Below are 905542 nucleotides of genomic sequence, written 5' to 3' on the forward strand. Positions count from 1 at the left end.
CCGGTAAACATCGAAGACGAGTTGAAAAACTCGTATCTGGACTATGCGATGTCCGTTATTGTCGGACGTGCGCTGCCAGATGTTCGTGATGGACTGAAGCCGGTTCACCGCCGCGTTCTGTACGCGATGAGCGTATTGGGTAACGACTGGAATAAACCATACAAGAAATCGGCCCGTGTCGTCGGGGACGTGATCGGTAAATATCACCCGCACGGTGACAGCGCGGTTTACGACACTATCGTGCGTATGGCTCAGCCGTTTTCACTGCGCTACATGCTGGTGGACGGCCAGGGTAACTTCGGTTCCGTCGACGGCGACTCCGCGGCGGCGATGCGTTATACCGAAGTGCGCATGTCCAAGATTGCTCACGAACTGTTGGCGGATCTGGAAAAAGAAACCGTCGACTTCGTGCCTAACTATGATGGCACCGAGCAGATCCCGGCCGTCATGCCGACCAAGATCCCGAACCTGCTGGTCAACGGCTCGTCGGGCATCGCCGTGGGCATGGCCACCAATATTCCGCCGCACAACCTGGCGGAAGTCGTCAACGGCTGCCTGGCCTATATCGACGATGAAAACATCAGCATCGAAGGGCTGATGGAACACATCCCGGGGCCGGACTTCCCGACGGCGGCGATCATCAACGGCCGCCGCGGCATTGAAGAGGCCTACCGCACCGGGCGCGGGAAAGTCTACCTGCGCGCGCGCGCGGAAGTGGAAGCCGACGCCAAGACCGGGCGCGAAACCATCATCGTTCACGAGATCCCGTATCAGGTGAACAAGGCGCGTCTGATCGAAAAGATCGCCGAGCTGGTGAAAGAAAAACGCGTGGAAGGCATCAGCGCGCTGCGCGACGAGTCCGATAAAGACGGCATGCGCATCGTGATCGAAGTCAAACGCGACGCGGTCGGCGAAGTGGTGCTGAACAACCTGTATGCGCTGACGCAACTGCAGGTCACCTTCGGCATCAACATGGTTGCGCTGCATCAGGGGCAGCCTAAGCTGCTGAACCTGAAAGACATCCTCGAAGCCTTCGTGCGCCACCGCCGCGAAGTGGTCACCCGCCGCACCATCTTCGAACTGCGCAAGGCCCGCGACCGCGCCCATATTCTGGAAGCGCTGGCTATCGCGCTGGCCAACATCGACCCGATTATCGAGCTGATTCGCCGTGCGCCGACCCCGGCGGAAGCGAAAGTCGCGCTGGTGGCGCAGCCGTGGGATCTGGGCAACGTCAGCGCCATGCTGGAACGCGCCGGTGACGACGCCGCTCGCCCTGAGTGGCTGGAACCGGAGTTCGGCATCCGCGACGGCAAATACTACCTGACCGAGCAGCAGGCTCAGGCGATTCTGGATCTGCGCCTGCAGAAACTGACCGGTCTGGAGCACGAGAAGCTGCTGGACGAATATAAAGAACTGCTCAACTTTATCGCCGAGCTGATCTTTATTCTGGAAAGCCCAGAGCGCCTGATGGAAGTGATCCGCGAAGAGCTGGTGGCGGTCAAAGAGCTGTACAACGACGGCCGCCGCACCGAGATCACCGCCAATACTTCCGACATCAACATCGAAGACCTGATCAACCAGGAAGACGTGGTGGTGACCCTGTCTCACCAGGGCTACGTGAAGTATCAGCCGCTGTCCGACTATGAAGCGCAGCGCCGCGGCGGCAAAGGCAAGTCCGCCGCGCGTATTAAAGAAGAAGACTTTATCGATCGCCTGCTGGTGGCCAACACCCACGATACGATCCTGTGCTTCTCCAGCCGTGGCCGCCTGTATTGGATGAAGGTGTACCAACTGCCTGAAGCCAGCCGTGGCGCGCGCGGTCGCCCAATCGTCAACCTGCTGCCGCTGGAAGCCGATGAGCGTATCACCGCCATTCTGCCGGTGCGCGAGTATGAAGAAGGGCGCCACGTGTTCATGGCCACCGCCAGCGGTACCGTGAAGAAAACTGCGCTGACCGAGTTCAGCCGCCCACGCAGCGCCGGCATCATCGCCGTCAACCTCAACGAGGGCGACGAGCTGATCGGCGTCGATCTGACCGACGGCAGCAACGAAGTGATGTTGTTCTCCGCCAACGGTAAAGTGGTGCGCTTCCCGGAAACGCAGGTGCGTTCGATGGGCCGTACCGCGACCGGCGTGCGCGGCATCAACCTCGGCGAAGGCGACAGCGTGATCTCACTGATCGTGCCGCGCGGCGAGGGCGACATCCTGACCGTGACGCAAAACGGCTTCGGTAAACGCACCGCGGTGACCGAGTATCCGACCAAGTCACGCGCCACCCAGGGGGTTATCTCCATCAAGGTGAGCGAGCGTAACGGCCAGGTGGTCGGCGCCGTACAGGTGGAAACCAGCGACCAGATCATGATGATCACCGATGCCGGCACGCTGGTGCGTACCCGCGTTTCGGAAGTCAGCGTGGTCGGTCGTAACACCCAGGGCGTGACGCTGATCCGCACGGCGGAAGACGAAAACGTCGTCGGTCTGCAGCGCGTGGCCGAACCGGTGGAAGACGAAGAGCTGGACAGCCTGGAACCGGGCGCGGAAGCGGTGGAAGAAGACACCACGCCGCTGGACGATGGCGACGACGCGGCTGAGCCGATGGACGACGACAACGTTTAAGCAAGGTGAGGGCGTCGGCATGCCGACACCGTAATGCACTGAGACAAAAGGGCCTGGCAGCGATGCTAGGCCCTTTTTCAGTTATATGGTTTAATTGGCGCACCGAGCCGCCGGCCGCCGCGCCGGCGACAACGCGCGCCGCCACTGACTTTCGTATGGTATCCGATTGAAATACTTAGCCTCTTTTCGAACTACGCTGAAGATATCCCGCTATCTGTTCCGGGTGCTGGCGATTTTGCTGTGGTCGTTGGGAGCGCTGCTCACCACCTTTTATATTCTGAATATCCTGCATCAGAAAGAATCGGACATCCGCCAGGAGTATAACCTCAGCTTCGATCAGGCGCAGGGCTATATCCGCCATTCTGCCGACATCATACGCGACATCAAGTACATGGCGGAAAACCGCCTCAACGGTTCGGTCAGCGGCATGGACATGTTCAGCGGCGTGATCCCCGGCAAGGGCAGCCCACCGCAATTCTACCCGCTGTATCCGGAGTCTAACTGCGCCCTGAGCGCCACTTACCGCAGTTCACTCGATTCGCTGAGCGGCCTGATCCAGTATTGGAAAGAGAACTTCGTGGCGGCCTACGATCTCAACCGGGTGTTCTTCATCGGCGGTGACAGCCTGTGTCTGGCGGAATTCGGCGGCGGCAACGCGGTCGCCAACCGGGAAAACATGCTGAAGTTGCTGCACGAGCGCATTCTGAAATACCGCAACGCCAAGAATCTGGACAAAGACAACAACCTGTATTGGATTAGCCCCAGCGCGCAGCGGCCTGATATCGGTTATCTGTATGTGCTGACGCCTCTCTATATCGGCAACAAGCTGGAGGCGCTGCTGGGCATCGAGCAAACTGTCCGGCTGGAAGATTTCGTCACCGCCGGCAACCTGCCGATCGGCGTCACGCTGCTGGATGAAAACAACGATCCGATACTGCGCCTGGCGGATGGCGATCGCTATGCCGCTGCGCTCAACAGCTACCCCGAAGAGCATGCTTACTTCGGTTATGTCGACAACTACCGCGATCTGATCCTGAAAAAAGCGCTGCCGCCTTCATCGCTGAGCATCGTTTATGCGCTGCCGGTGAAAAGCGTGGTGGAACGCTTCAAGATGCTGATCCTCAACGCGCTGTTGCTGAACCTGTTATCGGCTATCGTGCTGTTCACGCTGGCGTGGCTGTTTGAGCGCAAGATGTTCTTGCCGGCGGAGGAGAACGCCTTCCGTCTGGAAGAACACGAGCAGTTCAACCGCAAGATTGTCGCCTCGGCGCCGGTGGGCATCTGCATCCTGCGTATCAGCGACGGCACCAATATCCTGAGTAACGAACTGGCGCACAACTACATCAACCTGTTGACCCACGAAGATCGCGATCGCATTACGCGCATCATTTGCGAACAGCAGGCGAATTTCGTCGATGTGATGACCAGCAACAATAACAACCTGCAGATCAGCTTTGTCCACTCGCGCTACCGCAACGAAGAAGTGGCGATCTGCGTACTGGTGGACGTCAGCGCACGCGTGAAGATGGAAGAGTCGCTGCAGGAGATGGCGGCGGCGGCGGAGCAGGCCAGCCAGTCCAAATCGATGTTCCTGGCCACCGTCAGCCATGAGTTGCGCACGCCGCTGTACGGCATTATCGGCAACCTCGATTTGCTGCAGACCAAGGCGCTGCCGCAAGGGGTCGATCGGCTGGTCAACGCGATGAATAACTCTTCCGGCCTGCTGCTGAAAATCATCAGCGATATTCTCGATTTCTCCAAAATCGAGTCCGAGCAGCTGAAGATCGAACCGCGCGAGTTCTCCTGCCTGGAGGTGATCACCCATATCGCCGGCAACTATTTGCCGCTGGTGGTGAAGAAACGTCTGGGGCTGTACTGCTTTATCGAACAGAACGTGCCGGAGCGCATTTTCGGCGATCCGGTGCGGCTGCAGCAGGTGCTGTCCAACCTGGTGAACAACGCCATCAAGTTCACCGATACCGGCTGTATTGTGCTGCAGGTCTGCACCCGCGGCAGTTACCTGGAGTTCAGCGTGCGCGATACCGGCGTCGGTATCCCGGAGAAGGAAATCTCGCGCCTGTTCGATCCGTTCTTCCAGGTGGGAACCGGCGTGCAGCGCCACTTCCAGGGAACCGGTTTGGGGCTGGCGATCTGCGAGAAGTTGGTCAACCTGATGGACGGCGACGTCTCCGTCGAGTCCGAACCGGGGTTGGGCAGCTTGTTCAGCATTCGCATTCCATTGTTTAACGCCCAGTTCCCGATCCCGCAGGCCAGCGATACCTGGCAGGGCCGGCGGCTGTGGCTGGATATCCGCAATCAGCGCCTGGAAAGTTACCTGATGGCGATTCTGGGCGGCTACGGCGCCGATATCCAGCGCTATGACGGGCAGGATACCGCCGCCGGCGAGGTGATGCTCAGCGATTACCCGCTGATGCTGAACACGCCGCTGTTGGCTCAGATCCAGTTCTCGACCGAACATATCGGCCCGTCGCTGGAAACCCGGCCAGGCTATTGGATGCACAGCACCTCTACGCCGCGTGAAACGCTGGCCTTGATCAACCGATTGTTCGGCGTCGGCAACGGCGCGGCAGAGGCGCTGGTGCAGCTGCCGGTGCCCGCCAAGGCCAGCGCGGCGGACAACGGCGATATTCATCTGCTGGTGGTCGACGATCATCCGATCAACCGTCGCCTGCTTTCCGATCAGCTGGGGTCGCTGGGGTATCAGGTGGTGACCGCCAACGACGGCGTAGACGCGCTCGCCGTACTGAAACAGCACCACGTCGATATTGTGTTGACCGACGTCAATATGCCGAACATGGACGGCTATCGCCTGACGCAGGCGCTGCGGGAGATGCAGTTCAGCGCGCCGGTGATCGGCGTGACGGCGAACGCGTTGGCGGAAGAGAAGCAGCGCTGTCTCGAGGCGGGCATGGATAATTGCCTGTCGAAACCGGTTACGCTGGAGACGCTGGAGCAGACATTGGCTTATTACAGCCAGCAGGTACGCTACAACCGCAGCGAGGCCTGAAAAGCAAACAGGCACGGCGGATGCCGTGCCTGTTTGGCGTTAACCTGCCGTGAGGTGGGGCGGGCTTTAGTCTTTGTCCAACGGCGTCATGCTGACGGACGAGAGGTAGTTGAGCAGGGCGATGTCGTTCTCGACGCCCAGCTTCATCATCGCCGATTTCTTCTGGCTGCTGATGGTTTTGATGCTGCGGTTGAGTTTCTTGGCGATTTCGGTCACCAGGAAACCTTCGGCGAACAGACGCAGCACTTCGCTCTCTTTCGGCGACAGGCGTTTGTCGCCATAGCCGCTGGCGCTGATTTTCTCCAGCAGTTTGGAGACACTTTCCGGCGTGAACTTCTTGCCTTTCTGCAGGGCGGCCAGCGCCTTCGGCAGATCGGTCGGCGCGCCTTGTTTCAGCACGATGCCTTCGATATCCAGATCCAGTACCGCGCTCAGGATCGCCGGGTTGTTGTTCATGGTCAGCACGATGATCGACAACTGCGGATAATGACGCTTGATGTATTTAATCAGCGTGATGCCGTCGCCATATTTGTCACCCGGCATCGACAGATCGGTGATCAGCACGTTGGCGTCCAGCTTGGACAGATTGTTGATCAGTGCGGTTGAGTCTTCGAACTCCCCAACGACATTCACCCATTCAATTTGCTCAAGTGACTTCCGGATGCCAAACAGTACGATAGGATGGTCATCAGCAATAATTACGTTCAGGTTATTCATGTTGTTGGCTACCTTGCTTCAGCAGTCTGCTGACGAAAAAATCAATCTGACTGATGTTATTCTCGATCTCGGGCGCATCACCTTCTGCGATGCGCTGTTCTAACGATTCGCACAGCTGCTTGCCGGGAAGCAGATTTAACATGGCAAACACGCCTTTCAGGCGGTGTGCGGTTTGTGACAGCGCATTGAAATCACTGCTGCCCGCCTCAGTATACAGTTTTTTGACATCGTCGGGTACTGTATCGACAAACAGCCCATAGTAATCACTTGATTTCAATTGTTTTTCATAGAGTTGGATATCTTCTGAGCTCAATGAAAGCGGGCTTTCTTCCTGTTCCAGCGCGGCCATTTGCTGTTCGATCAGCATCAGCACGGCGTCGATTAATGCGCCGTTCAGATTATAGTTCACCCGAATGTAGCGTTTATCCAGCGCTTGCCAGCCCGGCTCATCGGTCGCCAGCAACAGGGTGTAATCATCGGCGCGCTGCGGGTTATCGGTCAGCAGCACGTCATAATCGCGGTTGACCGCGCGATCTTCGGCGACGAGGCAGTCGGCGCCATAGGCCTGCAGCAGACGGGTCACGATGCCGCGCACTTCATCTGACGTGATGTCCAGCAAGGCGGTGACGCCGTCGAGCAGCTTTTCCTGCTCCTGCGGCTCTTTTTTCTCCATCTCCATGGCGACGCGAATGGTGTAGCGAGTGCCGATATCCACCTTGCTGCGAATGTCCAACTGGCCGTTAAGCTTCTTGCACAGCTGATTGCACAGGAAGAAAGTGAGGCCGGAACCGTGGTTGAAGCGATCCACCAGCGTCTGGCTGAGGAACGGATAGTTAAGGTTGCTGATCTCTTCGTTGGAGATGCCGGAGCCGGTATCGTTAATTTGGAAAATCAGGCGGTCAGGGTGCTCGGGCTCATGGTCGATAACCAGAGAAACCTTGCCGCAGGCGGTGGTGATAATGGCGTAATGCACCAGCAGCGAGATCACCTTGCGCAGCGCGTTGGCATCGCCGATATAGTTCTGCTCGACGTCCAGCTGGAAATGCTTGAACAGTGCCAGCCCCTTCTGATTAAGGGCAGGCAGGGCCTCAAGCAGCAACTCGTCGATCATCGCCGTCGGGTTGAACGGTTCGCGCGTGGGTTGCCAGTCCTGGGTTTCCAGCCGGGTCAGCAGGGTGATGTTATCGATCAACTCCAGCACCGAAGCCGACGCCGCCGTCAGCTGGCCCAGCAGCGCCTGCTGTTGTTCCTCATCCGGCCGGCTGTGCAGACGGTCGACCAGATCGTGCATCTGGCGCACCGGCTGATTCAGTTCGATGCCCAGGTTGTGCAACATCAGTTTGCGCGCCTGCACGTTCTTGTCGTATTCGCGCCGCGCCTGCTGCAGCCGCTTGTTCACCATCACCTCTTTATCCTGATCGTGCATCAGGAACAGGTAGGTGTCCGGCGACAGCTGGCTGCGGAAAATGCGGATTTCATACACCTCGTTGTTGACCGTCGCCTGGATCACACCGTGATGCTGTTCGGCCATATGGGCGATCTTTTGCAGGCTGAGGTGCGGCAGCAGGTGCTCGGCGATTTTGTTGCTGGCGATCACCGTATTGTTGGCGAAGCTGTAGACCAGCAGGCCGGAGGGCAGGCTGGAGACGATCTCCTGATTCAGCGCGCGCTCGGCCTCCAGCTCTACCGCCATGTTTTCGCTCGGGCGAATGTACTGGCGGCGGATAAAGTAGATGCTCAGCATCGACAGCGCCAGCAGCAGCAAGTTGACTGCGATCAGCCAAATGTTGTTGCGCAGCAGATCGATGGCCAGATTGATGGCCGAAACGCGATACATCACCTTCAGCGGCGCATTGGGCAGAGCGGCGCTGAACTCCACCCAGCCGCCGCTCATCGTCGCATGGGTACCGAGGACGGTTTCCGCCGGGATGGCGCTATCGTCGAGATCGACATCGTCCGGCAGCAGCAGGAAATTGGCGCGGGCCAGATTGGCCGGAATGATGTCGTTGATTGGCAAATCGAAGGCGATCACCGTCGCCAGATGCCCCGGCTGATTGAAAGTGGTGCGAATCGAGAACGAATAGGCGTTCTGGAAGCGCTGCTTGCGCAGGTCGGAAAAGCTCTCGCGTTCGTCGAGCATATTGGCCTGTTGCAGCATCTCGGCGCGGCGTTCGTCCGCCGAGGTGGTCAGGTAGCTTTCCCGAAAGCGCGAAGCCAGCTCTTTGAGCGGCTGGGTGGTGATCAGGCTGAGGCTATTGTCCTGACCATTGAGGTAATACATGGCGTAGTTCTCGGTCTTGGCGCCCCAGCGGGTGTCCAGGTAGTCCGAGATGTTGGCGATCATCGCCAGCGTGTTTTCGTCATGGCTGCCGAAGATCACCGCGTCGGTTTTCTTGTGCGGTTTCTCGACATAATAGACATCGGGCCGCAGGCGGGTTTCCTGCAAACCGGGATCGACATTCTGCGCCGGCGCATTGCCGAATTTGTCATAGACCTGATAGGTCATATAGCGGTAGGCATCGATACGCTTTTGCAGCGAACCGGCGATGCTGTTCAGCGTGTACTTCTTTTCCGCCAGCCAGGCGTTGGTGTAGTTGTAGCCATACAGGCCGATGCCGATCGTCAGCAGCACGATAAACAGCAGGAAGCAGCGGGTAATGTTGCTGGAGCTTATGGTCAATTGTTTATTTTGCATAGTGGCTGCGCATTCCTGAATCAGCGAGTGACGGCCCTGGCGCTGGCGGCCACCGCCAACAGCAGAGCGGCTACGCAAGCGAAGGCCACCGTCAGGCTGGAAAACTGAGCGACAAAGCCGATCAGCGCCGGGCCGGCCAGAATACCGGCATAGCCGACGGTGGTGACGGAGGCGATCGCCAAGTTGGCCGGCATGTCGCGCTGGTTGCCTGCGGCGCTGAACAGGATCGGCACGACGTTCGAGGCGCCCAGACCAACCAGCATGAAACCGACCAGCGAAACGGTAGCGTGATTGAAGGCGATGGCCAGGCTCAGGCCGAGAGCGGCACACAGGCTGCCCAGCAGCAGCACCCGGTAGCGGCCCAGCGAGTTCACCACCCGATCGCCATTGAGCCGGCCAAGCGTCATGGTGATGGAAAACAGCGCATAGCCCAGACCGGCCTGGCTGTGTTCGACGCCGCGCAATGTGGTGAGAAACAGCGCGCTCCAGTCGAGCATCGATCCTTCCGCCAAAAACATGATAAAGCACAAAATGCCGATGAACATCACCCAACCGCGCGGCAAGACGAACATCGGCCCGCCGTCATCGGCGCCGCTCTCACGCAGCAGATGGCGGCTGGCTAGCGTCAGCAGCGCGATCACCGCCAGCACGGTGAGCAGGGTGGATTGCAGCGGCGTCAGCCCCAGCCACAGCAGCGCGCTGACGCCGCCGGCGCCGGCAATGCCGCCGATGCTGAAGAAACCGTGAAAACCGGACATCATCGCCTTGCCGCTGGCGCGTTCGACGATCACCGCCTGCACGTTCATCGCTACGTCGATCATGCCGATCGCCGCGCCGAACAGCAGCAGCGCCGCGGCCATGCCGCCGAGGGAGTCCATCAGCGCCAACAGCGGCAGATCGATGCACAACCCGAGCCCGGCCATCAGGATCACCGCACGGCAACCCAGTTTGCCGGTCAGGAAACCGGTCAGCGGCATCGCCAACATGGAGCCGGCGCCGATACAGAGCAGCAACAGGCCGAGCGAGCCGTCATCGATACCGATGCGCGCTTTGGCGAAGGGGACCAGCGGCGCCCAGGCGGCCATGCCGAGACCGGCGACGAAAAAGGCCAGACGGGTGGCGATCTGTTGAGGAACGCCGGGCGTTTGCTGTTCATTGCACAAGGTGGCTGTCATGTAAGCGTCAGGATCTTGGGTCAAAAGAATGGTGAAAGTTACTGACAGTTTTTATCACAATCCGCGATCCGGGTCGAAAATATTCGTGCCGGACACATCCCTGGCACCGCCTCTGCGCACCAGCCACAGCGCGATAGCCTGGACAATATAGTCCTTTTGCTGTTCGTCCAGTGCGACGCCCTGCGGTATGCCGTGCCACTTTTCCAGACAGCCTCGGCAGCAGGTGGCAGTGGCGTGCTGGGCGACGAACACCGGGTGGCCACGCATCGGGGTTTGCTTGCCGTCGTTTTTAGGGTGGGCGGCGGCCAGGCGGCGGTCGATAAAATCGCGGGCATGGCTGAGGATCAGCGGCAATCCCTTACCCTCGAGATAAGTCTGGTCCTTGGCATTTAAACGGAAGCGAGCGCGGAAGGGGGAACTTTGCAGCCGCCGCCACAGCACGTCGGGTTGAAAGGGCATCATGAATTTTACTCGCTGAAGGTGCGCTTTTTTCAGATTACCAGAACTGAATCTCTGCGGCTAATTGTGCCTGCGGCGGGAAATAATCGATGAGATAAAGCACGAAATGAAAAGCAAGTTCAATTTGTAGGCTAAAATAAGGAAAAAGATTAGCAATTAGTGCGAAAGTAAATTAATGAAACTATATCATTAGGTTATTTATTTGCGTGCTATTTGTACGGGCTGAAATTGTGAGGAGGGTAGGGAGGAAAATAAAAAACCGGCCAGAAGCCGGTTAAAGGAATGCAGAAATTATCTTCGGATAATGAAGGTAATAATGAAAATAATGATGATAGCGAGGTGATTATAGCGGCTGCGCGTGGTTCGCGTTTTGGCACAATGTGCTTATTGTCTCGCTCAATTGTATGGTTGGCTTTTTTTTCTTAAAGATATGTATAACTACATGATTTTTTATCAGTTAGTCTATTTTTTATCTTTAAGTGCTTTATTTTGTTTGTCTGTAATGTTTTGTGAAAGTTCGCGCGTATTTACATTTTGAAACCTTTATTAATTACAATGAAACACTATCGGATACTTGGTATCATTTTCTTTCTGGATTAATATAACCCTTGTTACCAGAATGGTAATGCACAGTCGTGCTAATAATGCTCGAAAAGGGCAGTGGCCGTAGCTCGACATAATTAACGAGGATAATAACGATGAAACTTCGAGTACTCTCTCTGATGGTACCCGCACTGCTGGTTGCAGGCACAGCAGGCGCGGCGGAAATCTACAACAAAGACGGTAATAAACTGGATTTGTACGGTAAAGTAAACGGGCTTCACTATTTCTCCAGCAACAACGGCGTGGACGGCGATCAGTCTTATATGCGTTTTGGCCTGCGCGGCGAAACGCAAATCAGCGATCAGCTGACCGGTTACGGCCAGTGGGAATATCAGGCGAACCTGAACCACGCTGAAAGCCAGGACAACAAGAACTTCACCCGTTACGGCTTCGCCGGTCTGAAATTCGGCGACTACGGCTCCTTCGACTACGGCCGTAACACCGGCGTGCTGTACGACGTCGCGGCGTATACCGACTTGCAGCCTGAGTTCGACGGTATGACCTACGGCGCCGACCAGTTCATGTTCCAGCGTTCCAGCGGCCTGGCGACCTACCGTAACAATGATTTCTTCGGTCTGGTTGACGGCCTGAACTTCGCCCTGCAGTACCAGGGTAAAAACGGCAACGGCGAAGAGACCAACAATGGTCGTGACGTTCTGGGCCAAAACGGCGAAGGCTACGGCATGTCCATGAGCTATGACATGGGCTACGGCATCAGCGCCGCGGGCGCCTTCTTCAACTCTCGCCGCACCAGCGAGCAGAACGGCGGTAACGGTCACCAGAACATCATGGGCCGCGGCGATAAGGCGGAAGGCTACTCCGGCGGTCTGAAATATGACGCCAACGACGTCTACCTGGCGGTGATGTTCACCCAGTCCTACAACGCGGCGCGTTTCGGCAGCTCTGCCAAGGATGATGGTGCTTACGGCTACGCCAACAAGGCGCAGAGCTTCGAAGCCTATGCGCACTACCAGTTCGACTTCGGTCTGCGTCCGTTCGTCGGCTATAACCAGACCAAAGGTAAAGACCTGGGCCGCGCCGGCAACGGCAAGGACTACGGCGATCAAGACCTGGTCAAATTCGTCGACCTGGGTGCGACCTACTTCTTCAACAAAAACATGTCTACCTATGTTGATTACAAAATCAACCTGATGGACAACAACGACTTCACCGACGCTGCCGGCATCAACACCGACAACGTGGTTGCCGTGGGCCTGGTTTACCAGTTCTAAGCACCAGCGTGTGAATCACACAGCGCGGCCTTCGGGCCGCGTTTTTTTTGCTGGTAAAAAGCACGGATTGATCCGTTGTCGGCTCGGGAAGCGCTTTGGCTCGCCTCCGTTCGACCTACGCTGTCAGAACGGAAAACAGAGCGGAGGCTATTATGGAACTCAAGATCGACAGGGTGATAGAAACGGTGCTGTACGTCAGCGATATTGAACGCGCGGACGCGTTTTACCAGGAGGTGCTGAAGCTGCCGACGATGGTCGCCAACGAACGGTTTCGCGCCTACAACGTCGGCGATCGGAGCGTACTGTTGTTGTTTATCGAAGGTGATTCGCTGCGCGGGGCGCACTACCCGACCGGGTTTATTCCTGCGCACGATGGCGTGGGGCCGGCGCATATCGGGCTGGCGGTGGCGAAAGAGCAGTTGCCGCACTGGGAACGGCATCTGGTGGCCAACGGCGTGGAGATTGAGGGGCGGATGCGCTGGGAACACGGCGGGGAGAGCATTTATTTTCGCGATCCCGACGCCCATCTGTTGGAACTGGTGACGCCGGGCATTTGGGCCAATTACTGATCGAACCCGCCTTGCGCCAACATGTCCAACGCGGCATTCAGCACCTGCAGCGCGGCCTGCGGTTGCCGCTCTATCTGCACTCTGACGATGGCGCCGTCGATCAGCATCGCCAGCATTGCCGCCCGCTTTTCCCGCTGTGGGCCGGCGGGCAGGTGACGCGCCAGTTCATCCGCCATTTGCCGTTTATGCCGGCCGGCGATTTGCAGGCTTTCCGGCAGCAGATCGGCGATTTCCACCGCCGTATTGATAAACGCGCAGCCGCGAAAGCGCGGATCGTCGAACCATTCCGCCAGGCAGGGCGCCAGCGCCGGCAGCAACCCGCCGCTCTGTGCCACATGGCGATCCAGCGCTGTGCTGAACCAGGTGAGCCACTGCTGGTGGCGATAGGCCAAAAACGCCGTAATCAATTCGTTCTTGCTGGGAAAGTGGCGATAAAACGTCACCTTAGTGACGCCTGATTCCTTGATGATGCGATCGATGCCGGTGGCGCGGATCCCTTCCTGATAAAACAGATCGTGGGCCGTCAACAGGATGCGCTGGCGGGCGGGTAAGGTATTGCGATCGGCGGTCATCATTTTCTCCCAGGCTATTTTCGAGTGATTGTAGACAACTCTGTCTACATGCGCTAGCGTAATAATGTAGACAGAGTTGTCTACATTATTACGCAGGAGATGATCATGAGCATTAAACCCCCATTGCCGCCTTTCACCCGTGAATCGGCCAGCGAAAAAGTGCGGTTGGCGGAGGATGCCTGGAACAGCCGCGATCCTGAGCGGGTGTCGCAGGTCTATTCTCTCGATACCCATTGGCGTAATCGCGCAGAGTTTGTCGACGGCCGCGCGGCGGTGGTCGCATTTTTGCAACGCAAGTGGGCGAAAGAGCTGGAGTATCGGCTGATTAAGGAACTGTGGGCGTTTGACGGCGCGCGCATCGCGGTGCGTTTCGCCTATGAGTGGCGCGACGATTCCGGCAACTGGTATCGCAGCTTTGGCAACGAAAACTGGGAGTTTAATCAGGATGGATTGATGATTAACCGCCATGCCTGCATCAACGACATGCCGATTCGCGAACAGGATCGGCGTTTTCATTGGCCGCTCGGTCGGCGCCCGGACGATGTCCCGGCGCTGAGCGACTTCGGTTTCTGATCCTACTTAGCGGTAGTAGTGTCGCAGCTCGGCGTGGATGGCGGAAATCAGCCGCTTTCGCCACTCCGGCTCGCCTTTTCGGTATTGAGAAAAAAGGTGACCGATAGCCAGGTTATCGCTAATCGGCAGCGCGCTTAACCCGTGCTTGTCGGGCTGGGCGGTAAACCATGGTTGAGGCACTACCGCCAGCAACGGCGCGCGGCGCAGCACCGGTGGAAGTTGTGCGTAGTCGGCGCAGTTCAGGGCAATGCGGCGGTGCAACCCCTGGCGCTCAAGCTGCCGATCCAGCTCGTTTTCCGTTTGTGGCCACGGATGGCAATAATAATGCGCGTAATCCGCCAGTTCGCTGAAGGCCAGCGCGCGTTTATCTTGCAGGACTGGGTATAGCGGCGGGCCATACAGCGCAATCAGGCGAGTGCGCCCAAGCGCTTCATAATGCAGTGCGCTGGTGCGTTGTTGATGATCGCCCACCGCCAGCACCAGATCGACGCTCCCCTCAAGCAGCTCTTCGCGCCAGGCGCGTCGTTCAAAGTTTTGGCAGTGAATATCGGCATGGCAAGCGGCGCCCTTTTCCGCCAGCAAAGGCAACAGAATAGGGTGCAGAGCGGGGGGCGCCACCAGCGTGAAGCGACGCGGCGCCTGCGGTTGTTGGCCGAACATTTCACTGTCCAGCGAGGAGAACAGCGGCGCCAATTTGTCTTTCAACGACAGTGCAAACAGGGTGGGAACCTGGCGATGGCCTTCTCGGCGAAACAGCGGGTCATCCAACACTTCCCGCAGGCGAGCCAGCGCATGACTGACGGCGGAGGTGCTGATGCCCAGCCGCTCGGCGGTTTTACGGCTGGAACCCGTTACCATCAGCAGATACAGCACTTTCAGCAGATTCATGTCCATTTGTAGAATATTCATCAATTGTCCTTTTTTTAATTGAATACTGTTCAATATAAGGCCGAGTATACTCCTGCCCGGTTGACACAGACAGAAGAGAAAAATGAAAAAAAGCATGCATTATCTGATGGCGATGGCCTTTTCCTTGAGCTTCTCCACGCAGGCGAAGTTAGACCCGGCGCAGCCGTTGTCTAGCGCTCCGCCATACTCGCTGTTTGAAGAGTGGGCGCAGCCGATAGCGCCGTTCCAGATCTTTGAGCAGGTGTATTACGTCGGCACGAGCAACCTGTCGTCGGTATTGTTGAGCACGCCGCAGGGATTGATTTTGATCGATGCGGGGTTGGAGAGCAGTGCGCCGGGCATCAAAGCGAATATCGAACGGCTGGGGTTCAGCATTAAGGATCTGAAATATATCCTGAACAGCCATGCAAGGCTCGATCAGGCCGGCGGCATTGCGCAGCTGAAACGCTGGAGCGGCGCGAGGCTGGTGGCCAGCGCGGCCAATGCGCGCCAGTTGGCGTTAGGTGGACGGCAGGATTTCGCGTTGGGGGATTCGCTCACTTTCCCGGCCGTGCAAACGGATATTGTGGTTGCCGATGGCGACAGCATCACCCTTGGCGGCCTGACGCTGACCGCGATGATGACGCCGGGGCATCTGCCGGGCGCGACGTCGTGGTTGACCACGCTACGGCATAACGGCAAGCCGTATCGCTTTATCTATGCTGACAGCCTGGCTACACCGGATTACTACCTGATCGGCAACAAAAACTATCCGCAGCTGATTGAGGACATTCGCGGCAGTTTCGCCCGTTTGGCACGGGTGCAGGCGGATATATTTATCGCCAATAAAGGGACGCGTTTCGCTTTAGCCGACAAATGGCGGCGTTTGCAGGCCGGCGATACGCAGGCATTTATCGATCCCGCAGGGCTGCAGCGTTACGTGCAGGAGTCACAGCAGGGGTTTGAAGAGCAGCTGAAACGACAGGAAAACGTCAAACGCTGATCGACGAGCGTAAACCGCACCGATCGACAAACGGGAATTTGTAGAAAAGCCTTTCCACTTCTAGACTTAGGGGACAACAAACGTACTCCAAGAGGACAAGCTATGACGAAGAAGTTGGTTTTGGCCGTCGGTACTGCAGCGGTATTTTCCATTCTTGCCGGCTGCACCGCCTATGACCGTGCAACCAGTTATGTCAATGAGCCGGTGGTCAGCGATGTCAAAGTAGGGATGACCAAGCAGCAGGTGCGGGCGATTGCCGGTCCGCCGTCGACGTCTGCCACGCTGATTCATGCGCAAGGCACTTGCGATACCTATGCTGTCGCGCCGCGCGATGGCAAAGTGCAAACGTACTTTGTCAGCTACAACGACACGGGCCATGTCATGAACAAGGGCTATCAAACCTGTTCCGACTACGATTCGCAGCCGAAGTAATCGCGTTTCAGCCGAACATAAAAGCCTCGCTTTTGCGGGGCTTTTCATTTTTTAAGCGTTTAAGGCCTGAAGTTTAGGCAACTGCACCGCCCATGCCATTTTTTTGCATCAAAATGATAGACATTTCATAACGGTATCGCTAATATCAGCGCCCATTGGAAGGATGGCCGAGTGGTTTAAGGCAACGGTCTTGAAAACCGTCGAGTGTAACAGCTCCCAGAGTTCGAATCTCTGTCCTTCCGCCAAATTCAGCCGGCTTAGCTCAGTAGGTAGAGCAACTGACTTGTAATCAGTAGGTCACCAGTTCGATTCCGGTAGCCGGCACCATGACAGAGGCCCCAGCAGCGATGCTGGGGCTTTTTGTTATGGTATATATGCGCTGGAAAAGTGCACACTAACCAACCGATAACCGGATGGGGGAGGCACCGCGTCAAGCCCATTAATCAAGGGCTGAGCGTTTGCTGTATTCTGGCGGTAAAATAGCCGGTTGAGGAGCCCAGCCATCAGGTTGGGTTTATATATCAGTGACCAGCCACTGATCCGCTTCTTCGAACATCTCTTCCAACATTCGGTTCAGCTTCTCACGATCGCTTTTGCTGGCGTCGGAGTTCAGGCCGTTGGCCTGCATCGGTTTCACGCGCACGTCAGCTTCCGGGAACAGCGCATGCACGCGTTTTTCCAGCTCGTTGCGAATAATCTCGGCGGCGTTGGGCAGCCCAGCGACGTTGCGTTTGTCGTACACCAATTCTACAAACATGACTCACCTGTAAATACTGAATTAATGTACAGTATTCTGGCCTGAGGAAGGCCGGTTGGCAAGAGGGGGGGCGGAATTTTGTATGATGCGATCATTCTTGCGCGGCGTGCGGTAATCCCTGCAACTGAATCACTAATTCCGCCAGGCTGGCGGCTTGCATTTTCTCCATCACTTTCGCCCGGTGAACCTCTACGGTGCGCAGGGCGATATTCAACCGCTCCGCCATTTCCCTGTTCATCATGCCTCGCACCACCAGCTGCGCGATGTCGCGTTCTTTCGGCGTGAGCGTGCGGTAGCGGCCGCAAGTTTCATGGCGTCGCCAGGCTTTGGCCGAGACCTGCCGCGCCCGTTCGAGGGCGGCGATCAGCGGTTCAGCGGCGATCGGTTTTTGCAGGAAGTCCACCGCGCCGTACTTCATCTGCTCCACCGCCATCGGCACGTCGCCATGGCCGGACAGGAACACCACCGCCAGCGTGCTGCCGAGGCGGCGCAGTTCAGCGTAGGCCTGGTGCCCATCGAGTTTCGGCATCCGCATGTCCAGCAAGACGATCCCGGTCTGAAACAGATCGGCCTGCGCCAAAAAGTCGGTGCTGTCATTCCAGCATTGCACGTCGTGGCCGAGGCTGGTCAGTAAAAAATGGCAGGCGTCGGTGACGGCGACGTCATCATCCACCAGATGAATTAGCGGCATGGTTTTCCTCATCGTTAAATATGAAATGCAGGGTGACGCATAGCCCATTGCGGCTGTCGGGGGCGGGGCGGTTAGCCAGTTGGATCTCGCCGCCGCCATACCGGGCCAGGCGGTGGCAAATGGCCAACCCCAGCCCCATGCCGCCGGCCTTGGTGGTGTTGAAGGGGCGGAAAGCCTGCTCCAGCCCGGCCGCGCTCATCCCGCCCGCGTTGTCCTGCAAACGCACATCGAGCGCCCGTTCGTGTTCGTCGGCGGAAAGCCAGACGGCGTTGGCGCCGGCCTGCGCCGCGTTCAGCAGCAGGTTCGCCAGCAGCTGTTCCAGCAGCGCCGGCGGCAGGGTTAGCGTCAGCGAAGGTGCCACGTTGTTGAACAGTTTCAGGTCGGGGTAGCGTTGCGTCAGGCGCAGCAGTGCCCACACCCGCTCGGCGGTTTCGTTTATCGAGATGGGGCGCCAGCTCGCCTTGTCTACCTTCTCGGTGGGGGGCTGCACCCACTGGCGCAGGTTATGAATCGTCTCGCCGCCGCGCTGCGCCTGCCGATCAATATTTTCCAGCGGCGTCAGCAGCGGGTGCCCGGCGTCCGTTTTGCGCAGTTGGATCAGGCACCCTTGCGCATAGTGGCGAATGGCTGCCAGCGGCTGGTTGAGCTCATGCGCAAAGCCGGAGGCCATCTCTCCCAGCACGTTCAACTGCCTGGCGTTCTCCAGCGCCTGCTCCTGACGGCGCAGTTGTTCTCCGGCATGGAGCAGCTGTCGCCCACGCCGGCGCACCAGCAGCGCGATCCAGATATGGTTGACGATCAACAGCGCCAGCACCGCCAGCGACAGGCTGACGGCCGTCTGATGCTGGATCAGCCAGCTCTTGATATCCAGCCACAGGCGCCGCTGTTCCGGGTGCTGATTGACGGCGCGCAGCAGCGCTTCCACTGCGCTGGTCGAGGCCGGTGCGCCCCACTGAAAGGGAGACTGCGGCGGTGCGGTCAGCAAGGCTCTTGCTACTGCATCCACCAGTGAGTTATCCAGACCGGGCAGGGCGGCGAACGACCAGTTGGGATAAAGCGGCGTGCTGGTGACGCAGGGAACCGATGTGGGCCGTTGCAACAGCGGGCGAAAATCCGCCGGGTTGATCAAGCCTTCCCGACCCATTTTCTCCAGCAGACAGACGGGAACGATAGCGGCCTGAATGGCGCGCTCGCGCAACAGATAGAGCAGGGCGTCGGCAGGGAACCCGGTAAAGCGCAGGTGAAAATCGCGCTCGGGCCGCATACCGGCATCGCTGAGCGCCTTATAGCCGGTCAGATAGCCGCCGAAGGCCTGCGGAGCGATGGCGCCCACCGTTTTGCCCATCAGCGCCTGCGGCGTCGTTATGCCGCTGTCGCGCCGCACCAAAATCACGCTGCCGATGATGTTGCCCGTTGCCCGATCGCCGTTGGCGGCGCGCAACGACGCCAGCCAGCGCAGATGATAGTGGCTGTTCAACTGCACGAACTGCGCCGGATTAGTGACCACGAACTGCACGCTGCCCCGATTGACCGCTTCGCGCATCTGCGCCAGATCGAGCGGCTGCAGGCGGAAGCGCTCACCGCCGACGCTGCCGTTGAGCCTGTCGATCAGCGGCTGCCAGTCACGCGCGGTCGCCGCATCGCCGCGCATCGCCAGCACGCCGACCGACCACTCGCCCGCCTGTGCCGCCATCCCCCAGCCGAGACTGAGCAGCAGTAATAACACGACCCTCACGGCCCCTCCTGATGGGCAATCTGCCTGCCGTCACTTGTTTTAGATCAACGTTAGGTCCGGTATGTGGTTAACCACAATAGAGCTGAGCCCAATGTCATTTTTACACTGTAAATCATCGACATTGTTTATTCATCTAACGGGCATCAATAGCGTGATCGGGGTGATGCCCAGGACGTGGGAGAGGCGCATGGATTTCGGTAAACGGCAGTTTTTACAGCGGCTGGGCGTGTTGACGGCGGGGGCTTCGCTGATCTCCGTGGCGGAGGCCGGGCTGACGTTAGCACCGACGCGGCGCGAGGGGGATGCGAGCCGCCGTTACGCGATGCTGATCGACCTGCGGCGCTGCGTAGGGTGCCAGGCTTGTACCGTGAGCTGCGCCATTGAAAACCAGACGCCGCACGGGGAGTTTCGTACCACGGTAAACCAGTATCAGGTCAGCCTCGAAGGCGAAGCCGCTGCGACCAACGTGCTGTTGCCCAGGCTGTGCAATCACTGCGACAACCCGCCCTGCGTGCCGGTATGTCCGGTACAGGCCACCTTCCAGCGCGAGGACGGGATCGTGGTGGTCGACAACAAACGCTGCGTGGGTTGCGCCTATTGCGTACAGGCCTGTCCGTACGATGCCCGTTTTATCAATCACACAACCCAAACGGCGGACAAATGCACCTTTTGCGTGCACCGGCTGGAGGCGGGATTGTTGCCGGCATGCGTGGAGTCGTGCGTGGGAGGGGCGCGGATCATCGGCGATATGCGCGATCCGCACAGCACGCTGAGCAAGCTGCTGCGGCGCCACGAGGTCGAGATAAAAGTCCTCAAGCCGGAGAACCAAACCGCGCCCCACGTGTTCTATCTGGGGCTGGATGACGCCTTCGTCACGCCGCTGCCGGGGCGGGCGCAGGTCGCCTTATGGGGAGAAAGACGATGAGCCGCCAACTGATGATCGCAGAAGTGCTGAGCCAGCCGCAGGCGGTGAGCTGGCTGCCGTGGGCCGTACAATATTTCTTCTTTATCGGCATCGCCGCCTGCGCCGCGCTGCTGGCCTGCGTGTGGCGCTGGCGCGGTGGAGATAACGCCGCGCATCTGGAGCGCATGGCGCTGTTTATCGGGCTGACGTGCGCCATTACCGCGCCGCTGGCGTTGACCGCCGACCTGCATCAAACCGCCCGTTTCTGGCATTTCTACGCCTACCCGACGCCCTGGTCGTGGATGCCGTGGGGCGCGCTGTTCTTGCCGCTGTTTACCCTGCTGATCGGCCTGTGGTTTATCGCGATTGAATTTACGCGGCTGACGGGCAGACCGGTTGCGCTGTTGCGTGGGATAGCGCCCGCCTGCGCGCTGGTGGCTATCGGCCTGCTGTTGTACACCGGGCGAGAGGTTTCCATCGTGCGCGCCCGCCCAATCTGGTTCAGCTACGGGTTTCCGATCGTGATGTTCCTCAGCGCGCTGCAGGCGCTCTTGGCTTTGCTGCTGCTGGCGATGCGCGAACGGCCCGGTCAGCAGGCGCCGCTGGCGCGCGGGATGTTGCTGACACTGCTGCTGCTCGGCGGGGCGATCCTGCTGTGGGTATGCGGCGATACGTTATCCGGCGCGGCGGTACGCCACTGGCTGCAGACGCAGGCGATGGCGCGCCAGTATGCCGCAGGATGGATTGCGCTGTGGGGGCTGACGCTGGCGTGCGCCGCCTGGGCCGGCTATCGGCGCTTGCCGCGCGCCGGTGCGCCGCTGCTGGTGGCCGGTGCTCTGGTGCTGAGCTGGCTGATGCGCTGGACGCTGTTGATCGAGGTACAAACCATCCCGAAATACAGCGCGTCTAACTCCTCTTATAGCCTGCCGCTCGGCACTGACGGTTTGCTGGCGATCGTCGGCACCTTCGGCTTGTGGCTGGCGTTAATGATCATGGTGCGTGAAGCACAGGCGTTTTTACTGCGGAGAAAACAACATGGCTAAACTCACCCGGCGTCAGTGGTTGAAAGTGGGCCTGGCCTTCGGCGGATTGTCCGCTTTCGGCCTGAGCTATCGCGAAGTCGCCAAACGGGCGATCGACGGCTTGATTCACGGCACCTCAGGGCGGGTGACTCTGGATCGCATCAACGGCAACTCCCTGTCGCCCGAAGGGCGGGCAATGCCGGAATGGCAAGGCAATCCGCAACAGGCCATCTCGATGACCCAGTGTTTCGGCTGCTGGACGCAATGCGGCGTGCGGGTACGGGTGGACAGGCAGACCGACCGGGTATTGCGCATTGCTGGCAACCCTTATCATCCGCTGTCTCAGGAACGGCACGTCGACTCTGCGTTGCCGCTGCAGGATGCGTTGGCGCAGTTGGGTGGCGAACGCGGCCTCGATGCCCGTTCCACCGCCTGCGCACGCGGCGCCACGCTGCTGGAGGGGCTTTACAGCCCGATGCGCGTGCTGGAGCCGATGAAGCGCGTCGGCAAACGCGGCGAGGGCAAGTGGCAGCGCATCAGCTTTGAGCAGTTGATCGCCGAAGTGGTGGAGGGCGGCAATCTGTTCGGCGAGGGGCATGTGGACGGTCTGCGGGCGATCCGCGATCTGGAGACGCCGATCGATGCCCGACGGCCGGGGCTGGGGCCGAAAGCCAACCAGCTATTGGTGACCAACGCCGGTGACGACGGGCGCGATAGCTTCCTGCGGCGCTTCGCCCAGAACAGTTTCGGCAGCAAAAACTTCGGCGCGCACGGCGCTTACTGCGGGCTGGCCTACCGTGCCGGTTCCGGCGCGTTGATGAACGATCTGGACAAGAACCCGCACGTGAAACCGGACTGGGAACAGGTCGAATTCGCGCTGTTTATGGGGACCTCACCGGCGCAGTCCGGCAACCCGTTCAAGCGCCAGGCCCGGCAATTGGCCAGCGCCAGATTGCGCAGCGAATTCCGTTATGCGGTGGTGGCGCCGGCGCTGCCGCTGACCACCACGTTGGCGGACGATCATGGCCATTGGGTCCCGATATTGCCGGGTACCGACTCGGCGCTGGCGATGGCGATGATCCGTTGGATCCTCGACCACCGGCGTTATCAGACCGATTATCTCGCCATCCCGTCTGAGGCCGCCATGCAACGCGCCGGCGAGAAGAGCTGGACCAATGCCACGCATCTGGTGATCGCCGAGAGCGAGCATCCGCGCGCGGGGCAGCACCTGACGCTGGCCGATCTCAACGGCACCGGGTCGGCGTCACCGCTGGTGGTCAACGGCGCGGGTGAGCTGGTGGCGGCCGAGACGTGCGACAGCGCCGAGCTGTGGGTAACCCGTACGGTGACGCTGTACGATGGCGCGCAGGTGGAGGTGAAAAGCGGCTTCCAGTGTTTGAAAGAGGCCGCCGACAATCTGTCGCCGGAGGCGTACAGCCGGCAATGCGGTGTGCCGGTGGCACGCATCGCGGCACTGGCCGAGGCCTTTACCGCCCACGGGCGCAAGGCGGCAGTGATCGCCCATGGCGGGATGATGGCGGCGAACGGGTTTTACAATACCTGGGCGGTGATGATGCTTAACGTGCTGATCGGCAACCTGAGCCTGGCGGGGGGCGTGTTCGTCGGCGGCGGTAAATTCAACGGCTTCGCCGAGGGGCCGCGCTATAACCTGGTCGAGTTTCCTGGCCTGGTAAAACCGAAAGGGCTGAATATCGCGCGCAGCAAGGCCGCCTATGAAACCTCCGACGAATACCGCGAAAAAGTGGCGGCGGGCATTTCGCCTTGGCCGGCCAAAGCGCCCTGGTATCCGTTCGTCGCCGGGCAGTTGACCGAGCTGCTGACCTCGGCGCTGGCAGGGTACCCGTACGGGCTGAAAGCCTGGATCTCGAACATAACCAACCCCTTGTACGGTATCGCCGGGTTGCGCGGCGTGGCGGAGGAGCGGCTGAAAGATCCGGCGCGTTTGCCGCTGTTTATCGCTATCGATGCGTTTATCAACGAAACGACGGCGCTGGCCGACTATATCGTCCCGGACACCCATAATTTTGAGAGTTGGGGATTCAGCGCCCCCTGGGGCGGCGTCGCCAGTAAGACCACCACCGCGCGCTGGCCGATAGTGACGCCGGCGACTGCGCAAACGGCGCAAGGGCAGCCGATTTCCATGGAGGCGTTTTGCATTGCCATCGCCAAACGCCTGGCATTGCCGGGGTTCGGCGATCGCGCTATCGGCGACGGCCAGGGCGGGCTGCTGCCGCTCAACCGTGCGGAGGATTATTATCTGCGCGCCGCCGCCAACGTGGCGTTTGCCGGCAAGGCGCCGGTGCCGGCCGCGAGGGCGGACGAACTGGCGCTGAGCGGTGTCGATCGCTTGCTGCCGCAGCTGGCGCAGACGCTGCGCGCCGATGAGATCGACCGCGTGGCGTTTATCTACAGCCGCGGCGGCCGCTTCGCCGATCACGACAGCGGCCGCCGCGACGGCAGCGTGGGCAACCGCTGGGAGAAACCGCTGCAGATCTGGAATGCGGAAGTGGCGAAGCACCGGCATGCGATCACCGGCGAGCGTTTCAGCGGCTGCCCCACCTGCTACCCGGCGCGTTTGTCGGACGGCCGCGCGGTGGAAGCGCTCTACCCAGAACGGCAGTGGCCGCTGCGCCTGATGTCCTTCAAATCGAATGTGATGAGCAGCTCCACCGCGGTGATCCGGCGCCTGCACGACGTGAAGCCGGTGAACCTGGTGGCCTTGAACCCGGCGGACGGGGCGCGTTTCGGTATTCAACACGGTGATTGGGTGCGCATCAGCACGCCGGGCGGCAGCCGCGAGGCGCAGATCAGTTTGCTGGCGGGGGTGATGCCCGGCGTGATCGCGGTGGAACACGGCTACGGCCACCGGGAGATGGGGGCCAGCCAGCACTACCTGGATGGCGAACCGCTGGCGATGGATGAGCGCATCGCCGCCGGCATCAACCTCAACGATCTGGGGTTTGCCGATCCGACGCGCGAAGTGCCGAATACCTGGCTGGATTGGGTGACCGGTGCGGCGGTGCGTCAGGGTATTCCGGCGGCGATCGTTAAACTTTCCGCGTAAACGGCAGACGAAAAAAAACCTGCTGTAACAGCAGGTTTTCTTAAATTTGGTCGGCATGAGAGGATTCGAACCTCCGACCCCCGACACCCCATGACGGTGCGCTACCAGGCTGCGCTACATGCCGACGCTATGAAAAATCATACTACCGATTCCCGATGTTAATGCAAGCGCCTCGCCACTTGATTGCTTTAGTTTTAAGCAGTTAGTTGGCGATAAAGCGTTTTACATCGGTCAACACCTGCAACAGCAGAGCAAGCTGCGGTTTCTCGTCTTTTATTTCATCGCCGTTCTGATCGTAGACGCGATAGTTGCCGCTGTTGTCCAGCATCAGCGTTTGTGTCGGCGTGGTGATCACCAGCTGGTTGCCATCGCCGGTGGCGATCCAGTTGTTGCGGCGCTGGGCGGTGAACAGATCCTCGCCCTGCGAATAGTCTTTCGGCGCGGTTTGCACGTGCAGCAGGCGTTGCATCAAGGTGCGCATGACGTCGTTATGGCCGGTCAGCTTGCTGATGGTCTGCGCCGGGGTGCCCGGCCAGTGGATCACCAACGGCACCTGCAGTTGCGCCTGGTTGAAGGCGGTGCCGGCGCCCCATTGGCCTTTGCCGCTGTCGTTGAACTCGACGCCGTGCTCGGCGGTGATCACCACCACGGTTTTATCCAGCAGGCCGCGCTGTTTCAGCGTGTCCAGCACCTGGCCTATCTGGGCATCCACATCTTGCGCGCCGGTGCGGTAGCGCCTAATAAAGTCGGCCGGAACCGGTTTTTTGTCGCCTTCGGTCGGCTCGGCGCCGCTGAAGTTGATATAGGAGAACCACGGCTCTTTGCTACCCTGGTCCGCCAACCAACGTTGCCATTGCTGGGTGGTTTGGGCGTCGCTTTGCGGCGCCGGCGTCGGCAGCGAGAAGTCGGTCAACAGGGCCTGGCGATACAGGCTGGCATTGAAGCCATCGGAGGAGAACAGCCCCAGCTGGTAGCCCCGATCGCCGAGCGCATTGATCAGTGCCGACGGCTTGCGGCCAGCGAGCACGCTGTCCAGATAGGTCGGGGAAATGCCGTAGAACAGGCCGAACAGCCCGGTATCGGCATGGTTGCCCGAACTGTAGTGATCGCTGAAACGCACGTTTTCCTGGGCGAAGCGGGTCAGGGTTGGCATGTCCTGCGCCACGTCTTTGGCGCGAATGCCGTCCACTACGATCATCAGCAGGTTATAGTCGCTGCCTTTATCGCCGTAGCTGAGATCGCTGAGCGGATACTCTACCGACACCGCTTCCGGGTTGCCCTGTTGCACCAGACGGCGCTCATACTCTTGCTGGTCGAGCAGGCCGTGTTTCTCGAGGAACTTGCGCGCGGTCATCGGGTACGAGAGCGGCAGGTTGGCTCGCTGCATGGTGATCGGGCGATAGAAGTTGGCGTCGGCCCAGATATAAATCAGGTGCGACGCGAAAAAGGCGCTGATAAACAGCGCCGCCAGCGGCTTGCCGAAGCGGCGGCGGTTCAGGCTGCGCAGCTTCTGCCAGCTCCAGGTGCCGAACAGCATCTCCACCAGGAAGATCACCGGCACGCAGATAAACATCAGCTGCCAGTCGCGCGAAAGCTCGCTTTGATCCGGGTTGACCACCAGATCCCACACCACCGGATTGAGGTGCAGGTGGAAATGGGAGAACACTTCGCTGTCGACCAGCAACAGCGTGAGCCCGATGGTGGCCAACGCGGCGGAAATAAATCGCAGCAGCCGCTGCGACATCACCACGAAGGTGAGCGGGAAGATCACCAGCAAATAGCCGGCGAACACGATAAAGCTGAAATGCCCCAGCAGGCTGACAAAGGCATAGACCCGGCCCAGCAGGGATGCGGGCCAGTCGGTGACAAACAGGTAGCGGCTGCCCAGCCCAAGGGCGAGCAGGATGTTGAATAAGGCGAACCAGTGCCCCCAGCTGATCATCTGGGAGACTTTTTCACGATAACGCTGACGGTTTGTCACCATAAGTCAATATTAATGTGCTTTATCTTCACGGACAGAAGCCTGCAAGGCTTCCGCGAACGATCTCGCCAGGGTTTTCCGCTGCGCGGGGGCAACGCTGGTGTTGATCAAATTAGTGACCATGTTGCCCAGCACCATCAGGGAAAGATCGGTGGGGGTATGGTGTTTTTCCAGAACATTGACCAGCTCTGAGAGCAGTTGTTCAACGTGTTCGTCACTGTAACGGGATGATTGTGGCATAAAATTGCGCTTAGTAATCTGCAAAGTGCCCTATCTTACCGTATAGGGCAGTGATTTTCCGCTCTTTTATCACTTCCTGTCATTCGGGAAATTGTTCGCCCGCGCCGGGGCGGGGCCCCGCTGCGCCTTTCCGGTTGGCCGCAGCTTTTTAGTATTGCAGGGCGGGGTCTTCAGTGTTTGAATACGCGCCTAAAGAACAGGAGGATTTATCATGAGTCTGGATATCGACCAGATCGCTCTGCACCAATTGGTGAAACGCGACGAGCAAACGCTGGACGTGGTGTTGCGCGATACCTTGCTTCCCACCAACGCGGCGGTGGAAGAAATGATGACGGAACTGCATCGCGTCTACAGCGCCAAGAGCAAGGCCTTGGGCCTGTTCAACGAAGGCAGCGAACTGGCGGAAGCGCTGCGCACTTGCCGCAAGGACGATAAGGACTTTCTGGCCTTCAGCCGCGCGGCGACCGGCCGCCTGCGCGACGAACTGGCGAAGTATCCGTTTGCCGAAGGCGGCGTGGTGCTGTTCGGCCAATACCGTTATCTGGCGGTGGAGTACTTGCTGATCGCGGTGCTGAACAGCCGTAACAGCATGCGCGTCAACGAAGAGCTGGATATCAACACCACGCACTATCTGGACATCAACAACGCCGATATCGTCGCGCGCATCGATCTGACCGAATGGGAAACCAACCCGGAATCGACCCGCTATCTGACCTTCCTGCGCGGGCGCGTAGGCCGCAAGGTCGCCGACTTCTTCATGGATTTCCTGGCGGCGTCCGAAGGGTTGGACACCAAGGCGCAAAACCGCGGGCTGCTGCAGGCGGTGGACGACTACTGCGCCGATGCGCAGTTGGACAAGAACGAGCGCCAGTCGGTGCGCCAACAGGTGTACAGCTACTGCAACGAACAGCTGCAGGCGGGCGAAGAGATTGAACTGCAGGCCCTGTCGCAGGAGCTGTCGCCGGTCGGTGAGAAAGACTTCATGCAGTTCTCCAGCGAGCAAGGGTATGAGTTGGAGGAAAGCTTCCCGGCGGATCGCGGCACGCTGCGCCAGCTGACCAAATTTGCCGGCAGCGGCGGCGGCATCAGCCTGAATTTCGACGCCATGCTGTTGGGCGAGCGCATTTTCTGGGATGCGGCCACCGACACGCTGACCATCAGAGGCACGCCGCCGAACCTGCGCGATCAGCTGCAGCGCCGGACCGGCAGCGGCAAGTAAGCGCGCCGGATCGCAGACAATAAAAAACGCCGCAATTGCGGCGTTCTTTATTTCGGCGTCCCGAAAGGTTCGAAAACGTAGCGATTAAACGCGAACGAAGTCGATGTGAGCCAGTTTTGGCTTGAACGGGTGACGCTGTACAGCCTGAACCTTAACTTTGGTTTCTTTACCGTCGATAACCAGAGTTACTGCTTCGCTGTAGAATTCTGGTTTAGCTTCCATGTTCTTAACAGAATCATGGTCCAATTCGATGGAAACTGCAGCTTCTTTGCCACCGTAAACGATAGCTGGGAATTTGTTTGCTGCACGCAGGCGGCGGCTCGCACCTTTACCCTGGTCTTTACGTACTTCTGCATTGATAGTGAACATTGTTTTTTCTCTTAAAAGAAAATTTACCCTGCTACAGGCGACCCAAGTAGCAAGTTCGGGAATCCGCTTTAACGCTGGGCAGGCCCAGGTAAAGCGCGCGGCATTTTAACGGAAAGCCGCCTGCAGGGCAACGAAAACCTGTCCAGATTGGGGACCGTTCGCTCAGGTCAATTGATTGGCGCGGCGGAAACGGCCTTGATAATCGAACACTTTCTCGCGCACCTGCCAAAACTGGCCGCGTTTGCGCGCCACCACGAAATCCGGATGGCGCAGCGCCTGCTGTTGCGCCAGCACGTCGGCGGCGGTGTGCCAGGCGAACGGCACGCCCGGCGCGCGCTGGTGCGGGCGCAGGAACAGCATCTCGAACGCTTTGCGCTGCGCCGGCGTCTGCAGGCGGAAGCGCTCGCTGGTGCTGGTGCCGTCCTCGTCGTAATAGGTGGCCTTCAGCCATTCGCCCTTGTCATCGCGGCCGCTCTGCAGTTCCATGCCGCCGCAGCGCAGCACCAGCGCGTCTTTCAGCTTCAGCGCCGCCTTCAGCATGTCATCGGGATCGACCAGCACCTCCTGACACTGATGGCAGCGGCGTGCGGCGATGTCGTTCTCCGCGCCGCAGTGCGGGCAGCTCTTGAACCGGAAGCGGTAATCGCACTGTTCGCGGTGGCCGTCGTCGTCTTCCAGCCAGCCCTGACAGCGGCGGCCGTAGTGCTCGATGATATCGCCGTTCTCGGTGCACTTGCCCCAGAACAGATTGGCGAAGCCGCAGGCCGGGCAGAACACCTGCACCGGCTGGCTGTCGCCGTGCGGCTTGCTGACGCCGACCTCAGGCGTAAACAGATCGTGCGGGTTGCCGGCATAGTCGAGGATCAGACAATCCTCCTTGCCGGGCGCCAGCCGCAGCCCGCGGCCGACGATCTGCTGATACAGGCTGACGGACTCGGTCGGGCGCAGGATCGCGATCAGATCGACGTGCGGCGCGTCGAAACCGGTGGTCAATACCGCTACGTTGACCAGATAGCGCAACTGCTGCTGTTTGAACGCCTCGATCAGCGCATCGCGCTCGGCGGGCGGCGTTTCTGCGCTGACCAGCGCGGCCTCGCCGTTCGGCAGCAGGCCGTGGATCTCGCGGGCGTGCTCGACGGTGGCGGCGAAGATCATTACCCCTTTGCGATCGTCGGCGTACTCCACAATCTGGCTGATAATGTGCGGCGTGACGCGGTTTTGCCGCTTCAGCTCGCGGTTCAGATCCGCTTCGCTGAACAGGCCGTTGCTTCTGGCCTCCAGCCGGCTGAAATCGTACTGTACAATCGGCATGTCCAGCCGCTCAGGCGGCACCAGGAAGCCGTTCTTAATCATATAGCGCAGCGGCAGCTCATAGATGCAGTCGCGAAACAGGCTGGCGCCGTCGCCGCGGGTAAAACCGTGGTAGTGATACTGGTAAATCCAGCCCTTGCCCAGACGATAGGGCGTGGCGGTCAACCCCAGCAGCCGCAGCTGCGGGTTGGTTTTCTGCAAATGCTGGATGATTTGTTGGTACTGGCTGTCGTCGTCGTCACTGATGCGGTGGCATTCATCGACGATCAGCAGCGAAAAGGCGCCGTCGAACAGCGGCAGGTTGCGCGCCACCGACTGCACGCTGCCGAACACCACTTTGCCGGCGCTCTCTTTTTGTTGCAGACCGGCGGCGAAGATGTCCGCCTCCAGGCCGTAGGCGCAGTATTTGGCGTGGTTTTGCGCCACCAGTTCCTTGACGTGCGCCAACACCAGCACCCGCCCACGGGCTCGCTTCGCCAGTTCGGCGATCACCAGGCTTTTGCCGGCGCCGGTCGGCAGCACGATCAGCGCCGGTTCGGGACGCCGCCGGAAATGGTTGATGGTGGCTTCGACCGCTTCCAGTTGGTAGGGGCGTAGGGTAAAGGCCATAAAATGAACGCCGTAGAGTGGAATGGGCCGCCGGGTACAGGTCTTGTCGCCCCCGTTCCCACAGAAACAGCGACATTTTACGCCCCGGGCGGCCGAAAAATTTCTACTATTATGCCTTCTGCGCACGCGCGGTGCGAGAAGCGTGAAAATTACCTCTGTCGGGCAACGCGTTGTGTCGCTATACTTGTGTGACAGCAATCGCTGTTCCCCCACGCGATTCCCCCCCTGAACCTGCTATTTGCACCCGGTGCAACGGCGGGCGTCATATTTTGGCAATACGATCAATGCGATCATAACAACGACAGGCAAAGCAGATCCCATGCGATTGGACAAGTTTTTATCTCAGCAGTTAGGCATCAGCCGTGCGCTGGTCGCGCGCGAACTTCGGGCTAAACGCGTCACCGTGGACGGTGAGGTAGTGAAGAGCGGGGCTGTCAAACTGACCCCGGAGCAAGAAGTGGCGTTCGACGGCAATCCGCTGCAGCAGCAGAACGGCCCGCGCTATTTCATGCTCAACAAACCGCAGGGCTACGTCTGCTCTACCGACGATCCCGATCATCCGACGGTGCTGTATTTCCTCGATGAGCCGGTCGCGTACAAGCTGCACGCCGCCGGGCGGTTGGATATCGACACCACCGGGCTGGTGCTGATGACAGACGACGGTCAATGGTCGCACCGTGTCACGTCGCCGCGCCACCACTGCGAGAAAACCTATTTGGTCACGTTGGAGCACCCGTTGGCGGAAGACACCGCGCAGCGTTTCGCTGAAGGGGTGCAACTGCACAACGAGAAAGATCTGACGCGGCCGGCGACGCTGGAGCAGGTCGACGAGCACGTGGTGCGCTTGACCATCAGCGAAGGGCGCTACCACCAGGTGAAGCGGATGTTCGCCGCCGTCGGCAACCGGGTGATCGCGTTGCACCGCGAGCGCATCGGAGCCATCGTGCTGGATGACGATCTGGCTCCGGGCGAATACCGCCCATTGACAGAAGAAGAGATCGCCAGCGTGGGCGCGCCGCACCTGCAGGACTGATAACCGATCATTGATTGCGGCCGATTAAGGAGTCGTGGAACGTGCAACAGAACCGAACCTCTCATCTCGGTTTGATTTTTATTCTGGGCCTGTTGTCCATGCTGATGCCGTTGGCCATCGACATGTACCTGCCCAGTATGCCGGTGATCGCTGCTCAGTTTGGCGTCGAGTCCGGCAGCGTGCAGATGACGCTCAGCGCCTATATGCTCGGCTTTGCCTTCGGGCAGCTGTTCTATGGGCCGATGTCGGACAGCATCGGCCGCAAGCCGGTGATCCTGTGGGGAACGCTGATCTTCGCCATCGCCGGCTGCGCCTGTGCCATGGCGCAGTCGATCGATCAACTGATCGGGCTGCGTTTCCTGCACGGTTTGGCGGCGGCGGCCGCCAGCGTGGTGATCAACGCCCTGATGCGCGATATGTTCACCAAGGATGAGTTCTCGCGCATGATGTCGTTCGTCATTCTGGTGATGACCATTGCGCCGCTGCTGGCGCCGATGATCGGCGGTGCGCTGCTGCTGTGGTTCAGCTGGCACGCCATCTTCTGGACCATGGGCGCCGCGGCGCTGATCGGTTCGCTGCTGGTGGCCTTGTTCATCAAGGAGACGCTGCCGAAAGAGCGGCGCCAGCGGTTCCACCTGCGCACCACGCTGGGCAACTTCGGTTCGCTGTTCCGCCATAAGCGGGTGCTGAGTTACATGTTGGCCAGCGCCTTCTCGTTTGCGGGCATGTTCTCGTTCCTCAGCGCCGGGCCGTTCGTCTACATCGAACTGAACCACGTTTCGCCGCAGCATTTCGGTTACTATTTTGCGCTGAACATCGTCTTCCTGTTCCTGACGACGCTGATCAACAGCCGCAACGTGCGGCGTTTCGGCGCGGTCAAGATGTTCAAGCTGGGGCTGCTGGTACAGCTGGCGATGGGGCTGTGGCTAATGGCGGTGAGCACCGTGGGCCTGGGCTTCTGGGCGCTGGTGATCGGCGTTGCGGTCTATCTGGGGTGCATCGCGATGATCTCCTCCAACGCCATGGCGGTGATCCTGGATGATTTTCCGCATATGGCGGGCACCGCTTCTTCCCTGGCCGGCACGTTGCGCTTCAGCATCGGTGCGCTGGTGGGGGCGGTGCTGTCGATGGCGCCGGGCAAAAGCGCTTGGCCAATGGTCACCTCGATGGCGCTGTGCAGCATCGTGGCGGTGCTGTTCTATGTTTACGCCAGTCGGCCGCGCGATCGCGCAGCCTGACGTTCTCCCGATTCGGGGCGTGTCGCTCCGCATCGTCACGGGGTTGCGCCCTGCCATTTCAGGGTGCAACCGGCAATGAAAAATTTGTTGCTAAATATACGCAAGCTAATCAACTGGCCACTTTCTCACCTGTGTGCTTTTTGTTAAAAAATTCCGCCGTCGTGCCGCCCAATATTCCCCGGGAGGCGCGGCGCGCTGTCGGCTGAGCCGCGCGGGGGGTTTGTATTAGGATTGATGTAAATCAAGGTATTAGCAGCGGTGGCGGCGCTAACGTGACGGGTAAGATGTTTCTTCATTGTAAAAATATGGCGACGAAAAAGTAGTCGCATTGCAAGAAAAAAGAGTTGAGATCGCTGCGGGAAAGGGTTACATATAACGCAAAAATGCGAGCTGAGTCGCAAAATGCCGTGAAATAACACCGCACGGCGCGCCAAAAAGTGGCACGGCATCGGCAAGCACGGGGTCAGGTTAATGGCTTGCGGCAAAATTTACATTTAAATAACATTTGTGCGCGGCAGAGTCGGGAGTCAACGGCTATAACTTAGTAACCCTGTCAGGTAAAAGTGTTTCACCTTTTCAAACTAGGGATTTCATGTGGAGAGTATCCAACTTTCGGTAGTGCATCGCTTGCCGCAAAGTTATCGTTGGCTATCCGGTTTCACCGGCGTGAAGGTCGAACCGATTCCGTTTAACGGAATAGACGAAGATAACAACCTGATTGGGCTGAAGCTGCTCAGCCATGAAGGGGCCGAGGCCTGGCAGGTCATGCAACAGCTCAATCTGTCGCTGCAGGAGATTCAGGTCGACTGTGCGATCGTCGAATGGGAAGGGGAACCTTGCCTGTTCGTGCAGCGCAGCGACGAGAGCGCCACCATGTGCCGGCTGAAAAACGTCGGTGCCGCGATCGCCGAACCACTCAGCGCGCAATACCCCTTCTGAATTCGCCGCTAATCCGCCAACTGCAGCAGTTGACGGGTATAGTCGGCTGCGGGCGCCGCGAAAATCGCCCGGCAGTCTCCCTGTTCAACCACTTCCCCCTGTCGCAGTACGATGACCTGGTGACATAGCGAACGCACCACCTGCAGGTCATGGCTGATGAACAGATAAGCCAACCGGTGGCGTTGCTGCAGCGATTTCAGCAGCGTCAGGATCTGCGCCTGCACCGATTTATCCAGTGAAGAGGTTGGCTCGTCGAGGATCAGCAGCTGCGGTTGCAGGATCAGCGCGCGCGCGATGGCGATACGCTGGCGCTGGCCGCCGGAAAACTCGGTGGGATAGCGGTGGCGAAGCTGCGGATCCAGGCCAACTTCCCGCAACACCTCGATCACGCGTTGTTCCCGCTGCTCGGCGCTAAGCCGCTGGTGCACTTCCAGCCCCTCGGCGATGATCTGCTGCACGTTCAGGCGCGGATTCAGGGCGGAATAAGGATCCTGGAAGACGATTTGCATTCGGCTGCGGTAGGGCAGCATCTGCTTCATCGTGAGCGGGTGCAGTGGTTCGCCGTCGAACCAGATGGCGCCCTGCGAGGCCAGCAGACGCAACAACGCAAGCCCGGTGGTGCTTTTACCCGAGCCGGATTCTCCCACCAGCCCCACGCTTTCCCCGGCGCGCAGCTCGAAACTCAATGATTTCAATGCATAGTGATAATCCACCGTGCGGCGCAGCAGGCCGCGCCGGATAGGGAAGCGCACCTGCAGATCTTCCACCTTGAGCAGCGGCCGCTCGTCGCCGGGGCGCGCGGTGGGTAGCGGCAGCGGCTCACCGACGTCTTCGGCGGCCAGCAGCTGCTGTGTGTAGGGATGCTGCGGCCGGCTGAACAGCTGCGCGCGGCCGTTTTGCTCTACGCAGCGCCCCTGGCGCATCACCGCCACGTTGTCTGCCAGGCGGCGCACGATATTCAGATTATGGGTGATGAACAGCAACCCCATGCCCATCTCCTGCTTCAATTCTTGCAGCAGCGTCAGGATCTGCGCCTGGATAGTCACGTCGAGCGCGGTGGTGGGTTCGTCGGCGATCAGCAGTTTCGGGCGGGTCAACACCGCCATGGCGATCATTACCCGCTGGCGTTCGCCGCCGGACAGCTGGTGCGGATAGTCTTGCAACCGGGTTTTGGCCTGGCGGATGCCGACGCGCTCCAGGCATTCGACGATCTCTGCGCGCGCGGCTTCGCGCCGCAGGCCGCGGTGCAGCATCAGCACTTCCGCCAGCTGTTTCTCGATGGTGTGCAGTGGGTTAAGCGACACCATCGGTTCCTGAAAGATCATCGCGATCTGATTGCCGCGCACCTTGCGCAGGTCAGTCTCCGGCGCATGCAGCAACGACTCGCCGTTGAACAGAATATCGCCGGCAGGGTAAACCACCGGCGGCGCGGGCAGCAGACGCAGTATCGACAGGGCGGTGACGCTTTTGCCGGAGCCGGATTCCCCTACCAGCGCCAGCGTTTCCGCCGGCGCTATTTGCAGCGAGAGTTCGTTGACCACCGGCGTGACGGTGTCGCCCTGACGGAAGGCGATGCTGAGATCCTGAATAGCGAGCAAAGGAGTGGCCATATCAATGCGCCTTGCTGGGGTCAAAGGCGTCGCGCACCGCTTCGCCGATAAAGATTAATAACGACAGCAGCACTGCCAATACCAGGAAGGCGGTGATGCCGAGCCACGGCGCCTGCAGATTGTTTTTGCCTTGCAGCAGCAATTCGCCGAGCGACGGCGAGCCTATCGGCAGACCGAAACCGAGGAAATCGAGCGACGTCAGGGTGGTGATCGAGCCGCAGAGGATAAACGGCAGGAAGGTCAGCGTCGCCACCATGGCGTTGGGCAGCATATGGCGGGACATGATTACCCGATCCGGCACGCCCATGGCGCGCGCGGCGCGGATATAGTCAAAATTGCGGGTGCGCAGGAATTCGGCGCGCACCACGCCCACCAGGCTCATCCAGCCGAACAGGATGGTGATGCCGAGCAGCCACCAGAAATTGGGCTGGACGATGCTCGACAGCAGAATGATCAGAAACAGCGTCGGCATGCCCGACCACACTTCGATAAAGCGCTGCCCCCACAGATCGAAACGCCCGCCGTAATACCCCTGCGTCGCGCCGACGCACACGCCGATCAGGCTGGAAAACAGCGTCAGCGCCAGACCGAACAACATCGAAATGCGAAAACCGTACAGCACCCGGGCCAGCACGTCGCCGCCGTTGCTGTCGGTGCCCAGCAGGTTGTGCCGCGAAGGCGGCGAAGGGAAGGGCACCTCGGTGGCGAAGTTGATGGTGTCGTAACTGAAGCGGATCGGTGCCCAGACCGCCCAGCCGTGCCGTTCGATCTGCCGCTGCACGAACGGATCCTGATAGTCGGCTTCGGTATTCAGTTCGCCGCCGAAGGCGGTTTCGCTGTAGCTAATCATAAACGGCAGGTACAACCGGCCTTCATAACGCACCAACAGCGGTTTGTCGTTGGCGATCAGATCGGCGGCCAGGCTCAGGGTGAACAGCACCAAAAAGATCCACAGCGACCAGTAGCCGCGGCGGTTGCGGCGAAAACGCGCCCAGCGCGCCTGGTTGATCGGGCTAAGGCGGCTCATTGGCGGGCCTCGAAGTCAATGCGCGGATCGACCAGGGTGTAGGTGATATCGCTGAGGATATTCAACAGCAGGCCGATCAGGGTGAAGATATACAGCGTGCCGAACATCACCGGGTAGTCGCGCTGCAGCGTGGCGTCGTAGCCCAGCAGCCCCAGGCCGTTGAGCGAGAACATCACTTCAATCAGCAGCGAGCCGGTGAAGAACATGCTGATAAAGGTGGCCGGAAAACCGGCGATCACCAGCAGCATGGCGTTGCGGAACACGTGGCGGTAGAGGATTTTTTTCTCGTCCAGCCCCTTGGCGCGGGCGGTGGTGACGTACTGTTTGCGGATCTCGTCGAGGAATGAGTTCTTGGTCAGCATGGTCAGGGTGGCGAAACCGCCGATCACCGTCGCCAGCACCGGCAGGGTGATGTGCCACAGGTAGTCGGCGATCTTCGCCGGCCATGAGAGGGTGTCGAAGTTGCTCGATACCAGGCCGCGCAGCGGGAACCAGTCCAGGTAGCTGCCGCCGGCGAACAGCACGATCATCAGAATGGCGAACAGAAAAGCCGGAATGGCGTAGCCGATGATAATCAGCGTGCTGCTCCAGGTATCGAACGCGCTGCCGTTGTGGACGGCCTTGCGGATGCCGAGCGGGATCGACACCAGATAGATGATCAGCGTGCTCCAGAGGCCCAGTGTGATGGAGACCGGCAGGCTCTGGCCGATCAGCTGCATCACCGAAGCGCCGCGAAACAGGCTGTCGCCGAAGTCGAAGCGCATATAGTTCCACAGCATGGTGAAGTAGCGCTCGTGCAGCGGTTTGTCGAAGCCGTAACGCTTAGTGATCTCGGCGATCACCTCCGGATCCAGGCCGCGCGAACCGCGATATTGGCCGTCGCCAGCCGCGATGCCCGTCCGGGCGTGGCCCAGGCCTTCGCCGACACCGCCGTTGCCAAACCCGCTGCCGTGCCCCAGCTCAATGGCGGCGATGGCCTGATCGACCGGACCGCCGGGGGCGATTTGCACGATAAAAAAGTTGATGGTGATGATCGCCCACAGCGTGGGGATCACCAGTAACAGTCTGCGTATCAGATAGGCCGCCATTCCGACTCCTTATTGCCGCTGAGCCGGTAAGCGCGCCGCCTTGTTGACGTCGTACCACCAGTTGTCGAAGCCGATCGCATAGGCCGGGCGGACCGACGGCGTGGAGAACTTGTCCCAATAGGCGTAGCGATCGTGGCTGGAGTACCACATCGGCAGCATGTAGTTGTTCCAGGTCAGCACCCGGTCCAGCGCGCGGCCGAGCGGCAACAGGGCGTTTTCGTCGCCCTGATGGGCGGCGATTTGCCTGACCAGGCTGTCGACCGCCGGATCTTTGACGCCGGGGGTGTTATAGCTGGAATCGATGTACTGCGAATCCCACAGAATTTGCAGATCGGCGCTGGGGAACGGCATCGCCATATACACCGTCGACATCATGTCGAAATCGCGCTCGCGCATGCGGCGGGTGTACTGCGAGGCGTCAATCTCGCGGATTTGCATCTCGATGCCCAACCGCTGCAGGTTGTGGCGGAACGGCAGCACGTACTGGAAGTTGCTGCCGCTCAGCAGCATCAGTTCAAAGGTGAACGGCTGGCCGGTTTTGGCGTTGACCAGCTTTTGATTTTTGACCACCCAACCGGCTTCTTTCAGCAGTTGGGTCGCCTTCAGCAGGTTTTGTCGATCGTTGCCGCTACCGTCGGAGGAGGGCGGTTGGTAGATACTGGTAAATACCTCCGGCGGTATCTGGCCCTTGAGCGGTGCCAGCAAGGCCAGTTCAGCGGCGTCCGGGTAGCCGCGGGCGGCGTAGGCGGTGTTTTGGAAATAGCTGTCGGCGCGCTGATAGGCGTTGTAATACAGCGCCTTGTTCATCCAGTTAAAATCGAAAGCCAGGCCGATCGCTTCCCGTACCCGACGATCGGCGAACAGCGGTTTTTGCAGATTGAACGCCAGCCAGCGGGTATTCTGCGCCGCCTGGTTGGTCTCGTCCTGCTTGATGATGTAGTTGCGCGCGAAGTTGCCGCCCTGATATTGGGTGGCCCAGCTCTTGGGCGACGGCTCGATGCGGAAATCGTAGGCGCCGGCCTTGAAGGCTTCCAGCGATACCTTATCGTCCAGATAATAATCGTAGCGAATGCTGTCGAAGTTGTAGCGGCCGCGGTTTACCGGCAGATTGGCGGCCCAGTAGTCGCGCACCCGCTGATAGGTGATGTACTGGCCGAGGCGATAATCGCCGATTTTATACGGGCCGCTGGCGAGCGGCGGGGTGCTGAGCGGTTCGTTGAGCTTATGGTTTTTCCAGAAGCTTTCCGGCAATACGCGCAGGCTGAGCAGGCTGAGGATTTGCTCACGGTTCGCCTTAGGCAGCTCGATGCGCACCGTCAACCGGGAAATGGCCTTGACCGTGACGCCTTTGTAATAGGAGCGAAACTGTGGCACGCCTTCGGTCATGAATTTATTGAAGGTAAAGGCCACGTCGGCGGCGGTGATCGGGCTGCCGTCCTGGAAGCGCGCGCGGGCGTTGATATCCAATTCCATCCAGCGCATGTCGGCCGGGAAACGGGCCGATTCGGCAATCAGCGGGTAATAGCTGCCGGGTTCGTCGTCGGAGTTGGTGAACAGCGTATCGTACAGCTCCATCGTGCGCTCGCCGGGCACGCCGCGGGTAGCGAAGCGGTTGAAGTTGTCGTAGGTGCCGATGGCCGCCAGTCGCACGTCGCCGCCCTTGGGCGCCGCCGGATTGACGTAGTCAAAATGGCTGAAGTCGGTGGCGTATTTCGGTTCACCGAGAAGGGCGAAAGCGTAGCTTTCGTTGAGGGCTTCGGCCCGCAGACCGAAGCTCAGTGCCGAGAGCACCAGAGCAGCGAAAATGCGCACGGACATCAGACAGTAAGCTCCTGCTGTGGAATAAAGTACAACCTGCGCCCAGCATAACATTCTTCGGACGGGCGCAGGGTAAAGATGCTTAAAGATTAACTATTTTTTTCCTGATAATCAAAGACCTGATTAGCATTGCAGTAAGCGACGAAATCATCGATGCTCAGCGGCTTGCTGAAGTAGTACCCCTGCATGAAGTTGACGCCGTGTTCTTGCAGAAACTGCATCTGCTCGGCGGTTTCCACGCCTTCGGCCACCGTCAGCATTTTCAGCTTTTTCGCCAGCGAGATCACCGCATCCAGCACCGGCGCGGTGACCGTATCCTGGCCGATGGTGTTGACGAAGCCACGGTCAATCTTCAGATAATCCATGGTGAAGCGCTCAAGATAAATAAGCGCGCTGTGCCCGGTGCCAAAATCATCCACCGCGATCTCGATGCCCTGTTTGTGCAGCCAGTCAAACTCCGTCAGCGCGCTCTCTTCTTCCACCATGCCGCGTTCGGTGATTTCAAACACCAGCGTAAAGTAATCGCCCGGCAGCTGCGTCAACAGTTCATACACGTCCTGGTGAAACGACGGTGCGCTAAGGTGGGCGGGGGAAATGTTGAGGCCGACTTTACCTCCCCGTGGCAGCGCTTTGGCGAGCTGTGGCGCATCTTCGGCGATCAGCCTGAACAGGTGGCGGGTAAGCGGCACGATCAGCCCGTTGCTTTCGGCGTAGGGGATAAAGACATCGGGCGGGATGCGGCCCTCGATCGGATGCTGCCAGCGGATCAGCGCTTCCAGCCCGCCTATGCTGTTGCTATCGGTATGGAACACCGGCTGGTATTCGATAAAGAACTCGTTGCGCTTGATGCCGCGCAGCAGCGCGCGTTCCGGGCTTTGCCGCAGCAGCAGCATGTAGTAGCAGAGTACGCCGGTCATCAATGACAGCACCAGGCTGCCCAGCAGCGTCAGGCGAATGTCGTTGGGGGTCAGTTTCTCGTTGTAGAACAGGATGGTCAGCGGCAGATTGGGCAGCGTCAGGGTATCCGCCTTGCCCTTCGGTAGCTGATTGACCGGCATCAGGTTCGGGCTGAAAGTGGTCAGCGCGCGGTTGCCCATCACGATGGCGATGCCCGGCGCCTGTTCGTCGTGCGAGGTGAACAGCAGGTAGGGCATCAGATCGATGTCCAGCGTAGCGAGGATGCCAGTGGCCTTTTCGCCGGGATGTCGCAGCCAAACCGCAACCGCCGGTTTATTTGGCACCATCGGCGTACCCTGCTGCAGCTTGAGATCCAAAGGCAGATCCCAGTCGATATCCTGATAGATATTTTTCATCGGCAACATCATGTCGCCCGTGGCGGAGGAGCAATAGGCGTAGCCGTCCTTCACCAACAGGAAGGTGCGCACGCCGCTGGTAAAGGCCGCCTGGTAGGTAATATCCGACTGGCTGGAGAGGCAAGGCTTGTCCAGCAGCGGCATCATTTGCCGCATCACCGCCGTCAGATGCGAGATATAACCCAGCGTGAACTTTTGCGTGCGCGCTTCGACCTTATGTTGATATTGCGTGCGCTGGTGGTTGATCAAAGAAAGCGTGACCGCGGTGAATAGCGTAAAAAATACCAGGGCGGCGACACCGCTTTTAGCCAGGCTGCGTTGTCGGTGAGACACGCTGCGGGCGAAAGCTCTTTTCAAGCCCATAACCGAGTCCTCTGCAACCGGGCGTCAGGTGTGTCGCGCAGCCAGTTAATGGATTGTGCCAACGGCTTTTTTTTCATTTTTGCCTTTTTATCCCGTACCAACCGGCGGCGCCATTTAAATATGCGGCGTCGCCGACAGAAATATCATGCGCATAATATCAGCGGAAACGTTTTAAATAACGCCGGGGCGCCGTTGCCGTCATCTGACGATAATAGGCGAGTTTTTCCCCGACGGGGCGATTTCCCGCCAACAGTTTATCAAAATAATGGCGTGCGGCGGCGTTAAGCAGGGAAAGGTGACGATAAGGCAGGGATCAATTTTGATGATACCTGTTCGACAACCAAAAAAAACGCCGCCCGTGGGCGGCGCTTATCGCTCGTTTGGTATTCAGGATCTTCAGGGCGTTGCGCCGTTAACCGTTGGTCAGCACCCGGCGCGCTTCTCGATAACGTTTATTCCAATAGTTATCGGTCAGCTTGGAAATCATGACCCCACTGCTGGTGGAGGCGTGAACGAACTGATCGTTGCCTAAATAGATGCCGACATGGCGCCCGGTAGAACCGGCGCGGAACAGCACCAAATCGCCGGCGCGCAGCTTGGTGCGCTGAATTTTCTTGCCGAGATCTTCCTGTTCATAGGTCGAACGCGGTAAATCCATGCCGAACTGTTCGCGGAAGGTGCGCTGTACAAACGCCGAGCAATCGATGCCGCGCTTGGTGTCACCGCCTAAGCGGTAGCGAACGCCTTTCCAATCCGCATACTGATCCATAATCTTTGACTTGACGTCAACGTTGCGGACCATCGCTTCGAATTCATCCTGAGAGGCTTGCAGTAAAAGACCGTCTTTGTCATTAACTGCACGCATCTCAGTTTGTGCGTTATTCAAGTTCGAAGTGTGAGTCGAGCTGCACGCTGACAGCATAACCGCAGCGGCAATTGCAGGGACTACCCGCAAAAAATATCTCAGAAACGGTTGAGATTTGACCATTGTTGTTGTTTTCCCTTGAAGTCCTTAACGACGAAAGTCGCTACCTGAAAAATGCCAAACGAAACGAGCCTAGTCCGCACCTGTTGCATCGACAACCAGTTACCGTTGAAAACGTGCGAGAACGCACATTTTTATCGGATTTCATACTGATTCGACTTAAACCAGGCACAAACGCATCTGAGATTACCGGAACCAATAGGGGATTGCGAGCCTTTTTCCCGTCTTTTTTATATGAATTTGTGATGTAACATAATGTAAATCTTCATATAAAAAACGCCAATTGTCCGATGTATGAATCTGGCGTGAAATCAGGTTGCAAAAGCGTTAACGAACGGTGGGGAAATTTTTGCGCGCGGCGAGGGGAAGAGGGCGGGAGGCGTAAGCCTCCCGGCATGAGTCATAGACACAAATTATGGTTGGCCGGGGCGGTGCTTACCGGGCAACAGGCGATTCAACCGATCGACGATCCAGTCGCTGCAAGGCGTCATCAGCACCCAGCTGGCGCCAACCAGCACCACGGACAATGAGCCGACGGCGATATCGGTAAACCAGTGGGCACCAATCATCACGCGCGGCAATGAGAAGACCAACGTAATCAGCAGGGCGACGGCGAAGGCGCCGCGGCCGAAATAGCGCAGCATAAAGCAGGAAAAAATAATCAGCATCATGCCGTGGTCGCCGGGGAAGCTGTCGCCGGAAGCGTCCTTGGTGGGGATGCCGGTCAGCTCGCTGACGCGATGGATATTGTCAAAGGTCAGGGTGGGGCTTGGATGTTTCACCGGCAGCAGGTGGCCAAGCTGGTTCAGCACCACGGCGGTCAGCAGCATCACCACGCCGGTGATCACCAGACGGCGGCGGCCGGCGGCGTCCTGCTTCAGATAAAAGTACAGATACAGCAGCCCCATGGCGAGCAGCGAAATCACATCGAACGCGCGGTTGTTGGTGATGGCGACCAGGTGTAAAAACGCCGGGTCGGTGGCCAGATGGCGGTTAAAGAAGAAGAAAATCGCCGAATCCAGGGTAAACCAGCCGCCGTGATTGGCCGGCAGGAACCAGGACAGAAACAGCGCAACGCCCAGTAAGTTGAAGAAGAGAATGAGGGGTAAATTGCGGCGTGTCATGACATAACCTGTTGGAAAAATGAAAACGAAATAAAACCCGGCAGCCCTGCGGCAACCGGGGGGCAACGGTACGGGGTCTAACTTAAACGAATCTTAAACAAGGCGGATTGCAGGGCGTTCCAGTCGGCATTTTCGCTGTGGATAAGCTCAATTCGGCTGTCGAGCGGCGCGACCGGGCGGGTTTCGATGTTGAGATCCTGCCCCTGACGATTGATCAGCAATGTGCCTTCGGGGATGCGTACCACGCCTTTGGCGCGTTCGACCGGCGCGAGTCGCACCCATTCCATGAAGCCGACGGTGTCGAACCGGGTATCGCCGTCAAAAATCCAGCCGCAGCTGGTGAAGCCTTGCCCTTCATTCAACGCTCGCCGCCAGCGGGCGTGCTCCGGCAGCCGCAGCGCCGCCAGCCCCTGCTTTTTCGCCTGACCATGATGATGCTGCGCGTCCGGCAATTCTGTACGATTCGTGCGCGGAAGTGACAACAGCGCGACATCCGCTTCGCCTTGCGCGATGGCGTAGCAGGGCCGCTGCAGCGGGTCTTGCGCCTTCCAGGCCTCCAGCGCCAGCCTGTCTTCCGGCCGGTAGGTATCGCTTTTGCTGGCCAAAATAATGTCGGCCGCGGCCAGCTGATCGCGGAAGTTTTCGTTGTCGCGGTAGCGCGGCTGGCTGAGCTGGCGGGCATCCAGCAGGCACAGGGTGGCCTGCAGATCGATCCAGCCGGCATAGCTCTCCTGGGTCAGCAGCGACAGGATTTGTTTCGGATGCCCGAGCCCGGTCGGCTCGATCAGCAGCCGATCCGGTTTGGCCTGCTGCAACAGCATATTCAAGCCCACCTGCATCGGCAGGCCGTTGACGCAGCACATGCAGCCACCGGGGATCTCTTTGAGCACCGCGCCGCTGTCTGCCAGCAGCGCGCCGTCGATGCCGATCTCGCCGAATTCATTGACCAATACCGCCCAGCGTTCATGTTCGGGCTTATGAGCCAGCAAATGGCGGATAGTGGTGGTTTTGCCGCTGCCGAGGAAACCGGTAATCAAATTGGTTTTGGTCATTAATAATTCCTGGCGCAAAAATTAACCTGCTTAATAAATGAGTTACGCAGCCGTGTCGGTGAAACGGCCGCGATTTAATTTGTGCTCTATCTCGCAAATTTTGCACGTCACCATGCGCTTTTCAACCGACAAAATCCACCGTTTATAACAAGAAAATTCTTAGATAAAACCCTGTATTAGATGCGGTTAACTTTTGTTAGTAGCTTGTTTTTACATTGTTAATGACGAGATTAACGATCAAATCTCGTCCCTTTCCTTGCGATTATTCCTAACAAGATCCTCTATGGTTAAATTGGCTTAACTAAAAATGAGGTTGCCATGAATACCTTTCGGTTATTTTTGATCGTAGGAATGTTGTTTTCATGGACGGCAGTGAGTCAGGCAGGAGTGGCCGGCGGGGTAATTCGCTTCGTCGGCTCTATCGTTGAAAGTCCTTGCACGGTCAAGATTGCAGATTCTAAGGCGAATACGCAATGTTACCGCAACGGCCAGCATTATCAGGCCCAGCAAGCGTTGTCAGGTTTTGATACTACACGCAAAGAACTTCCGCTAAATCTAGGCACAACCGAAATGAAGTGGGTAGACCAACAGAAGAAACTCGCTGTTATGACGGTCGTTTATCGTTAAGTCGTTCCGCCATGCCGGCGTAACGTTACGCCGGCATGGTTATTCTCGGCCCTGCAGGCTCCTCACCGCATCACCCACTCCTTCACCGTTTCACGCGCGCCGCGATCGCGCAGCGATAAATAGGCTTGCGTCACCGCTTCGCTAAACGCCGCATGCGCCGCCAGCGTTTCGCCGAATACCGATTTCAACGCCAACAGCGCCGCTACGCGCCGTCGATCATCCGTTGTGGCGGCGATCGTCTGCTGCAGCACGTCTGCCAGCGGATCGCGAATGTCGATCGGCTCACCGGCGTCATCGACGCCGCCGACGTAACGCATCCAGCCCGCCACGCCCAGCGCCAGCCCGCTATAGTCGCCGCCGTGCCGCAGATGCCAGCGCACGGCATCCAGCAGCCGCTGCGGCAGCTTCTGCGTGCCGTCCATGGCGATCTGCCAGGTGAGGTGTTGCAGCGCCGGATTGCTGAAGCGCGCGATAAGCTGTGCGGCATAATCGGGCAGGCTGATGCCGGTGACGCTCAGCGTTGGCGTCTGTTCGTCCAGCATCAACCGCAGGGCGGCGCGGCGGTAGTGCTCATCCGCCATGCACTCGTTGATATAGCGGTAGCCGCCCAGGTAGCCTAAGTAAGCCAGGAACGAGTGGCTGCCGTTCAGCATGCGCAGCTTCATGTGTTCAAACGGCAGCACATCGCTGACCAACTGGGCGCCGGCCAACTCCCACGCCGGGCGTCCGGCGGTGAAGTTGTCTTCCACTACCCATTGAATGAAGGGCTCGCAGGCGATGGCGCATTCGTCGCGCACGCCGCCCAACGCGGTGGCGATCTCATCCAGCGTGGCCGGCGTGGCGGCCGGCACGATGCGATCCACCATGGTGCAGGGGAAGGTAGCGGCGCTGGCGATCCAATCGGCGAGCGACGGATCTCGCGCCTGCGCCAGATCGAGCACCGCCCGGCGCAGCACATGGCCGTTCTCCGGAATATTGTCGCAGGAGAGCAGGGAGAAGGCGGGCAGGCCGCGTTCGCGCCGCAGCCGCAGCGCTTCCACCAAAATGCCGGGCACGGTCTGCGGCTGATGCGGCCACGCCAGATCGGCGACGATCCCCGAATGCTGTCTGTCCAGCCGTCCGCTGCCGGGCTCGATGCAGTAGCCTTTTTCGGTGATGGTCATCGAGACGATCGCCACCTGCGGTTCGGCCAGCTTCTCCAGCACCGCGGCGATGCCCTCCAGCTTGCGGTGCAGGCTCTCACGCACAGCGCCGATCACGATAGCCTGATGGCCGTCCGCGCCTTTCTCCAGCACGCTGTACAGATGATCCTGTTGCCGCAGCGTCTCAAACAGCGGCACGCCGCCGGACAGACTGATCTCGCAAATGCCCCAGTCGCCGCCGTGGGCGTTCAGCACCCGATCGGTCAGCAGCGCCTGATGCGCGCGGTGGAACGCGCCGAAACCCAGGTGCACGATGCGGCTGCGCAGGGCCCGGCGATCATAATTCGGTTGCCGGACGGTGCCCGGCAGCGGGGTGTTGGCGATCGTATTCATCTCATCTCCAAAGCGAGTAGACAGCTGGCGGGCCACTTGCGCCAAGTTAGCGGACCAGTTTGCCGACGCATGGACAGCGGGGCGCCGGCGATAAAAAACTGCCACCAGTCTAAAGTTGTCGGCAGGTTAAGGGAATTGGTCAGGCCAAAATAAGCCAGAATCGTGAAGCGGATCAACCAATGAACGGTTCAATTTTGACAGCGCGCGGCGAAAGAGTAAGTTAAAGATAGCTGACATCTAAATTAAACTGGTATAACAACATCGCGATGCGAGACAGGCATAAGGACACAACATGGAACAAACATGGCGTTGGTATGGCCCGAACGATCCGGTCTCTTTGGATGACGTGCGTCAGGCCGGGGCGACCGGGGTGGTCACGGCGCTGCACCATATTGCGAACGGCGAAGTCTGGCCGATCGACGAGATCCGCGCGCGGCAGGCGCTGCTGGCGGAAAAGGGGCTGGTGTGGTCGGTGGTGGAGAGCGTGCCGGTACATGAGGAGATCAAAACCCACAGCGGCGACTGGCGGCGGTACATCGCCAATTACCAGCAGTCACTGCGCAATCTGGCGGCCTGCGGCATCGACACCGTTTGCTACAACTTCATGCCGATCCTCGACTGGACGCGCACCGATCTGGCCTATCCGCTGCCGGACGGTTCCAAAGCGCTGCGTTTCGATCAGGTAGCCTTCGCCGCGTTCGAGCTGCACATCCTGCAGCGCGCCGGCGCCGAGGCGGACTATACGGCGCAAGAGCGCAGTCAGGCGGCGACCTATTTCGCCGCCATGAGCGAGGAGGAGAAAGCCACGCTGACCGGCAACATCATCGCCGGGCTGCCGGGTGCGGAAGAAGGCTACACGCTGGAGCAGTTCCGTCGCCGCCTGGCGGAATACGACGGCATCGACAAGGCGCAACTGCGCGAAAACATGGCGGTCTTTCTGCGTGCCATCGTGCCGGTGGCGGAAGAGGCCGGCATCCGGCTGGCGGTGCATCCCGACGATCCGCCGCGGCCGATCCTCGGCCTGCCGCGCATCGTCTCCACGATCGAAGACATGCAGTGGCTGAAGCAGACTGTCGACAGCATTCATAACGGCTTCACCATGTGCACCGGTTCCTACGGCGTGCGCGCCGACAACGATCTGGTGCGGATGATTGAAACCTTCGGCGATCGCATTCACTTTACCCACTTACGCGCCACCTGCCGCGAAGAAAACCCGAAAAGCTTCCACGAGGGGGCGCATCTGCAGGGCGATGTGGACATGGTGGCGGTGATCGAAGCGATCCTGACCGAAGAACTGCGTCGGCAGCGGGCGGGCGATCGGCGGCCGATCCCGATGCGCCCCGATCATGGGCATCAGATGCTGGACGATTTGAAAAAGAAAACCAATCCGGGCTATTCGGCCATCGGGCGGTTGAAAGGGCTGGCGGAGCTGCGCGGCGTCGAGCTGGCGCTCAAGCGGCGCTTTTTCCCGGAATTGCCGTAGCGGAAAATGAAACGGGGCCGAGTATCGGCCCCGTAGGCGCGACTAGTCTGCGCGGCTCATGTAGCGGCGTTCGGCGATATGAATGCGAATTTTGTCGCCGGCGCTGAGGTATTCCGGCACGTGGATCACCAGGCCGGTCGCCATGGTGGCCGGTTTGTTGCGGGCGCTGGCGGAAGCGCCTTTGATGCCCGGCGCGGTCTCGACGATTTCCATATCCACGGTCTGCGGCAGCTCCAGCGCCAGCACCTGACCATCCAGCGTCAGCACCTGCATACCCGGCAGGCCGCCTTCCGGAATGAACAGCAGCTCGTCTTCGATCTGGTCTTTCTTGAAAATGTACGGGGTGTAGTCTTCGTCATCCATGAACACGTATTCTTCGCCGTCGATATAGGAGAAGTTCACCTTGCGGCGCGACAGGGAAATGGTGTCCAGGATATCGTCGCCCTTGAAGCGTTCTTCCACTTTCAGGCCGGTGCGCACGTCGGAGAAGCGCATTTTGTACAGGGTGCTGGCGCCGCGGGCGCTCGGGCTCTGCACGTCGATATCTTTTACCAGCAGCAGCTTGCCGTTGTAGCTGATCGCCATGCCGCGTTTAATTTCGTTAGCTCTTGCCATTTCAATTCATCCGCAATGAAGAGTATTAGAGAAGTTGCGACAAGGTACTCGCGCCGCCGATTTCAGGCAATAGCCCGGCGCAAAAACAGTGCGGGAAAGGGAGGGCGGCAGCCCTCCCGTCGGGGATTACTGGAAGACCGGCAGCAGGCCGAACAGCGACAGAATATGCGCGGCGGCGTTGATCAGTCCAAACAGGATGACGAACAGGATCACGCCGTTGCCGCCCGGTGCACGGTAACCGGCCTGCGGATAACGGCGGCGGCTGGCGCGCGCCATCAGCGCCGGCACGATCACCGCCCAGACGGTGGCCGCCAGCCCGGCGAAGCCGATGGCGTACAGGAAACCGTTCGGGAACAGCAGCGCGGCCAGGGTCGGCGGCACGAAGGTCACCAGCGCGGTCTTGCTGCGCCCGACGGCGTCGTCCTTGAACTTGCAGAAGTCCGCCAGATAATCGAACAGGCCCAGCGACACGCCGAGGAACGAGCTGGCCAGCGCCATATAGGAGAAGGCGTTCAGCAGTTGGCTGACGGTCTGGCTGCTGGAGACGTTGCCCATTTGCTTGAGCAGGCTGCCGATATTGCCGCCCTCGGCGATCACCTGCTTGAAGGCGTCGCGCGCGATATTGCCCTGAATCACATACTGCCACAGGATGTAGATCGCCAGTGCCAGCAGGGTGCCGTACACCAGGCTGCGCACCACGGAGCCACTGTCCTTGTGGTAGTACTTCACCAGCCCGGGAATGTTGCCGTGGTAGCCGAACGAAGTCAGCAGGTAAGGCAGCGCTGCCAGGGCGTAAGGCAGATAGCTGGCCCGATCGTCGCCGGTGTTGAACAGCACCGCGGGCTGCACGTGGGTGAACATGTCGCCCACCGACATCACGAAGGTGATCACCATACCGCCGATCAGAATGGTGCTCAGGCGATCGACCGCGCGGGTGGAGAGCCAGACGATAAACGCCACCACCAGCGCGAACACCAGGCCGGCGGTAGTCTGGCCGACGCCGACGATGCCCTCCAGTGTGTGCGCGATGATCGAGCCGCCGGCGGAGATATAGGCGTAGGTCAGGATGTACAGCACGAACGCCACCGACAGGCCGTTCACGGCGTTCCAGCCTTTGCCCAGCAGATCCTTGACCATGGTGTTGAAGCTGGCGCCGCTCGGGTAGTGCAGCGTGGCTTCGAGGATCATCAGGCCGGACAGCAGCATGCAGGCCCAGGTATACACCAGCAGCGCGACGGAGCCGCTGAACCAGACACCGGAAGTGACGATCGGAATGGAAAACATGCCGGCGCCAACGGCGGTTCCGGCAATGATCATCGCGCCGCCGAGGACGGAAGGGCGGGCCAGCTTCTGGATGGTGTCCGTAGACATGTGTGCTCCTGAGGGAAGAAGTTCTTTTGTACTAGCTCAATAGTACATGGGCGCATGGCGCATGTAAAGCGAAGGAATTGCACGTTTCACGCGTTTTTTTCTTTAAATCAAGGTTTGCTGGGCGTTTATTCGCCATCGGGTGCAGCCGGCCGGCGCAGAGCGATGAGTGTAAAGATCGCGGGGACGCAGGGATTCTGCTGGCGGTGGCCGCGTGCGGCTGCTATTGTCGCGCTTCTTTCCCCCCAGCCCACCAGGAGTAGCGCTGATGGACTGTCGCAGCGACTGCGGCGCCTGCTGTATCGCGCCGTCAATATCCAGCCCGATCCCCGGCATGCCGAACGGCAAGCCCGCCAATACCCGCTGCATTCATCTGGATGAACGGCTGCGCTGCGGCCTGTTTCATTCGCCGCTGCGGCCGAAGGTGTGCGGCAGCCTGCAGCCGAGCCGCGACATGTGCCACGATCACCGCGATCAGGCGCTGATCTACCTCGCCAGACTGGAAGCGGACACCGCGCCTTAAGCTGCCTTCAGCCTCCACAGACACAGCGTCGCGCCTGCCGCCATCGCAGCCGCCCCGAATGGTGTGGGGGACCGGCGTAGTGGCCGTCTCTCCAGATACCGTTCATGGCGGTCGCAGAGAAATACCGGATATTTAAGGCTATTCCTTTTGCACGGCGCGTACTGAGACTGGATAAAAAAATGCCGGTCAGGCTTAACTGACCGGCATTACGCGTTGCGCCCTCTGTTTACTGCGGGATCAGGCGCCTTGCGGCACCGCGTGCGCGGTATTTTTCAATACCGGCCCCCGATACTTCTCGATCTGCAGCTGCGCCATCTGCCCGCAGTTGCCCTGCGCCAGGCTGGAAGAGCCGATGTCGAAGGTCAGACAGTTGACGTTGCCGTTCTTGCACAGCGAGCCGGGCTGCGCCGGATCGGCCGGATCGAACCAGGCGCCTTCGCTGATGCGCACCACGCCGGGCCGCACGTCTTCGCTGACCACCGCGCCCACCAGGATCTGACCGCGATCGTTAAACGCCCGCACCAGATCGCCGCCGCTGATGCCGCGCGGCTGCGCGTCCTGCGGGTGGATCAGGATCGCTTCACGATCCGCCACCGCGTATTTCTCGCGCAGCGGCGTGTTATCGAGCTGGGAGTGCAGCCGGTTGGTCGGGTGCGCGGTATTGAGCGACAGCGGATATTTGGCCGCTTCCGGCCCGCGATACCACTCGTGCGGCGGCATCCAGGTCGGAATGCCGGGGCAATCCTCGTAATGCATTTTGGCGATGGCGTCGGAGTAGATCTCGATCTTGCCCGACGGCGTGCCCAGCGGGTTCAGCAGCGGGTTGTCGCGATAGTCGGCGAAGCGCACCCACTGCTTATTGGTCTCCGGCACCGGGAAGCGCACGTAGTTGTTGGATTGCCAGAACATGTCGAACGGCGGCAGCGCCACCCGCGCGGCGCGCGCCTGGTTCTTCATGTCGTCGTACATGCCTTTCAGCCACTGGGTTTCATCCTTGCCCTCGGTGAAGGCTTCCTGTACGCCCAGCCTGGCCGCCATTGCCGAGAAGATGTCGAAGTCGCTACGCGACTCGTGTTGTGGCGGCACGCATTGATGCATCGGGAACACGTAGAGCTGCGAATAGTCGCCGCCCATTTCCAGATCGTTGCGCTCGTAGCTGGTGGTGGCCGGCAGCACGATATCGGCATGCTTGGCGGTAGCGGTCCAGTAAGGCTCGTTAACCACGATGGTGTCCGGCCGCTGCCAGGCTTTGACCAGGTTATTGGTGTCCTGATGCTGGTGGAAGGTGTTGCCGCCCGCCACATACACCATTTTCACCTCGGGGTAAGTGACCTTGGCACCGTTGAAGTCGATGGTTTTGCCCGGGTTGCTCAGGCATTCGGCGATGCGCGCCACCGGGATCGGCGCCGGCGAGTTCTTCGGCGCGTTGCCGGCGGAGATGCCGGCGATGATGCCGCCCTTGGCGGTCGGGCTGCCGCCGGAGGAATAGTGATAGCTGAAGCCGAAGCCGCCGCCCGGCAGGCCGATCTGGCCGAGCATCGCCGCCACCGTCACCAGCAGCCAGTGCTGCTGCTCGCCGTGGTGCTGGCGTTGGATGCCCCAGCCGCCCATGATCATGGTGCGATGCTTCGCCATCTCGCGCGCCAGTCCGCGCAGCGTATCGGCATCGACACCGCTGATGTCGGCCGCCCATTCGGCGGTTTTCGCCACGCCGTCGCTCTCGCCCAGCAGGTAGGCCTGGAACTTGTCGAAGCCGACGGTGTAGGTTTTCAGGAAGTCCGGGTTATGCAGCTTCTCGGTCAGCAACGTGTGGGCGATGCCGATCAGCATCGCGCCGTCGGTATAAGGGCGCGGGGCGATCCACTGCGCATTGACGAACTTGGCGCTGTCGTTGTGCACCGGATCGATGCTGATCACCCGGGTGCCTTTCTTCTTCAGCGCCTCGAAGCCGGTCTGGCCGACGTGATCCGGCACGTTCCAGCTGTTTTTCAGCGTGACCATCGGGTTGCAGCCCCACAGGATCACCAGCTCGCTGTTCTCGATCACGTTCGGCCAGGCGGTCTGCTGTTCGTAGACCTCCATCGAGCCGACCACGTGCGACATGATCACCTGCGCTGCGCCGGTGGAGTAGTCGCCGGCGTAGCCGAGGAAGCCGCCGGTCAGGTTCATCAGACGCTGCAGCAGCGTGCGGCTGTTGTGCAGCATGCCTACGCTTTTCCAGCCATAAGAACCGGCGTAGATCGACTGCGGCCCGTGATCTTTCTGCAGGCGAACGATCTCATTGCACACCAGCTCGGTCGCTTTGTCCCAACTGACGCGCACCCACTCGTCGCGGCCGCGCAGTTCGGTGCGGCTGCCGGGGCCGCCTTCCAGCCAGCTTTTGCGCACCATCGGATATTTGATGCGGTTCTCGGCGTGCACCTGATAAGGCGCCATGGTGATCAGCTCATTGGGATACGGATCGTCCTGCACCGGCTGCACGCCGACCATCTTGCCGTCCTGCACGATGGCCTCAAACGCGCCCCAGTGGGCGCCGGTCAGAATGCCTTTTTGCGCCTGGCGCAAGACGATGAACTGCGGCAGCGCTTCGCTGATGGCCTGCGCCAGCGCCGCTTTGGGCCATAAGCCCGCCAGCAGCGGGGCGGCGGCCAGCGCGGCGGCGCCGGTCAGGAAGCGGCGGCGGCTCATGGTTAACGGTTGTTGGTTGCTCATTGCGCTTCTCCCTTAAAGCTTGGCCGGTGCGGCAGGTGGCATGTCGCTGGCGTGTTTTTGTACGTATTGCGTCAGCACGCGCAGCTGTTCCTGCGTCAGCGAGGTGCGTGGCGCCATGCCTTTGATGACGCCGATCCATTGGTTGGCGTTGAAGCGATCGAGCGCGGTCAGCCCGTGGCAGCCGGTGCAGTTGGCCGACATCATGTCCGCGGCGTAGCGCCAGATTTTTTGCTGATCGTCGATCAGCTGCTTGCGCGGCAGCCACACCTGCAGAGAGACCTGATGCCAGACCAGGCCGGTTTCCGCATCGGTCTGAGTCGACGCGGTCTTCAACTGTTGGCGCGCATCCTCACCCAGCAGCACGCTGAGGATGCGCTTGCCCTGCGCGGCGTAGAACACTTCGCTGACGCCGTCCTGCTGCCAGCCGCTCACGGTGGCCAGCACCTTGTCGCCATCCTGCTTGACCACCTGCACTTCGGTGGACGGCATCAGGTTGCCGGCGTTATGACTGTCGTCTGCGCCGAGGAAGAACGGTTCGGTGGCGATGGTGTAAAGGGTGGTGGCGTCCGGTGCGGTCAGCGCCGCGGCCTTCGCCAGCTCGGCGGCGCCGGCCTGGGTTTCGCCGCTCATGTCCGGCAGGATATGCGCCACGCCCTTGTGGCAATCGATGCAGGTTTCGCCCTGTTTGATCGCCACCGGGTGCTGCAGGCGCGCCTCAGGGCGCTGGGCGGTGATGTCCATGGCGTCGTAGCTGTGGCAGGAGCGGCAGGTGGCCGAGTCGTTCTCTTTCAGCGTCTTCCAGACCGACTGTGCCATCGCCAGCTTGTGCGCTTCGTATTTCTCCGGCGTATCGATGGTGCCGACCATCTCGCCGTAGATGTCTTTTACCGCGCGGATCTTGGTCCACAGGTAGTCGATCGGCTGGTGCGGCACGTGGCAGTCGGCGCACTCGGCGCGGATGCCCTTGGTGTTCTGGAAGTGGACGCTGCCTTGATATTCGGCCAGCGGCTGTTGCATGGTGTGGCAGGAAACGCAGAAGGCGGTATCGCTGGTTTTATGGAAGACGGTGGCGGTCCCGGCCAACAGCGCTGCGCCGAGGATAATCCCCAGCAGCAAAAGCCATAGCCATCCCCACCGACGCTTTTTTTCAAAGCCAGTCAGTTTTTTGCTCATGGTAAACCCGCTTATAATTATGAATTTAAAATAAAATCTTGCCAAAAGGCCGCCGACCGGAGGTCAGAATGCCACGTCGATTGCAGGGGTAATGATAGAAGAGGGTTAACCCCATAGGGTTATCCGTAGTCAAAAAAATGGCGTATATCGCAAAAAATAGCGTTATATTCCAATTTATATAGCGATAGGGCGCTGCGGCAGGGGAAGCGAGCGCAGCACGCGCTCGCGATGGGTCAGGCCGTGGGCAAATAGGCCAGGCCGCTCAGCCACAGGCGGATGGCGGTGCGGCTGGCTTCGAAATGGGGTTCCGGCAGGGCTTCAGGCGCGCACCAGCGCCACTCGGCGCATTTCTCGGGCTCTCTCAGCTCGGCGTTGCCGCCGGGGTGATCCACCTGCAGGCAGATTGACACCGTGTGTTTGCCTTCGGCGCGCCAGGTTTGCAGATTGTTGCTGACGCCAACAAAGCGCGGCGGGTCGATGAGCAACCCGGTCTCTTCGGCGATTTCGCGCTGGGCGCACTGCTCGAAGGTTTCACCGGCATCCAGATGCCCGCCGGGGATCGACCAAAAGGGCGCGTGGGAACCGCAGCGTTTGCCCAACAAAATCTCGCCTTGCGGGTTGACGATGATCACCCCGACGCCTGTCACTACGTTCATGCTTTTCTCCGTCAGCAAGCTTTCAGCACAGTATGTCATTTTGCCCCGGCGCTGGCCAATACGCCGGAAAAAGTGTGCGTAAGCTCAAAAATCTGCAATGGCGAAAGGGAGAAAGCTTGCTTTCGCCTTGTGCTGCTCACACACTCCTTGAAACGTTTCAGCGTTGTCCGGCCGCTTGTGGCGAACGGATAACGCTCCTTTTTCTCAATGAAGCTGAAACGATTCAATTCAGCAGGAGAGGAGAATCATGTTCCAGTTGTCACCGCAAGACATTCATCTGGGCGCCGTTGCCGACGGTAAGCAACAGGCCATCCGCCTGGTGGCCGCCGCCCTGACCGAAGCCGGCTGCGTCAGCGCCGGTTACGTGGACGGCATGCTGCAGCGCGAACTGCAGACGTCCACCTATCTGGGCAACGGCATCGTCATTCCGCACGGCACCACCGATACCCGCGATCTGGTGTTGAAAACCGGCGTGCAGGTGTTCCAGTTCCCGCAGGGCATTGCGTGGGGCGAAGGCCAGACCGCCTATGTGGCGATCGGCATCGCCGCCCGCTCCGACGAGCATTTGGCGCTGCTGCGCCAGCTCACCCACGTCCTGAGCGATGACAGCGTGGCGGAGCGGCTGGCACAAACCACCTCTGCGGAAGAGCTGCGCAGCCTGCTGATGGGCGAGCAGCAGAGCGCCGAATTCCAGTTCGACGTTTCGCTGATTGCGCTCGACGTCGCCGCCGACAGCCTGATGACGCTGCAGGCGCTGAACGCCGGCCGGCTGCAAAAGGCCGGCGCGGTCAACGCGCAGTTCGTCAGCGATGTCATCACCCGCAAGCCGCTGAACCTGGGGCAGGGCATCTGGCTGAGCGACAGCGTCGAAGGCAACCTGGCCAGCGCGGCCACCGTCAGCCGCCCGGCGCAGGCTTTCGTGGAAGACGGCGAGCCGGTGGCGCTGCTGCTGACGGTGTCGGTCGCCGACACGCAGCCGCTGGCGGTGCTCAACTACCTCAGCGATCTGCTGCTGGCCAATAAAGCTGAACGCTTGCTGAAGGCGGATGCCGCCGGCGTGCTGGCGCTGCTGACCAGCGAAGTGGCTGAGGAGAGCAGCGTGCTGAGCGCCGAGTTCGTGATCCGCAACGAGCACGGTCTGCACGCGCGGCCGGGCACGGCGCTGGTCAACGTGATCAAAAGTTTCAACAGTGACATCACCGTCACCAACCTGGACGGCAGCGGCAAGCCGGCCAACGGGCGCAGCCTGATGAAGGTGGTGGCGCTGGGCGTGAAGAAAGGGCATCACCTGCGCTTTACCGCCAATGGAGAAGATGCTGAAGCCGCGCTGAAGGCGATTGGCGAAGCGATTAATGAAGGACTGGGCGAGGGCGCAGCATGAGCAGAAGAGTAGCAACGATCACCCTGAACCCGGCGTACGATCTGGTGGGTTTCTGCCCGCAGATCGAACGCGGGGAAGTCAACCGGGTAAAAACCGCCGGCCTGCACGCCGCCGGTAAGGGCATCAACGTCGCCAAGGTGTTGAAGGATTTAGGCATCGACGTCACCGTCGGCGGCTTCCTGGGCAAAGACAATCAGGACGGTTTCCAGCTGCTGTTCAGCGATCTGGGGATCGCCAACCGCTTTCAGGTGGTGCCGGGCCGTACCCGCATCAACGTCAAGCTGACGGAAAAAGACGGCGAAGTCACCGACTTCAACTTCTCCGGTTTCGAAGTGACGCCGCAGGACTGGGATCGCTTCGTCAGCGACTCGCTGAGCTGGCTGGGCCAGTTCGACATGGTGGCGGTGAGCGGCAGTCTGCCGGCCGGTGTCGATCCCGACGCCTTTACCGACTGGATGACCCAGCTGCGCGCCAAGTGCCCGTGCATCATTTTCGACAGCAGCCGCGAAGCGCTGGTCGCCGGGTTGAAGGCCTCGCCGTGGCTGGTGAAGCCGAACCGCCGCGAGCTGGAAATCTGGGCCGGCCGCCCGCTGCCGACGCTGGCGGACGTGGTTGAGGCCGCGCATGCGCTGCGCGAGCAGGGCATCGCCCACGTGGTGATCTCCCTCGGTGCGGAAGGCGCGCTGTGGGTTAACGCCTCCGGCGCCTGGATCGCCAAACCGCCGTCCTGTGAGGTGGTCAGCACCGTGGGCGCCGGCGATTCGATGGTCGGAGGCCTGATTTACGGCCTGCTGATGCGCGAATCCAGCGAACACACTCTGCGTCTGGCCACGGCGGTAGCGGCGCTGGCGGTCAGCCAAAGCAACGTCGGTGTGACCGATCGTCCCCAGTTGGCCGCGATGATGGCGCGCGTCGATCTGAAACCTTTCAATCAATAGCAGGAGGCAGAATGAAAACGCTGCTGATGGTAGACAGTTCGCTGGGGCAGGCCCGTGGCCACCTGGCGAAACGCATGCTGGAGGCCGCCGCGGCCAAAGCCGGCCTGACGCTGGTCGAGTCGCTGCAGGACGCCGAACTGGTGGCGGTGGCGGGGCAGGCTGCCCCTGCTGACGCCGGGCTGAACGGCAAATTGGTGTATGTGGGCGAGGTAGAACAGGCGGTGCGTGAACCGGACGCGTTTCTGGCGCGCGCCCAGGCCGAAGCTGAAACCTATCAGGCGCCGCAGGCGGCGGCACCGGTGAAAGCCAATGGGCAAAAACGCATCGTGGCGATCACTGCCTGCCCGACCGGCGTGGCGCACACCTTTATGGCGGCCGAAGCCATTGAAAGTGAAGCCAAGAAACGCGGCTGGTGGGTGAAGGTGGAAACGCGCGGTTCCGTGGGTGCCGGCAACGCCATCACCCCGGAAGAAGTGGCGGCGGCGGATCTGGTGATCGTCGCGGCGGACATCGAAGTGGAGCTGGACAAGTTTGCCGGTAAGCCGATGTACCGCACTTCGACCGGCCTGGCGCTGAAGAAAACCGCCCAGGAACTGGACAAGGCGCAGGCCGAAGCCGAAGTGTTCCAGCCGCAGCAGCGCGGCGGCGCGGCGCCGACGGCGAAAAAGAAAGAGGGCAACGGCCCGTATCGTCACCTGCTGACCGGCGTGTCCTACATGCTGCCGATGGTGGTGGCGGGCGGGTTGTGCATCGCGCTGTCGTTCGTGTTCGGCATCAAGGCGTTTGAGGTCAAGGGCACCCTGGCGGCGGCGCTGATGCAGATCGGCGGCGGCTCCGCCTTCGCGCTGATGGTGCCGGTATTGGCCGGTTTCATCGCCTTTTCCATCGCGGATCGTCCGGGCCTGACGCCGGGCCTGATCGGCGGCATGCTGGCGGTGAGCACCGGCGCCGGGTTCCTCGGCGGCATCATCGCCGGTTTCTTGGCGGGTTACGTCGCCAAGGCGATCAGCAGCAAGCTGCGTCTGCCGCAGAGTATGGAAGCGCTGAAGCCTATCTTGATCATTCCGCTGGTGGCCAGCCTGATCACCGGCCTTATCATGATTTACGTGGTCGGCACGCCGGTGGCGAAAATCATGGAAGGCCTGACCCATTGGCTGCAGTCTCTGGGCACCGCCAACGCCGTGCTGCTGGGGGCGATCCTGGGCGGCATGATGTGCACCGACATGGGTGGCCCGGTGAACAAAGCGGCCTACGCCTTCGGCGTGGCGCTGCTCAGCTCCTCGGTGTATGCGCCGATGGCAGCCATCATGGCCGCCGGTATGGTGCCACCGCTGGCGATGGGTCTGGCGACGCTGCTGGCGCGCCGCAAGTTCCCGAAATCCGAACAGGAAGGCGGCAAGGCGGCGTTGGTGCTGGGGCTGTGCTTCATCACCGAAGGGGCGATTCCGTTCGCCGCCCGTGACCCGATGCGCGTGCTGCCGTGCTGCATCGCCGGCGGGGCGCTGACCGGCGCGCTGTCGATGGCCTTCGGCGCCAAGCTGATGGCGCCGCACGGCGGGTTGTTCGTGCTGCTGATCCCGGGCGCGATTTCGCCGGTGCTGCTGTACCTGGTGGCGATCGCCGCCGGTACGCTGCTGGCGGGCGTAGCGTATGCCCTGCTGAAACGTGCTGAAGTACCGGCGGCCAGTGTGGCGTAACGGCGATCCAGCCATAAAAAAACCGGAGCCCAGGCTCCGGTTTTGTCGTTTGGGCGCCGCGTTACTGCTGCGCCTTCAGCCAGGCGATCTCTTCCGCCCAGATGTCCGGGTTTACCGTTTCCAGAATCAGCGGGATATTGTCGAAACGCGGATCGCGCATGATGTAGCTGAACACCGTTTTGCCGATGTTGCCTTCCCCCAGGCTGTGGTGGCGGTCGACGCGGCTGTTGAACTCGCTCTTGGCATCGTTCAGGTGCATGCCGCGCAGGTAATTAAAGCCGACGATGTCGCCAAGCTGCTTAAAAGTGCGCTCGCACTCTTCTTCGGTACGCAGATCGTACCCGGCGGCGAAGGCGTGGCAGGTGTCGATGCAGACGCCGACGCGGCTTTTGTCTTCCACGCCGTCGATGATCGCCGCCAGGTGTTCGAATTTGAAGCCCAGATTGCTGCCCTGGCCGGCGGTGTTTTCGATCACGGCCGTCACACCGGCGGTTTTGTCCAGCGCGATGTTGATCGATTCGGCGATGCGCGCCAGGCATTTATCTTCATCGATTTGCAGCAGGTGGCTGCCGGGGTGGAAGTTCAACAGCGTCAGCCCCAACTGTTCGCAGCGCTGCAGCTCGTCGATAAACGCTTCGCGCGATTTTTCCAACGCCTCGGCCACCGGGTGCCCGAGGTTGATCAGGTAACTGTCGTGCGGCAGGATCTGCCCCGGCCCGAAGCCGTACTGGGCGCAGGCGCTCTTGAACTTATCGATCACGTCGGCGGCCAGCGGCGCGGCCTTCCATTGACGCTGATTTTTGGTGAACAGGGCGAACGCGGTCGCCTCCAATTCGTGCGCGCGGATAACTGCTTGATCCACGCCGCCTGACGCGCTGACATGTGCACCGACAAACTTCATCTTCATTCTCCTGTGTTATCGGTGACATTATGGCATTGATGGCGGGCGGATTGAATGGTGAAAAGCGGCGGCCCGCCGAAGCGGGCCGCAGAAGGGGAGATTAGAACCAGTGTTGCACCAGCTGATTTATCGCGCCGCCGCCGACCAGCAGCCAGACGAACAGCAGCGTGGCCAGCAGAATCGGTTTCACCCCGGCCTGGCGCACGGCGCTGATGTGGGTGGTCAACCCCAGCGCCGCCATCGCCATTGCCAGCATCCAGGTGTCGGCGGTGATCAGATGGCGCACCAGCGTGGCCGGCAGCAGGTTGAAGGAGTTCAGCCCGGCGACGACGATAAACAGCACGGCGAACCACGGAATGGTGATGGCGGATTTTTCCGCCTTGCCTGCGCTGCCGCGGCTGATGTAGCCCGACAGCAGCAGCAGGAACGGTGCCAGCATCATCACGCGGATCATCTTGGCGATCACCGCCGCGTTTTCGGCGTCAGGGCCGATGGCGTGCCCGGCGGCGACCACCTGAGCCACTTCGTGAATGGTGGAGCCGGCGTAGATGCCGAAGGTTTCCTGGCTGAACGGCAGCCACTGGAAGTGTTCATTCAACTGATACAGCCACGGGTAGGCGAAGATCGCCAGGGTGCCGAACACCACCACGGTCGAGACCGCTACCGCCACTTTGCTGGAGTCGGCCTTCAGCACCGGCTCGGTGGCCATCACTGCCGCCGCGCCGCAAATGCTGCTGCCGGCGCCGATCAGTATCGCGGTTTGGCTGTCGATGCCGAACACTTTCTTGCCGAGCCAGCAGGCCAGCAGGAAGGTGGTGATCAGGGTCAGCGCGTCGATGATGATGCCGCTGGCGCCGACGTCGGCGATCTGCTGAAAGGTCAGCCGGAAGCCGTAAAGGATAATGCCCAGACGCAGCAGACGCTGTTTGGCCAGCTGTACGCCGCTGTGACAAACGGTTTGCCAGTGGGGGTACAGCGTGTTGCCCACCAGAATACCGAGCAGGATCGCCAGCGTCAGCGCCCCCAGCCCCAGCTCCGCCACCCAGGGAATATCGCCGGCCCAGACGGCCAGCGCGGTGAGCGCGCCGGTCAGCGCCAGCCCCGGCACCAGCCGCGGCAGGCCAAACAGCGGAAAGCGTCGCTCGGGATAAGTGTGAGTGGTATCAGTCGCCATAAAAGTCAGTCCTTCAGTCTGTTTCTTGCTGCTAAGAGTACGTTTGGGCTGAATAAAAGAGAAATTGATTATATATTTATAACCTATCTGAATAAGTGGTATGGGATCAGGCATTGGCATAACGTCGCATTGCGGCTAGGGTGTTGAGGAGCGGCGAGCCGCCGTCAACTTTCCAACTAACAGGAGCAGGCGATGGATACCGACGATCAACGCAGAGAGCAGGTAGATCAGGAAGTGGGGCGCGCGGTGCGGCGGTTGATTGAAGAAAACAAGACGATCGACCGCGATCATCTCGCGGCGATGCTGCAATTGATACTGCGGGACGAAGCCGGCACGCCGCGAGAGCCGGTACTGGCCGCGGCGGCGCAGCTGGTCGCGTTGGGCAAATAGCGCGCCGATCTGGCCGCAAACAGGGTAGCCTGGCCGGGCTGCCCACATCACCATGTTGGGGTTCTCTGGCAGAACCTTCTTTCAATACCGGGACGGCTATGCATATCACGTTGCGTCAACTGGAAGTTTTCACCGAAGTGCTGAAAAGCGGTTCGACCACTCAGGCCTCGGTGGTGCTGGCGCTGTCGCAGTCGGCGGTCAGCGCGGCGCTGGCGGATCTGGAGGGGCAGTTGGGCGTGCAGCTGTTCGATCGCGTCGGCAAACGGCTGGTGATCAACGAACACGGCCGCTTGCTGTACCCCAAGGCGCTGGCGCTGCTGGAGCAGGCGGGGGAGATCGAGCAGCTGTTTCGCCATGATGGCGGGGCGCTGCGCATCGCCGCCAGCAGCACCATCGGCAACTATATGCTGCCGGAGATGATCGCCCGTTACCGCCGGGACTTTCCGGCCACGCCGCTGGAGCTGAACGTCGGCAACAGCCAGGATGTGATCGTGGCGGTAGCGGATTTTCGCGTCGATTTGGGGCTGATCGAAGGGCCTTGCCATATGCCGGAGCTGGTGACGCAGCCGTGGCTGGAGGACGAGCTGGTGGTGTTCGCTGCGCCGGATAACCCGCTGACCCGTCAACCGCCGACGCTGGAGGCGCTGGCGAATGCGCCTTGGATCCTGCGTGAGCGCGGTTCTGGCACCCGCGAGGTGCTGGATCATCTGCTGTTGGCACACCTGCCGCACTTTCAGCTGGTGATGGAGCTCGGCAACTCGGAGGCGATCAAGCATGCGGTGCGGCACGGTATCGGCATCAGCTGCCTGTCCCGGCGGGTGGTGGCTGAGCAGCTGGCCAGCGGCGCGCTGGTGGAACTGCCGGTGCCGTTGCCGCCGCTGCGCCGCACCCTGTACCTGATCCGCCATCGGCAAAAGCACGTCTCCAACGCGTTGCAACGTTTTCTCAGCTATTGCGTGCTGTAATCGACAGCGCGTCACGTCTTCTATCGCCGCGCAGGCCAAAGAAAGCATAAAAACCTGCGCGCGCTCACATTAATGAGAGTAAGTAAGGCCATAAGGGGCGCGGCTAATAATTGCCTCTGAATTATGAAGCTATCTTATATCGGTGCAATGTTGCTAGTTCACCGGCGGGTATTTGTTACAATCCGCCCTCATTTTTCGAAGAGCAGATAGATAGGGAACGAATGGCTCAGCAGGATATAAAAACATCGGGGCAGCAAGCACCCGGATTGCGCCGCGAGCTGAAAGCCCGGCATTTGACCATGATCGCCATCGGCGGCTCCATCGGCACCGGCCTGTTCGTCGCCTCGGGCGCCACGGTTTCTCAGGCAGGTCCCGGCGGGGCGCTGCTGTCTTACGCTCTGATCGGTTTGATGGTGTACTTCCTGATGACCAGTCTGGGCGAACTGGCAGCCTTTATGCCGGTCTCCGGTTCATTCTCCACCTACGGTGCCAAATACGTGGAAGAAGGCTTCGGTTTCGCACTGGGCTGGAACTACTGGTACAACTGGGCGGTGACCATCGCCGTTGACCTGGTGGCTTCGCAATTGGTGATGAGCTACTGGTTCCCGGACACGCCCGGCTGGATCTGGAGCGCGCTGTTCCTCGGCCTGATGTTCCTGCTGAACTACATTTCGGTGAAAGGGTTCGGCGAGGCGGAATACTGGTTCGCGCTGATCAAGGTCAGCACCGTGATTATTTTCATCGCCGTCGGCGTGCTGATGATTGTCGGCATTCTGAAAGGCGGCGAGCATGCCGGCTGGCAGAACTGGACCATTGGAGATGCGCCGTTCGCCGGCGGCTTCTCGGCGATGATCGGCGTGGCCATGATCGTCGGCTTCTCGTTCCAGGGCACTGAACTTATCGGCATCGCGGCCGGCGAATCGGAAAACCCGGGTAAAAATATTCCGCGCGCGGTGCGTCAGGTGTTCTGGCGTATCCTGCTGTTCTATATCTTCGCCATCCTGATCATCAGCCTGATCATTCCGTATACCGATCCGAGCCTGCTGCGCAATGACGTGAAAGACATCAGCGTCAGCCCGTTCACCCTGGTGTTCCAGCATGCCGGCCTGCTGTCGGCGGCGGCGGTGATGAACGCGGTGATCCTGACGGCGGTGTTGTCCGCCGGTAACTCGGGCATGTACGCATCGACCCGCATGTTGTACACCCTGGCATCGGAAGGCAAAGCGCCGCGCATCTTCGCCAAGCTGTCGAAAGGCGGCGTGCCGCGCAACGCGCTGTACGCGACCTGCGTGGTGGCCGGGTTGTGCTTCCTGACCTCGATGTTCGGCAACCAGTCGGTTTACCTGTGGCTGCTGAATACCTCGGGCATGACCGGCTTCATCGCCTGGTTGGGCATCGCCATCAGCCACTACCGTTTCCGTCGCGGTTACATGCTGCAGGGACACGATCTCAACGACTTGCCGTACCGTTCCGGGTTCTTCCCGCTGGGGCCGATCTTCGCCTTCGTGTTGTGTCTGATCATTACCCTGGGGCAGAACTACCAGGCCTTCCTGCAAGACAAGATTGACTGGTACGGCGTGACCGCGACCTACATCGGCATTCCGCTGTTCCTGCTGATCTGGTTCGGTTACAAGCTGTCGCAAGGCACCCGTGTCGTGAAGTACAGCGAAATGGAATTTCCGAAGATGGACGTGAAGTAATTTTCGGTGAGTGATACGCGGCGGGGGTTCCCGCCGCGTTTGGCTTTACTTTTTCCCGCCTTTGGCTTCCGCCAGCGCCTGCTGCGCCGAACTCATCAAATCTTCCACCGTCGCATAATGCTGCGTCAGCGCCACAATGCCGGCGTTGAGCTGCATGTTCACCTCGCCGAATGCGCCAAAATCGTAAGGCGCCTCCAGCGGTGGCACGATGCGCGCCAGGAACTCGCTTTCCGCGCCGTAGGGCAGATCGTGCACCAGAATCAAAAACAGGCCGCCGGTATAGCGGCAGACGTAGTCGCTCGGGCGGATCAGCGTCTTGAGACGCTCGCCGACGGTGCGCAGTACGTCGTCGCCGATCTGGACGCCGTGGCTTTGGTAGAGCGCCGCCAGCGGACCGAACTCAAGAATGAACAGGTGGGAGATCGGCTGCGCCGTTGCGGGGCGGCAGATGCTGCGCATCACCACCTCGCCGCCTGCGCGGTTGAGAAAGCCGGTCAGGCGATCGCGGTGCGATGCCTGCTGCTTCTCCCAGGCCAGCGTGACGTGCTGCACCAACTGGCGGTGGTAGCGCGCGATCATGCCATGGGCCAGCACCAGCCACAGCGGCGCGAGATCCGCCATGACAAACAGATTTTGCACGCGCGACAGCGGCGCCGCCAGCAGGTAGGGCAGCGTCAGCGCGATCACCTCAAGCAGCGCGAAGCGCGGCGCGGCGGCATGGCGCTGCATCAACCAGCAGGCCAGGGCGGTGATGGTCAGGCCGGCGAACAGGATCAGCACGAAGCGGCCCGACAGCATCGCCAGCGCGGCGCTGGCGCCAACCAGCAGCGCCCACAACAACACCGTCACCAGCATGGCGTTCGGCCAGGCGGGTTGGCGCCTTTGCGCCAACCTGGCACGCCCGGCGGTCAACAGCAGCAACAGCAGCAGCAGGCCGATACCGACCAGCGGTTGGTTCAGCCAGGCGTACCCCACCAACAGCGCGGCCGGCCCCACGGCATTCAGCCAGGGGGTGAGAGGAGAGGGCGTCAGCGTGAGACGCAGCTGGCGTTGAAACGGTTCGTCATCGGCGTGCAGCGGGCTGTGCAACAGCCAGTTCAGCAGCGCCGGGCGTTTGGGCGTTACCGCCGGAGATGGACTTCTCATTACAGCCTCGTCAATAAGGCCGCTCTTGCGGCGGCCTGAAAGTTTTTTGCACGCGCGGTGCTGTGGTTTTGGATTCTATGTGGTTTTGCCGCTATTTGTCAGAGTCTGGTCGGATCAGGAATAATTTTCAGAATAATTAACCTACTGGCCGTTGGCGGGGGAAAGCGTGGTAGTTTGAAAAATGGCGAGAAAAAACAAATTATTACATTTCGACAACGCTGTTTTCACCTATTGATATGATTGATAAGTATTATCGTTTGCTTTATTGTGGGCGGCTGCGCGCAGGCGGTCGCCGCGCGCTTTCCGGTTTACGGCGGACGCCTTCGCGCCGCTGTCATGATGGTTGTAACAGGTATCTTAACGAATGAGCGTATCCACCGATCCCATGACTGACGCCAAGGGGCAACCCAACGCCGGCGTGATGGGGCGTTATCAGCATATTCTTCGCCATCGCCTGTTGATGATGGGCGTGTTGGCACTGGCGATCCTGGGTTCGCTGCTGCTGGATTTCACCATGGGGCCATCCGGCCTGTCGCTGTCGTCTTTGTGGCAAACGCTGCTTGACCCCGCCGCGGCCGATGCCGGCACGCGGGTGATCGTCTGGGACATCCGCTTGCCCTATGCGCTGATGGCGGTGGTGGTGGGCTTTGCGCTCGGCCTGGCCGGGGCGGAAATGCAGACCATCCTGAATAATCCGCTGGCCAGTCCCTTTACTCTCGGCGTGTCTTCCGCCGCGGCCTTTGGCGCCGCGCTGGCGATCGTGCTCGGCATCGGCATTCCGGGCATTCCCGATCAGTGGTTCATCTCCGCCAACGCTTTTATCTTCGCGCTGTTCGCCGCGCTGATGCTCGACGGCATCACGCGCTGGACGCGGGTCGCCACCTCCGGCGTGGTGCTGTTCGGCATCGCGCTGGTGTTTACCTTCAACGCGCTGGTCTCGATGATGCAATTCATCGCCAGCGAGGACACGCTGCAGGGGCTGGTGTTCTGGACCATGGGCAGCCTGGCGCGCGCCTCGTGGGACAAGCTGGGTATTCTGTTCGGGGTATTCGCCGTGCTGCTGCCGCTGTCGATGATGAGCTCGTGGAAACTGACCGCGCTGCGTCTGGGGGAAGACCGGGCGGTGAGCTTCGGCATCGACGTGCGCCGTCTGCGGCTGACCACGCTGCTGCGCATCAGCATGCTCTCGGCGCTGGCGGTGGCTTTCGTCGGGCCGATCGGCTTTATCGGCCTGGTGGCGCCGCACATCGCCCGCATGATCTTCGGCGAAGATCACCGTTTCTACCTGCCGGCCAGTGCGCTGATTGGCGCGCTGGTGTTGTCGATGGCCTCGGTGGCGTCGAAAAATCTGGTGCCCGGCGTGATCATTCCGGTGGGCATCGTCACCTCGCTGGTCGGGGTGCCGTTCTTCCTGAGCATTATTCTGCGCCATCGGGGGAACGTATGAATCAGGGCTTGCGCATAGAAAACTTCTCGGCGGGCTATCCGAAGCGTCAGGTGATCGACAATCTCTCGGTGCCGATGCTGCCGCGCGGGCAAATCACCGTGCTGCTGGGGCCGAACGGCAGCGGCAAATCGACGCTGCTGCGTTCGCTGGCCGGGCTGAACCCGGCGCAGGGCAAGCTGTGGCTGGACGATGACGATCTGATGCAGATGCCGTTCGCCCGTCGGGCGGAGAAAGTGGTGTACCTGCCGCAGTCGCTGCCCGCCGGAGTGCATCTGCACGTGTTGGAGTCGATTATCGTGGCGCAGCGCGCCTCGGGCGGCCGCAGCAACGCCGGCAGCGAAGCGGAAGTGATGGCTTTGCTGGAACAGCTGGGCATCGCCCACCTGGCGCTGAGCTACCTCGATCAGCTGTCCGGCGGCCAGAAACAGCTGGTGGGGTTGGCGCAGTCGCTGATCCGTCAGCCGTCGCTGCTGCTGCTGGATGAGCCGCTGAGCGCGCTCGATCTCAACTATCAGTTCCACGTGATGGATTTGGTGCGCCGTGAAACCCGCAAGCGCAATATCGTGACGGTGGTGGTGGTGCATGACATCAACATCGCGCTGCGTCACGGCGACCACGTGCTGATGCTGCAGGATGGCGATCTGATCGCCGACGGCGCGCCGGATCAGGTGATTACGCCGCAGAGCCTGGCGCGGGTCTACGGCGTGCGCGGGCGCATCGAGCGCTGTTCGCAGGGCACGCCGCAGGTGCTGATAGACGGCCTGGTAAACCAGCCGACGATTTAATCCAGGAAAAAGCCCGGCATCGCCGGGCTTTTTTTATCGCGCAGCGTGGGTTAGCGCCTCGCTCACGCGTTCGACGACGTGCTGAGCGGTGACGATGCCGCCGGACAGATAAACCTCGGCCGCCGGCAGGTAAACCACCTGGCCTTTCTTCACCGCTGCGGTTTTCTTCAGCGCAGTGGTGGTAAGGATTTTCTGCGGCGCCACCGCGTTCGGCCGCCCGGTCGCGGCGTCTCTGTCGATGATGAACAGCCAGTCCGGATTCAGTTTGGCCACCTGCTCAGGCGTCAGCTTGTTGCCGCGCACGTCTTTTTCATCGGACTGCAACGCGGACGCGAAGCCGAGGGCGTCATAGACGAAGCTGAAACGGCTCTTGGGGGCGTAAGCGCTGATCTTGCCGCCGGAGAACAGCACCACCAGCCCGCGTCCGGCCTGGGCGGCCTGTGGTTTGACCGCCGCGATCTGCGCATCCAGCTTATTGATCGCCGCCTGCGCCTGTTGCTGCTTATCGAACAGCTCACCCAGCTGCAGCGTGCGCTGTTTCAGGCTGCCCAACTGATCCTGCTGATCGACGGACATATTCAGCGTCGGCGCCAGCGTGTTCAGCTCGTCATAGGCTTTGGACGCCCGGCCGGCGATCAGGATCAGATCCGGTTTGGCGGCGCGCAGCACGGCCATATCCGGCTCGAACAGGGTGCCGGCATTGAGGTATTTGTCGTCCTGATAGCGCTTCAGGCTATCCGGCAAGTTTTTGCGATTGCCGGGCAGCGCCAGCGGCTCGACGCCCAGCAGCTGCAGCGTTTCCAGCGAGGCGTAATCCAGCACCACGATGCGCTGCGGGTGTTTCTTCACCTCGGTGCTGCCGTTCAGGTGCTGAACGTTGACGGTGGCCGGGGCCGCCGGCGCGTCGGTTTTGCTGTGGCAACCCGCCAGCGCCATCGCGGCCAGCAGGGCGATCATCAGGGGGAGCGGCGTAATTTCATGGGGCTTCCTCACGGTGATGGAATGAAAAGGGCGCGCAGCGCGCGCCCGGGGGCATCAGAAGTTGTAGGTCATGCCGACGGTGTAACGGCGGCCGTCCAGCGTGGTGTTGTAGTGATCGTAATCCACGGTCTTGTCGAGGATGTTGTAGACCCCGCCGGTCAGCTGCAGGTTTTTCGCCGCCTGGTAGCTCAGGCCCGCATCGACGAAGGTGTAGGACGGCGTGCTCTTGGCCATCGAGGTACGGCTCAGATACTCAGACGTTTTGCTGCGGAAATTAACGCGCGACCACAGGCTGAGGTCCTGCGTGGCGCGCCAATCCAGCACGGTGTTAACCATGTGCTTCGGCATCTGGTTGAGCGCCTTGCCCTGGAACTCGCCGCTCTTCTGCTCGGAAGAGGTGTAGGTGTAGTTGGTGTTCCACTTCCAGTCTTTGTTGATCTGCCAGCCGAAGGTGGCTTCTACGCCGCGCATATTGGCTTTGTCGACGTTGACGCGATCGCTGATAAAGTCGTAGACGTCATTGCCGATCTTACAGTCCGGCGTGTCTTCGCAGCGGCGCACTTCGGTGATCTTGTTCTTGAAGTCGGTGTTGAAGACGGTCACCCCGGCGTTGACGCCTTTCAGGCTATCCCACATCAGGCCGATCTCTTCGCTCAGGCTCTTCTCCGGCTGCAGATCCGGGTTGCCGACGATGATGCCTTTACGCACGCCGCCGCCGGTGACCTGGCCCCAGTTGGCGGAGGATTGGCGCAGATCCGGCGATTTGTAGCCGGCGGAGACGCCGCCTTTCAGCGTCCACTGTTCGGTCAGGTGCCAGACCCCGTACATGCGCGGCGTCCAGTGGCTGCCGAAGTTTTCGTCCTGATCCATGCGGATGCCGGTCGTCAGACTGAAGTCGTTGGTCAATGCCCACTCATCTTCGGCGAACAGCGCCCAGCTCCAGCGCGTCAGCTTGCTGAGACCTTGTGCCGATTCAAGCTGGTTGCCGCTGTCGCTCAGTTTTTCATAGCGATACTGACCGCCGAGGTTCAGCATGTGTGAACCCAGCTCGAACTGGTTCTGGGTGTTGAAGATGGTGTTGTACATCTTCATTTTGCGGCCCGGGTTGTTGGTCTCTTCCCGCTGAACGTAGCTGGTGGAGTTGCCGAAGTCGTAATAGCCGTTGTGGGTCAGCGCGTAGTTGGTGCGCGTATACAGGCTTTCGCTGCGCGATGTCGGCGTGCATTTGCCTTTGCTGCAGCGTTCCGCTACCACCGATTTGCCCGGCGTGCTGTTGCGATCCTGCAGCGAGCGGCCGATTTCAAAGTCGAATTCGTTTTTCTCGTCCGGGGTCAGGGTGAACACCGCGGTGCCGCTGCGCATGCGCTGCTCGTTGTAACCGTTGGTGATTTTATCTTCCGCGCGGCGCGACAGCAGGCCGTTGACCCGCAGGCCGAGCAGGCCTTCAACCAGCGGGCCGGAGGCGTAGGCGTTGGTCTGGAACAGATCGCCGGAATCGCGGTTTTCCTGAAGGGTGGCGTCGCCGTGCAGCGAGCCTTTCCACTCGGTGCGCGAGGTTTTGCGGGTGATGACGTTGATCACGCCGCCCATGGCGTCGGAACCGTACAGCGAAGACATCGGCCCGCGCACCACTTCGATGCGCTCAATGGCTTCCATCGGCGGCAGCCAGCCCTGTTCGATGCCGGCGTTATCGCTGTTCGGCCGGGTGCCGCGGGTGTCGACGCGCTTGCCGTCCACCAGGATCAGCGTGTACTTGGAAGACATGCCGCGAATGCTGATGTCGCTGCTGCTGGCGCCGCCGGTGACCACTACGCCCGGTACGTCTTTCAGCGCATCGGTCACGTCGCGATAGGCTTTATCTTCGATCTGCTGGCGCGGGATCACCGAGATGGAAGCGGCAGAGTCCTGAATTTTTTGCTGAAAGCCGGAGGCGGTGACGACCATGGTGTCCTGGGTGTCGTCCTGCGGCGCGGCCAGCGCGGCGGTGGCGCTGAGTGAGGCGATCACCAGAGCGGCGAGCTTGCTGTAACGTGGCGTTTCCATGAGGTAAACCTTTCCTGGATTGAAGTGAAAGTAATTAACCAATTGAATTTCTAATGAAATTATTCATCGTTCGCTGAGAAATACTTCGCTTCGTCAGCGTTGCGTGAGGGTATTGTAAGGATTTTTTTCTTAATGTAAACGCTAATGATAATTCATATCATTTGTATGCTTGTTCTGCTGACGGAAAAGGGTAACCGGATGAATTAAAGGGAAAAGCGGCGCAGCGGGCGTGCGCCGGGAAGGATCAGCGTTTCTGGATGTAGGTGATGGCCAGCGCCAGCGCCAGCACCAGGCCTTTGATAATGTCCATGGCGTAGTAGGGCACCGACAGCATCACCAGGCCGTTTTGCAGCACGCCGAGGATCACCGCGCCGATCAGGGTGCCGAGCGCATTGGGTTTACCGGCGCCGGCCAGCGAGAAGCCGATATAGGCCGCCGCCACCGCGTCCATCAGATAGCCGCCGCCGGCATTGACCTGCGAAGAGCCAATACGTGACGCCAGTAAGATGCCGCCAAGCGCCGCCAGCCAGGAGGAAATGACGTAAGCGGCAACCCTGTAACGCACGGTGCGGATGCCCGACAGACGCGCAGCCTCGGGGTTGCCGCCGATGGCGTACATGCGGCGGCCGTGCTTGGTCAACGATAGGAACAGCTGCACCGCCACGGTGACCGCCAGCATGATCAGCACGATCACCGGCACCTGGCCGAGGGCGGAAAACACCTCCGGGATCAGGCCTTCGGCCATGTCGCCATTCGGCAGCACCATGTTTTGGGTGATGGAGCCGCCGTAGCTGTAGGTCATCGCCACGCCCTGGATCACGAACAGGCTGGCTAGCGTCGCCAGCATATCGGGGATTTTGAGCACCACGATCAGCAGGGCGTTGAACAGGCCGACCAGCGTGCACAGCAACAGCGTCACCACGATGGCGCCGGCGGTGCCGAAACCGTGCCAGACGAACAGCGAAATCACCAGCGCGTTGGCCAGCGAGGCGGTCGAGCCGACCGACAGATCGAAACCGCCGACCGACAGCGAGATGGAGACGCCGATGGCGATCACCGTCACGATGGCGATCGAACGCAGGATATTGATGATGTTGTTGGCATCGAGAAAGTTGTCCGACGCCAGGCCAAACAGGGCGATCAGCGCCGCTACGGTCAGCAGCATGCCCCACTTGTAGAGGAAATCAAACAGCTGTTGGCGCCAGGGCAGCGCAGGCCGCAAGGCAAATTCTTTACTCACGCAGGGGTTCCTCCGGTGGAATAGAGCAATAAGGTTTCTTCGTCGATGTCGGCGGCGTTCAATTCCGCCACGATGCGGCCGTCCCACAGCACGCAGATGCGATCGCACAGGCCAATCAGCTCGGCGAACTCGCCGGAGGCGTAAATCACGCCTTTGCCGGCGCGGGCCAGGCCGTCGATCAGGCTGAACAGCTCCTGTTTGGCCTTGATGTCCACGCCCTTGGTCGGCTCATCGAAGATCAGCACCTCGGCGTCGCCACGCAGCCATTTGCCGATCGCCACTTTTTGTTGATTGCCGCCTGACAGGCGCGCCAGCCGCTGTTGCGGGCCGGAGGCGCGAATATTCAGACGCTGCATGATCTCGCGCGCCCAGCGCAGCTCTTGCCGCCGGCTGAACAGGCTCCAGCGCGAGAAGCTGTCGTCGGCGCTGACGCTCAGGTTCATCGGGATCGCCTCGTCGATGAAAATACCTTCTTTGCGGCGTTCTTCCGGCACCAGCGCCAATCCTTGTTCGACCGACAAATGCGGCGCGCGTGGCACCCAGGGCTGCCCGCGCAGTTCGCCGCGCTCGAGCTGCACGGCGCTGGCGCCGAACAATGCCTTGCACAGTTCGGTTTTGCCCGCCCCGGCCAGCCCGGCGATGCCGAGGATCTCGCCTTCATGCAACCGCAGCGAAACGTCGCGCAGCTTATGGCGATCGTGCAAGCCCTGCACCTGCAGCAGCGTTCGCTCAGGGTGTGGCGGGCGCGGCGACGGGAAAATGTCGTCCAGCCGATGGCCGAGCATCTTCTCGACGATCTGTTCGCCGCTCAGCCCGCGCATGGCGTCTTCGCTGACGCGCCGGCCGTCGCGCAGCACCGTCAGCCGATCGCAAATGTCGCTCAGTTCGTGGATGCGGTGGGAAATAAACACGATGCCGATGCCTTCGGATTGCAGGCGGCGCACCACGTTAAACAGGCGCTCGCTCTCGGCGCGATCGAGCGGCGCGGTCGGCTCGTCGAGCACCAGAAAACGGCAGCGGTGCGACAGCGCGCGCGCCAGCAGCACCTGCTGTTTTTCCGCCAGCGTGCAGTCCGCCAGGCGTCTGCGCGGGTTGAGCGGCAGCGCCCATTGCTGCAGCAGCTGCGCGGCGCGGCGGTGCAGCTCCGCCCAGTTCAGCCAGTGGCCCGGCTCGTTCAGCCAGTCCAGCATGATGTTTTCCGCTACCGACAGCGTGGGGATCAGCGCGACGTCGACCTCTTGCTGCACCACGTGAATACCGTGACGGCGCGCCTGCAACGGGGAGTGGATCGCCACCGGCTGGCCGTCGATCAGGATCTCGCCGCGATAATGATCGTGGGCGCCGGAGAGGATCGCCATCAGCGTCGACTTGCCCGCGCCGTTGGCGCCGACCAGCGCATGGATTGATCCGCCCTGCAGCGTGAAGTCCACGTCCTGCAGCGCGTTGAAGCCGGCGAAGGCGATCGAGATATTGCGCATCTCGAGGCGTGAAGGCGTTGCGGTTGACATAGGGTGTTAAGGCCGTTTAGATGTTTAGATGGCTGTTTTGCTCTGTTGTAACATAGATTGCGCCGTTGGCAACCAACAAAATGGCATAACGGCGATGAAAAAATCGTGGGTGGGCAGGGGCGCAACCCGCGTCAGGCTGCGCCGGTGCGAGAAGCGGTCAGAAGGTGGTAGGGGTGTGTGCGCTGACGATGCGGCAAACGCGAGCCGACGTATTGCTGAAGCTGTGCGGAATACCGGTGTTGATGGCGTAACTCTGACCGGCGCTCAGGCAATAGCTCTGGCCGTTGATGGTCAGCACGATCTCGCCTTCCAGCAGGGTGCCGATCTCTTCGCCCTGATGCTTGATCTTTTCGCCGGTGGTGGTGCCGGGCTGGTAGGTTTCCAGCATCATCGCCAGGTTGCGCGTAGGGCTGCCGTTGTGCACCAGCTTCATCGACACCCCCTGGCTGCCGATCTCAATCAGATCCTCGGCGTCGATCACCACGCGCGGTTCGTCGACGGCCTCCGGTTCGGCAAAGAATTCAGACAGCGACAGGCCATACACCTTCAGCAGCTTTTGCAGCGTGCTGATGGCCGGGCTGACCTTGTCCTGTTCGATGGTGCTGATCGCACTGTGGGTTAACCCGGACAGTTCGGCGACCCGGCGCTGCGACAAACCCAATTGCTGACGGATCTGTGACAGGCGTTTGCCCGGTGCCAAGCTGGCTTCGCTCATAGCGGTACTTCCTTCTGGTAGGGGCGACAGGCAGACATGAATATCGTTATCGGGCGCCTGTCTGGGCGATAACGATGCTGCATGATATCGATAGTTAGGGCAGGTTTGGAAAATATATTGCCCATGTTCACTCTCGGTGCGTTGGACGAAATAGTTGACGTAAAAATGGCAGCAAGGCCTTTTCGGTCAATATTTTATCAATTTAGCAGCCGGTGGTGAATAATCAAACAGGATTGTAACATTTGCAAACCCATTCTGTTAATACTATGTTTCATATTGTGGATGTTATTTTGAGCGCCCGGCAGCGGCGCGACCTGGCGAGAAATCCAATCATGTGTTGAATCGAACGGCGGACGGGCGCTAACGCGCCTTAAGAGCATAATGGCGGGTGACGTATGCAAACCAATAGCGCAGCAGTTGAACATTTTGCACAGCATCATGAAGAGAGGCGAAGTAGCGCGTTCCAAAATGAGGTTGCTCATTATTTGGAACGCCATCCCGCCACGCAGTATGTCGATATCCTTCTTACCGATCTCAATGGTTCCTTCCGCGGCAAACGTATACCCGTCTCAGGGTTGAAAAAACTGGAAAAAGGCAGCTACTTCCCCGCGTCGGTGTTCGCCATGGACATCCTCGGTAACGTGGTGGAGGAGACCGGTCTTGGGCAGGAGCTCGGCGAGCCGGATCGCATTTGCCTGCCGGTGCCCGGTTCGCTAACGCCGTCGGCCGCCGATCCGGAGCATATCGGCCAGGTGTTGCTGACCATGCTGGATGAAGATGGCACTCCCTTTGACGTTGAACCCCGTAATGTGCTGAACCGCGTGTGGCAGGCGCTGCGACAGCGCGGCTTGTTCCCGGTGGCAGCGGTAGAGCTGGAGTTCTATCTCATCGACAGGCAGCGCGACGCAGAAGGCGATTTGCAGCCGCCGTGTGCGCCCGGCACTCAGGAGCGCAATACCCAAAGCCAGGTGTACTCCGTCGATAACCTGAACCATTTCGCCGAGGTGCTGAATGATATCGACGCGTTGGCGAAGCTGCAGGGGCTGCCGGCGGACGGCGCGGTGGCGGAGGCGTCGCCGGGGCAGTTCGAGGTCAACCTGCGCCATTCCGACGACATCTTGCTGGCCTGCGACCACGCGCTGGCGCTGAAACGGTTGGTGCGGCTGGTGGCCGAGAACCACGGTATGCACGCCACCTTTATGGCCAAACCCTATGAGGATTACGCCGGCAGCGGCATGCATGTGCATGTCAGCATGCAGGACGGGGCGGGCAACAACCTGTTTGCCGACGGCGAAGGCGAGGATTCACCGTTGCTGAAACAGGCGCTGGCCGGGATGATCACCCTGATGCCGGCGTCGATGGCGCTGCTGGCGCCGAACGTCAATGCCTATCGGCGTTTCCAACCGGGGATGTATGTGCCGATCCAGGCCGCCTGGGGCCACAACAATCGCACCGTGGCGCTGCGCATTCCCTGCGGCGAACCGGAGAATCATCGGGTGGAGTACCGCGTGGCCGGCGCCGACGCCAACCCCTATCTGGTGATGGCGGCGATCCTGGCCGGCATGTTGTACGGGTTGGACAACGCGCTGCCGTTGCCTGAGCCGGTGACCGGCAACGGGCTGGAGCAGGAGGGGCTGCCGCTGCCGATCCGCCAGAGCGATGCGCTGTACGAGTTTGAACATCAGCATGCGTTGACCCACTATCTGGGCGAGCGTTTCACCCAGGTTTATCACGCCTGCAAGACGGACGAATTGCTGCAGTTTGAACGGCGGGTGACGGAAACCGAGATCGACTGGATGTTGAAAAATGCCTGAATGGGCGTATAAAGTAAGAAGTATGTGCGGGCGACCGGCCTGCCGGTAGCGGATTAATTCGCCTGCCGGGCTGGTTTTCCGTTCGATCGACAAAAAGAATTTGTATTTGAGGGCTTCCGGATCTTGTCATCCGGAGGCATTCTGGTGCAAAATATCTCAAATGCAGATAGCCGACGTTTTGAAAGCGTCGGTTATTTTTTTTGCATTAAGTTTTACCAACGTAGCGTTTCATACACCAAGCGAGGCCGGACACCGATCCGGATAGATAAATAGTTTCGTGCACGATCAAACAAAACTTTATGGTCGTGACTCATGAGGATTAGAAAGATGGGGCAATTTTTCACTTTAGCGCCGGTGCCCGCCGGTTTCCGCTGTGGCCGCAGCGACTATGGAGCAGCCGAGGTTACCTCGACCCGTTATCCAGCTTACAATCCCCTTCTTTTAGAATTAAGTCGCTCGTTGCGAAGTTTCCCCGCAACCTTAAGTCTTGGCGTGTCCGCCATCCGCAAGGCTCAAGGTAAGGGGGGGCTGAACAATGTCCGATAACACCCTTAACGCCGCTCCGGCTCAGCGCACTCAGCTGCGTAAAACCCTGACATTAGTTCCGGTAGTGATGATGGGTCTGGCTTATCTGCAGCCAATGACCATCTTCGATACCTTCGGCATCGTATCCGGCCTGACCGATGGTCACGTCGCGACCGCGTACGCCTTCGCTCTGCTGGCGATCCTGTTTACCGCCCTGAGCTACGGCAAGCTGGTGAAGAAGTTCCCTTCCGCCGGTTCCGCCTACACTTACGCCCAGAAAGCCATCAGCCCGCACGTCGGCTTTATGGTGGGTTGGTCATCGCTGCTGGACTACCTGTTCATGCCGATGATCAACATTTTGCTGGCCAAGATTTACCTGGAAGCGATCTTCCCGGGCGTCCCGTCCTGGATCTTCGTGGCGGTGCTGGTCGGGTTGATGACGATTTTCAACCTGCGCGGCATCAAGCTGGTGGCCAACCTGAACTCCATCATCGTGGTGGTGCAGGTGGCGATCATGATCGTGTTCCTGGGTCTGGTGATCAACGGCGTTTACCACGGCGAAGGCGCCGGTACGCTGGTCAGCAGCCGCCCGTTCTGGTCCGATAACGCTCACGTGGTGCCGATGATTACCGGCGCGACCATCCTGTGCTTCTCGTTCCTGGGCTTCGACGGCATCAGCTCGCTGTCCGAAGAAACCAAAGACGCAGAGAAAGTGATCCCGAAAGCCATCTTCCTGACGGCGCTGATCGGCGGCATCATCTTTATCGTGGTGTCTTACTTCGTGCAGCTGTACTTCCCGGACATCTCGCGCTTCAAGGATCCTGACGCGTCGCAGCCTGAAATCATGCTGTACGTGGCGGGCAAGTTCTTCCAGTCGGTGATCCTGGTGTTCTCCTGCGTGACGGTATTGGCGTCAGGCATGGCGGCGCACGCGGGCGTTTCGCGTCTGATGTACGTGATGGGCCGCGACGGCGTGTTCCCGACTCGCTTCTTCGGCTATGTGCATCCGAAGTGGCGTACCCCGGCGCTGAACGTGCTGCTGGTTGGCGCCATCGCGCTGTCCGCGGTGTCGTTTGACCTGGTGACCGCGACCGCGCTGATCAACTTCGGTGCGCTGGTGGCCTTCACCTTCGTCAACCTGTCGGTGATCTCGCAGTTCTATATTCGCGACAAGATGAACCGCACCGTGAAGGACACGTTCAACTACCTGATCCTGCCGGTGATGGGCGCACTGACCGTCGGCGCGCTGTGGATCAACCTGGAAGCCAGCTCGATGACGCTGGGCCTGGTTTGGGCGGCCATCGGTCTGATCTACCTGGCCTTCGTTACCCGCAGCTTCCGTCTGCCGGTGCCGCAAGCGAGCGAAGACGCCGCCTAAGCGCGAGCCGTCTCCTCAGCCACAAAAAAGGCCGCTTTCGCGGCCTTTTCCTTTTCTGCTTGCTGCGGGTTTTATCCCACCAACTCTTTGCCGTAATCGAACAGCGCTTTCAGCAGGGCGGTTTTTTCTTTGTCGCCTTCGTGCAGGTTATACAGCGATTCGAGCTGCAGCAGGTAACTCTGCACGCGCTCCGCGCTCAACGTTTCCTGGCGGTGTTGCAGCCAGCGGCGCTGCTCGGCGTCGTCCAGCGTATTCGGATAGTTGCGCGCGCGGAAGCGGAACAGCAGCTCTTTCATGCGGCCGTCGCTGAAGGCCAGATCCAGCGCCGGCAGGTTCTGCGGCTTGGTCTGCTGGATAATCCTCATCGCCGCCTTGTCGGCGTCGCTGAAGAAACCGTCGTACAAGCGGGCGTCGACGTCCTCGGAACCTTTGAACGGCTCGGCTTCGGCGAACAGTGCCACCACTTTCTCGCGCACTTCCGGGTGCTGTTTCAGCAGCTGCAGATTTTGCAGGCAGGCCTGGCGATCGATGCCCAGCCGCTCGGCGTTCTCCGGCAGCAGGGTTTTGGCCGGCGCCAGCACCGGGCATTTGTTGATGTGCACCAGCTTGATCGGCACCGGCGTCTGATCCGGCGCCAGATTGTCGCGGCGGGTGTAGAGCCGTTCACGCAGCTGCTCAGCGCTCAGCGTCAGCAGCGGCGTCATGTCGCCGGCGAGATCGCACATGATCACCGCGTTTTTGTTGTCCGGGTGCCAGGCCAGCGGCGACACCCAGCTGGTGTTGCCGCGCGCCGCGCCGAACATGCCGGAGACGTGCACCAGCGGCGTCATTTCGGCGACGTCGATCAGGGCGTTCAGTTTGTGCTTGTTGCGGTGCTGCAGCAGGAAATCGAACAGCCGCGGCTGCGCCTGCTTAACCAGCTTGGCCATGGCGATGGTGGCGTATACGTCTGACATCGCGTCGTGAGCCTGCGTGTGTTCGACGCCGTTGGCGTGCGTGAGGTGTTCGAGGCGGAAGCTGGGGAAACCGTCTTCGTTTTCCGGCCAGACGATGCCGTCCGGGCGCAGGGCGTAGCAGGCGCGCATCACATCCAGCAGATCCCAACGCGAGTTGCCGTTTTGCCAGCTGTAGGCGTAGGGATCGTAGAAGTTGCGATAGAAGATATTGCGGCTCACTTCGTCATCGAAGCGGATGTTGTTGTAACCGAGAATGCAGGTGCCGGCCACGCTGAAGGCCTGATGGATTTGGCGGGTGAACTCGGCCTCGTTAACGCCTTTGGCGCGCGCCACCTGCGGCGTGATGCCGGTGATCATCACCGCCTCGGGTTCCGGCAGGTAATCGTCGGCCGGGGCGCAGTAGATGACCAGCGGCTCTTCGATAATGTTGAAATCCATATCGGTGCGCACGCCGGCGAACTGCGCCGGGCGGTCCAGCGACGGGCTCTTGCCGAAGGTCTCGTAATCGTGAATATAAAATGTGGCCGTTGCCTTGCTGCTCAAAATCGCGTCTCTTCAGTGGCGGATACAATATGCCTCTATTGTAACGGCGTGGGGAGCGATGCCAAGCGGCGGTTAGCGAAATGCGCGCAATTACGCACGGCGATAGTAATCCAGCCGCTGATGAAAGTAGGGGAGCAGGTGGTCGGGGATCTGTTGTTCCGTTTCCGTCTGGGTCGAGGCGATGCCGTAGCGCTCGTTGTAGATCACGCTGATGGCCAGCAAATCGGTTTCTATTTTCTCGCGTTGCGCCTGCGGTAAGCTATCCAGCTTTCGAGCCATCGTTATCTCCCTGTTAACCTTAGGGCATAATAGGATCGTTAGCGGATATTGTCCCTACCCATTCCGGGGGGCAGTCGACGCCTGAGCACCGGGTTGCGCGCAAGGCGCCTGGCTGTGGCGGGCGGCGAACTCGCTCTGCGCCTGGTGCGCATTGAGGCGATCTGTCCGATTATACAGCGAACAGGCGCCGCTTATCACTGCCGCCCAAAACAGGGTGCACAGCAGCAAAACCCCCAACCAGATTTTTTGGTTATAGGTCATAAGTCCTCCACGGACGAGAAGAGAAATAACATTAACCGTTAAATTTAATCAGGCACTACATCAATGGTATTTAAACGGCGGAGATTAATCATGGAGTCTACGCGGTTCTTTTGTTACTAAACCCATGATGGATGTTTCAAAAGATTCCTTAAGATAATATTAAGAAAAGTGTTTAAGGGCGCCGTAATTCTATTTAATATTTGTTTAAATATCCGCGGATACAATCAACCACATTCAATGCCAATGTGGGTGACAATGATGAAAACGCTACTGTTGACCGGCGCTACCGGCTTTCTTGGTGGTGCGGTTCTCGAAAAATTATTGATTGAAAATCAGTCTGTTAATTATCTTTTGCTGGTGCGTGCAGACGATGCGCAGCAAGGGCTGGCCCGTATTCGCGAGAATATGGAAAAGTTTAATATCGATGCGAACCTGCTGTCTAAAATTACGATTGAAAATATATTATTGGGCGATCTTTCCGAGCCGGCCGACTTTTTAACTGACGCTCGTATTAACAATGTTACGCACGTTATTAACTGCGCGGCCGTTGCTTCATTTGGTAATAACCCGCTCATTTGGAAGGTAAACGTAGAAGGTACTCTGGCCTTTGCCGAAAGAATGGCGCAGGTGCCGGGATTAAAACGTTTCCTGCACGTCGGCACCGCCATGTCCTGTTCGCCGGAGCCGGGTTCGCTGGTGGCGGAGAGCGGCGAGTTTGAGGAAGACGCCGAACACCTGGTGGAATATACCCGTTCCAAATCCACCATCGAACAGCTGATGCGCCAGCGCTGCCCGCAAATGCCGTTGACCATCGCTCGTCCGTCGATCGTGGTGGGGCACACCCGCCTGGGCTGCCAGCCTTCCAGCAGCATTTTCTGGGTGTTTGGCATGGCGCTGATGCTGCGCAAGTTCATGTGCTCGCTGCAGGACAATATCGACGTGATCCCGGCGGACTACTGCGCGGATGCGCTGGTGATGCTGATGAACAGCGAAACGCTGGAGAACGACGTTTATCACATCTCCGCCGGTGAGGAGAGCAGCGTCAGCTTTGCCGAAATTGACAACGCCATGGCGGCGGCCCTGGAAAAAGCGCCGGTGGGCGATGAGTATGCGCAGGTGACCTATGACGCGCTGGTGAAAATGCGCCGCCAGCTGAAAGACATTTTCGGCCCGTGCAACGAGCGGCTGATGCTGAAGGCGATGCGCCTGTACGGATCGTTCGCCATGCTCAACGTGCGTTTCAGCAACGAGAAGATCCTCAAGCTGGGCATGCCGAAACCGCCGCGTTTCACCGACTACATCGCCGGCTGCGTGCAGTCGACGCGCGGGCTGTCTATCCAGCAGCAGATGGTGGTGGACTTCAAATAACCGCCGGGCGCAACGGGCGCCCGAGGTTACCGTCCGTTACCAGGACGAAGACGACCAGAAGACGCGGCCGAGCACCACCAGTTGCTCCTTGCGCTGCTGATAGCTGAGATGCTCGTCCTGGTACTCTTCCCGGTTGAGGGAGCGGATGACGACGCCGCCGTCCGGCTGTTCGATCAGCACCTTCACCCGCAGCAAATTGCCGTGGCGGATGGCGTAGGTCTTGCCCTCGCGGATGCGCGTGTCGTCGGTATTGATGCCGACCACGTCGCCGTCCTGCAGACGCGGTTCCATGCTGGAGCCGGAGATGCGGATAATGCGCGCGGCGTTGACCGCCACCCCCATCTTGTGCAGATAGTAACGGCGGAAGATCAGCGAAAACTCCTCGCGATCGACGATTTCGTAGCAGCCGTCGCCGGCGGAAAAATCGATATCCAGCAGCGGGATCTCCACAAACTCTTCCTTGTCTTGTTCGGTATCTTCCCATACCACCGGTTTCAAACGGGCGGGCTGGAAGTCCGACTCCGCCGCCACGTTGTCAAACGGGCGCACCAGCTGCTTTTCATGAAACACGTCGAACCAGCCCTTGGGCAAATTCAGCCTGGCCTCGATCCGCCTGGCCAGATTGTCGCCAAGATTGCGGGAGGATTTCTCCCCGATGATTTGGCTCAGCGTCGGCGCGGAAGACTCAACCAGCGTGGCGAACTCATTCTGGTTGACGCCTTGCCGGGCGTAGCGGGCCATTAATTCGCGCAGATTGTTGCGCCTGATTTCTTTAGTTTCCATCGTGCAATGATCGCACTCTTTAGCAAAAAGGTAAATAACGGTTTTGCTAAAAAACGCTTGCGCATGATTTAGCAATTAGCTAAAACAGAAAGGGTGAGCCAAGGGTTCACCTGTGCGGAGCGGCCTGTCATGATGAGAGGCCGCTCAGTGAAATCAAACGAGAGAGGGACTTTACGATGTACAAGATTGATTACAATAGCTACCGATCGGTCGCCAGCTTCGGCCACCGCGTGCGCTTTCTGGTGCTGCATTACACGGCGCAAAACTTCGCCGACTCGGTGACGTCGTTGACCGGAAAATCGGTCAGCGCGCACTATCTGGTGCCGGATCCGACCGAGGCCACCTATCAGGCCGCCGGCTTCAGCGGCGTGCGCATTTTCAACCTGGTGGACGAGAACGAGCGCGCCTGGCATGCCGGCACCAGCCAGTGGGGCACCCGCAGCAATATCAACGACACCTCGATCGGCATCGAGATCGTCAACCTGGCGAGCGGCGACGGTGGAAACATCACCTTCCCGCCGTTCAATCCGCAGCAGATCGAGGCGGTCACCCAGCTGGCGCAGAACATCCTGCAGCGTTATCCGGACATCTCGCCGGTGAACGTGGTGGCGCACTCCGACATCGCGCCGGGCCGCAAGAGCGATCCGGGTCCGCAGTTCCCATGGCAGCAGCTGTATCAGGCCGGCGTCGGCGCCTGGTATGACGAAGCGACCAAGCAGCAGCGCCAGCAGGAGTACTGCAGCCAGGGGCTGCCGGCGCAGGCTGAGCTGCTGAAACTGTTCGCCCAATATGGCTACGACACCTCGGCGGCGAACACCGCAGAAGGCTATCGCCAGCTGGTGCGTGCATTCCAGCTGCACTTCCGTCCGCAGAAGTATGACGGCGTGATGGATGTTGAAACCGCCGCCGTTCTGCGCGCGCTGGTCGACAAATACGCCGCCTGAGCCTGAGTGCGAATGGGGGACGCCTCATTCGCCTTTTCCTTGTCGCGCTTCCTCCGCTAAAATAGCGGCCTGGCTAGTGTTTATCGGAGGCACTGTGCGCCTCGATCGAAAAATCTCTTCATTTGAACTGCTGACCTATCGCCACTATCGCATCGTTCACGGCGTGCGCATCGGGCTGGCGTTTATCCTGACCTTTCTGCTGATCCGCCTGCTGGCGGTGCCCGAAGGCACCTGGCCGCTGATCACCCTGGTGGTGGTGATGGGGCCGATCTCGTTTTGGGGCAACGTGCTGCAGCGGGCGCTGCAACGCATTGCCGGCACGGTGTTCGGCGCGGCTTCCGGCCTGATCGCCCTGTATCTGGAACTCTATTCGCTGCCGCTGATGCTGGCATGGTGCGGCGTGGTGATGTTCGTCTGCGGTTACCTGACGCTCGGCAAACGGCCGTATATGGCGCTGCTGGTGGGGATCACGCTGGCGGTGGTGTGCGGCGCGGGCGCCGGCGACATGCATACCGCGCTGTGGCGCAGCGGCGACGTGATCTTCGGCTCGCTGCTGGCGCTGCTGTTCACCAGCATCTACCCGCAGCGCGCCTACATTCTGTGGCGCATGCAAATGGCGGACTGTCTGCAAACCGCCGCCCGTATCTACGGCGCGTATTTTTCGCCGAACGTCATTGAGCGGCCGCGGTTGGAGCCGCAGCTCAAGGATCTGTTGAATCAGGTGGTGAAGCTGCGCAGCCTGATCGTGCCCGCCAGCAAGGAAACCCGCATCCCCAAAGCGGTGTTCGAGGCGGTGCAAACCCTCAGCCGCAATCTGGTGTGCACGCTGGAACTGATGGCCGATGCCTACTGGGCCTCGCGTGAAACGCACTTCATTATGTTGAACGCCCGCACGCTGCGCAGCACCCAGCTGCTGACGCTGAGCTCGCTGGAGTCGTTGGCGGTGCTGATGCGCGAAGGGCCGCAGGCGCAGCGCCAGGCGGCGGCGGGGCAGCTGGCGGAAATCGCCGGCGAGCTGAAAACGCTGATGCAAGAGGTCAGCCTTGGCCAACACGGCGAAGCGCCGATTTACGGCTATGTCTGGCTCAGCATGGAGCTGGCGCAGCAGTTGGAAGAGCTGGGGGATCTGCTCCAGGTATGCACCGCCGCCGGGCGTGAATAAGGGGTCAGATCATGAAGGCGGCGCTTTGGGTTTTGGCCGCCGGGGCAAAGTGGGTAAGATAAGGCAATCACTGTTGTGCCGGACCGCCACAAACCTGTATCTTGGTGCCATGTGGCCGTAAGCAAATGAATCTGTGTATTACTAAAGCAAGGGTATAAAGATGGATAATGCAAATAAGCCGAGTTTCCAGGACGTGCTGGAGTTTGTGCGTATGTTCCGCCGCAAAAACAAACTGCAACGCGAGATCGTCGACAACGAAAAGAAAATTCGTGATAACCAGAAGCGCGTGCTGCTGCTCGACAACCTGAGTGAGTACATCAAGCCCGGCATGAGCATTGAAGACATTCAGGGCATCATCGCCAACATGCGCAGCGACTACGAAGATCGCGTTGATGACTACATCATCAAAAATGCCGATTTGTCCAAAGAACGCCGCGAGCTGTCCAAAAAGCTGAAGGCGATGGGCGAAGTGAAGTAACCCGCTTTAGCGGGCCGGGCGTCCTGCCTGGCCCGCATCCTTATCCCGCCTGATTTTCCGTTCTTGCCGACATTGCCGTTTCCGTTGGGGCGTTCCCCGGCGGCCGAAGGCGCCTCCCCATCCTGCAGGATCTGCAGGTGACCGCCGGGGAACGCGTGTTACTGCTCCGCGCCGTACATGTCGAAGTCGAAATACTTGTCGTTGATTTTCTTGTAAGTGCCGTTGGCGCGGATCGCCTGCAGCGCGGTGTTGAAGGCGTTAAGCAGCGCGGTATCCTCTTTGCGCACCCCGATGCCGTCGCCGACGCCGAAGTACTTGCTGTCGCTCAATTCGGCGCCGATAAAGGCAAAGTCTTTGCCGCCGGGCGTTTTGAAGAATTCGCTGGCGCTGACGCTGGCCAGCAGCGACGCATCCAGGCGGCCGTTGGCCAGATCTTCGTTCACCTCCTGCTGGCTTTGGTAGGCGACCACGTTGACGCCGGCCGGCCGCCACAGCGCGTTGGCGTAGGTCTCCTGGCTGGAACCTTGCTGCACGCCGACCGATTTGCCTTTCAGCGAGGCGGCGGTAGGCTGCAGATTGCTGCCTTTATGCGCCACCAGCCGCGCCGGGGCGTTGGAGACTTTGCTGGAGAAAGCGATCTGCTGCCGGCGCTGCGGCGTAATGGTCATCGACGAGGCGATGGCGTCGAACTTCTTCGCCTGCAGGCCGGGGATCATGCCGTCCCAGCTGCTTTCCACCCACACGCATTTGGCCTGCATCTGGTCACACAGCGCCTGGGCGATATCGACGCCGAAGCCGGTCAGCTTGCCCTGCGGATTTTTATACTCCAGCGGCGGAAAGGTGGGATCGATGCCCAGCTTGATCACTTTGCCGCTGAATTCACCGCTCAGCGCGGGAAAGCTCGCGGCCAGCGGCAGCAACAACAACAGCCCTTTGATGATTTTCATGTCATTTCCTCTGTGTTGGCGATTAAACCGCGGGGCGAGCCAAAAAGCGCTCGACCAATTTGACCCAGTAAGTGGCGCCCAACGACAGACTGTCGTCGTTGAAGTCATAACCGGGGTTGTGCAGGGAATTGCCCGGCGTGGCGGGGCCGTTGCCGATCGAGATGTAGCTGCCCGGGCACTTCTCCAGCATAAAGGCAAAATCTTCGCTGGCGGTGAACGGCCGCAGCGTGGGGATCACCCGGCTCTCTCCGGCCCATTCCAGCGCCACCGCGCGCGCCAGTTCGGTTTCTGCCGGGTGGTTCACCAGCACCGGGTAGCCGTGCTGATAGTCGATCTCCGCGCGGGCGCCGAAGCTGGCGGCCTGCGCCGTGACCAGTTCAGTGATGCGCTGTTCCAGCCGCGCACGCACCGCCGCCGTCAGCGCGCGCACGCTGAGCGTCAGGGTGGCGGTCGCCGGGATCACGTTGGCGGCCTGGCCGGCCTGCATCGCCCCCACGGTGACGATCGCCGTTTCCTGCGGATCGATATTGCGCGCCACGATGGTTTGCAGGCTCATAACGATGGCTGCGCAGGCCACCACCGGATCGACGGTGCTCTGCGGCACCGCGCCGTGGCCGCCGTGGCCGTGCAGGGTGATGTGCACCGTATCGGCCGAGCACATGAAGGGGCCGCCGGCGAAGCCCAGGTGGCCGGTGGGTAAGCCGGGCACGTTGTGCATGGCGAACACCGCGTCGCAGGGGAAGCGCTCAAACAGGCCGTCTTCGATCATCACTTTGGCGCCGCCGCCGCCTTCTTCCGCCGGCTGAAAGATCAGGTGCAGCGTGCCGCAAAAGTTCGGCTGCCGCGCCAGATAGCGCGCCGCTGCCAGCAGCATGGCGGTGTGCCCGTCGTGGCCGCAGGCATGCATCACCCCGGAATGGGTGCTGGCGTAAGGCAGTTCGGTGGTTTCGGCAATCGGCAGGGCGTCCATGTCGGCGCGGATGCCGAGCGATTTTCCCGGCCCGCGCTGCAGTGTGGCGACAACGCCGGTTTGTCCTACGCCGCGCGTGACGCGGTAACCCCATTCCTCCAGCCGCCGCGCCACCAGATCCGAAGTGGCGAACTCCTGGAATCCCAATTCCGGGTGGGCGTGAATATGGCGGCGAAGCGCGACCATCTCATCATGAACGGCGGCGATCTCAGGCAGTAGCAGTGAATGCATCATCACGGTCTCCGGCAAAAGGGGCCCGGCCAGTGGGCGGGGAACGGGGCAGAGGGGATAGGCATCGAGACTAGCAAACTCCGTTTTTGCCGGGTAGCCGCCGTTCGGTTATGCTGACAACCTATGATTGTCAGGAGGTGGACATGAAACTGCACCAACTGCAGGCGCTGGTGGCCAGCGCCGACAGCGGCAGCATTCGCGCGGCGGCGCGGCATCTGGGGCTGTCGCAGGCGGCGGTGACCCGCGCACTGCGCGAACTGGAGCAAGAACAGGCGCTGCCGCTGCTGATCCGCACGCCGACCGGGCTGGGTTTTACCCCCTACGGCAAAACCCTGCTGGCGCACGCCCGGCTGGTGCTGAACCAGTTGGAGCAGGCGCAGGGCGAAATGGCGGCGCTGCGCGGGAGTGCGGCGGATCTGGTTAAGGCGGCGATCACTCCCTGGCTGATGCTGACGGTGCTGCCGCCGGCGGTGATGGCGTTTCGCAGCAAGGTGCCGGCGGTGCGGCTGGAACTGTCGGAAAGCCTGATGGCCAACGCCCAGTCGCAGCTGCGCGAGGGCACGATGGATTTCGCCATCACGCCGCTGCCGGCGTCGTCGGCGCCGCAGGAGTTTCACTGCGAGCCGCTGCTGGAGTATGAAACGGCGTACATGGTGCGGCGCGGCCACCCGCTGGCGCACAGCACCTCGCTGCATCAGCTGCTGGAGCAGGATTGGGTGATGAGCTATACCCAGGAAAGTTTCGATGCGCTGCTCGACGAGGTGTTCCACCGCCACGGCGTGCGCCTGCCGCGCCAGCGCATTATCCAGGCGCATTCGTTCGGTATGCTGCAGGCGCTGGTGGAGTCCGCCGAGATGTGTACCTGGTGCCCGCGGCCGATCGCCGCGCTGCCGCAGTTTGCCTCCCGCGTGCAGCCGCTGGCGCTGCGGGAGAGCTGCCAACCGGCGCAGCTGAATATCGTCACCCGGCGCAACAGCATTCTGAACGCCGCCGCCCATGCGTTTATCGACACGCTGGTGCGCACCCTGCGCCAGCAGGTGCGATCGTCGCGGCCGGAGGATCGCCAGATCTACGATCGCGTGCGCCTGCTGATTTAGCGGATCTGCCCGGATCGCCGCTCCCGTAAATGGGATCGCGATCCGCATTTGTAGCATTTTTAGCCGCAATGTTAACGAACTGTGATTTTGCTCAAATAATTATTTTTGCAGCTTTGGTTATATGTCGCTCTATGTTCACGTTGTCATTTTTAGTTATCGGGATGTGTAATGGTTAATTTGTTGAAATTTATAATTTTATAACTCAGTTTGTTTTTTGTTTGATAAAAATGACAACGTCAACATTTATAATTTTCAAGCGTTTAACGAGAATATTGGAGGGATAGATGAGCCAGTTGCCGGAAAAAATGCGCGCGGTCGTTTGCCACGGCCCGCAGGACTACCGTTTCGAACAGGTGCCCACGCCGCTGCCGAAGGCGCGCGAGCTGGTGATCAAGGTGGAAGGCTGCGGCATCTGCGCAGGCGACTGCAAGTGCAAGAACGGCGCGCAGATGTTTTGGGGGGAGACCCCGTGGGTCAAACCGCCGGTGGTGCCGGGGCACGAGTTCTACGGCCGCATCGCCGCGCTGGGCGAGGGCGCGGAAGGCAAATACCGGATCGGTGAGCGGGTGATCGCCGAGCAGATCGTGCCGTGCTGGGAGTGCCGTTACTGCAAATCCGGCAGTTACTGGATGTGTGAGACGCATAACATTTACGGCTTCCAGAAAGACGTGGCGGAGGGCGGCATGGCGGAATACATGCGCTTTTCCGAGAACGCCATCGTGCACAAGATCCCGGAAAGCCTGAGCCATGAAGACGCGGTCTTGATCGAACCGATGGCCTGCGCCATCCACACCGTGGCGCGCGGCGACATTCAGCTGGACGACGTGGTGGTGCTGGCCGGCGCCGGGCCGCTGGGGCTGTGCATGGTGCAGGTGGCACGCCTGAAGACGCCGAAGAAACTGATCGTGATCGACGCCATCGACGAGCGGCTGGCGCTGGCGAAGGAGTTTGGCGCCGACGTGGTGATCAACCCGCTGAAGGAAGACGCCGACCAGATCGTCAAATCGCTGACCGGCGGCTACGGCTGCGACGTCTACATCGAGGCCACCGGCGCGCCGATCGGCGTTACTCAGGGGCTGCAGATGATCCGCAAGCTGGGCCGCTTCGTGGAGTTCAGCGTGTTCGGCAAGGAAACCACCGTCGACTGGTCGATCATCGGCGATCGCAAGGAACTGGACATTCGCGGCGCGCACCTGGCGCCCTACAGCTATGAGATCGCCATCGATCTGTTCGAGCGCGGGCTGGTGACCTCAAGCGGCGTGGTCACCCACAGCTATTCATTGAACGACTGGGACGAAGCCTTCGCCCTGGCGGACTCGACCGACTCCATCAAGGTGATCCTGGTTCCCTGACCCTCCCGCCGTACCGCTGTTGCAGTCACGACCGTCGGCCCGTCCGCAATGGAGGGGCCGGCCGGTCGGCCAAACGTAAAGACATGCTGTTGCTCTGATAACCACAACAAGAAGCTTCCCTACAGGAGAATTGGCTATGTTTTCATTATTCAAAAAGACCCTGCCTTTTATCGTCGCCGGTGGAATGTTGGCGGCCAGCCATGGGGCGCTGGCCAAGCAAATCACTATCGGTATGTCGTTCCAGGAAATGAACAACGACTACTTCGTCACCATGAAGCAGGCGCTGGATCAGGCGGCGGCGGATATCGGCGCCAAGGTGTATGTGGCCGATGCCCGCCATGACGTCGCCAAGCAGATCGGCGACGTGGAAGACATGCTGCAGAAGAAGGTGGATATCCTGCTGATCAACCCGACCGACTCGGTGGGGGTGCAGTCGGCGGTGATCTCCGCTCATAAGGCCGGCGCGGTGGTGGTGGCGATCGACGCGCAGGCCGAAGGGCCGCTGGACTCGTTCGTCGGCTCGGAAAACTACGACGCCGGCTTCCAGGCGGGCGAATACCTGGCGAAAGCGCTGGGCGGCAAAGGCAAGGTGGCGATCCTCGACGGCATCCCGGTGGTGCCGATCCTGGAGCGCGTGCGCGGCTTTGAAGCGGCGATGAAAAAATACCCCGACATCAAGATCGTCACCAAACAAAACGGCAAGCAGGAGCGCGACACCGCGCTGACCGTCACCGAAAACATGCTGCAGTCGGCACCGGATTTGGCGGGCATCTTCAGCGTCAACGACGTCGGCGCGCTCGGTGCCCTGGCGGCGATCGAAAGCAACGGCGCCAAGGTCAAGCTGGTGAGCGTCGACGGCCAGCCGGAAGCCATCAAAGAGATCCTCAAGCCGAATTCGCCGTTCATCGCTACCTCGGCGCAGTTCCCGCGCGACCAGCTGCGCATCGCGCTCGGCATTGCGCTGGCCCGCTACTGGGGCGCCACGGTGCCGAAAACCGTGCCGGTCAAAGTGAAGCTGATCGACCGCAGCAATGCGGCCGGCTTTAGCTGGTAACAGCGGCCAGGTTCGCCCCGCTGCGGCGGGGCGTTCGGCGCGGAGGGCAATGCGGTGACACCTTTACTGGAACTGAAGCGAATAAAAAAGAGCTTTCCCGGCGTGAAGGCGCTGGACGGCATCGATCTGGCCATTCAACGGGGCGAGGTGCACGCCCTGCTGGGCGAAAACGGCGCCGGCAAATCGACGCTGGTGAAAATCATGTGCGGCATCCATCAGCCGGACGAGGGCGACATTTTTATCGACGGCGAGCAGCGCCGCTTTAACAACTATCGCCAGGCGATCGAGGCCGGGGTCGGCATTATTTTTCAGGAATTCTCGTTGATTCCCTACATGAGCGCCATCGACAACATCTTCCTCAACCGGGAGATCAGGAACCGCTGGGGCCTGCTGGATCGGCGGGCGATGCGGCGCAAGGCCGAGGCGATCTTCAAGCGGCTGACGGTGGCTATCGATCTCGATTGCCCGGTGGAGCAGCTGAGAGTGGCGCAGCAGCAGTTTGTGGAGATCGCCAAGGCGCTGTCGCTGGAGGCGCGGGTGCTGGTGCTGGACGAACCGACCGCCACGCTGACGCCGGGCGAGGCCGAACACCTGTTCAGCGTGATGAACGATCTGCGGCTGCTGGGCGTTGGCATGGTGTTTATCTCGCACCATTTGGACGAGATCTTCACCATCTGCGATCGCATCACCGTGCTGCGCGACGGCGCCTACATCGAAACGTTGGCCACCAGTGACACCAACGTGGAAGAGCTGGTGCGGCTGATGGTCGGGCGCAAAATCGAGAACGCCTTCCCGGTGAAACAGCATCCGGTCGATACCGCGACGGTGCTGCTGGAGGCGGAGATCCAGCGCGAGAAGCACGGCGCGACCGACCGTTTTCGGCTGCACAAGGGTGAGATCCTCGGCTTCGCCGGGCTGGTGGGCTCCGGGCGCACCGAGACCGTCTCGGCGCTGATCGGCGCCAGCCGCTGCCACCGCAAACGCGTCAGCCTCGGCGGCCAACCGGCGGCGCTGCGCTCCCCGGCGCAGGCGCTGGCGCAGGGCATCGGCCTGCTGCCGGAGAGCCGCAAAACCGAGGGCCTGGTGCTGCCGTTTTCGGTGGCGCAGAACATCACCCTCAACCGGCACCACCGGCGCGGCAAGATCTTCGTCAGCGCCCGCAAGGATCGCGACGTGGTGCAGCGGCTGATCCGCGCCGTGGGGGTGAAAACCCCGGACGCCGAGACCGCCGTCAGCACCCTGAGCGGCGGCAACCAGCAGAAAGTGGTGATCGCCCGCTGGCTCAACAACGACTGCAACATCCTGATCTTCGACGAGCCGACGCGCGGCATCGACGTGGGCGCCAAGGCCGAGATCTACCAGCTGATGCAGCAACTGACCCAGCAGGGCATCTCCATCATCATGATTTCCTCCGAACTGCCGGAGATCATCGGCGTGTGCGACCGCGTGCTGGTGTTTCGCGGCGGCCACATCGTCGCCGAGCTGACCGGCGACGACATCGAATCCAACCACATCATGCTTCACGCGACCGGGAGTGCCTTATGATAGGAATTGAACAACCCGCCGTGGCGCGCCGCGCCGCCGGCCCCAGCCTCGGCAAGCGCTGGGAAAAACTGCTGCATCACCCGGCGGTCCTGCCGTTTATCGGCTTCGCTGTCCTGTTCGTGCTGATGAGCCTGCTGAACGACAGCTTCCTCAGCGTCAACAACCTGACCAACGTGGCACGCCAGGTGTCGATCAATGCCATCATCGCGGTGGGCATGACCTGCGCCATCCTGACCGGCGGCATCGATCTCTCGGTGGGGCCGGTGATGGCGCTGGCCGGCTCGGTCGCCGCCGGGCTGATGCTGGCGGCGGTGCCGATCCCGCTGGCGATGGTGGCCGCGCTGGCGCTCGGCGCGCTGTTCGGCCTGGCCAACGGCGCCTGCATCGCCTACCTGCGCATGCCGCCGATCATCGTCACCCTGGCGTCGATGGGCATCGCCCGCGGCCTGGCGCTGCTCTATACCGGCGGCTACCCGATCTCCGGCCTGCCCGACGTCTTCTCGTTCTTCGGCCGCGGCACGGTGCTGGGCATTCAGGTACCGATCCTGATCATGCTCGGCGTGTACCTGCTGGCCTGGCTGATGCTCAACCAGCTGCCGTTCGGCCGCTACGTCTACGCGATGGGCGGCAACGAAGAGGCGGCGCGCCTGAGCGGCATCCGCGTGCCGCGCTACAAGATGCTGGTGTACGTGATCAGCGGCCTGACCGCCGCGCTGGCCGGGCTGGTGCTGACCTCGCGCCTGATGAGCGGGCAGCCCAACGCCGGCGAAGGCTTCGAGCTGGACGCCATCGCCGCCGTAGTGCTGGGCGGGGCGGCGATCTCCGGCGGGCGCGGCGCCATCGTCGGCACGCTGGTGGGGGCGATGATGCTCGGGGTGCTTAACAACGGCCTCAATCTGATGAACGTATCGCCGTATATCCAGAACGTGGTGAAGGGCGGCATTATCCTGGCCGCCATCTACCTCAGCTCCGTGCGGCGCAAATAGGAGGCGCGATGTCAGTCTTTCTTGGCATAGACGTCGGCGGCACGGTGATCAAGGCCGGGCTGTACCGGGCAAGCGGCGAAGAACTGGCGATCGCCGAGCGTGACGGCGCGGCGATCGCCGCCCAGCCGGGCTTTAGCGAGCGCAATATGGACGCGCTGTGGGATGACGTTTGCGCGGCGATCCGCCAGACGCTGCACGCGGCGGGGCTGGAGGCCGGGCAGGTGCGCGGCGTCAGCTTTTCGGCGCACGGCAAAGGGCTGTACGCCATCGACCGCCACGGCAAGCCGGTCGGCAACGGCATTCTGTCTTCGGACAACCGCGCGGCGGCCACGGTGGCTGAGCTGCGCTGCGCCGGCGTGGATGCGCAGAGCTACCCGCGCAGCCTGCAGCCGCTGTGGCCCAGCCACCCGGCGCTGCTGCTGCGCTGGCTGAAGCAGCGGCAACCGGCGCAGTACGCCGCCGTCGATCGCATCCTGATGGCGCACGACTACCTGCGCTTTCGCCTCACCGGCGAGGCGGCGGCCGAAGTGACCAACATCTCCGGCAGCAACCTGTTTAACCAGCGCAGCGGCGCTTACGATCCGGCGCTGATGGCGGCCTTTGGCATCGAAGAGGCGCAGGAGAAGACCGCGCCAACGATCGGCTCGGCGCAGCTGGCCGGGCGGGTGACGGCCGCTGCGGCGGCGCAGTGCGGCCTGCGAGCGGGCACTGCGGTGTACGGCGGCCTGTTCGATGTGGTGGGCGCGGCGCTCAGCTCCGGCGTGGCCGACGATCGCACGCTCAGCGCGGTGGCGGGCACCTGGTCGATCGCCACCTGCGTGACCGAGCGCATCATTCCCGCCGATTACCCCTACGCCTGGGGGCGCTACTGCATCGACGGCCGCTATTTCGTGCACGAAGGCAGCCCGACCTCGGCAGGCAACCTGGCCTGGTTCCTGCGCCAGTTCTGCGCCGACGACCGGCAGCGCTACGCCCAGTTCAACGCCTGGGTGGCCGAGCGCCGCGAGCAGCCCAGCGGGCTGCTGTTCCTGCCGTATCTGTACGGCTCCAACCTCGGCGGCAACACGCCGGGCGGGCTGATCGGCCTGAGCGCCCACCACGAGATGGCGGACGTGGTGCAGGCGATCTACCAGGGCATCGTGTTCTCGCACCTGATCCATCAGGAGCGCATGGTGCAACTGAACCCGCGCATCGAGCGGGTGCGCATGACCGGCGGGCCGACGCAGTCCGAGGTCTGGATGCAGATGTACGCCGACGCCGGCAACCTGCCGCTTGAGGTGGTGGAAACGCGCCAGAGCGGCTGCCGCGCCGCCGCCCTGTGCGCCGCCGTCGGCGCCGGGGAGTACGCCGGGTTCGCCGAAGCGATCGCCGCCGCGCCGCCCAAACTGCGCTGTTATTATCCCGCGACCGCCGCCCATCGGCGCCTGCGCGCCCAGCAGGCGCGCTATCTGGCGGTCGCTCAGGCTTTGAGTGAGGTGACTGATGCAAACGACTAACGCCGCCTGTCTGGGGCTGTATGAAAAAGCGTTGCCCGCCGATCTGGACTGGCCGCAGCGGCTGGCCACCGCCGCCGAGCTGGGCTTTGAATTTGTAGAGATGTCTATAGACGAACAGCCGGCGCGCCAGCAGCGGCTGGACTGGGATCGCCGCCAGCGGCTGGCGTTTATCCAGGCGCGGCTCGACAGCGGGGTGACGGTGCCGAGCCTGTGCCTGTCGGCGCACCGGCGCGATCCGTTCGGCAGCGCCGAGGCCGCCACCCGCGAGCGGGCGCGGGTGCTGATGAGCAAGGCGCTGGAACTGGCGACGGATCTCGGTATCCGCAACATCCAACTGGCGGGCTACGACGTCTATTACGAACCCGCCGATCGCTACAGCCGCGAGCGCTTTATCGAGGGCATGCAGTGGGCGGCGGCGCAGGCCGCCAGGGCGCAGGTGATGCTGTCGGTGGAGGTGATGGATACGCCGTTCATCAACAGCATCAGCAAATGGCGCGACATCGCCCGCCACGTCAACAGCCCGTGGTTCACGGTGTATCCCGATCTCGGCAACCTCAGCGCCTGGGGCAACGACGTCGCCGCCGAGCTGGCGCTGGGCATCGGCAGCATCACCGCCGTGCACCTCAAAGACACCGTGGCGGTGGGGCCGGGTAGCGCCGGGCAGTTCCGCGACGTGCCGTTCGGCGAAGGCTGCGTGGATTTCGCCCACGCTTTTTCCGTGCTCAACACGCTCGGCTATCGCGGCCCCTACCTGCTGGAGATGTGGGCGCGCGAAGACGGGCAGGATAAGCAACGCATCGCCCAGGCCAAGGCCTGGCTCGAACAACAGATGAATGAGGGAGGCATCGCATGCTGAACGAACTCAAGCGGCAGGTGCTGGCCGCCAACCTCAGCCTGCCGGCATACGGGCTGGTGACCTTTACCTGGGGCAACGTCTCGGCGATCGACCGCGAGCGCGGGCTGGTGGTGATCAAGCCTTCGGGCATCGCCTACGAGGCGATGACGCTGGAGGATTTGGTGGTGGTGGATCTGGAGGGCAAGGTGCGCGAAGGGCACCGCAAACCTTCATCCGACACCGCCACCCACCTGGCGCTGTACCGCGCCTTCGCCGATATCGGCGGCGTGGTGCACACCCACAGCCGCAACGCCACCATCTGGGCGCAGGCTGGGCAGCCGATCCCGGCGCTGGGCACCACCCACGCCGACTACTTTTACGGCGACATTCCCTGCACCCGGCCGATGAGCGAGGCGGAGATCGCCGGGGATTACGAGGGGGAAACCGGCAAGGTGATCATCGAGACCTTCAATCAGGCGGGGCGCGATCCGCAGCAGGTGCCGGGGGTGCTGGTATACTCCCACGGCCCGTTTGCCTGGGGCAAGGACGCGGCGGATGCGGTGCACAACGCGGTGGTGCTGGAGGAGGTGGCGATCATGGCGATGGCGACGCGCCAGCTGGCGCCGGCCATCGCCCCGATGCAGCCGGAGCTATTGGACAAACATTTCCTGCGCAAGCACGGCAAACACGCCTACTACGGGCAATAGCGCCCGTCAGCGATTCAACAGCGAGCCGGTGAAGAACTCTCTGCGCACCGGCAGCTCGCCGCGCGGGCTGTTAATGGCGCTGAACAGCAGCTCCGCGGCGATCTCCCCCAGTTTCTGCGTATCGTGATACACCCCCGGAATGTGCAGGCCGTAAGCGCCGGCGCGCGGCGGTTCGTCTATCGAGAAGAATTTCACCTGCTGATAAAGCCCCATCTCGTGGCAGATGGCGATGGCGCCCAGCGTGATGATGCCGTTCAGGCCGATGATGTAATCCGGGCGGTTCTCCGGCTGCGCCAGATAGGCGCGCACCTCGCTCTCTTGCGAGGTGAAATCGTAGTCGCCGTTGATGATATGAATCTCACGCCCGCTGTCCTGCAAGGCCGCGACGATGCCGGCGGTGCGCGTTAGCGTAATTTCCGAATCCGCCGGGCCGCCGATAATCAGCAGCTTCTGTTCCGGCTGCTCCGCCAGATAGCGCCCGGCCAGCACGCCAATCTCGCGGTTATCGAGGAACACGCCGCTCAGTTGCTGATCGTAAAGGTCGCGGTCGATCAGGATCAGCGGCACGCCGTACACCTCGGCCAGCTCGAGATAGGCGGGACGGTAGCGCTTGTCGTCGCGCACCGCTGACAGCAGGATGCCGCGCGCCTTGTAGCCGAACAGCGCCTGAATGGCGCGCATTTCCGCCTCTTCGCTGCCGTCGGTGTCGAACAGCATGATCTGGTAGCCCTGCTGACGCGCAATGCGCGACACGGTCTTGATCAGGCCGGAATAGAACGGGTTGTACATGCTGCTGGTGACGATGCCGATAATCTGGCTGCTGCTGCTTTTCAGCCCCTGCGCAAAGGCGTTGGGCACATAGTTCAGCTCTTTGGCGATGGCGTGAATGCGCTCGCGGGTTTCCGGCTTGACCAGCTCGGGCTTATTGAAGGCGCGGGAAACGGTGATATTGGTCACCCTGGCGCGGCGGGCGATATCCACGATAGTGGCATTGGGATTGGCTTTCGACACCGTCTTTCCTTGCGTTATGCCTCAACAGATCCCTTATTGTAGGGAAAGGGCGGGGGCGGTGCTAGGGGGGAGTTGGGGGGATGGTTGGGTGCTTTTGAGTAGGAGCGTTAGCGAGTGGAATGTCAAAATAGGAAGATATTTAATAAAAAAGTTGTTGGTTAACTGTTTTTTAATTATTTCTCATAGCGGCATCTTCTTGCCGGAAAATATAGGAAGGTGTGTTGTATAGACGAGTTTCTATGTGAAAAGCTACTTTGCTTCAGGGATGGTTATTAAAAAGACTGATATCAGGGATTCGGTCAGTATATCATAGCCTAACAAAAGAATCTTCAGTTAAAGAAGACTCTTTTATTATTTGATGAATTACACTCTGTTTTTTTAGTTTGCGAGGGCCTCGGCAGCGCCGCCAAGTAATGAGAGAACAAAATTTCTGGCTTCTGAATTATGCCTTATAACTCTGATAACATTTAGTTCATATCTTTTCCTATCTATAAACCCACATTGTTTGGCAACAGGAACCAGAAAGTTCGTTTCTCTGATTGGATAGCGACCAACAAGTGAGTCAAAATCTGATGAGTGCATCAAATTGTCGAAATAACCAATTTCATCATTTAAAAGTGATGAGAAATTAATTTCTTTGCTGTAAGTTCCTCCTTCGCGAATTTCTTTTTGTGTCGGAATTGAAGACATCACTTCCGCTCGGATTTTCTTCTCTATTGCTCTGCAACACAGATGTTCTTTTTTCTCTTCAAGAGCAGAGCGGATAATTTCACAAACCTTATCAAAACATTCATCAACGCTAGAGGTTAAATTAGTATCCTTAACAGAGCATAATACCCATCTTATTATTTTAGGATGGTAGTAAATTGATTCTATTGAATGCACAGACAAGCTGAAAACAAAATTTAAGTTTAAATTCTCTATTTGTGATTGAACCTTATTGTCATTGTCTATAATTCCGACAGCATTAACCCAATGTGCAGTTGTGTTGTTTCTCAAACCCTTAACTGCCTGTTCAACAAGGTCACATTTTTCTTTTGAAATTACTGATGCATTACTAAACAAGGCACCATACAACTCAGCATCTAGGCTTGCTTGCGTACCCTCCACAAATAACATATTGTTTCGCGCGCCAAGAATATCAGCTTTGACTTGCTCATCTAATCCATTTAACGCCTCATCATATTTTCTTATAACAGATATATTCCATTGAGTAGGCTCATCATTTTCATAAGTGCAACTATTAATACTTACAACTGTAGACTCTTTAAAAAAAGAAGGCAATGTCAACTCATGTGTTGATATAACAAAAGCGCAATCTCTACGAGCCTCTATCAGGTTTGATAAGAGAGGAGACACGATGCGTTTGTGTAAATGTCGCTCAGGCTCATCAAGAACAATAAGTGCACCACTATTGGCACATAAAACCTCGCAACATATAATTAACGCACTTTTTTCACCATCAGACATTTTGGATAAGGTATATGTTTTTACGGGGTCATAGTTAAGATTATTTACCATCAAATTTGATTCTTCATCGATGATAAATTCAAGATTAAATCCGCTGTTTTTAAAAATGTCGTTAACTAGATCAATCTCGCTGTCAAGAGTAATCTCTTCTAATTTACCGCCATTCTTTAAGTTTTTCATGTTTGTAACAGCATGAGCTGTCACTTTATTTTTTATTTTTACTATCGGCAAAGCAGCCTTTTCATTTTCCCAGTGTGTCCTGTATCTACTGGTTTGGGACATGGAGTCATTAAAAATTCTCTGTGTTGCATTTTTATAATCGGAATTGCTAAAGTCTATTATATCATTGTCAAATGTATTTTTTCGATGTGCAACAACGTATACTGAATTATTGTTAGCGTGTCTTCTGTATATTGAATTGACAAGAGATGATTTCCCTGTTCCATTTCCACCTACAAAGAAAGTAACCTCACCACAACGTACACTAATAGTCTCGTTAGAACCATCATTTTTCATAAGTGAAAAATCAAACATTATGTAATCCTTTTACAATTAGTTATCTCTATTGATAGAGTTTATCTCAAAGAGAAATGGTGATTTTTGTCAAAGATTCTACTCTTATTTACTTAGCTTAATCTAGGTTTGGCGTAATTGTTTCTCCATAATAAGCACGCCAGCTCTAGCTTATAGCCACCACTTCCTAATACCATCGTTTAAAGTGCTAAACCAGTCAATGATAGACTGGTCACAATTTGAGGAAAAACAGCAGCCGCCAATTGAAAATGACCTGATGACGAAACAGGCGGGTCCTCTACAAACTACTATCGATAACAACATAACTAACCTATCCGTTGCCTTTTATCCCCCCAAAGACATTGCTAATCGAGATCTATCTACCCCCCCTCCACAACCCCGGCAACAGCGCCAACGTTTCATCAATCAGCGCCCGCCTGTCATTGCCCGGCTTCCAGATGGTCACCATGGTTTGGCTGATCCCCTGGCTGCCCACTTCGGTGCGCAGCGTGTTGACGTTTTTCCACCGTTCGGCATGCATATGCGTCGGCAGGAATCCCCAGCCGCAGCCCTGTTCGAGCAGGGCGCGCAGCATCTCCAGCTCGTTGGTAAACATTGTATGCCCGGAAATTTGCAGGCGGCGCGCCACCGGTTCGTCAGAATCCGGGTGCATAATTACCTGCGGCGTGAGCGAGAGTTCCAGCAGCGAAAGCGGCTGTTCCGCGCCGGGGAAAAGCGTTTTAGCGGCGTAAAAATCCATCTCTATCGCCCCTAAGGCGCGCCACTCCATGGAGTCGCCCACGCTGCGATGGCGCGCCTGGCAGATGCCCAGATCGGCCTGGCCGTTTGCCAGCAGGCTTTCCGCTTCGTCGCGTGAGGCGTTAATCAGGCTCAGGCGCGTGTTGCGTTGGGCCATAGCGGCAATCAGCGCTTGCAGCAATGCACGGGGCGTGAAGGGATCGTAGACCAGCGAGATTTCCTGCGCCGCGCTCTTGGGCACGTCTTTGGCAAACGCCTCAAACGCTTTCACCTGGCGCATCAGCAGGTGTGCCTGGCGCTGCATCTGTTCGCCCTCCGGCGTCAGGTGCAGGCTGCGCCCCTCGCGCAGGAACAGCGCATAGCCCAAGCCATCCTCGAGAAAATCAATCAAATCGCGCAGCGTCGTGCGGTCTTTGCCCAGCTTGAGAGCGGCTTTCGCCAGGCTGCCGTGCTCGGCCACGGCGGTGAAGGCTTCCAGTTGGGCAAAGGAATAAATCAGGCTCGGCACGCGGTTCCTCCGTCGATTTTGCGGGGGATTTTCCCCCATCAGGCGTTTTTTATTATAGGCCGCGTTTTTTTAAGCTGAACGCCTTCCTGAGCTAAGCGAGAAAAAATATGAAAAGCAAAGTGTTTAACCGCAGCCTGCTGGCGGGCGTTGTCATCAGTCTCTGCAGCGGCCTGTTGGCGCCCGCCGCGCTGGCCGCCTGTGCGGGAACCGAACTTAGCGCCTGTCCCGCACCTTTCGATGCGCAATTGCCGGACACGCACAAGATGCTCACCTGGAGCCAGAGCGACCGGGTGATCGGTTTTCGTAACGACTACCGCAACTATGCCGGGGATGTGTTTCACCACGGCGACGCCGCGCCGTTGCCGGCTGCCGCTAAACAGTTAACCGACGCCAGCTATCGGGTGAATGGCAAAACCTACCACCTGCAGGATTACCTGCAGCGCCAGAACGTCAGCGGCATGCTGGTATTGAAAGACGGCAAAATCGCCTGGAAATATCTGGGGCAGGGCAATACCGACGCCACGCTGTGGACGTCGCGCTCGGTGGGCAAATCGGTGGTCGCCACGCTGGTGGGCGTGGCGATTAAACAGGGCAAGATCCGCTCGCTCGACGATCTCATCACGCAATACGAACCCGATCTGAAAGGCACCGCGTGGGACGGCGTGACCCTCAGGCAGCTGATCACCCACACCTCCGGCGTGGCGTGGAATGAGGATTACACCAACCCGAAATCGGACTTCGCGCAGCTGACCGAGTGTGAAGCCAAACCCGGCACCTACGCCTGCGTGCGCAAGCTGGTGGCCGGTCTGCAGCGTGCTCATCCGGCTGGGCAGAACTGGTCTTACTCCTCCGGCGGCGCGTGGCTGCTGGGCGATGTGCTGGAGCGCGCCACCGGCATGCCGCTGGCGGCCTATCTGGAACAAAGCATCTGGCAGCCGTACGGCATGGCCAGCGACGGCGTGTGGCATGCCTACGCCAAAGGCCGGCACGACGTGGGCGCGCACGGGTTCAACGCCACGCTGGAAGACTGGGGGCGCTTCGGTGAGTTCATTCTGCATAACGGGACGTTGCCGAACGGCAAACAGATCTTGCCGGAAGATTGGGTAGCCCAGTCGGCCAACTGGACGCTGGCGGCGGGCTCGGTGTCGGCGGCGCATCCCAACGGCATTTACGGCTACCAGTGGTGGAACAACGAAGTGCCGGTGAATGCGACTAACGTAGAACCCGCTCCGCAGGCCTCCCTCAAGCATTCCCTGTGGGCGCTGGGGATCTTCGGCCAGATGATTATGGTCAATCAGGCGGAGAATCTGGTGATCGTCCAGTGGTCCACCTGGCCGCAGGCGGAGCCTTCTTTCGACGCACAACCGCTGGAGGCCTCGCTGATGTTTAGCGCGATAGCGAAGGAACTGCGTTAACCCTCGGTAGCGAGCAGGGGCGGATGGCGGTTGCCATTCAGCCCCTGTTTCTGTCCTTAACATTATCAATCTTTGCCATACCAGGATTTAAAATACTTCAGGAAACTGTAGGCCACGGCATAAAACCCAGTGACGGCGCCGACTTTGCCTTCCTTCCATGCGCCGCTCAGGACATACCATTTGAAAAATGCGCCGATCGCGCTAACGACGCCACGAAATATCGAGGGCCTAATGTTTCTGTATTTCACTACCCTTGTCGTATAGCTATTGAGCTTGTTGAATATTTCATGGAGAGAGTAAAAGGTATCGTGCTTAACATTGCCGGGAATGACCGACGTGTGAATATAGCCTTCAGCGGCATCATCTACCGGAGCATCATTGAACCTGACCTGCGTTCTATTGAACAGCCGAACGGGGTAGTCCGGTGAGGAGATGGGATAAATCGTTCTGACTGGCTGTCCGAGAACAAACCAATTCCTTTTAATTCTAAAGGCTTGCTGTGGCGGTGGGTTTTCCTGCGCTTTGAATTTTAAAATGGACGCTATGGTTTCGGCATCAAGAATTTCGTCGCTGTCCAGGCACAACACCCAATCATGGTGAGATTGAGAAATCGCAAAGTTCATTTGCCGTCCGTGAGTCTCGAAACGATGATAAATAGGGCTTATTCCAAAGCTTTGGCAAATAGACAGCGTTTTATCCGTACTGCCGGAGTCCACCACAATCCACTCATCCGCAATGCCCATGAGTGGAGAAAGCACCTCGTGTAATAAACGAGAGGAGTTAAAAGTCAGTATACAAACAGCTATCTTTGCCATTAACTAACATCCTTAAAAATCGCGAGCAGGTGAGTGCGTGATGTTTTCTCTGGAATGGAAATTGCGATTCTCTTCTTATCCCTTATCAACCTCAGAAAATGCTTAACCCCGCCGGTCAAACCGATAAACCAGCGCCAGCGCCAACGCCAGGAGCAAAAGCGGCGGGGCGAGGGCGGTGAAGGGCGCGTTGAGGGCGAACAGCAACCCCAGGTTGAGAACGATCTGGTAAGCGATGTAGGTCAGCAGCCCGATGATGACGCCAAGCGCTAGCCGGCTGCCCATGCCGGGGGCGCGCGGGGCGGTGAAGGTAAACGGGATGGCCAGCAAAATCATCGCCAGCACCAGCAGGGGCTGGCCGAGTTTTTTCCACAGCGCCAGGCGGTATTCGGTGCTGGGTTGCCCCGAGCCTTGCAGGTAATCGATATAGCGATCCAGCTGTTGGAGCGAGAAACTGCCCGCCGGCAGGGTCAGCTCTTTCAGGCTCGGCACGGCGAACAGTGAGCGCCAGAGCAGGCTGTCTTGTCGCGCAATCGTCTCCTTTCTGCCTTGCCAGCTTTTCTGCATCACGTTGTGCAGCAGCCAGCTGCCGTCGGCGGCGGTGCTGGCGCTGTCGGCGTAAATGTAAGACTCCAGCGCGCGGTTGGCTTGATAACGGAAGATCTCAATGCCGTGGGGCTGGTCGTTCTCATCGACGGTCTTCACTGTCACAAACTCGTTGCCGCGCCGCGCCCACAGCGGGTTAACGGTAACGTCGTTATTATTCGACTGCGCCAGGGCGTTATTCTTCATTTGCAGCGCGCGTTGCTGCAGCGGCGAGGCGGCCCATTCATCGAGGGCGCCGAGCGAGAGGTTCATCAGCAGCCCGGCGGCGAGCATCACCAGCGCGATGCGGAATATCGACATCCCGGCGGAACGGATCGCCGTCAGCTCCAGGCTTTTGGAGAGCTGCCCCAGCCCGACGATGCCGCCGAGCAGCGCGATAAACGGCCCCAGATCGACCAAGCTGCGCGGCAGGGTCATCACGGTCACCAGCAGCGCCTGCTGCCAGCGGTAGCCGCCTGGGGTCACGTCCTCCAGCTCGTTGATCAGCGTAAAGGTGGTGAACAGCGGGATGAGCAGCCCGGCCGCGGCGGCGAAGCCGATGAACACGTTGCGGATCAGATAGCGGCTAAAAAGGGTCATCGGGAGGGTTTCCGCAGCAGGGAGAGGTCGCGCGCCAGCAGCAGGGCGATACCGACAGCCATCGCTATCGGCACCAGCCAAACGCCGGGGATCGTCGGCAGAGAGCCGTTGGCCACCAGCGTGCGGCAAATGTTGCCGCCATAGAAAATCACGGTAAACAGAACCGTGAGGGGCAGCAGCGCGGCGTAGCGCCCCTGCCGCGGCTTGATGCGGCTAAAGGGGATCGCCAGCAGCACCATCAGTACGGTGGTCAGCCCGCGGCTCTCGCGCCATTGCAGTTCGGCGGCGTCGCCCGGATCGGCGGAGCGCGCCAGTTCCGCCGGCGAGGCCGACTTGTGCCGGCTCTCGGCGCTGGGCACGAACGGTTTGAGCGCGATGTCGAAGTTGTCGTAGTTCTGCCCGTTGTCGTCGGCGCCCTCACGATCCAGCACATAGGCGGTGCCGGTTTTCAGCCGCACGGCGGGGCTGGCGGGGGAGGCGTCGAGCACCTCCACCGACTGCGCGCGGTACAGGTTGGTGTGATGGCCGCCGCGCACATAAATCAGGGCGTCCGTCAGGTGGTTGGCCGTTTTGTCGACGTGACTGGCGAGGATCATGCGGCCGTTGCCGCTGACGTTGAATTTGTCGGCCTGCAGGTGGCTCACGTCCAGCACCGATTGCGACTGTTGCTGCAGCTGATAAATATTGGCATACGCCCAGGGCCTGCCATACAGCGACAGCAGCGTGACCGCTATCGCCAGCGGCACGGCGAGTATCAGCACCGCCTTGTACAGCCGCAGCGGGCTGGCGCCGGCGGCCAGCATGGCGGTGATCTCCGCATCGCTGTACATCTGGCTCAGCGCGACCGCCACCGAGACATACAGCGCGACGGGCAATATCATCTCCAGCGCGATCAGCGACTTATAGAAAACCACGTCGGCCACCACCCGCAGCGCCAGCGTGCCGTTGGCGGCGTCGGTCAGGTAGCGCTGGGCGGAGTAGCTGGCGAACATGAAGATCAGAAACCCGGCGATCATCATCACCAGGCGGCGGATCTCAACCGTGATATAGCGTTCAATCAAAGACATGCGTTATCGGTTCCCGGCGGCGTGCGCTTCATGGCGTCTCCTGCGCGATCAGCGCGCGCAGCAGGGCGATCACCTGGTCAACTTCTTGCGGGGTGAGTGCGCCGTCCTTCGCCCACTGCACGCGCCCGGCCTTGTCCAGCACTACGATGGTGGAGCTCTCCTCCGGCAGCCGCCAGGCCATGCGCCCCAGCCCGTCGCTGTCGACGATGAATTGCGCCCAAGGGTAATGCCGCTTGTTTTTCTCGATCTTGCCGCGCACGAAGAAGCCGGAGCCCGGTATCGCGTCGTCGGTGTTGACGATGGTGGTCGGCTGGAAGCGATCGCCCGGCAGGTTCGCGTCCTTAACGGCGTTGATCAGCAGCGAGTTCTTCTTTTTGGCGGAGGTGCGCCCGGCGATGTACTGGATCACCCGCACCTTGCCCGCCAGTTTTGCGCTGTTCCACGGCCGGTAGCTGAAATCGCCGTTGCGCAGCAGCAGCTCGCCGCGATCGGCGATGGCGATCGGCGCCACCGGCCGGCCATGCACGAAGTTATGTGCAGATGCCGTCAGCGGCGACAGCAGCAGCGCAAGGGTAAGCAAGCGACGTAACGTCATCATGGCTCCGTGCAACCCGCTTATCTGCCCGCCGCGATGGCCGGCTGGGAAAACGACAGCGGAAAACGCGCCAGCAGCAGCTCCAGGCGCTGGCGGATGTCGATATCCAGGATCGCCGGCCGATCATAGATATCGCCGCCGGCCAGCTTGTCCGCCACCATCACGTCATGCCGGTCGCCCATCAGGCCGTTAATCGCCGCCAGGAAGCGCGAGATCTGCCGGGCCTCGCGGTTGTCGGGATCGATCGATCTCAGCGTGTCGTAGAACGAGACCTGGCGGCTGACGATTTTGCGCACGTCATGGAACTGATGCCCGGTCAGCGACGGGCCGGCGATCAGCGTTTGCAGCTGGCGCATTTGCTCCTGGCGGTAGGTGATAAAGCCCTGTGCGCTTTCCAGCCGGGTGTGGCGCAGCGCATAGCGCACGTAAGACCACACCGGCTTGCTGAGCAGCAGCCGCAGCAGGTTGCCGTAAAGCGTCAGGTTCTTCTGGTTGCCGTTGCGAAACGCGTCCTGAAAATGGCCGAGCACCACGGTGGTGGTGTGGAACAGGCGGTTGGCGCGGTGCGGGGCGCCGTACAGCTGCTGGGCGAAGCGCAGGTGCTTATAGCGGGCGCGGATATATTTGTAGCGCATGCGGGTAGCCGCCGCCAACTGCGGGTCTTGCAGGAAACCGTTCACCAATTGCAGCAGCTCGCGGCGGGAAAAGCCGTCTTCCCAAAACTGCAGGCACAGCGCGTAGTTGTCCCGAATGCTCTCGGGGGAGCATTCCAGATCAATCTGCTGCGGCAGGCTGATATTCGCCTCAACCAGGTCGTCCTCTTCCACCGCGACAAACAGCGCCTGGGTGGTTTCGGCTGAGAACTTTTTCCAATTATTGCTAGCGGTCATTGATTACTCTCTTTGGGCACATTCAGCCCCAACATAAAGCGATTGCGGTAGGCGCCGATCGTCGGTATCAGGGATAACAGAACGTCTAAACATTGCCCAAGTAAATAAGCGAAGGCGGCGCCCTGCACGCCGAAGGCATACGCCATCGACACCAGCAGCGCAATGTAGGCCGCCGAGGCCGTCGCCTGCGCGATCAGGAAGGCGCGCTGTTTGCCCGCCATAAACAGTAAGGATTCCTGCGGGAAGCCCATCATCGAGACGATGATCGCGCCCAGCATGATTTGAATCAGGTCATAGGCTTCCAGGTATTGCTGCCCGAATACCGCGGAAATAAGCGGCTTGCCCACCAGCAACATCAACACCGCAACGGCCAGGCCGATGCCGCCGGCCAGCAGCGAAGAGCGCAGGCCGAGCAGCCACGGGGTCTTGGTGCGCGGATCCAGGCGCATGATCTCGGGATAGAAGCTTTTCTCCAGCAGCTTGGCCGGGGTGCCCGTCGCATCGAAGAAGGTCATGGCGATCTTGAACAGCCCGGCGGCGGCCGGGCCGAGCACCACGCCCACCAGCACGGTGGTGCAGGAGTTGCGGGCGGCCCAGATGGTATGGGCGATGTTGGTGGTCCAGACGAAGTTCCAGGCGCCCTCGATGCGGCGCGCGACGTTGAACAGGCGCGGCCTCAGCGCGCCATGGATATCGCGGCGGCGCAGCTCGCGCGCGGTGAACCACCAAAACAGCGTGCCGCCGATCAGGTTAGAGGCGTACCAGGTGACGATAAAGCCGGGGAACCCCAGATCGAAATAATAGGAGATGACGCTGCCCACCGCCTGCAGGAACGGTTTGATCGCCTGCTGGATGGCGATTAAATCGAAGCGGTTGAAGGCGCGCAGCACGCCGGTCGGCGTGGACGAGGTCATCGATGGGATCAGGGTGCAGTACAGCATGGCGAGCCAGAAACTTTCGCTGTCCAGCCCCAGAGCGTGAGACAAGAACGGCAGCATGATCATGCCGCCCAGCACGGCGATGACGCCGCTGGCGATATCCAGGCCGAAGGAGAAGGCGACGACGTCGCGGAAGCGCCCGGTATTTTGATGCTCCAGTGCCGGAGTGCCAAATTGCACCACAAACTGCCAGGTCTGGAATTTGATGAAATCGCTGACCGCTTTGGTATAGGCCTGAATCACCACCAGCACGCCGAACATTTCAGGCGACATGCCTTTACCGGCGCAGGAGAGCGCCAGCAGGCCGAGCAGCGCGCTGGCGACGCTGCCGGAGCCCAGGTAGGCGGCATTACGTAAAATGGAACGAAACGCGCCGTCGGAAAACCACCGTTTCATAGCCCAAACCAGCCGTTATCGTTGTTTTGCTGCATTTTGTGTTCCGCAGTCATGCGTTTGCCCTGTATTCGTTTAATAAACCTGAGTTTCTTTACCGGCGCTCTCGCCGGGTTGCCCGAGATCACTCTGTGGGCGCTTCGCGGGGTTCACCACGGCGGAAATGGCGTTGAGCGCATTGCTCAGCACCTCGTCGTAAGGGGCTCTGGCGTCCAGCTCGATGATGCGCGAGCCGTTGTATTGCAGGCGCACCATGGCGGCGATCTTGTCTTTCAGCTCTTCGTAACTGTGATCGGGCTTGCGGGAAAAGGCCGTATCGACGTCGATATCAAGGCGAATGATCAGCTCCGGCCGATAGACGGCCATGCGTTGATATAAACGGCGTTCGCGCGCCGCCAGGCGGCTTAATAGCCACCCTTTTGCGCGTTCCACGCCGATGCCGGGCCCATCGTAGTAAAAACCTGAGATTTCCGCCTGCGGGTAGCGATCGCTGATCACCAGAACGCCGCTCTGCGCCAACCGCCGCACCTTGCGCAGGTTGGATGCGCGCCACAGCGAAAAGCCGTACATGATCAGCGCCGCCCACAGCGCCGGCGGCCTGTTGCTCATGCGCTGGGTTTTGTCGGATTTGGCCGCCAGGCGCCGTTCCAGCCACACGCCGATGAACGGTAAACGCTTGATTTTGTCGCCATCTTCGCCGGAGATCAGCCCCAAATAGCGCCGCTCCGTGGGGCGATGTTGCTGCAGGTTTTTCACCAGGTCGGCGGTCAGCGTGGACTTGCCCGTGCCGTCGCTGCCCACCACGGCAATCAGCCCGGTGATGCAGGTGGGAGAGGTATCCTGTTCGGCGGTGAGTTTATTTTTTTTCATCTGTTTCGGTACGGAAAGGTTATTTGTCGGCTAGGCATTGGCGGCCCTCAGCGATATTTTAACGGCGCGCAGCGATGCGTCGAAAATACGGTCGGCCGGTTCGCGGCCGTCTAAATCCAATATGTTAGCGCCGTTAAACGTTAGGTGCGGGATGACGGCGATCTTTTCACGCAACGCCGCCAGCGAGTGATCGGGTTTGCGTGAATAGGCCGTTTGTTCGTCAATATCCAGCCGAATTAATAATAAGGGCTGATAAGACGCCATCCATTGGTACAGGTTTTGTTCGCGCTTTCTCAGCCAGCGGATCCAGCGATTGCCGCCGGCGGTTTTCGCCAGCTGCGGGCCATCGAAACGAAACCCCGCCACTTCGGCTTGCGGATAACGATCGGTGATCAGTAATGCGCCGCTGCGGCTTTTCTTCAGCATGCGACGGAATTTATAAACGCGCCAATAGGAGAGTAAAAATATCACCAGCGCCGTGGCATTATCCGGCGGTGTGGAAGGGCGCTCATGCACGCGTTCCGATTTCTTCAGCAAATAACGCCCGAAGGGCGCGCCAATAATCGGCAGCGAACTGATCCATTCGCCAATACGCCCGGAAGACTGGCCGAGATACAGCAGTTCGGCAGGTTCTTGTGCCGATAAAGCGTTGACCAGGCTGGCGGCTAACGTGGATTTTCCCGAGCCGTCACAGCCGGTTATCGCTATTACGCGCACGGGCGAGCGATCAGATGAAGGTCTTATCTGCTGACTCACAATAATTGATCCAATGCGAAAAAAACTATTGTATTCCAATACGCCTTGGGTTCAAGATATTTATTGTGCTTTGCTGCGATAAAATAATGAGATCGGTATTCCTTTTCGTTATTTGAATTGATATTCATGGCGTTTGTTCTTGTTATTTTGTGCTAATTGTTCGTGCGTGGGCTGGTTTCGCTTTTTATGTTAATTCTCGGCATGGCTCACGGCGAAAAAAGAGCAGAGGTTTTCAATTTTCGCTTAATCTTTTGTGCTTTTTGGCGCTGCGTATGGCAAATTTTTTTTCACGCAGCCACCGCGGCAATGATAAGCGATCGTTCGCTTCAAATATGGCACGCCGTTTCTGGTGTATTGAAAGAGAGTCTTATTATGAGTGCAAAATTTCCGCCGCTGATTGCGGTTATCGGCAGCGACGGATCGGGTAAGTCCACCGTTTGTGAACATCTGATCGAGTATGTGAAACATTATGGCCCGGCGGTGCAGGTGCATCTGGGCAAACAGGCGGGCAATGTCGGGCGCGCGGCGGCGAAATTGCCGCTGCTCGGGCGCTCGGTGGGCAAGGCTATCGAGAGCAATACCAAAAAAGTCAAAACGAAAAAATCCCGGATCGGCCTGTTGCCGTCGGCGGTGATCATCGCTTTCGTGGGGCGGCGGCTGCTGCGTTTTCGCCGCATGCTGGCGTATCGCCGGCAAGGGTTCATCGTGTTGACCGACCGTTTTCCGCAGGCGCAGATCCCTGGCGCTTACGACGGCACGGTTTTTCCCGTCGACGTTGAAGGCAGCCGTTTCGTCCGTTGGCTGGCGGCGCGTGAACGGGCGGCGTTTCAATGGATGGCGGGGCAAAAACCGGATCTGGTGCTCAAGCTGAATGTCAGTCTGGACGTGGCCTGCGCGCGCAAACCCGATCACCGCAAAGCGGCGCTGGAGAAGAAGATCGCCGTCACGCCGCTATTGACGTTCGAAGGCGCCGACATCGTGGATCTCGATGCCGATCGGCCGATCGAGGAGGTGCTTTCGGCGGCGGAAAAAGCCATCGCGGAATTTATGGCGGCGCAGGGGTATCGCTATTCGGCTGATGGGGTATCAACGGCTGCGCACTGAGGTGCGCATCGGTTCGGCAGGGCGGCGTGGCCATTTTCGGCACCGCCGCCGCGGCCGAGAAGGAAAGACTTTATTTTTTCAGCGCCGCAAAGGCGCGCACGATGGTGTCGATTTCTTCATCGCTGTGCGCGGCATTGACGCTGCAGCGCAGCAGGGTCACGCCCGCCGGCGCGGCCGGTGGCAGCACCAGGTTCACATAGACGCCGTGGGCGATCAGCTCGCGCCAGAAACGCAACCCTTCTTCCTTTGAACCGATCATCACCGGCACCACCGGGCTGATGCGCGGCCCCAGGGTATAGCCCAGCTCGGCGAGGCCGTGGTACAGGCGGTGCGCATTGCTCCACAGTTTTTCCCGCAGCTCGGGATGGCGGGCGATTTTTTGCAGCGCCGTGCGCACCGAAGCGATGCTGGACGGCGACGGCGAAGCGGTAAAGATATACGGCCGGCTGCTGTAGCGCAGCACGTCCATCCCCTTGCCGCCGACGGCGAAGCCGCCGATCGAAGCCAGGCTTTTGCTGAAGGTGCCCAGGATGATATCCACGTCTTGCTCGACGCCCAGCGCTTCGGCCAGGCCGCGGCCGTGCTCGCCCATCACGCCGAAGGAGTGCGCTTCGTCGACCAGCAGATACCCGCCCAATCGCCGCTTGATGTCGACGATTTCCACCAGCGGGGCGACGTCGCCCAGCATGCTGTAGATGCCTTCCACGATAATGATCGCCTCGCGGGCGCGTTCGCCCAGGCGCACCATGCGGCGCTCCAGATCGGCGGCGTCATTGTGGCGGAAGCGAATAATTTCCGCGCCGCCGAGGGCGCAGGCGTCGTAAATGCTCGCGTGGCTGTCCGCGTCGATCAGCACCACGGCACCCGGCCCCGCCAGCGTGCTGATGACGCCCAGGTTGGCGGTATAGCCGGTGGAGAACACGATGGCGCTCGGGCGATCGAAGAATTCCGCCAGCTCCCGTTCCAGCGTCAGGTGCGATCCGTAACTGCCGTTCGCCATGCGCGAGCCGGTGGTGCCGGTGCCGAGCGCGGCCAGAGCCGCCTGGCCGGCGGCGATCGCCTGCGCATCGAACGTCAGGCCAAGGTAATTATTGGTGCCGGCGAGGACAATCTTTTGATCGCCGATGCGCCCTTGGGTGGCGGAATACACTTCGTCGATACAGGTGCCGAACGGATTCAGACCGGACGTTTGAAATTGTTCACGGTCATTGGCGAGCCGCGCAAACTTATCATACAGTCCCATGGTTTTTCTCCAGATAAGGGCGCAGCGCGTCAAGCAGTTGCTCAGGCGTTCTGACATCAAGCAATATATTGATAGGAATGGAGATATCTAATTCATCTTCCAGCATCATCAGCAGATCCAAGACTCTGATGGATTCCAGGCCAAGATCATTGACGAGATCGCTATCAGGTTTTATTTCCACTCCGCCTTCGACGATACCTTGCAAACACGTCAGGATATAATCCATTACAGCATCGCGATTTAGCATAAGAACGTTGACACACCTCTACTTGGAATAATTAAAACAGCCCTTCACGCAGCGCGCGTTCCAAACTCACCTGTGGAAACCAATTAATCTGTTGCGACAGCGCCTGATTACTGGCGGACCAGTCGCGATGCGTTAATTCGCGTATTTTGCTGCGCGTCAGCATCGGCTCTTTTTTTACCAGGCGGTTCCACACCACGCTGATATCCGCCAGGGCTTTCAGCAGCGGCAGCGGAATGCCCACCAGCCGCACCGGCCCGTGACGCACGGCGGCGCCGATGTCCCGCAGGCGCAGCCAGTTATAGCCTTCGGCCACGCCGTCGCACAGTTCGTAAATATTTGGCTGCGCGGGTTCGGTTTGCACCCATTGGCTGACCGCCTTTGCCAAATCGCTCACGTGCAGAAAAGAGAGCCTGGCGTCAGGCGCGCCCAGCCGGGGCAGCACGCCGCGCAGCAGGCCGTTGAACAGCGGTTTCAGCTCTTTATCGCCGGGCCCGTAAACCGCCGTCGGGCGGAAAATCCCCAGCGCGATATCGCCCGTGGCGGCGATGAGTTGCTGCTCGGCGGCCTGTTTTGAATGGGCGTACCAGGACAGCGCCGGATGGCGGGCCGCCAGCGACGACATGAACAAGAAGCGATTGCAGCGGCCGTTCTGTTTGGCCGCCTGCATCAAATTCAGGCTGCCGGTGACGTTGCAGCGGGTGAACACCGCTTCCGCATGCCCGCGCACCTGGCCCGCACAATGCACGACGCACTCCGCGCCGCGCACCAGTTCGGTGAGCGAGGGCCGATCTTCCAGCGCGCCGGGGATCCACTGCAGGTTGTCTGCGGCGGCTTTTCCGGCTTGCCGCGTCAGGGCGCGCACGCTAAACCCTTGCGCCAGCAGTTCCTGGACGATGTGCCGGCCGATAAAGCCGGTCGCGCCCGTCACTGCCACGGTGCCGCTCATTGCGCGAAACCGGCCAGCTGCGGCATTTGCGGGTAGAGCGAAGCGCTCAGCCAGCGTTTCTTGGCCTCCGCGCGTGCGGGTTTACCCGACGACGTGCGGGGAATGCTGTGCGGCGGCAGCAGCTCGATGTCCACCGCGATGCCGAACTCGCTTTGAATGCGCGCGCTCAGCGAATGCACGATTTGTTCACGGCGTTCTTCCGAACTGACTCGACACTGGATCTGCAAAATGATCCTGGCCGCTTCGTCGTGTTCTTCGGTCACGAAGGCAATCGCATCGCCGGAACGGATTTCCGGTTCGGATTCCGCGACGTACTCAATATCCTGCGGCCAGATATTGCGGCCGCGAATAATGATCAAATCCTTCTTGCGGCCGGTGACGTACAGATAGCCGTCCAGCAGATAGCCGAGATCGCCGGTGTCCATCCAGCCGGTCACTTGGATCTGCTGCTGGGACTCATCGTCGCAGAAATAGCCGTTCATCAGGCTGGGGCCGGAAATCGTGATATGGCCGACCTGACGTTCCGGCAGCGGTTGCCCGGTTTCGCTGCGGATCTCGATGCGGTGGCCGGGCAGCGCACGGCCGCAGTTGACGAAGGTCGAGACGGCGCGGGTCTTCTTGCCCGGCGCGACCGCTTTACCCTCGTATTCCAAAATATCGCGGTCGACCTCGTTGGTTTGCGGGCCGGAGCAAGGGTCGGAAAAACTCACCGCCAGGGTGTTCTCGGCCAGGCCATAGCACGGCATGAAGGCTTTGCTGTCGAAGTTGATGCTGCTGAAGTGTTCGCCAAACTGGGCGAGCAGCTCGGCCGGGATCGGCTCGGCGCCCACGCCCGCAACCCGCCAGCTGGAAAGATCCAGATCGGCCAGCTCTTTGGCGTTGCTGCGGCGCAGACACAGATCGTAGCCGAACGGCGGGGCGACGGACACCGTGCCGCGATTCTTGGCGATCAGTTTCAGCCACTGCATCGGGCGCATGGCGAAATCTTGCGTGCGCAGGTAGTCGACGGACAGCTGGGTCGCCACCGGCGTAAGCAGGAAACCGACCAGGCCCATATCGTGATAGAAGGGCAGCCACGAAACGCAGCGGTCGCCGGCGCGCAACTTGATCCCGTCGCGACTGATCGCGTTCAGGTTCGCCATGGCCGCCCGCTGGGTAATGATCACGCCGCGCGGAAAGCGGGTGCTGCCCGAGGTGTATTGGAGATAGGCGATATCGTCGGGCGAAGGCGCCGGCAACGCGATTTCCGGTTCTGGCAAGGCGTTAAAGTCTGCGTCGCTGAGGATGTGCATCGCCGAAGAGTTTTCCGTGGCCGACGAGATGAGCGGTGTCCACTCTTCGCTGCTGATGATCGCCGCAGGGTTGCAGCTGGCGATCAACCCTTTCAGTTTGGCGGTGTAGGAGTCGCGCTGGCCAACGCCCATCGGGATCGCCAACGGCACCGCCACCAGGCCGGCATATTGGCAAGCGAAAAAGGCTTCGACGAAGCCCGGGCTGGTTTCGGCGATAAGCGCCACGCGATCGCCTTTCTTGAGCTTCAGGGACAATAAACGCCGCGCGCCCGCGATCGCTTTTTGCTGCAGCGTGCGATAGTCGAGAACGGTCACGAGTTGATTGCGACGGTCGTAAAAATTCATTCCCGTATTACCGAGTGCCGCGTAATCCAACGCGTCCACTAACGTGGGGAAGTCCGCATAGCGCATGGGAAGAGAATGAACGGAACTTGTTTCAGACATAGACAAACTTAGCCATAGATTAAAAATCACCAAAAGAGAGAAATCACTCTTGGCGAGGTAATTGATGTTTTACTATGAATAGGTTTTGAATAAGTTTGTTATTCAACCATCTTCATTCCGCGAACAGCGTATATTGCCGTGCTCGAGCGGCATGCCGGTTATTAACCGGGCAGAGCGTGAGTAGCCCGAGTTATCAGCCTTGAGCGGCACCCTGGCGAGATATGAGAGACTATTGTAATATCCGGACTTCGCCGTTCTTTAGTCTGCATCTGTCGGGCAGGAAATAACTGTCGGCTCATAGGTTATGACCTCATGCATGGCTATCTTGGAACTTAAACACTTCCTAAACAGTATGCCGCAAGAAATTCAAAAGTGAACGATTCATTTAAGGCTAATCTTAAAAATAGCATTAAGTGGTAAAAATGGCGGCGCACCTCCTGATTAAAGTCGGTACACTAAAAGCGGCGAGTTTCTTTTACCATAACAGCACGAAATAATAAAAGAGCACTATTAGCGTAGCCTGGCTGCGCCGCTTTCTGTTTCCTTTTTTTATCAATTATGGACATCACAGGGTGAATGTCAGGCAACACGTTGCTGATTCGCCGAGGGGGAATATTCGGTTTTTCTTATCAGTGAGCCGGAGGCAATACACAATTCAATAAAAGGCAACAGCATAAAAAATGCTAAAGGCGTTGTCGCGTGCTTATTTAATTATTTTATTAAAACGTAAGGCTATTTATGATCCGTATTGAGAAAGTTCTGGATAAACGCGAACTTAAAGAATTTATTGCTTTCCCCTCGCAACTGTTTCGCGATGATCCGAACTGGATTGAGCCGCTGCATGTAGAGCGCGAAGAGCACCTGTCAAAGAAGAATCCCGGGACCGACCATATTGAATGGCAGGCATGGGTGGCCAAAAAACAGGGCAAAGTGGTTGGGCGCATCACTGCGCAAATCGATTCTCTGCACCGGGAGCTGCATGGTGAGGATACCGGCCATTTCGGCATGATTGACGCCGTTGACGATCCCGCCGTGTTCAGCACCTTATTCACGGTAGCGGAGGAGTGGCTGAGGTCGAAAGGCGCGCGTAAAATCACCGGGCCATTCAGCCTCAATATCAATCAGGAAAGCGGCCTGTTGGTCGAAGGGTTCGATACCCCGCCTTCTGCCCTGATGACGCACGCGAAACCTTACTACGCGGCCCAGATAGCGCAGCAGGGCTACAGTGAAGGGATTGATTTGCTTGCCTATTGGATGAAAAGAACCGACCTGCATTTTTCGCCGTCGTTAACCCGGATGATGGATCAGGTGCGTAAAAAGGTGACCGTCCGCCGTCTCAATCGCAAGCGCTTTCGCGAGGAGATGCAGGTGCTGCGCGAGGTGTTCAACTCCGGGTGGCAACATAACTGGGGGTTTGTCCCGTTCACCGAGCACGAGTTCGCCACCATGGGGGATCAGCTGAAGTTCCTGGTGCCCGACGATATGATCCATATCGCCGAGGTGGATGGCGCCCCCTGCGCCTTTATCGTCGGTCTGCCGAACATTAACGAAGCGATTGCCGATCTGCAGGGGCGTTTATTGCCGTTCGGCTGGGCGAAGCTATTGTGGCGCCTGAAAGTCAGCGGCGTGCGCACCGCGCGCGTGCCGTTGATGGGCGTACGCCAGGAATATCAATTCAGCCGCATCGGGCCCATTATTGCGCTGCTGCTGATTGAGGCGCTGCGCGAGCCTTTCGCGAAGCGCAATATCGACGCGCTGGAAATGTCGTGGATCCTGGAAACCAATACCGGCATGCGGACGATTTTAGAACGCATCGGCGCGGTGCCGTACAAGCGTTACCGCTTGTACGAGAAAACGCTTTAAGCGGCTGATATCGCGTCCCTTTTTGACGCTCCCAGAATAATAACCGCGCCAGGGCATTTTCGGGCGGTGGCGTTTCAGGAGCAGGGGGACGGCGAGTGAGTGAATGCATCGTTTCCTGAAAGAGAACGGTTAAGGTTTTTAATTAATAAACTCGAGATAAATTCACGCTGCGTGATTTATTTGCGAGTGACTGTCGCAGTTTTGACGAGAGCTGATTGTATGCCTGTGGAAAAGAAAAAAGGAATAAGCCGATTAACCTACAGCATTAGGAATTCCTGGGCCGGGTTTATTGATGCTGTGCTTACCGAAGATGCGTTCCGCCAATTATTGGTTATTAACGCCATTTTACTGGTTGTTACATTTGGTTTAGATATTACAAATATAGAAAGGCTGTTATTAATCACCTGCAGTTTTCTGCTATTGGTGGTTGAGCTGCTTAATACGGCGATTGAAACCGTAGTCGATCGCATTTCGCTGGAATTGCATCCGTTATCCAAACGCGCCAAAGATTTGGGCGGCGCAGCGCAGCTGGTAGCCGTGGTGATGACTATCATTATTTGGGGAATGGTGCTGCTGGGGCGATAGGGGCTTGGGTGGTTCAACCACCAGGCCGGTTACCGTGGTGATATAAGCGGTTATCATCGTTGTTTTGCGTTCAGCAAGGAGAGTATGCCGCTATGCCCGTGAATTTTGATCTCAACGATCTCTATGCGTTTCGCGCGCTGGTGGAGTACGGCAATTTTCGGCTGGCCGCAGAGTCCATCTGCCTGTCGCAGTCGGCGCTGAGCCGCAGGATTGAGAAGCTGGAAAACGCGCTGGGCAGCAAACTGTTCGATCGCACCACCCGGCGCGTGACCTTGACGCTGTACGGGCAGGCCTTTGCCGAGCGTTCGGATCAGCTGCTGATGAACGTCGAAGCGGTGTTGGCCGATATCGACAAGGTCAGCCAGGAGCGTACCGGGCTGGTTACCGTCGCCACGGTGCCCTCGGCGGCCTACTATTTCATGCCCGACGTGATACGCCGTTTCCGGCTGCGTTATCCGCGCGTGCGCGTCAAGCTGATCGACGGCAGCGCAGGTAATGTCATCGAGGCGGTCACCGGCGGCCAGGCCGATTTCGGCATCTGCTTCGCCGGGCGGCTGCAGCCTAATCTTGAATTTGTGCCGTTGGTGGGGGACGTCTATGTGGCTGCCTGCCGGCGCGACCATCCGCTCGCCGCTAAAAAGAGCCTCACCTGGCAAGAGTTCTATCAGCAGGATTACGTCTCGCTGGATAAAACCTCCGGCAATCGCAATCTGCTCGATCAGCGCCTGGAACACCTCGTGCCGGAACGCCCCAGCGTGTGTGAAACTCGCCATGTGACGACCATGCTGGGCATGGTTGAGGCGGGCATCGGCATTGCCGCCGTGCCCGCCATGTCGATGCCCGCTTCAGAGCACTCGGTGTTGACGTCGGTGCCGCTGGTCGATCCGGTGGTGAAACGTACCGTGGGTCTCATCAGACGCGGCGGCCGCATGCAGTCTTTCGTCGCCGCCGAGCTGGAAAAGCTGATTACTGAACAGTATCACTCTGCTTGACCGGCTGCGGCGCCGGCACGGTTCGCATGCCGGTCGCGCGAATGGTCGGCTGCGCCTGAGGGGAAGCGAGGAAGTCCAGCAGCGCTTTGCCTTCGCGGCGGTGCTCCGCCTTGGCGGTTACCGCGCCCGCGAAGCGGGTGATGTACTGCACGTTTTCCGGCAGCTCGCCGATAAAGGTCACGCCCGCCACGGGCAGCAATTCGCTGACCTGCTGGAAGCCCAGCGCGTATTTCCCCTGCGCTACTTCAGAGGCCACCGGAATGCGCTCAACCTTATGTGCTTTCCCTTTCACCTGTTCCTCGATGCCCAGCTTTTTGAACAGTTGGCCGCTGACATAGCGGCCGCTGGCGCTGTCGGAATAGGCGAAAGAGTTCGCCTGCAGCAAGACATTGCGCAGGTCGGCATCCGTTTTTATCACCGGCTTGGGCGCGCCCTGTTTCACCACCATGCCGATCGGCGAATCGGCCAGCTCCACGCGCGAACCCGGCTGGGTCCAGCGCTCTTTTTCCAGTTGGGTGAGCGCGTCGCCCACCATGATCAGCACATCGGCTTGCTCTCCGCGCGCCAGCCGCGCGGGGATCGCCTGCGGCGTTTTGCCCATCGAGGGGCCGGACACCAGAATGATTTTGTCGCCACTTTGAGCTTCATATTCCGGAGCCAGCTTCTCTAGTGCGGCTTTGAAGCCGCCGGAGATCATGACGGTCACGTCTTTGGCCAGCGCCGCCGTACTGCAGGAGGCGCACACCAGCGCGGCGAGGATCGAACGAGTGAGTTTTTGCATGGCATCATTCCTTTTGAGATGGCGGCTTAGCGCGCGGTTTGCAGCGGCATGGCGATGCGGCGATACATATACAGCGTCGCCAGCAGGGCGCACAGCGCGGCGAAGCTCATCCAGTAGCCCGGTGAAGCCTTGTCGCCGGTGTATTCGATCAACGCGGTGGAGACTACCGGCGTAAAGCCGCCGAACACCGCCGTCGCCAGGCTGTAGGCCAGCGAGAACCCGGCCACCCGCACTTCCGTTGGCATGATCTCCGTCAACGCCGGGATCATAGCGCCGTTGTAGAGGCCGTAAATGAAGGACAGCCACAGCAGCACGGCCAGCATCATGCCGAAGCTGGGGGCGGCGGCGAGCAGGCTCAGCGCCGGGTAGGCGGTGGCCAACGTCAGCAACGTCATGGCGACCAGCACCGGTTTGCGGCCGAAACGATCCGACAGCGCGCCGCCGATGGGCAGCCAGATGAAGTTAGAGATCGCCACCAGCAGGGTGACCAGCAAGCTGTCGGAGGCGCTGAGCAGCAGCACCTTTTTGCCGAAGGTCGGTGCATAGACGGTGATCAGGTAAAACGCGGTGGTGGTCATGGCGACCATCAGCATGCCGGCGATCACCACCGGCCAGTTTTTCAGCAGGGTTTTAAACACGTCGCGCATCGCCAGGTGGTGACGGCGAGCGGTAAATTCCTGCGTCTCTTCCAGCTTGCGGCGCAGGAAGAAGATGAAGGGAACGATCAGGCAGCCGAACAGGAAAGGCAGGCGCCAGCCCCATTCGCGAATGGCGCTTTCTTCCAGCGCCGCATTGAGCGCGAAGCCCATGGCCGCCGCCACCATGATCGCCACCTGCTGGCTGCCGGACTGCCAGCTGGTGTAGAAGCCTTTACGGCCCGGCGTGGCGATTTCGGCCAGATAGACGGACACGCCGCCCAGCTCCGCGCCCGCCGAGAAGCCTTGCAACAGACGCCCGCACAGCACCAGCAGCGGCGCCCAAAGCCCGATGCTCTGGTAAGAGGGGATCAATACGATCAGGAAGGTGCCCGCGGCCATGATCGACAGGGTGACGATCAGCCCTTTGCGGCGGCCGACTTTATCGATGTAAGCGCCCAGCACGATGGCGCCGATCGGGCGCATCAAAAAGCCCGCGCCGAATACCGCGAAGGTCATCATCAGCGAGGCGAACTCGCTGCTGGCCGGGAAAAAGGTGTGTGCGATGTAGGTAGCGTAAAAGCCGAACAGGAAAAAATCGAACTGCTCTAAAAAGTTGCCGGAGGTGACGCGCAGTATCGCGCCGGATCTGGCCCGGATGGTCATGGGTGAGGTAGAGGAATGCATCGTTATCTCCAGTTTGTTATTGGCGCCTGACGCCGCGCCTGTTGCTGAAGACTCGCTCAGGAAAATAAAGTAAATAAGCGCAATAAACGCATGGCGCGATGCGTTTAGCGCATCAATCGGCGTTAACAATGTTGCCTAACCCGATGTAACGTGGCGTTAACAAGTTTGTCGCTCATCGCCCGCTGCGCAGAACGCCGAAAACGTTATGCGCTTTTTGTGACAGGGTTCATAAAGGGGCGGCGGGGAAGCGCCCCGTGCCTCTGAACGATTATTCGATACCGCGCGTAAAAAGGTGAATGCCGCGCACTGCGTTTGCAAAATGCGTGGATGTACGTTCAGCCTTGCAGTAACAACGCATGCCTTTGCATGCCATCCCAGTGCCTCTCTGCTATAGCTTTACATCTATATAGCTATTGATCTATATTTTAGGGGCCCGTGTGGGAAATTAAAACAACGGATGCATTTGATCATTGGTTCAGATCACTCAGCGATGCCGACCGGGCCTGCGTGCTTGCTGCATTGATGGTCCTGCGGGAAAAAGGGCCCGGCTTGCCCAGACCCTATGCCGATACGGTTAAAGGCTCGCGTTACAGCAACATGAAAGAGCTGCGTATTCAGAGCCGTGGCGAACCGTTGCGGGCATTCTTCGCCTTCGATCCGTACCGCGTCGGCATGGTGCTTTGCGCGGGCAATAAAGCGGGCGATGAAAAACGTTTTTACGATCGAATGCTGCAGATTGCCGATCGGGAATTCACGAATTGGCTGAACACACTAAAAGAGAAGGAGTGACGCGATGGGCAGAACGCTGGAACAGCTTATTGCGGAGGAAAAGCCCGAGGTCGTGGCCGAAGCGCAGGCAATGGCGACGGACATTATGCTGAACATCCATCTTGCCGAGCTGCGCGAGAAGGTGCAGAAAACCCAGGTTGAAATGGCGCAGGCGCTGGGTATCCGGCAACCGACCGTCGCCGTGATGGAAAAACCGGGCCGCGATCTGAAACTGTCTTCGCTTAAACGCTATGTTGAGGCGGCCGGCGGCAAACTGCGCCTGGATGTCGAACTGCCGGACGGTTCGCACTACGAATTTGTGCTGTAAGCGCTAACGGCAGAAAAGCACAAAGCCCGCTCAGGTCTTCCTGAGCGGGCTTTTCTCAACCAGAGTTTCTCTGACAGGAGACGATACCTGTGCCTGTCGGAGTGGATTCAGGCGGCAGCACGCTATTTGGGCTTCTGCGCGTCGTTAAACCTAAGCACATCGATAAGCAAAGAAAAGGCCGATCCTGGGTGCTTGCGGTGTGGGTAGTAAAGATGATACCCCGGTAAGTCCGGGGTGAACTTGTCCAGCACGCGGACGAGTTTTTTCTCGTCAAGGGCGTTCTGCACCTGATCGCAAGGCAGGTAGGCCAGGCCGTGCCCGTCGAGAGCGGCGTCCAGGATCAGGTCGATGGTGTTTAACAACAGTTGGCCTTGCATGCGAACCCGAACTTCACGTCCGCCGCGCATGAGCCGCCAACGGTTGGCGGTGCCCGATGTAGGAAGATAGAGGTTAATCGCCTGATGATCGACCAGTTGCGCCACCGAGGTCGGGGTGCCTCGCCGGGCAAGATAATCCGGCGCGCCAACGATCGCCATCGGAATATCAGGCCCAATCCGCACGGCAATCATATCCTTATCCATCTCTCCCCCCAGACGGACGCCGGCATCGAAACGTTCTGCGACCACATCGCTAAGACCATAATCGATGATGAGCTGCACGTTAATTTCTGGGTGAGATTTCAGCAGCATGCGCATGGCGGGCAGCAAAAGGGTTTTAGCGGCATGCTCCACCGTGGTGATGCGTATGGTGCCGGAAGGGCGGTTGCGCAGCTCGCCCAGTGAAGTCATGACGGAATCCAGGTCTTGCAGCATGGGACCCAGGGTCGACAAGAGCTGCTCTCCGGCCTCGGTGGGCACTACGCTGCGCGTGGTGCGCGTCAGCAGACGAAACCCCAGCCGTTCTTCGATGCGGCGGACGATCTGGCTTAACGCCGACTGCGCCATGCCCAGGCGAGCCGCGGCCCGGGTGAAGCTGCGCTCCTCGGCGACCACCACAAATGCCACCAAATCGGCTATCTCATCACGTTTCATCTCTGTTTTCCGTTCGGCTGATTAATCATTTAAGTGATAGGTCTAATCATTATTTAGGGTCTAATCATCTTAATGTTCAATGTCTATAGTGAGAATCAGAAACGATGCAGTTAACCGACCACCCTGATGAGGAACCGGATGATGAACCAGAAAATCAGCTTCACGAATAGCAATAACCCAACCATCGATCTTTCCGCAGTGCTCTACTTCCCGCCGGCCTTCGACGCGGGCCGTCAGTATCCGGCCATCGTCGTTTCTCACCCGGGGGGCGGCGTGAAAGAGCAAACCGCCGGCACCTATGCCGCAAAACTGGCGGAGCAGGGGTTCGTGACCGTGGCTTACGATGCCTCTTATCAGGGGGAAAGCGGCGGCGAACCCCGTCAGTTGGAAAACCCTTATATCCGCACCGAAGATGTCAGCGCGGTGATTGATTACCTGACCACGCTGCCTTATGTCGACAACGAGCGCATTGGCGCGATGGGCATTTGCGCCGGTGCGGGCTATACCGCCAACGCCGCGATCCAGGATCGCCGCATCAAGGCTATCGGCACCGTCAGCGCCGTCAATATCGGCTCGATGTTCCGCAACGGGTGGGAAAACAATGTGAAGTCCATTGATGCGCTGCCGTACGTTGAGGCGGGCTCCAACGCCCGCACCGGCGATATCAGCAGCGGTGAACATGCCACCATGCCGCTGGCGCCGATGAAAGAATCCGATGCGCCGAACGAAGAGCTGCGCCAGGCCTGGGAGTATTACCACACCCCGCGCGCGCAATATCCGACGGCGCCCGGCTATGCGACGCTGCGCAGCCTCAACCAGATCATTACCTACGACGCCTACCATATGGCCGAAGTGTATCTGACCCAGCCGATGCAGATCGTGGCGGGCAGCGTGGCGGGCAGTAAATGGATGAGTGACGATTTATACGACCGCGCCGCGAGCAGCGACAAGCGTTACCACATCGTCGAAGGCGCGAATCATATGGAATTGTATGACGGTAAAGCCTATGTCGCCGAAGCCGTTTCCGTCTTGGCGCCGTTCTTTGAGGAGACGCTGTAATGAAAAATGTTCGCATCCAAAGCGCCGATATGGCCTGGCACATCGCCGCCCACATTCAGCTGCCGCCGGGGTTCGATGAATCCAAGCGCTACCCGACGGTGGTCAGCGTCCATCCTTTCGGCAGCTGCAAGGAACAAACCTCCGGCAATGTTTACGGTAAGGCGTTGGCGGAGCAGGGGTACGTCGTTATCGCCTATGACGCCAGTTTTCAGGGGGAGTCGGGCGGGGCGCCGCGCTGGATAGAAGATCCGACCCAGCGGGTGGAAGACATCAGCCGCGTCATCGACTATGCCGTCACCTTGCCGTATGTCGATGCGGAGCGTATCGGCGTGCTGGGCATTTGCGGCGGCGGCGGTTATGCCGTCAATGCCACGCTGACAGAGAAACGCATCAAAGCCGTGGTGAGCATCACCGGCGTTAATATTGGGCGACTCTTCCGCGAAGGCTTCAGCGGCTACGATCCGCTGGGCGCGCTGAGCGCGATGGCTGCGCAGCGCACCCGGGAAGCGCGGGGCGGAGAGCTTCAGGTCAATGAACTGCTGCCCGCCAGTCCTCAAGAGGCAACGGCCCATGGGCTCACCGAACGCGACGTTTTCGAAGCGACAGACTATTACAAGACCGCGCGCGGTCAACAGCCGGGTGGCGCGACGCGCATGTTGTTCTCGCATGCGCAAAAAACGCTGGCCTGGGATGCCTTCGCCTTTACCGAGGTGCTGCTGACTCAGCCGGTGATGGTGGTGGTGGGCGAGAAAGTCGGTGCCTTCGGCGCCTATCGCGATGGCATGGAAGTCTATGGGCGCGCAACGGCTTCAGCGCATCGCGAGCTGGTCTCGTTAGCGGACTTTTCACATTACGAGCTGTATGACAAACCGGAAGCCGTTCGCGCAGCGATGGACAAGGTGCTGCCGTTTTTGGCCGCGCACCTGGGTGAATAACCGATGGAGAACACCATGAAGAATGTATTGATCCTTGGCGCCGGCGGCCAAATCGCCCGCCATGTTATCGACAGATTGGCGGATGAACAGTCGCTTGTGCAAACGTTGTTCGCTCGCCAGCCGGAAAAAATCCGGTCGCGCCCGGCCAACGGCCGGATCCTTATCGGCGATGTGTTGAACCCGTCCGCATTGGAACAAGCGATGCAGGGCCAGGATCTGGTGTATGCCAACCTGACGGGAGAGGATCTGGATGTGCAGGCTGAGGCGGTGATTGCCGCCATGCAGGCCAGCGGCGTCAAACGCCTGATCTTCGTTCTTTCGCTGGGGATTTATGATGAGGTCCCGGGAAAATTCGGTGAATGGAACAACGCGATCATCGGTGAGCCCCTCAAGCCATTTCGTCGGGCGGCTGACGCGATTGAAGCCTCCGGGCTGGACTACACCATTCTGCGCCCGGCCTGGTTAACGGATGAAGACCTGGTTGACTATGAGCTTACCGCCCGCGATGCGCCGTTCAAAGGAACCATCGTATCGCGCAAGAGCGTCGCCGCTTTAGTTGCCGACATCATCGAGCAACCGAAAAAACATCTGGGTGAGAACATCGGCGTCAACCAGCCGGGCACTGACGGTGACAAGCCGTATTTTATGTAAACACCCGCCATAAAATTTTTCTATAGAGGCAGGACGATGGAGATGAACAGTCTCAGCGGCAAAGTCGCTGTTATCACCGGGGCTTCAAGCGGTATTGGTGAAGCTGCCGCCCGCCGATTGGTTGCGGAAGGCGTTTCGGTCGTGCTGGTAGCAAGACGCAAAGAGCGAATCGGAAGCCTGGCTGCCGAACTGGGCGGGGCCGCCGTCGCCTTTGACGCTGACGTTGCTGATTTAGCTCAGGTCCGGTCACTTTTTAATGAGGTGAAGAGCCGCTTCGGCGGTGTGGATCTGCTTTTCAACAACGCGGGCATGGGGATTTTCGGTCGGTTCGAGGAGAGCTCACCCGAGGGCTGGCAGGAGCAGATCAACGCGAATATGTACGGCGTGTTGAACTGTTCCTACGAAGCTATCCCTCTGATGAAAAATCGCCCCGGCGCAATGATCTCCACGGTATCCAGCGTCGGGGGGAAAAGCAGCGCACCTAACTGGGCCGTGTATTGCGCCACCAAATTTGCAGTCAGGGGGGTCTGTGACGGTTTGCGGCAGGAGCTGGCTGAAGAAGGGATACGCGTGTCATTGATTCATCCGGGGGCGGTACATACGGAATGGGGACACAATGTTTCTGCGGACATGATGCGCGAACGTCGTGATGTCATTCAGGCTCTCATGCCGGATGATGTGGCTCGTGCATTGGTCTATTCATTTGCTCAACCGCCCGGCGTATTACTCGATGACATCGTGATACGCCCTAGTTTGCAATTGACGCTTTAGTGCCTCGACACCGCGTACTGCAATGAGGCAGTACGAGTTTTTAAACCGATTAAGGTGAACAGATATGAATCGCATTTGGTTTGTCACCGGCGCCGCGCGCGGCATGGGCGCCCATATTGTCAGGGCTGCGTTGCAACAGGGAGATTGTGTGGTCGCAACGGGGCGGGATAGGGAAAAATTGCGCCGGACATTCAGCGATGTTGCAGCGGAAAAGATTGAGCTGCTGGAGCTTGATGTTCGTGATGAACATCAGGCGCTGGCTGCTGCAGATGCGGCCGTGAGCCGTTTTGGCTGCATTGATGTATTAGTGAATAATGCCGGGTTCTGTCTGTTGGGGCGTTTTGAAGAAGCGACAGCCGAACAGATAGAGCAGCAATTTTCAACCAACGTTTTCGGCATGGCCAATGTATTGCGCGCGGTGCTGCCGGTGATGCGGCGCCAGCGGAACGGGCGCATTATCAACACCTCTTCCATCGCCGGCGTAAAAGCCGTCGCGAACGCCACATTTTATTCCGCGTCGAAGTTTGCCGTGGAAGGTATGACCCTGGCGTTGGCTGATGAGGTCGCGCCTCTTGGAATTACCGTCACCGCCGTTGAGCCCGGCTTTTTCCGCACCGAATTTCTCAATGACAGTTCTGCCCGGTACGGGGAAAGAAGCATTGCCGATTATGCCGCTTTTGGCAGCGCGCGCGAGCTACTGGCATCCGCCGATGGTCAGCAACAGGGCGATCCTGCCAAACTTGCGCAGGTGATTTGCCGGTTGGTGGAAATGGACACGCCTCCGCGCCAGCTATTAATCGGTAATGATGCTATCGATTTCGTCATGCCGACGTTGCAGTCCCGCATTGAAGAAACGTGGGAGTTTGAGGCGCTCAGCAAGACGACCGATTTTGATTAATGGCATCAAGGCGCTTACCTATGTATGGAACCCTCATCGGTTTGACGGTCGTTTTGCTGGCCATTTTGGGCGTATTGGCCTCTGTCACGCTGATTGAAAATCGACAAGCCGCCCAGTTGGCCAAGATAGAGCCTCATGCGCATTCAGGAGAAAACGCATCGCGTACCGCCGTCGTTTATTTTTCTCGTTCAGGGAATACGGCGCTGGCCGCTCGCCATATCGCTCACCGCCTGGATGCACAGCTCTTCAGGCTTGATGCGCCGAACTATGCCCCTGGCTTGCCGGGGCTGGCGTATGCGCTGAAAGACGCCACTTTGCTGAAAGAGCGGCAGGATGCGTTGCCCGAGATAACGCCGGCCAAGATTGACTTGACGCCGTTTGACACCCTCTGGTTGGGCTCGCCGATCTGGCTATACAGTCCGGCGCCGCCGATTTGGGCTTTTATTGAGAACAGCGATTTCAGCGGTAAACGGGTCATCCTGTTTAATACCCACAACAGCCACTTTTCGGACGAGCATATCGCGCGTTTTAAAGCCCAGGTGCTTGCACGGGGAGCAGTAACTTTCGAGCATCGCACGGTGCTGCGAGGGCGAATGACGCAGCAAATCACACCGGAACAGATGCTGCAATTTATCGATGATCGCTGGCTGGGAACCCCGCTGGCGAAGTGATTTTTTATGATTTTTTATGATTTTTTATTTTAGATCAAAATGTTAAATGCTGAGAGAGTTATGAAAGATCCATTAATGCAGCCATTTTTATTTAAAAACGGTCTTGAGATGCGTAATCGCATCGTGATGGCCCCAATGACCACCTGGTCAGCCAATGATGATGAAACTATTTCAGATGCGGAGTTAGCCTATTATCGGGCACGCGCGACCGGTGTTGGGTTGGTGCTGACAGGCTGTTCCCATGTACAGCGAAATGGCATCGGGTTTACTCATGAGTTCGCGGCCTATGACGATCGCTTTATTCCGAGCCTGAAACGGCTGGCGGATGCCGCTAAAAGCGGCGGCGCGCCGGCGATCCTGCAACTCTTTCACGCGGGAAATAAAGCCGTTCCGGCCTTGATCCCCGATGGCGAGCTCGTTAGCGCCAGTGCGCTAGCCGCACCGGCAGGCCCGTTTAACGATGGCAAAAAAGCCGGCCGCGCGTTAAGCCATGATGAAATTCTGACTGTGATCCGCGATTTTGGCGAAGCCACTCGCCGCGCGATTGAGGCGGGGTTCGATGGCGTGGAATTGCATGGCGCGCATGGTTTCCTGCTCCAAAACTTTTTCTCCCCGTATTTCAATCAGCGCACGGATGAATGGGGCGGTTCGCTAGAGAATCGCATGCGTTTCCCCTTGGAAGTGGCGCGCGAAGTTCGGCGAGTTATCGAACGCCATGCTACGCAGCCTTTCTTATTGGGGTATCGGTTGTCTCCGGAAGAATCCGGCGAAAAGGGACTGCGTATAGATGATTCTCTGGCGTTGGCGAACCAATTGACGGAAGAGGCGCTTATCGATTATTTGCACATCTCGCTGCACCATGTACTGACGGACACCCCTCGGGATGACGATGATGAAAAGGGTACGCTGGCAAGGTTCATTGAGCAGAATAACGGCCGTTTACCGATACTGGCCGCCGGAAAAATCACGTCGTCGGACGTGGCACGGCAAGCGCTGGATGCCGGATTGTCCATGGTCGCTTTGGGACGCGCGATGGTTATGAATCCCCAATGGGTGGAGAGAGTACAATCAGGCCATGAAGGAAGCATGAACGTCAAACTCAATTTGTCGCAAGATCCGGATGAATTACAGATCCCACATAAACTGTGGCAAGCGATTCAAAATACCCCAGGCTGGTTCCCGAGCTGAACCGCCATTGTCATGTTGTCCCTGGGGCGGTGATGATGTGCTGACATGCACCGTAAACCCTATTGAAACACCGGTTAGCGATCCAGGTAACCGGTCGTCATTCCTGGATGAATGAACCCTCTCTTGCAGCGAGTTATAACCCGAAAAGCAAAAAGCCCGCTTAAGTTGCCTTAAGCGGGCTTTTCTAAATATGGCTCCTCTGACTGGACTCGAACCAGTGACATACGGATTAACAGTCCGCCGTTCTACCGACTGAACTACAGAGGAATCGTGTGAACGGGGCGAATAATAGCGGGGCGCCTGGGGTTTGTCAAAGCGCTAAACTGCAAAAAAAGCGCGTTTGCTGGCGGAATGAACATCTTGCGCTGTTTTTCGGCATTTTCCATCGCTGTGCGGTGATTTTGCGGCCCACAACGATTGCACAAGCCTTTGCACGGCGATGGTGCAGGGCCGTTCTCCCTCTCACGCTAGCCGCACTGCCCAGACTCTCGGTTATCCCCGCTACACGCCGCGCTGCAACTGATATGTAGGATGAATAAGCAAACAATATGTATTCGTCGTCACAATGGCTGGATTTTTGCTTACCCATTTTTGGGGAATGCGACTGCGCTCTCAAGAAAATTATTTTCCCCGTCTACACATAAAGTGACTGATCCGCGCCCCAGGGCGTTTCGCTACAACAGTGCTGAGGAAGATAACAATGTCATCGAAATTGATAAAAAGTCCGCTCGCTGCTTTGCTCATCGGTTGTTTAGGTACGGCTTTTTCCGCGCAGGCCGATATCGTCATCGGCGTCGCCGGGCCGTTCTCCGGGCCGAACGCCACCTATGGCGATCAGTATTGGCGCGGGGCTTCGCAGGCGGCGGCGGACATCAACGCCGCCGGCGGCATCAAAGGGGAAAAAATCAAACTGGTGCAGGGGGATGACGCCTGTGAACCGAAACAGGCGGTCGCGGTCGCCAACCGGCTGGTGGATCAGGACAAGGTGTCGGCGGTGGTCGGCCACTTCTGTTCCTCATCCACCATGCCCGCCTCCGAGGTGTATGACGAGGCCGGCATCATCGCCATTACCCCCGGCTCCACCAACCCGCAGATCACCGAGCGCGGCATGAAGAGCATGTTCCGCATGTGCGGGCGCGACGATCAGCAGGGCGTGATCGCCACCAACTACATGTTGGATACGCTGAAGGCCAAGCGCATCGCGGTGATCCACGATAAAGACACCTACGGCCAGGGGTTGGCGGACGCAGCGAAGGCGGCGATGAACAAGCGCGGGGTCAAGGAAGTGCTGTATGAGGGGCTGTCGCGCGGTGAGAAAGACTTCAACGCGCTGGTGACCAAGATCGCCTCGGTCAAGCCTGACGTGGTCTACTTCGGCGGCTGCCATCCGGAAGCCGGGCCGCTGGTGCGCCAGATGCGCGAGCAGGGCGTGACCGCCAAGTTCTTCTCCGGCGACTGCGTGGTGACCGAAGAGCTGGTGACCGCCGCCGGCGGGCCGCAGTACACCAACGGCGTGCTGATGACCTTCGGCAACGATCCGCGCCTGATCCCGGAGGGCAAGGCGGTGATCGCCAAGTTCCGCGCCAGCGGCTTTGAGCCGGAAGGCTACACCCTCTATTCCTACGCCTCGATCCAGGCGATCGCCGCCGCCTTCAACGCCACCGGCGGCAAAGACAGCGCCAAGGCCGCCGAATGGCTGAAGTCACACGACGTGGACACCGTGATGGGCAAGAAAGCCTGGGACCAGAAGGGCGACCTGAAGGTCTCGGACTACGTGGTCTATCAATGGGATGACAAGGGCAAATATCACCAACTGTAAACGGCCTAACCGTGAAGTTATGACCCTATGACCGACGGGCCGCCGCCTTGGCGCGCCCGTTCCGCGATGACCTTTGGGCCGCGTCGGACTGCGTTGGCGGCCTTACCAGGCGAGACTGCTCATTATGGATGTATTCTTTCTGCAACAGCTGATCAACGGCCTGACCCTCGGCGCGGTGTATGGCCTGATCGCCATCGGCTACACCATGGTTTACGGCATCATCGGCATGATTAACTTCGCCCACGGCGAGGTATATATGATCTCCGCCTACCTGTGCGCCATCGGTTTGGCGCTGCTGTCGTTCTTCGGGCTGCACTCGTTTCCGCTGCTGATCCTCGGCACGCTGGTGTTCACCATCGTCATCACCGGGGTGTACGGCTGGGTAATCGAGCGCATCGCCTACAAGCCGCTGCGCAACTCCACCCGCCTGGCGCCGCTGATCTCCGCCATCGGCATGTCGTTAATCCTGCAAAACTACGCGCAGATAAGCCAGGGGCCGCGCCAGCAGGGCATCCCGACGCTGCTGAGCGGCGTGTTCCGCCTGGAGTTCGACGGCGGCGTGGTGCAGATCACCTACACCAAAGTGTTCATTCTGGTGGCGTCGCTGCTCGGCATGGCGATCCTCACCTACATCATTCAGCGCACCCGGCTGGGACGCATCTGCCGCGCCACCCAGCAGGATCGCAAAATGGCCTCGATTCTCGGCATCAATACCGATCGGGTGATCTCGCTGGTGTTCGTGATCGGCGCCGCCATGGCCGGGTTGGCCGGGGTGCTGATCACCATGAACTACGGCACCTTCGATTTTTACGTCGGCTTTATCATTGGCATCAAGGCCTTCACCGCCGCGGTGCTGGGCGGCATCGGATCGCTGCCGGGCGCGATGCTGGGCGGGCTGCTGCTCGGTGTGGCGGAGGCGCAGTTTGCCGGCATGGTGAATTCGGATTACAAGGACGTGTTCTCCTTCGGGTTGCTGGTGGCGATCCTGATCTTCCGTCCGCAGGGCCTGCTCGGCCGGCCCCTGATCGCCAAGGTTTAAGGAGAACGCCATGTCGCAATCCGTAATCAACGGCGGGCTGAACGTCAAACGCAGCCTGCTGGACGCTGTCTTGGCCGGGCTGATCGCCCTGATCGTGTTCGGGCCGATCGTCGGCATCGTGCTGAATGGCTACAGCTTTAACTTCGAGCCGCACCGGCTGGTATGGATCATCGTCGCGGTGATGGCCGGGCGGCTGCTGCTGAGCCTGTTCCTGCAAACCGCGCCGGGGCGCAGGGTGTTGGCGCGCTTCGACGGCGGCAACGACGGCGTTTACGTGCGGCCGCTGGGCTATAAATCCAACCTGCGCTGGATCCTGCCGCTGATGGCGGCGATCGCGCTGCTGTTCCCGTTTGTCGCCACCAAATACCTGCTGACGGTGGCGATCCTCGGCCTGATCTACGTGCTGCTCGGCCTGGGGCTGAACATTGTGGTCGGGCTGGCGGGGCTGCTCGATCTGGGGTACGTGGCGTTTTACGCCATCGGCGCCTACGGGCTGGCGCTGGGCTACCAGTATCTCGGGCTGGGGTTCTGGGCGATGCTGCCGCTGGGCGCGCTGATGGCGGCGCTGGCCGGCGCATTGCTGGGCTTCCCGGTGCTGCGCATGCACGGCGACTACCTGGCGATCGTTACGCTGGGGTTCGGCGAGATCATTCGGCTGGTGCTGAACAACTGGATGTCGCTCACCGGCGGGCCGAACGGCGTCTCGGTGCCGGCACCGACGGTGTTCGGCCTGGAGTTCGGCCGGCGCGCCAAAGACGGCGGGGTGCCGATCCACGAGTTTTTCGGCATCGATTACAACCCGAATCTCAAGTTCATTTTCATCTACGCGGTGCTGTTTTTGGTGGTGCTGCTGGTGCTGTATATCAAGCACCGGCTGACGCGCATGCCGATCGGCCGCGCCTGGGAGGCGCTGCGCGAGGATGAGATCGCCTGCCGTTCTCTGGGGCTGAATCACGTGCTGGTGAAGCTGTCGGCGTTTATGCTCGGCGCTTCCACCGCCGGGCTGGCGGGGGTGTTTTTCGCCACCTACCAGGGCTTCGTCAACCCGACTTCGTTCACCTTCTTCGAGTCGGCGCTGATCCTGGCGATCGTGGTGCTGGGCGGCATGGGCTCCACCCTCGGCGTGGTGCTGGCGGCCTTCGTGCTGACGGTGGCGCCGGAGCTGCTGCGCAGCTTCGCCGAATACCGGGTGCTGCTGTTCGGCGTGCTGATGGTGGCGATGATGATCTGGCGGCCGCGCGGGCTGGTGCGCATCAGCCGATCCAGCTTCGCCGAACGCAAGGGGGTGGCGCCATGAGCGACGCCATTTTGCGGGTGGAACACCTGATGATGCACTTTGGCGGCATCAAAGCGCTGAACGACGTCAATCTGGAGGTGGAACGCGGCTCCATCACCGCGCTGATTGGCCCCAACGGCGCCGGCAAGACCACGGTATTCAACTGCCTGACCGGCTTTTACCGCGCCAGCGGCGGCGCGATCCTGCTCAATACCCACAAGCGGCCGACCGACGTGATCCAGGTGCTGGGGCAGAAGTTCCGCGCCGGCGACTGGATACGTCCAAAGCGGCTCGGTTCGCGCCTCTACTACAAGATGTTCGGCGGCACCCACCTGGTGAACCGCGCCGGGCTGGCGCGCACCTTCCAAAATATCCGTCTGTTCCGCGAAATGTCGGTGGTGGAGAACCTGCTGGTGGCGCAGCACATGCAGAGCAACCGTAACCTGATCGCCGGGGTGCTGAATACGCCGGGCTACCGCCGGGCGGAGAGCGCCGCGCTCGATCATGCCTTCTACTGGCTGGAGGTGGTGGATCTGGTGAGCTGCGCCAACCGGCTGGCGGGAGAGATGTCTTACGGCCAGCAGCGGCGGCTGGAGATCGCGCGCGCCATGTGCACCGCGCCGGAGATGATCTGCCTCGATGAGCCGGCCGCCGGGCTGAACCCGGTGGAAACGGCCACGCTGAGCCGCATCATTCGCTTCCTGCGGCAGCATCACGGCATCACGGTGCTGTTGATCGAGCATGACATGGGCATGGTAATGGAGATCTCCGATCGGGTGATCGTGCTCGATCACGGCGATGTGATCGCCCGCGGCACGCCGCAGGAGATCCAGCACAACGAGGCGGTGATCGCCGCCTACCTGGGCGCGGACGAAGAGGAGCTGGCGGGATGAGCGAAGCGATGTTGGAATTTCGCGAGGTCGATGTGTTTTACGGGCCGATCCAGGCGCTGCGCCAGGTGTCGCTGCAGGTAAACGCCGGGGAGACGGTGGCGCTGATCGGCGCCAACGGCGCGGGCAAGTCCACGCTGTTGATGTCGATCTTCGGTCAGCCGCGCATCGCCGGCGGACAGATCCTGTTTCGCGGCGAGGACATCAGCCGCCGCTCCACGCACTTTGTTGCCAGCAGCGGCATCGCGCAGGCGCCGGAGGGGCGGCGCATCTTTCCGGACATGAGCGTGGAGGAGAACCTGCTGATGGGCACCATCACCGTCGGCAATCGCTACCTGGAGGAGGACTTGCCGCGCATGTTCGAACTGTTTCCGCGCCTCAAGGAGCGGCGCAACCAGCGGGCGATGACCATGTCCGGCGGCGAACAGCAGATGCTGGCGATCGCCCGCGCGCTGATGAGCCGGCCGAAGCTGTTGCTGCTGGACGAGCCGAGCCTGGGGCTGGCGCCGATCGTGGTGCGGCAGATCTTCGGCGTGCTGCGCGAACTGACCCGCAGCGGCATGACGCTGTTTCTGGTGGAGCAAAACGCCAACCATGCGCTGAAACTGTCCGATCGCGGCTATGTGATGGTCAACGGCCAGATCCGCCTCACCGGCAGCGGGGAAGAACTGTTGAACGATCCGGAGGTGAGAAAGGCCTATCTGGGCGGCGGCTGAGCGCCGCCCCACGGGCAGGGATGCCCGCGTTCATTTTTCAGCGGCGTTGCGCTCTTGGCCATCGTAGTGCGAACGGGCCGCTCTGAAGGCGTCGGCGGAGGCGATAATCCACGACCAGAGCGGCAGCATGTTGAGCAGCATCTCTTCCCCCGCGTCGGTGATGGTGTAAACCACGCGGGGCAGTTTCTCCTGATAATCGCAGCGCGATATCAGCCCGTCCCGCTCGAGATGGCGCAGCGTCCGCGTCAGCATTCTCTGCGTCACGCCCGCCAGTTGGCGGCTTATCTCGCCGTGGCGCAGCGGCCCGTGAGTGCCCAGGATATGCAATACCCCCAGCGACCAACGGTTGCCCGCATGCGCGAGGATCTCACGCTTCAACCCTTCATCGTCGTTGCTCAGTTCTTCACAGAACGCCTGCGAAAATTGCAGCAGCGCTTCCCGATCGCTCGTCATATTCCTCTCCGGTATCACGCGTGTACCTAATTGAACCCGTTTTTGTCAGCTGTCAGGATGACGCAGTGTCAAGACAGGAGGCAAGAATGAAATCCACAAATCCATCTATCAATACCGTGCTCATACTCGGCGCCGGTGAACTGGGGCTGCCGGTATTGCGTGCGATGAGCCGGCAGGCTCGGTTATCTCCATCTTTAAAAATCAGCGTGCTGCTCCGGCCGGAGGCTGCACGCGCCGTCAGCAGCCCGCTCCGGGCGCGGCGGGATGCGCTGGCGCGGCTCGGCATCGCCGTGGTGGAAGGCGATCTGCAGCAAAACGGCGTGGAGGCGCTGAGCGCGCTATTCCGTTCCTTCGACGCGGTGATCAACTGCAGCGGCTTTGTCGGCGGGGCGGGCACGCAGGTAAAGATCACCCAGGCCGTCTTGCTGGCGGGCGTGGCGCGCTACTTCCCGTGGCAGTTCGGCGTGGACTACGATGTCGTGGGTAAAGGCAGCGGGCAACAGGTGTGGGATGAACAGCTTGAGGTGCGCCACCTGCTGCGTGCGCAGAAGGCGACGGAGTGGGTGATTGTTTCCACGGGCATTTTCACCAGCTACCTGTTTGACCCCGGCTTTGGCGTGGTGGATGCGGCAAGCAAAACGGTGCGCGCGCTGGGCGACTGGCGCTACGCGGTGACGCTGACCACCCCTGAGGACATTGGCCGGCTGACGGCCGCGATTTTTTTCCATCGGCCCGCGTTTCGCAACCAGGTGGTTTATATCGCCGGCGACACGCTGACCTACCGCGAGCTTGCCGAACTTATGCAGGCGCACTGGGGCGTGGAGGTCAACAGGATCCTGTTGGACAAAGAGCGGCTGCAGGCGGAGGTGCGCAATCATCCGCATGACGTCGGCGCCAAATACCGGCTGGCTTTCGCCCGGCCCGACGGCGTGGCCTGGGATAAGGCGAAAACCTTCAATGCGCGCCAGGGCATAGCCACCACTACCGCCGAGCAGTGGCTGGCTTCTCAGGGCGGTTAATCGCCTGAGCGCCGCAGTCAGAACTGGCGCTGCATCCAGCGCACGTTCAGCCGCACCAGCGCGATGATGGCGCCGGAGAGCAGCCGCAGCCCGGCGGGCATGTCGCGGCGGCGGATGTCCAGCAGCAGCACGGTGCGCACCTGCGGGCTGTCGTTCCACACCTCGTGTTCGAAGGTATCGTCCCACAGCATGAACTCCCCCTCGTGCAGCCGGTATTCGCGGCCGTCCACTTTCAGCACCGCCGCCGGCGCGCCGTCGGCGCGTTTGGGCATGTCCAGCACCAGATAGCCGCGCAGAATGCCGCGAAACGGCCCGCGATGGGGCGGCACCTGTTTGCCGGGCGCCAGGAAGGAGAGCGAGGCGGACAGCACGTCAGGCGACGAAGCGATCAGCGCCGCCAGCGTCGGGCAGCGCGCCAGGTTGTGGGGGATGGGCTGGCCGTAGGCCTTCATGATGAACATGCGCCAGTCGCGCGCGTCGTTGGCGGAGATCGACGCCTGCTGGCTCATGATCTCGTGAAAACGGGGAATATTGTGCAGATCGTGGGCGACGGTCAGCGCCTCTTCGCGGATCTGCCGCCATTGGGCGGTGAAACGTTCGGCGTCGGGGAACAGCGCGGCGCTGTCGAGCACCGGCTTGCCCTGAATGCGGCGATCGTAAACATTGCGCAATGCGAGCACGGACCAATCATAAATCGCGGACATCATAATGACCTCGCCTCAGGAAACGCCAAAGGGACACTGCGCGCTTCTTCGGCGCGGCGCGTGGACGGCCTGGGAAGAACGGCAGGAAAAATTGGTACGCTTCAATAGATTAGCACAGCATTTTGGCAACCGTGCGTCGGTGAGCGTGTCGATGGGCGGTGAAAAAAACCACACAATTAAAGTGTGACGTATATCGCATTTAGCGGGCCGGTTGGTTAAAATATCGCGACTTGCCCGCACCTGTCCGGATTTTGTTTACCATGGAACACGCTCCCGTTTCGCGCTCAACCGCCTGGTTGCGCGTGGTTATCCTCGCCGTCTCGGCCTTTATCTTCAACACCACCGAGTTTATTCCGGTCGGTCTGCTGAGCGATATCGCCGCCAGCTTCTCGATGCAAACCGAACAGGTCGGCTTGATCATTACCATTTACGCCTGGATCGTCGCCGCCGCCTCGTTGGCGTGCATGCTGCTGACCAGCAAGATTGAGCGCCGCAAGTTGCTGATCGGCGTGTTCGTGCTGTTTATCGCCAGCCACGTGCTGACCGCCGTGGCCTGGAACTTCACCACGCTGGTCATTTCGCGCGCCGGTGTGGCGCTGGCGCACTCGGTGTTCTGGTCTATCACCGCCTCGCTGGCGATCCGCGTGGCGCCGCCAGGCAAGAAAGCCCAGGCGCTGAGCCTGCTGGCGGGCGGCACCGCGCTGGCGATGGTGCTCGGGCTGCCGCTCGGGCGGGTGGTCGGGCAACTGCTCGGCTGGCGCATGACCTTTATCGGCATCGCGGTGTGCGCCACCCTGGCGCTGGTGCTGCTGTGGCGCCTGCTGCCGGTGCTGAAAAGCGAGCATTCCGGTTCGCTGGCCAGCGTGCCGCTGCTGTTCAAGCGCCCGGCGCTGGTGGCGCTTTACATGCTGACCATCATTGTGGTGACGGCGCACTTCACCGCCTACAGCTACATTGAGCCGTTTATCCAGACCGTGGCCGGGCTGTCGGAGAACTTCACCACGCTGATGCTGCTGCTGTTCGGCGCCGCCGGCATCGTCGGCAGCCTGCTGTTCAGCCGCTACAGCGAGCGGTTTCCTTCCGGCTTCTTCATCGGTGCCATCACGCTGCTGGCCTTGAGCCTGCTGCTGCTGTTGCCGGCGGCCGGCAGTGAAAGCCACCTGACGGTGCTGTGCATCTTCTGGGGGATGGCGATCATGGCGATCGGCCTGTCGATGCAGGCCAAAGTGCTGAGCCTGGCGCCGGACGCTACCGACGTGGCGATGGCGATTTTCTCCGGCCTGTACAACTTCGGCATCGGCAGCGGCGCGCTGCTGGGCAACCAGGTGAGCCTGCATCTGGGCATGGGCAACATCGGCTTCGTCGCCGCGCCGCTGGCGCTGATCGCCCTCGGCTGGTGCCTGTTGAGCGTCTACCGCAGCGAACGGCTGCAGCACCACCACAGCCGTTAACCTGCCGATTCGGGATGCCGCTGTGGCATCCCGCGCTACATTTTCCTGCTATAAAACAGGCTGCTGCAGCGTTTTATGCTTAACTTTTTTTCATAGTCTGCTAATTAAAAATTTAACTCCGACGCCGCTTCGCTAGCATAGAAAGTCATCAAAAATGTTAATGCGAGGTTAATGGTGAGTGAATCTGTAGCGGCGTCGCCGATCCATGCGCGGGATTTGGCGGCCAGAATCGACGCCTTGCCCGCGTCGGCCGGCCTGTGGCGCTTTATCATTCTGCTGTCGCTGGGCGGCTTTTTCGAACTCTACGATCTGTTCCAGACCGGCTATATCAGCACTGGCCTTATCGCCGACGGCATTTTCCACACCGGCGCGCAGGGCGTTTTCGGCGTGTCGGATCAGGCGGCCTTTGCCTCCGCCACCTTTCTCGGCCTGTTCGTCGGCGCCAGCCTGCTGAGCCCGTACGCCGATCGCTTCGGCCGGCGCGCCACCTTTATGTTCGCTCTGATCTGGTATGGCGCCTTCTCGCTGCTGTTGGCGTTTCAACAGCAGGCGGAATGGGTGATCTTTCTGCGTTTTCTGGTGGGCGTCGGGCTCGGCATCGAGTTGGTGACCATCGATACCTACCTGACGGAGTGGGTGCCCGCGCACTTGCGCACCCGGGCTTTCGCCTTCGCGTTCTTCGTGCAGTTTCTGTCGGTGCCGGCGGTGGCGCTGATGTCCTGGTGGCTGGTGCCGCAGACGATTTGGGGGCTGAGCGGCTGGCGCTATGTGGTGATCGCCGGCGCGCTGGCTTCGCTGGTGATTTGGCTGGTGCGCAAGGGGCTGCCGGAGTCGCCGCGCTGGCTGGTGCAACAGCGGCGCTATGCGCAGGCCCGGCAGGTGATGCGGGACATGGAGCGGCGCTGCGGCGTGGCGGCCGCGGACTTCCCGTCGCGCCCGGTGGACGATGCCGAGGGAGCGCCGCTGCGCGGCCGCTTTCGCGACATCTGGGCGCCGCAATATCGCGATCGCACGCTGATGCTGGTAGTGATGAATTTCTTTCAGGCCATCGGCTTCTTCGGCTTCGGCAACTGGCTGCCGGCGCTGCTGTCGGGCAAGGGCGCTTCGGTCACCCACAGCCTGCTGTACGCTTTCTTTATCACGCTGGCCTACCCGCTGGGCTCGCTGCTGTGCAGCTTCTACGCCGACAAGATGGAGAACAAGTGGCAGATCGTGTTGTCCTGCCTGGTGACGGTGATCTTCGGCTCGCTGTTCGCACTGCAGAACAACCCGCTGTGGCTGATCCTGTGCGGTTTCTTCATCACCTGGTCCAACGCCTGGCTGACCTACAGCTACCACTCGTATCAATCCGAGATCTTCCCGACCCATATCCGCGCCCGCGCCGTCGGTTTCTGCTACTCCTTCAGCCGGCTGTCGACGGTGTTCAGCAGCATCATCATCGGCATTATCTTGCAGTACGGCGGTTCGCTGGGGGTGATCGCGTTTATCGTCGCCAGCATGCTGATCGTGATGCTGGTGATCGGGCTGTTCGGCCCAAAAACGCGCGGTATCGATCTGGAAAACATCTGACGTTTTGCGCCGGCGGCGACGCCGGCTTCTTCAGCAAAAAAACTCGCGATCATGCGAAAATTATTCCGTTATCACTGCCTTTACGCCTGCCGTACTGTTAACCCGTACAAAATCCAATTCGATACCGAGCGGGGAACACGTCATGAGCACCCTTACCGCGCCCGATGGCGCACGCATTTTTTATAAGGATTGGGGCCGCGGCCAGCCGATCCTGTTCTCCCACGGTTGGCCGCTGTCTGCCGACGCCTGGGACAACCAGATGCTGTTTTTCGGCCAGAGCGGATTCCGCGTGATCGCCCACGATCGCCGCGGCCACGGCCGTTCGGATCAAACCTGGCACGGCAACGACATCAACCAATACGCTGACGATCTGGCCCTGCTGATCGAAACGCTGGATCTGCGCGATCTGATCCTGGTCGGCCATTCCACCGGCGGCGGCGAAGTGGCGCGCTACATCGGCCGCCACGGCAGCGATCGGGTGGCGAAGGTGGTGCTGGTCGGCGCCGTACCGCCGCTGATGCTGCAAACGCCGGTCAACCCTGAGGGTACGCCGATGGCGGCCTTCGACGGCATTCGCAGCGGCGTGGCGGGCAACCGCTCGCAGTTCTTCAAAGATTTGGCGGTGCCGTTCTATGGCCTCCACTGCGACGAGGTGGAGAGCAATGCGGGGCTGATCGACCACTTCTGGCTGATGGGCATGCAGGGCGGCGTAAAAGGGCAGTACGAGTGTGTGCGCGCGTTCTCCGAAGTGGATTACACCGCCGACCTGCTGGCGATCGACAAGCCGACGCTGCTGGTGCACGGCGACGCCGATCAGATCGTGCCGATCGGCGCCTCGGCGCTGAAAGCCGCTAAGCTTATGCAACAGGCGGAGCTGAATGTTTACGCCGGCGGTTCGCACGGTTTGGCGCAGATCGATCCCGATCGCTTCAACGCCGATCTGCTGGCCTTCATCCAAAATTCGCCGTTTTAAGGGGGCGCGATGAACCTGACTGCTATCGCCGCCCGCTGCGCACAGCGGCTGCATGCGCCTGTGGTGCGCTGGCTGCTGCTGCTCGCCATTTGCGCCGCCTATATTCAGGGCGGGTTGGTCAAAGCGCTGAACGTCGAAGGCGCGGTCGCCGAGATGAGTCACTTCGGCCTGCAGCCGGCGGCGCTGTTCGCCGTGCTGGTGACGCTGCTGGAACTGGCTGCGTCGGCGCTGATCCTGAGCGGCTTTTATCGCTGGCTCGGCGCGCTGGCGCTGGCCGGTTTTACCCTGATGGCGACGCTGATGGCCAATCCGTTCTGGCAGTTCGACGGGGCGGAGCGCGGCCAGATGATGAACGGATTTTTTGAACACCTTGGGCTGGCCGGCGCGCTGTTGCTGGTGGCATTTAACGATTTGAAGGAGCGAACAGATGGCTGAGCAGACGGAAAACAAGGCGGCGGCGGGCGGCTTCGCGCCGCTGAAAATCCCATTATTTGCGGTGCTGTGGGGCGCGACGGTGCTCGGCAACGTCGGCAGCTTTATGCGCGACGTCGCCAGCTCGTGGTTGATCACTGACCTGTCGAGCAACCCTTCGGCGGTGGCGCTGATGCAAACCGCCGCTACGCTGCCGGTGTTCCTGCTGGCGATCCCGGCCGGGGTGCTGTCGGACATTCTCGATCGGCGACGCTTTCTGATCTTCGTGCAAATTCTGCTGGCCTGCGTCAGCGGCAGCCTGCTGGTGCTGTCGCAGACCGGCGCGCTGACGGTGGAATACCTGCTGGCGCTGACCTTCGTCGGCGGCATCGGCGCGGCGCTGATGGGGCCGACCTGGCAGGCGATCGTGCCGGAGCTGGTGCCGCGCGCCGAGCTGAAAAACGCCGTGGCGCTGAACTCGCTGGGCATCAACATCGCTCGCTCCATCGGCCCGGCGGCCGGGGGGCTGCTGCTGGCCAGCTTCGGCGCCGGCGCGGCCTACGGCGCGGACGTGATGAGCTATGTGCTGGTGATCGCGGCGCTGCTGTGGTGGAAGCGGCCGAAGGTTGAGGACAGCGGCCTGTCGGAACACTTCTTCGGCGCCTTCCGCGCCGGCCTGCGCTATGCCCGCTCCAGCCGCGAGTTGCACGTGGTGCTGCTGCGGGCGGCGGTATTTTTCGCCTTCTCCAGCTCGGTCTGGGCGCTGCTGCCGCTGGTGGCGCGCCGCATGCTGGGCGGCAGCGCCGGCTTTTACGGCGTTTTGCTGGGGGCGGTGGGCGCCGGGGCGATCCTCGGGGCAATTGTGCTGCCGCGCCTGCGTCAGCGGCTGAATGCCGACGGGCTGGTGTTGCTGGCGGCGGTGTTGACGGCGGCGGTGATGGCGGCCCTGTCGCTGGCGCCGCCGCAGTGGCTGGCGGTGGTGCTGCTGTTGGTGCTGGGCGCAGGCTGGATTATCGCGTTGACCACGCTCAACGGTGCGGCGCAGGGCGTGCTGCCCAACTGGGTGCGCGGCCGCGGCCTGGCCATCTACCTGATGGTGTTCAACGGCGCGATGGCGGCGGGCAGCCTGCTGTGGGGGCTGGTGGCGCAGGAGCTGGGCGTGGCCGCCACGCTGCTGGTCGGCGGCGTCGGCCTGTTGGCGGCGGGGCTGCTGTTCCACCGCCTGCGTCTGCCGACCGGTGAGGCCGATCTGCAGCCGTCGAACCATTGGCCGGAACCGTTGGTCAACACGCCGGTCGAAAACGATCGCGGCCCGGTAATGATTCAGGTGGAGTACCGCATCCGCGAACAGGATCGCCCGCAGTTCTTGCGCACGCTGCTGATGCTGGAGCGGGCGCGCCGCCGCGATGGCGCTTACGCCTGGGGTATCACCGAGCATACCGGCGATCCGGAATGCATCATGGAGTGGTTCCTGGTGGAGTCCTGGGCGGAGCATCTGCGGCAGCACCAGCGGGTGTCGCACGCCGACGCCGATCTGCAGCAGGAGGCGCTGCGCTTCCATATTGGCCCGGAGAAACCGGTGGTGCATCACTTCCTGTCGTTGGACAGGCGGCAGGTGAAGCATTAACTGCACGGCCAGGCGGTGAGAAGGTGCTATGCTTTTGGTCGGTTCGGCGGCGCGGCCGCCGTAAGACGAATGTAGTCAGTACAGGGAGACACATTGATGACGGCACCTTCTGCTTTTGCCCGCGAGCTTGGGCTGCGCTATCCGATCGTTCAGGGGCCGATGAACGGCGCGTCACCGCCGGCGTTGGCGGTGGCGGTGAGCAACGCCGGGGCGCTGGGATCGTGCGCGGCGGCGCTGTTTTCACCGGCGCTGATCCTCGAACGTGTGCAGCAGATCCGCGCGCAGACCGCCGCGCCGTTCAACATCAATCTGTTTCTGCTCAATGAGCAGCACCCGGATCTCGCCGAACTGAAGCGCGCCCAGCACCTGCTGCGGCCGTTCCGCGAAGCGCTGGGGTTGAGCGAGCCGCCGATCCCCACTCAATTCGCCGAAAACAACCGCGACCAGATCGCAGCCTTGCTGGAGGCTGCGCCGCCGGTGGTCAGCTTCACCTTCGGTGTGCTGCCGCGCGCCACGGTCACGCAGTTCAAGAAGGCCGGTTCACGGGTGATCGGCACCGCCACCACGGTGGCGGAAGCCCGCGCCTGGGAAGAGGCGGGCGCCGACTTCGTTTGCGTCTCAGGCTCGGAGGCGGGCGGCCACCGCCCGACCTTCCTCGGCGATATCGAACAATCCTGCGTCGGGCTGATGGCCCTGCTGCCGCAGGTGGTGGCGGCGGTGAAAATCCCGGTGATCGCTGCGGGCGGCATCATGAACGGGCGCGGCATCGCGGCGGCGCAATTGCTGGGCGCGCAGGCGGCGCAGCTCGGCACCGCGTTTCTGTGCAGCCCGGAGTCGGGCATCGCCGAAGCTTGGCGGGCGGCGCTGAGCAACGCCGGCGATGACAGCACGCGCCTGACGCGCGCCTTCAGCGGCCGCCCGGCGCGCGGCATCGTCAATGATTTCATGCGGCAGATGCGCGCGGAAGAGGCGCAGATCCTGCCTTATCCGGTGCAGAACGCGCTCACCGGCGATATCCGCCAGGCGGCGGCCAAGGCCGGGCGCGGGGAGTTTATGTCGCTGTGGGCCGGGCAGGGTGTCGGCCTGGCGCGGCCGATGCCGGCGGCGGAGCTGGTCGCCACCCTGGCGGCGGAGCTGGAGGCGGTGTGACCTCGTATGCGCGATTTGGGGGGAGCAACGGAGCCAAAACCGTTGTTTTCTGACCTTGGGCTGGACTGAAAACCAATCTGGCGTGGAATTAGCCATCAACGAAAACGTCCAACAAACTCTCGTTTGTTGGACGCTGCTTAAAACGCACTTATGGAAGGCACTGGTAATTACTCAATACCGTATTTTTTCTCGGTTACGAATGCGGGTTCTTTCCAGTTTGGACCTTTTTTATAGCCACCTTTTCCATTAGATGATACATCCCCTTTTTCTCGCATACTTTTCACTAATGAAATCAGTTCAATGTTTGATATGCGTTTATTACCATACATAGTGCAATACCCATCTAATTGAGGATGAGATATCCCGTTTTCTTTTCGTCCCGACAAGAATAAAACTATGTCTCGGATTTGTTCATTTTCAAACATAGGTTTAAAATCAATCATATATAACCTCTAGATTTATTCATCACCAGCTTTTAATGCTTCTGGTGTATATAACAGAGAGCGATCGCTACTTAATTTGTAATCTTCCAACGTCGCCGTATGAGTGTTATTCCACGTAGCACCATCGTCATCAGGTGATATTCCATCAGGAACACCAACTGCTCTATAACGCTCCAATTCCCTGATTTCGTGGGTGTAAAAACGCTTGTCGGTATCGGTGGGCTGTACTTCTCCCTTCAGGATTTTTTCCAGGCGGTCAATCATCACCTTGTTATCGGGAGATTCGCCAAACCGCCCGGTATGCAGCTTCACCTTGTCCACGCCGGCGCGGTCAATGGTGGCGGTTTTCCAGTCCAGATTCTGAATTGGGCCACCGGCCTTGTCCGTGTTGTAGTCGCGACCACTGTATTGCCCTTTAGCGTTGGTTTCACCATAGATACCACTGAGCATGACATAGACAGGCTCAACGCCGGTCCCCGTTGCATCAGGCTGCCAGTAGATAAAATCCTGCAGTGGCATGTCATCTGCAGGGAACGTCGTCGTGACGATACTGTCGGCCTGCTTTATCTCCGTACCGGTATGCACCGGCGTTACCGGCGCTGCAGGCGCAGGATTGCCGGTATGCCACGGCCCCGACGGGGCAGCGCCCGGGTTTATCAAAATGGTTCGCCCCGGCGCACCGGCCACCGCCGGCAAGGTGATCCGGTCCAGACCGGTTTTTTCATCGCGAACCGGCCGATACACCGGCACGGTAGCGGAGACGCCGCCCGTTCCTGTTTTGACCAGTATTACCTCTTGCTGACCGTTATTCCCCCGGCGAATAAACCCGCGCACCGGCAAATCGACCGTGGTCATTTCCGGCTGAATCTGTGTTTTCCCTGCGGCAACCAGGCTGGCCGGAACGGTAAACATCTGTGTCAAATCACGACCCAACAATTTATCAATATCGCTCTGACTTTCACCGGCTTTCCCCGGCCAGAATCCGACAACAAAGGCGCCGACTGCCGGAGCTACCGCACTGAGCGTGGCAACCCGGGAAACTTCGACGGCGCCGCGCCACACTCCACCGGATACCCAGCCGGCCAGCTCACTGGCGGTGGTCATCACACTGTTGCCCCATGTCGATAATTGTACCATACCGCCCGCGCGGTTGAGCACCATGACCCCGGCCGTGGCCAACGCGGCATTGGCCGCTTTTATCATGTCGGGTGTATAGACCGGGGCGTCCAGTACGCCGGCTTTGGCGAACAATGCTTTCCGTGCTGCTTCAGCCTTGCGGGCTTCTTCAGCGCGACGGGCTTCCTCAGCTTTGCGCGTTTCCTCAGCCTTACGAGCCTCATCAGCTTTGCGGACATCCTCTTCCTTCTCGCGCTGTTCACTTTCTAAATGTTCAATATTTTGTTTAGCTGCGTCAATTTCTAATTGTATTCTCTTCTCTTCTTCCAGTTTGTTACCCATCTCTTTTCTGGTCAATGATTGCTGTTCTCTAACCCAGGGTGTAGGTTTCTCTCTAGAGAAGAACCAGCTTTCATTATTCAGCTTTAAATATTCCTGATGTACTCTTCTTTTATTAGCTTCGTTTCGAAGAATGGTAAGACGTTCTTTGCTTACCTTTAACTTACTAATAATTGCTTTTAGGTTTGCTTTCTCGAATTCACTAAGTTGACTGCTTTCAGCTTTCTTGCTTAATGCATCAATATCCTTTTGAATTTCTTTAATTTGGTTGTCAATTTCATTGACTTTATTAGCGTAAAACTGAATGGCTTTGTCCGAATCCTCACGATAACTCTCTTTCGCTTCATTGCTGAATGGCCTGATATCATCATCTTCAGGATCAAAAGCACTTATCGGTTTATTAATATCGGAAATTTTTTGATCCCAGATATGGGTAATACTACTTAATTCCTTCTGTCTATCAGGTAAACCCTCGCCAACCCATGCTTCTACAACCATATTGCCATCTGATAAGTCAAACCCTCGTTGCCACCCATGTCCATTCCAGTTGTATCCCATTGAAGTCATTACATCGCGTTCATACTGCGTTGTATCTTCATATCGTGTCATAATCCGATCCCTCTTCAAATAGAACGATGTAATCGACGCGCTGCCGAGCTGCGAATAACGCAGACATTACTGAACCGGGAAGCAGCTTCTGCATTTACACCGCCTTGACGTTTCCTTCCTTTACCATCACCGTAATTAAATCCATTCATCATTGAGTTCCTTTTCGTCATCGTATTGTAAGCGCGGTACTCGCCTGTAAAGGCGCTGAGAGGTATTCAGTGCAAACCACTGCAATATTGTTAATCAGGCGCGTTCAATGCCTTTTTCCAAAGCAGCCAGTCGTGTTTCAAAAGTTTCTCGTTCTGCTTCGCGCAGTGAGCGTTCTTCCTTAAGCGCCTCAACCAGCAACGCCACTACGCCGTTGATATTGATGCTGCGGGCGTCTTTCAGCACGCTGCCGTCATTGAGTTTCAGCTCGGTCTGGGTCACGGATTGGGGGAGAACCTCTTCCACTTCCTGTGCAATCACGCCGGCTTCCAGCACGCCCTGTTTGAGGTAGGTGTAACCGCCGATATGGGTCAGTTTGTCCAGGGCGCTGCCAATTGGGGTTATTTCCGTTTTCATACGGACGTCAGAGCTGATGTTCCATCCGCCGCCGGTGACGGCATAGCCATCTTCTTTGAAAACGAACCAGCTATTTTTATTGCCGTCACTCACGTTAATGACCAGCTCGTTGTACTTCACATGGTCGTGATGATAAATTTTTACGTGTTTGTTACCTGGATTAGGTAAATAAAGCCCGTTGGTAATGGACTCCTGCGATTTATCGACATTCTCAGGCGGGCTTGCAGTGAACCAGCCGTGAGCGTTGCGTTTGGTCAGTTGCCCAACAGACAGCTCGGCATTGGGTTTGACCCGGAGTTCATTCCAGTTTCCCTGCCAGTCACGGTAAGAGAGCAGGCCATAATCCTCTTTGCCGGCGATCACGCGTGACCCCATCAACATGGCCGTAGTGACGTTACCGCTGGTGAAATTGGTATGTACGGCAGCCGCATCATAGATTTGCCCATTAATAAGTGGTGCTGGACCGGTGGTCGCGGTGGAGATGCCGGCATTATGCGATACCATCGCACCACCGGAAATATCAACGCCGTTGCCGAGTGCAACCCTGCCGGAAGCCAGGCTGAAAGCGAAAGGACGCGAGGTGTTCCATTGTCCGTTTTGAGCTTGCCCAGCCTGAGTTGTCAGTAAGTAGAAAGCCTCGCCGTCGTTACGCAGCATCACTCCGGTATTGCCATTTGCCAGCCGAAAACCGTTGGCCGATTTGGAGACGATTTCATCGTCGCTGATGACCCGTTTGCGAAGGGTGGTGAGTGATTTAAGTTCGGTGATGTCGTCGTTGACGCCACTCTGTACCTGGGCATTTTTCTTTTGTTCAGCCATGATAATTCCTCAGTTTATTAATAAGTTCCTGCCATGGAAATGGCGCATGGTAACGCCTTAAAGACAGTTAACGACGCTGCGCATTTAAGGCGAAGATGGTTAAAAAAGCACGAAGGCTGTGTGTATGAACAGTAGTTTGTGAGCATCAAGAATAAATATCAAATGATAATGATAATCGTTTGCTGTGTGGTGGATGAGACAAGAAAGTAGAACGGATGATTTCTGGCGATGACGTGATAACTTACTAATTTATAGATGAATAGTCATTTAAATTGACTGCTTAAGTGCGTTTGTTGTTCCGTTGCTCCCCACATCCATTTACTGCTTTGGCGATGGATGTGGGAACCGCGTAAAAAACGCCAGCGGCAGGCCTGAAAAGAAATAAACAGTCCGGCGTGAAGGCCGGACTGCGGGTTTGCCTTGGCTAGACGAGAATATCGGCGGAAGCGTCGACATGCCCAACGATTTTTACAAGGAAATCAGGCAGTTGATTGCCGGAGAGATTGATGGCCAGATCGGTGACATTCTGCTGCGCGTCATAATTCAGCGCCGCTTCATACAACGAGCCGCTTAAACTATCCACGAAGTGCAACTCGCTCCCTTCGGCCTTAGCCGTCTGGTTGAGCCACGACAGATCGATTTTATCCACCGCCGTCTGGAAATCGCGGATCCAATCCGGCGCGGCGGCTTGGCTGTCGCCGGCTTCGCGGAAGACGAAGGTGTCCGCGCCTGCATCGCCCCAAAGCTGATCGGCGCCGCCGGCACCGTAAATGATGTCGTTGCCTGCACCGCCTTTTAGCGTATTGTTCAGCGCGTTGCCCACAAGAATGTCGGCACCGCTGCCGCCGATGATATTTTCAATCTGCGCGCCGTAGGCGATGGCTATATTCGCCTTCAAGCCGCCTACATCAGAGAATGCGCCTTCGTTAATGTTGATGCGCTGATCCTGGCTGTAGCCTGAAAAATCCAGCGTGTCATTGCCGCCGGCATCCCAGATAGCCGCCACGATTTTGTCCGTGGACGCTTTAACGCTCAGAAAGTCTCTGTCCGTATTCGAGTTGAAACCATAGGTGGTATCGCCGGTGCGCGTGGTGGTATTCGCGCCGTAAAGCTTCTGTATGGCGGTAATATCATCCAGCTGCGGTCCTGATGGCCAAACGCCTTTATAGTCAGCGCTGGTGTATTGTTCGTTAAAATAGCTCATCAAAGAATATTGATGGTCGTCTTCATAATACTTCGCCGAGTTGGCGTAGGTGGGGTAGGTGGCATTTGACGCATCATAATTGCCGGGATGAGAAAGCCCCAACGCATGCCCTATTTCATGGGTAAGCGTATCCCTGGCGTAGTTATTGGTTTGCGGATTGGAGGCGTCGTAGCCGTTATTACCGCTGATCCAAATGGTGCTTTTGAGATCGCTCTGCGTACTTTCATACGAGGTGTAATTGCCCCCGCTGGCCGCCTTATAAAAACCAAACTTTATATCTGCATTTTTCGCGTCGTTGCCTTTAACCTCGGTGAACGTGATGTTGGCCACATCCGACCAGGATTGCAATGAAAGCTTGGTTTGGGCTTGTTGAGCGGCGGTAAGCTGCGCGGCGCCCGTCTTGTCGCTGCCGGTATAGACGGGGAAAGAGTAGGTCAAGGTAGCCGCATGGTCTGTCACGCCTTTGCCATTGGCGGAATAATGGCTCCTCAGCAGCAGATCTGAAACCTCTTGCGTGGTATATGACGGTTTACTGCTCTCCGCGTGATCGCCTCTTTCATAACTGGTTAAATAATCGGAAATCTTATCGGTAGCTAATGACATATCAAACTCCTTTGGACGTTGACAATATTGCACCTAACGCTCTATATGCTCGTACACAGGTTTGAAAATCAGGGATAATTAATGTGATATCATTGGCTTGCCTCCTTGGTCTGGCTTGAATATTGCGTTCAAGCGGAATATATCCTTATCATTAGTCACGGTGAGGAATTAATTGTGCACTGCGATTGAGTTAAAGCAGTATAAACACAATTATTTTATTAATTAGTTATTCTTATATGAATCTTTTACATAAGATATGAGTAAAAGACTTGTTTAAATAACTCGTTGGAATTAAATCTTTATTTAATATTTCTCTGTAATCGGCGCGCGGCATTTGCGTTGCTGATTTATCTTTCTGTTTTTCCGGCTTTTTATCTGTGAAATGCGGTGAGTAGCCGCCATTGCCGTAACGCATAGAGGCGGCCGCACTCCGGCTGTCGTCATTAATCGGATACGGGATTATTGAGGGGGCCCGCGTATACCGATTAACTTGCCTGATGCTTAAAAACTGTAGGTGCCCTGCGCCAGCACGAAGTTCATGTCTTTCAGCCCGGCATGGTGCTGCAGGCTGTGGCCGACGTCGAAGTAGACATAGGCTACCTTGAACTGGAGATCGCTTCTCGGCGTCCAGGTGGTTTCGACCTGGTACTGGTTGCCGATAAAGCTCGATCCCTGTTCGCTGCCTTTCACCGGGCGCATTGGCCCGAGATAGAAGGCGTCCTCACGGCGTTGCCGCCATAACGCGTCCCAGCTGAAGTCGATGGCCAGGGTTTGCCACGGCGTGATGGTGACCGAAGGATGGATGGCGATCAGGTTAGCCGGCGCCACCAGCCCGTTTTCGGTCAGGTAGGGCAGCTTGGGGTACATGGCGTTGAAGGTGTTGAGCTGCCCATCGTGACCGTTTTTGTCGCCGCTGGCGATGCCAATCTTGCCGCCAAAGCGCGGCCGCCAGCGCCAGTCGCTCACCGTATAGCCGGCGTGCGCCGACGCCGACCAGGCGCGGATATCGCGCTGTTCTGCGCTGCCGAACTGCCAGGCAGCTTCATTATCCCAGTCGAACCCCCGCGCTGCGCCGAAGATGCGTGCGCCGACGGTATAGCGCCGCTCTTGCCTGCTAAGCTGCGCGTAGTGGGCGTCGTTATCCTCAAAGCCAAAGGTGTAGAGATCGAGCGAAGAAGCCAGCGGCGTCAGCGGCGTGGTGCCGTACAGTCCCCACACCTTTTGGCTGTTGTCGGTATCGTCGTCGAAACTGCCGGTTTTAAGGGTGACGGGATGGCCGATAAAGGCGTCGAGGCGGTTTTTATCCTTGACCCAGCTGGCGCGGATAGCATCGAAGGAACGGCGCACGTTGGGGCCGTCGCGGGTGCCCAGCAGGTGCAGCGAGCCCAGCGCAATCTCCTGGCGGCCGACCCGCAGGGTGCCGAGGCCGTAGGCAGTGGGCAGTTTCATATCCACATAGCCCTGCCCGAGGTAGGCATGATCTTCGTCGGTCGGCTTGCGCCCGCGATCGCGCGGCGTGGCCAGCGACGATCCCACTTGCACATAGGCGCCGAAATAGTCGCCGTAGTCGAGGCGCGCGCCAACCAGCAAGCGCTGCATGAAAGTGTCGTCGCGTCCGCCATTCAAATCCCGTTGATCCGTCCATTCATAGCGCTCGCGCAGTGAACCGTCGAAAGATAAGGTGGCCGCATCGCCCAACGGGATGTTTTTCCAGGGGGAGGCGGCGGGCTCCGCCGCCAGAGCGGGGAGCGTGGAGAACAGCAACAGTGCGGGTAGCGTGCGTTTCATCATGAATATCCGAAGAAAAAAGCGCGCCGCAGCGCGCCTTGGGTTTATTTGGCTGTCTGGTGAATTTCGGCGATGTAGCCGCCGGGGAAACGCACCAGCGCCGAGGCGCGGCGTTCCGCCGCCGTCGATCGCCACAGCACCTGCGCGCCGCTGGCCGTCGCTTTGGCCAGCGTGGCCTGCAGATCCTCGACGCCATAGCCGGTGCGCTCATGGCCGAACGGATAAGGCAGATGCCCATCGGTGACGAAAATGCGCGTTTTGCCAAAAAGCGAGTCCAGTTCGATCTGGCGGATCTTGCCGTTATCGTTGCGGCCGATCGCCGCATCGCTGACCTGCTCGTCGCGCACGACTTTGCCGTGCGAGAACGTCTGATAGCTTTTCAGGAAGTCATCGACGCGGTAAGCGGAGAGATACAGGCGGTTTTCCGGCACGCTCAGCAGCGGCTTGTAGTTGGGCGCTTTGGTGTGCCAATAAAGCTGCATGTTGACGCCGCCGGGCCATTGGATCACCGCGTCGCGCCCAATCGGATCGTCGAAGGGGGCGACCAGCACATCGGCGCCGGCGGCCTTGGCTTGTTGAATGGCGGCATCCATATCCCTGACCAGAAAACCGTTGCGCTCGGCGCCGAACGGGTGCGGGATCGGCGTTTTGAAATCGAACACCGAGAAGCTGCCGGCTGGCGTCAGTATCAGCTGGGAATAGGTTTCGCTCGGCGTGGGCGTGACGTTGACCAGCACGCGTTCGGTGCGGGTGCCGCCGAAGGTTTTCAGGATGCTGTCGACAAAGGCATCCATCTTGCCGCGTTCGACGTAGACATGGGTGGTGTCATATTGCGGCCCCACGGCGAGAGATGCCGTATCGGCCGCCCATGATACGGCAGGGAGCAGCAGCGCAAGGGCCGATATCCTCAGCCGACGAGAAGAAATACCGATAATGTGTTGCATGATGACCTCCAGGTAGCGGTTATTTTCCTGAGTGAAACGTCATTTCCTATGAGCTTTCCCGTCGGCTGAAAAATAAAAGCTAAAAACGCAACGCGCGTGATGAAACGCTAAATAGGGGCGAAGTTCTGACGCCCCGGCGAATATGGCGCAGGGGCAGAACATTTATTCTTATTGGCGTAAACGGTGAGGCGCCGGGCCAGCAGGCCCGCTATCGCTAAGGGTCGGCGCTGATAATGCGGTCCGCCTCGCCGCGTGTTGAAGTGAATTGGGGATAATCCATAACGGTGTTCTCCTTGATGGGATATATCGTATTAGCGCGCTGAATTTACGTTCTTCATTGCCCTCTAAATATAAATACAGCATTAAAAGAATTGCCGCCCATCAAATTTTTATATGACTTGTTGAGTAAATACGAATAAGCGGGAAAAGAAATATAACGACGTGCGCTACGGCTGGCGCTGAGCGGAGGCGGTGTGGTTCTCGGGAGGAAAAACGGCCTGCCGAAGCAGACCGTTGCGGGGAGTTTACGCCAGATCGAAGCGATCGAGGTTCATCACTTTGTTCCAGGCGGCGACGAAGTCATGGGCGAACTTCTCTTGCCCGTCGGCGCTGCCGTAGACTTCGGCCAGCGCGCGCAGCTGCGCGTGCGAACCGAACACCAGATCGACGCGGGTGCCGGTCCATTTGACCGCGCCGCTGCGGCGATCGCGGCCTTCGAACAGGCCGTCCTCACCCACCGGGTGCCAGGTGGTGCCCATGTCGAGCAGGTTGACGAAGAAGTCGTTGGTCAGCGCCTGCGGGCGATGGGTGAACACGCCGTGCTGCGTGCCGCCAACGTTGGCGCCGAGCACCCGCAGCCCGCCGACCAGCACCGTCATTTCCGGCGCGGTCAGGGTCAACAGCTGCGCCTTGTCGACCAGCAGCGTTTCGGCCGGCACGCGGTATTTGCCCTTCAGGAAGTTGCGGAAACCGTCGGCGAGCGGCTCCATCGCCTCGAAGGAGTCCACGTCGGTCTGTTCCTGCGAGGCGTCCATGCGGCCTGGGGCGAACGGCACCGTCAGGGTCAAGCCGGCGTTCTTCGCCGCCTGTTCCACGCCCGCCGCGCCGGCCAGCACGATCAGATCCGCCAGCGAGACGCGCTTGCCGCCGGTCTGCGCGTCGTTGAAGGCGCGTTGGATGCTCTCCAGCTTGGCCAACGTCGCGGCGAGCTGCGCAGGTTGGTTGACGGCCCAGTCCTTCTGCGGCGCCAGGCGAATGCGCGCGCCGTTGGCGCCGCCGCGTTTATCGGAACCGCGGAAGCTCGATGCGGAAGCCCAGGCGGTGGAAACCAGCGCGGACACCGGCAGGCCGGAAGCCAGCACCTTGCTTTTCAGCGCGGCGATGTCCTGCTCGTCGATCAGCGGATGATCGACCGCCGGGATCGGATCCTGCCAAATCAGCTCTTCCTGCGGCACTTCCGGGCCGAGGTAGCGCGCGCGCGGCCCCATATCGCGGTGGGTCAGCTTGAACCAGGCGCGGGCGAAGGCGTCGGCCAGCTCTTCCGGGTGTTCATAGAAGCGGCGTGAAATCTTCTCGTAGGCCGGATCGAAGCGCAGCGACAGGTCGGTGGTCAGCATGGTCGGGCGGCGCTTCTTGTTGGGATCGAAGGCGTCGGGAATGGTTTCGCCGATGTCTTTCGCCACCCACTGGTGCGCGCCGGCCGGGCTTTGGCTCAGCTCCCATTCGTATTCGAACAGGTGGCGGAAGAAGTCATGGTTCCACTGGGTCGGGGTGGTGGTCCAGGTCACTTCCAGGCCGCTGGTGATGGCGTCTTTGCCGACGCCGGTGCCGAAGGTGCTGTGCCAGCCGAGGCCCTGCGACTCCAGTCCGGCCGCTTCCGGATCGGCGCCGACGTGAGACGCCGGGCCGGCGCCGTGGGTCTTGCCGAAGGTGTGGCCGCCGGCGATCAGCGCCACGGTTTCTTCGTCGTTCATCGCCATGCGGGCGAAGGTTTCACGGATGTCGCGCGCGGCGGCCACCGGATCGGGGTTGCCGTCCGGGCCTTCCGGGTTGACGTAGATCAGGCCCATCTGCACCGCCGCCAGCGGGTTTTCCAGATCGCGGTCGCCCGAGTAGCGGCTGTTCGGCCCGCCGCTCAGTTCCAGCCAGATCTTCTCAGACCCCCAGTAGACGTCGTCCGGCTCCCAGGTGTCGGCGCGGCCGCCGGCGTAGCCGAAGGTTTTGAAGCCCATCGATTCCAGCGCCACGTTGCCGGTCAGGATAATCAGGTCGGCCCAGGAGATGTTGCGGCCGTATTTCTGCTTGATTGGCCACAGCAGGCGGCGCGCCTTGTCGAGACTGACGTTGTCCGGCCAGCTGTTGAGCGGGGCGAAGCGCTGTTGGCCTTCGCCCGCGCCGCCGCGGCCGTCGCCGATGCGGTAAGTGCCGGCGCTGTGCCAGGCCATGCGGATGAACAGGCCGCCGTAGTGGCCGAAGTCCGCCGGCCACCATTCCTGCGAATCGGTCATCAGGGCGTGCAGATCCTGTTTGACCGCCGCCAGATCGAGGCTGTTGAAGGCATCGGCGTAGTTGAAGTCTTTATCCATCGGATCGGACAGGGGGGAGTGCTGATGCAGCGGTTTCAGGCTGAGCTGATTAGGCCACCAATCCTGATTGGTGGGGCCGTTCTGCGGTGCGGGCTGCTTGCCGCCCGAAAACGGGCATTTGCTTTCAGTTGTCATAATGCGCTCTCTGCTTCCGTAAAGATGCTCCAGCCGCCGGGCGTGGAGCGGTTAACAAGGCATGCGGGTAAGGCTTGCGTCGGGTGTTGCGCTAAATAACTGAACTCAATCGATTTACGTCACCCCCGTCGCCAACGGACAAAGGGTGACTCATGGCTAAGCTTAGTCAGCGGCGGCGGAGAGATAAAATAGGAATGAGTGAATATTGTGATAGCTTGCGGCGATTCATGGCTGTGCTATTGATTGTCAGCACACCGCTTTATCGGCGCCGCAACATGAACGTGAGCACCGCGTCCGCCAGTTTGCCGAACGGCGCGCGCAGCAGGCCGGTAAAGTGCCAGCGGCTCTGGATGAAAACGCCCTTGGCGTGGCTCAGCGCCCGAAATCCTTCGATGCCGTGACAGGCCCCCATGCCGCTGGGGCCGATGCCGCCGAACGGCAGATCGTCCTGGGCGAAATGCAGCAGGGTGGCGTTGACGCTGACGTTGCCTGAGGTGGTGTGCGTCAGCAGCCGATCCTGCTGCGCGCCTGCCGGGCCAAAGTAATACAGCGCCAGCGGGCGCGGCCCGGCGTTGATAACGTCGATCGTTTCATCAAAGGCGGCGTAGGTGCGCACCGGCAGCAGCGGCCCGAAGATCTCTTCTTGCATGATCCGGCTGTCGTCGGGGGCGCCGACGATCAGCGTGGGAGCCAGGGTTTTCGGCCGTTCAGACGCCGAGTCCGGGCGATGGCCGACCGGAATGATTTGCGCGCCCCGCGCCTGGGCATCGGCCAGCAGGTCTTGCAAACGTTGATAGTGCCTGTCGCTGATGATGGCGCCGTAGTCGCTGCCCGTCGGCCCTGTGGGGTAAAACGCTTTGACCGCCGCGTCGTAGAGCGCAATGAAGCTCTCCACATCGTTCTGATGGATCAGCAGGTAATCGGGCGCGATGCAGGTTTGGCCCGCGTTCGACAGCTTGCCGAACGCCAGGCTGTTAACGATTCTGGCGGTGAGCGCGCCGGGCGCCACGACGGCAGGGCTTTTGCCGCCCAACTCGAGCGTCAGCGGCACCAGATTTTTAGCGGCCGCCTGCATGACCTGACGGCCGATCGCCGTACTGCCGGTGAACACCAGATGGTCGAACGCCAGCTCGCTGAATCTGGCTCCGATCTCCGGCCCGCCGGTCACCACGGCGATCTCGTCGGCGGGAAACTGCGCCGCCAGCATCGTCTCGATGAGCTGGCTGGTATGCGGCGTGAGCTCCGAAGGTTTCAGCATCACGCGGTTGCCGGCGGCCAGGGCGGTGGCCAGCGGGATGAAGGTCAACGATAAAGGGTAGTTCCACGGCGCCATGACGCCGATCACGCCCTTGGGCTGATATTGCACATAGGCGCGCGCAGCCTGGTACGGCAGGGCAACGTGGCGGCGCTCCGGTTTCATGAAGCGTTTCAGGTTGCGCAGCAGGTAATCGATCGCCTGCACGGTGACCAGAATCTCCAGAATGTCGGTCTCGTAAGGCGAGCGGTGGCCGAAGTCCGCGCTGACGGCCGCCGCCAGCGCGCCGCGCTGGGCCAGAATGGCGCTCCGCAGGCGGCGCAGGACGGCCTTGCGCTGATCCATCGTCGGCGCGCCGTCGCGCAGGAAGGCGTGGCGCTGGGCGGCAAGCCGTTGCTCCATCGTCGTGGCGGTGTCATCTCCTTGCACTTGAATACTCCTGATGCCGATCGAAAGCGGGAATGCGGTTTGCCGAATTGGGTTTGACCTTAAAGTGAGCTTTAAACCTATACTCGTTAAACGATCAACGCAAGATCGTCGGCCAGCCGGGATGAGGGAGCCAGAGATCCCGGCGCCGCGCGCAGTATAAACCTTCTTTTTTAACCATAGTGTAAATGGGAGAAACGACATGGGTTATGTAACGACCAGCGATGGCGTCGAGATTTTCTACAAGGATTGGGGCCCCAAAAACGGCAAGGTTATCTACTTCCACCACGGCTGGCCGCTGTCCAGCGATGACTGGGATGCCCAGATGCTGTTCTTCGTGAACCAAGGGTTCCGCGTGGTTGCGCACGATCGCCGCGGCCACGGCCGCTCCAGCCAGGTGTGGGAAGGGCACGACATGGACCACTACGCCGATGATGTCGCCGCGGTGGTGAAACACCTGGGCGTACAGGGCGCGATGCACGTGGGCCACTCGACGGGCGGCGGCGAGGTAGTGCGCTATATCGTGCGCCACGGCGAGGACAAGGTGTCCAAAGCGGTGCTGATCAGCGCGGTGCCGCCGCTGATGGTGAAAACCGACGCCAATCCGCAGGGCACCCCCAAAGCGGTGTTCGATGATTTCCAGGCGCAGCTGGCCGCCAACCGGGCGCAATTCTATTACGACGTGCCGGCCGGTCCGTTCTACGGCTATAACCGTCCGGGCGCCAAACCGTCGGAGGCCATTATCTGGAACTGGTGGCGCCAGGGCATGATGGGCGGCGCCAAGGCGCACTATGACGGCATCGTCGCCTTCTCGCAGACCGATTTCACCGAAGATCTCAAGAAGATCTCCATTCCGGTGCTGGTGATCCACGGCGACGACGATCAGGTGGTGCCTTATCAGGATTCCGGCGTGCTGTCGGCCAAGCTGGTGCAAAACGGCACGCTGCATACCTATAAGGGCGCGCCGCACGGCATCCCGACCACCCACGCCGATCAGGTCAACGCCGATCTGCTGGCGTTTGTGAACAGCTAAGAACAGCGCCCAGGGGGACGCTCCGCCGCCTGGGCGCTGCTTGAGGGATATCCCTCATTGCGGCCCTGCCGGCGGTTATTTAAGCTGAATGGGCAATGCAACGATGAATATGGAGATAATCATGACTGATTCAGTGTCCAACGATCGTAATCCCACCCCGGATGTGGCGGAAGACAACGCGTTCTTCCCATCCCCTTACTCCCTCAGCCAGTACACCTCGTCCAAAACCGACTTCACGGGCGCCAGTTACCCGAACGCCTATCGCGGCGGCAAGTGGAAGGTGCTGATGATCGCCTCGCAGGAGCGCTACCTGCTGATGCAAAACGGCAAGTTCTTCTCCACCGGCAATCACCCGGTCGAGATGCTGCTGCCGATGTATCACCTGGATCTGGCCGGTTTCGAGATCGACGTCGCTACGCCGTCCGGCGATCCGGTGAAGCTGGAGATGTGGGCGTTCCCGCATGAAGATGAAGCGGTCAAGGCCACCTACGAGAAGTACCGCAGCCAACTCAAGCAGCCGAAAAAGCTGACGGAAGTGGTGAAGGATCTGGATGGCGGCAACTACCTCGGCGTTTTCATTCCCGGCGGCCACGGCGTGCTCAACGATATCCCGTTCAGTGAAGAGGTGAAAAAGACGCTGCACTGGGCGCATGACCACGATCGCTACGTGATCTCGCTGTGCCACGGGCCGGCCGGTTTGCTGGCGGCGGGCATCGGCGAGAGCAAAGCGGATTTCCTCTATCGCGGCTATGAGATGTGCGTGTTCCCGGACTCGCTCGATACCGGCGCCAACATCGATATCGGCTATATCCCCGGCCCGATGCCCTGGCTGGTGGGCGAACGCCTGCGCGAGTTGGGCGTTAAGATCGTCAACGCCGACATCACCGGCAAGGTGCATAAAGATCGGCGCCTGCTGACCGGCGACAGCCCGCTGGCTTCCAACAACCTCGGCAAACTGGCGGCAGAAACGCTGCTGGCCGACGTCGCCGCGCGATGAGCGACGAGATCGCGCAGCGCGCTTTCCAGACGGCGTTGGCGATGGACCACGAGCGCACCTTGTCCGCCATTCAGGGGCGGGTTCGCGCCTTCGCCGCGCCGTTCGGTTTCAACCGCTTTGTGCTGTTTTCCGCCTCCGCGGCGGCGGAGGCGGGGATCGAGCATATTTATTGGGTCGAGGGCGACTGGTTCGGTGAGGGGGAGGCGGTCGATGCGCTGACCTACGTGCGGCACTGCCCGGTGACCCGGCACATGCTGCGGGCCGCCGAACCGTTTTTCTGGACCAAAACCCGAGCGCAGCAGGGCGAGCGCTACCGGATTGTGCGCACGCCGCGCGGCGCCGGTCTGCACGGCGTGCAGATCCCGGTATTCGGCCCCGCCGGGTTGGAGGGGGCGGTCAGCCTGGGGGGCGAGTGCATCGACGCCTCGCCGCCGGTGCGGCTGGCGCTGTCGCTGGTGGGCGCAGCGGCTTTTCTGGCGGCGCGGCGGCTGTTCGAACCTGCTGCCGGTGAGGGGGAGGGCCGGCTGTCGGCGCGCGAGCGCGAGGTGCTGAGCTGGACCGCCATTGGCCGGCGGCAGGCGGATATCGCCGCGATGCTCGGCCTGTCTGAACGCACGGTGGAAAATCACCTGCGGCGCATTCGCCAACGTCTCGGCGCCGCCACCACCGCGCAGGCGATCAGCGTGGCGATCCGCCTGGGGGAAATCGCCCCCGAGAGCCGTTAGCCCGCCGCCATTTGCCGCAGCAGCCACGCGCGCAGCGCCATGATATCGGGGCGCTGCGCGGTCTCTTCGGTGGCCACCAGATAATAGTTGGCGCCGGGCAATGACATCTCGAACGGCGCCGCCAACACGCCGCGCTGCAACAAATCGCGCGCCAGCAGCCGGCTGGCGATCACCACCCCCTGGCCCGCCACCGCCGCCTGCAGCGCATGGGTCTCGTCGCTGAAGGTCAGCCCGGCTTCCACGTTCAATCCTTCCGGCCCGTAGCGCCGCCGCCAGTTCTCCCAGGTCGGTGAGTCGGCGGGCACCTGCCGATGCTCCACGTGAAACAGCGTCACCCGCAGCAAATCTTCGATGCGCTCCAGCGCCAGCGCCGGGCTGGCCACCACGATAAAGCGATCCTCATGCAGCAGGGTGCAGTGCAGATCGCTTTCCGGCGTTTCACGGTAGCGGATGGCGACGTCCACGGTGCGCTGGCTGAGATCCACCCGCTCGACGCTGGTGTGCAGGCGCAGATCGATGGCGGGAAACTCCGCCTTGAAATCCGCCAGGCGCGGCACCAGCCAGTGGGTGAGAAAGTTGGAGGTGGTGGTGACGGTCAGCGCCGGCGGCTGCCGGGCGCGGGTGATTTGGGCGACGGACTGCTCCAGCGCGGCGAAGGCGCGCTGGGTGCCGGCATACAGGATCTCCCCGGTTTCGGTCAGGCTGACGCCCTGCGCGCTGCGCTCGCACACCCGGCATGCCAGCACCGACTCCAGCAGCTTGATCTGATGGCTGATCGCCGTTGCGCTGACGCCCAGCGCCTCGGCGGCCAGTTTGAAGCTGCGGCAGACGGCCACGGCGTGGAAAGCGCGCAGCGCGCCCAGCGGCGGCAAACGGGTTCTTCTCATGGCTGAATTATTCTCATCCAAGGCTGAAAACTATGAGTTTGTATTACCGATTATACAAGAGATAGGCTACTGAGATGTGAACAGGGAAATGAATTTATTTCATCATTTCCATCATGTCGGAGTGAACGATGAGCCTCTATATCAACAACGGCGCCCTGGGCGCCATGGAACACACGGGAACGGCGGCGAGCGCCCTGGCGCTCAGCGTGCCGGTCGCGGCGGGTGCCTTGCTGCTGAAGACCGAAAATCTGCTGGGCATCGGCGCGACCCTGATGCTGCTGACGACATTGGCGCTGGCGTTTCTCGGCGGCGCCGCGCTGGCCCGCTGGCGGACGCTGCGGAACCGGCCTGCGCTGGCTATTCTCCGCCACGGCTTTTTACTGGCGGCGGCGGGATGGCTATTGATGCTGCTGATGCTGTTCGGCGGCCACGGCTGGCCGGCCCTGCTGCCGGGCCTCGCCCTCGGCGGCCTGGGCCAGGGCGTCGCCTACCGCACGGCAGTGGGGGAGAAAGGCGCACTCGCCGTGGCGTATCGTTTGACGACGGTGGTGACTCTCGTGGCCGTAGTGGTTGCCGTTTCGCTGGTGCAAACCTATGCCGCGCCGGGGATAAAGGGAGCCTGTTTCGCGCTGGCGCTGCTGGTCGATCTGGCCTTACTGGGGGCGTTGATGGCGCGGATTGCGGAGCGTGACAGGGAGTGAGCCGCCGCGCCGCAGGTAAACAGCCCGCCGGTAAACCCGGCGGGCTTCGCTTAGGCGGCCGCCAGCTCTTGCGGGGCAATGGTTTGCAAACCGACAAGCTGAATGGCCGGCTGCTCCAGATTGATGCCAAAGTATCCTTGATCCCAATTGTAGATATTGACGACGTGCTGATTGAGCGCGCTTTCGCCCTGCATGAATATCGACAGATCCTGCGTATGGGTTTGCGCGTTGTAATTCAGTGAGAAGCTGCTGTTTGATCCTTCGGCGCCGAAGGCCAGCAGGTGGTTATCGATAGACAGGGAGGAGGCCTGTAAAAAGCCCAGCTCGAAGCTGTCGTCGATGTAGATATTGTGGGTCTGCTTCACGGGAATGTTCAGCAGGCTGTTGGGGAAGGGCACATCGTTGGACAGCATGCTCAGGTTTACGCCGAGATAATCCTGCGGCGCACTCCCACCCGGCGCAGTGGTATAACCATGCTCGAAGCGAATCTCGCTGGAGCCTTTGCCCAGGTTGACCTCCAGGCCGTTGGCCGGCGTTAGCACCCGATCGTTAAAGGTGACGTTATCCTTAAAGTCCGTCAACTTCACCGCCTCAATGTTGTACAGCCCGTCCTTGAAGCCATACAGCCCGATGCCGTTTTTCTCGATTACCCCGCGCCCGCCATAGCTGCCCTGGGCGTCAAACTTCAGGTTTACCCCGTGCGACAGGCTGGAATAATCGACCGTATCGTGGCCGCTGCCGCCGTCGATCACCGTCCAGCCGTAGTTGCCGGCGTTGTTTTGCCAGCCGCGCGGCACGCTGATGGTGTCGTCGCCGCTGCCGGTGTTAACGGCGATATTGCCGAACGCCAGCGTGAAATCATCGTCATGCAGCGTACCGACGCGGTACAGATTCGGCGTGGACAGCACGTCGGCAATGTCGTTGAAAATCGCCGAGCCGATATCCAGCTTGCCGGGAATGATGCTGCCGCCGCCGGTCACGCTGCTGCCGTAGGATTCGGTGTAGAAATCACGCGCCGCCTCTGCGGCCAGGCGGATGGTCTCGTGGCCAATGCCCAGGGTGGTCAAATAGGTGGGCACTTCGCCCGCCAGCAGCGTTTCAACCACGTAACTGAGGTTTTTCATCTGCATGGAGACCTGCGCCGCCGCAATCAGATCGTAGGTGCCGCCTTCCACCTTAAAGGCCGAGGTGTCGTTGGTCGCCACCCATTCGGTAAAGAACGAAGTGTCGCCTAAATAGGAGAACAGCGTGGTGCCGGCCCAGGGGGAATAGTTGGGGGCGCCGGTCGAGGAGGCGTCGGTGAACACTTCGGATGCCGCCGCACCGGCGTCGATCAGACCAACCTCGTGAATATCCGGCACTTTGGCGCTGGTGGGCGGGGCATCCGGCAGCGGCGCGTTAGGATCGCTGCTCAGATCGACGCCAAACAGCGTTTTGGCGAAGTTTTTGGCGATGTTGTCGGAGGCGTTCTGAATGCGCGTCTCCCAGTCATCGGGGACATGCCCGGTGCGCAGCTCATACTGCAGCTTGGTTTGGTCGCGAATGTAATGGGCAAACGCCCCCTGATTCGAGTTCACGCCATAGGCGCCTTTAATCCAGGTATAGACCGCGATATCCACGCCCTCAATGGGTTGGTTGGCATGGTTGGGATCGGTGAGCGCATCGACGGAGGCGGCATACACGGCCGGCCAGTCGCCGGCTTTGGCGGCCTCCCAAATCGCTTGCAGTTTTTCTCGGTCGGTAATGACGTAAGCCATATAAACACTCCTTGTTGCTGAGAGATTGCTTAGAAATTCAACATGATGAATGGAAGCGCGCGATGGAATAAACCGAAACCCGAACAGCCAGAAACGCGCATGCCGCGATCTGCAGCGAACGATGGGCAGCAGGCACCCATAGCGAAAGGATAGACGCAACTTGCCGAGCGCGAGAAATTCGCTTATCGATTGTTTTTACAGGATTATTGCTGTAAATCGGCGGGTTAACCCGCGTATTGGCGCCAGGGAGGGATTTCCGTCATCTTGGTTAGGAATCTTCTTAGATAAAAGAGTGGGTTTCGCTGGTGGGGCCAAGCGTCGGCGTTATGGCGGTGGCTGCCGCTTTGCGGGTTCACACCGACGGCAACGCAGGAGGGCGATTTCTCTCTGGCGCTGCTGGAGTGTGGAATGGGGGGGAATGCTGGAGTGGGGACTCTGGCGGTCGGTTTTGTGCCAGTAGCGGACGTTAACAATCTTGAACAGGTTAGCCGACAAACCTGAAAACTCTTTTGCTTACATCGGGAATGTTGGCAGAAAGTACTTCAATTATGATTACAGATCAGCCAGTTAATCCCAAATCTCAATGGGATCATTAATACTTTCCCCCTGGAGCAGTTGCTCAATGTGTTTAGGTAAGTTCCTTGGATAAAAAGTCGCAGACGACGATTTTAGTTCCTCCAGGGACCACCAGTGATACTCGAGATGATCTTCCAGTTCAAAAGGTTCCCGTTCTGCATAATGGATATCAGGTTTGAAATCATTTATATAGGCAAGGGATATAGCTTCGTGTTGCAGGCGCCTTTCACCGCGATACGAGTAATGAACATCTCTGAACCACTGAGGTACACGGACGCTTTGGAAAGGAACTATCAAACCCGTTTCTTCAAACACTTCACGTATGGCTGCGTTCGCGTGAGATTCCCCCTCCAAAATGCCACCGCCAGGTAATTCCCACGAATTTATGAAGTTAGGATTACTGACATCACGTGTGCTGAGAAGTAGGATCGAGCAGGTCTTATCAATCAGGACAACTCTTACCGCGCGCCGCTCAGTTTCTTTGAGTGGGAAAATCATTTCAGAAGACATAAATAAGGCCATAACAAATAAACACTAAAAGAAGATAGTCTACATACTGCCTTCTATTTTTCTACTAAAGTCCGCTCCTCGCTCAAAGCAGACCCAATGACCACGTAGCCTGTCCGTTGCGTGCCAGAAGCGGACGTTCACGTCCGTTCTTGAAATATTGGCCCGATAATTCAGCGTTAAATTTTCCGGTTAATACGCAACGCATCCACAACGAGTGAAAACGCTGGGGAAGGCTGTTTACGGCTGGGATAATAAAGATAGTAGCCGGGAAAAGGACGGCACCATTCTTCAAGCACGCGGATCAGTTTTCCTTCCTGCAGATGTGTGCCGAACTCCTCTTCAGGTAAAAAGGCAATGCCCAGTCCGGCAAGAGCTGCGTCAACGACGTGTTCCGATGTGTTAAACGTCATTTGCCCTTCAACCCGAACGTGAAATTTACCGTTTTCCTGCTCAAACTCCCAGGCGTAAATTTTCCCCGATTGAACCATGCGCTCATTAATACAGCAGTGTTGCATCAGATCGCGTGGCGTCTGAGGGGCGGCGCACCGGGCAAAATACTCAGGGGAAGCTACAGCCGCCATGCGCAGTTTCGGGCCAATGGGTACGGCTATCATATCTTTGTCGATAGTGTCTCCGAGCCGCACGCCGGCATCAAAACGGTCCGCCACGATATCCCGGAACCCGTGGTTGGCATCAAACTCAATATGAATATCAGGATATTCGCGTAACAGTGGTGTCAGCTTTGGCAGCAGCGTGGTCTTCAGAACATTAGGTCCACATGTAATACGGACGGTCCCCGCAGGTTTATCACGCAGTGCCGTCAGCATGTCCAGCTCGGCTTCAATCTCATCAATACGATGGCCCACAGACTGCAGCAGGCGTTCCCCGGCGGCGGTCACTGACACGCTGCGCGTGGTTCGCGTCAGCAGGCGGATTTGCATCCGTTCTTCCAGCCCGGAAATCGCCTGGCTCAGTGCGGGCTGGGTCACGCCGAGCTGGGCGGCAGCGCGCGTAAAGCTGCCCTCACGCGCCACGGTGACGAAAGAGAGTAAGTCGTTGAGATTGCGTCTGGCCATGCTCGTTTCCGGTCCATTTATAAATTTTACTTATAAGGGTATTAAGTATTCATTAGCTAGTTAACCCGCTGCATATTGGTAACAATAATGCGATGAAAAAGTCAACGCTAACCCTTATGCAAAACGCTTACTGCAGAACATCACTGCTGCTCCTTGCCGGCCTGCTTTTCGTCACGCAGTCCGCTATGGCGGGTGACAACGACCGGGGAGTGGCGCAGGAGACGCTTATGAAAATTGAGATCATTGTGGAGGGAGAAACCGCCACCGCCACCCTCTTTGATACGCCGACAGGCCGGGACTTTGCGTCTTTGCTTCCCCTCAGCCTGACGCTGGAAGACTATGACGATATTGAGCGTATAAGCGACCTGCCGCGCAGGCTTTCCACGGTGCAGGCACCGGACGGCATGACGCCGGAAGCCGGAGATATCACTTACTACGCGCCCTGGGGCAACCTGGCGATTTTTGCCCAGGGCAGGGCTTACGCCCGTTCACTGATCCCGTTAGGGAAAGTGGATTCCGGACTGCCGGTCCTGCAGCGCCACGGACCTCTTGCGGTGCAGATCAGGGTCGCCAACTGACCCGCAGCACCTTCCGTACCGCGATTATCCCCCTTATCCCGTCTCCGTATGCCGTTTCAGCTCTTCCTGCAGCGCTGAAGGCTCCGGGGCACAGACTTCATGTTATCTACTGAAAAGAAATCCCTGAATGAGTAATAAGACAGACGAAAACAGAAAAAAAAACACCGGAAGCGGGAAACAGCCTGCGCACTGGAGTGGTGTCTTTGCCATGACGCTGTGCGTCTTCGCCCTGATCGCCTCCGAATTCATGCCGGTCAGCCTGCTGACACCGATGGCGCAGACCCTTCGTGTCACCGAAGGCATGGCCGGACAGGGCATCGCCATTTCCGGGGCATTTGCAGTGGTAACCAGCCTGTTTATTTCCGTGCTGGCAGGCACGCTTAACCGGAAAACGCTGCTGCTCGGCCTGACCTGCATGATGGCAATTTCCGGTGCTGTTATTGCGATGGCACCCAATTACCTGACCTATATGGCGGGCAGGGCTCTGATTGGCATCGTAGTCGGCGGGTTCTGGTCGATGTCGGCAGCCACGGCGATGCGTTTGGTTCCGGTGCACCGAGTTCCGCTGGCGTTGGCCATTTTTAACAGCGGCAATGCACTGGCCACGGTCATCGCGGCCCCTTTGGGCAGTTGGCTCGGTTCGGTGATCGGCTGGCGCGGGGCCTTCTTTTGTCTGGTGCCGGTCGCGATCGCCGCGTTTATCTGGCAGTTGTTCAGCCTGCCCTCCATGCAGGTCACCCGGCAGAGTAACGGTGCCAGCAATGTCTTCACGCTGTTTCGCCGTCGAGTGGTCACGTTAGGCATGCTGGGCGTCGGCATCTTCTTTATGGGGCAGTTCACGCTCTTTACCTACATCAGGCCTTTCCTTGAAACGGTGACGAAGGTGGATGCTTCAGTGGTCACCCTAATCCTGCTGGTTATCGGTGTCGCGGGTTTCATCGGCACCACGCTGATTGGCAGAGTGCTGAAACGCGGCTTCTACTCGACCCTGATAGCCATTCCGGTGCTGATGGCCATCACCGCGCTGGCACTGATCGCTTTTGGCAGTCAGGTGGCCATCGTGATGGTGCTGCTCGGGTTGTGGGGGCTGATTTCTACCGGTGCGCCGGTGGGGTGGTGGGCCTGGGTACCGCGTATCTTTCCGCAGAATGCCGAAGCCGGCGGCGGGCTGATGGTGGCAATGGTCCAGTTATCCATTGCGCTAGGTTCAACGGTAGGGGGGCTGCTTTTCGATCACCACGGCTACCAGAGCACTTTCTTGGCCAGCGTCACGATGCTGCTTATCGCGGCCGGGCTGATTTTCCTGACCTCACGCGCAGACACCTCTGCCAGAGACCATTCATAAACCCTGGAGTTATGTCATGACAGGTAAAGCTTACGGTGCCCATGCGGGCACACTGCCGCTGGAGCCGATGGATATCACCCGTCGCGCCTCCGGCGCCCGTGATGTGCAGATTGATTTCGCGTTCTGCGGCGTCTGCCATTCGGATAACGCCACCCTGGCTTAATGATAAGGAGACCATCATGAAAAAATTTACGTTAGCGCTGGGGCTGTTGATCAGTGCATTTGCTTCCTCTGCGGCGGATATGTCCCGTGGGGCCGATAATTTTTATAAAAGCGATAAGGTGACGCAGCAAAAAGTCACCTTTAAAAACCAGTATCAGATGGCCGTGGTCGGCAACCTGTTTATCCCGAAAAAGATGAACCAGAATACCCGACACCCGGCGATCGTCGTTGGTCACCCGATGGGAGCCGTTAAGGAACAGAGTTCGAATCTTTATGCGCAGAAGCTGGCGGAGCAGGGGTTTGTCACGCTGGCTATCGATCTCTCTTTCTGGGGAGAAAGCGAGGGCAAACCGGGGCACCTGATTTCACCGGAAATCTACACAGATGATTTCAGCGCGGCGGTTGATTATCTAAGCACACAGCCGTTTGTTGATCCGGATAGCATCGGTGTATTAGGTATCTGCGGCAGCGGAAGTTTTGTTATCAGTGCTGCCAAGATTGACCCGCGTATGAAAGCCATTGCCACCGTCAGCATGTATGACATGGGGGCTGCATTTCGCAACGGCCTCAACCATTCCCAGACGCCGGAACAACGAAAGGCCTTTATCCGGTCAGCCACAGAGCAGCGTTTAGCAGAGTTTCAGGGAGGCGAGACGGCCTACATTCCCGGTACCGTGAATACACTGGACGCTTCAACGCCGGATATTCAGCGTGAGTTTTTCGATTTCTACCGCACCGAACGCGGTGGTTACACCCCGAAGGGTGAGAAAGAAGCACTGACGACGAAACCGATGTTGAGCAGTATCGGCAAGTTTATGAACTTCTATCCGTTCAACGATATTGAAACCATTTCACCGCGTCCGATGCTGTTTATCACCGGCGATCGGGCTCACTCAAAAGAGTTCAGCGAGGATGCATTCAAACGCGCCGGTCAGCCTAAAGAGCTTTATGTCGTACCGGGCGCAGGGCATGTCGATCTCTATGATCGTACCGACGTGATCCCTTTTGACAAACTGACAGACTTTTTCCGTAAGAACCTGCAATAACACGTTCAGTTAAGGAGCATCTGACATGAACTATAAACATCTGGGTCGTACCGGCCTGCGGGTGAGCCGCATCGGTCTCGGTACCATGAATTTCGGTGAGCTGACGGATGAGCCGGCCAGCTTCAGGATCATGGATGAAGCCGTGGATGCGGGTATCAACTTTTTCGATACCGCTGACGTCTATGGCGGACCGCAGTCACCGGATATGGCAAAGGGGTACGGGACATCCGAAGAAATCATCGGTAACTGGTTGGCGCGCAGTGGCCTGCGTGACCGAATCGTGCTGGCCACGAAAGTTTACCAGCCGATGGATACGGGCCCGAATGACAAATATCTGTCCGCTTACCATATTCGCCGGGCCTGTGAGGCCAGTCTGAAAAGACTGAAAACGGACCATATCGATCTCTACCAGATGCACCATATCGACCGGAACACCCCCTGGGAGGAAATCTGGCAGGCCATGGAACAGCTGATCCGTGAGGGTAAAATCAGCTACGTGGGCAGCAGTAACTTTGCCGGCTGGGATATTGCCACCGCACAGTGCACGGCTGATGCGCGCAACCTGCTGGGGCTGGCATCGGAACAGAGCCTTTACAACCTGACCCAGCGCACGGTTGAGCTTGAAGTCATTCCGGCACTGCGCCATTACGGCATTGGCCTGATCCCCTGGAGCCCGGTCGGGATGGGGATGCTGGGTGGCGTGCTGAAAAAAATTGCCGATGGCCGCCGGGCAACACCGCAGCTGCAGGCACAAATCAATCGCTTGCGGCCGCAACTGGAGGCCTGGGAAACGCTGTGTGATGAGCTGGGGGAGGCGCCCTCAGACGTGGCGTTGGCCTGGCTGTTGCAGAACCCCGTGGTTACCGCTGTGCTCAGTGGTCCGCGCACAGCTGAACAGCTCCGTCAGAATCTCAATGCCCTGACGTTGTCCCTTTCAGGCGATACGCTCAAAAGACTGGATACCATCTGGCCGGGACCGGGTGGGGAAGCCCCTGAAGCCTACGCATGGTAACCGTTATCCGTGTTAACAATGACCGGCCTTCGGGTCGGTAAGTACGTTATTTCAGTCAAATTTATTTATCACCTGAAGATGTTGTTCTTTGCTTTAATACTTTGATGTCCGCTCTCGCTCATAGCGGACTTTCTCCCCAAGTGCCGATCCGCCTGGCGCCAGAAGCGGACTATCGTTCGCCTGACCACATAAGCCTCAGTGCGATGAAACAAATACCGAGGCAGGCTGCGCGGGCGGAATGGCGAAGTGACGCTGCATGCGTTTTATCTCCTCTGCCGGTGGTAGGCCAAACAGACGTTTGAATTCTCGATTAAATTGCGATGGGCTTTCATAGCCAACGGCGTAACTCGCGGCGGCGGCGGTGATTTGTTGGCGCACCATCAGCATCCGTGCCTGGTGCAGGCGTACCGATTTCACATACTGCATCGGCGGCATCTGCGTTATCGCTTTGAAATGGCTATGAAAGGTCGGCACGCTCATGCCGGCCCCCATCGCCAGCTGCGTCAGCGTTAACGGCTCCGCGTAAGCGGCATGGATGTGCTGCAACGCTTTACCGATTTTGCCAAACTGGCCCTGCAAGGCCAGAGCGGCACGCATTGCGTTGCCCTGTGCGCCTGTCAGCACGCGAAAATAAAGCTCACGCACCCGCGCCGGGCCGAGGATCGCCGCCTCAAGCGGGTTGGTCAGGACGTCAAGTAAGCGAAGAACGGCCATTTTTACCCTGTCGTCCATCGGGCTCGACATCATGCTTTGCGGTGCGACGGGAGGATGCGGGGCGCCATGCTGTTCAATCTGCAACATCAGTTCAGCGGCAAGCTGAAAATCCAGATGCATATAAATCGCCAGCAGCGGATGTGCTGCCGACGCGTCGGTTTCCATCACAAACGGCACCGGCACCGAAACCGCCAGGTAGTGCTGCTCATCATATAAATAGGTTTGTTGACCGAAATAACCGCGTTTGCTGCCCTGGCAGACAATCACGATCCCCGGATCGTAAAGCACCGGCGTTCTGGCAAGCGGGCGATCGGAACGCAAAATTCGCACATCAGGTAGGGCAGTGAGGTTGTATCCCTCTTGCACCGCAAGTCTATTCATCAGGGCAATCATGTCGGACATCCCACCACCTCATAAAATCAGGCAAGAAAAAGAGAAGATACGGCCTAAAAATGCGGCAGAGCAGAGAATACCATGCAACCTTCATGGTTCATGGGAGTTCTTTTTATGGCATCTGCAAAAACGATTTTAATCACCGGCGTCAGCAGTGGCTTTGGCCAGGCGCTGGCGCGGGAAGCCCTCGCCGTAGGGCATCGGGTTGTAGGGACGGTGCGCAACAGCGAAGCACTGCAGGCTTTCGGCGCGCTCGATACGCAGCGGGCTTTTGGCTATCTGCTTGATGTCACGGACGTTGAGCGTATTGATGAGGTGGTTGGAGAGATTGAGTCCGCCGTCGGTCCGATAGATGTGCTGGTGAACAATGCCGGTTACGGCCACGAAGGCATTCTGGAAGAGTCCCCGCTTGCAGAGCTGCGCCGCCAGTTTGACGTCAATGTGTTTGGCGCGGTGGCGATGATCAAAGCCGTGCTACCGGGCATGCGCCAGCGCCGTCGCGGCCACATTATCAATATTACCTCAATGGGCAGCTTCATTACCTTGCCCGGTATCAGCTATTACTGTGGCAGCAAATTTGCACTGGAAGGGATATCAGAAACGTTAAGTAAAGAGCTTGACCCGTTCAACATCTACGTGACCGCAGTAGCGCCCGGCTCGTTTCGAACGGACTGGGCCGGGCGTTCAATGGTGCGCAGCCCTCGCCGTCTCCCGGACTATGACGCGTTATTTGAACCTGTTCGTCAGGCGCGTCAGGAAAAAAGCGGTAAGCAACTCGGCGATCCGATTAAGGCGGCTCACGCCATGCTGGCAGTGATTGAGAGCCGGAACCCACCCACGCATCTGTTGTTAGGCAGTGACGCATTAAGTTTGGTGCGGCAAAAGCTCGAGGCGTTAGGTCAGGAAATTGAACAATGGGAGAAACTTACCCGTTCAACGGATGGCTGACCGGTTTCGGGTAGAGAGTGTCGGGGATACTCGAGCATAGCCGCCCAACAGCAAAAAGCCCGCTCAGGTTTCCCTGAGCGGGCTTCTCTAAATATGGCTCCTCTGACTGGACTCGAACCAGTGACATACGGATTAACAGTCCGCCGTTCTACCGACTGAACTACAGAGGAATCGTGTGAACGGGGCGAATAATAGCGAGGCGTCGTCGGCATGTCAAAGGCGGATTACACATTCTGTGACTGTTTGCTTACAGAATGCGCAACCCGTTGAGTTTTTTGGCAGATTTAGCCCTCTGGCGCTCGCTGCAGGCGCAGCTGATAGCGGTAAACGCCGGCGGTGAGCAGGTAATCCCGGTGCACGCTCGGGCTCCAGGAGTCGTCGCCGCCCACCCCCATGTGGAAGCCGTCCAAGTGCAGCCAGGTGCCTGCTTCCGGCTGCAGCAGATGCTGGTGGCTGCAGGCCATCAGCTGTTGCAGGCCGTAGCGGCTGAGCGAGAAGTGGAAGCGGCCGTCGATGCGCCAGCCGCCGTAGCGCAGGCTGCGGGTGTCGCAGCGCAGGCCGTTCTCGCCGGGGAAAATATACGGCGTGTGCAGATCCGCCAGCGGCAGGCGCCAGCGCCCATGCTGCGCGGCCAGGCGGCGATCAGGGTAGTTCTCGTGCGGGCCCAGACCCAGCCATTCCGCCTGCGGCTGCACCGTCGCCAGTTGGCAGTTCAGGCCGATGCGCGCCGGCGGCGGCAGGGCGTCGGCCACCTCGACCTCCACGTTCACGCTCACCGCGCCCAGCGCGTCGAACAGCCACTGCTTGCGGCTGATCAGCAAAATCTGCCCGTCCACGCCGAACTGGTGTTCGCTCACCACCCGCACGCCGTTTTGCAGCGCATCCGCCTGCAGCCGCACGCAGCGCTCCTCCAGCCGATACAGGCCCGCCAGCTTCCAGCGTTCGACCCAGGCGTTGGGATCGATATGGTTCGCCTCGCTGACGCCGATGTCGTTATCGATCGGCGCGCGCGCAAAGCCGTCGCGCAGCGGCGTCAGCAGCTGCGGCTGCTCGTTCTGCCACCACTGCGTCAGGTGGCCGCTGCTGCGCTCGAAGCGCCAGCGCTGGTCGCCGTGGGTAAGCGTCAGCCCCTGATCGTCTTCAATCAGCGTGGGCGGCACGCCCTGTGCGGGCGGCGGCGCGGGATGCAGCGCGCGTGGCACCCGCCACTGATCCCAGGCGCAGCGGTGGTGCGCTTCGGACCAGTCGGTGGCCTGCGGTTGCACCACCTCCACGTTCAGCCACAGCTCGCCGGGCTGATGCAGCATAGGCAGCCGATCGAGCAAGATGAAGCTAGCGCTGCCCTGCGGCGCCAGCGCCAGATCGAAGCTGCCGCTGGCGCGCTCCACGCCGTCCAGCTCCAGCCGCCAGTTGAGCTGTTCGTTGTCGGTGTGGCGGAACAGGTAATCGCTGGTGACGGTCAGCGTCAGCGAGGCGGCGTCGAAGGCGAAGCGGAACAGCTGCTGCGCCCGCTGCGCTTCGAACAGCGCCGGGTGCGGGGTGCGATCCGCGAACACCAGCCCGTTCAGGCAGAACTGGCGATCGTTGGGGGTATCGCCGAAGTCGCCGCCGTAGGCCCAGAACTCTTCGCCGCGCTCGTCGCGCTTGATCAGCGCCTGATCGACCCAGTCCCAGACAAAGCCGCCCTGCAGGCGCGGATGTGCGTGGAACGCGCGCCAGTAGCGCTCAAAGCCGCCGAAGCTGTTGCCCATCGCATGGGCGTATTCGCACAGGATCAGCGGCCGCTGTTCCTCCGGCAGACCGATCCACTTGCCGATCGCCCATTTGGGCACCGCCGGGAACGGCTGATCCTGATCCACCCGCGCATACATCGGGCAGATGATGTCGGTGGCGGCGGTGTCGGCGCCGCCGCCTTCATATTGCACCGGGCGGGTCGGATCCTGGCTTTTCACCCAGCGGTACAGCGCGTCGTGGTTCGCGCCGTGGCCGGACTCGTTGCCCAGCGACCAGATAATGATGCAAGGGTGGTTGCGATCGCGTTGCACCATGCGGGTGACGCGCTCGCTCATCGCCGGCAGCCACAGCGGATCGTCAGCCAGGCGGTTCATCGGCTGCATGCCGTGGGTCTCGATATTGGCTTCGTCCACCACGTACAGCCCGTAGCGGTCGCACAACCGATACCACAGCGGGTGGTTGGGATAATGCGAGCAGCGCACCGCGTTGAAGTTGTGTTGCTTCATCAGCAGGATATCGTGGCGCATCGTCGCATCGTCCATCACCTGGCCGTGGCGCGGGTGATGCTCGTGGCGGTTAACGCCGCGGATCAGCAGCGGCTGCCCGTTGAGCTTCAACAGCCCGCCGCTGATTTCCACCTGGCGGAAGCCAACGTCATAGGCCTCCACCTCGATAATTTCTCCTGTGGGCGAGAGCAGGGCGACGGTGGTGCGATACAGCGCGGGCGTTTCGGCGCTCCACAGCGCCGGGCGTTCCACCGGCAGGCGCAGCGTGACGCGATCGTCATAGGCGCCGCGTTCGTCCACGATCTCGCCGCCGAGCGGCTGGGTGCGCTCGGCCACCCGTGCACCATCGCGCCACAGCTGCACCTGCACCTGCACCTGCACCTGCACCTGCAGCGGGCCGGGCCGGCTGGCGCGCGCCGTCACCACCAGTTCGCCGCGGGTAAAGCCGTCATGCAGCGGGGTGGTGATGCGCACATCGCTCAGGTGCGCGGCGGGTTTGTGCAGCAGGCTGACGTCGCGGAAGATGCCGCTCATGCGCCACATGTCCTGATCTTCGAGATAGCTGCCGTCGCACCAGCGTAGCACCATCACCGCCAGCCGGTTTTCACCCGGCTGCAGCCACGGGCTGAGATCGAACTCCGCCGGCAGGCGGCTGTCCTGCGAATAGCCGACCCAGTGGCCGTTGCACCATAAATAGAACGCCGAGTTGACGCCGTCGAAGATGACGCGCGTCTGGCCGGTGGCCAGCCAGGCCGGATCGACGCTGAAGGCGCGCGAGTAGCAGCCGGTCGGGTTGTCTTCCGGCACGCGTGGCGGATCGACCGGGAACGGGTAGCGCACGTTGGTGTAGATTGGCGCGTCGTAGCCGGCGAGCTGCCAGTTGCCCGGCACCGCCAGCGGGGCGGCGTCCGGCAGATCTTGCTGCAGCCAGCTCTCCGGCGCCGCCTCTGGGCGCGGGAAATAGCTGAAACGCCACTCGCCGTTCAGCGACCGGCGGCTGGCGCTGGGGGCATCGTCGCGCGCGTCTTCCACCGTGCGCCAGCTGGCGAACGGCGGGTGGGCGTCCAGCCGGCGGTAGTGGGTGCAGGCGGGGTTTTGCCAGTCACGGCGGGCGAGGATCTCGGACAGGGAAGCTAGGGGTTCAGCGGGCATCGGCGATCGTCCAGTCGGCTAGGTGATGCTCACCAAGATGCTGACCGGCGCATAAAAAGTAAAGCGGTTACACGCAACCTTGCAAGGGCGATCAAATAACCGCTAATGCGGCTCGCCGGCACGGTAGATCCGCTGTGGGCGGCCCACCTTGCCGTAAATGATCTCGGCGCGCAGCTGCTGCGCGGCGGTGCAAAACTCCAGATAACGGCGCGCGGTGGTGCGGCTGAGCCCCATTTTTTGCGCAACGCTTTCAGCGGTGTGGCGCGCGGCGGGCTCGGCGAACAGCGCGCGGATCTTGCCGAGCGTCAGCTCGTCGATGCCGGCGGGCAGCGCCGCCTGCTGTTCGCCGCGGGCGTAGGTGTTGAACATCTCGTCGATGCGGCGCTGGTTAAGGCGCGCCTTGTCTTTCAGCGCTTCGCGGCGCTGGCTGAAGCGCTGCAGCGTCTGGCTCAGCCGGTCATAGGCCAGCGGTTTGATCAGGTAGTCGAACACGCCGTAGCGCAACGCCTCGGCCACGGTAGCCATGTCGCTGGCGGCGGTGATGAACACGATGCCGCCACGATACCCGCTCAGCGTCAGTTCGCGCAGCAGGGTGATGCCCTGGCCGTCGGGCAGAAAGTTGTCCAGCAGGATCAGGTCCGGCTTGAAGCGTTCGGTCATGGCGCGGGCCTGCGCCAGCGTGCCGGCCAGCCAAATCTGGCGGCAGCCGCCGTTCTGGCGGATAAACTCCGCGTGCATCTCCGCCAGCGGCGTTTCGTCTTCAACGATCAGGATGTTCAGCCATTCCATAGTGCGACCCGTAATTGCAATAAAAATGCTAAGTGAATGTAAGTGAATTGCGGCGCCAAATAAAGATTATCTCAATAATAAACACCATAAGATTAATTAAGCAAATAAAGAACATTAAATAACTTATTAACCGGGATCGGTTTGTGAAATAGGTCAATAATCCGCGTTTTTTTTCTGCTTACCATGGGTTTATTGAACGAGAGGGTGATTTTATCTTCATGGTTTTTAAGGTTTTAATTGCCATTTCTGATGTTAATTAAAATGCATTTTTGTATTTCATTTGTTGTTTGCCAGTTAACCCAGAGAGCGTGTTATGTTAGGCGATGCCGTATTTAATCGGGTAAAGCGATCGGATCATAAAGCGATTTCAGAAATAAGCGCCTTCTTGCGCAGTAACGATCTGAATATCGATACCACGGTTGAAATATTTATTACCGTTACCCAGCACGACAAATTGGTCGCCTGCGGCGGCATCGCCGACAATATTATCAAATGCGTCGCCATCAGCCCGCTGATGCGCGGCGAAGGCTTGGCGCTGGCGCTGGCGACCGAGCTGGTGAACCTGGCCTATGAGCGCCATCACACCCAGCTGTTTATCTACACCAAGGTGCAGAACGAGCCGCTGTTTCGCCAGTGCGGTTTCTACCCGATCGCCACCGTGCCGGGCATCGTGGTGCTGATGGAAAACAGCCCGTGCCGCCTGAAACGCTACGCCGCCCAACTGGCGAGCCAACGTCGGCCGGGCGACACCATCGGCAGCATCGTGATGAACGCCAACCCCTTTACCCGCGGGCACCAGTATCTGGTGCGTCAGGCGGCCAAGCGCTGCGACTGGCTGCACCTGTTTCTGGTGAAGGAAAATACCTCGCGCTTCAGCTATGAAGACCGGCGCCGGCTGGTGCTGGCCGGCACCGCCGATATCCCCAACCTCACGGTACACGAAGGCTCGCAGTACGTGATCTCGCGCGCCACCTTCCCCTGTTACTTCATCAAGGACCAGGGCGTGGCCGACGACTGTTACACCGAAATCGATCTGAAGATCTTCCGCCAGTATCTGGCGCCCGCGCTGGGCATTACGCACCGCTTCGTCGGCAACGAGCCGTTCTGCGCGGTGACCGCGAAATACAACCGCGACATGCGCTACTGGCTGGAAACGCCGGCGCTGCCCAGCCCGCCGATCGCGCTGGTGGAAATCGAGCGTTTGCAATATCAGGGCACGGCGATCTCCGCCTCCTGGGTGCGCAAGCTGCTGGCGGCGGGGGACTTCCACGCTGCCGCGCCGCTGGTGCCGCCGGACACCCTGTACTACCTGCAGGATCTGCAAACGCAGCGCCGGGCCAAGGCGGCCCCGCATCCTTTTGAGTCCGCACAATCAGGTGAATGATGAAAATTATCCGAGAAGCAATGGCCGGCACGCTGGAATCCAGCGATGTCATGGTGCGCATCGCGCCCGCCGAGGGGCCGCAGCACGATCTGCTGATCGCCAGCAGCGTGGAAAAACAGTTCGGCGCGGCGATCCGTCGCACCCTGCTGGAAGTGCTGCAGCGTTATGAGGTGGAGCCGGTGCAGGTGATCGTCGACGACAAAGGGGCGCTGGACTGCGTGCTGCGCGCCCGGCTGGAAACCGCGCTGATGCGCGCCTGCGAGGGTGGCCAACTGCCGTGGGAGGCGAAAGATGAAAACGCTGAATAAAACCCGGCTGCGCCGCAGCATGTTGTTCGTCCCCGGCGCCAACGCGGCGATGGTCAGCAACGCCTTTATCTATCAGGCCGATGCGCTGATGTTCGATCTGGAAGACTCGGTGATCCTGCGTGAAAAAGACGCGGCGCGCCGGCTGGTGTACCACGCGCTGCAGCACCCGCTGTACCAGGAGGTGGAAACCATCGTGCGCGTCAATGCGCTCGACTCCGCCTACGGCCTGGCGGATTTGCAGGCGGTGGTGCGCGGCGGCGCGGATATCGTGCGCCTGCCGAAGACCGATAGCGCGCAGGACGTTGTCGACATGGAGCGCGAGATTGCCGCCATCGAGGCGGCCTGCGGCCGGCCGGTCGGCAGCACGGGGCTGCTGGCGGCGATCGAATCGGCGCAGGGCATCACCAACGCGGTGGCGATCGCGCACGCTTCGCCGCGTCTTATCGGCATCGCGCTGGGGGCGGAAGACTATGTGCGCAACCTGCGCACCGAACGCTCGCCGGAGGGCATTGAGCTGCTGTTCGCCCGCTGCTCGCTGCTGCAGGCGGCGCGCGCCGCCGGCATTCAGGCGTTCGACACCGTGTATTCCGACGCCAACAACGAGGCCGGCTTCCTGCAGGAAGCGGCGCTGATCAAACAGCTCGGCTTCGACGGCAAATCGCTGATCAACCCGCGCCAGATTGAGCTGCTGCACAACCTGTACGCGCCGACCGCCAAAGAGGTGGCGCACGCGCAGCGGGTGGTGGACGCCGCCGAAGCGGCGGAGCGGGAAGGGCGCGGCGTGGTGTCGCTGAACGGAAAAATGGTCGACAGCCCGGTGATTGAACGCGCCCGGCTGGTGCTGGAGCGCGCCGCGCTGTCCGGCTTACGGGAAGAACCGGCGCAGCACGGGGAGGAAGCATGATGAACCGCCAACAACGATTGATGACCTTCGCCAACCCGGCGGATCTGCCGGGCTATCAGGACGTTTCCAAAGCCAACCTGCAGGCGCGCAAACCGCGCGATCTCAAGCTGTGTGACTCCTTGCAGGAAGCGGTGCGCCGCAGCGGGTTGCAGGACGGCATGACCATTTCCTTCCACCATGCGTTTCGCGGCGGCGATCTGGCGCTCAATCAGGTGATGGAGACGCTGGCGGCGATGGGGTTCCGCAACCTGACGCTGGCCTCCAGCTCGCTGACCGACTGCCATGCGCCGTTGGTTGAGCATATCCGCCACGGCGTGGTGAGCCGCATTTACACCTCCGGGCTGCGCGGCCCGCTGGCGGACGCCGTTTCGCGCGGCCTGCTGGCGGAGCCGGTGCAAATTCACTCGCACGGCGGCCGGGTCAATCTGATCGAATCCGGCGAGCTGCAGATAGACGTGGCCTTCCTCGGCGTGCCGGCCTGCGATGAGTTCGGCAACGCCAACGGCTACAGCGGTGAAGCCTGCTGCGGCTCGCTCGGCTATGCGCGTGTGGACGCCGAGGCGGCGGGCACCGTGGTGCTGCTGACCGAGCAGCTGGTGCCGTATCCGCATCATCCCGCCAGCCTGGCGCAGGATCGGGTGGATCTGATCGTGCAGCTGGAGCGGGTGGGCGACGCCGACAAGATCGGCGCCGACGCCACGCGCATGACTTCGAACCCGCGCGAGCTGTTGATCGCCCGCCGCGCCGCCGAGGTGATCGCCGGTTCCGGCTACTTCACCGAAGGGTTCTCGCTGCAAACCGGCACCGGCGGCGCCTCGCTGGCGGTGACCCGGTTCCTGGAGGACAAGATGCGCGCCCGCGGCATTCGCGCCGCGTTCGCCCTCGGCGGCATCACCTCGACCATGGTGGATCTGCACGAGAAAGGGCTGATCGGCAAGCTGCTGGACGTGCAGAGCTTCGATCGGGCGGCGGCGACCTCGCTGGCGCGCAACCCGCGCCATATCGAAATCAGCGCCAACCAGTACGCCAACTTCAGCTCCAAGGGCGCCTCGGTCGATCGGCTCGACGTGGTGGTGCTGAGCGCGCTGGAAATCGACACCGGCTTCAACGTTAACGTGCTGACCGGCTCCGACGGCGTGCTGCGCGGCGCGTCCGGCGGCCACTGCGACACCGCCGCCGCCGCGCGGCTGGCGATCATCGTCGCGCCGCTGGTGCGCGGGCGCATCCCGACGCTGGTGGAGCAGGTGACCACCTGCGTCACGCCGGGCTCCAGCATCGACATTCTGGTGACCGACCACGGCATCGCCGTCAACCCGGCGCGGCCGGAGCTGGCGCAGCGCCTGCGGGAGGCCGGGCTCGAGGTGGTGAGCATCGACTGGCTGCGCGCCCGCGCGCTGCAGCTGACCGGTGAACCGCAGCCGATCGCCTTTACCGACAAGGTGGTGGCGGTGGTGCGCTACCGCGACGGTTCGGTGATCGACGTGGTGCATCAGGTGGCGGAGTAACCGATGGCCGTCGTCGATCCTCAACTGGCCGCCGAACGCGCGGTCAGCCTGCCGGAGCTGCTCACCAGCCGCGAATGCCGCCAGGCGCGCCAGCAGGCGTGGCTGGCGCAGCACCAGTGCACGCTGCTGGTGCTGACGCTGGTCGTCCCCGGCCCGGTGAAGGACAGCGCGCTGACGCGCGGCATCTTCAACCTCGGCTGGGCGGCGCTGCTGCGGCTGTGCGCCGAACAGGGATGGCCCAGCCCGCAGGCCGAGGCGCTGGCGCTCGCCACCGGCTGCGAAGGTTTTGTGGCGCTGCGCGCCGACGCCCAGCGGGTGAAAGATTGCGCCATGCAGCTGGAGGTGAGCCGCCCGATCGGCCGGCTGTGGGACATCGACGTGCTGGATACGCAGGGGCGCATTTTGTCGCGCCGCGACATCGGCCTGCCGGAACGGCGCTGCCTGCTGTGTGGCCAACCGGCCAAGATCTGCGCCCGCCAGCGGCGGCATAGCAGCGAGCAGCTGCTGCATGAAATGGAAAGGATGTTCAACGATGCGCTCTCTGCCGATTAACCTGCCCGCCCGCCGTGCCGAACCGGCCTGCGACTTCGCCCGCGCCGCCTTTCGCGCGCTGCTGGTGGAAGTCAACCTCACGCCCAAGCCGGGGCTGGTGGATCGCCATAACACCGGCGCCCACCGCGATATGGATCTCGGGCATTTTTACCGTAGCGCCCGCGCTATCGGCGTGTGGCTGCCGCGCTTTATCCAGCGCGGGCGCGAAGACGCGGCTCTGCCGGCAGAACAGCAGCTGGCGCGGCTGCGGCCGCTCGGCCTGGCCTGCGAAAACCAGATGTTTCGCGCCACCGGCGGCATTAACACCCACAAGGGCAGCGTGTTTTCGCTCGGGTTGCTGTGCGCCGCCTTCGGCCGCCTGCAGCAGCAGGGGCGCGCCATCGGCGCAGCGGCGCTGTGCGCCGAAACGGCGGCGATGTGTCGGGGGCTGGTGGACCGCGAGCTGCGGCGCAACAACGCCGGGCAGACCGCCGGCCAGCGGCTGTTCGCGGCCTACGGCCTCAGCGGCGCGCGCGGCGAGGCGGAGGCCGGTTTTCGGCTGGTGCTGGATGGCGCGCTGCCGCTGTATCGGCAACGGTTGGCCGCCGACGGCGACGAACAGCGGGCGCTGCTGGACAGTCTGCTGTGGCTGATGGCCCACAACGGTGACACCAACGTCGCCTCGCGCGGCGGCCTGCAAGGGCTGCGCTGGCTGCGGCGCCGGGCGGCGTTGCTGCTGGCGCAGGGCGGCTCGGCCGGGGAGGCGGGCCTGGCGCGCCTGCGGCGCTTCGATGCCGACTGCATTGCCCGCAACCTCAGCCCCGGCGGCAGCGCCGACTTGTTGATAGTGACCTGGCTGCTGGCGCAGCTGGGTGCCCAAGAATAATAACCAAGCCTTCAGGAGAGTCCCTATGTCCCAAACCCAGGAAAAGATCTGGAAAGCGATAGCGCCGCTGGCGGTGCTCGCGATCCTGTTATTGATACCGGTGCCCGACGGCATGCCGCCGCAGGCCTGGCACTACTTCGCCATCTTTGTGGCGATGATCGTCGGCATGATTCTGGAGCCGATCCCGGCCACCGCCATCAGTTTTATCGCGGTGACCGTCAGCGTGCTGAGCGCCAACTGGGTGCTGTTCGGCGCGCAGGAACTGGCGGAGCCGGGCTTCAAGGCCGGTAAAGAGGCGCTGAAATGGGGGCTGGCGGGCTTCTCCAGCACCACCGTCTGGCTGGTGTTCGGCGCCTTTATTTTTGCGCTGGGCTACGAGGCCACCGGGCTGGGGCGGCGCATCGCGCTGTTCCTGGTGAAGTTCATGGGCAAGCGCACGCTGACGCTGGGCTATGCGGTGGTGATCATCGATATCCTGCTGGCGCCGTTCACGCCGTCCAACACCGCGCGCACCGGCGGCACCGTGTTCCCGGTGGTGAAAAACCTGCCGCCGCTGTTCGACTCTTTCCCTAACGATCCCTCCTCGCGCCGCATCGGCGGTTACCTGATGTGGATGATGGTGGTCGGCACCAGCATCAGCTCCTCGATGTTCGTCACCGGCGCCGCGCCGAACGTGCTGGGCATCGAGTTCGTCGGCAAGATCGCCGGGGTGCATATCAGCTGGATGCAATGGTTCCTGGCGTTCCTGCCGGTCGGCCTGCTGCTGCTGATCATCGCGCCGCTGATCTCCTACTATCTGTACAAACCGGGCGTGACCCACAGCAGCGAAGTGGCCGCCTGGGCGGATACCGCGCTGGGGGAAATGGGTAAGCTGACGCGCAAGGAATACACCCTGATCGGCCTGGTGTTGCTCAGCCTGTGCCTGTGGGTGTTCGGCGGCAAGGTGCTGGACGCCACCGCGGTGTGCCTGTTGGCGGTGTCGCTGATGCTGGCGCTGCACGTGGTGTCGTGGAAAGAAATCACCAAATATTCCAGCGCCTGGAATACGCTGGTTAACCTGGCGACGCTGGTGGTGATGGCCAACGGCCTGACGCGCTCCGGCTTTATCGACTGGTTCGCCCAGACCATGAGCACCCACCTGGACGGCTTCTCGCCGAACATGACGGTGGTGGCGCTGGTGCTGGTGTTCTACTTCGCCCACTACCTGTTCGCCAGCCTGTCGGCGCACACCGCCACCATGCTGCCGGTGATCCTGGCGGTCGGCAAAGGGCTGCCGGGCGTGCCGATGGAGCAGCTGTCGATGCTGCTGGTGCTGTCGATCGGCATCATGGGCGTGCTGACGCCGTACGCCACCGGGCCGGGGGTCATCATCTACGGCTGCGGCTACGTGAAATCGAAAGACTACTGGCGCCTGGGCGGCATTCTCGGCGTGGTGTACATCGCCGCGCTGCTGCTGATCGGCTGGCCGATCATGAGCCTGTGGTACTGAGTTGACGCACAGCGGCCGCCGCCCGGTGGCCGCTGGTACGATCTTTTCCCGTGAACCCTGTCACACACTTGTCACACTAACCCCGCCATCATACTCAGGCAAACGCTAACACCTTAAAAATAATCATTTTCCGGGAGCCTCTGCGGATGAGAAAAAAAACGTTATTGCTGTGCCTGCCCTTGTTATTCACCGGGAACGCGCTGGCGGAAGCCGGCGGTTATCAACTGGAACAGGTGCTGGTGATGAGCCGCCATAACCTGCGCGCGCCGCTGGCCAACAACGGCAGCGTGCTGGCGCAGTCCACGCCGAAGGCCTGGCCGGCCTGGGAAACGCCGGGCGGCCAGCTGACCACCAAGGGCGGGGTGCTGGAAGTGTACATGGGGCACTACTTCAACGCCTGGCTGAAGCAGACCGGCCTGTTGCCGCAAGAGGGCTGCCCGACCGCCGGCAGCGTGTACGTCTACGCCAACAGCCTGCAGCGCACGGTGGCCACCGCGCAGTTCTTCAGCAACGGCGCGTTCCCGGGCTGCGACGTCAGCGTGCACCATCAGGACAAGATGGGCGAGATGGACCCGACCTTCAACCCGATCATCACCGACACCGGCGAAGCCTTCAACCAGCAGGCGCTGGCGGCGATGAACGCCGCGCTGGGATCGCTGAAGCTGGACGCCTCTTATCAACAGCTGGCGAAGATCATCGATTACAAGGATTCCGCCGCCTGCAAGACCGACAAACACTGCGATCTGACCAAAGAAGCCAGCGTGATGAGCGCGGTGCCGGGCAAAGAGCCGGGCGTCTCCGGCCCGCTGCGGGTGGGCAACTCGCTGGTGGACGCCTTTATGCTGCAGTACTACGAAGGTTTCCCGATGAAAGAGGTGGCCTGGGGCAAAATCGTCACCCCGCAGCAGTGGAAGCAGCTGGCGCAGTTGAAAGACGGCTATCAGGATTCGCTGTTCACCTCGCCGGTGGTGGCGCAAAACGTCGCCAAGCCGCTGCTGACCTACATCAACAACGCGCTGCTCGGCGAGCGTAAACCGGACGCGCCGAAGCTGACGGTGCTGGTCGGCCACGATTCCAATATCGCCTCGTTGCTGTCGGCCATGCAGTTCCAGCCGTATCAGCTGCCGCAGCAGTACGAGAAAACGCCGATCGGCGGCAAGCTGGTGTTCCAGCGCTGGCGCGACGCGCAGAACGATCGTGAATTGCTGAAGATCGAGTACGTCTATCAGTCCACCGAACAGCTGCGCAAGGCGACGCCGCTGACGCTGCAAACCCCGCCGCAGCGGGTAACGCTGGCGCTGAAAGGCTGCCCGATCGACAAGGACGGTTTCTGCGCCTGGAGCGATTTCGAGAAGACCATGAAGGGCATCCTGTAATGCCCAGCCTCTCTCCCGAATGCGGGGGAGAGGCATTTTCCCCACTTCGTCCAACGCGCCGCCGCGCGGGACTTAACGCCATTTATTTTGCCCAGGGTCATTGTTGCAGGCCGTTTCGGGGGCTAACATCATCAGCCTGCCTGCTTATCATGGATACCGCCGTTGCCCACTTTTATCCGCAATATCGAATTTTTCACGCCGGACGGTTATCCGGGCCAGGTGGCGCGCTGCCAGTTTGCGCTGGCGGATTACCGCGACGAGAGTTATCCCGAGGCAGGTTTTACGTTGCCGGACCATCTGGCGCGCGCGGTGCCGAAACGCCGTGCGGAGTATCTGGCCGGACGTGTTCTGGCGCGCCAGCTGCTGGCGCCACTCGGTTTCGCCGACTTCACCCTGGCGCGCGGCGAAGACCGCGCGCCGCAGTGGCCGCCGGGCATTGCCGGGGCGTTGAGCCATAATTCGCATACCGCGCTGTGCGCCGTGCACCGCGAGAGCGGGCTGGGCGGCGTGGGGCTGGACGTGGAGACGTTGCTGTCCGTGGAGCGAGCTGAGGAGCTGTGGAGCGCGATCGTTTCACCGGCGGAGCGCGAGGCGTTGCTAGGCGAAACGCTGCCGTTCAACGCGCTGCTGACGCTGACGTTTTCCGCCAAAGAGAGCCTGTTTAAGGCGCTGTATCCGCAGGTGCGTTGTTACTTCGATTTTCTTGATGCGCGCATGACGGCCGTGGATGTGCAGCGGCAGACGTTCGTATTAGAGCTGCTTAAGACATTGACGCCGCATTGCGCCGCCGGGCGCCGGTTCAGCGGGCATTTTTGGCGTGAAGGTGACGACGTCACGACCTTTATTTTTTGCTAAAATACAATAATAACAATGTGTTATTTCTTTCCGTGCCGTAACGCGGATTTGACGCAGCGGGCGGAAAGATTCATTCATCGGAGATTGACCCACGGTGGGGAACCGGTGTAATTTACCACCCCTTTACAGCTAATGATAACTATTCGCATAAACATTATCATTGGTGAGGCGCAACAAAGGAGTGGTCTTGTGGCGACACTGACGACAGAAAACCAAACCTTCCCCGGGTTTGCGTACGCCGAACAATCGACCTTTTTGTACCGGTCCGAATTCCGTTCCCTCTCCGCCAGCGGCGTGTTCGAGCGCATTGAGACGCCGGCGTTCGGCGGCGAGCAGGAAGACAGCGCGCTGGCGCAGCATATCCGCCAGGCGTTGGCGCGCGCCAAAGCCGCCGGCCAGGCGGCACCGGTGGTGGTGGGCGCCATTCCGTTCGATACGCGCCGGCCTTCCAGCCTGTACGTGCCTGAAAACTGCCAGTTTGTCGCCAACGACAGCTTTACCCGCGCCGCGCGCCCGATGCTGCAACAGCCGCATCGCCTGGTCGCCTGCACCAGCATTCCGGACGAGCCGCGCTTCAAGCACGCGGTGGCGGAAGCGGTCAGCCGCTTCAAACAAGGCAAGCTGGACAAGGCGGTGCTGTCGCGCATCCTCGACATCGAGCTGGAGCAGCCGGTGGCGGGCCACCAAATCCTCAATAACCTGATGGTGCAGAACCCGACCGGATACCACTTCTCCCTGCCGCTGGCCGATGGCGGCGTGCTGCTCGGCGCCAGCCCGGAGCTGCTGATCCGCAAGCAGGGCGGCGAGATCCACACCAATCCGCTGGCGGGGTCGGCGCGCCGTCAGGACGATGCGCGGCAGGATCGCCTCGGCAGCGAGCGCCTGATGCGCTCGACCAAAGACAAATACGAACACAAACTGGTGATCGACGACATTCGTCGGCGCCTGGCGCCGCTGTGCGCCAGCCTGAGCGTGCCGAGCGGCCCGTCGCTGCTCAGCACCGGCACCATGTGGCACCTGTCCACCCGCATTCGCGGCGAGTTGCTGAATCCGGCGCTCAACGTGATGCAGCTGGCCTGCCTGCTGCATCCGACGCCGGCGCTGTGCGGCTTCCCGACCGAGAGCGCCCGCCAGCTGATCGCCGATCTGGAGCCGCACGATCGCGGCCTGTTCAGCGGCATCGTCGGCTGGTGCGACGCCAACGGCGACGGCGAGTGGGCGATCGTCATCCGCAGCGGCCTGCTGCGCGGCAACCGGGTGCGGCTGTTCGCCGGCGCGGGGATCGTCGCCGCCTCGACGCCGCAGTCCGAGTGGATGGAAACCGCCGCCAAACTGGGCACCATGCTCAACGCTTTCGGCCTGAACAGCGGCGCGCTGTAGGGCCACTTTGCGGCGCAGCGCGCCGCATCACATGCTTTTCGCAGGAGACAACGATGAACAACAACATGACCCGGCTGTGCGCCCGGATGGCGGTGCGCGCATGAGCATTCAGATGGATTTCACCGGCAAACGCGTGTGGGTGACCGGCGCGGCGCGCGGCATCGGCGAGCAGATCGCCCGGCATTTTTTGACGCAGGGCGCCGAGGTGGTGGGGTTTGACCGCGAGTTCGCCAACCCGGATCTGCCTTACCCTTGCGTGACGCTGGACATCAGCCGGCCGGAGCAGGTGGAGGCGGTGTGCCGCCAACAGCTGGCGGAAAACCCGCGACTGGACGTGTTGGTCAATGCCGCCGGCATTCTGCGCATGGGCAATACTGAAGATCTGAGCGTGGATGACTGGCACCAGTGCATCAACGTCAACGCCTCGGGGGCGTTTTACCTGTTCCGCGCCGTGCTGCCGCACTTCAAGGCGCAGCGCAGCGGCGCGATCGTCAGCATCGGCTCCAACGCCGCGCACGTGCCGCGCGCGCAGATGGCGGCCTACTGCGCCTCCAAGGCGGCGCTGACCAGCCTGAACCACTGCGTGGGGCTGGAGATGGCGCCGTTCGGCGTGCGCTGCAATCTGGTGTCGCCGGGCTCGACCGACACGCCGATGCAGCGCGGCATGTGGCAGACCGACGATGCACAGCAGCGCACCATCGCCGGCTTCCCCGAGCTGTTCAAACTGGGGATCCCGCTGGGTAAAATCGCCCGCCCGGACGAGATCGCCAACGCGGTGTTGTTCCTGGCCTCCGACTTGGCCAGCCACATCACCATGCAGGATATCGTGATCGACGGCGGCGCCACGCTGGCCGCCTGAGTCAGACCCGCTGGCGGCGCAGCAGGTGTTGCGCACCTTCCGCCGCCAGCAGCAGCACCGCCAGCCAGATCGCCAGATAGGTTGGCCACTCGCTTTGGCTGATGCTCTCGCCGAGCAGCAGCGCGACGATCACCAGCAGCACCGGTTCCACATAGCTCAGCAGGCCGAACAGGCTGAACGGCAGCAGGCGGCTGGCGAGGATGTAGCACACCAATGCCACGGCGCTGATGACGCCGAGCAGCGGAATGCGCCAATACAGCTCGGCATTGATCTGCAACGCCGCGGCGCCACCGTCGCCGAAGGCGAACCAGGCCGCAGCCGGCAGCATCAGCGCCAGCTCGCACCACAGCCCGCCGAGATTGTCGGTGCCGAAACGCCGCCGCAAAATAAAGTAGAGCGGATAACCCAGCGCCACCACCAGCGTCGGCCACGACACGCCACCCGCCTGATACAGCTCATTGCCCACCCCCACCATGGCGCATGCCACCGCCAGTTTTTGCAGCAGCGACAGCCGATCGCGGTAAATCAAACGGCCCACCAGCACCATCGTCAGCGGCAGCAGAAAATAACCGAGCGATACGTCGAGCGCCTTGCCGTGCAGCGGCGCCCACAGGAACAGCCACAGCTGCACCCCCAGCAGCGCCGAGGTGAGCAGCAGGCCCAGCAGACGCGGCGGCCGTTGGCCGATCCAGGCCAGCGTGTCGCCCACCTTGCGCCAATCGCCGGACAGCGCCATGAACAGCGTCAGGAACGGCAGCGTCAGCAGCGTGCGCCAGCCGTAGACCTGCTCGCCGTTCAGCGGGGTGAGGGTAGAGGTGAAGTAATACATCGCGCCGAACAAGATGGAGGCGACGACTGAAAGAGTGATGCCCTTAATCACACGCATTCCTGGTGAGTGATTGATTTTATGGCGGCTACTGTAGAGAAATTTGCCGCCAACAACAATGGCGCCGCCGGGCGCTGGACAATCGGCGGCGGCGGGTTACAATGGGTACTGTGTATTCATACAGGTTTTGGCGATGACAATCGATCTTTTTGAAGACGCGCTGCCGCCGCCGTGGCGCGAAGAGATCGCCCCCGGCGCGGTGGTGATGCACGGCTTCGTGCGCGATCACGGGCCGGCACTGCTGGCGGCGGTGCAGGGCGTGGTGGCGCAGGTGCCGTGGCGGCATTTGACCACCCCCGGCGGGCACGTGATGTCGGTGGCGATGAGCTGGTGCGGCAACGGCTGGACCAGCGACAGCCGGGGCTACCGCTATTCGGAACGCGACGCGCGCAGCGGCAAACGCTGGCCGGCCATTCCGCCGATCCTGATGGCGCTGGCGGACGAAGCTGCGCAGCAGGCGGGCTTCGGCCCCTTCGTGCCGGATTCCTGCCTGATGAACCGTTACGATCCGGGCAGCAAGCTGTCGCTGCATCAGGATAAAGACGAACACGACTTCGGCGCGCCGATCGTCTCGGTGTCGCTCGGGCTGCCGGCGGTGTTTCAGTTCGGTGGCCTGCAACGCAGCGACCGGGCGCGGCGCATTCCGCTGGCGCACGGCGATGTGGTGGTGTGGGGCGGCCCATCTCGGCTCTGTTTTCACGGCATCCTGCCGGTCAAGGAAGGCTACCACTCGCTGGTGGGGCCGCACCGCATCAACATCACGCTACGCAAGGCGCTTTAGCTGCGGCTCCTGCGCCAGGCAGGCGACGAGATAGTCGATAAACACCCGCAGTTTGGGCGGCAGATACTGGTTGGGCGCGTAGAGCAACCACAGGCCGCCGTGATAGCTGCTGAGAAAATCCCATTCCGGCAACACCTGCACGATCTCGCCGTCGTCGAGCGCCTGGCGGGCGGTAAAGTACGGCAGGCTGCCGATGCCGATATGGCGTTTCACCGCGTCCAGCCGCACGCCGGTGTGGTTGGCGGCGTAGCGGCCGCGCACGTTGACCGTCACCGTTTTGCCGCTGCGGCGGAATTTCCATTGCGCGTCGCTCGGCGTTTCCCCCAGATAGATGCAGCTGTGCGCCGCCAGATCGTGCGGATGCTGCGGTGTGCCGTGCTGCGCCAGGTAGTGCGGCGTGGCGCACAGCAGATGGTCTATTCTCATCAACTGGCGGCCGATCAACCCGGGCGAGGGGCGATCGGTAATGCGCAGCGCCAGATCGACCCGATCGTCTATCAAATCCATGTAGCGATCTTCCAGCCGCAGCCTCACGTCCACCTTCGGGTAGCGGCGCAGGAACTCCGGCATGTGCGGATGCAGCACGAAGCGGCCCACCGCTTTGGGTACGCTGACGCTGACCAGCCCTTCGGGCTCCGCGGCGCCGCGCCCGCCGATCGCCATGACCGCGTCGGCCGCCGCCAGCAGGGTGCGGCAGTGCGCAAACACCTCTTCGCCGCTTTCGCTCAGCCGCAGTTTGCGGGTGGTGCGGTGCAGCAGCTGCAGCGTCAGCGCCTGTTCGAGCTTCGCCACGCTGCGGCTGACGGCGGAAGGCGAAGCGCCCAGCTTGCGGGCGGCGGCGGAAAAGCTGCCGCTCTCTACCACCTGAACGAAAACGGCCATTTCGGCCAACAGCGCGTAAGAAAGATTTGTGCTCATGACGCAAAAGTCCATTGTGATGGCGGCGGATTATCCTCCGATTATGGCATGAATATAATGGCTCTCCGAACCGAGGAGAAAAAATGATGACCGAGCGACGTTATTACTACAGCGACGATTTACAGGGCCAGGCGCGGGTGTTGAGCTGTGCGCCGGCCGAGGCGGGCGCTTACGCCGTGGAACTGGACGCCACGCTGTTCCACCCGCAGGGCGGCGGCCAACCTTCCGATGTGGGGTCGTTAGGCGACGTTACCGTGCTGCGGGTGCAGCAGCAGGGGGATACCGTGGTGCACTTTACCGCCGCGCCGCTGCCGAACGGGCCGGTGACGATGCAAATCGATGAAGCGCAGCGTCGGCTGCACGCCCGCTGGCACTCCGCTGGGCATCTGATCGGCTGGTTGGGCGAAACCCGGGGCTGGCGGCCGGTCAAGGCGCATCATTGGCCGGGGGAAGGGCGCATCACTTTCGCGCCGGGAGCGGATGCGCAGACGATAGAAGCGGACTTTTTGCAGGCGGAGCTGATGCGTTTGATCGCCGCCGATCTGCCGCGCCGCCAGCAGGCGGTGGACGGCCTGCGCCAGGTCGGCTTCGGCGAGCTGCCCGCCTACGGCTGTGGCGGCACCCATGTCGCCGCGCTGGGCGAGGTGGGCGCGATCGCGATTACCGGCCTAAAGATGAAGAAAGGGCAATTGAACGTGCAATATGAGCTGGGTGAATAAGGGGGCGGTTCAGCGCCCGGCCTGCCGCAGCTGGGTGCAGAATGCGCATTGGCATCCCGCCACCGGCACCGCCGCGCAGCTGCCGATGCTCACCGGCTGGGCGTCCATGGCGTGAAAGCCGTAAAACAGATTTTCGATGTTTTGTTCCGCCACCCGCGCCTGCTCCGGGCGCGGTTCGGGCACTTTCGACTGAAACGCTGCGGCCTTGCCGGCCAGCAGGCTGAGAAACAACAGCGACAGCTGGATTTTCATCGTCGTCTTCCTTTGGCTGAGGTTTTGATACTTTATAACAGATTGCATTCGCCGCCAAGCGACGCGTCTTGTGCGATTTACACCATTGGTTAGCGAAATTAGTTCGTTCAATTCCCCGCCGATTTGGTTTGTTATCTAACCCATAACTTTCAGAAATAATATGGGTGCGGCACTAATGTTTAATTTTTCTTTCAAGGTATTAACCGGTGGAATAGCGGTGGCGTTAGGAGGGGCGGCGGCGATGAGCCCGGCGTTGGCGGCGGTGCAGGGCGGCACGCTGATCTACCTCGAACAACAGGCTCACACCAATCTTTATCCGCCTTCCGGCGGGTTTTACCCCAACGGCGGTATTCTCAATCAGATCACCGACAAGCTGACTTACCAGAACCCCAAGACGCTGGAGATTGAACCCTGGATCGCCGAGTCCTGGAGCAGCAACGCCGACAAAACCGAATACACTTTCAAGCTGCGCCCCGGCGTGACTTTCTCCGACGGCACGCCACTGGACGCCAACGCGGTGGCGAAGAACTTCGACACCTACGGGCTGGGCAACAAGGAGAAACGCCTGCCGGTTTCCGAGGTGATCAATAACTACCAGCGCAGTGAAGTGGTGGATCCGCTGACGGTTAAATTCCATTTCACGCGATCGTCGCCGGGTTTCCTGCAGGGCACCGCCACTATCGGCTCCGGGTTGGTATCGCTCAGCACGCTGAACCGCAGCTACGACGAACTGGGCGATGCGCGCCATATCATCGGTTCCGGTCCGTTTGTGGTCAGCGGCGAAACGCTGGGGCGTGAGGTCGAGCTTAGCGCCCGTAAGGATTATGACTGGGGGCCGGTCAAATCGCCCCAACAAGGGCGAGCCAATCTGGACGGCATCAAGGTGATCGTCACCGGCGAGGACAGCGTGCGCATCGGTGCGCTGCAGGCCGGGCAGGCGGATTTTATCCGCCAGATCCAGGCCTATGACGAGAAGCAAACGCAGGATCAGGGCTTTATCATTTATGCCGCACCGACGCGCGGCGTCAACGACAGCATCGCTTTCCGGCCGGATAACCCGCTGGTGGCCGATCTGCGCGTGCGTCAAGCGCTGCTGCATGCCACCGACAGCAAGCAGATCGTCGATACGCTGTTCTCCGCCAACTACCCGCAGGCCAAATCGGTGATCGCCTCCTCGGCCGCCGGCTTTGTCGATCTGTCCGACAAGCTGAAATTTGACCCGCAACAGGCCAACCGGCTGTTGGATGAAGCGGGTTGGAAAAAGGGCGGCGACGGGCTGCGGGAAAAGGACGGCAAGAAGCTGGTGCTGACGGTGTATGAATCGTTGCCGCAGCCGCAGAACAAGGCGGTGTTGCAGCTGGTTTCTCAGCAGTGGGGGAAAGTCGGCGCGCGGCTGAACATTCTGGCGGGCGACGCCGGCAGCCGGGTGGCGGATAATCTCGACCCACAGAAAACCCCGGCGACGGTGGTGGAGGTGGGGCGCGCCGATCCGGACGTGATTAAAAGTCAGTTTTACCCAACCAACCGCGACGGGCTGCTGCAGAAGGGCGGCACCAGCAGCAACAGCAACTTTAACGATGACAAGCTGAATGCCCTGCTGCTCGGCATTGCCTCCGAGGTTGATGCGCAACAACGCCTGCAGATCGCCGGCGAGGCGCAAAACTACCTGATTGACCAAGCCTACGTGATCCCGTTTTTTGAGGAGCCGCAGGTGTTCGCTGGTGCGCCTTATTTGAAGGGGGTGAGTTTCGAAGCGGTCGGTCGCCCGAGCTTCTACGGCGCCTGGTTAGAGAAACATTAAGGGGGCGCAATGAAGCGATATCTGGCGGGGCGCATCGGGCAGGCGGCATTGGTGCTGTGGGCGGCCTTTACCCTGTCGTTCATCCTGCTGCAGGTGCTGCCGGGCGATGCGATCCTGATCAAATTCCAGAACCCGGACATGGGGCTGAGTCCGGCGCAGATCGCCGACATGCGCGCGGCCTATGGCGCGGATGTCCCCCTGTGGCGGCAGTATCTGCATACCCTGGGCAGCGTGCTGCATGGCGATCTGGGCTTCTCAATGCAGGCCGGGGTGCCGGTTACCGCGCTGCTGGCGGCTAATCTGCCCGCCACGCTGCAGTTGGCGGTGCTGGGCTTTGCGGTGGCGTTGCTGCTGGCGCTGATTATCGCTTTTGTTTCCAACCTGACCGGCTTCGGCTGGCTGCGTTCGGCGCTGCAGATGCTGCCGTCGCTGTTCGTTTCAGTGCCCACCTTCTGGCTGGGCATTGTGCTGATTCAGCTCTTTTCGTTCCGCCTGAAGCTGATCCCGATCATTAACCCCGGCGAGTGGCAGGGGGTGATTTTGCCGATCGCGACGCTGGCGCTGCCGATCTCCGCGCCGCTGGCGCAAATTCTGATCCGCAGCATCGATGCGGTGCAAACCCAGCCGTTCGTCGCGGTGGCGCGGGCCAAGGGCGCCAGCCGCAGCGGGGTGCTGTGGCGGCATGTGGCGCGCAACGCCATGCTGCCGGCGCTGACCATCGCCGGCATGCTGTTCGGCGAACTGATCGCCGGGGCGCTGATCACCGAAACCGTGTTTGGCCGCAGCGGACTGGGGCAATTGACCCAGCAAGCGGTGGTCAATCAGGACGTGGCGGTGCTGCAGGCGATAGTGCTGATCTCGGCCGCCGCTTTCGTCATCATCAACTTGCTGGTGGATCTGCTGTTCCCGCTGCTGGATCCGCGGCTGAAAACCCAGGCAGGAGCATCCCTATGAGCAGTATCTCCTTTGAAAAAGCCACGGTTCCGGAGCGCGATCTGTCCGGCGCTGAAAGTGAAGGCGCGCTGCCCGCCAGTCGTTCGAGCCGCCGCCGTGTCCCCCTGACGCTTTTGCTGGCCTGGGCGGTCATTGCGCTGGTGGTGCTGTGGGCGTTGGCGCCGCAGCTGTTTACCGCCTACAGCGGCACCGAAGGCATTGCCGGCGCGCAGCGACTGGCGCCCGGCGGTGAGCATTGGCTTGGCACCGATCAACTGGGACGCGACCTGTATGCGCGCATGGTGTACGGCGCGTCGCAAACCCTGGCCGGCGCGGTAGTGGCGGTGGCGCTGGGGTTGGTGTTCGGCACCGCGCTCGGCCTGATCGCCGGCGCGTTGGGCGGCGTGGCGGACGACGCGGTGATGCGCGTCGTCGATGTGCTGCTGTCGATCCCCGGCCTGCTGCTGTCGCTGAGCATTATCATCCTGCTTGGTTTCGGTACGGTCAACGCCGCCATCGCCGTGGGCGTCACTTCGGTTGCCAACTTTGCCCGTCTGGCACGGGCGGAAGTGGTGCGAGTGCGGCACAGCGATTACGTTGAAGCGGCTTACGGCAGCGGCGGCAGCTTTTGGGCGGTGCTGTGGCGGCATATCCTGCCGAACTCGCTGACTTCGGTGATCGCCTTCTCGGCGCTGCAGTTCGGCAGTGCGATCCTGGCGATCGCCACCCTGAGCTTCCTCGGTTACGGCACTCCGCCGCCAACCCCGGAATGGGGGCTGCTGATCGCCGAAGGGCGCAACTACATTTCCACCGCCTGGTGGCTGACCACCTTCCCGGGCATGGTGGTGGTGGCGGTGGTGTTGGCGGCTAACCGCATCAGCCGTTCGCTGGGAGGAAAAGCGCGATGAGCATGCAAGCGGCATGGCAACGGGCGGCGCGGCCGCCGGTACTGGCGCTGGACAAGGTTTCCATCGCCTATCAGGGCAACGAAGGCAGGCGAAGGGTGGTGCATGAGGTGTCGTTCACGATTGAGCCGGGGGAAGTGGTGGCGCTGGTTGGCGAATCCGGTTCCGGCAAAACCACCACGGCGCAGGCGATCATCGGCTTGCTGGCCGACAACGGCCACCTTGAACAGGGCGCCATCCGGCTGCACGGCACCGATATCGCCGGCTGGTCATCGCGGCGGCTGGATGCGGTGAGAGGGGCGCAAATCAGCCTGATCCCGCAAGATCCCGCCAGCTCGCTCAACCCGGTAAAAACCATCGGCGAGCAGGTGGCGGAGATCGTCAATATTCACCGCCGGTTGCCGCGCGGGCAGGTACAACAGCGGGTGACGGAACTGCTGACCCGCGTCGGGCTGACGCACCCGGAACTGCGGGCGCGCCAGTTTCCGCATCAACTTTCCGGCGGCATGAAGCAGCGGGTATTGATCGCCATCGCCATTGCGCTGCAGCCGGCGTTGATCATTGCCGACGAACCGAGCAGCGCGCTGGACGTGACGGTGCAAAAACGCATTCTCGATCTGATCGACGAGCTGCGGCGCGAATTCGGCACTGCAGTGCTGCTGGTGACGCACGATTTGGGCGTGGCGGCGGAACGCGCCGATCGGCTGCTGGTGTTCCGCCACGGCCGGGTGCAGGAACAGGGGGCTACCGCCGAGGTGCTGCGCGCGCCTGCCAGCGCATACACCCGTAAACTGTTAGCCGATGCGCCTTCATTGAGCGGCGCCGTTGCGCCGCCGCCGAAACGCAGCGGGCAGCCGCCGGCGATCGTGGTTCAGGCGCTGGTTAAGGATTTTCGGCTGTCCGGCGGCCAGGGGTTCCGCGCGCTGGATCGCGTGTCATTCAGCGTGCCGCGCGGCACCACCCATGCGTTGGTGGGAGAGTCCGGGTCGGGCAAAAGCACGCTGGCGCGTTGCCTGTTGGGCTTCGAGCGGCCGGATGCCGGGCAGGTCCTGATCGACGGCGTCAATGTTATCGGTCTCAGGGGCGAAGCGTTGCGTCAGTTTCGGCAGCGCATTCAGCTGGTTTATCAGAATCCGTTCGGCTCGCTCGATCCCAAACAGACTCTTTATCGGGTGATTGAAGAACCGCTGCTGAATTTCGCGCCGATCGGCAAACCGGAGCGCGATCGGCGGGTGCGTGAGCTGTTCGAACGGGTCGCGCTGCCGCCCGATTTGCTGAACCGCAGGCCGCACGAACTGTCCGGCGGCCAGCGTCAGCGGGTGGCGATTGCCCGCGCGCTGGTGCTGCAACCGCGAATATTGGTATTGGATGAGGCCACGTCGGCGCTCGACGTCACGGTGCAGGCGCAGATCCTGCATTTGTTGCAAGAGTTGCAGCAGGAGCGGGACCTGACCTACCTGTTTATTTCTCACGATCTGGCGACGGTGCGGCGGATTTCGCACAGCGTTTCGGTATTGCACCGCGGTGAACGGGTAGACGGCGGCGCCACCGCCGAGTTGTTCGCCATGCCGGGGAGCGATTACACCCGCCAATTGATCGCCGCCATTCCCGGCCGCGCATCGCATGCCGGACAGCCAAAATTCGAGGAGGCGATATGAGCGGAAAAAGACTCGGTTTCTTCACCCGATTGCTGGATCAGGGCAGCGCGCAGGAGCGCTACCGGCTGGCGACCGAACAGATCGTGCACGCCGAACGAGCCGGGTTCGACACCGCTTGGGTGGCGCAGCACCACTTTCATGCCGATGAGGGCGGTCTGCCATCACCGCTGGTGTTTTTGGCGCAGGCGGCGGCACGCACCCGCCGTATCCGGCTGGGCACCGGGGTGATCACGTTGCCGATGGAGTCGGCGCTGCGGGTGGCGGAAGACACTGCGGTACTGGATCTGTTGTCCGACGGCAGACTGGAGGTGGGCGTGGCCGGCGGCGGCACGCCGTCTTCTTTCGCCGCTTTCGGTCTCGACGCCGGGCAGCGCAACACGGCATTCGCCGAGAATTTGCGCACGTTGCTGAGCGCCTGGCGCGGAGAGGCGTTGGGCGGCGAAGACAACCGGCTGTACCCGGCGGCGCCGCAGCTGGCGCAGCGCGTCTGGCAGGCCACGTTCTCGGTGGAAGGGGGCGAACGGGCCGGCCGCGCCGGTGACGGTCTGATGCTGTCGCGCACGCAGCCGCGCCCGGCGGACGCGCCTGACCTGCCGCTGGACGAACTGCAGAATCCGATCATTGACGCTTATCTGGCGGCGCTGCCGCCAGGGGTGGCGCCGCGCATCATGGGGTCGCGCACTGCGTTTGTCAGCGAGAACGGCCAGCAGGCACGCGACTTCGCCACGGCCGGGTTGAGCCGTGGGCTGGAGCGGATGCGCGCCAACGGCCACCGGTTGGCCGATACGTCGCTCGACGGCCTGATCCGCGCTTTCGACGTGCACTTGGGCACGCCAGATCAGGTAATAGCCTCGCTGCAACGGGACAGCGCGCTGGCGCGCGTCACCGATCTGGCGTTTCAGGTGCACTCCATCGACCCGCCGCACGCCCATATTCTGCGTTCTATCGATCTTATCGCCCGCCACGTGGCCCCTGAACTGGGCTGGCGGCGCGGCACGCCCGCCGTTGCTTATGAATATCACGTTGAGGAAAAGCTATGACGACATTACCGCACCAGGTCGATCTGCTGGCCGAACTGGCCGAGATTGCGCCGGATTCCACGCTGGCGCAGGCCAGAGCCACCCGGCAGGCGGCGACCGATGCCGTTCAGTCCAGCTATCTGGCGCTGTTTGCGCCTGCGGACGCCGGCGATTTCCCGCTGGCGCAGCGGCTGCGGTTGGCTCAGCGCATCAGTGAATGGCATGGCGAGCCGCGCTTGGCCGCGCATTACGCTGCTCTGCTGGAACGTCAGGGCGACGCGCCGGAAGACGAGCGGCTGCCGGCGGCGTTGGCGCATGCAGAACGTTTGGCGTTTCAACCGGCCAACGCCAACGCCCAGCACTTGCAGGCGCTGCGGCAGGCCGGCTGGTCGCTGGACGCCATCGTCACATTGTCGCAGTTAATCGCCTTTGTCAGTTTCCAAAGCCGCTTGCTGCGGGGCTACCGGTTGTTGGGCGGCAAGACGGACGACGCTGCGGCGCATCAGCCGGTAACGGCCGGCCGCTGGCGAACGGAGAGCGCGACGCGAGGCGGCCGTCACGCGCCGCCGGCGTTTACCCGGCAAGAACTGGGGTGGGAGCCGTGGATCGCCGCCAAGCCGTTGGCGGAATTCGATGACGCCGGCCGGGCGTTGCTAGAGCGGTTTGGCCACGCCGATTCCGATTACTTCCGCCTGTTGGCGCGCAACCATCCGGTGCTGGAACAACGCACGCTGGCGGACCGGGCGATTTTTTATACCCCCGGCGGGCTGTCGCGGCAGGATCGCGAGTTGGCGGCGACGGTCGCCAGCAAGGTGAACGGCTGCATCTACTGCGCCTCGGTGCATGCGCGCAAGGCGGCGCAGCTGTCGAAGCGCGAAGCCGAGATAGATCGGTTGCTGGCGGTGGCGCCGGGCGGCGCGTTGAGCCAGGGGCAGGATGACGCCTGGCAAGCGCAGATAACCTTTGCCGCCGCGCTATCCGCCACGCCGCCACAGGCTGACGCCGGGCAACTGGCGGCGTTGCGCGCTCAGGGCCTGGATGAGCTGGCGCTGTTGGATTTGGTGCAGGCGACGGCGTTTTTCGCCTGGGCCAACCGGTTGATGTTGACGCTGGGCGAACCTTATCTCTGATCTCTGCCCTCTTTCAGGCGGCGGCATTGTCGGCTGCCGCCCGGGATCCGCCGGACATCTGGCGTCGGCGCTTTCGGCAGGGGATCACAGCGGCCAGACCGCCTCGCGCACGGCGATCGCTCTGGGCAGCAGCCCGAGGGCGTAGAAGCGGTCGGCGATGCTTTGCTGCTGGCGGATCACCTGCACATCCATGGCGCGGATCTCGTGGCTGCGGCGCGACAGCGCGAGTTCCAGCGAGGCGCTCGCCAGCCCCAGTTCGTCGGAAAGGTGACGAGCGGCTTCTCTCGGCTGCGCGGTGATGTAGCGGCCGGTGTGCTGCAGCGCCTGCATCAATGGCCGCAACAGATCGCCCGAACGCTCGGCGAAGTCGCGGCGCGCCAGGTAGAATTGCTGATTGAGCACCCGCTGGGTGCCGTCGGCGATCACGCGCAGTTCCCCGTTGCGTTGCGCGTCGCTGAGCAGCGGATCCCACATCATCCAGGCATCCACCGCCTGCAGATCGGTCGCCGACAGCGGATACTTCGGCGGCGCGTAGACGATACGCACGTCGTTCAACGTCAATCCCTGTTCGTCCAGCATCTGCAGCAATAAATAGTGCACGTTGGAGCCTTTGTTGAGCGCGATGCGTTTGCCGCGCAGATCGGCGGCGCTGCGTATCGGGCTGTCTTGCGGCACCACCATCGCCACGCTCTGCGGCGCCGGCGGCTCAAAACCGACGTACACCAGCGCATTGCCCTGTGCCTGGGCGAAGATCGGCGGCACTTCGCCGGTGGTGCCGAAGTCTATCTCATCGCCGTCGAGCGCGTGCAGCAGCTGCGGCCCGGCGGGAAACTCGCTCCACAGCACGCTGATGCGCTGTGTGGCGAAGAGCTGTTCCAGGCTTTGCCGCGCCTTGAGCACCCCGAGGTTGCCGAACTTTTGATAGCCGATGCGCAGTTCGCGTTCGGGCAGCGGCGCTGCGCTGATGGCCGGTGAATGTGAGGGGGCGCCGGCGCTGCGGCGGCGCGGTTTGATCAGACCAAGATGCGCCAAATGGGTGCGCAGGGTATTGCGGCTGACGCCGAGCAACGACGCCGCTTGCAGCTGGTTGCCACCGCTGCGTTCGAAGGCGTTGCGCACCAGCGCATCCAGCACACGTTGGTAAAGCTGCGCGCTGTCGCCTTGCAACTGCTGCTGCACAAAGCGATCGATGGCGTCATCGCCGCCGCCGTCGTTATCCGTCAGGCGATGGGTGAGCTGCAGTTGCTGCGGGGCGATCGTCCCCTCCTGGCTCAGCAAAACCGCATTATGCAGCGTGTTCTCCAGCTCGCGCACGTTGCCGGGCCAAGGGTAGTCCAGCAGCGTCTGCTGCGCTTCCGCCGTCAACCGCGGCAGTGGCCGTTCCAGACGGCGGGCGTACAGCGCAAGAAAATGTCTGGCCAGCACCGGAATATCGTCCGGCCGCTGGCGCAAGGGCGGTAAAGTCACCGCCGCCACGTTCAGGCGGTAATAGAGATCTTCACGGAACCGCCGTTGGCGAATCGCGCCGGCCAGATCGACGTGGGTGGCGGCGATGACCCGCACATCGATCTTCAGCGGTTTGCGCGAACCGACGCGGGTGATCTCCCGTTCCTGCAGCACGCGCAGCAGCTTGACCTGCAGCGACAGGTTCAGCTCGCCGATCTCGTCCAGCAGCAGGGTGCCGCCTTCCGCCGCTTCGAACCAGCCCTGATGAGTGCCGACGGCGCCGGTGAAGGCGCCTTTCTCATGGCCGAACAGTTCGGCTTCCGCCAGGCTTTCCGTCAGGGCGCCGCAGTTGACCGCCAGGAAAGGTTGATGGCGGCGCGCGCTGTGGTGGTGCAGATAGCGCGCCACCACTTCTTTGCCGGTGCCGGTTTCACCGACGATCAGCACGGTGGCGTCGGTGGGAGCCAGCCGATCGAGCACGCTTTGCAGAGCGAGCGACGCCGGATCGATCAGCACCGGTTTGTCGGCGGCGAACGGTTGGGGATCGTACATGGGCGTCTCCTGTCTGACGACGATGGGGAAAAAAATCTTATCCCAGCCAATGAGCCGCCGCGAGAGGATAAAAGGCGCACGGTGCTGCATTGGCAACAGCTTTCCGCCGCCGCCTGCTGCCAATGCAGCAGCGTTTTGACGTCGATATCTCATCAATGTATTGATATGCATTGGTTTTTTTAAATCTGCAATGTGGCACGCATCCTGCTTTTCTTTTTATAACCAAGCAAAGTTTTTATATCGATAAATAATGAAAATAGTTATATAGGAAAGGCATAAATGACTGAGTCAGTGAAAGATCGCATCAACGTTTTCTGGTTTCTGCCGACCCACGGCGACGGTCGCTATCTGGGCACGGCGCAGGGCGGGCGCCCGGTGGACCTGCCTTATTTGCAGCAGGTGGCGCTGGCCGCCGACAACCTCGGCTATTACGGCGTGCTGATCCCAACCGGTAAAAGCTGCGAGGATTCCTGGCTGGTGGCGGCGGCGCTGGCACCGATCACCCGCCGGTTGCGCTATCTGGTGGCGGTGCGCCCCGGCCTGCAGCCGCCGAGCCTGGCGGCGCGCATGGCGGCGACGCTGGATCGGCTGTCGGACGGGCGCCTGCTGATCAACGTGGTGACCGGCGGCGATCCGGTGGAAAACAAAGGGGATGGCATCTTCCTCAGCCATGCCGAACGCTATGAGGTGACACAGGAATTTCTCACGGTGTATCAACGGCTGTTGCAAGGGGAGAAGGTGGATTTCAGCGGTAAGCATATTCGCGTCGAAGGCGCCGAATTGCTGTTCCCGCCGGTGCAGGAAAACGGCCCGCCGCTCTATTTCGGCGGCTCATCGTCGGAAGCGATCGACATCGCCGCCGGGCAGATCGACACCTACCTGACCTGGGGCGAGCCGCTGGCTCAGGTGGCGGAAAAGCTGGCGGCGGTGCGCCAGCGCGCCGAGCGGCAGGGGCGTAAACTCAGCTATGGCATTCGCCTGCACGTTATTGTGCGCGAAACTGAAGACGAAGCCTGGGCGGCGGCCGAGCGACTGATTGCGCATCTGGATGACGACACCATCGCGGCGGCGCAGCAGATCTTTGCGCGCATGGACTCTACCGGCCAGCGCCGCATGAGCGAACTGCACGGCGGCTCGCGAGAGAGTCTGCGCATCGGCCCCAACCTGTGGGCCGGCGTCGGCCTGGTGCGCGGCGGCGCCGGCACCGCATTGGTGGGCAATCCGCAGCAGGTGGCGGCGCGCATACGCGAGTATCAGGCGCTGGGCATCGACAATTTCATCCTTTCCGGCTATCCGCATCTGGAAGAGGCTCACCGCTTCGCCGAGCTGGTGATGCCGCTGCTGCCGCTGGCGCAGTCGACTCATCAGACGGCTCGCACGATCAATACCGGCCCGTTTGGCGAAACCATCGGCGGCGATCGTCGTCCCGGCCCGGCGCAGCGGGAGGGCTGATGGCGAAGCGTGCCCATATTATCGTTATCGGCGGCGGTTTCACCGGCGCGGCACTGGCGATCCAGCTGGCGCGCGGAGCGGTGGATGTCACGGTGATCGAACCGCGCGCCGCGCCGGGCTATGGCGTGGCGTATTCGACCACCGAGCCGACTCACCGCATCAACGTTCCGGCCGATAGGATGCAGCTGGCGGATGAACCGGCGGGGGATTTTGACCGCTGGTTCCGCGAGGGCGGCGGGCTGGCGGCCGATCCGCAGGCGTTGTGGCGCGACGGTAAAGCCTATCCGCAGCGCGGCGCCTTCGGCCGCTATGTCGAGGAACGTTTTCATCAGGCGGCGCAGTCGGGCCAGGCCCGCTTGCGGCACCTGCGCGATCGGGCGCAGCACCTGCAGCCGCAGGCGCAGGGCGCGTCCGTCATCACCGCCGGCGGCGAACGGCTGTGGGGCGATTATGTGGTGTTGGCGACCAGCCATCCGCCGCCCGCGCTGCCGCGGCAGATCGCCCCGGAACTGGCGCGCGACGCGCGTTTGATCGCCAATCCCTGGGCGGAGGGGGCGCTGGATGAGATTGAGCCCGATGAATCGTTGGCGATCGTCGGCAGTGGGCTGACGATGGCCGATGCGGTGGCGGCGTTGCACCGCCGCGGGCATCGCGGGCCGATTACCGCACTCTCTCGTCACGGCTTGCTGCCGCGTGCCAATGCCGAAGGGGAGTACCCGACGTGGTCGTTTACCCCGCCATCCGGACTGCGTGACGGGGTGCGGCAGGTGCGCCTTGAGGTGGCGCGCGCCGCTCGGCAACGGGTGCCGTGGCAGGCGGTGTTGGACGCGGTGCGCGCCCAGGGCCAGCGCCTGTGGCAAGCATTGACGCCGACCGAACAGCAGCGCTTTCTGCGGCATCTGCGCGCCTATTGGGACGTGCACCGCTATCGCCTTGCGCCGCAGGTGAGCACGCTGCTGATGGAGCAACAGGCAGCGGGCACGCTGCAGGTATTGGCCGCTCGTCTGCGGCGGGCGGAACCCATGCCGCAGGGCGTGCGCTTGACGATTCTGCCGCGCCAGGGCGCAGAGCGGGCGCTGCAGACGCAGCGGTTGCTGATCGCTACGGGGCCGGCTCATGCCGGCCTGATCGCCGCCAGCCCGTTGCTCAGTTCGCTGGCGGAGCAGGGGGCGCTGCGCGCCGATCCGCTGGGATTGGGGCTGTGGGTCAATGCCGACAGCCAGGCGATCGGCGGCGACGGCCTTGCCAACCCGCGCCTGCTGGTGGCCGGCCCGGCGGCGCGCGGCCGCTTCGGCGAACTGATGGGGCTGCCGCAGGTGGCGGAACACGCCCAAAGCGTCGCGCAATACCTGCTGGCGCGATGTCCGGCTGCAAACTGATCGTCCATTCCCGTTTTTAATACCCTAAGACCCCCCATCCGGCCCGGCTCCGTCCGTGGCCGGCAGATAATTGTGGAGCTCGCTATGTCATCGCAACGTGAAATTCGTCTTAACGCTTTTGATATGAACTGCGTCGGCCATCAGTCGCCGGGGCTGTGGGCGCACCCGCGCGACCGTTCCTGGCAGTATAAGGATCTCGAATATTGGACCGATCTGGCGCGCCTGCTGGAACGCGGCAAGTTCGATGGATTGTTTATCGCCGACGTGCTGGGGATTTACGACGTGCTTAACGGCAGCGGCGACGCGGCGATCCGCCAGGCGACGCAGGTGCCGGTTAACGATCCGCTGGCGCTGGTGACGCCGATGGCGCTGGTTACCGAACATCTCGGCTTCGGGCTGACCGCCTCGCTGTCATTCGAGCACCCTTATCCTTTCGCCCGCAGATTGTCGACGCTTGATCACCTGACCAAGGGGCGCATCGGTTGGAATATCGTCACCTCTTACCTGGAGAGCGGCGCGCGCAATATTGGCCACCGGGCGCAGACCGATCACGATGCGCGCTACGACTACGCCGATGAATACCTGCAGGTGGTTTACAAGCTGCTGGAGGGCAGTTGGGAAGACGGCGCGATTTTGCGCGATCGTCAGCGGCGCATCTTCAGCGATCCGGCGAAAATTCATCCGATCAACCACAAGGGCGAGTTCTTCCAGGTGCCGGGCATTCATCTGAGCGAGCCTTCGCCGCAGCGCACGCCGGTGCTGTATCAGGCCGGCGCTTCCAGCCGCGGCAAGCAGTTTGCTGCGGAACAAGCCGAATGCGTGTTTGTCGCTTCTCCTTCGAAAACATTGCTGAAAAAAACCGTAGCCGATATCCGCCGCCGCGCCGCCGAGGCCGGGCGCGATCCGCGCAGCATCCTGATCTTCAACCTGCAGACGGTGATCGTCGGTGAAACGGACCAACAGGCGCAGGAAAAATGGCGGGAATACAAATCCTATACCAGCTACGAAGGCGCGCTGGCGCTGGTGTCCGGCTGGACCGGCATCGATTTCGGCCAGTATCAGCCGGATCAGGTGCTGAAGCATCTGCACACCAATGCCATTCAGTCGGCGGTGGAAACTTTCTCCAGCGCCGATCCCAGCCGTGAATGGACAGTACAGGGCATCGCCGAATGGGTCGGCATCGGCGGTTTCGGCCCGCTGTTGGTGGGCGGCCCGCAAACCGTGGCCGACGAACTGCAGGCGTGGGTGGAGGAAACGGATGTTGACGGTTTCAATCTGGCCTACGCCGTTACCCATGAAACCTTCACCGACGTGGTGGAACTGCTGATCCCCGAGCTGCAAAAACGCGGAGCGTACAAGCGCGACTACACGGCGGGCACTCTGCGAGAAAAATTGTTCAATCAGGGGCCGCGCCTGGCGGAGCCGCACCCGGCGGTGGGCTACCGCTGGCCGGCCGGCGCGTCCTTGGCCGATGCACTGAGCGTCAAGTGAGGATGCGATGATAGAGATTGAGGAGTTGCACAAGGCTTACCGCGCGCCGGACGGGCACCGGATTGAGGTGCTGAAGGGCATTTCGCTGCGGGTGCCGGCCGGATCGATTACCGCCGTGGTCGGCCCCAGCGGGGCGGGCAAATCGACGCTGGCGAAATGCATCAGCCTGCTGGAGCGGCCGAGCAGCGGCAGTATCCGGGTGAACGGCCAGGACTTGTCGCGGCTTGCGGGCGAGGCGCTGCGCAGGGAGCGGCGGGCGATAGGCACGGTGTTCCAGTCTTCCGCGCTGCTGCAGCGCAAAACCGCCTGGCAGAATGTGGCGCTGCCGTTGACCTATCTGGGCGTGGTGCCGCGCGATATCGACAAGCGGGTAAAGAGCCTGCTGGCGGCGGTGGGGCTGGCGGACAAGGCGGCGTTTTACCCGGCGCAGCTGTCCGGCGGCCAGCGCCAAAGGGTCGGCATCGCCCGCGCGCTGGCGCTGAATCCGTCGGTGCTGCTGGCGGATGAGGCCACCTCCGGGCTGGATCCGGACGCCACCGGGGCCATTCTCAGCCTGCTTAAACAGCTGCGCGATCGGTATGGCCTGTCGATCATCCTGATCACCCACGAGATGGATGCGGTGCGCGACGCCGCCGACGCGGTGGCCGAGATCCGCGACGGCGTGATTGTGCAGCAAGGGCCGGTGCGCGAGCTGTTGGCAGCGCCCGATTCCTCTCTGGGCCGCCGGCTGTTCCCGCTGAAGACGCTGGCGTCCGACGCCGCGTTGCGGCTGCAGGTAACCTACTGCGCCCGTCAGCCGGCGGCCACCGACTGGATCAGCCGCATCAGCCGCCAACTCGACCTGCAGATCGATCTGTTGGGCGGCCACGTTGAAGTGGTGGGCGGCAGCCTGGCCGGGCGGTTGGAGATTGCGGTGCGTTTTGGCGGCGGTTCGCGTTCGGTGGCTGAACTGCAGGACGAGCTGCGGCGGTTGGGCATTCTCGCCGAGGTGCTGGAACAGCCGGCGGCGTTGAAGGAGGCGGTATGAAAAATCTGTCTGACAGCGTGATGAGCCAGGACACACCCTGGCGCGAGATCCATCGGTTGATGCTGCCGGCCTACGGCGAAACCTGGCTGATGGTCGGCATCGTGATGCTGTTTGTGGTGGCGATTGGCGGCGCCGTCGGCGTGGTGCTGTTCAACACCTCATCGCGCGGCTTGTTTCCGCGCCCGGCGCTGAATCGCGCGCTGAGCTGGTTGGTGAACATGGGCCGTTCGCTGCCGTTTCTGGTGCTGATGGCGGCGATTATTCCGTTCACCTTCTGGTTGACCGGCACCACCATCGGCATTCCGGCGGCGGTGATCCCGATGATCGTCGCCGGTATTCCGTTCTTCGGCCGGCTGGTGGAGAACGCGCTGCGCGAACTGCCGCCGGAGGTGACGGCGGTGGGGCTGGTGTCCGGCGGTTCGATCTGGCAGATAGTCACCCGCGCGCAGCTCAGCGAGGCGCTGCCGGCGATCGTCGCCGCCATCACGCTGAACGTCATCTCGATGATCGAGTATTCGGCCATCGCCGGCACCATTGGCGCAGGCGGCATCGGCTATCTGGCGGTGGTGTACGGCTACCAGCGTTTCGACAATCACATCATGATCGCCACCATTGTGGTGCTGATCGCCACGATCCAACTGATTCAGTTTATTGGTGACCGCCTGGTCGCCGCGTTGCGTCATCATCAGGAAACCCTTTAATCATGCCTAATCACGATTTTGAGATAGTGAAGAAGAAACGCTGGCCGTGGCCGGTGGGTATCGCGGCGGTGGCGATTATCGCCGTCGCGGTTTGGCACTTCAGCGCCCGCCAGCAGCAGACGGTGCAGTTCGGCAGCACGCTGAAAGTGCACTTTGAGCCGGCGATGGCCGGAGAGCAGCGGGTGATCGAGTACGTCGGCGAGCATATCGCGCCGGATTACGGCCTCAGGCTGGAGGCGGTTGGCCTGCAGGACCCGGTGCAGGCCGATCGTGCGGTGGCGCAGGGGCAGTACGCCGCCACGATCTACCAGCACCAGTGGTGGCTAAAGCAGGTGGTGGAGGCCAACGGTTTTAAGCTGACCCCGACTCTGCCGGTGTTCCAGTGGGCGTTCGGCATCTATTCCGACCGCTATACGTCGATCGCCGAGTTGCCGGACGGCGCGGAGATCGTGGTGCCCAACGACGGCGCCAATCAGGGGCAGGCGTTGTGGTTGCTGCAGCGCATTGGACTGATCGGGCTGGATCCGGCGATCGAGGCGCGCACCGCCAGGCTGAAAGACATTCGCGAGAACAAACGCCATTTTAACTTCAAGGAGCTGGATTTGCTGACCATGCCGCGCGCGCTGAATTCGGTAGATGCGGCTATTGGCTATGTGTCGCAGTTCGACGCCGGCAAGGTGCCGCGTGAGAAGGGCATCTTGTTCCCACCGGCGCCGAAGACCTTCGCTTCGCAGCTGGTGATTGGCACACCCTATCTGCAGGACGAAAATATTCGCAAGCTGCAGCGGGCGTTTGCCGATCCCAGGTTGCAGGCGTGGCTGAAAAACACCGACGACCCGCTGGTGAAAGGCGTGCTGGTGCCGGTCTCGGCAGAATAATCCCCGCCCGAAATGGCCGTGATAAAGGCCGGATTAACGCGTGTTAATCCGGCGCTTCTGTTACGCTGTAACTTGGTTTAATTTATTGATATTAATGATATTTATAGAATAATTTGTTGTTTGTCGGCGTAATTTTTTCACCCTATAAACGAGGTGTCACCTGCCAATTACAACGAGGAAGCTATGAGTACCTTAAATATCGATACCGCGCCGCCGTTATCTGCGCCCATCGGCTCCGCCAGCGATGTGGCGCGTTTGATTAACCAACGCAGCGAGAAAAATACCCATGCGCGCATGATCGTGCTGTTGGCGCTGGGCGGTGTTTTTCTCGATGCCTATGATCTGACCACGCTGTCTTACGGCATCGATGACGTGGTGCGTGAATTCAGCCTCAGCCCGCTGCTGACCGGGGTGGTAACTTCTTCGATCATGGTCGGGACCATTCTCGGCAACCTGGTCGGCGGCTGGTTGACCGACAAGTACGGCCGCTATCAGGTGTTTATGGCCGATATGCTGTTTTTTGTGGTTTCCGCCATCGCCGCCGGGCTGGCGCCCAACGTCTGGGTGCTGATCGGCGCGCGCTTTTTGATGGGTATCGGCGTCGGCATCGATTTGCCGGTGGCGATGGCCTATCTGGCCGAATTCTCCAAATTCTCCGGCAAGGCCAACAAGGCGTCGCGCCTGGCGGCCTGGTGCCCGATGTGGTACGCCGCTTCGTCGATGTGTTTTCTGATCATCTTTGCGCTCTATTTTCTGTTGCCGGCCGAACATGCGAACTGGCTGTGGCGCGCCTCGTTGATTTTCGGCGCGGTGCCGGCGCTGCTGATCATCATGGTGCGCAGCAAGTTTATGAACGAGTCGCCGCTGTGGGCCGCTAACCAGGGCGATTTGAAAGAGGCGGCGCGGATCCTGCGCGAGTCATACGGCATCGCCGCCCATGAGGCGGAACCTGACGCCGCCCAACCGGCGGCGGCGAAGGTCAGCTTCCGCGTGCTGTTCCGCAAGCCGTACCGCGAACGCACTCTGGTCTCCTGCATGATGAACGTTTGCATTTCCTTTGAATACACCGCCATCGCCTTCTTTCTGCCGTCGATTCTGGCGCAGTTTCTCGGCGCCGGGGTGTTTGAAACCCTCTCCGCCTCGCTCGGGCTGAACGTGCTGTTCGCCTTTACCGGTGGCCTGCTCGGCATGCGTCTGGCATGGAAGTATCCGTCGCGCCACGTGGCGATCGCCGGATTTGCGCTGCAGTTTATCGCGCTGATTGCCCTGGCGTTGATCGGGCATCCGCAGGCGGCGTTCGGCGTTGGGCTGGCGATCCTGATGTTGGGCCTATGGCTGTTCGCCGAAGGCTTCGGCCCCGGCGCGCAGATGATGATTTACCCGGCGCTCTCTTACCCGACGGCGATCCGCGCCACCGGCGTCGGTTTCGGCCGTTCGCTGTCCGGTATCGGCAGCGCGCTGGCGTTGTTTATTCTGCCGATTTTGCAGGCGCGCTTCGGCACCGACATGTTTTGGATTGTTTCACTGGCGGCGGCGATCCCCATCGTCTTCCTGCTGATCATTCGCTTCGAACCGACGGCGCGCGATATCGACGATCTGGCCGATCGCGCTTAACCACAGAGGACACTGACATGACGCAACACCTGTTATCCACCGGAGCAGACTACGCACAGCTGGCCGCGCGTTTTCGGCCGATCTTCGCCGAAATCGCCGCTGGGGCGGTGGAGCGCGAGCTGTCGCGCACGCTGCCGCATGAACCGATCCGTTGGCTGAAAGAGGCGGGGTTCGGCAGGGTGCGCATCCCGCGTGAAAAGGGCGGCGACGGCGCTTCGTTGCCGCAGCTGTTCGAACTGCTGGCCGAACTGGCGGAGGCGGACTCTAACCTGCCGCAGGCGCTGCGGGCGCATTTCGCCTTCGTGGAAGATCGGCTGAACGCGCCGGACGGCCCGGAGCGCGATCGCTGGTTCGAACGCTTTCTCGACGGCGAGCTGGTCGGCAGCGGTTGGACCGAGATCGGCGGCGTGAAGCTGGGGCAGGTCAATACCCGGGTAACGCCGCAGGCCGACGGCTGGTCGCTCAACGGCGAGAAATTTTACAGCACCGGCAGTCTGTTTGCCGATTGGATCGACGTGTATGCCGAGCGCAGCGACAGCGGCGGCCCGGTGATCGCTTTGGTGAACGTCGCCCAGCCGGGCGTAGAGCGCGACGACGACTGGGACGGATTTGGCCAGCGCACTACCGGCAGCGGCACCACGCGTTTTATTGATGCGCAGGTCGAGCAGGCGCACGTCTATGACTTTGCCGAGCGCTTCCGCTACCAAACTGCGTTCTATCAGCATGTGTTGCTGGCGACGCTGGCGGGGATCGGCCGCGCGGTGCTGCGAGACGTCGGCGAGGGCGTGAGGCAACGTAAAAGGATCTATAGCCACGGCAACGCCGGTTGGGTGAAGGACGACGTGCAGATCCAGCAGGTGGTGGGGCAAATCAGCGCCTGGGCCTATGCGGTCGAGGCGACGGTGCTAAAAGCGACTTCCTCGCTGCAGCAGGCTTATGAGGCGCATCGATCCGGCGATGAAGCGCTGCTGCAGGCGCTTAACGTGACGGCGGAGCTGGACGCCGCCAGGGCGCAGGTCATCGCCGGGGAGTGGGTGCAGCGCGCCGCCGGTGAATTGTTCAATGCGCTCGGCGCTTCAGATACCCGTACCGGCAAGGCGTTGGATCGCCACTGGCGCAATGCGCGCACGCTCTCTTCACATAATCCGGTGATCTACAAGGCGCGCAATATCGGTGACTGGGAAATTAACCGCCATACGCCGACCTTTATCTGGCAAATCGGCAGTGGCGGTTGAGGCCGTGGCTATTCCGTCCAAACCTGCGTGCTGCGCGGGCTGTCCATCTGATAATCCGAGTAGGGGCGGGTGAAGAACTCGCGCCCCAACTCGCGGGCTGCCCGCAGCGGGTTGCGGGGATCGCGGGCGATCTCGCCGCGCTGGTTGCCGGCGCCGTGCACCAGTCCGACGAAGGCGGAATGGGTGTAGCGGCTGAACTCCTGGATCTGATGCACGATGCCCAGCGCCGCGCCGGGATAAGTTTCTTCCGACGCCACCGCCAACCCGATGCGTTTGCCGCTCATGCGTTGGTGCACCTGTTCCGCCTGAGGGTAGGCGTTGGAATAGAAGCTGAACGAGCGATCGAAAAAGGCCTTGGTTTGCGCCGACATGCCGTACCAGTAAATCGGCGTGCAAAATACCGCGCCGTCGGCCGGCAGGAAGTGCTCCAGGAACAGCTCGGCGTAGCGATCGGCCGGCGGCGGCGTATGGCGTTCATCGCTCAGGAAACCGCTCAGGTAATCGTCGAGAAAATGCAGGCTGGCGGAAGTGCCGGCTTCGGCGGCGCCCGCCATGATCGCCTGCGCCAGCGTGGCGCTGTTGCCGTCGCGGCGCGGGCTGCCGATCAGCACCACCAGGCGCTTGGATTGATGAGCTGTATTCATGTCATACTCCTTGGTGTGAAGTGAACTCAGCCTTAATCTAGAAGCGAACGTCTGCAGGCGACAAATGACGGTTTTTCTGCCAGGATGAACTCAACTCATCCCAAGAGGCTTCGCCATGTTCGCTACGCTGCCCGTCAACGCGTTACGCACCTTTGAATCCGCCGCTCGCCTGCGCAGCTTCAAGCTGGCGGCGGCCGAGCTGGCGGTGACGCCGACGGCGATTTCGCACCAGATCAAGGCGCTGGAACAGCAGCTGGGTTTTGCGCTGTTCGAGCGGGTGCCGCGCGGCGTGCGGCTGACGGCGAAGGGCGAAACGCTGTTTGCCGGCGTGCACGGCGCGCTGCTTGATGTCGCCGCCACGCTTGAGGGCCTGCGGCCGCAGCCCAGCAGCGGCTCGCTGTGCGTCTCGGTGACGCACTCGTTCGCGGCGCTGTGGCTGGTGCCGCGCCTGGGGCGTTTCTACCAGGCGCATCCGCACTATCTGGTGCGCCTGGAGGCCTGCGCCGAGGTGATCGACCTGCAGCAGGACGCCAGCGTGGATGTGGCGGTGCGCTACAGCCGCGCGCACTATCCCGCGCTGCATCAGGCGGCGCGGCTGGAGGAAAGCTTTGGCGTCTACGCCGCGCCGGGGCTGGCCGCCGCTCCGCCGGAAAATCCGGTGCTGATCACCGTCAAGTGGGGGGATTCGGCGCTGTACGACAGCGGCTGGCATGACTGGTGCCGGGCCGCTGGCGTGGACTGGTGGCAGCGCCATGCGGCGATGCGCAGCTATCACGAGGAGCATTACGCCCTGCAGGCGGCGGTGGCCGGGCAGGGATGGGTGCTCGCCAGCTCGGTGATGGTGTCCGAGATGGTGGACAACGGTCTGCTGGTGGCGTACCGGCCGGAGGTGTGCGTACCGGGCGCCGCATACAGCGTGCTGTGCGCCCCGGGGCGCGAGCGGCATCCTCCGGTCAGGGCGTTTCTGGCCTGGCTGCGGCAGGAATTGCCGCAGGACAATGGCACGAAATAAAAGTTTTACCGTCCTAAGCTGTGGGAATATCAGCGAACTTTTGTTTTTACTTCACTGCGAGAACCTATCATGAGCCAGCCAAGAATCTCCGATTACCCGATTGACGCGCAATTTATCGAGCGCTGGTCGCCGCGCGCGATGACCAACGACGCCATCGACGATCAAACGCTGCTGAGCTTCTTTGAAGCAGCGCGCTGGTCGCCTTCGGCCTACAACATTCAGCCGTGGCGCTTTGCCTACAGCAAGCACGGCTCCGACAGCTGGGAGAACTACCTGGAGTTCCTGATCGACTTCAACCGCGGCTGGGCGCAACACGCCTCGGCGCTGGTGGTGATCGTCTCCAAAACCACCAGCCTGAACGGCGAGCGCCTGGTGGACAACCCGACCCATGCGTTCGACACCGGCGCGGCCTGGGCCAACCTGGCGCATCAGGCGCATCTGAAAGGCTGGCTGACCCACTGCATGAGCGGCATTCACCACGATAAGATCAAAGCGGCGTTGCAACTGCCGGACGACTATGCGGTGCACGCTATGGTGGCCATCGGCAAGCCGGGCGACAAAGCCCGCCTGCCGGATTTCCTGCAGGAGAAAGAAGCGCCGTCGGGCCGTCTGCCGCTCGGCAAGACCGTCAGCGAAGGGCTGAATTTCACGCTGTGATTGCCCGCTTTCTCGCAGGCCCGCTTGGCGGGCCTTTTTTATGCGGCGAGTAAAACTTAGGGAGTATGTTCTCGTTCGCTCATTCGCTGTATATTTTGTTATATAACGATTGTGCGGTGAGGAGGAACCCGTGGGAGATCATTTTGGCAAAGGGTTGTTGGCGGGGTTAAAGGTAGAGAACCTGAAGCCGGAGGCGGAGCTGTCGCGCTTTTGCTCCGACTACAAGCGCGGTTTCGTGCTCGGTTATGCGCACCATTTGGCGCAGCGCTGCGGCGACGAGAACCGGGCGGCGTTCGAGGCTGGGCAGCTCAGCCGCGCCTATGGCCTCGGCCGCGAGCCGATGAGCGAGTTCTTCTCCGGCGGCGACAGCCGGTTGGCGGAGAAGTTTTTCCACGCCGGCTATAACCAGCCGACGCCGGGGTAGCGCCGGTGAGCCGTCAGGCGGCGCTCAGCACCGCCACCATATACACGCATGCCTCATCGCTTTGGTTTTCAAAGCGGCAGTCCGCCGGTGGGCCGAGCTCCAGGCAGTCGCCTTCGGCCATTTCATGGCGCGCGTCGCCCTCAAGAAAGACCAGTTCGCCGGATAAAACCCAGATCAGCTGACGCTTGAAGGCATACACCGAAGCCGGCATCGGGATCGCTGCGCCGGCCGGCAGTTCGATGCGCACCAGATCGAGCGGCAGATCGGTGCGCGGCGACACGTGGCGCCGCACGTAGCCGCTCTCCGGATCGACCCAGACCGGTTGATCTTCCCGGCGCAGCAGCCGGCCTTCCTGCGTTTCCGCGCGGGCGATCAGCTTGGACATGCTGAGGCCGAACGCCCCCGCCAGTCTGCCCAACAGCATCGCCGTCGGGCTGCTCTCGCCGCGTTCGATCTTATGCACCATCGCCCGCGATACGCCCGCCCGTTCGGCCAAATCGGACAGCGACCAGTGGCGCGCCTCGCGTTCAATGCGAATGCGCGCGCCGATCAGCTGATTTAGATTGTCTAATTTAATATTCATATCGTAGTATTATAGTGGACAATTGGCCGGGGTAAACCATGATTATACGAAATGCGACGCTCAACGATAGCGCGGCGATTGCCGCTATCTATAACGACGCGGTGTTGAACAGCACCGCCATCTGGAATGAACAAACCGTGGATGCGGCCAACCGCGCGGCGTGGATCGGCGAACGGCAGGCGGCGGGCTACCCGGTGCTGGTGGCGGTGAACGCCGCGGACGAGGCGATCGGCTACGCGTCGTTCGGCGACTGGCGCGCCTGGGACGGCTATCGCCATACCGTAGAACACTCGGTGTATGTCCATCAGGCGCATCGCGGCGCAGGGATTGGCAAGTCGTTGCTGCTGGCGCTGATCGCACGGGCGCGGGAAATCGGCAAGCACGTGATGGTGGCCGGCATCGAATCCGGCAATCAGGCCTCGATTAAGCTGCATCTGGCGCTGGGGTTTCGCGACGTGGGGCGCATGGAACAAGTGGGCGCCAAATTCGGCCAATGGCTGGATCTGACCTTCCTGCAGCTGAGGCTCGACGAGCGGGCGACGCCGCCCGCGCGCTGATCCCGGGAGACAGGGCGATGAATATGCTGTTACTGCTGATCGCGGCGGGAATGGGGCTGGTGGTGCAGAATCTGCTGATGGTGCGCATTACCGAAAGCGTTTCGACCATCCTCATTACGCTGGTGATCAACTCCAGCGTCGGTTTGTTGTTGCTGGTGGGGTTGCTGCTGGCCAAAAACGGCCTCGGCGCGGTGGCGGAAGTGACCGGCGCCGCCAGGTGGTGGATGCTGTTGCCGGGGCTGTTGGGATCGCTGTTCGTGTTCGCCGGCATTCTGGGTTACCAGAAGCTGGGGGCGGCGGCCACCATTTCGATCCTGGTCGCCAGCCAGCTGTGCATGGGGCTGTTGGCCGATGCCTATCGCGCCGGTCCGGCGGCGCTGCGTGAGAATCTGCCGGCGCTGGTCGGCGCCTTATTGCTGGTGGCGGGCGCCTATCTGGTGGCGAAACGCAGCTTTTGACGGCGGCTGAAAGGCAAAAAGCCCGCTCGGGTTTCCCTGAGCGGGCTTCTCTAAATTTGGCTCCTCTGACTGGACTCGAACCAGTGACATACGGATTAACAGTCCGCCGTTCTACCGACTGAACTACAGAGGAATCGTTGGAACGGGGCGAATAATAGCGGGGCGGTTGCGGCTTGTAAAGCGTGAAAACGCCCGATGCGTTCGTTTGCTGCAAGATTGCCCAACCTGCTGCTTTTTCTCGCTTTTGTCGCTTATCCCGCGCGCAGCGCCGCCGAATGGCCCGTTGATCGGCGCCGTTGCCTGCCGATGGTGCAACGGTTGCCCTGCGCGGTGGCGCGCGCCGCCCGGCGAACGGCCATTTACCGCCTTGTACCCCGCTTCCACGGCCGTTTACCGACTCTGGCCTGGATCTTGCTGTGATTGCATGACCGGATTTCGGCATTCTCAATTTAGCGGCTCGCTGGAGGCACTATGAATTTCAGACGTCTGAAGTACTTCGTGAAAATCGTCGATATCGGCAGCCTGACCCAGGCAGCGGAGGTGTTGCACATCGCCCAACCGGCGCTCAGCCAGCAGTTGGCGACGCTGGAAGGGGAGCTGAAGCAGCAGCTGCTGATCCGCACCAAGCGCGGGGTGCAGCCGACCGAGGCCGGCAACATTCTGTATGCCCACGCGCAGACCATTCTGCGCCAGTGCGAACAGGCGCAGAGCGCGGTCAACAGCGCCGGGCAGGCGATGAGCGGCCAGGTGTCTCTCGGGCTGGCGTCGGGCAGCACTGCGGCGCAGCTGGCGCTGCCGCTGTTGCAGACCCTGCGCGATCAGCAGCCGGGCATCCTGCTCAGCCTGCATGAAAACGGCGGCGCGGCGTTGGCCGGGCAGGTGGCTAACCAGACGCTGGACATGGCGATGGTCTACGGCGCCAAAATGCCCGCCGGTCTGCACGCCATCGCATTGATGCGGGAAGATCTTTATCTGGTGGCGACGCGCGCGGTGCCGCATCCCGGCAACAGCGTCGAGCTGCTGGACGTGGCGCGGCTGAACCTGTTCCTGCCGCGCGAGGGCGATGCGGTGCGCAACCAGCTGGAGGAGGCGATGGCGCTGCGCAAGCTGGCTGCCAACGTGGTGGGGGAGATCGAATCCTCGGGCGCGCTGAGCGCCGCGATCGCCAGCGGGTTGGGGGCGACCGTGCTGCCGGAATCGGTGGCGCGCGCGATGATCGGCCCGGCCAAGGCCTGGATGGCGCGCATCAATGCGCCGACGATGTCGGTGCCGCTGTCACTGTGCATGTCCAGCCAACAGGGGCTGTCCGCCCCGGCGCTGCTGGTGAAAGACCTGTTGCTGTCGATCGCCGGCGGCCGCAGCCAGGAGAAGCGCGCGCTGGCGCTGGTGCGTTGAGGAAAAAACGGCCCGCCGCAGCGGGCCTGAGCACCGTTAGCGGAACGGCGGTTCGTTGAAGGTGCGCAGCTTGCGCGAGTGCAGGCGATCGCCCTCGGCGCGCAACAAATCGATGGCGCAGATGCCGATCTGCAGGTGCTCGGAGATCGCCCCTTCGTAGAAGCGGTTGGCCTGGCCCGGCAGTTTGATCTCGCCGTGCAGCGGTTTGTCGGAGACGCACAGCAGCGTGCCGTACGGCACCCGGAAGCGATAACCCTGAGCGGCGATGGTGGCGCTCTCCATGTCGACCGCCACCGCGCGGCTGAGGTTGAAGCGGCGCGCCGAAGCGGAGTAGCGCAGCTCCCAGTTGCGATCGTCGGTGGTGACGACGGTGCCGGTGCGCAAACGCTGTTTGACCTCTTCACCGGGCATGCCGCTGACCATCTTGGTGGCGTCATACAGGGCGCGCTGCACCTCGGCGATGCTCGGGATCGGGATATCCGGCGGCAGCACCGCATCCAGCACGTGATCGTCGCGCAGATAGGCGTGGGCCAGCACGTAATCGCCGATCTTCTGGCTTTCGCGCAGGCCGCCGCAGTGGCCGATCATCAGCCAGGCGCTCGGGCGCAGCACCGCCAGGTGATCGCAGATGGTCTTGGCGTTGGATGGGCCGACGCCGATGTTGATCAGCGTGATGCCCTGGCCGGTGCGCGAGATCAGGTGATAGGCCGGCATCTGGTGGTTTTTCCACGCCAGATCGGACACCGCCTGCTCCGGGGCGCTGGTTTCCGGCGTGATGTAGGTGCCGCCGGCGCTGGAGAGCGCGATGTACGGGCTGGCCGGATCGGCGATCTGGGCGCAGGCCCAGCGCACGAACTCGTCCACATAGCGGGTGTAGTTGGTGAACAGCACGAACGGTTGAAAATGTTCCACCGGCGTGCCGGTGTAGTGCCGCAGACGCGCCAGCGAGAAATCCGCGCGCAGCGCATCGAAATGCGACAGCGGGAAATGGTTGTCGGTGGCGTGGTACAGGCCGTCGGCGGTCTCGTCACCGATCTGCGCCAGCTCGGTGGTGGGGAAATGCTGCGCGATGCCGGCGCTCATTGAGCGATCGAGCGCCAGGCTGGAACCGTCGATGACATAAGGGAACGGGATCTCCTGCTGCGACGGCGCCACTTCGATATGGGCGGCGTAATCGTGTTCCAGCATCGCCAGCTGTTCGGCCAGATAGTGGCGGAACAGCTGCGGCCGGGTCACGGTGGTGCTGTAGCTGCCGGGATGGGTAAAGCGGCCGAAGGCGCGGGTTTTGCTCGGGCCGGATTGCTGCCCGTCCCAACTGACGCGCAGTTCGGGATACACGAACAGCCCGGCGGCGCGCGCTTGTGCATCCGGCAGCGTGCCGTGGCTGATAAAGTCACTGACCGCCTGCCGCAGCGCGTCTACCGCGGCGTCATACAGGGCTTCCAGTTGATCGAGTGCCTGATCGGCGCTGAGGCCGCTGCGAGGTGGGGCATAGCTCATACTTTCTCCTTGGATGTCCCGGCTCTGTGGCGGGGTTGCGGCGTTTTACCGTCACAGGTTAGCCGAAGAAGGGCGTAAAAGCTTGGTCGAAATGACGGGCGCGGCAAAGAAAATACCGCGCCCGTGAAGGCGGGGGATCAGGAGGCGGGAGCGCCCGCTTCGACCTTCAGCGACACCAGGCCGATGCCCAGCTTCTTCGGCGTGAAGCCGCCGCTGGCGCTCTCTTTTGGCTCGGTCGGCGCCGGCGGAGTAATGCTGATCTTCTGCGCGCCGCGCGGGTTGTCGAAGCGCAGGGTGACGGTGCTGTCCTGTTCACCGAGCGACACGAAGCGCTCTTCGTCGCCGACGCGCACCGAAATCGGTTCGCCGACGTTGTTGCCGTAGGCGCGGGCGCGCAGCACCAGATCGAAGCGCTTCGGCAGCGGATCGACGTAATCGATGTCGACCGCCGGCGCCAGATTGGCGTCGGACCAGCGGCCCCATTCCTCGACGGCGGAGACGCCGGTGATGGCTTTCACCTGTTCCGGCATGCCGGGCAGCATGAACTCGATGGTGTCCGCCCGGTATTTCACCGCCGCGTCGTCCACCTGCAGGCGGGCGACGGCGTTTTGATAATCGGCGACGCTGTCCGCCGCCGGGCCGGTGAAGTTCACCTTGCCGTTGAAGCGTTCGCCGCTGGCCTGCGCGATCTGCGGCGGCGAGGCCAGGGTGCCCGAGGCCACGCAGATGTCGGTGCTCAGCGCCAGCTGCGGCGCCCAGACCCGGCCGATCTCGTAGCATTTATCGACCCAGACGAATTTCTCCCCCGCCCCCAGCCCGGCCAGCTGCTTGCGCAGCGGGGTGGAGAGGTAGACGTTGAACATCGGTTCGATGCGGTTGTCGCCCACCCGCAGGATGAACGGCACCTTGTAGGTGACGCCGGAGAAGCTGAAGCTGCGTTGGCGCGTATCCACGCTGTAGTCGCTGATGCGGTTCGGCAGGCCCCACTGATTGATCACCGCCGGTTTCCAGCCGTTGATCTTCTCTTCGATATTCAGGAACACCGTAGACAGCGACGGCGCCGACAGGCTGCTTCGGCCAAGGCCGATGTAGTTGTCGCCGCCCATCACGTCCAGCACCGTGGCGCCGTTGTCCAGCGTGCTGCGCTTCTCGTTGCGCTGTTCCGCCAGCGGCCGGGTGCCGTCGATGATGAAGAACAGGTTGCGGCGCTTCTGTTTGGTCAGGATATCGTAGGCGGTGTTGTTCATCGCCAGATGATCGGAGGACACCACGATCACGGTATTGCTGAAATAGGGCGAGCGTTTGATCTTGTCGATCAGCGCGGCGATGTGTTGCTGGCTGCAGGCTACCGCGCTCAGCGAGCGGTTTTCCTTGTTCTGCCAGGCGTAGCTTTTCTTGCTGCAGCCGGCGGAGATAAAGCCGTCCGGGTGATGGGTATCGACGGTCAGGGTGAACAGCGAGAACGGCTGGCGCTGTTTGGACAGCTCGACGAACTTGCCGTACACCACGTCCAGCACGCTGTCGTCGTACCAGCCCCAGTCGTTTTTGTAGCTCGGATCGGCGACCCGATCGCGCAGCTCTTTGAAGCCGTAAACGTGGTCGAAACCGTGGGATTTCAGGAAGGTGTCTTTACCGGCGAACGCCAGCTCGGCGCCCTGATAGAAATAGTTGCTGTAGCCGGCGGCCTTCAGCACGTCGCCCAGGCAGACGTTCTCCGGGTAGAAGGTGGAGACCGCGCTGGAGGCGTTGCCGTCGAAGGGCGCGAACAGCGGAGTGCCGCACTGCGAGGCGACCATGCCGGCGATGGTGTAGCCGGTGCCCGGCAATTGCTGGGTATTGCTGAAATCGATGCTGTCCGTGCGCAGGGCGTTCAGCTCGTCGGCCAGGCCGGGAAACAGCTCGGTATCGAAGTAGGTGCGCTCCAGGCTCTCGGCATAGATGTACACCAGGTTCGGCCGTTTGCCCTGCACGGTCTTTTTCGGCGCCTTGTAGTAGGTGGTGAAATCGGCGGTATCGCCGACGATCTGGCTCTTGACCAGCAGCGAGATGTCCTGAAACGCCGGGGTGGTACCGACCGAAAACAGCGCCAGCAGCACGGCGACGACGCTGTAGGCCACGCTGCTGCCTTTGGCCTTGCGGCGCAGCAGGCTGCGGGCTAGCACCGCGAAGATAAGCCCCAACGCCGCCAGCAGGCCGATAAACGGCAGCACGTATTTGCTGATGCCCGCGCCTTTGAGGCTGCTGGTGACGGTGTAGATCACCGCATCGGTGATGCCGTCGCCGGTGAAGTAGTTGCTGGCGATCAGGATGACGTTCAGCACCAGATAGCTGCCGAGCAGCGTCAGCAGAATGGCGAACCACCAGCGGTTGGCGGCGGCCCGGGTGCGATAAATCAAAATCGACGCCAAAAAGAGAACAAACGAAACGACTGCTAAAACCATCCGCCAAACCTTGTCTGATTGAAATAAAACCGTTGCTGCCCTGGTTTGCGCCGCCGAGCGTGCCGCGGTGCGAAAAGTGAAGGGTATAGCCTATTGCCGGCGGCGGAACAACGTGCGATCTCCCGCTACGGCCGACGAGCGGCGGCTATTGTACATTTTTATGACAATAGTGTGACGTTAATCACGCCGACGGCGGCCGCGGCGGCGAAAGCTTGCTGGTCGGAGGTTTCGCTCTACGCTTAATGAGCGCCACGACGGTGCATCCATCAGCCATTCAGGAGGAAGTATGCAGACAATCCCCGCAGCGGTACTCGACGATCTGGCCCCGCAAGGCGTGTTGCGCGCGGCGATCAACTACGGCAATCCGGTGCTGGCGCAGGCCGGGGCTGATGGCAAACCGCAAGGCGCTTCGGTGGAGCTGGCCGCCGCGCTGGCTCGCGAACTGGGCGTGGCGCTGGAGCTGGTGACCTATGACGCGGCTGGCAAGGTGTTCGCCGATCTGGACAGCGGCGCCTGGAACCTGGCGTTTATGGCCATCGAGCCGGTGCGCGCGGCGCAAATCGCCTTCAGCGAACCCTACGTGATCATCGAGGGGACTTATCTGGTGGCGAACGACGCGCCTTACTCTGAGGTGGCGCAGCTCGACCGGCCGGAGGTGCGCATCGCGGTCGGGCAGGGGGCGGCGTACGATCTGTTTTTATCACGCACGCTGCAGCAGGCGCAATTGGTGCGGGCGGCAACCTCCGCCGAGGCGATCGCGCTGTTTTTCGAACGGGGGCTGGAGGCGGCGGCCGGCGTGCGTCAACCGCTGTTGGCCGCCGCGGCCGCCCATCCCGGCTACCGAGTGCTGGACGGACATTTTACCGCCATCCGCCAGGCGATGGCGGTGCCGCGGCAAAACACGCAGGGCGCCGCCTACGTGAACGCGTTTATCGAACGCTGCAAGGCCAATGGGCTGGTGAAGGCGGCCCTGCAGCGCAGCGGCCAGGGCGAGGTGACGGTGGCGCCGCCGGCCGCCTCGGCGTGATCAGTTCAGCTCCACCGCGTACTGGTCTACCGGGGTGGTTTTCTTGATCAGCTTATTGTCGAACAGGAACTGTTCGTAAGCCTGGTAGCGGGCCCGATCCAACTTGGCCGGATCGCGGGCGAACAGCGGCAGGCTGGCTTGCCACGCCTGTTTGTTCAGCTCGGTATTCAGCTCCGGGTGCGCCTTGGCGAACGCCAACCAGGTGTCCTGCGGGTGCGCGTGCAGGTAGTCGCTGCCTTGCTTCAGCGCGACGAGGAATTTGCGGATTTTCGGCTCGTTCACCGCATCGCGGTTGGCGACGATGATCAGCTCGTCGTAGGCCGGCACGCCGTAATCTTCGACGTTGAACACCACCGGTTCTTTACCCTGCAGCTTGAGCTCCAGCGCTTCGATGTTGCGGTAGCCGCCGATCACCGCATCGACCTGGCCCGCCAGCAGGGCGCTGGTCAGCTGGAAGTTGACGTTGATGAGCTTGATATCCTGCGGTTTGAGATGCTCGTGTTCGACCATGGTGGCCAGCGTCGCCTGTTCGATGCCGCTGACCGAGTAACCCACCGTTTTGCCTTTGAGATCCGCCGGCGAGGTGATGTTTTTATCCAGCGCGATCACCGTGTTCAGCGGCGTGTTGATCAGCGTGCCGACGCGCATCAGCGGCAGGCCCTGATCGGCGAAGAAGTGCAGCTGCGGCTGATAGGTGATGGCGAGGTCGGCCTGTTTGGCGGCCACCAGCCGCGGCGGCAGCGCCGGATCGGACGGCGGCACGATCTTGACGTCCAGCCCTGCGGCCTTGAAGGCGCCGATCTGCTCGGCCACCATAATCGGCGCATGATCGGGGTTGATGTACCAGTCGAGCACCAGCGTCAGCTTGTCGGCCGCGCCGGCCTGGCCGGTGAGGGCGGCGCCGAGCAGCAGCCCGCAGACGGTTTGTTTGATCATGGTCGTTCCTTTATCCCTGGTTATGGTTGCAATCATCAGTCGTTTTCCGGCGCCCAGGCGATCAGGCGCCGCAGCAGCGCATCCACCGCGGCCCACAGCAGCACGGTCATCAGCACCAAAATAAACAGTGCGGCGAAGCAGACGTCGGTCTGCATGCGCGCATTGGCGTTCAGCATCACATAGCCCAGCCCTTCGGCCGAGCCGACCCATTCGCCGATGATGGCGCCGATGGGCGCGACGGCGGCGGCCATGCGCAGGCCGGAGCCGAAGGCCGGCAGCGCCGCCATTAGCCGCACGTGCCGCAGCTGCGCCCAGCGCGAAGCGCGCATCGTGCGCGCCAGATCGAGATAGTCGTTGTTGACCCGGCGCAGCCCGTCAAAAAAGGCCGACACCACCGGGAAGAAGATCACCAGCACCGCCATCGCCACCTTGGCGCTCATGCCGAAGCCGAACCACAGCACCAGCAGCGGGGCCAGGGCGAACACCGGTATCGCCTGGCTGGTGAGCACCAGCGGCATCAGCCAGCGCTGCAGGCGCGGCGAGAAAATCATGCACAGCGCCAGCGCCGCGCCGAGCAACACGCCGAGCACCAGCCCGCTGACGATCTCCGAAGCGGTGACCAGCGTGTGCCAGGCGAGATAGCCGCGCCCGTCCCACAGCGCCTGCGCTACTGCGCCCGGCGTGGGCAGCAGAAAGGCCGGGATGCCGCTTTGCGCCGCCAGCCACCACAGCAGCAGCAGGCCGACGAATACCGTCAGCCCGCGCCGCAGGCGGGTGAGTCCACGCTCTTGGGCACTATTCATTGTGCTGCCCTCACCAGCTGCTGCAGCAGCTCGGCCTGGCTTTTCAGCAGGTCGGCGTCATCCGGCGCGCGCGGCGGTAGCCCGCTGATGCGATGAGTATCGTCGAGGCCCAGCGGCCAGGGCGACAGCACCAGCAGCCGGTGGCTCAGGCGGCAGGCTTCCATCGGATCGTGGGTGATCAACAGCACGGTATTTTGCGCCAGCAGCTCGGCGGCCAGGCTCTGGATCTCGGCGCGGGTAATGGCGTCCAGCGCGGAAAAGGGTTCGTCCATCAGCACGATCGGCTGGCGTTCGTAGAGCGTGCGGGCGATGGCGGCGCGCTGGCGCATGCCGCCGGACAGCGAGGCTGGCAGGCTGCGGCCATGCGCGGCCAGGCCCACGCGCTCCAGCAGGTGCGCCGCCCAAACCCGATCCGGCGTTTCGCCGCGCAGCCGCGAACCGAGGGCGACGTTCTCTTCGATGGTCAGCCACGGGTAAAGCAGATCTTTTTGCCCCATGTAGGCGATGCGCCCGGCGATCGGCAGGCCGTCGCTGCCGGTCACCGAACCAGAGCTGGCATGCGCCAGGCCGGCGATGATCTTCAGCAGGCTGGTTTTGCCGGCGCCGCTGGCGCCGAGCAGGGCGACGAAGCTGCCGCCGGCGATGTCGAAGCTCAGCCGGTCGAAGACGATGTGCTGACCGAAACGCAGGCTGAGATCCCGCACCTGGATACCGGGCGGGAGAAGCGGAGAGGTCATGAGGCGTTCAGCCCCATCTGCCAAAATGCCGACTCCAGTTGGGTGGCGGTGGTGAAAATCTGCGCCAGCTCGGTAAAGCGGCTTTGTGCGCCGCGCTGGTGGCCGACGGTTTCCAGCAGTTCAATGGCGGCGCGCACGCCGGCCAGATAGCCCTCGTCGCCGTAGTTGCGGATCCAGGAGGCGTAAGGATTGCCCTCCATTTGGGTGGCGGGATCGTGCAGCAGCCGCAGGCCGATTTCGGCATAGCCGGCCACGCAGGGCAGCAGACCGGCCAACAGATCGAGGGCGTCGCCGGCATGGCCGATATCCAGCACGTAGCGGGTGTAGTTCATGGTCTCCGCCGCTTCCGGCTGGGCGGCGATCTGCGCTTCGCTTAGCCCCCATTCGGCGCAGTAGGCCACGTGCAGCGGCAGCTCGGCGACGATGCCGTTGAGCGAGGCGGTGGCGGCGCGCATCTCCGGCAGGGTGCGCAGCTTGCTGACCAGCAGCGCGTAGGCGCGGGCGAAGTGCAGCAGGAACAGATAGTCCTGGGTCAGGTAACGGCGAAAAGCGCGTTCAGGCAAGGTGCCGGCGGCCAGCTGCTGCAGAAACGGGTGATCGACGTAGTCCTGCCAGTGGCTGCCGGCATGGTGGCGCAACCGGCCGTAAAGACCGCTTTCGAACAGGGTGGTGATGGACATGGGACCTCCTTGAGTCAGTGGAGATCCGGGCACGCTGAGGTATGAACAGGCAACGGGTGATTGCGTTGTTGCCTAACCGTCCCTTCGCTGGCATGACCCAGATCAGGTTCAAAGGGTTCGGCTTGCGCCATCTCAGCCCGTAACAGGACACCCCTCGGAGCTGCCTGTTATACGACATTTGTTTTTTGATTACAATCGCCGGGCGGCGCGGCGGCAATCGGTTCGTTTAGTGCGATCGGGGGCGATTTTGCTGGCGCAAGGCGCGCGGTTTTTGTCACTGTAGGCCGATGATTTTGCCTTTGAGGACGATGCCCGATGAAAAAGATTGGTTTTCTCTCGTTTGGCCACTGGACGCCTTCCGCCCAGTCCGGCACCCGTTCCGCAGCGGATGCGCTGCTGCAGTCCATCGATCTGGCGGTTGCCGCCGAAGATCTGGGGGCGGACGGCGCCTATTTTCGCGTGCACCACTTCGCGCGTCAGCTGGGATCGCCGTTCCCGCTGCTGGCCGCCATCGGCGCCAAAACCCAACGTATCGAGATCGGCACCGGCGTGATCGACATGCGCTATGAAAATCCGCTGTACATGGTGGAGGACGCCGGCGCGGCGGATCTGATTGCCGGCGGGCGGCTGCAGCTCGGCATCAGCCGCGGCTCGCCGGAGCAGGTGATCGACGGCTGGCGCTATTTCGGTTACGCCCCGGCCGAGGGCGAAACCGACGCTGACATGGCCCGCCGCCATACCGAAGTGTTCCTGGAAGCGCTGCGCGGCGAAGGGTTCGCCGAACCCAATCCGCAGCCGATGTTCCCCAATCCGCCTGGGCTGCTGCGGCCGGAGCCGTTTTCCGCCGGGCTGCGCGATCGCATATGGTGGGGCGCCGGTTCGAACGCCACCGCCGTCTGGGCGGCGAAGCTGGGCATGAACCTGCAAAGCTCGACGCTCAAGAATGACGAGACCGGCGAACCCTTCCATATCCAGCAGGCCAAGCAGATCCGCGCCTATCGCGCCGCCTGGCAAGAGGCCGGCCATGCGCGCGAGCCGCGGGTTTCCGTGAGCCGCAGCATCTTCGCGCTGGTGGATCAGCGGGATCGCAATTACTTCGGCGGCAGCGGCAAAGAGGGCGATCAGCTGGGATATATCGACGCGCAGACCCGGGCGATCTTCGGCCGCAGCTATGCCGCTGAGCCGGACGCGCTGATCGAGCAGCTGGCGCAGGACGAGGCCATCGCCGAAGCGGATACGCTGCTGCTGACCGTGCCTAACCAGCTGGGCGTGGATTATAACGCCCACGTTATCGAATCGATTTTAACCCATGTCGCGCCGGCGCTCGGCTGGCGCTAAACGGAGGAGTGGCATGTCACGCATTTTCATTACCGGTTCGGTCGACGGGCTGGGGCGCGCCGCCGCGCAAACGCTGTTGGAGGAAGGGCATCAGGTGATCCTGCATGCGCGCGCGCCCGGCCGTCTGGAGGCGGTGCGCGATCTGCTGGATCAAGGCGCGCAGGCGGTGATTGGCGACCTGTCCGAGGTGCAGCAGATCCGGCAGGTCGCCGAGCAGGTGAATCGTCTTGGCCGCCCGAATGCGGTGATCCACAACGCCGGCATGTTCACCGGGCCGCAGGTGATGCCGGTGAACGTGATGGCCCCCTATCTGCTGACGGCCCTGATCGAACGCCCCGATCGCATCGTCTACCTGAGTAGCAGCATGCACTTTGACGGCGTAGCGGAACTGAACGGCGTGGACTGGCTTGGCGGCGCAGCCGGCTCCTATTCGGACAGCAAGCTGTTCGTCACCGCGCTGGCCGCCGCCGTGGCGCGCCTGTGGCCCGGCGTTATCAGCAGCGCGGTCGATCCCGGCTGGGTGCCGACCAAAATGGGCGGCGCGGATGCGCCCGACGATCTGGCGCTGGGACACGTGACGCAGGCGTGGCTGGTGAGCAGCGATGAACCGCAGGCACTGATTTCCGGCGGCTATTGGCACCACCAGCAGCGGTTTGAACCTCACGCGGCGGTGCACGATGAGGCGTTTCAAACGGCGCTGCTGGCGCAATTGGCGCGCGCCGGCGGGGTGAACCTGCCGCAGGCCTGATGGCCGTTCCTTCCTGGCCCGTCGGTGATTATCGGCGGGCTTTTTATACCCGCAGGGTGAACCGACGGGGCTTTTCTTATACAGTGGGCACCTGGCCTGTTTTGATTGTTATTTATATTATTGCCATGCACTCATTCCTGATTATCGTCCCTGAAGGGGGCATGCTGTTCGAAGCGGCGGGCATCGCCGATATCCTGATGCAGGCCAATCGCCTGAGCCCTGCCGAGACGCCGCTGTATCAGATCGCGGTCGCCACCACGCAATCTCACCGGGTGGTGCACGGTCTGTCCGGGCTGAGCCTGTTGGCCGATCATCGCCTGGCGGATCTCGATCCGGCCCTGCCGCGCGATACCGTGATCGTCGCCGGCAAGGGGGCGACCGAAGAAGAGGGCGCCCTGGTCGCCGATTGGCTGCGCCGCGCGGCGCCGCAGGCGCGCCGTATCGCTTCCGTTTGCGGTGGCGCACTGCTGCTGGCCGAAGCCGGGTTGCTGGACGGGCGGCGGGCGACCACCCACTGGCGGCTGGCGGAAACGCTGCAGGCGCGCTTCCCGCGGGTGCAGGTCGAAAACGGCCCAATCTACGTGCAGGACGGGCCGATCTGGACCTCCGGCGGCGTCAGCTCCGGCTTCGATCTGACGCTGGCGCTGGTGGAGGACGACTACGGCTTCGTGCAGGCGCGCGAAGTGGCACAGGACCTGGTGATGTTTCTGCGCCGCCCCGGCGGGCAGGCGCAGTTCAGCCGCTATCCGCTCAACCAGGCCAAATCGCCGGGGCCGATCCGTGACCTGCAATCCTGGATCCTGGAAAACCTCGCCGACGATCTCAGCGTCGATCGGTTGGCCGAGCGCGTGGCGATGAGCCCGCGCAACTTTACCCGGGTGTTCACCCGCGAGACGGGCATTTCTCCCGCCAAATTCGTTGAAGAGGGGCGGTTGCATACCGCCAGGCAGCGCCTCGAACAGAGCGCGGAAGGTATCGAGCAGATTGCCCTGGCCACCGGCTTCGGCAACGGCCTTAACCTGCGGCGGGTGTTTGAGCGCAAACTGCAGCTGACCCCGAGCGAATACCGCGAACGCTTTCATGCGCGCAATTTGGCGTAAATTGATTGGTAAACGTCATTTACGCCGCTTCTGGTCGGCGCTAGATTTTAGGCAAAGTCCACAAATGAGGAGTGCATCATGGTGAGAGTAGGCATTAACGGCTTCGGCAGGATCGGGCGCAACGTGCTGCGCGCGGCGCTGGGGCGCAGCGATTTTGAAGTGGTGGCGATCAACGATCTGACCGACAGCAAGACGCTGGCGCACCTGCTGAAATACGACACGCTTTCCGGCACGCTGGCGGCCAGGGTGGAAGCCGGCGACAACCAGCTGCTGCTGGACGGCCGGCCGATTCAGGTGTTTTCGCAGCGCGATCCCGCCGAAATCCCCTGGAGCAGCGTGGGCGTGGACGTGGTGATCGAAGCGACGGGCTTCTTTACCGATAAAGCCAAGGCGGAAGTGCACATCACGCACGGCGGCGCCAAGCGGGTGATTATCTCAGCGCCGGCCAAGAATGACGACATCACGCTGGTGATGGGGGTTAACGATCACCTCTACGATCCGGCGCTGCATAAGGTGGTCAGCAACGGCAGCTGCACCACCAACGGGCTGGCGCCCGCCGCGCAGGTATTGCATCAGGCGTTCGGCATCGAATACGGCTTGATGAATACCACGCATGCCTATACCAACAGCCAGGCGCTGCACGATCAGCCGGAAAAAGATCTGCGCGGCGCGCGGGCGGCGGCGGAATCGATCGTGCCTTACTCCAGCGGCGCGGCCAAGGCGCTCGGCAAGGTGATCCCCGAACTGGACGGCCGCCTGACCGGTTATTCGCTGCGGGTGCCGGTGCCGGTGGTTTCCATCGTCGATCTGACGGTGACGCTGAAGCGCCCGGCGACGGTGGAGGAGATCAACGCCGCTTTCCGCGCGGCGGCGGCGTCCGGCCCGCTGAAAGGGATCCTGGGGTACAGTGACGAACCGCTGGTATCGAGCGACTATCGCGGCGATGCGCGTTCGTCGATCATCGACGGCCTGTCCACGCTGGTGATCGGCGGCAACCTGGTGAAAGTGCTCGCCTGGTATGACAACGAATGGGGCTTCTCCAACCGCTTGGTCGATCTGGCGCTGCTGATGGAACAACGCGGGCTGTAAACGCCCAACAGCAAAAAGCCCGCTTAAGTTTCCTTAAGCGGGCTTCTCTAAATATGGCTCCTCTGACTGGACTCGAACCAGTGACATACGGATTAACAGTCCGCCGTTCTACCGACTGAACTACAGAGGAATCGTGTGAACGGGGCGCATCATATCCAGCGGCTCCGGGTGTGTCAACGCTAAATTGCCCCAGGCGGTGCGACTGCTCGGTATCTGAGCAATGCGCCCGTCAATCAGCCCATTGCGCGTTGTTTTCCGCCTGGTCTCGCAGCAGGCGCGCCAGCGGATCCTGGCGGTAGAAGCGGCAAAAGTGCTGATACAGCGCCGGGAAGCGTTCGGCCAGCAGTTCGGGAGCGCTGAAGAAATACTCCGACAGCACGGCGAAGCACTCGGCCGCATCGGTGGCGGCGTAGGCATCCATGCTGGCGGCCTCTTCGCCGACCATGTCGATCTCGTCCTGCAGGCTTTCCATCGCGGCATGCAGATCATGTTCCCAGGCGGCCACCTCGCGCAGCGGGATCGGCGGCACGCCGGTGGCGACGCCGCCGTTGCGCATATCCAGTTTGTGCACCGCTTCGTGGATCACCAGATTGAAACCGGAGAGGTCAAAAGAGTCCTGCACGTCTTGCCAGTTGAGCACGATCGGCCCCTGTTCCCAGCTTTGGCCCGACTGCACCACCGGCCCCGAGTGCACCAGACCGATCTCGTCCTGCCATTCGTCTTCCACCACGAACGGGGTGGGGTAGAGCAGAATTTCGTTGAAGCCGTCGAGGCATTCCGCGCCCAGCTCCAGCACCGGCAAGGCGAACAGCAGGGCGATGCGCGCCTGCATTTGCGAGGTGAGTTGCAGCCCCTGCAGCGGCACGATGCGCTTTTGCTGCAATATTTGCCCGGCGACGGCCACCAGCCGCTGCCGCTCCTGCTCATTCAGCGGCGAGAGCAGCGGGATCGCCAGCGCGTCCTGCCACTGGGCCTCGATGTCTGCCTGGGATTGAGAGGGTTGAGTCGCTTTCCACGGCCATTTAATCATCAGGTTGCTCGTAAACTCATCACTTGAACGTTCAGCGGTATGCTAATGCTGTAAAAATGCCGCAAAAGCGGGCATGATAGCAAGCGTTGTCAGGAGAGATGCCGGAGCGGCTGAACGGACCAGTCTCGAAAACTGGAGTAGGGGCAACTCTACCGGGGGTTCAAATCCCCCTCTCTCCGCCACTTTACCCCGCGTTATTCCCCCATTGAATCAAAATCCTTTTCTTTCGCTAATGCTTGTAAACCGTTGGATATGAAACCGGTTTGCGTTGGCCGAGATCCTTTCCCGCATTATAACTCGTGCAATATCAACGAATAGCATTTTGCGATTATGTTCTTCATTTTGTGAGCCACGTTGCGCTTGAACCCGGTGCGGCGCTTGCGGCAAGCCCAGTGCTATGCATGCCAATCACGCTGAAGGTGTGAAACCGTCACGGCGATAATGCCTGCCGGCAGGGGCGTGCACGGTCTGAGTCCGCTATCCCTTGAAAATTTTGCCAGACTGACAACATGCCCAACGCCTCCAGGATAGAGTGTATTTACACGCGATTTTTTGCGCACTAATATGTGTGCACATGCACATAAATGATCAGTCTCCTGCCCGAAACGAGGGCGACAGAAGGGGCTGACCGCCTGGAGACCGGAGGACTTGCCATGAGTTTGCTCGATTGCGCACTGGATTTTCGTCACTTCATTGAGGAATTGCGTCGCCGAAACGATTTGGTCGACGTGCATCAGGAAGTTTCCGCCGACCTGGAGATAGCGGCTGTCTGCCGCCGGGTCTATGAGCAACGGCTTTCGGCTCCGCTATTTCATCACGTGGCGGGCGCGATGCCGGGAGCCCGCATCCTCGGCGCGCCGGCCGGCATGCTCGCTTCTGCGGAACATGCCTATTCTCGCCTCGCCCTCCATTTTGGGCTGCCGCCGGAGAGCGCTCCGCGGGATATCGTGGCGGCGATTCGCCGGGCGGTGAAGGCGGAGCCGTTTGCGCCGGATTATTGTTCGACCGGCCCGGTGAAAGAGAATATTTGGCGTGGCGACGAGGTTGATCTGGAACGCTTCCCGATACCGCTGTTGCATGAACGGGATGGCGGGCGCTATTTCGGCACTTACGGGTTCCATGTCGTGCAATCCCCGGACGGAAAGTGGCATAGCTGGGGAGTCGGCAGGCTCATGATGCTCGATCGCAATCGTCTCACCGGCCCGGCGATACCCACCCAACACATCGGCATGATCCGTGAAATGTGGCGCCGAGAAGGGAAACCTACGCCGTGGGCGATGGTGCTCGGGGCGCCGCCTGCCGCGGTGGCGGTCGCGGGGATGCCGTTGCCGGCCGGCGTCAGTGAGCCTGACTATGTCGGCGCGCTGCTCGGTAAAAGCGTTACGCTCACCCAAGCGGAAACCAACGATCTCTGGGTGCCGGCCAATGCGGAAATTGTGCTGGAAGGTGAAATCAGCCTGACGGAGACGGCGCTGGAGGGGCCGATGGGGGAGTATCACGGCTATCAACACCAGCAAGGCCATGAACAGCCGGTGTTTCATGTGCGTGCGGTGACGTTTCGCGATGACCCCATTTTGCCGATTTGCGTCGCCGGCACGCCGCCGGAAGAAAATCATACGATCTGGGGCACCATGATCTCTGCTCAGTTGCTGGAAACCCTGCAGAGCGCGGCCTTGCCCGTTGACTTTGTCTGGTGTTCCTATGAGGCGGCGACCTGTTGGGCGGTGGTCTCCGTCGATATCGAAAAACTGGCCGGAATGAATACCACCGCGGCGGATTTTGCCGGCAAGGTGGCGGAGGTGGTCTTCGGCTCGCATGCGGGCTACCTGATCCCCAAACTGATCCTGGTCGGCAATGACATTGATATTGTCGATATCGATCAGGTGGTTTGGGCGTTGGCCACGCGTTCACATCCGGCGCGCGACCATTTTATCTTCCCGGACGTACGCGAGTTCCCGATGGTGCCGTACCTGACGGAAGAAGACAAGGCGCGCGGTAGCGGCGGCAAAGCCATCATCAACTGCCTGTTTCCCGAGCAGTTCAGCGGCGTAACACGTGCGGGGACCGCCTCTTTCAGGCACTCTTATCCGGAACAGGTCAGGGCAAAAATCGAGGCTAATTGGAAACAGTATGGATTCTGAAAAAAAAGGCACGCAGAGTGGCAGACGGGGAATGGGATTGCCCAATGGTGCGCTTTACAGGATGACGGAGGTGGTGCGTCACCGCGAAAAACGGCTGTCTGCGTTACTCGCTTTGCAAGGACTCAGCCTCCATGAGTGGCGCGCGTTGCGCATTCTCTACAGTTTTCCAGGCGACGTGGCCATGAGCGAGGTGATAGCGCATTCGCAGACCGATCGCACCGCGCTAGGCCGTACGATCACCCAACTGGTTAATCGGGGGTGGGTCGCGCGCTTCCCCGATCCGGAAGATAAGCGCGCGGTATATCTGCGCGTCATGCCGGCGTCTCGTCCCATTTTTGACCAGGCGAGGCAATGGGTGGCGGATTATGACGCACAGCTGATGGCCTGTCTGGATGATGCCGGGCTCAGTGCCCTGGATGACGCACTGCAACGCATGATGCTGTTCATCGAGCCCGCGTAGTCCGTTCCGGCGAAAGCCAGCGCCGTATTTCCCGAGTGACCTCATCGCGGTGTTGTACTGTTGCCCGCGGGTAAGGTAATTTGCTGAGGGCATGATGACTGAGGCAGGGGCCAACGGACATGAATGAAAGGATCGACTACCACATCGAGAAATACCACTTCGCGCCGCTGGATGAAGCCCCGCGGCTCGCGCGCCAGTGGAGCGAGGTGTTGAACGAGTGTCGCCAGACGCAGGCCGGGGCGGAACAGCGTCTGCGCATTGCGCTGCTCAACGTGGACTATGTGACCAGTTTCGAATTGCCGTTTCGCTTATTGCTGGTGCGGGCGCCGCAGCTGATTGCCGGCCTGCGCGATGAGCTGTCGATCAGTCAAAAAAATGTGGTGTTCAACGGTAAGCGCTTTGGCTGCGTTTACAGCCTGAAAAGCGATTTAAGCGACGTGCCTGAGGCCTTCCAATATGGCCTGTCGACCCGTATTCACCGAACTTCGGCGTCGGGCGTGGACGCGCTGCCTTACCGGGAAATCGCCAAAGCGCTCAAGGCGCCGCGTGAGCGGCTTAAGCTGGCGCTGGAGCAGGGGCTGCGCGTCACGGCGCTGGACGGACTGTTCTGGTTCGGCATACAGCGCATCGCCGCCGAAGTGCGCAGGCTAAGAAAAACCGGCATGACGATCGTGACGGCGGAAACGGAGATTTTCGACACCCTGACCGGCACGACGCGCAAGGTTCCGGTATACCGGTTGGCCGATCGTTAATGGCCGATGACTGGCGATTCATTATGCTGGTTTAAACCTGATTTCCGGCGGGGACAGTCTGACCCCGCGGTGGCTTCCTCTTTTTCTACCCTCATTTCCTCGTCGCTCGATAAGAAAATAGGCGCGATTTCTTCTCAAACCCTCCTCACCGTTCGATCGGCTGCAGCACAACGCAAACGGCGGGCCGTCGTCGATGGCGGGTGTCACGATAGCCTCTCCGGTTGATGGCACCGTTTGCTGTCCACCGTTGGCTTACAACGATGAAGATTTGAAGGAGAAGAACATGTTGAAACGTTTTGCGTTGCTGTGCGGGTGCCTGTTCGGTGCCCATGCTCTGGCGGCCGGCCCCAACGCCAATATCAAGCATTACGGCTATGACTGGCTGGATTTTTATGAAACCGCCACGCCGTCTTTCAGCGCCACAGAGGCGCTTAAGGCGATTACCGGCACCGGTTTCAGTATGACCAATCTGAACGTGGTGCACACCCTGGAAAGCCTCAATCTGCCCGTTTGCGCTGGGGGGACTTGCGCCGTGAACATTCAGGCTGGATCGGGGGCGGTATCGGGCTCGCCGTTTATCGATATCTGCCCAGGGGCGGTCTCGAACAGCAGCTGCCAGGCCGCAGGTTCCTGGAATGCGATCTGGACGGTGGTGAAGAAGATCGCCGGAGCCAAATATAAGCCCGGCGCCATTTATTTTATCGATGAGCCGTTCGACGTTCCTGCCTTACAGACCGGGGGAAAATATGACGCTTACCAATACTCCAGCTATGTTTGCACCCTGCGTCAGGCTATGCAGCAGTATGGGATCGCAATCCCCATTTACACCATTTTGTCCTACCGACATGCCAACAACGCCGAATGGATCCGCGAAATACAGCAGGGCGCGCCCGCGACCGCGTGTCCGACCAATGTAAAAAGCACGCCAGATTGGGTTGGGGTGGATAACTACAACTGGTCGGTGGCGGATATGTGGAGTACCTACAATCGCCTGGCGCCGATAAGCGCAGCCGGACAAAAGTGGGTGTTGGTACCGCCTTCTACGGCATCGTTAGGAATGAACGACCAGCAACTGCATGCGCAAATTCAACTGTATTGGGATTTCATTAATCAATATCCGACTGCGCCCGTGGTTTACATCATGAACTGGCGGTTTGATCGCGCGGTCACCGAGAATCGCGCGGCCTTCCCCGAATCGACCGCCTTATTGTCTTTCATGGCGAACACGCTGCTCACCCAACCTTAAGCGAGCAAAAAGGAGGTTCACATCAGGAACCTCCTTATGGATTGCACGGCTTACCGATAGGCTTCATTCCGCGCGATGGCATACTTCCCGCTGCCCAGCAGCAGTATGGCGAGTCCGCCCATAAAGAACACCAGCTCGTTTTCAATGCCCCAGGCGCCGACGTCGGTGACGGTGAAGACCTTGCCGGTGCCCACCATCAAAAACGCCACCACCAGCGTAAAGGCGTAAACCAGCGCGGCGGGGCGGGTGAACAGCCCCAAAATGATCAGTATCGGCGCCAGGATCTCCCCCACATACACGCCATAGGCGATGAAGGCGGGTAGCCCCTGTTCCTGCAACGCCCCGGCGATCCAGCCGACGCCGTGCTGAATCTTCGCCACGCCGTGAAACAGCATCAGCCCGCCGAAGGTTAGCCTGAGCGCCAATTTGCCGGCGTCCGGGTGGTCAAAAAAGCGAGTGAATGCCGCATTGAGTGACTTAACCATGGCTTTTTCTCCTGAATAGGAATGATTTTCAATCAATATATCAGTCGGATGAATGCGAAAGCTGTTCTGGATCAGGAAAACGGCGGGCTTGGCGTTAAATAGCCGGGCGAGGCCGGCGGTGCGGCCTGATTTTTAGGTGGAATGACCTGTGCGCACCGGCCGAACCGGGGATGAGAAAAGTCATCGGCAGAGGTGGCCCGCCGTGTAGCCCATCTCTTTTCTGTATGTGTTGGCTACCCGATTTGCGTTTTCATTAAGGATTGTCAAAGGACAGGCAACGTAAAGATTCATAAGGTTTTTTTGCAGCAATGAAAAGGTGCGCGTTTTCGCTTTAATAACCCAATAGAGTTACCTTTATTTTTATTTTGAACCGCTAAATCATTAACGCTTTTTTTCGGCCTTTTTATTGGGAATTATCTTGCTTATTTTGCCTTGCGAAAGTTGATCCTGTGGGGCGTACGGCCAGTGGCGGGTTTTATTTTTATAGATTTTCTTATTTTTTGATGACAATTCAATGCCGAAGAGAATGAGGGAGATTGACTGAGGGGGTTGTGAGGGGGGGCAAATTTCCATGAACTATTTTTCCTGGCGTAAAAGTAATCGATTCAGCACTGTTTTAAGTTATTGAATTGTTTGTTTTATGTATATTGATTTGTTATTTTTTTATTAAAAAAATAATATTTTTTCTTGATATTGGGTTTGCCTTTGCTAGTATCAAATTAGTGGTCTTATCAGTTAGGGAAACATTTCTTGTATATGGAACAGATCGCTGGTCTTAACACGGTTCCTGTCGTTGCAGCGCTTACGTGGTTATTTTGCCGTTATAGTAAATGATATCTCTAATGCCACTTTAGTCTGCGAGACTCTTTACCGCAGTGGTGCTTTTGCCGCGGTAAGCCGTATGAGAACACACATGAAGGGGAATTGAATCTTAAATTATTCTGATCATTACCCTGAGTTAACTATAAAAGAATGATGCTTTATCCACCAGGCTGTTTGTGTACCAATAGGTATTCGGTGCACCACGGCGGAATGTTAATCTGTGCTTTAGCTTTAAAATTAATAATCAAAACTCTCGCCAAATTGTTTATTTTCACACCAGGTTTCGCATGTGTAAGTACTGAGTGCTGGAAATGAAAGTCACACTGCCATCGTCTTCTATTGATCATTGCGTGCTACCCGCTTGCAAGAAACGACTGGCTGTCATGGTTTTATGAAAAAATTTCACTATTTACTGTAGTTATCATTTGCTAATTAAATTATTTGTATCCAGTGGTATTACTGGAATTATCCTACCAAGGATGAAACGTTGTTTTTAGGGCAGTTTTTGATTTTTTTCCTATTCTTAGCTTGCATAATTATCGTTTGCAATTTATTGATTTTAAAAGGAAAAAATAAATATGTAAATGTAAAATAGTTTAAACCGATCACTGTGATTCTATTGATAGGTTCAATCTATTATTGTTGTTAATATTAATACATCTAAACAATTTGCGAGCTTGGTGACGACTAACTTACGCTAAAAGGACTCTGGGAAAGACTGGCGAACGTAAAAGCCCGCTTTATTAGGCTTTATGTTTCTAGTGCTGATTGAAAAGGATATCAGGCCATGAATGAAGTCATCTCAACGGAAGTGAATGGCGTCGAATTTGATCCACGATACAGTGAAATTGAATTCACGCTTTCGGAATATGACAGCCAAACCGATCCGCTTAATGCCGTAGACAATGCGCGTGATATCAATTGGCACGCCATTCGCGAGCAGTCTGCCGCGTTGCTGGAACAGTGCTTCGATTTACATGTCGTGCTGTGGTTTATGCGCGCCAATCTTCATATCGACGGTTTTTCGGCCTTCTACCAGGGCATTAAGGATATTGACGCCAAATATGCCGAGGAGGGCGCCACCATTTTCCCTCAGGCGGACATGGAACCCTCATCGGACAGCTTTCATGCGGCCGCATTAGGGTGGCTCGCCACATCGTCCTGTCTGCACGAAATCAAGAACAGCAAGATTTTTCCCGACACGCCGTTAACTACCGACGAGCTGCTGAATATGCGGCTTGACGAGCAGGAAGGCAAAAGCCTGCATTTTTCGGAGGTGGTAAAGGTGCTGGGGCAAGCCGACAGTTATTTTGCCGGCAGAAATCTGCCTTCGCTGAAAGAGCAATTGGCGCTGGAAATCGATGCGCTGGAGCGCGTCGAGAATTACGCCAATCTGCAGGCTGAAGATTATCGTTTGGACTGCCGGCAGGTACGCGACTATTTGAAACAGTTCAGCCGCCAGCTGGCTTCACTGGAACAGCAGGAATTGCCGGCTGAACGGGATGACGCGGAGATTGACTCGCCGGATGCTGACGCGCCTGTCGCCATGCCCGGCAAATATATCCGTTCCCGGCAGGATGTCATCTTGCTGTTGGATCAGGTTTTGGACTATTTCCAAAACTATGAGCCCAGCCATCCGGCCCCCATTCTTATTCGACGTTCACAAAAAATGATCGGTATGGACTTCGCGACGATTGTTGAGGAGCTTTTGCCGGAATCTCTGGCCTCGTTAAATCAATTGTCCGGGAAGTAATTTTTATCACAAAGGAGTTTTCCAATGGCTAAGGACTCAAGCTCTCAGAAATTTATCGGTAAAAATAACGCGCCGCGCGTGCAAATTGAATATGACGTAGAGCTTTACGGTTCACAAAAGAAAGTGGAGTTGCCCTTTGTTACGGGGGTCATGTCCGATCTCTCTGGGCATCGGAAAAAGCCTTTGCTGCCGATCGAAGAGCGGAAATTCCTGACCTTTGATCAGGACAACTTCAACGATCGCATGCGCGCCATCAAGCCTCGTCTGCAATTTTACGTAGAGAACACCCTGAGCGAAGACGATGCGTTGCTGGACGTGGAATTGGAGTTTGAATCGATGGATGACTTCACGCCTGGCGCCATCGCCAAACGGGTTCCGCAGATGCAACGCCTGCTTGAAGCCCGGGAGCATCTCACGGAGCTGATCACCTATATGGATGGTAAATCCAGCGCGGAAGAAGTGGTGAAGAATCTGCTGGAGAAACCCGATTTTCTGCATCGTTTGGTGACGGATGCGCGTAAAACGGTCGCGGATGCGGAACAGGATGTGCAGGATCCCGGCAATAAAGGAGATGAGGAATGAGAGCGAGGCAACGACGCTATTCGGCTAAGCAGCAGGCTACGGCAGTCGCTGAAGTTGAAACGCAGGACACGGAAAATGAGCTTGACGGTTTGCTCAAGCGTTCATTCCGGCCCAGAACGAACGAGGCTTCGGAAGCGGTTCGTCGGGCTATCGGCACGCTGTCCGAATATGCCAACAAAGGCAAGGTCAAGGTCAGCCAGGATGTCGTATTGACCATTGAATCGTTGATTGCCCAGATCGACGAACAGCTTTCGCAACAGATGAACAATATCTTGCACCACAAGGAGTTCCAGAAGCTGGAGTCCGCCTGGCAAGGTCTGAGTTATCTGGTCGATAACACCAACGTCAGCGAAACGCTCAAGATCCGGGTGTTGAACATCAGTCAGGATGAGCTGACGCGCAATTTGCGCCGCTATCGGGGTTCCGCCTGGGATCAAAGCCCGGTGTTCAAACAGATTTACGAACAGGAATATGGTCAGTTCGGCGGCGAGCCGTTCGGTTGCATCATCGGCGATTTTGAATTCGATCACAGCCCGATGAGCGTCACGCTGCTGACCGAGTTGGCGAAAATTTCCGCGGCGTCGCACTGTCCGTTCATTTCCGCCGCGTCGCCGTCGCTGCTGCAGATGAGCAAGTGGAACGAACTGGGCAACCCGCGGGATATCGGCAAGATTTTCACCACGCCGGAATATGCGTCCTGGCGCCGCCTGCGCGAAAGCAACGACTCGCGTTACCTGGTGTTGACGATGCCGCGTTTCCTGTCGCGTTTGCCTTACGGGGCGAAAACCAACCCGATCGAAGAGTTCGCTTTCGAGGAGTCCGTCAGGCCGGATGTGGATGATGATTTTTCCTGGGCCAACTCGGCGTATGCGATGGGCGTCAACATCAACCGCGCGTTCCATGAGTACGGCTGGTGTTCGAAGATTCGCGGCATCGAATCCGGCGGCTCGGTGGAAGAACTGCCCGCCTACGCGTTTCCTTCCGATGAGGGCGGATATGAACTGACGTGCCCGACGGAAGTGGCCATTTCCGATCGGCGCGAGCAAGAGCTTTCCGACGCCGGGTTCTTGCCCCTGGTCTATCGCAAGCATTCCGATTTCGCCGCTTTTATCGGTTCTTGCACCATGCACGCGCCGGCGAAATACGAGGATCCCGACGCGACGGCCAACGCCAAGCTGTCTTCGCGCTTGCCTTATATTTTCGCCACGTGCCGATTCGCGCACTATTTGAAATGCATCGTGCGCGACAAAATCGGTTCTTTCCGTTCCAGAGACGATATGCAGCTGTGGCTGAATGACTGGCTGATGAACTATGTCGATGGCGATCCTTCCGTATCGACCGAGGCGACCAAGGCGCGTCGTCCATTAGCCGCCGCCGAGGTGCGCGTTGAAGATGTGGAAGACGATCCGGGTTATTACCGCGCGCATTTCTATTTGCGCCCGCATTACCAGTTGGAAGGCATGACCGTGTCCTTGCGACTTGTATCAAAACTTCCGTCAGCCAAAAAAGATGGGAGCAGATAAGTTACGGCTGGTCATTGGTTTGGATATTGCCGACGTTAATTATTAAATGGCGTTGGTGGGAATTGATATTTCATTGAAATTTAGTGGCGCTGTTTTTTACGCTATTGCTATTTATTAATGGCTAATGGGTTCTCATTGTCGCTATTTCAATGATCGCGTAGGCAATATAACGACTTATCTGAATAGACTTTTCAATTAACGAAGTAGACCTATCAGTCAAGGAGACAAAAAATGAGCACGAAAGCTTTAGTAGACTATTTTTTGAAAATTGAGGGTGTTGATGGTGAATCACCCGACCAAACCTACCCTGGCTGGATTCAGCTGCAAGCCTGGCAATGGGCGGAAGAAAACGCCGGCCGTTGGGGGTTCGGGAGCGGCGGCGGTTCAGGCAAAGTCGAGATGAAAGACTTTGAGTTTCGCATGGTGAGCAACAAGGCTTCGCCGAAACTGTTCCTGATGTGCGCCACCGGCGAGCATATTCCTCAGGCAAAACTTGTTTGCCGTAAATCAGGCCAGGGTCAGCAAGACTTCATTGCCGTGACCTTCAGCAACTGCCTGGTTTCCTCATTCAAGACCGTGGGTAATATGCCGCTGAATTCCACCATCGGTACTGAAATCGATACCGTGCTGCCAACCGACGTTATCAAGCTGAATTTCGCACGTATCGAAGTTGAGTACAAAGAGCAAAACAATGATGGCTCCATGGGTGCGGTAATTAAGACGGGGTATGACCTCAAGCTTAATGCCCGTATCTGATCATTGATGTCACAACACTAATTGCAGGCTGTCTGCCCGCAGCGATTGCGGGCAGACATAAGCCTTATCGCGAGGTGTTAAATGAAAGCGTCATTGCCCATGCTATTCGATAAGCTCAGCGTGAGACATCAAAGCGCCAGCGCCGATAATTGGAGGCGTGTTTTGGTGCGTGATATCGAATTTTTACTGAATGACGCATCGCGCAGCGCTGATTTGAAACTTCATGATTATGCGCACAGCGAAAGTTCGGTATTGAATTATGGCCTGCCGTCGCTGAGCCAACGCATACCGATTAATACCGATCCGTTAACGCTGGCGAGACATATACAAAGAATCATTACTTCGTTTGAGCCGCGTCTGGATCCGAAAACGATTCGTGTGGTGCCTGTAGTGAATGAACGCCAATCGTATGTGCTGGCGATTTTATTCGATATTTATGGCACCTGCTCATTACCGGGTGACGAAATGCTGGTTAATTTGCGCATCGCTCTTGATTATTCCTGTGGCGCCGTACACGTATTTGATTAATAGGGGTGACTATGTTCAGTGAGCGCTTTCTCCAATTATATAATGATGAGCTGCGTTATTTTCGCGAGGCCGGTCGTCAGTTCGCCTCTTCTCATCCCCAGGTCGCCCAGCATTTAGGCATGCATATCGACGGCGTGCTGGATCCTTTCGTTGAGCGTCTGTTGGAGGGCTCCGCGTTCCTTTGCACCCGCATCCAGGAAAAGCTGAACAATGAGCAGCCGGAATTTGCCCTGCAAATGCTCTCACGCCTGGCGCCGCTGTGGTATACGCCGGTTCCCGCGATCGCCACCGTCGCGATTAAGCCCGATCTCTCTTTTCCCCAGTGGCACAGCCAGGTTGACCTGCCGCGCGGGAGCCGCATGACCCTCAACGATATCTCGCTGAACAACAAACCCGCCACGTTCACCACGGCGCGGCATATTAAAGTGCAGCCGGTTGAGATTTCACTGGCGGAATGCGAGATTTTGCCGCCGCACCATTTGCCTGACGGCGCCGCCAGACACATGCAGGATTGCTCGGCCTACGTCAGGATATGCCTGACGACCCACGGCGTGCTTCCCGTCTCGGAGCTGGATCTCGAGCCGCTGCACCTGACGCTGGCGGAAGATACGGTGCGGGCCAATCAACTGCTGGCCGCGTTGCTTAATCGCACCTTGCGCATCGTGCTATGGGCGAAAAGCGACGACCGGCCAATCGTCAAAGTCTTGCCGCCGGACAGCTTGCGCCTGGGCGGCGTCAGCGATGAAGAAGCCTTGTTGCCCACCGTGGTGGGGGAATTGCCCGGCAACCGGCTGATGCGTGAATACTTCGCCGCGCCAAGCCGCTTCTTCAGCCTGGAGCTGCATGGCGTGCAGGATTTTCTGCGCCAATGTGAACGCGTTCACGAGTTCGAGATCTTGTTCGCGCTGGAGCAACGCCCACTCACTCTGATCGGTCGCGTCAACGCCAGGGATTTTCATCTTTTCGCGACCCCGGTCATCAACCTGTATCGCCGCCATTGCTCGCCGGTGCTGCTGACGGATGAGCGCACGGAGCACCAGCTGGTGGTCGATCGTTTGAACACCTCGCTGTATGAGATACACAGCGTAAAACAGGTGAAAGGCATGCTGCCCGACGGCAACCCGGTGATTTTCTCTTCGCTGCAGGCCGACGTGCAGTACGACTGCGAGCGGGAGCCGGCCGGTTATACGCTGCACCGTCGTCGGGAGCCGTCGCCCTCCAAGTACAACAATCCGCACCTGCCCAACGAAGATACCTTCATCGCCATCTCGCCGGGCAAAAGTGGCATCGATATCGACGACATCACGTCGCTCAGCGTCGAGGCGCTGGTCTGCGAACGGCATCTGGTGCCGGCGCACCTTCAGCAGCCGCATTTCCAGCTGGAAACGGCGATGCCGATCCACCAGGTGGAGATCGTCCGCTACCCGAGCAACCCGGTCGCGGTACCGAACATCAGCCAGGCGTGGCAGGCGATTCAGATGCTGGCCTCCAATCCTCTGCGCCATGCGCGCCCCGACGTTCAGGATTGTTCGGCGCTGTTGCGCGACTGGCTGTCGTTGTTCTGCCATCAGGATGACTCCAGCCAGCGCAAGCGCATCGCCAGCATCAAAAACGCCTGGGTGGAGCACCACTTCGAACGCAATCAGGGGCCGGGGCCGCTGGCCTGGATCCGCGGGGCCGAGATCGCCGTCAACTTAAGCGCCAACCATCATGCCGACCACGGCGCCTATCTGTTCGGCAAAATATTGCACCACGCGTTGAGCCAATACGGCGACCTGAACCAAACGTTAAGCATGAAGCTGTTGCTGGATGGGGAAACCCACGCCGACTGGGGGGCGCTCTACTATGGCTGATATGTCGTTGATGCGTGAAACGGCGCTCTCGTTGGAACAGGCGCCGACGCCGGGGGCGCAAAGCGAAAGCGCGGGCCAGGCCGAAATCCGCGGGCTGTCCAATCGACAGGATTTTTTCGAGCTGCTGCGGCGTATCGAACGCGCGCAGCCGGATGCGCCGCGGCTCGGCGTCTCCAACGATCGCAGCCGCGAAAGGCTCTGCATTACCCAGCCGGCGGATATGGCGTTCGCTTCGCGTGAAATCGCCTCTATCGTGCAGCGCCCTAAGCAAGTGCTGATTCAGGCGCGGCATTTCGGCATGTTCGCCCCCTACGGCCCGCTGCCGATCCATGTGACCGAGCACGCGCGCACCGAAGTCATCGCCAGACGCAACCAGGCGTTCCAGCAGTTCGTCGGCATCGTCAGCCAGCGCTTCGCCGTATTGCACTACCGGGCCTGGGCGCAGCTGAAGGCGATGATCGGCCATGAGCATGACGATGACAAAAACCCGTTCTTGCGCCATTTGCGCCAGACGGTGGGCGTCGATACGGCGCTGACGGTGAACCCGCATATCCAGCGCCTGCGCGAGGCGTACCCCGGCACTTATCTGCCCGGTCGCCGCTCGCTGCGGCAGCTCAACAAGATGTTGGCGGCCTATTTCGCCGTTCCCATCACGATTACGCCGCGCTACGCCAAGTGGATCGACGACGGCAAGCAAAGCGGCAGCCAAAAGCTGGGCAAGTTGGGCAGCACGCGCATCGGCAGCCGCTTTTTCGATGCCCAGTACGGCGCGCATATTCAGATCGGCCCGCTGGGGGCCCCGCAGTATCAGCAGTATCAGCGCGGCAGCCGGCGGCTGCAGGCGCTGGTGAGCATCTGTCATGACTTTACGAGCCATCAGCTGATGCTGGATGTCAGCCTGCTGATCGCCACGGAGCCGGGCATGGCGGCGCAGCTGGGCGGCAAGTCGCTGAGTAAAGACAGCTGGCTGAAACCTAAGACAGGGACGTTTAGGCAGCTGGTTTATCAATCAACAACTTAATATAAGGAAATTTAAGGTGTATCAACGAGAACGTCTTTTTTCGCGATTGGGCCACTTTGCCTATCAGTCGTTCGTCGAAGCGACCAAGCTGTGCCGAACCTTCAGGCACGAATACGTGGAGCTGGAACACTGGCTGAAAGTCCTGGTGGACAAGGAGCGCGGCGACCTGCCGCTGATCCTGGCGCACTACGCCATCAACAGTCAGCGCATCAGCGATGCGTTGGATCGCATTCTGCATACCTTGCCGAACCGCACGAATGCGGTGGTGGATCTGTCGACGCAACTGGAAACGGTGGTGGAAAGAGGGCTGCTGATGAGCCAGCTCGCCGAAACGCCGTCCGGCGGGGTGCGCACCATTCATATCCTGGTCGGCATTCTGCAGGATCCCACGTTGCAGCGCAGCCTGTACCGGCTGAGCGACGAGTTCAAAAAACTGCCGATCCCGCAGCTGTTCGACGATTATCCGGCGATTCTGGCGGAGTCCGTCGAGCATGAGGAAGAGGAAGAAGAGGTCTACAGCGCCCACGGCGATGCGCCGGAGACGTCCGAGACGGTCGATATTCTCGATAAATGGTGCGCCGATCTGACCCGCCAGGCGCGCGACGGTGAAATCGACCCGGTGATTGGCCGCGAAGCGGAGCTGCGCCAGGTGATCGACATCTTGCTGCGTCGCCGGCAGAACAACCCGATTTTGGTGGGCGAAGCCGGGGTCGGCAAAACGGCGGTGGCGGAAGCGCTGGCCTGCAAGATAGCCCAGGGGCAGGTGCCGCCGCTGCTGCAGGGCGCCCGGCTGCTGTCTTTGGATCTGGGGCGCATGCAGGCCGGGGCGAGCATGAGGGGCGAATTCGAATCGCGCCTGAAAGCGCTGATCGACGCCATCGCGCATTCGGCGGTGCCGGTGATCCTGTTTTGCGACGAGGCGCATACGCTGGTGGGCGCCGGCGGGCAGGCCGGCACCGGCGACGCCGTCAACCTGTTGAAACCGATGCTGGCCAGGGGGGCGCTGCGCATGGTGGCGGCGACCACCTGGTCGGAATACAAACAGTTTATCGAGCCGGACGCCGCGCTGACGCGCCGTTTCCAGTACGTGTTGGTTTCTGAACCCGACGAAGAGAATGCGGTGAACATGATGCGCGCCATCGCCCCGCATTTTGCGCAGCACCACAGCGTCAAGATCCGCGAGTCGGCGCTGCAGGCGGCGGTGCATTTGTCGCTGCGCCATCTGCCGTCGCGGCAACTGCCGGACAAAGCCATCAGCTTGCTGGACACCGCCTGCGCGCGGGTGGCGCTGAGCCAGCATGCGCTGCCTGAAAAAATCGAGTCGCTCGAGGCCGGGTTGGCGGTGAAGCGCACCGAAATGAACGGCCTGCAGGAGGAAAGCAAATTCGACGATCTGGCGCTCAGCCGCATCACTGAATTGCAGCAGACCCTCAGCGATATGGAAGGCGAACTGGCTGCGCTGCGTCAGCGGCAGGCGCAGGAGCAACAGGCGGTCACCACCTTGCTCGACGCGGAGCGGCAGTCGCCGGAGCGCTTGCCGCAGTTGGCCTCCGAGCTGGGAGCCTTGCAAGACGGCGGCCTGCCGTTGGTGTATCCGTGGGTGGATGACCGCGTCGTGGCGGAGGTGTTGTCGGATTGGACCGGCATCCCCACCGGCCGCATGCTGCAAAGCGATCTGGACAATGCGCTCAATCTCAATCAACTGCTGAGCCGCCAGATATTCGGCCAGCAGACGGCGATCGATGAAATCGCGCAGGCGGTGCGCATCTCCCGCGCCGGCATTCAGGCGCACGATCGGCCATTGGGCGTTTTCATGCTGTCCGGCCCGAGTGGCGTTGGCAAAACGGAGACCGCGTTTGCGCTGGCGGAGGCGATGTACGGCGGCGCGCATAACCTGATCGTCTTCAATATGAGCGAGTTTCAGGAATCGCATACCGTTTCCACCCTGAAAGGGGCGCCGCCGGGCTATGTCGGCTACGGCAAGGGCGGCAAGTTGACGGAGGCGGTGCGCCGCAAACCTTATTCCATTGTCTTGCTCGACGAATTCGACAAGGCGCATCCCGACATCCACGAGGCGTTTTATCAAGTCTTCGACAAGGGCGTGATGGAAGACGGTGAGGGCCGCATGATCAGCTTCCGCCAGTGTTTCATTTTAATGACGAGCAATATCGGCGCCGGCGAAATAGAAGCCACGCTGGCGGAAACGCCGGATCTGAAAACCGAAGCGCTGCGGCCGATGCTGCACGACGTGCTGGCGCGCTTCTTCCCGGCGGCGCTGTTGGCGCGCATGAACGTCATTCCCTACGTGCCGCTTTCTACCGAAGCGATAACCCATATCGCCACCAAACAGATTTCGCGTTTACAACAGCGTTTGCACAAAGAAGTGGGCGTGTCGCTGGTGCTGGAAGGCGACATTCCAGGCTGGATAGCCAAACGCATCAGCGCCCATCCTTCGCGCGGCAGAGCGGTCGAGTCGCTGCTGCAGCAGGCGATTTTGCCGCCCATCAGCAATGAAGTGCTGCAGCGCAAACGGACGGGAAAGGAACTGCAGAATATCCAACTCATGGTCGAGAACGATAGTTTAAGTGTTTATTTCGACTGATTTTTAATTTGCCGCCGGCCCGTAAACGCGGGGCGGGGTTCGATATCGGATCAGAGAGGTTGTTATGCCTTTAATCGAAATTGATAACCCGGTGTTAGCCGAATTAAATGCGTTTCCACTCAGCTTCACCACCAAAGAAGGGTTGTCGAGCAACTCGCAATATACGCTCGAATTCGAATGTGAACAGGCGGACGTTGATTATGAATCTCTGCTGGGTCAAGGGATCAGCATTCAAATAGAAAGGCCGGATTTCGGCGCGCGGCCGTTTTACGCTTACGTGATCGGCGCTTCCGATTCAGGGCAGCATCAGGATAAGTTCGTTTATAAGCTGGAGCTGAGCACCTGGCTGTGGTTTTTGATGCAGAACCGCAACAGCCGCATTTTCCAGGATTTGAACGTGCTCGACATCATCGAGCAAATCTTCTCGCGCTACGGTTTTGCCGACTACCGTCTGGATATTCAAGGCACTTATCCGACGCGTGAATATTGCGTGCAGTTTTCCGAAACGGATTTCGCGTTTATCAGCCGCCTGCTGGAAGACGAAGGCATCTGGTATTACTTCGATCACGCCGAGGATAAACACACGCTGGTGATCACCGACCGGCAGAATTTCGACGATCTGGATTTCGGTTACGCCGTGTTGCCGTTCATGCCGGACAGCGAAGAAAACCGCGCCATCCGCGAAGGGATCCAGCGCATCCAGCGCTCCCGCAAAGTGCGCCCGAATGAAATCGTGCTGCGCGACTTTGACTTCCAGAACCCGCGCAAGAACCTGCAAACCAAGGTGGAAGAGAGCCGCCTCGGCCTGCAGAACACCCCGCTGGAGTGGTACGACTACGCGGCGGGTTATGTGGATACCGAACGCGGTGAAAACCTGGCGCGGCTGCGCCTGGAAGAAATGCAAAGCGACGGCCATCTGCTGTTTGGCGAGAGCAACGCCGTCGGGCTGATGGCCGGCAAGGATTTCTCCTTGATTTTGCATCCGGACGCCAACCGCAACCGCCGCTTCAAGCTGACTCGCTGCGACTATGTGTTCGTGCAAGACGGCCCGGACAGCAGCAGCGACGGCCGCAACGTCACCTGCCGTTTCAATGCGTTGAACGACGACGTGCCGTTCCGCCCGCTGCGCGAAACGCCAAAACCGCAGATGCCGGGCATCCAGAGCGCCACCGTGGTCGGCGCGCCCAACTCCGAAGTGCATACCGACAAATTTGCGCGCATCCGCGTGCATTTCCACTGGGATCGCTACAAAACCACCGAGGAAGACAGCTCTTGCTGGATCCGCGTGGTGCAGGCCTGGGCGGGGAAAGGCTGGGGCGTGATCGCCATGCCGCGCGTCGGCCAGGAAGTGCTGGTGACCTATGTCGACGGCGATCTCGATCGTCCGATGGTGACCGGGATTGTGTATAACGGCGACAACCCGCCGCCTTATCAGTTACCTGAATACATCAACTACTCGGGCATGGTGTCGCGTTCGCTGCGCTTCGGCAAGCCGCAGCATGCCAGCCAGTTGACCTTCGATGACAACCGCAACAACGAACGCGTCATGCTGCATGCCGAACGCGATCTGCAAACCACGGTGGAGCGCAACCAGGCCACCGAGGTGGGAATGGACAAGTTCGACATCATCCGCCGCACCTTTACGGACTGGTTCACCAACCACGTCTCTTACAAGGATTACGTCTTCAGCATTACCGGGTTTGACGCCTCGATTAAAGGCGTCAGCGCGTCGATGACCGGTGTCAGCCTCACCGCCACCGGCGTGAGCACCTCGTTTACCGGCGTCAGCACCTCGTTCACCGGTGTGAGCACGTCATTTACCGGCGTCAGCACTTCGTTCACCGGGCTGAGCACCTCGTTCACCGGGCAGAGCACCAGCTGCACCGGCGTATCAAACTCGATGACCGGCGAAAGCAACTCCTTCACCAGCATCAGCAACAGCATGACCGGCGAAAGCAACAGCTACACCACGGTCAGCACCAGCCAGACCGGCAGCAGCACCAGCTTTACCGGCGTCAGCGTCAGCACCACCGGATCGTCGACCAGCACCACCGGCTGCAGCATCAGCACCACCGGATCGTCGACCAGCACCACCGGCTGCAGCATCAGCACCACCGGCAGCAGCGTGAGCACCACCGGCAGCAGCGTCGGCACCACCGGCAGCAGCGTCAGCAGCACCGGCAGCAGCGTCAGCAACACCGGCAGCAGCGTCAGCAATACCGGCAGCAGCACCAGCACGACAGGGGTGTCGATCAGCTATACCGGCGCGTCACTGTCCGAGACCGGCGTCGATTTGAAAAAAGTCGGGATGCAAAGCAAAAACTAACGAGGCGCGGCAATGAGAATCATACGGCCACAGCAATTGGTGGCGATTAAAGGAAGTTACCAGATCGGGACAGACAGCCGGCTCGGCATCAGCGTCGTGGCCGGGTGCTACCTGTCCCGGCCTGAACACTTCGTGAACGAAGCCGAAATCTGGGAGGCGTGGAAGCGCGTGCCGCTCAGCCTGCCGATATTGGATGTTGCCGAGCCGAAGCCGTTCGCCGAATACCTGATCGCCGGCCATGCCGGCATCGGTCAGCCGGTGAAAACGCTGAATGTCAGCGCCGACATCGGCGGGCTGAAGCGCCGTTGGCGGGTCGAGGGCGAGGGACGGCGCGGCGCGATGGAGGTGGAACCCTTCCTCAGCGTGCCGCTGGATCACACCTCCGCCTGGGGCGGCAAAGACAACAAGGAGAACCCGTTTGGCCGCGGCTGCAATGACGGGCTGCGGCCGCTGCTGATGACGCTGTCCGCCGAGGGGACCGCGCAGGAGCGCTCTCCGCTGGCGGCGCCGGCGCCGGTGCCGCACGAGTTTGTGCTGCGCAAGGCGCACATCGATAAGGTGGCGGGCCAGATCGCCGGCAAAGCCTATCTCGAGACGGTATTCCCCGGGCTGCCGGCCAATATCGATCGGCGTTATTTCCAGATGGCGCCGCCGGCGCAGTGGTTGCCGGAAGCGGCGTGGCCGGATCGGGTGCCCTTCGAGCTGCAGGGCGTCGGCGCGCAAAGCGAGGCGATTCGCGGCGAGCTGCCGGCGGTGCGCGGACGGGCGTTCATCCGCCGTCACGATAGCGACAGCCTCGAGGAAATCGAGCTGCAGCGCAAAACGCTGTGGTTCCTGCCCGACAGCGACATCGCTTTGCTTATCTTCACCGGCAATGCGCCGTTGACGCATCTGCTGGACGAGCCCATCGAGTCCGTCATGCTGGCGTTGGATCGCTGCGATGCGCCGCGCTCGTTCGACTATTTCCAACAGGTATTCCGCAAGCGCAGCGACGATGACGCCTCGCCCTTTGAGTTTCTGTTTGATCCGGATCTGATGCCGGCGGAGATGGGGTTGAACGTCATCCAGGCGGTGTCGGATCACCCCAGCGACTTGCGTTACGATCCGTCGCCCACCTCTCTGGGCGATTCCGCCGTGTTCTATCGACGCATCCGCGAGGCGATCGCCTTGCACCAGCAACAAACGTCGGCGGAGCCGGCTTCCGTGACGCTGCCCGATTTGCCGGATCTTCCCGCCGAAGACGGCAATGACGCGTTTTTCCCCGATAGCGCGACCGTGGAAGGAAAGACCTTCAGCGGTTTGCGCTGCGAGGCGCTGTCGGGCAGGCATTTTCTGCAGTGCCGCTTTGAGCGCTGCGATTTCTCGCAGGCTTCTTTTGAGAACTGCACCTTCGAAAACTGCGTTTTTGATGGGGTCAACCTGACGCAGGCGGCGCTGCGCCAGATCCGCATGATTTCGTGCACGCTGCAAAAGCCGTTGCTGGCGGAAAGCGTGTGGCAAGAGGCGGTCTTCGAACGGGTGACGCTGGCGGAGCCTCAGGGGCAAGGCCTGCGCGCCGACCACGTGAAGCTGGATAACTGCGTTTTCGAGCGGGGCGATTTCACCGCGAGCCGCTTTGAACACGCGGCGATCGGCAACGGCATGTTTAATGGCGCAACGCTGATCCGCGCGCAGTTTCTGCAAGGCGAGCTGGACGCATGCGTGTTTAACCGCTGCCTCGCCGAAGAGGCGGTTGCGCTGGAGATGACGCTCACCAAAAACTCGTTCCTTGGCGGCAACTGGCGCGGCGTGCGGTTCGAACGCTGCCGTGTCGAGAGCCTGACGGCGGGCATGCAGGCGAACTTTTCCCACGCCGTGTTCAGCGATAGCTGTTTCACCAAAGTGGGATTGAAAGCGGCGCGTATGGAGAGGTGCCAACTGCAGTACAGCGTTTTCACTGAATGCAACTTTGACGAGGCCGATCTGACGGCCTGCGCGATCGCCGGCTGCGATCTGGCCGGCGTGCGGTTTAAAGACAGCCTGTTGACGCACTCACGTTGGCAAAACAGCAGCGCTCAGCAAGGCCTGTTTTATAACGCCGATCTGCGCGATGCGGCATTTGACCAGTGCAATCTGGCGGCGGCGCATCTGGCGATGACCTGGCAGGACGCCGGCACGCGGTTCAGCGGTTGTCTGCTGGAGCGTGCGTGTTGGGTGCCGCGCAGAATCATTCATGGGGACTATGCGCATGAAAACTGAAAGCCGCGTGATTCAACAGGCGCTGCCTGACCGAGAGGCGATCGAACTGGAGGTCGCCCAGGCGGTGGCGCAGACGCCGCCCATGCCGCGGATCTTCAAGAAACGCCGGTTCCACGATCGCGAGCTGAAAGGGTTGACGCTGAGCGACTGCTTTTTCATCGACTGTCATTTCGAACGCGTCACGTTTGAAGGCTGTGATTTGCGGGCGGTGCGCTTTGAGGGCTGCACCCTGCAGCAGGTCAACGTGGTCGGTGGCAGCCTGATGCGCCTGTCGTTCAACGAATGCCGGTTTGACAACCTGACGCTGCAACAGGGGCTGCTGTGCAATTTGGCGTGTAACGACACCGCGCTGCAGGGGTGTTACGTCGGCGATTGTCTGCTGGATGACTGCGGTTTGATCCGGTGCGAGGTCAACGGCGCGGAAATTGAACGCAGCAGCCTGGGGCATCTGGCGGTGCAGTCCAGCACCCTGACCAACCTGATGTTTCACCAGGACGTGATACAGGACGCCAACTGGTACGCCTGCCAACTCACGCAGTGCCTGTGGCAGGCGTCGACCCTGGATCGTCAGGTGATGGGCAGTTGTCAGCTGGAGACGTGCAGCTGGCAGACGATCGCGGGGCAGGCGCGCATCTGGTTCACCTGCCGCCTGTCGGGCTGCACTTTGGCGCAGCTACAGCTGCAGGGCGCCAGTTTTCACCGCAGCGAGCTGGAGGGGTGTTCGTTCGCCGACAGCGATCTGACCTCGGCGATCTTCGCCGAAGCGCAGGTACAGCGCTGCGATTTCGAACGCGCGACGCTGACCCTGGCGCAGGGGCAGAAGGCCCGGTTCAGCGAATGCGCGATGAATGGCGCCAACTGGGGGCGCGCCATCTTGCCGCAAGCGGAATTCAGGGCGTGCGATCTGGCGTTAGCCAATCTTGAGCAGGCCGAACTGCGGGAAGCGAACCTGATCGAACAGCCGTTGACCGCCGCTCAGCAACAGAGTGCTCGCCTGCATGGCGCGCAGCGTCATCGCGCCGAAAACGTGCCGCTTACCGCCGATCCGTTCTTGAGTGCGATCGACGCCTGGTATGCGCATCAACAACCGGGGCCGCGGCAACCGTCGTATCAACGGCCAACAGGAGTAAGCAGATATGTATAAATCCAGAAGAGAGCATCAGAAGGTCTATGCCAACGCCAGGGTGACGCCTTTGCAGTTGGTGCGCAGCGCTCCGCTTCCCGAACAAGGGGGGCGCAAGGTGGTGACGCTGGCGGCCGACGCCAACGGCAGTCTGTATGTCGACGGCATGCGCGCCCATTGTCTGGCGGTCGCCACCAGCTGCCTGGTTCAGCCGCTGGCGGGCGATCGCGTTTGCGTCATCGCCGACGGCGACAAGTTGGTCATTACCGAGATCTTGTCGCGGCAACAGGCGCACGCCGTCATGACGCTGGACAGCCGCTGCGCCAACTTGCGCATCGTGGCGCCGGAGATCGAGTTGCAGGGCGGCAAGCGGCTGACGCTGCGCAGCCCGCACTTCACGCTGCTGACGCGCAGCAGCCGTTGGGTGGCCGAAACGCTGCACCAAATCTCTCAACGCCTGTTTGTGCGCAGCAAGCACGCGAGCCGGCGGGTGGAGGAAACCGACGAGGTGCTGGCGAAGCACATCATTCAGGATGCGCGGCAATCCCTCGTCATCAACAGTGAAATTGGTTCTCTGAAGTCTTCGGCGGTGCTGAAGATCGACGGCGGCCAGATACATATGGGGTAAACCACCATGACTGCAGCCAATAACAACATGGCCGGGATCAGCTTTGCCGGCTGTGACCCGATGATACCGGTGCCGGGCCCGAACACCGCGCCCAACAACACCGGCATACCGAACGTGCCTAACTGTTTCCTTTGCGGCGGCAATGAACAGAACCTCGGCAGCATTCGCGCGGCCACCGTCGATTCGGGCGGGGTGATCGGCGCCGCCTCCGGGACGCATTCGGCCCAGATGCAGCCGGTGCAGGGATCGGGCAAGTATTTCACCGGCGGCATGCCGGTCACGCGGCTAGGCGATTCCAGCACGACGAACAATAACAACATGGTTGCCGCTCAGGTCGCGCCCAGCCAGACCAAATGTTTCGTTAATGCATAGGAGTTTAGCATGGTGAAAACGCTCCGGGGGATGGCGACAGGGGGACTGTTGGCGGTGGGGATGCTCGGCGGATGCAGCTGGTTTTCTCATGATGAGGCTGCGGATGCGGGGCGCCGGTTGCGGTTTATCGACGTCGAGGTGACCGCCAACGACAACGTGAACCCGAATGCCGCCGGGGAGGCGCAGCCGGTCAAGGTATGCGTGATAGAAACCAATCGCTCGGGGTGGATGCCCGAGGGGATTGGCGACGGCGCTCCTTGCCGCGAGACGGCGCCGTCGGAAGGGGCGCTGAGCCGGCACCAGAGCATTTTGCAACCGAGGGAGACGTTGCGTTATCGCTTCGAGGTGCCGGCGGGGCAAGAGCGATGGGTCGTCGTCGGGGCGGAGTTTCAGCAAATCAGCGGCGTGTTGCCGCTCGCCGAGCAAAAGTCCCCTGCGCAGGCTGATTCGCAAATGAAGGTGATGGTGGGGATGACGTCACTCAGCATAGTGACTAACGACAAAATGGATGAATGACATGTTACCTAAACAACGCGTCGCCTGGGTAGAAGGCATGTTGATGGAACCGCAGCATTTCCAGCAGCAGGAACGTTTTTTCGAGCACTTGATTGAAGCGCGCTTGCGCAGCGTCGAAACCTTCACCTGGGGGTTCCTGACGCTGGAGATCGACAACGGGCTATTGGAACAGGGCAAGTTTGCGCTGAAGAAAGCCAAGGGCGTTTTCCCCGACGGCACGGCGTTCAGCATGCCTGAGGATATACCGCTGCCGCCGCCGCTGGTGCTGGGAGAAGGCTGCCAGGGGAAAGTGGTGTGCCTGTCCGTGCTGATGGACATCGCCGGCAACGCCCAGATCGATCTTATCCAGGATGCGCGAAAAAGCAGCCGTTTTCGCACCATGGACGCCGAGGTGCCGGATCGCAACCACGGCGTCAGCCTGGAGGGAACGCCGCGCGTGTGCACGATGCAACTGGGCAGCCTGGTGACGCGGCTAAGCCTGGAGGACGCGGTCAGCAGCGCGGAAAGCGTGCTGCCGGTCGGTTTCGTGCGCGAGCTGACCAGCGATCGTCGGGTGCTGCTGGATGAGCGCGCCTTGCCGCCGATGCTGGATTTCCGCGCCATCGGCTGGCTGCCCGCTTTCACCACCGAATTGCTTGGGCTGATCAGCCAGCGTCTGGAGTCGGTTTTCCGCCCGGACGTGCATATGACGATCGGCGGGCTTTCCGAGCTGCTGGAGTTGCTGTTGCTGCAAACCTTGAGCGAGTTCAATTTGCGCATCAGCCAACTGCTGGCCAGCCCGCAGGTACATCCTGAAACCCTGTTCGACACGTTGCTGAGCCTGCTGGGGCGGCTCAGCATCATTCCCGGCGGCGAACGCCTCTGGGATCGGGCCGATTTGGTGTATCTGCACGATGAGCCGCACAACTGCTACTTCCAGCTCTTCGCCTCGATTCGCCGCGCGCTGTCGCTGGTGATCGAAGCGCCGGCGGTGGCGTTGCCGTTTGTCGATCGCGGCGACAGCATTTATCTGTGCCCGAACGATTCGCAGCTGCGCCTGGAAAAACTGGTGTTCGCCGTCAGCTGCGGTTTGTCCATCGAGCATCTGCGCTCGTATTTCCCCGCGCAGGTCAAACTGGGGCCGGTCGAGAAAATCATTCAGCTGATCGATCTGCAATTACCGGGCGCTCGCTTGTTGCCGATGGCTTCGCCGCCGCGGCACATACCGTATTACCCGAACAGCATCTATTTCGAGGTTGATCATGCCGACCCGATTTATAAGGAAATGATGGCCGGCTCGGCGATGGCGCTCAGCATCGTGGGTGATTTCCCCGACCTGCGTTTTGACGTCTGGGGATTAAGGCAAGGGAGGGTGGGATGAACGAATTCGAGAGAAAAATACGCGAGGCGATGGCGGTAACGCGCAACAACGCGACGCCGCGCCTTCCCGCGTCCGGCTCGGTGGGCAAAACGACGGCGGAGATCGCCGCGCTGTCCTTCGGCGCGCGGGCGCTGGCCGCCAAGCTGCGGCCGGGAAGCGCCGGGGTGGCGACGCCCCCCGAACCCAAGCCTTATGAAGCGGAAAGCGTTGCGCCGGAAAGCAGCGAGCCCGCGCCGGGCGAGCGCCCGGCCGAGGCGGCGCCGACCTCGAGCGGGCTGTTTGGCCGCGCCGCGCTGAGCAAGCCCGGCGTGATGATGGGCCATTGGGACAACCCGCTGATCGCCGCCGCCATCCCGGTCCTGCTGCAGGTGGAGCGGGTGCGCGATCAGAAACAGCTGAATCCGGGCGCGGTGCGCGCGCAGATCGTGCGTGAGATCCAACAATTTCAGCAGACGCTGCTGGCGGATCACATCGCGCCGAGCGATGTGGACAAACTGGCCTATCTGCTGTGCTCCTACGTGGATGAGTGCTGCATGAGCACGCTCGAATCCGGCGAACTGAATCTCAGCCTGCTGGTGGAGTTTTATCGCGACGCCTGGGGCGGGGAAAAGTGCTTCGAGCATCTGCAGGCCTATCTGGCCGCCTCGCCGCGCAACAAGGAGATCCTGGCGTTTTACGATCTGATCCTGTCGCTGGGCTTCGAAGGGCAATATCACGTGATGGAACGCGGCGCTGTGCTGTTGGCCGATGTGCGCAACCGTCTTGACGGCTATCTGTATAGCCAGAACCCGACGCAGACGCTGGCCGATGCCGAGCCGAGCAAAGTGGTGCGCAAGGCGACCCGCATCACGCCGCTGAAGCTGCTGTGCTACGGCCTGGCCATCGCGCTGCTGGCGTATGCCTCGGCCGCCTGGTATCTGCACGATCAGTCCCGCGCGCTGCGCAACGCCATTTTGGCCTGGACGCCACCGCAGCCGCGCAAAATCAACATCATGGAGACGCTGCCGCAGCCGCTGCCGCAAATCCTCAGCGAAGGGTGGCTGGAGGTGCGCGCCGATCCGCGCGGCTGGCTGTTGATCTTCACCTCCGACGGCGCGTTCGCCACCGGGCAGTCGAAGCTGTCGGAAGAGTTTAAAAAGAAACGCAACATCGAGCGTTTGGGGGAAGCGCTGGCGCCGTGGCCGGGCGATCTGGAGGTCATCGGGCATACCGACAACAAACCGTATCGCAACACCTCCAACAACTCCAACCTGAAACTGTCCGAGGCGCGCGCGCAGACGGTGGCCGACAAGCTGCGCGAATCCTTGGCCAACAGTAAATACAACCGCACCGTGACATCGGTCGGCAAGGGCGATCAGGAGCCGCTGGACGACAACGCGACGGAAGAAGGGCGCCGCCGCAACCGCCGCGTGGACATCCTTTGGAAAATCGGCGAGAGGGAGATGGCTTCACCGTCTGCAACGTTAAATCAGGCAGGGGTAGCCGCCGAGGTCCCCGAGGATAACTAAGACATCCGCCGGCGTAGAGATAATAAGGAAATTATATGATACGTAGATCATTCATATTGGTGATTGCCTTGCTGCTGTGTGCGGTGGTGTGGTGGATTGGGCCGTTGATCGCCATCGGCACCTATCGGCCGCTGCTGTCGGTCTGGGTCAGGGGCATCATCATCGCGCTGATCCTGTGCTGGGCGCTGTGGCCGTTCGTGGCGACGTTCTTATCCTGGGTGTTCCGCCACGCGCGAGCGCCGGCCCCGGCCAAACGCAAGACCGCCCAGCGAGATCGCGTGACCTCGCGCTTTTACGACGCTTTGCGCACCTTGCAGTACGTCGGCACGGCGAAGCAGCGCACCCCCTGGCAGCGCTTCAAATACCGCCTGACGCGCCGTTACGTCAGCGAAAAGCCGTGGTTTCTGGTCATCGGGCCGCCGGGCAGCGGCAAAACCTCGCTGATCGGCGAAAGCGGCGAACGCTTCTTGCTGGCCGAGCACTATGGCCTGCAGCAGACGGTGGACGTCGGGCCGACCCAGGATTGCAACTGGTGGCTGGCGGAGAATTCGGTGTATGTCGACACTTCCGGCGAATGGCTGCAGTTGAACGGCCTGGGGGAAGAGGGCGCCAGGGCGCGCGACACCCTGTTCAAACTGATCCGCCGCCATCGCCGCCATCCGGGCATCGACGGCATCATGCTGTGTCTTGATGCGCGTTGGTTGCTGCACGCCTCGCTGACGGAGAGAAAGTCGGTCGCCGACGCGCTGCGCGTGCGCCTGCTGGAGATGGCCTCGTGGTTCCGCAGCGAGCTGCCGGTCTATCTTACCATCAGCCACCTCGATCAACTGGTCGGCGGCGAGACCTTCCTGTCGATGCTGGGCGACGATCTGTTGCAAAAAGGCATGGGGTTCAGCCTGAACCGCGCCGAACAGGGAGAAACCCCCTTCGAACAGTATGAAACCCTCTACCGGGAGATGGTGGCGCGCGTCAGCCATCACGTGCTCGAACTGTTGCACGATGCGCCGGACGGCCAAAACCGCCAGCAGCTGCTGTTCTTCACCGAGTCGCTGGGGTCGCTGGGCAACCCGCTGTATTCCCTGTTAGAGCAGATCTTCCCGCAAACGCCGGTGGGCTACGCCTGCCATCTGCAGCAGGTGTGGCTGGGCAGCACCATCGCCTTGTCGCCGCAGGGGGCGATCTACAACGCGGAAGCGGCGGATATCTATGAAGCTCGCCCGACCGGGCGCATTTATCACCCGGAGCTGGATTACGCCCGGCAAGAACGCGGGGTGATGCAGCAGTCTTCGCACGCCAGGCCGCTCGGCAGCCGCATGAGCTCCCTGGGCCGCTATGTGCTGGTGCTCATTCTGTTGGCGGTCTCGTTTAATCTGCTGGCGATGCGTTACCTGTGGGAGAGCGATTACATCTCCTACATTGCGGCGCGCTTCGATGAGACAAAACGCATCGTGCGGGAAATTCCGGTGACTAACCGCGTCAGCGACGATGTCATTTCCGCCTATGAGCAGCTGGGCTACATGAACGCGCAATTGGGCGGCGAAGTGTCGCCGGTGCCGAATCCCTATTTCGAGCACAAGCTGATCAACAGCGCGGCGCAAAAAACCTACCAACGCCATTTGCTGCAGATCTTCTGGCCGGCGGTGGAAAACTATATCGCGGACGAACTCAAGAATGACGTCTCGGCGTCCAACAAGGACGTCTACGGCACCCTGAAAGTGTACCTGATGATGGGCGAACCTTCGCATCGCTCCGCCGAAGCCTTGGTCGACTGGTTCATGGCGCGCTGGGAAACCTTTATGCCGCAGGGTTACACCGACATGAACAAAGGCATCTTCGCTTACCATCTGCGGGAGATGTTCTCTTTGCCGGACGCGCCGGTCATGAAGATGAACGGCGATCTGCTGCGCCTGGCGCGGGTGAAAGCGATGAACATTCCGATGCAGGTGCGGGTGGTGCGCCGCATCGAAGAGAAACCGCTGCCGGCGGCGATCAACGATATTTCGTTGGCCGACGCCGCCGGACCGAACGTCTCCTTGATGCTGCGCCGCAAGAGCCAGGCGACGGTCACCGATACCGCCGTGCCGGGGTTCTATACCCGCGCCAGCTATCGCGACGTTTTCCTGGCGCAGCTCGATGACGCCGCCAAGGACATGATCGAAGAAGAGTCCTGGGTGCTGCGCGACAGTGGGGAAGGGAAAAACGCGGTGAACTCGCTGGCCTCGGCGCAGAAGCTGGCCGACGAGGCGAGGAAGCTTTACCTCATCGAGTATGCCGACAAATGGGATGCGTTCATGCGCGACGTGCGCGCCCGGCCGGTCAACGGGCTTGAGGATGCGGCGATCCTGGCGCGTCAACTGTCCGATCCTTCTTCTCCACTGGCCAATCTGGTGCGTTTCGCCGCGCGCGAAACCAGCATGACCGGCACCAACCAGGGCGATGCGGCAAGCTGGTTCGATCGCCAGCGCAACCGCATCGAGCAGCAGCGGCGCGACATTCTGGGCGAGATTTCCGGCGAGCGCGCGCGTTTTCGTCTCACGCCAGAGCGCGCGGTGGAAGATCGCTTCGAGCTGCTGCGCCGTCTGGGCTATCAGCTGTTGCAGACCACCAACGCCAGCAACGATCCGCTGAGCCGCAGTTTCGAAGCGCTGTACAGCCAGTTGACCACCTTGTCCACCTCGCTGCGCGGCGGCCAGGTGGTGCCCGCCGGGGGCACGCTGAAGCGCCTGCAGCTGGATGCGGCGCGCCAGCCGGAACCGGTGCGCAGCGTGATGATGGATCTGTTGCAGGTCGGGGACAGCCAGACGATTCAGCAAAGCCAGAAGAACCTGAGCAAAGGCGCTTCGTCGCTGGCCTCCGGCTTGTGCAAGAGCAGCATCAGCGGGCGTTATCCGTTCTCGCGCAACGCCAGAGCGGAGGTCGGCATCGAGGACTTCTCGCGCATGTTTGGCCAAAGCGGCGCGATGCAGCAGTTCTTCGATGAGAACCTGGCCCCTTATGTGGACGTCAACGCGCAGAAATGGAATGCCAAACCGGGTTCAGAGGGGATCGTCAATGCCAGCACGCTGGGCGCGTTTGAAAATGCCCGCCTGATCCGCGATACCTTCTTCACCGCCGGCGACAAGCTGTCCTTCTCCATGTTCATCAGGCCGCTGTCTCTGACCCCGACCATTACGGAAGCGACCCTGGATATCGACGGGCAGGTGATTAACTACAGCCATGGTTTCAGCCAGCCTACCCGTATCGATTGGCCGGGCCCGAAAGGCGGCAGCTATGTTCGACTGACCTTCCGCACCGGCACCGGCCAGATCCAGGTCGCCAGTTTCGACGGGCCCTGGGCCTTGTTCCGGATGTTCGACGCCAGCAATCCCGTGCCGCTCGCCAGCGACAGGCGAGAGCTGACGATGTCGATGTCGTCGGTGGTGGGCGTGCTCAAACTGGAATTGCGCTCGACGATGAAAGATTTCCCACTTTGGTCACGGGCGTTGCGAGGATTCTCGTGCCCGAAAGCGATGTAAACACAACCGTAAAGAGGTGATAAACATGTTAGATCCAGCCAAAATTTTAGAAACCATGAAGGCCGGCGGCAATTTGGGCACCAACTCCCAATCGTCGCTGAGTCAACCGTTTATGCAAGGCGTCAGCAATATTCAAATGTCGGGGCCGGATGCGGCCAAGTCGGTCATGAGTAACGTGACAAAATCTTGCGATGATATGTTCGGCAATATGAAGGGCATTTTTAATGGTCTGCAATCGAATGTGAACGCACACCAAAAAATGCAAACCAGCGAGCAGCCGAAAGATTTTAATGTTTCCATGGACGATCTTCGTCCGGCGATTGCGAAAGGGTTCCCGCACGAAATGGCGGACTTCTTTTCCAAAGTGCCGAAACTGTAATCAACAACTTGATGGATAAAATACCGGGAGGCGGAAATGCCTCCTGGTATTCACAAGGAGTGGTGCGATGATCTATGACTGGATGCTCAAAAACGCCAATAAACGCATGGGTTTTTTTATCATGGTGATACCCAGCTTGTTTTTTTGGATATTGGTTTTTCTGACCTTATCTATTTTTTGATTCTTTGAAGTAAAAAAAAGCACCCGCGAAGGTGCTTAAAATGAAGCGAATTAAAAAATAGGAAGGGATGATTATGAGTTGTTATTACAGTTTAGAGATGATCTGCAATCCGCTGGAAATCAGCGCATCGACAGCCAGACCAATACCTTTACCGATGGTGCCGACAACGGTTTTGGCATCCGGGTTAACACCGGCAATCGCGGAAATGGTATCAATACCTGTACCTACCGCACTGCCAATCAGTGTGCCTACGTCACCAAAAAAACCAGCACCGTTAACTTGTTCAATTTCTACTGCGGATAGTTCTTTCATGATTGAAACTCCTTTTTCAGTTAGCCCTTTACTTCAGGCCATTTCATTATTGCAAATCAGGTCATTTTTTCAATAAAACTCGCGCTGTTTTTTTATACTATTGTGTTTTTTGTTAGATTGATTTTGCATCGTTAGATTATATATTGCCGAAGCCTGGATTTTTATATCTCACTCGCCTTGAACGGCGGCGGTTTTATGAAGTTATTATTTTAAATCGGAATGATATATACCAGAAGGGAGACCTTATGAAGGTATTGACGACGCCGGAAAGACCTTTCCGGTATGATGAGCTTGCGGATAAAATTATCCGCGAGGCCAGGAGCCGCTTGGGCTGCGCCGTTCTGCGGTTTTTAGACTGCATGATCCTGGGTTATGGCCCGCCGGTGATAGTCTTTGATATCTATAATAATCACGGTAAGTTGCAAACGTTCAAAGTCATTCTTCCTCTTGGGAGCGACAAGCAGCTAAAAAAAGATCACCTCGGGTTGGTTTCCTGCCTGGAGGCTAAAAAATTGATGAGGATAAAAAAAATATAAATCATCCCGCTCGTCAACGATGCCGCGTTATCTTTCTGCGCTGCGCATCACTCCTGAAAAATCGTTACCCCTACCAGGCATTTCTTGCGCGGGCGGCCGATGGGTTCGCCTTCTTCTTTTTTGTTGCCGTCTACATGAAAGGGCGGGAATCACTTACTGCCATAAAGTGTAGCTTTTTTTTATGCAATTTTTTTACAATAAAATGAATATGGTTATACTCTGTTTAATAGGGTCTGCGATGACCCCACCGCCTCGTGCGAAAAAAGCATTATCCTGCCTTTATCATAAGTAAATTCCTAATGCGTAAACGGATTCTCTTAACAATCAATGTCGCGCAATGTTATGTTCTATATTATGTGTTTTTTCGATATTTATCTGGATATATTGCGCTCTTGGAGTAAAATTAACGTATCAGAGAAAAATCTTAGCACCGTGATGCTGATGGCAATGATGCCTTATAAATATATCTTACGATAACAATTTCCCTTGCGAAGCGCGGCAGCTTACCGCGTCTTGCTTTTGTATGCTCTCCAGGGCAGATGATTTATATAACCCTATATATAAAATGCACTTTTGCGAGGCAAGGTCTTTTTTGCTTCGCCTATAACGCTTTTTTATTAAAAAGCACGTTAAAACAAAAAATAATCACAGCAATGATATTGCAGTAAGGAGAGTGAGCAAGCGTAGTCAAAAGGGAGGTTTGTTAATGGAGCGCGTCAATATCGCTATTGTGGATAAAAATCAATTCTTCAAGCTGGGGTTGAGTCTTGCCTTGCAAGAAGGTTTTCTCACGAATGGCATTAAGGCCAAGATCACGGGAGAAGAACGTGCCAACATCATATTCAGGGCGCCGGACAAGCGGGTGTCCATAAATTTTTGCCATACCCAGCTTTTGCAGGGCAACTTTTCTTCTATTCCGCTCTATTTTTCAATATTGGAGCATAAAAAGACATTCCCTAAAATTCATTGCAATTTGGAGGCCGGAAGTATTACGCGCAAAGACAGCGTGGCGGCGATCGTGGACAAGGTCATGTTCTGCTATCGCAAGAAAAATAGTTTGGTTTCAAGCTATTGCCCGCGTTGCCGTACCCAGTTGACCTTTAGCGAGGGGAAAGTGTGCCGTTTGATCCATTTGGGCTATTCACAAAACCAAACGGCGATGTTGCTCGGCATCAGCCCGAAAACGGTGAGTATTCATAAACGTTCGGCCATGAGAAAACTGAACATCGATAATAATATTGAATTCTTGCGCTGGTTAAAAATGCACAGCGACTCTTGTTAATCAGGGAAAGGAAGCGAACGGTCCGGCGCCGTATTATAAGCGGCGCTGAGCGGTCATCTTTTATTGATTTCCGCCTAGCATGGAATCGGTTTTATAGGGAGATAAAACATGGCTGTCTTTGTGAGGGAAGCGGTTTCTCATAATCATTTCAAATTATTGCAGGAGCTTTATGGCAGAGATTTGGGCGGGGAGCGTTTCCTGCACTGGAAGCATTTGCTCGATCCGCATTGTGGGGCGCCGATGGAAAAAACGGGCATATTTTACAAGGATCAAGAACGTTATCTCGGGATGTTTGTATCCAGTTTTTATCCTTTTAAAATCAATGAATTGTCTTTTAATGTCAATATGCTTGGCGATCTTGGGATCCACCGTCAGGTCAAATCTTCCACCGTCTTGAAAGACTTTTTCTTGCAGGCTAAGCGTTCGGATGTGGCGGCGGATATCTGCTTTTCCGATGACAGGAAGATCAGAGTTTATGAAAAGATTTTCAGAAAGTATTTAACCACCAATACGCAAATCTATCCTTTCGTCGAATTAACCTTAAAGCCTGATAAGTTTATGGCCTTTCGTTTTACCGAGGGTGGCCAAGCGCGGCAGGCCAGTTTTATCAATAATCTGGGGCGAGAAAAAGATCATCGCGCATTTGAATATATTGAAAAACATCCTCTGTATCATAAAATTCATTATATCAATAAAGGCAATCTCTACGCTGTGATTGGCTGTTCCAGTGAGTGTGCCGAACTTTTGGATATTTCCAATCCTTCCAGGGAGTGTTTTTCCTGGGCCATCGGCGTTTGTCGGCACCTGCATAGCCGTTGCAAAGTGATGATCCCTATTGGTTTTTACAAGTCGATTTGCGCTCAGGCGGCGGAGGTCATTGCAGAAAAGCGCATCAACATGCTGATCGGTTATTACTCAGAAAAGATAAGCGAGCTGATGCCGAAAGAGGTTTGGGTATGCCGCATGGATCGCCGTTAAGCAGGGCACGTGTATTCTAAATGGAGTGTTTGTCATGGAAGAGATTCCTGTATCACCCTATTCAAAAGTTTTTATCGATGAATATGACCGCCATCCAGAAGGCTGTAATTACAACGTATTGGTGCTGCAGCGTATTGAGGGCGCGCTGGATCCCATCAGATTACAAGCTGCGCTGAATGCGCTGGTGCAAGATCATGTCCTGCTGAACAGCCATATTCATGAACAGAATGGCGAGCTGTATTGGCGTCGCAATGACGCAATCCATCCTTTGCAGCATTACACGGACCGCACGCTGCTGACCCAAGTGATTCGCCAGCCCTTCGACATTTACCGCGGGCCGCTTTATCGTTGGGCGCTTTTCGCCGAGGGGGCGGGGCGCTATACCCTGGCGCTGGTGGGCCATCATCTGGTGATCGACGGCGCGTCTTCCGACGAGTTTTTCTCATTGGTGAGCCAGTACTATGGTCAACAGCGGTTATCGACACGCCTCGAGGCGGCCGAGATTGCCGCCATCAACCGGCAGCTGCAGCGCGAGGTGGAACAACTGGCCGCCGACGGAGCGCTGGCGCACTGGCGGGCCGAAGCGGCAAATTTGGGCGCGATAGACGTGCCCTTCGAGAAAAGCGGCGCCGTGCGAAACGATGAGGCGGCCGAGCTGCGTTTCCAGGTGCCCAAAGCGCAATGGAAAGCGCTGACGCAGGGCGCGGGAATACGGCGAATGAATGACTTTCTGGCGTTGCTGGTGCTGTGGGGCATCTTGATGGCGCGCAGCGGCAATCAGGAAACGGTCTATATCAGCTATCCGGTGTCGATAAAAAAGGGGCAAAGATTTGCGCTTGGCGGACATGTAAACACCAGCGTGATGCCCCTCTCGCTGCGTGACGGCGAAGGCTTCGCCGCCGTTTATCAACGCGCGCTGGCGTTTATTACCGCCGCGGTGCCGCACTCGCGCCAACGGTTTAACCAACTGCCCACGCAACAGGTGGTGCAGGCGCTGGGGATCCGCGCGCTGCCGATTTCCTTTGCCCAGACCAACCTGCGCGATGCGGCCTTGGCGCTGGCCGATTGCGCCACTTCGCCGCTGTTTGAAGCCAACCACGATATGGCCAGCGCGTCGCTTTCCCTGGAATATGAGGATCGGGCCGACAGCGATGCCTTGCAGTTCCGGCTGCGTTTTCGTCAGGACATGTTTGACGAAGAAGATATGCGCGACTGCGCGGAACATTTCATGCGCTTGATGCAAGCGGCGATGCGCGCGCCTGACGCGCCTTTACGCCACCTCGCCTTTTATCCCGCCGCCGACATGCCGCCAGATGACGACGCGGCCCCCGCGTTGCCGAGAGAAACCCTCAGCGCCCGGTTTGAGGCGATCGCCCTGCGTTATCCGGATAAGATTGCGCTGGAGTTTGAGGGGCTGTATGTCAGCTACCGTGAGCTGAACGGCATGGCGAATAGCCTGGCGCGCGAAATTACGCTCCGCTACCAAGCGCTGACCGGGGGCGCTCCCCAGGCGGACACGCTGATTGCGCTGTACAGCGAGAAAAGCCTGGAAATGGTGGTGGCGCTGCTGGCGGTGCTGAAAACCGGTGCGGCCTATGTGCCGCTCTCCTGCAATTATCCTCAGGCGCGCATTCGGCATATTCTCGAAGAAACGCGCGCGCCGGTGCTCATCGCCGGGGAAAGCCTGCAATCGGTCGCCGAGGCGCTGGCGGCGATGATGCCGCACGCCGTGTCCGTCCTCACGCTGGGCGATCTGAACCGCCTGCCGCACGAGCGGCAGAATCTGCCGGCCGTCACCGGCGCCGACCGGCTCGGCGCGGTGATCTATACCTCGGGATCGACGGGGACCCCGAAAGGCGTGATGCTCGAGCAACACGCGATGTGCGGGTTGGCGACCGCGTCCGGCATCGCTGTCACGCCCGATGACGCGTTGCTCTTCCTCTCGAGCCCGGCGTTCGATGCGGCGACGTTCGAGGTGTGGGGCGCATTGCTCAACGGCGCCAAATTGGTCGTCGTGCGCGACACGGAGGATATCGCCGGCGATGTGCCGCAGCTGGAAGCCCTGCTGCGTCGGCAGCAGGTATCGATTCTGTGGGCGACGCGCAGCCTGTTCGATCATCTTTACCTCAGTCACCCCGACCTGTTCGCCGGGCTGCGCTGTCTGCTGGTGGGCGGGGAGGCGCTGACCGCCACGCTGATGCAGCGCCTGGTGCGGCAAGCCAACCGCCCGCAGCAGGTCATCAATGGCTATGGCCCGACGGAATGCACCACGTTCACCACGATGTACGCCATCGCGGCGGACGAAACCCGCAGCAGCATCCCGATTGGGCGAGCCATACCGGGGCGCGAACTTCATGTGCTGGATCGCTGGCTGCAGCCGTTGCCGCCAGGGCTGGCCGGCGAGCTGTATATCGGCGGAGACGCGCTGGCGCGCGGCTATCTCAACCAGCCGCAGCAGACGCAAGAGCGTTTCATTACGCTGAACGGGCGACGCTTGTATAAAAGCGGCGATCGGGTGCGAGAGTTGCGCGACGGCAATCTGGAGTATCTCGGCAGAAACGATTGCCAGGTAAAAATCCGCGGTTTCAGAATTGAACTCAGCGAAATAGAAAATACGATCAATGCGCTGGAGGGCGTCGAGAAATGCGTCGTGGTGGATGTCGTCCATCGCGATAGCAAGCGCCTTGCCGCTTATGTGCTGATGGCGCGGGGCGAGCCGCTGGATGCTGCCGATTTGCGCGCCCGGCTGGAGCGGATCCTGCCGGATTACATGGTGCCGTCCAGCTATGTCGCGCTCGACGAGATACCGCTGACGGTGAACGGCAAGCTGGATCGCACGGCGCTGCCCGCGCCGCAATTCGCGCAAGGCGAGCGATATGCCGCGCCGCAGAACGCGCTGGAGGCGTTGATTTGCGCCCTGTGGGCGGAGATCCTCGGCGTTGAACGGGTAGGGGTGGATGACGACTTCTTTCGTTTGGGCGGCGATTCGATCCAAAGCATCGTGTTCACCAGCGAATTGAGCAAGTCGGGCTATCACAGCAACTCGCGTGCGGTGTTCGAAACCCGGAATGCGCGGGCGCTGGCCAAGCGCATTTTGCAGCAACGGGAGGCGATTGCGCCGCTCAATGAACAGGGCGAGCTGCAGGGCGAATTCGAATTGCTGCCGATTCAGCGCTGGTACAACGAGCAGCCGCCGCAACATCGCGCCTTCTTCAACCAGACTTTTTTGGTGCGGGTGCCGCCGATGTCCGCCGAGCGCGTGGCCGATCTGGTGAACGGGCTGGCGTCGCGCCATGACATGCTGCGCGCGCGGTTTAGCGCCGACGACGCCGGCGCGCTGGTCGCGCAGCGCTATCTGTCGGTGGCCGACGGCGGCCCTTCATGGGGATACTATGACCTGGCGCTTTGTCGCCAAAGCCGCGCCGAACTTCTGCATCAATGGCAATCGGGGTTTGATCCGGTAGAAGGGCCGCTGTGCCGCTTCGTCTACATTTTCGACAGCAGCGCGCCCGGCTACGCGCTGATGTTCTGCGCATTCCATCATCTGATCATCGACGTGGTGTCCTGGCGCATCATCGTCAGAGACATGCGACGGTTGCATCAGGGGGAATCGCTGTCGGCGAAAGGCACCAGCTACCGGCAGTGGGGCGAGACGTTAAGGCACTACGCGGCGAGCCGGCATGACCAATGCGCTTACTGGTTGGCGATGATCGCCGGGCAACCCGATTACGCCACGCTCAGCGAGGGGGCGCAGAGTCCGGCGTTTTGCCGCTTCGAGTGCGACGCGGCGTTGACGACGCTGTTGATGGACAGCTGTCATCAGACCTACCGCACCTCGACCCGCGATGTGTTGCTGGCGGCGCTGGCGCCGGTGTTGCAGGCCTGGCATGGCCGTGCGGACAGTTACCTGACGCTCGAACACCATGGCCGCGATATCAATGACGATAAGATCCAGCTCGACGACACCGTCGGCTGGTTCACCGCCTTACTGCCTTTGCGCATCACCGCGCATCAGAGCCCAAAACACACGCTGCGCGCCATCAAGGACGCATTAAGAAAGATGCCGGATCACGGCATCGGCTATTCGGCGCTGAAATACGGTTCAGCGTCGGACGACGAAGCGATAGCCTGCCTGCGGCGCCACCGCTTGCCGGCCATTTCATTCAACTATCTCGGGGTCTTTAACGAACAGACTGACGACGCCTTGTGGGCCTTGATCGACCAAACGGCGGATCTGGAAAACGGCGCGCTGCCGGCGAGCGACAATGTGCTGGATCTGGTGCTCTACGTGCACGGCGACCGGCTGAGCATCGTGATGTCGGGCTTATTGCCGCAGGCGACGCTGGCCCGGATCGGTTCGCACTATCGGGAGAGCCTGTCGGCGCTGGTCGCACACTGTTGCCACGAGGCGAGCCAGGGCGTTCGCCTCGCCAGCCCGGGGGACTTCCCCCATGCCAACGTCAGCCTCGCCGAGTTGGACCGCTGGCAGCAACGTCATCGCATCGCCGCCGTTTTCGAGGCTACGGTCACGCAGCGGGAATTGATGTATTTCAACCGGCTTAACCGCGAGTATCAGATCGATCAGGCCGTTTATGAGGTGGCCGGCCCGCTGCAGCCGGAGGTGTTGAACCAGGCCTGGTCGCTGGCGCTGCAGCGATTTGAAATGCTGCGCGCCGGGTTTGGCGATCAAACCCGCCGTGGGCGGCCCAACGTCTTCATCTGCGAGACGCTGCAGGCGCCGATTGCGATCGAGGATTGGACCGACGCGCCGCCGTCCTTGCTGGAAGAAAGGATGGAAGCGCTGTTGGCTCGGGAACGAGAAACCTCGTTTGAGCTGGATGCGCCGCCGTTGATCCGCTGGCGCCTGATCAAGTTGAACGCCGATGAGCACTATCTGGTGCAGACCTTTAACCATATCTTGTTCGACGGTTGGTCCCTCGGCGTTCTGTTCGAACACTGGTTCAACGACTACCTCACCTTGCTGGAAGGGGGCGCGCCGGCGCTGGAAATTAACCGATTTGAGCCGTTCGCCGCTTATGTGCGCGCGCACGGCGACGATCCCGAAGCGCAGGCGTTCTGGGCGGACTATTTGCGCGGGGCGCCGGTCAACCAACGTTTGCCGTTGAGCGCTGCGCCGGATGCCGCGCCGCATGGGCGACGCATGCGGCAATATGGCGCGGAATTCAGCGCGGAACAGGTGGCAAGCCTCACCGCGTTTTGCCGGCGCCAGGGGATCACGGTCAATCAACTGACGCAGCTGGCCTGGATGCTGGCGCTGGCCGAAGCGCTGGCCTGTGACGATATCGCGATCGGCACGACCATGAGCGAGCGCCCGGCGGACATTGAGCAGGTGCAGACGCTGTTTGGCCTGTGTGTCGCCAGCCCGGTGCTGCGCCTGCAGGCGATTCGCCGCCGGCCCATTTATGCATTGCTGGCCGATATCGCGGATTCCCAGACGCTGAGGCAGAAGTACGCCTTTTCCGAACTGAACCGCTACGACGAACAATGGGTGCCCACTTCGCCGTTCGGCAGCCTGTTTGTGTTTGAAAACATGCCGCAACCGCAGAAGGATCCGCGCTTGCCGTTTACGTTCCAGGTGACGGATATCGTCAGCGGCAGCAACCACCAGACGGTGCTGTGCTTGTTCCCCGAAGCGGAACGGCTCGCCATTTCACTGTTTTATGATTCTCACGAGATAGCTCAGGAGACCATCGTTGCGGTAGGACGCCGTTTTCAGGCCATTGCGCTCGCGATCGCCCACCTTCCGCCCGACAGCGAAATCCGCGCCGAAGACGGGATTATCCAGGCGGAGGAGGCGTGATATGTGGCTTGCTATCGACGGCAAAATAAAATACCGGGCGATCGTGAGCGATCTTGACGGAACCTTGCTGGATCCTGCCGGAAATCTGTCTGATCTGACGGTGGAAACGCTCAATATCCTGCATGCCCGCGGGCTGGAAATCGTGATCGCGACAGGCCGTTGCGATGCGGATGCGCGCGGGATTGTGGATGGCTTGGGGTTCTCGCCGGCGATCGTCTCCTGCAATGGCGCGATGGTCAATATCGAGGGGCGGCCGGTGGCGGATAAAAGCTATTTCCTGCCTCGCGACAGCCAAATGATGTTGATGGATTACCTCTTCGCCTGTCCGCTCCACGTGACGTTGTTCACCCAGGAAGGATGGATGATGGCCGAAGAGAATCCGCATTTTGCCGACTATATCAAAACCTCGGGCGTCGCTTGCCGCTATGTCGAGCCGGAGGCGATGAAACGGCAACCGATCCTGAAAGTGCTGCTGCAGGGGGAAGCGGCGCTGATCGAGCGGTTTTACGACGAGGTCAGTCAGGCTTTCGGAAAAACGCTGTCTATCTGTAAGTCCTCTGCGGAAACGATAGACATCATGGATAAGCATATTTCCAAGGCCAGAAGCGTGGCCGACTATCTGAGCGCCAAACAGATAGCGATGCGCGATTGCCTCTCTTTCGGCGATGCGATGAACGATTTGGACATGCTGCGCTGGGCCGGAACGGGGGTGGTGATGGGCAATGCCATGGGCGAATTGAAGCGCGCGCTGCCGTTTAACCCGATTGCGTTGCCCAACAGCCGCAATGGCGTTGCCGATTATCTCTGCCGTGAGTTCGGCCTGTTCTGACATTGTCACCGCCGCGCGGGTGAACGCATTGGCAACAGGGTCTTTCGTGGGCAGATAACAAGGAGGTGAACAAACAGTGAGGGTTTCATTTTTTCATTACTAAACATGTCGATAAATACAAAGGAGACAGTATGAAAGAACTGACTGAAGCAGAAGTCATGGCGGTTTACGGCGCAGGCATCGCTTCCGATGCCGGCAAAATCCTGGGCAATGGCATTGGCGCCATCGTAGATGCCGGTACCGGTCTATTCGGGATCCACGCGGATGCGGCGGGCGCCGGCGCCAAACTCGGTGAGGGCATTGGCGCCGTCATCGATGCCGGTATTAGCGCCTTCTCGCAGCTGTTTGGCCGTAAATCGTCATAAGCCCGGCCCTTAATGAAAAGTGCCCGCAAGGGCACTTTTACCTCGCACATGTCGGGAGCCGGAAGAACGGCAAAGGGAGAGTTCATGGCGAATAAAATCATCTTGATCATGGCCATCAATCTGTTCGTGGCGGTGGCGTTGGCGGTGTTTAACTTTATCTATATCCAAAAGAAGGTGGATATACGCGCCCCCAATGACGCCACGCCCTTTCAGGTGACCGAGAAAGCGCAGGGCAGGATCGTCTCCATGCAGCAGACCTCGGTATTTCTGAACAACAATCCTGTGGTGGCGTTTACGTTGGAAATCAACGCCAGGCGCAAACAGTTTACGATCGCTGACCATCGGGAGGTCGTGCTGTATATCGCCATGAGCCGTTATGAGGAAAACGGCGTTTACAGCCTATTGCTGGGCGAGAACGACAGGGACGTGGCGTTCGAAAAGGACAGCTTTGGCTATCCGATACGCTTTCATCAGGTGCTCTAGGCGCGCGGAAGGTTTCCTGCCGCCAGGCGGCGTAAAAGGGATTTGCCACGGACAAAGGGGGGAGGAAAAATGCTAAAACGCATCGGATACATCGCGCTGATTTGCCTGGCCTTAATCGGCGGCCGGCAGGCTATGGCGGCAGAGGAAGATCGCTGCTTTGCGGACGAACATTCCGCCTTGCACACCGTTATTCCTTGTTATAACAATCAGTTGGCGATGTTGCCTCTGTCATATTCGTTAAAGGGCGTGGATAACGGCCATGACGTGTCGATACGTCATTATCGGTTGATGTCGCAATCCTGGTCGCCGCAAGACGCCATCCGGCCGACGCAATGGTGGCATGATGTGGATATTTATATCCCCAACGGGGCGCTTGCCCGTAAAGCGTTGGTGCTGATGAGCGATGACTGCGCTTGCGCCGCCGCAGGGGCGAGCGGGGCAGGCAAGCAAAATGCGGCGTTTTCTGTCGCTACGCCGGCGGCCTTGGCGGCGGAAAGTCACACCATCGTGATTGTCGTCAACCGGCTGCCTTATCCGTACCTGGAATATCAAAATGAGGGGCGGCGTCGTGCGGGGGAGGACAGCCAGGCCCGAGGCTGGCGATTGTTCCTGGACGATGCGGATGAATACTTGATGATGCCGCTGGCGATCCCCATGACGGCGGCCTTGTCGCAAACCATGACGCTGGCGCAGCGCGAATTGAGCCGGTGGGGGATAGATAAATTCATCGTGGCGGGCGCGGCGAGCGGCGCAACCGCGGCGTGGCTGGCGTCATTGTCGGATGAGCGCATCGATGCCGTCGTCGCCATGTTCCCGGATGGGGTCGCGGCGCGGCAGGTCTTGAAGCATACCTATCGTACGTATGGCGGCCGTTGGCCGTTGGCGTTTCATCCTTATTACCAACTCGGCATCGATCGGCGCATAGAGACGTCGGCGTTCGACAAACTGATGCAAATAGCGGATCCCACCGCTTATCCGCCGCCGACGGCGGGAGCGCGGCCAGCTGTACCGAAATATGTCATCATCGCCAGCGGCGACGAACGTTATCCGCCGGACAGCACGCGATTCTATTTCAGCGCCTCAGCGGGAGAGGCTTCGCTGCGCGCGATTGCCGACGGGGATCGCGCGGCAAGCCGGCCGGCCGCCGAACGCGCCATACTGGCGATGATCAAGCGCCGCCAGCGCGATATCGCGTTGCCGACGATCGAGGTGCAAGGCAGCGCCGCGGATGCTGCGGTGCGCACGCTGCGTTTTTCCGAACCGCCGGCCACCGTGCGGCGCTGGAGCGCGCACAACCGCACGGCGCGAGATTTTCGTTATTCGTGCGGCGTACGCTTTACCCCGGAGCCGTTGGCCGCAGCGGAGGCCGATCGCGGCGAGTTTCGTCTGGCCGTCCCGGCGCAAGGCTGGGAGGCCACCTTTATCGAGGCGGTGTTCAACGATGGGTTTATCGCGACCACGCCGGTCTTTATCACGCCGGACGATAACTATCCGTCCGCCGTTCCCGCGGGCGATGGCCTGGCGTGTGAAACCCTACCCGGCAGAGGGCTGGGTGAAGATTATCGCCATGACGATTAATTAGCGGCGCCGAAAAACAATAAGGCGGCAATGCGTTATTATGCGCGACAGAGCGCATTGCCGCCTTATTTTCGAAATAGTGAACGGCGCCAGACAGAATATTTCTGCGTAACGCCATTTTCTCGTTGTCATATGATCGCGCCGGTTTCACGAACGGCGAACGCCTTATTCTCCCTCCTTTATCGCCATGCTTTTGCTATTCTGCTTCCCCTCTTGCTGTCGCCGCGTCGTGATGTCTTTCGTAATATAAATGTCATTTATTTCAGTGCGAGTTTTTTCGCCCGGTTTTCATTTTACGGCGATGTCACCTGATTTTTCGCCTGAGGGGGAAATGAGGAGGATCTGGCGAAAGCGCCTTCGAATAGCGCGAGAATAAATTCTCTTGCTGCCAGATGAATGAATCAAGAAACGCCGATTTGGCGGTTTTTTCAAAATAAAATTAAGAATGATGCTAATTCTATTTGGGGTAATTATCTTTTCTCATCTTTACATTGATTTTATGTATTGCTAAAGGGGGAAAGCTAAGCATAATTAACTGTGAAAGGAGCGGGGCTCCTATTCTCCCTGTCCGGGATCTCCGTGGCGGGGATATTTTGAAGTTTGTCTAATCAAAAGGAGAAGTACCCATGATGGAAAAAAAAGTGATTATGTTGGCATTTGTCGCGGCAGCGTGTTCAAGCGCTTTACCTGCTCTGGCAGCAGATGGTCAGGTTAATTTTACCGGGAATATTGTCGATGCTGCGTGCAAGGTCACGAATGACTTGAGTAATCCATTAAATGTTGTTTTGGGTGATGTGGCCCGAACGGCATTTGCGGGTGGCAAGGGATCAACGTCCAGCGCGACAAAATTCACGCTGGAAGTCACCGATTGTCCGGATACGGTAAAAAGCGCCACCGTTAAGTTTGACGGCGCGGCCGATAACGGCGACAGCAACGTATTGCAGCTGACTCAGGAAACGGATGTCGCTACCGGTGTCGGTATCCAACTGTCTGATATTTCTAACAGTGTTCTGCCGCTTTACACGGCGTCGACGGCTTATCCGTTGGCTTCCGGCAGCGGCGTGAAAAATAACCTCGATTTTACCGCCCGCTATATTTCCACGCAGGCAGATGTGACCGCCGGTAAAGCCAATAGCGTCGCCACCTTTACGCTGAATTATAACTGATAATATTTTCTTGCCCGCTGGTTCACAGCGGGCTGTATTGCCTCGGAGATAATATTATGCGTTTTAATCGCTACGGCGCCTTAGCGGCTCTCATTATTTTATTGTTTGCGTCTACGGTTCACGCCGGCGTGGTGATTGGCGGGACGCGGGTGATATTCAACGGCGAAAAAAAAGAAGCGTCAATCAGCGTGGAGAATCCGGATAAAGAACCGTATTTGATTCAGTCCTGGCTGGAGAATCAACAAAGCGGAGTGGATAAAATCGCGTTTATCGTTACGCCGCCTTTATTTCGGTTGGACGGCAACCAGGAAAATATGCTGCGCATCGTGAAAGTGGGCGATGACTTACCGAAAGATAAAGAAAGCTTGTATTGGATGAATATTAAATCCATTCCTTCAACAACACAGACGGGTAAATCGAATACGCTGCAAATAGCGGTCAAGACCCGCATTAAATTGATTTATCGGCCGGCGCCGCTGCTCCGCCAGGTACCCGAAGAAGTGACGCAGCAGCTGAAATGGCAGCGTGTCGGTTCAGAATTAAAACTCACCAACCCAACGCCTTATTATATGAACTTCCATTATGTCCGTATCGGGGGACGGGAAATGAAAGAGGTGGCGTATATCGCGCCGATGAGCAGCGAAATGTTTGTATTGCCCGTGGCGGGCGCAACGTCGGTAAGCTGGAAATTAATTAATGATTATGGCGGCACAGGTAAAGAACATCAGTCAGGTATTTAATCTGTAAGGGAAGGCAGAAAAAGGGATAAAACATTTCAATAATGGAGCTAATGAATGATAACTCAAAAGCGTATATTAGCGAAGCGGGATGCTTGGCTGAAACGCATAGCCTTATTCACGGTAACAACGGCGGTATGCGGCAATATGGCTAATCCCGCCTTCTCTCGTGACTATTTTAATCCGGCGTTGCTGGAAACTGGGCGCTCAGGCCAGCAGCACGTCGATCTGTCGATTTTTGAAAATGGCCAGCAGGTTCCCGGCACGTATCGGGTCGATATTTGGGTGAACGACATGCTGCTGGAAACGCGCGAGGTGTCGTTCGCTCTGCGGGCCGGCAGCGACGAGAAGGCCGATCTGCAGCCTTGTTTGACGCGGGAAGATCTGAAACGGCTTGGGGTGAAAGTTGAGCTGTTTCCCGGTTTGGCCGGCGCCGATCGCTGCGCGAATTTGGCCGCGATCCCACAGGCCTCGGCGCAATTTCAATTTAACCGCCAACGCCTGATGCTGAGTATCCCCCAGGCGGCGTTGGAAAATAAGGTGCGCGGATACGTTCCGCCGGAACAATGGGATGAAGGCCTGCCGGCGATGCTGCTGAACTACGGCTTCACCGGCAGCAACAGCAAGGGGCGCGATCGATTCACCCAGAGCGCAAGCAGTTATTACCTCAACCTGCGGCCGGGCTTCAACCTGGGCGCCTGGCGAGTGCGGAACTACACCACCTGGAGCTACAACAGCGCCGGCGGCGGGCGAGCGTCGGAGGATCGTTGGGACTCCGTCTATACCTACGCCCAGCGCAATATTATTCGCCTGAAAAGCTTGCTGACGCTCGGCGAAAGCAGCAGCCCGTCCGATGTGTTTGACAGCGTGTCGTTTCGCGGCGCGCAGCTGGCTTCCGATGACGACATGTTGCCGGAAAGCCTGCGTGGTTATGCGCCGGTGGTGCGCGGCATCGCGCGCAGCAATGCGCAAGTGGTCATTCGCCAAAACGGCTATGTCATCTACCAGAGTTACGTTGCGCCGGGCGCGTTTGAAATTTCGGACATGTACCCGACCGGCGGCAGCGGCGATTTGGAGGTGACTATCAAGGAGGCGGACGGCAGCGAACAGCACCTGACCGTTCCCTTCGCCAGCCTGCCGGTGCTGCAACGCGAAGGGCGGCTGAAATATGCGCTGACCTCGGGGCAATACCGCACTTACGATCACAGCGTGGATAAAAAGATCTTCTCGCAGGCCAGCCTGATTTATGGCTTGCCCGCCGGTTTCACCCTGTATGGCGGCGGCCAATTCGCCGGGCCGTATCAATCGCTGGCATTGGGTCTGGGCAAGAACCTGGGCGAGTTCGGCGCCCTGTCGGCCGACGTCACCCAGGCGTGGGCAAAGCAGGAGCATCAGCCGAAAAGCGATGGTCAGTCGTGGCGTGTGCGCTACAGCAAAAATATCGTCGAGACGGGGACGAACTTCGCCATCGCCGGCTACCGCTATTCGACCAGCGGCTACTATGGGCTGCAGGAAGTGCTGGACACCTATCGCAGCGGCAACCGTTACGCCCCGATAGACCGCCGCAAAAATCGCGGCGAAATCACGCTGAACCAGAATTTATGGGAAGGGGCGGGGTCGCTTTCACTCAGCGCGGTCTCCGAAGACTATTGGGGCTCCGAGCGCAATATGCAGTCGCTGAGCGCGGGTTACAACAATAGTTGGAATGGCATCAGCTACGGTTTTAACTACAGCTACAGCCGGAATTCACAGGCTATTTACGGCGATTCGAACCGCGGGCGCATTTACGATCGCGATCAGATCTTCGCTTTCAACATCAGCGTGCCATTAGAGAAATGGCTGAGCAACACCTACGCCACCTACAACCTCAACACCAGCAAAAAAGGCAATACCAGCCATACGGCGGGCCTCAACGGCACGGCGCTGGCCGGCGGCAACCTCAGTTGGAGCGTACAGGAAGGGTATGGCAGCCAGGGCCAGGGCAACAGCGGCAACGCCAACGCCGACTGGCGCGCGACGTACGGCGAACTCACGGCGGGCTACGCCTACGATCGCAGTCAACAGCGCGTCAACTACGGGGTGAAGGGCGGGGTGATCGCCCATGAAGACGGCGTGACCTTCGGTCAACCGTTCGGCGAAACCGTCGCCCTGGTACAGGCGGCCGGCGCGAGCGATGTGGCGGTCGGCAATCAGGTCGGGGTGAAAACCGACTGGCGCGGCTACGCGATCGTTCCTTACGCCACACCTTATCGCAACAATTCGATTCGCCTCGATGTCGACAGCTTGCCGGATGATGTCGATCTCGAGTTGACGAACCAGTCGGTCACGCCGACTCGCGGCGCGGTGAGCCGGGCGAATTTCAAAGCCAACGTCGGCAGACGGATTTTGATGAAGGTGACGGACTCGCAGGGGGCCCCCCTGCCGCTGGGCGCCAGCCTGCGTCTTGCCGAGGGGGCGACTCAGCCGTTCCTGGTCGGCGGCGACGGCGTGGTCTATCTGACCGGCATGGCGGAAAAGGGCCTGCTCATCGCGCAGTGGGGCAGGAATGGCGAGAACCAATGCCGCATCCGTTATCAGTTGCCGGCGGAGCCGCCGTCAGCGGGTCTCCAAACCCTAAACGGCGTTTGCCAATAGATCTCGCTCTATTTCCATCATGACTTTTAAGTGAGAGTGAAAATGAACGTTTTTCTCAGGATATTCGGTTACGGCGCCCTGGTGTGGCTGGCGACGCTCACGACGGCGGTTTATGCCGGCACCTGTACCACCAACGCGAAAACCGCCCGTATGGGGTTGCTGACGCTGGCCGTGGATCCGCGCATTGAAGTCGGCGAGCAGTTGGCTGTTCGAACCGAGAACAGTATGAACGGCACGACGTTTTCTTTTCTTTGTTCCGGTTCGGTCGCCTATCGCTCCATGTCGCCGCTGACGCCGAGCGCGCTGCCCGGCGTATTTGAAACGGGCATAGAGGGCGTGGGGGTGACGATTTCAGACTTATGGCAGAGCAATAAGAACGTGCCCGTCAACACGGCGATTTCGCCCAACTTGCTGACGCCGTGGATCAATCGAAACGATGTTCGGCTGACGTTTATTAAAACCGGTCCGATCAAAACCGGCGGCGATATGGGCGGGAAAATTATCGCCAGATATTATCTGGATTCGACCTCCATTTTGGATCTCAGTATTTCCGGCATGAAGGTCATTCAGAAAAGTTGCCTGGTTGATTTGAACTATAAAAATCAAACGGTGAATCTGGGCAGCCCTAAACGCAGCGAGTTTAACGGCGTCGGCAGCACGGCGGCGTCTTCCGAACGCAATTTTTCCGTGGTTCTGCAATGTCAGGAGGACAATATTCCGGTTCAGGTCACGTTCGAGGCGGCCGGAAATTCGCCAGGCGTGGGAATGATTGATATCGCCGACGGTGCCGATGCGGCGAAGGGCGTCGCCGTGGAAGTGTTGGATGAGAACCGTAATCCATTAACGTTTTCCAGACCGATCAATTACCACACCGCGGCTGAAAAAGAGATCAGGATCCCCTTGATGGCGCGCTATAAGCAAACGGGAGCCATTAGCCCCGGGCAGGCCGACGCGGTGATGACATTCACCATTACGCAGAATTAAAGAGACCCCCATTAAAAATATAATGTCGTCTGTTCGCGCGACATTATTGGTGGCATCAGGCGCTGCAGGCCGATGCCAATGCAATGACAACACGCATGTATGGCCGTGTTTGTCCGTTTAAATATGGAGATTAACCAATGAAAGAACTGTCTGTTATCGAAATGAATGAAGTGTCAGGCGCTTATTCCTGGGATATGAGCAATGGACTGTCGGGGCTGATTGGCAGCGCCGTTTCCAATGCCGCGGAAGCCGTTTCATCCATCGCTCTGGGCGCCTCCGTGGGCAGCATGGCGGGCGCCGTCATCGGCGGTAAGCACGGCGGCGACGGCGGCGGCCTGCTGGGCGTCGGCTCGATTGGCCAGGGCGTCGGCATGGTCGCCGGCGGCATTCTGGGCGGCGTAGCCAGCGGCGTGGCCGCAGCCGTTATTGGCTGGGACACCACGCTGGAATACTCCAAAAAAGGCCTCGATGGGCTGATTAACGGCACCATCAGCTAAATCCATATGCGGTCCAAAGCCGCAGCGCTCTCGCTGCGGCTGTCTCCCGGTCAGGCAAGCGCAGGTTCTTCCTATGAGTGATAATAAGAGCAGGAATATTTTCCGCCAGGAGGCGGTCAATTATCAACGTCAAAGATGGACCGGCAGGGCGCTGTTAATTTCCGGCGCGTCGAGCCATGTGATTGCCGCCACCTGTTTCACTTTTATTCTGATCCTGGCGGGCGCACTCTATTTTTGCGAGTACACGCGCCGGGTCGATGTTGAAGGCGAGGTGATCAGCATCCCGCATTCCACCAATGTGTTTTCCTCCCAATACGGTTACGTGAGCCAGGCATTCCATAAAGCCGGTGACATCGTGGAAAAGGACGAGCCGCTGTATGTGATTGATGTCTCGAGAAGCACCACGTCCGGCAATGTCAGCCATATCGCGGCCAGCGAAATAAGCAAACAGATTAGCAATCTGGATTCGATAATCAGCAAGCTGAATAAAAATAAAACCGCCATGCTGGATAATTTGCGCAAACAGATCAATAGCTATGAAAACGCCTATAAAGAAACCGAGAAACTGAACCTCAGCGCCAAAGAGGGGATGGATAAAATGCGGGATAGCCTGAAAAATTACGAACACTATTTGACGAAAGGCCTGATCACCAAAGATCAGTTAAATTATCAGCGTTCGCTCTTTCAACAACAGCAAAGCTCGTATCAGGCGCTCTACAGCCAAAAGATCCAGCAAAATATTCAGCTGTCGCAGTTGCGCAGCGATTTGCTGATTCGCGCCGCCGATTACGACAATCAGATATCGCAAAGCGAATCGCAACGCAGTGATTTACAACGCCAGCTGGCGGAGTCCAATGCCGGCGGCCAGGTCATTATCAAAGCGCCGCTCAAGGGGAAAATCGAGTCGCTGAGCGTGACCGCCGGGCAGGTGGTCGAGAGCGGCAGCAGTCTGGCGCAAATCAAGCCGATTGATAACATCAAATATTATCTGGTTTTATGGCTGCCGAATAACAGTTTGCCCTACGTGAAAATCGGCGATGGCATCAACATTCGCTATGAAGCCTTCCCGTCGGATAAATTCGGTCAGTTTCCGGGAAAAATAGAATCCATCTCGTCGGTCCCCGCCTCCCCGCAGGAAATGTCGGAATACAGCAGCGGAAATAAAAGGGAAAGGAACGCCTACTACAAAGTGCTGGCGTCCATCAGCGACACGCAATTCAGCGATAAAGGCAAATATCTCGAAATCAGCAGCGGGCTGCAGGCCAGGGTCATCGTCTTCCTGGATAAGAAACCGCTTTATCAGTGGGCGGTCGCGCCTTTGTATGACATAAAAAACAGCGTTGTGGGGCGAGTCGATGAAGGACAATAATCTCTTTGAACGGATCAACGAGAAGTTAACCTTCTCACTGCGCAAGCGGGTGCCGAGCATCTTGCAGTCGGAATCATCGGAATGCGGCCTGGCGTGCCTCGCCATGATCGCCTCCTATTACGGGTTTAATGTGGATATGCTGAGCCTGCGGCAGCGATTCGGCATTTCCACCCAGGGCGCGACCCTGGGGACGATCTCTCAAATCGCGTCGCAAATCCAGCTGAAGACGCGCGCCTTGTCCTTGGACATCGACGAAATCAATCAGCTGAAAACGCCCTGCATACTGCACTGGAATATGAACCACTTCGTGGTGTTGGTTAAGGTGCAGCGCGCCGGTTTTGTCATTCACGATCCGGCCTTCGGGCGCCGAGTGATCGGGCTGCAGGAGATGTCGAATCATTTTACCGGCATCGCGTTGGAGCTGTGGCCCGACAGGGCATTTCAAAAAGAGACCCTCAAGACCCGTTTGCGCCTGCTGGATTTGATGAAAAACATCGAGGGCCTGCCGGGGACGCTGCTCAAGATCTTTGCGTTATCGATAGTCATCGAATCGGTCAACCTGCTGCTGCCGGTGGGAACGCAACTGGTGACCGACCATGTCATTCAGGCGCATGACTACAGCCTGCTGACGGTCATCTGTTTGGGGCTGATCTTCTTCACCTTGTTCCGCGCGGTGGTCAGCATCGCCAGGGCCTGGATCTCCATCGTGCTCGGGACGCTGACCGATATTCAGTGGAAGACGACGCTGTTTGAACACCTGATGAAGCTGCCGCTGGATTTTTTCGAAAAACGGCACCTGGGGGACATTCAATCGCGCTTTTCCTCGCTGGATGCGATCAGAACCACCTTTACCAATAATATCGTCAGCGGGATCATCGACGGCATCATGACGGTCGGGCTGTTCGCGATGATGATGGTCTACGGCGGCTGGCTGGTCTGGGTCGTGGCGGGCTTCACTCTGATCTACATCCTCATCAGGATGATGACTTACAGAACCTACCGTCAATTCTCGGAGGAGCAGATCGTCAAGGCGGCCAAGGCCAACTCGCATTTCATGGAGACACTGTACGGCATCTCGACCGTCAAGGCGCTGGGCATCAAGGAAACGCGCTCCAGCTATTGGCTCAATCTGAACGTCGACGCCGCCAATACCAATATCAAAATCACCCGATTCAATATGATGTTCGGCGGGATCAATACCTTTATCACGACGCTCGATCAGGTGGCGATCCTGTGGCTTGGCGCCATGATGGTCATCGACAATTCCATGACGCTCGGCATGTTCATGGCGTTCAATGCCTATCGCGGCCAGTTCTCTCAGCGGGCCTCGAGCCTGATCGACCTGGCGATCGGCTTGCGCATGCTGTCGCTGCACAATGAGAGGATATCCGACATCGTCTTTACCGATGCGGAGACGGAGTCCGCGCCGCGACAGGTTTTCCCCTCGGGCACGGGGATTGCCATTGAGGTAAAAAATCTTACGTATCAATATGACGCGCTGTCGCGGCCGATCTTCAAAGACCTGAACATGCGCATTGCGGCCGGCGAAAGCGTGGCCGTCGTGGGCGCCTCCGGCGCGGGCAAGACCACCTTGCTGAAGGTGATGTGCGGTTTGCTCAGCCCTACTTCCGGCCAGGTTTTGGCCGACGCGATGGATATCCACAAAGTCGGGGTGAATAACTACCGTAACGCGATCGCCTGCGTGCTGCAGGACGACCGGCTGTTCTCCGGGTCCATTGCGGAAAACATCAGCGGGTTTGAGGTCAATGCCAATAAAGAGCTGATCATGGCCTGCGCGATACACAGCAATATCCACGATGAAATCATGCAGATGCCGATGGGCTACGAAACCCTGATCGGCGAGTTGGGCAACGGCATCTCCGGCGGGCAAAAGCAACGTCTGTTTATCGCGCGCGCCCTCTATCGCCGCCCGAGCGTGCTGTTTATGGATGAAGCGACCAGCCATCTGGACGTTGAGAATGAGTCGGCGATCAACCGAGCGATATCTTCGCTGAATATTACGCGCGTGATCGTCGCCCACAGAAAGTCGACCATCGACTCGGCCGACAGGGTAGTGGTGCTGGGGGCCGAGAGCGGCGCGCCGGCAGGCGGCGGTGAATAAAGGGCGCTAGCCGGCGCCGGGGCGAAGCCGGCAATGCAGGCTGTCCCCACGGTGAAAATCGCGGTAAAATGCAGCAGTTGACCCTATCGCATTCCATCAGGCCGTCGAACCCGCTATGAAAACGCGCAAACCGCGCCGCCCGCCCGGGCGGTGGATCTATTACATCCTGCATGAAGACATGCTGTGGCCTTGCCCGGTTAAATGGGAGTGGGAGAGCGGCTATAACGCCTGGTTGCCGTTTTACTATTCCCCCACGTTGGAATTCGTCGCCGGCAACCCCGCCCGCGCCACCAAGGTCAGCAGCGGCCGGCGCTAAGCGTACTGCCCGCCTTGCCGCCCGGCATCCGCTCACCTAAGATCATTGCATCACCCACAGGTTTTCCCGGAGCCCCCATGTCTACTCTGTTTCGCACGTCTCTTTGCGGCGCGGTGGCATTGCTGCTGCTCGTCGGTTGTCAGCAGACGGCGCATAAACCGGCGCCGCCGCTGCAGGCGCAATTGGATCACATCGCTTTGATGTTGGCCGGTGGGCATTTCCTGCGCGTGGACTGTGGGCGCAGCGACGTGCCGGACGACGTGAAATTGCAACGCACCGCGATGCGTGCAGCGCAGCACCGCGGCTGGGATACGCAGGCGGCAGGGTATCGGCAGTTGCCGGCGCTCACCCAGGCGCGTTACCTGACTCTGCAACAGGACAATCAGCTGCTGACGGACAAATGCGCCACGCTCAGCCGCAGCACCGCGCGCTTTATCGCGGCGGCGCAGGCCGATCAGGAAGACTACATGGAGTAGCGCTACGGTGTGCCTGTCGGGCGCTCGCCACGGGCGCCCAAAAATTCTTTGCAGGATAACGATTTATCGCTCATCATTTGAAATGATGTTTCACTTTTATCCATCGAGCCCACCTTGAACCTGTATGCCGCACTGCGTCAGCGCGTGGAAAATACGCCCTGGTACGCCAAACGGAAAAGCTACCGCGTGCTGTTCTGGCGCGAAATCACGCCGCTGGCGGTGCCGATTTTTCTGGAGAACGCCTGCGTTCTGTTGATGGGGGTGCTGAGCACCTTTCTGGTGAGTTGGCTCGGCAAAGAGGCGATGGCCGGGGTGGGGCTGGCGGACAGCTTCAACATGGTGATCATCGCCTTTTTTGCCGCGGTGGATCTCGGCACCACCGTGGTGGTGGCTTTCAGCCTCGGCAAGCGCGATCGCCGGCGGGCGCGGGCGGCGGCGCGTCAGTCGCTGGTGCTGATGACCGGCGTGGCGCTGCTGTTGGCGGCGGGCATTCACCTGGCGGGCGAACCGATCATTGATGTGATCGCCGGCGCGGCCTCGCCGGAGGTGAAAGCGCTGGCGCTCTCTTACCTGCAAACCACGGTGTGGAGCTACCCGGCGGCGGCGATTGCGCTGATCGGCAGCGGCGCTCTGCGCGGCGCAGGCAACACCAAGATCCCGCTGCTTATCAATGGCGGCATGAATATCCTCAATATCATCATCAGCAGCATCCTGATTTACGGCATGCTGGGCTGGCATGGCCTGGGCTTCGTCGGCGCCGGGCTGGGGCTGACGATTTCCCGCTATATCGGCGCCATCGCCATCCTCTATGTGCTGGCGATCGGTTTTAATCCGGCGCTGCACATCACGCTGAAAAGCTATTTCACGCCGCTGAAGATGAGCATCCTGTGGGAAGTGCTGGGGATCGGCATTCCCGCCAGCGTCGAGTCGGTGCTGTTCAACGGCGGCAAACTGTTAACGCAGATGTTCGTCGCCGGCATGGGCACCAACGTGATCGCCGGTAACTTTATCGCCTTCTCCATCGCTTCGTTGATCAATTTGCCGGGCAACGCGCTGGGCTCGGCTTCGACCATCATCGTCGGCCGGCGGCTCGGCAAAGGCGAGATCGGTCAGGCGGAACGGCAGCTGCGCCATATTTTCTGGCTGTCTACCCTCGGGTTGACCGCTATCGCCTGGGGTACGGCGCCGTTGGCCGGGGTATTCGCCGCGTTTTATACCTCGCAGGATGACGTGAAAACGGTGGTGAAAACCCTGATTTGGCTCAACGCCGCCTTTATGCCGATCTGGGCCGCTTCCTGGGTGTTGCCCGCCGGGCTGAAAGGCGCGCGCGACGCCCGCTTCGCCATGTGGGTGACGATGCTTGGCATGTGGGGCTGCCGCGTGGTGGCGGGCTACGCGCTGGGTATCGAACTGGGCATGGGCGTGGTGGGTGTCTGGTTGGGGATGTTCCTTGATTGGGCGGTGCGCGGCGCCTTGTTCTACTGGCGCATGGTCAGCGGGCGCTGGCTGTGGAAATATCCGCGAGCCAAACGCCGGGAGGCCGGGTAACGTCGGCCGCGGGGCACCGGCGAGATGGCCTCAGTATAAAAGCGTCATCGCGCTGAAGAACAGCAGCGTCAACGCGATGATGATGAGGTTTTGCGTGGCTTTGCGCACCAGTTTGCTGGCGCTCAGGCGGCTGTCGATGACGTAGAGCAGCGGCACCATCAGCAGCACATAGGCGAACATCAGCATGGCGGTAAAGGGCTGCAGATTCATTCATGTTCCTCCTGGGCGTCATCATGGCCGATCAGATGCACCAGCACCGCCTTCGGCTGATGCGGCAAACCAATAAAGGGCGGGGTGGCTGGGGAGTCCGCCGTGAACGGCAGACCGGCACGCCGCGTCTTCACCGCCGCTTGCAGGATCTTCTTTCGATGCTTCCGAGTATGGTCGACCATGCGCCTCCGAATAGGGCCGCCCGAAGGCGGCCGATCGTTGTATTGCCCATTAAGCTGGAGAGGATCGCAGCCGCTGCCGGGGCCGCAGAGGTATAATATTGCGAATGATAACCATTATCAATAATGCGAGTGAAAAAATTAAGGGTATTGCGAGGGGACAGCCGGCGGGCGGGAAAAGAAAAAGCACGCCTTGCGGCGTGCTTTGCGGGGTACTAACGGCGGTGGTTACTTCTGATCGGGCAGAGCGTAAGCGACCACGTAGTCGCCCAGCTTGGTGCCGAAGGAACCGTGGCCGCCGGCGTAGATCAGCACGTACTGCTTGCCGTTGACCTCATAGGTCATCGGCGTCGCCTGGCCGCCGGCCGGCAAGCGCGCTTCCCACAGTTTTTCACCGTTGGTCACGCTGAAAGCGCGCAGGTAGTTGTCTGCGGTGGCGCCGATGAAGAACACGTTACCGGCGGTGGTCACCGGGCCGCCCAGCATTGGCATGCCCATTTTGAACGGCAGCGGCAGCGGTGAGCTGTCGCGCACGGTGCCGATGCGTTTTTTCCACACGATGTCGTTGGTTTTCAGATCCACGGCGGAAATGTAACCCCAGGCCGGCTGTTTGCACGGCAGGCCGAACGGCGACAGGAACGGGTTCAGGGTAACGCCGAACGGCACGCCATACTGCGGCTGTACGCCGGACTCGGTGCCGCTGCCGCCTTTGTCGCCTTCCGGCGGCTCAATCGGGTTGCCTGGGCCGCGCGGGATCAGTTTGGAGACGAACGGCAGCGCGATCGGGTTGGCGATGGCGATTTCGCGATCGGTATCGACGGCCAGGCCGCCCCATTCGAACATGCCCAGGTTACCCGGGAACACCAGCGTGCCCTGCTCGGAAGGCGGGGTGAAGGTGCCTTCATAACGCAGGCTGTGGAACATCACGCGGCAGACCAGCTGATCATAGATGGTCGCGCCCCACATGTCGGCGCCGGTCAGTTTCTTCTCAGGACGGAAGGTCAACTCGGAGAACGGCTGGGTCGGCGACAGGCGATCGCCTTTGGCCGGGCCCTGCGGTACCGGTTTCTCCGGCGCCGGCACCACCAGTTCGCCGTTGGTGCGGTTCAGCACGAAGATGTTGCCGGTTTTGGTCGGCACATAGATCACCGGCACTTTTTTACCGCTCTTGTCGGTAATGTCCGCCAGGGTCGGCTGCGCCGGCACGTCCATATCCCACAGGTCATGGTGGACCGTCTGATAGAACCAGGCCAGTTTGCCGGTGGAGGCGTTCAGCGCCAGCAGGCCGCTGGCGTAGCGTTCCATTTCCGGGGTGCGATCGCCGCCCCAGATGTCCGGAGTGGAAACGCCCATTGGCAGGTAAACGATATCCAGCTTGGCGTCATAGGCGGCAGGCGCCCAGGAGTTCGGCGAGTTAGGCACGAAGTGGTGCTCGTCCGCCGGGATGGCGTTCGGATCCTTCGCGCCCGGATCGAAGGCCCACAGCAGCTTGCCGCTGTTGATGTCGAAGCCGCGGATCACGCCGGAAGGCTCGCGGTTGGAGTAGTTGTCGGTCACGGCGCCGGCGATGACGATCACTTTATCGGTGATCACCGGCGGCGAGGTCGGCTCGTAGTGGCCCGGCGTCGCATACGGCATATTGCTCTGCAGGTTCAGCTCACCGTTGTTGGCGAAGTCCGGGCAGGGTTTGCCGGTTTCGGCGTCCAGTGCGAACAGACGGCCGTCGTTGACCGGCAGAATGATGCGGCGTGCGCACATCGCCGGTGCGGCATCGCCTGTGGCGCCTGCGGCTGCGGCGGTTTCGTGGTAAGACACGCCGCGGCAGGTGATGTGCTGGAAGGTTGGGTTGTACTTCAGCTGCGGATCAAACTTCCATTTTTCTTTACCGGTGGCGGCATCCAGCGCAAACAGCTTCTGGTGCGGCGTACACATGTAAAGGGTATCGCGGATTTTGATCGGCGTGACTTCGTTGGTGATCTCACCCGGATCGTTGGCGGTCTTCAGATCGCCGGTCTGGAAACGCCAGGCTTCTTGCAGCTGGCCAACGTTTTTGTCGTTGATCTGGCTCAGCGGCGAGTAACGGGTGCCTTCCTGGGTGCGGCCATAGGCCGGCCAGTCGGCACCGGTGGCGTCTTTCGGCTGTACCTGCGCGGCGTCGAGCGTGCCGTTGATCTCTTGCGGATCGTTGAACACGGCATAGGCCAACGCGATGACGGTGATCGCCAGCGCCGCGCTCAGCGCGCCGTAGGCGAATTTGCCGTTGGCCACCAGCTTGCGGTAGATAAACGGCAACACCAGCCACAGGCCGAAGAAGAAGGTGACGTCCAGGCGCGGCGTCAGCGCCCAGAAGTCCGGGCCCACTTCCCACAGGGCCCAAATGGTGGTGCCCAGCAGGAATACCGCGTACAGCAGCAGCGCGGTGGCGCGGCGGCGGAACAGCAGCCAGGAGGTCGCCAGCAGCACCAGCCCGGCGATGATGTAATACAGCGAACCGCCCAACTTGGCCAGCCAGATGCCGCCGCCGAGCAGATAAAGCCCGCTCAGCGCGGCAAACAGCGCCGTTATGACGATAAGCGGCGATAGTGACGCTTTATTTTGCATAGCAATACCCTTACCAAAAATGAAAGTCCCCGATTTAGAGATTAAGCCAAATCGGAAAAAACACGCGGTTTCTCCCTATTATTTCAGCGAGAAGCCGCTAGGGTGACGTAAAACCCATCCCGTTTTTTAACCTTAAGGTGCTTTGCCTTATTCAAAGCGATAAGACAAGGTGGCGCCGCCACCCCAGTTGCGCCCCGGCGCCGGCTCGAAGTAGCGGCCGTTGCCTTCGTTGACGATCACCGAACCGACGTATCGGCGATCGAAAACATTGTCCACCCGGCTGAACACGTCCAGCGCCCAGCGGTTCCAGGTAAAGCGATAACCGGCGTTTACGCCGGCCACGGTGTAAGAGGGAGCCTGCGCGCTGTTGGCGTCATTGGCCTGAATGTCGCTCATGTAGCGTAGCTCCGCGCCGGCGTGCCAGCCTTCCGGCGGGGCATAGGCCAGCGAGGCGTAGCCCATGTTGCGGGCGATGCCCGGCAGGCGATTGCCGGCGGGGGTACAAACGGCTTTGCCGCACATATCGCTGCGGTAGGTGGCGTCCAGCAGCGTCCAGGCCATATGCAGGCGCCAGTCCAGCGCAAACTCTTGATCCAGCGCCAACTCCAGGCCGCGCCGCCGGGTTTTGCCGGCGTTGGCGTAGCTGGTGCGCCCACCGCTGCTTTCCGCCACCACCAGCTCGTTGTCGGTATCGGTCTGGAACAGGGCGGCGCTCACCAGGCCGTTGCCGAGGCGCAGTTTGCTGCCCAGTTCGACGGTGTCGCTGGTGGACGGCTGCAGGCCGATGTTCAGGCCGGCCTGGCCGTCGGGGCGGTAGGAGAGTTCGTTGATGGTCGGGGTTTCAAAGCCGCGGCCGGCGGAGAGATAAACGTTCCACGCCGGATTGATTTTATAGTTGAGCGAACCCATCGGCAGCCACTGGTGGTAGCGTTTGCTGCCGCTGTCGTCGCCGTTGCGCGGCGTGATGTAGTAGTCGGTCGAGTCGAAGCTGACCGTGCTGTAGCGCAGGCCGGCGTCCAGCGTCCAGTGCGGCGTCAGTTGCCAGGAGGTTTGCAGGTAAGGATCCAGGTTCCAGATGCGGTTTTTCTCGTTGCGCCGCTGGTCGCCTTTCTCGCCGTAGTCCACTGTGCCGTCTCGCAGAATAAAGTTTTCAAACCCCTGCCGGCGTTCGGTCATGGTTTCATAATCCAGACCGCCGATCAGTGTTACCGGTAACGAGGCGAGAGTATCCTCATGCTTCCAGCGAGTGTCAATGCCCTGATATTTTCTTTCCAGCACGATCACCCCGCCGGCGTGGGTAGGGTTGAGCTGCGGCCCGCGTGGAATGGATTGGTACTGCGTGGTGTGGCGCTCGCCGTGGTAGGCGGTCAGCGTCAGTTCGTCGCGCTCGCTCATCTGGCGCTGATAGCGCAGGCCGGCCTGGGTCTGATCGAGCGATTTGCGGGTGTTGAATTGATCCGCGCGCGGCGCCTGGCGCGGGTTTTCCTTCCATTCCGCTTCGGTCAGGCCGCCCGGATCGCCGGCGTCAATGGAGACGCTGTTGAACATCAGCGTCAGGGTGCTGACGTCGTCCAGCCGCACGCCGAGCTTGCCGTTGCCGAGGTTTTTGCGCGCGGCGCTGTGATCGCGATAGCCCTGAGTAGTGAAGCGGGTTCCCGATATAGCATAGTTGACGTCGCCGGCCTGGGTGCCGTCGCCGGTGGCGCCGGTCGCTTTCACCCCGTAGCGCCAGGTGTTGTCGCTGCCGAAATAGCCGCCGGCCTCCAGCGTCGGCGGCTGGGTGCCGGTAATCGTATCAACATTGATCACCCCGCCCGAGGCGTTGCCATATAGAGCGGAATAGGGGCCGCGCAGCACCTCGATGCGTTCGACGGAATTGATGTCGATATTGGAGGTTTGCCCCTGGCCGTCGGGCATGGTGGCGGGAATGCCGTCGACGTACATGCGCACCCCGCGCACGCCGAACATCGAGCGGCTGCCGAACCCGCGTATCGACAGCTGCAGATCCTGCGCATAGTTTTGCCGGTTTTGAAGCTGCAGGCCCGGCACGCTGCCGAGGTTTTCCGACAGGTTAATCTGCGGGGCGGCGTTGCGCAGGTCTTGCCCGTCGATCACGCTGACGGACACCGGCGATCCCAGCTCGGTCAATCCGATGGGTTGCGCCATCACCACCAGGGTGTCGCTTTTCTCTTCATTATTTTCTGCCGCCAGCGCCTGGCTGGCAAACATGGGTTGTAGCAATAGCATTGCAGCCGGGGTAAGCACGGCGCTTTTCTTATTGGTCATGGAATAAATCTGCCACTGGTATTGAAAGGGAATCGCAGGTCGATTCAGAGTTAGCCATCTGTCGCTCCATCTACATGACGCTAAACGAAAAGGGTAAGGCATCCTGACATCAGTATAGAGTATCTCGGGCAGGAACGTTCCCGCAAAAACGCTGGTCCCAGCAACGGTTAACGGATTCATGAGCCTGGTTCATAAGCTCAAGCGTATTTTGCCCCATAGTCATGGCGGCAGCCGCCTTTTACAGTCACCACACCGGAGCGGCGCCGCGTCAGGCGGAGCCGGTATCATTCAGTGGGAGAGTGAAGATGCAAACACGCAAGTTAGGGCGAGAAGGGCTGGAAGTATCGGCGTTGGGTCTGGGCTGTATGGGGCTGAGTTTTGGCTACGGCCCGGCCACCGACAAACGGCAGGCGATCGATCTGATCCGCGCCGCAGTTGACGAGGGCGTGACGTTCTTCGATACCGCCGAGATTTATGGTCCGTTCACCAACGAGGAATTGTTGGGCGAAGCGCTGGCGCCGGTGCGCGATCGGGTCGTCATCGCCACCAAGTTCGGTTTCGATCTGCCGCAGCCGGCGGGGCAACAGGTGTTGAACAGCCGTCCGGAGCATATTCGCCGGGCGGTGGAAGGTTCGTTGAAGCGCCTGCGGGTAGAGACGATCGATTTGCTGTATCAACATCGCGTCGATCCCGAAGTGCCTATCGAGGAGGTGGCCGGTACGGTGCAGCAACTGATTCGCGAAGGGAAAGTGAAGTACTTCGGCTTGTCGGAAGCCGGAGCGCAAACCATCCGGCGAGCCCATGCGGTGCAGCCGATTACGGCGCTGCAAAGCGAATATTCGCTATGGTGGCGCGAGCCGGAGCGTGAAATCTTGCCGACGCTGGCGGAACTGGGCATCGGTCTGGTGCCGTTCAGCCCGCTCGGCAAGGGCTTTCTCACCGGCGCCATCACCGAAGACACCGCCTTTGACAGCGGCGATTTTCGCAACCTGGTGCCGCGCTTCAGCGCCGAAGCACGCCGGGCCAATCAGGCGCTGGTGAGCGTGCTGGGGCAGATAGCGCAGCGCAAGGGCGTGACGTCGGCGCAGATCGCCTTGGCCTGGCTGTTGGCGCAACAGCCGTGGATCGTGCCAATTCCGGGAACCACCAAGCGTCATCGGCTGCAAGAGAACCTCGCGGCGGCGTCGGTGGTGTTGGCGGCGGACGAACTGGGCGAGATTGAGCGCGCGCTCTCCGCTATCGACGTGATCGGCGATCGTTACCCGGCGCATCTGCAGAAAAACGTCGGGCGTTAAGCCCCGCGCCGCAACGCCTCAATCAGCAGCGCAAAGGCGGTGGTGTGTTGCCTGCGGCTTGGATAATAGAGGTAATAACCGGGAAACGGCGGGCACCAGTCGTCCAGCGCCATCTGCAACCGCCCGTCGGCCAACGGCTCGGCGACGCTGTCTTCCGGCACAAAGGCGATACCGAGGCCGAGCTGCGCAGCGTCGATCCGCTGGCGCAGGCTGTTGAAGGTCAGTTGCCCCTCCACACGTACTTTGATCTCCCGGCCATCGCGGGCAAATTCCCAGGCGTACAGCCCGCCGAGGGTGGGCAAACGCATGTTGATGCAACGGTGGTTTTGCAATGCCTGCGGCGTGGCGGGGAGGCCGTGACGGGCGAAATAGGCGGGTGAGGCGACGGCCACCATGCGCATGTCCGGCCCGATGCGCACCGCGATCATGTCCTTCGCCACCTGTTCCCCCAGCCGGATGCCGGCGTCGAAACGCCCGGCGACGATGTCGGCCAGACTATTGTCGACGGTGATTTCCACGTTGATGTCCGGGTAATCGATGAGGAAAGTGCGCAGCACCGGCCACAGCACCGCATCCACTGCATGTTCGCCGGCGGTAATGCGGATGTTGCCGGCCGGGCGATCGCGCATTTCACCCAGCGCGTTCAGCGCGTTTTCTATCTCCGCAAAGCGCGGACCGATGCTGTTGAGCAGCCGCTCACCGGCCTCTGTAGGGGCGACACTGCGGGTGGTGCGCGTGAGCAAGCGCAGCGCCAGGCGCTCTTCCAGCCCGCGTATAGCGTGGCTGAGCGCCGATTGGGAAACGCCAAGCTGCGCCGCCGCTTTGGTGAAGCTGCGTTCTCTGGCCACCATCAGGAAAGCGATCAGGTCGTTAACGTTTTCTTTCAACATATCGGCACCGAAGAGCAAGGTTAGGGCGCGGCCGCGCGTAGATTTATGAATTTAGCTCATAGCTCCTTGCGCATTTTACCCGCTAGTCGGCGGAAAAGCATGGCGCTATCTTGGCATCACTCACTTATGACTATCAGCGCCGGTTGTGAGAGCCGGCGCGGAGGATAAAACAGATGAAAATACAACGCAGCGGTTCGATCCCATCACAGCGCGGTTCGGCGGATTATTTTACCGGGCAGGTGCGCATCGACGCGCCGTTCGCCGGCGAAGCGCCGGCCAGAGTGGGCGGCGCAACCGTCACCTTTGAGCCCGGCGCCCGCACGGCCTGGCATACGCATCCGCTCGGCCAGACGCTGATCGTCACTCAGGGGCGCGGTTGGATCCAGATGTGGGGCGAGGCCACGCAGGAAATGCACCCCGGCGATATCGTCTGGATCCCGGCTGGCGTCAAACACTGGCACGGTGCGACGCCGGACTCCGCCATGACTCATATCGCCATCGCCGAAGCGCTGGACGGCACTCCGGTGACCTGGCTGGAGCCGGTCAGCGAGGCGGAGTACCGGCAATAACGGCGCTCAGGACCTGCGGTTCTGTTCGCAGAACCGCAGGCGGTTGCCGAACGGATCGGTGAGGTTCAGTTCCTTGCCCCAATCGACAATCTCCAGGCCCGGCCGTGCATAGCGGTAGTTTTTGGCCGTGAGCTCCCGGTGCAGCGCATCGATGTCCTGCATCGGAATGAAAATGGCGGCGCCGGGCGTGCTGTCGCCGTAGTGTTCGCTCAGGTGCAGCGTCAGCCCGGCGCGGGCAATCTGCATGTACAGCGGCAGGTCTTCGCTGAAACGGTGCTCCCATTCCAGCGTGAAACCGAGAAAATCCAGGTAAAACTCTTTGGCCTTGTCGACCGAAAAGATACGCAGGATCGGAATGGCGGGCGAGAAGGCGATCATCGTTGACCTCATTGTCGCGTTAGCGGCAGCCGATGGGGATATCGACCGCGTCGGGGCCGGTATAGGCTTCGAAGTCGGTCAGGAAGCGGCGTTCGATCTCAGGGTGTTGTTCGAAGTAGGCCCAGATGCGCTGCCAGCTTGCGATGACCGCCGCCGGCATCGCGCCACGGGCGGAGAAGACCAGATAGCGGCCGGGTTGGATGTGTAAACCGCTCTGTGCCTCACTGCCGGCGGTGACGTCAAACGGCCCGCTGGCGTCGGAAGCGTAATTGGAATAGACCCCGTATACCGGCAGGGCGGGTGAGGTAGCGAAAAAATCCGACCACAGCGCGGGAATCTTTGCCGTTTCGGCTTGGGTTTCGTTCTGGTTGGTGGTTCTGACTGTTTGGCCGGCGACGTAAAAGCCGGGCAGATGTACCGAGATGGGCCGCATAGAGACAATCCCTTTTAACCGCACAAAGATGCCTAACCTAAAGATAGCAAACGCCAGACAGAACCCCCGCAGGTGCGGGGGCCGAACGCATCAGGCATCCACGCCGCCAAGGCATAGGTATTTGATTTCGAGATAGTCCTCGATGCCGTACTTCGATCCTTCGCGGCCCAAACCGGAGTGTTTCATGCCGCCGAACGGCGCCACCTCGGTGGAAATCAACCCTTCGTTGATGCCGACAATGCCGTACTCCAGCGCTTCGGCCACGCGCATCACTCGGCCGATGTCGCGGCTGTAGAAGTAAGCGGCCAGGCCGAACGGCGTGTCGTTGGCCAGTTCGACGGCGTCGGCCTCCTGGCTGAAGCGGATCAGGGGCGCCACCGGGCCGAACGTCTCCTCGCGGAAGATTTTCGCCGTGCGCGGCACATCGGTCAGGATAGTCGGGGTGAAGAAATTGCCGCCCAGCGCGTCAGGCTTGCCGCCCAGCAGCACCGAGGCGCCGTGCTCGACGGCGTCGGCGATATGCTCGCGCACTTTTTCCACCGCGTCCGGGTTAATCAACGGGCCGATGGTGACGCCGTCATCCAGGCCGTTGCCGACTTTCAGCTTGGCGACGGCGGCTTTCAGTTTGGCGGCGAAGGCATCGTATACGCCGTCCTGCACCAGAAAACGGTTGGTGCAGACGCAGGTCTGGCCGGCGTTGCGGTATTTCGAGGCGACCGCGCCGGCTACGGCGGCGTCCAGATCGGCGTCGTCAAACACGATAAACGGCGCGTTGCCGCCCAGCTCCATGCTGGTTTTCTTGATGGTGGGCGCACACTGGGCCAGCAGCTGCGCACCGACTTCGGTGCTGCCGGTGAAGGAGAGTTTGCGCACGTCCGGGTTGGCGGTGAGTTCGCCGCCGATGCCTTTGCTGGGGCCTGTTATCACGTTGCATACCCCGGCGGGCAGCCCGGCGCGCTCCGCCAGCACGGCGATCGCCAGCGCCGAGAACGGGGTCTGGCTGGCGGGGCGGATCACCCCGGTGCAGCCTGCGGCCCAGCCGGGGCCGGCTTTGCGGGTGATCATCGCCGCCGGGAAGTTCCACGGGGTGATGGCGGCGAACACGCCGATCGGCTCTTTTTGCACGATGATGCGGCGACCGGCCTGGGGCTGTGGAATGGTGTCGCCATACACCCGCTTGCCTTCCTCGGCGAACCATTCGATAAAGGAGGCGGCATAGGCGATTTCACCGCGGCTTTCGGCCAGCGGTTTGCCCTGTTCCGCCGTCATGATGCGCGCCAGATCTTCCTGATTTTCCATCATCAATTCAAACAGCCGGCGCAGCTTGCCGGCGCGCTCTTTGGCGGTTAACGCGCGCCAGGCGGGCAGCGCTTTTTTGGCGGCGGCGATGGCGCGTGCGGTTTCTTCGGCGCCGAAGGCCGGTACGTGGCCGATCCGTTCGCCGTTGGCGGGATTATGAATGGCGATCGAACGGCCTTCCTGGGCCGGCAACCATTGCCCGTCGATGTAGTTGGCCTCGCGGAACAGCGTGGGATCCTTGAGGGTAGCGCAGATACTGGTGCTCATGAGTCTCTTCCTTTGCTGAGTTCAACAGAGTGGTCTATCCCATACGGCTACCCTTTACCCTAGCAAATTTTGCCGCCGCCGTTTGCCCACGCGGCAACAAGATGGTGGTTTTCTTTATGCGCACCTTCTGTACAAAAAATATCCTTCGCCGGGCCGATACTGAAAGAGCAGGCATATGACCCTTTTCGATGTAATTAAAAGGAGTGTGCGAATGATGAAATCAGTGGACAGACATCTCGCGGCCTACGGCAGCGAAATGGATTTTTTGGCGTCGAGCATCGCTCTGATGGAATGGCAAGGGCGGCAGATTGACGCCGGGCAGGTGGCCGGCAATATGTCGGAGCAGCAAAGCCGCCTGTTCTTTGCGCGGTTGAATTATTTTCGTCAGCTTTATCAGGCCGCATCGGCGGCCGAACACAGCCTGTAATTTCCGAACCAGCCCCGCCGCAGCGGGGCTTTTCATTTCAGCGCTGCCACACCCCGGTCGCCAGCGTCGCCGGCGAATACTCCAGATTACGCCCCCGCCACGGCAACGCCGCCGTAAAACGCCAGGCGCGGCGAACGTCAAACCGCCAATAGCGTTCTGCGCCTTCAACGCCGGGATGCCCCTCTGCTTGCCAGAGGATCTGCGTTTCCCCCTGCAGATGCAGCACGTCACCGCGTTCAAAATCGATGAACAGCAGCGCCGCCCGCGGTTCGGCCAGCAGATTGCCCAGCGTGTTCATATAGCGGTTACCGCGAAAGTCCGGCATCCACAGCGTGTCACCTTCCAGGTGGATAAAGCCGGGGCGGCCGCCGCGATGGGAAATATCGACGCCGCCCTGCGCCAGTGCCAGGTGCGCGCAGCTGGCAACGAAGCTGGTATCCGCGGTGCGGATCAGCGCCTGCGCCGCCGCATCCAGCGAGGCTAAATGCTCAACCGGCTGTGGCCGGCTGTCCACCGGGTAGAGTTCGCGGCGCTGAATGTACTGCGGGCAGTTACCGAAGCTTTGCTGAACGACGATCTCCACCCGGTTTTTGTCGGTGCGGCCGACGGTGCCGTTGGCGCGGTTGCGCCGCCGGTTGCTGAAATCCAGCCCGAGCGCGCCGACCGGTTTGCCGGGCAGCAACAACGCCTGGGCGGGATCGTCGCTGCGACGCGGTGCGCTGATACGCAGGTGCGTGTCGTCCGGCGTGCGTAAAAATCCGGGCGGGCCGGTGAACAGGGTGGCGATGGGCCAGCCTTGTTCATCCAGCGTGGCGACGAACAGGTAGGGCAGCGCGGCGAAAAACGCGCGGTGCTGATCCGGCATCGCAGGGTAGATGCCACCGCCTACACCGCCAAACCCGGCCAGCGTCTGCGCGCGCAGCTCATCGGGATGGAACAGTTGCGGGATCATGGCGTCAGCTCCCCGCCGGTTCCGGCAGGGCCGGCATGGCAAAGAAGCCGGGCAGTGCAGCGATGCGCGCCGCCCAGCGACGTATCGCAGGGTAAGGCGACAGTGAAATGCCGCCTTCGGCCGCGACCGCCACGTAGCTGTGGCAGGCCAGATCGGCGATGGTCGGGTGTTCGCTGGCCAGGTAGTCGCGCTCGCTCAGGTGCTGTTCCATCTGCGGCAGAAAACGATCGCTGATTGCTCGCGCCGCCTGATAGTCCTCCGGCACGGCGAATTGGGCGATCAGTCGGCAAGAGGCCGGGCCGTAGCGGACTTCACCGGCGGCTTTGGAAAGCCAGGCCTGCACTCGCGCCGCCGCCGCCGGCTGTTCCGGCAGCCAGTGGCTGTCCGGCGCATAGCGCTTCACCAGATAGACCAGAATGGCGTTGCTGTCGGCCAGCGTCAGATCGCCATCCTGCAAGACCGGGATCTGGCCGAACGGGTTGAGCCGGCGGAAGGCTGCGCTCTGCCGCACCTCCGCCGAGGCTTCGACCCATGCATAGGGCAGCGCCAGCATGCGCAGCAGCAACGCCACGCGATGAACGTGGCCGGAAAGCGGGGTGCCGTAGAGTGTGATGGTGGACATGGCGTTTCTCCTCAGTGCTTTTTGTCAGCATACTCTTGCGTTGAACGAGCGAAATCCGGCAATGTGGAAATTGATAATTTCACTTTTCGGAAGAATCTATGGATCGGCTAGACGAGTTGGCCATCTTCGTGGCGGTGGTGCAGCAGGGCAGCCTGGCGGCGGCCGGGCGCAAACTGCGGCGTTCGGCGCCGGCGATCACCCGGGCGATCGCCGCACTGGAACAGCGTTTCGGCACCCGATTGGTGGAGCGCACGACCCGGCGGCTGGCGCCTACCGAAGCGGGCGCACGGCTGTTGGAGCGCGCGCAACAGCTGCTGCAGGATTATCAGGCGGTGGTGCAGGATACCGCAGAAGCGCAGCTGAGCGGCTTGCTGCGCGTTACTTCGCCGGTGCAGTTCGGCCGCCGCTACGTGGCGCCGGTGGTGATGGCGTTTCTCGATGACTACCCGCAGATGCAGATCGAAATGGTATTGAACGATCGCAATCTCGATCTGATTGACGAAGGGTTGGATATCGCGGTGCGCATCGGTCATCTGCAGGACTCTTCCCGCGTGGCGCGGCGGCTGGGGCAGGTCAGCCGGGTGACGGTCGCCAGCCCGGATTACCTGGCGCGCTGCGGTGAACCGCGATCGCCGGCGCAGCTGGCGGAGCACGCCACCATCGTCGGCACCCAGCGGCCGTCGCTGCGCGAATGGCGCTTCGGCCCGCAGGAAAACGGCGAGCGCGTGCGATTGACTCCCCGGCTGTTGCTCAACGACGTGGAAGCGCAACTGCTGGCGGTGCGCGCCGGCAAGGGCGTCGCCCGGTTGCTCTCGTATCAGGTGGCGGACGATTTGGCCGCCGGTACGCTGGTGCGGCTGTTGACGGATCATGAGCCGTTGCCGATGCCGGTACAGCTGGTGGCGCAGCAGGCGCAGCACATGCCGCTGAAGGTGCGCGCCTTTTGGGATTATGCATTTGAACGGCTCAGCGCCTTGCCGCAAATTCAGCCGGACGGGCGGGGGAAATAAGCGCAAAAAGTTTCATGGGTTAAACTTTTTCATTATTCATCAGGTTTTATTTTACCGGGCGCGCATTGCTGATGCGCCCGTCTTGACAATAATGTTGCCGGTGCTAATAGTTAATTTACATTTTAAATAATAAACGAAGTTTAATATATGAAACCACTTGCGGGGAGTTATGATAACGGCGCCACGGTGGATAATGAAGCGGCTATTTTGACTTCATTTCAAACTCGCAGCGCGGCTGTTTATAAACAGACGCGCCATGAAAATAATATTGCTTATGGCAACGGCGAACGAGAAACATTGGATTGGCTCTATTCTGCAAAGCGGCATCAGGGGACGTTAATTTTTATTCACGGCGGCTATTGGCAATTCTGCGATAAGGCGGATTTCGCCTTTATCGCCGCCGGGCCGCTGGCGTTGGGTTTTGACGTGGTGTTGGTGGAATATGCGCTGGCGCCGGCGGTGGATCTCGACGAAATATGCCGACAGGTCGGGATGGCGCTGGATGCCATTCAGCGCCGCCTGCCGCCGCACTATGCCCATCCGGTTTATCTGTGCGGCCATTCCGCCGGCGGGCAGCTGGCGGCGTTCTGGCAGCAGCATGCGTTGGTGGATGCCGTCTTTCCCATCAGCGGCCTGTTCGAGCTGGCGCCGTTGCAACAAAGCTATGTTAATCGGGCGCTGCAGCTGAGCGCGCGGCAGATTGAAACGCTCAGCCCGGCACGCCGCCTGCCGACGCGCGGCAAACCGCTTACGCTGTATTACGGCGCATTGGAGCTGCCGGAACTGAGAGGTCAGTCGCAACACTATCATGCAGCGCTGCGCCAACGCGGGCTGCCGGCCGATCTGGTCGCGGTGCCCGGCGCCAATCATTTTACCATTCTGGATGCGTTGTTCGCCGCCGACGGCGTGTTGCTTCACCAACTTAACCACCACGGGAACCACTGACATGCGCGAGATCGTAGAGACCGGGCTGCCGGAGATCGGCCAGCCTTTTTCCTGGGCCACCCGGGGTGGCGGCATGCTGTTTACCGCTCACGGCCCGGTGCGGGCGGACGGCAGCATCGACACCGGCGCGCCGGAGCGACAGATTACGCTGACCTTCGATAATCTGGCGCAGACGCTGGAGGCGGCGGGCAGCCACAGCGATAAGGTGCTGCAGGTGATCGTGTATCTCACCGACGTCAACGACGTTAAATGTCTCGATGATATTTACCGGAAATACTTTAATTATCCTTATCCCAATCGCTCCACGGTCATTGTCGAAAAATTGGTGGTGCCGGGAATGAAAATAGAAATTACCGTCAGCGCCATCGCCTGATTTAATTTCTTCTTAAGTCAGTCTTCATATTAATTCAATAACGAGTTAAGGATGCGTCATGTTTAAACAGATTGCACCTTCCGCCGCCGATCCTATTATGTCGCTGATGGAAGCCTATTTGCAGGATCCCAATCCGAAAAAAGTGAATTTAGGCATTGGGCTCTATTATGACCGACAGGGGAATATTCCGCTGATGCAGGCGGTTGCGGCCGCCGAGCAGCGGTTGCTGGCGCTGCGTCGCCCGCACGGTTATCCGCCGATCGAAGGTTCGCCGCAGTTCGCTCGCCAGGTGCAGACGCTGCTGTTCGGTGAACAACAGGCGGCCGAGATCGCCACGGTGCAGACCGTCGGCGGCTCCGGCGCGTTGAAGCTGGCGGCGGATTTTTTGCGCCACTTTCTGGCGCGCGGTGAAATTTGGGTGTCCGATCCCACCTGGGCCAATCACTGGGCGATTTTCGAAGGCGCCGGGCTGCGGGTGAATACCTATCCCTACTTTGATGAAGCGGCGGGCGGCCTGCGTTTCGCCGCCATGCTCGACGCGTTGGACAGTCTGCCGCCCGGCAGCGTAGTCCTGCTGCATCCTTGCTGCCATAACCCGACCGGCACCGATCTGACGGCGGAGCAGTGGCGCGCCACGCTCGCCGTGCTGCAGCGGCGTAACCTGCTGCCGCTGTTCGACATCGCCTATCAGGGCTTCGGCGACGGGCTGGAGGAGGACTGCTTTGCATTGCGCGAAGCGCTGAAAACCGATCTGCCGTTTTTGGTCTGCAACTCGTTTTCCAAAAACGTCGCGCTGTACGGCCAGCGTCTGGGCGCGCTGTCGGTGCGCTGCGCCGATGCGGAAAATGCCGCCAACGTCAAAGGGGCCTTAAAAACGCTGATCCGCCGCAGCTACTCCTGCCCGCCGACGCACGGCAGCCAGATCGTGGAAACCCTGCTCGGCGACGCCGAACTCGGCGAGCTTTGGCGCAATGAGCTGGCGGAAATGCGCTCGCGCATCAAGCAAATGCGTGAACAGCTGGCCGCCGGGCTGGCGCAGGGCGGCTCTTCGCTGGATCACCGGCGCATACGCGAGCAGCGCGGCATGTTCAGCTATACCGGCCTGAACGAAGCGCAGCTGCAGACCCTGCGGCAGCGCTACGCCATCTATCTGGTCTCGCCCGGCCGCATGTGTCTGCCGGGGCTTAACCCCGGCAACATCGACTATGTGACCGCCGCGATCCTCGACGTCACTCGCACCGCCTAACTCCGCTCGGGAACCCAGCCATGCCACAGATGAATGATTTTGAGCATATCGCCCGCCGTCAGGGTGGGTTGAACAAGCATCTTACCGCCGGGCAGATGTCGATGCTGGCGATTGGCGGCGCCATCGGCACCGGGCTGTTTCTCGGCAGCGCCTACGCCATTCAGATGGCGGGGCCGTCGGTATTGCTGAGCTACCTGATCGGCGGCGTCATTGCGCTGCTGCTGATGGGCAGCCTGGCGGAAATGACCTCCGAACACCCGACGCCCGGCTCGTTCGGCGACTACGCCGAATTCTATCTCGGCCCGCTGTTCGGTTTTCTGGTGCGTTATTCTTACTGGTCTTGCGTGGTGCTGGCGGTGGGCACCGAAGTCACCGCCATCGGCATGTACATGCAGTTCTGGTTCCCGGCGACGCCGACCTGGCCGTGGGTGCTGCTGTTCTCGGCGGCGGTGATCGTCGTTAACGTGATCGGCGTGAAATCGTTCGGCCAGGTGGAATACGCGCTGTCCACCGTCAAAGTAACGGCGATCGTGGCGTTTATTCTGATCGGCATCGGCATTCTGGCGTTCTCGGGCAACCCGGCTTATGGCCTGCGCAACCTGACCGCCGGCGGCTTTATGCCGTTTGGCGTCAAGGGCATGTGGTTCGCGGTGATCGTGTCCATCTTCAGCTACCTGAGCATTGAGATGATCGCGGTGGCCGCCGGCGAGGCGAAAAATCCGGTGATTGCGGTGAAGGCGGCGTTCAAGGGCACCATCGTGCGGCTGTTCATCTTCTACATGCTGTCGATCGCCCTGATGTTGGCCATCGTGCCCTGGCGGCAGTCCGGCACCGGCGAAAGCCCGTTCCTGATGGCGATGAACGTGATCCATCTGCCCGCCGCCGCCGGCATCTTCAACTTTATCGTGCTGGTGGCGGCGCTGTCGGCGATGAACAGCCAGCTGTATATCACCACCCGCATGATGTTCTCGCTGTCGCGTGCCGGGCAAGCGCCGGCGGCGCTGGGGCGCGTCAGCCGGCGCGGCATTCCGGTCAATGCGCTGGCGATGTCGTGCATCGGCATCGTGGTGTCCATCGTCCTGAGCCTGGTGGCGCCGGAAACGTCGTTCGCCGCCATGATGTCCATTTCGGTGTATGGCGCCTGTTTTACCTGGCTGATGATCTTCGTCACCCATCTGTTCTTCCGCCGCCGGCACCGGCAGACCAATCTGAAGTTCCGCATGTGGGGATTCCCCTATACCACCTTACTGGGTGGCGGGCTGATGGCGGCGCTGATGATCTCGACGGCGTTTACCGAATTCTTCCGCATGACGCTGTGGTTCGGTATTCCGTTCACCCTGCTGCTGGTGGTGGCTTATCACTTCCAGAGCCGCCGCGCGGCTGCGCCGTCGCCGCTCAAGGCGCCGGAAGTGGAGTAAATGCGGGGAGGGGCTGAGGCGCACCTCAGCCCTGGGGATTAAAGCTGGCTTTTCGGGATCAGGTGATCGCCGAAGCTCAGGCGCTGGCGGCCCGGTTCGATTTCGGTCAGCGGCGCCACTTCGTGCAGCGAGGATTTGCAGCGCTGCACCAGATCCTGATACTCGCGGGTGCCGGCAATCTTCCAGGCCAGCTCCTGTTCGGTCAGATCGCGCAGCACGCGCGCCGGGCTGCCGACCACCAGCTTGTTGGCTTCGATCGTAGCCGCGGCTTTGACGAACGCCATCGCGCCGACGATGGTGTTCTCGCCGATCTCCGCACCGTCCATCACCACCGCGTTCATGCCCACCATCGCGTTGCGGCGAATGCGGCAGCCGTGCAGGATGGCGCCGTGGCCGATATGGCCGTCTTCTTCCACCACCGTGTCCTGCTGCGGGAAGCCGTGCATCACGCAGTTGTCCTGAATGTTGGCGCCGTCGCAGATCACCAGGCGGCCAAAATCGCCGCGCAGGCTGGCGTTCGGGCCGATATACACGTGTTTGCCGACGATCACGTCGCCGATCAGCACCGCCGTCGGGTGCACGTAACTGCTGGGGTCAACGACCGGCGTCAGGCCGTCAATCTGATACACAGGCATAGCGTGAGTTCCTTAATATGTAGGGTCGCGCGGCAGGCCGCCGAAGCGCCGATAGTAACCGGCGGCCGGCGCGGGCAGGGCGCCGATGGTGGTCTCCGCCAGCGAGCTGACGTACTCCGTCGCGGCGCGATCGACCTGCTGGTAGAGATTGATGCACAGGTTGCGGGCGATTTGGCCCTCCCACTGCGCGGGCAGCAGCGCGTCCGGCAGCAGCGGATCTTTCAACACCACGCGACGGAAGAAGTGAATCAATAATAGCTTAATCTGGAAACAGCGCAGCGGCGTCAGCGCCGCCGGGTCGACTTCGCGCAGCAGCGCCATCAGCGGCCGGAAAGAGACGATAAACTCATGATAACCGGCCGCCACCTCGCTCAATGACCAGCAGTCGGCCACCAGTTTCTGCAGCGTTTGCTCGGAGCGGTTGTAGGGGTAATCGGCGCGGAAGTAGATCACCTGCTCGCTGGCGTTCAATTCGCCGAGCAGCGCCGTCACGTCGGTTTGCGCATGGGTGGGGGCGGCCATCAGGTTGTTGGCGATCTGCCCGAACCCGAGCCAGCCCAGCTCTTTTTTCAGCCGCGCGCGCGCGTTTTTTTCGGCGCATTCCAGCAGCAGCAGCTCCCATTTGCCGTCCCAGGCGGGCTGCTCGCGCAGATAAATTTTCGATTCGGCGTGGCGGAACTGGCGCATCCCCTGCTCGGTCACGCGGTAGAAGCTGCGGCGGCCGATTTTCTCCACCGCCAGCCACCCCTCTTTCTGCAGGCGGAACACCGAGGTGCGCACGAAACGATCGCCGAAACCGAAGGCTTCCAGCAGCGCGCTCAGGCTGCCGAGCCACACTTCGCCGCCGCGGTGGCTGAGCGCGTCGCCGTACAGCGAAATGATCAGCGACGTGCCGCTGATCGGCTGCGCGTCGACGGCATGGCGAATGAACTCATCCAGTTTATGTTCCATATTTTTCCATGGGTTAGCCTTCGATGAGCCACAACATTAACATAATTTGGGGCGGCGTCATCCGTGACGCCGTGCGCCTCAGCGTGGCCGCAGATCGACCACGCGCTGCGCCTTGCCTTCCGAGCGCGGGATATCGCCGCAGTTGGCGATGCTGACGTCGGTGCTGACGCCCACGATCGATTTGATGTGGTGGCGCAGCTGGTGGCAGATGTCGCAACGCTGTTGGTGGCTGAGGCTGAGCGCCGATTCTTTCAGCTCGACGCGCACCGCCAGCGTGTCCAGGTGCCCGCTGCGGCTGACCTGCAGTTGATAGTGCGGCGACAGCTGCTCGAACTGCATGATCTGTTCTTCCACCTGCGACGGGAAGACGTTGACGCCGCGGATGATCAGCATGTCGTCGGAGCGGCCGGTGATCTTGCCCATGCGGCGCATTTGGCGCGCGTCGCCCGGCAGCAGCCGGGTGAGATCGCGGGTGCGATAGCGGATCACCGGCAGCGCCTCTTTGGTCAGAGTGGTGAACACCAGTTCGCCGTGCTCGCCGTCCGGCAGGGCGACGCCGGTCTCCGGGCAGATGATCTCCGGCAGGAAGTGGTCTTCCCAAATGGTGGGGCCGCCGCCGCTTTCCAGACATTCCATCGCCACGCCCGGCCCCATCACCTCCGACAGGCCATAGATATCCAGCGCCTTGATGCCCATGCGGGATTCGATTTCGTGGCGCAGGGCTTCGGTCCAGGGTTCGGCGCCGAACACGCCGAGCCGCAGCGAACAGCCGCGCGCGTCGCCGCCCATCTTGCGTTCCAGTTCGTCGATCAGCGTCAGGCAATAGGACGGCGTCACCATGATGATGTCGGGTTTGAAGTCGAGGATCAGCTGCGCCTGGCGTTCCGTCTGCCCGCCGGACATCGGGATCACCGTCGCGCCGAGCCGCTCCGCGCCGTAGTGCGCCCCCAGGCCGCCGGTGAACAGGCCGTAGCCGTAGGCGACGTGCACCTTGTCTTTGGCGGTGGCGCCGCCGGCGCGCAGGCAGCGGGCGACGATATCGGCCCAGTTATCGATGTCGCGCTGGGTGTAGCCCACCACCGTCGGGCGGCCGGTGGTGCCCGAGGAGGCGTGGATGCGCACCACCTGCTCCATCGGCACCGCGAAGGTGTCGAACGGGTAGTTGTCGCGCAGATCCTGCTTGGTGGTGTAGGGGAAGCGCGCCAGATCGCTCAGCTGCTTAAGATCGTCGGGGTGTACGCCCGCCTGATCGAACTTGCGCTTGTACATCGGCACATTGTCGTAGGCGTGGTGCAGCGTCCACTTCAAACGCGCCAACTGCAACACTTCAATCTCATCGCGCGAGGCGAATTCGATCGTTTCGAGGGGCTGTGGATTTATTGTCATGGTTAGCCTCAGGGGTCAGACACGCTCAATGATCATGGCGATGCCTTGGCCGACGCCGATGCACATGGTGCAAAGCGCGTAGCGGCCGGCTCGCCGTTCCAGTTCAAACAGGGCGGCCAGCGCCAGGCGCGCGCCGCTCATGCCCAGCGGATGCCCCAGAGCGATCGCGCCGCCGTTGGGGTTAACCTGCGGGGCATCGTCCGGCAGGCCAAGCTGGCGCATCACCGCCAACGCCTGGGCGGCGAACGCTTCGTTCAGTTCGATGACGTCCATCTGCGCCAGGCTCAGCCCGGCGATCTCCAGCACCTTGCGGGTGGCCGGCAGCGGGCCGATGCCCATCAGCCGCGGCTCCACGCCGCAGGTGGCGGTGGCAACGATGCGCGCGCGCGGCGTCAGCCCCTGGCGCACCGCCATTGCTTCGGAGGCGACGATCAGCGCCGCCGCGCCGTCGTTCAGGCCCGAGGCGTTGCCGGCGGTGACGCTGCCGGGCTGACGGAATGGGGTTTTCAGCGCCTGCAGCTGCTCGAAGGTGGTGTCGGCGCGCGGGTGTTCATCCTGGCTGAACAGGGTGACCACGCCTTTTTTACCGGTGAGGCTGACCGGGGCTATCTCCTGCGCCAGGTGGCCCAGCGCCTGCGCCCGGGCGGCGCGCTGCTGGCTGCGCAGCGCAAAGGCGTCCTGATCGGCGCGGCTGATATTGAACTGCGCCGCGACGTTTTCGGCGGTCTCCGGCATCGAATCGGTGCCGAACTCGGCCTGCATGCGCGGGTTGACGAAGCGCCAGCCGAGGGTGGTGTCGTACAGCTGCGCCTGGCGGCTGAAGGCGCTGTCGGCCTTGCCCATCACCAGCGGCGCGCGGGTCATCGACTCCGCGCCGCCGGCCAGCAGCAGCCCGGCGTCGCCGGCTTTGATGCTGCGCGCCGCCATTGCCAACGCATCCAGGCCCGAACCGCACAGGCGGTTCACCGTGGTGCCGGAAACGCCGACCGGCAATCCGGCCAGCAGCAGCGCCATGCGCGCCAGATTGCGGTTGTCTTCCCCGGCCTGGTTGGCGCAGCCGAGGATCACGTCGTCCAGCTGTGCCCAATCCACCTGCGGATGGCGCTCCAGCAGCACGCGCAGCGGCAGGGCGGCGAGGTCGTCAGCGCGCACCTGCGCCAGCGCGCCGCCGTAGCGGCCGATCGGGGTGCGCACGCCGTCGCAGATAAATGCCTGATTCATGCCTGATCTCCTAAAATGCTGTGGCCAAGGCGGTGCGCGCGGCCGCGAAACCAGGCGACGGTTTTGCCCTGTTGATTGACGATTTCGACGTCATACAGCCCGGTGGCTTTGCCCTGATGGCGCATCTGGGCGCTGGCGGTGAGGCGATCGCCGGCCAGCGCCGGGCGGACGAAGTCGATGCTGCAGCCGGAGGCCACCGCCGCCAACCCCTGGCTATTGCAGGCGTAGGCGAAGGCGGTGTCCGCCAGGCTGAACAGTTGGCCGCCGTGGCAGGTTTGGTGGCCGTTGAGCATCTGCGGGCCGACGGTCATGCTGACCTGCGCGTACCCGACGTCGACGGCATCGATGTGCATCCCCATCGCCTGAGCGCAGGTATCTTGCTGGAACATCTGTTCGGCGCAGCGCTGAGCCAGCGCGCGCGGCGTATTGGCGTTCATCGTTCGGCTCCTGGGAAAGAGGCGGGGGAAGCGTAGCGGCGCAGCAGCGGCATCGGGCGATAGCGCGCTTCGCCGTAATAGCGTTGCAGGTTTTCCAGCGTCGTCAGAATGTGACGCCAGCCGAGTGCGGCGCCCCAGGCCAGCGGGCCGCGCGGATAGTTGACGCCGCGCAGCATCGCCAGATCGGTATCTTCGGCGCCGGCGACGCCTTTGTTCACCACGTCGAGCGCTTCGTTGGCCAGCATGGCCAGGGTGCGCATCGTCAGCAGGCCGGGATAATCCGGCAGTTGAATGACCTGCTTGCCGAGGGACTGCAGCAGGCGAATCGCGTTGGCATTGTGTTGCGCACCGTTTTGCGCCGCGCAGCTGATGGCGATGGCGGAGGCATGCGCATAGTCGGCACAGAGATCGAACAGCACCACAGGCGTTCCACGTTCGTCGGCCAGTTGGCCGGCGGTTTTACCATTGGTTAACATCAGTGTAACGTCGTCGATCGTGAGGTACGGGCTGGTCTGGCCAGGTTGTTTGATCGCCCCCGCATTTTCGATCAACAGTTCCGCTAAATCGGCCAGCGAAGACCAGTCGCCGTGCAGCGTGACGCGTTGCGGCGGCGCGGCCTGCGCCGGCGGCGCAAAGGCGATCATCTCTGCGGCGGGGCGTTGCGCGTCGTAGCGGTAGAAGCCGCGGCCGGATTTGCGGCCGAGATGTCCGGCGGCCACCAACTCCTGCTGCACCAGAGAGGGGGTGAAGCGCGGATCCTGGTAGAAGGCCTGATACACCGAGTCGGTCACGGCGTAATTGACGTCTTGGCCGATCAGATCGGTCAACTGCAGCGGGCCCATGGCGAAGCCGCCGGCGTCGCGCATGACTGCATCCAGGGTGGCGACGTCGGCCACCCGTTCCTCCAGCGCGCGCAGGGTTTCGGCGTAGAACGGCCGCGCCACGCGATTGACGATGAATCCCGGCGTTGAACGGCACACGACGCTTTGCTTACCCCAGCGCTGCGCCAGAGCCTGCAGCGCCGCGAGGGTCTCTGCCCCGGTCTCCAGACCGCTGACGATCTCCACCAGCTTCATCAGTGGCGCCGGGTTGAAGAAGTGCAGCCCGGCCATGCGCGCCGGGTGTTGCAAGGCGCCGGCGATGGCGGTGATCGACAGCGAAGAGGTATTGCTGGCGAACAGCGCCGTGGGCGAGCAGACCGCTTCCAGATCGCGGAACAGGCTCTGCTTAATCGCCAGATTTTCCGCCACCGCTTCAATTACCAGCGCGCTGTTGGCCAGTTGCTCGAGCGAATCGGCGCGTTCGAGGCGCGCCAGCAGCGCCTCGGTGGCGTTGGCGTCGGCCTTGCCGCCGTCGACCCGCTGGCGCAGGCGGCGAGTGAGTTCATCGATCGCGCGCTGGGCGGCGGCGGGCGCGATATCGAACAGCCGCACCGGGTGACCGGCGGCGGCGGCCACCTGCGCAATGCCGATGCCCATGGTGCCGGCGCCGATCACCGCCACCTGGCCGTTAAGAAGGGACGCGTTCATGGCTATTTCCCGCTGAAGTTTGGCGTGCGCTTGGCGAAGAACGCGCTGACGCCTTCGCGGTAGTCGTCGCTGCGGCCGCCCAATCGCTGCAGATCGCGCTCCAGATCGAGTTGTTGATCGAGGCTGTTGGTGGCCGAACTGTAGATGGCTTTCTTGATTAGCCCCAGACCGTAAGTCGGCTGGGTGGCCAGATGGCGAGCCAGCGTTTGCGTGCGGTCGGCCAATTCATCCGCCGGCACCACCTGCCAGATCATGCCCCACTCCAGCGCCTGTTGGGCGCTGATTTTGTCGCCCAGCATGGCCATGCCCATCGCGCGGGCGTGGCCGGCCAGCCGCGGCAGGAACCAGCTGCCGCCGGAATCCGGCACCAGCCCCAAACGGCAGAACGACTGAATAAAGCTGGCGTTGTCGGCGGCGATGACGATATCGCACGCCAGGGCCAGCGCGGCACCGGCGCCGGCCGCCACACCGTTGACCGCGCATACCACCGGTTTCGGCAGGGCGGTCAGGCGGCGGATCAGGGGGTTGTAGAAACGTTCGACCGACAGGCCGAGATCCGGCGCTTGTTGATCGGCGCTGACGTTGCGATCGTTGAGATCCTGCCCGGCGCAGAAACCGCGCCCGGCGCCGGCGATCAGCAGGCAGCGCACGCTGTCGTCGCGCTCGGCCTGCGTCAGCGCTTCGCTCAGCTGGCGATGCATCTCGTCATTAAAGCTGTTGAGCCGATCCGGCCGGTTGAGGGTCAGCGTCAACACGCCGGCGTCGAGATGGCTGAGAATCAATGCGTTATCCATAAATCAGCGCCCCTGATAGTTTGGCGTACGTTTTTCGAAAAAGGCGGCGATGCCTTCGCGGCGATCGTCGGTGGCGGCCAGGGTGACAAATTGCTGACGCTCCATCGCCAGCCCCTGGCTAAGGCCGATTTCCTCGGCCTGTTTTAGCGCCTGTTTGGCGGCGCGCAGCGCCAGCGGCGCCTGACGGCTGATGCGATCGGCAATCTGCTGCGTGCGCTCCAGCGTCAGAGCATCGACGCACACTTCACTGATAAGGCCGGCCTGCAGCGCGGTGCGGGCGTCGATGGCTTCGCCGGTCAGTACCATCTGGCTGGCGCGCGCCTTGCCGACGCAGCGGATCAGGCGCTGGGTGCCGCCGGCGCCCGGCATCAGGCCGAGGGTGATCTCCGGCAGGCCGAAGCGGGCGCTTTCGCCGCCGATAACGATGTCGCAGGCCAGCGCCAACTCGCAGCCGGCGCCCAGGGCATAGCCGTTCACCGCCGCCAGCAGCGGCTTGCTGAACTGCGCCAGCCGCTGCCACAGCTGCGGACGGCTGTCCGCCAGCGCGGCCGGCAGATCCTGTTGTTGCAGTTCGCGCAGATCGGCCCCGGCGGCGAAGAAGCGCGCCGCGCCGGCGATCACCACGGCGCCCACGCCGCTGTCGGCGTCAGCCTGCTCCAGCCGGGTAACCAGCTGTTCCAGGCACGGCGTGCTCAGGGCGTTGCGCGCCTCCGGGCGATGCAGCGTCAGCGTGACCACGCGGTGTTGCTGCTGATGCAAAATAAAGGGGGTATCCATCGCGGCTCCTAGACGTCGAAGTCCAACACCACGCCGTCGCCTTTCGGCCACGACTGGCAGCTCAATACGTAGCCCGCCGCCAGCTGATCCGGCTCCAGGCTGTAGTTGACGCCCATCTCCACCTGGCCGGCCTTCAGCCGGCATTTGCAGGTGGCGCACACGCCGCCTTTGCAGGCGTAGGGCAGATCGGCGCCCTGGCGCAGCGCGGCATCGAGAATGCTGTCGTCCTGTTCGCCGACCTCGATATCCAATCGGCGGCCGTCGAGCAGGATCGCCACCCGGGTGGCATTGCGATCGCCGCTGTGGCGCGGGCGGGCGACCAGGCCGCTGGTGTTGAAACGTTCGCTGTGGATGTGGTTGGCCGGTACGCCGGCCTGTTCCAGCACGGTCTGCGCGTCGTCCATCATCGATTCCGGCCCGCAGATGAAGGCGTGGTCATAGTCGCGGAAATCCAGCAGCGCGCCGCCGATCGCCGCCAGGCGTTCACGGTCGATGCGGCCGCTGAGCAGCGGGCTGTCGAGGCTCTCCTGGCTGAATAGGTACAGCGGCTGAAAACGCTGCGGATAGCGGTTTTTCAGATCCGACAGCGCCTCTTTGAACATCATTGAACGGCTGTTGCGGTTGCCGTAGATCAGGGTGAAGCTGCTGCCCGGTTCGAGCTGCAGCGTCGCCTTGATGATCGACAGCATCGGCGTGATGCCGGAGCCGGCGGCGATCGCCAGATAGTTGCCGCGGCGCTCCGCCTGCGGCTGATAGCCGAAGCGCCCCTGCGGCACCATCACTTCCAGCGCATCGCCGACTTTCAGCATGCGGTTGACGAAGCCGGAGAAACGGCCCTGATCAATCGCTTTTACGCCGATCTGCAGCAGGCCTTCCTGCGGCGAACTGCAGATGGAATAGCAACGCCGCAGCTCTTCGCCGTTGACTAGCGCCTTGAGCGTCAGGTGCTGGCCAGGGGTGTAGCGGTATTGGTTTTGCAGCTCTTCGGGTACCCGCAGGGTGATGGCTACGGCGTCCGGCGTTTCGCGCTCGATGGCGGCGACGTTCAGGCGATGAAAGACCGTCATGGTGTCAGCGCTCCTATATGCATTTGAAGTAGTCGAACGGTTCCCGGCAGTCGCAGCAGCGGTACAGCGCTTTACAGGCGGTGGAGCCGAACTCGCTGATCTTCTCGCTGTGGGTGCTGCCGCAGCGCGGGCAGGCGACCGGGCCGTGGGCGTGCGGCCGATCGCAGGTGTGGCCCTGCGGGGGCGCTACGCCGTATTGCCGCAGCCGCTCGCGGGCGTCGGCGTTCATCCAATCGGTGGTCCAGGCCGGGCTGAGGCGAATGTCCACCTGCACCGGGCTGAAGCCGGCGGCCGTCAGCCGCTGCTCGATGGCGTTGAGCAGAAATTCGGTGGCCGGGCAGCCGGAGTAGGTGGGGGTGAAGGTCACGCGCCAGCCGTTGCCGTCGCGCGCCACGTCGCGCACCATGCCCAAATCGGTGATCGACAGCACCGGCAGCTCGGGATCGCTGATCTGTTGCAGACAGTGCCAAATCTGCGGGATTTCAGCGGGTTGCAAACGAGTGACGTTCATCGCGGCCTCCTACCATTGGCCGTTTGGATAGGCGCGTTGCAGGAACTGCATCTCCGCCAGCAGCGGGCCGAGGTGTTCACTGTGTCGGCCTTGTTTGCCGCCGTGACGGAACGCCTGCTCGGCGGGCAGCGTCAATGTCGCCTGGCGCAGTGTCTCTTCCACCTGCGCTTGCCAGGGAGCCTGCAGCTCGCGCGGATCGACGGCGATGCCCTGTTCCGCCAGCTCAAGCTCAAGCGCGTCGGCGTGGAACAGCTCGGCGGTGAAGCGCCACAGGTTATCCAGCGACTGCTGGATCTTGCGGTGGCTGATGTCGTTGCCGTCGCCGAGGCGGATCATCCAGCCGCGGCTGAAGCGCAGGTGGTAATCGGCCTCCTTCAACGACTTGGCAGCGATGGCGGCGATCTGCGCATCGCCGCTGCGGCTCAACGCCTGGTGCAGCTGCACGTGGTAGACGTCGAGCAGGAACTGGCGCACCAACGTGTCGTTGAAACCGCCGTTCGGCTGTTCCGCCAGCAGCAGGTTATGAAACTGGCGTTCGTCGCGCCCGAAGGCCAGGCTGTCTTCGCTGCAGGGCGGCCCGGCCAGTTCGGCGGCGTAGCCCAGGAAGTTGCGCGCCTGGCCGAGCAGATCGAGCCCGATGTTGGCCAACGCCAGATCGATCTCCAGCTCGGGCGCGTGGCCGCACCAGGCGCACAGGCGCTGGGCGAGGATCAGAGGCGTGTCGCCCTGGCGAAGCAAATAGCTGATGCGCGGATCGTTAACCGTCATGGTCGCCTCTACATGTTCTTGATGCCGTCGGGAATGGTGTAAAACGTCGGATGACGGTAGATCTTGTCTTCGGAAGGATCGAAGAACGCGCCGCGATCTTCCGGCTGCGAGGCGATCAGATGGCGCGACTGCACCACCCAAATCGAGCAGCCTTCATTACGGCGCGTGTAGGCGTCGCGGGCGTTTTCCAGCGCCATTTGGTCGTCGGCGGCGTGCAGGCTGCCGACGTGGCGATGCGCCAGCCCTTGTTTGCTGCGGATAAACACTTCATACAGCGGCCATTCAACGTGGCTCATGATCTCGGTTCCTTATGTTGGCTATGCGGCGGAAGCGGCGTTTTTCGCGGCGTGGGCCATGGCGCCGTCGCGCACCCAGGCGCCGTCTTCCCAGGCGCGGCGTTTGGCCTGCAGGCGTTCGTGGTTGCATTGGCCACGCCCTTTGATCACCTCATGCAGCTCGCTCCAGTCGATCTCGCCGAAGCGATAGTGGCCGGCAGCGGCATCCCAGTGCAGATCCGGATCCGGCGCCGTCATGCCCAGCGCTTCCAGCTGCGGTACGGTGTTGTCGACGAACTTCTGCCGCAGCTCATCGTTGCTGTGACGTTTGATTTTCCACGCCATGCTCTGGGCGCTGTGGGGGGAGTCGGCGTCGCTCGGGCCGAACATCATCAGCACCGGCCACCAGAAGCGATCGATGGCGTCCTGCAGCATGGCGCGCTGCGTGTCGCTGCCGTTGGCCATCGCCATCACCGCCTCGTAGCCCTGGCGCTGGTGGAAGCTCTCCTCTTTGCAGATCTTCACCATCGCCCGCGCATAGGGGCCGTAGGACGCGCGGCACAGCGCCACCTGGTTGACGATGGCGGCGCCGTCGACCAGCCAGCCGATCACGCCGATATCCGCCCAGTTGAGCGTGGGGTAATTGAAGATAGAGGAGTATTTCATCTTGCCGTCGAGCATCTTTTGGTAGATGTCCTGGCGCGAACAGCCGAGGGTCTCGGCGGCGCTGTAGAGGTACAGACCGTGGCCGGCCTCATCCTGCACTTTGGCCAGCAGCACCGCCTTGCGGCGCAGCGTGGGGGCACGCGTCAGCCAGTTGGCTTCCGGCAGCATGCCGATGACTTCCGAGTGGGCGTGTTGGCCGATCTGCCGAATCAGGTTCTGACGATAGGCGTCCGGCATCCAGTCTTTAGCCTCAATGGCGATATCCGCCGCGATCTTGTCGTCGAAATGCTGCTGATACTGTGCGTCAGTTGTCATGCTTGCCTCTTGGTGATTCGTATTTTTCACATTAAATATAAAAATGTGAATCACTTTAACTAACCATAAGGCTACAAACTGATAACAAAAAGATCAAACGAGATTTATGTGGTTTTGCGAGCGCACTCACAAGTGTTTTTGTTAATCATTTGATTTTATTTTATAAATATAAAAAGTGACTCCGTATTAATGCCAGGGTAAACGGCTTGAAAGCGCTTCTTGTTCTGTTTTTGTTAAAATTCAGTTTGGCGTCGACTGGCATTTATGTGATACGTAATTAAGCTGTATGGTGAAAATTTATGAATTCCGGAGGGCACATGCAGCAGTTACACAGTTATCTTTCTGGCGCCTGGGTGTACGGGCAGGGAGAGGCGCGCGAGATCCGTCACGCCGTAACCGGCGAAGCGCTGTACCAGGTTTGCTCCGACGGCCTGCCGTTAGCGGCCAGCCTGAGCTATGCCCGCAGCCACGGCGGCCCGGCGCTGGCGCACATGACATTCCAGCAGCGCGCCCAGATGCTGAAAGCGGTGGCGAAACACCTGCTGGCGCATAAAGAGGCGCTGTATCAGATTTCCTATCAAACCGGGGCGACGCGCAGCGACGGCTGGGTCGATATCGAAGGCGGCATCGCCACGCTGTTCGCCTATGCCGGCATGGCCGGCCGCGATCTGCCGGACGATACGCTGTGGCCGGAAGATGAGCTGATCCCGCTGTCGAAGCAGGCGCAGTTCGCCGCCCGCCACGTATTGACCTCGCGCCCCGGCGTGGCGCTGCATATCAACGCCTTCAACTTCCCTTGCTGGGGCATGCTGGAAAAACTGGCGCCGACCTGGCTGGCGGGCATGCCGGCCATCATCAAGCCGGCCACCGCCACCGCGCAGCTGACGCAGGCGATGGTCAGGCTGATCGTCGACAGCGGGCTGGTGCCGGAAGGCGCGCTGCAGTTGGTATGCGGCGGCGTCGGCGACATGTTTGCGCACCTGGATTATCAGGATGCGGTAACGTTCACCGGTTCGGCGCAGACCGGCCAGCGGCTGCGGGCGCATCCGCGCCTGTTGGAAAAATCGATCGCGTTCACCATGGAGGCGGATTCGCTCAACTGCTGCGTGCTGGCGGAAGACGTGACGCCGGAGATGCCGGAATTTGCGCTGTTTATCAAAGAGGTGTGCCGTGAAATGACCGCCAAGGCGGGGCAGAAGTGCACCGCGATCCGCCGCATCATCGTGCCGGCGGCGCAGGTGGCGGCGGTGCGTCAGGCCTTGTTGCAGCGTCTGGCGGGGGTGACGGTGGGCGACCCGCAGCTGGAGCAGGTGCGCATGGGGGCGCTGGTCAGCCACGAGCAGCGTGATGATGTGCAAAGCAAGGTGGAGTTCCTGCTGCGCAACGGCTGCGAACCGCTGTGCGGCGCGTCGTTGGATAAGCTGGAAGTGATGGGCGACGGCGCGCGCGGTGGGGCGTTTTATCCGCCGACCCTGCTGTATTGCGCCGATCCGTTCACCCATCAGGCGGTGCACGGCACTGAGGCCTTCGGCCCGGTGGCGACGCTGATGCCGTATGCGGATACCGAGCAGGCGATCGCGTTGGCGTTGCTGGGGCAGGGCAGCCTGGCGGGATCGCTGGTGACCGCCGATCCGGCAGTGGCCAAGCGCTTTATCCGCGCGGCGGCCTGCGCTCACGGACGTATGCTGATTTTGGATGAGCAGGCGGCGGCGGAATCCACCGGCCACGGCTCGCCGTTGCCGATGCTGGTGCACGGCGGCCCGGGGCGCGCCGGCGGCGGTGAAGAGCTGGGTGGACTGCGCGCGGTGAAGCACTATATGCAGCGCACGGCGATCCAGGGCAGCCCGGCGATGCTGGCGGCCATCGGCGGCGAATGGGTGCGCGGTGCGCCGGTCGCCGAACATCCGGTGCACCCGTTCCGGAAATACTTCGAGCAGCTGCAGCTGGGCGACAGCCTGTTGACCGCGCGCCGCACCGTGACCGAAGCGGATATCGTCAACTTCGCCTGCCTGAGCGGCGACCATTTTTACGCGCACATGGACAAGATCGGCGCCGCCGATTCGCTGTTCGGCGAGCGGGTGGCGCACGGTTACTTTGTGGTGTCCGCTGCGGCCGGGCTGTTTGTCGACGCCGCCGTCGGGCCGGTGATCGCCAACTATGGCATGGAGAATCTGCGCTTTATCGAACCAGTGAAGATCGGCGACACCATTCAGGTGCGGCTGACCTGCAAAAAGAAAATCCGCAAGCCGCAAAAAACCGCCGAAGATCGGCCGCACGGCGTGGTGGTGTGGGATGTTCAGGTGTTGAATCAGGAACAGCAACCGGTGGCGCTCTACAGCATTCTGACGCTGGTGGCGCGCCAGCAAGGGGACTTCGAGGCATAATGCGCGTTTCGCCGCCGCCGGCATCCCGGCGGCGGCGAGCCATTCAGATCAGCGGCTGCCCGCGCAGCTGTTCCAGCACTTTCAGCGGCGAACGCTGCGGATCCTGCATCTTGTTCACCGGCAACAGGAAGGTCTGTTCCAGCATAAACTGGCCGCCCATTGCGGCGTGCGGCGTTTGATCCGAGAAGCAAATCCAGCTGCTGCCCGGTGGGAATTCCAGCGCCAGCTGCGGACCCCGTTGCTGATAATCGCCGTCGGCCTTCATGGCGTCATGCAACTGCAGCATCAGGTGGTCATAATGGCTGCGGCGGGTCTTGGTGATGCGCACCTGATGCTGCAGCCAGCTGCTGAGGGCGGAGTAGCGTGCGAGGCGCGGCATAAAGCGTGCCGCCAGCTCAGGGAACGGCTCGCCGACGCGCCATTGGCGATGCTCGCCGTGCGGGTTGATGTTGGTGAAAATGCGCAGAATGCGTTCGCCGTAGTTCGGGCGCGACGGGAAAGCGTCAACGTGCAGGCGGCTGTCGTCTTTGCGCCAGGAACTGGTCGCCCGCCAGGCGGAAACCGGGTGCAAACGCAGGCTGCCGGTCGGGTGGTGCAGCGCCTCCTGATACTCGGGCAACAGCCCGGCGATCAGCTGGCGGCAAGATTGATAATAGCGCTCCAGCAGTTGCTGAACCTGTTGCCGGCGTTCCGCAACGGCGACGCCGCTCAGTTTGCCGGACAGCGGCTGATAGCTGATGTTTTTGCGCTTCGGATCGACCAACGTCGGATCCAGCAGCGGCATTTCCTGTTCAGACAGGGGGAAGGCCAGTTCGGGCAGAAACAGTACCTTGCCCTGTTCCAGTTCGCTGACCGCGCTGGATGCTTCCGCTGCCGCCCATTGTCGCAACGGCAGCGTCAGGACGGCCTGTTCACGCATAATATCGCCAGTAGGCATGAGATCTCCTCGCAAATCTATATCGCTTTATTCCCGTCTTTCAGGTTGCCGCGTGATTGGCTGCACTGGCTTGCGCAGTGGCTGGCTGGAGCGGCGTCAACAGGCCGCTCAATTGCAACGTGAAATTTGTGGGTTCTATTATGGATGTATCAGCAGGGCGCAGTGCGCCGAAGCGTGCGATGGCTTCCTGATATAGAGAATAGTCCTGATAAGGATATCACCGGCAATACCAATGAAAAGTAAACGAGGGCTAAACGGGGCTGCGCGTAGGCACGAATAATCAAAAATGGCACGAATTGTCTGTGGAAGGGCGATTTTTTATCTTGTTGAATTTTAATGGAAATAAATATTATGCTTATTATTGGCGTTATTTTATTCAGAGCGCAGGGTAACCCGGGAAAATAATGTTGCGGAGAGGAATTATTTCATTTTGGTTGGTAATAAATCGGGCCGCCAAAATTTGGTGGCCCGATTGATGATTAAGCGCCGTAAATGCAATTTTTGCCTTTTTTCTTGGCCTGATACAACGCACTGTCCGCCTCATTGATAAAGCTGATCGGCGTATCGTTATACATATGCGGTACTTTGGCGCAGATACCGATGCTGATGGTGACGATGCCGTGCGGATTACCCTGATGCGGAATTTTCAGATCGCGCACCGCGTTGATGACGCGTTCGGCGAAAATCAGTGCGCCCTGGACGTCGGTATCCGGCAGGATAATTCCCATCTCTTCGCCACCGTAACGCGCCAGAACGTCGTTGCTGCGGCACGCCAACCCTTTGAGCGTTTGGCCGATCTGCTGCAGGCATTGGTCACCGGCGACGTGGCCATAGCTGTCGTTGTACTGTTTGAAATAGTCGATATCCAGCATCAGCAGCGCCACGCTGCGGTAGTTGCGCGAAGCCCGTGCCAGCTCGTTCTTCAGCGCGATATCAAACTGGCGGCGGTTGGCCAGCCCGGTCAGGCCGTCCAGCAGCGCCAACTCTTCGAGCATCTGGTTGATGCTGGTCAGCTGATCGCGGGTGCGCATCAGCTCGGCTTCGGTTTGCATGCTGTGCTTGATTTGCCGCAGCAGCACCATGCCCATCGCCAACAGGATCATCAGCAGCGAGAGGCCGCCGACGGCGAACAGGCCGGCGTCGGTGCGCCAGTCCGCCAACGCGTCGCGTTTCGACAGCCCGGCGGCGATCACCAGCGGAAAGCGGTTGACCCGCGAATAGCCGTAGATGCGCTCTACTTTGTCGTACAGCGAGGTGATGGTGGCGTTACCGAATTCCGAATGCGGCAAAATTTCGCTGAACAGCACACCCTTGGCGATGTTTTTACCGATCGACGCCGCCGAGTAAGGGCGGCGGTAAAGGATGGTGCCGTCCGCCAGCAGCAGGTTCAGTGAGGCGTCGGTGTTGAGGGCGAAGCTATCGTAAAACTGGCGGAAATAATCGATGTACAGCGTCGCCAGCACCACGCCGCCAAAGCTGCCGTCCGGGTTGTTGAAACGCCGCGAAACGGGAATGATCAGATCGCCGGTGGTGCGGCTGCGGATCACCTTGCCGATGTACAGGCCGCCGTCGTCGCGGTTTTGATGGTATATGAAGTACTCGCGATCGGCGTTGTTGGCGTTCTTGATGAACTTGCCCGAGGAGGTCGCCAGCCAGCGGCCGCGCGCATCGTAGAGAAACAGCCCATGCAGCTGCGGCAGGTTGCCGACCTGGGTTTGCATCACCCGCTGCAGCCGGGTCAATTGCGATGGCCCCAGTCCGTCGTTCTGGAGACGTTCGGTCAGATCGAGCAGATTGCCGTCCACCTGCATGAAAGTATCGTCGGCATGCTGCGCCAGCGAGCGGGCGAGGTTGGCGGATTCATGCTCGGCGCTGCGCAGATCGCGCTGGTGTGCGTTCCAGATTTGCCAGCTGTTAAAGAGGATCAGAGTGGCGGCAACGATGATGACAAACACGCCGGCCTGAAATAATAATGGGGAGCTTTTAACGCTGCGCGCCGGCACGGCATCCTGTATGGGTTGCTGCTGAGTCATGTCACCCTTGTTGTTTGATTACTATTCAGTTTGAGTTAAGAGCAATCTTATATTTTATGCATAAATGCGCCAGACCTCTAGCCTTTAACGAGGCGATAAGGCGAAAGGTCGATCGCTGCCCGCATCAGCGGCGGTGTGAACACCTCGGAGTGAAAGAGCCATGTCTGATTACATCATTATCGCTTTACTGACGCTGGCGGTGTATTACCCCCTTACGCTGGGAACGCTGGCGGTGATGATGTACTTCGCCTGGCGCCGCCGCCGGTCGCCCTATTGGCGGTTGGGATTGGTGCTGTTGGCGCTGCTGTTCGTGCTGTTCGCCAAGGCGGCGTATGACTGGCACCGCTATGGCTAGCGGCGCCATGCGGGGTTATTCGACGTTGATCATCCAGTTGACGCCGAATTTGTCGGTCAGCATGCCAAAACCTTTGGCCCAGAAGGTGGCTTGGTAAGGCATCGTCACCTGGCCGCCCTGCGCCAGATTGTCGAACAGTTTGCGTCCTTGTTCCGCATCGCTGGGGTTCAGCGACAGCGAGAAACCTTTGTGAGAAGCACCGCCGCTGTCATCCTGCGGACAGCCGTCGGAGGCCATCAGCACGCCTTCGCCGATCAGCAGGCGCGCATGCATGATCGCTTCCGGATTGACGTCCTGCGATCCGCCTTGCCGGGCTTCTTCGGGCATGTCTTTAAAGCGCATGACCATTTCAACTTTGGCATTCAACTGCTGTACGTAGAAGTTAATCGCTTGCTCACAGTTACCGCTGAAAAACAGATAGGGTTGTACCAGCATGACATTGACCTCGATTATGGCCCGACAGGCAACGACCGACTCTCGGGCGGACGAAATGATTGCTGGCGGCAATAATTGCCGTCGGTGACTTACTAGTGTAGTTCCCCTGGCGCAGAATGCTTGTGCGAGGTGAGCGCGCCTTCGCCGGCGGTGTGACGGGCAAAGGCGCGTGGGGTCAATACAGCGACGGTTCGCCGGGTGGGCGGGTTTTAAAGCGGCGGTGCAGCCACATGTATTGGTCGGGGGCCAGCAGCACCTGTTCTTCCACCACGCGGTTCATCTTGGCCGCCGCGCGCGTTTCATCATCCAGCGGGAAGTCCGTCAACGGCGGCTGCACGATCAGCTCATAGCCCTGAGCATTTGGCAGGCGGCGCGGCACGAAAGGCACGATCGACGGCCGCCCCATGCGCGCCAGGATAAAGGTGCCGGTGGTCGTGGCGGCATTTTCCACGGCGAAGAACGGTGTGAATACGCTACTTTGCGCCCCATAATCGTGATCCGGCGCATACCACAGGATTTCGCCCTGTTTCAGGTTGCGGATCATGCCTTTGATATCTTTACGATCGATCATGAATTTATTCGAGCGCAGCCGGCCGCGGGTCTGTACCCATTCCATCAGCTTGTTGTTGTGCGGGCGATGCACACCGATGCCGGGGTTTTGCATGCCGAAAATGCGCGCGCCCAGTTCCAGCGTCAGGAAATGCAGACCGATCAGCAGAACGCCTTTGCCGTCCTGACGCGCCAGCCGCATGTTTTCCATGCCGCTCACCTTGAACCAGCGGGCGATGCGCCAGTCGGGCCAGAACCAGGCCATGCCGACTTCGAACAGGCCCATGCCGACGGACTCAAAATTTTTGACGATCAGCGCCTCGCGCTCGGCGGTGGGCATTGCGGGGAAACAGAGTTCTAAATTGCGGCGCGCTATTTTTACCCGGCGTTTCATTAAGCGCATGGCTATTCTGCCAAGGCCGTGTCCGAGCCGATAAATGAGCGGGTAGGGCAGTAATACCAAGAGATAGAGTATTCCCAGTCCTATCCACAACAACCAATAACGAGGGCGCAAGAATTCGCGCTCAAAGCGTTGGTTATAAAGCATTTTTTCTGTCATTCCTTTTCTTTGCCAATGGGACCTTAACCCAAATTGTCATGAGGAAGATGATAGAATATTTTGTGCTAAACAGAATTTTCCATTAATGCTTTTTTTACGCTTTATTTAAACGCAGGCGAAAAACGAAGCGAAATAGGATTTTTACCGAGGGAGGAGGGGATGTTTTCCGCTATTTCAATCGGCTGGCGAAATTGAAAAATAAAGACACAATTAAGCGCATCGCAAAAGTGACAACGGCTATGTAACCTTAATGAAACAGTAACGCTACGGAACCGTCCCAAGCGGCGGCCAGTGCGTACAGTAGCGCGAGGATCAGGACAAAAGGTGCATTGAACATCGGCGTTTCCTCCCGGAGGATATGTTTAAAGTTTAGCCTTGCAAGATGACAGCGGGATGAAATCAGATCGTTTTTTGTATGGTGAAATTCAGACGGACGGAAATAGGTAAACCGCTGATTTTTTACTATAGTCATAGTGTGAAGTTGTGCGTTTGCCGCCGGAAGCCTCCGCATTGAGCGGCAGCGGGCAGATTGCCCAGAGCAAGATCGCGGAGCGGACGGCGCCTGGCGCGAAACATGTGACGAAATTCTCAGAGGGTTGGTCTGTAAGGATTTGACATGTCATATGAAAATGACGATCTAAACGGTGTTGAGCAACCGAGCGACTACGTGAAAACCACCGCCTGCGAAGTGAGCAGCGGTGTAAAAGCAGCGCTCGAGCAATCATGTGCCTGCCTCAAGGATAACCCTTGGGCGGGGATAGGCGCCGGCGCCGTCGTGGGCCTGGTAATAGGATTTCTGTTAGGCAAAAGGTAATAGGGAGAGTAAAGATGGGCATCATTTCCTGGATCATTTTTGGTTTAATCGCCGGTATCCTGGCCAAGTGGATTATGCCGGGCAAAGACGGCGGCGGCTTTATTGTGACCGTTATATTGGGGATCGTGGGCGCCGTCGTCGGCGGCTATATCAGCACCTTCTTCGGTATGGGCCGCGTTGACGGTTTTAACCTGGGCAGCTTTGTGGTGGCGGTCATCGGTGCCCTGGTGGTGCTTTTTGTCTACAGGAAGATCAAAGGCTAAGCAGCCGTTGCTCAACAGGGTCGCCGCGGCGGCCCTTTTTCGTGAAATCAATCCGGCGGTGCGGCGCGGGCCGTACCCGCTGAAAGGGGAATATCATGGGTCTGTTCGATAGCGTATTGGGTAACATTCTGGGCGGCGGCGCCAACGGTGGTAAAGGTATCGACTACATCGCCATTATGCAGTGGGTCGAGCAACAAGGCGGCCTGCAGGCCATTTTGGACAAGTTCCGTCAGGGGCAGTTCGGCGATATCGTCGGTTCCTGGCTCGGCAATGGCGAAAATCAGCCGATTACCGGCGACCATGTGCAGCAGGCGTTGGGTAGCGACGCCATCAACCAACTGGCTGAAAAGCTGGGCATCGATCCTGCACAGGCGTCCAGCACCATTGCACAGTTCTTGCCAACGGTCGCGGATGCCGCCTCACCAAACGGTGAAGTGCAGCAAGACAGCAACGAGCTGGGCGATATGGTCGGTAAACTGTTCAAATAATGATTAGGCTCCCGGCGTCTGGCCGGGAGCATTCACTCCGCTAATTCCCTCGATCGCCGTCAACGCCTGCTGCAGATGCGCCACCCAGGCGCGCACTTTCTCCGGAATAAAACGTAAAGCGGGATAGACCGCGTGCAGCGCCATGGGCGGGTAGCGGTATTCCGGCAAAACGGGCACCAGCGCCCCCGTCGCCAGCTGCTGGGCGATTAAAGGCCGTTGGGCGCCGCCGATACCGGCTCCAGCCTCAATGGCGGCCAGCAGCGATAGCGTATTGTTGGCGCGGAACGTGGGCCGCAGAGCGACCATCTCGGGGCCGTGCGGCCCGAACAGAGTGAGCGTATCGCCGTCGTTCAAACCGCTGTAACGAATGTGCGCATGTTTAGCCAGCTCCGCCGGCGAACGTGGAGCGCCATACTTGGCCAGGTAGGCCGGTGACGCCACCAGCAGGCGTTGCAGCTCGCCCAAACGTTTAGCCACCATGCCGGGCGCATGCAGTTCACCGAAACGCAGCGCCATGTCGATGCCTTCGCCGATCACGTCGGCGCGACGATCGTCCAGCAGCAGCTCGATGGCGAGGTTCGGATGACGTTGCTGGAAAGCGATGGCCAGCGGCGTGACGTGCAACTGCCCGAACCCGGTCGGGGCATGAATGCGCAGATTGCCCTGTAGCTGGTGGTGCTGGCCGTGCAGCGCTTCTTCCGCTTCGTCGACCGCCGCCAGAATCGGTTTGAGGCGCTGATAATAACTGCTGCCGGCATCGGTCAGGGTGACCGCCCGGGTGCTGCGAAACAGCAGTTGTGCCCCCAGTTGCTGCTCCAGACCGGCGATTTGCTGACTGACCGCCGGCTGCGTCAAACGCAGATCGCGAGCGGCGGCCGAGAGGCTGCCCAGCTCCGCCACCCGCATAAAGGTTTTCATTGCGTTCAGCTTATCCATGTCGATCTTGCCTATAGATTTTTCTTATAAGTGTTAGTGGAAGGTCTCTTCTACCGCAAGTATTACTAATCAATGACACTCAGGGTATCGACAACCTGAGGAGTGGCAAGATGGATACAAAGCGACAGGCATTGGTGATCGGCGCCAATGGCGTGATTGGGCGCCGATTGATTGAGGAGCTGACCGGTCAGGGCTGGCAAGTGGTGGGCGTCTCGCGCCGGGGGGACAATCGGCGCCGGGGGGGCGCCACCTTCAGGTTGATCTGCTGGATGCGGCGGCGACGCGCGACGCGCTGCGGCCGCTGAGCGCGATTAGTCACGTTTTCTATGCCGCCTATCAGGATGCGCCGGACTGGGCGGGGCTGGTGGCGCCGAACCTGCAGATGTTGCAACACGTTGTCGAAGGGCTGGAGCCGATCGCGCCGGCGTTGGAGCACATCAGTTTGATGCAGGGTTATAAGGTGTATGGCGCGCATTTGGGGCCGTTTAAAACGCCGGCGCGCGAAAGCGATGCCGGGCATATGCCGCCGGAGTTTAACGTGGCGCAGCAGCAGTATCTGGCGCAGCGGCAGGCCGGCAAACGCTGGCGTTGGAGCGCCATCCGTCCAAGCGTGGTGGGGGGCTTCTCCCTCGGCAACCCGATGAATCTGGCGTTAAGCATCGCGGTTTACGCGTCGATCAGCAAAGCGCTCGGGCTGCCGTTGCGCTTCCCGGGTAAACCGGGCGCTTACCACAGCCTGCTGGAAATGACCGACGCCGGGCTGTTGGCGCGCGCCACGCTGTGGGCGGCGACCGAACCTGCGGCGGCCAATCAGGCGTTTAATATCAACAACGGCGATCTGTTTCGCTGGAGCGAGATGTGGCCGAAAATCGCCGCTTACTTTGGGCTGGAATGCGCGCCGCCGCTGCCGATGTCGCTGGAGATCATGATGACGGACAAAGCGTCGCTGTGGCGGGAGCTGGCGCAGCGGCACCAATTGGCCGAACCGGACTATCGCGCGGTGGCCGGCTGGCGTTTCGCCGATTTCGTCTTTTCCTGGGACTATGACATGTTCGCGGATGGCAGCAAGGCGCGGCGCTTCGGTTTCCACCAGTTTGTCGAAACCGAAGTCATGTTTTTCTCACTGTTCGATGAGTTCCGCCGCCGCGGCATCATTCCCTGAACGTGGCATTGGTTTCCCCGCAGCACCGGCCGCGGGGAATGGGCTCAGAACGTCAGCATGATCTTGCCGATGTGCTCGCTGGACTCCATCAGCGTATGCGCGGCGGCGGCTTGCTCAAGCGGGAAGGTTTTAAAAATTTGCGGTTTCAGCACGCCACGCTCCAGCAGCGGCCAAACCTTTTCGCGCAGATCGGCGGCAATCTGCGCTTTGTCCGCCACGCTGCGCGAGCGTAGCGTCGACCCGGTATGGGTCAGACGTTTCAACAGCAGCGGCATCAGATTGAGCTCTTTCACCACGCCGTTTTGCGTGCCGATTTGCACGATGCGGCCTTCCATCGCTGCGGCCTGATAGTTTTTGGCGACATAATCGCCGGCGATCAGGTCGACGATGACGTCGGCGCCTTTACCGTTGGTGGCGTCTTTGGTGCGTGCGACAAAGTCTTCGCTGCGGTAATTAATCGCCACGTCGGCGCCCAGCGCCAGGCTGGCCTGACGTTTCTCTTCGGAGCCGACGGTGGTGATCACCTGGGCGCAGAAGGCCTTCGCCAGCATGGTGGCGACCGTGCCGATACCGGAGGTGCCGCCATGGATCAACACGGTTTCGCCGGCTTTGAGATGACCGCGCTGGAACACGTTGACCCAGACGGTAAAGAAGGTTTCCGGCAGCGCGGCGGCCTCGGTCAGGCTCAGCCCCGCCGGCACCGGCAACGCATTGCTTTCATGCACGGTGCAGTATTCCGCATAGCCACCGCCGGCGATAAGGGCGCAAACCCGATCGCCGAGCGCGAAGTGGGTCACGCCTTCACCGATGGCCACCACTTCGCCGGCAATTTCCAGGCCGGGGATATCCGAGGCGCCTGGCGGCGGCGCATAGTTCCCCTGGCGCTGTAGCACGTCGGGGCGGTTAACGCCGGCGGCGGCGATTTTCACCAGCAGTTCGCCCGCTTGCGGAGCGGGCACCGGGCGTTCGGTAACGACCAGAACGTCGGGAGCGCCCGGTTCGCTGATTTCAATCGCTTTCATCGTGCCGGGCAGCGCTGCATTTGTTGACATGGTTACTCTCCTCATCGTGGCGGACGTGGTTATCAGGCGAAACGTCCGCAATAAAGTCTGCTGTTAGCTTAGCGAAATCGAATGAGGCGCGCGTGGTTGAATAGAGCGGTTTTGCGAGGAAGAGGCGAAGCCGCCGCGATGGGCGGCAGGGCATTAATCGTTAGGCGGGATGCGGAACCCTTTTAACGAGACGATGAAGTGTTCTTTTCCTTTGGAGATTTTGGCGCCTTTATCGCACCACAGGCTGGCAAGCTGGAAGAAGTCGTCGCTGCCGATATCGTAAGCCAGTTCGATTTTCTTGGCGGTGCCGGCGCGGATGAGTTTTTCTGCTTCCTGATGGTTTGCAGCTTTAATTATGGTCATGGGCGAAATCCTTGGTGTTAAGCCAGAGCGGATAAACGCGAATCATCATATGGCCATAATGTGACAATTTTGTGATGAAAGCATGACAGCCCGCGAAGGCGCGGCGCGCGATGTGCCGGGCCTTCGCGGTGAAAGCGCGTTGTCGGTTACCGATCGTGCGGGCGGACGAGTGTGCTTTTTTTCTGAGATTTTAAATGCTTGTAGAGGGCGAAGCCCGCAATGCCGGCCAAGACGGCCAGGAGGGCAAGGGATCCTGTGGCCATGAACGTTACCTCCGAATAAGAATGGCAAGGAGGCGTATTTGTGACATTCATCACTTTGTGGGGCAATGAGAGCAATCTGTAATCGGAAGACGCTTTGAGGGATAGGCAAAAAAAAAGCGCCTATAGGGAGGCGCATAAAGATTTGCAACACAGCTTGTTGTGTTCAACACCAGGAGGAGTGGTGAACTGAGGCATATTCTATGCAGCGGCAAAGGAGGCTGATATAGGCATTACTCCGAAAGCGCCACTACCACTCATACCCCAACTGAATGTTGTAATCGGGATCCTTATTGGTGGAATAGGGATCAGACTGGCGGCGGCGATCGGTTTTCTTCACCGGGCCTTCATACGCGGGATAAGGTTTGGCGCGCGGTTTGCTGCAGCCAGGATGATCGCACTCAATATCGACGCGAAAACCGCTTTTATCTCTCGCCTCTGTCCAGGCAATCGGCGGTTTTCCCGTTTTGGGGGCCGGCCCTGAGGGGGCAGGCGGCTTGGGCGCGGGAATCATGCTGGGGTCGGGGGCTTGATAATTGAGCTCCAGTGCACTCTGCGGAGCGCTGTAAGCGGCAAAGGCCAGCAGGGCGGCGGCACTGACAGCCGGTAATGTAAGCCATCTCGGCATGGTGAATCTCCCTGAATGATTTCGTCAGGCAACTATAAAACAGCAGAACGAGAATTACTATCATTTGCCTTGGGCGTTACGGGCGAGCCAGGCGGCGGCCCTATCGGCAGACAGGGTCAAATCCTGTGCGTTTAGCCGAGATTAGCGTCCCATCGCGGCGAAAAAGGTTGCTATTGCCGCTCGCTCATGAGTTAATGATGTCGGCCTGTGGTACAGACCTATTTATGCACGACATTTTGAGTAAAGTAGTTCAAATTTAAAGCGTTATCCCGGATAGCCCTTCTCTGACGAATTTCCTTTCCAGTGCCTCCATAAGTAACTGATGACCGGCTACCTCGCCCATGGCGGCTTACATTTATTATTGAAGGAAATTAGACATGTCTAACATGATCAAAGGTCAAGTGAAGTGGTTCAACGAAGCTAAAGGTTTTGGTTTCATCACCCCAGCAGACGGCAGCAAAGACGTATTCGTACACTTCTCTGCTATCCAGGATCAAGGCTTCAAGACCCTGGCTGAAGGCCAGAACGTACAGTTCTCTATCGAGAACGGTGCGAAAGGTCCATCTGCGGCTAACGTTACCGCTATCTAATTGGCGTTTCCCGCTGATTGAAAAGAACCCGCTGCGGCGGGTTTTTTTATGCCTGCAATTTGGCAGCGCGCAAAAAAAAGCCCGCAAGTCTGCGGGCAAAAGTTCCTTGTTACTTCTTCATTTGCGAGCGCTTCTCTGGGGGGAAACGCCTGAAGACAGGCTACGCGAGGCCGGCTTAAGATTCTGCGGCCAAACCGTTAAGAAAGTGAAAATCCAGGCGGCTGCTACGCTGATAGCAGAGGCCGGCAGGGCTGGAGCGGTGTCCATCGCCTCCGGTTTTGTAATACACTGACGGCAATCGTAAATAAGGGAGAAGGGTATGCAAGTTAACGATCGAGTGACGGTAAAAACAGACGGCGGCCCGCGGCGTGAAGGCGTCATTCTGGCCGTAGAGGTGTTCAACGAAGGCACCATGTACCTGGTTTCTCTTGACGACTACCCGGCGGGCGTATGGTTTTTTAATGAGATCGACAGCCGTGACGGCACGTTTGTGGAGCCCTGTCGCGAGCACGGGCAGTAACTTAGGCTAATCTCATTAATTTGCTAATGAAATTGTCCATTTTGAGATTATTTCATTGCGGTAAGATTTTTTTTATCGACGGCAAAAAAATACCCGTTGCGCTAGCGGGGGATAACGCAACAGGTATTTTTTTGTGGTTCCAGCGGCTGCTATCCAGATGACATTATCATCGGGTATTTAACGGCTGGTAAAACAGAGCGGGGGCGTTCTCTGTGGTTCAGCGGCTATTGACGAATATTCCACTGGTCAATGTATCGGTCAAACGAACAACGTGATAAATGATCTGCTTGTTGTGCGTTTTTATTTTCCGCTTGATGTTTCCCTTGTGGGAAGAGACCGTTTTGGCCTTTATTTGCATCTGGTCTGATATCTGGATGGTGCCTTGACCGGACATCCACATGCGTAACATGTTTGATTCAGTCTGGCTCAGCGTTACCGGCGTTTGATCCAGAGAGGATTTCTCCGTACGGAGGGACGTTCTCTCGAGATAGTGGCTAAGTAGCTGATTCATAGTCTCTGGTTTGATGGATTTTGACGATATGATGACGTTCTTGCGAACATATAAATAATCGTCGAAATGTACGTTGGTAATGGCCATGAAGATGAAGAATAACGTATCCGGGTGCAGTGAAATCACCCGTTTTATTCGCTCGGTGGCGTTTGCTTCGTGGATGAAGCAGTCCTCGTTAATAAACACCAGGCTCGGATTCAACTTGCTGCATTTTTCATGCAGGCTGTCAATGTCCTCGATGGCATTAATATGGCGCTTCTTCACGCCATGCGAAGTCAGATAGTCGGTTAACCCCAATCTGGTATAGCTGCATGAATCCATGATAATCGTTGGCATATCGCACCCCCACTTAAATCCGTTTTACTGCGGTAATATGAAAAAAGCCTAAAAAGCCGAAAGGCAAAATGGAGCAATAATTCAGTGTAGCGAGTGTTCTATCAATAAACACGGCGTCACTCAATGATATTTTCATACTAAACTTATTAATTGCATGAATCTATAAGTTTGGCTTAAGTCAGAGCGATCTGCTGCTCGTCCAGCTTCGGCATGTTGAGCCTGATCTGCGCTTGGCGCCCGCGCCTGCCGGCATTGCTTGCCGCGAATCTGTTCATCATGTCACGAAACAAAATTTTAGTTTGCTAGGAAAAGTCTTAAAAAAAATTCATGTGTCGTTTTTTTGAAGTCTTTCAGCGCATTTTTTGAGTGATTAAAAAATACCCTCTCTGAGGTTATTTTATTTTTTTGTTTAAAAATCATTAAGTTGTGTTGATTTCATGCTTTCCATGCTAATGATTAGCACTTCTTTTTTTATCATAACGGCAAACGAAAGTTAACATTATGGCCGGAATGTGTAGCTTATTTGTTGCTATAAATCACCGTTTTACAATGAGTTATCTGGATATTTATTTTAAATGAAATAATTTTCGTGAATGTTTAACGGTGATTGAGTGATTTCTCTAAACTATCATCCTGCTGCCCGATCCGCAGGGGAGGAATGGCAGGTCGGAGTTGTCTCTGGCCCGCGTTGGTTTTAACTTGCCTCTCCACCTTTCAAAAACAGGATGTCGCGGTGAGACGGAATCAGTATGGGCAGCCGATAGGCGAAGCCCTCCCTCATTGGCAGCCGGCAGGCATGCCCGGGCACTCGCCACTGCAAGGGCGGTTTTGCCGCCTCGAACCGCTTAACCTCGAGCGCTGGGGGGAGGCGCTTTATCAGGCTTATCAATCCGCCGAGGACGATCGCGACTGGACTTATCTGTTTTGGGAGCGGCCGCAGTCGCGCGCAGATTTCCAGCGTTATCTTCAGGCTCAGGCGTCCAGCGCTGACAGAAACACGATGGTAGTGATCGATCAGTCAAACGGGCGTGCGGTGGGAAGCTGCGCTTTTTTGCGCATCGATCCTGCCAACGGCGTGGCCGAACTGGGCACCATCAACTGGTCGCCGCTGATGAAGCGCAGCGCGCTGGGCAGCGAGGCGATTTTCCTGATGCTGCGGCATCTGTTCGACGATCTTGGCTACCGGCGCTGCGAATGGAAATGCGATAGCCTCAATCTTCCTTCACGCCAGGCCGCCGAGCGCTTGGGTTTCCGCTATGAAGGCACCTTCCGCCAGGCCGTCGTCGTCAAAGGACGCACGCGCGACACCGACTGGCTGTCGATCGTCGACGGGGAATGGCCGGCGCGGCGCGCGGCGTTTGCCGCCTGGCTGTCGCCGGATAATATCGGCGATGACGGGCGGCAAGAACGGCGTTTGCAGGCCTTCCAACTCGGGTAATACGCCGCGCGCGTTAGGCCGTTTCCGCCAGGCAATGGCGCAACGAGTCCAACGCCAGCCGGATGTCCTGTTCCTCCGTCATCCAGTTGACCAGTGCGGCGCGGATCCCCGGCTGACCGTTATAACGCGTAGGGGTGCAGCACACCACGCCGTGCCGGCTCAGGCGCTCGAGAAAACGATCGCGCGCCGCCTCGCTGTCGCCCTGTGGATGGCTGAGTGCGAAGCAGACCACGTTCAAATTCACCGGCGCCAGCAGCTGGAAACCGTCATCGGCTGCCAGCGCCGCCCCCAGCGCCTGCGCCAATCGGACGTTGCGCTCGACGATATCCCGTATGCCGCTGCGGCCATAGGCTTTCAGCGTCAGCCAGAGCGGCAGGGCGCGGAAGCGGCGCGAATTCTCCGGCGTCAGATGCAGATAGTTGTCTGGCCGCAATGTCGGTGCTTCCAGATAGGCCGAATGGTTCTGAAATACCTGCATTTGCAGATCCAAATGGCGGGTAAATTGGATCGCGCTGTCATAAGGCACGTTCAGCCACTTGTGTGCGTCGACAGTGATGGAATCGGCATGCTGCCAACCCTCAAGCCTTGGAGCGTATAGCGGTGAGCATGCCGCCACGCCGCCAAATGCCGCATCGACATGCAGCCAAAACGGATAACGCTCCCGCAACGTCAGCAGACGCGGCAGATCGTCGAACGCGACGGTGTTGACCGTACCGGCGCTGGCCAGCACCAACGTTGGCTGGCCGGCGCCGGCGGCGAGCTGCCGTTCCAGTGCTTCCATATCCATGGCTTCCGAGTCCGGCAGGCTGGCGACGGTCGTCAGCGCCTCGCGGCCGATACCGAGCATGCTGAGCGCCTTCACGCTGCTGGAATGTGGATTGGCCGACAATACCCGGATGGAACCCAGCGCCGCCAGGCCCTGTTGGGCGATATCCACGCCGTGCTGTTGTCCCAGCCACTGCCGGCCAATGGCCAGCCCGGTGAAATTGGCCATGGTCGCGCCGCTGACCAGGCTGCCGCTGAACGTTTCCGGCAGGCCCAGCAGGGATTTCAACTGCGTCACGGCCGCCAGCTCGATCGTGGCTGCGATGGTATCATGGCTGAGCAAGCTATTTTGGTCTGTCACGCTAACCAGCCAGTCCGCTGCGACCGCCGCCGGGGTGCCGCCGCCGGTGACGAAGCCGAAATAACGCGGGCCAGCGCTGGCGGAAATGCCGGCCTGATAGCGTTGCCAAAAGTTATCCAGCGCCGCCAGGGCGCCTTCGCCGTTTTCCGCCAGCCGATCGTCTCCCGGATGCAGCTGCTGTTGATCGCGCGGTGGGCAGACCGAGCGTTGCTGCAGCCCGGTCAGAAAATCTTCCGCCAACTGGCGAGTGTGGTCGAGGATCTGCGGAAACTGTGCGAGGTCTTGTTGTAAACGTGGGTGCATGGCGGCTCCGAAAGCGTCAGGGATGATGGGGTAAACATAGAACATTTGCCTGCCGGTCAAAATCGATGAAAAATAACCTTTTTGGATAGCCTGGTTAACCAATGATGAATGAACGCATTCCCCTGCATGTCTTGCCGACCTTTGCGATCGCCGCCAGGTTGGAAAATTTGCGCGCCACGGCGCAGCAGGTGCATTTGACGCACGGTGCGGTCAGCCAGCAAATTCAGTTGCTGGAGCAGGCGGTCGGCTATCCGCTGTTTGAACGGCGCGGGCGCGGCGTGCGCCTGAATGCGGCCGGGAAAGAGATGCTGGCGGCGGTGGAACCGGCGCTGCAGGCGCTGCAGCAGGGCGTCGCCCGCGCCCGGCGTGCGGCGACAAGCCAGACGCTGCGCATCAGCGTGTTGCCGTCTTTTGCCCATTATTGGCTGTTGCCGCGTCTGCCTGCTTTTCATGAGGCCTGCGCCGATATTGCGCTGGATATCGATGCGTCGCTGGCGCTGCAGGATCTGTCGCAGCGAGGGTTCGATGCGGCGATCCGCATCGGCAGCGGTCAATGGGCGGGGCTGCAGGCGCAGCGCATCGCGTCGGGTGACGTGCTGCCGGTCGCTTCGCCGGATATGGCGCGAGAATGGGGGGCGGCGTTCGAGAACGGTGGCGATATTCCGTTGCTCGAGCACGACGTCAGTCCCTGGCGCGATTGGTTCAATGCGCAAGGGCGCTCGCTGTGCGGGCGGCAACAGGCGTTGTTCAACGATGCCGGATTGTTGATTCGCGCGGCGGAGCAAGGGTTTGGCATCGCGCTGGCGAAAAAGCTGCTGGTGCAGGATGCCCTCGACGCCGGGAGACTGGTGGCGTTGGCCGCGCCCTGTCGCCTGAGCGATGACGACGTTTATCTGGTGTGGCCGCAGACCGCCGGGCTGACGCCGGCGGTCACCCGCTTGCTGCAGTGGCTGCAGCAACAGTTGGCGGCGATTTAGCGGCGTAGCCATTCCGGTTGCGAGGTGCCGAGCGTAGTCGCCGGCAGCGCCCATTGCAGCGCCGTGCCCTGCAGGCTTAACGGGGCGCGCAGGCGTTGCGCGGCCCCCCAGTAAGTCAATTCCGTTTCCGGGTTCTCGTCGGCGGGGCCGGCCGGCGCCAGCGGTTCCGGCCGATAATCTGCCGAACAGGGATGCGCCAGCAGCAGCTGCGCCGTGCGCGCCAGCGACAGCCGCGCGTGGTAGCCGGTGCCGCGGCTCAGGCGCTGCGCCATACCGGTCAGCACCGCCGCCGCCATCAAATAGCCGGTGGCGTGATCCAGAGCCTGTACCGGCAACGGCACCGGCAAACTGGCGCTGCGCCAAACCATGCCCGCCTCCGCCAACCCGCAGCTCATCTGTACCAGGCTGTCGAAACCGCGCCGGGTGCGCCACGGCCCGCTCCAACCGTAGGCATTCAGGCAGACGTCTATCAGGCCCGGCGCCAGCGCGCGCCTTTCCTCCGCGCCATAACCCAATTTCTCCAGCGCACCGGCACGGTAGCCGTGCACGATCACGTCGGTGTTTCTCAGCAGATGTTCAAACGTATGGCGATCGTGCGCATTGGTCAGGTTGAGGCGCGCGCTGCGCTTGCCCAGCATGACTTCGTGTTCAACGCCGGGCTCATCCCAACCGTAGGGATCGATGCGCAGCACGTCGGCACCCAAACCGGCAAGAAAACGCGTGGCGATCGGCCCGGCGAGAATGCGCGTCAGATCCAGCACCCGTACGCCGTGCAGCGGCCGGGCGATGGGTAGCGCCCAGCCCGGCGGTGGCGCTTCCGGCTGCAGCGAGGCGTGGATCAGCGGTTCGAGCGCTACGCTTTTGCCCTGAATATGTTGTCGCCACGCGGCCGCCGAGCGCATTTGGGCCGCACAGCCGCCGGCTTCGATCACCGCTTCCTCCAGCTCGCTTTTTTTCCAGCCCAGCACGCGTTCCGCCAGCGTGCCTTTATCCGATGCCGAACCCAGCACCTGCTCCACCGCTCGCCGATGGTGCGGCGCATTGGTATGCAGGCGTATCCAGCCATCCGTCGTCGCATAGTCGCCGGCCAGCGCGTCCCAGGCCGCAGGCAGCGTCCACCCCAGCGGACGCAGCGTCCAGCCGAACCAGAGCGAGGCCAGGCGTTGATCGACCCAGACCTGCGGCGCGTCGGCTGCCTCGCGGCGAAGCAACTCGGCGCAGGCCAAACCGGCGGCGCTCCAGGCGGCGGTAGCCAATTCGGTTACGGGAAAAGCCGAAGGCAATGCGCCGGTGCCGCTTACGGTTAGCCGGTCGGCGGGGGCGGGGCGCTGCCCCAGGCTTTGCCAAATTTCGTCGAGCAGAGTGTGGATCAGAGGCGTCATCGGCCACTCCTTGCGGGTCGTCGGAAATATAGCCTAGCGTAGCCCACCGCCGGCGACCTTGCTAAGGCGCAACGTCGAACGTGCGGCTATCGGCCAGTTTGGCGCGCAGGCTGCGGGCCGCTACGCCGGCGAATGGCTGCGCGCTGAAGTTGGCGGTCAGCGCTTTGTCCCACAGGGCCTGATGCAGCGGCCGGAAGGCGGCGTCGGCGCCCAATGTCGCCATCTTCTATTTGTGACATCGAAATATCATTGCGGGTATTCCAGTTTATTTTTCGTTTAATAAATTAGCCTTTACTTCATTACCCGACGTCACTATACTCAGCCAAAATTTCGGTGGAGAAACCCAATTGGACAGTTGTAGTTGTAATAAAATAAATAAGGCAAGCTGACCAATTCTCTTCTGATTTGTTGCTTGCCGTTATCGGCGGGCAGCACCCCTCTCCAGTTATTTCTGAGCTGTGCATACCCGAATAAGAAAACGTTTCCTGATGCCAGGTGGCTTCAGGCGAATTGAGTTGGACGTTATTATGGTATTCTGCAGCCACAGCCTTTTCCCTCCAGGCATGACACGCTGATTCGCTGATTTATTTTCAGCGCGTTTTCGCGTGTGCTAAACAGCACATGATTTTATCTCCTGTGATTAATTAAGGGGAAAGTCATGGCTATGACTCCTTTCGTTTTAAATTTATTGCTGGCGATGTGCCTGGGCGCGGTGATTGGCGCCGAGCGCCAGTGGCGCCAACGCATGGCCGGCCTGCGCACCAATGCGCTGGTGGCGACCGGTGCGGCGGTCTTCATTCTCAGCTCCATGTCCACCGATCCGGCCAGCGCCGGCCGGGTGGCCGCGCAGATCGTCTCGGGTATCGGCTTCCTCGGCGCCGGCGTAATCATGCGTGAAGGGCTGAACATTCGCGGCCTCAACACCGCCGCCACGCTGTGGTGTTCGGCGGGGATCGGCGTCCTGTGTGGCCTGGGCCAGCATTGGGATGCGGTGGTCGCCACGCTGGTGATCCTGTGCGCCAATATCCTGCTGCGCGAGGCCGCGCAGCGCATCAACCTGCAGCCGCACCAGCAGGCGACCGATCTGGAACTGTGCTATCGCATTCAGGTGACCTGCGGCGAGCAGGATGAAATTCTGGTGCGCACCCTGATTCTGCAGGCGCTGAACGGCGTCGCCTTGCGGCTGCAATCCTTGCGCAGCGCCGATATTGCCAGCCCGGGGCAATTGGAAGTGTGCGCGGAAATTACCGCTACGCCGGCCGCGCAAAAAGAAATTGAGGGCATTGTTTGCCGCGTCAGTCTGGAAAAAAGCGTGAGTGCCGTGCGTTGGCGCGTCGCGTCCGAATTACCGGTCTGAGTAATAATATAAATATTGATTAACTTTATTATATGTTCGGTTTTATTCATGAGTGCCTTGAATAACGCGGAACATTAAGGAGGCGTTATGGACGATGACCCCGGAAGGGAAATGATTCTTGCGTGGCTGACAGGGTAATCACGCTATTCAGTCACGCTAATTAAAAAATTCCACTCTGCGCAGAGTCACCTGTTTATCGGGCGGGATCTCCCTGTGCGCAGAACGAAAATAAGAGAATAGCGTTATGACTCAGATTAATGAAAGAATGCGTCGCCGTGATAAAGACGCGGTGACCTACGCCATTGCGCAAGAGGCGACCAACAGCATCGCCCAAACGCTGGCGAACCTGAAGTGCAACCGCAACGGCTTGACCCAGGACGATGCCGATGAGCGGCTGGAGCAGTTCGGCGCCAACCAGGTCGCCCACGACAAGGCACCGCATGCCTTGATTCAGTTGATCAAGGCCTTTAACAACCCGTTTATCTTCGTGCTGATGGTGCTGGCTGCGATCAGTTTCTTTACCGATTATTGGCTGCCGCTCCAGAGCGGTGAAGAAACTGAACTCACCGGCGTCATCATCATCCTGACCATGGTCACGTTGAGCGGGCTGCTGCGGTTTTGGCAGGAATACCGCACCAACAAAGCGGCGGAAGCGTTGAAGTCGATGGTGCGCACCACCGCTACGGTGCTGCGCCGCAGCAGCTACAGCGCGCATCCGCTGACGCTGGAAGTGCCAATCCGCGAACTGGTGCCGGGGGATATCATTCAGCTCTCCGCCGGTGACATGGTGCCGGCCGACGTGCGTCTTATCGCCTCGCGCGATCTGTTCATCAGCCAGGCGATTTTGACCGGCGAAGCGATCCCGATCGAGAAATACGATGCGATGGGCAACGTGGCGCAGAAGTCGAGCGAAGGGGAAGTGTCCAGCGAGAACGCGCTGCTTGAGCTGTCCAACATCTGCCTGATGGGCACCAACGTCGCCAGCGGTACCGCTACGGCGGTGGTGGTGGCGACCGGCGGGCGCACTTACTTCGGCTCGCTGGCCAAGTCGATCGTCGGTTCGCGGGCGCAAACCGCGTTCGATCGCGGGGTGAACAGCGTCAGCTGGCTGCTGATTCGCTTCATGCTGGTGATGGTGCCGGTGGTGTTGCTGATCAACGGCTTCACCAAGGGCGACTGGAGCGAGGCGGCGCTGTTCGCACTGGCGGTGGCGGTCGGCCTGACGCCGGAAATGCTGCCGATGATCGTCAGCTCCAACCTGGCGAAAGGGGCGATCGCCATGTCGCGCCGCAAGGTGGTGGTGAAGCGCCTGAACGCCATTCAGAACTTCGGCGCCATGGACGTGCTCTGCACCGACAAGACCGGCACCCTGACCCAGGATCGCATCATTCTCGAGCACCACATCGACGTCACTGGCGCCAGGGATAACGAGGTGTTGCACCTGGCCTGGCTGAACAGCTTCCATCAGAGCGGCATGAAGAACCTGATGGACCAGGCGGTGATCCGTTTCGGGCGCGGCAAACCGGGGATCGAAGCCCTGGGCCGTTTCAGCAAGGTGGATGAGCTGCCGTTCGATTTCGTGCGCCGCCGTTTGTCGATCGTGGTGGCGGACGAAAATGGCAAGCAGCAGCTGATCTGTAAGGGCGCGGTAGAGGAGATGCTCGAGATCGCCACCCACGTGCGCGAAGGCGACAAAACGCTGGAACTGGACGACGCGCGCCGTGCGGCGCTGCAGGCGCTGGCCCGCGAGTATAACGAAGACGGTTTCCGCGTGCTGGTGCTGGCGACGCGCGAGCTGGATGCGCAGCGCCCAGCCGAACCGCTGAGCGTGGCCGACGAGCGCGACATGGTGGTGCAAGGGCTGCTGACTTTCCTCGATCCGCCGAAGGAGAGCGCGCAGCAGGCGATCGCCGCACTGCAGGAAAACGGCGTGACGGTGAAGGTGCTGACCGGCGACAACCCGGTGATCACCTGCAAGATTTGCCGCGATGTCGGGCTGGAGCCGGGCGAGCCGCTCTCCGGGCTGCAGATTGAACAGATGGATGACGAAGAGTTGGCGCGCGAAGTGGAACAACGCACGGTCTTCACCAAGCTGACGCCGCTGCAAAAATCGCGGGTGCTGAAAATGTTGCAGAGCAACGGCCATACCGTCGGCTTCCTCGGCGACGGCATCAACGATGCGCCGGCGCTGCGCGATGCCGACGTCGGCATTTCGGTCGACACCGGAACCGACATCGCCAAGGAGTCGGCGGACATCATCCTGTTGGAAAAGAATCTGATGGTGCTGGAAGAGGGGGTGATCAAAGGGCGCGAGACCTTCGGTAATATCATCAAGTACCTGAACATGACCGCCAGCTCCAACTTCGGCAACGTGTTTTCGGTGCTGGTGGCCAGCGCCTTCATCCCGTTCCTGCCGATGCTGGCGATCCACCTGTTGATTCAAAATCTGATGTACGACATTTCCCAGCTGTCGCTGCCGTGGGACAAGATGGACAAAGAGTTCCTGCGCAAGCCGCGCAAGTGGGATTCCAAAAACATCGGGCGCTTTATGCTGTGGATTGGGCCGACCTCGTCGATCTTCGATATTACGACCTATGCGCTGATGTGGTACGTGTTCGCCGCCAACAGCGTAGAACACCAGGCGCTGTTCCAGTCCGGCTGGTTCATTGAGGGGCTGCTGTCGCAAACGCTGGTGGTGCATATGCTGCGCACCCAGAAGATCCCGTTCATTCAGAGCACCGCGGCGCTGCCGGTGTTGCTGACCACCGGGTTGGTGATGGCGCTCGGCATCTACATTCCGTTCTCGCCGCTCGGCGCCCTGGTTGGCCTGCAGCCGCTGCCGTGGGAATACTTCCCGTGGTTGGCCGCAACGCTGGTCAGCTACTGCGTGGTCGCGCAGTTGATGAAGCGTTTCTATATCCGCCGCTTTGGCGAGTGGCTGTAAGCCGCCTCGGCGTTCACTTCGGGGGCGAAATTCGTCGCCCCCGCACCGCTACAGCAGTTTGTTGACCAGCAGGCCGAGCATGATGGTCAGCGTGAAGGAAAACAGCGTGCCGAGCAGCACATACTCGGTACGCATCTTATCGTCACTTTGGCGCAGATCGCCGAAACGGAAGATAGATTTGGCCGCCAGTAAAAAACCGATCGCCGGAATTTGCCCCAGCAGCACGAAGGTCAGGATCAGCGTTCTTTCCAGGTAGCCAATCTGTTTGCCCGCGCGCAGCAGCGAGTCGTTGTCGGCCTTGGCCGAAGGCGGCATTTGCGGCGTCCAGCGCGCCAGCAGTTGCCCAATCAGCAGGCTCATCGGCAGATAAATCAGGCTGTAGGCCATCAGCACCAGGCCGGTTTGCCAACTCCCCAGTTGCCGTCCCAACGCCGCGAGCAGTTCACCGGCATTCGGCGTCAGCCCCAGCCACAGCAAGGCGATCACCGCCAGATGCAATCCCTGATCGAGCAGAAAGCTGCGGGCCGGGCTCAGGCGGTTCATCGCGGTGACTTTCAGCAAATCGATCAGGTAGTGGCTGACGGCGATGGCCAGCAGGCTGGCCAGCACCTGCAGTGAAGACAGTCCGCCGTGCAGCAGGCCGAAACCGGCCACTACCCAGGCGGCCAGCACCCCGTGCAGCAACGCGTGCAACAGCAGAAAACGCGAACGCGCGCGATGTTGGATTTTATCTTCCACCCAACTCAGCGGCTGCAGCGGAAAATCCGCCAGCAGATGGACGAGCAACAGCCAGGCCAGCAAAGGCGCATAGGTCAGATCCATGGTCAGACGATCCTGTTAATGGCGTGAATAAACCGCATGATTTCCTCATAGGCCGCGCGTTTCAGCGCGGCGGAGACCGTGGAGGCGGCTTTTTGCAGCTGGTCCGCCACGGCGGCGCCGCTGTCGGCGAACATTCTCGCCTGAACGATGCGCGCTTCGGCCTGTGACAGGCGGCCAATTACATGATCTAACATCGGCAGCAGATCGCTGACAATGGCGTTTGTCCGATCGTTGTCGGTTTTCAGAGCCAGCCGGCAATTTTTTGCCATGGCGTCCAGCGCGCTGCCGGAGTTGATAAAGGCGCTGCCGTAACCGGCGGCGTCGGGCCGTTGGCTACCCAGCCCGACGGCGATGCGCGCATCCCAGTGCGCGGCGCCCATCGCCCGCAGCGCGAGGCGTATGTACACCGCCAGCAACAGCCCGTCCTCCGGCGCGGCCTGCGCCTGGAAGGCATCGCCGCGAAAGATTTCCACCTGATGCAGCCGCCCGTCACGCCGCAGCCGATCGAGCAGGTTATGCAGCCCATTGAGGTAGTTGACGGTGTCTGATCGGCGGGAATCGACCAGATCGCCGCTGATTACGCTGATTGGCGTCGGCATGGCGTGTTCCATTATTTGCGGAGGGATGACTATAAATTCGCACCTGGATACGAATATGTCAATAATTCGCCTCTAGGTGCGAATTTATGGGGTTTTCGCCTGTGAGGGCGAAACGAGGCAGGATGAGGAACGTGGGATGAACGGCCGGGAATGCGCGGGCCTGCCAGGCTCGCCACCGGCGACGTAGAGGGAAAATGGCCGGCAACCGGCTGTTCAGAAGCTTTTAACCAGCACGTCACGCGGCATTTCGCTGCCGTGTTTCAGCAGATGCTCAAACGATCGCTCGCTGCTTTTCAGCTGCTGCAAAAATTCCTGCGGCGACAGATCGTGTTTTTTGCCGCTCATGTAAGCCAGCGCCAGTTCTTTTGCCTGATAGCGGGAGAAGTTGTACATGGTGTCCTCGATACGGTGAATGTCAGTGCTCACGATTGTAGCGAAAGAGCACATAATGAACAGCGGCTTTGGCGTATGGAATCGATAGCCGAAACTTAACTTGCAGGCTGCAACAGCTCATCGCACAGGCGCTTGATCACCTGAGCTTGCGGCAGGCCGTTGTGCAACATCTGGCGGATATGCTCCGAATCGCTGATGCCCTGGCGGACATGGCGCTCGACGGCCTGCAGCAGGGCACGATCCTCCCGTCGCTCGGCAAAACCGCTCAGCGCTTCGAGAGTGTGCAGGATGTGGGCGGTCAGGCTGCTGCGGCGCAGCGTCGCGGGATCGACGTATTCGGCGGCAAAGCCGCTGCGATAGGCGTTGATCTTGTTGTAATTGGTGAAGGCATCGTATTCCGGCGCGATCGGTGAGCGGTGCTGCAACAGAAAATCGGCCAGCAGGCGGCAGTAACCGACCAGCAGCACGGCGTGGGTGAGGCGCAGCGGCGTATCGCAGATGCGGATCTCTACCGTGCCCAGCTCCGGTTTTGGCCGCGCATCCCAGTAAATATCCTTGACGCTTTCAATCACGCCTGCGGCATTCAACCGTTCGTAGTAGGCGTTGAATTCATGCCAGCTGTAGATGTGTTCCAGGCATCCGTAGTTGGGGAAGGAGTTCTGGGCGCTGAAGCGGGAACTGGCAAAGCAAGTGTCGACCCCCTGATACAGCGGCGACGAGGCGCTGAGCGCGATCAATTGCGGAAAGTAGGGCGTCAGCGCATGGCACAGGTACATCGCTTCGTCCCCGTCGTTGACGCCGAGGTGAATGTGTTGGCCGAACACGCAGGCCAGCTTGGAGAGATAGCCAAAACGGCTGGCCAGCTGCCTGTAGCGCGCGTTGTCGCTGATGACCTGCTTGCGCCAGTCGTTGCTCAGGTGGCGGCCTCCGCCGCAGACGTCACAGCCCAGGCGCTGCGCGCTGCGCCGGACGGTATGGGTCAGGGCGCGCAGCTCGGTGTGCAGCTCATCGAGATCGCGGTGCACCGAGCTGTTCAGCTCCACCATCGATTTGGTGAGCTCATGCTTGACGCGCCGGCGGTCGCCGACCGCGCTGACCACCCGATCGGCTCGATCCGTAAGATCGTAGTGCTCGGCATCGACCAGCTGTAACTCTATTTCGGTGCCGATGGAGAGCCTTTCCGAACGTTTGAATGTGAGCGGCATGGTACCTCCTTCCTGCAAGAACGGCATAAAGATAAGTATATGTCTCGGTGAGGGGGGGCAACGTTTTGCATTTTATATTTGTTTTTTCGCATGTGAAGCTGGTATCTTCACGAGCGAGTTGTGGTGAAGAGAAAGGTTAACGGGAGTGTGACATGCCGTCATTGACGCCGCTGAAGCTGTTTAAAAACCTGTCTGACGAGACGCGTCTGACCTTGGTGCTGCTGTTGCGCCACGCCGGTGAACTGTGCGTGTGCGAGCTGTCGGGTGCACTGGCGCTGCCGCAACCCAAGATTTCAAGGCATCTGGCGATGCTGCGTGAAAGCGGGCTGCTGCTCGATCGGCGCGAGGGTAAATGGATACATTATCGCCTGTCGCCGCATATGCCGGCCTGGGCGGCGGCGATTATTGAGCAGGCTTATCAGTGCCGGCCAGAACAGATGACGGAGTTAGCGCAACGCGTGGCGAAAGGTTGCCCGTAACTGTAAAAAATTTACGCAAACACATATGAAAAATCGAATATGTAAACTTAAAGGGGCGGAAGGACAGCGATGATAGTGGCAGGGGCGATCTTTATTCTGACGTTGATCTTGGTCATCTGGCAACCGAAGGGGCTGGGTATTGGCTGGAGTGCGTCGATCGGGGCGGGATTGGCATTATTGAGCGGCGTGGTGCACGTCGGCGACATCCCCGTGGTATGGCAGATAGTCTGGAATGCGACTGCGACCTTTATCGCCGTCATCATCATCAGCCTGTTGCTGGATGAAAGCGGCTTTTTTGCCTGGGCCGCCTTGCACGTCGCGCGCTGGGGCAACGGCAAGGGCCGCTGGCTGTTTACCTATATGCTCCTGTTGGGCGCGGCGGTGGCGGCGCTGTTCGCCAATGACGGCGCCGCGTTAATCCTCACACCGATCGTGATCGCCATGCTGTCGGCGCTCGGTTTTCGTCCTGCGGCGGTGCTGGCTTTCGTCATGGCGGCGGGCTTTATCGCCGATACCGCCAGCCTGCCGCTGGTGGTGTCCAACCTGGTGAATATCGTTTCGGCGGATTTCTTCCACTTGGGCTTTACGGAGTATGCGGCGATGATGGTGCCGGTCAACCTCGTCGCCGTGGCGGCGACGCTGGTGATGTTGCATTTGTTCTTCCGCAAGGATATTCCGCCGGGCTACGCGTTGACGCGTTTACCGGTACCGCGGGAAGCGATCCGCGATCGCGCGACGTTTCGAGCCGGTTGGGCGGTATTGGCGCTGTTGCTGATCGGCTTTTTCGCCCTGGAACCGCTCGGCGTGCCGGTGAGTTTGGTCGCCGCCTGCGGCGCGCTGGTGCTGCTGGCGGTAGCGAAACGCGGGCGGGCGATCGATACCGGCAAAGTGCTGCGCGGGGCGCCCTGGCAGATCGTGATTTTCTCGCTGGGCATGTATCTGGTGGTCTATGGGCTGCGCAATGCCGGCTTGACCGATCTGCTGTCCGGCGTGCTGGATGCGCTGGCGTGGCAGGGGCTGTGGGCGGCGACGCTCGGCACCGGCTTCCTGAGCGCGTTTCTCTCTTCCGTCATGAATAACATGCCGACGGTGTTGGTAGGGGCGCTGTCGATCGACGGCAGCAGCGCGGAAGGCGTCATCAGGCAGGCGATGATTTACGCTAACGTCATCGGCAGCGATCTCGGCCCCAAAATCACCCCGATCGGCAGCCTGGCCACGTTGCTGTGGCTGCATGTGTTGGCAAGGAAAAACATCGTCATTACCTGGGGCTATTATTTCCGCGTGGGACTGGTGATGACGCTGCCAATTCTGTTCGTCACCCTGGCCGCGCTGGCGCTGCGGCTGTCCGTTTTGCCATAACCGGAGCAACTGACATGAGCGACATCAAAATTTATCACAACCCGGCCTGCGGCACGTCGCGCAATACGTTGGCGCTGATCCGCAACAGCGGCGCTGAGCCGGAGGTGATTCTGTATCTGGAAACGCCCCCCAGCCGCGAACGGTTGATTGCGTTGCTGGCCGACATGAACATGACGCCGCGCGCGTTGTTGCGTAAAAACGTCGAGCCTTATACCGAGCTGCGGCTGGATGAAGCCGGCTGGAGCGACGATCAACTGATCGACTTCATGGTGCAACAGCCGATCCTGATCAATCGCCCCATCGTGGTGACGCCGCTTGGCACGCGCCTGTGCCGTCCGTCGGAGGCGGTGTTGGAGATTCTGCCGGCTCCGCAGCGCGGCGCCTTCAGCAAAGAGGACGGCGAGCCGGTGATTGATGCGCAGGGCCGGCGGATCGTACGCTGATCCCCCGGCGCCTGTTTTACCCCAAATCGCCGCCGGCGACCGGCAGCACCGTTCCGTTAATGTAACTGGCTTCGGCGCTGGCGAGGAACAGAATAGCGGCGGCTTGTTCATCGACGCTGCCGTAGCGGTGCATCAGACTGCTGTCGAGAGTCTGCTCAACCACCTGTCGATACCAACTTTCTTCCTGCTGCGTCGGGGATTCGCGGTTGCGTGGCGTCAGCCGCGGCGGTGCTTCGGTGCCGCCCGGCGCCGTCGCGTTGATGCGAATGCCGGCTCCAGCGTATTCAAAGGCCAGTGACTGGGTCAGGGCATTGACGCCGCCTTTGGCTGCGGAGTAGGGAACGCGATTGACGCCGCGCGTGGCGACCGAAGAGACGTTGACGATCACTCCGCTCCCTTGCGCCAGCATATGCGGCAACGCGGCGCGGCAACCCCATAGCGTCGGGAACAGCGAACGCCGAATCTCCGCCTCAATCTGTTGCGGCGCATAGTCGGCAAATGGTCGCGCCCAGATGGTGCCGCCCACATTGTTCACCATAATATCCACGCGCCCAAAGTGCTGTTGCACCTGATCCAGCGCCTCGCGAGCTTCCTCCCAGTGCTCCAAATCGGCCTGCAGGGCGATGATATCGGTGCCGCGCTCGCGTAAAACGGCTACGACCTCCTCCAGATAGGGGGAGCGATCGATCAGCGCCAAACTCGCCCCTTCCCGAGCCGCGCGTTCGGCCACCGCTTTGCCGATGCCTTGAGCGGCACCGGTTATCGCCATTACCTGGCCGCTGAAACGTGACTTATCCATGGTCAACTCCTCTGATCGGCCTGGCTGGGGGCGAACTTCTCATAATGGAAGCTATTCGGGATAAAGGCGCGTCGCTGGAAATCGCCAAGCACCGCTTCCACCATCGGCGGCGGCCCGCACAGGTACACGTCCAGATCGCCGTCGTTGAGCAGATTTTCGTCGAGGTGCTGCGTGACGTAGCCCTTGTGCGGCGACAGCGACGCTTCGCTGGCCACGCAGGTCAGGTAGCTGAAATTCGGCAGACGCCGGCGATAGCTTTCCAGCTGTTCCTGCTTGACCAGATCGTGGTCATGGGTGACGCCGTAGATTAGATGCACCGGCTGTTCGCTGCCGCCGAGCGCCAGATATTCCAGCATGGAAAGGAACGGCGCCAGCCCGGTGCCGCCGGCCAAAAATAACATCGGCCGCACCGGCGCACGCAGATAGAAACTGCCCTGTGGGCCGCGCAGACGGATCGCGTCGCCGGGGCTCGCCCGTTCTGTCAGATAACGGCTCATCATGCCGCCGGGCACGTTGCGCAGCAGAAAAGAGAGCTGCCGGCTGCCGGGCGGCGAACTGAACGAATAGGCGCGGCTGGCCGCACTGCCGGGAACGTCGATATTCACATATTGTCCCGGCAGGAACGCGATGCCGCGTTCATCATCCAGCGTCAGGCAGAACTCGATGGCGCTGTCCGACAGGGCGGTGGCGGAGGTGACGGTGGCGGTAAACATTTCGCTGGCGGTTTTACACATCGTCGAAGGCATCGGCACCTCGATGACGCAGTCCGAGAGCGGCACCATCTGACAGGTCAACACTCGCCGCTGTGCGGCTTCCTGCTCTGACAGCGCTTCGTCCAGATAGTCATCGCCCAGCTGATATTCTCCTTGTTCACAGTGGCATTTACAGGTGCCGCATACGCCGTCCGAACAGTCCATCGGCAGGTTGATCTTTTGTCGGTAGGCGGCGTCGAGTACTTTTTCATTCGGGTTGCATTGAATAAAGCGGCTGACGCCGTCTTCAAAATTAAGGGCCACGGTAAAAGACATACCTCACCTCCTGCATTAAAGATGATAAATATCAATTACATGATTGATATAGTCATTATCCAGACGAATTTTCTTGCGCTTAATTTGCAGCGCCTCCCCGCTAAGATCTATCCACAGTCGGGTTGAGCCGAAATAGGTGTCCGTGTGGTTGTAGCGGTGATAGAAGGTGGCCCAGTGGTAGTTCACCTCGGCCTGTTCCGCGCCGGACGATAACAGCTCCACGTTGCTGATAAGATGCACCGTGCGCGGCTCCGGCATGCTACTGGCGGCTGAACGTTCGGTTTTTATGCGGTAAACGCGATCTTCCAGTCCTTCGCGATTGGCGTAATAAATCAGCGAAATCTCGCTATGAGGGTCCGTCGTCTGGCGATCGTCGTCAGCCCAGGCCGGCATCCAATATTCGACCTGCGGATGGTAACAGGCCAGCCAGTCATCCCATTGCCGGTCATCCAGCAGGCGTGCTTCGCGGTACAGGAACTGTTCCACCCGCTGTTGCAGGTTAAATGTACTCATTGCGCCACCTCGTCGTTTCGTTGCTGGCGCTCCAGCTGGCGCAGCAGAATGTTTTGCCAATGATGATGCTGGCTGAGATACAGGGCCTCATCTTCCGGGCGCGGGCCGGTCATGTCAGGCACGATCCCCAGCGCTTTGGCATTGTCGTCAGCCTGGCCCTCCAGCCAGCGGGTAGCGCCGCGGCTCAGATCGCTCCAGGGCATGTTGCCGGCGTTGAACCCGAGCTGGCAGGCGCGGAATTCCTCCAGATCGTCCGGCGTACCCATGCCGCTGACGTTGAAGAAATCCTCATACTGGCGAATGCGCAAGGCTCGCTCGTCGGCGTTTTCGCCCTTCGGCGCAAAGCAGAATACGGTCACTTCGGTTTTATTGACGGCAATCGGGCGCACTACACGCAACTGGCTGGAAAGCTGGTCCATGATGTACAGATTGGGGTAAAGGCACAGGTTGCGGGTTTGGTTCACCATCAGGTCGGCACGGTGTGCGCCGAAGGCATCGTTCAAACGGGTGAAGTGCCGATAAATGGGGCGGGACTCCGGGTTCAGCACCCGGGTCCACAACAGCAGATGACCATTCTTGAAGCCATAGGCGCCGCCGTCGTTTTTTGATGACCAGCAGTTGGCGTCCATGGTTTGGATGCCGCTGGCGGCATCCCGATGCGCCATGGTGGAGACATAGTTCCAGTGCACCACGCTGACGTGGTAACCGTCCGCACCATTCTCCATCTGCAGTTTCCAGTTGCCGTCGAAGGTGTAGGAGGATGAGCCGCGCAGAACTTCCAGCCCGCTCTCAGCCTGATCGACGATGAGATCGAGGATCTGTCGCGTTTCACCCAGATACTCCTCCAGCGGTTGCACCTCATCGCTCAGGCTGCCGAACAGAAATCCGCGATAAGACTCAAAACGCGGCAGCTGTTTCAAATCGTGTGAGCCGTCCCGCTTGAAACAGGGAGGATAGGCGCCGGTTTTCTCGTCCTTGGCTTTCAGCAGGTTGCCGGCGTTATTGAAGGTCCAGCCGTGGAAGGGACAGGTGAAGGTACTTTTATTGCCGGCCTTGCGGCTGGCCAACATTGCGCCCCGATGCGAGCAGCTATTGATCATGGCATGCAGCTGCATGTCTTTGTCGCGCGTGATGATCACCGGCTGACGCCCAACGGTGAGCGTGTAATAATCGCCTGAGTCGGCGATTTGGCTTTCATGCGCCAGATAAATCCAATTGCCTTCGAAAATGGCTTTCATTTCCAGTTCAAATAACGCTTCGTCGGTAAAAATGCCGCGATTGCACTGATATATGCCATTTTCTTTATCAATAATTAAAGCGTGATTTATTTTTTCTTTCAGCTTGGATATTGTCGGATTCAATAATGAGTGCATATTCATGGCCTCATATAAAAGGGATTGGCGGGCAATCAATAGCCGATTGCCCGTTATTGGCGTCGCTATTCTCTCGTGCGAAAAAGATTAATCTTGCAGCGCGCGGGGACGGTTTATTCTGTTCTGCTCGATGCGGTCCGCCGCGGCATAAAGCGTGAAATCAAACTGCACTTCGGTATGCGGGCCGGGCAGATCGCGTTTGGCCGCCAGCGCCGGATCGGTGATTTTCACCGGGTTGGCGATCAGTTCATCGCGGGTAGCGAAAGCGAAGTCATCCCACAGATAACGGTCGCCATTGAGATTGATTTGCGTCGTCAGGTGTTTATGCGCCGGTGCGGAGACGAAGAAATGAATATGCGCCGGACGGTTGCCGTGGCGGCCCAGTCGATTAAGCAATGCCTGAGTGGGCCCGTCGGGTGGGCAGCCGTAGCCCGACGGCACGATGCTGCGCGCCGCGTAGCGGCCATCGGCGTCGGTGGTTATCCGCCGACGCAGGTTGAAGCCGCTCTGCGATTTATCGAAGAAAGAGTAGTTGCCCAACGTGTTGGCGTGCCAAATATCGACCACCGCCCCCGCCAGCGGCTTGCCGTCGGCGCCTTTGACCTGGCCGTGCAGCCACATCACCTCGCCGTCGTCGTCGCCGTCGTCCATCCGCGCGAAACCGGCGCTCAGTGGCGCATTGGCCACATACAGCGGCCCCTCGATGGTGCGTGGCGTACCGCCGCTCAGCCCTTGTTGACGTTCGCGCTCGTCGTCGCGCAGATCGAGGTAGTGTTCCAGCCCCAAGCCGGCGGCCAGGAGCGCCGCCTCTTGACGTTCACCCAAGACGTGCAGATAGTTGATCGCCTGCCAGAATTCTTCAGGGGAAATATCATAGCGATCGATGAGCTGACAAATATCGCCCAGCAGATGATGCATGATTTTTTTGAAACGCGGATCTCCGTTATCATTAGTAAAACCGCTGCTGATTTCCAGCAATTTGATAATGTCTTGACGTTGATTGAAGGATATAGACATTGCGAATTCCTCATTGCTTATAATGTAGGTTATACAGAGAACAGGAATTAACAGCTAACCTTGCGGGTTATTATCCCGGTATTTTATTTGTCATCGTCGCGGATCGATGACGGGTGTCGGCATAACGCCGTTACGCGGATTTTCATATAAGGGTAAAGCGGCAGGGCGAATAACAGCTCGTGCAGCTCGGCATTGCTTTCCACATCGAAAATACTGACGTTGGCGTAGCTACCGGCTACGCGCCAAAGATGTCGCCATTTTCCGCTCGCCTGAAGGGTTTGCGAATACGCTTTTTCGCGTGCTTTTATTTCGTCGGCGAGCGCTTTAGGCATATCGAGCGGTAATTTCACGACCATTTCAACTTTGAATAGCATGGCGTAGTCCCTCGTAGTTATTTGCGTCGATAAAAGCGCAGTTTGTCTTCATCGATATCGACCCCCAGGCCCGGGCCTGACGGCAGACTGACGTGACCGTTGGCGAAACGCAGCGGCGTGGTGACCACGTCGTCTTTCAGCAACAGCGGGCCGAACATCTCGCTGCCCCAGTCCAGCTTCAGCGTCGACCAGGCGTGCAGCGAGGCGACGGTGCCCAGCGTGCCTTCCAGCATGGTGCCGCCATAGACGCCGACGCCGGCGGCCTGTGCGACCTGCGCCAGTTTCAGCGCCTGCGCCGGGCCGCCGGCCTTGGCTATCTTCAGCGCGTAGGCGCCGGTAAAGCCGCCCGCAGCCAATGCATAACCGTCGTGAGCGTCGGCCACCGCTTCGTCGGCCAGGATCGGCAGAGTGAAGCGCTGACTGAGCCGGATTAACGCCGTGCGATCCCATTGCGGCACCGGCTGTTCGACCAGATCGATGCCGATCTGCTGCAGCGCCGCCATTCCGCGTACGGCGGTGGCGGCATCCCAGGCCTGGTTAACATCGACGCGAATGCTGATCTCCGGCCCCAGCGCTTGCTTGATAGCCTGGGTGTGGCGCAGATCTTCCTCCAGCGGCCGGGCGCCGATCTTCAACTTGAAGGCGCGATGACGGTCTTCCGCCAACAGGCGTTGCCCTTCGATGATGTCTTGCTGCGTATCGCCGCTGGCCAACGTCCACAGCACCTGCAGGGTGTTGCTGAGCGCGCCGCCGAGCAGGGTGCTGACCGGCAGGCCGAGGCGTTTGCCCTGGGCATCGAGAAAGGCGGTTTCCAGCGCCGACTTGGCAAAGGTATTGCCCTGGACCTGGCCATTCATCAACGCAACCAACGGCGCCAGACCGCTGAAGCTTTTGCCGCTCAGCAGCGGCGCGAGGTAGCCGTCGATCGCCGACTTGATCCCCTCCGGGCTTTGCGGGCCGTAGCTCAGCCCGCCGATGGTGGTGGCTTCCCCCCAGCCGATCAGGCCGTCGGCGCAGGTCATGCGCACCAGCGTCAGCGTTTGGCAGCCCATCGTGGCCATCGACAATTTGTGTGGCCGAATAGTGGGAATATCCACCAGCCAGCTGTCGATGCGTTCAATGCGAAGTTCCATGTTTCATTCCTTTTCAGTAAGAAACTCGACAACGCAGCGGTTGAAGAGATCCGGACAGGCGATGTTGGAAATATGCGATGCCGGCAACCGCCGCAGGTCGGCGAGTGGCGCATTGGCGACTAAAAACTCGGCGTCCGCCACCGTCGTGACCGGATCTTGCTCACCTGCAATCACCCGCATCGGCCGCGTCATCAAGGCAATCTCGGCGCGCAGGTCGGCCCGCGCCAGTGCCTCGCAGCAGGCGGCGTATCCCTGTGGATTACCGGCCGCCAGCGCTGCCACCAGCGCCGCCACCTGCTCGGGGTGGCGCTGCGCGAATGCCGCGCAGAACCAGCGCGCGGGGGAGGCGGCGGCGATCGGCGCCAACCCGTGTTCCCGTACCTGCTGCGCGCGTTGTCGCCAGCCTTCAGCGTCGCCAATGCGGGCGGCGGTATTGGCGACCACTAGCCGGCCGATGCGCTCGGGGTGATAACGACTGAGCCAGAGCCCGGTCAATCCGCCCATCGAAATGCCGCAAAAATGGGCGTTCGGCGCATCCAAATGGTCGAGCAAGGTGATGACGTCTTCAGCCAACTGCTGCAGTTGCAGTGGCGCTTTCGCCAACGGGGTGGCTCCGTGGCCGCGCTGGTTGTAACGCAATAGGCGAAAGCGTTCGGTCAGCGCCGCCAACTGCGGTTGCCACATCTCGAAAGTGGTGCCCAGCGAGTTGGACAGCACCAGCAGCGGTGCGTCGGCCGGGCCGTCGAGACGATATTCAATATCCATGATTGACCTCATACCCGTTCGATAATCAGCGCAATGCCCTGACCGACGCCGATGCACATGGTGCACAGCCCGTAGCGCCCGCGCGTTTTTCGCAGTTGCCAGGCGGCGTTCATCACCAGCCGGCCACCGGAGGCGCCCAAAGGATGGCCGAGCGCAATCGCGCCGCCGTTCGGGTTCACCTGCGGCGCATCGTCGCGCAGTCCCAGCTCGCGGGTCACCGCCAGCGCTTGCGCGGCGAAGGCTTCGTTCAGTTCGATCACGTCCATCTGTTCGAGGGTCAGGCCGGCAATATGCAACACTTTGCGCACCGCCGCCGCCGGGGCAAACCCCATGATCGCCGGTTCGATGCCGGTGACGGCGCTGGCAACGATGCGTGCCATTGGCCGCAGGCCATGGCGAGCCACGCTGCGCTCGCCGGCCAGCAGCAGCGCGCAGGCGCCGTCGTTCAGGCCGGATGCGTTGCCGGCCGTAATGCTGCCCTGCGGGGCGACCACCGGCCTGAGTTTTTCCAGTGCGGCTAAGGTGGTGGCGCGCGGATGTTCGTCCTGGCTGAAGGTCAACGGCTCGCCCTTCTTCTGCGGGATAAGCACCTCGATCAGTTGGTCGCTGTAAAAGCCGCTTTCCTGCGCGGTGGCGGTGCGTTGCTGGCTGCGCAGGGCGAAGGCGTCCTGATCGCGACGGCTGATACCGAATTGCGATGCCACGTTTTCGGCGGTCTGCGGCATCGTGTCCACGCCGTACAGCGCCTGCATCTGTGGGTTGATAAAACGCCAGCCCATGGTGGTGTCTTCAATCTTCATCGCGCGGCTGAAGGCGCTTTCCGCCTTGCCCATCACATAAGGCGCCCGCGACATGCTTTCCACGCCGCCGGCGATCATCAGCTCGCTCTCGCCGGTTCTGATGGCGCGCGCCGCAGCTGCTACCGCATCCAGGCTGGATCCGCACAGGCGATTGATGGTGCAGCCGGGCACCTGCACCGGCAGGCCGGCGAGCAGCAGCGCCATGCGCGCGACATTGCGGTTGTCTTCCCCCGCCTGATTGGCGCAGCCGAACAACACGTCGTCCACCTGGCTCCAGTCGAGCGTCGGATGGCGTGCCTGCAGCGCTTTCAACGGCAGAGCGGCCAAGTCGTCGGCGCGTATGCCGGCCAGGCTCCCATTGAGGCGACCGAAGGGCGTGCGGACGGCGTCACACAGATAAGCTGGATTCATGGCGCGGTTCCCCGTGTTGAAGGGTGAAAGTCAGTCCGACCGGGGTGACGTCCTGCAGTTGTTGCGGGGTCAGGCCGGCAAATATTTCACGCACCACCAGTCCCTGGGGAGTGACGTCCATCACCGCCAGATCGCTGTAGATGCGGTCGATGCAGCCGATGCCGGTTAACGGATAGCTGCATTGGCGGACGATTTTGCATTCACCCGTTTTGGTCAGGTGTTCGGTCATCACAAACACCTGACGTGCGCCGATCGCCAGATCCATCGCGCCGCCGACCGCCGGAATCGCCCCCGGTGCGCCAGTGCTCCAGTTCGCCAGATCGCCGCGTTCGGAGACCTGATAGGCGCCCAGCACGCAAATATCCAGGTGGCCGCCGCGCATCATGGCGAAAGAGTCGCCGTGGTGGAAAAAGCAGCCGCCTTTCAGCAGCGTAACCGGTTGTTTGCCGGCATTGATCAATTCCGGGTCCTCTTCGCCCGGCGTTGGCGCCGGGCCCATGCCGAGAATGCCGTTTTCGCTGTGCAGGAAGATCTCTTTATCGGCCGGCAGATAGTTGGCGATCTGGGTTGGAATGCCGATACCGAGATTGACGTAGGCGCCTTCAGGAATATCGCGCGCGATGCGCTCAGCCAGCTGTTGATGGGTCAGTTTGCTCATGATGCGTTCCTTAAGCCGAAAGCTGGGCTGCACGGGGAGAAGAGGGCACCAGACGCTGCACGAAGATGCCGGGCGTGATGATGTTTTCCGGATCCAGTTCGCCCAACGGCACCATATGGTTGACTTCGACGATGGTGCAGTTGGCGGCCATCGCCATAATCGGCCCGAAGTTGCGCCCGGTTTTGTCATAGCGGAGGTTGCCCCAACGGTCGGCTTGTTCAGCCTTGATCAGCGCGAAGTCGGCCTTCAGCGGCAGTTCGAAAACGTATCGGCGGCCGTCGATCTCGCGGGTTTCCTTTCCTTCCGCCAATTGGGTGCCATAGCCGGTCGGGGTATAAAAACCGCCGATCCCGGCGCCGGCGGCCTGGATGCGCGCCGCCAGATTGCCTTGCGGAACCAGCTCCAGTTCCAACTCGCCGCGGCGGTAGAGGTCGTCAAACACCCAAGAATCTGCCTGCCGTGGGAAAGAACACACCACTTTGCGCACACAGCCGGCTTTCAGCAGAGCCGCCAGGCCAAAATCGCCGTTACCGGCATTGTTGCTGATCAGCGTAAGCGCGCGTGGCCGGCGACGGATCAGCGCATCCAGCAGTGCGTAGGGCTGCCCGGCCGGACCGAATCCTCCGACCATAAGGGTGGCGCCATCCGGAATATCTGCGACGGCGGCGTCTGCGGACGCCATGCTTTTATCGATCATCAGTTCTCCTCAAGGCTCGGTTAGGACGTTGCGCCAACAACCAGCGGGTTTGAAATTAACCTAGAGGATGAAAAAAGCATCAGCAAGTGCGAATATCAGAACATTGTGCGATTATTGGTGCATTGAGGTTTTAGGTCTGCATTTTGTGATGCAGGCGGCTAAATTGGCATCGGATGTGATACGCAGGGCTTTGCTGCCGTATTGAGCGTGTAAATTGAGAGCAGATACTAATGGGAGGCCTGAATGAGTGAAGTTCCTGAATTTGGCACCGAAGAACTGCGTCGGCTGCAGGAGATCGGTGATTTAAGCAACGACCAGTACAAGGGCGATCCTAATTTTATGGCCTCGCTGGCCAGAGGGCTGGAGGTGTTACAGGCCTTCAAGCCACAGTATTCGCAGATGTCGGTGTCAGAGATCAGTCAACAAACCGGCATTCCGCGCGCAGCGGTGCGCCGTTGTTTGTATACCCTACGAGCGCTGGGATTCGTGCATTGTCCCGATGGGCGCCACTATCGCTTGCTGCCGCGTGTGCTAACTATCGGTCACGCTTATCTTTCCTCTTCCGAGCTGGCGAAGGCGGCGCAAAACTCGCTGGACTATCTCAGCAAATTGCTTAATGAATCCTGCTCGGTGGCGACGCTGGATGGCGATAACATTTTGTATATCGCCCGGGCCTCGGTTAAACGCATCATGACTATCGATCTGGGGCGCGGCAGCCGTCTGCCGGCCTATGCGACATCGATGGGGCTGGTGTTGCTTAGCGCGCTGGACGAGGGAGAGCTGGAGGATTATCTGTCGCGGGTCACTTTCGAACCGCTGACCGAGTTTACCGTCACCAGTGCGGAGCAGCTGCAGGAACAGTTAGCCAGAGTTCGCAGACAGGGGTATGCCATCAACGATCAACAGTTAGAGATCGGCCTGCGTTCCATTGCGGTGCCGATGCATTCACGCAAAGGCGGGGTTGTGGCGGCAATGAACGTTGGCGTCAATGCGTCGCAGATCTCGGCGGCGGAGCTGCGCGAACGAGTGCTGCCGCAGCTGCAGCGCACGGCGATGGAGCTGGCGCTGCTGCTGTAGGGAGAACGGATTAATGCAGTTCGGCGCCGCTGCGATCGGCCAGCGCTTCCAGCAGCGGGGCGGAAGGCACGAAGAACAGGGTGCCGGTCACCGCGTGGCTAAAATCGAGCAGCCGATCGTAGTTGCCGGCCGGGCGGCCGATAAACATGTTTTCCAGCATCTGCTCGATCGGCTGCGGGGAGCGCGCATAGCCGATAAAGTAGGTGCCGAACTCGCGCAGGCCGGGGCGGCCGAACGGCATGTTATCGCGCAGAATTTTCACCTCGTTGCCTTGCTCGTCGGTGATGGTGGTCAGCGAACTGTGCGACGACGACGGTTTGACCGCTTCATCCAGCTCGATGTTGGACTGCTTATGGCGGCCGATGATCTTCTCCTGCGTTTCCACGCTGAGCGAATTCCAGCCCTGCATGTCGTGCAGGTATTTCTGCACCAGCACATAGCTGCCGCCGCTGAACGCCGCGTCTTCGTCGCCGATCACCGTGTAATCGAAGGCCTCGTGCCCCTCCGGGTTCTCCGTGCCGTCGACGAAGCCGATCATGGCGCGCTGATCGAAGTAACGGAAGCCGTGCACCTCCTCGATCACCGCCACGGCGTCGCCGAGCTTGCCGATCAGCTGAGAGGCCAGTTCAAAACACAGATCCATTTCATCGGCGCGGATATGCAGCAGAATGTCGCCGGGCGTGGCGACGGCGACGCGTTCCCCGCTGCCGATCGGGCTGAATGGATGCAGCTGGCGAGGGCGCGGCGCGCCGAACAGCGTATCCCAGGCCTCGGAGCCGAAGCCGCAGACGCAGGTGAGGTTGCCCGCCGGCGCGCGTTTGCCGACCGAACGCACCACGGCGGCGATGTCGCCGCACCAGGCGCGCACCGCCGCCAGATGGGCGGGAACGGGCGACAGGGTGGCGACGATAAAGATGGCATGGCGCGTCACCGGCGTGAATACGGCTTGCGGCAGGGGGGTATTTGCATTCATTGCATTCGGCTCCAGTGTGTTCGGGTGAAATAGCTCAGATCAAATTAAAGTGCTCGTCGGGTTTCATCGGCGGTGGCAGCGGGCTTTGGTCATTCATTTCCAGCAGGTTGCGCTCAATGGTGTTGCAAATGGCGTTTAACGGCAGATGGTTGGCCGACACGCCGAACGGATCCTCCAGCTCTTCGGCCAGTGAGTCCCAGGATAAGAAGGTATAGGAAATGAACACCGAAACAAACGGTGTCATGTAATGCAGATCGGTCACCAGGGCAAAAGGCAACAGGCTGCAGAACAGGTAAACGGTGCGCTGCAGGATCAGGGTATAGGCGAACGGCACCGGGGTGCTGGCGAGCCGTTCGCAGCCGCCGAGGGCGTGGGACAGCTCGCTCAGCTTGTTGTCGAGCAGCTCGAAAGTGATGTCGCTCAATAGCCCCCGTCGGCGCAGCTTGCCGATCTCCTGGCCCAGCATCAGCAGGATGCGGTTGGTCGGCATCGGGCTGGCGATCACTTCGGCCAGCTCTTTGCTGCTGAGATTGTGGTACAGATCGGCGGTCGGATCGGTGGCACGCAGCTGATGCTTCAGGCTCCAGCTGAAGGCGATCAGCAGCTTGGCGACCTTTTGCTGCACCGCCGGTTCGTCCGGCAGCAGGCTTTTGATCTGGCGCAGCAGGGATCGCTCGGTAATAAGCAGCGAGCCCCACAGGTTGCGCGCCTCGACAAAGCGGCTGTAGCCGGCATTATTGCGAAAGCCGAGAAAAATCGCGATGGCGATGCCCAGTAGGCTGAACGGCGCGATAGTCAAATGCACGCCGAGCTGTTCGTACCATTGGTAGCTGATCACCGCCACTATCGACATCAGCACGTTCAGCGACAGGCGAAAGGTAATTTTTGACAGCACGGATCCGTGCCAGGCGAACAGGCGAAAAAACCAGTTCTGGTGCGGGCGGATTATCATAACGTGGGCGCTTCCTGGTGTCCTGCTATTGAGAATAGTCGATTCTTATCCGGCGGCGTTAGGCCGCCGTTGTCGATTGCCAGAGCCGCTGCGGGTGCGTATAGACGGTGGCGCGCCCCGGCTTGCTGAAGCCCACCAGCGTAAGGTTGCTGCGCTCGGCCACCTCCACCGCCAGGCGGGTGGCGGCGGAAACGGCGAACAGGATCTCGACGCCGCACATGGCGGATTTTTGCACCATTTCATAGCTGGCGCGGCTCGACACCAGCGCCGCCCCTTGCCACCACGCCTGTTGGCTGCGGTAGCCCAGCAGCTTGTCGAGCGCCACGTGGCGGCCGACGTCTTCACATCCGCCGCTGAGCGCGCCGTCCGGCTGGATCCAGGCCGCCGCGTGGGTGCAGCCGGTCAGTTTCCCCACCGTTTGCACTTCCTGCAGCTGCGCCAACGCCCGATCGAGCAGCGCCAAATCGAAACGCTGCGTGAAAGGCAGCGGCGCGATGGGCTGAGCGACCTCCTGCAGTTGCTCGACCCCGCAGACGCCGCAGCCGGTGCGGCCGGCCAGGCTGCGGCGCTTCTCTTTCAGCTGCATAAAGCGGCGGCTCGAGAGTTCCACATGCACTTCAATGCCATTGCAGGCCGGTTGCTGGCGGATGTCGTAGATATCGTCGGGGGAGGCGATGATGCCTTCGGACAGCGAAAAACCGATGGCGAAGGCCGCCAGGTCTTTCGGCGTCGCCATCATCACCACGTGGGAAATGCCGTTGTACACCAGGGCAACCGGCACTTCTTCCGCCAGCCAATCTTGTTGCGCCTGAGCCAGATCGGTGCGCTGCCAGACTGCGTGGCGCGACAGGCAGGCCGAGTCGGCATCGCCGGGTTCGTCGAGAATCAAATGCTTGTTCATGATGGTTTCGCGGCGCCGGCGGATACAGCGCCGGCGTCAGATAGAGTCTGATGAGTGATAGCCGATTTTATCATAGATGGCGTGCTTGAACAGGGTGAAACGGGGCGTCTTTGCCACCGCCTTACGGCGCGGCGCGCCACTGCCCGAGATAGCTCGTGACCGCCCGCGTCGCCTCGCGGCAAATGGCCGGCGAAACGGTGCCTTCCCGCGCATAGCCGTATTTCATGCAGGCGAACGCCAATTCTATGGCGATCAAGACGACGTCGGGATCTGACGGCAGCGCATCAAGTTCGGGCAGCTCGCGCACTTTGGCGCGGAACATCTCGCCGATCGTCAGGTTCTTGGCGGCGTGCGCCTCTTGCTCCGGTTCGGTGAACGCGCCGCGTAGCAGCAAGACGCTCGCCGCCGGATGCGCGTTGTAGTAGCGGGCGGTGGCCGCCACGGCGGCATCCACCCAATCGTGCAGGGTGTCGGCGCTCTCGAGCTCCGCTTCACGCAGCGCCTGCGCCAGTTGCGCCATATGGCTCTGAGCCAGGTGTGAAAACAACGCGTATTTGTCCGGGAAGAACGGGTAGATCGCGGCGCGCGGCACATCGGCCGCTTCCGCCAGAGCGGGAATGGAGGTTTTTTCCGGCCCGAGGGTGGCGAGCATCTGTTCGGCAGCGCTCAGCACTTTGGCCATGCGCGCCGCCGCGCGTTCCTGAATCGGCACGCGCACATTTTTTTTTGCTTGCGGCATCGCTTTTTCCGACATAAGTTGTATTTTAATGATCCGACATTTGTTGGATTATACTGAAATTGAACCCGTCAACCAAGCGCCATAACGCCAGAGGTTTCGTATGGAGAATTACGCCAATCAATCTCACTGGCAGGAGATTCAACGATTCCTGCCGGAAAATTTTCGGCTGCGGCCGGGGGAAGAACCGACCGAGGTGTGGTGGCCCTGGCGGCAGCACCGTATTCATCTGGACTGCTATCGCCGCCCGGAGGCGCCGGTGAAAGTGATCCTGTTCCATGGGGTGGGCACCAACGGCCGACAGATGTCGACCATCCTGGGAGCGCCGCTGGCGCGCCGGGGGATAGAGACGATCGCCGTCGACATGCCGGGGTACGGAATGACGCAGATGGGCGGCCAACGGCGGCGCGTGCGTTACGACGACTGGGTGCAGATCGGCAGCGATCTGATCGACGCGGAACGGGCGAAGGATGCGCGGCCGATTGTGCTGTACGGCCTGAGCGCCGGCGGGATGGAGACTTACCACGTGGCGGCGTTGAACCGGCAGGTGAAAGGCATTGTCGGCATGACGTTTCTCGATCAGCGTGAACAGCAGGTGCGCGACGAGACGGCATTGAATCTGTTGATGAGTCGCCTGGGCATTCCGTTGGCGCGACTGACGGCCGCCACGCCGCTGGCGGGTATGGCGATGCCGATGGCGCTGGCGAGCAAGATGCATGCGCTGGTCAATGACAAGGCGGCGCTCAAGGCGTGCCTGGCGGACAACACCTCGGCGGGAGCCTGGGTGACGATGCGGTTTTTGGCCTCGTACGCGGAGTATGCACCCGCCATTGAACCGGAAGCGTTCGACGTTTGCCCGGTTCTGTTGACGCAACCGGCGCAGGATCGCTGGACGCCGTTGCACCTGAGTGAACTGTTTCTGCGGCGCATTCGGCGGGTGCCGGTGACCACCGTGATGCTCGAGAACGCCGGGCATTATCCCCTCGAGCAGCCGGGCCTCGATCAGATGGTTGAAGCGGTGCATCGTTTTTGCCTGGCCGCGGCGGAGCGGTGAGGCGACGGCGCATGTTCTGAAGACGCCACTGCAGCTCAGCATGTTATCCACAGTTTTAGTGGATAACGTGTGTGCAAGGCAGAGTGAAACCGTTAGCAGGCGTAAAAAAAAATCGCTCAGAAAATTATTATATTACGCGTCAAACTGTGTTCTGACGGGGGATAGGGGGGCTCACGCGTTCGCGTTTTGTTTATGCTTTACTGTGTAAATATACAGTTTGGTTATGAATATGCTGAGCACTTCAAGGTTGTATGCTTTTTCACCAGGTGAGCCCCTGACGTTACCGCTGTTTGCCGATCGTGTGGCCTGCGGTTTTCCTTCACCGGCGCAGGACTATGTCGAGAGCCGGCTGGACATTGGCAAGTTGTTGGTGCGGCATCCTAATGCCACTTATTTCGTGCGCGCCAGCGGTGAGATGGAGCGAGCAGGATGGATCAGGCACTACCGACAGATTAAGAAACTGAGCATCCGAGAAACAGCAGACGCGACAGGCTGCAGTACTTCCCAAGTTTGTCGCATTCAGGCCTTCTATAAAGAAGTTGAGACTGATTAAAAAGCAGCCTTAATGTACAATAATTTTCTATATCCAAACTGACCCCATGAACAATCAATGAGTTAGAGGTGAAAGATGATTTCATACAAAAAAACCATACCTGCTCTTGTCATATTCGCTTTATCTAATGCTGTGGCATATGCGAATGATTTCGACAAATCAAATGAAGCGATGGCAATTTCAGCAATAGGTTTTTCTGGCTCAAATGCTCGTGTTGCACATGATGTTTGTGGGGCAACCAATGAGAAAATTGATAAATATAAAAAACAAATAAAAGACTCATTAACTAGAACATTAAAGTATGAACAGTCAGGATTCGATACGCATTGGGATAATGGTTGGAAAAATGCTGATTTTTTGGTTAAGTCATTAAGTAATGATGAAGCCTATAAAAAAGAATATTGCCGAGAGGTTTTAGATGGAATTAATAATCCTGAAATGAATTAAGGACTATTCCTTATTCGGGGTTCTACGCCGGAACCCCAGATTTTTCCGTCCGCTAAAATTATCCCCGGTTGAGCAGCTTTATACCGTCAGCTCGCAGTGGACCATCAGGGGAAATGTGGCGGTACAGCGTTTGTCGGGTGATCCCAAGCTCCTGGCATAACGTACTGACTTTCGTCTCTGGCCGTCCCATTGATGCCATTGCCAGTCGCAATTTTATTGGCGTCATTTTGTAAGGCCGTCCGCCGTTCCTCCCGTGGGATCTTGCTGAGGCAAGGCCTGCTGCTGTTCTTTGCGGCGCTGTACGCAGCAGAGACCGACGGCCGCGCGTCCGGTATCGCCCGCCGTCGGCGCCGTTCGCAATGACAATCCCTCACTCATCCTGCCCATCGATACGCCAACGGTCTGAGTGCCGAATTATCCACAGTTTTGGTGGGTATCATGTGTGCAAACACACGTGAAGAACGCCAAAATCTGCAGGAAAAATCACTCAGAAAATTATTATATTACGCGGCAAAGCGCGATCCGCAGGGGAATTTGGGGTTGCGCGCGTTCGCGTTTTGTTTATGCTTTACTGTATAAATGTACAGTTTGGTTATGATTATGCTGAGCAATTCAAGGTTGTATGCTTTTTCACCAGGTGAGTCTCTGACGTTACCGCTGTTTGCCGATCGCGTGGCCTGCGGCTTTCCTTCCCCGGCGCAGGACTATGTCGAGAGCCGGCTGGATATCGGCAAGCTGCTGGTGCGGCATCCCAACGCCACCTACTTCGTGCGCGCCAGCGGCGAGTCGATGATCGACGGCAATATTCAGGACGGCGATCTGCTGATTGTCGACAGTGCCCTGACGCCGGAACACGGCAATATTGTGATCGCCGCCGTGGACGGTGAATTCACCGTCAAAAAACTGCAGCGCTACCCCGACGTGCGGCTGTTGCCGATGAACCCCGCCTATGCGCCAATCGTGTTCAACGACGAGGCGCAGCTGGAGATCTTCGGCGTGGTGACCTTTATCGTCTACGCGGCGCTGTAACCATGTTTGCCCTGGTAGACGTCAACAGCTTCTACGCCTCCTGCGAAACCATCTTTCGGCCCGATCTGCGGGGGCGGCCGGTGATCGTGCTGTCCAACAACGACGGCTGTGTGATCGCCCGCAGCGCCGAGGCGAAAGCGTTGGGCGTGCCGATGGGCGCGCCTTATTTCAAAATCAAAGAGGAGATGCGCCGCCGCAACGTCGCGGTGTTTTCCTCCAACTACGCGCTGTACGCCGATATGTCCCGCCGGGTGATGGACACGCTGGAGGAGATGGCGCCGGCGGTGGAGATTTATTCGCTGGACGAAGCCTTTCTGCGGCTGGACGGCGTGGCGCACTGCGAGGCGCTGGAACCGTTCGGTCATCGGGTGCGCGATCGCATCCGGCGCGAGCTGCATTTGACGGTCGGGGTCGGCATTGCGCCGAGCAAGACACTGGCCAAACTGGCCAACTTCGCGGCCAAGAAATGGCGCGGCACCGGCGGCGTGGTGGATTTATCCGATCCGGTGCGCCAGCGCAAGCTGCTGGCGTTGATCCCGGTGGAAGAGGTGTGGGGCGTGGGGCGCCGCCTGACACGCCAGCTGCAGGCGATGGGGATCCATACCGCGCTGCAGCTGGCGGATTGCGATACCCGGCTGGCGCGTAAAACCTTCAGCGTAGTGCTGGAGCGCACGATACGTGAGCTGCGCGGCGAATCGTGCCTGCGGTGGGAAGATGAGGCGGCGGCGAAAGAGCAGATCATCTGTTCCCGCTCGTTCGGCCAGCGCCTGACGCATTACCCGCACATGCGCGAGGCGATCTGCAGCTACGCCGAACGCGCCGCCGAAAAGCTGCGGCAGGAAAAGCGCTATTGCCGCAACGTGTCGGTGTTTATCAAAACCAGCCCGCATGCGGCGGGCGAAGGCTATTACAGCAATATGGGCACCGCCCGGCTGCAAACCCCGAGCAACGACAGCCGCGACATCATCGCCATGGCGGTGCGCGCGCTGGAGAGCATCTGGCAGGAGGGGCGGCGTTATCTGAAGGGCGGCGTGATGTTGGGGGATTTCAGCGCCGCCGCCATGGCGCAGATCGACCTGTTCGACGACTGCCCGCCGCGCCGCAACAGCGAGCGGCTGATGGCGACCCTCGATCGCCTGAATCAGGAAGGGCGCGGGCGCGTATGGTTCGCCGGGCAGGGGATCGTCAAACCGTGGCAAATGAAGCGCGAAATGCTGTCGCCGGCTTACACCACCCGGCTGGCGGATATCCCGCTGGTGCGGCTGGGGGAGCGGGAGCCGCGCGACGCCGAGCCGAAGGAGGAAAAACGCCGCGGGTGACAGCCGGCGGCGTGGGTAGGCTATGCGTTACTTCACCGCTGCCGGGTCCGGCTTATCGGGGGTGATGCCATACAGCACCATGGCGCGGTTGACCTCGCTGCGGGCGATACGGCCTTCGTCAGCCAGCAGTTTCAACGCGGCGATCGCGATGAAATGGCGGTTGACCTCGAAGAACTCACGTAGCGCCTCGCGGGTGTCCGAGCGGCCAAAGCCGTCGGTGCCCAAGGTGATAAAGGCGCGGTCCGGCAAGAACGGTTTGATCTGATCGCCGACGATCTTCATATAGTCCGTCGCCACCACCACCGGGCCAGGATGCGCCGCCAGCAGACTCTGTATATAAGGGACTTTCGGCGGGTCTTCCGGGTGCAGCAGGTTCCAGCGTTCGGCCGCCATGCCGTTACGGCGCAGTTCGCTCAGGCTGGTGGCACTCCAGATATCGCTGGCGACGCCAAAGTCCTCGGCCAACAGCGCCGCCGCCGCCAGCGCCTCGCGCATGATGGCGCCGCTGGCGACCAGCTGAGCGCGCGGGCTCTCTTGGTTTGCCGTTTCGTTCTGTTTGAGCAAATAGGCGCCCTGGATAATCCCGTCCTCCACGCCCGCCGGCATCGGCGGCTGCGGGTATCCTTCGTTGAGCAAGGTGATGTAGTAGTAAATATCCTCTTGTTCAACGAACATCCTGCGCATGCCGCTCTGAACGATCGCTGCGAGTTCATAGGCATAGGTCGGATCGTAGGAGACGCAGCTGGGAATGACGGAAGACAGCACGTGGCTGTGGCCGTCGTCATGCTGCAAGCCTTCGCCCATCAGAGTGGTTCTGCCGGAGGTGGCGCCGAGCAGGAAGCCCTTGGTGCGCGCGTCTGCCGCTGCCCAGGCGAGATCGCCCACCCGCTGCAGCCCGAACATGGAGTAGAAGATATAGAACGGGATTGTCGCGACATCGTGGTTGCTGTAGGCGGTGCCGGCGGCGATCCAGGTCGATATCGCGCCGGATTCGTTGATGCCTTCCTGCAAAATCTGGCCGTCTTTGGCCTCTTTGTAGTAGCTGAGCTGCCCGGCGTCTTGCGGGGTATACAGCTGGCCGAGCCAGGAATGGATGCCAATCTGGCGGAACAGGCCTTCCATGCCGAACGTGCGCGATTCGTCCGGCACGATGGGCACAATCAGTTTGCCGATGTTGGCGTCTTTGAGCAGCGTGCCGAGGATATTGACGAAAGCCATGGTGGTCGACATGTTGCGTTCGCCGCTGCCCTTCAGCAGGCCGTCGAAGCGCGATAGTTCCGGTATCGCCAGCGGAGCGGATTGGCCGAAGCGGGCAGGGATGTAGCCGCCCAGCGCAGTGCGCGTCGCGGTGATGTACTTCGCCGCAGCGCTGTCGGGTTCAGGCTTCAGGTAAGGGATCTCTGCCAGTTGGGCGTCGGAGATTGTCAGCCCTAAACGGTCGCGGAAGGCTTTCACCGCATCCTGGCTCATTTTTTTCAGCTGGTGGTTGATGTTCTGCCCTTCACCGGCTTCCCCCATGCCAAACCCTTTGACGGTTTTGGCCAGCACCACCGTCGGTCTGCCCGTGGTATGCACCGCCTGATGGTAGGCGGCGTACACCTTTTGCGGATCGTGGCCGCCGCGGTGCAGCGCCCAGATCTCATCGTCGCTCAGGTCGGCGACCAGCTCGAGCAATTCCGGGTACTTGCCGAAGAAATGCTCCCGCACATAGGCGCCGCTTTGCGATTTGAAGGTCTGGTAATCGCCGTCGACGCACTCCATCATCCGCTGCATCAGCAGTCCGGAGCGGTCTTTTTGCAGCAGTTTGTCCCAGCCGCTGCCCCAGATCACCTTGATCACCTGCCAGCCGGCGGCTTTGAAGGTGCCCTCCAGTTCCTGAATGATCTTGCCGTTGCCGCGCACGGGGCCATCCAGCCGCTGCAGGTTACAGTTCACGACGAAGATCAGGTTATCGAGTTTTTCTCGCCCGCCCAGCGCAATCGCCGCCAGCGATTCCGGTTGATCCATCTCGCCGTCGCCGAGGAACGCCCACACCTTTCTTCCCTGGTGAGGTTTCAGCTCGCGGTATTCCAGATAACGCATGTAGCGCGCCTGGTAGGCGGCGGTCAGCGGCCCCAGCCCCATCGAAACGGTGGGATATTGCCAGAAATCCGGCATCAGCCGCGGGTGCGGGTAGGAGGAGAGGCCACGGCGCGCGGATTCGCGACGAAAGTTGTCGAGCAGCTCCTCGTCGATGCGGCCTTCGAGATAGGCACGGCCATAAATACCGGGGGCGGAGTGGCCCTGGATATACACCATGTCGCCGGCGAAATCATCGGTGCGCCCACGGAAGAAGTGCGTGAATCCCACATCGTAAAGCACTGCGGCCGACTGGTAGGTGGCGATATGCCCGCCAACGTTGGAATGTTTGCCGGCGCGCAGCACCATCGCCATGGCGTTCCAGCGAATAAACGCATTGATGCGCGCTTCAGCGGCCAGATCGCCGGGATACGTCGGCTGCTTATAAGCCGGAATGGTGTTCACGTAGGGCGTGGTGACCAGGCTGAAGAAATCGCCGTGTTTTCGCTGATCGGCTTCGGCCATTTTCTCCAGTAAAAAATGCGCGCGCTCACGGCCGTCGATATCGGTGACGCCTTCAAATGCCTCAAGCCATTCAGCCGTCTCTTGCGGGTCAAGATCTGCTTTAACCACGGGTTGGTTCATAAAAGCTCCAAATGTACTTACCTGATAAGGCGCTGAGCGATACAGGGATTTATTGAATTGCAAGTGCAAGAGTTGCAAATGCAATAATGGCGAAAGCCACTCTATCCCTTTACAATTGCAATTGCAACTCACCGCTTTTGACGAGAAAAATGACATGACAGATAAACAACCCGACCTGTGGTTCTCCTTTGTGCGCGCGCATCGGGCGATGATCAGAAAGATAGAGGCGAAGTTGTCGGAGGCGGGGCTGCCGGTTTACGCCTGGTATGACGTGTTATGGGGATTGGAAAGCGGGGAAAACGGCACACGCCGCATGCATGAGCTGGCGGACGTGTTGGTGATTGAGCGTTACAACCTGACCCGCCTGATGGATCGCCTGGAAAAAGAGCGGCTGGTCACGCGTTTTCGATCGGATGACGATCGCCGGGCCTCCTTCGCGACTATCACCGAGGAAGGCAAGGCCCTGCGGAAAAAGATGTGGGAGATCTACCGCACGGTGGTCAACACCCATTTTCTCAACCAGTTCAGCGAAGAAGAGATCGCACGCTTCTCCGACGCGTTGGACAACGCGATGCAGCTGGCCAGAGAGTGATCAGGCATCGGGTGTGATGTGCAGAACGCGCAGCGCATCGGCGATCAGCGCCGAAGGGATTTTCTGCTCGTCGGCCAGCAGTTTGAGGGCGCAGAGCGCAATCCATTCCGCCTGCGGGTAGTGGATTTCGCCGCGCACCCGTGAATCTGAGCCCACCGCGGCAAAGCGTGCGGGAATGAATCGCTTGAGCTGATTGGCAATCAGGTGCGAGTAGTCGGTGACGGCGACGACGGGGGCATTCCCGGCACCCAGGCACGTTTTCAGATGGCATTTGCCGCCGCTGTCCTGGCGCTGCATGTCGGCGAGTTCGGCGTCCTGCGCCAACCGCGTGTAGCTGGGGCAGCTCCAGATTTCAGACGCAATCCCCCAGTTTTTCAATACCTCGGCCGCCCGCTGAACGCGGGCGAGCGCACGGCCGGCGCCGCACAGACGAACCTGCAACGGTGAGTCTGCCGCGGTGGCGACGCGATACATTCCCCTGAACGCCTGTTCTGCGACAAACGGCTCCCCTGAAGAGAGGGGGCCATTGTCTGCGTTGGTCGCGAGATACACCATCTTTCTCGTTCCCTCCAGATAGAGCGCGCGCAGGGCGTGATGGAGTATCGCGCCGGTTTCTCTGGCATTGGCCGGATCGAAAGGCAACCAGCCCGGCATGGCCGTGAGCTGAAGCGGGAACCAGGCCTGAACGCCTTTCGGCAAATCGGCACTGCCGGTATCTGCATCGCTGATGAAAATCCCCTTGCGATTGGTTTCCGGCTCAAGCCCGCGGAGCATGTCCACCGAGGGGGTGTTGACGAAGTAAAACAGCGGCTTCTCATAACGCTCTGATTGATGGCCAAACCAGAGCGGCCAGGCGGTGGCGTAGCGGGAAATCGGCGGCTCGGCGCGCCTTCTGCCGTCGATAAGCCAGATGTCGCCGCTGGCGTTGAGTTCGCCCAGGGTTTGCGCCGTCCAGGCGCTGGCAGAAGGGCGCGAAGCGCCGGCTTTTTGGTTGGCGGAGGTCATCTTGCGGATACAGGCTTTGGCCAGGGTTTGGGTTCTGGCCGAGGCGGCGGGCAGTGTTATACGTTGAGGCGACATGCGGAGCGTTCTCTTTAAGTTGCAAGTGCGATGATTGTAATTGCAATTCATGGTGTGTGCCAATGACTTCTGAACAGGTCGCAGCCATCCAGATGTGTCCCGCGGCGATATATTCAGGTTCTGCAGACGCGATCCTATTTGTTTCACCGACCAGACAGCCGCCATCCGTTGTCCTTATTTCTGCAGTTTTTTATAAATGACGGGCAGCTAAAAACGGTTTGCCGATAGGGATAATGCGCGTGTCAATCCGCGTTAAACGAGAATATCGGCATCTTAAAAATAAAACGAAATAAGGATGAAAGCATATGCCTGGATTTAATTATGGCGGTAAAGGAGATGGGACTAACTGGAGTTCTGAACGCGGTACGGGCCCTGAGCCGGGGGGCGGCGATAAAGGCCATTCCGGCGATCGCGATCGCGGCGGCGCCGGCGTTGGCAACAGCCCGGAACAGCAACAGATAGCGGCGATCCAAAACGATCCGGCGCTGCGCATGAAGCTGGAGGCGGTGATTAAGGCGGCGCGCAGAATTAACCCGGATGCGAAATTGCATATTGAAAGCGTCAGCCCATCCGGCACGCTGAGCCTTTCCGCCACCGGTTTGACGGCCGAGCAGGCGAAGCACATTGGCCTGGGGGGGCTGGTGATGGGGGTCAACGCCAAGGGGGTGACAGTGGCGCTCGGGGATATCGAAACCGGCCATGCGCGCAAGCCCTCAACCCCTGGCAAAGGCGGCAACAATGGCCTGAATGCCGGGCAGATCGGCGCCTCTTCGTTAGGCAGTTTCGTGACAGACTCGCATCGCGATCGGCCCGTCAGCGGCTGGCATGGCAACGGCAAAACCGGCGAATTCTCGACGACCCGCACGACCGGGAGTTACTACGGTTTTCATCATTTGAAGGTGGAAAAGCAAGACGGAGTGGCGACCTACAACCTCTACTATAAGGCCAATAAGAACCGGCCCGCGTTTATCGCCGTGGTGAGAGGGGATAACCTGAATGCCATGGAGGTGAAATATGCCAACGGCAAACCGGTAAAATCGCCCGGCTCGGTAAAAACGATCGTTAAGGAATTCGTCGAATATCAAAATGCGGAATTAAAAGCCATCAAGGATGGCGTCAGCCTGGCCGCAGGTATCAATAAAGATATCGCGGAAAAGATCGGCGCGAAATACGCCAAACTCGCCAAGGATTTGGAGGCGGGAATTCAAGGAAAATATATTCGCAACGTGCAAGATGCGGAGAAAACCTACGAGCAATTGACGAAGGGCCTGAACAAAAAGCTTAAGGCGCAGGACAAAGCGGCGATTGTCACCTGGCTGAAAATGATCGATGCGGAACAGTATGCCCGCAATGCGCGGGTATTAGGCAAGGTCTTCACCGGGGTGGATTGGGCGATCAAAGGCGCGGATCTGGTAAACGCCGCGATTGAAGGTTTCTCAACCGGCAACTGGAAAGCGTTCCGCAACCAGCTCGAAGCGCTCGGGTTGTCAATCGGCGCAGGGTATACGCTCTCCGCTATCGCCGCGTTTTTCGCGCCGACGCTGGTGTCGTCGACGGTGGGCATTTTCGCCTTCGCTTACCTGTTTGGCTGGGCCACCAGCTATATCGATGCGGAACGTGCGGGGGAGCTGGAGAAGTGGGTCGCTGACCTGTAACGGCATGAGGGGGCTGGCCCCCTCATTTTACCCCTCACACCCTCTACCTCTTTCACACCACCGGCGCCACCGTCAGCAGCAGATTGGCAAAACGGCGCTGTTCGCCGGAGGCGATCACCAGCAGCGTTCGATCCGATTTGACCGCGGCGTAAAACGCCTCGCGCGGCAGGTGTTCGACCGGGCAATGTGCCGGCAGCAACTGCCGGTATTCGGCTTCGATAGTGTTGGTGAAGTCCGGCGGGCAGGCCATCAGCGCCGCGCTTTCCACGTTGATGCAGGCCAGCAGTTTTTCCAGGATCGGCGGGGCGGCGAGCGTGCCGGGCGCCAGGTTCAGATAGACCACGGTGGCGTCTTTCGGCGCATGCGTCATGCAGGCGTAGTTGCCGTCGGCGATCAACACCTGGGTTTTATGCCCGCATTGCGCCAGTGCGGCGAGCAGCGGCGGGTGAGTGATGGCGGATTTGATCATAAAGCGATTCCTGAATGGGCGGGCGGCAAGCGCGCCGCCCGCAGCTGAATTACATGCGGTAGATGCCGCCGTTGATGTCGAGAGTCGCGCCGGAGATAAAGCCGTCGTATTCCGCCGCCAGGAAGGCGATGGCGCGCGCCACGTCGTCCGGTGTGCCTGCGCGGCCCAGCGGGATGGCGCGAACGGTTTCCTCCGCCGATGCCTGGGTGGTGTGGCGATTGTGGAAACGGGTGCCGAGGATCAGGCCGGGCGCCACCGCATTCACCCGGATGCCGTGCTCGCCGAGCTCCGCCGCCAGCGAGCGCGTCCAGGTGAGTACCGCGCCCTTGGTGGCGGAATAGACCAGCGAGCCGGCGTGCCCGCCGGCGCGGCCCGCCTGTGAGGCCAGGTTAACGATGCTGGCGCCGTCCGGCGCCGCTTTCAGGTGTGGGAGCGCGCTCTGGGTGACGTTCAGCATGGTGGTCATGTTCACGTCGATCACGGTTTGCCAGAAGGCGCGGTCGATCTCGCCCAGCCATTTGCGCCCGACGATACCGCCGACGTTATTGATCAGGATATCGATGCCGCCGAGCAACTCGGCGCCGGCCGAGACGCAGCGCAGCGTTTCATCGGTATCGATGAGATCGGCGTAGCCGTAGGCGGCCTTTTGCCCCAATGAATGGGCCAGCGCCACCAGCGCTTTGGGGCCGCTTTCGTCGCTGTGATAGTGAAAATAGATGTCGCAACCGGCCTTGATCAGCCGCTCCGCGGTGGCGCGGCCGATGCCCTGTTCCGCCCCGGTGATAAAGACCTTTTTGCCCGCAAGATCGCCCATGATTGACTCCTTATTGGTTCGTTAAGAATTGATGACGCCTTCACGCTGTTTGGCGCAGTAGAAAATGCAGATCAACCCGGTGGCCAGCAGGCACGAAGCCAGGAAAAACAGCCCCGGTGCGCTGCTGCCGGTCAGATCGTTCAGCACGCCCACCGCATAGGGGGCGACGAAACCGCCGATATTGCCGATGCAGCTCACCACCGCCAGCCCGGCTGCTGCGGCCGCGCCGGTGGATATGTTGGCGGGCATGGATAGGAACGGCGGCACGGCGGTATAGATGCCGATGGCGGCGATGCACAGGAATGACAGCGCGACGAACGGGTCGTATTTAAAAAATGTCACCGCGCCCATCAGGCCGATGGCGGCGATCACCATGCTGAGGCCGGCGAACACGCCGAGTTTTTTGGTTTTGCTGGCCCACAGACTCCACGGATAGACCAGCAGCGCGGCCAGGCCGTAGGGAATGAGCGCCAGCAGGCTGACGCGGAAGATATCGCCGCCGGAAATGGCGCTGATGATCGACGGCAGCCAGGTGCCGAAGCCGTAAATGCCGCACACCATGCCGAAGTTGAGCAGCGCGTAGAGCAGGTATTTCTTGTTTTTAATGCCCTTGAGGAAGTCGCCCAGCGTGATTTTAGAGCCGGATTTGGAGCGGCCGGCGTTGCTCATCAGCCAGGCTTTTTCCTCCACGTTCAGATAGCCGACGTCCTTGGGCGAGTTCTTGATCAGGAATGGGATCAACAGGCCGATGACGATCGGCGGCAGCCCTTCGAGGATGAACAGCAGCTGCCAGGGGGCGAACCCGAACCAGTCATGCTGAATATTGAGAATAAAGCCGGAAATCGGCGAGCCGACCGCGTTGGACAGCGGCTGGACGATGATGAACATGCCGAGAATTTTAGTGCGGTACTTTTCCGGGAAGAACACCGTGAAGTAATACACCACCGAGGGAAAGAAACCGGCTTCGCACACGCCCAGCATAAAACGGCAAATATACAGCTCCATCGGCGTGCGCACAAAACCGAGCAGGGTCGCGAAGATGCCCCAGGAAATTAATATTCTGGCGAACCAGATGCGCGGGCCGAATTTAATGGTGCCGGCGTTGCTGGGTATTTCAAACAGGAAATAGCCGATAAAGAAAATCCCGGAAGCGAAGCCGAAAGCCGAGGCGGTCAATCCCAGGTTATCTTCCAGCGCTTTGGCGGCGTAGGCCATATTGTTGCGGTCGAGAAAGGCCAGGAAATACAACAATATCATGAGGGGCACAATATGCAGCGTCAATTTCCTGATGGCGCTGCGTTCAATATCCTTTGGCATTATTTTTTTCATCATGGTTTTTCCCATGTGGTTAATCGGAATAATAGCGGCCCGGCCCAAAGCAATGAGCGGAGAGCTGAATAACGACGTTGCGTGCATAAAAGCGTCGCGCCGTTTATTTATTGCGACGATTCTATTTCTCTGATTTTGGCTGCGCCGAGCCGAACGATGCCCGGCTGCACATCGTTTGGTAAAGCCGTTTTTACTCTATTAACCGGCGGTTTTGACCGAGCGCCGGCTGATGACCGTCGGCGGGAAGAGAAACTCGCCGGGCGGTTGCGAATCATTGTTGATGCGGCCGATCAGGCGTTCGACCATCAGCTGCGCCATCTCCGCCAGCGGCGGCCGCACGGACGTCAGCCCCGGTTCGGCCAGGCCGGCCAGCGCGATATTGTCGATGCCGATCACCGAGATGTCTGCGGGCACCTGGACGCCGGCGGCGCGCAGGCCCACCATCAGCCCGATGCCTAACGCATCGTTAATCGCCACGATGCCGTCCGGGCGCGGCGCCAACGCGAGAACGCGCGGCGCCAGCGTCAGCCCCAATTCGAACATTTCCGTGTCGCCGTAGGCGCTGGTGGCCTTGCCTTCGATCACCCGTTGGCGTTCACTCAGGCTGTGCCCCAGGGCGCTCAGAAAACCGTCGATCTTGTGGCTGCGCCCCACGGTCAGCGTCGCTTCGGTGGCGAACACGATGTGTCGGCAGCCGCGTTCGAGCAGGTGCTGTGCGGCCAGGCGCCCGGCGGCGATATTGTCCATCGACACGCTGTCGAACAGCCGGCTATCGGTGGCCATCTGCTCGGCAAACGGGCTGTCGTAGCTGACAATCTTCATGCCTCGCTCGGCGGCCCGAACAAAATGGGTCTGGCGAATGTCGCTCGCCGCCACGATGATGCCGCGCACGCCGTGCAGGAACATATCGTCGATAAACGCGGCCTCCTCCTGCTCCTGGCGGTAGGCGTTGCCGAGCAAGACCCGGTAACGGTGAGCCCGCGCCGCGCCGTCGACCGCATGCGCCAGCGCCGAAAAGCTCGGGTTAACGATCGACGGCAGCAGCAGGCCGATGATTTTCGCCTGCGGCGTGGGTGCCGTCGCCGATTGAGCCGGCCGGTAGCCCAGGGTCGCCATCGCTCGTTCGATGCGCTCACGGGTCTGCGCGCTCATCTGGTGACTGCGATTATTCAGCAGGTTCGACACGCTGCTGATGGACACGCCGGCCAACCGCGCCACATCACGAATATTTGCCATTTGCCGCTACCTTGCTGCCTGCCGTTAGCCTGCAATCTATAAGGGAAGCCGGCCGCAGGCAAGCTGCAACCGGGGCGCCGCGTGCATGGGATCGCGCATTTGTGAGAGTCGTCAGGCGGCAGCCGTGTTGTTTACTAAACAACAACGGGGGTGGGGGCACTGTGTTAACGCAGATGAGTGAGATCTGCGAAGCATCTCTCGTTTATCGCCCTTCGGGGCGGCGGGTTCTGTACTATTGTTTTCTCTTTGCGGCACGTTCCAGGCCGATGGGGCGCTGGGCGCAACGGAGATCACAGATGAACAAACGGGAATTAGAAAGCGCGATTGTCACCGATTTTTCCAAACGCATGAGCTATGGCGACTACCTGTGCCTGGACCAACTGCTGGACTGCCAGCACCCGCTCTCCAACCCGCCGCATCATGACGAAATGCTGTTCGTGATACAGCACCAAACCTCCGAACTGTGGATGAAACTGATGCTGCACGAGCTGCAGGCGGCGCTGCGGCTAGTGCAGCAAGACAAACTCAGCCACTGTTTTAAAATCCTCGCGCGCGTCAAACAGATCCAGCGGCTGCTGTTCGAGCAGTGGGCGGTGCTGGAAACGCTGACGCCGTCGGAATACGTCGAGTTTCGCGACGTGCTGGGCAGTTCGTCGGGCTTCCAGTCGCACCAGTACCGGTCGATCGAATTCCTGCTCGGCAACAAGAACGCCGCCATGCTGGCGGTGTTCAGCAACGACGCGGAAAAGCACGCCGCGCTGAAGGCGATCCTCGAAGCGCCGAGCCTGTACGACGAATACTTGCTGTACCTGGCGCGCCACGGCTTGCCGATCCCGCAGGAGTGTCTCGAGCGCGACTGGACGCAGCCCTACCAGCGCAACCCGGATCTGCTGCCGGCGTTTAAAGTGATCTACGACAACCCGCAAACCTACTGGGAAGCCTATGAAATGGCGGAGAAGCTGGTGGATATCGAAGAGAGTTTCCATCTGTGGCGTTTCCGCCATATGAAAACGGTGGAGCGGATCATCGGCTTTAAGTCGGGCACCGGCGGCTCCAGCGGCGTCAGTTTCCTGAAAAAGGCGTTGGATCTGACCTTTTTCCCCGAGTTGCTGGACGTACGTACCGAAATCGGCGCCTGAGACATTGTGAGGGGGAAGGGCGATGAGCGTGAGGATTATCGATAAGGCGGCGGAGAAGGTGGTGGGAGTGAGAGTCGTGGGGCCGTATCCGCAGACCATCCCGCAGGGCTCGCAGCAACTGTTGGCATGGCGGCAGCGCCACGACGTGCCGTTCGGCAAATGGCTGGTGCTGTATTGGGACGATCCGGCGGAAGTGGCGCCGGAAAAGCTGCGCGCCGACGTGGTGATGAGCGTGGCGGACGATTTCGCGCTGCCGGCGGGCAGCGAGGGCGTCACCGTGCAGACGCTGCCCGCCGGGCAGTATGCGGTCTACCACGTGCGCATCAGCGATGGCGATTTCGAGCGGGTGTGGGGCGAGTTCTATCAGAAGCTGCTGCCGGCCATCGGCTACCAGCCGGTTGAGGGGGTGAGCTATGAGCACTATCTCAACGACTGCGAAGCCGACGGCTATTTCGACCTCGAGATTTACCAGACGGTGAAGAAGTGGTGAAGGGGAAATGATAAAGAAGGCTGAATCGATGGGCGGTACAGATTCAGCCCGTTGTGTTGGCTTAACGTCAGTGATTTTGCCGCCAGCCTATTCATCTCCTTGCCAAAAGGGGTTACAGCGGACGGCGTTTTTGCCGGTACTGCCGCCCGAGGGGCGGCGTTAACCGGCTTTCCCGGCGTACCAATTACCTACTCTTTAGGGAACAACTGATCGACGGCGCTCTGGATTGCCGCCTGATGGCCGCCACCCGGTGCGGCGGTGCGCGCGGCGCCGCCAGGCTGGTTGAGATCCAGCTGGCCGCCGGTGTTGATCGCGCCATCCTCTTTCACCGTGATATTGAAACTGGTGCCGGTGATGTTGATTTGGCCGTCCGCCAGCAGTTCGATCACGCTTTCGCCGCACTCGAGCCGCAGCGATTCGCCGGAGCCGAGGGTAAAGGCATTGACCACGGCGTCGCTGCGCGTTTTGCCGGTCAGCGCGGAGGATTCGCCTTTGACGCCGGTGGCCTGATTGAGCACCACCCGCTTGATCTGGTTGCCGCCCACCAGGTGGGTGTGGTCGTTAGCGATGGTGTGGCTCTCATCGTTTTTCACCTGGGTGTCCATGTTGCGCTCCGCCTGGATCCACACCTGCTCGGCGCCGGCCTTGTCTTCGAAACGCAGGGCGTTGGCGTTGTCGGCGGTGCCGTCCTTGGTGCGGCTCATAAAGCCCATCTGGGTGGCGGCGGCCGGCAGCGCCCACGGCGGCATGCTGGCTTCGTTATAGACGCGCCCGGTGACGATCGGCCGATCCGGATCGCCGTTGATAAAGTCCACCACCACTTCGTCGTTGACGCGCGGGATCTGCACACCGCCGTAGCCCTGGCCGGCCCAGGCGCTGGAGACGCGCACCCAGCAGGAGCTGCCGTCGTCTTTCGGCCCGAAGCGATCCCAGTGGAATTTCACCTTGATGCGGCCGTATTTATCGGTCCAGATCGATTCGCCGGCCGGGCCGACCACCCGGGCGGTCTGCGGCCCGTGGGTTTTCGGCCAGCTGGCCTGCTGCGGCGGGTGCCAGGGCACGTCCGCCGGCAGCACGGTGAAGTCGATACGGTGTTCGCTACTCTGATCGTCGCCGCTGGCGTAGCGGTTCTCTTTCAGGTGATAGTTGGCCTGCAGCGTCAGGTACTCGCGGTTGTCGTCGGCGTGCGGGGCGTTATACAACGTAAAGGTGCTGCCGGGGGCGATGCCCATGGCGGTGGCGGTGCCTCGGATCTGCTGATGCTCGGCCTGCCAGGCTTCCTGGCGCACGCGGGCGTAGAACTCCCCTTGCTGATGCTCGGTATAGCGGCCTGGCCAGTCGTAAACGTCGATCTGCCCCGGCGTGGGGGAGACCGGGTTTTGCCGCGCCTGGAACAGCCAGGCGTTAGGTTTGCGAAAATCATAGTCGTCCAGGCTGTAGATGCCCGGCGTGACGCGATCGGACAATGTCCACTGGCTGATGCCTTCCTCGCTGGTGCTGCCGCCGGACGGCGTCAGATGGTAGGGGATCATCTCGTAGCCGGGATAAGGCTGGTGGTGGTGGGGCGCATCCCCGAGCACCAGCGTGTGCTTGCCCATCTCGTGTTTGAAATAGTAATAGATGCCCTCCAGCTCCATCAGGCGGCTGATGAAGTTGAAGCTGCTTTCGTTGTACTGCACGCAGTAGCCCCACAGGCGATAGTCGCCGGTCAGCTGATCTTCCAGCTGCACGTTGTGCTCCGCCAGCAGGGTCTTGACGATCTGCGGCACCGTCTGTTCCTGGAAGATGCGGAAGTTGCGGTCTTTGGTCATCGGCCACAGATCCGGCTGCACGTGCAGGTTATACACCGCGTAGCGCGTGCCGCCGATCTCTTCGCTGCTGACGGCGATGGCGGTGATCTTGCCGTTCAGGTAGCGCGGGGCGCTGAGAAAGCCCTGGGTAGGGATCTCCAGCGTCAGCGGTTGGCCGAGCAGCGCTTTGCGATCGAGCCGCGCGTCGGTGCTCAGCAATTCAATAGAGAAGTCGAAAGGAGTGGAAAGCGCTTCGATGCCGTCCAGCGAGCGGAACAGCAGTTGCTCCTGGCCCAGCGGCGTGTGCGCAATAATGCGATCCAACATGAGAACATCCTCTGTGATTGACGTCATGCCCTGCATACTCCGGCGTTGCAGCGGCCTTGCCGCGCGGCCAATGAGGGGGCAGTTGCTCGTCAGTCTCATGAAATAGGGAAAACCCCGCCGTGGCGGAGTTTCAGAACGGGATTAACCGGCGGTGGCCGGGTTGACCAGCCAGGTGCCGGCGGTGTCGATGCTGAGCTGTTGGCGGCGCAGCCGATCGTTGTGGCGGATCTCCAACTGATAACGGCCTGGCGCCAGGTTCAGGCTGGCGAAGCCGTTTTCGCCCGGCGTCACCTGCTGCGGCTTGCCGTCGAGGCTGACCTGCTCACCCGGTTGCAGTTTGAAGTACACCAACGCCACCGGTTGCGCCGGCGGCGCCGCTTTTTCAGGTTCCGCCGCCGCAGGCTGCGCGGTTTGCGGCGCGCTCGCCTGCTCCGTCAGGGTTTTCTGCGCCGGTGACGCCTCGCTGTTTTGAGCGACGGCCTGGGCGTCGTCCTTGCCGCCGCTCAGCCAGGCGATCGCGCCGATCACCAGCAGCGCGGCGACCCCGGCGCCGGCCATCATCGGGCGTGAGAATTGGGTACCGCGCGCGGTAACGGCGCCGGCGGCGGCCGCAGCGGCGGCCGGGTTGGCGGCGACCAGCAAGTTCTCCGGCGCGGCGGCCGGGGTGCTGATGATTTCGTTTTCATCGGCGATCGGCAGGTGCAACAGCTCGGCCATTTCGTCGATGGTCTGCGGGCGGTCTTCCGGCTTCAGCGCCAGCGCGCGATCGACGGTGCGCAACAGCTCCGGCGAGTAGCCGGCGGGGCGGCGCTCGGTCAGCGGCTGGTAGCTGTCTTCGATGCTGCGCACCACGCTGACCGGCGGCGGCGAACCGACGATCAGCGTGTGCAGCACGGCGCCCAGCGCGTAGATATCGGTCCACGGCCCTTGTTCGCCGTCGCTGTTCTCGGTGTACTGCTCGATCGGCGCGAAGCCCGGTTTGAGCATGATCTCCGTTTCGTCCGACAGGTTGCCGATCTCTTTGCGCGCTGACCCGAAGTCCAGCAGCACCGGCAGCTGGCTCTCCTGGATCTGGATATTATCCAGCGAAATGTCGCGGTGCAGATAACCTTCCTGATGGATGGTGTTGATGGCGCTGAACAGCGGCGGCAGCAGCCGACGGATCCACGCCTCGTCGATTTTCTCCGGCTGCTGCGCCTGCAGGTTTTTCAGCGTGGTGCCGCTGTAAAACTGGGTGCCCATATAGGCGGTGCCGTTCTCTTCCCAGAAGCGCAACACGTGCAGCAGGCCGGGGTGCGAGAAGCGCGCCAGCAGACGCGCCTCCTGAATAAAGCTGTTCAGCCCGGCCTGGAAAGTTTTGCCGAAGCGCTCGCCGCGTAGCCCGATACTGAGATCGTCGTTGCGTTTCGCCAGCGAGGTTGGCATGTACTCCTTGATGGCGATGGTGCGTTCCAGTTGGTGATCGTAGGCGCGGTAGACGATGCCGAAGCCGCCTTCGCCGATCGCTTCCTGGATCTCGAATTCGTTGAATCGATAGCCGCTCGGCAGGCTGTTCGAATTCGGTTTGGTTATCCCGGTTCCCGACATAGTGATGACTCTCTGTGTTCAAAGGGCCGCCGTCTCGGCGGCCGCGGCGTTATGCCTGAAATTGACAAATGAATTCGTGGTTCTGCAGCGCGATATGCAGCTGGCGATAGCGCTGGTCGTTGGCGCTGCCGGTCAGCAGGGTGTGGCTGATCTGCGGCAGCAGGGTGTTGGTCAGGATGGCGTCGACCATGCGGCCGCCGGACTCCACCTCGGTGCAGCGGCTGACGATCTGCTCGATAACCGCGTCGTCGAAGGTGCAGACGATGTCGTGATTCTCCGCCAGGCGGCGCTGAATGCGGCCCAACTGCAGGCGCACGATGTTGCCCAGAGTGGCGTCGGTCAGCGGGTAATACGGCACCACCAGCAGACGGCCGAGCAAGGCGGCCGGGAACACCGACAGCAGCGGTTGGCGCAGCGCGCCGCTCAGCGCCTCCGGCTCCGGCAGCAGCTCCGGATCGCTGCACAGCCCGGCGATCAGATCGGTGCCGACGTTGGAGGTCAGGATGATGATGGTGTTGCGGAAATCGATATGGCGGCCTTCGCCGTCCTCCATCCAGCCCTTGTCGAACACCTGGAAGAAGATTTCATGGACGTCCGGGTGCGCTTTCTCGATCTCGTCCAACAGCACCACGCTGTAAGGACGGCGGCGCACCGCCTCGGTCAGCACGCCGCCTTCGCCGTAGCCGACATAGCCGGGCGGCGCGCCTTTCAGCGTCGAAACGGTGTGCGACTCCTGGAATTCGCTCATGTTGATGGTGATGACGTTCTGCTCGCCGCCGTACAGGGTTTCCGCCAGCGCCAGCGCGGTTTCGGTTTTGCCGACGCCGGAGGGCCCGGCCAGCAGGAACACCCCGACCGGCTTGTTCGGATCGTCCAGCCGCGCCCGTGAGGTGCGCACCCGGCGGGCGATCAGATCCAGCGCATGGCGTTGGCCGATCACGCGCTGGTTCAGGGTGTCGGAGAGTTGCAGCACCGCTTCAATCTCGTTTTTCACCATGCGGCCCAGCGGGATGCCGGTCCAGTCGGCCACCACCGCCGCCACGATGTTGGCGTCGACGGCGGCGAAGATCAGCGGCGCTTCGCCCTGCAGCGCGCTCAGTTGCTGCTGCAGCTCGCCCAGTTGGGCGCGCAGCGCGTCGGCGTCAGGGCCCGCCTCCGTTTCTTCGCCGGCAGGCTCCTCCGCTTCCTGCCGGTGCAGCTGGGCGCGCAGTGTGATGATCTCTTGGATCAGCGTCAGCTCTTGCTGCCAGCGCTCGGTCAGCTGTTTGAGCTCCAGGCGCAGCGCGGTCAGCTGAGCTTCAATCTCCTGCGGGCGCAGGGGATCGCCGATGCCGACCTTGGCCTCGCGGCGGGCGATATCCAATTCGATCTGCAGCGCATCGATGCGATGGCGGCAGTCTTCAACCTGGGCGGGCTCGGCGTGTTGGCTGACCGCCACGCGCGCGCAGGCGGTATCCAGCAGCGCCACCGCCTTGTCCGGCAACTGGCGGGCCGGAATATAGCGATGGGACAGCCGCACCGCGGCGTCCACCGCTTCATCCAACAGCAGCACGCGGTGGTGTTGCTCCAGCGGGCTGACGGTGCTGCGCAGCATCAGCAGCGCCTTGTCTTCGCTCGGCTCGTGCACCTGCACCACCTGGAAACGGCGGGTGAGCGCCGGGTCTTTCTCGATGTATTTCTTGTATTCCGACCAGGTGGTGGCGCCAATGGTGCGCAGTTGGCCGCGCGCCAGCGCCGGCTTCAGCAGGTTGGCGGCGTCGCCGGTGCCCTGGGCGCCGCCGGCGCCGATCAGGGTGTGAATTTCGTCGATAAACAGGATGATTGGCGTCGGGCTGGACTGCACTTCGTCGATCACCGCCTGCAGCCGTTTTTCAAACTCGCCCTTAACGCCGGCGCCGGCCTGCAGCATGCCGATGTCCAGCAGGCACAGTTTCACGTCGCGCAGCTGTGGTGGCACATCGCCGGCCACGATGCGCAGCGCCAGGCCTTCCACCACCGCGGTTTTCCCGACGCCGGCCTCACCGGTCAGCAGCGGGTTGTTCTGGCGGCGGCGCATCAGGATATCGATGATTTGCCGGATCTCTTCATCGCGGCCGGCCACCGGGTCGATCTCGCCGTCGCGCGCTCTGACGGTCAGATCCTGGGCATACTGCGCCAGCACGCTTTCACCGCTGCGCGCCGCGCCGGATGCGTTCTCGGCGCGGCTTTCCGCCGGCGCATCCTGGGCGTTTTCCGCCGAGTGAGCGGTAATGACGGCGAACTGCTCCATCAATAGATCGGCGTTGATGCGCTCGAACTGCGGGGAAATGGCCTTCAGCAGATGGCGCAGGCTGTAGGTTTTCAGAATGCCGAGCAGCAGGTGGCCGCCGCGGATGCGCGCCGCGCCGAATTTCAATGAGCCATAGACCCAGGCGCGTTCTACCGCGCTGTCGATGTGCTCGGACAGATCGGAGATGGCGCTGGCGCCGCGGGGCAGGCCATCGAGCGCCTCGACGATGTCGCGCGCCAGCTGCGCCTCGTCCAACGCGAAGTGGCGGACGATCTGCTGCAGATCGCCGTCCGGCGATTGCATCAGCTGATGCAGCCAGTGCGCCAGTTCGACGTAGGGGTTACCGCGCAGCTTGCAAAACGCCGTCGCACTTTCCAGAGAGGTGAATAACAGGCTATCCAGTTTGCCAAATAATACCGAGCGGCTGATTTCAGACATGGTTTTCCTCAGGTCTCAGGGTGGCCTGGCGCCGCAGGGCGCCGGCCGAAATAGGGTCAGAACGGGTTTTCCAGCGGTTCAGGGCTGAAGATCAGATCGTCGAGATCGCGCTGTCGCCGATGGTCGGCCAGCCAACTGCTCAGGCCCAATCGCTGCGCGCCGCCGAGCTGGATGCCGTGCGCCTGTTCCTTCGCCAGGATCAGGCGCACTTCCCAGACGAACTCGATGCCCAGGTATTGGCGCACCCAGTCGCGCAGTTGCCGGCACAGCTCGGCGCCCGGCAGGAAGCGGTCATAGTCCTGCTGCGGCATCGGCCCCAGCTCGATGCGGAACTTGTGCTGGATATCGCGCACCGCGATGCCGAGAAAGGCCGACTCGCCGAGCCGCGGCGCACCGCGCCCGGCCTTGAGCCGCGCCTGTTCGCGCGGTTCCACCCGCAGCCAGTGCGGCACGTTTTCGACGATGCGCACCGGCACCTTGAAATACTGCTGCAAAATCTTGCTCAGGCCTTCCGGATCGCGGCTGTGGCGAATCAGATGACCGGCCATAAAATGCTTGGCGTGGGCGTTGATGCTGTCGCGTTCCTGCTGCGCCGGCTGGCCGATGCCGATCAGGCTCGACAGGTACTCGTCGAAGCGCCGGTTGTCCTGGCGATCCAGCGATACCGTCGGCTGCGCGTCGGCCCAGGCGCGGTAAAACAGCAGCGTCAACCGGTGATGGAACAGATTGGTGAACGCCAGCAGGGTGGTGTCCTGATGGTGATACACCCGTTCGCGCACGTATTCGGTCAGGTGCAGCGGCAGCGGCCCGTTGGGGCCGAACAGGCCGAAGCTGAAGATCGAAACGTCGTGCAGCGGGCTGTTGGCGCGTGGCGCCACCTGCGCCAGCGTGGAGGGCGCGAACGACAGCGACGGCTCCTGGCCCAGGCGCAGCATCTCGTGGCGCGGCAGCGGCGCTCGCCCCAGCAGATAGGGCTGGCCGCCCTGGGCGTCGATGCGTCGCAGCAGTTGAAACAGATCGTGCTTGTAAGGCGCACTGCGCAGCCGCGGCCAGAAGTCGTCCGGCAGCCGATACAGCGCATTGATCTGCGGCGGCGCCAGTTCGGTGGCGATCATCTCCGCGCTCATATCAGCGTCCTTTTGCCCATGCGCGCCTGCCAGTGGGCGATTTCGCCGCGCTGCTGGCTGGAGAGCGTCATCTCGGTGAAGGTGTTCATCGCCACCAGGCGCGAGAACAGGCGCTCCAGCACGCTGCCGAGCAGGTAAGGGCTGTTGCCGGAGAACGCCTGCTCATCGACCGTCAGATCGATGGCGATACCGCGCGCGAACACGATCGGGCCCGGCTCCGGCACACGCCGATAGACCGGCCGCAGGTTGCAGTGGCGCACGCCCTGGATCTGTTTGGCGATCGCCGGCTCGCTCAGGTTGCCGTACAGCCCCAGCAGCTGGCGCAGGCTGGCGGCGCCCTGTTCCGGATCGCCGTCCATCATGCTGAGGTAGTTCAGCTGCAACTGGCTGATCAGCCGCCAGGTGATCATCCCTTCGGCCAGCGCCGGGCGTGGCGGGGTGGGGCCTTTGCGCAGCGAGACCTGCTTGATCGGGATCGAATCGGGCATCACGAAGTTGCCCTGATCCTGTTGCAACAGCATCAACGGCAGATCGCGGCTGGTGCACAGCACGTCGGCGGTGAGGTATTTCAGATCGCTGTGCCACGGCGATTGCCGTTCGTCCACCAGCGACACGAACACTTCCGAACCGGCGTAGCCGGTGCGGGTGCCGTAGCGGCGGGCGTGCTCCGACAGCGTGCGCTGTTCGCGCCGCAGCGAAAAGTAGGCGCCATAGTTGCCGTCGTCCGCGCTCAGGGTGCTGTAAAACGGCCGAAACTCTTGCTCGTAGCGTTTTTCGCTGGCGCTGCCGCCGAGCCGCTGCACCGAAAACACTTCGTAATCCAGCGGCCGGATATTGTCGACCACCAGATGGTATTCGTGGTTCTTTTCGTTGATCGCGATGCGTTCGGCCACTTTCGGAAACAGGTTGATCACCGGCGTGCAGTGCAGCGCCAGGTGGGCGGCGTCGACCACCCGTTCCAGCGCGGCATCATGCCGATCCAGCAGTACCACGATTTCGAACTGGCGCAGCCCCTTTTTCCCTTCGCGCACGCTCTGCAGCAGCGGACGCAGGCCGTTGACGCTGAAGAACTGGAAGCGCGCCGGGAAGGCGAAATACTCCTGCAGCAGCCGGTAGCCTTCGAAGTTGCGCAGATCGTTGGGCAGCAGCGCCTGATCGGCGGCGAAGCCCTCCTGTCGCAGCCCGTCCAACGCCAGCGCCCGCCGCTGCGGCTGAGCCTCCACCGTTTGGCAGACAAGCCCGACGCTGTGCTGCATCAGCAACTCCAGCAACTGCTGCGCCTGCATGTCCGGCCCGGCTAGGTAAAACATCAATTGATCCAGCTGCAGGTTGTTGAGCGTCACACTTTCGTAGCACTCAAGACGAATGCGCAGCGCGCTGACGCAGCCGCTGTGCTGCAACCCCAGCGAGGCCAGCGGGATATCGGCCGGAATGCCGCCCAGCTCGACGCCGGCGATGCGCACCGGCTGCAGCGTGACGTCATGCGCCGTGGTGTAACTGCAGGTGATGCCGCTTTTCTTCAGCGTCTGGCTGTCCATCATGGTGCCGCGCGGCACCACGAAGCCGTTGCTGATGTCGCCTTTGCTGCTGTCCGGCTGCAGCTCGGCGATCGCCATCGACGGCGTCGGCGACAGGTAGTTGGGGTAGATGATCTCCAGCAAGCGCTGAGAAAAGCGCGGGAACTCGGCGTCCATTTTCAACTGCACGCGCGAGGTGAGAAAGGCAAAGCCTTCCATCAGGCGCTCGATATAAGGGTCCGCCACGTCGATGCCGCGCATGCCGAGGCGGCCCGCGACCTTCGGGTACTGTTCGGCGAACTCGGCGCCCATCTCACGCAGATAGGCCAGCTCGCGGTTGTAATAATCTAACAGTTTACTGTCCATCGCCTTACCCTATGTCTTTCAGATCGAAGTGGCCGTTTTCCAGATCCACGTCGGTACGGAACAGAAACTCCAGCGGATAGGGCACGCACCACAGGCGGCCCTTGATTTCGATCGACAGCACGTTGTGCAGCTCCAGCGAGCCGGTATCCGAGATGCAGCGCACCTGCAGCCCCTCGGGCAAAATGCGCGGCTCGAAATGGAGAATGGATTCGGTCAGCGCGCGCTGAATGTCGAGCCATTCGATGTCCGACATGCGCTTGCCCGCCAGCGAGGCGATGCCGTAATTCAGGGTGGAGCGCCGCACCTGCGGAAAATCGCCGAGATCCAGATTGGATTCGCTGTTGACGCAGTTGAACAGCCACTGCAGATCGCGCAATACCCGGCGGCGCAGCTCGCTGTGCGACACCAGGTTGCGCACCTGCGCCTCCTGCTTTTTCTGCGGTTCGTCGTCGGTCAGCATATCGAGCAGCACCGGCTGCATTTTGTCGCGCGAGGTCAGGCGTTCGCTGTCCTGACGATAGCGATAGCCCTGGTGGCGCAGATCGCCGCCGTCGTAGTGGGGTGGGCGCTTATCGTTCATGGTCAGGCGCTCGCGTCGAAGCTCAGCTGCCGCAGGCTGTGCAGTGGGAATTCATCGCTTTCGCTGAGCCAGGTTTTCAGGCCCAGCCCCGCATAGTGGGTGCCGTCGCCCAGCGGTTGCCATTCGGTGCGCTTGCCGAGCAGCAGCGCGTCGTCGCTGCCTTCGGGCAGCGGATAACGGGCGGGCAGTTGGCATACCTGTTCGCGGCCATCGGTCAGGCGCACCAGCGCATGGCTCCACACCAGGTCGATGGCGCTCTGCGGCGCCTGGAACTGGATCGCGGCGATGTCGGCAAACGGCAGCCAGTAGTAAACGCCGTTCAGCGCCAGTTCGCATACCGGCCCGAGGCGGCCGTCACCGTCGGTCAGCCAGTCGAAACGCAGCTGCCGTTCTTGTTCGCCTTCGGCCAGCGTTAACCGCCCGGCGCCGGCCGGAGCGGCCTCCAGCGCTTCATCACGCAGCGCCTGGGCCTGTTCGGCCGCCCCTTGCGCATCCTGATGCAGCGCCTGCACCATCAGTTTCAGCCAAGGCTGATCCTGCCGCAGCAGCGCCGGCGCGGCCGTGCCGGCAAACACCGCCTGGCGTTGCAGCTCGGCGTTGACTGACTGCATCAGCAGCAGCGTGGTCGGTTGGGCGATAGGTTTCAGCGCCTGCCAGGATTTCAGCTGCGCGTTGGCGCGCGTCCAGTTGCCGCTCAGACACAGCAGTTGCACCAGCGCGGCGCGCAGGTCGGCATCCGCCGGTTTCGCCTTGATATCGTTTTCGACGGCGGTGATGGCCGCGCCGATCGACTGGCCTTGCAGCATGCTTGCTAATGATTTCACAGGCTTTCCTTATAATCAGTGAGTGGCGCCGCTAACCGACAGGTAGCTGCCGCTGGCGGGATCAACCCGGTCTGCGGCCAGCTTTTCCACCAGTTTGAAAGTCAGCGGGGCGGGGGCGCTCAGCAGCGGCTGCCAGGCGGTTTGCGCCTGCTGCACGCGCTGTTTGATCTTGTTCTCGTCGGCGGCGTCGACGCGCGGCATTTCAACGATCGCTTCACCGTTGAACGCCCAGGCGTGCAGCTTCGGTTCGAAGTTCAGCAGCAGGAAGCTGCCCGGCGCCTGCGGGTTGCCGCCCAAAATGAGCCGTTGGGCGTTGGCGCTGACGACGGTCAGCGCGCGATCGCCGCCGTTAACCTGCGCCAGCGGGTAACCTTGCAGGAACCACAGCGTCGGCGAGAGGGTTTGGCCGCCCTGTTGCAGCGTGACCGCGCCGTTGCCCTGCAGCCAGCCGTCCTCGCCGCAGCGCAGCGCGGCGCCGGCGGGAATGAACAGCGAGCCGCCGTTGGCCTCGTCACGCCAGAAGGTGCGGAAGTGGCAGCCCTGCGGCAGGCTGAAACGCTGAGCCGACGCGCTGTCCGCCTGCGGAGAAGTCACGGCCACCGCCGCAGGGATCGCCGGTTGCGGCGGGGTTTCCGGCGGCTCGGAGGCCTCTTGTTTGACCACCGGTTTCCAGCCGCGCGCTTTGGCGGCTTCGCCGCTGGCCAGTTTCTCTCCGCGCTTGTCGGTCAGCGTCCAGGGCAGGTGGCCGGCTTTCGGGCACTGCTTTTCCAACAGATTGCCGACGCGCGGCAGGAAGTCGTTCAGCACCGTCGGATCCTGGCTTTGCGCCGAGACGATACGCAGCGGGATGCTTTTGCCGCACCAGCTTGCCGGATTGCTGTTTTTGACGTCATCGATAAACACTTCCAGCTTCTGGCTGGGGGAGTAAACCAGGCGATAGTTCATCGCCTGCGCGGTCGGCACCGCCATCAGGGCGACGAGCCCCGGCATCCAATATTTCATAGTGAACCTTGCTGTGAATGTGCGCTGCTCAGTCGCGGCTCAGAAACCGCTCCGCATCCGCCAGCGAATGCAGCAGGGTGGTTTCCTGCGGTGAGCCAATCCAGACGGCGATAGCGCTGTAGTTATCGCTGTTATTGTTTTTCTTCCATGCCTGCTGCATCAGGGCGATCCACTCGCTGGGGGAGTTGACCATGTGCAGCGACTGTTCCAGTTCGGCCTGGCTGAAGCTGTGCCAGAATCCGTCGGTGCACAGCAGGAAAACGTCGCCGTCTTCCAGCTGCAGCACGTCGCTGTAGGTGGCGTCGCGCTCTTCGTTGAGCCCCAGCGCGAAATACAGCAGGTTGCTGTTGATGCCGTTGGTCTGATAACCGGCGTCCTGCATCTGTTGGATCAGGCTGTGGTCGGTGGTGACGGCATGCAGGTAGCCGCGGCGGAACAGGTACAGGCGGCTGTCGCCGGCGTGCGCCCAGTAGGCCAGCTGGTAATCGCGATCGATAAACAGACTGACCAGCGTGGTGCCCATCTTGCTGTATTCGTCCGACTGCCGCTGTTGCTGGTGGATGGCGGCATTGGCGCGCGTAATGTGCTGACGAATGCTCTGGGCGTTCAGGTGCTTTTCGCCGTCGAAGTTTTGCAAAATGGTGTCGCGCGCCAGTTTGGCGGCGATATCGCCGCCCGGAAAACCGGCGATGCCGTCGCACACCACGAAGCAGGCGGCGCGGTTGCCGAGCACCTCGCCGGTCTGATCCTGGTTGGAGGCGCGGCCGCCCTGGTTGGAGGTAGAGGCTATGGTGATATTCATTACGCGTCCGGTTTGGTCTGTGAGTCTTTGTATTGATTCACTTCAACGTCATAGGCGTGCAGGAAGGCTTCGCCGAACAGGGTGTGGAAATCGTCCTCGATTTCGCCGGAGGTTTGCTGATAGTTCTTCACGAAGTAGTCCCACAGCGCGGCCTTGCGGTTGGCGGGCAGTGACAGACGCGGCGCCACGCCTTCCTTGCGCGCTTCTTCTTCGAGACGTTCCGGGTTAAACGACTGCAGCATGGCGGCGATGATGGCGCGAATGCCGGCGATCATCCCCAGCTGGTGCGCCTGCAGGTCGATCAGCGCATCGCGCACCGCCTGTTCCGGCGGCATAAAGCCCGGCATCTGGCTGCCGAACATCTGCATCAGCACCGTTTTGCCCGAAGGCAGCAGCTTGAACGGGTTGTTGGCCTCGTCGAGGATCATGGTCATCTCCGCCTTCACGCCGCGCTTGAGGATCGAGCGGGATGAGAGCAGGGCGACGGTGCCTTGCGAGAACAGGCTCAGCAGGCGACCGGCCAGGCGGATCTGTTGTTCGTCGAAATGTGGCTGCGGCTGCAGATCGTCGAGACCGACGCCTTGCAGCAGCGCCGTCAGCAGCGGCCCCTCCAAGGTGTCGCCATTCGGCGCGGCGGCGTGCTGCCGCTGAGCGGACTGGTAGGCAACCGGATCGATGCCCAGGCGGTTGCCCTGGCGCGGACGCGGCGGCTGCGCAGGCGGTTCCTGCTGGCTGAACTGCGGCGCGGGTTGGGGTTGCGGCTCGGGTCTCTGCACGGGCGGCGGCGTCGGCTGAGGGCGCGGCGCTACCGGCTGGGCGGCGATCGGCGCCGGTGGTGGGGACGGCGGCTGTACCGCTTCCTCCGGCTGAGCCAGCGGCACGGCGCCGCCCATCAGCAGCCCCAGCGGATCGTTGCTGTTCAGCGTCTCTGGCGAAGCGGGCGCGGATGAGCCGCCGAACAGCGCCAGCGGATCCAGCTCTTGTTCCGGTTGCTGCGCATTCTGGACGGGGGGAGCCGGGCGCGGCGGCGCAGCCTGCTCCGCCAGCAGCGCGCTGGGGGTGGTATCGGCCAGGATATGCTCACGCTCAAAAGTGGAGTCGGTGTTGAATAAGGCGGCCGGATCGGTTTGCTGTTGCTGCAGTTGGCGCAGATCGACATCGCCCGCCAGCTGCGCCAGCGGATCGGCCGGGTTCAGCTCGCGAGCGGGGGTATCCAGCAGCGGATGATTGTCCGGATTGGCGATCGGCGGCGGTGTGACGGCGGCCGGCGCGTTCGGCGTAAATTCTTCCACCAGGCTGTCCCAGATTTCGTTGGGGATCGGCGCGGCGGATTTTTCTTTGGCGGCGGCTGCAGGGGCCGCAGCAGCGGCAACGGCGGCGACCTTGGCCACCGGTTGAGCCTGCGGCGCGGCGTGTTGCTGCAGTGCGCTGACTTCGATCTGGTAATCGTCGATGCCGAGCACGTCGCCGTCCTGCAGTTCAACCTGGCGGCCGCGCTCCAGCGGAATGTCGTTCAGCAGCACGCGGGTGACGTTGCCACGGTTGGTGATGCGGCATTCGCCGTCAGCGGAAATATGCACGATCGCCTGCAGGCGGGAAATGGCGCGCTCTTCGTCCGGCAGCACCAGGTTGTTGTCCACGCTGCGGCCGATGGTGCCGCCCGGCGGCAGAAAATCGCAACTGCTCTGCGGCGGAACCTGGCCGCTTTTATTTTTTACAATGGAAAATCGCATAAGGCATTCCTGCTGATTAGATCTTATGGCCAGACAGTGGAACTCGATAACTGGATGAGTTTGACTTAATTTCTTTCCTAAGAGAGATCTTTGAATGTGAGTGACTAATTTTTTGGGTTAACGCATTATATGGTCGAAAACTTCAATATAATAACGTGAGACTGTATATGTCAGGTGATGTCATTGCTATTATTCGCATTATTCTTAGCCTTTCTTTTGTAATAGAGATTAGTTGGTAATTGAGACAGGTAAGTAAGGGCGAATATAATACTGGCGTACCACACCTCATCATAGTCTTGAAATTTTATATTGAGCATTGGATCCAGTATCTCAGAACCATAGTTAAACACTAAACCCTGGATGATGCTTGCAAATAAATTCACTATGGTAGCCATCACAAAAAGAGAATAGGATTTTTTATTGTTGGTTTTTTGTTTTAGGTGATAAAGCCCGACAAATACTAAGACTGACAGGAAAAAGTATAAAAACACAAATGAGTAAGAGTAGGTGGAAAGCGTGACGTCATCGATCACTGTTTTGTTTCCTCATCGATTAATTTGTAAATTCCATAGCCAGTTATGGCATTGGAAAAAACCTCTGCGCCTAATGGAACCGTGCCAAGCTTTTTCCATCCAATAATATAATCGCTATTTATGTGTTTAAACAACCGCCAGGAGTCAGGTCTTAATGACTTGCTAAATATACCGTACCCGGATAGTGAGATGTCAACGGAACTATAAACGATGTCAGCTTCATTTTTATTATAGCCTAGATAGTTAGCCGCGTAGTGGTATGCCTCTCTTATACTGCCAATCTTATCTTTTCTGAAAAGTAAATAATAGCCACTTTCGTAAACATTATTTGCTCCTTGAGCCATTAACGGTACGCCAACGCCCCCGCAGGCCATGCCTGCAGAAAGTGCACAGGTTCCGATTCCGGCAAATATCTGAGAGCCGCCGCTGACAAAACCAACTTGTTTCATCACCAGGTTTGAAAATCTTTCTCTTTTTTCTTTTTTTATTGCGACAAAGAGCTTGGCTTTACCTGTATTAATGTTGAATTCTTGTTGTTTGAGGTTGTTGATTTCCTCTTCAATTATACTGATTGCTCCAGAGTAGGATGTGCAGTGTATACTGATATCCCTTTGTGCAAACTGAATAAGTTGGTCTATTTCCAGTGAGAAATTAGCTCTTGATTCGTTGGTGTATAGATACTGTCGTGAAAACGTTCTTGATAGTTTTTTGAGTTCATCGACAGATCTATCCAGATCTGCTTTTGTTTTGTATTGCATCAGGATTCCTTTCCTATTTTTCTAAACTAACATTTATTATATGTAAGGATGCGTATTTATTATCAGTTGTCGTCTTTCCCTTGGTACTTCTTGATGATGGCTTGTAACGCTTGGCTATGTACAAGATCGATGTACTTGGCCATCGTCATCGGCTCCCCAGACATGCTGTCATAGGGCTTTGCCAGAAATTCTTTTGCCAGCGCCCTGACGGCGGTATGCGCCTCCAGAGAATAATCGCCGAACTCCATGTAGCCCCGAGCGGCGGCGGCGGCATCGTTTTTGACTTCTTTGGCTGAGTACCCCTCGGCGATACAAACGCTAAGCGCGTAGTTTTTGAGGTACTCGGCAGGGGAATAGTCAATTTCTGTCGCTGCATTGACGTTCAACGTTGCGGCGATGGCCACAGTCAGTGAGATTTTTTTCACTGATTATTTCCGAGGAGGATTTTCATTTACTCTGTCCGGATTGTCTTTCACCCAATTATCATTAGGGCGCTGTACATAATCTTTCGCAAGTTTATCAAGCTCTTCACTATGGTACATATCCATGCACTTCATTAAGTCTAAGCGGCTTTTCCCATCCTTAGCATTGTAATTCTTTTGCAAATACTGCTTTGTCAGCTTGATGATAGGGGATTCTTCATCACGAATTGCATAGTATGACCAAGCATCGATACCATTCGATGAGGCAATTGCATCTTTGCTAGCCTCTGGTGATGTCTTATAAGCGACGGAAATGCAGTAGGTTAGAGCAATATCCTTGTAGTTTTGCAAATAGCTTCTGTATGCCGCTTGCGGCGGCCAATTTTCAATCGACTCTTCTTGATTTTTCTGCGCTATAGCACAAGTGGCATATAGACAAAAAAAGGAGATAAGGATTTTTTTCATCTCAACACTCCAAAATCCGTATGGTTTGTGCAGAGTAATACATAACCAGCGCATGAGTATCTCAATGCTTGATGGCGAATACCCAGTGAAAATAATTAATAAAACTCTAATTTTCTTAAGTTGATGGTTTTATAAAATTGCAACTTACAATATTAATTATTAATTAGAGTAACGTTCGAAGATGGCTTTAGCCTCACTGGAACTCTGCAGCGAAAGGCAATCTAAAGTATGATAACTTCCTTTAACTGAGCCTTGACTATTTTTATTTGCGTACTGTTCAGCCAGTTTTTCGCCTTGTTCGAATGCATCCATGGGGAGTTTACTGAATTCTAAATAGGCGGAAGCGGAACGGAAGGCATCTTGCTTGGTTTTTTCTGAGTCAGTAGATTTCCCAATACAGCGGCTAATCAGCCAATTTTCATAAATTTCGCTTTGAGGTAAGTTTTCTATTTTTATATCTTCCGCCAGCAACATAGGAGAAATGAGAAGAAGAGCAAGGGCGATGTGGGTAGTCTTCATTTTAATATCCAAAGTGATGCTACTTCAGGAACAAAAGATCCATTCTCAGGATCCCCCATGAAATGACAAGAGTCAGAGCAAATGTCACCGTTCCATAATGTGACATGTCCTCTGGCATTTCGCCAGCCATTTCCTTGTATAACCATTATCCCTTTTTTACCTGAGAATTTAGCTGGGGTAGGGGATTTCACCGTGATATCAGGCTTGCCGAAGTTCTTTTCTAAAAAGAGAATCATATCGTTAACACGATAAAGATACCATTTTTTATCTTTACCAGACACAGTCGCATAACCGGAGTTAGAGGGAATTGGTATGCCTGTATAGTTGAGTACATAACTCATTCGTATAGGACAAGCATTTTCAAAAATACCGTTTTCAATATTGCTTTCTACTTTTCCACCAATCAATGCACCCACTTTTTTTACATTGATATTGACTTCAGAAAAACGAATCCATGCGGGTCCAAATAGAGGTTTTTTCATCCTGACTCTCCATTGTATCCATGTTATGAACCCCCGGCCGTAGCCGGGGGCAGACAAATTAAGCTTCGCGGTTTTCCTTGATGTTCCAACCTGCGCTGCTTTCGGCGCCTTTGCCGCCTTTGTCGCTCTGCTCCCAGTACTGCTGTTTCACTTTCGCCGCCTGGAAGGAGTAGGTGACGCCCACGGTGTCTTCGCCGCCTGCACCGGTGTACTGCACGGCGGTGACCAGCACGTCTTCCAGAGTGATTTTTGCGTATTCAACCTGGGTGCCGCCCGCCTTGCAAACCGACAGCTCAATCTTGGTCAGGTGTTTGCCGCTTGAGCAGTGTTTCAGCAAGGCCGGGGTTGACTTGTCGATCAGCGCGTTGACGTGCAGATCGTTGAAGCACACTTTACCGGCGCCACCGCCGCCGCCAACGCCCATATTGCCCGGTTGAGAAGCGCCCCAGGAGAAAGAAGTAATGTCGGTCCAGCCTTTGTGATTCGAATCTTTGGATTCGCCGCTGGCACCTTCAACTTTCAGGAACATATCAATAGCCATAGTTTCTTCACTCTTTATTAAGGGTTAACAGTAGTATTAACGTTACGTTGAAAAACTCAGGTAATAGCAGCAGGAATTGCAAGTGTGGTAATGCATTACCAATTTATATCCTTGTGCCATGCACCTTCTTAAATACCGAAAACTATCGGTACGGGTTACCGAGCCACTATTAAGTGCTAATGGCTCAATGCTTAATTATTTCGCGTTATCTTGGTTCCACATGCGATCCGGGTTTTCTGCGATAGGCTGACGATGAGGTTGATACATCAGCCAGGCCGCGCGATCGCGGCCTGACTTCAGTCCATCAGGACGCGTCGTTTTGTTTCAGCGAAGGCAGCTTCGACACCAGGCGCAGGGAGACGGTCAGGCCTTCCAGCTGGTAGTGCGGGCGCAGGAAGAACTTGGCGCTGTAATAGCCCGGGTTGTCTTCAATCTCTTCCACCTGCACTTCCGCCGCGGCCAGCGGTTTGCGCGACTTGGTTTCCTGCGAGGAGTTGGCCGGATCGCCGTCCACGTAGTTCATGATCCAGTCGTTCAGCCAGCGCTCCATGTCGTCGCGCTCGCGGAAGGAGCCAATTTTGTCGCGCACGATGCACTTCAGGTAATGCGCGAAGCGGCAGCAGGCGAACAGGTACGGCAGGCGCGCGGAAAGCTGGGCGTTGGCAGAGGCGTCGGCATCGTAATATTCCGCCGGCTTCTGCAGCGACTGCGCGCCGATAAAGGCGGCGAAGTCGGAGTTTTTGCGGTGCACCAGCGGCATAAAGCCGTTTTTGGCCAGCTCGGCTTCGCGACGATCGCTGATGGCGATCTCGGTCGGGCACTTCATGTCCACGCCGCCGTCGTCGCTCGGGAAGGTATGGCACGGCAGGTTCTCCACCGCGCCGCCGGATTCCACCCCGCGAATGGCGGTGCACCAGCCGAACTCTTTGAACGAACGGTTGATGTTGGCGGCCATGGCGTAGGCGGCGTTGGTCCAGGTGTAGTTGCCGTGGGTCGCGCCGTCGGTATCTTCTTCGAAGTCAAACTCGTCCACCGGATTGGTGCGGATGCCATACGGCAGGCGCGCCAGGAAGCGCGGCATCACCAGACCCAGGTAGCGCGCATCTTCCGATTCGCGCAGGCTGCGCCAGGCGGCGTATTCGGTGTTCTGGAAAATCTTGGTCAGATCGCGCGGGTTGGAGAGCTCCTGCCAGGACTCCATCTGCATCACGCTTGGCGCGGTGCCGGCGATGAACGGGCAGTGCGAGGCGGCGCCGATCTTGGCCATTTCGCCCAGCAGCTCCACGTCCTGCGGGCTGTGATCGAAGTAGTAGTCGCCCACCAGGCAGCCGAAGGGCTCGCCGCCGAACTGGCCATACTCTTCTTCGTAGATTTTCTTGAAGATCGGGCTCTGATCCCAACCCACGCCTTTATAACGCTTCAGCGTGCGGCCCAGCTCCTGCTTGGAAATGCTCATGAAACGGATCTTCAGCATCTCGTCGGTTTCAGAGTTGTTGACCAGGTAGTGCAGGCCGTGCCACGCGCCTTCCAGCTTCTGGAAATCGTCGTGGTGAATGATCTGGTTGATCTGCTGCGACAGCTTTTCGTCGATTTCCGCGATCAGCGCCTGGATGGTGCGGTAGGCGTCGGAAGAAACGGTGACGGTATTTTCCAGTGCCTGCTGCGCCAGCGTTTTCACCGCGTTCTCGACCGCTTCTTTGGCCTGATCGGTCTTCGGCCGGAACTCTTTGTTCAACAGCGCGCTGAACTCATCGCTGGAAAAAGTCTCGGTGGTTTGCAACGCATTCTGTTGCTGAGGCGAGTTGCTCATCGATTAATCCTCACGCTCGTTGTTGTCATCGTTAACCGCCGGCTTCGGCGCGTCGGTCAGGGATTTCAGCAGCGCCGGGTTTTGCAGGATCTTGGAGATCAGCTCCTCGGCGCCGTTTTTACCGTCCATGTAGGACAGCAGGTTGGAAAGCTGGGTGCGGGCGTCCAGCAGATTGTCCAGCGCGTCGACCTTGCGGGCGATAGCGGCGGGGGAGAAGTCTTCCATGCTTTCGAAGGTCAGATCGATGTTCAGCTTGCCTTCGCCGGTCAGGGTATTGTCAACCTGATAAGCGACGCGCGGCTTCAGCGATTTCATGCGCTCGTCGAAGTTGTCGACGTCGATTTCCATGAACTTGCGCTCTTCCACGCTGGCTTGCGGATCGACCGCTTTCCCCACCAGATCCGCCATCACGCCCATCACGAACGGCAGCTGGATTTTGCGCTCTGCGCCATAAATTTCGACATCGTATTCAATCTGTACGCGCGGCGCGCGGTTGCGGGCGATGAATTTCTGCCCGCTGCGGGATTTCGAGTTTGACATGATTTACTCCATCTAATGGCGATTGGGAACGCGCCTCGTCCGGCTGGGAGAGTCAGGTTCTGATTCGGGTCTGCGCAGGGGCAGACGGTATCGGGTGTCGTCAAGAGAACAAAAGTCGGCGGCTAGCTGTTCTCCTCGTTGTCGGGGCGACCGAGAATGGTCTCCAGTTGGTTAAGCCCATCGGGCGCCAAATCGCGGACGATTTGCATAAAGTCCAGCGTAATCAGTCGCTGTACCCGATCGATCATCAGCGGCGCCGGGTGGCTTGGCTCATGAAGACGAAAATAGTTTTTCACCTTGTCCAGCATCAGCTGAGCGTCGTCGCGCGACTGGATCTGCGCGCTGCGCCAGTTGAGTGGGGCAGAGGCGCTCTGCACGGCGGCCGGTGGCTGCTCAGCGGCGGTTTCCTGTGTGGCGTCCGCTTCGGTGGCGGCCGGGGCCTCGCTCTGGCCGGCGAGCGCCACCAGCGAAAAGACCTTGGTCAGCGCGCTCATTTCCGGCAGCGCGCTTTCACCCAGATGGCGGGTGACTTCGCTGCGTATGGCGGCCAGGGTGTTGGCGATGTGCATCACCAGCGCGCCTTCGGGGCGATCCTGTTGCGCCAGCTCATCCTGCAGCCGTGCGCGGCCGCCGGGAAAGTTGGGGCACTCTTGCTTGCTGCCGTCGAGCAGGGCGCCCGCATCGCGCAACGAGATTTCACCGGCGGCGCTTTTCAGCAGCGACGCGGCGCGCACGCTGGCGGCCAGCGCGGCCTTGTCGCCAAGGTCGGCCAGCGCGTTGATGCGAAACAGCGGGTCGGCCTCGCCGTCGAACTCCAGCGGCGGCTGCAGGGCATCCCAGTAGCGGAGTATCGCCTGGTGGATCAGCGTCAGCCCGTCGGCATAGCCCGGCAATCCGCGCAGCTGGGTCCAGGCGCGGGTGAGATACAGCATGACGCGCAGGTCTTTGGTGCGCGCCAGCAGCGAGCTTGCGAGACGCTCGACCTGCACCCAATCCGGCGCTTCTTCCGGAATGATGGTGCTGCCGAATTGCTGTTCGGCTTTGCCGGTGGCGGCGCGCGCCATGGCCAGAAAGTCAGCGTCGTATTCCAGGTTGTCGCCGCAGGGCGTGTCCGCGTCAACCGGGGCCAGCAGGGTATCGGTGTCGATAGCCATAAAATTTCCTTCAACGAGCGATGTTAATCAAACATTTGCGGGTACTGGCCGCCGCGGCCGGGGCGCGCCCAGCCGTTGGGCTCGAACAGCAGTGAAAACAGCTGCACGGTGAGGTTGCCGCTGTGCACGTGGGTGTAGAGCGGGTGTCCGTCGGCCTGATTGGTCCACCAGAAGCTGGTGTACTGCGCCGGATCGAAACAGTCGGCGGCCTGTTGCCAGCCGAGGCCCGGTACGTCCGGATGCTGGAACCCGATAATCGACAATATCTCGGAGTCCGCTTCCGCCGGCGGGCTGGGCAGCGCCGGGATCGCCTGCAGCGTGCGGTCGATCTGTTCGGCGGAGAAGCCGTTGCGCACGCCGTTCAGCAGGGTATGGCCGAGCTGTTGGTACCAGCTCGCCGCCATGTTCAGCTGTTGCGGGCGCCAATCCTGTTGGCTGAACAGGCGCAGCGCGCAGATGGGGTAACGCCGCCCGACGCGGTCGCGCGCCGGCAACAGGCAGCCCATCTGCACGTACTGGCTGCCGAGCGTGGCGGGGATCACGAAGTTCCACACCGGCGCGTTGCTGAACGGGTGATCGTTTGGCCCCTGCGCATCGCGCTGCAAATTCACCAGCCCGTTATGGAACCAGTGGGCCCAGTTGTTGATCACCGGGTCAGGCAAACGGCGTTGCAGGAAGTCACCGGCGGAAGGAAGTTTGCCGTACCAGCCGATGCTCGTCGGGGCGCTTGAATCAGTGCTCATGGTCATGTCCTTTCGGGGCTACGGGCACGAGAAGGCCGGCAGTTGGAACGGATTGCGAATGCTGTTGGGCGTGAACTCCAGCGTGACGCGGTGGCCGTCGAGATTGAACGTCGCCTGACGGCCGAGGCCGCCGGTGCCCGAAGACTGCGCCATATCCACCAGGCGGTTCAGCGCCCACGGCCCGCTGGTCACCAGGCTGGCGGTGGTGCCGTTGGCCAGCGCCAGCTGCAGATGCACCTGGTTGGTATTGCGGGTGCCCGGCCAGCTGACCACCAGCGGCACCTGCGGACCGTGGCTGTATTTGAACAGCTGCCCGTCGATATCCAGCGTCAGGTTGAGGATGTCGTTATCCATCCGCACCGGCCGCACGGTCACGCGGTACGAGGGCGTCGCGGTACCGTTGGCGAAGAAGGCGTCGCGGATGCGCTGCGCCTGCTGGAACGAACGCAGGATGCCTTCGCCGCCGGGCAGCGTCTTGCCGTCCACGCCGGGGGTAAAGCGCCAGTTGGCGCGGGTAGTGTCGACCTTGCCCTGCAGGTTGTCGCGGAAGAAGCTGTCCATCAGCCCGCTGTTCGGCGCGAACATGCGCGCCAAATCGTCCGGCGTCACTTCCTGGCGCGCCCGGGCCACCAGCGGATAACGCCCGGCAATCGCCTGGCGACAGAAGCTGCCGACCTCGAAGCTGATGCGTTTTTTCACGTTCTCCATCTCTTTGCGCTGGGTGTCGCTGCTGGCGCCGATCGCCAGCGACAGCAGCATCTGTTTGAACGGCACCGGCAAGCGGCCGGACTCGGCCTGCAGGCGCGGGATGATGTCGCTCGGCGGCGCCGACATGCCGCTGTTGGCCGCGCCTTGCACCGCCGTCAGGTAGCTGTACAGCTCATCGACCTGTTTCAGCACGCTGTCGAAAGGGATCGCCTTATTGCCTTCGCCCTGGCTTTGCGCCAGCTCCAGCAGCGGCGCGAAGTGCGCCATCACCAGCTGTTCCGGCTGGGCCGACACGTCGCCGTCGGCGTTGGCCGGCCGGTTGGTGAACAGCGCCTCCAGCGTGCGGTTGGCGTTTTGATTCAGCCTGTCTTCGGTTTTGGCCAGCAGCGAGCGGGAATCGGCATCGCTTTTCTCGTCGCGCAGGGTAACGTTTTTGCTGACGTTGACCAGCAGGTTGCGCATCGGCGACGGGTTGCCTGACAGCAGGCGCGCGCTGCTGATGCGTTGGGTCAGGTTGCCGATGTTGGCCAGTTGGATATCCCCCAGCAGCTCATCCCAGGCGCTGATGAAATCCTGCATGTACAGCTGGCGGATGGTCTTGGTCAAATCGGCGCTCTTCTGCTCCGGCGTCTGGCTGTTCAACACCCAGACGTCTTCCTTGCGCAGGGTATCGGTCACCGGATCGATGTTGTCGTTGAACGCTTTCCAGTACCCTTGCGAGGTGAACAGGCCCGGCACGCCGTCGGTGACCGGTTTGCCGCTTTTGCGGCTGAACGCCAGCTCGGTCTGCGGGCCGGCCAAATCGACCAGGCTGACCGGCTTGATGTCGGTCTGTTTCAGCAGCAAGCGCTTGAGGCGGCCATAGACGCGCTGCGACAGCGGCGCCCGATTGATGGCGGCCTGCGCCTGCGCCACCAGCTGTTCATCTTTGGCGTAGGGCGAGGCCTGGATCTGCGCATCCAGCAGTTGGCTCAGGTGCCATTCGATCTGCTGCAGCTGTTTTTGGGTGCTGCCCTGCGGCAGGTTGCGCTGCAGGTTGAGCATCACCCAGGCGCGCAGGAATTTGCCGTCGTACTGCTTCGGCAGATACAGCATCTGGTAGGCCTTCAAAGCTTCATAGCTGAAGTCCGCGTCGCCGTGGTTATCGTTGCGCAGCGTGGTGGCGATCTGTTGCGCCACCTGCGGCAGCAGCAGCTCTTTCAGCGCTTTTTGATACAGGGCATTGCCGGCGTCACCGACCTGATCGCCGCGGAACAGCCCCATGCGGTAAGTGAACGGCGGATCGTCCAGCGAAAAGTTCTGGCTGTCCGGCAGGTGCAGCAGGCTGTTGAGGAACGGCAGCAGCGAGAACATGTCGCCGTTGCCCACCTGCGTCAGGTTTTGCCCCTGGCGCTCGACGCCGGGCACCTTGGCGGCCACTTCCGCCAGGTAGGCCTTGTTGTTGCCGTAGCTGGTGAACCAGAGCATCGCCAGCACCGCCAGGACCACCGCCAGCGCGATGTAACCCGCCCAGTGCAGGGCGCGGTTGCGGTATTCCCACCAGCGGTTGCTGCCCGCCAGCCCAGACTCCTGGAAGATCACCGATTCCAGCGTCTCTTTCAGGAAGAAGCTCTGGCCCTTGGCCGCCGGGATCGGCGTTTCCTGGCCCACGCTGTCCCAGGCCGCGTTGGCCTGCGCCCCTGAGTTGGCCGTCGGCAGCTGCAGGTAGCGGTTCAGTTCGCCCATCACCCGGTCGAACGGCAGCCCCTCTTGGGTGCCGCTGGTGAAATAGATGCCGCGCGGGGTAAAGCGGGTTTCAAAACTGGAGGTGGCGAACACCTGTTCCAGATAGTGGCCGAGCAGCGGGCGCAGCGCGGCGAATTCCTGCGGGAACAGATAGCTTTCGGCGCGTTGGCGCGCGTCGTGCTCCATCAGCAGCGTATCCGGCAGCGCCGCATCCAGCCGTTGTTGCAGCAGGGCATATTGCTGTTCGAAGGCGGCGTTCAGGTTGAAGTCCGGCTGCCGCGAGCGTTCGTAAGGGAAGGTGAATCCCCAGATCTGGTCGCGCTGCGCTTTGTCGAAGCTGCCGAAATAGGCCATAAAGCCGTTGAGCAGGTCGGTTTTGGTCACCAGCACATAGACCGGGAAGTGAATACCCAGCTGTTCGTGCAGTTCGATCAGGCGTTTGCGCAGCGCGCTGGCCTGGGCGGCGCGCGCTTCGGCGCTGTCGCTCAGCAGATCGGCGACGCTGATGGTGACCATCACGCCGTTGATTGGCTGGCGGGTGCGATATTTTTTCAGCAGCGCGACGAAGCTTTGCCATTCGCCGGCGTCTTCTTCGCGCTGGCTTTCCTGGGTGGTGTAGCGGCCGGCGGTGTCGAGCAACACGGCGTCGTTGGTAAACCACCAGTCGCAGTTGCGGGTGCCGCCCACGCCGCGCAGCGCGGATTTGCCGAAGCGATCCGCGAGCGGGAAGTGCAGGCCGGAATTGACCAGCGCGGTGGTCTTGCCGGCGCCGGGCGCGCCGATGATCACATACCACGGCAGTTGGTACAGGTATTGGCGGCTAAAGCGGGTCATCCAGCGGTGTTTGCCGTCGCCCTGGCCCGGGGCGAAGCGCGCCTTTTTCAGCAGCTGCGCCGCTTCGTCGAAGCGCTGCGCCAGCTGATCGTCTTGTTTAACCTCGGGCTTGCCGTCTTCCGCCGGCACCGTTTCGGCGGCGCGCAGGTTGCTCAGCAGGCGGCTGTTGAACCAGGCGCTGTAGAGGCGCGGGATCAGGCGGCACAGGAACCAGATCAGGTAGATGACGCCAATGGCGATCTGGCGGTTGAGTTCCGGCTCCAGCGGGCGATAGTCGCCGATGGCCACCAGCGGGCCGATCATCCAGATGATGAACGCCAGCGCGGTAATGCCGACAAAGCCCCACAGCAGGCGGCTGGTGATGATGGAGAATAACGTACTGAGCATTACTTTCCGGTTCCTTGCGGCAAGCCGTTGATTTCCGCCTGGGTGTTTTCCGGGGCGACCAACAGCGTAATTTCTACCCGGCGGTTCAACGCGCGGTTCACTTTGTTATCGTTCGGCGCGACGGGGTTGCTCTCGCCGCGGCCCTCGGCCTTGACCCGCTGCGGGTTGGCGAGGTGTTTTTGCAAGCGGGCGCTGACCGCTTCGGCGCGCGCCAGCGACAGCTCCCAGTTGGAGGCGAAACGGGCGCTGCGGATCGGCAGGTTGTCGCTGTAGCCGGTGACCAGGATCTTGCCGCTGACGCCGTTCATGGCGGCGGCGATGCGGTCGATGACCGGGATATAGTTGGCGCGCACCGTGGTGGCGGCGGAGTCGAACAGCCCGTCGCCTTTTAGGATCACCACGCTTTGCTGCGCTTCGTCGCGCACCACCACCAGCCCTTCGGCGATCTCTTTGCGCAGGAAGCTTTTCAGGCTCAGCGTCGGCGGCGCGGCCGGCGCCGGGTTACCGATCGCCACCTGCGGCAGATTGGTTTGGTAAATCGCCGCCAGCACCGGGCTGGTGTTGTCGCCCAGCCGCCAGTTGAGGGCGATGAACAGCAGCGAAGCCAGGAAGCCGGTCAGCGCCACGCAGGCCCACAGCGGCACCAGCGGGCGCCACAGTTTTTGCTGTACCGGCAGATCCAACGCATGAGGCGACAGGGGAGGGGCGTAGCCGCCGCGCACCGTCCGGATCAGCTGCAGCAAGCGCTGTTTCATGGTTTCCAGCTGAGAACGGCCGTTTTCCATCACCCGATAGCGGCCTTCAAAGCCCAGCAGCAGGCAATAATTGATCAGTTCCAGCAGGTTGATGTGCTCACGCGGACTCTGCGACAGCTTGGCCAGCAGCTGGAAAAACTTTTCGCCGCCCCAGGTTTCGTTATGGAAGGTCACCAGCAGCCCGCTGCCGGACCACACGCTGTTGCTGCCCCACGGGGTCAGCGCCGCCGCTTCATCCAGCGCGGTGCACAGGCAATAACGCGCGCCGATGATCACTTCGTACGGCAGATTGGCGCGTTGGCCGCGGATCTCGAAGCGGCGCATTTCGTCGATCAGCTGTTGGCGCAGCTGCGCCGGGTTGGCGTGCGTGGCCGACTGGCGGATCTGCGAAATGGCGTTCAGCAGCGGGTTGGCGGCGTCCACCAGCGGATTGGCCGCCGGCGCCATGCTATTTTCCTGAGTCATAGGTTACCGGTCCGTATGGCTGCGAATCGCCCAAAATTCCATGTCCAGCCCCGGGAATTCGCCGGCCAGGTGCAGGGCGAAGGCGCTGGATTTTTCCATCTGTTTCCACAGGTCGCCGCCTTTTTCCAGCTCGAAATAGGTATAGCCGGCGTGATAAGGGATCTGGCGCGGCGCGACGGGCATGGTGCGCAGACCGATGCCCGGCAGCTGCAGCTGCACCAGATCGCGGATGCGCGTGACCGGGGCGATCTTCATTTGCGCCGGGAAGTGGGTCAGCAACACCTCGGCGGCCACGTCGGCGCGCACTGCCAAGACGAAACCGAAGTCGCGCATCATTTTGGTGTCCTGCACGGTGGCGACGTTCAACCCGTGGGATCGTTCGACCAGCGTCAGCTGAATGGCGTTGTCTTCCAGCACCACTGACAATCCTTGACGCAGCAACAGCATCAGCTTACCGAAGCACAGCGCCAGGTTGTCGTGGTCGTACACCGGCAGGCGGCCTTCCGGGGTGCGCTGCGCCGAGAAGCTGGCGAGTTCGGTGGCGAACTGCAGCCAATCGGCGAACAGGCGCTCCGGGTGCAGATGGTCGAGGTGGTAGGCATGGCTCACCTGACCGAGATGGCGGTTGATCAGCTGCAGCAGCATGAAATCGACCATTTCGGAACTGCCGCCGCGGCCCGGCTGCAGCAGGCGTTGACTCATCTGCTGGCTGCGCTGTTGCAGCAGGCCCTGCAGATCGTTGATGAAGGTCTTCAGTACCGGGTTGCTCTGACAGTTCAGCATCGGCGGGATTTGCGCCGTATCGAGACGCAGGCTGTTGTCGCCGCGCTTTTCCAGCACGCGGGTGACGCCGAGCGCCGTCCATTCGGCGTTCAGCTCGCTCTCCAGCATCAGCCGCAGGCGCAGGCGGCCGAACTGCAGCGCCGCGCTGCCCACCGAGACGGCGTTGAGATCGTCGACTTCGTTCTCGTAGGCCAGATAGCGCGCCAGCGCTTCCGGGCTTTCCTGAAAGATCACGTCTTCACGCCCTGCGCGGTAAGTCGGCAGGGCCAGCACCACGTTTTCACCGGTCTTGTTTTCGGCGATGCTCAGCGGCGCGGGCGCCTGCTGGGCACCGGCAAAGCGAAACGGCGTGCCGTCCGGCATGATGCCGCTGGCGGCGTTGAGCGCAATCTTGCCCTGGCGCAGCAGCGTTTGGTCCAGATCCAGGGTCAGGAACCCCCAGAAACAGCCGCTGTGGGCCTGGCCCCAGTTGCGCATATAGCCTTCGAGATAGTTTTCCGCCTGCTGGAAATGGTGAGGGCGTAAAAACATCCCCTCAGTCCAGACAACCTTATGAGCATCTTTCATCATCACACCTATAGTTACTTCGCTTCAGCGCAGCGGTAGATCAGTCGACCTTTTTTACGGGGCGCAGGCCATTCACGCCCGCGACGATATGCGCTTCCAGCTCATCCGGCGAGAATTGCCATACCTTGTAGAAATTGGTTTCGGTGGGCTCCGGCAGCGGCAGCGAAATGCGCCAGGCCTTGCCGTCCAGGTTTTGATACTCGGCGATCACGCCGATGTAACGTGCGTCCAATGCGCTTTGCCCGCCGAGCGTCTTGCCGGTCTGGCCCGGCGTCAGGAAGAACTGATCGCTGTCCAGCAGGCTATTGCCGAGCACGCTTTTGGCGTCGTTTTGCAGACTGAAGAAGTCGGCATCCATGAATTCCGCATCCGAACGCAGCAGCAGCACGCGAATTTTTATCGGCGCCGGTTGCGCGCCGGCGGCGGCGTTGACCTGGCGATCGGCATCGAACACCAGGCTGTAGCGCGACGGCACGCTTTTGGCGGAAGACATGCAACCGCCGAGCGCCAACGCGCCCAGCAGCAGAAACAGCATCCCGCACCAGCGGGAAGCGATAGGGGTCGTCATCATGGGAATCTCGTCGCCCGCAGGCGTACTGACTACTGGAGGATCCAGGTGGCTGAGCCGGCGTTTTTACACGCCTTGCTGTCGCCGCCGACTTTGACGCAGTCCTGTTTGGCGGCGCGCGCGCGGCGCGGCAGATCTTTGCGCAGCGTTGATTTGTAGCGCGCTTCCGGCACGCCGGCGTTGGCCTGGATATAACCCACCAGGTCGCCGCCGCGAATGGCGGAGATCGCCAGCCAGTTGTTTTCCACTTCGCCCAGCGCGTAGAACGCGGCGGCGTTGTCCAGGCTGCCGACGGCGGTGCCGGTATAATCGGGGCTGCTCATGATGCTGGCGGCGTACAGGCTGCGGTATTCCTCACCGATCGGCTTGAACTGTTTCGGCGCGCTCACCGCGGCGCGGTGCTTTAGCGTGACGCCATTGACTTCACTGCTGACGATGGCGTCGTTATTGAGCGCCGGCGGCGGTGGCGGCGGGGTGGAGCAACCGGCAAGCATCAGGGCGGTCAGCAGCGTCAGGGTAATCCGTGTTTTCACAATGTCCTCTTTTTCTTGATTGAATGGCTGTGTAATAAGGCGCCGTCATCAGGGCGCAAGCAGCAACACTTTTAATTGGCTCGGCACGATGCGCATGCCGAGCGCGTTGGTGGAATTCTGCAGGCTGAGGCTGGTCAACCGGGTGGCCGGGGTGCCTTTGAGCAGCACGGTAAAGGCGCCGGTCAGGTGGCGGGACGGCCCCATTACCGTGCCGGAAGCGACGCCGGTGGCCACGCCGGGGTTGTCGCCGTTGGTCAGGGGCGTCACCGTCGCCATGTTGTGTGCCGGGGTGCCGACGAACAGAATGTTGAACGCATTCGGGATGGCGGTCGGCGCCAGGGCGATATCCGGGTAAGGCACGGGCACCGGCGCCGGGCTTGGCGTCAGACAGACGTCGGGAAACGCCAGGTCCACGCCGATCATTTGGCTGTTGGCAAACATAAAGGCCTCCGCAGGTTATCCGACGTGGATTTGTTCCGAATCCAGCTTGGTGATGTCTTTCGAGGTAATCAGCGTGTTGCGCGCATGAATGCGGGCGTAATCTTCCGCCTGGTAATCCAGCTGCCCGGCGCGCACGTGCTCGGTCTGGCGCACTTTGCGGAACAGCGAATGGCTGATCTGGCTGACCGAATGCCACAGCGACTCGCAGCGTTTGCCGACCAGGCGGCTGAGGCTGACGAAGGCCGACAGCTCTTCGCCGCTGTATTTCATCTTGTCGACGTGGCAGTCGCCGCTGTTCGCTTGCAACGTCATGGCGTCGCCGCTCAGGTTCAGCGCCTGCGCGCCGTGCAGCGACAGAGAGCCGTTCGGCGTTTCAATGTGCAGATCGCCTGCGACGCAGAGCCGCGCCGCGCTTTGCGGCTCTGCGCGCTCAAGGACGGCGATCGCCCACAGCTGATGGCCGCAGCCGGCGACCAGCACGTTATCGCCGAGGGCCGGCGTCAGCAGGCAGCTCGCCGCCCGGCGGCAATGCCAGCCGCGGCCTTCGCACTCCACCACCAGGCTGCCGTCCGGCAACAGGTTGACGACCTGGCCGGCGGCCTGCTGGGGCGGTGCGATGTTGACGGCGCGAGTTGTGTTGGCAACGCTCATGGTGATCCCCTCGTGAAGTGGTCAATGCATTCAGATTCGGCTCTGGCGCTGTGCGCTCCAGGTTTCGGCGGCGTACAGTTCTTCGTCGCGCTCGAGGATCCCGCTGCGATCGCCCCAGCGCGTTTGCTGCTGGTGGGCGCGGTGCATGCGGGTGCGCATAAAACGCGCGCGCCGGAAATCGGCGGCGCCGATGTCGGCGTAACAGAAGTCGGCGTAGGTCAGGTCGCTGTCGCTGAAATCACAGCGCGCCGCGCGGCTGCGCTGGAACACGCATTGATACAGGCGCGCCTGGCTAAAGTTGGCGGCGTCCAGCGTCGCTTCGCTGAAGATCGCCTGATCGAACTGCCCGTTGCGGCACTGCGCGTGGGTCAGATTGGCCTCCAGCCACAGTGACTGCTGCGCTTGCACGCCCGTCAGGTTGGCGCGCAGCAGCGAAGCGCCCTTGAAGTTGCTTTGACGCAATGTCGCCTGGCTGAAATCGACGTCGTCCAGTTGGTTATCGGTAAACTGGCAGGCGATGAGACGCTGCCCGGCGTAACTTTTGCCGCGATGATCACATTCGAAAAACGTGACGCGGTCGAAATCAACCCCTTCAAACCTTGTTTCACATAGATTTAATCGAAATAACGTGACAAGTGACAGCCTCGTATGGCTTAAATCTGCGCCGTCGAGCGGGCTTTCGTAAAAGGTGGTGCGATCGTGCTGAGTGGCGGAAAAATTCGCGCCGGCCAATTGGCATGACATCCAGTGGCTTTGGTTGAGCGACAGCCGGCTAAAGTCGCTCTGTTCAAGCCGGCAGTCGTTGAACATCGTCAGTTCGATATGGCTCTCGCTGAAGCGGCCGCCCGCCATGGCGCACTGATTGAAGGCCGTTTGCTTCAGGTTCGCCCGCGCAAATTGAGCGTGTTCGAGCCGGCAATCGCTGAAGACGCTGTCGCGCAGATCGCAATCGGAGAAGTTCACGCCGTTCAGGTTCAGTTCGTTGAACATGCCGCCGGCCAAATCCATACCGGCGAATGACAGGCCGTGCAAATCCTCACCGGCAATCAGCTCGCCGCGTTTCACGCGCTGGCGTATCTGCTCAGGTTTTGACGTCATACTTCCTTCCCGTTGTGGCGAGGCAAGGTTTTCACCCTGGCGGTATAGGCACCGTCGAGCCGGGTCGCCTGATCCACTTGCGACTGCGACAAATCGGCCCGGAACAGATTGGTGCCCTGCAGGTCGGCGCCTGACAGCACGCATTTTTGCAGGATCGCCGCGATGAAATTGGCGTCGCGCAGGTTGGCCAGGGACAGATCGCAGCGAATAAACAGGCTGCCGCTGCCGTTGGCCTGACGGAAATCGGCCTCGTTCAGCCGGGCTTCCGACAGGTCGCAGTTGTCGAGGCGCGCACGGCTGAAATTAGCCCGCTGCAACGGCATCTGGCGCAAATTGCACTGGTTCAGCGTCGCGTCGCCGAAATCCGCCTGCGGCAACAGCGTCTTTGCCGCGAAGGCGCAGGCGGTGAGGCGTGCGGCGCGGAAGCTGAGGCTTTGCGTCTCGGTATCAACCCAGGCGCAGCTCTCTAGCCGCGCCCGATCGAAGTTCACCGCCAGCAGCCGGCATTTGACGAAGCTGACTTTGTCGAGCCGGGCGTGGCTGAATGTCAGCTGCTCCAGTTGCAGCTCCATCAGCGTAATGTTGGCCAGCGTGGCGCGGTTGAAGTCACACTGCCCGAGCAGGGTTTCGTATCCCAGCAAGTCGCGTAACGACGCCATCGTGAAATCGCAGCGTTGAAACAACGTTTGCTGAATGTTGGTTTCGTGCAACTGCGCGCCGCCGAAATCCGTCGCTTCACATTTCGCCAGGGCTAAGGAGGCGTGGCTCAAATCGGCCTGCTGTAAGACGGCGCCGCTGAGATCGGCGCGCGCCAACATCGCCTCGCGAAGATCGCAACCCACCAATTGGGTTTGGCGCAGATTGGCGTTTTCCAGCAAAGCGCCGCGCAAGTTAGCCTGGCAGAGATCCATGCCGGACAGATCGGCGCCGGTGAGATCCAGGCCGCTGAGATCCTTATCGCGCAGCATGGCGGCGGCGACGCGTTGGCGAATGATTTGCGCCAGATCGCCACGCAGGCGCAGTGCAGGGCTTTGCGCCTGTGCCGACATTAAATACATTTGGTGCAGCGCGCGTTCGCTTTCCCCACGCTGTTTATCGCTAAATGCGTCAGGATGCCGGCGTGCCTCCTGGAACAGCAGATCGCGTTGCTGCTGGTAGCTTTCCGCACCGGATGGCGGCACGTGATCCCCACCGGGATTGAGCGGATCGATACCCTCGGCTTGCGTCAGCTTGAGCATGTCCTGATACTGCGCCTCGGCCTGGCTTTCCAGACGCTCGACGAATTCGGCGAGCTGGTCCAGCTTCGGCGGCGCCTCTTGCGACGGGTGCGGGAAAAGTTCATCAATGTCTTGCCCCTCGCGCAGCAGACGCTGGCGATGCTCTTCGCGTTGCTGGTGCTCGTAGGCGGCGATATTTTCCGCCATCGGGCTTTGCTGCGTCGGCGTTTCCGTATCCAGCCAGGCGCCGATGCACGCCTCCGGCAACAACTCTTGCTCACGAAAAGCGTGCAGAGCACCCCGTTCTTTATCCAGCCGCTGGGCCAATACCTGCCGATAATGCGCGGTGGAGCGGGGCTCGCCTTCGGTTTCCAGGGCCGGCATCAGCTGCATCACGTCGGCGGCATCGTCTTCATTGATGCGTGCGCTGCCCTGATAAATCAGCAGCATCTGTTCCCGATGGGGGAAGAACCAGACGGTGGTGTGGCGCATCGCGATCTCTTCGAAATGCGTTTCGCCGCCGCGCAGCCGGTTGATGAAGCAGCGCGCGCGCCACGGCGGCAAATGCCCTTGCTGCACCGGTTCTGAAGGGTGCATGTTCCAAATCCGATAGGCGGCCCGGGGCGGCAAGCTGTCGCGTTGAGGAAACTGCTGATCGCTTTCCGCCATGTTGAACAGGCGCCAGTCGATATCGTTGGCGAAGCCGGGAAAGCCGTTTTTCAACCAGTCGGCGTCGTAGTTTTTGCCGATGCGGGAGAAGCGGCGCGGCCAGGTGATATCCAACGCGTCAAAGCTTGCCGGTTGCGCGCTTTGCCGAGAAGACGCAAGGCGCCCCTGCAGGGGTTCAACATTGGGTAGACGATGGATGCGGCCTTGCGGAAATGTTTCTGGGGTGGCGCCGATGCCGTGCGGATTATCGGCGAACTGTGCGCCGCCGTAAGCCCGGCGCCAGTCCAGACGCATTTCTGAAAAAGGGAGGGGAGTAGAGGGACGATCGTTGATCCAATGGCGATCGCCGAAAACCACCAGCGTTTTTTCCAGCGAATCAAGCTGGATCTTCACGGCGCAAGCGGTTTTGTCTTGTTGATGATGGGTGTAGGCATTGCCGGTGGCGAGAAACTCCGCGCAGGCTTTTGGGATAGCCAAATCGAGCACGCCGCCGCTCAACGTGAGTTCGTCGGCGGCCAACTGCCACAACTCCGGTTCGGGACGCAGGCGCGGGGCTGCCCCCATGTCGGCCAAGGCCAAAACGGAAACGCCCAGATGGTTTTGCCCTTGCCAAGAGAAGGGACGATGAAGCGCGCTGAGGCGCAGAGGTTTTACGACTTTCATTGTGTGTGTAAAGCTTCCTGTGGATATCAGCCGGCAGCCAGGCTGCTTGCTCAAAAACAATCCGTTTTTCGGTTTAATAGATATCAGGCTATGTCACAACAGATGAAGAAAACGATGCGGCGTTCAGAGCCGATCGCCAATGCGGGGAGCGCCCCGCTTCGAAATGGATGATCAAGAGGACAGTGCGTTGTCCTTTCCGCTTATTCCACGAGCCAGCAGCACGGCGGCCACGGACAACGCCGCGGCGATCGCCTTGGCGATCAATTGGCCGGCGCTCTCCAGGTGATAGGGCGCAAAGAAGCCGATGTCATTGGTGCCCAGGATCAGCAGCGCGGCGAGCGCCGCAAAACAGGGCAGCTCTATCGCCAGCGCCAGTCTGCCGGTGGGCGCCGCACCCAGGTAACTCATCAAAAAGCCGGGAAAAATCAGCAATCCGATCAGTTCTGCGGGGGCATTTACCGCAGACATCACCTGCTGGTTGTATTTCAGGAGCGCCAGCATCAGCGCGACAAAGATCAGCAGCCGCACAGGCAACGTGGCCGCTCGGTTGGCCGACAAAAAGGTTTTGCCGATCGCAGCGAGCAATACGCAGCCAACCAGGATGCCAAAGAAGGTAAACAGGACTTGTCCCCAGAGGCTGTCCTGCGTCGAAAAGGCAATGAACGTGCCCATCGTGACACTTCCTTATGCAAGGTTATTTCGCGAACTGATGAACGGTAAGCCGTTTACGGAACGTTGAAATCGGATCGCGTGATTGAAGGGATGCTTTTCGCTCAAAGCCGGGAAAGCTCTTCGATCACCGCTTTTTTGGGATTCTTCGGATCGTACTTTATCGCGATGAAATGGCCCGGCTGATAACGCGGCAGATCCACGACGCTGATCGGGCCTTTCGCCACGGCCGTATGGTTTTTCCCGTCTTGGGCGATGTACTTGACTTCGACTTCGCAGACCGGCCGATTCCCGTCCCACAGGTTGGTCTGGCGAATGCTGACGATTTGCCCTGAGGCGGAAATACCGTTCTCCATCACGCTGAGGGAAGAACCGATATGTTTGAAATAACCCCAGATATCGACCGTGATGAATTTGAAAAAGCCCACCAGGCTGAGAATGGGAGCCAATAAAATCAAACCGATAACGGTGAAAACATTTTTGGCCTTCGACATGGGAGTCCCTTTACAAGAAGATCGCCAGCGCCTTGGTGCTCAATCGTAAGGCACCGTTGGTCACCAGCGCGCCAAGCTGCGTGAACGTCATGGGATCATTACTGAGCTTGAAATTGGTTTTGCTGATCGACAGCGGGTTGTGCGAGATATCCAGCATCGTGTGTTTCAGGCTGGCTCCTGTCAACGCAAGATTTGAACCGTAAAAGGCGAAGTTGGCCCCGGTCGCCACCCATTTCAAGCCGTGGCAGTTATCTTTCCAGCTCGGTGTCTGCACCGATACGCCGTCCGCGCTGGTGATATTGATCGTTTTCGCCTTGATGGTCAGCGTGCCGGTGATCGTGGTGCTCTGATCGTTTTTGTAGGTCTCGGTGACATCCCCGGTTACGGTGGCGGTTTGGCCGCCGCCTTTAATCGTCAATTCCTGCCCGCCGGCGGTGATGGTGGTGTGCTGCCCGCCGGAGGTGATGTTGACCGTCTGCCCTTGCTTGATGGTGCTGGTTTGTTGCCCCTCGGTAATGTCGAGGGTCTGGTTGCCTTTCACCGTGACATGCTGGGTTTGCGTAATGTTTTGCGTCTGCGCGCCGTCGAGCTTGAAGGACTGATTGCCGGTGATGTCGATTTTATCGCCACCGTCGATAATCGTCAGGTCGCGGCCGCCTTTGATGTTCACCGTCTGGTGAGCGTTCAGGTTGGCGGTTTCCAGCCCATTGACCGTTGTGGTGCGTTTCGCTTTGTACAGGAACGTGGCGTCGCCGGTGACGGTGTCGTCCTGCTGGCGACCGATGGTGGTGGTGCGACTGCCGTCAATATTGACGTTCTTGTCGTTCTCCACCGTCATGTTCATGTTGCGTTCGGCGTGCATGTCGAAAGATTCGTTGCCGGGCGAGTCTTCCAGGAACAGGAAGCTGGCGTTGTCGACGCCGCCGCCTTTGCTGCGGCTCATAAAGCCCATTTTGGTGGCGTCGCCGGGCAGATCCCACGGTGGCATGCTGTCTTCGTTGTAAACGCGGCCGGTGATGATGGGGCGATCCGGATCGCCGTTGATAAAGTCGACCACCACTTCCTCACCGACGCGCGGGATCTGGATCCCGCCGTATTTCCAGCCGGCCCAGGCGCTGGAGACGCGCACCCAGCAGGAGCTGGTTTCGTTGCCGCTGCCGTGGCGATCCCAACGGAATTTGAGTTTCACCCGGCCATATTTATCGGTCCAGATGCTTTCGCCTTCCGGGCCCACCACTTCGGCAGTTTGCGGGCCATGGGTTTTCGGCCAGGGCGTGGTGCGCGCCGGGCGCCAATTGATATCCGCCGGAACGACCTGAAATTCGGTTCGCTGTTCGCCGACATCGTTATCGTTGCTGGTGTAGCTGTTCTCCTGCATGAAGTAATGTGCGCTGACCACCAGGTAGGTGCGGTTGTCTTCCATACGCGGCGCCTGGGTCAGTTGAAAACGATAGCCGGGCGCAATGCCCTGCGAATTGCCTTCGCCGCTCATCTGCTCATGCTGCGCTTCGAACTCCTGTTGGCGAACCTTGACGTAAAACTGGCCATGGGCGTGATCGGTATAACGGCCGGGCCAGTCGAACACCTCGGCTTTGTCCTGCGCGAATGAGGCGGGATTTTGCCGGGCCTCCAGCAACCGCGCGCGCGGCTTGCGAAAATCGTAGTCATCCAGGCTATACAGGCTGGGCGTGATGGCGTCAGAAACGCTCCAGCTGTTGATGCTGTCTTTGTTTTCCACCAGGCCGCCTTCCGCGAGCTGATAGGGAATGCTGGCGTAGCCGGCGAGTTCCTGATGGGCCGCCGGCGCGTCAGCCAGCACCAGCGTATGGCCGTCTTGCTGGTGCGTGAAATAATAATAGATGCCTTCGTGTTCCATCAGGCGGCTGATGAAATCGAAATCGCTCTCCTGGTACTGCACGCAGTACCCCCAGATGCGGTAGTCGTAACTCAGGCGGTTATCGATCTTCACCTGATACTGCCCCAGCACCTGAGTCAGGATGTCGGGAACGGTCTGTTCCTGGTAGATGCGAAAATCGCGGTTTTGCGTCAGATACCACAGCGTGGGGCGCAGCACGGCGCGGTAGATATAGTAACGGTTGCCGCCGGCTTCTCGTCCGGAGAGGGTCATGCGCGTGATATTGCCGTTGAGATAACGCGGCGCCAACGGATTGCCCCGCAGTTCCAGCGTGATTTTTTGTCCCAGCAGCGCTTTCAGATCGAGCCGATTGTCGGGGCTGAGCAGCTCGACGTCGAATTCGAACAGGCCGGCCAGTTTTTCCTCACCGGAAAGGCTTCTGAACAACAGTTGATTGGCGGGCAAAGGCGTGTGCGCAATGATAAGGCGATCCATACTATATCCCCGGTTTAGGCATAGCTACCGCACGAGATTTGACGCGCGATCCCGATGGCGTATCTGTCACGAATTGAGACAGGGGCTGACGAAAGATTTAACAAAGTTTACACAAAGGCACGATTTGTGCAGTCTACAATAGAGCTCTGCATTTGCAAAATAGCCTTGTGGATCAATGCTCAATTCGTTAACTCGCTCACGATCTGGTTTTTTATTATCTAAAACATATAGATACGCGCAGATCTTTTTTTATCCCAAATTATTGGTCAAATGGTAATACCAAATAATAAATCTGTAACACTTAAGTCAACGTGTTTATAAAACAACTCTTTTTTTCCGTGAAAAAAGTCACTGAGTATTTTTTATCCTTACCATTCGTTAGTTAAAGATGATCAAATATATAAATTTACCGAATGTTAATTCGGATGATTCCTATTTGGCCGGCGTGAAAAGCCCGCGGTGCGGGCCTCCGACGGTGAGTCTGAATGGTTGATAAAGCAGCAATTGATGCGGTTAGCGCGGAAGGGGATCGAGGGAAAGTCGGCTTATCAGGTCACAGAGCCAGATTAAGGCCGGGTCGCGTTGCGCCTGTCGGCCGGCGATCAGCTCAATGGGGAAAGGCGCGATGGCCAACTCCTTAGGCAGCGGGAGAATGCGTACGCGTTGCGGATCGGAAAAACGCCGGGCCACGCTGGCGGCCAGGGTGGCGATCAGATCGCTGTCGGCGACCACCGCCGGCAGGGCGACGATGTGCGAAAAGGTCACGGCAACGCGCCGTTGACCGCCAATTTCCGCCAGACGCCGGTCGACCAACCCTCTGGCAGAGCCGTCGTCTGCCGGTGCGTACAGCCCATGCGGCAGGCTGAGGTAGCGCGCCAGATCCCAGCGGCCATCCGCCAGCTGTGGGTGTGAACGGCTGGCGATACACACCAGATGTTCTTCAAACAACGTGCGCACATAGTGGCTTTCCGCACCGGAAAGGTGCCCTCCCAGCGCGATATCCACCTCGCCGCGATCCAGTTGCCGGTAAATATTGTGGCGATCCAGGCGCGAAACGCGAATATCGATGCCGGGTGCCGCCTGACGCAAACGGCTGATGATGGCGGGCAGCAGCAAGATATCCGCATAGTCGCCGGCGGCCAGCGTAAAACGCCGCTGCCCGGCGGTGGCCGGATCGAAACGGGCCGGCGGGGCCAACGCCAAATGGATTTGCTCAAGCACCCGCTGTATCTGTGGCATAAGTTGGTGGGCGCGCGGCGTGGGCGCCATGCCGCCGCCGCTGCGGACAAACAGCGGATCGTTGAGCAGAATGCGCAGTCGCGCCAATGCATTGCTGACGGAAGGTTGCGCGCGGTTAAGACGCCGGCCTGCGGCGGTGACGTTGCGCGTCTGATACAGCGCTTCAAACACCACCAGTAAATTGAGATCGACGTTGGCTAAATTCATTTTATGAATACTCTATATACAGATAATCCATTTCCAGAATCTTACAGCGTTCCCTAGGCTGGTAGCACACGAATGTAGCCTTCAATCAGGGGAAATGATGAACAAAGTGTTAATCACCGGCATTGAGCCGTTCGAGGGTGACGCGGTGAACCCTTCCTGGCAGGTCGCGCAGGCATTGGCCGGAGAGCGTATCGCCGGCGCGGAGATCGCGGTGCTCGAGTTGCCGTGCGTATTGGGCGTGGCCAACCAGCAGTTGATCGCGGCGATTGAGGCATTGCAGCCGCTGGCGGTGATCTGTCTGGGGCTGGCCGGCGGCCGGGCCGAAATATCCCTGGAACGGGTAGCCATCAATCTGATCGATGCCCGCATTCCCGACAATGCCGGTAAACAGCCGATTGACGTGCCGGTGGTTGCCGGCGGGCCGGTGGGCTATTTCAGTACGCTGCCCGTCAAGGCCGCGGTGCAGCAACTGCGCCGGCAGGGGATCCCCGCGGCGGTCTCTTATACGGCGGGCACCTACAACTGCAACCACATTTTTTATGGTCTGCGTCACTATCTGGAGATGCAGCATTCGCGGGCCAGAGGCGGGTTCGTGCATATTCCGTACAGCCATGAACTGGCGGCAGCGCACCCGGGCAAGCCGAGCATGGCACTGGCGACGATGGTGGAAGCGGTGCGCACTGTCGTTCAGGTGACGCTGACGGTAGAGGAAGATGTGCGATTCGGCGACGGCGCCGTACATTAAAAGCAGAGCGTGGCGTACCACGCCCTGCTACGGGTTATTCGTCGGCGACGCGGATCACCAGTTTGCCGAAGTTTTTGCCTTGCAACAGGACGATAAACGCCTGCGGCGCCTGCTCCAGCCCGTCGACGATGTCTTCGCGGAACTTGATTTTCCCCTGTTCGACCCAACTGCTCATTTGTTGCAAGAACTCGTCAAAGCGTGAGCCGTAGTCGTCGAAGATGATAAAGCCCTGCATACGGATGCGTTTGCGCAGGATCAGCCCCTCCAGCAGCGGCAAGCGGTCCGGCCCCGCAGGTAACCCGGTGGCATTGTAATGGGCGATGATGCCGCATACCGGAATACGCGCTTTGGTGTTCAACAGCGGCAGTACGGCGTCGAACACCGCCCCGCCGACATTCTCGTAATAGATGTCGATACCCTGTGGGCAGGCGGCGGCCAACCGTTCGGCAAAGTCTGGGGCGCGGTGATCGATACAGGCGTCGAAACCCAACTCTTCCACTACATAGCGGCATTTTTCCGCACCGCCGGCGACGCCGACGACGCGGCAGCCTTTCAGTTTGCCGATTTGGCCGACCACCGAACCAACCGCACCGCTGGCGGCGGCCACCACCAGCGTTTCACCTGCCTGCGGTTGGCCGATATCGAGCAGCCCCATGTATGCGGTAAATCCCGGCATGCCGAGCACGCCCAGCAGGCGGGAAGGGTGCGGCAAATGCGGGCCGAGGTTGCGCAGGCCGCTGCCGTCGGACAGCGCATATTCCTGCCAGCCGTCATACCCCAATACCCAATCGCCGACGTTGAAATCGGGATGCTGTGAGGCCGCCACGCGCGATACCGTACCGCCCACCATCACCTGACCGATCTCCACCGGCGGCGCATAGGAGGGGGCATCGCTCATGCGTCCACGCATATAAGGATCCAACGACAGATATACGGTGCGCAACAGCAGTTGGCCGGCGCCGGGTTGCGGTGCGGGGACGGTATCGAGACGGAAGTTCGCCGCTGTCGGTTCGCCGTTCGGACGCGAGGCCAGCAGGAAGCGGCGGTTCTGTTGAGAAGGGGACATCGAAAGCTCCTTTGTGGTGCGGCAAACAAGGTCCGTTAAGCCTAGTGCAGGAGCGCTGAGGCGACGTGACCGAATGTGCTTAGCTCAGAGCGGAACAATCAACACGTCGATATGACTGATATTGATAAAGCGGGCGGCGGAACAGGAGACTTTGTTCATCATGCTGTCTCGGTGATTGCCGCAGAGCAGCAGGTCAAACGGCTGACGGCGGCTGGCGAATGCCAGGCTGTCACCCAGCTCGCCATGCACGATCAGCGTATCGGCGATAGGGTAGCCGGCGCGTTGGCGCAGTTCCTGCATAAACAGCCGGGTTTCCTCTTCCATCAGCGAGCGCAAATCGCCCAGCATCGGCCCGGCGAAATTATTGTACATTTCCGGATTGGCGAGGGTGCTTAACAGGGTGATGCTGCCGCCGTAGGGGCGAACGATGGAGACGGCCTTTTCCACCAGGCGGTGGCTGTCAGGGGCAACGGCGACGGTGACCAGAACGTTTTGATACCCCATATCCGACTCCTTGTTGTATCCATCGTGTTTCAGGCTGCTGCAGCGACGGCCTTGGTGGAAGTACTGCGTCGGATAAAGGGTAGAACCTGGCGGGGGGAATAAATGTGTTTCATATCACGCGCGGCAATAAAAGCTGAATGTGCCCCGGTTATATAGCAATAAAAGATAAAACCGTTGCCGCACGTAATTTCACTGAATTAAAGCACCTGTGCCCACAGCGTTTTCGGCACCTTGCCCAGATCGAACAATTTACCGGCAACCAGCTCGGCGCGACGGTGGTCGGCGGCACGGTACATATTGCTCATTTCCGTATCGTTTTCAATGGAGTAGTTCAGTTTGTCGTACACCTTCTCCAGGCTGTCCAAAGAGGAGCATTTACGAAATGTCAGCAGATATTCGAGCGTATCGGTCATGATTAAAATATAGCCTGTTAATAGTTAAAGCCGGGTGAATAACACATAGCGACTCACGGCGACGCCGTCGAGGCAGCGATGTACGACCTGACAAAAATCATTTCAATTAGATAAATTGCACTGGGTAATGATGTCGCGCCGCCCGTAGCGGCGCTTTGGTAAATCATAATATGCCAGTGCGCCGTCAGCAATCTCAGCCTGCTGATTAATGGAGAAATAGGGAAAGTCTCAGGGCGGTTGACGGTCGACGCGTCGTCGTTCGTGCTGTGGGCAAGCACAAGGTGCCGTGCCGGGCCTCTTTTGGCTGATTTTTTCACCCGGCCGTGGCGCCGCCGCGGCATTGGGCGATGTTTGTCGCCGCTGCTTGCGTTGAAAAGCCGTTTTGTTCGATGAAGAAATATGAACAGTAAAACAAAACTGCGTTTTATTTTATGACAATGAAGCAATGAAAGCCAAAGCCATGTAAATAATCTCTGGAGGGAGGGGGAATTATCTCGGCGTCAGAAAAAGAAATAAAAAGCATTAAAGTTTTATGAATTGCTGCCGATATAACGTTTTGGGGGAATTTAACTCAAAAAAAGCACTCTTGCATCGTGCTAATACGGAAACATATCGTTACGTCTGTTGGCTTGTTCACTACGCCTGCGAATCATTGATAAGCCATAATCACCTGATGTTGAAAATTAGAACAGCCTCAGGCTGAAGGCTTAAGTCAAATCCGATAGCTAATAACCTCATAGTTTACATTGGTTATTTTTCAGCTTGGATATTTTTTAGTAACTCAAATGGTTATTTATACTGAGTTTGTTGCCTATATGCAGATTTTTGTTCTGTTATTTTGGTTTGGTGATGCTTTTGTTCGAATTGATCTAAAAAAGATAATTTTTTGGCGGATAAACATTGTTTTTAAGACGTTTTTTTACCTGTGGCTATTTTATGAGCAAAATGGCGGTCAATAAGTGACCGTATTTGGGGGTATTTGGCTTAATTATTTTTTATTTTTGTGATCTATGTCACATTGTATTTAAAATTGCCTCTCACTTACATTGTGTGTGCTAATGGTTCGGGGGTAGAGTTGCGCTGCTTTAGGAATAATCTTATTAAATTTGTAAAAATAGTTTCATGGTGACTAAACACTATCGAAGCAGAATGCTGTACATCCATACACGTTGGTTTACGCTCGTAGCAAATACTGAACAGTGGTCGAATTTAGCGATTGTCGAAAATTATAGCAGTCGTTTTTGAGAGATTAATTTGCCAACTTTGGGAAACAACCCAAGTCACGGGCGATAAAATTTATCACCCAGCGTATGTTTTTAAACATAGTCTGTCGGGATGGGGAATATGGGTACGTCTGAATTACTTAAGCATATTTATGACATCAATCTGTCATATTTACTTTTAGCACAGCGTTTGATCAACGATGAAAAAGCGTCCGCAATGTTTCGCCTGGGTATTGATGAAACCATGGCCGATGCGCTGGCGCAGCTGACTTTGCCGCAAATGGTTAAACTGGCCGAGACCAACCAGCTGGTTTGCCACTTCCGCTTTAACGAAAGCCAGACCATCGAACGCCTGACCAAAGAGTCGCGCGTCGACGATCTGCAACAAATCCATACCGGCATTTTGCTATCAAGCCATTTACTGCAAGAGCTATCGAGTAAAGACGCTAGCCCGACGAAGAAAAGAGCCTGATGATGGTTGAGAAAAGTATCGTTCAAGAAGCCAAGGACATTCAGCTCGCCATGGAGCTGATTTCGCTGGGAGCCCGATTGCAGATGCTGGAGAGTGAAACCCAGCTTAGCCGCGGGCGCTTGATTAAACTTTACAAGGAGTTACGCGGCAGCCCGCCGCCAAAAGGAATGTTACCGTTCTCAACCGACTGGTTTATGACCTGGGAACAAAATATTCACTCGTCGATGTTTTACAACGCTTACCTGTTTCTGATGAAAAGCGGGCAGTGCAGCGGCGTGGAGGCGGTGATCAAAGCCTATCGCCTCTATCTCGAGCAGTGTCCGCAGCAGGCCGGCGAGGCGCCGTTGCTGGCGCTGACCCGTGCCTGGACGCTGGTGCGCTTCGTCGATAGCGGCATGTTGCAGCTTTCCGCCTGCAGCTGCTGCGGCGGCGCATTTATCACCCACGCGCACCAGCCGCTGAATGGTTTCATCTGCAGTTTATGCCAACCCCCATCCCGCGCCGTAAAAAGACGTAAACTTTCGCCGCAACTGGCCGATATTATTCCTCAACTGCTGGACGAGCAGGTCAAACGCGCCATTTGAGCCGCCACGTTGCCGGCTCTCGGCAATGAATACCGACGTGTGATACGCAGGGGCGGCATGCCGCCCCCAGACATGCAGCCTGGTCTGTCGCGCCAGGGCGCGTTTGCCCCACCTTCCATCCACATTGTTAATTTAAGGAATGCGTGTGCTAGTTATTTTGGGTTATCTCGTGGTATTGGGTGCGGTGTTTGGCGGCTACCTGATCGTGGGCGGTCATCTCGGGGCGTTGTATCAGCCGGCGGAATTTCTGATTATCGGCGGGGCGGGCGTCGGCGCCTTTATCGTCGGCAACAACGGCAAAGCGATCAAAGCCACGCTGCGCGCGCTGCCGCGGCTGATGCGCCGTTCCAAATACAACAAAGATCTGTATATGGATTTGATGGCGTTGCTGTTCCGTCTGCTGGCCAAATCGCGCCAGCAGGGCATGCTGTCGCTCGAGTTCGATATCGATAATCCGCAAGAAAGTGAAATTTTCTCTAATTATCCGCGCATCCTTGCCGATAACACTCTGGTGGAGTTCATTACCGACTATTTACGGCTGATGGTGAGCGGCAATATGAATGCGTTCGAGATCGAAGCGCTGATGGACGAAGAGATCGAAACCTACGAGCAGGAAAGCGAAGTGCCCGCCGGCAGTCTGGCGATGGTGGGCGACTCCTTGCCGGCGTTCGGCATCGTCGCGGCGGTGATGGGGGTGGTGCACGCCCTGGCTTCGGCTGACCGTCCGGCCGCTGAGCTGGGCGCGCTGATCGCTAACGCCATGGTCGGTACTTTCCTCGGCATTTTGTTGGCCTACGGCTTCATCTCGCCGCTGGCGACGTTGCTGCGCCAGAAGAGCGCCGAAAACGTCAAGATGATGCAGTGCATCAAGGTCACGCTGTTGTCGAGTCTGAACGGTTACGCGCCGCAGATCGCAGTCGAGTTTGGCCGCAAAACGCTGTATACCACCGAACGTCCTTCTTTCGTTGAGCTGGAAGAACACGTGCGCCGCGTGAAAGCGCCGGCGCAGCAGGCGACGGAAGAAGAAGAAGCATGAAACAGAATCATCCGGTCGTTCTGGTCAGAAAGCGCAAGTCGCATCATGCCGCCCATCACGGCGGCTCCTGGAAGATCGCTTATGCCGACTTTATGACGGCGATGATGGCGTTCTTCCTGGTGATGTGGCTGCTGGCGATCGCCAGCCCGCAGGAGCTGACGCAAATCGCCGAATATTTCCGTACGCCGCTCAAGGTTGCCCTGACCAGCGGCGACAAGAGCAGTTCCGAGAGCAGCCCCATTCCTGGCGGCGGCGACGATCCCACGCAGCAGCATGGCCTGGTGAAAAAACAGGTCGATTCGCCGGACTCGCGCGCCGAAGAGCTGCGCCTGAACAAGCTGCGCGAAAAGCTGGATGAGTTGATTGAGTCCGATCCGCGCCTGAAGGCGCTGCGTCCGCATCTGCTGATCAACATGATGGACGAAGGGCTGCGCATCCAGATTATCGATAGCCAAAACCGGCCGATGTTCAAAACCGGCAGCGCGCAGGTCGAGAGCTACATGCGCGATATTCTGCGGGCGATAGCGCCGATCCTTAACGACCTGCCGAACAAAATAAGCCTGTCCGGCCACACCGATGACATCCCTTACGCCACCGGCGAGCGCGGCTACAGCAACTGGGAACTGTCGGCCGATCGCGCCAACGCCTCCCGGCGCGAGCTGATCGCCGGCGGCCTGGCGGAAGGCAAGGTGCTGCGGGTGGTGGGCATGGCGGCCACCATGAGCCTGAAACAGCATGGCGCCGATGACGCGATTAACCGTCGCATCACCGTGTTGGTGCTGAACAAGCAAACGCAAGAGGGCATCGAGCACGAAAATGCCGAAAGCAACGCGATGGATATCGCCCAGCCGGACAGCCTGAAGCAGCTGGCGCCGTCGGCGACCGCACCGGCCAGCCAAACGCCGGAACCCTCGGCGACGGCCCCGGAACCGGTGGCGACAACGCCAGGCGCTCCACCGCAGGCATCCCCGGCGATAGCACCGGCCGATCAGGCGCCGGAACCACCGGCGTCCGCACCCGCACCGACTAACCGCGACTCACAGCCAGAGGTGACCCCGTGAGCATGGACATTAGCGATTTTTATCAGACCTTCTTTGATGAGGCAGACGAGTTGCTGGCCGACATGGAGCAACACCTGCTGGAGCTGGATCCGCTGGCCCCCGATATCGAGCCGTTGAACGCCATCTTCCGCGCGGCGCATTCGATCAAGGGCGGCGCGGCGACCTTTGGTTTTTCGGTGCTGCAGGAAACCACCCACCTGCTGGAGAACCTGCTGGACGGTGCAAGACGCCAGGAAATGAGCCTGAGCACCGAGATTATCAACCTGTTTCTGGAAACCAAAGACATTATGCAGGAGCAACTGGACGCCTATAAAACCTCGCAACAGCCTGACGCTGAAAGCTTTGAATACATTTGTCAGGCGCTGCGCCAGCTGGCGTTGGAAGCGCAACAGCAGCAAGAGGCGCCTGCGGCTCAACCGGCCGTTCAGCAGCCTGTCGTTAAGCCATCGGCCGCGCCGGCGGCGATCGAGGGCGGCATGCGCATCAGCCTGAACGGGCTGAAAGCCAGTGAAATCCCCTTGATGTTGGAAGAGCTGGGCAACCTCGGCGAGGTTAAAGATCCGCATCAGACGGAACACAGTCTGGACGTGACGTTGCTCACCTCCGCCAGTGAAGACGACATCAGCGCCGTGTTGTGCTTCGTGCTGGAACCGGAACAAATCAGCTTCTCGACGCCGACCCAGAGCGAACCGGCCATCGCAGAAGCGAGCTTACCGGAAGTGGCCGCCTTACCGGAGCCTGCGCCGGTCGCGAACGCCGCGCCGCCTGCCGCGAAACCGGCCGAAGCGCCAAAAGCGCGCGCCAAGGCGAGCGAATCCACCAGCATCCGCGTGGCGGTGGAAAAGGTGGATCAGCTGATTAACCTGGTGGGCGAGCTGGTGATCACCCAATCGATGCTGGCGCAACGCTCCGGCACGCTCGATCCGGTGAACCACGGCGATCTGCTGAACAGCATGAGCCAGCTGGAGCGTAACGCGCGCGATCTGCAGGAATCGGTGATGTCGATCCGCATGATGCCGATGGAGTACGTCTTCAGCCGCTACCCGCGGCTGGTGCGCGATCTGGCCGGCAAGCTGAATAAACAGGTGGAGCTGACGCTGCAGGGCAGCTCGACCGAACTGGACAAGAGCCTGATCGAACGCATTATCGATCCGTTGACGCACCTGGTGCGCAACAGCCTCGATCACGGTATCGAAGAGCCGGCTACCCGTATCGCCGCCGGCAAGTCGGCGGTGGGCAATCTGGTGCTGTCGGCCGAACACCAGGGCGGCAACATTTGTATTGAAGTCATCGACGACGGCGCCGGGCTGAACCGCGAAAAAATTCTCGCCAAGGCGGCTTCGCAAGGGCTGGCGGTCAGCGACAGCATGAGCGACGAAGAGGTCGGCATGCTGATCTTCGCGCCGGGTTTCTCCACCGCCGAGCAGGTGACCGACGTTTCCGGCCGCGGCGTCGGCATGGACGTGGTGAAACGGAATATTCAGGAGATGGGGGGCCACGTCGAGATCCGTTCGCAGGCCGGTAAAGGCACCACCATCCGCATCCTGTTGCCGCTGACGCTGGCGATCCTCGACGGCATGTCGGTCAAGGTGAACGACGAAGTCTTTATCCTGCCGCTGAACGCGGTGATGGAATCGCTGCAGCCGCAGGCGGAAGATCTGCATCCGCTGGCCGGCGGCGAACGCGTGCTGCAGGTGCGCGGCGAATACCTGCCGCTGGTGGAGCTGTATCGGGTATTCGAAGTGGACGGCGCCAAAACCGACGCCACGCAGGGCATCGTCGTTATCCTGCAAAGCGCCGGCCGCCGCTATGCGTTGCTGGTAGATCAGCTGATTGGCCAGCATCAGGTGGTGGTGAAGAATCTGGAAAGCAACTACCGCAAAGTGCCGGGCATCTCCGCCGCGACCATTCTGGGCGACGGCAGCGTGGCCTTGATCGTCGATGTCTCGGCGTTGCAAACCTTGAACCGTGAAAAGCGTCTGACGGACGCCGCCGCATAATAATGAGTTTATTGATTTAAAAGGTGAATGATATGGCAGGATTGGCAGCCGTCAGCAAATTGGCTGGCGAAACGGTAGGGCAAGAGTTTCTGATTTTTACCCTGGGCAACGAGGAGTACGGCATCGACATCCTCAAGGTGCAGGAAATTCGCGGCTACGATCAGGTGACCCGCATCGCCAACACCCCGGCGTTCATCAAGGGCGTCACCAACCTGCGCGGCGTGATTGTTCCTATCATCGATCTGCGGGTGAAATTTTCGCAGCAAAGTGTTTCCTACGATGAAAACACCGTGGTGATCGTGTTGAACTTTGGCCAGCGCGTGGTAGGCATCGTGGTTGACGGCGTCTCCGACGTGCTGTCGCTCACCGCCGATCAGATCCGTCCGGCGCCGGAGTTCGCGGTGACCCTGGCGACCGAATATCTCACCGGCCTCGGTTCGCTGGGTGAGCGCATGCTGATCCTGGTGGATATCGAAAAGCTGCTGAGCAGCGAAGAGATGTCGCTGGTCGACAGCGTGGCGAAAAGCGTCTGATTTCAGACTCAAGGGGCGGGGCGCCGCCCCCTTTAATCTTCACTTTCCCTGATCTGTCGCGATGGCCTCAGCCGCGCTCGGAACCCCCACTAAAAATAGTTACTTTCCCGCATAAAGTTTTGCCGCACGGCGCCGATAACTCTCACATTCAACGTCATCAGAGCCTGTCTGCGCGGGCTTCAACAAGGGAAATCATGTTAAATCGTATGAAGGTGGTCACCAGCCTGTTGCTGGTGTTGGTGCTGTTTGGCGCCTTGCAGTTGATTTCGGGCGGACTTTTTTTCTCCTCGCTGAAAAGCGATAAGGAAAACTTTACCGTCCTGCAAACGATCCGCCAGCAGCAGCTGCAGCTGAGTGAAAGCCGCGTTGACCTGCTGCAGGCGCGCAACTCCCTGAACCGCGCCGGTATCCGCTACATGATGGATACCAACAAGATCGGCAGCGGCGCCACCATTGATGAACTGCTGGCCAAGGCGAAGGAAGAGCTGGGTGAAGCGGAAAGACACTACGCCGCGTACGAGAAAATTCCTCAGGACCCGCGCCAGGATCCTCAGTCGGCGGAACGCCTCAAGCAGCAGTACGATGTGCTGTACGGCGCGCTCTCCGAGCTGATCCAACTGCTGGGCGAAGGCAAAATCAACGCCTTCTTCGATCAGCCTACGCAGAGTTACCAGGACAACTTTGAGCAGAGCTACAACGTTTATCTGGAGCAAAACGGCAAGCTGTACCAAATCGCGGTCGACGGCAGCAACAGCTCCTACAACTCGGCCATTTGGACGCTGATCGTGGTGCTGGTGGTGGTGCTGGCGGTGATCGTACTGGTCTGGACCGGTATCCATCACATCCTGGTGCGCCCGCTGAACCGCATGATCGACCACATCAAACAGATCGCCGCCGGCGACCTGACTCAGCAGATCGTCGTCAACAGCCGCAACGAAATGGGCGTGCTGGCGGCCAGCCTGAAACACATGCAAAGCGAACTGATCGAAACCGTCAGCGGCGTGCGCCAGGGTGCGGACGCCATCTACAGCGGCGCGTCTGAAATCGCCGCGGGCAACAACGATCTCTCCTCCCGCACCGAGCAGCAGGCCGCTTCGCTGGAAGAGACCGCCGCCAGCATGGAGCAATTGACCGCGACGGTGAAACAGAACGCCGAAAACGCCCGTCAGGCTTCACAGCTGGCGCTGAGCGCCTCCGAAACCGCGCAGAAAGGCGGCAAGGTGGTGGCCAACGTGGTGCAGACCATGCACGACATCGCCGGCAGCTCGCAGAAGATCGCCGATATTACCGGCGTGATCGACGGTATCGCCTTCCAGACCAACATCCTGGCGTTGAACGCCGCAGTGGAAGCGGCGCGCGCCGGTGAACAGGGCCGCGGCTTCGCGGTGGTGGCCGGTGAAGTGCGCAACCTGGCGCAACGCAGCGCGCAGGCGGCGAAAGAGATCAAAGGCCTGATCGAAGACTCGGTCAGCCGCGTCGATATGGGCTCCGTGCTGGTGGAAAGCGCCGGGGAAACCATGGGTGACATCGTCAACGCCGTCACCCGCGTGACCGACATCATGGGCGAAATCGCCTCGGCTTCCGACGAGCAGAGCCGCGGTATCGATCAGGTTGGCCAGGCGGTAGCGGAAATGGACCGCGTGACCCAGCAGAACGCCTCGTTGGTGGAAGAATCCGCCTCGGCGGCGGCGGCGCTGGAAGAACAGGCCAGCATGCTGACCCAGTCGGTAGCGGTATTCCGCCTGAGGTCGGAAGGCCAGGAAGAGTTTAAAGCGCCTGTCACCAGCAAGGCGACGGTAACACCGGTAATCAATCATAAGAAAATGAACGCCAGCGATCTGCAGGATAACTGGGAAACGTTCTGACCGGTATCGGGCCTCTCTCGCAGAGGCCCTTTTCCCTACGTAGGCCGGTCGCCGGCCGGCTGCAAGGAGGTTCACAGTGTTTAACCGAATCCGTATCTCTACCAGCTTGTTCCTGTTGTTGATGACCTTCTGCGTTCTGCAGTTGGCCAGCAGCGGCCTGTCGTATTCCGCGTTTCGTTCCGATAACCACAACCTCGACATCATCACCCTCGGCAGCCAGCAGCGCGATTCGCTCAGCCTGAGCTGGGTGTCGCTGTTGCAGGCGCGCAATACGCTGAACCGCGCCGGCACCCGCGCGGCGCTGAAACTGCCGCAGGAGCAGGTGAACGAATTGATGAGCAGCGCCCGCAGTTCGCTGCAGAAGGCCGATCTCTATTTCAATCAGTTTATGGCGGTTGAACGCAGCAGTGAACAGCAGAACCAGCAGACGGCCACCACCAAGGCCAGCTACGAGCGGCTGCGCGGCGCACTGCGTGAACTGATCGGTTTCCTGGAAAAGGGCGAGCTGCAGGCGTTTATGGATCAGCCGACGCAGAAAACCCAGGACCTGTTTGAGGCTGACTTCGTGCAGTACCTGCAGTTGGTCAACGGTGACATCAGCGAGGCTCGAGACGCCAACCAATTCTCCTTCACGCTGGCGGGCCTGATGCTGGCGGGGGCGGTCTTGATGCTGATCGTGGTGACCGGCAGCGCCATGTGGTGGTTGCGCACCATGTTGGTACAGCCGCTGAACCAAATCCGCAGCCACTTTGAACGCATCGCCGCCGGCGATTTGGCGACGCCGATTCAGGTGTATGGCCGCAATGAAATCAGCATGTTGTTCGCCAGCCTGCAACGCACGCAGCAGTCATTGATCGGTACCGTCGGCGCGGTTCGCGACGGTGCGGAGTCGATTCTGATCGGCCTGCAGGAGATCGCCGAAGGCAATAACGATCTCTCTTCCCGCACCGAGCAGCAGGCCGCTTCGCTGGAAGAAACCGCCGCCAGCATGGAACAGCTGACCGCGACGGTGAAACAGAACGCCGACAATGCGCGGCAGGCCTCTCAGCTGGCGCGCGACGCTTCGGCCACCGCGGCCAAGGGCGGCGAACTGGCCGGGGACGTGGTCACCACCATGCACGATATCGCCAACAGCTCGCAGAAAATCGGCGCCATCACCAGCGTGATCGACGGCATCGCCTTCCAGACCAACATTCTGGCGCTCAATGCGGCGGTGGAAGCGGCGCGCGCCGGTGAACAGGGGCGCGGTTTCGCCGTGGTCGCCGGCGAAGTGCGCAACCTGGCGAGCCGCAGCGCGCAGGCGGCGAAAGAGATCAAGGTGCTGATCGACGAATCGGTCAGCCGCGTCAAACACGGCTCGGTGCTGGTGGAAAATTCCGGCGCCACCATGCAGGACATCGTGCGTTCGGTGACGCGCGTCACCGACATCATGGGCGAGATCGCGTCGGCTTCGGATGAACAGAGCCGCGGCATCGAGCAGGTGACGCAGGCGGTGACCCAGATGGATCAGGTTACCCAGCAGAACGCCGCGCTGGTGGAAGAATCCGCTTCTGCCGCCACCGCGCTGGAAGAGCAGGCTATTACCCTGGCCGACGCGGTCGCGGTATTCCGTCTGGCGGACGATAACTTCGTCGCGCCAGGTAACAGCAACAACGCAGTTTCACCCGTGGTAAAGGAAGCCCAAGATTGTCAAACCGCATAAGCAGCACGTTTTACTCCGGTGAGGCGGCATGAAACAGGCGCCGTCAACTTCTAACCGGGATACTGCGTCGATGTTGACGCAAATGGTGCAGCGCCTGCCGCTGTCGGACGTGCATTTTCGCCGTATCAGCCAGTTGATTTATCAACGCGCCGGCATCGTGCTGGCGGAGCATAAGCGCGAGATGGTTTACAACCGCCTGGTGCGCCGGTTGCGGCTGCTGGGATTGCACGATTTCGGCGATTATCTGGCGCTGCTGGAAAGCGATCCGAACAGCGCGGAGTGGCAGGCGTTCATCAACGCGCTGACCACCAACCTGACGGCATTTTTCCGCGAGGCGCATCACTTCCCGATCCTGGCGGAGCATGCGCGCTCGCGGCCGAACGGCTACAGCGTCTGGAGCACCGCGGCCTCGACCGGCGAAGAGCCGTATTCGATCGCCATCACGCTGAGCGATGCCCTGGGGCAGCGGGCCGGCAGTTGCCAGGTCTGGGCCAGCGACATCGATACGCAGGTGCTGGAAAAAGCGGAGGCGGGCGTTTACCGCCAGGAAGATCTGCGCACCCTGACGCCGACCCAAATGCAGCGCTATTTTCTGCGCGGCACCGGTCCGCATCAGGGGCTGGTGCGCGTACGGCCGGAGTTGGCGGCGCGAGTGAACTTTCAGCCGCTGAATCTGCTGGCGCCGGAGTGGGCGCTGCCGGGGCAATTCGACGCCATTTTTTGCCGCAACGTCATGATCTATTTCGATAAGACGACGCAGGAGCGCATCCTGCGCCGCTTCGTTCCCTTGCTTAAGCCGGGGGGGCTGATGTTCGCCGGCCACTCCGAGAATTTCAGCCAGATCAGCCGGGATTTCTACTTGCGTGGGCAGACCGTGTATGGGCTGACCAAGGAGAGGTAATGAGTAAAATCAGAGTGTTATGCGTAGACGATTCGGCACTGATGCGCCAGCTGATGACGGAAATCGTGAACGGCCATCCCGACATGGAAATGGTGGCGACCGCGCCGGATCCGCTGGTGGCGCGCGATCTGATCAAAAAATTTAATCCTCAGGTGCTGACGCTGGATGTCGAGATGCCGCGCATGGACGGGCTGGATTTCCTCGAGAAGCTGATGCGCCTGCGGCCGATGCCGGTGGTGATGGTCTCTTCGCTGACCGGCAAAGGCTCGGAAATCACGCTGCGCGCGCTGGAACTGGGCGCGGTGGATTTCGTCACCAAACCGCAACTCGGCATTCGCGAGGGCATGTTGGCCTACAGCGAGCTGATTGCCGAGAAGATCCGCACCGCGGCCAGAGCGCGTCTGCCTCAGCGCTCCAGCAGCCCGGCGCCGGCGATCCTCAGCCATGCGCCGCTGCTGAGCAGTGAAAAACTGATCGCCATCGGCGCCTCCACCGGCGGCACCGAAGCGATCCGCCAGGTGCTGCAGCCGCTGCCGGCTACCAGCCCGGCGCTGCTGATCACCCAGCACATGCCGCCGGGTTTCACCCGTTCGTTCGCCGAGCGGCTGAACAAGCTGTGCCAGATCACGGTGAAAGAAGCGGAGGACGGCGAGCGCGTGCTGCCGGGCCACGCCTATATCGCGCCGGGGGACCGCCATCTGGAGCTGACGCGCAGCGGCGCCAACTATCAGGTGAAGCTGCATGACGGCCCGGCGGTCAACCGCCATCGCCCCTCGGTCGACGTGCTGTTCCGCTCGGTGGCGCAATACGCCGGCCGCAATGCGGTGGGGGTGATCCTCACCGGCATGGGCAACGACGGTGCGGCGGGGATGCTGGAGATGCACCGCGCCGGGGCCTATACCCTGGCGCAGAACGAGGCGAGCTGCGTGGTGTTCGGCATGCCGCGCGAGGCGATCGCCAGCGGCGGCGTCAGCGAAGTGGTCGAGCTGGACAGAATGAGCCAGCGCATGCTGGCGCAGATCGCCGGCGGCCAGGCATTGCGCATTTGATTTCAGTCCGCAGGGTCTTCCCGGCGGCGATATGACCCAGGTTCGCCGTGCGGCGGCCTGCGGTGTTGCATCATTAAACGGTTAACTATTTCAGGAGTAACAATGGCAGACAAGAACCTCAGATTTCTGGTTGTGGACGATTTTTCCACCATGCGCCGCATCGTCAGAAATTTGCTCAAAGAGCTGGGCTTCAACAACGTCGAAGAAGCTGAAGACGGCGCGGATGCGCTGAACAAGCTGCGCGCCGGCGGTTTCGACTTCGTGGTGTCCGACTGGAACATGCCGAACATGGACGGGCTTGAGCTGTTGCAAACCATCCGCGCCGACAGCGCGCTGGCCGCGATGCCGGTACTGATGGTGACCGCGGAAGCCAAGAAAGAAAATATCATCGCGGCGGCGCAGGCCGGCGCCAGCGGTTATGTAGTAAAACCATTTACGGCGGCGACGCTGGAAGAAAAGCTCAACAAGATTTTTGAAAAATTGGGCATGTAAGGAGAGGGCGATGAGAGACATTCCAATGCCTGCCAGCGATGCAGCGACCGCGGGAGAGATCATCTCCCGCATCGGCCAACTGACCCGAATGCTGCGCGACAGCATGCGCGAACTGGGGCTCGATCAGGCGATCGCCCAGGCGGCAGAGGCGATCCCGGATGCGCGCGACCGTCTTGACTATGTCGTAACCATGACGGCGCAGGCGGCGGAACGGGCGTTGAACTGCGTAGAGGCGGCGCAACCGCGCCAGGCGGAGCTGGAATCCGGCGCCAACGCGTTGAAAGGGCGCTGGGACGAGTGGTTCGCCAATCCCATCGAACTGGACGACGCGCGTTCTCTGGTCAACGACACGCGCCAGTATCTGGATCAGGTGCCGGGCCATACGGCTTTCACCAACGCCCAGCTGCTGGAGATCATGATGGCGCAGGACTTCCAGGATCTGACCGGTCAGGTGATCAAGCGCATGATGGACGTGGTACAGGAGATCGAAAAGCAGCTGCTGATGGTGCTGATGGAAAACATGCCGGAGCAGCCGGTGAAGGAAAAACGGCCGAACGACAGCCTGCTGAACGGCCCGCAGCTCGACCAGAACGGCGTCGGCGTGATCGCCAATCAGGCGCAGGTCGACGATCTGCTCGACAGCCTCGGTTTCTGAGGCCTTTCGGGGCGCGCGACGGCGCGCCCCGACAACAAGCCACGTCGTTTTGGTCTCATCCCCTAAATAACCCGCCTTTTTCCCCGTTGTTCCCCCAATGACATCGCCAATTTTTTGGCATGCTGACCGCCATTCTTTACCCTCCCGACACAGGAACGGCGTTTCGTGGCTGAAGACAGCGATCTGGAAAAAAGCGAGGCCCCCACGCCCCACAGGCTGGAAAAGGCGCGTGAAGACGGCCAGATCCCGCGCTCGCGCGAGCTGACCTCGGTACTGATGCTGCTCTCGGGCCTGGCGATTATCCTGATGTCCGGCAGCAACATGGCGCAACAGCTGGCGGCGATGCTCACGCAAGGTCTGAACTTCGATCACGGCATGGTCAGCAACGATAAACAGATGCTGCGCCAATTGGGCATGTTGCTGCGCCAGGCGGTGCTGGCGCTGCTGCCGATCATGGCGGGGCTGGTGCTGGTGGCGCTCGCCGCGCCGATGTTGCTGGGGGGCATTTTGTTCAGCGGCAAGTCGATCAAGTTCGATTTGAAGCGGCTGAACCCGCTATCCGGGTTGAAGCGCATCTTTTCCAGCCAGGTGCTGGCCGAGCTGCTGAAAGGGATCCTGAAAGCGACGCTGGTCGGTTGGGTGACTGGCCTCTATCTGTGGCACAACTGGGCGGCGATGCTGCATCTGATGACCCAGCAGCCGCTCGATGCGCTGGGCAACGCGCTGCAGATGATTCTGTTCTGCGGTTTTCTGGTGGTGCTGGGGTTGACGCCGATGGTGGCGTTCGACGTGTTTTATCAGCTGTGGAGTCACTTCAAGAAGCTGAAGATGACCAAGCAGGATATTCGCGACGAGTTCAAAGACCAGGAAGGGGACCCGCACGTCAAGGGACGCATTCGTCAGCAGCAGCGGGCGATCGCCCGGCGCCGCATGATGGCCGACGTGCCCAAGGCGGACGTGATCGTCACCAACCCGACGCACTACGCCGTCGCGTTGCAGTACAACGACAAAAAAATGAGTGCGCCGAAAGTGCTGGCCAAAGGGGCCGGCGAAATCGCCTTGCGCATTCGCGAACTCGGTGCGGAACACCGCATCCCGATGCTGGAGGCGCCGCCGCTGGCGCGCGCGCTGTATCGGCACAGCGAGATCGGCCAGCATATTCCGGCCACCCTGTATGCCGCGGTCGCCGAGGTGCTGGCCTGGGTGTACCAGCTGCGCCGCTGGCGGCGCGAGGGCGGCCTGATCCCGAAAAAACCTGAACGTTTACCGGTGCCGGAAGCACTGGATTTTGCAAAAGAGAGTGACTCTGATGGCTAATTTGGCCTCCCTGCTTCGTTTGCCGGGCAATTTTAAAGATACGCAGTGGCAGGTGTTGGCCGGCCCGGTGCTGATCCTGCTGATCCTGTCGATGATGGTGTTGCCGTTGCCGGCGTTTATCCTCGACCTGCTGTTTACCTTCAACATCGCGCTGTCGATCATGGTGCTGCTGGTGGCGATGTTCACCCAGCGCACGCTCGAATTCGCCGCCTTCCCGACCATCCTGCTGTTCTCCACATTGCTGCGTTTGTCGCTCAACGTCGCGTCGACACGCATCATCTTGCTGGAGGGGCACACCGGCTCCGCCGCCGCCGGCCGCGTGGTGGAAGCCTTCGGCCACTTCCTGGTGGGGGGCAACTTCGCCATCGGCATCGTGGTGTTCATCATCCTGGTGCTGATTAACTTTATGGTCATCACCAAAGGTGCGGGGCGTATCGCCGAAGTGGGCGCGCGTTTCGTGCTGGACGGCATGCCGGGCAAACAGATGGCGATTGACGCCGATCTGAACGCCGGCCTGATCGGTGAAGACGAAGCGAAGAAACGCCGCGCCGAAGTGACCCAGGAGGCCGACTTTTACGGCTCGATGGACGGCGCCAGTAAATTCGTGCGCGGCGACGCCATCGCCGGCCTGATGATCATGGTGCTGAACGTAGTCGGCGGCCTGTTGGTCGGCGTGGTGCAACACGGCATGGAGCTGGGGGCTGCGGCGGAAAGCTATACGCTGCTGACCATCGGTGACGGCCTGGTGGCGCAGATCCCGGCATTGGTGATCTCCACCGCCGCCGGCGTCATCGTCACCCGCGTCGCGACCGATCAGGACGTCGGCGAGCAGATGGTGGGCCAGCTGTTCAACAATCCGCGCGTGATGCTGCTGAGCGCCGGGGTGCTGGGGCTGCTGGGCCTGGTGCCGGGCATGCCGAACCTGGTGTTCCTGCTGTTTACCGCGGCTCTGTTGGGCCTCGCCTGGTGGCTGCGCGGCCGTGAACAACAGGCGCCGAAAACGGTGGAAGATCCGGTGATGCCGGAGAATCCGCAGGCCGCCGAAGCCAGCTGGGCCGACGTGCAGTTGGAAGATCCGCTGGGGATGGAGGTGGGCTACCGGCTGATTCCGATGGTCGATTTTCAGCAGAACGGCGAACTGCTGGGCCGTATCCGCGGCATCCGCAAGAAATTCGCCCAGGACATGGGCTATCTGCCGCCGGTGGTGCACATTCGCGACAACCTGGAACTGCCGCCTGCCAGCTACCGTATCCTGATGAAAGGCGTCGAGATCGGCAGCGGTGAAGCGCAGCCGGGCCGCTGGCTGGCGATCAACCCCGGCAATGCCGTAGGCGAGCTGGCGGGAGACAAAACCGTCGATCCGGCCTTTGGGCTCGAGGCGGTATGGATCGACAGCGCCTTGCGCGAGCAGGCGCAGATCCAGGGCTTTACCGTGGTGGAGGCCAGCACCGTGGTGGCGACACACCTCAATCACCTGATCGGCCAGTTCGCCAGCGAGCTGTTTGGCCGCCAGGAGACCCAACAGCTGCTGGATCGCGTGTCGCAGGAGATGCCGAAGCTGACCGAAGACTTCGTGCCGGGTGTGGTGTCGCTGACGACGCTGCACAAAGTGCTGCAAAATCTGCTCGCCGAGCGCGTTTCCATTCGCGATATGCGCACCATCGTCGAAACGCTGGCGGAACACGCCCCGGCGCAGAGCGATCCTTATGAATTGACCACCGTGGTGCGAGTGGCGCTAGGCAGGGCGATCACGCAGCAGTGGTTCCCGGGCAACGGCGAGATTCAGGTTATCGGCCTGGATACCCAGTTAGAGCGTCTGTTGCTGCAGGCGTTGCAGGGCGGCGGCGGCCTGGAGCCGGGGCTGGCCGATCGTCTGTTGGATCAGGCACGCCAGGCGTTGCAGCGGCAAGAAATGCTCAGCGCGCCGCCGGTGCTGCTGGTCAACCATGCGCTGCGGGCCTTGCTGGCGCGCTTCCTGCGTCGCAGCCTGCCGCAGATCGTGGTGTTGTCCAATCTGGAGATCAACGACGATCGCCAGATTCGCATGACCTCGACCATCGGAGCGGCCTGATGAAACGCTGTCTGTTCGTATTTTGTTTGCTGGCTCCGCTCGCCGCCGGCGCGGTGTCCGGCTCCTGGGTGGCTGAAGGGGCGGGGGTCACGCTGGAACAGGGCGGGATGCGCGATGAATCCGCCGCTTTGCGGCCGCCGAACGCGCTGCCGGATGCCCATGCGCGCATCACCAGCGTCAGCTGGCGCTACCGTTTGCTGGGGCCGGAACCGGTGGGGCTGCAGGCCCAGCTCTGCACGGTAAACCGCTGTATTCCGCTGGGCGGCGGCAGCGGCAGCAGCAACGGTCTGCAGGGCGAACCGGCCAATGCGGAATTGCGCTTTGTCTATTACGTGCAGTCGCAAGGCGGGCTGAATCCGCCGCTGCGGGTGATTGGCAATCAGGTGATCGTCAATTATCAGTAACATCAGGCCAGAATTTGCAGGCCGTTGCGTTCCACCAGCGTCAGCAGTTTCATCGCGGCGGAGTTCGGTTGCGCTTCGCCGCGCTCCCATTTCTGCACCGCTTTTTTGCTGACGTTGAGATACAGCGCAAACACCGGCTGACTGACGTTTTCCCGTTCGCGCAGCGCGCGGATCTCGGCCGGCCCGAACTGTTTCACCGGCCGCAGACACAGCATGTCGAAGGTGCGCATGGTCACGTCATCGACGAAACCGGCGCGATGCAGGCCCTGAACTTCCTGGTGGATCTCGGCAAGAATTTTACTCATCGCTTAGCCTCCGTAATTCCTTGTTGTTGACCAGCTGGTAGAGTCTGAATGGCGAATAATCCAGATACAGCGCAGCCAGATGTTTCAATCCTTGTAACTCATCCGCACTGATGTTTTCTCTCTCACTTTTGGCAAAGCCGCGCATAAAAAACAGGCGGTCTTCATCGCGAAAAACGATCAGTACCCGATAGCCGCCACGTTTGCCCGCACCAGCCCGAGCGATGCGCTTTTTGTATACGCAACCGCCAAGATTGGCATCGTACAGCTGATGTTGCATCTCTCGCGCCGCTTTCACTATCGTGGCGTCGCTAATGCGCTCGCGTGCGGCAAAACCCTGAAAGGTTTTGGTGAGATAAATGTCGGCCATTCGCTCTCCCTGCGAATCTATACCCTCTAAGGGTATATTTCAAGTGGTTTAAAAATAACCACAGGGTGACAAGAGGCCAAAGAGAAAGAAACAGCCAAATTCACGCCATGCGCAGCCTGACGCAAAGCCTTAAGTGAATTCAAAGAGTGATAGGGAGAAAATGCGACGGGATGCGCAGAAGCCGGTGAACGCATGCCCGGTGATAGGCTCACCGGGCAAATGAGTCAGGTCAAACGCCGATTTTTCTGCCGAGCAGGCTGCCGGCGTGCGACTGGCCGTCCGGGCCATACAGCGATTTGTTGTTTTTACTGAGGATGGCCAGCGCCTGAGCGTTATGGTCGATCTGCTGATTGAGCAGCAGACCGTTGTGCTGGTTCTTTTCGCGCAGCGTTTGGCTCAGCAATTGAACGCGCTGCCAACGATCGGCCAGGGGCGCTTGGCTGGCATAGGGGGCGCGTTGCCCGCAGGTTTTTTCCTGCCCCAGGCGCTGTTGCTCGAGATAAGCGACCGTCGCCAGCAGTTGGCTTTTGGCATCGGTGACGCGCTGCAAGGCCACGCCCGGCAACTGGCCGGAGCACAGCAAGTCGTGCTCTTCCTCCAGCACACCATTGAGCGCCTGCAACGTTTCCAACAGTTTATCCAGCAGTTGTGCCAGCTTTTCCATAGTAATGACTTATCCTTTACCGCTATTCGCCGCGTGCTGTCAGTCGCGTCCGGCGATCCATTGAACATCGCTCTGCGCGTCTTGCAGCAGCGCATCGGCGATTTTGCCGGCGTCCATCTTCAGTTCACCGTTGCGGATCGCCTGTTTGATGGCCTCGACCCGACCCATATCGATATCCTGGGTGCCCGGCTGCATCAGGCGCGCCTGCGCCTCGCTCAGTTTGACCTGCGTGCCGCTGACGGCGGTTTCGGCCACGGCGGCCTTGCGCGGCTGGAGCGGGTTGTCGGCCGGGGTTTCACGCGGTTGCACAGTGGAAACCGGCTGTAACCGCTGGGTGCGATCGATACTCATGGTCCATCTCCGTTTACGCCGTCGCCGCTCGCGGGCGACGACGCTGCAATGAAAGTGTTGCGGCCCTGGTGGCCAATAAAATGCTGCTTGATTTGTCTTATCGGCAAGGTTGGCGGAACCTTTACTTTTTTATAACGTAATGCGGATCGCGCCGTCGTCCCCGACCACGCCGCTGACGATCTGTCCGGAGGCCATGCGTACCCGCACGCTGTCTTCGGCGGCGGCGTTGTTCATCGCCTTACCCGCACCGCTGATGCTGAATCCTTCGCCCTGTGCGTTGACCTGCACCGGTTGCCCAGCCTTGATAATCCAGGCGCGGCGCAGCATGGCGAGGGTCAGCGGCTGACCGGGGCTGATGTTGCGCAGGCTGACGGCGCCTAACGCTTTGCCCGCTTCGGTCAGCGCGCGCGGCGGCAGGGTATCGAGCCGGCCCTGTTTCAACGCCAGATCCGCCGCCGTCAACCGGCTGCCGGCGCTGATGCCGCGCGCCGAAACGAGATAGCGGCCGAACACCTGCACCTGCGTCTGGATAAAACGCCGCTCCTGGCCACAGCGCGCCGAAATGCTGACGTTGCCGCCGATCCGCGCGTTGGGCGACAGCGACAGCTGCGGCAGTTCGCAAGCGGGCCATTGGTTCGGCGGCGTGCGCACCCGCACTTTTACCTGTACCGGTTCGCCGCTGAACTTGCCTTGGATGAAGCTTTCGATTTGCGTCGCCAGATCGTCGGCGCGCGCGTTCAGACTGCACAGCAGGCCGATAAGCAGCAGCATTTTACCTTTCATCGTCATCTTCTCAAGCTTCATCGGGATACGCGTAAGTGTACCCGCAGCGCGCGCAGGCTAAGCAGATAAATAGCGCCCCATTTTGCGTTTATTCCCGCGATAGGGTGGCGCAGGGGGCGTTTATGCTGTCGACTCCAAATTCTAACCTCGCGGAGGGAGCATGCTCGACAAACTGGACGCGGCTCTGCGCTTTGGCCAAGAGGCGCTGAACTTGCGCGCCCAGCGGCAGGAAATTCTGGCCGCCAACATCGCCAACGCAGACACACCGGGTTATCAGGCGCGAGATATCGATTTCGCCAGCCAATTGAACAAAGTACTGGAGCAGGGGCGCGTCAGCGGCAACGGCATGGCGCTGAACCTGACGGCGGCGCGCCACATCCCGGCGCAGACCCTGCAGCCGCCACAGCTTGATCTGCTGTTCCGAGTGCCGGACCAGCCGTCGATGGACGGCAATACGGTGGACATGGATCGCGAACGCACCAACTTTGCCGATAACAGCCTGAAATATCAGACCGACCTGACGCTGCTCAACGGGCAGATCAAAGGGATGATGTCCGTGCTGCAACAAGGATAAGGCGCATGTCTTTACTGAATATTTTTGATATCTCCGGCTCGGCGTTATCGGCGCAATCCCAGCGCATGAACGTCAGCGCCAGCAACATGGCCAACGCCGACAGCGTGACCGGCCCGGACGGTGAACCTTACCGCGCCAAGCAGGTGGTGTTCCAGGTCGCGGCGGCGCCAGGGCAGCCGACCGGCGGCGTGCGCGTCGCCCAGGTGGTGGACGATCCGGCGCCCGAGCGCCTAGTGTATCAGCCGGGCAACCCGCTGGCGGACGCCAAGGGGTATGTGCGCATGCCGAACGTCGACGTGGTGGGGGAAATGGTCAACACCATCTCCGCTTCCCGCAGCTACCAGGCCAACGTCGAGGTGCTCAACACCACCAAGTCGATGATGATGAAAACCCTGACGCTGGGTCAGTAACCGGAGATTTCCATGGCTATCGCCGCAACCACCAACGAGTCGTTGGACAACACCGTCATCGGTAACAACAGCAAGACCACCAACAGCCAGGATCTGCACAACAGCTTCCTGACGCTGCTGGTCGCGCAGTTGAAAAACCAGGATCCGACCAATCCGATGCAGAACAACGAGCTGACGTCGCAGCTGGCGCAGATCAACACCGTTCAGGGTATCGAAAAGCTTAACACCACGCTGGGGTCGATCTCCGGCCAGATCAACAGCAACCAGTCGCTGCAGGCCACTGCGCTGATCGGTCACGGCGTGATGGTGCCGGGCAACAATATTCTGGTCGGCAGCAAGGACGGCAAGGTCAGCACCACGCCGTTCGGCGTGGAACTGGAGCGCGCCGCCGATCAGGTGACCGCCACCATCACCAACGCCAGCGGGCAGGTGGTGCGCACCATTGAAATTGGCGGCCTGACCGCCGGCGTGCACGCCTTCACCTGGGACGGCTCGCTGGATGACGGCTCCACCGCGCCCGACGGCGCCTACAAAGTGGCGATTAACGCCAAAGGCAACGGCGAGCAGCTGGTGGCGCGCAGCCTGCACTTCGGGCTGGTGAATGGCGTGATCCGCGACGGCAACGGCGCCAAGCTGGATCTCGGCCTGGCGGGCAACGCCACCCTGGAAGACGTGCGACAGATCTTATAACCCTAAGCATCAGGCTCAATCGGACGATAGCCTGACCACTATTCGGAGAATAACATGGCCTTTTCTCAGGCAGTCAGCGGCTTGAACGCGGCAGCAACCAACCTGGACGTGATCGGTAACAACATCGCCAACTCCGCAACCGCGGGCTTCAAATCCGGCAGCGTCTCCTTTGCCGACATGTTCGCCGGTTCGCAGGTCGGGCTGGGCGTCAAAGTGTCCGGCATCACCCAGAACTTCAAGGGCGGCACCACCACCGGCACCAGCCGCGCGCTGGATGTGGCCATCAACGGCAACGGCTTTTTCCGCATGCAGGATAAAGACGGTGGCATCTTCTATACCCGCAACGGCCAGTTCAAACTGGACGAGAACCGCAACCTGACCAACATGCAGGGCCTGCAGCTGACCGGTTACCCGGCGGCCGGTTCCCCACCGACCATCCAGCAGGGCGCCAACCCGGTGCCGCTGAGCATTCCCGAAGGCATGATGAACGCCAAGGCGTCCACCTCCGGCGAGATGGTGGCCAACCTGAAGTCCACCCATAAAGTGCCGGAAAACAAGACTTTCGATCCGACCAAGCAGGACAGCTACAACTACGTCAACACCATCACCGCTTACGACTCGCTGGGTAATGCGCACAACATCAACGCTTACTTTGTGAAGACCGAAGACAACAAGTGGCAGGTCTACACCCAGGACGGCAGCGCGGCGCCAGTGAACGCCGGCACCATGGAGTTCAGCACCAGCGGTAATCTGGTGAAAACCACCAGCACCAACGGCGCGCCGGGCGAGTTCAGCATGGTGATCCCGATGACCGCCAAAGACGGCGCGCCGGCGCAAAACTTCACCCTGAGCTTCGCCGGCAGCATGCAGCAGAACGTAGGCAGCGACTCGGTGAGCAAGGTGGCGCAGGACGGCTATGCCGCCGGTGAATACACCAACTTCCAGATCAACAACGACGGCACAGTGGTGGGCATCTACTCCAACCAGCAGACCCAGGTGCTGGGTCAGATCGTCATGGCCAACTTCTCCAACCCGGAAGGGCTGGCGTCGCAGGGCGATAACGTTTGGCAGGAAACCGGCGCGTCCGGCCAGCCACGCGTTGGTCTGTCGGGCGGCGGCGGCTTCGGTAAGCTGACCAGCGGCGCGCTGGAGTCTTCCAACGTCGATCTGAGCCAGGAGCTGGTGAACATGATCGTCGCACAGCGTAACTACCAGTCCAACGCCCAGACCATCAAGACGCAGGACTCCATCCTGCAGACGCTGGTTAGCCTGCGCTAATAGGGCCGAGTTATGGATCACGCGATTTATACCGCGATGGGCGCGGCTCGCCAAACGCTGGAGCAGCAATCCATTACCGCCAACAACCTGGCCAATGCGTCGACGCCGGGCTTTCGCGCCCAGCTCGCCGCGCTGCGCGCGGTGCCGGTCGACGGTCCGAGCCTGGCGACACGCACCTTGGTGACTGCCTCGACGCCGGGCGCCGACATGAGCCAGGGCGCGCTGAACTACACGGCGCGCCCGCTGGACGTGGCGCTGCAGCAGGATGGTTTTTTGGCGGTGAGCCTGCCGGGCGGCGGTGAAGCTTACACCCGCAACGGCAACATTCAGATTTCCTCCACCGGGCAGTTGACGGTGCAGGGGATGCCGCTGATGGGCGACGGCGGGCCGATCGAGGTGCCGCCGTCGGCGGAGATCACCATCGCGGCCGACGGCACCATTTCGGCGCTGAACGCCGGCGATCCGCCGAACACCATCGCGCAGATTGGCCGCCTGAAGCTGGTGAAGGCCGATGCGCGCGAAGTGATGCGCGGTGACGACGGGCTGTTCCGCCTGACGCCGGAAACCCAACAGCTGCGCGGCAATCAGTTGCAAAACGATCCGCAGGTGCGGGTGATGCCCGGGGTGCTGGAAGGCAGCAACGTCAAGCCGATGGAGACCATGGTTGACATGATCGCCAACGCCCGCCGTTTTGAAATGCAAATGAAGGTCATCCACAGCGTGGATGAAAACGAACAGCGTGCCAACTCACTGCTCTCAGTGAGCTAAGCAGCAAGGAAATAACCGATGATTCCATCCTTATGGATTGCCAAAACCGGTCTGGACGCGCAGCAGACCAACATGGACGTGATCGCCAACAACCTGGCGAACGTCAGCACCAACGGCTTCAAGCGCCAGCGTGCGGTATTTGAAGATCTGCTGTACCAGACCATGCGTCAGCCGGGCGCGCAGTCCTCCGAGCAGACTACGCTGCCTTCCGGTCTGCAGATCGGCACCGGCGTGCGCCCGGTGGCGACCGAGCGCCTGCACAGCCAGGGCAACCTGTCGCAGACTAACAACAGCAAAGACGTCGCCATCAAGGGGCAGGGTTTCTTCCAGGTGATGTTGCCGGACGGCACCCAGGCTTACACCCGTGACGGGTCGTTCCAGATCGATCAGAACGGCCAGCTGGTCACCTCCAGCGGTTTCCAGGTGCAGCCGGCGATCACCATTCCGGCGAACGCGCTGTCCATCACCGTCGGCCGCGACGGCATCGTCAGCGTTACCCAGCAAGGGCAGACCGCCGCTCAGCAGGTGGGCCAACTGACGCTGACGACCTTTGTCAACGACAGCGGTCTGGAGAGCGTGGGCGAGAACCTGTATCAGGAAACCGAAAGCTCGGGCGCGCCGAACGAGAGCACGCCGGGGCTGAACGGCGCCGGTCTGCTGTATCAGGGCTACGTGGAGACCTCCAACGTTAACGTGGCGGAAGAGCTGGTCAACATGATCCAGACTCAGCGCGCTTACGAGATCAACAGCAAAGCGGTATCGACCTCCGATCAGATGCTGCAAAAGCTGACGCAACTGTAATCTGTCCTTGACGGGCCCGGCTTACCGCGCCCGTCATTCTCTTTCGTGAAACAAAGGCGATACCCGTGGTAACCACATATTCGATGGCAATCCTGCCGCGGCAGGGACAACGCTGGCTGGCGGGAATGGTGATGCTGACGCTGAGCGGCTGCGCTTATATTCCGCATAAACCGCTGGTGGACGGCGCGACCACGGCGCAGCCCGCGCCGGCCAGCGCGCCGATGCCGAACGGCTCAATCTTCCAGACGGTGCAGCCGATGAACTACGGCTATCAGCCGCTGTTCGAAGACCGCCGGCCGCGCAACGTCGGCGACACCCTGACCATCGTGCTGCAGGAAAACGTCAGCGCCAGCAAAAGCTCCTCCGCCAACGCCAGCCGCAACGGCGCCAGCAAGTTCGGCGTCGCCACCTCGCCGCGTTACCTCGACGGCCTGTTGGGCAATGCGCGCGCCGATATGGACATTTCCGGCGACAGCACCTTCGGCGGCAAGGGCGGCGCCAACGCCAACAACACCTTCAACGGCACCATTACGGTGACGGTCAACCAGGTACTGGCCAACGGCAACCTGCACGTGGTGGGGGAAAAGCAGATCGCCATCAACCAGGGCACCGAATTCATTCGTTTCTCCGGCGTCGTCAACCCGCGCACCATCAGCGGCAACAACTCGGTCACCTCGACGCAGGTGGCGGACGCGCGGATCGAATACGTCGGCAATGGCTATATCAACGAGGCGCAGACCATGGGCTGGCTGCAGCGCTTCTTCTTAAATGTTTCACCGTTCTAAGGATTGACTGATGCTGAAAAAATGGTTTATCGCGCTGTGCGTCGGGCTGGTGTGCTTGCCGGCGGCGGCGGAGCGCATCCGCGATCTGGTGACGGTGCAGGGCGTGCGAGACAACGCCCTGATCGGCTACGGCCTGGTGGTGGGGTTGGACGGCTCCGGCGACCAGACCATGCAGACGCCGTTCACCACCCAAAGCCTCAGCAATATGCTGTCGCAGCTGGGTATCACCGTGCCACCGGGCACCAATATGCAGCTGAAAAACGTGGCGGCGGTGATGGTGACCGCCAAACTGCCGCCGTTCTCGCGCGCCGGGCAGAATATCGACGTGGTGGTTTCTTCGATGGGCAACGCCAAGAGCCTGCGTGGCGGCACCCTGCTGATGACGCCGCTCAAAGGCGTGGATAACCAGGTTTATGCGCTGGCGCAGGGCAACGTGCTGGTGGGCGGCGCGGGCGCGGCGGCCGGCGGCAGCAGCGTGCAGGTCAACCAGTTGGCGGGCGGGCGCATCAGCAACGGCGCCACCATCGAACGCGAGTTGCCGACCACCTTCGGCAGCGGCGGGGTGCTCAACCTGCAGCTGAACGACGAGGATTTCACGCTGGCGCAGCAGATCAGCGACGCCATCAACCGCCAACGCGGCGGCGGCACCGCGACGCCGCTCGACGCCCGCACCATTCAGGTGCTGGTGCCACAGGGCAACAGCTCTCAGGTGCGCTTCCTGGCGGAGATTCAAAACATCACCGTCAACGTCGGCGCGATGGACGCCAAGGTGATCATCAACTCGCGCACCGGTTCGGTGGTGATGAACCGCGATGTGATCCTCGATTCTTGCGCCGTGGCCCAGGGCAACCTGTCGGTGGTGGTCGATCGGCAGAACACTGTCAGCCAGCCAACGACCCCGTTCGGCGGCGGCCAGACGGTGGTGACGCCTAACACCCAGATCTCGGTGCAACAGCAGGGTGGGTCGCTGCAGAAGGTGAATGCCAGCGCCAACCTGAACAATGTGATCCGCGCGCTGAATGCGCTGGGCGCCACGCCGATCGATCTGATGTCGATCCTGCAGGCGATGCAGAGCGCCGGCTGCCTGCGCGCCAAGCTGGAAATCATCTGATGGCCGGCGATCTGATGGCGATGTCGGGCGCGGCCTATGACGCCCAGGCGCTGAACGGCCTGAAGCGCGACGCGGCGGCCGACCCGCAGGGCAACCTCAAGCAGGTGGCCCAGCAGGTGGAAGGCATGTTCGTGCAGATGATGCTGAAAAGCATGCGATCCGCCTTGCCGCAGGACGGGGTATTGAGCAGCGATCAAACGCGGCTCTATACCTCGATGTACGATCAGCAAATCGCCCAGCAGATGTCGCAAAAAGGGCTGGGGCTGGCCGACATGATGGTCAAGCAGATGAGCAACGCCAACGCGGTGCCGAGTGAAACCGCGGGCCTGTCGCCGATGGCGCTGGACAACGAGGTGCTGCAAACGCTGCCGAACCAGGCGCTGGAGCAGATGGTGCGCCGCGCGATGCCGAAAGCGCCGCCGGCCGCCGCGCCGCTGTCGCTCAACAACGGCAACTTCGTCGCCCGCCTGTCGATACCGGCGAAGGTCGCCAGCCAGCAGAGCGGCATTCCGCATCAGCTGATCGTCGCGCAGGCGGCGCTGGAGTCCGGCTGGGGGCAGCGCGAGATCCCGACCTCAGACGGCACGCCGAGCTACAACCTGTTCGGCATCAAGGCCGGCGGCAGCTGGAACGGGCCGGTAACGGAGATCACCACCACCGAGTTCGAACAGGGCGCGGCGAAGAAGGTGAAGGCGAAGTTCCGCGTTTACGGGTCGTACGTCGAGGCGATCGCCGATTACGTCAAACTGCTGACCAACAACCCGCGCTACGCCGACGTGGCCGCCGCGCGCAGCCCGGAACAGGCGGCGCATGCGCTGCAGCGCGCCGGCTATGCCACCGACCCGCAGTACGCCAGCAAGCTGGTCAGCGTGATTCAGCAGATGAAGAGCGCGGGGGAGCAGGCGGTGAAAGCTTACACCCACGATCTGAAAGATTTGTTCTAAACCCCCGTCATTCTTGACGCCGCAGCGGCGCCAATTATTTAGGGGTAGGCGGCAATGGAGGCTCGCTGGATGCTGACTACATTGCCGCTTTTTTTCCTCAAGTTCTTCTCATTTTTGCCGATAACCGAAACAGGCTGAGCGAACAGGCTCAGCAGCTCAATTAAGAACCCTGTGGGCCGCCGGCGCCGCAGCATAAGGAATTCCGATGTCCAATAGCTTAATCAATACCGCGATGAGCGGGCTGAATGCGGCTCAGGTGGCGCTCAGTACCGTCAGCAACAACATCTCCAACTACAACGTGGCGGGCTACAACCGTCAGACCGCGATCCTGGCGCAGAACGGCGGCATGGCCACCATGAGCGGCTTTATCGGCAACGGCGTGACCGTCACCAGCGTTAATCGCGAGTACAACCAGTTCATCACCAACCAGCTGCGCGGCGCGCAAAGCGCGTTCGGGGCGCAAAACGCCTATTACGAGAAGATTTCGCAGATTGACAACCTGTTGGCGAGCAAGACCAACCCGCTGTCGACCAACATGCAGGATTTCTTTACCAACCTGCAGAACCTGGTGAGCAACGCCGGTGACGACGCCGCGCGCCAGACGGTGCTGGGCAAGGCCAACGGCCTGGTGAATCAGTTCAACAACACCGACAAATTCCTGCGCGACATGGATAACGGCGTTAATCAGCAGATCAGCGATACGGCGCAGCAAATCAACAGCTACGGCCAACAGATCGCCAAACTGAACGACGAGATCACCCGTTTGCGCGGCAGCGCCGCCGGCGAGCCGAATGCGTTGCTGGATCAGCGCGATCAGCTGGTCACCGAATTGAACCAGCTGGTGGGCGTACAGGTCACGCAACAGGACGGCGACGCCTATACCGTCTCCTTCGCCAACGGCTTGACCCTGGTGCAGGGCAGCAACACCTATCAGGTGGAAGCCGTGCCATCCAGCAGCGATCCTTCCCGTCTGACCATCGGCTATAACCGCGGCAACGGCGCCAGCGAAGTGCCGGAAGGCCAGATCACCAGCGGCACGCTGAGCGGCGTGCTGAAATTCCGCAGCGAAACGCTGGACGGCGTGCGCAATCAGCTGGGCCAGTTGGCGCTGGCGATGGCGGACAGCTTTAACCAACAGCATCGCGCCGGCTTCGATCTGAACGGCGACGCGGGCGGCGACTTCTTCAGCTTCAGCGGCGGCCGGGTGGTGGATAACACCCGCAACACCGGCGACGCGTCGCTGTCAGTCTCTTACACCGATACCGGCAAGGTGAAGGCCAACGATTATCGCGTCGAGTTCGACGGCAGCAGCTGGCAGGTCAGCCGCCTGCCGGACAACGTAAAAGTCAACGCGACGCCGGGCACCAGCGCCGACGGCAAGCCGACGCTGAACTTCGACGGGTTGGAAGTGAGCATCGACGGCAATGCGCAGGCCAAAGACAGCTTCACCGTGAAGCCGGTCAGCGACGTGGCGGGCAATCTGAAAGTGGCCATCACCGATTCGTCCAAGATCGCCGCCGCCGGTAAAGACGACAGCGGCCGCGGCGATAACGAAAACGCCAAGAAGCTGCTGGATCTGCAAACCAAAAACCTGGTGGACGGCAAGGCGACCCTGAGCGGCGCTTACGCCGGCATCGTCAGCGGCGTCGGCAACCAGACCGCTGCCGCCAAGGCCATCGCCACCTCGCAGGCCAAGATCGTCACGCAGCTGGGCGCGCAACAGCAGTCGATGTCCGGTGTCAACCTTGACGAAGAGTATGGCGAGCTGCTGCGTTTCCAGCAGTACTACATGGCCAACGCGCAGGTGATTCAGACCGCCAGCTCGCTGTTCGACGCGCTGCTGAATATTCGTTGATTTCATTGTTAATCGGCGCCGATAACGGCGCCGGTCGCTCAGAGTAAGGAACCCACAGCATGCGCATGAGCACCAGCATGATGTACCAACAGAACATGAACGGCATCACGGGCAACCAGTCGCTGTTCATGAAGGCGGCCGAGCAGCTTTCCTCGGGCAAGCGGGTGATCAACCCGTCCGACGATCCGCTGGCGGCGTCGCGCGCGGTGATGTTGTCGCAATCGCAGGCGGAAAACAGCCAGTACACGCTGGCGCGCACCTTCGCTCGTCAGAACGTGTCGATGGAAGAAACGGTATTGGCCGGCGCGACCTCCACCATCGCGGACATGAAGGCGCTGATCGTCAATGCCGGCGGTACGGAAAGCGATAACGATCGCCAGTCGCTGGCCACTCAGCTGCAGGGGCTGAAAGATCAGCTGCTGAACCAGGCCAACAGCACCGACGGCAACGGCCGCTATATGTTCGGCGGGTATGTGAACGACAAGGCGCCGTTCGTCGACAACGGCGGCACCGTCAGCTATCAGGGCGGCGACAAGACGGTTCAGCAGAAAGTGGACGCCAACCGCACCATGACCATCGGCCATACCGGCAACGCGGTGTTCATGTCGTTGACCAGCAACCCGAAGCCCGAGCCGGACGGCAGCGCACCGGTCAGCAACGTATTCGAGAGCATCGATATCGCGCTGAACGCGCTGAAAATCCCGCTGCAGGGCGCCGACGAGGCCACCAAGCAGCAGGTGAACGATGCGCTGGCGAAAGCCAACCGCGGCCTGGACAACTCCTACAACAACGTGCTGAGCGTGCGCGCCGAGCTGGGCAGCCAGCTGCAGGAGATGGATCAACTGGACAGCATCGGCAAAGAGCGCGATATGACCAACCAGATCCAGATGAGCGCGTTGACGGATGCCGACCTGGCCGAGTCTATCTCGTCTTATTTCATGCAGCAGGCGGCGCTGCAGGCGTCGTATAAAACCTTCAGCGATATGCAGGGCATGTCGTTGTTCCAGATGAATCGTTAAGAGCAATATCCCGTTGCCTGACCGCGACGGGTTTCCCTTTAGTGCGCTTAGAAAACGCCTTCTCCGCCCCGCGGGGAGGGAGGCTTCTTGAAACCGGGCGCACTCGTTTGGCGCGTCGCTCGTTCTCCCACTACTGACTGAGTGACGCGCCTTTTTTTGTCTGCATGTTCCCCATTCAGCTTACGCGTTAGCGGAAAGGCACGCCGCGATCGTTGCCGGACCCTTTAGTGCATTGACCGCCTATGTTGACGAAGGCTGAGGCTGCCGCAGTGCCAATTGCACTGCCGTTACGGCTGGCCAGGGCGCCGGCCATGGCAATGGCGCCGGTCACCACTGCGCCGGTACAAGGATCCTGAAATAGCCCATAGCCTTTCGCCGCCCAATTAGGCTGGAAGCCGTTCGCCTGCGCGCCGTAGGAGCTTGGGCCATAGTCGCGATCCCGGTCGCCGCCGTTATTGCCGTCACCGGCGCCGCCAATCCGTTGCATTTCTTCTCTGGTCAGTTCTCTCAGCATAGGTCGATCTCCTGTTAACGCGACTTAGCGTTATTTTTAGGGTTGTTATTTTCGATTTGAGATTTGCGGCTCTCATTTAGCAGCCAGCGTATTGGCTTATAGAGGCACTCGGCCAACTTCAATGAGCCAAATAAGGTAAACGGGATGATGACAAAACTATCGACGCCAGGCGGCAGAGCAAATAAACCCCAGGAAAAGCCCAGTGTGTTTAAAATAGTGCTCATGATCAAAAGGGCGATGCCGCTGATGAATAAATCACTCAGCTGAAACTTTATCTTCATATTTACACCGTTTATATTTTAGTGAGGCTTGCCGCGTACTGGTAGCAAGGTTGTTTTCAATATAACGCTGGGGAAATAAGGTGGGAAATCGATTTTTCTTGTCAGTGAATAAATAAGGGGTGTGAGTAAATTAAATCATTAATACATTATTTTTAAATTTAACGCAGCAGCCAGGGTGATGTGGCGCGTTATTCCCTTCCTAAGAATAAAGTACACCGGCACGGTTTGCCGGCGAGTGATGAGTGTGGGTCCCGGGCTGCCGATGCGGCGCCGCGTCGAATGACGTTGCAGAAGCCGGATAGAGGCGCAACCCGGAATTTTGCTACAGGTCCTGCGTGATTATTTCTTTTTCTTCACCACTTTCCATTTTCCGCCATCGCTGGTCTCGGTGAAGGAAACTCTAAACTTGTTGCTTTTCCAGTGGGTCAAACCGAATAACCGGCGTGCTTTGCGGTTGCTTTTCGCTTTAATCATGATGTCGCTCCTATGGTTAGCAAAGATCGATGCTGCTCCCTGCAGCCGGCGGGCACCGGACGCATTTATTTAAGATGCAAGGAATCTGCCGCGCATTTAACTCTGCGTGGCTGCGTTATTTTATTTTTCTCTAATCAATGGTTGTATATTATCGCTGCGGAGACTCACGCGCTGTGGCGATATTTTTGTTACCGGGTCTATTCTAGGTCGGGGTTTTATTTATTCAAGCCGCCGGAGACATTTGAACCTTAATCCGGATAAAAGCCGTTTCTCAGGCTTTTGTCCCAAGAAAACGTTTTTATTGCCATTTTGTCTCAGGCGGAAGAGGGGGAAGGAAGGGGCCGCACAGGGGATCAGAAGGTCATGCCGCCGATCACCGCCGCCAATCGATCGAACACTTCGCCGAACAGGTGTTCGCAGAACGGCGCCAGCATCGGCATCATCATGCCCAGCGTCATGATGCCGAAGGTCATGGTGACCGGGAAGCCGATCACGAACACCGACAGCTGCGGCGTCATGCGGTTGAGCAGGCCGAGCGCCATGTTCAGCGTCAACAGCAGGCAGATCAGCGGCAGCGCCAACATCATGCCGTTGATGAAGATCAGCGAGCCGACCTGGGTTAACACCAGGAAACCGTTGCCGTTCAGCGGCTGCGCTTGGACAGGCAGGGTATGGAAGCTGTCCGCCAGCAGCGAAATCAGCCACAGATGGCCGTCGAAGCTGAGGAACAGCAACATCGCCAGCAGGTTAAGCAGGCGCGCCAGCACCGGCATGTTCGGGCCGCCGCTGGGATCGAAGAAGGTGGCGAACGACAGGCCCATCTGCATGCCGATCACTTCGCCCGCCAGGCGCACCGCCGCGAAGGCGAACTGCATGGTCAACCCCAGCGCCACGCCGATCAGTATTTGCTGAATCGCCAGCCACAGGCCGGCGGCGGAGAAGATGGGAATATTGCTGGCGGGCAGCGTCGGCGCGATCAGGATGACGATCAGCCCGCCAAGGCCGATTTTGACCTTTTTGCTGATTTGCTTTTCGCTGAATATCGGCGCGGTGCTGATCAGCGCCAGAATGCGCAGCAGCGGCCAAAAATAGTGGCTGAGCCAGACGGTGAGCTGGGCGCTGTCGAAAGTGAGCACGGTCAGCCGATCAGGGTAGGCAGGTTGCTGAACAGGGTGCGCATGTAGTCCAGCAACAGGTTCAGCATCCAGGGGCCGGCGATGATGATGGTGGCCACTACCGCCAGAATTTTGGGGATGAACGACAGCGTCATTTCGTTGATCTGGGTGGCGGCCTGCAGCAGGCTGACCACCAGGCCGCTGATGAGCGCCGCCAGCAGCAGCGGGGCGGCCAGCGCCAGCGCCACTTTCATCGCCTCGGTGCCGAGCGCCATAACCGATTCAGGTGTCATCTCGCTTTCTCCGGTCAGGGGTTACGAATAGAAGCTCTGCGCCAGCGAGCCAAGCAGCAGCTGCCAGCCATCGACCAGCACGAACAGCATCAGCTTGAACGGCAGCGAGATGGTGGCCGGCGGCACCATCATCATCCCCAGCGCCATCAGCACGCTGGCGACCACCAGGTCGATAATCAGGAACGGAATGAACACCGTAAAGCCGATCTGGAAGGCGGTTTTCAGTTCGCTGGTGACGTAGGCGGGCAGCAGGATGCGCATCGGCACCGCTTCCGGGCCGGCCAGCGGCGGCTGATTGGCCAGTCTGGCGTACAGCGCCAGATCGGTTTCGCGCGTTTGCCGCAGCATGAATTCGCGCAGCGGCTGCGCGCCTTTATCCAGCGCGACTTCCAGCCCGATTTTGTCCTGGCTGAATGGCAGATAGGCATCCTGATAAACCTTGTCGAACACCGGCGACATGATGAAGAAGGTCAGGAACAACGCCAGCCCCAGCATCACCTGGTTCGGCGGCGCCGACGGCGTGCCCAGCGCGTTGCGCAGCAGGCCGAGCACGATGATGATGCGGGTGAAGCTGGTCATCATCAGCAGCATGGCGGGCAAGAAGGTCAGCGAGGTCAACAGCACCAGCGTCTGCACCGGCAGCGACCAGCTTTGGCCGCCGTTGGCCAGCGGCTGGCTGATCAGCCCCGGCAGTTGTGCAAAAGCCGCCGGGCTGATCAGCAGCAGGGCGGCAGGGAGCCAAACCGCCGGACGGCGGACGAGGGTATGAAGAGTCGAGGTCATGCCGATTTTTCCGGGCGTTTCAGAACTTTTTGCATCAGTTGGCGGAAGTCCGCCGGCGTCGCCGCGTTGGCCTCGCCTTCGTCTTTCGGCGGGGCGGGCAGGGTGTGCAGCGGGGTGATCTGCTGGGCGGTGACGCCCAAGACCAGCAGGGTGTCGTCGACTTCCACCACTACCACGCGTTCGCGCTGCCCGACCTGGCAACTGGCGCGCAGGTTGAGCAGTTTGTTGTTGCGCGCCTGCGGGGCGAACCCCAGCCGACGGAACAGCCAACCGGCCAGCAGGATCAGCAGCAGAATGCCGCCGAGCGCGCTGCTGACCTGCATCAACACCGAACCGGCCGGCAGGGCCGGCGCGGCGGGTTGTTGGGTGCTTTGCACGGTAACGGGCGCGGCGGCGGTCATCAGCGGCTCAGTCGACGCATGCGTTCGGACGGGGTGATGATGTCGGTGATGCGCACGCCGAACTTGTCGGCCACCACCACCACTTCACCTTGTGCGATCAGGTAACCGTTGATCAGGATATCCAGCGGTTCGCCGGCCAGGCCGTCCAGCGCCACCACCGAACCCTGCGACAGGCGCAGCAACTCTTTGATGGTCATCTTGGTGCGCCCCAGTTCCACGGTCAGCTTGACCGGAATATCCAGGATCAGGTCGATATCCTGCAGGCTGCCGAGCGCATCCTGAGCTTCCAGCGACTTGAACACCCCTTCGGTGCTCGCGCCGGATTTCTCTGAAGACTGCTGCTCGTTAAACGCATCAGCCCACAGATCGTCTACGGATTCCTTTCCTTCGCCAGACGGTTGCTTAGGATCACTCATTGGGCTGTTCCTCACTCAGAGCATTCAAAATAGGGTTAATCAAATGTTCAACACGCAGGGCGTATTGCCCGTTCAACGTGCCGTATTGGCTGGTCAGAACCGGTACGCCGTCCACATGGGCGATCAGGCGTTCCGGCTTGTCTATCGGTAATACATCGCCCGGTTGCAGCTTCAGGACTTTCGACAGCCGCATCGGGATATCGACGAAGTTGGCGATCAGCTCCAGTTCGGAGTGCTGCACCTGCTTCACCAGCGTTTCGCGCCAGTGGCTGTCTTCCTGCCGCGAATTTTCCAGCGGCGGGTTGGTCAACAGCTCGCGCAGCGGTTCGATCATCGCGAAGGGAATGCAGATGTTGAACTCGCCGGTCAGCGCGCCGATCTCCACCTGGAACGGCGTGGTGACCACGATGTCGTTCGGCGAGGTGGTGATGTTGGTGAACTTCACCTGCATTTCGGCGCGCACGTACTCTACGTCGATCTTGTAGATGGCGCTCCAGGCGTCGCCGTAGGCGTCCAGCGCCAGACGCAGCATGCGCTTGATCACCCGTTGTTCGGTCGGGGTGAATTCGCGGCCTTCGACCTTGGTCGGGAAGCGGCCGTCGCCGCCGAACAGGTTATCGACGGCGATGAACACCAGGCTCGGCGCGAACACGAACAGGGCGGTGCCGCGCAGCGGATTCAGATGCACCAGGTTCAGGTTGGTCGGCACCGGCAGGTTGCGGGCGAACTCGTGATACGGCTGGATTTTGATCGGGCCGACGGTAATGTCCGGGCTGCGGCGCAGCAGGTTGAACAATCCCATGCGGAACTGCCGGGCAAAACGTTCGTTGATAATTTCCAGCGCGTGCAGGCGCTCGCGCACCACGCGGCGCTGGGTGTTCGGATCGTAAGGCTTGACCTCGCTCTCTTTGCCGACCACCGCCTCGGGTTCATCACCCGCGCTGTCGCCGTTGAGCAAGGCGTCGATCTCTGCCTGTGAAAGAATGCTATCGCCCATAGTGATTACCGCAGTATGAAGGCGGTGAACAGCACGTCGCTGACCACCTGCTTCGGTTGTCCCTTAACCAGCGGCGGGCTGAGCACATCCTTAATCTGCGCCACCAACTGTTGCTTCCCTTGTTCATTGGCCAACTGGCTCGCTTCCTGGCGGGAAAGCAGCATCAGCAGACGGCTGCGCACTTCCGGCAGAAAATCGTTCAGCTGGCGGCGGGTACTTTCGTCCGGCAGACGCAGCGTGAGGCCGATGTACAGCACGCGATCCGGGTTGTTGTCCGGCGTCACCAGGTTGACGGTAAAGGTGTCGAGCGGCATGAACACCGGCGCCGCCGGCGGTTGTTCTTTGACGGCGGCCGGTTCGGCGCCGTTTTTATGCTGTTGCAGCAGCCACCAGCTGTAGCCCGCGGCGCCACAGGCGACGACGCTGATCAACACCAGCAGGATGACCAGAAGGGGGCGTTTCGGTGCTGCCGGAAGGGAGTTCTGAGACATAGCGAAATCTAATTCCTGTTGTTCCACCCGCGGCCGGCGAGGCGGCGGGCATCGCGCGCGGCAAAGCCGCACGCATGACATGTAAAGGTATTATCGCGTCTATTGTGGCGTGCAATAGCCTGAATAGACGCGCAAATGGGTGCCAGCTTGGGCGTTTGCGGCGGCTCAGGCGAAAATATCGACGCCGTTGACCGCGCTGGCCATACGCTGCAGCGCCGCCGGTGCGCTGACGCCCTCGGCGGCTGCGCCGTCAGCGCCATGATGTTCAGCATAACTGGAACGGCCCTGGCCGTTGGAAGCCTGCTGTTGCGCCTGCTGCCAGTGCGGGGTGGACTCGCCGCCCACGCTGCTCTGCCCCAGGTTGATACCGCTCTCCGCCAGCGCGTGCCGCAGCTGCGGCATCGCCGCTTCCACCGCCGCACGCACCTGGCCGTGCGCGGAGGCGATGTGCAGCTGCGCCTGCTGGTCGTCCAGTTTCAGCGTGATCTGCAAGGCGCCCAGTTCCTGCGGGTGCAGGCGCAGCTCGGCGCTCTGCTGGCCGTTGCGGTGGAACATCAGCACCTGTTGGTTCAACGCCTGCTGCCACTCCGGGCTGCCCAGCTGCGCGTTGAGCTGCGGAGCCGGCGGTGCCGTCACCAGCGCGCTGGCCGGGGCGGTCGTTTGCGTCGGGCTGGCGGCGGCCAGGGCGACAGCGTGATTGAGCGTCGGTTGCTGCTGCGCATCGCTCACCGGCAGCGGCTGTGCGGCGTTTGCGCGTTCACCGCTGGTCGGCTGCGTTGTCGCCGCGGCAGCGTTGTCGCCATCGGTAGCCGGCGTTTTCGCGCCCGTCACCGCCGGGGCGGGGGCCGCCGACGAGCGCGCGGCGGTGTTATCACCGGCCGCCGCGATGTTCAGCAGGCCGTTGCCGGGCTGCAGCGCAGTCGCCTCGTCAGCGTTTTCCATCGGCAGCGACCGTTGACCTTCGGCCGGTTGCGCCTGAGCGACGATCGCGGCCGGCAGCATGGCGTACAGCGCCTGCAGCGTCGCGGCATCCAGCTCTTTGGCGGCGACGATCGGCGGCTGCGCCGGTTTATCGCCGGCGGCGGGCGCATCGCCTTCAACGGCTTCAGAAGAAGGCGCGTCGGCTGAGGCTGACAGGTTCGGCAACAGGCCGCCGCGCTCGCCGAAGGTGGCCAGCAGCTGATTGAGCTGGTTGCGGCTCAGGGCCGGGGCGCGCTCCTCGTCCGCGCTCAGCGTGGCCGGCTGAGGTTTGCCATCGGCGGCGGGCGCGAAACGCGCGCCGAGCAGCTGGGCAAAAGCGGACGACAGCTGGCTTTCGTCCAGCGCCGAGGTCAGTTCGGTCAGACCGCCGGCGTCGCCGGGTAAGGCCAGGCCGGGCAGGGCGTTCAGATTCATGGGTTGATATTCCTTTGTGCGCTGCGTTGAGCGAATTCATCCATCAATTTTTGATCCCGTTTGTTCTCCTGCTGCTGCTCCGCGTTCATTGCGCGGGTATGCAGGGTTTCGAAAGCGTTCAGCCGCTGTTGTTTGTCTTGCCATTGCTTCACCGCGTGATCCACTTTCTGCCCCCACTGCAGCAGCTGCTGGCGGTGCTGGTCGATGGCCTGCTCCAGCGTGCCGATAAACTGCTGGTAGTTTTGCCAGCGTGAGCTGTCCATGCCGTCGCAGAGCGTATGATTCAGCTTCTGGCGGTATTCGTCCTGATAGTTGAGCAGCATCGACAGCTGCTGCTCCGCCGCCTGCTGCGCCTGCCGCACCTGGCCAAGCTGTTGCGCGGCTTGCTCCACCGCATCCTGCGCCAGATCGCGCAGGGTAATCAGGGGGGATTGTGATTTCATCGCTGTGCGCCTCTGGTGACGTTAAACAATCAACTGCTGCAGCTGTTGACAGGCTTCATCATAGCCGCTGCGTTCGAAGATACCCTGCTGCAGGTAGGCTTCCATCTGCGGATACAGCGTCATCGCTTTGTCCAGCAATGGATCGCTGCCCGCCGCGTAGGCGCCGACGCTGATCAGATCGCGGTTGCGTTGATAGCTGGCCAGCATCTGTTTGAAGGTGCGAACCCGGCGATAATGCTCTTCGTCGATCAGCGACGTCATGGCGCGACTGATTGACGCTTCGATGTCGATAGCCGGGTAGTGGCCGGCCTCTGCCAGCCGCCGCGACAGCACCACGTGGCCATCGAGGATGGCGCGCGCCGAGTCGGCGATCGGGTCTTGCTGATCGTCCCCTTCGGTCAACACGGTGTAGAAAGCGGTGATGGAGCCGCCGCCGCTGATGCCGTTGCCTGCGCGCTCCACCAGGGCGGGCAGCTTGGCGAAGACCGAAGGCGGATAGCCTTTGGTCGCCGGCGGCTCGCCGATGGCCAGGGCGATCTCACGCTGCGCCATGGCGTAGCGGGTAAGGGAGTCCATGATCAGCAGCACGTGCTGCCCGCGGTCGCGGAAATCTTCGGCGATGCGGGTGGCGTAAGCCGCCCCCTGCATGCGCAGCAGCGGCGACACGTCCGCCGGCGCGGCGATCACTACCGAGCGCGCGCGGCCTTCGGCACCGAGAATGTTCTCGATAAAGTCTTTGACCTCGCGGCCGCGCTCGCCGATCAGGCCAACGACGATCACATCCGCCTGGGTATAACGGGCCATCATGCCGAGCAACACGCTCTTACCAACGCCGGAGCCGGCGAACAGACCCATGCGCTGGCCGCGCCCGACGGTCAGCAGGCCGTTGATGGTGCGCACCCCCACGTCCAGCACCTGCTCAATTGGCGTGCGCTGTAAGGGATTGAACGGCGCGGTGATCAGCGGCGCGCGGTAACCGGTTTCCGGGGAGGGCAGGCCGTCGAGCGGTTTGGCGCTGCCGTCCAGCACGCGCCCCAGCAGGGCCGGGCCGAGCGGCAGCTGTTTGCCGGCGCTTTGGCCTTCCGGCGCGATGCGGGCGTAAACCCGCGCGCCCGGCACGATGCCTTCCACTTCTTCCAGCGGCATCAGGAACAGCCGCTGGCCGTTGAAGCCGACCACTTCGCTTTCCACTTCCTGCACCTCACCGGCGTCGTGCCGTTCGATGAGACAGGTCGCGCCGAGCGGCAGCTGCAGGCCGGTGGCCTCCAGCACCAGCCCGGTAGCGCGGGTCAGGCGACCGTAGCGGCGCACCGTCGGCGCGCGGGCGATGCGTTTTTCCAGCGTATCCAGAGAGCTCAGCCAGCGGCCGAGACGCGCGGTCATCAGACTTCTCCCGGTGCCGCCAGGCGGCACAGTTCATGCCAGCGCGTCGCCAGGCTGGCGTCGAGATCGCCTTCCTCGGCGCTGACCTTGCAGCCGCCCGGATGCAGTTCACCGTCCGCCAGCAGGCGCCAGCCGTGCAGGCTGAGGGTAACCCCCAACTGCTGCTCGACGCGTGGGTAGTCGTCCGGGTGGACCCGCAGCTGCGGCTTGCCGTTGAACATCGGCTCCTGTTGAATCAGCTGTTGGATCTGCGCGAGCAGGGCGGTGCCGTCGCACACCGGCGGCTGGCCCAGCACCTGTTTGGCGGCGGTCAGCGCCAGCTGCATCAACCGTGACGCGATCACGCTGTCGAGCGCGTCCAACGTGTGCTGGAATTCGGTGACCAACTGCTGCCAGTGGGCGGTCAGCGGCTGTTGCTGCTGCTGCGCTTCCAGCAGCCCTTGCTGACGGCCTTCCTCCAGTCCGGACTGAAAACCGGCCTCGTACCCTTTTTGCTGGCCGTCGGCATAGCCCAGTTGCTGGCCCTGTTGCTCCGCCTGCAGGCGCAGCGTCGCCAGCTGCTGCTGCAATTCGGCCTGCGCGTCCGGCGACGGATCGTCAAGTTCGAGATCCGGCAATGGCGGCAGCTCGAGAGCCGGTTTCTGTTCGCCCAAATCGTTGAGCGACCAGGGCTGCCAGGGCAGGGTGTTAATGCGATCAGACATAGGTGTCCTCGCCGCCGCCGATGATCATTTCGCCGGTTTCCGCCAGGCGTCTTACCACCAGCAGGATGGCTTTCTGCTCGTTCTCCACCTGCGACATGCGCACCGGTCCACGGTTGGCCAGGTCGTCGCGCAGGATGTCGGCGGCGCGTTGCGACATGTTCTTGAGGAACTTCTCGCGCAGCGGCTGTTCGGCGCCTTTCAACGCGATCAGCAGCGACTCGCCTTCCACTTCCTGCAGCAGGCGTTGGATGCTGCGATCGTCGACTTCCACCAGGTTTTCGAACAGGAACATCTCGTCGATGATCTTCTGCGCCAGCTCGCCGTCGTATTCGCGCATCGCGTCGATGACCGCTTCTTCCTGCTGGGTTTTCATCAGGTTGATGATTTCGGCGGCGGTGCGCACCCCGCCCATTTTGCTGCGCTTGAGGTTCTGGCCGTCGAGCAGGTTGTTCAGCACTTCGGTCAGCTCCGCCAACGCCGCCGGCTGCACGCCGCCGAAGGTGGCGATACGCAGCATCACGTCGTTGCGCAGGCGTTCGTCGAACAGGGCCAGGATGTCTGCCGCCTGGCCGCGTTTGAGGTGCACCAGAATGGTGGCGATGATCTGCGGGTGTTCGTCGCGGATCAGATCGGCGGCGCTCTGCGGCTCCATAAAGTTGAGCGTTTCCATGCCGGTGGTGGTCTCGCGCGATTCGAGAATGTCTTCCAACAGGCTGGCGGCGCGCTCTTCGCCCAGCGCTTTGACCAGCACCGAACGCAGATAGTCGCTGGCGTTGACGCTCAGCGCCGCGTATTGCTCGGCGTCGTCTTCAAACTCGGTCAGTATTTCGCCGAGCTGTTTGTGCGACACCTGGCTCATGCCGGCCATGGTGCCGCTCAGCAGCTGTACTTCGCGCGAGGAGAGGTGTTTGAACACCTCCGCCGCGCGATCTTCACCCAGCGTCATCAGCAAGATGGCGCTTTTGTCGGTTCCGGTCAGGCTCATATCTCGTTACTCATCCATTGGCGGATTACCAGAGCGACCACGCGCGGGTCTTTGTCAGCCAGATCGCGGATCCGCTGGCTCTGGACTTCTGCGCTGACGCGCTGCTGCGATTTGCGACGCTGCGCCAGCTCCTCGTTGCTCGGTTTGTTGCTGTCGGCCGCTTTGGCGGCAGGGGCGTTGGCGGCGGCGAGGGCGGCCTGTTGTGCGGCCTGGCGCTGTTGCAGCTGCGGCCGCACCAGTTTGCGCCACAGCAGCCAGGCCACCAGCAGCACCAGCAGATAGCGGCCCGCGTCGATCAGGCGATCGATAAACGACTGGCTTTGCCAGAACGGCAGTTCACCGCCGGTCACCTGAGCGTCGGTAAACGGTGTGTTGACCACGTTCAGGGTATCGCCGCGGCTGCTGGAGTAGCCCATCGCTTCACGCACCAGCGCTTCGATCTGCGCCAGCTGTTCTTTGCTCATCGGCTGCGGTTTGCCGTCTTTATCCGCGCCGAGGTAGTTGACCACCACGGCGACCGACAGACGCTGCACGGTGCCGGCTTTTTGCTGGGTATGACGGATGGTGCGATCGAGCTCGTAGTTGGTGGTCGCGTCGCGACGGGTATTTTGCGGCACGCCGCTGGCCGCCGCGCTGCGGGTGGTCGCGGCGTTTTGCGCGGTGGCGTTGGCGTTGTTGCCTGCCGCCGGCTTGGCGGTTTCAATCGGCGCCGTAGGCGGAGCGCTCGGTTGGTTGGACAGCGCGCCCGGCACGCCGCCGACCTGCGGCCCGCCGATCTGCTCGCTCAGGCTGGTTTGCTGGGAGCGGATAGCGGCTTTGTCCGGCTGCTGGTTCGGTTGGTACTGTTCATCGGTTTGTTCGCGCGTGGCGAAATCGATCTGCGCCGTGACCTGCGCACGCACGTTGGCGCTGCCGACCACCGGGGCGAGGATCGCTTCGATGCGGCGCTGGAAGCCGTTTTCCACTTCGTTGGCGTATTTCAGCTGCGAGGCGTTGAGATCGCGCCCGGTGCCGTCGGACTGGGTCAGCAGGCGGCCGGCCTGATCGACCACGGTCACGTTGCCCGGCGGCAGGCCGGCGACGCTGCTCGACACCATATAAACGATGGCGTTTATCTGGCCGTCGTCCAGCGCACGGCCGGGTTGCAGGGTGAGCGTTACCGAGGCGGAAGGGGATTTCTGTTCGCGCACGAACAGCGAAGGTTTAGGCAGCGCCAGGTGAACGCGGGCGTTTTGCACCGGCCCCAGCGATTCGATGGTGCGCGACAGCTCGCCCTCGAGGGCGCGCTGATAGTTAATCTGCTCGCTGAACTGGCTGATGCCGAATTTTTCCTGATCCAGCAGTTCGAAGCCGACGGCGCCGCCTTTCGGCAGCCCTTGCTGCGCCAGGCGCAGACGGGTTTCATGCACCTTTTCCGCCGGGATCAGCAGCGCCGCGCCATTCTCGGCAAAGCGGTAAGGGATATTCATCTGCGTCAACTGGGTGACGATGGCGCCGCCGTCGCGGTCGTTCAGATTGCTGTACAGCACGCGGTAGTCGGGGCTTTTCACCCACAACAGCAGCGCGACGACGATCGCGATCGCGGCGGAAGCGGCGACCAGCAACGGAATTTTCGGGTTGGCGCGCAGACGGTTCCAGATGGCCTGCAGGCCGTTGTCGCGGCTTTCGCCGGCGGTTATCGAAGCACTCATTTTAGGTCTCGTCCTTCAATGGCGCTCACGATCCCGTACGGGCCGCTGAGCAGCTCCCTGCCAGGCTGATGAACGGTATGGTTAGCGTTGTGTGACAAAACAGACTCCCTGATACACATATCTTCTAAATAGCGGCGCTCCCATTTCTGGGCAGGCCATTATTCGCCTTATCAGACAATTCCGATTGCCCGATAAGCCGGGTTTTTTGCAGTTAATTAACCGCTTTAGGTCCGAAAACGCTGTGCTAGGGTGTGCATCATTGGAGAAGTGCAGGGTGAAAACGTCACCCGGCGAGACGAGAGGATTGAGGACCAGATGGCGATTCAGGGCATTGAAGGGGTACTGCAGCAGATGCAGACCATGGCGGTTCAGGCCGGCAAGATGGGGCAGAATGCGGCGCCGCAGGGCGTCAGCTTCGCCAGCGAACTGACCGCGGCGCTCGGCAAGATCAGCGAGACCCAGCAAACGGCGCGCAAACAGGCGCAGGACTTCGAGCTGGGCGCGCCAGGCATCAGCCTGAACGATGTGATGGTCGATCTGCAGAAATCGTCGGTCTCTTTGCAACTGGGCGTGCAGGTGCGCAACAAGCTGGTGGCGGCCTACCAGGACATCATGAACATGCCGGTGTGATGAACGTGCCGACTATTTTTCGGTGAAATTTGGCTCGGCGCTGTTACCTTAGAGTGACGGCCAGTCCGACAATGCTGAAGCCGCAGCGCCAACCGAGGAAAAAAAACCAGCTATCGAAATAGCTGGCTGAAGGTGCGATAAAACATTTATGTCATGTAGGAGCGTCGACAGCCGCTCGAGGTGGCGTCAACGCGATTATCATATTTGTTATATTATAACAAATCAATGCTGTCGTGCATTTGCTTCAGCCCGCCAATTCCGCGATCCGCTGGTGGGCGTTCGCCAGCCCCTGATCGCGGCCGTGCGGTTTCATGTCCAGCCCTTCGGCATAGATGAATTGCACGTCGCCGATCCCCATCAGCCCCAGCACCGAACGCAGGTAGGGCGTTACGGCATCCGTCGGATGCCCGGCGTGCATGCCGCCGCGTGAACTGAATACCAGCGCATTGACGCCTTCCACCAACCCCACCGGGTAGGTGGCGGTATAGTTGAAGGTCATCCGGGCGCGAGCCACCAAATCGAACCAGTTTTTCAACTGGGTCGGGACGTTGAGGTTGTACATCGGCGCGCCGAGCAGCAGCAGATCGCTCTCTTTCAGTTCGGCAATCAGCTGGTTGGAGAGCGCCACCGCCGCTTTGGCGCGTGGGCTGATGTTTTCCGCGCCGCGCAACGCACCGAACAGCTCGCCGTCCAATACCGGCAGATCCAACGCCGTCAGATCGTGTTCGACGATCCGATCTTCGTGTCCTTTCGCCTTACGCGCCGCCAGATAGCGGTCAATCAGGTTATTGGTCTGCGAGTCATTTCCCATAATGCTGGATTTGAGTACCAGTATTTTTTTCATGCTGTTGTCCTCTGACGGTCATCTGTGGTTTTCACCGGGGATTCGGAATGACTGCAGGTTATCATTGCTTGAGGTTCACCAGTGGTGATAGGTTTTCACTAAATTGATTCCATATTGGCAACATTAAGATGAAAAGCGATCTGAGTGCGCTGCCGGCCTTTGTTGCCGTAGCGGAAGGCGGCAGTTTCGCCGCCGCCGCAGAGAAACTGCATCTGACGCGCTCTGCGGTCAGCAAAATCGTGTCGCGTCTCGAGGCTCGGCTTGGCGTGATGTTGTTTATGCGCACCACGCGCAGCCTGAGCCTGACGGATGAAGGGGCGCTGTACTATGAGCACTGCCGGCAGGCGTTGGCAAACATTCAGGCGGCGGAAAACCAGCTCGACAGCGGCAAGATGCAGGTCAGCGGCCGGCTCAGAGTCTCGGTGCCGGTGCTGTTCGGCCATTTGTGCATTGCGCCCGTGTTGACGGCGCTGGCGAATGAGCATCCCTTACTGACGCTGGAGATTTCATTCAGCGACCGCAGGATCGATCTCGTCGACGAGGGGTTCGATCTGGCGGTGCGCATTGGCGAGCTGGCGGACAGCGGCAGCCTGGTTGCCCGGCGCTTGGGCGAACACGGCATGCTGCTGTGCGCCTCGCCCGATTATCTGCAGCGCTGCGGTGAACCGAGAACGGTAGAGGCGTTAAGCCGACATCAGGCGGTGGGGTATCTGCATGCCGGGGCCGTGCTGCCCTGGCAGCTTCGCGGTGAAAACGGCGAGCTGCGGCCGTTCAGGCCACCGGCCAAGATGATGATGGATGACATGCAGGGGATCGTCGATGCGGTGTCCGCCGGCGCCGGCATTGCCTGGCTGCCGGAGTGGCTGGTGCGCGAGCGCTTGATGGCGGGGACGTTGGTGGAGATCATGCGCGGTGAGTCCAGCCTCAGTTTCCCGGTGAACGTCGTGTGGCCCTATATGCCTTACCAGCCGCTCAAGGTGCGGCTGGCGGTAGACAAGCTGGTGGCGGAGCTGCCGGGAAAATTGGCGCTTGCGGCACCGTGGGTATCGCATCGCTAATGGCCGGTTCCACAACCGACTAATGTACCGAATAGAGGGCAGAAAATGGTGCTGTCAGGTTTATTGAATGCGCAGGTGACCGTTTATTATGACGTGATTAGTAGGGTTATTATTCGAGGCCGGTCAATGAGCACGAAAAGCGAATCCAGATGGCGTCTGATCAGTATTTTAATGTTGGCGCTGCTGGCGGTATTAATTGGCGTTCTGGTTAAACTGGACTGAAGTCTGACCAGACGATAAAAAGCCTGGCCGTTTTATTGTGCGGCCAGTAAACGCATCATCTCTTCTTCATTCAGTAAGGCTAACAGCCACAACCCCAACAAAATTATTGCCAGAGAAAATAATCGCTTTTCATTACGCATCATTTAATTCGCTGTTCGGCGGATGGGCGTTGCTTAGCGTATCTCAGTGGTGTTACAACCGTTAGGGACTTGTGTTAAATAAAGCCATTTTGTTGCGCGTCTATTTATGTTTCTCCGGCGACCATCGCCTCAACGCCCTGAGAACCGGGTTCCATAATCCTTTGATGGCCGCGAATGGCGGTAGGCGCGAAACCGAAGCGTTTGCGAAAACGTTCGGCGAAACGCGATGCGCTTTCATAACCCACATGTTGCGCGATGGCGGAGATCGGCCAGTCGGTCGACTGCAGCAGGGCCAGCGCGCTACTCATGCGCACGTCGATCATCAGATTGCGCAATGCGGTATTTTCCATCGACAGTTTGCGGCGCAACATCACTTCACTCATCGACAGGCTTTCCGCGACTTTGGCCGCCGTCCAAATGCTGTGCGGGTCGGTCGCCAGGCAGCGGCGCACGCGTTGCGTCAGATCCTTGGCTTCGTTGTGAATAAAGCGAATGCCGAATTGGGCCAGCCACAGCAGAATTTCCAGCATTTTGTGCCGCACGATGATGGTGGGAAAGCGTTGCCGCAGCGTCAGCGCCAGACCGGTGGTTTCAAAACTGTGCTTGAGGGCGCAGGGCAGGTTGCGCAGCGCCAGGACGGCCTCGAACGGCATCGGCGCCGGCGTTTCCTCCGCCGGAGGTTGGACGGTGAGCAACAGGGGATCGCAGGTCAGCAACTGGCAGCTGAATACGCCGTCTTCGGACGGGCCGTTAATAATGTCCACCGTTTGCCCGCCGTCGATAATCAACAGCTCGCCGGGATGAGCGACCACTTCGTGTTGTTGCCAGCGTACGCGCTTATGGCCTTGTTGTATCAGATACAGATGTGGTTGCTCAAAATAGACTGAAGGGAATAATAATTCAGTATGCTGAATGATGTGCGCTGAGGCGCCAATTCCAGGACAGAGATTAATTGTACGTTCCATCGATATTCATTTCGCAGCCATTATCTGAGAATATCTTTACGCTTTGATCAGCGTTGGAGCAACATTTTTCCATGGGCCGTGAAACACAGCGGCGTGTTTTATCTATCAAAAATCAATTTCCTGCTGAACAGAAAACGTCCGTGTCGGGATGATGTTTATCCATTAAAGTGAGAGCCAGGCTCGAAGCGCGCATTTTACCAATTACCCATAAACTGAATAATTCAAATGCCATAGATTAATATCCTAACGTAACCCGAGGGTAATAGCGCATAGTGCTATTTAATCCATTTTCGTCAGTATTGTCGATCTTATCGGACCTGTGGTTCCCCCAGCAACAGCGCACGATCATGAAACTGGCCGTAGGTATTGTTGACCACGTTCTGGCGCGTGGACTGTTCGATCAGCATCTTCAGCTCATCCATTCGCTGCTGTAACAGACGCTTGAGCTCGGTTTCGTTGTCGAGGATCTGTTGCAACTTATTGCGCAACATCTCCTGCAGCGCCATGGACGGGCCGGCTTGCCCGGTAAAGGCGGCGGTTTTCTCCACCGCCGTCACGTAAGCGAATTCGAGCTCGACGAGCTCCTCCCAGCGCCCGGTTTGCGCCAGCGCGATCATCTGGCTGCTCAGGCTATAAATTTGTTGATAAGCGGCTAACAGCTGCTGTTGACGTTCCATTACACGGCGTCCTGCGAAGGTTGGTAGTTAGGGCCGATCTGGCGCCAGGCGTCGGCGATGTTTTCCAGCAGTTTAACCACTTCGGCGATCGCCGCTTCGTCGTTGTGCAGGTTGGCCTGCATCAGTCGACGCTTCATGTAGTCGTACAATGCCGCCAGATTTTCGGCGATCTCGCCGCCCTGCTGAGGGTCGAGGCCACTTTTCAGGCCGTTGTCGATGATATTGATGGCTTTGGACAGCGCCATGCCTTTGCCGGCGATATCGCCCTGGTTCATCAGGATGCGTGCGCGAAGCAGGGCGCTGAGCGCCCCGTCGAACAACATCACGATTAACTGGTGCGGGCTGGCGCTCATGGCGCCGCTTTCCAGACTGACCTGTGCATAGGCCTGAGTGCCGCTACGGTTATACATGCTGTTTTCTTTACCTTGTTAAAGGGTTACTTGAACTGTTGAGCCAAATAGTTACTGGTGCCGTTCATTTTCGACATCATGGTATCCAGCTGAACGAACTGTTGTTTATAACGATCGATGGTGTTCTGAATGCTGGCGGTGACCGTTGTGATCTGGCTGTTCAGGCGATCGAGGTTGGTGTTGATGCTTTTGGTCGAGTTCTCGATGATGCCGCCGGATTTGATGTAGCTCTGGATCTCGTTGTGGATCTCGGTGGCCATGCCGGTGTCTTTGCCGTTACCGACGAAGAAGTTGCTGACTTGATCCGGCTTCTCATCCATCGCTTTCTTCAGCTTGGCGCTGTCGATTTCCAGCTTGCCGGTTTTGGTGTTGGTGGAAATGCCGAGGTTGCCCAGGCCTTTTAACTCCGGGTTGTCCTGGGCTGCGCTCAGCGCGCTTTTGATCGACGACTGAATGCCGCGCAGGGTGTTGTCGCCCAGCAGCGGGCCGTTGGTTGGGTTTGGCGCTTCGCCGGTTTTCACCGGGGTGAACTTGGACAACGCGTTGAAGGTGTCCAGCAGCGAGTTATAGCTGTCGACCCACTCTTTGATCTTGTCGGTGGTGCCGGCGGTGTTGGTGCTGATCACTAGATGTTGCGGTTCATCGGTTTTGGTTTTGGTTTTCAGATCGATGGTGACGCCTTGCAGGGCATCGCTGATCGAGTTGGTGCTGCGCTTGATAGCGGTGCCGTTCACCGTCAGCTCAGCATCCTGCGGCGCGACCGTCTGCTTCATGGCGGTGCCGGTGCCGCGGGTAGCGTTGTAGTTCAGGATATCGCCCAGTTGGTCGTCGTTATCGACCTGCAGAGAAATCTTGTTGTTTTCGCCGGTGGTGGAGGAGCTGATCGCCAACTGATAGTCGTTGTCGCCGACGCGCATGATGCTGGCGGTGACGCCGGCTTTGGCGCCGTTGATGGCGTCGCGCAGCTCAACCAGCGAGGTTTGATCGTCGCTGAGCGGGATTTTGGTTTCTTTCGGCGGGTTGCCGGCGGTGATGGTCAGGGAGCGGTCTGTCACGCCTTCAGCGCCCAACTTAGCGCCCTGGTCGCTGACTTTCGCCTGGGTGGTCAGGGTTTGCGCCTGCGCCAGTTTGTTCACTTCCACCACATAGTTGCCCGGCACCGCCTTGGCGTTGGTGGTGATCTTGAAGGCGTCGTGTTCTGTGGCGGTGGTGGCCTTGAAGAAATCTTCTTTCGCCATCTCTTTGCTGAGATTGTCGAATTTTTCCAGTGCGCCTTTCAACGTGCCGTAACCGGTCAGCTGGGCGTTGTAGCTGGATTGCTTGGTGGTGTAAGGGGTCAGGCGCTGTTGTTCCGCTTTGGTCAGCTTATCCAGCAAGCCATTGAGGTCGAGTCCTGAGCCGAGACCTAATGAACTGATCGTTGCCATGAGTAATTCTCCTTGATTATGACTTTATTCGCTTTACGCGTTATCGGCCCAGTGGTGAAAAAGTTTACCGAAAAAAACAAAAAAACGATGGCGCAATAGAGGAGGGAAAAAGCGCGTTATTTCCGCCATTGCAACGGGCGCAAAAAATTTTAAAAAATTGCTAAAGGTTGTTAGGGGAGGGCCGATACCTGAGGGGACGGTGGTTGACGCCGTGGGCAAACAAGCCCGAACCTTTTAACCGTGTTGCGAAGAACGCAACTGACTCGTAAGGAAAGCAAACAATGGCACAAGTAATCAACACTAACAGCCTGTCTCTGATGGCGCAGAACAACCTGAACAAATCTCAGTCTTCTCTGGGCACTGCGATTGAGCGTCTGTCTTCCGGTCTGCGTATCAACAGCGCGAAAGACGATGCTGCGGGTCAGGCGATCTCCAACCGTTTCACCGCGAACATCAAAGGCCTGACTCAGGCTTCCCGCAACGCCAACGACGGTATCTCTCTGGCGCAGACCACTGAAGGCGCACTGAACGAAGTTAACGACAACCTGCAGAACATCCGTCGTCTGACCGTACAGGCGCAGAACGGTTCCAACTCCACCAGCGACCTGAAATCCATCCAGGACGAAATCACTCAGCGTCTGTCTGAAATCAACCGTATCTCCGAGCAGACTGACTTCAACGGCGTGAAAGTGCTGAGCAGCGATCAGAAACTGACTATCCAGGTTGGCGCTAACGACGGTGAAACCATCGATATCGATCTGAAAAAGATCGACGCTAAAGAGCTGGGTCTGGATACCTTTAATGTGACGACCAAAGGCAACAAAGTTGGTTCTCAGATCGCTGATGGCGCAACTATCAAGTATGACAACGCAGGTACCGTTGGCGATGCTAAAGTTGACGCATCTGGTCTGAAGGCGAATGAGAAGCTGGTATCAGGTTCTGATAAAGATGGCAAAACCATCTACATGGTCGAAACCACTGCCACCGACGGTAAAAAATCTTACGTTTCAGCGACTCCAACCTTCACTGCAGGTACTGGCGGTGCAGCTGATACCGTGAAATTTGCTGCAAGCACCACTGCAGTGGACATTCCTGATCCGCTGGCTACCCTGGACAAAGCGCTGTCTCAGGTTGACGGTCTGCGTTCTTCCCTGGGTGCGGTACAGAACCGTTTCGATTCTGTTATCAACAACCTGAACAGCACCGTGAACAACCTGTCCGCTTCTCAGTCCCGTATCCAGGATGCTGACTACGCGACCGAAGTGTCCAACATGAGCCGCGCCAACATCCTGCAACAGGCTGGCACCTCTGTTCTGGCACAGGCTAACCAGTCTACTCAGAACGTCCTGTCCCTGCTGCGTTAATCGTCTCTCCCGATTAACTGTCGCAAAGAAACCCCGCTTCGGCGGGGTTTTTTTATGCTCGCGCACCGCGCGGTTATTACATGGCGCAAATAAAGCCCGTTTTGTGCGACTGTTCAGCCGATTGGCATTCCGCCCCCTACGCATAATAGCGCTGACTCTCTTATCCGCAGGTTTAAGACATAGTGAGCGATCTGTATACCGCCGAAGGCGTGATGGACAAAAATTCTCTCTGGTTGCGCTACGTGCCGTTAGTGCGCCACGAGGCGTTGCGCCTGCAGGTCAGGCTGCCCGCCAGCGTGGAGCTTGACGACCTGTTGCAGGCCGGGGGAATCGGGCTATTAAACGCCGTTGAGCGTTATGACGCCCTACAGGGAACCGCCTTTACCACCTATGCGGTGCAGCGCATTCGCGGCGCGATGCTCGACGAGTTGCGCAGCCGCGACTGGGTGCCGCGCAGCGTGCGGCGCCACGCGCGCGAGGTCGCGCAGGTGATGCGGCAACTGGAACAGCGTTACGGCCGTCCGGCGAGCGAGACGGAAGTGGCGCAGACGCTGAACATCTCGCTGGATGAGTACCGTCAAATTCTGTTGGACACCAATAACAGCCAGCTTTTCTCCTACGACGAATGGCGCGAGGAGCATGGCGAGAACGCGGAACCGATGCTGGAAGGGCATGAAGAGGCCAACCCGCTGCATCACCTGTTGGAAGGCAGCCTGCGCCAGCGGGTGATCGACGCCATCGAGGCGTTGCCGGAGCGCGAAAAAATGGTGCTGACGCTGTATTACCAGGAAGAGTTGAATCTCAAAGAGATCGGCGCCGTGCTGGACGTGGGGGAATCCCGCGTCAGCCAACTGCACAGTCAGGCGATCAAACGGCTGCGCGCGCGGCTGGCGAACGATACCTGACGGCGGAGCGCCGCCCCCAACTCGATGACTCATGCGACAATCGGACTGCCCCTTATGCCAGGAATACTGTTGAAGAAACGGCCGCTTAGCCGTTACCTGAAAGACTACAAGCACAGCCAGACCCATTGCTCCCAGTGCGGCAAACTGTTGGACCGCATGGCGCTGGTGTTTCGCGGCAAGATAATCAATAAAGAAGCCATCGCGCGCATGGATCAGCCGATCGACGATGCGGTCTGGCAAAACGTGCAGCACGAGCTGACCGCGCTGTGCCGCTTTTGCAGCGAGATTTCCTGCAACAGCCACCCGAGTTATTTCGACATTATGGCGTTCAAGCAGTATCTGTTCGAACAGACCGAGATGAGCCACAGCACCATTCGCGAGTACGTGGTGCGGCTGCGCCGGCTGGATGAAATGCTGGTGGCGCGGAATTACCCGGCGGACAAATTCGCCAACAGCGCCAGTCATCAGCGCATCATCGACGATCTGCCTACCGCGGCGCACAACAACTACCGCATTGCGCTGCGCAAGTACGATCAGTATCTCGCCTGGCAGCGCAGCTACTGAGACTTTCCCCGGCCGCTGGGCCGGGGTCTGCTGTTTCCCCCGTGATAAAGGATGATTATTCAGTTCACATCTGCTAAATCTATCGGTTATCAGATGTTGATATTCGATTCCCTGGGGGGAAGTAGTGAACCTGCAACAACAACTGGCGCAATTTCCGCGTCTGGATCTGGTTGGCGTCGCCACACCGCTGGAAAAACTGTCCCGTCTCTCCGATTACCTCGGCCGTGAAATTTACCTTAAACGTGACGATGTCACGCCTATGGCGATGGGCGGCAACAAGCTGAGAAAGCTTGAGTTTTTGGCCGCCGATGCGTTACGGCAAGGCGCCGATACGCTGGTCACCGCCGGCGCCATTCAATCCAACCACGTGCGCCAGACGGCGGCGGTGGCGGCGAAACTGGGCCTGCACTGCGTCGCTTTGCTGGAAAACCCGATCGATACCCGCGCGGAAAACTACCTGACCAACGGCAACCGTCTGTTGCTCGGCCTGTTCAACGCCGAAGTGGTAATGTGCGAAGCGCTGCACGATCCGCAGCAGCAACTGGCGGAACTGGCGACGCGCCTCGAGGCGCAGGGCTTCCGGCCTTACGTGGTGCCGGTGGGCGGCTCCAATGCGCTGGGCGCGCTGGGATACGTGCAGTGCGCATTGGAAATCGCCGAACAGAGCCAACGCAGCAACGTGGCGTTCAGTTCGGTGGTGGTGGCGTCCGGCAGCGCCGGCACCCACGCCGGGCTGGCGGTGGGGCTGCAGCAGCTGCTGCCCGAAACCGAGTTGATCGGCGTGACCGTCTCGCGCACCGTGATCGATCAGTTGCCGAAGGTGGAACAAATCCAGAAAGCCCTGGCCTGTTCGCTGAATATTGACAAACTGGCGCCGATCGCGTTGTGGGATGATTACTTCGCGCCGCAGTACGGCATGCCGAACGAAGAGGGCATGGCGGCGGTGCAGTTGCTGGCGCAGCAAGAGGGGGTATTGCTGGATCCGGTGTACACCGGCAAAGCGATGGCCGGTTTGATCGACGGCATCGCCCAGCGGCGCTTCCGCGACGAAGGTCCCATCCTGTTTGTTCACACCGGCGGTGCACCGGCGCTGTTCGCCTACCATCCGCAGGTGTAAACACCGCGTGTTATTCCATTTTGAACTATATTTATAAGGTTATATTCCTTTATGCGGGCGGTTGCACTGTTAAAGTGCTGATATCAAAAAAGATAAACAACATACAGGGGTGTTTATGATGTTTGCGAAAGTTCGTCGTCAATGGTTGTTGGGCGTGGTGGGTATTGCGTTGGCCGCCGGTGTGACGACGCAAACCTACGCCGCCGATAACCTGCTGCAGCAGGTGAAACAGCGCGGCACGCTGATCGTCGGGCTGGAAGGTACTTATCCGCCGTTCAGTTTCCAGGGGGAAGACGGCAAATTGACCGGTTTCGAAGTGGATTTCGCCAACGCGCTGGCGCAACATCTGGGCGTGAAAGCCAAGCTGAACCCGACCAAATGGGACGGTATGCTGGCTTCGCTGGATTCGAAGCGCATCGACGTGGTCATCAATCAGGTGACGCTCTCCGATGAGCGCAAGAAGAAATATGATTTCTCCACCCCTTACACCGTTTCCGGCATTCAGGCGCTGGTGAAAAAGGGCAACGAAGGCACCATTACCAAGCCGGATGACCTGAAAGGCAAAAAGGTCGGCGTTGGCCTGGGCACCAACTATGAGCAATGGCTGCGCGAGAATGTGCAGGGCGTGGACGTGCGCACTTACGACGATGATCCGACCAAGTATCAGGATCTGCGCGTCGGCCGCATCAACGCCATTCTGGTGGACCGCCTGGCGGCGCTGGATCTGGTGAAGAAAACCGGCGATACGCTGGCGGTGGCCGGCCCGGCATTCTCCCGCCAGGAGTCCGGCGTGGCGCTGCGCAAGAATAACCCAGAGCTGCTGGCCGCGATTGACCAGGCGATCGCCGAGATGCAAAAAGACGGCACGCTGGCGAAGATCTCCGAGAAATGGTTTGGCGCGGACGTAACTAAATAATGCACGAAAGTATTCAACTGGCGCTGGATTCAGCGCCATTTTTATTGAAGGGCGCCATACTGACGCTGCAGCTTAGCCTGGGCGGTATGGCGTTCGGCCTGTTGCTGGGTTTTCTGCTGGCGCTGATGCGCCTTTCGCCGCTTTGGCCGCTGTCATGGCTGTCGCGCATTTACGTATCGCTGTTCCGCGGCACGCCGCTGATCGCCCAGCTGTTTATGATCTATTACGGTCTGCCGCAGTTCGGCATCGAATTCGATCCTTTCCCGGCGGCGCTGATTGGCCTGTCGCTCAATACCGCCGCCTACACCTCAGAAACGCTGCGCGCGGCGATTTCGTCGATCGACAAAGGGCAGTGGGAAGCCGCCGCCAGTATCGGCATGACCCGTTGGCAAACCCTGCGCCGGGTGATCCTGCCGCAGGCGGCGCGCACCGCCTTGCCGCCGCTGGGCAACAGTTTTATCGGCCTGGTGAAGGACACCTCGCTGGCCGCTACCATTCAGGTGCCGGAACTGTTCCGCCAGGCGCAGCTCATCACCTCGCGCACGCTGGAAGTGTTCACCATGTACCTGGCGGCATCGCTGATTTACTGGGTGATGGCGACCCTGCTTTCCGCACTGCAAAACCGTCTGGAAGCCCACGTTAATCGCCAGGATCAGGAGTAACGCATGAGTGCCATTGAAGTTAAGCAATTGACCAAGCAGTTCAAAGGTCAGACGGTGCTGCATGGGATCGATCTGGCGGTGGATGCCGGTGAAGTGGTGGCGATCATCGGCCCGAGCGGTTCAGGGAAAACCACCTTGTTGCGCTGCATCAACCTACTGGAGGAGCCGGATTCCGGCACCATTCGCGTCGGCGATATCCTGATCGATGGCAGCAAGCCGTTGAGCAAACAGAAAAATCAGGTGCGCGCGCTGCGCCAGCAGGTCGGTTTTGTGTTCCAGAACTTCAACCTGTTTCCGCACCGTTCGGTGCTCGAAAACATCATTGAAGGGCCGGTTATCGTTAAAGGTGAGGCGAAAGCCAGCGCCGAACAGCGCGCTCGCGCGTTGCTGGCCAAGGTGGGGCTGAGCGGCAAAGAGGCGGCTTATCCGCGTCGGCTGTCCGGCGGGCAGCAGCAGCGGGTGGCGATCGCGCGCGCGCTGGCGATGCAGCCGGAGGTGATTTTGTTCGATGAGCCGACGTCGGCGCTCGATCCCGAGCTGGTGGGAGAAGTGCTCAATACCATGCGTTCACTGGCGGAAGAGAAACGCACCATGGTGATCGTCACCCATGAAATGAGCTTCGCCCGCGACGTGGCCGATCGGGTTATCTTTATGGATCACGGCCGCATCGTCGAACAGGGCCCGGCCAAAGCGCTGTTCGCCAATCCGCAGCATCAGCGCACCCAGCAATTCCTCGACAAGTTCCGGAATCAATAAGGCGTCGGGGGCGTTTCCCCCGACTGCATTCACTCCGCTTTCAACAATTCATTGCGCGCGGCGGCAGCGAGAAATCCGCTGCGGCTGCCGTATCCCGGATGTTGCCGAACCAGAGAGTCAATGCGACTTAACAGGCGATGGGGCAACGTGATGTTAATCCGTTCGGCTCGGCCGTCAAATTTATCCATATTGATAGCGACCAATAGCCATTGTCCTCCCTCGAAGGATCCCGCATCTTTGGCAAGATGGGCTGCGACGGCATGCGGGCGCGGTAGCGGTTGATTGTCTTCGCTCAACAACTCAAAGTGCGCGTCCAGTGCGCTTTGGGCATCGGCAAAAGCGTCGTCCAGGCTGGTGCCGGCGAAGTAGCAGCCAGGGACGTCGGGAAAGAAACCGCTGGCGCTGCCGTTTGATTCTGTATGGATATAAGCGGGATAAAACATGGTCTCTCCTGTTAACGCGTGGCGATGTGAAGCGCACTTAACCCCGCGTCTTTAAGTATCTGCCGCAGCGTGCCCAGCTTGAGATCTTTCTTTGGATGCGGCACGGTGATGATCAGCGCAAAATCGGGATGTTTGAATTGATGGTGGCTGCCTTTTACCCGCCGCAATACCCAACCGTGGCTTTCCAGCAGCGCAATCAGTTCTGAACTCTTCACGATGTTATTGTCCTTAATCTACACACCATACACACTCTCAGGCAAGAAGATTAATACGCTAACGGCTGACCGGGCTGCGGACAATAAAAAACCCTGCACAAGTGCAGGGTTTGCGTAGCGGTTAGCAAATCAGGCGGCAATGTATTGCCGCCTTGAGGATGCGTTAACCGATGGTCATCAGGCTGGCGTTACCGCCGGCGGCGGCGGTGTTGACGCTCAGGGAACGTTCGATCAGCAGGCGTTCCAACAGGATGTTGGTTTCACCGTGGGCGAAGCCCTGCACCGAGACGATGGCGCCGCCGCGCTGGGCGATCTGCTCGCACAGGGTGCGCAGCTGGTCTGCATCGCCGTGGTAGATGGCGGCGTCGAACTCGACCTTGTCCTGCTGCCAGTCTTTGCTAAAGGCGATGCGGGCCTGCACATCGTTCGGCAAGCGGCGGAACAGATTGCGCTGCAGTTCCGCTTCCGGCCACAGCGCGCAGCTGCCAACCGCCAGCACGGCGGCCAGCTGGATCAGCGCGTCGGTTTCGTTATCCGCCAGGCACAGCACGCGTTCACGCGGCAGCAGGGCATAGGTATTGCGCTCGCCGGTCGGGCCCGGCAGCGGACGTACGGTGCCGCCCTGGCCCAGTTCCGCATAACGTTGCGCCAATGCCGCCAGTTCGCCGTGCTGGCTGGTGACCGCCCATTTCTCCAGCGATTGCAGCGCACCCAACAGCTGCGGCCGCGCGGTGGCTTCCATCGGGCGCTCTTCGTCCTGGCGGTGCAGCGTACGTTGCAGCGCGTCGTCCGGACGGTTAGCCAGCAGACGGTACAGGTACAGCGGGCCGCCGGCTTTCGGGCCGGTGCCCGACAGGCCTTCGCCGCCGAACGGCTGCACGCCGACCACTGCGCCGACCATGTTGCGGTTGACGTACAGGTTGCCGACCTTGGCGCGCTCGGTCACCCGGGCGATGGTTTCATCGATGCGGGTGTGAATGCCCAGCGTCAGGCCATAACCGGCGGCGTTGATCTGATCGACCAGCGCGTCCAGGTTGTTGCGCTGGAAGCGCACCACGTGCAGCACCGGGCCGAAGATCTCTTTCTGCAGCTCGTCGAAGCTGTCGAGCTCGATCAGCGTCGGCTTGATGAAGGTGCCGCGCGCCCACTCTTTCTCATCCTGCGCGCTGCCTTTGGCGGCCTGGTACACCTTGCGGCCTTTGGCGCGCATCGCCTGGATGTGGCGCTCGATGCCGGTTTTGGCTTCGGCGTCGATCACCGGGCCCACGTCGGTGGACAGGCGCTCCGGGTTACCCATGCGGCATTCGGCCATCGCGCCGCGCAGCATTTGCAGCGTGTGCTCGGCTACGTCTTCCTGAATGCACAGGATACGCAGCGCGGAGCAACGCTGCCCGGCGCTGTCGAAGGCGGAGGCCACCACGTCGGTCACCACCTGTTCGGTCAGGGCGGAGGAGTCGACGATCATGGCGTTCAGGCCGCCGGTTTCGGCGATCAGCGGCGTCGGGCGGCCTTGCGGATCCAGACGACCGGCGATGCTGCGCTGCAGAATGCCGGCGACGTCGGTGGAGCCGGTGAACATCACGCCGCGGACGCGGGCGTCGTTGACCAGCGTCGAGCCAACGGTTTCACCCTGGCCCGGCAGCAGCTGCAGCACGCCTTGCGGAATGCCGGCTTCCAGCAGGATACGCACCGCCTGCGCGGCCACCAGCGGCGTTTGCTCGGCCGGTTTGGCCAGCACGCTGTTGCCCGCCGCCAGCGCGGCGGCGATTTGGCCGGTGAAGATCGCCAGCGGGAAGTTCCACGGGCTGATGCAAACCACCGGGCCCAGCGGGCGGTGGCTGTCGTTGGCGAAGTCGTCGCGCACCTGGCCGGCGTAGTAGTGCAGGAAGTCGACCGCTTCACGCACTTCGGCGATGGCGTTGTTGAAGGTTTTACCCGCTTCACGCACCAGAATGCCCAGCAGGCTTTGTAGCTGGCTTTCCATCAGTTCGGCGGCGCGTTCGAGGATCGCGGCGCGTTCCGTCGGCGGCGTAGCGAACCAAATTGGGCCGGCGGCCGCGGCGGCGTCGAGCGCGCGGCTGACTTCGCCTTCGGTGGCTTCACGCACGTAGCCGACCACATCGCCCGGCTCGGCCGGGTTGATCACCGGCTGCTCCACGCCCTGATCCAATTCGGCGTCGATGATCGGTTCCGCGCGCCACGGATGGCTGGCGCTGGTGAGCAGGGCGCTGGAGAGCGAGGCCAGACGCTGTTCGTTGGACAGATCCAGACCGCTGGAGTTAACGCGTTTCTCGCCGTACAGCTCGCGCGGCAGCGGGATGCGCGGATGCGGCAGGCCAATTTGACCTTCGCTGGCCGCCAGCGCTTCCACGGCGCTGACCGGATCGGCCACCAGCTCGTCGAGCGGCAGGGTGGCGTCGGCGATGCGGTTGACGAACGAGGTGTTGGCGCCGTTTTCCAACAGGCGACGCACCAGGTAAGCCAGCAGCGTTTCATGGGTGCCGACCGGCGCGTAGATGCGGCAAGGGCGATTCAGTTTGCCGTCGGCCACTTTACCCACCACCTGCTCGTACAGCGGCTCACCCATGCCGTGCAGGCACTGGAATTCATACTGGCCAGGGTAGTAGTTGTTGCCGGCCAGGTGATAGATGGCGCTCAGGGTATGGGCGTTGTGGGTCGCGAACTGCGGATAGATCAGGTTCGGCACCGACAGCAGCTTGCGGGCGCAGGCCAGGTAGGAAACGTCGGTGTACACCTTGCGGGTGTAGACTGGGTAGCCTTCCAGGCCGTCCATCTGGGCGCGTTTGATTTCGCTGTCCCAGTAGGCGCCTTTCACCAGACGGATCATCAGGCGGCGGCGGCTGCGTTGCGCCATGTCGATCACCGCGTCAATGGCGAACGGACAGCGTTTCTGATAGGCCTGGATCACGAAGCCGATGCCGTTCCAGCCGGCCAACTGCGGCTCGAAGCACAGTTTCTCCAGCAGATCGAGCGAGATCTCCAGGCGATCGGCCTCTTCGGCGTCGATATTGATGCCGATATCGTACTGACGTGCCTGCAGGGTCAGCGACAGCAGGCGCGGGTAAAGCTCTTCCATGACGCGTTCGTACTGCGCGCGGCTGTAGCGCGGGTGCAGGGCGGACAGCTTGATGGAGATGCCGGGGCCTTCATAGATGCCGCGGCCGTTGGAGGCTTTGCCGATGGCGTGGATCGCCTGCTGGTAGGAAACCAGGTAGGCCTGGGCGTCGGCTTCGGTCAGGGCGGCTTCGCCCAGCATGTCGTAGGAGTAGCGGAAGCCTTTTTCTTCCAGCTTGCGCGCGTTGGCCAGCGCTTCGGCGATGGTTTCGCCGGTCACGAACTGTTCGCCCATCAGGCGCATCGCCATGTCCACGCCTTTGCGGATCAGCGGTTCGCCGCTCTTGCTGATAATGCGGTTCAGCGATCGGGACAGATTGGCTTCGTTATGCGTGGACACCAGCTTGCCGGTAAACAGCAGGCCCCAGGTCGCGGCGTTGACGAACAGCGACGGGCTGCGCCCCAGGTGCGAATGCCAGTTGCCGTTGCTGATCTTGTCGCGGATCAGGGCGTCGCGGGTCGGTTTGTCCGGAATGCGCAGCAGCGCTTCCGCCAGGCACATGAGCGCCACACCTTCCTGCGAGGAGAGGGAGAACTCTTGCAGCAGGCCTTGCACCATGCCGGCGCGGCCGTTTGCACTTTTTTGGTTACGCAATTTCTCGGCGATGCCATAGGCCATTTTATGAGTAGCCTGTGCAAGATCGGCGGGTAATCGCGCCTGTTCGAGCAACATCGGCACCGCTTCGGTCTCCGGGCGGCGATAGGCGGCGGTGATGGCGGCGCGGGTCACCGACTGCGGCAGAATTTGTTCGGCGAAATCGAGGAATGGCTGGTGTGACTCTTCCTGCGCTTGCGGCATAATGTCGTCCGCTTCAGGCTGGCCCGCTGCGGCCAGCGCTGGAATTTCAGGGATATCGGTACCGCTCTCGAGACGCTCGAGGTAATTAAAGATGGCCTGCTTGATGAGCCAGTGCGGCGTGCGATCGATGCGCTGCGCGGCGCTCTTGATCCGGTCGCGTGTTGCCTCGTCGAGTTTCACGCCCATTGTGGTAGTGCCCATGCCTGTCCAACTCCTGTGTTTAGAACCTATCCCATCAGGCTAGACAAATAGCAGGCCGGAAAGCCTGTTGGGATAGGTTCGTGAGATGTGTGGGTTAAGAATGCAGACAATATCCTGCATGTTGCAACTTTGTGCAACCTTGTTAAATCAGGCTGATGAGCGAAGTGTGAGTTTCATCGATTTTTTAACACGGGCAGTTGGCATGAATGTTGCGTTATTGAGCGAATGCGGCGGGGTTTATTACGTCGCAGGCGCTTTACCCTGCGGTATATAAGGGTAATGGCAAGGTGCAACTCATTTTGCTTGTCGTGAGTGCAACCTTTGAGCCCGGTAAATGTGACGCAGGGTAAACTTTGTGTAACTTTGTTGTTAAATATCTTGTTGGTTGATGAAAGGCTCATCTAGGATAACCGACGGTCAACAATTACGGGCAGAAACTATTTTACCTGCACTCGCTCGCAGGCTGCGTCACGTTCCGGCGCGGCGGCCAGTGAAATGCATTGCGCGTGGGTTTACCGGCGCCGGCTTGGCCGGAGCGAAACGCGAATAATAATGAAAGTGGAGAATTAAATGACAATGAGCACACCTATGCTGGTGACCTTCCTGGTGTACATTTTCGGGATGGTGCTGATCGGCCTGCTTGCCTACCGGGCAACCAACAACTTTGATGACTATATTCTCGGCGGCCGCAGTTTGGGCAGCGTGGTGACCGCGCTGTCCGCCGGGGCTTCCGACATGAGCGGCTGGCTGCTGATGGGCCTGCCGGGCGCCATCTTCCTCTCCGGCATCTCCGAAAGCTGGATCGCCATCGGCCTGACCATCGGCGCTTACCTGAACTGGAAGCTGGTGGCAGGAAGGCTGCGCGTGCATACCGAAGCCAACAACAACGCCCTGACGCTGCCGGACTATTTCACCAGCCGTTTTGAAGACAACAGCAAGCTGCTGCGGGTGATCTCGGCCATCGTCATTCTGGTGTTCTTCACCATTTACTGCGCCTCCGGCATCGTGGCCGGCGCGCGCCTGTTCGAAAGCACCTTCGGCATGAGCTACGAAACCGCCCTGTGGGCCGGCGCCGCGGCGACCATCCTGTATACCTTTATCGGCGGTTTCCTGGCGGTGAGCTGGACCGACACCGTACAGGCCAGCCTGATGATTTTCGCGCTGATCCTGACGCCGGTGATCGTGATCTTCGCCGTCGGCGGCATCGATACCTCGATGCTGGTGATCCAGGCGAAGAACCCGGCCAACCTCGACATGCTGAAGGGGCTGAACTTCGTCGCCATCCTGTCGCTGCTGGGTTGGGGCCTGGGCTACTTCGGCCAGCCGCACATCCTGGCGCGTTTCATGGCAGCGGATTCTCACCGCACCATCCGCAGCGCGCGCCGCATCAGCATGACCTGGATGATCCTGTGCCTGGCCGGGACCATCGCCGTCGGTTTCTTCGGTATCGCTTACTTCGCCAATAACCCGGATCAGGCCGGTAACGTGTCGCAGAACGGCGAACGCGTGTTTATCGAACTGGCGATGTTGCTGTTCAACCCATGGGTGGCGGGCGTGCTGCTGTCGGCGATTTTGGCGGCGGTCATGAGCACCCTGAGCTGCCAGCTGCTGGTATGCTCCAGCGCGATCACCGAAGACCTGTACAAGGCGTTCCTGCGCAAGGGCGCCAGCCAGCGTGAGCTGGTGTGGGTCGGCCGCGTGATGGTGCTGGTAGTGGCGTTGATCGCCATCGCCTTGGCGGCCAACCCGGAGAACCGCGTGCTGGGCCTGGTGAGTTATGCCTGGGCCGGTTTCGGTGCCGCCTTCGGCCCGGTTGTGCTGATCTCGGTAATGTGGTCGCGCATGACCCGCAACGGCGCGCTGGCCGGCATGCTGGTCGGTGCGGTGACGGTGATCGTCTGGAAACAGTACGAATGGCTGGGCCTGTACGAAATCATCCCTGGCTTCATCCTGGGCTGTCTGGCCATTGTGGTGGTGAGCCTGATGGGCCGCCAGCCATCCTCAACCATGACCGAACGTTTCGATCAGGCGGAAGCCGAATACAAAACGGTATAACGCCGTTTGATGTCAGTCGGCAAGGGGCGCGCAGAGCGCCCCTTCTTTTGCCTGTTTGCCCGTCATTCGGCTGTAACACCTGGCGACATTTGATTAGAAAAAATCACGCTTGTGCCTCTTGTATTTCTTTTTGCCAGAATGATAATCACTCTCGTTGTATTTTACGTTTCTTTACATACTCGCCGCGGCTCATTTCGAGCCGGTTTTCTCTGCCGCCGCGGTCTTTTCAGGGGTGATTAGTTATGTTCGTTCCCTTTCTTATCATGTTCCGTGAGGGGCTGGAGGCCGCGCTGATCGTCAGCCTGATCGCCAGCTACCTGAAGCGCACGCAGCGCAGCCAATGGCTGGGCGCGGTGTGGATCGGCGTGATTGTCGCCGCGGCGCTGTGTCTGGCGCTCGGCATCTTCATCAATGAGACCACCGGCGAGTTCCCGCAGAAACAGCAAGAGCTGTTCGAAGGCATCGTGGCGGCGGTGGCGGTGCTGATCCTCACCTATATGGTGTTCTGGATGCGTAAGGTGTCCAAATCGGTCAAGGTGCATCTGGAAGGGGCTATCGATCAGGCGCTCAGCGCCGGTAAAGGGCAGGGGTGGGCGCTGGTGGCGATGGTGTTCTTCGCCGTGGCGCGCGAAGGGCTGGAGTCGGTGTTCTTCCTGCTGGCGGCGTTCCAGCAAGACGTGGGCGCCGCGGCGCCGATCGGCGCGGTGCTCGGCCTGGTGGCCGCCATCGTGCTGGGCATGATGATTTACTGGGGCGGGGTGAAGCTGCACCTGGCCAAATTCTTCAAATGGACCAGTCTGTTCATTTTGTTCGTCGCCGCCGGCCTGGCCGCCGGGGCGATCCGCGCCTTCCACGAAGCCGGCCTGTGGAACCACTTCCAGGACATCGCCTTCGATTTCAGCAACACCCTGTCGACCCATTCGCTGTTCGGCACCCTGCTGGAAGGCATTCTCGGTTATCAGGAAGCGCCGACGGTCAGCGAAGTGGCGGTCTACTTCCTGTATCTGATCCCGGCGCTGATTTTCTTTTTCCTGCCGCAGCGCGCGGAGCCGGCAGCGGCCCCGGCGCAACGTAAAATCAATCATTAATGTTTAATAGGGAATCTCGTATGTCTACTCCGTTATTTCGCCGCAAGGCGTTGCACGCAGCATTACTGGCTATCCCGGCGTTTGCGCTGAGCATCGACGCCTTGGCGGCGGACGTGCCGCAGGTCAAGGTTACGGTTAACGACAAGCAGTGCGAACCGATGCAACTGACGGTCCCGGCCGGCAAGACACAGTTTGTGGTGCACAACACCAGCCAGAAAAACGTCGAATGGGAAATCCTGAAAGGGGTGATGGTGGTGGAAGAGCGCGAGAACATCGCGCCGGGCTTTACCCAGAAAATGACCGCCACGCTGGAAGCGGGCGAATATGACATGACCTGCGGGCTGCTGAGCAATCCGAAAGGCAAACTGACTGTCACCGCCGCGGCCAACGGCGCCACCGACGGCAAGCCGAACGCGCTGGACCTAGTCGGCCCGATCGCTGAATACAAGGTTTACGTCACCAAAGAAGTCGATGGGTTGGTGAAACAGACCAAGCTGTTTACCGACGCGGTGAAGGCCGGCAACGTGGAGCAGGCGCGCAGGCTGTATGCGCCGACCCGCCAGCACTATGAGCGCATTGAGCCGATCGCCGAGCTGTTCTCCGATCTGGACGGCAGCATCGACGCCCGTGAAGACGACTACGAGAAGAAAGCGGCGGACCCGAACTTCACCGGCTTCCACCGTCTGGAGAAGGCGCTGTTTGCCGACAATTCGACCAAAGACATGAGCCAATATGCCGATCGTCTGTATCACGACACCGTTGAGCTGCAAAAACGCGTGAGTGAACTGACCTTCCCGCCGAGCAAAGTGGTGGGCGGCGCAGCCGGGCTGATCGAAGAGGTGGCGGCCAGCAAGATCAGCGGTGAAGAAGACCGTTACAGCCGCACCGATTTGTGGGACTTCCAGGCCAACGTCGACGGCGCGCAAAAGATAGTCAATCTGCTGCGCCCGCTGCTGGTTAAGGCCAATAAGCCGCTGCTGGACAAAATCGACGCCAACTTCAAAACTGTGGACACCATTTTGGCGAAGTACCAAACCAAAGAGGGTTATGAGTCCTATGAGAAGCTGACCGATGCCGATCGCAATGCGTTGAAAGGGCCGATCACCACGCTGGCGGAGGATCTTTCCCAGCTGCGCGGCGTATTGGGTCTGGACTGAGGCATACGGTTATGAGCAACAAGGCAGGCCCGAATAACGGGCCGCATCCGCAATCGCAGGGGGCGGCATCGCCTTCGCGCCGCCGTTTGCTGCAAGGGCTGGGGCTGGGCGCGCTGGCGCTGGGCGGCAGCCGCCTGGCGCAGGCGGCGGGCAACGCGGCGGAGCCGTTGGCGACGCCGCAGGATGAGCGCTGGCAGAAACAGCCGTTTTATGGCCGCCATCAGGCCGGCGTGCTGACGCCGCAACAGGCGGCGATGATGCTGGTGGCGTTCGATGTGCTGGCGACCGACAAAGCGGGGCTGGAGCGCCTGTTCCGGCTGCTGACCGAGCGCATCGCCTTCCTGACCCACGGCGGCAAGGCGCCGGAGGTGGACGCCAAACTGCCGCCGCTCGATTCCGGCATCATGGGGCCGGAGATTTACCCGGACAACCTGACCATCACCGTCTCGGTCGGCGCATCGCTGTTCGATGAACGCTTTGGTCTGCAGGCGCAAAAGCCGCTGCGGTTGCAGAAAATGACCCGCTTCCCCAACGATGCGTTGGACGCCGCGCTTTGTCACGGCGACCTGCTGTTGCAGATCTGCGCCAACACTAACGAAACGGTGATTCACGCGCTGCGCGACATCATTAAGCATTCGCCGGATCTGCTCAGCGTGCGCTGGAAGCGGGAGGGGTTCATCTCCGCGCACGCGGCGCGCAGCAAAGGCAAAGAGACGCCGATCAACCTGTTGGGTTTCAAAGACGGCACTGCGAACCCGAAAACCGACGACAAACCGCTGATGGATAAGGTGGTGTGGGTCGGCGACAACGTCGGTGAGCCGGCGTGGACGGCGGGCGGCAGCTATCAGGCGGCGCGCATTATTCGTTTTCGCGTCGAGTTTTGGGATCGCACGCCGCTGCAGGAGCAGGAAACCATCTTCGGCCGCGAGAAGCACAGCGGGGCGCCGCTGGGCATGAAGCGTGAACATGACGAGCCGGACTACGCGAACGATCCCGACGGCAAGGTGATCCCGATGGATGCGCACATCCGGCTGGCTAATCCTCGCACGCCGGAAAGCCAAAGCAACCTGATGCTGCGGCGCGGCTACAGCTATTCCCTTGGCGTCTCCAATGCCGGCCAGCTGGAAATGGGGCTGCTGTTCGTCTGCTATCAGGCCGATCTGGAGAAAGGCTTCCTGACGGTGCAAAAAAGGCTGAACGGTGAAGCGCTGGAGGAATACATCAAGCCGATTGGCGGCGGGTATTTCTTCGTATTGCCGGGCGTGAAAGAGGGTGGCGATTATCTGGCCAGCGGCCTGCTCAAGGCCTGAAGCCGAAATGACGAGGCGGGATCTTCCGCCTCGTTTTACGTTTGTCTTACCCGCTGCAGGGGGGCAGTTAACGATGAAACGCAATTCAATGCTTTGCCAGCAGATAAAAAAACACCCATCTCTGCTGCTTTTGATTGCGCAAAATTTAATCGGGAAACCAAAGTGTCATTCGCGGATTTTAATTGTAATTCATTGATATTTATTGATTATAATTTTCTATGGAATGATGTCTTGGGCGTGATATAGTGTTTTAGCGATAACTAAAAACAAAACATATAAAATTTTTTTACATTTTAGTAACGCGACAGGATTGAATGTCATTATACTGTAATCATCTGGCGGTAGTTTTCACACGGTGCACAGCTTGAAGCTGTAAATATCACTGCGGGGATCGCTAATGGTAAAGTCCTTGGTTGGGCTGGAAAGAAAAAATAACACATCTCCCCTGATTTCTCGTTGTAACGAGGGTTCTCTCTCCGACTCTCTTTTACCGGCAACTCCGCACCCTTATCGCTACCGAATCTCATCACTTTTTACTCCACGTTTATTGATGCAGTCCGCGTTGTCCCGTGAAGACACAGCGCTTAAGCGTTGCCGTCGATTCACTTTGTCCCTTGGCTCTTATTGGCTCGGAGGAGGCCAAAACCTAATACGTGTGTGAAACATAATCGCGCGGCCTGGCCGTTGCGGTAGGTGAAACAAACTGTAAGGTGCCACTATGGGTAGACAGAAAGCAGTGATCAAAGCACGTCGTGAAGCGAAACGCGTTATTCGTCGTGACGCTCGTAGTCATCGCCAGCTGGAAGAAGAGTCTGTGACCTCGCTGGTGCAAATGGGGGGAGTCGAGTCTATCGGCATGGCGCGAGACAAGCGCGATAGCTCACCCATCGAGGCTAGAACCGAAGCTCAGGGTCATTACTTATCAGCCATAGAGAATAAGCAGCTGATCTTCGCCACCGGCGAAGCCGGCTGCGGCAAAACATTTATCAGCGCCGCCAAGGCGGCGGAGGCGCTGATCCATAAAGAGGTGGATCGGATTATCGTTACCCGTCCTGTTTTGCAGGCGGATGAAGACCTCGGTTTCTTGCCGGGGGATATCGCCGAGAAGTTCGCCCCTTATTTCCGCCCGGTGTATGACATTCTGGTGCGCCGTTTGGGCTCTTCCTTTATGCAGTACTGCCTGCGCCCGGAAATCGGCAAGGTAGAGATTGCGCCGTTCGCTTATATGCGCGGACGCACCTTCGAAAATGCGGTCGTTATCCTGGATGAAGCCCAGAACGTGACCGCCAGCCAGATGAAAATGTTCCTGACCCGCCTGGGGGAAAACGTGACGGTTATCGTTAACGGCGACGTGACCCAGTGCGACCTGCCGCGCGGCGTAAAATCCGGCCTCAGCGATGCCCTGGAGCGCTTCGAAGAGGACGAGATGATCGGCGTCATCCGCTTTGAAAAACAGGACTGCGTACGCTCCGCTTTGTGCCAGCGCACGCTCAACGCTTACAGTTAACCTATCCGCTAATGGAAAGGCCGCTTCGGCGGCCTTTTTTATCGCCGCCTATTTACCATTTCGTTTAACCTTTGTGTAAATTATTGTGGTTATTTGTATAGATTTTCGTTGAGTTAGCGTTAATGATTAATGGGTTCCAGATTGGCGCGCAGTTTGCGTGCGCCGCCAAAAGGACATTTTCTGGGGTGTGCGCCGCGCGGCGCATAGCGTGTGGGTTCCTTGCTGCGATTCAAACATGAAATACATCATTCTGCTTTTGCTTATTTTATGCGTCGTCTATGTGCATTACCGCGGGCGGGTGCGCTACAACGTGTGGCGGCAGCTGTCTGACCATTCCACCTTTACCGCACCGTTGAACGTCTTCATGTATCTGTTTTCCCGTGTGCCGACCACGCCGTACCTGAAGCCGGAGCAATTTCCTGAGCTGACGGTACTGCGGGAGAACTGGGAAACCATCCGCGACGAAGGACAGAAGCTGATGGAGATCCAGCAGATCAAAGCGTCCGATCAATTCAACGACGCCGGTTTCAACTCGTTCTTCAAGACCGGTTGGAAACGCTTTTATCTGAAATGGTATGAGGACAGCCATCCCTCCGCCATGACCCTGTGCCCGCAGACCACGGAACTGCTGCGCAGTCTGCCTTCGGTCAAGGCGGCGATGTTCGCCGAACTGCCGGACGGCAGCCGTTTGCCGCGCCATCGCGATCCTTACGCCGGTTCGCTGCGTTATCACCTGGGGCTGATTACCCCCAATGATGACCGCTGCTTCATTGAGGTGGACGGTGAGCGCTACAGCTGGCGTGACGGTGAAGGGGTGATGTTCGATGAAACCTATCTGCACTATGCGGAAAACCAGAGCGGGCAGAATCGCCTGATCCTGTTCTGCGATATCGAACGGCCGATGCGCTACCGCTGGGCGCAGGCGGTTAACCACTGGTTGGGGCGCAATCTGATGAGCGCCGCCACCGCGCCGAATGAAGAGGGCGATCGCACCGGCGGCGTCAACAAGATGTTCAAATACATCTATGCAATTCGCCGGGTGGGGAAACGGCTGAAGGCCTGGAACCGCACCGGTTATTACATCATCAAGTGGATTTTGTTCGGGGGGATCGCCGCGGCGATATTCTTCTCGGTATAACGCAGGCAGGGGCGCACAGAGTGCGCCCCTTTTTGATCAGGCGAAGATAGTCATCATGTAGGCGGCGAACAGCGCCAGGTGGGCGGTGCCGTTCAGCACGTTGGTGCGGCCGGTCGAGAACGACAGCTGGCACAGCAACAACACCGTCAACATCACCACGATATGCGGCGTTTGCAGGCCGAAGATCAGCGTCTGCCCGGTCAGGGTAGCGATGATGGTCACCGCCGGCACCGTCAGGGAGATGGTCGCCAGCACCGAACCGAAGAACAGGTTCATGGCGCGTTGCACCTGATTGTTCAACACGGCGCGCAGCGCGCCCAGGCCTTCAGGCGACAGGATAAGCAGCGCCACAAGGAAACCGGTGAACTGCGCCGGTGCATTCATTTTGGTCAGCAGGCCTTCGAGCGGATTGGCGTTGAACTTGGTGACGGCGATAACCGCGATCAGGTGCACGATGAGCCAGGCGGCGTGCCAGGCGCTGCTGTGCGAAGAGGGCTTGCCGTGGTGCGGATCGCCATCGTCGTCTTCATGCTCGTACACGAACAGGCTCTGGTGGGTTTTGGTCTGGATCACCAGGAATACGCCATACATGGCGGCGGAAATCAGCGCCACCAACAGCGCTTGCCCGGTACTGAAGTTGCCGCCCGGCAGCGCACTCGGGAACACCAGCACGATCACCGCCAGCGGGAAAATCGCCATCAGGTACTGTTTGATGCCGCCGAGGTTGACGTACTGGGTGGCGAACTTGCGCCCGCCGAGCAGCAGCGCGAAGCCGACCAGGCCGGCGGAAACGATCATTATGATGGAGTACAGCGTGTCGCGCATCAGCGCCGGCGCAGCGTCGCCGGTGGCCATCAACGCCGAGATCAGGCTGACTTCGAGGATCACCACCGACAGGCTGAGGATCAGCGAGCCATAGGGCTCGCCCAGTCGGTGGGCGAGCACGTCGGCGTGGCGCACCACGCTGAAGGCGCTGCTGAGGATCCCCACCAGCGCGAGAATATTGATGCCGACGATCAGCGGAAAGTTAGCGGTGCTGCCCCATAAATTCAACACCACCAGCGCGGCGATGGGGAAGATCAGTGAGTATTCGGTGTGGCGAGATTTGGTGGATCGGCCAGGATCGTGTTGCGACTTCATGAGGGTGGCACTCCTTCTCAAACAGCGTAGCCCGTCAGCGCCGGTCGCCGTGATGCGGCAACTCTGCGTTTCCAGTAGGTATTTTATATTAGGATACACCCGCGGCGCCGGTGTGATGTTGTTTTTATCTGAGAAAGCAATTGCTTGCTTTATGTGATCAGAGTAACAAAAAAACCGCACGGAGTGCGGTTTTATTTACTTACTTTTACGCAATAACGTCAATTTACAACGTTAGATTTGAGAAAAGTCGTGTTTACTTATTTAGTGCGTGGTTAATCAAGGAAAATACGACCGTTAGTCGTCAATATTATCCATGATTTCATGCCGTTTATTGTGGTATCCCTCTTCATTTAGCCCTTCACGCCAGTAAGGCACGGCATAAAGACGATTACGATCGCATTGACGTTCGCGGCGCAGGTAACGGCGCAGCTCCACCACCAGGCGATCTTCACCGGCGAGCCAGAAGTGCGCTTCCCCCTGCGGCAGGGACTGCGCGCGGAACCGAGCGATCAATTCGTCGGTTTTCTCCGTGCCGCCGACGATCCAATTCACCTCAACGCCGGCAGGTTTTTCCAGGTCAATCACGTCGGCAGTGCTGTCGACGCGGATGAAAGCGCGCCCGGCGCCGTGCGGCGGCAGGTTTTCCAGCAGCGCGGCCAACGCAGGCAGCGAGGAAGGATCGCCCGCCAGGCAGTAGAAGTCGGCGGCCGGCAGCATCGGTTTGGGGCCGCCTGGATTGCTGATGCCGATTTTATCGCCGGCTTTCGCCTGACGCGCAAAGTCGACCGCCGGTCCCTGGTGGTCATGGATGGCAAACTCGATGTCAACTTCCGCCTGTTCCGGGCGCACGGCGCGAATGGAATAGGTGCGCACGATCGGGCGCACGGCATCCGCAGCCCAGCGCGGGCCGTTTTCAGTCAGCGTCGGCAGATCCGGCTGCGTTTGACCGGCGAGCGGCAAAAAGACCTTGATGTGCGCGGCGGCGGCGTTGGCCGGGTAGTAGCGCAGATCGGGCGCGGTAAAGGTGATGCGGCGCAGGTGCGGCGTAATGTCCTGTACGGCGCTGACGGCGATCAGGTAGGGGGCGCGTGAGCGAGGGGCTTCGGTAGTCACGAGGATCTCCTTATAGTTCGTTTGGCGGTGAGTATACCATGCCGTTTGATAATGAGAATTGTTTGCTCATTGAGGCGCAACCGCGTGTGAGCTAGGCTTAAGGTTCACGCAATACGCACGGGAGGACGTGATGCCATACCAAGACACGAGCGACTTGCCGGACAATGTAAAGCATGTGCTACCGGAACATGCGCAGGCGATCTATAAAGAAGCGTTCAACAGCGCCTGGCAACAATACCGGGATCCCGACGATCGGCGCGGTGACGACAGCCGGGAGGAGACGGCGCATAAGGTGGCCTGGGCGGCGGTCAAGCAAAGCTATCACAAGGGCGACGACGAACGCTGGCATAAAAAGTAACGCTTTTATGCCCCGGTAAAAAACGCGCAGACGTTATGCTGACCTCGGCAATTAATATTATTGCTGCTCAGTACAAATACTTTTCCACGTTAACGCCGCTTTGCAACTTGATTGCGCGGCGGGAAAAGAATATGGTCATTATTAATCGGCGCGGTTATTGAATTAATAAAATTCCGCACCAAAAAATAAAATTGCAAAGGTTCAGTAGTGGCGAGGGAGGACGAGAAATCGTATTCCCGGGAGGTTGTAACAGTGTTAACGCGAGATTTTCTGCAAAAAGCGGATTGCAAAACCGCCTTTGGCGCTATTGAGGAGTCGCTGCTGCTGACGCCTGAACAGCGCGCAGCCTCGTTGGAATGCACGTTATCGCGCCGGCCGGATCACAGCCCGGTATGGGTATTCGGTTACGGTTCGCTGATGTGGAATCCGGTTTTCGAATCTGAAGAAGTGCGGCCCGCCATGCTGCAGGGCTGGCATCGGGCGTTCTGCATGCGTTTGACCGCCGGGCGCGGCACGCTGCATCAGCCGGGGCGCATGCTGGCGCTGAAAGAGGGCGGTCAGACCACCGGATTGGCGTTTCGTCTGCCGGAAGGTAAGCTGCGTGAAGAGCTGGAGCTGCTTTGGAAGCGCGAAATGGTGACCGACTGCTACGTGCCGACCTGGTGTGAACTGCAGTTGGATGGCGGAGAGACCGTCACGGCGCTGGTGTTCGTGATGAACGCGCAGCACCCGTTGTTTGAAGCAGACACCAGCCACCAGGTGATCGCGCCATTGATCGCCAGCGCCAGCGGCCCGCTGGGTACCAACGCGCAATACCTGTTTGCGCTGGATAACGAGCTGAAACACCACGGCATGCAGGATGATTGCATCGGCGATCTGGTGCGCTATGTACAGCAGTGGTTGCAACAGAACCGCCCTGGCGCTTTCGGGGCTGAGGCTACCGCCTGAGGCGTTAGCAGGGCAGCAGACACTTAAGGGCTCAGCATGCTGAGCCCTTTTTCATATATCTAATACCTCTATTTAATAACTTTATTCTGCATGATGACTTAAGGCTCTTTATTTGTATGGTTATTTATCTCATTATTTTTAAAGACATTCATCATTTTCCCCCGTCCTCACCCCCCGAGAGCCACGATAAATAATTCACTTAGCATTAAATTGCATAAGTAAAGGTTATTTCTTATTTGTTCAGCCCCGCAGGACTCCGTATCAATATGGCAGACGCTACTGCAAGTAACAGGGAGACGGGAATGAACTTTCAACAATTAAAAATTATTCGAGAATCGGCGCGCTGCAACTACAACCTGACCGAGGTCGCCAATACCTTATTTACTTCGCAGTCCGGCGTTAGCCGGCATATTCGCGAGCTGGAAGAAGAGCTGGGCATCGAAATATTCATTCGCCGCGGCAAACGGCTGTTGGGCATGACCGAACCCGGCAAAGAGCTGCTGGTGGTAGCGGAACGGATTCTCAACGACGCGAACAACATCCGTCGCCTGGCGGATGTCTTCAGCAGCAACGATTCGGGGCAGCTGCATATCGCGACGACGCACACCCAGGCGCGCTATAGCCTGCCGGGGGTGATCAAAGAGTTTCGCGCGCTTTATCCACGGGTGCGGGTGGTGCTCAATCAGGGCAGCCCGGAGGAGATCGTTTCGATGTTGGCCGCCGGTGAAGCCGATATCGGCATTGCCAGCGAACGGCTGATGAGCGACGAGTCGCTGGCGGCGTTCCCCTACTACCGATGGCATCACACCATTCTGGTGCCGGAAGGGCACGAGTTGACGCGGCAGCCGCAGGTGACGCTGGAGATGCTCAGCACCTTGCCGTTGATCACTTACCGCCAGGGCATTACCGGCCGCGCGAAGCTGGATGCGGCGTTCAAATCAGCGGGCCTGACGCCGGACATCGCGCTCAGCGCGCAAGATTCCGACGTGATTAAAACCTATGTCGAGCTGGGGTTGGGCGTGGGCGTGCTGGCGGACATGTCGTATGAAAAAGAGCGCGATCGCGGGTTGGTCAGCCTCAACGCCGAGCATTTGTTTGAACCCAATACGGTCTGGCTGGGCCTGAAACGCAGCCAGCTGCAGCGCAACTATGCCTGGCGCTTTATTCAGCTGTGCAACCCGACGTTGTCGCTGACCGAAATCAAAGACAAGGTCTTCTCGTCGCAGCTGGATGCGGTGATTGACTACCAGATTTAACAACACGGGATTGCCCTGCAGGATCGCTTGCGGGCTAATGCATGGTCAGTCATCGGTACGTTCGATAAGGTGACGCTTGCTTTTTCTGAACGGGCCGATGGCTTCCCATTCCGGGAGTTCTTCGGCTGGACGTGGGTTAGCCATCTCCCAGCGATGGTATTGACGTAAAATCTCGATGGCGATGCGTTTTTGCTCTTGAATGGAGAGCGTGGGGTCGGTCAGATCCTTATTTTCCATTTTGGCTTCCTTGCTGCTCGTTATTTATACGCACCTTATCACATCTGGCACCGTATTTTTCCAGCGATTGTATGTACTTTTTCAGTGCGTTGAAGCTGGTTTTACATGTCATGGTGCCGGGTATTACTTCAAAGGCGGCCTGACGTGTATACAGTGCTAACACGTGATGGTTAATGGCGTGGCTGATAAGTATGTCCGGCGGATACGCCGGCGTCAGCCCCTGCTCTTGCAGGTTCAGCCCATACAGATATAGCGCCTGCAAGCAGTTGCGCAGCATATTGCCTTTCAGGGGATGTTGCGTTTCGCGCAGGGAGAAATTCTCCAGCGCGACAAGTTCGATAACGTTCTCCGCCTGGAGATAACGGCACAGGCAAAAGCCGGCGCGGCTCAGCGGGCTGGCTATTTGCCGGTAGACAAAAGCGAAACTCATCGGCATTTGGACATGATATTTAAACAGAGAGCGCCAATTTAACGTATGGCCGTTTTTTCTGCCTTTTTGCCAGCGCCGGTCTTGTACCGTCAGACGAGTCATAAACAGATTCGACTCAAGCAGCACGCTGTTCATGTCTGCCAGCGTTTGCTCTATCGCTCTCTCATGCAGGAGTGAGCAGCCATTTTCTGATGGATGGTTTGCCATTTGCCCGTCCTTTGGGTGACTGAGCTCACGTTAGTCACCCGATGAAACAGACTCAAACCCCGACTTTCATCGCTGCGAATCGTGCTGCAAAGACAGTAGGCAATTGCCGCGACGTGTCGCGAGAGTGCGATCGGCCGCGCAATCCTTGCCCTAATAATCAAAATCCCATCTATATACATAAAAAGAATATCTATAGTGATTTAAGTACCTTCAGCTGCCGATCGTGCTCGCATACACTCGCAAAATTATTATAAATTCCATCCGCTTGGAGAGTTTCAGATGAAAGCGCTCGTTCCTTCTTTGCTGTTTTTGGCCGTGGCGGCCAGCGTTAACGTACAGGCGGCGACGCCGGCCAACACGCTGGTGATCGCGCAATCTATCGATGACGTGGTCAGCTTTGACCCGGCCCAGGGATTTGAGTTAACCACGGTGCAGTCGTTCAACAGCCTGTATCAACGTCTGATCCAGTCAGATCCGCACAATCCCATCGATCTTAAACCAACCCTGGCCAGCAGCTGGCAGGCCGGCGCCGACGACCGCAGCCTGACTTTCAGCCTGCGCCCGGACGCCAGGTTCGCCAGCGGCAATCCGCTGCGGCCGGAAGACGTGATCTTCTCGCTTTCACGGGTGGTTAAACTCAATCTCGAACCGTCGTTTATCCTGACGCAGCTGGGCTGGAACGCGAAGAACGTGGAGCAACACCTGAGCAAGGTGGACGAGCACACGGTAAAAATCAGCTGGAGTGAGAACGTCAGCCCGGCCTTCGTGCTCAGCCTGCTGTCGGCGCCGGTATCCTCGATCGTCGACGCCAAAGAGGCGCTGGCGCACCAGCAGGGCGACGATCTGGGGCATCAATGGTTGAACAGCCACTCCGCCGGCAGTGGCCCTTACAAAATCCGCACCTATGTGCCGCACGAAGTGGTGGTGCTGGACGCCAACCCGGGCTCGCCGGAAGGGGCGCCGACGCTGAAAACCATCCTGATCAAAAACGTGCCCGATCCGGCGGCGCGCCGTTTGCTGATCGAGCAGGGCGATGCCGATATCGCACGCAACCTGGGGGCAGACCAGATGGCGGCTCTGAAGGGCAAGCCGGGCGTCAAACCGCTGGCTATTCCTTATGCTTCGCTTTATTTCCTGCAGTTCAACGCCAAGGCGTCGCCGGCGCTCGGCAATCCGGCGTTCTGGGAGGCGGCGCGCTGGCTGTTCGATTATCAAGGCATCGCCGACGATCTGCTGAAAGGGCAGTTCCAGAGCCATCAGGCATTCCTGCCGGACGGTTATCTGGGCGCGCTCAAAGATAGGCCGTACAGCTTCAATCCGCAGAAAGCCAAAGAAATACTGGCCAAGGCGGGGCTGAGCAACGTCAGTTTCCGTCTGGACGTCAACAACCAGCCGCCGTACCTGGACATCGCTCAGGCGCTGCAGGCCAGTTTTGCTCAGGGCGGCGTGAAGGTCGAACTGGTGCCGGGCATCAGTTCGCAGGTCTCCACCAAGGTGAAAGCGCTTAACTACGATGCGACGCTGACCTCCTGGGGGCCGGATTACTTCGACCCTAACACCAACGCCGCCGCCTTCGCCTACAACCCGGAAGACGGCAGCAAGACGCTGGCCTGGCGCGCCAACTGGCAGATCCCGGCGCTGAGCAAGCTGACGCTGGCCGCCACTGCGGAAAACGACACCGCCAAACGGGTGGCAGACTACCAGCAACTGCAAAAACAGGTGCAGCAAAGCTCGCCGTTTGTCATCGGCCTGCAGGCGCGCAGCCTGATTGCGGTGCGTGACAACCTCAAGGGCTATGTGCAGGGCATCAACCCTGACATGGTGTTCTACAGCAAGGTCAGCAAGTAATGGCCGCTGACCTGTCCGCCGGCGCCGGGGCGGCCCGGCGGTATTGGCGCTGGGGCGGGCGGCTGCTCGGCGGCGTGCTGTCTCTGGCGCTGACGTTGCTCGGCCTGCTGCTGTTCACCTTCATGCTGTCGCACCTGGCGCCGATCGATCCGGCGCTGCAGGTGGCGGGCGATCACGCCAGCGAAGCCACCTATGCGCAGGTGCGGCACGAGCTGGGGTTGGATCAGCCGCTGCCGGTGCAATTTTGGCGTTACCTGGTGCACCTGGCGCACGGTGATTTGGGCATTTCGCGTATTACCGCGCAGCCGGTGTTGAGCGATCTGTTGCGTACCTTCCCGGCGACGGTGGAGCTGGCCACCTGCGCCATTATCCTCGGCGCCCTCGGCGGCATTACGCTGGCGTTTCTGGCGGTGCTCAAACCGGGCAGCTGGCTGGATAACGCGGCGCGTCTGCTGTCGCTGATCGGTTATTCGGTGCCGATTTTCTGGCTGAGCCTGCTCGGGCTGTTGCTGTTCTACGCCACGCTGCATTGGTCGGCGGGGCCGGGGCGGCTGGACGACATTTACTTGTACAGCATGGAGCCGCGCAGCGGTTTCGTGTTGATCGACAGCTGGCTGTCCGGCGATCGTGAAATGTTCTACAACGCCATCGGCCACCTGTGGCTGCCGGTGGTGGCGTTGGCGCTGCTGTCGATGGCGGGCATTACCCGGCTGCTGCGGGCGGCGATGCTGGAAGAGTGCAACAAGGAATACGTGACGCTGGCGCGTTCCAAGGGCGCCGGCCGCCTGCGCATTCTGCTGCGCCATGTGTTTCCCAATGTGCTTGGCACGCTGATCACCGTACTGTCTCTCTCCTACGCCAGCCTGCTGGAGGGCGCGGTATTGACCGAAACGGTGTTCGCCTGGCCCGGCGTCGGGCGTTACCTGACCTCGGCGCTGTTTGCTGCCGACACGCCGGCGATCCTCGGTGCCACGCTGCTGATCGGCACCTGTTTCGTGCTGTTGAATGCGCTGGCCGACGCCTTGACCTATTTAGTGGATCCGCGAACTCGATGAGCCAATATCTCTCTGAACACGAACCGCAAAGCGAGCCAGCCGTCGGTGACCGCCGCGGTCGGCGGTTGACCACGCTGACGCTGGGCGCGGCGCTGGTGGCGATCCTGCTTGTCACCGCGCTGCTGGCTCCGTGGCTGGCGCCTTTCGATCCCAATCTGCAGCATATCGAGCTGCGGTTACTGCCGCCTTCGGCTGCACATTGGCTGGGCACCGACGGCTTTGGCCGCGATTTGCTCTCCCGCGTGATTTACGGCGCGCGGCCGACGCTGATCCTGGTGTCGCTGATTCTGGTGTTGACCATTCCCATCGGCCTGCTGGTCGGCATTTGCGCCGGTTACCTCGGCGGCTGGGTCGAGCGCATTTTGATGCGTCTGACCGACATTTTCCTGTCGCTGCCGAGTCTGGTGATCGCGCTGGCGTTCGTGGCGGTGATGGGGCCGGGGCTGATGAACGGCGCGCTGGCGCTGGCATTGACCAGCTGGCCGGCCTTTGCCCGCCAGGCGCGGGCCGAAACCCTGGCGCTGCGCCGCAGTGACTACCTGGCGGCGGCGCGCATGCAGGGTATCAACGGGTTGCGGCTGATGGTCGGCCACATTTTGCCTTTATGCCTGCCGAGCGCGGTGGTGCGTGCGGCGCTGAGCCTGGGCGGCATCATCCTGTCCGCCGCCGGTCTGGGGTTCCTCGGCATGGGCGTCGCGCCGCCGACCGCCGAATGGGGTTCGATGGTGGCCGAAGGCAGTAAAGTGATTTTCGACCAATGGTGGGTCGCCGCCGCACCAGGCGGGGCGATCCTGTTCGCCAGCCTGGCGTTTAACCTGCTGGGCGATGGCCTACGCGACAAAATGGATCCTCGTCATGGGCACTGATAACACTTTATTGACCGCCGAACGGCTGGCGATCGGCGTGCCGGGGCCGCAGCCGGCGGCGCTGGTGAAGAATATCTCGTTCAGCATGGGGCGGGAGCGGCTGGCGCTGGTCGGCGAGTCCGGTTCCGGCAAGTCGTTGACCGCGCGTGCGCTGATGGGGCTATTGCCGCCGCCGTTGCAGCTGCAGGCGCAGCGCCTGACGCTGGGCGATGAAGACTTGACTCGCCTGAGCGAACGCCAGTGGAGCCGCCTGCGCGGCGACCGGGTGGCGATGGTGATGCAAGATCCCAAACATGCGCTGAATCCCAATCAGCCGATCGGCCGTCAGGTGGAGGAGCCGCTGGTGCTGCATGCCAAGCTGAGCCGCGCCGAGCGGCGTGAAAAGGTATTGGAGATGCTGGCGGCGGTGGGGTTGCCCGATCCGGCGGCGCTGTGGGGCCGTTATCCGCATCAGCTCTCCGGCGGCATGGGGCAGCGGGTGATGCTGGCCATTGCGTTGATCAACGATCCGCAGCTGTTGATTGCCGATGAACCGACTTCGGCGCTGGATCACCAGATGCGCGATCAGGTGCTGCAACTGATAGACAATCTGGTGGCGCAACGCAACATGGGGCTGATCCTGATCAGCCACGATTTGCAGCAGGTGGCGCACCACTGCGAGCGGGTGCTGGTGATGTACAAAGGCGAGCTGTTGGATCAACTGCCGGCAGCAGAGCTGGCGCAGGCCACGCATCCTTACACTCGCACGCTGTGGGCGTGCCGGCCGAGCCGCGAGACGCGCGGCAAACCGCTGCCGGTGCTGGACCGCGCGCTGTTGGAGACGTTGAAATGAGCGTAATCGCACTGGAGAACCTGAGCGTCAGTCACCGCCAGGGCTACGAGCTGCGCACCGTGGTGCATGAGGTTAACCTGCACATCGAACCGGGTGAGTGTTTCGGGCTGGTGGGGCCTTCCGGCTGCGGCAAGTCCTCGTTGCTGTGGGTGCTGGCCGGGCTGAATGGCAGCTGGCAGGGCGGTTTTGAGCTGCTGGGGCGGCGGCTGCAACCGGGGCAGGCATTTACCGGCGAGCTGCGGCGTGAGGTACAGATGGTGTTTCAGGATCCCTATGCTTCGCTACACCCCAAGCACCGGCTGTTGCGTACGCTGTCGGAGCCGCTCAAGCTGCTGCAGGAAAGCGATATCGAACGCAAGATCAGCGCGGGCTTTCGCCAGGTGGGGTTGGATCCGCGCCTGCTGGATCGCTACCCGCATCAGCTGTCGGGCGGCCAGCGGCAGCGCGTGGCGATCGTGCGCGCATTGTTGCTGCGGCCTAAGTTGTTGCTGCTGGATGAACCGACTTCGGCGTTGGACATGTCGGTGCAGGCGGAGATCCTCAATCTGCTCAACGAGCTGAAGCAGGCGGGCGATCTGACCATGGTGCTGGTCAGCCACGATGCGGACGTGATTGACCATATGTGCGATCGTTCGGTGGCAATGGCGCACGGCCGCATCAGCATTTAAACCTGTGCCCGCCAACGCGGCGGGCATATCCATCTTGGTAATAAATAAAGCAATTTATCGTCGTTCTTCTGTTAATTCTTACCCCCTACACTCGAAAAACAGCGCAACCGCGTGATTGTGGAGAGTGTATCGATGAAACGGTTAATTCCAACCTTATTGTATGGCGCGCTGGCGGCCGCTTTTGGTGCGCAGGCTGCCACCCCGCAGGATACCTTGGTAGTGGTCAGTTCGTTGGAGGGCATTATCAGCCTCGATCCGGCGGAGAGCTTTGAAACCGTCAGTTCGGCCAATCTGGTCAACCTCTATCAGCGCCTGGTGGCGCCGGATCGCGCCGCGCCGCAAAAGCTGGCGCCGGACGCCGCAGGCAGTTGGCAAGCGGGCGCCGATGGCCGCAGCCTGACCTTTACCCTGAAACCGCAGCAGCGTTTCGCTTCCGGCAACCCACTGCGGCCAGAAGATGTGATTTTTTCGCTGGTTCGCGCGGTGAAGCTGAACAAGGCGCCGTCGTTTATTCTCGGCGAGTTTGGCTGGACGCCGGATAACGTTGAGCAACAGCTGAAGAAGGTGGGAGATAACCAGGTGCAACTCAGTTGGCCCGCCAACATCGGCAGCGAGTTGGCGCTGCGGCTGCTGACGGCGAATGTGGCTTCGATCGTGGATGAAAAGCTGTTGAACGAGCACGCGCAGCAGGGGGACTACGGTAACGGCTGGCTGCGCAGCCATTCCGCCGGCGGCGGCCCGTATCGGGTGAACAACTATGTGCCGCATGAAGCGCTGCTGTTTGGCCGTAATGACTACGCTCCGTCGCCGGCAAGGTTGAAAACGGTGTTGTTCAAGAACGTCAGCGACGCCGGTACCCGCCGTTTGCTGTTGCTGAAAGGGGATGCCGACGTGGCCTACGATCTGGGGGCTGACCAGTTCGACTCACTGCGTAACGCGTCTGGCGTGCGCATCGAGCAGGCCGATGCGCCCCGGATCTATTACCTCGGTTTCAACACCGGCAGCAAAGACAATCCGGCGCTGGGCAATCCGGCGTTATGGCAGGCGGCGCGCTGGCTGGTCGATTATCAGAGCATCGCCGAGCAACTGCTGAAAGGGCAATATCGCGTGCATCAGGCCTTCTTGCCGCAGGGATTGGACGGGGCACTCGACGATCGGCCGTTTAAGCTCGACGTGGACAAAGCCAAACAGATCCTGCGCGATGCCGGCATCGCTGAAGGCACGCGCATCGATCTTATCGTCATCAACCAACCGCCGTATACCGACATCGCGCAGGCGCTGCAGGCCAGTTTTGCGCAGGCCGGGCTGCGGTTGGATATCCATCCGGTGGTAGAAAGCGATCTGTGGGGCAAGATGCGCGGCCGCGATTTTCAGGCGATCTTCACCTACTGGGGCGCCGACTACCTGGATCCGAACACCAACGCCAGCGCCTTTGCCTATAACGTGCCCGGTGGGCCGAAAACCCTGGCCTGGCGCACCCAGTGGAACATTCCCGCCATCAGCGCGGAAACGCGCGCCGCGGCTGCGGAAGGGAACAGCGCCGCGCGCAGCGCACGTTACGTCACGTTGCAACGGGAACTGCAGGCCAGTTCGCCGTATGTGGTGGCGCTGCAGGGGCAAACGCTGGTGGCATTGCGGGACAACGTCGAAGGTGCCCGGTTGGATATCGCCAACAGCATGCTGTATCTGGATCGGGTCAGCAAGTAGCGGGCCTGTCCGAGCTTTATGTTGCACCAAAGGCCAACGGCGAGTGAAATCGCTGGCTATTGCTACCTCGGATCGCGAGATGTTGTGTCAGGGTGAAATAAAATGAAATTTCATAACGCGCTCATATGACGGTGATAGATTGGCACTGAAAGGCGGCGTTGTTGACGCCTTTCACCGCGGCCGTCCGCAATGATGCGGACACATCACGTCAGGAGATATTATGGACAATAACGAAAACGCTTCAGGAGCGCGCGCAGCAACCTTGATCGCCACCGGTGAGGTTGTTACGCCGGAACAGTTTTATCAGGACAGCGACGGAAGCAACTGGGGGCCGGCGATCAACAAAGCGGCGGCAGCGGCGCTGCAAGCCGGCGGTACGCTGTCCCTTGGGAAGCGGGTGTATACGGTCGCCGGACACGTACTCATTCAGACGACAACGGACATCTACGGCGGCATCGGGTTGCGGGTGGTCGGATTGGGACGGGCGACCAAAATTGTCAAGACGGCGGACAGCAGTTACACCAACGAACAGGGCGAAACGAAGAAAGCGGTGATCGTGGTGAAAGGCTTCGCCAATCTGACGCTGCACGGCTTGACGTTGCGGGATGATACTGGCGTAGACGACACTCACGGCGTGTGGTTCAGCGATCGCAATATGACGAAGTTTGATATTCGCGACATCTACACCAAGGTCGGCGGTTATTCGCTGTTTGTCTCGGGTGATATGTTCATTAACTGGCTGGTGAACGTGCAGATGGAGGCAAACGCCAATCGCCCGGGCGATGGGGTGCTGTGGATGGACAAGTCCGGCACCACCAATTTTATAGACGGCCTCTACGCCGCTCGCGCCAAGGGGACTGCGTTCAGAATTTCAGGGTTTTACTCTACTATCGGCTCGTTGGCTGCGGATGACTGTATCGGCGATATCTACTCGTTCAAAGATTTTAACGGCACGATCAATTCGTTGGGCTGCGAGAACCGCAACACGCAGCGCGCCGCCAATGTCAGCGTGTTGTCCACCAACTTTGCCCAGGGCACGATAGGCAATATCAATATCCAGGATGCGCAGAATGTGGAGAGCGGGAGCGTGTTGTGCCGATTCATCAACGAATCTCGTTGGGACATCGGTCAGTTGACTCTTTACAGCGGTTCGAAGACGCCGTTCCCGGCGGCGATCGCCGCCTGCAGCAATAATACCGAGGTAACCTTCAGTAACGTATACAACGGCGGCGTCCCGGTGGCCGGCAAAAGCACCGTCGACGTTACGTCGTTTTTAAGCGGGGTTGAAGCGATGTACAGTCTGGGCGAGCGGGGAATTGCCCCTTCCGCCACCAGCAACCATTTGCCGCGCAATATCTCGAAACAGCAATCGTGGACTTTTTTAGGCACCCTGACCGCGCCGGATCGGCAACCTACAACGCGCATTACTCTTCAACAGGGCGTAAGCACCAAGGTGCTGGCGTGCGATTTATATATCACGTTCGATCTGTCTTCGCAGGCGACCGCCTTTGTCGTCAATAAAGGCAGCTATAGCGCGAAAGGCGCCTTTATGTTGCGGCGCACCGGGCCGTTAAGCTGCGAAATATATTACCGCGTCGAGAAAGATTTCGGCTTTGGCAGTTATCAGGTGCAGACTACGCGCGGCAGCTACTGGCGGCCGGACGGCGTTTCATTGAGCTCGCCACCCGCCGATGCGTTGGAAATCCGCAGCGATGAGGTGTTATCCACCACCAGGCTCGCAGTGATCCAGCCACTGGCCAATCCGACAACGGCCAGCACTGCGGAAGTGGCCGGATTGCTCAATCGGCTGATCGAGACACTGAAGAACTAACCGAATAACGCCGGCGCGTTCTGGCCGGCGTCCATCAAGAGCAACAGCCAGCCGGCAGCCGCCAAGGCGATGCCGAAAGGTTGCCGCGTTCGCCAGGCGCGGCGGTTGCGGCGGCTGCGCGTCAATGCCATGCCTAATCCGAACATGGCCGCCAGACAGACCAGCAGCGGCAGCATCGTCCAACCGAGCCAGGCGCCCAGCGCCGCCAGCAGTTTGAAATCACCCTGGCCGATGCCGTTACGCCGCCGCACCTGCCGATAAAGCGCGTTGAGCAGCCACAACCCCCCGTAGCCGGCGGCGGCGCCGATAACTGCGTCGCCCAGCGTCGCCCAGCGAGCGTCAAGATTACACAGCATCCCGCCCCACAGCAGCGGCTGGGTTAACCGGTCCGGCAACCACCGGTGGCGCCAGTCTAGCCAGGCAAGGGCGATCAGCAGCGCCGCAGCCGGCGGCAACCACAGCCGGTGTGCTGCCGGCAGGTCGAAGGGCAGCGCCGTCAACGCCAAACCGAAGGCCGTCAGCAGCAGGCTACGGCGGCGCAATTGCGGTGGGTTGGCGCGCCCGGCCGCCGTTCGCTCCAACCGGGTGATGAGCGCGAAGGCGACCACACCTGCCGACAGCAGCGCGGTGAAAAACAGCGCGGGCCACAGTAAGGAAAGAAACATCGGGGCTCCATAAGTCGTGAAATGGATGTTTAAAATAACGGCAAAATGCGTATTTCATCGGGGTGAAATGCGGTGGGCTGTGAGGAATGCGCAGTTGTACGCATCGCCACTTCACGTATTGCAGAGTGAGGCAATGTCATGCGCGGAGGCGCGCAACAGCGGGGTGTTGCGCTTTTTATCGGCAAAATCGGTGCTGAAAGGGTGTGAATTCACCTGGCGGCCGGAATGGATCGGTAAAGGGCGTAAGTGACGGCGTCACTGGAGAGTGATTGGGGTTTATCCTATTGTTTCTGTTCGTCAAGCCGTTAGGCTTTAAGGGAGAGGCGCCCCGGCCTGGACGGGGCGTAGGGTTTCCAGATCTGCCGCGGGAAAGGCGACAGCAAAGCAGTGGGTTGGCCTGCTCCAGGAGGGAGGGGGCCAACGGTGCCATGAAAGACGAAATTCAGGCGGGACTCATCAAAACCAAAAAACGACGCTGGCACAGCCGCCAGGCGGTGTGGCTGGCCGGGGCGCTGGTGTGGCTGGCCGGCGCGGCGCCCGCCTGCGCCGAATCCCCGCCGGCGCCGGAGAGCGTTGTCTCTTCCGCACAGGCCGCCGCAGATCCGGCCGCGAATTTGCCCGAACTGGGCGGCGCGCCCGATGACGCCGCGCGCGAGAAGCAGTGGGCCGAGATGGCCAAGCAGTTCGGCGAAAAAGATCTGAATAACGTTTCCCGTCAGCAGATGCGCAGCCGCGCCGAGGATTATCTGCTGGGCCAGGCGACCGGCGCGTTGCAACAGCAGGCGCAGGAACTGTTGTCGCCGCTGGGCACCGCCCGATTATCGCTGAAGATGACCGGTGAGGGGGACTTTACCGGCAGCAACGGGCAGTTATTCAGCCCGCTGTACGACGTCGACGGATTGCTGACCTACAGCCAGATCGGCTGGCTGCAGCAAAGCGCCGGGGCGCTCGGTAATTTCGCGCTGGGGCAGCGCTGGATCGCCGGTGACTGGCTGCTGGGGTACAACACGGCGCTCGACAGCGATTTCGCCCGGCAGCGCAATCGCGGCAGCGTCGGCGCGGAGGCCTGGGGAGACTACCTGCGTTTCTCCACCAACTATTACTACCCGCTGTCGGCGCTGGCGCAACAGCCTGGCGATGGCGTGTTTTTCAGCCGCCCGGCGCGCGGTTACGACATTACGACGCAAGGCTATCTGCCGTTTTATCGCCAGATCGGCGGTTCGCTCAGCTATGAGCAGTATCTCGGCGATAATGTCGATCTGTTCGGCAGCGGCAAAAAACAAAACGATCCGCGCGCGATGCAGCTGGGGCTCAATTACACCCCGGTGCCGCTGGTGACGATGAAGGCGCTGCATAAGATTGGCGCGGGCGGGCAGAGCCAGGATCAGATCGAGCTGGCGCTGAGCTATCGGCTCGGGGTGCCGTTGGTGAAGCAGATTTCGCCGGAATATGTGGCGCAGGCCAAGTCGCTGCGCGGCAGCCGCTACGATCCTATCGAACGCAAGAACGTGCCGGTGCTGGAGTTCCGCCAGCGCAAAACGCTGCAGGTGTTCCTCGCTACGCCGCCGTGGAGCCTGCAGGCGGGGGAAACCGTGCCGCTGGTGCTGGAAATCAAGGCATTGAACGGGATTTCTCACGTCAGTTGGCAGGGGGATACGCAGGCGCTGAGCCTGACGCCGCCGCACAATGCCAACGATCCGCAGGGCTGGACGGCGATCGTGCCGCCGTGGGACGACGCGCCGGGCGCCGCCAACAGCTACCGGCTATCGGTCACGCTGGAGGACGATAAACAGCAGCGCGTGACGTCCAACTGGATAGAGCTGAAAGTGGCGCCGCCGCTGACGGCGACCGCCGGTGATGACGCGGGCCTGCCGCCGATCAAAACCCTGACGCCGCCGCCGATCCCGGCGCAAACCGGGCCGCTGTACGGCGGCGACTAACCGTTTTTGCCCTGCAGCACCCACACGGCGGCCTCGACGCGGGATTTTAGCTTCATCTTTTTCAGCAGGTGTTTGACGTGTACCTTGACGGTGCTTTCGGTGATGGTCAGGCGGCGGGCGATCAGCTTGTTCGGCAGCCCCTGGGCGATCAGCTTCAGAATATCCCGTTCGCGCGGCGTCAATTGCTGAATATCGCGATCGGCGCTGGGGCGGTTTTCCCGCAGGCTGGCGGCGAGGATCGGCGTCAGCGTTTCGCTGAGCACCATCTGCCCGGCCGCCGCCTGATGCAGCGCCTTCAGCAGATCCTCCGGCTCCATGTCTTTCAACAAATAACCGTCGGCGCCGCGTTTGAGTGCGCTGACGACGTCGTCTTCATGGTTGGACACGCTGAACACCACAACGCGCCCCGACAGGTCTGTCTGGCGCAGACGATCCAGCGTTTCCAGCCCGTTGATGCCGGGCATGTTGAGGTCGAGCAGGATCAGATCCGGATCGTGCTGCTCCGCCAGCGCGACCCCTTGCTCACCGTTGCTGGCTTCGGCGATGACCTGCAGGCGAGCGTCCATGCCAATCAGCTGTTTTACGCCGTTGCGCAGCATCGGGTGGTCGTCGATCAGTAAGATGGTGGCGGCGGTTTCTGTCGTCATGGTGTCTCCGTTAGTCGATGGCGTGGTTATCCGGCGTGAAGCTGACTCGCACCTCGGTGCCGCCGCCGCTGCGCGGTAAAATGTCGCAACGGCCGTGCAGGCTCTTGGCGCGATCGCGCATGATGATCAAGCCGTAATGGTCGGGGCGGGATGTTTCGGCCGGCAGGCCGCGTCCGTTGTCGCATACGCTCAGGGTCACTTCACCCCGTTTGTTGATGACCTGAATGCTCACCTCGCTGGCGGCGGCATGCTTAAGGATGTTGCTGAGCGCCTCGCGGGCGATCTGCAGCAGATGAATGGCCTGGTAGGCGGGCACCGTGCGCGGCCCCAGTTGGTAATCGAGGCTGATGTTCAGGCCCAGTTTGGGATTGAACTCCGCTACCGTCGATTGCAGCGCCGCCAGCAGGCCCGGTTCGGTCAGCTGCAGGCGGAAGGTGGTCAGCAGCTCGCGCAGCTGGCGATAGGCGCCGTTCAGCTCTTCGCGCATCTGCTGCACCAGCGCCTGGCTGGCGGACGAGAGCGTTTCGCCTTGCATCTGCAGGCAGGCGATCTGCATTTTCAGGCAGGAGAGCGATTGGGCGATGGAGTCGTGCAGCTCGCGGGCGATCGCCGCCCGTTCTTCCATCAGCATCAGCTGCTGCTGGTGGTCTACCTGACGTTCGATGGCCAGCACGCTGGTCAGTTGCTCCACCAGAGTGTTGACCAGCTGGCGGTGCTCATCGTTCAGCGGCTGTTGCGGCGCATGTTGCGCCACGATCACGCCGTAGTCGCCAAGTTTGTCACTCAGGCTCCAGCTCAGCGACGGGTTGTCGGGATGCTGGCGGTCGCTGTCGTGCAGGCAGGCGCTGCACACCGGATTATGGCAATGCTCCGGCCGCAGCGCCTGGTTGCCGCTCAGCTGCAGCAGCGGCTCCCGGCTGTCGTTTTCATACAGCCGCACCTGAATGGCGCGCAGCGGCGTCAGGATTTGCAGTTGGTTGAGCAGCGGCGTCAGGCGGCTGCACAATGGCTCGCTGGCGTGCAGCAGGCGGCTGGCGCGATAGAGGAAGCTCAGCATCTGATTTTTTTGCTGCAGGTCCGCGGTCTTCTCAGCTACGCGCTGCTCCAGCCCGCTGTAGGTGGCCGACAGTTCGTCGGACATGGTGTTCAACGCGCCGCCGAGCGACGCCATTTCATCCTGATGGCCGCGCTGCGCGAAGCGGCGGCTAAAGTCGCCGCGGCCCACCGCCAACGCCATTTCCACCAGTTGCCGCCACGGATGCAGCAACCGGCGGCGCAGGTAACAGGTGGTGCCGATCAGCAGCAGCAGGGTCAGCGCGATAAAGCCGGCCTGCACCAGCGTCACCATCAGCAGGCGGCGCTCGGTTTGCCTGTCGATATCCGAGACCAGCTTATCCAACAGCTGCACGAAGTGCGCCACCTGCGGCGCGGCGTCGGCCGGGCGCTGTGCGCTACGCAGGCGAGGTTGCAGGGTCTGTTGCCAGTAGTCGCGCAAGGTGTCGAAAGGTTGCGTCAACCCTTCCTGCTCCACCGAACGCTGCAGGTCGGGGCTGTTTTCGTCGCGCTCCAGTTCGCGGATCAACGCTTCATGCCGTTCATCCAGCGGCACCTGCGCCAGCAGACGGTAGCTTTGCATACGCAGCGAGCCGGCCTTGTTGATGGCATGCGCGTTGCCCTGAATGCTTTGCGACATCCAGGCGGAAATCCCCATGCCGGCCACGCCCAGAATGCCCGACAGCAACATCAGCAGGGCGACCTGATTCACGATCGAAAGCGGGGCCAACAGGCGTTTCATAAGCGCGGGTTCCTGGCATTTGGCGCCGCTGAAGCTCAGGGGCGAGGGCGGCGACGGGGTAAACAAGTCACGATTCAGCCGTATTTTTGATTATCCCTGAGCATAACCCCATACCTCGAATGAAGTACCCATTAGTTTCCAGCGGGGCGGCGAAGCGGTGAGGATGACGAAGCGGTTGATTGTAATTTATTGATTGTAAATGATTTAATTTTTATCCGGAACGTACCCCTAAGGGGATGAAGGCGCTATTTGTGCCGCCAACTACTTGCATTCGGGTTGATATACATCAACTTTGCCGCCGGGGCCGCCCCCTAGGGTGTCGGAATAATCCCCCGTGTCTGAGGTTTTTATGTCGCAACTTGCAACGCCTTCATCAAAGAAAACCGGTGCGCTGATTCAGGATTGGCATCCTGAAGACAGCGCCTTTTGGCTGCAGCGCGGCCATCGCATCGCCACCCGCAACCTGTGGATTTCCATTCCCTGTCTGCTGCTGGCCTTCTGCGTCTGGATGCTGTTCAGCGCCGTGGCGGTCAACCTGAACAAGGTTGGCTTCAACTTTTCCACCGATCAACTGTTCCTGTTGACAGCGCTGCCGTCGGTCTCGGGCGCTATTTTACGCGTGCCGTATTCCTTCGTGATCCCGCTGTTTGGCGGCCGTCGCTGGACCGCTATCAGCACCTGCTTCCTGCTGGTGCCGTGCTTGTGGCTGGGATTCGCGGTGCAGGACAGCAGCACGCCGTACAGCGTGTTCGTCATCATTTCCCTGCTGTGCGGTTTTGCGGGCGCCAACTTTGCCTCCAGCATGGCCAATATCAGCTTCTTCTTCCCGAAAGCGCGTCAGGGCGGCGCGTTGGGTCTCAACGGCGGGTTGGGGAATCTGGGAGTCAGCGTCATGCAACTGGTCGCGCCGCTGGCGATCTCTTTCAGCCTGTTTGGTCTGTTTGGCGGCACGGCGCAAGATCAGGCAGAAGGGGGGCTGTTATGGCTGGAAAACGCCGCCTGGATCTGGGTACCGTTCCTGCTGGTTGCCACCTTGGCGGCCTGGTTCGGCATGAACGATCTGGCGGCGGCCAAGGCATCGCTGCGCCAGCAACTGCCAGTGCTCAAACGTGGGCATTTGTGGATGCTGAGTTTGTTGTACCTCGCGACCTTCGGTTCTTTCATCGGTTTCTCCGCCGGTTTCGCCATGCTGTCGAAGACGCAATTTCCGGAGGTCGTGATCCTGCATTACGCTTTCTTCGGGCCGTTCCTCGGGGCGCTGGCGCGGCCGGTCGGCGGCGCGCTGTCTGACCGTTTCGGCGGCGTGCGGGTGACGTTGATCAACTTTGTGGTGATGGCCGTGTTCGCCGCGCTGTTGTTCCTGACCTTGCCGACGGCGGGCGAGGGTGGTTCGTTCATCGCCTTCTACGGCATCTTTATGGTGCTGTTCCTCACGGCGGGGCTGGGCAGCGGGTCGACTTTCCAAATGATCGCCGTCATTTTCCGTAAAATCACTGTCGATCGCGTGAAAGCGGCCGGCGGCAGTGACGAGAGCGCACAGCGTGAAGCGGTGACGGACTCCGCCGCCGCATTGGGCTTTATCTCGGCGATCGGTGCCGCAGGCGGCTTCTTTATTCCCCAGGCATTCGGTACCTCGCTGGCGCTGACCGGCTCACCGGCGGGGGCAATGAAAGTATTCCTGGTGTTCTATATCTTGTGTGTGGTCATCACCTGGGCGGTGTATGGCCGCAAGAAAAAGGCCTGAGGATCAAACTGCTTTCTCAATCCCTCCCGCCAGGGGAGGGATATTTTTCTCATTCCGAGTCATCTCTCCTCACCTCCTCAGTGAAATTTTCTGTCTTTAGGTAAAATTCTCATCTTCGCTTGCCGTTTTTTTCTTTTTTTATAGCACTATCTCTCAATGTGAGAATGTTTTCGCCAAAACGGATTATATTATTTGCACGTTTTTTTCGTTTTATTGAGAGTATTCTTACATTAAGGCGTTAATGTCTTTTCGCAGATTAAATGAAATTTCCGGGAGGGCAAAGCATAATTAGTGCGATTGTTATAAAATCAGTAATAGGATTTTGTCTTAGATGCAGCATACACCGAGCGGAATGTGTAACGGGGTTAAATCAGACAACTCTCATTCTGTTTTTTTCGGCTTTTTGTAGTCTATCTGACAATCAGATTAGGTGGGAAAACACCATGAATTCACGGATAAGAATGAAATTTCACAATTTCATTTGGTTAACAATCGAACAGTATGGTTAGTTTTTTCTTTTTAAATCAATGGGGTGTTCATTTGAATTTTACGGTAACCATGAAAGAAATCCATGTTGCCAACAGGGAAAAAGAGTCATTTGGATAAACGGAACATCCTTAATATGGCCTAATGTAAAAAATGAAATCAGAAAATTTTTATAAAGGCCAATATCCGATGAATGCAACCTGTTGAGTTTACATTTAATTTCTTGAACATTTTTTGATATTTCTATACAAAGTGTGCAGGACAGGCACGCTAAGGAAATTAAAAGTGAATCTTGATAAAAGAATAAAGATTAGGAATCTCGATGTTTTGACTCCTGCCGGGGAGAAACTTCGTCTGCGTTGGAAGGAGTATCAAATTCTTTCGCTGCTTGTCGCCAGATCGCCAGAACTGGTTACCCGAACGGAAATTATAGAAAATATCTGGAAAGGAACCTATTGTTCAGATTCAACGATAAATCAAACAATTAAATCTATTCGCCAAAAAATTAGCGACACGGAACACACGCTTATCAGAACCATTCCTCGTTTGGGTTACAAGGTGGAAAATCAAGCGGCTTTTCACTTTATATCCGAGGATGAAGACTACGCTGATGATGATATATTAAATGGCGGTGAAGATATTGGCGTTGATATTCAAGCGGAACTTTCTGAAAGTGAAAGTGAGTCGTCTGAAACAAACGATGAAAAAATAGATAAGCCGCATAAATCGACGCTGGTTGCTGCGCCTGTGGCAACGGTGGAGTCATCCAAAGAACCGGCGCGTGAAAAAAAGTCGGCGGCGGCGCGTCGCTTTTTCAGCATGCCCGCCAGCAGTGTAGTGAAATACCTGACGCTACTCGCCTCTTTGCTGGTTATTTCACATTTTTCATATGTGCTCGGCAACCAAACCCGCCCCCCGGTGATCAATGATATTCAGAACAACACGCGCGTGGTGTTGACGCTGACGCTGAATAACCCCCATACCAACAGCCCGCAAACGCTGGTCTGTCTGTATCAGGGAGAGAACATGGATCAAGCCACCATCGAATGTGTCGATCCTAAGCAAGGTCATCTGAAACTGCCGGTAAAATATGAGACCTCTTCGACGCCGGGCAAAGGTCGGATTAATCTTATATTGCCGAATAAAACCTTGCAATATCAAGTTGCTTACGATGTTAAAAATTAACGCTAAATGAGGTTTTATCTTTAGCGATAATTTTACATTTGATAAAATCTTTTATTTCATTATTTGTTATTTGAAAGCCAGGTTCGATTTGTCCAGTCTGGAAATCATTACCTAACGCGTATTAGCGTCCTGTCCCAATCGGGTGACGGGAATAATGATAACCTGCTGAGTGACAAATTATGGATAAGCGTAAAGTAGCTATTATCGGGGGTTCCGGTTTTATCGGAACACGCCTGGCTAAGCGTCTCAGTAAGCGCGATGATCTGACATTGGTCATCGTCGATAAGCAACCCAGTGCACATTTTCCATCCCTTTATCAGTATGGCGATGTGACGCAACCCCAGACCTTGCAAAAACCGCTGGCGGGCTGCGACGCCATCATTAATCTGGCGGCGGAGCATCAGGACAATGTCGATCCTATTTCGCTCTATTATCAGGTCAATGTCGAAGGCGCGCGCCATGTCTGCATGACCGCCTCCGCCCTGAATATCCGTCAAATCATTTTCACCTCCTCGGTCGCTGTTTACGGCTTCGTCAAACAGGAGACCGGCGAAGAAGGACGTTTCGAGCCTTTCAACCATTACGGCAAATCCAAGCTCGAGGCGGAATACGTTTATGAAGCCTGGCGCAAGGCCGATGAGGAAAATCGGTTGACTATCATCCGCCCAACGGTGGTATTCGGCGAAGGCAACCGTGGCAACGTGTATAACCTGTTCCGTCAGATCGCCAGCGGACGTTTCGTGATGATTGGCAGCGGCAATAATATGAAGTCGATGGCCTACGTTGAAAATATTGCCGCGCGGCTGGAATATGCACTGGATCAACAGTCAAGTTATCAGGTCAGCAACTACGTCGATAAACCGGACTTTACGATGAATCAATTGGTTGACGTAATTTCCTCTTCATTGGGGAGAGAAAATAAGACGATTCGCATTCCTTATGCCGTAGGCATATGCGGCGCAACCGCATTGGATGTTGTGAGTAAAATAAGTCGAAAGAAATTCCCAATCAGTCGTGTCAGAGTACAGAAATTCTGCGCCAGAACGCAGTTTAAAAGTAATGTGCAAAATAATTTCGTGGCGCCTGTTGAACTTGATTCGGCAATCGAAAGAACCATTAAACATGAGTTTTCTGATAGATAACTTAATCGCACGCTGACGTTATTTGATTATTCCGCCGACAAGCGGATAAATCTGTATTTTTCAGGATAAATTCATGCTGACTTATATCCTGGCAGGATCAATTTTGTTTTTGTTAATAGCGCATTGGGAGCTGTAACTCAAGGGCGGTAGCGTGCTTATTCGCTGGAGGAACGATGTTATATCAACTGAGCGTGATATTTGTGCTGGCGGTCGCGTGGATCCTTATTGCCCGCCGGGTCGCCTTGACGGTGGGATTAGTGGATAAGCCCAATGCGCGCAAGCAACATCTGGGACATATTCCGTTGGTCGGCGGCATCGCCGTTTACCTGACACTGATGCTGATGACGCTGTGGCAACCCGCCTGGCTGCCCGACAACACCGTCTACCTGCTGTGCATCACGGCGCTGGTGGTGTTGGGCGTACTGGATGACCGCTTTGATCTGCCCGTGGCGCCGCGCGTCATGGTGCAGGGAGGGATCGCGCTGGCGATGATGCTGGCGGCAGGGATGCAGCTTTCCTCATTGGGCCATGCCTGGGGCCATCAGGAAGTGATGCTCGGTTATGGCGCGTTGCTACTCACGCCGCTGGCGGTATGGGGGGCGATCAACGCCTACAACATGGTGGATGGCATCGACGGGCAACTGGGCGCCTTGTCCTGCGTGACCTTTGTTGCGCTGGCCATCGTGTTCGGACTGGGTGGCCGGGAAGATCTGGCGCTGTGGTGCCTGGGCATGATCGTCGCGCTGGCGGCTTATCTGCTGTTCAACCTGAGCCTGTTCGGCGCGCGTAACAAAATCTTTATGGGGGACGCCGGCAGCATGGTGATCGGCTTCAGCGTGCTGTGGCTGGTGTTGCTGGCGACGCAGGGGCAGCAGGCGGTAATGCGCCCGGTCACCGCGCTGTGGCTGATCGCCATTCCGCTGATGGACATGGTGACCGTGATGGTGCGCCGCCTGTTGCGCCGCCAAAGCCCCTTCAAAGCGGGCCGCGATCATTTGCACCATATTCTGATGCGTCGCGGGCTCAATGCGCGTCAGGCACTGGCGATGAGCACCATGCTGGCGGTGACGCTGGCCTGCATCGGCATTTGCAGTGAAGTGTTGCAACTGCAGGAAAGCCTGATGCTGGTGGCGTTTCTGTTCTGTTTTTGCGGTTATTTCGCCATGTTGCGCGAACCGCGTCAGGCGACGATGCTCAGCGATAATCCAACCGTCGGGCGTTAATCCTCTCACGGGCTGCGGCAGCAGCCCGTTTATCACGGTACTTCCATGAATTTTCATTTGCCTCTTTTGATGCCGTTGGCCTTCACCTCCGCGTTGTTGAGCGGTTGTACGGTGGTTCCCGGCTCACATTTATCGACCAGCGGAAAAGCCATCGTCGTGCAACAAGACGACGATTTCGATTTGAATAGCCAGGTACAGGTTTATCGCATGTCACCGATGCTGCTGCAGAAAATGCGGCGCGTTGAACCGGTCGCCCAGCCGAATCCGGCACTGGATCAGCGGTTGCAGAGCTACCAATACCGTATCGGCGTCGGCGACGTGTTGAACGTCACCGTCTGGGATCACCCCGAGTTGACCACGCCGGCCGGGCAATATCGCAGCGCCAGCGACACCGGTAACTGGGTGCATGCGGATGGCACGATCTTTTACCCCTATATCGGGCGCGTGGCGGTAGTGGGTAAAACCGTCACCGAAGTGCGCAGCCTGATCGCCGGCCGTCTGGCGCAGTATGTGGAAAGCCCGCAGGTGGATGTCAGCATCGCCGCGTTCCGTTCGCAGAAGGCTTATGTGACCGGTGAGGTGAAAACCTCCGGTCAGCAGGCGATCACCAACGTGCCGCTGACCATTCTGGATGCGATCAACGCCGCCGGCGGCCTGACGGACAATGCCGACTGGCGCAACGTGGTGCTGACCCATCAGGGCAAAGAGCGGGCCATCTCGCTGCAGGCGCTGATGCAGCGTGGCGACATCAGCCAGAACGAGCTGCTGCAGCCGGGCGACATCCTCTACATTCCGCGCAATGACAACTTGAAAGTGTTCGTGATGGGCGAGGTGGGCAAGCAAGCGACGCTGAAGATGGATCGCAGCGGCATGACCCTGACCGAAGCCCTCGGATCTTCCGAAGGGATCAGCCAGACGGTGGCGGATGCGACCGGGGTGTTCGTGATCCGGCCGAGCGGCGGCAATCCCCCGCAGCGGCTGGCGACGCTGTATCAGTTCGATCTCTCCGACGCCAGCGCGCTGGCGATGGGCGCTGAATTTCAGCTGCACCCTTACGACGTCGTGTACGTCACCGCGGCGCCGGTCGCGCGCTGGAACCGTTTGATCAGCCAGCTGGTGCCGACCATCAGCAGTTTTAACGATCTCAGCGAGGCTACCTTGCGCGTGCGCAACTGGTAACTCAGCAGGGTGAATAAGGAACAGAAGATGAAAAATAATGCGCTGTCCGTGATGGTGGCCGAACAAGATGAAAAGCTGGAGTGGGAGCGTCTGGTAGGGCCGCTGTGGGATAACCGCTGGCGGATCGCCGTCGTGACCGGCGTGGTCGGTGCGCTGGGCGTCGCCTACGCCCTGTTGGCTACCCCGGTGTACCAGGCCACGGCGGTGGTGCAGGTGGAGAATCAGCTGTCCGGCGATTCGCTGCTGCGTGAAACGCTGGACAGTTCGCTGGGGCAAAATGCGGCGACGCAGGATGAGGTGACGCTGGTCAAGTCGCGCTACGTGCTCGGCAAAACGGTGGATGCCCTCGGCCTGACGGTGCGCGTCGAACCGGACTATTTCCCGGTATTCGGTAAAGGCTTTGCCCGACTGAGCGGTGAAAAGGCGCCGGTATTGGACATCGCCACGCTGACAACGCCGGCGGACATGCAGGGCGAAGCGCTGACGCTGACGGTGCGCGATGGGCAACATTACGAGCTGAGCCATGACGGCGCCAAATTGTTCAGCGGCGTGGTTGGGCAACCGGTGGCGCAGGGCGAGTGGGGCATGACCGTTTCGGCGCTGGACGCGGCGCCGGGCACCAGTTTCACCGTGGTTAAAGTCGCGCGTCAAGAAGCGGTGGACGATCTGCGTAAATACCTGGGCGTAGTGCCGAGCGGCAAAGACAGCGGCATCATGACGTTTACGCTGCCGAGCGAAGATCCGCAGCGTGCCGAGGCGGTGCTGAAGAACATCACCGATAACTACCTGCAGCAGAACGTGGATCGCAAAACGGAAGAGGCGCAGCGGATGCTGGCCTTCCTGCAGGAGCAGTTGCCGCAAACGCAAACCTCGCTCAACAACGCCGAAACCCAGCTCAACCAGTTCCGCCAGCAAAACGACTCGGTGGATCTGTCGCTGGAAGCCAAGTCGGTGCTGGACACGCAGGTACAGCTCGAAGCCCAGCTCAACGAGCTGACCTTCAAAGAGGCGGAGATTTCCAAGCTTTATACCCGCGTGCACCCGGCTTACCGGGCGCTGATGGAAAAGCGCGCCACGCTGGAGGCGGAAAAGGCGCGGCTCGGCAAACAGGTACAGACGCTGCCGAAAATGCAGCAGGAGATCCTGCGCCTCACCCGCGACGTGCAGGTGGATCAGCAGGTTTACATGCAACTGATGAACAAACAGCAGGAGCTGAGCATCAGCAAGGCCGGCACGGTGGGCAATATTCGCATCGTTGACGAGGCGGAAACCGCTATCCGACCGATTCAGCCGCAAAAGATGCTCATCGTGTTGTTGGCGTTGATATTGGGCGCTGCAGGCACTGCGGCCGTGGTGCTGCTGCGCACGGCCTTCCATCGCGGCATCAATGATATCGATACGCTGGAGAAGCGAGGCATCAACGTCTACGCCACCGTGCCGCTGTCGCCATGGCAGGCGAAACGCAATCGCGAACAACGCCTGCTGTTGCCCAAATCCGGCGGTCGTCGCCTGCCGATCCTGGCGGTGGACGAGCCGGCGGATCTGTCGGTGGAGGCCATTCGCAGCCTGCGCACCAGCCTGCATTTCGCTATGCTGGAGGCCAAAAACAACATTTTGATGGTCTCCGGTGCCAGCCCGGAAAGCGGCAAGAGTTTTACCAGCACCAACCTGGCGGTGGTGGTGGCGCAGGCCGGGCAGCGGGTGCTGTTGATCGACGCGGATATGCGTAAAGGATTTTTGCATCGTTGGCTATCGGACGACGCTCATCAAGGGCTGTCCGACATGCTGGTGGGCAAAGTGACGACGGAACAGGCGGTGCGGAAAACCGCCATTGCCAATCTGGATTTCGTACCGCGTGGCCAGGTGCCGCCGAACCCGTCCGAGCTGCTGATGCATCGCCGTTTCGCCGATTTCCTGCGCTGGGCCGGGCAAAACTACGATCTGGTGCTGATTGATACGCCGCCGATTCTGGCGGTGACGGACGCGGCCATCGTCGGCAATCACGCCGGTACGTCACTGTTGGTGGTGCGTTTTGAGGTGAACACCGTCAAGCAGATCGAAACCAGCATGCGCCGTTTCGAACAAAATGGCGTGGCGATCAGAGGCGTAATCCTCAACGGCATCGTGAAGAGGGCGGCGACCGACATGAGCTATTACAACTTCGCCTATCCAAGCCATCGGGAAGATCACCGGCAGGCAGAGGAATAAGCGGGTGAAGGCCATTATCACCAACGCCCTGTGGCTGATGCTGGAACGCGTTTCGCTCAGCCTGTCCGGCATCTTCGTCTCCATTTACGTTGCGCGCTATCTGGGGCCCGCCCAGTTTGGCGCTCTCAACTATCTATTGGCGACGATCGCCATCGTGGTGCCGCTGGTGCAGCTGGGCGCCGACAGCATCATTTTCAACCGCGTCGCCCGCCGCCAGCCGAGCGGCATTCGCCTGATGTTGGCTTCGATGCGTTTGCGCCGCCGGCTGTTCCTGGTGGTGGCGCTGCCGATGCTGATATGGAGCTATTTCAGCCAGCCGCCAGCCAGTCAACTGATGACGCTGTTGCTGCTTATCAGCGCCTATTTCTCGATTCAGGACGTGTACAAAATTTATTACGATGCCCGCCTGCAGTCGAAACGCAATACGCTGATCAACAACCTGGCGCTGCTGCTGTCGATCGGGCTGCGGCTGGCGCTGGTGAGCGTTGCGCTGCCGCTGGTGTGGTTCGCGGTACCCTACATCCTCAGCAGCGCCGTACCTTATCTGGCGCGCCTCTGGCTATTCCGTGGGGAAGCTGCGGCCACGCCGCGGGTTACGCCGCGCCAGGCCAGGCGCTATGGCCGTTATTTGCTGAAAGTGGGCCTGCCGTTGGCCATCTCCAGTCTGGCGATAGTGATTTATACCCGCATCGATCAAATCATGCTGGGCAATCTGGTCGGCGAGCAGGCGGTGGGCTGGTTCAGCGCCGCTACCACCCTCAGTCAGGGGTGGGTTTTTGTGCCGATGGCACTGATCACCTCGTTGATGCCGGGTATTGCCAACTGTCGCGATCCGTTGGAGCAGGAGTACCGCATCCGGGTGCTGTATCTGGTGGTATTGGGCCTGTCGTTGCCGGTGCTGCTGGGGCTGTGGTGGTTCGCCCACCCGGCTATTGCGCTGCTGTATGGCGCCGCTTTTCAACCGGCCGCCGACATCCTGGCTATTTGTACGCTGACCTCGCTGTTCTCAGTGATGGGGACGGTTTCGTACCGCAGCATCGTGCTGTTCGCCGGTTATCGCTTTATCGCCATCAAGATGCCGTTGGTGGCTCTGATGAACGTGGCGATGAATCTGCTGCTGATCCCGCGGTACGGCCTGACCGGCGCTGCGGTGTCTACGCTACTGGCGGAATTCATTTCATTCTTCGTTCTGAACAGTTTATTCCGTGGCGGGAAAATTACCCGACTGCAGCTGACCTGTTTTTACTGCCTGCCGCGTCTTGTCAGCAAATTAAGGAGAGAGCATGTTAAACACCCTGGTTAAAAGCATTTCCAAGCGCCTGCCCGATGCCTGGCACCATCAGGTTAAATACGCGCTCTATTTCAAAAAACTGCCGCACCTGTCAAAACCGACCGGCTTCAGCGAAAAGATCATGCGCCGCAAAATTTATCCGCGCAGCATCTACACCACCTTGTCGGACAAATACAAGGTCCGTGAATTTATTGCCGGCCTGTGGGGCGAAGAGTATCTGGTAGAGCTGTATGCGCATGGCACGGAACTCAGCTACGACACGTTCAGGCAGTTGCCCGACGCCTTCGTGCTGAAGGCCAACCATGGCAGCGGCTATAACCGGTTGGTGTTCGACAAGCAACAGGTTAGCTACGCGGAATTGTACGATCTCAGCAGTTCGTGGATGCGCAGCAACTTTTACGAGCAGAGTCGCGAAAAGCATTATCTGGACATCGAACCCTGCATCATGGTGGAACGCATGTTGCTGGATGGTGAGCAGGTGCCGAACGATATCAAGTTTCATTGTTTCAACGACAACCATGAAATTCGCATGTTCATCCAGGTGGATTACCAGCGTTTCGGCACCCATCGGCGCGACATTTTTGATATCGACTGGAACCGCACCGAAATCCGCATCAGCTTGCCGAATGCCGACGAACCGATGCCGCGGCCTACGCGGCTGGAAGAAATGACGCGCTTGGCTCGCCAGGTTGCGCAGCAGTTCTCTTATGTCCGCGTGGATTTCTACCAGGTCGGTGAGAAGGTCTATTTCGGTGAATTGACGTTTACGCCTGGTGCGGGGTTAAGCAAGCTTAAGCCGGAAAACATCGAGCAGGAATGGGGCAGTTATTTTACTGAGTAAACGCTTATGCAGAGAGTCGCCTCCAATTTTCACATGCATGCCAATGTCGGTTATAATCAGTCGCGGGATTTGGTCAATCAATCAATCATATTGACCTTCCTGTTGATCTTTTTCGTGAAAACTTTCCTGACCTCGGGATCGTTCAACAGCGAGCTGATTAATAAAACCGTGACGGGGCTTAATGCCCTGATGTTGCTCTATGTCGGCTATGCATTTTTCATCGCTACGATGGCGGAAAAAGCGGTTGCGGGTTTTTTGGTTCTGCTGTTTCTGGTTAATATCGCCACCGGACATGGTGATTACCTTTTTGGCGCGGTATTCAGCTCGGCGGTGATAATTTTATTCCGCCGCATCGAGATGGTGCGCGGCGCTGAAATGTTCGCTATCGCTTTTGTGGTTGCCGGGCTGTTGATGGTTATCCCCTATACCTTTTACACCGAGGGATTTGTTTATCTTGATGAGCGCTATGGCAACAGATTAACGCTGGGTTTCGATAACCCGAACACCTTGGCGTATTATTCTTTTGCCTTGTTCGCCATGCTGCTGTGCCTGATCGACCATGCAAAATTAACGCGTGGAATGAAAAATATCGCCTCACTGGGGGTGTCGGCGTTAATTATCCCGGTGCTGATGTATTCCTATTCCCGCACCTGTTTTATGTTGGCGCTGTTGATGTTGTTGCTGTTTTGGCTGGCGCCGCTGCTGCGTTTTACCCCCAATAGAAAAGTCTGCATTGCGCTGACGTTGGCTATCATAGGCTTTCAGTTCGCCAGCGTTATACGCTGGGGGAACAATCCGGCATTGGACGCGCTGTTGAACCAGGCGTTGACCGGGCGCATCTGGTTCTCCTGGCAGATGTTTCAGGCGGTGGGGCTACCCAATCCGCTGTTCGGCATGAATATCGAACCCTATAAGCCGGTCGATTTTTTCTTCATCGCCATGTTTTATTCGGCTGGTGGGATAGCCTCTGTTGTCATGCTTTTTTGTTATTTTCACCTGTTGGGGAATATGCGCAGGCTGAGTCGATTCATGCGCTGGGTGGTGGTGGTTTTCCTGCTAACAACTTTTACGGAAACCTATTTTTTGGTCCCGGTATTTAACGTGTCGTTATTGCTGCTTTGCCGTGGAAAAGAAATGATAAATTCTAAGTTGGAGGGTTAAGAAATGGATTTCTCGATCGTGATCCCTATTTATAATAGTGCGCGTTACCTGCCTAAAACTCTGAAGCGGATTTTCAACGCTTGCCAAGGGTTCGACTATCAGGTGATTTTGGTTGATGATTGCTCTGACGAGGATGATATCAAATATATTCGCCAGATAGCGGCGACTAATAGCAACGTGATGCTGCATGAGAAAAAACAAAAGAGCAATGCGGCGGTATCGCGCAACCTGGGCGCCAATTTAGCGCAATCGGAGATCGTGTTTTTTCTCGATTCGGATGATTACTTCACTACCAACTATATTATTCGCCGCATGAAGAAGCATGAAGATCGCCATATTGATATTATCTTCGGTAATTATGCAGAGGTGAGTGGTGATTCGGTACGCGACTTCAATTTCCACTACAAATCCGGTTCTTCCGGTGAGGATTTTCTTTTTCTGGAAATGGGTGATATTCGGTCATCCACCATCAGCATGCGTAAAAAAAGCGATCGCCGCTTTTTATTTCCCGAGTTTCTCAACAAACATCAGGATTGGGGCTTTCTGGTCAACGCCACCAATTTGGGCGCGCAAGTGGCGCATGACGCCGGCGGCGGGGTGTTTCTCGACGTGGGGCGCTACGGACGCATGACGGCGAAGCTTAATCTGGAGGCCAGCGACCGCTTCATCAATACCTTCCTCAGCCCCAGCGATCGCCATATCAGCGGATTCGCCTGCAAGCACCTGCTGGCCTCGCTGTATTCGGAAAACGCCCAGGCGTTCAACTATTATTCGTCGCGCATCGTGCGGCACAGCCTGAGCGGCAAGTTCAAGATGATCAAATGGTATGGCGATTGTCTGACGCGGCTGGGGTTGTTCTCGGTTGGCGGCCGGCTGTTGCGCAATGTGCGCCAGGGATTCAGGAGATGATATGCAAGCACGCAAGGTAATCATCGTCATCGAAAATATGGCGGGCAAGGGCGGCACTGAACGGGTCGCCAGCGGTTTGGCCAATGCGCTGGCGCGTCTGCCGAATTACGAGGTGGCGGTGTTTTCGCTGTGTGGCGAACGGAGCTTCTTTCCGCTGGCGAGCAACGTCCGGCTACGCTGTGGCGGCGGCGATTCGCTGTTCTGGCCATGGCGGCTGGCGTTGGCTCTGCGGCGTGAACGCGCGGATGTGATCATTACCGTTTCCATGGGAAAACTGTCGGTGGTGATGACGCCTTTTCTACGTTTGTTCTGTGCCCGCAGCCGGCTGTTATTGAGCGAACACGTCAGCTTTCACCAGTATCCGCGCGTATTTAAATGGTTGAAGTTGTTGGTTTACCGCTTGAGCGATCGCGTGATTTTCCTGACGCGGCAAGATAGCGACGCCATCGCTCGCTGGGTGGGCGCCGGGAAATGCCGGGTGATCGAGAACGTTTCGCCGTTCGGCGCACAGGCGCCGACGCCGGCGCTGCAGGAAAAGGTGGCGCTGGCGGTGGGGCGGTTGAGCAATCAGAAAGGCTTCGATCGTCTGATCACGCTGTGGCGAGGGGTGGCGGCGCAGATGCCGGATTGGCGGCTGTTGATTATTGGCGACGGCCCTGAGCGCGACGCACTGCGGCGGCAGATTGAAGGCGCCGGGCTGGAGCAGCAGGTGAGCCTGCTGCCGGCCACCGCCGACGTGGCGGCCTATTATCGCCAGGCCAGTTTGTACGTGATGACGTCGCGCTATGAGGGGTTGCCGATGGTGCTGATCGAAGCCATGAGTTTCGGCCTGCCGCTGGTGGCCTACGACTGCAAGACCGGCCCGGCCGAGCTGATAGACAACGGCGTCAACGGCTATCTGGTGCCCGATGACGATGCCGCCGCCTTCAGCGAAGGCGTGCTCGAGCTGATGCGCGATCCGGCTCTGCGCGAGCGCTTTTCTGTCGCTGCGCTTGATAAGTCTCGCCGTTTTTCTCCCGAACGTATTTATCCCCAGTGGCAACAGCTCATTGAGTGAGGACCGAATGGAAAAGATATCCGTGATAATGCCCGCCTACAACGCGGCAAACTCAATCAAAGAATCGATTCTTGGTGTGCTGAACCAGCAATTTACCGACTATCACCTGTATGTGATCGATGATGCGTCCACCGACAACACCGCCGAGGTGGTGCGGCCGTTTATCCACGATCGCCTCACCTATATACGCAATGAGCATAACCAGGGCGTGGCGGAAACGCGCAACATCGGCATTGAGGCGGCGAGCGGGGATTATATCGCTTTCTGCGACAGTGATGACGTATGGCTCCCCAACAAGCTGTCGCGCCAGGCGAGCATTTTGCAAACCCGCCGCTATGACGTGGTGTGTTCCCATTATTACACCTTCGAAGACGATCTGAAGTTGATCAAAAACACCCGTGGTGCGGATGAGCTTATCGGCTATCAGGACATGTTGAAAAGCAACTGGATCGGCAATCTCACCGGCATCTATAACCAGAAGCGCATCGGTAAGGTGTATCAGCAAAAAGTGGGGCATGAGGACTATTTGATGTGGCTGGCGGTGCTGCAAAAGGCGCGTAACGGCCTGGCCTACTGCATTCCCGAACCGCTGGCCTGTTACCGATTGTCTACTCATTCGCTGTCGGGCAACAAAATCCGCGCTGCGGACTGGCAATGGCGGATTTACCGTCAGCATTTGGGGCTGTCGTACCAGAAATCCTGCTATTTGTTCGCCACCTATCTGTTCAATGCCGTGGTGAAAAGGAAATGACCATGAGGGGGATGTATCGGCGGGCGGCTCTGGGCTGTTGCGCCTTGTGGGGCGCAGCGGCTCTGGCGCAGAACTGCCAACCCAATCTGTTGACCAACCCCGGCTTTGAGCAGGGGCTCAGCGGCTGGCGAGCGCAGGGCGCGCAGGCCGACGGCGATACGCACAGTGGCAGGGGGAGTCTGCGTTATGACAATGCAGATGTAGCGCAATACCGTACCTTCAACCAGGCGCTGCAGGTTGTGCCCGGACAGACGATAGATTTCGGCGTCTGGCTCAAGACTCGCGGCGTACGCGGGCAAAGCCGCGACGGCGGCGCTGGGGTTTATCTGCAGAGCTTTGATGCGCAGGGGCGCTTTCTGGAAGGCAGCTATCCGGCTGGGGTAACCGGCGACAGCGGCTGGCGGCAGGTGAACGCCAGCTATACCGTGCCGCCGCAGGCGGCGCGAATCACTTTTGGCGTTTATCTGCGTAAGGGGAGCACCGGTACCGCCTGGTTTGACGACGCCTATGCCTGTGCTCGAGCGTCTATGCCGGCGTTATATCAGCTCGGCGCGTCGGCGCAGGGGAAGGTTGACACGCTGGTCGTCACTTCGCAGCCGCAGCATTTGCAGGTCGACAGCGAATTGCTCAATGCCGAGGGGCAGGTTGTTCACAGTAGCCGCGACCGTTATCAGGTTGAGGGACAACGCCGTATCGAATACCAACCGCCGGCCGGCCTGGCCCAGGGTGAATACCGCCTGCGTCAGCAGGTTACCGGTCCACAATCCCGCCAGGCTCAGGGCAGCGAGCTGTCTTTTCGCGTCGGGCAGCCTGCGGCCAAAGTGGCGATCGACAGCGAAGGTTTTACCCTGCGCGACGGTCAACGGCTTTTCCCGTTGGGCATTTACGCCAACGTGGCTACCGATGAGCATTTGGCGCGCATCGCCTCGGCGGGATTCAACACGGTGCTGAACTATGATTACGGGGAAAAGAAAGATCCATACGCCTTTTTCCGCAACGCACGCAAGCGCGGGCTGTTGGTCATTTACTCCGTCAAAGATCAGTACCGCGGCAGCCGCTTCGCGCCGGCCGTCCGCGGTGGCGACTACGCGGCGCTGACTGCCTGGTACGTGCAGCGTTTGCGCTCTCAGCCCAACCTGCTTGCCTGGTACATCAACGATGAGCTGGGGCCGGAATATCTCGATAAAATCGAGGAAAAAAACCTGCAAATAAAGCGACTTGACGGCGATCATCCGACTTTCCAGGTGCTGAACAAAACCGGGGAGTTGGACGCTCACTTCAACAGCAGCGACATTTTGGCGACCGACCCTTATCCGGTGGGGAACGATAGCGATCTGACGCGCACCACGCGTTATACCGCACTGACGGTGCAGGCCGCCCGCCAGGCACGCGGAGCCTGGGTGGTGATGCAAATCATGGATCACGCCGCTTATGACGCCCGCCGCAAGCCACATCCGCCGTCAGAGGCGGAAATCCGCAATCAGGCCTGGCAGGCGCTGATCGGCGGCGCCAAGGGGCTGCTGTTTTATTCTTATACCGATCTGTTTTACAAACGCAAAACCGGCCGCTTCGACCAACGGGAGTTTGACGCCACCTGGCGTGGTGTGGCTGCCGTGTCGCAGCAAATCGCCGCCTTCACCCCTTATCTGCTGACGGGAAAATCGACGCCGCTGGCGGGAAGCGACCCGCAAATGCCGGCGCGGATGTTTATTCTGGGCGATCGCGCCTTGCTGCTGGTAGCCAATCCTTACTATCGGGAGGGAAGCACCCGCTTGCGCCTTCCGGCGGGCTGGCGGCAGCAGGGCGCGGGTGCGGAGATCGCGCTGGCGTTGCCCGCAGTGGGCACCGCGACGCTGTGGCTCCAACGCTGAAAGCATCGAGTTAGCATCACGCGGGAGGTTTCTCCCGCGTGAGATTGATGACAAACCTTATACCCTTGCCGGGTTGGCAGAGAGCACCAAATAAAAAACAAGGAAAATCAATTTATTGATTTTCGGCCGCTCACCACAAAGGGGGAAAAACCACGCTTTTTTCCCCTTTGTCAACAGTCTGACGCGGGAGGTTTCTCCCGCGTCCTACCCCCAAATACCCCGCCTTGCCTCCCTCCTGCCCACCTTTATCTCTATATTCTGTTTTACTCGTTTTAATTCAATCAGTTAACTTAATCTTTCACACCTATACTTTGGTGGTATTTCTCAGCCGACGCGCGCGGTGCCTCCCGCTTTCTCTTGATCGCAATCAATTTGCCGCCTCTTGGCCGTCAGTAGGCTGGCGGCAGATTGAGCATGTCTTCTTATAACGACAAGAGCCTTCAGGAGCATTCCGGATGAGCAAATTTTTAGACCGTTTCCGCTATTTCAAGCAGTTGGCGGAGCCTTTTTCTGGCGATCACGGCCAGACCTTGAACACCAACCGCGACTGGGAAGACGGCTACCGCAGCCGTTGGCAGCACGACAAAGTGGTGCGTTCCACCCACGGCGTGAACTGCACCGGTTCCTGCAGTTGGAAGATCTACGTGAAGAATGGTCTGGTGACCTGGGAAACCCAGCAAACCGACTATCCGCGCACCCGCCCCGATCTGCCCAACCATGAACCGCGCGGCTGCCCGCGAGGCGCCAGCTACTCCTGGTACCTGTACAGCGCCAACCGGCTGAAATACCCGCTGATGCGCAAGCGCCTGCTCAAGCTGTGGCGCGAAGCGAAAGCGCAGCACAGCGATCCGGTCGAAGCCTGGGGCTCTATCGTCGGCGATGCGGAAAAAGCCAAGAGCTACAAGGTGGCGCGCGGCCGCGGCGGTTTCGTCCGCTCCAGCTGGCAGGAGGTCAATGAACTGATCGCCGCCGCCAACGTCTACACCGCCAAAACCTTCGGCCCGGACCGCATTATCGGCTTCTCGCCGATCCCGGCGATGTCGATGGTGTCCTACGCCGCCGGCGCCCGCTACCTGTCGCTGATCGGCGGCGCCTGCCTGAGCTTCTACGACTGGTATTGCGATTTGCCGCCGGCTTCGCCGATGACCTGGGGCGAGCAGACCGACGTGCCGGAGTCCGCCGACTGGTATAACTCTTCTTACATTATCGCCTGGGGCTCCAACGTGCCGCAAACGCGCACCCCGGACGCCCACTTCTTTACCGAAGTGCGCTACAAGGGCACCAAAACCGTGGCGGTGACGCCGGACTATGCCGAAGTCGCCAAGCTGTGCGACCACTGGCTGAATCCGAAGCAGGGCACCGACAGCGCGATGGCGCTGGCGATGGGCCACGTGATGCTGAAAGAGTTCCATCTCGATCGCGAAGTTGGCTACTTCCGCGACTATGTGCGTCGCTATACCGACATGCCGATGCTGGTGCTGCTCGAGCCGCGTGAAGGCGGCCACTACGCCGCCGGCCGCCTGTTGCGCGCCGCCGATCTGGTGGACGGGCTGGGCCAGGAAAACAACCCCGAATGGAAAACCGTCGCTATCGACAGCCGCAGCGGCGAGCTGGTGGCGCCGCAGGGCTCCATCGGCTTCCGCTGGGGCGAGAAGGGCAAGTGGAACCTGGAGCAGCGCGAAGGCAAGTCGCAACAGGAAGTCGAGCTGCAACTCAGCCTGTTGGGCATGCATGACGACGTTGCCGAGGTGGGTTTCCCGTACTTCGGCGGCGCCGACAGCGAGCATTTCAACAGCGTGGCGCTGGACGAGATCCTGCTGCACAAACTGCCGGTGAAACGCCTGCAGTTGGCGGACGGCAGCGAAGCGCTGGTGACCAGCGTGTACGATCTGACGCTGGCTAACTACGGCCTGGAGCGCGGGTTGGGCGACGCCAACTGCGCCGCCGACTATGACGAGGTCAAGGCTTACAGCCCGGCCTGGGCCGAGCAGATCACCGGCGTGTCGCGCCATAACATCATCCGCATTGCCCGCGAATTCGCGCAAAACGCCGAGAAGACCCACGGCCGTTCGATGATCATCGTCGGCGCCGGCGTCAACCACTGGTATCACATGGACATGACCTACCGCGGCCTGATCAATATGCTGATCTTCTGCGGTTGCGTCGGCCAGAGCGGCGGCGGCTGGGCGCACTACGTCGGCCAGGAAAAACTGCGGCCGCAAACCGGCTGGCTGCCGCTGGCGTTCGGCCTCGACTGGCAACGCCCGCCGCGCCACATGAACAGCACCTCGTTCTTCTACAACCATTCCAGCCAATGGCGCTATGAAACCGTCGGCGCCGATGAGCTGCTGTCGCCGCTGGCGGACAAATCGCGCTTCGGCGGCAGCCTGATCGACTTCAACGTGCGCGCCGAGCGCATGGGCTGGCTGCCGTCGGCGCCGCAGCTGGGCGCTAACCCGTTGCGCCTGGCGGAGCAGGCCCGCGCCGCCGGCCAATCGCCGGTCGAGTTCACCGTCGACAGCCTGAAGAGCGGCGCGCTGGGCTTTGCCGCCGAGCAGCCGGACAATCCGCAGAACTTCCCGCGCAACCTGTTCGTCTGGCGCTCCAACCTGCTGGGCTCTTCCGGCAAGGGTCATGAATACATGCTCAAATACCTGTTGGGCACCGAGAACGGCATCCAGGGGAAAGATCTCGGCCAGCAGGGCGGCGTGAAGCCGCAGGAAGTGGAATGGCGCGAGCAGGGCGGCGAAGGCAAGCTGGATCTGGTGGTGACGCTCGATTTCCGCATGTCGAGCACCTGCCTGTATTCCGACGTGGTGCTGCCGACCGCCACCTGGTACGAAAAAGACGACATGAACACCTCCGACATGCACCCGTTCATTCATCCGCTGTCGGCGGCGGTCGATCCGGCCTGGGATTCGAAGAGCGACTGGGAAATCTACAAGGGCATCGCCAAAGCCTTCTCCGAGGTGTGCGTCGGCCATCTGGGCCAGGAAACCGACGTGGTGACCTTGCCTATTCAGCACGACTCCGCCGCCGAGCTGGCGCAGCCTTACGGCGTGCAGGACTGGAAGAAAGGCGAGTGCGAACTGATCCCCGGCAAAACCGCGCCGCACATCATCGCGGTGGAGCGCGATTATCCGGCCACCTACGAGCGTTTTACCTCCCTGGGGCCGTTGATGGACAAACTGGGCAACGGCGGCAAGGGCATCAGCTGGAACACCCAGACCGAGGTCGATTTCCTCAAGCAGCTGAACTACGTCAAGGCCGACGGCCCGGCGGCGGGGCGGCCGAAGATCGAGAGCGCGATAGACGCGGCGGAAGTGATCCTGTCGCTGGCGCCGGAAACCAACGGCCAGGTGGCGGTGAAAGCCTGGGAAGCCCTGAGCAACGTCACCGGCCGCGATCACCGACATCTGGCGCTGAACAAGGAAGACGAGAAAATTCGCTTCCGCGACATTCAGGCGCAGCCGCGCAAAATCATCTCCAGCCCAACCTGGTCCGGCCTGGAAGACGAACATGTCTCCTATAACGCCTGCTACACCAACGTGCACGAGCTGATCCCGTGGCGCACCCTCAGCGGCCGCCAGCAGCTGTATCAGGACCACGAGTGGATGCGCGCCTTCGGCGAAAGCCTGCTGGCGTACAGGCCGCCGATCGACACCCGCGCCGCCCAGCCGCTGCTCAACAGCAAGCCGAACGGCAACAAGGAGAAGGCGCTGAACTTCCTGACGCCGCACCAGAAGTGGGGTATCCACTCCACCTACAGCGACAACCTGCTGATGCTGACGCTGTCGCGCGGCGGGCCGATCGTCTGGCTGAGCGAAGACGACGCCAAAGATCTGGGCATCGCGGACAACGACTGGATCGAGGCCTTCAACGCCAACGGCGCGCTGACGGCGCGCGCGGTGGTCAGCCAGCGTATCCCGGCCGGCATGACCATGATGTACCACGCACAGGAGCGCATCGTGAATCTGCCGGGCTCGGAGATCACCAGCCAACGCGGCGGCATCCACAACTCGGTGACCCGCGCCTGTCCGAAGCCGACCCACATGATCGGCGGCTATGCGCAGCTGGCCTACGGCTTCAACTACTACGGCACCGTCGGCTCCAACCGCGACGAGTTCGTGGTGGTGCGCAAGATGAACCGTATTGATTGGTTGGACGATGAAGGCAACGACTACGCGCAGGGCAGTCAGCAGGAGAACCACAAATGAAAATTCGTTCGCAAGTCGGCATGGTGCTGAATCTGGACAAGTGCATCGGTTGCCACACCTGTTCGGTCACCTGCAAGAACGTCTGGACCAGCCGCGAAGGCATGGAATACGCCTGGTTCAACAACGTGGAAAGCAAACCCGGCGTCGGCTATCCGCACGCCTGGGAAGATCAGGAGAAGTGGAAGGGCGGTTGGATCCGTAAAATCAACGGCAAGCTGGAGCCGCGCATGGGCAGCCGCGTCGGCGTGCTGGCGAAAATCTTCGCCAACCCGGACGTGCCGGCGCTGGACGACTACTACGAGCCGTTCGATTACGACTATCAGCATCTGCACACCGCCAAACAGGGCAAGCACCAGCCGGTGGCGCGCCCGCGCTCGCTGATCACCGGCCAGCGCATGAACAAGATCGAAAGCGGCCCGAACTGGGAGGAGATCCTCGGCGGGGAATTCGAAAAACGCTCGCAGGATAAAAATTTCGACAACCTGCAGAAGGCGATGTACGGCCAGTTCGAAAACACCTTCATGATGTACCTGCCGCGCCTGTGCGAGCACTGCCTCAACCCGGCCTGCGTCGCCACCTGCCCGAGCGGGGCGATCTACAAGCGCGGCGAAGACGGCATTGTTCTGATCGACCAGGACAAGTGCCGCGGCTGGCGCATGTGCCTGACCGGCTGCCCGTACAAGAAAATCTACTTCAACTGGAAGAGCGGCAAGTCCGAGAAGTGCATCTTCTGCTACCCGCGCATCGAAGCCGGGCAGCCGACGGTGTGTTCGGAAACCTGCGTCGGCCGCATTCGCTACCTCGGCGTGCTGCTGTACGACGCCGATCGCATCGAGCAGGCGGCGGCGGTGGAGAGCGACAAGGATCTGTACCAGAGCCAGCTCGATATCTTCCTCGATCCGCATGATCCGAAGGTGATTGCCCAGGCGCTGGCGGACGGCGTGCCGCAGGGCGTCATTGAAGCCGCTCAGCAGTCGCCGGTGTACAAAATGGCGATGGACTGGAAGCTGGCGCTGCCGCTGCATCCGGAATACCGCACGCTGCCGATGGTGTGGTACGTGCCGCCATTGTCGCCGATTCAGTCCGCCGCCGATGCCGGCGAACTGGCGCACAGCGGCGTATTGCCGGACGTCGAGAGCCTGCGCATCCCGGTGCAGTATCTGGCGAACCTGCTGACCGCCGGCGATACCGAACCTGTGCTGTTGGCGCTGAAGCGCATGCTGGCGATGCGCCATTACAAACGGGCGGAAACCGTCGACGGCGTGGTCGACACCAGCGCGCTGGAGCAGGTTGGGTTAAGCGAAGCGCAGGCGCAGGAAATGTATCGCTACCTGGCGATCGCCAACTATGAAGATCGCTTCGTGGTGCCGTCGAGCCACCGCGAGCTGGCGCGTGAAGCCTTCCCGGAAAGCAAAGGCTGCGGCTTCAGCTTCGGCGACGGTTGCCACGGCAGCGACGGCAAGTTCAACCTGTTCAACAGCCGCCGCATTGACGCCATCGACGTGACCGCGAAAACCGCGCGGCCGGAGGACGCCTCATGATCAGCCTGAAAGTGATCGCCCGCCTGCTGGATTACCCGGAGCAGGCGCTGTTTGACCATCAGCAGGCGCTGATCGAAGCATTGGAGCCGGCCAGCGAGCTGGATCTGCGCCACAGCGCGCAGCTGATTCTGTTTATCCGCCGCCTGTGTGCGCGCCCGTTGCTGGACGCGCAGGCCGATTATTGCGAACTGTTCGATCGCGGCCGCGCCACTTCGCTGCTGCTGTTTGAACACGTGCACGGCGAATCGCGCGATCGCGGCCAGGCGATGGTTGACCTGATGGCGCAGTACCGCGCCGCCGGGCTGGAGATCGACAGCCGCGAGCTGCCGGATTTCCTGCCGCTGTACCTGGAGTATTTGGCCAGCCGCAGCGCGGCGCAGGCGCGCGAAGGGCTGCAGGACATCGCGCCGATCCTGGCGCTGCTGGGCGCGCGCTTGCAGCAGCGTGAAAGCCCGTATGCGGTGCTGTTCGATTTGCTGCTGGCGTTGTCCGGCAGCGAGGTACAGGCGCAGGCTCTGGAGACGCAGGTGGCGCAAGAGGCGCGCGACGATACGCCGCAGGCGCTGGATGCGGTGTGGGAAGAGGAGCAGGTCAAGTTTCTCGGCGAACAGGGCTGCGCCTCCGCCCAGCAGACGGCGCACCAGCGGCGCTTCGCCGGCGCGGTGGCGCCACAGTATCTGGACCTGACGGATGCGTTAACCGGAACCAAAGGACGCTAATCATGCAATTTTTGAATCAGTTCTTCTTCGACATCTACCCTTATCTGGCCGGCGCGGTGTTCCTGATCGGCAGCTGGCTGCGCTACGACTACGGGCAATACAGCTGGCGCGCCGGCTCCAGCCAGATGCTGGATAAAAAAGGCATGCGGCTGGCGTCCAACCTGTTCCACATCGGCATTATCGGCATCTTCGCGGGCCATTTCCTCGGCATGCTGACGCCGCACTGGATGTATGAGGCCTTTCTGCCGATCGACGTGAAGCAGAAGCTGGCGATGATCGCCGGCGGCGCCTGCGGCCTGATGACGCTGATCGGCGGCGCGCTGTTGCTCAAACGCCGGTTGACCAACCCGCGGGTGCGCGCCACCAGCAGCTTCGCCGACATCCTGATCCTGACGTTGCTGGTGGTGCAGGTGTGCCTGGGGTTGCTGACCATTCCGTTCTCCGCCCAGCATATGGACGGCAGCGAAATGATGAAGCTGGTGGCCTGGGCGCAGGCGGTCGTGACCTTCCACGCCGGCGCCTCTGCGCACCTGGAAGGGGTGGCGCTTATCTTCAAGCTGCACATGGTGCTGGGCATGACGCTGTTCGTGCTGTTCCCGTTCTGCCGCCTGGTGCATATCTGGAGTGCGCCGGTAGAGTACCTGACACGCCGTTACCAGCTGGTACGCAACCGCCGCTGAGTCTGACCCCGCCGCCGCCGCTGATCGCCAGCGGCGGCGCTATTCCGATAATTCGCCCGCCGTCTGCCCATTCTCCCCGCCTTGTCGTAAACTGAATATCTCAGTCATGTTACGCTTATGCTTGCGCCGACGGACGTCGGCCCGTGGTAGCCGATAACAAGAGATACCGCCTTGATGAAAGGCATTTTGGGATATAAAAACCGGGGATGATCCGCGTGGCCTTCGCGTCGTGCGGGAGAATCGCTTTATGGATAGTCAGGTTAATCAATAACAATAATGACCACACAATTTCGCTCACCCGAGCTGCTGCCTCTGAAAATCATCGCCACCGGGGCCGCGTTGCCGCCTAACCGCGTGGCGTCCTCTGCGCTCGACGCTCGGCTGGGGAAACCGGCCGGCTACGTTGAAAAACGCTCGGGCATCGTTTACCGCTATCACGCCGCCGACGATGCCAGCCAGGCCGAACTCGCCGCCGCCGCGCTGCAAGACGCGCTGGCTTGCAGCGCCCTCCCGGCAGCCTCCATTGACCTGCTGATCTCCGCCTCGGCGATTTCGGTGCAGGCGCTGCCGTGCACCGCCGCGCACATTCTCAAGGTGGCGGGGCTGGCGCCGGGCACGCCGGGCTTCGACATCAACAGCAGCTGCATCAGCTTTATCTCTGCGCTGCAGGTGGCGGCGGGGCTGCTGAACGCCGGAACGTATCGACGCATCGCCATCGTCTCGGCGGATCTCGCTTCACGCGGCATCGACTGGCAGCACGAAGAGTCGTCGCTGATCTTCGGCGACGGCGCGGCCTGCGCCATCGTGGAGCGCGGCGACGGCGCCAGCGGCATCCTCGCCAGCCTGGTGGAAACCTACCCCGCCGGCAGCGAACTGTGCGAGATCCGTGCCGGCGGCACGCGTCGCAACCCGCGCGCCGGCATGTGCGAGCAAGACTTCCTGTTTCATATGCAGGGCAAGCCGCTGTTCCGCCAGGCGTCGGCGCTGATTGAGGGTTACCTCGATCGGCTGCTGAGCGCCAGCGGCCTGACCCTGGGGCAGATCGCCACCGTGGTGCCGCATCAGGCCAGCCATCTGTCGCTCGAACATATGCGCAAACGGCTGCACGTCTCCAGCGAGGCGCTGGTGGATATCTACCGCCATCATGGCAATCAGGTGGCGGCGTCCATCCCGACGGCGCTGCATGCCGCCGTGACCACCGGGCGCTTCAACCCCGGCCAGCCGGTGATGCTGATCGGCACCGCCGCCGGGCTGGCGCTGGCCGGCATGGTGTTGCTGCCATGAGGGTGCTGGTCACCGGGGCGACCAGCGGGCTGGGACGCAACGCGGCGCAGTGGCTGCTGGAGGCCGGACATCAGGTGCGCGCCACCGGCCGCGACGAGCGGGCCGGCGCAGCGTTGCGTCGGTTGGGCGCCGAGTTTTGTGCGCTCGATCTGGCGCAGGCCACGCCGCAGCAGTGCCGGCAGCTCGTCACCGACTGCGAGTGGGTGTGGCACTGTGCGGCCAAGTCTTCACCCTGGGGCGGCAAAGCGGAGTTTCACCGCATCAACGCCGCGGCGACGGAGAGGCTGGCGGAGGCGGCGGGGCGCTGCGGCGTGCGGCGCTTTGTGCATATCTCCACGCCGGCAATCTACTTCGATTTTCAGCCGCATTACGATCTTGACGAAGGTTACCGCGCCCGGCGCTTCGCCAATCACTATGCCGCCAGCAAGTATGCGGCTGAACAACGCCTGTTGGCGCAGGCGAAGATCTACCCGCAAACCACCTACATTATGCTGCGGCCGCGCGGCCTGTTTGGCCCGCACGATCGGGTGATCGTGCCGCGGCTGTTGCAGCAGCTCGAACGCGATCGCGGCGTGCTGCGGCTGCCCGGCGGCGGGCAAGCGCTGCTGGACCTGACCTTCGCCCCCAACGTGGTGCACGCGATGGACCTGGCCAGCCGGCAGCGCGGGTTGCCGTCCGGCACCGTTTACAACATTACCAATCACCAGCCGCAGCGGCTGGCGGAGATGCTGGATGCGCTGCTGCGTCAGGAACTGGGGCTGCGCTACCGGCTGCAGGCCGTGCCCTATCCGCTGCTGCATACGCTGGCCGGCGGCATGGAGCTGTGGGCGACGCTGAGCGGCAAGGAACCGCTGCTGACGCGCTACAGCGTGGCGGCGGTGCATTTTGACATGACGCTGAGCCAGACCCGTGCGATCGAAGAGCTGGGCTATCAGCCGCGTTATTCGATGGAAGAGGGCATTCGCCTGACCGGCGAGTGGTTGCGGCGGCAAGGAGGCGGACAGCATGGCTAAGGTCACCGTGTTTGAAGTGGGCTATTGCACGCATATCGGCTGCATGGCGCTGCGCGGAGCCGGGTTCCGGGTGTGCAAATTCCCGGCGCGCGCCTATCTGCTGGAGGTGGGGGAGCGCCGCTGGCTGTGGGATACCGGCTACGCGCATTATTTTCAGCAGCACACGCAGTCGGGGCTGTTCAGCCTGTATCGCCGGATGACGCCGGTCTATTTCGATCCCGCCGAGTCGTTGGCGCATCAGCTGCGCGAAGCCGGTTACGCCGAGGGGGATATTCAGGCGCTGATCGTCTCGCATTTTCACGCCGATCACATCGCCGGGCTGCAGGATTTCAGCCAACTCGACTTTATTTGCTCCGGCGAAGGCTGGCGGCAAACCCGCGGGCTGCGCGGTTTCGCGGCGCTGAAGCGCGCCTTTATTCCCGGCCTGATCCCGGCGGATTTCGAGAGCAACCTGCAGTTTATGGAAGCTTTTCCCTCGGTGGCGTTGCCTGCGCTGCTGGCGCCGTTCGAGCGCGGCTATGCGCTGCCGGGCAGCGAAGGGCAGATCGTGCTGGTGCCGCTGCCGGGGCATGCGGCCGGCCATATCGGCGCCTTTATTCTCACCGACGCCGGCTGGACGCTGCTGGCCAGCGACGCCGCCTGGTCGCCGCAGAGTTACCAGACGCTGCGCGGGCCTTCGCGCTTGGCCAATCTGGTGATGGACGACGCGGTGGCGTACACCCGCACGCTGGAGCGGCTCAACCAGCTGTGGGCGGGCGGCCAGGTCAACATTTTGCTGTGCCACGAGGGGGACCTGTGATCCCGTTCATGACCCTTTGGCACTATTTCCGCGCCCGGCGCCTGCGCTTTGGCGATCGTGCGGCGCTGGAGGCGCATCAGGCCCGGCAGCTCGCGGGCTTTGCCCGTCGGGTGCTGAGCAAGAGCCCCTATTTTCAAGGCTTCAGCCGCCGGCCGTTCGCCGAATGGCCGCAGATGGACAAGGCGCTGATGATGGCGCAGTTCGACCGGATGAACACCGCCGGGCTGCAGCGCGATGCGGTGCTGGCCTGCGCGCAGCGCAGCGAGGCGGATCGCGATTTCACGCCGAAGATCGGGCGCTACAGCGTTGGATTGTCGTCCGGCACTTCCGGGCAGCGCGGCGTGTTTGTCGTCAGCCCGCGCGAACAGCAGGTGTGGGCCGGCGGCATGCTGGCGAAAATGCTGCCGGACGGGCTGTCGGCGGGCGAGCGCGTTGCGCTGTTTCTGCGCGCGGATAATAATCTCTATCACAGCGTGAACAATCGTTGGCTGAGCCTGGCGTTTTACGATCTGCTGGCGCCGTTCAGCGAGCATTTGCCCGCATTGGAACGGCAGGCGCCCAGCATTATCGTGGCCCCGGCGCAGGTGCTGCGCGCCTTGGCGCTGGCGGTGCTGGCCGGGCAGGTGAAATTGCCGGTCAAAAAAGCGATCTCGGTGGCCGAGGTGCTTGAAGAGCAGGACCGCCGCCTGCTGCTGCAGGTATTTCCGGCGGTCGGCGAAGTGTATCAGGCCACCGAAGGATTTCTTGCCGCGACCTGCGCGCACGGTACGCTGCATCTGAACGAAGAGTTTTTGCATATCGAACCTCAGTGGATCGACGAACTGCGTTTTACGCCGTTGATCACCGACTTTACCCGCAGCACGCAGCCGATCGTGCGTTATCGGCTGGATGATGTGTTGGTGCTGCGCAAGGAACCCTGCCCGTGCGGGCAGCCGACGCGGGCGATCGCCCGTATCGAGGGGCGGCGCGACGATCAACTGATGCTGCCCGATGCGCAGCGGCAACCGCAGGCGGTGTTCGCCGATGCCTGCAGCCGAACGATCGCCAATGCGTTGCCGCTGAGCAGCGATTACCGCCTGATCCAGCGCGGCGAACGGCGGTTGGAATTGATTGCCGATTGCAGCCCGGCGGCGTTGGCGCACTGTCAGGCGCAGCTGATCGCGCTGTTCGCTCGCCAGGGCATCGCCACCGAGCGCCTCGAATGGCGGTTGACGGCGCAGGCGGTGCTGCCGCAGTTCGATCGCAAGCGGCGGCGCATCGTGCGCCAGGCGGAGGAAGCATGAAAAATACGCTGTTCAGACTAGGGCACATGTTGCTCGGCTGGGGGACGGTCGGGGTGGTGTATAGTCTGACCGATCGCCTGCAGGGGGCGGGAACCCTGTTGCCGCCGTCGGCGCTTGACCGGGCGATCCCGTTCAGCCCCACGGCCATATGGCTCTACCTGTCGTTCTTCCTCATTGTCCCGGCGGGCTATCTGCTGGCGCCGCTGCCGCGGATCACATGGCTGACGCGGGCGATGCAGCTCACCGCGCTGGGCGCCGGGGCGGTTTACCTGCTGTGGCCGACCACCATGGCCTATCCGCAGAACGATGGCGTCGGGATCAGCGCGCAGCTGCTGGCGGCGTTAACCCAGGTGGATTCGCCGCAGAACTGCCTGCCTTCGTTGCATATGGCGCTGACGGTGCTGGCGGTGTGGGCGCTGAGCGACGGCGAGCGCAAAGTGCGCACGGCGCTGTGGATGCTGTGGGGCGCGGCGATCGCGTTCTCGATTCTGCAACTGCGCCGCCATTTGTTTGTCGATTTGGCCGGCGGCGCGCTGCTGGCGCTGTTCGCCGGCTGGCTGGCCCTGCGTATGAACACCCTGCGCCGGCGCGTGGTTAAAGGAGAAATGGGATGAGCGATCTGGCATTGCCGATAGTGTTCATGCTGTTCATCGTGGTGGCCGAGGCGGTGGCGCTGCAGTGGGGGCGTCGCGAGCCGGTCAACTGGCACGATCTGGTGTTCAACCTGAACTCCGGCCATATCATGCTGTGGCTGTTCCGCGGGTTGGAGATCACCTGCTACGGCTACGTGGCCGCGCATTTCAGCCTGGGGCTGCTGGACGCCTGGCCGCCGCTGTTGATGTGGCTGTTCGCCCTGCTGGCGTGGGACTTCGGTTTCTACTGGCTGCACCGTCTGCACCATCGTTTCCGCCTGCTGTGGGCGGTGCACGTGGTGCACCATCAGGGCGAGCATTTCAATCTGTCGCTGGGGGTGCGCAACTCCTGGTATTCGTCGTTGACGTCGATCCCGTTCTTTTTGCTGCTGGCGCTGGCGGGCGTGCCGCTGTCGGTGTTTGTTGCGGTCTCTATTTTTCACTACAGCATCCAGCTGTTTAATCACAACGCGCTGACGCCGAAGCTTGGCGTGCTGGAAAAAATCCTGGTCACGCCGGCGCATCACCGGGTGCATCACGTCAAGGATATGGCCTATTCCAATAAGAACTTCGGCGGCAGCTTTATCTTCTGGGACAAGCTGTTCGGCACCTTCTGCCCGGCATTGCCGAGCACGCCGTTCAGCTATGGCGTCGGCGGCGACAGGCCGTCCGCCAACCCGTTCTGGGCGAGCAATCTGCCGTTCCTGCGCTATTTCCGTCTGGCCTGGCGCCCGGCGCCGGGCCGGCCACGCGACCGCCGTTCGGCGCTCAGCGTATTCAGCGGCGCCATGCTGTTGTTCTCGCTGGTGGTCGGTTACGTCTACCAATACGGTTACGGCTACGGCGACATCAACTGGCCGCAAATGGCGCTGCTGGTGTTGCTGGCGTTGGGCTCGGTGGCGCTGGGCGGCATGACGGAAGGGCGACCTTGGGCGAGCGCCGTCTGGTTGCTGGTCGCGCTGGGCATGCCGCTGCTGTTTATCGGCTATCTCGGTTGGCCGCAGCGCTATTGGCATATCGCCATGGCCGCCGTGGCGTTGCATGCCCTGTGCGTCGCGCTGGGCTGGGGACGGGTGGCCGCACCGGCCGCCGTGGAGGAACCGCATGGCTGAATCATTGCCGCCGCTGCGTTTTCCCGCCGATGGCGAACAGGCCTTCCACCGCGATCTTAAGCGCGCGGCCCACGCCTGTCTGGCGGGCGATCATCGCTATGCCGATGCCGCGCGGTTGGCCAAGGCCGCGCTGTTGCTGGCGTTGTGCGTCGGGTTTTACGCATTGAGCCTGCTGCAGCATCAGCCCTGGGCGTTTTTCCTCTGCTATTTCCTGTTCGTGACTATGGGCATGCTGCTTAACGTCAACGTCAACCACGATGCTTCGCATAACGCTTTCCTGCGTGCGCCCTGGGCCAATCGGCTGGTGGGGCGGTTGGTGACGCTGCCGCTGGGCGTCGATCCGGACTACTGGCGCACGCGGCATGTGGATTACCACCACGTTTACGCCAACGTCGAACACTACGATCTGGATACCGAAGAGAACGGTTTTTTCCGCCAGACACCGTTCCAGCGCTGGCGACCGCATATGCGTTATCAGCATCTGTACTGGCCGCTGATCGCCGCGCTCTCCTTGCCTTACATCGCGTGGATTTTCGATTGGTCCGATCGGCTCGATAAAACGCCGCTGCGGGAAAAACGCGTGCTGGCGGGACGCGGCGGTTGGACGCTGTTCGTGCTGTGCAAGCTCGCGCATCTGGCGCTGGTGCTGGTGGCGCCGCTGGTCGTGGGCCACTTGCACGGCATCGGCTGGGGCTGGGTGCTGCTGGCCTACGCGCTCAGCCAGATGTGCGCCTCGCTGCTGGTGGTGTTCTTGCTGCTGGGCACCCATTGGGCGCAGGCCGAGTTTTACCCGGCGCCGACGGGCGACAGCATGCCGCAAGGCTGGTATCGGCACAATTTCGCCACCGCCTGCGACTGGCAGCCCGAACCGCGCTGGCTGGAGCATCTGACCGGCGGGCTGAACTATCACCTGACCCATCACCTGTTTCCCGGCTGGAATCATCGCCATTACCCGGCGCTGGCCGCGGCGGTGGCAGAGGTGGCGCAGCGGCACGGCATGGCGTATCGCTGCATCGGCTATCGCGAACTGCTGGCGCAACAACAGCGCTTCTTACGCCTTATGGGGCAACCGTGAAACCGCTGCGTCCGTTAGCCTATCGGCGCGACGACAGCGGGTTGCACCGCGCGCTGATGCAGGCCGCCCAGCATTATCTGGCGGCCAACGGCGATCACCGTTTCGCCGACGGCGGCATGCTGGCGAAGGTCGCGCTGCTGCTGGCGCTGTGCGGCCTGTGTTACGGGCTGAGCCTGCAACAGCAGAACGGCTGGGCGTTTTTCGCCTGCTATTTCGGTTTTATCTTTATCGGCATGTTCCTGACGGTGAACGTGGTGCACGACGCCTCGCACAACGCATTTTTCCGTCGCCCCTGGGCCAACCGCGGGTTGAACGCCCTGGTGAGCGTGCCGCTGGGGTTGGATCCCGACTGCTGGCGCGTGCGGCACGTGCTGTTCCATCATGCCCATAACAATATCGAACATTACGATCCCGACATCGACGCCAACGGCGTGCTGCGGCAAACGCCGTTCCAGCGCTGGCGGCCCTTTATGCGCGCGCAGCGTTACTATTGGCCGCTGGTGGCGGCGCTGACTTTTCCGTACTACATCTGGCTGTTCGATTGGCTGGACAGGGCGGGCCGCACCCGCGTGGCGGCGCGCATGGCGCAGCAGGGCGTGCGTGGCTGGATCGGGTTTCTGGCGGGGAAGGCGGCGCACCTGCTGCTGGCGCTGGCGATCCCGTGCTGGCTGCTGCCGCCGGCTATCGGCATCGGGCAAATCCTGCTGGTCTATTTGCTGAGCCAGATGCTTTCTTCACTGCTGTTCGTGATGCTCATCATCGGCACCCACTGGGCCAAGGCCAACTTCTACCAGGCGCCAGAACAAGGCGCAATGCCGCACGGCTGGTATCATCATGTGTTCGCCACTACCTTCGACTGGCTGACCCGGCCGCGCTGGCTGGGGTACTGGCTCGGCGGGGCGAACCTGCATTTGACGCATCATCTGTTCCCGCACTGGAGCCACCGCCATTACCCGGCGCTGAGCCGCATTATCGGCGAGGTGGCGCCGCGTTTCGGCATCGACTACCGCCTGCTGGAGTTGGAGGAGCTGTTGCGCCTGCAGCAGCGTTTCCTCAGCGCGATGGGGCGCAAGCCGCACTAGCGTTGCATGCGGGTTATGCGAGGCGTTACGCAGTTCACTAATTGAACGACATTTACCCTTCCAGTAGACTTTCCCCCGGTGAATCAACGACCACAGGAGGTGGAGTATGCGGAGTTTACCTATTCGGTTATCGAACAAAATTGATGATGATCTGAACGATATCGCCCGGCGTCACGGGATGGAAAAAACCGAGGTAATCAAAATGGCGTTTGCACTGATCGCCATTGCCGATAAGTACTGGATGAAGCAGGATGGTACGTGTCTAGGCATCGTACGAGAGAATGGCGAACAGCTTGAAGCGGTGGGACGGGTCGTGGAGATCTTCCCATGAGCATCGAAAGCCGTAATCTGCGCGATGAAGCCAGCCAGGTTTATCTGGAGCAGGTGTTGGTCTTCGACGAAATGGAGCGGCTGCGCCTGGCGCGCCAGGTACTGTGCGGGATATTTGCGGTCAGCGTGGGCGTATTCGCCGCCCACGCGTATTGGGACAAAAACGAAGCGCTCGGTCAAGTGTTCGAGCTGGTGAAGATCGGCGCCTTGCCGCTGGTCACGCTGGTGGTCTCTTTCTACTTTCCCAACAGCGCGTCCAGATAAGGCGCCGCGTTAATGCGACTTCATGCCCGCCGCGGTCATCAGCAGGCGGAACAGCGAGGCGACCACGAACAGCCCCAGCACGCTGGCGCTCCAGATGATCACCAGCCAACCGATGCGTTTCCACCAGGGCGCCGGAGCGACGGCTGCCGTTTTATCTTGCATAGCGTCCTCCCTCCTCAGTGATAGCCGTGCTCATGGCTGATCTTGCCGCGGAACACGTAGTAGCTCCAGAAGGTGTAGACCAGGATGATCGGGATGATGAACAGCGCGCCCACCAGCATAAAGCCGAGGCTCTGCGGCGGCGCGGCGGCGTCCCACAGGCTGATGGCCGGCGGGATCAGGTGCGGCCAGATGCTGATGCCAAGCCCGCTCAGGCCGAGGAACACCAGCAACAGCGTCAGCATGAACGGCGAGTAGTGCGCGCCGCGTTTCACCCCGCGCTGAATGCCCCAGGCGCTGAGCAGCACCAGCAGCGGCACCGGCAGCAGCCAGAACAGGTTCGGCAGCGTAAACCAGCGGGCGGCGATTTCCGGATGCGCGATCGGCGTCCAGATACTGACTGCGGCCAGCACCAGCAACAGGATCGCCAGCAGCGGCGTCGCCAGGTAATACATGCGCGCCTGCAGATCGCCGGCGGTTTTCATCACCAACCAGGTGCAACCGAGCAGGGCGTAGGTTACCACCAGCCCCAGCCCGCAGAACAGCGCGAACGGCGTCAGCCAGTCCAGCGCGCCGCCGGCGTAGGTGCGGCCTTCGACCGGGAAACCGTTGATCACGGCGCCCACCACTACCCCCTGGCTGAAGGTGGCGAAGAGAGAGCCCCAGATGAACGCCTTGTCCCAGATATGGCGCTTCTGCGGCGTCGCCTTGAAGCGAAACTCGAAGGCCACGCCGCGGAAAATCAGCCCGATCAGCATCAGCGTCAGCGGGATCGCCAGCGCGTCGAGGATCACCGAGTAGGCCAGCGGGAAGGCGCCGAACAGCGCCGCACCGCCCAGCACCAGCCAGGTCTCATTGCCGTCCCACACTGGGGCGACGGTGTTCATCATCAGATCGCGATCGCCGCTCTCTTTCACCCACGGAAACAGGATGCCGATGCCCAAATCGAAACCGTCCATCACCACATACATCATGGTGCTGAACACGATGATCACAAACCAAATCAGCGGAAGATCGATACCCATGTTCAGCTCCTGTCGTCCAGAGTGTCGTTGACCGCGGACAGCGGACGCGCCGGGCGGCCCTCGGTATTGTCTTCTTGGTGCTCATGCGGCTGCGGCCCTTTGCGGATCAGACGCATCATGTAGGAGTAGCCCACGCCGAATACCGAGCAATAGACGATGATAAACGCCAGCAGGCTGATGCTCATGTGCAGATCGCCGTGCGCGGAGACCGCATCCTTGGTGCGCAGCAGGCCATACACCACCCACGGCTGGCGGCCGATCTCGGTGGTGAACCAGCCCGCCAGCAGCGCCAGCAGTCCGGATGGGCCCATCCACAGAATGAAGTACAGGAACGGACGCGACTGATAGAGCCCGCCGCGCCAGCGCAGCCACAGGCTCCACACCCCGGCCAGGATCATCAGCATACCCAGCCCGACCATGATGCGGAACGACCAGAACACCACGGTGGAGTTGGGGCGATCCTCCGGCGGGAAGGATTTGAGCGCCGGCACCTGCTCGGTCAGGCTGTGCGTCAGGATCAGGCTGCCGAGATAGGGCACCTCCAGCTTGAAGCGGGTCTCTTCACGCTGCATGTCCGGCCAACCGACCAGGATCAGCGGCGTGGCTTCGCCCGGCGGGTTTTCCCAGTGGCCTTCGATGGCGGCGATCTTCGCCGGCTGGTGTTTCAGCGTATTCAGGCCGTGCGCATCGCCGATCAGCGCCTGCACCGGCGCGACGATCAGCGCCATCCACATCGCCATCGACAGCATCTTGCGCATCGCCGGCGTATCGCGGCCGCGCAGCAGGTGCCAGGCGGCCGACGCGCCGACGAAGAACGCCGAGGAGAGGAAGGCGGCGGTGGACATATGCAGCAGGCGATACGGGAAGGACGGGTTGAAGATCACCTTCAGCCAGTCGACCGGCACCACCTGGCCGTTGATGATTTCGTGCCCCTGCGGGGTCTGCATCCAGCTGTTGGAGGCCAGGATCCAGAAGGTGGAGATCAGCGTGCCGAGCGCCACCATGCAGGTGGCGAAGAAGTGCAGCCCTGGGCCGACGCGGTTCCAGCCGAACAGCATCACGCCGAGGAAACCGGCTTCGAGGAAGAAGGCGGTCAGCACTTCGTAGGTCAGCAGCGGCCCGGTAATGCTGCCGGCGAACTCGGAGAAGAAGCTCCAGTTGGTGCCGAACTGGTAGGCCATCACCAACCCGGAAACCACGCCCATGCCGAAGTTAACGGCGAAAATCTTTGACCAGAAATGGTAAAGCTCACGATAGGCTTCATTGTGCGTTTTCAACCATAATCCCTCCAGCACCGCCAGATAGCTGGCTAAGCCGATGGTGATGGCGGGGAAGATGATATGGAAAGACACGGTGAAGGCGAACTGTATTCTGGCGAGTTCCAGTGCATCAAGACCCAGCATGGCGCCTCCTAGGGTTGAACATAAATTAACCTCTTGAGTATAGCTGTCATTTTTATGTGAAAAGCTTGGCGTGAAGTTAATCACGAAGTACAGTGACTATAATAGTGACAGTTATTTTACTTTTTCATATAACAGTTAATGGTTATGACCCGATACGAACAGCTTGCGCAGCAGATTAGAGAACAGATCCAGAACCGGGTGTGGCGGGCGGGCGACAAGCTGCCTTCGCTGCGCGAGAGCGGCAAACGCGCCGGATTAAGCTTGATGACGGTGGTGCAGTCTTACCAACTGCTGGAGAGCCAGGGGTGGATCGTCGCCCGGCCGCAGTCGGGTTACTACGTGGCGGCGCGTCCGCAGCCGCTGCCTCAGCCTTCGCGCGGCGAGAAACTGTTGCTGAGCGAGCAGGTGGACATCAACGCCTTTATTTTTGACGTGCTGCAGGCCTGCAAGGATCCGGACATCGTGCCTTTCGGTTCGGCCTTTCCCGACGCCACGCTGTTCGCCCAGCCGAAGCTGGCGCGGGCGCTGAGCAGCGTAGCGCGCAAATTCACGCCGCACAGTTCGCTGGCCAACCTGCCGCCGGGCAACGACGCGCTGCGGCGGCACATTGCCCAACGTTATGCGCTGAGCGGCATGCAGGTCGCGCCGGACGAAATCGTTATCACCGCCGGGGCGATGGAGTCGCTCAGCCTCAGCCTGCAGGCGGTGACCCAACCGGGCGACTATGTGGCGATCGAGTCGCCGGCGTTTTACGGCGCGCTGCAGGCGCTGGAACGGCTGCGGCTGAAGGCGGTGGCGATCGCCACCCATCCGCAGGACGGCATCGATCTGGACGCGTTGCAACAGGCGGTGGAGCAGTATCCGATCAAAGCCTGCTGGCTGATGACCCACTTCCAGAACCCGCAGGGCGCCACCCTGCCGGAGGCCAACAAACAGCGTCTGGTGGCGCTGCTGCGCGAGCGGCAGATCTCGCTGATCGAAGACGATGTCTACGGCGAGCTGTACTTCAGCGCCGAACGGCCGCTGCCGGCCAAGGCGCTCGACAGCGGCGGCCAAATCCTGCACTGCTCGTCGTTTTCCAAATGCCTGGCGCCGGGCTTTCGCGTTGGCTGGGTGGCGGCGGGGCGTTATGCGCAGCAGATCCAGCGTTTGCAGCTGATGAGCACCGTTTCCACCAGCGTGCCGACCCAGATGGCGCTGGCGGATTATCTGCTGCACGGCGGCTACGACACCCACCTGCGGCGGTTGCGCCGCCTGCTGGCCCAGCGCCAAAGTGCGATGCGTCAGGCGATTGCCCACCATTTCCCGCCGACGGTAAAGGTCAGCCAGCCCGACGGCGGTTACTTCCTGTGGCTGGAGCTGGATCCGGCGCTGTCGTCGATGGAGCTGTACCGGCGGGCCCTTTCCCGGGGTATCAGCATCGCGCCGGGGCGCATGTTCACCACCGGCGACCATTTCAACCACTGCTTCCGTCTCAACGCCTCTTTTGAATGGAATGACCGCTTTGAAGAGGCGATCAAAACCTTAGCCAAACTTATCCGGGGGCTGGCGGCGGCCGGTTGAGCCGCGTTTTTCACGCCGCTTCGCCCCAGAAAAATTCATAATGCTTTTTTCGGCAATGGAATGCCGGTTTCGTTGTTAGACAGCCCTCCAGCCGCCCATTACTCTGCGATAAATTTTGTCACATTTTTATCAACGGGTAGACGAGGGGCAGTGGGTGAGTAGAATAAAAAACAAGCTAAACAAACTGTTGCGTTATCGGTTGACGCCGCTGGCGTTGATCTGCGCGCTGGGATTGAGCGCCGGCGCGCAGGCGGAAACGCTGGCCGAAGGCATCACGCCAGCCAGCGACGCCAGCCGGGTGCCGGCCGCCGCCAAGCTGCGCAAAGACACCGTGGTGGCGGGCATCTCGGAACCGCAGGGGATTTTCAACCCGTATCTGTTCGCCAACGGCTGGGACGAGAACGTCACCGACGTGATCTTCAGCCGCCTGATCGGCCTGGACAGCCAGGGCAAGCCGGAAGGACGCCTGGCGGAGTCCTGGCAGGTCAGTCCCGATAATCTGACCTACACCATCAAGCTGCGGCCGAATCTGGTCTACAGCGACGGCTCGCCGCTGAAGGCCGACGATATCGCCTTTACCCTGACGCTGTTGCACGATCCGGCCTATGACGGCGACACTGACATCACGCCGGCGCACATTCAGGGCGGCGCCGAGTATAAAAACGGCACCGCCGCCGGCATCAGCGGCCTGAAGGTGATCGACGATCGCACCATTCAGATCGTCACCACGCAACCGGGCGCTACCACGCTGCAACTGATCGGCGGCCCGGTGCTGTCGCGGGCTTACTACGGCAAAAACTATCAGCGGGGCAAGCTCGACGGCGTGCGCGCCTTGAACGGCAAACCGCTCGGCAACGGCCCCTATATTTACGACAAGTACGTGCCGGGGCAGGAGATCCGCTTCCACGCCAACCCGAACTTCTACCTCGGTACGCCGCCGATGGCGCGCTTTATCTATCGCGTCACCAACCCGGCCACCAACTTCCAGCTGTTCCAGACCGGTGAGACCGACTACGACGCCTTTACCGCCAAGCCGGACGATATCGAACAGCTCAAGCTGCTCGGCTTCGCCAATATCAACCTTTACAGCTCGAGCGATTACAGCCGGGTTGATTTCAACCTCAGACGCCCGGCGCTGCAGGACAAGCGGGTGCGCCAGGCGTTGATTTACGGCCTGGATCGGCAAAAGCTGATCGCCGTGGTGTATCAGGGGTACGGCAAGGTCGCCAACCAGCCGATTTCGCCTATCTCCTGGGCCTATGACGCGAATGGCATCAATCCTTACGCTTACGATCTCGATAAGGCCAAAAAGCTGTTGGACGAGGCGGGCTGGCAGGTGGGCGCTGACGGCATCCGGCAGAAAGACGGTAAAAAGCTGGAGCTGACGCTGCTGGTGACCAAAAAGCTGATCAACGACGCGCTGGTGCCGATCGCCAAGGATAACTACCGCCGGCTCGGCGTGGTGCTGAAACCGCAGGTATTGGATTTCAACGCGCTGCTGGCGCAGCGCAAGGCGGGCAATTACGACCTGGCGTCCCTCAGCACCAGCACGCTGAACGATCCGCACGACGGCGTACGCGACTTCATCAGCCGCGAGAGCGAGACCGGCTATCACAACCCGCAGGTGGACGCGCTGATCGCCAAAGCCAATGCCACGCTGGATATCGCGCAGCGCAAGCCGCTGTACCACCAGCTGTACCAGGCGCTGTCCGACGATCCGCCGGTGATCCTGCTCGGCAACCGCGAGATTTTGAGCGCCAGCAGCGCGCGCGTCACCGGCTTTAAACCGGATATCTACAACGGATTGGTCGGCAGCCTGCCGAACGTCAAACCGGCGCCGTAACGCCCTGACGCCGCCGCGCCATTCCGGGCGGCGGCGATGGAACCCGCGATGAGAAATTTTATCCTGCGCCGTCTGCTGCAGACGATCCCGATGCTGCTGTTGGCTTCCTTGCTGATTTTTTGCATTTTCGCCCTGGCGCCCGGCGATTTTATCGACGGCAACATCAATCTGACCGCGCAACGCGCCGCCGAGCTGCGGGCGCTGTACGGGCTGGATCAGCCGTTGTTCAGCCGCTATCTGCACTGGCTTGGCCGGCTGCTGCAGGGCGACCTCGGCTTTTCACTGCAGTACCAGATCCCGGTCAGCACGCTGCTGAACCAATACATCTGGAATTCGTTCCTGCTGGCGGCGGTGGCGATGGTGTTGTATTGGGGTATCGCGCTGGCGGTGGGAGTGATCTCGGCGATGAAACCCTATTCGCTGTTCGATCATCTGATCACCGTGGCGGTGTTCGCCGCCATGTCGTTTCCGACGTTCTTCCTGTGCCTGTTGCTGATCAAATGGTTCGCCGTCGATCTGCACTGGCTGCCGGCGGGCGGCATGCTGCGCACCGGCAGCGAGGCGAGCGGGCTGGCCTGGGCGCTGGAGGTGGCGGCGCACCTGCTGTTGCCGGTGCTGGCGCTGGTGATGCTGCAGGCCGGCAGCCTGACGCGCTATTTCCGCGCCAGCATGCTGGAGGTGATCCGCATGGACTATATTCGCACCGCGCGCGCCAAAGGGCTCAGGGAGAAAACGGTGATCCTCAAACACGCGCTGCGCAATGCGCTATTGCCGATCATCACCCTGCTGGGGTTCGAGCTGCCGGGATTGTTCTCCGGCGCACTGATCACCGAAAAAATCTTCAACTGGCCGGGCGCCGGACACATCCATATCGATTCGCTGGCGGCGCGTGATTACCCGGTATTGATGGGGTTCACGCTGTTTCTGGCCGCCTTGACCATTCTCGGCAATCTGCTGGCGGACATTCTGTACGCCTACGCCGATCCACGCATTCGCTTGAGGTAACACGATGTTGGCTACGTTGTTTTTCGGCCGCCGTCGCCGCTGGCGCCAGGCGCAACTGCCGGCGCTGGCGCAACTGTCGCCACCGCCCGCGGCGCAGGCCTGGCGACGGCTGCGTCGCCACCGGCCTGCGATGATTTCGCTGGCGTTGCTGGTGCTGTTGGCGTTGCTGTGCCTGATTGGGCCGTCGTTGTCGCCGTGGCGCGACGATGCCGGCGATGTGCTGAATATCAATCAGGCGCCGAGCGGCGCGCACTGGTTGGGCACCGACTTTCTCGGCCGCGATATCTGCACCCGGCTGCTGCTGGCGGGGCGGATATCGCTGACCATCGGCCTGGTGTCGATGTTGCTGTCGGTGACGCTGGGCTACGTGCTGGGGGCGCTTTCCGGTTATCTGGGCGGCGTGGCGGACCGGCTGATCATGCGCTTCGCCGATCTGCTGATGACCATTCCCGGCCTGCCGCTGTTGATCATCATGGGCGCGATGCTGACCGAACTCGACGTGTCGCCGGACTACCGCATCTACATGGTGATGATCATGCTGAGCCTGCTGGGCTGGCCGTCATTGGCGCGGCTGGTGCGCGGCCAGATCCTGTCGCTGCGCGAGCGGGATTTCATGCTGGCCACCGAGGTGCTGGGTCTCTCCACCCGGCGACGCCTCTTCGGCCATCTGCTGCCCAACACCGTACCGATTCTGGTGGTGGTGGCCACCATGGCGGTGGCCAACGCCATTCTCAGCGAATCGGCGCTGAGTTACCTCGGGCTGGGCGTGGTGCCGCCGACGCCGTCGTGGGGCAACATGATGGACGCCGCCAACAGCCTGATCGACTTTCAGCGCCGGCCCTGGCTGTGGATGCCGCCCGGGCTGGCGATCTTCGTCACCGTGGTGGCGATCAATATCCTGGGCGACGGCCTGCGGGACGCGCTCGATCCGAAAATGAATGGAGTAACACGATGAGTCAACCGCTGGTGGCGTTCGACCGACTGTCGGTGTCGTTTCAGGGCGAGCAGGGGCCGGTGCGGGCGGTGCAGCAGGTCAGCCTGGAACTGCAGGCCGGGCAAACGCTGGGGATCGTTGGCGAATCGGGCTGCGGCAAAAGCGTGACCGCCATGGCGCTGATGGGGCTGTTGCCGCAGCCGCTGGCGCAGGTAGACGGCGGCGAGATTCGTTTTGAAGGACAAAACCTGCTGTCGCTGCGGGCGGCGCAGATGGCTGATTTGCGCGGCAACCGGCTGGCGATGATCTTTCAGGAGCCGATGAGCGCGCTCAATCCGGTGCTGACGCTCGGCGAACAGCTGCTGGAGCCGCTGATTCGTCATCTGGCCCTGTCGCCGAAAGCGGCCTGGCGTCAGGCGGTGCAACTGCTGGAGGAAGTGGGGTTGGCGCGCGCGGAGGCGCTGATGCGCTGCTACCCGCACCAGCTTTCCGGCGGCATGCTGCAGCGCGTGATGATCGCCATGGCGATAGGGTGCCGGCCGGCGCTGCTGATCGCCGATGAACCGACCACGGCGCTCGACGTCACGGTACAGGCGCAAATCCTGGCGTTGCTGCGCGAGCAGAGCCGGCGACACAATATGGCGATGATCTTAATCACCCACGATCTTGGGGTGATCGCACAAATGGCGGATCGGCTGGCGGTGATGTACGCCGGGCGTGTCGTCGAGCAGGGAACGACGCGGGAAGTGCTGGCCGAACCGCGGCACCCTTATACTCAGGGGCTGATCGCCTCGCGGCCGGTGCCGGGGCAGCGGCGTCGCCGTTTGTACTCCATTCCCGGCCAGGTGCCGGATCTGGCGCGGCTGCCTGAACACTGTGCGTTTGCCGAGCGCTGCGCGCAGGCCACCGCGCGCTGCCGCGACGGCATCCCGCCGTTGTACGGGACTCAGCAGCGCCAATCCGCCTGCTTCCTCAACGCCGGAGGGCGCCTGCATGTCGACTGAACCCTTGGTGGAAGTGAAAGGATTAAAGAAATATTTCCCGCTGCGCGACGGGCTGTTCGGGCGAACCACCGGCCAACTGAAGGCGGTGGACGACGTCAGCTTCAGCATTCGCAAGGGCCGCGTTTTCGGGCTGGTGGGCGAGTCCGGCAGTGGCAAAACCACCGTCGGCCGCACGCTGCTCGGCCTGCACGATAAAACCGCCGGTGAGGTGATGTTCAAAGGGCAGGCGCTGGATAGCCTCAGCAAAGACGCGCTGCGCGCCCTGCGGCCGAAAATGCAGCTGGTGTTTCAGGATCCGTACAGCTCGCTGAATCCGCGTCTGCGCGTGGGCGACGCCATCGGCGAAGCGCTGTTGCAGCATGGCCTGGCAAGCAAGGCGGAACTGCGCGAACGGGTGCTCGATACCCTGGCGATCTGCGGGCTGTCGCCGCAGCATTACGGGCGGTTTCCCCATGAGTTTTCCGGCGGCCAGCGGCAGCGCGTCGGCATCGCGCGCGCGCTGATCCTGCAACCGGAATTTATCGTCGCCGATGAACCGATATCGGCGCTCGACGTGTCGATTCAGGCGCAGATCATCAATCTGTTTTCCGATTTGCAGGAAAGGCAGGGGGTGACGCTGCTGTTTATTTCGCACGATCTCGGCGTGGTGGAGCATCTGTGCCAGGACGTGGCGGTGATGTATCTGGGGCAGATCGTCGAGAGCGCCGACCGCGATTCGCTGTTTCGCCAACCGCTGCATCCCTACACGCAGGTCTTGTTGGCGGCGGTGCCGACGCTGGATGCGCACCGTTCGCCGGCGTGGGTGGCCGGGGGCGAAGCGCCCAATCCCGCCAACCCGCCGCGCGGCTGCCGTTTCCATCCCCGCTGTCCGCTGGCCACGGCGCAATGCCGTGAACAGGCGCCGCATCTGCGCAGCGTGGCGCCCGGCCATCAGGTGGCTTGCCACGTGGTTGGCTAGCGTCAGGACAGGTAGTGCTTCAACGCGCGCCCGGCCTGGTGGATCGCCGAATGCACCGCCGGGACGTGGGCGAGCGGATTCAACAGGCCGTAATCGTGGATCAGGCCGTTGTAGCGGGTGGCGGTGACCTCGACGCCGGCGGCGTCAAGCAGACGCGCGTAAGCTTCCCCCTCATCGCGCAACACGTCCAGCTCGGCGGTCTGCACCAGCGCCGGCGGCAAGCCCCGCAGCTGTTCCGGCGTGGCGTTGAGCGGCGAGGCGTAGATCTCTTTGCGCTGCGCCTTATCGGGCGCATAGCTGTCCCAAAACCACTTCATCATGTTGCGGGTCAGGAAATGGCCTTCGGCGAACTGATGATAGGAATCGGTATCAAAGTGGGCGTGCGTGACGGGCCACAGCAGGATCTGGCAACGCAGCGCCGGTATGCCTTTCTCTTTGGCCATCAGGCTGACCACCGCCGCCATATTGCCGCCGACGCTGTTGCCGACCACCGCCAGCCGTGACCCATCGACATTGATTTTTTCGCCGTACTCGGCCACCCATTCCGTGGCGGCGTAGGCCAGATTGATCGCCTGAGGATAATGCGCTTCCGGGGAGCGTGGGTAGTTGACGAATACCGCCGCCGCGCCGGAGCTGTAAACCAGATCGCGCACCAGCCGCTCATGAGTGGGAAAATCGCCCAGCACCCAGCCGCCGCCGTGAAAGAACATGAATACCGGCAACGCCTCCTTGACCCTGGCCGGCCGCACCAACTGCAGCAGAATATCCTGGCCCTCAACGTGGATGGTTTTCTCGCTGATCTCCACCTCGCGCAGCGGCACGTCTACGCTGCGCTGCGCCGCTTCCAAAACTCTGCGCGCCTCTTTGGGCTTCATCTGCTCCATGGGTTTACCGCCACCGGCATTCAGCGCGTCGAGAAACGCGCGGATGTCGTGTTGGGCGTGCGGCTGGCTGAGATCGACGGTTTTCTTGGGCATGGTGGCTCCTTGTGCGCAGAAGAGAAGGGGCGGTCAGGATCACAGTGTAGTCGCTGGCGTACAAAGCAGGAACCGCGGTCAGCGCGGCTCCTTTTTCGCGAGTATGGCGGGTGGCGCCTCTGCGTCGCTGCCGCGTTGCACCATGCTGGCGCGCCGCTGCACCCGATGGGGGCAAAAAGTGTGATAGCGAGCAAATTGGGGGAAATTATTTTTGCGAGCCCGATCAGAAATCCTGAAGTTTTTCGTAATTGAATAGGATTTCGCACGCAATGATGATTTTAGGCCTTATTTTTTAATTTATGCATTACCAATGCATAGAAAATGAATAAATATTCATTATAAGCCGTTGTTTTAACGTAAAAAATAGCCAAATCCGGCAAAAATCCCGTTTTGGCACGATAGCTGCTCTACACTCTTTATCAAACGACATGTATTTTAACTGCTCGTTAACATTTACTCCCCGCTCAGGGACCGGATATACGCCATAAATAGTGAAAAACCGATTTTATGTAACAGATTTGTTTCTAAATCAGCGGTAAGGGACAGCATTTTCTCCGCCGCGAAAGTCGGTTTTGAACAACGGTTTTTTTGCATTGTGGCGGTCTAACCGGGCTTGAGCGGCCCTTACAGTCAAAATTCAGCCTTTGCTGAGATTATGAGGTCACTATGGAACAGCCAATCGCAGTTACCCGCCAGTCTTTCGATGACTGGATGGTCCCGGTTTATGCCCCTGCCGATTTTATTCTGGTGCGTGGCGAAGGATCGCAGGTGTGGGATCAGCAGGGTAAGTCTTACATCGATTTCGCCGGCGGCATCGCGGTTAACGCGCTGGGCCATGCGCACCCGGCGGTCAAGGCGGCGCTGGTGGAACAGGCGGGCAAACTGTGGCATCTGGGCAATGGCTATACCAACGAACCGGTACTGCGTCTGGCCAAAAAACTGATCGACGCCACGTTCGCCGACAAGGTGTTCTTCTGTAATTCGGGTGCAGAAGCCAACGAGGCGGCGCTGAAACTGGCGCGTAAACACGCGCACGACCAGCACGGCGCCGGTAAAGATCAGATTGTGGCGTTCAACAACGCGTTCCACGGCCGCACGCTGTTCACCGTCTCCGCCGGCGGCCAGCCGAAATATTCGCAGGATTTTGCGCCGCTGCCGGGCGGCATCACCCATACGCCGTATAACGATCTGGCCGCAGCGGCCGAGCTTATCAACGATCGCACCTGCGCGGTGATCGTCGAGCCTATTCAGGGCGAGGGCGGCGTGCTGCCGGCGGAGGCCAGTTTCCTGCAGGGGCTGCGTGAACTGTGCGATCGTCATAACGCGCTGCTGATCTTCGACGAAGTGCAGACCGGCGTCGGCCGCACCGGCCATCTGTATGCCTACATGCAGTACGGCGTGGTGCCGGACGTGCTGACCACCGCCAAAGCGCTGGGCGGCGGCTTCCCGATCGGCGCGATGCTGACCACCGATGCGCTGGCGAAAACGCTGGGCGTCGGCACCCACGGCACCACCTACGGCGGCAACCCGCTGGCGACGGCGGTGGCGGGGGAAGTGTTCTCCATCATCAACACGCCGGAAGTGCTGGAAGGCGTCAAACAACGTCACCAGTGGTTCATCGACGGGTTGAACGATATCAACCGTCAGTACCCGATCTTCGCCGAGATCCGCGGCGGCGGTTTGCTGATCGGCTGCCAACTGAAGAAAGACTATGCCGGCAAAGCGAAGCAGATCACCCAACTGGCCAACGAAGAAGGCGTTATCGCGCTGATCGCCGGTCCGGACGTGGTGCGTTTCACGCCGTCGCTGATCATCCCTGAGCAGGATGTGAAAGAGGGGCTGGCGCGATTCGCGCGCGCCGTGGCGCGCATTTGCAGCTAATCAGCGGGCTGCGCCTTCACCGGCGCAGCCTGATTCAGAAGAGGTTCGCATTATGATGATTATTCGCCCTATAGAGCGTCGCGATCTGGCGGATTTACTGACGCTTGCCGGTAAATCCGGCATCGGTCTCACTTCACTGCCGCAGAATGAAGATACCTTGTCGGCGCGCATTGAGCGGGCGTTAAAAACCTGGCAAGGCGAACTTCCGCAAAGTGACCAGTGTTATTTGTTCGTGTTGGAAGACAGCGAGCGCCGGCAGGCGGTGGGGGTCTGCGCAATTGAAGTGGCCGTCGGCCTGGCGGAACCCTGGTACAGCTTCCGCGTTGGCACGCAGGTGCACGCCTCCAAACAGCTGAACGTCTATAAATCGGTGCCGACGCTGTTCCTCAGCAACGACCATACCGGCCATTCGGAGCTGTGTACGTTGTTCCTCGATCCGGATTATCGCCACGGCGAGAACGGCAAGCTGCTGTCGAAGGTGCGTTTCCTGTTTATCGCCGCGTTCCGTGAACGCTTCTCCCGGCGTCTGATCGCCGAGATGCGCGGTTTCTCCGATGAAAACGGCCGTTCGCCGTTCTGGGAGAGCGTCGGTCACCGTTTCTTCTCCATCGAGTTCGCCAAGGCGGACTACCTGAGTGGCACCGGGCAAAAGGCGTTTATCGCCGAGCTGATGCCGAAACACCCGTTGTATGTCGATTTCCTGGCCGAAGATGCGCAGAAAGTGATTGGCGAAGTGCACCCGCAAACCCTGCCGGCGCGCCGCCTACTGGAGGCGGAAGGCCTGAGTTATCAGGGCTACGTCGATATCTTCGACGGCGGCCCGACGCTGGAAGCGGAGATCGACCATATCCGCGCGGTGAAGCAGAGCCGCCTGGTGAAAGTGGTGCTGGATGACACGCCGATGCGCGCCGATGCGCCGGTGCATCTGGTGGCCAACGACAACTATCAGAATTACCGCGCACTGTTGGTCAATGCCGATCTGTATGACGACCGCCTGCATATCAACGCCGCCACCGCCGCGGCGCTGGGCGTCGAACAGGGCAGCCCGGTGCGGGTGCTCCCCCTTATTGCACAGGAGAAAGCATGATGTCCCATCCTGCTCTGTTGGTTAATGGCGTCTGGCGGCAGGGCCGCGGCGCCGAGTTTGGCAAGACCGACCCGGTCGGCAATCAGCCGCTGTGGCGCGCCAACGCCGCTGACGCCGATGACGTCGCCGCTGCCTGCGAAGCCGCGCGCGCCGCGTTCCCCGCCTGGGCGCGCACGCCGTTCGAGCAGCGCGAACAGCTGGTGAAACGCTTCGCCGCCTTGCTGGAGGAACACAAGCAGTCGCTGGCGGAAACCATCAGCCGCGAGACCGGCAAGCCGCGTTGGGAAACGCTGACCGAAATTCAGGCGATGATCGGCAAGGTGGGCATTTCGCTGCAGGCCTATCAGGCGCGCACCGGTTTTAGCCAGACGGCGATGGCCGACGGCGCTTCGGTGCTGCGCCATCGTCCGCACGGCGTGCTGGCGGTATTCGGGCCTTACAACTTCCCCGGCCATCTGCCGAACGGCCATATCGTGCCGGCGCTGTTGGCCGGTAACTGCGTGGTATTCAAGCCGAGCGAGCTGACGCCGTTGACCGCCGAGGAGACCCTGAAACTTTGGCTGCAGGCCGGTCTGCCGGACGGGGTGATCAATCTGGTGCAAGGCGGCCGCGAAACCGGCGAAGCCTTGGCGGCCAGTGCGGATATCGACGGTCTGCTGTTTACCGGCAGCGCCGGCACCGGCTATCACCTGCATCGCCAATTGGCGGGGCAGCCGGAGAAGATCCTGGCGCTGGAGATGGGCGGCAACAATGCGCTGATCGTCGACGGTTTCGAGGATCGCGACGCGGCGGTCAACCTGGCTATCCAGTCGGCATTTATCTCCGCCGGTCAACGTTGCACCTGTTCGCGTCGCATTCTGGTGAAGCAAGGGGCGGAAGGCGATGCCTTTATCGCGCGTTTGGTTCAGGTGGCGGGCGAACTGCGCGTCGGCCGTTGGGATGACGAACCGCAGCCGTTCATGGGCGGGGTAGTGTCGGCTGCCGCGGCGGAAAACATGCTGAAAGCACAGCAGCGCTTGCTGGCGTTGGGCGGCAAATCGCTGCTGGCCATGCGTCTGCTGGAGCCGGGCAGTTCGCTGCTCAGCCCGGGCATCATCGAGCTGACCGGCGTGGCCGGCGTGCCGGACGAAGAGTACTTCGGGCCGTTGACCACCATCGTGCGTTACCGCGATTTCGACGAGGCTCTGCGGCTCGCCAACCAGACGCGCTACGGCCTGTCGGTGGGATTGGTCTCGCCGCAGCGCGAGCTGTTCGAGCGGCTGTTGCTGGAAGCGCGCGCCGGCATCGTCAACTGGAACAAGCCGCTGACCGGGGCGTCCAGCGCGGCGCCGTTCGGTGGCGTGGGGGCCTCCGGCAACCATCGCCCAAGCGCCTTCTATGCGGCGGACTATTGCGCCTGGCCGATGGCTTCGCTGGAAAGCGAAAGCCTGTCGCTGCCGGCCACGCTCTCGCCGGGCTTGTCGTTCCGTTAATCGTCTGCGGCGGCGCGATGGCGCTGCCGCACGCTATCCCCAGGGGATAAACATGTCAGGATATGAAGTCAATTTCGACGGTTTGGTGGGGCCGACGCACCACTATGCCGGGCTGTCGTTCGGCAACGAGGCGTCGACGCAGCATCAAAACAGCGTATCGAACCCGAAGCTGGCGGCGAAACAAGGTTTGCTGAAAATGAAGGCGCTGGCCGATCTCGGTTTCCAGCAAGGGGTCTTGCCGCCGCAGGAGCGGCCGCATTTGCCGATGCTGCGTCGCCTGGGTTTCAGCGGCAGCGATGAGGCTGTGCTGGCGCAGGCGATGCGTCAGTCGCCGCGCCTGCTGTCGGCGCTCAGCTCGGCGTCCTGCATGTGGACCGCCAATGCGGCCACCGTCTCGCCTTCGGCGGACAGCGCCGACGGCAAGGTGCACTTCACCGCCGCCAACCTGAACAACAAATTCCACCGCGCCATCGAAGCGGAAACCACCACCGCCGTATTGCGGGCGATGTTCAGCGACGATCGGCATTTCGCCCACCACGAGGCGCTGCCGCAGGTGGCGTTGTTCGGCGACGAAGGGGCGGCCAACCATAACCGTTTGGGCGGCGACTACGCCAGGCGCAGCGTGCAGGTGTTCGTCTATGGGCGTCAGGAGTTCGGCGGCGAAACGGCGCCGGCGCGTTATCCGGCGCGCCAGACGCGCGAAGCCGGCGAGGCGATCGCTCGTCTGCACCAGTTGGATGAACAGCATACGGTCTTCGTGCAGCAAAACCCGGTGGTGATCGATCAGGGCGTGTTCCATAACGACGTGATTGCGGTCAGCAACCAGAACGTGCTGTTCCATCATCAGCAGGCGTTTTACCGCCAGCAACAGGCGCTGGATGAAGTGCGCCGCAAGATGGCGACGCTGGACAGCGAGCTGGTAGCGATCGAAGTGCCGACAGAGCGCGTCTCGGTAGCGGACGCGGTGGCGACCTATCTGTTCAACAGCCAAATTCTTACCAAACCGAACGGCAAGATGATGATCGTCGTGCCGGAGGAGTCGCGTCAGCACGCCGGCGTGTGGCGTTACCTCAACGACATGGTCGGCAGCGGCGGCCCTATCGATGAAATCCGCGTGTTCGACCTGCGTGAAAGCATGCGCAACGGCGGCGGCCCTGCCTGCCTGCGGTTGCGGGTGGCGCTCAACGAACAAGAGTTGAGAGCGGTCAATCCGCGCGTGATGATGAACGATCGGCTGTTCGCAACGTTGAACGAGTGGGTCGATCGTCATTACCGCGACCGCCTGACGCAGGATGACCTGGCCGATCCGCTGCTGCTGCGCGAAGGGCGCGAGGCGCTGGATGCGCTGACGTCGATCCTCGGTCTCGGCGCCATTTATCCGTTCCAACGCTAAGGGAGGCAGCATGATCGATCTACTGCCCCTGACGCTGGAAGGGAACGAACCCGTCGAATGGCAAGGTGAAACACCGCAGCTGCGGTGGCGCTGGCAGGGGGAAGGGGTACTGGAGCTTACGCCACGACAGCCTTACCGCCAGGCGATGGTGATGTCGGCGGGCGTGCACGGCAATGAAACCGCGCCGATTGAACTGCTCAATCAGCTGGTCGGCGATCTCCTTGCCGGCCGGTTGCCGCTGACGGTGCGACTGTTGGTAGTGCTGGGCAACCCGGCGGCGATGCGAGCCGGCAAGCGTTATCTGCACAGCGACATGAACCGCATGTTCGGCGGCCGCTACCGCAACTTCGCCGCCAGTGGCGAAACCGTGCGCGCGCAGCAGTTGGAGCGTGCGCTCGCCGCCTTTTTCGATGGGGAGCAGGCGGCGCGTTTCCATTACGATTTGCACACCGCCATCCGTGAATCGCGTTTGCCACGTTTCGGCATTCTGCCCTTTCAGAAACGCCCGTACAGTGAGCCGATGTTGAAGCTGCTGGATGCCGCCGATCTGGATGCGTTGGTGGTACACAGTGCGCCGGGCGGGACTTTTAGCCATTACTCCAGCGAACATCTCAATGCGGCGAGCTGTACGCTCGAGCTGGGCAAGGCGCGGCCGTTCGGCAGCAACGATCTGCAGCAGTTTGCCGCCATCGATCGCGCTCTGCGGGCGGCGGTCAGCGAAGGGGCGCTGCCGGCGCGTGCGGGCGCCGAGATTCGGGTTTTTCGTGTGATGCACTCGTTGATCAAGCACAGCGAAGATTTCAAACTGCATCTGGACGATGACACGGCCAACTTCACCGAACTGCAACCGGGTATGTTGCTGTGCGAGCAACCGCAGGAGGACTATCGCGTGGGCCAGGAGGGGGCGTGGATACTGTTCCCTAACCCCAGCGTGGCGTTGGGCCTGCGTGCCGGCATGTTGTTGAGCGAAGTTTCCCGCTCTACGCTGTATTGATTTATCCACGGTGGCGCCGTCAGCGCGCCGCCGTTATTCCTTTCATTATTTTAATCTGCTATTTCCCGCTATTTTTATTCCCGTAAGGCGAATTTTATTCGTTACTAATCCGCGTCTTTATACGAATGAATAGAAGGCAGTGTCAGGTCGTTATCTGAAAGCCTTAATTGCCTGGTGAGTTTGTTAAGATAAAAATGTGAAATAAGTAACGTTTTTAATAACCATGCTAATCTTGTTGTTACTTTTGAATCGCGCAGAAAGCACTCAAAACGAAACTGAATTGCACTATAATGGTGCATTGCATCTTTTTGGTTATAACTTATGTGATAAAAAATTCTTATATTCAATGGGTTGAGTGATTTCTTTTTTGTAATATTTAGTTACACATAAACATGCTTTCTCCTCGTTGTTTCATGAACTTTTTGATTTTAAGTTTTGATTCATGATGCTAATGTCACATCACCCCGGCATTAGGGGAGCTCATAAAATACCAAAAGATAAAATCACAGCCCAAATTATAAATTGGGCGTGACGGGCAGGGTTCTAATTATAATATCTAGGAAAATAAATGATGAAACGCAGTGTATTAGCCTTAGCTGTCGCCCTCGGGGCGATCACCTCCTTCGCCAACGCGGCTGAAATCTACAATAAGGATGGCAATAAACTCGACCTGTACGGCCGCGTTAACGCCAAGCATTATTTCAGCGACAGTAAGTCCAACGACGGTGATATGACCTATGTTCGTCTGGGCTTCAAAGGCGAAACGCAAATCAATGACCAGTTGACCGGCTACGGCCAGTGGGAATACAACGTCCAGGCCAATCACGACGAAGCGCAGGGCACCGCCGGCACCAAAACGCGTCTGGGCTTCGCCGGCCTGAAATTCGGCAACTACGGTTCTTTCGACTACGGCCGTAACTACGGCGTGGTGTATGACGCCGAGGCTTACACCGACATGCTGCCGGAATTCGGCGGCGACTCCTACAGCTATACCGATAACTTTATGACCGCCCGTTCCAACGGTTTGGCCACCTACCGCAACCGTGATTTCTTCGGTTTGGTGGAAGGCCTGAACCTGGCGGTGCAGTATCAGGGTAAAAACGACGGTGACGGCCGCAGCGTGACCAAGCAAAACGGCGACGGTTACGGCCTGTCTCTGGACTACCAGGATATCGGCGGTTCCGGCATCGGCGTAGCGGCGGCGTTCTCCGATTCCAACCGCACCAGCGCTCAGAAAGCGCTGCAGTATGGCAAGGGTGACAGCGCTACCGCCTGGACCACCGCGGTGAAATACGACGCCAACCAGGTTTACTTGGCTGCGATGTATGCCGAAACCCGTAACATGACGCCGATCAGCGTCAACGGCACTTCCGGCTTCGCCAATAAAACGCAAAACTTCGAAGTGGTGGCTCAGTATCAATTCGAGAACGGCCTGCGTCCTTCCGTGGCCTACGTGCAGTCCAAAGGCAAGGATATCGAAGGGATCGGTGATGCCGACCTGGTGAAATACGTGGAAGTGGGGGCGACTTACTACTTCAACAAAAATATGTACACCTACGTCGATTATCAAATCAACCAGCTGAGCGACGATAACAAACTGAAACTGGCCAACGATGATATCGTTGCCGTCAGCCTGACGTATCGTTTCTAATCTGCAATTTCATTACCTTCATCCTGTGTCGGGATTGGTAATCAGGCAGGGCGCAAGCCCTGCCTTTGTTTTATCGGGATCTCAGCCTTTGGGCGCCAGCCCGACCAGTTCAATGGCGGAACGCAGTGCGACGAAACGTTGCTGATCCTGCTCACGCTCTATTTCGTCCACCAGCTGTGAAAGAATATTGCCGCCGGATACCTTTTTATGTTTTTGGATTAACTGCAACACTGCGTCGCCTAACGCCAGGCTGACGTCGCGCAGCAGAGTTTCATATTGCTCGTTGGAATGAGCCGATGCTGGCATGACCTTTCTCTGTCTCTCTCTTCTTCGGGAGCCGCAATTTAGCAAAACAGCGGCCTTATGCCTCAGAGGAAGACGAAGTTTCCGATGAAATCAGAAATTCCTCAGCATTGCGCGGGGAGCAGGTTAAAAATCCGAATATTCGCTGGCTGGCAACCAGAAGCCGTCGATAAACTCTTCCATGGGATAACAGCCGGCGTGTCGCAAGTTCTGTTCCTTCATCGCGACCAGGCATTGCGGCTCGTCGCGCAATATATCGACCACCATTTCACTGCAGCCGCCATCCAGATAACAGACAAACATCACCAATGCGTACATCGTCGCACGCCTCCTTCGTCGAGTTGCCTTGTCTGCAACAGTGTAGGTAGAAAAGCGCGATTTTTCAGCATCATTGCACGATTAATCGCCATGGAAACGCCGCTGACGACACTTTCGGAATACTCTACCCGTTTCTGACGCCGTGAGCGGATGGCATATCCTTTTGTCGATGCTAAGCTTAACAAGCCTTACTTAAACGCATTACTGCAACCATCAAAAGGAGTGAATATGGGCTTGTTTAACTTCGTCAAAGAAGCGGGCGAAAAACTGTGGGATACAGTCACCGGCAATGCCTCCGCCGAAGATCAAAGCGCCAAACTCAAGGAGCATCTCGATAAGAGCGGCCTGCCGGGCACCGACAAAGTGAATGTGCAGGTGGTCGATGGTAAAGCCGTAGTGACCGGCGACGCCGTCAGCCAGGAGTTAAAAGAGAAGATCCTGGTGGCTATCGGCAACGTGGCAGGTATCAGCGGTGTGGAAGACAAGGTGGCGGTAGCGCAATCCGACGCCGAGAGCCGCTTCTATACCGTGAAGAAGGGCGATACGCTGAGCGCGATCTCTAAAGAGATGTACGGCAACGCCAATCTGTACAACAAGATTTTCGAAGCCAACAAGCCGATGCTGTCGAGCCCGGACAAGATTTATCCGGGGCAGGTGTTGCGTATCCCGCAATAACGCGTCGGTCTACCCTGGCCCGGTCACGTACCGGGCTTTTTTTTGCCCTCTGCAATCGGCGTCTCTTATTTCCTTGCGCTCTCCATGCCAGTTACATCTCCCCTGTGTACTTGCTCGCTCGCCGGCAGGCGCGGTGTTGACCCTGATGGGGAAAATTGATAGCGTCATCCCCCGGTTGAGGCCGGAGCGACCAAGTCAGCGACGTTGGCGCCTTATTCTGAGGGGATGTTTTGCCCCGTCAAACAGCAATGCAGCAGTTGAACGAGTGAAAACCGATTTAGTGAAACAAGAGCGTAACGCCTCAACGGATAAAAACTATCGAGAAACCTTGGGTGATGCGCAATTTGCGATCGTCGTATTGGCGGTGGCGTCCTGCTCACTGATTATCTTTACGCTGGCGGTCACGCTGTGGGTGACCTGACGCGATTAACTAGGGGAGATAAAATGGAGCCTAATCTCCATGATGAAACCAAACTGCTGGCGATCATCGGCCTGTTGGTGTCCGTGCTGCTGGTGGTATCAATTCTCTTTGGCGTGACCTATTTCTCCGATCTCAGGCACGCGCATGACGATATAGACATCAAGAGCTGCTATATCAAAGCCCCCTGAACCGCGCGAACGTGCCTGCACGTCGCCGCTCTGCGGGGGAGCTGTCCTGTGTTAAGCTTGGGCGGTTACCCTTGGCGAATCGGCGCCATTCAGGAGGTCTTTGCGATGAGTCAGCCACGTCCTACGCTCTCTTCACCTTCACGCGAGTGCCCCGTCGTTGACGGCGTGCGCCAGATACAACGTATTGCCGTGCGTAACGCCGAAGTGGGGGGCATTCCGATCAACCGTGCGTTGCCAACCCGGGAGCGGCGCACCGTCGGCGCCTGGTGTTTTCTCGATCACGCCGGGCCGACGGTATTCAACGGCACTTCGCCCGGCATGGATGTGGGGCCGCATCCGCACACCGGGCTGCAAACGTTCACCTGGATGATAGAAGGTGAGGTGCTGCACCGAGACAGCCTCGGCAGTGAGCAGGTGATTCGTCCGGGTCAGGTTAACCTGATGACCGCAGGGCACGGCATTGCGCATACGGAACAGTCGGTGGGTGAGCAACGGCGATTGCATGCTGCGCAATTATGGATCGCGCTGCCGGCCGAACATGCCGACATGGCACCACGCTTCGATCATTATCCTGATTTGCCGCAATGGCAGAGTAATGGCGTGAATCATCGTTTGTTGGTTGGGGAATTTGGCGCTTATTGTTCACCGGTGTTCACTCTTTCGCCATTAATCGCCATTGATCTGGAATGGGAAGAAGCGGCAAGAATCGAATTGCCGTTGCGCGATGATTATGAAATCGGCTTTTTGCCCCTTATTGGTGCATTTGAACTTAATGGTGAAACCTTTTCACCTGATGAATTCGCCTATTTGGGCATAAAGAATAACTCTATTGGGTTAAATGCACGGAAGGGGAGCCGGGGATTACTCATCGGTGGGGCGCCATTAAACGAAGAGATCCTTATCTGGTGGAATTTCGTTGGCCATACCAAGGCTGAAATTACTCGGGCTCAGCATGATTGGGAACAAGGCGCGCCGCGTTTCCCGCCGGTTAGCGGTTATTCTGGTGAGCGCATGACCGCACCGCGCCTGCCCTGGAACGATGTTTGATAGCGTTAGGATATAATCGCCGCGATTATTCGGCTTATTTCGCTCTAATAAGGCGTAATTAATGTGATCGCGGCTCCAGCTTTACGACAATATAAGGTTTCTCGGCGGAAAAGTGATCTGGCGCATATAACGACAGTGAGAAGAAGTTTAGGATAATCCTCAGGAAGTCAGGTTGTCTCCCGTTAGTCAGATGTCAGTGAGGTCATTATGAGCCAGGTACTTTATCGTGCAAGATTGTCCCATGTCGTGGTTGCCACGGCGCTGTTTTGGGTCTCTGTCGCGGCATTGTTGGTCGCCGTATTAAACTAACCTCAAAAAATGACTCCTGCATAAACCCGCTTCGGCGGGTTTTTTTATCTCCGCCGATGGGGAGGTGAGCGAAGGCGTTTATAATTGATGGCATCTTCAATAAACGACTGGAACCATCATGAAGTTCTTTGCCGATATTTTGCTGCTGCTCATCGCAGCGCTCCATCTTTATATCCTGGTGCTGGAAATGTTCCTGTGGCGTACGCCCCTCGGCAGGCGCGCATTTGGCACAACGGCGGAGTTCGCCGCAGCCACGCGGGTGTTGGCCGCCAATCAGGGGTTGTACAACGGCTTTCTGGCGTTGGGGTTGGTATGGAGCTACTGGCGTGGGGATATGGCACTGCAGCTGTTCTTTCTCGGGTGTGTGCTGGCGGCCGGGGTGTTCGGCGGGTTGAGCGCCAGCCGCAAAATTCTGTGGGTGCAGGCGCTGCCGGCCGCGATCGCGATGCTGGCGGTCTGGGGGGCGCGTTAACCCGCCGACTTGCGGCGGGCTTCAGGCGGATTTTTGGTGAATGACGTGCAACGGCGGATCGATGTGCAGATCAACGCTCAAATCCTGGCGGAAATCATAGGGTGTGATATTAAAACGCTTTCTGAACATGTAGGTGAAGTGGGACTGTGAACCGAAGCCAAAGTCCAGGGCGATGTCGAAGATCGACGCTTCACTGCTGCGCAGTTGATAGACCGCGCCGGCCAGACGGCGTTCGCGAATGTATTTACCGAGCGAAATCCCTGTCGCTTCTTTGAACAGCTTCTGCATGTGCCACAGCGAGTAGCCGGAGTACTCGGCCAGCTCTTCGAGATGGATCACTCGTCCGAGGTGAGTTTCGACCCATTTGCTGAGGGCGCAGACCAACGAGAGGTGGTGTTCTTGTATCATCAGTGCGTCAGTGTGAGACCTACATAGCGGTGAAGTATACACAACTTGCCGCCGTCGACAAAAATGCCGCCGGTGACGGGGGGCAATTATTCGGAAAAACCGTTTGACCGCCGCTTGTCAGCCGAAAGGAAAAACGGCTAATCTGAGACTGTCGCCGCCGCGGTGGGGGACGCAAAGAAAGCCGCAGCAAGAACCGCCAAAACAGAGTCAGCCGTAACAACTCAACGTTGATGGGGTGATCGCATGTTAATGACAGTGATTATTACTCTGGTTGTAATCGTGGGCGTCGGCGCTTTTATGGCGACGCCGGTGATGAGCATGAAGAATGCGGAAGGTGTGGGAGGTGAAGAACCGTGAGAGCAAGAAAATATGCACGCCGCTAAGCGGGGCGAGCGCTAATCGGGAAAGCCTGGGTCAGAAACCCGGGCTTTTTGTTGCGTAACCGCTCAAACGTTTTTCCGCTCGACGGTTTCCTCTCCCCAATAAAGCTGGTCGGCGGTGGTTTTGGCAAAGGCCTTTTCCAGTGCCTCATCACTGCCTTCTTCCCAGATTTTCTGCGCCAACACTTCATCGTTCCCTGCCAGCTCAAAAATGGCTTCGGCGATTTCCACCGAAGTTTCACGCACTGTCGCCCAGGATTTCACATTGTGATTCGCCATAACTTTCTCCTGTTGGTTGTGGCTTGCGGGTGGTTTTTACCACCGCCATGCAGCAAGTATAGGCCAATCCGCCGCAGGCTTTTGCCCGCCGGTGCGCAGAATGGGGAAAAAGACGGGGAGTGCGGGCAATGGCGCGGACGCCATGCTATTCTGTGCGGCGTTTGAATCAAGAAGGAAATTTATTATGTCTGACATGCTGAGCAACGAGCAGGAACTGGCTTCCGATCTGGTCGCTTGCCAACTGGTCATCAAACAGATTCTGGACGTTATCGACGTGATTGCGCCGACCGAAGTGCGCGACAAGATGGCGGGTCAGCTCAAAAGCATCGATTTCTCCACGCATCCTGCCGGCGCCGATCCGGTGACCCGCCGAGCGATTGACAAGGCGATTGCGCTGATCGAGATGAAGTTTACCCGCAACTGAGGCGGGGCCGCCGCAAAGCGGCGGCGTCGGGCGGTGGCGGTTAATCCACCACCGTTTCGATTTTCTTGAACAGCGGGCAGTCGGCTACGCCGATGAAACCGTTGTCGCCATTCACGTACTGGGCGATCGCCACGTTGCGCGCCGTCAGGTATTTGCACTGCAACCCCAACCCGCCAACGTTTTTGTTGCTGCCGATCAGCACGCCGTAGCCCGAGATCAAAAAGCCGCCGTAAATAACCGCCAACACCAATACCCACTTAATCAATTTGCTCATCGTATTTCCTCGTTATCCCTGAGGGTTCATCTAGCCACGGCACCTATGCGAGGGCAAGGGTAACAGTCTGAAAACCGGGCGATAGCCAGAAATCTAAACGGAAAGTTAAACTTCGTTTAACTTCGCTGTGATAACATGCGCGATAGATTACCAAGATAACAATGAGGCTGCTAAATTTGTTGCGAAAAAAAATCCTCGTGATAATGACGGCCGTCGCTGCCTGCCTGTTTTTCTACCTGCTGGCGCTGGACAGCTATTGCGACGATGGTGGAAATTTTGCGTTGGGCATCTGTTCGGTGACCCGCTTCGTGCCCTGGTAAGCAATTTTTGGCAGGGATGTTCGCACGGCCGCCGCGAGTGTTAAGATGGCGGCCTGAATTTCGCAGTAGATAGGGTTGTCCATGTACGATTTAGGTTTTGGCCAGAACGGCCTGTTGTCGCTGGCCCTCGCCGCCGTGGCGTTGCTGGCCGGGCTGTGGCTCTGGTTCCTGGTGAACCGCGCCAGCGTGCGCGCCAATGAGCAGATTCGCCTGCTGCAGGAGATTGCCGAGCAACAACGCCAGCAAACGGCGCTGTTGAAGCGTATGGCGCACCGCGCCGGCGCAGACGGCGCCGCTGCTGCTGACGACGATCTCAACCCCGCGCTGGATTTCAAAGGTTTCATCCCCGAACGTTGAGCATGATGCCCCGGCCGACGGCAGCGTCGCCGGGGCGCCTCAGTAAAACACCATGCCCTGATACGGCTTTTCCCGGCATGCCGCCAGGCGGCTGGCCAAATCGCCGGCATGGATCTCCAATTGATGCCCATCGGGATCGAGAAAATAGAGTGATTCGCCTTCGCTGCGATTGCTTTTCCACTCTTCGACGCCGGCCTGGCGCAACCGCTCGCTGACCTGCTCAATGTGTTCCGGCGCGACGCTGAAGGCGTAATGGGTGTAATCGCGCTCGCGTTGTTGCATGCGCGTTTCATCCAGCGACAGGCATAGCCACAACGGCCCTAACGACAAATAGGCGCCGCCTTGCCAGCGGGCGTGCGGGATAAATCCCAACAGATGACGATAAAAATCGAAGCTGCGATCGAGATTGCTGACGGCGAGCGTCAGATGGTTAAGGCCGGTCAACATGCATGCGTACTCCGGGCGCTGAACAGGGAGAAAAGTTTACGCAGGCGCTAAGGAAAGATAAAGGGCACAAAGCATTAGTAGAGATAATGTGAAAACCGGCGGCTCTGTCATAAAACTGTCGTACAGGCATCGTAATGTAGCGCGAACCTTACGAAAGATGGATGAAGCCGATGATTAAATGGTACGAAGAAAGCGATGCCGAAGTGAACCGCAGCATTGCGCTGCTGACCGGAGAGAACCCGGACAAGTGGTATCCCTACGGTGGTGTGAAAGGTAAAGATTACTGCAAGAATCCCTCCGATGCCTGGCCGATCATTTGCGCCAACAAAATCAGTCTGAACCCCGATAACCAAAGCGACAGCCCGCAGTGGCAGGCGCGCATGAGCACTCAGGGCGGTGAATGGCAGGCGGACAGCGCCAGTCCGCTGCGCGCGGCGATGATCTGCTTCCTGATGAGCCGACAGGCTAACTGAGTCGAACAATACCGGTGATTGGTAAGAGTTTCTCCTTTTTCTAATAACAGAGCTGTCGTTGGCGGAGGCTGTTTATGAAGCGCATTATCAAAGGTGATAAAAACTTGTCTCATCTGGTGATTGCCCATGCGGCGATCGATCGTCATGCCGAAAGCTTCGGCCAGCGCCGTCAGGGCTGGCCCTCGACCTACCTGATAAAATATCAAAACGATCGCGTGGCGGTGGAAGTGGTCACGCGTAGCCAATCTTATGTCGCCACGCTGATGATCGGCGCGCGCAATCTGACCAAACTGTGCGGTATGCCTGGCTAAACGCTGCCGTTATCCGCTTTCTCGCGGTAAAAAAATCGCGCTCCGGCCTGCCGTCTCGGGGCGCTTCTCCTTGATGCTCACGGGGTTAAGTGTTAAAAAGCCGCCCGCAGATACATTTATTGATTGGTGAAATCTTGGCCGATAGCGGCAAGGGTATACGCCATATGAGGATAAGATGGGCGGTCAGCATCAGGATACTCCGCTAAAACGCGGTTTAAAAAACAGACACATACAGCTTATTGCCCTCGGGGGCGCCATCGGTACCGGTTTATTTCTCGGCATTGCGCAAACCATTAAAATGGCCGGCCCCGCCGTGCTGCTGGGCTACGCCATCGGCGGTTTTATCGCGTTTTTAATCATGCGCCAGCTGGGTGAAATGGTGGTGGAGGAGCCGGTCGCCGGCTCTTTCAGTCACTTTGCCTATAAATACTGGGGCGATTTCGCCGGCTTCCTTTCCGGCTGGAACTACTGGGCAATGTTCATTCTGGTCGGCATGGCGGAATTGACCGCCGTCGGCATCTACATTCAGTACTGGTGGCCGGAGATCCCCACCTGGGCCTCCGCCGCGCTGTTTTTCGTGCTGATCAACCTGATTAACCTGGTGAACGTGCGCCTGTACGGCGAAACCGAGTTCTGGTTCGCCATCATCAAGGTAGTGGCGATTGTCGGCATGATCGTCTTCGGCGCCTGGCTGTTGGCCAGCGGTAACGGCGGGCCGCAGGCCAGCATCACCAACCTCTGGCAGCAGGGCGGCTTTATGCCGCACGGCTTATCCGGGCTGGTGATGGCGATGGCGGTGATCATGTTCTCGTTCGGCGGGCTGGAGATGGTCGGCATCACCGCGGCGGAAGCCGCCGATCCGCGCCGCAGCATTCCCAAAGCCACCAATCAGGTGGTGTACCGCATCCTGATCTTCTATATCGGCTCGCTGACCGTGCTGCTTTCGCTCTATCCGTGGGGGCAAGTGGTGGAGGGCGGCAGCCCGTTCGTGCTGATCTTCCATGCGCTGAACAGCAATCTGGTGGCAACGGTGCTCAACGTAGTGGTCTTGACCGCCGCGCTGTCGGTTTACAACAGCGGCGTTTATGCCAACAGCCGCATGCTGTTCGGGCTGGCCAGCCAGGGCAATGCGCCTCAGGTGCTGACGCGCGTGAATAAACGCGGCGTGCCGGTGCTGTCCATCGCGCTGTCGGCGTTGATTACTTCGATCGGCGTGCTGATCAACTACCTGATGCCCGGCAAGGCGTTTGAGCTGCTGATGGCGCTGGTGGTGTCAACATTGGTGATCAACTGGGTGATGATCTGCCTGGCGCACCTGAAGTTCCGTGCCGCCAAGAACCGCCAGGGCGTCATCCCCAGCTTTAAGGCGCTGTGGTATCCTTTCGGCAACTACCTGTGTCTGGCGTTCCTCGGCCTGATTCTGGTGATCATGTATTTCAGCGAAGGGATCCGCATTTCGGTGTTGCTGATGCCGGTATGGGTTGCGGTGCTGTGGGGCGGGTTCATGCTGACGCGCCGCAAAGGCGCCAAGCGTTAATCTGCGCGCGGAGGCGTATTGCGCCTCCGCGCTCTTCTCGTCAGCCGCGCGGCATAAAGGCGCGCCCCTCACCGTCACCCCGCCCCAGCAGTTTCCGGCACAGCAGCAGCAGGGTGCTGATAACGTCGATGGCGACTACGCTGAGCATCAGCAGAGTCAGCATGAAGAACCCAAGCAGCGAACCGCCCAGCAGCACCAACGGTGCAGGCACGCGCAGCCGGCGCAGCTTCATGGCGAAATACATTTTCCAGTATTGCTTCTGCGCCAGCAGCGCGCTGCGAATACGACGCCCCAGGCCGATGCCTGATTTGCGGGATGTAGAACGACTCATAACTTCTCCTTTTCTGTATGCCCTACAAGTCAATCACAAAGATCTTAAGAGAGTCTTAACGGGCTCTTGGCGGCCCTGGCTTTCCACCGGAGTGAGACAACAGCATACGGCAAAAGGTCCCGAGATGCAGCGCACGGCTGACAAAGTGCGAGCTTCATCGAGTTTGTTACACTGAAAGTCATGCCCGTGCAGGGCGCTGTGGTCGGGAGAAAAGGCAGGATGAAAAGAATCAACCGTTATTACGACGCGGCCAAGGCGCATCATACGCCGGAGGGATTTCGCAACCTGGAACCTTCGCGGCGTCAGGAGGGCGATCTTCGGCGTTGGCAAGATGAACGCAAGCGACAGGGGCTGCCCAGGCCGCCGCAGCTGGGTTACGCGCAATTTACCCAGCGCTGGTGGCAACCTGCCGATCTCAGTGGCAGCGACGACAGCGTCTGGTGGTTGGGGCATGCCTCGATGCTATTGCGATTGAGTGGCCGCTATATCCTGATCGATCCGGTATTGTCCGAACGTGCATCGCCGCTGAGCTTTTACGGCCCAAAGCGCAGAACGCCGCCGCCGTTGACGGTGGGGCAACTGCCGGCGGTGGATGTGGTGCTGATCTCCCATAACCATTATGACCACCTCGACAGGCGCACGGTGCGGCAATTGGCGCGGCGTTTCCCACAGGCCGAGTTCATCGTGCCGTTGGGGTTGAAGCGCTGGTTTCGCCGCTACCGGCTGAAGGTGCATGAACTGGACTGGTGGCAGAGCCTGTCACTGGGCGAGCTGACGGTCTACGCCACGCCGGCGCGGCACTGGAGCATGCGCACGCTGTGGGATCGCAATCGCTCGCTATGGTGCGGGTGGGTGATCCACCATCCGGCGCTACGGTTTTATTTTTCCGGCGACAGCGGTTATTCGGAACGGCTGGCGGAGATCGGTCAACGGCTGGGGCCGTTCGACGTGGCTGCGTTGCCGATCGGCGCCTATGCGCCGCGCTGGTTTATGCAGGAGCAGCATATGGATCCGCAGCAGTCGGTGGCGCTGTATCGCGAACTGAATCAGCCGCGAGCCATTCCTATCCATTGGGGAGTATTCGAACTGGCGGATGAATCGCTGGACGAACCGCCGCAGCAGCTGAACCTGGCCCTGAGCGAGGCGGGGTTGGAGCAGCATCAATTCCTCCCGCTGAAGATTGGCGAGCGCATCGCGTTGCAGGGCTCATCGCCTGCGTTACCTAATCCCCCGGCGGCGCAGCGGGATGAATAAAGTCAATGGTTTGAAAGCGCAGCTGTAATTAGCAGAATTGATAAGTGCGGGTGGTGATTCAAATAACCCCCGTATTTTCAGGATTTAATTCAACGTTGAACTTTCGTTATTGATAAGATTATTCCGGCTATTGAGGTTAATGACATTCGGATTATTTATGATGAAACCACAGGCAGCGGAAGATGTGCCGGCGCTTTGCATGCTTATGCATCCGTTGTGCAGGGTGGAGACGTTGCCGCCGACCCGTGCGCCGTTCTCGCCCGCGCCGTTTGGCGGCAGGGCGGAAAGCCGATGATGAATGGGCTTTCCGGCGGTAAATGGTCGGAGGAGCGATGAATAAATTGGCCCCCGTTCATCGATATTCAGATGTTGCATATCAAATTCCATAAAGATTCAAATTTTTTAACGCTATAAGCGGCAAAAAAGCGGAAATGATGAGACGCAAAGGCGTCAATACGATGAAAGTTTTGTTAAAACTCCAGCAGAATGCGGGGTCTGGCGCAGTGATTTTGGCAAGCAGAAAATAGCCGATGCTTCAACATCTTTTGACCTATTTAAGCAAATGTTGCGCTCGACCGTTTCAAATATGTGCGACATGTCGTTCAGTGATTAAAAATGGCTTGCCATCGCATACAGAGTATGTGATAACGCATCTGGGTAAAACGAGGTACAGTTCTGTATATGTGTGGCATTTTCAGTAAAGAAGTTCTGAGTAAAGACGTTAGCGTTGAATACCGCTTCTCTGCCGATCCTTATCTTAGTGCCTCAAGCAGTAACGACTCTAGTTTGTCTATGTAACGCCCTCGGGCGGTTTAAACAATCCAAAGGAAATACTCAAGATGGCAAAGATCAAAGGTCAAGTTAAGTGGTTCAACGAGTCTAAAGGTTTCGGTTTCATCACCCCGGCTGACGGCAGCAAAGACGTGTTCGTACACTTCTCTGCAATCCAGGGTAACGGCTTCAAAACCCTGGCTGAAGGCCAGAACGTTGAGTTCGAAATCCAAGATGGCCAGAAAGGCCCATCTGCAGTAAACGTTACTGCTATCTAATCAGCGTCAGCTGTACAAAAAGCCCGCCTTCGCGCGGGCTTTTTCGTTTCCGTCATCCGGCGGCGATGATGATGCCGGCGTACTGGTTGCGGCCTTTGATCCCCGGATGCGTCGGATCCTGCGCGCGCCGGTGGCTGTTGCGGCGATAGCTGGTGTATTTGAAGCGCTGCGGCCGCTGTGGGTCGACGTCCGGCGTGCAGATGGTGCAACTGCCGGCGCGGTCAACGGCGGCGAAGCCGAGCGCCGCCAGCTTGTATTCGGCAATTGCGGCCAAATCGAGATGCCGGTAATGCGGGCTGATCAGCGTGGCGGGCAGCGGCAGGCGCTGTTTAAAACTCTCCACCAGCGCTTCATCGACTTCGTAGCAGCACGGGCCGGCGGCAGGGCCGATGGAGACGACCCAATCGGCGGTGTCGCCGTCCTGGCGAATGCGTGCTGCCATCTGTTCCAGAATACCGTCCAGCAGCCCGCGCCAGCCGGCGTGCACCGCAGCGATGGCGCCGCCGTCACGGCGGCTGAACAGCACCGGCAAACAGTCCGCCGTCAGTACGCTGAGCAGAATGCCGGGCTGGCGAGTATAGAAACCATCGGCCTCGCCGCATGCCTGCGCCGGCTGCAGCACATCGACGATGCGGGTGCCGTGCACCTGTTTTTTTTCCGGCAGCGTGGCGCTGTAGGGCAGCAGATGCCCGGGCAGCAGCGCGAGTTTGCTGCCGAAGCCGTGCTGAATGTGGGGCACCGCATCGAGCAGCGCGGAACGATCGCTCATAAGTTATGTTCACCTGCATGAGAAAACAGACTCTCAGTGTAGCCAGCTTTTTCCCCGCTTGGCCAGGTGTTGTTGGCGGCGAAAGCGAGCGGGGATGCGCCTTGCATCAAGCCGACGCCTTCTTTAGACTAGCCGCGCCCTGTCTTTCTGGAAGCCCACTCATGTCTTATCACTGCCCCCTGTGTCATCAACCGCTGCATTTTTCATCACAACACTGGCGTTGTGACGGCAATCATCAGTTCGATCAAGCCAAAGAAGGCTACGTGAATCTGCTGCCGGTGCAGCACAAACGATCGAAGCAGCCGGGAGACAGCGCGGAAATGATGCAGGCACGGCGCGCGTTTCTCGACGGTGGATATTATCAGCCGTTGCAAGCGCAGGTAGCCGAGTGGCTGGATTCGGCGCTGGCGGCCGATGTAGGCGCGTTATTGGACATAGGCTGTGGGGAAGGGTACTACACCGCCGCCGTGGCCGCACGGCTGGCACAGAAGCGCAATATGGCGGTCTATGGGCTGGACGTCGCCAAGGTGGCGATCCGCTACGCTGCCAAACGTTATCCGGCGGTCTCGTTCTGCGTCGCCTCCAGTCACCGTTTGCCGTTCGCCGACGGGGCGCTGGATGCGGTCTTGCGCATTTATGCGCCCTGCAAGGCGGAGGAGCTGGCGCGGGTAGTGAAGCCGGGCGGCGTGGTGCTGACGGTGTCGCCGGGCCCGCGTCATCTGTACCAGCTGAAAGAGCAGGTGTACCAGCAGGTGCAGCTGCATGCCGAACAGGATGAACAGTTCGACGGATTCGACTGCGAGCGCAAAGAGGCGCTGGCCTATACGATGACCCTACCGGGCGCGCAGGCCGCCAATCTGCTGCAGATGACGCCGTTCGCCTGGCGCGCTACGCCGGAGGTGCAACAGCGGTTGGCCGAGGGCGGCGAGTTTGTGTGCGAGACGGATTTCGTGTTGGCGTTGTACCGACGTCGCGCTTAAGGGGCCTTGAACTCAGGAACAAAAAAACCTGCCGCGGCAGGTTTTTTTTGCAGTTCGGTCGCCTCAGGCCAGGTAGCCGAGGTGCTCCAGCAGGATGTTGACACCGATGCCGATCAACACCACGCCGCCGAGAATTTCGGCGCGTTTGCCCAGCAGCGGGCCGATAAAGCGGCCGATCATCATGCCCAACGTTGCCATGATCATGGTGGCGCAGCCGATGGCCATTGCGGTGTGCACGATGTTCACCTGCAGGAAGGCCAGACCGACGCCGATCGCCATGGCGTCCAGGCTGGTCGCGATAGCGGTGGCCACCAATATCCAGAAGCCGTGGCGTTTGACCTTCTCTTCTTCGTCGGGCCTGTTGCGCACCCCTTCGACGATCATGCGCATGCCGAGAATGAACAGCAGCGAGAAGGCGACCCAGTGATCCCATTCCATGATGTATTGGCTGGCGAACAGGCCGATGGCCCAACCGATGAGCGGGGTGATTGCTTCGACCACGCCGAAGATCAGACCTGTGCGGATCGCTTCGCGAAAGCGCGGCTGATGCAGACTGGCGCCTTTGCCGATAGAAGCGGCGAACGCATCCATGGACATGCCGAAAGCGAGAATAAGCGTTGCTGAAAGGTTCATGTGAAATAGCCTCGGCCGGGTGGCTCCATATACACGTAACCCACCCCCAACCAAACGACGGAGTTACGTGTCTATGGTCTCGCCAACCTTACCTGGCTGCCCGCACCACGTTTCATACGGCGAAACGAGTATGTTGATACGGGCGTTTCTGGCGTTTTATTCTCCAGAAACCGGCTACTCCCCAATGACGGCGCAACCATACCATATTATTTCCGGTACCGACAACTTTATTCTGGCGCGATTTTTGTTCTTAATTGAGACTCGTTTTCATTAATCTGATTTCATGTGGGAATATAATGTAGACGCGGGTAACAATGTTGCAGAAATAATAGTCAGAAATGAAATGGCGCTGCCGATTAATTATCCACAGACAGCGCAAGGTTTGAGCGAGAATAAAATTAATTTTCCCTTATTTATTGATTATCAACGAAAAAATTGTATATCTTCTCCAGGTCATCCAGGTGCGTCACCTGAACCAACAGCCGGCGCTGCTCCAGGTCGATGGCCAGAATGCCGTCCTCCGATAAATTCATGGCTTTAATGCGGTTATATTCGACAAAAACATTGGCGAAGAAAAAACCGTGCGCTTTAAACACCATTTTGGGCGAGCGGATATAAGCAATATAGATGGCGAGCAGCGCCAAAGAAATAAGCAGATAAGTGGTTAATAGCGCGCCGTTGGCGGTGACGTTACGGTAAATCAGAATGGCGATCAGGCCGACGAAAATCAGGCTGTCGAGGCGGTTGCGGCGTTTGAGCGGCACTTTGAGCCGCGTTTTGCCTTTCAGCAGATCCATGCCGAATTCGTCGTACAGCGAATACAGCAACAGCAGGGCGATAAACAGCATCAGTACGGCGTCGGTCAGTGACATCTCTTGCTCCACACATAAAAAAGCCGGGGGTTGCCCCCCGGCCGTTTCGAACGATTACAGGCCCAGCAGGCCAATCCAATAGCCAAAGATACCGATGACGAAGAAGCCGATGATGATCCACAGCGCGTTGACTTTCTTGCGCAGCAGCCACATACAGGCGAAGGTCAACAGCAGCGGCACCAGGCCCGGCATCAGCTGGTCGAGGATGGTCTGCACCGTGGTGACGTTGGTATGCCCGGTCTGGTCGGTGATCTTGGACACCACCAGCGGGATATTCACGTGCGTCCACTTGTTGACCAGCGCCCCCATGACAAACAGGCCGAGAATGGACGCTCCTTCCGTCAGTTTCTGCAGGAAGCCGCCGCCCATGTCGTTGACGATGTCCACCCCTTTACGGTAACCGTAGGCCACGCCGTAATAGCGGGTCAGCAGGCGCACCAGGTTGAACAGCACGAAGAACAGGATCGGTCCGAGCAGGCTGCCGCTCATGGCGATGCCCGCCCCAAGCGCGGCGAATACCGGCCGCACGGTGCCCCAGAAGATCGGGTCACCGACGCCCGCCAGCGGCCCCATCAAACCAACCTTGATGCCGTTGATTGCGGCGTCGTCGATCGGTGCGCCGTTGGCGCGTTGCTCTTCCATCGCCATGGTTACGCCGAGCACCGGCGCCGCCACGTAAGGGTGGGTGTTGAAGAACTCAAGGTGGCGCTTGATCGCCTGTTTGCGATCGTCATTGTTTTCCGGATACAGGCGGCGGATCACCGGCACCATCGAGAAGCAAAAACCCAGCGCCTGCATGCGTTCGAAGTTCCATGAACCCTGGAACAGGTTCGAACGCAGGAATACGCCGCGAATATCGGCCGGCGTGAGTTTCTTTTGAGCAGTTGTATCAACCATTTCTCTCACCTATTCCTAGTCGAGTTCGTTATCGAGATCGTTCGCGTTAGCCGGGCCGGCCTGGACAACCTGAGACTTGTTGTATTTCGGGCTGAGCTGGATATACAGCACGGCCATCACCACGCCGATGACGCCGAGCGCCACCAGGTTGAAGTTGGTGAAGGCGGCGGTAACGAAACCGAGATAGAAGAACGGCATCAGGTAGCCGGCGCGCATCATGTTAATCACCATCGCGTAACCGACCACCACGATCATGCCGCCGGCGATGTTCAGGCCGCTGGTGACCACTTCCGGGATCGAGTTGAGCAGGGCGTGCACCCCGGCGGTGCCCACCGAGATGGCGACGATGACCGCCGGGATGGCGATACGCATCGCCTGCAGCAGCAGGGCGCCGACATGGATCCAGCTGATGGCGCGCAGGCTGCCGCGCTCCGCCGCACTGTCCGCTGCGTGCTGGAAGGCCACGGTGAGGGTTCGCACGATGATGGTTAACACCTGGCCGGCCGCCGCCAGCGGAATGGCCAGGGCGATACCGGCGCCGACGCTTTGCCCGCCGGCGATGACCAGGATGGTCGAGATGATGGACGCCAGGGCGGCATCCGGCGCGACCGCCGCACCGATGTTCATCCAGCCGAGGGCGATCATTTCCAGCGTACCGCCGATAATGATGCCGGTTTTCATATCGCCGAGGATGAAGCCGATCAGGGTACAGGCGACCAGCGGACGGTGGAACTGGAACTCGTCGAGGACGGAACCCATCCCGGCGATACAGGCAACGATAAATATCAGCACAATCTGAAGAGTGGTGATCTCCATTGCACTTCTCCTATGACCAAAAAAGCTCTGAGTAAAATAATCAGCGGCAGGCGCCACTAATTGAGTTTGTTAATCAGGTCCATCATTTTTAGCCGGCTGTCGGACGAGACCTTACGCACCTCCAGCTCGATACCGCGATCGTTCAGTTTCTTAAACGCTTCGATATCTTTTTCATCGACGGAAACGGCGTTGTTCACCTGGGTTTTCCCCTGGCGGAACGCCATGCCGCCGATATTGACGGATTGAATATCCACACCGCCCTCCACCAGACGCCAGACGTCGGTCGGATTGGTAAACAGCAGCATCACGCGGTCGTTGGCGTATTTCGGGTTGTTCCAGACGCGGATAGCCTTCGCCACGTCCACCACGTGGGCGGTGACGCCCGGCGGGGCGACCTGGGTCAGCAGGGTTTTGCGCACATGGTCGGCAGCGACTTCGTCGCTGACGACGATGATGCGGCTGACGTTGGTCTCTTTGGTCCAGCGGGTAGCCACCTGGCCGTGAATCAAGCGGTCATCGATGCGCGCCAGGCCGATTTTCATGTGGTCGTTCGGCCCCAGCGGCGCCTGAGGGGCAGCGGCTTTGGCGACGGGCGCCACGGGTTTTGCGGGTTCTTCCTGCGGTTTTTTCAGCGCTTTCACGCCTTCGCGGCCGGTTTCCAACGCCAGCGCCACCAGTTCATCGAAAGCGGGGTTGTCGTCCCGCGCCATGAAGGTTTCCACCAGCATCGGGATGTTGACCCCGGTGACGACCTCATAGTTTTCTTTGTCGACCGCAATGCGGCTGGCGGCGTTGAACGGGCTGCCGCCCCAGGTATCCACCAGGAACAGCACGCCGCCGCTGGTATCCAATCCACTGATTTTTTCGTTGTATTTGACGATTAACGTTTCGGCATTCTCACCGGGAACGAAGTCTATAAAGGCGACGTTGTCCTGCTCGCCCAATAGCATCTCCGCCGTTTTCAGCAGTTGTTCCGCTGCAGCCCCGTGTGTGCCGATGATAATAGCTATTGCCACTCGCTACCTCCTCGTTGAACTCCAGACGCGGTTTGTGTCGTTTCTCCGCGCCGTCTTGGCAGTCACTTCCGCGGTTCAGATACATTATGGTAGAAAAAAAGAAACGCACGCCTAACATTTCTCACGCAGTATCAAATGCCTGTGCGTGATACTTCACGAACGCGAGATTTATTTTAGTGAGTGAAAAAATATTTTTTGTGACGCTGCTCCGCTATTGAATGCTCGGAGAAATCTTAGCTGTCGCAGACGATATGGCGTGGCGTCACCCTAAACCGCCGTTGAAAAAGCCGCTTTGTCCCCCAGAAAAATCCTGATACAGTAATTTCCTCTTTCATCACTAAGGAGTGAAGGGCCTCAGCCCTCCCTATGGACTGTCACCGAAGTAACTGTTTTTCCAGGTTTCACCCGCCACCTGCTGGCGTTGCATATGTTGTTCGGCCCTTCGGCCATCTCCCGGTAATCCCATCCCGTCACTTTGCTATTGTCGACTGCGCCCATGCAGCGGCGGCATCGTCACGTCTGAGCGGCGTGCGCTCATTCCCACTTTTCTCTGGAGTCTGATATGGAATTTTTAATGGACCCCTCTATTTGGGCGGGGTTGCTTACGCTGGTGGTGCTGGAAATCGTGCTGGGCATCGACAACCTGGTATTCATCGCCATTTTGGCCGACAAACTGCCGCCTAAGCAGCGCGATAAGGCGCGCATCATCGGCCTGTCGCTGGCATTGCTGATGCGTTTGGGTCTGCTGTCGGTGATCTCCTGGATGGTAACCCTGACCACGCCGCTGTTCAGCGTCGGCGATTTCAGCTTCTCCGGCCGCGATCTTATCCTGCTGTTCGGCGGGGTATTCCTGCTGTTCAAGGCCACCATGGAGCTGCATGAACGGCTGGAAGGGCAGACGCACCAGGATGGCGCCAACCGCGGTTACGCCAAGTTCTGGGCGGTGGTGGTGCAAATCGTGATCCTTGACGCGGTGTTCTCGCTTGATGCGGTGATCACCGCCGTGGGCATGGTGAACGATCTGCCGGTGATGATGGCGGCGGTGGTGATCGCGATGGCGGTGATGCTGCTGGCATCCAAGCCGTTGACCAACTTCGTCAACGCGCACCCGACCATTGTGGTGCTGTGCCTGAGCTTCCTGTTGATGATCGGTCTGAGCCTGATCGCCGAAGGCTTCGGCTTGCATATTCCTAAAGGCTATCTGTACGCCGCGATCGGCTTCTCGATCCTGATTGAATTGTTCAACCAGATCGCGCGCCGCAACTTTATCAAGCATCAGGCGCGTCGCCCGATGCGCGAGCGCACCGCGGAAGCGATCATGCGCCTGATGGGGCAGCAGCGCGCACAGCAGCCTGACGACGCGGTGGCGTTGCCGAGGGATGAAACCTTTGCGGCGGAAGAGCGTTATATGATCAGCGGTGTGCTGACGCTGGCCTCGCGCTCATTGCGCAGCGTGATGACGCCGCGCACTGACATCTCCTGGGTCGACTGCGAGCGCTCCCGTGAGGAGGTGCGTGCACAGTTGCTGGATACGCCGCACAGCCTGTTCCCGGTGTGTCGCGACTCTGTGGATGAGATCGTCGGCGTGGTACGCGCCAAGGATCTGCTGGTGGCGCTGGAGCAAGGGGAAGATATCGCCGAGTTTGCCGCCCGCACGCCGCCGATCGTGGTGCCGGAAACCATGGATGTCATCAAGCTGCTGGCGGTGCTGCGCCGCGCCAAAGGGCGCCTGGTGGTGGTCACCAACGAGTTCGGCGTGGTGCAGGGGCTGGTGACGCCGCTGGATGTGCTGGAAGCGATTGCCGGCGAGTTCCCGGACGAAGATGAAACGCCGGACATCGTGGCGGAAGGCGACGGCTGGCTGGTCAAAGGCGGGACCGACCTGCACTCGCTGGAACAGGCGCTGGCCTGCGATGACCTGGTCAGCCCAACCGCAGACTACGCCACTCTGGCGGGGCTGCTGTTAGCCCACTACGGCCAGATGCCGGTAGTGGGGGACACCATTGAACTGAACCACCTACGTTTCGATATCGTCGAGGTCTCCGACTATCGCATTGAGTTGGTGCGTGTCACCCGCGTCGTCTTCGACGAACCGGCGCATTCGTAACCCACCCGCCGGAGGCTCAGGCCTCCGGCGTATTCTCTTCTGTTTTCCTGACGCGCGATTCGTACTGCTGCAACCACAGCGGGAAAACGTGGATCGGCATCGGCTTGGCGAAATAATACCCCTGCAGGGCATTGACCTCACGCGAGCGCAGATAGTCGGCCTGTTCCGCCGTTTCTACCCCTTCAGCCACCAGCTTCAGCTTCAGCCGCTGCGCCAGCGTAATGATGGTATCGGTCACCGTGGCGTTGACCGCGTCGGTACCGATGGCCGCGGTAAACCCGCGGTCGATCTTTAACACGTCCGGGCTAAGGTTCTTCAGGTAGCTCAGCGAGCTGTGGCCGGTGCCGAAATCGTCGATGGCCAGCATGATCCCCATGTCTTTCAGCGTCCGGATCTGGTCATGCTGGATCGCCGACAGCGCGGTGCGTTCGGTCAGCTCCAGCATCAGTGACGGCATCGGATGCGCCGGTAGCCAAATCCGACGGATATCGTCGATGATGTTGAGCGTTTTAAAGTGTTCGGCGGCGACGTTGATGCTGATGTAGAACGACGGTCGCGGCGGGAACAGCTGCAGATTTTCCGTCACGGTGTTCATCAGATAACGGGTCAGCGGAATGATCAGCTCATGCTGCTCGGCCAGCGGAATAAACACGTCGGGGGAGATCCACCCTTGCCGCTTCTTTTTCCAGCGCAGCAGCATCTCAACGCCGGCGCAGCGCCCGGTGTCGCTATGGATGATGGGCTGGCAATAGACGCGGAACTCGCGATGGGTGATGGCATGGCCGATGTGATAAGACAGGCTCATGCGGTTAGCGGTGAGCAGATAGACCACATAGGCGGCCAACAGGCTGATCAGCAGCGCGAGCGGGATATGGCGCGGCAGTGCGGAAAGCGCCAGCATGCCGATCTGCGGGCCGAACAGCGAAATCGAGAACGGGTATAGCGCAGAGCCGGCGGTGTAGCGCAGATCGTTGGTCAGGGTGTCACGGCTCAGGATTTCGCGTCGGCCGTATTCCAGGCTGCTGTCAGCCACGTTCAGCACCACGCGCTGAACGTAAGGCTCCTGCGGCTCGAGTAAAAAGTTGGACAGCAGCTCGATATTAAACACGTGCAGCACGCCGCTGGTTTTATCGTGGGGGGATGGCGTCCACATCACCAGCGTGGGCAGGCCTTTGCTCACCGCCAGCGAGGGGCGCAGCGCCAGCCTGGCGTTGCTGTTGACGAAGGTCGGCATTACCGCGGCCAGCTGATAATGACGGGAACCAAACAGGCTGGAGCAGTAAATAATGCCGTTTTTTACCAGCAACATGGCGCGTAGCGCCTGATTCTGCGCGGCGCGAAAGCGCAGGGTCGACGAAACGTTCTCGCAGGGCTGGTCCAGCATGTCCATGCTGCGCTCCGCCTGCAGCTGAGCCGGCGTCAACAACTGGTTGAGCTTGCCGACGGTGCGGGTGGCCAATGTCTGTTGGCTCAGCTCGATACTTTTGACCTCTTGATAGTAACGGGTATACAGCGATACCAACAGAATAGCCGCGCCCACCGCTCCGGCCAGCAGCCAACGGTAATAACGATATCGGGACGCGGCGAGGTGGGTCATCAACATCCGGTAAATCCTTGTTCGGTAATCCAGCCCCGAGTCACGGTCAGGTCATAGATCCTTAAGTTGCGCTCGGCTAATTCTAGCCTGAGGTTATACAAGATTGATGGTAACTCAGTAAATTATTTCGATTTGGCAAAACAGAAGGTCAATTTGCAGGCTAACCACCGGATCGATGAGAGAAATGCAGGATTTTTTCTGGTGACATTGTCACAAAAAGCGGCCAGTGAATTGATTACCCATAAAAAACCCCGCCGGGTGGCGGGGTTGTCTGTCAGTCGCATTGCACCTTGATTGCCAGGCCGCCGCGTGACGTTTCGCGGTACTTGGCGTTCATGTCTTTGCCGGTTTCGTACATGGTCTCGATCACCTTATCCAGCGAAACGCGCGGCTCGCTGGTGCGGCGCAGGGCCATGCGGGCGGCGTTGATCGCCTTGACCGAGGCGATGGCGTTGCGCTCGATGCACGGCACCTGCACCTGGCCGGCGACCGGGTCACAGGTCAGACCCAGGTTGTGTTCCATGCCGATCTCCGCCGCCACACAGACCTGCTCAGGGCTGCCGCCCAGCAGTTCGGCCAGACCGGCCGCCGCCATGGAGCAGGCAACGCCGACTTCACCCTGGCAACCGACTTCGGCGCCGGAGATGGAGGCGTTCATCTTGTACAACGCGCCGATCGCACCCGCCGCCATAAAGTAGCGGATGTAGATATCCGGGCTGACGGACTCGATGAAGTGATCGTAGTAAGCCAGCACCGCAGGCACGATGCCGCAGGCGCCGTTGGTCGGCGCAGTGACCACGCGGCCGCCGGCGGCGTTTTCTTCGTTAACCGCCAGCGCGAACATGTTGACCCAGTCGATCACGTTCATCGGATCGCTGGACAGTTTGTCCGACGCCACCAGCATGCGTCGCAGCGCGGAGGCCCGGCGCGGTACGCGCAGCGGCCCCGGCAGTACGCCTTCGGTGTTCAGACCGCGGTCGATACAGGCGCGCATGGTTTGCCAGACGTTGCCGAAGTAGGTCTCGATCTCTTGCTTACTGTGCAGCGCCAGTTCGTTCTGCATCACCATGCCGGACAGCGACAGGCCGGTCTCGCGGCAGTGGTCGAGCATTTCGCGCGCGGAGTTGAACGGATATGGCATTTGCAGTTCTTGCTCGGCGGCCTTGCCGAAATTCTCCTCGTCGACGATGAAACCGCCGCCGATAGAGTAATAGGTCTTGCTGTACACTTCTTTATCGCCGGCGAAGGCGTGGATCTGCATGCCGTTTTCGTGCAGCGGCAGGTTGTCGCTGCGGAAGACCATGCCGCCGTCGCGTGGGAAATCGACTTCATGCAGGCCGTTGGCCAGCATCAGGCGTTGACGTTGTTCTACATCGCGAATAAAACCCGGAATGCTATCGATATCGACGGTGTCCGGCATGTTGCCGGCCAGGCCGAGAATGATGGCGATATCGGTATGGTGACCTTTGCCGGTCAATGAGAGTGAGCCGTAAACGTCTACGGCAACACGCGTGATAGAAGGCATCAGGCCTTTATTTACCAGATCGTCGACAAACTGTTTGCCGGCTTTCATCGGTCCAACCGTATGAGAGCTGGACGGGCCGATGCCGATCTTAAACATGTCGAAAACGCTAATCACGCTAAAACTCCTTAAAGAGACGTATTGTTATGGCTGCGGCGGTCAAAAACCGCGCAGGGAACAGCGATATTGTAAAAGGGCCGTGCGGGTTCGGCTGCCTTTTTCGCATGAAATTAAATAATCCGTGGTGTCGCTTTTTTTACTGATTACCCGGGGCGAACCCTTGTGCGGGGTATCCGCTTTCGCCCAAGCTCCATTAGCGGTAATCGCGCCAGCTTTCCGTGCTGAACGCCGCCGGCTTAATCCCTGTTTCTACAGTGGTTTATCTCGGACGGTGGTATTTTACAGGTATTTCGTAAGGTTTAAGAGAGGGTTTACAGTTTTTTTAAAACCATTCAAACGGAACGGTAGTTGAAAAAGCGATCAAATGAAGTGATAGCGATCGCTTTACCCGCCGCGGAGGTCGGCAACCGTGCCAGATTGCGAGTCAGATCACGTAATGCGGGCTAAATACTGACCTGTTGCGCCAGGCGCCGAATGATGGCGGCGGTCAGCCCCCAGATAAACTGGCTGTGATACCAGGAGAGGTAGATGCGGTGCGTATGGCCGGCGCGATGAATATCCAGCGGATAGTAACGCGACAGGGTCAGCGCTTCCCGCAGGGGCATCTCGAACACGTCCGCCACTTCGCCTTCATTGGCGTGGAACTGCACGTCCGGCGGGATGAGGCCGACGATAGGGGTAACCTGAAATCCGGTGCTGCTGTCGAGCGGCGCCATTTGGCCGAGGACAGTCACCGCTTGCGGCGGTATCGCCACTTCTTCCTGCGCTTCTCGCAGCGCCGTGACGATCGCCGATCCGTCTTCTGCGTCGGTTTTGCCGCCGGGGAAGGCCACTTGACCGGCATGTTTGCGCAGCGAGTCGGCACGGCGGGTCAACAGCAGCGTCGGCTCGGCGCGGCAGACGATCGGGATCAGCACCGCCGCCGGGCGCACATGGTGCGAAATCTGCGTCGCCTGTGGCAGCTGCAGTTGAAAACGGCTGATAAAGGCGTGCAGTGAGGCCGGTGAGTTCGATGGGATCACGACAGGGCATACTCCCCTAGCTGCGGCAAAATGCGGCCGACCTTGTCGAAGGTCTCCTGGTATTCCGCCTGCTCCTGGCTGTCCGCCACGATGCCGCCGCCGGCGGAGCAGTGGATGCGACCGTTTTCGGTGACGAGCGTGCGAATGGTGATATTGGTGTCCATGGTGCCGCAGGCGCTCAGGTAACCGATGCTGCCGCAATAGGCATTGCGGCGCTGCGGCTCCAACTCTTCGATGATTTCCATCGCGCGCACCTTGGGCGCGCCGGTGATCGAACCGCCGGGGAAGCAGGCGCGCAGCAGTTCGGCCGCCGAGGTATGGTTTGGCAGGGTCGCGGTGATGGTGCTCACCAGGTGATGCACGGCGGGGAACGGCTCCACGGCGAACAGTTCCGGCACCCGTACGCTGCCAGGCTGGGCGACGCGGCCGATATCGTTGCGCAGCAGATCGACGATCATCAGATTTTCAGCGCGATCCTTGGGTGAATCGGCCAAACGGCGAGCCTGCGCAGCGTCCTGTTCCGCGTCCGCCAGCCGCGGCAGCGTGCCCTTGATCGGGCGGGTTTGGATACGCTGCTGCTCCAGCCACAGGAAGCGCTCGGGAGAGACGCTCAGTACGCTGTTGTGCGGCAAGCGCAGGAAGGCCGAGAACGGCGCGCGGTTGCAGGCGCTCAGGCGGCAGAACGCCTGCCATTCATCCCCCTGATAGTCGGCGGAGAATCGTTGTGCCAGATTAATTTGGTAACAGTCGCCGCTGCGCAGGTAGTGCTGAATACGTTGGAATTTCTCGCCGTATTGTCGCCGGCTCATATTGGCGCGCCAGTCGCTCAGCAGCGTGAAAGGGCGTTCTGTAGGTGCGGTTTGGCTATTGAGCCAGCGCCAGCGCTGCTCCACATCGCCATAGCTGAGCAGCGTCAGGGTTTGCAATTGGTGGTCGGCGATCGCTGCCCAGTCATAAATGCCCACTGCCATATCCGGCAAAGCGAGATCGGCTTCGGCCAACTGCGGCAGGGTTTCCACCCGGCGCCCAAGATCGTAGCCGAACAGTCCCAGAGCTCCGCCCTGAAACGGCAGGTCCGGATTAAACGCCGGCTGCCAGCCTTGCGTCGCCAGTTGCTGCTGCAGCAAGGAGAACGGATCTTCCTGCGACTGAATGGTGACGCCGTCACTTTCGATTTGCGTGTCGGCACCCCGGGTGGTGAGTGTCACGCGCGGTTGTGCGACCAGGATATCGAAGCGGTTGTGCGAATGGTCGGCAAAGCCCGAATGCAGCAGCATCGCCCAAGGCTGCGATGAAAGCGGGGCGAAAAGCGTCATCAGGGCACGGCGGCTGTAGGGCAAAGATTTTATGTTTGGGGCGGTTACGCTCATGAACGTCAATAAACCTGGCTGTGAGGACGGCGATATCTGGCGGCTAGTGTGCCATAGACAGCCACGTCATGCATGTTTTGCCATGCACGACATGAAGCACAGTTCACATAAACAGCAGCTCAACAAACCTTAAATAAGGCATTTTTTGCGCCATTGATTATACTTCGATATGTTAAAAATTTAACGTCAAATGCACTGGAAGCCTATTCATCGAGGGCGCAATACCCGAGAAATATAAAAAAAGATTCGTTAATTTCATAAATTTATTATTTCTGCTTGTTATTAGAAGCGGGGGAGATGTTGCTATGCCCGATTTTAGCAACGTCGCCGCCTTTTAGAATTAATGGCTTAATTACTCAGCGCTTTTCTGGCGCGGGTTTGAGAAAGAAAGGCCAGTTCGGTTCCATTAGCCAGCGCGGGAATTTGCAGTGTTTCACGCCTATCCCAAGCCTACGCAGGCCGAATGAGTCTTTTAGAAAAATAAAATTATTATTTTGTTACATTATCATTGAAGAGCTGACTATGTCGTTAATGCTGAGCGTGATCGTCCCGATGCACAATGCGGGGGAATTATTGGAGCCTTTCCTGGCCTCGCTGCTGGCCCAGCGCGAGCAACGGTTGGAGGTGATCATCGTCAACGATGGTTCCACTGACGGTTCAGGAGAGATCGCGCACCGTTACGCGGCGGTACATCCGCATATTCGTGTGATCGATCAGGCCAATGGCGGCGTTTCTAACGCGCGTAATGCCGGGCTTGCCGTTGCCCAAGGCAAATATGTGGCGTTTCCCGATGCCGACGACTTGCTGGCGCCGGAGATGTATTCCACGCTGCTGGAACAGGCGGAAAAACACCAATTAGACGTGATGCAATGTAATGGCGAGCGCTATTTCACCAGCCAAGATGAATTGCAGCCGATTTTTCCCGAGGCGCGTTTGCGTACCACCGATGTGATCAGTGGCGTGCAGTGGTTTGAACGTGCGCTGAAATCGCGAAAGTTTATTCACGTTGTATGGCTGGCAATATATCGCCTCGACTTTATTCGCCAGCATCGGCTTTATTTCGAGCCGGGGTTACATCACCAGGATATTCCCTGGACGACAGAAGTCATGTTTAATGCCAAACGGGTCAAATATTTAAGTACGCCGCTGTACCGTCAACGGGTGCACGACAAGTCGATCAGTAATCGTCGTCGCATCGGTAAGGCGAACGTGGAGTATCAACGCCACTATATGAAAATCGTCGACATGCTGGAGCGGCTCAACCAGCGCTATGCGGGCACTATCGTCATTCGTCCGGCTTTCCATTGGCAAATCACCCGCGAAGCGCTGGGCATTTGCCACAGCATTCGTCGCGAGCCGGAACCGGCCGCTCAGAGTCAGATCACCGAAGAGTTCTATCAGCGCGGTATCGACAGAGCGATGTTCGCCAATGCGCGCGGCCTGAAGCAGGGGTGGCATGTCATGCTGTGGCGGCATCGCCTGAAGCAGTGGCGCAACGATAACGGCTGTTCGCAACCGGCCTGACGCACCAGACGTTGGGATCCGCCGCGTTAGCGCGTATACTCCTTCTCCCTTTTGCCGGAGAGAACGACACATGCATGCAGGTATGCCATTACTGAATCACGCGGAGCAGCAGGAAGCGGCGGATCGCATCCATCAACTGATGGAGCAGGGCATGAGCAGCGGTGAGGCCATTGCTCGCGTTGCGCAGGAAATTCGCGAGAAGCATCAGGGTGCTCAGGTTGCGGTATTGTTCGATGACGAAGACGAGCAACATGAGGCCGCACCGGAGGCGTCGCGGGATGACGATGCTGAAGAAGACGAAGACTATTGACGTTATCGGGGCCGCGCAAGCGGCCCCGTGAGTATCAGCCGTTGACCGTCACGGCGGCGGCGGCTTGTTTCGCTTGCTCCACCGCCAGTTCCGTCGTGTTCGCCGTCGCCAGCGCTACGCCCAAACGACGTTGCCCGGCGATCTCCGGTTTGCCGAACAGGCGCAGCTGGTTGTGCCCGTGCAGCGCATTTTCCAGTCCGCTGAAACGCACATCGCTGCTGGTGAGCTGCGGCAGGATCACCGCCGAAGCGGAAGGGCCGAACTGGCGGATGGCGCCAATCGGCAACCCGAGAAACGCGCGAACGTGCAGGGCGAACTCGGACAGATCCTGTGAGATCAACGTAACCATGCCGGTATCGTGCGGCCGCGGAGACACTTCGCTGAAGATCACATCGTCGCCGCAGACGAACAGCTCCACGCCGAACAGGCCGAACCCGCCCAGGGCTTTCACCACCTTCTCCGCAATAGCCTGAGCACGGCTCAACGCCGTGGCTGACATGCGCTGCGGTTGCCAGGATTCGCGATAATCTCCGTCTTCCTGACGATGGCCGATCGGCTCGCAGAAATGTACGCCGTCCACGGCGCTGATGGTCAGCAACGTAATTTCAAAATCAAATCTTACCAACCCTTCGACGATCACCCGGCCGCCGCCGGCGCGTCCACCCTGTTGCGCGTAATCCCAGGCGCTTTGCAGCTGCTCAGGCGCGCGGATCAGGCTTTGTCCTTTGCCGGAAGAACTCATCACCGGTTTGACGATGCACGGGTAGCCGATGTGCTCGACCGCCTGCCGGAAAGCCGCTTCGCTGTCGGCAAAGCGATAGCTGGAGGTGGGCAGGCCAAGTTCTTCCGCCGCCAGACGGCGGATGCCTTCGCGGTTCATGGTCAGGCGCGTGGCTTCGGCGCAGGGCACCACGCGGTGGCCCTGACGTTCAAGTTCCACCAGCATGGCGGTGGCGATCGCTTCGATTTCGGGAACGATATAGTCCGGCCGCTCTTGTTCGATAACGGCTTTCAACGCGTCACCGTCCAGCATATTGATGACGTGACTGCGGTGCGCCACATGCATGGCGGGGGCGTCGGCATAGCGATCGACGGCGATCACTTCCAGACCGAGGCGCTGGCATTCAATGGCGACTTCTTTACCCAGCTCCCCGGAGCCGAGCAACATAACGCGGGTGGCGGAAGGGCGCAGGGCGGTTCCAATCGTTAACATAGTTTCGTACCTGGATCGGTGAAAGTAAGCGGATTGATGATCGGCGGGCAGTATATACGAAAACGATTGCGTTCACAGCCACCGCGCCAGGTTTGTTGCTAACTTACTGTTTTTATAACAAGCAGAAATATTTGCCCTGCCTGGGCGATTGTGCGTTAATAAGCGACGGCGAAAGAAGGCCTATATATAGCAAGGTTTTCGCGTCTCGTGCCGTCAAGGCAGGTTTATCAAGTAAAGGAAACACAAATGAGCAAGATCACTGGTCACGTTAAATGGTTCAACGAAAGCAAAGGTTTCGGCTTCATCACGCCTGCCGACGGCTCTAAAGACGTTTTCGTTCATTTTTCCGCTATCGTTAGCGATGGTTTCAAGACTCTGGCTGAAGGCCAGCAGGTTGAATTCTCCATCCAGGACAGCCAACGTGGCCCAGCTGCAGCCAACGTCGTTGCGATTTAACGACTGAGCCGCCAAGAAACCCGCCGCCGGCGGGTTTTTTTATGCCCGCAGCCCGTAACGCCGCCCATCTCTGTTATCATTTACCGCTGATTCGGCGCCAACCTGCGGGCGCGCCGCCATTCCATTCGTCATATAAGAGTTATCGCCGTGAGCACAGTTTCTTTTTCTTCCCTGCCTCTGCCAGCCGAACAGTTGGCCAACCTCAACGAACTGGGGTACGCCAAAATGACGCCGGTGCAGGCCGCCGCGTTGCCCGCTATCCTGCAAGGGCGAGACGTGCGCGCCAAGGCGAAAACCGGCAGCGGCAAAACGGCGGCATTCGGCATTGGCTTGCTGAATAACATCGTCGTTACTCAGGTTGCCACGCAGGCGCTGGTGCTCTGCCCCACTCGCGAGTTGGCCGATCAGGTGAGCAAAGAGCTGCGTCGCCTGGCGCGTTTCACGCAAAACATCAAAATTCTGACGCTGTGCGGTGGCCAACCGATGGGGCCGCAGCTCGACTCGCTGGTGCACGCGCCACACATCGTGGTGGGGACGCCGGGGCGCATTCAGGAGCATCTGCGCAAGAAAACGCTGCTGCTGGACGAGCTGAAGGTGTTGGTGCTGGATGAGGCCGACCGCATGTTGGATATGGGTTTCGCTGACGATATCGACGATGTGATCAGCTACACGCCGCCGCAGCGTCAGACGCTGTTGTTTTCCGCCACTTATCCGGCGGGCATCGAACGCATCAGCGAGCGTGTTCAACGCCAGCCGCTGAGCGTCGAGGTGGACGATGGCGAAGCGCAGACCGCTATCGAACAACGCTTTTATGAGACCACGCGCGATCAGCGCCCAGCGCTGCTGGTGTCGGCCATTCGCTATCATCAACCCGCGTCCTGCGTGGTGTTCTGCAATACCAAGCGCGATTGTCAGACAGTGCTTGAGGCCCTGGAGGCCCGCGGCATCAGCGCGCTGGCGCTGCATGGCGATCTGGAGCAGCGCGACCGCGATCAGGTGTTGGTGCGCTTCGCCAATCGCAGTTGCCGAGTGTTGGTGGCGACCGACGTCGCCGCTCGCGGGCTGGACATCAAAGAGCTGGAGCTGGTGGTTAACTACGAACTGGCGTTCGATCCCGAAGTGCATGTGCACCGTATCGGCCGCACCGGCCGCGCCGGCATGAGCGGGCTGGCGATCAGCCTGTGCACGCCGCAGGAGATGGCGCGGGCGCATGCGATTGAAGACTACCTGCAGATGACCGTCGATTGGGCGCCGGTGTCCGAGCTGAGCGGAGCGGCCAACGGCTCGCTGGAGGCAGAGATGGTGACGCTGTGCATCGACGGCGGCCGCAAGGCGAAGATCCGTCCCGGCGATATCCTTGGCGCGCTGACCGGCGATGCCGGGCTGACGGCGGCGGAAGTGGGCAAGATCGACATGTTCCCGGTGCATGCCTACGTCGCGATCCGTAAAGCCAGCGCGCGCAAGGCGTTGCAACAGCTGCAACAGGGCAAAATCAAAGGCAAGAGCTGCAAGGTGCGGCTGCTGAAATAAGCCGAAGGCGGGCGGCGGTTTGCCCTCCCGCCATTATCTATTTATACTGTATGTAATTACAGTTATTTGAGTATTTGAGGACGCACGCATGGCGGTTGAAGTTAAATATGTGGTGGTGAGAAACGGTGAGGAAAAAATGACTTTCGCGAGCAAGAAAGAAGCCGACGCCTACGACAAAATGCTGGATCTGGCGGATAACCTCGGAGAGTGGCTGCAACAGGCGCCGCTGAACCTGGACGACGAACAGCGAGAAGGGCTGAGCTTCTTCCTGGCAGAGAATAAAGATGCGCTGGGTCTGATTCTGCGCGGCGCTTCACCGGCGGAAACCCTCAAGAAACCGGCGGAAGCGAAAGCGAAAAAAGCGGCCTCTAACTCAAAAGAGGGATCTGCGTCAGAAAAGCAAGCGGCATAATGACTTATGTTGCGGTGTTGTGATGAAAAAGGATCTAAAATGAGCCGTGAAATAACTTTCTTCAGCCGCTTTGAGCAAGATATTCTGGCCGGGCGCAAAACCATCACCATTCGGGATGCCAGTGAGTCGCACTTCGAACCGGGCGAGGTATTGCGCGTAAGCCGCAATGAAGACGGCGTATTTTTCTGCTTTATCGAAGTGCTGTCGGTAACGCCGGTGCGCCTGGACGCGCTGACTGAACGCCACGCACAGCAGGAGAACATGTCGCTCGGCGAATTGAAGCAGGTGATCAAGGAAATCTATCCGGGCCTGGATGCGCTGTTTGTCATCGAGTTCGTCAAACGGTAAACCCTTTGCCGAAGCCCTGTTGTGAGCCAGGGATGGGCGCCCGGATAGCGCTAATCACAATGGGAGGAGATATGAAAAAAACGGGTTTGGCTATCGCCTTGTTGGCCATGATGGGAGCATCGACTGCGGTGTGGGCGCAGGATCACGAGCAGCGCGCCGCCAAGGTGGGGCAGTGTGCGGGTCTGCAGCCGGCGGATATCGCCGCCCAGGTCAAGCGCGACTTCTTGCAGAACCGCATCACGCGCTGGGAATCGGACAAAAAGCTGCTGGGTACCGCCACCCCGATCGCCTGGGTCAGCCCGGATGCCATCACCGGCAAGGATCAGGTATGGCAGGTGCCGTTGACGGTGCGTGGCACCAAGGCAGATAAAACCTACAACGTGACGCTTGACTGCAACACCGGCGAAATCGCCTACAGCGCGCCGCAGTAACGCTTTTTGGCAATAAAAAGCCCGCCGAGCGGCGGGCTTGATGTCCCCAGACGGCGTCAGTCGCTGAACGGTATTACCAACTCACCCGGTTTCACTTCCAATCCCTTCGCCAGTTTTTTCGCCAGCGCTTCGGTTTTGCTGTTGTCAGGATTCAGCACATAAGCCGGCTTTTGGTCGAAGTAAGACTTCAGTGACTGGTTCAGATATGGCGTCAGCGCTTTCATCACCGTCTGCATTTTTTCCGGCTGCACGCTGTAATCGGTCAGTTCCATGTCTTTCAGGTAAATGGCGCCCTGTGCGCGGTCGTAAACCGGCTGCGCTTTCAGCGTCAGCTTCAGATCCGCCGCCTGCGGGCCGAGAATCGACGTGATGTTGACCTTGGCGTCGCCGGAAAGGGTGACTTTACCCGGCTCGCTGCGGCCGATCTGGCTTTGCAGCTGCGTCAGCACGATGTTGGCGTCCACCAGGCCGGGCACGCCGATCTGCTTCTGATAGTCGTTATGTTTCTGCAGGTAATCATTCACTTCCTGCTCGCTCAGGGTGTACTGGGTCAGTTGATTGCAACCGGCCAATACGCCGGCGAACAGCAGGGCGGCTGCGCCCATCAGGATCTTCTTCATTAATGCCTCATTGCGACTGCTGGCGAAAAGTGCTGCAGATAATTGATTAATCATTATAAACGTTCCGCCTGCGCGTGAAAACGGCAGGCGGCGATGTGCAGAGGATAGTGCGCGCAAAAACGGGCGACACCTATCGGATAACGCCGAAAGCGTCAGCGCCGCAATCGCAGCGCCAGGAGGATCACGCCGGCCAGGCAGGCCGCGGCCCCCAACAGCGGGAACAGCGGAATGCCCCACAACTGCAGTGAGGAGTGCATCAGATAAGGCGCCAGGCCCAGGGCGAAAGCGGCGGTGACAATGGCGATAGCCAGGGTGACGGCGGCGCGTTCCAGCGCTTTGCTCAACTGGCCGAGATTACTGACGTTGATATCGGCATTGAGCTGCCCGCGTTTTAGGCGGCGCACCAACAGCCGCAGGGTTTGCGGCAGTTCTTCCCCGGCGTCGAGCGCTTCCCCGCCCAGGGCCAATAACCGCTGGCGCACGGCGTCAGGGGCATAGCGTTGCAGCACCGTTTGTTGCAGCATCGGTTTGAGCGTGGCGACGATGTCGAAGGCAGGATCCAATCGGTGCAGCACGCCGTCGGCGGTGATTAACGCCTTGAACAGCAGCACCAGATCGGGCGGCAGCGCCAACTGGTGTTCACGCGCCATCACCAGCAGGTCGGTCAGAGCCTTGCCCAACGTCAGGGTGGCGGCGGCCTGTTTGTCGAGAAAGTTTTGCGCCGCCAGCTCCAGATCCATCAGATCCAGCGGTTCGCTGTCCGACCAGGCGATCAGCGTGTTGACGATGCCTTCGGACTGACGATCGGCAATGGCCTGCAGCAGCAGAAGCAACTGATTGCGCCGCCGCTCAGACAGTTGGCCCACCATGCCGAAGTCGATAAAGCCGACGCGGTCACCGCTCAGCGCCATGACGTTGCCGGGGTGAGGATCGGCGTGATACAACCGATGCTCCAGCACCATGCTCATAAAGGCGCGCGCGCCGCGTTGCGCCAGCAGTGGGCCGTCAAAGCCCGCCGCCGCCAATTGCTGAGGGTTCTCCGGCGCGGTGCCGGGCAAGTACTCCTGCACTAACAGGCGCGGGGAAGACCATTGCCAATAGATTTTCGGCACGACCACATCGGGTTCATGCGCGAACATCCCGGCGACGCGATCGCAGTTATGCCCTTCGTGAGTCAAATCCAGCTCATGATTCAGCGCCGTCGCCAGCGCTCTGACCATCTGCCGCGGCCGATAGCGCGCCAACGCGGGGCTCTGCTGCTCCACGGTTTCCGCCAGCGAGGCCAGCAGCCGCAGATCGGCGTGGATGGTTTTCGCCAAACCGGGCCGCAGCACTTTCACCACCACCTGTTCGCCGCTGTGCAAGCGGGCGCGGTAAATTTGCGCCATCGATGCTGCGGCCAGCGGCGTGCGATCGAATTCGGCAAACTGCTGCTCGGGCTCGCCCCCCAGATCGGCGATGATTTGCGGCGCCAGCGTTTCCCATGGCAACACCGCTGCCTGGCTGTGCAGGCGATCCAGTTCGTTGGTCCAGGCCGGATCCAGAAGATCAGAACGCGTGGCCAGGATTTGGCCGAATTTGACGAAGGTCGGGCCCAGCGCCTCGAGCGCTTCGCGCAGCCGCTCGGGCAGGGTTTGTGCGTCCTGTTGGGCGGATCCAGCGCGGGCGCCGCGCAGCAAAGCCCCCAGGCCCAGCAGACGCAGAACGTCTTGCAGGCCGTAACGAATCAGAACAGAGGTAATTTCCTTCAGCCGCGCCCGATCGCGAGCGGTGGCGAGCACCATTTTCAGCATCAGTACGCCCTATCCTTTGGGTTATTCAAACGTTATTGTTCCATGTCCAGCAGCAACGGCACCTCGCAGCGCTGCGCCATGCGGTTGCGGTAGGTTTCCACGTTCTCCGGCAGCGCAACCCCGGCGACGATCGACAACGAGCGCAGCAGCGGGAACAGGTGGATATCGTCCTCGGACAGTTCGCCGTTTACCGCTTCGGCGGAGACGATCAGCGGTGACAGGGTTTGCAGATCGGCCTCCAGCTGGGCGATCAGATCGGCGCTGTTGGCGAGATGCTCGGCGAAATCACCGATTGACCCCTGCTTTTTATCGATAAAATAACGGCGGGCGCTGTCGGTGGCGAACTCTTCGAAATCGGCATGCGCAATACGCGGCAACAGCAATTTTGCGCTGTACCCGCCGACCCGCTGCAGCCACTCGGCAATGGCCGGGTTGGTGCGGCCGGTCAGCACCGGCTTGCCGTCCAGGTTATCGACATAGCGCACGATATCCAGGCTTTCCGGCATCGCTTCGCCGTTGTCTTTGACCAGGATAGGCACCATTTTTTGGCCGATCAGGTTGAACGGAGTCGTCTCATCGTCGTTGAGCAACGTGACCAGGCGAATCGGCAGACGTTTCAGGCCAAAAATCATGCGGGCTTTAACGCAGAATGGGCAATGATCGTAAATGAACAGTTTCATGCTTGCTCCGGGTTGTCAGGTTTTAACAGCAATAGTTACCACAGCTTATCGAGGCTGTCTTGACGTGCGTGTGTTGGATGGTGCGTTATTGCGATATTGCCCGCGCACCGGCGCGGGCTAGGGGGCGTTATTTCTTGGCCGGTACCGAGTTGAGCACATCGATCAGGTGAATGCGAGCTTCTTCCAGGTCGATTTTGTCACGTTCGTTGGCGGCGGTGACGACCTGCAGCTGTTTGATAATATCGTTTTTCAGGCCGGCGTCGCTGGCGAGGATATGGGCCAGGGCCTTTTCCACCAGGGTGGAACGCGCATAAATCATGCGCAAGTTCAGTATCATATGTTCGAGTAGTTGCGGTAATTTTGCTTCTTCGCTCATGCCGACGGGCTCCTGTGGGGGTTTTTACTAACAGGATAGCAGCTGTTGCCGATTCGGCCGGATTTCTATGGCGTTAACCGCCGCGCAGCATCATCGATGCACTGCGTCGCGGGCTGAACTGCCAGTACAGCGCCAGCAACGTAGCGAAGCCCACTGCCCCAAGCAGCAACCAGGGTAGCACCGGCATGTTCATCGTGCGTCCGGTATCGTACATCCAGCCGCCGCCGGTGTAACCTAACGCGCCACCCAGCGCCAGACCAAGGCGGCTAAAGCCCATATAGCTGCCACGCGCACGTGGATCGGCCAGCGAAGCGCTCAGCGTCTCGCGCGCCGGTTCGGCGATGATCGAACCCAGGTAGAAACAGCAGATCAGCGTGAACACGCCTTGCAGGCTGCTGGCGAGGCCGATCGGCAGCAGGCTGAGCGTCATCAGCAGCAGGCCCGCCATCAGGCGCTGCTCAAGCCGGAAGTGTTTTTCTCCCCAACGCGCCAGCGGATAGAGCAGCGACAACGACAGCGCCGCTTCAATCGCATACATCCATTTCACCGCCGCCGGTGAGCCGGCGATTTCATTGACCACGATCGGCAGCATCAGCATCACCTGTACCGCCAGCATATAGTAGCCGGTCAGCGTCAGGACATAGGTGAGGAAGCGGCGATCGCGCACGACCCGCAGCATGCCTTCTTTCATCGGCACGCGCACGGTTGAGATGCGGTAAGCCGGCAGTAGCCAGGCGTTCCAGCCGGCGGCCAGCACGAAGATCGCCGCCCCGACCCAGCAGACAAAGTGGAAGTCGTACTGCAGCAGCCAACTGCCGATCAGCGCGCCGACGACCGCGCCGGCGCTGTCCTGCATCATCAGCAGCGAGAAAAAGCGGCCGCGTTCGTGCGGGCGGGTCAGCTTAATCACCAAAGCGGTGCGCGGCGGATCGAACAGCGTGCCGCCGAGGGCGGACAGTGCGCAAGAGAACCACAGGATCCAGGGGGCATCGGCCATCGCCATGGTGGCGAAACCGGCGGCGCGCAGCAACATGCCCGTGACGATCATCGGCTTGGCGCCGAAGCGATCGGCGATGGCGCCGCCAAAGATGCCGAGCCCTTGTTGCAGCAGCTGACGCAAACCCAGCGCGATGCCGACGATCAGCGCCGCCCATCCCAATTGATCGACGAAGCGGATCGAAATAAGCGGAAAAACGACAAAGAAGCCTAAAACCACCAGCAGGTTGTCGAGCAATAGAAAATATTTACCCAAGCTGCGCGCTTGCGACACCAGAGACATGCTTCACCATGAGCAATTAAAGACAGAGGGGAGAACAACGCTTCCATTCTCTACCCAATTGCCGGACGGCGACAGGGGGCGTGTAGATAATATTTTTTTATCGTCAAGGTGTTATCTGTACTGCAAAATGGGCGGAAAAATGCCGTAAAACGCGTATTCGGCGATTTACTGAGCGACCGAGGTTTTACCTCGGGGGCGGGCTACGGTTATATTGAATGCAGGGAAGTGCGGTTCTGAAGCGCTATTGGCAAAATAAAATCATGCCATCAGATCGGCATCGGATGATTATCCACGCGGCTTCCCAATAAATACTTCTTATCGAACCGTTTTGACTGCGGGGGAAATGATGTTCGGCTACCGCTCTGCATCGCCAAAAGTACGTCTTACTACCGACCGGATGGTGGTCCGTTTAGTGCATGAACGGGATGCCTATCGTCTGGCGGATTATTATGCCGAGAACCGAGCCTTTCTCAAACCCTGGGAGCCGGTGCGCGACGAAAGCCATTGTTATCCTTCCGGCTGGCAGGCGCGTCTGGGGATGATCGCTGAAATGCAAAAGCAGGGCAGCGCCTACTATTTTATCCTGCTCGATCCAGAAGAGCAGGAAGTGCGCGGCGTGGCGAACTTCAGCAACGTGCTGCGCGGTTCGTTTCACGCCTGTTTCCTCGGTTATTCGCTGGGGGAGAAATGGCAGGGACAGGGGCTGATGTTCGAAGCCTTGCAGTCCGCCATCCGCTATATGCTGCGCCAACAGCGCATGCACCGCATCATGGCCAACTATATGCCGCACAACCAGCGCAGTGGCGCATTGCTGACGCGTCTGGGATTCGAACGCGAAGGTTACGCCAAGGATTACCTGCTGATCGACGGCCAGTGGCAAGACCACGTTTTGACGGCATACACCAATAAAGAGTGGCTACCCCCACGTTGAGGCCAAACGATGAAATATGAATTGAACGCCAAAGAGGCTCGGGTTATCGGCTGCCTGTTGGAAAAACAGGTCACGACCCCGGATCAATACCCGCTTTCGCTGAATGCTATTACGCTGGCATGTAACCAAAAAACCAACCGTGAACCGGTGATGGATCTGAGCGAAAGCGAAGTGCAGCAGCTGCTCGATCTGTTGCTGCGCAAACATTTCCTGCGCACCCTCAGCGGATTCGGCAACCGGGTAGTGAAGTACGAACAGCGGTTTTGCAACTCCGAGTTCGGCCAACTGAAACTTACGCCCGCCGAACTGGCGGTGATCGCCACCTTACTGCTGCGCGGCGCGCAAACGCCCGGCGAGCTGCGCACCCGTACCAATCGGATGCACGAGTTCAGTGATGTCAACGAGGTCGAACAGGTGTTGCAACAGTTGGCCACGCGAGAAGATGGCCCGTTCGTGGTGCGCCTGGCGCGTGAGCCGGGCAAGCGCGAAAGCCGATTCATGCATCTGTTCAGCGGCCAGATTGATGAAGCGCCGGCGGCGGCGTTCGAATCCGAGTTCGACGGCGAACTGAGCGCCAGGGTTAGCGCATTGGAAAGCGAAGTGGCGGAACTGAAACGGCAGTTGCAACATCTGTTGGTGAGGGATGCGAATGACTAAATTGCGTGTAGGCGTGGTGGGATTGGGCAGTATCGCGCAGAAGGCTTATCTGCCAATCCTCGGCCAGGCGGCGGATTGGACGCTGGTGGGCGGTTTTTCGCCCAATCAGCAAAAAGCGCAGCCGCTGTGCGACAGCTACCGCATGGCCTGTTTCTCCCGGCTGGACAGCCTGGCCGAACAGTGCGACGCGGTCTTTGTTCACAGCAGCACCGCCAGCCATTTTTCAGTAATAGGCGAGCTGCTGAACCGCGGCGTGCACGTTTACGTCGATAAACCGCTGGCGGAGACGCTGGAGCAGGGCGAGCAGTTGCTTGAGCTGGCCGAGCGGCGAGGCAAAACGTTGATGGTGGGGTTCAACCGGCGTTTCGCGCCGCTTTACCGGCAGCTCAAGCAGCAAATGAACCAGCCGGCCTCCATTCGCATGGATAAACATCGGGCGGACAGCGTCGGCCCGCACGATCTGCGTTTTACCCTGTTGGATGATTACCTGCACGTGGTGGACACGGCGCTGTGGCTGGCGGGCGGCGGCGAGCAACTGCTGAGCGGCAGCGTGCGCACCAACGCCGCAGGCGAAATGCTGTACGCCGAGCATCACTTCGCCTGCGGCGATACGCAGGTGACGACCAGCATGCATCGCCGCGGCGGCAGCCAGCGCGAAAGCGTGCAGGCGGTGACAGACGGCGCGCTGTATCAGTTGACCGATATGCGCCACTGGCTGCGTGAAGATGCGCAGGGCGAGTTGGAACAACCGGTGCCGGGCTGGCAAAGCACGCTGGTGCAACGCGGCTTCGACGGTGCGGTGCGGCATTTCCTTGATGCCGTCGCCAATCAGAGCGCGCCGGAAACCGGCGGCGAACAGGCGCTGCTTGCCCAGCGGGTGGTCGAGCGTTTGCTGCGGGATAACTCTATGTAACATCTGGCGGTAGCTATTCTTTTCCGGATGCGTAAACTGAGCCGATTGTTTCACTGACGCCTGCTGTTGCAGGCGTTGATATTTACGGTACCTATCAGACAACCACATGAACCTACTCAAATCCTTGGCTGCCGTCAGCTCGATGACGATGTTTTCGCGGGTGTTGGGCTTTGCCCGCGATGCGATCGTCGCGCGGGTGTTCGGGGCCGGCATGGCAACGGACGCCTTCTTCGTGGCGTTCAAACTCCCGAATCTGTTACGCCGTATCTTTGCCGAAGGGGCATTTTCGCAGGCCTTCGTGCCGATCCTGGCCGAATACAAAAGCCAGCAGGGCGACGAGGCGACACGCACTTTTATCGCCTATGTCTCCGGGCTGCTGACGCTGGTGCTGGCGGTGGTGACGGTACTGGGGATGTTGGCCGCGCCCTGGGTTATCTATCTCACCGCGCCGGGCTTTACCGATACGCCCGACAAGTTTGCCCTGACGTCGGCGCTGCTGCGCATCACATTCCCCTATATTCTGTTGATCTCGCTGGCGTCGCTGGTGGGGGCGATCCTCAATACCTGGAACCGCTTCTCGATCCCGGCCTTTGCGCCAACGCTGCTTAACGTCAGCATGATTGGCTTCGCGCTGTTCGCCGCGCCGTATTTCCACCCGCCGGTGCTGGCGCTGGCGTGGGCGGTGGTAGTGGGCGGCGTACTGCAATTGGGCTACCAGCTGCCGCACCTGCGCAAGATCGGCATGCTGGTGCTGCCGCGCATCAAATTGGGCGATGCCGGAGTCTGGCGGGTAATGCGTCAGATGGGGCCGGCGATCCTTGGGGTGTCGGTCAGCCAAATCTCGCTGATCATCAATACTATCTTCGCATCGTTCCTGGTATCCGGCTCGGTGTCCTGGATGTACTACGCCGACCGCCTGATGGAATTTCCTTCCGGCGTGTTGGGCGTGGCATTGGGTACCATCCTGCTGCCGTCGCTGGCCAAAAGCTTCTCGAGCGGCAACCACGATGAGTATTCGCGCCTGATGGATTGGGGGCTGCGCCTGTGTTTCCTGCTGGCGCTGCCGAGCGCCATCGCGCTGGGCATTTTGGCCAAACCGTTGACCGTCTCGCTGTTCCAGTACGGCAAGTTCAGCGCCTTTGACGCGGCGATGACGCAACGCGCGCTGGTGGCTTACTCGGTAGGGCTGATGGGGCTGATCGTGGTTAAAGTGCTGGCGCCGGGCTTCTATTCGCGGCAGGACATCAAAACGCCGGTCAAGATCGCTATCATCACGCTGATCATGACGCAGGTGATGAACCTGGCGTTTATTGGTCCGCTGAAGCATGCCGGCCTGGCGCTGTCGATCGGCTTGGCGGCTTGCCTGAACGCCTCGCTGCTGTATTGGCAGCTGCGCAAGCAGAAGATCTTCCAGCCACAGCCGGGTTGGGCGCTGTTCCTCACTAAGCTGGTGATCGCCGTGCTGGCGATGTCGGCGGTGCTGATTGGCGTGATGTGGCTGATGCCGGCCTGGGATCAGGGCAATATGCTGGAACGTTTGCTGCGTTTGGCGGCGGTGGTGGTGGCCGGTGTGGTGGCCTACTTTGGCGTGCTGGCCGGGTTGGGCTTCCGCCCGCGTGATTTTGCGCGCCGCGTCGCCTGAGCCGAATGCAAGAACAAAAAAAGGTCGCCTTGGCGACCTTTTTACTTTCCGCGCGGTGCGGTTTACATACGTTCGACGGTTTCGATGCCCAGCGTATCCAGGCCGGTTTTCAGCGTTTTAGCGGTCAGCAGCGCCAGCTTCAGGCGGCTCTGACGGGTTTCTTCGCTGTCGGCGTTCAGGATCTGGCAGTGCTCGTAGAAGCCGGAGAACAAGCCGGCCAGATCATACAGGTAGCTGCACATGACGTGAGGCGTGCCTTCACGTGCGACGGTGGTGAGCACCTCTTCGAACTGCAGCAGGCGGGTAGCCAGCGCAATCTCACGCTCTTCGGTCAGCGTCAGCGGCAGTGTCAGGCTGCTTTCGTCGATCCCGGCGCGCTTGAATACCGATGCCACACGGGTATAGGCGTATTGCATATAAGGCGCGGTATTGCCCTCGAAGGCCAGCATGTTGTCCCAGTCGAAGACATAGTCGGTGGTGCGGCTTTTCGACAGATCGGCGTATTTCACCGCGCCGATGCCGACCACGCGGGCCACGGTCTTCATTTCGTCTTGCGGCATATCCGGGTTTTTGCCGGCGATCAGCTGTTCGGCGCGTTCGATGGCTTCATCCAGCAGATCGGAGAGCTTCACCGTGCCGCCCGAGCGGGTTTTGAACGGCTTGCCGTCTTTGCCCAGCATCATGCCGAACATGTGGTGTTCCAGCGAGACGGACTCCGGCACGTAACCGGCTTTGCGCACGATGGTCCAGGCCTGCATCAGGTGCTGATGCTGACGGGAGTCGATGTAATACAGAACGCGGTTGGCGCCCAGAGTTTCGTAGCGATACTTGGCGCAGGCGATATCGGTGGTGGTGTAGAGGTAGCCGCCATCCTTTTTCTGGATGATGACGCCCATCGGGTCGCCGTCCTTGTTCTGGTATTCGTCGAGGAACACCACGGTGGCGCCTTCGCTTTCCACCGCCAGCCCTTTGGCTTTCAGATCGGCGACGATGCCCGGCAGCATCGCGTTATACAGGCTTTCACCCATCACGTCGTCTTCGGTCAGCGTGACGTTGAGGCGGTTATAGGTCAGCTGGTTTTGCGCCATGGTGATGTCGACCAGCTTGCGCCACATTTTCAGGCAGTACTGATCGCCGCCCTGCAGCTTCACGACGTAAGCGCGCGCGCGCTCGGCGAACTCGGCGTCTTCGTCGTAGTGTTTCTTGGCTTCGCGATAGAACTGTTCCAAATCGGACAGGCCCATGTCGCTGGCGTTTTCGTTCTGCATTTTTTCCAGGTAGGCAATCAACATGCCGAACTGAGTGCCCCAGTCACCGACATGGTTGGCGCGAATCACTTTATGGCCCAAAAATTCCTGGGTACGCGCCGCGGCGTCGCCGATGATGGTGGAGCGCAGGTGGCCGACGTGCATCTCTTTCGCCACGTTCGGTGCGGAGTAGTCGATAACGATGGTTTGGGGCTCAACCGGCGCAATGCCCAGCTTCGGTGCGTTCAGCACCTGATCGGCCTGGCGGGCGACCCAATCGCTGTTCAGGAAAATGTTGATAAAGCCGGGACCGGCGATTTCCACTTTACCGGCGACGTCGCCGAGATCCAGCAGTTGCACCACTTTTTCCGCCAGCTGACGGGGCGGCATGCCCAGCTTTTTGGCGACTGACATCACGCCGTTGGCCTGGTAATCACCAAACTGCGCCTTGGCGGAAGGGCGGACCTGCGCTTCGCAATCGGCTGGCGCGCCAGCGGCGATCAGCGCCTGGCTGACTTTATCTGAAAGAAGAACCTGAATATTCACCGGGTTACCTTAATGACGAACGAGGGGCTGAAGCCAGCCCCTGCGGGATTCAACGGTGGCGGGCGCGATGGGCGACCGCCACAAAACAGCCTGTAATTGTAACCGATCTGACGGAGCCCGTCAGCAGTTGGCGCGGCCGCTGCGATGAAACAGTTGTCGAGGGCGGCGCGTTGATTGCCGGAAGGTGAAAGCAGAATGATCTGAACAGAATGTACGAAGGGGAGAGTTGCGAAGCTAGCGCTTTTTATTGCGGCGACCGGCATCCAGCGTGTTGGCGCTGCGTGATTTGAAATGACGGTAGATGGCGTATACGGCGATAATTATCAACACCAAGGATATCGTCAGCAATAACATAATGATCATCTCGAATTTAAATTTCCTCCAAAGTAGCTGAGTTGTCTTGGTGAATCAATTGCCCGGGGAAAAATTAAGATAATCCTTAGCTTCCCATCAATTAATGGGGTTTATTGCCTTCTTTTACAATAGGTTATGCTTATGGTTTTATGTGGTTTCGATAAGTGGATCAGGTTTGATTAAACCAGACTATTCAATCGAGTTGACCAATGGGCTGCAGAGAGTTTTGTGCAAAATAACTTAAATCATAGCGTCATGAAGAAAAGGTATAATGGCTTGCGAAAAATCTTATTTTTTATTTTTCTGTTGTTTTAATAAGCAGTCATCTTAATAAGGGACTGGTTTTTTCATTCTACCCGTCCGCAACCAAAAATCATTCTGAACTGACGCCGAAAAACGTCGTAACGGTGGCGAGCACTGCCGCCACCGTGTAAATTACCGCGTTTAACTTTGCGCTCCGTTGTTTTGAGGTTTCTATGACCACTCCCTTGCAGGCCATTGCCGAGCTTGACGATCTGAAGCTCGATTTGCCGCGTTTCGAGCAGGCGCTGCATCAATTTGCCGCCAAATTGCGGCTTGATCTGGCCGCGTTCACCGCCGATCACATCTCTTTGCGCTGTCACCAGAATGCCACCGCCGAACGTTGGCGCCAGGGGCTGATGCAGTGCGGGACACTGCTATCCGAATCGATGATCAACGGGCGGCCTATCTGTCTGTTCGATTTGTCTCAGCCGCTGGCCGTAGGGCCGTGGCGGATAGACTGCATCGAGCTGCCGTATCCTGGGGAGAAACGCTATCCGCACGAAGGCTGGGAACACGTCGAATTAGTGCTCAGTGGCGATCCTCAGACGCTGTACGCTCGGGCGTTGAGCCACCTTGCCGATGAGGCATTGTTGGCGCCGGGGATCAAGCTGAAGCAAAGCTCGCCAAAAGGCGAGGGCGAGCGGCTACCGAACCCGACGCTGGCCATCACCGACGGAACGGTTACGATCAAGTTTCATCCGTATTCCATTCGAGACATCGTCGCCAGCGAACAAGGTTAGCCAGGCAGCGCCGCACAGGCGCGCGCCATGCGATCGAGCGCTTCATCGAGCAGAGCCCATCGGCAACCAAAGTTAAGCCGTACAAAGCGCCGATCGCCGAAGTCCAGGCCGGCGCTTAACCCAACGCCCGCACGTTCGAAGAACTGATGCGGGTTATCTACCGGCAGTGCGCTGCAGTCTATCCAGGCCAGGTAGGTGGCCTCGACGGGCAGCAACGTCAATCCCGGCATGGCGTTGATACGTTTTGTCAGCCGATCGCGATTGGCGCGCAGATAAATCAACTGCTCATCCAGCCAGGGTTGTCCGTATTGATAAGCCGCCTGCGCCGCCACCAGCGCCAACAGATTGACCTCCGGCACGATGCCGCTGCGCGCGCGTTTCAGCTTTTGTCGCAATGCTTCGTTGGGAACGATCGCCAGTGAGGCGCCGAGCCCGGCGAGATTATACGTCTTTGACGGTGACATCAGCGTCACGCTGCGTTGGGCCGCGTCTTCATTCAGGGTGGCGAAGGGGATATGCCGCGCGCCGGGCTCAAGCAGCAGTTCGCAGTGGATTTCATCCGAACAGACGATTAAATCGTGTTCGCGAGCGAACTGATGGTGCTGCAACAACTCCTCTCGGCGATACACGGTGCCACCGGGGTTCTGCGGGTTGCACAGCAACAGGAGTTTTTCGTTGCCGTTGAGCTGATCATGCATCGAGGAAAAATCCAGTCCCCAACGCTGGTTGACCGCTGTTAGCGATACCGGAAGGTGTTTACGCCCGGCGAATTTGGCAGCTTTGCGAAACGGCGGATAAATGAGCGAGGGGGCCAGCGTGCTCTGATGTTGTTCGGTGCAGGCCCGCACGCACAGGTTCAGGCCACACACCAGGCCAGGCAGGAAAATGATCCATTCAGGCTTGATGTGCCAATCATAGCGCTCTACCATGCGGCGGGTAAAAACCTCAATAAGATCAGGGGATGGGTGGGTGTAGCCGAATACGCCGTGTGCTACGCGGCGCTGCAAGGCTTCGATCACCGCCGGCGGTGAGGTGAAATCGCTGTCGGCGACCCAAAGCGGGATGATGTCGCTGCCGCGATATTTATCCCACTTAACGCTGTCACTGTGACTGCGGTCTACCCATTGATCAAAATTGAATGCCATAGTGATAACCCTGAGCCGGTTTATGCCTATGCATGAGCCTACGTGAGAAATGAAGAAATGAACAATTGCCGCCGTATGTTGGCCGTTATCTGGGGGTGACAATGATAAAACTGGAAGTTTGTTGCTTTAGCGTCGACTGTGCGCTGACGGCCGAACGGGCGGGCGCCGATCGCATCGAGTTGTGCGCCAGCCAGAGCGAAGGGGGATTGACGCCGAGCTATGGCACGCTGCGTCTGGCGCGTGAGCGGGTTGCGATCCCGGTGCATCCGATCGTTCGCCCGCGCGGTGGCGATTTCTGCTACGGCGCGGTGGATTTCGAAGTGATCAAACAAGATATCCGCCAAATTCGCGAGATGGGGTTCCCCGGCGTGGTGGTTGGCATGCTGGACGACGAAGGGCACATCGATCTGCCGCGCATGCGCGAAGTGATGAGGCTGTGCGAGGGCATGGCGGTGACCTTCCATCGCGCGTTCGACATGTGCCAGAACCCGATGGTGGCGCTGGAGCAACTGACCGAACTGGGTGTGGCGCGCATTCTGACCTCCGGCCAGCAGCAGAGCGCCGAACTTGGCCTGCCGTTGCTGCGCGATTTGCGCCAGGCCAGCCAGGGTCCGGTGATCATGGCGGGTGCCGGCGTGCGCCTCAGCAATCTGCACAAGTTTGTCGATATCGGCCTGCATGAACTGCACAGCTCTTCCGGCCATCTGGTGCCGTCGACTATGCGTTATCGCAAGGCGGGCGTCACCATGTGCTCCGATAACGAGTTTGACGAATTTAGCCATTATTGCGTAGATGGCGAAATGGTGGAGGCGATGAAAAACGCGCTGGCCTTGGTTGATCCTCTGGCGCAAAGCGCATAAGCACGCAGTTAGCCGCGTTTGACAACCGGTTTCCGGGCCGTAAGACCCCTTTGCGTGTCACTGAGCCCTCGGCGATCACGCAAGTACCAGGCCCCGGCGTTTTGCCGGGGCTTTTTTTATGCCGCGAGAGACTATTGCAACGTGTCAGGCGAGAAGTCGAAGATTTCACCCGGGCTAATGCCGCAGGCTAAAATGCGCACCGTATTATTGCCACTGCCGGGATTGACCAAGATATCGTGGATAGTGCGATTGTTGTTCATGACAAAACGCGCGTAGTAAAGGTTGCCGATGCGTATCCAGGGAATAGCCTGATTGCTCTCGACAGTGTCGGTATAGTTATCGTTGAACGAGCGGGCCCAAATGCCAGTCGAAGCTTGCGCGGTAGATTGATCGCCGATAGAGGATGCGATGGCCCAGAATGTCCTCGGTCCCATGCTCCGATGAATACGTTGACCCAAACCTTTGTAGGCCGGGTTGTCGCCAGTGGCTGTCAGAAGATTGCTGTCTACCGTCAGTTTCCCGTCGATAAACCAGCCTGTAGGCTGATTGTCAGCACCGATGGCGATCAGATTGCTGTTCGTCAAATAATTTAGCGGGGCCTCATGCAGCTGATAACTGCGCTGTGCAATGCCCAGTGTGCCTCTGAGAATGTTGTAACCAGCTTCATTGTTCAGACTGCCGTTTGTCCACATTGGCATAACGGTGTTGCTGAATGAGAGTTGATACCCAGCGTTAGCTTCGAAGCGAATAGCCTGGGGCGACAGTGTGCCCTTGGGCCCATTGGCGGTAGCGAAGTTAACATTACTGATTTGAACTGGGGTGATATTAGATTGGCTGGTGGATTTTCTTAATACCAGGAATCCCCCAACGGCATCACCATAATCATTGATGTAGGAACCGTTGGCGATTTGAATATTGGCGGAGGAATCTGAGTCGATATCGATGCCGGTACCATTTCTGTCTGCCATGAAATTGCTTAGGCTGAGACCGCCTAAATAGGAAGTTCCTTGTGTTGTGGTTTTGATAAAGATCTTTTTGCCATAAGAGAATACATTCACCATAAACGTATTGTCGTGGCGATCGAAATTGAAAGCACAAGAACCGGCTACGGCGATAGAGGCAGTAACCGCGTTTTCTGTCGGACGCACGACATTGGCATTGACGTGAACATTGGTAAATCTGTTGATGTCCCTGCTTTCATAAACCCTGTAGTCGCAGCGGACTGCCCAACCGTAGATATTCTCAAAGTTGTTGGCTTCTCCTCGAGCTTCAACAAAGTCATAGGCGCCTACATAACGGCAGTTGGCGACTGACAGAGCGCCACCTGCGGTAATGGTGGCACCGTATTGAACGAATGTCTCCGGCTGGGTGGCAGTATATTTTTGATCCGGGTAGAGGAACGACCAACCATCAAAGACAACATTCTTATCGCAGGCGAAACAAACCGTACCCGCGGGTTTTTTGATAATGAAAGCACTGTCGTCCGCAAGGCCTGCCCGATTAGGGCCATTGCTTGTGAGGCTTGCAGGGCCTTGAGCAATACCGCGACGGGAGCCTCTCACAGTGACGCCGCTAGCGACGTTGATAGGTTGAGCACTGGTCAGCAGATATTGAGCATTTTCCGAAGCATAGACCACTTTGTTTTTTAAACTCGCGGCATAGTTTAATGTCGCGCTGATTGCTGCATCCGAGGCGGAGGCACCACTGGGATCGGCGCCGAAGTGATCGAAACTAAGTTTCTGCTCCAGTCGTTTCCAGCGGGCTCCTCCCGATGTAACCACCACGGTGCCGTTATTATCCGCACTGGTTGTATCCGTTTTCGCATAATAGAATTCTCCGCCGCCGGCGAAACGTCCGGCGGCGTGAGAAACTAAAAAGACAATCTGGTCATCTGTAACTGGCGTCAGATTACGCAATTCACTGATATTATTTACACTAATCATATTGCTCATGGAATTTCTCCTGTTGGTTGGCAACATGATTGTCAATCAGATGGGACGATTGAAACAGTCGATAAGGTTTGTAGGACGCTGATACAGCGTAAAGTCAGGCCCCGGCGTTTTGCCGGGGCTTTTTTTATGTTTTGTAAAGACCATTCGCCCGTTTCAACGTGGTATCTCGGTCGACCAACCCCCCATCTCTTCTTGCGATCGTCATGTCCTGCTGATAAGTTTGTGAGTTAAAATCCTTTAAATATCATAATATTAAATGATTTTTTGATATGTATTGATGCAGTAAATGATTGGCGCCATGCCTCTCAATGCTGCGTCTGCATTTTCATGTCCGAACACAGCTTGGCTGATGGCCGGAACATCACAGCATCAATGAGGAGAGCCGTCAGCTCGACTGCAGAGCGCGTTGGCGGCGGATTTAACAAGGAGATAATGATAATGACCCGAACGGCACACTGTTGGACCGCGGCGCTTTTACTGACGTTGGCCCTGACCGGCTGCCAGACCGCCAAGCGGCCCGTTTCTACATTGAGTAAGCCGCCCAGTGCAGAAGAAGTTGCGGAGCAAGATAAGCGGCAGCGTGAGGCCGAGCGCATGCAACAGTGCCAGCGCGAACTGGATGCCATGCGCGGCATGGATAACGAGAAATATCAGAAATTCAAACGCGAGTTCGATACCTTGATGAGCGGCGCCGCGCAGTATGCCGGGGTACGCCAGCGGGTCAACACGGGCACGCAGGAAACCGTCGACGCGCTGTATCGTTATCGCACCAGCCGCCTCTGCGCAGACATCAGTTCTGCCATGATGACCGGCCTGGCTGAGCGCGGAGAACGCGCCCAATGACCCCTCGTGCAAGAAAGGCATTACTGAGCCTGATGATACCGCTGGCGTTTGCGCCGGCGGTGGCCGCGGCGGATGACGATGTGCCGGCGTTATTGCAGTTTGCCGAGCGTTATCAGCGGCAGGACGCACCGGCGGCTGATACCGTGGTTACCCCATCTCAGGAAACCCAAAAGCCGGCGTCCCGGCCGGTTCAGATTCGTGAAACGGCTGCGCAGAGAAAGCAACTGACGCAGTTGCAAAAGGCGCTGCGTGAGAAAGAGACTCGATTGGAACAACAGCAAGCCGCTATTCAATCACTGCAGCAGGAGCTGACCGCGCTGCGCGTTGCGTCATCCCTGACGGCTGCCGATAAACCGGCACCTGCTCCCGATCTGAGCGCCTTGAGCGACTTCGCCAGCGGCGTGCGACAGGCGCTGAATCTGACGCCGCAGGAGCGCAAGGCTCAGGCGCAGATCGCCGAAGCGCAAGCCGCGTTAGCGCGGCAAAAGCAACAAACCGCGGAGCGAGATCGGCGCATTGCCTTGCTGGAACAACGGCTGGCGGCCTTGCCTAAACCGGCGGAAAACGTTCGGCAGCAGGTTTGGGAGGAGAAGCTGGCGGCGGCGCAAACCGCCAACGATAAAGCGCGTCAGCGTTATGAAGAGGACAAAAAAGCGGCCGCCGCTGAGCTGGAACGACAGAAGGCCGAAGCCGCCAAGTTGACAGGGGAACTGCAGCGGCAGCTGGCACAACTGCAGAAAGAACAGGGTGTCCAACGTCAGCTGGAGGGGCAACAAGAGAAAAGCCTGAAGACAGCGCTGGCGCAGCAACAGGCCGAAGCCGACAAGTTGACGGGGGAACTGCAGCGGCAGCTGGCACAGCTGCAGAAAGAACAGGGTGTTCAACGTCATCAGGCCGAACAACAGGAGAAAAACCTGAAGATGGCGCTGGAGCAGCAAAAGACCGAGACCGCCAAAGCGACGGGGGAACTTCAGCAGCAACTGGCAGCGCTGCAAAAAGAGCGTGATGGCCAACGCCAGCAGGCCGAGCAGCAAGAGAACAGCCTGAAGGCGGCGCTGGCAAAGCAGGCGATAGAAGCCGCCAAAGCGACGGAGGAACTGCAGCGGCAGTTGGCGCAACTGCAGGAAAAAAACAAAACGCAAACCGTGCAGGCCAAAACGCTGGAACAACGTCTGGCGGCGGTGACGGCGGAAAGCGCGCAGGCAGCGCAGAAGAGGGATGAAGCGACGCAACGGGCGGATAAAACGGCGGCGGAGCTGGCTGCCGCCCATCAGGCTCAGCAAGCTTTGCAAGACGAATTGAGCGGGCTGAGATCGCGGGCCAAATGGTTGCCGGAGGTGAAAACGCTGAAGAAAAAGCCGGAACAACAGAGCTATGCTGCCGGCGTCGCCCTGGGGCGCGACATTCAAACGATGCTGGCGGAGCGTAAAAATTGGGGTATCACACCCGATAAAACTGTGCTGCTGGCGGGTGTAATTGATACCTTCAACGGCCATTACCAGTTGAGCGATGCGCAGCTGGCCAGCGCATTGGCGGAGTCGGAAAAAGCGGTGAACGACGCCAGAAGCCAGGCGGCGAAGGCGCAAACCAGCAAAGGCGAAGCGTTTGTTGCCGAGTTCAAAAAGAAGAAGGGCACGCAGAAATCGCCTTCCGGCTTCTGGTATCGCATCGATTATATGGGGGATGAAACCATTGCGGAAAACGCGCGGGTAGACATCGTGGTGAAAGAGAGCTTGACCGACGGCAGCGTGATCCAGGATATGGATCGCAGTGGAAAGGTGATGTCACAGCCGCTCTCTGCCTATCCGCCGCTGTTCCGCGAGGCGATCGGCCATCTGAAAAATCACGGCTCGCTGACGATGGTGGTGCCGCCGGCGTTGGCGTACGGTGAAACGGGCTATGCGCCGCAGATCCCGCCGAACGCGACGATGGTGTATGAGCTGCGGATTGTCGATGCCGGCAACGGGTAAGTTGAGGCCGGCGCAGGCCGGCCCAATTAGCAAGCGCTAGGGCTTTTTGGCGGTCAACACGGCGCGCAGCGGCGCAGGATAGCCTTCAACCGTTTTGCTGCGGTCGTTCGGGTCGAGGAATTCAGCCAGCGACTCGCTGGTCATCCAGTCTGTACGGCGCTGTTCTTCGAGGCTGGTGACGCACATATCGGCGATTTTCACGTCAACGAAGCCGCATTTCTCCAGCCAGCATTTCAGCGCTTCGGCGGAAGGAATGAAATACACGTTGCGCATCTGCGCATAACGGTCGCCCGGCACCAGCACCTGGTGGCGATCGCCTTCCACCACCAGCGTTTCCAGCACCAGTTCGCCTTCAGCTACCAGCTGATTTTTCAACTGATACAGATGATCGAGCGGCGAGCGGCGATGATACAGGACGCCCATCGAGAACACGGTGTCGAACGCCGCCAGTTCCGGCAACTGCTCGATGCCGAGCGGCAGCAGATGGGCGCGCTGATCGCCGCCCAACAGTTTGCGCACCGCTTCAAACTGGCACAGGAACAGCTGCATCGGATCGATGCCTACGGCAAAGTGTGCGCCGGCGCCGATCATGCGCCACAGGTGATAACCGCTGCCGCAGCCGACGTCGAGAATGGTGCGTCCGGCCAACGGGGAGATGTGCGGCAGCACGCGATCCCACTTCCAGTCGGAATGCCATTCGGTATCGATATCGATGCCATACAGCGAGAACGGCCCTTTACGCCACGGCATCAGGGTGCGCAGCATTTTCTCGACGCCTTCACGCTGGCCCGGCGACAGGCCAGGCTCCATCTCAGCGCGCACGCCGTGCAGCAGATCGAGACGGGTGGGGGTCAGCGTCGGCAAATGCTCCACCGAGTTGAACCACTGCTTGAATTTGCCGTGCAGCGATTCGCGTTGCCAGGCGCTCAGCTGCGCGGGGAGCGTATCCAGCCAGTGGCTGAGGGGGCTCTTGGCAATGCGCTGATAGAAATCACCGAATTCGATCATTGCGCATCCCCCGCTTTCAGGGCGATCAGCGAACCGAAGTTGAAGCACTGGAACCACACTTCAGCATGCTCGAATCCGGCCTGTTGCAGACGCGCCTTGTGCGCCTCCACCGAATCGGTCAGCATCACGTTTTCCAGCATGCTGCGTTTTTGGCTGATCTCCAGCTCGCTGTATCCGTTGGCGCGTTTGAAATCGTGGTGCATGTTGAACAGCAGCTCGCCGACTTCGGCGTCTTCAAAGCTGAACTTCTCCGACAGCACCAGCGCGCCGCCTGGGCGCAGGCCACGATAGATTTTCTCCAGCAGGCGCAGGCGATCGGCCGGCTCGAGGAACTGCAGCGTAAAGTTCAGTACCACCATCGAGGCGTCTTCGATGTCGATGTCGCGAATGTCGGCTTCGATAACCTCAACCGGCGTGTCGGCGCGGAAGGCGTCAATATGGCGGCGGCAACGTTCCACCATCGCCGGCGAATTGTCGACGGCGACGATATGGCAGCCGGGCACCTTGATATTCCGCCGCATTGACAGCGTCGCCGCGCCCAGCGAGCAGCCCAGGTCATACACCCGGCTGTCGGGTTGCACAAAACGTTCGGCCAGCATGCCGATCATCGAGATGATGTTGGAATAGCCGGGAACGGAGCGTTGGATCATGTCGGGGAACACTTCGGCGACGCGTTCGTCGAAGGTCCAGTCGCCCAGTTTGGCGATGGGGGCGGAGAAAAGAGTATCGCGGTTTGGCATAGCGGCAAATCAGTTCAGAATTCGAAGCTGCGTAGTCTAACAGAAAAGCGCAAAAAAGCGGAGCGGAAGCAGGCGGCGCGGCCGCCTGATGATAAAACGGGATCAGTGCAGGCTGAAAATCAGATCCCAAGGCAGATAGAAGATATTTGCCAGAACCATCAACAACAAAGAGATATAGGTCGCGGCCATGCCTGAACGGCGCCAGCGAACCTCGCGGTTGCGTAAACCGTAGTAATGCACCAGCCGCCCGGCCATCAGCATCAGGCCGCAGAGGTGAATCATCCAGATTTCCGCGCCGTTCATTTCCATGATCACCAGCAATACGGCAGCGATAGGAATGTATTCAACGGCATTGCCATGCACGCGGATGGCGGTCTGCAATTCGTAGAAACCGCCGTCGCCGTAGGCTACGCGGTACTGCATCCTTAACCTGACTACGTCATAAGAGAGTTTGATCAACAACAATGCGCCGAGCACCACATAAAGCGCGCTTACCATTTTTAACTCCGTTCCCTAACCAAAACTGGCAGCCAGCATCATAGCCGTCATTGTATTCACTGTCGCGGGGAAATATTTGATGTTATTGGTCAGATTAATAGGTCAAAACAGTGCATCTTGTTCTGGCCAGTCTGGCGGCGCAGGCAAATCAGGGATCGCCAGACGCAACTGCTGCCAAATTTTTTGCGCCTGCTGGGGCGAATCGCCGTTGTCCGGCGTATGAATAAACAGATAGGGCTGATGCTGTTGCTGCCACAGCGGCAGTTTTTGTTGCCAGGCTTCGAACCAGCGCAGGTTATCGGCCAGTTGGTCACCGCCGATAAAGCGCACCAACGGTTGGTCGGCGGTGACCAGAGCGTGTACCGGCAGCTTCGGTTTTTTCTGCTGGGCATCGCGCACGGCGGCGGTATTGGGGGCGGCGTGATGCACCGGGCGGCTGTCGAGGATCACCCGATTGATGCCGCGCTGGTGTAGCCCCTGATTCAACGCGCGCTCTTCCTCACCCTTGGCGAAAAACGCCGGATGACGCACTTCTACGCCGTAGGTGAACTCCTGCGGCAGGCTTTCGAAGAACTGCCACATGCGCGGCAGCTCATCGGGGCCGAAGGCGGCGGGCAGCTGCAGCCACAACTGGCCGATGCGCTGATGCACCGGGCTCAGGCAGTGGTAAAACGCCTCTAGCTCGGCGGCGCAGTTGCGCAGGGCGGCCTTGTGGCTGATGTCCGACGGGAATTTGAAGCAGAAGCGAAAATCGTCGCCGGTCATGTCGCGCCAGCGCTGCACGATTTCCAGTTTCGGCAGCGCGTAGAAGGTGGTGTTGCCTTCCACGCAGTTGAAGTAGCGGCTGTAATCCGCCAAATCACGCAGCCCGATACGATTCCAGGCTGAATGTTGCCACTGCGGCAGTCCGATGTAGATCACGGCGTCGTCTTCCTTTACTTGTGCTTGGCTTATCAGGCTACAACTTAACGTTACCGCTCGAGCGCGGCAAGAATTTCGCCGGTGTCGCGCACCCGCGCCAAACGCGGGAAGATGTGTTCGAACGCGAAACGGTGCATTTCCGCGTTCTGCGCGCTGCAGACGTCTTCGGCGATCACCAGCTCATAGCCGTGCTCCCAGGCGGCGCGGGCGGTGGATTCCACGCCGATATTGGTGGATATGCCGCCCAGCACCACGGACTTGATGCCGCGGCGGCGCAGCTGCAAGTCCAGATCGGTGCCGTAGAAGGCGCCCCATTGGCGTTTGGTGATCAGAATATCGTTGTCGCAGACCGCCAGCGGCGCGGGGAATTCCCACCAGCTGGCCGGCAAACCGCCGGCGGGCGCGGGAGCCGGTTTATCCACCGGTTGTTTCAGCGCTTCGGCGAAGGAGTCTGACCAACCGACGCGCACCAACAGCACCGTCGCGCCCAGCATACGAAAACGGGCGGCCAGCAGGGCGGCGTTCGCCACCACCTGGCCGGCGCTGTGCGGGCCGCCGGCGTAAGGCAGAATGCCGTTTTGCAAATCGATCAGCACCAGAGCGGTGGTTTGGGCGTCAAGTTTCAACATGGATTTCATCTCGTTGCGAAGTGGATAAAAACTGTTCGGCGCGCCGGGCGAACAACATACGGCGCAGAACCGGGGGAGAATCAGGCTACGTGAAAAAACTGTCGCAGGTTAATGGGAAATTTGTTAATCGATGTGTTGATTCGGACAAAAACGCGCCATTTAGTGCAGTAACAATGCTGTGTTCGCACTTATCGGGCGGATGAATTTCCTTTATAATGACTCCCTTTTTTCAACACTCTTTAATCCAACGACCTATGCCGATTTATGAATATGCATGTGGTGCTTGCAACCATCGGTTAGAAAAATTGCAAAAATTTTCCGATGCGCCGCTGGCAGACTGCCCGGCGTGTGGGCAGCCCGCGTTGACCAAGTTGATCTCATCCTCCGGTTTCCAGCTTAAGGGCACCGGCTGGTATGCGACGGATTTTAAACCGGGCAACAAGTAGAATTTATCAGATAACAGCCGCGCGACAGGGGCGCAGTAGCCCGGCGCGGCATCGGCTGTGTAAAAGGATAGCGTATGCGTACTGAATATTGCGGGCAGTTGAATCTGTCCCACGTGGGCCAGGAAGTCACTCTGTGTGGTTGGGTCAATCGTCGTCGCGATCTGGGCGGCCTGATCTTTATTGATATGCGCGACCGTGAAGGCATCGTGCAGGTGTTCTTCGACCCGGACGAGAAAGTGGCGTTCGACAAGGCCTATGACCTGCGCAATGAATTTTGCATCCAGATCGTCGGCACCGTGCGTGCGCGTCCGGACAGCCAGATCAATAAAGATATGGCCACCGGCGAAGTGGAAGTGTTCGCCCACGCGCTCGAGATCATCAACCGCTCCGAGCCGCTGCCGCTGGACTCCAACCAGGTCAACAGCGAAGAAGCGCGCCTGAAATACCGTTACCTCGATCTGCGTCGCCCGGAAATGGCCGAGCGTCTGAAGACCCGCGCCAAAATCACCAGCTTCGTACGTCGCTTTATGGACAGCCACGGTTTCCTCGACATCGAAACGCCGATGCTGACCAAAGCGACGCCGGAAGGCGCCCGCGATTATCTGGTGCCGAGCCGCGTGCACAAGGGCAAATTCTACGCGCTGCCGCAGTCTCCGCAGCTGTTTAAACAGCTGCTGATGATGTCCGGCTTCGATCGTTACTATCAGATCGTCAAATGCTTCCGTGACGAAGACCTGCGTGCGGACCGTCAGCCTGAATTTACTCAAATCGACGTCGAAACCTCCTTCATGACCGCCGAGCAGGTGCGTGAAGTGATGGAGAAGCTGGCGCGCGAACTGTGGCTGGACGTGAAGGGCGTGGATCTGGGCGATTTCCCGGTCATGACCTTCGCCGAAGCGATGCGTCGCTTTGGTTCCGACAAGCCGGACCTGCGTAACCCGCTGGAGCTGGTGGACGTGGCCGACCTGGTCAAGGACGTCGAGTTCAAAGTGTTCTCCGGCCCGGCCAATGACGCCAAAGGCCGCGTGGCGGCGATCCGCGTACCGGGCGGCGCACAGCTGACCCGCAAGCAGATCGACGAGTACGGCGCTTTCGTCAACATCTACGGCGCTAAAGGCCTGGCCTGGCTGAAGGTCAACGACCGCGCCGCCGGCATGGAAGGCGTGCAGAGCCCGATCGCCAAATTCCTCAGCGCGGAAGTGCTGGAAGCCGTCCTGGCGCGCACCGATGCGCAGACCGGCGACATCCTGTTCTTCGGCGCAGACAGTTTCAAGATTGTCACCGATGCGATGGGCGCGCTGCGCCTGAAGCTGGGCCGCGATCTGGGGCTGACCCAACTCGACAGCTGGGCGCCGCTGTGGGTGGTCGACTTCCCGATGTTCGAAGAAGACGAAGAGGGCGGCCTGGCGGCGATGCACCACCCGTTCACCTCGCCGCGCGACATGAGCCCGGAAGAGCTGGCCGCCGCGCCGGTCAACGCCATCGCCAACGCCTATGACATGGTGATCAACGGTTACGAAGTGGGCGGCGGTTCGGTGCGTATTCACCGCAGCGAAATGCAGCAGACGGTATTCAGCATTCTGGGCATCGACGAACACGAACAGCGCGAGAAGTTCGGCTTCCTGCTGGACGCGCTGAAGTACGGCACGCCGCCGCACGCCGGCCTGGCTTTCGGCCTGGACCGTCTGGTGATGCTGCTGACCGGCACCGACAACATCCGCGACGTTATCGCCTTCCCGAAAACCACCGCGGCGGCCTGTCTGATGACCGATGCACCGAGCTTCGCCAACCCGGCGGCGCTGCAGGAGCTGGCGATCAGCGTGGTAAAGAAAGCCGGTGCGGAACAAGAGAGCGAGTGATGAGTTACAAGCGCCCTGAATCTATCCTGGTAGTGATTTACGCGAAATCCAGTGGTCGGGTGCTGATGTTACAGCGGCGCGACGATACCGAGTTCTGGCAGTCGGTCACCGGCAGCCTGGAACAGGATGAGTCGCCGCCGCATGCCGCGCGGCGTGAGGTCATGGAAGAAGTGGGCATCGATATCGAAGCAGAGCACCTGCCGTTGTTCGATTGCCAGCGCTGCGTGGAGTTTGAACTCTTTGTCCATTTGCGACATCGCTATGCGCCGGGAACCACGCGCAATAAAGAGCACTGGTTCTGTCTGGCGTTGCCCGAGGAGCGCGATCCGGTGATTACCGAGCATCACGCTTACCAATGGCTTGAGGCGGCCGAGGCCGTGAAGTTGACCAAGTCGTGGAGCAATCAGCAGGCGATTGAAGAGTTCGTGATCAATTCAGTCCAGTAGTTTTTTTCGGAGATTTTTTATGGCAGGTCATAGTAAGTGGGCCAACACAAAGCACCGTAAAGCGGCGCAGGACGCCAAGCGCGGTAAAATTTTCACCAAGATTATTCGTGAGCTGGTCACGGCCGCCAAGCTGGGCGGCGGCGATCCGGATTCCAACCCGCGTCTGCGCGCGGCGATGGACAAGGCGCTGTCGAACAACATGACGCGCGACACCATGAATCGTGCAATCGCGCGCGGCGTGGGCGGCGATGATGATACCAATATGGAAACCATCATCTATGAAGGCTACGGCCCTGGCGGCACCGCCGTCATGATCGAATGCCTGAGCGACAACCGCAACCGCACCGTGGCGGAAGTGCGCCACGCCTTTACCAAATGCGGCGGCAACCTCGGCACCGACGGTTCCGTGGCTTATCTGTTCACCAAGAAGGGCGTGATCACCTACGCACCGGGCCTGGATGAAGACAGCGTAATGGAAGCGGCGTTGGAAGCCGGTGCGGAAGACATCGTGACCTATGACGATGGCGCCATCGACGTGTTCACCGCCTGGGAAAGCCTGGGCGCGGTGAAAGACGCGCTGACCGCGGCGGGCTTCGAAGCCGAAGCGGCGGAAGTGTCGATGATCCCATCGACCAAGGCCGACATGGACGCGGAAACCGCGCCTAAGCTGTTGCGCCTGATCGATATGCTGGAAGACTGCGACGACGTGCAGGAAGTTTACCATAACGGTGAAATCTCCGACGAAGTGGCGGCGACGCTGTAATCCGGTAAAACGGGCGCCGCCGTTCGGCGGCGCCGTGCATGCAAGGTGGATGTAGATATGGCGATCATACTCGGTATCGATCCCGGCTCGCGCGTCACCGGCTATGGCCTTATCCGCCAGCAGGGGCGCCAGTTGAGCTATATCGCCAGCGGCTGCATCCGCACGGTGGTGGACGACATGCCGACGCGGCTGAAGCTGATTTACGCCGGCGTCAGCGAGATCATCACCCAGTTTCAGCCCGATTTCTTCGCCATCGAACAGGTGTTTATGGCCAAGAACCCGGATTCGGCGCTCAAGCTCGGCCAGGCGCGCGGCGTCGCGATCGTGGCGGCGGTGAATCAGAACCTGGAAGTGTTCGAGTACGCGGCGCGGCAGGTCAAACAAACCGTGGTCGGCACCGGCGCGGCCGAAAAGGCGCAGGTACAGCACATGGTGCGCTCGCTGCTCAAACTCTCGGCCAACCCGCAGGCGGATGCCGCGGATGCTCTGGCCATCGCCATCACCCACTGCCACCTCAGCCAGAACGTGCTGCGAATGAGCGAAGGGCGGCTGAACCTGGCGCGCGGGCGTTTGCGCTGACGCGAAACGATGATTGCTCAGGCTGGATATTCATCCAGCCTTTTTTATGTTATAAGCTTTACCAGCAACGGCATGGCAGGGCGCCATGCCCGGTAATTCTGCAGGAGGGTAAATGATAGGTCGTCTCAGAGGAAATATTCTGGAAAAGCAGCCGCCGCTGGTGTTACTGGAGGCGAACGGCGTGGGTTATGAAGTGCACATGCCGATGACCTGCTTTTACGAGCTGCCGGAACTGGGGCAAGAGGCCATCGTGTTTACCCACTTCGTGGTGCGTGAAGACGCGCAGCTGCTGTACGGTTTCAACGACAAGCAGGAGCGCGCGCTGTTCCGCGAGCTGATTAAGGTCAACGGCGTCGGGCCGAAACTGGCGCTCGCCATCCTGTCGGGCATGTCCGCGCAGCAGTTCGTCAGCGCGGTGGAGCGCGAAGAGATCACCGCACTGGTCAAGCTGCCGGGCGTGGGCAAGAAAACTGCCGAGCGCCTGGTGGTCGAGATGAAAGATCGCTTCAAAGGGCTGAACGGCGATCTGTTCAACAACAGCAGCGAGATCAGCCTGCCGGCCGCCGCCGACAAAACGCCGGAAGCGGACGCGGAAGCCGAAGCCGTCTCGGCGCTGGTGGCGCTGGGCTATAAGCCGCAGGAAGCCAGCCGCATGGTCAGCAAGATTGCCAAGCCGGGCGCCGACTGCGAAACCCTGATCCGCGACGCGCTGCGCGCCGCCCTGTAAGGCCGAAAAGGGGTAGATAATGATTGAAGCCGATCGCCTGATTTCCGCCGAACCGATCAACGAAGAGGAGATCCTCGATCGCGCCATTCGTCCCAAGCTGCTGACTGAATACGTCGGCCAGCCGCACGTGCGCGAGCAGATGGAGATCTTCATCCAGGCGGCCAAGCAGCGCGGCGACGCGCTCGACCATTTATTGATCTTCGGCCCGCCGGGGCTGGGGAAAACCACCCTGGCCAACATCGTGGCCAACGAAATGGGCGTAAATTTGCGCACCACTTCCGGCCCGGTGTTAGAGAAGGCGGGCGATTTGGCGGCGATGCTGACCAACCTCGAACCGCACGACGTGTTGTTCATCGACGAAATTCACCGTTTGTCACCGGTGGTGGAAGAAGTATTGTATCCGGCGATGGAAGACTACCAGCTGGATATCATGATCGGCGAAGGGCCGGCGGCGCGTTCGATTAAGCTCGATCTGCCGCCGTTTACCTTGGTGGGCGCCACCACCCGCGCCGGTTCGCTGACCTCGCCGCTGCGCGATCGCTTCGGCATTGTCCAGCGGCTGGAGTTTTATCAGGTGGCGGATCTGCAGCACATCGTCTCGCGCAGCGCCGGGTGCCTGGGGCTGGAGCTGTCCGACGAGGGCGCCCATGAAGTGGCCCGCCGCGCGCGCGGCACGCCGCGTATCGCCAACCGCCTGTTGCGCCGGGTGCGCGATTTCGCTGAAGTGCGCGCCAACGGCGTGATCAGCGGTTCAGTGGCGGCGCAGGCGCTTGATATGCTCAACGTCGATGCCGAAGGCTTCGACTATATGGATCGCAAACTGCTGTTGGCGATTATCGACAAGTTTACCGGTGGCCCGGTCGGGTTGGATAACCTGGCGGCGGCGATCGGTGAAGAGCGCGAAACCATCGAAGACGTGATTGAACCGTTTCTGATCCAGCAGGGCTTTATCCAGCGCACGCCGCGCGGCCGTCTGGCGACGCAGCACGCCTACCGGCACTTTGGTCTCGAACGCGAAGAGTAAATTTTTAATCCGCCAGTAAAAAAGGGCCGCAGATGCGGCCCTTGTCATATCCCGGCTTTAATCAAGCCTGTTGTTTTTTGAACAGGCTCAGCGTGAACAGCACGGCAGCGCTGAGCACCACCGAAGGGCCGGCCGGCGTATCGTAAAATGCCGAGAAGGCCAGGCCGCCGGTAACCGCCACCATGCCGAGCAGTACCGCGACACCCGCCATCTGCTCCGGCGTGCGCGCGAAGCGGCGAGCGGTGGCCGCCGGAATGATCAGCAGCGAGGTGATGATCAGCGCGCCGACGAATTTCATCGCCAGGCCGATGGTCAACGCGGTGACCAGCATCAGCACGGTACGCGCCCGCGCCAAATTGACGCCGTCGACGTGCGCCAGCTCCGGGCTGATGGTCATCGACAGCAGATCGCGCCATTGCCACCACAGCACCAACAGCACCACGGCGACGCCGCCGGCGATCATCACGATGTCGCTCAGCGTGACCGAAAGCAGATCGCCGAACAGGTAGGCCATCAGATCGACCCGCACGTTGGACATCAGCGCCACCACCACCAGACCCAGCGACAGGGCGCTGTGGGCCAGAATGCCGAGCAGGGTATCTACCGAAAGCTGCGGGCGGCGTTCCAGCCACACCAGGGCCAGGGCCAGCAGCAACGTAATGGCGATCACCGCATAGAAAGGATTGATGTCCAGCAGCAGACCAAAGGCGACGCCGAGCAGCGAGGCGTGCGCCAGGGTGTCGCCGAAGTAGGACATGCGGCGCCAAACCACAAAGGAGCCCAGCGGCCCGGCGGCGCTAGCCAGCAACACCCCGGCCAGCCAGCCGGGAAGTAACAATTCGATCATGCTTCGTGGCTCCCGGTTTTCTTCAAGACAATTCTTCCCTGCAGGTCGTGGCGATGGTTGTGATGGTGGCGATACACCGCCAGCTGCTCTGCGCCGCGGTTGCCGAACATGGCGATGAATTCGGGATGCATCGAGACCACCTCCGGCGCGCCGGAGCAGCAGATATGCTGATTGAGGCACAACACCTCGTCGGTTTTCGCCATCACCAGATGCAGATCGTGCGAGACCATCAGTACGGCGCAGCCCAGCTCCTTGCGCAGCTGATCGATCAGGTCGTACAGCGCCAGTTGGCCGTTGACGTCCACCCCTTGCGTGGGTTCGTCCAGCACCAGCAGCTGCGGTTTATTCAGCAGCGCTCGCGCCAGCAGTACGCGTTGGTTCTCGCCGCCGGAGAGCTTTTGCATCGGCTGGTCGAGCAGGTGGGCGGCGTGCACGCGCTTGAGCGCCGGCAGAATGTCGGCTTTCTTTACGCCGGGTTTAAGACGCATAAAGCGGCTAACGGTCAGCGGCAGGGTGGCGTCGAGGTGGAGTTTTTGCGGCACGTAGCCGATGCGCAGGCCGGGCTCCCGCTCCAGCGTGCCGGCGGTTGGTTTGACCAATCCCAGCACCACGCGTACCAGTGTGGATTTGCCCGCGCCGTTCGGGCCAAGCAGCGTGAGAATACGGCCGGGCTGCAGGCTGAGGGAAATGTTCGACAGCACCTTGCGGCTGCCGAAGGCGACGGAGATATTTTTTAGCGTTATCAGTGTAGACATCTCGAGATTACAGGTTGCAGAACGAAGCGGATGTTATAATATCACGCCTTGTTGATGAAAACGATGGGATTACTGATGATGGCACAGAAAAATAAATGGCTGCAGCGCACGCTGCTGGCCAGCGCACTGTTGATGGCCGGCCCGCTGAGCAGCGCTTCCGCTGCGGTGGTGACATCGATTCGCCCCTTAGGCTTTATCGCTGCGGCCATCGCCGACGGCGTGACGCCGACTGAGGTGTTGCTGCCGGACGGCGCTTCGCCGCACGATTTTGCGTTGCGTCCTTCCGATATCCAGCGCTTGCGTTCCGCTGACCTGGTGTTGTGGGTCGGGCCGGACATGGAAGCGTTCCTGACCAAGGCGCTGGTGCCGATCTCGGCGACGCGAAAGCTGGCTATCAGCGAACTGCCGGCGGTGAAGCCGTTGCTGATGAAAGGCGAAGAGGACGACGATCATGAACATGCAGGCGAAGCGCATAACCATGCCGATGACGATCATGGGCATCATCACGGCGAGTACAATATGCACGTTTGGCTGTCGCCGGAGATAGCAAAAGTGACCGCGATCGCGATTCACGACAGATTGTTGGAACTTATGCCGCAAAATAAGGACAAATTAGACGCAAACCTGCGCCAGTTCGAGAATCTGCTGACGCAAACTGACAAAAATGTTGGTAACATGCTTACGCCTGTGCAAGGTAAGGGTTATTTTGTTTTTCATGATGCTTACGGCTACTTTGAAAAACACTACGGTTTGAGTCCGCTGGGCCATTTCACCGTCAATCCCGAAATTCAGCCTGGAGCACAGCGCCTACACCAAATTCGAACACAGTTGGTTGAGCAGAAAGCGGTATGCGTTTTTGCTGAGCCACAATTCAGGCCGGCCGTAATCAATGCCGTCGCCAAGGGTACCAAAGTGCGTTCCGGAACGCTGGACCCGCTGGGCACCGGCATCGCGCTGGAGAAGGACAGCTACGGGAAATTCCTGACTCAGCTGTCAAACCAGTACGTGAGCTGCCTGAAGTAAAGCTTATGAGGATAATATCGAGTGCAGCAGATAGTCCGAACTATCGCTCTGGCGTATAACAACCTGCCACGGCCCCACCGCGTCATGCTGGGGTCGCTGACAGTCGTCACATTGGCCGTCGCTGTTTGGCGGCCTTTTGTTTACCACCCAGAACACAACCCCATCGCCAAGAGCGTCGAGTTAGAATCCAGCCAGATGCGGTCATTGCTCCCTGAAGCCAGTGAACCGATAGATGTCGACCAACCCACCCCCGATGACGAAATCCCGCAGGATGAGCTGGACCAGAAGGATGCCGGCGATGATGGCGTGCATGAATATGTGGTTTCCACCGGCGACACCCTTGGCAGCATTCTGACGCAGTACGGCATTGATATGTCGGATGTCACCTTGCTGGCTTCGCAAAACCGCGATCTGCGTAACCTGAAGATCGGCCAACAGCTGTCGTGGACCGTGAACGACGCAGGCGATTTGCAGCAGTTGACCTGGGAGGTTTCCCGCCGCGAAACCCGCACCTACGATCGCGTCGGCAACAGCTTCAAGGAATCAAAAGAGGCGCAGCAGGGCGAATGGCGCAACAACGTGATCAGCGGCCGGGTCAACGGCAGCTTCGTCAGCAGCGCCGGCGACGCCGGGCTGAGCCGTAACGAAATCAACTCGGTGATCAAGGCGTTGCAGTGGCAGCTCGATTTCCGCAAGCTGCGCAAAGGCGATCAGTTCTCCGTGCTGATGTCGCGTGAGCATTTCGACGGCAAGAAATCACAAAGCCAGCTGTTGGGCGTGCGTTTGCGCACCGGCGGCAAGGATTACTACGCGATCCGCGCCGAAGACGGCAAATTCTACGATCGCCAGGGCTCTGGCCTGGCGCGCGGCTTCATGCGTTTCCCGACCATGAAACAGTTCCGCATCTCCTCCAACTTCAACCCGCGCCGCGTGAACCCGGTGACCGGCCGCGTGGCGCCGCACAAGGGCGTCGATTTCGCCATGCCGGTCGGCACGCCGGTGCTGGCGGTCGGTGACGGTGAGGTGGTGATCGCCAAACGCAGCGGCGCAGCGGGTAACTATGTGGCGATCCGCCACGGTCGTCAGTACACCACGCGCTATATGCACCTGAAAAAACTGCTGGTGAAACCAGGCCAAAAGGTGAAACGCGGCGATCGCATTGCGCTCTCCGGCAACACCGGCCGTTCCACCGGGCCGCATCTGCACTTTGAACTGTGGACCGGCCAACAGGCGGTGAACCCGCTGACGGCTAAACTGCCGCGTTCCGAAGGGCTGGGCGGCAAAGACCGCAGCGATTATCTGGCGCAGGTGAAGGAAGTGGTTCCTCAGCTGCAGTTGGATTAACGCCCCCTTTTTCCGGCGCTTCGGCGCCGTTAATTTCATCGGCCTGATTGCGGGCCGATGCTGTTTTATCTGGGCGGTTCGCGGTTGTTAATTGCAAAATCGGTGCTGGCAATTATGATTAGCCGAATCGCTAAGCCAAGAGCATGTGCATGCAAAACGAGAAGAAATCGAACGTAGAGTTCATTCCGCAGTTTCAAAAAGCCTTTTTATATCCGCGCTACTGGGGCGTGTGGTTGGGAACCGGTCTGATGGCCGGCATTTCGCTGGTGCCTGCGCGCCTGCGCGATCCGGTGCTGGGTGCGGTCGGCAAACTGGCCGGCAAGTTGGCGAAGGGCGCGCGCCGTCGTGCCCGCATCAACCTGCTGTATTGCTTGCCTGAGTTGCCTGAAAGCGAACGCGAGCACATTATCGACCAGATGTTCGCCTGCGCGCCGCAGTCGATGGTGCTGATGGCTGAGCTGGCCTGCACCAAACCGGAAAAAGTGCTCAAGCGTGTGCGTTGGCACGGCGAAGAGGTGTTGGACAAGATCCGCGCGGAAGGGCGTAACGTGATTTTCCTGGTGCCTCACGGCTGGGCGGTGGATGTGCCGGCGATGTTGATGGCCGCGCGCGGCCAACCGATGGCGGCGATGTTCCACAACCAGCGCAATCAGCTGATCGACTACCTGTGGAACGCCGTGCGTCGTAAATTCGGCGGCCGCATGCACGCGCGCAATGACGGCATCAAACCGTTTATCAGTTCAGTTCGCCAGGGGTATTGGGGTTATTATCTGCCCGATCAGGACCACGGCGCTGAGCACAGTGAGTTTGTCGACTTCTTTGCCACCTATAAGGCGACCTTGCCGGCGGTCGGGCGGTTGATGAAGGTATGCCGTGCGGCGATCGTGCCGTTGTTCCCGGTGTACGACGGCAAAACCAGCATGCTGGATATCTATATTCGCGAGCCGATGGACGATCTGGCCGAAGCGGACGATCCGCGCATTGCCCGCCGTATGAATGAAGAAGTGGAAAACCTGGTGGGCCCGAACCCGGAGCAGTACACCTGGATCCTCAAACTGTTGAAGACGCGCAAAGAAGGGGAGATTGAGCCTTACTCGCGCGACGATCTGTATCGTTAATCCTTTCTACCGCTAACGCCGGCAGGGCCACAACCCGGCCGGCGTCTCTTCAGATGTGCACCCTACAGCCGCGAGCCCGCAGGATGTCGACGATTTTAGGCGTGTGGGTGAAATCATTCCAGCGCAGATCAAGCTTGCGCAGCCGGCTCAGTTCACCGAGGCTTTCCGGCAGATTGCTCAGGCGGTTGGCGCGCAGATCCAGGCTTCTCAGCGCCGTGAGCTCACCGATATTTTCCGGCAGGCGCGTCAGCTGATTAAAACGCAGGTTCAGCTCGCTCAATCGCGGCAGGCGGCAGAAGGATGCCGGCAGTTCGGTGATGGCATTGTTGGCCGCATCGAGTATTTCAAGCTCGCCGAGCAGAGCCATTTCCGCCGGCAGCGCGGTCAGGGCATTTTTCATGATATGCAACTCGCGCAGCGCGCGCAGCTGCCCGATTTCGCCGGGCAGGTTGCCGATGCGATTGTTGTATAAACGCAGCTCCTGCAATGCCGCCAGACTCGGTATTGCCTGCGGCAAGGCGGTCAGTTGGTTATCGGTCGCGTTGAGGTAAACCAACTGCTGCAGTTGCGCCAGCGCACGCGGCAGGTCGCTAAAGCCGTTATCGCTCAGGTAGAGGTATTTCAGCCGGTGCAGTTGCCCCAATGTTTCAGGCAGTTCGCTTGCGCGGTTGTGACCGAAGTCGAACATCTCAAGCTGTTGCAACTGACCAATCTCCGGCGGCAGGCGGTCGAGCTGATTGCAGGAGATGTTCAGCACCTGCAGGTTGCGGTGTTGCAAGATGGAGGCGGGGAAGGCCGTCAGCAGATTGTCGTACAGGCTGATTTTGCGCAGCGCGTGGCCGGTTAGCTGCGATTCGTCGAGCTGCGTCAGACCGCGCCCATCGAGATCGAGCGCATCACCGGTCGAGGCTGGATTGCGTTGGTGGAGCATGGCGTTCTCCGTCGTTTATGGCGGTGTCAGGGCAAAAAAAATGCCGGCCAACGTGAGCCGGCCGGCATGTCGTCTGCGGCGTGGATTACTCGACGCGCAGGATACGGCTGGTATTGGTGGTGCCGACGGTTTCCATCACGTCGCCCTGGGTGACGATCACCAGATCGCCGGAGACCAGGAAGCCTTTGTCGCGCAGGCGATTGACGGCTTCATTGGCGGCGATCACGCCGTCTTTGTGGCTGTCGAAATACACCGGCGTCACGCCGCGATACAGCGCGGTCAGGTTCAGCGTGTGCTCATGACGCGACATGGCGAAGATCGGCAGGCCGGAGCTGATGCGCGACATCATCAGCGCAGTGCGGCCGGATTCGGTCATGGCGATCAGCGCGGTGACGCCTTTCAGGTGGTTGGCGGCATACATCGAAGACATGGCGATCGCCTCTTCGATGTTGTCGAACTGTACGTCCAGGCGGTGTTTGGAAACGTTGATGCTCGGGATCTTCTCGGCACCCAGACAAACGCGCGCCATCGCCGCCACGGTTTCCGCCGGGTATTGGCCAGCGGCGGTTTCCGCCGACAGCATGACAGCGTCGGTGCCATCCAGCACGGCGTTGGCCACGTCCATGACTTCGGCGCGGGTCGGCATCGGGTTGGTGATCATCGACTCCATCATCTGGGTCGCGGTGATCACCGCGCGGTTCAGGGTGCGGGCGCGGCGGATCAGTTTCTTCTGGATGCCGACCAGTTCCGGATCGCCGATTTCGACGCCCAGGTCGCCACGGGCCACCATCACCACGTCGGAGGCCAGAATAATGTCGTCCATCGCTTCGTCGGTGCACACCGCTTCGGCGCGCTCAACCTTGGACACGATCTTGGCGTTGCAGCCGGCATCGCGCGCCAGGCGGCGGGCATAGTTCAGGTCTTCACCGGTACGCGGGAAGGAGACCGCCAGGTAGTCGACGCCAATCTTGGCGGCGGTCACGATGTCCGCCTTGTCTTTTTCGGTCAGGGCTTCGGCCGACAGGCCACCGCCGAGTTTGTTGATGCCCTTGTTGTTGGACAGCGGGCCGCCGACGGTCACTTCGGTAAACACTTTCATGCCCTGAACTTCGAGCACTTTCAGCTGAACGCGGCCGTCATCGAGCAGCAGGACGTCGCCCGGCACCACATCGGCTGGCAGGCCTTTATAGTCGATACCGACTTTTTCTTTATCGCCTTCGCCTTTTGACAGGTTGGCGTCCAGCAGGAATTTATCGCCCACGTTGAGGAAGATTTTGCCTTCCTTGAAGGTGGATACGCGAATTTTCGGCCCTTGCAGATCGCCGAGGATAGCGACGTGACGCCCCAGCTTGGCAGCAATTTCGCGTACTTTGTCAGCGCGAGCCTGGTGATCTTCCGGGCTGCCGTGGGAGAAGTTAAGCCGAACTACGTTGGCGCCAGCGGCAATGATCTTTTCCAGATTATTGTCGCGGTCTGTAGCCGGACCCAGGGTGGTAACGATTTTGGTTCTTCTGAGCCGTCTGGACATGTATTACTCCGTTGACTGGTGAAGCAAATATTGGTGTTGCGATAACGTCGGATAACGAAACCAGGCGTGAAATGTAATTTTACAACACTGATATTTCACCCGGGTTACCCGTATGAGCATGTTAACAGGGTACCGCCTCTGATGCCGTCATTCAAATGTCTGTTGAACGGCGATTTTTTCTTCGTCGGGTCACGAATCAAAACTGTTGGGAATGACCACGCCTTTATCAAAGCGCGATTCTTTGAGCGCTTCTTTGACCCGCTTCAAGTTATCTCTGAATTTAGCCCCTCGGCGCAAGGTAAATCCGGTGGCGAGCACGTCAATGAGCGTTAATTGCGCGATCCGCGACACCATCGGCATGTAAACGTCGGTGTCTTCGGGCACGTCGAGCAGCAGGGCCAGGGTCGCCGCCTGGGCGAGCGGGGTGTCGCGCGAGGTGATAGCCAGTACCGTGGCGTCGTTCTCCCGCGCCAGGTGGGCCATCTCCACCAGATTCTTGGTGCGGCCGGTGTGTGAGATCAGCACCACCACGTCGCCTTCGCTGGAGTTCATGCAGCTCATGCGCTGCATGACGATGTCATCAAAGTAGACCACCGGAATGTTGAAGCGGAAAAATTTGTTCATCGCATCGTGCGCCACCGCCGCGGAGGCGCCCAGCCCGAAGAAAGAGATCTTTTTTGCCTGGGTGAGCAGGTCAACCGCACGATTGATTGCGGCAATATCCAAATTTGCCTTTACTGTATCCAGGCTGGCCATTACTGATTCGAAGATCTTGCTGGTATAGGAATCGACGCTGTCATCTTCCTCAACGTTACGGTTTACGTAGGGCGTGCCGTTAGCCAGGCTTTGGGCGAGATGCAGTTTGAAATCGGGAAAGCCTTTGGTATCAAGGCGACGGCAAAAACGGTTGACGGTAGGTTCGCTGACGTCGGCCATGCGCGCCAGCGTGGCGATGCTGGAGTGAATGGCGGTCTGCGGGGAGGCCAGGATCACCTCGGCGACTTTCCTTTCAGATTTGCTCAGGCGTTCCAGATGGCTCTGGATTTTGTCCAGCGTATTCATATAACGAGAGTCACTCATGGTTTTATCCCTGTGGCTTTCAAGCAACAGCGTCGAATTTCGCCCGTGTTCGCCGTGCGAGCAGACGCCAAACGAGCGGCTGTAACCTGGAATCGATAGGGTATGTCGATTTCAAACAAAGGAGAAATCAATGCCGGTTTAGTGAAAATATACTACGTGCTGGTAACCGTTGGCAGTCTCGACACGGCGTATGCAGGGTTTTTTCACCAGAATATGACCTGTGTCTAACTTTCATAATGGTAACAGAGCGTCAAAAAAGACGAAAAATTACAGTTTTGCCCGTGGTGAGGGTGTTGGCGTACATTGGCGCTTTCCACTGGAATCTTGAGGCCTTTTTTTCTGCTTTGCTCCGGGTTTGCTGGCCGTAGTCAAACAGAGTACATTAGTAATGTAAGAAAATTACAAATATCCTGCAACGAGGAGATGAACATGGCGGTAACCTCTACAGCCCAGGCGTGTGACCTGGTTATTTTCGGCGCGAAAGGTGATTTGGCGCGCCGTAAGCTGCTGCCTTCCCTGTACCAGTTAGAGAAAGCCGGACACATCCACCCGGATACGCGGATCATCGGCGTCGGCCGCGCGGAGTGGGATAAACAAGCCTATACCGAAGTGGTCAAGGAAGCGCTTGGCACCTTCATGAAGGAAAAACTGGATGACGAACTCTGGGCCACGCTGAGCGCGCGCCTGGACTTCTGCAACCTGGACGTCAACGACAGCAAGAACTTTACCAAACTGGGTAAAATGCTGGATCAGAAGCACCGCACCACCATCAACTACTTTGCCATGCCGCCAAGCACCTTCGGCGCCATCTGCAAAGGGCTGGGCGAAGCCAAGCTGAACCATGAGCCGGCGCGCGTGGTGATGGAGAAACCGCTGGGCACCGATTTGGCGTCCTCACGCGTGATCAACGATCAGGTGGCGGAGTACTTCAACGAATCCCAGGTTTACCGTATCGACCACTATCTCGGCAAAGAGACAGTGCTGAACCTGTTGGCGCTGCGTTTCGCCAACTCGCTGTTCGCCTCCAACTGGGATAACCGCACCATCGATTCGGTGCAGATCACCGTAGCGGAAGAGGTAGGCATCGAAGGGCGTTGGGGTTACTTCGACCAGGCCGGCCAGATGCGCGACATGATCCAGAACCACCTGCTGCAGATCCTGACCATGATCGCCATGTCGCCGCCGGCGGATCTGACCACCGACCGCATCCGCGACGAGAAGGTGAAGGTGCTGCGCTCGCTGCGCCGCATCGATCAGACCAATGTCCGGGAAACCACCGTGCGTGGTCAGTACACCGCCGGCTTCGTCCAGGGCAAGAAAGTGCCGGGTTATCTGGAAGAGGAAGGGGCGAACAAGAGCAGCAGCACCGAAACCTTCGTCTCTATCCGCGTGGATATCGACAACTGGCAGTGGGCCGGCGTGCCGTTCTACCTGCGTACCGGTAAACGTCTGCCGACCAAATGTTCGGAAGTGGTGGTGTACTTCAAAAACCCGCCGCTTAACCTGTTCAGCGATTCTTACCAGCAGTTGCCGCAGAACAAGCTGACCATCCGCCTGCAGCCGGACGAAGGCATCGAAATTCAGGTGCTGAACAAGGTGCCGGGGCTGGATCACAAGCACCGTCTGCAGACCACCAAGCTGGACCTGAGCTTCTCGGAAACCTTTAACCAGGAGCACGTGGCGGACGCCTACGAGCGCCTGCTGCTGGAGACCATGCGCGGCATTCAGGCGCTGTTCGTGCGCCGCGATGAAGTGGAAGAAGCCTGGAAGTGGGTCGACTCCATCATGGACGCATGGAAAGCCGACAACGAGGCGCCTAAGCCTTACCAGGCGGGCACCTGGGGACCGGTGGCCTCGGTGGCGATGATCACCCGCGACGGCCGCTCCTGGAACGAGTTCGAATAATGCGTAATGCCGGCAGCCTGTCTGCCGGCTTTTTTTTGCCTGCGATCTGCGCGTGGGCCTCATCACTTACGGTACGGCCGGACGTCCGCGCATTTGTGCGGAGCCCTGTGGCAGGGGCGTGCCATTGTTAACCGCGAGTAATGGAGAAATAACGATGAAAAACTGGAAAACCAGCGCCGAGCAGATCCTGACGGCGGGGCCGGTGGTGCCTGTTATCGTGATCAACAAGCTGGAGCAGGCGGTGCCGCTGGCGAAAGCGCTGGTTGCCGGTGGCGTGCGGGTATTGGAGGTGACGCTGCGCACCACCTGCGGGCTGGAGTCTATCCGCGCTATCGCCGAAGAGGTGCCGGAGGCGATCATCGGCGCCGGTACGGTGATCAACCCGCAGCAGCTGCGGCAGGTGACCGAAGCCGGGGCGCAGTTCGCCATCAGCCCAGGGCTGACCGAGGCCTTGCTGCAGGCGGCGACGGCGGGACCCATCCCGCTGATCCCGGGCATCAGCACCGTGTCTGAACTGATGCAGGGCATGGATCACGGTCTGCGGGAATTCAAATTCTTCCCGGCGGAAGCCAACGGCGGCGTGAAGGCGCTGCAGGCGATCGGCGGCCCGTTCCCGCAGGTGCGTTTTTGCCCGACCGGCGGCATTACGCCAAATAATTACCGCGATTATCTGGCGCTGAAAAGCGTGCTTTGCATCGGCGGTTCCTGGCTGGTGCCGGCGGACGCGCTCGAAAAAGGCGACTATGCGCGCATCACTGAACTGGCGCGCAGCGCCGTCAGCGGCGCCGCGTTGTAACCCGCGCCAGGCCTGGGGTTGGCGCTTATTTGCTCACCCGCGGATATCGCAAGGCTCAACGCTCCGTTGAGCCTTTTTTAATTTTTATCGCGATTAACTTTCTTATTTTTAACCCGTTTTTTTCTGCTTTTTGATGAAAACGGCAGTTTGCTTTCTTATTTTGGCTGTGGTAAAAATATCTCAGTTGAAAATTTTACTTTTATGAGGATATTGGGCAAATCGCACGGTGTGCGGCTGATAATAGAGAACTATTATGATGACTATTAACGGAACTACCCTCAGAACCTCTACGTGCCAACTCTTCCTGTCTGCGATCCTTGCCAGTGAGCATCACTGGTGCAGCGAGCTATAGCGTCTTTCTCCCTTAACCGGTGCAGGTAGCGGGCTTAGGCCTTCGTTCTACCGTTCAGCCGGGCAAACATTCTTTTTGCGTTTGGGTCAGTTTATCCCCAGGGATCTCTGCGTCTTGCGCGCCGTACTGCGGCCGTTCGACGAGATAAATGAGATAAATCGGGATAAATATGCCTTGGCGCGCGTTATTCGCCGTTTGGGAGAAAAATTATGATTTATTGGATCTTTTTAGGTTTGGCCATCATGACAGAAATCATCGGCACCTTGTCGATGAAATACGCCAGCGTCAATGGCGGCATGATCGGGCATATCGTGATGTACGTGATGATCACCGCGTCTTATGTGTTGCTGTCAGTAGCGGTAAAACGCGTGGCGTTGGGCGTGGCCTATGCGCTGTGGGAAGGTATCGGCATTCTGTTCATTACCCTGTTCAGCGTGCTGTGGTTCGACGAGCCCATTTCCGCGCTGAAGGTACTGGGTCTGGCTACGCTGATCGCCGGTATCATGCTGGTGAAATCCGGTACCCGCAAAGAGCGAAAACAGGTCAGCCCGCGAGGTGACAACCATGCAACAGTTTGAGTTGTACCACATTGGGTTCCTGGGATTGGCCATCGTGCTGGAAATCATCGCCAATATCTTCCTGAAGATGTCGGACGGTTTCCGTAAAATTTGGCTGGGATTGCTGTCGCTGCTGTCGGTACTCGGTGCGTTCAGCGCCCTGGCGCAAGCGGTGAAGGGCATCGATCTGTCGATCGCTTATGCGTTGTGGGGCGGTTTCGGTATCGCCGCCACTATCGCTGCGGGCTGGATCATGTTCGGCCAGCGGTTAAACGCCAAAGGCTGGATCGGCCTGGCGCTGTTGCTGGCGGGGATGGTGATCCTTAAACTGTCCTGATAGCGGGCAATAAAAAACCGCAGGCGTTGCCGTCTGCGGTTTTTTTTCGTCTGCGCTCAGGCTTACAGCGCGGCGATGATTTTGATTTCCACTTTATATTTCGGATTCATCAGCTGCGCCTGCACGGTGCAACGTACCGGCGCGCTGCCGGCAACGACCCAGGCGTCCCAGGCGGCGTTCATCGCGGCGAAGTCGGCGGTATTGGCCAGGAAGATGGTGGCGTCCAAAATGCGGCTTTTATCCGAGCCTACGCGCGCCAGCAGCACGTCGATGGCTGCAAGGGCGTTGGCGGTCTGCGCGGTCGCGTCATCATCCAGGTTCTCCGGCACGCTGGTATAGTAAACGGTCTCGTTGTGCACCACGGCTTCGGACCAGCGCTGATCGGGATCAATTCTTTCGATATTCATTTGCTTATCTCCATATCATAGTCCCGCTAAGGGTAGCACAGCCGGTGATGAAAAAGCGCGGCGATAAAGTGGGTGGTAGCCGGGCGGCAGGCTTGGCATAATCACCGCTGAATGACACCGGCAGAGAGACAGCGTGACAGACGATTTTGCAACAGACGGCGCATTGGCGCAGGCTATCAAGGGATTCAAACCGCGTGAGCCGCAGCGGCAGATGGCGCAGGCCGTCACCGAGGCGATCAATTTCAAGCAGGAGCTGGTGGTGGAAGCCGGCACCGGCACCGGCAAAACCTTCGCTTATCTGGCGCCGGCGCTGCGCGCCGATCGCAAAGTGATCATCTCCACCGGTTCGAAAGCGTTGCAGGATCAGCTGTATGCGCGCGATCTGCCCACCGTCGCCAAGGCGCTGAAGTACAAAGGCAAGCTGGCGCTGCTGAAGGGACGCTCCAACTACCTGTGTCTGGAGCGGCTGGAGCAACAGTCGATGGCCGGCGGGGAGCTGGCGGGGCAGACGCTGATCGATTTGGTGCAGCTGCGCAAGTGGTCGTCGCAGACCAAAGAAGGCGACATCAGCACCTGCAGCGAAGTGGCGGAAGACAGTTTCGTCTGGCCATTGGTGACCAGCACCAATGATAACTGTCTCGGCAGCGACTGCCCGCTGTATCAGGATTGCTTCGTGGTCAAAGCGCGCCGCCGCGCGATGGATGCGGATGTGGTGGTGGTGAACCATCACCTGTTCCTGGCGGATATGGTGGTGAAAGAGGGCGGTTTCGCCGAGCTGATCCCGGAAGCCGAGGTGATGATTTTTGATGAGGCGCACCAAATCCCCGACATCGCCAGCCAGTATTTCGGCCAGCAGCTCACCAGCCGCCAATTGTTGGATCTGGCGAAGGACATCACCATCGCCTACCGCACCGAGGTGCGCGATGCCGCCCAACTGCAAAAAAGCGCCGACCGTCTCAGCCTGAGCACGCAAGATTTTCGCCTTAATCTGGGAGAGCCGGGTTTTCGCGGCAATCTGCGCGATGTGCTCGGGGAACCGAACGTGCAGCGCGCTTTATTGCTGCTCGATGACGCGCTGGAGCTGTGTTACGACGTGATGAAGCTGTCGCTGGGGCGTTCGGCGCTGCTGGACGCCGCCTTTGAGCGCGCCACGCTGTACCGCGCGCGTCTCAAACGCCTCAAGGCGGTGACGGAGCCGGGCTACAGCTATTGGTATGAGTGCAATTCGCGCCACTTCGTGTTGGCGCTGACGCCGTTGACGGTGGCCGACCGGTTCCGCGAAATGCTGGACGAGAAGCCGGGCAGCTGGATCTTTACCTCGGCCACGCTGTCGGTCAACGATCAGTTGGGTCACTTCACCGAACGCTTGGGACTGACCAAGGCCAAAACGCTGCTGCTGCCGAGCCCGTTCGACTATGCCAAACAGGCGTTGCTGTGCGTGCCGCGCTTTTTGCCTTCGCCGAATCAGCCCGGCGGGGCGCGCCAGCTGGCGCGCATGCTGCGGCCATTAATCGAAGCCAACAACGGCCGCTGCTTCTTCTTGTGCACCTCGCACCAGATGATGCGTGAGCTGGCGGAAGAGTTTCGCGCCACGATGACGCTGCCGGTGCTGTTGCAGGGGGAAACCAGTAAAGGCCAGCTGTTGGCGCAGTTTGTCGCCGCCGGTAACGCGCTGCTGGTGGCGACCAGCAGCTTCTGGGAAGGGGTGGACGTGCGCGGCGATGCGCTGTCCTGCGTCATCATCGATAAACTGCCGTTCACGTCACCGGACGATCCGTTGCTGAAGGCGCGTATTGAAGATTGCCGCCTGCGTGGCGGCGATCCGTTCAATGATGTGCAGTTGCCGGATGCGGTCATCACCCTGAAACAGGGCGTCGGCCGTTTGATCCGCGACACCGACGATCGCGGCGTGCTGGTGATCTGCGATAACCGTCTGGTGATGCGCCCTTACGGCGAGGTGTTCCTCAATAGCCTGCCGCCCACGCCGCGCACCCGCGATCTGAAGCAGGCAATCGCCTTCCTGCAGGCCGCCGACACGTCGGCCACGTGAAAGATGAAGGGCTTACGGGGCTGTGCTACAATGCGCGCCCTGTATGAAAAACCCAGTTTTATTCCCGCCAGAGGTTGGCATGTCCACGCGAATTTTAGCGATCGATACCGCGACGGAAGCCTGTTCCGTCGCCGTCTGGAATCAAGGCGAAATCCACGCCCTGTTTGAGCTGTGCCCACGCGAGCATACGCAACGTATTTTACCTATGGTGCAGCAGGTGCTGGCGGAATCTGGCCTGGCGCTCAACCAGCTCGATGCGCTGGCCTTCGGCCGCGGCCCCGGCAGTTTTACCGGGGTGCGCATCGGCATCGGCATCGCTCAGGGCCTGGCGCTGGGCGCCGATCTGCCGATGATTGGCGTCTCCACGCTGCAAACCATGGCGCAGGGCGCCTGGCGCGTCAGCGGCGCGGAGCGTGTGCTGGCGGCGATCGATGCGCGCATGGGTGAAGTTTACTGGGGGCAGTTCGAACGCCAGGCGGACGGCCGCTGGTTGGAAAGCGAAGGCGAGGCCGTGCTGTCGCCGGCGCAGGCGCTGGAGCGTGCGCAGCGCCTGCAGGGCGAATGGGCCCACGTCGGCACCGGCTGGCAAACCTACCCCGATCTGGTCAACGGTTCCACGCTGAGCGTGCGCGATGGCCAGATGCTGTTGCCGCAGGCGCAAGACATGCTGCCGCTGGCGCTGCAGGACTGGCAAGAAGGGCTGGCGGTAGCGGTGGAAAACGCCGAGCCGACCTATCTGCGCAATGAAGTGACCTGGAAAAAACTGCCGGGCCGCGAGTAATCGCGGCGTTATTGTGCTGATGTTGATGCCGGGCGATGAAGGCCTGCAACTTGAACGCTGAAACGCGGTCAAAGTTACAGGCATTTCAGGAGATTGCGACCATGTTAATCCGCACTGCAAGTAAAAAGCTGTCGCTGCTGGCCGTCGCCTGCGGCGCGCTGGTTCTGACCGGGTGCATCACCGTACCGGATGCGATCAAAGGCTCCAGCCCTTCTCCGGTGACTCAGCTTTCCTCGGTACAAAATGCACCGAACCTGTTTACCGGCGCGGAAGCCCGCTTCGGCGGCACCGTGGTGAACGTCGCCAACGAACAAGGGCGCACGCTGCTGGAGATCGCGGCGGTGCCGCTCGACAGCGGTGCACGGCCGATACTGGGTGAACCGTCGAACGGCCGCTTGCTGGCCACGGTGAACGGCTTCCTCGAACCGGTCGATTTCAAAGGCCAGCTGGTGACCGTCGTCGGCCCTATCACCGGCCTGAAAGAGGGACGGATCGGCATGACGCCATATCGCTTCGTAACGATGAACGTGACAGGTTTCAAGCGCTGGCATCTGGTACAGCAGGTGGTGATGCCGCCGGCACCGATGGGCCCTTGGGGCTGGCGCGGAGGTCCGTGGGGACCCGGTTGGGGCGCAGGCTATGGCTGGTACAACCCTGGCCCGGCACAGGTGCAAACCATCGTAACCGAGTAGCATACGCTTGATGTGAACACATTTGACAGGGCGGCTCAGGCCGCCCTTTTGTTTTTTGGGATAAGGAATATCCGACAATTAGTGACGTACATCGCAACCTGAATAATGTTTAAAACCCGAACTGGTCTGCTGAGTTAAAATATTGTTATGGTTAGGCTGCGAGTTTGAGGGCTGCGATGATAATTAGTAATGATTTCAGGAGTAATACCTTGGATAAGGTCTGGTTAAAACGGTATCCGGCAGATGTGCCCGCAGAGATTGATGCCGATCGCTATTCGTCGTTGATCGAAATGTTTGAGCATGCCGTGCAGCGCTATGCCGATCAGCCCGCCTTTATCAATATGGGCGAGGTGATGACCTTCCGCAAACTGGAAGAACGCAGCCGGGCTTTCGCGGCTTACCTGCAAAATGAACTGGGCCTGAAGAAGGGCGACCGCGTCGCACTGATGATGCCTAACCTGTTGCAATACCCCATCGCCCTGTTCGGCATTCTGCGCGCCGGCATGGTGGTGGTCAACGTCAACCCGCTGTATACCCCGCGTGAGCTGGAGCACCAGTTGAACGACAGCGGCGCCAGCGCCATCGTCATCGTTTCCAACTTTGCCCATACGCTGGAAAAAGTGGTGTTCAACACTCAGGTCAAACACGTGATCCTGACGCGCATGGGCGATCAGCTGTCGGCCGCCAAAGGTACGCTGGTCAACTTCGTGGTCAAGTACGTCAAGCGCCTGGTGCCCAAATACAACCTGCCGGACGCCATTTCCTTCCGCAGCGCGCTGCAGCGCGGCCGCCGCCTGCAGTATGTAAAACCGGACATCATTAATGCCGATCTGGCCTTCCTGCAATATACGGGCGGCACCACCGGGGTGGCGAAGGGCGCGATGCTGACGCACCGCAACATGCAGGCCAACCTCGAGCAGGCCAAGGCCGCCTATTCGCCGCTGTTCCGCGAAGGGCAGGAACTGGTGGTGACGGCGTTGCCGCTGTATCACATTTTCGCGCTGACGGTGAACTGCCTGCTGTTTATCGATCTGGGCGGGCGCAATTTGCTGATCACCAACCCACGCGACATTCCGGGGCTGGTGAAAGAACTGGGCAAATATCCGTTCACCGCCATGAGCGGGGTGAATACGCTGTTCAACGCGTTGCTGAACAACGAAGAGTTCCACAAGCTCGATTTCTCTACGCTGCGTTTCTCGGTCGGCGGCGGCATGTCGGTGCAAAAAGCGGTGGCCGAGAAGTGGGAGAAAACCACCGGTAAACACCTGCTGGAAGGTTATGGCCTGACGGAGTGCGCGCCGTTGGTGGCCGGTAACCCTTACGATCTGAAACACTACAGCGGCAGCATCGGCCTGCCGGTGCCGTCGACGGACATTCGTCTGGTGGACGACAATGGCCAGGATGTACCGCCGGGCGAACCGGGCGAACTGTGGGTCAAAGGGCCGCAAGTTATGTTAGGCTATTGGCAGCGTCCGGACGCCACCGACGAAGTGCTGAAAGATGGCTGGTTGGCGACCGGCGATGTGGTGACCGTAGACGAGCAGGGGTTCGTGCGCATCGTCGACCGCAAGAAAGACATGATCCTGGTCTCCGGTTTCAACGTTTACCCGAACGAGATCGAGGACGTGGTCAGCCAGCATCCGAAAGTGCTGGAATGTGCGGCGATCGGTGTGCCGAGCGAGGTCTCCGGCGAAACGGTGAAGATCTGCGTGGTGAAGAAAGACGCCTCGCTGACCAAGGAAGAGCTGTTGACCCATTGCCGTCGGCACCTGACCGGGTATAAAGTGCCTAAAATTGTTGAGTTCCGCGATGAACTGCCGAAGTCTAACGTCGGCAAGATTTTGCGGCGAGAACTGCGCGATGAGCTAAAAACGCCGAAGCCGGCCGATGCCGCCTAGGTGTCGCTCTCGCGCCTGACTATCAACAACGCCGGTGAATGCCGGCGTTGTTGTGTTTGAATCCTACAAGAGAATGATGTTTTGAATTATCAGTTGATCACTACCGATGCCGGATTGCAGCAGGTCTGCGAGCAGGCGAGAAAGCATGCCCAGATTGCGCTGGACACCGAGTTTGTCAGAACGCGCACCTACTATCCGCAGCTGGGCCTGATCCAGCTCTACGACGGTGAACAACTCTCCCTTATCGATCCTCTGCCGATCAAGCAATGGCAGCCGTTTGTCGACCTGCTGGCCGACACCGCCGTGGTGAAGTTCCTGCATGCCGGCAGTGAAGATCTCGAAGTGTTTCTCAACGCCTTTAAAACGCTGCCGACGCCGATGGTCGACACTCAGATCCTGGCTGCCTTTACCGGCCGGCCGCTCTCCTGTGGCTTCGCGACGCTGGTGGCGGAGTATATGAAGGTTGAGCTGGACAAGAGCGAGTCGCGCACCGACTGGCTGGCGCGCCCGCTGACCGAAAGGCAATGCGTGTACGCGGCCGCCGACGTGTTCTATCTGCTGCCGATGGCTAAACAGTTGGTGCAGGAGACCGAAGAGGCCGGTTGGACCGCGGCGGCCAATAACGAGTGCCTGCTGCTGTGCCAGCGCCGTAGCGAGACGCTGGCGCCGGCATTGGCCTATCGCGAAATCAGCAACGCCTGGCAGCTGCGCCCGCGTCAGCTCGGTTGTCTGCAGAAGTTGGCGGAATGGCGGCTGCGCCAGGCGCGTGAGCGCGATCTGGCGGTGAACTTTGTGGTGCGTGAGGAGAACCTGTGGCAGGTGGCGCGCTATATGCCGTCTTCGCTGGGAGAACTGGATTCGCTGGGTCTGAGCGGGCCGGAGATCCGTTATCACGGTAAAACGCTGCTGGCGCTGGTGGCGGAGGCCGAAGCGCTGGACGAGTCCGAGTTGCCGGCGCCGTTGGCCAACCTTATCGATCAGCCGGGCTACAAGAAGGTGTTCAAAGACATCAAGGCGGCGATCGCTACCGTCAGCGAGCAAAGCGGGTTGAGCAGCGAGCTGCTGGCATCCCGTCGCCAAATTAACCAATTGTTGAACTGGCATTGGAAACTGAAGGACGGCGAGAGTCGCCCTGAATTAATCAGCGGCTGGCGCGGCGATTTATTAATGGTGCCGTTGCAGGACATCCTGAAAGATTATTAATCGCTGGTTATCACCAGGGCAGGGTAGGGAAACTCTGCTCGGGTGAATATAGGCAGGAAATAATGCGTTGAAGGTAAATCTGGCCAGAATTTACTTTAAACGAGGTGGCGGCAAAGTTAATTGGGAATTGTCCCAAAGGGAAAAATCGATTTTTTGCTGCCGATAATGCTTAATAACTGGATGCACATACAGTTACCCCCTGCATAAAATATACAGGGGGTAATTAATGCGTCGCAATCATTTAGCTGCTTCTTCCGATTCCGGTAATGTCACGTTAAGTTCAAGTACCGAAATATCGTCCCCTTTCTGCTCGAACTGCACATGCAGCATTTCAGGATCGATCTGAATGTATTTGCAAATAACCGCCAGAATATCGCGTTTCAAATCAGGTAGATACGGGGGCTCACTGTCCCCGCGACGACGCTCTGCGACGATAATCTGCAGCCGTTCCTTGGCTATATTGGCTGTCTGTTTTTTGCGGGACAGAAAGAAGTCTAATAAGGCCATGGTTTATCCCCCAAAAAGGCGTTTCAGGAAACCCTTCTTCTCTTCTTCAATGAAGCGGAATGGGCGTTCTTCCCCCAACAAGCGGCAAACGGTATCGTCATACGCCTTACCGGCGTCTGACTCGGCATCCAGAATGACAGGCTCACCCTGGTTGGAAGCGCGCAGCACGGACTGGTCTTCCGGGATTACGCCCACCAGCGGAATGCGCAGGATTTCCAGCACGTCTTCCATGCTCAGCATGTCGCCACGGCTGACGCGGCCCGGGTTATAACGGGTCAGCAGCAGGTGTTCCTTGATAGGCGATTCGCCTTTCTCAGCGCGGCGTGATTTAGAAGAGAGAATGCCCAGGATACGGTCGGAGTCGCGTACCGAAGAGACTTCCGGGTTGGTGGTGATGATAGCTTCGTCGGCGAAATACAGCGCCATCAGCGCACCGGTTTCGATACCGGCCGGTGAGTCGCAGACCACGAAGTCAAAATCCATCTCGCCGAGATCGTTGAGGACTTTTTCAACGCCTTCACGGGTTAACGCGTCTTTGTCGCGCGTCTGCGAAGCCGGCAGGATATAGAGGTTTTCAGTGCGTTTGTCTTTGATCAACGCCTGATTCAGCGTGGCATCGCCCTGAATCACGTTCACGAAATCATAAACTACCCGACGTTCGCAGCCCATGATCAGGTCAAGATTACGCAGACCGATATCGAAATCGATCACGACGGTTTTCTTGCCTTTCTGGGCCAGGCCGGTAGCGATGGCCGCGCTCGAAGTGGTCTTGCCAACGCCCCCTTTACCCGATGTAACAACAATAATGCGTGCCATGAAATGGATTCCTTGTCAAAAGGGCTTAATTTAAAGGTTGTATGGTTAAAGCGTTATCCAACAGGCTGAGTCGTACGGCCTGCCCGACGTAATCGGACGGGATTTGGTCGCTCAACCAGTACTGCCCTGCGATAGAGACTAGCTCAGCCGCCAGGTGGGTGCAAAAAATCTGACATTGCGTGTCGCCTGACGCGCCTGCCAGTGCGCGACCGCGCATCATGCCGTAGACATGAATATTGCCGTCGGCAATCAACTCGGCGCCGGCGCTGACGCTGCTGGTCACGATTAGATCGCTGTTGCGGGCGTAAATCTGTTGGCCGGAGCGGACAGGCGTACTGATGATGCGCGTTTTGGCGGGGGCGTTATCCGCCACCACGGGCGCTGGTGCAGGCTCCGGCGCCGCCATTTTCTGGCCTTTGCCTTCGCTCAACAGCGGCAGCCCGGCGCGGGCTATCGCGCGCTTTTGACGCTCATCTCTGCAACCGCTGATACCCACAACGCGCAGACCTGCTGCCGCGACAGCCTGTTGAAGTTCTTTCCAGTTCGCATCGCCTTCCAGCGTTGCGACGTTGATAACAACAGGGGCGTTTTTCAGAAAAGCGGGCGCTTGCTCAACTTTTTCCTGTAACGCCTGGCGTATTACCTCGGGCTGCGAATTATGCAAATGAACAACCGATAGGGTAAAACTGCTGCCTTTTAGCTCAATTGGCGATTGTGACATCTATCCTGACTCAGTCTCAGCAACTTTAAATCCCCGGAATACCACTCGGGGTGCGATATTCCGATGTACTATAAGCATGTTATAGTCAGAGTTATATCCAGGCAAGACGCTCCCTCAATTAAATAGAGTTAAAAAAATGCTTTGTGTGATCTATAGAAGCCCGAAACGCGATCAAACTTATCTTTATGTCGAAAAAAAAGACGATTTCTCTCGTGTGCCGGAAGAGCTGATGAAAAGTTTCGGCGTGCCGCAATTCGCCATGATGCTGTCGCTCGATGAGCGCAAAAAATTGGCCTCGGCGGATATCGAAAAGGTGAAGCAGGCGTTGAAAGACGAAGGCTATTATCTGCAGTTCCCGCCGCCGGTTGAAAACCTGCTCAATCAGCATCTGGCGGGCGATAAGGCCTGAGACAGTCGCCACGGCCAGGGGAGGCGCGATGACACGTTCGGCGAGAAAGACCGTATTGGCCGCCTGGTTGGCGCTGGGCGGGGTGCTGATGCCCGGCGCATCGCAGGCGGCGCAGGAGACGACGCTGGCGGCGAGCGGCCGCGATCCGGCGCAGTTCCCGGCGTATGTCGATCAACTTAAGCGCCGGGCGCGGGAACAGGGCATCAGTCAGGCCACCCTTGATCGCGCGTTTGCGCAAATCCATTTCGTCGATCGGGTGATCAAGGCCGATCGCAATCAGCCGGAGCAGAAGGTAACCCTGGACGACTATCTACGGCGGGTGATGTCGCCCGCCAAGGTGCGCCAGGGACGCGAACTGTATCGGCTGCGCCATGCGCAATGGTCGCGGGCCAGCGAGCGCTATCGGGTACCAGGGCGTTATATCATCGCGCTGTGGGGGATGGAGAGCGCCTACGGCAAGATTCAGGGGCGGGAAGACGTGGTGTCTGCGCTGGCGACCTTGGCGTTTGAAGGGCGCCGTGAAGCTTTTTTCAGCCAGGAACTGATGGCGGCGCTGCAGATAGTCGAGCAGGGGCACGTCGGCGATACGCCGCTGAAAGGCTCCTGGGCCGGCGCGATGGGGCAATGCCAGTTTATGCCGAGCTCCTTCTTGCGCTATGCGGCGGATGGCGACGGCGACGGGCGCATCGATATCTGGAATAACATTGACGACGTTTTCGCGTCTACAGCCAGCTACTTGTCCAAAGAGGGTTGGCAGCCCGGCATCGGTTGGGGGCGCGAGGTCAAATTGCCCGCCGGTTTCAACCGGGCCGAACTGGGTCTGAAAGACGCGCAGGCGCGCAGCGTCAACGACTGGCAAAAACGCGGCGTGCGCCGCGCGGATGGCAGTGCGTTGCCGCATGCTGTGCAGCGCGGTTGGATTATCGCGCCGGATGATCTGCAGGGGCGGACGTTCCTGGTCTATGATAATTTCCGCACCCTCATGCACTGGAATCGTTCTTACTATTTCGCTCTCGCCGTGGGTATGATGGCAGACGCGATCGGGCATTGATCCGGCACACCAATAATCGGCTTGGCGCGCCAAGCCTCTACAGTTTGGGAGAAGCGGTATGTATCAACATAGAGACTGGCAGGGTTCGCTGCTCGATTTCCCGGTGAACAAGGTGGTCTGCGTCGGCAGCAACTACGCCGATCACATCAAGGAAATGGGCAGCGCGGTGTCCGTCGAACCGGTGGTGTTTATCAAACCGGAAACGGCGTTGTGCGATATCCGCCAGCCGGTGGCTATCCCCAAAGAGTTCGGTGCGGTGCACCATGAGGTCGAGCTGGCGGTGCTGATCGGCACGCCGTTGAAACAGGCCAACGAAGATCGCGTTGCGCGGGCGATCGCCGGTTACGGTGTGGCGCTCGATCTGACGCTGCGCGATCTGCAAGCGGGCTTTAAAAAGGCCGGTCAGCCGTGGGAAAAGGCCAAGGCCTTCGACGGTTCCTGCCCGATGTCGGGATTTATCCCGGTGGCGGAATTCGGCGATCCGCAAAACGCCGAGCTGTCGTTGACCGTCAACGATCAATTGCGCCAGCAGGGCAATACGCGCGACATGATCACGCCAATCCTGCCGCTTATCAGCTACATGAGCCGCTTCTTCACGCTGCGCGCCGGTGACATCATCCTGACCGGCACGCCGCAGGGCGTGGGCCCGATGGCTTCCGGCGACATGCTGAAAATCAGCCTGAACGGCAAAACGCTCAGCACCCGGGTGATCTGATTTCTCCTTGCTGCCGGCATCGTCGGCGGCAAAGCTTGCATCTTGTGGCTAAAATGTCTATATAGTCCCCCCTCGAACCTGCGCGCAGGTGACTTATCCATTTACCGAAACCGGACGCTAACATGTCACAACTCGCTTTTTGGCAACAGAAAACGCTGGCGGAAATGTCAGAACAAGAGTGGGAATCGCTGTGCGACGGGTGCGGGCAATGCTGTTTGAATAAGCTGATCGACGAAGATACCGACGAGATTTATTTTACCAACGTAGCCTGCAACCAGCTCAACATCAAATCCTGCCAATGCCGCAACTACGAGCGGCGCTTCGAGCTGGAAGAAGACTGCATCAAACTGACGCGCGAAAATCTCACCACCTTCGATTGGCTGCCGCCGACCTGCGCCTATCGTCTGATTGGCGAAGGAAAGCCGCTGTTCCCCTGGCACCCGCTGATCAGCGGCTCCAAAGCGGCGATGCACGGCGAGCGCATCACGGTGCGGCATATCGCAGTGCGCGAGAGTGAAGTGGTGGACTGGCAGGATCATATCCTCAACAAGCCGGACTGGGCCAGATAACGCGGATACCTTGACAGATGTTGCTCGGCAACACGAGTTTTAATGCCAGAGGGCGGCGTGTTAAGACATTCCGCCCTCTTGGCTATTGAGCTTACGCGCGTGAGACTCTTGCTTCACGCTTTTTTATCTCGGCGATGCCAGTTGGCCAGATTTTTCAGCGGCTGCTTCACATACGGGCTGGCTTTGATCAGGCTGAACAGCAGTTTATTCACCGCCGTGCCCACTTTGTCCATTGGCCGGTCGATATCGAGAAACAACACCGCGCGCAGCTCGTCGGTATCATTGCGCACCTCGTGTTCATAAGAATCATCAAACAAAATCACCTTGCCTTCATCCCAGTGCAGGATCTGATCGTCGACGCGGATCCAGAGCTTTTCCCGATCCTTTGGCACGATCAATCCCAGATGCGCGCGCACCACGGCACGAGTCGGACCTTTGTGGGGGACGATGTGATAGTGCGGCTTAAGGATCGAAAACATGGCGGTGCGCATGCCCGGGATCTCGCTGACCGCCTGTGCGGTGTGCGGGCAAATGGCGCAGTTCTCATCAACGCGCTGCCCGTAGACAAACAGCCCGAAGGTTTTCCAGTTATCTCCTTTAGAGATGCGTTTCTGATCCGGCGATATTTGGTGGAATGCTGGGATATCCTCCGGGTGCTCCAGCAACCGATCCAACTCCTGGCGAATGGCCGGCCAACGGGCTTCCAGCGCCGTCACCCAATGAAATTCATGATTACCGATCCGCGGCGTGGTGGAGATGAGCGAATGGCGAGTCTGAAATTCGCCGTTCCAGCGCAGGAATTTTTTCCCGGCTTTGAGCAGCATGCGCCGCAGGAAGGGGCGCTGAGACGAAGGGGGCAATGTGGTATCCGGCATAGTATCGTGTCCTTGATGTCATATGATGTGCTGTAGTCAGCCAAAGCCTGGCTCACAGGAAGAAAGGGTGAAAGTCAACACGTCATTTAGCATAGGGAAAGCATCGCGAACGATTTTAATCTTTAGTGCGCGAATGGCGTTGATGCTTGCTGCCGGATAGAGAGAAATTCCAACAATTTATTTAAGGATGGTAAGGGCTTGTGTGGGGGAGGAGAAGGAAAAAAGCCCCTGCAAAGATGAGGGGCAAGACACACAACAACACCAGGGAAATCGGTAGTACTCACTTTGCCGATACTATAAGGATTTTATGGGTAAACTTCACCAAAATATTGTGCTCTGAATGTGACAAAGGTGCAGTCGTTCATAAGTAACGGTAATTTATTGATGCTCGAAGGCTGAAAGGAATGAGCCTGAGCGGCCAGTTTTTAGTCGCCGATATCGCAGAAGTTTAATGTTATGTAAATTACGCGCTTAATTGTGCCGGGATGCTTCTTTTTAAACGATAAGTTGGGTAATTTGGCCGCTCTCCCGCAAGTTCGAGAGTATAACAATGAAAATGATCCGCCTGTTTGCCGTAGCTGGAGCGCTGATCGTGCTCGTTTACTTCCTTACACATACCTGAGGTGGCTTTATCTCGGAATGTGGCAGCAATACCTATAAAAACGGCGCCTTCCGGCGCCGTTTTTTGTTTGTCTGCCGATCAGCGGCCGAACAGGTCGCGGCGGCGTGGGCGAACAAACTGCGCAATCAGCACAATCAGCGCCACCAGCAGATAGGCGCCGAAGATACCGACCAACCATTGCGGCATTTCCAACGTCAGGAATTGCCATTGACGCACGGAGCAGTCACCGGAAGCGTGGAACACCGCCGGCAGCCATTTGTCCAGCGGCAGCCAGGACGGGAAGCTGACGAAGAAATCGCAGGTATTGAATGGCGAAGGATGCAACTGGATCATGGTGTGCTTCCACGCCAGCTGTACGCCTTCCCAGGCGCTGTAGATCCACAGCAAGATCGCCGCGTAGCGCAGCGGCGTTTTCGGCGCGATGGCGCCCACCAGCGAGGCGCCGAGGATACCGAACAGCGCGCAACGCTCGTAAATGCACATCACGCACGGCTGCAGCAGCATAACGTGCTGGAAATAGAGCGCGACCAGTTCCAACACCAACGCTGTCAGGGCCATCAGCAGCCAGGCGCCGCGTCCTTGTGAACAGCGGTTAAAGAATTGCAACATATCTAGATTCTTCCATGCAGTAAGCAATTGAACCGGCAGTGTAAACCAATTCCTCTTCGCTGCCAGCCACCTGGGCCGGATTCAGCGTAAAAATAGTCGGTTCACCCTGCCGGCGCCGTCTCAGTGGCCGACGGCGTCGATGGACGGCAGCGTCAGCCAGTGCCACTGCGTCAACAGCTCGGTCGCCGGTTCCAAGGTGAACTGGACGCACAGCAGGCCAACCACCGTCAGCACCACCGTATAAGGCAGGGCCATCCATACCATGCGGCCATACGACAAACGCACCAGCGGCGCCAGCGCAGACGTCAGCAGAAACAGAAACGCCGCCTGCCCATTAGGGGTAGCGACCGAGGGCAGATTGGTGCCGGTATTGATGGCGACCGCCAGCAGCTCGAACTGCTTCAGCCCGATAGCGCCGGTTTCCAGCGCGGTGCGCGCCTCGTTGATGTAAACCGTGCCGACGAACACGTTGTCGGAAACCGACGACAGCAGGCCGTTGAACAGGTAGAACAGCGAAAGCTGAGAAGCGGGCTCGGCGCGCAGCACAAACTGGATCACCGGGCTGAACAGGTGCTGCTCGATGATGACCGCGACCACGGTGAAAAACACCGTCAGCAGCGCGGTGAACGGCAGCGCTTCCTGGAACGCTTTGCCGATGGCGTGCTCGTCGTTCACGCCGCACAGGGAGGTGGCGAGAACGATGACCGACAGGCCAATCAGCCCCACTTCAGCCAGGTGGAAGGCCAGCGCCAGCACCAGCCAAACGCCGATCAGCGCTTGCATCACCAGTTTGAGCCGTTCTTGTTTGCTACGGCCCGCAGTGGCCTTGCGGTCATACTCTTTCAGCACGTCGCGTACCGCTTCCGGTAGCTGCGCGCCGTAGCCAAACAGGCGAAAACGTTCTACCAGCCAACAAACCAGCAGACCGCACACCAACACTGGCAGCGTGACCGGCGCCATTCGCAGGAAGAAATCGATAAAACCCCAGCCCGCGTTTTTGGCGATGATCAGGTTTTGCGGCTCGCCCACCATGGTCATGACCCCGCCGAGCGCGGTGCCGACGCCGGCGTGCATCAGCAGGCTGCGCAGAAAGGCGCGGAATTGCTCCAGCGTCTGTTTGCGCTCTTCGCCGGTAAAATCGCTGTCATCGCCGATGTCGCCGTCGGGGCGATTCGACGTCACGTTGTGATAGATGGAATAGAAGCCGGTGGCCACGCTGATCACCACCGCCACGACCGTCAGCGCGTCGAGGAAGGCGGAAAGAAAGGCAGCGGCCAGGCAGAACGCCAGCGACAGCAGCGTTTTCGAGCGGATGTTGAGCAGCAGCTTGGTGAACACGAACAGCAGCAGTTGCTTCATAAAGTAGATGCCGGCCACCATAAAGATCAGCAGCAGCAACACGTCCAGATTATGTTCGATTTCCTGCGAGACCTGCGCCGGGCTGGTCATGCCGATGGCCACGGCCTCGAGCGCCAGCAGGCCGCCAGGCAGCAACGGGTAACATTTCAACGCCATCGCCAGGGTAAAGATGAACTCGATCACCAACAGCCAACCCGCGAGAAACGGGCTGGCGAAAAAGAACACCAGCGGGTTGATCGCCAGAAAAATGAGAATGGTCAGTTTGTACCAGTCGGGAGATTGCCCCAGAAAATTTTTGAGCAGGGCGCTACGCAGGGTTGTTTCCATTGTGCTCTATGCATCCTTCAATCAGTCGTAGCACGTACCCTAACAATGCGGCGGGGGCGTGCGCAACCTGAGCTTGTTTTACGATGGGAAAATTCCTGCGACCGGTATTTTTGCTCGTTTTTTGCCACGTTATGCACACTTTCGTTTATTGTTTTTCGCTCACGCTATGTCATGTCAGCACGATCTGGTATGATGAGCTGATTACTTTTACTGATTTTATCGTCGCAACGGAACGTCAAACACATGGTCATAAAGGCGCAGAGTCCTGCCGGTTTCGCGGAAGAGTACATTATTGAGAGTATTTGGAATAATCGCTTCCCCCCTGGCTCTATTTTGCCCGCGGAGCGTGAGCTTTCGGAGTTGATTGGCGTCACGCGCACCACGTTACGTGAAGTGTTGCAACGTCTGGCCCGCGATGGCTGGTTGACCATTCAGCATGGCAAACCGACCAAAGTGAACAATTTTTGGGAAACGTCCGGCCTCAATATCCTTGAGACGGTGGCCCGTCTCGATCACAAAAGCGTCCCTCAGCTGATCGATAACCTGCTGTCCGTGCGCACCAATATCGCGTCGATCTTTATTCGCGCCGCGGTGCGCAATCATCCTGAGCAGGCCCAGGAAGTGTTGGCGAAGGCCGCCGAGGTAGAAGATCAGGCGGACGCTTTCAATCTGCTCGATTACGAGATCTTCCGCGGTCTGGCGTTCGCTTCCGGCAACCCGATCTACGGCCTGATCTTCAACGGTCTGAAAGGGCTGTACACCCGCGTGGGCCGTTACTACTTCTCCAATCCGGAAGCGCGCAAGCTGGCGCTGGCCTTCTACAGCAAGCTGTCTACGCTTTGCCATGAGAAGCTGTACGACCAGGTGATGGATACCGTGCGCAGCTACGGTAAAGACAGCGGAGCGATTTGGCAGAGCATGCAGGGCACCATGCCGAGCGATCTGACCGAAGCGCGTCGCTGATTGCGGCTCTCATAGCAATTATTTAATAGATATTAACTCACAGTGTAATTTTTACACTGTGAGTTTTTTCTAATTTTTCAGGATGTCTTTATTATCAGAAGATGATGTGGTGGTTTTTAGATGAACTATTTGTTCTTTCATTACAGCTTGTTAAAGCTTTAGCTTAAAATAGGCCAGTGAAATTCATGTTAGTGGTTTTTAGGAGGTTTATTAAATTATCATGAAGGGCACCGGAAGAACCGGTGCCAAGGGTGGTTTTAAACTTCGTTATAGCCCGTGCAGAGCATATATACTGCCTAACGTAGTTAAATGCTGGTTGTCATAATAAAACGGACGATCTTTTGACTTAAACTTGCAGCCGGTATTATCGCATAAGTTATCAGCAGGGTTGAATTTTCTAATGCCTTTTTCTTGTGCAATAGAAGTCAATAAGTCGTTTACGTCCGAGTGTGGCAGTTGATAGCGATCGGTAAATTCACCTGCTGTTTTTTCTCTTGAAAGTAAACCGTTTATTAATTTGCGTAAGGGTATTTGTTGATTGTCGATGTTTTTAACTACATCGAAGTCAAGTTGGGGGACATCACTGACTATTATAACCTCCTTGCGAGCGGCTTTTAATTGGTTTACTAACTCATTAAGGCCTGAGCTTAAAGCAGATATTCCAGTTTCTGTCGTTACAGTACTTTTGTAGCTTCCACTATTATCATAGATGGCCGAGTCCCACAAAGCGGAGATAATAACAGTTTTTATTTTTTTGTTTTCACTTATAAGGTTCAATGCATTTTTATTAAACTCATCACATTCAGCACCATGTGCTGGGTAGGTATTAATGGTTCGTGTTGCGCCAACCAGCATTGGGCATGAAGCTTTATTAATTTGATACACGACTAAATTGTTATTTTTCGCATACTTTTCAACGCCGCCTCGTAAGGCCGCTGCATGGCTATCACCCACGAGAGCAACGGCATCCTGACTGGAGTTTGGGAGGCAGGTTTCATCTCTAGAGTAGGTTTTTGCTCCATACCCTACCAGACAACGGTCAGCAACTCTCTCTAACTTGTCCTTGTCGACTTGCACGACCTCCGGACTGAGTCTTTGTGGTATACCTTTCAAGAGATAACCGAGAGCGGTCGGTAAGAGCAATGCTGCTGAAACCAAGATGTAACCAAAAATGATCTTCGGATTGGATAGGTGAACCCTTTTTCTGAATGGAGTTTCAACAAAGAGATAGGAGAGGTAAGCAATAAATAAGGCAACGGTTGATATCAGTAAGCCGGCATGTAATGACAGTCTCTCGTCGATACCTATGCGAGCAAAAGAAAGCAGAGGCCAGTGCCACAGATACCAAGAATAAGATACTAATCCAATAAATACCATCACACGGTTGCCAAGAATGATTGAGCTTAACTTACCGTTGCTTAGAATTAAAAAAATCGAACCGAGCACGGGTAAGGTGGCGGAATAACCTGGGAACTCCGTTTTTTTGTCAAAAGTTAGCGCTGCAAATAATATCATTGCGAGCCCGGCCAAAAAAAGCCATTCTCTATGTGAAGCTTTCAAACTGTTGAATCGTCCCTCTTTATGCATTATTGAAATAATTACGCCAGCACCCAACTCCCATGCCCGAGTTGGAAGCATGAAAAACGAAAAGAGAGGTGATGTTTTTGTAAGGATAATGCAAAGAATAAAAGAGGCTATCGATAGTACAGAAATAGTCTTAACTACTTTAATATTTGCCTTGACAATAATGGAGAAAATAATTGGCAGGAAAATATAAAACTGTTCTTCAACGCCTAATGACCACGTCATTAATAACGGATTTAACTCTGCACTTGGCGAAAAATAGTTTGTTTTATGCCAAAGCATTATGTTAGGAACGGATAAGATTGTCGCACTGGAAAAAAGGCTGAAGTCTTTTAGCTCTAATGCAGATAGATAGAAAAAGGCAAAGGCAGAGCATACTATCAGCATTGCAATCAAGGCCGGTGCGATTCGTTTTATTCGACGGACATAGAATTTTGAATAAGAGAATTTATTCTGTGTTGTTTCTGTATAGATGATTCCGCCAATTAAGAAGCCTGATATAACAAAGAAAACGTCGACACCGATAAAACCACCACTGAGAAAACCGACTCCCGAGTGATAAAGAACAACCAGAATTATTGCAATGGCACGTAAGCCGTCAATATCACGTCTATAGTTTTTTACTGTTTCTTTTACTACATTTTCCATTAGTCCACCTGGATACTCGCTGAGCATTAAATAATCACTGAGCGCATTGGAGTAAATACGTTGGCATAATGCAAAGGTATGTCAATTTTGTAAAGTGAAAAAGGGGGATGTCACGCTTTAGGAATTTTCCCTTGTGTCTATAGTCGTAGAGGCGCTCAATGTGCCCCTGCCACTCCCTGACTATGTTTATAGGTTGTGGCGGGGCAAGGGCGGTTACAGCGGCGTAGGCCGCGGCGGGCAGCGATCGAGCAACTCTACACTGCCGTCATCATTTTGCTGCTCGAGGATCACGTCGAAGCCCCACAGGCGATGCAGGTGCTTCAACACGTCGCGGCGGCTCTTATCCAGTGGCGCGCGTTCCTGCGGGATGTAGCGCAATGTCAGCGAGCGGTCACCGCGCAGATCCACGTTCCAGATCTGAATGTTCGGCTCATGGTTACTCAAGTTGTATTGCGCTGACAGCTCCTGGCGGATCGCCCGGTAACCGGCTTCGTTATGGATTGCGGCAATCTCCAGATAGTTGTTGCGATCGTCGTCCAGCACGGTGAACAACCGGAAATCGCGCATCACTTTGGGTGACAGGAACTGGCTGATAAAGCTCTCGTCCTTGAAGTCGCGCATGGCGAAGTGCAATGTCTCCAGCCAGTCTTTTCCGGCGATGTCCGGGAACCAGTAGCGGTCTTCTTCGGTCGGCGACTGGCAGATGCGCTTGATGTCCTGGAACATGGCGAAGCCCAGCGCATAAGGGTTGATGCCGTTATAGTACGGGCTGTTGTACGGCGGCTGATACACCACGTTGGTGTGGCTGTGCAAAAACTCCAGCATAAACCGCTCGGTCACTCGGCCCTCATCGTACAGATGGTTGAGGATGGTGTAATGCCAGAAGGTGGCCCAACCCTCGTTCATCACCTGAGTCTGCTTTTGCGGGTAGAAATACTGGCTGACCTTGCGCACGATGCGCAACACCTCACGCTGCCAGGGTTCCAGCAGCGGTGCATTCTTTTCAATAAAATAGAGGATATTTTCCTGCGGTTCGCTCGGGTACCGGCGCGCCTGCTCCGGCGACTCTTCGCGTTCAACGCGTGGCAAGGTCTTCCATAACGTATTCACCTGACTTTGCAGATACTCTTCGCGGCTTTTCTGGCGCGCTTTCTCTTCCACCAGGGAGATTTTCTGCGGGCGCTTGTACCTGTCGACCCCATAGTTCATCAGCGCATGGCAAGAGTCCAGCAGTCGCTCCACTTCATCGACGCCGTAGCGCTCTTCGCACTGGCTGATGTAGTGGCGGGCGAACAGCAGATAATCGACGATGGAGCTGGCGTCGGTCCAGCTGCGGAACAGATAGTTATTCTTGAAGAACGAGTTGTGGCCATAGCAGGCGTGCGCCATCACCAGCGCCTGCATGGTGATGGTGTTCTCCTCCATCAGGTAGGCGATGCAGGGATTGGAGTTGATGACGATTTCATACGCCAGCCCTTGCTGGCCCTGTTTGTAGCGCTGTTCGGTTTCGATGAACTTCTTGCCGAAGGACCAATGGGTATAGTTGATCGGCATGCCGACGCTCGAATAGGCGTCCATCATCTGCTCGGAGGTGATCACCTCGATTTGATGGGGGTAGGTGTCGAGTCGGTAATGCTTGGCGACGCGGTCGATCTGCTCCAAATACACCTGCAGCAGTTCGAACGTCCAGTCCGGTCCATCGCTCAGACGTTTATCATCCTTAACCTTTTCATGTGTTGAAGTAGTCATCAGCGCACCCTCATTATTCACGGGTCTTGCTCAAACGGCAGACCCTGTAACAAGCATAGTTCAAGTCATAATTAACCATTGCAAATCAGTGAAATAAAAATGCCGGTACGCAAAGGAGCGAACGGCGGTCAATCCGGCGCCTGTCCCGGCAGAAGGCGGTGCGGCACCGCACTTCCTCTTCGAGTATAACCCTGCGGCAGGGGGGCGCAACACAATGCCTGATGCACGACAAGGATTGAAAATTGTTATGTTATATTGTAACTTTTAATTTTTCTCGATAACGGACAAGGAGCGCATTTTGGCGAGGCATTTTGGCAAACTGGCGGTGGCGCTGGCCGCGTTGTTTATCAGCGGGCAGGCATGCGCCCACGGGCATCATTCACATGGCAAGCCGCTGACGGAGGCGGAAAAAAAGGCGGAGGGAGGCGTGTTCGACGATAAGGACGTCAAAGATCGCGATCTGGCCGACTGGGAGGGCGTATGGCAATCCGTGTATCCCTATCTGCTCAATGGGGATCTTGACCCGGTGTTCAAGAAGAAAGCGGCGCAGGATAAGAGCAAAACCTTCGCAGAGGTGAAGGCGTATTACCGCAAAGGGTATGCCACCGATGTGGATACCATCGGCATTGAAAACGGCATCATGGAATTTCACCGCGGTGACCAATCCAGCGCCTGTCAGTATAAGTACGCCGGGCATAAGATCCTGACGTATGTTTCCGGTAAAAAGGGCGTGCGTTATCTGTTTGAATGCCAGGATGCCGGCAGCCTGGCGCCGAAATTCGTGCAGTTCAGCGATCACATTATCGGCCCGCGCAAATCGGCGCATTTCCATATCTTTATGGGCAACACGTCGCAGGAAGCGTTGCTGAAAGAGATGGATAACTGGCCGACTTACTACCCATTCCAACTGCAAACCAAAGAAGTCGTGGATGAGATGCTGCATCATTAATGCTGCTCGTTCCCGCAACCACAAGCCCGCCTGTGTGGGCTTGTGCTCAGTCAAACGGTCTGATTTGCAGGTAATCGTCCGTCACTTCCATTTCAAATAGCGTTTTATCTGCCAACAAGGTCGCACGCATTCGTTCCCGGGCTTGCCGGTAGCGTTCATCCAACTGAATATCACCGGCGCTTTCCCATGCGACTCGGCTTGGCCATTGCGCATAGCCGATAAACTGCCCGCCCACATCCCGATGCAGGCGCGAGCCAAGGCTGCCGCGCTGCAGATAGATACCTTGGGTCAACGCCAGCCAAGCCTGGCGAAAGGCGTGCTCGTGTCCGGGTTTGACTGAAAACTGGTAGATGGCGATGAACATAAGACGTTCTCCACAATAGCGACAGTGTGAACTTTAGGCGCTGCTTCTGGCTTTAACGTTCATATCGTGCTGCAGCGTTCAACATAAACGGCGGGCCAAGGGCTCGGGTGTTTTATTCCGGCACTGAAAGCAAGGTTAACGGCAGCTGAAATTTTGCGCGATTTTTCTGCTGCGGAGGGAGGGGGCTCTCTTTGTTTGTTATGTTGGTATTTTTTATTTTATTAGATTTTTATTCTATTTAAGTGTTGGCTGGTATTTTTATATTCTGTTAAATCAATGTTGCTTATTACGCCTTTTTTGAGTGCTATCATTGATAGCGTTGATGTCAATTCAGTGGCGGTATGACGCCATAATCCCTTCTAAACCGCATCTTATCGCTATTTGCAGACGGCTATTGCAAATACATGGCCCATCGACGATAAATTAATTGTGAATATTGTCACGTTTGATGACGAAGTTGTTGGACGGATTTTTTCACTGAGTTAATTTCCTGTAAGCAGAAGATTATGCTTTGTGAAGCCTTGGGCTGGAGTCAGCGATGCGAGTGGTAATTTTAGGTAGTGGAGTGGTGGGCGTAGCCAGTGCCTGGTATTTGGCGAAGGCGGGGCATGAGGTGACGGTGATCGATCGTCAGCCAGGCCCCGCACTGGAAACCAGCGCGGCGAACGCCGGGCAGATTTCACCGGGTTATGCTGCCCCCTGGGCGGCGCCGGGCGTGCCGCTGAAGGCCATCAAGTGGATGTTCCAGCGCCATGCGCCGTTGGCCATCCGCCTCGACGGCAGCAGCTTCCAGCTGAGCTGGATGTGGCAGATGTTGAAAAACTGCAACACCGAACACTACATGACCAACAAAGGCCGCATGGTGCGCCTGGCGGAATACAGCCGCGATTGTATCAAGGCGCTGCGTCAGGAAACCGGCATCCAGTACGAAGGTCGTCAGGGCGGCACGCTGCAGCTGTTTCGCACTCAACAACAGTTCGAAAACGCCGCGAAAGACATTGCGGTATTGGAAGATGCCGGTGTGCCTTACAGATTGCTGGAAGCCGGCCAGCTCGGCAGCGTCGAGCCGGCGCTGGCGCAGGTGGCGCACAAGCTGACCGGTGGCCTGCAGTTGCCGAACGACGAAACCGGCGATTGCCAGCTGTTTACGCAACAGTTGGCGAAGATGGCAGATCAGGCGGGCGTCACCTTCCTGTTCAACCGCAGCGTCGATCGTCTGCTGGTGGAGGGCGACAAGATCGCCGGCGTGCAGTGCGGCGAGGAAGTGTTCAAGGCCGACAGCTATGTGGTGGCGTTCGGCTCATACTCCACGGCACTGCTGCGCGGCCTGGTGTCCATTCCGGTTTACCCGCTGAAGGGCTATTCGTTGACCATTCCTATCACCGACGAAGCGGCGGCGCCGTTCTCTACGGTATTGGATGAGACGTATAAAATCGCCATCACACGCTTCGACCAGCGCATTCGCGTTGGCGGCATGGCGGAGATCGTCGGTTTCAATACGCAGCTGGAGCAAAAACGGCGCGAAACGCTGGAAATGGTGGTGCGCGATCTCTACCCGAACGGCGGCCGAGTGGAAGAGGCAACGTTCTGGACCGGCCTGCGGCCGATGACGCCGGACGGTACGCCAATTGTCGGCCGCACCTCGCTGAAGAACCTGTATCTCAATACCGGGCATGGCACGTTGGGCTGGACGATGGCCTGTGGCTCCGGGCAGTTGTTGTCCGATCTGATGTCCGGCATTACGCCGGCGATCCCTTCCGATGACCTGGCGGTGGCGCGTTACAGCGCCGGGTTTCGTCAGCAACACGCGGTTCCGCTGAACGACGTGCATCCCGCACGTTAATCGTAGACTCTGTCATAGACTTTCCCGGCCACGCGCAGGCGCGCGTGGCCGCCGTACGCTGCCCCAAGGAGAAGCGATGCCCCGTCCCATAACCGCCACGATGCATCTCGGCGCGATTGAAAATAACCTGCAGGTGGTGCGCCGTTTCGCCCCCGGCGCCAAAGTCTGGGCGGTGGTCAAGGCTAACGCCTATGGCCACGGCATCAAACACGTTTGGCGCAGCATGGCGCAAACCGACGGCTTCGCCATGCTGGATCTGGCCGAAGCGGTGCTGCTGCGCGAGTCGGGTTGGCAAGGGCCTATCCTGTTGTTGGAAGGCTTCTTCCAGCCGCAGGATCTGGCGTTGCTTGACCGTTATCGCCTGACGACGGCGGTGCACAGCGACTGGCAACTGGCGGCGATCGCCGACGCCACGCTGAACTCGCCGCTCAATGTCTATCTGAAAGTGAACAGTGGCATGAATCGGCTGGGGTTCACACCCGAGCGGCTGCATGAGGTGTGGCGCAGGGCGCAGGCGGTAGCCAACATTGCCGAGCTTACGCTGATGAGCCATTTCGCCACCGCCGACGGCCCCGAAGGCGTGACGCAGCAGATGGCCACCATCGAGGCGGCGGCTAACGATATACCGTTGCCGCGCTGCTTGGCCAACTCGGCCGCCACGCTGTGGCACCCTTCGACCCACGGCAGTTGGATCCGTCCTGGGATCGTTCTCTATGGCGCTTCGCCGAGCGGTTGCTGGAATGACATTGCGGCGACGGGGCTGCAGCCCGCGATGACGCTGAGCAGTGAAATCATCGGCATTCAGCAGCTGAAGTCTGGCGATCGTGTGGGTTACGGTGGCCGTTACAGCGCCGCAGGCGCACAGCGTATCGGTGTGGTGGCCTGCGGTTACGCCGACGGCTATCCGCGTCATGCGCCGACCGGTACGCCGGTATGGGTTGGCGGCGTGCTGACGCGCACCCTGGGAACGGTATCGATGGATATGCTGGCGGTGGATCTGACGCCCTGTCCGCAAGTCGAACTGGGCGCCGAAGTCGAGCTGTGGGGGAAACGCCTGCCGGTGGATGAGGTGGCCACGGCGGCAGGGACGTTAGGCTATGAACTGCTGTCGGCGTTAGCGGCGCGAGTGCCGGTCGCCATCGAAGCCTGAGCCGGGGCTCAGGCGACTTTTCTGATCTGCCCTTTAATCTGCTTGCTGAGCCGCCGCGCGTGCAGCGCCAGCAGGCAGCCCGCCAGCATCACCAGCGCCAGCGACAGCTTGGGTTGCAGCGGCAACGCCATCGCCACCAGACCCAGCGCGGCGCCGCCCGCCATCTGCACGAAACCGACCAGCGCGGACGCGACGCCGGCCTCATTGGAGTAGGGTTCCAACGCGTAGCTGGTGGCCGGGCCCATCACGAATGCTAACCCGGCGCAGGCGCTGGCGACTGGCAGCATATACGTCAGCCAGTGCGTTTGCGCCGTCGCGGGCAGCAGCATGACGCCCAGCAGCAGGCCCAGACAGCCCAGTCCCATCAACATGCCGCCGGTCGCCAGACAAACCGGACGGCCGACCTTGTGGATGATGCGGTTGGCGAAGAAGCTGACCAGCATGATCCAGAAACCGTTGGCGCCGAACACCAGCGAAAATTGCAGCGGCGTCAGGCCGGCGGTGCCCATCAGCACGTTCGGTGCCAGAGAAACGTAGGTCAGCGCCATGCCCATCGCCCCGGAGTTCACCACCGCAAAAGAGAGGAAACGCCGTTCGCTGAGGATGCGCGCGTATTGACGCACCGGCAACCCCTTGACCGGCACGGTGTCGGCGGGGCGAGTTTCCGGCAGGCGCAGCGCGATGAGCGCCAACACCAGCAGCGCGTAGCCGACCAGGAACCAGAAGGGCGCGCGCCAGCCGAAGGCTTCGGCGAGCAGGCCGCCGAGCAGCGGCGCCAGCGCCGGGATGATGTTCAGCGTGCCGTTAAGAAAGCCGAAAGCGCGGGCGGCGTCGTCGCCATTCAGGCGATCGCGCACGCCGCTGAAGGCGACGACGGCGGTGCAGCAAACTGCCACCCCTTGCAGCAGACGCGAAGCGATGAAAATCGTCGGGCTGGTGGCCAGCGCCGCCATCGCGGCGCCGATCATGTAGAGGATAATGCCGGCCAGCGCCACCGGTTTGCGGCCATAGTTATCCACCAGCGGGCCGGCGATGACCTGGCCGAGGCCAAGTACCAGAATAAATAGCGATATGGTGGATTGGATCAACGCTTCGCTGCTGCCCAGACCGACGGCAATAGCGGGAATAGTCGGCAGATAAAGATCGATGCCTAATGGGCCGAGCAGCACCAGGCTGAGAAGCATAAACAGAAACTTTTGCATAACAGAAAAGGCACGTCCGAGTGACAAAGAGGGCTAGAGTAGAGACTCTGGCGGCAAATGAAAAGGGGCAAAGCGGGTCAGCGCTGCGCCCCCTGACGATAATAGAGCGCCGAGACGGTATCGGCCACATAACGGGCCTGGTGGCGAGCATCATCCAGCGCACGATGCGGCATACCTTCGAACGGGCGAGCCTTTTTCGGGTTAAAGCCATGCAGTTCCGCCAGCGTGATCACCGTGCGCACGTCCTGAGTATCCCAAAACTTCCACGGGCAGGGCATTTCCAACTGCTGGAAGGCGTGTTCGAGGATCGCGCAGTCGAACTCTTTGCCGTTCCCCCAGACCTTTACCGTATCGGTGCTGTTCATATGGATAAAGCGGCTGAGGCTGCTCAGCACGCGCTTTAGGCTCTCGGTGCCGCCGAAGGCCTGTTTGCGTGCTTCATCGGACTGTTTCGCCCACCAGGCGACCGTGTCCAGACTGATGGTACGGCCCGGTTGGTCTTTCTGACTGCTGACGGCGGCCTCGAATTCGGCGCCGAGTTCCCCGGTCCGGGGATCGAAAAACACCGCCGCAACCACCAGAATGACGGCGCTGGGTTTTATATCCAGGGTTTCAATGTCTAACATCAGATGGTGCATCGGCGTTTCCGGTGGTGGGCGTGGTGGCTTAATGTTACTACAGAACGTGCGCCGATGCGGCCGGTGCGCACATGAAATCCTTTTAAAGCGCCTCGTTCAGGTTATGATGCTCGTGATACTCTTGTCAGGTTGGTCGCTATCGGTGAGAACGCTTATCTTTATTCTGTGCATGGTCGGCTACTTGCTGTTGCTGGGCTACCTTAGCATGTTCGTCACGGACAAGATCTGTGAGAAGGCGGGTAACTACACCAAAATATGCCGCGTCGTAGACATTTCCGAACCTCATATTCCCAAATAACCCCCAGTTTATCCCAGATAGTCGGTGGTAATCAGCGGTGTCAGGATGGCCGCCAGCGCCGTGAGTGCCCCCCATTGCCGCCAGCCCAGCCGCGCCAGCCAGTCATGCCGCTGCGGCGGCGTGGCCAGTTGCCCGACGGCTACGGCGCCGGTCAGCAGCAGCGTCAGAATCAGCAGCACCAGGCAACGGCTCACCAGCGTGAACTCAACATGCAGCACATTGGCGTAATACAGGCGCATCAGAATAAAATAGCTCAGCAAGATCCAGGCGAAAACGACGTTCTTCTTGAGCACCTGCTGCAGCATCAACGCGAGAAACAGGCTGTGAAACAGCGACAACAGCGGGGCCTCGATCGGGTGCCGAACGCAGACGTTGTAGACCGCCATATAAATGTTGAAAACCAGCAGGATATAGATCACATAAATATACCAGCCGTAGATGACCTTGAGCTTTTTCGGGGTCGGCGGCAGGGAGAGTGCGTCCGGTTTCATTAATGCCTCCTGATGATGCCATGTAAACGCTGTGCTTGAAGACGGCGCGGCGACATCGTAATTTAAAATCCACAGGGTATATATCACCCGAGCGCTAAATGACAATTAAACGCGGGATCGGCTTTATTTCCGCGTTGGCCTGGAACTCTTTTGCGCCCGCGGGGTCGATTGGCGTACGAATGCCTGGCGGTTTTTGCACTATGATGACAGATATAATTTATTGATATGAAAGATTATAAAAACACTTCGGGCACAAAAATCCTGCTGCTGTTCAGCCTGGCGTTTTATACGCTGTTGCCACCGTTGCTGACGGCGGTCGTGTTCAACCGTTTCAATCTTAATCCGTTCGCGATCGTCAAATTTTTTCACTTCAACCCGTTTTTGGCCGATCGGGGCATACCCGGCTATCAGACTTTCTTCTACTTGCTGATGCTATGGTTGGGGTTGAACGCTTTGCTCTGGCTGCTGGTGTGGGGGGCGGGGCGATTGTATCAGCGCTGGCGATCGCCGCGCGGCTGATAGTTTCTCAAGGGGGAAAGTTGCCTGGGGAAATGACTTTGCATTCAATAATGAGACGTATTATCATTTTATTCACCGGTGAGGGGAAAAGGGTTGTCTCCTTCTGTGCCCCCGATCCGGCACGACATTGCTCACATTGCTTCCCGTTTTCATGCCAGCCTTGCGCTGGCACTTTTTTATCCCACGCCAAAAACCATGACGCCGGTGGTCAGCCTCTTTTCATTAATATGGCTGTTTAAAAGCCAGCGCGCGGCATTGGGGCGTTAGAACAGCGAAAACAGCAACACCACCGGCAGGCTCAACGGCCAGGTTAACCCGATGGTCAGTGCGCTGATACAGCGAATTTTGACGGTGTCCCGGCTAACCAGGTAGGTGAAAACCATAGAAACTAACAGACCAATAAAATAACAGTATTGCGTTGCAACCCACAGCGGCGACATGAAACCCGATCCCAGTTGTATTTTTACGCGCGAATTCTAGGAGCTTGGCGGGTGATAATCAATGACCAAAGGCCCTTTATTCAAACCTTTATCCATAAGTATGCATAATTTATTTCTATAAAGAACGTAGGGTTATTAGCGGCTTTATGTTTATTGCCAAAAGAAATCAACAGCATAGTTACCGGTAACATTTTGCGTCAGGCGAGCCATCCTTCTGGAGTAAACTCCGCTGAGTAGTAAAAGAGTCGGTGAAGGGGGAAACGCGGTGGGGTTATGACTCATAAAGATTAATGATGTATTTGCGGACAGCAAGGTTAAGGTGAGGTGGCGTCGGGTTTGGCGGTACGTGAACCCTTCAGGCGCCGGTTTTAGCGCATCAGTCGCGATACGCCGCTTGCCCGCCAGGGAGGGGGATGGTTGTCGTTATGGGTTTAATGAATGTTAAGACCGTAGACGAACAGCCACGAAAACAGCAGCGCCAGCAGGCACGCCATAAAAACGATGGAGATCATTTCCTTCACAACTTCATTCCTTTTCCCGGTGAGCCAAATTTACTTCTCTTTGTTTTTGCGCGAAATTTTAGATCGGTATGGGTAAAAATCCTAGTTTTAATCCTTTTTTTTCCTGGCCGTGCGGCGTAAGCCGCTTCGATAAGCCGTGGCGGCGGTGGAAAATCGGGGACGTTAACTCGTCGTAGCTATTGCTGAACGCCATGAGGCTGACTATATAAAAAGGGGACTGCGTGGCGTCGAAGGCAGCCAGGCTCGCCCCTTGCGGGGGCGTTCATCTGCCTGCGGCGCTTTCCTATGAGATGAAGGAGTCGGCAATGAGCACAAAACCAACTATCGTGCTGGTACACGGATTCTGGGGCGGCGCCGCGCACTGGAGTAAGGTCATCATCGAGTTGTCGCGCAGGGGATATACGGCGATTCATGCGGTGGAAATGCCGTTGACGTCGCTGGCTGAGGATGCGGAACGTACGCGCAAGATGGTCGCGCAGCAAGCGGGACCGGTATTGTTGGTCGGGCACTCTTACGGCGGTGCCGTGATCACGGAAATGGGCAACCAGCCTAACGTGGTTGGCCTGGTCTACATCGCCGCGTTTGCGCCGGATGCCGGTGAAAGTGCCGGCGGTATTACGCAAGCGCATCCTCCTGCGGCAGTCGAGAATCTGGCCTCGGACAGCGACGGTTATCTGTGGATTAAAACCGACAAGTTTCACGAAAGCTTTTGCCAGGATCTGACCGCCGACGAGGCATTGGTGATGGCGGTGGCGCAGAAGGCCCCGCTGGCCGAGACCTTTGGCAACACCATCGGCGAGCCCGCCTGGAAACATAAGCCGTCATGGTATCAACTTTCCAGCGACGATCGCATGATCGCGCCGGAGAATCAGCGGCGCATGGCGCAGCGGCTGCAGGCCAAGAAAGTGATGGTGCTGAATGCCAGCCATGCCTCGCTGGTTTCCCATGCCGATGAGGTGGCGGGTTTGATTGACGAAGCGGCCGGTTTGAAATAAAGCAGGGGCAGGAAGGCTCGACATTCTGCGGCAGATTATCCCTTCGCTGATATCGTTATAACAGCATCATCAACACGACGGCGACGGCAATAATGGCGTAGAGGTCTGCCTTACGCATATCGCCTTAGCGTCCGTTAACGCCGATCATTTCTATTGCCGCGCGATGCAGCCGCTGAAAATAATCATCGGGCTGCTTTTCTATCTCCTGGATAAGGCTGGCGAGCAGGTTCTGTTTGGTTATCGGCTTGTTGGCGGTCAACACCAGCAGCACGTTTTTGCCGAGCAGGCAACATATTTGCTTATGGTATTCATCAACATCGTGCTTGTTGAGGCCATAGAGGGTGTAGTCGATCATGATGTCTAACCTGCTGACAGGTAAATGCCCGCCGCAGCGGGCTGAGAAGCCATAGAAAAATAAAATGAGGCAAATTTCGCTTAGGAAGAGACTTAAGCGATGGGGTAACGATAACTGAATGGGAATATTCCTATCAAGCCGTGCGGGGGGAGCGGCGGATGTTTAGGAATAACCTCAGAAGAACAAATAATAGAGAGGACCGTTCTGGGGAATCTGACTTATTATTGTTGTTGTCATTGTTTAAAAAATAAACATGGGTTTTGCAAATATATAATGCGAAAAAGAAACAGCCGGAAAACGGTGCTTTCCGGCTGTGGTGACATTCACGCGGCGTTATTCACACGGTCTGCTTACGGAACAGTTCGCGGAATACCGGATAGATATCGTCCGGTTCGCGGATATGCTGCATGGCGAAGTTGTCGAATTTCGCCTGCAGATCCTCGTATTCGCGCCACAGCGTTTGGTGAGCGCGGCGAGTGATTTCTATGTAGCTGTAATAACGCACCATCGGCAGGATCTTTTTCGCCAACAGCTCATGACACAGCGGTGAATCGTCGGCCCAGTTGTCGCCGTCCGACGCTTGCGCGGCATAGATATTCCATTGTGCCGGGTCATAACGCTCTTCGACTACGTCATTCATTAACTTCAGCGCGCTGGAAACGATGGTGCCGCCGGTTTCCTGCGAATAGAAGAACTCCTGTTCGTCCACCTCTTTCGCCTGGGTGTGATGGCGAATGTAGACCACCTCGACGTTTTTATAGGTTCGGCTCAGGAACAAATAGAGCAGAATGTAAAAACGCTTGGCCATGTCTTTGGTCGCCTGGTCCATCGAGCCGGACACGTCCATCAGGCAGAACATCACCGCCTGGCTGGAGGGCTCCGGCCGGCGCTCATAGTTTTTGTAGCGCAGGTCGAAGGTATCGATAAACGGCACGCTTTCGATTTTCTTGCGCAGTTCGGCAATTTCCTTGCGCAGCCGCTCCTCTTCCAGCAATTGCACCGGCTCGGTATTTTCCAACTGGGTCAGCGCATCTTCCAGCTCGTGCAACGCGCGTCTTTTACCGGCGGTCATGGCGGTTCGTCGCGCCAGCGAGTTCTGCAGCGAACGCACGACGCTGATGTTGGCCGGCACGCCATTGGCGGTATAGCCGGCACGATGGGTTTTGAACTCGGTTAACTGCTTGTACTGATTCTTTTTCAGATTGGGCAGGGCGAGATCCTCGAACAAAAGATCGAGGTACTCGTCTTTGGAGATCTGGAAGACGAATTCATCCTGGCCTTCACCGTCCTGGCTGGCGTTGCCCTGGCCGCCGCCACCGCCTGCGCCGCCCTGAGGCCGCTCAACGCGATCGTTCTGTACGAAGTGGTCATTGCCTGGGTGAACGCGATGGCGTGTGCCGCCGCGCCCCTGATGAAACATCGGTTCGTTGATATCGTCAGTGGGGATGGAGACCGACTCCCCGCTGTCTACGTCGGTGACCGAACGCTTGTTGATGGCTTCGGCAATCGACTGTTTGATTTGCGACTTGTAACGGCGCAAGAAGCGCTGGCGGTTCACCATGCTCTTGTTTTTGCCGTTCAGCCGTCGGTCAATGAAATAGGCCATACTTCCCCCAAACGACGTTGCCAACTCTTCATGTCCCGGTCGCGACAGCGCAATGTGTAAGCCCCTCCTTGGGCTGCGCTGCAACGTCCATGACTGTGGACATGGCCCTGATAATGCCGCTTACCTGAGGCGTTATGAGGATTTTCTGACCCGCAGATACCATTCACACAACAGGCGCACCTGCTTGCGGGTATAGCCTTTCTCCATCATGCGGTCGACGAAGTCGTCGTGTTTTTTCTGCTCGTCCGTCGAGGTTTTGGCGTTAAACGAAATCACCGGCAACAGCTCTTCGGTATTGGAGAACATTTTCTTCTCGATCACGGTGCGCAGCTTCTCGTAGCTGGTCCAGTTCGGATTGCGGCCGTTGTTGTTGGCGCGGGCGCGCAGCACGAAGTTCACGATTTCGTTGCGGAAATCTTTCGGGTTGCTGATGCCGGCCGGTTTTTCAATTTTCTCCAGTTCGGCGTTCAAAGACTCGCGGTCGAACAGCTGACCGGTGTCGGGGTCGCGATACTCCTGATCCTGGATCCAGAAGTCCGCGTAGGTCACGTAACGGTCAAAAATGTTCTGTCCGTATTCCGAGTAGGATTCCAGATAGGCGGTCTGGATCTCTTTGCCGATAAACTCGGCGTATTTCGGGATCAGATAGCCTTTCAGATGTTCGAGGTATTTCTCGGCCAAATCCTGCGGGAACTGTTCGCGTTCGATCTGCTGCTCCAGCACATAGAACAGGTGCACGGGGTTGGCTGCCACCTCGGCGTGATCGAAGTTGAATACCCGCGAGAGGATTTTAAAGGCGAAACGGGTGGAGAGGCCGTTCATGCCTTCGTCAACCCCGGCGTAGTCGCGGTACTCCTGATAGGACTTGGCTTTCGGATCGGTATCCTTGAGGCTTTCGCCGTCATACACGCGCATTTTCGAGTAAATGCTCGAGTTTTCCGGCTCTTTCAACCGCGACAGCACGCTAAAGCGCGCCAGCGTTTCGAGGGTGCCCGGCGCGCAGGGCGCGTGAGTCAGCTCGCTGTGATCCAGCAGCTTGTCGTAAATCTTGATCTCTTCCGACACGCGCAGGCAGTAAGGCACCTTGACGATATACACGCGGTCGAGGAACGCTTCGTTGTTCTTGTTGTTACGGAAGGTCACCCACTCGGATTCGTTGGAGTGCGCCAGAATAATGCCGTTGAACGGCAGGGCGGAGATGCCCTCGGTGCCGTTGTAGTTACCTTCCTGAGTCGCCGTCAGCAACGGATGCAGCACTTTGATCGGCGCTTTGAACATCTCGACGAATTCCATAATCCCCTGGTTGGCGCGGCACAGTGCGCCGGAATAGCCGTAGGCGTCCGGATCGTTCTGCGCGTGGTTCTCCAGCTTACGGATGTCCACTTTACCGACCAGCGCCGAGATGTCCTGGTTGTTCTCATCGCCCGGTTCGGTTTTGGCGATGGCGATCTGCTCCAGGATGGAAGGGCGCACCTTCACGACTTTAAACTTGGTGATATCGCCGCCGAACTCGTGCAGGCGCTTCGCCGCCCACGGCGACATGATGGTGCCGAGATAGCGACTTGGGATGTTGAACTCTTTTTCCAGGATTGAGGCATCTTCCTGAGGGTTGAACAGGCACAGCGGATGATCGTTGACCGGGCTGCGTTCACCGTTGGCGCTGAGGGTGTAGATGGGCACGCGCTGCATCAACGCTTTAAGGCGTTCTGCCAGCGAGGATTTACCGCCGCCCACCGGGCCCAGCAGGTAAAGGATCTGTTTCTTCTCTTCCAGGCCCTGCGCGGCGTGCTTCAGGTAAGAGACGATCTGTTCGATGGCCTCTTCCATACCGTAGAATTCTTCGAAGGCCGGATAGCGTGCGATCACGCGGTTGGAGAACAGGCGCGACAGGCGTGATTCTAGCGCAGTGTCGACCATCACAGGTTCACCGATAGCCATCAGCAGACGTTCGGCCGCGTTGGCATAGGCACTGCGATCTTGCCGGCAAATGGTAAGAAATTCCTGCAGTGTGAACTCTTCGTCCTTGGCAGCTTCGTAGCGCTGGCGATAGTGGTCAAATATGTTCATGATGCCCGTCCTTTCGTTATTAGCACAGGTTAAAGAGAGCGTGTGATAGTGTTCTGGCTCCCGAAAGATGAGAATACGCCTGAGTACAGCAACCCGTATGCCAACTTGGTGCGCTTATTATCGCGAGTTGCGCTGTATGCCACTGGGCCCAGGATAAATTCACCTTCTGATTTAAGCTTAGTTTGCTTGCCGGAAAATTTCCTGCCGCAGAAAAAGCTTTTTTTAAGTCATATCAATGACTCAGTTATTGCCGGGATAACCAAATGCCTTGTCTGGCGCGGCCTGCGGGATAAAACGTCATCGTTCCGCCATGATTAATTCATAATTCCGCTATAAGTTATTCGATCTTGGTCGTTTTCCTTTGTAAAGATTAGGCACGCAACTAAATTTTCACATAAACTATCGCGGCTATTAACCCTGTAATTTATGGAAAAAGAACCAGTGAAGATTTCAAAACTCAAAACGCTAGCAATTATCGCTTCCGCAATGGTTTGTGCGCAAAGTGCTCAGGCGGGGACCTGGTCACTCGGTGCTGCCGCGCTGGTTAGTCCGGACGCGTATCGCGGTTATCAGGACCGCGTTTATCCGGTGCCCGTCATCGACTATGAAGGTGACGACTTCTACTTCCGTACTCTGACCGCCGGTTACTACCTGTGGAAAGATCAAGAAAACCAGCTGAGCATCATGGGTTACTACACGCCATGGGGCTACCGTCCGGGCGACAGCGACGACGATCGCATGAAGCGCCTCGACAAGCGTCGCGGCACGCTGATGGCCGGCCTGGCCTATTCGCACAACGCGGAATGGGGCACCCTTCGTACCACGTTCACCGGCGACACGCTGAACAACAGCAACGGGCTGGTGGGCGATGTCGCTTATCTGTACAAGTTTGATCTGGACGCGCTGACGCTGGTCCCGGGCGTGGGCGTGATGTGGAACAGCAAGAACCAGAACAAATATTACTACGGCGTCAGCGCCAATGAATCACGTCGCAGCGGCCTGGACAGCTACACCCCTGGCGATAGCTGGGCTCCGTATCTCGAGCTGAGCGCCAATTATCAGATCAACAAAAGCTGGAACGCCTTCTTCGTCGGCCGCTATGTGAAGTTGTCGGATGAAGTGAAAGACAGCCCGATGGTGGATAAATCTTACACCGGTTTGTTGATGACAGGTGTGAGCTACACCTTCTAATCACGCATTGCACAACTATCGTGCATGTCGTGCATCAAAAAGGGGCGCTGGCGCCCCTTTTGCACATCTGTAGTGCGCTTCCGCGCACGGTTCCTCAGGCCTTCTTACGACTGCGGAAGGTGACACCCAAACGGGCGGGTTGCTCGCCGGCAGCGACCAGCGGTTTGCTGACGCGCCCGGTCTCGATGCAGACCATGGTCTTGTAACCGTCGTTCGGCATATCCCCCATGCTGCAGGAGAGTTCCACGCCGGGGTTCCAGGCGATGACGTCGCTCATATGATGGTGGTGAACCTCGATGGTGCGAGCGAGTGCCGGATCGCGGATCTGGCTGAAAGCTTCCGGGCGGGTATAGACGCGGTCGGTTTGGCCGATGAATGTCACTTCACCCGTCTGATGCGCCTCTGCGCCGCCCGCCACCTTGTCGATATAAGGCTCGCCCAGGCCCGTCACGCTGACCCGATCGATGTCGCCGACCTGGAAGTAACTGTGCAGCGCCGCCGTGGCTTGATAATCGCCGTGCGATTCCAGCTCGATCTCGCACTCTTCACCCAGCTTGAAGCGAGCAATCAGCGTGAAGGCGTGCGGCCACAGTTTGCGGGTCTGCTCATTGTCTTTCAGCGTAAAGGTCAGGATGACGCCGTTCTCATCTTCATCGTGCGCCGTCAGGCTCCAGGGCTGGTTGCGGGCAAAGCCGTGGGAGGGTTGCGCCACCGGGCCGAACCACGGCCAGCAGATCGGCACGCCACCGCGGATGGCCTTGCCTGTGGCGAAAGGCGTGTTGTTGCTGAGCCAAATCACCGGCTGCTCACCGCTGGGCTGCCAGGCCAGCAAATGCGCGCCTTGCAGCGCGACGGCCGCGCGCACTTTCGGGTGCGACACCACAACCACGCCCAGCTCATCGAGTTGCCGCTGGCTGATATAAGGAGAAATTTGTTCGGAAACGGGCAGGGTGAAAATTTTCTCGTTCATTTCATGACCTATTGTTTGCCGGAGATACAAATAAAAAAGGGCGACAAAAATGTCGCCCTCATTATCAGCTTAACATCATGCCATTACTTGGAGATGTGAGCGATCAGATCCAGAACCTTGTTAGAGTAGCCGGTTTCGTTGTCGTACCAGGAAACCAGTTTCACGAAGTTGTCGTTCAGTGCGATACCGGCTTTGGCATCGAACACGGAAGTCAGTACTTCGCCGTTGAAGTCGGTGGAAACCACGTCGTCTTCAACATAGCCCAGAACGCCTTTCATAGAGCCTTCAGCGGCGTCTTTGATGGCTTTCTTGATTTCTTCGTAGGTAGCCGCTTTTTCCAGACGCACGGTCAGGTCAACAACGGACACGTTAGGGGTCGGTACGCGGAACGCCATGCCGGTCAGTTTGCCTTTCAGCTCTGGCAGAACCACGCCAACCGCTTTCGCTGCGCCGGTAGAAGAAGGGATGATGTTCTGGGATGCGCCGCGGCCGCCGCGCCAGTCTTTGTGAGACGGGCCATCAACGGTTTTTTGAGTAGCGGTGGTGGCGTGAACGGTGGTCATCAGGCCTTCAACGATACCGAAGTTGTCGTTGATGACTTTAGCCAGTGGCGCCAGGCAGTTGGTGGTGCAAGAGGCGTTGGACACGATGTCCTGGCCGGCATATTTGTCAAAGTTGGCGCCGCGAACGAACATTGGGGTCGCATCTTTGGATGGGCCAGTCAGAACCACTTTTTTAGCGCCGGCGGTGATGTGTTTACGCGCGGTTTCGTCGGTCAGGAAGATACCGGTCGCTTCAGCAACCACATCAACACCCACTTCGTTCCACTTCAGGTTAGCCGGGTCTTTCTCTGCGGTAACACGGATGGTTTTGCCATTAACAACCAGGTGGCCGTCTTTAACTTCTACCGTACCGTTGAAACGGCCGTGAGTAGAGTCATACTTCAGCATGTAAGCCATGTACTCTGCGTCCAACAGGTCGTTGATTGCAACGATCTCGATGTCAGAACGCTCTTGAGCAGCACGGAAAACAATGCGACCGATACGGCCAAAACCGTTGATACCTACTTTGATAGTCATATATTCCACCAGCTATTTGTTAGTGAATAAAAGGTTGGTTGTAAAATTACAAAAACCTTACCCAGCGTCAAGCGGAATCGTGTCAATACTTGCGGCAAGTCAAACCGGAAGGGTGGTTTTGCACGCTTATTGCACAGTCCATTTGCGCTCGGCCTCATCCGTTATATGGGGACAAGCCGCCAAGTATAAAGTCAGCATACGCAAGATGTGTGATCGTTATCACATATCATCGTGACGTGGCCTTTATGGGCTACAGTTTAGGCCAAAAACCCCTGCAGCGGTGTTAATTTTTTGTTATTATTAATCATTGTTTTCGTTGACATTATCCACATTCAGAGATAAGCACAAATGGCTAAAGAGACAACCCCCGGTCATCCGGTCACGGAACTGAATGAAATCCAACGTTATGTGACGCAACAGCGTGGCACCGAAGCGCCGTTCAGCGGCAAATTGCTGCACAACAAGCGCGAGGGCGTGTACCATTGCCTGTGCTGTAACCAGCCGCTGTTCTATTCCGAAACCAAATACGATTCCGGCTGCGGCTGGCCGAGCTTTTATGAGCCGGTTTCCGCCGATGCAATCCGTTATCTTGATGATAATTCACATAATATGCATCGTGTTGAAATCCGCTGCGGCCACTGCGACGCGCATCTGGGGCACGTTTTCCCTGATGGCCCGCAGCCGACTGGCGACCGCTACTGCGTCAACTCCGCCTCGCTGAGTTTCACCGATGGCGAAAATGGCGACCAAACGGCTGGTTAAGTGGTAATTTAATCAACAAAATCGATTCAGCTAATTATTCATCTGTAAGCGAGAAGGGCTCTGATGGACGTGAAAGATCTGATTGCGGCGATGACGCCCGAGATATACCAGCGCCTGGTGCAGGCGGTTGAGCTGGGCAAGTGGCCGGACGGCGTGGCGCTGACGCCTGAGCAGAAGGAAAACAGCCTGCAGGCGGTGATGCTGTGGCAGTCGATGAACAACGTCGATCCGCAGCACATGAGCATCGGCACCGACGGGCAGATCGTGATGAAGAGCAAGCAAGAACTGAAGCAGCAGTTTGTTGCCGAGCCGCTGGTCAAACTTAAACCGCAGTAAGCTGTCCCTAAAGCGGGGCGATGTCGCATCGCCCCCGTCGATTTACCGTTTCTCGCCTTTTATTCCCAGCGACTCCGCCAGCTGTTGCGCCAGCCGGTTATTGTCGTCCGCGCCGTACTCCCAGAACATCGCTCCCCCCAATCCCTGGCTTTTGATGTACTCGGCTTTGATAGCCACCGAACGCGGGTTCTCGTAGGAGATGGCGAACAGCGGTTTGCCTTCGGCGGATTGCAGCGTCAGGTATGGCACTTTGGCGTCGTCATCCCAGTGTTCGCGAAAACGCTGCTGCGGATCGTTGAGCAATTTGCTGACGATATCGTGGTATTTAAAGTAAGTGTCTTTGCTGAGATCCAACCCCAGCGTGCGGAACAGAGCGGTTTCTCGCGCACTGAAATAAGGCTGCGTCACCGGATGTTTGGCGGCGTCCGGCTTGTCCCAGTCGATGCCCGGCTCGGTCGCTCGTTTCGGCACCCGGCCGTAGAAACCGATACCCAGGTTCATCTGCGCCGGTTTTAATCCGGCGGCCAGATAATGTTTTACCACGGAATCGGCGCTGTAGCGGTCGGCGGCGGCTACGGTTGGCCAGCGCTTTGAATCGTACAGGTTGGCATTGAAGTACTGCGTGCCGTAAGCCATGTCGTAGGTCATCAGATTGATGTAGTTGAGGTAAGAGGCAATGCTTTTCACATCGACCCATTCTTGCGGGCTTTTGACGTTGGCCCCGACGGCGATGGTTAACAGCTTGCCTTTACCCAGCGCCTGATGAAGCTCTCTCAGCAGCAGGGTGAAGTTGTCGCGGTCTGCCGGTTGGCTTTCCACCAAACCCCAGGCGCCGTTTACCGGGTATTCCCAGTCCAGATCGATCCCATCCAGCCCGTACTGCTCGATCACCTGCAACGCGGAGCGAATGAAAATCACCCGGTTTCCCGCGGTGGCGGCAGCGCCGGAGAAACCGCGTGCGCCCCAGCCGCCGACCGACAACAGCATTTTCAGCTCGGGGTTCTGTTTGCGCAGCACCGGCAGCCGTTGCAAATCGGCTGTGACTTTCGGCGACAGGTAGATCTGGTGGCGGCGAGCGGGGTCTTTCAGCGCCGCATTGGTTTCGTCTTTCTCGTCGTTGTAGATCAGGCCAAACGAATAGTTGAGATGGGTGATTTGCGTCACGTCCAGCTTGTCGATGTCACCACCGGGGCCGGCGGTAACGTCGCCGCCGCCGTTGAAGTAGCCGACGGAGAGATAGGCCGCCTGGGCCGTGCTTGCGCCGGCCATAGCCAATTGCACCGCCGCCAGCAAAGGCAGCAGTTTTCGGGTTATTTTCATGTCTGTCTCCTTGTGGTCGGCAAGGCCGACCGTACCGCCAGGGGCGGGCACAATAAAGCCGGGCTCAGTGGGCCCCGGATGCGTATAACCGATTGACGCCAAAAGCGTCGCAGCCATAACAGCAAAAGCGCCTGCCGGTCACAAGCCGTTGGGGAAGAAGAAAGGTGGTATTGTGAGCGGCGTCGATAATTTCGCCGCTGCGTAGAGAGGGCGCCGGTGGCGCCCGAGAGGATTTAGTTGGCGAGAAACTGTGACAGGGTAACTAGCTGTGCGCCGGCGCGCGCCATGTCCTGCAGCGCTTGCTCACTGTCGCCCGGCTGCAGATTCACGCCGCGGCAGCCGTCGACGATCACCTGCGTCGGATAGCCGGCAGCCAGTGCATCCAGCACGCTGAACTTCACGCAGTAGTCGGTCGCCAGGCCCATGATCGCCAGCCGCCGGACGCCCTGCGATTGCAGCCAATCGTGCAGTTCGGTCTGCGCCCGGTGGCCGTTATCGAAGAACGCGCTGTAGCTGTCGATGCTCGTATCCTGCCCTTTGCGAAAAACGGCATCGATGTGTTGCCGCTGCAATTGAGAATGAAAATCGGCGCCGTGGCTCCCTTGCACGCAGTGCACCGGCCACCACACCTGCGGCAGACCTTCCAGCTCGCCGAGGGTGCCGACCTGCGCATGGGAGTTCACCGCAAAGCTGCGGTGATTGGCGGGATGCCAGTCCTGGCTGGCCACCACCGGCTCGCCCCGCGCCAGGCAGGCGGCGATCGCCTGATTGGCGACCGGAATGACGGCGTCGCCCTCCGTGACCGCCAGCGCGCCGCCGGGACAGAAATCGTTTTGCAGATCGATCAACAACAGGGCCGTTTTCATCGCCGCTCCAGAGTTCAGTAAGTTAACCGTTGATGCTTAGCTCGCCGCGCAGATCTTGCTGCATCAGGGCGCGGATTTGTTCCGGCGTCAGCGGCTGGCTCAACAGATAGTGCAGCTTGGTCAGGGCGGCTTCCACCGTCATGTCGAAACCGCTGATCACCCCGGCATGCGCCAGCGCGTTGCCGGTGGCGTAGCCTTCCATATTGACGCGCCCGGAGATGCACTGCGTCAGGTTGACCACCACGATGCCGCGTTCAGAGGCCGCACGCAACTCGTCGATCAGCTCGGCCTTTTGCGGCGCGTTACCGACGCCGTAGGAGCGCAGGATCAGCGCCTTGACCGGCTGCAACAGGAAATTACGCACCACCGCGCCGGAAATGCCCGGATAGATGGTGACCACGCCGATCGGCTGCGGCGTGATGTCATGCACCTGCAACGCGCCGTTGCAAGCCGGGCTGTCGATGCCTTGCTGGCGGCGAATATGGATGCCGGCTTCCAGCAGCGGCGGCAGATTGGGGGAAGCGAAGGCGTCGAAGCCGTCGGCGTGCGCTTTGGTGGTGCGGTTGCCGCGGAACAGCTTGTTGTTGAAGAACAGGCTGACTTCGTTCACCGGATGGTTGGCCGCCAGGTACAGTGCATTCAGCAGATTGGTTTGGCCATCGGAGCGCAGCTCCGCCAGCGGAATCTGCGAGCCGGTGACGATCACCGGTTTGGCCAGGTTCTCCAGCATGAAGGAGAGCGCCGAGGCGGTGAACGCCATGGTATCGGTGCCGTGCAGGATCACGAAGCCGTCGTAGCGATCGTAGTTCTGTTTGATGTCGTCGGCGATGTGCTGCCAGTCTTCCGGCGTCATATCCGAGGAATCGATGAGCGGCGCGTATTCATGAATGGTGAAATCCGGCATCTCCGGCCGATGGAATTCCGGCATCAGCGCCAGCTGGCGCTGCAGGTGGCCGGAAACCGGGATGTAGCCGTGATCGGAACGCTGCATGCCGATGGTGCCGCCGGTGTAGGCGACGTAAATGGATTTCTTTTGCATGGTTATGATTTTAACAAAGATAAGATGGGCTGAATTATAGGGACATGGCGGCAGAAAAAAAGCCCGGCGGTGGCCGGGCTGCAGAATTATTTGTTAGCGGACTTCTCCGCAGGTGAGACAGATCGCATAACGGTTTTGCGGATCGTTCAGGTTATTGAACAAGCCAGGTTGTTCTTTCACCGCGTTGGCGACCGAAGCCAGCGGGGCGGGCAGCATGGCCTGAATCGCGGCCGGCAGCATGGCGTGAATGGAAACGCCAAACTGGCTGAGCACCATATCGCTCAGGCTTGGGGTATCGACGAACCAGTCGAGCTGCCACTGCTGCAGCTTTGCCAGCTCGGCGGCTTTCTTCACCGCGTCGTCGAAATCACCCAACTGATCGACCAGGCCGTTGGCCTTGGCGTCGCTGCCGAGCCAGACGTGGCCCTGTGCGATTTGGTCAACCTGCTGCGGGGTCATCTTGCGTGATTTGGCGACCAGATCGAGGAAGTTCTTATACCCGTTTTCGATATTCAGCTGCATCATCTGCGAGAACTCCTGCGGCAGCGCCTTGGTGACCGCGATATCGGCCAGCGGCGAGGTCGCCACGCCGTCGGTGTGCACACCCAGCGTATCCAGGGTTTTCTCGTAGGTATTGATGATGCCGAAAATGCCGATAGAACCGGTCAGGGTGCTCGGGCTGGCGATGATATAGTCGGCCGGCGTCGAGACCCAGTAGCCGCCCGACGCGGCCATGCCGCCCATCGACACCACCACCGGTTTGCCGGCGGCGCGCACGGCGGCCAGCTCGGAGCGGATCACTTCGGACGCGCTGACGCTGCCGCCTGGGCTGTTGACGCGGAACACCACGGCCTTGACGGCCGGATCCAGACGCGCCTGGCGCAGCTCGGCGGCGGTGGTGTCCCCCCCGACGTTGCCCGGTGTCTGCTGGCCGTCCATGATGGCGCCGTTGGCGAACACCACGGCGATCTTGCCGCCCTGGTTGGCGTCCGGCTTCGGCTGATAGTCGTAGATGCTGATGGCGTTGAAATCGTTCGCCTGTTTGTCCCAGCCGAAGGTCTTGACCAGCTGATTTTCGATCGCGGTGCGCGACGCCAGCTCGTCCACCAGCTTATTGTCCAGCGCATAGCGGGCGGTGTCGCCACCGGCCGCCTGCAGGCCGCTCAGCACGCCGGCTGCGCCCGGGAACAGCTGCTGCGGCGTCAGCTGCCGGTTGGCGGCCACGGTCTCCAGGTAGTTCTGCCACAGGCCGCCGATCCAACGGCTGTCCGCTTCGCGCGCCGCCGGGGACATATCGTCGCGGATCAGCGGTTCGACCGCCGATTTATAGGTGCCGACGCGGAAGATATTGGTGGTGACCTTGAGCATGTCCAGCAACGATTTGTAGTACAGGTTGTTGGTGGCGAAACCGTGCAGATCGACCGCGCCCTGCGGCGACAGGAAGACCTTGTTGGCGTAGCTGGCCAGGTAGTATTGCGTTTGATTGTAACTGTCGCCGATGGCGAAGATCGGTTTGCCGCTGTCGCGGAACTCGCGCAGCGCTTTGCCGATATAGCGCAGCGACGGCTGATCGGCGCCGGCGAAGTCATTCAACTGCAACACCATGCCGGTAATGTTTTTGTCGTCTTTGGCCTTGCGGATGCTGTCCACCACGTCGAACAGCGAGTTTTCCTGCAGGCGGCTACTGGAGGCGCCCAACAGTTCGCGGCCCCATTGCCGCACCCGGTTGTTTACCGAAGGCTGATCGACCACCACGCCGCTTAAATCGACCAGCAGCGCACCGCGCGCCGGGGCCGTCGAGGTGGAGGAACTTTGGAAGGACAGATAGATGCCAACCCCAACCAGGATCAGCAAGACCAGGAACAGGTTAAGGATCAGTTCCCTGATAAAATTCAGCAGACGCCATGTCCACCGGAAAATGCCGGCAATAATTTGCCACAATGTGCGCATGTGCTCTCCAACAAGAGTCGAGAATGTTCCGCTATCCTAATGAGCGGCCGGGTAAATGTCAGCTTTAAATCGTGGCACACAGACGCTATCGCCGAGGCTGTAACTCGCCGTTTAGCTATGTTAACGTGGCCGGAATGAAAATTGTTATCAGGAGTTTACGATGGATGCTCTGGATCTTTTATTGAATCGTCGCTCGGCTTCGCGCCTGGCGGAACCGGCGCCGGCGGGGGAAGTGCGCCAAAACATCATCAACGCGGGCCTGCGTGCGCCCGATCACGGTGCGCTGCAGCCGTGGCGTTTCGTGATGATCGAGAATCAGGGCCTGGAGCGCTTCAGTCAGCTGCTGCAGGCGGCGGCGAAGCAGGATCAGTTGGATGAAGCGGCGATCGAAAAAGCCACCAAGGCGCCGTTCCGCGCACCGCTGATCATCACCGTCATCGCGCATTGCACTGAAGAGACCAAGGTGCCGCGCTGGGAGCAGGTGGTTTCCGCCGGTTGCGCCGTGCAGGCGATGCAGATGGCGGCGCTGGCGCAGGGCTTTAACGGCATCTGGCGCACCGGCGCCTGGACCGAGCATGCGCTGGTGCGTGAAGCCTTCGGTTGCCGCGAGCAGGACGAGATCGTCGGTTTCCTCTACCTGGGCACGCCGCAGCTGAAGGCCGCCACCAAAGTGACGCCGCCGGACAGCACGCCTTTCGTCAGCTATTTCTAAGTTTTTTCCAACGGGGCGCGGCGAAAATGCGCCAAACCCCGCAAAATTGCATGGTTTCTGAGCAGGCCGCTCGCTTATCCGCGGCGCGCTCTTATCAATCCCCTCGGCAAGCGCTACCCTATGTTATCTTGAGTGCCGTTACCGAAGGGAGTGGACTATGACATCGCCAGCGATCCGTTTAACCCAGTACAGCCATGGCGCTGGCTGCGGCTGCAAAATCTCACCGAAAGTTCTCGAAACCATCCTGCACAGCGAGCGGGAAAAATTTGTCGATCCGCGTCTGTTGGTCGGCAATGAAACCCGCGACGACGCGGCGGTGTATGACATCGGCAACGGCGTCGGCATCATCAGCACTACCGACTTCTTCATGCCGATCGTCGACGATCCGTTCGATTTCGGCCGTATCGCCGCCGCTAACGCCATCAGCGACGTGTACGCCATGGGCGGCAAACCGATCATGGCGATCGCCATTCTCGGCTGGCCAATCGCTAAACTGCCGCCGGAGGTGGCGCAGCAGGTGATCGACGGCGGGCGTTTCGCCTGCCAGCAGGCGGGGATCGCGCTGGCCGGCGGCCATTCCATCGATGCGCCGGAACCTATCTTCGGCCTGGCGGTCACTGGCGTGGTCAATACCGAGCGAGTGAAAAAGAACAGCGCCGCACAGGCCGGGGCGCAACTCTATCTGACCAAGCCGCTGGGCATTGGCGTGCTGACGACCGCCGAGAAGCAAAGCAAGCTGCGCCCTGAACATCAAGGGCTGGCGACGGACGTGATGTGCCGCCTGAATAAGCCGGGCGCCGACTTTGCCGAAGTGGCGGGCGTCACGGCGATGACCGATATCACCGGCTTTGGCCTGTTGGGCCACCTGAGCGAGGTTTGTCAGGGCTCCGGTCTGCAGGCGACGGTCTGGTTCGATCGGGTGCCGAAGCTGCCGCACGTCGAGGCGTATATCGCCGAGGGCTGCGTGCCGGGCGGCACCGGGCGCAACTTCGACAGTTACGGCCATCTGGTGGGCGAGATGAGCGATTTGCAGCGTCAGCTGCTGTGCGATCCGCAAACCTCCGGCGGTTTGCTGTTGGCGGTATTGCCGGAGGCGCAGGCGCAGGTGCTGGCGATTGCCGAGCAGCACGGCATCACGCTCAATCCTATCGGTGAGCTGCATGCCGCACAGGCAGGTAAACCGCTGATCGAGGTTGTGTAGTGTCCAAGATGCAAGGCAGGCCGGACAGCGCCGATTATCAACGCATTTTTCTGCAGGACGTGCCGCTGATTGACGTGCGTGCGCCGATCGAGTTTCAGCAGGGCGCCTTCGCTCAGGCGGTGAACCTGCCGCTGATGGTCGACAGCGAGCGGCAGGCGGTGGGCACTTGCTATAAGCAGCATGGTCAGCAAGCGGCGATTGCGCTCGGCCACAGCCTGGTGAACGGCAAACTGCTCGAACAGCGCACCACCGCCTGGCTGGCGGCCTGTGCGCAGCGACCCGAAGGTTATATTTACTGCTTCCGTGGTGGGCTGCGCTCACAGCTGGTGCAGCAATGGCTGCATGAGGCCGGCGTCGAGTACCCGCGTATCACTGGCGGTTATAAGGCGCTGCGCAATTATCTGCTCGGCGTGTTGGCGCAAAGCGCGGCATTGCCGATGGCCCTGGTGGGCGGCAATACCGGCAGCGGCAAGACGCTGCTGGTCAACGAACTGGCCGACGGCGTCGATCTGGAAGGCGCGGCGCGCCATCGCGGTTCATCTTTTGGCCGAACGCTGGCGGGGCAAAGCTCACAGATCGATTTTGAGAATCGTCTGGCTGTGTTATTGCTGAAAAAACAGCATGGTGGCAGCCGCCGTTGGGTGCTGGAAGACGAAGGGCGGATCATCGGCAGCAACAATCTGCCGTTGCCGTTGTTCAACGGCATGCAGCAGGCGCCGGTGGCGGTGATCGACGATCCGTTTGATATTCGCCTGGCACGCCTGCAGGCCGAATATATCGACGGGATGCGCGAACAGTTCGAACAGGCCTATGGCGTGGAAGAAGGCTGGCGGCAGTACGACGACTATCTGCATCACGGCCTGTTCGCCATTCGCCGCCGGTTGGGCCTGGAGCGCTTCCAGCAGCTGACGCAGCGGCTGGAAGCGGCGTTGCGGGCACAGCGTCTCAGCGGCCAGGGTGACGCGCACCGCGAGTGGTTGGCGCCCCTGTTGCAGCAGTACTACGATCCGATGTATTGCTATCAGTTGGAAAAGAAAGCCCAGCGGATTGTCTTCCGTGGGAACTATGCAGAAGTAAGAGAATTTTTGATGACGTTCAGCCAGAAAAACGGTGATTAATGCGACTGTTCATAGCCGAGAAACCGAGTTTGGCGCGCGCCATTGCCGACGTATTGCCCAAGCCGCATCGCCGCGGCGACGGGTATATCGCCTGCGGCAACAATGATGTGGTGACCTGGTGCGTCGGCCACCTGTTGGAGCAGGCTCAGCCTGACGCCTATGACAGCCGCTATGCGCGCTGGTCGTTGGCAGACCTGCCGATAATTCCCGAAAAATGGCGGTTGCAGCCGCGGCCTTCGGTCAGCAAACAGCTCAACGCCATTAAAAAGTTGCTGCTCGAAGCCGATGAAGTGGTTCACGCCGGCGACCCGGATCGCGAAGGGCAGCTGCTGGTGGATGAGGTGCTGGACTACCTGGATTTGACGGCGGAAAAGCGCCAGAACGTGCGCCGCTGTCTGATCAACGACCTCAACCCGCAGGCGGTGGAGCGCGCGGTTGAACGCCTGCGCGACAACCGTGACTTCATCCCATTGTGCGTGTCCGCCCTTGCGCGCTCACGCGCCGACTGGCTGTACGGCATCAATATGACCCGCGCTTATACGCTGCTGGGCCGCAACGCCGGTTATGACGGCGTGTTGTCGGTGGGCAGGGTGCAGACGCCGGTGCTGGGGTTGGTGGTGCGGCGCGATGAAGAGATCGAAAACTTCGTGCCGAAAGACTTCTTTGAGGTCAAGGCGCACATCGTCACGCCGAAAGAAGAGCGTTTCGTGGCGCTGTGGCAGCCCAGCGAGTCGTGCGAGCCTTATCAGGACGAAGAGGGGCGTTTGCTGCACCGGCCGTTGGCGGAGCATGTGGTCAAGCGCATTGAAGGCCAGCCGGCTCTGGTCACGTCTTATAACGATAAACGGGAATCGGATACCGCGCCGCTGCCGTTTTCGCTCTCCACGCTGCAAATCGAAGCGGCCCGGCGTTATAACCTCAGCGCGCAACAGGTGCTGGACGTTTGCCAGCGGCTGTACGAAACCCACAAGTTGATTACCTATCCGCGTTCCGACTGTCGCTACCTGCCGGAAGAGCATTTCGCCGGCCGCCACGCGGTGCTGAACGCCATCAGCGTGCACCAGCCCGAGCTGTATCCGCAGCCGGTGATCGACAGCGATCGCCGCAACCGTTGCTGGGACGATAAAAAGGTCGACGCGCACCACGCCATCATTCCCACCGCCCGCGCCGGCAAGATTAATCTGACGCAGGATGAGCGGAACGTGTATGGGCTGGTGGCGCGCCAGTATCTGATGCAGTTCTGTCCGGATGCGGTATTCCGCAAATGTGTGATCGAGCTGGATATCGCCGGCGGCAAATTTATCGCCAAGGCGCGATTCCTGGCGGAGGCCGGCTGGCGTACGCTGCTGGGCAGCAAGGAGCGTGACGAGGAGAACGAAGGTGCGCCGCTGCCGGTGGTGGCTAAAGATGATGAGCTGTTGTGCGAGCGCGGTGAAGTGGTGGAGCGCCAGACGCAGCCGCCGCGGCCGTTTACTGACGCCAGCCTGTTGTCGGCCATGACCGGCATCGCGCGGTTCGTACAAGATAAAGCGCTAAAGAAAATCCTGCGGGCGACCGATGGTTTAGGTACGGAAGCGACGCGAGCGGGGATCATCGAATTGCTGTTCAAGCGGGCGTTTCTGTACAAGAAGGGACGCTATATTCACTCCAGCGAAACCGGGCGCGCGTTGATTCACTCGCTGCCGGATCTTGCTGCGCGCCCTGATATGACGGCCAACTGGGAAGCCACGCTGACGCAAATCAGCGAGAAATCCTGCCGCTATCAGGACTTTATGCAGCCGTTGGTCGGCACGCTGCAAGAGCTGATTTATCAGGCCAAGCAGAGCCGGGCGAGCATGGCGTTTCGTGGATTGCCGCCGCCGCCCTCCAGCGGAGGCAAAAAACGCAGGAAAAGCGCCGGCAAGGCGCAGGAGAAGAGTGAATGAAGCGTGGACTCACTGGTGTATTGGCTGCCGCGGCCCTGATGTTTTCCGGCCTGGCCGCCGCCAATCGCGGCGATGTGGACGTGGTGCTACCGGTTTCGCCGGAGATCTGGGGCGCGGCCAAAAGCGGCGACAATCCGCCGTCGGCGCAGCCCTGCAGCCGTTGTTGCGTCTACCAGAATCAGAACTATTCCGAGGGGGCGGTGCTCAAAGTCGAAGGGGAAGTGCTGCAGTGCGTGCGTGAGCCTAATACTATCGGCACCAACCCCTTGATTTGGGTACGATTGAAGAAGTGACGATGTAACCTGTCACCGCGCTCAGCGCGCCTCGCCTTGCGCGGCGAGATAATCCGCCAACAGTGGAACGTCAGCGGGCGCCAGGGGGTATTCCTGCGCCTGTTGCGGCGTGACCCAGACCAGCGCCGAATGGCAGCGCTGTTGCAGTTCACCGGAGAACTCCGCGACTCGCCAGGCATGCAGTCGGATGATGCGTTCGCCTTGCCGCCACTGATTGCTGCCCACATAGTTGCCGATACGGGCGTTAATCCCCAATTCTTCATCCAGCTCGCGCGTCAGCGCCTCCGGCTGGCTTTCGCCGGTTTCAACCTTGCCGCCGGGAAACTCCCACAGGCCGGCCTGATCGCTGCCTGCGCCGCGCTGGGCCAGCAAAATACGCCCATTTTGTTCCAGAATGGCGGCTACTACGTCGATAATTTTCATCGGCTTCACAGAATAAAACCCCGGCGAGCGCCGGGGGATGGGGTTACAGCGTGAATTCCGCCCAGACCGGCGCATGGTCGGAAGGTTTCTCCATGCCGCGGGTTTGGTAATCAATGCCGGTGGCGATGCAGCGCGAAGCCAGCGGGGTGCTGGCCAGCAGCAGATCGATACGCAGGCCGCGATTGTCGTCGAACCCTTTGGAGCGGTAGTCGAACCATGAAAACTCGTCGTTGCGCCCCGGGTTGGCGTGGCGATAGGTATCTACCAGGCCCCAGTTCAGCAGGCGATCCATCCATTCGCGCTCTTCCGGCAGGAAGGAGCACTTGCCGGTGCGCAGCCAGCGTTTGCGGTTGTCTTCGCCGATGCCGATATCGTAATCACTCGGGCTGATATTCATGTCGCCCATGATCAGCACCGGGGATTCCGCCGACAGCTGCTGCTCCAGGTAGTTTTGCAGATCCTGATAAAAGCGTGTTTTAGCCGGGAATTTGATCGGGTGGTCGCGGCTTTCACCTTGCGGGAAGTAGCCGTTGATCACCGTCAGCGTGCCCTGCGGCGTAGCCAGATCGGCCATGATGATGCGACGCTGCGCGTCTTCTTCATCGGTTGGGAAACCGCGGCGCACGGCCAGGGGCTCCGCTTTGGTCAGCAGCGCCACGCCGTAATGGCCTTTTTGCCCGTGATAGAACACGTGATAGCCGTGCTGGCTGACTTCTTCCAATGGGAACATGTCATCGTGAACTTTGGTTTCCTGCAGACCGATCACGTCGGGCTGGTGCTGTTCGATAATTGCCGCCAGCTGATGCGGACGCGCGCGCAGTCCATTGATATTAAAAGAGACAAACTTCATGAGCGGTGCCGTTTTCACGAGAAAAATGTGCTGTGATAGTAGCAGAGTTTGGCGGGAAATGTAACGCAGACAGCGGCAGGACCGCTGACTGCGCCGCGGGTTTATTTCGCCCAGCGGTCGTAATTTTTAGGTTGATAGTCGTCAAACTGTTGCAGCAGCGTCTGTGCCGATTCGCTGATGTGCAGGGTGCCGAGATAGTCGTGACGCATAAAACCCTGATCGGCGACGTGCTCGAGGAACTGGCTCAGCGGGCGGTAGAATCCGTTGACGTTCAGCAGGCCGACCGGCTTATTGTGATAGCCGATTTGCCCCCAGGTCCAGATTTCAAACAGCTCTTCCAGCGTGCCGATGCCGCCGGGCAGGGCGATAAAACTGTCCGCCAGCGCTGCCATACGGGCTTTGCGCGTATGCATGTCTGGCACCACTTCCAATTCAGTCAGGCCGCGATGCGCCGTTTCCGCTTCAACCAGGCGCTCGGGGATAATGCCGACCGCTTCACCGCCTGCGGCCAACACCGCGTCCGCCACGATCCCCATCAATCCTTTTTTGCCGCCGCCATAGATTAAACGGCGCCCCTGTGCGGCCAGCAGTTGCCCCAGTTGACGAGCCTGCTCGGCATAAGCGGGATTGACGCCTTCGCTGGCGCCACAAAAAACGCAAATATTGTTTCGCATCCACCTGTTCCTTACTGCACTAAAGAAGCCAGTGGTATAGCGAATTGTCGGCCGGAGTTCAAGTTACGGCTGGGAGAGAGGAACAAAACGGCTGGATGAAAGCGGTTAATAAGGGGAGATAACTTGATTTATTGATACGAGAACATTGGATGCAACGTGTTTTAAGTAGGGTTTGGAATTTTCTGCAAAAGGTGGTGGTGGGGGAAGGATGATTCGTCGCTGCGCGACTCACCCTGCGGGCCGCGCTGAAGCGCGTTGTCTCACTGCGTGAGACTCGAACCTTGGTCGAAGCTTCTCATCCTTCCCCAATGCGGAGCATTATGGAAGTGATGTGCTTTTAATTAGGTTCGGGGATTTTCTGCAAAGGATGGTGGTGGGGGAAGGATGATTCGTCGCTGCGCGACTCACCCTGCGGGCCGCGCTGAAGCGCGTTGTCTCACTGCGTGAGACTCGAACCTTGGTCGAAGCTTCTCATCCTTCCCCGATTCGGAACATTATGGAGGCGATGTGCTTTTAACTCAGTTTTGGGATTTTCTGCAAGAGATGGTGGTGGGGGAAGGATTCGAACCTTCGAAGTCTGTGACGGCAGATTTACAGTCTGCTCCCTTTGGCCGCTCGGGAACCCCACCATGGTATTCATGGATTTACAAATTGTTGTTCCGGTTTTACCCGGAAGAAACCTGGCCGGTTTCTTTACTGCGTCTTCGCTCCTGGCAGAGAGAAGATGGTGGTGGGGGAAGGATTATTCGTCACTTCGTTCCTCACCCTTCGGGCCGCGCTAAAGCGCGTTATCCTTCCCTTTCTGATTCGCTTTAACCCAATGCGTATCAGCAACGAAAAGATGGTGGTGGGGGAAGGATTCGAACCTTCGAAGTCAGTGACGGCAGATTTACAGTCTGCTCCCTTTGGCCGCTCGGGAACCCCACCATATACATGGCTATTTAACTGGCCTTGCTTGCGAGAGCGCTGTCTCGGTAAGCGGGGCGCATCATATCAAATGAAGCGGATGTGTAAAGTATTGAAATGCAGAAAATGAATCGTTTGCCGTTTTTTTATTCTTGACGGTGCATCCCTGAACGAAATGCACCGATTTATTGAACGATTACAGAATAACGGTGCGATTGCCGTAGACGAAGACGCGCTGCGCCAACACCTGATACAGGGCTCGGCTGAGCACGTTTTTCTCCACGTCGCGGCCGGCGCGCATCATATCCTCGGCGGAATAGGTGTGATCGACGTGGATCACGTCCTGCATGATGATCGGGCCTTCGTCGAGATTGTCGTTAACGTAATGGGCAGTGGCGCCGATGATTTTTACCCCGCGCTCGTAGGCCTGGTGATAAGGTCGTGCGCCGATAAACGCCGGCAGGAACGAATGGTGAATGTTGATTACCTGATTCGGATAATGTTGCACGAAGGCCGGGGTCAGCACGCGCATATATTTGGCCAGCACCACGTAATCCGGCTGATATTGATCGATCTTGGCCGTCATTTCGCGGTCGTGCTGTTCGCGCGTCAAGCCTTCGTGGCTCACCAGATGGAAAGGAATATCGAAACGCTCCACCAGCGTTTGCAGCGTGTCGTGGTTGCCGATTACGGCGGCGATCTCAACATCGAGGCCGCCATAGGCGCTTTTCATCAACAGATCGCCCAGGCAGTGCGCCTCTTTGGTGACCAGCACCACGATGCGCCGGCGCCCGGTGCTGTGCAGTTCACGCAGTGAACCTTCCGGCAGGGCGCTGTCCAGATCGGCCAGCAGCGTGTTGTCGTTGAAAATGCCTTCCAGTTCGGTGCGCATGAAGAAACGCCCGGTGCGGTGATCGACGAACTCATTGTTCTGGACGATATTGAGTTCGTGCTTGTAACAGATGTTGGTGATCTTGGCGATCAGCCCTTTGGCGTCCGGGCAGATGGTGCGTAACACTTTCCGTTGTACATTTTGGTGTGGCATGGGTTTGAGGATCCTGTCTGATACTGAACGGCCTGTCTGCGCAGGCGTAAACGTGAAGCGCCGGCCGATTAGCGCCCGCAGCACTTCTTGTATTTTTTCCCTGAGCCACAGGGACACATCGCATTTCGGCCGGGCTGGGGTTTGGTGCCGTCGATATAATACCAACGTTGATCGCGACGAAGGAAGCGCGAGCGCTCATGCATCGTCTGCGGCTCGCCGCTTTCGCCATCGGTGAAACGGGCGATGAATTCGACGAAGCCTTCATCCGGCTCATGACCGGCTTTCTCTTCCACGATCGTCAGGCCCAGCCACTCGGTATTCTTAAAACTGTCGACGATGGCATTGCGCCACGCTTCGGCGCCGCAGTCGGGGTGCCAGGTGGCGATCAGATAGTCGACGTTATGATTCACGTAGGCGGTGAAGCGTGAACGCATCAGTTGGCCGGGCGTCGGCGCCGGTTGACTGCCGCTGATAAAAGGGGCGCAGCACGCGTTATACGCCAGTCCGCTGCCGCATGGGCATGATTCGGGCAAAATGACTCCTGAGAAAACGAGGCTGAAAATGAATTTAGCGCATATGTTACCTAACAATATTCGTCAGTGACAATCTACCCTGAAAGCAGAGAACACCGTTTACCGAGAGGATGACGCGATGCGGCAAATCAAGATCGGACTGGCGCTGGGAGCGGGCTCGGCTAAAGGCTGGGCGCACATCGGCGTGATCAATGCGTTAAAGAAGCTGGGGATTGAGATCGATATCGTTGCCGGCTGCTCTGTCGGCGCGTTGGTGGGCGCCGCGTTCGCCAGCCATCGCCTGCCGGCGATGGAGCAGTGGGTGCGATCGTTCAGCTATTGGGACGTGATTCGCCTGATGGATTTTTCCTGGCAGCGCGGCGGCCTGTTGCGCGGCGAGCGGGTGTTTAACGCCGTTGGACAGCTGCTGAAGATCAATGATATCGCCGATTGTGCGTTGAAGTTCGGTGCCGTGACGACCAATCTCAGTACCGGCCGTGAGCTGTGGCTGACCGAAGGCGATATTCATCAGGCGATACGCGCCTCCTGCAGCATGCCCGGCCTGTTGGCGCCGGTATGGGCCGACGGCTATTGGCTGGTGGATGGCGCGGTGGTCAATCCGGTGCCGGTGTCGCTTTGCCGCGCCATGGGCGCCGATATCGTCATTGCGGTCGATCTGCAGCATGACGCGCACCTGATGCAGCAGGATCTGTTCTCGATACGTATCGAGGAAGAAAGCCCGGACGATGCGCCTGCGGCTACCTGGCGCGGGCGTCTTCGGGAACGCGTCGGCAGAATGCGCAAGCGCAAACCGGCTACGGCGCCGACGGCGATGGAGATTATGAGCACATCGATTCAAATGCTGGAGAATCGCCTGAAGCGCAACCGGATGGCGAGCGATCCGCCGGATGTCTTGATCCAGCCTTTTTGCCCGCAAATCTCAACGCTGGATTTCCACCGCGCCGATGAAGCGATCGAGGCGGGGTTGCTGGCGGTTGAAAAACAACTGGATCGGTTGTTGCCGTTGATAAAAAATAGATAATTCTCGGTTCTTGGTTGGCAATGCGCAGTTGGTCTGTTTCAGACGAGCATAAGTGACCTTTTTGAGCCACTATTACACTATGGAAAGGGACGAGGCTCGGCTGATGGCATTACCACTCACTCACAAGCGCATCTTGATCGTTGAGGACGAACAGGTTTTTCGTTCCGTGCTGGTCGGTTATCTGACCTCGCTGGGCGCTGAAACCGGCGAGGCGACCAACGGTTTACAGGCGCTGAGTGCCGTGGATGACTTCAAGCCGGATCTGATTCTGTGCGATCTCGCGATGCCGGAAATGGGCGGTATCGAATTCGTTGAACACCTGCGTTTGCAGGGGCTGCAGATCCCGGTGCTGGTGATCTCGGCCACCGACAAGATGGCGGACATCGCCAAGGTGCTGCGGTTGGGCGTGCAGGATGTGCTGCTCAAGCCGCTGACCGATCTCAATCGCCTGCGTGAAGCGGTGCTGGCGTGCTTATACCCCAATATGTTCACCTCCCAGGCGATTGAAGAGGTTGAACTGTTTCAGGATTGGGATGCGTTGAGCAAAAATCCTTCCGAAGCCGTCAAACTGCTTAAGCAACTGCAGCCGCCGGTACAGCAGACCATTGCGCATTGCCGGATCAACTATCGGCAGTTAACCACCGGCGAAAATCCCGGCCTGGTGCTGGATATCGCCGCCTTGTCAGAAAAGGATCTGGCATTCTATTGTCTGGACGTCACGCGCGCCGGCGATAATGGCGTATTGGCGGCACTGCTGTTGCGCGCATTATTTAATGGGCTGCTGCAGGACCATCTGGCTAATCAACAGCATCGTTTGCCGCAAATGTCGGCATTGTTAAAGCAGGTTAATCAATTATTGCGGCAGGGGAAATTAGACGGTCAATTCCCTCTGTTGTTGGGATATTATCACGCCGAAAATAAAAACCTGATTCTGGTTTCCGCCGGGCTGCATGCCAACGTCAATACCGGTGACAATCAAATCCAGCTGAGCAACGGCGTGCCACTGGGGACGCTGGGGGCTACCTACATGAATCAGATCAGCCAGCGTTGTACCGCCTGGCAATGTCAGGTATGGGGCAGCGGTGGCCGATTGCGACTGATGCTCAGCGCTGAATAGCAGGCAGCGATCGGCGCGATCTCAAGCTATTTACTTATCTGTAATTAAACCGTTTATTTATTCTCCGGATTATCCGAACGGGTAATAGTCCTAAATGTTTTCTATTTGTGTTCTGGTTAATGCTCGGCGCGCATAAGCTGGTATACTCCGAAGGTTTTTTTATATCGAGCCCACGCTCATAAAATGAGCGCTTTAGCTTTAAGAGAGGAAATAATGCCTGCTGTAAATCGCAAAGTCAGAAAAGCCGTGATCCCGGTTGCAGGCTTGGGTACGCGGATGTTGCCGGCCACCAAAGCCATTCCGAAAGAAATGCTGCCGCTGGTTGATAAACCTCTGATCCAATACGTCGTCAATGAGTGCATTGCGGCGGGGATTAACGAGATTGTGCTGGTCACCCACTCCTCCAAGAACTCGATCGAAAACCATTTTGATACCAGTTTCGAACTCGAAGCGATGCTGGAAAAACGCGTCAAGCGCCAATTGCTGGACGAAGTGCAGTCGATCTGCCCGAAAGGCGTTACCGTGATGCAGGTTCGTCAGGGTAATGCCAAAGGCCTGGGGCACGCGATTATGTGTGCCTACCCGATGGTGGGCGATGAACCGGTCGCGGTGGTGCTTCCGGACGTGATCCTCGACGAATACAGCGCCGATCCGAAAAAAGACAACCTGCACGAAATGCTGCAGCGCTTCGAAGCCACCGGCGTCAGCCAGATCATGGTTGAACCCGTGCCGCATAAGGATGTCGGAAACTACGGCGTAGCCGACTGTAAGGGCGTTGATTTGCAACCGGGCGAAAGCGCGCCGATGGTCAGCGTGGTTGAGAAACCGTCGCCGGATAAAGCCCCTTCCAACCTGGCGATTGTCGGTCGTTATGTGTTGTCCGCCGATATTTGGCCGCTGTTGGCGAAAACGCCTCCAGGCGCCGGCGATGAAATTCAGCTGACTGACAGCATCGAAATGCTGATGCAGCAGGAAACGGTGGAAGCGTATCACCTGAAAGGCGTGAGCCATGACTGCGGTAACAAACTGGGTTACATGCAGGCCTTCGTGGAGTACGGCATGCGTCATGCCAGCCTGGGCAAAGAGTTTTCTCAGTGGCTGCAACAGGTTGTTGCCGCTGACAAGAAGTAATTTGATCTTTCGTCTTAATTTGAAAAACTAGGATTTTCACATGAAAGTAACAGTTTTTGGTATTGGTTATGTGGGGCTGGTACAGGCCGCCGTGCTGGCTGAAGTTGGCCATGATGTTATGTGCATCGATGTTGACGAACGAAAAGTCGAGAACCTGAAAAAAGGGAATATCCCGATTTTTGAACCGGGCCTGACGCCGCTGGTACAGCAAAACTATGAGGCTGGGCGCCTGCATTTCACCACCGATGCCAAAGCGGGCGTGGCGCACGGGAATATCCAGTTTATCGCCGTCGGTACGCCGCCGGATGAAGACGGTTCCGCCGATCTGAAATATGTCACCGCGGTGGCGCGCACCATCGCCGAGCACATGACCGATCGCAAAGTGGTGATCGACAAATCTACCGTGCCGGTCGGTACGGCGGACAAAGTGCGTCAGGTGATGGCGGAAACGCTGGCAAAACGCGGCAGCAACGTGCCGTTCGACGTGGTGTCCAACCCTGAATTCCTGAAGGAAGGCGCTGCAGTGGCTGACTGCATGCGCCCTGAGCGCATCGTGATCGGCACCGATAATAAAGAGGTGATCGAGCCTATTCGCGAGCTGTACGAGCCGTTTAACCGCAATCACGATCGTATGATCATGATGGATATCCGCAGCGCGGAGCTGACCAAATATGCCGCCAACTGCATGCTGGCGACCAAAATCAGCTTTATGAACGAAATGTCCAACCTGGCGGAAATGTTGGGCGCGGACATCGAGAAAGTGCGTCAGGGCATCGGTTCCGATTCACGCATCGGTTATCACTTCATCTATCCTGGCTGTGGCTACGGTGGTTCTTGCTTCCCGAAAGATGTTCAGGCGCTGATCCGCACGGCGGAGCAGATCGGTTACCAACCGAAGCTGTTGCAGGCGGTAGAGCAGGTCAACTACCAACAAAAAGACAAGCTGAACAGCTTTATCAAAGACTATTTCGGCAGCGATTTGAAGGGCAAAACCTTCGCACTGTGGGGTCTGGCGTTCAAGCCGAATACCGATGACATGCGTGAAGCGTCCAGCCGTGTGCTGATGGAGCAGCTGTGGGCTGCCGGCGCCACCGTTCAGGCCTACGATCCGGAAGCGATGAACGAAGTTCAGCGCATCTATGGCCAGCGCGACGACTTGAAGCTGATGGGTACCAAAGAGGCTGCGTTGCACGGCGCCGATGCTCTGGTGATCTGCACCGAATGGCAGAATTTCCGCGCACCGGACTTTGATGTGATCAAGGGCGCGTTGAAGCAGCCGGTGATCTTCGATGGACGTAACCTGTACGATCCTGAGCGTTTGGCGAATCGCGGCTTTACCTACTATGCGATTGGCCGCGGTGCCTCGATTAAACCGGTTATTTAAGGAGTGGGCATGAAATTCCTGGTTACAGGCGCCGCAGGGTTTATTGGTTATCACGTTGCAGAGCGTTTGTTGACCGCCGGGCATCAGGTTGTCGGCATCGATAACCTGAATGACTATTATGACGTGGGCCTGAAAATGGCCCGTCTGGACAGACTGGCGGATAAGCCGGGATTCCGCTTCATCAAGTTGGATTTGGCCGATCGTGAAGGCATGGCGACATTGTTCGCCGAGCATCAGTTCCAACGAGTCATTCATTTGGGTGCCCAAGCCGGCGTGCGTTACTCGCTGGTCAACCCGTTGGCTTATGCGGACGCTAACCTGATCGGTCATTTGAACGTTCTGGAAGGCTGCCGTCATAATAAGGTCGAGCATTTACTTTACGCTTCCTCCAGTTCTGTTTATGGCCTCAATCGCAAGTTGCCGTTTGCTACCGAAGATTCGGTCGACCACCCTGTGTCACTGTATGCGGCAACCAAAAAAGCCAATGAGCTGATGTCACACAGTTACGCTCATTTATACGGTCTCCCGACGACGGGGCTACGCTTCTTTACCGTATATGGTCCCTGGGGGCGTCCGGATATGGCGCTGTTCAAGTTTACCAAGGCCATATTGGCGGGGGAGAGTATCGATGTATATAACCACGGTGAAATGCACCGTGACTTTACTTACATTGATGATATCACCGAGGCGATTGTGCGGCTGCAGGCGGTTATTCCGCAGGCAGATCCGTCATGGACCGTTGAACAGGGATCGCCGGCGACCAGTTCCGCGCCGTATCATGTTTATAATATCGGCAATAACACCCCCGTTAAACTGATGGAATATATCACGGCGTTGGAGCAGGCTTTGGGGCTAACTGCCCGCAAGAATATGTTGCCAATGCAACCTGGCGACGTGATGGATACCAGCGCGGATACCGCGGAGCTTTATCGTGACATTGGTTTTAAGCCGGAAACCAGCGTTGAAGAAGGGGTGAAGCGCTTTGTTGATTGGTATAAGGCATTCTACCAGGTTCAATAATTGAACGAGGGTATATGCGACAAAGGGGCCTTAGGGCCCTTTTTTATCGCTGGAACCTCATGCAAGGAACAAAATGCGAATTAGGATATTTACTAAAAGGAAAGGGATGAGGCAGGATCGCGGCGATAAGCTTTAAAATGAAAAGGCCCCCCGCAGGGAGCCTTTCAGATACGGGCCGAATCGCTATTACAGCAGGAAATCGTCCAGAGATTTACCTTGCTCTTCGATAGCTTTCTTAATCACCGCTGGAGTACGGCCTTGGCCGGTCCAGGTTTTCAATTCGCCGTTTTCGTCTTTATATTGGTATTTAGCAGGACGTGCTGCGCGTTTTGCTTTACCGGCAGCCTTGTTGGCAGCCATGGTTTGCAGCAGTTCATTCGGATCGATACCGTCAGCAATCAGCATTTCGCGGTATTGCTGCAGTTTACGGGTGCGTTCTTCGATTTCTGCTTGAGCCTGGCTGTCTTCTTCGCGACGTTCGTTCACAACAACTTCCAGTTTCTCGAGCATTTCTTCCAGCGTTTCCAGTGTGCATTCTCTTGCCTGGGCGCGCAGAGTGCGGATGTTGTTCAAAATCTTTAATGCTTCGCTCATTGTCCTAGTCTCAAATTATATTGGTGGGGGGCGTCTCGATAATAATAGAGTGCTATTTTCTTTTCTGCAATAGCCAAATTGACTTGAATACTCAAATTTACCTTTTAAAAATCCGTTAATCGGATCTGTCCGACTAATATAGGAAGGGCTGTTAACTATTACCCTTGTCGCACTTAAGTCAAAATTTCAGCAGGCATGCTTTAAAAGGCGCGTGTCGCAAGGCTTTCATCGATAAGTTATCGCCGTAATTTATATCAATATTACAATGGGTTCTGTGGGCTTAATCACGTCATGGCAAGGCAGACATTGTAAACAATAGGGGTATATAGGTAAAGATTGCGTCAGGAAACGTCGGGGACAGCGGAGGTGATTAAATGCCCTGTATTGGCCCCGTGTATAATAGACTGGCGCGCCGTTGCGGTTGCGGCACCCGCCGCGGCGAAAGGGTGATTATGCATTAATGGGCAAATGATCGCGGTTAACCATTAGCAAGAATTAATAGTGATGACAGGCATACATTATCCTGTAAATAGCTGTAAAAAGAACGGGCCGACAGAACGATATGTTTCGCTTGAAAGCGCATTATTACGGCGAACGCAATATTCGTTCGCTTTGGGCTGAGCCTGGGGGCGGCTTATGGTACACTTACCGTCCTAATCGACATTTGAATATTTCTTATACCATCGGAGTTGCGGGGCCATGGCTCAACTTTATTTTTATTACTCTGCGATGAATGCCGGCAAGTCCACCGCGCTGCTACAGTCTTCATATAACTATCAAGAACGTGGTATGCGCACGCTGGTGTTCACTGCGGAGATCGATCACCGCTTTGGCGTAGGTAAGGTCAGCTCGCGCATCGGTTTATCCTCGCAGGCCCAGCTCTATAACAACGACTCGATGCTGTACGCCATGATTCAGCAAGAGCATCAACAGCAGCCGGTGCATTGTGTACTGCTGGATGAAAGCCAGTTCCTGACCAAGGCGCAGGTTGAGCAATTGTGTGATGTGGTGGACCAACTGGACATTCCCGTATTGTGCTACGGCCTGCGTACCGATTTTCTCGGTGAGCTGTTTACCGGCAGCCAATATTTGCTGGCCTGGGCTGATAAGCTGGTGGAATTGAAAACCATCTGTCACTGTGGGCGCAAAGCCAATATGGTGTTGCGGTTGGATGAAAACGGCCAGGCGATGCACGCCGGTGAGCAGGTGGTGATTGGCGGTAACGAGAGCTATGTCTCCGTCTGCCGCAAGCATTATAAAGAGGCGATTCACTCCCTGGAGTAGGGGAGAAAACGCCGCCAAAGCCCGCTGAGGCGTTTTGGCGGCGTGAGTCGAAATGCAGCGCCTCCGGCGCAATAAAAAACCCGCCGTTTGGCGGGTTTTTTTATCGGTTCACGAAACCGTTATTTCTTGGACTTCTTTACCGCGGCTTTGGCTGCAGCCGGAGCTGTCGCTTCCTCTTCGACTGTTTCGCTGAATTCGCGGCCGTAGAAGGTATCCAGCATGATTTGCTTCAGTTCGGCAATCAGCGGATAGCGTGGGTTGGCGCCGGTGCATTGGTCGTCGAACGCGTCTTCCGACAGCTTGTCGACTTTCGCCAGGAAGTCCGCCTCCTGCACACCCGCCTCACGGATGGAGGTTGGGATGCCCAGCTCGGTTTTCAGCTCGTCCAGCCAGGCCAGCAGTTTCTCAATCTTCTGCGCGGTGCGGTCGCCCGGTGCGCTCAGGCCGAGGTGGTCGGCGATTTCAGCGTAGCGGCGGCGCGCCTGAGGGCGGTCGTACTGGCTGAAGGCCGTCTGCTTGGTCGGGTTGTCGTTCGCGTTGTAGCGAATGACGTTGGAAATCAGCATCGCGTTGGCCAGGCCGTGCGGAATGTGGAACTCCGAACCCAGTTTGTGTGCCATGGAGTGACAAACCCCGAGGAAGGCGTTGGCGAAAGCGATACCGGCGATGGTGGCGGCGTTGTGCACGCGTTCACGGGCAACCGGGTTTTTCGCGCCTTCTTTGTAGCTGGCCGGCAGATACTCTTTCAACAGTTTCAGCGCCTGCAGCGCCTGGCCGTCGGAGTATTCGTTCGCCAGCACCGAGACGTAGGCTTCCAGCGCGTGGGTCACCGCATCCAGGCCACCGAAGGCGCACAGGGATTTCGGCATGTTCATCACCAGGTTGGCGTCGACAATCGCCATGTCCGGGGTCAGCGCATAGTCGGCCAGCGGGTATTTCTGCCCGGTGGCGTCGTCGGTCACGACCGCGAACGGCGTGACTTCTGAACCGGTACCTGAGGTTGTGGTGATGGCGATCATTTTCGCTTTCACGCCCATTTTCGGGAATTTGTAGATACGCTTGCGGATGTCCATGAAGCGCAGCGCCAGATCCTCGAAGTGGGTTTCAGGATGTTCGTACAGCACCCACATGATTTTCGCGGCGTCCATCGGCGAACCGCCGCCCAGCGCGATGATGACGTCCGGTTTGAAGGAGTTCATCTGCTCGGCGCCTTTACGCACGATGCTCAGCGTCGGATCGGCTTCCACTTCGAAGAACACTTCGGTTTCGATGCCGTGAGACTTCAGAACCTTGGTGATCTGGTCAGCATAGCCGTTGTTGAACAGGAAACGGTCGGTCACGATGAAGGCGCGTTTCGCCCCGTCGGTCGCCACTTCTTCCAGCGCGATAGGCAGCGAGCCACGGCGGAAGTAGATCGATTTCGGAAGTTTGTGCCACAACATGTTTTCTGCTCGCTTCGCTACAGTTTTCTTGTTGATCAGGTGTTTAGGTCCGACGTTTTCAGAGATGGAGTTGCCACCCCAGGAACCGCAACCCAGCGTCAGCGAAGGCGCGAGTTTGAAGTTGTACAGGTCGCCGATACCGCCCTGAGAAGCCGGGGTGTTGATCAGGATGCGAGCCGTTTTCATTTTATCGCCGAAGTAGGCGATGCGAGCCGTTTGGTTATCCTGGTCGGTGTACAGGCAGGAGGTGTGGCCGATACCGCCCATGGCGACCAGTTTTTCGGCTTTGGCGACCGCGTCTTCGAAGTCTTTGGCACGGTACATCGCCAGGGTAGGCGACAGTTTTTCATGTGCGAAAGGTTCGGACTCGTCGACCAGCTTCACTTCACCGATCAGCACTTTGGTGTTGGCCGGTACTTTGATGCCTGCCATTTCGGCGATTTTCGGTGCGGATTGCCCGACGATGGCCGCATTCAGACCGCCGTTTTTCAGGATGATGTCCTGCACCGCTTTCAGTTCTTTACCCTGCAGCAGATAGCCGCCGTGGGAAGCGAAGCGTTCGCGTACCGCATCATAGATAGCGTCAACGACGATGACCGACTGTTCGGAAGCGCAGATAACGCCGCTGTCGAAGGTTTTGGACATCAGGATAGAGGCGACCACGCGCTTGATGTCTGCGGTTTCGTCTACCACGACCGGCGTATTACCGGCGCCGACGCCGATGGCCGGTTTGCCGGAGCTGTAGGCGGCTTTCACCATGCCCGGGCCACCGGTGGCCAGGATCAGGTTGATGTCAGGGTGGTGCATCAGCTGGTTGGACAGTTCGACGGTAGGTTGGTCGATCCAACCGATGATGTCTTTTGGCGCGCCGGCGGCGATAGCGGCTTGCAGCACGATATCGGCGGCTTTATTGGTGGCATTTTTCGCACGCGGGTGCGGCGAGAAGATGATGCCGTTACGGGTTTTCAGGCTGATCAGCGCTTTGAAGATCGCGGTAGAAGTTGGGTTGGTGGTAGGGACGATACCGCAAATCAGGCCGATAGGTTCGGCGATGGTGATGGTACCGAAAGTGTCATCTTCAGACAGGATGCCACAGGTTTTTTCATCTTTATAGGCGTTGTAGATGTACTCGGAAGCGAAGTGGTTTTTGATCACTTTGTCTTCGACGATACCCATTCCGGATTCTTCCACGGCCATTTTGGCCAACGGGATACGGGCATCAGCAGCGGCGAGGGCGGCAGCGCGGAAGATTTTATCCACTTGCTCTTGAGTGAAGTTGGCATATTCGCGCTGGGCTTTTTTGACACGTGCGACAAGCTCGTTCAGTTCAGCGACATTCGTTACAGCCATAATGCTCTCCTGATAATGTTAAACTCTTTCAGTAAATAAGCCGTGCGAGCCACTAGTATAGTCATAACGGGAATAAACGGTGATTCGAATACCGGGGGTTTCCCGCGTTATTTCTTCGCATGCTGCTGATTTGCTTAAAGAGCTTTACCCTGCGCCAACCGGAGGGGCAGGCAGTGAAGAGAACGGAACCGGCTGGATTGCCACCGACTTTGTTCTACTCCCTGACTACGACTAAGAGCTTACCCACTGTTGGGTAGTTGATTTGTGATCTAAATCATGAAAAGTGCAAGCTGACACCTTTCAGCTTGACGGTGTTGAGAGTGATTATCAATAACTGTGATCGATGACTCTTTTTTCAACATAAAAAATCAAAAGGCCATACATCACTTTAACAAAGGGCATTTGTTTTGCTGCCTAACTTGCTGGTAGTCAAAAATGCTGCTCTGGCCGGATGGATTACCCGCGGCAATTCCATTACATTAGCGCGCATAGGCAGCACACCTTTTTATAGCACTTAACGCGGAGCCATCTGTGGGCCAATCTCTGTTGGATCTTTCCGGCTTTATCAAGTTCTTTGTCGGTCTGTTTGCGCTGGTCAACCCGGTGGGCATCTTGCCGGTGTTTATCAGCATGACCAGCTACCAGGCGGAAGCAGGGCGCAATAAAACCAACCTGACCGCCAACCTGTCGGTCGCCATTATTCTGTGGACATCGCTGTTCCTGGGCGAAGGGATCTTGCGGATGTTCGGCATCTCCATCGATTCGTTCCGCATCGCCGGCGGTATTCTGGTGGTGACCATCGCCATGTCGATGATCAGCGGCAAGCTGGGAGAAGACAAACAGAACAAACAGGAAAAATCGGAGAGCGCGATCCGCGAGAGCATCGGCGTGGTGCCGTTAGCGCTGCCGCTGATGGCGGGGCCGGGGGCGATCAGTTCCACCATCGTGTGGAGTTCCCGTTATCACAACTGGCAAAGCCTGCTCGGCTTTACGGTCGCAATCGCCTTGTTCGCCTTTTGCTGTTGGTTGTTGTTCCGCGCCGCGCCGCTGTTGGTGCGTTTGCTTGGGCAGACCGGCATCAACGTGATCACCCGTATCATGGGTCTGTTGCTGATGGCGCTCGGGATCGAGTTTATCGTTACCGGCATTAAGGCGATATTCCCCGGCCTGTTGTAATACCCTTTGTTTAGCCGCGCACCTTTCGCCTTGGCGCGGCTAAAATTAATTTTAAAGTTTAAATTATTTATTGGTTCGCATTATTATAGTGCACAGGATGAATAAAATTTATGCGGTTGCACTCTTATGTTGCATAAATCTCATGTTGCTGTGCAAAAAAAACGCTAAGCGTTATTTCAGACACTTTTCTTCCCCCATTTCCGCGCGTTTTGCCCCCGCTCAACGGTAAAGCTGTTGTTAAATTAATCACATCATTCTGTGGGGCTTGTCTCACTTTCATCCAGGTGTTATTAGTGATTAACCGACCATAGGCAGGTGTTTGTTCTTTGAATGCCTGGATTGTTAACTGAATGTTTCTTTGTGCGGTAATGAGATTGCGTTGATGGTTTCAAATGAAATGATTTCGTCTTTTTTTTCTTTAAAATCATAGCGATGATTTTGTTTCTCCGCGTCCTCGATCTTGGGGGCCGGATCGGGCTTCGTGCGATAAAAGAGAATTGCTTAACATTTTCGTAAAATTTATTGGCTATGGAATTTGGCTTCTGCTAATTTCCGAGCAACTTTCCCGTGGTCAATTAACTGAAATGCGCCATAAAAACGGGAATGATTTTTGCTGGTATCCGTTTATTTAGAATTCTTATAAACACTTCACAAACTTCGATAAGCGATGCTTGTCGGTGAAAAGGAGCCTCGATTATGCAGCAAACCCTGAAGCGCACTTCTTTGACCTTGTTGATTAGCGGCGCGCTGAGCGTCGGCGCCATAAATAGCAGTTTGGCGGCGGAAGTGCCGGCCGGCGTTCAGTTGGCGCAGCAGCAGAATATTGTGATCAACAACGGCAGCGAAGTGGCTTCATTGGATCCGCATAAGGTCGAGGGCGTACCGGAAAGCAATATCATTCTTAACCTGCTGGAAGGGTTGGTGAGCACCGACGCCAACGGGCATGTGGTGCCGGCGGCGGCGGCGAGCTGGGAAAACCAGAATTATCAGCAATGGACTTTCCACCTGCGCCCCGGCGCGGTGTGGAGCGACGGCAGCCCGGTGACCGCGCAAGACTTCGTCTACAGCTGGCAGCGCCTGGCCGATCCGAAAATCGCTTCGCCCTACGCCAGTTACCTGCAGTACACCAAAGTCGACAATATCGACGATATCCTGACCGGTAAGAAGCCTCCACAGGCCCTCGGCGTCAAGGCGCTGGACGACCAGACGCTGCAGGTGACGCTGAGCGAACCGGTGCCGTATTTCATCAGCATGCTGAGCCACACGTCGCTCAAACCGGTGAAGCGCGCGGTAGTGGAGAAATTCGGCGACAAATGGACGTTGCCCGCCAACTATGTCGGCAACGGCGCTTACCGTCTGAAAGAGTGGGTGGTGAACGAGCGCATTGTGCTGGAGCGCAGCCCGAGCTACTGGAACAACAAGCAGACGGTGATCAATCAGGCGACCTTCCTGCCTATCGCTTCCGAAGTCAGCGACGTCAACCGCTTCCGCAGCGGCGAGATCGACATCACCAACAGCGCCATTCCGCCGTACCTGTACGTCAAAATGAAACGCGAAGTGCCCGAGCAACTGCACGTTAACCCTTATCTGTGCACTTTCTATTACGAACTCAATAACCAGCGGGCGCCGTTCACCGATCCGCGGGTGCGTGCGGCGGTGAAGATGACGCTGGATCGCGACATCATCGCCAACAAGATCATGGGCCAGGGGCAGATCCCGGCCTACAGTTTCACGCCAACCTTCACCGAAGGCGCCGACTTCACGCAACCCGCCTGGGCCGGCTGGAGCCAGGAACAGCGCAACGCCGAAGCCAAGAAACTGCTGGCGGAAGCGGGTTACAGCGACGCCAAGCCGCTGAAGTTCTCGCTGCTGTACAACACCTCCGATCAAAACAAACAGCAGGCGATCGCCGCCGCGTCGATGTGGAAAAAGAACCTCGGCGCCGACGTCACGCTGCGCAATCAGGAGTGGAAGACCTCGCTGGAAAGCCGCCATCAGGGGCAATACGACGTGGCGCGCGCCACCTGGTGCGGGGATTACAACGAGCCCAGCGCGTTCCTGAACCTGGTGCTGTCCAACAGCAGCATCAATACCGTGTTTTATAAGAGCCCGGCGTTCGACGCCATCATGGCCGCCACCCTGAAGGCGCCGGATGAGGCCGCGCGCGCCGCGCTCTATCAGCAGGCAGAAGCGCAGCTGGACAAAGACTCCGCGTTGATCCCGGTGTATTACCGCGTCAGCGCGCGGTTGATTAAGCCGACGGTTGGCGGGTTCACCGGCAAAGATCCGCTGGACTATACCGACGTTAAAAATCTGTACATTATCAAGCAGTAAAAGGGGTATTCCTCACGCTGAACCGCAGGGGAATATGGGGAAGGCCCGCCGCCGCATTCGTTCCGCAGCGGCGGGAAAACAGAGTCCGCTTACGGGCAACGCAGGTTCCACGAAGAGCCTGTGATAATAAAAAACTGGAGTCGATAAGTATGACCAACATCACGAAGAAAACCCTCATTGCCGCCGGCGTCATCGCCGCACTCGGCATCACAGCAACCACCTCCGCCTTCGCGGCCGACGTTCCTGCAGGCGTGCAACTGGCCGACAAGCAAGAAATCGTCAAAAACAACGGTTCCGAAGTGCAGTCGCTTGACCCGCATAAAATCGAGGGCGTGCCGGAAAACAACGTGACCCGCGATCTGATGGAAGGCCTGGCGAACAACAGCCCGGATGGTTCCATCGTGCCGGGCGTCGCGGAAAGCTGGGATAACAAGGATTTCAAAATCTGGACCTTCCACCTGCGCAAAGACGCCAAATGGTCCAACGGCAAGCCGGTGACGGCGCAAGATTTCGTCTACAGTTGGCAGCGCGTAGTGGATCCGAAAACCGCGTCGCCTTACGCCAGCTACCTGCAGTACGCCCATGTGGAAAACGTCGATGACATCATCGCCGGTAAAAAAGACAAGTCGACGCTGGGCGTGAAGGCCATCGACGACCACACTTTCCAGGTGACCCTGAGCGAGCCGGTGCCTTATCTGGTTGAAATGACCCCGCACTACGCCATGAAGCCGGTTTATAAAGAGGCGGTGGAGAAATTCGGCGAGAAGTGGACGCTGCCGGCCAACTACGTCAGCAACGGCGCCTACAAACTGAAAGACTGGATTGTCAACGAACGCATCGTACTGGAACGCAACCCGGAATATTGGGATAACGCCAAAACCATCATCAATAAAGTGACGTTCCTGCCTATTTCGTCGGAAGTGACCGACGTTAACCGCTACCGCACCGGTGAAATCGACATGACCTACAACAACATGCCGATCGAACTGTTCCAGAAGTTGAAGAAAGAGATCCCGAAAGAGGTGCACGTCGATCCTTATCTGTGCACCTACTACTACGAAATCAACAACCAGAAGGCGCCGTTCACCGATGCGCGCGTGCGTGAAGCGCTGAAGCTGGGCATGGACCGCGACATTATCGTCAACAAGGTGAAAAACCAGGGCGATCTGCCGGCCTACAGCTTTACGCCGCCATACACCGACGGTGCCAAGCTGACCCCGCCGGAGTGGTTCGGCTGGACGCAGGAAAAACGCAACGAAGTGGCGAAGAAACTGCTGGCGGACGCCGGCTACGGCCCGGGTAAACCGCTGACCTTCTCCCTGCTGTACAACACGTCAGACCTGCACAAGAAGCTGGCGATCGCCGCCGCCTCCATCTGGAAGAAAAACCTGGGCGTGGACGTGAAGCTGGTGAACCAGGAGTGGAAAACCTTCCTGGATACCCGCCATCAGGGGACCTATGACGTGGCGCGCGCCGGCTGGTGTGCCGATTACAACGAGCCGAGCTCGTTCCTGAACATGATGCTGTCCGACAGCAGCAGTAACACCCCGCACTACAAGAGCGCCGAGTTCGACAAGCTGATGGCCAACGTGTTGACCGCGAAGACCAAAGACGAGCGCGCCGATCTGTATCAGAAAGCGGAAGTTCAGCTGGATAAAGATTCCGCCATCGTTCCGCTGTATTACTATGTGAACGCCCGTTTGGTGAAACCTTACGTCGGTGGCTACACCGGCAAAGACCCGCTTGATAACGTGTACGACAAAAACCTGTACATCATCAAGCATTGATACGGTAAGAGCCGGCGGCTTGGCCGCCGGCCCATGTTGAGAATAATAAGCCGTTATCAGGCTGTCGCACAGGGTTAGGGCAATGCTTAAATTTATACTTCGTCGCTTGTTGGAAGCGATCCCGACACTATTTATCCTTATCACCATCTCATTCTTCATGATGCGCCTGGCGCCCGGCAGTCCATTTACCGGGGAACGCGCATTGCCGCCGGAAGTCATGGCGAATATCGAAGCCAAATATCATTTGAACGACCCGATCTGGAAACAGTACGGTCATTATCTGGCGCAGCTTGCGCAGGGAGACTTCGGCCCGTCCTTTAAATACAAGGATTATTCGGTCAACGATTTGGTGGCCAGCTCTTTCCCGGTCTCCGCCAAACTCGGTCTGGCCGCGTTTCTGCTGGCGGTGGTGCTGGGCGTGAGCGCCGGTGTGATCGCCGCGCTGAACCAGAACACCAAATGGGACTATACGGTGATGGGGTTCGCCATGACCGGGGTGGTGATACCCAGTTTCGTGGTGGCGCCGCTGTTGGTGCTGATCTTCGCCATCACGTTGAAATGGCTGCCGGGCGGCGGCTGGAACGGCGGTGCGCCTAAGTTCATCATCTTGCCGATGGTGGCGTTGTCGCTGGCCTATATCGCCAGCATCGCCCGTATCACGCGCGGCTCGATGATTGAAGTGTTGCACTCCAACTTCATCCGCACCGCGCGCGCCAAAGGCTTGCCGATGCGTCGCATCATTTTCCGCCACGCGCTGAAGCCGGCGCTGTTGCCGGTGCTGTCCTACATGGGCCCGGCGTTCGTCGGGATCATCACCGGTTCAATGGTGATCGAAACCATCTACGGTCTGCCGGGGATCGGCCAGCTGTTCGTTAACGGCGCGCTGAACCGCGACTACTCCCTGGTGTTGAGCCTGACCATTCTGGTGGGCGCTCTGACCATTCTGTTCAACGCGATCGTCGATGTGCTGTATGCGGTCATCGATCCGAAAATCCGTTATTAATCTGGAGCACGCGAATGATGTTGACTAAAAAGAACAGCGAAGCTCTGGAACACTTCAGCGAGAAGCTGGAAGTGGAAGGGCGCAGCCTGTGGCAAGACGCGCGTCGGCGTTTTATGCACAACCGCGCGGCGGTCAGCAGCCTGTTCATACTGGCGCTGATCACACTGTTTGTGGTGCTGGCGCCGATGCTGTCGCAATTCGCCTACGACGATACCGATTGGGCGATGATGTCCGCCGCACCCAGCGTTGAATCGGGGCACTATTTCGGCACCGACTCCTCCGGGCGCGATCTGCTGGTGCGCGTGGCGATCGGCGGGCGCATCTCGCTGATGGTCGGCGTGGCGGCGGCGCTGGTGGCGGTGATCGTCGGCACCCTGTACGGCGCGATGTCCGGCTATCTGGGCGGCAAGATCGACTCGGTGATGATGCGCCTGCTGGAGATCCTCAACTCCTTCCCGTTCATGTTCTTCGTGATCCTGCTGGTGACCTTCTTCGGCCAGAATATCCTGCTGATCTTCGTGGCGATCGGCATGGTGTCGTGGCTGGACATGGCGCGTATCGTGCGCGGCCAAACCCTCGGTCTGAAGCGCAAGGAGTTTATCGAAGCGGCGCTGGTGTGCGGCGTCTCCACGCGCAACATCGTGCTGCGGCATATCGTGCCGAACGTGCTCGGCGTGGTGGTGGTGTATGCCTCGTTGCTGGTGCCGAGCATGATCCTGTTCGAATCCTTCCTCAGCTTCCTGGGGCTGGGTACGCAGGAGCCGCTGAGCAGCTGGGGCGCATTGCTCAGCGACGGCGCCAACTCAATGGAAGTTTCACCGTGGTTGCTGCTGTTCCCGGCGGGTTTCCTGGTTGTCACTCTGTTCTGTTTCAACTTCATCGGCGATGGCCTGCGTGACGCCCTCGACCCGAAAGATCGTTAAGGAGTGCCACCATGAGCACCATTGAACATCCTGAGCTGCAAACCGCCGTCGGCGTTAAAGCGTCGCCGCTGCTGGACGTGAAAGACCTGCGCGTCACGTTTTCCACCCCGGACGGCGATGTGACGGCGGTGAACGATCTGAACTTCGATCTGCGCGCCGGTGAAACGCTGGGCATCGTCGGCGAATCCGGCTCCGGCAAATCGCAGACCGCGTTCGCCCTGATGGGGTTGCTGGCCAGCAATGGCCGCATCGGCGGCTCGGCCAAATTCAACGGCCGCGAAATCCTCAACCTGCCGGAAAACCAGCTCAACAAGCTACGGGCCGAAGAGATCTCGATGATCTTCCAGGACCCGATGACCTCGCTCAACCCCTATATGCGCGTTGGCGAACAGCTGATGGAAGTGCTGATGCTGCATAAGAAAATGAGCAAAAGCGAAGCCTTCGAAGAGTCGGTGCGCATGCTCGACGCGGTGAAAATGCCGGAAGCGCGCAAGCGCATGCGCATGTATCCGCATGAGTTTTCCGGCGGCATGCGCCAGCGCGTGATGATCGCCATGGCGCTGCTGTGCCGGCCGAAGCTGCTGATCGCCGACGAGCCGACTACCGCGCTGGACGTGACCGTCCAGGCGCAGATCATGACGCTGCTCAACGAGCTCAAGCGCGAGTTCAACACTGCCATCATCATGATCACCCACGATCTGGGCGTGGTGGCCGGCATCTGCAACAAGGTGCTGGTGATGTACGCCGGCCGCACCATGGAATACGGCAGCGCGCGTGAGGTGTTCTACCAGCCGAGCCACCCGTACTCCATCGGGTTGTTGAACGCGGTGCCGCGCCTCGACGCCGAAGGCGAAGCGTTGCTGACCATTCCCGGCAACCCGCCGAACCTGCTGCGGCTGCCGAAAGGTTGCCCGTTCCAGCCGCGCTGCCCGTACGCCATGGAACAGTGCGCGAGCGCTCCGCCATTGGAGCAATTTGGGGAAGGGCGCCTGCGCGCCTGCTTTAAACCGGTGGAGGCGTTGGTATGACAGCGGTAACCGACAAGAAAGTACTGCTCGAAGTGGCCGATCTGAAAGTGCACTTCGACATTCATGACGACAAGCAGTGGTTCTGGCAGCCGCCGAAAACCCTGAAGGCGGTCGATGGCGTTACGCTGCGGCTGTTCGAGGGGGAAACCCTGGGCGTGGTCGGCGAATCCGGCTGCGGCAAATCCACCTTCGCGCGCGCCATCATCGGCCTGGTGAAGGCCACCAGCGGGCGCGTCGCCTGGCTGGGTAAAGATCTGCTGGGCATGAACGACGCCGACTGGCGCAAAACCCGCAGCGATATCCAGATGATCTTCCAGGATCCGCTGGCTTCGCTCAACCCGCGCATGACCATCGGCGAAATCATCGCCGAGCCGCTGCGCACTTACTACCCGAAAATGCCGCGTCAGGAAGTGAAGGACAAGGTCAAGGCGATGATGCTGAAGGTCGGCCTGCTGCCTAACCTGATCAACCGTTATCCGCATGAGTTCTCCGGCGGCCAATGCCAGCGCATCGGCATCGCGCGCGCGCTGATCCTCGAACCGAAGCTGGTGATCTGCGACGAGCCGGTTTCCGCGTTGGACGTGTCGATTCAGGCGCAGGTGGTAAACCTGCTGCAGCAGCTGCAGCGCGAGATGGGCCTGTCATTGATCTTTATCGCCCACGATTTGGCGGTGGTGAAGCACATTTCCGATCGCGTGCTGGTGATGTATCTGGGCCATGCGGTGGAGCTGGGCACCTATGACGAGGTGTACCACAATCCGCAGCACCCTTACACCAAGGCGCTGATGTCGGCGGTGCCTATTCCGGATCCGGACAAGGAGAAGGAAAAGCAGATCCAGCTGTTGGAAGGGGAGCTGCCTTCGCCGATCAACCCGCCGTCCGGCTGCGTGTTCCGCACCCGCTGCCCGATCGCCGGGCCGGAGTGCGCCAAGACGCGTCCGCTGCTGGAGGGCAGTTTCCGTCATGCGGTTTCATGCCTGAAGGTCGATCCGCTGTAATGCGCCGCTAGCCGGCAACAAAAAGCCCCGCTGACTCAGCGGGGCTTTTTTTATCCGAAATATGAGCGGCGAATCACTCTTTCCACAGAATGTGGCACAGCTTGTGGTCTTTCTCGCGGCAGATCAGCACGCGGGCGAACACGTCGTTGATCGGCTCGCCGTCGCTGTCCGCCAGACCGATCACCACTTCGGCGAAGAAGTCCGGATTCAGGTCGTAATCCACGTGCTCGCTCCAGTCTTCGGAGGGGTCGTACAGTTCTGCGCCGCCGCGCTCTTCAAACTGCAGATTGAACAGCAGAATATCCGCCGGATCCAGATTGTCGCCGGCCAATTCGAGGAAGATGTCATAGGCCTGTTCCAGCGTTTCGTCTTCGGTAAGGCGGTTATTCAAATCCATAAAAAAATCCTGATAACAAATGATTTGGCGTTATTAAAGCACGCTCGCTGCGGCTTTTACAGCAGCGGGCTGAAAAAGTAGAACAGGCGTTCGACCAGGCGATGCCAGAACGGCCGCTTCAACCACTCTTTGGCGTTCAGCAGCTTGGAGCGGGCGATGTAATCTTCCTGCACGCAGGCCAGATCGCTGCCGAAGCCGTCGTCGTCGATCACCAGGGTGATCTCGAAGTTGAGCCACAGGCTGCGCATATCCAGATTGACGGTGCCGACCAGGCTGAGCTGGCCGTCTACCAGCACGCTCTTGGTGTGCAGCAGGCCGCCTTCGAACTGATAGATTTTCACGCCGGCTTCCAGCAGCTCGGAGAAGAACGCCCGGCTGGCCCAGCGCACCATCATCGAATCGTTGTCGCGCGGCACGATGATGCTGACCTCAACGCCGCGCAGAGCGGCGGTGCAGATGGCGTGTAGCAGATCGTCGCTCGGCACGAAGTACGGCGTGGTCATGATCAGCTGCTCGCGCGCGGAATAGACCGCGGTCAACAGCGCCTGGTGGATCATCTCCTCGGGGAAGCCGGGGCCGGAGGCGATCACCTGAATGGTATGGCCGCTTTCCTGCTCGAACGGCATGATGTTGACGTCCGGCGGCGGCGGCAGAATGCGCTTGCCGGTTTCAATCTCCCAGTCGCAGGCATAGACGATGCCCATCGTAGTGGCCACCGGGCCTTCCATGCGCGCCATCAGATCGATCCATTGGCCGACGCCCGCATCCTGCTTGAAATAGCGCGGGTCGACCATGTTCATGCTGCCGGTATAGGCGATGTAGTTGTCGATCAGCACCACCTTGCGGTGCTGGCGTAGATCCATGCGGCGCAGGAATACGCGCAGCAGGTTGACCTTCAGCGCTTCGACCACTTCGATGCCGGCGTTGCGCATCATCGCCGGGTAGGGGCTGCGGAAAAATGGCAGGCTGCCGGCGGAGTCCAGCATCAGGCGGCAGTGTACGCCGCGCCTCGCGGCGGCCATCAGCGATTCGGCCACCTGATCGACCAGGCCGCCGGGCTGCCAGATATAGAACACCATTTCGATGTTGTGGCGCGCCAGCTCGATGTCGCGGATCAGCGCTTTCAACGTGTCGTCGGTAGTGGTGAGCAGCTGCAGCTGGTTGCCCTTGACGCCGTCGATGCCCTGGCGGCGGTTGCACAGCTGGAACAGCGGTTCGGCGACTTCACTGTATTCGGTGGCGAAGATGCGGCGGCTCTCTTTCAATTCCTTCAGCCAGCGCGCGGTCGACGGCCACATGGCCTTGGCGCGCTCGGCACGGCGCTTGCCCAGGTGCAGTTCGCCGAACGATAAATAGGCGACGATGCCGAACAGCGGCAGAATATAGATAACCAGCAACCAGGCCATGGCAGAGGGAACCGCACGGCGTTTCATCAAAATGCGCATCGTCACGCCGGCGATCAGCAGCCAGTAGCCGAACACCATGAGCCAACTGATTACGGTATAAAATGTTGTCATAAAGGCGAAAAATCCCGTTCGCAAACCACCAATGATGAGTGTACGCACAGATCGGGCAAGGCGAAACCTTTTATCGGCGCTTATGTTGCATAAATATGATGAAGTTAAGGCACTTGCCGAAATTGAAAGGGCGGCTTTTGCCCGCGTGGCGTCCGCTGTGCCGCCGATAACGGCGGCTTGGATCGCGGGCGGAAAGGGCTATAATGCCCGCGGTTGGCATTAGACGAACGAGTGACGGAATTATGAGACGCAGTAGAAATGAAGTGGGCCGCTGGCGCATGTTGCGGCAGAGCCAACGTCGGCGGCATCGCTGGCTGGAACGCCAGTCGTGCAGCAATCGCCATATTATCCGGGTGCGGCGCCGCCTGGACGATCAGCATCGGCGCGCGCTGCTGTTTGCGGTATCCTGCGAGTGGTAAAAACGAAAACAGTCCCGTAAGGGACTGTTTTGTTATGGCATCTGAGTTATTTGCCCAAATAGGCGTTGAGCATCCAGACCTGTTTTTCCTGCTCTTTGATGTAATCGCTCATCAGCGACGCGGTGCCTTCGTCGCCGGCGTCTGCCGCCACCGTCAGCAGCTCACGCTGCTGTTGCAGCAAGATTGAATACCCTTCCAACAGGCCGCGCAGCGTGCCCTTATCATCGGTCACGTTGGTGTGTTCCTTGATGTCGGCGGTTTTCAGATAATCGCTGAAAGCGTGACGCGGCTGCGAGCCCAACGTCAGAATACGTTCCGCCAGCTCATCTACCTTGGTCAGCAGATCGTTATATGTCTCTTCGAATTTCGCGTGCAGTTCAAAGAACTGCGGGCCGGTAATGTTCCAATGATAGCCGCGCACGTTCATATACAGCACCTGATAGTTTGCCAACAGCGCATTGAGCGCCTCGGCGAGTTTTGCCGATTGTTTACTGTCAAGGCCGATATGGGTTTTCGCTGCTTTCTTTGCCGTTGCCATAATAATCTTCTCCTGATTATTTGTTCCGATAGTAGACAGAATCAATTTCCATAGCTGTTACAGTAACCGGATTTATCGCAGGGTTAAATACGATAACAGGCATTATTGCCATCGCTCAAACCGATGACGATAAATCCGTCGAGCAAATTGCCGAATCAGTTTACGCAGGTTCCGCAGGCGAAAAAAGCCGCTTTTCTCGGTTACTTGCGCAGCGCCAGTTTTACCACACCTGCGCCCAGCGCCATTAACAGCGCGGCGGCGATCAGTACCGAAATAAAGGCGCGATCAAAGGCCAGACGCGCCAGTTGCGTCAACTGCTGCGCGCGATCGGCCGCCATTCCGGCCGCCAGGCGCAACGCTTCGTCGATGCTGTCGTAGGCTAAATCGCTGACCGGCAGCTCCGCCGGCAGCGCCAGGCTGTGGCTGTAAACCGCCGTCATCAGCCCGCCGAGCAGCGTCACGCCCAGCACGCCGCCCAGCTCGTAGGAGACGTCTTCGATGGACGCCGCCATGCCGGATTTCTCCTCCGGCGCGTTCAGCATGATGGCGGTGGAAGCGGCGGTGATCACGCCGCCGAGGCCGAAGCCCACCAGCGCCAGGCTCACCAGCTGCGGCGCTATGCCGCTCTGAGACAACAGGGCGAGGGCGGCAATGCCGACGGCGGTCAGGGCGAAACCGCCGAGGATAATGCTGCGTTCGCCGTAGCGCGGCAGCAGCAAACCGGCCATCGGCCCCGCCAACGCCGAGGCCAGCGGGATCGGCAAGATGAACAGCGCCGCCTGCAGCGGACTGAGGCCGAGCACCAGTTGCAAGCGTTGGCTGAGCACCAGCTCGACGCCGATCAGCGCCACCATCGACAGCAATGCCACGCCGATGCCGCCGGCGAACAGCCGGTTGCGGAACAGAGAGAAATCGATCATCGGGTGGGCGCTGCGCTGCTGACGACGCACGAACAGCGCCAGGAACAGGATGCCGATCAGGGCCGCCGCGAGCAAGGCGCTGACGTCAGGCGCCGGCTTGCTCAATTCTTTCAGCGCATAGATAGCGCCGACCAGGCCTATCATGATCTGTATCGAGCCGACGATGTCGGCGGGGCGCGGGTTATCGCCGCCGCAGCGCGGGATCAGTTTCCATGCCAACGGCCAGACCAGCAACACCACCGGCACATTGATCAGGAACACCGAGCCCCACCAGAAATACTCCAACAGCAGGCCGCCGACCACCGGGCCGATGGCCGCGCCGCCGGAGGCCACCGATGCCCAGATGCCGATCGCCAGCGCGCGTTCGCGTTCGTCGGTAAAGACGTGGCGTACGATGGACAGCGTGGCGGGCATCATCATTGCCGCGCCAACGGCGAGGAATACCCGCGCGGCGATCAGCCACTCGGCGGTAGGCGAGAAAGCGGCGCACAGCGACGCGACGGCAAACACCGGCAGCCCGGCGAGAAACAGCCGTTTATGGCCGATGCGATCGCTCAGCATGCCGGCGCCAGGCAACAGACCGGCCACCACCAACGGGTAGGCGTTGACGATCCAGAGTTTTTGCGAGGCGCTGGCGTCCAGCGCCTGGGTTAAACGCGGCAGAGCGGTATAGAGCACCGTCATATCGATGACGATCAGGAACAGGGCGCTGGCGACCATCGTCAGGATCAACCAGCGGTTCTTGGCGTACATAAGTCATAATCCAGTTAAAGTAGGCGGCGCGAAGGCGCCGCCATTCGGGTAACCCATCCGGCGATGCCGGATGATATACTGGTGATAATATATATCCATACGTTCGTATTGAAAAGAAGGGTTTCTTAATGGGACGTCAACGCAGCATCGATCGCGACAAGGTTTTGGACGCCGCCGAAGAGATCGTCGCCACTCAGGGGGCCGCCGGTTTGACCATCGACGCCGTCGCCAAAGCGATGGGGATCTCCAAGGGCGGGGTGCAGTACTGTTTCGGCAGCAAAGACGCCCTGATTGACGCCATGTTCGATCGCTGGGGGAGTGCCTACGAGACGCTGTTCGCCGCTATCGCCGGTGACGATCCTTCACCGCAGACCGGCGTGCGGGCGCATATGCTGGCGACGCAAAGCTCGGATCAGACCGCCAGCGCCAAGGCCGCCGGGCTGATGGCGACGCTGATTCAAACGCCGGAGCATCTGGCGAGCACGCGCGAATGGTATCGCAGCCGCATCGCCGGTTTGGATTTGACGACGGAAGAAGGCAAGCGCGCGCGCCTGGCGTTTCTCGCCACGGAAGGCGCCTTTATGCTGCGTTACTTTGGTTTGATGGATATCGATCAGGCGGAATGGGAAGCGATGTTCACCGATATGCAGGCGTTGATTTTAACTGGGGGTGCCTATCGCACTGATAGCTAGTAAAGCCCGCAGTGAAAGGCGTATGTTTATCGCACAAGATATTCCCTCGAAGAACTTTTTAGCCAGCCACTCCGTGCTGGCTTTTTTTTGTTTGCAGGCAAGCGCCCCAGCGGGGCCCCCTGAAGGCAGGGGGCGGGGGAAATTATTTACGGGCGTCCAACAGCGACTGGGCGTTCTCTGCGGTAACGACGGTCCACGGGATGTAGTAATGCTTTTGCGTGCCGCCCTCCCATTTCAGATCCTTGGCGTATTGCTTCCAGATCTCCGACTGCGGTTGATAGCTTTCCCCTTTCACGGCGCGCAGCGCGACGTCGATGGAACCCTGCATCTGGCCTTTGGCATCTTGCAGAATAGAGACCATTTCACCGGCCTGCACCGCATGAATCGCGTCGGAAACGCCGTCAACGCCGGCAATCGCGAAGTCCTTCACATTCAGGCCGGCGCCTTTGATCGCCTCGATAGCGCCCAGCGCCATCTCGTCGTTTTGGCCGATCACGCCGTTGATTTTGCCCCGGTGTTTCTGCAGCCAGTTTTCCATCAGCGGCTGCGCTTCCGCGCGTGACCAGTTGGCCGTTTTACGTTCAAGTACCGTGACCTGGCCGACGCCGCACTCGGCAATCGCTTTATCATTGCCCTTGCCGCGCTGGATCTCGCCGCTGCCGCCTTTCGGGCCTTCGATAATCACCACGTTCACCTTTCGGTTCTTGCAGTCGAGTTTGTCCAGGACGGCTTTGGCTTCCAGGTATCCCCCCAACTCGTCATTAGACACTACTTCAGACGTCATCGCGTCCGTGTTCAGGCGCGCGTTGGTGACCACCACCGGAATTTTGGCTTCGTTGGCATTAGTGACGATATCGATATTGGCCTCAAAATCCATCGGGTTGACGATAATGGCATCGGCGCGCGTCTGGATAGCGGTGGCGGCCTGATCGTTTTGCACCGAGGCATCATAACGTCCATCGTAGAAGGTCAGCACGGCTTCGCCGCTTTTCACCGCCGGGTGCTCCTTGCCGAACCTTTCCATCAATTGCACGAACTCGGCTTTGTTGCCGTACATCAATACCGCGATTTTTACCGGGGCGGCCTGAGCTGCCGACAGGCTACCGAGCATCATGGCAGAGGCAAACAACGCTATCTTGGTCTTATTCATGGTTTTCTCCTGGTAGAGTTGGGTCTGATGTTATTAATCGCGCTGTTGCTTACGCGATGGGTCGAGCAAGACGGCAAGAACGATCAATGCGCCTTTGATAATTTGTTGGTAATACGATTGCACGCCGAGCAGATCGAGGCCGTTATTCATCACCCCGATAATCAGCACGCCGAAGAAGGTGCCGACCAGCGTACCGACGCCGCCGGCCATGCTGGTGCCACCGATCACCACCGCTGCGATGGCGTCCAGCTCATACCCTGCGCCGGCGTTGGTCTGCGCCGAACCGGTGCGTGCGGTGAGGATCAGGCCGGCGATGCCGGCCAGCGCGCCGCACAGCGTATACACCAGTATTTTGATGCGCGTGACGTTAATCCCCGAGGTGCGCGCGCTTTTCGGGTTGCCGCCGACGGCGTAGATGTAGCGCCCGAAGAGGGTTTTATTCAGCACCAGCCAGGCGAGGGCGAACAGCACGATGAAGATGATGACCGGCACCGGAACGCCGCCGACATAACCATTGCCCAACCAGCGGAAATCGCTGTTCAATTGCGAAACCGGATTGCCGTTGGTGGTCAACATGGTTAAACCGCGCGCCGCAGAGAGCATGCCCATGGTGACGATAAAGGGTTGCAGCCGGTAGCGAGCCAACACGGTGCCGTTCACCAGGCCGCAGACGATCCCGATGCCCAGCGCCACGATCAGCGGCACCATGACGGCGGTCGCGGTGTCGCCGATAGCCAATCCGCTGTTGTTGGTGGCGAAGCGGGCGGCGACGATCCCGCTTAGCGCCAGCACCGAGCCCACGGAGAGATCGACGCCGGCCGTAATGATGACGAAGGTCATGCCGATCGCCAGAATGCCGTTGATCGAGACCTGGCGCAGGACGATCAGGGTGTTTTCATTGCTGAGAAAATAATTGCTGCTCCAGGCCCCCTGGGCGACCTGATATTCGCCAATCAGCGCCACGATCAGGCACAGCGCGAAGAAGGCGATGATAATGCCGTATTTGTGCATACGGCGCTTATTGCGGGTGAAAAATGAAATTCCTGGTGATAAGGAGTGGGCGCTGCTCATTTTTTTTCTCTCTCTGTTAAACCGCAAGTTTCATCAGTGCTGCCTGGGTCGCATCGGCTGCCGAAAGCTCACCGGCCAACTGCCCGTCACGAAACACCAATATGCGATCGCTCATGCCGATAATTTCCGAAAGCTCGGAGGAAACCATGATGATCCCCTTGTTTTGCAAGGCGAACTCCGACATAAATCGATAGATCTCTTTCTTGGCGCCGACGTCGATGCCGCGCGTCGGCTCGTCGAGCAACAACACCTCCGGATCCAGCAGCGCCCAGCGGCCCAGCACCACTTTTTGCTGGTTGCCGCCGCTCAGGTTGCCCACGGGCTGTTCGCCATTGTGGGTTTTAACGTTGAAGCGCTGGATCATGTCGCGGGTTCGCGCTTGCTCCCGTTTCTCGCTGACGAACCCCATTCGGCTGATGCCGGCAAAAGAGGCGATATTGATGTTTTCACTGACGGAACGGCACAGCACCAGGCCGGTTTCCTTGCGATCTTCCGTCACGTAGGCAATGCCGCTGTCGATGGCCTCTCGCGGGGAATGGCGGTTCAGCGTCTTGTCGCCCAAACGGATCGTGCCGCTGTCGGCATGCTGAATGCCGAAGATAAGATCGAGAAATTCGCTGCGGCCCGATCCCACCAGCCCGTAGATGCCCAGGATTTCACCGTGCTTAAGCTGCAGGCTGATATCCTTTATCTTGCTGCGCCAACACAGGCCGTTGACCTCCAGCAAGACCTCTTCGCCGGGCTGATTGAATTTGGCGAACTCGCTGTCGTACTCGCCGCCGATAATGTGTTCGATCAACTGTTCACGGGTAATGTCGGCGATATAGCCTTCATGGATATAGGCGCCGTCGCGGAAAATGGTGTAGCTGTCTGCAATTTGAAATATCTCTGACAAACGGTGAGAGACGTAAATAATGCCTTTACCTTTCGCCGCCAATTGCTGAAGCGTCTGAAAGATTTTTTGCGCATTCTCCTCGCCAATCGCCGAGGTGGGTTCATCCATGATGATGATGTCGGCATTGGCATGCGACAGCGCTTTGGCGATCTCGACCAGCTGCTGCTCGGCGACGCTCAGGTTGCGCATTTTCTCTCGGGCGTCGATCTTGAAATCGAGTTCCTTGAGCAGGCTGGTGGTGCGTTGATTGAGCGTGGCGAAATCGACGAACCCCAGGCGTCTCGGCTCACGGCCCAGCCAAATGTTTTCGGCCACCGTCAGATCCGGGATCGCGCTCAGTTCCTGCTGCACGATGGCGATGCCGGCGTTGAGGGCTTCCCGGGGATGATGAAATTCACAGCGTTGGCCATTGATAAAAATGTCGCCGCCATCGGGTTGAATAAAGCCCATCAGAATGCTGAGAAAGGTGGATTTACCCGCGCCGTTGCCGCCGCACAGGGCATGGATGGAACCACGCCGCAGGCAAAACTCCGCATTCTTGAGCGCCACGACCGGGCCAAAGGCTTTTCTGACGCCGCTGACCTCCAGCAGGTAGGCGGGCGCTTGCGTATGGGGATCTCGCGTCACAGTTGCACCTCCGGGTAGGTCTGCTGCAAGCGTTGCAGGTACCGTTGATAAAGCGTCTCGTATTGCGCCCGTCTGCCGGCATGTGGCCGTGCGCGTGTGGCCTCATCCAGCGCAACGAAACGTTGGCACAGTTCGGACAGCAACGCGCCGGCATTCCGCAGCGGATCGTCGGCCAACGTCGTCGCCCACATCGCCTGAATGGCGCCGCCCAGCGCAGCGGTCTCTTTGGCTTTCAGACAGACCACCGGGCACCCCATCACGTCCGCGACGATTTGTCGCCAGGCGGCGCTGCGAGCGCCGCCGCCGGTGAGGCGGATCTCGCGCGCTTCAATTCCCTGACGGCGAAACAGCTCGATGCCATAGCGCAGGCCATAGGTAGCGCTTTCGACCACCGCCAGGCAGAGATTGGCGCGGGTAAAATTGTCGCTATCGAGGTTATGCAGACTGGCGCGCGCGTGAGGCAACGGCGGAACACGCTCGCCATTGAAGAACGGCAGCATCTCGACACCGCCTGCGCCGGGTGAGGCCTGCGCCAATAAACCGTTAAAGCCGGCAAGGTCTTCGTCCAGCAGCGTTTGTACCGCGGTGGTGGCCGAGGTGACATTCATGGTGCAAATCAATGGCAGCCACCCGTTGGTGCTGGAGCAGAAGCCGGCAATCATGTCTGATTCCGCCGCGACGGGGGCGGCAGACCAGGCGAATAGCGTGCCGGAGGTGCCCAGGCTCAGGGTGAGGGTGCCGGCCTCGATGTTGCCGGAACCGATGGCCGCCATCATGTTGTCACCGCCGCCGGTCGATACCCGCACCGTTGGGCTGAGGCCGAGTTTTTCCGCCGCGGCGGGGCGCACCGTGCCGATGCAGCACTCCGCATTTTTGAGCGGCGGCAGGGCTTGCCACAGACGGCCGCTGTCGTCGATGAGATCGACGGCGGCTTTGCTCCAGCTACGGGTGCGCACATCGAACAACCCGGTGCCGGAAGCGTCACCGTATTCCGCTACTCGCTCTCCGGTCAGCCAGAAGTTCAAATAATCATGAGGCAACAATACGGTGTGCAGTTTTGCCCACAACGCAGGATGGTGTGTCTTGAACCAAAGGATTTTTGACGCGGTATAACCGGTGGCGATCCGCAGGCCGAGTGTTTCCAGCGAGCCGTTGGCACCGCCGAGCTGCTGCAGGAGCCGTTCGTTTTCCTCTGCGGTTTCGGTATCGCACCACAGCTTGACGTTGTGCAGCACGTTGCCGTCTGCGTCCAGCGGTACAAAGCCATGTTGTTGGCCCGAGACCCCCAGAGCATGAATTTCCCCGGCATCAATACCGGCGTTAGTCACGGCTTGGCGAAAAGCGATGACCAGCGCCTCAATCCACCAGTCGGCCTCCTGTTCGCGCCGGCCATTGGCTTGGCTGATGAGACGGTGAGGGGCGTTGCCCTCACCGAGGATCACGCCCTGTGTGCTGTCGACAATCACGACTTTCGTGCCTTGCGTACCGCAGTCTATGCCAGCATAGAGCGCCATAGGATCACTCCATTTCCAGCATGATTTTGATGTCCGAGGCATGTCCCGCCGCCGCGCGCTCGAAGGCGGCCACGCTGTCGGAGAACTTGTAGGTTTGGCTTATCAACGGCTGGACGCGCAATTTGCCGCTGCTCAACAGCCGCAACGTGCGCGGGTACATGTTGGCGTAGCGGAAAATGGTCTTGAAGGTGATTTCCTTGGCCTGCGCGGCGACGATATCCATCGGCGCGGCATCGATCGGCATGCCGACCAGCACGGCGGTCGCTCCTGGCGCCGCATGTTCGGCCAGCGTAGCGATGGCCGGTTTTGCGCCGCTGCATTCAAACACGACATCGGCGCCATTGCCGCTGGTGAGCGCGGCCACTTTCCCCGCCAGGTCGCCGGTTTTGATATTGACGGCGTGCAGCCCCTCATAACTGGCCGCAACGGCGAGTTTTTCGTCAAACAGGTCGCAAATAATGACGTCCGAGCAGCCGCCCGCCAGCGCCGCGAGAGCGGTGACCACGCCGATCGGCCCGGCGCCGATCACCAGCGCGATATCGCCGGGTTTGATCCCGGCTTTGGTGGCTGCTTGCATGCCGATGGCTAAGGGTTCCACCATGGCGCCTTCAGCGAAACTGACGTTGTCCGGCAGTTTGAACGTGAAGGCGGCGGGGTGGATGACGGTTTCGCGCAGGCAGCCGTGCACCGGCGGCGTCGCCCAGAAGCGCACGGCCGGGTCAAGGTTGTAAATCCCGGCGCGCGTCTGCGCCGAGTTGAGATCCGGAATACCGGGTTCCATGCAAACGCGATCGCCGACTCTGAGGTGAGTGACGTTTTCACCTGTCGCGAGCACCACGCCGGCGGCCTCATGGCCGAGCACCATCGGGGCTTTGACCACAAACGGGCCAATGCGGCCATGTTGGTAATAGTGCACATCACTGCCGCAGATGCCCACGGAATGAATTTTTATCTGCACATCATCGGGCCCCAGCGTTTCGGCAAGCTGGACGTCCTCGATAGCGATTTCCCCCGCCTTGGCCAACACTAATGCTTTCATATTGCCTCCTGGTGAATCATTTTTATGGTAACGATATCATTTCAATGCGGCGATAGTGGGCTAAAGCGGGTGGTTAAACTGTGATCGATGTTGGAATTACTCGATGGGAGTTAATTTTGCTGGTGGGTTGTTATTCAATATGGGGATGAAGATCACAAAATCGGCGATGTAATGACGGTTTTAATATCAGCATTCTGATATCGATACCGTTACTTTGCAGGGGAAATGATGAACAAACAACAACGTGCCATAGCCGCTACGCTGGAATATTTGCGCGAGGCGGACATCGTTCTGACCGAAGAAGAACAGCAACGTATTGAAATTGCGACGTTTGGCTTGGCCGACTATCCTGTCTCAGGGCTGCAGCTGCTGACCTATGTCAACTCACCTCGGTATTGTGCGAAAGAGTTGGTGCTGTTTCCTGAGCAGACTTGCCCAGAGCATTTGCATCCTCCTTTTGCCGGCACGCCCGGCAAGCAAGAGACGTTTCGCTGCCGTTGGGGTGAGGTGTTTCTGTTTGTCGACGATGAAAACCTGACGCTTAATGACGCCGGCGGTGAACCGGTATGCCGGGCGCCGGAAGGCGCGGAGCAGTGGTATACCTGCAATCGCTATATCCTCTTGCGGCCTGGCGAACAATATACCATCGCGCCCAATACCCGGCACTGGTTTCAGGCTGGAAAGCGGGGGGCGGTGGTGTCCGAGTTCTCTTCCGAGAGCCGTGACGAGCTGGATATCTTTACCGATCCCCGGATTAACCGGCTGGCAGGCGTAAACCATTAGCGCCACGATGAAAGTTCTGTCATGATGTTGTTAATGGTACAAAATGATAACTTTAAGCTAAGGAGCTGCATTTGGCGGTGGGGCGAGGACGGAAAGCGACGCTGGCTAGCGTGGCCGCACAGGCAAACGTCAGTAAAATCACCGCGTCGCGGGCATTTTCACAGCCGGACAAGGTTCATCCGGAAACGCTGCGCCGCATTCGGGAGACCGCTGCCGAACTCGGTTATGTAGTCAATGCTGCGGCGCGCAACCTGCGGGCGAAAAGCAGCAGAACCATCGGCATCGTCAACCCTGATATGGCCAACCCGTTCTTTGGCGGCCTGACGCGGTTGATGACGCTTGAAGCGCAAAAAATGGGATATGACACCCTGGTGTTCGATTCCTATGAGTCTCAGGAAAGCGAAGACAGAATCATCGACAAACTGATTGGCTACAACGTCGATGCGATCATTCTCTCGGTCATTTCCAACGATCATCTGTACCAGCCTTCCTATCTAAAGCGGTTGGAAACATTGAATATCCCGGTGGTATTGATCGACCGTGAGCTGGACAATCGCCACTGCAGCGGGGTGTATATCGATAACCTGGACTGCGGCCTTCAGGCGGGGCGCTGGCTGCTGGAACAGAAAGCGCAGCGGGTGGTGGTGGTGTCCGGGCCGGAGAACTCCAACGTTGCACGGGACAGGGTTACAGGGCTGCAGGCGGCGCTGCAAGGGAAAGTGGCGTCGTTTGAAGTGCTGTATGCCGATTTCTTTATGGATGTCGCCTGGCAAGAGACGAGCCGTTGGCTGGCCAATCACCGCGCCCCGGACTTTTTCGTTGGCTGCAATAACCAGATCTCCCTGGGCATTATCAAAGCCTGCATCGAACACCGGCTGCCGTTGATGCAGGAGGTGTCGCTGTTCAGCATCGATGAGGTTTCACATGCCGAGATCTACGGTTTTCATTTCCCGTGCGTGTCACACGACTTGCAAGAGATCGCCTGGCAAGCGTTGAATCTGGCGATCCGTCGTATTGCCGACCCCGAGATCAAGCCGGGCAAGGTGGTGGTGCGGGGAAAACTCGTCGCATAACGGCGCCGCCTTTCGCCTTATCCGTCATTTTTCAGCGCGTTGCGCTGTTTTGGGCTCATCCCGCCCGGCGGGACGGATTAGCAGCCATAAACCGCTTCCCGCCACCGCCGCGCCTAGCAGCATGGGCCAGGAAAGGGGTTCATTGAACATTAACCCTGCCCAGCAGAAGGTGACGAAGGGGCTGAGAAACAGCAGGCTCGTCACGCGCAGCGCAGAAGTGAGCCTTAGACAAAACCAGTACAGACCGTAGCCGGCCAGCGTCGCCAGTAGCGCGGTCCAAAGCACGCCGATCACAAACCCCGTCGTTACCGTTGGCAGCAGCGGGCCTTCCGCGCCGGCCATGGCGGCGAAAGCCAGCGCGGAAACCGCGCTTTGTATCCCCAGAGAGGATGGCAAACTCATTGCTTGCGTCTGCGGCAGCCGTTCCTGCCACAGCGTTGCCAGCGCCAGCGCCAACATCCCCGCCAGCGGCAACAGGTAACTCCACAATGGGGCATCTCCCCATGAGATGGCGCTGCCGGTCGCCAGCGTTACCCCGCTAACCCCCAGGGCTAACCCGGACCAAACGCGGCCATCGGGCAAGCGGCGTTGCAACAGCATGCTCAGCAGCGCGGTGCCGAGCGGGAGCAAATCGGCGATGAGCGCGGCCAACCCGGCCGGCACGCCATATTCGATGCCTTTGCTGACGCCGGTCAGGTAACCGGTCATGGCGAGCAACCCAATCCCGGCGTGAACAGCTATCGTCAGCGGAGATGCGCGCCTGATGGCGCGCACACTAAGCGGCAGCAACGCGAACGCGACCACCACGCAGCGCCAGAACGCCACCAGCAACACCGGCGCGTGATCGGCGGCGAAGCGGATGCCGACGAAGCCGGAGCTCCAGGCCACGATCAGCAGGACCTCGGCCGCAGCCAGCCAGAGGGCGGCTTTGCCTCGGTGGGAAGAGGGGCGAAATGGTGACAGGGACATGATGGTCACCTCCTTTACGCCCGATGGTAGTGAGTGGCTATAATTTAATAAATCGAATAATTTTCGTTCAGTTGTTTAATGGAGTTAAATCATGCGGCCGACATTGAATATCGATCTCTTGCGCACTTTTCACGCTATTGCGCGTTTGGGGCAATTTCGCGCGGCGGCGGCATTTGTCAATCGCAGCCCCGCCGCCGTGAGCGTGCATATCCGGCGCCTGGAACAGGTGGCGGGCGGCCGCTTGCTGGAGCGTGACAATCAGTCCGTGGTGTTGACGCCGCTGGGCAACAAGCTGCTGGCTTCGACGCTCGGGCTGTTGAGCGCCCATGACGATATTCTGCGGGAACTGCGGGGCGCGCCGCTAAGCGGCCATATCAAATTGGGGTTGCCTGATGAGTACGCTTCCCATGTGATACGCCATATTTTGCCGCGGTTTGCCGACAGTTTTCCCGCGGTGGAACTGGAGGTCTCTACCGCTGCCAGTCAGGCGCTGGCGGAACAAGTTGGCCGTAATCGGCTGCATCTCGCGCTGGTGGTTCAACCCTCGGGGAAACCGTGCCAGACACCGCTCGCGGTGACTGCGCCGGTGTGGGCCGGAGGCCGTTCGCTGGCGCTGCAGGCTAACCGGCCACTGCCGCTGGCGTTGCATGCCGCCGATTGCCCTTATCGTGAGGCTATGATCGATGCATTGACCAGGGCGGGAAGGCGTTGGCGAGTGGTTGTGAGCAGCCCTTCGGCCAGCGTGGTGGCGGCTGCCGTCGAGGCAGGATTGGCCGTCACGCTGCTCGACCGCGCACGGGTTTCGGCGGCGATGCGGATACTCGACGAATTGCCGTCGGTCACACCACACGAAGTGCAACTGCTCCGTTCTGCCGCGGCCGCCAGCCAACCGGCGGTGGCGGTGCTGGAAAGCGTCATCGGTGAGTATTTTCAGAGCGGTGAACACATCGTGCCGTAAACGCGGCCAAACCTATGTGGGCCGCTTCACATTCTGCAACCCAAACAGCACAGCCGCATTGCGATCCAAAATGGCATTCACGTCTTCCTCCGGCAAACCCGCTCGCCGGATGTCGTCGACCGTGGTTTGAAACAGTTCGCCCGGCTGGAATGGAAAATCGGTGCCGAACAACAGTTTCTTTATGGGCGTCGCCTGGCAAGAGACGAGCCGTTAGCTGGCCAATCACCGCGCCCCGGACTTTTTCGTGGGCTGCAATAACCAGATCTCTCTGGGCATCATCAAGGCCTGCATCGAATATCGGCTGCCGTTGATGCAGGACGTGTGCTGTTCAGCATTGATGAGGTTTCGCATGCCGAGATCTACGGTTTTCATTTCTCCTGCATTTCGTATGATTTGCACGAGATCGCCTGGCAAGCGTTGAATCTGGCGATCTGTCGTATTGCCGAACCCGAGATCAAGCCGGGCAAGGTGGTGGTGCGAGGAAAACTCGTCGCGTAACGGCATGTCTCTGCCTTTGTATGGAGGGGATAAAAGGAGCAGAAGGAGGCCATCCAATAGACCGGTATGTTCGGTGGGCAATAGAACAACACTCCCGCTATTGATGCACGGTTCATTCGTTCATAGAGTTATATGGCTGTATATAAATACAGTAACTCTATGAGGATAATATGATGAATACCTGCCCTGATATCGCTACGTTACGAAACACTCTTCCTGGCGCAGTCGGCGAATTGATCGCCGTGACCGCATACTACGGCGATTGGAATGCCGGCAATCGTCAGCCTCTCGGCGGCGGTATCTTCGTCGCCAAAGCACAATCGACACCGATGGATGATGGCGGGATGTTCATCCGCCCCAACGCCGCTTGGTTGTGGGTGCGCGTCCTGGACGTTGCCGGCACGGTGTCGCCTTATATGTTCGGTGCGAAAGGTGACGGTATTTCAGAGGATGCCGCTGCCATTCAAGCTGCTCACGATTACGCCAGTTCGCAGGCTGTATCCAGCGGTTCACGCGTATTGAAAAACGGGAATCTGCAGTTCGGGAGCGGGCAATTTAAATGTACGGAAACGCTGAAGCTGGATTTGAAAACCGTCGATTACGATTTCTCCGGCGCCTTGCTGGATTTTAGCGCCATGACACAGGGCAACGCCACCGAACGTAAAATCGCGATTCAATGGCAAAACAACGCCGGTTATACCCAGGGCAATCTCAGCGTGAAAAATTTGCGTATGATTGGCCCTGGTGCCAATTCATTTGTCGATGGCATGACGTTTTCTACTTCGCTCTCGGCTAGCTATGGTCGCAATTCGTTGACCTTTATCGGGGGTGGGATCGAAGGTTTTGCCTATGGCATAACCGGCACTACCGATTTCTACTTCCTGCGCATGTATGGCTTTAGTTTCAATCACTGCGACATTTGCTATTACTTCCCCGACAATACTTCCAACTCCGGTGAAGAAATGAATTTCCACAGCTGCATTTTCGCTCAGAGCAATTGCGGTGTGAAATTACAGGGGGGCTACAGCTATTTCTTCAACTGTTCCTTCGATTACATTTATGGTAAAAACGGGCCGCAAACCTCCTCCAGCCATGTCGGAAAGTATATGCATATCGAGGGGGGGCAACATATTTTCCGCGATTGTCACGTTGAAGGCTATGGCCCGCAAAATTATATCCTGAACATCCCGGATGCCAAAAGTTGCAAAGTCAACGTTATCGGCGGTCTGTTTACCTTCAAAGCCGGCGGTAGCCCAACGGCCTATCCGACAACCTCTAACCCATTCTATGTGGGTGATTTGGCGCGAGTGGTCTTTGATAAGGTCAATATTGGTCAGATGCAACAAGGTGGTGACTCCAACGTCAGTGGTTGGATTGATGGCACGGGCTCTGTCTCTTTGCGTAATACGCAATTGCCTATCGCCTGGCCTTATCTGTTAACTCAGGTGCGAACCGATACCGCCGTACAGGACAATTGGCTGGATGGCACGACGTATAGCAACGGTAGCGACAAATGGACTGAGGAAGTTTGGGTTCTGCCGCCGGGAGGCGTTAATACGGTGCGCAAATCTCGCTACGGGTGGGGTACGACTAACAGCACCAATTTCAGCCTTATTCGCCAGGCCGGTTTCGTTTCATTGGGGCGCAACGCGGCCGCTGGTAATGGTGTGTTCCAGGCGGTGCTGGGAACCATCAGCCTGAAAGGTTACGGCAGCGTTATTCACCATGTTCGCGCCAACACTTACGCGGGTGATGGGCAAAGCTGCCAGGTCAAAATCCTATGGGCGAAGCTGCGCGAATATGGTCCGCAACAAGACGTGGAACCCCAAATTCTCAAGCAGCAAACCGGTCACGTTTACACCTATCAATTTAGCGGCAATGAATCCGATCTGAAGAGCGTTATCATCCCAGGCCAAATGCAGGGTTATCCTACGCAGCCTCCCGCCTTCGAGCGAGCGCCGGACTGGGCTACGCACGCTTTCTTGCTTATTGACGTCACCGAAATGAAAAGCAACTTTGACCTGCGCATTACGGATGTTTACCTGCGACAGGTCTGACGCAGTTTCCCAACATTGACCGGTTCACGACATGTCGCACATCCCGTTATTACGGGGGATGTGCGACATTGAGGACGCAGCGTTTTGCGCGGCTGTCGCTGTCCTGCGTGAAGCACAACGTGAAAGAACCGTATAAAGCCCACTTGAGCTAACCGAAATCCGGGGCCGGAATGGAGTCTCCTGCCCGTTACTGAATGAGGACGGATCTTCAGTCCGCACCCAGCCCAAACAGCGCAGCCGCATTGCGATCCAAAATGGCGTTCACGTCTTCCTCCGGCAATCCCGCGCGCCGGACGTAGTCCACCGTGGTTTGAAACAGTTCGCCCGGCTGGAACGGGAAATCGGTGCCGAACAACAGCCGCTCTGTGCCGAACGTCGCTGCCGCCGCTTGCAACGCGGGCACCTGATCGTGGCCTACCGTGTCGTACCACATGCGCAGGGCGGCGCGGCTCGGGGGTTCCGGCGTATTCGGCGCTTCCCACGCGACGGTTTGGTCGAGGCGTTCCAGTGTCATCGGCAGCAGGCCGCCCAGGTGTGGCACAATGATTTTCATTTCCGCAAAGCGTTGGGGGATGCCGTTGAGGATAAAGTGCATGGCGGCGACCGTGTCTTCGATCGGCGCGCCGATCGACCAGGTTAAAGCGTAATCGGCGATGAGCGGCGAGTGCGCGCCGCGGCCAGCGGGATGAATGGCCAGCACGCTGCGGCGATGGTTGAGTTCCTGATAGAGCGGCTCGAACAGTGGGTTGGCGATAGACAGCCCGAGCACCGAGGTGGTGATACACGCGCCCAGCATGCCGAGCTGGGTCAAGGCTCTGTCCAGCTCGCGTAACGCAGCGTCGATATGCGGCAGCGGCAAGGAAGCGATGGCCCGGAAGCGGGCGGGATAACGCGCTGCCAGCTCCGCATATTCATCGTTGATCCGGCGCGCGGCATCAACGGCCGCCTGCTCGTCTTCCAGGTGCGGCGACAGCGGCGTCGCCGACAAGATTTGCATGTCGATGCCGGCGCTGTCCAGCAGAGCGAAGCGGGCTGCCAGCTCGCGATCGCTGCGGCCGGCGCCCAATTGCCGATAGGCGGCGACTTCGTGCAGGCCATGAGATTGCAAAAGATCCAGATACTCAGTGCTCCACAGGTGAGCGTGAACATCGAGTCGCATCGGTCGATCTCCCGGAGTACGCGGCGATGCCGCTGGTTCAGGAGAGTATAGGCGGGCGGTGCGACAGCCCCTGGAGGGAAGGCATTTTTTCTACCGACGGGAGCGGGCGAGAGCACGCATTGATCCGGGAACGGTGCGCCGCTCCCGGTCAGCTAATGAGGTCAGAATACCTGTTTGAACGGTTTCACCGTCACGTCGGCGTAGACGCCGGCGGCGATATAGGGATCCTGCTGCGCCCAGGCCTGGGCTTCCGCCAACGAGGCGAATTCGGCGATCACCGTCGAACCGGTAAAGCCGGCGGCGCCGGGATCGTTGCTGTCGATGGCCGGGTTAGGGCCGGCGACCACCAGACGGCCGGCGTCGCGCAGCGCCTGCAGGCGCGCCAGGTGTGCCGGGCGCACCGCCAGACGGTTTTCCAGCGAATTGGGGACGTCTTGCGCGTAGATCAGATAAAGCATGTTTCACCTTTAAAATCATGGCTATAAAACGGTGCTACCAAGGTAGCGCAAAAGGCGCGGCAGGGGAACGGCATAGGGCGAATTTCCCGGCGGATTGGCGCTTATGCCTTGAAGCCGCTACTTTTTATTCGTATAGTGCGGCGCGCTTAAACTGATATGCCATTGAGGTGAGGACATGACGGAACTGGTAAGGGAAAAACTCGATTTGCCGGCGGGCAAAAACAAACTGCTGCTGCATTCGTGCTGCGCGCCCTGTTCCGGCGAGGTGATGGAAGCGATTCAGGCCTCCGGGATCGAGTATGCCATTTTCTTCTATAACCCCAACATTCACCCGCAAAAAGAGTATCTGCTGCGTAAAGAAGAGAACATCCGTTTCGCTGAGCAGCACGGGGTGCCGATTATCGATGCCGATTACGACACCGACAACTGGTTCGCCCGCGCCAAGGGGATGGAGAATGAGCCGGAGCGCGGCATTCGTTGCACCATGTGTTTTGATATGCGTTTCGAGCGCACGGCGCTGTATGCGCATGAGCATGGTTACGACACTATCTCCAGCTCGCTGGGCATCTCGCGCTGGAAGAACATGCAGCAGATCACCGACTGCGGCATCCGTGCGGCGGAAAAGTACCCCGATCTGGTGTACTGGGATTACAACTGGCGCAAGAAGGGCGGTTCGTCGCGCATGATAGAGATCAGCAAGCGCGAACGCTTCTATCAGCAGGAATACTGCGGCTGCGTCTATTCGCTGCGCGACACCAACCTGCACCGTAAGGCGCAAGGGCGGCCGCTGATCAAGCTGGGCGTGCTTTACTATGGCGATGAAGAATAACGCTGACTCACCGAAATTAACCCGCTCCGGCGGGTTTTTTACTTTTTGACGCCTGGCCAGACGTTAATAAAGCGTGTCGCCCCGGCGGTAAAAAAGCAACGGCCAGGTTAATATCCTTATGAGTTTGCTGGTTTTCGCCGCGCATACTGACGATTAAAGCGATAGTTTGCCTTTCGTTATTGAATATGATTGCTATTTGCATTTAAACTTGGCGAACCAGAGGAAACAGAATCATTATGCCGCTAAAAAAGATGTTCCTTAATCGCCGTATATCCGTGCCTTTCGTCTTGTCCGTAGGCCTGCACAGCGCCCTGGTGGCGGGATTGCTTTACGCTTCGGTAAAAGAAGTGGTGGAGCTGCCGAAGCCAGAGGACGCGCCGATCAGCGTCATGATGGTCAATACCGCCGCGATGGCCGAACCGCCGCCGCCGGCACCGGCCGAGCCGGAGCCGCCGCAGGTCGAACCTGAGCCGGAGCCAGAACCGGAACCTATTGTGGAGCCGCCGCCGAAGGCGATTGTGAAGCCGGAGCCGGTCAAGCCGAAACCGAAACCCAAGCCGAAGCCGAAGGTCGAAAAACCGGTGAAACCGGAGCCGAAAAAAGTCGAGCCGCGCGAACCGTCGCCGTTCAACAACGACTCGCCGGCCAAGCCGATCGACAAAGCGCCGGTGAAACAGGCGCCTGCCGCGCCGGTGCAGGGCAACTCGCGCGAGCTCGGCCCAAGGCCGATCAGCCGCGCCAATCCGCTCTATCCGCCGCGGGCCCAGGCTTTACAGATCGAAGGCAGCGTGCGGGTGCAGTTTGATATCGACAGCGACGGGCGCGTCAGCAACGTGCGCATCTTGTCGGCCGAACCGCGCAACATGTTTGAACGTGAAGTGAAGCAGGCGATGCGCAAATGGCGCTATGAAGCCAAAGAAGCGAAAGATCGCACTGTCACTATCCGCTTCAAGTTGAACGGCACGACCGAATTGAACTGAGTTTGGTCATACCAAAAAGAAAGGGTCGCCTCGGCGACCCTTTTTGCATTTGCAGTGTAGCGTCAGTTTATTCTTCGAAGCCGACGCGGAAATTCATTTTGCCCTCAGGCAGCGCGCGCGAGTTGCCTTCCGCATCGACCGCCACATAGGTGAACACCGCTTCGGTCGCCCGGTAGCGCTGGCCGATCGGGGCGGAAGAGACTTTTTTGACCCACACTTCGATATTGATGGTGATCGAGCTGCGTCCGGTGCGGATGCAGTGCGCATAGCAGCAAACCACGTCGCCTACCGCCACCGGTTTCAGGAAGGTCATGCCGTCTACGCGTACCGTCACTACGCGCCCTTCGGCGATCTCTTTTGCCTGGATGGCGCCGCCGATGTCCATTTGCGACATCAGCCAGCCGCCGAAGATATCACCGTTGGCATTGGTATCGGCCGGCATCGCCAGCGTGCGCAGCACCAGCTCGCCGCTGGGTAAAGGTCGTTGTTGTGTCATAGCAGTCTGCTTTTAAAAGGAGGGAATAACATCATACTGCCCGCGGCAAGCGCCGCAGGCATTAACAATTTTGTAACTATTTTTTCTGTTCTTCCGGCATGTGCCGGTAAATATAGATACCGCTGAGGAGGGTGAAGACCAATGTCAGCACCGTCAGGCCAAAGACTTTGAAATTGACCCAGACGCTTTGCGGCAGCCAGAAGGCGACATAGATATTCGCCAGGCCGCAGGCCAGGAAGAAGACCGCCCAGGCCAGGTTAAGGTTGCTCCACACTTTGTCCGGCAGCGTCAGCTCTTTACCCAGCATGCGCTGAACCAGCGGTTTTTTGAGCACCCATTGGCTGATCAGCAGCGCCAGCGCGAACAGCGCGTAAATCACCGTGACCTTCCATTTGATGAACAAATCGTTGTGGAACACCAGCGTCAGGGTGCCGAACACCAGCACCATCAGGAAGGTGATCAGCGTCATCTTCTCGACCTTGCGGTATTTCACCCAGGTGAACACCAGCGCCAGCGCGGTGGCGACAATCAATGCGCCGGAAGCGACGTAAATGTCGTACAGCTTGTAAAAAGCGAAAAAGACAATTAGCGGGAGGAAATCAAGAAACTGCTTCATAAATCAATCCATCATCTGTTCATCGGCCGACTATACCGGATTCGGCGAGCTCTGTGTACCGCCGGGCGTTGCCGATTATCGGCGTTTGGCCGGCGGATTTCTGCCGCGAAAGCAGGAATTTGCATAAACTTACGCAAGAAAGCGCGGGCGCATTGCCAGCGCGGGCCGCAGGCCGCATAGTAAGCGTCATAATAACCAGATAATTTACCGCGGAAAACAGCATGCAGTGGAAATCTCTCCAGGCCCTGACGCCTGGTTTGACGCATTTATTGGGCTATCAACGCAGCTGGCTCAAGCCGGATATTCGCGCCGGTCTTTCCGTCGCCGCCGTGGCGTTGCCGGTGGCTATCGCCTACGCAGAGTTGGCCGGGGTCAGCCCGGTGGTGGGGCTCTATTCCTGCGTCTTGCCGATGGTGGCCTATGCGCTGTTCGGCTCGTCACGCCAGCTGATCGTCGGGCCCGATGCCGCCACCTGTGCGGTGATCGCCGCGGTGGTGACGCCACTGGCGGCGGGCAATATGGAACGCCATTGGCAATTGACCATCATGATGACCGCCATGATGGGCGGTTGGTGCCTGCTGGCCAGCCGGTTCAAGCTGGGGGCGCTGGCGGATCTGCTGTCGCGGCCGATCCTCAGCGGGCTGCTGAACGGGGTGGCGATCACCATTATCGTCGATCAGATCGGCAAGGTGTTGGGGTTTACGATGCGCCCGGCACAGTTGATCGAGCGCATCTACGCGCTGCCCGGTAACCTGCTGCACAGCGACTGGCTGACGATGGCGGTGTCGTTGTTGACGCTGGTGACGCTGCTTGGATTTAAAAAATGGCGGCCTAATTGGCCGGCGCCGCTGTTCGCTATCGTGCTGGCGGCGTTCGTGACCTGGGCGGGCGGCCTGCAGCAGCATGGCGTGGTGACGGTGGGCGGTTTCAGCGGCGTGCTGCCGATCGTCCAGTGGCCGGACTTCCAGCCTGGTTTGCTGCGCGATATGGTGATCCCGGCGCTTAACCTGGCGGTCGTGAGCTTTGTCAGCATGATGCTCACCGCCCGCAGCTTCGCCGCCAAAAACGGTTATGAGGTGAACGCTGACGCTGAGTTTCGCGCGCTGGGACTGGTGAATATCGTCTCTGCGCTGTCGCAAGGTTTCGCCATCAGCGGCGCAGATTCTCGCACCGCGGTGAATGACGCCAACGGCGGCAAGAGCCAGTTGGTGTCGATCATCGCCGCCGCTGTCATCGCCTTTGTCTTGCTGTTCCTGATGGCGCCGCTGCAGTTTATTCCTGTGGCGGGATTGGGTGTGGTGCTGATGTATGCGGCCTGGTCGCTGCTGGACATTCGCGGCATCTGGATCTTGCGCCGTCGCAACGCGCAGGCGTTCCGCCTGGCGCTGTTTACCTTCCTCAGCGTGCTGCTGGTGGGCGTGATCAGCGGCATCGGGCTGGCGGTGTTGCTGGGGCTGATGCAGTTTCTGCGCACCGTCTTCCGGCCGACGGAACAACTGCTGGGCGTCAACGATGAAGGCATGATCCATTCCATGGGCAATAACAATGGGGTGAAGGCGGTACCTGGCGTCATGATGTATCGCTTCAATTCGCCGCTGACCTATTTCAACGTGGCGTATTTCAAACGCCGTATCCTCAATTTGGTCGACGGCACGCCGTTCCAGCCACGTTGGGTGGTGGTGGATGCGGTGGCCAGTTTTACCCATGCCGATATCAGCGTGCTGGCGGCCATCGATGAACTGAAACGCGATCTGTTACAGCGTAACGTAAGGCTGGTGCTGGCGGGGCGTCGCACCGAACTGACGCGTTGGTTCCGCATCAACCGCTTAGGGCGCGATAAAGAGTTGATTTTGGTGCCGGATCTGTACCTGGCGCTGAAGCTGATTCAGAGTAAGGAGCAGGCGGAAGCCGCCGTGGTGGGGTAAACAAAAAAGGGGCACGCCGAAGCGTGCCCCTTGGTTTTTGCTTACGCCGGCGTTAGCCGCGCAGCAGCATATACAGCCGGAACAGGTAGATCAGCAGCAGGGCGGAGACCAGGTTGCTCAACGCGGTCAGCACCACGCTGGCGACGTTCGGCGTCAGCACCGACAGATGGCTCACCAGGAACAGCACCAGCAGCTTAGCCGCCAGCCACAGCATCATCGCCGGCACAATCACGCGCGCATTGGCGAAGGCCAATTTGCTGCTCAGCTTGAGCGAAGCGAACACGCCTTTTTTATCGACGGAGGCGATCACCGGCGCCAGCGCGAAGGCGATAGCCATCAGCACGCCCGGCACCACAAACAGCGTCAGGCCGAGCTGGATCAGCAGGGTGCAGATAAACAGCAGCAGCAGCAGGCGCGGCAAGTCGGGCGCCGAGGCGCCGAGCGCGCGCAGGGCGCTGGTGCGTTGCCCTTGCGACACCAGACGGATCAGCGTCAGCATCCCGCCGACCAGCAGCACGTTGCCGACCAGCGCAGAGAAGGTGGCGGCCGCCGACACTTTCAGCAACACCATCTGCTGTTCCGGCGTCATCTGCTGGATCACTTCCTGAATGCCCATGCCGGTAGACGAGGCGAAATCGCTGGTGGTGGCAGCGAGCGTCGCCAGCTGTTCGGCATCAGGGCTGAAGGCCTGATTCAGCAGCACGGAGATAAACGCCGTCAATAGCGCCAGCATCAGGATGCTGGCCAGTTGGTTGCGTAAAAAGTTAAAACTGTCACGGTACAAAGCGTTGGCCGTGATAGGCATGCAGACTCCTTGGCGTCGGGAAAACAGAGATAAATCAGTGGGTGATTGTACCCTGTTCCACGCCGCTGTGGCACCCCGCGAATTGCACTACGCCTATTTCTTCAACGATCGTCGTCTCAGGCAGCGAAAGCGGCAAGGTCACCGGCAACGGCGGCAGGCCGTAGCGTTCGCGGGCGCGATCGCAGGCTTCGTTGCGCAGGCCGTTTTCACCGGACTGATCGAACTCCCTGCACGGGCTGGGCCGATTAAGGTAGATCGAGCAGGAAACGGCTTTACCTATTTCACCGTCCAGCGCGCTGCAGCGGGGGGACTTGCTGTTGGTCCCCTGCATGCAGCGCAGGAACGGGGTCAAAGGCTCTGTTAAGGAAAGGGGAACGGTGCCGCCGCCGTCTTCGGCTTCGGCCCAATAGAATGACACTCGAAAATAACCGCAGCATGCGCCGCAGCTGACACAGGGATTAAGGATTTCGCTCATCTTGATTGCCCACCGACTCCTCACGGCACCAACCAAAACCAACACGGAAAATGAAATTACCTCAGCCGCATTTTTCTCCGCAACAGAAATTTGAACATGTAGATAATTTGCAACAAAATCGATTTTTTGATGCAGATCAATCCTTGATTTATTAGACGGTTAGGTAACCTTGTTTTTAGTGGGATTTTAAATTTTTACACATAAGATGTGATCTCGATGGGATCACAAATACCCGAAAGTAGGTATATTCCCCCTCGAGCGATTAACCACACAAATGGAATGGATAATGAAAAAGACAACTCTGATGGTATTGGCGACGATGATGGCGCCTATGTTGGCAAGTGCGCATCAGGCCGGTGATTTCCTGTTCCGCGCGGGCACCGCGACGGTGCGTCCAAATGCAGGTTCGGACAACGTGCTGGGATTGGGTTCGCTGGATGCGAAAAACAACACCCAGCTCGGTCTGACCTTCGGTTACATGGTGACGGACAACATCGGCGTTGAGTTGTTGGCCGCAACGCCATTCCGCCACAAGGTTACGCTGGGCGGCACTGATTTGGCGACCGTTCACCAATTGCCGCCTACGCTGATGGCGCAATACTATTTCGGCGACAAGCAGGATAAGCTGCGTCCTTACCTGGGCGTCGGCGTTAACTACACCACTTTCTTTGACGAGAAATTCAACGACTACGGCAAAAGCGCCGGGTTGAGCAACCTCGATCTGAAAGATTCCTGGGGCGTGGCGGCGCAGGCCGGCCTGGATTACAACCTGGATGAGCACTGGATGCTGAACATGTCGGTGTGGTGGATGAACATCGAAACCAAAACTCGCTTCAACGATGCGAACGGTGGGCACCACAGCTTCGATACGCGTCTGGATCCGTGGGTGTTCATGTTCGGGGCGGGTTACCGCTTCTGATGAAGGCCACAAACAGGGAGGCGTTGCGCCTCCCTGTGTCGGTATTATTTAAGTTGCATCACGTTTTCAACAGATTTCACGCCGGCAACGCCGCGAGTGACCTGCACCGCACGATTGGCGTCATCGCTGGACGTCACGAAACCGCTCAGCTGAACGCGCCCTTTAAAGGTTTCCACGCTGATCTCACGTGACTTGATGTTTTTATCCGCCAGCAGTGCCGATTTCACTTTGGTGGTGATCACCGTGTCATCGATATAACCGCCCGTTCCCTCAGATTTCGCCGTCGGCGCGCAAGCGCTCACCGCGACCGCCACAACGGCGGCCATGCACAAGGCCGAAAGGGTTTTAAAAAGCTTCATAAATTACTCTCCATGCAATGTTATGGTTGAAACTCGTACGGTTTTTCGCCGCAGCGAGCGCATTCCCCAAATCAAACGAAGAAATGCATAGCGAACAAAGTTCATTGTGAGACAAGACCTGCGTTTGTTCAAATTTTTGCTGTAAATAAATGGAACAAACTTTGAGGGGAAACAAGCTGTTAAAGCGAGCGCCGGCGGGGCGCTCGCTGGAGAGGATCACGCCCGGGTGGCGCGCTTCATATTGCTGACGAAGGCCGCCAGCCTGGTCAGCATCTCCGTCGGGTTGGCATGGTGCTGTTCGATGATTTTGACGATGGCCGAGCCGGAGATCGCGCCGGCGGCCCCGGCCTGCAGCGCGGCCTTCACCTGCTCGGGCTCGGAGATGCCGAAGCCCTGCAGCGGCGGCGCGGCATGATACTCGCGCAGCTTGTTCACCAGGTGATGCAGCGGCAGCTGCGCCCGGCTTTCGGTGCCGGTGACGCCGGCGCGCGACAGCAGGTAGGTATAGCCGCGGCCGTGCGAAGCGATTTCGCGCAGCAGATCGTCATCGGCGTTCGGCGGGCAGATGAAGATGGGTGCGATACCGTGACGAGCGGCGGCGGCGCGGAACGGCGCAGACTCTTCAAACGGCACGTCGGCGACCAGCACCGAATCCACGCCCACTTCGGCGCAGCGTTGGTAAAACCCATCGATGCCTTTATGGAACACCAGATTAGCGTACATCAGCAGGCCGATGGGAATGGTCGGGTGCTTCTGGCGGATGGCCGCCAGCATCTCGAAGCACTGAGTCGGCGTGACGCCGGCGGCGAAAGCGCGCAGCGTCGCGCTCTGGATGGTTGGGCCATCCGCCAGCGGATCGGAGAAGGGGATGCCCAGCTCCAGCGCATCCGCGCCCGCTTCGATCAGGGTGTCGATAATCTGCAGCGACAGCGTCGGATTAGGATCGCCCAGCGTCACGAACGGGACGAAGGCGCCTTCCTTGTTGCTTTCCAGGCGTTTGAACAGTTGCTGATAACGTTCCATCAGATTTCTCCCCGTGCTTTCAAAATGTCGTGAACGGTAAATATGTCTTTGTCGCCGCGGCCGGACAGGTTGACCACCAGGATCTGTTCTTTCTGCGGCGTTTCACGGATCATTTTCAGCGCGTGCGCCAGGGCGTGTGAGGATTCCAGCGCCGGGATGATGCCTTCATGGCGCGACAGCGCCTTGAACGCTTCCAGCGCTTCGTCGTCGGTGATCGACACGTATTCGGCGCGGCCGATACTGTTCAGGAAGGCGTGCTGCGGCCCGACGGACGGGAAGTCCAACCCGGCGGAGATTGAATAGGATTCTTCAATCTGGCCTTCGGCGGTCTGCATCATCGGCGCTTTCATGCCGAAGTAGATGCCGACGTGGCCATGCTTGAGCGGCGCGCCGTGCTGACCGGTTTCGATGCCCAGACCGGCGGGTTCCACGCCGATCAGACCCACTTCGGCGTCATCGATAAAATCGGCGAACATGCCGATGGCGTTGGAGCCGCCGCCGACGCAGGCGATGACGGCATCCGGCAGGCGGCCTTCGCGCTCCAGCACCTGCGCTTTGGTTTCTTCGCCGATCATGCGCTGGAATTCACGCACGATGGTGGGGTACGGGTGCGGGCCGGCGGCGGTGCCGAGCATATAGTGGGCGGTTTCATAGCTGCCGGACCAGTCGCGCAGCGCTTCGTTGCAGGCGTCTTTCAGCGTAGCGGAGCCGCTGTGCACCGGGATCACTTCCGCGCCCATCAGCCGCATGCGGAAGACGTTCGGCGACTGGCGCTCAACGTCTTTGGCACCCATATAGATGCGGCATTTCAGGCCGAGCAGCGCGCAGGCCAGCGCTGACGCGACGCCGTGTTGGCCGGCGCCGGTTTCCGCGATGATCTCGGTTTTGCCCATGCGCTTGGCCAGCAAGGCCTGACCCAGCACCTGGTTGGTCTTGTGTGCGCCGCCGTGCAGCAGGTCTTCACGCTTCAGATAAAGCTTGGTGTTGCTGCCGGCAGTGAGGTTTTTGCACAGCGTCAGCGCCGTCGGGCGGCCCGCGTAGTTCTTCAACAGATCGATAAATTCCGCCTGAAACGCCGGATCGCGCTGGGCGCTGACAAAGGCTTCTTCCAGTTGTTTCAGGGCCGGCATCAGAATTTGCGGCACGTATTGGCCACCAAATTCGCCGAAGTAGGGGTTAAGCAGCGTCATGAGAGTTCCCGTTATTATCCGTTATTAATATAGAGCCGTATTCAGTAGGCGCGCAGGGTCTGGAAGACCGAGGCCAGGCGCGCGGGATCTTTGATGCCCGGTTCGCTTTCCACGCCGGAGTTGAAGTCCAGCCCGGCGCAGCCGAGCTTGGCCGCTTCGACGCAGTTGTCGGCGCGCAGGCCGCCCGCCAGCATCACGTTAGTCAGATCTTCGCCTTGCAATACCGACCAGTCGAAGCGTTGGCCGGTGCCGCCGGCGCCGTTGTCGAGCAGGTAGCGATCGACATGCTGCAGATCGCGCGCCGGCACTCGATCTTTCACGCTCAGCGCTTTCCAGATGCGGCAATCGGCCGGCAAACGGGCGCGCAGGGCGCTGATATAGGCCTGGTCTTCCGCGCCGTGCAGTTGCACCGCGTGCAGCCCGAGGCGCTCAACGGTCAACGCCACGGTATCGAGCTGGGCGTCGCAGAACACGCCGACATACTTCAGCGGCGCGCCGGAGATCACTTCGCGGGCGCGGGTGATGTCCACATAGCGCGGTGAACGGCCGACGAAGATTAGCCCGCCGTAGATGGCGCCGGCCTGATAGGCGGCGGCGGCGTCCTGCGGACGAGTCAGGCCGCACACTTTGTTGTCGCCGAGGATCACGCGGCGCACGGCGGCGCGCAGATCGGGTTCCGACATCAGCGCGCTGCCGATCAGGAAGCCGTTGGCGTAATGGCTCAGCTCGCGGATCTGCCCATAGTTGTTGATGCCTGACTCGCTGATCACCGTCACGCCATGCGGCACGCGCGGCGCCAGCTGGCGGGTGCGGTTCAGATCGATGCTCAGATCGCGCAGATCGCGGTTGTTGATGCCGACCACGCGCGCTTCCAGCGCGATCGCGCGCTGCAGTTCTTCTTCACTGATCACTTCGGTCAGCACGCCCATATTCAGGCTGTGGGCTACCGCCGCCAGTTGGCGATACTGGTCGTCGGTCAACACCGACAGCATCAGCAGGATGGCATCGGCCTGATAGTAGCGCGCCAGGTAAATCTGATATGGATCGATGATAAAGTCTTTGCACAACACCGGTTGGCTGACGGCTTTACTGACCAGCGGCAGGAAATCGAAGCTGCCCTGGAAGTATTTCTCGTCGGTCAGCACCGAGATCGCCGAGGCGAAATCTTTATACACCGTGGCGATCTCTACCGGATCAAAGTTCTCGCGAATCAGCCCTTTGGAAGGCGAGGCCTTCTTGCATTCGAGAATGAAAGCCGTCCGGGTGCCCTGCAGCGCGTGATAGAAACTGCGTTCACTCGGCACGATGTCGTTCTGAAAGCCGGCCAGGGGCTGTTGCTGTTGTCGCGCCGCGATCCATTGCGCTTTGTCGCGGACAATCTTGTGTAGCACGGTTTCCTGCATCATTTATCCTCTTGCCGCCAGTGCGATGACACGCTCATAGGCCTGCCCGCTGTTGATCATATCCAGTGCCTGCCGCGCATTTTGGCGCAGGTCTTCATGTCCGAATAACTTCAGAAGCAACGCGACGTTGGCCGCGACCGCCGCGGCGTGCGCCGGCTCGCCTTTACCTTGTAACAGCCGCGCCAAAATGTCACGGTTTTCTTCCGGCGTACCGCCCAGCAAGGCTTCCAGCGGATAGGTTTCCAATCCGAAGGACTGCGGCGTGAGCTGGTAGCTGCTGATTTCGCCGTTGTTCAATTCCGCCACGTGCGTCGGGGCGTGGATCGCCACCTCGTCCATGCCGCCGCCGTGAACCACCGCCGCACGCTGATAACCCAGCACGCGCAGGGTTTCGGCAATCGGCAGCACCAGTTCCGGGCTGTAAACGCCGATCAGCGCCAGCGGCGGGCGCGCCGGGTTGATCAGCGGGCCCAGCACGTTGAACAGTGTGCGGGTCTTCAGCTGCTGGCGCACCGGCATGGCGTGACGAAAACCGGTGTGGTACTGCGGCGCGAACAGGAAGCACACGCCAAGATCGTCCAACGCCTTGCGCGCCTCTTCCGCCGGCAGATCCAGACGGATACCGAACGCCGCCAGCAGATCCGAAGAGCCGGAACGGCTAGAGACGCTGCGGTTGCCGTGTTTGGCGATCTTCGCGCCGCACGCCGCCGCCACGAAGGCGCTGGCGGTGGAAATATTGATGCTGTTGGTGCCGTCGCCGCCGGTGCCGACGATATCGGCGAACAGATAGTCAGGGCGCGGGAACGGCTGAGCGTCGTCCAGCAGCGCTTTGGCGGCGCCGGCGATCTCTTCCGGGCGCTCGCCGCGGACTTTCATGCTGATCAACGCCGCCGCCAGTTGGCTCGGCTCCAGCTCGCCGCGCACGATGGCGCTGAACAGCTGTTGGCTTTCCTGCTGGCTCATCGACTCGGCGCGGTACAGTTTCTCAAGAATAGGTTGCATCGTCGTGTTCCTTATATTACTTCGCCAGCGCCCAGGCCAGGGTCTGCTCAAGCAGGCGCGCGCCGTGGGTGGTCAGAATCGATTCCGGGTGGAACTGGAAGCCGCACACGCGGCGGCGGTCGTCGCGCACCGCCATCACCATTTCGCCGAAACGGGCGTTGACGGTGAGATCGGCCGGGATATTGCTGCCGACCAGCGAGTGGTAGCGCGCCACTGGCAGCGGATTGGCCATGCCGGCGAACATGCCTTCGCCATCGTGAGCGATCGCCGAGGCTTTGCCGTGCAGGATCTCGCCCGCCTGGCCGACCTGGCCGCCATAGGCTTCGACGATCGCCTGGTGGCCGAGGCAGATGCCGATGATCGGCAGTTGGCCGCGCAGACGCTGCAGCAGTTCCGGCATACAGCCCGCTTCGGAAGGGGCGCCAGGGCCGGGCGACAGCATCAGCACCGGCTGTTCCATCTGTTGCAGACGCTCGATGATCACCTCGGCGGCGATCTGATTACGGTAAATCACCACCTGGTGGCCGCTGGCGCGCAGCTGATCGACCAGGTTGTAGGTAAAGGAGTCGACGTTGTCGAGCAGCAGGATATCGGCCATCAGAACACCTCCTTGGCATGGTGCGCAGTGGCGATGGCGCGCAGCACGGCACGGGCTTTATTACGGGTTTCGTCGGCTTCCGCCTGCGGGACGGAATCCAGCACCACGCCGGCACCGGCTTGCACGGTGGCGATGCCATCTTCAACGTAGGCGGAGCGAATGACGATGCAGGTATCCAGATCGCCGGTGGCGGTGAAGTAGCCCACTGCGCCGCCGTAGCTGCCGCGGCGCGTGCCTTCGGAGGCGGCGATCAGCTGCATCGCCCGCACTTTCGGCGCGCCGCTGAGGGTGCCCATGTTCATGCAGGCCTGGTAGGCGTGCAGCACGTCGAGATCGGCGCGCAGGGTGCCCACCACGCGGGAAACCAGGTGCATGACGAATGAATAGCGATCCACTTTGGTCAGGTCGGCCACGTAGCGGCTGCCGGCCTGGCAGATGCGCGCCAGATCGTTGCGCGCCAGATCGACCAGCATCAAGTGCTCGGCCAGCTCTTTGTGGTCGGTGCGCATTTCCAGCTCGATGCGGCTGTCGAGATCCAAATCCAGCGACCCATCGGCGCGGCGGCCGCGTGGGCGAGTGCCGGCGATCGGGTAGATTTCGATTTGGCGATTGCCCGCGTCGTATTTCAGCGCGCTCTCCGGCGAAGCGCCGAACAGGGTGAAGTCATCATCCTGCATGAAGAACATGTACGGGCTGGGGTTGTTGTCTTTCAACGTTTGGTAGGCCGCCAGCGGCGCCGGGCACGGCAGGGTGAAGCGGCGCGACGGCACCACCTGGAAAATCTCGCCCTGGCGGATCGCTTCCTGCAGCTCGCTGACCACCGCGCCGTACTCTTCGTCGCTCTGGTTACAGCTCAGCTGCATGTTTTCCAGCGTTTGGTGCGGGATTGGCTGCGGGGGTTGTTGCAACTCAGCCTGCAGCTGTTCCAGGCGGTGCTGCAAACGCTGCGCTTCACTCGCCTGCTCACTGAAGACGCTGGCCTGCAGACGGGCCGAGCCGCGTTGATGATCCAGCACCAGCAGGGTTTCCGCCAGATAGAAGCAGAAGTCCGGGCAGCGTTGATCCTGGCGCAGCGCCGGCAGGTTTTCAAAACCGGCGACCAAATCATAGGCGAACAGGCCGCCCAGCATCACGGCTTCGCGCTCGTCCGCCGGGGAGTCCACCAGCGTCAGCAGTGTGCGCAGTGCGTCGAACACCGACAGGGAGCGCAGGCGCGCGTCTTCGTCCTGCACCTCGTCGATCGCCGGGAAGGTCAGCTCGCGGCCGTTAGGGCGTGCCTGATTGCGCACCTCGGGCGGCAGCGCTTCGTCCAGCAGCGGCAGCAGCGCCGCGCCGTTGGCGGTGAGCGCCTGCACGCTGACGGTGTGGCCCAGTGCGGTAATGCGCAGCGCGCTGTCGATCACCAGCAGGCTCTGCAGATTCTGTTTGCTGTTGATTTCCGCCGACTCCAGCAGCAGGGTGGCCGGACGGGCGCCGCACAGCTGGTGGAAAAGGGTGGTGGGATCGCCCCGGTAGCTGGCTTGCGCCTTCAGCAATGTCAGTTGTGGTTTGGTGTTCATCATCGGTGGTTCCAGTGAATTCTGTCCATAAAAAAGCCCGCATCAGGTGCGGGCTCAGGAAATCTGCATTGTCAGATGACAGCTATGCGCGATTACACCGCCCGCAAGAGGGAGGTACGCCACCAACCGTGAAGAGAAATGTATGTGTTCATTTGCAGACTCTCTTTTTTAACTCTCATCCGACACGGCCGTTGCCGTGAACTTGTGTACTAGTTAACTGGTTCGCGAAGGCAAAGTCAACCCTCTTTTTGCACAATGTTTTAGCGGTCAGCGTGAATTCTATTCATCGTCTGCCTGGCGCAGAATAGATTTCCGTCCGGCCGCCGATCGCGGGTATGATAGAAAGCCAAGCCATTGCCGGATAGCCGTTTTGACAGACAGTAACCCCCCATCCACCGCTTTTACTCTGTACGATCTCCACAGCCACACGACCGCCTCTGATGGCTACCTGACGCCAACGCAGCTGGTGCTGCGGGCGGTAGAGATGCGCGTGGGTGTGCTGGCGATCACCGATCACGACACCACCGCAGGCTTGGCTGAGGCCGCCGCCGCTATTGCGGAGCAGGCGTTGCCGCTGCGGCTGGTCAACGGGGTGGAAATCTCGACGCTGTGGGAAAACCATGAAATTCATATCGTTGGGTTGGGCATGGACGTCGCGCACCCGGCGCTGGTGGCGCTATTGGCGGAACAAACCGAACGTCGCAACCGGCGGGCACAGGAGATCGGCGCGCGTCTGGGTAAAGCGCGCATTCCCGACGCCTATGCCGGCGCCCAGCGGTTGGCGGGGGCCGGTGCGGTGACCCGCGGCCATTTCGCCCGTTACCTGGTGGAGATTGGCGTGGCGGACAACATGGCGCAGGTGTTCAAGAAATATCTGGCCAAAGGCAAAACCGGCTACGTGCCGCCGCAGTGGTGTACAATAGAACAAGCCATTGATGCGATTCATCAATCGGGCGGCCAGGCGGTGATAGCGCATCCCGGCCGTTACGATCTGACCGCGAAGTGGTTGAAACGTTTGCTGGCGCATTTCGCCGAACACGGCGGCGACGCCATGGAAGTGGCGCAGTGTCAGCAGGCGCCGCATGAGCGCTCGCAGTTGGCGAAATACGCCCAGGACTACCGCCTGTTGGCCTCGCAAGGATCTGATTTTCATCAGCCTTGTTCGTGGATCGAACTGGGCCGCAAACTGTGGCTGCCGGGCGGGGTCGAGCCGGTGTGGCGCGATTGGCCGCAGCCTGGCGAGGCGGTCTGATTTTTCGCGCGTGGCAACGCGCGCGGGCATCATTTTAGGAGCAAGTCATGAGTCAGCTTTTTTATATTCACCCGGACAACCCACAGCCGCGTTTGATTAACCAGGCGGTTGAGGTGCTGCGCAAGGGCGGGGTGATCGTTTATCCCACCGATTCCGGCTACGCGCTGGGCTGTATGCTGGAAGAAAAGGCGGCGATGGAACGCATTTGCCGCATCCGTCAGTTGGACGGCAACCACAATTTCACCCTGATGTGCCGCGATCTGTCCGAGTTGTCGACTTATGCGCACGTCGATAATACGGCGTTCCGCCTGATTAAAAACAATACGCCGGGCAACTACACCTTCATTCTGAAAGCGACCAAAGAAGTGCCGCGCCGCCTGATGAATGAAAAGCGCAAAACCATCGGCCTGCGTGTGCCGTCGAACCCGATCGCATTGGCGCTGCTGGAGGCGCTGAACGAACCGATGATGTCCACCACCCTGATGCTGCCGGGCAATGATTTTGCCGAGTCCGATCCGGAAGAGATCAACGATCATTTGGGCAAGGTGGTCGATCTGGTGATCCACGGCGGCTTCCTTGGCCAACAGCCGACCACGGTGATCGATCTGACCGAATCCTCGCCGGAAGTGGTGCGTGAGGGGGCGGGCGACGCGGCGCCTTTCCGTTGATGTCAATTGTTGCCACCTTGCCCATTGTCTGAAAATCGGCTGAAGCGACGCTATTTCGCGTGAAAGCCGCTATTCTTGAAGACTTCAGAATTGATAATGGGCAGGATGCGCAGCAATGATTAAACAGGTTTCTTTTTTAGCGGCCTTATTATTTTCCTCAATGGCAAATGCGGGGTTTTATTCGGGCAGTGGTCTGCTGGCGGAATCCAGCGGTTACGTAAAAAATAAAAGCGGTGAAGCCACCGTGGCCGAAGCGCTGAATGGCGGCATGTTCATGGGATACGTCGCCGGCGTATTCGATACTTATTCCATGCAGGGCAACCGCAATATCTGCCCGGAAGCCGGGATGAGCATCGGCGTAGCCGCCGACGCGGTGATGCAGTATTTGAACGAGCATCCTGAGCAACTGCATTATTCCGCACCGTCGGTGATCATGCTGGCGTTAAGTGCCGCCTATCCCTGCGTGCGCCATTAAGTTCCCATTCCAATTAGTGCGCATTTTTTCATAAGGTGCGCCCAGGGGGCTTTCCGCACGAACTTCAATAGATCAATACCTGCTGCGCTGTCACCTTATCCCCGTCGGTATTCCCCGAACGGGTCGGGGAGAGACGCGCAGGAGGTAATATGACCGCATTTCACAGTGCCAACATGATACTCGACTATCAGGATGTCGGCTCAGGGCCGCTCACGTTGGTGTTGCTGCCCGGCTGGTGCGAACCGAAAACCGTGTTTGAGCCGTTCATCTCTCTGGCGGCCGAACGCTATCGGGTGATCAGCATCGACTGGCGAGGCCATGGCCTGTCTTCAAAAGCCACGGAGATGTCGCTGACGGCGGACGACTTGCTGGAGGATGTGCGCCAACTGCTGACGGCGCTGCGTTTGGATAACGCGGTCACTCTGTCGGTGGCGCACGCCAGCTGGCTGGCGGTAGCGTTGGCCGAAGCGTTGCCGCAACGGGTACGGGGCATGGTGTTTCTCGACTGGATCATGACGCAGCCGGAGCCGGCGTTCTTTACGGCGGTGAGCCGCATGCAGCAGCCGCAGCAGTGGCTGGCGGCACGCGACGCCTTGTTCGACTTTTGGCAGGGCGGCATCCGCCACGATCGGGTCAAACGCCATCTGGAGGTCGAGATGGCGCAGGAGGATTACCGGCTTTGGCGTGCCGCCGGGGTGGCCATCGAACAGGCCTACCGGCAATTCGGCTCGCCGCTGCAACGCCTGGCGGGCATGAGCGCGCCGCCGCCGTGCCGGCACATCTACTCGTTGGATCGCCGCGACGACTATTTGCGGCAACAGCAGGCATTTGCCGCCGAGCAGCCGTTTTTCTCCGTGGTGCGTCTAGGGGAGGCCCGCACTCACCTCGGTATTCTGGAACGGCCTGACGCGGTGCTGTGGGCAGTGGAGGATTTTTTGGCGCCGTGAACGCCGCCTGTGGGGGCCACCGCCGATAAAGTGGGTTTCAACACCTTAGAAAGCCTGTATAATACGCGGTTCGATCCTGATAAACGTATTATGACCGTGGTGGCGGTTGGCCACGGCGGTATCCCCCCGACGCCTGTGAAGGCGACATTAGAGGTTGCTCAATGAGCGAAAAGTTACAGAAAGTTTTAGCGCGCGCCGGGCATGGCTCGCGTCGTGAAATCGAAACCATGATTGAAGCCGGGCGCGTCAGCGTCGACGGCAAGGTCGCCAAGCTGGGCGATCGCGTTGAAGTGACCCCGGCGATGAAAATTCGTCTGGACGGTCATGTCCTGTCGATCAAAGAGTCCGAAGAGGTGGTTTGCCGGGTGCTGGCTTACTACAAACCGGAAGGCGAGCTGTGTACCCGCAGCGATCCTGAAGGCCGCCCGACGGTGTTCGATCGCCTGCCGAAGCTGCGCGGTTCGCGCTGGGTGGCGGTAGGGCGCCTGGACGTCAACACCTCCGGTCTGCTGCTGTTCACTACCGATGGTGAACTGGCCAACCGTCTGATGCACCCGAGCCGTGAAGTGGAGCGCGAATACGCGGTGCGCGTGTTCGGCCAGGTCGACGATGCGAAAGTGAAGCAGCTGAGCAAAGGCGTGCAATTGGAAGACGGCCCGGCCGCCTTCCGCACCATCAGCTTCCAGGGCGGTGAAGGCCTCAATCAGTGGTACAACGTGACCCTGACTGAAGGCCGCAACCGTGAAGTGCGTCGCCTGTGGGAAGCGGTGGGCGTGCAGGTGAGCCGCCTGATCCGCGTGCGTTACGGCGACATCGATCTGCCGAAAGGCCTGCCGCGCGGCGGCTGGGCCGAACTGGATCTGCCGGCGATCAACTACCTGCGCGAGCTGGTGGAGTTGAAACCGGAAACGGTCAGCAAAATGCCGGTGGAGCGTGAGCGCCGCCGCGTGAAGGCCAACCAGATCCGCCGGGCGGTCAAGCGCCACTCGCAGGTGGCCGGCAGCGGCCGCCGCAGTGCGCCAGGCAGCAAACCAGGCAAGCCAAGCAAACGCAGCTAATCCCGCCGTTCTGGCCCCGTTCGGGGCCAGAACGTTTTGTTACCAATCGATCCCTTGTTGCGCCTTCACGCCCGCGTCGAACGCGTGTTTCACCGGCCGCATCTCCGTGACCGTATCCGCCAGTTCCAACAGATCGCGATGGCAGCCGCGCCCGGTCAGGATCACCGTCTGATGCGCAGGGCGTTGCAGGAGCGCTGCCTTCAGCTCTTCCAGTTCCAGATAGCCGTAGGTCAGCATGTAGGTCACTTCGTCCAGCAGCACCAGATCCAGGCTGTTGTCGGCCAGCATGCGTTTGCCGTGCTGCCACACCGCCTGGCAGGCGGCGGTGTCGCCGGCCTTGTTCTGCGTTTCCCAGGTAAAACCGGTGGCCATCACCTGAAATTCAACGCCGTGTTGCTGCAGCAGATTCTTTTCGCCATTGGGCCATTCGCCCTTGATGAACTGGATCACCCCGGCGCGCATGCCGTGGCCGACCGCGCGGGTGACGGTGCCGAAGGCGGCGGTGGTTTTGCCTTTGCCGTTGCCGGTAAACACCAGCAGCAGGCCGCGGGTGTCCTGCGCCGCAGCGATGCGCGCATCGACCTGTTCTTTCAGGCGCTGCTGGCGCTGTTGATGACGATCTTCCGCCATGAAACGCTCCTGATTATTCGGCTGCGCCGGGTTTGCGGTTCGGCTGCGCGTCGAAGCTCATGCCGGTTTTGCGGCGGCTGTCTTCGCCCATCAAATACAGATACAGCGGCATGATATCGGCCGGGGTTTTCAGCTTGTTCTTGTCTTCGTGCGGGAAGGCAGATGCGCGCATTTTGGTGCGAGTGCCGCCCGGATTGATGCAGTTCACCCGCAGATTGCGGTTTTTGTACTCGTCGGCCAACACCTGCATCATGCCCTCGGTGGCGAACTTCGACACCGCATAGGCACCCCAATCTGCGCGGCCGGTACGCCCGACGCTGGAGCTGGTGAACACCAGCGACCCGGCGTGGGATTTCAGCAGCAGCGGCAGCAGTGCCTGAGTCAGCATAAAGGTGGCGTTGACGTTAACCTGCATCACTTCTTGCCACATGGTCATCGACAGGTCGGCCATCGGCGCGATGTCGCCGAGCAGGCCGGCGTTGTGCAGCACGCCATCAAGGCGGGGGATCTGGTGCGCCAGATCGTCGGCTATCTGCCGGCATTGCTTCTGAGTGGCGTGCAGCAAGTCCAGCGTCACCACCAGGGCCGGGGCACCGCCCTGGGCTGCGATCTCTTGTTGTACCGCCAGCAGTTTGCTCTCGGTGCGCCCCAGCAGCACCAACTGGGCGCCGAAGCGCGCGTAGGTCAGCGCCGCTTCACGGCCGATGCCGTCGCCGGCGCCGGTGACCAAAATGATACGTTGTTCGAGCAGATCTTGTTTGGGTTGGTAATGCACGATAAATCCTCGCCTGGGTGGCTGTTCTCCCGCAGATATCGGGGAGCAAGGGTGAAACGCGCGGCCGGGGCGGGAGCGAAGGCTCGACCGTCTGCGGGCCGCGCAGCGAATCCGTCTCATCATATTGATGAATAATGGGTGTTATATGCCTTAATCCGCGGGCATTTTCAATGCGTAGCAGGCTGAAATGGCATTCTTTTGTAACAAAAGCGCGGCGGTGGCGGCTTGGTTCGGCCGTAAATCGTCCCCATAGTGATGCTCTGTGCGCAATGAATTTTCATTTAGCCGCGACAGCAGCCGCTGCGGTTGGCTAAAATGGAAATAAGCATACTAACAACCTGTAAATAAAGGCGGAATCTGTGGAGTTTATATCTGTTTATGGCCTGTTTCTGGCCAAGGTCGCCACGGTGGTGCTCGCCATCGCCGCGTTGGCCATCCTGGCGGTCAGTTTGGGGCAACGCAAGAGCCGCCAGAAAGGGGAGCTGCAGCTGACCGATCTCGGCGAACAGTATCGCGAGATGCAGCGCGATATGCGCCTGGCGCGCATGGATGCCGCCGAGCAGAAGGTTTGGCTGAAACAGTTCAAAAAGCAGACTAAATCTGATGACAAATTGAAGAAACAGCGCGCCAAGTCCGGCGCGGTGGAAGTGGCCAAGCCGTGCCTGTATGTGCTGGACTTCAAGGGCAGCATGGACGCGCACGAGGTCACCTCGCTGCGCGAAGAGATCTCGGCGGTGCTGGCGGTGGCGTCGGCGCAGGATGAAGTTCTGTTGCGCCTGGAAAGCCCTGGCGGGGTGGTGCACGGCTACGGCCTGGCGGCTTCGCAGTTGGAGCGCCTGCGCAAAGGCGGCATTCGTCTGACGGTCGCGGTGGATAAAGTGGCGGCCAGCGGCGGCTACATGATGGCTTGCGTTGCGGATCGCATCGTGGCGGCGCCGTTCGCCATCATCGGTTCCATCGGCGTGGTGGCGCAGATCCCGAACTTCCACCGCCTGTTGAAAAAGAACGATATCGACGTGGAGTTGCACACCGCCGGGCAATTTAAACGCACGCTGACGCTGTTTGGCGAAAACACCGAACAAGGGCGCGAGAAGTTCCGAGAAGATCTGAACGAAACGCACGAGCTGTTCAAGCGCTTTGTGCATGAGCAGCGTCCGTCGCTCGACATCGACAGCGTCGCCACCGGTGAGCACTGGTTCGGTTCACAGGCGAAAGAGAAGGGCCTGATCGACGCCATCGGCACCAGCGATGATTTGCTGATCGCCGAGCTGGATAACCACGAAGTGATCGCCGTGCGCTATACGCGCCGCAAACGCCTGATGGATCGCTTCACCGGCAGCGCGGCGGAAAGCGTCGATCGTTTGCTGCTGCGCTGGTGGCAGCGTGGGGAAAAGCCGTTGTTGTAACGGCAACGAGAGCGGGAATCAACGGGGGCCAGGCGCCCCCGTTTTCTTGTCTTAATCGACCAGGTGGTATTTTTCCGAAAGCAGGTGAGCCAAATGTTTAAACATATTAAATACCGCGGTGGTTTTGGCGGTGGGCAATCCATCGGCATCCAAAAAGTATTCGCCGCGAAAAACTAAAACGCCGCTTTTTTGTTCAACGTCGGTGGCGATCATGCCGTGCAGATAATCTTCGTGTTGGCGGATGATGTTATTTGCTTCCGCCAGCAGGGCCTCGCGGCCGATAGGTGCAGTATTCGTGCGCATTTATTAGACTCCAAACTAAAAACTCTGCGCATATTCTAACGCCGGTTCGCTTTTATCCGCAAACCGACTAAGGTTTATTTGCCGTCTGGATGGCCATGGGCGGCCGCCGGTTGGCGAAATCGGACTTTCCATGCTAATTAGGTTGCGTGACGCTTTTTATCAGGTACAGTGTGGGATTTTGCGGCGTCGGGTGGAAGGTTTTGTTTACGCCATGAATAAAACTCACACAGCCATACTTCTGGGGCATGGGTGAATAGCAGGCAGGATCAACAACTTGCGTTCAGGTTGAGCAGTTGGGCAACCAAAAGAAAAAAATCTGTTGATCTCTTGCCAGACTGCCGCAATATAAAAAAAGAGACACGAATTGCCGCGGCACGGCGAGATAAAAGACTTCTTTTTAGAAGAAATAAATTAGGTAAAGGTAAATATGGGTAAAGCTCTCGTAATAGTTGAGTCCCCGGCAAAAGCCAAAACTATTAATAAATATTTAGGAAGTGACTACGTGGTGAAGTCCAGCGTCGGTCACATCCGTGATTTGCCGACCAGTGGCTCAGCCAGCAAAAAGAGCGCTGACTCAACCGAAGACAAAGCCAAGAAAAAAGTTAAAAAAGATGAGAAGGCGGCGCTGGTAAATCGCATGGGCGTCGACCCTTACCACGGCTGGAAAGCGCATTATGAAATCCTGCCGGGTAAAGAAAAAGTGGTCGCCGAGTTAAAATCGTTGGCGGAAAACGCCGACCACATTTATCTCGCAACTGACCTTGACCGCGAAGGGGAAGCCATTGCCTGGCACCTGCGGGAAGTGATCGGTGGCGATGACAAACGCTTTAGCCGCGTGGTGTTTAACGAAATCACCAAAAACGCGATCCAACAGGCGTTCAAACAGCCGGGCGAGCTGAACATTGATCGTGTCAACGCGCAGCAGGCGCGCCGGTTTATGGACCGCGTGGTGGGTTATATGGTCTCGCCGCTGCTGTGGAAGAAAATCGCCCGCGGCCTGTCCGCCGGCCGTGTGCAGTCGGTGGCGGTGCGTCTGGTGGTGGAGCGCGAACGCGACATCAAGGCGTTCGTGCCGGAAGAGTACTGGGAGCTGCATGCCGATCTGCTGGCGAAGGGTGAAACCGCGCTGCAGATGGAAGTGACCCATGCGCACGACAAACCGTTCAAGCCGGTTAACCGCGAGCAGACTCACGCCGCGGTCAAGTTGCTGGAAAAAGCCCGCTACACGGTGCTGGATCGCGAAGACAAACCGACCAGCAGCAAGCCGGGCGCGCCTTTCATTACCTCCACGCTGCAACAGGCCGCCAGCACCCGCCTGAGCTTCGGCGTGAAGAAAACCATGATGATGGCGCAACGGCTGTATGAAGCCGGCCACATCACCTATATGCGTACCGACTCCACCAACCTGAGCCAGGATGCGCTCAACATGGTGCGTGGCTACATCGGCGACAACTTCGGCGATAAATACCTGCCGAAGGCGCCGAATCAGTACAGCAGCAAAGAGAATTCGCAGGAAGCGCACGAAGCGATCCGTCCTTCGGACGTGAACGTGCTCGCCGAGCAGCTCAAAGACATGGAAGCGGACGCGCAGAAGCTGTATCAGCTGATCTGGCGCCAGTTCGTTGCCTGCCAGATGACGCCGGCGCAATACGATTCCACTACGCTGACGGTGAAAGCCGGCGATTATCAGCTGCGCGCCAAGGGCCGTACGCTGCGCTTTGACGGCTGGACCAAGGTGATGCCGGCGTTGCGCAAGGGCGATGAAGATCGCACGTTGCCGTTCGTCGAAATCGGCAGCGAGCTGGATCTGCAGAAACTGATCCCGAGCCAGCACTTCACCAAGCCGCCGGCGCGTTACAGCGAAGCTTCGCTGGTGAAAGAGCTGGAGAAACGCGGCATCGGCCGTCCGTCCACCTACGCCTCCATCATCTCGACCATTCAGGATCGCGGTTATGTGCGGGTGGAAAGCCGCCGTTTCTATGCCGAGAAAATGGGCGAGATCGTCACCGATCGTCTGGAAGAGAACTTCCGCGAGCTGATGAACTATGACTTCACCGCACGCATGGAAGACGGCCTCGATGAGGTCGCCAACAACCAGGCCGAGTGGAAAGCGGTACTGGACGAGTTCTTTGTCGATTTCAGCGAGCAGCTGGAAACGGCGGAGAAGGATCCGGAAGAAGGCGGCATGCGGCCTAACCAGATGGTGATGACCAGCATCGACTGCCCGACCTGCGGCCGCAAGATGGGCATCCGTACCGCCAGCACCGGCGTGTTCCTCGGCTGTTCCGGCTACGCGCTGCCGCCGAAGGAACGTTGCAAAACCACCATCAACCTGGTGCCTGAAGCGGAAGTGCTCAACATCCTCGAAGGCGACGACGCGGAAACCAACGCGTTGCGCGCCCGCCGCCGCTGCCAGAAATGCGGTACGGCGATGGACAGCTATCTGATCGATAACCAGCGCAAGCTGCACGTCTGCGGCAACAACCCGGCGTGTGACGGCTATGAGATCGAAGAGGGCGAGTTCCGCCTGAAAGGCTATGACGGCCCGGTGGTGGAGTGCGACAAGTGCGGTTCGGAAATGCACCTGAAAATGGGGCGTTTCGGCAAGTACATGGGCTGCACCAACGAGAACTGCAAAAACACCCGCAAGATCCTGCGTAACGGCGATGTCGCGCCGCCGAAGGAAGATCCGGTGCCGTTGCCGGAACTGCCGTGCGAGAAGTCCGACGCCTATTTCGTGCTGCGTGACGGCGCTGCCGGCGTGTTCCTGGCGGCCAACACCTTCCCTAAATCGCGCGAGACCCGCGCGCCGTTGGTGGAAGAGCTGGCTCGCTTCAAGGATCGTCTGCCGGAGAAACTACGCTATCTGGCCGATGCGCCGGTGGCGGATGCCGAAGGCAACAAAACGCTGGTGCGTTTCAGCCGTAAAACCAAGCAGCAGTACGTCTCCTCTGAAAAAGACGGCAAGGCGACCGGTTGGTCCGCGTTCTACGTGGACGGCAAGTGGGTCGAAGGCAAGAAGTAAGGCCGATGTCCTGCCCGCAAGATGAAAAACCAGCCCTGGCGGCTGGTTTTTTTATTGGTGAAAAGGGGCAAACGGATCTATCCTTTGCTGTTTTTATCCCTCCGACACCGGCGTTTCACGTTGATACCCATGCAAAATAATCGTTATCATAGTGTGACGCGGATCTATACTTGAAGCTGCATCGTGGTATAGTGGTTATATAAAAAGTTTTTTTATTATTAAAGCTTATTAACAACGGCGTTTTCTTCACCATCAGGGTAGAACACGGGGTTTATGGCTTGTGAGTTTCAGCATACCGGGGCGACACCGATATACCTGGCTGCGGGTAAGCCGCAGTGTTTAACCTAGGATGGTATAAGATATGAAATTGCAGCAGCTTCGTTACATTGTGGAAGTGGTTAACCACAACCTGAATGTCTCCTCGACGGCAGAAGGGCTCTATACCTCTCAACCCGGCATCAGCAAACAGGTGCGCATGCTCGAAGATGAGCTGGGCATCCAGATTTTCGCCCGCAGCGGCAAGCACCTGACCCAGGTCACCCCCGCCGGCCAGGAAATCATTCGCATCGCGCGTGAAGTGTTGTCCAAAGTAGACGCCATCAAAGCCGTTGCCGGTGAACACACCTACCCGGACAAAGGCTCGCTGTACGTCGCCACCACGCATACCCAGGCTCGCTACGCCTTGCCAAACGTGATCAAGGGCTTTATCGAGCGTTACCCGCGCGTCTCGCTGCACATGCATCAGGGATCGCCGACGCAGATCGCCGAAGCGGTCTCCAAGGGCACCGCCGATTTTGCCATCGCCACCGAGGCGCTGCACCTGTACGACGATCTCATCATGTTGCCGTGCTACCACTGGAACCGTGCGGTGGTGGTGAAGCCCGATCATCCTTTGGCGGGCAAAAGCAGCATCAGCATTGAAGAGCTGGCGGCTTACCCGATTGTCACTTACACCTTCGGCTTTACCGGCCGCTCGGAGCTGGACACCGCCTTCAACCGCGCCGGCCTGACGCCGCGCATCGTCTTCACCGCCACCGACGCCGACGTGATTAAAACCTATGTGCGTCTGGGATTGGGGGTGGGGGTGATCGCCAGCATGGCGGTGGATCCGGTGCAGGATCCGGATCTGGTGACGGTGGATGCGCGCGATATCTTCACATATAGCACCACTAAAATCGGCTTCCGCCGTAGCACCTTCCTGCGCAGCTACATGTACGACTTCATTCAGCGCTTCGCGCCGCACCTGACGCGCGACGTGGTCGACAGCGCAGTGGCGCTGCGCTCCAATGAAGAAATCGAAGCGATGTTCAAGGACATCAAGCTGCCGATTAAGTAATCGTTGACGATATCAAATCAAACCCGGTTAGGTGCCTGCCTAACCGGTTTTTTTTAGCCCGGAAACCCGCACCTTCCTTGTTTCTCAGGATCATCCTGAAAAGCCGCCGTCCTTTCGATAGCTTCGTTTCCAACAACATAGAAATTAGCGGTGATGGTGAAATAGGGATGAATAATTTCGACTCGGCTGTCATTGCCATTAAATTGGGTGTCTCTGCCATCATTGCTGCAGTTGTGCTCACAGTATGTCGCCGCCTGGTGCGCAAATCCCGTTAAAGCCGCGAGATTTTCCCTGCAAAAACGCCGCCTCGTTGCGGCGTTTTCGTTGACGTGTGGCCTAACCCCTTGGCTGCGCTCGCACTTCCTTCTTCTTGATTGTTCCCGCCTATCGTTGTGATCAAATCGTGTTGTTATCAAAACGTTAACTTATCTTTGTGGTATCTTTAAACAAGACCTCACTGATTACCCTGTTTTAATCACAATAAGAAAATGGAGGAGCTATGTCGTCCGATCTTCGTGAAACAAGTCTGGATAAGCTGGTTGCGCTGAATAGCGAATATTACTACTACAGTCTGCCGCTGGCGGCGAAGCAGCTGGGTGATATCGACCGGTTGCCGAAATCAATGAAAGTGCTGTTGGAGAACCTGCTGCGCCATGTGGATGGCGATACCGTGCAGGTTGACGACCTCAAGGCCATCGTCGCCTGGTTGCAAACCGGCCATGCTGACCGTGAGATCGCCTACCGTCCAGCACGCGTGCTGATGCAGGACTTTACCGGCGTGCCGGCGGTGGTGGATCTGGCGGCGATGCGTGAAGCGGTGCGGCGGCTGGGCGGCAATGTCGACCAGGTGAACCCGCTGTCACCGGTGGATCTGGTGATTGACCACTCGGTCACCGTCGATGAATTTGGCGACGATAATGCCTTTGAAGACAACGTGCGCATCGAAATGCAGCGCAACCACGAGCGCTACACCTTCCTGCGCTGGGGGCAGAAAGCCTTCAACCGTTTCCGCGTGGTGCCGCCGGGCACCGGCATCTGCCACCAGGTCAACCTCGAATACCTTGGCCAAACGGTGTGGCACAGCGACGAAAGCGGCCGCCGCGTGGCCTATCCGGATACGCTGGTGGGCACCGATTCCCACACCACCATGATTAACGGCCTGGGCATCCTGGGCTGGGGCGTGGGCGGCATCGAAGCGGAAGCCGCGATGCTGGGCCAGCCGGTGTCGATGCTGATCCCGGACGTGGTCGGCTTCAAGCTGACCGGCAAGCTCCGCGAGGGCATTACCGCCACCGATCTGGTGCTGACCGTCACCCAAATGCTGCGCAAACACGGCGTTGTCGGCAAGTTCGTCGAGTTTTACGGCGACGGCCTGGCCGATCTGCCGCTGGCCGATCGGGCGACCATCGCCAACATGTCGCCGGAGTTCGGCGCTACCTGCGGCTTCTTCCCGGTAGACGATGTCACGCTCGGCTACATGAAACTCAGCGGTCGCAGCGCCGAACAAATCGCGCTGGTGGAAGCCTACGCCAAGGCGCAGGGCATGTGGCGCAATCCGGGAGATGAGCCGGTATTCACCAGCTCGCTGGCGCTGGATATGTCGACGGTGGAGGCGAGCCTCGCCGGGCCGAAACGCCCGCAGGATCGCGTGGCGCTGCCGAATGTGCCGCAGGCGTTCAAGGCCGCTACCGAGTTGGATATCGGCGGCCACAAGGCCAAGACAGACAGCAAAACCTTTACGCTGGACGGGCAGCAGCACGAACTGCGCGACGGCGCAGTGGTGATCGCGGCGATCACCTCCTGCACCAACACCTCCAACCCGAGCGTGATGATGGCGGCCGGCCTGCTGGCGAAAAACGCCGTCAAGAAAGGGCTGCGCAGCAAACCCTGGGTAAAAACCTCGCTGGCGCCGGGTTCCAAAGTGGTGACCGACTACTTCGACAGCGCCAAACTCACCGCTTATCTGGAAGAGTTGGGGTTCAACCTGGTGGGGTATGGCTGTACCACCTGCATCGGTAACTCCGGCCCGCTGCCGGATCCGATCGAGCAGGCGATCAAAGAGGGCGATCTGACCGTGGGCGCGGTGCTGTCGGGCAACCGTAACTTCGAAGGGCGCATCCACCCGCTGGTGAAAACCAACTGGCTGGCCTCGCCGCCGCTGGTGGTGGCTTATGCGCTGGCGGGCAGCATGAAGATCGATCTGACCAAAGAGCCGCTGGGCGAGGGCAACGATGGCCAGCCGGTCTACCTGAAGGACATCTGGCCGAGCAGCCGGGACATCGCTCAGGCGGTGGAAGAAGTGCGCACCGAGATGTTCCACAAGGAGTACGGCGAAGTGTTCGACGGCGATGCCAACTGGCAGGCGATCCAGGTGACCGGTTCGGCGACCTATCAGTGGCAGGAGGATTCTACCTATATCCGCCATCCGCCGTTCTTCAGCACCATGAAGGTGAAGCCGGATCCGGTGCAGGACATCAAAGATGCGCGCATTCTGGCGATTCTGGCCGACTCGGTGACCACCGATCACATCTCGCCGGCGGGTAACATCAAGCGCGACAGCCCGGCGGGGCGTTACCTGAGCGAGCATGGCGTAGCACCGCAGGATTTCAACTCCTACGGTTCACGCCGTGGCAACCACGAAGTGATGATGCGCGGCACCTTCGCCAACATTCGCATCCGCAACGAAATGGTGCCGGGCGTGGAAGGCGGCTATACCCGCCATATTCCTTCGCAACAGCAGCTGTCTATCTACGACGCCGCCATGCAGTATCAGCAGGAGAAGGTGCCGCTGGCGGTGATCGCCGGTAAAGAGTACGGTTCCGGCTCCAGCCGTGACTGGGCGGCGAAGGGGCCGCGCCTGCTGGGCGTGCGGGTGGTGATTGCCGAATCCTTCGAGCGTATTCACCGCTCTAACCTGATCGGCATGGGGATTTTGCCGCTGGAGTTCCCGCAAGGGGTGACGCGTAAAACGCTGGGGCTGACCGGGGATGAGCAGATCAGCGTTGGCGGCCTGCAACAGCTTCAGCCGGGCCAGACGGTGCCGGTGCACATCACCTATGCCGACGGGCGCAAGGAAGTGGTCGACACCCGTTGCCGCATCGATACCGGCAATGAGCTGACTTACTACGAAAACGACGGCATCCTGCACTATGTGATCAGGAAAATGCTGTAATTAATCAATAAAAAGGGCGCCGTAAGGCGCCCTGATTGTTTCCGCTGCGGTGGCGATCACTTCTGGTCGAGCAAATGGCCCATTTTGGCGGCCTTGGTTGCCAGATAGCGTTCGTTCTTCGGGTTGCGGCCGACGATCAACGGCACGCGTTCGCTGATGTTGATACCGGCTTCGGTCAGGATCTCGACCTTTTTCGGGTTGTTGGTCAGCAAACGCACCGCGTCGACGCCCAGCAGTTTGAACATGTCGGCACACAGGGTGAAGTCGCGCTCGTCGGCGGCGAAGCCGAGCTGGTGATTGGCTTCCACGGTGTCTGCGCCCTTATCCTGCAGGGCGTAGGCGCGGATCTTGTTCAACAGGCCGATATTGCGGCCCTCCTGGCGATGGTACAGCAGGATGCCGCGGCCTTCTTCCGCAATCTGCTCCAGTGCGGCTTCCAGTTGAAAACCACAGTCGCAGCGCAGGCTGAATAACGCGTCGCCGGTCAGGCATTCGGAATGCACGCGTGCGAGCACCGGCGCTTCGCCGGAAATATCACCGAATACCAGTGCCAGATGGTCATGTCCGGTCGCCAGTTCTTCGAATCCTACCATCAGGAAATCGCCCCAAGGTGTCGGCAGTTTAGCCTCTGCCACCCGTTTCAGCTGCATGTCACTCTCCACAAAAACCTACGATTCAATCATTGTCGCGCATCCTAAGTCCGGTTCAGTAAATTGACCAAGACTAAAACGTGCTACGCCGATCTCTATTTCGTTAATTATCGGCTATTTTGCCACAACTTCTTGCCGGGCGGTGCTCAGCAAACCAGCAGATGGCGTTTTCTGGCCACCTATTATTGCGATAGGTTTTCTATCTGTTTAATTTTTCGCGTGTTATCAATATTGCACTCTTGTTACACTGCAGCCTGATTCACGCAGAGGAAAACGGGAATGTATGAGATAGCAAAACGTACGTCGGGCGGCGCGCTGCTGCTGCTGTTGATGCCGCTGGTGGTATGGGCCTCCGGCTGGCATTGGCAGCCCGGCGGCAATGAGCGGCTGCTCAAAGCGCTGTTCTGGGTGACCGAAACCGTAACCTCGCCGTGGGGCATTCTGACCAGCGCTATCCTTTGCGGTTGGTTTTTGTGGTGCCTGCGCTTTCGGCTGAAGGCGGCCATCGGTCTGGCGATCCTGCTTTCCGCCGCGTTGGTGATTGGGCAGGGGGTCAAGTCGTTGATCAAGGATCGGGTGCAAGAACCGCGGCCGTTTGTGGTATGGCTCGAGCAAACCCACGGCGTGGACGGAAAATATTTCTATTCGCTGCATCGCAAAGAGCGCAGCGCGCTGGTGCGCGAGCAACTGCAAGACCAGACGCTGGTGCCGAACTGGCTGCGCAAGCACTGGCAGTTTGAAACCGGCTTCGCTTTCCCGTCGGGGCATACGATGTTCGCCGCCACCTGGGCGCTGTTGGGCGTAGGGCTGCTGTGGCCGCGCCGCCATTATAAAACCGTTGCGTTGCTGATGGTGTGGGCAACGGGGGTGATGGGCAGCCGTCTGCTGCTGGGCATGCACTGGCCGCGCGATCTGGCGATGGCTACGCTGATCAGTTGGCTGCTGGTGGTGGTCACCTGCTGGCTGGCGCAGCGCTGGTTCGGCCCGCTGACGCCGCCGCCACAAGAGCAGCAGGAAATCGCGGCGCGCAAGCCGGAGATATGATCGCTATGTGACCACGTCACAAAATAGGCGGCATCGGATCGGTGCCGCATTAACCGCTTACATTTTCCCGCCATTGCAATTCGCCCGGTTGCCCCCATATCCTTATAAATTCGACGTTTTGAGAAGCTTTCTCATCAATTTGTTCGCTAAGACCGTTTACTGCCGAATATGCCAGCAGATATGTGGTTTTATCGTGCGGCAGGGTTTCCCTGCCGCAGCGGGAAATGCTAACTTAAGGGTTAGGGACGCCACATTTTGGCATCGTTCATCCGATTCACTCGGCATCGCGGGAAAGAATGTGAAATATTTGCTGATTTTTTTGTTGGTTCTGGTGATCTTCGTGATTTCCGTCACCTTGGGTGCGCATAACGATCAGGTGGTCAATTTTAACTATCTGGTTGCGCAGGGCGACTATCGCGTATCGACCCTGTTGGCCACGCTGTTTGGTGCCGGTTTCGTTCTCGGCTGGATCATTTGCGGCCTGTTCTACCTGCGCACGCGTATTGCGCTGGGTCGCGCCGAGCGCAAGATCAAAAGGCTGGAGCTGCAGCTTGAGCAGCCCGCTGAACCGGCGGCTCAGCCTGTTGTCAGCAAGGAATAATCCTCTATGTTAGAACTGCTGTTTCTGTTGCTGCCCGTGGCTGCCGCGTACGGTTGGTACATGGGGCGCAGAAGCGCTCAGCAGGATAAACAGCAAGAAGCCAACCGCCTGTCGCGCGAATACGTGGCAGGGGTGAACTTTCTGCTCTCCAACCAGCAGGACAAGGCGGTCGATCTGTTCCTCGACATGTTGAAAGAGGACAGCAACACCGTTGAAGCCCACCTGACGCTGGGTAACCTGTTCCGTTCGCGCGGTGAAGTCGACCGCGCCATCCGCATCCATCAGGCCTTGATGGAAAGCGCCTCCCTGACCTTCGAACAGCGCCTGCTGGCGGTGCAGCAGCTGGGCCGCGACTATATGGCGGCCGGGCTGTACGACCGCGCGGAAGACATGTTCAGCCAGTTGACTGACGAAGCGGATTTTCGCGTCTCGGCGCTGCAGCAACTGCTGGTGATCCATCAGGCGACCAGCGACTGGCAGAAAGCGATCGACGTGGCGGAAAAACTGGTCAAGCTGGGCAAAGAGAAGCAACGCGTCGAGATCGCGCACTTTTACTGTGAGTTGGCGCTGCAGGCAATGGGCAGCGACGATCTCGATCGGGCAATGAGCCTGCTCAAGCGCGCGGACGCCGCCGATAAACAGTGTGCGCGCGTGTCCATCATGTTCGGGCGCATCTACATGGCGCAAAACGACTACGCCAAAGCGGCAGAGTCGCTGCAACGCGTACTGAGCCAGGATAAAGAGTTGGTCAGCGAAACGCTGCCGATGCTGCAGGAATGCTACACGCATCTGCCGGAACAACAGCACAACTGGGCCGATTTTCTTAAGCGCTGCGTGGAAGAGAACACCGGCGCCACTGCCGATCTGATGCTAGCCGAGATCATCGAGCGGCACGAAGGGCGCGACGTGGTGCAGGTCTATATCAACCGTCAGCTGCAGCGTCATCCCACTATGCGGGTGTTTTATCGGCTGATGGATTATCACCTGGCGGACGCTGAAGACGGCCGGGCGAAAGAGAGTCTGCTGCTGTTGCGCGATATGGTCGGCGAGCAAATTCGCACCAAACCGCGTTACCGCTGCCACAAATGTGGCTTCACCGCGCACTCGCTCTATTGGCATTGCCCGTCGTGCCGCGCCTGGTCATCGGTCAAACCGATACGCGGTCTGGACGGGCAATAACGCGGCGGAGCGGCAAAAAAAACGGGGCGAAAATCGCCCCTTTTTTTTATGTTCATCACTTACTTTTTCTTGCCGCCTTTGGCGCCGGTTTTCAACAGCTGACGCAGTTTCTTCAGCTCTTTCTGGCTCAGCGGCTGTTCAATCTCTTCTTCGGTGCTTTGATTGTCGATTTCGCCGTGGTGCAGCTCATCCGCCTTTTTGGCCGGTTTCTCTGCTTTGGTGGCGGGCGCGCTGAAACTGCTTTCCAGGCGCTGGCACACTTCCACGCTCAACGAAAATTCGTTTTCAGCGGCGGCGGCGCGGATTTTTTCCTTCAGTTCCAGAGGAATTTTAATGGTAAGTGTCGATATCTCGCTCATTTTGAAAGCCTTTCTGCAGGAAGATGCCTTCAAGCTAAGCCACTGACGATCGGGTGTCTAGTGTGTAATAAAAATTTAATATTTTTGTAACAAAGCGGGGCGAGGAAAATGCGGTTTTTTCAGGCGGCAAACAGAGGCAGGGCCCGAACGTTCGGGCCCTGTACCGGAAACATTATTTGTAGATGATCGCGGTGCCGCTCAACATGTTGTTACCACCGGCGGAGATGATGCGGTAGCTGCTGGCGCCCTGGGCATCCGCTTTAGCGGCCAGTTTTTTCTCCAGGCTGCTGAGGGTGGTTGCGTGGCCTGCGGAAACGATGCCGGCGGCGGTCAGGTTATCGGCCTGCTGGCTGCTGATCGGTTCAGCGGCGAAGGTGGCGAAAGAGGTCAGTGCGATAGCGGCTGCGGCTGCAAAATATTTGATGGTTTTCATGGGTGACTCCAGTCTGTTTATTTAGGAAGGAAGCCATTCGCTTCCGATGGGGTGAATAATAAAGCATCCGTGCCGATTGAAAATCTGATAATGCTGAGCAAGTCATTCAAAATATCTGATTAACAATTTACGCATCTTTACGGCGTTTTACGCTGCGTGGTTTATTGCTGACGGGCGTTCATTGACGCGCCATGACAAAGGCGGGAGGTAACATGACAGAGCGTAGGTGCGCGCTGCGGCTGGGATTTCGGGCCTCCGACATGTAGAATGCGGCGGTCAGTTTCGCGGGTGAGTCCCTGATTATCTCCATTTTACAAAAGGTAGAAGAAATGAAGTCTGAAAATAACGCTAATAACAATGACTTAAAATCATCTCCAATCGTTGTGGCGTTAGATTACGCCGATAAGAACGCTGCGCTGGCGTTCGCCGACCGTATCGATCCGCAAGACTGCCGGCTGAAAGTGGGCAAAGAAATGTTCACGCTGTTTGGGCCGCAACTGGTGCGCGATCTGCATGGGCGCGGTTTCGACGTGTTTCTCGACCTGAAATTCCACGATATTCCCAATACCACTGCGCATGCGGTAGCGGCGGCGGCCGAACTGGGCGTTTGGATGGTTAACGTCCACGCCAGCGGCGGCGCGCGCATGATGACTGCCGCTAAAGAAGCGCTGGCGTCATTCGGGACGGATGCGCCGCTGTTGATCGCCGTAACCGTGCTCACCAGCATGGAAGCGGAAGACCTGCGCGGCATCGGCATCGAGGCTAGCCCGGCGGAACACGCCGAGCGCCTGGCGCGCCTGACCCGCGACTGCGGGCTGGACGGTGTGGTGTGTTCGGCACACGAAGCGCAGCGGCTGAAGGCGGCCTGCGGGCAGGCTTTCCAACTGGTGACGCCGGGGATCCGCCCTGAAGGCAGCGCGGCGGGCGATCAGCGTCGTATCATGACGCCGGTGCAGGCGCAGGCCGCCGGCGTGGACTATATGGTGATTGGGCGTCCGATCACCCAATCTGCCGATCCGGCCGCGACGCTGCGCGCGATCCGCGCCTCTTTGGCCTGAGGAAGCGATGATGAATGACGATAACAGTCGTCTGGTGTATTCCACGGACACCGGTCGCATCAAGCAGGAAGAGGTTAAACCGCAACGCGCCAAGGGCGATGGCGTTGTGCGCATCCAGCGCCAGACCAGCGGCCGCAAGGGGAAGGGCGTGTGCCTGATTACCGGCGTCGATCTGGATGATGCCGCGCTCGATAAACTGGCGGCCGAGCTGAAAAAGAAATGCGGCTGCGGCGGCTCGGTGAAAGACGGGGTCATCGAGATCCAGGGCGATAAACGCGATCTGCTCAAACAGCTGCTGGAAGCCAAAGGCATGAAGGTCAAACTGGCGGGCGGTTGAGGTGAATCGCCATGCCGCGGTGCAATGCTGCGGCATGGCTAGAGGTTGTTGCTGCCGGGGGTTAACCCGTTAACGGCGAAAGAACCATAGACTTAACGTAAAACAGACCTGAAATCATCGTTATTGGTTAATACGTCAAAGCGCCAAGTCGCTTTTGCCCGCCTGTCGGCGGAGGAACATCGGGCAGGTTATTTGCCAACCTGGTGACCGATGATGCCGCCCACCGCTGCCCCACCCAGCGTGCCCAAAGCGCTGCCGTTGGTCAGCACTGCGCCGCCGACTGCACCGGCGCCGGCGCCGATGGCGGTGTTGCGATCGCGTTTGGACATGTTGGAACAGGCGCTCAGTGAAAACGCCAGAGTCAGAGCCAGAGCGGCGGTGGCGAAACGTTTATTGATAATCATCATAATGACTTCTCCTTAGCATTGGCTATATGGAAGTGCCTTATAAGTATAGGCGTTAACCATAAATCAGGCCTGCTGTTGATTCCCATACGGTATCGATATAAAAAATGGCATTTTTTGTTAACGGCCGAATAATTAGCGGGTTACGGCCCAAAAGTTACCGAAGCTGAGTATAGGTTTCTCGGGAAGGATAAACAGGTAAATAGTCTTAAAATCCCGCTGCGCAAGGGGAAAGACGCGCGGCGTGGCCCGCGCGGTGCGGCGGTGGTCTGCGTTATTCGTTGACCAATTCCACCTGTACGCCCTGGCGTTTCAGCTGATGCTGATACTCCAGCGCCAAACGTGAATCGGTGATCACCCGGCTGATTTGCCCCGGCTGCGCCAGCGGATTGGGCTGGATCTGGCCGAATTTGCTGGAGTCCGTCAGCACGATATTCTCCACGCCCTTGGCCAGTACCGCGCTGACCACATCGGCGCGCATCATGTCGCGGCCGGTAAAGCCGGTTTCGGCCTGAAAGCCGTCAATGCCGATAAACGCCTTATTGAAATGCACCTGCTGAATGCACAGCCGCGTCAGCGGGCCGACCACGGTCTCGCTTTTCTTCTGGTACATGCCGCCCAGCACAATCACGTCGCAGTCGGTTTCTTTCAGCAGGTTGGCGATGTAGTGGCTGACGGTGATCAGCGTAATGCGCTTGTGTTCGGCGATGTAGCGCGCCAGCAGGGCGTTGGCGCTGCCGCTCTCGATAAAGATCGTCTCGCCGTCGTTGACCTGCGCGGCGGCGTATTGCGCCAGCCGCTGCTTGAGGGTGAAATTGGACATCATGCGGGCGTCGACGTCGTCGCTCTCCAACGCCACGGCGGAACCGTGCACCCGCTTCAGATAACTGCGCTTTTCCAGCAGGTTGAGATCCTGCCGGATGGTGACTTCCGAGACGCCCGAGGCGCGCGCCAGCTCATTGACGCTGATCCGCCGGCGATCGTTAACCAACTGCAATATGGTCTGTTGTCGTAAATTCATATCGGCCTGATGATGCGGCCGCCAAGGCGCGGCCGCTAAGAGTCAAAGGTTTAAAGAGTATGTTCTGTGCGCGCAATAATATCATCCTGCGCCTCAGGGGATAATGCGGTAAAGAAGGCGGAATAGCCAGCTACGCGAACCACTAAATCACGATATTGGTCAGGGTGTTGCTTCGCCGCCAGCAGCGTTTCGCGCGACACGATGTTGTACTGCACATGCCAGCCGCGGTAGCTCTCGAAGAAGGTGCGCAACATCAGCATCAGCTTTTCCCGATCGCGCGGGTTGTCCAGCGTCGCCGGGTTAAGCTTTTGGTTGAGCAGCACGCCGCCGAGGATCGCCTCGGTCGGCAACTTGGCGAGCGAATTGAACACCGCCGTCGGCCCCAGATGGTCGGTGCCGGACGCCGGACTGGCGCCTTCCGCCAGTGGCGTGTGCGCCTTACGTCCATCGGGCGTGGCCAGGGTGGCAGAGCCGAACGGCACGTTGGCCGAAATCGACGAGGTGCCGGCGTAGTAACCGCCGCCGATCGGCCCGCGGCCGAAGCGGGTGTTGCGATACTGCTTCAGTTGTTCGATATAGGTTTGGTAGGCGCGCACCAGCAGCCAATCGACCTCGTCCACGTCGTTGCCGTATTTGGGCGCGGCGTTGAGCAGCCGCTGGCGCAGCTGCTCGCCATCCAGCCCGGCGAAGTCTTCGGCCAGCGCCGTCGCCAACTGCTGCTGGCCGATCGTCCCCTGGTCGAACACCAGTTTGCGCACCGCCGCGAGGCTGTTGCCCAGGTTGGCGATGCCGACCTGCAGGCCGGAAACCCAATCGTATTTGGCGCCGCCTTGCTTGATGCTTTTACCGCGTTCGATGCAGTCATCCACCAGCGCGGAACAGAGGATATCGTGGGCGTTCTCCTCCAGCACGCTGTCCACCACGCACTCGATCTCGATCGACTTGCGCGTGTAGTAGCGGATTTGCCGATCCCAGGCGGTTAAGACCTGCTCGAAATCGTCGAAGTTTCCTTTGGACAGCGCCTGTTCCTGTGGCAGGAAGATCTGCCCGGAGGTCGCGTCGCGGCCCTGTTCCAGCGCCGCCAGCAGCACGCGGGCGAAGTTGATGAAGCTCATGCCGGTGCAGCGATAGCCCCATTTTCCGCCGACGGCGGTCTCGATACAGCCGATGGCGGCGTAGTCGTAAGCGTCTTGCGGTTCGACCCCCAACTTGATGAACTCGGGAATGACGATTTCGTCATTATTGAATGCCGGCATGCCGAAGCCGCAGCGGATCACCTGCACGCAGGCGTCGAGGAAGTCGGCGCTCATCCCGGCATGGTAACGCACGCTGAGGTTGGGCTGGGTGGAGCGCAGGCGGCCGCAGGACTCGAGAATGGCGTAGGACAGCGGGTTGACCGCATCGCACGGCCGGCCGTCGATCAGCTTCTGTCCGCCGATGGTGACGTTCTGGTACAGCGGGCTGCCGGCGGAAGCCTTGGAATGCGAGCCGGAGCGGATCTTGTTGACCTCCAGCAGCTTCAGCCAGCAGCTGTGCAACAGCTCGATGGCGTCTTCCCGCGCCAGCTTTTGCTCCAGCTCCACGTCACGCCGATACCAGGGATAGAGATATTGATCGAGGCGGCCGAAGGAAACCGAATGGCCGTTGGATTCGATCTGCAACGTCAGCTGGATGAAATAGCACAGCTGCAGCGCCTGCCAGAAGGTTTGCGGCGGGCGATGGGCGATCCGATCGCAGTTGTCCGCGATGGCCAGCAGCTCGGTGCGCCGGCCAGTGCGCGGTTCGTTTTGCGCCATGTCGCGCGCCAGGCGGGCGAAGCGCAGGATGTGTTCGCTCAGCGCCGCCAGCACGATGTCGATAGCGTTGAGAAACTGCGCTTTGTGCAGGTCTTCCCACTCGGTCAGGCGCAGGCGGCTGCGGCGCGCGTTCACTTTTTCACGCAGGCCGTCGAGACCTAGCTCCAGCAACAGCGGGAAGTTGACCGCCAGGTGAGCATCGCCGGAGGTCATGTTGCCCTCGGCCTTGATGATGCCGGTGGCCAGCAGCGCTTTTTGCTCGTCGGTGAACATGCCGTAGCAGCGATCCTGCACCGTTTGGCCGCGCCACCAGGGGCACAGGCGATGCAAAATCGCCTTGTTCTCTTCGCTGACCGAAAAACCGGCGCCCGGCCGGTCGGCCAACTGGTCTATTTCGTTTTCTATCCAGCCGACGGTGTATTCGGGGAAGATCGGCGCGGCGCGCAGTTCGCTGGCCTGGTTGCCGACGATCAACTCGTCGTTGGCGATCCAGATGCTGCGTTTCGCCAGGTGGTTAGCCAGCGCCAGCGCGCGGCGCACCGGCAGCGGCTTGTTCTGATGCTGTTGATAGGCTTCGGTATAGTGCTGTGCTCGTTCGGTGCACACCGGCGGTTTGACGATGTGAATCAGCGCGTTCTTGTGCGCCTGAATACGGGCGCTGAGGGTGGTCAAATCCAACGTGGTCATGGCGTTATCCTCGCAAAATGGCGGTCAGGCCTTTGGCGCCGGCATAGGCTTCGGCGAAGGCCAGCAGATCGGGCGCGTCCAGCGGCGTGCGGGCGGCGCGGTAGGGCTCGCCGAGCAGGTGGTACTTGTTGATGCCCAGCGTGTGGTACGGCAGAAAGTGGATCTCCGATACGCCGATCTCGTCGGCGGCGAAGTCGACGATCGCGCGGACTGAGCGGCGATCGGCGTTGAAATCGGGGATCAGCGGCACGCGCACGGTCATTGGCACGCCGTGCGCCGCCAGCCGGCGGAAATTGTTCATCACCCGGCGGGCGGAGCCGCCGGTCCAGGCTCTGAAGCGCGCTTCGTCGGTGTGTTTGAGATCGGCCAACAGCAGATCCAGCCACGGCAGCGAAGGGGCGATGTAACGCCAGGGAACGTGCAGGCAGGATTCGACGGCGGTGTGGATGCCGGCCTCGCGGCCGCGCCGCAGCAGTTCCGCCGCAACCTCCGGCTGCATAAAGGGCTCGCCGCCGGACAGCGTTAAACCGCCGCCGCTGCGCAGGTAGAAAGGCTTATCCCGCATTACCTCGGCCATGATATCGTCGGGGTTGACCGGGCTGCCGCACAGGCTGAGCGCGCCGGTCGGGCAGGTGGCGGCCAGGGCGGCATAATCGTCTGCGCTAATCAGCTCGCGTTGCAGCGTCAGCGGCCCGTCGGTGCGCTGCAGCCCTTGCGGACAACGCTCGGCGCACAGCGTGCAGCCGCTCAGGCACAGGCGCTCGTCAAACAGCAGGTCTGCGTGGCGCGAACGGCTTTCCGGGTTCTGACACCAGCGGCAGCTCAGCGGGCAGCCTTTTAAAAAGACCACGCTGCGGATGCCCGGGCCGTCATGGGTCGAGTAGCGCTGCAGATTAAAGAACATGAGTCACCCGTTTGGCGTTGCTGAATCTTTCGCCATTATATGTGTTTCGAATGAAAGTTGAATTGATTTTGATCAAAGGTTGGCGGTTTTTTTGCCCTATGATGATCAGAGTTTGAATCCGCCCACAGAACATGACACAGGAGTCCGTGATGGAGCTTTATCTCGATACCGCCGATGTGACCGCGGTAAAACGCCTGGCGCGCATTCTGCCGCTGCACGGCGTCACCACCAACCCGAGCATCGTGGCGAAGGAAGGCAAGCCGATCTGGGAAGTGCTGCCCGCGCTGCGCGACGCCCTCGGCGGCACCGGCAAGCTGTTTGCGCAGGTGATGGCGGCCGATGCGGAACGTATGGTGGCGGAGGCGGCGCTGCTCAGCCAGCGGGTACCGGGGCTGGTGGTGAAGATCCCGGCGACCGCCGAAGGGCTGGCGGCGATCAAGAAACTTAAAACGATGTCCATTCCGACGCTGGGCACCGCAGTGTACGGCGCCGGGCAAGGGCTGTTGGCGGCATTGGCCGGGGCGGAATATGTGGCGCCTTATATCAACCGCGTGGATGCGCAGGGCGGCGACGGCATCGAAATGGTGCACGAGCTGCAGCAGCTGTTGAGCCTGCATGCGCCCTCGGCGCAGGTGCTGGCCGCCAGCTTCAAAACGCCGCGCCAGGCGCTGGAGTGCTTGCTCGCGGGCTGTCAGGCCATCACGCTGCCGGTGGACGTGGCGGAGCAGTTCCTGAATGCGCCGGCCGTACAGGCCGCGGTCGAGAAATTCGAACAGGATTGGCAGGGGGCGTTCGGCTCGACGCTGTTAGGCTAAAGCCAGTAAAAAGGGCGCCGCGGCGCCCTTGCTTGATGCTCGGTTCGTTTAGCCGCGGCCGGTCTCCTCCCGCAGTGCGGCGCTGACCTCGTGCGCCGTCGGTTGTTCGGAACGCAGCGCCCGGCGGATGGCGAAGAAAGCGGCGATCAGCATGGTCACCGCCACCAGCATAAAGAACCCGCACAGCGCGGCGTTGATCTGGTTGCTGAACACGATGGTCTCCATGTCTTTTAACGACTTGGCCGGCGCAATGATCGTGCCTTGCTCGATGCCGGTGGAGAACTTCTTCGCCTGCGCCAGGAAGCCGATGCTCGGTTTTTCGTGGAAGATCTTCTGCCAGCCGGCGGTCATCGAGGTGACGAACAGCCAGGCGGTCGGCAGAATAGTCACCCAGGCGTAGCGCTGCTTCTTCATCTTGAACAGCACTACGGTGCCGAGGATCAGCGCCATCGATGCCAGCATCTGGTTGCCGATGCCGAACAGCGGCCACAGGGTATTGATGCCGCCGAGCGGATCGACCACCCCCTGATACACGAAGAAACCCCAACCGGCCACCGCCACCGTGGTGCCCGCCAGGTTGCCGAGCCAGGAGCGGTTGTTGGCCAGTTGCGGCACCGCCACGCCCACCAGATCCTGCACCATAAAGCGGCAGGCGCGGGTGCCGGCGTCGACGGCGGTCAGGATGAACAGCGCTTCGAACAGAATGGCGAAGTGGTACCAGAACGCCATCATCGCCCGGCTATTGAACACCTCGCTGATGATGTGCGCCATGCCCACGGCGAAGGTCGGGGCGCCGCCGGCGCGCGACAGAATGGAGTTCTCACCCACCTCTTTGGCGATCAGCGCCAGCGTCTCCGGCGTGACGATAAAGCCCCAGCTGTTAATCACCTGCGAAGCATTCTCCACCGTGGTGCCAATCAGCGCCGCCGGTGAGTTCATGGCGAAGTAAACGCCCGGATCCAGCACCGAGGCGCAGATCAGCGCCATGATGGCGACGAAAGACTCCATCAGCATGGCGCCGTAACCGATAAAGCGAATGTGGCTTTCGCGCTCCACCAGTTTGGGCGTGGTGCCGCTGGAGACCAGCGCGTGGAAGCCGGAAATGGCGCCGCAGGCGATGGTGATGAACAGGAATGGGAACAGGGCGCCGGCGAACACCGGGCCGCTGCCGTCGATAAAGCGCGAAACCGCCGGCATTTTCATCTCCGGCATGGCGAAGACGATGCCGATGGCCAGACCGATGATGACGCCGATCTTCATAAAGGTCGAAAGGTAGTCGCGCGGCGCCAGCAGTAGCCACACCGGCAGCACCGAGGCGACGAAGCCGTAGATCACCAGCACCCAGGTCAGGGTGGTGCCGTGCAGCGTGAAGAACGGCCCCCAGTAGGGATCTTGCGCCACGTTGCCGCCGTAAACGATCGCCAGCAGCATCAGCACGAAGCCGATCACTGAGATTTCAGCGATCTTACCTGGGCGAATAAAACGCATGTAGACGCCCATGAACAGCGCGATCGGGATGGTGGCGGCGATGGTGAACAGCCCCCACGGGCTGTCGGCCAGCGCCTTCACCACCACCAGCGCCAGCGCCGACAGGATGATGATCATCACCCCCAGCGCGCCGAGCATGGTAATCACCCCGGCGAACGCCCCCAGCTCTTGCTTGGCCATCTCCCCCAGCGAACGTCCGTCGCGGCGGGTGGAGATGAACAGCACCAGAAAATCCTGCACCGCGCCGGCCAACATAACGCCGACCAGGATCCAGATGGTTCCCGGCAGGAAGCCCATCTGCGCGGCCAGGATCGGCCCCACCAGCGGCCCGGCGCCGGCGATGGCGGCGAAGTGGTGGCCGAACAGCACCCATTTGTTGGTGGGCACATAGTCCAGGCCGTCGTTGTGGCGTTCGGCCGGGGTCAGACGGCGGTCATCCAGTTCAAAGACCTTGTCGGCGATGAACCGGCTGTAGAAGCGGTAGGCGATGCTGTAGCAGGCGACGGCGGCGACCACCAGCCAGACGGCGTTGACGTGTTCGCCGCGGCTGAGCGCCAGCATGGCGAAGGCGAAAGCGCCGACCAACGCCACCAGCAGCCAGATAAGTCCGGACCTGATGTTTTTCATGAAACAACTCCTTGGCGTACAGAGGTAGAAATTGACGTTGTTATTAGGGATGACGTTTTAACAGTAGAAGTTTTGCCGCCGAACCGCGGCAGGTCGGATGAGAAATGTGAAGCAGGTGGGGTTTTGGTGGAAAAACAACGTGATGAAACCCCATTGGTGCAGGCTGTCGTCGCAATGTGGCCCGGCAGCGTTTCCTGCTGCATTTTTAATTTTTATCTGGCGGATAATATCTAAACCCATCGCTTGCGCGATCCCTTTGGCATTATTTTTCTGTATTGCCGACACAAGGGGTACTAATAAACGTTTTGCGTGATATATCTTGGCTCGCGCTCGAAGCGCCATTCATTTATTTCACAAATAATAAAGTCAATAAAAGGAATTAATAATGATAGATAAAGTCATTGCAGGTTATTTACCGCAGCTAACGGCCATTCGTCATGATATTCATCAGCACCCGGAGCTTGGCTTCGAGGAGTTTCGTACCAGCGATTTGGTGGCGGATTATCTGAGTTCGTGGGGGTATGAGGTGCACCGCGGATTGGCGGGCACCGGCGTCGTCGGTACGCTGCGAGCGGGCGCCGGTGCGAAGCGTCTCGGGCTGCGCGCCGATATGGATGCGCTGCCGATCGAAGAAAACAACGGCAAATCCTGGAGCAGCAGCGTGCCCAACCGCATGCACGGTTGCGGCCACGACGGCCATACCACCATGTTGCTCGGCGCTGCGCGTTACCTGGCGCAAACCCGCCGCTTCAATGGCACGCTGCATCTGATTTTTCAGCCGGCGGAAGAGACGCTGGGCGGCGGCGCGTTGATGGTGGAGCAAGGGTTATTCGAACGCTTTCCCTGTGACGCCATCTTCGCCATGCACAACATGCCGGGTCTGCCGGTGGGCGAGTTTTTCTTCCGTCACGGCGCCTTTATGGCTTCGACGGACCAATTCGTCGTTACCGTGCAAGGCTGCGGTGGGCACGGCGCTATGCCGCATCTGACCGTCGATCCGGTGCTGGTGGCCTCGCATATCGTCGTCGCGCTGCAAAGCATCGTCTCGCGTAATACCGATCCGCTGGAGGCGGCGGTGATCACCGTCGGCAGCATTAAGGCCGGTGAGGCGGCCAATGTTATCCCGGACAGCGCGGAAATGCGGCTTAGCGTGCGATCGCTGGGGCGCGAGTGGCGAACCGAGCTGTTAACGCGCATTCCTGCGCTGATTCAGGCGCAGGCGCAAAGCTTCGGTGCCACGGCAATCGTGAACCACATCAACGGCGCTCCGGTATTGGTTAACGATGAGGCCATGACGCGCTTCGCGCATCAGGTGGCGCAGCAGCAGTTCGGCGCCGCGCGCGCGCACTACGGCGCCAAGCCGCTGATGGGCAGTGAAGATTTCACCTTCATGCTCGAGGCGCAGCCGCAGGGTTGTTATCTGCTGATCGGTAATGGCGACGGTGAAGGAAGCTGTATGGTGCATAACCCGGGATATGACTTTAACGATGAATGCCTGGCGGCGGGCAGCCATTATTGGGGCGCGCTGGTGGAAGCGTATTTAAAATAAGTCAGAAAAATAATAACAGGGAAGATAATAATGAGTGAAAATACGGCGGTGACGCAATCAGAAATAAACGCGCCGTCGAAGACAGGCGGCAAGAAAGTGATATTTGCCGCCTCCTTCGGTAATGCGTTGGAATTTTTCGACTTCGGCATTTATAACTTCTTCGTCATTTATATTAGTGTGCTGTTCTTTCCGCCGTCGAGCGATCCTAATCTGGCGTTGCTGCTGGCGTTCGCCACGTTCGGCGTCAGTTTTATTATGCGGCCTCTGGGCGGTATTTTGATCGGCGCCTATGCCGATCGCCGCGGCCGCAAACCGGCGATGATCCTGACGATTTCGTTGATGAGCCTGGGTACGGCGATGATCGGTTTTGCGCCGACCTACGCCAGCGCCGGCTATTGGGGAACCATCACGCTGGTGGCGGCGCGCCTTATCCAGGGTGTGGCGGCGGGTGGAGAGGTGGGGGCGTCGATGTCGTTGCTGGTGGAGTCGGCGCCGCCCAATCGGCGCGGCTTCTATTCCAGCTGGTCACTGGCGACGCAGGGCATTGCCAGCGTGATTGGCGGTGTGACAGCGCTGGGGTTGAGCGCCGCGCTGCCGCTGCTTTCGGGCGAACCGAACGCGATGGCTGAATGGGGCTGGCGTATTCCTTTCTTCATCGGCGTGGCGCTGGCGCCGCTCGGTTGCTGGCTGCGTCTCGGGCTGGAAAGCGACCGGCCGCCGATGCCGCGCACTCAGGAGCCGCCTGCGCAGCTGCGCCGGCACTCGCGAGCGGTGGTGCTCGGCGTGATGTTGACCATCGGCGCCACGGTTGCCACGTACATTTCTATGTATTATCTCGGTACCTTTGCGGTGAAGTATCTGGGCATGGCGCAGACTTACGGCTATGCCGCGATGCTGCTGGCCGGGATCATCACTTTCGGCGGCAGTTTGCTGGTTGGGGGCTGGTGCGATCGCTATGGCCGTCTGCCGCTGATCCGCTGGGCGCGGATCGCCATTTTACTGCTGGCGTTGCCGGTTTTCTGGTTGCTGACGGTGGCGCCGTATCCGGCGGTGTTGCTGAGCGTGGTTGCGCTGATGGTTGGGCTAACGACGTTGGGGTCTGTTCCTACGCTGTTGGTGATTTCCGAGCTGTTTCCGCAGCGCGTACGCGCGCTGGGGTTTGCGTTGGTTTATAGCCTTGGCGTCGCAATCTTCGGCGGCTTTGCCCAATACATCGCTTCACAGTCGATCGCACTCAGCGGTTCGCTGCTGGCGCCCGCCGGCTATCTGATATTGGCGACGCTGATCTCGCTGGCCGCGCTGCCGCTGTTGCGTGAAACCGGCGGCGATCCGCTGCGCTAGCAGACGCGGGGCGAAAAAAACGCCGGCGGTTCTCACCGCCGGCGTTTTGCGTTACGACCGTTTCAGGTTGGCGTTCAGGCCACAGGGCGGGCGATCACGCTGCGGGTTTCCATGCGCACTTCGGCGATGGTGACCTGCAAGGTATCGCTCTGGCGGTAAACCACTTCGCCTTTGATCTGCACGGTGCCGGTTTCCTGGCTGCACTGCATCTCGTCACGCACCGCGTGAATGAACGGCGCCGGGATGAAGGCAACCGCGCCGTTGTCCAGCAGGCGCACGCGCAGGCCGCCGCGTGTCACGTCGATAATCTCGGCGTTGAAGCGGGTATCGGTACCGGCCTTGTCCTGCAGGAAGCGGGCGTACAGCCAGTCGCCGACGTCGCGTTCCGCCATGCGGTTCAGGCGGCGGCGTTCCGCCAGCTGCACCGTCACGTCATCCTGCGGTTTTTCGGCCGATTGTTGGTTGATGATTGCCTTCAGCAGGCGATGGTTGACCATGTCGCCGTATTTACGGATCGGCGATGTCCAGGTGGCGTAAGCCTCCAGCCCCAGACCGAAGTGCGGCCCCGGCGTGGTGCTGATCTCCGCGAAGGTTTGGAAGCGACGGATGCGGCTGTCAAGGAACTGAGTCGGCTGCGCATCCAGATGGCGGCGCAGTTCGCAGAAGCCCTCAAGGGTCAGCAGTTTTTCGGCTTCGGCTTCCACGCCGTTAGCCTGCAATACGGTGACCGCTTGCTCAACCAACGCGGGATCGAAACCGGTGTGCACGTTGTACACGCCGAAGCCCAGGCGATCGCGCAGCACGATGGCGGCGCAGACGTTGGCGGCGATCATACACTCTTCAACGATACGGTTGGCGCTGCGACGCTGCTCGGTGACGATCTCCAGCACGTCGCCTTTTTCACCCAGCACGAAGCGGTAGTCCGGGCGATCTTTGAATACTAGCGCATGCTGGTGGCGCCAGGCGTTACGCGCGTCGCAAACGCGTTTCAACAGGGTGATCTGTTGTGCGATGGCGTCGCTCGGCGGCTGCCAGCCGGCAATGCCTTCCAGCCAGTCGGAAACTTCGTCGTACACCAGTTTGGCTTTGGATTCGATCTCGGCGGCGAAGAACTGAATATCGTCGCCCAGCGCGCCGTCGGCGGCGATGGTTACGCGGCAGGCCAGCACCTGGCGGCGCTCGTTAGGGCGCAGCGAACACAGGTTGTCCGACAGATCGCGCGGCAGCATCGGGATGTTGAAGCCCGGCAGGTAGTTGGTGAAGGCGCGCACGCGGGCGATATCGTCCAGCTTGCTGCCTTGCTCGACGTAGGCGGTCGGATCGGCGATGGCGATGGTCAACTGCAGCGAACCGTCACCGTTGTCGGTCACATACAGCGCATCGTCCATGTCTTCGGTGCTGGCGCTGTCGATGGTGACGAATTCAAGCGCGGTCAGGTCTTCACGCGTCAGCGCGGCGTCCGGCTCGCTGAGGGCCTGCATCTCCGGCGCTTCTTTTTCCAGATTGTGGCGTGCCAGCGTCACCCACCACGGGGCGAAATGGTCTTCACCGTCGGTGATAAACTGGGTCAGATCGGCGTTGAAGCCGCGATCGCCTTTCAGCGGGTGGCGGCGCATTTCCGCCACCGCCCAGTCGCCGGCCTGGAAGTTGTGGGTCAGTTCACGCACCGGGCGGCACGGAATCGCCTCTTTCAGCAACGGATGATCGGGCACGATGGACAGACGATCGTCGCGCTTTTGCACGCGGCCGACAAAGCGCGACAGGAACGGCTCGACCAGGGTTTCCGGCTCGGCGATTTCGCGCTCTTTCTCGGTGTGCAGGGTGGCGATAATGCGATCCCCGTGCATGACTTTCTTCATGTACGGCGGTGGAATGAAGTAGCTTTTTTGACCGTCTACTTCAAGAAAGCCAAAGCCTTTCTCAGTCCCTTTCACGACGCCTTCAACGCGCGGGGTCTGAGAGTGAAGTTGCTGTTTAAGCTGCGCCAGCAGCGGGTTATCTTGAAACATATCGTCCAGTGAATGGGTTGTGAGTGGCAAGATTTGCGGCTGACAGTTTTACGCGAATCACCCGCTGCGAGCAAGCCTAACGTCACGGAACCCCGCGTTGCCGCGCGATTTTGCGCAAGAATGGTCAATCGAAGTGCGATAGATGAAAAACCCCGGCGCGAGGGCCGGGGTGAAGGAGGGGGCAATCAGTCCCGCAGCGGCGTCGGCTGCAGGATTTCAATCCAGTAATCGTCCGGATCGCGAATGAACGCCACGTAGTTCATGCGGCCTTCGTGCAGGCGTTTCTGGAAGGTGACGCCGAGGCGTTCAAACCGCTCACAGGCGGCGCGCACGTCCGGCACCGTGACGCACAGGTGGCCAAAGCCGCGCGGCTCGCCGTTGCCGTTGTGGTAGTGGAAATCCGCCTGATTTTCGGTGCCGTGGTTATGGGTCAGTTCGAGAATGCCCGGTTGGCTCAGCGCCCAGCGTTTGCGTTCGTCGTCATCCTGCGGGATCTGCTCGCGTGGGCTGCGCGTCAGGTAGCAGATGGTGAAAGCGGCTTCTTCGAACGTTTCCAGATAGACAGGCGTAAAGCCCAGTACGCGGGTATAGAAATCCAGCGCCTTGGTCAGGTCCTTCACGCGGATCATGGTGTGGTTGAACACGTAACCGTCGGTTACCGCGTCCGGTTGGGCCGCCACGCCGGGCAGCGTCAGTAGGTCATTCAGTGGCATCAGAGGTCCTCCTCAGGGTGTTGGCAGACTGTAGATGAAATCGATGCTAATCTAAAGTGATTGTTTTTAACTAAAACACTAACTAAAAGTGAATAATTAATGAAGCTGAGTCAGCTGAAGTTTTTCTGCACCGTGGTGGAACACAAAACCATCGCCGCCGCCGCCCGCGAGCTGCACTGCGTGCCTTCCAACGTCACGCTGCGGCTGCGCGAGCTGGAGGAGTCGCTGGGCGGCGAGCTGTTTTTCCGCGACAAGAACCGGCTGTACGTGAATCCCAAAGGACGACTGTTCTATCAGCAGGCGCGCGACATCGTGGCGCAGGCCGAGCGCAGCAAGCAGCTGTTCGCCGGCGAGCAACAGCACGGGCTGCTGAACCTCGGGGCGCTGGATTTTTCGCTGGTCAGTCACTTGCCGGCGCGCATTGCCCGGCTGCGCCGTTTACAGCCTCATTTGCACATCAACGTGCTGAGCCGCGACTCGCTGGTGCTGGAACGCATGCTGATCGACAGCGATCTCGATCTGGCGATTACCGACGGCCCAATTGAACATCCGCTGCTGGCCAGCCAAAAGGCGTTTGACGAACGGCTGGTGCTGCTGATGCCGGCGGATGTCGGGCAGCCCGACGCCGCCACGCTGGCGCCGCTGGAGTTTTACACGTTCAGCCGCGAGTGCTCGTTCCGGCTGAAGGTCGATCACTGGCTGGCCTCGCGCGGGCTGAAACCGCGTATGACGCTGGAAATGGAATCTTATGCCGCGATGGCAGCCTGCGTGCAGGCCGGTTGCGGTGTCGCCTGCGTGCCGGGTTCGTTGCTGCCGCTGATCTTGCCGGCGCCGGGGTTGAAGGTGGTGGAAATGGGCGAGGAGGGCGTGAGCGATCTCTATTTCGTCTGGCGGCGGCATCAGCTGTCCGAGGAATTGCAGACTATCCTGGAAATATTGGCGCGCCCGGCGTGAACCGGGCGCGCGTTTTCAGGCGATGCGCAGCGACGGTTGCTGCTCGCTGCGGCGAATTGCCACCGGAATCGACTTCGAGGTCGGGGTGCCGGTACCGTCGCCGAAGCTTGCCAGCGGCACCAGCGGGTTGGTTTCAGGGTAGTAGGCCGCCAGATTGCCACGCGGGATGTCGTAACTCACCAGCTTGAATCCATCTACCTTACGCACCACGCCGTCGTTCCACAGGGTTTCTATCTCTACCCGTTCGCCATCCTGCAGGCCCAGCGCCGCCAGATCTTCCGGATGAATGAACAACACTTCGCGCTGCCCGTAAACGCCGCGGTAGCGGTCATCCAGGCCATAGATGGTGGTGTTGTACTGATCGTGCGAACGCAGGGTTTGCAGGGTAAACGGCGCTTGCTCGTCGCCCAGCTGCGGGAACAGGGTCGCCGGCAGCGCGGCGGCGCTGAATTCCGCCTTGCCGCTTGGCGTGGCGAAGCGCAGTTCGGCGGCGGCGTTGCCCAGGTAGAACCCGCCGGGCTGGTCGCAGCGCCGGTTGAAATCCTCGAAGCCGGGAATGGTGGCGGCGATATGATCGCGGATCAGCGAGTAGTCGTCGGCCAACTCCAGCCAGTCCAGCTGCTGCGTGCCCAGCACCGCGTCGGCAATGCCGCAAACGATCGCAGTTTCCGAACGTTGCGTATCCGCCAGCGGTTTGCCGATGCCTTCCGAGGCGTGCACCATGCTGAACGAATCCTCGACCGTGATGTACTGTGAGCCGCTGGCCTGCATGTCCAGTTCGGTGCGGCCGAGCGTCGGCAGGATCAACGCGTCTTTGCCGGTCACCAGGTGGCTGCGGTTAAGTTTGGTGCTGATGTGCACCGTCAAATCGCAGTTGCGCAGGGCGCGGGCGGTGCGCTCGGTGTCCGGCGCCGCGGCGGCCAGATTGCCGCCCAGCGCGATCAGCACTTTCACTTCGCCGCGCAGCATCGCTTCGATCGCTTCCACCGTGTTGTGGCCCAGCGCGCGATTGGCGATGAAGTTAAAGTGGCGTTCCAGGCTGTCGAGCAGCGCCTTCGGCGACTTCTCATCGATCCCCATGGTGCGGTTGCCCTGGACGTTGCTGTGGCCGCGTACCGGGCACAGACCGGCGCCCGGTTTGCCCAGTTGCCCGAACAACAGCTGCAGGTTGGTGATTTCACGCACCGTCGCAATAGAGTGCTTATGCTGAGTCACGCCCATCGCCCAGGTGCAGATCACCCGTTCAGCGCCCTGGTAGGTGGCCGCCGCCTGGCGCAATTGCGCTTCGCTCAGGCCCGATTGTGCGGTAATGGTCCGCCACTCGGTCGCATCCACCTGCGCCAGATAAGCCTCTACGCCGACGCTGTGCCGTTCGATAAACGCCAGGTCAAACAGGGCGGGTTCACCGGCGGCCAGCCGCTGGCGGTGGGTTTCCAGCAGGGCTTTCACCATGCCGCGCACCGCCGCCATATCGCCACCCAGATTCGGCTGGTAATAGGAAGAGCTGATCGGCGAGGATTTTGGCGTCAGCATCTGCACCGGATCCTGCGGATCGGCGAACCTTTCCAGCCCACGTTCGCGCAGGGTGTTAAAGCTGACGATGCGCGCGCCGCGTCGGGCGGCGTTTTTCAGGCTGTGCAGCATGCGCGGGTGGTTGGTGCCGGGGTTTTGACCGAACACGAAGATGGCATCGGCCTTTTCGAAGTCATCGATGCGGATGGTGCCTTTGCCGACGCCGATGCTCTGCTTCAGCCCAACGCCGCTCGCCTCGTGGCACATATTGGAACAGTCGGGGAAGTTGCTGGTGCCGAGCATGCGGCCGAACAGCTGATAAAGGTACGACGCTTCGTTGCTGGCGCGGCCCGAGGTATACAGCTCGATCTGGTTCGGGTTGTCCATGCCGTTGATGTGTTTGGCGATCAGCGCCAGCGCGTCCGGCCAATGGATAGGCTCATAGTGGTCGGTTTCGGCGTTGTAGCGCATCGGATGGGTGAGGCGCCCCTGATACTCGAGGAAATAGTCGCTCTGCTGCTGCAGGGTGCTGACGCTGTGGGCGGCGAAGAACTCAGGCTCCACGGCGCTGCGCGTCGCTTCCCAACTGACCGCTTTGGCGCCGTTTTCGCAAAAGCTGAAGGTGCTGTGGTTGTCGTCGCCCCAGGCGCAACCGGGGCAGTCGAAGCCGCGCGCCTTGTTGACGCGCATCAGGTTGCGCATGTTTTTTAGCGTTTGTTTACTGTCGAGGACAAAGCGGGTGGTGGCTTCAAGCGAACCCCAGCCGCCCGCCGGGCCGGTATAAGGCTTGATTGACGGTTTGAATTTCATGGTGACACTTCGCAGGTGGTTGTAGCTAAAAAGTAAACGCTTTTTTATGCGTTTTGCGTATTTATGTCACAAGTTTAGGAGCGCGGCAGGCGGGCGTCTAATCGAATGGGGCAATGGCGGCATAGAGCATATCTATCGCAGATGTTTGTTGACCTAAACAAATGGTTGCATAAAGACACCCGCTGCAAAAGAGTAATGGTTTCGTCTGAAAGTGAATTCATGCAGTCTATCTCACGGATTATATTGGCATTTTATTTAGCCTGCGGGCCTGAGGAACACAGCGTGAAGCGTTCAGTATCAGTAGTGATCGGCGGTATCTTACTGCCTTTGGCGGCGCAGGCGGCGGAAACGGTGTCCCATTTTCCCGCCATGACTCCGCCGGCGATAGACGCCGCCTCTTACGTGTTGATGGATTACACCACTGGCCAGGTGTTGGCCGCCGGCAATGCCGACGAGCGGCGCAATCCGGCCAGCCTGACCAAACTGATGACTGGGTTGGTGATCGACCATGCGCTCGACCAGCATAAGATTGGCCTCGACGATGTCGTCACCGTGGGGAAAGACGCCTGGGCGCAGGGCAACCCGGTGTTCAAAGGATCCTCGCTGATGTTTCTGAAACCCGGTGACAGGGTCACGGTGCGCGATCTCAGCCGCGGCATCATCATTGATTCCGGCAACGACGCGTGCGTGGCGATGGCGGACTATGTCGCCGGCAGTCAGGCCAACTTCGTCAAGCTGATGAATGAGAAGAGCGCCCAGCTGGGATTGCAGAACACCCATTTTGAGACGGTGCACGGGCTGGATGCGCCAGGGCAGTTCACCACCGCCGGCGATCTGGCGGTGATCGCGCGCGCCATCATCATGAGCGAGCCGGCGGAATACCACATGTACAGCGAGAAATCGCTGACCTGGAACGGCATCACGCAGCAGAACCGCAACGGCCTGCTGTGGGATAAGACTCTGCACGTCGACGGCCTGAAAACCGGGCACACCGCCTCGGCCGGCTTCAACATCATCGCCTCCGCCACCGAAGGAGATCGCCGCCTGATCGCCGTGGTGATGGGCGGCAAAAGTTCCAAAGGCCGCGAGGAACAGGCGCGTAAGCTGTTGACGTGGGGGCTGCGCGACTTTACCACCGTACACCTGTTCAGCGCCGGCCAGAGCCTGGGGGAAGAGCCGGTCTGGTACGGCGAAAGCCACCGCTTGCCGGTCGGCAGCGCGCAGGACCAGACGCTCAGCCTGCCGAAAAGCGAGGCGGACAAGCTGAAGGCGCAGTACGTGATCAATGCCGCGCGGCTGGAAGCGCCGGTCAACAAAGGACAAACTGTTGGCGAGATCCGCATCAGCGATAATGGCCAGGTGGTGAAAACCCTGCCGCTGGTGGCGCTGCAGGCGGTGCCGCAGGGCGGCGTGTTCTCACGCCTGATGGATTACATGAAGCTGAAGCTCTGACTCACCGGGCGAGCGACGACGCCCGGTGGTATACTGAGCGCGAATGCCGATCATTGAGCCGCGCTATGGATATTAAACAACTGATTTATTTGTGTAATTTAGAACGGGAACGCCACTTCGGCCGGGCGGCGGAGGCCAGCTTCGTCAGCCAGCCGACGCTGTCCATGCGATTGAAAAACCTGGAAAAAGAGCTGGGCGTTTCGCTGATTAACCGCGGCAACCATTTCGGCGGTTTTACCGCCGAAGGCGAGCGGGTGCTGGCGTGGGCGCGTGAGATCGTCTCGGTTTACCAAGGGCTGAAGCTGGAGGTGGAGTCGCTCAAGCACGGTTTGCACGGTACGTTGCGCCTTGGCGTGGTGCCGCAGTGCAGCATCTCGGTGGCGGAAATGCTCAAGGCGGTCAGCGAGCGTTATCCCCATCTTGATTACCGGCTGGCGGTGCTGAGCGCCGATCAATTGCTGGAGGCGTTGACGGCGCATACCGTCGACATCGGCATCGGCTTTTTCGAGCTGTCGACGCTGAAGGAACTGCATTTTCAATCACAACCGCTGGTGGAAACCGGCGTAGAGCTGGTATTTCATCCGCAACACTTCCCTAAGCTGGTGGGCGACACGCCGTTGCCGCTGGAGGCGGTGGCCGCCTTGCCGCTGTGCCTGGCCGAGCCGACGCGGTATTTCCGCCGCTATCTCGATCAGCATTTCCGCGACGCCGGGTTGACGCTGCACACGCGGCTGGAGACTGCCTCGATCTTCCAGCTGCTCGAGGGCATTTTCGTCGGCTTGGGCTGCGGACTGTTCCCGCGCGGCCAGCTGCAATCGCCGCTGATGCCGGCGTTGCAGCGCCGGCCGGTGGCCATCGCCGCCATGCCGCGCCATGCGGCGGTGGTGGTTGATATGGCGGAGCGCGCCACGCCGTTGGCGCAAAAATTCTTCGATGCCGCCAGCGAGTGGTTGCGGCGGCAAAATATCTGAAGGAAGAATGTATTGCGGCCAGTAATTAGCCGCGTAGTGGTATTCAGTCGATAGCGCTGAAAGATTCCGCATCGCCCAACGTTTGGCGCAGGCGATTTTCCCAGGCGTAGAGCGCGGCGGTGAGGATCACTTCCAGCGCCTGCGCCTGATTCAGGCCGCTGTTGAACAACGGCTGCACGCTCTGCGGGGTGAACTTCTCCGGTGCGCGAGTCAGCTCGGCGGCAGTGCGCATCACCGCGAGTTTTACCGAGTCTTCGGTATACGCCAGTCCCTGAGGCAGCCCGGCGAACAGCGCCTGAACCAATCCCTCATCCTGCAATTCTTGCGCGACGGTGGCCGCGCAGTAATGGCTGCCGTTGATGCGCGAGACCGCCAGCGTCGCCAGCGCCTTCAGGCGGCTCGATAACCCATATCCTTCGGCATTGATGCCGTTGAACACCCCGTTACGCTCGCGCAGTGCGGCGGCATCGTGCGCCAACAGCAGATAATAAGATTCGGCGCGCGCCTGCGGGTGGCTCTGATCCAGCACGTCAAGCTGTTCGGCGGCGGCGGCTTCCGTGTCGATTGGCGGCAGACGCGCGGTCCAGCTTAACTCTTCGGCACTGAACGCGACGCCATCGGCGTCTTCGACGTTAGGGAAGCCGGGCACCACCACCGCCGGCCGGCCGGCCAACGCCGCGACGCCCGCGACCACGCGCGCCTGATAGCTGACAAAGCCGATGATTTGCGAAAAGGTGACGATATCCGCCGGGCTCAGCCCGACGTCGGCGAGCTGTTGCAGCGCTTTGCGGCAAATCAACGTGGGCTGGCTGGCAAGCTGGCGGGCATATTGGGTGATCTGAGCGAGGCGGATATTGCTTTCCCGGGAGGCGTCCGGGCTGTGCAGCGGGGCGAGGCGAGCGGCGTAGTGGCTACAAAGCGATTGCACGCCCGTCACCTGAGCGACGGTCAACGCGGTGCTGAGGCGATCGTAGGGTGACAATGTCACGTATCGTGATAATGGCACCTGATCGGGAAACAGCGCGTGGTAGCCGGCCAACGAGGCGCTGAACACGCCGGCGCGAGCGCTGAGCGCATTGTTTAAGGCTTCATCGGCGAAGGCGCCCAGCCCCAGCAGAAAGCGATCGCGAAGGGTGGCCGCCTGCGGTTCCAGCGGCGCATCGCCCCGCACGCTGCTTTGGGTTTCGTGATACCACTGGGCATTATGTTGTCGACGGAGTCGTTCCATAGGGTCAATCCTTAATCATGATCAACAGCCGCCGCTGCGCGCGGCAGCGTCGGCTGGACAAAGAGGCAACATGCCCGCAGGCGGGGCGAAAGGCGGTTTTAGCGCAGCTCATCACAGCAGAGGGCGTGGCCGTAAACAGAAAAACCGGCTGCCAGCGTGAGCAGTAGCTGCGTAAGGCGGCGATGGCGAAGGCTGTTCATCAGTGCGATATCCTGTCGTATGAGAAGTGCAACGTAGGGGATATCCTCACCGATCGCCCTGGCGAGATAAAATAATGTTACGGACTAATCAATAACTGAAAGGAATAAAATATAAGGATATATAACAAGAATGTAATTTGCATGTGCGCTTTCTCGCTAAGCGGCAGGCGCGCAAGGTGATAAAAAACCCGCCGCAGCGGGTTTGTAGGTGAAGGTGTGACTCAGAAGCGGCCGCCGTCGCGCCGCCAGGCATCGGCGGTCAGCGCCTCGCCGAAGTGGCTGGCGATAAGGCGCTTGGTCAATTCGTGCAGCGGCGCCGCCAACACCTCCGCGGTGCTGCCGCGTTCGACGATTTCCCCTTCGTGCATCACCAGCACCTGGTCGCTGATATGCTTCATCATGCCGAGGTGCTGGGTGACGTAGATATAGGAAATACCGTGTTTTTCCTGCAGCTCCAGCATCAGGTTGATGATTTGCGAGCGCATCGACATGTCCAGCGAGGCCAGCGCCTCATCGGCGACGATCACCTTCGGTTGCAGGATCAGCGCACGGGCCAGCGCGACGCGCTGTTTTTGCCCGGAGGCCAGCATGTGCGGATAGTAGTAGGCGTGATCCGGCAGCATGCCGACCTGGCGCAGAGTCTGGTTGATACGCTGCTCGCGCTCGGCGGGCTCAAGATCGGTGTTCAGCCGCAGCGGCGCGTCCAGCAGCTGGCCGATGCGCTGGCGCGGGTTGAGCGAGGTGCTCGGATCCTGAAAAATCATGCGAATGCGCTGGCTGCGGTAACGATAATCGCCGAATTCCAGCGGATGATCGTCGATCAACAGTTCGCCGGCGGTCGGTTCTACCATGCCGGAGAGCATCTTCGCCAGCGTGGATTTGCCGGAGCCGTTCTCGCCGATCACCGCCAGCGTCTGGCCTTCGCGCAGGGTAAAGCTGACCGATTTCACCGCCTCGACGTGCTGGCGGCGGAACAGCCCGGTACGATAGCGGTAGGTTTTGCTCAGGTTGCGCACTTCCAACAGCGTTTCCATGTTATTGCTCCTCCATGTTCAGCGGGAAGTGGCAGGCGAAGAAGTGGTTTTTGACCGGGCGCAGGCGCGGCGTTTCGATGCACTTCTTCTGTGCGTAAGGGCAGCGCGGCCCCAGGCGGCAGCCGATCGGCAGGTGTTCCAGCGAAGGAATGGCGCCCGGAAGCGTATTCAACCGGCTTTTGTGCGGCAACGAGCGGCCGAAGTCCGGCATGGCGCGGATCAACGCCTGGGTGTAAGGGTGGTGCGGCGCCGCCAGCAGTTCTTCGCACTGGGCGCTTTCCACCGTTTGCCCGCAGTACAAGACGTTCACCCGGTCGGCCCACTTGCTCATCATCTGCAGGTCGTGACTGATCAGCAGAATGGTGGTGTTGTTGTTCTGGTTGAGACGCGCCAACAGGCGAAAAATCTGCGCCTGCGTGGTCGGTTCCATGGCGTTGGTCGGCTCATCGGCGATCAGCAGGCGCGGTTGGTTGGCCAGCGCGATGGCGATCATCACTTTCTGGCACTCGCCTTCCGTCAGCTCGTACGGGAAGCTGCCCATGATGTCGTCATGATCCTTGATACCGACGCGGTGCAGCAATTCGATGGCGCGGCGTTTGCGCCAGTTGAAGCGCTGCCACCAGTGGCCCTTGTAGGTCCAGCCTGGGATGGCCTGCGCCAGCTGGCGGCCGATGCTCTCGGAAGGGTCGAGACAGGACTGCGGCTCCTGGAAGATCATTGAGACGTTGTGGCCCACCAGCTTGCGCCGCTCGCGCGGGCTTAGCTGCAGCAGATCGATGTCGTCGAAGCGGAAACGATCGGCGGTGACGCGCCAGTTGTCTTTGGTCACGCCGCAGATGGCTTTGGCGATCAGACTCTTGCCGGAGCCCGATTCGCCCACCAGGCCGCGCACCTCGCCCTCGGTCAGCGTCATGCTGACGCGATCGACCGCCTTGACCGGCCCTTCGGCGGTCATAAATTCAATCGTCAAATTGCGGATATCGAGTAACGGCATTATTCCACCCCGGCATTGATTGCGCGGCGCATACCGTCGCCTAACAGGTTAACCAGCAGCACGCTGACGAGGATGGCCGCGCCGGGCAGCATCACCGTCCAGGGGGCGACGTACACCAGCTCAAGCGAATCGCCGAGCATCGCTCCCCATTCCGGCGAAGGCAACTGCGCGCCGAGATCGAGGAAGCCGAGCGCGGCGATATCCAAAATGGCCATCGACAGCGCGCGGGTGAACTCGGTCACCAGCACTGCCGCGATGTTCGGCATGACTGCGTACCACAGGATCTGCAGCGTGGAGGCGCCGTCAAGCCGGGCCGCCACCACGTACTCTTTCTCCAGCTCATCGTGCACCGCGCTGTAGATGGTGCGCACCATGCGCGGCAGCAGAGCCAGCCACACCGCCAGCATGGCGTGTTCAAGTTTGGGGCCGATAAACGCCACCACCACGATCGCCAGCAGCAGCGACGGAATCGACAGCAGGGTATCGAGGATATGGTTGAGCACCGCCGATCGCAGCCCGTGGGTGACGCCGGCGAACACGCCGAGGATCACCCCGCAGAACGCCGCGGCCAGCGTCACCGCCAGCGCGGAACCGAAGGTGGCGGCGGTGCCGGTCAACAGGCGGCTGAGGATGTCGCGCCCGAGATCGTCGGTGCCGAGGAAGAACGACACGTTGCCGTAGCGCGACCAGGACGGCGGCAGCAGTTGATAGCCGAGGAACTGCTGATCCAGCGCGTAGGGCGCCAGCAGGCTGCCGAACAGCGACAGCAGCAGCAGGGCGATCACGCCGTAAAAACCGATCATCGCCAGCGCGTCGCCGTAGAAAATCCGCCAGGTGTAGCGCAGCGGGCTCGGCATCTTTTTCTCGCGGTATACGTTATCGAAGGGCATACCATTCCTTATGTTTCAGCGGGTTGGTTGCCGCACCCAGAATGTCGGCCAGAACGTTAATGGTGATCACCAGCGTGCCGACCACCATCACGCCGGCGGAGATTGCCGCATAGTCCTGCTGGCGAATGGCGTTGATCAGCCACCGGCCGAGACCCGGCCAGCTGAACACCACTTCGGTGATCATCGCCAGCGTGAGCATGGTGGAGAACTGCAGCCCGAGTTTGGGCACGATCGGCGGCAGCGCGTTGTGCAACACGTGGCGACGAATGATGGTAAAGCGCGACAGGCCGCGGGTGGCGGCGGCCTTGATGTAGTTTTGGCTCAGCACGTCGTCGGTGCTGATGCGCATCAGCCGCACCACTTCGGTGGTGGGCGCCACCGCCAGCGCGGCGATCGGCAGGATCATGTGGCGCAGGGCGCTGCCGATCATCTCGGCGCGGTACGGCGAGTCCGACAGCCAGGCGTCGATCAGCGCAAAACCGGTGATGGGTTTCACCTGATACAGCAGATCGAAACGGCCGGAAACCGGCAGCCAGCCGAGATGCAGCGAGAAGAACAGCATCAGCAGCAGCGCCAGCCAGAACACCGGCATCGAAAAGCCCAGCAGCGCGAAGGTGCTGATGGCGGTGTCCTGCCACTTGCCGCGCAGCACGCCGGCGATGATGCCCAGCGGAATGCCGATGAACAGCGCCAGGGCGAAGGCCAGCAGGCACAGTTCCATGGTGGCCGGGAACACTTCGCGCAGCTGTTCGCTGATCGCCTGGCCGTTGATGCTGGAGACGCCGAAGTCCCAGTGCAGCAGGCTGACGAAGTAGAACTGATAGGCGTCCAGCAGGGCGGCGCCGTTCAGCGGCGCGCGCGGCGTGAAATAGCTCAGGCTGAAACTGACCAGCGTCAGGAAGAACAGCGTGATCAGCAGCAGCAGAATGCGGCGCAGGGTAAAGATAATCACTTTTTCACCTCCGGCGCGGATTCACGGTACACCCCGGCGAACGAGGCGTTGCCGAACGGGCTCAGCACCAATCCCTTGATGTCGTAACGATAGGCCTGCAGGCGCAAGGAGGACGCCAGCGGCAGCACCGGCAGTTGCTGCTCGAGGATTTTCTGCGCCTTGCGGTAGTTGTCGATGCGCTGAGACAGCTGCTGCGACAGCAGCGCGTTCTGCAGCACTTCGTCAAAGCCCGGATCACACCAGTGAGCATAGTTGGTTTGCGAACGGATTGCCGCGCAGCTCAGCAGCGGCCGGAAGAAGCTGTCCGGATCGTTGCTGTCGGTGGCCCAGCCGGTCAGGGTCAGATCGTGGTTCATCTCCATCAGGCGCGCTTCCTGGAAGCGGCCCTCCACCGGCACGATGGTGACGTTGATGCCCACCTGGCCGAGATCGGCCTGGATCAGTTCGGCGGTTTTCAGCGGGCTCGGGTTGTAAGACTGCGAGGCGGTCGGCACCCACAGCTTCAGGTTCAGCTGGCTGACGCCGGCCTGCCGCAGCATCTCGCGAGATTTGGCCGGATCGTACTCGGTGACGTGCGCGTCGTTGTCATAGGCCCAGGAGGCGCGCGGCAGGATCGAGGCGGCGGTTTCCGCCGTGCCGTAATAGATCGACTGCATCAACCGCTGGTTGTTGATCGCCAGCGAGATCGCCTGGCGCACATTGAGGTTGTCGAGCGGCGGTTTACGGGTGTTGAACGCCAGATAGGCGATGTTCATCCCCGGGCGCAGCGTCAGGCGCAGGCGCGGATCGTCGCGCAGAATCGACAGCTGGCTGGCCGCCGGATAGGCCAGCACGTCGCACTCGCCGGTCAGCAGCTTGGAGAGGCGGCCGGTGCCGCCGGCGCCCAGATCGATCACCACCTGCGGCATGCGCGGCAGCCCTTTCCAGTAGGCGGCGTTGCGCGCCAGGCGAATATATTGCCCCGAGCGGTATTCGTTGAGCAGGAACGGGCCGCTGCCGACCGGCTCGCGGTCGATCAGCTCCTGATGGCCCTCACGCGTCAGCAGATCGGCGTACTCGGCGGACAGCACCGGCGCGTAGTGGGTGGCCAGGTGCCACAGGAACGAGGCGTCCGGCGACTGCAGGCGAATCTCCACCGTATAGTCGTCGAGCTTTCTCACGCTCTGCACCGAATCACCGAACTGCAGGCTGTCGAAATAGGGGTATTCGCCGCCGTTCACGTCGTGATACGGGTGTTTCTGATCGAATACGCGCGCAAAGCTGAACACCACGTCGTCGGCGTTCATCTTGCGGGTGGGCGTGAACCAGGCGGTGGTCTGGAACGGCACGTCCTTGCGCAAATGGAAGCGGTAGGTGGCGCCGTTATCCAGCACTTCCCAGCTTTGCGCCAGCTCGGGGATCAGGCGATAGGTGTAGGGATCGACGTCCAGCAGGCGATCGTACAGCTGGGCGGCCAGGGTATCCACCGTCAGGCCGCTGCTGGCCATTTGCGGGTTGAAGGTATTCAGTATGCCGCTGACGCAATAAACAAAGCCGCTTTGGCGAATGTCCGGTAGCGGCGCCGCGGTGGGCGCGGGCGGTGTTGTCGCGGCCAGGGCAGAGCCCGTCAGGCACAACGACAGTATCCAAAAGGGTAAACCACGCATAGAGGCTCATGGGTTAATCAGCAATAGCGTTAGTGTATCGCACTCTGACCAGCAGCCCAATCCATTGAGCAAAATCGCTGAGTTTTCTGCGACTTGATTAATCAGCCCGTTCAGCGGCAAGAAAAAAGTTTTTCATGTTATGTTATAATATAACAAAATCATGTTACCGTTCCCCGGCAAAGTCACCATAACGCAAGGGGATGTATGAACGAAGTTGCACTTCCACCACGCCGTTCGCTGCCGGACGCTCAGGCATGGCGCGGCGAAATGAGTGATGTCGGGCTCGATTGGGTCGGGATGCAAGGGATCGCGCTGCCGCTGGAGCTGGCCGGCAAGCCATTGATGGCGAAGGTCGACGCCGGTATCAACCTGCGCGCCGAAGCGGCGGGCGAGCGCGGCATTCACATGTCGCGGCTGTATCTGGCGCTGGACGAGTTGACGCAGGGCGAGCTGACGCCGCAGCGCATCGGCCGAACGCTGCAGGCCTTTTTGGCTTCGCAGCCGGAACACAGCGATCGCGCCAGCTTGTCGATCAGTGGCGAGCTGTTGCTGTCACGCCCGGCGCTGCTGTCGCCGCAGCGCGGCTGGAAAGCCTATCCGCTGCGCATCGAGGCCACCCTGACGGACACGCTGACGCTGGTGCTGACCGTCGGCGTGCCTTATTCCTCCACCTGCCCGAGTTCGGCGGCGCTCAGCCGCCAGCTGGCGCAGCAACAGTTCCAGTTTGATTTTGAACAGGAGGCGGAGCGGGTCAGCCAGCGGCAGGTGAGCGAGTGGCTGTTGGAGCAGGGAATGCCGGCCACGCCCCACAGCCAGCGCAGCTGGGCCTGGATCACCGTAACGCCCGAGAATGAACGGGCGTTCGAACCGGTAAAACTGATTGACCGCATCGAACATGCGCTGGGCACGCCGGTGCAAACGCTGGTGAAACGCCGCGACGAGCAGGCCTTCGCGCTGGCCAACGGTCAGAACCTGATGTTTTGCGAGGATGCGGCGCGGCGCCTGTACCGCATGCTGCGCAGCCAGTGCGACTACCGCGCTTTCTCGCTGCGCGTCGAGCATCAGGAGAGCCTGCATGCCCACAATGCGGCGGCGGAGCTGAGCTGGCGGGGAGAACACCATGCTGCGTAAAAATCCCAGCGGCCATCTGCCGCAGGTCTCGCCGCTGGCCTACATCGATCCCACCGCCATTATTTGCGGCCGGGTGATCGTTGAAGATTTCGTTTACGTCGGCCCGTATGCGGTGATCCGCGCCGACGAGTTGAACGCCGCCGGCGACATGGAGCCGATCGTCATCGGCTCGCACTCCAATATTCAGGACGGCGTGGTGATCCACTCCAAGAGCGGGGCGGCGGTCACCATCGGCCGTTACAGCTCGATCGCCCACCGCGCCATCGTCCATGGCCCGTGTCGCATCGGCGATCGGGTGTTTATCGGGTTCAACAGCGTGCTGTTCAACTGCCACGTTCAGTCCGGCTGCGTGGTGCGCTACAACGCGGTGGTGGACGGCGTGACGCTGCCGGAAAACCGCTATATCCCCTCGACCGAACGCGTGGGCGCCGACAGCGATCTGTCGCGCTATCGCCAGGTCGATCGCGGCGCGCTGCAGTTTTCGGAAGAAGTGGCCGCCACCAACGTCGAACTGGTGCGCGGTTACCAGGCATTACGCAATGAATTTTAATGAGGTCCCCATGAAACAACTTCCCGTGACCGTGCTTTCCGGCTTTCTCGGCGCCGGCAAGACCACGGTGCTGAACCATATCCTGAACAACCGGCAGGGCATGCGCGTGGCGGTGATTGTCAACGACATGAGCGAAGTGAACATTGACGCCGCGCTGGTGGAGAATGAAGTGCATCTCGATCGCCAGGAAGAGAAGCTGGTGGAGATGAGCAACGGGTGCATCTGCTGCACGCTGCGCGAAGACCTGCTGGTATCGGTGCGCGAACTGGCGCAGGACGGGCGTTTCGATTACCTGTTGATCGAATCGAGTGGCATCTCGGAGCCGCTGCCGGTGGCGGAAACCTTTACCTTTGAGGATGAAACGGGCGAAAGCCTGTCCCAATTCGCCCGGCTGGATACGCTGGTGACGGTGGTCGACGGGGTGAATTTCATTCAGCAATACCAGCAGGCGCAAAGCCTGCAGGAGGCCGGCCAAAGTCTGGGTGAGGACGATCTGCGCAGCGTGGCGGACCTGTTGATTGAGCAAATTGAATTTTGCGACGTGATCCTGGTCAGCAAGACCGATCTGTTGACGCCAACGCAGCAGGGCGAAGTGATGGCGCTGCTGGCCAGCCTGAATCCCGACGCCCGCATTGTGCCGATCGCGCCGGGCAAACTGCCGCTGGAGGCGGTGCTGAATACCGGCAGCTTCAGCTTTGAAAAGGCGCAGCAGGCGCCCGGCTGGCTGAAAGAGCTGCGCGGCGAACACGTGCCGGAAACGGAAAGCTACGGCATCAGCAGCTTTGTCTATCAGGCGCGGCGGCCGTTTGCGCCGGACAAGTTCTACCGCGTGATCAACGGCGATTGGGGCGGCGGCAAGCTGCTGCGCTCGAAAGGCTTCTTCTGGCTGGCGACGCGGCCGCGGCAGGCCGGGCAGTGGAGCCAGGCTGGCGGCATCGCCCATTACGGCCTGGCGGGCACCTTTTGGCGCGCGATCCCGCAAGATAATTGGCCGCAGGATCCGCAAACGCGGGCGCATATTCAGGAGAAATGGGTGGAGCCGTTCGGCGACATGCGCCAGGAGCTGGTATTTATCGGCCAGCACTTGCAACAGGCGGCGATCGTGCGTCTGCTGGACGACTGCCTGCTGAACGACGACGAAATGGCCGCCGGCGTGGACTATTGGCTGGACATGGCGGACCCGTTCCCTGAGTGGTAATTGCGCAATCTTCGTGTGGTAATGAGAAAAATTCTCAACAAAGTGCTTTACAGACGATACTGATAACTATTATCATCGCCTGGCAGTTCACGGAAGGCCACAGTTTGCGGCTCTGATGTGGAAGGCACGACATTGCTCACATTGCTTCCAGTGTTTTTTAAGCCAGCTCGGGTGCTGGCTTTTTTTTTGCCCGCTATTCCTCGTCCGTTTCGCCGTTTTGCAGCAGCGCATGCTTTTTCAGCATACCGCGTAGCTGATGGTAGGTGAGCCCCAGCAACTGCGCCGCCTTGCGCTGGTTGAATCGCCCTTGCTGCAGCGCCGCCTCGATCAGCGCCTTCTCTTGCTCCAACTGCCAGTTTTTCAGCTCGAGCGGCAGCGACGGCAACACGCCGGCGCCTTCAGGGGCGGGCGCAAGCGGCGTGGCCTCGCGTGGTGCAAACGGGTTGATGACGATCTCATCCAGCGGGTTGTCGCTGTCGCCGTGACGATAGACCGAACGTTCCACCACGTTTTTCAGTTCGCGCACGTTGCCTGGCCAGCCGTAGTTGAGCAACGTCTGCCTGGCGCGTTCGGTAAAGCCGGGAAACAGCGGCAGCCCCAGCTCGCGGCACATTTGAATGGCGAAGTGCTCGGCCAGCAGCATGATATCGGGCCGGCGTTGCCGCAGCGGCGGCAACTGCACCACGTCGAACGCCAGCCGATCCAGCAGGTCGGCACGGAACTTGCCCGTCGCCGCCAGCGTCGGCAGATCGTCGTTGGTGGCGCACACCAGGCGCACATCCACCCGCAGCGGCTGGCTGCCGCCCACGCGTTCCAACTGGCCGTATTCGATCACCCGCAGCAATTTCTCCTGCACCAGCATCGGCGCGGTCGCCAGCTCATCGAGGAACAGCGTGCCGCCGTCGGCGCGCTCGAAGCGGCCCAGATGACGTTTCTGCGCGCCGGTAAAGGCGCCGGCCTCGTGGCCGAACAGCTCGGAGTCCAGCAGGTTTTCATTCAGCGCCGCACAGTTGAGCGAGATGAACGGCCCTTGCCAACGGTTGGAGAGGTAGTGCAGACGGTGGGCGATCAGCTCTTTGCCGGTGCCGCGTTCGCCGATCACCAGCACCGGTTTGTTCAGCTTTGCCACCTGGGAGACTTGCTCCAATACTTCGACAAAGGCGTTTGCTTCGCCCAATAAATTTTCTGGCTGTTCGTTCATGATGAAATTCGCCAATGTTTGGTGAAAATAATCACTCTACAGCAAGCGCGCAGAGAGTCAAAAATAAAGAGTTGTTGTTTTTCAATGGTATAAAAGTTGGCACGGGTTTTGATTATCTCTTTGGGCAAGCTGTACGACTTAACGCGGCGCTTCAGACGCCATCAGAACCAAGAGGAAGTGAATTATGGGTATTTTTTCTCGTTTTGCCGACATCGTGAACGCCAACATCAACACCCTGCTGGACAAGGCGGAAGATCCGCAGAAGCTGGTGCGGTTGATGATCCAAGAGATGGAAGACACGCTGGTTGAAGTCCGTTCTACGTCGGCGCGCGCGCTGGCGGAGAAAAAGCAGTTGCTGCGTCGCATCGAGCAGGGCGAAAGCCAGGTCAGCGACTGGCAGGAAAAAGCCGAACTGGCGCTGCGCAAAGATAAAGAAGACTTGGCCCGCGCGGCGCTGATCGAAAAACAAAAGGTTGCCGACCTGATCGCCACGCTGACGCAGGAAGTGGCGACCGTAGAAGAAACGCTGGCGCGCATGAAGAGCGAAATCGGCGAGCTGGAAAACAAGCTCACCGAAACCCGCGCGCGGCAGCAGGCGCTGGCGCTGCGTCATCAGGCCGCGTCTTCTTCCCGTGAAGTACGTCGCCAGCTCGACAGCGGTAAGCTGGACGAGGCGATGGCGCGTTTCGAACAGTTCGAACGCCGCATCGACCACATGGAAGCCGAAGCGGAAAGCATCAGCATCGGTAAAAAGAAGTCGCTGGACCAGGAGTTTGCCGAGCTGAAAGCCGACGACGCCATCAGTGAGCAGCTGGCGGCGCTGAAAGCCAAGATGAACCGCTCAGAGTAAGGCGAACCGCGGCCACACACCGGAGGTGGCCGCCAATCCAGGACCCGATAAGAAGGAATAACAATGAGTGCTTTATTACTTGCCATTCCGCTGACAATTTTCGTGCTGTTTGTCGCGCCGATTTGGCTTTGGCTGCATTACAGCAATCGGCAACAGACTGGCATCCAACTGAGTCAGCAAGAAATGCAGCGCCTGGCGCAGCTGGCGGAAGACGCCAAACGCATGCGTGAACGCATTCAGGCGCTGGAAGAGATCCTTGATGCGGAACACCCGAACTGGAGACAGTCCTGATGAGTAATACGCTGGGCAGTAAAAAGCTTTATCGCGTACCCGAAGAAGGCATGGTGAAAGGCGTCTGCGCCGGTTTGGCCCACTATTTCGACGTGCCGGTGCGCCTGATCCGCGTGATGGTGGTGCTGTCGCTGTTCTTTGGGCTGTTCTTCTTCACGCTGGTGGCCTATATCGCGCTGGTGTTCGTGTTGGACGAGGCGCCGGCCAGCCGCTTCGAAGGCGAGCATCAGAAGACGCCGCGCCAGCTGCTCGATCAGCTGGAGTATGAGCTGGGCAGCGGCGAGCAGCAGCTGCGTCAGGTCGAGCGTTACGTGACGTCCGACACCTTCGGCGTACAGAGCCGTTTCCGCAAGCTGTAACCCTTCTTGCGAGACCCGGCCTGCGCAGGCCGGGCATCTTCGCCGCCGTTATCCCGTGAATAACCTTAATCGTCTTGTGCCGGAGGGCATTGTCATGAATAAAATCGATGTCGCGAACACCGCCAGAACGGGTGGATTTAAACGAGGAGCGGCGGCAATGTTGAAGACATTGGCTAAAGTCATCATCATAGCGTTATTGAACTATGGCCCGGCGGGCGCTGCCGGCTGGCTGTTGAAAACCGTCGGCCGCAAACCGGTGCGCTTCGTGCTGGCGCTGGTGCTGGAACCGCTGTTCCGTAAAGGCCTGAACAAGGCATTCGGGCGTTACGTCAAGGAGAGCAATGAAACGACTGCAAAATGAGTTAACCTCGCTGGTCAACCGCGGAATGGATCGCCATCTGCGCCTGGCGGTGACCGGCCTGAGCCGCAGCGGCAAAACCGCCTTTATCACCGCTTTCGTTAACCAACTGCTGCATGTGCACAGCGGCGCGCGCATGCCGTTGTTTTCACCGGTGCGCGAAGAACGCCTGTTGGGCGTTAAACGCATCCCGCAGCGCGATCTCGGCATCCAGCGTTTCACCTATGACGAAGGGCTGGCGCAGCTGTACGGCACGCCGCCGGCCTGGCCGACGCCGACGCGCGGCGTCAGCGAAATTCGTCTGGCGTTGCGCTACCGCTCCAACGACTCGCTGCTGCGCCACTTTAAAGACACCTCCACGCTGTACCTGGAGATCGTCGACTATCCCGGCGAATGGTTGCTGGATCTGCCGATGCTCGAACAGGATTACCTGGCCTGGTCGCGCCAGATGACCGGGCTGCTGCAGGGCGAACGCGCCGAATGGGCCAAGCCCTGGCTTGAGCTGTGCAAAAACTGCGATCCGCTGGCGCCGGCCGACGAAAACCGCCTGGCGGCGATCGCCCAGGCCTACACCGATTATCTGTTGCGTTGCAAGAGCGAAGGGCTGCACTTCATTCAACCGGGGCGTTTCGTGCTGCCGGGCGACATGGCCGGCGCGCCGGCGCTGCAGTTTTTCCCGTGGCCTGACGTGGCCGCGATCGGCGAGTCGAAGCTGGCGCAGGCCGACAAACACACCAACATCGGCATGTTGCGCGCTCGCTTCAATTACTACTGCCAGTCGATCGTCAAGAACTTCTACAAAGAGCATTTCGTCCGTTTCGATCGGCAAATCGTGCTGGTCGACTGCCTGCAGCCGCTCAACAGCGGCCCGCAGGCGTTCAACGACATGCGTCTGGCGCTGACCCAGCTGATGCAGAGCTTCCATTACGGCAAGCGCACGCTGTTTCGCCGCTTGTTCTCGCCGACCATCGACAAACTGATGTTCGCCGCCACCAAAGCGGACCATATCACCGCCGATCAGCACGCCAATCTGGTGTCATTGCTGCAACAGCTGGTGCAAGAGGCGTGGCAGAATGCGGCGTTCGAAGGCATCAGCATGGATTGCGTCGGCCTGGCCTCGGTGCAGGCGACCGAGAGCGGCATCGTCGATCATCAGGGGCAGCGTATCCCGGCGCTGAAGGGCAACCGCCTCAGCGACGGCGCGCCGCTGACGGTGTTCCCTGGCGAAGTGCCCGCCCGCCTGCCGGGGCCGGCGTTCTGGCAGAGCCAGGGGTTCCACTTCGATGAATTTCGCCCGCGCGCCATGAGCGTGGACAGCCCGTTGCCGCATATCCGTCTGGATGCGGTGATGGAATTTTTACTGGGAGACAAATTGCGATGAGCGAGCCGATCAAACCGCGTATCGATTTTGACGAGCCGTTGCAGCCGCCGCAGGAACCGGCGTTGCGCGCCGGCGTCGCTTTCGACGCCGAGCAGGCGGAGAGCTTCTTTCCGGCGGCGCCGGAGCTGCAGCAGGAAGAGGAGGAAGGGCGCGCCGAAGGCATCATTAACGCCGCGCTGAAACCTAAACGCAGCCTGTGGCGCAAAATGGTGACCGCCGGGCTGGCGCTGTTCGGCGTCAGCGTGGTGGCGCAGGGCGTGCAGTGGGTGCATACCGCCTGGGTGCAGCAGGACTGGATCGCCATGGGCGGCGGCGTGGCCGGCGGCCTGATCGTGTTTGCCGGCGTCGGTTCGGTGGTCACTGAGTGGCGGCGTTTGTATCGGCTGCGCCAGCGCGCGGAAGAGCGCGACGTGGCGCGCGAGCTGTTGCACAGCCACGGGCTGGGGCAAGGGCGCGAATTCTGCGAGAAGCTGGCGCGCCAGGCCGGGCTGGATCAGGGGCATCCGGCGCTGCAGCGCTGGCAGGCCTCGCTGCATGAAACGCAAAACGATCGTGAAGTGGTGGAGCTGTACGCCAAACTGGTGCAGCCGGTGCTCGACAATCAGGCGCGGCGCGAAATCAGCCGCTCCGCCGCCGAATCGACGCTGATGATTGCCGTCAGCCCGTTGGCGCTGGTGGATATGGCGTTTATCGCCTGGCGCAACATCCGTTTGATTAACCGCATCGCCGCGCTGTACGGCATCGAACTGGGTTACTTCAGCCGCATTCGTCTGTTCCGGCTGGTGCTGCTCAATATCGCCTTCGCCGGCGCTTCCGAGCTGGTGCGCGAAGTGGGCATGGACTGGATGTCGCAGGATCTGGCGGCGCGGCTGTCGGCGCGCGCGGCGCAGGGCATTGGCGCCGGGCTGTTGACCGCGCGGCTGGGCATCAAGGCGATGGAACTGTGCCGCCCGCTGCCGTGGCTGGAAGGGGAAAAACCGAAGCTTGGCGATTTCCGCAGCCAGCTGATCGGCCAGTTGAAAGATACGCTGAAAAAGGGCGACGGCAAGGCCAAATAACCCCACGACGGCGCTCTCAGGAGCGCCGTTTTCTGAGCGGTGCCGACGCCGGACGTAATCGAGACTTGACGACAGTCGATCCCCCTGTGATTGCGTGATAAATCTCTGAAAAATTAATTATGATTGTGATAACTCTCTGTTTGCAGGCTAAAATGACGCCGATGCTGTTATTCACTTGCGTTTAAAATCAGCAACCACGGCAATAAATCAGAGTTCTGTCAACTTTTGCTGACAGATCGCTTCTACCGCCCGGTGCGAGGGAGTATCATCATCGCTAACGATCCCCGCACCTGCAGAGATAAGGCCAACACTGATGCGTTTGGAAGTATTTTGCGAAGACCGCCTCGGTCTCACTCGAGAATTACTCGATCTTTTGGTATCGCGCAGCATTGACTTACGTGGCATCGAGATCGATCCCATCGGCCGCATTTACCTCAATTTCTCCCAGTTGGATTTCGATACTTTCCGCGCGTTGATGGCGGAGATCCGCCGCATCGCCGGCGTAACCGACGTGCGCACCGTCAGCTTTATGCCTTCCGAACGCGAGCATCGCGCGCTGCGTGCGCTGCTGGAGTCGATGCCGGAGCCGGTGTTCTCTATCGATATGAAGGGCAAGGTCGAGCTGGCCAACCCGGCGGCGCTGGCGCTGTTCAGCCTGAGCGAAGACAAGATCCGCAACCAGACCGCCGGGGCGCTGATCGGCGGCTATAACTTCAGCCGCTGGCTGGAGAGCGAGCATACGGCGCCGCACTCAGAACGGGTGGTGATCCGCAGCCAGGACTTCCTGATGGACATTACGCCTATCTATCTGGAGGACGAACAGCAACAGCCGGCCGCGGTTGGCGCGGTGGTGATGTTGAAGTCCACCGCGCGCATGGGCCGCCAACTGCAAAATCTGTCGGTGAACGACGATACCGAATTCGACCACATCGTCGCGGTGAGCGCCAAGATGCGTCACGTGCTGGAGCAGGCGCGCAAGCTGGCGATGCTCGATGCGCCGCTGCTGATCGTGGGCGATACCGGCACCGGCAAGGATATTCTGGCCCGCGCCTGCCACCTGCGCAGCCCGCGCGGCAAGCAGCCGTTCCTGGCGCTGAACTGCGCCGCGCTGCCGGATGACGTGGTGGAGAGCGAGCTGTTCGGCCATGCGCCGGGCGCTTATCCCAACGCGCTGGAAGGCAAAAAGGGCTTCTTCGAGCAGGCCAACGGCGGTTCGGTGCTGCTGGACGAGATCGGCGAAATGTCGCCGCGCATGCAGACCAAACTGCTGCGTTTCCTCAACGACGGCACGTTCCGCCGCGTCGGCGAAGAGCATGAGGTGCACGTCGACGTGCGCGTGATCTGCGCCACCCAGAAGAACCTGACCGAGCTGGTGCAGCGCGGCGAATTCCGCGAAGACCTCTATTATCGCCTCAACGTGCTGACCATCACCATCCCGCCGCTGCGCGAACGTCCGCAGGACATCATGCCGCTGACCGAGCTGTTCGTGGCGCGCTTCGCCGATGAGCAGGGCGTGGCGCGGCCCAAGCTGGCGAACGATCTGGGCGGCTTCCTCAGCAAATACGGCTGGCCGGGCAACGTGCGCCAGCTGAAAAACGCCATCTACCGCGCGCTGACGCAAACCGAAGGCTACGAACTGCGGCCGCAGGATATCGTGTTGCCGGAGTTCGAGGTGGAGATGTCGTTGGGCGACGAGGTGCTGGACGGCTCGCTGGACGACATCAGCAAGCGTTTCGAGCGCTCGGTGCTGACGCGCCTGTATCGCACCTATCCCAGCACCCGCAAGCTGGCGAAGCGCCTGGGCGTTTCCCATACCGCCATCGCCAACAAGCTGCGCGAGTATGGCCTGAGCAGCCGTAAAGGCGGCGCCGAGGGAGAAGAATAAGAAAGGCGCCTTGCGGCGCCTTTAGCGTGTTTCCAAAGCCGGCGAACGCCGGCTTTGTTATTTCAGCGCTGCCAGCGCCGCGTCGTAATCCGGCTCGGTGGTGATTTCGTTCACCAGCTCGCTGTACAGCACGTTGTCCTGGCCATCCAGCACCACGACCGCACGCGCGGTCAGGCCTGCCAATGGACCTTCGGCGATTTCAACGCCGTACGCCTGCTTGAACTCGGCGCCGCGCAGGGTAGACAGGGTAACCACGTTGCTCAGGCCTTCCGCGCCGCAGAAACGCGACTGCGCGAACGGCAGATCGGCGGAGATGCACAGCACCACGGTGTTATCCAGGCCGCTGGCCAACTGGTTGAATTTACGCACCGACGTCGCGCAGACGCCGGTATCGATGCTTGGGAAGATGTTCAGGACTTTGCGTTTACCCGCGAAGCTGCTCAGCGCTACGTCTGACAGGTCTTTGGCAACCAGCGAGAAGGCCTTGGCCTGTTCGCCCTGCTGTGGCAGTTTGCCCGCTACGCTGACCGGATTGCCTTGAAAATGTACTGTCTGAGTCATTGCTAGATTCCTTTTACAGGTGTTTATACAAAGGGTATGAACCTGATGGAACGGCGCGCCGGCGCCGGCTGTTAACATCAGGTTCACACCCTGGCGCCAGTTTATGACAAGCGGGGCGGATTGGATATCAAAGTTTGCTAAATAGTTGTATATATTAGGCTGTTCTATAAAACATCACCGGCGCATCAGCCTGCCTGGATGCGCAGTTTTCGCTCAGGAGCCGTTATGAGAGACATGCGTTTTTACCCGGAAGCCTGGCCGCTGCACACCGCCTTCGTGATCGCGCGCGGCAGCCGCACCGAAGCCAGGGTGGTGGTGGTCGAAATCGAACAGCAGGGCGTGCGCGGCGTCGGCGAATGCACGCCGTATCCGCGCTATGGCGAGAGCGAGGAATCGGTGATGGCGCAGCTGGCTGAGATGGCGCCGGCGATCGCGCAGGGCATCACCCGCGAGCAACTGCTGACGCAGATGCCGGCGGGCGCGGCCCGCAACGCGTTGGACTCGGCGCTGTGGGATCTGGAGTGTCGTCTGCACGGGCAGAGCCTGTGGCAGCGCAGCGGCGTGACGGCGCCGGCGCAGATCCGCATGGCGCAGACCGTCAGCATCGGCACGCCGGAAGCGATGGCCTTCGCCGCGCGTGAGCTGGAGAGGCAGGGCGCCACGCTGCTGAAGATCAAACTCGACGATCACTATATCAGCGAGCGGCTGGTGGCGATCCGCGCCGCGGTGCCGCAGGCGACGCTGATCGTCGACGCCAATGAATCCTGGCAGGCGGAAGGGCTGGCGGCGCGCTGCCAACTGCTGGCCGATCTTGGCGTGGCGATGCTGGAGCAGCCGCTGCCGGCCGGTGACGACGCCGCACTGGAGCACTTTATCCATCCGCTGCCGATCTGCGCCGATGAGAGCTGCCACACCCGGGCCGATCTGCCGCGGCTGGCGCAACGCTACCAGATGGTCAACATCAAACTGGACAAAACCGGCGGCTTGACCGAGGCGTTGGCGCTGGCGCAGGCCGCGCGCGAACAAGGGTTCGCCATCATGCTCGGCTGCATGTTGTGTACGTCGCGGGCGATATCCGCCGCCTTGCCGCTGGCGCCGGCGGCGCGCTTCGTCGATCTGGACGGCCCGACCTGGCTGGCGCGAGACGCTGAACCGGGCCTGGCGTTCGAATGCGGGGCGATCGTCGAGCTCGCCCCGTAGGGATTAATCCGGGTAGGTCAACAGCTCGGTCATCGCGTCGATGTAACGCTCGCTGGCGGCATCGGCGGAGATCGGCGGGAATTCGGCGGTGATGCAGGGCAGCGACAGATCCGCGCACCAGCTGCCGAACGAGCCGGGCGTTTCATAACCGACGCTGGTCACCAGCGGCAGCTCGAACTTGTGCGACAGCCAAACGCCGAGCCGCGAGCTGGCGGGATCTTCAATGCAGGCCAGCGGCTCATGGAACGACACCACCCAATGCGGCTTCAGGCGATGGATCAGATGACACAGCGCCTGGGTTTCCGGTTCGGAGCCGGGGCGCCCGCCGGTGGAGAGCCTGACGTCGCGCACCGGCGCCGCGCTGTTCCAGCGATAGACGGTGTCGCCGGAGCGCCAGTTGGCGGCCGGGAAGTTGCGGTTCAGATCGACGCCGTTGGCATTGGCGCGCAGCCCCAACTGGCAGCCGTCGGGGTTGACCGCCAGCACCACGTGGTGGCGCAACTGTTCGGGGGCGATGCTGCGCAGCGCGCAGGACAGGGTTACGATGGCGGCGCTCTCATCGCCGTGGGTGCCGGCGATGATCAGCCCGGTCTGCGGGCCGCTGACCGCCGCCGGGAAATAGAGCAGCGGTGCGCCCAGCAGCGAGCTGCCGTAGTTCTCTCCTGCGATGGCCAACTGGCCACGTTCACTGCGCGGTCGATGTTCGGTCATGGTGTTGTCCCTGAGTTAAAGGCCGAGAGTCATTGTCATTTTATTCAGTGTATTACGCTTTGAGACATCTTTCCCATCGCAATTGTGCGGCGTTTGCGCGATCTGTGATGCGGTAACGGCGAAAACGCCAATTAAACCGCACCTGGCCTGAGGCTGTTGTTATACTAACGGCAGAGCTAAGCCAATCACCCGCAAGAGGATTTAACATGCCAGTAGCCAGAATCATCGCCAGCTATAGCGAAAATGAAAATGACACCATCACGCTGCTGTGCGGCGTAGACGCTGAAAACCAGATCCGTCAGGGGGAATGGTTCGGCGTGGTGAAAAACGACGACGGGCGCGGGGACGAATCGAACTATCCGTTCACCCTGCATATCGATTACCAGAAAGATGCCTTCTACCTCGACTACGGTTACGACGACGCGGATGCGCGCCAGCTGCAAAAAACCGATATCTCGGCACGTCCGCTGGCCGAGAAAGGCTTTTTCACCGTGTTCGATGAAGAAGAGGGCGAAGAGTTCAGCTACCGCATCAACAGCATCCACTTGTACGACTGACGGTCGCCGCTGCAAACACCGCCCGTGCCGCCCTGCGCCGCACGGGTTTTTTTATCGCCTGAATCGCACTTTTTGCAACTTCTCGGCCGTGAGCGCTAGGCCGGATGGATCTTGTGCTATATGATAAAAAATTCAGATGGTTAACGGGGGACAAATCACAATGACGGGAAAAAAAATGCAACGGGGTTTTCGTTTGGCGCTCTGCGCGGCGGCGATCGGCGCCTGTATGAGCAGCGCCATGGCGGCGCAGGTTCCCCCGGGCACCGCGCTGGCGGACAAACAGGAAATCGTGCGCCACATTAAAGACGAACCGGCCTCGCTCGATCCGATCAAAGCGGTGGGCTTGCCGGAGGCGCAGCTGGCGCGCGATCTGTTCGAAGGGCTGGTCAATCAGGACGCCAACGGCAAAGTGATCCCCGGCGTCGCCACCCGCTGGCAGACCAGCGACAACCAGACTTATATTTTCCATCTGCGTAAAGACGCGCGCTGGTCAAACGGTGACCCTGTCACGGCAAAAGACTTCGTCTACAGCTGGCAGCGGCTGGTAGAACCGAAAAATCTGTCGCCGTTCGCCTGGTTCGCGCAGCTGGCGGGGATCCAGAACGCCGAGCAGATCATCAGCGGCAAACTGCCTGCCGATCGCTTGGGCGTATCGGCGCCGGATGACTACACGCTCAAGGTGCAGTTGGATAAGCCGGTGCCGTACTTCGTCAGCCTGACGGCCAACTTCAGCCTGTTCCCGGTGAACAAGGCGGTGGTGGAAAAATACGGCAACGACTGGACCAAGGTCGGCAATCTGGTGGGCAACGGCGCGTTCAAACTGCAGGAGCGGGTGGTGAACGAGAAGCTGGTGCTGACGCCTAACGACCATTACTGGGATCATGCGCGCACCGTGCTGACCAAAGTGACCTTCGTGCCGATCAACCAGGAATCCAACGCCACCAAGCGTTACCTGGCGGGTGACATCGACATCACCGAATCCTTCCCGAAAAATATGTATCAGAAGCTGCTGAAAGACATCCCGGGGCAGGTGTACACCCCGGATCAGCTCGGCACCTATTATTACGCGTTCAACACCCAGCGTGCGCCGACCAACGACGTGCGGGTGCGTCAGGCCTTGTCCTACGCCATCGATCGCAAGATTATCGCGGAAAAAGTGCTGGGCACCGGCGAAAAACCGGCTTATCACTTTACGCCGGACGTCACCGCCGGGTTCAAACCGGAAGCGAGCTTGCTGCAACAGCAGCCGCAGGCGGAGCTGGACGCGCAGGCCAAGGCGTTGCTGCAGGCGGCCGGTTACGGCCCGAACAACCCGCTGAAGCTGACGCTGCTGTATAACACCTCTGAAAGCCACCAGAAGATCGCCATCGCCGTGGCCTCGATGTGGAAGAAAAAGCTCGGTATTGACGTCAAGCTGCAGAATCAGGAGTGGAAAACTTACATCGACAGCCGCAATACCGGCAATTTCGATGTGATCCGCGCCTCCTGGGTGGGTGACTATAACGAGGCGTCGACCTTCCTGTCGCTGCTGACCTCCACCCACAGCGGCAATATCGCCAAGTTCAAGAATGCGGACTACGACAAGCTGCTGGCGCAGGCGGGGCGGGAAACCAACCCGGCGGCGGTGACCGCCGATTACAACAAGATGGAACAGATCATTGCCGATCAGGCGCCGATCGCGCCGATATATCAATACACCAATGGCCGCCTGATCAAACCGTGGGTAAAAGGCTACCCGATCACCAATCCGGAAGACGTGGCCTATAGCCAAACGATGTATATCATCAAACACTGAGTCGATTTATTTATCGCCCCCGCGCAATGTGGGGGCGTTATTTTTTTCGGCGGCGAAACCACGAGGCTAATTAATTTTTCCACGCGACAAACCCCGTTTAATAATAAACAGGGTTGCCATCATCACATTAATATTGTCTATTTCAGAGCGCGGTTACGCTTACAGACAGTCCCGCATGGCGTCCACCACTACGCGGCCGCTCATATCGGTCTGAGTAATGCGGTAGCTGGTGGGATAAGAACGGCGGGTACTGAAACGATCGTGGACGGAGACCTTGCCAATCTGCAGGCCGGCGGCGTTTTTCACCACGAACTCACTGATCTCTTCCTGGCCCTGGTTTTGCAAATGAATATTGCTGATTTTTTCCAGCGTATCGCTGGCGCTTATTTTTAAATGGTCGCGTAACATAACTACCTCCTCGTAGTGAGAAAAGTATATGCCCCTAAAATTTGCGCTGAAACAGCTTTGTGTTGATTTATTATTATCATTTTGAATTAAAATTGATAGCAATATGTTAAGTCATAATAATAACGGCATTACCAGCGCTTTATCGGTGATATTGTCTGATTTATCGGCAAGGGTTTATTTCATTGCCGTTATTATTAGTCTGCATTAATGGGAAACAGCGTGTGCCTGGCCGCCGGAGCCGGAAAGACGCAGGCGACGTTGTGCCCACAGCCGGGTACGATCGTTAACCGATGCGGCTTATCCGGCGCCAGATAACGTCGGTCATAGTCGGCATAGGCCAGGGCGCGCTGCAGCCGATAGGGACCCTGCAGCTGGGCGGCGCAGGATTTGTCGAGTATCCGATAGTAGGCGCCCGGCGCGGTGCCGGTATCATCGGCGGCGGCCAGATAGGTGATATCGGCCGCCGCATAGCGCCGGCGGGCTGCGTCGGCGGTGCGCTGCAGGTGAGCGGGAAACGTTTCCAGACCGTATTTCCAACGATTGGCCTGCGGGCAGCGGCCGTCGTCCAGCGTTTGCCAGCGGAAGCGGCAGGTTGTTTCACTGCCGCAGCTTCCCCAGCTTGTGGGCAGAGGGCGCAGGTTGTCAAAATAGAGCCAGCTGCCCGGATCGGCCACCACATAGCGCATACGCACTCCGCTCGGCGGATGAGCAAAGCCGACATAATGCTGCACGAATTGGGCGCCGGCGGAAAAACCAGCCACGGTGATCGACTGCAGCGAAGGCCAACGCCGTTTCAGATCGGCCAGCAGGTTATCCATGGCGTTGAACGAGCCGGTTTTCCCGCCATTATCCAAACCGCCTGCGATCCACGAGCCGCAGCGCCAGAGAGCGTCACCGTCTTGCGGCCGTGGCAGACCGGCGGAATGGCAGTGGACGGCGAGTTTCACCGGAACCTGGAACAGCGGGGCGACCAGCAAACTGTTGTCTCCCGCTCCCTGCGCGGCATCGATCGCCGCTTGCAATGTCTTGGCGGCGTCGCGTGGATGCCCGTGCATCACCACCAGCGCGGTACGCGGCTGGGGGGATCGAGCGCGAGCGACAAAATAAGGCAGGGAACCCGCCGCCGTCGGCGCGTGGTAGGGCGTGGCGAGACGTTCTAACACCGGCTCTGCGCGAACCGATTGGCCGAACAGCAGCAGGGTGGCCATGGCGATGCCGCGCAGACGGCGCAGCCTCGTCAGGTTCGGCGCAGCACCGTGCGCATTTGTCTCAGGACTTCCCGGCATCGTTGTTCCTCACGCGCGCGTTGATAGTAGCGATAAAAGGCGCGTTCCGAACTGAGGTTACCCGCGCGTGCCAGCTGCCTGAAGGTCAGGAATGCCAGGCTGAACATAATCATAATAAATAATAGGCCGGGGAACAGCAGCTGCCAGCCGTCGGTGATGCGTGCATTAGGCAGATAGCGGAGTGAATGGGGCGTAATCAATACCCCAAACTGCTGCAGCCCCCATTGAGTCAAAGCGGGGAACAGCACCAGCAGCGTAACGAACACCAAATACAGCAAAAAATAGCGGCAGGAAAGCAGGAAACGTTTGAAAGCGTTATTAGCGCTTGGCCGCAACACGAAGCCAGCGGGCGTGGCGCGCAAGATTTGCTGACGGCCACCGGTGAAGCGATAGCGTTCCAGCGCCGCTACGCTGTCCGGTAACGCCAACAGCAGCTGCAGCGCAGTGAGGCTGGCGCTGCTGTTGCCGATATAGTCGCGAAAGCGCAACAGGCGTATGGGGGCGCTTTGGGGCTTCTCGACGGATTCGAGCAGGTTTAGCAGCTTATCGTGGTTTTCCCGCCGAATGCGGAAGGGCGTTTTGACGAGGGCGAAAAACATCGCGCCAAAGGCGCCTACGGTGGGTACGACGATGTCCAGAAAAGTTTTTAGCATGGCGATCTCCTGCGGTTCTCCGTTCGTTCCTTGCGGCAGAAGTATAGATCACGTTTATGGGACAACGAGAAAACTGGCGTTACAGCTTGGCCTTTGATCTCCAAAGCGTTAACGCTAGACTCAGCAACATAAGCAAGACTGAGGGGATAAATGAATGGATGTGATTGAGGGGAGCGAGCTGCAGGTCGCCGATGCGGTTTACGCCTACCAGCTGGATGGCAAGGGGGGCGTCACGCCGATCGAGCGGGATGACAAGATCACCTGCGACGCGCCTTGCTGGCTGCATCTTGATTACGCGCACCCGGCCAGCGCCGAATGGCTGAGCACCACGCCGCTGCTGCCGGACTCGGTGCGCGAAGCGCTCTCCGGCGAAAGCTCACGGCCGCGCGTCAGCCGCCAGGGCGAAGGCACCATGATCACGCTGCGCAGCATCAACTTTAACGCCAACTCACGGCCGGACCAGTTGGTCACCATTCGCGTGTACATCACCGATAAACTGATTATCTCCACGCGGCACCGCAAGGTGTATTCCATCGATCAGGTGGTGAATGATTTGCAAAGCGGCGCCGGGCCGACCAACAGCGGCAGCTGGCTGGTGGAGATTTCCGATGCGTTGACCGATCACACCAGCGAATTCATTGAGGATCTGCACGACAAGATTATCGATCTGGAGGACGCCTTGCTGGAACAGCAGGTGCCGGAGCGTGGCCAGCTGGCGCTGATCCGTAAACAGCTTATCGTGCTGCGCCGTTACATGGCGCCGCAGCGCGACGTCTTCGCGCGGCTGGCCAGCGACCGCCTGCCGTGGATGAGCGATGACGATCGTCGGCGCATGCAGGATATCGCCGATCGCCTGGGACGGGGATTGGACGATCTGGACGGCAGCATCGCGCGCACCGCCATCTTGTCCGACGAAATCACCACGGTGATGGCCGACGCGATGAACCGCCGCACTTACACCATGTCATTGTTGGCGATGGTATTTCTGCCCACCACTTTCCTGACCGGGTTGTTCGGGGTCAACCTTGGCGGTATTCCGGGCGGCGGTAATCCTTTCGGTTTCGCGGCATTTTGCCTGATGCTGGTCGGATTGGTGCTTGGCGTCGCTTGGTGGCTGAAGCGCAGCCGCTGGCTGTAGGCAAAAATGACGAAAACCCGGTTAACATTGAGCAAAATCAACATTTAGCCGGGGGAAATGGGGCATGATCTCTCTCGCAGGTGAATGCAACGTCAAGCGATGGGCGTTGCGCTCCATAATTGTCTTACTTTCTTATTTTGAATTACTGCATAGCACATTTGATTCGTACAATGCCGGTTTAATCACCGGCATTTTTTTATTCGATTTCCTTCTTCTTCAGGCCGCGCTTTCATCCCAGAAGCTGGCTTCAATCTTGTGCCCATCCAAATCACGGACAAAGCAGCCGTAGTAAGCCTCGCCGTAATGCGGCCGCGAACCGGGCGCGCCTTCATCGACGGCGCCGGCCAGCAGCGCCTGGCGATGGAATTCATCCACCTGTTGCTTACTGGTAGCGAAAAAACCGACGTGCGTGCCATTGCCGGGCGAGGCCGGCTGGCCGTCGATCGGCACCTGCAGCCAAAACTCCGGGTAGTCGCGGCCGTAGCCAATGGCGCCGGGATGCTCCAGCACGCGTCGGCAACCCAAAGCGGCCAGCGCACGATCGTAAAAGGCGGCGGCGGCCTCGAAATCGTTGGAGCCCAGCGAGACGTGGGACAGGCAGGGGGTGATGTTCATTGCGCGATCTCCATATGACTGTATAAATAAACAGTATAGGGTAAAAACGGCACTGCCCAGCAAATTTTGCGCAAACTGTGAACAGGATCGAGATCGTCGGGAAAGAGAAATGTCGCCGCTCGCAGGATGGCAAGCGGCGAGGGGGCTTATTTGATTTCCAGCACGTTCAAACGCTCTGGCGCAGGCGCCGCGTCGTCCGAGTCTTCCGGCTGCCAGCCGACCGGCTGCATCGGGATGTCTTCGCGATCGAAGGCCAAATCGCCGCCGTCCACCACCGCGCTGCCGTGGTGAATGCCTTTGAAATCGAACAGGTTGATATCGCTCAGGTGCGAAGGGACCACGTTCTGCATGGCGCTGAACATGGTTTCCAACCGGCCTGGGTAACGCTTGTCCCAGTCGCGCAGCATGTCGCCGATCACCTGGCGCTGCAGATTAGGCTGCGAGCCACACAGATTGCATGGAATGATCGGGAACGCTTTGGCGATCGAGAAACGCTCGATGTCTTTCTCGCGGCAATAGGCCAGCGGGCGGATGACCACGTGTTTGCCGTCGTCGCTCATCAGCTTGGGCGGCATGCCTTTCATCTTGCCGCCGTAGAACATGTTGAGGAACAGCGTCTGCAGAATGTCGTCGCGGTGGTGGCCCAGAGCGATCTTGGTGGCGCCCAGTTCGGTGGCGGTGCGGTACAGAATGCCGCGGCGCAGGCGCGAACACAGCGAACACGTGGTTTTCCCTTCCGGGATCTTGTCTTTAACGATGCTGTAGGTGTTTTCTTCGACGATCTTGTACTCCACCCCCAGGCTTTCCAGATAGGCGGGCAGAATGTGCTCCGGGAAGCCGGGCTGTTTCTGATCGAGGTTCACCGCCACCAGCGAGAAGTTGACCGGCGCGCTTTGCTGCAGATTGCGCAGGATCTCCAGCATGGTGTAGCTGTCTTTGCCGCCGGACAGACAGACCATGATGCGGTCGCCTTCTTCAATCATATTGAAATCGGCGATCGCTTCGCCCACGTTGCGGCGCAGGCGCTTTTGCAATTTGTTCAGGTTGTACTGCTCTTTTTGGCTAACGGATTGCTTTTCTGACATTTAAATCGTGCTCATTCTCAATGGGGGGCACTAGGGGCATGGCGTTATAGACCGCGAGTTTACCATTCAACCGGCCGATTTTGATCATTATTCATCATCCAGCCGCCACGCACCCGACGCGAGGCCTGTATGGTACGGATTGCGCGCCGGAATGCCAGCAGGTTTTGTTGCTGCGATTTACGTCGGCGGTAAAAGAACAGGGCGCGAATCGCTCGCGCCCTGAGGGAGGTTACTCAGCGGCGGACTTTTCCGCCTTGCCGGCCAGCAGGCTGAGGAAATCGTACTTCTCCTTCAGCTCTTTCTCGGCGGCCTGATACAGCGTGCTGGCCACCTCCGGCTGCTGCGCGTTCAGGCGACGGAAACGCTGCTCGTTCAGCAGTGTTTCAGCCAGGCTGCTGTTCGGCGGGCGCGAATCCAGCGCCAATGCGGCCTTGCCCTCGGCGCTGCGGCGCGGATCGAAGCGGTACAGCGGCCAGAAGCCGGTGGCGGTCAGCTGTTTCATCTGATCGTGGCTGAGCGCCAGATCGTAGCCGTGCTCTTCGCACGGGCTGTAGGCGATGATCAGCGACGGGCCCGGATAGGCTTCGGCCTCCTGAATCGCTTTCACCGTCTGGTTGAGCTGCGCCCCCAGCGAAATCTGCGCGACGTAGACATGGCCGTACATCATCATACTGACGCCCAGATCCTTGCGCGCCTTGCGCTTGCCGTGCTCGCCGAACTTGGTCACCGCGCCCAGCGGCGTGGCTTTCGACTGCTGGCCGCCGGTGTTGGAGTAGCACTGGGTGTCGAGCACCAGCACGTTGACGTTCTCCGTCAGGCTGAGCACGTGATCCAAACCGCCGAAGCCGATGTCGTAGGCCCAGCCGTCACCGCCGATCAGCCAGATCGATTTATCCACCAGGTAGTCGGCGTCCGCCGCCAGCTGGCGCGCATCTTCGCCTTCGAAACTCGCCAACAGCGTGCGCAGTTCGGCGATCTGCTTGCGGCGCGGCTCCGGCGCCACGTCTTCCATCTGCAGGGCGTTGACCAATTGCTCCGGCAGCTGCGGCGCCAGTGCGTTCAGCAGACGCAGCACTCGCGCGCGATGTTGATCGACCGTCAGGCGGAAGCCCAGGCCGAATTCGGCGTTGTCTTCGAACAGCGAGTTGGCCCACGCCGGCCCGCGCCCTTCGGCGTTGGTGGTGTACGGCGTGGTCGGCAGGTTGCCGCCGTAGATCGACGAACAGCCGGTGGCGTTGGCGATCAGCAAGCGGTCACCATAGAGCTGGGTCAACAGCTTGATGTACGGCGTTTCGCCGCAGCCTGAGCAGGCGCCGGAGTACTCGAACAGCGGCGTGATCAGCTGCGAGGTGCGAATGTCGATGCGTTCCAGCTGCGCCGGATCGATTTCCGGCAGCTGCAGGAAGAAGTCGTAGTTGTCTTTCTCCGCCGTCAGATTATCGAGGCGCGACGCCATATTGATGGCCTTGATTTCCGGGTTCTGGCGATCTTTCGCCGGGCAGACCTCGACGCACAGGTTACAGCCGGTGCAATCTTCCGGCGCTACCTGCAGCACGTATTTCTGCCCGCGCATATCGCGCGCTTTGACATCCAGCGACTGCAGAGAGGCGGGGGCGTGTTCCATCTCCGCCGGCTGCACCACCTTGGCGCGAATGGCGGAGTGCGGGCAGGCGGCGACGCAGTGGTTGCACTGGGTGCACAGGTCGGGCTGCCAGATCGGGATCGCTTCGGCGATGTTGCGCTTTTCCCACTGGGTGGTGCCCACCGGCCAGGTGCCGTCCGGCGGGAAGGCGGAAACCGGCAGCGCATCGCCCAGCCCGGCCAGCATCGCGGCGGTAACGGTTTTGACGAAGTCCGGCGCGGCGTCCGACACCACCGGCGGGCGCATCGGGCTGCTGGCGTCGACCGGCTGCAGCGGGATCTCGGTCAGCGCGGCGCGGGTGGCGCCCAACGCCTGCCAGTTGCGCTCGACGATCTCCTGGCCCTTGCTGCTGTAGCTGCGCGCGATGGCGTCCTGCAGCTGTTGCAGCGCCACGTCGCTCGGCAGGATCTGCGTCAGGTGGAAGAACGCCATCTGCATTACGGTGTTGATGCGCGCGCCGAGCCGGCATTCACGCGCCAGCTTGGCGGCGTTGATGATATAGAAACGCGCCTGGCGTTGGTGCAACAGCGCCTGAACCTCCTGCGGCAAGCGCGACCAGACCTCATCGGCGCCGTAAGGGGTATTGAGCAGGAAGGTGCCGCCGGGCTTCAGGCGTTCGACCATCTGGTACTTATCGATAAACTGCAGCTGGTGGCAGCCGACGAAGTCCGCGTGGCTGACCAGGTAGGCCGAATTGATCGGCTGCTCGCTGACGCGCAGGTGCGACACCGTCAGGCCCCCGGCCTTTTTGGAGTCATAGACGAAATAACCCTGGGCATACAGCGGCGTGGCGTTGCCGATGATTTTGATGTTGTTCTTGGTGGCAGAGACCGAGCCGTCGCTGCCCAAACCGTAGAACAGCGCTTCCAGCGAGGCGCGCTGCGGCAGGATTTCGTCGCTCAACGGCAGCGAAAGCCCGGTGACGTCATCGAAGATGCCGACGGTAAAGCGCGGTCGCGGCTGCGGCAGGGCCAGCTCGCGGAACACCGCCAGCGCGCAGTCCGGGCCGAACTCTTTCGACGACAGGCCGTAGCGGCCGCCGATCACCCGCGGCAGCGTGGCGCGCTCCCCCCGGCTGTAGGCTTCCGCCAGCGCGGTCATCACGTCCAGATACAGCGGCTCGGCCAGCGCGCCCGGCTCTTTGGTGCGATCGAGCACCGCGACGCTGCGCACGCTGTCCGGCAGCGCGCCGAGCAGATGCTGGGCGGAGAACGGCCGGAACAGCCGCACCTTCAGCACGCCGACTTTCTCGCCGCGGGTCAGCAGGGTGTCGATCACTTCTTCGCAGGTGCCGGCGGCCGAACCCATCACCACCACCACGCGTTCGGCCTGCGGGTGGCCGTAATAGTCGAACGGCCGATAGCGGCGGCCGGTGAGGGCGGCGAAGGCTTCCATGGCGTCGATCACGTGTTGGCCGGTGGCGTCATACCACGGGTTGGTGGCTTCGCGCGACTGGAAATAGGTGTCCGGGTTGGCGGAGGTGCCGCGCACCACCGGATGATCCGGCGACAGCGCCCGGCTGCGGTGAGCGTCGATCGCCGCCTGCGGCAGCATCTGCCGCAGCGTATCGTCGCTGAGAGGCACAATCTTGTTGATCTCGTGCGAGGTGCGGAAACCATCGAAGAAATGGATAAACGGCACGCGCGCGTTGAGGGTGGCGGTCTGCGAGATCAGCGCGAAGTCCTGCGCCTCCTGCACGTTGCCGGCACACAGCATGGCGCAGCCGGTTTGGCGCACCGCCATCACGTCTGAATGGTCGCCGAAGATGGACAGCGCGTGCGTGGCCACGGTGCGCGCGGCGACGTGCAGCACGAACGGCGTCAGCTCGCCGGCCAGTTTGTACAGCGTGGGGATCATCAGCAGCAGACCCTGCGATGAAGTGAACGAGGTCGACAGCGCGCCGGTTTGCAAGGCGCCGTGCACGGTGGCGATCGCGCCGCCTTCCGACTGCATTTCCACCACCCGCGGAATATCGCCCCAGATGTTTTGCCGGCCATCGCCGGACCAGGCGTCCGCCTGCTCCGCCATGGTGGAGCTTGGCGTGATAGGGTAGATGGCAATCACTTCGTTGGTGCGATAGGCCACGGAAGCGACTGCATTATTACCATCTGTAGTTATCATCAGCGTTACCTTTTCATTGCTCACAAAGCCGCGAAAGCGCACTTTCGCAGTAATGGAAAAAAGTCTAACAGAGGGGGCGAACGCGGCTTTATCGCGTTTGTGTGGCGGGTGATAAATCGTCAAAGGCATATTTCCTCGCCGATTAGGGGCTGGCGGCAATAAATTGTTTTCACCGTTTAAAGACAATTTATTTCCGGCGCGTCATAATTGCGCATCGGCAAATTGACAGAAGAAAACCATGAGCGCATTTATGTATTTGACGATGGCGATAGTCGCGGAAGTGATCGCCACCACCATGTTGAAAGCCTCTGAGGGCTTTACCCGCCTGTGGCCGTCGCTGCTGGTGGTGCTGGGTTACGGCGTGGCGTTTTGGGGGCTGTCGATGGTGGTCAAGAGCATGCCGCTGGGCATCGTGTATGCGATTTGGTCGGGCATGGGGATTGTGCTGGTGTCGGTCGCCGCGGTGTTCGTTTATCAGCAAAAATTGGATTGGCCGGCGATCGTTGGCATGGGATTAATTATTGCCGGCGTGCTGGTGATTAATTTACTGTCGAAAGCCTCGGTGCACTGAGTGTTATTTTGATGTAAAAAAAGCCGGCGTGACAGCAAGTCGCGCCGGTTGAAGAATTCAGTCATCATTCACTGAAAATAGTGGAATGCTAATTACTTAGCGCCGCCAGCATAGACACAAATATCGTTCTCTCCGGTAGCAAAAAATGCGCCGCTGCAATGAAAGCACACGAAGATAATTAATACCGCTGTCGCGGGAAAAACTTCCTCGATGGCCGCGGTGACGTTATCACTTTTTTGCGTGCGGCCAGCGCCTGACAGCGCGTGGCGCCGTCACGGAAATATTCTGCAAACAAAATAAATGTTCGGCCGGCGCAAAAAACGACAAATAATGGCTGGAATATATTTTCATTATTTATATATCGAGCTAGATTAAACAAGTTTGCATCAAAGATAGCGAAACGTGTCCGCCAAGTGACGCGCGTTATCAGCAATGGCGATTTTACACAGCGCAGTTCCGGGTTCAGGAGTGGGATAATGACGACATCAAAATGGCTGCTTGCCAGCGCCGTGCTGCTTTTAGCCGCCTGCAGCAGCAATAACGAAGAGCCAGTACAGCAGGGCAACAGTGCCAGAATCAATACGTTGCAGACCAGCGCCGGTTGCGCGGCGGTCGGCGGCGTCACCACCATCGCGCACAACTTGAACGGTGAAGCGCTGCGCATGTGCCAGATGCCGAACGGCAAGCAGTGTGAGGAACGCACGCTGGGCCTGGGCAGCTGCGCCGGGTAAGCCCACGGCGCCTGGCCTGCAGGATCAATACACCCAATCGCGCAGGGTATAAATAAGCGTGTGGCCGCTGCCGGTGAGCGTCAGCTGCTGTGCGTTTAGCGTCACTTCGGCGCCGTTTTCCAGCACGGTGCCAATCACCCGATCCCAGCGGTTGCGCTGCTCATCAGGGCACAGCTTGCGCGTGGTGGCCAGCGATTTCACCGTCAGCACGCCGTCGCGTAATTGCCCCTGGCCGAAAAAGCGGTTGCACATCGTGCCGGAGACATGCAGGTTCTCGCCGAACTCCAGATTGAGCAGGCCGCCGCCCGCCGGTGATTTTGCCGTTTCGCCATCCACGCTTTGCAACACGAAGTTGTGATGCAACAGATCGCCTGGCGTGACGGCCGTGTGTGGTTTCATGCTGCACCCCGCTAAGGCCAGCGCCGCAAGGGCGGCTACCGTGGTTTTTCTCATCGCGTTCTCTCAAATAAACAGGGCGCCGCAAGGGCGCCCCGAGGTTACGCTCAGGCGTTCAACTGGTTCGGGCAGGTTTCGCCGCGATCCAACTGGCTGATGTTCTGCAGCGTGGTTTGCGAAATGCTGGTCAGCGCCTCTTCGGTCAGGAAAGCCTGATGGCCGGTAAACAGCACGTTGTGGCAGGCCGACAGGCGGCGGAACACGTCGTCCTGAATCACATCGTTAGACTTGTCCTCAAAGAACAGATCGCGTTCGTTCTCGTAGACGTCCATCCCAAGGGCGCCGATTTTTTGCTGCTTCAGCGCATCGATGGCGGCGGTGGAATCGATCAGCGCGCCGCGGCTGGTGTTGATCACCATTACGCCGTTTTTCATCATCGCGAAGGCGTCGGCATTCAGCAGGTGGTGGTTCTCCGGCGTCAGCGGGCAGTGCAGGGTGATCACGTCGGATTGCGCGTACAGCGTCTTCAGATCGACATACTCCGCGCCCAGTTCCAGCGCCTGTTCGCTCGGGAACGGATCGTAGGCCAGCAGTTTCATGCCGAAGCCTTTCAGAATGCGCATCGTCGCCACGCCGATTTTACCGGTGCCGATCACGCCGGCGGTGCGATTGTGCATGTTAAAACCGATCAGCCCTTCCAGCGAGAAGTTGGCGTCGCGGGTACGCTGATAAGCGCGGTGAATACGGCGGTTCAGGCACATCATCATGCCGACCGCGTGTTCTGCCACGGCCTCCGGCGAGTAGGCCGGCACGCGCACCACCTTGATGCCCAGTTCTTTGGCGGCGTCCAGATCGACGTTATTAAAACCGGCGCAGCGCAGGGCGAGAATTTCGACGCCCAGTGCCGCCAGTTCTTCGAGCACTTCACGGCTGCCGTCGTCGTTGACGAAGATGCACACCGCCTTGCAACCGGCGGCCGTTTTGGCGGTTTTTTTACTGAGTAAAAAGTCGAAGAATTCCAGCTCATAGCCAAACTGCTGATTCACCAGTTCGAGGTATTTACGGTCATACTGTTTGGTACTGTATATCGCCAATTTCATCGTGGTTTCTCCACCGTGATTTTGTGATCAATTTAACAGATTTTAGTAAATTCGACAATTGGTTAGCCCGTTCCGACATGGCCGAAATCGCTGCTGCAAGGCTGCGGTGGGGCTGGATACGATGGAGGGAAGACGACGGTGGCGACAGGCGGCAAAAAAATCCCCACGGGGGTGTGGGGAATGGCTTCTCTAGTACACAGTTAGCTAGCAGCTAAACTTTTATTAGAATGGTTGCAAGACTATTAATCATCAACGGTAACAACAATAACAAAAGTCTGAAAACTGTCCTGTTTATGTGATGTATATGTAACGAAAATCTACAACCCCGCACACGTTTGCGCCAAAAAGGTGCAAATCGCTTCTGCGAGCCCGCTCGGCTTCACCCTATGTCAAATTCGTGCCATCATTATTGTCAATTCAGGCATAGACTTAACCAATGCCTAACTCAGGAACGAAGCAATCATTTAATGACCAGGCGATTGAAAGTATTCATAGGGACGGTGGCGGGCTGCGCAATCCTGGTGCTGGCGTTGTGGCAAACCTTGCCGCGCTGGCTGCCGGGGGTGTTATCGCATTGGTTGCCGGTGGGGAGCCGCCTGGAATTGCAGGGCAAATTGCACTGGCGCCAGGGCGGCCTGGCGTTGGCGGGGGCGCGTTTCACTGCGCAAGATTGCCTGTTGGCCAACGTCGGGCCGACGCGGCTGGCTTACCGCCAGGGCCGCTGGCAGCTGTCGAGCGATAAGGTCAGCATCGATAGCGCCTGTTTGTCAAAACTGCCGAGCGGCGACGCCAACAGTGCGCCGCTGGCGCTCGATCAGCTGCAGCAACAGCTGCCGCCGCTGGATCTCACCATTAATGACCTGACGCTCATTCCCTGGCAGCGCTATGCCGGCAAGCTGCAGCTCTCCTCTGGCCCCGACGGGCAACGTCTGCATTATCGGGGCCCGAATCTCAGCGCCGAGGCGCAGCTGGATGAAAAACAACAGCTGACGTTGCAGAACCTGACCGTGGTTCCGCCCAACAGCGCACAACCGCTGCACCTCGCCGGCAAGATAACCATCCCGTTGGATCTGGCCAGCCTGCCGACGCAGGGCGCGTTGCAGGGGGAAATGCAGACCGCCTATCTGGAAAAACCGGTATTGCTGGACATGCGCTGGCAACAGCAGCAGGGCGTATTGACGGTGAGCGAGAAAGGCGACGATCGCCCGCTGGCGGTGTTGCCGTGGGAAGTCTCGCCGCAGCGGGTCAGCATCAAGCAGGGCGAGTGGCGTTGGCCGTACAGCGAGCAGCCGTTGAACGGCGGGCTCAGCATCGCGCTGCACGATTGGAGCAAAGGGCTGGATGAAACGGAGATCAGCGCGCGGCTGAACGTGATCACTGCGGGTCACAACGGCAAGGGCAATGCGGTGCTCACCCTCGGGCCGGGCAAGGTGGGGTTGACCGACAGCGATCTGCGCTTCCAACTGACCGGCCAGGCCAATCTGGCCGACTTTTCCACTACCGCGTCGATCCCGGGTGTGATCGGCGGCAGCATTCTCAACCCGACGCTGGTGCTGCAGCCCGGTTCGCTGCTGCGCCTGTGGGGCAAGGTGACGCCGGAAATGACGCTGGAAGAGGCGCGTTTACCGCTGGCGGGCGTGAAGGTGACCGCCGCCGGCATCACCGGCCGCCTGCAGGCGATTTTGAGCGCCAGCGACAGTTACTGGGGCCGCTTCAAGCTGCACCTGGACGGCCAGGCACAGGATTTCTGGCCGGACAAGGGCAACTGGCAATGGCGTTACTGGGGCAATGGCCGCTTGCCGCCGCTGCAGGCCGCCTGGGACGTCGCCGGCAGCGGCCGTTGGCGCGACAGTGAGTTGGTGCTCGATAAACTCTCCACCGGCTTCGATAAGTTGAAGTACGGTCTGGTGACGGTCGCCGCGCCGCGCCTGAGCCTCAATCAGCCGCTGCGCTGGCGGCGTGATGAACAAAGTCCGCAGTTCAACGGCGAGTTGCAGCTGGCGGCGGATAAGGTCAGCTTCAGCGACGGCGGCTATCTGCCGGCGCCGGTGCTGGCGCTGCAGGTGAACGGCCGTTCGCCGGACAGTTTCCAGCTGCAGGGCAAACTGCAGGCGCAACAGATTGGGCCGATCGCGCTGCGCGGCCGTTGGGACGGCGAACGTCTGCGCGGCGAAGCCTGGTGGCCGAAACAGTCGCTGAAGGTGTTCCAACCGCTGCTGGCGCCGGATCTCAATCTCACGCTGCGCGACGGCGAGTTTTACGCGCAGTCGGCGTTTTCCGCCGCTCGCGAACAGGGGTTCGAGGCCGGTGGCCACTGGGTGGTGAAAAACGGCGGCATGTGGCTGAAGGACGGCGAGATGAGCGGCCTGGATTTTATCCTGTCGTACCGGTTCAAGCAGCATCAGTGGCAATTGGGGGCCAAACAGCCGGTGTCGCTGCGCATCAAGTCTTTCACCAACCTGTTCGAGATGCAGAATATTTCCGCCGATCTGCAGGGCACCTATCCTTATAGCGAAAGGCAGCCGCTGACGTTGAGCAACGTCGGCGTGGACATGCTCAACGGGCATATCAGCCTGTCGGCGCTGCGGTTGCCGCAGCATGACGCCGCGGTGCTGAAGCTGGACAAGGTCGATCTCAGCGCGTTGTTCACCGCCCTGAAACCGAAGCAGTTCGCCATGTCCGGCCGGGTCGACGGCGAACTGCCGCTGTTCCTGAATCACCCGAAATGGCTGGTGCAAAACGGCTGGATCGCCAACGCCGGCACCCTGACGCTGCGGCTGGACAAAGACATGGCCGACGCCATCGGCAGCAATAACCTGGCGACCGGCGCGGCGATCGACTGGCTGCGCTACATGGAAATCAACCGTTCGCACGCCCGGGTCGATCTCGACAACCTGGGCGAGCTGACGCTGAGCGCGCGCATCGACGGCATCAATCCGCAGAAAAGCGCCAAGCGCGAGGTGATCCTGAACTATCGCCATCAGGAAAACGTGTTTCAGCTGTGGCGCAGTTTGCGCTTCGGCGACAATTTACAGGAGTGGCTGGAGCAGGCCCTCTCACAACCTGGGGAGCAACAATGAAAATCATGAGTGTGTCGGCGCTGGCAGCGGTGCTGTGCGTTTCGCTGCTGAGCGGCTGCGTGCCGCGCATCGAGGTGGCGACGCCGAAGGATCCGATCACCATCAATATGAACGTCAAGATCGAGCATGAGATTCATATCAAGGTGGATAAGGACGTCGAAAACCTGCTGAAAACCCAAAGCGGTCTGTTCTAGGAGCCGACATGAAAAAACGTTATGTGTGGCTGGCCGGCGCCGCCTGGCTGTTCAGCAGCGTGGCGATGGCGCTGACGCTGGATGAGGCGAAGCAGCAAGGGCGGGTGGGCGAAACCCTGAGCGGCTATATTGCGCCGGTGAAACAGGATGCGGAAACGCTGGCGCTGGTGAAGCGCATCAACGCTGGCCGCGCCGAGAAGTATCAGGAAGTGGCGGACGGCAACCATATCGCCGTCGACGAAGTGGCGCGCATGGCGGGGCAGAAGCTGGTGACGCGTGCGCAGAGCGGCGAGTATGTGCGCGGCATCAACGGACAATGGTTGAAGAAATAAAAAAAGCGCGCCGTCTGGCGCGCTAAATGATACGGATAGATGATTATTATGAGGGTAGTGCAGGTTTGACAGGACTTGCCTTTTGTCCGGCAGGGGCACGGCGCCCCTGCGCAGGGTCTTAGGCAGCAACCACCTGAGACAGGGCCGCTTTGGCGTCTTCCTGGGCTTTGGTGGCCACTTCCGGGCCGTAGGCGATGCCTTCCGCGAAGACGAACTCCACGTCGGTAATGCCGATGAAGCCCAGGAACAGACGCAGGTAAGGTTCTACCAGGTCGGTTGGGGTGCCTTTATGGATGCCGCCGCGGCTGGTCAGGATCACGGCGCGTTTGTTTTTCACCAGGCCTTCCGGACCGTTTTCGGTGTAGCGGAAGGTCACGCCGGCGCGGGCCACCAGATCGAAATAGTTTTTCAGCTGGGTCGGGATGTTGAAGTTGTACATCGGTGCGGCAATCACGATGACGTCATTGGCCTGCAGCTCGGCGATCAGCTCGTCCGACAGCGCCAGCGCTTCTTGTTGACGCGGGGTCAACGGCGCATCGGAAGGACGCAGCGCGCCAACCAGTTCGCCGTCCAGCACCGGGATTGGCTGTGCGGCCAGATCGCGTACGGTGATGGTGTCGCCGCTGTGGGCGTTGCTCCATTGCTCTACGAAGAAATCGGCCAGTTGGTTAGACTGAGAGTAGGTCGCCAGGATGCTTGATTTCAGAACCAATACGTTGCTCATCGATAATTCCTTACGTTGTGACAGTGACATCAGGACTCAGCGTCCCTTGCATGAAGTACATGCTATTCACATTCCTCCAACAGTGATAGCGCAATATTTCGAGATCTTCGTTCGATTTTATTGAATGACATGCCGAGGTTTTGCTCGCGGAAGTAGGGCGAAAAAGCCGTTTGTGATAGGCTGTGCGGCTAAAGCAAAAAAATCGCTAAAAAAACATTAAACCGTTGCTAAGCCTGGTCTTGGCGGCGAAGAAACAAGGAACACCGAACGTGAAATCTCCGCTCGAGGCACTGCCGGCCCAACTGGGCGAGCTGATGCTCCGCGATCAACAACGCCTACGTCGTCGCCTGCAGGGCGCACGAAAAATCAAAAATCCCGATGCCCAGCTGGCGGTTGCCGCCGAAGTGGAAAGCGACATCGCGGCGGCGCGGCAAAAAGTGCTGGCGCGCGCCGCGTCTTGCCCGCGCATTACCTATCCGGAAAGCCTGCCGGTCAGTCAGAAAAAGCAGGACATTTTAAACGCTGTCCGCGATCACCAGGTGGTGATCGTCGCCGGGGAGACCGGTTCGGGGAAAACCACCCAGTTGCCGAAGATCTGTCTGGAGCTGGGGCGTGGGGTGAAAGGGCTGATCGGCCACACCCAGCCGCGCCGCCTGGCGGCGCGCACCGTCGCCAACCGCATCGCCGACGAGCTGGAAACCCCGCTCGGCGGCAGCGTCGGTTACAAGGTGCGCTTCAACGATCAGGTCGGGGAAAACACCCTGGTCAAGCTGATGACCGACGGCATCTTGCTGGCGGAAATTCAGCAGGATCGCCTGCTGATGCAGTACGATACGCTGATCATCGATGAAGCGCACGAGCGCAGCCTCAACATCGACTTTATTCTCGGCTACCTGCGCGAACTGTTGCCTAAGCGCCCGGATCTCAAGGTGATCATCACCTCGGCGACCATCGATCCGCAGCGCTTCTCGCGCCATTTCAACAATGCGCCGATCATCGAGGTTTCCGGCCGCACTTACCCGGTGGAGGTGCGTTACCGCCCGGTGGTCGACGACGGCGACGACACCGACCGCGACCAGCTGCAGGCGATTTTCGATGCGGTGGACGAGCTTGGGCGCGAAGGGCCGGGCGACATTCTGATCTTCATGAGCGGCGAGCGCGAGATCCGCGACACCGCCGACGCTCTGAACCGCCTCAATTTGCCGCACACTGAAGTGCTGCCGCTGTATGCGCGCCTGTCGAACAGCGAGCAGAACCGGGTGTTCCAGTCGCACCACGGTCGCCGCATCGTGCTGGCCACCAACGTGGCGGAAACCTCGCTGACGGTGCCGGGCATCAAGTATGTCATCGATCCGGGCACCGCGCGCATCAGCCGCTACAGCTTCCGCACCAAGGTGCAGCGCCTGCCGATCGAGCCGGTGTCGCAGGCTTCCGCCAACCAGCGTAAAGGGCGTTGCGGCCGCGTATCGGAAGGGGTGTGCATTCGCTTGTATTCCGAACAGGACTTCCTGTCGCGGCCGGCGTTTACCGATCCGGAAATTCTGCGCACCAACCTGGCGTCGGTCATTCTGCAGATGACCTCGCTGGGGCTGGGCGACATCGCCGCGTTTCCGTTCGTCGAAGCGCCGGATAAACGCAACATTCAGGATGGCGTGCGCCTGCTGGAAGAGCTGGGGGCGATCGCCACCGCCGACAACGGCCACTATCAGCTGACGCCGCAAGGCCGGCAGCTGGCGCAGTTGCCGATTGACCCGCGTCTGGCGCGCATGGTGCTGGAAGCGCAGAAGAGCGGCAGCGTGCGCGAGGTGATGATCATCACCGCCGCGCTGTCGATTCAGGATCCGCGTGAGCGCCCGATGGACAAGCAGCAGGCCTCGGACGAAAAACACCGCCGCTTCGCCGACAAAGACTCCGATTTCCTGGCGTTCGTCAACCTGTGGGATTATCTGCAGGAGCAGCAAAAGGCGAACTCTTCCAGCCAGTTCCGCCGGCTGTGCCGCAACGATTTCCTCAACTACCTGCGGGTGCGCGAGTGGCAGGATATCTATACCCAGCTGCGCCAGGTGGTGAAAGAGCTGGGGCTGCCGATCAACAGCACGCCTTCCGACTACCGCAGCGTGCACACCGCGCTGTTGACCGGCTTGTTGTCGCACATTGGCCAGAAGGATGCGGACAAGCAGGAATACACCGGCGCGCGCAATGCCCGCTTCTCAATCTTCCCCGGCTCCGGCCTGTTCAAGAAGCCGCCGAAGTGGACCATGGTGGCCGAACTGGTGGAAACCAGCCGCCTGTGGGGGCGCATCGCCGCGCGCATCGAACCGGAATGGATCGAGCCGCTGGCTCAGCATCTGGTGAAACACAGCTACAGCGAGCCGCACTGGTCGAAGTCGCAAGGGGCGGTGATGGCCAGTGAAAAGGTCACGCTGTTCGGTTTGCCGATCGTCGCGGCGCGCCAGGTCAATTACGGCGCCATCGATCCATTGCTGTGCCGTGAGCTGTTTATTCGCCATGCGCTGGTGGAGGGGGACTGGCAGACGCGCCACGCCTTCTTCCGCGACAACCAGAAGCTGCGCGCCGAAGTGGAAGAGCTGGAGCATAAATCGCGCCGCCGCGACATTCTGGTGGACGACGAAACGCTGTTCGGCTTCTACGATCGCCGCATCCCCAACGACGTGGTTTCCGGCCGTCATTTCGACAGCTGGTGGAAGAATGCCGCCAAGCAGCAGCCGGATCTGCTGAACTTCGAAAAAGAGATGCTGATCAAAGACGGCGCCAACAAGATCAGCGCGCTGGACTACCCGAACTTCTGGCATCAGGGCAATCTCAAGCTGCGGCTGAGCTACCAGTTTGAACCGGGCACCGACGCCGACGGCGTGACGGTGCACATCCCGCTGCCGATCCTCAATCAGGTGGAGGAGCAGGGCTTCGAGTGGCAGATCCCCGGTATTCGCCGTGAGCTGGTGATCGCGCTGATCAAGTCGCTGCCGAAACCGGTGCGTCGCAACTTTGTGCCGGCGCCGAACTACGCCGAAGCGTTCCTCGGCCGCGTAACGGCGCTGGAATTGCCGCTGCTGGACGCGCTGGAGCGTGAACTGCGGCGCATGACTGGCGTGACCGTGTCACGTGATGATTGGCAGTGGGATCAGGTGCCCGATCACCTGAAGATGACTTTCCGCGTGGTGGGCGAGAAAAATCAGACGCTGCGCGAAGGCAAAGACCTGGCCGCGTTGCGCCTGCAGCTGAAAGAGAAGGTGCAGGAGACGCTGTCGGCGGTGGCCGACGATGGGCTGGAGCAGAGCAATCTGCATGTCTGGAGCTTTGGTCAACTGCCTGCCTTTTACGAGCAGAAGCGCGGCGGCTATTCGATGAAGGCTTACCCGGCGCTGGTAGATGAAAAGGACAGCGTGGCGATCCGCTTGTTCGACAGCGAAATCGAGCAGCAACAGGCGATGTGGCAGGGCACACGCCGCCTGCTGTTGCTGAATATTCCTTCGCCGATCAAATATCTGCATGAAAAGCTGCCGAACAAGGCCAAACTGGGGCTCTATTTCAACCCGTACGGCAAGGTGCTGGAGCTGATCGACGACTGCATTTCGTGCGGCATCGACAAGCTGATCGCCGAACACGGCGGCCCGGTCTGGCAAGAGGAAGGCTTTGCGCGCCTGCAGGAGCAGATCCGCGCCGAGTTGAACGACACGGTGGTCGAGGTGGCCAAACAGGTTGAGCAGATCCTGACGGCGGTCTTCAACATCAACAAACGGCTGAAGGGGCGGGTGGACATGTCGTTGGCGCTGGCGCTGTCGGATATCAAGACCCAGCTCAGCGGCCTGGTCTACCGCGGTTTTGTCACCGGCAACGGATGGAAACGCCTGCCGGACACGCTGCGCTACCTGCAGGCGATCGAGCGGCGGTTGGAAAAACTGGCTATCGATCCGCATCGGGATCGCGCGCAGATGCTGCGGGTGGAGCAGGTACAGCAGGCGTGGCAGCAGTGGCTGAACAAGCTGCCGCCGAAGCGACAGCAGGAGGAAGAGGTGAAGGCGGTGCGCTGGATGATCGAAGAGCTGCGCGTCAGCCTGTTCGCGCAGCAATTGGGCACGCCTTACCCGATCTCCGACAAGCGCATTTTGCAAACTATCGAGCAGTTTTCGGGTTAAGCTCGGGCGCACCGGCCGGCAAGCGGCCGGCGCACCACAGGCTCAACAGGCCGCACAGCAGCAGCGTGGCGGCCAAATCCTGCCCGCGCGCCGCAATCGTCAGCCCCAGGCCGATCAACAGATAGTACAGCAACCCGAATAACGCGCCGGCGGTGCCGAGTTGCTGCCGGTAGCGGCTCAGCGCCTGGCTCAGCACATTCGGGATAGCCAACCCGAACGCCAGCATCACCAGCGCACAGGGAAGCAGCATCCACAGGCTGTGTTGCCACCCGAACAAGGCCATACCGCTAGCCACCGCCAGCAAACCGCCCAGCAGGATCTGACGTTTGGCGCTGATGCTGCGCGCCAGCAGGTGGCGGTTCAACAGCGCCCCCGCCAGGCTGCCGAGCGCCAGCATCACACCCGAGTAGCCAAACTGTTGGCTGTTCAACCCCAGCCTTTCGAACATGAACGGCGCCAGGCTGAAGTAGCTGAACACCATAATATTGAAGCTGGCGACCAGCAGCGCCGAACACCAGATGTGACGATCGCGCAACATCGTCGCCAGGGTAATGCCCGGCGCGGCGGCCGTTGCGGTTTGCCGCGGCCGCGTTTCCGGCAATGTGCCGTAACTCCACAGCAGCAGCACCAGCGCCCAGGCCGCCTGCGCGGTGAAAATCGCCGCGCTGCCGCCCCAGGCGACCAGCGCGCCGCCGGCAAACATTCCCAGCAGCGGGCTGATGGAGAGCGCGATGCCGACCAGCGCGAACATGCGCCCCAGCGCCGGGCCTTGATAGACATCACGCAGCATGGTTTGCGTGACGATTGAGCCGACCGCGGCGCCGAAGGCGATCAGCGCACGGGCGGCCAGCAACAGCGTGAAACTGCCGCTCAGCAGGGCGAGGCCGGCGCCGACCAGATAGAGCGCCAGGCCGGCCAGCATCGCCGGACGGCGGCCGAACCGATCGCAGAAGGCTCCCCAAAAGGCGACGCCGAGGGCGAAGGCGAAGAAATAGATGGATAACGTCTGCCCGGCCTGCGCGGCGCTGATGCCGAAATCGCTGCGGATGGCGGTGAGCACCGGGCTGTACAGCGTTTCCAGGATCTGCGGCGTCATGATGGCGGTGACGAGCAGCGGTAAAGATAAGCGTTGCATGATGCAGGGTCTCCCTAAATGTTAAGGCGTCAGTATAGGGAGTCGCATTTTGTTCGATTACAATCATTAGGACAAAAAACAACAGGTATAGGACAATCTGATGGCGCTGATTCAACAGCATCACCCGTTCGACCCGGATCGGCTGCCGGCACCGGCTCTCGGCATCGCGGCGGAACTGGTGGAGCACGACTCCGGGCTGCATTGGCATCAGCGTTCGCAGCTGCTGTATGCGCCGCAGGGATGCATGACGGTCACGTTGGCGCAGCAGTGGCTGATTCTGCCGCCGACGCGCAGCGTCTGGATACCGGGCGGCATTGCGCATCGGGTGCAGTTGCGTGGCCGCGTCGCGTATCGCTCGCTGTATTTCGATCCGGCGCTGACGGCCGCCATGCCGCCACAGGCAGCGGTGCTGGCGGTAAACCCGCTGTTGGCGGCGATCGTTGAGCGCATCGCGCACTGGCCGCTGGACTATGCGTTGGCGCAGCCCCAGGCGCGCGATTTGCTGGCGGTGCTGATCAATGAGTTGGGCGAGGCGCAGCGCGAGAATACCCAGTTGCGGCTGCCGCAGGATAAGCGTCTTGCCGCCTGGCTGGCGACGCTGCCGGAGAGCGACGAGTTGCCGGCGTTGGCGGCGTTGGCGCAGCGTTTGCATCTGCACGCCAAAACGCTGACGCGGCTGTTTCAGCGGGAAACCGGCCTGAGCTATCAGCAGTGGTGCCAGCAGTGGCGGCTGATGCGCGCGATCGAACTGCTGGCGTCGTTGCCGTCGGTCAGCGCGGTGGCACAGCGGTTGGGATTTTCCAGCGACAGCGCGTTTATCGCTTTTTTCCGCCAGTTCACCAGCACCACACCGCGGCGCTATATGCAAGGGGGCTGAAAAAGCACAACGGCGCATAATGCGCCGTTGTGAGAGGGTCAGTTGCCCGCCGCCAGGGCGTCCAGCGCTTCGCGGATGCCGGGCACCGCCAGGGCGCGGTTATCGGCGCGATAGCGATCTTTCGCCGCCGGCGCCGAGCTTTGGATGGCGATCAGCTGCCAGCCGTCGGCGGTTTTCAACAGCAGCGGTGAGCCGCTGTCGCCGGGCAGGGTATCACACTGGTGCGACAGTACGCCTTGCTGGGCCCAGCCGGTGACCTTGCAGTTTTGGTGGCTGTAGAGGTCATCCAGATGATCCTCCGGGTAACCCGCCTGAGTGATCAGCCGTTTGGCCTGTTTCAGGGCCTGGGTCAGCGCCTTGCTGTCGCCTTGCCACAGCGGCAACGGTGCGATCGGCAGCGGCTTTTTGTCTTTCAGCCGGATCAGCGCAAAATCATAAGCGGCCGCAGCGGGCGGGACGATCCAGCCATCGCCGTCCGGCTTCAGCTTTTTGCCCAGCTTGCTGTCGACCAGGGTCTCGATATTGCCGGTTTGATACTGCCAGGATTTATCGCCTGCCACAAAGCGCAGAGCGATGGCTTTATCCAGTTGCCCGGGCGGCGCCAGCACGCAGTGGCCGGCGGTCAGCGCCAGGTGCGGGGAGATCAGCGTGGCGGTACACAGATTGCCGCTGGCGGTTTCGACCTGGCCGATGGCTTGCCACGGCTGGGCGGCGGTATCCGTGACCTTGATTCGTTCATCTTTGCCGAAAAACAGACGCGTTTGCTCGGCCTTGGACGGACCGTCGGCGCGTGCCGCCTGAGTAGCGATGAGCGGGAGTGAGCACAGCAACAGTAAAACGGATATGCGCATAGATCTCTTGCCTGACAAATACGGATCATCCATAAACACACTGAATGCTAACTATAGACTGATTTAGCAGCCATGTGGATGGGCAATAATTGATTTTTCAATAATTTCCCGCCGGCAACGCGGCAGGCTACAGGTAAAAAAAGACGGCGATCAGTCCGCAAAGGATCAGGGCGGTCAGAACGATCTCGAACAGGTAGCGGCGCAGCATCAATGAGAACCCCCCGATGAAAAAACACCCGGCGAACCGGGTGTCGTACACGTCAAGCCTGAAGCGGTGAGGGGACCCTCACGTCATTACGCTTTTTTGTGGCTGGTTTTCTTGTGGTGCTTTTTAGCCGCCTGGGCTTTTTGCGCCGGGGCTTTCTTCACGGCTTTTTTGTGATGCTTCTTGGCCGCCTGCGCTTTCTGTACCGGCGCTTTCTTGCCGTGGTGTTTCACCTGAGCTTTAGCCGGCGCAGCGGTGGCGGTGGTTGCGGTAGCCGCAGGTGCGGTGGTGGCAGCCTCGGCAGCGAAAGCCACGGAAGACAGACCCATTGCAGCGGCAACAACCAGAGCTAATACTTTTTTCATCGTAGAATCCTCAACATGACTTTTGGGTATCAACCCCACTGCGGGGCCGTTGAAATGATAGTAGGCAAACGGCGCCCGGCTTTCCGTGAGTGATTGGTTTCGGCATGTAACCTAATGTACAGGGCGACGGCGGCGAGGGGATTGCTGCTATAATGACCGCCAGGCACGATAAAAGGGATTTAAAATGAACGAGATAGTGATTCGTTGTGGCGTAACCGAACTGGGCGAGGTGCCGCTGGCCTATGAGGACTGGGGCGATGAGGCGCATCCGCCGCTGCTGCTCATCATGGGCATCGGCGCGCAGCTGTTGCTGTGGCCTGACGACTTCTGCCGCGCCCTGGTGGCTCAGGGGTTTCGAGTGATCCGTTATGACAACCGCGACGTCGGCCTTTCCGGCAAAACGCAGGCGCAACGTACGCAGCCGTTGTGGCTGCTGATGCTGCGCGCCCAGCTCGGTTGGCAAACGCCGGTGCCTTATACCCTGGCGGACATGGCGACGGACGCGGCGCATCTGCTCGATCATTTACGCATCCCGCAGGCTCACGTACTGGGCGCTTCGATGGGGGGGATGATCGCCCAGGTGCTGGCCGCGGAATACCCGCAGCGCGTCGCCTCGTTATGCATCTTGTTCTCCAGCACCAATCAGCCGCTGTTGCCACCGCCGGCGCCTTCGCTGCTGTGGTTGTTGGTGCGCCGGCCGGCGGCCGATTTGACGCTGCAGCAGCGCCACGAGGGAATGAAGGCCTTCCTGCGCGCGCTCGGTACCCGGTTTTATCCGCCGGAGGAGGCGGAGCTGGATGCATTGGTGAATCGGTTGTTGAAGCGGGGCGTGGCTCCCGAAGGCGTGCAGCGGCAACTTTCCGCGTTGCTCGGCAGCGGCGATCTGCGTCGCTACAGCCGGCGCATAGCCGCGCCGACGCTGGTCATTCACGGCGATCGCGATCGGCTGGTACGCAAGGCGGGTGGAGTGGCGATCGCCCGCGCGGTCGTCAACGCCAAATTGCATATTATGCCGGGCATGGGGCATGACCTGCCTGCGCCGTTGAGGTCGCAGCTGGCGGCGATGATCGCCCGTCATGCACTGGGATGAGAAGCCGGAATGCCGGCGTTTTTTGCTATTTTAGTTACAACATACTAATGGTGGGTGGCCACCCGCCACTCTGTAGCCAAGGCGATGTCGGCACAGAACGTGCGTTATGAAGCATTATCCGGTCTTGCAGGCGGGAAAAGGGCGCGGCAGGGCCGCGCCAGGGGAGATTACAGGTAGCGGTTTTCCAAATGCTGACGGAAATAGCGTGGGTTGAGCGCTTCGCCGGTTGCGTTGGCGATCAGCGTCTCGGTCGGGAAACGGCTGCCGTGGCGCCAGATGTTGTGCTGCAACCAGTGGAACAGCGGCTGCAGGTTGCCGGCGGCGATATCTTCGTTCAGCGAAGGCAGGGCCTGACGCACGCTGTGGAACAGCTGCGCGGCGTACATCGCGCCGAGGGTGTAAGTCGGGAAGTAGCCGAAGGCGCCGTCGGTCCAGTGAATATCCTGCATGCAGCCGTTGCGGTAGTTGCCGATGGTGTCGAGGCCGAGGTAAGCACTCATCTTCTCATTCCACAGCGCCGGAATGTCTTCCACTTCAATGTCGCCTTCGATCAGCGCTTTTTCAATTTCGTAGCGCAGGATGACGTGAGCTGGATAGCTCACTTCGTCGGCGTCGACGCGGATCAGGCCCGGTTTAACGCGCTGGTTGAGGCGAATGAAGTTGGTCTCTTCCAGCGCCGGCTGTTCGCCAAACTGCGCGGTGACTAACGGACGCAAGATTTTCAAGAATTCATTGCCGCGCGCCAGCTGCATTTCGAACAGCAGGCTCTGCGATTCGTGGATAGCGGTAGAACGGGCCAAGGCGACCGGTTGGCCAAGCAGATCGCGCGGCAGGTTTTGCTCGTAGCGGGCGTGGCCGGTCTCGTGCACGATGCCGAGCAGCGCGGTCAGAAACTCTTTCTCGTTGTAACGCGTAGTGATGCGTACATCTTCCGGCACGCCGCCGCAGAACGGGTGGGCGCTGACGTCGACGCGGCCATTGTCGAAGTTGAAACCGAGCAGTTTCATCACGCTCAGGCTCAGCTGACGCTGGGTGTCCACATTGAACGGGCCTTGTGGCGCCTGGCAGGGCTCATTAGCTTGTTTGGCCACCACGCGCTGCAGCAGATCCGGCAGCCAGGTTTTCAGATCGCCGAAGATGCGGTCGAGATCGCTGCTGCGCATGCCCGGCTCATACAGGTTGAGCAGAGCATCGTAACGGCTTGTGCCGGCCGCCTGCGCGCGGATCTGCGCCTCTTCCCGGCTGAGCTTGACCACCTCGCGCAGGTTGTCGGCGAAGCCGTCCCAATCGTTGGCAGGGCGCTGGGCGCGCCAGGCGTGTTCGCAGCGCGCACCCGCGAGCGACTTGGCCTCGACCAGCGACGCCGGCAGCAGCACGGCGTCTTCATATTGGCGGCGCATTTCGCGCAGGTTGGCGCGGTCGAGTTCGTCCAGCGTCTCTTGCTGCGCGCGATCCAACAGCGCGCCGGTGCTTTGTGCCGTTAAAATCTGGTGCTGCAGCACGCTCAGCTCGGCCAGCGCTTCGGAGCGCGCCTTGCTGCCGCCCGGCGGCATCATGGTTTGCATGTCCCAACCGGCGATGGCGGACAGGTGGCCGAAACGCGACAACCGGCTGAACAGGGCGCGCAGGTGATCGTAAGCAGACGTGTTGGAATGTGCAGATGTCATTATTATTCGGCTCCAATGAGAAGGTCTGGCGGCATTATGCCAGATCGGCTTTTAAACTGAATGTCGGCTTTACCGGCCAGCAGAAACGGAAACTGGCGCCGCCGAGCGAACTGCCTTCGACGAACACCTGCCCCTGGTAGGCGACGGCGATGGAATGGACGATGGCCAGTCCCAACCCGCAGCCGCCGGTAGCGCGATCGCGGCTGGGGTCGAGACGGACGAAAGGTTCAAACACCCGTTCACGCTCTTCCGGCGGAATACCCGGCCCGTCGTCCTCGACCTGCAAGCAGGCGAGGTCGCCGTCAAACCACAGGCCGACGCGCAGACGCTGTTCGGAATAGCGCAGCGCGTTGTTGACCAGGTTGTCGAGCACGCGCTCCATCAGGCGCAGATCGACGCCGCCGAAGTCGCCGACGTGTGGGATATCGAGCTGGATGTCACGTTCCTGATGAATAAGACGGATATCATCGACCTTGTCCTCAAGCCATTTTGGCAGATCGATGGGTTCAATGTTTAACGCAACCTGCGGGCGGTCCAAACGGGCATAGGTCAGCAGCTCGTCGATCAGCGACTCCAGCTGGCCGATATCGCGGTTCAGCGCCTGCTGCTCGCTTTCGGACAGATTATCGCTCATTTCGAGCCGGTAACGCAGGCGCACCAGCGGCGTTCGCAGCTCGTGCGCGATGCCGTCGATCAGCTGTTTCTTGCTGGCGATCAGGGTATTGACGCTGTCGGCCATCTGGTTGAACGCCACGCCGAGCCGGCTCAGGCTGGAGGTGGGATCGAAGTGGGTGCGCTCATCCAGATGCCCGGCGCCGAGCCGCTGGGCGGCGTTTTCCAATTTGAGCAGGTCTTGCCAGTGCGGCCGCATCCACAGAAACACCGGCAGCGCCAGCGACATGCCGATAAACACCAGCAATACCAGATCCAGCAGGCGCATCTGGTGCAGGTAGAACAGATAAGGAATGGGGCCGACCACTAACACGTAGTGGCTGCGCGGAATGCGCTGCATAAAGGTGTACTGATCGTCGAGGGCGATGATTTCCCCCAGCCGCAGCCGTTTTTTCAGATCCTCGCTCAGCGCCTGTTTGCCGAGCGGTTCGATATGCAGTTTGAACGACAGATTGAGATCCAGCGTGGCGATGGTCTTGTTCCAGTCCTTCAACGGGATTTCGCGCAGCTCGCTGCGCATCAGGTACAGCGAACTTTTCATCAGATCGTCCATCGACTGGCGGCCGGCGCGCTCGGCGGTCACCTTGTACACCAGGCCAACCAGCATCGCCATCACCAGAAAACAGACGAACAGCAACAGGAAGAACTGGACGAAAAGTTTTCTCATTGTTGCACCGATGCCCAGGCGTTAGGGGCGAACAGATAGCCTTTATTGCGCACGGTCTTGATGCGGAACGGTTCCAGCGCGTTATCGTACAGCTTGCGGCGCAGGCGGGAGATCGCCACGTCGATGCTGCGATCCATGCCGTCATAGCTTACGCCGCGCAGGTTTTGCAGCAACGCCTCACGATCCATGATCTGCCCGGCGTGGGTCGCCAATTCCCACAACAAATCGAAATCCGAGGTGGACAGGGTGATCGTTTCTTCGCCCAGCGTGACCTGCCGGTTGACCGGATCGATGCACAACAGCCCGAAATGCAGCGCGTTGTGCTGGGTGAGCGGCTGAACCGACTCTTCTTTCGGCTGCTGGCTGTGTTGGCGCAGGTGCAAACGCAGGCGGGCCAGCAACACCGCCGGCGGCGTGGTTTTCAGGATATAGTCGTTGGCGCCCATCTCCAGCGACAGAATATGGTTCATGTCGCTGTCGAGCGAGGTGAGCAGCACGATCGGGCCGGGGAAGGTAGGGCGCAGATCGCGGCACAGCGTCATGCCGTCTTTGCCGGGCAGCATGATGTCCAGCAGCACCAAATCGGGTTGCTCGCGCTCAATGCGCGCCTGCGCGCTGTCGCCGCGCGGTTCGATCAGCACCTCGATGTCGTGTTTGCCCAGATAGGCGGCGATCAGCTTGCCGACTTCAGGATCGTCTTCCACAAAAACAATTTTATGCATATGCCCGTGTTTTAATAAGAAAAGCGGATTTCAGCATAGCGCGGCCTACAGCGATGCGCCATGCGGATCTTTGCCTCAGCGCAGCGGCCGCCCGCCGTCGACGCCGTGGGTGCGGCCGGTCACGTAACGGCTCTCCAGCAGGTAGTTCACCAGATTGACCACTTCGCTCTCGCCCGGCGCGACCTTCATCAGCGATTTCGCCAGCGCTTGTTGGCGGTAGGCTTCATCGTCGCCCGGATTGAAGATGATCAGCGCCGGCGCGATGGCGTTGACCTTCACCTCCGGCGCCAGCTTGCGGGCGAACGATCGGGTCATATTGTCCAGCGCGGCCTTGCTGGCGGCGTAGGCGATATGTTTGTCGCTGCCTTTTTCCACCACGTAGTCGGTCAGATGGATAATGTCAGCGCCCGCCTGGCCCTGGCCGGTCAGGCAAGATTCGAGCAGTTGGTTGAGCAAATAGGGCGTATAGACGTGAATTTGCAGCATCGCCGCCATCACTTGCTCCGGCGGCACTTCCGCCGACTCGGCCTGCCAGGCGCTGGCGTTGTGGATCACCGCGCGCAATTTGGGCGCCACCTGTCGCACCTGGTCGGCGAAACGGTAGATACCTTCGTGCGTGGAAAAATCGCCTTGAATGCAACTGGCGCCCAAGGCTTTCAACTCGGTCATCGCCGGATATTCGCTGCGATAGGCGATGATGACCGGAACGCCGCGCTGGAGAAACGCTCTGGCGAGCGCCAGCCCGATGCGCCGCGCGCCGCCGGTAATCAGCACCGGGGCAGAGTTGGGGTGTTCCATTGATTAAAGCTCCTGGACAGACTGGCAAACAATAGGGGAATTATGCCATCATACGGCGGAAAGTCGTTAAAGCTTCGCATGATTATCCATTTCTGGATGTAAGATCCCCAATGCGTTTCAGGTTGCCGCCCGGCGGCGGCTTGAAAGACCACGGGTTAACACTGGCCATGAGAGGAATGAGGGGATGAACAGCAATCACCTTGCATCCATCGCGCGCAGTGAGAAAATCTGTTTCGACTATATGGATTTTCTGTCCGCATCGTGCAGGAAGCACTGGCGCTTTGTTGATGCTATTTATGGTGTGATGCCGATCTTCGGCATGGTGTTGAAATCGCGCGTGACCACGTCACAAACGCGCAAAGAGCAGTTGAAAGAGCTGGCGCTGCAAGTGGTGTCGACACAGGTCAGCGATGAAACCAATATCGTGCGCCTGATTGACCTGGCGCAGCAGCAGGGTCTGACGGTGTTTGATATTCAGTTGCCCTATGCGCTGGAAGCGCAACAGCTGGCGGCCATTCAAAAAGAGTGCGAGGAAGGCATTGCGATCGCCCTGGTGGGTGAGCGCATGACCATCACCATTCCCCCTAAAAGCTGACCGGGTGTACCGACCAGGCCGCCCGTTCATGGTTAGGCAATTGACTTACCGCGATGGCCTAACCATGAACGTGATGTCTCACGCCGCATGACGGCCGGCGTCTAGAGCTGGGTCCCGGCATTCGGGCCGGAGCGCAGGGTATAAATACTGTCTATATGAATTAACACCGCGTACTTCGGCGGCTTCATCCCATTTTTTTCCGCAAACGTCAACGCATCGTCAAACGGCTTGCCCGCCAGAAACAGTTCGGGCGTGCCAACGAAGCGGTAACCGTCCAGCGCCTCGCGATCGATGATCACCACGGCCATTTTCGAGCCGGCCTTGATGTTTTTCAGCGTTTGGCCACCGGTATTTTCGTTGTAAATCAGCGTACTGTCATCATAGAGGCGCAAAGAGCGCTTGGGGCCGATATCGGGAACGCCGTTCGGGCTGCTGGTCGCCTGCACAGGCAGCTGTTTAGCCAGCATCTTCTTCATCTCGTCATTCAATTCATTCATTACAGATGACCCTCAGATTGGTGTGTCACTTTTAATGCAAGGTAGCGGAAGCGTTGGCTGCCGGCGCGCAGACGCTGGTTTCCGGCAGCCGGTGTTCGCGCAGCAAGTGCAGGGTTTCAATCCTGAAACGCAGCAGGTGCCGTTCGGCGATCTGCTGCATCTGTTCGCACAGCGACGTATCGTCCAACAGTTGCTCGATAGCGACTCGGGCCTGATGAACATGCAGCTCGACGCCGCGAAGAGGCTTCTGCCGCAGGCGCAGATGGGTAATGTTGTTGAACGTGACGATCAGCGCGGCAAGGGCAGACTCGAAAATATTCAGCGCTTCAAATCTGGCGGTATATTCCGCATTCAGCCAGGGCTTCTCGGCGATGATCGCCTGAGCCCCCTCCAGCGCCTGTTGATAGCGCGCCATCGCCAGGCGATCGCGCCGCTGATTGAATGCCGTATTGCCCTCAGCGATCCGTGCTTCCCAAGCGGCAAACAAGGGTAATGCGTGCAGCAGTTTCTCAGCCATGAAATGCCTTCCATTTTCAGCCTGTCTTCATCCGCCGCCTGACGCCTCTCGCCAGGGGCACTCGCGTCTTACTATTGACCAATAAATGATAATGATAATTAATTGCATTTGAGATCGCAAGCGTGGCGCATGGCTGACTGTACAAAGGGGGGAAACGCGGTAGCAGGGGAAAAAGAGGAAGCAAAATGCGGCTGACGGGCAGCCGCATTGACGGGGCACTTTAGTGCAGCATAAACCAGCCGGCGGGCAGCGTGGCCACCAGCAGCAGTAAGATGCTGCCTTTTTCCAGGCGATTCAGCAGATTGATATCCTGATGGCCGCGGCGGGCGTACATGAACACCAACAGGCCCGGCGCATACAGCAGCACCGACATCAGCAGGTGCATCAGCCCGGAAGCGTACAGCAGCCATAAACCATAGACGCAGGCGCCGGTGGCGGCGAAGATCAGGCGTTTGTCGCGGCGGCGGTAAGCCACCTTGAACAGAAACGCGCCGACCAGGAAGTAAGGCACCAGGATCATCTCTGACGCGATGGTCAACAGCGAGTTGTAGTTGCTGCCGGTCAGCCAAATCAGCACCAGCGCCAGTTGCACCGCGATGTTGGTCAGCCACAGCGAAGAGGACGGGGCGTGATGGCGGTTCTGCTTGCCGAACACGCGCGGAAACGCGCCGTGCTGCGCGGCCAGCAGCGGCACTTCCGCCGCCATGATGGTCCAGCTCAGGTAGGCGCCGCACACGGAAACGATCAGGCCGGCGGCAATGAGCACGTCTCCCCACGGGCCGATCAGTTCTACCATCAGCACCGCCATCGACGGATTGCGCATCTCTGCCAGTTCGCTGCGCGGCACCACGCCCAGCGACAGCAAGGTGACCATCAGATACACCGCCAGCGCCGACAGCACCGCCAGCATAGTGGCGCGGCCCACGTCTTTCTTATTGCGGGCGCGGGCGGAAACCACCACCGCGCCCTCCACGCCGATAAACACCCACAGGGTGATCAGCATGGTGTCCTTGACCTGTTCCCACACCGGTTTGCCGAGGGCGATACCGTTGAAATCCAGTGTGAACACGTCCATTTTAAAGGCGATCGCCGCCAGAACGGCGAACATCCCCAGCGGCAACAGCTTGGCGAGGGTGGCCGCCAGATTGATGCTGGCGGCGGTTTGCACGCCGCGCAGCACCAGCGCGTGCACGATCCACAGCAGGGCGGATTCGGCGATCAGCGCCTGCCAGGTATTGCCGTCACCGAGGATAACGTTGCCACCGCGATCGGTAAAAATGCTCAGCGCCGCGAACACGATCACCAGATACGAGACGTTGGCGATCACGGCACACAGCCAGTAACCCCAGGCGGAGCAGAAGCCCACCAGTTCGCCGAATCCTTCTTTGGCGTAGGTGAAGATGCCGCCGTCCAGATCCGGACGCAAACGCGTAAGCAACAGCATGGCGAATGCCAAAAACAGAATGCCGACGCCGGTGATCCCCCAACCCAGCAACAGCGCGGCGGGGCTGGCGACCTGCGCCATGTTTTGCGGCAGACTGAACACGCCGGCGCCCAGCATCGAGCTGAGCACCAAAGCGGTTAGCGCGGTAAGACCGAGTTTTTTTTCCAATGACGGATCCTGAACGCAGAATAAACAACTGGAAGGGAACTGCTTGGCGGCAACAATGTATTAACAACCACTGCGCGAATAGACAATAGCCCTAAAAATTGGCGCAAATTCTACGGAGGGATGATTAGAGATGCAATGATTGAATATGCGGAATTTACAAAAAACTATTCAACACGCGATGGAAAAAGCGGCAATAAAAACGGGCAGCTCAAGGGCTGCCCGATGGTAAACCTAAAAACGGGTTTTATTTGAACAGATCGGCGCTGACGGTCAGGTTGCCGCCGCTCTTGTTCTGCCACTGGCGGGTGACGTGGTAGTACTTGGCGCCTTTCTCGGCCGCGCGTTTCGCCACTTCGGTGGAGACATCGGTCATGCTGTTGAAGTGGCCGGTGAAGGTGACGGAATCGAACGGCACCATCTGCGCGGCGGTCACGTTGTTCACTTCCTGGATCTTGGTGCCGTTAGGCAGCGTGACGGTATAGCGTTGGCCAGTAGAGGACTGGGTTTCGAAGAAACGGCCCACTTCGCGGCTTGGCGAACCGGAAGACGCGACGCCAGGAATTTCGACTTTCGCGGCTGCGGCGCCGCCGGCGGCCAGGGCGGCGCGGCCGGCGTCAGAATCGGCTGGAATGGCGTCCGGGCTCTGCACGCGGCGTTTCGGCGCATCGGCCTTATAGATGTAGGCGGTGACGAACTGGTTGCCGCCGGAGTTGGCGTCAACCTGGCGCACGATGAAGAACGAAGCGGCGCCTTTTTTCTTCGCTTCTTTGGAGATGGCGTCGTTGATATCCGGCTGGCTGCGGTAGAAGCCGCTGACGCTCACGGTATCGTAAGGCTCCAGCAGGTAGGCTTCCTCTTTAGGCAGTTCGTTCACGCCGTTAAATACGCGGTATTTTGGTGTTTTGCTCACTTCTGGCGCATCTTTATGATAAAGGTCTGCGGTGACGCGCCAGTTGCCGCCGTTGTTGCTGTTGTTGCTGTCCTGGATATAGAAGGAATCGGCACCCAGTTTGTCTGCACGGCGGGATACGGCGTCGACGGCTTCATTGATGGCATTGAAGCGGCCGGTAATCGTGATGCGATCAAACGGCTTCAGCGCCGCTGCTTTCTCAGGAGTTAACTCTTGCGCCGCATGAGCAGACAGCGCGGTGAGTGATAACAAGGCTGACGCGATGATCGTGGTCTTCAGCTTCATAAAAAATCCTTTCGCCTAGCGCATTAACGTTTATAACGTACTGAACTGTTTAAGTGTAATTCAGCCGTCGATTATTACATGTAATTCTGAAAACTGTCTCAGCATTTTATGTTATCCCGTGCGACAAATCGCCGATGGCGACGCGGGGCGCACGGATGGCGCCGCCGTCATAAGTTTCCATAATAACGGCTTTGGTGTCATTAATGTTAATTATTCACAAAATGATAACTTTTATGCTTTTACGCCGCGCGCGGCCATAAATCGTTACGCCGGGCGTAAACCTCTTGTCACTCAGAATGTGCTGTTCTGTATGGATTTTTTCACTGTAAATTGCGATTTGTCATATCGCGCGCGGCGTTTTTATGTAAAAACAGGGATGAATGCGTAAGCAATTATGGATCATCGACCTTATTTTCAGTAGGTTATAGTTGGCGCCTGAAATCAGTGCGGGCAAGTTAACGTAACGCTCGCCGACGGCGCCGTGCTATGGGCAGGAAAATAATAAACATCATCCAAGACAGGTGAGAAGGGAACATTATGCGTATTGGTGTACCAAGAGAGCGGTTGGCCAATGAAGCCCGGGTCGCAGCCACGCCGAAAACGGTGGAACAACTGCTGAAGCTGGGTTTTACCGTCGCGATTGAACGCGGGGCGGGCAAACTGGCCAGTTTTGAAGACGTCGCTTACGAAGCCGCCGGCGCGGCGCTGGTGGACGAAAGCGAAGTGTGGCAGTCGGATCTGATCCTGAAAGTCAACGCGCCGCAAGACGACGAGATCGCCTTGATGCGCGAAGGCAGCACGCTGGTCAGCTTTATCTGGCCGGCGCAAAACCCCGAATTGATGGCCAAGCTGGCGGCGCGCAACGTCACCGCGCTGGCGATGGACTCGGTGCCGCGCATCTCGCGCGCCCAGTCGATGGACGCGCTGAGCTCGATGGCCAACATCGCCGGCTACCGCGCGATCGTCGAAGCGGCGCATGAGTTCGGCCGTTTCTTCACCGGCCAGATCACCGCCGCCGGCAAAGTGCCGCCGGCCAAGGTGATGATCATCGGCGCCGGCGTGGCCGGCCTGGCGGCGATCGGCGCCGCGGGCAGCCTCGGCGCCATCGTGCGCGCCTTCGACACCCGCCCGGAAGTGAAAGAGCAGGTGCAGAGCATGGGGGCGGAGTTCCTCGAGCTGGATTTTGAAGAGGAAGCGGGCAGCGGCGACGGCTACGCCAAAGTGATGTCCGAAGCCTTTATCAAGGCCGAGATGGCGCTGTTCGCCGCGCAGGCGGCGGAGGTTGACATCATCGTCACCACCGCGCTGATCCCGGGTAAACCGGCGCCGAAGCTGATCACCAAAGAGATGGTGGCGTCGATGAAGCCGGGCAGCGTGATCGTCGATTTGGCGGCGCAAACCGGCGGCAACTGCGAACTGACCGTGGCCGACACCATTACCGTGACCGACAACGGCGTGAAAATCATCGGCTATACCGATCTGCCGAGCCGCTTGCCGACCCAATCTTCGCAGCTGTACGGCACCAACCTGGTCAACCTGCTGAAGCTGCTGTCGAAAGAGAAAAACGGTGAGATTGACATTGATTTCGACGATACGGTGATCCGCGGCGTTACCGTGGTGCGCAGCGGTGAAATCACCTGGCCGGCGCCGCCGATCCAGGTCTCGGCCCAGCCGAAAGCGGCGCCCGCCGCCGCACCGGCCGCCAAACCCGAAGCCAAACCGACCTCGCCGTGGCTGAAGTATGGCCTGATGGCCCTGGCGATCCTGCTGTTCGGCTGGCTGGCGGACGCGGCGCCGAAAGAGTTCCTGTCGCACTTTACCGTGTTCGCGCTGGCCTGCGTGGTCGGTTACTACGTGGTCTGGAACGTCAGCCACGCGCTGCATACCCCGCTGATGTCGGTTACCAACGCGATCTCAGGGATTATCGTGGTCGGTGCGCTGCTGCAAATTGGCCACGGCGGCTGGGTGAGTTTCCTCTCCTTTATCGCCGTGCTGATCGCCAGCATCAATATTTTCGGTGGGTTCACCGTCACTCAGCGCATGCTGAAGATGTTCCGCAAGAACTAAGGGGTAACAAATGTCTGGAGGATTGGTTACAGCTGCATACATTGTTGCCGCTATTTTGTTTATTTTCAGCCTGGCGGGCCTGTCGCGTCATGAAACGTCGAAGCAGGGCAACCTGTTCGGCGTCGCCGGCATGGCGATCGCGCTGATCGCCACCATCTTGGGGCCGGATTCCGGCAACGTCGGCTGGATCATCATCGCCATGATCATCGGCGGCTCGATCGGCGTCTATCTGGCGAAAAAGGTCGAGATGACCGAAATGCCGGAGCTGGTGGCGGTGCTGCACAGCTTCGTTGGCCTGGCGGCGGTGCTGGTTGGCTTCAACAGCTACCTGGATCACGGCGCGCCGATGGAGCCGGTGATGGCGAATATCCATCTGACCGAAGTGTTCCTCGGCATCTTTATCGGCGCCGTGACCTTCACCGGGTCGATCGTCGCTTTCGGCAAGCTGCGCGGCATCATTTCTTCCAAACCGCTGATGCTGCCGAATCGCCACAAGCTGAACCTGGCGGCGCTGGTGATCTCGTTCCTGTTGCTGGTGGCGTTCGTGCGCACCGACAGCGTGGGCTGGCAGGTGATAGCGCTGCTGCTGATGACGGCGATCGCGCTGGCGTTCGGCTGGCATCTGGTCGCCTCGATCGGCGGCGCCGACATGCCGGTGGTGGTGTCGATGCTCAACTCTTACTCGGGGTGGGCGGCGGCTGCTGCGGGCTTCATGCTGAGCAACGATCTGCTGATCGTCACCGGCGCGCTGGTGGGCTCTTCGGGGGCGATACTGTCTTACATCATGTGCAAGGCGATGAACCGTTCGTTTATCAGCGTGATCGCCGGCGGTTTCGGCAGTGACGGTTCATCCACCGGCGAAGCCGAAGAGATGGGCGAATACCGTGAAACCACGGCGGAAGACGTGGCCGAGCAACTGAAGAACTCCACCTCGGTGATCATCACCCCGGGCTACGGCATGGCGGTGGCGCAGGCGCAGTATCCGGTGGCGGAAATCACCGAAAAACTGCGGGCGCGCGGCGTGAAGGTGCGTTTCGGCATTCACCCGGTCGCGGGGCGCTTGCCGGGCCACATGAACGTGCTGCTGGCGGAAGCGAAGGTGCCGTACGACGTGGTGCTGGAGATGGATGAAATCAACGACGATTTCCCGGATACCGATACCGTGCTGGTAATTGGCGCCAACGACACGGTGAACCCGGCGGCGCTGGAAGATCCGCGCAGCCCGATCGCCGGCATGCCGGTATTGGAAGTGTGGAAAGCGCAGAACGTGATCGCGTTCAAACGCTCGATGAACACCGGCTACGCCGGCGTGCAGAACCCGCTGTTCTTTAAGGAGAACACTCAGATGCTGTTCGGCGACGCCAAAGACAGCGTGGAAGCGATTCTGCGGGCGCTGCAGAAGTAGAATTGGGCAACCAAAGAAAAACGGGCCGCTTTTCAGCGGCCCGTTTCTTTATGAGCGAAGCCTAATCTTCGTCGTCGTGTTCGTCGTCTTCATCCGCTTCGATCGGGCAGTTGAAGTTTTCCGGTTTAATCACCAGCAGGTCGCATTTCAGATGATCGATCACATGTTCCGCGGTATTGCCGATAAAGGCGGCTGAAATACCGGTACGGCCCAGGGTGCCCAGCACCACCACGCCGGCCTGCAGATGTTCGGCCAGATCGGGGATCACCTCTTCCGGCAGGCCTTTTTCCACGTGGGTGAACTCTTCCTTAATGCAGAATTTCTGCCGCAGCGCCTTCATGGCGATCAGATGCTGGCCGCGAATGGCGTCGTTGTAGACGCTCGGGTCGAAGTCGGGCAATTCGATGGCGATGTTGATCGGGGTAACGGGATAGGCGCCGACCAGGTGAACCTCGGTCTGGTTGACGTTTTGCGCCAGTTCGACGGTTTCTTGCACCAGTTTGATATTGAGCGGGTCGTGATAGGGTTCTTCGCTGGCCAGATTGACCGCCACCAGCGCCTTGCCGCCTTCCGGCCAGGGCTGGTCTTTCACCATCCACACCGGGCAAGGGCATTTGCGCAGCAGGTGCCAGTCGGTGGGGGTAAAGATCACCGACTCCAACCGGTCGTGCTGGTGCGCCATTTTCAGCAGCAGGTCATGTTGACCGGACAGCACTTCCTGAATGATGGCTTCGAAGGGGCGGTTATGCCAAACCACTTTGATTTCGATCGGCACGCCGTCGTTGAGATAGAAGCGGCACTGCTCGTTGATCCAGGCGGCGCGTTGGCTGATCACACCTTGCCGCATCGCCGTTCTTTCATCCGGGGAGAGCAGGGTCGTCATTTCGTAAGAGAAGTCATAGATGGGCAGGAAGGCCTTGATGCGCCCGCCGTTCCGTTTTACCAGGTATACGGCGCGGCGCAATGCCGGCTGATCGTCCTGATTGGGGTCAATAGCCACCAGAAGATTCTGATACTTCGCCATAGGGCCTCCTTACAGCTGAAATCAACAGTCTGTTAATTTACAGAGTAACCCAACATTGAAAAACAGAACAACAATGGAAGCGTGCCGGATCAACAATTTCGGTGAAATGTTGATCCGGCGGGGGGATCAGGCGTTGACGGTCACGTTGATGCGCGGCGTACCGGCCAGCACCGACAGCGCGTCGGCGTTTTCGATGGTGATGTATTTGCCTTTCACGCTGAGGATTTCGCTTTTCTGGAAGCGGCCCAGCAGGCGGCTGATGGTTTCTACCGTCAGCCCAAGGTAGTTGCCGATGTCGCCGCGGGTCATGGTCAACCGGAACTCACGCGGTGAGAAGCCGCGCTCCGCAAAGCGGCGCGACAGGTTGTAAACGAACGCCGCCAGGCGCTCTTCGGCGTTTTTCTTCGACAACAGCAGGATCATGTCCTGGTCGCCTTTGATCTCGCCGCTCATCAACCGCATGATTTGCTGACGCAGGTTCGGCATTTTGCCGGACAGATCGTCGAGGGTCTCGAACGGGATCTCGCACACCATCGAGGTTTCCAGCGCCTGAGCGAAGCTCGGGTGCTTCAGGCCGCCGATGGCGTCGAAGCCTACCAGGTCGCCCGCCAGGTGGAAGCCGGTGATCTGCTCATCACCTTGCTCGGTGATGGTGTAGCTTTTGATGGTCCCGGAACGGATCGCGTACAGCGATTTCAGCTCGTCGCCGGCCTTGAACAAGGTCTGGCCTTTCTGGATGGGCTTCTTCCTCTCGATAATGTTGTCGAGCTGATCCAGCTCGTGAGCATTGAGGGTGAAAGGAATGCACAGCTGGCTGATGCTGCAGTCCTGGCAATGGATCGCACAACCACCAGACTGGATACGACGAATCACGCGTTTTTCCGGGATCATAGATTACGCTCATTCAATAATTGATATGAGTCAATTTTAACATCTTTTGCTGCAGCTGATAAGGGTGGCATTAGCATGAATAGGGGTATTGTGTGCGAATTTTGCGCACACATGCCGCCGATTGTTCTGTATCGGACTGAAGTTATGAGTATTATTTGTGACTTATGCGTTTTATTCACACAAGTTATTAATAGTGCCCTGCGGGCACGAGCGCGGCGTTGGGCACTGTGCTTTATTAAGCAGCGCCAAACAATGGCGCTGGATAAGCCGATCGCAGCGGCTACAGCAAACTTTTCGGCAGGTAGCCTTCATGCTGCAGCAGCCACTGCTTGCGCTGTACGCCGCCGGCATAGCCGGTCAGCGCGCCCTGCGAACCGATCACTCGATGGCAGGGCACCACGATGCTGATCGGATTTGAACCGTTGGCCATGCCGACGGCGCGCGAGGCGGTCGGACGACCGATGCGTTGCGCCAGCTGGCCGTAGGTCAGGATCTCGCCACAGGGGATTTGGCGTAGCTGTTGCCAGACGGTGCGCTGGAACTCGGTGCCGGCGGTCATCACCGGCAACCGATCGATAATGCTCAGTTCCCCGGCGAAATAGCGCTGCATGGCGTCGGTCAGCCCGCTGGGATCGCGCTGTTCGCGCAGGGTAAACCGATCGGCGCGGTAGTGGGTGTTCAGCAGCTTCATCAGGCGCGCTTCGTGATCGGTCCAGTCGATCGCCCGCAGGCGCCCCTGTTCATCGGCAATCAGCACCAGTTCTCCCACCGGCGTGGCGGTACGATCAATCAAAAAAGTCTGCATCTGGCTCACTCCTCAGTTTAGTGTGGCGATTATCGCATGAACTGGGAGGGAGCGATGGCGGATTTCGGACATGCTGATGGGCAACCGCAGGGTTGCCCGAATAGCCGGCTTACGGTAAGGCGGGGAGTTATTGTGCGATAAATTTATAAAATAAATTTATAAGTCATCAAGACAAGTTGTGTCTTGTTTATTATTTCAGCAGGCAGTAACGCTTTGTGCTTACTTATAGCTGATAGTCACGCGCTTTAAATGGGGATCGTTATTCACCAACTCACTGCTGACGGCAGAAACTAATTCTTTTGGCATCTCTTTTAACGAAGAGGATATATACCCGCTCTGATATTCCGTCACTTTACCGAAGCAGCTGGAGATAAGCTTTTCATCCTGATGTTTGACGGTGCAGGCCGGCGTGGTAATGGCGCCGGTGAAGCGCACGACGCCGGAGGCGACCTGGCTGCCGGAAAGCGGTTTTGCTTGCAGAGCGAAGGGCAGAATGACCAATGCGCTTAATACGGCTAAGTAATGGTTCATATGCTGTTCCTTTCAGAGTAAAAACACTGCCAATTAAAAAACAAGCGCGCTTGTTTTCATCAAATAAGCTATTTCGCTTGGAGAAATAAAAACGAATGGGCAAAAATCCTACTGCCCGCATTCAATGAATTTGATAATAGGGAGGTAGGATGAGTAAAACCATGATTTGGATCATAGTGAAGGCCGGTTAATGATTTCAGGCGCAGGCGGGATAACAGGCTGTGATCGTTCTCTCAGGAAAGTCGGACAAGGGCGGGCCGTTTTCGTCCCCGTTACGCGGCGGCAGCAACGGGGGCGAGAGCGGGATTACAGCATGCCGCTGCTGCCGCAGATGCGGATCTTTTCCGCCACCACTTCTTTCATCGCCAGCTTGCCGGGGACGATGTATTTACGCGGATCGTTGGCATCCGGGTGCTGTGAAAAGTAGCTTTTTACCGCATCGGCGAAGGCGATTTTCAATTCGGTGGCGACGTTGACCTTGCAAACGCCGAGCGAGATCGCGCGCTTGACCATCGCTTCCGGAATGCCGGAGGCGCCGTGCAGCACCAGGGGGACGTCCACCTGTTCGCGGATCAGCGCCAGGCGCTCAAAATCCAGCTTGGGTTCGCCGTGGTACAGGCCGTGGGCGGAACCGATCGCCACCGCCAGTGAATCGATGCCGGTGGCGGCGACAAACTCGCGTGCCGCCACCGGGTCGGTATAGAAGCTGTCCGCCGTATCGACGATCAGATCGTCCTCTTGCCCGCCCAGGCGGCCCAGTTCGGCCTCCACGCTGGCGCCGTAGCGATGGCACAGGGCCACTGCGGCGGCCACCTTGGCGATATTCTGCTCGAACGGCAAATGGGAACCGTCGATCATTACCGAGCGGATGCCGCTTTTCACCTTGTGCTCGATGTCGTCCAGCGCTTCATGATGATCCAGATGCAGCGCCAGCGGCAGATCGTAGCGGTGCGCGGCCGCCTGACAGATACCGATCAGGTAGTCGGTGCCGGCATAGCTGAAGGTGCCGGGCGTGCCGGCCATGATCACCGGCGAGCGCAACTCGGCGGCGGTCTCCGCCACCACCTGCACGGTTTCCAGATTGTGGACGTTAAACGCCGGAACGGCGTAACCCTGGCGCTGCGCCTTGAGCAGCATGTCTCGGTTGGCTATCAGATACATGGGATCTCCTTACAGCTCGGGGGAAGGAAAACGGTAAATCGTCACGCCTTTCACCACCCGGTTAACCTCGCCGGTCGGGCAAGGGTTGTCCGGGGTCAGCCCCAGCGCCAGCGAACTCTCGAAGGCCAGCATTTGGCTGAACAGCAGATACGGGAACAGCAGCCAGATATCGTCAGCGGCATCGTGCATATGCAGCAGGGCATCGGCGAGAGGTTGGCGTTCGCCGGTCAATCCGACCAGCTGCATTGCCAGTCCGTCGCGCTGCAGTTCGTTCCACAGGTCGCGGTCATACTGACGGGCGTAGTCGTGGTGGGAGAACATCAGCACCACCAATGTCTGGCCGTCGACCATAAATTTCGGGCCATGGCGCAGGCCAAGCGGCGAGTCGTAGCGCGTAACGATGCGGCCGGCGGTCAGCTCCAGCATCTTGAGCGAAGCCTCTTCGGCGAGGCCGGTAAAGCAGCTGCCGCCGAGGGTGATATAGCGGCGGAAACCGCTGGCGGCCAGCGCCTTCACCTGCGGCTGCAGCGTTTCGCGCAGTGTGCGGCAGCGCTGCACCATGGCGTTCAACGGCACCTGGGCGGCCTCAAGCGACGTTGGGCCGAGCAGCAGCGCGGCGCTCAGCATCATGCAGCTGAAGCTGGAGGTCATGGCGAAGCTCTGATCGTTGGCGCCCTGCGGCATTACCAGCGAGCAGACGTTGCCACGCTGATGCGCGTACTGCGCCAGCCGGCTGTCCGGGTTGCACACCAGCATCAGATGATAGCTTTCCGGCAGCAATTGATCGGCCAGCGCCACTGTCGCCACGCTTTCCGGGCTGTTGCCCGAACGGGCGAAGGAGACCAGCAGCGTCGGCCGGTCAGGGTCGAGATACTGTAGCGGGTTGGCGACAATATCGGTGGTGCCGTAGGCCACCACGTCGCGGCCGGTGCGTTCGCGCAGCCAGGGGGCCAGGGCGCGGCCGGCAAATGCCGAACTGCCGGCGCCGCACAGCACGATTTGCAGGCGCGGATTGGCCAGCAGCGGCGCCAGGAACGGCTGCCACTGCGCCTGTTGATCCTGCAGTTGGCGATGCAGCGTCGCCCACAAATCCGGCTGTTGCCAAATTTCTGCGGCGGTATGCCAGGCGTTGCGCTGCTTCAGCCAATTCGTCTCGTAAGAGAAATACGCGTTCATGATGACAGCTCCTTAAAAAGCCTCGATTAACGGTCGGCGATAATCACGTCGATCCCTAAATGGTGCAGCGCCTGCAGATAGTGTTCAGGAATGCGGCTGTCGGTGACCAGGCGGTGGATCTGGCCGATGTCGCGGATCATGCAAAAGCTGGTGCGGCCGAATTTGCTGGCGTCGGCGATGGCGATGACTTCGCGCGCCACCTCGCACATCACCCGGTTCAGCTGCGCTTCGCCCGGATCCGGCGTGGTGATGCCGCTCGCGAGATCGAAGCCGTCGACGCCGAGAAAAAGCTTGTCGAACCGATACTGGCGCAGCTGTTGTTCGGCGGCGGGGCCGTACAGCGACCAGGCTTTGCGGCGCACGCTGCCGCCGACCACCATCAGGTCGATCTGCTCGTTGTTGGCCAGTTCGAAAGCGATGTTGAGCGCGTTGGTCATCACCACCAGATCCTTTTTCCCCGCCAGCTGCGGCGCCATTTGGCTGGTGGTGGAGCCGGAGTCGAGGATGACGGCGTCGCCGTCTTCAATCAGCGCCGCCGCCGCGCAGGCGATGGTGTGTTTTACGTCGCGATTGATGCGGCCCTTGTCCTGCAGCGGGCGGTCGAAGGCGAACTGTTTGTTCAACATGGCGCCGCCGTAGGCGCGCACCGCGCAGCCGTGTTTTTCCAGCTGGCGCAGATCGCTGCGGATGGTGACGCTGGACACCGAAAACTGCTGGCTAAGCTGCTCCACGCGCACCGTGCCCTCGCGGCACAGCTGGTCGATAATTAATTCCCGGCGTTTTGCGGTATTGATCATTAATGCAGACTCCTGATTTACCTGTAGCCGTGCCCGACCGCGGCTTAATAAGCCGCAGCGATACCGACCGGAGCGCTTTCAGTTGTTCGTGGCGAATTACAGCAAACGAAACACTGAAATGCAATCGATTAATTTTAAAATATCTATATCTATCAGTTGGTTATATTTGATTTTGCTTTCGGTTGAGCGGCAACCGAAAGCGGTGTTAACGCAAAGTGAAAACGGCAAATTCGTTATTTTTCAGTCGCCAATTCCCTGCGCTTATTCATTCAGCCCATCGATGCCGAAAGCCGCAGCGATCGCTCGACAACCGCCGGGCTTTCACTGTTTTTTTTTATGCCGGCGCGCTTAAAAGCGCTGCGCCGCGCACGCCGCTGCTGTCACCGTGCACCGGCGGGAACACCGCCGCCGGCTCCATGCCAGGCAGCAGCCAGCGCCGCATCGCCGGCGGCAACAGCCGGTACAGCTCGCCGACGTTGGACAGCCCGCCGCCCAGCACGAAAGCATCGACGTCCAACAGCAGCTGTAAGCCGGCCAGCGCGCAGGCCAGGATGTCGACGTACATGGTCATCAGCCGTTGTGCGAGCGCATCACCGGCACGATAGCAGGCGACCAGCGCCGGCACGTCAGCGGCCGGATGGGAGAAATGGCGGCTCAGCGCCAGCAGCCCGCTGCCGGAGACGTAGCGTTCAAAGCAGCCGGTCAGCCCGCAGTTGCAGCTGAACAGCGGCAGATCGTAACGTTGCGCCAGCTGGGCCGATATCGGCATATGGCCCCATTCGCCCGCCACGCCGCTGCGCCCCTTGTGCAGTTGCCGGTTCACCACCAGGCCGCCGCCGGCACCGGTGCCGATGATGGCGCCGAACACCAGCGGCAGGTGCGCGGTTTGCGGCGTGCTGGCTTCCGACAGCGCGAAGCAGCGGCAGTCGTTCTCGATGGCGATAGGTCGCGCCAACGCCTGCGTCAGGTCATCCGCCAGGCAATGCCCGGTCAGGCAGGGCACGTTGACCGCTAACTGGCGGCGGCTGACGGGATCGGTGATCCCCGGTAAACCGATGCCGATGCTGCCGCGCGTGTGCAGTTCGCGATCCGCCTGCTCGGCCAGCCCGGCGATGCAGGCCACGAACTCGCCGTAATCGCCGGTTGGGGTGCGCACCCGCTGGAGCAGCACCTGATTGAGTCGGCGATCGTAAGCGGCCATTTCAATTTTGGTGCCGCCGATGTCGAAGCCGTAACGCATCTGTCTCATCGCCATGCTTTAGGCTCCGCTCAGGGTGACCACCGCCGCCTCGCGGCGTGCGCGTTCGGCGGCGAACACCATCAGGTGGCTCTCCAGCGCTTCCGCCGGGCCGGCCAGCACCTGGCTCGGATCGTTGGCGCGAATGGCCGCGATAAAGTGCTGCATCAGGTAGTAGTCGCCGCCGCCGTGGCCGGCCATGGCGTGCAGATCCTGGCCGGCATCGGTGTCGTAATGCGTTTCACCGTCGTTGAGGAACGAGGTGATGCGGATATGGCGACCGTCGCCCTCCAGGCAGCCGCGGCTGCCAAAGATGCGGGTGTGCCGATCTTCGTGGCGGGTAAAGGCCGTCATGGTGAACGACGCGGTGCGGCCGCCGGCGAACTGCATATTGACCACCTGATGGTCGACCACGTTATTGTCGCAGCGGTAGACGCAGCGGCCGTAAGGCCCGTCGCGCAGCGCCGCCCGCAGCGTCGACTGGTCGGGCTCTGGCGTCAGCACCCGCAGAAAACCGGGCGTGGCCTTGTGATTGTCGCCCAGATAGATGCGTTTGGCGGAATAGGGGCAGTTTGCCTCTACCGCGCAATCCAGGCAGTTGTCCGCCGCGCCGGCCGGTTGGTTTTCCTGGCGGAAGTGGCGCAGGTTGCCGAAGGAGCTGACCTGTTCGCAGGGCTGCTCCATCACGTAGCGGATCCAGTCGATGTCGTGGCAGGATTTCTGCAGCAGCATAAAGGCGGCCTGCCGATCGTTGCGCCAGTTGCCGCGCACGAAGGAGTGCGCCTGATGCCAGTAGCCGACCGGTTCCAAATGTTGCAGGCTGATGATGTCGCCGATCGCGCCGTCGCGCAGCAACTGTTTGAGCTTTTGGGTATAGCGGGTGTAACGCAGCACGTGGCCGACCGAGAAGATCAGCTTTTGGCGCGTCACCTCGGCGACGATGGCGCGGCACTCGTCGGCGTCCGGCGACAGCGGTTTTTCCAGCAGCATGGCGTAGCCCTGGCGGGCGAAGGCCAGCGCCGGTTCGAGGTGCATCCGATCCTGGGTGCAGATCAGCACCGCGTCGGCCAGCTTGCCGGCGTCGGCGGCCTGACGCCAGTCGGTGAAGACGTTTTCCGGCGCGATGGCATGCTGCGCCACGAACGGCTCGCGGTAGGCGTCGCGCGGTTCCGCTACCGCCACCACCTGCATCAAATCGGGATGCGCCAGCGCATAGCGCGAGTAGATTTCACCGCGCGCCCCGGCGCCGACCACCAGCACCCGCACCGGGCGATGGGCAAAGCTGTTGGGTTGTGTTGACGACATTGCTGGATACTCCGCTGTTGTTATTTGAGGTTTTGGCCGCTGAGCTCGTCGAACAAATGCGCGCGCGTCAGATCGAATGCCAGATGAATGTTTTCGCCGAGGCGCGGCTCCCAATCCGGCAGCGACGCCATGCGCAGCACGAAGCGCAAATCGGCCAGTTCGCAGTGCAGCAGCTCTTCGTTGCCCATGCGCTCGATAGTGACGATCTGCGCCGGGAAACAGTTGGCGCTGCCGGGCGCGCACAGCCGCAAGGACTCCGGCCGGATGCCGAGACACACCCGCGCATGCGGGTAGTCCGCCAATTGCCGTTGCAGCGCAGACGGCAGATCGAGCTGGTGCTGCAGGCCGATACGCAGCCGCACCGTTTGGCCGTCGCGCACGATCGCCAGATCGTGCAAATTCATCGACGGGCTGCCGATAAACTCGGCGACGAAACGGTTGGCGGGGTGGTGGTACAGGTTGATCGGTTTATCCACCTGCATGATGGCGCCGCGGTTCATCACGCAAATGCGATCGCCCATGGTCATCGCCTCGACCTGATCGTGGGTGACGTACACCATGGTGGCAGCGGCGCCTTCCTGCTTCAGCTGGTTGTGCAGTTCGATCAGTTGCACGCGCATCGACACCCGCAGCTTGGCGTCGAGGTTGGACAGCGGCTCGTCAAACAGGAACACCTTGGGTTTGCGCACGATGGCGCGGCCGACCGCCACCCGCTGGCACTGGCCGCCGGAGAGCTGGCCCGGCTTGCGCTGCAGCAGATTGGTGATCTCCAGCTTTTCCGCCGCGTCGCGCACCCGGCGGTCGATCTCGGCCTTGCTTTCTTTGCCGATCAGGCCGAACGCCATGTTCTTGTACACCGTCATGTGCGGGTACAACGCATAGTTCTGGAACACCATGGCGACGCCGCGATCCTTCGGCATGCTGTCGTTGACGCAGCGATCGTGGATCAGGATCTGCCCCTCGCTGACGCTCTCCAGCCCGGCGATCATCCGCAGCAGGGTGGATTTGGCGCAGCCGGACGGGCCGACGAATACCATAAATTCCCCATCCTCAATGTCCAGATCGACGCCGTGCAGCGCGTGGAAACCGTTGGGGTACACTTTTTTAACGCTGTTTAACTGAATTCCGGCCATGTCGTTTACCTTGTCTGCGCGTTAGCCTTTCACCCCGGCGCTGGCGATGCCCTGGATGAAATAGCGTTGGAAAATAATGAACAGCATCAGCATCGGGATCACCGCCATCAGCGCCCCGGCCATCAGCAACGGGTATTCCACCCCGGCGCGGCTGGAGAGCGAGGCCAGCCCAACCGGCAGCGTCAGCTTCTCGGTGGTGGTATTGACGATCAGCGGCCACATCAGGTTGTTCCAGCTCCACAGGCCGTTGATGATGACGCAGGCGATAATGCCGGGCCGGATCAGCGGCAGCATGATGCGCCAGAAGATGGCGAAGTAGCTGTAACCGTCGATCAACGCCGCTTCCTCCATCTCCTTCGGCACCGCCAGGAAAAACTGGCGCAGCAGAAAGGTGGCGTAAACGCTGAAAATGCCCGGCAGCACCAGCCCGGTGATGCTGTTGACCAGCCCCAGCTTCTGCACCACCAGGAATTGCGGGATCAGAAACGCCTGTCCGGGCACCATCAGGATCGACACGCACACCAGAAACACCGCGTCGCGGCCGCGAAAATGCAGGCGCGAGAAGCCATAGGCGGCCAGGGTGGCGATCGCCATCTGCAGGGTGACGGTGAAGAAGGTCGCCAGAAGCGAGTTGAGATAAAAACCGGCGAACGGGATTTCGTGCATCACCCGGCCGTAGGCCTGCAGGCTGGGATGCGCTGGCAGCAGCGTCAGCGGGATCTGAATGCTCTCGGCCTGGGTTTTCAGCGAGGTCACCAGCATCCAGATAAAGGGCACCACCGAGGCCAGCGCCGCCAGCCCCATAAACAGGTACACCAGCGTTTTCTTGCTTGCGTTCATGTGCAGCTCCTCAGCTGACTTTCAGGCGCTTGCCGATCGCCATTTGAATCAGGGTGATCACCAGCGTGACGGCGAACAGCACCACGGTGATGGCGGAGGCGTAACCTTTTTCCTGCAGGTAAAACGCGTACTTGTAGAACAGGTTGGTGACGGTCATCACGTCGTTTTCCACCAGCGCGCGGTCGAACATCAGGAACACCACGTCAAAGACTTGCAGGATCTCGATAAAGCTCATCACCGACACGAAGAACAGCGTCGGCACCATCATCGGCAGCGTGATGCAGAAGAAGCGCCGCAGGGTGCCGATGCCGTCGATATCCGCCGCTTCGTACAACTGGCGTGGAATGCTCTGCAGTCCGGCCAGCAAAATGATGATCTTCAGCGCCAGCGACGACCAGATGATGATGATGGATACGCTGATGCGCACCACATCCGGATCGGACAGCCAGGCGACCGGCGCAATGTGCAGCAGGCCCAGCGCCTGGTTGATCAGGCCGAAGTCCTTGTTGAACAGCCATTGCCACACCATGGCCACCGCCGCGGGCATGGTGACCGCCGGCAGGAACAGCAGGGTGCGCAGCAGGCCTTTGCCGCGGATATTCTGGTTGAGGCCGATCGCCAGCAGCAGCGACAGGCTCAGGCTGATCGGCACGCAGACCACCACGTAGAACAGGGTGTTGGCGGCGGCGGTGTAAAAGTCGTCGTCTTCGAACAGGTTGAGATAGTTATCGACGCTGATGCTGCTCCAGCGCATGAATTGGTTCAGATCGGTAAAGCTGTAAAAGATGTTTTGCAAGAAGGGGATCAGGTAAAACACCGTCACCCCCAACAACAGCGGCAGGATCATCACCCAGCCCCAGAAGCGCTCGGCGCGTTCGAGCCGATTGAGCGCGGGACGGGCGGTGCGCCGGGGGTGTTTCAGGGTGACCGTAGCCGTTTCTGCCAGCGACATGTTGCCATTCCTCACCTATGACGTTCAGCGTGGTTCCCCCGCGGCGCGCGCTCGGGGCTGCGCGCCGCGGCGGGGTGATTACTGCTCCATGACGCGCGCGATCTTCTTGACCGATTTGTCCATTTCCTGCTTAGCGTCCGCGCCCATAAAGATCTTTTTCAGGCTGGCGATCCACATGTTTTGCCACTTCGGCGTATTGGTGCCGGCGGTGGGGTAAGCCTGGGTCACTTCAAGGGTCTGGATATAAGGCGTGACGTCAACCTTTTGGATCTGCTGCGCCCAGACCTTGGCCGCCGTCTTGTTGGCCGGGATCACCACCTTGGCCAGCTCCGCCTGCGAGGCTTCGCTGCTCATGAAGGCGATATATTTCCAGGCGGCCTGCTTGTGGGCGCTTTTCGCCGACATGGCGAAGGCCAGACTGTGCGCCACGCCGGACTGGCGTTCAATTTTGGGCATCATCACCACGCCGATGTGGTCGTTGATCAGCGGGTTATTGGCGAACGGCGCCGCCAGCCAGGAGCCGGCATAGACCATCGCGGCGCGGTTGGACTGGAAGATGTTCTCGGTTTTGACTTCGCTCATCTGCTGGGCGCTCGGCATCAGGCCGTCTTTCATCATGCCCTGCAGTTGCTGATAGACCCAGATGGACTTGTCGTTGGCGATGTCGGTAGGCTGGCCATCCTTGGGCACGATGTGATTGCCGTTTTGGAACAGCAGGTTCATGTAGCTGTCCTGGCCGTCGATGCTGAGGTCCATCACCAGCGGGAAGGCGGCGCCTTTCAGCCCGTTTTTCAGCGCGGCGGCTTTGCTCTTCAGATCGTCCCAGCTCCAGTCGCTGGTGGGATAGCTGACGCCGGCCTGATCGAACAGTTTTTTGTTGTACCACACGGCGATGGAATCGACGTCGCGCGGGATGGCCATCTGTTGGCCGTCGTACTGATAGGCTTTCACCGAGCTGGCGACCACGTCGTCCAGTTTAAGGCTGCTGTCCTTAATATAGGGCGCCAACGGTTCCATAATGCCGTTTTTGGCGTACTGCACAAAATAAGGCATATTGATCCAGAATATATCTGGCGCTACGCCGCCGGCGGCGGCGGAATCTAATTTAACGAAATATTGCGCCGAGGGAGTTAATTCTATTTCTATTTTTATATCCGGATTAGCCTGTTCAAAGCGCTTGGCAATCTCCTGTTCGGCAGGTAATTGGTTTCTGTCCCAAACGGCATAGCGTAAAGTTATTTTATCTGCGGCATGGAGCAGTGTGGGTAATAATAATGCGCTGGCAAGAATAGAATGCGCCAGTAGGCGGCCGGTATTTTTTATCGGTGACATTGCCTTCCCCTCGGTGAGCGACGAATAGCGTTTTTCGCAACGTAAATTCTTTCTATCCCTTAACTTTCAATGTGTCAATACACCCCCAAACGCCCAAAAATGGGGCGACAATGTTTCACTGTTGTTAAAATCGAAAGACTTTTGCGGCCAAGTGAAAGGGGTTTCTGTTTACATCTCATTAACCTTTTAGCGGGGTTTTTCCCCGGTGGCGCGGCATTTAGCGGCCTTCGCAGGCATAGGAATAACTGATAACCCTTGCACCATAATGGGGATTAAAAATATTTTTATTGTGCAAGCTTCAGCTTCTTTCATTTTTGTGATGCAAATAAACAAAAAAATCTTGCTGGGGCTGTCCGAGGAGGGCACTTGAACGTTTTTTATTGCCGGCTATTGTTTGTGGCGATAAAAGACGCTAGCCTGAATCTCACAACATTTATTCATCCAAAATAAAGAGGGCGAAATATCATGCGCCTGTCTCTGGTATTTACGCATTGCCTGGAAAAAGTATTTCATCGCCAAAATATGCCGCCCATTGCCGTGGAAAATCGGCTGAGCGGGTTAAATAACGAGGTACTGTCCTGGCAGGCGGTGTACTGTTTGCAAACCCCGGGCAACGAGACTCGCCATGAGCTGTGTTATCAACTCGACGGGCCGCTGGCGGAGTATATCAGCGTGCGCCAGGTGCAATCGGTGCCGAGCGGTTTTCCCTGTTATCGCGAGACCGATGAGAATTACCTGACCACCGAGCCGGGCTTATTTCCCGATCCGCTGATGCCGCTGCCGCAACGGCGTTTTTTTGCCGCCTGCCGCTATTATGGCAGCCTGTGGTTGACCCTGACGCCGCCGGCCGACGCGCAACTGGCCGGAGACTTTCCGTTGACCCTGCGGCTGCTGGATGCCCAGAGCGGCGAGGCGCTGGCCGAGGCCACACTGACGCTGCATCTGGTGCCCGCGGCGTTGCCGCCGCAAACGCTGTTGCACACCGAATGGCTGCACACCGACTGCCTGGCGGATTACTACCGTTTGGCGGTGTTCAGCCCGGCGTACTGGCGCGCGGTGCGCAACTTTGTGCGCTGCGCGGTGCAGGCTGGCGTCAATATGCTGCTGACGCCGCTGTTCACGCCGCCGCTGGATACCGCCGTTGGCGGCGAACGCACCACGGTACAGTTGGTGAGGGTGACACATTCGGCGCACGGGTATGGCTTCGATTTCAGCCGTCTGGCGCAGTGGGTGGCGTTGGCGCAGGAAGAGGGTATCGAGCACTTCGAAATCGCGCCGCTGTTTACCCAATGGGGCGCGGCGCATGCGCCGAAGATCGTGGTGGAGGAGCAGGGCGAGACGCGAACGCAGTTCGGCTGGCACACCGATGCGCAGGGCGAAGCGTATCAGCGTTTCCTACAGGCGCTGCTGCCGGCGTTGACCGCCTGGTTCCGCGAACGGGGGCTGGAACGGCAGGTATGGTTCCATGTTTCCGATGAGCCGACGTTGGACAACCTGGCGGCCTACCGGCGCGCCAGCGCCGCGCTGCGCCCGCTGCTGGATGGCTTCCGCACCTTCGATGCGCTGTCGGATTTCGCGTTTTATCAGCAAGGCCTGGTGGAAACCCCGGTCGTTGCGACCGACCACCTCGAACCTTTTATCGAACACCAGGTCCCCGGCCTGTGGGCCTATTACTGCTGCGTGCAGAAGACTGAGGTCGCCAATCGCTTCTTCGCTCAGCCTTCGGCGCGCAACCGCATATTGGGCGTGCAGCTGTATCTGTACCGCATCGCCGGCTTTCTGCACTGGGGATTCAACTTCTATAACAGCGCCCATTCGCGTGAACGCATCAATCCGTACGCGGTGACCGACAGCGGCCATGCGTTTCCCTCCGGCGATCCGTTCGTAGTCTACCCCGGTGAGGATCTGCAGCCGGTGGAGTCGCTGCGCCTGCGGGTGCTGCACCAGGGGCTGCAAGACATGTGCGCGCTGCAGCTGCTGGAGAGTTTGACCGATCGGGCGACGGTGGAAGCGCTTATAGAAAGTGAGCTGGGCATGCGCATCACCTTCAAGCGTTATCCGCACCAGGCCGGGGCGCTGCTGCGCCTGCGCGACGCGGTAAACCGCCGCATCGAAGCGTTGCTGGCGCCGATGTGAAGGCAAGTGGGGGCGAAAATGCGTCTTTCGCTCCCAATTCGCCATTACTTTGCTATACCTGATAGTCGATGGATTCACTTTATTGTCATGTAACTGACATGTCAGAGTCACGGCTCTGGCTTAAGTTTGCAGCGACTACGTCAGGAGATAACGCGATGTTCAGCCTGGATTCTCTGTTGCAAGATGCATTTCCACACCGCAATACCCCCGCCTGGCAGCGCAGCCTGCTAAGAACCCTTCTCTTCGAAAAAGAATTCAAACAGTTCGCCGCCGATTATCCCCATCTGAAAGGGCTCGATCTGATCGAGCAGGTGGTGGACTACTTTAACCTCAGCTGCGAGCTGGTGGACGGCGATCTGGAAAACATCCCGAGCCAGGGGCCGGTGGTGCTCGTGGCCAATCACCCGATCGGCTCGCTCGACGGCTTGGTATTGCTGCGCGCCGTTGCCGCGGTGCGCCCGGACGTGAAAGTGGTGGCCAACCAGCTGCTGACCTACATTGAACCGCTGCGCAGCCTGTTCGTGCCGGTGGATAACGTCGCTTATAAAACCAGCCGCAAACAGATTGAAGGCATGCAGCAGCAGCTGGACAACCAGGGGGCGCTGATCCTGTTCCCGGCAGGCGAAGTGTCGCGCATGAGCCCGAAAGGCATCCGCGACGGCCACTGGCATACCGGTTTTCTGCGCCTGGCCGCCAAAGCGCGCGCGCCGATCGTGCCGATCCACATCAGCGCACGCAACAGCAACCTGTTCTACTTTACCTCTCTGGTCTACCGGCCGCTGTCGACCTTGCTGCTGGTGCGCGAAATGTTCCAGCAGCGGGGCGGGCGTATCAAGATCCGCGTCGGCGGCCGCGTGCCGTTCGCCAACTGGCACGACGGCCACACCAGCGCCAAGGATCTGGCGGAGCGTTTTCGCCGCCACGTCTATCGTCTGGGCCAGGGCAAGCCGGGGCTGTTCGCCAGCGAATCGCCGATTGCGCTGCCGGAAGATCGTCTGGAGCTGAAAAAGGCGCTGGCGAACTGCGAACGGTTGGGGGTAACGCCGGACGGTAAAACCATCTATCTCTATCGTCGCCATGACGAAGCGCGTACGCCAATCCTGCGCGAGCTGGGGCGCCTGCGCGAGATCGCTTTCCGCGCGGTGGGGGAAGGATCCGGCCGCCGCCGCGATCTGGACAGCTACGACGACGATTACTATCACCTGGTGCTGTGGGACGAGGAGGAGCTGGAGATCGTCGGCGCCTATCGTTTTATCCCCACCGCCGAACAAATCGCGCGTAAGGGCCTGGAGAGCATCTACAGCAACAGCCTGTTCCATTATGACCGCGATATGGAACCGATCCTGGCGCAGGGCATCGAGCTGGGGCGCAGCTTCATTCAGCCGGCCTATTGGGGCAAGCGCGGGCTGGACTATTTGTGGCTGGGCATCGGCGCCTATCTGTCGAAATACCCGCAGTACCGCTATCTGTTCGGCCCGGTGTCGATCTCCGGCGGCATGCCGCTGGCAGCACGTGATTTGCTGATCGCCTTCTATCGGCTCTATTTCTCGCCGGATCACGCGTTCGCGCAGTCGCGGCGGCCTTATCCGGCGTCGCTGCCGCAGGTGCTGGCGCAGTTTGCCGGGGACAACTACCAGGAAGATCTGGTGCGGCTGAAGAGCCTGCTCAGCAATATCGGCTGCTCGATCCCAACGCTGTACAAGCAGTACACCGAACTGTGCGAGCCGGGCGGGGTACAGTTTATCGACTTTGGCACCGATCCGGCGTTCAACAACTGTATCGACGGGCTGGTGTTGGTGGATACCACGCGGCTCAAGCCATCGCGGTATCAGCGTTACATCGCGGTGCACCAGCCGCAGCCGGCCGAGACGGCATGACTACAGTCTGACTCATGCCTTTTTGATCTAAGCACGACCTTGGGGCCGGCGACGGGATAGCGCTACGATAAACGTTTTGCTTTCCACCGCCGGAGCCCGTCATGCCCCATTCGTTTATCCCGCCGTTATTGTCCGCCGATGAACCCTCTGCCGCCGCCGTGGAAATCCCGCGCGGCAAAGCGCCCTTTTTGCTGCTGTGCGATCACGCCGGTAAGGCGATACCGCAATCCCTTGGCGACCTTGGTTTGCCGCCGGGGGAGATCGAACGCCACATCGGCTGGGACATCGGCGCGCTGAGCGTGTCGCGCCATCTGAGCCGTCAGCTGGACGCCACCCTGATCCACCAGCGTTATTCACGGCTGGTGATCGACTGCAACCGGGCGCCAGGCATCGCCAGCTCGATCCCGCATTTGTCCGAACTGACGCCGATACCCGGCAATATCGGTATTGACGCCGAGCACGCGCTGGCGCGCGAGCGTGAGGTGTTTTTGCCGTATCACCACGCCATCGACGATCATTTGGGGCAACGTCAGCTGCGCGAACTGCCGACGGCGGTGATCGCCATGCACAGTTTCACACCGGTGTTCAAAGGGGAATCGCGCCCCTGGCAGGTGGGGTTGCTGTTTAATCGCTACCCGGAATTCGCCCGGCTGCTGGCCGAGCTGCTGCGCGAAGAGGGGGATTTGCAGGTGGGGATCAACGAGCCCTATGCAATGACCGACGCCACCGACTACACGTTGCCGGTGCACGCGGAACGGCGCGGATTGCCTTACGTCGGCATCGAAATTCGCCAGGATCTGATCGCCGACGAACGCGGGCAACAGGCATGGGCGAAACGTTTCGCGCGCCTGCTGCCGCAGGCCTGGCAACGCTGGCAAATTTGACTTTAGGAATATTCCCAGAGATGATAACCATAAGGAATACATAAGACGTCATTAGAAAAAAAGTCAGGAGAGACGTGTGGAGCACAGCGATAACGGACTGTTTATCAAACGGGAGCGTTTTGAAGTTCTGGCGATTCTGCGTGAAATTTGCAAACAACGCACGCCGCTGCGCGTAGAAAATCAGCAGCACCGGTTTCAAAGTCTGTTATTGAGCGTCGGGCCGGACAATATCGTGTTTAGCGGTGAGGAAGCGGAAAACGCCATCGACGGCGCCTGCACCATCGTGATTGAAAGCCACGACGCCAAAATCGAGTTTTCCGTCGGTCAGGCAGAACTGACCGAACATCAGGGCGTCCAGGCCTGCTCGACCCGGCTGCCGCAGGAGTTGGTCTATATCCAGCGCCGCCGCCAATTCCGCATCACTACGCCGCACTGGCGCCAATTCTTCTGCACCGGCGAGTACCCGGACGGCACGCCTTATGAGCTGCGGATCCACGATCTCTCCGCCGGCGGCGTCGGTTTGCGTTTCGACGGCCCGCTGCCGGATTTCTTCCAGCCTGGCCTGCAGTTCAAAAAAGCGGAGCTGGATCTGGGCAGCTACGGCAGCTTCAAGGTCAATATGGAGCTGGTGGTGGTCAACGACGATCAGGAAACCGACGATAACGACCAGGTGGTGCACTTCTCGCGCCTGTCGTGCCGTTTCCTCAAGCTGGGGCTGGCGATGGAGCGCAAAATTCAGAGCGCGGTGTTCGCCTTCGAGCTGGATTTCAACAAAAAGAAAAAACGCTGATATTTATCAGGGGCGGGCATGCTGCCCCTGACTCTCCACAGGTCTTACGGTTTTAACGCCCGCAGGCTGCCGATCTCTTCCCAACCGAAATGCGCCGCTTCGGCCAGCACGTCGCACACTTCGCCGCCGGCGGCAACCACGGCCGCGTCGAGCGCGGCGCCGCGCAGCAGATGGCTCACCAGCAGTGCGGTGAACAGATCGCCGGTGCCTTTGACCGCCGATTTGACCTTCGGATGGGTAAAGCACTGCGCTTCCTGCCGGATGACCAACATTAAACCCACTTCGTCTTCGTGCTGTGCCACGCCCGGCGCGCTGGTGACCAGCACCCATTCGGTGGTGTCGTTCAACAGCGCCTGCGCGGCGCGTTGCGTCTGCTCCCGGCTGCTCAGAGAGCGGCCGCACAGCTGCTCCAGTTCGAAACCGTTCGGCGTCAGGCCGTTGGCCAGCCGCAGGAACGGTGAACGATAGCAATTGACGATGCGCTCATCCACGTAGATCCCTTCGCCGTAATCGCCTATCACCGGATCGATATAGATCCTTATCTGCGGATTGAGGGCGCGCACCCGCTGCAGCCAGTTGGCCAGAATATGGCACTGCATCACGTCGCCCAGGTAACCGACGATCACCGCCCGGGTGCGTTTCATCACGCCGCGGGCGATCAGATCGTCGAGAAAGCCGCCGAACCACTCGCCGGAGATGACGCCGCCATGCGGCTTGCCGTAATAGGGCGGGCAGCCGAACAGCACGCTGGGCACCTGCAGCGCTTCCAGCCCCTTTTTCAGCAGGGCACGGTAGGCGATACCGTTGCCGACGCTGCCGTAAACCACCTGAGATTGAATGCTGATCACGTCGATGGACGGTGATCGCAAGGGTGAAGCCTGTTGCATGAGTTACATCCTTGGTTCGTTATTATCCAGCCAGCGGGCGAACACCTGCCGCGCGCGCTGTTCCAGCTGTGCGCCGTGGCGCGCCGCCTGTTCGCGCAGGCTCTGGGGCGCGATGCCGGCCAGCTCCAGCTCGCAGGCATGGCCAATCAACCAGCGTTCGATATCGCGGTGATCCGCCTCCAGATGGAACTGCAGACCGAGCGCGAACCCCTGATAGTCGAAAGCCTGATGCGGGCAAATCGCCGTGCCGGCCAGGCAGCGGGCGCCGTCCGGGATCATGAACATATCGCCGTGCCAATGCAGCACCGGCGTATCGGCCAGCGGCGCCAGCACCGAGTCGTCTTGGGCCGCGAGCGTGGTCAGCGGGGCGAAGCCGATCTCTTTAACGCCGAGCGAAATCACGTCGGCGCCCAGCGCCTGGGCGATCACCTGTGCGCCGAGACACACCCCGAGGGTCGGCCGCCGCTGCGCCAGGCGCTGTTTGACCAGCGCCAATTCATGGTCGAGAAAATCATAGCGCTGCTCACCGGAAAAGTGCCGGGCGGCGCTGATCGGCCCGCCGAGCACCACCAACAGATCGGTCTCTTCATTATTGATAGCACGAATATCATCGCGACCGGCATCGTAATAGTCGATCTGATAGCCACGCAGCGAGAGCAGGGAACCGAGAATACCCAGGTTTTCAAAATTGACGTGTCGAATGGCGACGGCTTTTTTCATTGTTTAACCTCGTGAGCGTGGGTGAACGGCGTCAGCGCCAGCGACTCGCCCAGGACCGTGATGCCCTGCGCGCCGCTCTGATAGACGATGCGGCGTTCGCTGACCTGGCTGAGCTGCACCTGATAACCCTGCGCGGCCGGGAACAGCGCGCAGGCCTGCTCCAGCTGATCGGCTGCCCACGGGGTGAACAGCTGCAGGCGGGCAAAGGCTTTTCCTGCATACTGAATGTCGAGCACGTAATGTTTATCCATGGAACCCCTTACTTTTGGCCGCGGAAGCTGCTAGTCTTATTTGAATTAGTACAAAAGGATTTATGTATGAGTTTATTGTATGCAAAAGGCGGCGGCGCTGTCCAGATTGCCGAGCAGATCGCCGCACGCATCAAAGACGGCGCGCTGCGGCCGGGCGAGCTGTTGCCGCCGGTACGCCAACTGGCTGCGGAGCTGGAGGTCAATCCGAATACCGTCGCCAGCGCTTATGCCCGATTGCGTGATGCCGGCCTGGTGGCGACGCGCGGGCGGGCGGGAACGGTGGTGCTGGAGCCGCCGCTGGCGGCGGTGAGTGCGGCCTATGCGCCGCGCCAGGTGCCGGCGGGGATGTGCGATCTGGCCAGCGGCAACCTGGATGCCGCTTTGCTGCCGGCGCTGAGGCTTGACGCGGCGGAGGTGTTCCCGCAGCAAAACGGCTATGACATCAGCGGCGACCTGCCGGTATTGACCGGTCTCGGGCGTGAGTGGCTCAGCCGCCAGGGCGTCACGCTGGGGGAACCGGCGGTGTTTTCCGGCGCGTTGGACGCGATGGAAAAGGCGCTGCGCTGCCATGCGCAGCCTGGGGCGGCGGTGTGGGTGGAAGATCCCTGCTGGCCGCCGCTATTGACGCTGCTGCGTCACCTGCGCCTGCGGCCGCTGCCGCTGGCGGTGGATGAACAGGGCTGTCGGCTGCCGGAGAGCGGCGCGGCCGACGCGGTGATCCTGACGCCGCGTGCCCATAATCCGACCGGCGCTTCGCTTTCAGCGCAACGTGCGCAGCAGTGGCGAGGTTTTCTACGCGGCCATCCGCAGTGTCTGGCGATCGTCGACGATTTCTGGGGGCCGTTGTCGCAACAGCCGCTGCATCTGCCGTTCGACGGCGATCGCGGCCTGTACGTGCTGTCGCTGAGCAAGTTTCTCAGCCCGGATCTGCGCATCGCGCTGGCCTGCGGCAACCCGACTTTGCTGCAGGCGATGCGCGCCGATCAGTACATCAGCGAACGCTGGGTCAGCCATATCTTGCAGCAGATCGCCGCCAGACTGTGGGAACAAGCCTTGCAGGAAGGGCAATTGCAGCGGGCGCAACAGGCGTATCAGGCCAGACGGGATGAGCTGGTCCAGCGGCTCAATGCGTTGAATCACACGGCGCTGGCGGTAGGTGAAGGGCTGCATCTGTGGGTGCCGGTGCGCTCGGAAACCGCCGCCGCGCAGCTGATGGCGCAGCGGGGGTGGCTGGTGCAGGGCGGTGAACCTTTCCGCCTGAAGTGTGGTCCGGCGCTCCGCGTCAGCCTGGCGAACGTCACGCCGTCGCAGTTGGCGCCGCTGGCGCAGGATCTGTCCGAAGCCATGCGGGCGGCGGCGGCGATCAACTAAGCCGGCGTCAAACTCTCTTCCGCCAGTAACTGCAGCGAGGCTAACCGGGCGGCCGGTTCGGCGATCGGCGTGTCGATGATGAACTCGTCCACGCCGTACTGTTGCTGTAGCTGCGCCAGTTGTTGATGCACCTGCTGCGCGGTGCCGAGCAGAATATGGCTTTCCCGCGGCTCGATGCGGTAGTTGGTGGCGCCGGCCTGCTGCACGAAACTCTCGGCCTGCGCCAGGCTGCCGACGGTCACGCTCTGCTCACCGGCGACGTGCACGCGGTATTGCTGAATCTCCGCCGCCAATGCTGCGGCCTGTTCCTCGCTGGGGGCCACGATCGCCGCCACTGCCAGCAGCGCCTTGCGGCCGCCGCTGTGTGCGGCGTAGTGCTCCAGCGCGTCGCGGATATCCTGCGGATTGCCATTCAAATGCGCGGCGAACACGAAGGCCCAGCCGGACTCGGCCGCCAGCGTCGCGCTTTCTTTACTGGCGCCGAGCAGAAAACGCTGCGCGCCCTGCGGCGGCAGCGGCGTGGCGCTCAGGCCCGGTTCGGCGTCGTCGTTCAGGTAAGCGGTCAGCTGCGACAGCTGCTGCGGGAAGGCCGGTTTGTTTTGCCGATCGTGGGCGGCCTGCAGCGCCTGGGTTGCGAGCGGCAGCCCGCCGGGCGCTTTGCCCACCCCGAGATCGACGCGCCCTGGCGCCAGCGCCGCCAGCAGGTTGAAGTTTTCGGCCACCTTGTAGGCGCTGTAGTGCTGCAGCATCACGCCGCCGGAGCCGATGCGAATGCGCGACGTTTGGCCGAGCAGATAGCCGATCAGCACTTCCGGCGACGGGCAGGCGAGCTGCGGCGTATTGTGGTGCTCGGCCAGCCAGAAACGCCGATACCCCCAGCGTTCCGCCCGTTGCGCCAGCTGCAGCGTGCGCGCCAGCGCCTGCGCGGCGCTTTCCCCTTCGGCGATCGGACTTTTTTCCAATATGCTCAAGGCATAAGCCATTTTTCCCGCTCCTTTCCTCATCAGATATGCCTGACAAATACCATGCGGGCAGCGCACGGCTTAATACTGATTGGCGATAGGATATTCCATTGATCCAAAACGGATTTGGATATACGCAGAACGGTAAAACGCCGCGATGTTACCCCTCGAGCCAGGCCTTCAGACGAATGGCGTCACGGTAGTGGCCGTAGCGCGGCTGCGAGCCGAGCAGGATCATCACCACCGGCTGCCCTTTGATGGTGGTGCGCATCACCAGGCAGTGACCGGCCTCGTCGGTAAAGCCGGTTTTCTGCAGCTGGATCTTCCAGGCGGGGTTGTTGATCAGGCCGTTGGAGCTGCGGTAGACCAACTGGCCGCGGCCGGGGCGCACGATCTGCTGCTTGTCGGTGCTGAAGCGGCGAATCGACTGATAGCGATAGGCGTGATTGACCATCTTCAGCAGATCGTTAGCGGTCGCCACATTGCGCGGCGTCAGCCCGGTCGGATCGTAGAAGCGGGCGCGTTTCATGCCGATGGCGCGCGCTTTCTGATTCATTTTCGCCACGAAGGCCTTGCGCCCGCCGGGATAACTGCGGCTCAGCGCGGCGGCGGCGCGGTTCTCCGAAGACATCAGGGCGATGTGCAGCATGTCGCGGCGGCTGAGCACCGAGCCGATGGTCAGCCGCGAATGGGTTTTCTTCAGCAGATCGCGATCGGCGGCGGTGACTTTGAGCTTGCTGCCCATCGGGCGTTTGCTGTCCAGGGCGACCATGGCGGTCATCAGTTTGGTGAGCGAGGCGATCGGCAGCACGCGGTTCGGCTGCTTCTGATAAAGGGTCTTTCCGGTGCGTTGATTGACGACCAGCACCGATTTGGCATTCAGCACCAGCGGCGGTGCAGCGGCATGCACGGGCGCCAAAACGAACAGCAGGCTGAACAGCAGGGCGGCGCCGAAGCGCCGGACAGGCAGACGGAGAAAAGCGTGAGATAAAAGCATAACGGCGGCAATAGTGACCCTAAGTGATTAAAAAATATCAAAAGAGTCTGCCCGGCAAATGTGAAGGAAATAGGGCGATAATCGCTCAAACTGTTACAACAATCCCTTTTGCCGCAGGGTGAAGCGGGTAGCCTCGTTCAAATCGTAGTCCGCGAGGCGCTTGCGCGGCACCCAGGCGTAGTCATCGAACTCGTCGTTGATCGTCACGTCGCGGTTGGCGGCATGGCAGTCGAAAATCAGGTAAATCATGTAGATTTGCTCCTGGCTGCCGTCGGCGTAAGTTTTGACGCGCACATCATCGCGGAAAGTCCAGGGCGTGATGTTGTCGAGGATCAGCGCGGCGCCCAACTCTTCGCGCACTTCGCGCCGCAGCGCCTGTTCTATTTGTTCACCCGGCTCGACGCCGCCGCCGGACAGCGTCCACTGGCCGGGAAACACGCCTTTGTGGGCGGCCATTTTACACAGCAGGAAGGCGTTATCGTTTTCAATCAGCGGGCAGACAATGATGCGTTGGCGCATGGAAGGCTCCTGTCAAAAATCAAAATGCGCAGGTTAGCAGGTTTGGCGACGCAGGATAGAGGGGCCGATCGCGTTCTGCGTAACAGCAAAAATTTTTTGTTCCCTCGCGTTTAACGCCTTGATAAGGGAGTAATCTATCGGACTGGTTAATGGACTTAAAAGGGAACTTTATGAATTACCAAGTGGTGCCGTTTTGGTTTTACTCCGGCAAGGTTCTGCTGGCGGTGCTGGCCGCGATCGGATTGGGCGTGTGCGGCGTCAGTGCGGCGTTCTTCTATTGCCTGCTGCTCGCGCTCGTCTGGCCGGTCGCCGTTTCGATGCGGTTACACCAGCTGGCGGAAAAGGGCGTGGCGATGAATCCCCGACGGGCTTCGCAATGGATGGTCTATGTGCAAGGCATTCCGGTACAGGAAACCCGCCAGGTGTTAACCAACCCCTGTTTTGCGCTGGAAAACCGAATGCGGACCTTCTTTCTGTGCGCTTTCACCGCTAAAACCTTACTGCAGATGGCGCTGTTGCTGTTGTTGATCGCGCAGCTGGCCGCAACGGTCAATCTGTGGATCGCCTTGGCCGGCGTATTGTTCGGCGCCTGGCTGGTGTATACCACCGTCGACAGCATCCAGGCACTGCGCAGCCTGGCCCGGCGCCAGTGGGTAAGCGAGCAGTGGGTGAGCGACAGCGGCTCTATCTGGCATCGGGCGGCGCTTATCGGCCGTAAAGGGCCGGCGGCGGCGCTGGAACGTCTGTTGGCGTGGTGAGAATGTGAGGGCGCAGGAGCAAGCGGGCGGGCTTGCTTTTGCGTTTTGTTCTTCAACCGGGCGTCAATCGATAGTGTTATTGAGTATCATTTGCAATCACTTCTGGTCAGGATGAAGAAGAAATTTTCACCTGTCACGGAGATGATAAAAAATGCCTAATGGAATAAAACCCTTTGTATTGATGATGCTTCTGTTGCTGTCGGCCTGCCATAGTGCGCCGGTCAGAGAGCCACCTCAAGACGCCGTAGCGACAACCCCTATCGATGCGACCAAATCGCTATTCCCGCTGGGTAACTACTCGCAATCTGTCGATAAATGGATCCCCTATGGCCCGCAACGGCGGGTGCCCGTGATGGATGCCGCCGCGCAGCAGCGCCATTTCTCCGCCCTCAAATCCCACTATTTTGGCATGGGGCCGAATGATCAATCCCCCTGGAATCCGCATTACATCGCTTCCGTCCTGAACCGTGAAGCGCAAAGCCGCCGTGATGCCGCAATGGATAAATACCTGGGAAGTGAAAGTGTCTCCTGGGGGGAAAACTTCAGGACTCACACTGACCGCTGGAAACAGCAAGTCAGAGATAACGCGTCGACCGACATGGATAAGGCGTTCCATCCTGCGGGCAGGGGCATTGCAGTCAGGGAAACGCTGGTCAGGATCCTGCCGACGGCCGATCCGGCTTATGACGATCCTCGCCTGGCTGGACAGGGTTATCCGTTTGATAATTTACAGGATTCATCTATCCGTCCCGGTACGCCTGTATACGTTATCACGCAAAGCCGCGATAAACGCTGGAACTACGTCGCGTCGCCAACGGTGATCGGATGGGTGCATAGCGAAGACATCGCGGCGGTGGATCGGCAGTTTGTCACCGAATGGCTGGCACTGGCGGAGAAAAATCTGGGGGCATTCATTAAACAGCCGGTCTCGGTGCAAGCCGGCGGCCAATTTTATTTTACGGCGCGCCACGGCACGATCCTGCCATTTTACCGTCACCGACAGGGTCTTTTTGTGGTCGCCGTGCCGGTACGCCGAGAGGATGGCCGCGCACAGATGCGCCGGATCGTTGTCAAGAAGGGGGAATTTGCCGCCATGCCGTGGAAAATGACGCCCGAACATTTTGCCGTACTGATGCGGTCAATGAGCGGCAGGCCTTATGGCTGGGGGAACTATAACTTCAATAATGACTGCTCCGCCGAACTGCGCAGTCTGTTGATGCCTTTTGGCCTCTTTCTTCCCAGAAATTCCGCCGCGCAGATACAGGCGGCCACCCGGGTGGTTGATCTTGCTCAAGCGAACACCCGTGAACGGCTGCGCTATCTCAAAGATCACGGCAAACCCTTCACCACGCTGGTTTATATTCCGGGCCATATCATGCTGTATATCGGCAATGCGCTCGTTGACGGCCAGGTTGTACCGATGACGTACCAGAATATCTGGGGGCTGCGCCCGGCAGATTCAAAGCGCCGCAGCATTATCGGCGGCGCAGTCTTTTTCCCGCTGCTGGCGACCTATCCTGAAGATGCGAGCCTGATGTCGCTGGCGGGCAAGGCGCAGTTCAAACTGGGATTTATTGAATAGCCCATTCTTTAGCTGATAAAGCGACCGCGAATGCGGCCCCGTTTGTGCGGTTGCTGAACGGGCAGGGGATGAAAACTTTTAAAATGAAATGACGTTTTTATGACGAAAATATTAATGAGCAAGAGCGTTGAAAATCATTAACGCCGAGCGATAAAGATTGTTATAACAGCGGGGACGATCTTGGGTTAACGGCGACAGGCAGGATAAGGCGTTATGGTGCAACGGTTAGCGGAAAAGATGCACAAGCTGGATTTTGATGATGAAGTGACCGGGCTGATCTACGGCCATGTGTTTCGTTCCGGTGAGCCGCCGGCGCGCCTGAACTCGCTGCAGATCTGTCAGGCCTACCAGGCTTTGCCGTCCGGCGACGGCTTTGTCTGGCTGCACCTCAATCTCAACCACGCGGCGGCGGAGAAGTGGCTGAAAAACCATTTCGCCATTTCCGATTTTTTCTTCCATGAAATTCGGCACGGTTCCCACACCACGCGCATCGAGCGCCAGGGCGACGATCTGTTCGCGGTGCTCAACGACGTGATTTTCCACCCTGAGGACAGCAACCCGGAAACGGCGACGCTATGGCTCTATTGCTGCCGTGGGCTGGTGGTCACCGTGCGTCACAAACCGGTGCGATTGATTGAACGGCTGCTTGGCCGGCTGACGGCGCTGGAGCTGGCATCGTCTACCGAGCTGCTGGCGCACCTGCTGGAAGAGCAGGAGGACGTGCTGGAGCAGGTGGTGCGGCAGGCTAACCAGTATGTCGATACCATCGAGGATCGCCTGCTGACCCGCCGCGTCAAGCGCAACCGCGCCGAGCTGGGGCGCATGCGCCGCATGTTATTGCGCTTTCAGCGCCTGTTGGCGCCGGAACCGGCCGCGCTGTTTCGCCTGTTGAACCGGCCGCCGGCCTGGCTGAGCCGCGAGGTGGTGCAGGATCTGCGGCAGTTTACCGAAGAGTTCACCGTGGTGTTGAACGATCTCGCCAGCCTGACCGAACGCATCCGGCTGCTGCAGGAAGAACTGGGCGCCAAGCTGATGGAGCAGAATAACCGTACGCTCTACACCCTGACGGTGATCACCGTGCTGGCGTTGCCGATCAACATCGTCGCCGGTTTCTTCGGCATGAACGTCGGAGGGATACCGCTGGCCAGCAATCACCACGGTTTTATCCTGCTGGTGTTGCTGGTCGGCAGTTTTACGCTGATAGCCGGTTATCTGGCGTTCAGGCGCAGGGACGAGTCGTAATTACAGGCGGGCGCGGTACTCTTCTTCCAGCCGGGCATGGGTGCTCCAGAACGGCTGCGGCGCCCGATCGTGCAGACGATCCAGCAGGATATCCAGATGGGTGTGCCAGCCGCCGGCGACGCTGAGCATCTCGTCGCGGTTGGCCAGGCGCCGGTGGGTGACCGTCAGCAGCACCGCGTTTCCCTGTTCCGTCAGCTCGAAGGTCACCTCGGAAGGGCGACCCTGATCCTGTTCGGCCCAGGTAAAGCTCAGCAGGCGCGGCGGGAACAGGCAGGTGATGTGGCCGCGGTTGCTGACGCAGCCGCCGTGCTGTTTGTACTTGGCCGGCGGTGGCTCGTGCTCGCCCGCCAGATCGGAGTTGCGAAACTCCAGCTCCAGCGGCGCGCCGTTTTCCAACTTCATGGCGCCGGCCGCCAGCCAGGTGGCGCGCTTGTCGGATTCGGTCAGGTAAGCCCACACCCGCTCGATGGGACCGGGCAGCAGCCGCTGGATGCGCAGCGTGCCGGGTTCGATAATCATGCCGTAATCATTCATGGTTCACTCCTTGGGAGGAAGCTGTTCGGGCTGCAGCAGCGCCTGTTCGAGCGCATCCAGCCGTTCAGTCCAGAAATGTTCATAGGTTTGCAGCCAGTGCATGGCCTGCGCCATAGGCTCGGGTTCGAGCCGGCAGATATGGTTTCTTCCTTGCACGGTGCGTTGCACCAGGCCCGCATGTTCCAGTGCTTTCACGTGCTTGGAGGCGCCGGCGAACGACATCTGCAGCGGCGCGGCCAGTTCGCCGATGCTGCGCTCACCGCCGGCCAGCGCGCGTAACATCGAGCGGCGGGTCGGGTCGGCCAGCGCATGAAAAATGGCGTCCAGCTGTGAGGAAGATAATTCAACCATATGGTTGAATATAGAACAGGCGGGCTAATATTCAACCGTTTTGTTGAATATTTTTTTGCCCCGGCGAGAAACCGGGGCGAGGATCAGGCGCCGGCGTGCGCCAGCAGGGCGTTCAGCAATACGTCGGCGCCGGCGGCGGCCCAGGCGGGGGTGATATCTTCCCGCTCGTTGTGGCTGATGCCGTCCACGCAGGGAATGAAAATCATGGCGGTCGGAGCGACGCGGTTAAGGTAACAGGCATCGTGGCCGGCGCCGGAAATCATGTCGCGATGGCGATAGCCCAACGCTTGCGCGGCATGACGTACGCTGTCGATGCAGCCCCGATCGAAAGCGACCGGGGGATACTGGAAGATGCGCTCGGCGCGCGCGGTCAGGCTGCCGTCGTTGACGGCGTTCACCGCCGCCAGCAGGCGCTGCTCCATCTGCTCCAGAATTGACTCCTCTGGATGGCGGAATTCGACGCTGAAAAAGACGCGTCCCGGCACCACGTTGCGTGAATTGGGGGTAATTTGCGCCATGCCCACCGTGGCGCGCGCGTCGGGCGCGAAATCCCAGCCGATGCGATTGACCGCTGTGACCAGCGACGCAAAGCCCAGCAGGGCGTCGCGGCGGCGGTCCATCGGCGTGGTGCCGGCATGGGCGCTGAAGCCGACGACCTCCAGTTCATACCAGCGCTGCCCTTGTGCGGCGGTCACCACGCCGATGTCGAGATGCTCCGCTTCCAGAATCGGCCCCTGTTCGATGTGCAACTCGAAGGCGGCATGGATCGGCGCGCCGCCCACCGGATACTCGCCGGCGTAGCCGATGCGCTCCAGCGCCTCGCCGAGGCTGACGCCGTGCTCGTCGCGGCGCGTCAGGCCGTATTCCAGGTCAAATACCCCGGCGAACACGCCGGAGGCGATCATCGCCGGCGCGAAGCGGGCGCCTTCTTCGTTGGTCCAGTTGATCACTTCAATCGCGCGTTCGGTGACGATCTGCCGATCGTTGAGGCTGCGAATAACCTCCAATCCGGCCAGCACGCCGTAGATGCCGTCGAAACGGCCGCCGCGGGGCTGCGAGTCGCCGTGAGAACCGGTGACGACCGGCGCCAGCTCGGGCCGCGTGCCTTCACGGCGCAGGAACATGTTGCCCATCCGATCGACGCGCACGCTGCAACCGGCCTCCAGCGCCCACCGGTGCAGCTGGTCGCGCGCCTGACGATCCTCTTCGCTGAGCGCCAGGCGGGTGACGCCGTTGTCAGCGATGGAGCCGAACTGCGCCATCGTCTGCAGGCTTTGCCACAGGCGCTCGCCGTTGACCCGATACGTCATTGCTTTTCTCCCGGCGTTTTGGCGGTGTAACGGAAATCGCAGCAGGGGGCGCCGGACATGATGGTCTGGCTGCGCTGCAGGTCAACGTCAGGCGCATAGCCGACGATAAACTGGCTGTCGCGAGCGCAGGAGAGCAGGTGGCCGATCTCCCCAAGCCCCATCTCGTGATACATCTCGGCGTAGCGGCAGCGGGTGACGTTATAGTCGAAGTGCTGTTCGTCCTGATTGATCACCTCGACGCGCAGCGCATCGTCTTTTTCCCACAGGTACTGCAAGGCGGCGAAGCTGCGCAGATCCGCGCCGTTCGGTTCCTGGGCGGCGAACTGTTTGCCCGCCGCGATGGCGGCATTCTCGATGGCCTCGCCGATCACCGCCTGGGCGCGCGCCTTGCCGATTTCACGCACCAGGATCTGGTAGATCGGTTTGATGATCTCCGCCTCGATTTTTCTGCGGGCCAAAATGCCCAACTCGTTGTTTGCACAGCTCATCGCCTTGCTCCTCTTGATTTATTGTGGTTTGGCGCCGCCCAACACGGTTTGCGGCTGCCATTTGCCGTCAACCACCCGATACAGGGTGAAGCTCGGCTGTTGCAGGTTGCCCTGCGCATCGAAGGCTATGTCGCCGGTCACGCCCTGATAATGTATGGCGCGCAGTTTCGGCAGATAATCGGCCGGGTTGGCCGAGCCGGCCTGTTCGATGGCGGCGATCAGCACTCGGGTGGCGTCGTAGGCGAAGGGCGCATGCAGTTCGATGTGGGTGTGGTAACGATCGCGGTAGGCTTGCTCAAACGCCTTGCCGCCCGGCATCTGTTCCAGCGGCAGCCCCGGCTCCAACGCAACGACGCCTTCACCTTCCTGCTGCGCCAGCGTCAGGAAGGTTTGGCTGACAAAGCCGCCGGCGCCCATCAGCTGCGCGTTCATGCCCAGCTGTTTCAGTTTGCGCGCCAGCGGCGCCGCCTGGGAATCTACGCCGCCAAAGAAGATCAGATCGGCGTTTTTGCTGCGCACGGTGGTCAGCACGGCGCTGAAATCGACGGTCTTGTCATCGACGTATTCACGGGCGACCGGCTGCACGCCCTGGGCCTGCAGCGATTTGATGAATTCGTCCGCCAGCCCCTGGCCGAAAGCGGTGCGATCGTCGATCACCGCGATGCGCTTGGCTTTCAGCGTCTTCACCGCATATTGCCCGGCGTAGTTGCCGCCGTCGTCGTCGTGGCCCATCACGCGAAAGCTGGTGTCAAAACCTTGTTGCGTATAGCCGTGACCGGTGGCGACCGGCGCCACCTGGGCGATGCCGGCGTCGTGATAGATGCGCGCCGCCGGGATGCTGGTGCCGGTGTTCCAGTGGCCGACCACGCCGGCGACGCCTTCGTCGACCAAACGCTGCGCCACGGCCACGGCGGTGCGCGGATCGGACTGGTCGTCCTCGGACACCAGTTTGAAGGTGACCGGTTTGCCGTTCAGCGTCGGTTTCTGCGCGTTAGCGTCGGCGATCGCCAGTTGCGCGCCGTTTTCGAGATCTTTGCCGATGCGCGCGGAAGGGCCGGTCAGCGGCCCGGCCAGGCCGATCAACACGGTGTCGGCCGCCAGCGCCGGGAGGCTAAGAATCATTGTCATGGCAGCCAGCGCCAACGGTTTGATGCGAATGTTCTGTTGCATGTCATACTCCTGGTGCGGTTAAAAGAAACAACGGTTATTCACCCAAATAGATCTGTTTGATTTTTTCATCGTCCAGCATGTCGGCGGAACGGCCGCTGTGGCTCAGGCTGCCGCTGTCCAACACATAGGCGCGATCGGTGGACTCCAGCGCCAGGCGGGCGTTCTGCTCGACCAATAGTAGCGTGACGCCGTCACGGGCTAACTGCTTGATGACCGTGAAAATGGCTTCCACCACAATCGGCGCCAGCCCCATCGAGGGTTCGTCCAATATCAGCAACCGCGGGCGGCTGAGCAGCGCGCGGCCCATCGCCACCATCTGCTGTTCACCGCCCGAAAGTAGCCCGGCCGGTTGGTGCAGACGCTCGCTCAGCCGCGGGAAGGTGGCGCACACCCGTTCGAAATCTTGCCGCACCGCCGATTTGTCGCGCCGCGCATAGGCGCCGAGCTGCAGGTTCTCCCGTACCGTCAAACGGGTGAAAATGCCGCGTCCCTCCGGCACCATCACCAGCCCCCGTTGCAGCAACCGGTGCGGCGGCACGCCGCGAATCGAGAAACCGTCGAACAGGATGTCGCCTTCGAACGGCTGCAGGCCGGTCAGCGCTCGCAGGCTGGAGGTCTTGCCCGCGCCATTGGCGCCGATCAGTGTCACCTGTTCGCCGGCGTTGACCATAAAATCGATGCCTTTGACCGCATGAATGCCGCCATAAGACACTTTGAGTCGTTTAACGCTCAGCAGGGCTTCAGACATGCGCGCCGCCTCCCAGATAGGCCTGAATGACCGCCGGTTCACGCCGCACCTGCGCCGGCTCGCCTTCGGCGATCGCTTTGCCGTAATCCAGCACCGTCAGCCGATCGCACAGACCCATCACCAGTTTGACGTCGTGTTCGATCAGCAGCAGCGTTTTACCGCTGTCGCGGATGCGCAGCAGCAGCTCGCGCAGCGCCACTTTTTCACCGGCGTTCATGCCGGCCGCCGGTTCGTCCAGCGCCAGCAGCCGGGGCTCGGTCGCCAGCGCGCGGGCAATCTCCAGACGGCGTTGGTGGCCATAGGCGAGATCGCCGGCGCGGTAATGGGCGAATTGGCTGATGCCGACGTATTCCAGCAGCGCATGAGATTTATCGCGCACCGCCTGTTCCTCCTCTTTAGCGCGCCCGTGGCGAGCGATCGCCGCCCACAGGCCGTTGCGGGTGCGCACATGGCAGCCGACCATCACGTTTTCCAGCACGCTCATTTCGTTGAACAACCGCAGGTTCTGGAAGGTGCGGGCGATGCCGGCCTGCGCCACTTTGTCGATGGCCTGCGGTTTATAGCGCTGGCCCAACAGGCTGAACTCGCCCTCGTCGGCGCGATACAGGCCGGTGATCAGGTTGAAGCAGGTGGTTTTGCCGGCGCCGTTCGGCCCGATCAGGCCGTAGATTTCCCCCTGGCGGATGCTCATGCTGACGTCATCCACCGCCGTCAGGCCGCCGAAACGTTTGCTGACGTGATTTAAAGTGAGCAGCGGCGTCATGCGGCGTTCCTCCCGGCATGGCGAGCCGGCCATAGGCCCGCTGGGCGATACAGCATCACCAGGATCAGCGCCAGGCCGTAGAACAGTTGGCGGATGATTTCTGGGTCGATCAGCACCTGGCCGAACAGCGCCTGCTGCAGCGGCCCCATGCTGCTGCGCAGCAGCTCCGGCAGGGCGGCCAGCAGCAGCGCGCCCAGGATCACGCCGGGGATGTGCCCCATACCGCCGAGCACCACCATCGCCAGTACGGCGATCGATTCCTGCAGGGTGAAGGATTCCGGCGACACGAAGCCCTGAAACGCGGCGAACAGCGCGCCGGCCACGCCGCCGAAGGTGGCGCCGATGGCGAAGGCCAGCAGCTTGAAGTTGCGGGTGTTGATGCCCATCGCCCGCGCGGCGTCCTCGTCTTCGCGGATCGCCGTCCATGCGCGGCCAATGCGCGAATTCTGCAGCCGCAGGCTGATAAACAGGATCGCCAGAAGCAGCGCGGCGAACAGGTAGTAATACAGGTACAGGCCGGAAAAACGCACGCCGAACCACTCATGCATGCCGGAAAACTTCAGGCCGAACAGGCTGACCGGATCGACGCCGGAAATGCCTTTGGGGCCGTTGGTGAGGTTGACCGGGCGATCCAGGTTGCGCATCAGAATGCGCACGATCTCGCCGAAGCCCAGCGTGACGATCGCCAGATAATCGCCGCGCAGCCGCAGCGTCGGCGCGCCGAGCAGGATGCCGCACGCCGCCGCCAGCAGCGCCGCCAGCGGGATCAGCCACAGCATCGACAGGTGCAGTCCGTCGGGGAACCACTGCAGCAGCAGCGGGAACTGCTGCGTCAGATGCGGTGACGACAGCAGCGCGGCCAGATAGGCGCCAACGGCGTAAAAAGCGATAAAGCCCATGTCCAGCAATCCGGTCATGCCCACCACGATGTTCAGCCCGAGCGCCAGCATCAGGTACAGCAAGGCGAAGTCGACAACGCGCACCCAATAGTTGCCGCCGGCGGCGCCCGCCACCCAGGGCGCCAGCAGCAGGGCGAGAATGAACAACGTCAGCCCCAGCCCGGCGCGACGCGGCGTGGCCAGAGGAGCGGGGGGAGTCAAAACGGTCATCGTGATGTCCTTATGCGCGCGTGGCGATGCGTTCGCCCAACAGCCCGGAGGGGCGGAAAACCAGCACGGCGATCAGCACCAGAAACGCGAACACGTCCTGGTAGTTGCTGCCGAATACGCCGCCGGTCAGCTCGCCGAGATAGCCGGTGCCCAGCGATTCGAACAGGCCCAGCAGCAATCCGCCGAGCATCGCGCCGCGCAGGTTGCCGATGCCGCCGAGCACGGCGGCGGTAAACGCCTTGATGCCGGGCAGAAAGCCCATCGAGAAACCGGCATTGCCGTAGTTGCTGGCCATCATGATGCCGGCGACCGCCGCCAGCGCGCCGCCGAGCGCGAAGGTCAGAACGATGATGCGGTCAGGACTGATGCCCATCAGGCCGGCGACCTGCGGGTTTTCTGCCGTGGCGCGCATGGCGCGGCCGAAACGGCTGTGTTCGACCAGCAGCCAGAGACCGGCCATCACCGCTACGGCCACCGCCAGCGTGACGATCGCCGTGCCGGTGATCACCGCCGGCGCATGTTCGGCGCTGCCTGCGGTCAGGGCGATGGGCGTCATCGGCAACAGCTGCGGAAACATCAGGGGATTGCGTGACCAGATCAGCATCGCCAGGGTTTGCAACAGCAGCGAGACGCCGATGCCGCTGATCAGCGGGGCCAGGCGCGGTGCATTACGCAACCGGCGATAGGCCAGACGCTCGATCGCCATCGAGGTGATGGCGCAGACCGCCATGGCGCACAGGGCTGCCAGCAGCAGCGTGGCGTAGGGCGATAACGCGGGAAAGTGGTGTTGCAACACGTTTATCGCCGACAGCGCGCTCAGCGCCCCGACCATCAGCACGTCGCCGTGCGCGAAGTTGATGATGCGCAGGATGCCGTACACCATGGTGTAGCCGAGCGCGATCAGCGCATAAATGCTGCCGAGCATCAAACCGTTGACGGTTTGCTGTACCAGCGTATCCATAAGGAGAGTCCGGAGATAATGAGTCAGAGGCTCACAGTAGAGAATTTAAAAAAATTGTAAAATACGGAAAAATACTTTCTTATACAAAAAACGAGTGATTTTAATGTATTGATTTTTATGTATATTGAATCCATTCCTTCAGTGTCGATTTCCCAAAAACAGTCAATATATGAAAAAAACAGAACAGTACGATGAGCCATTGCCGATGCTGCCTAACGATCCGCCGCTGCGCGCCGTGCGGGCGTTCGAGGCCATCGCGCGCCTGGGTGGCATCAGCGCGGCGGCTAACGAGCTGATGATTTCGCCTTCGGCGGTCAGTCATCAACTCAAAACGCTGGAGGCATTTTTGCAGATGCCGTTGACCGAACGGCAGGGGCGTAACCTGGTGTTGCGCAGCGAGGGGCGGGAGTACTACCGCTCGATTCGCTCGGCGTTCAACGTGCTGCGCCAGGCGACCGAACACGTGCGTGAACAATCCGCGTCGCGGCAGGTGACCATCAGCCTGATCCCGCTGTTCGGCATGGGCTGGTTCATTCCGCGGCTGCGCGGTTTTCTGCGTGAAAACCCGGATATCGACATCAATGTGGTCTACGCCAACCACCGCAATTACCTGAGCGACGCCGCCGATCTGTCGATCCGCTTCGGGGTCGGGCAGTGGACCGGCTATCGCAGCGAGAAGCTGATGTCCGGAAAAATGGTGCCGGTGTGCAGCCGGGCATTCAGTAAACTGCACGGTCTGCTCGATACGCCGGATCAGCTGGCGACGCTGCCGCTGCTGCATGACGAGGAGCGCAATACCTGGATGCAATGGTTTCAGCAGGCCGGCGTCAAGCGCCCGCTGCGCAGTATCGGCCCGATGTTCGAGGATGGATTGTTGACGTTGGCGGCGGTGCAGGCGGGGTTAGGGTGCGCGTTGATGCGTGAACCGTTAATCGCCCACTACCTTGAGAGCGGTGAGTTGATCAAAATGTTCGATCTGCCGATCGATGACGGCCGCGATTATTACCTGTGCGCTCGACTGGATAGCGAGCTGTCGCAGGAAGGCGAAAATCTGCGGCAGTGGCTGCGCCGCGAAGCCGATGAGAGCCGGCTCGCGTAACACCGGGCTTAAACAGGGGAGAGCCGGACGTTCATTTCACTTTCCCACGACGCGCGCCACGCCAACAGGAAAGTGATAGGCCCTCCGGGGTGGGCGTTTTTAAACCGTTGCTCACCGGCGATGATTGCTGAAGCTTCAAAGCGCGATACTGTCACTGGCGAAGATGACGGCTATGCTTAACTTGCCGATCACGTGGCGCGACGGCCATAAAGTGACAACAATTCCCACTCTCAGCGCAACGTCAAGGAGCGAGCAGATGTCTGTCGGCAATGATACGGAAACCGTGAATAAGACGGGGCTGGCGCCGCTGGCGTTGGGCGCATTGGGCGTGGTGTTCGGCGATATCGGCACCAGCCCGCTGTACACCCTGAAAACCGTGCTGTTTCTCTCCGGCGACGCGCCTTCGGCGCCGGTGATCCTTGGCCTGCTGTCGCTGATATTCTGGACGCTGATGATCGTCACTTCTCTCAAATACGCCATGTTCGCCATGCGCATCGGCAACCGCGGCGAGGGCGGCATCATGGCGCTGATGTCGCTGCTGGTCAGCAAGCGAAAATCCCGGCCGCTGGTGCTGTTCGCCGGCCTGTTCGGCGCCGCGCTCATTTACGGCGACGGCGCCATCACGCCGGCCATCTCGGTGCTCTCGGCCCTCGAAGGGTTGAACATCGTGCTGCCGGCGTCGCAGCCCTATATTCTGCCGGCGGCGGTGGTGATTTTGCTCAGTCTGTTCGCCATTCAGCCGTTGGGTACCGCGCGCATCGGCCGCGTGTTCGGGCCGATCATGGCGCTGTGGTTCCTGTCTATCGCTGCGTTGGGCGTGTGGGGCATCATCCAGCATCCGGCGGTTTTGCTGGCGCTGAACCCGCTCTACGGCATTCACTTCCTGTTCTCCAACGGACTGACCAGCTTCCTGGTGCTGGGCGGCGTATTTTTGTGCGTCACCGGCGCCGAAGCGCTGTATGCCGATATGGGGCATTTCGGCAAACGGCCGATTTGGCTGGCCTGGTTCGGCATCGTTTTTCCCAGCCTGTTGCTTAACTACGCCGGTCAGGCCGCGCTGATCCTGAGCGGCGCCGATGTCACGCAGAACATCTTCTTCCGTTTATGCCCGCCGGCGCTGCTGATCCCGCTGGTGATCCTGGCCACGCTGGCGACGATTATCGCCAGCCAGGCGATCATCAGCGGTGCGTTTTCCATGACCCGGCAGGCGATCCAACTGGGGTGGCTGCCGCGGCTGCGGGTCAAGCAAACCACCGAGGAAAGTTACGGGCAGATCTACATTGGCGCCATCAACTGGCTGCTGATGGTGGTGACGCTGTTCCTGACCGTGTTCTTTAAATCGTCGGACAATCTGGCCGCCGCCTACGGCATCGCCGTCTCGTTGACCATGATCATGACCACCGGCCTGCTGTTCGTCGCCATGCGCGAGGTGTGGCGCTGGGGGCCGATCGCCAGCCTGTTGGTGGCGGGCGGTTTCTTCGTGGTCGATTTGAGCTTCCTGACGGCCAACATGACTAAAGTGCTGCAGGGCGGTTATATCCCGCTGCTGTTGGCCGCCGCGGTCTATACCGTGATGCTGGTCTGGCATCGCGGGGTGCTGGCGGCCGCGCGCACCCTCGGTGAAACGACAGTGCCGGTAGAGGATTTCCTGGAGAAAATCCGCCGCGAATCCGTGCCGCGCGTGCCGGGCACCGCGGTATTCCTGACTCGCAGCCTGCAGGGGACGCCGCCGGTGATGAAATGGCAGGTCAAGCGTAACGGTTCGCTGCACGCCAACGTGCTGGCGCTCACCATTGCCATCGTCAATGAGCCGCGGGTCTCGAATGCTGAACGGTTGGTGATGCGCGAGCTGTCGCCGGGCTTTTGGTGCGGCGTGGCCAGCTATGGCTTTATGGAGCGGCCTAACATCCCGCAGCTGTTGCAGCACGTCGAGGCGCAGAAATCCGGTCTGAACTTCGACGAGGCGACCTACTATCTCGGGCACGAGACCGTGGTGCGCCGCGAAGCGAACGACCGGTTGCCATCCTGGCAGCGCAACCTGTTCGCGCTGATGGTGCGCAACGGCATGCACGTCACGGATTATTACTACCTGCCCAGCGATCAGGTGGTGGAGATTAGCCGCCGCGTGCCGGTATAGGGCGCGAAAAAGGCATCGCCGCAATTGCGGCTTGCATCACACAACGCGGTTTGCATTTCATTGCTGGCCGCCATAACCTGACAAAAAACGGATTGTTACTGACGCGATCAGGCAAAACCTAACTTCTCTCCCGGCATCGAACATGGCCGGACGGGCGGTTAGGTTTTTTTTTGCAAAAAGGAGAAGGGAATGAAACTTGTCGTCGCTAATGACTACCAGGAAATGAGTGAGTTGGCCGCCAGCCTGTTGTTGAGTTACATGCTGCGCCCGCAGCGCGTCAATCTGGCTATCACCGCCGGCTCGACGCCTAAACGGATGTATGAGTTGTTGGCTCCGCGCGTCAAGGGCCACGCGGAATTCGCCAACGCGCATTACTATAATTTCGATGAAATTCCTTACGCCGGCCGATCGGGCTATGGCGTCACCATGGAGAATCTGCACCGTATGTTCTTTGGCCCGGCGGCGATCCCCGAGCGGCAACTGCATGTCTTGAATTCGGACAACTATCTTCAGCACGATCGGCGTATCGCCGAGGATGGCGGGCTGGATGCGATCGTGATGGGCGTCGGAGCAGACGGGCATTTCTGCGGCAATCTGCCGGGCACCACCGCCTTCGAAGACCGCACCTGTCGGGTGCCGGTTTCCGCCAGGCCGGATATGGCGGACATTTTGCTCAAAGAGGTGGGCGGCCGCACTGAATGGTTGCCCGATCATTACGTCACCCTGGGGCCGGCAAGCGTGATGGCCGCCAAAAAGCTGGTGCTGCTCGTCAACGGTTCGCACAAAGCGGACATTTTGCGGCGCATTGTCAGCGGGCCGGTGGAGAGCGGAGTGCCCGCCAGCATTTTGATGCTGCATCCGGACCTGTTGATTATCGCCGATCGGGAGGCCGCGGCGCAGCTGCCTTAAGCGTTCATCCGGCGCGTCTCGCCTCAGAACCAACGGTCATAACCTGCAACCAAAGCGTCTTTCCCTGCGGCGCAGAATCAGGCTAGAGTGCGTTTTTTCATGCCCCTGGGGGATTCCGATGCTGTTCGATTTAAACCAGCAGGCGGCCGAACTGCCTGAGGCCTGGCGCTCTGCGGTGCTGGGCCGCGTCGGTGCGGCCAATATCAAAGTGCTGCGCATGGATGCGCGCAGCATTGCGGATGAAGTGCATGATTACAGCGAAGGGTTGCTGGTGATCAGCGGCCACCTGCGGCTGCAGGTGGCGGGGGAAGAAGTGGTGGTGCGGGCCGGTCAGCTGTATCAGGCCGCGGCCGGCGTGCCGCACCGCGTGTTGCCGGGCAGCGCAGGCACGCTGGTGATTTTCGATCTGCCGGAAAAAGGGCGCGATTTATCGAGGACGTGAACAATAAAAAATCATCGTACGGTTATCTTTGGCTGTTAGTGGTGTTCAGATGAGCCAACGCTTTTAGGAATGCATTATAGTAGTGCTTTTTCAACATCAGATTAGAAAGAGTTCAGAATCTGTTTATGTTAAAAATCGACAACATCATTGCGTAATTCGCCGTCTGTCAAAATAAATGGCTAACTTTGACAGTGCCAGTTCCCAATTCTGAAAGGCACTGTCCATTTATTCTGCACATTATCCAGGCGCAGGAAAATAATTTCAATAGGCTGATTATTTCGGAAGTTTTTTTCGTTTTTGTCGGCTTTTTACTTTCTAAATATTGCAGGCGAGTGAATATCTTAAATAATGAATGGGCAGTAAAAATCCAATAAATTAATGGTGTTGCCAGAAATTCGCCATGATTTCTTGACCGATGCATCTTTGTGGTCATAATTTATCTGGAAGGCTTTAAGGGTGGTGTTTACAACAGCATAGCTGTGCGAATAAGGATGTGAACTTCAGGCTAACGAGAGCAAATGACATCAATCTTTTTCATCCGTGATCCAAAGAAAAAATAAGATTAAGGAATTAAATCAGTGCCGCGCTTTTTACAGCGGTGTTTTGTTAACGATTAACATTAATGTTCTCTATATCTAACAGGATGTTTTCCAATGAGTGATCAAATAGACAATCAGGTAGAAAGTTTCGAACAACTTCGTACTGTTATACCCTCCGCCACCGGTGATCGCATTCTTCTGAAATCCTGGTTGCCAGGGCTTCGCTTTGGCGGCGGTGAGTTTGTTGCCACTATTGGGGATGGCGTCGACGATAACGGTTTTATCGCCGCTGGCCAAGGATTCTATTGGACGCGTGTCAATCAAACACTGGATGTGGAGAACTTCGGCGCCAAACCAGGAGACTGGCAGTTCGACAACACGGTGGCGTTTCAATCCGCCATTAATGCCGCTAAGAAAAATGGCGGCGGTGAAGTTCTGTGTATGGGTAATGTATACCGATTCGGTTTCTATTCGTACAGTGCCAAATATACTTTACCGTTCGATGATGGAACAGCGGCGCCTGCCATTATTGCGATGGGCAAAGATAAGGATATCTGTCCTGAACCCCAGGAAACCATGAACGCTGTTCTGGAGATCCCGAGCAGGGTTCAACTGCGTGGCTCTAAACAAGTCAACACTATTCTTGATTTTGGCTGGTCGCGTGACGTACACGGCGTTGGGTTAGACCAGCGTATTGGCATCTTATTCCGTCCAGACGGTTACCCAACCACAACTCGCATGACAGGGTTCGTCCGCGCCGTAGGTGTTGCCGACCTCACCATTCAAAATGCCTTCATCGGCATTCTGTCCGACGGCGTCATTTTCGACCAGTCACACTTCGGTGATATGATCTACCGTAATTGCGGCATCCCCGTTTTGCTTCAGGGCGCAGATAGCTGCTTCTTCGGTATCCAAACCATGGATAACTGCATGGCGGCGTTCATTGTCGGCGGTATGTGGCTACAGCGTAACAACGTTCAATACGGCGGCCAATGGGTGCCACCTTATACCACCATGGACATCTGGTCTCTGGGGTGGTGTGACTACTGTGTGTGGAAATACATCACCGTCGGTAACGGAAGTAATAACAAGTTCGGCGATAAGCACTTCGAGCTTGATAAGTTCTTTGATGACTATTTCTATAAGTCTAAAAACTCGGTTAAGACCTCAGAAGGAGGGCGTCTGACCAACATGGATCAGTACGGCGCCGATACGGATAACCCGCATGAGAAATACCGCGGCATCTGTCATCGCGCGTGGATCAACTACTCTCGTTATAACCGTGGCAACCTGAGTGTCATCATCGAGAACGCCAAAACGTACTGGACATCCCGTGTACCATTCCAGGCGCCGACTAAAACCGGTACGGACTATTATGGTCAAATCCACAATGCTTACATCGAGCAAGCTGGTCACATCAACAACAGCGCCGATAACTCTGATGCCAACGACTGGTATCACTCCAAAGTCGATCCGTACAACCAGGACTACGATAAGCTCCCGTATTTTGTCGTAGAAGGCTCAATGGGCTGTTCCCGTGGCGCTAACATCAACACTCGTTACGCACTGACTGCCCGTAGCGGTGAAGTGAACAACGCGAAACAGATCAACCAGATCTGGGTTCAAGACTTCGATGAAGTCTACAAGCAGCAGCCTAAGGAAAACGATAACTGTATTCGTTACACCATCGTTTACGACGGTAACGCGAAGAAAGGCCAGATCGTCGAGCGTATGTGGGTCGACCGGTTGGAAACGCAGCCACTGGCGTGGGTCCACGGTGAGGATATGGATCAGACCCATACCTTCCGCTATCGGGTTCTGGTTACTACCTTGCAAATGCGCAACGGTAATACAACCGAAGGCCAAATCGCAACGCCATGTTCCATTATCCATACTGCTGGGCGAAATAAGGTATTCCTGAAAGTAACAATCCCCGCTAACGCAGCGTCGTTGACGGGAGATCTCAACTGGATGTGGATGCCTAAGTATCTGGAAGGTCAAAACTACGGCTCCGATCAGCCGATCTTGAGTGTTATTAGCGCAAACGTAATGGGTACCAAGACCTACCCTGTAACCGGGGGCGGCGGCGGTACGGTTTCGATACCTAAAGAAATCAAGTCGGCCACTTACCGTAATGGCGCGCTCTTCATTCACGATTCTCAGAATCCGACAGACGCAAACCGGATGAAAATCTCTGATTTCCAGCCGGGAAGTGTCTTGGAGATTGCCGTTGAAGTTAATGGTAACTGGTTCATGTATTAAACTGGCCCGTTGGGTTTGCCTCCTATCAACATGCTGACGGAGGAAGTGGAGGCCGATCCCGTATCAGGTTGCCCTGATCCACAAACCGGAAAATACCAATCCTCACATCGCGGATTTTATCGGAAACGCAGTTCCTCCGCCGCCATATGTTTCCACATAAAAATCGCGCCGTGATCCGAGCCGCATTAAAGAGGGCACCTGACGGTCGATTAAGTGCTGCTGTTCAAAACCGTCAGCGCCACGTTTACCGCCGCCAATAACCGCGCCTCGGTGACGCCGTCACGCGCCTGAATCGACAGGCCGTGAAGGAATACGGCGAAATAGTCTCCCAGGCTGTCGGCGTCGGTGTCGGCCGGCAGTTCGCCGGTTTGCACCGCCTGGCGCAGCCGTTCGACGATCTGCTGCGTGCGCTGCAGCCGGTGCTCTGCCAGCCAGACTTTGAGCCCGTCGTTTTCTGCGCTGACGCTGGCGGCGGAGGAGACCACCATGCAGCCCTGCGGCAGATCCGGCCGGCTATAGAGCCGCACGGCATCTTCCAGCAGGCGTTTGATCGCCGGGCGAATGCCGCTTTCCTGCGCGAAGGCGCGATCGGCAAAGCCGCCTTCCTTGGTTTCGTAACTGGCGATCGCCTCGCGGAACAGCTGCTCTTTGGAGCCGAACGCTTTGTAGATGCGCGCGGAAGCAATACCCAATTCCGCCACCAGATCCGACATCGAGGTGCCTTCGTAACCCTGCCGCCAGAATAAGTTTCGCGCCTTTAAAAGCGCCTGTTCGCGATCGAACTCGCGCGGTCTGCCTGCCATTCGCTGCTCCAATTTACCTGCCATTCAGCGACATAGGATCGCTTAAATCGGCGGGAATACCAATGCCTTTATAAATTTCGCTTGCGGTCGCCGCGCTTTGCTCCTATTGTTTGTCAATCGACAACCAATAGGAGTTTACGATGAAAACCCTCAAAGGTCCAAGCCTGCATCTCGCGCAGTTCAGCGATGAGACAGCGCCGTTCAACAGCCTGCCCGCCATTGCCGAGTGGGCGGCGCAGATCGGTTTTAGCGCGTTGCAGATCCCGGCCTGGGATCGGCGTTTATTCGACATGGCCACCGCTGCGCAAAGCCAAACCTACTGCGACGATCTGACCGGTATGTTGGCGGAGCATGGGTTGGTGGTCAGCGAACTGACCAGCCATATTTTCGGCCAACTGATGGCGGTGCACCCGGCTTACGATGCGCTGTGCGACAGCTTCGCGCCGCCGGCGCTGCACGGCGATGCCAACGCGCGCGGCGAGTGGGCGCGGCAGCAAATGCTGCTGGCGGTAAAAGCCTCGGCGCGGCTCGGGCTCAGCGAGCTGGGCACCTTTTCCGGTTCACTGGCCTGGCCCTATCTGTTCCCGTTCCCGCAGCGGCCGGAAGGATTGATCGACACTGCGTTCAACGAGCTGGCCAAACGCTGGCTGCCGGTGCTCAACGCCTGCGACGAGCAGGGCATCAACCTGTGCTACGAAATTCACCCGAGTGAAGATCTGCATGACGGCGTGACCTACGAGATGTTCCTTGAGCGCGTTGGCCATCATCCGCGTTGCCGGGTGCTGTTCGATCCGAGCCATATGGTGCTGCAGCAGCTCAACTATCTGGAGTTTATCGATATCTATAAAGAGGTTATCGGCATGTTCCACGTTAAGGACGCCGAGTTCAATCCGACCGGGCGGCAGGGCATTTACGGCGGTTATCAGTCATGGATCGATCGCGCCGGCCGCTTCCGCTCGCTGGGCGACGGTCAGGTCGATTTCAACGGCATTTTTTCCCGTTTGACGCAGTACGGCTATTCGGGCTGGGCGACGCTGGAGTGGGAATGCTGCCTGAAAAATCCGCAGGACGGCGCGCGCGAGGGCGCGGCCTTCATTCGCGATCGCATTATCCGTGTCACCGACAAAGTGTTCGACGATTTCGCCGGCGCACCGGTTAACCCACAGCAGATCAATGCCTTGCTCGGCATTCGCTGAGCCAGTCCATCACAGGGAGTCACCCCATGAAACAACAAGAGAACGAGATCCTGTTGCAGGATCTCGGGGCGGAACACGTCTATACCCAGGTCAATGGCCAACGTATCCACTGCGTGATAGCCGGTGAAGGGCGGCCGGTGTTGCTGATCCCCGGCTGGCCGCAAACCTGGTACACCTGGCGCCATGTGATGCGCGCCCTGGCGGCGGCCGGTTTTCAGGCGATCGCCGTCGATCCGCCGGGCATCGGCGACTCTGACAAGCCCGTCGGCGGTTACGACACCGGCAGCATCGGTGCGGCGTTGCACGCGATGATGGCGCAACTGGGCCACGAACGTTACCAACTGGTCGGCCACGACATCGGCATGTGGGTCGGTTACGCCATGGCGAGCGATTTCCCGCAGGCGGTGGAACGCCTGGTGCTGACGGAGGCGGTGATCCCCGGTCTGGCGCCGCCGCCGCCGATTTTCGTCGCGCCGGAGGAGAACATCTTCCTGTGGCATTTCATGTTCAACCAGTTGGCGGATTTGCCGGAGACCCTGACCCAGGGGCGCGAGCGGGAGTATCTTGGCTATATCTTCAACCGCTGGTCCTATCGGCGCGACCGGGTGGCGGCTGAGGTCTATATCACCGCCTATTCGGCGCCGGGCGGCCTGCGCGCCGGATTCGACTATTACCGGGCGATCCCGGAGACCGTTCGCCAGAACCGAGTGCGCGCCGCCACGCCATTGACGATGCCGGTGCTGACCGTGGGGGCGGAACACGCCACCGGCGACGCGCCGCTGACGACGCTGCAGGGCAATGCGCGCGATCTGCGGGGCGAAACGGTCGCCGGCTGCGGCCATTTCATCACCGAGGAGTGTCATGAGGCGTTTATCGCACTGATTACGCCGTTCCTTGCGGGAGAACAGCATGCCGCTTGATGAACGCATCGCCGCCTTTTTGACGGCATCGGCCGATGTGCCGCCACCCGCGTCGCTGGCGGAAATGCGCGCGGCCACGGAAACCGGTTTGCGCTTGCTGCAGGGCGAAGCGGCACCGAGCGGCGGCGTCAGGGACTATACGGTGGTCGCCACCGATGGGCACCGGATTGCGCTGCGCGTCTATCTACCGGCGGGGGAAAGGCGCGCTGCCGCACAACCGGCGATGCTGTTCGCCCACGGAGGCGGCTGGTGCCTCGGTTCGCTGGCGCTGTATGACCAGCCCTGCCAGGCGCTGGCTAACGCCACCGGCCGGGTGATCCTGTCGGTCGACTATCGTCTGGCACCAGAGTATCCGTTTCCGCAGCCGCTGGAAGATGTCTATCAGGCGCTCTGTTGGGCTGCGCAACAGGCGCCGCAGTTAGGGATTGACGCTGACCGTCTGGCGGTGGGGGGCGACAGCGCCGGGGGCAATCTGGCGGCGGCGGTCGCGCTGCTGGCGCGGGATCGCGGCGGCCCGCATATCGAGCGCCAGCTGCTGCTGTACCCGGCGCTCAGCCGCGAAATGGCGACGGAGAGCTATCGCGAGTTTGCCGAGGGGCACTTTCTGACGCGCGACGCGATGGTATTTTGTTGGCAGCAGTATCTGGCTCAGCGGCGCGAACCCTACGGCGAACCGCTGCACGCCGCCACGCTGCGCGGGTTACCGCCGGCCACCATTCTGAGCTGCGAATATGATCCGCTGCGCGATGAGGCCGAGGAGTATGCGCAGCGGCTGCGCGAGGCGGGCGTGGCGGTACGCTGCGAACGGTTGCCGGGCATGGTGCATGCCTGCATACACATGCTGGGGCTGACCCCGGCGGCGCGGCGCCTGTTCGAGCTGGCTTGCGAGTAAAAAGTTCACGCTAAGATGCGATGAACCATTCTTATCCCATTCGTTTGATGTTGCGTTATGAAAAGCAATAAAAATAGTGAGATAAGCAGGGTGTTGGGCGCCCTTGAAGACGCCGAACGCAGGCATAGCGCATTAGGAGAAACCGCCATGGACGGCGGTTTCAGGTGAGACAGGCAGGGACGCCTGTCGCAACCGGCCTCAATGCGGTATGGCGGAGAGAGGGAAGTTGGCAAAGCCAACCGTCTGATAGGGCAAAGGCGCGGGTTGCCAGGGGCCGCGCCTTCGGCCCCTGGCTCGGTCGAGGCGTATGATCCTCATGGCGCATCTCACCTTTATCGACCGAAAACTGCACAAATACGTTCAGAAAAACGCTAACTAACCAGCATTACCCGCACTTATTCATCAGACACGTGATTAACGGCCGGCGACGGTGACGAAGCGGGTTTCCAGGTAGGATTCGATCGCTTCGCTGCCGCCTTCGGTGCCGTGACCGGAGTCTTTCACGCCGCCAAATGGCGTTTCCGGCAGGCCAAAACCGATGTGGTTGATGCTCAGCATGCCGCTCTCCACGTCGCGCCCCAGCGCATTGACGGTGGCGATGTTGCGGCTGTAGGCGTAGGCGGCCAGCCCGTACGGCAGACGGTTGGCTTCGGCGATCGCCTCGTCGTAGGTGGCGAACGGGCGCAGCAGGGCTACCGGGCCAAACGGCTCTTCCGACATGGCGCGCGCGCTCAGCGGCACGTCGCGCAGCACCGTCGGCTCGAAGAAGTTGCCTTTGCCCGCCACGCGTTTGCCGCCTGTGCTGGCCTTCGCTCCGTGGGCGATAGCGTCCTGCACCAGCGCCTCGATATTGTCGACGCTGCGGCCCAGCACCATCGGGCCCATCGTCACGCCGTCTTCCAGCCCGTTGCCGAGCTTGAGCTCACGCACCGCGGCGGTGAATTTCTCCACGAAGGCCTCGTAAACGCCTTGCTGGATCAGGAAGCGGGTCGGGGCGATACAGACCTGGCCGGCGTTGCGGAACTTCGACTGCGCCAGCTCTTTGGCTGCCGCGTCGAGATCGGCGTCGTCAAAGATCAGCACCGGCGCGTGGCCGCCCAGCTCCATGGTGGCCTTTTTCATATGCTGGCCGGCCAGCGCCGCCAGATGTTTGCCCACGCGGGTGGAGCCGGTGAAGGAGATCTTGCGAATGGTCGGATGCGGGATCAGGTATTCCGAGATTTCCGCCGGGGTGCCGTACACCAGTGCGATCACCCCGGCTGGGATACCGGCGTCGGCGAAGGCTTTGATCAGCTCTGCCGGTGAGGCCGGGGTTTCTTCCGGACCTTTGACGATGATGGAACAACCCGCCGCCAGCGCGGCGGACAGCTTGCGCACGATCTGGTTAATCGGGAAGTTCCACGGCGTGAAGGCGGCCACCGGGCCGACCGGCAGTTTCAGGGTTTGCTGCTGCACGTCGCGGGCGCGGGACGGAATGATCTGCCCGTAGGTACGGGTGGCTTCGCCGGCGAACCAGTCGATAACGTCGGCGGCGTTGAGAATTTCAATCTTGGCCTGCGCCACCGGTTTGCCCTGTTCCTGCGTCATGATGGCGGCGATGGCGTCGGCGCGTTCGCGCAGCAGTGCAGCGGCTTTGCGCATCAGGTTGGCGCGCTGGTGTGCGGCGGTGTTGCGCCAGAGGTTAAATCCGCGCTCGGTGGCGGCCAGCGCCAGATCGAGATCCTCTGTGGCGGCGTGCGCCACCTGACCGATGACCTCGTCGCTGGCGGGGTTGGTGACAGGCAGGGTTTTCCCGGCCAGCGCGTTGCGCCATTGTCCATCGATATACAGTTGAGTATCCGGATACATTGTTGCCTCTTGTTTACGGAGTGGTCAGGGGCCGCTGAGTTTTGCGATGCGGCGCGCCTGAATGGGACAGGGACCTTAACCCTACGCCGAATGGCGGCGATCGTCCAGGCGAGGGGCACGAAAGGACCAGGGCGGCTACTCAATCGGCGATGTTTTGGCTATGCTGAGCAGATTGTCAGCACGGATGAGGAGGTCGGGTGCAAGGGGTTCCACAACAGTTTCCGTTCGAGAAGGATTGCGCGCAGTTCCGGCATTTGTCGCATCTGCCCGGCGTCGAACTCTATCAGGCGCACATTGAGCGCTATGCCTTCGAGCCGCATACCCACGACGCCTTCGCCATCGGCACCGTGGACACCGGGGCGGAGCGTTTTCGCTATCGCGGGGCGCAGCATTTAGCGGCGCCGGGCGCGCTGGTATTGATGAACCCGGACGAGCTGCACACCGGCGAAGCCGAAACGCCGGGCGGTTGGTGTTACCGCATGCTCTATCTGGCGCCCGAGGCGCTGGAGCAGCTGTCCGGCGATCGGAGCCAGTGGTTTACCGAGGCGGTGCGCCACGATCCGCGGGCGGCGCAGCGCCTGTCCGCCATTCTCGCCATGCTGTGGCAAACCGAGGATCCGCTTACGCTCGACGGCCTGCTGCTGGAGGCCGTCGAGTTGCTGCACCCGCATATCCGCACCGGGCAGCGAGAGAAAGCCGAGGCGGCGCACCGTTTCGAGGTGGTGAAAAGCTACCTGCACGATAATTATGCCGAGGCCGTAACCCTCCACCAACTGGCCGATCTGGTCTCGCTCAGCCCGTACCATTTCCAGCGCAAGTTCAAGGCCGAATATCACGTCTCGCCGCAGCAGATGCTGATGGCGATCCGGCTGTCGCAGGCTAAACGCATGCTGGAGCGCGGCATACCCGCCGCACAGGTGGCGGCGGCGGCGGGGCTGACCGATCAGGCACATCTGACGCGCGCGTTCGCTAATCGTTACGGCGTCACGCCGGTGCGTTTCCAGAAACAGGTGAAATTGGGCTAAAACAGCAACCTGCTACAATAATTCCTCCCCGCGTTTTCGCTACTCTGCCGCTGTCTTGTCGGGCGGGTTGGCCGCGCCGGCCGTTTGTCGGAGTCGTTATGTTCATTGGCGTTGTGTTTGCCCTGGCCGCCGGGCTGATGTGGGGACTGATTTTCGTCGGCCCGCTGCTGGTACCGGACTATCCCGCCGCGCTGCAGTCCACCGGGCGCTATCTGGCCTTTGGGCTGATTACCTTGCCGCTGGCGTGGTTTGATCGTCGCCGTCTGCGCAAGCTGCGGCGTCAGGATTGGCTGGAAGCGCTCAAGCTGACGGCCATCGGCAATCTGCTGTACTACCTGTGTTTGGCCAGCGCCATTCAGCGCACCGGCGCACCGGTCTCGACCATGATCATCGGCACTTTGCCGGTGGTGATCGCCATCTGCGCCAACCTGTTTTACGGCCGGCACGACGGGCGCCTGGCCTGGGGCAAGCTGGCGCCGGCGCTGCTGCTGATCGTCTGTGGATTGGCGTGCGTGAACGTCGCCGAGCTGCGCGGCAATGCGGTATCGATCGACGGCTGGCGCTATCTCAGCGGTCTTGGGCTGGCCGTGTTGGCGGTGGCGTGCTGGACCTGGTTCCCGCTGCGCAATTCACGCTGGCTGCGGGAGAATCCGACGCAGCGGCCGGCCACCTGGGCCACGGCGCAGGGGCTGGTGACGCTGCCGCTGGCGCTGCTGGGCTATCTGGCGGTCTGCGGTCAGCTGGCGCTGAGCGAGCCGGCGTTCGCCTTGCCGTTCGGCCCGCGCCCCGAGGTGTTTATTCCGCTGATGCTGGTTATCGGCGTGTTCTGCTCCTGGCTGGGGGCGCTGTGCTGGAACGAAGCCAGCCAGCGGCTGCCGACGGTGTTGGTGGGGCCGCTCATCGTGTTCGAAATTCTGGCGGGGTTGGCGTATACCTTTCTGCTGCGCCAGGCCTGGCCGCCGTTGCTGACGCTGGCGGGCATCGTCTGTTTGATCGCCGGCGTGGTGTACGCCATGCGCATCAAGCCGCAGCCGGTGGTGGTGGCGCTGGAGGACAAGCCGAGGTGACGCCCGCCGTGGCGGCGGGCGTGAGGGTTAACGCTTGCTGTGGTGAATGATCTCTTCGGCCACGTTGCGCGGCGCTTCGGCGTAGTGGCTGAATTCCATGGTGTAGGTGGCGCGGCCCTGCGACATCGAACGCAGGGTGGTCGAGTAGCCGAACATCTCGGACAGCGGCACCTTGGCGCGAATTTCCTTGCCGCCGCCGCCCGGGATCTCTTCCATGCCCTGCACCAGACCGCGGCGTGAGGAGAGATCGCCCATCACGTTGCCGGCGTAATCCTCCGGCGTTTCCACCTCTACCGACATGATGGGCTCCAGGATCACCGGATCCGCCAGGTGGCAGGCGTCCTTGAAGCCGAAGATCGCCGCCATGCGGAACGCCTGTTCCGACGAGTCGACGTCATGGTAAGAACCGAAGGTCAGGTGCACCTTGACGTCCACCACCTGATAACCGGCCAGCACGCCGTTATTCAGCGCCTCGAGCACGCCTTTTTTCACCGCCGGGATAAACTCGCCCGGAATGACGCCGCCCTTGATCTCATCGAAGAACTCGAAGCCTTTGCCGGGTTCGTTCGGCTCGACGGTCAGCACCACGTGGCCGTATTGCCCTTTACCGCCGGACTGGCGCACGAACTTGCCTTCCACGTCGGCCACCCGTTTGCGGATGGTTTCGCGGTACGACACCTGCGGCTTGCCGGTGGTGGTCTCCACCCCGAATTCACGGCGCATGCGATCGACGATAATCTCCAGGTGCAGCTCGCCCATGCCGTAGATAATGGTCTGGCCGGATTCTTCATCGGTGCGCACCCGGAACGACGGATCTTCCGAAGAGAGGCGCTGCAGCGCGATGCCCATTTTCTCCTGGTCGCCCTTGGTTTTCGGCTCGATCGCCTGGGCGATCACCGGCTCGGGGAAGGTCATGCGCTCCAGCGTGATGATGGCGCCGGGATCGCACAGCGTATCGCCGGTGGTGACGTCCTTCAGGCCGACGCAGGCGGCAATGTCGCCGGCGTGCAGTTCGTCGATGTCCTTACGATCGTTGGCGTGCATTTGCACGATCCGGCCGATACGCTCCTTTTTGCCCTTGATTGGGTTATAAACGCTGCTGCCTTTGGCCAGCACCCCGGAATAGACGCGCACGAAGGTGAGTTGGCCGACGAACGGATCGGTCATCAGTTTGAACGCCAGTGCCGAGAATTTCTCGTTGTCATCGGCTTTGCGGGTGATGATTTCATCGTGTTCGCCGTGGCCTTCCATCGGCGGCACGTCGAGCGGCGAGGGCATCAGCTCGATCACCGCGTCCAGCATGCGCTGCACGCCTTTGTTGCGGAACGCCGATCCGCACAGCATCGGTTGGATTTCACCGGCGACGGTGCGCACCCGCAGCCCGTGGACGATCTCCTCTTCGCTCAGCGGCATCTGGTTGAGGTATTTCTCCATCAGTTCTTCCGAGGCTTCGGCGGCGGCCTCAATCATGTTTTCACGCCACTCCTGCGCCGAATCGCGCAGCTCTGCCGGGATTTCTTCGAAGCTGAAGTTCATGCCCTGCGAGGCTTCGTCCCACAGAATGGCCTTCATCCGCACCAGATCCACCACGCCGCTGAAGTGATCTTCGGCGCCGATAGGGATAACGATCGGCACCGGGTTGGCTTTCAGGCGCTCGATCATCATTTTGCGCACGCGGAAAAAATCCGCGCCGATGCGGTCCATCTTGTTGACGAACGCCAGCCGCGGCACCTTGTACTTGTTGGCCTGACGCCAGACGGTTTCCGACTGCGGCTGCACGCCGCCCACCGAGTCATAGACCATCACGGCGCCGTCCAGCACGCGCATCGAACGTTCCACTTCAATGGTGAAATCGACGTGCCCGGGGGTATCGATGATATTGATGCGGTGCTGCGGATAGTTATGCTGCATGCCGTTCCAGAAGCAGGTGGTGGCCGCCGAGGTGATGGTGATGCCGCGCTCCTGTTCCTGCGCCATCCAGTCCATGGTCGCCGCGCCGTCATGCACTTCACCCAGCTTGTGGCTGACCCCGGTGTAAAACAGAATCCGCTCGGTGGTGGTGGTCTTGCCGGCATCGATATGCGCGGAGATGCCGATATTGCGGTAACGTTCGATAGGGGTGGTGCGAGCCATAATCAACCTTTCTTAGCCGCGTGAAGGAGAGCGGCTTAAACAGCATGGATAATGGTGATAATCCTCATAGGGTTATCCGTCGGATCGCAGAGCCTCGCTCTGGTCACAAACTAATCGTAGTTGAAGGCGTTGGTTTTTTTAAGCGATGGCTGTGATAGATGAAAGTTTGCACGCAGGCGAAGAAAAGGCGAAAAAAAGGCCCGTAACGGGCCTGTTGTCGAGCGGCGTTCGCCGCTTATTTGCGTCCCAGCAGGAAGCCGAAAACGATGCCGACCGCTGCCGCAACGGCCACGCCGGCCAGCGGGTTGGCTTCCACCTGCGTTCTTACGCTGTCCGCGGCGTCTCGGGCGGCATAGCTGGCCTGGGAGGCGTATTTGCGCGCCGCGCCGCGCACCTGATGCTCCGGCGAATCAACGGCTTTGCCGAACGCTTCTTCTACCGCGCCTGCGGCTTCATTGGCTTTGTCTTCCGCTTTTCCAAACATGCTGCTCTCCTGTTCCTTGTGGGATAATGAACCCTAAGCCTAGCAGGCAAACGACGTTTTTTGCAGCATTCTGTGCGTTATAAGAGCAATCCGAGCAGAGAAAAGTCTTGCCGGGCGCGCGGTGACGGCTTCACCCGCGCGGCTTTTTGTGTTCTATTGGCTAGCGGTTTAACCGGGTAGCGTTACCCTTTGACCGATTCGTTGAGTTGAAAGGACTCCCCATGTCAGTACTGCGTATTCTGGCGCTGCTCGCCGCGACTGCCGCCGCGTTGCCCGCTCAGGCTAAGCCTGCGCTCCACGGGGCGGCGGCCGGGAACGGCATTCGTTGGCAATCTTGTCTCAACAGCGGCTTTCAGCGCTGGTTCGATGAGCCGCCGCCGCCGGGGCTGCGCTGCGGCTATCTCGAGGTGCCGCTGGCGTACGCCACGCCACCCGCTCATACCGTGCAGGCGGGCGAACAGACCGTGCGCCTGGCGCTGACCCTGCTGCCCGCCACCGGGCCGAAAAAGGGCAGCGTGGTGACGATCAGCGGCGGGCCGGGCCTGCCGGGCATCAACCCCTATTTAGGCAACGACGCCCACGTCGCCAGGCTGCGTAAATCCTACGACATCATCGGTTACGATCCGCGCGGCGTCGGCCAATCGACGCCGAAAATCTCCTGCCAGCTGGCCGAAGGTGACGAACTCCCTGAACCGGACGACAACGACGTGGCCGGCGCGGAGAACCTGACGCGCGCCCTGATTGCCGCCTGCATCAAACAGACCGGCGCGGACGTGCTGCAACATATCGGCACCGACGAAGCGGTCAACGATCTGAACGCGATCCGCCACGCGCTGGGCGAGCCAGGGCTGACGGCGGTGGCGTACTCTTACGGCACCAAGGTGGCGGCGCTGTATGCCGAGCGTTTTCCGAAGAAAACGCGCGCGCTGGTGCTGGACGGGGTGGTGGATCTGGCTGAGGACGATTTCACCCAGCGGCTAAACCAGGAACGGGGTTTCCAGCAAAGCTTCCTGCGCTTCGCCGCCTATTGCGGAAAAACCGACAGCTGTCAGCTTGGCGGCGGCGCCAATCAGGCGCTGCAGCGCTATCACGCCTTGCTGCGCAAGCTGCACGATCAACCGTTCGTCACCGCAGCGGGCTATGAAATCTCCGCCGACGACGTGCTGACGGTCACGCGTTCGCTGTTATTGTGGCCGGAGCGCTGGCATGAGCTGGCCACCGTGCTGCGCCAGCTTGATGCCGGCATCGCCGGGCAGCAGGTTTCCGATCTGATCGACGAAAGCTATTCGCCGGATGCCGATGACGCCCTGAACGTCATCACCTGCGCCGACGTCGCCAACCCGACGGCCGATCCGCAGCAGTTGCGCCGGCAGCGGCAGGAGATCAATACCGCCGCTTTGTATGCCCACTATCTGCCGCTGCACGAATACCCGCTGGAAATGTGCGATCTGTGGCCGTACCGCGGCAAAGATCGGCCGCACACCCCGGTGGCGTCCGCCGCGCTGCCGCCGCTGCTGTTCGTCGCCCAGCGCTACGATCCAACCACGCCGTACCGCAATGCCCAGGTGATGGCCTCGGCCTTTAAAAGCCCGCTGATCACCCGCGAACGCGACGGGCATACGCTGGCGCTGAACGGCATCGACAGCTGCGTTGACGAAAGCGTGGTGGATTATCTGCTGGCGCCGAAAAAGCCGCGCCGTGACAAGATTTGCCGCTGAGAAGGCCGGGGAGCAGCCCGGCCTTAAGTGAGTCAGCCGGCGAAAATATGCGCCTGGCCCATCACGTTGAGAGTGACCTGAGAACCGGGCTGCAGGCCTTCGCGGCTGACGGTTTTGATCTCGATTTGCGCGCCGCCGGCGACCATCCGCAGGTTGAGCGTAGAGACGAAGCCGGCGAAATCAATGCCGGTGATCACCGCCTGGCCGCGCTGCGCCGGATCTGACAAGCCGATTTGAATCTGCTCCGGGCGCAGCATGATGCGCGCCGGGCCGCTGCGTTGGCGATCGTCGACGGCGATGCGCCCCAGTGCGCAGTCGGCCCAGCCGTGCGCCAGTTCAGCGGTCAACACCAGCGTTTCGCCAAGGAAGCTGGCGGTCGGTTCATCGACCGGGCGCAGATAAAGATCCTGCGGCGCGCCCACCTGCGCCAGCCGGCCATTGCGCATCACCGCCACCTGATCGGCGAACGACAGCGCCTCGCTCTGATCGTGGGTGACCAGGATCGACGCTACTTTGGCCTCCGTCAGCAGTTCGGCCACCGCTTTTCGGGTGGCGGCGCGCAGGCCGGTATCCAGCGCCGAGAACGGCTCGTCCAGCAGCATCAGCCGGGGTTGCTGCGACAGAGCACGCGCCAGCGCGACCCGCTGCTGCTGCCCGCCGGACAGTTCATGCGGCCACAGGGCCGCCAGACGGCGATCCAGCGCCACCATCTCCATTAACGCCTCGATGCGATGCTGTTTCTCGCGTTTGCTGCCCTTGAGGCCAAAACCGATGTTGCCGGCGACGGTAAAGTGCGGGAACAGCGCGCCATCCTGCGGAACGAAGCCGATGCCGCGCAGGTGTGCAGGCACCCAGCCGCCACCGTTGCCCATGGCTTGCCCCTGCAGCAGGATCTGGCCGCCGTCGGGGATTTCAAAGCCGGCGATGATGCGCAGCAGAGTGGTTTTGCCGGAGCCGGAAGGGCCGACGATCGCCGTGCGGCTGCCGGCGGTAACCTGCAGGTCAATGTGTTCCAGCACTCTGATGGCGTTGTAAGATTTTCCGATACCGTGCAGTTCGAGCGTGCTCATAGTCCCGCCGTGCGTTTAGATTGAGAATAAAGAAGCCAGGTGAGCGGCAATGACAGCGCCACCATAATCAGCGCATAAGGCGCTGCGGCGACGTAGTCTATCTCGCTGGTCAGCGCCCAGAAGCCGGTGGCCAGCGTGCGGGTGCCGTTCGGCGCCAGCAGCAGCGTGGCGGTCAGTTCATTGGCGATCGCCAGGAATACCAGCGCCGCGCCCGCAGCGGCGCCCGGCGCCGCCAGCCGCAGCGTGGTGCTCCACAACGCCTGCGCCGGCGATTTGCCCAGGCTGCGCGCCACGTTTTCCAATTCCACCGGCGCCTGTGCGATACCGGCGCGCAGATTGATCAGCGCCCGCGGCATAAACATCAGCAGATACGCCAGCAGCAGGGTGATTTCGGTCTGGTAAATCGGCCGGAAGCTGTGAATGGTGATGGTCACCAGCGCCAGCGCCACCACGATGCCGGGCAGCGAGCTGGTCACGTAGTTGCAGCCTTCCAGCACCCGATACAGCCGGGCCGGATAGCGTACCGACAGCCAGGCCATCGGAATGGCGCACAGGGTGATCAGCAGCGCGCCGGCGGCGGACAGCGACAGCGTTTGCCACAGCGCGGGCCACAGATCGGCGTTGCGCCATACGTCGAGGCCGCCCAGCCACAGCCAGCGGGCCAGGGTAATGAAAGGCACGCCCAACGCCAGCGCAGTCAGCGCGATCGGCAGCAGCAGCGCCAGCGCGGCGAGCGGCGGCGAAAGGCGGCGCGGCGTTTGGCTGCGGGCGCTGCCGGAACCGACGCGGGCATAGCGTGCGCGGCCACGGCTTATCGCCTCAAGCAACAGCAGCCCCAGGCAGCACAGCACCAACACGCCGGCCAGCATGTTGGCCGCCGGGCCGTTGAAGGTCGATTGGAACTGATCGAAGATGGCGGTGGTGAAGGTATCGAAACGGATCATGGCGTACAGGCCATACTCCGCCAGCAAGTGCAACGCGATCAGCAGCGAGCCGCCCCAGACCGCCAGTTTCAGCTGCGGCAGCACCACGCGGAAAAACACCGCCGGCGGCCGGGAGCCGAGTGAGGTGGCGACGTCCTCGATACCGGGATCCAGGCGGCGCAGCACGGCGGCGGCAGGCAGGTAGATAAACGGAAAGTAAGCGAGCACCGAGATGAAAACGCCAGCACCCAGGCCGTGCATCGACGGCACCAGGCTGATCCAGGCATAGCTTTGCACAAAGGCCGGCACCGCCAGCGGCGCGGTCGCCAATACCGCCCAGAGACGGCGGCCCGGCAGCGTGGTGCGTTCGGTCAACCAGGCCAGGGCCACGCCCAGCACGGCGCAGATCGGCAGCGTCAGCACCACCAACAGCAGGGTATTCAACAGCAGCTCCGCCACACGCGGGCGGAAAACCAGTGCTTTGACCGTTTGCCAGCCGGTTTCAACCGCCACGCCGATAACGAATCCCAACGGCAGCAGCGCCAGCAACGACAGCAACACGGCGCTGACCACCACGATCGCCCCTGGCCGCGGGTGACGGGGGACAACAGAATAACGCCGCGCGGTCTGCGCGGCGTGGGTACTCAGGTTTGACATAACGATCAAAAACTCTCGGTTTGCCGGCGGGCCTTACAGCAGGCCCGCCTCGGTCATCAGTTCGACAACTTTCTTACTGTTCAACTGCGCGGCGTCTACCTTCGGTGCGTCCAGATCTTTCAGCGGCACCAGTTTCGGGTTAGAGGCCGCACCGACGCCGACGGCGTATTCGAAGGCGTTGTTGGTGCGCAGGATCTCCTGGCCCTGTTTGCCGGTGATCCACTTGATGAACGCCTGCGCCTGCTGCTGATGCTTGCTGGAAGCCAGCACGCCGCCGCCGGAGATGCTGACGAAGGCGCCCGGATCCTGATGTTTGAAGTAATACAGCTTGATGTTGTTGCTGTTCTCGCCGGTTTTCGCGCCGTCCACGAACGGGTAGTAGTGATAGATCACGCCGCTGTCGATCTGGCCGGCATTGACCGCTTTCATCACCGTGCTGTTGCCTTTATAGGCGGTAAAGTTGGTTTTCATCGCTTTCAGCCAGTCCAGCGTGGCTTTCTCGCCTTTCAGCTCCAGCAGCGCGCTGACGATCGCCTGGAAATCGGCGCCCGACGGCGAAGCGGCCCAGCGGCCTTTCCATTCCGGCTTGGCCAGATCCAGCAGTGACTTCGGCAGCTGCGCGTCGCTCAGTTTGGCCGGGTTATAAACAAACACGGTAGAGCGGGCGGCGATGCCGATCCAGCGGCCGTGGCTTGGGCGATATTGTGGTTCCACCTGGGCCAGCGTGGCGGCGTCCAGCGGGGCGAACAGCTTGGCGTTATCCACCAACACCATCGCCGGGGAGTTTTCCGTCAGAAACACGTCGGCAGGTGAAGCGCTGCCTTCCTGTACCAGTTGGTTGCCCAGTTCGCTGTCGCCGCCGTTGCGCAGCGTCACCTTGATGCCGGTGTCTTTGGTAAATCCGTCGACCCAGGATTTCACCAGATTTTCATGCTGGGCGTTATAAATAACGATGCCCTGGTCGGCGGAGGCCGCCTGAGCGCCAAAGACCAGCATCATCGAGGAGGCGAGTAGGGCGACGGGGCCGAGAGATGAAATACGCAGCTTCATGCAGTTATCCTTTTTAGCGTTCGAATGAAGAAAACGAATATCGCCTGGCGAGCGCAAGCAGGCCGATTTTAGCCAAGAACATCAATAATGATAGTGAAAACGATTCGTATTAAATTATTTTTGACGATCGCTCACAAAATGAATTGCCCTAAGGATAAGTTAAGCTTCGGCTGGAATAATCTGTATTGATTGCCTGAATTTATGTCACCGCCGGTTCACGGCGTTCCTGACGGCAATGCCGGTCTCCGCGTTTATCCTCGTGTTTTTCATCGTTCTGTTGCCAGTACTTCTTTGATAATGAAAGAAATTCAACACCGCTTTTGGTTATGACTCATAGCGATTAATGATTTAATTTATTCCACTGCCTCATTGCATATTAAACGCGATAAAACACTAATCAGGGATATCGACGTGAAATATTCATTTAATGGCAAGAAACTGGCTGGTTTAATCCTCCTGGCTTTTAATGCTACGGCTGCCCATGCCGCAGAGGTGCCGGCAGGCGTTAAACTGGCGGCGGTGCAAGAACTGGTGCGCGCCAACGGGTATGAACCGGCGACGCTGGATCCAAACCTGGCCGAAAGCAATGTGGAGTTCTACATCTTCAACGATCTGTTCGAAGGCTTGCTGCGCGTCGGAAAAGACGGTGAAGTGATCCCGGCACTGGCGCAGACGTGGGAGCATCAGGGCAACGTCTGGACTTTCCGTCTGCGGCCGCAGGCCAAATGGTCGAACGGCGATCCGGTGACCGCCGACGATTTCGTTTACAGCTGGCGGCGCCTCACCGATCCGAAAACCGCCTCGCCGTACGGCAGCTATCTGGCTTCGGCCTACGTGCTGAATGCGGCGGCGATCAACGCCGGCAGCAAACCGCCGAGCGAGCTGGGCGTCAAGGCGCTGGATGCGCACACTCTGCAGGTGACGCTGTCGGAGCCTAATTCCTATCTGCTCAAGCAACTGGTGCATTTCCCGGTTTTGCCGGTTAACCGCAAGGTGGTGGAGCAGTACGGCAAAAACTGGACGCAGCCGGCGCACTTTGTCGGCAACGGGGCGTTCCGCCTCAGCCAGTGGGTGGTGAACGAAAAGGTGGTGGTGGAACGTAACCCGCAGTATTGGGATAACGCCAATACCGTGCTCAACAAGGTCACCTTCTTGCCGATCCAGGGCTTCCCGGAAGTGGCGCGTTTTCGCGCCGGTGAGGTTGAGCTGGGGTATACCACGCCGCCGGAGCTGTATCAGCAGCTGAAAAAAACGCTCGGCGAGCAACAGCTGGTGACCTATCCGCTGCTCTCCACCAGCTATTTCGCCTTCAACAACCGCCAGGCGCCGTTTAACGACGTGCGGGTGCGCCAGGCGCTGAACCTGGCGCTGGACAAAGAGATTATCGCCGGCAAAGTGTTGGGATACGGCCAGCAGCCGGCCTGGACCTTTACCCCAACTGGGGCGGGCGGCTATAGCCTGCAGCCCGGCGCCGCGGCCGGTTTGACGCCGGAACAACGCCACGCCCAGGCGAAGCAACTGCTGGCGCAGGCCGGTTTCAACGCCGAGCATCCGCTGCGCTTTACCGTGCTGTACAGCAATGACGCCACCATCAAGAAGATCGTCATCGCCGCCGCCGCCATGTGGAAAAAGAACCTCGGCGCAGAGGCCACCTTGCAAAGCCAGGAGCGCAAAGTCACGCTGGACAATATCAACCGCGGGCAGTACGGCGTGGCCTTTACCCGCTGGCTGGCGGATTACAACGATCCGTCTACTTTCCTGAACGTGTTCCGTTCCGACAGCAGCGAGAACAGCCCCAAATACCGCAATCCGGAGTACGATCGCATTCTGCATCAGGCGACGGCGGCGCCGACACCGCAGCAGGTGCAGCAATATTTCCAGCAGGCCGAGGCGGTGCTGGCCGTCGATACGCCGGTCGCGCCGGTGTACTACGAAGCCAACGCCACGCTCATCAAACCTTACGTGAAGGGGATCGACTTTACTCGTCAGGGCGCCTTATACGATAAAAACGTCTACATTCTCGAACACTGAAAAATAAAAAACGGCTGATTTATATCAGCCGTTTTTATAAATGGCCGTTTAATTAACATTATCCTAAATACTCCATAAACGACGGGCAATCTTTTCTTCCCGCCGGATAAAACAACGCCTATACTGCGCCGGTAGTTTATATGCAGTATCTCGTTTGGCGAGGCTCCTATACAAACACAGGTTACTGATCTGACGACATCGAGAGATGCCCAAGGTTAAGACAGGCTTTATCGGATTAAGGTTTAGCCCAAAGTAACTTCCGAGCAACAACTCGGATACGTTGTATAGTGCTAAAACCTGGACGCGGAGATAGGCAGTCTGCACTCCCTCTGTGGTTACGCCCCTATGCGATTCGCTGTTGAAGTTCACAACAGAAATAGGGACTGACAAAATGATCAAGTCACATCAACACTATTCTTCTCCGGCGCTGAACGCGACTGAAACTCTCGACGAGACTTCGGTCGCCGGTTATATGAACGCCGATTTTATTACCGTTCCCGCAACGATGACGGTCAATCATGCCCGGGAATATTTACTTTCGCAGCTCAAAACGGACGAAATTCCCAGCCGGGTATTTATTACCGCGGACGATTATCATCTGCGCGGCACACTGTCGGTGAAAAAACTGTTGCAGTGCGAAGAACAGGATAAAGCCGTCGGCGTAATGATGGATTACAGCTATTTCCAGGTTTCGCCCGACGATGACCGCAACGACGTGGCGCATCTGCTGGGCAAAGGGGGGCTGGACGTGGTGCCGGTGGTGGCCAATAACACGCTGGTCGGCGTACTGGGCGAGCGTGAGATCGCCCGGCTGGTCGAGGATGAAAACACCGAGGATGCACAACGCCAGGGCGCGAGCCTGCCGCTGGACAAGCCTTATCTGGAGACCAGCCCGTGGGCGCTGTGGCGTAAACGCTCGGTGTGGCTGCTGATGTTGTTCGTCGCTGAAGCCTACACCGGCAACGTGCTGAAAGCGTTTGAAGATCAGCTCGAAGCGGCGATTGCGCTGGCGTTCTTTATCCCGCTGCTGATCGGCACCGGCGGCAACAGCGGCACCCAGATCACCTCGACGCTGGTGCGCGCCATGGCGCTGGGCGAGGTCAGCCTGCGCAACCTGGGCGCGGTGATCCGCAAGGAGGTCACGACCTCGCTGCTGATCGCCGTCACCATCGGCCTGGCGGCCTGGGTGCGCGCCTGGATCATGGGCGTCGGCATGGAGGTGACGCTGGTGGTCAGCCTGTCGCTGGTGGCGATCACCGTGTGGAGCGCCATTGTTTCGTCGATCATCCCGATGCTGCTGAAACGTCTCGGCATCGATCCTGCCGTGGTGTCGGCGCCGTTTATCGCCACCTTTATCGATGGCACCGGCCTGATTATTTATTTCAAAATCGCCCAACACGTTTTGGGTATTTAAACCGCTCCGCCCGTAAAGGGCGGAAATGTGACAAACCTGAGGAGGACGTTAAAAACCATGGACGCCGACCAACCCCGATATTTAACGCAAGGGGATTTTATCGATAACATTTAACCTGAGGACAAAATAATGGGAAACATGACTATTTTTATGGGATTCCTGGCAATGATCAGCTCGCTGGGCCTGTTGGCGGCCTATATGAGCACCAAATGGGATGATTGATGAACGCTAAAGATCCGCCTAGATGCATCCTCCCCGTGATCGCTATTTATTATGGGGAGGATTTAGCGGCGCGCTGAACGCGCGGCCTGATACGGGAGTTGATAATAATGACGATTCTTATTCTGGGATTGCTCTACGCCATTTTAATGATTTCGGTGGGGGTGAATGAGATTTATTTTTATTCCACCGGAAAATCCAATTTTCTTACTAGCCTCATGCTGACTTTCTCTGGCAGTATGCTGCTGATCGCCTTTGTCTGGCAATTATCCTCTAAAGTAAAAAAATAAATCACCGTCCGAATGTGAGCAGCATCATGCAAAATGAAAAACAGGCCGTGGCCAGAAACTCGATGATCGCCAGCGGGTTGCTGGCCACGGGCAAATTCGTCGCCGGCATTTTTACCGGCAGTATTGGCCTGATATCCGAAGGGATCCACTCTTTCACCGATTTTATCGCCACCAGCATCACCTGGCTGGCGGTGCGCATCAGCGATAAACCCGCCGATGACGATCACCACTTCGGCCACGGCAAGGTGGAAAACCTGGCGGCGCTGTTCGAGGTGTTGCTGTTGCTCGGCGCCGCCGGTTGGATCGTCTACGAGGCGGGCAGCAGCCTGCTTGGGCAGCCGCATGAGATCGTCGCGGCGCCGGTGGTGATCGCGGTGCTGCTGATTTCCATCTGCGTCGATTTTTTCCGCGTGCGGGCGCTCAACCGCGTCGCCAGGGCGACCGACAGCGCGGCGCTGGAAGCGGATGCGCTGCATTTCTTCTCCGACATGCTTTCGTCCGGCGTGGTGCTGCTGGGCATGGTGTTTGTGCTGCTGGGCTTTGGCCGTGCGGACGCCATCGCCGCGCTGATCGTCGCCGGTTTTATCTTTGTCGCGGCAATCAAACTGGGTAAACGCTCCTTCGACTCGCTGATGGATGCCGCGCCCGCCGGGGCCACCGAGGCGATTCGCGCCACGCTGGACAGCTTCCCGGCGGTGCTGGCCTGCGACAGCGTGCGTATTCGCAACGCCGGCGCCGTACTGTTTGTCGAGATCACGGTGGCGGTGTGCCGCACCTTGCCGCTGGAGCGCATCGATGCGCTCAAGCGAGAAATCGTCGAACGACTGCGGCAGCAGTATGCCAAGGCGGAGTTTACCGTCATCGCGGTGCCGCAGACCCGCAGCGACGAAGACATGGCGACGCGCATTCGGGCGATCGCCGCCAATCACGGCGCGCAGGTGCAGAACGTCACCTTGCAGCAGTTGCCGACGCGCATGGCGATCGGCATGGATCTGGCGGTGCCGGCCAACGCCAGCGTGGCGCAGGCGCATGATATCGCCACGGAGATAGAAGGGATCCTGCGTCAGGCGATCGGCGAGGACACCGAGATAGAGACCCATCTGGAGCCGCAGACGCCGCACTGGCTGGCCAGCGAGGATGTTTCCGCCGCCGAGCTGGCCGATATCCGGCTGATTTTGCAGTCGGCGCTGGAGCAGGGGGATAAGGTGCAAGACGTGCACAACATCCGGGCGCGCAGAACCGACGGCGGCATCATCGTCAACTTCCACTGCCGGGTGTCGCCGGCGGTAACCATCGCCGCCGCGCACGATGCGGTCGATCGGGTCGAGCGGCGGCTGCGCGCGCTTTATCCGGCCATCTCACGCGCGATAGGGCACGTCGAGCCGATCAAGCCCGGCGTTTGAATCAGCTCAGCCAATTGCGGATAGAGCGCCGCGTTGGCCAGCAGCAGCGGGTTGCCGCGTCGCAGCCCGTTGTGGTGCATAAAGTCATTCGCCACGCCGCCGGCTTCGCGCGTCAGCACCAGCCCAGGCAGGCTGTCCCAGGCGTTCATATGCGGTTCGTAATAGCCCAGCAGACGCCCGGCGGCCACCTGGGCGGTCATCAACGCGCCGGAACCGCTGCGCACAAACATGCCGCCCGCCTGCAGCAGGCGACAGAGAAAACCGCTGAATTCCGCCGCCGAGGCGCGCGGTGATATCCCGACGCCCATCACGCCATCCGCGACGCTGCGCCCGGCATGCACGCCGATCGGTTCCCCGTTGAGGAAAGCGCCTTGGCCGCGGCAGGCGCGGAACATCTCGCGGTGGTTGGGATCGTAGACCACGCCGATCGCTGGCTCACCGTCGATCACAACGCCTATCGCGATACACCAGGTATGCAGCCCGTTCAGGAAGCAGGCGGTGCCGTCAATCGGATCGACCACCCAAATACAGGCAGCATTATCGCCGCTGCTGCCGCTCTCTTCGCCGAGAAACCCGTCCTGGGGAAACCGACGGTTGATCATACGGCGGATCAGCGCCTCGACTCGGCGGTCGGCCTCGCTGACCACGTCCTGCAGCCCCTGTTTAAACTCGACGGCCAGGCTTTGCCGGCGTTGATAAAAGCTGAAGGCGAGATCGGCGGCGGCGCGGGCGATCTCACGCGCGAAGCGGTAGCGCGCCTCGATGTCCCGTGGAGAGAGTGATGTCATGGAGTGCCTGATAACGAAAAAAAGAATGGCAGTAGCCTGCCAGAGAATGATGAAAGTAATGTGTCGCTCAGCGCTGCGGATAACAAAAGCGCCGCGTGTCGCGCCTCAAGCCGGCGGCGGCACGCGGTTTTTGCAAAGAGGAAAAAACAGGCCGCCGGGCGGCCTTTATACCCTTGCCGGGTTGGCAGAGAGCACCGAATAAAAAACAAGGAAAATCAATTTATTGATTTTCGGCCGATCGCCACAAAGAGGGGAAAAACCACGCTTTTTCCCCTCTTTGTCAATAGCCTGACAGGCCGCCGGGCGGCCTGTGGGATTAGCCCAGATGCAACCGGGCGGTGAGGTCGGCAATCTCGCGGCGCCAACGCGCCTGAAGCTCCGGTTTTTGATGCTTCGGTTTACGCGCCAGGTCGGCCTCCAGTTTGCTTTCGAGGGCAAACAGGGCGGTCAGCAACGCCTCTTCGCCTTCCAACAGCGGGTTTGGCGTCGGGGCGTCTGCGTTGGCCTGGTGCGCCGTCGGCAGAGCCGGCGTTTCACCCGCCAGGCGCTGGTACACCGGCGCGAGATCGTGCCACTCCTCCAGTTTTTGCTGGTCGATCAGCCAAAAGCGGTTGCAGCTCTGTTCGATCAGCATCCGATCGTGGGTGACCAGCATGACGGCGCCGGGGAATTGGCGCAGCGTTTCCGCCAGCTCCTCTTTGCCGGCCATATCCAGGTGGTTGGTGGGCTCGTCCAGCAACAGCAGCGAATGGTTGGCCAGCGTCAGGCCGACGAACAACAACCGTGAACGCTCGCCGCCGCTCAGCGAACGGATCTGCTGATGGTGGCGCAGGTAAGGGAACCCGGCGCCGATCAGCGCCATTTTCCGCTGTTCCTCGGTCAGCGGCGCAAACTGCGCCAGCGCTTCGCTCAACGTGTCTTCATCGCGCAGCTGTTGCAGGCTCTGATCGTAATAGCCGATGCGCACGCGCGGATGGAACAGTGCCGGGCGCTGCGTTTGTTGCTGATACTCGCGCCACAGCAGGCGCAGCAGCGACGATTTGCCGCAGCCGTTGCGTCCGACGATGGCGATGCGATCGCCGCTTTTCACGCGCAGATGTTCCAGGCTGAACAGCACCGGCGCATCCGGCGCCGGGCGCACCGCCCAGTGCGGCAGCGCCAGCAGGCGATCGGCGTCCAGCGCTTCTCCCTGCAGCCGCAGCCGCCACGGGCTGCCGGCGGTCAGGGTGGTCTGTTCTTCCTTCAACCGATCGACGCGCTTCTCCATTTGCTTGGCCTTGCGCGCCAGATCTTCGTTGTCGTAGACCTTGCCCCAGGTCGCCAGGCGCTTGGCGCTTTTTTCCACCCGGTCGATTTCCTTTTGCTCGGCCTGTCGCCGCTGTTCGTCTGCGGCGTCCTGTTCCGCCAGCGCGGTGCGCGCCGCAGAGCAGGGCAAACGGAAGAACTGCAGCGTTTTGTCGCGCAGGATCCAGGTGCAGTTGGTTACCTGGTCGAGCAGGTAGCGATCGTGCGACACCAGCACGAAGCTGCCGGTCCAGTTACGCAAGAACTGTTCCAGCCACAGCAGCGTGGGCAGGTCCAGGTGGTTGCTGGGTTCGTCGAGCAGCAGCAGATCGGGTTGGCGGATCAGCGCGCGCGCCAACAGCAGCCGCGTATGCTGGCCGCCGCTGAGGGTGCCGGCGGTCAGCGTCCAGCTCGCCGGTTCAAACCCCAGCTCGGCCAGTAGTGCTTCGCAGCGCCAGCGTTCGCTGAGGTGTTGGCCCGCAGGCAGCCGCGCCAGAACCGCATCCAGCAGGGTGCTGGTGTGCAGTTCCGGCGGCAGGTGCTGCTCGATGCGCGCCATCAGACATTGATGTGACAATGTCACCGTTCCGGTGTGCGCAGGCAGGTCGCCGCTGAGAATTTGCAGCAGGGTGCTTTTGCCGCAGCCGTTATCGCCGATCAAACCGATGCGGTCGCCTTTTTTCAGGCTGAAGGAAATCTCGCTCAGCAGGACGCCGAACGCGTTGTCGTAACCGACAGATTGTGCAGACAGTAATGTGCTCATTGCTTACTCAAGAGTTACAGGCATGACAATGCCTATCGTCAAACATTGCTGACGACAACCCGGTAAGCCGGAGGGAAGATCCTGGATTTAGTAAGCTTCGCTCAAGCTGGGTTATCGCAGCGCGATACCGGTAATGCTTGAGCGGCGACGATTACCAAAGAAGTGTGAGTGAAAAACCAATTCACACGTCAGCATAGTAAGTCTCCTTTTATTGGTTGCAGGTTAATCGGTGGCTGGATTATAGAGCGCTTCATGCCGTATCGCCAGTGTAAAAGCGCCTGAATTATCAGCAAGCTAAGGCGAGCGCGGGCGCGTGGCACACAATGGGAATAATTACTGTATTTCGGCCGACATTAAGCAGCTATTATAATTAGCGTTTATGGTTAAGCGACGGTTCATCCGCCGCCTGTTCGTCTGTCTATCAGATAATGATGCTGAGCACTGAATTTATGTTAAAGCCTCGCCCGTTCCTGCTGTTGTTATTATTGCTGTTGGGTATGCAACTGACGCCGTTCGCCGCCGTCGCCGCCACCCAGGATGATCCCGCCGCCGAAAGCGCGCCCGATCCCGCTACGCAGCTGAAAGCCGCGCAAAAGCAGTTGGACAGCATGAAGCAGCTGGTTTCCAAAGCGACGACCGACACCCAGCTCAGCAAGCTGCGGTTGGCGACGGACGATCTGGTCGCCAGCATGGATAAATTGTCCGCCGATCTGCAGCCGGTGCAGGAAAAACTGCAGGCGCAGCTGGACGTGCTGGGGCCGGCCCCGGCGGCCGGCGCGCTGCCGGAAACCCCGGCCGTCGCCCAGCAGCGCAATGCGCTGAACAGCAGCAAGAAGCAGTTGGACGATGCGGTAAAACGCGCGCAGGCCATCAAGACCAGCGCCTTCGATCTGGGCCAGCAGATCAGCGATCTGCGTCGGGTGGCGTTCAAAACCCAGCTGGCGCTGAACACCGGCAGCATTTTGGGCGTCAAATTCTGGACGCCGGTCGTGCAGCCGTCAGCGGATGACGTGCAGCGGCTGGACCAGTTCAACGCCGAGATGAAAGCGGCCTGGGACGCCAGTTGGCAGGACGAATGGCGGTACGGCACGCTGGCGTTGCTGGCGCTGGCGGTGATCGTCTGGTCCTGGGGGCGCTATTTGTCCGAGCGTTTCCTCGCCTGGGTCAGCATTCGCTTCCTGCCGGACGGGCGCCTGCGCCGCAGCTTTATGGCCATCATCACCGTGGCGGTGACGGTGATCACCACCTCGATCGCGCTGAACCTGCTGTATTACGTCTTTATCCGCGTGCAGCCGCTGCCGGTCATGCTGGAAGACTTTGCCGAAGGCTTTAACCGTCTGGGGATTTTCTGCGCGCTGATCGCCGGGCTGGGGCGTGCGGCGCTGTCGCTGAATCGCCCGTCCTGGCGTTTGGCTTCGCTGGACAATGAAGTGGCCGCCGGGCTGCGTTACTTCTCGCCGCTGCTGGCCGGTCTGGCGCTGGCGTTCGGTACTGTGGAGCTGATCAACAACGTCGTCAGCGCCTCATTGGCTACCACCATCTTCGGCAACGGCCTGGTGGCGGGGCTGATCGGCATGGTGCTGCTGGCGGCGCCGCTGCGCGGCCAGCGCATTCGTCGCCGTCTGGAGCAGCAGGGCGCGCACCTGGAAAAACGCACGCTGGTCGGCGGGCTGGTGCACATCGTCACCCTGGTGTGTTCGGTGGTGATCCTGCTTTCCCTGCTTATCGGCTACATCGCCTTCGCCCGCTTCCTGACCTACCAGCTGATCTGGGTGGTGCTGGTGCTGATGGCGTTCTACTTCATGGTACTGTTCGCCACCGACCTGTGCGCCGCGCTGTTTTCGCCGCAGACCGTCAGCGGCAAGATGCTGAAGAAAACGCTCAGCTTCAAGGATCGCCATCTGGAGCAGGTGGCGATCATCACCACCGCGCTGGCCAAATGTTCACTGTTGCTGTTGATGATCATCGCGTTGTTCAACGGCTCGTTCGGCAGCACCACGCCGGGCTCGCTGATGGAGAAAATCGTCTCGATCCTGACCGGCGAAGGCTTGCAGCGTTTCAACATCGTGCCCGGCAACCTGCTCAACGCCGTGATCTGCCTGGCGATCGGCATCTACATCCTGCGCGCGGTGCGGCGCTGGCTGGGCTCTGAGCTGCTGCCGAAGACCATTTCGGACGTCGGCATTCGCGCCTCGCTGGTGACGCTGTTCAGCAATATCGGCTATGTGCTGGTGATTCTGATCACCCTGGCGGCGCTGGGCATCCAGTGGAGCAACCTGGCGTGGATCGTCAGCGCCCTGTCGGTCGGTATCGGTTTCGGTTTGCAGGAGATTGTGAAGAACTTTATTTCCGGCCTGATCCTGCTGACCGAACGCCCGGTGAAGGTCGGGGATATGATCGGCATCGGCGGCGTGGAAGGCGACGTGCGGCGCATCAACGTGCGCGCTACCGAAATCCAGCTCAGCGACCGTTCCACCATGATCGTACCGAACTCGCAGCTGATCTCGCAGAACGTGCGCAACGCCACCATGGGCAACGCGCAAGGCGTGGTGACCATCGCGTTGACGTTCCCGACCTCGATCGATCCGGAGCAGGTGCGCAATATCTTGCTCAGCGCCTATAACGAGTACGAAACCATTCTGGACACGCCGGCGCCTTACGTGCGCTTCAGCCAACTGGGGCCGGACGGCATTATCCTGAGCGTGACCGGCTATGTGCCGAGCCCGCGCATGGTCGGCGCCACCAAGAGCGAACTGCTGTTCAATATCCTCAAGCTGCTGCGCGCGCAGGAAGTGAGCCTGTCCAGCCCGCAAGAAGTGGTATTTATGAAGCAGCAGGCGACGCGATATCAGGCCAATGAAGAGGAGCACTCCTCCTAGTGCCGGTTTGAGGCGGCGGGCCGTTAAGCGACGGCCCGCCGAGCGCGGCTAGTACATCGATGGTTCCACCGATTGCGAGCAGTCGCTGTTGGCGCTGGATTTGGTGCAGGTGTAAGGTTCATTTGGCGATGCCGAAGGCGCATTCGATGGGCCGCCGCCTCCGCCGATACAACCGCTCAGCATCAACGTCAAAAACACGAGAATTATCTTCTTCATCTCACCGTCCTCCATTGCGATTCCTCCTTTAAGTATATGCCGGGAAAGCGAACGGCACCGCTTGCCGCTGCGAACTATACTCCCTGGATGCCGTATTGATGCTCAACCTCGGCGAATGAGGGGAGAAAGATGCAAACCGACGACGATTTGACCCGCTTTGCCGCGCAGGGCGCGCCGCCGTTGCCGCCCGGTTCCAGGCAGGGCTTTGTCGAACACGACGGCGCGCACATCTGGTATGCGGCCTATGGCGCTGATCCGACGCTGATCCTGTTGCACGGCGGCCTGGGCCACAGCGGCAACTGGGGGTATCAACTGCCGGCGCTGCTGGCCGCCGGCTACGGGGTGTTGCTCATCGATAGCCGCGGGCACGGACGCAGCACGCGCGACGCCCGGCCGTATCGTTACGATCGGATGGCCGATGATCTGTTGGCGGTGATGGCGGCGCTGCAAATCCCCCACGCCGCGCTGGCGGGCTGGAGCGACGGCGCTTGCGTCGCGCTCATCGCCGCCCATCGGGCGCCCGAGCGGGTGGACGGCGTCTTTTTCTTCGGCTGCAATATGGATGCCAGCGGGGTTAAACCGCCGCCGTCCAGTCCGCTCGTCGAGCGCTGTTTTGCGCGCCATGCGCAGGACTATGCCGCCTTGTCACCGACGCCGGAGGATTTCGCTCCCTTCGTCTCCGCCGTAAGCCTGATGATGAGCAGCCAGCCGGACTACCGCGCACGGGAATTGGCGGCCATTCGCGTGCCGGTGACGATCGTTCACAGCGAACACGATGAATTTATCCGCGCCGAACATGCCGCCTACCTGAGCCGCAGCATTCCTGGCGCCCGTTTGACGACGCTGCCGGGCGTCAGCCACTTCGCGCCGCTGCAGCGGCCCGCGCTGTTCAACCGCGCGTTGCTGGATTTTCTCGCCGGTGTGATGCCGCCGCCTGCGCGTTGACGCTCGTTGTTCTATGCTGGAGGCGGGGCATTTGGGCATCATCGAAGAGGACATCATGAGCGAAAGCATCGTGGTCAGATCGCTGGAACAACGGGATTACGCCGCCTGGCTGGCACTGTGGCAAGGGTATAACGCCTTTTACGGCCGGGAGGGGGCAACGGCGCTGCCGGATGAGGTGACACAGACCACCTGGCGGCGTTTTTTCGACGCCTACGAACCGATGTACGCGCTGGTCGCCGAGCATCAGGGGCAGGTCGTTGGATTAACGCACTATCTTCTGCACCGCAGCACCATTCAGCTGCAGCCCAACTGCTATCTGCAGGATCTGTTCACCGCAGAGGCGGTGCGCGGCAAAGGGGTGGCGAGGGCGCTGATCGCGGCGGTTTACGAGCGTGCGCAGCAGTTGGGGTTGCCGCGTGTGTATTGGAATACCCACGAAACCAACCAGATCGCCATGCGGCTGTACGACAAGGTGGCGGAGCGTCCCGGTTTTGTGATGTATCGCAAGGCGTTTTGACGCGGGATGAAAAAACAACCCCACATAGCCCAATCTTATTTTGCTTTTGAGGAAAAAGACGGCGGTTTTTACCGGTAACAGGCCAACTGGGGCGTGAAATGTTCAAAGTGAAGCGTCCGCTTTAGCCGTTTCTGTGCCAGGTATGCGGGTGTCGTCAATATATTGATACACAAATATATTTTTCCTAGATGAATAAACAGATGTCCGGGCCAGCAAAACTGGCAATAATAGGCGAGTCGGCCGCTTATCTTCTCCTCATCGTCGACGGTTGTGACACGAACAGATTGTCACCTTACGCAGCAGAAGTCTCTGGATCCAAGATGCAAACCACCTCGTTGTCCGATGCCCGGAAAATTTGGCCCGCACTCACCGTCTTTCTGTTGGTGTTCGCGGTTTGCCTGTTGGGCATCGTGAGCCGCCCCGTCGGATTTTTGGCGATATTCTGGCCGGTAAACGCCGTACTGCTGGCGTTTCTGGTGCGCCGCCCGCAGTGGGCCACGCGCGCCGGCTGGGGCATGGCGGTGCTGGGTTATCTGGCGGCGGACCTGCTGACCGGCAGTTCGCTGCAAAAGGCGCTGCTGCTGAACGCCGCCAATCTGACCGGCGTGGTGGTGGGGTATCTGCTGTACATGCGGCTGTCGCCGCCGGCGCGTATGCTGCAGCGTGGCGCCTCCAGCATGTACCTGTTCGGCATCTGCCTGGCCGCCGCCGCCGCGACCGGTTTGGTGGGCGCGGCGGCCTCGCAGTGGCTGTTCGGCAGGCCCTATTTGACCTCGCTGGCACTGTGGTTCTCATCCGAGTTCACCAACTACGTCACGCTGATGCCGTTTATTCTGGCGTTTCCCGCCGATTGGCGGCATCGCTTGCGCGCGGCCCGCAGCATAGTGACGCAGCGCAGCCAATGGCCGCGCGCGGGACGAAAACTGGCGGTATTGGCGCTGCTGGCGTTGGCGGCGATCTGCAGCGTGCTGATCGGCGGCCCCGGGGCGGTGATCTTTCCCATGCCGGTGCTGCTGTGGCTGGCGATGTCCTTTTCGCTGTTCTGCACCATGATTGCGGTGCTGATTTATGTGCTGTGGTGCCATCTGGCGATCGATTTCGGGTTGCTTAGCACGACGCTCGACATGCAGGTGTTGCAAAACGCGGTATCGATGCGTTTGGGCATCGCGCTGCTGGCGCTGGGGCCCATCGCCGTGGCCAGCATGAACTATGCGCGCAGCGCGCTGCTGCGCACGCTGGAGCATGTGGCGAACCACGATGCGCTGACCCACGTGCTGACGCGCAATGCGTTTATGCAGCGCGGCGAGCGGATGATTGACCAAAAGGGCGAGTTGGTATGCGTCATGATGCTTGATATTGATTACTTCAAATCGATCAATGATCGTTTCGGCCACGCCGGCGGCGATCAGGCGCTGATGGCCTTTACCCGTGCGATCGCCGCCGATTTGCGCGTCGATGATCTGTTCGGCCGCATGGGCGGCGAAGAGTTCGCTATCGTCTCGACGCTCGGCCAGCCACAGCAAGGGTTGCAGTTGGCCGAACGGCTGCGGCAACGCATTGAGGCGGAATCGATCACCATGCCGGCCGGCCATCCGCTGCAGATCACCGTCAGCATCGGCATGGTGACCTGCCCGGGCGGTTCCGGCCACAGCCTGGCCGACTTGCTCAAACTGGCGGATCTGGCGGTATACAAAGCGAAAAACGCCGGCCGTAACCGGGTCGCCACGCCGGACTCTGACCCACCGAACGATCCTGAGCGCTGAACTTCCGATCCGGGTTGCGCGCCCGCCGTCTAAACTGGTAGGGGGCGCAGGCAACGTCGCCCGCGCTGAACCGACTGTCCTTAATCAGACAAGAGGATACCAGGATGAAATACGTAGACGGTTTTGTGGTGGCGGTACCGGCCGCCAACAAGGAGGCTTATCACCGGTTGGCGGCCGCAGCGGCGCCGCTGTTCAAAGAGTTTGGCGCCACGCGCATCGTGGAGTGTTGGGGCGATGACGTGCCCGACGGCAAGCTCACCGACTTTCGCGGCGCGGTGAAGGCGCAAGAAGGTGAAGTGGTGGTGTTCAGCTGGATAGAGTACCCCTCCAAAGCGGTGCGCGACGCCGCCAACGAGAAAATGATGAACGATCCGCGCATGAAGGCGCTCGGTGAGATGCCGTTTGACGGCAAACGCATGATCTTTGGCGGGTTCGCGCCGATCCTCGATGCGTAAAGGAGGCGCAAATGGCCAGAATTACGCAACATCTGTGGTTTGAAAAGGACATGGAAGCGGCGCTGAATTGCTATGTCGCGCTGATCCCCGGTTCGTCCGTGAACTGGTTTTCCGACCTGCCGGCGGATACGCCGAGCGGCCCGGCCGGCAGCGTGAAACTGGCTTCTTTCACGCTGGGGGACCAGCGCTACGCGGCGATCGAAGCCGGGTCGCTGGATCCGTTCAACCACAGTTTCTCCGTGATGGTGGAATGTGACGATCAGGCGGAAGTCGACCGGCTGTGGGATGCCTTGAGCGAGGG

The 905542-nt window shown here is 59.6% G+C and carries 843 protein-coding genes, 10 tRNA genes, 2 other RNA genes, 5 pseudogenes, 3 riboswitches and 1 other annotated feature (2 of these 864 only partly in view); of the genes and pseudogenes, 451 read left to right on the forward strand and 409 right to left on the reverse strand.

Features of this window, described 5'->3' with window-relative positions; translation table 11 throughout:
• Together gyrA and rcsC are read left to right on the forward strand one after the other, a co-directional pair.
• Positions 1–2616: the 3' portion of a DNA topoisomerase (ATP-hydrolyzing) subunit A gene (gene gyrA / locus ACMGF9_RS07015; protein ID WP_004935906.1), read on the forward strand. It extends 27 nt beyond the left edge of the window; the window shows 2616 of its 2643 coding nt (coding positions 28–2643); the start codon falls outside the window, past its left edge; the stop codon is at positions 2614–2616.
• A gap of 166 nt (positions 2617–2782) precedes the next feature.
• Positions 2783–5644 (forward strand): two-component system sensor histidine kinase RcsC, encoded by a 2862-nt coding sequence (gene rcsC / locus ACMGF9_RS07020; protein ID WP_411748744.1) that lies wholly within the window; start codon positions 2783–2785, stop codon positions 5642–5644.
• 66 nt (positions 5645–5710) lie between these two features.
• On the opposite strand, the gene rcsB is transcribed toward rcsC, so the two are convergent.
• From rcsB to ACMGF9_RS07040, 4 genes are read right to left on the reverse strand one after another with little or no spacing between them, the layout of a single operon-like run.
• Positions 5711–6361 carry a response regulator transcription factor RcsB gene (gene rcsB, locus ACMGF9_RS07025; protein WP_004935900.1) on the reverse strand — a complete coding sequence of 217 codons (651 nt, stop codon included), beginning with the start codon at positions 6359–6361 and terminating at the stop codon, positions 5711–5713.
• Positions 6354–9056: a phosphotransferase RcsD gene (gene rcsD / locus ACMGF9_RS07030; RefSeq protein WP_015378555.1), complete on the reverse strand. Its 2703-nt coding sequence runs from the start codon at positions 9054–9056 to the stop codon at positions 6354–6356. Before rcsD ends, rcsB begins: the two co-directional genes overlap by 8 nt.
• A gap of 20 nt (positions 9057–9076) precedes the next feature.
• Positions 9077–10231, reverse strand: a complete 1155-nt coding sequence (locus tag ACMGF9_RS07035) for an MFS transporter (protein ID WP_015378554.1) — start codon at positions 10229–10231, stop codon at positions 9077–9079.
• A 54-nt stretch (positions 10232–10285) separates the two neighbouring features.
• A complete protein-coding gene (locus ACMGF9_RS07040; protein ID WP_015378553.1) occupies positions 10286–10693 on the reverse strand; it encodes a DUF4186 domain-containing protein in 408 nt (135 codons plus the stop codon).
• A 695-nt stretch (positions 10694–11388) separates the two neighbouring features.
• On the opposite strand from ACMGF9_RS07040, the gene ompC reads away from it, so the two are divergent.
• Together ompC and ACMGF9_RS07050 are read left to right on the forward strand one after the other, a co-directional pair.
• Entirely contained in the window at positions 11389–12525 is a 1137-nt protein-coding gene (gene ompC / locus ACMGF9_RS07045) for a porin OmpC (protein ID WP_015378552.1), read from the forward strand.
• A 152-nt stretch (positions 12526–12677) separates the two neighbouring features.
• A complete protein-coding gene (locus ACMGF9_RS07050; RefSeq protein ID WP_015378551.1) occupies positions 12678–13094 on the forward strand; it encodes a VOC family protein in 417 nt (138 codons plus the stop codon).
• On the opposite strand, the gene ACMGF9_RS07055 is transcribed toward ACMGF9_RS07050, so the two are convergent.
• A complete protein-coding gene (locus tag ACMGF9_RS07055; RefSeq protein WP_088381795.1) occupies positions 13088–13666 on the reverse strand; it encodes a TetR/AcrR family transcriptional regulator in 579 nt (192 codons plus the stop codon). The two genes, ACMGF9_RS07050 and ACMGF9_RS07055, sit on opposite strands and share 7 nt — an antisense overlap.
• A 105-nt stretch (positions 13667–13771) precedes the next feature.
• On the opposite strand from ACMGF9_RS07055, the gene ACMGF9_RS07060 reads away from it, so the two are divergent.
• The gene (locus ACMGF9_RS07060) at positions 13772–14239 is read left to right on the forward strand and encodes a DUF1348 family protein (protein ID WP_004935882.1); all 468 of its coding nucleotides are present in this window, start codon (positions 13772–13774) and stop codon (positions 14237–14239) included.
• A gap of 6 nt (positions 14240–14245) precedes the next feature.
• On the opposite strand, the gene ACMGF9_RS07065 is transcribed toward ACMGF9_RS07060, so the two are convergent.
• A complete protein-coding gene (locus ACMGF9_RS07065; protein ID WP_015378549.1) occupies positions 14246–15148 on the reverse strand; it encodes a LysR family transcriptional regulator in 903 nt (300 codons plus the stop codon).
• Between the two features lie 82 nt (positions 15149–15230).
• On the opposite strand from ACMGF9_RS07065, the gene blaSPR reads away from it, so the two are divergent.
• The 4 genes from blaSPR (at position 15231) to ACMGF9_RS07085 (ending at position 16889) form a co-directional block, all read left to right on the forward strand.
• Entirely contained in the window at positions 15231–16130 is a 900-nt protein-coding gene (gene blaSPR, locus ACMGF9_RS07070) for an SPR family subclass B3 metallo-beta-lactamase (RefSeq protein WP_021505933.1), read from the forward strand.
• A gap of 102 nt (positions 16131–16232) precedes the next feature.
• Complete coding sequence (gene osmE, locus ACMGF9_RS07075) at positions 16233–16562, forward strand: osmotically-inducible lipoprotein OsmE (RefSeq protein ID WP_004935874.1); 330 nt, start codon at positions 16233–16235, stop codon at positions 16560–16562.
• Between the two features lie 157 nt (positions 16563–16719).
• Positions 16720–16807, forward strand: a tRNA-Ser gene (locus ACMGF9_RS07080).
• Positions 16808–16813: 6 nt separating this feature from the next.
• A tRNA-Thr gene (locus ACMGF9_RS07085) sits at positions 16814–16889 on the forward strand.
• Positions 16890–17076: 187 nt separating this feature from the next.
• Here the strand turns inward: ACMGF9_RS07085 and ACMGF9_RS07090 are convergent.
• The 3 genes from ACMGF9_RS07090 to ttrS form a co-directional block, all read right to left on the reverse strand.
• Entirely contained in the window at positions 17077–17319 is a 243-nt protein-coding gene (locus tag ACMGF9_RS07090; RefSeq protein WP_004935803.1) for a DinI family protein, read from the reverse strand.
• A gap of 91 nt (positions 17320–17410) precedes the next feature.
• Positions 17411–18010 carry a tetrathionate respiration response regulator TtrR gene (ttrR, locus tag ACMGF9_RS07095; RefSeq protein WP_021505932.1) on the reverse strand — a complete coding sequence of 200 codons (600 nt, stop codon included), beginning with the start codon at positions 18008–18010 and terminating at the stop codon, positions 17411–17413.
• A complete protein-coding gene (ttrS, locus tag ACMGF9_RS07100; RefSeq protein ID WP_414160631.1) occupies positions 17985–19703 on the reverse strand; it encodes a tetrathionate respiration histidine kinase TtrS in 1719 nt (572 codons plus the stop codon). Before ttrS ends, ttrR begins: the two co-directional genes overlap by 26 nt.
• A gap of 229 nt (positions 19704–19932) precedes the next feature.
• Here ttrS and ttrB point away from each other — a divergent pair, with 229 nt between their 5' ends.
• From ttrB to ttrA, 3 genes are read left to right on the forward strand one after another with little or no spacing between them, the layout of a single operon-like run.
• Positions 19933–20670: a tetrathionate reductase subunit TtrB gene (gene ttrB / locus ACMGF9_RS07105; RefSeq protein WP_015378545.1), complete on the forward strand. Its 738-nt coding sequence runs from the start codon at positions 19933–19935 to the stop codon at positions 20668–20670.
• Entirely contained in the window at positions 20667–21692 is a 1026-nt protein-coding gene (gene ttrC / locus ACMGF9_RS07110) for a tetrathionate reductase subunit TtrC (RefSeq protein WP_015378544.1), read from the forward strand. Before ttrB ends, ttrC begins: the two co-directional genes overlap by 4 nt.
• Positions 21685–24756, forward strand: coding sequence for a tetrathionate reductase subunit TtrA (gene ttrA, locus ACMGF9_RS07115; protein WP_414160624.1), 3072 nt, complete (start codon positions 21685–21687; stop codon positions 24754–24756). Before ttrC ends, ttrA begins: the two co-directional genes overlap by 8 nt.
• 47 nt (positions 24757–24803) lie before the next feature.
• Here the strand turns inward: ttrA and ACMGF9_RS07120 are convergent.
• From ACMGF9_RS07120 to ACMGF9_RS07130, 3 genes are all read right to left on the reverse strand, one after another.
• Positions 24804–24880: transfer RNA gene (locus tag ACMGF9_RS07120), tRNA-Pro, on the reverse strand.
• A 78-nt stretch (positions 24881–24958) separates the two neighbouring features.
• The gene (yejM, locus tag ACMGF9_RS07125) at positions 24959–26740 is read right to left on the reverse strand and encodes an LPS biosynthesis-modulating metalloenzyme YejM (protein ID WP_015378540.1); all 1782 of its coding nucleotides are present in this window, start codon (positions 26738–26740) and stop codon (positions 24959–24961) included.
• 9 nt (positions 26741–26749) lie between these two features.
• Positions 26750–26977, reverse strand: coding sequence for a YejL family protein (locus ACMGF9_RS07130; RefSeq protein ID WP_004935782.1), 228 nt, complete (start codon positions 26975–26977; stop codon positions 26750–26752).
• Between the two features lie 211 nt (positions 26978–27188).
• Here ACMGF9_RS07130 and yejK point away from each other — a divergent pair, with 211 nt between their 5' ends.
• Positions 27189–28196, forward strand: a complete 1008-nt coding sequence (gene yejK / locus ACMGF9_RS07135) for a nucleoid-associated protein YejK (protein WP_004935779.1) — start codon at positions 27189–27191, stop codon at positions 28194–28196.
• A gap of 84 nt (positions 28197–28280) precedes the next feature.
• On the opposite strand, the gene rplY is transcribed toward yejK, so the two are convergent.
• Both rplY and ACMGF9_RS07145 read right to left on the reverse strand, forming a co-directional pair.
• Positions 28281–28565 carry a 50S ribosomal protein L25 gene (gene rplY, locus ACMGF9_RS07140; RefSeq protein ID WP_004935776.1) on the reverse strand — a complete coding sequence of 95 codons (285 nt, stop codon included), beginning with the start codon at positions 28563–28565 and terminating at the stop codon, positions 28281–28283.
• A 162-nt stretch (positions 28566–28727) separates the two neighbouring features.
• A complete protein-coding gene (locus ACMGF9_RS07145; protein ID WP_004935773.1) occupies positions 28728–30485 on the reverse strand; it encodes a DEAD/DEAH box helicase in 1758 nt (585 codons plus the stop codon).
• 319 nt (positions 30486–30804) lie between these two features.
• Here ACMGF9_RS07145 and rsuA point away from each other — a divergent pair, with 319 nt between their 5' ends.
• From rsuA to ACMGF9_RS07160, 3 genes are all read left to right on the forward strand, one after another.
• Positions 30805–31518: a 16S rRNA pseudouridine(516) synthase RsuA gene (gene rsuA / locus ACMGF9_RS07150; protein ID WP_004935770.1), complete on the forward strand. Its 714-nt coding sequence runs from the start codon at positions 30805–30807 to the stop codon at positions 31516–31518.
• Between the two features lie 41 nt (positions 31519–31559).
• Positions 31560–32756 (forward strand): Bcr/CflA family multidrug efflux MFS transporter, encoded by a 1197-nt coding sequence (locus ACMGF9_RS07155; RefSeq protein ID WP_015378537.1) that lies wholly within the window; start codon positions 31560–31562, stop codon positions 32754–32756.
• 594 nt (positions 32757–33350) lie between these two features.
• A complete protein-coding gene (locus ACMGF9_RS07160) occupies positions 33351–33695 on the forward strand; it encodes a YejG family protein (RefSeq protein WP_004935763.1) in 345 nt (114 codons plus the stop codon).
• Between the two features lie 8 nt (positions 33696–33703).
• Here the strand turns inward: ACMGF9_RS07160 and yejF are convergent, their stop codons facing one another.
• From yejF to ACMGF9_RS07200, 8 genes are all read right to left on the reverse strand, one after another.
• On the reverse strand, positions 33704–35305 hold the full coding sequence (gene yejF / locus ACMGF9_RS07165) for a microcin C ABC transporter ATP-binding protein YejF (RefSeq protein WP_414160174.1): 1602 nt from the start codon (positions 35303–35305) through the stop codon (positions 33704–33706).
• Position 35306: 1 nt separating this feature from the next.
• Entirely contained in the window at positions 35307–36332 is a 1026-nt protein-coding gene (locus ACMGF9_RS07170) for an ABC transporter permease (protein WP_015378535.1), read from the reverse strand.
• Positions 36329–37420 (reverse strand): microcin C ABC transporter permease YejB, encoded by a 1092-nt coding sequence (locus ACMGF9_RS07175; RefSeq protein WP_015378534.1) that lies wholly within the window; start codon positions 37418–37420, stop codon positions 36329–36331. The genes ACMGF9_RS07170 and ACMGF9_RS07175 overlap by 4 nt, the downstream gene beginning before the upstream one ends.
• A gap of 9 nt (positions 37421–37429) precedes the next feature.
• On the reverse strand, positions 37430–39238 hold the full coding sequence (locus tag ACMGF9_RS07180; protein ID WP_021505924.1) for an extracellular solute-binding protein: 1809 nt from the start codon (positions 39236–39238) through the stop codon (positions 37430–37432).
• Positions 39239–39327: 89 nt separating this feature from the next.
• The gene (locus tag ACMGF9_RS07185; RefSeq protein ID WP_015378532.1) at positions 39328–40914 is read right to left on the reverse strand and encodes a cyclic di-GMP phosphodiesterase; all 1587 of its coding nucleotides are present in this window, start codon (positions 40912–40914) and stop codon (positions 39328–39330) included.
• A gap of 412 nt (positions 40915–41326) precedes the next feature.
• On the reverse strand, positions 41327–41902 hold the full coding sequence (mepS, locus tag ACMGF9_RS07190; RefSeq protein ID WP_025303553.1) for a bifunctional murein DD-endopeptidase/murein LD-carboxypeptidase: 576 nt from the start codon (positions 41900–41902) through the stop codon (positions 41327–41329).
• A gap of 410 nt (positions 41903–42312) precedes the next feature.
• Positions 42313–43023, reverse strand: coding sequence for a phosphatase PAP2 family protein (locus tag ACMGF9_RS07195; protein WP_004935741.1), 711 nt, complete (start codon positions 43021–43023; stop codon positions 42313–42315).
• A 77-nt stretch (positions 43024–43100) separates the two neighbouring features.
• A complete protein-coding gene (locus ACMGF9_RS07200) occupies positions 43101–44075 on the reverse strand; it encodes a CobW family GTP-binding protein (RefSeq protein ID WP_004935738.1) in 975 nt (324 codons plus the stop codon).
• A gap of 318 nt (positions 44076–44393) precedes the next feature.
• Between ACMGF9_RS07200 and ACMGF9_RS07205 the strand changes: the two genes are divergently transcribed.
• On the forward strand, positions 44394–44702 hold the full coding sequence (locus ACMGF9_RS07205) for a type 1 fimbrial protein (protein WP_004935734.1): 309 nt from the start codon (positions 44394–44396) through the stop codon (positions 44700–44702).
• A 62-nt stretch (positions 44703–44764) separates the two neighbouring features.
• Here ACMGF9_RS07205 and ACMGF9_RS07210 read toward each other — a convergent pair whose 3' ends face one another.
• On the reverse strand, positions 44765–46237 hold the full coding sequence (locus tag ACMGF9_RS07210) for a mannitol dehydrogenase family protein (protein WP_414160175.1): 1473 nt from the start codon (positions 46235–46237) through the stop codon (positions 44765–44767).
• Positions 46238–46529: 292 nt separating this feature from the next.
• Between ACMGF9_RS07210 and uxuA the strand changes: the two genes are divergently transcribed.
• Positions 46530–47720 carry a mannonate dehydratase gene (uxuA, locus tag ACMGF9_RS07215; RefSeq protein WP_015378529.1) on the forward strand — a complete coding sequence of 397 codons (1191 nt, stop codon included), beginning with the start codon at positions 46530–46532 and terminating at the stop codon, positions 47718–47720.
• 42 nt (positions 47721–47762) lie between these two features.
• Here uxuA and yeiP read toward each other — a convergent pair whose 3' ends face one another.
• Together yeiP and mtr are read right to left on the reverse strand one after the other, a co-directional pair.
• Positions 47763–48335 (reverse strand): elongation factor P-like protein YeiP, encoded by a 573-nt coding sequence (yeiP, locus tag ACMGF9_RS07220; RefSeq protein WP_004935725.1) that lies wholly within the window; start codon positions 48333–48335, stop codon positions 47763–47765.
• Positions 48336–48461: 126 nt separating this feature from the next.
• Entirely contained in the window at positions 48462–49706 is a 1245-nt protein-coding gene (gene mtr / locus ACMGF9_RS07225) for a tryptophan permease (RefSeq protein ID WP_118891850.1), read from the reverse strand.
• A gap of 265 nt (positions 49707–49971) precedes the next feature.
• On the opposite strand from mtr, the gene ACMGF9_RS07230 reads away from it, so the two are divergent.
• Complete coding sequence (locus ACMGF9_RS07230) at positions 49972–50226, forward strand: YkgJ family cysteine cluster protein (RefSeq protein ID WP_015378527.1); 255 nt, start codon at positions 49972–49974, stop codon at positions 50224–50226.
• A 237-nt stretch (positions 50227–50463) separates the two neighbouring features.
• Here the strand turns inward: ACMGF9_RS07230 and torA are convergent, their stop codons facing one another.
• The 3 genes from torA to ACMGF9_RS07245 form a co-directional block, all read right to left on the reverse strand.
• The gene (gene torA, locus ACMGF9_RS07235; protein WP_118891851.1) at positions 50464–52938 is read right to left on the reverse strand and encodes a trimethylamine-N-oxide reductase TorA; all 2475 of its coding nucleotides are present in this window, start codon (positions 52936–52938) and stop codon (positions 50464–50466) included.
• Positions 52939–52950: 12 nt separating this feature from the next.
• The gene (locus ACMGF9_RS07240; protein WP_031300724.1) at positions 52951–54111 is read right to left on the reverse strand and encodes a NapC/NirT family cytochrome c; all 1161 of its coding nucleotides are present in this window, start codon (positions 54109–54111) and stop codon (positions 52951–52953) included.
• Positions 54112–54344: 233 nt separating this feature from the next.
• Positions 54345–54767 carry a nucleotide triphosphate diphosphatase NUDT15 gene (locus tag ACMGF9_RS07245; RefSeq protein ID WP_004935707.1) on the reverse strand — a complete coding sequence of 141 codons (423 nt, stop codon included), beginning with the start codon at positions 54765–54767 and terminating at the stop codon, positions 54345–54347.
• 247 nt (positions 54768–55014) lie between these two features.
• On the opposite strand from ACMGF9_RS07245, the gene fruB reads away from it, so the two are divergent.
• From fruB to fruA, 3 genes are read left to right on the forward strand one after another with little or no spacing between them, the layout of a single operon-like run.
• On the forward strand, positions 55015–56148 hold the full coding sequence (gene fruB, locus ACMGF9_RS07250; RefSeq protein WP_414160176.1) for a fused PTS fructose transporter subunit IIA/HPr protein: 1134 nt from the start codon (positions 55015–55017) through the stop codon (positions 56146–56148).
• Positions 56145–57086 carry a 1-phosphofructokinase gene (fruK, locus tag ACMGF9_RS07255; RefSeq protein WP_015378523.1) on the forward strand — a complete coding sequence of 314 codons (942 nt, stop codon included), beginning with the start codon at positions 56145–56147 and terminating at the stop codon, positions 57084–57086. Before fruB ends, fruK begins: the two co-directional genes overlap by 4 nt.
• A gap of 11 nt (positions 57087–57097) precedes the next feature.
• Positions 57098–58783, forward strand: a complete 1686-nt coding sequence (gene fruA, locus ACMGF9_RS07260) for a PTS fructose transporter subunit IIBC (protein ID WP_118891854.1) — start codon at positions 57098–57100, stop codon at positions 58781–58783.
• Positions 58784–58844: 61 nt separating this feature from the next.
• On the opposite strand, the gene nfo is transcribed toward fruA, so the two are convergent.
• The gene (gene nfo, locus ACMGF9_RS07265) at positions 58845–59684 is read right to left on the reverse strand and encodes a deoxyribonuclease IV (RefSeq protein WP_016926988.1); all 840 of its coding nucleotides are present in this window, start codon (positions 59682–59684) and stop codon (positions 58845–58847) included.
• Between the two features lie 100 nt (positions 59685–59784).
• A complete protein-coding gene (locus tag ACMGF9_RS07270) occupies positions 59785–60858 on the reverse strand; it encodes a YeiH family putative sulfate export transporter (protein ID WP_075685460.1) in 1074 nt (357 codons plus the stop codon).
• Positions 60859–61050: 192 nt separating this feature from the next.
• Here ACMGF9_RS07270 and ACMGF9_RS07275 point away from each other — a divergent pair, with 192 nt between their 5' ends.
• The 3 genes from ACMGF9_RS07275 (at position 61051) to ACMGF9_RS07285 (ending at position 63913) form a co-directional block, all read left to right on the forward strand.
• On the forward strand, positions 61051–61248 hold the full coding sequence (locus ACMGF9_RS07275) for a hypothetical protein (RefSeq protein ID WP_021505918.1): 198 nt from the start codon (positions 61051–61053) through the stop codon (positions 61246–61248).
• Between the two features lie 98 nt (positions 61249–61346).
• A complete protein-coding gene (yieE, locus tag ACMGF9_RS07280; RefSeq protein ID WP_021505917.1) occupies positions 61347–62213 on the forward strand; it encodes a DNA-binding transcriptional regulator YeiE in 867 nt (288 codons plus the stop codon).
• 221 nt (positions 62214–62434) lie between these two features.
• Positions 62435–63913: an amino acid permease gene (locus ACMGF9_RS07285; RefSeq protein WP_015378517.1), complete on the forward strand. Its 1479-nt coding sequence runs from the start codon at positions 62435–62437 to the stop codon at positions 63911–63913.
• A 45-nt stretch (positions 63914–63958) separates the two neighbouring features.
• Here ACMGF9_RS07285 and ACMGF9_RS07290 read toward each other — a convergent pair whose 3' ends face one another.
• The gene (locus ACMGF9_RS07290; RefSeq protein WP_015378516.1) at positions 63959–65059 is read right to left on the reverse strand and encodes a GGDEF domain-containing protein; all 1101 of its coding nucleotides are present in this window, start codon (positions 65057–65059) and stop codon (positions 63959–63961) included.
• 364 nt (positions 65060–65423) lie between these two features.
• Here ACMGF9_RS07290 and ACMGF9_RS07295 point away from each other — a divergent pair, with 364 nt between their 5' ends.
• Together ACMGF9_RS07295 and ACMGF9_RS07300 are read left to right on the forward strand one after the other, a co-directional pair.
• Positions 65424–66506, forward strand: coding sequence for a FecCD family ABC transporter permease (locus ACMGF9_RS07295; protein ID WP_004935667.1), 1083 nt, complete (start codon positions 65424–65426; stop codon positions 66504–66506).
• Positions 66503–67291, forward strand: a complete 789-nt coding sequence (locus tag ACMGF9_RS07300; RefSeq protein WP_118891855.1) for an ABC transporter ATP-binding protein — start codon at positions 66503–66505, stop codon at positions 67289–67291. The genes ACMGF9_RS07295 and ACMGF9_RS07300 overlap by 4 nt, the downstream gene beginning before the upstream one ends.
• Before the next feature lie 33 nt (positions 67292–67324).
• On the opposite strand, the gene ACMGF9_RS07305 is transcribed toward ACMGF9_RS07300, so the two are convergent.
• The 5 genes from ACMGF9_RS07305 to puuR form a co-directional block, all read right to left on the reverse strand.
• On the reverse strand, positions 67325–68248 hold the full coding sequence (locus tag ACMGF9_RS07305; RefSeq protein WP_338909751.1) for a siderophore ABC transporter substrate-binding protein: 924 nt from the start codon (positions 68246–68248) through the stop codon (positions 67325–67327).
• 78 nt (positions 68249–68326) lie between these two features.
• A complete protein-coding gene (locus ACMGF9_RS07310; protein WP_004935657.1) occupies positions 68327–70315 on the reverse strand; it encodes a ligand-gated channel protein in 1989 nt (662 codons plus the stop codon).
• Between the two features lie 244 nt (positions 70316–70559).
• The gene (locus ACMGF9_RS07315; RefSeq protein WP_075685454.1) at positions 70560–71555 is read right to left on the reverse strand and encodes an ABC transporter permease; all 996 of its coding nucleotides are present in this window, start codon (positions 71553–71555) and stop codon (positions 70560–70562) included.
• Positions 71552–73063: a sugar ABC transporter ATP-binding protein gene (locus ACMGF9_RS07320; RefSeq protein WP_075685452.1), complete on the reverse strand. Its 1512-nt coding sequence runs from the start codon at positions 73061–73063 to the stop codon at positions 71552–71554. The genes ACMGF9_RS07315 and ACMGF9_RS07320 overlap by 4 nt, the downstream gene beginning before the upstream one ends.
• Positions 73064–73220: 157 nt before the next feature.
• Entirely contained in the window at positions 73221–73778 is a 558-nt protein-coding gene (gene puuR, locus ACMGF9_RS07325; protein WP_004935648.1) for an HTH-type transcriptional regulator PuuR, read from the reverse strand.
• Positions 73779–74173: 395 nt separating this feature from the next.
• Here puuR and ACMGF9_RS07330 point away from each other — a divergent pair, with 395 nt between their 5' ends.
• Together ACMGF9_RS07330 and ACMGF9_RS07335 are read left to right on the forward strand one after the other, a co-directional pair.
• A complete protein-coding gene (locus ACMGF9_RS07330) occupies positions 74174–75592 on the forward strand; it encodes a glutamine synthetase family protein (protein ID WP_031300715.1) in 1419 nt (472 codons plus the stop codon).
• Between the two features lie 535 nt (positions 75593–76127).
• Positions 76128–77495 carry an APC family permease gene (locus ACMGF9_RS07335; protein WP_004935642.1) on the forward strand — a complete coding sequence of 456 codons (1368 nt, stop codon included), beginning with the start codon at positions 76128–76130 and terminating at the stop codon, positions 77493–77495.
• A 71-nt stretch (positions 77496–77566) separates the two neighbouring features.
• Here the strand turns inward: ACMGF9_RS07335 and sbcB are convergent, their stop codons facing one another.
• Both sbcB and ACMGF9_RS07345 read right to left on the reverse strand, forming a co-directional pair.
• Complete coding sequence (gene sbcB / locus ACMGF9_RS07340) at positions 77567–78994, reverse strand: exodeoxyribonuclease I (RefSeq protein WP_118891857.1); 1428 nt, start codon at positions 78992–78994, stop codon at positions 77567–77569.
• A gap of 90 nt (positions 78995–79084) precedes the next feature.
• Positions 79085–79273: a DNA polymerase III subunit theta gene (locus tag ACMGF9_RS07345; RefSeq protein WP_004935635.1), complete on the reverse strand. Its 189-nt coding sequence runs from the start codon at positions 79271–79273 to the stop codon at positions 79085–79087.
• Between the two features lie 519 nt (positions 79274–79792).
• On the opposite strand from ACMGF9_RS07345, the gene ACMGF9_RS07350 reads away from it, so the two are divergent.
• Positions 79793–80902 carry an SDR family oxidoreductase gene (locus ACMGF9_RS07350; protein ID WP_031300714.1) on the forward strand — a complete coding sequence of 370 codons (1110 nt, stop codon included), beginning with the start codon at positions 79793–79795 and terminating at the stop codon, positions 80900–80902.
• A 36-nt stretch (positions 80903–80938) separates the two neighbouring features.
• On the opposite strand, the gene ACMGF9_RS07355 is transcribed toward ACMGF9_RS07350, so the two are convergent.
• Positions 80939–81685: a helix-turn-helix transcriptional regulator gene (locus ACMGF9_RS07355; RefSeq protein ID WP_004935623.1), complete on the reverse strand. Its 747-nt coding sequence runs from the start codon at positions 81683–81685 to the stop codon at positions 80939–80941.
• A 176-nt stretch (positions 81686–81861) separates the two neighbouring features.
• On the opposite strand from ACMGF9_RS07355, the gene ACMGF9_RS07360 reads away from it, so the two are divergent.
• The 3 genes from ACMGF9_RS07360 to tmaR all read left to right on the forward strand — a co-directional run bounded on the left by ACMGF9_RS07360 (position 81862) and on the right by tmaR (position 84269).
• Complete coding sequence (locus tag ACMGF9_RS07360; RefSeq protein ID WP_004935618.1) at positions 81862–82629, forward strand: N-acetylmuramoyl-L-alanine amidase; 768 nt, start codon at positions 81862–81864, stop codon at positions 82627–82629.
• A 94-nt stretch (positions 82630–82723) separates the two neighbouring features.
• Positions 82724–83791: an FUSC family protein gene (locus tag ACMGF9_RS07365; RefSeq protein WP_004935614.1), complete on the forward strand. Its 1068-nt coding sequence runs from the start codon at positions 82724–82726 to the stop codon at positions 83789–83791.
• Positions 83792–83951: 160 nt separating this feature from the next.
• On the forward strand, positions 83952–84269 hold the full coding sequence (gene tmaR / locus ACMGF9_RS07370; protein ID WP_004935612.1) for a PTS system regulator TmaR: 318 nt from the start codon (positions 83952–83954) through the stop codon (positions 84267–84269).
• A 158-nt stretch (positions 84270–84427) separates the two neighbouring features.
• Here tmaR and ACMGF9_RS07375 read toward each other — a convergent pair whose 3' ends face one another.
• Together ACMGF9_RS07375 and ACMGF9_RS07380 are read right to left on the reverse strand one after the other, a co-directional pair.
• Positions 84428–85216: an ABC transporter substrate-binding protein gene (locus ACMGF9_RS07375; protein ID WP_118891858.1), complete on the reverse strand. Its 789-nt coding sequence runs from the start codon at positions 85214–85216 to the stop codon at positions 84428–84430.
• Between the two features lie 22 nt (positions 85217–85238).
• Complete coding sequence (locus ACMGF9_RS07380; protein WP_118891859.1) at positions 85239–86420, reverse strand: M20 aminoacylase family protein; 1182 nt, start codon at positions 86418–86420, stop codon at positions 85239–85241.
• Between the two features lie 140 nt (positions 86421–86560).
• Between ACMGF9_RS07380 and ACMGF9_RS07385 the strand changes: the two genes are divergently transcribed.
• From ACMGF9_RS07385 to araD, 8 genes are all read left to right on the forward strand, one after another.
• Positions 86561–87514 (forward strand): LysR family transcriptional regulator, encoded by a 954-nt coding sequence (locus ACMGF9_RS07385; protein ID WP_099981784.1) that lies wholly within the window; start codon positions 86561–86563, stop codon positions 87512–87514.
• A gap of 284 nt (positions 87515–87798) precedes the next feature.
• Positions 87799–88866, forward strand: coding sequence for a zinc-binding dehydrogenase (locus tag ACMGF9_RS07390; protein WP_033632578.1), 1068 nt, complete (start codon positions 87799–87801; stop codon positions 88864–88866).
• A 136-nt stretch (positions 88867–89002) separates the two neighbouring features.
• Complete coding sequence (locus ACMGF9_RS07395; protein ID WP_015378502.1) at positions 89003–89920, forward strand: ABC transporter substrate-binding protein; 918 nt, start codon at positions 89003–89005, stop codon at positions 89918–89920.
• A 54-nt stretch (positions 89921–89974) separates the two neighbouring features.
• A complete protein-coding gene (locus tag ACMGF9_RS07400) occupies positions 89975–91465 on the forward strand; it encodes a sugar ABC transporter ATP-binding protein (RefSeq protein WP_118891860.1) in 1491 nt (496 codons plus the stop codon).
• Positions 91462–92451, forward strand: a complete 990-nt coding sequence (locus ACMGF9_RS07405) for an ABC transporter permease (protein ID WP_015378500.1) — start codon at positions 91462–91464, stop codon at positions 92449–92451. The genes ACMGF9_RS07400 and ACMGF9_RS07405 overlap by 4 nt, the downstream gene beginning before the upstream one ends.
• 8 nt (positions 92452–92459) lie before the next feature.
• Positions 92460–93947 (forward strand): FGGY-family carbohydrate kinase, encoded by a 1488-nt coding sequence (locus ACMGF9_RS07410; protein WP_075686122.1) that lies wholly within the window; start codon positions 92460–92462, stop codon positions 93945–93947.
• Entirely contained in the window at positions 93934–94803 is an 870-nt protein-coding gene (locus ACMGF9_RS07415; RefSeq protein ID WP_049242499.1) for an L-ribulose-5-phosphate 3-epimerase, read from the forward strand. The genes ACMGF9_RS07410 and ACMGF9_RS07415 overlap by 14 nt, the downstream gene beginning before the upstream one ends.
• Entirely contained in the window at positions 94797–95489 is a 693-nt protein-coding gene (gene araD, locus ACMGF9_RS07420) for an L-ribulose-5-phosphate 4-epimerase (RefSeq protein ID WP_118891861.1), read from the forward strand. The genes ACMGF9_RS07415 and araD overlap by 7 nt, the downstream gene beginning before the upstream one ends.
• Positions 95490–95495: 6 nt before the next feature.
• Here the strand turns inward: araD and ACMGF9_RS07425 are convergent, their stop codons facing one another.
• The 3 genes from ACMGF9_RS07425 to ACMGF9_RS07435 form a co-directional block, all read right to left on the reverse strand.
• Positions 95496–96500 (reverse strand): LacI family DNA-binding transcriptional regulator, encoded by a 1005-nt coding sequence (locus ACMGF9_RS07425; protein ID WP_118891862.1) that lies wholly within the window; start codon positions 96498–96500, stop codon positions 95496–95498.
• Between the two features lie 378 nt (positions 96501–96878).
• Positions 96879–98504 (reverse strand): AAA family ATPase, encoded by a 1626-nt coding sequence (locus ACMGF9_RS07430; RefSeq protein ID WP_118891863.1) that lies wholly within the window; start codon positions 98502–98504, stop codon positions 96879–96881.
• 355 nt (positions 98505–98859) lie between these two features.
• Positions 98860–99750 carry a LysR family transcriptional regulator gene (locus ACMGF9_RS07435; RefSeq protein WP_118891864.1) on the reverse strand — a complete coding sequence of 297 codons (891 nt, stop codon included), beginning with the start codon at positions 99748–99750 and terminating at the stop codon, positions 98860–98862.
• A gap of 107 nt (positions 99751–99857) precedes the next feature.
• Here ACMGF9_RS07435 and ACMGF9_RS07440 point away from each other — a divergent pair, with 107 nt between their 5' ends.
• Entirely contained in the window at positions 99858–101165 is a 1308-nt protein-coding gene (locus tag ACMGF9_RS07440) for a serine hydrolase domain-containing protein (protein WP_118911616.1), read from the forward strand.
• Between the two features lie 65 nt (positions 101166–101230).
• On the opposite strand, the gene ACMGF9_RS07445 is transcribed toward ACMGF9_RS07440, so the two are convergent.
• From ACMGF9_RS07445 to ACMGF9_RS07480, 8 genes are all read right to left on the reverse strand, one after another.
• The gene (locus ACMGF9_RS07445) at positions 101231–101980 is read right to left on the reverse strand and encodes a glycosyltransferase family 2 protein (protein WP_414160177.1); all 750 of its coding nucleotides are present in this window, start codon (positions 101978–101980) and stop codon (positions 101231–101233) included.
• Positions 101981–102082: 102 nt separating this feature from the next.
• The gene (lptG, locus tag ACMGF9_RS07450; protein WP_004935566.1) at positions 102083–103162 is read right to left on the reverse strand and encodes an LPS export ABC transporter permease LptG; all 1080 of its coding nucleotides are present in this window, start codon (positions 103160–103162) and stop codon (positions 102083–102085) included.
• Positions 103159–104229, reverse strand: coding sequence for an LPS export ABC transporter permease LptF (gene lptF / locus ACMGF9_RS07455; RefSeq protein ID WP_131164934.1), 1071 nt, complete (start codon positions 104227–104229; stop codon positions 103159–103161). Before lptF ends, lptG begins: the two co-directional genes overlap by 4 nt.
• Before the next feature lie 28 nt (positions 104230–104257).
• Positions 104258–104824 (reverse strand): YtfJ family protein, encoded by a 567-nt coding sequence (locus tag ACMGF9_RS07460; RefSeq protein WP_015378488.1) that lies wholly within the window; start codon positions 104822–104824, stop codon positions 104258–104260.
• A gap of 20 nt (positions 104825–104844) precedes the next feature.
• Positions 104845–105714, reverse strand: coding sequence for a hypothetical protein (locus ACMGF9_RS07465; RefSeq protein WP_015378487.1), 870 nt, complete (start codon positions 105712–105714; stop codon positions 104845–104847).
• Complete coding sequence (locus ACMGF9_RS07470; RefSeq protein WP_004935553.1) at positions 105711–107048, reverse strand: lipopolysaccharide biosynthesis protein; 1338 nt, start codon at positions 107046–107048, stop codon at positions 105711–105713. The genes ACMGF9_RS07465 and ACMGF9_RS07470 overlap by 4 nt, the downstream gene beginning before the upstream one ends.
• Positions 107049–107120: 72 nt before the next feature.
• Positions 107121–107915: a hypothetical protein gene (locus ACMGF9_RS07475; RefSeq protein WP_021505887.1), complete on the reverse strand. Its 795-nt coding sequence runs from the start codon at positions 107913–107915 to the stop codon at positions 107121–107123.
• A gap of 30 nt (positions 107916–107945) precedes the next feature.
• Positions 107946–108671, reverse strand: coding sequence for a lipoprotein (locus tag ACMGF9_RS07480; RefSeq protein ID WP_033632594.1), 726 nt, complete (start codon positions 108669–108671; stop codon positions 107946–107948).
• A gap of 372 nt (positions 108672–109043) precedes the next feature.
• Here ACMGF9_RS07480 and ACMGF9_RS07485 point away from each other — a divergent pair, with 372 nt between their 5' ends.
• Positions 109044–109775 carry an ATP-binding protein gene (locus tag ACMGF9_RS07485; protein ID WP_015378484.1) on the forward strand — a complete coding sequence of 244 codons (732 nt, stop codon included), beginning with the start codon at positions 109044–109046 and terminating at the stop codon, positions 109773–109775.
• A 70-nt stretch (positions 109776–109845) separates the two neighbouring features.
• Here the strand turns inward: ACMGF9_RS07485 and spt are convergent, their stop codons facing one another.
• The 4 genes from spt to ACMGF9_RS07505 are packed head-to-tail and all read right to left on the reverse strand — an operon-like array spanning position 109846 to position 113947.
• Positions 109846–111018: a serine palmitoyltransferase gene (gene spt, locus ACMGF9_RS07490; protein ID WP_004935542.1), complete on the reverse strand. Its 1173-nt coding sequence runs from the start codon at positions 111016–111018 to the stop codon at positions 109846–109848.
• Positions 111005–111265 carry an acyl carrier protein gene (locus ACMGF9_RS07495; RefSeq protein ID WP_015378483.1) on the reverse strand — a complete coding sequence of 87 codons (261 nt, stop codon included), beginning with the start codon at positions 111263–111265 and terminating at the stop codon, positions 111005–111007. The genes spt and ACMGF9_RS07495 overlap by 14 nt, the downstream gene beginning before the upstream one ends.
• A gap of 31 nt (positions 111266–111296) precedes the next feature.
• Positions 111297–112211 carry an NAD-dependent epimerase/dehydratase family protein gene (locus tag ACMGF9_RS07500; RefSeq protein ID WP_004935535.1) on the reverse strand — a complete coding sequence of 305 codons (915 nt, stop codon included), beginning with the start codon at positions 112209–112211 and terminating at the stop codon, positions 111297–111299.
• Complete coding sequence (locus tag ACMGF9_RS07505) at positions 112208–113947, reverse strand: fatty acyl-AMP ligase (protein WP_075686272.1); 1740 nt, start codon at positions 113945–113947, stop codon at positions 112208–112210. Before ACMGF9_RS07505 ends, ACMGF9_RS07500 begins: the two co-directional genes overlap by 4 nt.
• A gap of 738 nt (positions 113948–114685) precedes the next feature.
• Between ACMGF9_RS07505 and ACMGF9_RS07510 the strand changes: the two genes are divergently transcribed.
• From ACMGF9_RS07510 to ACMGF9_RS07520, 3 genes are all read left to right on the forward strand, one after another.
• A complete protein-coding gene (locus tag ACMGF9_RS07510) occupies positions 114686–115810 on the forward strand; it encodes a hypothetical protein (protein ID WP_016927031.1) in 1125 nt (374 codons plus the stop codon).
• 219 nt (positions 115811–116029) lie between these two features.
• Positions 116030–116395 (forward strand): diacylglycerol kinase, encoded by a 366-nt coding sequence (locus ACMGF9_RS07515; protein ID WP_004935528.1) that lies wholly within the window; start codon positions 116030–116032, stop codon positions 116393–116395.
• Between the two features lie 92 nt (positions 116396–116487).
• Complete coding sequence (locus ACMGF9_RS07520) at positions 116488–117387, forward strand: LysR family transcriptional regulator (protein WP_325994597.1); 900 nt, start codon at positions 116488–116490, stop codon at positions 117385–117387.
• Here ACMGF9_RS07520 and ACMGF9_RS07525 read toward each other — a convergent pair.
• Both ACMGF9_RS07525 and ACMGF9_RS07530 read right to left on the reverse strand, forming a co-directional pair.
• Positions 117362–118168 carry a substrate-binding domain-containing protein gene (locus tag ACMGF9_RS07525; RefSeq protein ID WP_273890012.1) on the reverse strand — a complete coding sequence of 269 codons (807 nt, stop codon included), beginning with the start codon at positions 118166–118168 and terminating at the stop codon, positions 117362–117364. The two genes, ACMGF9_RS07520 and ACMGF9_RS07525, sit on opposite strands and share 26 nt — an antisense overlap.
• A gap of 26 nt (positions 118169–118194) precedes the next feature.
• Positions 118195–119490 (reverse strand): MFS transporter, encoded by a 1296-nt coding sequence (locus ACMGF9_RS07530; RefSeq protein WP_004935508.1) that lies wholly within the window; start codon positions 119488–119490, stop codon positions 118195–118197.
• 435 nt (positions 119491–119925) lie between these two features.
• Here ACMGF9_RS07530 and ACMGF9_RS07535 point away from each other — a divergent pair, with 435 nt between their 5' ends.
• Both ACMGF9_RS07535 and ACMGF9_RS07540 read left to right on the forward strand, forming a co-directional pair.
• Positions 119926–120279 (forward strand): type II toxin-antitoxin system RelE/ParE family toxin, encoded by a 354-nt coding sequence (locus tag ACMGF9_RS07535; RefSeq protein ID WP_015378478.1) that lies wholly within the window; start codon positions 119926–119928, stop codon positions 120277–120279.
• A 4-nt stretch (positions 120280–120283) separates the two neighbouring features.
• A complete protein-coding gene (locus ACMGF9_RS07540; RefSeq protein WP_004935502.1) occupies positions 120284–120586 on the forward strand; it encodes an XRE family transcriptional regulator in 303 nt (100 codons plus the stop codon).
• Positions 120587–120708: 122 nt separating this feature from the next.
• Here the strand turns inward: ACMGF9_RS07540 and ACMGF9_RS07545 are convergent, their stop codons facing one another.
• On the reverse strand, positions 120709–121617 hold the full coding sequence (locus ACMGF9_RS07545) for a LysR family transcriptional regulator (protein WP_088381767.1): 909 nt from the start codon (positions 121615–121617) through the stop codon (positions 120709–120711).
• Positions 121618–121755: 138 nt separating this feature from the next.
• Here ACMGF9_RS07545 and ACMGF9_RS07550 point away from each other — a divergent pair, with 138 nt between their 5' ends.
• From ACMGF9_RS07550 to ACMGF9_RS07580, 7 genes are all read left to right on the forward strand, one after another.
• The gene (locus ACMGF9_RS07550; RefSeq protein WP_031300707.1) at positions 121756–122676 is read left to right on the forward strand and encodes an alpha/beta hydrolase; all 921 of its coding nucleotides are present in this window, start codon (positions 121756–121758) and stop codon (positions 122674–122676) included.
• Positions 122676–123611, forward strand: coding sequence for an alpha/beta hydrolase (locus tag ACMGF9_RS07555; RefSeq protein ID WP_088381766.1), 936 nt, complete (start codon positions 122676–122678; stop codon positions 123609–123611). Before ACMGF9_RS07550 ends, ACMGF9_RS07555 begins: the two co-directional genes overlap by 1 nt.
• 15 nt (positions 123612–123626) lie before the next feature.
• Positions 123627–124262 (forward strand): SDR family oxidoreductase, encoded by a 636-nt coding sequence (locus tag ACMGF9_RS07560; protein WP_015378474.1) that lies wholly within the window; start codon positions 123627–123629, stop codon positions 124260–124262.
• Between the two features lie 42 nt (positions 124263–124304).
• Entirely contained in the window at positions 124305–125033 is a 729-nt protein-coding gene (locus tag ACMGF9_RS07565) for an SDR family oxidoreductase (RefSeq protein ID WP_414160178.1), read from the forward strand.
• A gap of 64 nt (positions 125034–125097) precedes the next feature.
• Entirely contained in the window at positions 125098–125931 is an 834-nt protein-coding gene (locus tag ACMGF9_RS07570; RefSeq protein ID WP_414160179.1) for an SDR family NAD(P)-dependent oxidoreductase, read from the forward strand.
• A 20-nt stretch (positions 125932–125951) separates the two neighbouring features.
• Positions 125952–126602 carry a flavodoxin family protein gene (locus ACMGF9_RS07575; RefSeq protein WP_015378471.1) on the forward strand — a complete coding sequence of 217 codons (651 nt, stop codon included), beginning with the start codon at positions 125952–125954 and terminating at the stop codon, positions 126600–126602.
• Positions 126603–126662: 60 nt separating this feature from the next.
• Positions 126663–127790 carry an NADH-dependent flavin oxidoreductase gene (locus ACMGF9_RS07580; RefSeq protein WP_021505879.1) on the forward strand — a complete coding sequence of 376 codons (1128 nt, stop codon included), beginning with the start codon at positions 126663–126665 and terminating at the stop codon, positions 127788–127790.
• A 191-nt stretch (positions 127791–127981) separates the two neighbouring features.
• Here ACMGF9_RS07580 and ACMGF9_RS07585 read toward each other — a convergent pair.
• A tRNA-Asn gene (locus ACMGF9_RS07585) sits at positions 127982–128057 on the reverse strand.
• A 433-nt stretch (positions 128058–128490) separates the two neighbouring features.
• Here ACMGF9_RS07585 and ACMGF9_RS07590 point away from each other — a divergent pair.
• The 5 genes from ACMGF9_RS07590 (at position 128491) to ACMGF9_RS07610 (ending at position 133530) form a co-directional block, all read left to right on the forward strand.
• Positions 128491–129609, forward strand: a complete 1119-nt coding sequence (locus ACMGF9_RS07590) for a branched-chain amino acid ABC transporter substrate-binding protein (protein WP_033632602.1) — start codon at positions 128491–128493, stop codon at positions 129607–129609.
• 124 nt (positions 129610–129733) lie between these two features.
• Positions 129734–130648: an ABC transporter permease subunit gene (locus ACMGF9_RS07595; RefSeq protein WP_004928592.1), complete on the forward strand. Its 915-nt coding sequence runs from the start codon at positions 129734–129736 to the stop codon at positions 130646–130648.
• Between the two features lie 10 nt (positions 130649–130658).
• Positions 130659–131945 (forward strand): high-affinity branched-chain amino acid ABC transporter permease LivM, encoded by a 1287-nt coding sequence (gene livM / locus ACMGF9_RS07600; protein WP_015378468.1) that lies wholly within the window; start codon positions 130659–130661, stop codon positions 131943–131945.
• Positions 131942–132817 (forward strand): ABC transporter ATP-binding protein, encoded by an 876-nt coding sequence (locus ACMGF9_RS07605; RefSeq protein WP_004928596.1) that lies wholly within the window; start codon positions 131942–131944, stop codon positions 132815–132817. The genes livM and ACMGF9_RS07605 overlap by 4 nt, the downstream gene beginning before the upstream one ends.
• Positions 132814–133530: an ABC transporter ATP-binding protein gene (locus ACMGF9_RS07610; protein WP_015378467.1), complete on the forward strand. Its 717-nt coding sequence runs from the start codon at positions 132814–132816 to the stop codon at positions 133528–133530. The genes ACMGF9_RS07605 and ACMGF9_RS07610 overlap by 4 nt, the downstream gene beginning before the upstream one ends.
• Positions 133531–133560: 30 nt before the next feature.
• Here the strand turns inward: ACMGF9_RS07610 and ACMGF9_RS07615 are convergent, their stop codons facing one another.
• A complete protein-coding gene (locus ACMGF9_RS07615) occupies positions 133561–133983 on the reverse strand; it encodes a winged helix-turn-helix transcriptional regulator (RefSeq protein WP_004928603.1) in 423 nt (140 codons plus the stop codon).
• 86 nt (positions 133984–134069) lie between these two features.
• On the opposite strand from ACMGF9_RS07615, the gene ACMGF9_RS07620 reads away from it, so the two are divergent.
• Positions 134070–135002 (forward strand): aromatic alcohol reductase, encoded by a 933-nt coding sequence (locus tag ACMGF9_RS07620; protein ID WP_414160180.1) that lies wholly within the window; start codon positions 134070–134072, stop codon positions 135000–135002.
• A 17-nt stretch (positions 135003–135019) separates the two neighbouring features.
• Here ACMGF9_RS07620 and ACMGF9_RS07625 read toward each other — a convergent pair whose 3' ends face one another.
• On the reverse strand, positions 135020–135706 hold the full coding sequence (locus ACMGF9_RS07625) for an aspartyl/asparaginyl beta-hydroxylase domain-containing protein (protein WP_031300704.1): 687 nt from the start codon (positions 135704–135706) through the stop codon (positions 135020–135022).
• Positions 135707–135966: 260 nt separating this feature from the next.
• Here ACMGF9_RS07625 and ACMGF9_RS07630 point away from each other — a divergent pair, with 260 nt between their 5' ends.
• The 6 genes from ACMGF9_RS07630 to ACMGF9_RS07655 all read left to right on the forward strand — a co-directional run bounded on the left by ACMGF9_RS07630 (position 135967) and on the right by ACMGF9_RS07655 (position 142886).
• On the forward strand, positions 135967–137157 hold the full coding sequence (locus ACMGF9_RS07630) for a sugar transporter (RefSeq protein ID WP_015378464.1): 1191 nt from the start codon (positions 135967–135969) through the stop codon (positions 137155–137157).
• Positions 137158–137328: 171 nt separating this feature from the next.
• A complete protein-coding gene (locus ACMGF9_RS07635; RefSeq protein WP_004928618.1) occupies positions 137329–138726 on the forward strand; it encodes an MFS transporter in 1398 nt (465 codons plus the stop codon).
• Between the two features lie 142 nt (positions 138727–138868).
• Entirely contained in the window at positions 138869–139699 is an 831-nt protein-coding gene (locus ACMGF9_RS07640) for an alpha/beta fold hydrolase (RefSeq protein ID WP_021505872.1), read from the forward strand.
• A 9-nt stretch (positions 139700–139708) separates the two neighbouring features.
• The gene (locus ACMGF9_RS07645; RefSeq protein ID WP_004928622.1) at positions 139709–140134 is read left to right on the forward strand and encodes a DoxX family protein; all 426 of its coding nucleotides are present in this window, start codon (positions 139709–139711) and stop codon (positions 140132–140134) included.
• Positions 140127–141737, forward strand: coding sequence for an MFS transporter (locus ACMGF9_RS07650; protein WP_015378461.1), 1611 nt, complete (start codon positions 140127–140129; stop codon positions 141735–141737). The genes ACMGF9_RS07645 and ACMGF9_RS07650 overlap by 8 nt, the downstream gene beginning before the upstream one ends.
• Before the next feature lie 96 nt (positions 141738–141833).
• Positions 141834–142886, forward strand: a complete 1053-nt coding sequence (locus tag ACMGF9_RS07655) for an NAD(P)H-dependent flavin oxidoreductase (RefSeq protein WP_015378460.1) — start codon at positions 141834–141836, stop codon at positions 142884–142886.
• A gap of 167 nt (positions 142887–143053) precedes the next feature.
• Here the strand turns inward: ACMGF9_RS07655 and ACMGF9_RS07660 are convergent, their stop codons facing one another.
• From ACMGF9_RS07660 to ACMGF9_RS07695, 8 genes are all read right to left on the reverse strand, one after another.
• Positions 143054–143329, reverse strand: a complete 276-nt coding sequence (locus tag ACMGF9_RS07660) for a hypothetical protein (RefSeq protein ID WP_072265420.1) — start codon at positions 143327–143329, stop codon at positions 143054–143056.
• A 15-nt stretch (positions 143330–143344) separates the two neighbouring features.
• On the reverse strand, positions 143345–145393 hold the full coding sequence (locus tag ACMGF9_RS07665; RefSeq protein ID WP_414160181.1) for an S-type pyocin domain-containing protein: 2049 nt from the start codon (positions 145391–145393) through the stop codon (positions 143345–143347).
• A 243-nt stretch (positions 145394–145636) separates the two neighbouring features.
• Positions 145637–146776 carry a tail fiber domain-containing protein gene (locus ACMGF9_RS07670; protein WP_414160183.1) on the reverse strand — a complete coding sequence of 380 codons (1140 nt, stop codon included), beginning with the start codon at positions 146774–146776 and terminating at the stop codon, positions 145637–145639.
• A gap of 424 nt (positions 146777–147200) precedes the next feature.
• The gene (locus ACMGF9_RS07675; RefSeq protein ID WP_118891873.1) at positions 147201–148583 is read right to left on the reverse strand and encodes a serralysin family metalloprotease; all 1383 of its coding nucleotides are present in this window, start codon (positions 148581–148583) and stop codon (positions 147201–147203) included.
• 501 nt (positions 148584–149084) lie between these two features.
• A complete protein-coding gene (locus ACMGF9_RS07680; RefSeq protein WP_414160184.1) occupies positions 149085–150374 on the reverse strand; it encodes an alginate export family protein in 1290 nt (429 codons plus the stop codon).
• 41 nt (positions 150375–150415) lie between these two features.
• On the reverse strand, positions 150416–151315 hold the full coding sequence (locus ACMGF9_RS07685) for a VOC family protein (protein ID WP_162895221.1): 900 nt from the start codon (positions 151313–151315) through the stop codon (positions 150416–150418).
• Between the two features lie 524 nt (positions 151316–151839).
• Positions 151840–154035 (reverse strand): catalase/peroxidase HPI, encoded by a 2196-nt coding sequence (gene katG / locus ACMGF9_RS07690; protein WP_049187899.1) that lies wholly within the window; start codon positions 154033–154035, stop codon positions 151840–151842.
• Positions 154036–154294: 259 nt separating this feature from the next.
• A complete protein-coding gene (locus ACMGF9_RS07695; RefSeq protein ID WP_243750835.1) occupies positions 154295–155719 on the reverse strand; it encodes a coniferyl aldehyde dehydrogenase in 1425 nt (474 codons plus the stop codon).
• A gap of 199 nt (positions 155720–155918) precedes the next feature.
• Between ACMGF9_RS07695 and ACMGF9_RS07700 the strand changes: the two genes are divergently transcribed.
• The 3 genes from ACMGF9_RS07700 (at position 155919) to ACMGF9_RS07710 (ending at position 158471) form a co-directional block, all read left to right on the forward strand.
• On the forward strand, positions 155919–156749 hold the full coding sequence (locus tag ACMGF9_RS07700; RefSeq protein ID WP_015378452.1) for an alpha/beta fold hydrolase: 831 nt from the start codon (positions 155919–155921) through the stop codon (positions 156747–156749).
• Between the two features lie 121 nt (positions 156750–156870).
• Positions 156871–157746 (forward strand): glyoxalase III HchA, encoded by an 876-nt coding sequence (hchA, locus tag ACMGF9_RS07705; RefSeq protein WP_015378451.1) that lies wholly within the window; start codon positions 156871–156873, stop codon positions 157744–157746.
• On the forward strand, positions 157743–158471 hold the full coding sequence (locus tag ACMGF9_RS07710; protein ID WP_242142122.1) for a PA1136 family autoinducer-binding transcriptional regulator: 729 nt from the start codon (positions 157743–157745) through the stop codon (positions 158469–158471). The genes hchA and ACMGF9_RS07710 overlap by 4 nt, the downstream gene beginning before the upstream one ends.
• On the opposite strand, the gene ACMGF9_RS07715 is transcribed toward ACMGF9_RS07710, so the two are convergent.
• Positions 158468–159358 (reverse strand): LysR substrate-binding domain-containing protein, encoded by an 891-nt coding sequence (locus ACMGF9_RS07715; RefSeq protein WP_414160185.1) that lies wholly within the window; start codon positions 159356–159358, stop codon positions 158468–158470. The two genes, ACMGF9_RS07710 and ACMGF9_RS07715, sit on opposite strands and share 4 nt — an antisense overlap.
• A 128-nt stretch (positions 159359–159486) precedes the next feature.
• On the opposite strand from ACMGF9_RS07715, the gene ACMGF9_RS07720 reads away from it, so the two are divergent.
• Complete coding sequence (locus tag ACMGF9_RS07720) at positions 159487–160059, forward strand: hypothetical protein (RefSeq protein ID WP_164122590.1); 573 nt, start codon at positions 159487–159489, stop codon at positions 160057–160059.
• A gap of 50 nt (positions 160060–160109) precedes the next feature.
• Here ACMGF9_RS07720 and ACMGF9_RS07725 read toward each other — a convergent pair whose 3' ends face one another.
• The 3 genes from ACMGF9_RS07725 to ACMGF9_RS07735 all read right to left on the reverse strand — a co-directional run bounded on the left by ACMGF9_RS07725 (position 160110) and on the right by ACMGF9_RS07735 (position 163978).
• Entirely contained in the window at positions 160110–161816 is a 1707-nt protein-coding gene (locus ACMGF9_RS07725) for a hemolysin (RefSeq protein ID WP_076740668.1), read from the reverse strand.
• A gap of 567 nt (positions 161817–162383) precedes the next feature.
• Positions 162384–162902 (reverse strand): NUDIX hydrolase, encoded by a 519-nt coding sequence (locus ACMGF9_RS07730; protein ID WP_414160186.1) that lies wholly within the window; start codon positions 162900–162902, stop codon positions 162384–162386.
• A 176-nt stretch (positions 162903–163078) separates the two neighbouring features.
• Positions 163079–163978, reverse strand: coding sequence for a LysR family transcriptional regulator (locus ACMGF9_RS07735; RefSeq protein WP_004928662.1), 900 nt, complete (start codon positions 163976–163978; stop codon positions 163079–163081).
• Between the two features lie 227 nt (positions 163979–164205).
• On the opposite strand from ACMGF9_RS07735, the gene ACMGF9_RS07740 reads away from it, so the two are divergent.
• The 5 genes and pseudogenes from ACMGF9_RS07740 to ACMGF9_RS07760 all read left to right on the forward strand — a co-directional run bounded on the left by ACMGF9_RS07740 (position 164206) and on the right by ACMGF9_RS07760 (position 168121).
• Entirely contained in the window at positions 164206–164556 is a 351-nt protein-coding gene (locus ACMGF9_RS07740) for a cyclophilin-like fold protein (protein ID WP_015378446.1), read from the forward strand.
• 127 nt (positions 164557–164683) lie between these two features.
• Positions 164684–165901, forward strand: a complete 1218-nt coding sequence (locus ACMGF9_RS07745) for an MFS transporter (protein ID WP_071591411.1) — start codon at positions 164684–164686, stop codon at positions 165899–165901.
• A gap of 16 nt (positions 165902–165917) precedes the next feature.
• Positions 165918–166046: pseudogene (locus tag ACMGF9_RS07750) on the forward strand (alcohol dehydrogenase); the annotation flags it as partial.
• Positions 166047–166080: 34 nt separating this feature from the next.
• Entirely contained in the window at positions 166081–167109 is a 1029-nt protein-coding gene (locus ACMGF9_RS07755; protein WP_004928673.1) for an alpha/beta hydrolase, read from the forward strand.
• A 25-nt stretch (positions 167110–167134) separates the two neighbouring features.
• Positions 167135–168121 carry an aldo/keto reductase gene (locus tag ACMGF9_RS07760; RefSeq protein ID WP_015378445.1) on the forward strand — a complete coding sequence of 329 codons (987 nt, stop codon included), beginning with the start codon at positions 167135–167137 and terminating at the stop codon, positions 168119–168121.
• Between the two features lie 195 nt (positions 168122–168316).
• Here ACMGF9_RS07760 and ACMGF9_RS07765 read toward each other — a convergent pair whose 3' ends face one another.
• Complete coding sequence (locus ACMGF9_RS07765) at positions 168317–169237, reverse strand: AraC family transcriptional regulator (protein ID WP_015378444.1); 921 nt, start codon at positions 169235–169237, stop codon at positions 168317–168319.
• A gap of 105 nt (positions 169238–169342) precedes the next feature.
• Between ACMGF9_RS07765 and ACMGF9_RS07770 the strand changes: the two genes are divergently transcribed.
• Positions 169343–170176: an oxidoreductase gene (locus ACMGF9_RS07770; protein ID WP_004928681.1), complete on the forward strand. Its 834-nt coding sequence runs from the start codon at positions 169343–169345 to the stop codon at positions 170174–170176.
• Positions 170177–170270: 94 nt separating this feature from the next.
• Here ACMGF9_RS07770 and ACMGF9_RS07775 read toward each other — a convergent pair.
• The 3 genes from ACMGF9_RS07775 to dpiA all read right to left on the reverse strand — a co-directional run bounded on the left by ACMGF9_RS07775 (position 170271) and on the right by dpiA (position 174357).
• Positions 170271–170346 (reverse strand) — tRNA-Asn (locus ACMGF9_RS07775).
• Between the two features lie 114 nt (positions 170347–170460).
• The gene (locus ACMGF9_RS07780; RefSeq protein ID WP_414160187.1) at positions 170461–173568 is read right to left on the reverse strand and encodes a beta-galactosidase; all 3108 of its coding nucleotides are present in this window, start codon (positions 173566–173568) and stop codon (positions 170461–170463) included.
• A gap of 102 nt (positions 173569–173670) precedes the next feature.
• On the reverse strand, positions 173671–174357 hold the full coding sequence (gene dpiA / locus ACMGF9_RS07785; protein ID WP_004940807.1) for a two-component response regulator DpiA: 687 nt from the start codon (positions 174355–174357) through the stop codon (positions 173671–173673).
• Positions 174358–174670: 313 nt separating this feature from the next.
• Between dpiA and citC the strand changes: the two genes are divergently transcribed.
• The 11 genes from citC (at position 174671) to dhbA (ending at position 185834) form a co-directional block, all read left to right on the forward strand.
• Positions 174671–175741 carry a [citrate (pro-3S)-lyase] ligase gene (gene citC / locus ACMGF9_RS07790; protein ID WP_004940809.1) on the forward strand — a complete coding sequence of 357 codons (1071 nt, stop codon included), beginning with the start codon at positions 174671–174673 and terminating at the stop codon, positions 175739–175741.
• Complete coding sequence (gene citD, locus ACMGF9_RS07795; protein ID WP_004940811.1) at positions 175741–176049, forward strand: citrate lyase acyl carrier protein; 309 nt, start codon at positions 175741–175743, stop codon at positions 176047–176049. The genes citC and citD overlap by 1 nt, the downstream gene beginning before the upstream one ends.
• Positions 176033–176953, forward strand: a complete 921-nt coding sequence (citE, locus tag ACMGF9_RS07800; protein ID WP_016927085.1) for a citrate (pro-3S)-lyase subunit beta — start codon at positions 176033–176035, stop codon at positions 176951–176953. Before citD ends, citE begins: the two co-directional genes overlap by 17 nt.
• Positions 176953–178458 (forward strand): citrate lyase subunit alpha, encoded by a 1506-nt coding sequence (gene citF, locus ACMGF9_RS07805; protein WP_088381750.1) that lies wholly within the window; start codon positions 176953–176955, stop codon positions 178456–178458. Before citE ends, citF begins: the two co-directional genes overlap by 1 nt.
• Before the next feature lie 3 nt (positions 178459–178461).
• Positions 178462–179010, forward strand: a complete 549-nt coding sequence (gene citX, locus ACMGF9_RS07810; RefSeq protein ID WP_021505420.1) for a citrate lyase holo-[acyl-carrier protein] synthase — start codon at positions 178462–178464, stop codon at positions 179008–179010.
• A complete protein-coding gene (gene citG, locus ACMGF9_RS07815) occupies positions 178991–179875 on the forward strand; it encodes a triphosphoribosyl-dephospho-CoA synthase CitG (RefSeq protein WP_076740671.1) in 885 nt (294 codons plus the stop codon). The genes citX and citG overlap by 20 nt, the downstream gene beginning before the upstream one ends.
• A gap of 25 nt (positions 179876–179900) precedes the next feature.
• Complete coding sequence (locus ACMGF9_RS07820; protein WP_015378437.1) at positions 179901–181364, forward strand: anion permease; 1464 nt, start codon at positions 179901–179903, stop codon at positions 181362–181364.
• Positions 181365–181510: 146 nt separating this feature from the next.
• Positions 181511–182740: a bifunctional glucose-1-phosphatase/inositol phosphatase gene (gene agp, locus ACMGF9_RS07825; protein ID WP_197753331.1), complete on the forward strand. Its 1230-nt coding sequence runs from the start codon at positions 181511–181513 to the stop codon at positions 182738–182740.
• Positions 182741–182902: 162 nt separating this feature from the next.
• The gene (locus ACMGF9_RS07830; RefSeq protein ID WP_414160188.1) at positions 182903–183595 is read left to right on the forward strand and encodes a 4'-phosphopantetheinyl transferase family protein; all 693 of its coding nucleotides are present in this window, start codon (positions 182903–182905) and stop codon (positions 183593–183595) included.
• Between the two features lie 189 nt (positions 183596–183784).
• Complete coding sequence (locus ACMGF9_RS07835; RefSeq protein WP_015378432.1) at positions 183785–184975, forward strand: isochorismate synthase MenF; 1191 nt, start codon at positions 183785–183787, stop codon at positions 184973–184975.
• Positions 184976–185075: 100 nt separating this feature from the next.
• A complete protein-coding gene (dhbA, locus tag ACMGF9_RS07840; RefSeq protein ID WP_031300685.1) occupies positions 185076–185834 on the forward strand; it encodes a 2,3-dihydro-2,3-dihydroxybenzoate dehydrogenase in 759 nt (252 codons plus the stop codon).
• Position 185835: 1 nt separating this feature from the next.
• On the opposite strand, the gene rarD is transcribed toward dhbA, so the two are convergent.
• Entirely contained in the window at positions 185836–186714 is an 879-nt protein-coding gene (gene rarD, locus ACMGF9_RS07845) for an EamA family transporter RarD (protein ID WP_076740674.1), read from the reverse strand.
• A gap of 139 nt (positions 186715–186853) precedes the next feature.
• On the opposite strand from rarD, the gene alkB reads away from it, so the two are divergent.
• Complete coding sequence (gene alkB / locus ACMGF9_RS07850) at positions 186854–187501, forward strand: DNA oxidative demethylase AlkB (RefSeq protein WP_016927095.1); 648 nt, start codon at positions 186854–186856, stop codon at positions 187499–187501.
• Here the strand turns inward: alkB and ACMGF9_RS07855 are convergent.
• Positions 187484–188419 carry a LysR family transcriptional regulator gene (locus ACMGF9_RS07855; protein ID WP_004940829.1) on the reverse strand — a complete coding sequence of 312 codons (936 nt, stop codon included), beginning with the start codon at positions 188417–188419 and terminating at the stop codon, positions 187484–187486. The genes alkB and ACMGF9_RS07855 overlap by 18 nt on opposite strands.
• 86 nt (positions 188420–188505) lie before the next feature.
• On the opposite strand from ACMGF9_RS07855, the gene ACMGF9_RS07860 reads away from it, so the two are divergent.
• Positions 188506–189138, forward strand: coding sequence for a hypothetical protein (locus ACMGF9_RS07860; RefSeq protein WP_076740790.1), 633 nt, complete (start codon positions 188506–188508; stop codon positions 189136–189138).
• Between the two features lie 9 nt (positions 189139–189147).
• Here ACMGF9_RS07860 and ACMGF9_RS07865 read toward each other — a convergent pair whose 3' ends face one another.
• Positions 189148–189390, reverse strand: coding sequence for a hypothetical protein (locus ACMGF9_RS07865; protein WP_004940831.1), 243 nt, complete (start codon positions 189388–189390; stop codon positions 189148–189150).
• 241 nt (positions 189391–189631) lie between these two features.
• On the opposite strand from ACMGF9_RS07865, the gene ACMGF9_RS07870 reads away from it, so the two are divergent.
• Genes ACMGF9_RS07870 through ACMGF9_RS07895 form a run of 6 tightly spaced genes read left to right on the forward strand, consistent with a single transcriptional unit; the run spans position 189632 to position 196836 of the window.
• Positions 189632–191191, forward strand: coding sequence for a TIGR04028 family ABC transporter substrate-binding protein (locus ACMGF9_RS07870; RefSeq protein WP_240437455.1), 1560 nt, complete (start codon positions 189632–189634; stop codon positions 191189–191191).
• A 9-nt stretch (positions 191192–191200) separates the two neighbouring features.
• On the forward strand, positions 191201–192145 hold the full coding sequence (locus ACMGF9_RS07875) for an ABC transporter permease (RefSeq protein ID WP_004940833.1): 945 nt from the start codon (positions 191201–191203) through the stop codon (positions 192143–192145).
• The gene (locus ACMGF9_RS07880; protein ID WP_004940835.1) at positions 192142–193032 is read left to right on the forward strand and encodes an ABC transporter permease; all 891 of its coding nucleotides are present in this window, start codon (positions 192142–192144) and stop codon (positions 193030–193032) included. Before ACMGF9_RS07875 ends, ACMGF9_RS07880 begins: the two co-directional genes overlap by 4 nt.
• Complete coding sequence (locus ACMGF9_RS07885) at positions 193029–194687, forward strand: dipeptide ABC transporter ATP-binding protein (protein WP_015378424.1); 1659 nt, start codon at positions 193029–193031, stop codon at positions 194685–194687. The genes ACMGF9_RS07880 and ACMGF9_RS07885 overlap by 4 nt, the downstream gene beginning before the upstream one ends.
• Positions 194684–195727, forward strand: coding sequence for a putative FMN-dependent luciferase-like monooxygenase (locus tag ACMGF9_RS07890; RefSeq protein ID WP_076740677.1), 1044 nt, complete (start codon positions 194684–194686; stop codon positions 195725–195727). The genes ACMGF9_RS07885 and ACMGF9_RS07890 overlap by 4 nt, the downstream gene beginning before the upstream one ends.
• Positions 195724–196836, forward strand: a complete 1113-nt coding sequence (locus ACMGF9_RS07895) for an alkylhydroperoxidase domain protein (RefSeq protein WP_076740678.1) — start codon at positions 195724–195726, stop codon at positions 196834–196836. Before ACMGF9_RS07890 ends, ACMGF9_RS07895 begins: the two co-directional genes overlap by 4 nt.
• A gap of 84 nt (positions 196837–196920) precedes the next feature.
• On the opposite strand, the gene ACMGF9_RS07900 is transcribed toward ACMGF9_RS07895, so the two are convergent.
• Entirely contained in the window at positions 196921–198834 is a 1914-nt protein-coding gene (locus ACMGF9_RS07900; RefSeq protein ID WP_414160189.1) for an aliphatic sulfonate ABC transporter substrate-binding protein, read from the reverse strand.
• Positions 198835–199113: 279 nt separating this feature from the next.
• Between ACMGF9_RS07900 and ssuD the strand changes: the two genes are divergently transcribed.
• From ssuD to ACMGF9_RS07940, 8 genes are all read left to right on the forward strand, one after another.
• Positions 199114–200286 carry an FMNH2-dependent alkanesulfonate monooxygenase gene (gene ssuD, locus ACMGF9_RS07905; protein WP_033632632.1) on the forward strand — a complete coding sequence of 391 codons (1173 nt, stop codon included), beginning with the start codon at positions 199114–199116 and terminating at the stop codon, positions 200284–200286.
• Positions 200286–201665 (forward strand): FAD/NAD(P)-binding protein, encoded by a 1380-nt coding sequence (locus ACMGF9_RS07910; protein ID WP_103085463.1) that lies wholly within the window; start codon positions 200286–200288, stop codon positions 201663–201665. Before ssuD ends, ACMGF9_RS07910 begins: the two co-directional genes overlap by 1 nt.
• A gap of 84 nt (positions 201666–201749) precedes the next feature.
• Entirely contained in the window at positions 201750–203156 is a 1407-nt protein-coding gene (locus ACMGF9_RS07915) for an LLM class flavin-dependent oxidoreductase (protein WP_414160190.1), read from the forward strand.
• A 7-nt stretch (positions 203157–203163) separates the two neighbouring features.
• On the forward strand, positions 203164–204183 hold the full coding sequence (locus ACMGF9_RS07920) for a methionine ABC transporter ATP-binding protein (protein WP_118891890.1): 1020 nt from the start codon (positions 203164–203166) through the stop codon (positions 204181–204183).
• Positions 204180–204884 (forward strand): methionine ABC transporter permease, encoded by a 705-nt coding sequence (locus ACMGF9_RS07925; RefSeq protein WP_004940850.1) that lies wholly within the window; start codon positions 204180–204182, stop codon positions 204882–204884. The genes ACMGF9_RS07920 and ACMGF9_RS07925 overlap by 4 nt, the downstream gene beginning before the upstream one ends.
• Positions 204885–204886: 2 nt before the next feature.
• A complete protein-coding gene (locus ACMGF9_RS07930; protein WP_076740683.1) occupies positions 204887–205762 on the forward strand; it encodes a MetQ/NlpA family ABC transporter substrate-binding protein in 876 nt (291 codons plus the stop codon).
• A 183-nt stretch (positions 205763–205945) separates the two neighbouring features.
• The gene (locus ACMGF9_RS07935; RefSeq protein ID WP_118891891.1) at positions 205946–207376 is read left to right on the forward strand and encodes an MFS transporter; all 1431 of its coding nucleotides are present in this window, start codon (positions 205946–205948) and stop codon (positions 207374–207376) included.
• A 17-nt stretch (positions 207377–207393) separates the two neighbouring features.
• A complete protein-coding gene (locus ACMGF9_RS07940; RefSeq protein WP_015378415.1) occupies positions 207394–208611 on the forward strand; it encodes an acyl-CoA dehydrogenase family protein in 1218 nt (405 codons plus the stop codon).
• Positions 208612–208619: 8 nt separating this feature from the next.
• Here ACMGF9_RS07940 and ACMGF9_RS07945 read toward each other — a convergent pair whose 3' ends face one another.
• On the reverse strand, positions 208620–209255 hold the full coding sequence (locus tag ACMGF9_RS07945; protein ID WP_015378414.1) for a flavodoxin family protein: 636 nt from the start codon (positions 209253–209255) through the stop codon (positions 208620–208622).
• 115 nt (positions 209256–209370) lie between these two features.
• Between ACMGF9_RS07945 and ACMGF9_RS07950 the strand changes: the two genes are divergently transcribed.
• The 3 genes from ACMGF9_RS07950 (at position 209371) to ACMGF9_RS07960 (ending at position 211348) form a co-directional block, all read left to right on the forward strand.
• Entirely contained in the window at positions 209371–210267 is an 897-nt protein-coding gene (locus ACMGF9_RS07950) for a LysR substrate-binding domain-containing protein (RefSeq protein WP_118891892.1), read from the forward strand.
• Positions 210268–210336: 69 nt separating this feature from the next.
• A complete protein-coding gene (locus tag ACMGF9_RS07955) occupies positions 210337–210924 on the forward strand; it encodes a nitroreductase family protein (RefSeq protein WP_015378412.1) in 588 nt (195 codons plus the stop codon).
• A gap of 130 nt (positions 210925–211054) precedes the next feature.
• Positions 211055–211348 carry a DUF2623 family protein gene (locus tag ACMGF9_RS07960; protein ID WP_015378411.1) on the forward strand — a complete coding sequence of 98 codons (294 nt, stop codon included), beginning with the start codon at positions 211055–211057 and terminating at the stop codon, positions 211346–211348.
• A 13-nt stretch (positions 211349–211361) separates the two neighbouring features.
• Here the strand turns inward: ACMGF9_RS07960 and ACMGF9_RS07965 are convergent, their stop codons facing one another.
• Positions 211362–211931, reverse strand: coding sequence for a helix-turn-helix domain-containing protein (locus ACMGF9_RS07965; RefSeq protein ID WP_015378410.1), 570 nt, complete (start codon positions 211929–211931; stop codon positions 211362–211364).
• A 38-nt stretch (positions 211932–211969) separates the two neighbouring features.
• On the opposite strand from ACMGF9_RS07965, the gene ACMGF9_RS07970 reads away from it, so the two are divergent.
• Both ACMGF9_RS07970 and ACMGF9_RS07975 read left to right on the forward strand, forming a co-directional pair.
• Complete coding sequence (locus ACMGF9_RS07970; protein ID WP_015378409.1) at positions 211970–212488, forward strand: GNAT family N-acetyltransferase; 519 nt, start codon at positions 211970–211972, stop codon at positions 212486–212488.
• A 17-nt stretch (positions 212489–212505) separates the two neighbouring features.
• On the forward strand, positions 212506–212946 hold the full coding sequence (locus ACMGF9_RS07975) for a DMT family transporter (protein ID WP_015378408.1): 441 nt from the start codon (positions 212506–212508) through the stop codon (positions 212944–212946).
• 57 nt (positions 212947–213003) lie between these two features.
• Here ACMGF9_RS07975 and ACMGF9_RS07980 read toward each other — a convergent pair.
• A tRNA-Asn gene (locus ACMGF9_RS07980) sits at positions 213004–213079 on the reverse strand.
• 62 nt (positions 213080–213141) lie between these two features.
• On the opposite strand from ACMGF9_RS07980, the gene ACMGF9_RS07985 reads away from it, so the two are divergent.
• A complete protein-coding gene (locus ACMGF9_RS07985) occupies positions 213142–213366 on the forward strand; it encodes a hypothetical protein (protein ID WP_126181100.1) in 225 nt (74 codons plus the stop codon).
• Positions 213367–213417: 51 nt separating this feature from the next.
• Positions 213418–214341 (forward strand): nitrogen assimilation transcriptional regulator NAC, encoded by a 924-nt coding sequence (gene nac, locus ACMGF9_RS07990; RefSeq protein WP_015378407.1) that lies wholly within the window; start codon positions 213418–213420, stop codon positions 214339–214341.
• Positions 214342–214377: 36 nt separating this feature from the next.
• Here the strand turns inward: nac and ACMGF9_RS07995 are convergent, their stop codons facing one another.
• Both ACMGF9_RS07995 and opgB read right to left on the reverse strand, forming a co-directional pair.
• Positions 214378–215841, reverse strand: a complete 1464-nt coding sequence (locus tag ACMGF9_RS07995; protein ID WP_015378406.1) for an AMP nucleosidase — start codon at positions 215839–215841, stop codon at positions 214378–214380.
• 137 nt (positions 215842–215978) lie between these two features.
• Complete coding sequence (gene opgB / locus ACMGF9_RS08000; protein WP_414160191.1) at positions 215979–218282, reverse strand: phosphatidylglycerol--membrane-oligosaccharide glycerophosphotransferase; 2304 nt, start codon at positions 218280–218282, stop codon at positions 215979–215981.
• Between the two features lie 286 nt (positions 218283–218568).
• Between opgB and ACMGF9_RS08005 the strand changes: the two genes are divergently transcribed.
• A complete protein-coding gene (locus ACMGF9_RS08005) occupies positions 218569–219309 on the forward strand; it encodes a transporter substrate-binding domain-containing protein (protein ID WP_004935461.1) in 741 nt (246 codons plus the stop codon).
• Here the strand turns inward: ACMGF9_RS08005 and ACMGF9_RS08010 are convergent, their stop codons facing one another.
• Genes ACMGF9_RS08010 through tenA form a run of 4 tightly spaced genes read right to left on the reverse strand, consistent with a single transcriptional unit; the run spans position 219310 to position 222465 of the window.
• The gene (locus tag ACMGF9_RS08010; RefSeq protein ID WP_118891893.1) at positions 219310–220245 is read right to left on the reverse strand and encodes an ABC transporter substrate-binding protein; all 936 of its coding nucleotides are present in this window, start codon (positions 220243–220245) and stop codon (positions 219310–219312) included.
• Positions 220246–220280: 35 nt separating this feature from the next.
• Positions 220281–221048, reverse strand: a complete 768-nt coding sequence (locus ACMGF9_RS08015; RefSeq protein WP_015378402.1) for an ABC transporter permease — start codon at positions 221046–221048, stop codon at positions 220281–220283.
• Positions 221045–221785, reverse strand: coding sequence for an ABC transporter ATP-binding protein (locus ACMGF9_RS08020; protein WP_118891894.1), 741 nt, complete (start codon positions 221783–221785; stop codon positions 221045–221047). Before ACMGF9_RS08020 ends, ACMGF9_RS08015 begins: the two co-directional genes overlap by 4 nt.
• Positions 221782–222465, reverse strand: coding sequence for a thiaminase II (tenA, locus tag ACMGF9_RS08025; RefSeq protein ID WP_118891895.1), 684 nt, complete (start codon positions 222463–222465; stop codon positions 221782–221784). The genes ACMGF9_RS08020 and tenA overlap by 4 nt, the downstream gene beginning before the upstream one ends.
• 62 nt (positions 222466–222527) lie before the next feature.
• Positions 222528–222630: riboswitch (TPP riboswitch) on the reverse strand.
• Positions 222631–222780: 150 nt separating this feature from the next.
• Between tenA and ACMGF9_RS08030 the strand changes: the two genes are divergently transcribed.
• From ACMGF9_RS08030 to gap, 4 genes are all read left to right on the forward strand, one after another.
• On the forward strand, positions 222781–223803 hold the full coding sequence (locus tag ACMGF9_RS08030) for an LLM class flavin-dependent oxidoreductase (protein ID WP_015378399.1): 1023 nt from the start codon (positions 222781–222783) through the stop codon (positions 223801–223803).
• A 13-nt stretch (positions 223804–223816) separates the two neighbouring features.
• On the forward strand, positions 223817–224551 hold the full coding sequence (locus ACMGF9_RS08035; protein WP_004935444.1) for an SDR family NAD(P)-dependent oxidoreductase: 735 nt from the start codon (positions 223817–223819) through the stop codon (positions 224549–224551).
• 125 nt (positions 224552–224676) lie between these two features.
• Positions 224677–225651, forward strand: coding sequence for a GlxA family transcriptional regulator (locus tag ACMGF9_RS08040; RefSeq protein WP_004935441.1), 975 nt, complete (start codon positions 224677–224679; stop codon positions 225649–225651).
• Between the two features lie 78 nt (positions 225652–225729).
• Entirely contained in the window at positions 225730–226740 is a 1011-nt protein-coding gene (gene gap / locus ACMGF9_RS08045; RefSeq protein WP_033632647.1) for a type I glyceraldehyde-3-phosphate dehydrogenase, read from the forward strand.
• A 54-nt stretch (positions 226741–226794) separates the two neighbouring features.
• Here the strand turns inward: gap and ACMGF9_RS08050 are convergent.
• Both ACMGF9_RS08050 and mtfA read right to left on the reverse strand, forming a co-directional pair.
• Positions 226795–226870: transfer RNA gene (locus ACMGF9_RS08050), tRNA-Asn, on the reverse strand.
• Positions 226871–226969: 99 nt separating this feature from the next.
• On the reverse strand, positions 226970–227770 hold the full coding sequence (gene mtfA, locus ACMGF9_RS08055; RefSeq protein ID WP_021505828.1) for a DgsA anti-repressor MtfA: 801 nt from the start codon (positions 227768–227770) through the stop codon (positions 226970–226972).
• 92 nt (positions 227771–227862) lie between these two features.
• Here mtfA and ACMGF9_RS08060 point away from each other — a divergent pair.
• The 5 genes from ACMGF9_RS08060 (at position 227863) to ACMGF9_RS08080 (ending at position 232369) form a co-directional block, all read left to right on the forward strand.
• Positions 227863–227952 (forward strand) — tRNA-Ser (locus ACMGF9_RS08060).
• A gap of 471 nt (positions 227953–228423) precedes the next feature.
• Positions 228424–229911: a UbiD family decarboxylase gene (locus tag ACMGF9_RS08065; protein WP_414160192.1), complete on the forward strand. Its 1488-nt coding sequence runs from the start codon at positions 228424–228426 to the stop codon at positions 229909–229911.
• Entirely contained in the window at positions 229901–230371 is a 471-nt protein-coding gene (locus ACMGF9_RS08070) for a MarR family winged helix-turn-helix transcriptional regulator (protein WP_015378395.1), read from the forward strand. The genes ACMGF9_RS08065 and ACMGF9_RS08070 overlap by 11 nt, the downstream gene beginning before the upstream one ends.
• A gap of 119 nt (positions 230372–230490) precedes the next feature.
• A complete protein-coding gene (locus ACMGF9_RS08075) occupies positions 230491–231123 on the forward strand; it encodes a helix-turn-helix domain-containing protein (protein ID WP_004935390.1) in 633 nt (210 codons plus the stop codon).
• A gap of 283 nt (positions 231124–231406) precedes the next feature.
• Entirely contained in the window at positions 231407–232369 is a 963-nt protein-coding gene (locus ACMGF9_RS08080; protein ID WP_075686662.1) for a hypothetical protein, read from the forward strand.
• 50 nt (positions 232370–232419) lie between these two features.
• Here ACMGF9_RS08080 and ACMGF9_RS08085 read toward each other — a convergent pair whose 3' ends face one another.
• Positions 232420–232854, reverse strand: a complete 435-nt coding sequence (locus ACMGF9_RS08085) for a DoxX family protein (protein WP_015378393.1) — start codon at positions 232852–232854, stop codon at positions 232420–232422.
• Between the two features lie 1609 nt (positions 232855–234463).
• Between ACMGF9_RS08085 and ACMGF9_RS08090 the strand changes: the two genes are divergently transcribed.
• The 18 genes from ACMGF9_RS08090 (at position 234464) to ACMGF9_RS08175 (ending at position 258259) form a co-directional block, all read left to right on the forward strand.
• Positions 234464–235429, forward strand: a complete 966-nt coding sequence (locus tag ACMGF9_RS08090) for an ImpA family type VI secretion system protein (protein ID WP_004935378.1) — start codon at positions 234464–234466, stop codon at positions 235427–235429.
• Positions 235430–235453: 24 nt separating this feature from the next.
• On the forward strand, positions 235454–236011 hold the full coding sequence (gene tssB, locus ACMGF9_RS08095) for a type VI secretion system contractile sheath small subunit (RefSeq protein WP_004935376.1): 558 nt from the start codon (positions 235454–235456) through the stop codon (positions 236009–236011).
• Positions 236008–237534, forward strand: coding sequence for a type VI secretion system contractile sheath large subunit (gene tssC / locus ACMGF9_RS08100; protein WP_004935371.1), 1527 nt, complete (start codon positions 236008–236010; stop codon positions 237532–237534). The genes tssB (ACMGF9_RS08095) and tssC (ACMGF9_RS08100) overlap by 4 nt, the downstream gene beginning before the upstream one ends.
• Positions 237535–237765: 231 nt before the next feature.
• Positions 237766–238290: an Hcp family type VI secretion system effector gene (locus ACMGF9_RS08105; RefSeq protein ID WP_004935369.1), complete on the forward strand. Its 525-nt coding sequence runs from the start codon at positions 237766–237768 to the stop codon at positions 238288–238290.
• An 81-nt stretch (positions 238291–238371) separates the two neighbouring features.
• A complete protein-coding gene (locus ACMGF9_RS08110) occupies positions 238372–238818 on the forward strand; it encodes a type VI secretion system baseplate subunit TssE (protein ID WP_015378391.1) in 447 nt (148 codons plus the stop codon).
• A gap of 11 nt (positions 238819–238829) precedes the next feature.
• Positions 238830–240671 carry a type VI secretion system baseplate subunit TssF gene (tssF, locus tag ACMGF9_RS08115; protein WP_004935363.1) on the forward strand — a complete coding sequence of 614 codons (1842 nt, stop codon included), beginning with the start codon at positions 238830–238832 and terminating at the stop codon, positions 240669–240671.
• A complete protein-coding gene (gene tssG / locus ACMGF9_RS08120; protein WP_004935359.1) occupies positions 240664–241692 on the forward strand; it encodes a type VI secretion system baseplate subunit TssG in 1029 nt (342 codons plus the stop codon). The genes tssF (ACMGF9_RS08115) and tssG (ACMGF9_RS08120) overlap by 8 nt, the downstream gene beginning before the upstream one ends.
• Positions 241693–241708: 16 nt before the next feature.
• Complete coding sequence (gene tssH, locus ACMGF9_RS08125; protein ID WP_164122557.1) at positions 241709–244294, forward strand: type VI secretion system ATPase TssH; 2586 nt, start codon at positions 241709–241711, stop codon at positions 244292–244294.
• Between the two features lie 64 nt (positions 244295–244358).
• The gene (vgrG, locus tag ACMGF9_RS08130) at positions 244359–246620 is read left to right on the forward strand and encodes a type VI secretion system tip protein VgrG (RefSeq protein WP_004935351.1); all 2262 of its coding nucleotides are present in this window, start codon (positions 244359–244361) and stop codon (positions 246618–246620) included.
• A gap of 12 nt (positions 246621–246632) precedes the next feature.
• A complete protein-coding gene (locus ACMGF9_RS08135; RefSeq protein ID WP_162895222.1) occupies positions 246633–248858 on the forward strand; it encodes a DUF2169 domain-containing protein in 2226 nt (741 codons plus the stop codon).
• Positions 248848–250002, forward strand: coding sequence for a pentapeptide repeat-containing protein (locus ACMGF9_RS08140; protein ID WP_226882927.1), 1155 nt, complete (start codon positions 248848–248850; stop codon positions 250000–250002). The genes ACMGF9_RS08135 and ACMGF9_RS08140 overlap by 11 nt, the downstream gene beginning before the upstream one ends.
• Complete coding sequence (locus ACMGF9_RS08145; protein WP_021505818.1) at positions 249995–250609, forward strand: DUF3540 domain-containing protein; 615 nt, start codon at positions 249995–249997, stop codon at positions 250607–250609. The genes ACMGF9_RS08140 and ACMGF9_RS08145 overlap by 8 nt, the downstream gene beginning before the upstream one ends.
• Before the next feature lie 6 nt (positions 250610–250615).
• Positions 250616–250981: a PAAR-like domain-containing protein gene (locus ACMGF9_RS08150; protein ID WP_414160193.1), complete on the forward strand. Its 366-nt coding sequence runs from the start codon at positions 250616–250618 to the stop codon at positions 250979–250981.
• Positions 250982–250990: 9 nt separating this feature from the next.
• Positions 250991–251497, forward strand: coding sequence for a type VI secretion lipoprotein TssJ (locus tag ACMGF9_RS08155; protein WP_015378386.1), 507 nt, complete (start codon positions 250991–250993; stop codon positions 251495–251497).
• 1 nt (position 251498) lies between these two features.
• Positions 251499–252857, forward strand: coding sequence for a type VI secretion system baseplate subunit TssK (gene tssK / locus ACMGF9_RS08160; RefSeq protein WP_004935332.1), 1359 nt, complete (start codon positions 251499–251501; stop codon positions 252855–252857).
• Positions 252854–254365, forward strand: coding sequence for a type IVB secretion system protein IcmH/DotU (gene icmH / locus ACMGF9_RS08165; RefSeq protein WP_004935328.1), 1512 nt, complete (start codon positions 252854–252856; stop codon positions 254363–254365). Before tssK (ACMGF9_RS08160) ends, icmH begins: the two co-directional genes overlap by 4 nt.
• A 35-nt stretch (positions 254366–254400) precedes the next feature.
• On the forward strand, positions 254401–257880 hold the full coding sequence (gene tssM, locus ACMGF9_RS08170) for a type VI secretion system membrane subunit TssM (RefSeq protein ID WP_031300672.1): 3480 nt from the start codon (positions 254401–254403) through the stop codon (positions 257878–257880).
• Positions 257881–257905: 25 nt separating this feature from the next.
• The gene (locus ACMGF9_RS08175) at positions 257906–258259 is read left to right on the forward strand and encodes a DUF6277 family protein (protein ID WP_033632662.1); all 354 of its coding nucleotides are present in this window, start codon (positions 257906–257908) and stop codon (positions 258257–258259) included.
• 265 nt (positions 258260–258524) lie between these two features.
• Here ACMGF9_RS08175 and ACMGF9_RS08180 read toward each other — a convergent pair whose 3' ends face one another.
• On the reverse strand, positions 258525–258752 hold the full coding sequence (locus ACMGF9_RS08180; RefSeq protein ID WP_004935320.1) for a hypothetical protein: 228 nt from the start codon (positions 258750–258752) through the stop codon (positions 258525–258527).
• Positions 258753–258997: 245 nt separating this feature from the next.
• Between ACMGF9_RS08180 and ACMGF9_RS08185 the strand changes: the two genes are divergently transcribed.
• The 18 genes from ACMGF9_RS08185 to ACMGF9_RS08270 all read left to right on the forward strand — a co-directional run bounded on the left by ACMGF9_RS08185 (position 258998) and on the right by ACMGF9_RS08270 (position 282473).
• On the forward strand, positions 258998–259288 hold the full coding sequence (locus tag ACMGF9_RS08185; RefSeq protein ID WP_004935318.1) for a hypothetical protein: 291 nt from the start codon (positions 258998–259000) through the stop codon (positions 259286–259288).
• 706 nt (positions 259289–259994) lie between these two features.
• Positions 259995–260570, forward strand: coding sequence for a helix-turn-helix transcriptional regulator (locus tag ACMGF9_RS08190; protein WP_004935315.1), 576 nt, complete (start codon positions 259995–259997; stop codon positions 260568–260570).
• A 108-nt stretch (positions 260571–260678) separates the two neighbouring features.
• Positions 260679–261548: a hypothetical protein gene (locus tag ACMGF9_RS08195; protein ID WP_004935313.1), complete on the forward strand. Its 870-nt coding sequence runs from the start codon at positions 260679–260681 to the stop codon at positions 261546–261548.
• Positions 261549–261582: 34 nt separating this feature from the next.
• Positions 261583–267369, forward strand: coding sequence for a non-ribosomal peptide synthetase (locus ACMGF9_RS08200; protein WP_118891900.1), 5787 nt, complete (start codon positions 261583–261585; stop codon positions 267367–267369).
• Between the two features lies 1 nt (position 267370).
• Positions 267371–268198, forward strand: coding sequence for a Cof-type HAD-IIB family hydrolase (locus ACMGF9_RS08205; protein WP_004935307.1), 828 nt, complete (start codon positions 267371–267373; stop codon positions 268196–268198).
• A gap of 131 nt (positions 268199–268329) precedes the next feature.
• Positions 268330–268563, forward strand: a complete 234-nt coding sequence (locus tag ACMGF9_RS08210; protein ID WP_118891901.1) for a hypothetical protein — start codon at positions 268330–268332, stop codon at positions 268561–268563.
• Positions 268564–268647: 84 nt separating this feature from the next.
• On the forward strand, positions 268648–269046 hold the full coding sequence (locus tag ACMGF9_RS08215) for a hypothetical protein (RefSeq protein WP_004935300.1): 399 nt from the start codon (positions 268648–268650) through the stop codon (positions 269044–269046).
• A gap of 69 nt (positions 269047–269115) precedes the next feature.
• Positions 269116–270624, forward strand: coding sequence for a PhoPQ-activated protein PqaA family protein (locus tag ACMGF9_RS08220; protein WP_118891902.1), 1509 nt, complete (start codon positions 269116–269118; stop codon positions 270622–270624).
• Between the two features lie 626 nt (positions 270625–271250).
• Positions 271251–271790, forward strand: a complete 540-nt coding sequence (locus tag ACMGF9_RS08225; RefSeq protein WP_004935293.1) for a fimbrial protein — start codon at positions 271251–271253, stop codon at positions 271788–271790.
• Positions 271791–271846: 56 nt separating this feature from the next.
• On the forward strand, positions 271847–272530 hold the full coding sequence (locus tag ACMGF9_RS08230) for a molecular chaperone (RefSeq protein WP_118911611.1): 684 nt from the start codon (positions 271847–271849) through the stop codon (positions 272528–272530).
• Between the two features lie 54 nt (positions 272531–272584).
• Positions 272585–275161 (forward strand): fimbria/pilus outer membrane usher protein, encoded by a 2577-nt coding sequence (locus tag ACMGF9_RS08235; protein WP_015378378.1) that lies wholly within the window; start codon positions 272585–272587, stop codon positions 275159–275161.
• A gap of 42 nt (positions 275162–275203) precedes the next feature.
• Positions 275204–276145 (forward strand): fimbrial protein, encoded by a 942-nt coding sequence (locus ACMGF9_RS08240; RefSeq protein ID WP_004935283.1) that lies wholly within the window; start codon positions 275204–275206, stop codon positions 276143–276145.
• A 137-nt stretch (positions 276146–276282) separates the two neighbouring features.
• Positions 276283–276642 carry a hypothetical protein gene (locus ACMGF9_RS08245; protein WP_004935280.1) on the forward strand — a complete coding sequence of 120 codons (360 nt, stop codon included), beginning with the start codon at positions 276283–276285 and terminating at the stop codon, positions 276640–276642.
• A 73-nt stretch (positions 276643–276715) separates the two neighbouring features.
• A complete protein-coding gene (locus ACMGF9_RS08250; RefSeq protein WP_075686604.1) occupies positions 276716–278011 on the forward strand; it encodes an HlyD family secretion protein in 1296 nt (431 codons plus the stop codon).
• Positions 277998–280133, forward strand: a complete 2136-nt coding sequence (locus tag ACMGF9_RS08255; protein WP_004935271.1) for a peptidase domain-containing ABC transporter — start codon at positions 277998–278000, stop codon at positions 280131–280133. The genes ACMGF9_RS08250 and ACMGF9_RS08255 overlap by 14 nt, the downstream gene beginning before the upstream one ends.
• 115 nt (positions 280134–280248) lie before the next feature.
• Positions 280249–280449, forward strand: coding sequence for a hypothetical protein (locus tag ACMGF9_RS08260; RefSeq protein WP_015378375.1), 201 nt, complete (start codon positions 280249–280251; stop codon positions 280447–280449).
• Between the two features lie 77 nt (positions 280450–280526).
• On the forward strand, positions 280527–280925 hold the full coding sequence (gene gspS, locus ACMGF9_RS08265; protein ID WP_076740695.1) for a type II secretion system pilot lipoprotein GspS: 399 nt from the start codon (positions 280527–280529) through the stop codon (positions 280923–280925).
• A 114-nt stretch (positions 280926–281039) separates the two neighbouring features.
• Positions 281040–282473: an EmmdR/YeeO family multidrug/toxin efflux MATE transporter gene (locus tag ACMGF9_RS08270; RefSeq protein ID WP_004935263.1), complete on the forward strand. Its 1434-nt coding sequence runs from the start codon at positions 281040–281042 to the stop codon at positions 282471–282473.
• Between the two features lie 30 nt (positions 282474–282503).
• On the opposite strand, the gene ACMGF9_RS08275 is transcribed toward ACMGF9_RS08270, so the two are convergent.
• From ACMGF9_RS08275 to pqqU, 4 genes are all read right to left on the reverse strand, one after another.
• Positions 282504–282683 carry a hypothetical protein gene (locus tag ACMGF9_RS08275; RefSeq protein WP_015378373.1) on the reverse strand — a complete coding sequence of 60 codons (180 nt, stop codon included), beginning with the start codon at positions 282681–282683 and terminating at the stop codon, positions 282504–282506.
• Positions 282680–282865, reverse strand: a complete 186-nt coding sequence (locus ACMGF9_RS08280) for a hypothetical protein (protein WP_075685149.1) — start codon at positions 282863–282865, stop codon at positions 282680–282682. The genes ACMGF9_RS08275 and ACMGF9_RS08280 overlap by 4 nt, the downstream gene beginning before the upstream one ends.
• A gap of 225 nt (positions 282866–283090) precedes the next feature.
• Positions 283091–285463 (reverse strand): glucose/quinate/shikimate family membrane-bound PQQ-dependent dehydrogenase, encoded by a 2373-nt coding sequence (locus tag ACMGF9_RS08285; RefSeq protein ID WP_004935255.1) that lies wholly within the window; start codon positions 285461–285463, stop codon positions 283091–283093.
• 147 nt (positions 285464–285610) lie between these two features.
• A complete protein-coding gene (gene pqqU / locus ACMGF9_RS08290; protein WP_414160194.1) occupies positions 285611–287749 on the reverse strand; it encodes a TonB-dependent receptor PqqU in 2139 nt (712 codons plus the stop codon).
• A gap of 305 nt (positions 287750–288054) precedes the next feature.
• Here pqqU and ACMGF9_RS08295 point away from each other — a divergent pair, with 305 nt between their 5' ends.
• Positions 288055–289044: an aldo/keto reductase gene (locus tag ACMGF9_RS08295; RefSeq protein WP_015378370.1), complete on the forward strand. Its 990-nt coding sequence runs from the start codon at positions 288055–288057 to the stop codon at positions 289042–289044.
• Here ACMGF9_RS08295 and ACMGF9_RS08300 read toward each other — a convergent pair.
• Positions 289041–289934 carry a LysR family transcriptional regulator gene (locus ACMGF9_RS08300; RefSeq protein ID WP_048325047.1) on the reverse strand — a complete coding sequence of 298 codons (894 nt, stop codon included), beginning with the start codon at positions 289932–289934 and terminating at the stop codon, positions 289041–289043. The genes ACMGF9_RS08295 and ACMGF9_RS08300 overlap by 4 nt on opposite strands.
• A 173-nt stretch (positions 289935–290107) precedes the next feature.
• On the opposite strand from ACMGF9_RS08300, the gene ACMGF9_RS08305 reads away from it, so the two are divergent.
• Positions 290108–290503 (forward strand): cupin domain-containing protein, encoded by a 396-nt coding sequence (locus ACMGF9_RS08305; RefSeq protein ID WP_015378368.1) that lies wholly within the window; start codon positions 290108–290110, stop codon positions 290501–290503.
• A 6-nt stretch (positions 290504–290509) separates the two neighbouring features.
• On the opposite strand, the gene ACMGF9_RS08310 is transcribed toward ACMGF9_RS08305, so the two are convergent.
• The 3 genes from ACMGF9_RS08310 to gabD form a co-directional block, all read right to left on the reverse strand.
• Positions 290510–290878: a glyoxalase/bleomycin resistance/extradiol dioxygenase family protein gene (locus ACMGF9_RS08310; protein WP_025159860.1), complete on the reverse strand. Its 369-nt coding sequence runs from the start codon at positions 290876–290878 to the stop codon at positions 290510–290512.
• Between the two features lie 22 nt (positions 290879–290900).
• Positions 290901–291314 (reverse strand): GyrI-like domain-containing protein, encoded by a 414-nt coding sequence (locus tag ACMGF9_RS08315; RefSeq protein ID WP_414160195.1) that lies wholly within the window; start codon positions 291312–291314, stop codon positions 290901–290903.
• A gap of 90 nt (positions 291315–291404) precedes the next feature.
• A complete protein-coding gene (gene gabD, locus ACMGF9_RS08320) occupies positions 291405–292880 on the reverse strand; it encodes an NADP-dependent succinate-semialdehyde dehydrogenase (RefSeq protein ID WP_015378365.1) in 1476 nt (491 codons plus the stop codon).
• Between the two features lie 211 nt (positions 292881–293091).
• On the opposite strand from gabD, the gene ACMGF9_RS08325 reads away from it, so the two are divergent.
• The gene (locus ACMGF9_RS08325; protein ID WP_004935234.1) at positions 293092–293307 is read left to right on the forward strand and encodes a glycogen synthase; all 216 of its coding nucleotides are present in this window, start codon (positions 293092–293094) and stop codon (positions 293305–293307) included.
• Positions 293308–293344: 37 nt separating this feature from the next.
• On the opposite strand, the gene ACMGF9_RS08330 is transcribed toward ACMGF9_RS08325, so the two are convergent.
• Together ACMGF9_RS08330 and ACMGF9_RS08335 are read right to left on the reverse strand one after the other, a co-directional pair.
• Positions 293345–294259, reverse strand: coding sequence for a pyridoxamine 5'-phosphate oxidase family protein (locus ACMGF9_RS08330; protein WP_015378363.1), 915 nt, complete (start codon positions 294257–294259; stop codon positions 293345–293347).
• Between the two features lie 4 nt (positions 294260–294263).
• Positions 294264–294881 (reverse strand): glutathione S-transferase family protein, encoded by a 618-nt coding sequence (locus ACMGF9_RS08335; RefSeq protein WP_075685143.1) that lies wholly within the window; start codon positions 294879–294881, stop codon positions 294264–294266.
• A gap of 98 nt (positions 294882–294979) precedes the next feature.
• On the opposite strand from ACMGF9_RS08335, the gene ACMGF9_RS08340 reads away from it, so the two are divergent.
• The 5 genes from ACMGF9_RS08340 (at position 294980) to ACMGF9_RS08360 (ending at position 299873) form a co-directional block, all read left to right on the forward strand.
• Positions 294980–295891: a LysR family transcriptional regulator gene (locus ACMGF9_RS08340; RefSeq protein WP_004935224.1), complete on the forward strand. Its 912-nt coding sequence runs from the start codon at positions 294980–294982 to the stop codon at positions 295889–295891.
• A 147-nt stretch (positions 295892–296038) separates the two neighbouring features.
• Positions 296039–296836, forward strand: coding sequence for an alpha/beta hydrolase (locus tag ACMGF9_RS08345; RefSeq protein ID WP_021505798.1), 798 nt, complete (start codon positions 296039–296041; stop codon positions 296834–296836).
• Between the two features lies 1 nt (position 296837).
• A complete protein-coding gene (locus ACMGF9_RS08350) occupies positions 296838–297209 on the forward strand; it encodes a RidA family protein (RefSeq protein WP_015378360.1) in 372 nt (123 codons plus the stop codon).
• Positions 297210–297267: 58 nt separating this feature from the next.
• Entirely contained in the window at positions 297268–298455 is a 1188-nt protein-coding gene (locus tag ACMGF9_RS08355; RefSeq protein ID WP_414160196.1) for an aromatic amino acid transaminase, read from the forward strand.
• A gap of 20 nt (positions 298456–298475) precedes the next feature.
• Positions 298476–299873 (forward strand): amino acid permease, encoded by a 1398-nt coding sequence (locus ACMGF9_RS08360; protein ID WP_414160197.1) that lies wholly within the window; start codon positions 298476–298478, stop codon positions 299871–299873.
• 38 nt (positions 299874–299911) lie between these two features.
• Here the strand turns inward: ACMGF9_RS08360 and paaY are convergent, their stop codons facing one another.
• From paaY to paaA, 13 genes are all read right to left on the reverse strand, one after another.
• Entirely contained in the window at positions 299912–300508 is a 597-nt protein-coding gene (gene paaY / locus ACMGF9_RS08365; protein WP_004935205.1) for a phenylacetic acid degradation protein PaaY, read from the reverse strand.
• 12 nt (positions 300509–300520) lie between these two features.
• Positions 300521–301459 (reverse strand): phenylacetic acid degradation operon negative regulatory protein PaaX, encoded by a 939-nt coding sequence (paaX, locus tag ACMGF9_RS08370; protein WP_076740701.1) that lies wholly within the window; start codon positions 301457–301459, stop codon positions 300521–300523.
• A 78-nt stretch (positions 301460–301537) separates the two neighbouring features.
• Entirely contained in the window at positions 301538–302845 is a 1308-nt protein-coding gene (gene paaK, locus ACMGF9_RS08375) for a phenylacetate--CoA ligase PaaK (protein WP_076740702.1), read from the reverse strand.
• 15 nt (positions 302846–302860) lie between these two features.
• A complete protein-coding gene (gene pcaF, locus ACMGF9_RS08380) occupies positions 302861–304066 on the reverse strand; it encodes a 3-oxoadipyl-CoA thiolase (protein ID WP_021505792.1) in 1206 nt (401 codons plus the stop codon).
• Positions 304063–304503, reverse strand: coding sequence for a hydroxyphenylacetyl-CoA thioesterase PaaI (gene paaI, locus ACMGF9_RS08385; protein ID WP_033643614.1), 441 nt, complete (start codon positions 304501–304503; stop codon positions 304063–304065). The genes pcaF (ACMGF9_RS08380) and paaI overlap by 4 nt, the downstream gene beginning before the upstream one ends.
• On the reverse strand, positions 304500–306032 hold the full coding sequence (locus ACMGF9_RS08390) for a 3-hydroxyacyl-CoA dehydrogenase (RefSeq protein ID WP_414160198.1): 1533 nt from the start codon (positions 306030–306032) through the stop codon (positions 304500–304502). The genes paaI and ACMGF9_RS08390 overlap by 4 nt, the downstream gene beginning before the upstream one ends.
• Positions 306033–306034: 2 nt before the next feature.
• A complete protein-coding gene (gene paaG / locus ACMGF9_RS08395; RefSeq protein ID WP_004935188.1) occupies positions 306035–306826 on the reverse strand; it encodes a 2-(1,2-epoxy-1,2-dihydrophenyl)acetyl-CoA isomerase PaaG in 792 nt (263 codons plus the stop codon).
• 3 nt (positions 306827–306829) lie between these two features.
• Positions 306830–307603 carry a 2,3-dehydroadipyl-CoA hydratase PaaF gene (gene paaF / locus ACMGF9_RS08400; RefSeq protein ID WP_322192883.1) on the reverse strand — a complete coding sequence of 258 codons (774 nt, stop codon included), beginning with the start codon at positions 307601–307603 and terminating at the stop codon, positions 306830–306832.
• An 8-nt stretch (positions 307604–307611) separates the two neighbouring features.
• Entirely contained in the window at positions 307612–308670 is a 1059-nt protein-coding gene (gene paaE, locus ACMGF9_RS08405; protein WP_015378351.1) for a 1,2-phenylacetyl-CoA epoxidase subunit PaaE, read from the reverse strand.
• Between the two features lie 13 nt (positions 308671–308683).
• Positions 308684–309181, reverse strand: a complete 498-nt coding sequence (gene paaD / locus ACMGF9_RS08410; RefSeq protein ID WP_015378350.1) for a 1,2-phenylacetyl-CoA epoxidase subunit PaaD — start codon at positions 309179–309181, stop codon at positions 308684–308686.
• A gap of 9 nt (positions 309182–309190) precedes the next feature.
• Positions 309191–309949, reverse strand: a complete 759-nt coding sequence (gene paaC, locus ACMGF9_RS08415; RefSeq protein ID WP_015378349.1) for a 1,2-phenylacetyl-CoA epoxidase subunit PaaC — start codon at positions 309947–309949, stop codon at positions 309191–309193.
• An 8-nt stretch (positions 309950–309957) separates the two neighbouring features.
• Positions 309958–310245: a 1,2-phenylacetyl-CoA epoxidase subunit PaaB gene (gene paaB, locus ACMGF9_RS08420; RefSeq protein WP_004935173.1), complete on the reverse strand. Its 288-nt coding sequence runs from the start codon at positions 310243–310245 to the stop codon at positions 309958–309960.
• 21 nt (positions 310246–310266) lie between these two features.
• Positions 310267–311205 (reverse strand): 1,2-phenylacetyl-CoA epoxidase subunit PaaA, encoded by a 939-nt coding sequence (gene paaA, locus ACMGF9_RS08425; protein WP_015378348.1) that lies wholly within the window; start codon positions 311203–311205, stop codon positions 310267–310269.
• 317 nt (positions 311206–311522) lie between these two features.
• Between paaA and paaZ the strand changes: the two genes are divergently transcribed.
• Complete coding sequence (gene paaZ / locus ACMGF9_RS08430) at positions 311523–313589, forward strand: phenylacetic acid degradation bifunctional protein PaaZ (protein ID WP_015378347.1); 2067 nt, start codon at positions 311523–311525, stop codon at positions 313587–313589.
• 43 nt (positions 313590–313632) lie between these two features.
• On the opposite strand, the gene ACMGF9_RS08435 is transcribed toward paaZ, so the two are convergent.
• Positions 313633–314526: a Kdo hydroxylase family protein gene (locus tag ACMGF9_RS08435; RefSeq protein WP_015378346.1), complete on the reverse strand. Its 894-nt coding sequence runs from the start codon at positions 314524–314526 to the stop codon at positions 313633–313635.
• A 479-nt stretch (positions 314527–315005) separates the two neighbouring features.
• On the reverse strand, positions 315006–316559 hold the full coding sequence (locus ACMGF9_RS08440; RefSeq protein ID WP_015378345.1) for a sensor domain-containing diguanylate cyclase: 1554 nt from the start codon (positions 316557–316559) through the stop codon (positions 315006–315008).
• A gap of 160 nt (positions 316560–316719) precedes the next feature.
• Between ACMGF9_RS08440 and ACMGF9_RS08445 the strand changes: the two genes are divergently transcribed.
• Entirely contained in the window at positions 316720–316914 is a 195-nt protein-coding gene (locus ACMGF9_RS08445) for a hypothetical protein (protein WP_015378344.1), read from the forward strand.
• A 15-nt stretch (positions 316915–316929) separates the two neighbouring features.
• Here ACMGF9_RS08445 and yjdN read toward each other — a convergent pair whose 3' ends face one another.
• Together yjdN and ACMGF9_RS08455 are read right to left on the reverse strand one after the other, a co-directional pair.
• Entirely contained in the window at positions 316930–317349 is a 420-nt protein-coding gene (yjdN, locus tag ACMGF9_RS08450; RefSeq protein WP_021505787.1) for a VOC family metalloprotein YjdN, read from the reverse strand.
• A 175-nt stretch (positions 317350–317524) separates the two neighbouring features.
• A complete protein-coding gene (locus tag ACMGF9_RS08455; protein WP_172574795.1) occupies positions 317525–318445 on the reverse strand; it encodes a Kdo(2)-lipid IV(A) acyltransferase in 921 nt (306 codons plus the stop codon).
• 628 nt (positions 318446–319073) lie between these two features.
• Here ACMGF9_RS08455 and ACMGF9_RS08460 point away from each other — a divergent pair.
• The 3 genes from ACMGF9_RS08460 (at position 319074) to ACMGF9_RS08470 (ending at position 320022) form a co-directional block, all read left to right on the forward strand.
• Complete coding sequence (locus tag ACMGF9_RS08460) at positions 319074–319271, forward strand: glycine zipper domain-containing protein (RefSeq protein ID WP_004935148.1); 198 nt, start codon at positions 319074–319076, stop codon at positions 319269–319271.
• Between the two features lie 14 nt (positions 319272–319285).
• Positions 319286–319534, forward strand: a complete 249-nt coding sequence (locus tag ACMGF9_RS08465; RefSeq protein WP_004935146.1) for a GlsB/YeaQ/YmgE family stress response membrane protein — start codon at positions 319286–319288, stop codon at positions 319532–319534.
• A 95-nt stretch (positions 319535–319629) separates the two neighbouring features.
• Positions 319630–320022, forward strand: coding sequence for a YidB family protein (locus ACMGF9_RS08470; RefSeq protein WP_004935144.1), 393 nt, complete (start codon positions 319630–319632; stop codon positions 320020–320022).
• Positions 320023–320025: 3 nt separating this feature from the next.
• On the opposite strand, the gene ACMGF9_RS08475 is transcribed toward ACMGF9_RS08470, so the two are convergent.
• On the reverse strand, positions 320026–320958 hold the full coding sequence (locus ACMGF9_RS08475; RefSeq protein WP_021505785.1) for a LysR family transcriptional regulator: 933 nt from the start codon (positions 320956–320958) through the stop codon (positions 320026–320028).
• 110 nt (positions 320959–321068) lie between these two features.
• Here ACMGF9_RS08475 and ACMGF9_RS08480 point away from each other — a divergent pair.
• Positions 321069–322120 (forward strand): annotated as a pseudogene (locus ACMGF9_RS08480) (SDR family oxidoreductase).
• 44 nt (positions 322121–322164) lie between these two features.
• Here ACMGF9_RS08480 and ACMGF9_RS08485 read toward each other — a convergent pair.
• From ACMGF9_RS08485 to ACMGF9_RS08495, 3 genes are all read right to left on the reverse strand, one after another.
• On the reverse strand, positions 322165–323172 hold the full coding sequence (locus ACMGF9_RS08485) for an NAD(P)H-quinone oxidoreductase (RefSeq protein WP_015378338.1): 1008 nt from the start codon (positions 323170–323172) through the stop codon (positions 322165–322167).
• Between the two features lie 153 nt (positions 323173–323325).
• Entirely contained in the window at positions 323326–323535 is a 210-nt protein-coding gene (locus ACMGF9_RS08490; RefSeq protein WP_004935132.1) for a hypothetical protein, read from the reverse strand.
• A 510-nt stretch (positions 323536–324045) separates the two neighbouring features.
• Positions 324046–324423: a hypothetical protein gene (locus ACMGF9_RS08495; protein WP_015378337.1), complete on the reverse strand. Its 378-nt coding sequence runs from the start codon at positions 324421–324423 to the stop codon at positions 324046–324048.
• A 377-nt stretch (positions 324424–324800) separates the two neighbouring features.
• On the opposite strand from ACMGF9_RS08495, the gene cspE (ACMGF9_RS08500) reads away from it, so the two are divergent.
• Positions 324801–325013, forward strand: coding sequence for a transcription antiterminator/RNA stability regulator CspE (gene cspE, locus ACMGF9_RS08500; RefSeq protein WP_004935122.1), 213 nt, complete (start codon positions 324801–324803; stop codon positions 325011–325013).
• A 319-nt stretch (positions 325014–325332) separates the two neighbouring features.
• The gene (dsrB, locus tag ACMGF9_RS08505) at positions 325333–325533 is read left to right on the forward strand and encodes a protein DsrB (RefSeq protein ID WP_004935117.1); all 201 of its coding nucleotides are present in this window, start codon (positions 325333–325335) and stop codon (positions 325531–325533) included.
• A gap of 217 nt (positions 325534–325750) precedes the next feature.
• Here the strand turns inward: dsrB and rcsA are convergent, their stop codons facing one another.
• Positions 325751–326380, reverse strand: a complete 630-nt coding sequence (gene rcsA, locus ACMGF9_RS08510) for a transcriptional regulator RcsA (protein ID WP_004935115.1) — start codon at positions 326378–326380, stop codon at positions 325751–325753.
• Positions 326381–327176: 796 nt separating this feature from the next.
• On the opposite strand from rcsA, the gene ACMGF9_RS08515 reads away from it, so the two are divergent.
• Entirely contained in the window at positions 327177–327818 is a 642-nt protein-coding gene (locus ACMGF9_RS08515) for a GNAT family N-acetyltransferase (RefSeq protein ID WP_079007628.1), read from the forward strand.
• 13 nt (positions 327819–327831) lie between these two features.
• Here the strand turns inward: ACMGF9_RS08515 and ACMGF9_RS08520 are convergent, their stop codons facing one another.
• Positions 327832–329247: a pyridoxal phosphate-dependent decarboxylase family protein gene (locus tag ACMGF9_RS08520; RefSeq protein ID WP_015378335.1), complete on the reverse strand. Its 1416-nt coding sequence runs from the start codon at positions 329245–329247 to the stop codon at positions 327832–327834.
• Between the two features lie 101 nt (positions 329248–329348).
• Between ACMGF9_RS08520 and ACMGF9_RS08525 the strand changes: the two genes are divergently transcribed.
• On the forward strand, positions 329349–330224 hold the full coding sequence (locus tag ACMGF9_RS08525; protein ID WP_075684965.1) for a LysR substrate-binding domain-containing protein: 876 nt from the start codon (positions 329349–329351) through the stop codon (positions 330222–330224).
• On the opposite strand, the gene ACMGF9_RS08530 is transcribed toward ACMGF9_RS08525, so the two are convergent.
• Positions 330221–331606 carry a CoA transferase gene (locus ACMGF9_RS08530; RefSeq protein ID WP_044030946.1) on the reverse strand — a complete coding sequence of 462 codons (1386 nt, stop codon included), beginning with the start codon at positions 331604–331606 and terminating at the stop codon, positions 330221–330223. The genes ACMGF9_RS08525 and ACMGF9_RS08530 overlap by 4 nt on opposite strands.
• Before the next feature lie 61 nt (positions 331607–331667).
• Positions 331668–331829, reverse strand: a complete 162-nt coding sequence (locus ACMGF9_RS08535; protein ID WP_021505778.1) for a hypothetical protein — start codon at positions 331827–331829, stop codon at positions 331668–331670.
• A gap of 435 nt (positions 331830–332264) precedes the next feature.
• Here ACMGF9_RS08535 and ACMGF9_RS08540 point away from each other — a divergent pair, with 435 nt between their 5' ends.
• A complete protein-coding gene (locus ACMGF9_RS08540) occupies positions 332265–332963 on the forward strand; it encodes an MgtC family protein (RefSeq protein WP_004935097.1) in 699 nt (232 codons plus the stop codon).
• Between the two features lie 244 nt (positions 332964–333207).
• Entirely contained in the window at positions 333208–335907 is a 2700-nt protein-coding gene (mgtA, locus tag ACMGF9_RS08545; RefSeq protein WP_015378331.1) for a magnesium-translocating P-type ATPase, read from the forward strand.
• A 48-nt stretch (positions 335908–335955) separates the two neighbouring features.
• On the opposite strand, the gene ACMGF9_RS08550 is transcribed toward mgtA, so the two are convergent.
• From ACMGF9_RS08550 to ACMGF9_RS08565, 4 genes are all read right to left on the reverse strand, one after another.
• Positions 335956–336729: a DUF3307 domain-containing protein gene (locus tag ACMGF9_RS08550; RefSeq protein ID WP_118891913.1), complete on the reverse strand. Its 774-nt coding sequence runs from the start codon at positions 336727–336729 to the stop codon at positions 335956–335958.
• A gap of 2 nt (positions 336730–336731) precedes the next feature.
• Entirely contained in the window at positions 336732–337328 is a 597-nt protein-coding gene (locus ACMGF9_RS08555) for a hypothetical protein (protein WP_015378329.1), read from the reverse strand.
• A gap of 213 nt (positions 337329–337541) precedes the next feature.
• Entirely contained in the window at positions 337542–337721 is a 180-nt protein-coding gene (locus ACMGF9_RS08560; RefSeq protein WP_004935085.1) for a hypothetical protein, read from the reverse strand.
• A gap of 95 nt (positions 337722–337816) precedes the next feature.
• Positions 337817–338926: a YbdK family carboxylate-amine ligase gene (locus tag ACMGF9_RS08565; protein ID WP_004935083.1), complete on the reverse strand. Its 1110-nt coding sequence runs from the start codon at positions 338924–338926 to the stop codon at positions 337817–337819.
• A 152-nt stretch (positions 338927–339078) separates the two neighbouring features.
• Between ACMGF9_RS08565 and ACMGF9_RS08570 the strand changes: the two genes are divergently transcribed.
• From ACMGF9_RS08570 to arsC, 3 genes are all read left to right on the forward strand, one after another.
• The gene (locus ACMGF9_RS08570; RefSeq protein WP_004935082.1) at positions 339079–339405 is read left to right on the forward strand and encodes a metalloregulator ArsR/SmtB family transcription factor; all 327 of its coding nucleotides are present in this window, start codon (positions 339079–339081) and stop codon (positions 339403–339405) included.
• A 69-nt stretch (positions 339406–339474) separates the two neighbouring features.
• Entirely contained in the window at positions 339475–340764 is a 1290-nt protein-coding gene (locus ACMGF9_RS08575) for an arsenic transporter (RefSeq protein WP_118891914.1), read from the forward strand.
• 14 nt (positions 340765–340778) lie between these two features.
• The gene (gene arsC, locus ACMGF9_RS08580) at positions 340779–341207 is read left to right on the forward strand and encodes an arsenate reductase (glutaredoxin) (protein WP_118891915.1); all 429 of its coding nucleotides are present in this window, start codon (positions 340779–340781) and stop codon (positions 341205–341207) included.
• 16 nt (positions 341208–341223) lie between these two features.
• Here the strand turns inward: arsC and benD are convergent, their stop codons facing one another.
• The 11 genes from benD to ACMGF9_RS08635 all read right to left on the reverse strand — a co-directional run bounded on the left by benD (position 341224) and on the right by ACMGF9_RS08635 (position 350775).
• On the reverse strand, positions 341224–342006 hold the full coding sequence (benD, locus tag ACMGF9_RS08585; RefSeq protein ID WP_118891916.1) for a benzoate diol dehydrogenase BenD: 783 nt from the start codon (positions 342004–342006) through the stop codon (positions 341224–341226).
• A gap of 2 nt (positions 342007–342008) precedes the next feature.
• Entirely contained in the window at positions 342009–343034 is a 1026-nt protein-coding gene (gene benC, locus ACMGF9_RS08590; RefSeq protein ID WP_414160200.1) for a benzoate 1,2-dioxygenase electron transfer component BenC, read from the reverse strand.
• 15 nt (positions 343035–343049) lie between these two features.
• Positions 343050–343547: a benzoate 1,2-dioxygenase small subunit gene (gene benB / locus ACMGF9_RS08595; protein ID WP_063918582.1), complete on the reverse strand. Its 498-nt coding sequence runs from the start codon at positions 343545–343547 to the stop codon at positions 343050–343052.
• Positions 343544–344920 carry a Rieske 2Fe-2S domain-containing protein gene (locus ACMGF9_RS08600; RefSeq protein ID WP_118891918.1) on the reverse strand — a complete coding sequence of 459 codons (1377 nt, stop codon included), beginning with the start codon at positions 344918–344920 and terminating at the stop codon, positions 343544–343546. The genes benB and ACMGF9_RS08600 overlap by 4 nt, the downstream gene beginning before the upstream one ends.
• A gap of 87 nt (positions 344921–345007) precedes the next feature.
• Complete coding sequence (gene catA, locus ACMGF9_RS08605; RefSeq protein ID WP_118911609.1) at positions 345008–345937, reverse strand: catechol 1,2-dioxygenase; 930 nt, start codon at positions 345935–345937, stop codon at positions 345008–345010.
• A gap of 83 nt (positions 345938–346020) precedes the next feature.
• Positions 346021–346311, reverse strand: a complete 291-nt coding sequence (catC, locus tag ACMGF9_RS08610) for a muconolactone Delta-isomerase (protein ID WP_063918580.1) — start codon at positions 346309–346311, stop codon at positions 346021–346023.
• Positions 346312–346328: 17 nt separating this feature from the next.
• Positions 346329–347444, reverse strand: coding sequence for a muconate cycloisomerase family protein (locus ACMGF9_RS08615; RefSeq protein WP_118891920.1), 1116 nt, complete (start codon positions 347442–347444; stop codon positions 346329–346331).
• Positions 347445–347447: 3 nt separating this feature from the next.
• On the reverse strand, positions 347448–348209 hold the full coding sequence (gene pcaD, locus ACMGF9_RS08620) for a 3-oxoadipate enol-lactonase (protein WP_414160201.1): 762 nt from the start codon (positions 348207–348209) through the stop codon (positions 347448–347450).
• 8 nt (positions 348210–348217) lie between these two features.
• Positions 348218–349420, reverse strand: a complete 1203-nt coding sequence (gene pcaF, locus ACMGF9_RS08625; RefSeq protein WP_075684980.1) for a 3-oxoadipyl-CoA thiolase — start codon at positions 349418–349420, stop codon at positions 348218–348220.
• Positions 349398–350078 (reverse strand): 3-oxoacid CoA-transferase subunit B, encoded by a 681-nt coding sequence (locus ACMGF9_RS08630; RefSeq protein WP_021505765.1) that lies wholly within the window; start codon positions 350076–350078, stop codon positions 349398–349400. Before ACMGF9_RS08630 ends, pcaF (ACMGF9_RS08625) begins: the two co-directional genes overlap by 23 nt.
• Positions 350079–350088: 10 nt before the next feature.
• A complete protein-coding gene (locus ACMGF9_RS08635; RefSeq protein WP_021505764.1) occupies positions 350089–350775 on the reverse strand; it encodes a 3-oxoacid CoA-transferase subunit A in 687 nt (228 codons plus the stop codon).
• Positions 350776–351018: 243 nt separating this feature from the next.
• On the opposite strand from ACMGF9_RS08635, the gene ACMGF9_RS08640 reads away from it, so the two are divergent.
• Positions 351019–351852 carry an IclR family transcriptional regulator C-terminal domain-containing protein gene (locus tag ACMGF9_RS08640; protein ID WP_015378314.1) on the forward strand — a complete coding sequence of 278 codons (834 nt, stop codon included), beginning with the start codon at positions 351019–351021 and terminating at the stop codon, positions 351850–351852.
• A 10-nt stretch (positions 351853–351862) separates the two neighbouring features.
• Here ACMGF9_RS08640 and ACMGF9_RS08645 read toward each other — a convergent pair whose 3' ends face one another.
• The 4 genes from ACMGF9_RS08645 to ACMGF9_RS08660 form a co-directional block, all read right to left on the reverse strand.
• Entirely contained in the window at positions 351863–352825 is a 963-nt protein-coding gene (locus ACMGF9_RS08645) for a Dyp-type peroxidase (protein WP_021505763.1), read from the reverse strand.
• 34 nt (positions 352826–352859) lie between these two features.
• A complete protein-coding gene (locus ACMGF9_RS08650) occupies positions 352860–353777 on the reverse strand; it encodes a bestrophin family protein (protein ID WP_004935069.1) in 918 nt (305 codons plus the stop codon).
• Between the two features lie 58 nt (positions 353778–353835).
• On the reverse strand, positions 353836–354678 hold the full coding sequence (gene fdhD, locus ACMGF9_RS08655) for a formate dehydrogenase accessory sulfurtransferase FdhD (protein WP_414160202.1): 843 nt from the start codon (positions 354676–354678) through the stop codon (positions 353836–353838).
• A gap of 121 nt (positions 354679–354799) precedes the next feature.
• Positions 354800–355417 carry a TetR/AcrR family transcriptional regulator gene (locus tag ACMGF9_RS08660; protein ID WP_015378310.1) on the reverse strand — a complete coding sequence of 206 codons (618 nt, stop codon included), beginning with the start codon at positions 355415–355417 and terminating at the stop codon, positions 354800–354802.
• Positions 355418–355517: 100 nt separating this feature from the next.
• Between ACMGF9_RS08660 and ACMGF9_RS08665 the strand changes: the two genes are divergently transcribed.
• The 3 genes from ACMGF9_RS08665 to ACMGF9_RS08675 all read left to right on the forward strand — a co-directional run bounded on the left by ACMGF9_RS08665 (position 355518) and on the right by ACMGF9_RS08675 (position 357468).
• Positions 355518–356468 carry an alpha/beta hydrolase gene (locus tag ACMGF9_RS08665; protein ID WP_019453527.1) on the forward strand — a complete coding sequence of 317 codons (951 nt, stop codon included), beginning with the start codon at positions 355518–355520 and terminating at the stop codon, positions 356466–356468.
• A gap of 223 nt (positions 356469–356691) precedes the next feature.
• Positions 356692–357021, forward strand: coding sequence for a helix-turn-helix domain-containing protein (locus ACMGF9_RS08670; protein WP_158497934.1), 330 nt, complete (start codon positions 356692–356694; stop codon positions 357019–357021).
• Positions 357022–357096: 75 nt separating this feature from the next.
• Entirely contained in the window at positions 357097–357468 is a 372-nt protein-coding gene (locus tag ACMGF9_RS08675) for a hypothetical protein (RefSeq protein WP_126171699.1), read from the forward strand.
• Between the two features lie 58 nt (positions 357469–357526).
• On the opposite strand, the pseudogene ACMGF9_RS08680 reads toward ACMGF9_RS08675, so the two are convergent.
• A pseudogene (locus ACMGF9_RS08680) lies at positions 357527–357760 on the reverse strand (resolvase); the annotation flags it as partial.
• A gap of 302 nt (positions 357761–358062) precedes the next feature.
• On the opposite strand from ACMGF9_RS08680, the gene umuD reads away from it, so the two are divergent.
• Both umuD and umuC read left to right on the forward strand, forming a co-directional pair.
• Positions 358063–358497 carry a translesion error-prone DNA polymerase V autoproteolytic subunit gene (gene umuD / locus ACMGF9_RS08685; protein WP_015378308.1) on the forward strand — a complete coding sequence of 145 codons (435 nt, stop codon included), beginning with the start codon at positions 358063–358065 and terminating at the stop codon, positions 358495–358497.
• A gap of 2 nt (positions 358498–358499) precedes the next feature.
• A complete protein-coding gene (gene umuC, locus ACMGF9_RS08690; protein ID WP_414160203.1) occupies positions 358500–359816 on the forward strand; it encodes a translesion error-prone DNA polymerase V subunit UmuC in 1317 nt (438 codons plus the stop codon).
• Positions 359817–359843: 27 nt separating this feature from the next.
• On the opposite strand, the gene aceE is transcribed toward umuC, so the two are convergent.
• Positions 359844–362519: a pyruvate dehydrogenase (acetyl-transferring), homodimeric type gene (aceE, locus tag ACMGF9_RS08695; protein WP_414160204.1), complete on the reverse strand. Its 2676-nt coding sequence runs from the start codon at positions 362517–362519 to the stop codon at positions 359844–359846.
• A gap of 154 nt (positions 362520–362673) precedes the next feature.
• On the opposite strand from aceE, the gene ACMGF9_RS08700 reads away from it, so the two are divergent.
• The gene (locus tag ACMGF9_RS08700; RefSeq protein ID WP_015378305.1) at positions 362674–363111 is read left to right on the forward strand and encodes a MarR family winged helix-turn-helix transcriptional regulator; all 438 of its coding nucleotides are present in this window, start codon (positions 362674–362676) and stop codon (positions 363109–363111) included.
• On the opposite strand, the gene ACMGF9_RS08705 is transcribed toward ACMGF9_RS08700, so the two are convergent.
• The gene (locus tag ACMGF9_RS08705) at positions 363112–364191 is read right to left on the reverse strand and encodes a transketolase-like TK C-terminal-containing protein (protein ID WP_414160205.1); all 1080 of its coding nucleotides are present in this window, start codon (positions 364189–364191) and stop codon (positions 363112–363114) included.
• 305 nt (positions 364192–364496) lie between these two features.
• Here ACMGF9_RS08705 and ACMGF9_RS08710 point away from each other — a divergent pair, with 305 nt between their 5' ends.
• Entirely contained in the window at positions 364497–365846 is a 1350-nt protein-coding gene (locus ACMGF9_RS08710; RefSeq protein ID WP_118891927.1) for a colicin-like pore-forming protein, read from the forward strand.
• 52 nt (positions 365847–365898) lie between these two features.
• Here ACMGF9_RS08710 and ACMGF9_RS08715 read toward each other — a convergent pair whose 3' ends face one another.
• The 4 genes from ACMGF9_RS08715 to ACMGF9_RS08730 form a co-directional block, all read right to left on the reverse strand.
• Positions 365899–366315 carry an RbsD/FucU domain-containing protein gene (locus ACMGF9_RS08715; protein ID WP_049188354.1) on the reverse strand — a complete coding sequence of 139 codons (417 nt, stop codon included), beginning with the start codon at positions 366313–366315 and terminating at the stop codon, positions 365899–365901.
• A 49-nt stretch (positions 366316–366364) separates the two neighbouring features.
• Positions 366365–367129 carry an SDR family NAD(P)-dependent oxidoreductase gene (locus ACMGF9_RS08720; RefSeq protein WP_021505753.1) on the reverse strand — a complete coding sequence of 255 codons (765 nt, stop codon included), beginning with the start codon at positions 367127–367129 and terminating at the stop codon, positions 366365–366367.
• 21 nt (positions 367130–367150) lie between these two features.
• On the reverse strand, positions 367151–368386 hold the full coding sequence (locus ACMGF9_RS08725; RefSeq protein WP_021505752.1) for an MFS transporter: 1236 nt from the start codon (positions 368384–368386) through the stop codon (positions 367151–367153).
• A gap of 270 nt (positions 368387–368656) precedes the next feature.
• A complete protein-coding gene (locus ACMGF9_RS08730; RefSeq protein WP_075684524.1) occupies positions 368657–369694 on the reverse strand; it encodes a LacI family DNA-binding transcriptional regulator in 1038 nt (345 codons plus the stop codon).
• A gap of 296 nt (positions 369695–369990) precedes the next feature.
• On the opposite strand from ACMGF9_RS08730, the gene kynA reads away from it, so the two are divergent.
• Together kynA and sbmC are read left to right on the forward strand one after the other, a co-directional pair.
• The gene (gene kynA / locus ACMGF9_RS08735; protein ID WP_015378298.1) at positions 369991–370833 is read left to right on the forward strand and encodes a tryptophan 2,3-dioxygenase; all 843 of its coding nucleotides are present in this window, start codon (positions 369991–369993) and stop codon (positions 370831–370833) included.
• A 22-nt stretch (positions 370834–370855) separates the two neighbouring features.
• On the forward strand, positions 370856–371323 hold the full coding sequence (gene sbmC, locus ACMGF9_RS08740) for a DNA gyrase inhibitor SbmC (RefSeq protein ID WP_075684523.1): 468 nt from the start codon (positions 370856–370858) through the stop codon (positions 371321–371323).
• A gap of 188 nt (positions 371324–371511) precedes the next feature.
• Here the strand turns inward: sbmC and ACMGF9_RS08745 are convergent, their stop codons facing one another.
• The 34 genes from ACMGF9_RS08745 to ACMGF9_RS08910 form a co-directional block, all read right to left on the reverse strand.
• The gene (locus ACMGF9_RS08745; protein WP_015378296.1) at positions 371512–373440 is read right to left on the reverse strand and encodes a type VI secretion system Vgr family protein; all 1929 of its coding nucleotides are present in this window, start codon (positions 373438–373440) and stop codon (positions 371512–371514) included.
• Positions 373441–373581: 141 nt separating this feature from the next.
• Positions 373582–375027 carry a serine/threonine protein kinase gene (locus ACMGF9_RS08750; RefSeq protein ID WP_118891930.1) on the reverse strand — a complete coding sequence of 482 codons (1446 nt, stop codon included), beginning with the start codon at positions 375025–375027 and terminating at the stop codon, positions 373582–373584.
• A 49-nt stretch (positions 375028–375076) separates the two neighbouring features.
• Entirely contained in the window at positions 375077–377734 is a 2658-nt protein-coding gene (tssH, locus tag ACMGF9_RS08755) for a type VI secretion system ATPase TssH (protein ID WP_118891931.1), read from the reverse strand.
• 56 nt (positions 377735–377790) lie between these two features.
• Positions 377791–378861 (reverse strand): type VI secretion system baseplate subunit TssG, encoded by a 1071-nt coding sequence (gene tssG, locus ACMGF9_RS08760; RefSeq protein WP_076740722.1) that lies wholly within the window; start codon positions 378859–378861, stop codon positions 377791–377793.
• Positions 378858–380744 carry a type VI secretion system baseplate subunit TssF gene (gene tssF, locus ACMGF9_RS08765; protein WP_049188373.1) on the reverse strand — a complete coding sequence of 629 codons (1887 nt, stop codon included), beginning with the start codon at positions 380742–380744 and terminating at the stop codon, positions 378858–378860. The genes tssG (ACMGF9_RS08760) and tssF (ACMGF9_RS08765) overlap by 4 nt, the downstream gene beginning before the upstream one ends.
• Before the next feature lie 4 nt (positions 380745–380748).
• On the reverse strand, positions 380749–381324 hold the full coding sequence (locus ACMGF9_RS08770) for a type VI secretion system baseplate subunit TssE (RefSeq protein WP_004934985.1): 576 nt from the start codon (positions 381322–381324) through the stop codon (positions 380749–380751).
• A 2-nt stretch (positions 381325–381326) separates the two neighbouring features.
• A complete protein-coding gene (locus ACMGF9_RS08775) occupies positions 381327–382148 on the reverse strand; it encodes a type VI secretion system accessory protein TagJ (RefSeq protein ID WP_276552589.1) in 822 nt (273 codons plus the stop codon).
• A gap of 15 nt (positions 382149–382163) precedes the next feature.
• A complete protein-coding gene (locus tag ACMGF9_RS08780; protein ID WP_261438065.1) occupies positions 382164–383150 on the reverse strand; it encodes a type VI secretion system-associated protein in 987 nt (328 codons plus the stop codon).
• 28 nt (positions 383151–383178) lie between these two features.
• Positions 383179–383952 carry a PP2C family protein-serine/threonine phosphatase gene (locus tag ACMGF9_RS08785; RefSeq protein WP_015378289.1) on the reverse strand — a complete coding sequence of 258 codons (774 nt, stop codon included), beginning with the start codon at positions 383950–383952 and terminating at the stop codon, positions 383179–383181.
• Positions 383952–385685: a type VI secretion system-associated FHA domain protein TagH gene (gene tagH / locus ACMGF9_RS08790; protein ID WP_015378288.1), complete on the reverse strand. Its 1734-nt coding sequence runs from the start codon at positions 385683–385685 to the stop codon at positions 383952–383954. Before tagH ends, ACMGF9_RS08785 begins: the two co-directional genes overlap by 1 nt.
• A 170-nt stretch (positions 385686–385855) precedes the next feature.
• Entirely contained in the window at positions 385856–386218 is a 363-nt protein-coding gene (locus tag ACMGF9_RS08795) for a hypothetical protein (protein WP_015378287.1), read from the reverse strand.
• Complete coding sequence (locus ACMGF9_RS08800) at positions 386215–386976, reverse strand: DUF4225 domain-containing protein (RefSeq protein WP_306377869.1); 762 nt, start codon at positions 386974–386976, stop codon at positions 386215–386217. Before ACMGF9_RS08800 ends, ACMGF9_RS08795 begins: the two co-directional genes overlap by 4 nt.
• A gap of 62 nt (positions 386977–387038) precedes the next feature.
• Complete coding sequence (locus ACMGF9_RS08805) at positions 387039–387392, reverse strand: T6SS amidase immunity protein Tai4 family protein (protein ID WP_046896722.1); 354 nt, start codon at positions 387390–387392, stop codon at positions 387039–387041.
• Positions 387393–387404: 12 nt separating this feature from the next.
• Complete coding sequence (locus ACMGF9_RS08810) at positions 387405–387863, reverse strand: T6SS amidase immunity protein Tai4 family protein (RefSeq protein WP_031299756.1); 459 nt, start codon at positions 387861–387863, stop codon at positions 387405–387407.
• 159 nt (positions 387864–388022) lie between these two features.
• Positions 388023–388382 carry a T6SS amidase immunity protein Tai4 family protein gene (locus tag ACMGF9_RS08815; RefSeq protein ID WP_118891935.1) on the reverse strand — a complete coding sequence of 120 codons (360 nt, stop codon included), beginning with the start codon at positions 388380–388382 and terminating at the stop codon, positions 388023–388025.
• Complete coding sequence (locus ACMGF9_RS08820) at positions 388379–388864, reverse strand: type VI secretion system amidase effector protein Tae4 (RefSeq protein ID WP_071796739.1); 486 nt, start codon at positions 388862–388864, stop codon at positions 388379–388381. Before ACMGF9_RS08820 ends, ACMGF9_RS08815 begins: the two co-directional genes overlap by 4 nt.
• A gap of 58 nt (positions 388865–388922) precedes the next feature.
• Entirely contained in the window at positions 388923–389405 is a 483-nt protein-coding gene (locus ACMGF9_RS08825; protein ID WP_004934962.1) for an Hcp family type VI secretion system effector, read from the reverse strand.
• 304 nt (positions 389406–389709) lie between these two features.
• On the reverse strand, positions 389710–391215 hold the full coding sequence (gene tssC / locus ACMGF9_RS08830; protein ID WP_004934958.1) for a type VI secretion system contractile sheath large subunit: 1506 nt from the start codon (positions 391213–391215) through the stop codon (positions 389710–389712).
• A 3-nt stretch (positions 391216–391218) separates the two neighbouring features.
• Positions 391219–391755: a type VI secretion system contractile sheath small subunit gene (gene tssB, locus ACMGF9_RS08835; protein ID WP_015378282.1), complete on the reverse strand. Its 537-nt coding sequence runs from the start codon at positions 391753–391755 to the stop codon at positions 391219–391221.
• Positions 391756–391877: 122 nt separating this feature from the next.
• Positions 391878–392909 (reverse strand): type VI secretion system protein TssA, encoded by a 1032-nt coding sequence (gene tssA, locus ACMGF9_RS08840; RefSeq protein WP_021504103.1) that lies wholly within the window; start codon positions 392907–392909, stop codon positions 391878–391880.
• A gap of 23 nt (positions 392910–392932) precedes the next feature.
• On the reverse strand, positions 392933–393652 hold the full coding sequence (gene tagF / locus ACMGF9_RS08845) for a type VI secretion system-associated protein TagF (protein WP_004934950.1): 720 nt from the start codon (positions 393650–393652) through the stop codon (positions 392933–392935).
• 18 nt (positions 393653–393670) lie between these two features.
• Entirely contained in the window at positions 393671–397306 is a 3636-nt protein-coding gene (gene tssM / locus ACMGF9_RS08850) for a type VI secretion system membrane subunit TssM (protein WP_015378280.1), read from the reverse strand.
• Positions 397306–398508 carry a DotU family type VI secretion system protein gene (locus tag ACMGF9_RS08855; RefSeq protein ID WP_004934945.1) on the reverse strand — a complete coding sequence of 401 codons (1203 nt, stop codon included), beginning with the start codon at positions 398506–398508 and terminating at the stop codon, positions 397306–397308. Before ACMGF9_RS08855 ends, tssM (ACMGF9_RS08850) begins: the two co-directional genes overlap by 1 nt.
• 21 nt (positions 398509–398529) lie before the next feature.
• The gene (gene tssK / locus ACMGF9_RS08860) at positions 398530–399876 is read right to left on the reverse strand and encodes a type VI secretion system baseplate subunit TssK (RefSeq protein WP_031299754.1); all 1347 of its coding nucleotides are present in this window, start codon (positions 399874–399876) and stop codon (positions 398530–398532) included.
• Positions 399877–399916: 40 nt separating this feature from the next.
• Entirely contained in the window at positions 399917–400447 is a 531-nt protein-coding gene (gene tssJ, locus ACMGF9_RS08865; protein ID WP_015378277.1) for a type VI secretion system lipoprotein TssJ, read from the reverse strand.
• Between the two features lie 29 nt (positions 400448–400476).
• Positions 400477–400977 carry a type VI secretion system accessory protein TagV gene (tagV, locus tag ACMGF9_RS08870; protein WP_015378276.1) on the reverse strand — a complete coding sequence of 167 codons (501 nt, stop codon included), beginning with the start codon at positions 400975–400977 and terminating at the stop codon, positions 400477–400479.
• Between the two features lie 48 nt (positions 400978–401025).
• Positions 401026–401418, reverse strand: a complete 393-nt coding sequence (locus ACMGF9_RS08875; RefSeq protein ID WP_004934933.1) for a DUF4150 domain-containing protein — start codon at positions 401416–401418, stop codon at positions 401026–401028.
• Between the two features lie 15 nt (positions 401419–401433).
• The gene (locus tag ACMGF9_RS08880) at positions 401434–402069 is read right to left on the reverse strand and encodes a DUF3540 domain-containing protein (RefSeq protein ID WP_015378275.1); all 636 of its coding nucleotides are present in this window, start codon (positions 402067–402069) and stop codon (positions 401434–401436) included.
• 30 nt (positions 402070–402099) lie between these two features.
• The gene (locus ACMGF9_RS08885; RefSeq protein WP_075684511.1) at positions 402100–403167 is read right to left on the reverse strand and encodes a pentapeptide repeat-containing protein; all 1068 of its coding nucleotides are present in this window, start codon (positions 403165–403167) and stop codon (positions 402100–402102) included.
• Entirely contained in the window at positions 403164–405716 is a 2553-nt protein-coding gene (locus tag ACMGF9_RS08890; RefSeq protein ID WP_118891936.1) for a DUF2169 domain-containing protein, read from the reverse strand. Before ACMGF9_RS08890 ends, ACMGF9_RS08885 begins: the two co-directional genes overlap by 4 nt.
• A gap of 171 nt (positions 405717–405887) precedes the next feature.
• Positions 405888–406388 carry a hypothetical protein gene (locus tag ACMGF9_RS08895; RefSeq protein WP_015378272.1) on the reverse strand — a complete coding sequence of 167 codons (501 nt, stop codon included), beginning with the start codon at positions 406386–406388 and terminating at the stop codon, positions 405888–405890.
• Positions 406389–406489: 101 nt separating this feature from the next.
• Positions 406490–406879, reverse strand: coding sequence for a DUF3592 domain-containing protein (locus tag ACMGF9_RS08900; RefSeq protein ID WP_004934914.1), 390 nt, complete (start codon positions 406877–406879; stop codon positions 406490–406492).
• 10 nt (positions 406880–406889) lie between these two features.
• Complete coding sequence (locus tag ACMGF9_RS08905) at positions 406890–409229, reverse strand: type VI secretion system Vgr family protein (RefSeq protein WP_015378271.1); 2340 nt, start codon at positions 409227–409229, stop codon at positions 406890–406892.
• 513 nt (positions 409230–409742) lie between these two features.
• Positions 409743–410675: a LysR family transcriptional regulator gene (locus ACMGF9_RS08910; RefSeq protein WP_015378270.1), complete on the reverse strand. Its 933-nt coding sequence runs from the start codon at positions 410673–410675 to the stop codon at positions 409743–409745.
• A gap of 97 nt (positions 410676–410772) precedes the next feature.
• On the opposite strand from ACMGF9_RS08910, the gene pcp reads away from it, so the two are divergent.
• Positions 410773–411420: a pyroglutamyl-peptidase I gene (pcp, locus tag ACMGF9_RS08915; protein WP_015378269.1), complete on the forward strand. Its 648-nt coding sequence runs from the start codon at positions 410773–410775 to the stop codon at positions 411418–411420.
• 34 nt (positions 411421–411454) lie between these two features.
• Here pcp and ACMGF9_RS08920 read toward each other — a convergent pair whose 3' ends face one another.
• The 3 genes from ACMGF9_RS08920 to ydgT form a co-directional block, all read right to left on the reverse strand.
• The gene (locus tag ACMGF9_RS08920) at positions 411455–412486 is read right to left on the reverse strand and encodes an NADP-dependent oxidoreductase (RefSeq protein ID WP_414160206.1); all 1032 of its coding nucleotides are present in this window, start codon (positions 412484–412486) and stop codon (positions 411455–411457) included.
• 84 nt (positions 412487–412570) lie between these two features.
• Entirely contained in the window at positions 412571–412990 is a 420-nt protein-coding gene (uspC, locus tag ACMGF9_RS08925) for a universal stress protein UspC (protein WP_015378267.1), read from the reverse strand.
• A 197-nt stretch (positions 412991–413187) separates the two neighbouring features.
• Complete coding sequence (ydgT, locus tag ACMGF9_RS08930) at positions 413188–413403, reverse strand: transcription modulator YdgT (protein WP_004934895.1); 216 nt, start codon at positions 413401–413403, stop codon at positions 413188–413190.
• A 1344-nt stretch (positions 413404–414747) separates the two neighbouring features.
• Here ydgT and flhD point away from each other — a divergent pair.
• The 15 genes from flhD to ACMGF9_RS09005 all read left to right on the forward strand — a co-directional run bounded on the left by flhD (position 414748) and on the right by ACMGF9_RS09005 (position 430768).
• Positions 414748–415098 (forward strand): flagellar transcriptional regulator FlhD, encoded by a 351-nt coding sequence (gene flhD, locus ACMGF9_RS08935; RefSeq protein ID WP_004934891.1) that lies wholly within the window; start codon positions 414748–414750, stop codon positions 415096–415098.
• Positions 415098–415682 (forward strand): flagellar transcriptional regulator FlhC, encoded by a 585-nt coding sequence (flhC, locus tag ACMGF9_RS08940; protein WP_016927281.1) that lies wholly within the window; start codon positions 415098–415100, stop codon positions 415680–415682. Before flhD ends, flhC begins: the two co-directional genes overlap by 1 nt.
• 145 nt (positions 415683–415827) lie before the next feature.
• Positions 415828–416718 (forward strand): flagellar motor stator protein MotA, encoded by an 891-nt coding sequence (motA, locus tag ACMGF9_RS08945; RefSeq protein ID WP_015378266.1) that lies wholly within the window; start codon positions 415828–415830, stop codon positions 416716–416718.
• Positions 416715–417779 carry a flagellar motor protein MotB gene (gene motB / locus ACMGF9_RS08950; RefSeq protein ID WP_004934882.1) on the forward strand — a complete coding sequence of 355 codons (1065 nt, stop codon included), beginning with the start codon at positions 416715–416717 and terminating at the stop codon, positions 417777–417779. Before motA ends, motB begins: the two co-directional genes overlap by 4 nt.
• On the forward strand, positions 417776–419779 hold the full coding sequence (gene cheA / locus ACMGF9_RS08955; protein ID WP_044031008.1) for a chemotaxis protein CheA: 2004 nt from the start codon (positions 417776–417778) through the stop codon (positions 419777–419779). Before motB ends, cheA begins: the two co-directional genes overlap by 4 nt.
• 32 nt (positions 419780–419811) lie before the next feature.
• Positions 419812–420312 (forward strand): chemotaxis protein CheW, encoded by a 501-nt coding sequence (cheW, locus tag ACMGF9_RS08960; RefSeq protein WP_004934876.1) that lies wholly within the window; start codon positions 419812–419814, stop codon positions 420310–420312.
• Positions 420313–420506: 194 nt separating this feature from the next.
• On the forward strand, positions 420507–422177 hold the full coding sequence (locus ACMGF9_RS08965) for a methyl-accepting chemotaxis protein (protein WP_015378264.1): 1671 nt from the start codon (positions 420507–420509) through the stop codon (positions 422175–422177).
• Positions 422178–422253: 76 nt separating this feature from the next.
• Positions 422254–423879 (forward strand): methyl-accepting chemotaxis protein, encoded by a 1626-nt coding sequence (locus ACMGF9_RS08970; protein WP_004934871.1) that lies wholly within the window; start codon positions 422254–422256, stop codon positions 423877–423879.
• Between the two features lie 28 nt (positions 423880–423907).
• Positions 423908–424780: a protein-glutamate O-methyltransferase CheR gene (cheR, locus tag ACMGF9_RS08975; protein WP_414160207.1), complete on the forward strand. Its 873-nt coding sequence runs from the start codon at positions 423908–423910 to the stop codon at positions 424778–424780.
• Positions 424780–425829 (forward strand): protein-glutamate methylesterase/protein-glutamine glutaminase, encoded by a 1050-nt coding sequence (locus ACMGF9_RS08980; protein ID WP_004934865.1) that lies wholly within the window; start codon positions 424780–424782, stop codon positions 425827–425829. Before cheR ends, ACMGF9_RS08980 begins: the two co-directional genes overlap by 1 nt.
• Positions 425830–425931: 102 nt before the next feature.
• The gene (cheY, locus tag ACMGF9_RS08985; RefSeq protein WP_004934862.1) at positions 425932–426321 is read left to right on the forward strand and encodes a chemotaxis response regulator CheY; all 390 of its coding nucleotides are present in this window, start codon (positions 425932–425934) and stop codon (positions 426319–426321) included.
• 10 nt (positions 426322–426331) lie between these two features.
• Complete coding sequence (gene cheZ / locus ACMGF9_RS08990) at positions 426332–426976, forward strand: protein phosphatase CheZ (RefSeq protein WP_004934858.1); 645 nt, start codon at positions 426332–426334, stop codon at positions 426974–426976.
• A 165-nt stretch (positions 426977–427141) separates the two neighbouring features.
• Entirely contained in the window at positions 427142–428293 is a 1152-nt protein-coding gene (gene flhB / locus ACMGF9_RS08995; RefSeq protein WP_015378261.1) for a flagellar biosynthesis protein FlhB, read from the forward strand.
• Positions 428286–430364 carry a flagellar biosynthesis protein FlhA gene (gene flhA / locus ACMGF9_RS09000; RefSeq protein WP_021504090.1) on the forward strand — a complete coding sequence of 693 codons (2079 nt, stop codon included), beginning with the start codon at positions 428286–428288 and terminating at the stop codon, positions 430362–430364. The genes flhB and flhA overlap by 8 nt, the downstream gene beginning before the upstream one ends.
• The gene (locus tag ACMGF9_RS09005) at positions 430364–430768 is read left to right on the forward strand and encodes a flagellar protein FlhE (protein ID WP_015378259.1); all 405 of its coding nucleotides are present in this window, start codon (positions 430364–430366) and stop codon (positions 430766–430768) included. The genes flhA and ACMGF9_RS09005 overlap by 1 nt, the downstream gene beginning before the upstream one ends.
• A 2-nt stretch (positions 430769–430770) precedes the next feature.
• Here ACMGF9_RS09005 and ACMGF9_RS09010 read toward each other — a convergent pair whose 3' ends face one another.
• The 5 genes from ACMGF9_RS09010 to flgA form a co-directional block, all read right to left on the reverse strand.
• The gene (locus tag ACMGF9_RS09010) at positions 430771–431073 is read right to left on the reverse strand and encodes a helix-turn-helix domain-containing protein (RefSeq protein WP_015378258.1); all 303 of its coding nucleotides are present in this window, start codon (positions 431071–431073) and stop codon (positions 430771–430773) included.
• Positions 431066–431440 carry a type II toxin-antitoxin system RelE/ParE family toxin gene (locus tag ACMGF9_RS09015; protein ID WP_004934837.1) on the reverse strand — a complete coding sequence of 125 codons (375 nt, stop codon included), beginning with the start codon at positions 431438–431440 and terminating at the stop codon, positions 431066–431068. The genes ACMGF9_RS09010 and ACMGF9_RS09015 overlap by 8 nt, the downstream gene beginning before the upstream one ends.
• A gap of 229 nt (positions 431441–431669) precedes the next feature.
• Positions 431670–432104 carry a flagella synthesis protein FlgN gene (locus tag ACMGF9_RS09020; RefSeq protein WP_004934835.1) on the reverse strand — a complete coding sequence of 145 codons (435 nt, stop codon included), beginning with the start codon at positions 432102–432104 and terminating at the stop codon, positions 431670–431672.
• A 39-nt stretch (positions 432105–432143) separates the two neighbouring features.
• Complete coding sequence (flgM, locus tag ACMGF9_RS09025; protein ID WP_004934832.1) at positions 432144–432455, reverse strand: flagellar biosynthesis anti-sigma factor FlgM; 312 nt, start codon at positions 432453–432455, stop codon at positions 432144–432146.
• 129 nt (positions 432456–432584) lie between these two features.
• Positions 432585–433238 carry a flagellar basal body P-ring formation chaperone FlgA gene (gene flgA / locus ACMGF9_RS09030; protein ID WP_015378257.1) on the reverse strand — a complete coding sequence of 218 codons (654 nt, stop codon included), beginning with the start codon at positions 433236–433238 and terminating at the stop codon, positions 432585–432587.
• A gap of 160 nt (positions 433239–433398) precedes the next feature.
• On the opposite strand from flgA, the gene flgB reads away from it, so the two are divergent.
• From flgB to flgL, 11 genes are all read left to right on the forward strand, one after another.
• Positions 433399–433812 carry a flagellar basal body rod protein FlgB gene (gene flgB, locus ACMGF9_RS09035; RefSeq protein ID WP_015378256.1) on the forward strand — a complete coding sequence of 138 codons (414 nt, stop codon included), beginning with the start codon at positions 433399–433401 and terminating at the stop codon, positions 433810–433812.
• A 5-nt stretch (positions 433813–433817) separates the two neighbouring features.
• Positions 433818–434222 carry a flagellar basal body rod protein FlgC gene (gene flgC / locus ACMGF9_RS09040; RefSeq protein ID WP_004934826.1) on the forward strand — a complete coding sequence of 135 codons (405 nt, stop codon included), beginning with the start codon at positions 433818–433820 and terminating at the stop codon, positions 434220–434222.
• A gap of 12 nt (positions 434223–434234) precedes the next feature.
• Complete coding sequence (gene flgD / locus ACMGF9_RS09045; protein WP_004934824.1) at positions 434235–434912, forward strand: flagellar hook assembly protein FlgD; 678 nt, start codon at positions 434235–434237, stop codon at positions 434910–434912.
• A 54-nt stretch (positions 434913–434966) separates the two neighbouring features.
• The gene (flgE, locus tag ACMGF9_RS09050; RefSeq protein ID WP_015378255.1) at positions 434967–436190 is read left to right on the forward strand and encodes a flagellar hook protein FlgE; all 1224 of its coding nucleotides are present in this window, start codon (positions 434967–434969) and stop codon (positions 436188–436190) included.
• Between the two features lie 12 nt (positions 436191–436202).
• Positions 436203–436958: a flagellar basal body rod protein FlgF gene (locus ACMGF9_RS09055; protein ID WP_015378254.1), complete on the forward strand. Its 756-nt coding sequence runs from the start codon at positions 436203–436205 to the stop codon at positions 436956–436958.
• Positions 436959–436976: 18 nt separating this feature from the next.
• Entirely contained in the window at positions 436977–437759 is a 783-nt protein-coding gene (gene flgG, locus ACMGF9_RS09060) for a flagellar basal-body rod protein FlgG (protein WP_004934819.1), read from the forward strand.
• Between the two features lie 83 nt (positions 437760–437842).
• Entirely contained in the window at positions 437843–438544 is a 702-nt protein-coding gene (flgH, locus tag ACMGF9_RS09065; RefSeq protein WP_004934817.1) for a flagellar basal body L-ring protein FlgH, read from the forward strand.
• 10 nt (positions 438545–438554) lie between these two features.
• Positions 438555–439655: a flagellar basal body P-ring protein FlgI gene (locus ACMGF9_RS09070; RefSeq protein ID WP_004934816.1), complete on the forward strand. Its 1101-nt coding sequence runs from the start codon at positions 438555–438557 to the stop codon at positions 439653–439655.
• Entirely contained in the window at positions 439655–440599 is a 945-nt protein-coding gene (flgJ, locus tag ACMGF9_RS09075) for a flagellar assembly peptidoglycan hydrolase FlgJ (protein WP_004934815.1), read from the forward strand. The genes ACMGF9_RS09070 and flgJ overlap by 1 nt, the downstream gene beginning before the upstream one ends.
• Before the next feature lie 205 nt (positions 440600–440804).
• The gene (flgK, locus tag ACMGF9_RS09080) at positions 440805–442454 is read left to right on the forward strand and encodes a flagellar hook-associated protein FlgK (RefSeq protein ID WP_015378251.1); all 1650 of its coding nucleotides are present in this window, start codon (positions 440805–440807) and stop codon (positions 442452–442454) included.
• 59 nt (positions 442455–442513) lie between these two features.
• On the forward strand, positions 442514–443473 hold the full coding sequence (gene flgL, locus ACMGF9_RS09085; RefSeq protein WP_015378250.1) for a flagellar hook-associated protein FlgL: 960 nt from the start codon (positions 442514–442516) through the stop codon (positions 443471–443473).
• Between the two features lie 187 nt (positions 443474–443660).
• Here flgL and ACMGF9_RS09090 read toward each other — a convergent pair whose 3' ends face one another.
• The 16 genes from ACMGF9_RS09090 to fliF form a co-directional block, all read right to left on the reverse strand.
• A complete protein-coding gene (locus tag ACMGF9_RS09090) occupies positions 443661–443987 on the reverse strand; it encodes a hypothetical protein (RefSeq protein ID WP_015378249.1) in 327 nt (108 codons plus the stop codon).
• Between the two features lie 14 nt (positions 443988–444001).
• Positions 444002–444268, reverse strand: a complete 267-nt coding sequence (locus tag ACMGF9_RS09095) for a hypothetical protein (protein WP_015378248.1) — start codon at positions 444266–444268, stop codon at positions 444002–444004.
• Between the two features lie 339 nt (positions 444269–444607).
• Positions 444608–444742, reverse strand: a complete 135-nt coding sequence (gene sra, locus ACMGF9_RS09100; RefSeq protein ID WP_013813483.1) for a stationary-phase-induced ribosome-associated protein — start codon at positions 444740–444742, stop codon at positions 444608–444610.
• A gap of 353 nt (positions 444743–445095) precedes the next feature.
• Positions 445096–445878, reverse strand: a complete 783-nt coding sequence (gene fliR / locus ACMGF9_RS09105; RefSeq protein WP_015378247.1) for a flagellar biosynthetic protein FliR — start codon at positions 445876–445878, stop codon at positions 445096–445098.
• A gap of 2 nt (positions 445879–445880) precedes the next feature.
• Complete coding sequence (gene fliQ, locus ACMGF9_RS09110; RefSeq protein ID WP_004934803.1) at positions 445881–446150, reverse strand: flagellar biosynthesis protein FliQ; 270 nt, start codon at positions 446148–446150, stop codon at positions 445881–445883.
• 21 nt (positions 446151–446171) lie between these two features.
• Positions 446172–446933, reverse strand: a complete 762-nt coding sequence (gene fliP, locus ACMGF9_RS09115; RefSeq protein WP_004934802.1) for a flagellar type III secretion system pore protein FliP — start codon at positions 446931–446933, stop codon at positions 446172–446174.
• Positions 446930–447334 (reverse strand): flagellar biosynthetic protein FliO, encoded by a 405-nt coding sequence (gene fliO, locus ACMGF9_RS09120; RefSeq protein ID WP_088381695.1) that lies wholly within the window; start codon positions 447332–447334, stop codon positions 446930–446932. The genes fliP and fliO overlap by 4 nt, the downstream gene beginning before the upstream one ends.
• Entirely contained in the window at positions 447334–447750 is a 417-nt protein-coding gene (gene fliN / locus ACMGF9_RS09125; protein WP_004934799.1) for a flagellar motor switch protein FliN, read from the reverse strand. The genes fliO and fliN overlap by 1 nt, the downstream gene beginning before the upstream one ends.
• Positions 447743–448747, reverse strand: a complete 1005-nt coding sequence (gene fliM, locus ACMGF9_RS09130; protein WP_004934798.1) for a flagellar motor switch protein FliM — start codon at positions 448745–448747, stop codon at positions 447743–447745. The genes fliN and fliM overlap by 8 nt, the downstream gene beginning before the upstream one ends.
• A gap of 5 nt (positions 448748–448752) precedes the next feature.
• Positions 448753–449238, reverse strand: coding sequence for a flagellar basal body-associated protein FliL (gene fliL, locus ACMGF9_RS09135; RefSeq protein WP_015378245.1), 486 nt, complete (start codon positions 449236–449238; stop codon positions 448753–448755).
• 165 nt (positions 449239–449403) lie between these two features.
• Positions 449404–450633, reverse strand: coding sequence for a flagellar hook-length control protein FliK (locus ACMGF9_RS09140; protein WP_075684505.1), 1230 nt, complete (start codon positions 450631–450633; stop codon positions 449404–449406).
• Positions 450630–451076: a flagellar export protein FliJ gene (gene fliJ / locus ACMGF9_RS09145; protein ID WP_004934783.1), complete on the reverse strand. Its 447-nt coding sequence runs from the start codon at positions 451074–451076 to the stop codon at positions 450630–450632. The genes ACMGF9_RS09140 and fliJ overlap by 4 nt, the downstream gene beginning before the upstream one ends.
• 21 nt (positions 451077–451097) lie before the next feature.
• Entirely contained in the window at positions 451098–452459 is a 1362-nt protein-coding gene (gene fliI / locus ACMGF9_RS09150; protein WP_004934781.1) for a flagellar protein export ATPase FliI, read from the reverse strand.
• Complete coding sequence (gene fliH, locus ACMGF9_RS09155) at positions 452459–453163, reverse strand: flagellar assembly protein FliH (protein ID WP_004934780.1); 705 nt, start codon at positions 453161–453163, stop codon at positions 452459–452461. Before fliH ends, fliI begins: the two co-directional genes overlap by 1 nt.
• Positions 453156–454148, reverse strand: coding sequence for a flagellar motor switch protein FliG (gene fliG / locus ACMGF9_RS09160; protein ID WP_004934775.1), 993 nt, complete (start codon positions 454146–454148; stop codon positions 453156–453158). Before fliG ends, fliH begins: the two co-directional genes overlap by 8 nt.
• Positions 454145–455839 carry a flagellar basal-body MS-ring/collar protein FliF gene (gene fliF / locus ACMGF9_RS09165; protein ID WP_075684503.1) on the reverse strand — a complete coding sequence of 565 codons (1695 nt, stop codon included), beginning with the start codon at positions 455837–455839 and terminating at the stop codon, positions 454145–454147. Before fliF ends, fliG begins: the two co-directional genes overlap by 4 nt.
• Before the next feature lie 315 nt (positions 455840–456154).
• Between fliF and fliE the strand changes: the two genes are divergently transcribed.
• Positions 456155–456469, forward strand: a complete 315-nt coding sequence (gene fliE, locus ACMGF9_RS09170; RefSeq protein ID WP_004934773.1) for a flagellar hook-basal body complex protein FliE — start codon at positions 456155–456157, stop codon at positions 456467–456469.
• Between the two features lie 244 nt (positions 456470–456713).
• On the opposite strand, the gene ACMGF9_RS09175 is transcribed toward fliE, so the two are convergent.
• Positions 456714–457313 (reverse strand): FMN-dependent NADH-azoreductase, encoded by a 600-nt coding sequence (locus tag ACMGF9_RS09175; RefSeq protein WP_021504082.1) that lies wholly within the window; start codon positions 457311–457313, stop codon positions 456714–456716.
• Between the two features lie 128 nt (positions 457314–457441).
• Here ACMGF9_RS09175 and ACMGF9_RS09180 point away from each other — a divergent pair, with 128 nt between their 5' ends.
• A complete protein-coding gene (locus ACMGF9_RS09180) occupies positions 457442–458371 on the forward strand; it encodes a LysR family transcriptional regulator (protein WP_015378240.1) in 930 nt (309 codons plus the stop codon).
• A gap of 466 nt (positions 458372–458837) precedes the next feature.
• Here the strand turns inward: ACMGF9_RS09180 and ACMGF9_RS09185 are convergent, their stop codons facing one another.
• From ACMGF9_RS09185 to fliD, 4 genes are all read right to left on the reverse strand, one after another.
• Complete coding sequence (locus ACMGF9_RS09185; protein ID WP_015378238.1) at positions 458838–459698, reverse strand: helix-turn-helix transcriptional regulator; 861 nt, start codon at positions 459696–459698, stop codon at positions 458838–458840.
• 308 nt (positions 459699–460006) lie between these two features.
• Positions 460007–460375 (reverse strand): flagella biosynthesis regulatory protein FliT, encoded by a 369-nt coding sequence (fliT, locus tag ACMGF9_RS09190; protein ID WP_004934765.1) that lies wholly within the window; start codon positions 460373–460375, stop codon positions 460007–460009.
• On the reverse strand, positions 460375–460785 hold the full coding sequence (gene fliS / locus ACMGF9_RS09195) for a flagellar export chaperone FliS (RefSeq protein ID WP_004934758.1): 411 nt from the start codon (positions 460783–460785) through the stop codon (positions 460375–460377). The genes fliT and fliS overlap by 1 nt, the downstream gene beginning before the upstream one ends.
• A 26-nt stretch (positions 460786–460811) precedes the next feature.
• Positions 460812–462212: a flagellar filament capping protein FliD gene (fliD, locus tag ACMGF9_RS09200; protein ID WP_049240601.1), complete on the reverse strand. Its 1401-nt coding sequence runs from the start codon at positions 462210–462212 to the stop codon at positions 460812–460814.
• Between the two features lie 281 nt (positions 462213–462493).
• Between fliD and ACMGF9_RS09205 the strand changes: the two genes are divergently transcribed.
• From ACMGF9_RS09205 to tcyN, 7 genes are all read left to right on the forward strand, one after another.
• Entirely contained in the window at positions 462494–463576 is a 1083-nt protein-coding gene (locus ACMGF9_RS09205; protein ID WP_021504080.1) for a flagellin FliC, read from the forward strand.
• A 182-nt stretch (positions 463577–463758) separates the two neighbouring features.
• The gene (locus tag ACMGF9_RS09210) at positions 463759–464481 is read left to right on the forward strand and encodes an RNA polymerase sigma factor FliA (protein WP_004934752.1); all 723 of its coding nucleotides are present in this window, start codon (positions 463759–463761) and stop codon (positions 464479–464481) included.
• A 54-nt stretch (positions 464482–464535) separates the two neighbouring features.
• A complete protein-coding gene (gene fliZ, locus ACMGF9_RS09215; protein ID WP_004934751.1) occupies positions 464536–465045 on the forward strand; it encodes a flagella biosynthesis regulatory protein FliZ in 510 nt (169 codons plus the stop codon).
• A gap of 124 nt (positions 465046–465169) precedes the next feature.
• Positions 465170–466162: a D-cysteine desulfhydrase gene (locus tag ACMGF9_RS09220; protein ID WP_015378235.1), complete on the forward strand. Its 993-nt coding sequence runs from the start codon at positions 465170–465172 to the stop codon at positions 466160–466162.
• Between the two features lie 115 nt (positions 466163–466277).
• On the forward strand, positions 466278–467078 hold the full coding sequence (gene tcyJ / locus ACMGF9_RS09225; protein ID WP_015378234.1) for a cystine ABC transporter substrate-binding protein: 801 nt from the start codon (positions 466278–466280) through the stop codon (positions 467076–467078).
• Positions 467078–467740 carry a cystine ABC transporter permease gene (gene tcyL / locus ACMGF9_RS09230; RefSeq protein WP_015378233.1) on the forward strand — a complete coding sequence of 221 codons (663 nt, stop codon included), beginning with the start codon at positions 467078–467080 and terminating at the stop codon, positions 467738–467740. Before tcyJ ends, tcyL begins: the two co-directional genes overlap by 1 nt.
• 3 nt (positions 467741–467743) lie before the next feature.
• Positions 467744–468496, forward strand: coding sequence for an L-cystine ABC transporter ATP-binding protein TcyN (tcyN, locus tag ACMGF9_RS09235; RefSeq protein ID WP_015378232.1), 753 nt, complete (start codon positions 467744–467746; stop codon positions 468494–468496).
• A gap of 29 nt (positions 468497–468525) precedes the next feature.
• Here the strand turns inward: tcyN and ACMGF9_RS09240 are convergent, their stop codons facing one another.
• The 3 genes from ACMGF9_RS09240 to putA all read right to left on the reverse strand — a co-directional run bounded on the left by ACMGF9_RS09240 (position 468526) and on the right by putA (position 473289).
• Positions 468526–468939, reverse strand: coding sequence for a type II toxin-antitoxin system HicB family antitoxin (locus tag ACMGF9_RS09240; RefSeq protein ID WP_015378231.1), 414 nt, complete (start codon positions 468937–468939; stop codon positions 468526–468528).
• An 11-nt stretch (positions 468940–468950) separates the two neighbouring features.
• Positions 468951–469154, reverse strand: a complete 204-nt coding sequence (locus ACMGF9_RS09245; protein WP_015378230.1) for a type II toxin-antitoxin system HicA family toxin — start codon at positions 469152–469154, stop codon at positions 468951–468953.
• A 163-nt stretch (positions 469155–469317) separates the two neighbouring features.
• Positions 469318–473289 carry a trifunctional transcriptional regulator/proline dehydrogenase/L-glutamate gamma-semialdehyde dehydrogenase gene (gene putA, locus ACMGF9_RS09250; protein WP_015378229.1) on the reverse strand — a complete coding sequence of 1324 codons (3972 nt, stop codon included), beginning with the start codon at positions 473287–473289 and terminating at the stop codon, positions 469318–469320.
• 570 nt (positions 473290–473859) lie between these two features.
• On the opposite strand from putA, the gene putP reads away from it, so the two are divergent.
• From putP to lpxO, 6 genes are all read left to right on the forward strand, one after another.
• Positions 473860–475344 carry a sodium/proline symporter PutP gene (putP, locus tag ACMGF9_RS09255; protein ID WP_015378228.1) on the forward strand — a complete coding sequence of 495 codons (1485 nt, stop codon included), beginning with the start codon at positions 473860–473862 and terminating at the stop codon, positions 475342–475344.
• A 242-nt stretch (positions 475345–475586) separates the two neighbouring features.
• Entirely contained in the window at positions 475587–476432 is an 846-nt protein-coding gene (gene efeU, locus ACMGF9_RS09260) for an iron uptake transporter permease EfeU (protein WP_004934730.1), read from the forward strand.
• A gap of 20 nt (positions 476433–476452) precedes the next feature.
• Entirely contained in the window at positions 476453–477589 is a 1137-nt protein-coding gene (gene efeO / locus ACMGF9_RS09265; RefSeq protein ID WP_197798997.1) for an iron uptake system protein EfeO, read from the forward strand.
• Positions 477590–477600: 11 nt separating this feature from the next.
• Positions 477601–478899, forward strand: coding sequence for an iron uptake transporter deferrochelatase/peroxidase subunit (efeB, locus tag ACMGF9_RS09270; RefSeq protein WP_076740734.1), 1299 nt, complete (start codon positions 477601–477603; stop codon positions 478897–478899).
• 718 nt (positions 478900–479617) lie between these two features.
• Entirely contained in the window at positions 479618–480406 is a 789-nt protein-coding gene (gene phoH / locus ACMGF9_RS09275; protein WP_004934726.1) for a phosphate starvation-inducible protein PhoH, read from the forward strand.
• 235 nt (positions 480407–480641) lie between these two features.
• On the forward strand, positions 480642–481544 hold the full coding sequence (gene lpxO / locus ACMGF9_RS09280) for a lipid A hydroxylase LpxO (RefSeq protein ID WP_021504035.1): 903 nt from the start codon (positions 480642–480644) through the stop codon (positions 481542–481544).
• Between the two features lie 36 nt (positions 481545–481580).
• Here the strand turns inward: lpxO and chaA are convergent, their stop codons facing one another.
• On the reverse strand, positions 481581–482684 hold the full coding sequence (gene chaA, locus ACMGF9_RS09285; RefSeq protein ID WP_004934723.1) for a sodium-potassium/proton antiporter ChaA: 1104 nt from the start codon (positions 482682–482684) through the stop codon (positions 481581–481583).
• 294 nt (positions 482685–482978) lie between these two features.
• Positions 482979–483797, reverse strand: coding sequence for a siderophore-interacting protein (locus tag ACMGF9_RS09290; protein WP_021504034.1), 819 nt, complete (start codon positions 483795–483797; stop codon positions 482979–482981).
• A 130-nt stretch (positions 483798–483927) separates the two neighbouring features.
• Between ACMGF9_RS09290 and chaB the strand changes: the two genes are divergently transcribed.
• The 3 genes from chaB (at position 483928) to cbl (ending at position 486359) form a co-directional block, all read left to right on the forward strand.
• Positions 483928–484155: a putative cation transport regulator ChaB gene (gene chaB / locus ACMGF9_RS09295; RefSeq protein WP_118891943.1), complete on the forward strand. Its 228-nt coding sequence runs from the start codon at positions 483928–483930 to the stop codon at positions 484153–484155.
• 252 nt (positions 484156–484407) lie between these two features.
• A complete protein-coding gene (locus ACMGF9_RS09300) occupies positions 484408–485103 on the forward strand; it encodes a gamma-glutamylcyclotransferase (protein ID WP_021504033.1) in 696 nt (231 codons plus the stop codon).
• Between the two features lie 302 nt (positions 485104–485405).
• Positions 485406–486359, forward strand: coding sequence for an HTH-type transcriptional regulator Cbl (gene cbl, locus ACMGF9_RS09305; RefSeq protein WP_004934716.1), 954 nt, complete (start codon positions 485406–485408; stop codon positions 486357–486359).
• Between the two features lie 45 nt (positions 486360–486404).
• On the opposite strand, the gene ACMGF9_RS09310 is transcribed toward cbl, so the two are convergent.
• Both ACMGF9_RS09310 and ACMGF9_RS09315 read right to left on the reverse strand, forming a co-directional pair.
• The gene (locus ACMGF9_RS09310) at positions 486405–486596 is read right to left on the reverse strand and encodes a hypothetical protein (RefSeq protein WP_015378216.1); all 192 of its coding nucleotides are present in this window, start codon (positions 486594–486596) and stop codon (positions 486405–486407) included.
• The gene (locus tag ACMGF9_RS09315) at positions 486586–487233 is read right to left on the reverse strand and encodes a hypothetical protein (protein ID WP_015378215.1); all 648 of its coding nucleotides are present in this window, start codon (positions 487231–487233) and stop codon (positions 486586–486588) included. Before ACMGF9_RS09315 ends, ACMGF9_RS09310 begins: the two co-directional genes overlap by 11 nt.
• A 279-nt stretch (positions 487234–487512) precedes the next feature.
• Here ACMGF9_RS09315 and ACMGF9_RS09320 point away from each other — a divergent pair, with 279 nt between their 5' ends.
• From ACMGF9_RS09320 to ACMGF9_RS09350, 7 genes are all read left to right on the forward strand, one after another.
• Positions 487513–489081: an ABC transporter substrate-binding protein gene (locus ACMGF9_RS09320; protein ID WP_015378214.1), complete on the forward strand. Its 1569-nt coding sequence runs from the start codon at positions 487513–487515 to the stop codon at positions 489079–489081.
• Positions 489081–490136: an ABC transporter permease gene (locus ACMGF9_RS09325; RefSeq protein WP_118891944.1), complete on the forward strand. Its 1056-nt coding sequence runs from the start codon at positions 489081–489083 to the stop codon at positions 490134–490136. Before ACMGF9_RS09320 ends, ACMGF9_RS09325 begins: the two co-directional genes overlap by 1 nt.
• Positions 490133–491002 carry an ABC transporter permease gene (locus tag ACMGF9_RS09330; RefSeq protein WP_015378213.1) on the forward strand — a complete coding sequence of 290 codons (870 nt, stop codon included), beginning with the start codon at positions 490133–490135 and terminating at the stop codon, positions 491000–491002. The genes ACMGF9_RS09325 and ACMGF9_RS09330 overlap by 4 nt, the downstream gene beginning before the upstream one ends.
• Positions 490992–491834, forward strand: a complete 843-nt coding sequence (locus tag ACMGF9_RS09335) for an ABC transporter ATP-binding protein (RefSeq protein WP_099982599.1) — start codon at positions 490992–490994, stop codon at positions 491832–491834. The genes ACMGF9_RS09330 and ACMGF9_RS09335 overlap by 11 nt, the downstream gene beginning before the upstream one ends.
• Positions 491831–492502 (forward strand): ABC transporter ATP-binding protein, encoded by a 672-nt coding sequence (locus ACMGF9_RS09340; protein WP_015378211.1) that lies wholly within the window; start codon positions 491831–491833, stop codon positions 492500–492502. The genes ACMGF9_RS09335 and ACMGF9_RS09340 overlap by 4 nt, the downstream gene beginning before the upstream one ends.
• A 132-nt stretch (positions 492503–492634) precedes the next feature.
• Positions 492635–494209 carry an ABC transporter substrate-binding protein gene (locus tag ACMGF9_RS09345; RefSeq protein WP_004934699.1) on the forward strand — a complete coding sequence of 525 codons (1575 nt, stop codon included), beginning with the start codon at positions 492635–492637 and terminating at the stop codon, positions 494207–494209.
• Positions 494210–494429: 220 nt separating this feature from the next.
• A complete protein-coding gene (locus tag ACMGF9_RS09350) occupies positions 494430–496040 on the forward strand; it encodes a hypothetical protein (RefSeq protein ID WP_015378209.1) in 1611 nt (536 codons plus the stop codon).
• Here the strand turns inward: ACMGF9_RS09350 and ACMGF9_RS09355 are convergent.
• A complete protein-coding gene (locus ACMGF9_RS09355) occupies positions 496037–496705 on the reverse strand; it encodes a prepilin peptidase (protein WP_015378208.1) in 669 nt (222 codons plus the stop codon). The two genes, ACMGF9_RS09350 and ACMGF9_RS09355, sit on opposite strands and share 4 nt — an antisense overlap.
• Before the next feature lie 428 nt (positions 496706–497133).
• Here ACMGF9_RS09355 and ACMGF9_RS09360 point away from each other — a divergent pair, with 428 nt between their 5' ends.
• Positions 497134–498645, forward strand: coding sequence for a YchO/YchP family invasin (locus ACMGF9_RS09360; RefSeq protein ID WP_015378207.1), 1512 nt, complete (start codon positions 497134–497136; stop codon positions 498643–498645).
• Here the strand turns inward: ACMGF9_RS09360 and narL are convergent.
• Positions 498642–499292: a two-component system response regulator NarL gene (narL, locus tag ACMGF9_RS09365; RefSeq protein WP_004934684.1), complete on the reverse strand. Its 651-nt coding sequence runs from the start codon at positions 499290–499292 to the stop codon at positions 498642–498644. The genes ACMGF9_RS09360 and narL overlap by 4 nt on opposite strands.
• Before the next feature lie 10 nt (positions 499293–499302).
• The gene (gene narX / locus ACMGF9_RS09370; protein WP_118891945.1) at positions 499303–501087 is read right to left on the reverse strand and encodes a nitrate/nitrite two-component system sensor histidine kinase NarX; all 1785 of its coding nucleotides are present in this window, start codon (positions 501085–501087) and stop codon (positions 499303–499305) included.
• A gap of 349 nt (positions 501088–501436) precedes the next feature.
• On the opposite strand from narX, the gene ACMGF9_RS09375 reads away from it, so the two are divergent.
• The 27 genes from ACMGF9_RS09375 to ACMGF9_RS09505 all read left to right on the forward strand — a co-directional run bounded on the left by ACMGF9_RS09375 (position 501437) and on the right by ACMGF9_RS09505 (position 534166).
• On the forward strand, positions 501437–502831 hold the full coding sequence (locus ACMGF9_RS09375) for a NarK family nitrate/nitrite MFS transporter (RefSeq protein ID WP_015378205.1): 1395 nt from the start codon (positions 501437–501439) through the stop codon (positions 502829–502831).
• Between the two features lie 771 nt (positions 502832–503602).
• Positions 503603–504502: a winged helix-turn-helix domain-containing protein gene (locus ACMGF9_RS09380; protein WP_041922254.1), complete on the forward strand. Its 900-nt coding sequence runs from the start codon at positions 503603–503605 to the stop codon at positions 504500–504502.
• A 179-nt stretch (positions 504503–504681) separates the two neighbouring features.
• A complete protein-coding gene (locus ACMGF9_RS09385) occupies positions 504682–505644 on the forward strand; it encodes an NAD-dependent epimerase/dehydratase family protein (RefSeq protein WP_118891947.1) in 963 nt (320 codons plus the stop codon).
• 173 nt (positions 505645–505817) lie between these two features.
• Complete coding sequence (wecA, locus tag ACMGF9_RS09390) at positions 505818–506867, forward strand: UDP-N-acetylglucosamine--undecaprenyl-phosphate N-acetylglucosaminephosphotransferase (protein WP_004934672.1); 1050 nt, start codon at positions 505818–505820, stop codon at positions 506865–506867.
• A 45-nt stretch (positions 506868–506912) separates the two neighbouring features.
• Complete coding sequence (locus ACMGF9_RS09395; RefSeq protein WP_031299728.1) at positions 506913–508046, forward strand: polysaccharide export protein; 1134 nt, start codon at positions 506913–506915, stop codon at positions 508044–508046.
• Between the two features lie 27 nt (positions 508047–508073).
• Positions 508074–510254, forward strand: a complete 2181-nt coding sequence (locus ACMGF9_RS09400; RefSeq protein ID WP_118891948.1) for a polysaccharide biosynthesis tyrosine autokinase — start codon at positions 508074–508076, stop codon at positions 510252–510254.
• 4 nt (positions 510255–510258) lie between these two features.
• Positions 510259–511557: a flippase gene (locus ACMGF9_RS09405; RefSeq protein ID WP_044031032.1), complete on the forward strand. Its 1299-nt coding sequence runs from the start codon at positions 510259–510261 to the stop codon at positions 511555–511557.
• A complete protein-coding gene (locus ACMGF9_RS09410; protein WP_015378198.1) occupies positions 511538–512386 on the forward strand; it encodes an ATP-grasp fold amidoligase family protein in 849 nt (282 codons plus the stop codon). Before ACMGF9_RS09405 ends, ACMGF9_RS09410 begins: the two co-directional genes overlap by 20 nt.
• A 6-nt stretch (positions 512387–512392) precedes the next feature.
• Entirely contained in the window at positions 512393–513547 is a 1155-nt protein-coding gene (locus ACMGF9_RS09415) for a hypothetical protein (RefSeq protein WP_015378197.1), read from the forward strand.
• A gap of 3 nt (positions 513548–513550) precedes the next feature.
• Positions 513551–514456: a glycosyltransferase family 2 protein gene (locus ACMGF9_RS09420; RefSeq protein WP_004934661.1), complete on the forward strand. Its 906-nt coding sequence runs from the start codon at positions 513551–513553 to the stop codon at positions 514454–514456.
• A gap of 1 nt (position 514457) precedes the next feature.
• Positions 514458–515513: a glycosyltransferase family 4 protein gene (locus ACMGF9_RS09425; RefSeq protein ID WP_118891949.1), complete on the forward strand. Its 1056-nt coding sequence runs from the start codon at positions 514458–514460 to the stop codon at positions 515511–515513.
• A 7-nt stretch (positions 515514–515520) separates the two neighbouring features.
• Positions 515521–516264: a glycosyltransferase family 2 protein gene (locus tag ACMGF9_RS09430; protein ID WP_015378195.1), complete on the forward strand. Its 744-nt coding sequence runs from the start codon at positions 515521–515523 to the stop codon at positions 516262–516264.
• Between the two features lie 11 nt (positions 516265–516275).
• Positions 516276–518135, forward strand: a complete 1860-nt coding sequence (locus ACMGF9_RS09435) for a carbohydrate-binding protein (protein WP_041922253.1) — start codon at positions 516276–516278, stop codon at positions 518133–518135.
• Between the two features lie 455 nt (positions 518136–518590).
• Positions 518591–522352 carry a nitrate reductase subunit alpha gene (locus tag ACMGF9_RS09440; RefSeq protein WP_015378193.1) on the forward strand — a complete coding sequence of 1254 codons (3762 nt, stop codon included), beginning with the start codon at positions 518591–518593 and terminating at the stop codon, positions 522350–522352.
• Positions 522349–523893 carry a nitrate reductase subunit beta gene (gene narH / locus ACMGF9_RS09445; protein WP_015378192.1) on the forward strand — a complete coding sequence of 515 codons (1545 nt, stop codon included), beginning with the start codon at positions 522349–522351 and terminating at the stop codon, positions 523891–523893. Before ACMGF9_RS09440 ends, narH begins: the two co-directional genes overlap by 4 nt.
• Positions 523890–524612, forward strand: coding sequence for a nitrate reductase molybdenum cofactor assembly chaperone (gene narJ / locus ACMGF9_RS09450; protein WP_021504018.1), 723 nt, complete (start codon positions 523890–523892; stop codon positions 524610–524612). The genes narH and narJ overlap by 4 nt, the downstream gene beginning before the upstream one ends.
• Before the next feature lie 2 nt (positions 524613–524614).
• Positions 524615–525292 carry a respiratory nitrate reductase subunit gamma gene (gene narI, locus ACMGF9_RS09455; protein WP_004934642.1) on the forward strand — a complete coding sequence of 226 codons (678 nt, stop codon included), beginning with the start codon at positions 524615–524617 and terminating at the stop codon, positions 525290–525292.
• A gap of 276 nt (positions 525293–525568) precedes the next feature.
• The gene (locus ACMGF9_RS09460) at positions 525569–526576 is read left to right on the forward strand and encodes a 3-oxoacyl-[acyl-carrier-protein] synthase III C-terminal domain-containing protein (protein WP_414160210.1); all 1008 of its coding nucleotides are present in this window, start codon (positions 525569–525571) and stop codon (positions 526574–526576) included.
• Positions 526573–527589, forward strand: a complete 1017-nt coding sequence (locus ACMGF9_RS09465; RefSeq protein ID WP_021504016.1) for an NAD-dependent epimerase/dehydratase family protein — start codon at positions 526573–526575, stop codon at positions 527587–527589. The genes ACMGF9_RS09460 and ACMGF9_RS09465 overlap by 4 nt, the downstream gene beginning before the upstream one ends.
• On the forward strand, positions 527582–528388 hold the full coding sequence (locus ACMGF9_RS09470) for an MBL fold metallo-hydrolase (RefSeq protein WP_414160211.1): 807 nt from the start codon (positions 527582–527584) through the stop codon (positions 528386–528388). The genes ACMGF9_RS09465 and ACMGF9_RS09470 overlap by 8 nt, the downstream gene beginning before the upstream one ends.
• Complete coding sequence (locus ACMGF9_RS09475; protein ID WP_021504014.1) at positions 528385–529671, forward strand: F390 synthetase-related protein; 1287 nt, start codon at positions 528385–528387, stop codon at positions 529669–529671. Before ACMGF9_RS09470 ends, ACMGF9_RS09475 begins: the two co-directional genes overlap by 4 nt.
• Positions 529668–530285: a phosphatase PAP2 family protein gene (locus ACMGF9_RS09480; RefSeq protein WP_015378186.1), complete on the forward strand. Its 618-nt coding sequence runs from the start codon at positions 529668–529670 to the stop codon at positions 530283–530285. Before ACMGF9_RS09475 ends, ACMGF9_RS09480 begins: the two co-directional genes overlap by 4 nt.
• Positions 530282–531415: a sterol desaturase family protein gene (locus tag ACMGF9_RS09485; RefSeq protein ID WP_015378185.1), complete on the forward strand. Its 1134-nt coding sequence runs from the start codon at positions 530282–530284 to the stop codon at positions 531413–531415. Before ACMGF9_RS09480 ends, ACMGF9_RS09485 begins: the two co-directional genes overlap by 4 nt.
• Positions 531408–532490 carry a fatty acid desaturase family protein gene (locus ACMGF9_RS09490; RefSeq protein WP_075684706.1) on the forward strand — a complete coding sequence of 361 codons (1083 nt, stop codon included), beginning with the start codon at positions 531408–531410 and terminating at the stop codon, positions 532488–532490. The genes ACMGF9_RS09485 and ACMGF9_RS09490 overlap by 8 nt, the downstream gene beginning before the upstream one ends.
• On the forward strand, positions 532487–533572 hold the full coding sequence (locus ACMGF9_RS09495; protein ID WP_015378183.1) for an acyl-CoA desaturase: 1086 nt from the start codon (positions 532487–532489) through the stop codon (positions 533570–533572). The genes ACMGF9_RS09490 and ACMGF9_RS09495 overlap by 4 nt, the downstream gene beginning before the upstream one ends.
• Positions 533573–533678: 106 nt before the next feature.
• Positions 533679–533903, forward strand: a complete 225-nt coding sequence (locus tag ACMGF9_RS09500; RefSeq protein WP_015378182.1) for a hypothetical protein — start codon at positions 533679–533681, stop codon at positions 533901–533903.
• A complete protein-coding gene (locus ACMGF9_RS09505) occupies positions 533900–534166 on the forward strand; it encodes a hypothetical protein (RefSeq protein ID WP_015378181.1) in 267 nt (88 codons plus the stop codon). Before ACMGF9_RS09500 ends, ACMGF9_RS09505 begins: the two co-directional genes overlap by 4 nt.
• A 9-nt stretch (positions 534167–534175) precedes the next feature.
• Here ACMGF9_RS09505 and ACMGF9_RS09510 read toward each other — a convergent pair whose 3' ends face one another.
• Genes ACMGF9_RS09510 through ACMGF9_RS09520 form a run of 3 tightly spaced genes read right to left on the reverse strand, consistent with a single transcriptional unit; the run spans position 534176 to position 536753 of the window.
• Complete coding sequence (locus tag ACMGF9_RS09510; RefSeq protein WP_015378180.1) at positions 534176–534328, reverse strand: DUF2474 domain-containing protein; 153 nt, start codon at positions 534326–534328, stop codon at positions 534176–534178.
• A 14-nt stretch (positions 534329–534342) separates the two neighbouring features.
• Positions 534343–535350, reverse strand: coding sequence for a cytochrome d ubiquinol oxidase subunit II (cydB, locus tag ACMGF9_RS09515; RefSeq protein WP_004934617.1), 1008 nt, complete (start codon positions 535348–535350; stop codon positions 534343–534345).
• Positions 535351–535352: 2 nt separating this feature from the next.
• Positions 535353–536753 (reverse strand): cytochrome ubiquinol oxidase subunit I, encoded by a 1401-nt coding sequence (locus ACMGF9_RS09520; protein WP_004934615.1) that lies wholly within the window; start codon positions 536751–536753, stop codon positions 535353–535355.
• 144 nt (positions 536754–536897) lie between these two features.
• Between ACMGF9_RS09520 and ACMGF9_RS09525 the strand changes: the two genes are divergently transcribed.
• The 6 genes from ACMGF9_RS09525 to ACMGF9_RS09550 all read left to right on the forward strand — a co-directional run bounded on the left by ACMGF9_RS09525 (position 536898) and on the right by ACMGF9_RS09550 (position 544060).
• Positions 536898–538316 carry a PLP-dependent aminotransferase family protein gene (locus ACMGF9_RS09525; protein ID WP_004934613.1) on the forward strand — a complete coding sequence of 473 codons (1419 nt, stop codon included), beginning with the start codon at positions 536898–536900 and terminating at the stop codon, positions 538314–538316.
• A gap of 187 nt (positions 538317–538503) precedes the next feature.
• Entirely contained in the window at positions 538504–540159 is a 1656-nt protein-coding gene (locus tag ACMGF9_RS09530) for an ABC transporter substrate-binding protein (RefSeq protein ID WP_414160633.1), read from the forward strand.
• A 48-nt stretch (positions 540160–540207) separates the two neighbouring features.
• On the forward strand, positions 540208–541164 hold the full coding sequence (locus ACMGF9_RS09535; RefSeq protein WP_004934604.1) for an ABC transporter permease: 957 nt from the start codon (positions 540208–540210) through the stop codon (positions 541162–541164).
• 4 nt (positions 541165–541168) lie between these two features.
• The gene (gene opp4C, locus ACMGF9_RS09540; RefSeq protein WP_004934600.1) at positions 541169–542119 is read left to right on the forward strand and encodes an oligopeptide ABC transporter permease; all 951 of its coding nucleotides are present in this window, start codon (positions 541169–541171) and stop codon (positions 542117–542119) included.
• A complete protein-coding gene (locus ACMGF9_RS09545; protein ID WP_033632808.1) occupies positions 542116–543102 on the forward strand; it encodes an ABC transporter ATP-binding protein in 987 nt (328 codons plus the stop codon). The genes opp4C and ACMGF9_RS09545 overlap by 4 nt, the downstream gene beginning before the upstream one ends.
• Positions 543092–544060 carry an ABC transporter ATP-binding protein gene (locus ACMGF9_RS09550; RefSeq protein ID WP_118891953.1) on the forward strand — a complete coding sequence of 323 codons (969 nt, stop codon included), beginning with the start codon at positions 543092–543094 and terminating at the stop codon, positions 544058–544060. The genes ACMGF9_RS09545 and ACMGF9_RS09550 overlap by 11 nt, the downstream gene beginning before the upstream one ends.
• Positions 544061–544062: 2 nt before the next feature.
• Here the strand turns inward: ACMGF9_RS09550 and ACMGF9_RS09555 are convergent, their stop codons facing one another.
• A complete protein-coding gene (locus ACMGF9_RS09555) occupies positions 544063–545037 on the reverse strand; it encodes an alpha/beta hydrolase (RefSeq protein WP_021503907.1) in 975 nt (324 codons plus the stop codon).
• 666 nt (positions 545038–545703) lie between these two features.
• Here ACMGF9_RS09555 and ACMGF9_RS09560 point away from each other — a divergent pair.
• From ACMGF9_RS09560 to ACMGF9_RS09585, 6 genes are all read left to right on the forward strand, one after another.
• A complete protein-coding gene (locus ACMGF9_RS09560; protein WP_015378175.1) occupies positions 545704–546918 on the forward strand; it encodes an aspartate aminotransferase family protein in 1215 nt (404 codons plus the stop codon).
• Between the two features lie 52 nt (positions 546919–546970).
• Positions 546971–548005 (forward strand): arginine N-succinyltransferase, encoded by a 1035-nt coding sequence (astA, locus tag ACMGF9_RS09565; RefSeq protein WP_004934585.1) that lies wholly within the window; start codon positions 546971–546973, stop codon positions 548003–548005.
• A complete protein-coding gene (gene astD, locus ACMGF9_RS09570; RefSeq protein WP_414160634.1) occupies positions 548005–549477 on the forward strand; it encodes a succinylglutamate-semialdehyde dehydrogenase in 1473 nt (490 codons plus the stop codon). The genes astA and astD overlap by 1 nt, the downstream gene beginning before the upstream one ends.
• A gap of 52 nt (positions 549478–549529) precedes the next feature.
• Positions 549530–550870 carry an N-succinylarginine dihydrolase gene (gene astB / locus ACMGF9_RS09575; RefSeq protein ID WP_118891954.1) on the forward strand — a complete coding sequence of 447 codons (1341 nt, stop codon included), beginning with the start codon at positions 549530–549532 and terminating at the stop codon, positions 550868–550870.
• 10 nt (positions 550871–550880) lie between these two features.
• Positions 550881–551864, forward strand: coding sequence for a succinylglutamate desuccinylase (gene astE, locus ACMGF9_RS09580; protein WP_075684709.1), 984 nt, complete (start codon positions 550881–550883; stop codon positions 551862–551864).
• Positions 551865–552432: 568 nt separating this feature from the next.
• Positions 552433–553515, forward strand: a complete 1083-nt coding sequence (locus ACMGF9_RS09585) for a porin OmpC (protein ID WP_015378171.1) — start codon at positions 552433–552435, stop codon at positions 553513–553515.
• 81 nt (positions 553516–553596) lie between these two features.
• Here ACMGF9_RS09585 and ACMGF9_RS09590 read toward each other — a convergent pair whose 3' ends face one another.
• Together ACMGF9_RS09590 and ACMGF9_RS09595 are read right to left on the reverse strand one after the other, a co-directional pair.
• Positions 553597–553821, reverse strand: coding sequence for a biofilm development regulator YmgB/AriR family protein (locus tag ACMGF9_RS09590; protein WP_004934572.1), 225 nt, complete (start codon positions 553819–553821; stop codon positions 553597–553599).
• Positions 553822–553944: 123 nt separating this feature from the next.
• Positions 553945–554136: a YebW family protein gene (locus tag ACMGF9_RS09595; protein WP_004934567.1), complete on the reverse strand. Its 192-nt coding sequence runs from the start codon at positions 554134–554136 to the stop codon at positions 553945–553947.
• Between the two features lie 228 nt (positions 554137–554364).
• Between ACMGF9_RS09595 and lysM the strand changes: the two genes are divergently transcribed.
• The 5 genes from lysM to ACMGF9_RS09620 all read left to right on the forward strand — a co-directional run bounded on the left by lysM (position 554365) and on the right by ACMGF9_RS09620 (position 557248).
• Positions 554365–554811 (forward strand): peptidoglycan-binding protein LysM, encoded by a 447-nt coding sequence (gene lysM / locus ACMGF9_RS09600; protein ID WP_015378169.1) that lies wholly within the window; start codon positions 554365–554367, stop codon positions 554809–554811.
• Positions 554812–555076: 265 nt separating this feature from the next.
• Positions 555077–555232 carry a hypothetical protein gene (locus ACMGF9_RS09605; protein ID WP_004934560.1) on the forward strand — a complete coding sequence of 52 codons (156 nt, stop codon included), beginning with the start codon at positions 555077–555079 and terminating at the stop codon, positions 555230–555232.
• A gap of 23 nt (positions 555233–555255) precedes the next feature.
• Positions 555256–555420, forward strand: coding sequence for a hypothetical protein (locus tag ACMGF9_RS09610; protein WP_004934557.1), 165 nt, complete (start codon positions 555256–555258; stop codon positions 555418–555420).
• Between the two features lie 105 nt (positions 555421–555525).
• Positions 555526–556467, forward strand: a complete 942-nt coding sequence (locus tag ACMGF9_RS09615) for a pirin family protein (RefSeq protein WP_075684711.1) — start codon at positions 555526–555528, stop codon at positions 556465–556467.
• 427 nt (positions 556468–556894) lie between these two features.
• A complete protein-coding gene (locus ACMGF9_RS09620; protein WP_044031053.1) occupies positions 556895–557248 on the forward strand; it encodes a DUF1304 domain-containing protein in 354 nt (117 codons plus the stop codon).
• A 21-nt stretch (positions 557249–557269) separates the two neighbouring features.
• Here ACMGF9_RS09620 and ACMGF9_RS09625 read toward each other — a convergent pair whose 3' ends face one another.
• Together ACMGF9_RS09625 and ACMGF9_RS09630 are read right to left on the reverse strand one after the other, a co-directional pair.
• The gene (locus tag ACMGF9_RS09625; protein ID WP_004927697.1) at positions 557270–557656 is read right to left on the reverse strand and encodes a helix-turn-helix domain-containing protein; all 387 of its coding nucleotides are present in this window, start codon (positions 557654–557656) and stop codon (positions 557270–557272) included.
• Between the two features lie 446 nt (positions 557657–558102).
• On the reverse strand, positions 558103–558315 hold the full coding sequence (locus ACMGF9_RS09630; protein ID WP_004927694.1) for a YccJ family protein: 213 nt from the start codon (positions 558313–558315) through the stop codon (positions 558103–558105).
• Positions 558316–558499: 184 nt separating this feature from the next.
• Between ACMGF9_RS09630 and ACMGF9_RS09635 the strand changes: the two genes are divergently transcribed.
• Positions 558500–558739, forward strand: a complete 240-nt coding sequence (locus tag ACMGF9_RS09635; protein WP_004927692.1) for a DUF2766 family protein — start codon at positions 558500–558502, stop codon at positions 558737–558739.
• Between the two features lie 40 nt (positions 558740–558779).
• Here ACMGF9_RS09635 and ACMGF9_RS09640 read toward each other — a convergent pair whose 3' ends face one another.
• Positions 558780–559013: a YobH family protein gene (locus tag ACMGF9_RS09640; protein ID WP_004927690.1), complete on the reverse strand. Its 234-nt coding sequence runs from the start codon at positions 559011–559013 to the stop codon at positions 558780–558782.
• Positions 559014–559174: 161 nt separating this feature from the next.
• Between ACMGF9_RS09640 and ACMGF9_RS09645 the strand changes: the two genes are divergently transcribed.
• Both ACMGF9_RS09645 and ACMGF9_RS09650 read left to right on the forward strand, forming a co-directional pair.
• Positions 559175–559333: a PhoP/PhoQ regulator MgrB gene (locus tag ACMGF9_RS09645; RefSeq protein WP_004927688.1), complete on the forward strand. Its 159-nt coding sequence runs from the start codon at positions 559175–559177 to the stop codon at positions 559331–559333.
• Positions 559334–559414: 81 nt separating this feature from the next.
• Complete coding sequence (locus ACMGF9_RS09650; RefSeq protein ID WP_015378165.1) at positions 559415–559690, forward strand: YebO family protein; 276 nt, start codon at positions 559415–559417, stop codon at positions 559688–559690.
• Positions 559691–559729: 39 nt separating this feature from the next.
• On the opposite strand, the gene fos is transcribed toward ACMGF9_RS09650, so the two are convergent.
• A complete protein-coding gene (fos, locus tag ACMGF9_RS09655) occupies positions 559730–560137 on the reverse strand; it encodes a fosfomycin resistance glutathione transferase (RefSeq protein ID WP_015378164.1) in 408 nt (135 codons plus the stop codon).
• 170 nt (positions 560138–560307) lie between these two features.
• On the opposite strand from fos, the gene ACMGF9_RS09660 reads away from it, so the two are divergent.
• The 3 genes from ACMGF9_RS09660 (at position 560308) to ACMGF9_RS09670 (ending at position 562458) form a co-directional block, all read left to right on the forward strand.
• Positions 560308–560610, forward strand: coding sequence for a phage protein NinX family protein (locus ACMGF9_RS09660; protein WP_004927682.1), 303 nt, complete (start codon positions 560308–560310; stop codon positions 560608–560610).
• Positions 560611–560684: 74 nt separating this feature from the next.
• Positions 560685–560921, forward strand: coding sequence for a DUF4060 family protein (locus ACMGF9_RS09665; RefSeq protein WP_004927680.1), 237 nt, complete (start codon positions 560685–560687; stop codon positions 560919–560921).
• 175 nt (positions 560922–561096) lie between these two features.
• Positions 561097–562458 carry an amino acid permease gene (locus ACMGF9_RS09670; protein ID WP_118891955.1) on the forward strand — a complete coding sequence of 454 codons (1362 nt, stop codon included), beginning with the start codon at positions 561097–561099 and terminating at the stop codon, positions 562456–562458.
• Positions 562459–562498: 40 nt separating this feature from the next.
• Here ACMGF9_RS09670 and ACMGF9_RS09675 read toward each other — a convergent pair whose 3' ends face one another.
• Positions 562499–562789, reverse strand: a complete 291-nt coding sequence (locus ACMGF9_RS09675) for a hypothetical protein (RefSeq protein ID WP_015378162.1) — start codon at positions 562787–562789, stop codon at positions 562499–562501.
• Between the two features lie 219 nt (positions 562790–563008).
• Between ACMGF9_RS09675 and ACMGF9_RS09680 the strand changes: the two genes are divergently transcribed.
• Positions 563009–564043, forward strand: coding sequence for an MBL fold metallo-hydrolase (locus ACMGF9_RS09680; RefSeq protein ID WP_118891956.1), 1035 nt, complete (start codon positions 563009–563011; stop codon positions 564041–564043).
• An 84-nt stretch (positions 564044–564127) separates the two neighbouring features.
• On the opposite strand, the gene ACMGF9_RS09685 is transcribed toward ACMGF9_RS09680, so the two are convergent.
• Positions 564128–564418, reverse strand: coding sequence for a hypothetical protein (locus ACMGF9_RS09685; protein ID WP_126181034.1), 291 nt, complete (start codon positions 564416–564418; stop codon positions 564128–564130).
• A gap of 306 nt (positions 564419–564724) precedes the next feature.
• On the opposite strand from ACMGF9_RS09685, the gene ACMGF9_RS09690 reads away from it, so the two are divergent.
• On the forward strand, positions 564725–564841 hold the full coding sequence (locus tag ACMGF9_RS09690) for a DUF2627 domain-containing protein (RefSeq protein ID WP_002211058.1): 117 nt from the start codon (positions 564725–564727) through the stop codon (positions 564839–564841).
• 41 nt (positions 564842–564882) lie between these two features.
• On the forward strand, positions 564883–565092 hold the full coding sequence (cspE, locus tag ACMGF9_RS09695; RefSeq protein WP_002221949.1) for a transcription antiterminator/RNA stability regulator CspE: 210 nt from the start codon (positions 564883–564885) through the stop codon (positions 565090–565092).
• A gap of 52 nt (positions 565093–565144) precedes the next feature.
• On the opposite strand, the gene pgeF is transcribed toward cspE (ACMGF9_RS09695), so the two are convergent.
• Positions 565145–565861, reverse strand: coding sequence for a peptidoglycan editing factor PgeF (pgeF, locus tag ACMGF9_RS09700; RefSeq protein ID WP_004927619.1), 717 nt, complete (start codon positions 565859–565861; stop codon positions 565145–565147).
• A gap of 161 nt (positions 565862–566022) precedes the next feature.
• On the opposite strand from pgeF, the gene rlmA reads away from it, so the two are divergent.
• Positions 566023–566841: a 23S rRNA (guanine(745)-N(1))-methyltransferase gene (gene rlmA, locus ACMGF9_RS09705; protein WP_075684557.1), complete on the forward strand. Its 819-nt coding sequence runs from the start codon at positions 566023–566025 to the stop codon at positions 566839–566841.
• Between the two features lie 63 nt (positions 566842–566904).
• Here the strand turns inward: rlmA and mntP are convergent, their stop codons facing one another.
• From mntP to manX, 5 genes are all read right to left on the reverse strand, one after another.
• On the reverse strand, positions 566905–567474 hold the full coding sequence (gene mntP, locus ACMGF9_RS09710) for a manganese efflux pump MntP (RefSeq protein ID WP_004927615.1): 570 nt from the start codon (positions 567472–567474) through the stop codon (positions 566905–566907).
• Between the two features lie 7 nt (positions 567475–567481).
• Positions 567482–567669: riboswitch (yybP-ykoY riboswitch) on the reverse strand.
• 218 nt (positions 567670–567887) lie between these two features.
• Positions 567888–568346 (reverse strand): DUF986 family protein, encoded by a 459-nt coding sequence (locus ACMGF9_RS09715; protein WP_004927610.1) that lies wholly within the window; start codon positions 568344–568346, stop codon positions 567888–567890.
• Between the two features lie 54 nt (positions 568347–568400).
• Positions 568401–569243: a PTS mannose transporter subunit IID gene (locus ACMGF9_RS09720; RefSeq protein ID WP_015378157.1), complete on the reverse strand. Its 843-nt coding sequence runs from the start codon at positions 569241–569243 to the stop codon at positions 568401–568403.
• A 15-nt stretch (positions 569244–569258) separates the two neighbouring features.
• Entirely contained in the window at positions 569259–570059 is an 801-nt protein-coding gene (locus tag ACMGF9_RS09725; protein ID WP_015378156.1) for a PTS mannose/fructose/sorbose transporter subunit IIC, read from the reverse strand.
• Positions 570060–570115: 56 nt separating this feature from the next.
• Positions 570116–571075: a PTS mannose transporter subunit IIAB gene (gene manX / locus ACMGF9_RS09730; RefSeq protein ID WP_031299690.1), complete on the reverse strand. Its 960-nt coding sequence runs from the start codon at positions 571073–571075 to the stop codon at positions 570116–570118.
• 562 nt (positions 571076–571637) lie between these two features.
• Between manX and ACMGF9_RS09735 the strand changes: the two genes are divergently transcribed.
• Positions 571638–573182: a TerC family protein gene (locus tag ACMGF9_RS09735; protein ID WP_015378155.1), complete on the forward strand. Its 1545-nt coding sequence runs from the start codon at positions 571638–571640 to the stop codon at positions 573180–573182.
• Between the two features lie 16 nt (positions 573183–573198).
• Here ACMGF9_RS09735 and ACMGF9_RS09740 read toward each other — a convergent pair whose 3' ends face one another.
• From ACMGF9_RS09740 to pabB, 4 genes are all read right to left on the reverse strand, one after another.
• Positions 573199–574785, reverse strand: a complete 1587-nt coding sequence (locus ACMGF9_RS09740; protein ID WP_004927593.1) for an EAL domain-containing protein — start codon at positions 574783–574785, stop codon at positions 573199–573201.
• 268 nt (positions 574786–575053) lie between these two features.
• Complete coding sequence (gene sdaA, locus ACMGF9_RS09745) at positions 575054–576418, reverse strand: L-serine ammonia-lyase (RefSeq protein WP_004927589.1); 1365 nt, start codon at positions 576416–576418, stop codon at positions 575054–575056.
• A gap of 446 nt (positions 576419–576864) precedes the next feature.
• Entirely contained in the window at positions 576865–577443 is a 579-nt protein-coding gene (locus ACMGF9_RS09750; RefSeq protein ID WP_004927587.1) for a CoA pyrophosphatase, read from the reverse strand.
• Positions 577440–578813: an aminodeoxychorismate synthase component 1 gene (gene pabB / locus ACMGF9_RS09755; protein WP_088382063.1), complete on the reverse strand. Its 1374-nt coding sequence runs from the start codon at positions 578811–578813 to the stop codon at positions 577440–577442. Before pabB ends, ACMGF9_RS09750 begins: the two co-directional genes overlap by 4 nt.
• 522 nt (positions 578814–579335) lie before the next feature.
• Here pabB and ACMGF9_RS09760 point away from each other — a divergent pair.
• On the forward strand, positions 579336–580337 hold the full coding sequence (locus tag ACMGF9_RS09760; RefSeq protein WP_118891959.1) for a glycosyltransferase: 1002 nt from the start codon (positions 579336–579338) through the stop codon (positions 580335–580337).
• A 70-nt stretch (positions 580338–580407) separates the two neighbouring features.
• Complete coding sequence (locus tag ACMGF9_RS09765) at positions 580408–580647, forward strand: YoaH family protein (protein ID WP_015378151.1); 240 nt, start codon at positions 580408–580410, stop codon at positions 580645–580647.
• A 34-nt stretch (positions 580648–580681) separates the two neighbouring features.
• Here the strand turns inward: ACMGF9_RS09765 and purT are convergent, their stop codons facing one another.
• Positions 580682–581860, reverse strand: coding sequence for a formate-dependent phosphoribosylglycinamide formyltransferase (purT, locus tag ACMGF9_RS09770; RefSeq protein ID WP_075684559.1), 1179 nt, complete (start codon positions 581858–581860; stop codon positions 580682–580684).
• A gap of 246 nt (positions 581861–582106) precedes the next feature.
• On the opposite strand from purT, the gene cspC reads away from it, so the two are divergent.
• From cspC to yebF, 5 genes are all read left to right on the forward strand, one after another.
• Positions 582107–582316, forward strand: coding sequence for a cold shock-like protein CspC (gene cspC / locus ACMGF9_RS09775; RefSeq protein ID WP_004927572.1), 210 nt, complete (start codon positions 582107–582109; stop codon positions 582314–582316).
• 147 nt (positions 582317–582463) lie between these two features.
• On the forward strand, positions 582464–583846 hold the full coding sequence (gene dbpA / locus ACMGF9_RS09780) for an ATP-dependent RNA helicase DbpA (RefSeq protein ID WP_004927569.1): 1383 nt from the start codon (positions 582464–582466) through the stop codon (positions 583844–583846).
• Between the two features lie 88 nt (positions 583847–583934).
• Positions 583935–584258: a YebG family protein gene (locus ACMGF9_RS09785; RefSeq protein WP_004927565.1), complete on the forward strand. Its 324-nt coding sequence runs from the start codon at positions 583935–583937 to the stop codon at positions 584256–584258.
• Positions 584259–584297: 39 nt separating this feature from the next.
• Positions 584298–584606: a N(4)-acetylcytidine aminohydrolase gene (gene yqfB / locus ACMGF9_RS09790; RefSeq protein ID WP_004927562.1), complete on the forward strand. Its 309-nt coding sequence runs from the start codon at positions 584298–584300 to the stop codon at positions 584604–584606.
• Between the two features lie 71 nt (positions 584607–584677).
• Complete coding sequence (gene yebF, locus ACMGF9_RS09795; RefSeq protein ID WP_060559770.1) at positions 584678–585037, forward strand: protein YebF; 360 nt, start codon at positions 584678–584680, stop codon at positions 585035–585037.
• Positions 585038–585093: 56 nt separating this feature from the next.
• Here the strand turns inward: yebF and ACMGF9_RS09800 are convergent, their stop codons facing one another.
• The 5 genes from ACMGF9_RS09800 to mdtH all read right to left on the reverse strand — a co-directional run bounded on the left by ACMGF9_RS09800 (position 585094) and on the right by mdtH (position 589785).
• Complete coding sequence (locus ACMGF9_RS09800; protein WP_004927555.1) at positions 585094–585657, reverse strand: lipoprotein; 564 nt, start codon at positions 585655–585657, stop codon at positions 585094–585096.
• Between the two features lie 152 nt (positions 585658–585809).
• Positions 585810–587450: an ABC1 kinase family protein gene (locus ACMGF9_RS09805; protein ID WP_088381673.1), complete on the reverse strand. Its 1641-nt coding sequence runs from the start codon at positions 587448–587450 to the stop codon at positions 585810–585812.
• A 32-nt stretch (positions 587451–587482) separates the two neighbouring features.
• Positions 587483–588130 (reverse strand): glutaredoxin 2, encoded by a 648-nt coding sequence (gene grxB / locus ACMGF9_RS09810; protein WP_015378146.1) that lies wholly within the window; start codon positions 588128–588130, stop codon positions 587483–587485.
• Positions 588131–588257: 127 nt separating this feature from the next.
• Positions 588258–588506 (reverse strand): hypothetical protein, encoded by a 249-nt coding sequence (locus ACMGF9_RS09815; protein ID WP_004929632.1) that lies wholly within the window; start codon positions 588504–588506, stop codon positions 588258–588260.
• Between the two features lie 73 nt (positions 588507–588579).
• Entirely contained in the window at positions 588580–589785 is a 1206-nt protein-coding gene (gene mdtH / locus ACMGF9_RS09820; protein WP_088381672.1) for a multidrug efflux MFS transporter MdtH, read from the reverse strand.
• A gap of 346 nt (positions 589786–590131) precedes the next feature.
• Here mdtH and rimJ point away from each other — a divergent pair, with 346 nt between their 5' ends.
• The 4 genes from rimJ (at position 590132) to murJ (ending at position 593928) form a co-directional block, all read left to right on the forward strand.
• The gene (gene rimJ, locus ACMGF9_RS09825; RefSeq protein WP_004929636.1) at positions 590132–590716 is read left to right on the forward strand and encodes a ribosomal protein S5-alanine N-acetyltransferase; all 585 of its coding nucleotides are present in this window, start codon (positions 590132–590134) and stop codon (positions 590714–590716) included.
• Positions 590717–590725: 9 nt separating this feature from the next.
• Positions 590726–591373 carry a YceH family protein gene (locus ACMGF9_RS09830; RefSeq protein WP_075684562.1) on the forward strand — a complete coding sequence of 216 codons (648 nt, stop codon included), beginning with the start codon at positions 590726–590728 and terminating at the stop codon, positions 591371–591373.
• Positions 591366–592286 (forward strand): Gfo/Idh/MocA family protein, encoded by a 921-nt coding sequence (locus ACMGF9_RS09835; RefSeq protein WP_004929639.1) that lies wholly within the window; start codon positions 591366–591368, stop codon positions 592284–592286. Before ACMGF9_RS09830 ends, ACMGF9_RS09835 begins: the two co-directional genes overlap by 8 nt.
• A 106-nt stretch (positions 592287–592392) precedes the next feature.
• Positions 592393–593928, forward strand: a complete 1536-nt coding sequence (murJ, locus tag ACMGF9_RS09840) for a murein biosynthesis integral membrane protein MurJ (RefSeq protein ID WP_015378142.1) — start codon at positions 592393–592395, stop codon at positions 593926–593928.
• A gap of 62 nt (positions 593929–593990) precedes the next feature.
• Here the strand turns inward: murJ and argS are convergent, their stop codons facing one another.
• Complete coding sequence (gene argS, locus ACMGF9_RS09845) at positions 593991–595721, reverse strand: arginine--tRNA ligase (protein ID WP_015378141.1); 1731 nt, start codon at positions 595719–595721, stop codon at positions 593991–593993.
• A gap of 830 nt (positions 595722–596551) precedes the next feature.
• On the opposite strand from argS, the gene ACMGF9_RS09850 reads away from it, so the two are divergent.
• Positions 596552–597118, forward strand: a complete 567-nt coding sequence (locus ACMGF9_RS09850) for a VOC family protein (RefSeq protein WP_004929646.1) — start codon at positions 596552–596554, stop codon at positions 597116–597118.
• Here the strand turns inward: ACMGF9_RS09850 and ACMGF9_RS09855 are convergent.
• Entirely contained in the window at positions 597115–598263 is a 1149-nt protein-coding gene (locus tag ACMGF9_RS09855; protein ID WP_118891960.1) for a MalY/PatB family protein, read from the reverse strand. The genes ACMGF9_RS09850 and ACMGF9_RS09855 overlap by 4 nt on opposite strands.
• Positions 598264–598364: 101 nt before the next feature.
• Here ACMGF9_RS09855 and cutC point away from each other — a divergent pair, with 101 nt between their 5' ends.
• Positions 598365–599123 (forward strand): copper homeostasis protein CutC, encoded by a 759-nt coding sequence (gene cutC / locus ACMGF9_RS09860; RefSeq protein WP_015378138.1) that lies wholly within the window; start codon positions 598365–598367, stop codon positions 599121–599123.
• A 131-nt stretch (positions 599124–599254) separates the two neighbouring features.
• Here cutC and ACMGF9_RS09865 read toward each other — a convergent pair whose 3' ends face one another.
• Entirely contained in the window at positions 599255–601075 is a 1821-nt protein-coding gene (locus ACMGF9_RS09865) for a hypothetical protein (protein ID WP_044031066.1), read from the reverse strand.
• A gap of 438 nt (positions 601076–601513) precedes the next feature.
• Here ACMGF9_RS09865 and ACMGF9_RS09870 point away from each other — a divergent pair, with 438 nt between their 5' ends.
• Positions 601514–601918, forward strand: coding sequence for a hypothetical protein (locus ACMGF9_RS09870; RefSeq protein WP_015378136.1), 405 nt, complete (start codon positions 601514–601516; stop codon positions 601916–601918).
• Positions 601915–603888, forward strand: a complete 1974-nt coding sequence (locus ACMGF9_RS09875) for an FKBP-type peptidyl-prolyl cis-trans isomerase N-terminal domain-containing protein (protein ID WP_226882931.1) — start codon at positions 601915–601917, stop codon at positions 603886–603888. Before ACMGF9_RS09870 ends, ACMGF9_RS09875 begins: the two co-directional genes overlap by 4 nt.
• Positions 603889–603924: 36 nt before the next feature.
• Here ACMGF9_RS09875 and cmoB read toward each other — a convergent pair whose 3' ends face one another.
• The 5 genes from cmoB to ACMGF9_RS09900 all read right to left on the reverse strand — a co-directional run bounded on the left by cmoB (position 603925) and on the right by ACMGF9_RS09900 (position 607684).
• Positions 603925–604896 carry a tRNA 5-methoxyuridine(34)/uridine 5-oxyacetic acid(34) synthase CmoB gene (gene cmoB, locus ACMGF9_RS09880; RefSeq protein WP_015378134.1) on the reverse strand — a complete coding sequence of 324 codons (972 nt, stop codon included), beginning with the start codon at positions 604894–604896 and terminating at the stop codon, positions 603925–603927.
• Positions 604893–605636, reverse strand: coding sequence for a carboxy-S-adenosyl-L-methionine synthase CmoA (gene cmoA / locus ACMGF9_RS09885; protein WP_015378133.1), 744 nt, complete (start codon positions 605634–605636; stop codon positions 604893–604895). Before cmoA ends, cmoB begins: the two co-directional genes overlap by 4 nt.
• A 102-nt stretch (positions 605637–605738) precedes the next feature.
• Positions 605739–606134 (reverse strand): MAPEG family protein, encoded by a 396-nt coding sequence (locus ACMGF9_RS09890; protein WP_004932387.1) that lies wholly within the window; start codon positions 606132–606134, stop codon positions 605739–605741.
• A 102-nt stretch (positions 606135–606236) separates the two neighbouring features.
• A complete protein-coding gene (locus tag ACMGF9_RS09895; protein WP_118892685.1) occupies positions 606237–607052 on the reverse strand; it encodes a DUF72 domain-containing protein in 816 nt (271 codons plus the stop codon).
• A gap of 53 nt (positions 607053–607105) precedes the next feature.
• Positions 607106–607684, reverse strand: a complete 579-nt coding sequence (locus tag ACMGF9_RS09900; RefSeq protein WP_118892686.1) for a hydrolase — start codon at positions 607682–607684, stop codon at positions 607106–607108.
• Between the two features lie 254 nt (positions 607685–607938).
• On the opposite strand from ACMGF9_RS09900, the gene ACMGF9_RS09905 reads away from it, so the two are divergent.
• From ACMGF9_RS09905 to ruvB, 7 genes are all read left to right on the forward strand, one after another.
• Positions 607939–608130 (forward strand): FmdB family zinc ribbon protein, encoded by a 192-nt coding sequence (locus tag ACMGF9_RS09905; RefSeq protein WP_033632845.1) that lies wholly within the window; start codon positions 607939–607941, stop codon positions 608128–608130.
• A 74-nt stretch (positions 608131–608204) separates the two neighbouring features.
• Positions 608205–609989 carry an aspartate--tRNA ligase gene (gene aspS, locus ACMGF9_RS09910; protein ID WP_075684566.1) on the forward strand — a complete coding sequence of 595 codons (1785 nt, stop codon included), beginning with the start codon at positions 608205–608207 and terminating at the stop codon, positions 609987–609989.
• A complete protein-coding gene (nudB, locus tag ACMGF9_RS09915; protein WP_004932373.1) occupies positions 609989–610435 on the forward strand; it encodes a dihydroneopterin triphosphate diphosphatase in 447 nt (148 codons plus the stop codon). The genes aspS and nudB overlap by 1 nt, the downstream gene beginning before the upstream one ends.
• Before the next feature lie 19 nt (positions 610436–610454).
• On the forward strand, positions 610455–611198 hold the full coding sequence (locus ACMGF9_RS09920) for a YebC/PmpR family DNA-binding transcriptional regulator (RefSeq protein WP_004932370.1): 744 nt from the start codon (positions 610455–610457) through the stop codon (positions 611196–611198).
• Between the two features lie 57 nt (positions 611199–611255).
• Positions 611256–611777, forward strand: a complete 522-nt coding sequence (gene ruvC / locus ACMGF9_RS09925) for a crossover junction endodeoxyribonuclease RuvC (RefSeq protein WP_004932367.1) — start codon at positions 611256–611258, stop codon at positions 611775–611777.
• A 112-nt stretch (positions 611778–611889) separates the two neighbouring features.
• Positions 611890–612504, forward strand: a complete 615-nt coding sequence (ruvA, locus tag ACMGF9_RS09930; protein ID WP_004932365.1) for a Holliday junction branch migration protein RuvA — start codon at positions 611890–611892, stop codon at positions 612502–612504.
• 19 nt (positions 612505–612523) lie between these two features.
• Positions 612524–613528, forward strand: coding sequence for a Holliday junction branch migration DNA helicase RuvB (gene ruvB / locus ACMGF9_RS09935; protein WP_004932364.1), 1005 nt, complete (start codon positions 612524–612526; stop codon positions 613526–613528).
• 61 nt (positions 613529–613589) lie between these two features.
• Here ruvB and znuB read toward each other — a convergent pair whose 3' ends face one another.
• Together znuB and znuC are read right to left on the reverse strand one after the other, a co-directional pair.
• A complete protein-coding gene (znuB, locus tag ACMGF9_RS09940; protein ID WP_021503876.1) occupies positions 613590–614375 on the reverse strand; it encodes a zinc ABC transporter permease subunit ZnuB in 786 nt (261 codons plus the stop codon).
• The gene (gene znuC, locus ACMGF9_RS09945) at positions 614372–615130 is read right to left on the reverse strand and encodes a zinc ABC transporter ATP-binding protein ZnuC (protein WP_021503875.1); all 759 of its coding nucleotides are present in this window, start codon (positions 615128–615130) and stop codon (positions 614372–614374) included. Before znuC ends, znuB begins: the two co-directional genes overlap by 4 nt.
• A gap of 78 nt (positions 615131–615208) precedes the next feature.
• Between znuC and znuA the strand changes: the two genes are divergently transcribed.
• The 3 genes from znuA (at position 615209) to lpxM (ending at position 618615) form a co-directional block, all read left to right on the forward strand.
• Positions 615209–616153, forward strand: a complete 945-nt coding sequence (gene znuA, locus ACMGF9_RS09950) for a zinc ABC transporter substrate-binding protein ZnuA (RefSeq protein ID WP_118892687.1) — start codon at positions 615209–615211, stop codon at positions 616151–616153.
• 21 nt (positions 616154–616174) lie between these two features.
• Entirely contained in the window at positions 616175–617497 is a 1323-nt protein-coding gene (mepM, locus tag ACMGF9_RS09955) for a murein DD-endopeptidase MepM (protein WP_004932347.1), read from the forward strand.
• A gap of 149 nt (positions 617498–617646) precedes the next feature.
• Positions 617647–618615 (forward strand): lauroyl-Kdo(2)-lipid IV(A) myristoyltransferase, encoded by a 969-nt coding sequence (gene lpxM, locus ACMGF9_RS09960; RefSeq protein ID WP_015378127.1) that lies wholly within the window; start codon positions 617647–617649, stop codon positions 618613–618615.
• Between the two features lie 49 nt (positions 618616–618664).
• On the opposite strand, the gene ACMGF9_RS09965 is transcribed toward lpxM, so the two are convergent.
• The 3 genes from ACMGF9_RS09965 to ACMGF9_RS09975 all read right to left on the reverse strand — a co-directional run bounded on the left by ACMGF9_RS09965 (position 618665) and on the right by ACMGF9_RS09975 (position 622136).
• Positions 618665–619546 (reverse strand): leucine-rich repeat domain-containing protein, encoded by an 882-nt coding sequence (locus tag ACMGF9_RS09965; RefSeq protein ID WP_015378126.1) that lies wholly within the window; start codon positions 619544–619546, stop codon positions 618665–618667.
• Between the two features lie 85 nt (positions 619547–619631).
• Positions 619632–621074, reverse strand: coding sequence for a pyruvate kinase (gene pyk, locus ACMGF9_RS09970; RefSeq protein ID WP_004932339.1), 1443 nt, complete (start codon positions 621072–621074; stop codon positions 619632–619634).
• 189 nt (positions 621075–621263) lie between these two features.
• Positions 621264–622136, reverse strand: coding sequence for a MurR/RpiR family transcriptional regulator (locus ACMGF9_RS09975; RefSeq protein WP_021503871.1), 873 nt, complete (start codon positions 622134–622136; stop codon positions 621264–621266).
• Positions 622137–622583: 447 nt separating this feature from the next.
• Here ACMGF9_RS09975 and zwf point away from each other — a divergent pair, with 447 nt between their 5' ends.
• The 4 genes from zwf to mdtI all read left to right on the forward strand — a co-directional run bounded on the left by zwf (position 622584) and on the right by mdtI (position 626101).
• Entirely contained in the window at positions 622584–624059 is a 1476-nt protein-coding gene (zwf, locus tag ACMGF9_RS09980; protein ID WP_004932333.1) for a glucose-6-phosphate dehydrogenase, read from the forward strand.
• 154 nt (positions 624060–624213) lie between these two features.
• Positions 624214–624855 carry a bifunctional 4-hydroxy-2-oxoglutarate aldolase/2-dehydro-3-deoxy-phosphogluconate aldolase gene (locus ACMGF9_RS09985; protein ID WP_075684568.1) on the forward strand — a complete coding sequence of 214 codons (642 nt, stop codon included), beginning with the start codon at positions 624214–624216 and terminating at the stop codon, positions 624853–624855.
• Positions 624856–625416: 561 nt separating this feature from the next.
• Complete coding sequence (gene mdtJ / locus ACMGF9_RS09990) at positions 625417–625785, forward strand: multidrug/spermidine efflux SMR transporter subunit MdtJ (RefSeq protein WP_004932327.1); 369 nt, start codon at positions 625417–625419, stop codon at positions 625783–625785.
• Positions 625772–626101, forward strand: coding sequence for a multidrug/spermidine efflux SMR transporter subunit MdtI (gene mdtI / locus ACMGF9_RS09995; protein ID WP_004932324.1), 330 nt, complete (start codon positions 625772–625774; stop codon positions 626099–626101). Before mdtJ ends, mdtI begins: the two co-directional genes overlap by 14 nt.
• Positions 626102–626163: 62 nt before the next feature.
• On the opposite strand, the gene ACMGF9_RS10000 is transcribed toward mdtI, so the two are convergent.
• Positions 626164–626508 carry a RidA family protein gene (locus ACMGF9_RS10000; RefSeq protein ID WP_015378124.1) on the reverse strand — a complete coding sequence of 115 codons (345 nt, stop codon included), beginning with the start codon at positions 626506–626508 and terminating at the stop codon, positions 626164–626166.
• Positions 626509–626641: 133 nt separating this feature from the next.
• Here ACMGF9_RS10000 and ACMGF9_RS10005 point away from each other — a divergent pair, with 133 nt between their 5' ends.
• From ACMGF9_RS10005 to rnd, 5 genes are all read left to right on the forward strand, one after another.
• Positions 626642–628558 carry an ATP-dependent DNA helicase gene (locus ACMGF9_RS10005; protein WP_004932318.1) on the forward strand — a complete coding sequence of 639 codons (1917 nt, stop codon included), beginning with the start codon at positions 626642–626644 and terminating at the stop codon, positions 628556–628558.
• Between the two features lie 79 nt (positions 628559–628637).
• Positions 628638–629339, forward strand: coding sequence for a tRNA (adenosine(37)-N6)-threonylcarbamoyltransferase complex dimerization subunit type 1 TsaB (tsaB, locus tag ACMGF9_RS10010; RefSeq protein WP_021503868.1), 702 nt, complete (start codon positions 628638–628640; stop codon positions 629337–629339).
• A gap of 101 nt (positions 629340–629440) precedes the next feature.
• The gene (locus tag ACMGF9_RS10015) at positions 629441–630031 is read left to right on the forward strand and encodes a Slp family lipoprotein (protein ID WP_197792008.1); all 591 of its coding nucleotides are present in this window, start codon (positions 629441–629443) and stop codon (positions 630029–630031) included.
• A gap of 209 nt (positions 630032–630240) precedes the next feature.
• Positions 630241–631929, forward strand: coding sequence for a long-chain-fatty-acid--CoA ligase FadD (gene fadD / locus ACMGF9_RS10020; protein ID WP_004932309.1), 1689 nt, complete (start codon positions 630241–630243; stop codon positions 631927–631929).
• 81 nt (positions 631930–632010) lie between these two features.
• Positions 632011–633132 carry a ribonuclease D gene (rnd, locus tag ACMGF9_RS10025; RefSeq protein WP_015378121.1) on the forward strand — a complete coding sequence of 374 codons (1122 nt, stop codon included), beginning with the start codon at positions 632011–632013 and terminating at the stop codon, positions 633130–633132.
• Between the two features lie 237 nt (positions 633133–633369).
• On the opposite strand, the gene minE is transcribed toward rnd, so the two are convergent.
• From minE to minC, 3 genes are read right to left on the reverse strand one after another with little or no spacing between them, the layout of a single operon-like run.
• Positions 633370–633639 carry a cell division topological specificity factor MinE gene (gene minE, locus ACMGF9_RS10030; protein ID WP_004932303.1) on the reverse strand — a complete coding sequence of 90 codons (270 nt, stop codon included), beginning with the start codon at positions 633637–633639 and terminating at the stop codon, positions 633370–633372.
• Positions 633640–633642: 3 nt separating this feature from the next.
• Complete coding sequence (minD, locus tag ACMGF9_RS10035) at positions 633643–634455, reverse strand: septum site-determining protein MinD (RefSeq protein ID WP_004932300.1); 813 nt, start codon at positions 634453–634455, stop codon at positions 633643–633645.
• A 25-nt stretch (positions 634456–634480) separates the two neighbouring features.
• Positions 634481–635176 carry a septum site-determining protein MinC gene (gene minC / locus ACMGF9_RS10040; protein WP_004932297.1) on the reverse strand — a complete coding sequence of 232 codons (696 nt, stop codon included), beginning with the start codon at positions 635174–635176 and terminating at the stop codon, positions 634481–634483.
• 136 nt (positions 635177–635312) lie between these two features.
• Between minC and ACMGF9_RS10045 the strand changes: the two genes are divergently transcribed.
• The 4 genes from ACMGF9_RS10045 (at position 635313) to ACMGF9_RS10060 (ending at position 637920) form a co-directional block, all read left to right on the forward strand.
• Positions 635313–635585, forward strand: coding sequence for a YcgL domain-containing protein (locus ACMGF9_RS10045; RefSeq protein ID WP_004932294.1), 273 nt, complete (start codon positions 635313–635315; stop codon positions 635583–635585).
• An 88-nt stretch (positions 635586–635673) separates the two neighbouring features.
• Positions 635674–636636 (forward strand): lytic transglycosylase domain-containing protein, encoded by a 963-nt coding sequence (locus tag ACMGF9_RS10050; RefSeq protein ID WP_226882975.1) that lies wholly within the window; start codon positions 635674–635676, stop codon positions 636634–636636.
• Between the two features lie 58 nt (positions 636637–636694).
• Positions 636695–637351 (forward strand): fumarylacetoacetate hydrolase family protein, encoded by a 657-nt coding sequence (locus ACMGF9_RS10055; protein ID WP_004932286.1) that lies wholly within the window; start codon positions 636695–636697, stop codon positions 637349–637351.
• A 122-nt stretch (positions 637352–637473) separates the two neighbouring features.
• The gene (locus ACMGF9_RS10060; RefSeq protein WP_004932284.1) at positions 637474–637920 is read left to right on the forward strand and encodes a YcgN family cysteine cluster protein; all 447 of its coding nucleotides are present in this window, start codon (positions 637474–637476) and stop codon (positions 637918–637920) included.
• A 113-nt stretch (positions 637921–638033) separates the two neighbouring features.
• On the opposite strand, the gene ACMGF9_RS10065 is transcribed toward ACMGF9_RS10060, so the two are convergent.
• From ACMGF9_RS10065 to nhaB, 3 genes are all read right to left on the reverse strand, one after another.
• On the reverse strand, positions 638034–638795 hold the full coding sequence (locus ACMGF9_RS10065) for an aspartyl/asparaginyl beta-hydroxylase domain-containing protein (protein ID WP_118891963.1): 762 nt from the start codon (positions 638793–638795) through the stop codon (positions 638034–638036).
• A gap of 700 nt (positions 638796–639495) precedes the next feature.
• Positions 639496–640026 carry a disulfide bond formation protein DsbB gene (dsbB, locus tag ACMGF9_RS10070; protein ID WP_004932277.1) on the reverse strand — a complete coding sequence of 177 codons (531 nt, stop codon included), beginning with the start codon at positions 640024–640026 and terminating at the stop codon, positions 639496–639498.
• A gap of 120 nt (positions 640027–640146) precedes the next feature.
• Positions 640147–641712 (reverse strand): sodium/proton antiporter NhaB, encoded by a 1566-nt coding sequence (gene nhaB, locus ACMGF9_RS10075; protein ID WP_021503863.1) that lies wholly within the window; start codon positions 641710–641712, stop codon positions 640147–640149.
• A gap of 243 nt (positions 641713–641955) precedes the next feature.
• Here nhaB and fadR point away from each other — a divergent pair, with 243 nt between their 5' ends.
• Positions 641956–642675, forward strand: coding sequence for a fatty acid metabolism transcriptional regulator FadR (fadR, locus tag ACMGF9_RS10080; protein WP_004932271.1), 720 nt, complete (start codon positions 641956–641958; stop codon positions 642673–642675).
• 267 nt (positions 642676–642942) lie between these two features.
• Here the strand turns inward: fadR and ACMGF9_RS10085 are convergent, their stop codons facing one another.
• Positions 642943–644907, reverse strand: coding sequence for an acyltransferase family protein (locus ACMGF9_RS10085; RefSeq protein WP_157699295.1), 1965 nt, complete (start codon positions 644905–644907; stop codon positions 642943–642945).
• A gap of 213 nt (positions 644908–645120) precedes the next feature.
• Entirely contained in the window at positions 645121–646656 is a 1536-nt protein-coding gene (locus ACMGF9_RS10090) for a SpoVR family protein (RefSeq protein WP_015378115.1), read from the reverse strand.
• A gap of 298 nt (positions 646657–646954) precedes the next feature.
• On the opposite strand from ACMGF9_RS10090, the gene zinT reads away from it, so the two are divergent.
• Positions 646955–647605 (forward strand): metal-binding protein ZinT, encoded by a 651-nt coding sequence (zinT, locus tag ACMGF9_RS10095; RefSeq protein ID WP_021503861.1) that lies wholly within the window; start codon positions 646955–646957, stop codon positions 647603–647605.
• Between the two features lie 46 nt (positions 647606–647651).
• Here zinT and ACMGF9_RS10100 read toward each other — a convergent pair whose 3' ends face one another.
• Complete coding sequence (locus ACMGF9_RS10100) at positions 647652–647969, reverse strand: antibiotic biosynthesis monooxygenase family protein (RefSeq protein ID WP_033632861.1); 318 nt, start codon at positions 647967–647969, stop codon at positions 647652–647654.
• Between the two features lie 538 nt (positions 647970–648507).
• Here ACMGF9_RS10100 and ACMGF9_RS10105 point away from each other — a divergent pair.
• Together ACMGF9_RS10105 and dadX are read left to right on the forward strand one after the other, a co-directional pair.
• Positions 648508–649812 carry a D-amino acid dehydrogenase gene (locus ACMGF9_RS10105; protein WP_076740764.1) on the forward strand — a complete coding sequence of 435 codons (1305 nt, stop codon included), beginning with the start codon at positions 648508–648510 and terminating at the stop codon, positions 649810–649812.
• Positions 649813–649888: 76 nt separating this feature from the next.
• Entirely contained in the window at positions 649889–650962 is a 1074-nt protein-coding gene (dadX, locus tag ACMGF9_RS10110; RefSeq protein WP_411748608.1) for a catabolic alanine racemase DadX, read from the forward strand.
• A gap of 8 nt (positions 650963–650970) precedes the next feature.
• Here dadX and ACMGF9_RS10115 read toward each other — a convergent pair whose 3' ends face one another.
• The 3 genes from ACMGF9_RS10115 to ACMGF9_RS10125 all read right to left on the reverse strand — a co-directional run bounded on the left by ACMGF9_RS10115 (position 650971) and on the right by ACMGF9_RS10125 (position 653591).
• The gene (locus ACMGF9_RS10115) at positions 650971–652164 is read right to left on the reverse strand and encodes a multidrug effflux MFS transporter (RefSeq protein WP_015378110.1); all 1194 of its coding nucleotides are present in this window, start codon (positions 652162–652164) and stop codon (positions 650971–650973) included.
• A gap of 77 nt (positions 652165–652241) precedes the next feature.
• Positions 652242–652802 carry a 3'-5' exonuclease gene (locus ACMGF9_RS10120; RefSeq protein WP_004932251.1) on the reverse strand — a complete coding sequence of 187 codons (561 nt, stop codon included), beginning with the start codon at positions 652800–652802 and terminating at the stop codon, positions 652242–652244.
• 306 nt (positions 652803–653108) lie between these two features.
• Complete coding sequence (locus ACMGF9_RS10125) at positions 653109–653591, reverse strand: hypothetical protein (protein ID WP_015378108.1); 483 nt, start codon at positions 653589–653591, stop codon at positions 653109–653111.
• A gap of 225 nt (positions 653592–653816) precedes the next feature.
• Between ACMGF9_RS10125 and ACMGF9_RS10130 the strand changes: the two genes are divergently transcribed.
• A complete protein-coding gene (locus tag ACMGF9_RS10130; RefSeq protein ID WP_015378107.1) occupies positions 653817–654110 on the forward strand; it encodes a hypothetical protein in 294 nt (97 codons plus the stop codon).
• Positions 654111–654373: 263 nt separating this feature from the next.
• Here the strand turns inward: ACMGF9_RS10130 and ACMGF9_RS10135 are convergent, their stop codons facing one another.
• Positions 654374–654550 (reverse strand): GhoT/OrtT family toxin, encoded by a 177-nt coding sequence (locus ACMGF9_RS10135; protein ID WP_015378105.1) that lies wholly within the window; start codon positions 654548–654550, stop codon positions 654374–654376.
• An 826-nt stretch (positions 654551–655376) separates the two neighbouring features.
• Between ACMGF9_RS10135 and ACMGF9_RS10140 the strand changes: the two genes are divergently transcribed.
• Entirely contained in the window at positions 655377–656066 is a 690-nt protein-coding gene (locus tag ACMGF9_RS10140) for an alpha/beta hydrolase (RefSeq protein WP_015378104.1), read from the forward strand.
• Between the two features lie 124 nt (positions 656067–656190).
• Here the strand turns inward: ACMGF9_RS10140 and ACMGF9_RS10145 are convergent, their stop codons facing one another.
• The 3 genes from ACMGF9_RS10145 to yeaG form a co-directional block, all read right to left on the reverse strand.
• Positions 656191–656421 (reverse strand): hypothetical protein, encoded by a 231-nt coding sequence (locus tag ACMGF9_RS10145; RefSeq protein WP_004932237.1) that lies wholly within the window; start codon positions 656419–656421, stop codon positions 656191–656193.
• A 337-nt stretch (positions 656422–656758) separates the two neighbouring features.
• Positions 656759–658027 (reverse strand): YeaH/YhbH family protein, encoded by a 1269-nt coding sequence (locus tag ACMGF9_RS10150; protein ID WP_004932234.1) that lies wholly within the window; start codon positions 658025–658027, stop codon positions 656759–656761.
• A 132-nt stretch (positions 658028–658159) separates the two neighbouring features.
• Positions 658160–660094 (reverse strand): protein kinase YeaG, encoded by a 1935-nt coding sequence (gene yeaG, locus ACMGF9_RS10155; protein ID WP_004932230.1) that lies wholly within the window; start codon positions 660092–660094, stop codon positions 658160–658162.
• Positions 660095–660520: 426 nt separating this feature from the next.
• Here yeaG and ACMGF9_RS10160 point away from each other — a divergent pair, with 426 nt between their 5' ends.
• Positions 660521–661285 carry a MipA/OmpV family protein gene (locus tag ACMGF9_RS10160; protein WP_015378103.1) on the forward strand — a complete coding sequence of 255 codons (765 nt, stop codon included), beginning with the start codon at positions 660521–660523 and terminating at the stop codon, positions 661283–661285.
• A gap of 94 nt (positions 661286–661379) precedes the next feature.
• On the opposite strand, the gene ACMGF9_RS10165 is transcribed toward ACMGF9_RS10160, so the two are convergent.
• Together ACMGF9_RS10165 and gapA are read right to left on the reverse strand one after the other, a co-directional pair.
• Positions 661380–662255 (reverse strand): D-hexose-6-phosphate mutarotase, encoded by an 876-nt coding sequence (locus tag ACMGF9_RS10165; RefSeq protein WP_414160215.1) that lies wholly within the window; start codon positions 662253–662255, stop codon positions 661380–661382.
• Positions 662256–662338: 83 nt separating this feature from the next.
• Positions 662339–663334, reverse strand: coding sequence for a glyceraldehyde-3-phosphate dehydrogenase (gene gapA / locus ACMGF9_RS10170; RefSeq protein ID WP_004932222.1), 996 nt, complete (start codon positions 663332–663334; stop codon positions 662339–662341).
• 348 nt (positions 663335–663682) lie between these two features.
• Here gapA and msrB point away from each other — a divergent pair, with 348 nt between their 5' ends.
• Positions 663683–664096: a peptide-methionine (R)-S-oxide reductase MsrB gene (gene msrB / locus ACMGF9_RS10175; RefSeq protein ID WP_004932219.1), complete on the forward strand. Its 414-nt coding sequence runs from the start codon at positions 663683–663685 to the stop codon at positions 664094–664096.
• 63 nt (positions 664097–664159) lie between these two features.
• On the forward strand, positions 664160–664432 hold the full coding sequence (locus ACMGF9_RS10180; RefSeq protein WP_004932218.1) for a YeaC family protein: 273 nt from the start codon (positions 664160–664162) through the stop codon (positions 664430–664432).
• Positions 664433–664474: 42 nt separating this feature from the next.
• Here ACMGF9_RS10180 and ACMGF9_RS10185 read toward each other — a convergent pair whose 3' ends face one another.
• From ACMGF9_RS10185 to sppA, 4 genes are all read right to left on the reverse strand, one after another.
• On the reverse strand, positions 664475–665752 hold the full coding sequence (locus ACMGF9_RS10185; protein WP_414160216.1) for a glycoside hydrolase family 18 protein: 1278 nt from the start codon (positions 665750–665752) through the stop codon (positions 664475–664477).
• Between the two features lie 233 nt (positions 665753–665985).
• On the reverse strand, positions 665986–666618 hold the full coding sequence (pncA, locus tag ACMGF9_RS10190) for a bifunctional nicotinamidase/pyrazinamidase (RefSeq protein WP_015378100.1): 633 nt from the start codon (positions 666616–666618) through the stop codon (positions 665986–665988).
• 22 nt (positions 666619–666640) lie between these two features.
• A complete protein-coding gene (gene ansA, locus ACMGF9_RS10195; RefSeq protein ID WP_016927477.1) occupies positions 666641–667657 on the reverse strand; it encodes an asparaginase in 1017 nt (338 codons plus the stop codon).
• Positions 667658–667750: 93 nt separating this feature from the next.
• On the reverse strand, positions 667751–669607 hold the full coding sequence (gene sppA, locus ACMGF9_RS10200; RefSeq protein WP_004932207.1) for a signal peptide peptidase SppA: 1857 nt from the start codon (positions 669605–669607) through the stop codon (positions 667751–667753).
• 160 nt (positions 669608–669767) lie between these two features.
• Here sppA and ACMGF9_RS10205 point away from each other — a divergent pair, with 160 nt between their 5' ends.
• From ACMGF9_RS10205 to ACMGF9_RS10225, 5 genes are all read left to right on the forward strand, one after another.
• The gene (locus ACMGF9_RS10205; protein WP_004932204.1) at positions 669768–670319 is read left to right on the forward strand and encodes an NAD(P)H nitroreductase; all 552 of its coding nucleotides are present in this window, start codon (positions 669768–669770) and stop codon (positions 670317–670319) included.
• A gap of 157 nt (positions 670320–670476) precedes the next feature.
• Positions 670477–671520: a selenide, water dikinase SelD gene (gene selD, locus ACMGF9_RS10210; protein WP_016927479.1), complete on the forward strand. Its 1044-nt coding sequence runs from the start codon at positions 670477–670479 to the stop codon at positions 671518–671520.
• An 8-nt stretch (positions 671521–671528) separates the two neighbouring features.
• Positions 671529–672638: a tRNA 2-selenouridine(34) synthase MnmH gene (gene mnmH, locus ACMGF9_RS10215; protein ID WP_414160635.1), complete on the forward strand. Its 1110-nt coding sequence runs from the start codon at positions 671529–671531 to the stop codon at positions 672636–672638.
• Entirely contained in the window at positions 672638–674563 is a 1926-nt protein-coding gene (locus tag ACMGF9_RS10220; protein ID WP_004932196.1) for a DNA topoisomerase III, read from the forward strand. The genes mnmH and ACMGF9_RS10220 overlap by 1 nt, the downstream gene beginning before the upstream one ends.
• A complete protein-coding gene (locus ACMGF9_RS10225; RefSeq protein WP_004932195.1) occupies positions 674560–674856 on the forward strand; it encodes a YnjH family protein in 297 nt (98 codons plus the stop codon). The genes ACMGF9_RS10220 and ACMGF9_RS10225 overlap by 4 nt, the downstream gene beginning before the upstream one ends.
• A 21-nt stretch (positions 674857–674877) precedes the next feature.
• On the opposite strand, the gene ACMGF9_RS10230 is transcribed toward ACMGF9_RS10225, so the two are convergent.
• The 9 genes from ACMGF9_RS10230 to ACMGF9_RS10270 form a co-directional block, all read right to left on the reverse strand.
• Positions 674878–675279 carry a pyrimidine (deoxy)nucleoside triphosphate diphosphatase gene (locus tag ACMGF9_RS10230; RefSeq protein WP_004932193.1) on the reverse strand — a complete coding sequence of 134 codons (402 nt, stop codon included), beginning with the start codon at positions 675277–675279 and terminating at the stop codon, positions 674878–674880.
• Positions 675280–675322: 43 nt separating this feature from the next.
• Positions 675323–676129 (reverse strand): exodeoxyribonuclease III, encoded by an 807-nt coding sequence (gene xthA, locus ACMGF9_RS10235; protein ID WP_004932192.1) that lies wholly within the window; start codon positions 676127–676129, stop codon positions 675323–675325.
• A gap of 101 nt (positions 676130–676230) precedes the next feature.
• Positions 676231–676803 carry a TIGR00730 family Rossman fold protein gene (locus ACMGF9_RS10240; RefSeq protein WP_004932190.1) on the reverse strand — a complete coding sequence of 191 codons (573 nt, stop codon included), beginning with the start codon at positions 676801–676803 and terminating at the stop codon, positions 676231–676233.
• A 192-nt stretch (positions 676804–676995) separates the two neighbouring features.
• Positions 676996–677123: non-coding RNA, RtT sRNA (locus tag ACMGF9_RS10245), on the reverse strand.
• A gap of 48 nt (positions 677124–677171) precedes the next feature.
• Positions 677172–677299: non-coding RNA, RtT sRNA (locus ACMGF9_RS10250), on the reverse strand.
• Positions 677300–677347: 48 nt separating this feature from the next.
• A tRNA-Tyr gene (locus ACMGF9_RS10255) sits at positions 677348–677432 on the reverse strand.
• Between the two features lie 213 nt (positions 677433–677645).
• Positions 677646–677730: transfer RNA gene (locus ACMGF9_RS10260), tRNA-Tyr, on the reverse strand.
• A 175-nt stretch (positions 677731–677905) separates the two neighbouring features.
• Positions 677906–678754 carry a formyltetrahydrofolate deformylase gene (gene purU, locus ACMGF9_RS10265; protein WP_004932187.1) on the reverse strand — a complete coding sequence of 283 codons (849 nt, stop codon included), beginning with the start codon at positions 678752–678754 and terminating at the stop codon, positions 677906–677908.
• 68 nt (positions 678755–678822) lie between these two features.
• Complete coding sequence (locus tag ACMGF9_RS10270; RefSeq protein ID WP_004932183.1) at positions 678823–679287, reverse strand: YchJ family protein; 465 nt, start codon at positions 679285–679287, stop codon at positions 678823–678825.
• 118 nt (positions 679288–679405) lie between these two features.
• Between ACMGF9_RS10270 and rssA the strand changes: the two genes are divergently transcribed.
• The 5 genes from rssA (at position 679406) to ACMGF9_RS10295 (ending at position 684960) form a co-directional block, all read left to right on the forward strand.
• The gene (rssA, locus tag ACMGF9_RS10275; RefSeq protein WP_004932181.1) at positions 679406–680308 is read left to right on the forward strand and encodes a patatin-like phospholipase RssA; all 903 of its coding nucleotides are present in this window, start codon (positions 679406–679408) and stop codon (positions 680306–680308) included.
• Between the two features lie 103 nt (positions 680309–680411).
• Positions 680412–681425: a two-component system response regulator RssB gene (gene rssB / locus ACMGF9_RS10280; RefSeq protein WP_004932178.1), complete on the forward strand. Its 1014-nt coding sequence runs from the start codon at positions 680412–680414 to the stop codon at positions 681423–681425.
• A 213-nt stretch (positions 681426–681638) separates the two neighbouring features.
• Entirely contained in the window at positions 681639–682556 is a 918-nt protein-coding gene (galU, locus tag ACMGF9_RS10285; RefSeq protein WP_015378094.1) for a UTP--glucose-1-phosphate uridylyltransferase GalU, read from the forward strand.
• 40 nt (positions 682557–682596) lie between these two features.
• A complete protein-coding gene (locus ACMGF9_RS10290; protein WP_004932175.1) occupies positions 682597–683940 on the forward strand; it encodes a UDP-glucose dehydrogenase family protein in 1344 nt (447 codons plus the stop codon).
• Positions 683941–683949: 9 nt separating this feature from the next.
• On the forward strand, positions 683950–684960 hold the full coding sequence (locus ACMGF9_RS10295; protein WP_015378092.1) for an NAD-dependent epimerase: 1011 nt from the start codon (positions 683950–683952) through the stop codon (positions 684958–684960).
• A 186-nt stretch (positions 684961–685146) separates the two neighbouring features.
• On the opposite strand, the gene hns is transcribed toward ACMGF9_RS10295, so the two are convergent.
• The gene (gene hns / locus ACMGF9_RS10300; protein WP_004932170.1) at positions 685147–685554 is read right to left on the reverse strand and encodes a histone-like nucleoid-structuring protein H-NS; all 408 of its coding nucleotides are present in this window, start codon (positions 685552–685554) and stop codon (positions 685147–685149) included.
• Positions 685555–686253: 699 nt separating this feature from the next.
• Between hns and ACMGF9_RS10305 the strand changes: the two genes are divergently transcribed.
• Positions 686254–686838, forward strand: a complete 585-nt coding sequence (locus ACMGF9_RS10305; RefSeq protein ID WP_015378091.1) for a thymidine kinase — start codon at positions 686254–686256, stop codon at positions 686836–686838.
• A 119-nt stretch (positions 686839–686957) separates the two neighbouring features.
• Here the strand turns inward: ACMGF9_RS10305 and adhE are convergent, their stop codons facing one another.
• Positions 686958–689630, reverse strand: coding sequence for a bifunctional acetaldehyde-CoA/alcohol dehydrogenase (adhE, locus tag ACMGF9_RS10310; protein WP_044031103.1), 2673 nt, complete (start codon positions 689628–689630; stop codon positions 686958–686960).
• A gap of 531 nt (positions 689631–690161) precedes the next feature.
• Here adhE and ACMGF9_RS10315 point away from each other — a divergent pair.
• From ACMGF9_RS10315 to oppF, 7 genes are all read left to right on the forward strand, one after another.
• The gene (locus tag ACMGF9_RS10315) at positions 690162–690806 is read left to right on the forward strand and encodes a YchE family NAAT transporter (protein ID WP_015378089.1); all 645 of its coding nucleotides are present in this window, start codon (positions 690162–690164) and stop codon (positions 690804–690806) included.
• 696 nt (positions 690807–691502) lie between these two features.
• Positions 691503–693140, forward strand: a complete 1638-nt coding sequence (locus ACMGF9_RS10320) for an ABC transporter substrate-binding protein (RefSeq protein ID WP_021503844.1) — start codon at positions 691503–691505, stop codon at positions 693138–693140.
• A gap of 149 nt (positions 693141–693289) precedes the next feature.
• Complete coding sequence (oppA, locus tag ACMGF9_RS10325; RefSeq protein WP_351004992.1) at positions 693290–694927, forward strand: oligopeptide ABC transporter substrate-binding protein OppA; 1638 nt, start codon at positions 693290–693292, stop codon at positions 694925–694927.
• 82 nt (positions 694928–695009) lie between these two features.
• Positions 695010–695930, forward strand: coding sequence for an oligopeptide ABC transporter permease OppB (gene oppB / locus ACMGF9_RS10330; protein WP_004932150.1), 921 nt, complete (start codon positions 695010–695012; stop codon positions 695928–695930).
• Positions 695931–695944: 14 nt separating this feature from the next.
• The gene (gene oppC, locus ACMGF9_RS10335) at positions 695945–696853 is read left to right on the forward strand and encodes an oligopeptide ABC transporter permease OppC (protein WP_004932149.1); all 909 of its coding nucleotides are present in this window, start codon (positions 695945–695947) and stop codon (positions 696851–696853) included.
• Between the two features lie 11 nt (positions 696854–696864).
• Complete coding sequence (locus ACMGF9_RS10340) at positions 696865–697881, forward strand: ABC transporter ATP-binding protein (protein ID WP_044031106.1); 1017 nt, start codon at positions 696865–696867, stop codon at positions 697879–697881.
• On the forward strand, positions 697878–698879 hold the full coding sequence (gene oppF, locus ACMGF9_RS10345; RefSeq protein WP_004932143.1) for a murein tripeptide/oligopeptide ABC transporter ATP binding protein OppF: 1002 nt from the start codon (positions 697878–697880) through the stop codon (positions 698877–698879). Before ACMGF9_RS10340 ends, oppF begins: the two co-directional genes overlap by 4 nt.
• A gap of 73 nt (positions 698880–698952) precedes the next feature.
• On the opposite strand, the gene ACMGF9_RS10350 is transcribed toward oppF, so the two are convergent.
• Positions 698953–699276 carry an HI1450 family dsDNA-mimic protein gene (locus tag ACMGF9_RS10350; protein WP_004932139.1) on the reverse strand — a complete coding sequence of 108 codons (324 nt, stop codon included), beginning with the start codon at positions 699274–699276 and terminating at the stop codon, positions 698953–698955.
• A 56-nt stretch (positions 699277–699332) separates the two neighbouring features.
• Positions 699333–700793, reverse strand: coding sequence for a cardiolipin synthase (gene cls, locus ACMGF9_RS10355; RefSeq protein ID WP_004932137.1), 1461 nt, complete (start codon positions 700791–700793; stop codon positions 699333–699335).
• Positions 700794–701035: 242 nt separating this feature from the next.
• On the opposite strand from cls, the gene ACMGF9_RS10360 reads away from it, so the two are divergent.
• Positions 701036–701212: a YciY family protein gene (locus ACMGF9_RS10360; protein ID WP_025159792.1), complete on the forward strand. Its 177-nt coding sequence runs from the start codon at positions 701036–701038 to the stop codon at positions 701210–701212.
• 46 nt (positions 701213–701258) lie between these two features.
• Here the strand turns inward: ACMGF9_RS10360 and ACMGF9_RS10365 are convergent, their stop codons facing one another.
• Positions 701259–701750 carry a Dps family protein gene (locus ACMGF9_RS10365; protein ID WP_004932132.1) on the reverse strand — a complete coding sequence of 164 codons (492 nt, stop codon included), beginning with the start codon at positions 701748–701750 and terminating at the stop codon, positions 701259–701261.
• A 200-nt stretch (positions 701751–701950) separates the two neighbouring features.
• Complete coding sequence (smfY, locus tag ACMGF9_RS10370) at positions 701951–703423, reverse strand: multidrug efflux MFS transporter SmfY (protein ID WP_021503842.1); 1473 nt, start codon at positions 703421–703423, stop codon at positions 701951–701953.
• A 128-nt stretch (positions 703424–703551) separates the two neighbouring features.
• On the opposite strand from smfY, the gene ACMGF9_RS10375 reads away from it, so the two are divergent.
• Positions 703552–704115, forward strand: coding sequence for a TetR/AcrR family transcriptional regulator (locus ACMGF9_RS10375; protein ID WP_021503841.1), 564 nt, complete (start codon positions 703552–703554; stop codon positions 704113–704115).
• A gap of 142 nt (positions 704116–704257) precedes the next feature.
• Here ACMGF9_RS10375 and ACMGF9_RS10380 read toward each other — a convergent pair whose 3' ends face one another.
• From ACMGF9_RS10380 to ACMGF9_RS10400, 5 genes are all read right to left on the reverse strand, one after another.
• On the reverse strand, positions 704258–705265 hold the full coding sequence (locus ACMGF9_RS10380; protein WP_004932124.1) for a substrate-binding domain-containing protein: 1008 nt from the start codon (positions 705263–705265) through the stop codon (positions 704258–704260).
• A 33-nt stretch (positions 705266–705298) separates the two neighbouring features.
• On the reverse strand, positions 705299–706276 hold the full coding sequence (locus ACMGF9_RS10385; RefSeq protein ID WP_370456197.1) for an ABC transporter permease: 978 nt from the start codon (positions 706274–706276) through the stop codon (positions 705299–705301).
• Between the two features lie 76 nt (positions 706277–706352).
• Positions 706353–707858, reverse strand: coding sequence for a sugar ABC transporter ATP-binding protein (locus tag ACMGF9_RS10390; RefSeq protein ID WP_414160218.1), 1506 nt, complete (start codon positions 707856–707858; stop codon positions 706353–706355).
• Positions 707855–709372, reverse strand: a complete 1518-nt coding sequence (gene xylB, locus ACMGF9_RS10395; protein ID WP_044031109.1) for a xylulokinase — start codon at positions 709370–709372, stop codon at positions 707855–707857. Before xylB ends, ACMGF9_RS10390 begins: the two co-directional genes overlap by 4 nt.
• 4 nt (positions 709373–709376) lie before the next feature.
• Complete coding sequence (locus tag ACMGF9_RS10400) at positions 709377–710411, reverse strand: NAD(P)-dependent alcohol dehydrogenase (RefSeq protein ID WP_118891971.1); 1035 nt, start codon at positions 710409–710411, stop codon at positions 709377–709379.
• Positions 710412–710639: 228 nt separating this feature from the next.
• On the opposite strand from ACMGF9_RS10400, the gene ACMGF9_RS10405 reads away from it, so the two are divergent.
• Both ACMGF9_RS10405 and ACMGF9_RS10410 read left to right on the forward strand, forming a co-directional pair.
• Positions 710640–711194, forward strand: a complete 555-nt coding sequence (locus ACMGF9_RS10405) for a D-lyxose/D-mannose family sugar isomerase (protein ID WP_118892689.1) — start codon at positions 710640–710642, stop codon at positions 711192–711194.
• A gap of 71 nt (positions 711195–711265) precedes the next feature.
• Entirely contained in the window at positions 711266–712267 is a 1002-nt protein-coding gene (locus ACMGF9_RS10410; RefSeq protein ID WP_015378079.1) for a LacI family DNA-binding transcriptional regulator, read from the forward strand.
• Positions 712268–712291: 24 nt separating this feature from the next.
• On the opposite strand, the gene ACMGF9_RS10415 is transcribed toward ACMGF9_RS10410, so the two are convergent.
• Positions 712292–713236, reverse strand: a complete 945-nt coding sequence (locus ACMGF9_RS10415; protein WP_015378078.1) for a DMT family transporter — start codon at positions 713234–713236, stop codon at positions 712292–712294.
• A gap of 91 nt (positions 713237–713327) precedes the next feature.
• On the opposite strand from ACMGF9_RS10415, the gene ACMGF9_RS10420 reads away from it, so the two are divergent.
• Positions 713328–714194 carry a LysR substrate-binding domain-containing protein gene (locus ACMGF9_RS10420; protein ID WP_118891972.1) on the forward strand — a complete coding sequence of 289 codons (867 nt, stop codon included), beginning with the start codon at positions 713328–713330 and terminating at the stop codon, positions 714192–714194.
• 12 nt (positions 714195–714206) lie between these two features.
• On the opposite strand, the gene ACMGF9_RS10425 is transcribed toward ACMGF9_RS10420, so the two are convergent.
• Positions 714207–714365 carry an amidohydrolase family protein gene (locus tag ACMGF9_RS10425; RefSeq protein WP_230857990.1) on the reverse strand — a complete coding sequence of 53 codons (159 nt, stop codon included), beginning with the start codon at positions 714363–714365 and terminating at the stop codon, positions 714207–714209.
• Between the two features lie 4 nt (positions 714366–714369).
• Here ACMGF9_RS10425 and ACMGF9_RS10430 point away from each other — a divergent pair.
• Positions 714370–714692: pseudogene (locus ACMGF9_RS10430) on the forward strand (substrate-binding domain-containing protein); the annotation flags it as partial.
• Between the two features lie 170 nt (positions 714693–714862).
• Entirely contained in the window at positions 714863–716749 is a 1887-nt protein-coding gene (locus ACMGF9_RS10435) for a hypothetical protein (protein ID WP_118891973.1), read from the forward strand.
• A gap of 208 nt (positions 716750–716957) precedes the next feature.
• On the opposite strand, the gene ACMGF9_RS10440 is transcribed toward ACMGF9_RS10435, so the two are convergent.
• Positions 716958–717908: an amidohydrolase family protein gene (locus ACMGF9_RS10440; RefSeq protein WP_015378074.1), complete on the reverse strand. Its 951-nt coding sequence runs from the start codon at positions 717906–717908 to the stop codon at positions 716958–716960.
• Between the two features lie 161 nt (positions 717909–718069).
• Positions 718070–718366, reverse strand: coding sequence for a YciI family protein (locus ACMGF9_RS10445; protein ID WP_004932096.1), 297 nt, complete (start codon positions 718364–718366; stop codon positions 718070–718072).
• A 175-nt stretch (positions 718367–718541) separates the two neighbouring features.
• On the opposite strand from ACMGF9_RS10445, the gene ACMGF9_RS10450 reads away from it, so the two are divergent.
• Both ACMGF9_RS10450 and tonB read left to right on the forward strand, forming a co-directional pair.
• The gene (locus ACMGF9_RS10450; protein ID WP_015378073.1) at positions 718542–719195 is read left to right on the forward strand and encodes an epoxyqueuosine reductase QueH; all 654 of its coding nucleotides are present in this window, start codon (positions 718542–718544) and stop codon (positions 719193–719195) included.
• Positions 719196–719431: 236 nt separating this feature from the next.
• Positions 719432–720175: a TonB system transport protein TonB gene (gene tonB / locus ACMGF9_RS10455; RefSeq protein ID WP_021503828.1), complete on the forward strand. Its 744-nt coding sequence runs from the start codon at positions 719432–719434 to the stop codon at positions 720173–720175.
• 67 nt (positions 720176–720242) lie between these two features.
• On the opposite strand, the gene yciA is transcribed toward tonB, so the two are convergent.
• Together yciA and ACMGF9_RS10465 are read right to left on the reverse strand one after the other, a co-directional pair.
• Positions 720243–720671, reverse strand: coding sequence for an acyl-CoA thioester hydrolase YciA (yciA, locus tag ACMGF9_RS10460; protein ID WP_004932085.1), 429 nt, complete (start codon positions 720669–720671; stop codon positions 720243–720245).
• Between the two features lie 76 nt (positions 720672–720747).
• Positions 720748–721287 carry a septation protein A gene (locus tag ACMGF9_RS10465; protein ID WP_004932082.1) on the reverse strand — a complete coding sequence of 180 codons (540 nt, stop codon included), beginning with the start codon at positions 721285–721287 and terminating at the stop codon, positions 720748–720750.
• Positions 721288–721508: 221 nt separating this feature from the next.
• Between ACMGF9_RS10465 and ACMGF9_RS10470 the strand changes: the two genes are divergently transcribed.
• Positions 721509–723212, forward strand: a complete 1704-nt coding sequence (locus tag ACMGF9_RS10470) for a SulP family inorganic anion transporter (protein ID WP_004932080.1) — start codon at positions 721509–721511, stop codon at positions 723210–723212.
• A gap of 52 nt (positions 723213–723264) precedes the next feature.
• Here ACMGF9_RS10470 and ACMGF9_RS10475 read toward each other — a convergent pair whose 3' ends face one another.
• Positions 723265–724017, reverse strand: coding sequence for a YciC family protein (locus tag ACMGF9_RS10475; protein WP_004932079.1), 753 nt, complete (start codon positions 724015–724017; stop codon positions 723265–723267).
• A 34-nt stretch (positions 724018–724051) separates the two neighbouring features.
• Positions 724052–724492 (reverse strand): YkgJ family cysteine cluster protein, encoded by a 441-nt coding sequence (locus ACMGF9_RS10480; RefSeq protein WP_015378070.1) that lies wholly within the window; start codon positions 724490–724492, stop codon positions 724052–724054.
• Positions 724493–724778: 286 nt separating this feature from the next.
• On the opposite strand from ACMGF9_RS10480, the gene ompW reads away from it, so the two are divergent.
• Entirely contained in the window at positions 724779–725411 is a 633-nt protein-coding gene (ompW, locus tag ACMGF9_RS10485) for an outer membrane protein OmpW (RefSeq protein ID WP_004932076.1), read from the forward strand.
• Between the two features lie 44 nt (positions 725412–725455).
• Here the strand turns inward: ompW and ACMGF9_RS10490 are convergent, their stop codons facing one another.
• The 6 genes and pseudogenes from ACMGF9_RS10490 to ACMGF9_RS10515 form a co-directional block, all read right to left on the reverse strand.
• Positions 725456–725770: a BON domain-containing protein gene (locus tag ACMGF9_RS10490; RefSeq protein ID WP_004932073.1), complete on the reverse strand. Its 315-nt coding sequence runs from the start codon at positions 725768–725770 to the stop codon at positions 725456–725458.
• Positions 725771–725986: 216 nt separating this feature from the next.
• Positions 725987–726793, reverse strand: a complete 807-nt coding sequence (trpA, locus tag ACMGF9_RS10495; protein WP_021503826.1) for a tryptophan synthase subunit alpha — start codon at positions 726791–726793, stop codon at positions 725987–725989.
• A complete protein-coding gene (trpB, locus tag ACMGF9_RS10500) occupies positions 726793–727983 on the reverse strand; it encodes a tryptophan synthase subunit beta (protein ID WP_015378068.1) in 1191 nt (396 codons plus the stop codon). Before trpB ends, trpA begins: the two co-directional genes overlap by 1 nt.
• A gap of 41 nt (positions 727984–728024) precedes the next feature.
• Positions 728025–729386: a bifunctional indole-3-glycerol-phosphate synthase TrpC/phosphoribosylanthranilate isomerase TrpF gene (trpCF, locus tag ACMGF9_RS10505; protein ID WP_031299679.1), complete on the reverse strand. Its 1362-nt coding sequence runs from the start codon at positions 729384–729386 to the stop codon at positions 728025–728027.
• Between the two features lie 3 nt (positions 729387–729389).
• A pseudogene (gene trpD, locus ACMGF9_RS10510) lies at positions 729390–730986 on the reverse strand (bifunctional anthranilate synthase glutamate amidotransferase component TrpG/anthranilate phosphoribosyltransferase TrpD).
• Positions 730986–732548 carry an anthranilate synthase component 1 gene (locus tag ACMGF9_RS10515; RefSeq protein ID WP_015378065.1) on the reverse strand — a complete coding sequence of 521 codons (1563 nt, stop codon included), beginning with the start codon at positions 732546–732548 and terminating at the stop codon, positions 730986–730988. Before ACMGF9_RS10515 ends, trpD begins: the two are co-directional and overlap by 1 nt.
• A 24-nt stretch (positions 732549–732572) precedes the next feature.
• Positions 732573–732676, reverse strand: a sequence feature (Trp leader region).
• 239 nt (positions 732677–732915) lie between these two features.
• Here ACMGF9_RS10515 and rnm point away from each other — a divergent pair.
• The 5 genes from rnm to rluB all read left to right on the forward strand — a co-directional run bounded on the left by rnm (position 732916) and on the right by rluB (position 736945).
• Positions 732916–733797, forward strand: a complete 882-nt coding sequence (rnm, locus tag ACMGF9_RS10520) for an RNase RNM (RefSeq protein WP_015378064.1) — start codon at positions 732916–732918, stop codon at positions 733795–733797.
• 47 nt (positions 733798–733844) lie between these two features.
• On the forward strand, positions 733845–734465 hold the full coding sequence (locus tag ACMGF9_RS10525; protein ID WP_004932058.1) for an L-threonylcarbamoyladenylate synthase: 621 nt from the start codon (positions 733845–733847) through the stop codon (positions 734463–734465).
• Between the two features lie 115 nt (positions 734466–734580).
• Positions 734581–734940 carry a Rap1a/Tai family immunity protein gene (locus ACMGF9_RS10530; RefSeq protein WP_004932057.1) on the forward strand — a complete coding sequence of 120 codons (360 nt, stop codon included), beginning with the start codon at positions 734581–734583 and terminating at the stop codon, positions 734938–734940.
• Positions 734941–735089: 149 nt separating this feature from the next.
• Positions 735090–735887 (forward strand): alpha/beta fold hydrolase, encoded by a 798-nt coding sequence (locus tag ACMGF9_RS10535; protein WP_351005008.1) that lies wholly within the window; start codon positions 735090–735092, stop codon positions 735885–735887.
• A gap of 161 nt (positions 735888–736048) precedes the next feature.
• Positions 736049–736945 (forward strand): 23S rRNA pseudouridine(2605) synthase RluB, encoded by an 897-nt coding sequence (gene rluB / locus ACMGF9_RS10540; protein WP_015378049.1) that lies wholly within the window; start codon positions 736049–736051, stop codon positions 736943–736945.
• Between the two features lie 39 nt (positions 736946–736984).
• Here the strand turns inward: rluB and cobO are convergent, their stop codons facing one another.
• Positions 736985–737575, reverse strand: a complete 591-nt coding sequence (gene cobO, locus ACMGF9_RS10545; RefSeq protein ID WP_075684653.1) for a cob(I)yrinic acid a,c-diamide adenosyltransferase — start codon at positions 737573–737575, stop codon at positions 736985–736987.
• Positions 737576–737588: 13 nt separating this feature from the next.
• Positions 737589–738350, reverse strand: a complete 762-nt coding sequence (locus ACMGF9_RS10550; protein WP_414160220.1) for a YciK family oxidoreductase — start codon at positions 738348–738350, stop codon at positions 737589–737591.
• A 359-nt stretch (positions 738351–738709) separates the two neighbouring features.
• Here ACMGF9_RS10550 and sohB point away from each other — a divergent pair, with 359 nt between their 5' ends.
• Positions 738710–739756: a protease SohB gene (gene sohB, locus ACMGF9_RS10555; protein WP_004930703.1), complete on the forward strand. Its 1047-nt coding sequence runs from the start codon at positions 738710–738712 to the stop codon at positions 739754–739756.
• A 51-nt stretch (positions 739757–739807) separates the two neighbouring features.
• Here the strand turns inward: sohB and ACMGF9_RS10560 are convergent, their stop codons facing one another.
• Positions 739808–740059, reverse strand: coding sequence for a YciN family protein (locus ACMGF9_RS10560; RefSeq protein WP_004930700.1), 252 nt, complete (start codon positions 740057–740059; stop codon positions 739808–739810).
• Positions 740060–740486: 427 nt separating this feature from the next.
• Here ACMGF9_RS10560 and topA point away from each other — a divergent pair, with 427 nt between their 5' ends.
• The 4 genes from topA (at position 740487) to acnA (ending at position 747592) form a co-directional block, all read left to right on the forward strand.
• The gene (gene topA, locus ACMGF9_RS10565; RefSeq protein ID WP_015378045.1) at positions 740487–743084 is read left to right on the forward strand and encodes a type I DNA topoisomerase; all 2598 of its coding nucleotides are present in this window, start codon (positions 740487–740489) and stop codon (positions 743082–743084) included.
• Between the two features lie 5 nt (positions 743085–743089).
• Complete coding sequence (locus tag ACMGF9_RS10570) at positions 743090–743224, forward strand: hypothetical protein (RefSeq protein WP_260115612.1); 135 nt, start codon at positions 743090–743092, stop codon at positions 743222–743224.
• Positions 743225–743445: 221 nt separating this feature from the next.
• A complete protein-coding gene (gene cysB / locus ACMGF9_RS10575) occupies positions 743446–744420 on the forward strand; it encodes an HTH-type transcriptional regulator CysB (RefSeq protein WP_004930690.1) in 975 nt (324 codons plus the stop codon).
• A 499-nt stretch (positions 744421–744919) separates the two neighbouring features.
• Positions 744920–747592 (forward strand): aconitate hydratase AcnA, encoded by a 2673-nt coding sequence (gene acnA / locus ACMGF9_RS10580; protein ID WP_021503816.1) that lies wholly within the window; start codon positions 744920–744922, stop codon positions 747590–747592.
• Between the two features lie 56 nt (positions 747593–747648).
• Here the strand turns inward: acnA and ribA are convergent, their stop codons facing one another.
• A complete protein-coding gene (gene ribA, locus ACMGF9_RS10585; protein ID WP_004930678.1) occupies positions 747649–748242 on the reverse strand; it encodes a GTP cyclohydrolase II in 594 nt (197 codons plus the stop codon).
• Positions 748243–748521: 279 nt separating this feature from the next.
• Between ribA and pgpB the strand changes: the two genes are divergently transcribed.
• From pgpB to lapB, 3 genes are all read left to right on the forward strand, one after another.
• A complete protein-coding gene (pgpB, locus tag ACMGF9_RS10590) occupies positions 748522–749286 on the forward strand; it encodes a phosphatidylglycerophosphatase B (protein ID WP_076740780.1) in 765 nt (254 codons plus the stop codon).
• Positions 749287–749584: 298 nt separating this feature from the next.
• Entirely contained in the window at positions 749585–749887 is a 303-nt protein-coding gene (locus ACMGF9_RS10595) for a LapA family protein (RefSeq protein WP_004930650.1), read from the forward strand.
• 6 nt (positions 749888–749893) lie between these two features.
• Complete coding sequence (gene lapB, locus ACMGF9_RS10600; protein ID WP_021503814.1) at positions 749894–751066, forward strand: lipopolysaccharide assembly protein LapB; 1173 nt, start codon at positions 749894–749896, stop codon at positions 751064–751066.
• Between the two features lie 59 nt (positions 751067–751125).
• Here lapB and ACMGF9_RS10605 read toward each other — a convergent pair whose 3' ends face one another.
• Positions 751126–751425, reverse strand: a complete 300-nt coding sequence (locus ACMGF9_RS10605) for an Arc family DNA-binding protein (protein ID WP_015378033.1) — start codon at positions 751423–751425, stop codon at positions 751126–751128.
• A 172-nt stretch (positions 751426–751597) separates the two neighbouring features.
• Entirely contained in the window at positions 751598–751858 is a 261-nt protein-coding gene (gene bhsA, locus ACMGF9_RS10610; protein WP_004930642.1) for a multiple stress resistance protein BhsA, read from the reverse strand.
• Between the two features lie 329 nt (positions 751859–752187).
• Here bhsA and pyrF point away from each other — a divergent pair, with 329 nt between their 5' ends.
• Both pyrF and yciH read left to right on the forward strand, forming a co-directional pair.
• Positions 752188–752916 carry an orotidine-5'-phosphate decarboxylase gene (gene pyrF / locus ACMGF9_RS10615; protein WP_004930640.1) on the forward strand — a complete coding sequence of 243 codons (729 nt, stop codon included), beginning with the start codon at positions 752188–752190 and terminating at the stop codon, positions 752914–752916.
• Positions 752917–752926: 10 nt separating this feature from the next.
• Entirely contained in the window at positions 752927–753253 is a 327-nt protein-coding gene (gene yciH / locus ACMGF9_RS10620) for a stress response translation initiation inhibitor YciH (RefSeq protein ID WP_021503812.1), read from the forward strand.
• 188 nt (positions 753254–753441) lie between these two features.
• Here the strand turns inward: yciH and osmB are convergent, their stop codons facing one another.
• The 4 genes from osmB to ACMGF9_RS10640 all read right to left on the reverse strand — a co-directional run bounded on the left by osmB (position 753442) and on the right by ACMGF9_RS10640 (position 758065).
• Complete coding sequence (osmB, locus tag ACMGF9_RS10625) at positions 753442–753660, reverse strand: osmotically-inducible lipoprotein OsmB (protein ID WP_004930634.1); 219 nt, start codon at positions 753658–753660, stop codon at positions 753442–753444.
• Between the two features lie 271 nt (positions 753661–753931).
• Complete coding sequence (locus ACMGF9_RS10630; protein WP_044031124.1) at positions 753932–754678, reverse strand: DNA-binding transcriptional regulator YciT; 747 nt, start codon at positions 754676–754678, stop codon at positions 753932–753934.
• 50 nt (positions 754679–754728) lie between these two features.
• Complete coding sequence (locus ACMGF9_RS10635) at positions 754729–757161, reverse strand: formate C-acetyltransferase/glycerol dehydratase family glycyl radical enzyme (protein WP_118891979.1); 2433 nt, start codon at positions 757159–757161, stop codon at positions 754729–754731.
• 4 nt (positions 757162–757165) lie between these two features.
• Positions 757166–758065: a glycyl-radical enzyme activating protein gene (locus tag ACMGF9_RS10640; RefSeq protein ID WP_021503810.1), complete on the reverse strand. Its 900-nt coding sequence runs from the start codon at positions 758063–758065 to the stop codon at positions 757166–757168.
• Between the two features lie 149 nt (positions 758066–758214).
• Between ACMGF9_RS10640 and fsa the strand changes: the two genes are divergently transcribed.
• Positions 758215–758880, forward strand: a complete 666-nt coding sequence (fsa, locus tag ACMGF9_RS10645; protein WP_021503809.1) for a fructose-6-phosphate aldolase — start codon at positions 758215–758217, stop codon at positions 758878–758880.
• A 48-nt stretch (positions 758881–758928) separates the two neighbouring features.
• Here fsa and ACMGF9_RS10650 read toward each other — a convergent pair whose 3' ends face one another.
• Together ACMGF9_RS10650 and ACMGF9_RS10655 are read right to left on the reverse strand one after the other, a co-directional pair.
• Positions 758929–760995, reverse strand: a complete 2067-nt coding sequence (locus ACMGF9_RS10650; RefSeq protein ID WP_118891981.1) for a carbon starvation CstA family protein — start codon at positions 760993–760995, stop codon at positions 758929–758931.
• Positions 760996–761052: 57 nt separating this feature from the next.
• The gene (locus tag ACMGF9_RS10655) at positions 761053–761337 is read right to left on the reverse strand and encodes a hypothetical protein (RefSeq protein WP_126181070.1); all 285 of its coding nucleotides are present in this window, start codon (positions 761335–761337) and stop codon (positions 761053–761055) included.
• Between the two features lie 43 nt (positions 761338–761380).
• Between ACMGF9_RS10655 and ACMGF9_RS10660 the strand changes: the two genes are divergently transcribed.
• Positions 761381–762544, forward strand: coding sequence for a M20 aminoacylase family protein (locus ACMGF9_RS10660; protein ID WP_182264359.1), 1164 nt, complete (start codon positions 761381–761383; stop codon positions 762542–762544).
• A 30-nt stretch (positions 762545–762574) separates the two neighbouring features.
• Positions 762575–763885, forward strand: coding sequence for an MFS transporter (locus ACMGF9_RS10665; RefSeq protein ID WP_088381644.1), 1311 nt, complete (start codon positions 762575–762577; stop codon positions 763883–763885).
• A 74-nt stretch (positions 763886–763959) separates the two neighbouring features.
• Here the strand turns inward: ACMGF9_RS10665 and ACMGF9_RS10670 are convergent, their stop codons facing one another.
• Entirely contained in the window at positions 763960–765894 is a 1935-nt protein-coding gene (locus tag ACMGF9_RS10670; protein ID WP_044031130.1) for an exoribonuclease II, read from the reverse strand.
• A 185-nt stretch (positions 765895–766079) separates the two neighbouring features.
• Entirely contained in the window at positions 766080–766607 is a 528-nt protein-coding gene (gene gloA / locus ACMGF9_RS10675) for a lactoylglutathione lyase (RefSeq protein ID WP_015378023.1), read from the reverse strand.
• A gap of 99 nt (positions 766608–766706) precedes the next feature.
• Between gloA and ACMGF9_RS10680 the strand changes: the two genes are divergently transcribed.
• Positions 766707–767561 (forward strand): LysR family transcriptional regulator, encoded by an 855-nt coding sequence (locus tag ACMGF9_RS10680; RefSeq protein ID WP_015378022.1) that lies wholly within the window; start codon positions 766707–766709, stop codon positions 767559–767561.
• Positions 767562–767576: 15 nt separating this feature from the next.
• On the opposite strand, the gene ACMGF9_RS10685 is transcribed toward ACMGF9_RS10680, so the two are convergent.
• Positions 767577–769883, reverse strand: a complete 2307-nt coding sequence (locus ACMGF9_RS10685) for an FdhF/YdeP family oxidoreductase (RefSeq protein ID WP_414160222.1) — start codon at positions 769881–769883, stop codon at positions 767577–767579.
• A 282-nt stretch (positions 769884–770165) separates the two neighbouring features.
• Here ACMGF9_RS10685 and dacD point away from each other — a divergent pair, with 282 nt between their 5' ends.
• Together dacD and ACMGF9_RS10695 are read left to right on the forward strand one after the other, a co-directional pair.
• Positions 770166–771335: a serine-type D-Ala-D-Ala carboxypeptidase DacD gene (gene dacD, locus ACMGF9_RS10690; RefSeq protein ID WP_049239775.1), complete on the forward strand. Its 1170-nt coding sequence runs from the start codon at positions 770166–770168 to the stop codon at positions 771333–771335.
• A 65-nt stretch (positions 771336–771400) separates the two neighbouring features.
• Positions 771401–772306 (forward strand): LysR family transcriptional regulator, encoded by a 906-nt coding sequence (locus ACMGF9_RS10695; RefSeq protein ID WP_118891987.1) that lies wholly within the window; start codon positions 771401–771403, stop codon positions 772304–772306.
• A gap of 43 nt (positions 772307–772349) precedes the next feature.
• On the opposite strand, the gene ACMGF9_RS10700 is transcribed toward ACMGF9_RS10695, so the two are convergent.
• From ACMGF9_RS10700 to sapA, 6 genes are all read right to left on the reverse strand, one after another.
• Positions 772350–773534, reverse strand: coding sequence for a CMD domain-containing protein (locus ACMGF9_RS10700; RefSeq protein WP_380691614.1), 1185 nt, complete (start codon positions 773532–773534; stop codon positions 772350–772352).
• A gap of 421 nt (positions 773535–773955) precedes the next feature.
• The gene (sapF, locus tag ACMGF9_RS10705; protein WP_004930589.1) at positions 773956–774768 is read right to left on the reverse strand and encodes a putrescine export ABC transporter ATP-binding protein SapF; all 813 of its coding nucleotides are present in this window, start codon (positions 774766–774768) and stop codon (positions 773956–773958) included.
• A gap of 1 nt (position 774769) precedes the next feature.
• Positions 774770–775762 (reverse strand): putrescine export ABC transporter ATP-binding protein SapD, encoded by a 993-nt coding sequence (sapD, locus tag ACMGF9_RS10710; RefSeq protein WP_016927551.1) that lies wholly within the window; start codon positions 775760–775762, stop codon positions 774770–774772.
• Complete coding sequence (gene sapC / locus ACMGF9_RS10715) at positions 775762–776652, reverse strand: putrescine export ABC transporter permease SapC (RefSeq protein WP_004930580.1); 891 nt, start codon at positions 776650–776652, stop codon at positions 775762–775764. The genes sapD and sapC overlap by 1 nt, the downstream gene beginning before the upstream one ends.
• Complete coding sequence (gene sapB, locus ACMGF9_RS10720) at positions 776639–777604, reverse strand: putrescine export ABC transporter permease SapB (RefSeq protein ID WP_004930575.1); 966 nt, start codon at positions 777602–777604, stop codon at positions 776639–776641. Before sapB ends, sapC begins: the two co-directional genes overlap by 14 nt.
• A complete protein-coding gene (gene sapA / locus ACMGF9_RS10725) occupies positions 777601–779250 on the reverse strand; it encodes an ABC transporter substrate-binding protein SapA (RefSeq protein WP_076741183.1) in 1650 nt (549 codons plus the stop codon). The genes sapB and sapA overlap by 4 nt, the downstream gene beginning before the upstream one ends.
• Before the next feature lie 204 nt (positions 779251–779454).
• Between sapA and folE2 the strand changes: the two genes are divergently transcribed.
• The 3 genes from folE2 to zigA are packed head-to-tail and all read left to right on the forward strand — an operon-like array spanning position 779455 to position 782129.
• Positions 779455–780381 carry a GTP cyclohydrolase FolE2 gene (gene folE2 / locus ACMGF9_RS10730; RefSeq protein ID WP_099982200.1) on the forward strand — a complete coding sequence of 309 codons (927 nt, stop codon included), beginning with the start codon at positions 779455–779457 and terminating at the stop codon, positions 780379–780381.
• Positions 780371–780931, forward strand: coding sequence for a carbonic anhydrase (locus ACMGF9_RS10735; RefSeq protein ID WP_015378014.1), 561 nt, complete (start codon positions 780371–780373; stop codon positions 780929–780931). The genes folE2 and ACMGF9_RS10735 overlap by 11 nt, the downstream gene beginning before the upstream one ends.
• A gap of 10 nt (positions 780932–780941) precedes the next feature.
• Positions 780942–782129, forward strand: a complete 1188-nt coding sequence (zigA, locus tag ACMGF9_RS10740; RefSeq protein ID WP_021503798.1) for a zinc metallochaperone GTPase ZigA — start codon at positions 780942–780944, stop codon at positions 782127–782129.
• Positions 782130–782322: 193 nt separating this feature from the next.
• Here the strand turns inward: zigA and pspF are convergent, their stop codons facing one another.
• A complete protein-coding gene (gene pspF / locus ACMGF9_RS10745) occupies positions 782323–783330 on the reverse strand; it encodes a phage shock protein operon transcriptional activator (RefSeq protein WP_118891990.1) in 1008 nt (335 codons plus the stop codon).
• 184 nt (positions 783331–783514) lie between these two features.
• On the opposite strand from pspF, the gene pspA reads away from it, so the two are divergent.
• The 7 genes from pspA (at position 783515) to tyrR (ending at position 789512) form a co-directional block, all read left to right on the forward strand.
• Positions 783515–784180: a phage shock protein PspA gene (pspA, locus tag ACMGF9_RS10750; RefSeq protein ID WP_004930555.1), complete on the forward strand. Its 666-nt coding sequence runs from the start codon at positions 783515–783517 to the stop codon at positions 784178–784180.
• Between the two features lie 63 nt (positions 784181–784243).
• Positions 784244–784471 carry an envelope stress response membrane protein PspB gene (gene pspB, locus ACMGF9_RS10755; protein ID WP_004930553.1) on the forward strand — a complete coding sequence of 76 codons (228 nt, stop codon included), beginning with the start codon at positions 784244–784246 and terminating at the stop codon, positions 784469–784471.
• Positions 784471–784830, forward strand: a complete 360-nt coding sequence (gene pspC, locus ACMGF9_RS10760) for an envelope stress response membrane protein PspC (protein ID WP_015378011.1) — start codon at positions 784471–784473, stop codon at positions 784828–784830. The genes pspB and pspC overlap by 1 nt, the downstream gene beginning before the upstream one ends.
• A 94-nt stretch (positions 784831–784924) precedes the next feature.
• Positions 784925–785191 (forward strand): phage shock protein PspD, encoded by a 267-nt coding sequence (gene pspD, locus ACMGF9_RS10765; RefSeq protein ID WP_031299672.1) that lies wholly within the window; start codon positions 784925–784927, stop codon positions 785189–785191.
• Positions 785172–786569: a YcjX family protein gene (locus ACMGF9_RS10770; RefSeq protein ID WP_118891991.1), complete on the forward strand. Its 1398-nt coding sequence runs from the start codon at positions 785172–785174 to the stop codon at positions 786567–786569. The genes pspD and ACMGF9_RS10770 overlap by 20 nt, the downstream gene beginning before the upstream one ends.
• A complete protein-coding gene (locus ACMGF9_RS10775; RefSeq protein ID WP_015378009.1) occupies positions 786566–787627 on the forward strand; it encodes a YcjF family protein in 1062 nt (353 codons plus the stop codon). Before ACMGF9_RS10770 ends, ACMGF9_RS10775 begins: the two co-directional genes overlap by 4 nt.
• 313 nt (positions 787628–787940) lie before the next feature.
• On the forward strand, positions 787941–789512 hold the full coding sequence (gene tyrR / locus ACMGF9_RS10780; protein ID WP_015378008.1) for a transcriptional regulator TyrR: 1572 nt from the start codon (positions 787941–787943) through the stop codon (positions 789510–789512).
• 57 nt (positions 789513–789569) lie between these two features.
• Here the strand turns inward: tyrR and tpx are convergent, their stop codons facing one another.
• The gene (tpx, locus tag ACMGF9_RS10785; protein ID WP_004930536.1) at positions 789570–790073 is read right to left on the reverse strand and encodes a thiol peroxidase; all 504 of its coding nucleotides are present in this window, start codon (positions 790071–790073) and stop codon (positions 789570–789572) included.
• Positions 790074–790298: 225 nt separating this feature from the next.
• Between tpx and ycjG the strand changes: the two genes are divergently transcribed.
• On the forward strand, positions 790299–791273 hold the full coding sequence (gene ycjG, locus ACMGF9_RS10790; protein ID WP_015378007.1) for an L-Ala-D/L-Glu epimerase: 975 nt from the start codon (positions 790299–790301) through the stop codon (positions 791271–791273).
• A 3-nt stretch (positions 791274–791276) separates the two neighbouring features.
• Here ycjG and mpaA read toward each other — a convergent pair whose 3' ends face one another.
• Positions 791277–791984 (reverse strand): murein tripeptide amidase MpaA, encoded by a 708-nt coding sequence (gene mpaA, locus ACMGF9_RS10795; protein ID WP_004930517.1) that lies wholly within the window; start codon positions 791982–791984, stop codon positions 791277–791279.
• 206 nt (positions 791985–792190) lie between these two features.
• On the opposite strand from mpaA, the gene ACMGF9_RS10800 reads away from it, so the two are divergent.
• Both ACMGF9_RS10800 and ACMGF9_RS10805 read left to right on the forward strand, forming a co-directional pair.
• The gene (locus ACMGF9_RS10800; RefSeq protein WP_015378006.1) at positions 792191–792541 is read left to right on the forward strand and encodes a hypothetical protein; all 351 of its coding nucleotides are present in this window, start codon (positions 792191–792193) and stop codon (positions 792539–792541) included.
• A 160-nt stretch (positions 792542–792701) separates the two neighbouring features.
• Positions 792702–794336 carry a peptide ABC transporter substrate-binding protein gene (locus ACMGF9_RS10805; protein WP_033650282.1) on the forward strand — a complete coding sequence of 545 codons (1635 nt, stop codon included), beginning with the start codon at positions 792702–792704 and terminating at the stop codon, positions 794334–794336.
• 159 nt (positions 794337–794495) lie between these two features.
• Here ACMGF9_RS10805 and ACMGF9_RS10810 read toward each other — a convergent pair whose 3' ends face one another.
• The 3 genes from ACMGF9_RS10810 to ACMGF9_RS10820 form a co-directional block, all read right to left on the reverse strand.
• Complete coding sequence (locus tag ACMGF9_RS10810; RefSeq protein ID WP_015378004.1) at positions 794496–794744, reverse strand: hypothetical protein; 249 nt, start codon at positions 794742–794744, stop codon at positions 794496–794498.
• Positions 794745–794938: 194 nt separating this feature from the next.
• Entirely contained in the window at positions 794939–796030 is a 1092-nt protein-coding gene (locus tag ACMGF9_RS10815) for a hypothetical protein (RefSeq protein ID WP_414160224.1), read from the reverse strand.
• Positions 795982–796683, reverse strand: coding sequence for a hypothetical protein (locus tag ACMGF9_RS10820; RefSeq protein WP_076741190.1), 702 nt, complete (start codon positions 796681–796683; stop codon positions 795982–795984). The genes ACMGF9_RS10815 and ACMGF9_RS10820 overlap by 49 nt, the downstream gene beginning before the upstream one ends.
• Before the next feature lie 154 nt (positions 796684–796837).
• On the opposite strand from ACMGF9_RS10820, the gene zntB reads away from it, so the two are divergent.
• Complete coding sequence (gene zntB / locus ACMGF9_RS10825) at positions 796838–797821, forward strand: zinc transporter ZntB (protein ID WP_004930499.1); 984 nt, start codon at positions 796838–796840, stop codon at positions 797819–797821.
• Between the two features lie 216 nt (positions 797822–798037).
• Here zntB and ACMGF9_RS10830 read toward each other — a convergent pair whose 3' ends face one another.
• The 3 genes from ACMGF9_RS10830 to nifJ all read right to left on the reverse strand — a co-directional run bounded on the left by ACMGF9_RS10830 (position 798038) and on the right by nifJ (position 803284).
• The gene (locus ACMGF9_RS10830) at positions 798038–798436 is read right to left on the reverse strand and encodes a VOC family protein (protein WP_075684402.1); all 399 of its coding nucleotides are present in this window, start codon (positions 798434–798436) and stop codon (positions 798038–798040) included.
• A 146-nt stretch (positions 798437–798582) separates the two neighbouring features.
• The gene (gene ttcA, locus ACMGF9_RS10835; RefSeq protein ID WP_004930494.1) at positions 798583–799521 is read right to left on the reverse strand and encodes a tRNA 2-thiocytidine(32) synthetase TtcA; all 939 of its coding nucleotides are present in this window, start codon (positions 799519–799521) and stop codon (positions 798583–798585) included.
• Between the two features lie 229 nt (positions 799522–799750).
• A complete protein-coding gene (nifJ, locus tag ACMGF9_RS10840; protein WP_041922244.1) occupies positions 799751–803284 on the reverse strand; it encodes a pyruvate:ferredoxin (flavodoxin) oxidoreductase in 3534 nt (1177 codons plus the stop codon).
• Between the two features lie 238 nt (positions 803285–803522).
• On the opposite strand from nifJ, the gene ssmE reads away from it, so the two are divergent.
• Complete coding sequence (ssmE, locus tag ACMGF9_RS10845; protein WP_004930487.1) at positions 803523–803855, forward strand: multidrug efflux SMR transporter SsmE; 333 nt, start codon at positions 803523–803525, stop codon at positions 803853–803855.
• Positions 803856–804331: 476 nt separating this feature from the next.
• Entirely contained in the window at positions 804332–804586 is a 255-nt protein-coding gene (locus tag ACMGF9_RS10850) for a DUF333 domain-containing protein (RefSeq protein WP_015377999.1), read from the forward strand.
• Positions 804587–804610: 24 nt separating this feature from the next.
• On the opposite strand, the gene hslJ is transcribed toward ACMGF9_RS10850, so the two are convergent.
• Both hslJ and ACMGF9_RS10860 read right to left on the reverse strand, forming a co-directional pair.
• Positions 804611–805039 (reverse strand): heat shock protein HslJ, encoded by a 429-nt coding sequence (gene hslJ, locus ACMGF9_RS10855; RefSeq protein WP_015377998.1) that lies wholly within the window; start codon positions 805037–805039, stop codon positions 804611–804613.
• A 50-nt stretch (positions 805040–805089) separates the two neighbouring features.
• Positions 805090–806082 carry a 2-hydroxyacid dehydrogenase gene (locus tag ACMGF9_RS10860; RefSeq protein ID WP_015377997.1) on the reverse strand — a complete coding sequence of 331 codons (993 nt, stop codon included), beginning with the start codon at positions 806080–806082 and terminating at the stop codon, positions 805090–805092.
• A gap of 467 nt (positions 806083–806549) precedes the next feature.
• Here ACMGF9_RS10860 and ACMGF9_RS10865 point away from each other — a divergent pair, with 467 nt between their 5' ends.
• From ACMGF9_RS10865 to ACMGF9_RS10875, 3 genes are read left to right on the forward strand one after another with little or no spacing between them, the layout of a single operon-like run.
• On the forward strand, positions 806550–809162 hold the full coding sequence (locus ACMGF9_RS10865; protein WP_099982473.1) for a YdbH family protein: 2613 nt from the start codon (positions 806550–806552) through the stop codon (positions 809160–809162).
• A complete protein-coding gene (locus ACMGF9_RS10870; RefSeq protein ID WP_004930472.1) occupies positions 809159–809356 on the forward strand; it encodes a YnbE family lipoprotein in 198 nt (65 codons plus the stop codon). The genes ACMGF9_RS10865 and ACMGF9_RS10870 overlap by 4 nt, the downstream gene beginning before the upstream one ends.
• An 8-nt stretch (positions 809357–809364) precedes the next feature.
• Positions 809365–809688 (forward strand): YdbL family protein, encoded by a 324-nt coding sequence (locus ACMGF9_RS10875; RefSeq protein ID WP_015377995.1) that lies wholly within the window; start codon positions 809365–809367, stop codon positions 809686–809688.
• 118 nt (positions 809689–809806) lie between these two features.
• Here the strand turns inward: ACMGF9_RS10875 and azoR are convergent, their stop codons facing one another.
• Positions 809807–810412 carry an FMN-dependent NADH-azoreductase gene (gene azoR, locus ACMGF9_RS10880; RefSeq protein ID WP_015377994.1) on the reverse strand — a complete coding sequence of 202 codons (606 nt, stop codon included), beginning with the start codon at positions 810410–810412 and terminating at the stop codon, positions 809807–809809.
• 269 nt (positions 810413–810681) lie between these two features.
• On the opposite strand from azoR, the gene hrpA reads away from it, so the two are divergent.
• Positions 810682–814569, forward strand: coding sequence for an ATP-dependent RNA helicase HrpA (gene hrpA / locus ACMGF9_RS10885; protein WP_118911596.1), 3888 nt, complete (start codon positions 810682–810684; stop codon positions 814567–814569).
• On the opposite strand, the gene ACMGF9_RS10890 is transcribed toward hrpA, so the two are convergent.
• Entirely contained in the window at positions 814547–815704 is a 1158-nt protein-coding gene (locus tag ACMGF9_RS10890) for an MFS transporter (RefSeq protein WP_118891994.1), read from the reverse strand. The two genes, hrpA and ACMGF9_RS10890, sit on opposite strands and share 23 nt — an antisense overlap.
• Positions 815705–815804: 100 nt before the next feature.
• On the opposite strand from ACMGF9_RS10890, the gene ACMGF9_RS10895 reads away from it, so the two are divergent.
• A complete protein-coding gene (locus ACMGF9_RS10895; protein WP_414160226.1) occupies positions 815805–816581 on the forward strand; it encodes an AraC family transcriptional regulator in 777 nt (258 codons plus the stop codon).
• A 38-nt stretch (positions 816582–816619) separates the two neighbouring features.
• On the opposite strand, the gene ACMGF9_RS10900 is transcribed toward ACMGF9_RS10895, so the two are convergent.
• Both ACMGF9_RS10900 and asr read right to left on the reverse strand, forming a co-directional pair.
• Positions 816620–817432: a trypsin-like serine peptidase gene (locus ACMGF9_RS10900; protein ID WP_015377990.1), complete on the reverse strand. Its 813-nt coding sequence runs from the start codon at positions 817430–817432 to the stop codon at positions 816620–816622.
• A gap of 294 nt (positions 817433–817726) precedes the next feature.
• Positions 817727–818002: an acid resistance repetitive basic protein Asr gene (asr, locus tag ACMGF9_RS10905; protein WP_004930450.1), complete on the reverse strand. Its 276-nt coding sequence runs from the start codon at positions 818000–818002 to the stop codon at positions 817727–817729.
• Between the two features lie 184 nt (positions 818003–818186).
• Here asr and ACMGF9_RS10910 point away from each other — a divergent pair, with 184 nt between their 5' ends.
• The gene (locus ACMGF9_RS10910) at positions 818187–819092 is read left to right on the forward strand and encodes an alpha/beta fold hydrolase (protein ID WP_118891995.1); all 906 of its coding nucleotides are present in this window, start codon (positions 818187–818189) and stop codon (positions 819090–819092) included.
• A 167-nt stretch (positions 819093–819259) separates the two neighbouring features.
• On the opposite strand, the gene ACMGF9_RS10915 is transcribed toward ACMGF9_RS10910, so the two are convergent.
• From ACMGF9_RS10915 to folM, 4 genes are all read right to left on the reverse strand, one after another.
• Positions 819260–820759: a carboxypeptidase M32 gene (locus tag ACMGF9_RS10915; protein ID WP_015377988.1), complete on the reverse strand. Its 1500-nt coding sequence runs from the start codon at positions 820757–820759 to the stop codon at positions 819260–819262.
• 34 nt (positions 820760–820793) lie between these two features.
• Positions 820794–822098 carry a two-component system sensor histidine kinase RstB gene (gene rstB, locus ACMGF9_RS10920; RefSeq protein ID WP_031299665.1) on the reverse strand — a complete coding sequence of 435 codons (1305 nt, stop codon included), beginning with the start codon at positions 822096–822098 and terminating at the stop codon, positions 820794–820796.
• Positions 822095–822820 (reverse strand): two-component system response regulator RstA, encoded by a 726-nt coding sequence (gene rstA, locus ACMGF9_RS10925; RefSeq protein ID WP_004938307.1) that lies wholly within the window; start codon positions 822818–822820, stop codon positions 822095–822097. The genes rstB and rstA overlap by 4 nt, the downstream gene beginning before the upstream one ends.
• A 75-nt stretch (positions 822821–822895) precedes the next feature.
• Entirely contained in the window at positions 822896–823618 is a 723-nt protein-coding gene (gene folM / locus ACMGF9_RS10930) for a dihydromonapterin reductase (protein WP_016927586.1), read from the reverse strand.
• A 184-nt stretch (positions 823619–823802) separates the two neighbouring features.
• Between folM and ACMGF9_RS10935 the strand changes: the two genes are divergently transcribed.
• The gene (locus ACMGF9_RS10935; protein ID WP_004938301.1) at positions 823803–824213 is read left to right on the forward strand and encodes a hypothetical protein; all 411 of its coding nucleotides are present in this window, start codon (positions 823803–823805) and stop codon (positions 824211–824213) included.
• 101 nt (positions 824214–824314) lie between these two features.
• Here the strand turns inward: ACMGF9_RS10935 and ACMGF9_RS10940 are convergent, their stop codons facing one another.
• From ACMGF9_RS10940 to ydgH, 4 genes are all read right to left on the reverse strand, one after another.
• On the reverse strand, positions 824315–824710 hold the full coding sequence (locus ACMGF9_RS10940; RefSeq protein ID WP_031299664.1) for a pyridoxamine 5'-phosphate oxidase family protein: 396 nt from the start codon (positions 824708–824710) through the stop codon (positions 824315–824317).
• Between the two features lie 31 nt (positions 824711–824741).
• Positions 824742–825227, reverse strand: coding sequence for a hypothetical protein (locus ACMGF9_RS10945; RefSeq protein WP_015377985.1), 486 nt, complete (start codon positions 825225–825227; stop codon positions 824742–824744).
• Positions 825228–825447: 220 nt separating this feature from the next.
• On the reverse strand, positions 825448–826839 hold the full coding sequence (locus tag ACMGF9_RS10950) for an amino acid permease (RefSeq protein WP_015377984.1): 1392 nt from the start codon (positions 826837–826839) through the stop codon (positions 825448–825450).
• 244 nt (positions 826840–827083) lie between these two features.
• Positions 827084–828034, reverse strand: coding sequence for a DUF1471 family protein YdgH (gene ydgH, locus ACMGF9_RS10955; protein WP_004938291.1), 951 nt, complete (start codon positions 828032–828034; stop codon positions 827084–827086).
• Positions 828035–828152: 118 nt separating this feature from the next.
• Between ydgH and ACMGF9_RS10960 the strand changes: the two genes are divergently transcribed.
• The 3 genes from ACMGF9_RS10960 (at position 828153) to pntB (ending at position 831506) form a co-directional block, all read left to right on the forward strand.
• A complete protein-coding gene (locus tag ACMGF9_RS10960; RefSeq protein ID WP_126181076.1) occupies positions 828153–828422 on the forward strand; it encodes a hypothetical protein in 270 nt (89 codons plus the stop codon).
• Positions 828423–828571: 149 nt separating this feature from the next.
• Positions 828572–830101, forward strand: coding sequence for a Re/Si-specific NAD(P)(+) transhydrogenase subunit alpha (gene pntA / locus ACMGF9_RS10965; protein WP_004938288.1), 1530 nt, complete (start codon positions 828572–828574; stop codon positions 830099–830101).
• 10 nt (positions 830102–830111) lie between these two features.
• Positions 830112–831506, forward strand: coding sequence for a Re/Si-specific NAD(P)(+) transhydrogenase subunit beta (gene pntB, locus ACMGF9_RS10970; protein ID WP_031299663.1), 1395 nt, complete (start codon positions 830112–830114; stop codon positions 831504–831506).
• A gap of 61 nt (positions 831507–831567) precedes the next feature.
• Here the strand turns inward: pntB and uspE are convergent, their stop codons facing one another.
• From uspE to ACMGF9_RS11035, 13 genes are all read right to left on the reverse strand, one after another.
• The gene (uspE, locus tag ACMGF9_RS10975; RefSeq protein WP_004938281.1) at positions 831568–832530 is read right to left on the reverse strand and encodes a universal stress protein UspE; all 963 of its coding nucleotides are present in this window, start codon (positions 832528–832530) and stop codon (positions 831568–831570) included.
• 126 nt (positions 832531–832656) lie between these two features.
• Complete coding sequence (locus ACMGF9_RS10980; RefSeq protein ID WP_004938278.1) at positions 832657–833421, reverse strand: FNR family transcription factor; 765 nt, start codon at positions 833419–833421, stop codon at positions 832657–832659.
• Between the two features lie 280 nt (positions 833422–833701).
• A complete protein-coding gene (ogt, locus tag ACMGF9_RS10985) occupies positions 833702–834226 on the reverse strand; it encodes a methylated-DNA--[protein]-cysteine S-methyltransferase (RefSeq protein WP_004938274.1) in 525 nt (174 codons plus the stop codon).
• Between the two features lie 219 nt (positions 834227–834445).
• The gene (locus tag ACMGF9_RS10990; RefSeq protein WP_021503777.1) at positions 834446–834757 is read right to left on the reverse strand and encodes a hypothetical protein; all 312 of its coding nucleotides are present in this window, start codon (positions 834755–834757) and stop codon (positions 834446–834448) included.
• A gap of 306 nt (positions 834758–835063) precedes the next feature.
• Positions 835064–835918, reverse strand: coding sequence for a tagatose bisphosphate family class II aldolase (locus ACMGF9_RS10995; protein ID WP_004938268.1), 855 nt, complete (start codon positions 835916–835918; stop codon positions 835064–835066).
• Positions 835919–835927: 9 nt separating this feature from the next.
• Positions 835928–837094 carry an SIS domain-containing protein gene (locus ACMGF9_RS11000; protein WP_021503776.1) on the reverse strand — a complete coding sequence of 389 codons (1167 nt, stop codon included), beginning with the start codon at positions 837092–837094 and terminating at the stop codon, positions 835928–835930.
• Between the two features lie 26 nt (positions 837095–837120).
• Positions 837121–837891, reverse strand: coding sequence for a transcriptional repressor AgaR (agaR, locus tag ACMGF9_RS11005; protein ID WP_164123790.1), 771 nt, complete (start codon positions 837889–837891; stop codon positions 837121–837123).
• A 334-nt stretch (positions 837892–838225) separates the two neighbouring features.
• Entirely contained in the window at positions 838226–839131 is a 906-nt protein-coding gene (locus ACMGF9_RS11010) for an ROK family protein (protein WP_041922243.1), read from the reverse strand.
• Between the two features lie 18 nt (positions 839132–839149).
• Complete coding sequence (locus ACMGF9_RS11015) at positions 839150–840433, reverse strand: Gfo/Idh/MocA family protein (RefSeq protein WP_414160227.1); 1284 nt, start codon at positions 840431–840433, stop codon at positions 839150–839152.
• A gap of 20 nt (positions 840434–840453) precedes the next feature.
• Positions 840454–841566, reverse strand: a complete 1113-nt coding sequence (locus ACMGF9_RS11020; RefSeq protein ID WP_021503773.1) for an ABC transporter ATP-binding protein — start codon at positions 841564–841566, stop codon at positions 840454–840456.
• A gap of 21 nt (positions 841567–841587) precedes the next feature.
• Complete coding sequence (locus tag ACMGF9_RS11025) at positions 841588–842406, reverse strand: carbohydrate ABC transporter permease (RefSeq protein WP_004938251.1); 819 nt, start codon at positions 842404–842406, stop codon at positions 841588–841590.
• Positions 842407–842416: 10 nt separating this feature from the next.
• Entirely contained in the window at positions 842417–843358 is a 942-nt protein-coding gene (locus ACMGF9_RS11030) for a carbohydrate ABC transporter permease (RefSeq protein WP_015377976.1), read from the reverse strand.
• 78 nt (positions 843359–843436) lie between these two features.
• Positions 843437–844690: an ABC transporter substrate-binding protein gene (locus tag ACMGF9_RS11035; RefSeq protein WP_414160228.1), complete on the reverse strand. Its 1254-nt coding sequence runs from the start codon at positions 844688–844690 to the stop codon at positions 843437–843439.
• Positions 844691–845155: 465 nt separating this feature from the next.
• On the opposite strand from ACMGF9_RS11035, the gene ACMGF9_RS11040 reads away from it, so the two are divergent.
• The 4 genes from ACMGF9_RS11040 to ACMGF9_RS11055 all read left to right on the forward strand — a co-directional run bounded on the left by ACMGF9_RS11040 (position 845156) and on the right by ACMGF9_RS11055 (position 850377).
• A complete protein-coding gene (locus tag ACMGF9_RS11040; protein WP_103085315.1) occupies positions 845156–846826 on the forward strand; it encodes a DUF4091 domain-containing protein in 1671 nt (556 codons plus the stop codon).
• A gap of 155 nt (positions 846827–846981) precedes the next feature.
• The gene (gene olsF, locus ACMGF9_RS11045) at positions 846982–848703 is read left to right on the forward strand and encodes an ornithine lipid synthase OlsF (protein ID WP_015377973.1); all 1722 of its coding nucleotides are present in this window, start codon (positions 846982–846984) and stop codon (positions 848701–848703) included.
• Positions 848704–848804: 101 nt separating this feature from the next.
• Complete coding sequence (locus ACMGF9_RS11050; RefSeq protein WP_015377972.1) at positions 848805–849587, forward strand: N-formylglutamate amidohydrolase; 783 nt, start codon at positions 848805–848807, stop codon at positions 849585–849587.
• 76 nt (positions 849588–849663) lie between these two features.
• On the forward strand, positions 849664–850377 hold the full coding sequence (locus ACMGF9_RS11055; RefSeq protein ID WP_004938226.1) for a flagellar brake protein: 714 nt from the start codon (positions 849664–849666) through the stop codon (positions 850375–850377).
• Between the two features lie 44 nt (positions 850378–850421).
• Here the strand turns inward: ACMGF9_RS11055 and ACMGF9_RS11060 are convergent, their stop codons facing one another.
• Genes ACMGF9_RS11060 through ACMGF9_RS11070 form a run of 3 tightly spaced genes read right to left on the reverse strand, consistent with a single transcriptional unit; the run spans position 850422 to position 852235 of the window.
• Entirely contained in the window at positions 850422–851264 is an 843-nt protein-coding gene (locus ACMGF9_RS11060) for a PfkB family carbohydrate kinase (protein ID WP_414160229.1), read from the reverse strand.
• Positions 851265–851267: 3 nt separating this feature from the next.
• Positions 851268–851984, reverse strand: a complete 717-nt coding sequence (locus tag ACMGF9_RS11065) for a glutamine amidotransferase (protein ID WP_075684413.1) — start codon at positions 851982–851984, stop codon at positions 851268–851270.
• Positions 851981–852235 (reverse strand): hypothetical protein, encoded by a 255-nt coding sequence (locus tag ACMGF9_RS11070; RefSeq protein ID WP_033504591.1) that lies wholly within the window; start codon positions 852233–852235, stop codon positions 851981–851983. Before ACMGF9_RS11070 ends, ACMGF9_RS11065 begins: the two co-directional genes overlap by 4 nt.
• 66 nt (positions 852236–852301) lie before the next feature.
• Between ACMGF9_RS11070 and ACMGF9_RS11075 the strand changes: the two genes are divergently transcribed.
• Positions 852302–853606, forward strand: coding sequence for an aminotransferase class I/II-fold pyridoxal phosphate-dependent enzyme (locus tag ACMGF9_RS11075; protein ID WP_242142300.1), 1305 nt, complete (start codon positions 852302–852304; stop codon positions 853604–853606).
• Here ACMGF9_RS11075 and ACMGF9_RS11080 read toward each other — a convergent pair.
• The 3 genes from ACMGF9_RS11080 to nudI all read right to left on the reverse strand — a co-directional run bounded on the left by ACMGF9_RS11080 (position 853603) and on the right by nudI (position 856084).
• Positions 853603–854589, reverse strand: a complete 987-nt coding sequence (locus ACMGF9_RS11080) for an MsnO8 family LLM class oxidoreductase (RefSeq protein ID WP_414160230.1) — start codon at positions 854587–854589, stop codon at positions 853603–853605. The genes ACMGF9_RS11075 and ACMGF9_RS11080 overlap by 4 nt on opposite strands.
• 139 nt (positions 854590–854728) lie before the next feature.
• Positions 854729–855565: a D-alanyl-D-alanine endopeptidase gene (gene pbpG, locus ACMGF9_RS11085; protein WP_099982463.1), complete on the reverse strand. Its 837-nt coding sequence runs from the start codon at positions 855563–855565 to the stop codon at positions 854729–854731.
• Between the two features lie 93 nt (positions 855566–855658).
• Positions 855659–856084, reverse strand: coding sequence for a nucleoside triphosphatase NudI (gene nudI / locus ACMGF9_RS11090; RefSeq protein ID WP_414160231.1), 426 nt, complete (start codon positions 856082–856084; stop codon positions 855659–855661).
• Between the two features lie 170 nt (positions 856085–856254).
• Between nudI and ACMGF9_RS11095 the strand changes: the two genes are divergently transcribed.
• From ACMGF9_RS11095 to ACMGF9_RS11105, 3 genes are all read left to right on the forward strand, one after another.
• On the forward strand, positions 856255–856842 hold the full coding sequence (locus ACMGF9_RS11095; RefSeq protein WP_257212634.1) for a hypothetical protein: 588 nt from the start codon (positions 856255–856257) through the stop codon (positions 856840–856842).
• Positions 856843–856993: 151 nt separating this feature from the next.
• A complete protein-coding gene (locus tag ACMGF9_RS11100) occupies positions 856994–858424 on the forward strand; it encodes an SH3 domain-containing C40 family peptidase (protein ID WP_033650062.1) in 1431 nt (476 codons plus the stop codon).
• A gap of 213 nt (positions 858425–858637) precedes the next feature.
• Entirely contained in the window at positions 858638–859666 is a 1029-nt protein-coding gene (locus tag ACMGF9_RS11105) for a transporter (protein ID WP_414160232.1), read from the forward strand.
• On the opposite strand, the gene ACMGF9_RS11110 is transcribed toward ACMGF9_RS11105, so the two are convergent.
• From ACMGF9_RS11110 to ACMGF9_RS11150, 9 genes are all read right to left on the reverse strand, one after another.
• A complete protein-coding gene (locus tag ACMGF9_RS11110) occupies positions 859667–860200 on the reverse strand; it encodes an SRPBCC family protein (protein WP_015377962.1) in 534 nt (177 codons plus the stop codon).
• A gap of 3 nt (positions 860201–860203) precedes the next feature.
• Complete coding sequence (locus ACMGF9_RS11115) at positions 860204–860551, reverse strand: ArsR/SmtB family transcription factor (RefSeq protein WP_004938187.1); 348 nt, start codon at positions 860549–860551, stop codon at positions 860204–860206.
• Between the two features lie 83 nt (positions 860552–860634).
• Positions 860635–861861 carry a Zn-dependent hydrolase gene (locus ACMGF9_RS11120; protein WP_172574748.1) on the reverse strand — a complete coding sequence of 409 codons (1227 nt, stop codon included), beginning with the start codon at positions 861859–861861 and terminating at the stop codon, positions 860635–860637.
• Positions 861858–862349 (reverse strand): L-2-amino-thiazoline-4-carboxylic acid hydrolase, encoded by a 492-nt coding sequence (locus ACMGF9_RS11125; protein ID WP_085336860.1) that lies wholly within the window; start codon positions 862347–862349, stop codon positions 861858–861860. Before ACMGF9_RS11125 ends, ACMGF9_RS11120 begins: the two co-directional genes overlap by 4 nt.
• A gap of 18 nt (positions 862350–862367) precedes the next feature.
• A complete protein-coding gene (locus tag ACMGF9_RS11130) occupies positions 862368–863477 on the reverse strand; it encodes a branched-chain amino acid ABC transporter substrate-binding protein (protein WP_380694140.1) in 1110 nt (369 codons plus the stop codon).
• A gap of 76 nt (positions 863478–863553) precedes the next feature.
• Positions 863554–864267, reverse strand: a complete 714-nt coding sequence (locus tag ACMGF9_RS11135) for an ABC transporter ATP-binding protein (protein ID WP_015377959.1) — start codon at positions 864265–864267, stop codon at positions 863554–863556.
• Complete coding sequence (locus ACMGF9_RS11140; protein ID WP_021503757.1) at positions 864260–865030, reverse strand: ABC transporter ATP-binding protein; 771 nt, start codon at positions 865028–865030, stop codon at positions 864260–864262. Before ACMGF9_RS11140 ends, ACMGF9_RS11135 begins: the two co-directional genes overlap by 8 nt.
• Positions 865027–866139: an ABC transporter permease subunit gene (locus ACMGF9_RS11145; protein WP_075684418.1), complete on the reverse strand. Its 1113-nt coding sequence runs from the start codon at positions 866137–866139 to the stop codon at positions 865027–865029. The genes ACMGF9_RS11140 and ACMGF9_RS11145 overlap by 4 nt, the downstream gene beginning before the upstream one ends.
• Positions 866140–866149: 10 nt before the next feature.
• Positions 866150–867100, reverse strand: a complete 951-nt coding sequence (locus ACMGF9_RS11150; RefSeq protein ID WP_004938163.1) for a branched-chain amino acid ABC transporter permease — start codon at positions 867098–867100, stop codon at positions 866150–866152.
• Between the two features lie 169 nt (positions 867101–867269).
• Between ACMGF9_RS11150 and ACMGF9_RS11155 the strand changes: the two genes are divergently transcribed.
• The 5 genes from ACMGF9_RS11155 to ACMGF9_RS11175 all read left to right on the forward strand — a co-directional run bounded on the left by ACMGF9_RS11155 (position 867270) and on the right by ACMGF9_RS11175 (position 874488).
• Positions 867270–868199: a LysR substrate-binding domain-containing protein gene (locus tag ACMGF9_RS11155; RefSeq protein ID WP_021503754.1), complete on the forward strand. Its 930-nt coding sequence runs from the start codon at positions 867270–867272 to the stop codon at positions 868197–868199.
• Between the two features lie 256 nt (positions 868200–868455).
• Positions 868456–870336 carry a potassium transporter Kup gene (locus ACMGF9_RS11160; RefSeq protein WP_021503753.1) on the forward strand — a complete coding sequence of 627 codons (1881 nt, stop codon included), beginning with the start codon at positions 868456–868458 and terminating at the stop codon, positions 870334–870336.
• Between the two features lie 189 nt (positions 870337–870525).
• On the forward strand, positions 870526–871245 hold the full coding sequence (locus tag ACMGF9_RS11165) for a glucosamine-6-phosphate deaminase (protein ID WP_118892007.1): 720 nt from the start codon (positions 870526–870528) through the stop codon (positions 871243–871245).
• Positions 871246–871363: 118 nt separating this feature from the next.
• The gene (locus tag ACMGF9_RS11170; protein WP_015377953.1) at positions 871364–871687 is read left to right on the forward strand and encodes a cupin domain-containing protein; all 324 of its coding nucleotides are present in this window, start codon (positions 871364–871366) and stop codon (positions 871685–871687) included.
• Positions 871688–872340: 653 nt separating this feature from the next.
• Positions 872341–874488, forward strand: a complete 2148-nt coding sequence (locus ACMGF9_RS11175; RefSeq protein ID WP_015377952.1) for a hypothetical protein — start codon at positions 872341–872343, stop codon at positions 874486–874488.
• Between the two features lie 209 nt (positions 874489–874697).
• Here ACMGF9_RS11175 and ACMGF9_RS11180 read toward each other — a convergent pair whose 3' ends face one another.
• The gene (locus ACMGF9_RS11180; protein ID WP_021503750.1) at positions 874698–875291 is read right to left on the reverse strand and encodes a TetR/AcrR family transcriptional regulator; all 594 of its coding nucleotides are present in this window, start codon (positions 875289–875291) and stop codon (positions 874698–874700) included.
• A 140-nt stretch (positions 875292–875431) separates the two neighbouring features.
• Between ACMGF9_RS11180 and ACMGF9_RS11185 the strand changes: the two genes are divergently transcribed.
• From ACMGF9_RS11185 to ACMGF9_RS11195, 3 genes are read left to right on the forward strand one after another with little or no spacing between them, the layout of a single operon-like run.
• Positions 875432–876487 (forward strand): sugar phosphate isomerase/epimerase family protein, encoded by a 1056-nt coding sequence (locus tag ACMGF9_RS11185; protein WP_118892008.1) that lies wholly within the window; start codon positions 875432–875434, stop codon positions 876485–876487.
• 26 nt (positions 876488–876513) lie between these two features.
• Positions 876514–877407: an alpha/beta fold hydrolase gene (locus ACMGF9_RS11190; RefSeq protein ID WP_015377949.1), complete on the forward strand. Its 894-nt coding sequence runs from the start codon at positions 876514–876516 to the stop codon at positions 877405–877407.
• Complete coding sequence (locus tag ACMGF9_RS11195; protein ID WP_118892009.1) at positions 877397–878299, forward strand: alpha/beta hydrolase; 903 nt, start codon at positions 877397–877399, stop codon at positions 878297–878299. The genes ACMGF9_RS11190 and ACMGF9_RS11195 overlap by 11 nt, the downstream gene beginning before the upstream one ends.
• Before the next feature lie 414 nt (positions 878300–878713).
• Here ACMGF9_RS11195 and ACMGF9_RS11200 read toward each other — a convergent pair whose 3' ends face one another.
• Positions 878714–880147 carry an NAD-dependent succinate-semialdehyde dehydrogenase gene (locus ACMGF9_RS11200; RefSeq protein ID WP_004938137.1) on the reverse strand — a complete coding sequence of 478 codons (1434 nt, stop codon included), beginning with the start codon at positions 880145–880147 and terminating at the stop codon, positions 878714–878716.
• 197 nt (positions 880148–880344) lie between these two features.
• Between ACMGF9_RS11200 and ACMGF9_RS11205 the strand changes: the two genes are divergently transcribed.
• Entirely contained in the window at positions 880345–881172 is an 828-nt protein-coding gene (locus ACMGF9_RS11205; RefSeq protein ID WP_004938135.1) for an AraC family transcriptional regulator, read from the forward strand.
• A gap of 98 nt (positions 881173–881270) precedes the next feature.
• Complete coding sequence (locus ACMGF9_RS11210; RefSeq protein ID WP_088381612.1) at positions 881271–882239, forward strand: DMT family transporter; 969 nt, start codon at positions 881271–881273, stop codon at positions 882237–882239.
• Between the two features lie 27 nt (positions 882240–882266).
• On the opposite strand, the gene fusA is transcribed toward ACMGF9_RS11210, so the two are convergent.
• Both fusA and ACMGF9_RS11220 read right to left on the reverse strand, forming a co-directional pair.
• A complete protein-coding gene (gene fusA / locus ACMGF9_RS11215) occupies positions 882267–884372 on the reverse strand; it encodes an elongation factor G (protein ID WP_021503745.1) in 2106 nt (701 codons plus the stop codon).
• A 235-nt stretch (positions 884373–884607) separates the two neighbouring features.
• Positions 884608–884856 carry a glycine zipper domain-containing protein gene (locus ACMGF9_RS11220; RefSeq protein WP_004938127.1) on the reverse strand — a complete coding sequence of 83 codons (249 nt, stop codon included), beginning with the start codon at positions 884854–884856 and terminating at the stop codon, positions 884608–884610.
• 221 nt (positions 884857–885077) lie between these two features.
• Between ACMGF9_RS11220 and ACMGF9_RS11225 the strand changes: the two genes are divergently transcribed.
• On the forward strand, positions 885078–886574 hold the full coding sequence (locus tag ACMGF9_RS11225; RefSeq protein WP_021503744.1) for an alpha/beta hydrolase: 1497 nt from the start codon (positions 885078–885080) through the stop codon (positions 886572–886574).
• Between the two features lie 32 nt (positions 886575–886606).
• Here the strand turns inward: ACMGF9_RS11225 and ACMGF9_RS11230 are convergent, their stop codons facing one another.
• The 3 genes from ACMGF9_RS11230 to ACMGF9_RS11240 are packed head-to-tail and all read right to left on the reverse strand — an operon-like array spanning position 886607 to position 890274.
• Positions 886607–887644: an ABC transporter ATP-binding protein gene (locus tag ACMGF9_RS11230; RefSeq protein ID WP_021503743.1), complete on the reverse strand. Its 1038-nt coding sequence runs from the start codon at positions 887642–887644 to the stop codon at positions 886607–886609.
• A complete protein-coding gene (locus ACMGF9_RS11235) occupies positions 887641–889224 on the reverse strand; it encodes an ABC transporter permease (protein WP_031299659.1) in 1584 nt (527 codons plus the stop codon). Before ACMGF9_RS11235 ends, ACMGF9_RS11230 begins: the two co-directional genes overlap by 4 nt.
• Positions 889225–889257: 33 nt before the next feature.
• Complete coding sequence (locus ACMGF9_RS11240) at positions 889258–890274, reverse strand: iron ABC transporter substrate-binding protein (protein ID WP_021503742.1); 1017 nt, start codon at positions 890272–890274, stop codon at positions 889258–889260.
• A 411-nt stretch (positions 890275–890685) separates the two neighbouring features.
• On the opposite strand from ACMGF9_RS11240, the gene ACMGF9_RS11245 reads away from it, so the two are divergent.
• From ACMGF9_RS11245 to ACMGF9_RS11265, 5 genes are all read left to right on the forward strand, one after another.
• Positions 890686–892305 (forward strand): ABC transporter substrate-binding protein, encoded by a 1620-nt coding sequence (locus ACMGF9_RS11245; protein WP_021503741.1) that lies wholly within the window; start codon positions 890686–890688, stop codon positions 892303–892305.
• Positions 892306–892447: 142 nt separating this feature from the next.
• Positions 892448–892621: riboswitch (M-box (ykoK) riboswitch) on the forward strand.
• 75 nt (positions 892622–892696) lie between these two features.
• Positions 892697–893719, forward strand: a complete 1023-nt coding sequence (locus ACMGF9_RS11250) for a magnesium transporter (RefSeq protein ID WP_004938111.1) — start codon at positions 892697–892699, stop codon at positions 893717–893719.
• A 129-nt stretch (positions 893720–893848) separates the two neighbouring features.
• Entirely contained in the window at positions 893849–893941 is a 93-nt protein-coding gene (gene mgtS / locus ACMGF9_RS11255) for a protein MgtS (protein ID WP_004938109.1), read from the forward strand.
• Positions 893942–894048: 107 nt separating this feature from the next.
• Entirely contained in the window at positions 894049–894228 is a 180-nt protein-coding gene (locus ACMGF9_RS11260; RefSeq protein WP_004938106.1) for a hypothetical protein, read from the forward strand.
• Between the two features lie 26 nt (positions 894229–894254).
• Entirely contained in the window at positions 894255–895631 is a 1377-nt protein-coding gene (locus ACMGF9_RS11265) for a cation diffusion facilitator family transporter (protein WP_075684432.1), read from the forward strand.
• Here the strand turns inward: ACMGF9_RS11265 and ACMGF9_RS11270 are convergent.
• Together ACMGF9_RS11270 and ACMGF9_RS11275 are read right to left on the reverse strand one after the other, a co-directional pair.
• Positions 895574–896419: an inositol monophosphatase family protein gene (locus tag ACMGF9_RS11270; RefSeq protein ID WP_021503739.1), complete on the reverse strand. Its 846-nt coding sequence runs from the start codon at positions 896417–896419 to the stop codon at positions 895574–895576. The genes ACMGF9_RS11265 and ACMGF9_RS11270 overlap by 58 nt on opposite strands.
• A gap of 316 nt (positions 896420–896735) precedes the next feature.
• Positions 896736–898466, reverse strand: a complete 1731-nt coding sequence (locus ACMGF9_RS11275; protein WP_118892012.1) for an ABC-F family ATP-binding cassette domain-containing protein — start codon at positions 898464–898466, stop codon at positions 896736–896738.
• 449 nt (positions 898467–898915) lie between these two features.
• Here ACMGF9_RS11275 and ACMGF9_RS11280 point away from each other — a divergent pair, with 449 nt between their 5' ends.
• Entirely contained in the window at positions 898916–901345 is a 2430-nt protein-coding gene (locus ACMGF9_RS11280; RefSeq protein ID WP_193152030.1) for a DUF3772 domain-containing protein, read from the forward strand.
• 48 nt (positions 901346–901393) lie between these two features.
• Here ACMGF9_RS11280 and ACMGF9_RS11285 read toward each other — a convergent pair whose 3' ends face one another.
• Entirely contained in the window at positions 901394–901576 is a 183-nt protein-coding gene (locus ACMGF9_RS11285; RefSeq protein WP_004938091.1) for a hypothetical protein, read from the reverse strand.
• A gap of 114 nt (positions 901577–901690) precedes the next feature.
• Between ACMGF9_RS11285 and ACMGF9_RS11290 the strand changes: the two genes are divergently transcribed.
• The 5 genes from ACMGF9_RS11290 to ACMGF9_RS11310 all read left to right on the forward strand — a co-directional run.
• A complete protein-coding gene (locus ACMGF9_RS11290) occupies positions 901691–902506 on the forward strand; it encodes an alpha/beta fold hydrolase (RefSeq protein WP_015377935.1) in 816 nt (271 codons plus the stop codon).
• 55 nt (positions 902507–902561) lie between these two features.
• Positions 902562–903023, forward strand: coding sequence for a GNAT family N-acetyltransferase (locus ACMGF9_RS11295; protein WP_041922341.1), 462 nt, complete (start codon positions 902562–902564; stop codon positions 903021–903023).
• 320 nt (positions 903024–903343) lie between these two features.
• Entirely contained in the window at positions 903344–904786 is a 1443-nt protein-coding gene (locus tag ACMGF9_RS11300) for a sensor domain-containing diguanylate cyclase (protein ID WP_015377933.1), read from the forward strand.
• A 104-nt stretch (positions 904787–904890) separates the two neighbouring features.
• Positions 904891–905241 (forward strand): DUF1428 domain-containing protein, encoded by a 351-nt coding sequence (locus tag ACMGF9_RS11305; protein WP_004938082.1) that lies wholly within the window; start codon positions 904891–904893, stop codon positions 905239–905241.
• A gap of 11 nt (positions 905242–905252) precedes the next feature.
• Positions 905253–905542 carry the 5' portion of a VOC family protein gene (locus tag ACMGF9_RS11310; protein WP_021503735.1) on the forward strand. 184 nt of this gene lie beyond the right edge of the window, so 290 of the gene's 474 nt are visible here — the first part of the coding sequence; the start codon lies at positions 905253–905255; its stop codon lies off the right edge, out of view.

It is taken from the genome of Serratia sp. BNK-23 (assembly GCF_047456145.1).
GTDB lineage: Bacteria > Pseudomonadota > Gammaproteobacteria > Enterobacterales > Enterobacteriaceae > Serratia > Serratia nematodiphila.

Excerpts from the sequence above, each read along its gene's own strand:
- ACMGF9_RS07580 (WP_021505879.1), top strand. The coding sequence starts at position 126,663 with ATGAAAGATCCATTAATGCAGCCATTTTTATTTAAAAACGGTCTTGAG.
- ACMGF9_RS11280 (WP_193152030.1), top strand. The coding sequence starts at position 898,916 with ATGTTAAAGCCTCGCCCGTTCCTGCTGTTGTTATTATTGCTGTTGGGT.
- ACMGF9_RS07395 (WP_015378502.1), top strand. The coding sequence starts at position 89,003 with ATGTTTTCATTATTCAAAAAGACCCTGCCTTTTATCGTCGCCGGTGGA.
- mgtA (WP_015378331.1), top strand. The coding sequence starts at position 333,208 with ATGACTCAGATTAATGAAAGAATGCGTCGCCGTGATAAAGACGCGGTG.
- ACMGF9_RS07985 (WP_126181100.1), top strand. The coding sequence starts at position 213,142 with ATGCGTTCGTTTGCTGCAAGATTGCCCAACCTGCTGCTTTTTCTCGCT.
- ACMGF9_RS07970 (WP_015378409.1), top strand. The coding sequence starts at position 211,970 with ATGATTATACGAAATGCGACGCTCAACGATAGCGCGGCGATTGCCGCT.
- ACMGF9_RS07290 (WP_015378516.1), bottom strand. The coding sequence starts at position 65,059 with ATGAGAAGTCCATCTCCGGCGGTAACGCCCAAACGCCCGGCGCTGCTG.
- rplY (WP_004935776.1), bottom strand. The coding sequence starts at position 28,565 with ATGTTCACTATCAATGCAGAAGTACGTAAAGACCAGGGTAAAGGTGCG.
- ACMGF9_RS08460 (WP_004935148.1), top strand. The coding sequence starts at position 319,074 with ATGTCATATGAAAATGACGATCTAAACGGTGTTGAGCAACCGAGCGAC.
- ACMGF9_RS10165 (WP_414160215.1), bottom strand. The coding sequence starts at position 662,255 with ATGAACGAGAAAATTTTCACCCTGCCCGTTTCCGAACAAATTTCTCCT.
- ACMGF9_RS11105 (WP_414160232.1), top strand. The coding sequence starts at position 858,638 with ATGGTGCAACGGTTAGCGGAAAAGATGCACAAGCTGGATTTTGATGAT.
- ACMGF9_RS08910 (WP_015378270.1), bottom strand. The coding sequence starts at position 410,675 with ATGAATTTAGCCAACGTCGATCTCAATTTACTGGTGGTGTTTGAAGCG.
- ACMGF9_RS08445 (WP_015378344.1), top strand. The coding sequence starts at position 316,720 with ATGTCTGATTACATCATTATCGCTTTACTGACGCTGGCGGTGTATTAC.
- ACMGF9_RS09140 (WP_075684505.1), bottom strand. The coding sequence starts at position 450,633 with ATGAATCTGAACGCCCTGCCCGGCCTGGCCTTACCCGGCGACGCCGGC.
- pspF (WP_118891990.1), bottom strand. The coding sequence starts at position 783,330 with ATGAACGAACAGCCAGAAAATTTATTGGGCGAAGCAAACGCCTTTGTC.
- ACMGF9_RS07620 (WP_414160180.1), top strand. The coding sequence starts at position 134,070 with ATGAAATCCACAAATCCATCTATCAATACCGTGCTCATACTCGGCGCC.
- ACMGF9_RS08600 (WP_118891918.1), bottom strand. The coding sequence starts at position 344,920 with ATGCACTCATTATTGAATCCGACAATATCCAAGCTGAAAGAAAAAATA.
- ACMGF9_RS10295 (WP_015378092.1), top strand. The coding sequence starts at position 683,950 with ATGAAATTCCTGGTTACAGGCGCCGCAGGGTTTATTGGTTATCACGTT.
- ACMGF9_RS09835 (WP_004929639.1), top strand. The coding sequence starts at position 591,366 with ATGACTAAATTGCGTGTAGGCGTGGTGGGATTGGGCAGTATCGCGCAG.
- sapF (WP_004930589.1), bottom strand. The coding sequence starts at position 774,768 with ATGGAAACGCTGTTGGAAGTGCGCAACCTGAGCAAAACCTACCGCTAT.
- ACMGF9_RS07685 (WP_162895221.1), bottom strand. The coding sequence starts at position 151,315 with ATGCAACACATTATCGGTATTTCTTCTCGTCGGCTGAGGATATCGGCC.
- tcyN (WP_015378232.1), top strand. The coding sequence starts at position 467,744 with ATGAGTGCCATTGAAGTTAAGCAATTGACCAAGCAGTTCAAAGGTCAG.
- zwf (WP_004932333.1), top strand. The coding sequence starts at position 622,584 with ATGGCGGTAACCTCTACAGCCCAGGCGTGTGACCTGGTTATTTTCGGC.
- ACMGF9_RS10995 (WP_004938268.1), bottom strand. The coding sequence starts at position 835,918 with ATGTATCTGATAGCCAACCGAGACATGCTGCTCAAGGCGCAGCGCCAG.
- ACMGF9_RS10980 (WP_004938278.1), bottom strand. The coding sequence starts at position 833,421 with ATGATCCCGGAAAAACGCGTGATTCGTCGTATCCAGTCTGGTGGTTGT.
- sra (WP_013813483.1), bottom strand. The coding sequence starts at position 444,742 with ATGATTAAAGCGAAAAGCAACCGCAAAGCACGCCGGTTATTCGGTTTG.
- ACMGF9_RS11115 (WP_004938187.1), bottom strand. The coding sequence starts at position 860,551 with ATGGTTGAATTATCTTCCTCACAGCTGGACGCCATTTTTCATGCGCTG.
- ACMGF9_RS10400 (WP_118891971.1), bottom strand. The coding sequence starts at position 710,411 with ATGAAAGCATTAGTGTTGGCCAAGGCGGGGGAAATCGCTATCGAGGAC.
- ACMGF9_RS08085 (WP_015378393.1), bottom strand. The coding sequence starts at position 232,854 with ATGGTTAAGTCACTCAATGCGGCATTCACTCGCTTTTTTGACCACCCG.
- ACMGF9_RS07060 (WP_004935882.1), top strand. The coding sequence starts at position 13,772 with ATGAGCATTAAACCCCCATTGCCGCCTTTCACCCGTGAATCGGCCAGC.
- ACMGF9_RS11135 (WP_015377959.1), bottom strand. The coding sequence starts at position 864,267 with ATGTCTGAAGCCCTGCTGAGCGTTAAACGACTCAAAGTGTCTTATGGC.
- ACMGF9_RS10525 (WP_004932058.1), top strand. The coding sequence starts at position 733,845 with ATGAGTCAGCTTTTTTATATTCACCCGGACAACCCACAGCCGCGTTTG.
- ACMGF9_RS09330 (WP_015378213.1), top strand. The coding sequence starts at position 490,133 with ATGAGCCAATATCTCTCTGAACACGAACCGCAAAGCGAGCCAGCCGTC.
- dpiA (WP_004940807.1), bottom strand. The coding sequence starts at position 174,357 with ATGGAATGGCTGAACATCCTGATCGTTGAAGACGAAACGCCGCTGGCG.
- ACMGF9_RS11155 (WP_021503754.1), top strand. The coding sequence starts at position 867,270 with ATGAAAAAAACAGAACAGTACGATGAGCCATTGCCGATGCTGCCTAAC.
- ACMGF9_RS08470 (WP_004935144.1), top strand. The coding sequence starts at position 319,630 with ATGGGTCTGTTCGATAGCGTATTGGGTAACATTCTGGGCGGCGGCGCC.
- ACMGF9_RS08350 (WP_015378360.1), top strand. The coding sequence starts at position 296,838 with ATGCGCGAGATCGTAGAGACCGGGCTGCCGGAGATCGGCCAGCCTTTT.
- ACMGF9_RS08345 (WP_021505798.1), top strand. The coding sequence starts at position 296,039 with ATGAAACCACTTGCGGGGAGTTATGATAACGGCGCCACGGTGGATAAT.
- ACMGF9_RS10045 (WP_004932294.1), top strand. The coding sequence starts at position 635,313 with ATGCTTTGTGTGATCTATAGAAGCCCGAAACGCGATCAAACTTATCTT.
- ACMGF9_RS07500 (WP_004935535.1), bottom strand. The coding sequence starts at position 112,211 with ATGAGCGGCACCGTGGCAGTGACGGGCGCGACCGGCTTTATCGGCCGG.
- ACMGF9_RS09525 (WP_004934613.1), top strand. The coding sequence starts at position 536,898 with ATGACCCGATACGAACAGCTTGCGCAGCAGATTAGAGAACAGATCCAG.
- ACMGF9_RS09015 (WP_004934837.1), bottom strand. The coding sequence starts at position 431,440 with ATGGCCGACATTTATCTCACCAAAACCTTTCAGGGTTTTGCCGCACGC.
- kynA (WP_015378298.1), top strand. The coding sequence starts at position 369,991 with ATGAACAAACGGGAATTAGAAAGCGCGATTGTCACCGATTTTTCCAAA.
- xthA (WP_004932192.1), bottom strand. The coding sequence starts at position 676,129 with ATGAAGTTTGTCTCTTTTAATATCAATGGACTGCGCGCGCGTCCGCAT.
- nfo (WP_016926988.1), bottom strand. The coding sequence starts at position 59,684 with ATGAAGTTTGTCGGTGCACATGTCAGCGCGTCAGGCGGCGTGGATCAA.
- flgJ (WP_004934815.1), top strand. The coding sequence starts at position 439,655 with ATGGCCGGCGATCTGATGGCGATGTCGGGCGCGGCCTATGACGCCCAG.
- ACMGF9_RS07925 (WP_004940850.1), top strand. The coding sequence starts at position 204,180 with ATGAAAAATCTGTCTGACAGCGTGATGAGCCAGGACACACCCTGGCGC.
- wecA (WP_004934672.1), top strand. The coding sequence starts at position 505,818 with ATGTTATATCAACTGAGCGTGATATTTGTGCTGGCGGTCGCGTGGATC.
- rstA (WP_004938307.1), bottom strand. The coding sequence starts at position 822,820 with ATGCATAAAATTGTTTTTGTGGAAGACGATCCTGAAGTCGGCAAGCTG.
- pspB (WP_004930553.1), top strand. The coding sequence starts at position 784,244 with ATGAGTGCTTTATTACTTGCCATTCCGCTGACAATTTTCGTGCTGTTT.
- ACMGF9_RS10695 (WP_118891987.1), top strand. The coding sequence starts at position 771,401 with ATGGATATTAAACAACTGATTTATTTGTGTAATTTAGAACGGGAACGC.
- ACMGF9_RS10900 (WP_015377990.1), bottom strand. The coding sequence starts at position 817,432 with ATGCGCATATCCGTTTTACTGTTGCTGTGCTCACTCCCGCTCATCGCT.
- zntB (WP_004930499.1), top strand. The coding sequence starts at position 796,838 with ATGGATGTGATTGAGGGGAGCGAGCTGCAGGTCGCCGATGCGGTTTAC.
- murJ (WP_015378142.1), top strand. The coding sequence starts at position 592,393 with ATGAACCTACTCAAATCCTTGGCTGCCGTCAGCTCGATGACGATGTTT.
- ACMGF9_RS07130 (WP_004935782.1), bottom strand. The coding sequence starts at position 26,977 with ATGCCACAATCATCCCGTTACAGTGACGAACACGTTGAACAACTGCTC.
- tssM (WP_031300672.1), top strand. The coding sequence starts at position 254,401 with ATGATACGTAGATCATTCATATTGGTGATTGCCTTGCTGCTGTGTGCG.
- ACMGF9_RS08855 (WP_004934945.1), bottom strand. The coding sequence starts at position 398,508 with ATGGCGCCGGCGGCCAATCCGCTGGTGGACGCCGCCAACCCGCTGCTG.
- dhbA (WP_031300685.1), top strand. The coding sequence starts at position 185,076 with ATGAGCATTCAGATGGATTTCACCGGCAAACGCGTGTGGGTGACCGGC.
- ACMGF9_RS11185 (WP_118892008.1), top strand. The coding sequence starts at position 875,432 with ATGAAAACCCTCAAAGGTCCAAGCCTGCATCTCGCGCAGTTCAGCGAT.
- pspA (WP_004930555.1), top strand. The coding sequence starts at position 783,515 with ATGGGTATTTTTTCTCGTTTTGCCGACATCGTGAACGCCAACATCAAC.
- ACMGF9_RS09175 (WP_021504082.1), bottom strand. The coding sequence starts at position 457,313 with ATGAAAAAAATACTGGTACTCAAATCCAGCATTATGGGAAATGACTCG.
- ACMGF9_RS07495 (WP_015378483.1), bottom strand. The coding sequence starts at position 111,265 with ATGCTAAATCGCGATGCTGTAATGGATTATATCCTGACGTGTTTGCAA.
- ACMGF9_RS08325 (WP_004935234.1), top strand. The coding sequence starts at position 293,092 with ATGATGAAATCAGTGGACAGACATCTCGCGGCCTACGGCAGCGAAATG.
- gabD (WP_015378365.1), bottom strand. The coding sequence starts at position 292,880 with ATGAGCACCAGTATCTGCGCTACCCTCAAGGATCCCACGCTGTTCCGC.
- benB (WP_063918582.1), bottom strand. The coding sequence starts at position 343,547 with ATGAGTACATTTAACCTGCAACAGCGGGTGGAACAGTTCCTGTACCGC.
- ACMGF9_RS07670 (WP_414160183.1), bottom strand. The coding sequence starts at position 146,776 with ATGGCTGAACAAAAGAAAAATGCCCAGGTACAGAGTGGCGTCAACGAC.
- blaSPR (WP_021505933.1), top strand. The coding sequence starts at position 15,231 with ATGAAAAAAAGCATGCATTATCTGATGGCGATGGCCTTTTCCTTGAGC.
- ACMGF9_RS07630 (WP_015378464.1), top strand. The coding sequence starts at position 135,967 with ATGGAACACGCTCCCGTTTCGCGCTCAACCGCCTGGTTGCGCGTGGTT.
- mnmH (WP_414160635.1), top strand. The coding sequence starts at position 671,529 with ATGCAAGGCAGGCCGGACAGCGCCGATTATCAACGCATTTTTCTGCAG.
- astA (WP_004934585.1), top strand. The coding sequence starts at position 546,971 with ATGATGATTATTCGCCCTATAGAGCGTCGCGATCTGGCGGATTTACTG.
- citE (WP_016927085.1), top strand. The coding sequence starts at position 176,033 with ATGAAAACGCTGAATAAAACCCGGCTGCGCCGCAGCATGTTGTTCGTC.
- ACMGF9_RS07760 (WP_015378445.1), top strand. The coding sequence starts at position 167,135 with ATGAACTATAAACATCTGGGTCGTACCGGCCTGCGGGTGAGCCGCATC.
- ttrR (WP_021505932.1), bottom strand. The coding sequence starts at position 18,010 with ATGCCGCTAATTCATCTGGTGGATGATGACGTCGCCGTCACCGACGCC.
- pgpB (WP_076740780.1), top strand. The coding sequence starts at position 748,522 with ATGTATGAGATAGCAAAACGTACGTCGGGCGGCGCGCTGCTGCTGCTG.
- ACMGF9_RS09975 (WP_021503871.1), bottom strand. The coding sequence starts at position 622,136 with ATGAATACGCTGGACAAAATCCAGAGCCATCTGGAACGCCTGAGCAAA.
- ruvC (WP_004932367.1), top strand. The coding sequence starts at position 611,256 with ATGGCGATCATACTCGGTATCGATCCCGGCTCGCGCGTCACCGGCTAT.
- icmH (WP_004935328.1), top strand. The coding sequence starts at position 252,854 with ATGAACGAATTCGAGAGAAAAATACGCGAGGCGATGGCGGTAACGCGC.
- ACMGF9_RS07170 (WP_015378535.1), bottom strand. The coding sequence starts at position 36,332 with ATGAGCCGCCTTAGCCCGATCAACCAGGCGCGCTGGGCGCGTTTTCGC.
- ACMGF9_RS08900 (WP_004934914.1), bottom strand. The coding sequence starts at position 406,879 with ATGTCGAAGGCCAAAAATGTTTTCACCGTTATCGGTTTGATTTTATTG.
- ACMGF9_RS09430 (WP_015378195.1), top strand. The coding sequence starts at position 515,521 with ATGGAAAAGATATCCGTGATAATGCCCGCCTACAACGCGGCAAACTCA.
- ACMGF9_RS09020 (WP_004934835.1), bottom strand. The coding sequence starts at position 432,104 with ATGGAAAAGCTGGCACAACTGCTGGATAAACTGTTGGAAACGTTGCAG.
- ACMGF9_RS09555 (WP_021503907.1), bottom strand. The coding sequence starts at position 545,037 with ATGCCCAAGAAAACCGTCGATCTCAGCCAGCCGCACGCCCAACACGAC.
- yjdN (WP_021505787.1), bottom strand. The coding sequence starts at position 317,349 with ATGCTGGTACAACCCTATCTGTTTTTCAGCGGTAACTGTGAGCAAGCG.
- sapA (WP_076741183.1), bottom strand. The coding sequence starts at position 779,250 with ATGCGTGGTTTACCCTTTTGGATACTGTCGTTGTGCCTGACGGGCTCT.
- ACMGF9_RS08885 (WP_075684511.1), bottom strand. The coding sequence starts at position 403,167 with ATGACGTCAAAACCTGAGCAGATACGCCAGCGCGTGAAACGCGGCGAG.
- ACMGF9_RS09320 (WP_015378214.1), top strand. The coding sequence starts at position 487,513 with ATGAAAGCGCTCGTTCCTTCTTTGCTGTTTTTGGCCGTGGCGGCCAGC.
- flhD (WP_004934891.1), top strand. The coding sequence starts at position 414,748 with ATGGGTACGTCTGAATTACTTAAGCATATTTATGACATCAATCTGTCA.
- ACMGF9_RS11050 (WP_015377972.1), top strand. The coding sequence starts at position 848,805 with ATGCCCCATTCGTTTATCCCGCCGTTATTGTCCGCCGATGAACCCTCT.
- ACMGF9_RS09625 (WP_004927697.1), bottom strand. The coding sequence starts at position 557,656 with ATGATACAAGAACACCACCTCTCGTTGGTCTGCGCCCTCAGCAAATGG.
- ACMGF9_RS10570 (WP_260115612.1), top strand. The coding sequence starts at position 743,090 with ATGTCCTGCCCGCAAGATGAAAAACCAGCCCTGGCGGCTGGTTTTTTT.
- ACMGF9_RS07740 (WP_015378446.1), top strand. The coding sequence starts at position 164,206 with ATGAAAATTGAGATCATTGTGGAGGGAGAAACCGCCACCGCCACCCTC.
- ACMGF9_RS07305 (WP_338909751.1), bottom strand. The coding sequence starts at position 68,248 with ATGATCGCCCTGCTGGCCGCGATGGCGCTGGCGGGTTGCCACAGCAAA.
- ACMGF9_RS08235 (WP_015378378.1), top strand. The coding sequence starts at position 272,585 with ATGATAACTCAAAAGCGTATATTAGCGAAGCGGGATGCTTGGCTGAAA.
- cutC (WP_015378138.1), top strand. The coding sequence starts at position 598,365 with ATGATAAAACTGGAAGTTTGTTGCTTTAGCGTCGACTGTGCGCTGACG.
- ACMGF9_RS07755 (WP_004928673.1), top strand. The coding sequence starts at position 166,081 with ATGAAAAAATTTACGTTAGCGCTGGGGCTGTTGATCAGTGCATTTGCT.
- ACMGF9_RS07590 (WP_033632602.1), top strand. The coding sequence starts at position 128,491 with ATGTCATCGAAATTGATAAAAAGTCCGCTCGCTGCTTTGCTCATCGGT.
- ACMGF9_RS08785 (WP_015378289.1), bottom strand. The coding sequence starts at position 383,952 with ATGAATATCACCATAGCCTCTACCTCCAACCAGGGCGGCCGCGCCTCC.
- ttrA (WP_414160624.1), top strand. The coding sequence starts at position 21,685 with ATGGCTAAACTCACCCGGCGTCAGTGGTTGAAAGTGGGCCTGGCCTTC.
- ACMGF9_RS10360 (WP_025159792.1), top strand. The coding sequence starts at position 701,036 with ATGAGACGCAGTAGAAATGAAGTGGGCCGCTGGCGCATGTTGCGGCAG.
- astD (WP_414160634.1), top strand. The coding sequence starts at position 548,005 with ATGTCCCATCCTGCTCTGTTGGTTAATGGCGTCTGGCGGCAGGGCCGC.
- flhA (WP_021504090.1), top strand. The coding sequence starts at position 428,286 with ATGGCTAATTTGGCCTCCCTGCTTCGTTTGCCGGGCAATTTTAAAGAT.
- ACMGF9_RS08575 (WP_118891914.1), top strand. The coding sequence starts at position 339,475 with ATGATAGTGGCAGGGGCGATCTTTATTCTGACGTTGATCTTGGTCATC.
- tssK (WP_031299754.1), bottom strand. The coding sequence starts at position 399,876 with ATGAAAGATGCTCATAAGGTTGTCTGGACTGAGGGGATGTTTTTACGC.
- ACMGF9_RS09720 (WP_015378157.1), bottom strand. The coding sequence starts at position 569,243 with ATGGTTGATACAACTGCTCAAAAGAAACTCACGCCGGCCGATATTCGC.
- ACMGF9_RS07895 (WP_076740678.1), top strand. The coding sequence starts at position 195,724 with ATGACGACATTACCGCACCAGGTCGATCTGCTGGCCGAACTGGCCGAG.
- rluB (WP_015378049.1), top strand. The coding sequence starts at position 736,049 with ATGAGCGAAAAGTTACAGAAAGTTTTAGCGCGCGCCGGGCATGGCTCG.
- ACMGF9_RS10135 (WP_015378105.1), bottom strand. The coding sequence starts at position 654,550 with ATGTCGCCGCTGTGGGTTGCAACGCAATACTGTTATTTTATTGGTCTG.
- chaA (WP_004934723.1), bottom strand. The coding sequence starts at position 482,684 with ATGAAGTCGCAACACGATCCTGGCCGATCCACCAAATCTCGCCACACC.
- ACMGF9_RS10475 (WP_004932079.1), bottom strand. The coding sequence starts at position 724,017 with ATGCCTATCACGGCCAACGCTTTGTACCGTGACAGTTTTAACTTTTTA.
- cobO (WP_075684653.1), bottom strand. The coding sequence starts at position 737,575 with ATGGCGGAAGATCGTCATCAACAGCGCCAGCAGCGCCTGAAAGAACAG.
- ACMGF9_RS09435 (WP_041922253.1), top strand. The coding sequence starts at position 516,276 with ATGTATCGGCGGGCGGCTCTGGGCTGTTGCGCCTTGTGGGGCGCAGCG.
- ACMGF9_RS09920 (WP_004932370.1), top strand. The coding sequence starts at position 610,455 with ATGGCAGGTCATAGTAAGTGGGCCAACACAAAGCACCGTAAAGCGGCG.
- ACMGF9_RS07945 (WP_015378414.1), bottom strand. The coding sequence starts at position 209,255 with ATGAATACAGCTCATCAATCCAAGCGCCTGGTGGTGCTGATCGGCAGC.
- ACMGF9_RS08080 (WP_075686662.1), top strand. The coding sequence starts at position 231,407 with ATGTTGAAACGTTTTGCGTTGCTGTGCGGGTGCCTGTTCGGTGCCCAT.
- ACMGF9_RS11060 (WP_414160229.1), bottom strand. The coding sequence starts at position 851,264 with ATGCAACAGGCTTCACCCTTGCGATCACCGTCCATCGACGTGATCAGC.
- flgM (WP_004934832.1), bottom strand. The coding sequence starts at position 432,455 with ATGAGTATCGATCGCACCCAGCGGTTACAGCCGGTTTCCACTGTGCAA.
- vgrG (WP_004935351.1), top strand. The coding sequence starts at position 244,359 with ATGCCTTTAATCGAAATTGATAACCCGGTGTTAGCCGAATTAAATGCG.
- ACMGF9_RS09905 (WP_033632845.1), top strand. The coding sequence starts at position 607,939 with ATGCCGATTTATGAATATGCATGTGGTGCTTGCAACCATCGGTTAGAA.
- tssG (WP_076740722.1), bottom strand. The coding sequence starts at position 378,861 with ATGAGCGCGGAGATGATCGCCACCGAACTGGCGCCGCCGCAGATCAAT.
- ACMGF9_RS09660 (WP_004927682.1), top strand. The coding sequence starts at position 560,308 with ATGATTAAATGGTACGAAGAAAGCGATGCCGAAGTGAACCGCAGCATT.
- ACMGF9_RS08530 (WP_044030946.1), bottom strand. The coding sequence starts at position 331,606 with ATGACGCCTCTGATCCACACTCTGCTCGACGAAATTTGGCAAAGCCTG.
- ACMGF9_RS08485 (WP_015378338.1), bottom strand. The coding sequence starts at position 323,172 with ATGTCAACAAATGCAGCGCTGCCCGGCACGATGAAAGCGATTGAAATC.
- tssB (WP_004935376.1), top strand. The coding sequence starts at position 235,454 with ATGGCTAAGGACTCAAGCTCTCAGAAATTTATCGGTAAAAATAACGCG.
- ACMGF9_RS09680 (WP_118891956.1), top strand. The coding sequence starts at position 563,009 with ATGAAAAGAATCAACCGTTATTACGACGCGGCCAAGGCGCATCATACG.
- ACMGF9_RS07375 (WP_118891858.1), bottom strand. The coding sequence starts at position 85,216 with ATGAAAATCATCAAAGGGCTGTTGTTGTTGCTGCCGCTGGCCGCGAGC.
- cmoB (WP_015378134.1), bottom strand. The coding sequence starts at position 604,896 with ATGATCGAATTCGGTGATTTCTATCAGCGCATTGCCAAGAGCCCCCTC.
- ACMGF9_RS09650 (WP_015378165.1), top strand. The coding sequence starts at position 559,415 with ATGTACGATTTAGGTTTTGGCCAGAACGGCCTGTTGTCGCTGGCCCTC.
- ACMGF9_RS09420 (WP_004934661.1), top strand. The coding sequence starts at position 513,551 with ATGGATTTCTCGATCGTGATCCCTATTTATAATAGTGCGCGTTACCTG.
- mgtS (WP_004938109.1), top strand. The coding sequence starts at position 893,849 with ATGGGAAACATGACTATTTTTATGGGATTCCTGGCAATGATCAGCTCG.
- ACMGF9_RS08895 (WP_015378272.1), bottom strand. The coding sequence starts at position 406,388 with ATGGGCACGTTCATTGCCTTTTCGACGCAGGACAGCCTCTGGGGACAA.
- ACMGF9_RS10535 (WP_351005008.1), top strand. The coding sequence starts at position 735,090 with ATGACCGCATTTCACAGTGCCAACATGATACTCGACTATCAGGATGTC.
- ACMGF9_RS07650 (WP_015378461.1), top strand. The coding sequence starts at position 140,127 with ATGGCTGAGCAGACGGAAAACAAGGCGGCGGCGGGCGGCTTCGCGCCG.
- paaD (WP_015378350.1), bottom strand. The coding sequence starts at position 309,181 with ATGAACGTCACTCGTTTGCAACCCGCTGAAATCCCGCAGATTTGGCAC.
- ACMGF9_RS07955 (WP_015378412.1), top strand. The coding sequence starts at position 210,337 with ATGAGCCAGCCAAGAATCTCCGATTACCCGATTGACGCGCAATTTATC.
- ACMGF9_RS10775 (WP_015378009.1), top strand. The coding sequence starts at position 786,566 with ATGAGCGAGCCGATCAAACCGCGTATCGATTTTGACGAGCCGTTGCAG.
- ACMGF9_RS07680 (WP_414160184.1), bottom strand. The coding sequence starts at position 150,374 with ATGATGAAACGCACGCTACCCGCACTGTTGCTGTTCTCCACGCTCCCC.
- ACMGF9_RS08720 (WP_021505753.1), bottom strand. The coding sequence starts at position 367,129 with ATGGGCGATCTTGCGGGCAAAAAGGTCTTTATCACCGGGGCGGAACAG.
- ACMGF9_RS08905 (WP_015378271.1), bottom strand. The coding sequence starts at position 409,229 with ATGGATCGCCTTATCATTGCGCACACGCCTTTGCCCGCCAATCAACTG.
- tssB (WP_015378282.1), bottom strand. The coding sequence starts at position 391,755 with ATGTCAAACTCGAAATCCCGCAGCGGGCAGAAATTCATCGCCCGCAAC.
- yejK (WP_004935779.1), top strand. The coding sequence starts at position 27,189 with ATGAGTCTGGATATCGACCAGATCGCTCTGCACCAATTGGTGAAACGC.
- torA (WP_118891851.1), bottom strand. The coding sequence starts at position 52,938 with ATGAGCAACCAACAACCGTTAACCATGAGCCGCCGCCGCTTCCTGACC.
- flgK (WP_015378251.1), top strand. The coding sequence starts at position 440,805 with ATGTCCAATAGCTTAATCAATACCGCGATGAGCGGGCTGAATGCGGCT.
- ACMGF9_RS09090 (WP_015378249.1), bottom strand. The coding sequence starts at position 443,987 with ATGCTGAGAGAACTGACCAGAGAAGAAATGCAACGGATTGGCGGCGCC.
- ACMGF9_RS11100 (WP_033650062.1), top strand. The coding sequence starts at position 856,994 with ATGCCTAATGGAATAAAACCCTTTGTATTGATGATGCTTCTGTTGCTG.
- ACMGF9_RS11065 (WP_075684413.1), bottom strand. The coding sequence starts at position 851,984 with ATGAAAAAAGCCGTCGCCATTCGACACGTCAATTTTGAAAACCTGGGT.
- ACMGF9_RS09630 (WP_004927694.1), bottom strand. The coding sequence starts at position 558,315 with ATGGCGAATCACAATGTGAAATCCTGGGCGACAGTGCGTGAAACTTCG.
- ACMGF9_RS09465 (WP_021504016.1), top strand. The coding sequence starts at position 526,573 with ATGAGGGTGCTGGTCACCGGGGCGACCAGCGGGCTGGGACGCAACGCG.
- ACMGF9_RS08090 (WP_004935378.1), top strand. The coding sequence starts at position 234,464 with ATGAATGAAGTCATCTCAACGGAAGTGAATGGCGTCGAATTTGATCCA.
- ACMGF9_RS07345 (WP_004935635.1), bottom strand. The coding sequence starts at position 79,273 with ATGGCTCGAAAGCTGGATAGCTTACCGCAGGCGCAACGCGAGAAAATA.
- pntA (WP_004938288.1), top strand. The coding sequence starts at position 828,572 with ATGCGTATTGGTGTACCAAGAGAGCGGTTGGCCAATGAAGCCCGGGTC.
- ACMGF9_RS07505 (WP_075686272.1), bottom strand. The coding sequence starts at position 113,947 with ATGTCTGAAACAAGTTCCGTTCATTCTCTTCCCATGCGCTATGCGGAC.
- ACMGF9_RS08965 (WP_015378264.1), top strand. The coding sequence starts at position 420,507 with ATGTTAAATCGTATGAAGGTGGTCACCAGCCTGTTGCTGGTGTTGGTG.
- katG (WP_049187899.1), bottom strand. The coding sequence starts at position 154,035 with ATGACAACTGAAAGCAAATGCCCGTTTTCGGGCGGCAAGCAGCCCGCA.
- oppF (WP_004932143.1), top strand. The coding sequence starts at position 697,878 with ATGACAGCGGTAACCGACAAGAAAGTACTGCTCGAAGTGGCCGATCTG.
- flgE (WP_015378255.1), top strand. The coding sequence starts at position 434,967 with ATGGCCTTTTCTCAGGCAGTCAGCGGCTTGAACGCGGCAGCAACCAAC.
- chaB (WP_118891943.1), top strand. The coding sequence starts at position 483,928 with ATGCCATACCAAGACACGAGCGACTTGCCGGACAATGTAAAGCATGTG.
- ACMGF9_RS09205 (WP_021504080.1), top strand. The coding sequence starts at position 462,494 with ATGGCACAAGTAATCAACACTAACAGCCTGTCTCTGATGGCGCAGAAC.
- ACMGF9_RS10115 (WP_015378110.1), bottom strand. The coding sequence starts at position 652,164 with ATGCAAAAGTTTCTGTTTATGCTTCTCAGCCTGGTGCTGCTCGGCCCA.
- ACMGF9_RS07390 (WP_033632578.1), top strand. The coding sequence starts at position 87,799 with ATGAGCCAGTTGCCGGAAAAAATGCGCGCGGTCGTTTGCCACGGCCCG.
- ACMGF9_RS08920 (WP_414160206.1), bottom strand. The coding sequence starts at position 412,486 with ATGTCCCCTTCTCAACAGAACCGCCGCTTCCTGCTGGCCTCGCGTCCG.
- fsa (WP_021503809.1), top strand. The coding sequence starts at position 758,215 with ATGGAGCTTTATCTCGATACCGCCGATGTGACCGCGGTAAAACGCCTG.
- ydgT (WP_004934895.1), bottom strand. The coding sequence starts at position 413,403 with ATGACCGATACGCTCGAATATCTGCTGACATTTCGTAAATGCTCCTCT.
- ACMGF9_RS10405 (WP_118892689.1), top strand. The coding sequence starts at position 710,640 with ATGAACAAACAACAACGTGCCATAGCCGCTACGCTGGAATATTTGCGC.
- ACMGF9_RS08565 (WP_004935083.1), bottom strand. The coding sequence starts at position 338,926 with ATGCCGCTCACATTCAAACGTTCGGAAAGGCTCTCCATCGGCACCGAA.
- ACMGF9_RS07950 (WP_118891892.1), top strand. The coding sequence starts at position 209,371 with ATGTTCGCTACGCTGCCCGTCAACGCGTTACGCACCTTTGAATCCGCC.
- ACMGF9_RS07090 (WP_004935803.1), bottom strand. The coding sequence starts at position 17,319 with ATGTTTGTAGAATTGGTGTACGACAAACGCAACGTCGCTGGGCTGCCC.
- fliP (WP_004934802.1), bottom strand. The coding sequence starts at position 446,933 with ATGACCTCGACTCTTCATACCCTCGTCCGCCGTCCGGCGGTTTGGCTC.
- ACMGF9_RS10120 (WP_004932251.1), bottom strand. The coding sequence starts at position 652,802 with ATGCACCATCTGATGTTAGACATTGAAACCCTGGATATAAAACCCAGC.
- ACMGF9_RS08660 (WP_015378310.1), bottom strand. The coding sequence starts at position 355,417 with ATGCCGCAAGCAAAAAAAAATGTGCGCGTGCCGATTCAGGAACGCGCG.
- paaC (WP_015378349.1), bottom strand. The coding sequence starts at position 309,949 with ATGACGGTTAACGATCCGCGCATCAGCTATTTGCTTCGCCAGGGCGAC.
- pqqU (WP_414160194.1), bottom strand. The coding sequence starts at position 287,749 with ATGACCAATAAGAAAAGCGCCGTGCTTACCCCGGCTGCAATGCTATTG.
- ACMGF9_RS08560 (WP_004935085.1), bottom strand. The coding sequence starts at position 337,721 with ATGTACAACTTCTCCCGCTATCAGGCAAAAGAACTGGCGCTGGCTTAC.
- yciH (WP_021503812.1), top strand. The coding sequence starts at position 752,927 with ATGAATGACGATAACAGTCGTCTGGTGTATTCCACGGACACCGGTCGC.
- ACMGF9_RS08880 (WP_015378275.1), bottom strand. The coding sequence starts at position 402,069 with ATGAGCGTTGCCAACACAACTCGCGCCGTCAACATCGCACCGCCCCAG.
- ACMGF9_RS07270 (WP_075685460.1), bottom strand. The coding sequence starts at position 60,858 with ATGGCGACTGATACCACTCACACTTATCCCGAGCGACGCTTTCCGCTG.
- trpA (WP_021503826.1), bottom strand. The coding sequence starts at position 726,793 with ATGGAACGTTATCAGCAACTGTTCAAACGCCTGGAAAGCAACAAGGAA.
- oppC (WP_004932149.1), top strand. The coding sequence starts at position 695,945 with ATGATGTTGACTAAAAAGAACAGCGAAGCTCTGGAACACTTCAGCGAG.
- ACMGF9_RS10850 (WP_015377999.1), top strand. The coding sequence starts at position 804,332 with ATGACGACATCAAAATGGCTGCTTGCCAGCGCCGTGCTGCTTTTAGCC.
- ACMGF9_RS10090 (WP_015378115.1), bottom strand. The coding sequence starts at position 646,656 with ATGACTACTTCAACACATGAAAAGGTTAAGGATGATAAACGTCTGAGC.
- ACMGF9_RS08205 (WP_004935307.1), top strand. The coding sequence starts at position 267,371 with ATGTGGCTTGCTATCGACGGCAAAATAAAATACCGGGCGATCGTGAGC.
- nudB (WP_004932373.1), top strand. The coding sequence starts at position 609,989 with ATGAGTTACAAGCGCCCTGAATCTATCCTGGTAGTGATTTACGCGAAA.
- ACMGF9_RS11120 (WP_172574748.1), bottom strand. The coding sequence starts at position 861,861 with ATGACGTATCGGGTCAACGGCGAGCGCCTGTGGCAAAGCCTGCAGACG.
- cydB (WP_004934617.1), bottom strand. The coding sequence starts at position 535,350 with ATGGGTATCGATCTTCCGCTGATTTGGTTTGTGATCATCGTGTTCAGC.
- minC (WP_004932297.1), bottom strand. The coding sequence starts at position 635,176 with ATGTCACAATCGCCAATTGAGCTAAAAGGCAGCAGTTTTACCCTATCG.
- pcaD (WP_414160201.1), bottom strand. The coding sequence starts at position 348,209 with ATGGATATTGAATATCGTCTCGACGGCCCGGCCGACGCACCGCTGCTG.
- osmE (WP_004935874.1), top strand. The coding sequence starts at position 16,233 with ATGACGAAGAAGTTGGTTTTGGCCGTCGGTACTGCAGCGGTATTTTCC.
- araD (WP_118891861.1), top strand. The coding sequence starts at position 94,797 with ATGCTGAACGAACTCAAGCGGCAGGTGCTGGCCGCCAACCTCAGCCTG.
- gspS (WP_076740695.1), top strand. The coding sequence starts at position 280,527 with ATGTCTACTCTGTTTCGCACGTCTCTTTGCGGCGCGGTGGCATTGCTG.
- ACMGF9_RS07040 (WP_015378553.1), bottom strand. The coding sequence starts at position 10,693 with ATGATGCCCTTTCAACCCGACGTGCTGTGGCGGCGGCTGCAAAGTTCC.
- sapD (WP_016927551.1), bottom strand. The coding sequence starts at position 775,762 with ATGCCGTTACTCGATATCCGCAATTTGACGATTGAATTTATGACCGCC.
- putP (WP_015378228.1), top strand. The coding sequence starts at position 473,860 with ATGACAATGAGCACACCTATGCTGGTGACCTTCCTGGTGTACATTTTC.
- purU (WP_004932187.1), bottom strand. The coding sequence starts at position 678,754 with ATGCCACACCAAAATGTACAACGGAAAGTGTTACGCACCATCTGCCCG.
- ACMGF9_RS10220 (WP_004932196.1), top strand. The coding sequence starts at position 672,638 with ATGCGACTGTTCATAGCCGAGAAACCGAGTTTGGCGCGCGCCATTGCC.
- ACMGF9_RS10085 (WP_157699295.1), bottom strand. The coding sequence starts at position 644,907 with ATGGAAAATGTAGTAAAAGAAACAGTAAAAAACTATAGACGTGATATT.
- ACMGF9_RS08230 (WP_118911611.1), top strand. The coding sequence starts at position 271,847 with ATGCGTTTTAATCGCTACGGCGCCTTAGCGGCTCTCATTATTTTATTG.
- ACMGF9_RS08700 (WP_015378305.1), top strand. The coding sequence starts at position 362,674 with ATGACAGATAAACAACCCGACCTGTGGTTCTCCTTTGTGCGCGCGCAT.
- ACMGF9_RS11225 (WP_021503744.1), top strand. The coding sequence starts at position 885,078 with ATGTCAGTACTGCGTATTCTGGCGCTGCTCGCCGCGACTGCCGCCGCG.
- ACMGF9_RS10230 (WP_004932193.1), bottom strand. The coding sequence starts at position 675,279 with ATGAAAATTATCGACGTAGTAGCCGCCATTCTGGAACAAAATGGGCGT.
- yeiP (WP_004935725.1), bottom strand. The coding sequence starts at position 48,335 with ATGGCAAGAGCTAACGAAATTAAACGCGGCATGGCGATCAGCTACAAC.
- narH (WP_015378192.1), top strand. The coding sequence starts at position 522,349 with ATGAAAATTCGTTCGCAAGTCGGCATGGTGCTGAATCTGGACAAGTGC.
- ACMGF9_RS08105 (WP_004935369.1), top strand. The coding sequence starts at position 237,766 with ATGAGCACGAAAGCTTTAGTAGACTATTTTTTGAAAATTGAGGGTGTT.
- cspE (WP_004935122.1), top strand. The coding sequence starts at position 324,801 with ATGTCTAACATGATCAAAGGTCAAGTGAAGTGGTTCAACGAAGCTAAA.
- ACMGF9_RS08065 (WP_414160192.1), top strand. The coding sequence starts at position 228,424 with ATGAGTTTGCTCGATTGCGCACTGGATTTTCGTCACTTCATTGAGGAA.
- ACMGF9_RS11080 (WP_414160230.1), bottom strand. The coding sequence starts at position 854,589 with ATGGCTTATGCCTTGAGCATATTGGAAAAAAGTCCGATCGCCGAAGGG.
- ACMGF9_RS07765 (WP_015378444.1), bottom strand. The coding sequence starts at position 169,237 with ATGTCCGACATGATTGCCCTGATGAATAGACTTGCGGTGCAAGAGGGA.
- ACMGF9_RS08220 (WP_118891902.1), top strand. The coding sequence starts at position 269,116 with ATGCTAAAACGCATCGGATACATCGCGCTGATTTGCCTGGCCTTAATC.
- cheR (WP_414160207.1), top strand. The coding sequence starts at position 423,908 with ATGAAACAGGCGCCGTCAACTTCTAACCGGGATACTGCGTCGATGTTG.
- ACMGF9_RS07745 (WP_071591411.1), top strand. The coding sequence starts at position 164,684 with ATGAGTAATAAGACAGACGAAAACAGAAAAAAAAACACCGGAAGCGGG.
- ACMGF9_RS10810 (WP_015378004.1), bottom strand. The coding sequence starts at position 794,744 with ATGTTACGCGACCATTTAAAAATAAGCGCCAGCGATACGCTGGAAAAA.
- ACMGF9_RS07065 (WP_015378549.1), bottom strand. The coding sequence starts at position 15,148 with ATGAATATTCTACAAATGGACATGAATCTGCTGAAAGTGCTGTATCTG.
- ACMGF9_RS08225 (WP_004935293.1), top strand. The coding sequence starts at position 271,251 with ATGATGGAAAAAAAAGTGATTATGTTGGCATTTGTCGCGGCAGCGTGT.
- ACMGF9_RS07560 (WP_015378474.1), top strand. The coding sequence starts at position 123,627 with ATGAAGAATGTATTGATCCTTGGCGCCGGCGGCCAAATCGCCCGCCAT.
- ACMGF9_RS09345 (WP_004934699.1), top strand. The coding sequence starts at position 492,635 with ATGAAACGGTTAATTCCAACCTTATTGTATGGCGCGCTGGCGGCCGCT.
- ACMGF9_RS07550 (WP_031300707.1), top strand. The coding sequence starts at position 121,756 with ATGATGAACCAGAAAATCAGCTTCACGAATAGCAATAACCCAACCATC.
- ACMGF9_RS07880 (WP_004940835.1), top strand. The coding sequence starts at position 192,142 with ATGAGCAGTATCTCCTTTGAAAAAGCCACGGTTCCGGAGCGCGATCTG.
- fliE (WP_004934773.1), top strand. The coding sequence starts at position 456,155 with ATGGCGATTCAGGGCATTGAAGGGGTACTGCAGCAGATGCAGACCATG.
- rcsA (WP_004935115.1), bottom strand. The coding sequence starts at position 326,380 with ATGCCAACGATTATCATGGATTCATGCAGCTATACCAGATTGGGGTTA.
- oppB (WP_004932150.1), top strand. The coding sequence starts at position 695,010 with ATGCTTAAATTTATACTTCGTCGCTTGTTGGAAGCGATCCCGACACTA.
- ruvB (WP_004932364.1), top strand. The coding sequence starts at position 612,524 with ATGATTGAAGCCGATCGCCTGATTTCCGCCGAACCGATCAACGAAGAG.
- ACMGF9_RS07725 (WP_076740668.1), bottom strand. The coding sequence starts at position 161,816 with ATGGCTTACGTCATTACCGACCGAGAAAAACTGCAAGCGATTTGGGAG.
- ACMGF9_RS08145 (WP_021505818.1), top strand. The coding sequence starts at position 249,995 with ATGTATAAATCCAGAAGAGAGCATCAGAAGGTCTATGCCAACGCCAGG.
- ACMGF9_RS11195 (WP_118892009.1), top strand. The coding sequence starts at position 877,397 with ATGCCGCTTGATGAACGCATCGCCGCCTTTTTGACGGCATCGGCCGAT.
- znuC (WP_021503875.1), bottom strand. The coding sequence starts at position 615,130 with ATGTCTACACTGATAACGCTAAAAAATATCTCCGTCGCCTTCGGCAGC.
- yciA (WP_004932085.1), bottom strand. The coding sequence starts at position 720,671 with ATGACACAACAACGACCTTTACCCAGCGGCGAGCTGGTGCTGCGCACG.
- ACMGF9_RS09340 (WP_015378211.1), top strand. The coding sequence starts at position 491,831 with ATGAGCGTAATCGCACTGGAGAACCTGAGCGTCAGTCACCGCCAGGGC.
- catC (WP_063918580.1), bottom strand. The coding sequence starts at position 346,311 with ATGCTATTCAAAGTTGAAATGGTCGTGAAATTACCGCTCGATATGCCT.
- flgB (WP_015378256.1), top strand. The coding sequence starts at position 433,399 with ATGCTCGACAAACTGGACGCGGCTCTGCGCTTTGGCCAAGAGGCGCTG.
- ACMGF9_RS08005 (WP_004935461.1), top strand. The coding sequence starts at position 218,569 with ATGCAGACAATCCCCGCAGCGGTACTCGACGATCTGGCCCCGCAAGGC.
- ACMGF9_RS08175 (WP_033632662.1), top strand. The coding sequence starts at position 257,906 with ATGTTAGATCCAGCCAAAATTTTAGAAACCATGAAGGCCGGCGGCAAT.
- ACMGF9_RS08890 (WP_118891936.1), bottom strand. The coding sequence starts at position 405,716 with ATGAAAGTCGTAAAACCTCTGCGCCTCAGCGCGCTTCATCGTCCCTTC.
- ACMGF9_RS08535 (WP_021505778.1), bottom strand. The coding sequence starts at position 331,829 with ATGGCGACATTGGGCGCCGACGCCGCCTTCCGGCCGCTGCATCAGGCC.
- ACMGF9_RS08815 (WP_118891935.1), bottom strand. The coding sequence starts at position 388,382 with ATGAAGACTACCCACATCGCCCTTGCTCTTCTTCTCATTTCTCCTATG.
- rsuA (WP_004935770.1), top strand. The coding sequence starts at position 30,805 with ATGCGATTGGACAAGTTTTTATCTCAGCAGTTAGGCATCAGCCGTGCG.
- ACMGF9_RS09240 (WP_015378231.1), bottom strand. The coding sequence starts at position 468,939 with ATGTTTTATCCCGCTTATATCCATACAGAATCAAACGGCAGCGCCAGC.
- smfY (WP_021503842.1), bottom strand. The coding sequence starts at position 703,423 with ATGTACGCCAAGAACCGCTGGTTGATCCTGACGATGGTCGCCAGCGCC.
- ACMGF9_RS10875 (WP_015377995.1), top strand. The coding sequence starts at position 809,365 with ATGAAAAAACGTTATGTGTGGCTGGCCGGCGCCGCCTGGCTGTTCAGC.
- ACMGF9_RS08245 (WP_004935280.1), top strand. The coding sequence starts at position 276,283 with ATGAAAGAACTGTCTGTTATCGAAATGAATGAAGTGTCAGGCGCTTAT.
- ACMGF9_RS08745 (WP_015378296.1), bottom strand. The coding sequence starts at position 373,440 with ATGTTGGATCGCATTATTGCGCACACGCCGCTGGGCCAGGAGCAACTG.
- ACMGF9_RS07530 (WP_004935508.1), bottom strand. The coding sequence starts at position 119,490 with ATGCATTCCTCTACCTCACCCATGACCATCCGGGCCAGATCCGGCGCG.
- ACMGF9_RS08465 (WP_004935146.1), top strand. The coding sequence starts at position 319,286 with ATGGGCATCATTTCCTGGATCATTTTTGGTTTAATCGCCGGTATCCTG.
- ACMGF9_RS07975 (WP_015378408.1), top strand. The coding sequence starts at position 212,506 with ATGAATATGCTGTTACTGCTGATCGCGGCGGGAATGGGGCTGGTGGTG.
- paaK (WP_076740702.1), bottom strand. The coding sequence starts at position 302,845 with ATGACAATAAATCCACAGCCCCTCGAAACGATCGAATTCGCCTCGCGC.
- ACMGF9_RS09855 (WP_118891960.1), bottom strand. The coding sequence starts at position 598,263 with ATGGCATTCAATTTTGATCAATGGGTAGACCGCAGTCACAGTGACAGC.
- trpCF (WP_031299679.1), bottom strand. The coding sequence starts at position 729,386 with ATGCAGGAAACCGTGCTACACAAGATTGTCCGCGACAAAGCGCAATGG.
- pcp (WP_015378269.1), top strand. The coding sequence starts at position 410,773 with ATGAACAAAGTGTTAATCACCGGCATTGAGCCGTTCGAGGGTGACGCG.
- paaZ (WP_015378347.1), top strand. The coding sequence starts at position 311,523 with ATGCAGCAGTTACACAGTTATCTTTCTGGCGCCTGGGTGTACGGGCAG.
- ACMGF9_RS10350 (WP_004932139.1), bottom strand. The coding sequence starts at position 699,276 with ATGGATTTGAATAACCGCCTTACCGAAGACGAAACGCTGGAACAGGCC.
- ACMGF9_RS11030 (WP_015377976.1), bottom strand. The coding sequence starts at position 843,358 with ATGTCGCTGGCAGAAACGGCTACGGTCACCCTGAAACACCCCCGGCGC.
- ACMGF9_RS07625 (WP_031300704.1), bottom strand. The coding sequence starts at position 135,706 with ATGTCCGCGATTTATGATTGGTCCGTGCTCGCATTGCGCAATGTTTAC.
- fliS (WP_004934758.1), bottom strand. The coding sequence starts at position 460,785 with ATGTATAACCGTAGCGGCACTCAGGCCTATGCACAGGTCAGTCTGGAA.
- dsrB (WP_004935117.1), top strand. The coding sequence starts at position 325,333 with ATGCAAGTTAACGATCGAGTGACGGTAAAAACAGACGGCGGCCCGCGG.
- cheY (WP_004934862.1), top strand. The coding sequence starts at position 425,932 with ATGGCAGACAAGAACCTCAGATTTCTGGTTGTGGACGATTTTTCCACC.
- ACMGF9_RS08455 (WP_172574795.1), bottom strand. The coding sequence starts at position 318,445 with ATGCTTTATAACCAACGCTTTGAGCGCGAATTCTTGCGCCCTCGTTAT.
- ACMGF9_RS10800 (WP_015378006.1), top strand. The coding sequence starts at position 792,191 with ATGCCAGTAGCCAGAATCATCGCCAGCTATAGCGAAAATGAAAATGAC.
- ACMGF9_RS07545 (WP_088381767.1), bottom strand. The coding sequence starts at position 121,617 with ATGAAACGTGATGAGATAGCCGATTTGGTGGCATTTGTGGTGGTCGCC.
- ACMGF9_RS10910 (WP_118891995.1), top strand. The coding sequence starts at position 818,187 with ATGAACGAGATAGTGATTCGTTGTGGCGTAACCGAACTGGGCGAGGTG.
- fliH (WP_004934780.1), bottom strand. The coding sequence starts at position 453,163 with ATGTCTGATCGCATTAACACCCTGCCCTGGCAGCCCTGGTCGCTCAAC.
- ACMGF9_RS10820 (WP_076741190.1), bottom strand. The coding sequence starts at position 796,683 with ATGCTAAAAACTTTTCTGGACATCGTCGTACCCACCGTAGGCGCCTTT.
- fruA (WP_118891854.1), top strand. The coding sequence starts at position 57,098 with ATGAAAACGCTGCTGATGGTAGACAGTTCGCTGGGGCAGGCCCGTGGC.
- mdtH (WP_088381672.1), bottom strand. The coding sequence starts at position 589,785 with ATGTCTCTGGTGTCGCAAGCGCGCAGCTTGGGTAAATATTTTCTATTG.
- mepS (WP_025303553.1), bottom strand. The coding sequence starts at position 41,902 with ATGGTCAAATCTCAACCGTTTCTGAGATATTTTTTGCGGGTAGTCCCT.
- opgB (WP_414160191.1), bottom strand. The coding sequence starts at position 218,282 with ATGGTTTTAGCAGTCGTTTCGTTTGTTCTCTTTTTGGCGTCGATTTTG.
- ACMGF9_RS09415 (WP_015378197.1), top strand. The coding sequence starts at position 512,393 with ATGCAGAGAGTCGCCTCCAATTTTCACATGCATGCCAATGTCGGTTAT.
- ACMGF9_RS08780 (WP_261438065.1), bottom strand. The coding sequence starts at position 383,150 with ATGAAATATTGGATGCCGGGGCTCGTCGCCCTGATGGCGGTGCCGACC.
- benD (WP_118891916.1), bottom strand. The coding sequence starts at position 342,006 with ATGGATAAGTCACGTTTCAGCGGCCAGGTAATGGCGATAACCGGTGCC.
- citG (WP_076740671.1), top strand. The coding sequence starts at position 178,991 with ATGCGCTCTCTGCCGATTAACCTGCCCGCCCGCCGTGCCGAACCGGCC.
- ACMGF9_RS10050 (WP_226882975.1), top strand. The coding sequence starts at position 635,674 with ATGCCCGGCGCATCGCAGGCGGCGCAGGAGACGACGCTGGCGGCGAGC.
- ACMGF9_RS09180 (WP_015378240.1), top strand. The coding sequence starts at position 457,442 with ATGAAAAGCGATCTGAGTGCGCTGCCGGCCTTTGTTGCCGTAGCGGAA.
- aceE (WP_414160204.1), bottom strand. The coding sequence starts at position 362,519 with ATGAACCAACCCGTGGTTAAAGCAGATCTTGACCCGCAAGAGACGGCT.
- ACMGF9_RS08015 (WP_015378402.1), bottom strand. The coding sequence starts at position 221,048 with ATGAATAGTGCCCAAGAGCGTGGACTCACCCGCCTGCGGCGCGGGCTG.
- tpx (WP_004930536.1), bottom strand. The coding sequence starts at position 790,073 with ATGACTCAGACAGTACATTTTCAAGGCAATCCGGTCAGCGTAGCGGGC.
- ompC (WP_015378552.1), top strand. The coding sequence starts at position 11,389 with ATGAAACTTCGAGTACTCTCTCTGATGGTACCCGCACTGCTGGTTGCA.
- ACMGF9_RS07050 (WP_015378551.1), top strand. The coding sequence starts at position 12,678 with ATGGAACTCAAGATCGACAGGGTGATAGAAACGGTGCTGTACGTCAGC.
- ACMGF9_RS10105 (WP_076740764.1), top strand. The coding sequence starts at position 648,508 with ATGCGAGTGGTAATTTTAGGTAGTGGAGTGGTGGGCGTAGCCAGTGCC.
- ACMGF9_RS08140 (WP_226882927.1), top strand. The coding sequence starts at position 248,848 with ATGAAAACTGAAAGCCGCGTGATTCAACAGGCGCTGCCTGACCGAGAG.
- tagH (WP_015378288.1), bottom strand. The coding sequence starts at position 385,685 with ATGCGATTTTCCATTGTAAAAAATAAAAGCGGCCAGGTTCCGCCGCAG.
- znuB (WP_021503876.1), bottom strand. The coding sequence starts at position 614,375 with ATGATCGAATTGTTACTTCCCGGCTGGCTGGCCGGGGTGTTGCTGGCT.
- ACMGF9_RS11250 (WP_004938111.1), top strand. The coding sequence starts at position 892,697 with ATGATCAAGTCACATCAACACTATTCTTCTCCGGCGCTGAACGCGACT.
- ACMGF9_RS08240 (WP_004935283.1), top strand. The coding sequence starts at position 275,204 with ATGAACGTTTTTCTCAGGATATTCGGTTACGGCGCCCTGGTGTGGCTG.
- ACMGF9_RS09645 (WP_004927688.1), top strand. The coding sequence starts at position 559,175 with ATGAGGCTGCTAAATTTGTTGCGAAAAAAAATCCTCGTGATAATGACG.
- ACMGF9_RS09715 (WP_004927610.1), bottom strand. The coding sequence starts at position 568,346 with ATGTCACTGACCGACGCCGTACTGATGCTGTTTATCGCCCTGCTGTTG.
- ACMGF9_RS10700 (WP_380691614.1), bottom strand. The coding sequence starts at position 773,534 with ATGGAACGACTCCGTCGACAACATAATGCCCAGTGGTATCACGAAACC.
- ACMGF9_RS09560 (WP_015378175.1), top strand. The coding sequence starts at position 545,704 with ATGGAACAGCCAATCGCAGTTACCCGCCAGTCTTTCGATGACTGGATG.
- ACMGF9_RS10815 (WP_414160224.1), bottom strand. The coding sequence starts at position 796,030 with ATGCCGGGAAGTCCTGAGACAAATGCGCACGGTGCTGCGCCGAACCTG.
- ACMGF9_RS07935 (WP_118891891.1), top strand. The coding sequence starts at position 205,946 with ATGAGTACCTTAAATATCGATACCGCGCCGCCGTTATCTGCGCCCATC.
- ACMGF9_RS08650 (WP_004935069.1), bottom strand. The coding sequence starts at position 353,777 with ATGATAATCCGCCCGCACCAGAACTGGTTTTTTCGCCTGTTCGCCTGG.
- aspS (WP_075684566.1), top strand. The coding sequence starts at position 608,205 with ATGCGTACTGAATATTGCGGGCAGTTGAATCTGTCCCACGTGGGCCAG.
- ACMGF9_RS09440 (WP_015378193.1), top strand. The coding sequence starts at position 518,591 with ATGAGCAAATTTTTAGACCGTTTCCGCTATTTCAAGCAGTTGGCGGAG.
- rssB (WP_004932178.1), top strand. The coding sequence starts at position 680,412 with ATGGCATTACCACTCACTCACAAGCGCATCTTGATCGTTGAGGACGAA.
- ACMGF9_RS07245 (WP_004935707.1), bottom strand. The coding sequence starts at position 54,767 with ATGAACGTAGTGACAGGCGTCGGGGTGATCATCGTCAACCCGCAAGGC.
- osmB (WP_004930634.1), bottom strand. The coding sequence starts at position 753,660 with ATGATGATTATCAATAAACGTTTCGCCACCGCCGCTCTGGCTCTGACT.
- ACMGF9_RS10130 (WP_015378107.1), top strand. The coding sequence starts at position 653,817 with ATGAAAGATTATAAAAACACTTCGGGCACAAAAATCCTGCTGCTGTTC.
- paaY (WP_004935205.1), bottom strand. The coding sequence starts at position 300,508 with ATGCCTGTGTATCAGATTGACGGCCTGACGCCGGTCGTTGACCCCAGC.
- ACMGF9_RS10860 (WP_015377997.1), bottom strand. The coding sequence starts at position 806,082 with ATGAAATTGGCGATATACAGTACCAAACAGTATGACCGTAAATACCTC.
- ycjG (WP_015378007.1), top strand. The coding sequence starts at position 790,299 with ATGAGAGACATGCGTTTTTACCCGGAAGCCTGGCCGCTGCACACCGCC.
- ACMGF9_RS07330 (WP_031300715.1), top strand. The coding sequence starts at position 74,174 with ATGCAAACCAATAGCGCAGCAGTTGAACATTTTGCACAGCATCATGAA.
- ACMGF9_RS10320 (WP_021503844.1), top strand. The coding sequence starts at position 691,503 with ATGCAGCAAACCCTGAAGCGCACTTCTTTGACCTTGTTGATTAGCGGC.
- ACMGF9_RS07460 (WP_015378488.1), bottom strand. The coding sequence starts at position 104,824 with ATGACGTTACGTCGCTTGCTTACCCTTGCGCTGCTGCTGTCGCCGCTG.
- mtr (WP_118891850.1), bottom strand. The coding sequence starts at position 49,706 with ATGTCTACGGACACCATCCAGAAGCTGGCCCGCCCTTCCGTCCTCGGC.
- ACMGF9_RS08195 (WP_004935313.1), top strand. The coding sequence starts at position 260,679 with ATGGCTGTCTTTGTGAGGGAAGCGGTTTCTCATAATCATTTCAAATTA.
- yqfB (WP_004927562.1), top strand. The coding sequence starts at position 584,298 with ATGAGCCGTGAAATAACTTTCTTCAGCCGCTTTGAGCAAGATATTCTG.
- ACMGF9_RS08750 (WP_118891930.1), bottom strand. The coding sequence starts at position 375,027 with ATGTCGGGAACCGGGATAACCAAACCGAATTCGAACAGCCTGCCGAGC.
- fliZ (WP_004934751.1), top strand. The coding sequence starts at position 464,536 with ATGCCAGGAATACTGTTGAAGAAACGGCCGCTTAGCCGTTACCTGAAA.
- ACMGF9_RS11000 (WP_021503776.1), bottom strand. The coding sequence starts at position 837,094 with ATGAACGCGTATTTCTCTTACGAGACGAATTGGCTGAAGCAGCGCAAC.
- ACMGF9_RS08675 (WP_126171699.1), top strand. The coding sequence starts at position 357,097 with ATGATTTCATACAAAAAAACCATACCTGCTCTTGTCATATTCGCTTTA.
- ACMGF9_RS07770 (WP_004928681.1), top strand. The coding sequence starts at position 169,343 with ATGGCATCTGCAAAAACGATTTTAATCACCGGCGTCAGCAGTGGCTTT.
- ACMGF9_RS08715 (WP_049188354.1), bottom strand. The coding sequence starts at position 366,315 with ATGATCAAATCCGCCATCACTCACCCGCCGCTGCTCGCCGCACTGGCG.
- ACMGF9_RS08075 (WP_004935390.1), top strand. The coding sequence starts at position 230,491 with ATGAATGAAAGGATCGACTACCACATCGAGAAATACCACTTCGCGCCG.
- ACMGF9_RS09985 (WP_075684568.1), top strand. The coding sequence starts at position 624,214 with ATGAAAAACTGGAAAACCAGCGCCGAGCAGATCCTGACGGCGGGGCCG.
- ACMGF9_RS08495 (WP_015378337.1), bottom strand. The coding sequence starts at position 324,423 with ATGCCGAGATGGCTTACATTACCGGCTGTCAGTGCCGCCGCCCTGCTG.
- ACMGF9_RS07485 (WP_015378484.1), top strand. The coding sequence starts at position 109,044 with ATGAGTGCAAAATTTCCGCCGCTGATTGCGGTTATCGGCAGCGACGGA.
- ACMGF9_RS08340 (WP_004935224.1), top strand. The coding sequence starts at position 294,980 with ATGGATCGGCTAGACGAGTTGGCCATCTTCGTGGCGGTGGTGCAGCAG.
- fdhD (WP_414160202.1), bottom strand. The coding sequence starts at position 354,678 with ATGAACAAGCATTTGATTCTCGACGAACCCGGCGATGCCGACTCGGCC.
- ACMGF9_RS09500 (WP_015378182.1), top strand. The coding sequence starts at position 533,679 with ATGCGGAGTTTACCTATTCGGTTATCGAACAAAATTGATGATGATCTG.
- ACMGF9_RS10805 (WP_033650282.1), top strand. The coding sequence starts at position 792,702 with ATGACGGGAAAAAAAATGCAACGGGGTTTTCGTTTGGCGCTCTGCGCG.
- gapA (WP_004932222.1), bottom strand. The coding sequence starts at position 663,334 with ATGACTATCAAAGTAGGTATCAACGGTTTTGGCCGTATCGGTCGCATT.
- ACMGF9_RS07285 (WP_015378517.1), top strand. The coding sequence starts at position 62,435 with ATGGCTCAGCAGGATATAAAAACATCGGGGCAGCAAGCACCCGGATTG.
- ACMGF9_RS11240 (WP_021503742.1), bottom strand. The coding sequence starts at position 890,274 with ATGAAGCTGCGTATTTCATCTCTCGGCCCCGTCGCCCTACTCGCCTCC.
- uspE (WP_004938281.1), bottom strand. The coding sequence starts at position 832,530 with ATGGCGAAGTATCAGAATCTTCTGGTGGCTATTGACCCCAATCAGGAC.
- ACMGF9_RS07355 (WP_004935623.1), bottom strand. The coding sequence starts at position 81,685 with ATGGAAACTAAAGAAATCAGGCGCAACAATCTGCGCGAATTAATGGCC.
- fliD (WP_049240601.1), bottom strand. The coding sequence starts at position 462,212 with ATGGCAACGATCAGTTCATTAGGTCTCGGCTCAGGACTCGACCTCAAT.
- fliG (WP_004934775.1), bottom strand. The coding sequence starts at position 454,148 with ATGAGCCTGACCGGAACCGACAAAAGCGCCATCTTGCTGATGACGCTG.
- ACMGF9_RS08275 (WP_015378373.1), bottom strand. The coding sequence starts at position 282,683 with ATGAATCTGCAGCCCTTTACCGCCATGCTGATGTTCGCCTATGTGCTG.
- cheZ (WP_004934858.1), top strand. The coding sequence starts at position 426,332 with ATGAGAGACATTCCAATGCCTGCCAGCGATGCAGCGACCGCGGGAGAG.
- ACMGF9_RS09965 (WP_015378126.1), bottom strand. The coding sequence starts at position 619,546 with ATGCTCCACCAACGCAATCCAGCCTCGACCGGTGATGCGCTCGATCTC.
- adhE (WP_044031103.1), bottom strand. The coding sequence starts at position 689,630 with ATGGCTGTAACGAATGTCGCTGAACTGAACGAGCTTGTCGCACGTGTC.
- rcsB (WP_004935900.1), bottom strand. The coding sequence starts at position 6,361 with ATGAATAACCTGAACGTAATTATTGCTGATGACCATCCTATCGTACTG.
- ACMGF9_RS11260 (WP_004938106.1), top strand. The coding sequence starts at position 894,049 with ATGACGATTCTTATTCTGGGATTGCTCTACGCCATTTTAATGATTTCG.
- ACMGF9_RS07295 (WP_004935667.1), top strand. The coding sequence starts at position 65,424 with ATGAGCGTATCCACCGATCCCATGACTGACGCCAAGGGGCAACCCAAC.
- ACMGF9_RS09690 (WP_002211058.1), top strand. The coding sequence starts at position 564,725 with ATGTGTGGCATTTTCAGTAAAGAAGTTCTGAGTAAAGACGTTAGCGTT.
- astB (WP_118891954.1), top strand. The coding sequence starts at position 549,530 with ATGTCAGGATATGAAGTCAATTTCGACGGTTTGGTGGGGCCGACGCAC.
- ACMGF9_RS07640 (WP_021505872.1), top strand. The coding sequence starts at position 138,869 with ATGAGCACCCTTACCGCGCCCGATGGCGCACGCATTTTTTATAAGGAT.
- citC (WP_004940809.1), top strand. The coding sequence starts at position 174,671 with ATGTTAGGCGATGCCGTATTTAATCGGGTAAAGCGATCGGATCATAAA.
- ACMGF9_RS10560 (WP_004930700.1), bottom strand. The coding sequence starts at position 740,059 with ATGCGCACGAATACTGCACCTATCGGCCGCGAGGCCCTGCTGGCGGAA.
- mntP (WP_004927615.1), bottom strand. The coding sequence starts at position 567,474 with ATGAACCTTTCAGCAACGCTTATTCTCGCTTTCGGCATGTCCATGGAT.
- citD (WP_004940811.1), top strand. The coding sequence starts at position 175,741 with ATGAAAATTATCCGAGAAGCAATGGCCGGCACGCTGGAATCCAGCGAT.
- ACMGF9_RS10180 (WP_004932218.1), top strand. The coding sequence starts at position 664,160 with ATGGACGTGAAAGATCTGATTGCGGCGATGACGCCCGAGATATACCAG.
- ACMGF9_RS07205 (WP_004935734.1), top strand. The coding sequence starts at position 44,394 with ATGAATACCTTTCGGTTATTTTTGATCGTAGGAATGTTGTTTTCATGG.
- ACMGF9_RS10480 (WP_015378070.1), bottom strand. The coding sequence starts at position 724,492 with ATGAGCGAAATCCTTAATCCCTGTGTCAGCTGCGGCGCATGCTGCGGT.
- ACMGF9_RS07525 (WP_273890012.1), bottom strand. The coding sequence starts at position 118,168 with ATGCAAAAACTCACTCGTTCGATCCTCGCCGCGCTGGTGTGCGCCTCC.
- ACMGF9_RS08180 (WP_004935320.1), bottom strand. The coding sequence starts at position 258,752 with ATGAAAGAACTATCCGCAGTAGAAATTGAACAAGTTAACGGTGCTGGT.
- ACMGF9_RS08730 (WP_075684524.1), bottom strand. The coding sequence starts at position 369,694 with ATGGCAAATATTCGTGATGTGGCGCGGTTGGCCGGCGTGTCCATCAGC.
- ACMGF9_RS09585 (WP_015378171.1), top strand. The coding sequence starts at position 552,433 with ATGATGAAACGCAGTGTATTAGCCTTAGCTGTCGCCCTCGGGGCGATC.
- ACMGF9_RS08185 (WP_004935318.1), top strand. The coding sequence starts at position 258,998 with ATGAAGGTATTGACGACGCCGGAAAGACCTTTCCGGTATGATGAGCTT.
- ACMGF9_RS10065 (WP_118891963.1), bottom strand. The coding sequence starts at position 638,795 with ATGCCGGATACCACATTGCCCCCTTCGTCTCAGCGCCCCTTCCTGCGG.
- ACMGF9_RS09870 (WP_015378136.1), top strand. The coding sequence starts at position 601,514 with ATGACCCGAACGGCACACTGTTGGACCGCGGCGCTTTTACTGACGTTG.
- ACMGF9_RS08525 (WP_075684965.1), top strand. The coding sequence starts at position 329,349 with ATGATGAATGAACGCATTCCCCTGCATGTCTTGCCGACCTTTGCGATC.
- umuC (WP_414160203.1), top strand. The coding sequence starts at position 358,500 with ATGTTTGCCCTGGTAGACGTCAACAGCTTCTACGCCTCCTGCGAAACC.
- ACMGF9_RS08570 (WP_004935082.1), top strand. The coding sequence starts at position 339,079 with ATGCCGTCATTGACGCCGCTGAAGCTGTTTAAAAACCTGTCTGACGAG.
- ACMGF9_RS07595 (WP_004928592.1), top strand. The coding sequence starts at position 129,734 with ATGGATGTATTCTTTCTGCAACAGCTGATCAACGGCCTGACCCTCGGC.
- zigA (WP_021503798.1), top strand. The coding sequence starts at position 780,942 with ATGAAACAACTTCCCGTGACCGTGCTTTCCGGCTTTCTCGGCGCCGGC.
- ACMGF9_RS10680 (WP_015378022.1), top strand. The coding sequence starts at position 766,707 with ATGAAGCTGAGTCAGCTGAAGTTTTTCTGCACCGTGGTGGAACACAAA.
- pntB (WP_031299663.1), top strand. The coding sequence starts at position 830,112 with ATGTCTGGAGGATTGGTTACAGCTGCATACATTGTTGCCGCTATTTTG.
- ACMGF9_RS08070 (WP_015378395.1), top strand. The coding sequence starts at position 229,901 with ATGGATTCTGAAAAAAAAGGCACGCAGAGTGGCAGACGGGGAATGGGA.
- ACMGF9_RS10445 (WP_004932096.1), bottom strand. The coding sequence starts at position 718,366 with ATGCTTTATCTGATCTACGCGCAAGACGTCCCCAATTCGCTGGAAAAC.
- ACMGF9_RS08255 (WP_004935271.1), top strand. The coding sequence starts at position 277,998 with ATGAAGGACAATAATCTCTTTGAACGGATCAACGAGAAGTTAACCTTC.
- ACMGF9_RS09360 (WP_015378207.1), top strand. The coding sequence starts at position 497,134 with ATGAAAGACGAAATTCAGGCGGGACTCATCAAAACCAAAAAACGACGC.
- mdtJ (WP_004932327.1), top strand. The coding sequence starts at position 625,417 with ATGATTTATTGGATCTTTTTAGGTTTGGCCATCATGACAGAAATCATC.
- flgC (WP_004934826.1), top strand. The coding sequence starts at position 433,818 with ATGTCTTTACTGAATATTTTTGATATCTCCGGCTCGGCGTTATCGGCG.
- ACMGF9_RS11015 (WP_414160227.1), bottom strand. The coding sequence starts at position 840,433 with ATGTCGTCAACACAACCCAACAGCTTTGCCCATCGCCCGGTGCGGGTG.
- topA (WP_015378045.1), top strand. The coding sequence starts at position 740,487 with ATGGGTAAAGCTCTCGTAATAGTTGAGTCCCCGGCAAAAGCCAAAACT.
- cysB (WP_004930690.1), top strand. The coding sequence starts at position 743,446 with ATGAAATTGCAGCAGCTTCGTTACATTGTGGAAGTGGTTAACCACAAC.
- ACMGF9_RS08150 (WP_414160193.1), top strand. The coding sequence starts at position 250,616 with ATGACTGCAGCCAATAACAACATGGCCGGGATCAGCTTTGCCGGCTGT.
- ACMGF9_RS11235 (WP_031299659.1), bottom strand. The coding sequence starts at position 889,224 with ATGTCAAACCTGAGTACCCACGCCGCGCAGACCGCGCGGCGTTATTCT.
- ACMGF9_RS10055 (WP_004932286.1), top strand. The coding sequence starts at position 636,695 with ATGTATCAACATAGAGACTGGCAGGGTTCGCTGCTCGATTTCCCGGTG.
- ACMGF9_RS07310 (WP_004935657.1), bottom strand. The coding sequence starts at position 70,315 with ATGGAAACGCCACGTTACAGCAAGCTCGCCGCTCTGGTGATCGCCTCA.
- ACMGF9_RS10605 (WP_015378033.1), bottom strand. The coding sequence starts at position 751,425 with ATGAGCGAGATATCGACACTTACCATTAAAATTCCTCTGGAACTGAAG.
- spt (WP_004935542.1), bottom strand. The coding sequence starts at position 111,018 with ATGGGACTGTATGATAAGTTTGCGCGGCTCGCCAATGACCGTGAACAA.
- ACMGF9_RS10870 (WP_004930472.1), top strand. The coding sequence starts at position 809,159 with ATGAAAATCATGAGTGTGTCGGCGCTGGCAGCGGTGCTGTGCGTTTCG.
- tssC (WP_004934958.1), bottom strand. The coding sequence starts at position 391,215 with ATGAGCAACTCGCCTCAGCAACAGAATGCGTTGCAAACCACCGAGACT.
- selD (WP_016927479.1), top strand. The coding sequence starts at position 670,477 with ATGACATCGCCAGCGATCCGTTTAACCCAGTACAGCCATGGCGCTGGC.
- ACMGF9_RS07995 (WP_015378406.1), bottom strand. The coding sequence starts at position 215,841 with ATGAGCTATGCCCCACCTCGCAGCGGCCTCAGCGCCGATCAGGCACTC.
- ruvA (WP_004932365.1), top strand. The coding sequence starts at position 611,890 with ATGATAGGTCGTCTCAGAGGAAATATTCTGGAAAAGCAGCCGCCGCTG.
- ACMGF9_RS08360 (WP_414160197.1), top strand. The coding sequence starts at position 298,476 with ATGCCACAGATGAATGATTTTGAGCATATCGCCCGCCGTCAGGGTGGG.
- flhC (WP_016927281.1), top strand. The coding sequence starts at position 415,098 with ATGATGGTTGAGAAAAGTATCGTTCAAGAAGCCAAGGACATTCAGCTC.
- ACMGF9_RS08215 (WP_004935300.1), top strand. The coding sequence starts at position 268,648 with ATGGCGAATAAAATCATCTTGATCATGGCCATCAATCTGTTCGTGGCG.
- ACMGF9_RS07910 (WP_103085463.1), top strand. The coding sequence starts at position 200,286 with ATGGCGAAGCGTGCCCATATTATCGTTATCGGCGGCGGTTTCACCGGC.
- ACMGF9_RS07180 (WP_021505924.1), bottom strand. The coding sequence starts at position 39,238 with ATGTCCGTGCGCATTTTCGCTGCTCTGGTGCTCTCGGCACTGAGCTTC.
- narJ (WP_021504018.1), top strand. The coding sequence starts at position 523,890 with ATGATCAGCCTGAAAGTGATCGCCCGCCTGCTGGATTACCCGGAGCAG.
- ACMGF9_RS08040 (WP_004935441.1), top strand. The coding sequence starts at position 224,677 with ATGCACTCATTCCTGATTATCGTCCCTGAAGGGGGCATGCTGTTCGAA.
- ACMGF9_RS11160 (WP_021503753.1), top strand. The coding sequence starts at position 868,456 with ATGTCTGTCGGCAATGATACGGAAACCGTGAATAAGACGGGGCTGGCG.
- ACMGF9_RS09535 (WP_004934604.1), top strand. The coding sequence starts at position 540,208 with ATGAGAAATTTTATCCTGCGCCGTCTGCTGCAGACGATCCCGATGCTG.
- ACMGF9_RS09765 (WP_015378151.1), top strand. The coding sequence starts at position 580,408 with ATGCATGCAGGTATGCCATTACTGAATCACGCGGAGCAGCAGGAAGCG.
- ACMGF9_RS09490 (WP_075684706.1), top strand. The coding sequence starts at position 531,408 with ATGGCTGAATCATTGCCGCCGCTGCGTTTTCCCGCCGATGGCGAACAG.
- paaI (WP_033643614.1), bottom strand. The coding sequence starts at position 304,503 with ATGAACGCCAATACGCCGCGCGCGCTGGCTCAGCGCTGCGCCGAACAG.
- dsbB (WP_004932277.1), bottom strand. The coding sequence starts at position 640,026 with ATGTTGCAATTCTTTAACCGCTGTTCACAAGGACGCGGCGCCTGGCTG.
- fos (WP_015378164.1), bottom strand. The coding sequence starts at position 560,137 with ATGTTGACCGGCCTTAACCATCTGACGCTCGCCGTCAGCAATCTCGAT.
- ACMGF9_RS08210 (WP_118891901.1), top strand. The coding sequence starts at position 268,330 with ATGAAAGAACTGACTGAAGCAGAAGTCATGGCGGTTTACGGCGCAGGC.
- ACMGF9_RS10640 (WP_021503810.1), bottom strand. The coding sequence starts at position 758,065 with ATGTTCTTTAATCTGCAGCGCTACTCGACCCATGACGGCCCGGGCATC.
- ACMGF9_RS10630 (WP_044031124.1), bottom strand. The coding sequence starts at position 754,678 with ATGAATTTACGACAACAGACCATATTGCAGTTGGTTAACGATCGCCGG.
- ACMGF9_RS11010 (WP_041922243.1), bottom strand. The coding sequence starts at position 839,131 with ATGCGTTACGGCTTCGACATCGGCGGCACCAAAATTGAAATGGCCGCT.
- tcyL (WP_015378233.1), top strand. The coding sequence starts at position 467,078 with ATGCACGAAAGTATTCAACTGGCGCTGGATTCAGCGCCATTTTTATTG.
- rstB (WP_031299665.1), bottom strand. The coding sequence starts at position 822,098 with ATGAGAAAACTTTTCGTCCAGTTCTTCCTGTTGCTGTTCGTCTGTTTT.
- ACMGF9_RS09095 (WP_015378248.1), bottom strand. The coding sequence starts at position 444,268 with ATGAAGATAAAGTTTCAGCTGAGTGATTTATTCATCAGCGGCATCGCC.
- trpB (WP_015378068.1), bottom strand. The coding sequence starts at position 727,983 with ATGACGCTGCTTAACCCCTACTTCGGCGAATTTGGTGGCCAATACGTG.
- ACMGF9_RS09740 (WP_004927593.1), bottom strand. The coding sequence starts at position 574,785 with ATGTTGATGACCCACCTCGCCGCGTCCCGATATCGTTATTACCGTTGG.
- bhsA (WP_004930642.1), bottom strand. The coding sequence starts at position 751,858 with ATGAAAACCATCAAATATTTTGCAGCCGCAGCCGCTATCGCACTGACC.
- ACMGF9_RS09010 (WP_015378258.1), bottom strand. The coding sequence starts at position 431,073 with ATGAGTAAAATTCTTGCCGAGATCCACCAGGAAGTTCAGGGCCTGCAT.
- tyrR (WP_015378008.1), top strand. The coding sequence starts at position 787,941 with ATGCGTTTGGAAGTATTTTGCGAAGACCGCCTCGGTCTCACTCGAGAA.
- ACMGF9_RS08670 (WP_158497934.1), top strand. The coding sequence starts at position 356,692 with ATGAATATGCTGAGCACTTCAAGGTTGTATGCTTTTTCACCAGGTGAG.
- arsC (WP_118891915.1), top strand. The coding sequence starts at position 340,779 with ATGAGCGACATCAAAATTTATCACAACCCGGCCTGCGGCACGTCGCGC.
- ACMGF9_RS10830 (WP_075684402.1), bottom strand. The coding sequence starts at position 798,436 with ATGAACATCACCCCCTGCCTGTCCCACGTCTCGCTGGGCTCCAACGAT.
- agaR (WP_164123790.1), bottom strand. The coding sequence starts at position 837,891 with ATGATCAATACCGCAAAACGCCGGGAATTAATTATCGACCAGCTGTGC.
- ACMGF9_RS08980 (WP_004934865.1), top strand. The coding sequence starts at position 424,780 with ATGAGTAAAATCAGAGTGTTATGCGTAGACGATTCGGCACTGATGCGC.
- ttcA (WP_004930494.1), bottom strand. The coding sequence starts at position 799,521 with ATGTCAGAAAAGCAATCCGTTAGCCAAAAAGAGCAGTACAACCTGAAC.
- benC (WP_414160200.1), bottom strand. The coding sequence starts at position 343,034 with ATGTCTTTTACCGTGGCCCTTAATTTTGAAGACGGCGTCAGCCGCTTT.
- ACMGF9_RS10365 (WP_004932132.1), bottom strand. The coding sequence starts at position 701,750 with ATGGCAACGGCAAAGAAAGCAGCGAAAACCCATATCGGCCTTGACAGT.
- cls (WP_004932137.1), bottom strand. The coding sequence starts at position 700,793 with ATGACAACATTTTATACCGTAATCAGTTGGCTCATGGTGTTCGGCTAC.
- ACMGF9_RS09875 (WP_226882931.1), top strand. The coding sequence starts at position 601,915 with ATGACCCCTCGTGCAAGAAAGGCATTACTGAGCCTGATGATACCGCTG.
- mpaA (WP_004930517.1), bottom strand. The coding sequence starts at position 791,984 with ATGACCGAACATCGACCGCGCAGTGAACGTGGCCAGTTGGCCATCGCA.
- ACMGF9_RS07360 (WP_004935618.1), top strand. The coding sequence starts at position 81,862 with ATGTACAAGATTGATTACAATAGCTACCGATCGGTCGCCAGCTTCGGC.
- ACMGF9_RS08435 (WP_015378346.1), bottom strand. The coding sequence starts at position 314,526 with ATGCCTACTGGCGATATTATGCGTGAACAGGCCGTCCTGACGCTGCCG.
- grxB (WP_015378146.1), bottom strand. The coding sequence starts at position 588,130 with ATGAAACTGTTCATTTACGATCATTGCCCATTCTGCGTTAAAGCCCGC.
- ACMGF9_RS09520 (WP_004934615.1), bottom strand. The coding sequence starts at position 536,753 with ATGCTGGGTCTTGATGCACTGGAACTCGCCAGAATACAGTTCGCCTTC.
- ACMGF9_RS10240 (WP_004932190.1), bottom strand. The coding sequence starts at position 676,803 with ATGCGAAACAATATTTGCGTTTTTTGTGGCGCCAGCGAAGGCGTCAAT.
- ACMGF9_RS07920 (WP_118891890.1), top strand. The coding sequence starts at position 203,164 with ATGATAGAGATTGAGGAGTTGCACAAGGCTTACCGCGCGCCGGACGGG.
- ACMGF9_RS10060 (WP_004932284.1), top strand. The coding sequence starts at position 637,474 with ATGTCACAACTCGCTTTTTGGCAACAGAAAACGCTGGCGGAAATGTCA.
- cbl (WP_004934716.1), top strand. The coding sequence starts at position 485,406 with ATGAACTTTCAACAATTAAAAATTATTCGAGAATCGGCGCGCTGCAAC.
- ACMGF9_RS10015 (WP_197792008.1), top strand. The coding sequence starts at position 629,441 with ATGTTAATCCGCACTGCAAGTAAAAAGCTGTCGCTGCTGGCCGTCGCC.
- ACMGF9_RS08010 (WP_118891893.1), bottom strand. The coding sequence starts at position 220,245 with ATGATCAAACAAACCGTCTGCGGGCTGCTGCTCGGCGCCGCCCTCACC.
- ompW (WP_004932076.1), top strand. The coding sequence starts at position 724,779 with ATGAAAAAGACAACTCTGATGGTATTGGCGACGATGATGGCGCCTATG.
- mtfA (WP_021505828.1), bottom strand. The coding sequence starts at position 227,770 with ATGATTAAATGGCCGTGGAAAGCGACTCAACCCTCTCAATCCCAGGCA.
- ACMGF9_RS09005 (WP_015378259.1), top strand. The coding sequence starts at position 430,364 with ATGAAACGCTGTCTGTTCGTATTTTGTTTGCTGGCTCCGCTCGCCGCC.
- ACMGF9_RS07715 (WP_414160185.1), bottom strand. The coding sequence starts at position 159,358 with ATGAGAAGAACCCGTTTGCCGCCGCTGGGCGCGCTGCGCGCTTTCCAC.
- ACMGF9_RS09375 (WP_015378205.1), top strand. The coding sequence starts at position 501,437 with ATGTCGCAACTTGCAACGCCTTCATCAAAGAAAACCGGTGCGCTGATT.
- ribA (WP_004930678.1), bottom strand. The coding sequence starts at position 748,242 with ATGCAGCTGAAACGGGTGGCAGAGGCTAAACTGCCGACACCTTGGGGC.
- ACMGF9_RS10415 (WP_015378078.1), bottom strand. The coding sequence starts at position 713,236 with ATGTCCCTGTCACCATTTCGCCCCTCTTCCCACCGAGGCAAAGCCGCC.
- yejF (WP_414160174.1), bottom strand. The coding sequence starts at position 35,305 with ATGGCCACTCCTTTGCTCGCTATTCAGGATCTCAGCATCGCCTTCCGT.
- ACMGF9_RS10420 (WP_118891972.1), top strand. The coding sequence starts at position 713,328 with ATGCGGCCGACATTGAATATCGATCTCTTGCGCACTTTTCACGCTATT.
- ACMGF9_RS11020 (WP_021503773.1), bottom strand. The coding sequence starts at position 841,566 with ATGGCCGGAATTCAGTTAAACAGCGTTAAAAAAGTGTACCCCAACGGT.
- ACMGF9_RS11300 (WP_015377933.1), top strand. The coding sequence starts at position 903,344 with ATGCAAACCACCTCGTTGTCCGATGCCCGGAAAATTTGGCCCGCACTC.
- ACMGF9_RS11295 (WP_041922341.1), top strand. The coding sequence starts at position 902,562 with ATGAGCGAAAGCATCGTGGTCAGATCGCTGGAACAACGGGATTACGCC.
- paaF (WP_322192883.1), bottom strand. The coding sequence starts at position 307,603 with ATGGATACCCCCTTTATTTTGCATCAGCAGCAACACCGCGTGGTCACG.
- ACMGF9_RS07510 (WP_016927031.1), top strand. The coding sequence starts at position 114,686 with ATGATCCGTATTGAGAAAGTTCTGGATAAACGCGAACTTAAAGAATTT.
- ACMGF9_RS09400 (WP_118891948.1), top strand. The coding sequence starts at position 508,074 with ATGAAAAATAATGCGCTGTCCGTGATGGTGGCCGAACAAGATGAAAAG.
- ACMGF9_RS08630 (WP_021505765.1), bottom strand. The coding sequence starts at position 350,078 with ATGAGCAAACTGACCCATCAACAGCTGGCTGAGCGCATCGCGCGCGAT.
- ACMGF9_RS11130 (WP_380694140.1), bottom strand. The coding sequence starts at position 863,477 with ATGACAATGATTCTTAGCCTCCCGGCGCTGGCGGCCGACACCGTGTTG.
- nudI (WP_414160231.1), bottom strand. The coding sequence starts at position 856,084 with ATGCGCCAACGCATCATTGTCTGCCCGCTGATTGAAAACGATAACGCC.
- sbmC (WP_075684523.1), top strand. The coding sequence starts at position 370,856 with ATGAGCGTGAGGATTATCGATAAGGCGGCGGAGAAGGTGGTGGGAGTG.
- tssJ (WP_015378277.1), bottom strand. The coding sequence starts at position 400,447 with ATGATGACGACCCCTATCGCTTCCCGCTGGTGCGGGATGCTGTTTCTG.
- xylB (WP_044031109.1), bottom strand. The coding sequence starts at position 709,372 with ATGGCGCTCTATGCTGGCATAGACTGCGGTACGCAAGGCACGAAAGTC.
- ACMGF9_RS11125 (WP_085336860.1), bottom strand. The coding sequence starts at position 862,349 with ATGAGCTGTGCAAACAACGAGTTGGGCATTTTGGCCCGCAGAAAAATC.
- agp (WP_197753331.1), top strand. The coding sequence starts at position 181,511 with ATGAGAAAAAAAACGTTATTGCTGTGCCTGCCCTTGTTATTCACCGGG.
- ACMGF9_RS09395 (WP_031299728.1), top strand. The coding sequence starts at position 506,913 with ATGAATTTTCATTTGCCTCTTTTGATGCCGTTGGCCTTCACCTCCGCG.
- putA (WP_015378229.1), bottom strand. The coding sequence starts at position 473,289 with ATGGGCACTACCACAATGGGCGTGAAACTCGACGAGGCAACACGCGAC.
- ACMGF9_RS07675 (WP_118891873.1), bottom strand. The coding sequence starts at position 148,583 with ATGTCATTAGCTACCGATAAGATTTCCGATTATTTAACCAGTTATGAA.
- ACMGF9_RS09800 (WP_004927555.1), bottom strand. The coding sequence starts at position 585,657 with ATGAAGAAGATCCTGATGGGCGCAGCCGCCCTGCTGTTCGCCGGCGTA.
- ACMGF9_RS09865 (WP_044031066.1), bottom strand. The coding sequence starts at position 601,075 with ATGAGCAATATGATTAGTGTAAATAATATCAGTGAATTGCGTAATCTG.
- yeaG (WP_004932230.1), bottom strand. The coding sequence starts at position 660,094 with ATGAACATATTTGACCACTATCGCCAGCGCTACGAAGCTGCCAAGGAC.
- ACMGF9_RS09315 (WP_015378215.1), bottom strand. The coding sequence starts at position 487,233 with ATGGCAAACCATCCATCAGAAAATGGCTGCTCACTCCTGCATGAGAGA.
- ACMGF9_RS11265 (WP_075684432.1), top strand. The coding sequence starts at position 894,255 with ATGCAAAATGAAAAACAGGCCGTGGCCAGAAACTCGATGATCGCCAGC.
- minD (WP_004932300.1), bottom strand. The coding sequence starts at position 634,455 with ATGGCACGCATTATTGTTGTTACATCGGGTAAAGGGGGCGTTGGCAAG.
- ACMGF9_RS07565 (WP_414160178.1), top strand. The coding sequence starts at position 124,305 with ATGAACAGTCTCAGCGGCAAAGTCGCTGTTATCACCGGGGCTTCAAGC.
- cspC (WP_004927572.1), top strand. The coding sequence starts at position 582,107 with ATGAGCAAGATCACTGGTCACGTTAAATGGTTCAACGAAAGCAAAGGT.
- ACMGF9_RS07890 (WP_076740677.1), top strand. The coding sequence starts at position 194,684 with ATGAGCGGAAAAAGACTCGGTTTCTTCACCCGATTGCTGGATCAGGGC.
- purT (WP_075684559.1), bottom strand. The coding sequence starts at position 581,860 with ATGTTAACGATTGGAACCGCCCTGCGCCCTTCCGCCACCCGCGTTATG.
- ACMGF9_RS07660 (WP_072265420.1), bottom strand. The coding sequence starts at position 143,329 with ATGATTGATTTTAAACCTATGTTTGAAAATGAACAAATCCGAGACATA.
- yejM (WP_015378540.1), bottom strand. The coding sequence starts at position 26,740 with ATGGTGACAAACCGTCAGCGTTATCGTGAAAAAGTCTCCCAGATGATC.
- ACMGF9_RS11070 (WP_033504591.1), bottom strand. The coding sequence starts at position 852,235 with ATGGATAAACATTACGTGCTCGACATTCAGTATGCAGGAAAAGCCTTT.
- ACMGF9_RS11270 (WP_021503739.1), bottom strand. The coding sequence starts at position 896,419 with ATGACATCACTCTCTCCACGGGACATCGAGGCGCGCTACCGCTTCGCG.
- fliT (WP_004934765.1), bottom strand. The coding sequence starts at position 460,375 with ATGGAACGTCAACAGCAGCTGTTAGCCGCTTATCAACAAATTTATAGC.
- ACMGF9_RS07035 (WP_015378554.1), bottom strand. The coding sequence starts at position 10,231 with ATGACAGCCACCTTGTGCAATGAACAGCAAACGCCCGGCGTTCCTCAA.
- fliN (WP_004934799.1), bottom strand. The coding sequence starts at position 447,750 with ATGAGTGATCCTAAGCAACCGTCTGGCGAAGGAAAGGAATCCGTAGAC.
- ACMGF9_RS09590 (WP_004934572.1), bottom strand. The coding sequence starts at position 553,821 with ATGCCAGCATCGGCTCATTCCAACGAGCAATATGAAACTCTGCTGCGC.
- ACMGF9_RS08295 (WP_015378370.1), top strand. The coding sequence starts at position 288,055 with ATGCAAACACGCAAGTTAGGGCGAGAAGGGCTGGAAGTATCGGCGTTG.
- ACMGF9_RS07200 (WP_004935738.1), bottom strand. The coding sequence starts at position 44,075 with ATGACCAAAACCAATTTGATTACCGGTTTCCTCGGCAGCGGCAAAACC.
- ACMGF9_RS11150 (WP_004938163.1), bottom strand. The coding sequence starts at position 867,100 with ATGGATACGCTGGTACAGCAAACCGTCAACGGTTTGATGCTCGGCAGC.
- ACMGF9_RS09890 (WP_004932387.1), bottom strand. The coding sequence starts at position 606,134 with ATGGTAAGCGCGCTTTATGTGGTGCTCGGCGCATTGTTGTTGATCAAA.
- ACMGF9_RS10290 (WP_004932175.1), top strand. The coding sequence starts at position 682,597 with ATGAAAGTAACAGTTTTTGGTATTGGTTATGTGGGGCTGGTACAGGCC.
- ACMGF9_RS10685 (WP_414160222.1), bottom strand. The coding sequence starts at position 769,883 with ATGAAATTCAAACCGTCAATCAAGCCTTATACCGGCCCGGCGGGCGGC.
- ACMGF9_RS08725 (WP_021505752.1), bottom strand. The coding sequence starts at position 368,386 with ATGATATTGTTGTATTTCCTGGCCTTTCTCGACCGCAACAATATGGCC.
- ACMGF9_RS11200 (WP_004938137.1), bottom strand. The coding sequence starts at position 880,147 with ATGTATCCGGATACTCAACTGTATATCGATGGACAATGGCGCAACGCG.
- fruK (WP_015378523.1), top strand. The coding sequence starts at position 56,145 with ATGAGCAGAAGAGTAGCAACGATCACCCTGAACCCGGCGTACGATCTG.
- ACMGF9_RS08640 (WP_015378314.1), top strand. The coding sequence starts at position 351,019 with ATGAGTGAAGTTCCTGAATTTGGCACCGAAGAACTGCGTCGGCTGCAG.
- paaG (WP_004935188.1), bottom strand. The coding sequence starts at position 306,826 with ATGGATAACGCATTGATTCTCAGCCATCTCGACGCCGGCGTGTTGACG.
- ACMGF9_RS07320 (WP_075685452.1), bottom strand. The coding sequence starts at position 73,063 with ATGTCAACCGCAACGCCTTCACGCCTCGAGATGCGCAATATCTCGATC.
- ACMGF9_RS07210 (WP_414160175.1), bottom strand. The coding sequence starts at position 46,237 with ATGAATACGATCGCCAACACCCCGCTGCCGGGCACCGTCCGGCAACCG.
- ACMGF9_RS09610 (WP_004934557.1), top strand. The coding sequence starts at position 555,256 with ATGGAGCCTAATCTCCATGATGAAACCAAACTGCTGGCGATCATCGGC.
- ACMGF9_RS07730 (WP_414160186.1), bottom strand. The coding sequence starts at position 162,902 with ATGTCTTCTGAAATGATTTTCCCACTCAAAGAAACTGAGCGGCGCGCG.
- pbpG (WP_099982463.1), bottom strand. The coding sequence starts at position 855,565 with ATGCTTTTATCTCACGCTTTTCTCCGTCTGCCTGTCCGGCGCTTCGGC.
- ACMGF9_RS08635 (WP_021505764.1), bottom strand. The coding sequence starts at position 350,775 with ATGATCGATAAAAGCATGGCGTCCGCAGACGCCGCCGTCGCAGATATT.
- ACMGF9_RS07900 (WP_414160189.1), bottom strand. The coding sequence starts at position 198,834 with ATGTACGATCCCCAACCGTTCGCCGCCGACAAACCGGTGCTGATCGAT.
- ACMGF9_RS07615 (WP_004928603.1), bottom strand. The coding sequence starts at position 133,983 with ATGACGAGCGATCGGGAAGCGCTGCTGCAATTTTCGCAGGCGTTCTGT.
- ACMGF9_RS07465 (WP_015378487.1), bottom strand. The coding sequence starts at position 105,714 with ATGACCGCTAGCAATAATTGGAAAAAGTTCTCAGCCGAAACCACCCAG.
- ACMGF9_RS08490 (WP_004935132.1), bottom strand. The coding sequence starts at position 323,535 with ATGACCATAATTAAAGCTGCAAACCATCAGGAAGCAGAAAAACTCATC.
- ACMGF9_RS11275 (WP_118892012.1), bottom strand. The coding sequence starts at position 898,466 with ATGAGCACATTACTGTCTGCACAATCTGTCGGTTACGACAACGCGTTC.
- nifJ (WP_041922244.1), bottom strand. The coding sequence starts at position 803,284 with ATGATAACTACAGATGGTAATAATGCAGTCGCTTCCGTGGCCTATCGC.
- ACMGF9_RS09310 (WP_015378216.1), bottom strand. The coding sequence starts at position 486,596 with ATGGAAAATAAGGATCTGACCGACCCCACGCTCTCCATTCAAGAGCAA.
- ACMGF9_RS09550 (WP_118891953.1), top strand. The coding sequence starts at position 543,092 with ATGTCGACTGAACCCTTGGTGGAAGTGAAAGGATTAAAGAAATATTTC.
- ACMGF9_RS11180 (WP_021503750.1), bottom strand. The coding sequence starts at position 875,291 with ATGGCAGGCAGACCGCGCGAGTTCGATCGCGAACAGGCGCTTTTAAAG.
- ACMGF9_RS11220 (WP_004938127.1), bottom strand. The coding sequence starts at position 884,856 with ATGTTTGGAAAAGCGGAAGACAAAGCCAATGAAGCCGCAGGCGCGGTA.
- ACMGF9_RS07665 (WP_414160181.1), bottom strand. The coding sequence starts at position 145,393 with ATGACACGATATGAAGATACAACGCAGTATGAACGCGATGTAATGACT.
- ACMGF9_RS09510 (WP_015378180.1), bottom strand. The coding sequence starts at position 534,328 with ATGCAAGATAAAACGGCAGCCGTCGCTCCGGCGCCCTGGTGGAAACGC.
- phoH (WP_004934726.1), top strand. The coding sequence starts at position 479,618 with ATGGGTAGACAGAAAGCAGTGATCAAAGCACGTCGTGAAGCGAAACGC.
- folE2 (WP_099982200.1), top strand. The coding sequence starts at position 779,455 with ATGAACGAAGTTGCACTTCCACCACGCCGTTCGCTGCCGGACGCTCAG.
- fliQ (WP_004934803.1), bottom strand. The coding sequence starts at position 446,150 with ATGACACCTGAATCGGTTATGGCGCTCGGCACCGAGGCGATGAAAGTG.
- ACMGF9_RS11170 (WP_015377953.1), top strand. The coding sequence starts at position 871,364 with ATGCTGTTCGATTTAAACCAGCAGGCGGCCGAACTGCCTGAGGCCTGG.
- hslJ (WP_015377998.1), bottom strand. The coding sequence starts at position 805,039 with ATGAGAAAAACCACGGTAGCCGCCCTTGCGGCGCTGGCCTTAGCGGGG.
- ACMGF9_RS10735 (WP_015378014.1), top strand. The coding sequence starts at position 780,371 with ATGCTGCGTAAAAATCCCAGCGGCCATCTGCCGCAGGTCTCGCCGCTG.
- ACMGF9_RS08200 (WP_118891900.1), top strand. The coding sequence starts at position 261,583 with ATGGAAGAGATTCCTGTATCACCCTATTCAAAAGTTTTTATCGATGAA.
- ACMGF9_RS11175 (WP_015377952.1), top strand. The coding sequence starts at position 872,341 with ATGAGTGATCAAATAGACAATCAGGTAGAAAGTTTCGAACAACTTCGT.
- ACMGF9_RS08300 (WP_048325047.1), bottom strand. The coding sequence starts at position 289,934 with ATGTTGAAAGAAAACGTTAACGACCTGATCGCTTTCCTGATGGTGGCC.
- olsF (WP_015377973.1), top strand. The coding sequence starts at position 846,982 with ATGTTCAGCCTGGATTCTCTGTTGCAAGATGCATTTCCACACCGCAAT.
- ACMGF9_RS10145 (WP_004932237.1), bottom strand. The coding sequence starts at position 656,421 with ATGATCGACTACACCCTCTATGGCCTCAACAAGCACGATGTTGATGAA.
- ttrC (WP_015378544.1), top strand. The coding sequence starts at position 20,667 with ATGAGCCGCCAACTGATGATCGCAGAAGTGCTGAGCCAGCCGCAGGCG.
- ACMGF9_RS07230 (WP_015378527.1), top strand. The coding sequence starts at position 49,972 with ATGGACTGTCGCAGCGACTGCGGCGCCTGCTGTATCGCGCCGTCAATA.
- ACMGF9_RS07350 (WP_031300714.1), top strand. The coding sequence starts at position 79,793 with ATGAAAACGCTACTGTTGACCGGCGCTACCGGCTTTCTTGGTGGTGCG.
- ACMGF9_RS07445 (WP_414160177.1), bottom strand. The coding sequence starts at position 101,980 with ATGGCAAAGATAGCTGTTTGTATACTGACTTTTAACTCCTCTCGTTTA.
- ACMGF9_RS07610 (WP_015378467.1), top strand. The coding sequence starts at position 132,814 with ATGAGCGAAGCGATGTTGGAATTTCGCGAGGTCGATGTGTTTTACGGG.
- hchA (WP_015378451.1), top strand. The coding sequence starts at position 156,871 with ATGACTGATTCAGTGTCCAACGATCGTAATCCCACCCCGGATGTGGCG.
- ACMGF9_RS09830 (WP_075684562.1), top strand. The coding sequence starts at position 590,726 with ATGAAATATGAATTGAACGCCAAAGAGGCTCGGGTTATCGGCTGCCTG.
- ACMGF9_RS07410 (WP_075686122.1), top strand. The coding sequence starts at position 92,460 with ATGTCAGTCTTTCTTGGCATAGACGTCGGCGGCACGGTGATCAAGGCC.
- ACMGF9_RS08250 (WP_075686604.1), top strand. The coding sequence starts at position 276,716 with ATGAGTGATAATAAGAGCAGGAATATTTTCCGCCAGGAGGCGGTCAAT.
- yieE (WP_021505917.1), top strand. The coding sequence starts at position 61,347 with ATGCATATCACGTTGCGTCAACTGGAAGTTTTCACCGAAGTGCTGAAA.
- hns (WP_004932170.1), bottom strand. The coding sequence starts at position 685,554 with ATGAGCGAAGCATTAAAGATTTTGAACAACATCCGCACTCTGCGCGCC.
- tssA (WP_021504103.1), bottom strand. The coding sequence starts at position 392,909 with ATGGCTATCGACACCGATACCCTGCTGGCCCCGGTTGACGCGGACACG.
- fadR (WP_004932271.1), top strand. The coding sequence starts at position 641,956 with ATGGTCATAAAGGCGCAGAGTCCTGCCGGTTTCGCGGAAGAGTACATT.
- ACMGF9_RS10000 (WP_015378124.1), bottom strand. The coding sequence starts at position 626,508 with ATGAATATCGAAAGAATTGATCCCGATCAGCGCTGGTCCGAAGCCGTG.
- tonB (WP_021503828.1), top strand. The coding sequence starts at position 719,432 with ATGCCGCTAAAAAAGATGTTCCTTAATCGCCGTATATCCGTGCCTTTC.
- ACMGF9_RS11305 (WP_004938082.1), top strand. The coding sequence starts at position 904,891 with ATGAAATACGTAGACGGTTTTGTGGTGGCGGTACCGGCCGCCAACAAG.
- folM (WP_016927586.1), bottom strand. The coding sequence starts at position 823,618 with ATGGAACACCCCAACTCTGCCCCGGTGCTGATTACCGGCGGCGCGCGG.
- rssA (WP_004932181.1), top strand. The coding sequence starts at position 679,406 with ATGCGGCAAATCAAGATCGGACTGGCGCTGGGAGCGGGCTCGGCTAAA.
- acnA (WP_021503816.1), top strand. The coding sequence starts at position 744,920 with ATGTCGTCCGATCTTCGTGAAACAAGTCTGGATAAGCTGGTTGCGCTG.
- tenA (WP_118891895.1), bottom strand. The coding sequence starts at position 222,465 with ATGTCCATCACCACCCTGTTCGAAAGCGGTCTTTACGGCCGGTTGCGC.
- ACMGF9_RS09595 (WP_004934567.1), bottom strand. The coding sequence starts at position 554,136 with ATGTACGCATTGGTGATGTTTGTCTGTTATCTGGATGGCGGCTGCAGT.
- sppA (WP_004932207.1), bottom strand. The coding sequence starts at position 669,607 with ATGCGCACATTGTGGCAAATTATTGCCGGCATTTTCCGGTGGACATGG.
- ACMGF9_RS08280 (WP_075685149.1), bottom strand. The coding sequence starts at position 282,865 with ATGGTCGACCATACTCGGAAGCATCGAAAGAAGATCCTGCAAGCGGCG.
- tssM (WP_015378280.1), bottom strand. The coding sequence starts at position 397,306 with ATGCTCAGTACGTTATTCTCCATCATCACCAGCCGCCTGCTGTGGGGC.
- ACMGF9_RS10865 (WP_099982473.1), top strand. The coding sequence starts at position 806,550 with ATGACCAGGCGATTGAAAGTATTCATAGGGACGGTGGCGGGCTGCGCA.
- ACMGF9_RS10490 (WP_004932073.1), bottom strand. The coding sequence starts at position 725,770 with ATGAAGCTTTTTAAAACCCTTTCGGCCTTGTGCATGGCCGCCGTTGTG.
- cspE (WP_002221949.1), top strand. The coding sequence starts at position 564,883 with ATGGCAAAGATCAAAGGTCAAGTTAAGTGGTTCAACGAGTCTAAAGGT.
- ACMGF9_RS09850 (WP_004929646.1), top strand. The coding sequence starts at position 596,552 with ATGACCACTCCCTTGCAGGCCATTGCCGAGCTTGACGATCTGAAGCTC.
- umuD (WP_015378308.1), top strand. The coding sequence starts at position 358,063 with ATGATTATGCTGAGCAATTCAAGGTTGTATGCTTTTTCACCAGGTGAG.
- oppA (WP_351004992.1), top strand. The coding sequence starts at position 693,290 with ATGACCAACATCACGAAGAAAACCCTCATTGCCGCCGGCGTCATCGCC.
- ACMGF9_RS09685 (WP_126181034.1), bottom strand. The coding sequence starts at position 564,418 with ATGCAACATCTGAATATCGATGAACGGGGGCCAATTTATTCATCGCTC.
- ACMGF9_RS08555 (WP_015378329.1), bottom strand. The coding sequence starts at position 337,328 with ATGCCGACGCCAATCAGCGTAATCAGCGGCGATCTGGTCGATTCCCGC.
- citF (WP_088381750.1), top strand. The coding sequence starts at position 176,953 with ATGAACCGCCAACAACGATTGATGACCTTCGCCAACCCGGCGGATCTG.
- ttrS (WP_414160631.1), bottom strand. The coding sequence starts at position 19,703 with ATGGCGGCACAGGCGGGCGAGTGGTCGGTCGGCGTGCTGGCGATGCGC.
- ACMGF9_RS07470 (WP_004935553.1), bottom strand. The coding sequence starts at position 107,048 with ATGAAACGGTGGTTTTCCGACGGCGCGTTTCGTTCCATTTTACGTAAT.
- ACMGF9_RS09185 (WP_015378238.1), bottom strand. The coding sequence starts at position 459,698 with ATGGAACGTACAATTAATCTCTGTCCTGGAATTGGCGCCTCAGCGCAC.
- gloA (WP_015378023.1), bottom strand. The coding sequence starts at position 766,607 with ATGCCACTGAATGACCTACTGACGCTGCCCGGCGTGGCGGCCCAACCG.
- ACMGF9_RS10635 (WP_118891979.1), bottom strand. The coding sequence starts at position 757,161 with ATGACCACGTTGGATTTGACCACCCTCAGCGCCCGTATTCAGGCGCAC.
- ACMGF9_RS07820 (WP_015378437.1), top strand. The coding sequence starts at position 179,901 with ATGTCCCAAACCCAGGAAAAGATCTGGAAAGCGATAGCGCCGCTGGCG.
- ACMGF9_RS07430 (WP_118891863.1), bottom strand. The coding sequence starts at position 98,504 with ATGTTTGATTTTTCACTTATGAAAAATGATGGTTCTAACGAGACTATT.
- ACMGF9_RS07870 (WP_240437455.1), top strand. The coding sequence starts at position 189,632 with ATGAGCCCGGCGTTGGCGGCGGTGCAGGGCGGCACGCTGATCTACCTC.
- ACMGF9_RS07475 (WP_021505887.1), bottom strand. The coding sequence starts at position 107,915 with ATGAAAAAAAATAAACTCACCGCCGAACAGGATACCTCTCCCACCTGC.
- ACMGF9_RS10150 (WP_004932234.1), bottom strand. The coding sequence starts at position 658,027 with ATGGCCTATTTCATTGACCGACGGCTGAACGGCAAAAACAAGAGCATG.
- ACMGF9_RS07195 (WP_004935741.1), bottom strand. The coding sequence starts at position 43,023 with ATGACACGCCGCAATTTACCCCTCATTCTCTTCTTCAACTTACTGGGC.
- ACMGF9_RS07240 (WP_031300724.1), bottom strand. The coding sequence starts at position 54,111 with ATGAGCAAAAAACTGACTGGCTTTGAAAAAAAGCGTCGGTGGGGATGG.
- pcaF (WP_021505792.1), bottom strand. The coding sequence starts at position 304,066 with ATGAATCAGGCATTTATCTGCGACGGCGTGCGCACCCCGATCGGCCGC.
- ssmE (WP_004930487.1), top strand. The coding sequence starts at position 803,523 with ATGAGCGCATTTATGTATTTGACGATGGCGATAGTCGCGGAAGTGATC.
- ACMGF9_RS07710 (WP_242142122.1), top strand. The coding sequence starts at position 157,743 with ATGAGCGACGAGATCGCGCAGCGCGCTTTCCAGACGGCGTTGGCGATG.
- catA (WP_118911609.1), bottom strand. The coding sequence starts at position 345,937 with ATGTCTATATCCTTCAATCAACGTCAAGACATTATCAAATTGCTGGAA.
- ACMGF9_RS08825 (WP_004934962.1), bottom strand. The coding sequence starts at position 389,405 with ATGGCTATTGATATGTTCCTGAAAGTTGAAGGTGCCAGCGGCGAATCC.
- ACMGF9_RS07335 (WP_004935642.1), top strand. The coding sequence starts at position 76,128 with ATGTCCGATAACACCCTTAACGCCGCTCCGGCTCAGCGCACTCAGCTG.
- ACMGF9_RS10660 (WP_182264359.1), top strand. The coding sequence starts at position 761,381 with ATGATAGATAAAGTCATTGCAGGTTATTTACCGCAGCTAACGGCCATT.
- ACMGF9_RS10125 (WP_015378108.1), bottom strand. The coding sequence starts at position 653,591 with ATGAAACCGGACGCACTCTCCCTGCCGCCGACCCCGAAAAAGCTCAAG.
- ACMGF9_RS10915 (WP_015377988.1), bottom strand. The coding sequence starts at position 820,759 with ATGACATCTGCACATTCCAACACGTCTGCTTACGATCACCTGCGCGCC.
- ydgH (WP_004938291.1), bottom strand. The coding sequence starts at position 828,034 with ATGAAGCTGAAGACCACGATCATCGCGTCAGCCTTGTTATCACTCACC.
- ACMGF9_RS07540 (WP_004935502.1), top strand. The coding sequence starts at position 120,284 with ATGGGCAGAACGCTGGAACAGCTTATTGCGGAGGAAAAGCCCGAGGTC.
- ACMGF9_RS08155 (WP_015378386.1), top strand. The coding sequence starts at position 250,991 with ATGGTGAAAACGCTCCGGGGGATGGCGACAGGGGGACTGTTGGCGGTG.
- ACMGF9_RS11035 (WP_414160228.1), bottom strand. The coding sequence starts at position 844,690 with ATGTCACCGATAAAAAATACCGGCCGCCTACTGGCGCATTCTATTCTT.
- ACMGF9_RS07175 (WP_015378534.1), bottom strand. The coding sequence starts at position 37,420 with ATGGCGGCCTATCTGATACGCAGACTGTTACTGGTGATCCCCACGCTG.
- pabB (WP_088382063.1), bottom strand. The coding sequence starts at position 578,813 with ATGAGCGTAACCGCCCCAAACATAAAATCTTTGCCCTACAGCCGCCGT.
- ACMGF9_RS09900 (WP_118892686.1), bottom strand. The coding sequence starts at position 607,684 with ATGTTGAAACTTGACGCCCAAACCACCGCTCTGGTGCTGATCGATTTG.
- ACMGF9_RS10515 (WP_015378065.1), bottom strand. The coding sequence starts at position 732,548 with ATGATGAACACCAAACCACAACTGACATTGCTGAAGGCGCAAGCCAGC.
- ACMGF9_RS11110 (WP_015377962.1), bottom strand. The coding sequence starts at position 860,200 with ATGAATGATTACGGCATGATTATCGAACCCGGCACGCTGCGCATCCAG.
- ACMGF9_RS09055 (WP_015378254.1), top strand. The coding sequence starts at position 436,203 with ATGGATCACGCGATTTATACCGCGATGGGCGCGGCTCGCCAAACGCTG.
- ACMGF9_RS09410 (WP_015378198.1), top strand. The coding sequence starts at position 511,538 with ATGTTAAACACCCTGGTTAAAAGCATTTCCAAGCGCCTGCCCGATGCC.
- ttrB (WP_015378545.1), top strand. The coding sequence starts at position 19,933 with ATGGATTTCGGTAAACGGCAGTTTTTACAGCGGCTGGGCGTGTTGACG.
- ACMGF9_RS08710 (WP_118891927.1), top strand. The coding sequence starts at position 364,497 with ATGCCTGGATTTAATTATGGCGGTAAAGGAGATGGGACTAACTGGAGT.
- ACMGF9_RS09385 (WP_118891947.1), top strand. The coding sequence starts at position 504,682 with ATGGATAAGCGTAAAGTAGCTATTATCGGGGGTTCCGGTTTTATCGGA.
- paaB (WP_004935173.1), bottom strand. The coding sequence starts at position 310,245 with ATGAGCCACGTTGAATGGCCGCTGTATGAAGTGTTTATCCGCAGCAAA.
- ACMGF9_RS09545 (WP_033632808.1), top strand. The coding sequence starts at position 542,116 with ATGAGTCAACCGCTGGTGGCGTTCGACCGACTGTCGGTGTCGTTTCAG.
- flgD (WP_004934824.1), top strand. The coding sequence starts at position 434,235 with ATGGCTATCGCCGCAACCACCAACGAGTCGTTGGACAACACCGTCATC.
- opp4C (WP_004934600.1), top strand. The coding sequence starts at position 541,169 with ATGTTGGCTACGTTGTTTTTCGGCCGCCGTCGCCGCTGGCGCCAGGCG.
- ACMGF9_RS08550 (WP_118891913.1), bottom strand. The coding sequence starts at position 336,729 with ATGGATCTGACCTATGCGCCTTTGCTGGCCTGGCTGTTGCTCGTCCAT.
- ACMGF9_RS10665 (WP_088381644.1), top strand. The coding sequence starts at position 762,575 with ATGAGTGAAAATACGGCGGTGACGCAATCAGAAATAAACGCGCCGTCG.
- ACMGF9_RS09675 (WP_015378162.1), bottom strand. The coding sequence starts at position 562,789 with ATGAGTCGTTCTACATCCCGCAAATCAGGCATCGGCCTGGGGCGTCGT.
- flgH (WP_004934817.1), top strand. The coding sequence starts at position 437,843 with ATGGCAATCCTGCCGCGGCAGGGACAACGCTGGCTGGCGGGAATGGTG.
- fliJ (WP_004934783.1), bottom strand. The coding sequence starts at position 451,076 with ATGAAATCACAATCCCCCCTGATTACCCTGCGCGATCTGGCGCAGGAT.
- pyk (WP_004932339.1), bottom strand. The coding sequence starts at position 621,074 with ATGTCCAGACGGCTCAGAAGAACCAAAATCGTTACCACCCTGGGTCCG.
- ACMGF9_RS10440 (WP_015378074.1), bottom strand. The coding sequence starts at position 717,908 with ATGCGACTCGATGTTCACGCTCACCTGTGGAGCACTGAGTATCTGGAT.
- ACMGF9_RS08665 (WP_019453527.1), top strand. The coding sequence starts at position 355,518 with ATGGAGAATTACGCCAATCAATCTCACTGGCAGGAGATTCAACGATTC.
- pspC (WP_015378011.1), top strand. The coding sequence starts at position 784,471 with ATGAGTAATACGCTGGGCAGTAAAAAGCTTTATCGCGTACCCGAAGAA.
- ACMGF9_RS07940 (WP_015378415.1), top strand. The coding sequence starts at position 207,394 with ATGACGCAACACCTGTTATCCACCGGAGCAGACTACGCACAGCTGGCC.
- ACMGF9_RS08520 (WP_015378335.1), bottom strand. The coding sequence starts at position 329,247 with ATGCACCCACGTTTACAACAAGACCTCGCACAGTTTCCGCAGATCCTC.
- lptF (WP_131164934.1), bottom strand. The coding sequence starts at position 104,229 with ATGTCTTTGATTGAACGCTATATCACGGTTGAGATCCGCCGCCTGGTG.
- tssG (WP_004935359.1), top strand. The coding sequence starts at position 240,664 with ATGGCTGATATGTCGTTGATGCGTGAAACGGCGCTCTCGTTGGAACAG.
- tmaR (WP_004935612.1), top strand. The coding sequence starts at position 83,952 with ATGGATAATGCAAATAAGCCGAGTTTCCAGGACGTGCTGGAGTTTGTG.
- ACMGF9_RS11025 (WP_004938251.1), bottom strand. The coding sequence starts at position 842,406 with ATGAACGCAAGCAAGAAAACGCTGGTGTACCTGTTTATGGGGCTGGCG.
- ACMGF9_RS07380 (WP_118891859.1), bottom strand. The coding sequence starts at position 86,420 with ATGATGCATTCACTGCTACTGCCTGAGATCGCCGCCGTTCATGATGAG.
- tagF (WP_004934950.1), bottom strand. The coding sequence starts at position 393,652 with ATGAGCACTGATTCAAGCGCCCCGACGAGCATCGGCTGGTACGGCAAA.
- alkB (WP_016927095.1), top strand. The coding sequence starts at position 186,854 with ATGACAATCGATCTTTTTGAAGACGCGCTGCCGCCGCCGTGGCGCGAA.
- ACMGF9_RS09355 (WP_015378208.1), bottom strand. The coding sequence starts at position 496,705 with ATGTTTCTTTCCTTACTGTGGCCCGCGCTGTTTTTCACCGCGCTGCTG.
- ACMGF9_RS07780 (WP_414160187.1), bottom strand. The coding sequence starts at position 173,568 with ATGCCCGCTGAACCCCTAGCTTCCCTGTCCGAGATCCTCGCCCGCCGT.
- tssF (WP_049188373.1), bottom strand. The coding sequence starts at position 380,744 with ATGGACAGTAAACTGTTAGATTATTACAACCGCGAGCTGGCCTATCTG.
- ACMGF9_RS10140 (WP_015378104.1), top strand. The coding sequence starts at position 655,377 with ATGAGCACAAAACCAACTATCGTGCTGGTACACGGATTCTGGGGCGGC.
- ACMGF9_RS07440 (WP_118911616.1), top strand. The coding sequence starts at position 99,858 with ATGAAAAGCAAAGTGTTTAACCGCAGCCTGCTGGCGGGCGTTGTCATC.
- fliM (WP_004934798.1), bottom strand. The coding sequence starts at position 448,747 with ATGGGCGATAGCATTCTTTCACAGGCAGAGATCGACGCCTTGCTCAAC.
- lptG (WP_004935566.1), bottom strand. The coding sequence starts at position 103,162 with ATGACCCTTTTTAGCCGCTATCTGATCCGCAACGTGTTCATCGGCTTC.
- pncA (WP_015378100.1), bottom strand. The coding sequence starts at position 666,618 with ATGAAAACGGCCCTGTTGTTGATCGATCTGCAAAACGATTTCTGTCCC.
- ACMGF9_RS09325 (WP_118891944.1), top strand. The coding sequence starts at position 489,081 with ATGGCCGCTGACCTGTCCGCCGGCGCCGGGGCGGCCCGGCGGTATTGG.
- ACMGF9_RS11140 (WP_021503757.1), bottom strand. The coding sequence starts at position 865,030 with ATGACGCCGCTGCTCACTTTAAATCACGTCAGCAAACGTTTCGGCGGC.
- ACMGF9_RS09785 (WP_004927565.1), top strand. The coding sequence starts at position 583,935 with ATGGCGGTTGAAGTTAAATATGTGGTGGTGAGAAACGGTGAGGAAAAA.
- narI (WP_004934642.1), top strand. The coding sequence starts at position 524,615 with ATGCAATTTTTGAATCAGTTCTTCTTCGACATCTACCCTTATCTGGCC.
- ACMGF9_RS09070 (WP_004934816.1), top strand. The coding sequence starts at position 438,555 with ATGCTGAAAAAATGGTTTATCGCGCTGTGCGTCGGGCTGGTGTGCTTG.
- ACMGF9_RS07885 (WP_015378424.1), top strand. The coding sequence starts at position 193,029 with ATGAGCATGCAAGCGGCATGGCAACGGGCGGCGCGGCCGCCGGTACTG.
- ACMGF9_RS07855 (WP_004940829.1), bottom strand. The coding sequence starts at position 188,419 with ATGAGCACAAATCTTTCTTACGCGCTGTTGGCCGAAATGGCCGTTTTC.
- fliF (WP_075684503.1), bottom strand. The coding sequence starts at position 455,839 with ATGAGTGCTTCGATAACCGCCGGCGAAAGCCGCGACAACGGCCTGCAG.
- ogt (WP_004938274.1), bottom strand. The coding sequence starts at position 834,226 with ATGCAGACTTTTTTGATTGATCGTACCGCCACGCCGGTGGGAGAACTG.
- narL (WP_004934684.1), bottom strand. The coding sequence starts at position 499,292 with ATGACGACAGAAACCGCCGCCACCATCTTACTGATCGACGACCACCCG.
- ACMGF9_RS07965 (WP_015378410.1), bottom strand. The coding sequence starts at position 211,931 with ATGAATATTAAATTAGACAATCTAAATCAGCTGATCGGCGCGCGCATT.
- ACMGF9_RS07915 (WP_414160190.1), top strand. The coding sequence starts at position 201,750 with ATGTCATCGCAACGTGAAATTCGTCTTAACGCTTTTGATATGAACTGC.
- citX (WP_021505420.1), top strand. The coding sequence starts at position 178,462 with ATGGCCGTCGTCGATCCTCAACTGGCCGCCGAACGCGCGGTCAGCCTG.
- ACMGF9_RS08440 (WP_015378345.1), bottom strand. The coding sequence starts at position 316,559 with ATGACTCAGCAGCAACCCATACAGGATGCCGTGCCGGCGCGCAGCGTT.
- ACMGF9_RS09335 (WP_099982599.1), top strand. The coding sequence starts at position 490,992 with ATGGGCACTGATAACACTTTATTGACCGCCGAACGGCTGGCGATCGGC.
- ACMGF9_RS11095 (WP_257212634.1), top strand. The coding sequence starts at position 856,255 with ATGAATTACCAAGTGGTGCCGTTTTGGTTTTACTCCGGCAAGGTTCTG.
- ACMGF9_RS07875 (WP_004940833.1), top strand. The coding sequence starts at position 191,201 with ATGAAGCGATATCTGGCGGGGCGCATCGGGCAGGCGGCATTGGTGCTG.
- ACMGF9_RS10990 (WP_021503777.1), bottom strand. The coding sequence starts at position 834,757 with ATGAACCATTACTTAGCCGTATTAAGCGCATTGGTCATTCTGCCCTTC.
- mdtI (WP_004932324.1), top strand. The coding sequence starts at position 625,772 with ATGCAACAGTTTGAGTTGTACCACATTGGGTTCCTGGGATTGGCCATC.
- ACMGF9_RS10100 (WP_033632861.1), bottom strand. The coding sequence starts at position 647,969 with ATGTTCATCGCCATCTACCAGTTTTCAGTCAAACCCGGACACGAGCAC.
- efeO (WP_197798997.1), top strand. The coding sequence starts at position 476,453 with ATGTCTACTCCGTTATTTCGCCGCAAGGCGTTGCACGCAGCATTACTG.
- narX (WP_118891945.1), bottom strand. The coding sequence starts at position 501,087 with ATGAAACGCCTGTTGGCCCCGCTTTCGATCGTGAATCAGGTCGCCCTG.
- ACMGF9_RS11190 (WP_015377949.1), top strand. The coding sequence starts at position 876,514 with ATGAAACAACAAGAGAACGAGATCCTGTTGCAGGATCTCGGGGCGGAA.
- flgA (WP_015378257.1), bottom strand. The coding sequence starts at position 433,238 with ATGAAAGGTAAAATGCTGCTGCTTATCGGCCTGCTGTGCAGTCTGAAC.
- ACMGF9_RS07735 (WP_004928662.1), bottom strand. The coding sequence starts at position 163,978 with ATGGCCAGACGCAATCTCAACGACTTACTCTCTTTCGTCACCGTGGCG.
- ACMGF9_RS08810 (WP_031299756.1), bottom strand. The coding sequence starts at position 387,863 with ATGAAAAAAATCCTTATCTCCTTTTTTTGTCTATATGCCACTTGTGCT.
- fliI (WP_004934781.1), bottom strand. The coding sequence starts at position 452,459 with ATGACCGCGCGTCTCGGCCGCTGGCTGAGCTCTCTGGATACGCTGGAA.
- uxuA (WP_015378529.1), top strand. The coding sequence starts at position 46,530 with ATGGAACAAACATGGCGTTGGTATGGCCCGAACGATCCGGTCTCTTTG.
- ACMGF9_RS07405 (WP_015378500.1), top strand. The coding sequence starts at position 91,462 with ATGATAGGAATTGAACAACCCGCCGTGGCGCGCCGCGCCGCCGGCCCC.
- ACMGF9_RS08315 (WP_414160195.1), bottom strand. The coding sequence starts at position 291,314 with ATGCGGCCCATCTCGGTACATCTGCCCGGCTTTTACGTCGCCGGCCAA.
- ACMGF9_RS11230 (WP_021503743.1), bottom strand. The coding sequence starts at position 887,644 with ATGAGCACGCTCGAACTGCACGGTATCGGAAAATCTTACAACGCCATC.
- ACMGF9_RS10530 (WP_004932057.1), top strand. The coding sequence starts at position 734,581 with ATGATTAAACAGGTTTCTTTTTTAGCGGCCTTATTATTTTCCTCAATG.
- fruB (WP_414160176.1), top strand. The coding sequence starts at position 55,015 with ATGTTCCAGTTGTCACCGCAAGACATTCATCTGGGCGCCGTTGCCGAC.
- ACMGF9_RS10305 (WP_015378091.1), top strand. The coding sequence starts at position 686,254 with ATGGCTCAACTTTATTTTTATTACTCTGCGATGAATGCCGGCAAGTCC.
- ACMGF9_RS10450 (WP_015378073.1), top strand. The coding sequence starts at position 718,542 with ATGACGGAACTGGTAAGGGAAAAACTCGATTTGCCGGCGGGCAAAAAC.
- ACMGF9_RS08615 (WP_118891920.1), bottom strand. The coding sequence starts at position 347,444 with ATGGAACTTCGCATTGAACGCATCGACAGCTGGCTGGTGGATATTCCC.
- ACMGF9_RS10375 (WP_021503841.1), top strand. The coding sequence starts at position 703,552 with ATGGGACGTCAACGCAGCATCGATCGCGACAAGGTTTTGGACGCCGCC.
- tssK (WP_004935332.1), top strand. The coding sequence starts at position 251,499 with ATGTTACCTAAACAACGCGTCGCCTGGGTAGAAGGCATGTTGATGGAA.
- ACMGF9_RS09460 (WP_414160210.1), top strand. The coding sequence starts at position 525,569 with ATGACCACACAATTTCGCTCACCCGAGCTGCTGCCTCTGAAAATCATC.
- ACMGF9_RS07865 (WP_004940831.1), bottom strand. The coding sequence starts at position 189,390 with ATGAAAATCCAGCTGTCGCTGTTGTTTCTCAGCCTGCTGGCCGGCAAG.
- ACMGF9_RS09485 (WP_015378185.1), top strand. The coding sequence starts at position 530,282 with ATGAGCGATCTGGCATTGCCGATAGTGTTCATGCTGTTCATCGTGGTG.
- ACMGF9_RS09635 (WP_004927692.1), top strand. The coding sequence starts at position 558,500 with ATGTCTGACATGCTGAGCAACGAGCAGGAACTGGCTTCCGATCTGGTC.
- livM (WP_015378468.1), top strand. The coding sequence starts at position 130,659 with ATGTCGCAATCCGTAATCAACGGCGGGCTGAACGTCAAACGCAGCCTG.
- ACMGF9_RS08330 (WP_015378363.1), bottom strand. The coding sequence starts at position 294,259 with ATGATCCCGCAACTGTTCCATCCCGATGAGCTGCGCGCGCAGACGCTG.
- ACMGF9_RS09815 (WP_004929632.1), bottom strand. The coding sequence starts at position 588,506 with ATGAGCGAAGAAGCAAAATTACCGCAACTACTCGAACATATGATACTG.
- cmoA (WP_015378133.1), bottom strand. The coding sequence starts at position 605,636 with ATGCCAAACCGCGATACTCTTTTCTCCGCCCCCATCGCCAAACTGGGC.
- ACMGF9_RS07515 (WP_004935528.1), top strand. The coding sequence starts at position 116,030 with ATGCCTGTGGAAAAGAAAAAAGGAATAAGCCGATTAACCTACAGCATT.
- puuR (WP_004935648.1), bottom strand. The coding sequence starts at position 73,778 with ATGAGCGAAGCCAGCTTGGCACCGGGCAAACGCCTGTCACAGATCCGT.
- lpxO (WP_021504035.1), top strand. The coding sequence starts at position 480,642 with ATGAAATACATCATTCTGCTTTTGCTTATTTTATGCGTCGTCTATGTG.
- ansA (WP_016927477.1), bottom strand. The coding sequence starts at position 667,657 with ATGCAAAAGAAATCCATTTACGTCGCCTACACCGGCGGCACCATCGGC.
- yebF (WP_060559770.1), top strand. The coding sequence starts at position 584,678 with ATGAAAAAAACGGGTTTGGCTATCGCCTTGTTGGCCATGATGGGAGCA.
- ACMGF9_RS08285 (WP_004935255.1), bottom strand. The coding sequence starts at position 285,463 with ATGCAAAATAAAGCGTCACTATCGCCGCTTATCGTCATAACGGCGCTG.
- ACMGF9_RS11285 (WP_004938091.1), bottom strand. The coding sequence starts at position 901,576 with ATGGAGGACGGTGAGATGAAGAAGATAATTCTCGTGTTTTTGACGTTG.
- sapC (WP_004930580.1), bottom strand. The coding sequence starts at position 776,652 with ATGCCCTTCGATAACGTATACCGCGAGAAAAAGATGCCGAGCCCGCTG.
- ACMGF9_RS10385 (WP_370456197.1), bottom strand. The coding sequence starts at position 706,276 with ATGCACAAATACGGCATTATCATCGCCTTCTTCGCGCTGTGCCTGATC.
- ACMGF9_RS08020 (WP_118891894.1), bottom strand. The coding sequence starts at position 221,785 with ATGACCTCTCCGCTTCTCCCGCCCGGTATCCAGGTGCGGGATCTCAGC.
- flgL (WP_015378250.1), top strand. The coding sequence starts at position 442,514 with ATGCGCATGAGCACCAGCATGATGTACCAACAGAACATGAACGGCATC.
- ACMGF9_RS07300 (WP_118891855.1), top strand. The coding sequence starts at position 66,503 with ATGAATCAGGGCTTGCGCATAGAAAACTTCTCGGCGGGCTATCCGAAG.
- ACMGF9_RS08110 (WP_015378391.1), top strand. The coding sequence starts at position 238,372 with ATGAAAGCGTCATTGCCCATGCTATTCGATAAGCTCAGCGTGAGACAT.
- ACMGF9_RS10770 (WP_118891991.1), top strand. The coding sequence starts at position 785,172 with ATGAAACGACTGCAAAATGAGTTAACCTCGCTGGTCAACCGCGGAATG.
- astE (WP_075684709.1), top strand. The coding sequence starts at position 550,881 with ATGATCGATCTACTGCCCCTGACGCTGGAAGGGAACGAACCCGTCGAA.
- ACMGF9_RS07720 (WP_164122590.1), top strand. The coding sequence starts at position 159,487 with ATGAGCCTCTATATCAACAACGGCGCCCTGGGCGCCATGGAACACACG.
- ACMGF9_RS10465 (WP_004932082.1), bottom strand. The coding sequence starts at position 721,287 with ATGAAGCAGTTTCTTGATTTCCTCCCGCTAATTGTCTTTTTCGCTTTT.
- ACMGF9_RS10470 (WP_004932080.1), top strand. The coding sequence starts at position 721,509 with ATGCAGTGGAAATCTCTCCAGGCCCTGACGCCTGGTTTGACGCATTTA.
- fusA (WP_021503745.1), bottom strand. The coding sequence starts at position 884,372 with ATGGCTCGCACCACCCCTATCGAACGTTACCGCAATATCGGCATCTCC.
- pyrF (WP_004930640.1), top strand. The coding sequence starts at position 752,188 with ATGAAGTCTGAAAATAACGCTAATAACAATGACTTAAAATCATCTCCA.
- ACMGF9_RS09665 (WP_004927680.1), top strand. The coding sequence starts at position 560,685 with ATGAAGCGCATTATCAAAGGTGATAAAAACTTGTCTCATCTGGTGATT.
- ACMGF9_RS08035 (WP_004935444.1), top strand. The coding sequence starts at position 223,817 with ATGTCACGCATTTTCATTACCGGTTCGGTCGACGGGCTGGGGCGCGCC.
- ACMGF9_RS07700 (WP_015378452.1), top strand. The coding sequence starts at position 155,919 with ATGGGTTATGTAACGACCAGCGATGGCGTCGAGATTTTCTACAAGGAT.
- efeU (WP_004934730.1), top strand. The coding sequence starts at position 475,587 with ATGTTCGTTCCCTTTCTTATCATGTTCCGTGAGGGGCTGGAGGCCGCG.
- pspD (WP_031299672.1), top strand. The coding sequence starts at position 784,925 with ATGAATAAAATCGATGTCGCGAACACCGCCAGAACGGGTGGATTTAAA.
- ACMGF9_RS08705 (WP_414160205.1), bottom strand. The coding sequence starts at position 364,191 with ATGTCGCCTCAACGTATAACACTGCCCGCCGCCTCGGCCAGAACCCAA.
- pgeF (WP_004927619.1), bottom strand. The coding sequence starts at position 565,861 with ATGAGCGATCGTTCCGCGCTGCTCGATGCGGTGCCCCACATTCAGCAC.
- ACMGF9_RS08475 (WP_021505785.1), bottom strand. The coding sequence starts at position 320,958 with ATGGATAAGCTGAACGCAATGAAAACCTTTATGCGGGTGGCGGAGCTG.
- ACMGF9_RS10655 (WP_126181070.1), bottom strand. The coding sequence starts at position 761,337 with ATGGCGCTTCGAGCGCGAGCCAAGATATATCACGCAAAACGTTTATTA.
- ACMGF9_RS07520 (WP_325994597.1), top strand. The coding sequence starts at position 116,488 with ATGCCCGTGAATTTTGATCTCAACGATCTCTATGCGTTTCGCGCGCTG.
- azoR (WP_015377994.1), bottom strand. The coding sequence starts at position 810,412 with ATGAGCAACGTATTGGTTCTGAAATCAAGCATCCTGGCGACCTACTCT.
- ACMGF9_RS10435 (WP_118891973.1), top strand. The coding sequence starts at position 714,863 with ATGATGAATACCTGCCCTGATATCGCTACGTTACGAAACACTCTTCCT.
- ACMGF9_RS07145 (WP_004935773.1), bottom strand. The coding sequence starts at position 30,485 with ATGGCCTTTACCCTACGCCCCTACCAACTGGAAGCGGTCGAAGCCACC.
- ACMGF9_RS11290 (WP_015377935.1), top strand. The coding sequence starts at position 901,691 with ATGCAAACCGACGACGATTTGACCCGCTTTGCCGCGCAGGGCGCGCCG.
- ACMGF9_RS09760 (WP_118891959.1), top strand. The coding sequence starts at position 579,336 with ATGTCGTTAATGCTGAGCGTGATCGTCCCGATGCACAATGCGGGGGAA.
- ACMGF9_RS09670 (WP_118891955.1), top strand. The coding sequence starts at position 561,097 with ATGGGCGGTCAGCATCAGGATACTCCGCTAAAACGCGGTTTAAAAAAC.
- ACMGF9_RS08515 (WP_079007628.1), top strand. The coding sequence starts at position 327,177 with ATGCCCGGGCACTCGCCACTGCAAGGGCGGTTTTGCCGCCTCGAACCG.
- ACMGF9_RS09615 (WP_075684711.1), top strand. The coding sequence starts at position 555,526 with ATGAGTCAGCCACGTCCTACGCTCTCTTCACCTTCACGCGAGTGCCCC.
- dadX (WP_411748608.1), top strand. The coding sequence starts at position 649,889 with ATGCCCCGTCCCATAACCGCCACGATGCATCTCGGCGCGATTGAAAAT.
- ACMGF9_RS09735 (WP_015378155.1), top strand. The coding sequence starts at position 571,638 with ATGGAATTTTTAATGGACCCCTCTATTTGGGCGGGGTTGCTTACGCTG.
- tcyJ (WP_015378234.1), top strand. The coding sequence starts at position 466,278 with ATGATGTTTGCGAAAGTTCGTCGTCAATGGTTGTTGGGCGTGGTGGGT.
- flgG (WP_004934819.1), top strand. The coding sequence starts at position 436,977 with ATGATTCCATCCTTATGGATTGCCAAAACCGGTCTGGACGCGCAGCAG.
- efeB (WP_076740734.1), top strand. The coding sequence starts at position 477,601 with ATGAGCAACAAGGCAGGCCCGAATAACGGGCCGCATCCGCAATCGCAG.
- ACMGF9_RS07575 (WP_015378471.1), top strand. The coding sequence starts at position 125,952 with ATGTATGGAACCCTCATCGGTTTGACGGTCGTTTTGCTGGCCATTTTG.
- ssuD (WP_033632632.1), top strand. The coding sequence starts at position 199,114 with ATGACTGAGTCAGTGAAAGATCGCATCAACGTTTTCTGGTTTCTGCCG.
- ACMGF9_RS10380 (WP_004932124.1), bottom strand. The coding sequence starts at position 705,265 with ATGAATAAGACCAAGATAGCGTTGTTTGCCTCTGCCATGATGCTCGGT.
- ACMGF9_RS07635 (WP_004928618.1), top strand. The coding sequence starts at position 137,329 with ATGGTGAGTGAATCTGTAGCGGCGTCGCCGATCCATGCGCGGGATTTG.
- ACMGF9_RS09640 (WP_004927690.1), bottom strand. The coding sequence starts at position 559,013 with ATGAGCAAATTGATTAAGTGGGTATTGGTGTTGGCGGTTATTTACGGC.
- ACMGF9_RS07185 (WP_015378532.1), bottom strand. The coding sequence starts at position 40,914 with ATGGGCTTGAAAAGAGCTTTCGCCCGCAGCGTGTCTCACCGACAACGC.
- msrB (WP_004932219.1), top strand. The coding sequence starts at position 663,683 with ATGGCTAAAGAGACAACCCCCGGTCATCCGGTCACGGAACTGAATGAA.
- asr (WP_004930450.1), bottom strand. The coding sequence starts at position 818,002 with ATGAAAAAAGTATTAGCTCTGGTTGTTGCCGCTGCAATGGGTCTGTCT.
- lysM (WP_015378169.1), top strand. The coding sequence starts at position 554,365 with ATGGGCTTGTTTAACTTCGTCAAAGAAGCGGGCGAAAAACTGTGGGAT.
- ACMGF9_RS07555 (WP_088381766.1), top strand. The coding sequence starts at position 122,676 with ATGAAAAATGTTCGCATCCAAAGCGCCGATATGGCCTGGCACATCGCC.
- paaA (WP_015378348.1), bottom strand. The coding sequence starts at position 311,205 with ATGACAACTGACGCACAGTATCAGCAGCATTTCGACGACAAGATCGCG.
- motB (WP_004934882.1), top strand. The coding sequence starts at position 416,715 with ATGAAACAGAATCATCCGGTCGTTCTGGTCAGAAAGCGCAAGTCGCAT.
- ACMGF9_RS10205 (WP_004932204.1), top strand. The coding sequence starts at position 669,768 with ATGGATGCTCTGGATCTTTTATTGAATCGTCGCTCGGCTTCGCGCCTG.
- ACMGF9_RS10670 (WP_044031130.1), bottom strand. The coding sequence starts at position 765,894 with ATGTTTCAAGATAACCCGCTGCTGGCGCAGCTTAAACAGCAACTTCAC.
- lapB (WP_021503814.1), top strand. The coding sequence starts at position 749,894 with ATGTTAGAACTGCTGTTTCTGTTGCTGCCCGTGGCTGCCGCGTACGGT.
- ACMGF9_RS08305 (WP_015378368.1), top strand. The coding sequence starts at position 290,108 with ATGAAAATACAACGCAGCGGTTCGATCCCATCACAGCGCGGTTCGGCG.
- lpxM (WP_015378127.1), top strand. The coding sequence starts at position 617,647 with ATGCAAAACGAGAAGAAATCGAACGTAGAGTTCATTCCGCAGTTTCAA.
- ACMGF9_RS08135 (WP_162895222.1), top strand. The coding sequence starts at position 246,633 with ATGAGAATCATACGGCCACAGCAATTGGTGGCGATTAAAGGAAGTTAC.
- ACMGF9_RS08355 (WP_414160196.1), top strand. The coding sequence starts at position 297,268 with ATGTTTAAACAGATTGCACCTTCCGCCGCCGATCCTATTATGTCGCTG.
- ACMGF9_RS08190 (WP_004935315.1), top strand. The coding sequence starts at position 259,995 with ATGGAGCGCGTCAATATCGCTATTGTGGATAAAAATCAATTCTTCAAG.
- rimJ (WP_004929636.1), top strand. The coding sequence starts at position 590,132 with ATGTTCGGCTACCGCTCTGCATCGCCAAAAGTACGTCTTACTACCGAC.
- ACMGF9_RS10160 (WP_015378103.1), top strand. The coding sequence starts at position 660,521 with ATGGAAAAAGAACCAGTGAAGATTTCAAAACTCAAAACGCTAGCAATT.
- ACMGF9_RS08390 (WP_414160198.1), bottom strand. The coding sequence starts at position 306,032 with ATGAACGCGTCCCTTCTTAACGGCCAGGTGGCGGTGATCGGCGCCGGC.
- rlmA (WP_075684557.1), top strand. The coding sequence starts at position 566,023 with ATGTCTTATCACTGCCCCCTGTGTCATCAACCGCTGCATTTTTCATCA.
- ACMGF9_RS07275 (WP_021505918.1), top strand. The coding sequence starts at position 61,051 with ATGGATACCGACGATCAACGCAGAGAGCAGGTAGATCAGGAAGTGGGG.
- ACMGF9_RS07655 (WP_015378460.1), top strand. The coding sequence starts at position 141,834 with ATGACGGCACCTTCTGCTTTTGCCCGCGAGCTTGGGCTGCGCTATCCG.
- ACMGF9_RS08030 (WP_015378399.1), top strand. The coding sequence starts at position 222,781 with ATGAAAAAGATTGGTTTTCTCTCGTTTGGCCACTGGACGCCTTCCGCC.
- ACMGF9_RS11145 (WP_075684418.1), bottom strand. The coding sequence starts at position 866,139 with ATGACCGTTTTGACTCCCCCCGCTCCTCTGGCCACGCCGCGTCGCGCC.
- ACMGF9_RS11210 (WP_088381612.1), top strand. The coding sequence starts at position 881,271 with ATGTTCATTGGCGTTGTGTTTGCCCTGGCCGCCGGGCTGATGTGGGGA.
- ACMGF9_RS07605 (WP_004928596.1), top strand. The coding sequence starts at position 131,942 with ATGAGCGACGCCATTTTGCGGGTGGAACACCTGATGATGCACTTTGGC.
- ACMGF9_RS08540 (WP_004935097.1), top strand. The coding sequence starts at position 332,265 with ATGGCTATGACTCCTTTCGTTTTAAATTTATTGCTGGCGATGTGCCTG.
- ACMGF9_RS10185 (WP_414160216.1), bottom strand. The coding sequence starts at position 665,752 with ATGAAAATAACCCGAAAACTGCTGCCTTTGCTGGCGGCGGTGCAATTG.
- paaX (WP_076740701.1), bottom strand. The coding sequence starts at position 301,459 with ATGGAACATAAACTGGATGAGTTCATTCGCCATGCCGTCGACGCGCAG.
- tsaB (WP_021503868.1), top strand. The coding sequence starts at position 628,638 with ATGTCCACGCGAATTTTAGCGATCGATACCGCGACGGAAGCCTGTTCC.
- ACMGF9_RS10225 (WP_004932195.1), top strand. The coding sequence starts at position 674,560 with ATGAAGCGTGGACTCACTGGTGTATTGGCTGCCGCGGCCCTGATGTTT.
- ACMGF9_RS11040 (WP_103085315.1), top strand. The coding sequence starts at position 845,156 with ATGCGCCTGTCTCTGGTATTTACGCATTGCCTGGAAAAAGTATTTCAT.
- ACMGF9_RS10940 (WP_031299664.1), bottom strand. The coding sequence starts at position 824,710 with ATGAATGAATTGAATGACGAGATGAAGAAGATGCTGGCTAAACAGCTG.
- ACMGF9_RS08335 (WP_075685143.1), bottom strand. The coding sequence starts at position 294,881 with ATGTCCACCATCACACTCTACGGCACCCCGCTTTCCGGCCACGTTCAT.
- ACMGF9_RS11075 (WP_242142300.1), top strand. The coding sequence starts at position 852,302 with ATGAGTTTATTGTATGCAAAAGGCGGCGGCGCTGTCCAGATTGCCGAG.
- ACMGF9_RS07860 (WP_076740790.1), top strand. The coding sequence starts at position 188,506 with ATGACCGAGCGACGTTATTACTACAGCGACGATTTACAGGGCCAGGCG.
- tssF (WP_004935363.1), top strand. The coding sequence starts at position 238,830 with ATGTTCAGTGAGCGCTTTCTCCAATTATATAATGATGAGCTGCGTTAT.
- fliL (WP_015378245.1), bottom strand. The coding sequence starts at position 449,238 with ATGTCTCAGAACTCCCTTCCGGCAGCACCGAAACGCCCCCTTCTGGTC.
- ACMGF9_RS10895 (WP_414160226.1), top strand. The coding sequence starts at position 815,805 with ATGGCGCTGATTCAACAGCATCACCCGTTCGACCCGGATCGGCTGCCG.
- paaE (WP_015378351.1), bottom strand. The coding sequence starts at position 308,670 with ATGACGGTCTTTCATCGCCTGAACGTCGCCGCCATCGAGCGCGAAACG.
- ACMGF9_RS07415 (WP_049242499.1), top strand. The coding sequence starts at position 93,934 with ATGCAAACGACTAACGCCGCCTGTCTGGGGCTGTATGAAAAAGCGTTG.
- ACMGF9_RS09505 (WP_015378181.1), top strand. The coding sequence starts at position 533,900 with ATGAGCATCGAAAGCCGTAATCTGCGCGATGAAGCCAGCCAGGTTTAT.
- rcsD (WP_015378555.1), bottom strand. The coding sequence starts at position 9,056 with ATGCAAAATAAACAATTGACCATAAGCTCCAGCAACATTACCCGCTGC.
- ACMGF9_RS10650 (WP_118891981.1), bottom strand. The coding sequence starts at position 760,995 with ATGAAAAACATCAGGTCCGGACTTATCTGGCTGCTGGTGGCGTTGGTC.
- ACMGF9_RS09805 (WP_088381673.1), bottom strand. The coding sequence starts at position 587,450 with ATGCTGAAAATGGTGCTCGCCACCGCTCGCGATCGGGCGCGGCTGAAG.
- cheW (WP_004934876.1), top strand. The coding sequence starts at position 419,812 with ATGGCAGGATTGGCAGCCGTCAGCAAATTGGCTGGCGAAACGGTAGGG.
- ACMGF9_RS09620 (WP_044031053.1), top strand. The coding sequence starts at position 556,895 with ATGAAGTTCTTTGCCGATATTTTGCTGCTGCTCATCGCAGCGCTCCAT.
- ACMGF9_RS09480 (WP_015378186.1), top strand. The coding sequence starts at position 529,668 with ATGAAAAATACGCTGTTCAGACTAGGGCACATGTTGCTCGGCTGGGGG.
- nhaB (WP_021503863.1), bottom strand. The coding sequence starts at position 641,712 with ATGGAAACAACCCTGCGTAGCGCCCTGCTCAAAAATTTTCTGGGGCAA.
- tssC (WP_004935371.1), top strand. The coding sequence starts at position 236,008 with ATGAGAGCGAGGCAACGACGCTATTCGGCTAAGCAGCAGGCTACGGCA.
- ACMGF9_RS08645 (WP_021505763.1), bottom strand. The coding sequence starts at position 352,825 with ATGAATGCAAATACCCCCCTGCCGCAAGCCGTATTCACGCCGGTGACG.
- ACMGF9_RS07570 (WP_414160179.1), top strand. The coding sequence starts at position 125,098 with ATGAATCGCATTTGGTTTGTCACCGGCGCCGCGCGCGGCATGGGCGCC.
- ACMGF9_RS10945 (WP_015377985.1), bottom strand. The coding sequence starts at position 825,227 with ATGGCTGAGAAACTGCTGCACGCATTACCCTTGTTTGCCGCTTGGGAA.
- ACMGF9_RS08770 (WP_004934985.1), bottom strand. The coding sequence starts at position 381,324 with ATGAACGATAAGCGCCCACCCCACTACGACGGCGGCGATCTGCGCCAC.
- ACMGF9_RS11165 (WP_118892007.1), top strand. The coding sequence starts at position 870,526 with ATGAAACTTGTCGTCGCTAATGACTACCAGGAAATGAGTGAGTTGGCC.
- ACMGF9_RS10340 (WP_044031106.1), top strand. The coding sequence starts at position 696,865 with ATGAGCACCATTGAACATCCTGAGCTGCAAACCGCCGTCGGCGTTAAA.
- ACMGF9_RS07645 (WP_004928622.1), top strand. The coding sequence starts at position 139,709 with ATGAACCTGACTGCTATCGCCGCCCGCTGCGCACAGCGGCTGCATGCG.
- tssH (WP_118891931.1), bottom strand. The coding sequence starts at position 377,734 with ATGTCTGAAATCAGCCGCTCGGTATTATTTGGCAAACTGGATAGCCTG.
- ACMGF9_RS09350 (WP_015378209.1), top strand. The coding sequence starts at position 494,430 with ATGGACAATAACGAAAACGCTTCAGGAGCGCGCGCAGCAACCTTGATC.
- ACMGF9_RS09470 (WP_414160211.1), top strand. The coding sequence starts at position 527,582 with ATGGCTAAGGTCACCGTGTTTGAAGTGGGCTATTGCACGCATATCGGC.
- galU (WP_015378094.1), top strand. The coding sequence starts at position 681,639 with ATGCCTGCTGTAAATCGCAAAGTCAGAAAAGCCGTGATCCCGGTTGCA.
- ACMGF9_RS07385 (WP_099981784.1), top strand. The coding sequence starts at position 86,561 with ATGAAACTGCACCAACTGCAGGCGCTGGTGGCCAGCGCCGACAGCGGC.
- ACMGF9_RS09425 (WP_118891949.1), top strand. The coding sequence starts at position 514,458 with ATGCAAGCACGCAAGGTAATCATCGTCATCGAAAATATGGCGGGCAAG.
- ACMGF9_RS10935 (WP_004938301.1), top strand. The coding sequence starts at position 823,803 with ATGAACAGCAATCACCTTGCATCCATCGCGCGCAGTGAGAAAATCTGT.
- ACMGF9_RS08875 (WP_004934933.1), bottom strand. The coding sequence starts at position 401,418 with ATGTTTGCCAACAGCCAAATGATCGGCGTGGACCTGGCGTTTCCCGAC.
- ACMGF9_RS07930 (WP_076740683.1), top strand. The coding sequence starts at position 204,887 with ATGCCTAATCACGATTTTGAGATAGTGAAGAAGAAACGCTGGCCGTGG.
- pcaF (WP_075684980.1), bottom strand. The coding sequence starts at position 349,420 with ATGAATCCAGCTTATCTGTGTGACGCCGTCCGCACGCCCTTCGGTCGC.
- uspC (WP_015378267.1), bottom strand. The coding sequence starts at position 412,990 with ATGGGGTATCAAAACGTTCTGGTCACCGTCGCCGTTGCCCCTGACAGC.
- nac (WP_015378407.1), top strand. The coding sequence starts at position 213,418 with ATGAATTTCAGACGTCTGAAGTACTTCGTGAAAATCGTCGATATCGGC.
- ACMGF9_RS09725 (WP_015378156.1), bottom strand. The coding sequence starts at position 570,059 with ATGGAGATCACCACTCTTCAGATTGTGCTGATATTTATCGTTGCCTGT.
- ACMGF9_RS08820 (WP_071796739.1), bottom strand. The coding sequence starts at position 388,864 with ATGAAAAAACCTCTATTTGGACCCGCATGGATTCGTTTTTCTGAAGTC.
- minE (WP_004932303.1), bottom strand. The coding sequence starts at position 633,639 with ATGGCCTTATTAGACTTCTTTCTGTCCCGCAAAAAACAGACAGCCAAT.
- ACMGF9_RS07055 (WP_088381795.1), bottom strand. The coding sequence starts at position 13,666 with ATGACCGCCGATCGCAATACCTTACCCGCCCGCCAGCGCATCCTGTTG.
- fliO (WP_088381695.1), bottom strand. The coding sequence starts at position 447,334 with ATGACCGCCGCCGCGCCCGTTACCGTGCAAAGCACCCAACAACCCGCC.
- ACMGF9_RS08800 (WP_306377869.1), bottom strand. The coding sequence starts at position 386,976 with ATGCAATACAAAACAAAAGCAGATCTGGATAGATCTGTCGATGAACTC.
- gap (WP_033632647.1), top strand. The coding sequence starts at position 225,730 with ATGGTGAGAGTAGGCATTAACGGCTTCGGCAGGATCGGGCGCAACGTG.
- ACMGF9_RS10890 (WP_118891994.1), bottom strand. The coding sequence starts at position 815,704 with ATGCAACGCTTATCTTTACCGCTGCTCGTCACCGCCATCATGACGCCG.
- znuA (WP_118892687.1), top strand. The coding sequence starts at position 615,209 with ATGGCACAGAAAAATAAATGGCTGCAGCGCACGCTGCTGGCCAGCGCA.
- ACMGF9_RS08260 (WP_015378375.1), top strand. The coding sequence starts at position 280,249 with ATGAAAACGCGCAAACCGCGCCGCCCGCCCGGGCGGTGGATCTATTAC.